Origin of the sequence: Methanosarcina mazei S-6, from assembly GCF_000970205.1 — an archaeon.
In the GTDB taxonomy this organism is placed as follows: domain Archaea; phylum Halobacteriota; class Methanosarcinia; order Methanosarcinales; family Methanosarcinaceae; genus Methanosarcina; species Methanosarcina mazei.
The window spans coordinates 2,535,078-3,457,823 of sequence record NZ_CP009512.1 but is presented as its reverse complement, the minus strand read 5'-3'; the positions used below and the strand labels follow the sequence as shown (position 1 = coordinate 3,457,823).

Annotated in this window: 766 protein-coding genes, 10 tRNA genes, 3 rRNA genes and 18 pseudogenes (2 of these 797 running past the window's edge); 417 read left to right on the top strand and 380 right to left on the bottom strand. The window is 41.8% G+C overall.

All coding sequences use genetic code 11. The features are described 5' to 3' along the window. The 8 genes from MSMAS_RS14750 to MSMAS_RS14715 all read left to right on the top strand — a co-directional run. On the top strand, positions 1 to 48 hold the final stretch of the coding sequence (locus MSMAS_RS14750; protein ID WP_048040196.1) for a Maf family nucleotide pyrophosphatase. 546 nt of this gene lie to the left of the window's left edge; the window shows 48 of its 594 coding nt (coding positions 547–594); the start codon falls outside the window, past its left edge; it ends in the stop codon at positions 46 to 48. Between the two features lie 220 nt (positions 49 to 268). Then, the gene (gene cysS / locus MSMAS_RS14745) at positions 269 to 1,690 is read left to right on the top strand and encodes a cysteine--tRNA ligase (RefSeq protein ID WP_015412181.1); all 1,422 of its coding nucleotides are present in this window, start codon (positions 269 to 271) and stop codon (positions 1,688 to 1,690) included. A 120-nt stretch (positions 1,691 to 1,810) separates the two neighbouring features. Beyond that, positions 1,811 to 2,215 (top strand): CU044_2847 family protein, encoded by a 405-nt coding sequence (locus MSMAS_RS14740; protein WP_011033845.1) that lies wholly within the window; start codon positions 1,811 to 1,813, stop codon positions 2,213 to 2,215. Positions 2,216 to 2,374: 159 nt separating this feature from the next. Then, positions 2,375 to 3,292 carry a S16 family serine protease gene (locus MSMAS_RS14735; RefSeq protein WP_015412182.1) on the top strand — a complete coding sequence of 306 codons (918 nt, stop codon included), beginning with the start codon at positions 2,375 to 2,377 and terminating at the stop codon, positions 3,290 to 3,292. Positions 3,293 to 3,681: 389 nt separating this feature from the next. Next, the gene (locus MSMAS_RS14730; RefSeq protein ID WP_011033847.1) at positions 3,682 to 4,539 is read left to right on the top strand and encodes a metallophosphoesterase; all 858 of its coding nucleotides are present in this window, start codon (positions 3,682 to 3,684) and stop codon (positions 4,537 to 4,539) included. 355 nt (positions 4,540 to 4,894) lie between these two features. Continuing rightward, entirely contained in the window at positions 4,895 to 6,721 is a 1,827-nt protein-coding gene (locus tag MSMAS_RS14725; RefSeq protein WP_048046743.1) for a PocR ligand-binding domain-containing protein, read from the top strand. A 657-nt stretch (positions 6,722 to 7,378) separates the two neighbouring features. Continuing rightward, complete coding sequence (gene lysS / locus MSMAS_RS14720; protein WP_011033849.1) at positions 7,379 to 8,914, top strand: lysine--tRNA ligase; 1,536 nt, start codon at positions 7,379 to 7,381, stop codon at positions 8,912 to 8,914. A gap of 319 nt (positions 8,915 to 9,233) precedes the next feature. Then, positions 9,234 to 12,128 carry a DEAD/DEAH box helicase gene (locus MSMAS_RS14715; RefSeq protein WP_048046741.1) on the top strand — a complete coding sequence of 965 codons (2,895 nt, stop codon included), beginning with the start codon at positions 9,234 to 9,236 and terminating at the stop codon, positions 12,126 to 12,128. A 227-nt stretch (positions 12,129 to 12,355) separates the two neighbouring features. Here MSMAS_RS14715 and MSMAS_RS14710 read toward each other — a convergent pair whose 3' ends face one another. Next, complete coding sequence (locus tag MSMAS_RS14710; protein ID WP_080503047.1) at positions 12,356 to 15,175, bottom strand: nSTAND3 domain-containing NTPase; 2,820 nt, start codon at positions 15,173 to 15,175, stop codon at positions 12,356 to 12,358. A gap of 190 nt (positions 15,176 to 15,365) precedes the next feature. On the opposite strand from MSMAS_RS14710, the gene MSMAS_RS14700 reads away from it, so the two are divergent. Then, positions 15,366 to 15,611 (top strand): type II toxin-antitoxin system HicB family antitoxin, encoded by a 246-nt coding sequence (locus MSMAS_RS14700; RefSeq protein ID WP_048046738.1) that lies wholly within the window; start codon positions 15,366 to 15,368, stop codon positions 15,609 to 15,611. A 314-nt stretch (positions 15,612 to 15,925) separates the two neighbouring features. Next, on the top strand, positions 15,926 to 16,216 hold the full coding sequence (locus MSMAS_RS14695; protein ID WP_011033853.1) for a nucleotidyltransferase family protein: 291 nt from the start codon (positions 15,926 to 15,928) through the stop codon (positions 16,214 to 16,216). 82 nt (positions 16,217 to 16,298) lie between these two features. On the opposite strand, the gene MSMAS_RS14690 is transcribed toward MSMAS_RS14695, so the two are convergent. Further along, complete coding sequence (locus tag MSMAS_RS14690) at positions 16,299 to 16,637, bottom strand: DUF3467 domain-containing protein (RefSeq protein ID WP_011033854.1); 339 nt, start codon at positions 16,635 to 16,637, stop codon at positions 16,299 to 16,301. Positions 16,638 to 16,659: 22 nt separating this feature from the next. Continuing rightward, the gene (locus MSMAS_RS14685) at positions 16,660 to 17,151 is read right to left on the bottom strand and encodes a helix-turn-helix domain-containing protein (RefSeq protein WP_048036509.1); all 492 of its coding nucleotides are present in this window, start codon (positions 17,149 to 17,151) and stop codon (positions 16,660 to 16,662) included. Positions 17,152 to 17,383: 232 nt separating this feature from the next. Between MSMAS_RS14685 and MSMAS_RS14680 the strand changes: the two genes are divergently transcribed. The 3 genes from MSMAS_RS14680 (at position 17,384) to MSMAS_RS14670 (ending at position 18,354) form a co-directional block, all read left to right on the top strand. Then, positions 17,384 to 17,686 carry a hypothetical protein gene (locus MSMAS_RS14680; RefSeq protein ID WP_048036507.1) on the top strand — a complete coding sequence of 101 codons (303 nt, stop codon included), beginning with the start codon at positions 17,384 to 17,386 and terminating at the stop codon, positions 17,684 to 17,686. A 129-nt stretch (positions 17,687 to 17,815) separates the two neighbouring features. Beyond that, positions 17,816 to 18,124 carry a type II toxin-antitoxin system HicB family antitoxin gene (locus tag MSMAS_RS14675; protein ID WP_230633283.1) on the top strand — a complete coding sequence of 103 codons (309 nt, stop codon included), beginning with the start codon at positions 17,816 to 17,818 and terminating at the stop codon, positions 18,122 to 18,124. Next, positions 18,121 to 18,354, top strand: coding sequence for a type II toxin-antitoxin system HicA family toxin (locus MSMAS_RS14670; protein WP_011033857.1), 234 nt, complete (start codon positions 18,121 to 18,123; stop codon positions 18,352 to 18,354). Before MSMAS_RS14675 ends, MSMAS_RS14670 begins: the two co-directional genes overlap by 4 nt. Positions 18,355 to 18,600: 246 nt before the next feature. On the opposite strand, the gene MSMAS_RS14665 is transcribed toward MSMAS_RS14670, so the two are convergent. The 4 genes from MSMAS_RS14665 to MSMAS_RS14655 all read right to left on the bottom strand — a co-directional run bounded on the left by MSMAS_RS14665 (position 18,601) and on the right by MSMAS_RS14655 (position 20,389). Continuing rightward, positions 18,601 to 18,993: a YkvA family protein gene (locus tag MSMAS_RS14665; protein ID WP_011033858.1), complete on the bottom strand. Its 393-nt coding sequence runs from the start codon at positions 18,991 to 18,993 to the stop codon at positions 18,601 to 18,603. 438 nt (positions 18,994 to 19,431) lie between these two features. After that, positions 19,432 to 19,815: a hypothetical protein gene (locus MSMAS_RS14660; protein WP_011033859.1), complete on the bottom strand. Its 384-nt coding sequence runs from the start codon at positions 19,813 to 19,815 to the stop codon at positions 19,432 to 19,434. 76 nt (positions 19,816 to 19,891) lie between these two features. Further along, on the bottom strand, positions 19,892 to 20,062 hold the full coding sequence (locus MSMAS_RS19030; protein ID WP_155395385.1) for a hypothetical protein: 171 nt from the start codon (positions 20,060 to 20,062) through the stop codon (positions 19,892 to 19,894). 42 nt (positions 20,063 to 20,104) lie between these two features. Then, positions 20,105 to 20,389, bottom strand: a complete 285-nt coding sequence (locus MSMAS_RS14655) for a hypothetical protein (protein WP_048045890.1) — start codon at positions 20,387 to 20,389, stop codon at positions 20,105 to 20,107. Positions 20,390 to 21,180: 791 nt separating this feature from the next. Between MSMAS_RS14655 and MSMAS_RS14650 the strand changes: the two genes are divergently transcribed. Next, on the top strand, positions 21,181 to 23,766 hold the full coding sequence (locus MSMAS_RS14650) for a NosD domain-containing protein (RefSeq protein ID WP_048046737.1): 2,586 nt from the start codon (positions 21,181 to 21,183) through the stop codon (positions 23,764 to 23,766). A 26-nt stretch (positions 23,767 to 23,792) separates the two neighbouring features. On the opposite strand, the gene MSMAS_RS14645 is transcribed toward MSMAS_RS14650, so the two are convergent. Next, positions 23,793 to 24,326, bottom strand: a complete 534-nt coding sequence (locus MSMAS_RS14645; protein WP_011033861.1) for a GNAT family N-acetyltransferase — start codon at positions 24,324 to 24,326, stop codon at positions 23,793 to 23,795. A 583-nt stretch (positions 24,327 to 24,909) separates the two neighbouring features. Between MSMAS_RS14645 and MSMAS_RS14640 the strand changes: the two genes are divergently transcribed. Beyond that, positions 24,910 to 25,968 carry a hypothetical protein gene (locus MSMAS_RS14640; RefSeq protein ID WP_011033862.1) on the top strand — a complete coding sequence of 353 codons (1,059 nt, stop codon included), beginning with the start codon at positions 24,910 to 24,912 and terminating at the stop codon, positions 25,966 to 25,968. 83 nt (positions 25,969 to 26,051) lie between these two features. Here the strand turns inward: MSMAS_RS14640 and MSMAS_RS14635 are convergent, their stop codons facing one another. After that, positions 26,052 to 27,296, bottom strand: a complete 1,245-nt coding sequence (locus MSMAS_RS14635; RefSeq protein WP_011032474.1) for an IS110-like element ISMma5 family transposase — start codon at positions 27,294 to 27,296, stop codon at positions 26,052 to 26,054. 1,589 nt (positions 27,297 to 28,885) lie between these two features. On the opposite strand from MSMAS_RS14635, the gene MSMAS_RS14630 reads away from it, so the two are divergent. Beyond that, the gene (locus MSMAS_RS14630) at positions 28,886 to 30,610 is read left to right on the top strand and encodes a histidine kinase N-terminal 7TM domain-containing protein (RefSeq protein WP_011033863.1); all 1,725 of its coding nucleotides are present in this window, start codon (positions 28,886 to 28,888) and stop codon (positions 30,608 to 30,610) included. Positions 30,611 to 30,788: 178 nt separating this feature from the next. Then, a complete protein-coding gene (gene mtaA / locus MSMAS_RS14625; RefSeq protein WP_011033864.1) occupies positions 30,789 to 31,814 on the top strand; it encodes a methylcobamide:CoM methyltransferase MtaA in 1,026 nt (341 codons plus the stop codon). 36 nt (positions 31,815 to 31,850) lie between these two features. Here mtaA and MSMAS_RS14620 read toward each other — a convergent pair whose 3' ends face one another. Beyond that, positions 31,851 to 32,783, bottom strand: coding sequence for a DMT family transporter (locus tag MSMAS_RS14620; protein WP_230625169.1), 933 nt, complete (start codon positions 32,781 to 32,783; stop codon positions 31,851 to 31,853). Between the two features lie 260 nt (positions 32,784 to 33,043). Then, positions 33,044 to 33,433 (bottom strand): annotated as a pseudogene (locus MSMAS_RS19025) (ISH3-like element ISMma1 family transposase); the annotation flags it as partial. Between the two features lie 30 nt (positions 33,434 to 33,463). Here MSMAS_RS19025 and MSMAS_RS14615 point away from each other — a divergent pair. Beyond that, positions 33,464 to 34,642 carry an IS256-like element ISMma16 family transposase gene (locus MSMAS_RS14615; RefSeq protein WP_011034859.1) on the top strand — a complete coding sequence of 393 codons (1,179 nt, stop codon included), beginning with the start codon at positions 33,464 to 33,466 and terminating at the stop codon, positions 34,640 to 34,642. 58 nt (positions 34,643 to 34,700) lie between these two features. Here the strand turns inward: MSMAS_RS14615 and MSMAS_RS17930 are convergent. Then, positions 34,701 to 35,525: pseudogene (locus tag MSMAS_RS17930) on the bottom strand (ISH3-like element ISMma1 family transposase); the annotation flags it as partial. A gap of 174 nt (positions 35,526 to 35,699) precedes the next feature. Here MSMAS_RS17930 and MSMAS_RS14605 point away from each other — a divergent pair. After that, a complete protein-coding gene (locus MSMAS_RS14605; protein ID WP_011033866.1) occupies positions 35,700 to 36,419 on the top strand; it encodes a cupin domain-containing protein in 720 nt (239 codons plus the stop codon). 134 nt (positions 36,420 to 36,553) lie between these two features. Here the strand turns inward: MSMAS_RS14605 and MSMAS_RS14600 are convergent, their stop codons facing one another. The 3 genes from MSMAS_RS14600 to MSMAS_RS14590 all read right to left on the bottom strand — a co-directional run bounded on the left by MSMAS_RS14600 (position 36,554) and on the right by MSMAS_RS14590 (position 39,420). Next, entirely contained in the window at positions 36,554 to 37,414 is an 861-nt protein-coding gene (locus MSMAS_RS14600; protein ID WP_015412200.1) for a GNAT family N-acetyltransferase, read from the bottom strand. Between the two features lie 76 nt (positions 37,415 to 37,490). Beyond that, positions 37,491 to 38,615, bottom strand: a complete 1,125-nt coding sequence (locus MSMAS_RS14595; RefSeq protein ID WP_011033868.1) for a hypothetical protein — start codon at positions 38,613 to 38,615, stop codon at positions 37,491 to 37,493. A 262-nt stretch (positions 38,616 to 38,877) separates the two neighbouring features. Further along, positions 38,878 to 39,420 (bottom strand): IMPACT family protein, encoded by a 543-nt coding sequence (locus MSMAS_RS14590; protein WP_264357987.1) that lies wholly within the window; start codon positions 39,418 to 39,420, stop codon positions 38,878 to 38,880. A 464-nt stretch (positions 39,421 to 39,884) separates the two neighbouring features. Here MSMAS_RS14590 and MSMAS_RS19605 point away from each other — a divergent pair, with 464 nt between their 5' ends. From MSMAS_RS19605 to MSMAS_RS14555, 7 genes are all read left to right on the top strand, one after another. Then, positions 39,885 to 40,277 carry a hypothetical protein gene (locus MSMAS_RS19605; RefSeq protein ID WP_052728075.1) on the top strand — a complete coding sequence of 131 codons (393 nt, stop codon included), beginning with the start codon at positions 39,885 to 39,887 and terminating at the stop codon, positions 40,275 to 40,277. A gap of 790 nt (positions 40,278 to 41,067) precedes the next feature. Then, complete coding sequence (locus MSMAS_RS14580; RefSeq protein ID WP_048046733.1) at positions 41,068 to 41,922, top strand: basic amino acid ABC transporter substrate-binding protein; 855 nt, start codon at positions 41,068 to 41,070, stop codon at positions 41,920 to 41,922. A 420-nt stretch (positions 41,923 to 42,342) separates the two neighbouring features. Then, positions 42,343 to 43,038, top strand: a complete 696-nt coding sequence (locus tag MSMAS_RS14575; RefSeq protein ID WP_011033872.1) for an amino acid ABC transporter permease — start codon at positions 42,343 to 42,345, stop codon at positions 43,036 to 43,038. Beyond that, positions 43,022 to 43,744 carry an amino acid ABC transporter ATP-binding protein gene (locus tag MSMAS_RS14570; RefSeq protein ID WP_011033873.1) on the top strand — a complete coding sequence of 241 codons (723 nt, stop codon included), beginning with the start codon at positions 43,022 to 43,024 and terminating at the stop codon, positions 43,742 to 43,744. The genes MSMAS_RS14575 and MSMAS_RS14570 overlap by 17 nt, the downstream gene beginning before the upstream one ends. A gap of 91 nt (positions 43,745 to 43,835) precedes the next feature. Further along, on the top strand, positions 43,836 to 44,729 hold the full coding sequence (locus MSMAS_RS14565) for a prenyltransferase (protein ID WP_011033874.1): 894 nt from the start codon (positions 43,836 to 43,838) through the stop codon (positions 44,727 to 44,729). Positions 44,730 to 44,946: 217 nt separating this feature from the next. Beyond that, on the top strand, positions 44,947 to 45,777 hold the full coding sequence (locus MSMAS_RS14560) for a hypothetical protein (RefSeq protein WP_048040836.1): 831 nt from the start codon (positions 44,947 to 44,949) through the stop codon (positions 45,775 to 45,777). 66 nt (positions 45,778 to 45,843) lie between these two features. After that, complete coding sequence (locus MSMAS_RS14555; protein ID WP_011033876.1) at positions 45,844 to 46,824, top strand: SPL family radical SAM protein; 981 nt, start codon at positions 45,844 to 45,846, stop codon at positions 46,822 to 46,824. Between the two features lie 88 nt (positions 46,825 to 46,912). On the opposite strand, the gene MSMAS_RS14550 is transcribed toward MSMAS_RS14555, so the two are convergent. The 3 genes from MSMAS_RS14550 to MSMAS_RS14540 form a co-directional block, all read right to left on the bottom strand. Next, entirely contained in the window at positions 46,913 to 47,236 is a 324-nt protein-coding gene (locus tag MSMAS_RS14550) for a carboxymuconolactone decarboxylase family protein (RefSeq protein WP_011033877.1), read from the bottom strand. 164 nt (positions 47,237 to 47,400) lie between these two features. Then, a complete protein-coding gene (locus MSMAS_RS14545) occupies positions 47,401 to 48,540 on the bottom strand; it encodes a glycosyltransferase family 4 protein (protein ID WP_268988872.1) in 1,140 nt (379 codons plus the stop codon). A gap of 32 nt (positions 48,541 to 48,572) precedes the next feature. Further along, on the bottom strand, positions 48,573 to 49,532 hold the full coding sequence (locus tag MSMAS_RS14540; protein WP_048045892.1) for a lysylphosphatidylglycerol synthase transmembrane domain-containing protein: 960 nt from the start codon (positions 49,530 to 49,532) through the stop codon (positions 48,573 to 48,575). A gap of 503 nt (positions 49,533 to 50,035) precedes the next feature. Here MSMAS_RS14540 and MSMAS_RS19600 point away from each other — a divergent pair. Together MSMAS_RS19600 and MSMAS_RS19595 are read left to right on the top strand one after the other, a co-directional pair. Then, the gene (locus tag MSMAS_RS19600) at positions 50,036 to 50,608 is read left to right on the top strand and encodes an aldo/keto reductase (RefSeq protein WP_230633281.1); all 573 of its coding nucleotides are present in this window, start codon (positions 50,036 to 50,038) and stop codon (positions 50,606 to 50,608) included. Continuing rightward, complete coding sequence (locus MSMAS_RS19595) at positions 50,572 to 51,162, top strand: aldo/keto reductase (protein WP_230633279.1); 591 nt, start codon at positions 50,572 to 50,574, stop codon at positions 51,160 to 51,162. The genes MSMAS_RS19600 and MSMAS_RS19595 overlap by 37 nt, the downstream gene beginning before the upstream one ends. A 322-nt stretch (positions 51,163 to 51,484) precedes the next feature. On the opposite strand, the gene MSMAS_RS14530 is transcribed toward MSMAS_RS19595, so the two are convergent. Continuing rightward, positions 51,485 to 52,285 (bottom strand): class I SAM-dependent methyltransferase, encoded by an 801-nt coding sequence (locus MSMAS_RS14530; protein ID WP_048040845.1) that lies wholly within the window; start codon positions 52,283 to 52,285, stop codon positions 51,485 to 51,487. Between the two features lie 571 nt (positions 52,286 to 52,856). Between MSMAS_RS14530 and MSMAS_RS14525 the strand changes: the two genes are divergently transcribed. Beyond that, entirely contained in the window at positions 52,857 to 54,989 is a 2,133-nt protein-coding gene (locus MSMAS_RS14525; protein ID WP_048037737.1) for a catalase, read from the top strand. A 526-nt stretch (positions 54,990 to 55,515) separates the two neighbouring features. Here the strand turns inward: MSMAS_RS14525 and MSMAS_RS19825 are convergent. Beyond that, entirely contained in the window at positions 55,516 to 55,650 is a 135-nt protein-coding gene (locus tag MSMAS_RS19825; RefSeq protein ID WP_259637169.1) for a hypothetical protein, read from the bottom strand. A 999-nt stretch (positions 55,651 to 56,649) separates the two neighbouring features. Between MSMAS_RS19825 and MSMAS_RS14515 the strand changes: the two genes are divergently transcribed. Continuing rightward, positions 56,650 to 57,825, top strand: coding sequence for a cation diffusion facilitator family transporter (locus tag MSMAS_RS14515; protein ID WP_196296801.1), 1,176 nt, complete (start codon positions 56,650 to 56,652; stop codon positions 57,823 to 57,825). A gap of 71 nt (positions 57,826 to 57,896) precedes the next feature. On the opposite strand, the gene MSMAS_RS14510 is transcribed toward MSMAS_RS14515, so the two are convergent. The 5 genes from MSMAS_RS14510 to MSMAS_RS14490 all read right to left on the bottom strand — a co-directional run bounded on the left by MSMAS_RS14510 (position 57,897) and on the right by MSMAS_RS14490 (position 61,350). Next, positions 57,897 to 58,556 (bottom strand): iron-sulfur cluster assembly scaffold protein, encoded by a 660-nt coding sequence (locus tag MSMAS_RS14510; protein ID WP_011033886.1) that lies wholly within the window; start codon positions 58,554 to 58,556, stop codon positions 57,897 to 57,899. 66 nt (positions 58,557 to 58,622) lie between these two features. After that, complete coding sequence (locus MSMAS_RS14505) at positions 58,623 to 59,777, bottom strand: cysteine desulfurase family protein (RefSeq protein ID WP_011033887.1); 1,155 nt, start codon at positions 59,775 to 59,777, stop codon at positions 58,623 to 58,625. A gap of 305 nt (positions 59,778 to 60,082) precedes the next feature. Continuing rightward, positions 60,083 to 60,502, bottom strand: a complete 420-nt coding sequence (locus MSMAS_RS14500; protein ID WP_015412222.1) for a DsrE/DsrF/DrsH-like family protein — start codon at positions 60,500 to 60,502, stop codon at positions 60,083 to 60,085. A 19-nt stretch (positions 60,503 to 60,521) separates the two neighbouring features. After that, a complete protein-coding gene (locus MSMAS_RS14495; protein WP_011033889.1) occupies positions 60,522 to 60,749 on the bottom strand; it encodes a sulfurtransferase TusA family protein in 228 nt (75 codons plus the stop codon). 145 nt (positions 60,750 to 60,894) lie between these two features. Next, entirely contained in the window at positions 60,895 to 61,350 is a 456-nt protein-coding gene (locus tag MSMAS_RS14490) for an HIT family protein (RefSeq protein WP_015412223.1), read from the bottom strand. Between the two features lie 160 nt (positions 61,351 to 61,510). On the opposite strand from MSMAS_RS14490, the gene MSMAS_RS14485 reads away from it, so the two are divergent. Together MSMAS_RS14485 and MSMAS_RS14480 are read left to right on the top strand one after the other, a co-directional pair. After that, a complete protein-coding gene (locus MSMAS_RS14485) occupies positions 61,511 to 61,822 on the top strand; it encodes a SemiSWEET family sugar transporter (protein WP_011033891.1) in 312 nt (103 codons plus the stop codon). 275 nt (positions 61,823 to 62,097) lie between these two features. After that, the gene (locus MSMAS_RS14480; protein WP_048036328.1) at positions 62,098 to 62,445 is read left to right on the top strand and encodes a DUF5518 domain-containing protein; all 348 of its coding nucleotides are present in this window, start codon (positions 62,098 to 62,100) and stop codon (positions 62,443 to 62,445) included. A 117-nt stretch (positions 62,446 to 62,562) separates the two neighbouring features. Here MSMAS_RS14480 and MSMAS_RS14475 read toward each other — a convergent pair whose 3' ends face one another. From MSMAS_RS14475 to mdh, 6 genes are all read right to left on the bottom strand, one after another. After that, positions 62,563 to 64,755, bottom strand: coding sequence for a CARDB domain-containing protein (locus MSMAS_RS14475; protein WP_230633277.1), 2,193 nt, complete (start codon positions 64,753 to 64,755; stop codon positions 62,563 to 62,565). 499 nt (positions 64,756 to 65,254) lie between these two features. Next, positions 65,255 to 66,427, bottom strand: coding sequence for a hypothetical protein (locus tag MSMAS_RS14470; RefSeq protein ID WP_011033894.1), 1,173 nt, complete (start codon positions 66,425 to 66,427; stop codon positions 65,255 to 65,257). A gap of 173 nt (positions 66,428 to 66,600) precedes the next feature. After that, on the bottom strand, positions 66,601 to 67,554 hold the full coding sequence (locus MSMAS_RS14465; RefSeq protein ID WP_011033895.1) for a tyrosine--tRNA ligase: 954 nt from the start codon (positions 67,552 to 67,554) through the stop codon (positions 66,601 to 66,603). Positions 67,555 to 67,592: 38 nt separating this feature from the next. Next, positions 67,593 to 68,324, bottom strand: coding sequence for a tRNA(His) guanylyltransferase Thg1 family protein (locus MSMAS_RS14460; RefSeq protein ID WP_011033896.1), 732 nt, complete (start codon positions 68,322 to 68,324; stop codon positions 67,593 to 67,595). A 20-nt stretch (positions 68,325 to 68,344) separates the two neighbouring features. Then, complete coding sequence (locus MSMAS_RS14455; RefSeq protein WP_011033897.1) at positions 68,345 to 68,602, bottom strand: PRC-barrel domain-containing protein; 258 nt, start codon at positions 68,600 to 68,602, stop codon at positions 68,345 to 68,347. A gap of 712 nt (positions 68,603 to 69,314) precedes the next feature. Beyond that, the gene (mdh, locus tag MSMAS_RS14450) at positions 69,315 to 70,238 is read right to left on the bottom strand and encodes a malate dehydrogenase (RefSeq protein ID WP_011033898.1); all 924 of its coding nucleotides are present in this window, start codon (positions 70,236 to 70,238) and stop codon (positions 69,315 to 69,317) included. Between the two features lie 464 nt (positions 70,239 to 70,702). Here mdh and MSMAS_RS14445 point away from each other — a divergent pair, with 464 nt between their 5' ends. Beyond that, complete coding sequence (locus MSMAS_RS14445; RefSeq protein WP_011033899.1) at positions 70,703 to 71,452, top strand: ribonuclease H-like domain-containing protein; 750 nt, start codon at positions 70,703 to 70,705, stop codon at positions 71,450 to 71,452. A gap of 194 nt (positions 71,453 to 71,646) precedes the next feature. Here MSMAS_RS14445 and MSMAS_RS14440 read toward each other — a convergent pair whose 3' ends face one another. Further along, positions 71,647 to 73,275, bottom strand: coding sequence for an IS1634-like element ISMma3 family transposase (locus MSMAS_RS14440; protein WP_011032145.1), 1,629 nt, complete (start codon positions 73,273 to 73,275; stop codon positions 71,647 to 71,649). A gap of 132 nt (positions 73,276 to 73,407) precedes the next feature. Here MSMAS_RS14440 and MSMAS_RS14435 point away from each other — a divergent pair, with 132 nt between their 5' ends. Both MSMAS_RS14435 and nrpRII read left to right on the top strand, forming a co-directional pair. Continuing rightward, positions 73,408 to 74,148: a glucose-6-phosphate isomerase family protein gene (locus MSMAS_RS14435; RefSeq protein WP_011033900.1), complete on the top strand. Its 741-nt coding sequence runs from the start codon at positions 73,408 to 73,410 to the stop codon at positions 74,146 to 74,148. 220 nt (positions 74,149 to 74,368) lie between these two features. Further along, complete coding sequence (nrpRII, locus tag MSMAS_RS14430) at positions 74,369 to 75,127, top strand: global nitrogen regulator NrpRII (RefSeq protein WP_011033901.1); 759 nt, start codon at positions 74,369 to 74,371, stop codon at positions 75,125 to 75,127. A gap of 137 nt (positions 75,128 to 75,264) precedes the next feature. Here the strand turns inward: nrpRII and MSMAS_RS14425 are convergent, their stop codons facing one another. The 5 genes from MSMAS_RS14425 to MSMAS_RS14405 all read right to left on the bottom strand — a co-directional run bounded on the left by MSMAS_RS14425 (position 75,265) and on the right by MSMAS_RS14405 (position 82,195). Next, positions 75,265 to 76,665 (bottom strand): DHHA1 domain-containing protein, encoded by a 1,401-nt coding sequence (locus MSMAS_RS14425; RefSeq protein WP_011033902.1) that lies wholly within the window; start codon positions 76,663 to 76,665, stop codon positions 75,265 to 75,267. After that, positions 76,658 to 77,200: a hypothetical protein gene (locus tag MSMAS_RS14420; protein WP_011033903.1), complete on the bottom strand. Its 543-nt coding sequence runs from the start codon at positions 77,198 to 77,200 to the stop codon at positions 76,658 to 76,660. Before MSMAS_RS14420 ends, MSMAS_RS14425 begins: the two co-directional genes overlap by 8 nt. A gap of 414 nt (positions 77,201 to 77,614) precedes the next feature. Further along, complete coding sequence (locus MSMAS_RS14415; RefSeq protein WP_011033905.1) at positions 77,615 to 78,010, bottom strand: DUF1699 family protein; 396 nt, start codon at positions 78,008 to 78,010, stop codon at positions 77,615 to 77,617. A 1,471-nt stretch (positions 78,011 to 79,481) separates the two neighbouring features. Further along, positions 79,482 to 81,125, bottom strand: coding sequence for a tRNA uridine(34) 5-carboxymethylaminomethyl modification radical SAM/GNAT enzyme Elp3 (locus MSMAS_RS14410; RefSeq protein ID WP_048041494.1), 1,644 nt, complete (start codon positions 81,123 to 81,125; stop codon positions 79,482 to 79,484). A 479-nt stretch (positions 81,126 to 81,604) separates the two neighbouring features. After that, entirely contained in the window at positions 81,605 to 82,195 is a 591-nt protein-coding gene (locus MSMAS_RS14405) for a hypothetical protein (protein ID WP_011033907.1), read from the bottom strand. Between the two features lie 1,009 nt (positions 82,196 to 83,204). Here MSMAS_RS14405 and slmA point away from each other — a divergent pair. Continuing rightward, the gene (gene slmA / locus MSMAS_RS14400) at positions 83,205 to 85,214 is read left to right on the top strand and encodes an S-layer protein SlmA (RefSeq protein WP_011033908.1); all 2,010 of its coding nucleotides are present in this window, start codon (positions 83,205 to 83,207) and stop codon (positions 85,212 to 85,214) included. Positions 85,215 to 85,383: 169 nt separating this feature from the next. Beyond that, complete coding sequence (locus MSMAS_RS14395; RefSeq protein ID WP_011033909.1) at positions 85,384 to 85,962, top strand: hypothetical protein; 579 nt, start codon at positions 85,384 to 85,386, stop codon at positions 85,960 to 85,962. 303 nt (positions 85,963 to 86,265) lie between these two features. On the opposite strand, the gene MSMAS_RS14390 is transcribed toward MSMAS_RS14395, so the two are convergent. The 4 genes from MSMAS_RS14390 to MSMAS_RS14375 form a co-directional block, all read right to left on the bottom strand. Beyond that, entirely contained in the window at positions 86,266 to 87,024 is a 759-nt protein-coding gene (locus tag MSMAS_RS14390) for a formylmethanofuran dehydrogenase subunit C (protein WP_011033910.1), read from the bottom strand. After that, entirely contained in the window at positions 87,025 to 88,743 is a 1,719-nt protein-coding gene (locus MSMAS_RS14385; RefSeq protein ID WP_011033911.1) for a formylmethanofuran dehydrogenase subunit A, read from the bottom strand. Between the two features lies 1 nt (position 88,744). Further along, on the bottom strand, positions 88,745 to 90,049 hold the full coding sequence (locus MSMAS_RS14380; protein ID WP_011033912.1) for a formylmethanofuran dehydrogenase subunit B: 1,305 nt from the start codon (positions 90,047 to 90,049) through the stop codon (positions 88,745 to 88,747). A 75-nt stretch (positions 90,050 to 90,124) separates the two neighbouring features. Then, positions 90,125 to 90,508: a molybdopterin dinucleotide binding domain-containing protein gene (locus tag MSMAS_RS14375; protein WP_011033913.1), complete on the bottom strand. Its 384-nt coding sequence runs from the start codon at positions 90,506 to 90,508 to the stop codon at positions 90,125 to 90,127. A gap of 801 nt (positions 90,509 to 91,309) precedes the next feature. Here MSMAS_RS14375 and MSMAS_RS14370 point away from each other — a divergent pair. From MSMAS_RS14370 to MSMAS_RS14345, 6 genes are all read left to right on the top strand, one after another. Then, a tRNA-Met gene (locus tag MSMAS_RS14370) sits at positions 91,310 to 91,419 on the top strand. Positions 91,420 to 91,858: 439 nt separating this feature from the next. After that, positions 91,859 to 93,631: an alkyl sulfatase dimerization domain-containing protein gene (locus MSMAS_RS14365; protein WP_226987573.1), complete on the top strand. Its 1,773-nt coding sequence runs from the start codon at positions 91,859 to 91,861 to the stop codon at positions 93,629 to 93,631. Positions 93,632 to 93,953: 322 nt separating this feature from the next. Further along, positions 93,954 to 98,729 carry a PKD domain-containing protein gene (locus MSMAS_RS14360; RefSeq protein WP_048046732.1) on the top strand — a complete coding sequence of 1,592 codons (4,776 nt, stop codon included), beginning with the start codon at positions 93,954 to 93,956 and terminating at the stop codon, positions 98,727 to 98,729. Between the two features lie 565 nt (positions 98,730 to 99,294). Beyond that, on the top strand, positions 99,295 to 99,741 hold the full coding sequence (locus MSMAS_RS14355; RefSeq protein WP_015412241.1) for a hemerythrin domain-containing protein: 447 nt from the start codon (positions 99,295 to 99,297) through the stop codon (positions 99,739 to 99,741). Positions 99,742 to 99,945: 204 nt separating this feature from the next. Then, positions 99,946 to 100,413, top strand: coding sequence for a hemerythrin domain-containing protein (locus MSMAS_RS14350; protein ID WP_015412242.1), 468 nt, complete (start codon positions 99,946 to 99,948; stop codon positions 100,411 to 100,413). 352 nt (positions 100,414 to 100,765) lie between these two features. After that, positions 100,766 to 101,770, top strand: coding sequence for a phosphate signaling complex PhoU family protein (locus MSMAS_RS14345; RefSeq protein ID WP_080927527.1), 1,005 nt, complete (start codon positions 100,766 to 100,768; stop codon positions 101,768 to 101,770). A gap of 94 nt (positions 101,771 to 101,864) precedes the next feature. Here the strand turns inward: MSMAS_RS14345 and MSMAS_RS14340 are convergent, their stop codons facing one another. From MSMAS_RS14340 to MSMAS_RS14265, 15 genes are all read right to left on the bottom strand, one after another. Then, positions 101,865 to 102,059 carry a hypothetical protein gene (locus MSMAS_RS14340; protein ID WP_048046731.1) on the bottom strand — a complete coding sequence of 65 codons (195 nt, stop codon included), beginning with the start codon at positions 102,057 to 102,059 and terminating at the stop codon, positions 101,865 to 101,867. A 1-nt stretch (position 102,060) separates the two neighbouring features. Beyond that, positions 102,061 to 102,762 carry an IS1 family transposase gene (locus MSMAS_RS19015; protein WP_155395171.1) on the bottom strand — a complete coding sequence of 234 codons (702 nt, stop codon included), beginning with the start codon at positions 102,760 to 102,762 and terminating at the stop codon, positions 102,061 to 102,063. Continuing rightward, positions 102,759 to 103,205 carry a hypothetical protein gene (locus MSMAS_RS19590; protein WP_011033920.1) on the bottom strand — a complete coding sequence of 149 codons (447 nt, stop codon included), beginning with the start codon at positions 103,203 to 103,205 and terminating at the stop codon, positions 102,759 to 102,761. The genes MSMAS_RS19015 and MSMAS_RS19590 overlap by 4 nt, the downstream gene beginning before the upstream one ends. Before the next feature lie 189 nt (positions 103,206 to 103,394). Further along, on the bottom strand, positions 103,395 to 103,712 hold the full coding sequence (locus MSMAS_RS14325) for a hypothetical protein (RefSeq protein WP_054868591.1): 318 nt from the start codon (positions 103,710 to 103,712) through the stop codon (positions 103,395 to 103,397). Position 103,713: 1 nt separating this feature from the next. Beyond that, positions 103,714 to 104,640 carry a DUF7490 domain-containing protein gene (locus tag MSMAS_RS14320; RefSeq protein WP_011033922.1) on the bottom strand — a complete coding sequence of 309 codons (927 nt, stop codon included), beginning with the start codon at positions 104,638 to 104,640 and terminating at the stop codon, positions 103,714 to 103,716. 97 nt (positions 104,641 to 104,737) lie between these two features. Then, positions 104,738 to 105,526 (bottom strand): hypothetical protein, encoded by a 789-nt coding sequence (locus MSMAS_RS14315; protein ID WP_011033923.1) that lies wholly within the window; start codon positions 105,524 to 105,526, stop codon positions 104,738 to 104,740. A gap of 555 nt (positions 105,527 to 106,081) precedes the next feature. Continuing rightward, entirely contained in the window at positions 106,082 to 106,810 is a 729-nt protein-coding gene (locus tag MSMAS_RS14305; RefSeq protein WP_011033925.1) for an ABC transporter permease, read from the bottom strand. Then, positions 106,807 to 107,574, bottom strand: a complete 768-nt coding sequence (locus MSMAS_RS14300) for an ABC transporter ATP-binding protein (RefSeq protein WP_011033926.1) — start codon at positions 107,572 to 107,574, stop codon at positions 106,807 to 106,809. Before MSMAS_RS14300 ends, MSMAS_RS14305 begins: the two co-directional genes overlap by 4 nt. Continuing rightward, positions 107,571 to 108,464, bottom strand: coding sequence for an energy-coupling factor transporter transmembrane component T family protein (locus MSMAS_RS14295; RefSeq protein ID WP_011033927.1), 894 nt, complete (start codon positions 108,462 to 108,464; stop codon positions 107,571 to 107,573). The genes MSMAS_RS14300 and MSMAS_RS14295 overlap by 4 nt, the downstream gene beginning before the upstream one ends. Before the next feature lie 108 nt (positions 108,465 to 108,572). Further along, positions 108,573 to 110,318 carry an ABC transporter ATP-binding protein gene (locus MSMAS_RS14290; RefSeq protein ID WP_048046728.1) on the bottom strand — a complete coding sequence of 582 codons (1,746 nt, stop codon included), beginning with the start codon at positions 110,316 to 110,318 and terminating at the stop codon, positions 108,573 to 108,575. A gap of 52 nt (positions 110,319 to 110,370) precedes the next feature. Then, positions 110,371 to 111,945, bottom strand: a complete 1,575-nt coding sequence (locus MSMAS_RS14285; RefSeq protein WP_048046726.1) for a hypothetical protein — start codon at positions 111,943 to 111,945, stop codon at positions 110,371 to 110,373. Positions 111,946 to 111,956: 11 nt separating this feature from the next. After that, complete coding sequence (gene cobN, locus MSMAS_RS14280; RefSeq protein WP_048046724.1) at positions 111,957 to 115,871, bottom strand: cobaltochelatase subunit CobN; 3,915 nt, start codon at positions 115,869 to 115,871, stop codon at positions 111,957 to 111,959. A gap of 9 nt (positions 115,872 to 115,880) precedes the next feature. Continuing rightward, the gene (locus tag MSMAS_RS14275; protein WP_048046722.1) at positions 115,881 to 117,599 is read right to left on the bottom strand and encodes a WD40 repeat domain-containing protein; all 1,719 of its coding nucleotides are present in this window, start codon (positions 117,597 to 117,599) and stop codon (positions 115,881 to 115,883) included. 4 nt (positions 117,600 to 117,603) lie between these two features. Beyond that, entirely contained in the window at positions 117,604 to 119,124 is a 1,521-nt protein-coding gene (locus tag MSMAS_RS14270; protein ID WP_048046720.1) for a WD40 repeat domain-containing protein, read from the bottom strand. Positions 119,125 to 119,177: 53 nt separating this feature from the next. Next, positions 119,178 to 119,771, bottom strand: a complete 594-nt coding sequence (locus tag MSMAS_RS14265; RefSeq protein WP_011033933.1) for a hypothetical protein — start codon at positions 119,769 to 119,771, stop codon at positions 119,178 to 119,180. A 353-nt stretch (positions 119,772 to 120,124) separates the two neighbouring features. On the opposite strand from MSMAS_RS14265, the gene MSMAS_RS14260 reads away from it, so the two are divergent. The 9 genes from MSMAS_RS14260 to MSMAS_RS14220 all read left to right on the top strand — a co-directional run bounded on the left by MSMAS_RS14260 (position 120,125) and on the right by MSMAS_RS14220 (position 133,229). Then, the gene (locus MSMAS_RS14260) at positions 120,125 to 121,882 is read left to right on the top strand and encodes an S-layer protein domain-containing protein (protein ID WP_048046718.1); all 1,758 of its coding nucleotides are present in this window, start codon (positions 120,125 to 120,127) and stop codon (positions 121,880 to 121,882) included. A gap of 20 nt (positions 121,883 to 121,902) precedes the next feature. After that, positions 121,903 to 123,981, top strand: coding sequence for a putative cobaltochelatase (locus MSMAS_RS14255; protein WP_048046713.1), 2,079 nt, complete (start codon positions 121,903 to 121,905; stop codon positions 123,979 to 123,981). Between the two features lie 108 nt (positions 123,982 to 124,089). Then, positions 124,090 to 126,891, top strand: a complete 2,802-nt coding sequence (locus MSMAS_RS14250; RefSeq protein ID WP_048046709.1) for a DNA-directed DNA polymerase — start codon at positions 124,090 to 124,092, stop codon at positions 126,889 to 126,891. Positions 126,892 to 127,408: 517 nt separating this feature from the next. Further along, complete coding sequence (locus MSMAS_RS14245; RefSeq protein ID WP_011033937.1) at positions 127,409 to 128,317, top strand: PstS family phosphate ABC transporter substrate-binding protein; 909 nt, start codon at positions 127,409 to 127,411, stop codon at positions 128,315 to 128,317. Positions 128,318 to 128,363: 46 nt separating this feature from the next. Further along, positions 128,364 to 129,254 (top strand): phosphate ABC transporter permease subunit PstC, encoded by an 891-nt coding sequence (gene pstC / locus MSMAS_RS14240; RefSeq protein WP_048044713.1) that lies wholly within the window; start codon positions 128,364 to 128,366, stop codon positions 129,252 to 129,254. 68 nt (positions 129,255 to 129,322) lie between these two features. Further along, entirely contained in the window at positions 129,323 to 130,180 is an 858-nt protein-coding gene (gene pstA / locus MSMAS_RS14235; protein ID WP_048040870.1) for a phosphate ABC transporter permease PstA, read from the top strand. Positions 130,181 to 130,255: 75 nt separating this feature from the next. Beyond that, positions 130,256 to 131,032 (top strand): phosphate ABC transporter ATP-binding protein PstB, encoded by a 777-nt coding sequence (gene pstB, locus MSMAS_RS14230; protein WP_011033941.1) that lies wholly within the window; start codon positions 130,256 to 130,258, stop codon positions 131,030 to 131,032. A gap of 5 nt (positions 131,033 to 131,037) precedes the next feature. Continuing rightward, entirely contained in the window at positions 131,038 to 131,688 is a 651-nt protein-coding gene (gene phoU / locus MSMAS_RS14225; protein ID WP_048040874.1) for a phosphate signaling complex protein PhoU, read from the top strand. Between the two features lie 155 nt (positions 131,689 to 131,843). Beyond that, positions 131,844 to 133,229 carry a dihydroorotase gene (locus tag MSMAS_RS14220; RefSeq protein ID WP_048040877.1) on the top strand — a complete coding sequence of 462 codons (1,386 nt, stop codon included), beginning with the start codon at positions 131,844 to 131,846 and terminating at the stop codon, positions 133,227 to 133,229. A 57-nt stretch (positions 133,230 to 133,286) separates the two neighbouring features. Here MSMAS_RS14220 and MSMAS_RS14215 read toward each other — a convergent pair whose 3' ends face one another. The 3 genes from MSMAS_RS14215 to eif1A (MSMAS_RS14205) are packed head-to-tail and all read right to left on the bottom strand — an operon-like array spanning position 133,287 to position 134,958. Continuing rightward, positions 133,287 to 133,835, bottom strand: a complete 549-nt coding sequence (locus tag MSMAS_RS14215) for a KH domain-containing protein (RefSeq protein WP_011033944.1) — start codon at positions 133,833 to 133,835, stop codon at positions 133,287 to 133,289. Then, positions 133,832 to 134,620 (bottom strand): serine protein kinase RIO, encoded by a 789-nt coding sequence (locus MSMAS_RS14210; RefSeq protein ID WP_011033945.1) that lies wholly within the window; start codon positions 134,618 to 134,620, stop codon positions 133,832 to 133,834. The genes MSMAS_RS14215 and MSMAS_RS14210 overlap by 4 nt, the downstream gene beginning before the upstream one ends. A 2-nt stretch (positions 134,621 to 134,622) precedes the next feature. Beyond that, positions 134,623 to 134,958 carry a translation initiation factor eIF-1A gene (gene eif1A / locus MSMAS_RS14205; protein WP_080929504.1) on the bottom strand — a complete coding sequence of 112 codons (336 nt, stop codon included), beginning with the start codon at positions 134,956 to 134,958 and terminating at the stop codon, positions 134,623 to 134,625. Between the two features lie 842 nt (positions 134,959 to 135,800). Between eif1A (MSMAS_RS14205) and MSMAS_RS14200 the strand changes: the two genes are divergently transcribed. The 3 genes from MSMAS_RS14200 to rrf all read left to right on the top strand — a co-directional run bounded on the left by MSMAS_RS14200 (position 135,801) and on the right by rrf (position 140,586). Then, positions 135,801 to 137,275, top strand: a 16S ribosomal RNA gene (locus tag MSMAS_RS14200). Positions 137,276 to 137,482: 207 nt separating this feature from the next. After that, a 23S ribosomal RNA gene (locus tag MSMAS_RS14195) occupies positions 137,483 to 140,389 on the top strand. 75 nt (positions 140,390 to 140,464) lie between these two features. After that, a 5S ribosomal RNA gene (rrf, locus tag MSMAS_RS14190) occupies positions 140,465 to 140,586 on the top strand. Together the 16S, 23S and 5S rRNA genes form the textbook arrangement of a ribosomal RNA operon. Before the next feature lie 680 nt (positions 140,587 to 141,266). Here rrf and MSMAS_RS14185 read toward each other — a convergent pair. The 3 genes from MSMAS_RS14185 to MSMAS_RS14175 form a co-directional block, all read right to left on the bottom strand. Next, the gene (locus tag MSMAS_RS14185; RefSeq protein WP_011033947.1) at positions 141,267 to 141,629 is read right to left on the bottom strand and encodes a nascent polypeptide-associated complex protein; all 363 of its coding nucleotides are present in this window, start codon (positions 141,627 to 141,629) and stop codon (positions 141,267 to 141,269) included. Between the two features lie 78 nt (positions 141,630 to 141,707). Further along, the gene (locus MSMAS_RS14180; RefSeq protein WP_011033948.1) at positions 141,708 to 142,028 is read right to left on the bottom strand and encodes a HesB/IscA family protein; all 321 of its coding nucleotides are present in this window, start codon (positions 142,026 to 142,028) and stop codon (positions 141,708 to 141,710) included. A gap of 289 nt (positions 142,029 to 142,317) precedes the next feature. After that, complete coding sequence (locus tag MSMAS_RS14175; RefSeq protein ID WP_011033949.1) at positions 142,318 to 143,457, bottom strand: hypothetical protein; 1,140 nt, start codon at positions 143,455 to 143,457, stop codon at positions 142,318 to 142,320. Positions 143,458 to 143,618: 161 nt separating this feature from the next. On the opposite strand from MSMAS_RS14175, the gene MSMAS_RS14170 reads away from it, so the two are divergent. The 5 genes from MSMAS_RS14170 to MSMAS_RS14150 all read left to right on the top strand — a co-directional run bounded on the left by MSMAS_RS14170 (position 143,619) and on the right by MSMAS_RS14150 (position 150,390). Next, complete coding sequence (locus MSMAS_RS14170) at positions 143,619 to 145,598, top strand: amylo-alpha-1,6-glucosidase (protein ID WP_011033950.1); 1,980 nt, start codon at positions 143,619 to 143,621, stop codon at positions 145,596 to 145,598. A gap of 174 nt (positions 145,599 to 145,772) precedes the next feature. Continuing rightward, on the top strand, positions 145,773 to 146,135 hold the full coding sequence (hisI, locus tag MSMAS_RS14165; protein ID WP_011033951.1) for a phosphoribosyl-AMP cyclohydrolase: 363 nt from the start codon (positions 145,773 to 145,775) through the stop codon (positions 146,133 to 146,135). A 209-nt stretch (positions 146,136 to 146,344) separates the two neighbouring features. Beyond that, entirely contained in the window at positions 146,345 to 148,264 is a 1,920-nt protein-coding gene (locus MSMAS_RS14160; protein ID WP_011033952.1) for a PINc/VapC family ATPase, read from the top strand. 115 nt (positions 148,265 to 148,379) lie between these two features. Then, on the top strand, positions 148,380 to 149,246 hold the full coding sequence (locus MSMAS_RS14155) for a hypothetical protein (RefSeq protein ID WP_226987574.1): 867 nt from the start codon (positions 148,380 to 148,382) through the stop codon (positions 149,244 to 149,246). Positions 149,247 to 149,652: 406 nt separating this feature from the next. Continuing rightward, positions 149,653 to 150,390, top strand: a complete 738-nt coding sequence (locus MSMAS_RS14150; RefSeq protein ID WP_327036665.1) for a LysE family transporter — start codon at positions 149,653 to 149,655, stop codon at positions 150,388 to 150,390. 297 nt (positions 150,391 to 150,687) lie between these two features. Here the strand turns inward: MSMAS_RS14150 and MSMAS_RS14145 are convergent, their stop codons facing one another. Both MSMAS_RS14145 and MSMAS_RS14140 read right to left on the bottom strand, forming a co-directional pair. Beyond that, positions 150,688 to 151,137 carry a hypothetical protein gene (locus MSMAS_RS14145; protein ID WP_011033955.1) on the bottom strand — a complete coding sequence of 150 codons (450 nt, stop codon included), beginning with the start codon at positions 151,135 to 151,137 and terminating at the stop codon, positions 150,688 to 150,690. A gap of 51 nt (positions 151,138 to 151,188) precedes the next feature. Continuing rightward, positions 151,189 to 151,671, bottom strand: a complete 483-nt coding sequence (locus tag MSMAS_RS14140) for an Ig-like domain-containing protein (RefSeq protein ID WP_015412270.1) — start codon at positions 151,669 to 151,671, stop codon at positions 151,189 to 151,191. 190 nt (positions 151,672 to 151,861) lie between these two features. Here MSMAS_RS14140 and MSMAS_RS14135 point away from each other — a divergent pair, with 190 nt between their 5' ends. The 5 genes from MSMAS_RS14135 (at position 151,862) to MSMAS_RS14115 (ending at position 157,939) form a co-directional block, all read left to right on the top strand. After that, positions 151,862 to 152,179 (top strand): hypothetical protein, encoded by a 318-nt coding sequence (locus tag MSMAS_RS14135; protein WP_155395383.1) that lies wholly within the window; start codon positions 151,862 to 151,864, stop codon positions 152,177 to 152,179. A 128-nt stretch (positions 152,180 to 152,307) separates the two neighbouring features. Continuing rightward, on the top strand, positions 152,308 to 152,688 hold the full coding sequence (locus MSMAS_RS19005; RefSeq protein ID WP_155395382.1) for a hypothetical protein: 381 nt from the start codon (positions 152,308 to 152,310) through the stop codon (positions 152,686 to 152,688). Between the two features lie 719 nt (positions 152,689 to 153,407). Then, entirely contained in the window at positions 153,408 to 154,928 is a 1,521-nt protein-coding gene (locus MSMAS_RS14125; RefSeq protein WP_048046701.1) for a hypothetical protein, read from the top strand. 817 nt (positions 154,929 to 155,745) lie between these two features. Beyond that, a complete protein-coding gene (gene hisH / locus MSMAS_RS14120) occupies positions 155,746 to 156,354 on the top strand; it encodes an imidazole glycerol phosphate synthase subunit HisH (RefSeq protein WP_015412271.1) in 609 nt (202 codons plus the stop codon). Positions 156,355 to 156,604: 250 nt separating this feature from the next. Then, entirely contained in the window at positions 156,605 to 157,939 is a 1,335-nt protein-coding gene (locus tag MSMAS_RS14115) for an AIR synthase-related protein (RefSeq protein WP_015412272.1), read from the top strand. Positions 157,940 to 157,994: 55 nt separating this feature from the next. Here the strand turns inward: MSMAS_RS14115 and MSMAS_RS14110 are convergent, their stop codons facing one another. Continuing rightward, entirely contained in the window at positions 157,995 to 159,299 is a 1,305-nt protein-coding gene (locus tag MSMAS_RS14110; protein WP_048046697.1) for an NfeD family protein, read from the bottom strand. Positions 159,300 to 159,359: 60 nt separating this feature from the next. Next, entirely contained in the window at positions 159,360 to 160,142 is a 783-nt protein-coding gene (locus MSMAS_RS14105; protein WP_011033965.1) for a slipin family protein, read from the bottom strand. Positions 160,143 to 160,699: 557 nt separating this feature from the next. Here MSMAS_RS14105 and MSMAS_RS14100 point away from each other — a divergent pair. Then, on the top strand, positions 160,700 to 162,832 hold the full coding sequence (locus MSMAS_RS14100) for a DHH family phosphoesterase (protein ID WP_011033966.1): 2,133 nt from the start codon (positions 160,700 to 160,702) through the stop codon (positions 162,830 to 162,832). A 196-nt stretch (positions 162,833 to 163,028) separates the two neighbouring features. Here MSMAS_RS14100 and MSMAS_RS14095 read toward each other — a convergent pair whose 3' ends face one another. From MSMAS_RS14095 to MSMAS_RS14080, 4 genes are all read right to left on the bottom strand, one after another. Continuing rightward, complete coding sequence (locus MSMAS_RS14095; protein WP_011033967.1) at positions 163,029 to 163,643, bottom strand: orotate phosphoribosyltransferase-like protein; 615 nt, start codon at positions 163,641 to 163,643, stop codon at positions 163,029 to 163,031. 163 nt (positions 163,644 to 163,806) lie between these two features. Further along, on the bottom strand, positions 163,807 to 164,313 hold the full coding sequence (locus MSMAS_RS14090) for an NOB1 family endonuclease (protein WP_048040882.1): 507 nt from the start codon (positions 164,311 to 164,313) through the stop codon (positions 163,807 to 163,809). Between the two features lie 437 nt (positions 164,314 to 164,750). Further along, entirely contained in the window at positions 164,751 to 165,437 is a 687-nt protein-coding gene (locus MSMAS_RS14085) for a DUF169 domain-containing protein (RefSeq protein WP_011033969.1), read from the bottom strand. Positions 165,438 to 165,718: 281 nt separating this feature from the next. Then, the gene (locus MSMAS_RS14080) at positions 165,719 to 166,045 is read right to left on the bottom strand and encodes a DUF6951 family protein (RefSeq protein ID WP_011033970.1); all 327 of its coding nucleotides are present in this window, start codon (positions 166,043 to 166,045) and stop codon (positions 165,719 to 165,721) included. Between the two features lie 531 nt (positions 166,046 to 166,576). Between MSMAS_RS14080 and MSMAS_RS14075 the strand changes: the two genes are divergently transcribed. The 3 genes from MSMAS_RS14075 to MSMAS_RS14065 all read left to right on the top strand — a co-directional run bounded on the left by MSMAS_RS14075 (position 166,577) and on the right by MSMAS_RS14065 (position 168,779). Next, positions 166,577 to 166,954 (top strand): 30S ribosomal protein S8e, encoded by a 378-nt coding sequence (locus tag MSMAS_RS14075; protein WP_011033971.1) that lies wholly within the window; start codon positions 166,577 to 166,579, stop codon positions 166,952 to 166,954. Between the two features lie 70 nt (positions 166,955 to 167,024). Beyond that, a complete protein-coding gene (locus MSMAS_RS14070) occupies positions 167,025 to 167,516 on the top strand; it encodes an Lrp/AsnC family transcriptional regulator (protein ID WP_015412276.1) in 492 nt (163 codons plus the stop codon). An 81-nt stretch (positions 167,517 to 167,597) separates the two neighbouring features. Further along, the gene (locus MSMAS_RS14065; RefSeq protein WP_011033973.1) at positions 167,598 to 168,779 is read left to right on the top strand and encodes an aminotransferase class I/II-fold pyridoxal phosphate-dependent enzyme; all 1,182 of its coding nucleotides are present in this window, start codon (positions 167,598 to 167,600) and stop codon (positions 168,777 to 168,779) included. Between the two features lie 140 nt (positions 168,780 to 168,919). On the opposite strand, the gene MSMAS_RS14060 is transcribed toward MSMAS_RS14065, so the two are convergent. Continuing rightward, a complete protein-coding gene (locus MSMAS_RS14060) occupies positions 168,920 to 169,330 on the bottom strand; it encodes a helix-turn-helix domain-containing protein (protein ID WP_011033974.1) in 411 nt (136 codons plus the stop codon). A 415-nt stretch (positions 169,331 to 169,745) separates the two neighbouring features. Here MSMAS_RS14060 and MSMAS_RS14055 point away from each other — a divergent pair, with 415 nt between their 5' ends. After that, entirely contained in the window at positions 169,746 to 170,429 is a 684-nt protein-coding gene (locus MSMAS_RS14055; RefSeq protein ID WP_048039978.1) for a DUF5591 domain-containing protein, read from the top strand. 176 nt (positions 170,430 to 170,605) lie between these two features. Here MSMAS_RS14055 and MSMAS_RS14050 read toward each other — a convergent pair whose 3' ends face one another. The 16 genes and pseudogenes from MSMAS_RS14050 to cobD form a co-directional block, all read right to left on the bottom strand. Further along, a complete protein-coding gene (locus MSMAS_RS14050) occupies positions 170,606 to 171,139 on the bottom strand; it encodes a hypothetical protein (protein ID WP_226987576.1) in 534 nt (177 codons plus the stop codon). Between the two features lie 541 nt (positions 171,140 to 171,680). Continuing rightward, a complete protein-coding gene (locus MSMAS_RS19295) occupies positions 171,681 to 171,830 on the bottom strand; it encodes a hypothetical protein (RefSeq protein ID WP_162829136.1) in 150 nt (49 codons plus the stop codon). Positions 171,831 to 171,855: 25 nt separating this feature from the next. Continuing rightward, positions 171,856 to 172,152, bottom strand: a complete 297-nt coding sequence (locus tag MSMAS_RS14045) for a hypothetical protein (RefSeq protein ID WP_011033977.1) — start codon at positions 172,150 to 172,152, stop codon at positions 171,856 to 171,858. Positions 172,153 to 172,158: 6 nt separating this feature from the next. Next, positions 172,159 to 173,202: a DMT family transporter gene (locus tag MSMAS_RS14040; protein WP_048044718.1), complete on the bottom strand. Its 1,044-nt coding sequence runs from the start codon at positions 173,200 to 173,202 to the stop codon at positions 172,159 to 172,161. A gap of 88 nt (positions 173,203 to 173,290) precedes the next feature. Next, positions 173,291 to 173,947 carry a methyltransferase cognate corrinoid protein gene (locus MSMAS_RS14035; protein WP_011033979.1) on the bottom strand — a complete coding sequence of 219 codons (657 nt, stop codon included), beginning with the start codon at positions 173,945 to 173,947 and terminating at the stop codon, positions 173,291 to 173,293. An 18-nt stretch (positions 173,948 to 173,965) separates the two neighbouring features. Next, positions 173,966 to 175,453 (bottom strand): annotated as a pseudogene (gene mttB, locus MSMAS_RS14025) ([trimethylamine--corrinoid protein] Co-methyltransferase). A 623-nt stretch (positions 175,454 to 176,076) separates the two neighbouring features. Further along, positions 176,077 to 177,483 (bottom strand): annotated as a pseudogene (mtbB, locus tag MSMAS_RS14015) ([dimethylamine--corrinoid protein] Co-methyltransferase). A gap of 6 nt (positions 177,484 to 177,489) precedes the next feature. Beyond that, complete coding sequence (mtbC, locus tag MSMAS_RS14010; RefSeq protein WP_048039218.1) at positions 177,490 to 178,140, bottom strand: dimethylamine corrinoid protein MtbC; 651 nt, start codon at positions 178,138 to 178,140, stop codon at positions 177,490 to 177,492. 502 nt (positions 178,141 to 178,642) lie between these two features. Continuing rightward, positions 178,643 to 179,005 carry a hypothetical protein gene (locus MSMAS_RS14005; RefSeq protein WP_011033985.1) on the bottom strand — a complete coding sequence of 121 codons (363 nt, stop codon included), beginning with the start codon at positions 179,003 to 179,005 and terminating at the stop codon, positions 178,643 to 178,645. Between the two features lie 118 nt (positions 179,006 to 179,123). After that, on the bottom strand, positions 179,124 to 180,086 hold the full coding sequence (locus tag MSMAS_RS14000; RefSeq protein ID WP_011033986.1) for a SufB/SufD family protein: 963 nt from the start codon (positions 180,084 to 180,086) through the stop codon (positions 179,124 to 179,126). A gap of 3 nt (positions 180,087 to 180,089) precedes the next feature. Then, on the bottom strand, positions 180,090 to 180,797 hold the full coding sequence (locus MSMAS_RS13995) for an ABC transporter ATP-binding protein (protein ID WP_048046692.1): 708 nt from the start codon (positions 180,795 to 180,797) through the stop codon (positions 180,090 to 180,092). 45 nt (positions 180,798 to 180,842) lie between these two features. Beyond that, positions 180,843 to 181,454: an NTP transferase domain-containing protein gene (locus tag MSMAS_RS13990; RefSeq protein ID WP_048040905.1), complete on the bottom strand. Its 612-nt coding sequence runs from the start codon at positions 181,452 to 181,454 to the stop codon at positions 180,843 to 180,845. Next, positions 181,439 to 182,281, bottom strand: a complete 843-nt coding sequence (cobS, locus tag MSMAS_RS13985; protein WP_048043950.1) for an adenosylcobinamide-GDP ribazoletransferase — start codon at positions 182,279 to 182,281, stop codon at positions 181,439 to 181,441. The genes MSMAS_RS13990 and cobS overlap by 16 nt, the downstream gene beginning before the upstream one ends. A 17-nt stretch (positions 182,282 to 182,298) precedes the next feature. Beyond that, positions 182,299 to 182,841 (bottom strand): alpha-ribazole phosphatase CobZ, encoded by a 543-nt coding sequence (cobZ, locus tag MSMAS_RS13980; protein WP_048040909.1) that lies wholly within the window; start codon positions 182,839 to 182,841, stop codon positions 182,299 to 182,301. 342 nt (positions 182,842 to 183,183) lie between these two features. Further along, on the bottom strand, positions 183,184 to 184,170 hold the full coding sequence (locus MSMAS_RS13975) for a cobalamin biosynthesis protein (protein WP_011033991.1): 987 nt from the start codon (positions 184,168 to 184,170) through the stop codon (positions 183,184 to 183,186). Then, a complete protein-coding gene (gene cobD / locus MSMAS_RS13970) occupies positions 184,167 to 185,657 on the bottom strand; it encodes a threonine-phosphate decarboxylase CobD (protein WP_048040911.1) in 1,491 nt (496 codons plus the stop codon). Before cobD ends, MSMAS_RS13975 begins: the two co-directional genes overlap by 4 nt. Before the next feature lie 500 nt (positions 185,658 to 186,157). Here cobD and hisS point away from each other — a divergent pair, with 500 nt between their 5' ends. The 6 genes from hisS (at position 186,158) to MSMAS_RS13940 (ending at position 191,465) form a co-directional block, all read left to right on the top strand. Beyond that, on the top strand, positions 186,158 to 187,393 hold the full coding sequence (gene hisS / locus MSMAS_RS13965; protein ID WP_011033993.1) for a histidine--tRNA ligase: 1,236 nt from the start codon (positions 186,158 to 186,160) through the stop codon (positions 187,391 to 187,393). A gap of 470 nt (positions 187,394 to 187,863) precedes the next feature. Further along, the gene (locus tag MSMAS_RS19585) at positions 187,864 to 188,202 is read left to right on the top strand and encodes a hypothetical protein (RefSeq protein ID WP_230633275.1); all 339 of its coding nucleotides are present in this window, start codon (positions 187,864 to 187,866) and stop codon (positions 188,200 to 188,202) included. 4 nt (positions 188,203 to 188,206) lie between these two features. Further along, on the top strand, positions 188,207 to 188,836 hold the full coding sequence (locus MSMAS_RS13955) for a hypothetical protein (RefSeq protein ID WP_048046688.1): 630 nt from the start codon (positions 188,207 to 188,209) through the stop codon (positions 188,834 to 188,836). Beyond that, entirely contained in the window at positions 188,811 to 189,377 is a 567-nt protein-coding gene (locus MSMAS_RS13950; protein ID WP_048036691.1) for a hypothetical protein, read from the top strand. The genes MSMAS_RS13955 and MSMAS_RS13950 overlap by 26 nt, the downstream gene beginning before the upstream one ends. A gap of 100 nt (positions 189,378 to 189,477) precedes the next feature. Then, the gene (locus MSMAS_RS13945; RefSeq protein WP_048046684.1) at positions 189,478 to 190,719 is read left to right on the top strand and encodes a hypothetical protein; all 1,242 of its coding nucleotides are present in this window, start codon (positions 189,478 to 189,480) and stop codon (positions 190,717 to 190,719) included. Positions 190,720 to 191,006: 287 nt separating this feature from the next. Beyond that, positions 191,007 to 191,465, top strand: a complete 459-nt coding sequence (locus tag MSMAS_RS13940) for a 30S ribosomal protein S15 (RefSeq protein WP_011033998.1) — start codon at positions 191,007 to 191,009, stop codon at positions 191,463 to 191,465. A 215-nt stretch (positions 191,466 to 191,680) separates the two neighbouring features. Here MSMAS_RS13940 and MSMAS_RS13935 read toward each other — a convergent pair whose 3' ends face one another. The 6 genes from MSMAS_RS13935 to MSMAS_RS13910 form a co-directional block, all read right to left on the bottom strand. Continuing rightward, on the bottom strand, positions 191,681 to 192,490 hold the full coding sequence (locus MSMAS_RS13935; RefSeq protein WP_011033999.1) for an ABC transporter ATP-binding protein: 810 nt from the start codon (positions 192,488 to 192,490) through the stop codon (positions 191,681 to 191,683). Beyond that, complete coding sequence (locus tag MSMAS_RS13930) at positions 192,487 to 193,557, bottom strand: FecCD family ABC transporter permease (protein WP_011034000.1); 1,071 nt, start codon at positions 193,555 to 193,557, stop codon at positions 192,487 to 192,489. Before MSMAS_RS13930 ends, MSMAS_RS13935 begins: the two co-directional genes overlap by 4 nt. Before the next feature lie 18 nt (positions 193,558 to 193,575). Then, positions 193,576 to 194,790 (bottom strand): iron ABC transporter substrate-binding protein, encoded by a 1,215-nt coding sequence (locus tag MSMAS_RS13925; RefSeq protein ID WP_048046682.1) that lies wholly within the window; start codon positions 194,788 to 194,790, stop codon positions 193,576 to 193,578. A gap of 587 nt (positions 194,791 to 195,377) precedes the next feature. Then, positions 195,378 to 196,211, bottom strand: coding sequence for a carboxylating nicotinate-nucleotide diphosphorylase (gene nadC, locus MSMAS_RS13920; protein WP_011034002.1), 834 nt, complete (start codon positions 196,209 to 196,211; stop codon positions 195,378 to 195,380). Positions 196,212 to 196,224: 13 nt separating this feature from the next. After that, positions 196,225 to 196,431, bottom strand: a complete 207-nt coding sequence (locus tag MSMAS_RS13915; RefSeq protein WP_048036683.1) for a hypothetical protein — start codon at positions 196,429 to 196,431, stop codon at positions 196,225 to 196,227. Positions 196,432 to 196,602: 171 nt separating this feature from the next. Beyond that, complete coding sequence (locus MSMAS_RS13910; RefSeq protein WP_080942092.1) at positions 196,603 to 199,482, bottom strand: disaggregatase related repeat-containing protein; 2,880 nt, start codon at positions 199,480 to 199,482, stop codon at positions 196,603 to 196,605. 701 nt (positions 199,483 to 200,183) lie between these two features. Between MSMAS_RS13910 and MSMAS_RS13905 the strand changes: the two genes are divergently transcribed. Both MSMAS_RS13905 and nadA read left to right on the top strand, forming a co-directional pair. Next, entirely contained in the window at positions 200,184 to 200,999 is an 816-nt protein-coding gene (locus tag MSMAS_RS13905) for an aspartate dehydrogenase (RefSeq protein ID WP_080942091.1), read from the top strand. 630 nt (positions 201,000 to 201,629) lie between these two features. Then, the gene (gene nadA / locus MSMAS_RS13900; RefSeq protein ID WP_011034005.1) at positions 201,630 to 202,544 is read left to right on the top strand and encodes a quinolinate synthase NadA; all 915 of its coding nucleotides are present in this window, start codon (positions 201,630 to 201,632) and stop codon (positions 202,542 to 202,544) included. Positions 202,545 to 202,946: 402 nt separating this feature from the next. On the opposite strand, the gene MSMAS_RS17925 is transcribed toward nadA, so the two are convergent. Further along, the gene (locus tag MSMAS_RS17925) at positions 202,947 to 204,344 is read right to left on the bottom strand and encodes a PGF-pre-PGF domain-containing protein (protein WP_050035467.1); all 1,398 of its coding nucleotides are present in this window, start codon (positions 204,342 to 204,344) and stop codon (positions 202,947 to 202,949) included. 495 nt (positions 204,345 to 204,839) lie between these two features. Between MSMAS_RS17925 and MSMAS_RS13890 the strand changes: the two genes are divergently transcribed. Continuing rightward, a complete protein-coding gene (locus MSMAS_RS13890; RefSeq protein WP_015412297.1) occupies positions 204,840 to 205,709 on the top strand; it encodes a geranylgeranylglycerol-phosphate geranylgeranyltransferase in 870 nt (289 codons plus the stop codon). Positions 205,710 to 205,857: 148 nt separating this feature from the next. Here MSMAS_RS13890 and MSMAS_RS13885 read toward each other — a convergent pair whose 3' ends face one another. Continuing rightward, positions 205,858 to 207,090, bottom strand: a complete 1,233-nt coding sequence (locus MSMAS_RS13885; RefSeq protein ID WP_011034008.1) for a methionine adenosyltransferase — start codon at positions 207,088 to 207,090, stop codon at positions 205,858 to 205,860. 276 nt (positions 207,091 to 207,366) lie between these two features. Continuing rightward, a complete protein-coding gene (locus tag MSMAS_RS13880) occupies positions 207,367 to 208,110 on the bottom strand; it encodes an RNA ligase partner protein (RefSeq protein WP_011034009.1) in 744 nt (247 codons plus the stop codon). 441 nt (positions 208,111 to 208,551) lie between these two features. On the opposite strand from MSMAS_RS13880, the gene MSMAS_RS13875 reads away from it, so the two are divergent. Together MSMAS_RS13875 and MSMAS_RS13870 are read left to right on the top strand one after the other, a co-directional pair. Next, entirely contained in the window at positions 208,552 to 208,989 is a 438-nt protein-coding gene (locus tag MSMAS_RS13875; protein ID WP_011034010.1) for a hypothetical protein, read from the top strand. A gap of 442 nt (positions 208,990 to 209,431) precedes the next feature. After that, positions 209,432 to 209,824, top strand: a complete 393-nt coding sequence (locus tag MSMAS_RS13870; RefSeq protein WP_011034011.1) for a thioredoxin family protein — start codon at positions 209,432 to 209,434, stop codon at positions 209,822 to 209,824. Between the two features lie 102 nt (positions 209,825 to 209,926). Here MSMAS_RS13870 and MSMAS_RS13865 read toward each other — a convergent pair whose 3' ends face one another. Together MSMAS_RS13865 and MSMAS_RS13860 are read right to left on the bottom strand one after the other, a co-directional pair. Continuing rightward, complete coding sequence (locus MSMAS_RS13865; RefSeq protein ID WP_011034012.1) at positions 209,927 to 210,730, bottom strand: ABC transporter permease; 804 nt, start codon at positions 210,728 to 210,730, stop codon at positions 209,927 to 209,929. 154 nt (positions 210,731 to 210,884) lie between these two features. Continuing rightward, entirely contained in the window at positions 210,885 to 211,538 is a 654-nt protein-coding gene (locus tag MSMAS_RS13860; protein ID WP_011034013.1) for an ABC transporter ATP-binding protein, read from the bottom strand. A gap of 312 nt (positions 211,539 to 211,850) precedes the next feature. On the opposite strand from MSMAS_RS13860, the gene MSMAS_RS13855 reads away from it, so the two are divergent. Continuing rightward, positions 211,851 to 212,804, top strand: coding sequence for a deoxyhypusine synthase (locus MSMAS_RS13855; RefSeq protein ID WP_048046680.1), 954 nt, complete (start codon positions 211,851 to 211,853; stop codon positions 212,802 to 212,804). Positions 212,805 to 212,808: 4 nt separating this feature from the next. After that, the gene (gene pyrF / locus MSMAS_RS13850; protein WP_048046679.1) at positions 212,809 to 213,471 is read left to right on the top strand and encodes an orotidine-5'-phosphate decarboxylase; all 663 of its coding nucleotides are present in this window, start codon (positions 212,809 to 212,811) and stop codon (positions 213,469 to 213,471) included. 316 nt (positions 213,472 to 213,787) lie between these two features. Here pyrF and acsC read toward each other — a convergent pair whose 3' ends face one another. The 6 genes and pseudogenes from acsC to cdhA form a co-directional block, all read right to left on the bottom strand. Further along, complete coding sequence (gene acsC, locus MSMAS_RS13845) at positions 213,788 to 215,200, bottom strand: acetyl-CoA decarbonylase/synthase complex subunit gamma (RefSeq protein ID WP_011034016.1); 1,413 nt, start codon at positions 215,198 to 215,200, stop codon at positions 213,788 to 213,790. A 3-nt stretch (positions 215,201 to 215,203) separates the two neighbouring features. Then, positions 215,204 to 216,514 (bottom strand): CO dehydrogenase/acetyl-CoA synthase subunit delta, encoded by a 1,311-nt coding sequence (cdhD, locus tag MSMAS_RS13840; RefSeq protein ID WP_011032639.1) that lies wholly within the window; start codon positions 216,512 to 216,514, stop codon positions 215,204 to 215,206. 350 nt (positions 216,515 to 216,864) lie between these two features. Continuing rightward, the gene (locus MSMAS_RS13835; protein ID WP_011034017.1) at positions 216,865 to 217,626 is read right to left on the bottom strand and encodes an ATP-binding protein; all 762 of its coding nucleotides are present in this window, start codon (positions 217,624 to 217,626) and stop codon (positions 216,865 to 216,867) included. Between the two features lie 55 nt (positions 217,627 to 217,681). Further along, positions 217,682 to 219,093: pseudogene (cdhC, locus tag MSMAS_RS13830) on the bottom strand (CO dehydrogenase/CO-methylating acetyl-CoA synthase complex subunit beta). 25 nt (positions 219,094 to 219,118) lie between these two features. Continuing rightward, a complete protein-coding gene (cdhB, locus tag MSMAS_RS13825; RefSeq protein WP_011034019.1) occupies positions 219,119 to 219,631 on the bottom strand; it encodes a CO dehydrogenase/acetyl-CoA synthase complex subunit epsilon in 513 nt (170 codons plus the stop codon). 2 nt (positions 219,632 to 219,633) lie between these two features. Continuing rightward, entirely contained in the window at positions 219,634 to 222,054 is a 2,421-nt protein-coding gene (gene cdhA, locus MSMAS_RS13820; protein ID WP_011034020.1) for a CO dehydrogenase/acetyl-CoA synthase complex subunit alpha, read from the bottom strand. Positions 222,055 to 224,274: 2,220 nt separating this feature from the next. Here cdhA and MSMAS_RS19965 point away from each other — a divergent pair. Continuing rightward, entirely contained in the window at positions 224,275 to 224,784 is a 510-nt protein-coding gene (locus MSMAS_RS19965) for a DUF134 domain-containing protein (protein ID WP_048045897.1), read from the top strand. A 65-nt stretch (positions 224,785 to 224,849) separates the two neighbouring features. On the opposite strand, the gene MSMAS_RS13810 is transcribed toward MSMAS_RS19965, so the two are convergent. Then, entirely contained in the window at positions 224,850 to 226,022 is a 1,173-nt protein-coding gene (locus tag MSMAS_RS13810) for a mechanosensitive ion channel family protein (RefSeq protein WP_011034022.1), read from the bottom strand. Between the two features lie 336 nt (positions 226,023 to 226,358). Here MSMAS_RS13810 and MSMAS_RS13805 point away from each other — a divergent pair, with 336 nt between their 5' ends. The 3 genes from MSMAS_RS13805 to MSMAS_RS13795 all read left to right on the top strand — a co-directional run bounded on the left by MSMAS_RS13805 (position 226,359) and on the right by MSMAS_RS13795 (position 230,205). Beyond that, positions 226,359 to 227,177 carry an ATP-binding protein gene (locus MSMAS_RS13805; RefSeq protein WP_048041336.1) on the top strand — a complete coding sequence of 273 codons (819 nt, stop codon included), beginning with the start codon at positions 226,359 to 226,361 and terminating at the stop codon, positions 227,175 to 227,177. A 626-nt stretch (positions 227,178 to 227,803) separates the two neighbouring features. Continuing rightward, positions 227,804 to 229,606 carry an indolepyruvate ferredoxin oxidoreductase subunit alpha gene (gene iorA / locus MSMAS_RS13800; RefSeq protein ID WP_048040974.1) on the top strand — a complete coding sequence of 601 codons (1,803 nt, stop codon included), beginning with the start codon at positions 227,804 to 227,806 and terminating at the stop codon, positions 229,604 to 229,606. Then, entirely contained in the window at positions 229,603 to 230,205 is a 603-nt protein-coding gene (locus MSMAS_RS13795; RefSeq protein ID WP_048043926.1) for an indolepyruvate oxidoreductase subunit beta, read from the top strand. The genes iorA (MSMAS_RS13800) and MSMAS_RS13795 overlap by 4 nt, the downstream gene beginning before the upstream one ends. Positions 230,206 to 230,310: 105 nt before the next feature. On the opposite strand, the gene MSMAS_RS13790 is transcribed toward MSMAS_RS13795, so the two are convergent. Continuing rightward, positions 230,311 to 230,829 (bottom strand): VanZ family protein, encoded by a 519-nt coding sequence (locus MSMAS_RS13790; RefSeq protein WP_155395381.1) that lies wholly within the window; start codon positions 230,827 to 230,829, stop codon positions 230,311 to 230,313. Positions 230,830 to 231,159: 330 nt separating this feature from the next. Here MSMAS_RS13790 and MSMAS_RS13785 point away from each other — a divergent pair, with 330 nt between their 5' ends. After that, a complete protein-coding gene (locus MSMAS_RS13785; RefSeq protein ID WP_048043824.1) occupies positions 231,160 to 232,137 on the top strand; it encodes an MraY family glycosyltransferase in 978 nt (325 codons plus the stop codon). Positions 232,138 to 232,237: 100 nt separating this feature from the next. On the opposite strand, the gene MSMAS_RS13780 is transcribed toward MSMAS_RS13785, so the two are convergent. Both MSMAS_RS13780 and MSMAS_RS18995 read right to left on the bottom strand, forming a co-directional pair. Continuing rightward, the gene (locus tag MSMAS_RS13780) at positions 232,238 to 232,801 is read right to left on the bottom strand and encodes a cohesin domain-containing protein (protein WP_048043814.1); all 564 of its coding nucleotides are present in this window, start codon (positions 232,799 to 232,801) and stop codon (positions 232,238 to 232,240) included. A gap of 191 nt (positions 232,802 to 232,992) precedes the next feature. Further along, positions 232,993 to 237,588 (bottom strand): CBM96 family carbohydrate-binding protein, encoded by a 4,596-nt coding sequence (locus MSMAS_RS18995; protein ID WP_155395380.1) that lies wholly within the window; start codon positions 237,586 to 237,588, stop codon positions 232,993 to 232,995. A gap of 937 nt (positions 237,589 to 238,525) precedes the next feature. Here MSMAS_RS18995 and MSMAS_RS13765 point away from each other — a divergent pair. Further along, positions 238,526 to 239,344 (top strand): annotated as a pseudogene (locus MSMAS_RS13765) (IS5 family transposase). A gap of 604 nt (positions 239,345 to 239,948) precedes the next feature. On the opposite strand, the gene MSMAS_RS13760 reads toward MSMAS_RS13765, so the two are convergent. Continuing rightward, positions 239,949 to 241,046, bottom strand: coding sequence for an acyltransferase (locus tag MSMAS_RS13760; protein WP_048039692.1), 1,098 nt, complete (start codon positions 241,044 to 241,046; stop codon positions 239,949 to 239,951). A gap of 1,108 nt (positions 241,047 to 242,154) precedes the next feature. Between MSMAS_RS13760 and MSMAS_RS13755 the strand changes: the two genes are divergently transcribed. From MSMAS_RS13755 to MSMAS_RS13735, 5 genes are all read left to right on the top strand, one after another. Further along, positions 242,155 to 242,502: a hypothetical protein gene (locus MSMAS_RS13755; RefSeq protein ID WP_048039690.1), complete on the top strand. Its 348-nt coding sequence runs from the start codon at positions 242,155 to 242,157 to the stop codon at positions 242,500 to 242,502. Positions 242,503 to 242,690: 188 nt separating this feature from the next. Beyond that, the gene (locus MSMAS_RS13750; RefSeq protein WP_048039689.1) at positions 242,691 to 242,903 is read left to right on the top strand and encodes a hypothetical protein; all 213 of its coding nucleotides are present in this window, start codon (positions 242,691 to 242,693) and stop codon (positions 242,901 to 242,903) included. An 865-nt stretch (positions 242,904 to 243,768) separates the two neighbouring features. Beyond that, positions 243,769 to 245,322, top strand: coding sequence for an oligosaccharide flippase family protein (locus MSMAS_RS13745; RefSeq protein WP_048046675.1), 1,554 nt, complete (start codon positions 243,769 to 243,771; stop codon positions 245,320 to 245,322). Beyond that, entirely contained in the window at positions 245,319 to 246,698 is a 1,380-nt protein-coding gene (locus tag MSMAS_RS13740) for a Coenzyme F420 hydrogenase/dehydrogenase, beta subunit C-terminal domain (RefSeq protein ID WP_048046673.1), read from the top strand. Before MSMAS_RS13745 ends, MSMAS_RS13740 begins: the two co-directional genes overlap by 4 nt. Beyond that, the gene (locus MSMAS_RS13735; RefSeq protein ID WP_048046671.1) at positions 246,691 to 247,941 is read left to right on the top strand and encodes a polysaccharide pyruvyl transferase family protein; all 1,251 of its coding nucleotides are present in this window, start codon (positions 246,691 to 246,693) and stop codon (positions 247,939 to 247,941) included. The genes MSMAS_RS13740 and MSMAS_RS13735 overlap by 8 nt, the downstream gene beginning before the upstream one ends. Before the next feature lie 794 nt (positions 247,942 to 248,735). Here MSMAS_RS13735 and MSMAS_RS13730 read toward each other — a convergent pair. Then, on the bottom strand, positions 248,736 to 249,869 hold the full coding sequence (locus MSMAS_RS13730) for a glycosyltransferase (protein WP_080940920.1): 1,134 nt from the start codon (positions 249,867 to 249,869) through the stop codon (positions 248,736 to 248,738). Positions 249,870 to 250,254: 385 nt separating this feature from the next. Between MSMAS_RS13730 and MSMAS_RS13725 the strand changes: the two genes are divergently transcribed. After that, complete coding sequence (locus tag MSMAS_RS13725) at positions 250,255 to 250,965, top strand: PEF-CTERM sorting domain-containing protein (protein ID WP_155395378.1); 711 nt, start codon at positions 250,255 to 250,257, stop codon at positions 250,963 to 250,965. A gap of 232 nt (positions 250,966 to 251,197) precedes the next feature. On the opposite strand, the gene MSMAS_RS13720 is transcribed toward MSMAS_RS13725, so the two are convergent. The 8 genes from MSMAS_RS13720 to MSMAS_RS13685 form a co-directional block, all read right to left on the bottom strand. Further along, entirely contained in the window at positions 251,198 to 252,343 is a 1,146-nt protein-coding gene (locus MSMAS_RS13720) for a glycosyltransferase family 4 protein (RefSeq protein ID WP_048039679.1), read from the bottom strand. A 408-nt stretch (positions 252,344 to 252,751) separates the two neighbouring features. Then, complete coding sequence (locus tag MSMAS_RS13715) at positions 252,752 to 254,293, bottom strand: hypothetical protein (protein ID WP_048046669.1); 1,542 nt, start codon at positions 254,291 to 254,293, stop codon at positions 252,752 to 252,754. After that, positions 254,265 to 255,158, bottom strand: a complete 894-nt coding sequence (locus MSMAS_RS13710) for a glycosyltransferase (RefSeq protein WP_048046667.1) — start codon at positions 255,156 to 255,158, stop codon at positions 254,265 to 254,267. The genes MSMAS_RS13715 and MSMAS_RS13710 overlap by 29 nt, the downstream gene beginning before the upstream one ends. A gap of 184 nt (positions 255,159 to 255,342) precedes the next feature. Then, positions 255,343 to 256,380 carry a DUF354 domain-containing protein gene (locus tag MSMAS_RS13705; protein WP_230633273.1) on the bottom strand — a complete coding sequence of 346 codons (1,038 nt, stop codon included), beginning with the start codon at positions 256,378 to 256,380 and terminating at the stop codon, positions 255,343 to 255,345. 17 nt (positions 256,381 to 256,397) lie between these two features. After that, complete coding sequence (locus tag MSMAS_RS13700) at positions 256,398 to 257,150, bottom strand: methionyl-tRNA formyltransferase (protein WP_048046661.1); 753 nt, start codon at positions 257,148 to 257,150, stop codon at positions 256,398 to 256,400. Positions 257,151 to 257,166: 16 nt separating this feature from the next. Continuing rightward, positions 257,167 to 258,333: a DegT/DnrJ/EryC1/StrS family aminotransferase gene (locus MSMAS_RS13695; protein ID WP_080942089.1), complete on the bottom strand. Its 1,167-nt coding sequence runs from the start codon at positions 258,331 to 258,333 to the stop codon at positions 257,167 to 257,169. 24 nt (positions 258,334 to 258,357) lie between these two features. Further along, positions 258,358 to 259,422: a GNAT family N-acetyltransferase gene (locus tag MSMAS_RS13690; protein ID WP_048045089.1), complete on the bottom strand. Its 1,065-nt coding sequence runs from the start codon at positions 259,420 to 259,422 to the stop codon at positions 258,358 to 258,360. 10 nt (positions 259,423 to 259,432) lie between these two features. Further along, a complete protein-coding gene (locus MSMAS_RS13685; protein ID WP_048046655.1) occupies positions 259,433 to 260,245 on the bottom strand; it encodes a polysaccharide deacetylase family protein in 813 nt (270 codons plus the stop codon). A gap of 319 nt (positions 260,246 to 260,564) precedes the next feature. Between MSMAS_RS13685 and artC the strand changes: the two genes are divergently transcribed. Continuing rightward, entirely contained in the window at positions 260,565 to 261,401 is an 837-nt protein-coding gene (gene artC, locus MSMAS_RS13680; protein WP_048046654.1) for an archaeosortase C, read from the top strand. Positions 261,402 to 261,606: 205 nt separating this feature from the next. Here the strand turns inward: artC and MSMAS_RS13675 are convergent, their stop codons facing one another. Further along, positions 261,607 to 262,788, bottom strand: a complete 1,182-nt coding sequence (locus tag MSMAS_RS13675; protein ID WP_230633271.1) for a M48 family metallopeptidase — start codon at positions 262,786 to 262,788, stop codon at positions 261,607 to 261,609. A 498-nt stretch (positions 262,789 to 263,286) separates the two neighbouring features. Between MSMAS_RS13675 and MSMAS_RS13670 the strand changes: the two genes are divergently transcribed. After that, positions 263,287 to 265,710, top strand: coding sequence for a DUF1616 domain-containing protein (locus MSMAS_RS13670; protein WP_048046653.1), 2,424 nt, complete (start codon positions 263,287 to 263,289; stop codon positions 265,708 to 265,710). A gap of 551 nt (positions 265,711 to 266,261) precedes the next feature. On the opposite strand, the gene MSMAS_RS18985 is transcribed toward MSMAS_RS13670, so the two are convergent. Next, a complete protein-coding gene (locus tag MSMAS_RS18985) occupies positions 266,262 to 266,402 on the bottom strand; it encodes a hypothetical protein (protein ID WP_015412320.1) in 141 nt (46 codons plus the stop codon). A gap of 91 nt (positions 266,403 to 266,493) precedes the next feature. On the opposite strand from MSMAS_RS18985, the gene MSMAS_RS13665 reads away from it, so the two are divergent. The 8 genes from MSMAS_RS13665 (at position 266,494) to MSMAS_RS13640 (ending at position 272,168) form a co-directional block, all read left to right on the top strand. Then, positions 266,494 to 267,018 carry a PEF-CTERM sorting domain-containing protein gene (locus tag MSMAS_RS13665; RefSeq protein WP_226987581.1) on the top strand — a complete coding sequence of 175 codons (525 nt, stop codon included), beginning with the start codon at positions 266,494 to 266,496 and terminating at the stop codon, positions 267,016 to 267,018. Between the two features lie 471 nt (positions 267,019 to 267,489). Then, positions 267,490 to 267,666, top strand: a complete 177-nt coding sequence (locus MSMAS_RS19290; RefSeq protein ID WP_155397909.1) for a hypothetical protein — start codon at positions 267,490 to 267,492, stop codon at positions 267,664 to 267,666. A gap of 100 nt (positions 267,667 to 267,766) precedes the next feature. Then, positions 267,767 to 268,297 carry a PEF-CTERM sorting domain-containing protein gene (locus tag MSMAS_RS13660; RefSeq protein ID WP_137726681.1) on the top strand — a complete coding sequence of 177 codons (531 nt, stop codon included), beginning with the start codon at positions 267,767 to 267,769 and terminating at the stop codon, positions 268,295 to 268,297. Positions 268,298 to 268,661: 364 nt separating this feature from the next. Beyond that, positions 268,662 to 268,817 (top strand): hypothetical protein, encoded by a 156-nt coding sequence (locus tag MSMAS_RS19285; protein WP_015412322.1) that lies wholly within the window; start codon positions 268,662 to 268,664, stop codon positions 268,815 to 268,817. A gap of 255 nt (positions 268,818 to 269,072) precedes the next feature. Next, on the top strand, positions 269,073 to 269,693 hold the full coding sequence (locus MSMAS_RS13655) for a hypothetical protein (RefSeq protein WP_230633269.1): 621 nt from the start codon (positions 269,073 to 269,075) through the stop codon (positions 269,691 to 269,693). Between the two features lie 164 nt (positions 269,694 to 269,857). After that, positions 269,858 to 270,262, top strand: a complete 405-nt coding sequence (locus tag MSMAS_RS13650) for a hypothetical protein (RefSeq protein WP_048037809.1) — start codon at positions 269,858 to 269,860, stop codon at positions 270,260 to 270,262. Positions 270,263 to 270,299: 37 nt separating this feature from the next. Then, positions 270,300 to 271,889 (top strand): PASTA domain-containing protein, encoded by a 1,590-nt coding sequence (locus MSMAS_RS13645; RefSeq protein ID WP_230633267.1) that lies wholly within the window; start codon positions 270,300 to 270,302, stop codon positions 271,887 to 271,889. A gap of 15 nt (positions 271,890 to 271,904) precedes the next feature. Continuing rightward, the gene (locus tag MSMAS_RS13640; protein WP_048037810.1) at positions 271,905 to 272,168 is read left to right on the top strand and encodes a hypothetical protein; all 264 of its coding nucleotides are present in this window, start codon (positions 271,905 to 271,907) and stop codon (positions 272,166 to 272,168) included. 722 nt (positions 272,169 to 272,890) lie between these two features. Here the strand turns inward: MSMAS_RS13640 and MSMAS_RS19820 are convergent. Further along, a complete protein-coding gene (locus MSMAS_RS19820) occupies positions 272,891 to 273,016 on the bottom strand; it encodes a hypothetical protein (RefSeq protein ID WP_264357967.1) in 126 nt (41 codons plus the stop codon). A 109-nt stretch (positions 273,017 to 273,125) separates the two neighbouring features. Here MSMAS_RS19820 and rpl3p point away from each other — a divergent pair, with 109 nt between their 5' ends. The 27 genes from rpl3p (at position 273,126) to MSMAS_RS13505 (ending at position 288,394) form a co-directional block, all read left to right on the top strand. After that, positions 273,126 to 274,139, top strand: coding sequence for a 50S ribosomal protein L3 (gene rpl3p, locus MSMAS_RS13635; RefSeq protein ID WP_048038471.1), 1,014 nt, complete (start codon positions 273,126 to 273,128; stop codon positions 274,137 to 274,139). Positions 274,140 to 274,145: 6 nt separating this feature from the next. After that, positions 274,146 to 274,907, top strand: a complete 762-nt coding sequence (gene rpl4p / locus MSMAS_RS13630) for a 50S ribosomal protein L4 (protein WP_011034056.1) — start codon at positions 274,146 to 274,148, stop codon at positions 274,905 to 274,907. Continuing rightward, a complete protein-coding gene (locus MSMAS_RS13625; RefSeq protein WP_011034057.1) occupies positions 274,904 to 275,152 on the top strand; it encodes a 50S ribosomal protein L23 in 249 nt (82 codons plus the stop codon). Before rpl4p ends, MSMAS_RS13625 begins: the two co-directional genes overlap by 4 nt. A 10-nt stretch (positions 275,153 to 275,162) precedes the next feature. After that, entirely contained in the window at positions 275,163 to 275,879 is a 717-nt protein-coding gene (locus tag MSMAS_RS13620; protein WP_011034058.1) for a 50S ribosomal protein L2, read from the top strand. A 15-nt stretch (positions 275,880 to 275,894) separates the two neighbouring features. Next, positions 275,895 to 276,305 carry a 30S ribosomal protein S19 gene (locus MSMAS_RS13615; protein WP_011034059.1) on the top strand — a complete coding sequence of 137 codons (411 nt, stop codon included), beginning with the start codon at positions 275,895 to 275,897 and terminating at the stop codon, positions 276,303 to 276,305. 11 nt (positions 276,306 to 276,316) lie between these two features. Further along, positions 276,317 to 276,772 carry a 50S ribosomal protein L22 gene (locus tag MSMAS_RS13610; RefSeq protein WP_011034060.1) on the top strand — a complete coding sequence of 152 codons (456 nt, stop codon included), beginning with the start codon at positions 276,317 to 276,319 and terminating at the stop codon, positions 276,770 to 276,772. Next, positions 276,773 to 277,696, top strand: coding sequence for a 30S ribosomal protein S3 (locus MSMAS_RS13605; RefSeq protein ID WP_011034061.1), 924 nt, complete (start codon positions 276,773 to 276,775; stop codon positions 277,694 to 277,696). Continuing rightward, positions 277,696 to 277,899, top strand: coding sequence for a 50S ribosomal protein L29 (rpmC, locus tag MSMAS_RS13600; RefSeq protein ID WP_011034062.1), 204 nt, complete (start codon positions 277,696 to 277,698; stop codon positions 277,897 to 277,899). The genes MSMAS_RS13605 and rpmC overlap by 1 nt, the downstream gene beginning before the upstream one ends. Then, positions 277,889 to 278,221, top strand: a complete 333-nt coding sequence (gene rnp1 / locus MSMAS_RS13595) for a ribonuclease P protein component 1 (RefSeq protein WP_011034063.1) — start codon at positions 277,889 to 277,891, stop codon at positions 278,219 to 278,221. The genes rpmC and rnp1 overlap by 11 nt, the downstream gene beginning before the upstream one ends. A gap of 4 nt (positions 278,222 to 278,225) precedes the next feature. Beyond that, entirely contained in the window at positions 278,226 to 278,555 is a 330-nt protein-coding gene (locus MSMAS_RS13590; RefSeq protein ID WP_011034064.1) for a 30S ribosomal protein S17, read from the top strand. Continuing rightward, positions 278,552 to 278,950, top strand: a complete 399-nt coding sequence (gene rpl14p / locus MSMAS_RS13585; RefSeq protein ID WP_011034065.1) for a 50S ribosomal protein L14 — start codon at positions 278,552 to 278,554, stop codon at positions 278,948 to 278,950. Before MSMAS_RS13590 ends, rpl14p begins: the two co-directional genes overlap by 4 nt. Positions 278,951 to 278,960: 10 nt before the next feature. Next, on the top strand, positions 278,961 to 279,311 hold the full coding sequence (gene rplX, locus MSMAS_RS13580; RefSeq protein WP_015412330.1) for a 50S ribosomal protein L24: 351 nt from the start codon (positions 278,961 to 278,963) through the stop codon (positions 279,309 to 279,311). A 13-nt stretch (positions 279,312 to 279,324) separates the two neighbouring features. Further along, positions 279,325 to 280,032 (top strand): 30S ribosomal protein S4e, encoded by a 708-nt coding sequence (locus tag MSMAS_RS13575; protein ID WP_048040977.1) that lies wholly within the window; start codon positions 279,325 to 279,327, stop codon positions 280,030 to 280,032. Positions 280,033 to 280,036: 4 nt separating this feature from the next. Next, on the top strand, positions 280,037 to 280,534 hold the full coding sequence (locus tag MSMAS_RS13570; protein ID WP_048040979.1) for a 50S ribosomal protein L5: 498 nt from the start codon (positions 280,037 to 280,039) through the stop codon (positions 280,532 to 280,534). Further along, the gene (locus MSMAS_RS13565) at positions 280,535 to 280,687 is read left to right on the top strand and encodes a 30S ribosomal protein S14 (RefSeq protein WP_011034069.1); all 153 of its coding nucleotides are present in this window, start codon (positions 280,535 to 280,537) and stop codon (positions 280,685 to 280,687) included. It begins immediately after the preceding gene. Positions 280,688 to 280,697: 10 nt separating this feature from the next. Next, complete coding sequence (locus tag MSMAS_RS13560; protein WP_011034070.1) at positions 280,698 to 281,090, top strand: 30S ribosomal protein S8; 393 nt, start codon at positions 280,698 to 280,700, stop codon at positions 281,088 to 281,090. A gap of 14 nt (positions 281,091 to 281,104) precedes the next feature. After that, entirely contained in the window at positions 281,105 to 281,635 is a 531-nt protein-coding gene (locus tag MSMAS_RS13555) for a 50S ribosomal protein L6 (RefSeq protein ID WP_011034071.1), read from the top strand. A gap of 10 nt (positions 281,636 to 281,645) precedes the next feature. Then, positions 281,646 to 282,080, top strand: a complete 435-nt coding sequence (locus MSMAS_RS13550) for a 50S ribosomal protein L32e (RefSeq protein ID WP_011034072.1) — start codon at positions 281,646 to 281,648, stop codon at positions 282,078 to 282,080. Between the two features lies 1 nt (position 282,081). Then, a complete protein-coding gene (locus MSMAS_RS13545) occupies positions 282,082 to 282,534 on the top strand; it encodes a 50S ribosomal protein L19e (RefSeq protein ID WP_048038487.1) in 453 nt (150 codons plus the stop codon). Positions 282,535 to 282,550: 16 nt separating this feature from the next. Then, positions 282,551 to 283,075: a 50S ribosomal protein L18 gene (locus tag MSMAS_RS13540; protein WP_011034074.1), complete on the top strand. Its 525-nt coding sequence runs from the start codon at positions 282,551 to 282,553 to the stop codon at positions 283,073 to 283,075. A gap of 9 nt (positions 283,076 to 283,084) precedes the next feature. Continuing rightward, positions 283,085 to 283,714, top strand: coding sequence for a 30S ribosomal protein S5 (locus tag MSMAS_RS13535; protein WP_011034075.1), 630 nt, complete (start codon positions 283,085 to 283,087; stop codon positions 283,712 to 283,714). Position 283,715: 1 nt separating this feature from the next. Continuing rightward, the gene (locus MSMAS_RS13530; RefSeq protein WP_011034076.1) at positions 283,716 to 284,177 is read left to right on the top strand and encodes a 50S ribosomal protein L30; all 462 of its coding nucleotides are present in this window, start codon (positions 283,716 to 283,718) and stop codon (positions 284,175 to 284,177) included. A 10-nt stretch (positions 284,178 to 284,187) separates the two neighbouring features. Beyond that, complete coding sequence (locus MSMAS_RS13525) at positions 284,188 to 284,610, top strand: uL15m family ribosomal protein (protein ID WP_011034077.1); 423 nt, start codon at positions 284,188 to 284,190, stop codon at positions 284,608 to 284,610. A gap of 140 nt (positions 284,611 to 284,750) precedes the next feature. Then, positions 284,751 to 286,226, top strand: a complete 1,476-nt coding sequence (secY, locus tag MSMAS_RS13520; RefSeq protein WP_011034078.1) for a preprotein translocase subunit SecY — start codon at positions 284,751 to 284,753, stop codon at positions 286,224 to 286,226. A 92-nt stretch (positions 286,227 to 286,318) separates the two neighbouring features. Further along, the gene (locus MSMAS_RS13515) at positions 286,319 to 286,966 is read left to right on the top strand and encodes an adenylate kinase (protein WP_011034079.1); all 648 of its coding nucleotides are present in this window, start codon (positions 286,319 to 286,321) and stop codon (positions 286,964 to 286,966) included. A 182-nt stretch (positions 286,967 to 287,148) separates the two neighbouring features. Beyond that, the gene (gene purE, locus MSMAS_RS13510; protein WP_015412336.1) at positions 287,149 to 287,658 is read left to right on the top strand and encodes a 5-(carboxyamino)imidazole ribonucleotide mutase; all 510 of its coding nucleotides are present in this window, start codon (positions 287,149 to 287,151) and stop codon (positions 287,656 to 287,658) included. Between the two features lie 457 nt (positions 287,659 to 288,115). Next, entirely contained in the window at positions 288,116 to 288,394 is a 279-nt protein-coding gene (locus MSMAS_RS13505; RefSeq protein ID WP_011034081.1) for a winged helix-turn-helix domain-containing protein, read from the top strand. A gap of 207 nt (positions 288,395 to 288,601) precedes the next feature. Here MSMAS_RS13505 and MSMAS_RS13500 read toward each other — a convergent pair whose 3' ends face one another. Beyond that, the gene (locus MSMAS_RS13500; protein ID WP_048037816.1) at positions 288,602 to 289,147 is read right to left on the bottom strand and encodes an LbetaH domain-containing protein; all 546 of its coding nucleotides are present in this window, start codon (positions 289,145 to 289,147) and stop codon (positions 288,602 to 288,604) included. 545 nt (positions 289,148 to 289,692) lie between these two features. On the opposite strand from MSMAS_RS13500, the gene MSMAS_RS13495 reads away from it, so the two are divergent. The 10 genes from MSMAS_RS13495 (at position 289,693) to MSMAS_RS13450 (ending at position 295,470) form a co-directional block, all read left to right on the top strand. Next, the gene (locus MSMAS_RS13495) at positions 289,693 to 290,313 is read left to right on the top strand and encodes a DUF106 domain-containing protein (protein ID WP_011034083.1); all 621 of its coding nucleotides are present in this window, start codon (positions 289,693 to 289,695) and stop codon (positions 290,311 to 290,313) included. Next, on the top strand, positions 290,313 to 290,855 hold the full coding sequence (gene cmk, locus MSMAS_RS13490) for a (d)CMP kinase (protein WP_015412339.1): 543 nt from the start codon (positions 290,313 to 290,315) through the stop codon (positions 290,853 to 290,855). The genes MSMAS_RS13495 and cmk overlap by 1 nt, the downstream gene beginning before the upstream one ends. Before the next feature lie 178 nt (positions 290,856 to 291,033). Beyond that, positions 291,034 to 292,050 carry an RNA-guided pseudouridylation complex pseudouridine synthase subunit Cbf5 gene (locus MSMAS_RS13485; protein ID WP_015412340.1) on the top strand — a complete coding sequence of 339 codons (1,017 nt, stop codon included), beginning with the start codon at positions 291,034 to 291,036 and terminating at the stop codon, positions 292,048 to 292,050. Positions 292,051 to 292,169: 119 nt separating this feature from the next. After that, positions 292,170 to 292,252 (top strand) — tRNA-Ser (locus MSMAS_RS13480). A 287-nt stretch (positions 292,253 to 292,539) separates the two neighbouring features. After that, a complete protein-coding gene (locus tag MSMAS_RS13475) occupies positions 292,540 to 293,028 on the top strand; it encodes a 30S ribosomal protein S13 (RefSeq protein ID WP_011034086.1) in 489 nt (162 codons plus the stop codon). Between the two features lie 21 nt (positions 293,029 to 293,049). Further along, positions 293,050 to 293,709, top strand: coding sequence for a 30S ribosomal protein S4 (locus MSMAS_RS13470; protein ID WP_011034087.1), 660 nt, complete (start codon positions 293,050 to 293,052; stop codon positions 293,707 to 293,709). Between the two features lie 2 nt (positions 293,710 to 293,711). Continuing rightward, positions 293,712 to 294,092: a 30S ribosomal protein S11 gene (locus MSMAS_RS13465; protein ID WP_011034088.1), complete on the top strand. Its 381-nt coding sequence runs from the start codon at positions 293,712 to 293,714 to the stop codon at positions 294,090 to 294,092. A gap of 72 nt (positions 294,093 to 294,164) precedes the next feature. Continuing rightward, on the top strand, positions 294,165 to 294,965 hold the full coding sequence (locus tag MSMAS_RS13460) for a DNA-directed RNA polymerase subunit D (protein WP_011034089.1): 801 nt from the start codon (positions 294,165 to 294,167) through the stop codon (positions 294,963 to 294,965). A 241-nt stretch (positions 294,966 to 295,206) separates the two neighbouring features. Continuing rightward, positions 295,207 to 295,294: transfer RNA gene (locus MSMAS_RS13455), tRNA-Leu, on the top strand. A gap of 91 nt (positions 295,295 to 295,385) precedes the next feature. Continuing rightward, positions 295,386 to 295,470, top strand: a tRNA-Leu gene (locus MSMAS_RS13450). A 647-nt stretch (positions 295,471 to 296,117) separates the two neighbouring features. On the opposite strand, the gene MSMAS_RS13445 is transcribed toward MSMAS_RS13450, so the two are convergent. Continuing rightward, entirely contained in the window at positions 296,118 to 297,578 is a 1,461-nt protein-coding gene (locus MSMAS_RS13445; protein ID WP_050035529.1) for an Ig-like domain repeat protein, read from the bottom strand. A gap of 817 nt (positions 297,579 to 298,395) precedes the next feature. Here MSMAS_RS13445 and MSMAS_RS13440 point away from each other — a divergent pair. Then, positions 298,396 to 298,848 carry a hypothetical protein gene (locus tag MSMAS_RS13440; protein ID WP_050035528.1) on the top strand — a complete coding sequence of 151 codons (453 nt, stop codon included), beginning with the start codon at positions 298,396 to 298,398 and terminating at the stop codon, positions 298,846 to 298,848. A gap of 603 nt (positions 298,849 to 299,451) precedes the next feature. Here MSMAS_RS13440 and MSMAS_RS13435 read toward each other — a convergent pair. The 4 genes from MSMAS_RS13435 to MSMAS_RS13420 form a co-directional block, all read right to left on the bottom strand. Continuing rightward, positions 299,452 to 299,997, bottom strand: coding sequence for a gamma carbonic anhydrase family protein (locus MSMAS_RS13435; RefSeq protein ID WP_015412345.1), 546 nt, complete (start codon positions 299,995 to 299,997; stop codon positions 299,452 to 299,454). A 139-nt stretch (positions 299,998 to 300,136) separates the two neighbouring features. After that, positions 300,137 to 300,484, bottom strand: a complete 348-nt coding sequence (locus MSMAS_RS13430; protein ID WP_048037169.1) for a hypothetical protein — start codon at positions 300,482 to 300,484, stop codon at positions 300,137 to 300,139. A gap of 472 nt (positions 300,485 to 300,956) precedes the next feature. Then, complete coding sequence (gene hypB, locus MSMAS_RS13425; RefSeq protein ID WP_048037164.1) at positions 300,957 to 301,628, bottom strand: hydrogenase nickel incorporation protein HypB; 672 nt, start codon at positions 301,626 to 301,628, stop codon at positions 300,957 to 300,959. A gap of 295 nt (positions 301,629 to 301,923) precedes the next feature. Continuing rightward, positions 301,924 to 302,184: a HypC/HybG/HupF family hydrogenase formation chaperone gene (locus tag MSMAS_RS13420; RefSeq protein ID WP_011034095.1), complete on the bottom strand. Its 261-nt coding sequence runs from the start codon at positions 302,182 to 302,184 to the stop codon at positions 301,924 to 301,926. Positions 302,185 to 303,421: 1,237 nt separating this feature from the next. Between MSMAS_RS13420 and MSMAS_RS13415 the strand changes: the two genes are divergently transcribed. From MSMAS_RS13415 to MSMAS_RS13395, 5 genes are all read left to right on the top strand, one after another. Further along, positions 303,422 to 304,573, top strand: a complete 1,152-nt coding sequence (locus MSMAS_RS13415; RefSeq protein WP_226987584.1) for a hydrogenase small subunit — start codon at positions 303,422 to 303,424, stop codon at positions 304,571 to 304,573. A 7-nt stretch (positions 304,574 to 304,580) separates the two neighbouring features. Continuing rightward, positions 304,581 to 306,356 (top strand): nickel-dependent hydrogenase large subunit, encoded by a 1,776-nt coding sequence (locus MSMAS_RS13410; protein ID WP_011034101.1) that lies wholly within the window; start codon positions 304,581 to 304,583, stop codon positions 306,354 to 306,356. A gap of 25 nt (positions 306,357 to 306,381) precedes the next feature. Further along, entirely contained in the window at positions 306,382 to 307,194 is an 813-nt protein-coding gene (locus MSMAS_RS13405) for a cytochrome b (protein WP_011034102.1), read from the top strand. Between the two features lie 118 nt (positions 307,195 to 307,312). Next, complete coding sequence (locus MSMAS_RS13400; RefSeq protein WP_011034103.1) at positions 307,313 to 307,798, top strand: hydrogenase maturation protease; 486 nt, start codon at positions 307,313 to 307,315, stop codon at positions 307,796 to 307,798. A 261-nt stretch (positions 307,799 to 308,059) separates the two neighbouring features. Further along, positions 308,060 to 308,581, top strand: a complete 522-nt coding sequence (locus MSMAS_RS13395; protein ID WP_214023815.1) for an SRPBCC family protein — start codon at positions 308,060 to 308,062, stop codon at positions 308,579 to 308,581. A gap of 25 nt (positions 308,582 to 308,606) precedes the next feature. On the opposite strand, the gene MSMAS_RS13390 is transcribed toward MSMAS_RS13395, so the two are convergent. After that, the gene (locus tag MSMAS_RS13390) at positions 308,607 to 309,542 is read right to left on the bottom strand and encodes a peptidoglycan-binding domain-containing protein (RefSeq protein WP_015412357.1); all 936 of its coding nucleotides are present in this window, start codon (positions 309,540 to 309,542) and stop codon (positions 308,607 to 308,609) included. Positions 309,543 to 309,925: 383 nt separating this feature from the next. Between MSMAS_RS13390 and MSMAS_RS13385 the strand changes: the two genes are divergently transcribed. The 4 genes from MSMAS_RS13385 (at position 309,926) to MSMAS_RS18980 (ending at position 314,122) form a co-directional block, all read left to right on the top strand. Beyond that, positions 309,926 to 311,137 carry a hydrogenase small subunit gene (locus MSMAS_RS13385; protein WP_015412358.1) on the top strand — a complete coding sequence of 404 codons (1,212 nt, stop codon included), beginning with the start codon at positions 309,926 to 309,928 and terminating at the stop codon, positions 311,135 to 311,137. Beyond that, positions 311,137 to 312,927, top strand: coding sequence for a nickel-dependent hydrogenase large subunit (locus tag MSMAS_RS13380; RefSeq protein WP_015412359.1), 1,791 nt, complete (start codon positions 311,137 to 311,139; stop codon positions 312,925 to 312,927). The genes MSMAS_RS13385 and MSMAS_RS13380 overlap by 1 nt, the downstream gene beginning before the upstream one ends. Before the next feature lie 14 nt (positions 312,928 to 312,941). Continuing rightward, positions 312,942 to 313,754 carry a methanophenazine hydrogenase cytochrome b subunit gene (locus tag MSMAS_RS13375; protein ID WP_015412360.1) on the top strand — a complete coding sequence of 271 codons (813 nt, stop codon included), beginning with the start codon at positions 312,942 to 312,944 and terminating at the stop codon, positions 313,752 to 313,754. A 218-nt stretch (positions 313,755 to 313,972) separates the two neighbouring features. Then, positions 313,973 to 314,122, top strand: coding sequence for a hypothetical protein (locus MSMAS_RS18980; RefSeq protein ID WP_155395260.1), 150 nt, complete (start codon positions 313,973 to 313,975; stop codon positions 314,120 to 314,122). Between the two features lie 235 nt (positions 314,123 to 314,357). On the opposite strand, the gene MSMAS_RS13370 is transcribed toward MSMAS_RS18980, so the two are convergent. Next, on the bottom strand, positions 314,358 to 316,901 hold the full coding sequence (locus MSMAS_RS13370) for a PAS domain S-box protein (RefSeq protein ID WP_155395376.1): 2,544 nt from the start codon (positions 316,899 to 316,901) through the stop codon (positions 314,358 to 314,360). 222 nt (positions 316,902 to 317,123) lie between these two features. Between MSMAS_RS13370 and cgi121 the strand changes: the two genes are divergently transcribed. After that, positions 317,124 to 317,654: a KEOPS complex subunit Cgi121 gene (gene cgi121 / locus MSMAS_RS13365; RefSeq protein WP_230626429.1), complete on the top strand. Its 531-nt coding sequence runs from the start codon at positions 317,124 to 317,126 to the stop codon at positions 317,652 to 317,654. A 110-nt stretch (positions 317,655 to 317,764) separates the two neighbouring features. On the opposite strand, the gene MSMAS_RS13360 is transcribed toward cgi121, so the two are convergent. Then, on the bottom strand, positions 317,765 to 318,487 hold the full coding sequence (locus MSMAS_RS13360; RefSeq protein WP_011034111.1) for a type 1 glutamine amidotransferase: 723 nt from the start codon (positions 318,485 to 318,487) through the stop codon (positions 317,765 to 317,767). A 275-nt stretch (positions 318,488 to 318,762) separates the two neighbouring features. Here MSMAS_RS13360 and glpX point away from each other — a divergent pair, with 275 nt between their 5' ends. Together glpX and MSMAS_RS13350 are read left to right on the top strand one after the other, a co-directional pair. Continuing rightward, positions 318,763 to 319,851 carry a class II fructose-bisphosphatase gene (gene glpX / locus MSMAS_RS13355; RefSeq protein WP_011034112.1) on the top strand — a complete coding sequence of 363 codons (1,089 nt, stop codon included), beginning with the start codon at positions 318,763 to 318,765 and terminating at the stop codon, positions 319,849 to 319,851. Between the two features lie 591 nt (positions 319,852 to 320,442). Further along, positions 320,443 to 321,750: a tRNA (N(6)-L-threonylcarbamoyladenosine(37)-C(2))-methylthiotransferase gene (locus tag MSMAS_RS13350; RefSeq protein ID WP_011034113.1), complete on the top strand. Its 1,308-nt coding sequence runs from the start codon at positions 320,443 to 320,445 to the stop codon at positions 321,748 to 321,750. Between the two features lie 190 nt (positions 321,751 to 321,940). Here the strand turns inward: MSMAS_RS13350 and MSMAS_RS13345 are convergent, their stop codons facing one another. Next, a complete protein-coding gene (locus MSMAS_RS13345) occupies positions 321,941 to 322,198 on the bottom strand; it encodes a hypothetical protein (RefSeq protein ID WP_011034114.1) in 258 nt (85 codons plus the stop codon). A gap of 82 nt (positions 322,199 to 322,280) precedes the next feature. Beyond that, positions 322,281 to 322,838, bottom strand: coding sequence for a TATA-box-binding protein (locus MSMAS_RS13340; RefSeq protein ID WP_011034115.1), 558 nt, complete (start codon positions 322,836 to 322,838; stop codon positions 322,281 to 322,283). A gap of 196 nt (positions 322,839 to 323,034) precedes the next feature. On the opposite strand from MSMAS_RS13340, the gene MSMAS_RS13335 reads away from it, so the two are divergent. The 4 genes from MSMAS_RS13335 to MSMAS_RS13320 all read left to right on the top strand — a co-directional run bounded on the left by MSMAS_RS13335 (position 323,035) and on the right by MSMAS_RS13320 (position 329,284). Then, positions 323,035 to 327,180, top strand: a complete 4,146-nt coding sequence (locus MSMAS_RS13335) for a DUF7286 family protein (protein WP_048046651.1) — start codon at positions 323,035 to 323,037, stop codon at positions 327,178 to 327,180. 2 nt (positions 327,181 to 327,182) lie between these two features. Beyond that, the gene (locus tag MSMAS_RS13330; protein ID WP_048046649.1) at positions 327,183 to 327,791 is read left to right on the top strand and encodes a sarcinarray family MAST domain-containing protein; all 609 of its coding nucleotides are present in this window, start codon (positions 327,183 to 327,185) and stop codon (positions 327,789 to 327,791) included. A 75-nt stretch (positions 327,792 to 327,866) separates the two neighbouring features. Next, entirely contained in the window at positions 327,867 to 328,682 is an 816-nt protein-coding gene (locus MSMAS_RS13325) for a DUF7286 family protein (protein WP_048046647.1), read from the top strand. Further along, a complete protein-coding gene (locus MSMAS_RS13320) occupies positions 328,679 to 329,284 on the top strand; it encodes a sarcinarray family MAST domain-containing protein (RefSeq protein WP_048046645.1) in 606 nt (201 codons plus the stop codon). Before MSMAS_RS13325 ends, MSMAS_RS13320 begins: the two co-directional genes overlap by 4 nt. Before the next feature lie 159 nt (positions 329,285 to 329,443). On the opposite strand, the gene MSMAS_RS13315 is transcribed toward MSMAS_RS13320, so the two are convergent. Together MSMAS_RS13315 and mmrce1 are read right to left on the bottom strand one after the other, a co-directional pair. Then, positions 329,444 to 329,992: a rubrerythrin family protein gene (locus MSMAS_RS13315; RefSeq protein WP_015412365.1), complete on the bottom strand. Its 549-nt coding sequence runs from the start codon at positions 329,990 to 329,992 to the stop codon at positions 329,444 to 329,446. A gap of 712 nt (positions 329,993 to 330,704) precedes the next feature. Continuing rightward, positions 330,705 to 331,535, bottom strand: a complete 831-nt coding sequence (gene mmrce1 / locus MSMAS_RS13305) for an MmRce1 family CPBP family CAAX prenyl protease (RefSeq protein ID WP_048046643.1) — start codon at positions 331,533 to 331,535, stop codon at positions 330,705 to 330,707. A gap of 483 nt (positions 331,536 to 332,018) precedes the next feature. On the opposite strand from mmrce1, the gene MSMAS_RS13300 reads away from it, so the two are divergent. From MSMAS_RS13300 to MSMAS_RS13270, 7 genes are all read left to right on the top strand, one after another. Further along, positions 332,019 to 334,691: a type I restriction-modification system subunit M gene (locus tag MSMAS_RS13300; RefSeq protein WP_048046641.1), complete on the top strand. Its 2,673-nt coding sequence runs from the start codon at positions 332,019 to 332,021 to the stop codon at positions 334,689 to 334,691. After that, entirely contained in the window at positions 334,688 to 335,947 is a 1,260-nt protein-coding gene (locus MSMAS_RS13295; RefSeq protein ID WP_052728074.1) for a restriction endonuclease subunit S, read from the top strand. Before MSMAS_RS13300 ends, MSMAS_RS13295 begins: the two co-directional genes overlap by 4 nt. Continuing rightward, positions 335,944 to 338,970: a TrlF family AAA-like ATPase gene (locus tag MSMAS_RS13290; RefSeq protein ID WP_230633265.1), complete on the top strand. Its 3,027-nt coding sequence runs from the start codon at positions 335,944 to 335,946 to the stop codon at positions 338,968 to 338,970. Before MSMAS_RS13295 ends, MSMAS_RS13290 begins: the two co-directional genes overlap by 4 nt. Before the next feature lie 71 nt (positions 338,971 to 339,041). Further along, positions 339,042 to 342,194, top strand: a complete 3,153-nt coding sequence (locus MSMAS_RS13285) for a type I restriction endonuclease subunit R (protein ID WP_048046639.1) — start codon at positions 339,042 to 339,044, stop codon at positions 342,192 to 342,194. A 6-nt stretch (positions 342,195 to 342,200) separates the two neighbouring features. Further along, positions 342,201 to 342,884 (top strand): M48 family metallopeptidase, encoded by a 684-nt coding sequence (locus MSMAS_RS13280; protein WP_048038851.1) that lies wholly within the window; start codon positions 342,201 to 342,203, stop codon positions 342,882 to 342,884. A 204-nt stretch (positions 342,885 to 343,088) separates the two neighbouring features. Further along, on the top strand, positions 343,089 to 344,969 hold the full coding sequence (locus MSMAS_RS13275) for a metallophosphoesterase family protein (RefSeq protein ID WP_048046638.1): 1,881 nt from the start codon (positions 343,089 to 343,091) through the stop codon (positions 344,967 to 344,969). Continuing rightward, positions 344,966 to 348,178, top strand: a complete 3,213-nt coding sequence (locus tag MSMAS_RS13270) for a DNA double-strand break repair ATPase Rad50 (RefSeq protein ID WP_048046633.1) — start codon at positions 344,966 to 344,968, stop codon at positions 348,176 to 348,178. The genes MSMAS_RS13275 and MSMAS_RS13270 overlap by 4 nt, the downstream gene beginning before the upstream one ends. A 206-nt stretch (positions 348,179 to 348,384) precedes the next feature. Here the strand turns inward: MSMAS_RS13270 and MSMAS_RS13265 are convergent, their stop codons facing one another. The 7 genes from MSMAS_RS13265 to MSMAS_RS13235 all read right to left on the bottom strand — a co-directional run bounded on the left by MSMAS_RS13265 (position 348,385) and on the right by MSMAS_RS13235 (position 355,430). Continuing rightward, positions 348,385 to 349,383, bottom strand: a complete 999-nt coding sequence (locus MSMAS_RS13265) for a TIGR03557 family F420-dependent LLM class oxidoreductase (RefSeq protein WP_011034126.1) — start codon at positions 349,381 to 349,383, stop codon at positions 348,385 to 348,387. Between the two features lie 419 nt (positions 349,384 to 349,802). Further along, complete coding sequence (locus MSMAS_RS13260; protein WP_015412371.1) at positions 349,803 to 350,531, bottom strand: C15orf41 family protein; 729 nt, start codon at positions 350,529 to 350,531, stop codon at positions 349,803 to 349,805. 443 nt (positions 350,532 to 350,974) lie between these two features. Continuing rightward, a complete protein-coding gene (locus tag MSMAS_RS13255; RefSeq protein ID WP_048041022.1) occupies positions 350,975 to 351,772 on the bottom strand; it encodes a hypothetical protein in 798 nt (265 codons plus the stop codon). Positions 351,773 to 351,832: 60 nt separating this feature from the next. Continuing rightward, positions 351,833 to 352,684 carry a ribose-phosphate diphosphokinase gene (locus MSMAS_RS13250; RefSeq protein WP_048041533.1) on the bottom strand — a complete coding sequence of 284 codons (852 nt, stop codon included), beginning with the start codon at positions 352,682 to 352,684 and terminating at the stop codon, positions 351,833 to 351,835. A gap of 105 nt (positions 352,685 to 352,789) precedes the next feature. Next, the gene (gene moaC, locus MSMAS_RS13245) at positions 352,790 to 353,263 is read right to left on the bottom strand and encodes a cyclic pyranopterin monophosphate synthase MoaC (RefSeq protein ID WP_011034137.1); all 474 of its coding nucleotides are present in this window, start codon (positions 353,261 to 353,263) and stop codon (positions 352,790 to 352,792) included. Between the two features lie 282 nt (positions 353,264 to 353,545). Next, positions 353,546 to 353,767, bottom strand: coding sequence for a hypothetical protein (locus tag MSMAS_RS13240; RefSeq protein WP_375294169.1), 222 nt, complete (start codon positions 353,765 to 353,767; stop codon positions 353,546 to 353,548). A gap of 160 nt (positions 353,768 to 353,927) precedes the next feature. Beyond that, positions 353,928 to 355,430: a bifunctional ADP-dependent NAD(P)H-hydrate dehydratase/NAD(P)H-hydrate epimerase gene (locus MSMAS_RS13235; protein ID WP_048046631.1), complete on the bottom strand. Its 1,503-nt coding sequence runs from the start codon at positions 355,428 to 355,430 to the stop codon at positions 353,928 to 353,930. Positions 355,431 to 356,245: 815 nt separating this feature from the next. Between MSMAS_RS13235 and MSMAS_RS13230 the strand changes: the two genes are divergently transcribed. Continuing rightward, positions 356,246 to 357,712, top strand: coding sequence for a DHH family phosphoesterase (locus tag MSMAS_RS13230; RefSeq protein WP_011034140.1), 1,467 nt, complete (start codon positions 356,246 to 356,248; stop codon positions 357,710 to 357,712). A 299-nt stretch (positions 357,713 to 358,011) separates the two neighbouring features. Here MSMAS_RS13230 and MSMAS_RS13225 read toward each other — a convergent pair whose 3' ends face one another. Continuing rightward, entirely contained in the window at positions 358,012 to 360,510 is a 2,499-nt protein-coding gene (locus MSMAS_RS13225; RefSeq protein ID WP_011034141.1) for an oligosaccharyl transferase, archaeosortase A system-associated, read from the bottom strand. A 1,308-nt stretch (positions 360,511 to 361,818) separates the two neighbouring features. Here MSMAS_RS13225 and MSMAS_RS13220 point away from each other — a divergent pair. The 3 genes and pseudogenes from MSMAS_RS13220 (at position 361,819) to MSMAS_RS13205 (ending at position 366,650) form a co-directional block, all read left to right on the top strand. Continuing rightward, positions 361,819 to 363,633, top strand: coding sequence for a hypothetical protein (locus MSMAS_RS13220; protein ID WP_048039406.1), 1,815 nt, complete (start codon positions 361,819 to 361,821; stop codon positions 363,631 to 363,633). A 399-nt stretch (positions 363,634 to 364,032) separates the two neighbouring features. Continuing rightward, positions 364,033 to 365,133, top strand: coding sequence for an acyltransferase (locus MSMAS_RS13215; RefSeq protein ID WP_048046629.1), 1,101 nt, complete (start codon positions 364,033 to 364,035; stop codon positions 365,131 to 365,133). A gap of 83 nt (positions 365,134 to 365,216) precedes the next feature. Continuing rightward, positions 365,217 to 366,650, top strand: a pseudogene (locus MSMAS_RS13205) (IS66-like element ISMma14 family transposase). Between the two features lie 513 nt (positions 366,651 to 367,163). Here the strand turns inward: MSMAS_RS13205 and MSMAS_RS17920 are convergent. Genes MSMAS_RS17920 through MSMAS_RS13185 form a run of 4 tightly spaced genes read right to left on the bottom strand, consistent with a single transcriptional unit; the run spans position 367,164 to position 374,317 of the window. Beyond that, positions 367,164 to 371,306 carry a methyltransferase domain-containing protein gene (locus MSMAS_RS17920; protein ID WP_052728073.1) on the bottom strand — a complete coding sequence of 1,381 codons (4,143 nt, stop codon included), beginning with the start codon at positions 371,304 to 371,306 and terminating at the stop codon, positions 367,164 to 367,166. A gap of 4 nt (positions 371,307 to 371,310) precedes the next feature. After that, positions 371,311 to 372,798: an ATP-binding cassette domain-containing protein gene (locus MSMAS_RS13195; RefSeq protein ID WP_230633264.1), complete on the bottom strand. Its 1,488-nt coding sequence runs from the start codon at positions 372,796 to 372,798 to the stop codon at positions 371,311 to 371,313. 30 nt (positions 372,799 to 372,828) lie between these two features. Continuing rightward, positions 372,829 to 373,590, bottom strand: a complete 762-nt coding sequence (locus MSMAS_RS13190; RefSeq protein WP_011034146.1) for an ABC transporter permease — start codon at positions 373,588 to 373,590, stop codon at positions 372,829 to 372,831. Positions 373,591 to 373,603: 13 nt separating this feature from the next. Then, positions 373,604 to 374,317 carry a sugar phosphate nucleotidyltransferase gene (locus tag MSMAS_RS13185; protein WP_015412386.1) on the bottom strand — a complete coding sequence of 238 codons (714 nt, stop codon included), beginning with the start codon at positions 374,315 to 374,317 and terminating at the stop codon, positions 373,604 to 373,606. A gap of 1,181 nt (positions 374,318 to 375,498) precedes the next feature. Between MSMAS_RS13185 and MSMAS_RS13180 the strand changes: the two genes are divergently transcribed. Then, entirely contained in the window at positions 375,499 to 376,425 is a 927-nt protein-coding gene (locus tag MSMAS_RS13180; RefSeq protein ID WP_015412388.1) for a glycosyltransferase, read from the top strand. A gap of 67 nt (positions 376,426 to 376,492) precedes the next feature. Here the strand turns inward: MSMAS_RS13180 and MSMAS_RS13175 are convergent, their stop codons facing one another. The 6 genes from MSMAS_RS13175 to MSMAS_RS13150 form a co-directional block, all read right to left on the bottom strand. Continuing rightward, on the bottom strand, positions 376,493 to 377,599 hold the full coding sequence (locus MSMAS_RS13175; RefSeq protein ID WP_048036732.1) for a glycosyltransferase family 4 protein: 1,107 nt from the start codon (positions 377,597 to 377,599) through the stop codon (positions 376,493 to 376,495). Between the two features lie 701 nt (positions 377,600 to 378,300). Continuing rightward, a complete protein-coding gene (locus MSMAS_RS13170; protein ID WP_048046626.1) occupies positions 378,301 to 378,888 on the bottom strand; it encodes a class I SAM-dependent methyltransferase in 588 nt (195 codons plus the stop codon). 190 nt (positions 378,889 to 379,078) lie between these two features. Further along, positions 379,079 to 379,972, bottom strand: a complete 894-nt coding sequence (locus MSMAS_RS13165; protein WP_048046624.1) for a lysylphosphatidylglycerol synthase transmembrane domain-containing protein — start codon at positions 379,970 to 379,972, stop codon at positions 379,079 to 379,081. Next, positions 379,950 to 380,891 carry a glycosyltransferase family 2 protein gene (locus tag MSMAS_RS13160; protein ID WP_011034152.1) on the bottom strand — a complete coding sequence of 314 codons (942 nt, stop codon included), beginning with the start codon at positions 380,889 to 380,891 and terminating at the stop codon, positions 379,950 to 379,952. The genes MSMAS_RS13165 and MSMAS_RS13160 overlap by 23 nt, the downstream gene beginning before the upstream one ends. Positions 380,892 to 381,364: 473 nt before the next feature. After that, positions 381,365 to 382,537, bottom strand: a complete 1,173-nt coding sequence (locus MSMAS_RS13155) for a glycosyltransferase family 4 protein (RefSeq protein WP_011034153.1) — start codon at positions 382,535 to 382,537, stop codon at positions 381,365 to 381,367. A gap of 9 nt (positions 382,538 to 382,546) precedes the next feature. After that, positions 382,547 to 383,674, bottom strand: a complete 1,128-nt coding sequence (locus tag MSMAS_RS13150; protein WP_235269717.1) for a glycosyltransferase family 2 protein — start codon at positions 383,672 to 383,674, stop codon at positions 382,547 to 382,549. A 234-nt stretch (positions 383,675 to 383,908) separates the two neighbouring features. Between MSMAS_RS13150 and wrbA the strand changes: the two genes are divergently transcribed. Continuing rightward, entirely contained in the window at positions 383,909 to 384,538 is a 630-nt protein-coding gene (wrbA, locus tag MSMAS_RS13145) for an NAD(P)H:quinone oxidoreductase type IV (RefSeq protein WP_015412394.1), read from the top strand. Between the two features lie 94 nt (positions 384,539 to 384,632). Here the strand turns inward: wrbA and MSMAS_RS19280 are convergent, their stop codons facing one another. Beyond that, positions 384,633 to 384,788 (bottom strand): hypothetical protein, encoded by a 156-nt coding sequence (locus MSMAS_RS19280; protein ID WP_015412395.1) that lies wholly within the window; start codon positions 384,786 to 384,788, stop codon positions 384,633 to 384,635. A gap of 579 nt (positions 384,789 to 385,367) precedes the next feature. Between MSMAS_RS19280 and MSMAS_RS13140 the strand changes: the two genes are divergently transcribed. Then, complete coding sequence (locus tag MSMAS_RS13140; RefSeq protein WP_080942088.1) at positions 385,368 to 387,395, top strand: glycoside hydrolase family 15 protein; 2,028 nt, start codon at positions 385,368 to 385,370, stop codon at positions 387,393 to 387,395. Positions 387,396 to 387,544: 149 nt separating this feature from the next. On the opposite strand, the gene MSMAS_RS13135 is transcribed toward MSMAS_RS13140, so the two are convergent. Further along, positions 387,545 to 387,982, bottom strand: coding sequence for a GNAT family N-acetyltransferase (locus tag MSMAS_RS13135; RefSeq protein ID WP_011034158.1), 438 nt, complete (start codon positions 387,980 to 387,982; stop codon positions 387,545 to 387,547). Between the two features lie 41 nt (positions 387,983 to 388,023). Beyond that, complete coding sequence (locus tag MSMAS_RS13130; RefSeq protein WP_048046623.1) at positions 388,024 to 389,283, bottom strand: M20 metallopeptidase family protein; 1,260 nt, start codon at positions 389,281 to 389,283, stop codon at positions 388,024 to 388,026. A 411-nt stretch (positions 389,284 to 389,694) separates the two neighbouring features. Between MSMAS_RS13130 and MSMAS_RS13125 the strand changes: the two genes are divergently transcribed. After that, positions 389,695 to 390,636: a nucleotidyltransferase domain-containing protein gene (locus tag MSMAS_RS13125; protein ID WP_048046622.1), complete on the top strand. Its 942-nt coding sequence runs from the start codon at positions 389,695 to 389,697 to the stop codon at positions 390,634 to 390,636. Positions 390,637 to 390,803: 167 nt separating this feature from the next. Here the strand turns inward: MSMAS_RS13125 and MSMAS_RS13120 are convergent, their stop codons facing one another. Further along, the gene (locus MSMAS_RS13120) at positions 390,804 to 392,312 is read right to left on the bottom strand and encodes a PGF-pre-PGF domain-containing protein (RefSeq protein ID WP_048036743.1); all 1,509 of its coding nucleotides are present in this window, start codon (positions 392,310 to 392,312) and stop codon (positions 390,804 to 390,806) included. A gap of 257 nt (positions 392,313 to 392,569) precedes the next feature. On the opposite strand from MSMAS_RS13120, the gene MSMAS_RS13115 reads away from it, so the two are divergent. The 5 genes from MSMAS_RS13115 to MSMAS_RS13105 all read left to right on the top strand — a co-directional run bounded on the left by MSMAS_RS13115 (position 392,570) and on the right by MSMAS_RS13105 (position 397,083). Next, positions 392,570 to 394,090, top strand: a complete 1,521-nt coding sequence (locus MSMAS_RS13115; RefSeq protein WP_015412402.1) for a DUF4139 domain-containing protein — start codon at positions 392,570 to 392,572, stop codon at positions 394,088 to 394,090. Between the two features lie 411 nt (positions 394,091 to 394,501). Continuing rightward, a complete protein-coding gene (locus tag MSMAS_RS18975) occupies positions 394,502 to 395,239 on the top strand; it encodes a hypothetical protein (protein ID WP_155395375.1) in 738 nt (245 codons plus the stop codon). Beyond that, positions 395,197 to 396,087: an MAST domain-containing protein gene (locus MSMAS_RS13110; RefSeq protein WP_155395374.1), complete on the top strand. Its 891-nt coding sequence runs from the start codon at positions 395,197 to 395,199 to the stop codon at positions 396,085 to 396,087. The genes MSMAS_RS18975 and MSMAS_RS13110 overlap by 43 nt, the downstream gene beginning before the upstream one ends. Before the next feature lie 403 nt (positions 396,088 to 396,490). Continuing rightward, positions 396,491 to 396,655 carry a hypothetical protein gene (locus MSMAS_RS18970; protein ID WP_155395264.1) on the top strand — a complete coding sequence of 55 codons (165 nt, stop codon included), beginning with the start codon at positions 396,491 to 396,493 and terminating at the stop codon, positions 396,653 to 396,655. An 80-nt stretch (positions 396,656 to 396,735) separates the two neighbouring features. Continuing rightward, complete coding sequence (locus MSMAS_RS13105; protein WP_048046620.1) at positions 396,736 to 397,083, top strand: carboxymuconolactone decarboxylase family protein; 348 nt, start codon at positions 396,736 to 396,738, stop codon at positions 397,081 to 397,083. 172 nt (positions 397,084 to 397,255) lie between these two features. On the opposite strand, the gene MSMAS_RS13100 is transcribed toward MSMAS_RS13105, so the two are convergent. Further along, positions 397,256 to 397,597: an ArsR/SmtB family transcription factor gene (locus tag MSMAS_RS13100; RefSeq protein WP_052728071.1), complete on the bottom strand. Its 342-nt coding sequence runs from the start codon at positions 397,595 to 397,597 to the stop codon at positions 397,256 to 397,258. A 329-nt stretch (positions 397,598 to 397,926) separates the two neighbouring features. Between MSMAS_RS13100 and MSMAS_RS13095 the strand changes: the two genes are divergently transcribed. From MSMAS_RS13095 to MSMAS_RS13075, 5 genes are all read left to right on the top strand, one after another. Then, positions 397,927 to 398,508: a thioredoxin family protein gene (locus MSMAS_RS13095; RefSeq protein ID WP_048046619.1), complete on the top strand. Its 582-nt coding sequence runs from the start codon at positions 397,927 to 397,929 to the stop codon at positions 398,506 to 398,508. Between the two features lie 3 nt (positions 398,509 to 398,511). Then, the gene (locus MSMAS_RS13090; RefSeq protein ID WP_011034169.1) at positions 398,512 to 399,156 is read left to right on the top strand and encodes a cytochrome c biogenesis CcdA family protein; all 645 of its coding nucleotides are present in this window, start codon (positions 398,512 to 398,514) and stop codon (positions 399,154 to 399,156) included. A 165-nt stretch (positions 399,157 to 399,321) separates the two neighbouring features. After that, positions 399,322 to 399,729: an ArsR/SmtB family transcription factor gene (locus MSMAS_RS13085; protein ID WP_015412404.1), complete on the top strand. Its 408-nt coding sequence runs from the start codon at positions 399,322 to 399,324 to the stop codon at positions 399,727 to 399,729. A 54-nt stretch (positions 399,730 to 399,783) separates the two neighbouring features. Further along, entirely contained in the window at positions 399,784 to 400,530 is a 747-nt protein-coding gene (locus tag MSMAS_RS13080) for an arsenite methyltransferase (RefSeq protein ID WP_011034171.1), read from the top strand. A gap of 209 nt (positions 400,531 to 400,739) precedes the next feature. Then, entirely contained in the window at positions 400,740 to 401,186 is a 447-nt protein-coding gene (locus MSMAS_RS13075; RefSeq protein WP_080942087.1) for an arsenate reductase ArsC, read from the top strand. A 53-nt stretch (positions 401,187 to 401,239) separates the two neighbouring features. On the opposite strand, the gene MSMAS_RS13070 is transcribed toward MSMAS_RS13075, so the two are convergent. The 3 genes from MSMAS_RS13070 to MSMAS_RS13060 all read right to left on the bottom strand — a co-directional run bounded on the left by MSMAS_RS13070 (position 401,240) and on the right by MSMAS_RS13060 (position 403,268). Continuing rightward, positions 401,240 to 402,139: a permease gene (locus tag MSMAS_RS13070; protein WP_048046613.1), complete on the bottom strand. Its 900-nt coding sequence runs from the start codon at positions 402,137 to 402,139 to the stop codon at positions 401,240 to 401,242. Positions 402,140 to 402,315: 176 nt separating this feature from the next. Then, a complete protein-coding gene (locus MSMAS_RS13065) occupies positions 402,316 to 402,729 on the bottom strand; it encodes an ArsR/SmtB family transcription factor (RefSeq protein WP_015412408.1) in 414 nt (137 codons plus the stop codon). A 233-nt stretch (positions 402,730 to 402,962) separates the two neighbouring features. Continuing rightward, positions 402,963 to 403,268, bottom strand: a complete 306-nt coding sequence (locus tag MSMAS_RS13060; RefSeq protein ID WP_048038305.1) for a hypothetical protein — start codon at positions 403,266 to 403,268, stop codon at positions 402,963 to 402,965. Positions 403,269 to 403,612: 344 nt separating this feature from the next. On the opposite strand from MSMAS_RS13060, the gene MSMAS_RS13055 reads away from it, so the two are divergent. From MSMAS_RS13055 to MSMAS_RS13040, 4 genes are all read left to right on the top strand, one after another. Then, complete coding sequence (locus MSMAS_RS13055; protein ID WP_226987588.1) at positions 403,613 to 403,912, top strand: ArsR/SmtB family transcription factor; 300 nt, start codon at positions 403,613 to 403,615, stop codon at positions 403,910 to 403,912. A 935-nt stretch (positions 403,913 to 404,847) separates the two neighbouring features. Next, positions 404,848 to 405,819, top strand: coding sequence for a permease (locus tag MSMAS_RS13050; protein ID WP_048041038.1), 972 nt, complete (start codon positions 404,848 to 404,850; stop codon positions 405,817 to 405,819). Positions 405,820 to 405,903: 84 nt separating this feature from the next. Next, positions 405,904 to 406,134: a thioredoxin family protein gene (locus MSMAS_RS13045; protein WP_048041041.1), complete on the top strand. Its 231-nt coding sequence runs from the start codon at positions 405,904 to 405,906 to the stop codon at positions 406,132 to 406,134. A 32-nt stretch (positions 406,135 to 406,166) separates the two neighbouring features. Beyond that, positions 406,167 to 406,487 carry a DUF6951 family protein gene (locus tag MSMAS_RS13040; protein ID WP_011034178.1) on the top strand — a complete coding sequence of 107 codons (321 nt, stop codon included), beginning with the start codon at positions 406,167 to 406,169 and terminating at the stop codon, positions 406,485 to 406,487. 15 nt (positions 406,488 to 406,502) lie between these two features. Here MSMAS_RS13040 and MSMAS_RS13035 read toward each other — a convergent pair. From MSMAS_RS13035 to MSMAS_RS13025, 3 genes and pseudogenes are all read right to left on the bottom strand, one after another. Then, positions 406,503 to 407,054 (bottom strand): annotated as a pseudogene (locus tag MSMAS_RS13035) (tetrahydromethanopterin S-methyltransferase subunit A); the annotation flags it as partial. 212 nt (positions 407,055 to 407,266) lie between these two features. Continuing rightward, on the bottom strand, positions 407,267 to 408,667 hold the full coding sequence (locus tag MSMAS_RS13030) for a right-handed parallel beta-helix repeat-containing protein (RefSeq protein ID WP_011034180.1): 1,401 nt from the start codon (positions 408,665 to 408,667) through the stop codon (positions 407,267 to 407,269). A gap of 142 nt (positions 408,668 to 408,809) precedes the next feature. Continuing rightward, the gene (locus MSMAS_RS13025) at positions 408,810 to 410,738 is read right to left on the bottom strand and encodes a hydantoinase/oxoprolinase family protein (RefSeq protein WP_048041043.1); all 1,929 of its coding nucleotides are present in this window, start codon (positions 410,736 to 410,738) and stop codon (positions 408,810 to 408,812) included. Between the two features lie 221 nt (positions 410,739 to 410,959). Here MSMAS_RS13025 and MSMAS_RS13020 point away from each other — a divergent pair, with 221 nt between their 5' ends. Next, positions 410,960 to 411,280 carry a DUF6951 family protein gene (locus MSMAS_RS13020; RefSeq protein WP_011034182.1) on the top strand — a complete coding sequence of 107 codons (321 nt, stop codon included), beginning with the start codon at positions 410,960 to 410,962 and terminating at the stop codon, positions 411,278 to 411,280. Positions 411,281 to 411,345: 65 nt separating this feature from the next. On the opposite strand, the gene MSMAS_RS13015 is transcribed toward MSMAS_RS13020, so the two are convergent. The 31 genes from MSMAS_RS13015 to MSMAS_RS18965 form a co-directional block, all read right to left on the bottom strand. Further along, a complete protein-coding gene (locus MSMAS_RS13015) occupies positions 411,346 to 412,041 on the bottom strand; it encodes a hypothetical protein (RefSeq protein ID WP_155395265.1) in 696 nt (231 codons plus the stop codon). A gap of 137 nt (positions 412,042 to 412,178) precedes the next feature. After that, the gene (locus MSMAS_RS13010) at positions 412,179 to 412,877 is read right to left on the bottom strand and encodes a class I SAM-dependent methyltransferase (protein WP_011034184.1); all 699 of its coding nucleotides are present in this window, start codon (positions 412,875 to 412,877) and stop codon (positions 412,179 to 412,181) included. Positions 412,878 to 413,513: 636 nt separating this feature from the next. Then, positions 413,514 to 413,747, bottom strand: coding sequence for a hypothetical protein (locus tag MSMAS_RS13005; RefSeq protein WP_011034185.1), 234 nt, complete (start codon positions 413,745 to 413,747; stop codon positions 413,514 to 413,516). Between the two features lie 104 nt (positions 413,748 to 413,851). Beyond that, entirely contained in the window at positions 413,852 to 414,148 is a 297-nt protein-coding gene (tusB, locus tag MSMAS_RS13000) for a sulfurtransferase complex subunit TusB (RefSeq protein WP_015412418.1), read from the bottom strand. 15 nt (positions 414,149 to 414,163) lie between these two features. Continuing rightward, the gene (locus MSMAS_RS12995; RefSeq protein WP_230633263.1) at positions 414,164 to 414,511 is read right to left on the bottom strand and encodes a DsrE family protein; all 348 of its coding nucleotides are present in this window, start codon (positions 414,509 to 414,511) and stop codon (positions 414,164 to 414,166) included. Between the two features lie 19 nt (positions 414,512 to 414,530). Then, positions 414,531 to 414,914 (bottom strand): DsrE/DsrF/TusD sulfur relay family protein, encoded by a 384-nt coding sequence (locus MSMAS_RS12990; RefSeq protein WP_080942086.1) that lies wholly within the window; start codon positions 414,912 to 414,914, stop codon positions 414,531 to 414,533. 34 nt (positions 414,915 to 414,948) lie between these two features. Beyond that, positions 414,949 to 415,746 carry a (Fe-S)-binding protein gene (locus MSMAS_RS12985; RefSeq protein ID WP_048046604.1) on the bottom strand — a complete coding sequence of 266 codons (798 nt, stop codon included), beginning with the start codon at positions 415,744 to 415,746 and terminating at the stop codon, positions 414,949 to 414,951. A 312-nt stretch (positions 415,747 to 416,058) separates the two neighbouring features. Then, on the bottom strand, positions 416,059 to 416,856 hold the full coding sequence (locus MSMAS_RS12980) for a (Fe-S)-binding protein (RefSeq protein WP_048040219.1): 798 nt from the start codon (positions 416,854 to 416,856) through the stop codon (positions 416,059 to 416,061). 800 nt (positions 416,857 to 417,656) lie between these two features. Continuing rightward, positions 417,657 to 417,965: a 30S ribosomal protein S10 gene (rpsJ, locus tag MSMAS_RS12975; protein ID WP_011021276.1), complete on the bottom strand. Its 309-nt coding sequence runs from the start codon at positions 417,963 to 417,965 to the stop codon at positions 417,657 to 417,659. A gap of 38 nt (positions 417,966 to 418,003) precedes the next feature. After that, on the bottom strand, positions 418,004 to 419,272 hold the full coding sequence (gene tuf / locus MSMAS_RS12970; protein WP_048038813.1) for a translation elongation factor EF-1 subunit alpha: 1,269 nt from the start codon (positions 419,270 to 419,272) through the stop codon (positions 418,004 to 418,006). Positions 419,273 to 419,626: 354 nt separating this feature from the next. Continuing rightward, entirely contained in the window at positions 419,627 to 421,819 is a 2,193-nt protein-coding gene (locus MSMAS_RS12965; protein ID WP_011034192.1) for an elongation factor EF-2, read from the bottom strand. Between the two features lie 63 nt (positions 421,820 to 421,882). Continuing rightward, positions 421,883 to 422,452, bottom strand: coding sequence for a 30S ribosomal protein S7 (locus MSMAS_RS12960; RefSeq protein WP_011034193.1), 570 nt, complete (start codon positions 422,450 to 422,452; stop codon positions 421,883 to 421,885). Further along, positions 422,449 to 422,877 (bottom strand): 30S ribosomal protein S12, encoded by a 429-nt coding sequence (locus tag MSMAS_RS12955; protein WP_011034194.1) that lies wholly within the window; start codon positions 422,875 to 422,877, stop codon positions 422,449 to 422,451. The genes MSMAS_RS12960 and MSMAS_RS12955 overlap by 4 nt, the downstream gene beginning before the upstream one ends. Before the next feature lie 105 nt (positions 422,878 to 422,982). Further along, positions 422,983 to 423,408, bottom strand: coding sequence for a NusA-like transcription termination signal-binding factor (locus tag MSMAS_RS12950; protein ID WP_011034195.1), 426 nt, complete (start codon positions 423,406 to 423,408; stop codon positions 422,983 to 422,985). Between the two features lie 20 nt (positions 423,409 to 423,428). After that, positions 423,429 to 423,719, bottom strand: a complete 291-nt coding sequence (locus MSMAS_RS12945; RefSeq protein ID WP_048037331.1) for a 50S ribosomal protein L30e — start codon at positions 423,717 to 423,719, stop codon at positions 423,429 to 423,431. A 255-nt stretch (positions 423,720 to 423,974) separates the two neighbouring features. After that, the gene (rpoA2, locus tag MSMAS_RS12940) at positions 423,975 to 425,198 is read right to left on the bottom strand and encodes a DNA-directed RNA polymerase subunit A'' (protein ID WP_015412427.1); all 1,224 of its coding nucleotides are present in this window, start codon (positions 425,196 to 425,198) and stop codon (positions 423,975 to 423,977) included. Next, entirely contained in the window at positions 425,198 to 427,840 is a 2,643-nt protein-coding gene (locus tag MSMAS_RS12935) for a DNA-directed RNA polymerase subunit A' (RefSeq protein WP_011034198.1), read from the bottom strand. Before MSMAS_RS12935 ends, rpoA2 begins: the two co-directional genes overlap by 1 nt. A gap of 13 nt (positions 427,841 to 427,853) precedes the next feature. Continuing rightward, entirely contained in the window at positions 427,854 to 429,668 is a 1,815-nt protein-coding gene (gene rpoB, locus MSMAS_RS12930) for a DNA-directed RNA polymerase subunit B (protein ID WP_011034199.1), read from the bottom strand. A 14-nt stretch (positions 429,669 to 429,682) separates the two neighbouring features. Then, the gene (locus MSMAS_RS12925) at positions 429,683 to 431,278 is read right to left on the bottom strand and encodes a DNA-directed RNA polymerase subunit B'' (protein WP_048041049.1); all 1,596 of its coding nucleotides are present in this window, start codon (positions 431,276 to 431,278) and stop codon (positions 429,683 to 429,685) included. Between the two features lie 219 nt (positions 431,279 to 431,497). After that, the gene (locus MSMAS_RS12920; protein ID WP_048037333.1) at positions 431,498 to 431,734 is read right to left on the bottom strand and encodes a DNA-directed RNA polymerase subunit H; all 237 of its coding nucleotides are present in this window, start codon (positions 431,732 to 431,734) and stop codon (positions 431,498 to 431,500) included. An 86-nt stretch (positions 431,735 to 431,820) separates the two neighbouring features. Then, a tRNA-Lys gene (locus MSMAS_RS12915) sits at positions 431,821 to 431,897 on the bottom strand. Positions 431,898 to 432,421: 524 nt separating this feature from the next. Continuing rightward, positions 432,422 to 435,937 carry a PAS domain S-box protein gene (locus MSMAS_RS12910; RefSeq protein ID WP_080942084.1) on the bottom strand — a complete coding sequence of 1,172 codons (3,516 nt, stop codon included), beginning with the start codon at positions 435,935 to 435,937 and terminating at the stop codon, positions 432,422 to 432,424. Between the two features lie 517 nt (positions 435,938 to 436,454). Next, complete coding sequence (locus MSMAS_RS17915) at positions 436,455 to 439,760, bottom strand: PAS domain S-box protein (protein ID WP_052718773.1); 3,306 nt, start codon at positions 439,758 to 439,760, stop codon at positions 436,455 to 436,457. 535 nt (positions 439,761 to 440,295) lie between these two features. After that, the gene (locus MSMAS_RS17910; RefSeq protein WP_052728070.1) at positions 440,296 to 444,075 is read right to left on the bottom strand and encodes a PAS domain S-box protein; all 3,780 of its coding nucleotides are present in this window, start codon (positions 444,073 to 444,075) and stop codon (positions 440,296 to 440,298) included. A 753-nt stretch (positions 444,076 to 444,828) separates the two neighbouring features. Then, positions 444,829 to 446,064, bottom strand: coding sequence for an adenosylhomocysteinase (locus MSMAS_RS12890; protein WP_048046602.1), 1,236 nt, complete (start codon positions 446,062 to 446,064; stop codon positions 444,829 to 444,831). Between the two features lie 288 nt (positions 446,065 to 446,352). Continuing rightward, entirely contained in the window at positions 446,353 to 447,651 is a 1,299-nt protein-coding gene (locus MSMAS_RS12885) for an amidohydrolase family protein (RefSeq protein ID WP_048037226.1), read from the bottom strand. A gap of 563 nt (positions 447,652 to 448,214) precedes the next feature. Continuing rightward, complete coding sequence (locus tag MSMAS_RS12875; RefSeq protein WP_048046600.1) at positions 448,215 to 448,868, bottom strand: HD domain-containing protein; 654 nt, start codon at positions 448,866 to 448,868, stop codon at positions 448,215 to 448,217. Positions 448,869 to 448,898: 30 nt separating this feature from the next. Continuing rightward, the gene (locus MSMAS_RS12870) at positions 448,899 to 449,660 is read right to left on the bottom strand and encodes a 4-phosphopantoate--beta-alanine ligase (protein WP_011034208.1); all 762 of its coding nucleotides are present in this window, start codon (positions 449,658 to 449,660) and stop codon (positions 448,899 to 448,901) included. Positions 449,661 to 450,088: 428 nt separating this feature from the next. Beyond that, entirely contained in the window at positions 450,089 to 450,991 is a 903-nt protein-coding gene (locus MSMAS_RS12865; protein WP_048037228.1) for a pantoate kinase, read from the bottom strand. Between the two features lie 178 nt (positions 450,992 to 451,169). After that, a complete protein-coding gene (coaBC, locus tag MSMAS_RS12860) occupies positions 451,170 to 452,483 on the bottom strand; it encodes a bifunctional phosphopantothenoylcysteine decarboxylase/phosphopantothenate--cysteine ligase CoaBC (RefSeq protein ID WP_080927512.1) in 1,314 nt (437 codons plus the stop codon). 589 nt (positions 452,484 to 453,072) lie between these two features. Next, a complete protein-coding gene (locus MSMAS_RS18965) occupies positions 453,073 to 453,294 on the bottom strand; it encodes a hypothetical protein (protein ID WP_048043761.1) in 222 nt (73 codons plus the stop codon). Positions 453,295 to 453,657: 363 nt separating this feature from the next. On the opposite strand from MSMAS_RS18965, the gene MSMAS_RS12850 reads away from it, so the two are divergent. From MSMAS_RS12850 to MSMAS_RS12835, 4 genes are all read left to right on the top strand, one after another. Continuing rightward, a complete protein-coding gene (locus tag MSMAS_RS12850) occupies positions 453,658 to 454,701 on the top strand; it encodes a Vms1/Ankzf1 family peptidyl-tRNA hydrolase (RefSeq protein ID WP_048046998.1) in 1,044 nt (347 codons plus the stop codon). Between the two features lie 516 nt (positions 454,702 to 455,217). Beyond that, the gene (locus MSMAS_RS12845; RefSeq protein WP_048046598.1) at positions 455,218 to 456,051 is read left to right on the top strand and encodes a YoaK family protein; all 834 of its coding nucleotides are present in this window, start codon (positions 455,218 to 455,220) and stop codon (positions 456,049 to 456,051) included. Positions 456,052 to 456,108: 57 nt separating this feature from the next. Next, on the top strand, positions 456,109 to 456,915 hold the full coding sequence (locus MSMAS_RS12840) for a 23S rRNA (uridine(2552)-2'-O)-methyltransferase (RefSeq protein WP_048036927.1): 807 nt from the start codon (positions 456,109 to 456,111) through the stop codon (positions 456,913 to 456,915). Positions 456,916 to 457,068: 153 nt separating this feature from the next. Continuing rightward, complete coding sequence (locus tag MSMAS_RS12835; RefSeq protein ID WP_048036925.1) at positions 457,069 to 457,716, top strand: histidinol phosphate phosphatase domain-containing protein; 648 nt, start codon at positions 457,069 to 457,071, stop codon at positions 457,714 to 457,716. Between the two features lie 165 nt (positions 457,717 to 457,881). Here MSMAS_RS12835 and MSMAS_RS18960 read toward each other — a convergent pair whose 3' ends face one another. Beyond that, positions 457,882 to 458,052: a hypothetical protein gene (locus tag MSMAS_RS18960; RefSeq protein WP_155395266.1), complete on the bottom strand. Its 171-nt coding sequence runs from the start codon at positions 458,050 to 458,052 to the stop codon at positions 457,882 to 457,884. A 390-nt stretch (positions 458,053 to 458,442) separates the two neighbouring features. On the opposite strand from MSMAS_RS18960, the gene MSMAS_RS12830 reads away from it, so the two are divergent. Beyond that, a complete protein-coding gene (locus tag MSMAS_RS12830; protein WP_011034220.1) occupies positions 458,443 to 460,746 on the top strand; it encodes a PGF-pre-PGF domain-containing protein in 2,304 nt (767 codons plus the stop codon). 400 nt (positions 460,747 to 461,146) lie between these two features. On the opposite strand, the gene MSMAS_RS12825 is transcribed toward MSMAS_RS12830, so the two are convergent. Then, the gene (locus MSMAS_RS12825) at positions 461,147 to 462,136 is read right to left on the bottom strand and encodes a TolB family protein (protein ID WP_048045912.1); all 990 of its coding nucleotides are present in this window, start codon (positions 462,134 to 462,136) and stop codon (positions 461,147 to 461,149) included. A 22-nt stretch (positions 462,137 to 462,158) separates the two neighbouring features. On the opposite strand from MSMAS_RS12825, the gene MSMAS_RS19575 reads away from it, so the two are divergent. Next, complete coding sequence (locus MSMAS_RS19575) at positions 462,159 to 462,353, top strand: hypothetical protein (RefSeq protein ID WP_048045913.1); 195 nt, start codon at positions 462,159 to 462,161, stop codon at positions 462,351 to 462,353. Positions 462,354 to 462,756: 403 nt separating this feature from the next. On the opposite strand, the gene MSMAS_RS12820 is transcribed toward MSMAS_RS19575, so the two are convergent. The 3 genes from MSMAS_RS12820 to MSMAS_RS12810 form a co-directional block, all read right to left on the bottom strand. Continuing rightward, the gene (locus tag MSMAS_RS12820) at positions 462,757 to 464,694 is read right to left on the bottom strand and encodes a hypothetical protein (protein WP_011034222.1); all 1,938 of its coding nucleotides are present in this window, start codon (positions 464,692 to 464,694) and stop codon (positions 462,757 to 462,759) included. A gap of 13 nt (positions 464,695 to 464,707) precedes the next feature. Next, positions 464,708 to 467,578, bottom strand: a complete 2,871-nt coding sequence (locus tag MSMAS_RS12815) for a type II/IV secretion system ATPase subunit (protein WP_048046596.1) — start codon at positions 467,576 to 467,578, stop codon at positions 464,708 to 464,710. A gap of 297 nt (positions 467,579 to 467,875) precedes the next feature. Continuing rightward, positions 467,876 to 469,063, bottom strand: a complete 1,188-nt coding sequence (locus MSMAS_RS12810) for a DUF2117 family protein (RefSeq protein ID WP_230633262.1) — start codon at positions 469,061 to 469,063, stop codon at positions 467,876 to 467,878. 203 nt (positions 469,064 to 469,266) lie between these two features. On the opposite strand from MSMAS_RS12810, the gene MSMAS_RS12805 reads away from it, so the two are divergent. Next, positions 469,267 to 469,959: a metal-dependent hydrolase gene (locus tag MSMAS_RS12805; protein ID WP_048046594.1), complete on the top strand. Its 693-nt coding sequence runs from the start codon at positions 469,267 to 469,269 to the stop codon at positions 469,957 to 469,959. Positions 469,960 to 470,064: 105 nt separating this feature from the next. Here MSMAS_RS12805 and cooS read toward each other — a convergent pair whose 3' ends face one another. Continuing rightward, on the bottom strand, positions 470,065 to 471,969 hold the full coding sequence (cooS, locus tag MSMAS_RS12800) for an anaerobic carbon-monoxide dehydrogenase catalytic subunit (RefSeq protein ID WP_048046592.1): 1,905 nt from the start codon (positions 471,967 to 471,969) through the stop codon (positions 470,065 to 470,067). 534 nt (positions 471,970 to 472,503) lie between these two features. On the opposite strand from cooS, the gene MSMAS_RS12795 reads away from it, so the two are divergent. Further along, a complete protein-coding gene (locus MSMAS_RS12795; protein ID WP_011034227.1) occupies positions 472,504 to 473,766 on the top strand; it encodes a nickel-dependent lactate racemase family protein in 1,263 nt (420 codons plus the stop codon). Between the two features lie 174 nt (positions 473,767 to 473,940). After that, positions 473,941 to 475,200, top strand: coding sequence for a nickel-dependent lactate racemase family protein (locus tag MSMAS_RS12790; protein WP_048046590.1), 1,260 nt, complete (start codon positions 473,941 to 473,943; stop codon positions 475,198 to 475,200). Between the two features lie 283 nt (positions 475,201 to 475,483). Here MSMAS_RS12790 and MSMAS_RS12785 read toward each other — a convergent pair whose 3' ends face one another. From MSMAS_RS12785 to argH, 4 genes are all read right to left on the bottom strand, one after another. Continuing rightward, positions 475,484 to 477,139 carry a sodium:solute symporter family protein gene (locus MSMAS_RS12785; protein WP_048046587.1) on the bottom strand — a complete coding sequence of 552 codons (1,656 nt, stop codon included), beginning with the start codon at positions 477,137 to 477,139 and terminating at the stop codon, positions 475,484 to 475,486. Between the two features lie 107 nt (positions 477,140 to 477,246). Then, positions 477,247 to 477,408: a symporter small accessory protein gene (locus tag MSMAS_RS19270; protein ID WP_015412450.1), complete on the bottom strand. Its 162-nt coding sequence runs from the start codon at positions 477,406 to 477,408 to the stop codon at positions 477,247 to 477,249. 543 nt (positions 477,409 to 477,951) lie between these two features. Then, positions 477,952 to 479,229, bottom strand: a complete 1,278-nt coding sequence (gene gatD / locus MSMAS_RS12780) for a Glu-tRNA(Gln) amidotransferase subunit GatD (RefSeq protein ID WP_011034230.1) — start codon at positions 479,227 to 479,229, stop codon at positions 477,952 to 477,954. Positions 479,230 to 479,545: 316 nt separating this feature from the next. Continuing rightward, positions 479,546 to 481,021, bottom strand: coding sequence for an argininosuccinate lyase (gene argH / locus MSMAS_RS12775; RefSeq protein ID WP_011034231.1), 1,476 nt, complete (start codon positions 481,019 to 481,021; stop codon positions 479,546 to 479,548). A gap of 216 nt (positions 481,022 to 481,237) precedes the next feature. Between argH and MSMAS_RS12770 the strand changes: the two genes are divergently transcribed. Further along, a complete protein-coding gene (locus MSMAS_RS12770; protein ID WP_011034232.1) occupies positions 481,238 to 481,846 on the top strand; it encodes a class I SAM-dependent methyltransferase in 609 nt (202 codons plus the stop codon). A gap of 72 nt (positions 481,847 to 481,918) precedes the next feature. Here MSMAS_RS12770 and MSMAS_RS12765 read toward each other — a convergent pair whose 3' ends face one another. Continuing rightward, complete coding sequence (locus MSMAS_RS12765; RefSeq protein WP_011034233.1) at positions 481,919 to 482,854, bottom strand: nucleoside recognition domain-containing protein; 936 nt, start codon at positions 482,852 to 482,854, stop codon at positions 481,919 to 481,921. Positions 482,855 to 483,019: 165 nt separating this feature from the next. Between MSMAS_RS12765 and MSMAS_RS12760 the strand changes: the two genes are divergently transcribed. The 3 genes from MSMAS_RS12760 (at position 483,020) to MSMAS_RS18955 (ending at position 485,325) form a co-directional block, all read left to right on the top strand. Continuing rightward, positions 483,020 to 484,693 carry an ABC1 kinase family protein gene (locus tag MSMAS_RS12760; RefSeq protein WP_011034234.1) on the top strand — a complete coding sequence of 558 codons (1,674 nt, stop codon included), beginning with the start codon at positions 483,020 to 483,022 and terminating at the stop codon, positions 484,691 to 484,693. 105 nt (positions 484,694 to 484,798) lie between these two features. Further along, entirely contained in the window at positions 484,799 to 485,071 is a 273-nt protein-coding gene (locus MSMAS_RS18375; protein WP_329957002.1) for a heavy-metal-associated domain-containing protein, read from the top strand. 68 nt (positions 485,072 to 485,139) lie between these two features. Beyond that, on the top strand, positions 485,140 to 485,325 hold the full coding sequence (locus MSMAS_RS18955) for a hypothetical protein (RefSeq protein ID WP_196296927.1): 186 nt from the start codon (positions 485,140 to 485,142) through the stop codon (positions 485,323 to 485,325). Between the two features lie 309 nt (positions 485,326 to 485,634). Here MSMAS_RS18955 and MSMAS_RS12750 read toward each other — a convergent pair whose 3' ends face one another. From MSMAS_RS12750 to MSMAS_RS12740, 3 genes are read right to left on the bottom strand one after another with little or no spacing between them, the layout of a single operon-like run. After that, positions 485,635 to 486,450: a cytochrome b gene (locus MSMAS_RS12750; RefSeq protein ID WP_011034236.1), complete on the bottom strand. Its 816-nt coding sequence runs from the start codon at positions 486,448 to 486,450 to the stop codon at positions 485,635 to 485,637. 25 nt (positions 486,451 to 486,475) lie between these two features. After that, the gene (locus MSMAS_RS12745; RefSeq protein WP_048041078.1) at positions 486,476 to 488,251 is read right to left on the bottom strand and encodes a nickel-dependent hydrogenase large subunit; all 1,776 of its coding nucleotides are present in this window, start codon (positions 488,249 to 488,251) and stop codon (positions 486,476 to 486,478) included. A gap of 7 nt (positions 488,252 to 488,258) precedes the next feature. Beyond that, positions 488,259 to 489,410 (bottom strand): hydrogenase small subunit, encoded by a 1,152-nt coding sequence (locus MSMAS_RS12740; protein WP_226987591.1) that lies wholly within the window; start codon positions 489,408 to 489,410, stop codon positions 488,259 to 488,261. A 1,120-nt stretch (positions 489,411 to 490,530) separates the two neighbouring features. Here MSMAS_RS12740 and MSMAS_RS12735 point away from each other — a divergent pair. From MSMAS_RS12735 to MSMAS_RS12655, 16 genes are all read left to right on the top strand, one after another. After that, entirely contained in the window at positions 490,531 to 490,791 is a 261-nt protein-coding gene (locus tag MSMAS_RS12735) for a HypC/HybG/HupF family hydrogenase formation chaperone (RefSeq protein WP_011034239.1), read from the top strand. A 2-nt stretch (positions 490,792 to 490,793) separates the two neighbouring features. Beyond that, entirely contained in the window at positions 490,794 to 491,930 is a 1,137-nt protein-coding gene (gene hypD / locus MSMAS_RS12730; RefSeq protein WP_011034240.1) for a hydrogenase formation protein HypD, read from the top strand. After that, a complete protein-coding gene (gene hypA, locus MSMAS_RS12725; RefSeq protein ID WP_011034241.1) occupies positions 491,923 to 492,336 on the top strand; it encodes a hydrogenase maturation nickel metallochaperone HypA in 414 nt (137 codons plus the stop codon). The genes hypD and hypA overlap by 8 nt, the downstream gene beginning before the upstream one ends. A 34-nt stretch (positions 492,337 to 492,370) precedes the next feature. Continuing rightward, on the top strand, positions 492,371 to 493,030 hold the full coding sequence (gene hypB / locus MSMAS_RS12720) for a hydrogenase nickel incorporation protein HypB (RefSeq protein ID WP_048038216.1): 660 nt from the start codon (positions 492,371 to 492,373) through the stop codon (positions 493,028 to 493,030). A 36-nt stretch (positions 493,031 to 493,066) separates the two neighbouring features. Beyond that, the gene (hypE, locus tag MSMAS_RS12715; RefSeq protein WP_011034243.1) at positions 493,067 to 494,113 is read left to right on the top strand and encodes a hydrogenase expression/formation protein HypE; all 1,047 of its coding nucleotides are present in this window, start codon (positions 493,067 to 493,069) and stop codon (positions 494,111 to 494,113) included. 1,649 nt (positions 494,114 to 495,762) lie between these two features. Then, positions 495,763 to 497,679: an NADH-quinone oxidoreductase subunit 5 family protein gene (locus tag MSMAS_RS12710; protein WP_011034244.1), complete on the top strand. Its 1,917-nt coding sequence runs from the start codon at positions 495,763 to 495,765 to the stop codon at positions 497,677 to 497,679. Next, positions 497,679 to 498,551, top strand: coding sequence for a respiratory chain complex I subunit 1 family protein (locus MSMAS_RS12705; RefSeq protein WP_011034245.1), 873 nt, complete (start codon positions 497,679 to 497,681; stop codon positions 498,549 to 498,551). Before MSMAS_RS12710 ends, MSMAS_RS12705 begins: the two co-directional genes overlap by 1 nt. A gap of 13 nt (positions 498,552 to 498,564) precedes the next feature. Then, positions 498,565 to 499,035, top strand: a complete 471-nt coding sequence (locus MSMAS_RS12700) for an NADH-quinone oxidoreductase subunit B family protein (protein WP_011034246.1) — start codon at positions 498,565 to 498,567, stop codon at positions 499,033 to 499,035. After that, the gene (locus tag MSMAS_RS12695) at positions 499,028 to 499,369 is read left to right on the top strand and encodes an NADH-quinone oxidoreductase subunit C (protein ID WP_011034247.1); all 342 of its coding nucleotides are present in this window, start codon (positions 499,028 to 499,030) and stop codon (positions 499,367 to 499,369) included. Before MSMAS_RS12700 ends, MSMAS_RS12695 begins: the two co-directional genes overlap by 8 nt. A 22-nt stretch (positions 499,370 to 499,391) precedes the next feature. Then, positions 499,392 to 500,468, top strand: a complete 1,077-nt coding sequence (locus MSMAS_RS12690; RefSeq protein WP_011034248.1) for a hydrogenase large subunit — start codon at positions 499,392 to 499,394, stop codon at positions 500,466 to 500,468. 18 nt (positions 500,469 to 500,486) lie between these two features. Next, complete coding sequence (locus tag MSMAS_RS12685) at positions 500,487 to 500,858, top strand: 4Fe-4S dicluster domain-containing protein (RefSeq protein WP_048036956.1); 372 nt, start codon at positions 500,487 to 500,489, stop codon at positions 500,856 to 500,858. 776 nt (positions 500,859 to 501,634) lie between these two features. After that, positions 501,635 to 501,886, top strand: coding sequence for a heavy-metal-associated domain-containing protein (locus tag MSMAS_RS12675; protein WP_048046585.1), 252 nt, complete (start codon positions 501,635 to 501,637; stop codon positions 501,884 to 501,886). Between the two features lie 169 nt (positions 501,887 to 502,055). After that, positions 502,056 to 502,262 carry a heavy-metal-associated domain-containing protein gene (locus MSMAS_RS12670; protein WP_011034251.1) on the top strand — a complete coding sequence of 69 codons (207 nt, stop codon included), beginning with the start codon at positions 502,056 to 502,058 and terminating at the stop codon, positions 502,260 to 502,262. A 42-nt stretch (positions 502,263 to 502,304) separates the two neighbouring features. Beyond that, on the top strand, positions 502,305 to 505,193 hold the full coding sequence (locus MSMAS_RS12665) for a heavy metal translocating P-type ATPase (RefSeq protein WP_011034252.1): 2,889 nt from the start codon (positions 502,305 to 502,307) through the stop codon (positions 505,191 to 505,193). Positions 505,194 to 505,237: 44 nt separating this feature from the next. After that, positions 505,238 to 505,498: a hypothetical protein gene (locus MSMAS_RS12660; protein WP_011034253.1), complete on the top strand. Its 261-nt coding sequence runs from the start codon at positions 505,238 to 505,240 to the stop codon at positions 505,496 to 505,498. An 80-nt stretch (positions 505,499 to 505,578) separates the two neighbouring features. Next, positions 505,579 to 505,773: a YwbE family protein gene (locus MSMAS_RS12655; RefSeq protein ID WP_011034254.1), complete on the top strand. Its 195-nt coding sequence runs from the start codon at positions 505,579 to 505,581 to the stop codon at positions 505,771 to 505,773. 69 nt (positions 505,774 to 505,842) lie between these two features. On the opposite strand, the gene MSMAS_RS12650 is transcribed toward MSMAS_RS12655, so the two are convergent. Beyond that, complete coding sequence (locus MSMAS_RS12650; protein WP_011034255.1) at positions 505,843 to 507,189, bottom strand: MFS transporter; 1,347 nt, start codon at positions 507,187 to 507,189, stop codon at positions 505,843 to 505,845. Between the two features lie 486 nt (positions 507,190 to 507,675). Continuing rightward, positions 507,676 to 507,906: a hypothetical protein gene (locus tag MSMAS_RS12645; protein ID WP_054869418.1), complete on the bottom strand. Its 231-nt coding sequence runs from the start codon at positions 507,904 to 507,906 to the stop codon at positions 507,676 to 507,678. A 432-nt stretch (positions 507,907 to 508,338) separates the two neighbouring features. Between MSMAS_RS12645 and MSMAS_RS12640 the strand changes: the two genes are divergently transcribed. Then, complete coding sequence (locus MSMAS_RS12640) at positions 508,339 to 509,022, top strand: class I SAM-dependent methyltransferase (RefSeq protein ID WP_011034256.1); 684 nt, start codon at positions 508,339 to 508,341, stop codon at positions 509,020 to 509,022. A 145-nt stretch (positions 509,023 to 509,167) separates the two neighbouring features. Here the strand turns inward: MSMAS_RS12640 and MSMAS_RS12635 are convergent, their stop codons facing one another. Both MSMAS_RS12635 and MSMAS_RS18950 read right to left on the bottom strand, forming a co-directional pair. Then, positions 509,168 to 509,494, bottom strand: coding sequence for a DMT family transporter (locus tag MSMAS_RS12635; RefSeq protein ID WP_011034257.1), 327 nt, complete (start codon positions 509,492 to 509,494; stop codon positions 509,168 to 509,170). Positions 509,495 to 509,625: 131 nt separating this feature from the next. Then, positions 509,626 to 509,790 (bottom strand): hypothetical protein, encoded by a 165-nt coding sequence (locus tag MSMAS_RS18950; RefSeq protein ID WP_155395373.1) that lies wholly within the window; start codon positions 509,788 to 509,790, stop codon positions 509,626 to 509,628. A 183-nt stretch (positions 509,791 to 509,973) separates the two neighbouring features. Here MSMAS_RS18950 and MSMAS_RS12630 point away from each other — a divergent pair, with 183 nt between their 5' ends. The 6 genes from MSMAS_RS12630 to eif1A (MSMAS_RS18370) all read left to right on the top strand — a co-directional run bounded on the left by MSMAS_RS12630 (position 509,974) and on the right by eif1A (MSMAS_RS18370) (position 513,646). Beyond that, on the top strand, positions 509,974 to 510,195 hold the full coding sequence (locus MSMAS_RS12630; protein WP_048039335.1) for a CxxC-x17-CxxC domain-containing protein: 222 nt from the start codon (positions 509,974 to 509,976) through the stop codon (positions 510,193 to 510,195). A gap of 319 nt (positions 510,196 to 510,514) precedes the next feature. After that, positions 510,515 to 510,733, top strand: a complete 219-nt coding sequence (locus MSMAS_RS12625) for a CxxC-x17-CxxC domain-containing protein (RefSeq protein WP_015412475.1) — start codon at positions 510,515 to 510,517, stop codon at positions 510,731 to 510,733. Positions 510,734 to 511,359: 626 nt separating this feature from the next. Further along, positions 511,360 to 511,680, top strand: a complete 321-nt coding sequence (eif1A, locus tag MSMAS_RS12620) for a translation initiation factor eIF-1A (protein ID WP_011034260.1) — start codon at positions 511,360 to 511,362, stop codon at positions 511,678 to 511,680. Positions 511,681 to 512,100: 420 nt separating this feature from the next. Next, positions 512,101 to 512,304: a CxxC-x17-CxxC domain-containing protein gene (locus MSMAS_RS12615; RefSeq protein WP_015412477.1), complete on the top strand. Its 204-nt coding sequence runs from the start codon at positions 512,101 to 512,103 to the stop codon at positions 512,302 to 512,304. Positions 512,305 to 512,688: 384 nt separating this feature from the next. Further along, positions 512,689 to 512,889: a CxxC-x17-CxxC domain-containing protein gene (locus MSMAS_RS12610; RefSeq protein ID WP_011034262.1), complete on the top strand. Its 201-nt coding sequence runs from the start codon at positions 512,689 to 512,691 to the stop codon at positions 512,887 to 512,889. Positions 512,890 to 513,295: 406 nt separating this feature from the next. Next, a complete protein-coding gene (gene eif1A / locus MSMAS_RS18370; protein ID WP_080503062.1) occupies positions 513,296 to 513,646 on the top strand; it encodes a translation initiation factor eIF-1A in 351 nt (116 codons plus the stop codon). A gap of 34 nt (positions 513,647 to 513,680) precedes the next feature. On the opposite strand, the gene MSMAS_RS12600 is transcribed toward eif1A (MSMAS_RS18370), so the two are convergent. Both MSMAS_RS12600 and MSMAS_RS12595 read right to left on the bottom strand, forming a co-directional pair. After that, positions 513,681 to 515,315 carry an acetolactate synthase large subunit gene (locus tag MSMAS_RS12600; RefSeq protein ID WP_011034264.1) on the bottom strand — a complete coding sequence of 545 codons (1,635 nt, stop codon included), beginning with the start codon at positions 515,313 to 515,315 and terminating at the stop codon, positions 513,681 to 513,683. Positions 515,316 to 515,485: 170 nt separating this feature from the next. After that, on the bottom strand, positions 515,486 to 516,850 hold the full coding sequence (locus tag MSMAS_RS12595) for an NAD-dependent succinate-semialdehyde dehydrogenase (RefSeq protein ID WP_011034265.1): 1,365 nt from the start codon (positions 516,848 to 516,850) through the stop codon (positions 515,486 to 515,488). A 251-nt stretch (positions 516,851 to 517,101) separates the two neighbouring features. Here MSMAS_RS12595 and MSMAS_RS12590 point away from each other — a divergent pair, with 251 nt between their 5' ends. From MSMAS_RS12590 to MSMAS_RS12570, 5 genes are all read left to right on the top strand, one after another. Beyond that, the gene (locus MSMAS_RS12590) at positions 517,102 to 517,542 is read left to right on the top strand and encodes a hypothetical protein (protein ID WP_015412480.1); all 441 of its coding nucleotides are present in this window, start codon (positions 517,102 to 517,104) and stop codon (positions 517,540 to 517,542) included. 705 nt (positions 517,543 to 518,247) lie between these two features. Then, positions 518,248 to 518,727, top strand: coding sequence for a cupredoxin domain-containing protein (locus MSMAS_RS12585; protein WP_230633260.1), 480 nt, complete (start codon positions 518,248 to 518,250; stop codon positions 518,725 to 518,727). 136 nt (positions 518,728 to 518,863) lie between these two features. Further along, entirely contained in the window at positions 518,864 to 519,421 is a 558-nt protein-coding gene (locus MSMAS_RS12580) for a cupredoxin domain-containing protein (protein ID WP_011034268.1), read from the top strand. Positions 519,422 to 519,623: 202 nt separating this feature from the next. Continuing rightward, the gene (locus tag MSMAS_RS12575; protein WP_015411731.1) at positions 519,624 to 521,108 is read left to right on the top strand and encodes an IS1182 family transposase; all 1,485 of its coding nucleotides are present in this window, start codon (positions 519,624 to 519,626) and stop codon (positions 521,106 to 521,108) included. Positions 521,109 to 521,405: 297 nt separating this feature from the next. Continuing rightward, positions 521,406 to 522,245: a class I SAM-dependent methyltransferase gene (locus MSMAS_RS12570; protein WP_011034270.1), complete on the top strand. Its 840-nt coding sequence runs from the start codon at positions 521,406 to 521,408 to the stop codon at positions 522,243 to 522,245. A gap of 124 nt (positions 522,246 to 522,369) precedes the next feature. Here the strand turns inward: MSMAS_RS12570 and MSMAS_RS12565 are convergent, their stop codons facing one another. Both MSMAS_RS12565 and MSMAS_RS12560 read right to left on the bottom strand, forming a co-directional pair. Then, positions 522,370 to 523,275: an ATP-grasp domain-containing protein gene (locus MSMAS_RS12565; RefSeq protein ID WP_011034271.1), complete on the bottom strand. Its 906-nt coding sequence runs from the start codon at positions 523,273 to 523,275 to the stop codon at positions 522,370 to 522,372. A gap of 362 nt (positions 523,276 to 523,637) precedes the next feature. Then, the gene (locus MSMAS_RS12560) at positions 523,638 to 524,834 is read right to left on the bottom strand and encodes a tetratricopeptide repeat protein (RefSeq protein WP_015412484.1); all 1,197 of its coding nucleotides are present in this window, start codon (positions 524,832 to 524,834) and stop codon (positions 523,638 to 523,640) included. Between the two features lie 250 nt (positions 524,835 to 525,084). On the opposite strand from MSMAS_RS12560, the gene MSMAS_RS19570 reads away from it, so the two are divergent. Both MSMAS_RS19570 and MSMAS_RS12555 read left to right on the top strand, forming a co-directional pair. Then, the gene (locus tag MSMAS_RS19570; RefSeq protein WP_230633259.1) at positions 525,085 to 525,315 is read left to right on the top strand and encodes an HAD family hydrolase; all 231 of its coding nucleotides are present in this window, start codon (positions 525,085 to 525,087) and stop codon (positions 525,313 to 525,315) included. 25 nt (positions 525,316 to 525,340) lie between these two features. Next, the gene (locus MSMAS_RS12555) at positions 525,341 to 525,877 is read left to right on the top strand and encodes an HAD family hydrolase (protein ID WP_230633257.1); all 537 of its coding nucleotides are present in this window, start codon (positions 525,341 to 525,343) and stop codon (positions 525,875 to 525,877) included. A 337-nt stretch (positions 525,878 to 526,214) separates the two neighbouring features. Here the strand turns inward: MSMAS_RS12555 and MSMAS_RS12550 are convergent, their stop codons facing one another. From MSMAS_RS12550 to MSMAS_RS12545, 3 genes are all read right to left on the bottom strand, one after another. Beyond that, positions 526,215 to 527,093: a tetratricopeptide repeat protein gene (locus MSMAS_RS12550; RefSeq protein WP_011034274.1), complete on the bottom strand. Its 879-nt coding sequence runs from the start codon at positions 527,091 to 527,093 to the stop codon at positions 526,215 to 526,217. A 325-nt stretch (positions 527,094 to 527,418) separates the two neighbouring features. Further along, positions 527,419 to 527,580: a hypothetical protein gene (locus MSMAS_RS18945; protein ID WP_155395268.1), complete on the bottom strand. Its 162-nt coding sequence runs from the start codon at positions 527,578 to 527,580 to the stop codon at positions 527,419 to 527,421. A gap of 482 nt (positions 527,581 to 528,062) precedes the next feature. Beyond that, positions 528,063 to 528,575, bottom strand: coding sequence for a response regulator (locus MSMAS_RS12545; RefSeq protein WP_011034275.1), 513 nt, complete (start codon positions 528,573 to 528,575; stop codon positions 528,063 to 528,065). A 246-nt stretch (positions 528,576 to 528,821) separates the two neighbouring features. Between MSMAS_RS12545 and MSMAS_RS12540 the strand changes: the two genes are divergently transcribed. Continuing rightward, positions 528,822 to 529,103, top strand: a complete 282-nt coding sequence (locus MSMAS_RS12540) for a MarR family transcriptional regulator (protein WP_011034276.1) — start codon at positions 528,822 to 528,824, stop codon at positions 529,101 to 529,103. Between the two features lie 373 nt (positions 529,104 to 529,476). On the opposite strand, the gene trxB is transcribed toward MSMAS_RS12540, so the two are convergent. Both trxB and MSMAS_RS12530 read right to left on the bottom strand, forming a co-directional pair. After that, on the bottom strand, positions 529,477 to 530,394 hold the full coding sequence (gene trxB, locus MSMAS_RS12535) for a thioredoxin-disulfide reductase (protein WP_011034277.1): 918 nt from the start codon (positions 530,392 to 530,394) through the stop codon (positions 529,477 to 529,479). Positions 530,395 to 530,447: 53 nt separating this feature from the next. Next, a complete protein-coding gene (locus tag MSMAS_RS12530; RefSeq protein WP_011034278.1) occupies positions 530,448 to 530,786 on the bottom strand; it encodes a glutaredoxin family protein in 339 nt (112 codons plus the stop codon). A 67-nt stretch (positions 530,787 to 530,853) separates the two neighbouring features. Between MSMAS_RS12530 and dph5 the strand changes: the two genes are divergently transcribed. The 6 genes from dph5 to MSMAS_RS12505 all read left to right on the top strand — a co-directional run bounded on the left by dph5 (position 530,854) and on the right by MSMAS_RS12505 (position 534,601). Further along, on the top strand, positions 530,854 to 531,654 hold the full coding sequence (dph5, locus tag MSMAS_RS12525; protein WP_011034279.1) for a diphthine synthase: 801 nt from the start codon (positions 530,854 to 530,856) through the stop codon (positions 531,652 to 531,654). Positions 531,655 to 531,718: 64 nt separating this feature from the next. After that, positions 531,719 to 532,000 (top strand): DUF357 domain-containing protein, encoded by a 282-nt coding sequence (locus tag MSMAS_RS12520; RefSeq protein WP_011034280.1) that lies wholly within the window; start codon positions 531,719 to 531,721, stop codon positions 531,998 to 532,000. A gap of 241 nt (positions 532,001 to 532,241) precedes the next feature. Then, positions 532,242 to 532,631: a DUF555 domain-containing protein gene (locus tag MSMAS_RS12515; RefSeq protein ID WP_011034281.1), complete on the top strand. Its 390-nt coding sequence runs from the start codon at positions 532,242 to 532,244 to the stop codon at positions 532,629 to 532,631. Between the two features lie 26 nt (positions 532,632 to 532,657). Then, on the top strand, positions 532,658 to 532,786 hold the full coding sequence (locus MSMAS_RS19815; protein ID WP_268988860.1) for a hypothetical protein: 129 nt from the start codon (positions 532,658 to 532,660) through the stop codon (positions 532,784 to 532,786). A gap of 111 nt (positions 532,787 to 532,897) precedes the next feature. After that, on the top strand, positions 532,898 to 533,797 hold the full coding sequence (locus MSMAS_RS12510; RefSeq protein WP_011034282.1) for a carbohydrate kinase family protein: 900 nt from the start codon (positions 532,898 to 532,900) through the stop codon (positions 533,795 to 533,797). 132 nt (positions 533,798 to 533,929) lie between these two features. Then, positions 533,930 to 534,601, top strand: coding sequence for a diphthine--ammonia ligase (locus tag MSMAS_RS12505; protein WP_015412489.1), 672 nt, complete (start codon positions 533,930 to 533,932; stop codon positions 534,599 to 534,601). Positions 534,602 to 535,068: 467 nt separating this feature from the next. Here the strand turns inward: MSMAS_RS12505 and MSMAS_RS12500 are convergent, their stop codons facing one another. The 3 genes from MSMAS_RS12500 to MSMAS_RS12490 are packed head-to-tail and all read right to left on the bottom strand — an operon-like array spanning position 535,069 to position 536,651. Continuing rightward, positions 535,069 to 535,464 carry a 5-(carboxyamino)imidazole ribonucleotide mutase gene (locus MSMAS_RS12500; RefSeq protein ID WP_011034284.1) on the bottom strand — a complete coding sequence of 132 codons (396 nt, stop codon included), beginning with the start codon at positions 535,462 to 535,464 and terminating at the stop codon, positions 535,069 to 535,071. Between the two features lie 21 nt (positions 535,465 to 535,485). Further along, a complete protein-coding gene (locus tag MSMAS_RS12495; protein WP_011034285.1) occupies positions 535,486 to 535,773 on the bottom strand; it encodes a chorismate mutase in 288 nt (95 codons plus the stop codon). Continuing rightward, a complete protein-coding gene (locus MSMAS_RS12490) occupies positions 535,770 to 536,651 on the bottom strand; it encodes a shikimate kinase (protein WP_011034286.1) in 882 nt (293 codons plus the stop codon). Before MSMAS_RS12490 ends, MSMAS_RS12495 begins: the two co-directional genes overlap by 4 nt. Positions 536,652 to 536,897: 246 nt before the next feature. Here MSMAS_RS12490 and MSMAS_RS12485 point away from each other — a divergent pair, with 246 nt between their 5' ends. The 7 genes from MSMAS_RS12485 to MSMAS_RS12455 all read left to right on the top strand — a co-directional run bounded on the left by MSMAS_RS12485 (position 536,898) and on the right by MSMAS_RS12455 (position 543,876). Further along, positions 536,898 to 537,893: a phosphate uptake regulator PhoU gene (locus tag MSMAS_RS12485; protein WP_080503064.1), complete on the top strand. Its 996-nt coding sequence runs from the start codon at positions 536,898 to 536,900 to the stop codon at positions 537,891 to 537,893. Between the two features lie 1,006 nt (positions 537,894 to 538,899). Then, positions 538,900 to 539,541 (top strand): Era-like GTP-binding protein, encoded by a 642-nt coding sequence (locus tag MSMAS_RS12480; protein WP_015412493.1) that lies wholly within the window; start codon positions 538,900 to 538,902, stop codon positions 539,539 to 539,541. 5 nt (positions 539,542 to 539,546) lie between these two features. Continuing rightward, complete coding sequence (locus MSMAS_RS12475) at positions 539,547 to 539,906, top strand: DUF2073 domain-containing protein (RefSeq protein ID WP_011034289.1); 360 nt, start codon at positions 539,547 to 539,549, stop codon at positions 539,904 to 539,906. 13 nt (positions 539,907 to 539,919) lie between these two features. Then, a complete protein-coding gene (locus MSMAS_RS12470) occupies positions 539,920 to 540,432 on the top strand; it encodes a hypothetical protein (protein WP_011034290.1) in 513 nt (170 codons plus the stop codon). 286 nt (positions 540,433 to 540,718) lie between these two features. Next, entirely contained in the window at positions 540,719 to 541,342 is a 624-nt protein-coding gene (gene hxlB / locus MSMAS_RS12465) for a 6-phospho-3-hexuloisomerase (protein ID WP_015412494.1), read from the top strand. 139 nt (positions 541,343 to 541,481) lie between these two features. Continuing rightward, a complete protein-coding gene (locus tag MSMAS_RS12460) occupies positions 541,482 to 542,594 on the top strand; it encodes a pyridoxal phosphate-dependent aminotransferase (RefSeq protein ID WP_048038594.1) in 1,113 nt (370 codons plus the stop codon). A 418-nt stretch (positions 542,595 to 543,012) separates the two neighbouring features. After that, positions 543,013 to 543,876 carry a cytochrome c biogenesis CcdA family protein gene (locus MSMAS_RS12455; RefSeq protein ID WP_011034293.1) on the top strand — a complete coding sequence of 288 codons (864 nt, stop codon included), beginning with the start codon at positions 543,013 to 543,015 and terminating at the stop codon, positions 543,874 to 543,876. A gap of 109 nt (positions 543,877 to 543,985) precedes the next feature. Here the strand turns inward: MSMAS_RS12455 and MSMAS_RS12450 are convergent, their stop codons facing one another. Next, positions 543,986 to 545,002 carry an NOG1 family protein gene (locus MSMAS_RS12450; RefSeq protein WP_011034294.1) on the bottom strand — a complete coding sequence of 339 codons (1,017 nt, stop codon included), beginning with the start codon at positions 545,000 to 545,002 and terminating at the stop codon, positions 543,986 to 543,988. A 500-nt stretch (positions 545,003 to 545,502) separates the two neighbouring features. Between MSMAS_RS12450 and MSMAS_RS12445 the strand changes: the two genes are divergently transcribed. Next, positions 545,503 to 546,378, top strand: a complete 876-nt coding sequence (locus tag MSMAS_RS12445; protein WP_011034295.1) for a CBS domain-containing protein — start codon at positions 545,503 to 545,505, stop codon at positions 546,376 to 546,378. A gap of 211 nt (positions 546,379 to 546,589) precedes the next feature. Here the strand turns inward: MSMAS_RS12445 and hisE are convergent, their stop codons facing one another. The 3 genes from hisE to MSMAS_RS12430 all read right to left on the bottom strand — a co-directional run bounded on the left by hisE (position 546,590) and on the right by MSMAS_RS12430 (position 549,252). Next, positions 546,590 to 546,904, bottom strand: a complete 315-nt coding sequence (hisE, locus tag MSMAS_RS12440; protein ID WP_015412496.1) for a phosphoribosyl-ATP diphosphatase — start codon at positions 546,902 to 546,904, stop codon at positions 546,590 to 546,592. An 80-nt stretch (positions 546,905 to 546,984) separates the two neighbouring features. Further along, on the bottom strand, positions 546,985 to 548,247 hold the full coding sequence (locus MSMAS_RS12435; protein ID WP_048041093.1) for a 3-isopropylmalate dehydratase large subunit: 1,263 nt from the start codon (positions 548,245 to 548,247) through the stop codon (positions 546,985 to 546,987). A 189-nt stretch (positions 548,248 to 548,436) separates the two neighbouring features. Further along, complete coding sequence (locus MSMAS_RS12430; protein ID WP_015412498.1) at positions 548,437 to 549,252, bottom strand: YkgJ family cysteine cluster protein; 816 nt, start codon at positions 549,250 to 549,252, stop codon at positions 548,437 to 548,439. A 197-nt stretch (positions 549,253 to 549,449) separates the two neighbouring features. On the opposite strand from MSMAS_RS12430, the gene MSMAS_RS12425 reads away from it, so the two are divergent. Further along, complete coding sequence (locus MSMAS_RS12425; RefSeq protein WP_011034299.1) at positions 549,450 to 549,953, top strand: ACT domain-containing protein; 504 nt, start codon at positions 549,450 to 549,452, stop codon at positions 549,951 to 549,953. Between the two features lie 845 nt (positions 549,954 to 550,798). Here MSMAS_RS12425 and MSMAS_RS12420 read toward each other — a convergent pair. Further along, a complete protein-coding gene (locus tag MSMAS_RS12420; protein WP_011034300.1) occupies positions 550,799 to 551,542 on the bottom strand; it encodes an HAD family hydrolase in 744 nt (247 codons plus the stop codon). Positions 551,543 to 551,765: 223 nt separating this feature from the next. Next, entirely contained in the window at positions 551,766 to 552,158 is a 393-nt protein-coding gene (locus tag MSMAS_RS12415) for an RDD family protein (RefSeq protein WP_011034301.1), read from the bottom strand. Between the two features lie 560 nt (positions 552,159 to 552,718). On the opposite strand from MSMAS_RS12415, the gene MSMAS_RS12410 reads away from it, so the two are divergent. From MSMAS_RS12410 to MSMAS_RS12365, 8 genes are all read left to right on the top strand, one after another. After that, positions 552,719 to 553,855 carry a DUF373 family protein gene (locus tag MSMAS_RS12410; RefSeq protein WP_048046584.1) on the top strand — a complete coding sequence of 379 codons (1,137 nt, stop codon included), beginning with the start codon at positions 552,719 to 552,721 and terminating at the stop codon, positions 553,853 to 553,855. Positions 553,856 to 553,919: 64 nt separating this feature from the next. Continuing rightward, positions 553,920 to 554,696 carry an S-methyl-5'-thioadenosine phosphorylase gene (gene mtnP / locus MSMAS_RS12405; RefSeq protein ID WP_011034303.1) on the top strand — a complete coding sequence of 259 codons (777 nt, stop codon included), beginning with the start codon at positions 553,920 to 553,922 and terminating at the stop codon, positions 554,694 to 554,696. Between the two features lie 707 nt (positions 554,697 to 555,403). After that, positions 555,404 to 557,884: a DUF5814 domain-containing protein gene (locus MSMAS_RS12395; protein WP_011034304.1), complete on the top strand. Its 2,481-nt coding sequence runs from the start codon at positions 555,404 to 555,406 to the stop codon at positions 557,882 to 557,884. A gap of 176 nt (positions 557,885 to 558,060) precedes the next feature. Further along, positions 558,061 to 558,462, top strand: coding sequence for a DUF3467 domain-containing protein (locus tag MSMAS_RS12390; RefSeq protein ID WP_011034305.1), 402 nt, complete (start codon positions 558,061 to 558,063; stop codon positions 558,460 to 558,462). 473 nt (positions 558,463 to 558,935) lie between these two features. Beyond that, the gene (locus MSMAS_RS12380) at positions 558,936 to 559,160 is read left to right on the top strand and encodes an LSM domain-containing protein (RefSeq protein ID WP_011034307.1); all 225 of its coding nucleotides are present in this window, start codon (positions 558,936 to 558,938) and stop codon (positions 559,158 to 559,160) included. Between the two features lie 29 nt (positions 559,161 to 559,189). Beyond that, positions 559,190 to 559,615 (top strand): helix-turn-helix transcriptional regulator, encoded by a 426-nt coding sequence (locus MSMAS_RS12375; protein ID WP_011034308.1) that lies wholly within the window; start codon positions 559,190 to 559,192, stop codon positions 559,613 to 559,615. A gap of 210 nt (positions 559,616 to 559,825) precedes the next feature. Then, positions 559,826 to 559,903 (top strand) — tRNA-Glu (locus MSMAS_RS12370). Between the two features lie 552 nt (positions 559,904 to 560,455). Next, positions 560,456 to 560,533: transfer RNA gene (locus MSMAS_RS12365), tRNA-Glu, on the top strand. Positions 560,534 to 560,757: 224 nt separating this feature from the next. On the opposite strand, the gene MSMAS_RS12360 is transcribed toward MSMAS_RS12365, so the two are convergent. Beyond that, positions 560,758 to 561,669 carry a hypothetical protein gene (locus MSMAS_RS12360; protein ID WP_015412507.1) on the bottom strand — a complete coding sequence of 304 codons (912 nt, stop codon included), beginning with the start codon at positions 561,667 to 561,669 and terminating at the stop codon, positions 560,758 to 560,760. Positions 561,670 to 562,070: 401 nt separating this feature from the next. On the opposite strand from MSMAS_RS12360, the gene MSMAS_RS12355 reads away from it, so the two are divergent. From MSMAS_RS12355 to MSMAS_RS12345, 3 genes are read left to right on the top strand one after another with little or no spacing between them, the layout of a single operon-like run. Then, a complete protein-coding gene (locus MSMAS_RS12355) occupies positions 562,071 to 562,595 on the top strand; it encodes a tryptophan transporter (RefSeq protein ID WP_011034310.1) in 525 nt (174 codons plus the stop codon). Between the two features lie 3 nt (positions 562,596 to 562,598). Further along, the gene (locus tag MSMAS_RS12350) at positions 562,599 to 564,095 is read left to right on the top strand and encodes an ABC transporter ATP-binding protein (RefSeq protein ID WP_011034311.1); all 1,497 of its coding nucleotides are present in this window, start codon (positions 562,599 to 562,601) and stop codon (positions 564,093 to 564,095) included. Then, positions 564,092 to 564,880, top strand: coding sequence for an energy-coupling factor transporter transmembrane component T family protein (locus tag MSMAS_RS12345; protein WP_011034312.1), 789 nt, complete (start codon positions 564,092 to 564,094; stop codon positions 564,878 to 564,880). The genes MSMAS_RS12350 and MSMAS_RS12345 overlap by 4 nt, the downstream gene beginning before the upstream one ends. Before the next feature lie 161 nt (positions 564,881 to 565,041). On the opposite strand, the gene MSMAS_RS12340 is transcribed toward MSMAS_RS12345, so the two are convergent. From MSMAS_RS12340 to MSMAS_RS12265, 16 genes are all read right to left on the bottom strand, one after another. After that, complete coding sequence (locus tag MSMAS_RS12340; RefSeq protein ID WP_048038483.1) at positions 565,042 to 567,687, bottom strand: PGF-pre-PGF domain-containing protein; 2,646 nt, start codon at positions 567,685 to 567,687, stop codon at positions 565,042 to 565,044. A 360-nt stretch (positions 567,688 to 568,047) separates the two neighbouring features. Then, positions 568,048 to 568,452, bottom strand: a complete 405-nt coding sequence (locus MSMAS_RS12335) for a DUF2769 domain-containing protein (RefSeq protein WP_048046583.1) — start codon at positions 568,450 to 568,452, stop codon at positions 568,048 to 568,050. 1,072 nt (positions 568,453 to 569,524) lie between these two features. Further along, complete coding sequence (locus tag MSMAS_RS12330) at positions 569,525 to 571,162, bottom strand: AMP-binding protein (protein ID WP_048046582.1); 1,638 nt, start codon at positions 571,160 to 571,162, stop codon at positions 569,525 to 569,527. 96 nt (positions 571,163 to 571,258) lie between these two features. Next, positions 571,259 to 571,714 (bottom strand): acyl-CoA thioesterase, encoded by a 456-nt coding sequence (locus tag MSMAS_RS12325; RefSeq protein WP_011034317.1) that lies wholly within the window; start codon positions 571,712 to 571,714, stop codon positions 571,259 to 571,261. Positions 571,715 to 571,824: 110 nt separating this feature from the next. Further along, positions 571,825 to 572,403, bottom strand: coding sequence for a helix-turn-helix domain-containing protein (locus MSMAS_RS12320; RefSeq protein WP_011034318.1), 579 nt, complete (start codon positions 572,401 to 572,403; stop codon positions 571,825 to 571,827). 385 nt (positions 572,404 to 572,788) lie between these two features. Beyond that, positions 572,789 to 573,886, bottom strand: a complete 1,098-nt coding sequence (locus MSMAS_RS12315; protein ID WP_011034319.1) for an NADH:flavin oxidoreductase — start codon at positions 573,884 to 573,886, stop codon at positions 572,789 to 572,791. Positions 573,887 to 574,031: 145 nt separating this feature from the next. Continuing rightward, positions 574,032 to 574,745, bottom strand: coding sequence for a cytochrome c biogenesis protein (locus MSMAS_RS12310; RefSeq protein WP_011034320.1), 714 nt, complete (start codon positions 574,743 to 574,745; stop codon positions 574,032 to 574,034). A gap of 403 nt (positions 574,746 to 575,148) precedes the next feature. After that, complete coding sequence (locus MSMAS_RS12305; RefSeq protein WP_011034321.1) at positions 575,149 to 575,829, bottom strand: heme exporter protein CcmB; 681 nt, start codon at positions 575,827 to 575,829, stop codon at positions 575,149 to 575,151. Between the two features lie 179 nt (positions 575,830 to 576,008). Then, positions 576,009 to 576,722, bottom strand: a complete 714-nt coding sequence (locus tag MSMAS_RS12300; protein ID WP_011034322.1) for an ABC transporter ATP-binding protein — start codon at positions 576,720 to 576,722, stop codon at positions 576,009 to 576,011. A gap of 169 nt (positions 576,723 to 576,891) precedes the next feature. Next, positions 576,892 to 577,458, bottom strand: coding sequence for a peptide-methionine (S)-S-oxide reductase MsrA (gene msrA / locus MSMAS_RS12295; RefSeq protein ID WP_015412519.1), 567 nt, complete (start codon positions 577,456 to 577,458; stop codon positions 576,892 to 576,894). 164 nt (positions 577,459 to 577,622) lie between these two features. Then, a complete protein-coding gene (locus tag MSMAS_RS12290; protein ID WP_011034324.1) occupies positions 577,623 to 578,207 on the bottom strand; it encodes a YbhB/YbcL family Raf kinase inhibitor-like protein in 585 nt (194 codons plus the stop codon). Positions 578,208 to 578,581: 374 nt separating this feature from the next. Further along, positions 578,582 to 578,788, bottom strand: a complete 207-nt coding sequence (locus MSMAS_RS12285; protein WP_011034325.1) for a hypothetical protein — start codon at positions 578,786 to 578,788, stop codon at positions 578,582 to 578,584. A 136-nt stretch (positions 578,789 to 578,924) separates the two neighbouring features. Then, positions 578,925 to 579,803 carry a DUF362 domain-containing protein gene (locus MSMAS_RS12280; protein ID WP_011034326.1) on the bottom strand — a complete coding sequence of 293 codons (879 nt, stop codon included), beginning with the start codon at positions 579,801 to 579,803 and terminating at the stop codon, positions 578,925 to 578,927. Positions 579,804 to 580,321: 518 nt separating this feature from the next. Beyond that, positions 580,322 to 581,521, bottom strand: a complete 1,200-nt coding sequence (locus MSMAS_RS12275) for a potassium channel family protein (protein ID WP_011034327.1) — start codon at positions 581,519 to 581,521, stop codon at positions 580,322 to 580,324. A 151-nt stretch (positions 581,522 to 581,672) separates the two neighbouring features. Next, positions 581,673 to 582,185, bottom strand: a complete 513-nt coding sequence (locus MSMAS_RS12270; RefSeq protein ID WP_048041100.1) for a magnesium transporter — start codon at positions 582,183 to 582,185, stop codon at positions 581,673 to 581,675. 62 nt (positions 582,186 to 582,247) lie between these two features. After that, entirely contained in the window at positions 582,248 to 582,874 is a 627-nt protein-coding gene (locus tag MSMAS_RS12265; RefSeq protein ID WP_048041102.1) for a magnesium transporter, read from the bottom strand. Between the two features lie 614 nt (positions 582,875 to 583,488). Here MSMAS_RS12265 and MSMAS_RS12260 point away from each other — a divergent pair. Then, positions 583,489 to 584,241: a hypothetical protein gene (locus MSMAS_RS12260; protein ID WP_015412522.1), complete on the top strand. Its 753-nt coding sequence runs from the start codon at positions 583,489 to 583,491 to the stop codon at positions 584,239 to 584,241. Between the two features lie 260 nt (positions 584,242 to 584,501). Here MSMAS_RS12260 and MSMAS_RS19810 read toward each other — a convergent pair whose 3' ends face one another. Next, entirely contained in the window at positions 584,502 to 584,627 is a 126-nt protein-coding gene (locus MSMAS_RS19810; protein ID WP_264357970.1) for a hypothetical protein, read from the bottom strand. 449 nt (positions 584,628 to 585,076) lie between these two features. On the opposite strand from MSMAS_RS19810, the gene MSMAS_RS12255 reads away from it, so the two are divergent. Further along, on the top strand, positions 585,077 to 585,709 hold the full coding sequence (locus tag MSMAS_RS12255; protein ID WP_226987594.1) for a hypothetical protein: 633 nt from the start codon (positions 585,077 to 585,079) through the stop codon (positions 585,707 to 585,709). A 184-nt stretch (positions 585,710 to 585,893) separates the two neighbouring features. On the opposite strand, the gene MSMAS_RS12250 is transcribed toward MSMAS_RS12255, so the two are convergent. Beyond that, positions 585,894 to 586,103, bottom strand: a complete 210-nt coding sequence (locus tag MSMAS_RS12250) for a hypothetical protein (RefSeq protein WP_011034332.1) — start codon at positions 586,101 to 586,103, stop codon at positions 585,894 to 585,896. 608 nt (positions 586,104 to 586,711) lie between these two features. Here MSMAS_RS12250 and MSMAS_RS12245 point away from each other — a divergent pair. From MSMAS_RS12245 to MSMAS_RS12230, 6 genes and pseudogenes are all read left to right on the top strand, one after another. Then, positions 586,712 to 587,611, top strand: a complete 900-nt coding sequence (locus tag MSMAS_RS12245) for a zinc-dependent metalloprotease (protein ID WP_011034333.1) — start codon at positions 586,712 to 586,714, stop codon at positions 587,609 to 587,611. Positions 587,612 to 587,673: 62 nt separating this feature from the next. Beyond that, positions 587,674 to 588,012 (top strand): DUF948 domain-containing protein, encoded by a 339-nt coding sequence (locus MSMAS_RS12240; RefSeq protein WP_015412525.1) that lies wholly within the window; start codon positions 587,674 to 587,676, stop codon positions 588,010 to 588,012. 247 nt (positions 588,013 to 588,259) lie between these two features. Then, positions 588,260 to 588,513, top strand: a pseudogene (locus tag MSMAS_RS18365) (IS1 family transposase); the annotation flags it as partial. 761 nt (positions 588,514 to 589,274) lie between these two features. Further along, positions 589,275 to 589,652: a hypothetical protein gene (locus MSMAS_RS19565; protein ID WP_080942082.1), complete on the top strand. Its 378-nt coding sequence runs from the start codon at positions 589,275 to 589,277 to the stop codon at positions 589,650 to 589,652. A gap of 42 nt (positions 589,653 to 589,694) precedes the next feature. Then, the gene (locus MSMAS_RS19560; RefSeq protein WP_230633255.1) at positions 589,695 to 590,378 is read left to right on the top strand and encodes a phospholipase C/P1 nuclease family protein; all 684 of its coding nucleotides are present in this window, start codon (positions 589,695 to 589,697) and stop codon (positions 590,376 to 590,378) included. 17 nt (positions 590,379 to 590,395) lie between these two features. Then, a complete protein-coding gene (locus MSMAS_RS12230) occupies positions 590,396 to 590,992 on the top strand; it encodes a hypothetical protein (RefSeq protein WP_048039800.1) in 597 nt (198 codons plus the stop codon). A 1,215-nt stretch (positions 590,993 to 592,207) separates the two neighbouring features. On the opposite strand, the gene MSMAS_RS12225 is transcribed toward MSMAS_RS12230, so the two are convergent. Beyond that, positions 592,208 to 592,453 (bottom strand): hypothetical protein, encoded by a 246-nt coding sequence (locus tag MSMAS_RS12225; RefSeq protein ID WP_048039798.1) that lies wholly within the window; start codon positions 592,451 to 592,453, stop codon positions 592,208 to 592,210. A 313-nt stretch (positions 592,454 to 592,766) separates the two neighbouring features. Here MSMAS_RS12225 and MSMAS_RS12220 point away from each other — a divergent pair, with 313 nt between their 5' ends. From MSMAS_RS12220 to MSMAS_RS12195, 6 genes are all read left to right on the top strand, one after another. Beyond that, positions 592,767 to 592,979, top strand: a complete 213-nt coding sequence (locus tag MSMAS_RS12220; protein ID WP_015412528.1) for an Lrp/AsnC ligand binding domain-containing protein — start codon at positions 592,767 to 592,769, stop codon at positions 592,977 to 592,979. Positions 592,980 to 593,414: 435 nt separating this feature from the next. After that, complete coding sequence (locus MSMAS_RS12215) at positions 593,415 to 595,280, top strand: DNA topoisomerase VI subunit B (protein WP_011034341.1); 1,866 nt, start codon at positions 593,415 to 593,417, stop codon at positions 595,278 to 595,280. A 1-nt stretch (position 595,281) separates the two neighbouring features. Then, positions 595,282 to 596,391 (top strand): DNA topoisomerase IV subunit A, encoded by a 1,110-nt coding sequence (locus MSMAS_RS12210; protein WP_011034342.1) that lies wholly within the window; start codon positions 595,282 to 595,284, stop codon positions 596,389 to 596,391. A gap of 894 nt (positions 596,392 to 597,285) precedes the next feature. Then, on the top strand, positions 597,286 to 599,190 hold the full coding sequence (gene gyrB, locus MSMAS_RS12205) for a DNA topoisomerase (ATP-hydrolyzing) subunit B (RefSeq protein WP_011034343.1): 1,905 nt from the start codon (positions 597,286 to 597,288) through the stop codon (positions 599,188 to 599,190). Between the two features lie 161 nt (positions 599,191 to 599,351). Further along, a complete protein-coding gene (gene gyrA / locus MSMAS_RS12200) occupies positions 599,352 to 602,054 on the top strand; it encodes a DNA gyrase subunit A (RefSeq protein ID WP_011034344.1) in 2,703 nt (900 codons plus the stop codon). Between the two features lie 650 nt (positions 602,055 to 602,704). Further along, positions 602,705 to 605,653, top strand: a complete 2,949-nt coding sequence (locus MSMAS_RS12195) for an HD domain-containing protein (protein WP_011034345.1) — start codon at positions 602,705 to 602,707, stop codon at positions 605,651 to 605,653. A 130-nt stretch (positions 605,654 to 605,783) separates the two neighbouring features. Here MSMAS_RS12195 and MSMAS_RS12190 read toward each other — a convergent pair whose 3' ends face one another. After that, complete coding sequence (locus MSMAS_RS12190) at positions 605,784 to 606,842, bottom strand: metal-dependent hydrolase (protein WP_011034346.1); 1,059 nt, start codon at positions 606,840 to 606,842, stop codon at positions 605,784 to 605,786. 515 nt (positions 606,843 to 607,357) lie between these two features. Between MSMAS_RS12190 and MSMAS_RS19805 the strand changes: the two genes are divergently transcribed. Together MSMAS_RS19805 and MSMAS_RS12185 are read left to right on the top strand one after the other, a co-directional pair. Continuing rightward, a complete protein-coding gene (locus MSMAS_RS19805) occupies positions 607,358 to 607,483 on the top strand; it encodes a hypothetical protein (RefSeq protein ID WP_259637153.1) in 126 nt (41 codons plus the stop codon). Positions 607,484 to 607,498: 15 nt separating this feature from the next. Next, entirely contained in the window at positions 607,499 to 608,122 is a 624-nt protein-coding gene (locus tag MSMAS_RS12185; protein WP_015412537.1) for a superoxide dismutase, read from the top strand. A gap of 297 nt (positions 608,123 to 608,419) precedes the next feature. Here MSMAS_RS12185 and MSMAS_RS12180 read toward each other — a convergent pair whose 3' ends face one another. From MSMAS_RS12180 to MSMAS_RS12170, 3 genes are all read right to left on the bottom strand, one after another. Continuing rightward, positions 608,420 to 609,577: a metal-dependent hydrolase gene (locus MSMAS_RS12180; RefSeq protein WP_011034348.1), complete on the bottom strand. Its 1,158-nt coding sequence runs from the start codon at positions 609,575 to 609,577 to the stop codon at positions 608,420 to 608,422. 313 nt (positions 609,578 to 609,890) lie between these two features. Further along, the gene (locus tag MSMAS_RS12175) at positions 609,891 to 610,943 is read right to left on the bottom strand and encodes a metal-dependent hydrolase (protein ID WP_048038730.1); all 1,053 of its coding nucleotides are present in this window, start codon (positions 610,941 to 610,943) and stop codon (positions 609,891 to 609,893) included. 351 nt (positions 610,944 to 611,294) lie between these two features. After that, positions 611,295 to 612,215, bottom strand: coding sequence for a dienelactone hydrolase family protein (locus MSMAS_RS12170; protein WP_048038729.1), 921 nt, complete (start codon positions 612,213 to 612,215; stop codon positions 611,295 to 611,297). 757 nt (positions 612,216 to 612,972) lie between these two features. On the opposite strand from MSMAS_RS12170, the gene MSMAS_RS12165 reads away from it, so the two are divergent. From MSMAS_RS12165 to MSMAS_RS12065, 18 genes and pseudogenes are all read left to right on the top strand, one after another. Beyond that, positions 612,973 to 614,076, top strand: a complete 1,104-nt coding sequence (locus MSMAS_RS12165) for a methylcobamide--CoM methyltransferase (RefSeq protein ID WP_011034351.1) — start codon at positions 612,973 to 612,975, stop codon at positions 614,074 to 614,076. Beyond that, positions 614,073 to 614,900: a methylthiol--coenzyme M methyltransferase gene (locus tag MSMAS_RS12160; protein ID WP_011034352.1), complete on the top strand. Its 828-nt coding sequence runs from the start codon at positions 614,073 to 614,075 to the stop codon at positions 614,898 to 614,900. Before MSMAS_RS12165 ends, MSMAS_RS12160 begins: the two co-directional genes overlap by 4 nt. 138 nt (positions 614,901 to 615,038) lie before the next feature. Then, positions 615,039 to 616,472 (top strand): annotated as a pseudogene (locus MSMAS_RS12150) (IS66-like element ISMma14 family transposase). 174 nt (positions 616,473 to 616,646) lie between these two features. Beyond that, positions 616,647 to 617,675, top strand: a complete 1,029-nt coding sequence (locus tag MSMAS_RS12145; RefSeq protein WP_226987596.1) for a phosphatase PAP2 family protein — start codon at positions 616,647 to 616,649, stop codon at positions 617,673 to 617,675. Between the two features lie 396 nt (positions 617,676 to 618,071). Further along, positions 618,072 to 618,968 carry a pyridoxal 5'-phosphate synthase lyase subunit PdxS gene (pdxS, locus tag MSMAS_RS12135; protein WP_048038723.1) on the top strand — a complete coding sequence of 299 codons (897 nt, stop codon included), beginning with the start codon at positions 618,072 to 618,074 and terminating at the stop codon, positions 618,966 to 618,968. A 313-nt stretch (positions 618,969 to 619,281) separates the two neighbouring features. Then, positions 619,282 to 619,881 (top strand): pyridoxal 5'-phosphate synthase glutaminase subunit PdxT, encoded by a 600-nt coding sequence (gene pdxT, locus MSMAS_RS12130; RefSeq protein ID WP_011034355.1) that lies wholly within the window; start codon positions 619,282 to 619,284, stop codon positions 619,879 to 619,881. Positions 619,882 to 622,446: 2,565 nt separating this feature from the next. Next, positions 622,447 to 625,245, top strand: coding sequence for a PAS domain-containing sensor histidine kinase (locus MSMAS_RS12120; RefSeq protein ID WP_052273705.1), 2,799 nt, complete (start codon positions 622,447 to 622,449; stop codon positions 625,243 to 625,245). A 1,400-nt stretch (positions 625,246 to 626,645) separates the two neighbouring features. After that, entirely contained in the window at positions 626,646 to 627,053 is a 408-nt protein-coding gene (locus MSMAS_RS12115) for a pyridoxamine 5'-phosphate oxidase family protein (RefSeq protein WP_011034358.1), read from the top strand. A gap of 333 nt (positions 627,054 to 627,386) precedes the next feature. Beyond that, positions 627,387 to 627,851, top strand: a complete 465-nt coding sequence (gene tnpA / locus MSMAS_RS12110; RefSeq protein WP_011032309.1) for an IS200/IS605-like element ISMma21 family transposase — start codon at positions 627,387 to 627,389, stop codon at positions 627,849 to 627,851. Between the two features lie 179 nt (positions 627,852 to 628,030). Next, positions 628,031 to 628,531 carry a hypothetical protein gene (locus tag MSMAS_RS12105; RefSeq protein ID WP_048038721.1) on the top strand — a complete coding sequence of 167 codons (501 nt, stop codon included), beginning with the start codon at positions 628,031 to 628,033 and terminating at the stop codon, positions 628,529 to 628,531. After that, positions 628,491 to 629,255, top strand: a complete 765-nt coding sequence (locus tag MSMAS_RS12100) for a winged helix-turn-helix transcriptional regulator (RefSeq protein WP_011034360.1) — start codon at positions 628,491 to 628,493, stop codon at positions 629,253 to 629,255. The genes MSMAS_RS12105 and MSMAS_RS12100 overlap by 41 nt, the downstream gene beginning before the upstream one ends. 693 nt (positions 629,256 to 629,948) lie before the next feature. After that, positions 629,949 to 630,725, top strand: a complete 777-nt coding sequence (locus tag MSMAS_RS12095) for a hypothetical protein (RefSeq protein WP_152558012.1) — start codon at positions 629,949 to 629,951, stop codon at positions 630,723 to 630,725. A gap of 368 nt (positions 630,726 to 631,093) precedes the next feature. Then, positions 631,094 to 631,762, top strand: a complete 669-nt coding sequence (locus tag MSMAS_RS12090; RefSeq protein ID WP_011034362.1) for a LolA family protein — start codon at positions 631,094 to 631,096, stop codon at positions 631,760 to 631,762. Continuing rightward, complete coding sequence (locus MSMAS_RS12085; protein ID WP_048041120.1) at positions 631,759 to 632,409, top strand: hypothetical protein; 651 nt, start codon at positions 631,759 to 631,761, stop codon at positions 632,407 to 632,409. Before MSMAS_RS12090 ends, MSMAS_RS12085 begins: the two co-directional genes overlap by 4 nt. A 126-nt stretch (positions 632,410 to 632,535) precedes the next feature. After that, a complete protein-coding gene (locus MSMAS_RS12080; protein ID WP_226987598.1) occupies positions 632,536 to 633,507 on the top strand; it encodes a cytochrome c biogenesis CcdA family protein in 972 nt (323 codons plus the stop codon). Between the two features lie 559 nt (positions 633,508 to 634,066). Then, positions 634,067 to 634,624 (top strand): winged helix-turn-helix transcriptional regulator, encoded by a 558-nt coding sequence (locus tag MSMAS_RS12075; RefSeq protein ID WP_230625023.1) that lies wholly within the window; start codon positions 634,067 to 634,069, stop codon positions 634,622 to 634,624. 690 nt (positions 634,625 to 635,314) lie between these two features. Beyond that, positions 635,315 to 635,761 carry a hypothetical protein gene (locus MSMAS_RS12070; RefSeq protein ID WP_048038379.1) on the top strand — a complete coding sequence of 149 codons (447 nt, stop codon included), beginning with the start codon at positions 635,315 to 635,317 and terminating at the stop codon, positions 635,759 to 635,761. Between the two features lie 71 nt (positions 635,762 to 635,832). Then, positions 635,833 to 636,201 (top strand): hypothetical protein, encoded by a 369-nt coding sequence (locus MSMAS_RS12065; protein WP_048038376.1) that lies wholly within the window; start codon positions 635,833 to 635,835, stop codon positions 636,199 to 636,201. Positions 636,202 to 636,331: 130 nt separating this feature from the next. On the opposite strand, the gene MSMAS_RS19555 is transcribed toward MSMAS_RS12065, so the two are convergent. Next, a complete protein-coding gene (locus MSMAS_RS19555) occupies positions 636,332 to 636,481 on the bottom strand; it encodes a hypothetical protein (protein WP_230626570.1) in 150 nt (49 codons plus the stop codon). Between MSMAS_RS19555 and MSMAS_RS12060 the strand changes: the two genes are divergently transcribed. The 3 genes from MSMAS_RS12060 (at position 636,417) to MSMAS_RS12050 (ending at position 638,782) form a co-directional block, all read left to right on the top strand. After that, a complete protein-coding gene (locus tag MSMAS_RS12060; protein WP_230626559.1) occupies positions 636,417 to 636,956 on the top strand; it encodes an ABC transporter permease in 540 nt (179 codons plus the stop codon). The genes MSMAS_RS19555 and MSMAS_RS12060 overlap by 65 nt on opposite strands. Beyond that, entirely contained in the window at positions 636,953 to 637,888 is a 936-nt protein-coding gene (locus tag MSMAS_RS12055; protein ID WP_316243077.1) for an ABC transporter ATP-binding protein, read from the top strand. The genes MSMAS_RS12060 and MSMAS_RS12055 overlap by 4 nt, the downstream gene beginning before the upstream one ends. 183 nt (positions 637,889 to 638,071) lie before the next feature. Next, positions 638,072 to 638,782, top strand: coding sequence for a LolA family protein (locus tag MSMAS_RS12050; RefSeq protein ID WP_052735108.1), 711 nt, complete (start codon positions 638,072 to 638,074; stop codon positions 638,780 to 638,782). A gap of 352 nt (positions 638,783 to 639,134) precedes the next feature. Here the strand turns inward: MSMAS_RS12050 and tnpC are convergent. Continuing rightward, a pseudogene (gene tnpC / locus MSMAS_RS12045) lies at positions 639,135 to 640,570 on the bottom strand (IS66 family transposase). Positions 640,571 to 641,372: 802 nt separating this feature from the next. Here tnpC and MSMAS_RS12030 point away from each other — a divergent pair. Together MSMAS_RS12030 and MSMAS_RS12025 are read left to right on the top strand one after the other, a co-directional pair. Further along, positions 641,373 to 642,146, top strand: a complete 774-nt coding sequence (locus tag MSMAS_RS12030; protein ID WP_230633253.1) for a cytochrome c biogenesis protein — start codon at positions 641,373 to 641,375, stop codon at positions 642,144 to 642,146. 333 nt (positions 642,147 to 642,479) lie between these two features. Continuing rightward, positions 642,480 to 643,139, top strand: a complete 660-nt coding sequence (locus MSMAS_RS12025; RefSeq protein ID WP_011034371.1) for a YIP1 family protein — start codon at positions 642,480 to 642,482, stop codon at positions 643,137 to 643,139. A 506-nt stretch (positions 643,140 to 643,645) separates the two neighbouring features. Here MSMAS_RS12025 and MSMAS_RS12020 read toward each other — a convergent pair. The 7 genes from MSMAS_RS12020 to MSMAS_RS11990 form a co-directional block, all read right to left on the bottom strand. Continuing rightward, complete coding sequence (locus MSMAS_RS12020) at positions 643,646 to 644,410, bottom strand: ABC transporter permease (RefSeq protein ID WP_011034372.1); 765 nt, start codon at positions 644,408 to 644,410, stop codon at positions 643,646 to 643,648. Then, positions 644,407 to 645,399: an ATP-binding cassette domain-containing protein gene (locus MSMAS_RS12015; RefSeq protein WP_048041125.1), complete on the bottom strand. Its 993-nt coding sequence runs from the start codon at positions 645,397 to 645,399 to the stop codon at positions 644,407 to 644,409. The genes MSMAS_RS12020 and MSMAS_RS12015 overlap by 4 nt, the downstream gene beginning before the upstream one ends. Before the next feature lie 236 nt (positions 645,400 to 645,635). Beyond that, complete coding sequence (locus MSMAS_RS12010; protein ID WP_011034374.1) at positions 645,636 to 647,357, bottom strand: dipeptide ABC transporter ATP-binding protein; 1,722 nt, start codon at positions 647,355 to 647,357, stop codon at positions 645,636 to 645,638. Between the two features lie 2 nt (positions 647,358 to 647,359). Further along, positions 647,360 to 648,289: an ABC transporter permease gene (locus MSMAS_RS12005; protein WP_011034375.1), complete on the bottom strand. Its 930-nt coding sequence runs from the start codon at positions 648,287 to 648,289 to the stop codon at positions 647,360 to 647,362. Further along, entirely contained in the window at positions 648,286 to 649,269 is a 984-nt protein-coding gene (locus tag MSMAS_RS12000) for an ABC transporter permease (RefSeq protein ID WP_011034376.1), read from the bottom strand. The genes MSMAS_RS12005 and MSMAS_RS12000 overlap by 4 nt, the downstream gene beginning before the upstream one ends. 27 nt (positions 649,270 to 649,296) lie before the next feature. After that, entirely contained in the window at positions 649,297 to 650,160 is an 864-nt protein-coding gene (locus tag MSMAS_RS11995; protein WP_011034377.1) for a class I SAM-dependent methyltransferase, read from the bottom strand. Continuing rightward, entirely contained in the window at positions 650,138 to 651,817 is a 1,680-nt protein-coding gene (locus MSMAS_RS11990; RefSeq protein WP_011034378.1) for an ABC transporter substrate-binding protein, read from the bottom strand. The genes MSMAS_RS11995 and MSMAS_RS11990 overlap by 23 nt, the downstream gene beginning before the upstream one ends. Before the next feature lie 901 nt (positions 651,818 to 652,718). Between MSMAS_RS11990 and MSMAS_RS11985 the strand changes: the two genes are divergently transcribed. Further along, on the top strand, positions 652,719 to 652,973 hold the full coding sequence (locus MSMAS_RS11985) for a hypothetical protein (protein WP_048038864.1): 255 nt from the start codon (positions 652,719 to 652,721) through the stop codon (positions 652,971 to 652,973). A gap of 151 nt (positions 652,974 to 653,124) precedes the next feature. On the opposite strand, the gene MSMAS_RS11980 is transcribed toward MSMAS_RS11985, so the two are convergent. The 6 genes from MSMAS_RS11980 to rpl7ae all read right to left on the bottom strand — a co-directional run bounded on the left by MSMAS_RS11980 (position 653,125) and on the right by rpl7ae (position 656,888). Beyond that, a complete protein-coding gene (locus tag MSMAS_RS11980; RefSeq protein ID WP_011034380.1) occupies positions 653,125 to 653,535 on the bottom strand; it encodes a 30S ribosomal protein S6e in 411 nt (136 codons plus the stop codon). A 120-nt stretch (positions 653,536 to 653,655) separates the two neighbouring features. After that, positions 653,656 to 655,431 carry a translation initiation factor IF-2 gene (gene infB, locus MSMAS_RS11975; protein WP_048046994.1) on the bottom strand — a complete coding sequence of 592 codons (1,776 nt, stop codon included), beginning with the start codon at positions 655,429 to 655,431 and terminating at the stop codon, positions 653,656 to 653,658. A 157-nt stretch (positions 655,432 to 655,588) separates the two neighbouring features. After that, positions 655,589 to 656,038 (bottom strand): nucleoside-diphosphate kinase, encoded by a 450-nt coding sequence (ndk, locus tag MSMAS_RS11970; protein WP_175413340.1) that lies wholly within the window; start codon positions 656,036 to 656,038, stop codon positions 655,589 to 655,591. Between the two features lie 33 nt (positions 656,039 to 656,071). Then, a complete protein-coding gene (locus MSMAS_RS11965) occupies positions 656,072 to 656,260 on the bottom strand; it encodes a 50S ribosomal protein L24e (RefSeq protein ID WP_011034383.1) in 189 nt (62 codons plus the stop codon). A 19-nt stretch (positions 656,261 to 656,279) separates the two neighbouring features. Next, on the bottom strand, positions 656,280 to 656,501 hold the full coding sequence (locus MSMAS_RS11960) for a 30S ribosomal protein S28e (protein WP_011034384.1): 222 nt from the start codon (positions 656,499 to 656,501) through the stop codon (positions 656,280 to 656,282). A 24-nt stretch (positions 656,502 to 656,525) separates the two neighbouring features. Further along, positions 656,526 to 656,888, bottom strand: a complete 363-nt coding sequence (rpl7ae, locus tag MSMAS_RS11955; protein ID WP_011034385.1) for a 50S ribosomal protein L7Ae — start codon at positions 656,886 to 656,888, stop codon at positions 656,526 to 656,528. A gap of 310 nt (positions 656,889 to 657,198) precedes the next feature. On the opposite strand from rpl7ae, the gene MSMAS_RS11950 reads away from it, so the two are divergent. Continuing rightward, the gene (locus tag MSMAS_RS11950; protein WP_011034386.1) at positions 657,199 to 657,852 is read left to right on the top strand and encodes a TatD family nuclease-associated radical SAM protein; all 654 of its coding nucleotides are present in this window, start codon (positions 657,199 to 657,201) and stop codon (positions 657,850 to 657,852) included. A gap of 189 nt (positions 657,853 to 658,041) precedes the next feature. Here the strand turns inward: MSMAS_RS11950 and MSMAS_RS11940 are convergent, their stop codons facing one another. The 3 genes from MSMAS_RS11940 to MSMAS_RS11930 form a co-directional block, all read right to left on the bottom strand. Beyond that, the gene (locus tag MSMAS_RS11940) at positions 658,042 to 659,526 is read right to left on the bottom strand and encodes a WD40 repeat domain-containing protein (protein WP_011034387.1); all 1,485 of its coding nucleotides are present in this window, start codon (positions 659,524 to 659,526) and stop codon (positions 658,042 to 658,044) included. A 236-nt stretch (positions 659,527 to 659,762) separates the two neighbouring features. Further along, complete coding sequence (locus MSMAS_RS11935) at positions 659,763 to 664,784, bottom strand: PKD domain-containing protein (protein ID WP_048046579.1); 5,022 nt, start codon at positions 664,782 to 664,784, stop codon at positions 659,763 to 659,765. A 907-nt stretch (positions 664,785 to 665,691) separates the two neighbouring features. Further along, positions 665,692 to 667,059: a right-handed parallel beta-helix repeat-containing protein gene (locus MSMAS_RS11930; protein ID WP_015412570.1), complete on the bottom strand. Its 1,368-nt coding sequence runs from the start codon at positions 667,057 to 667,059 to the stop codon at positions 665,692 to 665,694. A gap of 307 nt (positions 667,060 to 667,366) precedes the next feature. Here MSMAS_RS11930 and mntA point away from each other — a divergent pair, with 307 nt between their 5' ends. Together mntA and hepT are read left to right on the top strand one after the other, a co-directional pair. Next, positions 667,367 to 667,813: a type VII toxin-antitoxin system MntA family adenylyltransferase antitoxin gene (gene mntA / locus MSMAS_RS11925; RefSeq protein ID WP_011034390.1), complete on the top strand. Its 447-nt coding sequence runs from the start codon at positions 667,367 to 667,369 to the stop codon at positions 667,811 to 667,813. Position 667,814: 1 nt separating this feature from the next. Then, the gene (gene hepT / locus MSMAS_RS11920; RefSeq protein ID WP_050035220.1) at positions 667,815 to 668,258 is read left to right on the top strand and encodes a type VII toxin-antitoxin system HepT family RNase toxin; all 444 of its coding nucleotides are present in this window, start codon (positions 667,815 to 667,817) and stop codon (positions 668,256 to 668,258) included. 7 nt (positions 668,259 to 668,265) lie between these two features. Here the strand turns inward: hepT and MSMAS_RS11915 are convergent, their stop codons facing one another. The 19 genes from MSMAS_RS11915 to fpoA all read right to left on the bottom strand — a co-directional run bounded on the left by MSMAS_RS11915 (position 668,266) and on the right by fpoA (position 684,989). Continuing rightward, complete coding sequence (locus MSMAS_RS11915; RefSeq protein WP_015412572.1) at positions 668,266 to 668,763, bottom strand: GNAT family N-acetyltransferase; 498 nt, start codon at positions 668,761 to 668,763, stop codon at positions 668,266 to 668,268. 58 nt (positions 668,764 to 668,821) lie between these two features. Continuing rightward, a complete protein-coding gene (locus tag MSMAS_RS19960) occupies positions 668,822 to 669,070 on the bottom strand; it encodes a type II toxin-antitoxin system VapC family toxin (protein ID WP_369323965.1) in 249 nt (82 codons plus the stop codon). A gap of 129 nt (positions 669,071 to 669,199) precedes the next feature. Beyond that, positions 669,200 to 669,439: an antitoxin VapB family protein gene (locus MSMAS_RS11910; RefSeq protein ID WP_015412573.1), complete on the bottom strand. Its 240-nt coding sequence runs from the start codon at positions 669,437 to 669,439 to the stop codon at positions 669,200 to 669,202. Positions 669,440 to 669,889: 450 nt separating this feature from the next. Then, complete coding sequence (locus MSMAS_RS17905; protein WP_162197297.1) at positions 669,890 to 672,187, bottom strand: right-handed parallel beta-helix repeat-containing protein; 2,298 nt, start codon at positions 672,185 to 672,187, stop codon at positions 669,890 to 669,892. A 626-nt stretch (positions 672,188 to 672,813) separates the two neighbouring features. Further along, positions 672,814 to 673,212: a C39 family peptidase gene (locus MSMAS_RS11900; RefSeq protein ID WP_268745878.1), complete on the bottom strand. Its 399-nt coding sequence runs from the start codon at positions 673,210 to 673,212 to the stop codon at positions 672,814 to 672,816. A 90-nt stretch (positions 673,213 to 673,302) separates the two neighbouring features. Next, positions 673,303 to 674,088 (bottom strand): hypothetical protein, encoded by a 786-nt coding sequence (locus MSMAS_RS11895; RefSeq protein WP_048038219.1) that lies wholly within the window; start codon positions 674,086 to 674,088, stop codon positions 673,303 to 673,305. Between the two features lie 647 nt (positions 674,089 to 674,735). Beyond that, positions 674,736 to 675,125 (bottom strand): F420H2 dehydrogenase subunit FpoO, encoded by a 390-nt coding sequence (locus MSMAS_RS11890; RefSeq protein WP_048038220.1) that lies wholly within the window; start codon positions 675,123 to 675,125, stop codon positions 674,736 to 674,738. 12 nt (positions 675,126 to 675,137) lie between these two features. After that, the gene (gene fpoN, locus MSMAS_RS11885; protein WP_015412575.1) at positions 675,138 to 676,619 is read right to left on the bottom strand and encodes a F(420)H(2) dehydrogenase subunit N; all 1,482 of its coding nucleotides are present in this window, start codon (positions 676,617 to 676,619) and stop codon (positions 675,138 to 675,140) included. A 3-nt stretch (positions 676,620 to 676,622) separates the two neighbouring features. Continuing rightward, positions 676,623 to 678,110, bottom strand: a complete 1,488-nt coding sequence (gene fpoM / locus MSMAS_RS11880; RefSeq protein WP_011034399.1) for a F(420)H(2) dehydrogenase subunit M — start codon at positions 678,108 to 678,110, stop codon at positions 676,623 to 676,625. Further along, entirely contained in the window at positions 678,110 to 680,128 is a 2,019-nt protein-coding gene (gene fpoL, locus MSMAS_RS11875) for a F420H2 dehydrogenase subunit FpoL (RefSeq protein ID WP_011034400.1), read from the bottom strand. Before fpoL ends, fpoM begins: the two co-directional genes overlap by 1 nt. Next, a complete protein-coding gene (gene fpoK, locus MSMAS_RS11870; protein ID WP_011034401.1) occupies positions 680,122 to 680,430 on the bottom strand; it encodes a F420H2 dehydrogenase subunit FpoK in 309 nt (102 codons plus the stop codon). Before fpoK ends, fpoL begins: the two co-directional genes overlap by 7 nt. After that, entirely contained in the window at positions 680,427 to 680,678 is a 252-nt protein-coding gene (gene fpoJ, locus MSMAS_RS19800; RefSeq protein WP_011034402.1) for a F420H2 dehydrogenase subunit FpoJ, read from the bottom strand. Before fpoJ ends, fpoK begins: the two co-directional genes overlap by 4 nt. Further along, positions 680,668 to 680,958, bottom strand: coding sequence for an NADH-quinone oxidoreductase subunit J (locus MSMAS_RS19795; RefSeq protein WP_015412576.1), 291 nt, complete (start codon positions 680,956 to 680,958; stop codon positions 680,668 to 680,670). The genes fpoJ and MSMAS_RS19795 overlap by 11 nt, the downstream gene beginning before the upstream one ends. Then, positions 680,955 to 681,365: a F420H2 dehydrogenase subunit FpoI gene (gene fpoI / locus MSMAS_RS11855; protein ID WP_015412577.1), complete on the bottom strand. Its 411-nt coding sequence runs from the start codon at positions 681,363 to 681,365 to the stop codon at positions 680,955 to 680,957. The genes MSMAS_RS19795 and fpoI overlap by 4 nt, the downstream gene beginning before the upstream one ends. A gap of 2 nt (positions 681,366 to 681,367) precedes the next feature. Then, on the bottom strand, positions 681,368 to 682,411 hold the full coding sequence (gene fpoH / locus MSMAS_RS11850) for a F420H2 dehydrogenase subunit FpoH (protein WP_048038226.1): 1,044 nt from the start codon (positions 682,409 to 682,411) through the stop codon (positions 681,368 to 681,370). A gap of 5 nt (positions 682,412 to 682,416) precedes the next feature. Further along, the gene (fpoD, locus tag MSMAS_RS11845) at positions 682,417 to 683,541 is read right to left on the bottom strand and encodes a F420H2 dehydrogenase subunit FpoD (protein ID WP_048038228.1); all 1,125 of its coding nucleotides are present in this window, start codon (positions 683,539 to 683,541) and stop codon (positions 682,417 to 682,419) included. A gap of 10 nt (positions 683,542 to 683,551) precedes the next feature. Beyond that, on the bottom strand, positions 683,552 to 684,028 hold the full coding sequence (gene fpoC / locus MSMAS_RS11840; RefSeq protein ID WP_048038230.1) for a F420H2 dehydrogenase subunit FpoC: 477 nt from the start codon (positions 684,026 to 684,028) through the stop codon (positions 683,552 to 683,554). Between the two features lie 29 nt (positions 684,029 to 684,057). Continuing rightward, the gene (fpoB, locus tag MSMAS_RS11835) at positions 684,058 to 684,612 is read right to left on the bottom strand and encodes a F(420)H(2) dehydrogenase subunit B (protein WP_011034408.1); all 555 of its coding nucleotides are present in this window, start codon (positions 684,610 to 684,612) and stop codon (positions 684,058 to 684,060) included. Beyond that, on the bottom strand, positions 684,600 to 684,989 hold the full coding sequence (gene fpoA / locus MSMAS_RS11830; RefSeq protein WP_011034409.1) for a F420H2 dehydrogenase subunit FpoA: 390 nt from the start codon (positions 684,987 to 684,989) through the stop codon (positions 684,600 to 684,602). Before fpoA ends, fpoB begins: the two co-directional genes overlap by 13 nt. Positions 684,990 to 685,994: 1,005 nt before the next feature. On the opposite strand from fpoA, the gene MSMAS_RS11820 reads away from it, so the two are divergent. The 10 genes and pseudogenes from MSMAS_RS11820 (at position 685,995) to MSMAS_RS11780 (ending at position 694,685) form a co-directional block, all read left to right on the top strand. Then, on the top strand, positions 685,995 to 686,156 hold the full coding sequence (locus tag MSMAS_RS11820) for a 4Fe-4S binding protein (RefSeq protein ID WP_011034410.1): 162 nt from the start codon (positions 685,995 to 685,997) through the stop codon (positions 686,154 to 686,156). Next, positions 686,153 to 687,430 (top strand): phytoene desaturase family protein, encoded by a 1,278-nt coding sequence (locus MSMAS_RS11815; protein WP_011034411.1) that lies wholly within the window; start codon positions 686,153 to 686,155, stop codon positions 687,428 to 687,430. The genes MSMAS_RS11820 and MSMAS_RS11815 overlap by 4 nt, the downstream gene beginning before the upstream one ends. A 22-nt stretch (positions 687,431 to 687,452) precedes the next feature. Beyond that, complete coding sequence (gene cofG, locus MSMAS_RS11810) at positions 687,453 to 688,493, top strand: 7,8-didemethyl-8-hydroxy-5-deazariboflavin synthase subunit CofG (protein ID WP_011034412.1); 1,041 nt, start codon at positions 687,453 to 687,455, stop codon at positions 688,491 to 688,493. Continuing rightward, positions 688,490 to 689,620, top strand: a complete 1,131-nt coding sequence (gene cofH / locus MSMAS_RS11805; protein ID WP_011034413.1) for a 5-amino-6-(D-ribitylamino)uracil--L-tyrosine 4-hydroxyphenyl transferase CofH — start codon at positions 688,490 to 688,492, stop codon at positions 689,618 to 689,620. Before cofG ends, cofH (MSMAS_RS11805) begins: the two co-directional genes overlap by 4 nt. A 55-nt stretch (positions 689,621 to 689,675) precedes the next feature. Further along, positions 689,676 to 690,830: a 7,8-didemethyl-8-hydroxy-5-deazariboflavin synthase subunit CofH gene (gene cofH / locus MSMAS_RS11800; RefSeq protein WP_011034414.1), complete on the top strand. Its 1,155-nt coding sequence runs from the start codon at positions 689,676 to 689,678 to the stop codon at positions 690,828 to 690,830. 95 nt (positions 690,831 to 690,925) lie between these two features. Next, positions 690,926 to 691,552 carry a 2-phospho-L-lactate guanylyltransferase gene (cofC, locus tag MSMAS_RS11795; protein WP_011034415.1) on the top strand — a complete coding sequence of 209 codons (627 nt, stop codon included), beginning with the start codon at positions 690,926 to 690,928 and terminating at the stop codon, positions 691,550 to 691,552. Between the two features lie 292 nt (positions 691,553 to 691,844). After that, positions 691,845 to 692,003: pseudogene (locus MSMAS_RS19870) on the top strand (hypothetical protein); the annotation flags it as partial. Positions 692,004 to 692,054: 51 nt separating this feature from the next. After that, positions 692,055 to 692,489 (top strand): hypothetical protein, encoded by a 435-nt coding sequence (locus MSMAS_RS11790; protein ID WP_011034416.1) that lies wholly within the window; start codon positions 692,055 to 692,057, stop codon positions 692,487 to 692,489. 799 nt (positions 692,490 to 693,288) lie between these two features. Continuing rightward, positions 693,289 to 693,465, top strand: a complete 177-nt coding sequence (locus tag MSMAS_RS11785; protein WP_048038239.1) for a 4Fe-4S binding protein — start codon at positions 693,289 to 693,291, stop codon at positions 693,463 to 693,465. After that, positions 693,462 to 694,685 carry a digeranylgeranylglycerophospholipid reductase gene (locus MSMAS_RS11780; protein ID WP_015412585.1) on the top strand — a complete coding sequence of 408 codons (1,224 nt, stop codon included), beginning with the start codon at positions 693,462 to 693,464 and terminating at the stop codon, positions 694,683 to 694,685. The genes MSMAS_RS11785 and MSMAS_RS11780 overlap by 4 nt, the downstream gene beginning before the upstream one ends. A gap of 144 nt (positions 694,686 to 694,829) precedes the next feature. Here MSMAS_RS11780 and MSMAS_RS11775 read toward each other — a convergent pair whose 3' ends face one another. From MSMAS_RS11775 to MSMAS_RS11740, 8 genes are all read right to left on the bottom strand, one after another. Beyond that, complete coding sequence (locus MSMAS_RS11775; protein WP_011034418.1) at positions 694,830 to 696,260, bottom strand: TrkH family potassium uptake protein; 1,431 nt, start codon at positions 696,258 to 696,260, stop codon at positions 694,830 to 694,832. A 149-nt stretch (positions 696,261 to 696,409) separates the two neighbouring features. Beyond that, the gene (gene trkA / locus MSMAS_RS11770; protein ID WP_015412586.1) at positions 696,410 to 697,756 is read right to left on the bottom strand and encodes a Trk system potassium transporter TrkA; all 1,347 of its coding nucleotides are present in this window, start codon (positions 697,754 to 697,756) and stop codon (positions 696,410 to 696,412) included. Between the two features lie 292 nt (positions 697,757 to 698,048). Further along, complete coding sequence (locus MSMAS_RS11765; protein WP_011034420.1) at positions 698,049 to 699,479, bottom strand: TrkH family potassium uptake protein; 1,431 nt, start codon at positions 699,477 to 699,479, stop codon at positions 698,049 to 698,051. A gap of 41 nt (positions 699,480 to 699,520) precedes the next feature. Next, a complete protein-coding gene (trkA, locus tag MSMAS_RS11760) occupies positions 699,521 to 700,867 on the bottom strand; it encodes a Trk system potassium transporter TrkA (protein WP_011034421.1) in 1,347 nt (448 codons plus the stop codon). Between the two features lie 532 nt (positions 700,868 to 701,399). Beyond that, positions 701,400 to 702,569 (bottom strand): molecular chaperone DnaJ, encoded by a 1,170-nt coding sequence (dnaJ, locus tag MSMAS_RS11755; protein WP_011034422.1) that lies wholly within the window; start codon positions 702,567 to 702,569, stop codon positions 701,400 to 701,402. A 110-nt stretch (positions 702,570 to 702,679) separates the two neighbouring features. Further along, positions 702,680 to 704,539: a molecular chaperone DnaK gene (gene dnaK / locus MSMAS_RS11750; RefSeq protein ID WP_011034423.1), complete on the bottom strand. Its 1,860-nt coding sequence runs from the start codon at positions 704,537 to 704,539 to the stop codon at positions 702,680 to 702,682. A 431-nt stretch (positions 704,540 to 704,970) separates the two neighbouring features. Beyond that, positions 704,971 to 705,600: a nucleotide exchange factor GrpE gene (gene grpE, locus MSMAS_RS11745; RefSeq protein ID WP_048038245.1), complete on the bottom strand. Its 630-nt coding sequence runs from the start codon at positions 705,598 to 705,600 to the stop codon at positions 704,971 to 704,973. Positions 705,601 to 705,727: 127 nt separating this feature from the next. Then, positions 705,728 to 706,129: a hypothetical protein gene (locus MSMAS_RS11740; protein WP_011034426.1), complete on the bottom strand. Its 402-nt coding sequence runs from the start codon at positions 706,127 to 706,129 to the stop codon at positions 705,728 to 705,730. A 647-nt stretch (positions 706,130 to 706,776) separates the two neighbouring features. On the opposite strand from MSMAS_RS11740, the gene MSMAS_RS11735 reads away from it, so the two are divergent. The 8 genes from MSMAS_RS11735 to MSMAS_RS11700 all read left to right on the top strand — a co-directional run bounded on the left by MSMAS_RS11735 (position 706,777) and on the right by MSMAS_RS11700 (position 714,757). Continuing rightward, positions 706,777 to 707,733, top strand: a complete 957-nt coding sequence (locus tag MSMAS_RS11735; RefSeq protein WP_048041568.1) for an ATP-grasp domain-containing protein — start codon at positions 706,777 to 706,779, stop codon at positions 707,731 to 707,733. A gap of 81 nt (positions 707,734 to 707,814) precedes the next feature. After that, complete coding sequence (locus MSMAS_RS11730) at positions 707,815 to 708,798, top strand: hydantoinase/oxoprolinase family protein (protein WP_048038798.1); 984 nt, start codon at positions 707,815 to 707,817, stop codon at positions 708,796 to 708,798. Between the two features lie 139 nt (positions 708,799 to 708,937). Beyond that, positions 708,938 to 709,615 (top strand): amino acid kinase family protein, encoded by a 678-nt coding sequence (locus MSMAS_RS11725; RefSeq protein WP_048041571.1) that lies wholly within the window; start codon positions 708,938 to 708,940, stop codon positions 709,613 to 709,615. Between the two features lie 189 nt (positions 709,616 to 709,804). Continuing rightward, a complete protein-coding gene (locus MSMAS_RS11720; RefSeq protein ID WP_011034430.1) occupies positions 709,805 to 709,975 on the top strand; it encodes a zinc finger domain-containing protein in 171 nt (56 codons plus the stop codon). Positions 709,976 to 710,068: 93 nt separating this feature from the next. After that, on the top strand, positions 710,069 to 710,338 hold the full coding sequence (locus MSMAS_RS11715; RefSeq protein ID WP_011034431.1) for an elongation factor 1-beta: 270 nt from the start codon (positions 710,069 to 710,071) through the stop codon (positions 710,336 to 710,338). 64 nt (positions 710,339 to 710,402) lie between these two features. Then, positions 710,403 to 710,474: transfer RNA gene (locus MSMAS_RS11710), tRNA-Ala, on the top strand. A gap of 717 nt (positions 710,475 to 711,191) precedes the next feature. Further along, positions 711,192 to 714,344, top strand: coding sequence for a PAS domain-containing protein (locus MSMAS_RS11705; RefSeq protein WP_011034432.1), 3,153 nt, complete (start codon positions 711,192 to 711,194; stop codon positions 714,342 to 714,344). Further along, positions 714,344 to 714,757, top strand: coding sequence for a response regulator (locus tag MSMAS_RS11700; RefSeq protein WP_011034433.1), 414 nt, complete (start codon positions 714,344 to 714,346; stop codon positions 714,755 to 714,757). The genes MSMAS_RS11705 and MSMAS_RS11700 overlap by 1 nt, the downstream gene beginning before the upstream one ends. Positions 714,758 to 714,919: 162 nt before the next feature. Here the strand turns inward: MSMAS_RS11700 and thiI are convergent, their stop codons facing one another. Together thiI and MSMAS_RS18930 are read right to left on the bottom strand one after the other, a co-directional pair. Further along, positions 714,920 to 716,137: a tRNA uracil 4-sulfurtransferase ThiI gene (gene thiI / locus MSMAS_RS11695; RefSeq protein ID WP_011034434.1), complete on the bottom strand. Its 1,218-nt coding sequence runs from the start codon at positions 716,135 to 716,137 to the stop codon at positions 714,920 to 714,922. An 81-nt stretch (positions 716,138 to 716,218) separates the two neighbouring features. Then, positions 716,219 to 716,380, bottom strand: coding sequence for a hypothetical protein (locus MSMAS_RS18930; protein ID WP_015412596.1), 162 nt, complete (start codon positions 716,378 to 716,380; stop codon positions 716,219 to 716,221). Positions 716,381 to 716,815: 435 nt separating this feature from the next. On the opposite strand from MSMAS_RS18930, the gene MSMAS_RS11690 reads away from it, so the two are divergent. From MSMAS_RS11690 to MSMAS_RS18925, 3 genes are all read left to right on the top strand, one after another. Beyond that, positions 716,816 to 719,116, top strand: a complete 2,301-nt coding sequence (locus MSMAS_RS11690) for a PAS domain S-box protein (RefSeq protein ID WP_080503069.1) — start codon at positions 716,816 to 716,818, stop codon at positions 719,114 to 719,116. Positions 719,117 to 719,294: 178 nt separating this feature from the next. Beyond that, complete coding sequence (locus tag MSMAS_RS11685; protein WP_011034436.1) at positions 719,295 to 720,059, top strand: GTPase; 765 nt, start codon at positions 719,295 to 719,297, stop codon at positions 720,057 to 720,059. 260 nt (positions 720,060 to 720,319) lie between these two features. Further along, positions 720,320 to 720,475, top strand: a complete 156-nt coding sequence (locus MSMAS_RS18925; RefSeq protein ID WP_015412599.1) for a hypothetical protein — start codon at positions 720,320 to 720,322, stop codon at positions 720,473 to 720,475. A gap of 159 nt (positions 720,476 to 720,634) precedes the next feature. Here MSMAS_RS18925 and MSMAS_RS11680 read toward each other — a convergent pair whose 3' ends face one another. Next, positions 720,635 to 721,024, bottom strand: coding sequence for a hypothetical protein (locus MSMAS_RS11680; protein WP_015412600.1), 390 nt, complete (start codon positions 721,022 to 721,024; stop codon positions 720,635 to 720,637). Between the two features lie 858 nt (positions 721,025 to 721,882). Between MSMAS_RS11680 and MSMAS_RS11675 the strand changes: the two genes are divergently transcribed. Next, on the top strand, positions 721,883 to 722,332 hold the full coding sequence (locus MSMAS_RS11675; protein WP_011034439.1) for a universal stress protein: 450 nt from the start codon (positions 721,883 to 721,885) through the stop codon (positions 722,330 to 722,332). Between the two features lie 296 nt (positions 722,333 to 722,628). On the opposite strand, the gene pspAA is transcribed toward MSMAS_RS11675, so the two are convergent. Continuing rightward, a complete protein-coding gene (gene pspAA / locus MSMAS_RS11670; RefSeq protein ID WP_011034440.1) occupies positions 722,629 to 722,907 on the bottom strand; it encodes a PspA-associated protein PspAA in 279 nt (92 codons plus the stop codon). A gap of 2 nt (positions 722,908 to 722,909) precedes the next feature. Continuing rightward, the gene (locus MSMAS_RS11665) at positions 722,910 to 723,668 is read right to left on the bottom strand and encodes a PspA/IM30 family protein (RefSeq protein ID WP_011034441.1); all 759 of its coding nucleotides are present in this window, start codon (positions 723,666 to 723,668) and stop codon (positions 722,910 to 722,912) included. 441 nt (positions 723,669 to 724,109) lie between these two features. On the opposite strand from MSMAS_RS11665, the gene MSMAS_RS11660 reads away from it, so the two are divergent. Next, on the top strand, positions 724,110 to 724,850 hold the full coding sequence (locus tag MSMAS_RS11660) for a V4R domain-containing protein (RefSeq protein WP_011034442.1): 741 nt from the start codon (positions 724,110 to 724,112) through the stop codon (positions 724,848 to 724,850). Between the two features lie 167 nt (positions 724,851 to 725,017). Here MSMAS_RS11660 and MSMAS_RS11655 read toward each other — a convergent pair whose 3' ends face one another. The 8 genes from MSMAS_RS11655 to MSMAS_RS11620 all read right to left on the bottom strand — a co-directional run bounded on the left by MSMAS_RS11655 (position 725,018) and on the right by MSMAS_RS11620 (position 733,627). After that, complete coding sequence (locus MSMAS_RS11655; protein ID WP_011034443.1) at positions 725,018 to 725,713, bottom strand: DUF2110 family protein; 696 nt, start codon at positions 725,711 to 725,713, stop codon at positions 725,018 to 725,020. A gap of 42 nt (positions 725,714 to 725,755) precedes the next feature. Beyond that, positions 725,756 to 726,421, bottom strand: a complete 666-nt coding sequence (locus tag MSMAS_RS11650) for a winged helix-turn-helix transcriptional regulator (RefSeq protein ID WP_011034444.1) — start codon at positions 726,419 to 726,421, stop codon at positions 725,756 to 725,758. 125 nt (positions 726,422 to 726,546) lie between these two features. Next, positions 726,547 to 727,713 (bottom strand): tRNA (guanine(10)-N(2))-dimethyltransferase, encoded by a 1,167-nt coding sequence (locus MSMAS_RS11645; RefSeq protein ID WP_011034445.1) that lies wholly within the window; start codon positions 727,711 to 727,713, stop codon positions 726,547 to 726,549. Between the two features lie 24 nt (positions 727,714 to 727,737). Further along, on the bottom strand, positions 727,738 to 728,340 hold the full coding sequence (locus MSMAS_RS11640; RefSeq protein WP_048041146.1) for a cupredoxin domain-containing protein: 603 nt from the start codon (positions 728,338 to 728,340) through the stop codon (positions 727,738 to 727,740). Positions 728,341 to 728,608: 268 nt separating this feature from the next. Next, positions 728,609 to 729,787 carry an IS256-like element ISMma16 family transposase gene (locus tag MSMAS_RS11635; protein WP_011034314.1) on the bottom strand — a complete coding sequence of 393 codons (1,179 nt, stop codon included), beginning with the start codon at positions 729,785 to 729,787 and terminating at the stop codon, positions 728,609 to 728,611. A 376-nt stretch (positions 729,788 to 730,163) separates the two neighbouring features. Then, positions 730,164 to 730,706, bottom strand: coding sequence for a cupredoxin domain-containing protein (locus MSMAS_RS11630; RefSeq protein ID WP_048046578.1), 543 nt, complete (start codon positions 730,704 to 730,706; stop codon positions 730,164 to 730,166). Between the two features lie 676 nt (positions 730,707 to 731,382). Beyond that, the gene (locus MSMAS_RS11625) at positions 731,383 to 732,624 is read right to left on the bottom strand and encodes an MgtC/SapB family protein (protein ID WP_011034448.1); all 1,242 of its coding nucleotides are present in this window, start codon (positions 732,622 to 732,624) and stop codon (positions 731,383 to 731,385) included. Positions 732,625 to 732,970: 346 nt separating this feature from the next. Beyond that, positions 732,971 to 733,627 (bottom strand): metallophosphoesterase, encoded by a 657-nt coding sequence (locus MSMAS_RS11620; RefSeq protein ID WP_048046577.1) that lies wholly within the window; start codon positions 733,625 to 733,627, stop codon positions 732,971 to 732,973. A 175-nt stretch (positions 733,628 to 733,802) separates the two neighbouring features. On the opposite strand from MSMAS_RS11620, the gene trmY reads away from it, so the two are divergent. The 10 genes from trmY (at position 733,803) to MSMAS_RS11570 (ending at position 744,788) form a co-directional block, all read left to right on the top strand. Continuing rightward, on the top strand, positions 733,803 to 734,438 hold the full coding sequence (trmY, locus tag MSMAS_RS11615; protein ID WP_048046576.1) for a tRNA (pseudouridine(54)-N(1))-methyltransferase TrmY: 636 nt from the start codon (positions 733,803 to 733,805) through the stop codon (positions 734,436 to 734,438). 259 nt (positions 734,439 to 734,697) lie between these two features. Further along, positions 734,698 to 735,993: a tRNA pseudouridine(54/55) synthase Pus10 gene (locus tag MSMAS_RS11610; protein WP_011034451.1), complete on the top strand. Its 1,296-nt coding sequence runs from the start codon at positions 734,698 to 734,700 to the stop codon at positions 735,991 to 735,993. Positions 735,994 to 736,245: 252 nt separating this feature from the next. Next, positions 736,246 to 736,539, top strand: coding sequence for a 50S ribosomal protein L21e (locus tag MSMAS_RS11605; protein ID WP_011034452.1), 294 nt, complete (start codon positions 736,246 to 736,248; stop codon positions 736,537 to 736,539). 470 nt (positions 736,540 to 737,009) lie between these two features. Beyond that, positions 737,010 to 737,363, top strand: a complete 354-nt coding sequence (locus tag MSMAS_RS11600; RefSeq protein ID WP_048046575.1) for an RNA polymerase Rpb4 family protein — start codon at positions 737,010 to 737,012, stop codon at positions 737,361 to 737,363. Between the two features lie 352 nt (positions 737,364 to 737,715). Beyond that, complete coding sequence (locus MSMAS_RS11595; protein WP_011034454.1) at positions 737,716 to 738,447, top strand: DUF655 domain-containing protein; 732 nt, start codon at positions 737,716 to 737,718, stop codon at positions 738,445 to 738,447. A gap of 40 nt (positions 738,448 to 738,487) precedes the next feature. Next, positions 738,488 to 739,357: a 16S rRNA (adenine(1518)-N(6)/adenine(1519)-N(6))-dimethyltransferase RsmA gene (gene rsmA / locus MSMAS_RS11590; protein WP_394296931.1), complete on the top strand. Its 870-nt coding sequence runs from the start codon at positions 738,488 to 738,490 to the stop codon at positions 739,355 to 739,357. Between the two features lie 18 nt (positions 739,358 to 739,375). After that, on the top strand, positions 739,376 to 739,984 hold the full coding sequence (locus tag MSMAS_RS11585; protein ID WP_011034456.1) for a HemK2/MTQ2 family protein methyltransferase: 609 nt from the start codon (positions 739,376 to 739,378) through the stop codon (positions 739,982 to 739,984). 314 nt (positions 739,985 to 740,298) lie between these two features. Beyond that, entirely contained in the window at positions 740,299 to 742,956 is a 2,658-nt protein-coding gene (locus MSMAS_RS11580; protein ID WP_048038782.1) for a calcium-transporting P-type ATPase, PMR1-type, read from the top strand. A 205-nt stretch (positions 742,957 to 743,161) separates the two neighbouring features. After that, a complete protein-coding gene (nudC, locus tag MSMAS_RS11575; protein ID WP_230633251.1) occupies positions 743,162 to 744,028 on the top strand; it encodes an NAD(+) diphosphatase in 867 nt (288 codons plus the stop codon). Positions 744,029 to 744,365: 337 nt separating this feature from the next. After that, positions 744,366 to 744,788: a hypothetical protein gene (locus MSMAS_RS11570; protein ID WP_048038167.1), complete on the top strand. Its 423-nt coding sequence runs from the start codon at positions 744,366 to 744,368 to the stop codon at positions 744,786 to 744,788. Between the two features lie 265 nt (positions 744,789 to 745,053). Here MSMAS_RS11570 and MSMAS_RS11560 read toward each other — a convergent pair whose 3' ends face one another. The 6 genes from MSMAS_RS11560 to MSMAS_RS11535 form a co-directional block, all read right to left on the bottom strand. Beyond that, positions 745,054 to 745,770 carry a TetR/AcrR family transcriptional regulator gene (locus tag MSMAS_RS11560; protein ID WP_048046573.1) on the bottom strand — a complete coding sequence of 239 codons (717 nt, stop codon included), beginning with the start codon at positions 745,768 to 745,770 and terminating at the stop codon, positions 745,054 to 745,056. A 40-nt stretch (positions 745,771 to 745,810) separates the two neighbouring features. Beyond that, positions 745,811 to 746,611: an EFR1 family ferrodoxin gene (locus tag MSMAS_RS11555; RefSeq protein WP_048046572.1), complete on the bottom strand. Its 801-nt coding sequence runs from the start codon at positions 746,609 to 746,611 to the stop codon at positions 745,811 to 745,813. 460 nt (positions 746,612 to 747,071) lie between these two features. Further along, the gene (locus MSMAS_RS11550) at positions 747,072 to 748,823 is read right to left on the bottom strand and encodes a pentapeptide repeat-containing protein (RefSeq protein ID WP_230633372.1); all 1,752 of its coding nucleotides are present in this window, start codon (positions 748,821 to 748,823) and stop codon (positions 747,072 to 747,074) included. 85 nt (positions 748,824 to 748,908) lie between these two features. Beyond that, on the bottom strand, positions 748,909 to 749,436 hold the full coding sequence (locus MSMAS_RS11545) for a hypothetical protein (RefSeq protein WP_052728068.1): 528 nt from the start codon (positions 749,434 to 749,436) through the stop codon (positions 748,909 to 748,911). A 478-nt stretch (positions 749,437 to 749,914) separates the two neighbouring features. Beyond that, a complete protein-coding gene (locus MSMAS_RS11540; protein ID WP_226987603.1) occupies positions 749,915 to 750,190 on the bottom strand; it encodes a type II toxin-antitoxin system RelE family toxin in 276 nt (91 codons plus the stop codon). Then, positions 750,180 to 750,419 (bottom strand): DUF2683 family protein, encoded by a 240-nt coding sequence (locus MSMAS_RS11535; protein WP_011034466.1) that lies wholly within the window; start codon positions 750,417 to 750,419, stop codon positions 750,180 to 750,182. The genes MSMAS_RS11540 and MSMAS_RS11535 overlap by 11 nt, the downstream gene beginning before the upstream one ends. Positions 750,420 to 750,638: 219 nt before the next feature. On the opposite strand from MSMAS_RS11535, the gene MSMAS_RS11530 reads away from it, so the two are divergent. Further along, positions 750,639 to 751,268: a CatA-like O-acetyltransferase gene (locus MSMAS_RS11530; RefSeq protein WP_011034467.1), complete on the top strand. Its 630-nt coding sequence runs from the start codon at positions 750,639 to 750,641 to the stop codon at positions 751,266 to 751,268. 78 nt (positions 751,269 to 751,346) lie between these two features. Here MSMAS_RS11530 and MSMAS_RS11525 read toward each other — a convergent pair whose 3' ends face one another. Next, entirely contained in the window at positions 751,347 to 751,952 is a 606-nt protein-coding gene (locus MSMAS_RS11525) for a pentapeptide repeat-containing protein (RefSeq protein ID WP_048041152.1), read from the bottom strand. A 434-nt stretch (positions 751,953 to 752,386) separates the two neighbouring features. Here MSMAS_RS11525 and tnpA (MSMAS_RS11520) point away from each other — a divergent pair, with 434 nt between their 5' ends. The 4 genes from tnpA (MSMAS_RS11520) to MSMAS_RS11505 all read left to right on the top strand — a co-directional run bounded on the left by tnpA (MSMAS_RS11520) (position 752,387) and on the right by MSMAS_RS11505 (position 755,801). Further along, on the top strand, positions 752,387 to 752,797 hold the full coding sequence (gene tnpA, locus MSMAS_RS11520; protein WP_015412052.1) for an IS200/IS605-like element ISMma22 family transposase: 411 nt from the start codon (positions 752,387 to 752,389) through the stop codon (positions 752,795 to 752,797). After that, positions 752,798 to 753,919 (top strand): RNA-guided endonuclease InsQ/TnpB family protein, encoded by a 1,122-nt coding sequence (locus MSMAS_RS11515; RefSeq protein ID WP_011033672.1) that lies wholly within the window; start codon positions 752,798 to 752,800, stop codon positions 753,917 to 753,919. A 76-nt stretch (positions 753,920 to 753,995) separates the two neighbouring features. Further along, on the top strand, positions 753,996 to 754,967 hold the full coding sequence (locus MSMAS_RS11510) for an alpha/beta fold hydrolase (RefSeq protein ID WP_048037043.1): 972 nt from the start codon (positions 753,996 to 753,998) through the stop codon (positions 754,965 to 754,967). A 222-nt stretch (positions 754,968 to 755,189) separates the two neighbouring features. Further along, complete coding sequence (locus MSMAS_RS11505) at positions 755,190 to 755,801, top strand: GNAT family N-acetyltransferase (RefSeq protein ID WP_048037045.1); 612 nt, start codon at positions 755,190 to 755,192, stop codon at positions 755,799 to 755,801. A gap of 104 nt (positions 755,802 to 755,905) precedes the next feature. Here the strand turns inward: MSMAS_RS11505 and MSMAS_RS11500 are convergent, their stop codons facing one another. After that, positions 755,906 to 756,157, bottom strand: a complete 252-nt coding sequence (locus MSMAS_RS11500) for a hypothetical protein (RefSeq protein ID WP_048037046.1) — start codon at positions 756,155 to 756,157, stop codon at positions 755,906 to 755,908. A gap of 295 nt (positions 756,158 to 756,452) precedes the next feature. Between MSMAS_RS11500 and MSMAS_RS11495 the strand changes: the two genes are divergently transcribed. Continuing rightward, complete coding sequence (locus MSMAS_RS11495; protein ID WP_015412623.1) at positions 756,453 to 757,622, top strand: DEAD/DEAH box helicase; 1,170 nt, start codon at positions 756,453 to 756,455, stop codon at positions 757,620 to 757,622. A gap of 740 nt (positions 757,623 to 758,362) precedes the next feature. Further along, a complete protein-coding gene (locus MSMAS_RS11490; protein WP_048046570.1) occupies positions 758,363 to 760,060 on the top strand; it encodes a catalase in 1,698 nt (565 codons plus the stop codon). 408 nt (positions 760,061 to 760,468) lie between these two features. Here MSMAS_RS11490 and MSMAS_RS11485 read toward each other — a convergent pair whose 3' ends face one another. Then, complete coding sequence (locus MSMAS_RS11485) at positions 760,469 to 760,738, bottom strand: hypothetical protein (protein ID WP_048046569.1); 270 nt, start codon at positions 760,736 to 760,738, stop codon at positions 760,469 to 760,471. A gap of 216 nt (positions 760,739 to 760,954) precedes the next feature. Here MSMAS_RS11485 and rsgA point away from each other — a divergent pair, with 216 nt between their 5' ends. The 3 genes from rsgA to MSMAS_RS11470 all read left to right on the top strand — a co-directional run bounded on the left by rsgA (position 760,955) and on the right by MSMAS_RS11470 (position 766,380). Further along, on the top strand, positions 760,955 to 762,064 hold the full coding sequence (gene rsgA / locus MSMAS_RS11480) for a ribosome small subunit-dependent GTPase A (protein WP_048046568.1): 1,110 nt from the start codon (positions 760,955 to 760,957) through the stop codon (positions 762,062 to 762,064). Between the two features lie 156 nt (positions 762,065 to 762,220). Beyond that, positions 762,221 to 764,794, top strand: a complete 2,574-nt coding sequence (locus MSMAS_RS11475; RefSeq protein WP_155395372.1) for a tetratricopeptide repeat protein — start codon at positions 762,221 to 762,223, stop codon at positions 764,792 to 764,794. A gap of 476 nt (positions 764,795 to 765,270) precedes the next feature. Beyond that, the gene (locus MSMAS_RS11470) at positions 765,271 to 766,380 is read left to right on the top strand and encodes a DUF362 domain-containing protein (RefSeq protein ID WP_011034479.1); all 1,110 of its coding nucleotides are present in this window, start codon (positions 765,271 to 765,273) and stop codon (positions 766,378 to 766,380) included. A gap of 184 nt (positions 766,381 to 766,564) precedes the next feature. Here the strand turns inward: MSMAS_RS11470 and MSMAS_RS11465 are convergent, their stop codons facing one another. Next, positions 766,565 to 766,927, bottom strand: a complete 363-nt coding sequence (locus MSMAS_RS11465) for an Mth938-like domain-containing protein (RefSeq protein ID WP_011034480.1) — start codon at positions 766,925 to 766,927, stop codon at positions 766,565 to 766,567. A 177-nt stretch (positions 766,928 to 767,104) separates the two neighbouring features. Here MSMAS_RS11465 and amrS (MSMAS_RS11460) point away from each other — a divergent pair, with 177 nt between their 5' ends. From amrS (MSMAS_RS11460) to MSMAS_RS11420, 9 genes are all read left to right on the top strand, one after another. Then, on the top strand, positions 767,105 to 768,142 hold the full coding sequence (amrS, locus tag MSMAS_RS11460) for an AmmeMemoRadiSam system radical SAM enzyme (protein WP_011034481.1): 1,038 nt from the start codon (positions 767,105 to 767,107) through the stop codon (positions 768,140 to 768,142). A 424-nt stretch (positions 768,143 to 768,566) separates the two neighbouring features. Next, positions 768,567 to 769,361 carry an ATP-binding protein gene (locus MSMAS_RS11455; RefSeq protein WP_394295862.1) on the top strand — a complete coding sequence of 265 codons (795 nt, stop codon included), beginning with the start codon at positions 768,567 to 768,569 and terminating at the stop codon, positions 769,359 to 769,361. A gap of 304 nt (positions 769,362 to 769,665) precedes the next feature. Then, positions 769,666 to 769,851, top strand: a complete 186-nt coding sequence (locus tag MSMAS_RS11450) for a hypothetical protein (RefSeq protein WP_015412630.1) — start codon at positions 769,666 to 769,668, stop codon at positions 769,849 to 769,851. Between the two features lie 941 nt (positions 769,852 to 770,792). Beyond that, positions 770,793 to 772,367 carry an ABC transporter substrate-binding protein gene (locus tag MSMAS_RS11445; protein ID WP_011034483.1) on the top strand — a complete coding sequence of 525 codons (1,575 nt, stop codon included), beginning with the start codon at positions 770,793 to 770,795 and terminating at the stop codon, positions 772,365 to 772,367. A gap of 113 nt (positions 772,368 to 772,480) precedes the next feature. Next, a complete protein-coding gene (gene nikB, locus MSMAS_RS11440; RefSeq protein ID WP_011034484.1) occupies positions 772,481 to 773,422 on the top strand; it encodes a nickel ABC transporter permease in 942 nt (313 codons plus the stop codon). Continuing rightward, positions 773,406 to 774,305: a nickel ABC transporter permease subunit NikC gene (nikC, locus tag MSMAS_RS11435; protein ID WP_011034485.1), complete on the top strand. Its 900-nt coding sequence runs from the start codon at positions 773,406 to 773,408 to the stop codon at positions 774,303 to 774,305. The genes nikB and nikC overlap by 17 nt, the downstream gene beginning before the upstream one ends. After that, positions 774,302 to 775,330 carry an ABC transporter ATP-binding protein gene (locus MSMAS_RS11430; protein WP_011034486.1) on the top strand — a complete coding sequence of 343 codons (1,029 nt, stop codon included), beginning with the start codon at positions 774,302 to 774,304 and terminating at the stop codon, positions 775,328 to 775,330. The genes nikC and MSMAS_RS11430 overlap by 4 nt, the downstream gene beginning before the upstream one ends. Continuing rightward, on the top strand, positions 775,318 to 776,016 hold the full coding sequence (locus MSMAS_RS11425; RefSeq protein ID WP_011034487.1) for an ATP-binding cassette domain-containing protein: 699 nt from the start codon (positions 775,318 to 775,320) through the stop codon (positions 776,014 to 776,016). Before MSMAS_RS11430 ends, MSMAS_RS11425 begins: the two co-directional genes overlap by 13 nt. A gap of 200 nt (positions 776,017 to 776,216) precedes the next feature. Next, positions 776,217 to 777,407, top strand: coding sequence for a methyltransferase (locus tag MSMAS_RS11420; RefSeq protein ID WP_048046991.1), 1,191 nt, complete (start codon positions 776,217 to 776,219; stop codon positions 777,405 to 777,407). Positions 777,408 to 777,646: 239 nt separating this feature from the next. Here the strand turns inward: MSMAS_RS11420 and MSMAS_RS11410 are convergent, their stop codons facing one another. The 6 genes from MSMAS_RS11410 to MSMAS_RS11385 all read right to left on the bottom strand — a co-directional run bounded on the left by MSMAS_RS11410 (position 777,647) and on the right by MSMAS_RS11385 (position 782,042). Next, on the bottom strand, positions 777,647 to 778,132 hold the full coding sequence (locus MSMAS_RS11410; RefSeq protein WP_011034489.1) for a metal-dependent transcriptional regulator: 486 nt from the start codon (positions 778,130 to 778,132) through the stop codon (positions 777,647 to 777,649). Positions 778,133 to 778,731: 599 nt separating this feature from the next. Beyond that, a complete protein-coding gene (locus MSMAS_RS11405) occupies positions 778,732 to 779,043 on the bottom strand; it encodes a FeoC-like transcriptional regulator (protein WP_011034490.1) in 312 nt (103 codons plus the stop codon). A 32-nt stretch (positions 779,044 to 779,075) separates the two neighbouring features. Beyond that, positions 779,076 to 779,534: a hypothetical protein gene (locus MSMAS_RS11400; protein ID WP_048037898.1), complete on the bottom strand. Its 459-nt coding sequence runs from the start codon at positions 779,532 to 779,534 to the stop codon at positions 779,076 to 779,078. Between the two features lie 13 nt (positions 779,535 to 779,547). Continuing rightward, positions 779,548 to 781,545: a ferrous iron transport protein B gene (gene feoB, locus MSMAS_RS11395; RefSeq protein ID WP_048045924.1), complete on the bottom strand. Its 1,998-nt coding sequence runs from the start codon at positions 781,543 to 781,545 to the stop codon at positions 779,548 to 779,550. Next, positions 781,538 to 781,792: a FeoA family protein gene (locus tag MSMAS_RS11390; protein ID WP_015412641.1), complete on the bottom strand. Its 255-nt coding sequence runs from the start codon at positions 781,790 to 781,792 to the stop codon at positions 781,538 to 781,540. Before MSMAS_RS11390 ends, feoB begins: the two co-directional genes overlap by 8 nt. Position 781,793: 1 nt before the next feature. Next, on the bottom strand, positions 781,794 to 782,042 hold the full coding sequence (locus tag MSMAS_RS11385) for a FeoA family protein (RefSeq protein WP_011034494.1): 249 nt from the start codon (positions 782,040 to 782,042) through the stop codon (positions 781,794 to 781,796). 283 nt (positions 782,043 to 782,325) lie between these two features. On the opposite strand from MSMAS_RS11385, the gene amrS (MSMAS_RS11380) reads away from it, so the two are divergent. Further along, a complete protein-coding gene (amrS, locus tag MSMAS_RS11380; protein WP_011034496.1) occupies positions 782,326 to 783,378 on the top strand; it encodes an AmmeMemoRadiSam system radical SAM enzyme in 1,053 nt (350 codons plus the stop codon). 103 nt (positions 783,379 to 783,481) lie between these two features. On the opposite strand, the gene MSMAS_RS11375 is transcribed toward amrS (MSMAS_RS11380), so the two are convergent. From MSMAS_RS11375 to tatC (MSMAS_RS11360), 4 genes are all read right to left on the bottom strand, one after another. Then, on the bottom strand, positions 783,482 to 783,994 hold the full coding sequence (locus tag MSMAS_RS11375; RefSeq protein ID WP_011034497.1) for a Nudix hydrolase: 513 nt from the start codon (positions 783,992 to 783,994) through the stop codon (positions 783,482 to 783,484). A 183-nt stretch (positions 783,995 to 784,177) separates the two neighbouring features. Continuing rightward, positions 784,178 to 784,483: a twin-arginine translocase TatA/TatE family subunit gene (locus MSMAS_RS11370; RefSeq protein ID WP_011034498.1), complete on the bottom strand. Its 306-nt coding sequence runs from the start codon at positions 784,481 to 784,483 to the stop codon at positions 784,178 to 784,180. Positions 784,484 to 784,767: 284 nt separating this feature from the next. After that, positions 784,768 to 785,136, bottom strand: coding sequence for a Sec-independent protein translocase subunit TatA/TatB (locus tag MSMAS_RS11365; RefSeq protein WP_011034499.1), 369 nt, complete (start codon positions 785,134 to 785,136; stop codon positions 784,768 to 784,770). 129 nt (positions 785,137 to 785,265) lie between these two features. After that, positions 785,266 to 786,042 (bottom strand): twin-arginine translocase subunit TatC, encoded by a 777-nt coding sequence (gene tatC / locus MSMAS_RS11360; RefSeq protein WP_011034500.1) that lies wholly within the window; start codon positions 786,040 to 786,042, stop codon positions 785,266 to 785,268. Positions 786,043 to 786,799: 757 nt separating this feature from the next. On the opposite strand from tatC (MSMAS_RS11360), the gene tatC (MSMAS_RS11355) reads away from it, so the two are divergent. Next, positions 786,800 to 787,561: a Sec-independent protein translocase TatC gene (gene tatC, locus MSMAS_RS11355; RefSeq protein WP_011034501.1), complete on the top strand. Its 762-nt coding sequence runs from the start codon at positions 786,800 to 786,802 to the stop codon at positions 787,559 to 787,561. Between the two features lie 250 nt (positions 787,562 to 787,811). Here the strand turns inward: tatC (MSMAS_RS11355) and MSMAS_RS11350 are convergent, their stop codons facing one another. Further along, positions 787,812 to 790,079: a NosD domain-containing protein gene (locus MSMAS_RS11350; RefSeq protein ID WP_048046566.1), complete on the bottom strand. Its 2,268-nt coding sequence runs from the start codon at positions 790,077 to 790,079 to the stop codon at positions 787,812 to 787,814. Positions 790,080 to 790,114: 35 nt separating this feature from the next. After that, a pseudogene (locus MSMAS_RS11345) lies at positions 790,115 to 791,548 on the bottom strand (IS66-like element ISMma14 family transposase). Between the two features lie 415 nt (positions 791,549 to 791,963). On the opposite strand from MSMAS_RS11345, the pseudogene MSMAS_RS11335 reads away from it, so the two are divergent. The 6 genes and pseudogenes from MSMAS_RS11335 to MSMAS_RS11310 all read left to right on the top strand — a co-directional run. Further along, positions 791,964 to 792,128: pseudogene (locus MSMAS_RS11335) on the top strand (IS5/IS1182 family transposase); the annotation flags it as partial. Positions 792,129 to 792,469: 341 nt separating this feature from the next. Further along, positions 792,470 to 792,877, top strand: a complete 408-nt coding sequence (locus MSMAS_RS11330; protein ID WP_011034504.1) for a DMT family transporter — start codon at positions 792,470 to 792,472, stop codon at positions 792,875 to 792,877. Positions 792,878 to 793,481: 604 nt separating this feature from the next. Then, the gene (locus MSMAS_RS11325; RefSeq protein ID WP_015412651.1) at positions 793,482 to 793,682 is read left to right on the top strand and encodes a hypothetical protein; all 201 of its coding nucleotides are present in this window, start codon (positions 793,482 to 793,484) and stop codon (positions 793,680 to 793,682) included. A gap of 778 nt (positions 793,683 to 794,460) precedes the next feature. Then, a complete protein-coding gene (locus tag MSMAS_RS11320; RefSeq protein WP_011034505.1) occupies positions 794,461 to 800,157 on the top strand; it encodes a DUF3320 domain-containing protein in 5,697 nt (1,898 codons plus the stop codon). A gap of 219 nt (positions 800,158 to 800,376) precedes the next feature. Beyond that, positions 800,377 to 801,351, top strand: coding sequence for a DMT family transporter (locus tag MSMAS_RS11315; RefSeq protein WP_011034506.1), 975 nt, complete (start codon positions 800,377 to 800,379; stop codon positions 801,349 to 801,351). Positions 801,352 to 801,531: 180 nt separating this feature from the next. Then, positions 801,532 to 802,692 (top strand): tetratricopeptide repeat protein, encoded by a 1,161-nt coding sequence (locus MSMAS_RS11310; RefSeq protein ID WP_048041167.1) that lies wholly within the window; start codon positions 801,532 to 801,534, stop codon positions 802,690 to 802,692. Between the two features lie 159 nt (positions 802,693 to 802,851). Here the strand turns inward: MSMAS_RS11310 and MSMAS_RS11305 are convergent, their stop codons facing one another. The 4 genes from MSMAS_RS11305 to MSMAS_RS19790 form a co-directional block, all read right to left on the bottom strand. Then, positions 802,852 to 803,403: a pyruvoyl-dependent arginine decarboxylase gene (locus MSMAS_RS11305; RefSeq protein ID WP_011034508.1), complete on the bottom strand. Its 552-nt coding sequence runs from the start codon at positions 803,401 to 803,403 to the stop codon at positions 802,852 to 802,854. Between the two features lie 268 nt (positions 803,404 to 803,671). Continuing rightward, a complete protein-coding gene (locus MSMAS_RS11300) occupies positions 803,672 to 805,669 on the bottom strand; it encodes a hydantoinase/oxoprolinase family protein (protein WP_011034509.1) in 1,998 nt (665 codons plus the stop codon). 164 nt (positions 805,670 to 805,833) lie between these two features. Next, positions 805,834 to 807,753, bottom strand: coding sequence for a hydantoinase/oxoprolinase N-terminal domain-containing protein (locus tag MSMAS_RS11295; RefSeq protein ID WP_048041169.1), 1,920 nt, complete (start codon positions 807,751 to 807,753; stop codon positions 805,834 to 805,836). Positions 807,754 to 807,980: 227 nt separating this feature from the next. After that, positions 807,981 to 808,103 (bottom strand): hypothetical protein, encoded by a 123-nt coding sequence (locus tag MSMAS_RS19790; protein ID WP_264357972.1) that lies wholly within the window; start codon positions 808,101 to 808,103, stop codon positions 807,981 to 807,983. Between the two features lie 372 nt (positions 808,104 to 808,475). Between MSMAS_RS19790 and MSMAS_RS11290 the strand changes: the two genes are divergently transcribed. From MSMAS_RS11290 to MSMAS_RS18920, 4 genes are all read left to right on the top strand, one after another. Beyond that, positions 808,476 to 808,664, top strand: a complete 189-nt coding sequence (locus MSMAS_RS11290) for a hypothetical protein (RefSeq protein ID WP_015412659.1) — start codon at positions 808,476 to 808,478, stop codon at positions 808,662 to 808,664. Further along, positions 808,661 to 808,942, top strand: coding sequence for a type II toxin-antitoxin system RelE family toxin (locus MSMAS_RS11285; protein WP_011034513.1), 282 nt, complete (start codon positions 808,661 to 808,663; stop codon positions 808,940 to 808,942). The genes MSMAS_RS11290 and MSMAS_RS11285 overlap by 4 nt, the downstream gene beginning before the upstream one ends. A 365-nt stretch (positions 808,943 to 809,307) precedes the next feature. Next, a complete protein-coding gene (locus tag MSMAS_RS11280) occupies positions 809,308 to 810,045 on the top strand; it encodes a M48 family metallopeptidase (RefSeq protein ID WP_048046565.1) in 738 nt (245 codons plus the stop codon). A gap of 473 nt (positions 810,046 to 810,518) precedes the next feature. Beyond that, on the top strand, positions 810,519 to 810,683 hold the full coding sequence (locus tag MSMAS_RS18920) for a hypothetical protein (RefSeq protein WP_155395274.1): 165 nt from the start codon (positions 810,519 to 810,521) through the stop codon (positions 810,681 to 810,683). Between the two features lie 119 nt (positions 810,684 to 810,802). On the opposite strand, the gene MSMAS_RS11275 is transcribed toward MSMAS_RS18920, so the two are convergent. The 4 genes from MSMAS_RS11275 to MSMAS_RS18915 all read right to left on the bottom strand — a co-directional run bounded on the left by MSMAS_RS11275 (position 810,803) and on the right by MSMAS_RS18915 (position 813,949). Beyond that, a complete protein-coding gene (locus MSMAS_RS11275; RefSeq protein WP_048046564.1) occupies positions 810,803 to 811,540 on the bottom strand; it encodes a hypothetical protein in 738 nt (245 codons plus the stop codon). A gap of 802 nt (positions 811,541 to 812,342) precedes the next feature. After that, positions 812,343 to 813,092, bottom strand: coding sequence for a hypothetical protein (locus tag MSMAS_RS11270; RefSeq protein WP_048046563.1), 750 nt, complete (start codon positions 813,090 to 813,092; stop codon positions 812,343 to 812,345). 319 nt (positions 813,093 to 813,411) lie between these two features. Continuing rightward, a tRNA-Cys gene (locus MSMAS_RS11265) sits at positions 813,412 to 813,483 on the bottom strand. Positions 813,484 to 813,781: 298 nt separating this feature from the next. Next, positions 813,782 to 813,949, bottom strand: coding sequence for a hypothetical protein (locus tag MSMAS_RS18915; protein WP_155395275.1), 168 nt, complete (start codon positions 813,947 to 813,949; stop codon positions 813,782 to 813,784). A gap of 453 nt (positions 813,950 to 814,402) precedes the next feature. Between MSMAS_RS18915 and MSMAS_RS11260 the strand changes: the two genes are divergently transcribed. The 3 genes from MSMAS_RS11260 (at position 814,403) to MSMAS_RS11250 (ending at position 816,089) form a co-directional block, all read left to right on the top strand. Continuing rightward, positions 814,403 to 814,594 (top strand): DUF7557 family protein, encoded by a 192-nt coding sequence (locus MSMAS_RS11260; protein WP_011034517.1) that lies wholly within the window; start codon positions 814,403 to 814,405, stop codon positions 814,592 to 814,594. Next, the gene (locus tag MSMAS_RS11255; RefSeq protein WP_011034518.1) at positions 814,594 to 814,872 is read left to right on the top strand and encodes a type II toxin-antitoxin system RelE family toxin; all 279 of its coding nucleotides are present in this window, start codon (positions 814,594 to 814,596) and stop codon (positions 814,870 to 814,872) included. Before MSMAS_RS11260 ends, MSMAS_RS11255 begins: the two co-directional genes overlap by 1 nt. Before the next feature lie 176 nt (positions 814,873 to 815,048). Continuing rightward, a complete protein-coding gene (locus MSMAS_RS11250) occupies positions 815,049 to 816,089 on the top strand; it encodes a Fic family protein (protein WP_048046562.1) in 1,041 nt (346 codons plus the stop codon). Between the two features lie 412 nt (positions 816,090 to 816,501). Here the strand turns inward: MSMAS_RS11250 and MSMAS_RS11245 are convergent, their stop codons facing one another. Next, positions 816,502 to 816,852 carry a HepT-like ribonuclease domain-containing protein gene (locus MSMAS_RS11245; protein ID WP_011034520.1) on the bottom strand — a complete coding sequence of 117 codons (351 nt, stop codon included), beginning with the start codon at positions 816,850 to 816,852 and terminating at the stop codon, positions 816,502 to 816,504. Then, entirely contained in the window at positions 816,849 to 817,304 is a 456-nt protein-coding gene (locus MSMAS_RS11240; protein WP_230633249.1) for a nucleotidyltransferase family protein, read from the bottom strand. Before MSMAS_RS11240 ends, MSMAS_RS11245 begins: the two co-directional genes overlap by 4 nt. A gap of 310 nt (positions 817,305 to 817,614) precedes the next feature. Here MSMAS_RS11240 and MSMAS_RS11235 point away from each other — a divergent pair, with 310 nt between their 5' ends. Further along, on the top strand, positions 817,615 to 817,923 hold the full coding sequence (locus tag MSMAS_RS11235; RefSeq protein ID WP_011034522.1) for a nucleotidyltransferase family protein: 309 nt from the start codon (positions 817,615 to 817,617) through the stop codon (positions 817,921 to 817,923). A 40-nt stretch (positions 817,924 to 817,963) separates the two neighbouring features. On the opposite strand, the pseudogene hsdR reads toward MSMAS_RS11235, so the two are convergent. From hsdR to MSMAS_RS19540, 8 genes and pseudogenes are all read right to left on the bottom strand, one after another. Then, positions 817,964 to 818,992, bottom strand: a pseudogene (hsdR, locus tag MSMAS_RS11230) (EcoAI/FtnUII family type I restriction enzme subunit R); the annotation flags it as partial. 1,044 nt (positions 818,993 to 820,036) lie between these two features. Continuing rightward, positions 820,037 to 821,494 carry an NAD(P)/FAD-dependent oxidoreductase gene (locus tag MSMAS_RS11225; RefSeq protein WP_048036975.1) on the bottom strand — a complete coding sequence of 486 codons (1,458 nt, stop codon included), beginning with the start codon at positions 821,492 to 821,494 and terminating at the stop codon, positions 820,037 to 820,039. A 721-nt stretch (positions 821,495 to 822,215) separates the two neighbouring features. Beyond that, positions 822,216 to 824,954 (bottom strand): DEAD/DEAH box helicase, encoded by a 2,739-nt coding sequence (locus MSMAS_RS11220; RefSeq protein ID WP_011034525.1) that lies wholly within the window; start codon positions 824,952 to 824,954, stop codon positions 822,216 to 822,218. Between the two features lie 520 nt (positions 824,955 to 825,474). Then, on the bottom strand, positions 825,475 to 826,023 hold the full coding sequence (locus tag MSMAS_RS11210; protein WP_048041171.1) for a LemA family protein: 549 nt from the start codon (positions 826,021 to 826,023) through the stop codon (positions 825,475 to 825,477). A gap of 108 nt (positions 826,024 to 826,131) precedes the next feature. After that, positions 826,132 to 827,985, bottom strand: a complete 1,854-nt coding sequence (locus MSMAS_RS11205) for a DUF2207 domain-containing protein (protein ID WP_011034527.1) — start codon at positions 827,983 to 827,985, stop codon at positions 826,132 to 826,134. A 256-nt stretch (positions 827,986 to 828,241) separates the two neighbouring features. After that, positions 828,242 to 830,368 (bottom strand): DUF2207 domain-containing protein, encoded by a 2,127-nt coding sequence (locus MSMAS_RS11200; protein WP_230633247.1) that lies wholly within the window; start codon positions 830,366 to 830,368, stop codon positions 828,242 to 828,244. 176 nt (positions 830,369 to 830,544) lie between these two features. Then, on the bottom strand, positions 830,545 to 831,246 hold the full coding sequence (locus MSMAS_RS18905) for an IS1 family transposase (RefSeq protein WP_155395171.1): 702 nt from the start codon (positions 831,244 to 831,246) through the stop codon (positions 830,545 to 830,547). Continuing rightward, the gene (locus MSMAS_RS19540; RefSeq protein WP_011033920.1) at positions 831,243 to 831,689 is read right to left on the bottom strand and encodes a hypothetical protein; all 447 of its coding nucleotides are present in this window, start codon (positions 831,687 to 831,689) and stop codon (positions 831,243 to 831,245) included. The genes MSMAS_RS18905 and MSMAS_RS19540 overlap by 4 nt, the downstream gene beginning before the upstream one ends. A 278-nt stretch (positions 831,690 to 831,967) precedes the next feature. Between MSMAS_RS19540 and MSMAS_RS11185 the strand changes: the two genes are divergently transcribed. From MSMAS_RS11185 to MSMAS_RS11130, 13 genes are all read left to right on the top strand, one after another. Then, a complete protein-coding gene (locus MSMAS_RS11185) occupies positions 831,968 to 832,558 on the top strand; it encodes a 50S ribosomal protein L15e (protein WP_015412676.1) in 591 nt (196 codons plus the stop codon). After that, positions 832,555 to 832,998 (top strand): RNA-binding protein, encoded by a 444-nt coding sequence (locus MSMAS_RS11180; RefSeq protein WP_011034530.1) that lies wholly within the window; start codon positions 832,555 to 832,557, stop codon positions 832,996 to 832,998. The genes MSMAS_RS11185 and MSMAS_RS11180 overlap by 4 nt, the downstream gene beginning before the upstream one ends. Then, positions 832,991 to 833,710 (top strand): ribonuclease P protein component 3, encoded by a 720-nt coding sequence (gene rnp3, locus MSMAS_RS11175; protein WP_011034531.1) that lies wholly within the window; start codon positions 832,991 to 832,993, stop codon positions 833,708 to 833,710. The genes MSMAS_RS11180 and rnp3 overlap by 8 nt, the downstream gene beginning before the upstream one ends. After that, positions 833,707 to 834,057 (top strand): Rpp14/Pop5 family protein, encoded by a 351-nt coding sequence (locus tag MSMAS_RS11170; protein ID WP_011034532.1) that lies wholly within the window; start codon positions 833,707 to 833,709, stop codon positions 834,055 to 834,057. The genes rnp3 and MSMAS_RS11170 overlap by 4 nt, the downstream gene beginning before the upstream one ends. 1,441 nt (positions 834,058 to 835,498) lie before the next feature. Then, positions 835,499 to 836,248, top strand: coding sequence for an archaeal proteasome endopeptidase complex subunit alpha (gene psmA, locus MSMAS_RS11165; RefSeq protein WP_011034533.1), 750 nt, complete (start codon positions 835,499 to 835,501; stop codon positions 836,246 to 836,248). A gap of 78 nt (positions 836,249 to 836,326) precedes the next feature. Then, the gene (locus tag MSMAS_RS11160; RefSeq protein WP_011034534.1) at positions 836,327 to 837,019 is read left to right on the top strand and encodes a ribosome assembly factor SBDS; all 693 of its coding nucleotides are present in this window, start codon (positions 836,327 to 836,329) and stop codon (positions 837,017 to 837,019) included. A gap of 11 nt (positions 837,020 to 837,030) precedes the next feature. Next, complete coding sequence (gene rrp4 / locus MSMAS_RS11155; RefSeq protein ID WP_011034535.1) at positions 837,031 to 837,813, top strand: exosome complex RNA-binding protein Rrp4; 783 nt, start codon at positions 837,031 to 837,033, stop codon at positions 837,811 to 837,813. 78 nt (positions 837,814 to 837,891) lie between these two features. Beyond that, positions 837,892 to 839,373 (top strand): exosome complex exonuclease Rrp41, encoded by a 1,482-nt coding sequence (gene rrp41, locus MSMAS_RS11150; RefSeq protein WP_011034536.1) that lies wholly within the window; start codon positions 837,892 to 837,894, stop codon positions 839,371 to 839,373. After that, a complete protein-coding gene (gene rrp42, locus MSMAS_RS11145) occupies positions 839,357 to 840,157 on the top strand; it encodes an exosome complex protein Rrp42 (RefSeq protein WP_011034537.1) in 801 nt (266 codons plus the stop codon). Before rrp41 ends, rrp42 begins: the two co-directional genes overlap by 17 nt. Before the next feature lie 163 nt (positions 840,158 to 840,320). Continuing rightward, entirely contained in the window at positions 840,321 to 840,605 is a 285-nt protein-coding gene (locus MSMAS_RS11140) for a 50S ribosomal protein L37ae (RefSeq protein ID WP_011034538.1), read from the top strand. A gap of 29 nt (positions 840,606 to 840,634) precedes the next feature. After that, positions 840,635 to 840,772 carry a DNA-directed RNA polymerase subunit P gene (locus tag MSMAS_RS18340; protein WP_011021777.1) on the top strand — a complete coding sequence of 46 codons (138 nt, stop codon included), beginning with the start codon at positions 840,635 to 840,637 and terminating at the stop codon, positions 840,770 to 840,772. A gap of 803 nt (positions 840,773 to 841,575) precedes the next feature. Beyond that, positions 841,576 to 842,049, top strand: coding sequence for an rRNA maturation protein (locus MSMAS_RS11135; protein ID WP_011034539.1), 474 nt, complete (start codon positions 841,576 to 841,578; stop codon positions 842,047 to 842,049). A 110-nt stretch (positions 842,050 to 842,159) separates the two neighbouring features. After that, a complete protein-coding gene (locus MSMAS_RS11130) occupies positions 842,160 to 842,408 on the top strand; it encodes a KEOPS complex subunit Pcc1 (protein WP_011034540.1) in 249 nt (82 codons plus the stop codon). A 424-nt stretch (positions 842,409 to 842,832) separates the two neighbouring features. Here the strand turns inward: MSMAS_RS11130 and MSMAS_RS11125 are convergent, their stop codons facing one another. Continuing rightward, entirely contained in the window at positions 842,833 to 844,137 is a 1,305-nt protein-coding gene (locus tag MSMAS_RS11125; protein WP_011032831.1) for an ISNCY family transposase, read from the bottom strand. A 101-nt stretch (positions 844,138 to 844,238) separates the two neighbouring features. On the opposite strand from MSMAS_RS11125, the gene MSMAS_RS11120 reads away from it, so the two are divergent. Together MSMAS_RS11120 and MSMAS_RS11115 are read left to right on the top strand one after the other, a co-directional pair. Then, positions 844,239 to 846,434 carry a CHASE4 domain-containing protein gene (locus MSMAS_RS11120; RefSeq protein WP_048046561.1) on the top strand — a complete coding sequence of 732 codons (2,196 nt, stop codon included), beginning with the start codon at positions 844,239 to 844,241 and terminating at the stop codon, positions 846,432 to 846,434. Between the two features lie 474 nt (positions 846,435 to 846,908). After that, positions 846,909 to 849,728, top strand: a complete 2,820-nt coding sequence (locus MSMAS_RS11115; RefSeq protein ID WP_048046560.1) for a PKD domain-containing protein — start codon at positions 846,909 to 846,911, stop codon at positions 849,726 to 849,728. 196 nt (positions 849,729 to 849,924) lie between these two features. Here MSMAS_RS11115 and MSMAS_RS19265 read toward each other — a convergent pair whose 3' ends face one another. Continuing rightward, positions 849,925 to 850,098, bottom strand: coding sequence for a hypothetical protein (locus tag MSMAS_RS19265; RefSeq protein ID WP_015412686.1), 174 nt, complete (start codon positions 850,096 to 850,098; stop codon positions 849,925 to 849,927). Positions 850,099 to 850,542: 444 nt separating this feature from the next. Next, the gene (locus MSMAS_RS11110) at positions 850,543 to 850,938 is read right to left on the bottom strand and encodes a Mov34/MPN/PAD-1 family protein (RefSeq protein WP_015412687.1); all 396 of its coding nucleotides are present in this window, start codon (positions 850,936 to 850,938) and stop codon (positions 850,543 to 850,545) included. Between the two features lie 273 nt (positions 850,939 to 851,211). On the opposite strand from MSMAS_RS11110, the gene MSMAS_RS11105 reads away from it, so the two are divergent. Together MSMAS_RS11105 and MSMAS_RS19260 are read left to right on the top strand one after the other, a co-directional pair. Further along, on the top strand, positions 851,212 to 852,531 hold the full coding sequence (locus MSMAS_RS11105) for an NAD(P)-dependent malic enzyme (protein ID WP_011034544.1): 1,320 nt from the start codon (positions 851,212 to 851,214) through the stop codon (positions 852,529 to 852,531). A 109-nt stretch (positions 852,532 to 852,640) separates the two neighbouring features. Next, positions 852,641 to 852,796, top strand: coding sequence for a hypothetical protein (locus MSMAS_RS19260; protein ID WP_015412688.1), 156 nt, complete (start codon positions 852,641 to 852,643; stop codon positions 852,794 to 852,796). A gap of 412 nt (positions 852,797 to 853,208) precedes the next feature. Here MSMAS_RS19260 and MSMAS_RS11100 read toward each other — a convergent pair whose 3' ends face one another. Continuing rightward, entirely contained in the window at positions 853,209 to 853,457 is a 249-nt protein-coding gene (locus tag MSMAS_RS11100; protein WP_015412689.1) for a hypothetical protein, read from the bottom strand. Between the two features lie 221 nt (positions 853,458 to 853,678). Between MSMAS_RS11100 and MSMAS_RS11095 the strand changes: the two genes are divergently transcribed. The 4 genes from MSMAS_RS11095 to MSMAS_RS11080 all read left to right on the top strand — a co-directional run bounded on the left by MSMAS_RS11095 (position 853,679) and on the right by MSMAS_RS11080 (position 858,970). Next, the gene (locus tag MSMAS_RS11095; RefSeq protein ID WP_011034545.1) at positions 853,679 to 854,356 is read left to right on the top strand and encodes a class I SAM-dependent methyltransferase; all 678 of its coding nucleotides are present in this window, start codon (positions 853,679 to 853,681) and stop codon (positions 854,354 to 854,356) included. Between the two features lie 753 nt (positions 854,357 to 855,109). Further along, complete coding sequence (gene iorA / locus MSMAS_RS11090) at positions 855,110 to 856,981, top strand: indolepyruvate ferredoxin oxidoreductase subunit alpha (RefSeq protein ID WP_011034546.1); 1,872 nt, start codon at positions 855,110 to 855,112, stop codon at positions 856,979 to 856,981. Beyond that, positions 856,978 to 857,670, top strand: a complete 693-nt coding sequence (locus MSMAS_RS11085) for an indolepyruvate oxidoreductase subunit beta (protein WP_011034547.1) — start codon at positions 856,978 to 856,980, stop codon at positions 857,668 to 857,670. The genes iorA (MSMAS_RS11090) and MSMAS_RS11085 overlap by 4 nt, the downstream gene beginning before the upstream one ends. Then, positions 857,663 to 858,970 (top strand): phenylacetate--CoA ligase family protein, encoded by a 1,308-nt coding sequence (locus tag MSMAS_RS11080; RefSeq protein WP_048037711.1) that lies wholly within the window; start codon positions 857,663 to 857,665, stop codon positions 858,968 to 858,970. Before MSMAS_RS11085 ends, MSMAS_RS11080 begins: the two co-directional genes overlap by 8 nt. A 351-nt stretch (positions 858,971 to 859,321) precedes the next feature. On the opposite strand, the gene MSMAS_RS11075 is transcribed toward MSMAS_RS11080, so the two are convergent. The 3 genes from MSMAS_RS11075 to MSMAS_RS11065 all read right to left on the bottom strand — a co-directional run bounded on the left by MSMAS_RS11075 (position 859,322) and on the right by MSMAS_RS11065 (position 865,410). Further along, positions 859,322 to 860,434: a mechanosensitive ion channel family protein gene (locus MSMAS_RS11075; protein WP_048037713.1), complete on the bottom strand. Its 1,113-nt coding sequence runs from the start codon at positions 860,432 to 860,434 to the stop codon at positions 859,322 to 859,324. Between the two features lie 351 nt (positions 860,435 to 860,785). Continuing rightward, positions 860,786 to 863,761 (bottom strand): fasciclin domain-containing protein, encoded by a 2,976-nt coding sequence (locus MSMAS_RS11070; RefSeq protein WP_375294164.1) that lies wholly within the window; start codon positions 863,759 to 863,761, stop codon positions 860,786 to 860,788. Positions 863,762 to 864,489: 728 nt separating this feature from the next. Further along, entirely contained in the window at positions 864,490 to 865,410 is a 921-nt protein-coding gene (locus MSMAS_RS11065; protein WP_011034551.1) for a mechanosensitive ion channel family protein, read from the bottom strand. A 283-nt stretch (positions 865,411 to 865,693) separates the two neighbouring features. Between MSMAS_RS11065 and corA the strand changes: the two genes are divergently transcribed. From corA to MSMAS_RS11050, 3 genes are all read left to right on the top strand, one after another. Next, positions 865,694 to 866,764, top strand: a complete 1,071-nt coding sequence (gene corA / locus MSMAS_RS11060; RefSeq protein WP_011034552.1) for a magnesium/cobalt transporter CorA — start codon at positions 865,694 to 865,696, stop codon at positions 866,762 to 866,764. A 697-nt stretch (positions 866,765 to 867,461) separates the two neighbouring features. Beyond that, positions 867,462 to 868,205: a DUF432 domain-containing protein gene (locus MSMAS_RS11055; RefSeq protein ID WP_011034553.1), complete on the top strand. Its 744-nt coding sequence runs from the start codon at positions 867,462 to 867,464 to the stop codon at positions 868,203 to 868,205. Continuing rightward, the gene (locus MSMAS_RS11050) at positions 868,202 to 869,146 is read left to right on the top strand and encodes a mechanosensitive ion channel family protein (protein ID WP_011034554.1); all 945 of its coding nucleotides are present in this window, start codon (positions 868,202 to 868,204) and stop codon (positions 869,144 to 869,146) included. The genes MSMAS_RS11055 and MSMAS_RS11050 overlap by 4 nt, the downstream gene beginning before the upstream one ends. 181 nt (positions 869,147 to 869,327) lie before the next feature. Here the strand turns inward: MSMAS_RS11050 and MSMAS_RS11040 are convergent, their stop codons facing one another. From MSMAS_RS11040 to MSMAS_RS11015, 6 genes are all read right to left on the bottom strand, one after another. Beyond that, a complete protein-coding gene (locus tag MSMAS_RS11040; RefSeq protein WP_011034555.1) occupies positions 869,328 to 869,909 on the bottom strand; it encodes a cysteine hydrolase family protein in 582 nt (193 codons plus the stop codon). Positions 869,910 to 870,077: 168 nt separating this feature from the next. Further along, entirely contained in the window at positions 870,078 to 870,380 is a 303-nt protein-coding gene (locus MSMAS_RS11035) for a MoaD/ThiS family protein (protein WP_015412699.1), read from the bottom strand. Further along, positions 870,380 to 872,206, bottom strand: a complete 1,827-nt coding sequence (locus MSMAS_RS11030; protein ID WP_048040661.1) for an aldehyde ferredoxin oxidoreductase family protein — start codon at positions 872,204 to 872,206, stop codon at positions 870,380 to 870,382. The genes MSMAS_RS11035 and MSMAS_RS11030 overlap by 1 nt, the downstream gene beginning before the upstream one ends. A gap of 339 nt (positions 872,207 to 872,545) precedes the next feature. Continuing rightward, complete coding sequence (locus tag MSMAS_RS11025) at positions 872,546 to 875,197, bottom strand: PAS domain S-box protein (RefSeq protein WP_048046559.1); 2,652 nt, start codon at positions 875,195 to 875,197, stop codon at positions 872,546 to 872,548. A 514-nt stretch (positions 875,198 to 875,711) separates the two neighbouring features. Continuing rightward, positions 875,712 to 876,482 carry a UPF0280 family protein gene (locus MSMAS_RS11020; RefSeq protein ID WP_048039458.1) on the bottom strand — a complete coding sequence of 257 codons (771 nt, stop codon included), beginning with the start codon at positions 876,480 to 876,482 and terminating at the stop codon, positions 875,712 to 875,714. 275 nt (positions 876,483 to 876,757) lie between these two features. Then, entirely contained in the window at positions 876,758 to 877,915 is a 1,158-nt protein-coding gene (locus MSMAS_RS11015) for an LL-diaminopimelate aminotransferase (RefSeq protein ID WP_048036407.1), read from the bottom strand. A 413-nt stretch (positions 877,916 to 878,328) separates the two neighbouring features. Between MSMAS_RS11015 and MSMAS_RS11010 the strand changes: the two genes are divergently transcribed. Beyond that, positions 878,329 to 879,123 carry an alpha/beta fold hydrolase gene (locus tag MSMAS_RS11010; RefSeq protein WP_015412704.1) on the top strand — a complete coding sequence of 265 codons (795 nt, stop codon included), beginning with the start codon at positions 878,329 to 878,331 and terminating at the stop codon, positions 879,121 to 879,123. A gap of 289 nt (positions 879,124 to 879,412) precedes the next feature. Continuing rightward, entirely contained in the window at positions 879,413 to 879,739 is a 327-nt protein-coding gene (locus MSMAS_RS11005; protein ID WP_011034562.1) for a hypothetical protein, read from the top strand. A 324-nt stretch (positions 879,740 to 880,063) separates the two neighbouring features. On the opposite strand, the gene MSMAS_RS11000 is transcribed toward MSMAS_RS11005, so the two are convergent. The 3 genes from MSMAS_RS11000 to MSMAS_RS10990 form a co-directional block, all read right to left on the bottom strand. Then, the gene (locus MSMAS_RS11000) at positions 880,064 to 880,531 is read right to left on the bottom strand and encodes a DUF2124 family protein (RefSeq protein WP_011034563.1); all 468 of its coding nucleotides are present in this window, start codon (positions 880,529 to 880,531) and stop codon (positions 880,064 to 880,066) included. A 226-nt stretch (positions 880,532 to 880,757) separates the two neighbouring features. Continuing rightward, the gene (gene mch, locus MSMAS_RS10995) at positions 880,758 to 881,723 is read right to left on the bottom strand and encodes a methenyltetrahydromethanopterin cyclohydrolase (RefSeq protein ID WP_011034564.1); all 966 of its coding nucleotides are present in this window, start codon (positions 881,721 to 881,723) and stop codon (positions 880,758 to 880,760) included. A gap of 357 nt (positions 881,724 to 882,080) precedes the next feature. After that, positions 882,081 to 883,277, bottom strand: coding sequence for a peptidase U32 family protein (locus tag MSMAS_RS10990; RefSeq protein WP_048046558.1), 1,197 nt, complete (start codon positions 883,275 to 883,277; stop codon positions 882,081 to 882,083). A gap of 960 nt (positions 883,278 to 884,237) precedes the next feature. On the opposite strand from MSMAS_RS10990, the gene MSMAS_RS10985 reads away from it, so the two are divergent. Further along, entirely contained in the window at positions 884,238 to 885,476 is a 1,239-nt protein-coding gene (locus MSMAS_RS10985; protein WP_011034566.1) for an acyltransferase family protein, read from the top strand. 1,040 nt (positions 885,477 to 886,516) lie between these two features. Here the strand turns inward: MSMAS_RS10985 and MSMAS_RS10975 are convergent. Beyond that, positions 886,517 to 886,601: transfer RNA gene (locus tag MSMAS_RS10975), tRNA-Ser, on the bottom strand. 150 nt (positions 886,602 to 886,751) lie between these two features. Continuing rightward, positions 886,752 to 887,495: a peptidylprolyl isomerase gene (locus MSMAS_RS10970; protein WP_048040659.1), complete on the bottom strand. Its 744-nt coding sequence runs from the start codon at positions 887,493 to 887,495 to the stop codon at positions 886,752 to 886,754. A gap of 715 nt (positions 887,496 to 888,210) precedes the next feature. Between MSMAS_RS10970 and nikR the strand changes: the two genes are divergently transcribed. The 6 genes and pseudogenes from nikR to MSMAS_RS10940 all read left to right on the top strand — a co-directional run bounded on the left by nikR (position 888,211) and on the right by MSMAS_RS10940 (position 893,115). Beyond that, the gene (gene nikR, locus MSMAS_RS10965) at positions 888,211 to 888,633 is read left to right on the top strand and encodes a nickel-responsive transcriptional regulator NikR (protein ID WP_048046557.1); all 423 of its coding nucleotides are present in this window, start codon (positions 888,211 to 888,213) and stop codon (positions 888,631 to 888,633) included. A gap of 402 nt (positions 888,634 to 889,035) precedes the next feature. Next, positions 889,036 to 889,377 carry a GNAT family N-acetyltransferase gene (locus tag MSMAS_RS10960; protein ID WP_230633243.1) on the top strand — a complete coding sequence of 114 codons (342 nt, stop codon included), beginning with the start codon at positions 889,036 to 889,038 and terminating at the stop codon, positions 889,375 to 889,377. 15 nt (positions 889,378 to 889,392) lie between these two features. After that, positions 889,393 to 890,826, top strand: a pseudogene (locus MSMAS_RS10950) (IS66-like element ISMma14 family transposase). 13 nt (positions 890,827 to 890,839) lie between these two features. Further along, complete coding sequence (locus tag MSMAS_RS18895) at positions 890,840 to 891,001, top strand: GNAT family N-acetyltransferase (RefSeq protein WP_230633241.1); 162 nt, start codon at positions 890,840 to 890,842, stop codon at positions 890,999 to 891,001. A 266-nt stretch (positions 891,002 to 891,267) separates the two neighbouring features. After that, positions 891,268 to 891,783 (top strand): GNAT family N-acetyltransferase, encoded by a 516-nt coding sequence (locus MSMAS_RS10945; RefSeq protein WP_048046556.1) that lies wholly within the window; start codon positions 891,268 to 891,270, stop codon positions 891,781 to 891,783. Between the two features lie 153 nt (positions 891,784 to 891,936). Beyond that, complete coding sequence (locus tag MSMAS_RS10940; RefSeq protein ID WP_048036372.1) at positions 891,937 to 893,115, top strand: calcium/sodium antiporter; 1,179 nt, start codon at positions 891,937 to 891,939, stop codon at positions 893,113 to 893,115. Between the two features lie 87 nt (positions 893,116 to 893,202). On the opposite strand, the gene MSMAS_RS10935 is transcribed toward MSMAS_RS10940, so the two are convergent. Next, positions 893,203 to 893,631, bottom strand: coding sequence for an ACT domain-containing protein (locus tag MSMAS_RS10935; protein ID WP_080942079.1), 429 nt, complete (start codon positions 893,629 to 893,631; stop codon positions 893,203 to 893,205). A 241-nt stretch (positions 893,632 to 893,872) separates the two neighbouring features. Between MSMAS_RS10935 and MSMAS_RS10930 the strand changes: the two genes are divergently transcribed. From MSMAS_RS10930 to MSMAS_RS10890, 9 genes are all read left to right on the top strand, one after another. Continuing rightward, positions 893,873 to 895,264, top strand: coding sequence for an alanine/glycine:cation symporter family protein (locus tag MSMAS_RS10930; RefSeq protein WP_011034573.1), 1,392 nt, complete (start codon positions 893,873 to 893,875; stop codon positions 895,262 to 895,264). A 136-nt stretch (positions 895,265 to 895,400) separates the two neighbouring features. Continuing rightward, positions 895,401 to 896,675, top strand: coding sequence for a COG1361 S-layer family protein (locus MSMAS_RS10925; protein ID WP_011034574.1), 1,275 nt, complete (start codon positions 895,401 to 895,403; stop codon positions 896,673 to 896,675). Between the two features lie 62 nt (positions 896,676 to 896,737). Further along, positions 896,738 to 897,943 (top strand): ABC transporter permease, encoded by a 1,206-nt coding sequence (locus MSMAS_RS10920; protein WP_011034575.1) that lies wholly within the window; start codon positions 896,738 to 896,740, stop codon positions 897,941 to 897,943. Between the two features lie 12 nt (positions 897,944 to 897,955). Next, the gene (locus MSMAS_RS10915; protein WP_011034576.1) at positions 897,956 to 898,753 is read left to right on the top strand and encodes an ABC transporter ATP-binding protein; all 798 of its coding nucleotides are present in this window, start codon (positions 897,956 to 897,958) and stop codon (positions 898,751 to 898,753) included. Positions 898,754 to 899,224: 471 nt separating this feature from the next. Continuing rightward, entirely contained in the window at positions 899,225 to 900,106 is an 882-nt protein-coding gene (locus tag MSMAS_RS10910; protein WP_137726611.1) for a DUF7502 family protein, read from the top strand. 74 nt (positions 900,107 to 900,180) lie between these two features. Beyond that, a complete protein-coding gene (locus tag MSMAS_RS10905) occupies positions 900,181 to 901,182 on the top strand; it encodes an AAA family ATPase (RefSeq protein WP_011034578.1) in 1,002 nt (333 codons plus the stop codon). 40 nt (positions 901,183 to 901,222) lie between these two features. Then, the gene (locus tag MSMAS_RS10900; RefSeq protein ID WP_011034579.1) at positions 901,223 to 902,104 is read left to right on the top strand and encodes a DUF58 domain-containing protein; all 882 of its coding nucleotides are present in this window, start codon (positions 901,223 to 901,225) and stop codon (positions 902,102 to 902,104) included. Positions 902,105 to 902,112: 8 nt separating this feature from the next. Beyond that, positions 902,113 to 903,999: a vWA domain-containing protein gene (locus tag MSMAS_RS10895; protein WP_011034580.1), complete on the top strand. Its 1,887-nt coding sequence runs from the start codon at positions 902,113 to 902,115 to the stop codon at positions 903,997 to 903,999. Further along, positions 903,996 to 906,581 carry a vWA domain-containing protein gene (locus MSMAS_RS10890; protein ID WP_011034581.1) on the top strand — a complete coding sequence of 862 codons (2,586 nt, stop codon included), beginning with the start codon at positions 903,996 to 903,998 and terminating at the stop codon, positions 906,579 to 906,581. Before MSMAS_RS10895 ends, MSMAS_RS10890 begins: the two co-directional genes overlap by 4 nt. Before the next feature lie 548 nt (positions 906,582 to 907,129). Here MSMAS_RS10890 and MSMAS_RS10885 read toward each other — a convergent pair. From MSMAS_RS10885 to MSMAS_RS10860, 6 genes are all read right to left on the bottom strand, one after another. Next, a complete protein-coding gene (locus MSMAS_RS10885) occupies positions 907,130 to 907,543 on the bottom strand; it encodes a hypothetical protein (protein WP_048037844.1) in 414 nt (137 codons plus the stop codon). A gap of 663 nt (positions 907,544 to 908,206) precedes the next feature. After that, entirely contained in the window at positions 908,207 to 909,412 is a 1,206-nt protein-coding gene (locus tag MSMAS_RS10880; RefSeq protein WP_011034582.1) for an AI-2E family transporter, read from the bottom strand. A gap of 448 nt (positions 909,413 to 909,860) precedes the next feature. Next, a complete protein-coding gene (locus MSMAS_RS10875) occupies positions 909,861 to 910,046 on the bottom strand; it encodes a hypothetical protein (protein WP_011034583.1) in 186 nt (61 codons plus the stop codon). 161 nt (positions 910,047 to 910,207) lie between these two features. Then, entirely contained in the window at positions 910,208 to 910,513 is a 306-nt protein-coding gene (locus MSMAS_RS10870; protein WP_011034584.1) for a hypothetical protein, read from the bottom strand. 76 nt (positions 910,514 to 910,589) lie between these two features. Then, positions 910,590 to 913,580 carry a HEAT repeat domain-containing protein gene (locus tag MSMAS_RS10865; RefSeq protein WP_011034585.1) on the bottom strand — a complete coding sequence of 997 codons (2,991 nt, stop codon included), beginning with the start codon at positions 913,578 to 913,580 and terminating at the stop codon, positions 910,590 to 910,592. A gap of 111 nt (positions 913,581 to 913,691) precedes the next feature. Further along, positions 913,692 to 914,972 (bottom strand): serpin family protein, encoded by a 1,281-nt coding sequence (locus MSMAS_RS10860; RefSeq protein WP_011034586.1) that lies wholly within the window; start codon positions 914,970 to 914,972, stop codon positions 913,692 to 913,694. 369 nt (positions 914,973 to 915,341) lie between these two features. On the opposite strand from MSMAS_RS10860, the gene MSMAS_RS10855 reads away from it, so the two are divergent. Continuing rightward, complete coding sequence (locus MSMAS_RS10855) at positions 915,342 to 916,682, top strand: hypothetical protein (protein ID WP_048046983.1); 1,341 nt, start codon at positions 915,342 to 915,344, stop codon at positions 916,680 to 916,682. Between the two features lie 476 nt (positions 916,683 to 917,158). Here MSMAS_RS10855 and MSMAS_RS18335 read toward each other — a convergent pair. Further along, a pseudogene (locus MSMAS_RS18335) lies at positions 917,159 to 917,335 on the bottom strand (CsbD family protein); the annotation flags it as partial. A 955-nt stretch (positions 917,336 to 918,290) separates the two neighbouring features. On the opposite strand from MSMAS_RS18335, the gene MSMAS_RS10840 reads away from it, so the two are divergent. Continuing rightward, a complete protein-coding gene (locus MSMAS_RS10840; RefSeq protein WP_011034590.1) occupies positions 918,291 to 919,154 on the top strand; it encodes a DUF488 domain-containing protein in 864 nt (287 codons plus the stop codon). Positions 919,155 to 919,316: 162 nt separating this feature from the next. Here the strand turns inward: MSMAS_RS10840 and MSMAS_RS10835 are convergent, their stop codons facing one another. Then, on the bottom strand, positions 919,317 to 919,577 hold the full coding sequence (locus tag MSMAS_RS10835) for a type II toxin-antitoxin system RelE family toxin (protein WP_011034591.1): 261 nt from the start codon (positions 919,575 to 919,577) through the stop codon (positions 919,317 to 919,319). Beyond that, the gene (locus tag MSMAS_RS10830) at positions 919,565 to 919,837 is read right to left on the bottom strand and encodes a DUF2683 family protein (protein WP_048038458.1); all 273 of its coding nucleotides are present in this window, start codon (positions 919,835 to 919,837) and stop codon (positions 919,565 to 919,567) included. The genes MSMAS_RS10835 and MSMAS_RS10830 overlap by 13 nt, the downstream gene beginning before the upstream one ends. A gap of 405 nt (positions 919,838 to 920,242) precedes the next feature. Here MSMAS_RS10830 and istA point away from each other — a divergent pair. The 3 genes and pseudogenes from istA to ltrA all read left to right on the top strand — a co-directional run. Beyond that, a pseudogene (istA, locus tag MSMAS_RS10825) lies at positions 920,243 to 920,806 on the top strand (IS21 family transposase); the annotation flags it as partial. Positions 920,807 to 921,180: 374 nt separating this feature from the next. Next, positions 921,181 to 921,351, top strand: a complete 171-nt coding sequence (locus tag MSMAS_RS19255; RefSeq protein ID WP_196296926.1) for a hypothetical protein — start codon at positions 921,181 to 921,183, stop codon at positions 921,349 to 921,351. A gap of 2 nt (positions 921,352 to 921,353) precedes the next feature. Then, positions 921,354 to 922,746 carry the 5' portion of a group II intron reverse transcriptase/maturase gene (gene ltrA, locus MSMAS_RS10820; protein ID WP_011034594.1) on the top strand. It continues 107 nt past the right edge of the window, so the window shows 1,393 of its 1,500 coding nt (coding positions 1–1,393); its start codon is at positions 921,354 to 921,356; the stop codon falls past the right edge of the window.

Genomic DNA, 922,746 nt, shown 5'->3' with positions numbered 1-922,746 from the left:
ATTCTGGAAAAGCTTGGAGTATCTGTGTTTGATGAAAGTTTTTCCTGAATTTCAGTTTTGCTCCGGGTTTCAGGCTCTTCAGCCGGAAAATTGTTTTTCTTGCAAAAGTAATAAAGCAGTTGGAAGCAATAAGAAATATAGCTGAATTTAATAAAAAAATAGGGCTAATTAGATGATATACAGGTAATCTGGCTGATTTAAGGAGATTGGAAGCGTTGAAATGCGCTTTTTTTCATTTTAAGGATCTTCATTCTCAGAGGCGTTCCAAATGCTGCAAGTCTACAATACCCTGACACGAAATAAAGAGACATTCAAACCTTTAAAGGAAGGCGAGGTTTCGATTTATGCCTGCGGACCCACAGTCTACAATATGCCTCATATAGGAAATTACCGGACGTTTCTGCTGGCGGATACGGTGGTCAGGACACTTCAGTATCTGGGGTATAAAGTAAAGCTCGTAATGAACATAACTGACATAGACGACAAAACTATCAGGGACTCAAAGGCAGCGGGGATGTCTCTTAAGGATTTTACGGACAAATACTCTGCAGAATTCTTTAAGGGCCTTGATATGCTGAATATAAAACGGGCTTCAGCCTATCCAAGGGCTACGGAAAATGTTGACGGCATGATTGAGCTTGCACAGAAGCTGATCGAAAAAGGGCTGGCTTACGAAAAAGGCGGGTCTGTGTATTACAGGATTTCAGGTTTTCCTGACTACGGCAAGCTTTCAAAACTTGATTTTGACAGTATCAGGATTGGCGCATCTGTGGATGTGGATGAGTATGATAAGGACAACCCCAGGGACTTTGCTCTCCTGAAAGCTTCAGCTCCTGAAGAGATTGAAAGAAGCATCTATTATGAAAGCCCATGGGGTAAAATCCGCCCCGGGTGGCATATCGAATGCTCGGTTATGGCAATGAACAGTTTCGGTCCTACTCTGGATATCCATATCGGCGGCGTTGACCTTATCTTCCCTCACCATGAAAATGAGATTGCCCAGTCAGAGGGGGCAACAGGAATACCTTTTGTGCGCCACTGGGTTCATGGAGAGCATCTTATAGTTGAAGGAGAGAAGATGAGCAAATCTAAAGGGAACGTTTTCACCCTACCCGAGATTGTCGAAATGTACGGTGGCGAGGTTGTGCGTTTCATGTTCCTTTCTGTGCATTATCGGAAAAAACTGGACTATTCCGAAACCTTTGCAGAAAATGCAAAAAATAATTATCTGAAACTTAAAGAGACCCTTGACAACCTGGAATTTGCCCTGAAGAATGTGGAAGATGAACCTGGTCCCGGAGACCTGGAAACCCTTAAAACCCTTCCTGAACTTGAGAATCGGTTCAGGGAAGCCCTTGAGGACGATTTCAATACCCCGAAAGCAATAACAGTTTTCAGGGAACTTTCGCGTACAGCCAATGTATACCTTGAGACCGGAAAGAACATGCAGGTTCTGGAAGAGATTCACGCCCTGTATAAGCGGTTTTCAGACACTTTTGGCATCTTTGCAAAGGCTGGCGGAGAAGAAGTTCCTGATGAAGTGATCAGGCTTGTTGAAGAGCGCGAAGAAGCCCGGAATATAAAAGACTGGAAAACTTCTGACGCTATCAGGGAAAAAATAAAGTCACTGGGTTATATTGTTCAGGACACAAAAGAGGGGCCAAAAATAAAAAAATCTGAAGAAAGCTGAAAAGGAAAAGCATCAATTATTTATTCAATTATATACTATTTTATTTATCTTATTCACTTTTTCGGGCCGTATTCTCCTTTTCTCCCATACGTCCCTGTATTACCCTGGGGGTGGTAATGCATGAACCTTAAAAGCATTATTGATAAAGACAAGAGCGATAATAAAGATGAAAACCAGGACTCCTGCAAGGAAACTGCAAAAGTAAGAACAATTCTGGCAGAGCTGGGGCATGCTCCGGGCACTGGCACTATAAAAATGGCGGTATTATCTTCAAAAGCTGTGGAAGAAAAGTCAATAAGTTCGATTAACAATGCGATGCTTCTTATTAAAGAGTTTTCGAAAATGGTTGCAGATACCGTTGAGGAAGTCTCTTTAGAGCGGGGGCCTTCTCAGATTCAGATGGGCTTTAATATCCTTTTCACCACAGATGGTAAGGCTGTAATCACCAAGTCAGATAGGGACGCAAACCTGAGAATAGTTATGACATGGAAGCATGAGGAGGATGGAAAAAAAGAAACCTGCTGAAAAGCCAGGTTTTTCCATGCAGCCGGAGTAACCGGACTTACCGTGCCGCATTAAGTTTCAGTCCAGTGCTGTAAAACATGTTCTTTTTATATTCTTTTCCTGTTCTTCAGGCAGCCTGAGGAAGAAATAAGTACCAGTCGCGGCAAAATAATTCTTTATATGAAATCCAAACTTATCACTGTTATCCTTGTCCTGTCTCTATTTGCAAATGCTTATTTTCTTTTATTTGAGCAGACTCCGGTTGAGGGGGAGCAGGTCCAGGAAATGCAGGCACAGATAAATTCCCTTGAAAGGGAAAACGAAATACTCGAAACGCAAATCTCGCAGAATAACCAGTCTCTCAACTCTTATGCTTCCCAGCTGGACTTCTACCGTGAGAGGGTTTACGAACTCGAAAACAACCTTCAGGCCTGTCCCGCGGGTATGGAAGGCTATGCCAGTCTTCAGGCACCTGCCGTTTTTCAGAGCATTGAACCGGGAAGATCAGGTCCTTTCAGCCGGCAGGTAGTTACTGAAGAGGGAGCCCTTCTCAATATCTCTGTTGAGATCAGGTCTGGAAAAGGGAGGGTACTTGTCCAGACAACGCCTCTTATGGGTGTGATTTTCCAGGACGCTGCAAACACTGCAGTCTTTGTTGCCCAGCAGGAAACAGGAGTTTCCCTTTCAGGCAGCGACGTTATCTTCAGCATTACTGCAGACCATGAAATCCCAGGTGTTGACGGGTCCAGTGCAGGTGCTCTCATGACCCTCCTTACCGTTGCCGCAATCAACGGAACTGAGCTTAATGACAGTGTAACCCTTACAGGTACCATAGATGCTGCAGGCAATGTCGGCGCCATAGGCGGTGTCTTTGAAAAAGCCGAAGCATCAGAAGCCGGAGGAAAAACTCTCTTCCTTCTGCCCCGGGAAAACAGTGAACTTGTCATTTACAAACTGGTGGAAAGAAGAGTTGGCGGCTTTACAATTGTTGAGAGGGTTCCGGAAATCGTGGATGCTGAAGACTACATTGAAGACCAGATGGATATTGATGTCCAGTATGTGGACACAATTGATGATGTGCTCAGGTATGCAATGTGAAGCAGAAATGCCTCATGCCAGGGGCGGATAAGAGCCTGATCTTTCAACCCCTGGAGCCTGCTTTTTATATTTCTTCCGTATGACTATTTTTTCTGTAAAACATTCTTCTTATCAAAACACAGTACTGAAAATATTTGATTAAATCATCCCTCTCCAGCTCAGGATGACAGCACGGCTGGGAGTTTTCCCTGTGCTCCTGGTTGGAACCATGTTCCTTTTTTGATGTTTAATTTCCTTATCCAGCCACTGCTTTTTTTATAACATCAATTTTATTTATATATTATGAGGCACATATCCTGTGCCTGAATCCCCTGGATCGTCCGGAACTTCTTATCAAAATTTTCTCAATATGCTATCACATTTTAAATGTCATCCCTCTGTGATTATTTATGCCGCCTGAAATCATTCCAATTATTGAAGAACCTGCACTTACAGCCACGAACACGGAAACTTCTCTGGTTATTGCCGATGTCCACCTGGGGATCGAATGGGACCTCTACAGGAGTGGAATCAATCTCCCCAGCCGGATGAAAGACCGGCTTGACCGGATTCTGAGTTATATACAGTCAGTTTCCCCTGACCGGGTAGTGCTGCTCGGGGACATAAAACACAATGTTCCCCAGGTTTCCTGGCAGGAAAAAGATGAGATTCCGTGTTTTCTTGAAACGCTTGCAGAGCACGCACATGTGGACATTCTACCAGGAAACCATGATGGGGGAATTGAATTTCTTTTCAGCGGGCAAAAGGATATAAAAGTTCATTCTGCAAAAGGAGCTGTCCTTGACGGGATCGGGTATTTTCACGGGCATACCTGGCCTGCTCCAGAACTTCTGGCTGCTTCCCATGTTATTACCGCGCATAACCATCCCACGGTACGTTTTACCGATTCCTTAGGATATTCCACAGTTGAACCTGCATGGATAAGGACGAAATTCAGGGCTGAAGTCCTGAAAGAACGCTTTGGGGACCTTAATTTTGAAAATGAAAATGTCTGGGCTGACCCTGAAGTCTTTATTATGCCTGCTTTCAACGAACTGTGCGGAGGCGTGCCATTTAACGAATCTGCAAAAGAAGACCTTCTAGGTCCGATTTTTTCTTCAGGCGGAATAGAGCTTGAAAATGCTGAAGTGTATCTGCTGGACGGGACAAGGCTCGGGCAGATCCGGAATATCCGCAAGCTTGAGTATACAAGGGTTAGAAGCAAGATCGGAAGCAAAAAGCGAAGGAACTCTGGTAAATCCGTATGAGCCGTGAATAAAAAGTCAGATATCCCGGCTACAGGTATGTCAACTGTTCTGTAGTGGGCAGCTCTGTATAAATATATTCTGGCTCGAAAAAACATCTCTTTTTATTTCGGAATACGATTTTTTTTCTTTAAAAACTCAGCCAATAAAATATTTGTTAACAGTATCCAAACGTCTTTATGAAATTAATGTTATATTACTAACTCACATTATTACTGGCATAATTTTCAGGTTATTTTAAGGGACGTCGAATATGGGGAATTATTCTGGGGTTTCAGAAACAAATAATGTCTAATTTATACCCCCCGGTAATTCTGAAGTTGTCAGGCCTACTCGCAGACAATGGAAGGTTAAGGAAGTGCAGAAAGAGAATCGGGAAAAACCTGAACCTTTCACCGCCACGGAAAGTAATGCCAGGTGGACGCGTGAAGAGGCAGATCTGAAATTTGACAGCAACAGCATACCTGAAGGTTTCTTTATTGGCCGGGATGTTGCGGAAGGAAGGTCTGAAGAAAGGAAGATTCACAACAGTACTGAAAAGCGCACGAAACCTGAGATGGGGAATACTTTCTCTCCTGTTCCTGAGGTTGAGAACCTCGAGCTTGCTGATATTATTGATGCCCGGGCGATTAAATCCCTCATGGACGACTTTAATAAGCTTATTCACATAACCTTTGCCCTGGTCGATCTCAAAGGCAATATTCTTGTGAGTTCCGGATGGCAGGATATATGCACCAGGTTCCACAGGGTTCACCCAGAAACCTGCAAGCACTGTATAGAAAGCGATACAAAACTATCCGCTGGCGTTCTCCCTGGACAATTTAAGCTGTACAGATGCAGGAACAATATGTGGGACATAGCGACGCCTATTATGGTGGGCGGCCATCACATAGGCAATATCTTTTCAGGACAGTTCTTTTTTGAGGACGAGTATGTTGATTATGGTTTTTTCCGGTCTCAGGCAAGAAAATACGGTTTCAATGAAGAAGAATACATGGCAGCACTGGAAAAAGTCCCGAGGCTGAGCAGGGAATCCGTGGAAGCAGGAATGACTTTCTTAACGAAGCTTGCCCATATGATCTCACAGTTAAGCTACAGCAATACCAGACTGGCTCACTCACTTGTGGAGAGGGACTCTTTTGTTAACGCATTGAGAGAGAGCGAAAGAAGGTATCGCAACATCATAGAGACAGCCAGTGAAGGCATACTGATAATTGATTCTGAAGTCAGGATCAGCTACGCTAATAAGAAAATGACGGATATGCTCGGATGTCCTCTGGAAGAGGTTACTGGCAGAAAGATGTGCGACTTTGTCAGTGAAGAGAGTAAGGATATTGTCAAACTGAACCAGAAAAGAAGGCGGCAGGGTATTAATGATAGCTATGAATTGAAACTGGTATGTAAGGACGGGTCATCCTTATGGGCGCTCGTAAATGCTAAATCCCTTTTTGATAAGGATGGGAAATTTATGGGCTCGATAAGCTTGCTAACCGACATCACCAAGCGAAAAGAGGCTGAAGAAGCCCTGGCAAATATCGAAGTTGCCCGCAAAAAGGAAATCCATCACAGAATTAAGAATAACCTGCAGGTAATCTCCTCCCTTCTCGATCTTCAGGCTGAAAAGTTCAATAACAGAGAAGATATTAAGGATCTGGAAGTCCTTGCCGCTTTCAGGGAAAGTCAGGACAGAGTTAAATCAATGGCACTCATCCATGAGGAACTGTACAGAGGTGGAGGGCTTGACACACTTAACTTTTCATCGTACATTGAAGAACTTGTCGAAAACCTTTTCCGGACATACAGGCTTGGAAATGACAATCTCAGATTAAACGTGACCCTTGAAGAAAACATCTTTTTTGATATGGATACCGCAGTCCCGTTAGGGATTATTGTTAACGAGCTTGTTTCCAATTCCCTCAAACATGCGTTTACTGGAAATGAAGGGGAAATTCGCATCCGGTTTTGCAGGGAAGAAAAGAACGATAAAACACAGGAATCCCTCTTCAGCCTGACAATTTCAGATAACGGAAAAGGGATCCCTGATAATATAGAACTGGAAAACCCCGGAACACTTGGGCTGAAGCTGGTAGGTATCCTCGTCGATCAGCTGGATGGAAATCTGGAGCTTGGACGGGGACAGGGGACAGAATTCAGGATTTCTTTCAGGGTACTGGAGAAATCATAAACCCGTATGCCAGAAACAGTTGATTTTCAATGTGTCTACTCTTTTTTCGATATCTCTCAATATTCTCAATGTCTCTCAATATTCTCAATGTCTCTCAATATTCTCAATGTCTCTCAATATTCTCAATGTCTCTCAATATTCTCAATGTCTCTCAATATTCTCAATGTCTCTCAATATTCTCAATGTCTCTCAATATTCTCAATGTCTCTCAATATTCTCAATGTCTCTCAATATTTCTCAATGTTTATATAAGATGCATGGATCTATGGAAAAAAATAAATGTCAGGAATCAGGCTTATAAACGGTTATTATTCCTTATAATTCAGGCTTGCAGCTTTCAGCCGCAGGATTGGACTTTAAGTTCACAGGGTCCGGGCAGGTCCTTCAAGACAATGTAAGTTCTTTGAGATCAGGTAAGTTCTTTGAGATCAGGTAAGTTCTCTAAGACCAGACAGGTCTTTTAAGACCAGTTCCTGTTCCGGACTTCAGGCGATTTATTCGTTATCAATTCATTTATGGTTAGTCTGCTGCCGGGTTACTTCTCTGCTATTTATCAGCCTGATATCTATCTGGCAATTTGGCACTGTCCGGTTACGGTTGATTTATATTTCGTTAATTGATTTACTCGTACCACACGATGAAGGATGTACTGATTAAATGACTATGGAAATTAACAACACGGATCCATTTGAAAAAATGCCCCTCCCTGATGATTCCGGTTTATCCGGTTCAGGGGCTTTTGATGACTCAAAACTTGCAAAATTAAATGGTGTTATAAGCCAGGGCCTCAACCCCTATCCCTATAAATTTGAAAAAGATGAAGACATCTGTGAGATCCTGGAAAAATTTGAGGACTTTGAAAAGAACGAAGGATTGACTGTAAGAACTGCTGGAAGGCTCTACAACATCCGCAAGCACGGAAAGATGATATTTGCCGATCTGGGTGACCAGGCAGGCAGGGTCCAGGTGCTCGTAAGGAAAGGAAACCTCCCGGACGAGGAATTCGAGATTTTTAAAAATCTTGTAGATTCCGGAGATATAATTGGTGTTCAGGGTGATCTTTTCAGGACAAAGAGAGGGGAAAACTCGATCAGCGTTTCGGAATTCTCCCTGCTCTCAAAATCCCTCTGCGCCCTTCCGGAAAAGTTCCACGGCTTAAAAGATGTTGAAACAAGGTACAGGAAGAGGTACCTCGACCTTATAGTCAATGCCGAAAAAAGGGAAATTTTTGTTATGAGGAGCAAGCTCATATCGGAAATCAGAAGGTTCCTTACTGACAGGGAATTCCTGGAGTTCGAGACCCCTATACTCCAGACCGTGTACGGGGGAGCAAATGCGAGGCCTTTCACAACTTTCCACAACTGTCTCGGGCAGAACCTTTTTCTGAGAATTGCCCCCGAACTTTACCTCAAGAGGCTTGTTGTCGGCGGGTATGAGAAGGTTTTCGAGATCTGCAAAAATTTCAGGAACGAAGACATAGACACAACTCACAACCCTGAGTTCACGATGATCGAGGTCTATGAAGCTTACAGGGACTATAATGACATGATGGACTTAACCGAATCCCTGGTCTCGGAACTTGTTTTCAAGCTTACAGGCAGTTATGAAGTGCAGATGGGAGAGAAAACTATCAACCTCCGTTCTCCCTGGAAGAGGATTTCCATGGAGGATGCTTTAAAGGAATATGCCGGGCTTGACATCTTTGCCCACTCTATTGAAGACCTGAAGAAAATCGCCATCGAAAACAGGATAGAGGACTACGAGAAAGCAAAGAGCCACGGTGAGTTCCTTGCCCTGCTCTTTGAAGGCCTTGTAGAGGACAAGCTGATAGACCCGACTTTCATATACGACTTCCCCGTAGAAAACTCCCCGCTTGCCAAAAACCACAGGGAGAAAGCAGGTTTTGTCGAGCGTTTTGAGCTTTTCCTTAACGGCTGGGAGCTGGCAAACGGTTACTCCGAATTAAACGACCCTCTTGAGCAGGAAAAGAGGTTTGAGGAACAGGACAAGAAAAGGAAACTGGGAGACCTTGAAGCCCAGACCGTCGATTATGACTTCATAAACGCTCTCGGATATGGCCTGCCCCCTACCGGAGGCATGGGGCTTGGGATTGACCGCCTTACCATGATCCTTTCCGGTCTCGAATCCATCAAAGAAGTAATCCTCTTCCCGCAGATGAAAAGGGAAGACTGATCTGCTTCCGATTTTTTTGTTTTGAAGGTTTGAGCCTGTTTTACTAACTGGACAGGCTTATCGGGGAGAAATCCCCACTTTTTTATTTCCGGGGCCTGGAGGGATTTTTCATTTTTATCGGCAACTCCACGCGCCGGCCGTGACCTCCTGCGTCAATAAATGAAAACAAAAGATTAACTTCGGTGTGCGGTTCGCATTCTACACACTGGTATTTATACAGGCGCGTATTAACAAAATATCAGGATATCTATAATTACAAACCAGCCACTTTATAAATAATTCACTTTACAAATCATTCACAGGATAAGTTACAGGAAAAATGACATTCAATAACATATTCAATACTTTTCACCCGAAAATCCAGGGAGCTCTAAATACACTGGGGTTTAAAAAGCCCACAGAGCCGCAGGAAAGGGCATTTCCTCATATAATGGACGGCAAGCACACCCTTCTGATAGCTCCCACAGGTTCGGGAAAGACCGAATCCGCGGTTCTTCCTGTTTTTCACAGCATCCTCAAAAAGAAGCCTGAAGCTCGCAGAGGAATTTCCGCCCTTTATATTACTCCTCTCCGCGCGCTTAACCGTGACATGCTTTCCCGCATTGAAAATCTGGGGCAGATGCTTGACATTAAGGTTCAGGTCAGGCATGGGGACACCCCTCAAAGTGAGAGGCAGCGTCAGTCCAGAAATCCTCCTGACGTGCTGATTACAACACCTGAGACTCTTCAGGCAATGTTTACAGGCTCCCGCCTGAGGCAGAACCTTGAAACTGTAACCCATGTTGTTATCGATGAGATCCACGAACTTGCAGGCTCGAAACGCGGAGCCCAGCTGGCTGTTGGGCTTGAACGGCTTGTCGAAATCTCTGGAGAGTTCCAGAGGATAGGGCTTTCTGCAACAGTCGGGAACCCCTGGGAAATTGCAAAGTTCCTTGCAGGAGCAAACCGGAACTTTACGGTTATTGAAGTTGCCCTCCTGAAACTGCTTGAATTTGATGTGGTCAGCCCTCATCTTTCTATATCAGGCACGGCAGAAGAGGTAGACCGGGAAAAAGAGGTCATGGAAATTGCAAAAACGGTTGGCTGTGAACCTGAATTCGCCTCCCATCTCCTGTGCATCAAAAAAATTGTTGAGGAAAGCCAGTCCACCCTCATTTTTGTAAATACCAGGCAGAGTGCAGAAGCCCTTGCAGCAGGTTTCAGGAAACTGGGGGCTTCTATCGGAGTCCACCACGGCTCCCTTTCCTTTGAAGCCCGTGTTGAAGCTGAAGAAGAGTTCAAGGCTGGAGCCCTCAGGGGCCTTATCTGCACCTCTTCAATGGAGCTTGGGATCGATATAGGAAATGTTGACAGGGTAGTCCAGTACGGCTCTCCCCGGCAGGTATCAAGGCTTCTCCAGAGAGTGGGGAGAGCTGGACACAGGCTGCATGAAGTCTCACACGGCACGATTCTTACAATGGAAGCCGATGATACTGCTGAAAGTATGGCAATTACAAAAGCTGCACTCGAAGGCAGGGTTGAAGTGATCTCCCCGCATATAAACTCTCTTGACGTTGTGGCAAACCAGATTGCAGGCATGGTTATGGACTTCGGGGAGATCGGAGTAGACAGGATTTTCAGGGTTCTCAGGCGCACCTATACGTTCAAGGACCTGAGGATTGAAGAACTTCAGAGGGTGGTTGACCAGATAGGGGACTACAAACTGGTCTGGAAGGATAAAGAGTCAAACCTTCTGAAAAGACGCAAGAAAAGCCGGGAATACTATTACGAAAACCTTTCCATGATCCCGGACGAAAAGAAATACGAAATCTACGACATCGTGAGCGGGAGGTCTATAGGGGTGCTGGACGAAGCCTTCGTGGTAAACTTTGCCGAACCCGGAGCCGTTTTTATTACCAAAGGGGACATGTGGCGCGTAATTGAGATGCCTGACCGAGAACGGGAGCCTGACCGGGACAGGATAAAGGTCGAGCCGGTTGAAGGCATGGGAGAAGTCCCGAGCTGGTCAGGAGAAGAGATTCCAGTCCCCTTTGAGGTAGCCCAGGATGTGGGGACTCTTAGAGCTGAGACAGCAGCCCTGATTCGAGAAGGACTTGATGATGATGAGGTTGCGGAAAAGCTTCAGAGAAAATACCCTGTAGCAAAGGCAGCCGTTCTTGAGGTTATTCGGCTATTGAGGGACCATGTTGAAGGAAATTTCCCTCTCCCTGATGCAGACACAATAGTGATTGAAGACGAAGGGGACGCTGTGACCCTCAACGCCTGTTTCGGCCACAACACCAACGGGACGCTGGCAAGAGTTTTAACCTCCCTTTTGTCGGCACGCTTCGGGAGCAGTGTAGCTCAGGAAGTGGACCCGTACAGGATCAGGCTAACTCTCCCGCGCAGGGTCGGCCCCGTCCAGATCCGGGATATGCTCCTCTCTCTCCGCCCGGAACACGTTGAGCCAATTATCGAAATGACCCTGAAAAACACAACCCTGATGAAATGGAAAATGGTCCACGTAGCCCGAAAGTTCGGAGCCCTCTCCCGTGACATCGACTACGACAGGATCAGCATGAAAAAGCTGCTTGAAATCTATGAAGGCTCTTCGATGTACGACGAGGTTGTTCGTGAGATCTTCCACGATATGCTTGACGTCCAGAGAGCAAAAGAAGTCCTGATAAAACTTGCAGCCGGCGAAATTTCTGTCGAGGTATCCGGTCCGACTCCGATAGGCTCAGCCGGCTTTGCCATGAAAAGAGACCTTATAGCCCCGGAGAAAGCTGACCGTTCAATCGTCCTTGCCCTCAAAGAACGCATAATGAACGACAAAATCATCCTGTTCTGTACGAACTGCAAGAAATGGACCTCTCACCGCCAGGTGAAAAGTGTGCCTGAAGAAATCATCTGTCCTGTATGCGAGTCCAGAATGGTTGCAGCCCTCAAGCCCTGGGAAGAAGAGGAAATTAACCTTGTCAAAAAGCAGGCTAAGCAGGGTAAAAATATCAAAATTACTCCTGAAGAAAAGAAGAGGATACAGAGAGTTTACAGGAACGCAAGCATAGTCCGCTCTCAGGGGAAAAAGGCGGTCATTGCGCTTGCCAGCAGGGGGATAGGACCTGAAACGGCGTCAAGAGTTATTGAGAAAATGAGGGTGGACGAGGAGGCTTTTTACAGGGATATTCTGGTTGCGGAGAGGAATTATGTGAAGACGAAGAAGTTCTGGGAATGAGTGTGTGAGTGGAATAAACATCTTTGAAGTATTCAATTACTTTTAAATCTTCAACTTTCAAATTATAAAATTATTTTCCTAAGTAACTGTCACAAAATAAATTAGGCAGATTATTCATAAAGTTAATTTTCAATTGGTGATAATGATCTTGAAAATCAAGACATCCAATCGAAACCTGTGCATTGTTTGTTCTGTGACGACTCCTAAGTAATTTTTAAAACCCATTTTCATTTTTTCATTGTAGCTCTAGTTTTATTCATTCGCGCTCTTTCTAATGCATTTACTACTAATCTAGCACTTCTTTTCTGTAGGAAACGATCATCGTGCAAATTTGTTATAATATACTCTTCAATATATTTTATGTTTTCCTTTTGTGTATTAGATAGGCTTCGACGCAAGATTCCCCCGCTGCTATAAGCATATTGAGTTAAATCGTATCCAAGTTCTAAATTATTCTTAAATACTATTTTGAATTCAGGTAGGGTAATCTGAAGAAATCTATTTATCACTTTTATTTCTATTGACTTATTATTTAGGTGCCTATTTAATAATTCTATCAATTGAATTTTTTTTACTAACCTTCCTAGCTTAAATTCTGGATTTGTTTCCAGCTTATCAATTATTTCGATTCTGTCTGAGTAAATCTCCCAGTATCTATTCCTAACTTCTTTTTCGGGATCAACGAGGAGCAACATTGACTTATCAATAATTCCCGGAGGCAAAGTGCTGAAGTTTTTGGGAAGTAAGTTTACGAGTACCATTCTATGTTTTGGATCTTGTGCTGAAATAACAGCTTCCATACAAGAAGAAAATGAATAAGATTCTCCAAATACTTCGATTCTTTCCATCATGTGCTTTAGAGCTATAACCTTTTCGTCAACATCTTCACTTTCTGCTGAAATAAGTAATAATTTATCTAAATCTCTATTTACTGTCCCGTAATTTTCAATTATACGTAATTGGACGCGATCCAGTTTATTATCCAAGTCATCCAATATCCCTGCTAAGTTTTCTTTTAATACTCTCCACCAATAAAGCAATCTTGACTCCTCTTTTATGGCGTACCAAAAAGCTTCATGGTAAGAAGGGTGTACAAAGTCAAATTTACTTACATCTGAATCTTTTTCTCTACTTTCCAAAAGTATCATATCAAACTTATCTTTGTCAACTGAAAATGAACTTGGAGGAATGCTAAATATGTATCTTCTTTTATACAAAAAAGCTAAAGTTTCTCTATAAGCATCTTCAAGGTTTATTTTAGATGCAGAGTCATTTGTAAAGAGTATGTTTGAGGTTGATTGTATTTCTACCCACGTCAGGAAGATCTGCTCATGGTCAGATAAGCTTGCCATCCATTCTCCGAGAGCTTTAATCATCTCTTTTGATTTATCCACATGTTGAAATATCTCTTCTAAGGAGGTAAGCCTTTCTGAGGTTCTTACAAAGAATTCGATATTGTGAGGAGCTGGAAGCATTTTTGGTAGTTTTTCATCCAGCTCTCTAACTATTTTTTCGTCTGTTGACCAAAGAGGTTTGTAAAACTGAGTATATCTATGTAAAATATCAACCAGAACTTCCGATTTATATGAGGTATGAACTCTCAGATCTTTCTCAAGTCCTTCAATATTTTGGCAATCTTGTTCAGCCAGAGCTTCTCTGAATATATTCAATCTAGTGGTTACTATAATTCTCAAATGCTCATATTTCTTGGATAATAACAAAAAATCATTTAATCCCTTGGCAAACTCGTCTGTTCGACGTTCCATCGTTTCACCAAAGGGATCATCAAAGTGAATAATTACAGGATTTCCATCTTTAGAAGACAGTAAGGATAAAAGGAGATTTGTAAGGTTACCTTCATTCTCATGTAACCGTGTAACTAAGTTATCGTGCCTTATATGAAGAGTTTCGTAGCCTTTTTGGTAGTATTCCCAGAGTAAATGGATTGCAGTATATGTTTTACCTAAATGAGGCTCTCCTATTATGAATATTACATGATCTTTTTCGAGTTTTGAACATATTTCATTATACTCTGTTGGTTTTACGTAAAGGGAAGTTAAATTTTTGTAACGACTTCGAGGATTTTCTAATTCTTTTCCAAAACCTATATTTCTTAAAAACCCTTCTATTGAGGGTTCAGAATCTGAAGCATTACTTCTTTCTTCTTCAAGTTCGACATATTTTAGTAATTTCTCAAAAAAAGTATCAAATTTTCCATCGTTTCCGTCTATTATTTTTCCCTTTCCACGAACTGCCAATATCTGGGAAATTCTGCTTTCAGCTTCTGGTTTTGATGGATTCACGAAATGTATTTCTTTCCCTTCATCTTCAAAAAGTAGATCAACGTCTCGGTCTTGCCCACTGTATCCTACAATAATGAGGCTTTGGTTGATTAATCGAGAAAGATCTGGCTTGATTTTCTTCGCAAAATCAGAGATTTCGTCTTGCTTAAAAGCATAGCTCTTTGGAGATTCTAAGCTGCCATGTAATTTTGTTATTTTTAATGAAGAGCGAGAGGAATTAAGTTGTTCAACTAACTCTTCATGTCGATCTTTTCCATTTACAACTACAACAAAATCATCTGGTTGGTAGCATCCTACATTGTTCAGGGCTTTTTCCAGTAAATTCTCCAGATTTGTTGAAAGAATCTTTTTAATATAACCTTTTTTTACGAGTTTAGCTAAATTCTCATATCCTTCTGAAGGTTTTTTGTCATCCCATAAATGAGGTCTAAGAATTGAATATTGAGTCTCGTGATCTAATGTTCCCCATATCTCAAAAAAACGAGTACGTTTCTCTTTACCAATTTCATTTCCTAAGAGTTCTCCAAATTTTTTATTTTCTTTAGTAGCTTTTTCAATTTCATTTTCCCATTTTTCAAACTCTGACTTAGCATGTTGTTCCAAAACACAATCTACAATTTGCATCATACTTGAGCATCCCGAACTTATGGACGCTCCGGCACCGAGAAACAAAATATATGGATCAGCACCTGAGATTTTCCTTGAAACCATGCTGCTAGCTAAAGCTCTTATAGAGTCTGACATATGGAGCACCGCTATTTTATTTACAACTCAAAAATCAAATGAGAATACTACTTTTAAAATGTTGCGATTTTTAACTGTTCCTTAACTTGATCTTTAAAACGGCGGTGAAATTGTAGACTTTTCAATTGAAGCATTTGAGGGGGGGCTGGGGTGGAAATATAATGAAAAAGTTATACCACTTCTGCTTCCGATGGTTTTCGGCTCTGTTTTATCTTCACTCCTGCCAGTAACAACTTTAAATACTCACAGATTAAATGTTATTCCGGTAAAGATGGAAGGCAAGAGCTTGAATTATACGGTTCTGATCGCACAGGACGAAGATGGTGTATACGTTGCAAAGGTTCCTGACATACCGGGTTGTTATACGCAGGGAAAAACTGTGGAACAGGCTATGGAACGTATAAGGGAAGCGATACAGGTTTGTCTTGAAGCTTAATAACACAAATAGTATTTTTTATTAGATTCCCAGCTCTTTCTTGACTTCTGAAATGGGAACTAACACTCCTTTCTTCTGATTCTCGTAGCTTTCATCTACGAGTTTTCTCTTTATCGTTGAGTATTCGGTCTATGTCTAACATGTACTCTCTCATACAATCCTCTCCTAATGATGGTTAATACGAGTCTTATTTGTAAGTATGCTTTTTCTTATGATAGCTAAGAGACTGCTTTGGCTTTAATTTTTTATTTTTCTCAATGTCCTCTTCACTCAATCAGGATATCTTTAAATGATCACAAACAAAATATACTAACATGGAAAATGCTGACCGGCACAAAGAGTTGTTCGAAAAAATCTCTTCTTTCCTTGAAAAAGAAGGAGCAACGAAAGTAGCTGTTTTTGGCTCTTATGCAAGAGGAGAAGAAAAGCCGGAAAGTGATATTGATATTCTTGTGGAGTTTTCCGAAACAAAAGGTCTGTTAAACCTTGTAAGAATTGAAAGGGAGCTATCAGAGTTTCTTGGGTTAAAGGTCGATTTGCTTACCGAAGAGTCGATAAGCCCTTATCTAATTGATGGGATTAAAAGGGAAGCAAAAGTCCTCTAGGTATAAAATTAAGAGGATTCTTTACCTATGTGGCAGCAAACTACGAAAATTGTAAAAAAGGAGATTACATTAAAGAAAAGGATTATTCATCATTAAACTCACAATCTTGCCTTTCTCCTTTTATCTGTATTTCTCCTTTTTCTGTTTCATACTTCTCTATGGCATTCTTTAACTCTAAGTACAACTTTTTCGCAGCTTCTGGAGTTAACATTGCCACGCCGTCACTATAGAATACTATTCCTTCTTCGGTTTTAACCTTCTCATTGAAAAACTCAATCCTGATATCTACATCTGTTGGAGAAACCCTCAGGTTTGTTGCATATAATTTAGTAAAAAGTGGAGTTCTATATACAGCGACTTTTTTCTTTTCTTCGGCCTCTTCTGGCTTGCTGTCTTGCTCTTTATCCTGTTCTGCTGCCATGAATTATCCCTCAAAAAAATTCTCACGCCGAAGCAAACACCGTCTGCATCTTTTCCCATTTTGGTTTGTAGTTTTCTGCCTTTTCCATTCTTTCTTGGAACCAGTCAAGCTGGTATCCTGGCGTCTCGTAAAACTCAATATAGCGTGGTTCTCCGCAATAGCAATCACAATTTTCTTCAGGTGATGCTTGGTGTTTGTCAGAAATTTCGGAGAGCACTTCTTCTTCGTCTCCTTCATATTCTGCCATTCTGAAACTGTGGTCATAGATTGTGGCAATTATTTTGTTTACCAGACTGTTTTCTTTTAGTCCATACTTTTTTGTATTTCCCTTACACTCTTTTACTTCTATAATATTGTTGTATATTAATACTGGGATTTTCTGATTTACAACGGTACGGGAAATCCCAAGGCACTCACTAATTTCTGTCTGGTTGTAGGCCATGTCCATATTTTCGGCCAGGAAATCTATAATTTTTATTTCAGATGTGGCCCCCAGGAAGTCTACAAGTGACATCCGCTTTTCCTCCAATTACAGTTAAAATTTTATATGATCCTTTCGTATTACTAGAAAGGTCTCAATTAATAATTTATCTCCTGATTAACAATTAATAACTGTGCAGAAAGTTATTAATGATTTAATATTAATGGAAGCCTTCTTACAAGTAAATCAAATTAATGAGTCCTTAATATTTATACTTATTGTCCTGCTGTTCAACTAAATGAACAGTTCTCTTGGGTGTCTGTTTATGGAGGAATTCTCTGAATATGAGCTGTTCATATTGAACAAAATCGCAATAAAAAATAGATGGTGCGATAAACATATTTCCAGAGAAGACTTGCTACAGGGAAGAAAAAGAAGTGACTTGGGATTTTATGGGACAGCTATAGACAATCTAGTTAAGAAAGGGATTCTAAAGGTATACAAAGCTCAGGGTAGAGATGATTATTGCCTTCTTAAGGCTCACAGGGAACTGGTTATTTCCGTATTGAAGGAAAACGCAGACAGGTATAATTTTATAAGTTCCTTGCATCTGGAAAGGATCCGATAAGCTTTATACTCCTTTTACATTTCTTTCTTACTTTTTTCTAACTTCGCAGCACATCGAAAAATTTCTAATCGAAGGATTGAGGGGCTGGGGTGGAAATATAATGAAAAAGTTATACCACTTCTGCTTCCGATGGTTTTCGGCTCTGTTTTATCTTCACTCCTGCCAGTAACAACTTTAAATACTCACAGATTAAATGTTATTCCGGTAAAGATGGAAGGCAAGAGCTTGAATTATACGGTTCTGATCGCACAGGACGAAGATGGTGTATACGTTGCAAAGGTTCCTGACATACCGGGTTGTTATACGCAGGGAAAAACTGTGGAACAGGCTATGGAACGTATAAGGGAAGCGATACAGGTTTGTCTTGAGGCTGAGGAACTTGAAGATGTTTTGCCGCTGAAATTTATTGGAATCCAGCAGGTGGAGGTAAAAGTATGAGCAGACTCCTTCCTGTAAGCGGGAGGGATATGTGTAAAATACTTGAGATGCTTGGCTTTCAAAAGGTGTATCAGGTTGGAAGCCATGTGAGATACGTTCATCCTGACGGTAGAAAGACTGTAGTGCCTGTTCATGGAAATGAAGATTTAGGCACTGGTCTGATCAAAGAAATCCTGAAGCAGAGCAGGATTTCACGGGAAATGTATGAGGAATTAAGGAAAAAGGTTTGATAAATCAAAGTTAAGTTTTCTTCTCTTTTTCAACAGCGGCACAATCTCCGAATTCCCAATCGAAGGATTTGAGGGTTGGCGGGCCGGAAAATAATAAAAAAGTTATCTTGCTTCGGCTTCCACTGCTGTCAGTTAACTTTTATCTTCAGCCCTGCAGGTAACAACTTTTAATACCCACATAAAATGTTACCCCGGCAAAGATGTAAAGCTAAAGCTTGAATTATACTATCCGGATCGAAAATGCTTTCAGTAACTCATTTTCCAGGCTCTGTAATTGTCCAGGTCCTCTTTAATAAGGCTAAATGCAAAAACAATCAATGCGATATCATCTGCAAATCCGAGTAGAGGAATTAAATCTGGAATAAAATCAACCGGACTTACAAGATACATGAGAGTAACCGCCATCACAACTACCGTTTTCTTCGGAGCCGGGTATTTTCTGTTAAATGAGTCTGCTAGCATGGAAAACAATAATCCTAGATAGTCCCAGATTTTTCTAAAGTTGCCTGTGAGGTAATTAGTGTCTTCGAGTCCTTCCGAAAAATCGGTATCAATATCATAAGCCTCTTTATTATCGGCTTTAAACTCTTTTAGATTTGATCCGACTTTTTTCGCTCTGATATTACTGGTTTTATCCATATGATCCTCCCTATCTCCGGATTATATTCAGGCTTTCCGGAGTGTTATTACTTTCCGAAGTGTTATTACTTTCCAGAGTAATATTATACAGAATATGTTTTCTCTTTTCCGGTCAATTGAGGTTATGAATGATCTTTTAAATAATGAATTAAATTTTGACTCTTAAATTTCGACTTAAAATCAAGATTTATTTGTCGTAATATATTTTGAATTAAACGATCATAAATAGTTATAAATGAGTATAAATGGTCATTTTCATTTTACTGCAAAAGGCAGGGTACTAAAATAATTGAGTGCAGATAAAAATAGTATTGATATGTATATTAAGTTTATTGAAGCTCGTCCTGATCTTCCTGAATGATCTTCCTGAATTTTAATTGAAAAACCAGAAAGTTCTGCATCACCTGGTTTGGAGAATTTTAATTAAAACCGCGAAATTCAGGATTTTTTGATTTCCAGAATTATAGTTCCGGAGTTAAGCGGTTTAACGTGCACATGATAAGTCCCGTTTTCTTTCACGGTAAATTCGGGATGATAAGGAAGGTAGCTTATTTTGGAATCTGTTAATACGAATGTATTCTGGAATGCAACATCGGAGCCATTTCTTATTGTAACATCTATCTTCTCGGGACCGCCAGGACCCTCAATCCGGAGTTGATAATTTACGCCTCTGGCGAGGTTGACCTGAAAATCCGATTCTTTAGATACGGGTTCAGAAAGGACGCTATCCCCGCCCCCCTGAAGCGCCACAATCGCGTAATATAAAATAATAATTATATAAAGTGGGATCAGGCTCCTTGACTTTTTCGGGTCTTCTGTCATTTCCCCCCCTTTTGACAGCTTGATTTCTCAGATAACCTTTACCGCTCTTCTACTGGAATCTGTTCTCAATGTATTTTTACTCAGGATTCTTTTCTGCAAGCAAAAATCCTTTCCTCTGCATGGTATTTTCATCTTCTCTTATAGGCCCGTCTTCCTTTCTATCTGTTTTACTGCGGGTAGCATGGCTGGAGCTGAAGGTTCTGGATTCCAGGCTTTTATATTTTCTGGGAACCCGTCCTCGCAGCATAAATTTTTTACATTACTTTTGACACATCTTCTCGGAACCGTGTCACAGAGCGTACTTATCACTCCCTGTATTCCCGGAATGCCGCATATGGCCTGACGGATAGCCCGGATTTATGAAATAATCAAAATTATCAATTAATCCGTCCCTGTATTTTCCACTATCATTCAGTTTTATCTCTCCTTCTGTCGTGTCTGTTAACAGGTTTCCGGCTGAAGATTCCGACCTATCCATATACTTTATCCAATCTGTGTTTGCATCTGTGTTTGCAGTCGTGAGCGAAACAAATAAAATGAAAACTAACGGCAGCAAAGCTCTTATCCACTTCAAATTAACTCCCCACCATCTATTTATATTTGGATTATTCTATTTCAATTTTCACTGTTTTTAAAAATTTATTCAAACTTTGCGCCTCTTAAACTTTTACATAAATGACTAACTGGTTTTACATAAATGACTAACTGATATATGTTAAAATAGAAATGAAAGCCGGTTATTAAGTGCCTTTATTTTCTTTTTCGTTAATTACGGCTTGTTTTGAGTACATGAAGCTAATATTCTGATTTCCATAAATTTTCTCGTTTTTCTATCTGCTATCTTTCCTATAGATGGTCTTAATATGTAATTAATATACAAAATATGCCATAATTCTTTGTTTTTATTACTATTTGTTCTAAATATTATACAAATGTGTACTGATACACAGAAAATAAGGTGTTTAGAAGAGCGGCTTTCTCAGATCTGAGTTAATTTTATATAACTGTACTATTTTTCTACATATTAATTAAATTTAGAACTTTAACTCTCTGAGTTGAAATATTGTCTTTACATTTCTTAAGGTAGCAAGACAGTCAAATTAATAAATCAGATACAGGATATTTGAAATTTTGAGTGAGTTTTCAGTTTTTTTCGGGTTTTTTCCCCTCTATATATTTATAAAGTCTAAAGTTCACAGGCGAACCAGTGCACAATATTTACCGGAAACTTTTCCGAAATCATTGGTATTTATTTAGCACTTCGGGCAGGCTTTCTCACCTGAATTTCTGTATCTCTACTCATCAGTTTAAATGATTAAAATAAGTTTTGTCACAGAACCCAAAAATTTCGTTACGGTGTGTACCATGCATCCAGTAAAAACAAGAGCCATAATCGTTCTTATTGCAGTTCTCGCATTAAATTTCGCAGTCGCAGGAAGTGCAGCAGCCAGTGTAATTACAGTAAGTAATACAGATCAGGCTGCGGATTTCACATCCATTCAGGCTGCGGTAAACGCTGCAAACCCGGGAGATGAAATAATTATCAAACCGGGCACTTACACGGAAAACATTGAAATTAATACTTCTCTGACCATTCTTTCTGAATCCGGCAGCCCTGCAGATACCATAATTCAGGCAGCTGATAGTTCTAAAAATGTTTTCAGTATCTGGGCAAACGGAGTGAAAATTAAAGGGCTCACTATAAAAGGATCGGGTTCAGCTTCCGGGGTCCATTTTTTTGGAGTTGCAGATTGTTTCCTTGAGCACAATATTCTCTCGAATAACAGGTGTGGCATAGATCTTTACATGTTCAGTTCGGGTAACACACTGATAAACAATAATATTTCAGATAGCCTTACAGGGATTAGCCTGAGTGAAAGTCTGAATAATAACATAAAAAGTAATTCGGTTTCACACTGCAAGATCGGGATTTCACTTTTTGATTCTGCAAAAAACACCCTGGAAAATAACACGGTTTCGGAAAATGATAAAGGGTTTTCTCTCACAGGCGAATCAAATGGAAATCTTCTGGTGAGCAATATCTTAAAGTATAACAATCAGGCAGGCCTGAGAATCTACGAGACTTCTAACAACCTTATATACAATAACTATTTCAACAACACTGTAAATGTGGAATCTGGACAGGTTGCAGGGGAAAATACCTGGAACACAACAAGATCCGGGAGCACGAATATTGTAGGCGGTCCTTATCTCGGAGGCAACTTCTGGGGAATGCCCGATGGTACGGTTTATCCCAGAGGCGTCAGAGACATTGACCTTGACGGTATTTTTGACTCCCCATATGACATCGAAAGTAGCGGATACACTGATTATCTCCCTCTCAAAGAATCGAACTCCACCTTAATTACCGTAAGCAACAGCGAGGACCATGTTGCCGATTTCTCCTCAATTCAGTCTGCAGTGGATAATTCTTATCCAGGAGATACAATTCTTGTTTACCCGGGCGTTTATGTGGAAAACATCGAAATTGGCGTAAAAGACCTTTCTCTCATTTCCGCTTCCGGCAGCCCGTCGGATACCATAGTTAAAGCAGCCAGCGGCCTGGATAACATCTTCTCCGTGACAGCAGATGGAGTAGAGATTAACGGATTTCATATTACAGGAAACATAAGTTTTCCCGATTCGGGGATCCATCTTTATGAGGTTGAAGACTGCCGTATTGAAAACAATGAACTGTTTATCTCTCCAAACTATCTTTTTAATTCTTCCGGTGGTTCTGCTCAGGCAGCCGGAAATAATTCCGGTGTAATCCCGGGTTTCGGCGTCCGCCTGGATCTGTCCGGCAACAATATTCTTGACAACAACACAATATCATACAGCCATGCCGGCATTCTTCTGCGCAACTCGGGCGGGAACATGCTTCTTGAGAACAGGGTTTCCAGCAGTAGCTACGGTATATGGGTGGATTCTTCCGTAGATAACATGCTGGACAGTAATCTTGCAGCAGATAATAAGATAGGGATCTATCTGAAAGCTTCCGGCAGGAATTCAATTCTCAATAACACGGCATTAAATAGCTCCGGGTCCTGCATCAACCTGTGGGATTCCAGTGAAAATACTCTGAACGATAATATAGCATCAAACAGCAGCAACGTCTGTATTATTCTGCACAATTCCAGTGAAAACAACCTGAGCAATAACACTGCGTCTTCCAGCAGTTACGGTATCTGGCTGGAGTCCTCAAGCAATAACAATAGTCTTAGTGGGAACGGGGCACTGTACAATAATATCGGTATTTACCTGAAAGACTCAGACAAAAACAAACTTGGAAATAATACGGCGTCAAACAACAGCAAGTATGGAATCAGTTTATGGAATTCTGTTAAAAATGACCTGATCAAAAACACAGCTTCTTACAGTGAAGTGTCTGTTATTTTGCATAATGCCAGTATGAATGTGATGGCCAGCAATACAGTGTCTAACAGCAATTACGGTATCTGGCTTGACTCTCTCAGCAATAACAATACTCTGGTTGAGAATGAAGTATCAGGCAATAAAATCGGCATATACCTGAAAGCTTCCGGAAACAATGTTTTAACAGCTAATAGTGCAAACCTGAATACGCTGTACGGCATCTATCTGAACTCTGCCACCGGCAATACGATCAATACTAACAGGATAGTTTCAAATTCAGGATACGGCATGTATCTTTTGAACTCCCGTAATAACAAAGCCTATGACAATTACCTGAATAATACCAAAAATCTTTATTTCGATAGCAAAAGTTCGGCAAATCTCTGGAATGTTAGCAAAAGGTCAGGAGCTAATATTGCTGGAGGATCTTTCACAGGAGGGAATTTCTGGGCTTCACCCGAAAGGAGCGGATTCAGTCAGACACATCAGGACGCGGACCACGACGGCATCTGTGAAATGGCTTATGTCATGGGGAAGGGAAATGTTGATTACCTGCCTCTTGCAGGTTCAATCTAATTCCCTTTCCAAATTCTTTTTTACTTTTAATCCTGTTCAAGGAACTTCTGCATCCATACAATGTCAAAATATTTCCCAAATTTGCTCCCCACTTTTTTGAACCTTCCGCATTCAATAAAGCCTTTTTTCAGGTGAAAGTTCAGGCTGGCTTCGTTTTTTGAGGATACGTTTGCAAGGAGGCTCTGCATCTTTTTTTCCCGGGCTTCCATACAGAGTTTTTCAAGCATCATCGATCCAAGCCCTTTTCTTGTATATGCCGGCAGGATAAAATAGGAAACAACTCCTGTGTGGCGGAAATTAGGGAATGGAAAATAAGGTCTGAGAGCTCCGATTCCTATTATCTTGCTATCTTCCTCAATCACATAAAATGGGAAATGATCGTCTCTGTCCTGGTCTTTTTCACTCTGGATAAGCTGAAAAAACTCGGGACCCACTGAATTTTCGAGGTAGGATGCAAAGCTGTTTTCAACATAATAATTAAAGACCTCAAGCATTCCGGGTATGTCTTCTGTTGAGGCTTCTCTTATCAAATCTTTTCCGGAATTTTTGTTTTCCTGCATGTATAGGTAGTCGGAAGGTTAATATTTAAATTTTTTTAGTTAGTACTCCTGTCAGTATTTTTCCTTTTTACCGGTTTTCCTTTTTTTGAATTTTTCTTGAGCAACTGGACCTGGATCGGATCCCGGAATTTAAAAAATAAATTGATAGAACGGCTGCTAAGGACAGGAAGTCACGAGCTTCTGATAATCAGCTGCCTTAAACTTTACGGCACCGGGAATTCAGTCTTCTTACTTCTTTAGTTTTCGTTATTTATTTAGCTGTTTTGATGGTTCTCTTTTGGAACATGAGGGCTGCAGCTCTCCATTTTTTAATTCATAGCCTTTTTTCCAGCTATTTGTCACGATTTATATTTATAATTAATTTTCAGTGCGAATATATTTATATACTTATGTTCTTCTACTATCTCCTGCAGATAATTACCCAGAAACCAACCCTGCAGTTCAGTCAGGATTTGATGATTTAATGGGGCATCAGGTCCGGAGGGCTGATACCAGATTATTTTTCGAAATCTCAGGCGGGATTCGACCTGAGAATAAAAACAGGAGAAATTAATTTTCTCAATATTACAGAAGTGAAAAATAGATGTTCCTGAACGAAAACAGAATTGTAGAAAAGATCTGTGAATTTCCGACTACTCTTGGAGATATCTCCGAAAACATTTTCGGAGGAATCAGCTCAAAAAATAGCCTTCTTCACAGGCTCGTCGTTCCAGAAGGAAGCGGTTCCGAGTCGCTTTACCTTTGTGAGGGCCTCTGTAAACCCGTAATTTTAGAATCCGAGCTTATTTATCCCTATGTCTCAGGCTCTTTTCCCGAAAAGTTTGCACTTAACTCTTCACCCTACCGTTTTATGCTCCCCTATGAGCTGTCGGAAAAAGACAACAGGAAGGAGTGCAGAATAATTCCTCCTGAAGAACTTAGAGTCAGGTTCCCTCTGACATACGGGAGAATTCTGGAATTCAAAAACCAGTTTGGTCATGATGATTCTCCTGTAGAACCTGCAGACTACAGCATAAGAGGAAGAAAACTTCTGGAGTACCTCAATACTCCAAAGATCATTGCTACCGAAGGGTACCGCTTGCAGGCAGCATATGATGTTTCCGGAAACCATGTGTTTAAGGACGGCTGCGGTATTGTACTCAAAGACCCTGAAAAGTACCCCTATGTGACTGCAGTGCTTAACAGCCAGATTTCGAGGCTTTTTCCATCGGTCTGCGAGTATGAGATGATTTACTCAAGCTCCACAACCCCTGCAGTAATGAAACGTTTCCCAATAGTGTTTCCCGAGGACCGGTTGACTGAGGACCTGATTAACAGCATTTCCGGTTACCTCATGTTCCTTAACCAGCAAAAATATGAGGCAGGATACAGTGCTCCTGACTGGCTTAATGAGCTTGCAGGTTTCTATGAGCAGATCTCGGACCTTCTGGTCGTGGACGCTTACTTTGAAAACGGGATTGACCCCAGGCTCCTTGGTGCTCTTGAGGAGAATATCCACCCATATGCCGGAGATATGGAGTCTGAAAGCGATGAGAGCCTTCTGAGCGTGCTCCATTACATCAGGCAAAAGATTATGGAAAGCTCTAACTTCAATAAATACACTTTCAATAAAGAGTTTTCCGGGATTCTCAGCTTTCTTTAAGCATGGAAAATATCTGAATGACCCTTATCCCGGGTTTATTCAAAATTTTAATTTGGCATGAAAGTCCATGATGAGAAAACTCATCACGTACTCTCTCCTTCCTTTTTTCCCATAATTGCGATAATTCCACTAATTATTGTTATCCTTTCATCAACCGAGAATATCTCTGCCTCAACAATCTTTCTCTTTTTAACTTCTCCCTTTTGGTATCCTGTTTCATCTTCGTACATCTCATCGTTTGTGATCAAATGCCATATTATTGTTGCAATTTTCCTTGCTAAGGCAATAATTGCCTTAGCATATCCAATTGTCTTCTTTTTCCTGTTAAAAAACTCCTTTAATCTGCTATTTTTCTTTCTTGCTGCTGCTTGAGCAATCTGAGTTAGAATCCACCTTGCTACTTTTGATCCTCTCTTAGTGATTCTTCCGTTATGGTATTTATCTGCAGATTGATACACATTAGGAACTATTCCAAGCCATGAAGCAAGTTTATCTCCCGTTGGAAAATCCCTGAAATCTCCTATTTCAGCAATTAGAGTTGCCGCACCAAGCTCCCCAATACCTGGAACTGACATCAAAATTTCCATTTCCCTTTTATGCTTTTGATAAGCATAATTGAAAATTTCTCTTTCAAGAACTTCAATTTCTTCATCTAAATGTTTTATAAGGTTCAGACATATCTGAAGCCTTATTGCAGCACTCTGTGATATTTCTCTATCCAGAATTTCCCTTATCTGAACACTCTTTTTCCGAACATTTGGAGAAAGCGACTCTATAATTTGATCAATATTTTTACCTGAAGAGATTCCTGCTAGAATTGCTCTACCATTTTTTCCAAAAATGTCAGTCAGAACATCACCCAGATGTAACATTTCGGAGGAAAGAATTGCATGAGCTTCATTTTTAATGTCCGTTCTTTTTCTTACAAGAGTTAGGCGAAGCCTGACGTATGACCTGAATTCTCTATGTTTCTTCGGAAAAACTCTTGATGGTTGAACCATCTTATTCAATGCAAGTTTTGCAATTACTTCGGAATCTATTTTATCTGTTTTTTTATGTGTAAATGCTTTCATATCTCGAGCATTTCCAACTATAACAGGCAAATGATCTATCAATGCCTCATAAATCGGAACCCAGAAATCACTTGTTGATTCACAGGCAACAACATCACATTTTTCAGAGGTTACTAAATTTTTAAGATCTAAAATCCCATCATCATCTCTGGCAAAACGATGTTGTTGTTTTTCACCGGATCTACTGAGGATAGTAGCAATAACAAAACGTTTGTGAATGTCTAAACCACAAGATTTGTTTATTTCTCCGTCCAATTTACATTACTCCATCATTTCCAGGACAGTAGAATTGCTTCAAAGGCAATTTGGCATCCGTGATCAAGGTCACATCTGGGCCTTCGATGGCAATTCAATGGTTAGTTTTTTGACGGCTTCGGAGAACCAAAGTAAAAACAACCTTCCTGTCCAAAGGTAATGATGGAGTTCTATTATCAAAAAAGCTAAGTGAAAAGGACTTTCATTTTTTGGGCATGTTATTCCAAGAATATCATGTGTGTTTTTTTTAATCTCTTTTTTTCGGTTTCAGGCATGATATATTTTCAGGCATGTGACCGTTTCAGGTCTGTAACCTTTTGATTTTTGATTGTTTTTTAATTTTTAACCTTTATTTTTAATTTTTGAATGTTTTTTAACTTTAGACTTGTTTTTAACTTTTGTTCTGTTTTTTAACTTTAGATTTGTTTTTAACTTTTATTCTGTTTTTTAACTTTTGACCTGTGTTTTAAAGTTTTGACTCTTGTTTGCCACTGCTTTTAAAGCCAATTCTTCAGCATTTTATATTTAGATTTTTGTGCAAATGTTTATATATATTGACATTTTCCCCCCCACTGGGGTAAAAGTGCTCTCAGGGCAGGATGCCGGTTTTCCAGTCGGAATTCTGAGACCCTGAAGGTTTCAGATCTTTGCTGTGCAAGGGGTTAATCCTGGCTCCTATGCTGCAGGAGCATGGATATTAATCCTGGTTATTACCCTCCTTAACGCTTGGACACTTTCTTGAAAAACGATATCCCTGGGAGAATTTTTGGCCTGTGTGGAGCGGGACTAAATAAAGGTTAAGATTACGTTTAAAGTTCTGTATGTGAGTTATGAATTTGAGATACAGGATGTTAGCAGGGCAGACTTCAGGCTTTAAATCCCAAAATTCTGAGTTGCCTTATTCTGGAAATCACGGGTACAACAGCTAATTTACCGTTATTTCCGTAACCTCAAAAATTAAGGTGCCTGGTAGAAAATAAAAGGAAGTTTTCAGAAGCTTTCTCAGGGGTTTTCATTTTTTAAGGCTTAAAAATCCAGATGCTCGGTTCTTGAAAGATACACATACTATAATAAGAAGAAAGGTTATAATGTATGGAAGAAAATTCATAGAATATTTACAGAGCTAGAGGTTATTTAAATGCAATAAATAGAAGTAGTGAAAAGGGAGGAGACCCTGGGATACTTAAGAACCTTGAATGTTCAGCTAACATCTTAAATAAAAATTGTCTGAATCTGACATCTTAAATGAAAATTATCTGAATATATCAAGTTTTTCTGAACAAATTGTCTGAAAACTCATCATATCGTATTGAATTTTCTATCCGGGCAAAATTTGCCTGTTTTTTGTGAGAGTATTTGCACATTTTTTATCTCTCATTTTCTGCAGATATGTTGCGAATTATATCTCAGAAGGTTGTCCGTTCCTTATGCAGGGCATATAAATTTATATAGTTAGCATTAATGTAATGATTAAAACGTCTGGTGTTTTTTTACTTTCACCTCCTTACTCTCCAAATTTACATATCCACAATTGAAAAAAGGAAGGTCGTCTTATCAGCCTGCAAATTCACACCACTGCGTTTCCCTTTATGGGAGCATTAATTTTTTCAGGGCTCATATCTACCTTACTTGCGATCAGGGCATACAAAGCCTATAATTGCCACAGATCGCCTTTTGTAAAACATTTTACGTTAGTTATGCTCGGCATGACGCTCTGGTCTATAAATTATGCTTTTGAAATTGGGTTTATGGAACCCGGACAAAAATATTTCTTTGCCCGCCTCCAGTATCTTGGTCTCTCCTTTATTCCTGTATCCTGGTTTTTATTTACTTCCGAATATTCTGGGATAGGCATTCAATTTGCACGAAAATATGAAAAGCTGCTCTATCTTTTGCCCTGCTCTGTAATTCTGTTGATGGTCACGAATAATGTCCATGGGCTGTTTTTCGAATCTTTTCATCTTGATTACTCCAGAGAGTTTCCTCTCCTTATAATTCAGCATGGATCGTTGTTCTGGATTTTTTATCTCTATTCTTTTGTTTTACTGGTTCTTGGAATCTTTCTCCTCTTCAAGCAATTTGTCCGCCTTACTGCACCTTACGGTACCCAGGCAGGCATCGCTCTTACCGCAGCCTGTGTTCCGGTTCTTGGGAATATACTTCATCTCGCAGATGTAGGACCTTTTGAATCCCTTGACCCTACTCCATTTTCTCTTGCAATAACCGGTTTGATCCTTTTCTGGGGCACAATCCAGCATGAGTTTCTTAATATTATTCCAGTTGCCAGAGAAAACGTTATAGAATCCATGAGCGATGGATATATTGTTGTGGATACTTCAAACTCAATAGTGGACGTTAACAGGGCGGTACTTGAACTTGCAGGGAAAACAAGAAAAGAGGTACTGGGAAAAAACTTAACTTACCTTTTCGGAGAAGGAGTGGAGCTTCTATGTCATACGCCTGAAGGAGATTTTGGCAGGGAGATTTCACTTAAAAGCGGTTCGGAAATTAAGTTTTTTACTGTCAGTGTCAGCCCCCTTATGGCAAGGAATGAGCCAGAAGGTAAACTGATAATGATCCATGATATCACGGAGATACACAGATACCAGGAAGCACTGAAACAGGCAAATAAAAAAATTAACCTCATGAGCAATATTACAAGGCATGATATTCTCAATCAGGTAAACGTGCTTTCGGGATATACAGAACTGATCTCCGAGATGCTCCCTCTGGACGTAAGGGGAGACCCCAGGATCGCGAAGTACTTCAGGAATCTCAACAAAGGAATTGAAACAATTCATAGCCAGATTATTTTCACAAAAGACTACCAGGAACTCGGAGTCGTTTCTCCTACATGGCAGTCTATATGCAGCATTGCAAAAGAGGCAGCATTCGCCTTTTCAGGGCAGGGAATCAAGTTTTCTATAGAGGATAAAGGCCTTGAAATCTATGCTGACCCTCTGCTTAAAAAAGCTTTTTACAATCTTTTTGACAATGCAAGAGCCCATGGTGAACGTGTGACTGAGATTAACATCCGTTTTCACACAGCCGGGGAAAATGTCGTAATTGAAGTAAAGGACAACGGAATAGGAATCTCTTCCGCTATGAAAGAGCTTATTTTTGAAAAATCAGTTGGTAGAAACACCGGGCTTGGTCTTTTCCTTGTCAGGGGAATACTTTCCATTACAGGCATGGAAATTGCCGAAACGGGAATCGAAGGCGAGGGCGCCAGATTTGAAATCAGGGTACCCCCCGGGAACTGGAGGATAGTTCCGACAGAGTGCAGAGCCAGTTCCATAGAAGTATGCAATTGAAAGCATGAAAATAAAGCCCCAATCATGCAGCGTAAGTAATTTGCTTTTTTTTCTTTGATTTATATTTTTTATATACGTTTCCCGGTATATTATAAAATAACAAATATTTCCAGGACATTATTTATCAGGCTGGCAGCCGAAACTGAACTATCAATATCTGATTATAGCTGGTGAAAATATGAGAGAATTAACCCTTAACACGAGATTTAAACGGGCGCTGAAAGGTGAATCTATTGACATGGTTCCTGTCTGTTCTGTTACCCAGACTGGCACGGTAGAACTTATGGAAATGACTGGAGCATACTGGCCTCAGGCTAATTACGATGCAGCTAAAATGGCTGCACTTGCTCTGGGTGGATACGAGATCGCAGGATTTGAGAATGTGCGGTGCCCTTTTTGCACCACAGTGCTTGCTGAAACTCTGGGATGTACGGTAGACGAAGGCAGCGTTGATATACAGCCTTATGTAACAGATTTCCCCTGCAAGAAAAAGAAAGACGTTAAGGACATCTCAGTTCCTGATTCTCTTCTTGAAAGCAGGTTGACATCCGTAGTGCTGGACGCGGTTGAAATCCTCAAAGAACGTGTGGGGGAGGATGTTCCTGTTGTCGCAGGGGTTGTAGGTCCTGCCGGGCTTGCTTCCATGCTTGCGGGAATGAGAAACTACCTCATGTGGTTTGTAACAAACCCCGAAGTCGTTGAAGAGCTCATGGGAACCGTAATGGAAGCCTGTATCGAATATGCGAACGGATTAATTGAAAGAGGTGCAGATGCCGTGACCCTGATAGATTCTGAAGCCGGACCTGATATCATTGCCCCTCAGATGTTTGAGACCTCGGTTTTTCCGCTCTACAGGAAATTCTGCAAAGAAGTCAAAGGCTTGAAAATCCTGCATATGTGTGGAGATGCAACGGCTGTCCTTGATCCTCTTGCAGACTCAGGATTTGAGGGAATCAGTATTGAAGAAAAAGTAGAGGTCAGTTTTGCAAAGCGGATTGTGGGCGACCGGATACGTCTGATAGGAAATGTTTCCCCTTCGGATACCCTGTTGATGAAAGGGACTGAAGAGGTTATTATTGAAGCCAGGGCGTGCCTTGAAGATGGAATCGATATCCTTGCACCCGGCTGTGGCCTTGCTCCCCACACTCCACTCGGGAACATAAAAGCACTTCTCAGGGCAAGAGACGAGTACTGTTCACTCTGAACTTTCATTAGTGGCTGCGGTAAGGGGGGAGTTCTTTCAAATAAAAACTCTTTCTCCTGTTTTTTCCGAAATATCCTCGGGCCCCTTAAGGCTTATGATCAACGCAGAAACCATAATTAAGGCGCAGCCTGCAAGGGTTTCCGGTGACAGTGCGATCCCGAGCACAGCTATGTCCAGAAATACCCCGCTTACAGGTTCTATCAGGGCAAGCAGGCTTCCTGTCTGGGCTTTAAGATTGGCAAACCCAAGAATCGTAAAGATTTCTCCGAAACCTATTGACACTATTCCGAAAACAGCAAGAACTGTCAGGTTGCTGTAGAGTACGTCCCTGGAGACATCAAATGCAGAAGGGCTGAGCAGTAAAAGTGCTATCCCCATAGGCCAGAAGACAATCGCAAGTTCGGGATATTCCGTTTTTAAAACTTTCACGTTCAGGATCAGAGCCGCAAACACGACCCCCGAAAGCAGCCCTGCTATTATGCCTATCATATAGCTGCCTGTAAGTTCAATACCGGAAAGCCCGTCTTCAGGTCTGACCATTAGAAATACTCCTGTAATTGCGATAAAGAGTGCAGCTATACTTTCCTTTCTTATTTTTTCTTTCAGGAGAAAAGGAGAGACCAGCATCACGTAAACAGGGGCTGTGTACTGGAGTAAAATCGCTATGGATACACAGGTGGTCTTCAGGCAGGTAAAATAAAGCAACATGCACATAACCACAAGCACACCCTGAAGAAAGAGGCTTCCTCTTCTTTTCTTTAACCTCAGGTCAGGGGTTTTTCCTCTTGAAATTATGTATATAAAAAGGAAGAGAATTCCAAAAAATAGTCTGTAAAATATTACCGGAGAAATATCCATATCATGGATATGGGAAATAAAAAGCCCGTTCATGCTGTAAAATACGCAGCCTATAATGACTGCCAGGTGCGCTTTTTTGCTCTCCAGAAACATTCTGCATGGATGAAACATTCTGCATGGGTATATGTATAGAACTTATATATTTATTGGATATTTCAGTAGTTCCGATTTGTTATAGTTCCGAATGACAACTTTCATTCGTTTACAATTTTTCCTTAATAGTTCATGAAAAATGTTTTCATCTCATCGATTCTGATTTCATTTTTTATATAATGTTCTAAAAACTTCAGTATTTTAAAGTCCTGAAGTAAAATTTGTGCATAGTTTCCACTAACTAATTTTATGATTTTTTTTTGGTTATATTTAAAAATTTATAAATCTCTTAATCGAGCGCGAAGCGCTCGCCTTCTTTCTTTATTATATCTGGTTAAGCACTCAAGAAATGACCTGACTGTAATATTGGATAATGAATTAACTCCTTCTTTTACTGCCTTAATAATGTCTTGATTTATTACTGATTTCATTTGGTATGCTGTAATGTCAAGAACTGACTTTAATACATTCAAAATATTATACATGATACATTGAACTACAAAAAATAGTGTCCTTGCAACAGGTGATTTAGAACATGTTCGTATCTTAAAATCCTTTTTTACTCTATACCCTGTTTCTATATTCCATCTCTTCCTGTATTCTTCAGGTATTTGCTTTACAAATGTGTCTATTGAACTCACTTTTTTATTTGTTGCAAATATACTGTGGCAGTGTACCGAAAGTTCTGTAAATTATGATTGACTCTGTATCCTTTTCCTTTCACCACAAAAAAACAGGATGCAGAGTCAATGGTAGATTTATTCTCACTCATAAAAGATTATCTTGTCGATCAGGAAGATGGAATTCGCCATTTAATTACGTGGTTTTTAAATCTCGTAATGGAGGAGGAAGCCCTCCTCCAGGTTGGTGCACAACGTTATGAGAGGACTGATTCTCGTAAAGCCAGTAGAAATGGCTACAAACCCCGAACCCTCCTTACCAAGTATGGAGAACTTGAATTATTAAAACCTCAATTCCGTGAGTTTCCCTTTGAAACTCAGGTATTTGAGAAATATTCCCGAGTTGAACAGGCCATCTTATCCGCTGTAGCTGAATCTTACCTGCAAGGCGTTTCCACCCGAAGGGTGGATAAGGTCATGACTGCTTTGGGAGTTGAGGGAATCTCAGCCTCTTCAGTTTCCAGAATTACAAAAGAGCTGGATGAGAAAGTTTCAGAATTTTTGTCAAAGCCAATAGAACACGAAATTCCTTATTTGTTTATTGATGCTACTTATCTCAAAGTAAGAGATGGACTTCATTACGAAAATAAAGCTCTCTTTATAGTTTCTGGAGTCAGGGATGATGGTTTTCGCGAGATTCTTGGAGCAAGATTGGCAGACAGCGAAGACTCTCTGTTCTGGCAAGATCTATTCGAAGACCTGAAAGAAAGAGGGTTAAGAGGTGTCAAGTTAATTGTTTCTGATGGTCATAAAGGAATACAAAAAGCAGTTAGAGAATCCTTCATCGGATCAAGCTGGCAGATGTGCCACGTTCATCTGATAAGGCAAGCTCTAAAAAAGGTTCAAAAAAAGAAGCAAAAAGAAGTAGCAGATAAGATAAAAGAAGCATTGGTAGACCGTCAAAAATACAATGATTTGATAAGGGAACTGGATAAGATGGAATATAAAAGTGCAGCTGATACTCTTGAGAATTTTCAGTATGATGTAATGAATTACATGCAGTTTCCACAGAGTCATTGGAGAAAAATAAGGACGACAAATATGATGGAGAGAACTAACAAGGAGATAAAAAGAAGAACCAAAGTTGTAGGAGCATTCCCTAACCAGGAATCAGTATTGAGACTGGTAGTCTCAATACTCATTGATATAAATGAAGACTGGATTACTGGAAACAGGTATATAGTAATGGAGCAGTAATCAAAAAAGAAGACTAAGGGGTATAGAGCAAATTTTACAGAAAATTAGGCACACTGCCTATACTGTATTTTTTTTCTTTATCCCACACTGCTACAATGTTAAAAGTTTGTTCTTCTCCTTGAAACTTATATTCAAAAACCGTAGAAGTATCTCCATTTTCTTTTCTATGCCTTTCAAGCATCTCCTTAATTCTTTTGTTTGATTTAGCTGCAATTACGAAATCAACTTTGTATTTCTCCATCTTTGAGATAACTTTTCTGTTAAAAAATTCTCTATCCATGTATACTGTTCCCACTTTTACTCCCATTTTTTCAATCCTTTCAAACAATGATTCCATAAGAATTGAATAATCTTTGCTTAATCCGTTGATGTCAATAACATCAAGTGTTAGCTTAGAATTCCCAATTACATCTAAAGTGCAGAAAGAATATCCCCATGAAGTTCCATTCTTTGGTTTGATTCCCCTTATACAGAGAGTGTCTCTGCATCCATAATATTCAACGTCATGAAAGTCAATAGCGATGTCATGAACATTGTTTTTAAGCTTCATCATCCTAAAAATTTCATTATTTATTTTTCGGAAAGAAGAGAGGATATATTCAATAGAATTGGATTTTATGTAATTGAAAATAGTATCAGCTGAAGGTATTCTTGTGTTTGGAACTTTTGATTTGAGATCATTACTTGCAGATTCAAGAGAATCAGTAGAAGATGTTGCCGCATGAAGTAAAACGTTAAGAAACTCTTGATAGCTGTAATTTGCTCCATCGGGTAAAGTTATTATATCAACGATGCTAAAGAATTCAGAAGACAAAGCCAGTAAACTGGCTGTGTCTACATCAGACATGGAGTCGTTTTTTGGAGTCATAGCAAACGACTTCATAGTCTTCAATACTTTTTTGATTATACCTTCAATTGTAAAAAACAGGTCTCGGAACTAAGGATATTCGGAACTACTGTATTTTTCTGTTTAAAGAAATGATTTATTTGCTGTAACCTGTTTTAATCTGTCGTAATCTTTTGTATTATCTGGCAGTCCACAGGCGGGAGGCAATTCTTGACTTCTTTCACAGAACACGGGCATAAAGCGATAAGGGACAGAATACCGGATATCCTCAGGGATTCCGGCAGGGATTTTGCCGTAAAAGAAATTTCAGATCCTGAATTCCTTCTGGAGCTGGAGAGAAAACTTGAAGAAGAACTGGCTGAGTATCTTGAAAGCAAAGAGGCTGAAGAGCTTGCTGACCTTCTTGAAGTAATTTACAGAATTGCAGAACTCAGAGGCTTTTCTAAAGAAGCCCTTGAATCGGTAAGATTGAAAAAGAGAAAGGAAAGTGGGGGGTTTGAAAAGAATCTGATTTTGCTTAACATGGCTGATGAAAACCGTCTCTGTCGTGGTCCTCCTGCAGCTTCAAAAGAATTCCCCCGTGTGGTTTTCAGGCCTGAAAATTCAGAGGTAATCGAGAAATACGGGGTCCGTATGAGGATTTACACAACCAGAGCAGACTCCCCGAATGCTGCTGTCCTTTATCAGGAAACAGAGTCCGGGCATGCGGAAGAATTCGTTCACGAAAAAAGTGATTTCCTTTATTATATCCTGGAAGGGTCAGGCACATGGATAGTTGAGGACAGAGAATTTGAAGTAAGATCAGGAGACGTAGTAGTTGTGCCTGCGGGAAAAAGATTCTGGTTTCGCGGAAACCTTAAGCAGATCTGCATAACAGCTCCTGCATGGGATGAAAGATATGAGAGGCACATAAGGGATATTGAACTATAATCATTAAATTTTGTTTTTCTCTCTCACTTATTTTTCTCTCTCATTTATTTTTCTCTCTCATTTATTTTTCTCTCACTTATTATATTTTATCTGATTATACTCTGTTTGTTTTCCCTTCTAACCAATCTTCCTCATTATCCTAGCTCGAAACTTGTAACCCCATAGACCTTATCAAGCTCTATTACGGGTTCTTCCCGGCTGTACATGCGTATAGTTCTGAACATTACATTCATGTGATATTTCTTCGCTATTTCCATTGCTTTTTTATTTGGTTCGGGAACATCAAAATAAAAGGTTTCTTCAGGAACTGAAGCCCTGAGTGCCCTGAAAATTTTTTCTGCCGTACACTGCTCGTCCGCAAAAAGGGGGCCTATCTTATAGCCCTGTCTGCATTTCCTTATAACGCCGTACCCTTTAAGATCTCCGTCTTCCTGGGCTGCAAAAGCGTAAGAGTCTGGCTGTTTGATCCATTTTTTCAGAAAACCTTGCCTTGGGGCAGGAAACATTCTTCTATCGTATTCAAGCAGCTTTTCAAAAGGGATTTCCGAGATATCTACCAGCCCATCAGAGGTTTTTCCTCCTCCTCTGCCTTCAAAACGCAGGTTGCTGTAAGAGGATTTAAATTTCATAACTTTCTGGTACTTCTTTTCGTTTTCCACAACCCCGTCAAGCCCTATATTTCTGTCTCCCAGGTGCTCCAGGCATTTTTCGGTTAATTTCATTCCGATTTCTTTTTTCCTGAATTCGGGTTTGACCGCGTAAAGCCCGAGAAAACCAAATTCATCATCATATGCAACAGCTGAGGCACAGCCTGCTGGCTTGCCTCCAAGTTCTGCAATAAAAAAGCCTTCAGGGTCAGTCTCGTAAAAAAGTTCTCCATCATGGATGCCGGGATTCCAGCCTTCGGCAGCTGCCATCTCAATTGCGAATTCGGTTTCTTCCCGGTTCATTCTTCGGATTTCCAGGTTTTTTATCTCTTCCGAACTTTTACCCATGACAGTTAATATTCTCACTTTCTATTTATTCATTAAGTCTCTGCATTACCTGCTCTCCAGGATCTGGGTTACAGGCTTATGTTTTTCTTTTCCCTTTTTTCCCTGAATTTATCATAAGATATGCCGCTATAACCCCGGCTGATACAGGATATATCCCGAGAGGCGCTTTTGAGCCTGTTTCAGCTTCTGTTTTTTCTCCTGCAGTTGATTCGGTTTCTGAAGCGTCTTCAGTAAACATAAAAATGTCCATTGCGCCTTTACGCTTGTCCTGCCAGACTATCCTGTTGCCGTCTATTGAGGGGTTGCTTTCATATTCGGATGCTGTGGAAACCGTCTTTTCCTGCCCTGTGGCGATATCATATATAAAGATGTTTGTCCCTTTAATTCTCCCGTCAGCCCAGACTATCCTTCCGTCCGAGATAGCAGGGGTTTTCTGCGGGGAGGGGTCGGTGCAGACAGGTTTTTCTTTTCCGGTGGAAATCTCGTACATGTAAATGTCAAGGTTTCCTGCACGCCTGTCCTCCCATACGATGTAATCGCCTTCTATGACAGGGTTTGTCTGTGCCGCAGAATCCATTACCACAGGGCTTTCTTTCCCTGCGCTGATGTCGTACATGTAAATATCTTCATTCCCATTCCGTGTATCTTTCCAGACTATGATGTTTCCCCAGACTGCAGGCTGGCTCTGGTCAGCTTTATCATCTGTAATCCGGGTTTCCTCTTTCGTGGTGAGATCGTACATGTAGATATCTGTGTTCTGGTTCCTTCGGTCTGTCCAGACAATTATATCTTCTGAGATTGCAGGCTCTTTCTGCTCGGATTTATCCGAAGTAACCTGAACTTCCTTTTTAGTGGAGATATCATACATGTATATATCATAATTTCCTCTCCTGTTATCTGCCAGAACCACACGGCTGCCTGAGATTGCAGGCTCAATTTCATCTTTTGGACCGTTAAACAGGGAAGTTTCCGTCCTTCCAGCGGACATGTCATACATGTAGATGTCCCAGTTTCCGTCCCGCTCATCCTGCCAGACAATATAGTCTCCTGAAATTACAGGGGTGATCTGATTGCTAAAAGCCGAGTTAATCTCCTGCTCGCTTCCCTGCAAAGCCTCGCTGGCAGCCAGACCTACACATGCGCCCAGTACAATGAATAAAACAACTGAAATAAAACCAATTGAAAAGATGTTACGCTTCAAAGTTACACTTCCGGTATTCCCTCTCGCATTTCAGTACGGGTTGTTTTAATATAGTGTGCTTTTCAACTCAGGACTATTGGTTAAACCTGTTTTTCGTTTAAGGCTTTTACAGCACGGAATTGTTCAATATATGAAAAGCCTTTAAACAGTCCCCTAACAATAATGTCTTCCATACTTTTTAGCGATTTCCTGAATTTCAGTGTTTTCTTTTTTATGGGATATTGGTGTAAACCTGGCTCCGGAATAAATCTTAACCTCCCGTTTAAGCCTTTTCAAGCTCGATTTTGTTCTTTGTGAGTTTTGCCATTTTTTCATGAAACTCTTCTTCAAAATCCTTTTTTATGAGAAATTCAAACTCTACCGTATCCGAGTATTTTTCCTGCTCTATTCTCCCGTATTCCTCTACCAGCCTCCTTATCTTCTGGAGATCGGGATATCCGAAGCGAATTCTGAACCTTACCTCTTCAAATACCTCAACAGCACCTGCGTCTTCAATAGCTGAAACTGCAGTTTCCCTGTAAGCCCTTGAAAGCCTTCCAAAGCCCAGTTTTATACCCCCAAAATACCGGGTCACGACCACAACCGTGTTATGCAATCCTTTAGACTCGATTACCTTAAAAACAGGTTTTCCGGAACTGCCAGCGGGCTCTCCGTCATCGTCATATTTGAGCGTAAGGGACCCCTCTTCTTTAACAAGGTAAGCTGAAACATTATGATTCGCGTCTTTATGCAGCTTTTTTATTTCATTTATGAACGCTTTTGCTTCGGTTTCGGTTTTTACATGTCTGGAGTACCCGATAAATATAGAGTTTTTGAACTCTTTTTGAGCCTTTCCGGAACTTTTCAGGGTCTCGTAGTTATTCAGAGTTCTGCCTCAATATTTCTTATTTAATTACTTTTGCACTTAAGGCTTTAAAGTTTTACAGTGGCGCAACAGGAAAACACTTTAATATCTTTAAGTATTTTTCTGCTGCTCGCCTGCTCGCCCCTTTTCAAATTCTGCTTTTATTGCTCCCCATCAGCATATTTAATATCCTATCTCTCCTCCAATGTCAAAATCGAGCATTTATATGCCGGATATATTAAGATATATATTTATAGCGGGCCATTTATTGGAATATCTGGGACTACCTCGTTCTCGTATTTTTTTACCAAATCGAAAGGTTTTAATCTAATTGATTGGTCATGCATAAATATCTCATATGAATGTCTCATGAATTTGTATGAGATGGGTGTAAAAAAGGAAGAGAACTTTTAGAGGTAAAATTAATGAAAAAAATGTTAAAGATCATGGCAATGCTCCTTGTAATTGCTACTGTCGTCTTTGCAGCCGGTTGTGCTGAACAGACAGAAGAAGGAGCTACTGAAGAAGTTGTTGAAGAAACCCCCGTAGCTGAAGCACCTGCTGAAGACGAAATGGCTGAAGAAGTAGTTGAAGAAGAAGTACCTGCTGAAGAAGAAGTAGCTGAAGAAGCTACCGAAGAAGAAGTACCTGCTGAAGAAGAAGTAGCTGAAGAAGCTACCGAAGAAGAAGTACCTGCTGAAGAAGAAGTAGCTGAAGAAGAAGTAGCTGAAGAAGAAGTAGCCGAAGAAGAAGTAGCCGAAGAAGAAGTAGTTGAAGAAGAAGCTACTGAAGAAGAAGCTACTGAAGAAGCTAAATAAGAGTGAAACTTCTTAAGCGGTTTATTCTAAGTCACAATGCGCGTAGCCTTTTCAGGCTACATCTTTCTATTTTTGAAATTTATTCCCAATTTACAGTTATAGTCCCCCTCTTATTTCTGAAAAATGGATTTTATGTACTTTAATCCCGGAAAGTTTCGCTTTTTCTGCTCAGATTAAGTACTCGGGCAAATTTCAGGTCAGGAAATTATTGAGTCAGCTGAAGCTTTTGAAGATATGGAGCTTTTACATAACTCTTTTATTACTACAGGTCTCCGGGACAAAGCCGCAATGACATCAACACTTTTTATTATCTGGCTCCAGAGAATCATTCTCAGTTTTCTTTGGTCCTGTCCATGATAAATGACTGACTTTCTGCCTGAACCTGGCTAACTTCATTTATTCTTTTCTGGGAACGGAGGGTCTTTCAGCTCACTCTAAAAAATAAATGAAAACAAATGTTTTGAATTTATTTATTCTGCCCGTTCTGAAAAAGTGGGAGAGATATTTCATTTTTTTACCGGGTATTGCAAAATGCAGCTTTCCGATCACTTTTTTCAAATAGATTTTTCTGTTCACATTAATTTTATTGTAACTGTATAACGTGAAGCCCAATCTGACCTGAAATACTTTCAAACTTCTCTATTCAGATTCAATCTTTACTTTATAATTTACTATTTTATAAAGAAAATATTTTAAACTCTAAAGCTATTAATCTGTTGTTTTACTATTTATAAAAGTTTAATTATCTTACATAATTAATATTAAGGAAGAGTTTTCAGAGGTAAAATTAATGAAAAAAATGTTAAAGATCATGGCAATGCTTTTTGTGATTGCTACTGTTGTCTTTGCAGCCGGCTGTGCTGAACAGGGAGGAGAGGAAACAGTAGAGGAAGCTGCTGAAGAAAGCGCTCCCGTTGAAGAGACAGCCAGCGCTGAAGTGAATGCTTCCGGCGAAGAAATGCCCACCTATATCGTAGGTACTGAAGCCCAGTTCCCCCCCTTTGAGATTGTAGACTCCCGCGGGAAAGTGGTCGGCTTTGACGTTGACCTCCTGAACGCAATTGCTGAAGATCAGGGCTTTAAAGTCCAGTATCTTGACCAGGACTTTGCAGGCCTCATCCCCGCCCTTCAGACAGGAAACATTGACATCATTGCTTCAGGCATGACAATTACCGAGGAACGCGAACAGGAAGTCGATTTCAGCGAGCCTTATATTACCGCAGGCCTGGCTCTTGCCGTACCCATTAACAATGAAGAGATCCAGAGTGTTGCTGATCTTCAGGGCAAGACCGTAGCTGTCCAGACTGGATCCACCGGTTTCATGAAAGCAGAAGAACTCAAAGAAGCCGGAGTCATTGCTGAGATCAAAGACTTCCCTCACGTCAATGAAGCCATCGAAGAACTCAAGATTGGCGGCGCGGATGTAATGATCAATGATCTTCCAGTGACAGAAGCCTTTATTGCAACCCAGCCAGACGTGATTAAGATTGTGGGAGAGCCTCTCAACAGCGAGTCCTATGGGTTTGCTGTCCGCACAGGCAACACAGAGCTCCTTCAGAAGATCAACACCGGCCTTGAAAACGTCAAAGCAAGCGGCGAGTATGACGAACTTCTGACAAACCTGCCCAAATATATGGAAGAATAAACTTAACCAGATTTACTTCGAGAGCTGCATAATTTTTCTGCTCTCAATTTCTTTTCTTATTAATTTTGTTTTTTCATTCTCTCTTTTTTGATATCATCGGATTAGATAACCCACTGTTTTTCGTGATTTCCAACCCTGTCATTCTTAAAATATATTCGCTGATATGATAATTTAAAATGATTGAATTTATATAATGGAAAACACTTTTCAATTAATATATTTCTGCAAAACGCGTATTTCTATTGATATTCCTTTAAAATCTCTGCTGAAGACGCTGCTGAAGAGCTATTGCAGAGATATCCCAGAAAAAGAACCTTAATGCTGTATGCATTGTGAAGTATTCTAAATATTATCTACCCACATAACAAATTTATTATTTATAAAAAGTATTCCGTTTTATTAAGTAATTGAGGTTAGAGCTTGTCTCTCTTAGCGTCCTATATTCAACACGCTATCAATGTATTCCCCAGTCTGTTACGGGGTGCGGTAATTACCATAGAGGTCACTACCTTTGCGATATTCTTCGGGTTAATTCTGGGGACGATTGCAGCTTTCGGAAAACTCTCTAAAAGGGCTATTTTCAGGATCCCCAGTTCCGTATATGTTGACTTCATCAGGGGCACCCCCCTGTTTGTACAGATACTGCTTTTCTACTACGGAATTCCTGGCCTTATTATCGGGATCACAGGAGAACCGTTCAGGATCGACCCTATTCTTGCGGGCATTGCCGTTTGCAGCATTAACAGCGGAGCTTATAATGCAGAGATCGTGCGTGCAGGAATCAAATCCGTTGACAGGGGCCAGATGGAAGCCGCCCGTTCCCTGGGTATGACCGAAGGGCAGGCTATGAAGGAAGTTATCATGCCGCAGGCTGTGAGGCTGATCATTCCTCCCCTTGGAAATGAGTTTATAGCCCTTCTGAAAGACTCGTCCCTGCTTGCAGTGATCAGCGTACATGAGCTTTCAAAGAACGGTATGCTGTACGTTTCAAAGACGTTTGCAGCTTTCCCCACATACATCTCTGTTGCTTTTGTATACCTTGCATTGACCATGGGCATTTCACGCGTACTTAATCATATCGAGAGGAGGCTTGGTGTAAGTGATAGAAGTGAATAACCTCCACAAAAGTTTCGGAAACCTGAAAGTGCTTAAAGGAATCAGCGAAAAAATTAGGGAAAGTGAAGTCGTCTGTGTAATAGGTCCTTCAGGTTCCGGAAAAAGCACTTTCCTCCGTTGTCTGAACCTTCTTGAAACCCCCACATCAGGGGAAATCTGGATAGACGGGGTAAAAATCACAGACCAGGGAGCGAATATAAACAAGATCCGCGAAGAAGTTGGAATGGTTTTCCAGCGTTTCAACCTCTTCCCCCATATGACTGCCCTTAAAAACGTTGCCCTTGCTCCCATAAAAGTACGCGGGCTTCCTGAAAAAGAGGCTTATGACAGGGCTTATGACCTTCTTAAAAAAGTGGGGCTTGAAGACAAAGCCGATGTATATCCAGGTTCCCTTTCCGGAGGCCAGCAGCAGAGAGTTGCAATCGCACGAGCCCTTGCCATGCGTCCTAAAGTGATGCTCTTTGACGAGCCAACTTCAGCTCTTGACCCTGAGATGGTGGGAGAAGTCCTGAACGTCATGAAAGACCTGGCAAAAGAAGGCATGACAATGATTGTCGTGACCCACGAAATGGGCTTTGCCAGAGAAGTAGGAGACCGCGTGCTTTTCATGGATGACGGCATCATAGTCGAGAAAGGCACGCCTCAGGAAATCTTCTTTAATGCACAGAATGAGAGGACAAAGTCTTTTTTGAGCAAGATCCTTTAATAGCGCTTATTAATTGAAGATTTCTCCTTTTCCTCATAATTTTTATGGGATAGCTCCATTTAACCCCTGTATTTGTAATTGAGGTCAAAAAATGAAAGAAACCCTGAAATCTTATCTCGATCTCACACGCGCTCACTTTCTTCCTGCCTGGCCCCTCGTCTTTTGCTCAGGACTTGTGCTCGCTTTCGCAAATTACGGAGGCTTTTCCTGGGAGTTAATTATTAAGGCTGCACTGATAGGCCTGTTCGGGTTCGAAGCCGGCTTTGTGCTCAACGATTACGTGGACAGAAACAGAGACAGGCTTGATGTGGAAAATACCATGACAAGGTACTGGAGGCCTTTTAAAGAGAGGCCTATCCCTTCAGGCAGGATCTCTTCAAAAAATGCTTTCTGGCTGTTTATTTTGCTTGCGTTAGTCACTTCAGCCCTGATTTTCACCCTTCCCTATCCTAATTCACTTTACGTTTTTGCGATCATGCTGTACTCTTACGGCATCGAGGCTTTTTATCAGGTAAAAAAAAGAGACCAGAAACTTCCTGTTGCCCAGCTTCTCGGAAGGACGGATTTTACCCTTTTTCCGGCAGCAGGCTATCTATGCTACGGACAGCCGGATATGACCATACTGCTCTATATGGTTTTCTTTTATCCCTGGACGATGGCTCATCTGGGGCTGAATGATTTCATTGACCTGGAAAATGACCGGGCAAGGGAGATGAAATCAATAGCTGTCCTTTACGGTGCAAAAGGGTCCATGTACTGGGTTACAGGTTTTACGCTCCTGCATTTCTTTATGTCCATTTTCTTCCTCAGGGAACTGGGGAACATCGCTCTCTATGGTTTCTTCGCAGGCTTTGTGCTTCTTGCAGGCTCAAACCTCTATCTCTGGAGAGAAATGAGTCCAGGTGCCGGAATGAAGATCCTGCCCATTTATCACAGCACCCTTGTGATCTATGCGGTTTCGATCATTCTGGACTTTATTTATTAAATCTGTAACCGTGTCCGTGCCTGCATGAAGGCTTAATTTAACCTGAAATCAAATTCACCTGAAAAAAGGCTAAAACAGCTGAAAAACGATTTTTTTACGCGGGCTGTTTTTCTTTTCCTTCTTTTTCGAAGCAAGATCCTTTTCCGGTTCAATTTAGCAAGATTTAATTATTTCCTCCTCTCATCTGCTTTAAGTCTTTAAAGAAGAGGGTCTGCAAATGAATAAATGGATAAAAATTCTTGGAGGGCTCATCTTATTTGTTCTCCTTCTGTTCATTTTGGGTTCCCTGTACATGGAAAACCAGAGTGAAAAGATGTATAATGACAGCCTTATGAGTAGCTATGATTACAGTATAACCATAACAAGCAACAGCACTCTTCAAAATGTAACTCTATATTTGCCTGTTCCGGTTTTTGATAATAAATCCGGGATCGGGCTGGAAATGGTGAATGGAGACTATTACAATAAGCCTTCGGACTGGAATCTCAGCCTTGAAGATACTGAATACGGGTTAATGTTCAAAATAGAAGCTGCCGAAATTCAGCCGGTCTATCATTCTCTTCCTGTGGCTGTGCCAGAGCCTGAGCCCGGGTCTGATGATTTTGAAAATGAAATTCCGGAGGCGGAGCAGATTGTGGAATCTCACGAGTACTCCGAGGAAACTCCGGTTCTCGCCTCAATTGACTTCGGGACCTCCTTAAAAGCCGACCATCCGATCAATACAAGATTCCCTTATGGCAACGAATCCGTACTTCTGCCCAAACATAATCTCAGGGAATCCGAAGAAAGACCGGAAATACCTTTACCCGATTATATTAATCCCGCATATTTCGATTATGAAAGCATGGTGTACGCAAATTATGATGCATCTCCTGATGCTGAGGTCCAGATTTTCGTCGAGATGGAGGGCAGAAACGAGTGGTGGATCTACGGCTGGCAATTCAACGAATACACTGATAGGATCTCTATACAGCTAGCAGGCCCGCAGGAAGGCTGGGTTCGGGCGGAAGGAAAACTTACTACAGGAGATGGAATTTACAGAGAATAACCCTCTTCCCCTTCTTCTTCTTCTTCTTCTTCTTTTTTATTTTTACGAAAACAGGTTTGGTACAAAATGGCTGCCCCGCCAAGTTTCTTATGGCTTTCAACCTTATCTTATCCCGGGATGTTTGAAGAAATCCAGGTTAAAAAAACCCTCAATAAAATCAAGGAAACAAGCAGGCTCTCACTGCCGTTCCAGTGGGATCTGAACGTTTATAGGGGATGCGAGCACGGCTGTAAATACTGTTATGCACTGTATTCTCACAGCTATCTGGAGAAAGAGGAAAAAGCCTCATCTTCAGAGGAGGAAGACTCAGATTTTTTTCGGAAAATCTATGTAAAGACAAACATTGCAGAAGCCCTTGAAAAACAGCTCGGATCTCGTTCCTGGAAAAAAGAGGTAATCAATATAGGCGGGGTATGTGACAGCTACCAGCCTGCTGAGGAAAAATACGGTTTGATGCGTAAAGTTCTGGCTGTAATGATCGAATACAAAAACCCGGTTACCATATCCACAAAATCCGATCTCATACTCAGAGATTACGACCTTCTTGAAGAACTTGCCGAACTTACGCAGGTAAATATTGCGGTCACGGTTACAACCGTAGATGAAGAGCTGAGCTCTATACTGGAACCCCTGGCTTCTTCTCCTGAAAAACGTTTTTCAGTCCTCCGGGCTTTTAAAGACACAAAAGCCACCACCGGGCTCCATATGATGCCAGTTCTTCCTTTCCTTACAGACAGCCCTCAGAACCTCGAACAGGTTCTTTCCCATGCAGCAGAATGTGAGGTGGATTATGCTCTTCCGGGACTGCTTTATCTGAGGGGAGAAACCAGAAAGAATTTTTTCAATTTTCTTGCGTGCAGTTTTCCCGGACTTCTGGACCCCTACCGTAAATTGTACGCAAAAGGCGGGGCTGACAGAGCTTATAAAGCTGAACTTTACGGGATAATCAGGAGTCTTATGGAAAAATATCATCTCTCAGCCGATTACATGAAACCTCTGGAAATAAAACTCTCTCGCCCAAAACAGCTCAAGCTGACGGATTTTTAAGAATGATTTAATTCTTCACTGGAGTCTGAAAAAAAGAAAGTTTGTTTTGAGGTAATCCGAAAACTATTTTCTGAAATATTCCATGTCTTTATTTTTCGCAGCTGCATGAAATATTGCCTTTCAGGATCTCTTTCCAGTCTCCTATTACATCATGAGTCCAGCAGTCGTCTGCGCCTGCGGCTTCCCTCATTACCAGGGCAAAGATATATGAGAGCTCTTTGACTGTGGCTCCTGCTTCAAGTGCTCCCTTGAAGTGCTTCAGGACACAGGGTTTGGACCTGGCTTTAATCGAGAGGGCAAAGCAGATGAACTGATAGGTCTTTTCGTCAATCATCCTTTTTTCGGCATAGAGCTTGTCAATCTCGTCCAGCTTTTCCGTGAATTCAGGAAAAAATTCTTCCAGCATTCTCATTTTTATGGCTCCTTTTTTACCTGTATTTTATATGTTAACAGCGTGAAATCTCTAAGCGTATTATGATATTTTTTATATTTAAACATTGGTTCAAAAACTTTTGAAACCATTCATCTTCCCGGTTTCTTCATCATTTCCCAGCATTTTTCCGTTTATTTATCCAGTTATTCTCTCTGGTCTGTCTTTTTAAGCAACTTTTTGTAGTCGCTCTCTGATAGGCTCTCCTGTTCAAGACTCCTGTTGTGATGTTTTCCATTAATAATGCCTGTATACACCCGGCATGTCTGCTCATAAATCCTGTCCCAGTCATATTTTGGAAGCCCTTCAGCTGCTTTCCGGGCAAATTCAGTTCTCAGTTCCGGGTTCTCAATAAGGGTTTCAAGGCAGGATGAAAATTCCGTGAGGTCTTCTGCAAGAAAACCGTCTACACCGTGCTCAATAATATCCGAAACACCGCTGTGGTTCATTGCCACAACAGGGACTTTTTTCAAAATTGCTTCCAGTATTGAAATCCCGAACCCTTCGTCTCCGGATGGGTGAGCAAAGATGTCAGCCTGCTCAAGATAATCAAGCACTTTATTCCGGGTTATTTCCCCTGTAAAATAGAAATTATCGGATAAGCCGCACTTTTTTACTCTCTTTTCCAGCTTTTTTGTAAGGGGTCCGTCTCCTATCATAACAAACATCAGGTTTTCGTGTTTTTTAAGCAGGGCAGGGGCAAGCTTTACAAGGTGATGGACTCCTTTTTTTCTTGTCATTCGGGCTACACTGGCGATCACGATTTTTTCTTCCCTGTTGATGGGAAGGGTAGCTTTACAGCTGTTTTCTTCACATTCGATCCCATTAAATATCCTGTAAACTGGCTTTTTTGTCATCAGTTTTGAATCCTTCTCAACTGCAGAACTAACTGCAATTACGGCATCCGCATTCCTGACAAGCAGTTTGCCGGCAAGGTAGAGAGCAGGGCTGAGAGCTGTGTGTCCTACAAGGGAATGGTTTGTAACTACGGAAGGAAGCCCGATTTTTCTGGACATGAGCAGAGCAGCCATGCTTAGCGGTGAGTCAAGCCCGTGAGAGTGAATCATATCATAATTTTCCGATCTCAGAAGGTTGTAGAGTTCTTTATATGCCCCGGGCATCATGAAACGCTTCTGTCCCGGAAAGGGATCACTTCCTACCCTTATTATCTTAATTCTGTCCCTCATGCTGTACTGAGGGATGCCGGGATAGCTCCTTGTAATAATATGGACTTCATGTCCTTCCTGGATCAGGGTTTTTGCAAGAGAATGCATACAATACTCGATTCCCCCTATTTTTGGGAAATACCAGTCACTGATTAATGCGATTTTGTATCTTTCCAGATCTTAAACCCCCCATAATAAAACAGATACAGGATACCTATCAGGCTGCTTAGCCCGTAGGACACAAACCGCTCGAGAAATACGAAACTGCCTGCTGAAGCAGGGGACATCCCAAAATACAGGAGAAGTGAAACCAGGCCTCCCTCTACGATTCCCAGCCCTCCGGGAGTGATTGGCAGGCATCCGAGTACGAGGTAAAGGACTGAGAACACTATTATAATATCCATGGACAGAGGGAGGGAAAGGGCGGAAGCTACCAGCTTGATGCGTATCACATCAAGTCCCCAGACCAGGCAGGACAGGAGGAGTACAGGGACAAAAGACCTGTTCAGCTGTTTCCAGTCCTGATATAACTTTCTCGTGAAAATGGAAGATTTTCTTATGAGGATCCTCACTCCTATTCCTCCCCCTATCAGGATTAAAACCCATAGCAGGGAAGAATTAAACGTTAGAATTTTTCTCTGGAGATGGAGAAGGCTTTCAAAAGAAGGGGATAAATACAGGATGTAAAGAAACAGCAGGGCAACAGGAATTGCTTCAACCAGTCTTTCAAAAAGGATAGTTATGACAGCGTGGGTATACGTGATCCCAAAACTCCTGTTAGCCCAGATTATGCGCAGGGACTCTCCTCCTGTCCTGCTTGCAGGAGTAATATTATTCACGAACGCTGCTCCAAACATAATCGGGAGGAGATTTACGGCTTTAAGGTTATATCCAATGGAAGAGAGCACCTGCTGCCAGCGGACTGCAAAAAAGTACACGCTCAGCAGATAAACTGAGGATGCCAGAAAAACATACATAATCCGTGTATCACTGAGGATCTTCCAGCTTTCTTCCAGCAAGGGCACAATTTCTGCCCGGTTACTGACGACCAGTAATATTGCTGTAAGCACCAGGAAGGCTGCAGTGGCTTTCTTCAAGGCTTCCAGATCCAACAATACACCTTCATAAAGGGTTCAACGCGGAAGTATTGTCAGCGTGGCTTTTTCCATGGTCGAACTGCCCCCATTCTGGATTATTTTCATCAATCAATGAGATTTGCAGTCCGGACTGTCGTCTATCAGGCAAGTTTCCAGACTGAAAAATCACTACCTTACGTTTTAAACCCCTGAATTATTTTTCCCTACTCCCTGGTAAATGGCTCGCAAAGAATGACTTTTGTTTTCCCATCCATTTCCCATTCTAAATTAGGCTCTTTTTATATAATATCTGCCATCATTATGTTTTCTAATGTGCTGAGTTTTCTGTATGTTTTTCTGGTCCGGAAGCTGTAGTTCCCGGGGAGCTTTCTTCGGGCTGGAAGCCTTTTTTCAGGACTTCATTTTCTTCCGTGTAGCCTGTAGCTTACACAAAGCGTTATCTTCTATCATGACAAAGGGGGGTAAGGGATTCATTTCGATATGGGTTTCAAGTATTTTTCTTGAGGGGGCAAAAATATATGTTATACAGAAGACTTGGCAGGACGGACGAAAAAGTTTCCATACTGGGTTTTGGCACCATGCGTCTCCCTGTTATAGGGGGAGATGATACCCGGGTTGATGAGGAAAAATCCATAGAGATGATCCGTTATGCCATCGATTCCGGTGTTAATTACATTGATACTGCCTATCCTTACCATGGTGGCATGAGCGAATCCGTTCTCGGGAAGGCTCTTGAAGACGGCTACCGTGATAAAGTCTATATCGCAACCAAACTCCCGAGCTGGCTGGTTGCAAGCAGAAAAGACATGGACAGGTATTTGAACGAACAGCTTGAAAGGCTTAAAACTGATTCCATTGATTTCTATCTGGCGCACGCTTTAAACAGTGACTTCTGGGATCTGGTTAAAAAGCATGGAATTTTTGATTTCCTTGACTCTGCCCTTGAGGATGGCAGAATAAAATATACGGGATTCTCCTTCCATGACAGCCCTGAATTGTTTAAGGAAATAGTCGATTCTACCCGTGGACTCTATGTCAGATACAGTACAACTTTATGGATGAAAATTTCCAGGCAGGAAAAGACGGTTTGATGTATGCCGCGTCAAAGGGCCTTGGTATAGTTATTATGGAGCCCATGCGAGGGGGTTACCTTGTCTCAGGGATGCCACCTGAAATTCAGGAAATCTGGGATTCTGCTGATATACAGAGAAGCCCTGTTGAATGGAGCCTTCGATATCTGTGGGACTATCCGGAAATAGCTGTGGTACTTAGCGGGATGTCTGAGATAAAACATGTTGAAGATAACGTAAAATTCGCGTCTGGAGGTCTTCCGGACTCCCTGACTGAGAGGGAAAGAGAGCTCATTTCGCGTGTAAAAAAAATCTACATGTCAAAGACCAGGGTTAACTGTACCGGATGCCGGTATTGTATGCCCTGCCCTTCAGGAGTGAATATCCCTGAGAATTTCAAGTACCTCAATAATGCTGAAATGTTTGATAACGCAGAAGGAGAAAAAGCTCTGTACAGCGGCCTTGAAGGACAGGCTTCAAACTGTACGGAATGCGGACAGTGTGAAGAAAAGTGCCCTCAAAAAATTCCTGTCAGTCAGATGCTAAAAGAGGTTGTTAAATTATTTGGGAAATGATCCCCTCAAAATCAAAAATGGGTCATGCAGTCGCCTTAAAAACCGGAACCACAGTATGTAAGTATTATATTGGACTGCAGGTTTTTCTCCGGGCTGTTATGGTATTTATCTCAGCCATTCATCCATTACCATCCTGCATGCCCGGAATTCATCGAAAAAGGAATTGATCATCGAAAAAGGAATTGATCATAGAAAAAGGAATTGATATTACAATTCTCTCAGAGAATCGGTTTTTGCAAGTATTCTGGAAGAATGTGTCCTGAAAACAGGCCCATCTTTCTCTTTGAATTTTTAAGATAGATATCCATCTCAAGTTAGGTTCTCATTTTGTCCCCCATCCTTTAAAGAAAGTATAGCAGAAGGTTCCTCCGTGTTCTGCAGTCTTATGGAGTTCTTCTATTCCTTTTTCCCATTCTTCTTCTTTAATTATCTGCATTTTCAGGGACTGTTCTTTTACGCCTTCTACCATAGGGATGATGGTTTTCAGGATGAAGCCGTTCACAAGTTCGGGTTTGCTGGAATCTATATAAACCATTCTTGGCTCCACTCTTATTTTTTCAAACCCGGACTCCTGAAGAAGGGGGTAAATCTGGCGGCCGACCAGGGAGTTTCCTTTCATGTAAGCCTGAACCCGGATGAGACAGTTCCAGGCTTCAATGGCTTTTTTTCCTTCAGGATGGAAGTAGCAGGACCCATGGTCTCCTTCGATCACTGTAATCGTACCTCCGGGCTTGAGGACTTTCTTCAGGCTTTTTAAGGCTTCTTCCGGGCTTTGCAGGTGCTCAAGCACGAAACAGACAAAAATGTGGTCAAAACTGCTGTCTTCAAAAGGAAGAGAAAAAATATTTGCCTGCAGGAATTTAACATTTTTAATCCCATTTTTTTCAGTATTTTCCCTGGCTTTTTCAAGGGATTCCGGGGAAATGTCAATCGAAGTAATTTCCGCATCAGGGTTGTTTTTTGCCAGGATTACAGTCTGGGCTCCTATTCCGCAGCCGGCTTCTAGCACTTTTGCTCCGGGTGGATATACGGTGTCATGGTGGAGAAGTTTTTCAAGTGTTTCAGCCTGTACTGAAAGGCGGAGAGCCTCTCTTTCCGAATAACCATGCACATACTCGGTCATGTCTTATGATCCTCTTTTTCTAAATTAAATTTATATTAACTTGCACTGGTCAACATCTTCTGTTTTTAATGAGTTTTTCCACAGCTGTCCTTGAGATGCGACAAATTATGAGAATTTCTGCAGCTTTTAGTATAAGTTCTTAATAATGAAATTTCCCATTTTTTAATTTCTCTATTCCTCCTGCTTGCCCGTTTCTAACTGGACCAGAACCCTTTTTCTCTATAAAGAAATTGTTGTATTTATAAAAAAACTCATATAATAATAGGACATTCTAGGAATGGGGAGTTGGGTATATAGAAATGTACTCAAATGTAAGCTTTAAGCTGAGTTTCTGGTCCTGGCAGGCTTTTTGAATCCGGAGTGTACATCTGGTCTGAGCCTGCTTTTTCCTGTATCTCTTAAATGGGATTTCTCAAACACAGGTACTGCTTACACTGAGCTATGTTGCTACTCGCCTTTGCTTCCATCAGAACCTGAATCGTAGATAGTCCATGCTTATTGAATTCTTGTATAAACTATGGGCTCCAGCACCGAATAATCTGGACTATATAAACTGGGAGGATAACTGTATATGGATAAAAAGATGATTAACGAAAAAAGCAAAGAGGAGCAGTTGGAAAAGTTCCATGAAGATCCGGAACGTGAGTTTTTAACTACAAATCAGGGAGTCAGGGTAAATAATACGGACATCTCACTCAAAGCAGGAGAAAGAGGACCCACCCTTCTTGAGGACTTTCACTTCAGAGAAAAATTAACTCATTTTGACCATGAAAGAATTCCTGAAAGAGTCGTTCACGCCAGAGGCTCAGGTGCGCATGGTTTTTTCCAGGTATATGAACCCATAACAGAATATACAAGTGCGAAATTCCTGCAGGACCCTAATAAAAAAACCCCGGTTTTTGTTCGTTTTTCTACCGTTGTAGGGTTCAGGGGCTCGGCAGATACTGTCAGGGATGTCCGGGGTTTTGCTGTTAAATTCTACACTGAGGACGGAAACTATGACCTTGTCGGCAACAACATGCCTGTTTTTTTCATTCAGGATGCAATAAAGTTTCCCGACCTGGTTCATGCGATCAAGCCTGAGCAGGATAACCAGATTCCCCAGGCTTCTGCAGCGCATGATACTTTCTGGGACTTTGTGTCATGCCACCATGAAAATGCGCATATGATCATGTGGGTTCTTTCAGACCGTGCACTTCCAAGAAGCTACCGGATGATGGAGGGTTTTGGGGTTAACACCTTCCGTTTTGTCAATGCCGAAGGTAAGGGCAGGTTTATAAAATTCCACTGGAAGCCCATGCTTGGAATTCATTCCCTTGTCTGGGACGAAACTCAGAAAATAGCAGGAAAAGACCCTGATTTTAACCGTCGTGATCTCTGGGATGCCATTGAGATGGGAGCCTATCCTGAGTTTGAGTTAGGGGTGCAGATCCTGGAGGAAGAGGATGAATTCAAATTTGACTTTGATATTCTCGACCCTACAAAGTTATGGCCGGAAGAGGATGTACCAATAAAATGGATAGGGAAAATGACCCTGGACCGCAACCCTGATAATTTCTTTGCTGAGACCGAGCAGGTTGCGTTTTGCCCTGCGAATGTGGTTCCGGGAATTGACTTTTCCAATGACCCTCTCCTGCAGGGACGGCTTTTCTCGTATCTTGATACACAACTGATCCGCCTTGGAGGTCCTAACTTCCAGGAGATTCCAGTTAATCGGGCGCTAGCACCGGTGGCTAACAATCAGAGGGAAGGATATAACCGTATGACAATAAACAAGGGCAAAACGAGTTATTTCCCGAATACTGTAGGAGATGGCAAGCCAAGGCCAGCTTCTGCAGAAGAAGGCGGTTATGTCCATTATATGGAAAAAGTGGAAGGCAAGATAATCCGTTCCCGCAGCGAAAAGTTCAAAGATTTTTTCAGCCAGGCAAAATTATTCTGGAACAGCATGTCGAAACCTGAAAAAGAACATATTATAGAGGCTTTCCATTTCGAAATAGGAAAGGTCAAGGACAAGAAAATCAGGCAGGCAGTTGTTGATATGTTCAATAACGTCGATGGCGACCTGGCAGTAGAGATCGCAAAAGGGGTCGGTGTCTCTGCTCCGGCACAGAAAGGAGGTTCTCCTGTAGCTAAAGAATCGCCAAATTTGAGCCAGGAACGCAGTGAACGTAATGTGAAAAATACTATCAAAACCAGGAAAATCGCCATCCTTGTCGCGGACGGATATGACCACAAAGACCTGAGCCAGGCAATGCAGGCTCTGGAAGCCGGCGGAGCAAAAGCCGACATTATCTCAAAATTCCAGGGCATGCTGAAGAGCTCGGACGGTCAGGAAATTGAAGTTGACAAAAATTACCGCACTACAGAATCGGTTCTGTATGATGCTGTATACATCCCCGGAGGAAAAGAAAATGTGGAAACCCTGAAAAAGCATGGGGACGCTATCCACTTCGTCAATGAAGCTTTCAGGCACTGCAAGCCTCTGGGTGCAACAGGCGAAGGAGTCGAATTATTTAAAGCTGCCCATCTTCCGGATATAAAACTCGCAGGAAAGAGTTCTGCTGATAAGGTGGTTTCCGATAAAGGGGTGGTGACCGCCAGAAATGAAGGGGACAGAAGCTCTTTTAATGAGTCTTTTACCATCGCAATTGCACAGCACCGCCACTGGAACAGGGAGAAAAAGGAACAGGTTCCTGCCTGAACTCTTTAAGGAAGAGTTCTCCGGCTTTATTTTTTAACCGTTTCTCTCTTTTTTCTTCCTCTTTAATTCTATTTTTAATCTTTTTATTTTACTTCCTTTTAACTCACTTTCATCATTTCATTTTTGACCTTTTTATTTTACTTCCATTCTTTACCCTATTTTCATCATTTCTATTTATTTTCAATTTCTCATTTACCTTACTTTCAACCTTTTTATTTATTTTCAATTTCCCTTCTCTGAAACCGGAAAGCTAACTCTGGAGAATTTACTCTATATCTTTAAAAAAGGCCTGATTTTTTCTGAACTGGAAAAAAGACCTGATGTATTTAGGAATAGTTATAATGAATTTGATAATTCTCGAATTCTACTTTAAAAAAGCTGAATTACTCAGGTTTCCATGATAAGCCTGTTTTTTGCCATTAAATGGGTAATGGAGGTTTGCCCGGGAGAATTTTCTCCCGAGGTGTTTTTATATTGGATTTTGAAAATGGGTTGACTTTTTTGAGTTCTTTAAGGGTAAATACTTTCACTCATCATCGATGGCACTGACGTACCTGGGAAATAAGAGAATAAAATTTTCCTGGTAAGACTTTCCATCCTTACTGATATTGAGATCCCACACGATCTCAGGTTCCCTGGCTATTGCTTTTGTTTGAATCATCTTTTTCCTCCCTGTTTCACCTCTTGTCTTCATGAATCTGTCTTTTTCTATTCTGCTGGACATCTCCCGGGACGCACGTTACCCGGGGATAAGCGCCAGCTGACTGCATATCTGTTCGCTTTGCAGATAGTGGATTGATTTCTATCCTTTTTTATTAAAACTCGAAAACTACGTAAGGATATGGATCTGGATAACAGGTCTTAGTTCTAAAGGTAACGAACTCGGGAGATGTTTTTTTATTACAACGGGAGCGCAGAGGGTCACGAATACCCCTTCCTTTAGGTAGGGGATGAAGTGAACCCTCGCCTCTTCGTTTTTCTCTTTAAATCTCTAAATCATAGCTTCCTTGTATAATAATCGTAAATCGGACCGGAAACCGAGGCAAATTTCAATCACTTATGTTCATGAAACCTTGTTAGAGGATGCTTAATTATCTGTCCCCGAGTAACCGGGCGGGCGGCCCGAAGCATACCCCATCCTTTAGGGTGGGGTGGCCGCCCGCAGTTTGATTTTTAATGTTTCGGATTATTTTTCTTTTTCAGATTCTCTTTTTCATATTTGCTCATATGATAATGTGAATCTATAATTTTTCGTTTGTCCTTTTTATAGAAATTTTTGAAGCATTATTATTTCTTTTCTCATTCATGTCAATCAGTAAGATTAAGGATGAGTATATTATTAAAAAATCAAACATGTCTTATGGATGTAAAAAGCCGGAACCCTCTCAAAGGTCCTGTTCTTTGCATAATCAGTCCTGGAATCGTCTGTTTATCTGAAATACACGATAGATCCCCATTTTAAGTAATAAATATTCAATTTTTTGTTATTTTACAACGGTAGGAAAATAAAAGACGTAAATGAAAAAGCTCCTTTTTATGCTATTTCCCCAAAAAAATGTGTGACCGGATGCATAATAAATTCTTTTTTAAAGATAAATATCTATATATAAAGCAATAGCCAAGTTTAATATTGAGAACTGAATCAAAATGAGGGTGACAAATGCCCGGAAAGAATTCCACAAGTAATCTGCATAATGAAAAAAACGCTCCTGAAGAGTCCCGTAAACAAAATCATAAGCATAAAGAGCTTTTTAATTCCCATTTCTCCTCTCATTTTCTCTCTCATATATTTTCCCACACTTATTCTCATATACATTCTTACGAGCATTCGCATTTTCATGAGCATTCCCATGGGCACAGCCATACACATGGTAGAGTCGACCCTTCCATAACCACTACGAGCAAGGGGCTCTGGGCTGTCAAATGGTCTTTCATAGGACTTATGATTACAGCCGTTCTGCAGATTTTCATTGTGTATATTTCGGGCAGTGTTGCCCTTCTTGCCGATACCATCCATAACTTCGGGGACGCATCAACAGCGATCCCCCTGGCAATCGCCTTTTCCCTGGCAAGAAAAAAGCCGAGCAAACGCTTCTCTTATGGTTATGGCAGAGCAGAAGACCTTGCAGGTGTGATCATTGTTATCCTCATCCTTTTCAGTGCAGCAGTTGCGGGCTATGAATCCCTGACACGCTTCTTAAACCCTCAGCCCGTAGATCATTTGCAGGCTGTAGCCCTTGCAGCAATCATAGGCTGTATCGGAAACGAAATTGTTGCAGAGTTCCGCATGAAGGTAGGAAAAGAAATCGGGAGTGCTGCCCTTATTGCTGATGGATACCATGCAAGGGTGGACGGCTTTACCAGCCTTGCTGTCCTGTTAGGGGCAATCGGTGTGTGGTCAGGATTTCCGGTCCTTGACCCTCTTATAGGCATGCTGATAACAATTGCCATTCTCAAAATAGTCCTTGACTCAAGCAAACTCGTATTTACCCGCCTGCTTGACGGCGTTGAGCCTGAAGTCCTTGATAAGGTAAAGGATATTGCTGAAAGCGTTGATGGCGTCTGTGAAGTAACAGACCTCAGGGTACGCTGGATAGGGCACAGGCTCCATGCAGAGATTAATGCTTCTGTTGACCCTTCACTGTCTGTGGAAGAAGGGCATGAAATCGCCAACGCTGTAAGAGAAAAGCTCCTGGAAAATTTCTCTTACCTTTCCGGGACCACCATCCATGTAGATCCCCTTACAGCTTCAGGAGAGTGCTGCCACTGCGTACCTGCAGGTCCGGAGAAGAGGAAGGGAAAGCAGAAACGTATTTTGAATGTTTATCCGGGCTGAACTCCAGTATCGGCTTCATAAACCGCTTCCATTAATTATTTTCTCCCTGTTCTCTCTGCTTAAGGCATGATTCAGGCTGTAAACACCACATCTACTCTTTCCACATCCCAGAGAGCCCCGAGCTTTTCAATTATATCCTCTTTTATTGCCGGAGCAAACTGGTGGTCTGCGGGCAGGTCAACAACCACCCTGATAACTCCTGCTTCAACACTCGTTTTAAGTATAAGGTTGGTGCGAACAACATCAAGACCTGTCAGAGGGTTCATAACGTGTTTGAGCCTCTGCTGGACAACCTCTTCCGTCGTCGGTTCTTTCTCTGTGACGAGCCCGTGTTTTTCTTCGTAGTCCCGGATTGCGGCACGCAGGCCCTCAACAGCAAGCACGGAACAGTGGGCTTTTATCGGAGGAAGGCCATCAAGCTCTTCTGAAGCCTGTTTCCAGGTTATTTTTTTAGCTTCATCCAGGGTCTTTCCACGTGCAAGGTCTGTGATTACGGACCCAGTGGCAATGTTGGATGCACATCCGTAAGATTCGAATTTTATATCCTCAATGACCTTTGTCCTGGGGTCGACCTTAATGTATACTGCAACCATATCCCCGCATGCAGGGCTTCCTTCCAGGCCTTTTCCGTCAGGGTTCTCTATCTTCCCCACATTATGCGGGTTCCTGAAATGCTCAAGAACTTTTTCACTATAAGGAAACTTCATCTCACTTTTCTTTTCGATTTTCATCCTGCTCTCCCCTTTATTTTTCTATTCTTCCGCTGCTTTTTCTCTTCTCTTCATTTTTCCTTCTGCTTATTTTCTTGCAAGCGGGCTAATTTCCCTCAGCCTTGCCACAACCTCACTCATGGCATCAACTGCAGCGTCCGCATCTTCCATGCGGTTGTAACGTCCGAAAGTGAAGCGAACCGAACCATGAGCTCTTTCATGGTCCCCTCCTATCCCCCTTATAACATGGCTGGCTTCAAGGGAACGGCTGAAACAGGCTGAACCTGTGCTCACCGCAAACCCTCTCATGTCCATATGCAGGGTTATGGATTCTCCTTCCACATAATGGAAAGTCAGGTTTGCATTCTGAGGCAGGCGTTTTTCCCGGCTCCCGTTAAGAGTGACATCCGGAATTTCAGAGAGGGCTCTCTCAATTACCCTGTTCCTCATGGCTTCGAGCTGCCTGGTCTCATCTTCGGTTACAAGTTCTACTGCTGTTGCAAAACCTGCGGCTCCGGGAATATTTTCAACCCCTGCCCTCAAATTGAACTCCTGAAAGCCGCCATCCATGAATTTGCTTACTGGAGTGCCTTTTCTGATGTAGAGAGCACCTATTCCCCTGGGACCGTGAATCGTGTGGGCTGACAATGTAACCAGGTCAACAGGCAGTTCTTTTACATTCAGGGGAAGCCGGGTAAAACTGTGTGTGGCATCGGTATGCAGAAGGACATCTTTTTCTTTGCAGATCTCAGAGATTGCCTTCAGGTCCTGGACCGTCCCTATCTCCTGGTTGGCGTACTGGATTGAGACAAGAACAGTTTCTTTTGTAATTGCTTTTCTGAGCCCTTCAAGGTCTGCAAACCCTTCCCCGTCAACATTCAGAAATGTGACATCAAAACCCTGTTTCTGGAGGGATTTTGCCGTATTCAACACCGGAAAATCCTCTATCTGCAGAACAATAATATGCCTGCCTTTTTTCTCCTTAAGTGCCCAGGCTGTCCCTTTCAATGCCATGTTGCTTGATTCCGTATCTCCCGACGTGAATATTATTTCTTCGGAGTCCGCACCAAGCCTTGAGGCTATGATTTCCCTGGAGTTTTCAAGCCCTTCTTTTGCGTCAATTCCCATGGAATAGCCAAATTCGGATGTCGCTACTGCATAAGTATCAAAAAAATAGGGCTTCATTGCTTCAAGCACTCTCTCGTCCAGCCTTGTGCATGCAGAATTGTCTAGATAAATCATATTTTCAAATATTTTTCCCCCTCCTCAGATCATATAAAATTTAATTCCCGTGACTCAGTTTCTGTTTTTAATTAATACTTCATCTCCTCAGTAAAGCTGTGTTATATCCCATAAATCAATACTTTAATAAAAATTCAGAATGGTTTCAGCCAGATTTTGAGCACTTCCAGCTTAATTCCTGCCTGGAAGATCTATTTGCAGCCGGATAAGTGGATCTGGCCCGATAAATTGCGATGAAGGCCCGGGGTAAAAATGAAAGCCTGAATAATCTTACTGTTGCTGAAACTTATTTTCAACTCTCAAAGTCAGATAAAGAGAGTTATGGTTGCATCCCTTGCTTCATGGATGTACGAACCAACAGCTCCCCATTCATCCACCCATTCCGTTTGAATTTCTTCCTTTTCTATGCCCATGATCTCCATAGTCATTTCGCAGGCTATGATTTTTCCCCCAAGCTCCTTGAAGTCATTCATCAGCTTTTCCAGCGATGCAACATGGGCTTTATCCATTCTCTGTTTGATCATCTGCTTTCCAGCACCCATCATGTTCATTCTGGAAAGCGGACCTTTTTCAAGTTCCCCTTTTTTAAGCCTCATGAGCCCCCAGAAGGTAAAGTATATCGAAGCTTCCATACCCATCGCAAGGGCTCCGTTTGCAATTATAAGTGCGCTGTATACCTTATCCATATCCCCGCTGTGAAGGACGATTACCGCCTTTTCCCCCATCTCCACTCCTTTCCCGGCCTTACCTCCGGATTTTTATTTCCCATTCTTTTCCTTCTTTTTTGTCTTCAATCTCCAGCACGGTGAGCCCCAGAGCCTCACATGCCATGGGAATTTCTTTTTTTGATGCCGGATGCGTACCCTTTACAATTACAAGGTCTCCTGGAGAGGCTTTTTTAAACGCTTTTCTGCACTCTACAAGAGGTACCGGGCAGGTCTGCCCTCTAACATCTACTTCCAGTTCTGCCACTGTTATCCCCCCGGAGTAAGAGAAATGGAAGGCTCCTAAAAAATGAATGTCTTCCCCCAGATCACTATATTTCAAAAAATATATTATCGTTTCGTATGGAAATTATTATTCGGATCTGTTTTTCAATCCGAATCTTTGCTCTTTTTTATACAGGTGCATCTACCTGAAGACTTTCGTTTTCCCTCAGTTTTTTCCTGATCTTTTCCGCAACTTCGTTCAGATTGGTCCTGTCAGGTTCGGTCCATACTATTGACTTTATTCCTCTTCCTCCATCTCCCTTTTTTCTGGGAATGACATGTACATGCACATGGGGGACTTCCTGCCCTGCTACTTCCCCGTTGTTTATACCAATATTCGACCCTTCCGCTGAAAATGCTTTTTCAACCGCAGCTGTAATTTTTCTTGCAGCTTCAAAAAGTCTGGCTGTATCTTCTGCGCCCATATCTGTAAAACTATTAAAATGCTTTTTGGGAGCTATAAGAGTGTGTCCTTCACTTGCCGGGTAGATGTCAAGAAATGCACATACAGCATCATCTTCATATACCTTCTTTGAAGGAATCTCACCTGATATTATCTTGCAAAAGAGGCAATTTTCTGTCATAGAGTACCCCATAAAGGTTTATGATACTCACTTATATCAGGTTTCTGTTTCTCCGATAAACTTTAACTACTATCCGGTGCTCACTTTACATAATGTATTATAAAGTTAAATCTAAACCTTCTTTTTGTCACCGAATTAAAAACTCTGAGAGTGAATTTATATGATCGGCTATATCGCAGGTGCCCTGACAACGGTAGCTTTTGCCCCTCAGCTCATTAAAGCCCTGAAAACCGGGTCAACAAAAGATGTATCACTCCTGATGCTGTTCTGTTCAACATCGGGTATGGCTCTCTGGCTAATTCATGGGATTCAGGTAAATGATACCGCAATAATTGCTGCAAACACTATTTCCGTTATACTGGCTGCCTCTCTTCTCGGACTCAAGATTAAAAATGACTATGTGGATTTGTTTTTGAGTTTTAACCGAAAAGAAAGAGGATTTGAAAATAAAAATGCTTCTCTCAGGAAGTAACTTATGATGGCTCAACTATATATCTAATCAATTATAATTACAGTTTATATAATTAAAGTTTATTTAATTTCCAGTATAATTACAGTTTATATAATTAAAGTTTATTTAATTTCCAGTATAATTACAGTTTATATAATTAAAGTTTGTTTAATTTCCAGTATAATTACAGTTTATATAATTAAAGTTTGTTCAATTTCCAGTATAATTACAGTTTATATAATTAAAGTTTATTTAATTTCCAGTTATTCAATCTGTTTTAACATGGGGGTACAGTAATGGGCAGAACTATCAGCGGTGCATTAATAGGTATGGTTCTTACTTTTGTTTTTTATTTTATTCCGGTGGTAAATTCCGTAGCTCCTCTTCTCGGAGGCTTTCTGGCTGGTTATTATGCAGACGGCGGGTTTGAAGGAGGGCTTAAGTCAGGAGTATTGATGACTGTTTTCATGATAATCCCTGTCTTCCTGCTTGGCGGGGTTCTTGGGACTGTACTGCGCAATTCTCCAGTTCTGGGGGGATTTATAGCAGCCTCTACTTTAATAGTTGCACTGGTTGTCATAATTCATACTGCAATAACAGGCATTATTGGTTCTGTAGCAGGAGCTCTTGTAGCTGGAAGATAAGTTTCGAAATAGTTTGCCGTCAGAATTTAAACACCTTCATTTAAATACTCAGGCTTCGGTGTAAAAATGAAAAATAAAGGTGAAGAAAAAAATCTTTTTTCGTTCTTTTAAGCCTTTTTAGATCTTTTTCTTCAGAACGAAATATTCCACAAGAATCATAAACAGAGGCAGAGAGATCGCAAGAAGTATCTTTGCTACACCCATCGGCTTCTTCTGAATATCGTCTTCTCTTTCTGCACTGCTGTTCAGGATCGCCTTCCCGCCGCCTTCCCAGCTTCTCAGGGTTTCCTGTATTCCTTCGTCGTCGGTGGTCTCCTTCACAGTTCCCTCTTCTCCTTTATATTCGCCTATTGCAAAGCAGGAGTAAGCAATGGTTTCTGCCCTGAAATAAACGTAGTCATCATCTTCACCTGTTTTTTCAGTTTTCAGAGGCTTCCATTTACTGTCGTACCATAGGAGGGCTATATTGGATTCTTCAACACTGTTATTTTTTATCCAGTCCTTTTCCACTTTGAACCCTGTATAGGCATTTTTGAGAGAGTCCTCACGACCTGCCCCTTTATTTCCCAACCAGATGTTAAGCTGCTTATATATTCTTCCAGGCGGCTGCTTCTGGACAAAAATGGATTTCTCTTTGAGGACTTCTACAGTTGCTGTTGTTTTCTTAAACGTCTTCCTGGGTTCAAATTCAACATATGTGACACAGGTTGCATTTTTCGCAAAATCATATTTTACATGGTAGCCGCTCATGATGTTTCTTGTATCCAGCTCTTTAACTTCTACATTTCTTGCAGGCTCTTTAGAAACACCGCTACCCATGCTGTTGCTTTTGCTACTGCTGCCACTTCCTGAACTGGAACCTGAGCTCCTTCCATTTGTGTAGGTAGCCTGTTTGGAGACAGCGATATTCCTGGTTAATTTATTGTTTGTCTCGTCATTTTCACGTATAGCACTTCCGGAGTCAGCTACAAGTTCCATATTCAAATTCCCATCTTCTTCAGGTACCCAGGAAAAGGTGCTTTTTACGGTTTCTCCTGTGACAACCGGAGGTACTGATAACGTGCTGCTGTAGGTTTTATTGGCTCCGTTTATCTGATATCTAAGTTCGCTGCTTCCAGAATCGCTGAGCCCTCTGTTCTTTACCGATACCGTGAAAGTAACGCTATCTCCTATTCTGGGAGCTTCCGGAGTCAATGAGACTGATTCAATTATCAGGTCAGGGAGTTTTGTTTTTACGTTCACGATTTTTGAAAACTGGTTATTGTCTTCATTACTTTCGTAAACAGATTTCCCGGAATCGATAAACGCTTTTACTTCCATCTGCCCTTCTCTGTCCGGAATCAGAGAGAAGGAGACATCTGCCCCTGTCCCTGCCGGTAAGGCTGGAATATTTATACCCTCCTGATCTGGGGCAGTTCCGTTAATGTAGTATTCTGCTACAGCTTCTTCAGAGGCAAAAGTTCCCTGGTTTTTTACTTTAAGAATAAGGTTAAGCGGCTTTCCCAGTTCTCCCTCAGTCTCAGGAACAATATCTTCAATTATCAGGTCCGGAAGAAAATCTATTGCTACTGTTATGGTGGCTGTTTTTTCATTATTTTCTTCATCGCTCTCGGTTACCTGGTTATTTTCGTCAACCACGGCTTTTATTTCTGCAGATCCTTCTAATATCGGAATCCAGGTGTAAGATTTATAATCACTCTCCCCTCCTGACAGTCCGGGTATGTCCCATTCTCTAGCAGGTCTTCCGTCAATGTAGAGCATAAGTTTTGTCTCTCCCGAACTGGCAGCTCCATTGTTTATCACACTTATTCCTATGGTCTTGGGCTTTCCTGGAGAGGGATATTGAGGGTGGTTAATCGAATTTATTATCAGGTCCGGGAGGTTTTCCTTTTTGAAAGTGATGAAGCCTGCAGTTTTGACGTTATTATCCTCATTTCCTTCTTCCACCAGATTTTCTTCGTCTACTTTCGCACTTATCTCAGCTGTACTTTCGGTTTCAGGGGTCCATGAGAACGATATTTCTTCACTTTTTCCGGCTTCCATTTCAGGAACTGGGCTTTCTCCGATCCCATTTCCGTTGCTATAATATATCAGGTTTGTTGATCCCGATGCTGTATTCCCCTGATTTGTGACGGTAGCTGTAACAGTTATCTGTTCCCCGGCACCAGGAGAGTTTGTGCTCAGGTAAATATCCTCAATTACCAGGTCAGGCAGTAAGACCGTTGAATTTCCGTCATCCTCAAAAGGTATATCCTCATCTGCAGCAATTGCAACGGACACAATTCCAGGAATTATAATCGTTATTATCAATACATAGACCAAAGAATGAAAAAAATTTATTTTCATTTTCATCAGCCTCCGCCCCCACACGTCTATTAATCGGAATGTCCGGTATACCAGCAGCTTATTAACAGTAGCCATATAGTTCATTGAAATTAAGTTCCTGATTTTTATCTCGAGTAAATTTTCCAGGTTCCATTTCCAGAAGATCTGTAGCCTGCTACAAGATTACTTTGTACGATACATTACTTCTCCCGCCTTCTATTTAAGGCTCTACACTCTCAATTCTTTTTCCGCGCATTTTGATTATCGAGAATATATTATTACAAATGTTTTCTTCTGACAAGTGGAGACTTTTCATTAAGCCTCCTGTACCTCGCAATGATACCTGTTCTACCTTGACGTATTTTACAGGCAAAAAAAGAAAAAGAGATTAAAAAATGATTTGTAAAGAAATATGGTAAAGAAATACATCACATAAATATAAAAAGTATAATTTAAAAAATATTGTAGTATAAAATTAAAAAAATTAGACAATCAGGTATTTGCTTTCCTTTATCTGAGATCTACTGTTCACACCGAGTATTTCTGCAATCTCAATACCTTCACTGCCTATCTCGGAAAGCTGTGTATATATCTCCGATTTTGAGATGTATTTCTCAGTTCTTGTTCCATCGGCTTCTTCTGTTTTGATGGTGATCTCTTCCTTATTATGCCCTTTTGCAAGACACTCATGAACGATCACTCCGTATTGTTCTGCAACCACTTTGAGGCAATCGAAAACCTGGTTTGTGGATATTGCATCCTCTTCATCAAGCAGAATTTTTGAAAGAGCGTAATTTCGGATATTCGCCCTCAGATAATCCTGGACCTTTTCGGGAATCTGTGCAAGAGACATCATATCGATATGATCTCCAAGCTCTTTATCTGCAGTAATTTCCCTGTTATCGTCATAAACGAAGTAATTGAGCCCTCCACCTTCTATTCTGAACTTCCGGTTTGATTTTTTGTTTTCAAAAACAAGGCGAATATTTTTTTCGCTATCGTACTCAAGGGAAGTTACTAAAAACTCGGAAAGGTCCTGCATCTTTATTTTTTCTTCTTTTCGCAGAATTCCCGTTTTTGTCCAGCCAGGCAGGTTAAAGTTGCCGATAAGCCTGTTTACTGTCAGGGGCTCTTCCGTAAACCAGAGTTTATAGTAGTACTGAAGGCCTGAAATCGAACCTTCCATTATACCTGACACTTCGTTTGTACTGCTGGAAAGCTCGAACCTCTTTTCTGCTCCATATATCCCCGAGATTAGAAATGGCGTGAGCACCTCAAGGACTTTACTCTCAGTCTTTTGATATTCCTGAGAGGCTCCATTTTCAATTTTTCTGGCTTCAATGTCGAGAATCTCACGCTTTCTCCCGAGATTTTCGCTACAGGTAGCCAGGACTGCATCAATACAGGACGTTAAATCTTCAGTACCTATGTCATTTGCAAGTTTATTGACCAGTATGCCGAGTTTTTCCTCAAAAAGATTCATTCCCATAATTCTACTTTCTAATTTATGGAGTTCTTCTTTGTGTTTGCATTTTAGTTCTATGATAGAATTCTCCAGAGGAATTACTCTAGCAGTTATATCTATGAATACCTTCAGATCCTCAATAAAATCCCTCTGGACAGGCAGTTCCGTAGAGTCCTGGTAAATATATTTCATAAAAAGCACCCTGGAATTCTGAACTAACTCTCCAAATATTCTATGCCTTATAGCTATATAACATTTTATCCATGATCTTCAGGCATTCTTAAGTAATGCACCCCTTTCCCCAGAAAAATTCTTTTCCCCCGAATTTCCTAAAGTTTTTGGAAGGGACTTTTCCCTTCCTGAATTTAAAGAAGAACTTTTCGGACAGGGTCCAGAATTTCGTTTATGTATTTTGCAGCCGAATTTTTAAGATCCATTGGGTGGACTTTTTCTTCTGCAAAGCCACTTTCCATCTCTGAATAACTGTTGTATACAAGGTTGCCACCGAATTTCTCCGGCCTTTCAATAACTATGGTCTCATATCTCGGGAAGATATGGTAACGGAAAAGGGCAAGAATAGGATTCTCTTCCACATCTCCCATCTTGCAGAAAGCTTTCTTAAACTTCCTGTAAATCTCTTCTTCAGTATCGTCTACCGAAATAAAATTGTCCTTTGAGGAAGCCATTTTGGTCCCGTCAAGCCCGAGAAGGATAGGTGTGTGAATACAGATCGGAGTCTCAAATCCGAGGCTTTTAAGGTTTTCACGGGCAAGCATGTGGATTTTCCTCTGGTCAATCCCGCCCACTGCCACATCCACTTCAAGGAGGGCAATATCAATAGCCTGCATGAGAGGGTAAACCATCTGGGAAACCGTAGGGTCGTCCATTGCACGCCCCACTTCGTCCATGCTCCTCTTTGCCCTGTTAAGGGTGACTGCCCTTGAGAGTTTGAGCACATTTAACATGTATTCTGCTCCCAGCTGGAAATCCGACCCGTAAACGAAATCAGTCTGTTCTTCATCAAGCCCGAGAGCAATAAAGCAGCGCCTGTTGTAGTCTGCAATCTTCCTGACCTCTTCCAGAGTGCCTTTTCTGTTCAGATAAGCGTGTACATCTGCAAGCAGGACAGTGATCTTGAACCCTGCTTTTTGCAAATCTATTAACTTGTTTACGGTAAGGACATGCCCCATGTGGATTTTTCCGCTTGGCTCGTATCCTACATAAGCGCGCGGAGTTTCTTTTTTATTCAGCAGTCCTTCAAGTTCTTCTTCTGTTACAATTTCCTGAACATTCCTTTTTATAAGCTCAAGTCTGTCCATTGCATCTACATTCCTTTTCTTTTCTTACTCTGAAAAACTTAGTTTCTATTAATAAGTTTCTCTAAAAAGGTAATTCCTTCTTCGGATTTGAATTTTGGAATTTCCCAATTCTGGGTTATTCTTCTTCGCATAGATTTTACTTCTTTACCATAAACAGGATTAAAGCCTGAAATTTCACATTCTTCTTTAGAGATTATAATCCCTCTCCTCTGCCATGCAGGAAGTGCTGCAAGATTTATTCCTCTCTCAAAAAGCATCTCATGGATTTCCCATTCTTTTTTTCCTTTCAGGAATTTTCCGGCTTCATCCTTTCCCATGCCTTCGTTTCTGAGGGAATAATATCCCCAGGACGCTACAAAGTTTCTCCAGGCTTCCAGTTGCCTCCAGTGAAAGTATTCAGAAACTTCCTCTTTTTGAAGAGCTACCAGCCTGGAATCAAAAGCTATGGGTGCTTCAAGCCGCAGTTTTATTGTTAGAGCGCTGCCAAGAAAACTTGCCACAACAGAGTCTATTTTCTCAACCCTGCCGTCAAAAGGAAGGTCTGTAAACAGAAAACTGATTTCATCTGAAAAAGTATAGGCAAAATAAGGGCTTAAACCGCTTTTTTTAATGAAAAGTTCAGCAGTGTCCGCCATTGCTCTGGCGAAGGTTGTATCATATGGTTTTTCAAAGCCCAGGCCTGAAAGTGTATTTTTGAAATTCCTGCCGTCAGCGCGCAAGACCACTGGCGGGATACAGCGCATTTCAGCATAGATTTCCCGGTTTTTCATATACCTTTTCTAAAGACAATTCAGTCTTCTTTTCTCTTTTTGTATCTCTGGATAACGTCTCTAACTATAATAATATCCGCTGCGGTTATAACCCACCGGTAGGGAATAATGATACCTCTGCTGCTAATATCAAAAAGCTCCCTGTTGATGTCAGAAACAGCAAGCCCTGTTACTTTCTGTTCCTCTACATCAATTACGAGGTCCTGCAACTTCCCTACATAAACACCATTATTTGTGTATATGTTTAGGCCAAAGAGTGATGTGAGTTCTGCGCGCATTATATCCCTGCTCTATTATTAATTTAAGTTATCTATGCATTCTAAATTTATTTAAATTTCTTTCTCTACCTTATATGAAAAACATACTTATATATCTTACAGTTTTACAAGGCTCTCCCATCTATTAAAAATATGTTTTCCAGATTTTTATTTTATTTAACCTTGATGTTTACAACCAGTTAATCGTTTATTTCTTTTTCCGGGAAAGGCCTTTCAATCAACTTCATGTGATAAACACTCTGTATTTAAATAATAGGGATAAGATGTTTTTATCCAGTATGAAAACGTTTTTATTAATTAAATTCTTTTCTAAAGTTCTCCTGGGTACTGGATATTTACTCAGTAACAGGAATTCAGTTTATTAACCTGCCTTTTTTTGTATTTTGATTAAAAGATATCTGACTAAAAGATATTTGATTAAAAGATATTTGATTAAGAGATATTTAATTAAAAGACACTTGATCAAAAGATACTTGATTAAATATCTCCGATTGAAAGATATTTTATTAAAATTAATTTTATTAAAATAACTTTGATTAAAGAAATGCTTTAATTTTACTTTTTCGTAAGCGGGTTACATCATAACAAAACAGGGAATTGATCAGGTTTCTGAGATTTATTCTTTCCATCCGGAAAAATATTCTATTCTCTTAACAGAAACCTGTCTTTTTAATATTTATCTCCAAATTTTTATCTGTTTAATTTTTGCTCTTTAGATTTCCAGCTTTGAAATCCCTTTCCGGATAGTCTCTGAGGATTTTTTGAGTATCTCGCACTGGCTGTCTTCAAGTTTGAGTTCAAGAATTTCTTCTATGCCATTTGCTCCCAGTTTTACTGGCACTCCAAAGTAAATTCCTTTCTGCCCGTACTGTCCTTCAAGATATGCAGACGCCGGAAGTACGCGCCTGGAGTCCTTAATTACAGCTTCTGCCATGCGTACGATAGCTGCTGAGGGAGCATAAAAAGCACTTCCCTGTTTGAGAAGCTCTACTATTTCTGCTCCTCCATTTACTGTCCTTTCCACAAGCCTGTCAATTGTTTTTTCCGGAAGCAGTTCCGGAAGCGGGATTCCCGATACTGTGGTGTACTGCGGGAGCGGAACCATAAGGTCTCCATGCCCTCCTATGACCATTGCCTCAACGTCCCTTTTTGAACACTTAAGTTCCTCTGCTATAAAGCTTGCAAAACGTCCTGCATCAAGAACTCCACTCATCCCGAAGACTTTTTCTGGATCAAAGCCCGTTGCCTTCATAGCTACATATGTTATGATATCAAGCGGATTTGTGACGTTTATAACAATAGAGTTCGGAGCGTATTTCGCAATGTTTCCTGCTACATCCCCTATTATTTTTGAATTCGTTTTAATCAGGTCTTCCCTGCTCATTCCGGGCTTTCTGGCGATTCCTGCCGTAATAATTACCAGGTCGGAATTTGCGATATCTGCATAATCGTTAGTACCTGTTATCCTAGTGTCATAACCGTTAATTGCCCCGGCCTGCATAAGGTCAAGAGCTTTTCCCTGCGGCATCCCTTCCACAATATCTGTCATGACAATTTCGCCAGGCTCCAGTTCTGCCAGCCGCTGGACTGTTGTCGAACCTACATTTCCTGCACCAATTACGGAAATTTTAACCATTACCTGTACACCTGTATCAATATTTATTTGCAGGATATTTTCAGATTCCTGCCTCTAAAAATAGGTTTTACTCAATCAGTCTGGAGGTAACTATATCTTGATATTTATTTTTTTGGCTTTCTAGAAGTCCTTAACGTCCCTTTTACCCCTATTCTCAGGTTGAACTTCATAGGCTCTCACTCTATATTCTGTCCCCCGCAGAATTAAAGTGTACTTTCTATTATTACTAACTAAGTATATTAACCTTGTTGGTGTGGTACTTGCCGGTTTTACAGAGCAAACCTGATAACTGAATACACATGATAAACCGGTCAGGATTAGCAGATTTCTGGCTGTGATTTCTCTGTTTCAGACTTTTAACCCGGGATTTTCTGTCGCTAAAAGCTGTTATTTGTGTCCTGTAACACTTTCAGCCCTCATGCAGTATTTTTATTAAATATCACTACCAATGGTTCAGGGGAAAAATGCTGAAGAACACATATATTCACATTCCTGGTGTAGGAAAAGCGCTTGAGCAGAAAATCTGGGCTTCAGGCATACATACATGGGACGAATTCCTTGAAATGGAAGACAGGGTTTTAATTCCTTCTGTCAAGAAAGCCAGAATCTGTGAAGGAATAAAGGTATCTTCCAGCCATCTCGCTGCAAAGGACTGCTTCTTTTTCTCACAGCGCCTCCCTTCTGCAGAGCACTGGAGGGCGTACTCTCTATTTTCTGACTCTGTTGCTTTTTTTGATATCGAAACCACAGGTCTTTCGCCCTGCAGGGATAAAATAACCGTTGTTGGAATCTATAATGGAAATGAAGTCAAAACGTATGTAAGAGGAACGAACCTTGAGGATCTTGTAGAGGAATTCTCCAGATACAGGCTTCTTGTGTCTTTTAACGGAGCCCGTTTTGATATCCCTTTCATAAAATCCGAATTTCCCGAAATAGAGTTCAAACAGCTCCATATAGACCTGATGTATCCTCTCAGGCGTATAGGGTATGGAGGGGGCTTAAAAAAAATTGAAAAGCTTCTCGGGATCTGCAGAAGCGAGGATACGGATGGAATGGACGGATTTGATGCCGTTAGGCTCTGGAAAAAGTACGAAAAAGGAGATCTTGAAGCCCTCAACCTGCTTGTTAAATATAACAGAGAGGACATAGTAAACCTGAAAACTATTATTGAACTTACTTACCCTAAAATGGTTGAAAATGCTCTGAAGATATGAAAAGTATATTTTTTCTTTCGAGGGTTTCGCCAAAAAGTAGAAATGTCAGTAACAGGAATATATTGTCGGTTAATAACTGAATTTATGATTGACAACTGCGCTTATATTACTGTTCTGGATTTTTACCTTACTGATTCCTGTTAGTTTTCGTAACAGGATTGTATATGTAGCCTACATTCGGCAGGTTGACGTAATTAGAGATAGATATTTTCATATTTTTCTCCCATGAGCCTCAGTATCTTCCAGTGAATATCCTCCATATTCAATATTTCGGACTCTATTTCTCCTTGTTTCTGAATCCTAAGTTCTGTAATTCCCTGGAAATTGAAAAATATCCATCTCATTGTAGGTCTTTTTGTTGGCTTCCCTTTTTGATCTGGAACCGTTTCATTTTCTTCTTCTAACTTTGTTCTTAATTTCCATTCTGCAATTGAATAAATCATTAAGCAGAGAACCATTATCATAGTCAGTGCTTCAATTCGGGATTTTTTCTTGAGGTAAACTTTCGATATGCTAAACGTATCACTTTTCAAGAACCTGAATCCTTTTTCTACATTGTCCTGTCCTTTGTAATACTTCAGCATATCTTCAGGAGAAATACTGATATCATTACTTGCAAGAATGAAAAGTCCCATTTTCTCCATTTCTTTCAAAACAAAAGCTTCATTAGTCTTTAAACTGCCATCAATCCTGTAATAAGTCTTTAATTTCTCATCTTTTGAAGGTCTGCCTCTTTTACCCGATTCACGTTTTTTAATGGCTTTCAAATCAACATTTTCAAACACAATTGAGGGGAAATCTTGAATCCATTTCTCTGCGGCTTTTAATGCATCATCTTCACAGAAGAAGTCCTCTCCTTTCAGCTTTTTAAAAGACTTCTCTGCTTTTTCAAACTCTTTGTCAAGCTTTGTTCTGAGAGTTTGCTCTTTTTTCTCTTTCATCTTGTGAGAAAGCAGCAAAACCCACTTTTGTTTAACTCCACCATATTCCACAAAGGTTTGATAAAATGAGTATCTTTCGTCGCTTTTTAGCGTTTTCAGGTTCAGATTTGCAGCTAACAGTTCCTTTGCCTCGGTAATTGTTGCAGGAACGCGACTGATCCAGAATGACGTTCCTATGTTCTTGATATTATTGTCTGTGTAAAAGGAACTATCAGCGACATAGTACACTTTGCTTTCAGGCCTTAGAACTGATTTAAGAGAGTTGATAGCTTCCAGAATTGTGTTTTTGTCGGAAGCATTTCCTGAATGGGTGTTCATGAAAAGAGGTATGCCATGCTGATTAACAATCAAGCTCAGTACAAATTGTTTGAGGTCCCATCTTCCGTTTTTGGGAATTCCAAAAGTAATATCAATAGACTCAGTTTCTTCGTCTTCATAATCCCCATAAACGCTGACACTTGTAGTGTCAGCGTGTAAACAGTGAACAGGAATAGGTAGACGAGCCATAATGTGAAGAGCAATTTCCGTAAACAGTTTTGTAGGGCCATATTTTACGATTCTATCAAGAGTCTCTCCGATAGCATATTGATTCAGGTCTTCTCTTGTTACATTGTCTCCGAAAAGCCTTTCAGTAGAAATGTTTTTGAAAAAATCAGGAAAAAGGTACAGACGTTGCCCTATGAAACCAAGACCATTGAGTACCATGGCAAGGATGCAAACTGAGTGAGGAACATTGTGATCCCTTTCCTTGGGAAGTTTCTCATCGATCAGTTTGTCAACTTCAAGTTCTCTGAAAACTCCAGCCATGAGACCAAGGTGACCTAAGAACCTTGTACGTTTTAAGGAAGATTCAACTCTTCTACTACTGTTTTTCTCTGACATGGGAAGACCAGGAAAGAGATATAAAATTAATAATATTAATCTATATGTTTACCTGCCGAGAGTAGGATGTAGTTGAACAGGCTCTCTATAGTATTGAAGGTTATTATATACTTTAAAACAAAGGGGAATTCAATGGCAGTAACACTGAAGTTCGGGGATAAAGTCACTGTGGCAGATGTAAGAAAACTCCATGATATGGAAGATGTGGTATTTGATAGAGAATGGTTTGAAAAGACCGATGAAATGAACAGAGATATGTATTATATGTTCAGGGATCTTGCCAGAAGTGATTCTGATCTTGAGATTATCAAATCCCGCCACCTCAGGTATGACATTACAAGAATCCCTCCCGGAATGCTCGGGTCGGAGTATATTAAAACCGTTGGCCACTACCATCCTCAAGTTCCGGGAACAGACGTCTCCTATCCTGAGATTTACCAGGTGCTTGAAGGCTCAGCTACCTACCTGCTGCAAAAGGTGGAGCCCGGAGAAGAAGAAATTGTTCTGGACGTTGCGGTTATCAAGGCTGAAAAAGGGGATCTGGTTCTTGTTCCACCAGGATACGGGCACGTAACAATAAATTCCTCTGAAAATACTCTTGAGATGGCAAACTGGGTTTGCGGGGACTTCTCTTCGTTCTATGAGCCTATAAAGAGGCTTTCCGGAGCCGCCTATTTCCTACTTAAAGACGGTTTTGCCAAAAACCCCCTTTATAGAAATATCCCGCCCATACGTTATACTGCACCTCTAAGCTCTGAAGAATTCGGGCTTGATCCCGGAGAAAGCATGTATGAACTTATACACGATGCTGACAGGCTAAGGTTCCTGACAGCTCCTCAGGAGTTTATGGGATTTCTGGCAGGAGTGCTCTGAAATAGGCTCCTGAATTTTATAATGGGTAAGGACTTTGTATCCGGTATTCATCCCAAAAGCTACTTTTAGAAGCTTCAGTTTTACCTTTTTATAATTCTTGAAAGCAGAGGTTTACAAACAGAAGTCCAATACAGATCGAAAGGGTGCTTTCCTTTCGATAATACCCGATAATACATAACTTATAATAGGTATAAATACCTTCAATTACTGGAGGGTTGAAATGCAAAAAAATGGATACCGTATTCAGTTTACATCATCCAGAATCAGAGATCTCATGTACAGGACCACATTTGATCCTAAGAAAATGGATGGAGATATTATTCTTAATCTTTCCCTTATTGATAAAAAAGACCTGGACGATGTTCTCGGCATCTTTAAGATGGTAATCTCAAGCGGGCTTTCCGTTACTCCCTATGTGAAAGTTATTTCGGAAGGGGAGTCCATAGGAGACATGACCATTGAGAAGGGAAAGGTAGGAATCGGAACAGTATGCAGCATAACTATTGACGGCGTGCTGCTGAAAGCGGGGATCCCCGTAAACCCCAAGCTTGGAGGGGTTGTTCAGATCCGAAATGGAATTCCTGTACGCTTCACTGATGTGCTCACGTATGTAAGTACAACCGTTGACCCCCTTGAAATCCTGATGTCTCAGGGAATCACTTCAGTATCTGAAATGCTCAGAACAGGTTCCGGCAAGGTTCTTGCAAACCTCAGGGAGGCTCCCATGGTTGCAAGGGATGAGATTGAAAGCAACCTGTCTGATCTTCTGGACGCGGGTTTCAGCGGAATTCTGGAAGTGGGAGAGCCCAATACAAGAGTGCTTGATGTCCCTATTGAGAGGGACCATCTGGGAATAGTCGTTATTGGTGGGACCAATCCTATGGCTGTTGTGCAGGAGTATGGGATTCCTATAGATACAAGTGCCATGTCGAGGTTAATTTCTTTTAAGGAGATGAGCCGGATCGAGGATCTGGTCTGAAACTCGCGTCTGTTTGAACCTGAATATAATTCCTGTTCCGCAAATTCCTGTTTCAGAAAGTCTTTGCTTCATTGACCTTGAACTTCTTTTCTGCGGAAACCAGGCTTTCCGGATAGTTTCCGGAGGGCTGCCCCTTCTTATCCTATATTTGCTTTTCTTCGAAGTTGTTCCCCTATGAAAAAGTCAAGTTTCCTGGCAAACTCTTCTTTTGCATTCTCAGGAATGGTTGCTCCTGCGGCAATATCATGCCCGCCGCCCGCACCTCCGACTTCTGCCGAAACGGTTGACATTGCTTCAGACAGGTTTACTCCTCTGCGGATAAGGTCCTGCGTGCCTCTTGCTGATACCTTAATCCCTCCTTCTGCCTTTGCAAAAGCAATAATCGGAAGGTTTCTGTTTTCAACTATTGTGGAACTCATGCCTGCAATTATTCCCACAATGGTTTCCTTAATCTGAGAACCTGCATCAAAATACTGGATGTTTTCCAGCTGGGTGACTCCATTCTCTTTTACGTACATAAGCCCGTTGACAAGGTTTTGCCTGTGTTCTGCTAGAAGCTTTCTGGCGTCTTCGTAAGCAGTTTCCCTGTCTCCCATACAGACTGCAAGTCCTATTTCTGCATGGTCGTATCTCGCAGTAGCATTGAGAAGTGTAGAAAATTCGGAGGCGTCTCTCATTTCCGTTCCTTCACGTTCTTTAAGAAGGACATAGACCTCGCCTATCAGCCGTTCAATTTTGTACGAAGGTATCCCTGATTTCAGGCAGTACTGGAAAAGTCCCGAAATTATTTTCTGTTTTTCCGTAATCTCCAGGTCAATCCAGCGCCTCCAGCGTTCGTCCTGGCTGAAACGGATATTCAGGGAATGAAGGAAATTAATGGAGGCTTCTTCATCTCCGGTAAGTCCGGGAAGATATGGATCGGATGAGTACTGCAAAAGCTTGTAAATAGGGCGGGTTTGCTTCCCGAACAGGGTCAAGTCTTTTTTGAACTCAAGATCCCCTCCTTTTACTCCTTCTTCCAGAATTATCCTGTTAATCCCTACAAGCTGCCCCATTTTCAGGTGCTGCATATCTCCTATAGCGCCGACTATGGCAAGTGAGGAAAGATCCCTGTTTTTTCCCAGGGCTGAAGCAAGAAGGTAAGTGCTTCCCGAACCGCTAAGTTCGTAAGAGCCGTTTGCCCCAAAAAGGTGAGGGTTTAAGTGAAATTCAAGGGTCCCCTGCGGCTGGTGATGGTCTGAGATTACGGCATTGATCCCGCGGGACTTTATATGCTCGCACATTCCGCTTCCAAGGTCTGTAAAAACCACAAGTTCATGGTTCTCATCTGCAATGGTATTGAGGGCTTTTTCATCGAGCTGCTTTACAAAACGGGTTGTATAATCAAAATTTCCCCTTTCAAGAGCTGTACAGATAATCCCCGCAGAAGTCAGTCCGTCTGCATCTATATGGGATACTACATGTACAGATCTATGTTTTTTGATTTTTTCGGCACATCTGCCTGCTTCTTTTCTGAATATTTCTATGATTTCAGTCATCGGTTTCTCCGGAATTCTCTGCTGGCTTCGGTTTAATATCTTTCTCCCAGCGGCTCTTTCTCCCCCATTCTTTCGGGTTTATTATGTAATCTTTTCCATCCCTTCTTATTTCCGGAAAGTTTCGTATTTCCTGAAGTGTGAGCTTGGGACTTTCCGAATTGTAGCTCTTCTCCAGATCTTCCCAGGGGACCATATACGCTTCCCTTCCATGTCCCGCTCCGAGGCGGAGTTCCACTGCCAGAAAGCCCCTTCTTCCAGACCTGTTAAGGTAGTCTGAAATTCTGTCTATCTGATGAATGCCTTTTTTGTCCACTGTAAAATGCTGGGAAAAGTAAAGCGCAGTTGCTCCTTTATCTACTGAGATACTTTTGCATTCTATACCCATATAAAGGTCAGGGTCAAGGGAATCTACAAGTACGTCAAGGAACTGAGATGTAAACCTGTGCTGTTTAAGCCTGTAAGAGATGGCTCTTATGCCTTTTTCCTCAATGTATGCGTTAAATGAGTTTACAAGCACACGTTCGAATTCGGTCACAAAATCCATTCTCCTGCTTTAATCTTATTTGCTAGATCTGTACCTTAATAATAAAAGTTTATACGGGTTGTTTTACAGGATAACTTTTCTTTTAATATTTGATGTGCTGAAAATCGAAATTTACCAGCTTCCGGACTATCTTTTTTAATAAATATTTCTCAATAGATATAACAGTTATGAAGTTCAGGATAAAAATCGGGGCGAAGTTCGGACAAACACAAGGATAAAGTGCAGGACGATAACAGGGGTTAAATTCAGGATATAAATCTGGGTAAAGTTCAGAATAAAAGTCGGGATGAAGTTCAGGATAAAAATCCAGATCTAAAAAAGTTAAGGCAGGAAATTTTATAGAAAAATCAGTGCCGATCAACATTTTGACCGGCTAATCTAAAATTCTACTTTAGCTGGTTTAATTTAATTTGATATGATAAAGGTCACAAAGTCCGGGCTAAGTCTTGTTTCCCTTACAAGTTTCTCAATGGTGTCTTCATCGGAAAGGCCTTCTTCTTTTAATTCCTTTATACGGTCAAATACATGCTCGGAAACTTCTGAGTACTCATTAATGTCTTTTCTGTGTCCCCACACATCACCTTCAAGAAGTGCAATGTTCTGCATAGAAAGATACATCTGTGCAGAACTGGAAATTGTTCTCTTGTATGAGCTTGGGATGTGGATCGCTTTTACTTCCGGACACTTCAGAATGAGCTTGAAAATGTCCTTGTTGGATGGTCTAAAAGCGAGATGGACAATTTCCTCATTGAGTTTTAAAGTGTCAATTTCTTCTTTTGAGCTTACAACTCTAATTTTCATTTTTATCACCGTTCTTTCCAGGTTTTTTAGAGTTTGTTCAGGGTTTCTTAGGGTTCTTTTTAGGGTTTCTTTAAATTTGATTCAGGGATTCCCAGGGTTTGATTCGGATTCTCGAAATTTTGATTTTCGAAATTTTCTTTTAATGCCCCTGGAGTTTATTTATTTTTCAGTTAATTTCGATTTTCAGGGTTATCAGTGTTAATTCAGATTAATTCCGGTTCATAAGCCCAATATTACAGTTTGTTTATCTCTAAAATTCTGCTTTCAGGCAATTTTGAACCTGCATATCACGTTTTTTAATGTTAAGGACTCATAATATTTATTTTTTTATGAATGTTTTTAAACTTTTATTTTTATCAAAAATTTATTCTTAAAGCCATATTTTTTAATAACTGTCTTTTTGATCGTGTATTTTTTATTAAATTCAAATTTTTATACATTGAAATTCATCTTCAAGTGACTCATTTTTATTTTCTGAGTTCTGAAGATTATTTTCCGAAAATCAATTGAATTTTATCTTTTTCTTACCGAGCGTTATCGGTTTGTACTGTTATTGAAGGGGTATACGATATTATACTATACTATTTAACATTTTTCTGTAAATCCTCTCATAGAATGTATTAATTTGAATGCGCTGGATTGGGATTTTGGCTGGTAATCATTAATTAATGTTTTTGTCCCCTTTTCTCAACGTCATTATCTTAAAACTCTGAGTATCTATGATTTTCAAGTCTGTATATCCCCGCCACTCTTTTAAATCCGTATCCAGACTGAATTTCTGTCATTATAAGTTCTTTTATTAAGGCTGAGTCAACTTATTGATGTAGATATTTTGGCTTAGATTCAATCTAAATTTTCTCCTGACTTACTTTATTTACACAGTACTATTTATATTTTTACATTACTTTTATTTGCCAGATATTAAAATAATATAATAATCATAGTTAGTATAAAGAAAGGGTTATGAGGAATATGTGCGCAATACTGCTCATTTTTTTAATTACAGCATTTCAAATCTTTTAGTAAAACATTTAGGTCTGTGTCGAAAACATTGCAGAAGTACAGTTACAGAAATACGGTTACAAGAATACGGTTACAAAAGTACAGTTATAAAAATACGGTTACAAAAGTACAGTTATAAAAATACAGTTATAAAAATATGCTTAATATATAGTTATAAAAATATAGTTCTAAGTTGATAATTATGCTGATATTTAAAACAGTTGAGAGCTAAGAGCTTGAATTCAAATTATGTTTCAAGTGAATATGCTGATCGGAATCTCTAAAAATATCGAATAAGTATTATGAATACAATATTAAAAATGACTATATGTTAAAGTCTCTTGAGGATCGTTTTAATAATCTTTAATACTCAATAACCTGGGGCTCCGGATGAATTCCAGAGCCCAAGGTGGTTAATATATTGCCTGGCTGGAAAATCCGGTCTCCGGTTATTTCATATCTCCATTTTTTAATCCTTCAGGGGTTTTGACATGTATACTCCGTCAAGATCGTATCCCAGTTTCCTATAATATTCCCTTGCGCCTATTCCGCTAATTATAGAAAGCTTGCCGTAGCCGGATTCGGATGCCGTTTTTTCTGCATGTTCAATAAGTTCCTTTCCATAACCCCTGTGTTGCCATTCTTTTTGTTTTGCGCCTTTTCCTACAGGCACCATGGAGCCGTAAACATGCAGTTCCCTTATAAGTGCAGAGCCCTGCAGTTCTTCTCTGTGAGGTTCGGCAGGGAAACGCAAACGTGTAAAACCTATCAGGACATCTGCCGAAAGGTCTTCAAAAGCGATGAAGTGTTCTTTACCGTTACAGGCTTCGTAAGATTCCACAGTAAGCTCGATGTCTTTTTCATTTATCCTTCTTCCTTTCAGGCTGTTGTGTCCGACCTCTCTGCAGCGTATGCAGCGGCATTTCCCTCCCTTTTCCCGGAGTTTCTCCTCTGCAAGCTGCCTTAGGTTACTTTTCCTCACGCCTGCAAAGATCTGGTGGGCAGGAATATCCCTCTGGATGCGCTGAAGCCTTACCCATTTAGGCAGGACAGCCTTTATATCTGCGACAAGTTCTGCAGCTTCTTCGTCTGAAAGAGCCTGATATTCTCCGGATTTCCACATTCTGTACAGGGGGGTGCCTTCGGTTACAAGGGTAGGATATATTTTCAGGTAATCCGGCCTGAAACGCTGGTCATCGAAGAGCTTTTTAAATCCCCTCAGGTCAAGTTCGGAGTCCGCTCCAGGAAGGTGAGGCATCATGTGAAAGCCTACTTTAAATGCACTGTCTCTTAATACCCTGTTAGCTCTGACAATTTCTGCAACTCCATGCCCTCTCTGCATCCGGGATAATACAAAATCATAAACGCTCTGGACTCCAATCTCTACCTTTGTCCCTCCAAGCCTGAGGAATTCGTCTACATGTTCTTCTCTTGCCCAATCAGGTCTTGTCTCAAAGGTTATGCCAACGTTTCGGATGTCAGCTGTTTCGTTTGCTTTCTGAACCTCTTCAAGCGGAACATAAGGCAAGGACTTTCCGATCGTCCAGGCTTTATCCCTCCATTCCATGCCTGTAAAATCGTTCATTGCTTCAAGGCAGCGTTTGGTAAACCATTCCTGATAGTCAAGGCTGCGTGCTGAAAAAGTGCCTCCCATCACTATAAGCTCAACTTTTTCAACATCATGCCCTATCTCTTTTAGCTGGGAAAGCCTGGACTGAACCTGGGAGTAAGGGTCAAATTCATGCTGAATTGCTCTCATTGCTGCAGGTTCCCTTCCCATGTAGCTCTGAGGGGATTTAAATGAGGAATTCGGACCTCCCGGACAGGGCAGGCAAACCCCGTGAGGGCATGGGGCAGGAGAGGTCATTACAGCAATTACCGCGACTCCGGAAATCGTCCTTACGGGTTTTCTCCTGAGGAACTCTTTTATTAGAGCCTGCTCCTCAGGTGTGCCCTGCATAATAATATCCCCATTTCTAGGCAGGCTGGCAAGATGATACAGCTTACTCACATCTTTTTTCACTTTGTTTAACTGGTCTTCGTCTTTTATTTCCCCGGCAAGCACCTTTTCAAGGATGTTCCTGCAGGCCCTGTTGTAATCAGCTTCTTTCATCTCAAATTCCGTCTTTAGGGTCATATTCCAGGCTCTTTCATTGGCATCTGCAACTGAAATCCTTAACCTGAACTTGTAATCAGGTTCCAGGGAGGGATTCATAAATTTTAAATTCCTGTTTTTAAGCTTTGATAAGCTACTTCTGGTGAGCCTGCTTAATTCTGATAAACCTGCTACCGGGTCTTAAAAAAGATAATTCCAGTCTTTTTTATTTTGTAGCTACTATCCAGTTCCCGGTAACTGTATCTGGCTCCGGTATTAATGCATTAATCATAGTATAAAGTACCGGTTCCAGTGTAATATACAAAGCACAGACAATATGATCAAGATCCGATCACACTATAATATAGTCAGAGTACAGGTCATATTTTATATAATCAAGGTCCAGCTGCACTATAATATAGTCAGTTGATCAACTGTACTCAACTGACTATATTATAATTCCTTTTTGTAAAACCTCTTTATTGGTGAATTTCCCTTTAATCTGATTTCGCTTCGCAGAGGTCGAATCCTATGATAAAAGTTCCCATCCCCGTTGCTGGTCTAAGCCCCATTACAGACCTGATGTACTCATCCGTAGGGGTAGAAGGAGATGCCATTACTATACCGGTTAACCCCTCTACACACTCTAAATCTTCACATTTTTGTGGGGGGAGCACTACAGTGATAGGTTCTTTCTTTGCATCTTTTGGCTTTGGTACTGCACTTCTGTAAATTACAAAATTCCCCATCACAACCATATCCCTGCACTTTTTACATTCCTCGAGTTTTTCGGGGTCATAAACATCTTCGCCTACTTTTTCCCCGTACTGCATTAGAATCACATTGGGTCCTTCAGGCCATACGTAGTCCATGTTGGTCGTAAAGGCTATGATTAACTGGCGTTTAAGAACCTCCTTGATCCCCTGATTATCTCCTATTCCCATGCCCATCAAAACCGCGCCTTCGGCTTTTTTCTCGAGCTCAAGTATTTTTTCCTTATCTTCTTCATTTAAAATGTATGTTTCTTCCACGCCTTTCATGGCTTTTATCCTGCAAAGGACATCCTGAATAATATCTTGACATTCCAAAACTGATACACCTTGTTATTTTTATCCTATGTTGAGCTGTTCAGATATAAATAAGTCTTATATAGCTCCCATTAATGAATATCAGGGCTCACTATCTTCAGGTTTTTTCAGGTAATTTGCACACCGCCCTTTATATATTTTTCTTATTTTATATTTCTGTTATTATATCGTCAATTTCTAATATGCTGTGCATTGTATTATATGGCGTGCAGAATAGACAATCTTCAACTTTTATTATTATAAAATTAATGAAAGTCTGAGCAAAAAATATGATATTTATTTCGTATGTTTCTCTGCAGCTTTACTCATGATCCTATTCCGGCTCTTACAGATCGATTTATAAATTATATTTTTTGAATTGATGCTTCAAACTCTCTAATTGTTCAATCATTGAGTAACTTAAAAAATCGTAGTGCGGATATAAGACAGCTTTTTTGACAATGCTTAATAGCTTGTAAAAAAGTGTTTAAATAGCAGGAATGTCGGTTTCCGGCAATATACACGATTAAAAAGAAGATTCCCATGTGAAATTCGGAGTTTTTTCGTGGTTTAAAAAAATTTTGATGGGCTGCAAGAGGCAGGTTAGAGCATTTTTTACATAATGTTTTTTTGGAATTAGTATTGTTTTAAATTATTTAGTTGCTCCCCTTTAAACATATTATTCTTTTTCTATAGTGTATTATAAGCATTTCTACTTAGTCCCGTATATTAACCTCTGACGAATATTCTACCCCGGGTCTTTCGACATTTACCGTTATTTGTATCGTTGTTTTGCGCTTTTCCTCTTCAATTCTTCGGAAATAGACCACAAAAGATTTAATAATGCAATTATTTTATAGAACACTTGTAATCCAATTTAGAGGGATAAGGAGGGAATGAAATCCTCTTCGGCAATAGACGAAATGGACAAGTCTGATTTGGTGAAGAATGGTGAAACCCTTTAAGTGTTCGATCCCGACACTTCTTCTTACATACGATATATCTTAACAAACATGGAGGAAACAATAAAATGAAGAGATTTGCAGCAGTATCACTGGCTGCTCTCATGCTTCTCACTGTATTTGCATCCGCCGCAAGTGCAGCAGACGTAATTGAGATCCGCGGTCCAGTATACAACGGCTCTGATATCAACGACATTATTGACACATATGGTGAAAATAATGCCCTTACAATCGATGCTACAAAGTTTGCAGCATTCTACTATGACATTGATGACAATGTAACAACCGAAACCCTTTCCATTCTTGCGGTTCCAGGCACTGAAGGAAACGTCATTGGAGAAGGCGGAATTGTCTATGAGACAACAATCCAGCAGGTTGACTACGAATTCTACAGGCCAGCTGCCGGATGGAGCAACTACAGCTTGATTGGTTTCTTCGCAGAGAAGTACATCCCGATCAACCCTGACAAAGCTGACAAGCTTGCCAAGCTCGTCCTTGACAGCGATGACAAGTACACCATCAGAACCGGCGAACAGCTCGACCTCGGAGAAGGCTATTCAATCGAAGCCAAGCAGGTCGATGTTGACGGTGAGAAAGTCTGGCTCGAGTTCACCAAGGACGGAGAATTCGTAGATGACGAAATCATCTCAGTCGTTAGCGGCTCTGACAACACCTGGGAAGTTGAACTTGATGACATCCAGGACGAAGACGATGTCGTTGTCCTCAGAGTACACGTCAACCAGGTCTTCCAGGGTGCAGTCGACAGCATTGCCCAGATCGAAGGTCTCTGGCTCATTGACTACACAAATGCAATGAAGATCGAGTCTGACGATGAATTCGGAAACCTTGACAATGTCAAGATCAACGGTGACACCCTTACCATCACCAACGAAGACACCTTCACCCTGACCAGGGACGATGAAGAGGAAATCGCTGAGGGTCTGTTCTTCAAGACCGCCGATGACACCAGAGCACTCAGGTTCTACGCCATGAAGCAGATCACAGAGCCTGGCACCTATGAAATCAGAGGAGAGGTCGCTGAGGGTGACTTCAGCTGGGATGCAACCAACTTTGCAGGATTCTTCTATGATGTCAACGACGATGTCTCTACAGAATCCCTTACAGTAACCGGCCTTAACGGTGGAAATGTAATTCCTGAGGGCGGCCTCGTTTACGAGACAACCATCCAGATGGTTGACTACGAGTACTCCAAGCCTTCCGTTGGCTGGGACCAGTTCCCTGTTCTCGGATTCTTCGCAGAAGAATACATCCCGATCAACGCTGACAAAGCTGACAAACTTGCCAAGCTCGTCCTTGACAGCGATGACAAGTACACCATCAGAACCGGCGAACAGCTCGACCTCGGAGAAGGCTATGCAATCGAAGCCAAGCAGGTCGATGTTGACGGTGAGAAAGTCTGGCTCGAGTTCACCAAGGACGGAGAATTCGTAGATGACGAAATCATCTCAGTCGTTAGCGGCTCTGACAACACCTGGGAAGTTGAACTTGATGACATCCAGGACGAAGACGATGTCGTTGTCCTCAGAGTACACGTCAACCAGGTCTTCCAGGGTGCAGTCGACAGCATTGCCCAGATCGAAGGTATCTGGCTCATTGACTACGCAAACGCAATGAAGATCGAGTCTGATGATGAATTCGGTGACCTCGACAATGTCAAGATCAACGGTGCCACCCTTACCATCACCAACGAAGACACCTTCACTCTGACCAGAGATGACGAAGTCGAAATCGGCCAGGGAATGTTCTTCAAGGTTGCTGACACCGCAGCTTCTGACCTCAGATACTACCCATTCGTCGAGAAGACCATCGACGGAGAAGTAGTTGATGATGATGAAGATGATGACAATGTGACTGAGCCTGTAGACAACGACACCGAAGTTGAGGAACCAACCGAGGAACCAACCGAGGGACCAACCGAGGAACCAACCGAGGGACCAACAACTGAGGAACCAACCGAGGAACCCACTGAAGCAGATGGCACCACTCCTGGATTCGGAGTTGTCCTTGGCCTTGTCGGACTCCTTGCAGTCGTCTACCTCGTCAGGAGGAACAACTAAATTCTCTGAGTGAAGGGTTCTACCCTTCTCTCTTTTAAATTCTTTTTTGGTTTCTTCTTGCAGATAACTTTTTATTTGCAGATTTCTTAGTTCTGATGTTCTTTTAAATCTAAAATCCTGATTCTGTAAACCGTCTGGTTATTCAGGGTTTAAGATCAAGGTGAATTTTATGAAAAAAAGCATAGCTTTAATATCAGTGTTTGCGGTTTTGATGATCGCGTTTTCAGGCTGCGTGGATAATTCTCCTGCAGTTAACGGGACAGATTCGGACAACCCGGAAACAAACCCAATTTCTGATGATGATGCGGCTGGGGTAAGCACAATTGAAAACCCCCCAGCAGGCTTTGAGTATATCGATACCATCCCGCTTTCCACAGATGAGATAAAAGTTACTTACGAAGCTGAAAACGTTACGGGTATCCTTTCAGGCTCTGAAGGAATCTACAGGGATTCCAATAATACAGACTATTATGTAGATGCGATCGAGCTTGAGAATGAAGAGGCTGCAAACAATCTCATCGATGCATACAGGTCTTCCTTCCCACCATTAAGTGACGGATCCCGTTTTACGGAAGTTTCTTTCAACGGGCATTCCGGAGTTAAAATTACTGACTACATCACATCCGGAGGAAAGTCCGTTCCCAGATACTCCTATATCTGGAGCAACGAAAATTATGTGATAGTGGTTTTCGGAAATACTGCTGAAGAGGCTCCTGTAAGGCAGCTGGCAGAAGCAACAGGATACTGATTATCCAGTAGATCTGTACTTTTTCCTTTTTCTCTTTTTTCTTTTTTTCTTTTTTTCTTTTATCTCTTTGAAATTACAAACTGCACATGCAAAGAGATTAAAATTTACTGAAAAAGCAGGCAGATTTAAAAAAGTAAGCAATTTGAAAAAGAACAGTGAGCGGATAAGAACTATACCGTTTCATTAACCCGAAAGATGCTTTGAAGCGGCTGTTTTTTAATTTCTTATCCGCAATATAAATTTAACCAGATTCTGGTGTTATTCAGAAGTCCCTGCTTATACGGGCTTAATCTTCTTCAGCCGTTATTTTATAAGCAGGACGCCTTTTCCGCCGACGTTAACGTCACCTGTAAACTTGCGGTATGTAACTCCATCAACCTCTTCCGTACCTTCTTCTTTGTAAGAGGGGAGCAGGTCAAAGACCTCACCTTTGATGATTACGGTGCCGTTCTTCATTTCGCTTGCCGGCATGGTTGCGTTGCCTTCAATAACTATTCTTCCGCCGTTGTTAGAGATTGCAGGAAGGAGCCCCACATCGCCTTTTACGAGGATTTCCCCTCCGCACATGTGTTCTCCAAGGTAGTCCTTTGCATTGCCGTTAACAGTGATCTTTCCTCCGCGCATGCCGCAGGACTCTCCGCGGTAGCCCGCACCTACATAATAGGCGGCATTCCCGTTGAGAATTATCTCTCCGCCTGACATTTCGCAGCCGAGCCAGCTGTCAGCATTTCCATTGATTACGACCTTTCCGCCCTTCATCGCAAAGCCGCAGTGCATATCCACGTTGCCATTGATCTCTATTTCTCCGGCACTCATGTTCTGCCCTATGCGCTTTACTCTGGAAACATCGCCTTCAAAGACCAGCTTTGTATTTTCTACGGAGTCTTTGCCTTCCACTTCCACATTGAAGAAATCCCCGAGAGGGCACTGCCCATTTCCGTACCAGACAGGAATAGCCTTAATTTCTTCTGCAGTTTTGCCGGCAAAGTTGTCAGGGTTTATGTTATCGGCTTCAATTGGAATTTTGTTTGCTTTTTTGAGGGAGAGTTTTACAATCTGCATTTAGAAAACCCCCTCTGTGCCGATCTCGACAGGCTTCTGGATATACGAGTCTTCAACCATGTAATTGGATTTGCTCACAGTGTAATACTTCCTGAATTTGCGGTCTATATCTTTCTGCATTGCGGTATCGATGCTCTCCGGAATCTTTGCGTTAACCCAGTAAGTCTTTCCTTTCGGGGTCTCTTCGATCTCTCCGTCTTTTACAACGACCTCTCCGCTCTTCAGGGTATATGATGCAGCAGAGAAAGCTTTCTTGACCTTTGCATACTCTGTCGAGGGGTCAACCTGCCCCGGAAGGATGTCATAGATAGCAATGTCAGCGTCAGAGCCCACTTTAAGGTTTCCTTTCTCAGGCATGCTGTACATCTTTGACTGTGTGCTCCTTGTCATGACAGCAAGCTCATAAAAGTCAAGTTCCCTGTCGATTCCGGGCAGTACCATCCTGTCGAGTGCCATCTTAGAGAATCCCGAGATAACTTCTTCTCTTCTCTTTGCACTCATAAGGTAGGTAAAGGCTTCAGGATAGTTGACAAAAGACCCGCCGTTGGGGCTGTCAGTTGTAAACATGACTTTCCAGGGGTCTTTTACAAGCAGGGCGAGTTCAAGCCCTATTGCCCACTGGACCGCGTTCACAAAGCTTTTTGGTGAGTAGAACAGGGGTACGACTCCGGAAGCATCTTCCAGTTCAATGTCCTGGTTGCTCCACTTCTCGTGCAGCATTCTTGAGTTTGCATACTCAACAGGCCCGTCTGCGGTCATTGTAACTGCGGGTCCGAAGATTACCTGTCCCAGGTCGAAGGTTAGGTGGTTTGCTCCATTTATGTAATCTGCAACCATTGGGGCTCCTGTCTCGAAGTCCCTCCAGGAAGTCCCTGCATAAGCATTAAACTGAACGTGGGTTACGTGAAGAGCCTGCCTGTCCCTGCTGGGCTTAACCTTTTCCAGAAGCTTCATGGTCTCTATGGTGGTAGCATAGTTTCCTGGCTTTCCGAGGTTGTTGCAGTGCACGTGTATGGAGTGAGGGAGCTGAAGGCGCTCATTAGCTTCTGCAAGCCCCAGAAGGATCTCTGCAGGAGTTACATCAAAGTTGGGTACAGGGTCATAAAGTCCGCTTACGTTTCTTCCCCAGCCCCAGGCTTCTCCTCCTCCAGGGTTTACAATCTTTACTCCATATCCTCTTGAGGCTTTCAATCCCCAGGCAATGTATGCTGCAAGTTTTTCAGGCTCCTTGTCACGGATGTACTCCATGACCTGCCAGTTGCTCCCGAAGAGTGACAGCCCCATTTTGTCAAGGATAGGGATTTCCTTGAATTCTTCATGGGTATGCCTTGCAGCAAGCAGGGGGATTGCAGCTTCACAGATGGTTGTATACCCCAGTTTTGCATACCTGTATCCGATTGCGTAAGTGTTTGGGGTATTATACCCTACCTGAGCTCTTGTCTTTTCGGTACGTGCGACCTGGCCAGAAAGCCCGGGTACAGGGTTTTTCCTTGCATCGTTTGGGTTGATGAAACGTCCTACGTTGATCTTTCCCGCGCTGTGTGTGTGCCCGTCAAAGCCTCCTGCCATGGTGAGCCTGCCCTCTGCATCAATAACCTCTGCACTTCCGGAGACGCTCTCCACAATCTTTCCGTCTCTTATGCAGATGTCCATGGTCTCGCAGTTAATTCCCTGTGCCGGGTCACAGACGCTGGCGTTTTTAATCAGGATTTCCGACATCTTATACACCTCTCTTCATTTCCCTTACTTTTGCAGTCAGGTCTTTTACGATCTCTTCGTCGGTCTTGAACTCTGTATCAATCAGTTTCTTCATGCGGAGGGAGATTGCATCCATGCGGTAAGCCGTACCTTCAGCTTCGATTCCCACAACTGCTGCCGGGATCACCACATCTGCGATTTCGGTTGTAGGGTTGGCATAGGGGTCAATCTGGATTACGGGAATTCTTGCCAGGTGCCTGACAGCTTTTTGAGGGAAGTGTGCTCCGGCATCAGCTGCAGCTATAATTGCAGCATCAGGCTCTTCGCGCACAAGCAGGTCATTTGCTCCGGTTTCTCCGGGGTTGTAATATGGATAGCCTCTGGAGAAGTCAATCGCCATGGGGAAGCCGGTCTCCCAGGTAGCCACCTGTCCGAAACCGGTAACATTATAGTGCCCGCGCATTCCGATCATTACAGCTTTGGTGTGCTGGTTAAGGTCTGATATCAGAGAAGACACTGCATCTCCGTTCTTGTACTTTGAGCGGGACTGTGTGACTCCCATACCGAAGAAAATACAGGTGAATTTTGCATTCTTCAGGGTCTCTGCAAGTTCAAGAACTTCGGCTTTTGGAACACCTGCAACTGTTTCCGGGACAACATCCTCATGCCCGTTTACAATTGAACGGAGAGCGGTCACAAGGAGCAGGTCTGAACCCTGTTCAATCTCCACATATTTGTCAGCAATTTTTGCAGTATCGGTCTTTCTGACATCAATAACTACCATTTTCCTGCCTTTTCGCCCTTTTTCCGTGAAGAATCCCTTTGAAAAGCTTGAATAACGGGACATGTGCCTGGGATGGGCGTGCACAGGGTTGCAGCCCCAGAAAACTATTACATCTGCCCTATTCTTTATTTCTCCCAGGGAGGCTGATGGGGACCCTTTCTCCTGAGCAGCAAGGGCAGTCGGTCCGTGGCAGACGTTTGCCGTAGAGTCTATTATAGAACCAGTCTCCTCTGCGAGCTGAATTGCCCCGCTGACTGCTTCACATGAGGTGGAGCACCATCCATAGGAAAGTGTCCTTCTGGAGTTTACCAGGATTTTTGCGGCAGCTTCGATTGCCTCTTCATAAGATACAGGCACAAGCTCCCCGTCTTTTCTTACCATCGGGGTTTCTATCCTGTCATGCTCGAACATGCCGACAAACTTGCTGTGCCCAAGAATGCAGGCATTTTCTATTTTTGTAATCTTATTATCTTCTACAGTGACTGTGATATCGTCGCAGAGGGATCCGCAGAGGGAGCATACTGCGTCTTTAATTACTGGCATATTTTTTTCCTCCGAATTTTCAGGTTTCTCCGGGCCTGATGAACACATGAGTTACTCGATTCAGGGGGTCTGGACTCAGTCTTCCAGGTATTTCCTCATGAGCGCTTTCATTTCCAGGGGCTTTTCATCCGTGACTTCTATCTCAGCAGGGACGCCTTTGAACCCTGGCATTCCGCAGCCGTGGGTATCAGGGTCCAGAACTGCATTTGCCCAGGGGCCCATAGGGATAAAGGCAAGACCATCAGGGTTTCCTTCATTTGCTTTTGCGAACACTACTACTTCCCCAAAATCAGTGGTAACCTTCAGGCTGTCCCCTTCGGAGGCTCCAAGCATCTCAAGGTCTGCGGAGTTCAGTTCGCAGTATGCACAGGCATCAAAATAGCCTTTATGTGTTTTAGCTTCCAGATGTGCGCCCTGGTCGGCGGTCCTTCCGGATATAAGGTTTGCTTTTATTTTCATGGAAATTCCTCATCTGGGATTTAATCCAGGTAATGAAAATACCGAATTAGTTGGATCACTTTTTGAAGCATTAATCCCGAATTCTTGATTTCTTACATCTTTCTGGCCCGGAGATTCGTATCCTGGTCATAATTGAAAGTCAAGCTGAGGCATGGGTCTTCCTGAGAAACTGCAGTTTCCGGGTCTCAGCCGGGGGAACCGGGATTTTAATTTTAAGGTAAATCTTGAAAGCAATTATTTAGCAGGTGTTTAGAATATCGCACTGCTGGAACTGATCTGTTTAAGCGGGGCTCTTTTAAAGTATCTTATAAATGGTTCTTCTGCTAACGTTCCGGGTCCTGGAGACGTTTGCAGCGGAAAAAATGTAGCTTTCCAGAAATTTCCTTTGACTGGAATCTATTCCGGTTATTCGTTATAATTATGGGGTTTATATATATTTATTCAGATTTATATCTCTTGTCAGCCTGTATCTTTGATATAAATGATCATGTCTCAGATGGGCGCATATTTTGCTTTCCCTGTTTTTAAAAATCGATCTGAGGGTTTATTATATCACTTTTCAATTATATATTTATTTATTATACAGACTATATCTCTTTAATTTCCTTTTATTATATATCACCATATTATGTCAGGCCTAACATAACGTGTTCAGAGATTTTCTTCATGAATTCTGATCACTGGCAGGCTCACCTTTTCCATTCTGTCATACACTTCCCGCACAAATGAAGTTAAAATGGTCTTTTTCCCCACTTCCGATCGTTACCCTTTAATATATGTTAATACATTTGTGTGTTGCAAGCCCGGATAGCCTAGTCGGTTGGGGCGCCAGACTCATAGGGACCTTATATGAGGCGTCTTTAATCTCCTGAGATATCTGGAGGTCGCGTGTTCGAGTCACGCTCCGGGCACCTGATTTTTTCTTAAGTGAGAATTTTTATCTTTTTTCCTAAATATTCAAGATCCTGCCAACGTTTAATTACTGAGTGTGGTTATCCTTGGATTCGACTCTTTTTTTGCTTTTTCGGATTTACTTTTTAGATTTCTGAAAGTTCTTCTCCTCTACTTATTATTCAGGTTTCATAAATCCAGAATTACGCCTTTTTTCAAAAATTTCTTTCTTCGGGTTTACTATCCATGTTTAATTCTGACGTTATATTCAAAAAATTATACTTTTCTTGTATTATTGAATAAATATCTTAACATAAGCATAATGAGGGCAGTAATCTGCTAAGAATTAATAATTCTGGTTAATTAATATGCTTATTAAATTATATTTTGTTTAATATCCTTGACATGTGGAAACACTTGCTATGGATAGGTTTTTTTCAAAATAAAGGAGTGGAAAATATGAAGTTCAGTACATATATGGTTCTATTATTTGCTGCCTTTGTATGTATGATATGCATATCAACATCAGTGACAGCATTTGAACCTGAAAAGGTAGAAGTTAATCCTGAACTGGAGAACTTCACAGCGCAATTCTTACCACCTCAGGTCCTTAATGTTACTGATGGGGTTTACGTTGCACGTGGCTACAACAGGGATAATCCTGTACTTATAGAGGGTAAAGACGGGCTTATTATTGTTGATCCTGGGGAAAGCTTACAGGCCGCAGAGGTTGTCAAAGAAGCATATAATAAGCAATTGAATAACATCTTTGACAGGAAGCCTGTAAAAGCAGTCATCTATACTCACCACCATGACTGCCACATCCACGGGGCTTCTGTTTTTGCCGATAACGACACTGAAATTATTGCTCACGATCTGCTGGACGATACCCTGTACTATGATTGGTACGGTCAGCTGTTTCCCAGCAGAGCCGAAGGTGGCATGATGATGCTGGGGGGCTTATATGGTAATGATTCTGACTGGTATGCAGGTGGTGCACTTTTCTATAAGCAGATCCGGGGACCTTCAGGTTATATGCCGCCTACAATAACTGTCAATGATACGCTGGAAACAAATATTGCAGGAGTGGATTTCAATATCTTTTCAGCTCCGGGTGAGACCCGTGATGTGCTTGTCATCTGGCTCCCGGAGAAGAAAACCCTGGTCCAGATCGCCAACTGTTACGAGGCATTCCCGGCAATTACCACCATGAGAGGGGCAGTCATGAGGAATCCGCTGGATTATATCGATAGCATAGACCTTTACCGCAGCTTTGATGCTGAATATATGGTCTCGCTCCATGGTCCCAATCCCGTTGTGGTCGGGAAAGATAATATAAGCCATACCTTAACCAGCTATCGTGATGCTATCCAGTTTATCCATGACCAGACAGTGCAAAACATGAACAAAGGTATGACACCGGGGGAAATCATAGAAGTGGTTAAGCTGCCGCCTCATCTGGCGAACGATCCTTATTTGCAGGAATATTATGGAAGTGTTGAAAGAGATATATACGAGATTTTCTGGTGGTATAGAGGATACTACACAGGCAAATCCAGAGATATGTATCCACAGTCTCCCACAGAAGAAGCCGAAATGGCGGCTGAGCTGGCAGGCGGGGTTGACGAGCTAACAGCTAAAGCCGGAAATGCCCTGGACGAAGGCAATCTTGAATGGGCCCTGGTACTTGCTGACGATGTTCTTCTACTTGACCCGGATAATTCTGAGGCGCGTGAGATAAAGAATTCAACGATGATTGCCCTTGCAGAAAATACTAAGAACGTTCAGGAACGCAATTATCTCCTATCCGAGTATCTCGTGGAGACGGGACAGGCAGCATATCCGGCAAGTGGGAAACCGAAGCTTGCTTTTGCCAATATGGAGGATAAAGCCGTTACCTATATGCCAATGGATACTCTCTTCAGGATAATGGCTGTCAGTCTTGATGCCTCCAGGAGCCTGGACAAGGAAATTACTGTTGGGCTTCAGCTAACAGACATGAAAAACACTGAATCTTCTGACTATGCCCTGTACGTCCGCAAGGGCATTGTTGAGATTCAGCCCGAGGTCCCGGAAGATGCTGATTTTACCATTACCACCAGTTCAATGGTATGGAAGAATCTGGTTCTGGGAAAACTCGATCCTCAGAAAGCCGTTTCTGACGGAAAGGTGAAAATTTCCGGAGCAGATTCAAAGGCATTCTATGAATTTATGGCCTTATTTAATGAGTAGTGAGGGTGTTCCATTAAACACCCTACTTTTTTTCTTTGAAATTATGTGTACAGGACAAAGCATTAAAATTCGTTGAATGGGTCAAATTTCAGGATTTGTTTCCGTCAAAGGTATCTGCTTTTTTCAAATTTCTCTGTTTTTATTGCTTTCTTTTTAATCGTAACTTTATTATATTTTTATCCCCCTACATACTAAATAATTTCAAAAATTTATATCTATATTTAAGTATTTTTAAACTTTCAAACTTTCTGTGGGGGTCTCTATTGGAAATATTGCTCTTTAATCAGTGAAGTTGTCTTAAAAACAGTTTAAGGTGTGAAAAATGAAACATAAATTTGACGTCTTTGTAAAAGCAATTCCTATTTTCTTTGCAGCTTTTGTTTTGCTTTCTTCATTTACTTTACTGGTATGTGCAGAAAATGAAATGACCCCGGGCACTGTCCTGGAAAATAATTCAACTATGACTATTCCCCGCACACTTGTCAGGGGAGATTCAGGCACTTCTTTACAGCCGATGGTTACGGAGACCGGAAAAATAAGTCTTTCCGTAGACGGGCTAGGCACTGACAGCAGTGGTATTATTCAGGTGGAAAAACCTGAAGGTGCGACTGTAAGAAGTGCATATCTTATCGCTGCTGGAGAGTGGGGTAGTCAGATTCCTGAAGGAAGCGTTTTGATTAATGGAAGTGCCGTTTACTGGAATAATACTGTTTTTTCGACTGCCTGCTATAACTACTGGGCAGATGTTACATCTATTGTTAAACCTGCAGTTGATATCGCGCCGGCAGGAAGAGTTAACTTCACAGTCACAGAAACAAGTCCTTACAGTTCTGATGGAGAAGTTCTTGCAGTTATTTTTGATGATCCTGACCAGAAGGAAGACAATACCGTTATATTGCTTTTTGGAGGGCAGAACCCTGCTGGTGATACTTTCAGTATTAAGCTATCAGATCCTGTTGATAAAAACGATTCTAACTTTGCTATTGATATGGGGCTTGGTATTTCCTTCAGTTACCAGAATAGCGGGGGTAGCCAGGTCAGTAATGTTAACGTAAACGGAGTAAGAGTTACAAGTTCGGCTGGAGGAGAAGATGACGGGTTCAGTGGAAACGGGGCACTTTTGACCGTAGGGGGCCTGGACGATAGTACTGCAAATCCTCTGGACCCATATGCAGGCCCGAGCAATCCACGGACTGATGACGAACTTTACAACCTTCTACCCTTCGTAAATAGTGGGGATTCAAATATCACAGTATTTACTCAGAATCCTTCTAACGATGATAATATATTCTTTTCATACTTTTTCCTGAAATCAAGCACAGCAATGGTAGGCGAGGGTATTCTCCTGTCTCCTGCTTCAGGAAACGCTTCTGTCGGATCTCAATATACCCTTTCATCCCTTGTACAGGATGATAACGGAAATCTTCTTGCAGGAAAACCGGTCAGTTTCTCGGTAGTTTCAGGTCCCAATGCAGGCCAGAGCGGTACTTCGATAACGGATGCAGCCGGAAGGGCTAATTTTACCTGTTCCGGAGCTTCTACAGGCACTGATATTATAGAAGCAAGTTTTGTAACTAACGCAGGCGAGACCATCGTATCAAATCGCGCAAGCATCGAATGGATTGTTCCTCATGTCCCATCTCCTGCAGCAGATTTTAATTCAAATGTTACACTTGGAGTCCAGCCTCTGACAGTAGAGTTCTACGACCTGTCCGAAAACGCGGTATCCTGGAACTGGTATTTCGGAGACGGAAATAGTTCGGAACTTCAAAACTGTACCTGCACATACTTTGACCCGGGATATTACACCGTGTCACTAACTGTGAATAACTTGGCAGGCAGTTCCAATACAACTATCCGTGAAGATTACATATTTGTCCAAATGCGGCCAGTTCCTGGTTTTATTGCCAATGTTACTGAAGGCACATTTCCTTTAACAGTTCAGTTCACTGATGAATCTCAATACCCCGAATCCGTTGAGTGGGATTTTGGAGACGGAAATACCTCAAATGAACTGAATCCCGTTCATACTTATTCGGAAGCCGGACTATACAGTGTTTCACTAATTGCAACAGGAAATAATACTTCAGTAACAAAAACCATCGATAATTATATCAATGTTACAACTTCTCCAGTTCCAGATTTCTCTTCCAATATTACTGCAGGCACAGTTCCACTGTCAGTCCAGTTTATTGATGAATCTCAATACGCTGAATCCGTTGAATGGGATTTCGGTGACGGTGATTCTTCAACTGACAGAAACCCGGCCCATACCTATTCGGAATCTGGACTTTATACTGTTTCCCTTACAGCAATCGGTAACAGAACTTCAGTTGTAAAAACCGTTAATGACTTTATTAACGTAACAATTCCTCCTCTCCCCAATTTCAGTGTCAATATTATTGAGGGCACTTTCCCTCTGGCAGTTCAGTTTTCAGACAACTCTAGCTATACTGAATCTGTTGAGTGGAACTTTGGCGACGGTGATTCTTCAACTGAAAGAAACCCTGTCCATATCTATTCAGAAGCCGGACTGTACAGTGTTTCTTTAATTGCAACTGGAAATGGGACTTCAGTAACTAAAACCGTTGATGATTTCATCAATGTTACTGCCCCTCCTGTTCCAGATTTCATCACGAACGTTACTGAAGGCACATTCCCATTAACCGTTCAGTTTACGGATAATTCCAGATATGCCGAATCCGTTATATGGGATTTCGGAGATGGGGACAGTTCTTTCCAAAGAAACCCTGTTCATACTTTTACAGCCTCTGGTCTGTATACTTTTTCTCTTACAGCAACAGGAAACAATACCTCAGTTACAAAAATCGCTGACGATTTTATTAATGTTACTGTTCCCCCTGTTCCGGATTTCAGCGCCAACATCACCGAAGGCCTTTATCCTTTATCAGTTCAGTTCACGGATAATTCGAGTTATGCTGAATCTTTAGAATGGGATTTTGGAGACGGAAACACTTCAACTGACCTGAGCCCTCTTCATACTTATTCAGAAGCTGGTCTGTACACCGTTTCCCTCACGGCAACAGGAAACAGGACTTCAGTAACAAGAACCGCTGAAAGTTACATCAATGTCATCCTTCCTCCGATTCCTGATTTTGGCGCAAATGTGACCACCGGTCCTTACCCTCTGACCGTACAATTTATGGATAACTCCATCTATGCCGAATCCGTTGTATGGGACTTTGGAGACGGGAGCGTTTCAAACGAAAAAAATCCTGTACACACTTACAAGGAACGCGGCCTTTATACCGTTACTCTTGGTGCAGGCGGGAACGGGACAACAGTAAACAAAACCGTCCAGGATTTCATCAACGTTACAATACAGCCCTTCCCTCCTGAAGCAAATTTCTCTGTAAATGTTACGAGAGAGCCTGCGCCGTTGACTGTAAGTTTCTTAGATGAGTCTTACAATTCCGTTTCGTGGGAATGGGATATTGACGGAGACGGGTGGGTAGACTACATCGAAGCAAATCCGGTCCATACCTATGAAACTGCAGGTATCTACAATGTGAGTCTATACGTTTCCAATGCTTATGGAAATGATACTGAGGTTGTCAAAGGCTGCATCAATGTCCTCACTCACCCGGTCATTTCGGAAAGAAATCTGTCTAAAACGAGCGTTTATCCAGGCGAAGAGTTCAATGTAAATCTTAACATTGAAAGTGCCTGGGAACTCACTAACCTTACTGTAGTGGAAGATATCCCTGCTGGCTGGAACCTCACTCCCATAGATAACGCAGGTGCGGAATTCAACTCTACCTCCAATAAATGGATATGGAAAAACTATTCAGCACGTGATCGCAGGCAGCTGGTTTATGTTCTGAAAGCTCCGCTTGATTCGGACTTTGGGACCTTTAAGCTTGAAGGGGACGTTTTGGCTGAAAATGTGGTAGCCATCCCGGTTGAAGGCGAATCCGAGATAACAATTACCCCGATCGCTGATTATAGCCCTGAAAACCTGAAACTATTACATGTGGGAGATCCTGATCAGGAGTTCAATATCTCAACTCATGTGCTCTGTAACTTTACATGGTATGTAAATGGAAACGAGTCTTCTGAAGGGGATAAGAAAAACAGTGCCTATGCATCTCTTACCCTTTCTCCGGAAACTCTATGGAGAAACGATCATTTCAAAAACAGTTACACAAGCGTCGAAAACAGCAGTCTCTTTGCGGGTAAGTATTCCGTAACCGGTAGAGTTTCAAACAGAAGCACTGCCATAAACCAGACATGGAATTTCCTTATCACCAGGTCCGCTGAAAGTAAAAATAACATCAATAACACTGTAGTTTTGCCTGTCAGGAAAGTTGAGGAAAACGAATCGGTATCCTTTAATTTCACGGAGGAACCGGACAATACGGACGATAACAGCATCCTGGCAATCTCTTTCAACGCTTCTTCAACAGGAAATGTTTCTGTCTTTGTTGAAGTGCTGAAAGATAGAGCTTCTGAAGTTACAAAAAACCCTGAAGGGGAGGTTTTCCAGCATATAAACATTCACTTCAGCAATCATACGGTCATGAATGAGACAGGTTCTGATTCAAAGTTTATCGATTTCAAAGTCAATAGAGCCTGGATGGAAACAGTTGTTAAGGGTACTGTCCGGCTGAACAGGTATCAAAATGGGGAGTGGCAGCCCCTTAATACCTGGGAAACCAGTTCAGATGCCGAATACCATTATTTCCGTGCAGAAACTCCGGGATTTTCGCCTTTTTCCGTAACCGCCGAGAAAATCTCCACGCCATCTGTCTCTACCCCACATAAAGGAGGTAGTGGAACTGGCTCAGTTACTATCATTTCTTCCACTAAAGTTGAAGATGAAAATATTTCCGGGGCTGAAAACGAAGGTGCCGATTCAACCCTCTCAAAAGGAGCAGAGGATATTCTGGTATCTCAAAGCACTGATACCGGAAAATCCATTTTTGTTGAAGAAGGAAATGGTTCCGAAGCTGCTGGTTCAGAAGAAAATAACGGATCAGAAAAATCAGGTAGTACAGGAGTTCTGTTTTTTATCCTGCTCGTTCTATTTATTGTCGGAGCCTATCTGGTATATAGGCAGACAAAAGAGGAAGAGTAATTGGACTCTTTGCAGGAAGGTCAAGACTCCTTCCTGGACCTTTTTTAACTGTTTTCTCATGTTCATAGAGGTATCAAATAATCTGGTAGTATCAAATAATCTGGTAAATAATCTTGTTTGGCCTGAATTTCACTATATTTTTTGCCTTAAATTCGGGCTTCTTATCTATGTCTGATTCTGTCAACATGTATTCCAGCTGGTTATTTCTGGATATCTGCCGTTTTCTGCGCTTTTTTTAATTTTCGAGGACATGATAAAGGAATTAAAGCCTCACAAAACAGGTGAAAAGGTTGAGAGCTCAGGTTACTATTCATGCTATAAAAAAGGTGAGATTACACGGCTGGAAAAAACGGTTCATTTTTAGACTGTAGAGGAGGCATATGTATCCTTTCCGAAAACTTATGACTATTTTATATTCATTTTTATCTTCATACTAATATCTATAAAAAGAAATTAAGAGTCTGCCATCTGCCGTTACTGTTTTTATTATTTCGAGGCACCGGTTACTTATTTATACACTCCCCCGAATAACCTTTGTTATACCTCAAATAAGAGGGGGGGAATTATGGAATCAATTTATGATATACTGATAAAAGAACACAATATGGTCTCTGACCTCTTCCAGCAGGTCCTGCGCGACAACTCAAGAGAAACCCTGCTTAAAATAAAAGCAGCACTGGATCCTCATATGGCAGGGGAAGAGAAACTCTTTTATTCTGAGCTTGAGAAAAAAGAGGAATTAAGTGAGCTTGTCAGTCACGCCGTGGAAGAGCATGATGAAGCAAGGTCCATTATGTCCGAACTGGAAAGTATGAAAGAAGGGGACAAAAACTGGACCTCCAAAATCAAGGAACTGAAAGAAAGTATAGATCACCACGTAGAAGAAGAAGAAGGTGAGGTTTTCGAGAAAGCTCAAAAAGTAATTAGCCAGAAGAAGGCAGAAGAGATTGCTCAGCAGTACCTTGAATTTAAGAAGAGCTTTAAACAAGAAACACCAGCCAGTATGCATTAAAACTGAAAATGATAGAAAAAGAGACTCGGTATCCAGGATTGATTTCTACATAACCGGTTCTCTTTATTCTATTTCTGGTTTCCTTCATTTTGCTTTTTTCCTGGATCCGGTAATTTTTAATTTTTGTAAACTACATCTTACCAATAAGGTATTTACACGCTCTTTTAAATATATCCCGTCATATATTATATCTGGAGGGGAAATATGGAAACAATTTATGATCTCTTAATAGCAGAACATAACCAGATGACAGAACTTTTCCAGCAGGCATTGAATGATAGCTCAAAAGTGAGTTTTTTTAAAGTAAAGCTTAAAGCTGACCCTCATATGATGGGAGAAGAGCAACTCTTCTATCCGCGGCTTGAAGAGAAAGAGGAATTACGTGAGCTTATCAGTCATGCATATGCGGAGCATAATGAGGCAAAAGCCCTGATTTGTGAAATGGAGAACATGGATGAGGGAGATGAAGAATGGGCTGTTAAGCTCGGTGAACTTAAACGGAGTATAGATCACCATATAGAAGAAGAGGAAAGTAAGGTGTTTGATATAGCTCGAAAAACCCTGAGCCAGCAGGAAGCAGAAAAGATAGCAGAAGAATATGTTGAGTTCAAAAGGAGCTATATGAACAAAATAGAGGTCGGGGAGGAGACATCCGGCGTAATGAAATGTTGAATATAATCTGTGCCAGGGGTGTGATTTTCCGTTAATTTGCTTTTTTCCGTTAATTTGCTTTCTTTGTTTTTACTCTTTTTTCCATATTTTTAGAAAACTTTTTCAGCTTTCAGCTGATCGCCTGAGAAAAAATTTATTTTTTATAAACCTATTTTTATACACAAATTGTATGTAAAATCTTAATTAATTCTATGTTTTTTCTTAATTCGCCCTTAACCCTATATACTATACTTAGATGGTAAAATCATAGGTTATTTCTTTTCTCATCAGCTACTTTCAGGATACCTTTATATATCAATATCGTCTATATAGATTTTGTAATATTCATTACTCTCTCTAAGGGGGCCTATTTATTACCAAGGATAAAAGAAAAGTCCAGTTTACAGGAAATTCTACTTATATTGTGTCTCTCCCCATAAAATGGGTCCGGGATATAGGGCTTGAAGCCGGAGATACCCTTACTCTCACTCCCATGCCTAACAAAACACTGCTTGTTTCCTCAAGTGCAATTTCTAAAGATCATTCCGTCCTTAAGGCAACTATAGACTATCTTCATTCCGATAGTGCAGAAAACAACTTAAGGATCCTTATTTCACATTACCTTGTAGGTTACGATGTAATCAGGCTGACCACAAAAAAAGGTTTCAGTGCCTATGACCGCAAGTTTATAAAGGACTCCGTGCGCCAGAAACTCATAGGTCTCGAGCTTGTGGAAGAGTCCAGGAACGAACTTGTTTTCCAGTGCCTCCTGAACTACAATGACCTGCCTCTTAACCGTGTAATCAAAAACATGTACGGGCTCGTCCTTTCAATGCTTGAGGATTCCATGACCGCCCTTCGGGACCATAATGTGGAAATTGCCGAAGACGTAATCCAGAGAGACGACGATGTGGACCGCTTCTACTTATTAGCCGTCCGCCAACTCAAAGCCTCGATTGAGGATATAGAGCTCTCGGAAAAGATCGGAATCAGGCACCCGCGAGAATGTCTCGGGTACAGGCTTATTACCAAGAGCATTGAGCGTGTGGGAGACCATGCTGTAAGGATCGCCAGAAATGTCCTTAAAATGGAGTCCGGGATTAGCAGTGATGACCCTATTTTCAAGATGGCTGACCTCTCAAGGAAAGTGTTTGAGAGTTCCATAGATTCCATGCAGGAGGAGGACCTTCAGGCTATAAACAAAATAGTTGTTGAAGCCAAAAAAGTTTCCCAGTTTGGCGTTTCCCTCGAGTCCAGAGGCGACGAAGGTGAAGGCAGCATTGAGCTCAGCATGGTTCTTGAAAGCCTGCGCAGGGTAGCCGAATACAGTGCCGATATCGCAGAAGTAGCAATTAATATGAATATAAAACAGATCTGAGTAATCAGATCTAAAAACAGATCCGAACCAAAAGGTTCTGCTCTGTCCTTTTTTTGCTCTGTCTTTTTTATTTCTTTTTCTACCTTATATTTTCTTACTCTCTATTTTTCTCCTCTCTATTTTTCTCCTCTCTATTTTTCTCCTCTCTATTTTTCTCCTCTCTATTTTTCTCCTCTCTATTTTTCTCCTCTCTATTTTTCTCCTCTCTATTTTTCTCCTCTCTATTTTTCTCCTCTCTATTTTTCTCCTCTCTATTTTTCTCCTCTCTATTTTTCGGTCGTGTCCTCATATTATTGAACAGGAACTCTAAATGTTAATAGTTCCTTTAAACTCCATATGTGATCAGTTATTCCTTCTGCCATAGCTGGAGTCCTTTGAAACCATTTTCTGTTTCCAGAATCTATTTTTAGCCTTAGAGACTTATGAGGTTTTATAAAGTTATACCATGCCTGGAATAAATCAATAGCTTTCTGATGCATCCTTTTGGTTTTACTGAAATTCATTCCTTTTCTTATAAATCTTGCAAGAGATGTCCTTATCGTAAGGTTAATCCTTTCTGCATAAGAAGTTCCAATATAACTATCCGCATCAGCTCCAAGCATTTCGAATATCTCATCAGGATCTCCAAAGATGATACGTTGAACTGTTTCAACTACATAATTTTTTACCTTTTTCTTCAATACTTTGACATATTTTAAATCGTCAGGTGGAACCAGTTTAGGTAGCGGTTTTCTTCCGATACCTTTGTATTGTGGCAACTCGATTTTACCATAAACGTTTATAAGTGCTTCTTCAAAGGCATCCCAATCATCTGAGGTAAATACAGGAATAGGAGAAGATGTGGAACGCATCTTCTCAACTTCTTTAAATAACTCTATAGCATCCTCAGCACTACGTTTTCCTTCATGATGAGAAAGGAGCAATCTTGTGTCACTTTTGATTGCTGTAAGTGAATACACATCACCACACTCTTCAGAATCCTCGTCAGTCACATTTTTTTGCTTTTTTTTATATATGACCAGATCTCATCAACCTCTACTCTCGTAAGATTAAGATTTTTGAGGAAATAAGTTGTAACTTCTTCTGCATGGGTTCCTGCAATCTCAAGCCATCTACAAATAGTGTCTTTACTATGTCCAGTAGCTCTTGCAACTCCACGAATACTGCCTTTTTCAGGAAGCATAGCTATTGTCCTTAGAACTTCTTCATCTGGAGTGTTTAATTCGAAAAATATTGTACCTTTGGTTTCACTAAAACATTTTTTACAAGTTTTACATTTAAAAAGAGCATGGTTATTTTTACCATATCTTTCTTTAAGGACTATATTCCCTTGATTTTTAATTCCATAATCAGTGCAGTCTTTGTTCCAGCAAAAAAATTGTGAAAAATCGATTTCAGAAGTGATTAAGATGCCCCCAAATAATAATAGATTCAAGATTATATAAAACTAAGTCAATGATTTGAGGACACGACCTATTTTTCTCCTCTCTATTTTTCTCCTCTCTATTTTTCTCCTCTCTATTTTTCTCCTCTCTATTTTTTACTCCCTATTTTTACCTGATTTTCTTTCAAATACTTTTATTGCTTCGTCTCAAAAAGGGATTTAGCTCCCTCAAAGGGGCGATTAATGTTTGTTTGGAAGGAGCAACCGGATAATGTAAATCCCTATAATCACAACCAGTAAACTGAAGATGGCCTGCACGAGAGCCTGGTATTTTGGATTGAAAAGCGCAATTATTGCCTCCCGCATATTGAAGAAAAAAGAAAACAGTGCAATAAAGACAAAGGCCAGAAGGACGATCAGTATGGCTGAATTTACCAGTTTTTTAAACGAAGAGTCATTATTTTCCGTTCTATTGTCTTTTTCAGGCTTCTGGATTCCCACAGAACGGTTATCTGTGCCTTTTTCTTCATTGTGAGGGTTGAGTTCGTTTTCAGTCATATTACTCCTCTTTTTCATTCTTTTTGTTATCAGGTCCCCTGTTAATTATGATGCCTGCAGCCAGAAGGAAGGCTATAAACATGAACAGGCTCTCAAAACCCGGAGTTGAACCTTCGGAATCGGGAGTTTCTTCTGCTGGGAGTTCAATGGGTGTGCCTTCTTCAACAAGAGGGTAATTTTTGACAGCATTCCGCTCTATCTTATCCATTTTTACTGGCTCTGTTGTTTCGGAAGTGATAATTTCCCTGCCATTCTCTTCCACACTAACTGCGAATGTATATTCTGCCCTTCTGGGAAGCACGAAGCGCACATGTCCTCTGAGCTGGCCTGAACCTTTTACAATCCCGAGTTCGTCGCTTTCGGTGTATGAAGTGTATTCATCCTTTTTTGCAGTGACCAGCATGGTTAGAGGTCTGGAATCTCCACCCTGGTTATAAACTCCGGGGGAAATATCCACCACAGCCTTTGCGTCCCTGTCAGTGAACTGGGTAATTACAAGGTTCATATCTGTAAGCAGGATATCAGCCGGCTGATCAACAGAGGTATCTACCCTGATGGTGATGTGCTCACTTTCCGAATCAAGGATTTCCCCTTCCCTGAAAAGCTGGACTTCCACCTGATAATTCCCCGGGTTTACAGTCCCTAGAGGCACGGCATTATAAACAAGAGATCGGGCTTTAACGTAACCCATGTCCGCATCTTTTTCTGCTGCTATCAGATGGGTTTCCTCATCAATAATTTTGACTTTGACAGAGAGCATGGAACTGTCAGTGTCCTGGTCATTGCGGATATAAGGGGTAACTGTCAGTAAGGCATTCTCTTCCTGCGGAGTGGCCATTATATCTATATTCTGAAGAAAAACCTCATCATATTCCCTGAAAACATCTCTATGCTCTAAACTCCCAAAACAGCCGGAAGAGAGGATCATAATCAGCAAAATGCTGATTAAAAATCCGCCAGATAATAAAAGAGGGGATTTTCCGGGTTTTATTCGTTGCCTGAATCTCATGAGGACCAGATCCGGATTATAGTTTTACTTTAAGTACAAGGGTCTGGGAGTCAAGCAGGTAATCCCCTTTCATCAGATTTACGTACACATTGGTTTCCCCGTTGGGGGCATCTTTCTGGACAGGAAGTTCCACACCCCTTGTATAGGAAGTTCCACCTTTTGCCATCGCTTCGGTGATATTGACAGTCGAGCTGTTCCCTATCATCTTGTTTTCTATGTCTACTACCACATACATGGAATTTCCGGCTATGGTTGATTGCCCATGGTTCTTTACAGAAAACTTCACCGTTATATTCTCCCCTTTCTTTGTTTCCCAGGCAGAAACCGGTGGAGATTTGCGCAGATTGTCCATGCTTTCTGCAAAGCCGACAAATTGAAGTTTTGCATCAGGAAGGACAACCATCTGGACAGGAACAACTTTCGTCCTGATTATGGGCTGTTCTTTTTCATCAATACCAGAAGCGTAAGACACTGTTAGCATCGAAGTGTTCTTCTCAAAAGAGGGAGCCATAACCCTGAAACTTAAAGCAGCCTTGCTTTCCGCAGGAATGTTAATCTGTGGACTCGGACCCACAATAGTAAACGGATCAAAAGAACTTACAGACACCGAGTCAATTTTCTGGGTGCTGTTATTATTTAACACCTTTACGGAAACATCCTGTTCATTAAACTCTTTCATTACCAGGGGCTCGATGCTCACAACCAGTTCTTCCGGACTGACCGGTGAGTTTGCCTTTATTGTCGATGCACAACCAGATATAATAATTACTGAAATAAGTAGCAGCAAAGACAGCAGCTTCTTCATGTTTGTATCCTCCTCAAATCTTATATCCGGGTATTATCCTGTAACTATTGGGCAAATACAGGAAGAGTCTAACATTCCCTTGCCTAAAAATGAAATTCAAAATCTGAATATGCCCGGTAAATTGAAGATTTACGTAGCAGTCTTTTCTGTCTATAAAATAGACGTATGTAAATATAATCTTTACTATCTATAGTCAAAAAAGAATTATTCTGAATTTTCAAGCATATATTTTTACATAATTTTTATTTATAATATTAAACTATTCTTATTGTATGGAAAATTGAATTATTTAGCTTTGCACTTTGGCTTTTTCCGAGCAAATCCCTCTTTCATATTTTAGGGAAGACCTCTTTTCTTCGCCGGCTGTGACGATCAAGATAATGCAGTTATAACCACTCCTGCACGGGTGAGACAGGTCTGCACGAAAATATGTTTTGCTTTCACAATAGCTTCGGCCTGATGGAGGAGAGATTCTCCATCCCGGATAAAACGGTTTCAATTTCTTGCCTGATTATATCTGACAGCCAAGCTGGATGTCTTTCAATTAATTTTTTTTCACACAACTGCCTTTCGGAACTGATACGTTCCGATGATAAGCATGATTCCGGCTCCTGCTGCGAGCCCAAGGATTCCATAGACAGGGATGGATCCCTCGAAAAGTAACCTTGTACTGTCTATCGCATAGCTAACCGGATTGAGCCTTGCGACTGCCCTCAACCATTCTGGCATTACGTCATAGGGCATCAGTGCAGTACTCGTGAAAAACAGAGGCATGCTTATCATGCTGTTTACGGCTGCATAGCTGTCATGGTCACCAAGATGCAGCCCTATCATGGTTGAGAGGGCAGAGAAAAAAACCGAAAACAGGAACAGCGTAAGATATATCAGAACAATGTTTATCGGGTTCAGTCCCCTTACTCCCAGGAGTGTGGCTATAACGAGAATCACGGTAGCCTGCAGCAGCCCTCTTACGCTGATGAAGAGGATTTTTCCGTACAGCATGCTTTCTCGCGGGGAAGGCATTGCGAGGAATTTATTCAAAAAGCCCAGTATTTTATCAAAAATCATGAGAGACCCTCCCTGCAGGGAGGAAAAGAGGGTTGTCATAACGAGGATTCCCGGGGTGATAAATTCAAGGTAATTATCAGTGAATTTTGTGGGCAGGGCAAGCCCGACAAATACCAGCCAGGCTGCGGGCATTACAAGCGAAGAAACGACAGTTACTCTGCCCCTGAGCCATTTTACAAGATCTCTTTCAAAATAATAGAATACAGCTCTCATCATCTCCTCCTCAGAAGGTTCCTGAACTGGGCCGAGTTAAACCCTGCCTGTTCTTCAGGGGTTTTTACTTTTTCAAGGAAAACGTCATTGAGCGAGGCATTTTTTCCAATTGAATTCACAAGTTTTTCAGGTGAGCCGACAGCTGCTATCCTGCCTTTATCGATAATGGCAACACGGTTGCAGTATTTTTCTGCCTCTTCAAGGTAGTGTGTGGTCATGAAAATAGTCATTCCTTCGGCTTTAAGCATCCTGATATGTTCCCAGATCTTTTTTCTGCCGCTCACGTCCAGTCCGAGAGTGGGCTCGTCGAGGAAAAGCACTTCGGGCTCATGCACAAGCGCCTGGGAGAGTTCAAGGCGCCGCCTCATTCCTCCCGAGTACTTTGCTACAAGGTCGCCTGCCCGGTCCGAAAGCCCCATCATTTCAATCACCTCGTCTACCTTTGAATTCCTGTTCTGGATCCCATAGAGTTTTGCATAAAGCATCACATTTTCCCTGCCTGTGAGCTTTCTGTCCACTGCCATGTCCTGGGGGACGTAGCTTATCTTTGATCTCACTTTCTTTGAGTCCTTTACAATATCATAGCCACAGACTTTTGCAGTGCCGCTGCTCGGTCTCAGCAAGGTTGTGAGCATCATCACAGTTGTGCTTTTACCTGCCCCGTTTGGTCCAAGAAGCCCGAATATCTCGTTTTCCACATCAAGGTCGAGTTCATCAACAGCACGCAGGTTCCCGAAAGATCTGGATAATTTTCTTATTTCTATCACAGGTATCCCTTGGCGATTGCATAAACAGGTCTTAAACCTGAAGTGTAATAAATTCCACCTGTATACATGCTGTAAAGAAGCTTTATAATCACAATACTTATGGCAGCAAAAATACAGATAGCAACCACTGCCTTATCAAAGTCAGAAAATTCCAGTTTTTTGAGGTATGTCCTGTCCGAATTTGCCCGGAAAGCCCTGCTCTGGATGGATACCGCAAGTATTCCGGTCCTCCTCACACAGTTTGACAGGGTTGGTGTCAGTATATTAAGTGATGTCTTTATGATCCCTGACCCGAACCTTTTAGGATTGAAACCCCTGAGCCGCTGGACTGTTATTACGGTTGCTACTTCGGTAATAATTATTGGCAGGAACCTGACGGCCGTTACTACCATGAAAGCCACGCTGTAAGGGACCCTGAGCCCGACAAGTCCGTTTAACATATCTCTAGAATCCGTGGTCCAGCACATTAATAATCCCAGGGACAGGATTGAAGCTGACCTCAAGCCCTGAATTGCACCGTGCTGGAGCCCTTCCACATAAACGAACAGCCCCCCATTTGTCAGCCAGCCCAGAACCGGAAACCCAGGACTGATTATGGTGAAAATCACAGTTCTAGGAAGCTGGGAATAAAACAGTGCCTGAGAATAGATGGTCCCCCAGATCAAAAGTATGAGCAAAAAGGCGAGGGTTTTGAGCTTTATTGCAGGCATCTTTGCAAATGCGAACCCGGAAAGTACGACCAGGAACAGCAAAAACATGGTCTCGGGATTGTCCAGGCTTACTGCTATAAAAACTGTGGAGATCAGGACCAGGATCTTTGTCCTGGGGTCCATCCTGTGAATGATCGTGTCCTTTATTGCTGGTTCTGCAATTGATCTTGCGCTTATCATATTAACACTTCCGCTACCTGCTGTACTGGCACTCGGAGTTTTCGCGGGTTAAATATTCTTCATTTCAGAATTTCAATTTCAAAACTCTAATTTCAGAATTCTGCCAGTTCAGCATTTTATCCCTTCAGCAATTCGGATTTCGGGATTTCTGTGGATCAGACCATCCACAAGTTCTGTAATCGAAAAGGCGTCAATTCCGAGATAGCTGGCAATTTCAACAACTGGAGGCTGGGTAAGGGATGCTTTTCTCAGGATGTCGATATCCTTTATGACATCTCTTCCCCTTCCATCTGCTATAATCTGCCCTTCATTCATCACAAGAATTCTGGTGGCATAGAGCATCGCAATCTCAATATCATGGGTACAGAACACAAGCGTGGAACCTCTAGTTTTGAAATAGTCCATCATCTGCTCTATATTCACCCTGTCCTGCCCTGTCGTGGGTTCATCAAGGAGGACAAGAATGGGATCTATAGAAAGTATGGAGGCGACAGCTGTCCTCAATCTCTGTCCTCTGCTCAGGGACTGGGGGAGGTCCTTTCTGAGGTTCAGGATCGACATGGCTTCAAGGGAAATTTTCGCCCTTTCTTCTATGTTATCTAATTTTAACCTGGCAGGCCCGAACTTTGCCTCCTCTTCCGTCGAATCGCAGAAGAGCATAAGGTCAGGGTTCTGGAATACAAAGCCTATTCTGCCCGCAAAAGAATACGGATTTTTTGTTTTTGTATCCTCCCCGAAGATCTTTACATTTCCTTTATACGGCCTGAGCATGGCTGCAAGGTTCAGAAGCAGGGTTGATTTCCCCGAACCATTTGTGCCCATAACTGCAACCCTTTCACCTCTATGGATTTCCAGATTTATGCCTTTAAGAACCATCCGGCTTTTATCGTATCCAGACCAGAGGTCCCGGACTGAAACCAGAGGTTCGTTATTCTCTGCGGACCAGCCCGGAGAACTGGTTTTTTCTTTCCTGCCAGGGCTTGCTGGATAGTCCCCGATTTTTTCTTTAAAATTTCCGGTGTTCAATAATGGAAACGTTTCCTCTGCACTGAAGGGGCTTGCCTTTATCCCCAGAGTATGGCAGAGTTCAACAGGTTCGGGAACCCGAAGCCCAAGCCTGTGGAAGACCTCAAGATTTTCAAAAGCTTTTGAGGCGGGCTGGTCAAGGATAATTTTCCCGCTGTCCATTATGACGACCCTGTCCGCAAAAGGCGCAATTTCGTGAAGCCTGTGCTCAACCAGCAGAATGGTTATATTCTGCTTCCTGTTGAGTTCTCTTACCGTATTCAGGATCTCCTGTGTCCCTGCAGGATCCATCTGGCTTACGGGCTCGTCCATTGCAAGGATTTCAGGCATCATCGCAAGCATGCTGGCAATGCAGACCCTCTGTTTCTGCCCCCCGGAAAGAGAATTCGTGGAGTCCAGCCTGTGCCCTGACATCCCCACCATCTTGAGAGCGTCGTCTACTTTTTTATCAATCTCTTCCCTTTCCATGCATAGGTTTTCAGGCCCAAAGGCTACTTCATCTTCAACAGTTGTAGAAAATATCTGGTCGTCCGGGCTCTGGAATACAAGTCCTGCTTTTTTTGAAAGCTCCATCTGCCCTGAATCTACGGTCTCTATTCCGGAGATCTTTATGCTGCCTGAAAATATTCCTTCTGATTCATGGGGAATTATGCCGTTAAGTGTTTTCAGTAAAGTACTCTTTCCGCAGCCTGTAGGTCCTGTAAGGAGGACGAATTCCCCCTCTTTTATTTTCAGGTCGATTCCTTTTAAAGTCGGTTCCATTCTCCCCGGATAAGTGTACCACAGGTCCCTGATCTCTATTATTGTACTGCCCCTGTTCTGATTCACTTTATCATCCTCTCACTTCACAGCCCTATTCTGCGACTTTTATTTTCCCGCCTTATTCTGCTACCTTTTTCAGTCTGTTTCCAAGGCTTATCCCGAACCAGGCTCCTATGAAGGTGTAGAGGAACCCGTCGATCAGGATATTAGCCATTATGTACCAGTTGCTGTAAAACAGCCGATAAAGCACCATCCACACACTGAATGACGCATACCCGCTGACCATGTCCGCAATTCCACAGACAACTCCCATCCTTATCCTGTTTTCCGGGTCCGGGGTTTTGCCGGTTATGCCAGTAACATACATCATGGACTCCAGAATTACCGCACTCAGGGATAATGTTATAAAAGTAATCGGGGTGAAGCTTCCTGTTATAAAGCCCCCGAGAAGGAACCTGACCACCATGAAAAGGCTTATAACCCCTGGCTTTGGGATCAGGACAACAAGGGAGGCAATGAGCATGTAAAGAAGGACTTCATGAAAGAGCCCGGTAAAAAGAAAACTGAAAGGCCCGAATATGGCGTGCGACAGCTCCCACAGTATAGTCATTGGCAGGTTTATGGCTGCAAAAGAAACGGTGCCGAAAAGGGAAATCATCACGAGGTTGCGGGTTTTGAACCTGTCCATTATCTCCTTTGACCTTGAGAAAAAGAGGATAACTGCGGTCAGTCCGAGTAGTGCGGAGGCAAATGTAATCATTATAGGTCCCCATTTCCTTGATACTGCAGTTATTTTCTGGTCCTCTGTTACTGCAACCCAGTCGCTTCCTGTGATCTTTACTTTTACCCTCAACAGGTAGTTCCCTCCCATCGCATTATCGGATACGTAGAGTGGAAGGCTTACCAGCGAGCTCGAGCCTGGAGGAAGTGTTAACGCAGCATAGCAGAAGGTATCTGCATTCATTCCCAGAATTGTGGGCTTGAAGGTTTTTACAGGCTCGCCTGTCCTGATATCAAGGATATCATAGGTGATAACGACAGGGACTGTGTTTTCTCCTTTATTGGAAACCTCAACTCCCATAAAGGTTGAAGTGAGCTCCTTCCTGTCGATCCGGAGGTCCGTAACCTTAAGAAGCTTTTTGAGAGCTGGAGATGTTTCCCGGATTACCAGGGTATTGGAAGGATGGCTCGGATCACCATATCCGTCCTCATCTGAAGGGACGATCACTCCGGTTATTGTGATCTCGTCTGCAACTTCCTCTTTTGAAGCAACCCTGAGCCGGGTTCTGCGTACAATTGTATGCTCATTTCCATTAACATCAACAACTGCAGTTGCAGTTATATCATATGTCCCGGAATGCAAATCCTCCGGAATATAGATATCCACGAGCCTGTACCAGTCATCATATTCGGTCTGAAGCGAAAAAGAATGGACAGGCGTATCCTGGAGTACGAAACCCTCAGGTAAATCAAGCTCCAGTGTTACATTCATATCCCCGCTGTAATAGCTCTCAAAAAAGACGTATGCAGAGAGGTTACTGCCTCCGACTGCAAGCCCACTTCCATCCACGCCGTGCGGGACCTGAATCATAAATGAGGTCATCTCTTCTGGTTCAAAATCCTCCTGCGCCCGGGCTGTGGCTGGCTGTAAGACAAGCATCAGTACGAGAAGGATAAAAGCTATGTTTTTCATTCCGCAGCCCTTTATCTGAGGATTTTCCGGATTTCCTGCATTTTCCTGTCCCAGTCAGGGACATCTTCAAAACTCACGATATCAACAGACCCACCCTGAAATTCTCCATCCCCTGCCAGCTCCTCCATCCAGCTCTCGATTTCGAGGTAGGAGTTTTTCAGCTCTTCAAGAAGTTCGGGGTCCGGGTCCCAGAGCCCTCTTGACTGCGCTTCAAGGAGGCGGCGTGCCATTTCCTCAAGGGCATATGGGTTATTTTCTTCAAAGAACCTGCGCATTTCTTCATCAAGCACGAATGTCTTTGTGATATCATCAAAGATCCAGTCGTCCACTTCCTGCGTGGAAGCTTCCCAGCCGTAGACTCTTCCAACTCTTTTAGAAATGTCCTGTGCACCTTTATACCCGTGCTGTTTCATGCCTTCGATCCATTTCGGGTTTAAGAGCCTGGTCCTTACTACCCTGCGAAGTTCATCTGCCATATCCCTGACTTCAACATGCTGTGGTTCTCTCGTATCCCCAAAATAGACTCTTACATCCCTGCCCGAAGCCTGCTTTGCAGCAGCCGTGAGCCCTCCGTGGACTCCAAAATAACAGCAGCAGCCAAGGAGATCGTACTCGTCACTGACCACTTTGTTGAAGGTAGCATCAACGGTTTTAAGGCTTGAAGCAAGCTGTGCATGAGCCTCCTCTCCCTTAACATCTTTTCCATATGCATAACCGTTCCAGTAAAGGAAGATGTCTGCCAGGTCTTTTTCATCCTTCCAGGCACTTGCATAGACTGCAAGCTGTACCCCTGCCGAATAGGTGCCGGGTTTGCTTGAAAAGATCCGTAATGTGGATTCTCTCGCATCAGCTCCTTCTTCAATCATCCTGAGGCTGTGTTTTTTTGGATAATTCATTTCTTCAGGTTCATCAAGGGAAGCTACAGCCTGAATTGCCTCATCTATTACCTCCAGGCAGTTAGGGAAGTTGTCCCTCAGAATTCCTGAAACCCTTACGGTTACATCAACTCTGGGCCTGCCCAACTCTTTGAGGGGGATAATGGAGAATCCCTTCAGCTGCCCGTTGCTGAGCCAGACCGGTTCGACCCCAAGCAGGCTCATTATCTGTGCCATTCCCTCTCCGTCAGCCCACATGATATCGTTTGCCATCCAGTAAAAGCCCACATTTTCTGGATAACGTTTCTCGTCTCTGAGGTGTTTATCGATCAGGACCCCTGAAAGCTGCTGCCCAACTCTCCATGCAGCTTTTGTCGGCACTCTTCTGGGGTCAAGAGAATAGAAGTTCCTTCCTGTCGGCAGCACGTCATCTCTTCCGCGCATGATGAGCCCTGAAGGACCGGCAGGGATGTATTTTCCTTCAAAGCCGTGCAAAAGAGCCTCAATTTCCAGAGATTTTTCTATCCTTGACTCAAGATCAAGGACCCTTTCACAGATTGCAGCAGTTTTCTGAAAGATGACAGGATTTTGAGAAACTTCAGGATTCTGAAAGATGACAGGATTTTGAGAAACTTCAGGATTCTGAGAAATGGTGGGATTTATTCCCTTCTCTACAAAGTTCTGACCTGTAAATATCTCTCTGATTATCGAGGACGGTTTTTTTTCCGGGCTATTTATGAATGTCCTGATGAGGTCTTTTGAAAGAGAATCAATCTCTTCAAGCCTCTGACCATTTGACTTCCCATTTTCCGATATCCGGCTCTGGTCAGTGATCAGTTCGTCAAGGTCAAGCCCCAGGATTTCTGCGATAAGCCTACGGATAGAAACCCTGTTTCCCATGCTTTCCTTGTCATCATACCTTAAAATCGAATTTATGAATTCTACTTTTTTCTCGCCTTCGGGAATCCGCCCGAAAATATGCATCCCGTGGTGGATCTGGCTGTTTCTTATCCGACCAAGGGCTTCATGCGCTTTTCTTGTAACTTCTTCAAAAGGAGTCTCGTGGTCGGCTCTTATCTCGGAGTCAAGGTTCGATTTTTTAATCTCATCAAGGATCAGGTGCTTTAAAGCATGTTCTCTGCCTCTGTCGTGTTTTACCTGTTCGTATTCCCCTAGCAGCCTGTCAAGCTCTGCAAGGCTTTCATAAAGCCCTCCTGAGGTCATAACAGTCTGCATATGGTCAACAAGGCAGGCGAGGCTCCGGCGTTTGGCGATTGTGCCTTCGGGGGGGTTGTCGGAGTTGTATATATAAAGATGGGGGATTGTCCCGATTCCGATGTCCGGATAACAGTCTTCGGAAAGCCCGACTCCTTTTCCGGGAAGGAATTCAAGATTCCCATGGGTTCCGACATGTACGAGCACATCAGCCCCAAAAGTGTTTTCAAGGTACCTGTAGGTTGCCAGATACTGGTGAGTCGGAGGGACTTCAGGGTCGTGCAGGATCTTACAGACCTTCCCATCACACCTTGAACCTGCACATCCCCGTTTTGGCTGTACGCAGACCACAGCGTTTCCATACCGTACACCGGTTACCACAATTTTATTCTCGTAGACCATTGCAGCAGGGATGCCGTTGACCTCTTCTCCAGGAGGGTTTCCCCAGCTTTCAATTACCTTTTGCCTGACACTCGGGCTCAGGGTATTGAAAAATTTCTCGTACTCTTCCTTCTCCACAAAAGCGAGGGCTCCGCCATTCTTTACTATTTCGTTAATGGGAGTCCACCTGAACTCTGAAATTGCTTTTTTGCTCAGGATTGTGTCTATAAGCTCTTTGCCATCCCGGGGAGGGTCAACAGAGTAACCTGCTTCCTGCATTCTGTGAAGGATTCTTGACACACTTTCAAGGGAATCAAGGTTGGCAGCATCTCCGATCGAAGCTTCAACTCCCGTACAGGGCCTGTTGTGGAGGATAAACGCGATTTTTATCCGGTCAACTGGCTTTTTCCTGAGTTCTATCCATTTTAATATCCTGGATGTCAGCTTTGAGCAGCGGTCCTGGATAGGGAAGCGCCCCATATAATTTTCTTCAGCTTTGCCTGCGCCTATTATGATGGGCTCAATCCCGCCCTCATACTCAGGAAGAGCAACACTCCACCCAATCTCAGTACTCAAGCCCTGCGACTCCCGCCATTGTTCTATGGTCATATAATGTGAAATTACAGGCTGGAAAACCGGGACATCGAGTTTTTTGAGCAGCTCTACGCCCTGTGCTGCACATGAGGCTTCCCTTTCTTTTGCCTTGCTGCTGGCAATAAAAAATGGAGAAAGCTTCACAAGGCAGTCTATGATGGGGCTGCCTCCTTCCATGAAATAGTCCTCTATGACTTCTTCCATACTCCTGCTTCCAAGTTCCTCATCTTTCAGAGAGTATGCAAAAACAGGAATGACGGATAAACCCAGTTTTTCAAAATCCCTGATAAGGGCTTTCTCAATTTCAAGCTCATTATTTACCCAGGAAGTCCTTGAGATGAGAATCCCTACGGTTTTATCCTTCAGGGGCCCGTACCAGTTCAGGTAATCCCGGATATTTGAGAACATTTCCCCCGCATCCGGGTGATAGAGCCCGTCCCAGGGTATCTTTTTCGGAGGTTTTGCTTCGGTTTCAGCTCCGAAAACCTCTTTTAAGAGGTACCTGAGCATGTTGCTGAAGTTTTCTTCCCCTCCGTAAATCATATACGAAAAACATGTGGCTGCGATTTCGAGTTTTACTGATGAAAGGGTGAAACTTGAGGGGTTACTTCCAACACAGATTAAGGGTCTATCTGCTTTCAGCGGTTCAAGTCTTTTATAAAAATCCTCCCAGAAGGGATTGGCTATGTGGTAAAGAAAGATAGCATCAGCATGCTCGCACGCAATGAGCACGTTTTCGGCTTCTTCAGGGTTTTCTTCAAGGATTTTTGAATAATAAGCCTCAAGCTCTATTCCAAGTTCTTCTGCCGCCCTTAAAAGGGTGGGAATGTATGAATTCCACGTTACTGACACGATTTTCATACTTCCCCCTCAGGTCAGGATATGCACTTTATATTCTCCGAGAACCGTGCCGTCGTCAAGCCTTGAAGGGGCTTCCAGGGCTGCAATATACCTGCCGTCGGGTGAGATATCAGCAGAGACCGTTATTCCTTCGGTATTGTAGGTCTGGATGAGCCTTGAACTTGCGCCTCCGCTTTTTGATGCGTCAAAGACATACACTCCGTGTACACTTCTGTCTTCGGTTACCAGGTTCTGGGCAAGAGGAATCACAAGGTAGCGGTCATTTACTGCACATTCTCCCGCATACCCGTCAACTCTCCATTTCCAGAGCAGGTTTCCATCATAATCATATGCAAAAAGGCTGTTTCCGCTCGGGTGTTCAAAGGGTGCATCTTTGTTTTTGTCTTTGGAGAAGGTGCTACCTATTGAAAATATAAGGGTGTCATTGACTATGTAAGCATAGTTAGCACTGCCGTAGATAGGGACTCCACTCACGACTATAGGGGTTGAAATGTTCTGCTGCCATGCAATTTCCGGGGTCCCGGTCTCTATGATCCGGGAATTATTGAATAAAAAAGCCCTGCCGTCGCTTGTCATTGTTATCAGCTTTTCCCCGTCAGGAGTGATCTGCGTGCTGTACCAGATTGCGGAATAGTCAAAAAACGGCTCAACCGGTTGGATCTTGTAGCTCCAGTGTTCCTGTCCTGTGTTTCCGTTCAGGGCATGGACAGTGCCTTCTCTCCACTTTTCTGTTTCTGTAAAACATGTGGTGCCAAAAACAGCGTATTTCCCATCAGGAGTGGCATCAATCCATGTAACTCCAGAGTCCATGTATTCTGATTCCGGGAATTTCCAGCGCAGGTTGCCCTCAGGGTCAAAGGAATAGACTCTTGCTAGGTATTTGTATTTCTCACCGATATAACCGCATGCCCTGCTTGCAGCGACGTAAATATTCCCTTCCGAGTCAAGTTTTATCTTTTTCATGGCAGGCATGTACTTGAGGTCCGAACCCAGTTCCTTACCTGCTCCATATTTCCAGATTTCAGCTCCTTCAAGGTCAAAACAATAGAGGAAAGCATCAGGGCTTTCTTCTCCCACAAAAAGGCGTTTGCCGTCTTCTGAAAACTCTATGTCTGCTATTCTTGCGTCCGCTATCCCTTTAACGAGCTGTTTTTCCCACACCTTTTCACCTGTTGCTACCTTTATGAGTTTAAGAGAGCCTCCATTTGTCCCTATGGCTAGATATTCGCTGTCAGGAGAAAATTTTAACGCACCTTCCACGTTTGTTGAGGTTTTTTCGATATCTCCCGGAGTTACATCTTCAAGCTCTATTGTATACTCCTTTTTCAGGGAGGGTTTTGAAGGGGCATATGCTTCTATAGTGCCGGATGCCCCTGAACCTGTAATCACTTCAAACCTGTACCGGGCTTCAGGGTCCCAGTTAAAGGAAACAAAAACATTGTCTTTGTTTTTTCCGATCTCCTGAGAAGCTATCTCTTCGCTTTCAGAGTAAACCCCGATTTCCGAAATTTCTGCCTCATCTTTCAGAGTAAGTAGAGCCCCAGCCCTTGAGAAAACCACTGAGTCTATGTGGACTCCTTCTTCGGAATTGCCTGTTTTCTCAGTATCCTGAGTATCTGACTCCGGCTCCTGAAAAGCTGCGCTGGCTCCAGGCCCCTGGCTTTTTTCAGCACATCCCGAAGCCAGTAAAATCACAATAAGCAGGACTACCAAATATTTCCATCTCATTCTCTCACCTGACAATTATTAACCTGTGTTTTCCGGTTACATCCCCGTTTTTGAGTTTTAGAGGAAGTTCAACCGCAGCTACGGTACAGTCTGAAGAAATTGCAGCATCTGCAACAACCCCTTCGGTCCTGAAAGTCCAGAGCAGTTTTGAGTTCCCATTTCCGGATTTCCGGGAATCGAATACATGGATTCCATGGACCTGAGTATTGCCTGATGAGGTATCTTTTCCGACTGGCAGGGCAAAGAACCTCTCATCGGGAGAGTAAATAATTCCTGCACAGCGTCCTCCGAGGCTGTATGTCCAGGAAGTCTCTCCTGTTTCGGCATCGCATGATACGAGTGAGTTTTCAAGTGGGTATGCCATAGGGACGTTTCCGGGATAATATGCAGGAAGTGTGGCACCTGTAAGGTAGAGTATTTCATCTTCAGATGCGATTTTCGCGTTTTCGCCATAGGCGTAGATGACGCTGCCTTCAAGCTCTTCCGGGGCTGTCACATTGGACTGATATTTTTCGGAGTGCCATTCGGATTTTCCGTCTCCAGGTTTTTTCATCTCGGAGTCGTAAAACAGGTATTTTCTTCCGTCCCCTGTAAAAGCAGTTATTATGGAACCGTCATCCGAAACATCAAGCCCGTGCCAGACTGCTGCAGAGACAAAATAAGGTCTAAGAGGCGGGATTTCGTATTTCCAGCGTAAACTCCCTCTTTCATCCACAGAGTAAATTACCGCACCTATTTCAAGGGAATTTGTCCAGTCTCCCGTTGAAAAAACAACATTTTTTCCGTCCAGGCTTGAATCTATCCAGTTTACACTTCCGGGGTAATTTTCTGCTGCCGGAAGTTTCCAGGACAGATTGCCATCAGGACTGAACCTGTAAACCCTTGAAGCCAGCTCATATCCGGAATCTTTCCAGTATCTCCCTGCTGCAATATACACGGCATCATCAGAAGTCTTTATTTTGTATATGCAGGGCTGGTTTCTGTAGTTCTCGTCTGTCCCCAGGTCATCTGCAGTCCTGTAACGGTGTATCTCTTCACCAGTGCTGGCATCAAAGGAATATATGCAGCCGTCAGCGCTTCTCTCTCCAGCAATGAGGTACTTTCCGTCTATTGAAAAAGAAAGGTCTGAAATATTTCCTTTAAGAGTCTTTTTCCAGAGAACATTTTTACCTGCCACATCAAGAACAGTGAGGTCTTTTCCTGTCCCTGCAGCTAGATATTTTCCGTCTGTGGTAAACCTTACACAGTCCTGAGTGTTCCCCCGTCCTTCACTTATGTTTTCCGGAATTATGTCCCCAAGCTCATACTCCCAGTAAAGATAAGGCGAAGATTTTTCATAAGATGCCGTATCTATCTGATTCAGTACATTGCGTGAGTTTTCCCCTGCATTTCCTTCGCCTTCATCCGGAGATGTGCTGTCAGAAGACACATTACCTGAAGACATTATATCGGAAGATATGCATCCTGAAACTGTCAATAAGATAAATGCAAATAATAGTATCAATGCTATACTGCTTTTTTTCATTTTCAGATCCCTCTGGTTTTCAGGCTATCTGGTTTTCAGGTTATTTTGACTGATTACGCTTTTCCGTGGATTTTCAGGTCTGAAATCTTCAACAGGTTCGTGTGATCTGTGCTGTTGTCTACAAACCCTGCACTCATTTTCACAATCTTTATATTTTCAGCAGGACCGCAATAACCGGTATAATCCGCAATGATATCTCTTTCAACCAGACCCATGGGGATTCCGGAGATTACGACAGAAGGAGAAAAACGCCTCCTGTTTTCCTCATCCCGGTAAAATTCGCCTTCAGACTGTGGGTTCCTGCTCCCTGCTGCAACATAATAAATAGATTTGTGGTCACTGAATGAGATCTTTAACCAGAGGCTGAAGTTATCCGTATCCTGCCCTTCCCAGTTCCATGAGATTTTTCCGGGAGACAGGCTTATATTTTTATTCCATACCCCTTCCCCGGTCCGTGCAGGGTTTTGAGTATCCAGATAAAGTGTGCTGTCTTCGCACCCGAGGAAGCCTCCTTCGATCCCGGATCTGTCCTCAAAATTTTCCTCATAAATTATCTTCTCATCAGTTGCTGTTTGAAAGTACAGTATCATCAGGACTGCAAAGAGGAGGAATATTAATCCCGGAATGGCTTTTTTTCCTGAAGGCATAAAAAATAGTCATTGTTAGTAGGTAATAAATATTTCTAAATAATCTTAAATTCTGCAAATATATTCATACTTTTTTTAATATTTTGATTACGAATTGGGAATAATTTTAAAAATTATATTTGCAAAAAAATGGATCTCAGGTTATAATTGTGATCAAATTTCACTGACTCTTTATTTTGAATTTTTCTATTTTTCAGGATCTAATGACTTTATTATTTCATTTGCGTCTTATAAGTAAATGGGCATTTTTTCAAAAATATACTGAATTTGAATCTATTTTTTCTTTCACGTTTTTTTGATTTCATAAAATAAAAAAGAAAAGATTATTTAGTAATACTATTCATGCTATTCTTATGGATATTATTGATGATAATCGTATTATTTTACCATTTAAGTATTCAATTTTTTTTCTAATAGTGGTTTTATTTATTACCATTCCTTCAGAGGGTGCTATTGAACAGCGGGGCCAGCTTATAAGCATCGCAGCGGGAGACCATCACATTCTCAATGCGGAAAATTGCCCGGGGTTTTATTATTCAACAACTTCAGGAACATATTATGAAACTCTGGAGCTTACTTTTGCCGAAGACGGGTTTATTGACACCGAAGACGCAATCTATACTTCCAAAATCACTTCCGGTTCAACTGCTTTTTTTGGGAAGAAATATAAGGTTCTTGAGGACGGGCTGCTCAGTGAGAGCCTCATCAGTTCCGGAAGCCGTGATCTTCAAAGGGGAAACGATTTTGATCTCGGGCACGGATGTAAACTGGTTCTTCAGGGCATAAACGGGAATTATGCCCTTCTCGAGCTCCAGAAAAATTCCGAGCAGGTTACCACAAAAACCGTGGAAGAGGGTTCCAAATTTAATTTCACGACAGAGGTCGACGGCAAAGAGTATGTTATCCTTGAAGGGACCCTGGAAAAGGTTCTTGACAGCAGGGACCCGATAGTGCGCCTTAAAAGCGTAAACCATTATTCGGATACTCCTCGCAGGATTGAAAAAGGGGATGAATACGGAAAGTTCGAAGTCAGCTCAGTTACAAATAAGAGTATCGAATTGAAAAACAAAGCACCTATCAGGATGCAGCCCGGGGACCACATAACCGTCCTTGACAACCTGATTGATTTGAGAGTTGCTGATACTGTTTACAGGGCATGTTCTTACAACATGACCCAGGACACTATAAAATCGTATAAAATCAGGGGCACATCCTTAACTGTAAACCGGTCCGATTCCTATCCTGACTCCTGCAACTGGACAGCAGATTCTTTTGGCATGCTATTCTATGACCCGGAATACGACCTCAGTACGGAAAGCCTCAGCATAACGCTTGACGCCGGAAACGACTGGGTCCCCGAAGGAGGCCTTGTTTATGAATCCCTGCCTGTTAAGGTAACTTATGAAAACCCGGAAATGATGGATTACGGGACAGACTGGTTTAATCAGGGATACTCAGTGCTTGGCTGGAACGGTGAAGAATACGCATATCTCGGAACTGATAGAGGTATTGTAAATATCCTTCTGGAAGAAGATGAGAAAATCCTCTACCCGAATGAAGAATACGACCTAAAAGAAGGGTATACCCTGAAAGTTACAGATCTGGCATCGGATAAAGCCTGCCTCACTCTTTCCAGGAACAAACTCCCGGTTTATTCAAGCATAATCTCTCCCGGTAAATCCGCTGACCTGGGAACTCACACTTTCCTCTACAAAAAGGAATTAAATGGTGTGGAGGTGCCCCTTTTTTCAGTATATGTTGACAGTGTAATACAGGGAGATGAACTCTCTGCTGTTAACCTGAAACACCTCCTGCACTTCTCTGACAGCCCGCTTGAGCTGAATTACGGAAAGGAGTACGGAGAGCTTACTATTGTTGAAACATATCCGAAACTCAGGCTCGAAAATAAGCATGTGGTCTGGTCCGGTTCGGATATCAATGTAACGGAGGATATCTGGATTGGAAGGTTTGAAAAGAAGACCGCGGGGAATCTCTTTGTTACCTTTTACCCTTACATGAATAAGGTGGAAAATGTAAGGTCCATCCTTCCGTCCGTTTCAAGCTGGTCCATACCAGCTATGAGTATTGAAGAATACCTTATAGGAGTCTGAAAATAAACCGGGGCAAAAATATGAAGAACCATAATATTGCTGTCTATCCCTTTACCGCCATAGTCGGGCAGGAGAAAATGAAAAAAGCCCTTGTCCTGAATCTCATTAACCCTAAACTTGGCGGAGTCCTTGTCAGAGGGGAAAAAGGCACTGCCAAATCAACGGCAGTACGGGCCCTTGCAAACCTCCTGCCTGAAATCGAAGTCGTTGAGGGCTGTAAATTCAAATGCAATCCTCAATATCAAAAAGAGCTGTGTGAGGAATGCCTTGGAAAACTAAATGCAGGAAACCTGAGAGTTTCCCGGATAAAAATGAAGGTAGTGGACCTCCCCGTAAGCGCCACCGAGGACAGAGTTGTCGGAACCCTTGATATTGAACATGCTATTAAAAAAGGAGAAAAACGTTTTGAGCCGGGTGTGCTTGCAATGGCTCACAGGGGCATCCTGTACGTGGACGAGATCAACCTCCTGGATGACCACATTGTAGATGTACTTCTTGACTCTGCGGCAATGGGGGTAAATACTGTTGAGCGCGAAGGGATTTCTTACTCCCATCCTGCAAACTTTGTGCTCGTGGGCACCATGAACCCTGAGGAAGGGGAACTGCGTCCTCAGCTTCTTGACCGTTTCGGCTTATGTGTGGATGTAAAAGGCATCAGTGATGTTTCCAGAAGGGTTGAGCTTATAAAATTCAGGCTCAGTTACGAGGCAGACCCTGAGGGCTTTGCAGCAAACTGGCAGGCTGCCGAAACCGAGCTTTGCGGACAGATCCTCACCGCGAAGCAGCTTCTTTCCGAAGTTCGGATTTCGGACGATATGCTTGAGCTGATCAGCCAGATCTGCGTTGATATGGGTGTTGACGGGCACAGGGCAGACATAACAATGATGAAAACCTCAATCACTCTTTCAGCTTTTAACGGGAGGGCTGACGTTCTTGAAGAAGACGTAAAAGAAGCTGCAGAACTTGTGCTTTCTCACCGCATGCGCAGAAAACCTTTTGATTCTCATTCCGACAAACAGGATAAGCTGGATGAAAGCATTGAAAAACACAGGGAAAAACAGAAAGAGAAGAATAAAGAGAAAGAGCAAAATAGAGATCAAAATAATCAGGAACAGCAGAAGCAGGACCGTAAAGAAAACCCTGAAAAAACTCACGAACACCCGGAAGGGCAGCAGCCGGAAAACGCACAGAGCAATGCCGAAGGGCAGCCTGATGCCTCTTCAGAAACTATTTTTGCTACAGGGGAAAACTATCAGATAAAACAGCTTGCTCCTGAATTTATCAGGGCTGACCGGAAAGGGTCGGGCAGGCGAAGTAAAACCTTTACCAGTTCCAGACAGGGCAGGTATATAAAGAGTGCAATTCCTCATGAAAAAACCACAGACCTTGCCTTCGATGCTACTCTCAGGGCAGCTGCTCCTTATCAGCTCACAAGGGAAAAGAACGGAAATTCCATAATAATTCATGATCCTGACTTAAGAAAAAAAATTCGTGAGAAAAAGATTGGCAACCTTGTCCTTTTTGTGGTGGATGCCAGCGGTTCCATGGGAGCCAGGCAGAGAATGGTTGCTTCCAAAGGTGCGGTCCTTTCCATGCTGATGGATGCTTACCAGAAACGGGACAGAGTAGGGCTTATCGCATTTAAAGGAGATAGCGCAGAACTGTTGCTGCCTCCGACTTCCAGTATAGAACTGGCTCAAAAATATCTTCAGGAGATGCCCACGGGAGGGAAGACTCCGATTTCCAGGGGGCTTGTAAAGGGGTATGAGATTATAAAAAGCGAACTCAGGCGTGACCCTGACACCTGCCCTTTTATGGTCCTTATCTCTGACGGCAGGGCAAATGTAAGCATGAACGGCGAACCTCCTCTCCATGAAATAATCACAATAGCATCCAGGTTAAAGGAGGAAGGCATCCAGTCTGCTGTAATTGATACGGAAAACAGTATGATTAAATTTGGGTTTGCACAGCAGATCTCCACAGCTCTTGGAGCTACCTATCTCACTCTTGAAAATTTAAAAGCGGATTCTATAGTTAATGCTGTTAGAGCTTCAGCCCCGTTTGAAATCATGATGCATCCCGGCGTTTCTTCAGTTTGAGTTTATTAAGATTCTTGTATTTTTTCGGGTATGGAGAGCTTTTTCAGGGTGAGACTTCATTTCTCAAAAATACAACAAAAGCTATATGTCTATCTTAAGCTTTAAACCATGCCTATGGATTTTCAGATCTTGGATGCAGATTACGAAATCGTTGACAGTAGACCTGTCATCCGCCTCTTTGGCAGGGGGGCGGACGGAAAAAGTGTATGCTGCTTTGTCCCGGATTTTGAGCCTTACTTTTACCTCAAGGCCTCAGGAGACCTGCACGCTGTAGCACGGCTTATTAAGGATACTTTTGAGCAGGTCAAAAAGGTCGAAATCATCGAAAAGTTCGAGCCTGTAGGGTACCAGAAAACGAAAACAAAAATGCTCAGGATTACTACCAGCCTGCCAAGGGATGTTCCTGAGATAAGGGACGAAGTTCTGAAGATCCAGGATGTTTTGAAAGCTGAAGGTGACTGGCAGGTTTATGAGAGTGATATTCTTTTCAGAAACCGCTTTTTAATTGACAGAGACCTTGGAGGCATGGTATGGATTTCTGCAGAAGGAAAGCCTGTTGACCCTGCCAGGTACTTAAGAGCAGGCTCTGCAGGAAACTCCCGCTGCGAAAAGTTTGCATGTGACACTTCAATACTCGGGTCTGAGCTAAAAAGGGTTGAAAACCTGACTATTGCTCCCCTGAAATACCTTTCTTTTGATATCGAGTGTCTTCCCCTCGACGGAGGGATGCCTTCTCCGGATGTCTCTCCAATAATTATGATCAGTTTCTCTTTCGAACCTGCGTATAAAGAGCATAAGACACTTATCCTGCTGGCAAAGCCTGCTGACGGCATGAACGGAGACGTCCTCCCATGCAAAGACGAAACCGATATGTTAAACCGCTTTTTCGAGATTATTTGCGAGTACGACCCTGATATTGTTGCAGGATACAACCACCAGGACTTCGATATCCCCTATATAACTGACAGGGTCAAAGCCCTGAATGCAAAAGGGGAAAACATCAATCCTGTTGTGGGCAGGGACGGCAGCCATATAGGTTACAGAAGGTTCGGGCTCATTACTCGGACTGAGGTTAAAGGAAGGGTGGTTGTTGATGCCCTCCCGCTTGTAAGGAGAGCTTTCAGCCTGAAGCAGTATACTTTGAGAGCCGTTTCAAAAGAGCTTCTGAGCCGTGAGAAACTTGATGTCCCTCCGCTGGAAATGGAGGAGCACTGGAATGACTCCGGGGAGAAATTCCTTAAATTCGTTGATTATGCACGCAGGGACGCTGAACTTGCACTTGAGCTCGTACTTAACCTGAGGCTTCTTGACAAATATATTGCCCTTGCCCAGGTAAGCGGGAGCCTGCTCCAGGAAATCGTTGACGGAGGCCAGACTTCCATGGTTGAGACCCTTCTTCTCAGGGAGTTTGGGCTGAGAGATAGGGTCATCCTTCCAAAGCCAGGAGACGAACTTTCGGCAGAAAGGTATGACATGAGTTCTGACCTGAAAGGCGGGGAAGTTCTTGAGCCAAAAAAAGGGCTTCTGGAAAATGTGCTCATCCTTGACTACAAGTCCCTTTATCCTACAATTATGATGGCTCACAACCTGTGTTATACGACTGTTGTGACAAAGGACCGGCCTGACGGGGAAGCTATAAAGCCTCCTTCAGGGGGAGAATTCGTGCCTCCCGAGGTTTACAGGGGAATTGTCCCCTCCATCCTTGAAGACCTTCTTAACCAGAGGGGCGAGACAAAGAAAAGGATGAGACTGACTTCAGACAAAAATGAGTACCGTGTGCTTGATGCAACCCAGCTAGCTATAAAAATCCTGCTGAATAGTTTTTACGGCTATTCGGGATATGCAAGGGCAAGGCTCTACAGCCTGACACTTGCAAATGCTGTAACCAGCTTCGGGAGAAGTAATATCCTCAACACCAGGGATCTCATCAATAACGATATAGGAAAAATTGTCCTCAGGGATTCCGCAGCCCTGTTTCTTGAGGAAGCAGGAGAAATTTCCCCTCAGGACAGAGTAATTGATCTGTCAGTTGCTTATGGGGACACGGATAGTGTTTTTGTACACTGCAGGTCAGAAGGAGACCTTTCCCTTGAAGATGTAAGCCTTGTAGGGAACAGATTGTCCCAAATTGTGTCGGCATCTCTTCCGGACCCCATGGAACTTGAATTTGAGGCAATTGCAAAACGCGCCCTGCTCATTGCAAAGAAGCGCTATGCTCTCTGGCTTTTTGAACCCAGAAACTCTGGCTGGGAAAACAAAATCAAGGTCAAAGGAATGGAAACCGTTCGCAGGGACTGGTGTGAACTGACCTCCATTACACTTAATGAAGTCCTCAAGCTTGTGCTTATAAAAGGTGACGTTGACGGGGCTGTAGAACATGTACGTAACGTGGTCAGTGATGTCAGAAACCTTGACCCGGGGAAAGATGCAGGTATCATTGAGAAACTTGTCCTTACCCGGACACTTACCCGGAGAACGGACAGTTACAAAAATAAGCAGCCTCACCTCACAGTTGCGGAAAACCTGAAAAAACGGACAGGGGTCATGCCTTCAATAGGGACAAGGATTCCTTTTGTCATCGTGGCAGGGAAAGGTCTTTTTGTAGACCGCGCTGAGGACCCTGATTATGTCCGGGAACATAATGTTCCTCTTGATGTTGATTATTACGTTAAGAAACAGATCCTGCCTCCTGTTGAACGCATACTGGAAGTCTTCGGGGTCAATGTTTCATCTCTTGACTTTGACTCTAAACAAAAAGGCCTCTTCGATTTTGAAGTTAAAGAGCCCGGAGTGAAAAAACAGGAAAACCAAAAAGTTCCCTCCCATAAAATAACAGGAATCGTGCAGGAAGAAAAGGTCCCATGTCAGGAAAACGGACGTGCAGAGCAGCGTTCACTGTTTGACTTCTAAAGAAAAAGGAAAAACCAGAAAATAATAACACCAGATAGCTTCGGATCTGCTGAATAATTAAAATTACCCTCATTTGATTAAAATTGCCCTTCTTTGATTAAAATTACTCTTCTTTGAAAATAATCTGGATATTTTTTAATCCATTTCTCGCAGTCATCTCTTTTTTTGAAGACGCCAGAAAGGCTGGAGAGGCCCTCCGCAACTTTTGAGGAATAATAAACTTTCGGGGGCAGGAGAAGTGTTCCTAAGTGTGAATATACTGAGCTGGTATGTTTTTTATTCTTTTAACAATTAGTCTTTTACTTTTTTGGCAAGTTTTATCTTAGCTATATGCTTTACATACTTGCTATATAGTTAAATAGATTACTGGGGCTGGACTCCTTATATATATCTCAATATATTATATGTGGAGAATCCTTATATATTTCTCTCTTTTTATTACCTCCTGTACGATAAATGATATTGTAGATTATAGATTGTTAGTTTATTGTTATTTGTTTAATGGAGTATGTGTAACATGGTAAATAAATTAAAAACATATGCAATCCTCACGTTACTGGTGTTTGGACTTGTATTTCTGGGAATTGGATGTACCGGAAATGAAAATGGCGAAAGTTCTTCTCAGGGTGAAGAAACCTCTTCAGGGGAAGTTCCCGGGGCTGAATCCCGGAGTATTACTCTGAAAGGTTCAGATACGGTTCTCCCCCTTGCTCAGGCTGAAGCTGAAGAATTCATGCTTGAAAACCCTGACAAAAGTGTAACTGTCACCGGTGGTGGGTCGGGTGTTGGGATTACAGCTCTCATTGATGGTGAAGTCGACATTGCTGCAGCATCCCGAGAAATTAAAGCCGAAGAAATAGAAGCTGCTCAGTCTAACGGCATCACCCCTGTGGAGACAACAATTGCCTATGACGGCATTTCAGTTGTTGTTAACCCCGGGAACCCTGTTTCTGAACTTACCTTTGACCAGCTGCGCGGCATCTACAATGGAAGCATCAGCAACTGGAAGGACGTAGGTGGAGAAGACAGGAAGATTGTGGTGATTTCCAGGGACAGCAGTTCAGGTACTTACGAATATTTCAAGGAAGAGGTTTTACAGGGAGATGAATATAGACCTGATGCACTTACCCAGCCTGCAACAGGGGGAATAGTTGGGGAAGTTTCTCAGAATCCCAATGCAATCGGATATATCGGTGTTGCATACCTTGATCAAAGTGTAAAAGCCTTAAGCCTGGATGCAGGAAACGGCCCTGAAACCCCAAGTCCTGAAAACATCCTCAGCGGTGCATACCCTCTTTCAAGGTCTCTTTACTTCTACACCAATGGTGAACCCTCAGGCTTGACAAAGGAGTTCGTTGACTTTGTACTCAGCGAAACAGGACAGAGCCTGGTAACTGAAGTAGGGTACTTCCCTGCAGATCAGTAATAAAAGCCTACAAGCTGTTACAGTAAAACCACTTTAAGGTAAAAACATGTTTCGCAGGAATTATAAGGAGAAGACGATTGAGTCGGTGCTTTTCTCAGTAAGTGCCCTTACGGTTGTCATCCTTTTCCTTATATGCCTTTTTTTGTTCAGGGACAGTTTACTTCTCTTTAAAGCAACGTCCCTTCTGGACTTCCTCACAGGAAAGTTCTGGTATCCAACATCAGTTAACAGGCAGTTCGGATTATTGCCTCTCTTCTTCGGTTCTCTTATAGTTACTGCCGGAGCAATCTTTTTTGCAGTACCTCTGGGAATTGCTGCTGCCATTTATATCTCTGAAATTGCGCCCCCAAAGGTTGCGGATGCCCTGAAACCTTTTATTGAGATTCTCGCAGGTATTCCTTCTGTTGTATTCGGTTTCTTCGGGCTTGTCATCCTGGTTCCTGCAGTTCAGAATATATTCAACCTGCCTACCGGACAGACTGCTCTTACAGGTTCCATAATGCTCGGAATCATGGCTCTCCCCACAATAATTACCATTTCTGAGGACGCTATAAGTTCGGTTCCCAGTACTATCAAGCAGGGTTCGCTTGCTCTGGGGGCAACAAGGTGGCAGACTATTTACAAGGTCATAGTGCCTGCAGCTCTCTCCGGAATTTCAGCTGCTGTGATGCTCGGCATTGGGAGGGCAATAGGGGAGACAATGACCCTTATGATGGTAACTGGAAACACTGCAGTAATTCCTTCTTTTCCCGGCGGCATTCTGGACCCTGTAAGAACAATGACTGCCACAATCGCACTTGAGATGGGTGAAGTCCCTCAGGGAAGCGCGCACTTCCATGCCCTCTTTGCGGTTGGGTCTGTCCTTTTCATCATAACTTTTCTGATTAACCTGATTGCGGATATGGTCAAAAAAAGATACAGGTTTAAGGTGGACTGAAAGTGGAACTAAGTACAAAAGTAAACGAAAACGATCATAAATCCCTTCGGGTACAGGGGGGATTGAGTATGGGGCTAAATGCAAGAACAAGCGAAAAAATAGCCTTTTCACTTCTCACCCTTTCAGCAATGACCGTAGCCGGGTTTGTGGTTGTTATTCTCGCCTATATTATTTACAATGGTTACAGTGCAATCAGCATTGAGTTTCTTACCGAAATGCCCCGGATGAGGATGACCCAGGGTGGAATCTATCCTGCAATTGCAGGCACTGTTTATCTTATTCTGGGATCAATGGCTGTAGCTCTTCCTGTGGGGATTATGGCTGCTATCTACCTGAACGAATATGCAGGAGAAAACCGCACTACCTGGCTCATAGAAATGGCAATCAATAACCTTGCAGGGACTCCATCTGTCGTATTCGGGCTTTTCGGACTCGCACTTTTCGTTAAGTACTTCGGGTTTGGTTCTTCTCTGCTGTCGGCCTGCCTTACTCTCTCTCTTCTGATTCTTCCGGTAATTATTCGTTCCACTCAGGAAGCCCTGATCGCAGTCCCGAACGAATACCGTGAATCTTCACTCGCACTCGGAATAAGCAAGTGGCAGACTATAAGGCACGTTGTATTGCCTGCGGCAATCCCGGGGATTGTTACGGGCTCGATCCTGAGTATAGGAAGGGTTGCAGGGGAAACAGCTCCTATTCTTCTTACAGGCGCTGCTTACTTTTTGCCAAGGATGCCTGATTCTGTGTATTCCCAGTTCATGGCTCTTCCCTACCATCTTTTTGTTCTTGCAACCTCAGGGACAAACATTATCCAGACCCGGCCCCTTCAATACGGGACAGCTCTTGTCCTTTTGATGATTGTGCTGGGATTAAACATCATAGCGGTTATGATCCGCAGGCATTACAGGCAGAAATTGAAAATCTGAATCAATTAAGGTAAGCAGGATATTTTCTGTAATTTTCAATAATTATCAGGTTAACACAATAATCGGAGTCAATAAATGACTGAAGTTGTTCAAAACGTAGCTCAGACGCATATAACAGTAGAAAACCTTAATCTCTGGTACGGGGAAAAACAGGCTCTTAAGAATGTATCCCTGAAGATACCCAGAAACAGCGTAACTGCTCTTATAGGTCCTTCCGGCTGCGGTAAATCCACATTCATCCGTTGCTTAAACAGGATGAATGATCTTGTTAAAAACTGCAGGATAGAAGGCAAAGTTTTAATCGAAAACGAGGATATTTACGGAACTGATGTTGATGTCGTTGAGCTGAGAAAACAGGTAGGAATGGTTTTTCAGAAGCCCAACCCCTTCCCGATGTCAATTTACGATAATGTTGCATATGGGCCGCGTATTCATGGAGTAAATAAAAAGGATATTGACGGAGTTGTCAGGAATGCCCTTCGTTCGGCTGCCCTCTTCGAAGAAACTTCAGACCGGCTCAAATCTCCTGCTCTTTCTTTAAGCGGCGGTCAGCAGCAAAGGCTGTGCATTGCAAGGACTCTGGCGGTAAAACCCCGAATTATCCTCTTCGATGAGCCTACCAGCGCTCTTGATCCTATTTCTACTGCAAGGATTGAAGACCTGATTATGAACCTCAAAAAAGATTATACAATAGTAATCGTAACTCATAATATGCAACAGGCAGCCAGGATTTCGGATTATACCGGATTTTTCCTTATGGGAGAACTTGTTGAGTTCGGTCAGACAAGGCAAATCTTCCACAGCCCCAGGGAAAAGAGCACTGAGGATTACATCACTGGCAGGTTCGGGTGATAACTATGGTCAGAGAACGATACCTTCAGCAGCTAGATCTGCTTAAAGAGTCCGTACTTTCCCTTGGGGAAATGTCTGAGCTGGTTTTTCGAGACTCAATGGAGGCTGTTATAAATCTTGACGTCGAGCTTGCCGGAAAGACTCTTGCTCTTGAGCCTGAAGTGGATAAACTCGAGGAAATAATAGAGGCTTCTGTTTTTGACCTGCTTGCACTTCAGCAGCCGATGGCAAGTGATCTCAGGCTTGTCGTGTCAGCACTCAAGATCTCAGCAGACTTTAGGAGAATAGTCGGGCTTTCTATTAATATTGCCAAAATTCCTGGAAAATTCGAAGGCGGCCACATAAAGCCACTTATAGATACGAAAAAAATGGCAGATATTGCAGCATATATGCTTGAAAATTCCCTTAAATCCTTTGAGACTCAGGATGCTGAGCTTGCAAAAGTGGCAGCATCCCGGGATGAAGAGGTGGATAAACTCTTTTATGCAGTCTGGGTTGAATTGATAGAAATGATGGCAAAGGATACCAGCATTATTTCCAAAGCCACATATTTGCTTTTCCTTATTCGTTATATTGAAAGGATTTCAGATCACTGCTGTAATATCTGTGAAAGCGTTGTTTACCTTGCAACAGCTGAACGCATTAAACTGAACTGAAAAGGGTTTTTTTCCCTATTTCTTTTTTTCTTCCCTGTTTCTTTTTTCTTCCCTGTTTCTTTTTTCTTCCCTTTTTCCTTTTTTACTTTTCGTTTCTGGCTCTCACTTTTCGCCCATGTGTATGTTTTAAGTACGTTTTAAGCATATAGACGCCCATGCCTGATATTCATATCAAAAATACAAGAATTTACTATAATAATTCTCTCCAGCCTGCAGAAATCATTATTGAGCACGGCAAGATTACAAAAATAGGGAAAGATTTCAGGGTATCAAGTTCGGATATGGTGATAGATGCAAAGGGATCGCTCACTCTGCCAGCAGGAATTGATGTTCACGTCCATTTCAGGGAACCGGGCATGACCCTGAAAGAGAACTGGTACACCGGGTCATGTGCTGCAGCTGCCGGGGGGATTGCCACAGTTATCGACCAGCCGAATACTATACCTCCTACAACTGACAGGCGCTCTTTTGAACAGAAGCTTGAGCTTGCCAGGAAGAAGTCCATAGTAGACTTCGGGATCAATGGCGGAGTAACAGGGAATATAGAGAAGCTCAAAGAACTCTGGAGGCTGGGGGTTACAGCTTTTGGAGAGATTTTCATGGCTGAGTCTACGGGCGGGCTTAATATCAAAGAAGAAGATTTTGAAGAAGCCCTGGCTGAGATCAAAAGACTCGGAGCCCTTGCCACGATCCATGCTGAGGATGAAAAGATGCGGCTTGAACTGGAGCAGCTGCTGAAAGGGGATGTTTCCTGTGACTATCATTCGAAGGTACGCCCGAATGCGTGCGAGGCATCTGCTGTCCAGTGTGCGCTTGAGATTATTTCCAGGCTTGGAGTAAAGGCACATTTCTGCCACCTGAGCACACTTGAAGCTGTGGGGATGATCCGAAAGGAAAAGTATCTTGCAAAAAGAGAAAATAAGGAACCTCTTTTTACGTGCGAGGTCACTCCTCATCATCTCTTTCTTTCCACAAAGGACTGGGAGAGGCTCGGGGTTTTTGGCAAAATGAATCCTCCTCTCAGGGGGAGCCACAGCATCAAGGCGCTTGTAAACGGGCTGAATGACGGGACTATTGATATGGTAGCCTCGGACCACGCTCCTCACCTTGAATCTGAAAAGGGCCCTGATATCCGGGCTGCTCCGTCAGGAGTGCCGGGGGTTGAAACTCTTATGCCTCTTATGCTTGCAGCAGTCCGGAAAAATATCCTGCCACTTGCAAAGATGATAATGCTCACAAGCTGGAATCCTGCAAGAGCTTTCGGGCTGGACCTTCTGGGAAAAGGAAAACTTGAGGTGGGTTATAATGCAGATCTTATGATTGTGGACCCTCGAAACCTCCAGCCTGTAAGAGCTGATATGCTTCACAGCAAGGCGGGATGGACCCCCTTCGAAGGCATGGATGCGGTTTTTCCGGAATATACTCTGTCGAGAGGCGAGGTTATCTGGATGGAAGAATCCATTAATGCAAAACCCGGAAGAGGTAAATTCCTTGAGGGCAGAGGAAAAAGGTCAGAAGAAGATGAAGAAGAGGTCGGATAAAAATAAGATTCCGGAACTCTCCTTTTTTAATTAATTTTTGTAATGGTCTTTCTTTTTTTAGTAAAAGTCTACCGAATCCAGCTGCGAGTGCAGAAGTTCCTGGTGTTTCTTTTCAAGGAATTTGTAGACCGCGCCGTGAGTGGCTCCATCGAGCAGCATCTTTATTGCTGTTCGTATTATGGTGTTCTGTTCGGGGTAACCGAGTACGGATACGGTTTTTCCGTATACCGAGATTTTGACATTTATCAGGCTTTCCGCAAGCTCTCTGGTCCGCCCGTTCCTTCCGATAATCCTTCCTTTTATGCGCTGGAGCTCTTTTGGAGTTGTGGCAACATCTGAAAGGTCAATCACTTCAAGCATGAGCATCTCATCATCAAGGATTTCAAGAGCTTTTTCCGGGCTGAAACCTCTTCCAATAGCTTTGATGGTTTCAAGGACCCTGAATTCTTTTAAAGGGTCTCCCTCGCAGGTAACATCGATTTTTCCGCTATCACTCTCTATTTCCAGCTGGCATGTGGTTTTGTCCTCTATGAGTTTTTTTATTTCTCCTTTAGGACCGATGATTACTCCGATTCTTTCTCTGGGGATTTTGACATACTGAGTCATGTTGTTTCCGCCTGTATTTTTGAAAGCAGTTCTTCAGGTTTGTCCGTGATCCCATAGCGGCCAAAGAACCTGAGTATATTTAGCACGTCTCTGTAGAGAAACTCTCTTGCATTGGGATGTTCCAGGGTTACGGACTGCCCCATATCAATAAAGACCGGGGTCTTATCTGCCGGGTCAATGAGAATGTTATATTCACTCAGGTCAGCATGCACAAGGTTTGCTTCTTTATAAAGGAGATGCATGTATTCAACGATTTTGTTATAAACAAGCTTTGCCTCATCATCTTCCAGAGGAGTGTTCTTCAACAGGGGATAAGGTTTCTTTTCTTCTCCCATGAATTCCATAATAAGGACATTCTTTTCAGCAACTATTGGTTCAGGCACCCTTACGCCTGCGCTCTTTGCACGCTTCAGGTTCTGCAGTTCCTTGCGCGTCCATGCAAAAATGATGTCTCGCCTGTTGTTTCGAATGTTCGTGAAGCGGGGGTCTTTCATAATATAGGCATCCATTGCCTTGAAAGTGCTGCTGGCCATCCTGTATATCTTTATTGCCAGTTCTTTTTCATCGCCTTCTGCATAGAAAACATTTGCTTCCTTCCCAGTACTGATGGCTCCTCCCATTGCTTTTATTATCCCTTTATTTGAAAGTGTATAAAGGATTTTAAGGGTGGGAACATCAAATACATTCTCTTCCACCTTCAGCCGATCAGAGTCTTTTTCTCTTGCCCGGGCTTTGTCTGTAGCACTGTCAATGCGCTTTACTTTCTCTTCCAGATCCCTGCTCATGTTTATCCTTTAAGGTATCCTTTTCTTTCAAGCCAGTCTACCTGCGGCCTTGTGTATTTCCAGATCACATCTGCTTTTTCATTCTGGAATTCCCAGGGCACGGCAATGACGACGTCTCCTTCTCTAATCCAGGTCTTTTTCTTCATTGACCCCGGAATTCTTCCCATACGGACGACTCCATCCATACAGCGGAGTCTGAGCCTGTTTGCACCAAGGAGACTTTCTACAGTTGCCAGGATTTCGTTGTTTTCCCTGCGCGGAGTGCGCACTCTTGTCACGGTCTCTTCTGTGCTGGGAGAGGCTCTTGATGTAGGTTTCTTTAAGTCTGCCAGTGTGATACCTCATTACATGTAATTTGTAATTATTATTTCATCTTTTATTTTTATATCCTTAAATATCCCTATATCTCTTTTTTCGGGTTTTAAGGTTATTCGTCGTGCAGCTTTCAATTTCCTGTTGTTATTTTAATGCTGCGCTTTTCTGTTATCCTTTAATCTCTTCTTATTATTATTTTTTTCCAAGTAATGCACCGAGCGATAGATATATATACTGGATGTTCCTTTGTATGTCTCACGCGCAAAACAAGCGTGCGCTGCTCTCGAATTATCAATTCAAGAGTGGGAATTCAGGAATTGAAAAAGCAAAATATCATAGTCTGTTATGATCTTTTTTCTTTACAAAGTTCTCTGAATAACAAGCTTTATATACTAAAACTTATGTATATGTGTTTCCAGTCAAAGCATGAATGTCTTTGTGCAGGCTGGTTTTCTCATTGTCTAAAAGTTTGATATTTCTTCTTTTTCAAGAGGGAATGGATATCTTTAAATACAATGGATGCGTAAATACTAAGTTTGCTCTAGTGTGGTTTCAATCACATGCTAGATGTTTTTCTCTCATGGTGACCGGTTATGATCTCTCCTGTCAAACAGGGGGGTCGATACCTTTAAATACTATGGGTGCGTAACTATAACTTCCTGCATCATAAATGCAGATTACTAATCATTAAAAATGGAGTCAGGAGTTATTTCCTGACTGACGAGGATTTGTCGGTTCGGTTAATTCTGGGTGATATTTGTTATTATACTACATTTATCGCGACATGAACTAACTGAATTGATAGTTGTTAGTGCAAGTTTCTGCGACCAAGACCTTTAATTTTGAAGTGTGCGATACATTAACAATTCTGGTTGATCCTGCCAGAGGTTACTGCTATCGGTGTTCGCCTAAGCCATGCGAGTCATATGTAGCAATACATGGCGTACTGCTCAGTAACACGTGGATAACCTGCCCTTGGGACCGGCATAACCCCGGGAAACTGGGGATAATTCCGGATAACGCATATTTGCTGGAATGCTTTATGCGTCAAAAGGATTCGTCTGCCCAAGGATGGGTCTGCGGCCTATCAGGTAGTAGTGGGTGTAATGTACCTACTAGCCAGCGACGGGTACGGGTTGTGAGAGCAAGAGCCCGGAGATGGATTCTGAGACATGAATCCAGGCCCTACGGGGCGCAGCAGGCGCGAAAACTTTACAATGCGGGAAACCGTGATAAGGGGACACCGAGTGCCAGCATCATATGCTGGCTGTCCGGATGTGTAAAATACATCCGTTAGCAAGGGCCGGGCAAGACCGGTGCCAGCCGCCGCGGTAACACCGGCGGCCCGAGTGGTGATCGTGATTATTGGGTCTAAAGGGTCCGTAGCCGGTTTGGTCAGTCCTCCGGGAAATCTGATAGCTCAACTATTAGGCTTTCGGGGGATACTGCCAGACTTGGAACCGGGAGAGGTAAGAGGTACTACAGGGGTAGGAGTGAAATCTTGTAATCCCTGTGGGACCACCTGTGGCGAAGGCGTCTTACCAGAACGGGTTCGACGGTGAGGGACGAAAGCTGGGGGCACGAACCGGATTAGATACCCGGGTAGTCCCAGCCGTAAACGATGCTCGCTAGGTGTCAGGCATGGCGCGACCGTGTCTGGTGCCGCAGGGAAGCCGTGAAGCGAGCCACCTGGGAAGTACGGCCGCAAGGCTGAAACTTAAAGGAATTGGCGGGGGAGCACAACAACGGGTGGAGCCTGCGGTTTAATTGGACTCAACGCCGGACAACTCACCGGGGGCGACAGCAATATGTAGGCCAAGCTGAAGACTTTGCCTGAATCGCTGAGAGGAGGTGCATGGCCGTCGCCAGTTCGTACTGTGAAGCATCCTGTTAAGTCAGGCAACGAGCGAGACCCGTGCCCACTGTTACCAGCATGTCCTCCGGGACGATGGGTACTCTGTGGGGACCGCCGATGTTAAATCGGAGGAAGGTGCGGGCCACGGTAGGTCAGTATGCCCCGAATCTCCCGGGCTACACGCGGGCTACAATGGATGGGACAATGGGTCCCTCCCCTGAAAAGGGCTGGTAATCTCACAAACCCATTCGTAGTTCGGATCGAGGGCTGTAACTCGCCCTCGTGAAGCTGGAATCCGTAGTAATCGCGTTTCAATATAGCGCGGTGAATACGTCCCTGCTCCTTGCACACACCGCCCGTCAAACCACCCGAGTGAGGTATGGGTGAGGGCACGGACTTCGTGCCGTGTTCGAACCTGTGCTTTGCAAGGGGGGTTAAGTCGTAACAAGGTAGCCGTAGGGGAATCTGCGGCTGGATCACCTCCTAAGCATAAAACAATATCACCCAGATGCCGATAAACCGAACAAATCCTCAAACCAGAAATCGATAAGATTTCTCCATATTAATCTCACAAATCATCAAGTGCACCCGGAAAGTAAATTTTCGGGGAAGGATGGATAGCCTGCGCGGAACCGCAGGCACATGAAGTCGTGTATAGGTGCTGTATATTGAACGCTAACTGGACCTGGTTAGGTATACAGGAAATATGCTATCAGGTGGATGGCTCGGCTCAAGAGCTGACGAAGGACGTGCCAAGCTGCGATAAGCCCGGGGTAGGTGCATGGATCCAATGAACCCGGGATCTCCGAATGGGACCTCTCCATAGTGATCAGTCATGATCGGGAACGCTCCGAATTGAAACATCTCAGTAGGAGCTGGAAAAGAAATCAAACGAGATGCCGTAAGTAACGGCGAGTGAAACCGGCACAGTTCAAACCGAATCCCTTCGGGGAAATGTGGTGTTGTAGGGCTGTTCAAAAGTCTCGCGGCAAAACCAAACTTGCCTGGAACGGCAGACCATAGAGTGTGACAGTCACGTAGGTGTAAGCCAGAAGACGGGAACATGTCCCTGAGTACCGTGCGTCGGATATCGTGCGGGAATCCGGGGGGCACCAACCTCCAAAACTAAATACTCCTTGAGACCGATAGCGAAATAGTAGGGTGACCGAACGCTGAAAAGTACCCCGAGAAGGGAGGTGCAAAGTGCCTGAAACCTGATAGTGATGGAACGATACGGCATGAAAGGATCTTTGATATGAAGGAACCACTCGCGAGAGTGTTGTACGAATATCACTGCCAGTGTCGTATCTTACGTTTTGAAGAACGGGCCAGGGAGTGTATCTTGATGGCAATGGCTAACCTTTTAATTGGGCAGCCGAAGCGAAAGCAACATGTGCGCAACCCTTACGGGTGAGGCACGACGTATACAAGTGCGTGGAGTCATCGGGGTACGACCCGAAGCCGGGTGATCTAGGCGTGGGCAGGTTGAAGCGTGGCGAAAGCTACGTGGAGGACCGCAAGCGGTATTGATCTGCAAATCATTCGTGTGACCTGCGTCTCGTAGTGAAATGCTAATCTAACCCGGCATCCGCTGGTTCCTTCCGAAACATGTCGCAGCATGACCTGACTGGAGATTGTCGGTGGAGTAGAGCACTGATTGGCGGTTCCGGGGGGGAAACCCCTCGCCCGCTTGTCAAACTCCAAACCCACTGTCATCAAAGATAGTCGGAGTCCGGACTGCTGGGGTAAGCTTGTAGTCCGTAAGGGAGACAACCCAGCCCGTGGTTAAGGTCCCCAAGTGTCGACTAAGTGTAAACACTAAAGGGCGTCCCAAGCCCAAGACAGCTGGAAGGTTAGCTTAGAAGCAGCTACCCTTCAAAGAGTGCGTAACAGCTCACCAGTCGAGGTTTGGGGCCCCGAAAATTGACGGGGCTCAAGTCGACCACCGATACCACGGAGTACCGTAAGGTAATCTCGTAGGAAGGCGTTGTGTTCGGGCTGAAGCAGGGCTGTGAAGTCCTGTGGACCGTTCACAAACGAAAATCCTGGTAATAGTAGCAGCATAGCAGGGTGAGAATCCCTGCCGCCGAAGGGGCCAGGTTTCCTCGGCAATGTTCGTCAGCCGAGGGTTAGTCGGTCCTAAGACGTACCGTAATTCGAGTACGCCAAAAGGGAAACAGGTTAATATTCCTGTACCATTTAGCACTGAGTCTGACGTCTCAGGGCAGGCCGAGCGGCGTCGTCGCGCCGTCTAAGCAGCGAAACCCGTGGAGAGCCGTAATGGCGAGAATCGGGCGAATCTGTAATGGCTCAAGTCGGCTGCACCCAGGGACCCGTGAAAAGGCAGCTAAATGTCCGTACCGAGAACTGACACAGGTGCCCCTAGCTGAAAAGGCTAAGGCGTGTCGGAGTACTTCAGTTAAGGGAATTCGGCAAATTAGCTCCGTAACTTCGGGATAAGGAGTGCCTGCTGTGAAGACAGCAGGTCGCAGTGACCAGGGGGCTCTAACTGTCTAATACCAACATAGGAGATTGCAAACCCGTAAGGGCTAGTACAATCTCTGAATCCTGCTCAGTGCAGGTACCTGAAACCCCGGTTCAACGGGAAGAAGGGCCTGTAAACAGCGGGGGTAACTATGACCCTCTTAAGGTAGCGTAGTACCTTGTCGCTTAATTGGCGACTTGCATGAATGGATCAATGAGAGCCCTACTGTCCCTAACTGGAATCCGGTGAAGCTTACATTCTAGTGCACAGTCTAGAGACCTCTAGGGGGAAGTGAAGACCCCGTGGAGCTTTACTGCAGCCTGTCGCTGGGTTGTGGTTCTGGATGTACAGAGTAGGTAGGAGGCGTCGAAGCGTGTGCGCCAGCATGCGTGGAGCCACAATTGGGACACTACCCTTCTGGGACTACGACCCTAACTCTGCGAAGAGGACCCCGATAGGTGGGCAGTTTGCCTGGGGCGGGACGCCCTTGAAAAGATATCAAGGGCGCGCAATGGTTGACTCAAGTGGGTCGGAAACTCACTGAAGAGTGCAAGAGCATAAGTCAGCCTGACGTTATTCAGCACAGCAGTGGATGACGAGACGAAAGTCGGTTCTAGCGAACTTTTGAGCCTCCTTGGTGGGGGCCAAAAATGACAGAAAAGTTACCCCGGGGATAATTGAGTCGTTGCCGGCAAGAGTACATATCGACCCGGCAGCTTGCTACCTCGATGTCGGTTCTTTCCATCCTGGCCGTGCAGCATCGGCCAAGGGTGAGGTTGTTCGCCTATTAAAGGAGATCGTGAGCTGGGTTTAGACCGTCGTGAGACAGGTCGGTTACTATCTACTAGAGGTGCACAAGGTCTGCGGGTAAGCTGCTTTTAGTACGAGAGGAACCAAGCAGCGGCGCCACTGGTGTACCGGTTGTCTGACAAGGCATCGCCGGGCAGCTACGCGCTAAGGAATAAGAGCTGAATGCATCTAAGCTCGAAATCTGACCTAAAAAGAGACCTTTTTAAGGATTCCGGTAGAAGACCGGTTTGATAGAAACGGGATGTAAGCACCAAGGCAACGAGGTGTTCAGTCCGCGTTCACTAACTATCCGTTCCTTTCCCTAATTCAGGTCCAGGCGAAATTCAGTATGCAGCACTAACACGACTTTCATATTCCCCTATCCCATTTATAGGTTGAGTTTGGCGGCCATAGCGGCAGGGCAACTCCTGTACCCATCCCGAACACAGAAGATAAGCCTGCCCGCGTTCCTTACTGTACTGAAGTGTGCGAGCCTTCGGGAACTCTGGATCGCTGCCAAGCTCACCTTATAATACTTTAATTTTAAAACCGATTTTTGAAATTGATTTTTCTGGTATTGTTTTTTGAATGATTTTTTGAAATTGTACTCTTATGTCGTATTCCGATATTGTTTTATTTTTTGAAATTTCTTTAATCTCCTTCTAGTTTTCTTTCTACTTCTTCAATCTTGTTGCTCTCTGTTCTGTGAGTTCATCCCAAAACCAATTTTACCTCAAAATTAGCAAAGTTTCAAAACTATTTTCCATGATCTGAAACTCTATTGGTTATTCAGCATACGGAGTTTAGAGTCTCAACATTGAGTTTCGGGATCAGCTTTGTAGTATACATCCTGAAGTTCTGCAAAAAAAATGTGAACTCTGCAATCTATTTTTCATATACTTAATACAAATTTTTATATTATAAACACTTAAAGAATAAGTACATACAAAAGATCTTTTTCATTATTTATCCTATGTTAAAGTACCCTCAAATGTCAGAGTCTCTGGTGGATCTTTCAGGATCTGAGGATGATCCGAAGAGAAGAAAGTAATTGATAAAATATGAGATTTATATTGTATTCTCATTAAAATGAGACCTTTAAAAAAGTATTAAATCTATAAAATTATTCCACTTTAATTTAATTTATCTTTATAATTTATCTTTAAATACAAGGTAAATAGTTGTAAAATGAAGAAAAGGAATCAGGCAGAAGAAAGTGCCACAATGGCTTCTGCCAGATCTCCATTTGAGTTCTTCAGGGCATTCCTGGCTTCTTCTTCGGAGACGCCGGTCTGCTCCATTACGAGTTTGATGTCTTCAGCAGGGATTTCCAGAGATTTTGGGACTTCCTTTACATCGCCTACGATCTGATATGTTTCCGAACCCTGGACTGTCATTATAGTGACGTTTGCATTCTCAATAACTATGTTAGAGTCTGCTGTCTTTATAACAACCTCTTCAACATCCTTCAGTTCCTTAACATCAATCCCCATCTGCTTCATCATCTGCTTCATTTTAGCCGGGTTCATCCCCCGACCACCCACGCCTCCCATTCCTGGAAACATAGATTTTATTCTCCTTTGTTTTATTTCTTATTTGCTTCTTCAGGCTCGGGTATTTAGCATTCAGAGCAGTTAACTTATTTAATGGCAGCCACCACAGGTGCCACATCCGCCGCCGGCGTTGGGGTTGCGGATAAGGAAACCTTTTCCGTTTTCGTCTTCTATGTAATCAATGCTGCCTTCAGAGAAGTTTCTCTCGATATCTTTTGCCATTACAAGCTTTATTCCATTGCTTTCCATGGTGACGTCGTCTTCTTTAACTTCTTCGTCGAGGGCCAGTCCATACTGTACTCCACTGCAGGCTACTCCAGCAACAAAGATTCTGAGCGCAAGGTCAGGCTTGCCTTCCTGTTCCAGCAGTGCTTTCAGTTCTGCTGCAGCTTTTTCTGTTACTTCGATCATTTATATGCACCTCTTTTTTCATTTTGGTAAATTTAGAACTTGAAGATCTTTAATTTCTAAAGAATGCCATCCGTTACAGCTTACAGATAACTCCCAAGAGTTATATAATCTTGCATCCAAAACATATAATGCTTATGTGAGATGACACCCTTTTTCCCCTGAAAAAGCCTTATTAAGGAGTCTTGAAGGGCAGATGAGGATCTTTTAATGAAAGCCCTTTTTTCTCCAATATGTAAATATATTTTCTATATTATATATTTTTCTTCTGATATTTTTTCAGGGAATTCCTTTACACAAACTCGGCATCTTCATCCACAGGCTCTTCGAGAATGCTGGCATTATAAGCGTTAATTTCAAGAGAATTTCTTTTTCCCTTTACTTCCCATACTGGAACATAAACAAGATCCATATTAAGTTCGACTTCATCAGCTCTCGGGCTAATATTCTTTTGCTCATAGATAACTGCCTGCCCTTCGAGGTTATTAAAGCGCATCTCACGTGTATTTTCCTGTATAATAAAATCAAGAAGAATCTTCTCTGCCTGCTTTTTATCTACATTCGGCCTTTTTACCTCATACTGCACTGCCGGAATTCTGGTGGGTGTCCCAAGCCCTTCTATATCCATATTTTCTTTTGACTTGTTCAGTGCATTAAGAAAACCTTTTCCTTCCCCTGTAATATTTACAACCTTTGACCTGAACCGTTTTTCTGCTTCCACGCTGTAAGAATACATCCAGAAGGGAACGAATTTTAAGATCGCATCTTTAGGGCCGATAAGATAGGGTTTTGCAATAATAATAGCCTGATCTTTAGGAATCCTGGGTTCTACGGACTGGATATTCAGCGTCTCATACTCTTCAGTCCCCGGAGTTTCATCGTCCTCTATTCTCTTTAAGGGTTTCCTCTCCTGAACCGGAGGCCGGATCCTTGACGCAAAAGAAACTCTTTCTGTTCCCCCTGATAGTTCCTGTAGAGGTACAAGTCCCCCGCCTGAACAGGGCTCCTGTTCGAAGCTTTCTTTCCAGTTATCTCTGGCAGATTCAGAGGTAGGACTTACATTATTCTGGCATTCCCTGGAGGGCAATTCAGATTCTGTTTGACAGTTCCTTGATTTTCTTTCCATATTTGTCAGAACCGCCCTTCCGATCTGGAGAGCCAGTTCATCCCTGTCCCATATGTATATCCCTAGCTCGGCTGCGTAATCATCAAGTTCTCCTGAAGTCTTCTGGGTTATGACATAAATTCCAGTGCAACCCTTTATCTTTTCAGAAAAAGATTTTATTTCTTCGTAATCTGGACTCAGGGCACACATGACATAAGCCTTATGTCCGTTTTTCTCCACAAGGATGTCATACTGGCTGGATATTATGACATTGTATCCGGATGATTTGAAAATATCAATAAGGAGTTCTAAAAGGTCTTGCTTCATGATTCTCACTTTCTTATGTCCTGCACAGCTAAAATAGTTTATGTTTACAATTAAAATATAATTATCTTAAAACTTATTATACCGTATGCTTCTTTCTCCGTTTAAACCCCTCCCTTCTAAATGTACAACTATATAAGAAATTAAATCCTAATCAGGTATGTATGAGTGGGATACGGCTTGGAAGAGATTCGTTTCATACCTATGAAGAAGGCATAAAAAGAGAATGGATTATAGGTAACGGTATTGGTGGATACGCTTCATCTACGGTCATTGGAGCCGGGGCAAGGACTTACCATGGACTTCTTGTTGCGGCTCCTCCTGATTCCCCTGGCAGGGTTTTACTGCTCTCTTCCCTGGATGAAGAGATTTCCCTTAATGAAGAGATCTACCCGCTTGCAACCCATAAATACCCGGGTACGGTTTATCCCGAAGGATTCACCTATCTTACCAAGTTTATTCTTGCACCTGCCCCTCTCTGGGTCTACCAGCCCGGGGACTTCACTGTAAAAAAGAAAATTTTCATGGTACATAACAGTAATACTACATGTATCCTTTATGAGGTCAGGTGCCGTAAAGAAGGTGCTTTGCTCAGGATCTCTCCCCTTGTCAACGCAAGAAGTTTTCACGGAACTACACGTTCCGGAGACCTCTCTTTTTCCCAGAAAGCTGAAACTGACGGAACCAAACTGGAAAGCTCAAATGGTTTTACTTTCTGGCTTTCATCCAATCTCCAGTATCATGCTGACCCTAAGTGGTATTATAACTTTGAATATGATATAGAAAAAGATCGGGGGCTTGCGTTCAGAGAGGATAATTTCAATCCAGGCTATTTCGAAAGCAAACTTAAAATGGGAACATCTTATTTCTTTATTGCCGCTTCAACTGAAAATATATCCTCTCTTACTCTTGAAAAAGCTGAAGAACTCTATACCAGGGAGGTTTATAGACAGAACCTTTTTGCTTTTAATTCAAGGCTTACCGAACCTTTTGCCCTCAAACTTCTCAGAGCTACTGATCCTTTTATTGTAAAACACCCTCTGACCGGTGAAAAAACAATAATTGCAGGTTATCCCTGGTTCTCAGATTGGGGCAGGGATGTAATGATCTCTTTTCCAGGGCTTGTTTTGATCCCCCGCCGTTTTGAGGATGCCAAATCCATCCTTAAAAATTTTTCCAGTAACTGCAGGCGAGGCCTGATTCCCAATAATTTCCCGGCTTTCGGAGGAGAGCCTGTCTATAATACTGTAGATGCATCTCTCTGGTTTATTCATTCCCTGAGCCGTTATTTTGCATATACGGAAGACCTGCTCTTCCTCTCGGATATCTGGGGAACTGTGGAAGATATAATAGATAATTATAGTAAAGGCACGGATTTCGGGATTGGGATGGATTCTGATTATCTTATCAGGCAGGGCCCTCAGCTGACCTGGATGGATGCTAAAGTAAACGACATCCCTGTAACTCCTAGAGCAGGTAAAGCCTGTGAAATCAATGCCCTGTGGTATAATGCTCTCAGGACTGCTTGCAGACTGGGAGACCTGCTGGGGAGAGATACGTCTTCATACGAAACTCTTGCAGCCGGAGTAGCCTCCAATTTTGAAAGAGTTTTCTGGAATCCTGAGAATAACTGTCTCCATGATATTGTGTCTGAAGATAAGGCTGGAAATCAGATTAAGGACTCTTCAATTCGTCCAAACCAGATTTTTGCAGTCTCTCTACCCTACACAATGCTCTCCCCTGAAAAAGAGAAAGCTATTGTGGATAGAGTGGAGAAAGATTTGCTGACACCTTTCGGGCTCAGGACACTTTCATTGGACGATCCTTCTTACATAGGACTTTACAGGGGAGGGTCCGAAAGCAGGGACTCAGCTTACCACAACGGGACAGTCTGGCCATGGCTCCTTGGACCTTATGTTAAAGCATACAGGAAAGTGCATAACTATTCAAAAAAGAGCCTTGAGGATATGCGTGCTCTGCTTCAGGGATTTGATTCGCACCTTGAGACCGCAGGCATAGGGACGATTTCAGAAGTGTTTGATGGCGACTTCCCCCACTCTCCTGGAGGCTGCATTGCCCAGGCATGGAGTGTTGCAGAAATTTTAAGGGCATATGTTGAGGATGTCCTGGGGATCAAACCTTAAAATAAGCTTTCATCACCTTTTTAAAATAGTTTTTCCGGTTTTTTACAAAACTCCATTTTTTCTATAAATCCATTTTTTCTGTAATAGTGGACACTCCTATTTCCTGATTTTATTCTTTCTGGAGGCAGGTCTTATCCTTCTCCTTTTTTATACTAGTTTGGCAATTTCTCTCACATGATTGACTTTGGTAACCTTAAATATGAAAACGGCTTGATTATTGGCATAGTTCAGGACCGGGCCAGCAAAGAGGTTCTGATGTGTGCCTACATGAACCGGGAAGCTCTTGAAAAAACGGTTGAAACAGGAATTGCCCATTTCTGGAGCCGCAGCCGGCAAAAGCTATGGAAAAAAGGTGAAACATCCGGGCACCTGCAAAAAGTAAAGGAAATCAGGATTGATTGCGATATGGATTCCGTTCTCCTGCTTGTGGAACAGGTTGGAGGGGCCTGCCATATGGGATACAGGTCCTGCTTCTATCGAAATCTTGACGGAGAAGTTGTGGGTGAAAAGGTGTTTGAGCCTGAGGATGTTTACTGAACCTTAATTTATCAAGAGAGATTTTCTCAAATCATAATTAATCAAATTATTATGTTGTATTTTGCTCCTCTTCATCCCTATTTTATTCTTTTTTATCACAGGATCTTTTAAAACTTCGTTTTTTATCAATTATGCTTTTTTAACTTCATTCATCCGAAAAAAAGCAGCAGAAGTTTTATTATATACTTTCTGGCTCTATATCCATTTATATGGCTGATGAGAAGCGGATATGGAGAATCATTCCGGATACAAGCGTGATTATTGACGGGAGGCTTTCTTCCCGAATTAAAAGTGGTGAGTTTGGGAGTGCTGAAGTTATCATTCCCGAAGCTGTTGTATCGGAACTTGAAGCTCAGGCGAATAAGGGCAGAGAAATAGGTTTCAAAGGGCTTGAAGAACTTTCTGAGCTTCGCAAGCTGGCAGACAGGGGGGATATTCAACTTAAGTTTAGCGGGGTTCAGCCAAGTCTTGAGGAGATTAAGCTTTCCAGGGAAGGAAGAGTGGATGCCCTTATCCGGCAGACAGCTCTTGACGAAGGAGGGCTTTTTGTTAGCGAAGACCGCGTGCAGTCTCTTATAGCCAGGGCAAAGGGACTTGATGTTGAGTACATGCATCCCAAAGTTCAGGACCCTTCAGAATTCGGTCCCCTTAAAGTCGAGCACTTCTTTACTGATGACACAATGTCCGTACACCTTAAAAACGGGGTTTCTCCCATGGCTAAAAAAGGTCCCGTCGGACAGGTGAGATATGTGCGGATCAGGGAGGAACCTGCAAGTTCCCAGGAGCTTTCCAGCATTTCAAAAGAGCTTATCGAAAGAGCCAGGCTTGACCCTGAATCTTTCATAGAGATGTCTTCAAGCGGGGCTACTGTCCTGCAGATCCGAAATATGAGGATTGCAATTGCACATCCGCCTTTTTCCGATGATATGGAGATAACTGTTGTAAGGCCTACAGTTGTTGTTGACCTTGAGCACTACCGCCTGAGCGATAAGTTGAAAGAGCGCATAATAAGCCAGCGCGGGATCCTTATTGCCGGACCTCCCGGAGCTGGGAAGTCCACTTTTGCTGCCGGAGTTGCACGTTACCTGAACGACCACGGGCAGGTTGTCAAGACCATGGAATCTCCAAGAGACCTGCAGGTGCCTGCTGAGATCACCCAGTACTCTCCTCTGAATGGAAGGATGGAAGATACTGCAGATCTTTTGCTCCTTGTCAGGCCGGACTACACTATTTATGATGAAGTCCGAAAAACCGGGGATTTTCTGATCTTTGCGGACATGCGGCTTGCTGGAGTCGGAATGATAGGGGTGGTGCATGCGACACGTGCGGTCGATGCGATCCAGCGTCTCATAGGACGGGTTGAACTTGGTGTGATCCCGCAGGTAGTTGACACTGTAATCTTCATCGATAAGGGAGAGGTTGCAAAAGTCCTGGTGCTCGCCTTTACGGTTAAGGTGCCTCACGGGATGACCGAGCAGGATCTTGCAAGGCCGGTAATCACCATTGCTGATTTTGAAACAGGAAAGGTCGAATATGAGATTTATACTTATGGAGAACAGGTCGTGGTCATGCCAATCGGCTCTCCACGGGAAAGCAGAAAACCTGCCTGGAAGCTTGCAGAAGAAGAGATAAGGAACGTAATCAGCAGGTATGCGACAGGTCCAGTTGAAGTTGAAGTGACCTCAGACGATAGTGCAATTGTAAAAGTATTCAATGAGGACATGAGAAAGGTTATAGGCAAAGGCGGGAACGTCATTGACAGGATCGAAAATATACTAGGGCTCCATATCGATGTCAGGGAGATCGAAGCTGAAGCTCCAAAAAGTACAAAGGGCCCGAAGCGCGGAGAGCGCAAAGCTTTTCCGGGGAAAGCCAGGGAAGCTACGCCTGAAAAAATTGCTCCTGCTTCTCCTGTTCATCCGGTCATTGAAAGGACCAAAAAACACCTTATTCTGGGAGTCCCCGAGCTTTCAGGAATGGATGTTGAGATCTTTATTGAAGACGAATATCTTTTCAGTGCAACTGTAAGCAGGCATGGAGATGTTAAACTCAGGATGAACTCGGATCTTGCACTGGAAATTATGGGAGCTCAGGACAGCGGAGATTTTGTTGAGGTAAGACCCATCTAATCTTTCCGTTTTATATTTTTTCTTTTTTAATTATATTTTTCTACTTTCTGTCCTATCATCAAAAAATTTATATACAGTTTGCATGAGATTTCATAGTAGAAATTTTTTGGGGGTTATGGTTCTATTGAGTAAAGCATATCAGGCAGAACCCGAAATAAGGGAAGATCTGCAGGGGAGAATAGAGGTCTTTGACCAGAATATCAGAAGTTTTGAAAAGCGGCTGAGGGCAATTGAACGCCGCCTATCTCTTGAAGCGCCTCAAAATTTACAGGCTGGAAAAGCCCATCCGGGGGTTTCTTCAGACTCTTTTCAGGAAGTAACTTCTGCAAAGCTCGTAGCCGGCACTTCGATTACTCCGCTGGGTCCTTCTATTTCTCCTGAAGCTCCTTTTTCTCATCAGGGCAGTTCTTTACTTTCAGATTCTGCTCCGTTAATAACACAGGAGAGCACTTCGAATTTTGCCTTCTGTTCTGCACTCCCTTCTTCAGAATCTTCGGAAGCTTCCATGATTTCACTTGATAGCTCATCCGAAGTCTCAGGAGTCGTTTACAGAATAAAAGAAATAAGTACTCTTTTTTCCAGCCTCTCTGAAAGCCTTCATACTTTACAGGCTGCAATATCCGAACTTTCCGGTTTTGTGCATGAAAACCTTGATCCCGAGGTTAAAAGACTTGAGGGCGAGATCCAGAATATGAAATGCCAGGAAAATGCTTCGGAAGAATATATACGAAAACTCGAATCACGTATTGAATTCCTTGAAAACCGTGACAGGTTTACACTGGGTTCCATAAAAGTCCCGGTAGAAATCTCAGGAATCGCCGGATCTTCAGTCCTTTTTCTTACAGGGATTCTTATCCTGTCCGGCCGATGGGATATAATAAGGTCGCCTTACTTCTCAATCGGGCTTGCGGTAATTATGGCAGGGGCTGTAATTTTAAAGTTTTCCATGGTCAACCGGGAACAAAAGTCCCTGACGCATTAATTTGAAAACAGATTACGGACATCAATTACCTCTTCCGGTCATTAACGGATAAATAGGTTAATAAATCGGTAAATAGACCTCGGAATATATGGAATAAATAACTGGATAAATAAACAAGCAAACAAGCAAACAAGCAAACAAGAAAAAAACAAATAAATAACTGAACAAATGACTGAATAAATAACTGAACAAATAACTGAATAAATAACTGAACAAATAACTGGACAAATAACTGAATAAGTATATGGTAAATAATCTGATAGATAAATAAATATTCAGGTAAATAATCAAATATTCAGGTATATATATAAATTTAGTTTTCAGGTTATCCACTTAGGGAGAACAGATTCTTTTTCAGGCTGATGATGTAAATTCTATTTTTTTATCAGTCTCAAAACATTTTTATATAATAACTTTCTACATTTATATTTTAAGATCCATTCCGGGTGGGACTATAATCGAATTAATCAAAGCTCTTGTTTTCGGCTTCACTGTAGGCATATCTGCAGCCATTATTCCTGGGCCCATGATGTTTGCAACGATAGGTGCGTCTTTTCATAAAGGCTGGAGAGCAGGGCCTTCGATTTTCATGGGGCATGCCCTTGTGGAATGCATTTTGTTCATGCTTATTCTCATAGGCGCGTCATCTTTTCTCAGGCAGTCAATTATCTCCTATCTGTCTATTGTAGGCGGCTTTGTAATGGTAGCATTCGGGCTTCTAATGATTAAAAAAGCAAAAGAAGCCTCCACAATGGATGTCTCTATTTCGGCCAGCAGCCTGAACCTTTCCTCTGGTTCCATGTCTTCAGGGATCATAACCTCAGCCTTAAACCCTTTTTCGAGCACGGTCTCAGCAGGAATTATAACTTCAGCGTTGAATCCTTTCTTTGTTGCCTGGTGGTTGACAGCAGGCAGTGCAATTATTCTTCAGGAATATCTGGCAGGCATTCTTTCAGTCCTTGCATTTATTATCGGGCACTGGATAGCAGACTTTGGTTTTCTTCTAACCGTCTCATCCTCTTTTTCCAGAGGAACGGAAATAATTTCACAGCCCACACACCAGAAGCTGGTATACCTGTGCGGAGGATTTATGTCATTCATCGGCCTGTGGTTTATGATTAACAACAATAATGTCCTGCAATGATTATTCTCAGGTTAAAACAGGTATGTTAAAAATCAGGCATATTAAGTTGCAGAGTGTGAGATATTCCGTCTGTGAAACGAATTATGTACTGAAAAAAAGTTGTTAGCATTAAGAAATGCTGTTTTTAAAGTCCTGTCTTTTTTCTAAATTTTTGCTGAATCAGAAATTTTACTTAATCAATCAACTTTACTTAATCGATCAGTTTTATTTAATCGATCAATTTTACTTAATCAATCAACTTTACTTAATCAATCAACTTTACTTAATCAATCAACTTTACTTAATCAATCAGGAATTTTAACTTCTTTTTACCTTTACGAAATACGCTTCATCGATATCTGTGTATCCGCTTCTCATCGCTTTTATTGAAATATACCCTTCGGCTTTTCCGGGAGGCAGTTCCGGATTGGAAATTGTTATTATTACATTTCCGTCAGAATTCGTAACTCCTGAACATGCTTTTTTTCTGTCCGGACTCCAGACAATTACATTTGCTTCTGCAACTCCCCGGTTTTGCCTGTCAAGCACGTTTATTTGAAATGTAATGTTTGACCCTGTTCCTCCGGAATTGAGTGAAAGTGTGCTTATATTTGATGTTGCATACATGGATTCCGGAGGTTCTGGAGCAGATGAAAGGGCTGAGAGAATCGCACAGAACCCGATAAACCCGACAATCGAAAGAACTACAATCCTTATCGGAAGCCCAACGGTCCCGGTTTCGTTCTTTTTCAGGTCTTTCGGCAGCATATGCGGCTTCTCCAGATTTTATTCTTATCAGGCTTGTTAGCAAGTTAACTATTAGCGAGTTTTTACTATCATGACTGCATCTTTTTTCTCATAGTCATAGAAACCGTCTGCTATGATTTTCAGGTCCATTGTACCTTCATTCTGGTTCGGGTCAAGCCTTACAAGCGCACCTGGAGGTGTTGTCAAAACAGTAACCCCGTTAATGTCAGTTGTGTTTGATGCCACACCACCAAGTCCTTTAAGGATGACGTTTGCATTTCTAACCGGGTTTCCGTCTTTATCAGTGACTCTTACTTCTGATGATACTGTGAACGGGTTTTGCGCAGTTGTAGAACTTACTATTATTGAATTCCCTGTCTGAAGGTCTCCTGGCGCAGGTCCTGTGCTTTCCACAAAAACTGACATTTCCTTTGTAGGAGTCGGTATTATCGAAATAAGGGTTGCAAGAGCGACCATTGCCACAACGAGCATCACAACGATGTTAATCGGTAATTCCATTGCTTTTTCATTATGTCTGAATAGTTGAATTCCCATTATTTCCCCCCTCACTTTAGTTCTGAGAACTTTTCAACTTTACAACATTCTATCAATATTCTATCTTTCTATTTATAACTTTTCTATATGTTGGCAAAGCTTGTTATATGTATGAATCAAGGACTATATTTCATACATTGGATAATGTGGAAATTATCTTGGAAGTCCTCTTTCGCCTGTTTCCGCTAGTTTGGACTATCGTAAGAGTTCTACTGATTTGCTTGACAAGCTCAAAATTTCAGGTGCAAATGTTGATGCGTCTACATGGAGGTTAAAAGAGCGTGTTTCAGACACACATAATAGGTGCAAACTAAAGTTAAGTTCCAATAGAAAAAACCCGAACCTCCTTTTAAATAAAATCGAATTTGGAAAAGACCTTAAAGAAATCCCTGATTGCTTCCTGCCTTTAGTCCTTAGATTTGTTGGATATCTTGCGTCTACTTCTACATTCAGTTTTAAGACTGAATGCAGGAAACATTCAGGGAAAGGAAGTTCAGGAATCAAGTAAAGGAAATAAATTAAAATGTTAATGTATGACATAAACAAAAAAGTTGTAGGGAAAATTTACATCAAATTAAAGATTTCTACATAAACACACTAAAAAAATTATATACTTTAGCTATGCTATAACTAAAAGTGAAACGAATGCTGAGTATTTTTATGCTATTGACTCTTTTATTTTTACCAGTAGTCAGTGCAATGCCAGTAGCCAGTGCAGCAACTTGTAGTACTACAATTACAAGTTTTACAGTTTCTGGGAATGCCAACAGAGTAGGATTCCATGCTGTAGTTAATGGTCCCGTAGACAAAGTGATATTCAACGTTTACAGTGGGACTACAAAAGTTTTGACAACTTCTGCTTATTGTCCTCATTGTAGACTGGATGGGATCTGTAACCGTAGTGGTGTACTCAAACCAGGAACTTATAAAGTAACTGCAACAGCAATTACAGGAACATGTAAAACATTTATAACAAAAACTCTGGTTGTTACAACAACAAGAGCATACCTGAAATAATTTTTTAATTTTTATTTTTTGGTTCTTTAATATTCTCATCATTGCATTCTTTTCTTAAAATTTGTACTCTGTAGAATTACTATCTGGTCTGAGGAGTTCATGCTCTAAAACTTGTTAATTTTAACAATAGTCTTCTTTTTGAAGCTTCTGAGCATTTGCTGCTATCTAGGGTAGTGTCTCAATGATGGTATAAGGGTTTCCTAATACCTACGTATGGTTCGCGGCGGTATCTGTGGGCAGTTGGTATTAGGTGCGGGTGCTAAGGGTCTAAGACCTGTCGCATGGCTTGGGCGGTGCATGTGGGTAGGCCTGGTCTTATTCTTTGCGTGTAAAGACTGGATGGAACTTTAGGTGTCTCTATAGGTTTTCCTAAAGCTGGCTTCTTTGTCCGGTCTTTCCCTGCGGGCAGGGTAGCAAAAAGAGGTATTTTTCTTAATCCTTTCTAGATTTGGTACAGATTGATTTCCTAAATTGCTAAAAGGGGAAGTTAAGCCCACACGGAAGGGAAGGCTTGCCTTCCATCCTTTCAAAATTTAGTTTATTTGTATCTTTTTAGTGAAAAAAAGATTTTTATTTAGTCTGATTTCTCAAATCACCATCTATTAATGCGGTAAAAACTCCTGAGAGTATATTTTACGCCAGCAATGGCGTTGAGTAAGTACTTAATTTAACTAAAAAATAAGTTTATATAGAGTGCAGTTGAGCCTTACTTAGTAAATATGACACTTGATTTTAAAGCCTGTGTTGCTCTTGCTGGCCTGTGTATAGCATTTGGCGGATATTTAGATAAAGAGTATAATCCTGTGAATACAAGTATGAAGAGGTTACTTGAAAGAAGTAGGAGTTTCAATCATTATTATATAAAAGAAATTTGTGATGTATTTGTTAAATCGTTTGACTATGTTTTTGTAAATAGATTCAAACATCCATTAATTTCTTACTGGCTTTGGGTCGTTATCTTTATTTGTTGGGGGATTTTGTTATTTTTTATCGCAATTGGACGTTTAGCATATTTCTCTTATCCGGTTTCCGAAAATGGGCTTGTTTTTACACCAATCATACTTTCTATGAGTACTTTTTTTGTTCCTAGTTATTTGATTATTTCTATATTGTTTGTTGGACCATTTGCTATTAGTATTCCTGGTTATAATTATTTGTTTGATCAGTTAGTACTTATTATCAAAAAAGAAAGGAAAATAATATTTAGTTCATATGGCGAAAACAAAGTTCGCGATATTCCTGTTCTCAATTATTTATATGATTTGATGCTTTTGGCTAGACATATAAGAAAAATAATTAATGAACCGTATGCTGAAAACAAGTTCTCGCGGGGTTCTGTACCAAAATGCTTTTTTGTGAGCACATGTGTGGCAATTTTCACAATTACGTCTATGATGTTGATGGCCATAATCGTTAGATTCGGAATGAATACACAAGCAATGCAAGAAAGTATGCAAGAAAGTGGTTTTCCGGATCTAGGTTTTTTCCATATGGATAGCTTACATTATTATAGTTTATTTATTTTAATGAGTCTTTTTGTGGGTGTTATGTTTTTTATTCCTTCTGTATATGTTTATCTATTTTTGTTATTCATTGAGAAGCATAGATCACTTTTTGATATATCTCCTTTAATTGTAATGTTAAATTCGATTGTTGCAATCGCTTTAGTCGCTGCACTTAATATAGATTTAGTTACCCCTTTTATAATGGAGGGGAATAAATTTTTTGTGGAATTCCTTCCATTTATTTTCTTAAACATACTTTCTGATTCTTTAAGTATACTGGAGACTCGTTATATGTTAAGCAAAGTAATCTCAGGAACTCCAGGTAAACTAGTTTTATTTTTATTTTTGGATTTTTTAGTATCGAGTCTTATTTACCTTATAGTTCCAATATTAAACGGGGATCTCAAATATTTTTTAGACGCAATACTTTTTAAAGGACAAATTGCCTGGGTAGGAATATTTTATTGGTCAAGTTTGTTTACATCTATATTTTTATATATGTATGTATTGGGTTTTTTCGGGATGCATATACTGTACAAGTGTAGTAACATAAAATATCTTGTAGAAAAACCGAGTTACTCACTTGGATGGATTTTAGCATCAATAGTTATGATTTTTTATCTTTTCTCTTTAGGATGGGAAATACTAACTAGCCATATTTTTTTCATTATACTTTTACTGTTACTAGTTTTATTGATAACTAAAATTTTTAAAAAAGTATCTGCAAATAATTAATTTGTCAGTTATTTGCGTAAACCATCTGTGGTTTTTAGGAGTAACTAACTTTCCCCCAAGAATTTTTAAGTTTGCTACACAGTAATATTTATAGTCTTTTGGTGCGTATACTAAAATAACGGCAAGTTTTCGATAAGAATTCTTCAATTCGTAATTCTTATAGGATTTTGCAATGTATCACAACGATGTTAATTGGTAATTCCATTGCTTTTTCATTATGTCTGAATAGTTGAATTCCCATTATTTCCCCCCTCACTTTAATTCTGAGAACTTTCTATTTTTGGAATATTTTATCAATATTCAATCTTTCTATTTATCACTTTTCGATACGAAGGCAAAAATCTTTTTTTAATGGGAAATCTGGTTATCCTTGTCCTTAATAAGTATATACTTATATAGCACTTTTATGCATAAAACTCCTTAATACTGCAAAACAACCTTACTGAATCTAGCGAGGGAAAGAGGTTTTTGACTCAAGAATGTTCTGATGAGCCAAGTGAATCGGACCATAGACAAAATTTTTTATGTCTTCTAGGACTGCACGACTGGAAACGAAAAAGCGGAGCGCTCTGCTGTTTGCCAACTGCGCTCGAAAAACGTTATAAATGCGTTCGCTGCGGCAAGTACAAGGTGATTTTTGAACAGGAGAAAAGGACCTGTAACATTTCTGCAGATAGATACTGACCTGAAATGTTTACTTTTATATTTTTCAGGTATATTTTCTATTTTTCTTTGATTCTTATTTCCTGATTTTTCTTGCCTTTCTAAAATTCTTTGTTCGTAAGCTTAATCTATCTTAACTTTGTTTGTTAGAGCTATGAAAAGAATCGTGATTATCGATTACGGGCTTGGAAATCTCAGAAGTGTTCAAAAAGGGCTTGAACACGCTGGAGCAAGTCCCGCAATCTCCGGGAATCCTGAAGAGATCCTGGCAGCAGATGGTATTATTCTCCCAGGAGTCGGTGCTTTTATAGATGCAATGAAGTGTCTGGTCCCTCTCAAAAAGACCATAGCCGAATTTGCAGAATCGGGAAAGCCAATGCTTGGAATATGCCTGGGGCAGCAGGTTTTGATGAGCTCTTCCGAAGAAGGCAGGCTGACAGACGGGCTTGACCTCATTCAGGGCAGGGTGCTTCGATTCCCGAAGTCTGAACTGAAAGTTCCTCAAATGGGCTGGAATAACATAAGGGTCAAACAGGACCACCCTCTGTTTAAAGGTATTCCCGACGGTTCTTTTGTATATTTCGTACACTCGTACTATGTGGATACGTCTGCAGAAAACACCCTTGCATCATGCGAATATGGGCTTGAATATGCGGCTTCAGTTGTAAACTCAAAAGGAAATGTTATGGGCACTCAGTTCCACCCTGAAAAAAGCGGAGCCACCGGATTAAAGATTTTGAGAAACTTCGTTGAAATGTGCTGAATATTTTAAACTATAAATCTACTGGCTTGCTTTGTCTTTGCGGCTGAACATTTATTTATCATTTTTTAAACTTTTATGTCTGGGTTTTGGGCATTTTGTATTGATCAGGATTCAATTATAACTGATCAGGATTCAATTATAACTGATCAGGATTCAATTGAAATTAAACAGAAAACCGATACTTTAATTCCAAATTATCCTGTCCTGCTCCCTGTAAAGCAGAGACAGTATCTGCGAGAGGATGGTTGTTATGGATATAGAAGGCTATGCAAAACGGGCTCTTAAAAAAGACCCTTCAAATGAAACCGGACTTGAAGAACAGCTTGCTTCAAGAATACTTGAAATCAAAAGCATAAGCTCAAAAAGGGCTCATGAGATTGCAGCTGCAGTTATCTGCGAAGCAAAAGCCACTCTTCATACCAAAGGAGATGTATTAAGCCCCACTATTTCAGGAGTTGCTATGGGGGAGTTCGGTGTGGGCTCAAGAGGCACAGGGGACTTTTACGTTCATTCCAAGCTTGGAGAGGTTATAGGCAACACGGGTGCGGTGGTTGATAGTTCCCAGCTTGATGATTCCGGCGTTGTGAAAATAGGGGATGAATACCTTGTGGTTACAATTGATGGCATACATTCCCGCCTGAGTGACTTCCCTTTCCTATCAGGTTTTCATGTAGCCAGAGCAGCCCTGCGTGATGTATATTCAATGGGAGCACGTCCCCTTGCAATGCTTTCAGACATCCACGTTGCAGACGATGGGGACGTTGCAAAAATATTTGATCATATTGCAGGGATAACCACGGTCTCGGAACTTACCGGAATTCCTCTTATTACCGGGAGCACTCTCCGTATAGGCGGGGATATGGTCATAGGAGAAAGAATGACAGGAGGCGTCGGAGCGGTTGGTGTTACTTCCTCCCTTACCTCACGAAACAGGACAAGGCCGGGAGACCTCATCCTTATGACTGAAGGCGCAGGAGGAGGAACGATTTCTACAACTGCACTTTATTACGATATGCATGACGTCGTGGAAGAGACCATAAACATCCGTTTTCTTGAAGCCTGTGAAGCCCTTCTGCAGTCCGGCCTGTATAAAAAAGTCCACTCCATGACCGATGTTACCAATGGAGGAATTCGTGGGGATGCCAGAGAGATCTCAAAGACCGCAGGTGTAAAAATGGTCTTTGAAGAAGAAAAAATGCGGGCTCTTGTAGACCCCAAGGTGCTCTCCATGCTTGAGCTTCTTAAAATCGATTATCTTGGTGTTTCTCTTGATGCCCTGCTGGTCATTGCCCCTCCGGAATATGCCGGTGAAATTCTTGAAACAGTTCGCGCTGCCGGGGTTGAGATTGACATCATAGGCCATGTTGAAGAAGGAAGCGGGGCTGAAATTATTGTTAATGGAGAAGTCCGGGACTTTGCACCCAGGTTCAGGGAGTCAGCCTATACTCCTGTTAAAAAGGTTCACGGGGAAGAGAATCCGAGAGACTTTGAAGAAATGAGGGATGCAATTGACAGGGCAGCTGAGGAGGCTATAAATAAAAAATACAGGGTTCTTGAGAAAATAAAGAACAAGAGAAAAGATTAAGCTGAAATAAGGAAACACAACTCTGTATAAAGAAAAGCAGAAGAGAAAGGGAGGTTTATACTTTTCTTTTTACTACCAGCACTTCCCTTTCTTTTCCAATAATTTCCACTTCCTGATCAACTTCTATCTCTTCTTCTGACCTGGCTTTCCAGTACTCTCCCTTATACCGGACAAATCCGGCTTTCTCAGGGCTTACTGCGTCTATTGTCCGGGCAGTATCTCCTATTATAGTTCCAATAACAGGTTTCTTTTTCCTGATCTCCGCCACTTTGTATACTGCATATACCAGAAACAGCCCAATAACGACTGTTGGAGTAACAATTGCCAGAACCAGCAATCTTGTGAACTCAGGTGTATAGATATTCTTTTCCCCCAGAGGCACGAGGAAGAGGCTGCCTATTACCAGGCTGATAAGCCCTGCAAGCCCGAAAATTCCAAATCCCGGAGAATTAAGTTCTAAAATAAGGAGCCCTGCCCCTACAAGGATAAGGAAAAACGCTGCTATATTGATATCAAACCCTGTACCTATCAGCCCGAGAACGATAGCAATAATCCCCAAAATTTCTGCTCCGGCACCCGGGTTTGAGATCCCGAAGATAATCCCATAAAGCCCTATTGTCAGCAGAAGGGAAGAAAGGATAGGGTTTGAAATAATCTTCAGAAAGAGTAGATGAAAGGGAGGTTCGTAGGTTTCAATCTCTGCATTTGCAGTTTGCAGATTCCTGCCTTTTACATTTTCTCCATCTACCTGAGCCATGAGGTCAGGAATAGAAGAAGCTCTGTACTCGATTACCCCATATTCCAGGGCTTCTTCATCGTTCAGGTTCCGGTTTTTGGTAATCACTTCTTCTGCAAAAGTTTCATTTCTCCCGTGTTTTCTCGCGGTTTCAACAGAGAATTTAACGAGGGCATTTATGATTTTATCGTCTTCTACAGGCACTGTCCCCTCTGCAGACATCTTCACTGGCTGTGCTGATCCTATTACTGTATAGGGAGCCATTGCAGCAATATCGGTCCCCATAAGGATGAGGGTTCCTGCAGACCAGGCTTTTCCGCTCTCCGGCACAAACCCGATAACAGGAACTGTCGTATTCTCAATTGCTTTTATGATTATCTGGGTCTCTTCCAGCCCTCCGCCCGGAGTATCCAGAGTAATCACGAAAGCCTCATAGTTCCCGTTTTCAGCTATTTCTATTGCGTCAGCTATTAAATTATCGGATGCTGGAGTAATAGATTCGGCTATTTCAAGCACAAGCACTCTGTTTTCAGTTGCTCCCTCTGCAGAAAGCATAAAAGAAGCTGTGAGAGTGATGCAAAAAAATAAAATAAAGAGAGGATGGAAGGCCTTTTTCATTTTCATAATTCTGGTCCTTTCTAGCCTTTACAATCCTTTATAATTTTTTTCAATTTTAATACATTTTTACAGTTCTTTCTTTTCGGATATAGCCTTAGAAAGGGCGGCTATGTTTCCGGTGTCAGGGGACTTGGATTCTGTAACCACAATGAGGTTTTTCTCCCTGGCAATCTCAGCAAGCGTCTGAAGTTCTCTTAACTTGATAGCAGTTGGAACTCCCTGGTAAAGGGTTGCAGCATCTTTCATTCTTTCTGCAGCCTGGAACTCTCCTTCTGCAAGGATGATCCTTGCACGTTTTTCCCTTTCGGCTTCAGCCTGTTTTGCAATTGCCCTTTTCATTGTTTCAGGCAGGGATACGTCCCGGATAGTCACACCTGTAACCTTGATCCCCCAGGGGTCAGTGTAAGCATCCAGCAGTTCCTGAATCTGTTTGTTGATATTTTCCCTTTCCGATAGCAGCTCATCGAGCTCCATCTGGCCCAGCACGTCCCTGAGAGTGGTCTGGGAAAGAGTTGAAGTTGCAAACATGTAGTTTTCGACCTGGGTAATTGCAGCCCCTGGCTCGACTACTTTATAATAGACAACCGCATCCACTTCAACTGTAACATTATCCCTTGTGATGACTGCCTGTTTGGGAACATCAATCGCAATGACTCTAAGGTCAATTTTTATGGCTTTATCAATAATAGGAATGATTAAAAATATACCCGGTCCTTTTACCCCACTAAGGCGGCCAAGCCTGAATATGACAACGCGTTCGTACTCATTAACCATTTTTATGGATTGTGAGAGTATTAATATTACAACTATTAATACAGGAAGCGTTAATTCACCAATGAAATCAACCATAGTTTTATTCCCTCCTATCCATTAATCTTAAGATTGAACTTAATAATAGTTAAGTGTTCTTCGTTTGAGAAATTTATGAAAATTTACATAAAATAAACAGTTCTAGGTTAAAAATTTTACATTCTGTCGTCTACCTAAAATATCTGTGAAGCTATATAAGTCCTCACACCAGATTTCGTTCCTATTTTCAATGGAGTGAAGTCATTGTCTTTAAGAGTGAAGTCACTGTCTTTAATTATGTAATTCACCTTAAAGTGACAGAAACAACCTCAAAAGCCTGTAAGTTCTGGGTATCTGTATAAGCTATACAGAATAGAACGATAACAAATACTTATATCTTGCATATACAAGATATTGATCTGAAATACAGGACATATTCGGACTGAGAATGAATCTGCAGGCGCTAATTTCGGACCGGGGGAAGACCTTACAGTTACCAGAGGCTGAGGGTCGGCACAGAATATAATGAGTACATGGAATTCAGGCAGGATTTGAATTCCAAATAAGTGTAAAATTAAGAAAACGCAGGTTCGGAAGGACCACTGGTGTTGATATTAATGAGTAAAGAATGTCCAGACTGCCACGGGCGTGGCTACGAAGTTATCTCAACTGAGGTCTGCCCTCTTTGTAAGGGGAAAGGCAAGTCAAAATCAGTTGATTTCATGAAAATTTCAGAAAAAGATATTGACAGTTTTTTGAAAAATGGCGCAGTATGTGAAAAATGCAAAGGCAAGGGAAGTATCGAAATTACCAGACCCTGTGAAGCCTGTGAAGGGCTTGGAAAAATCTATACCTGCAAGGTTTGTGGAGCAAGGATTCATAACCCGGAGGATGCAGAAGACGAAATTTGCAGTACATGTGCACGTTCCCAGCATGTATATGCTCTGGACGAGTCCTGTGACCTTAAAGATGTTGAAGCAGGCAAATTGTATCACGGCATAGTGAGCAGTATTGCTTCTTTTGGAGTCTTCGTGGATTTAAATCCTCATGTGAGAGGGCTTATGCATTCCAGCAATGTCGGAGTCCAGCCTGAAGTCGGGGATGCTGTAATTGTTCTTGTAAAAAGCATTAAAGCCGGAGGAAAACTGGACCTTATCCCCAAAACTCTTGCAAAATACGAGACCATAGAACTTGAAAAAGAACTCCCGCTTAAGGACTCCTCCCAGATTGACACCAGTATGAAAGGCAGGCTCATAAGGATCGAGGGAGAGGTTATTCAGGTAAAACAGACCAGCGGGCCGACAATCTTCACCATAAGCGATGAAGGTGGCTTTATCCCATGTGCCGCTTTTGAAAGCGCAGGGAAGCGTTCTTACCCTCATATCGATGTGGGGATGATCGTGTCGATTACAGGGGAAGTGACTCCAAGGGACGAGCAGGTCCAGATCGAAGTCATGAGCATGAAACTGCTGACCGGAGAAAAAGAGGCTGTTGTCAAGACCAGGGTTGAGAAGGTAATAGACGAGAAAGCAGCACCTGCTGATATTCCTTTCCTGATCGAAAGCGAAATTCTGGAAAAGCTCAGGCCTAGAATGCTCCATGTCGCAAAAGAGATCAAAAAGGCAATCCTTCATTCAACACCTATTCTTCTCAGGCACCATGCTGATGCGGATGGGATCACTTCTGCAATCGCCATTGAGCGGGCAATTCTTCCCCTTATTACAGAAATTGGCGGGTCGGATGCAGAATATTATTTCTATAAACGCGCCCCATCAAAAGCTCCTTTTTATGAACTTGCCGATGTGACAAGAGACATTTCCTTTGCTCTTGAAGATTATGCCAGGCACGGGCAAAAGATGCCTCTTGTTATCCAGGTAGACAACGGCTCCACTGAAGAAGACGTGCCCGCAATGCGGCAGGCGAATGTCTATGGCATCGACATGCTTGTGATTGACCACCACCACCCTGACGACATCGTTGACCAGTACCTTATAGGGCATGTCAACCCTGCCCATGTAGGAGGAGATTTCGGAGTTACTGCAGGCATGCTGTGTGCCGAGGTCGCCCGTATGATCAACCCGAATATCAGTGATACGATAAAGCACCTTCCTGCTGTTTCCGCAGTTGGAGACCGTTCTGAAGCTCCTGAGGCTGAAAGATACATATCTCTTGTCTCGGACCGATATACCCTTGAGGAGTTAAAAGAAATGGCTCTGGCTCTGGATTATGAGCAGTTCTGGCTTAAATTCAGCAGCGGAAAAGGCCTTATTGACGATATCCTGGACCTTGGCGACCATACCATCCATAAAAACCTTGTCTCTCTGCTCTGTGAACAGGCAAACGCCATGATAAAAGAACAGCTTGAGACCTGCCTCTTCAATGTCAAGTCCCAGAAGCTGTCTAATGGAGCTATTATGAATGTAATAGATGTCGAAAACTATGCCCAGAAGTTTACTTTCCCGCCTCCAGGCAAGACTTCGGGTGAAGTTCATGACGTGCTCACCAAAAAGTACCCGGATAAGCCTGTTGTCACTATCGGTTACGGGCCTGACTTTGCTGTCATCCGTTCAAAAGGCGTGCTCATGAATATCCCAAAGATTGTGAGGGAACTCCGTGAAGACATAAAAGGAGCCGGAGTAAACGGAGGTGGACACCTTGTTGTCGGGAGTATCAAGTTTGTCGAAGGGATGAGAACCGAAGTGCTCTCAAGGCTCGCAGAAAAGATCGCATCTGCGGAAGTTGTGTATTAACAGGCCTTTTCAATAACCTGTTAATCTTTATCTTTCTCATCTCTTTTGACAGTGAAAACAAAAAAAGCCTCATTAAGAAGTGTGGCAGATGTAAATAAAAAAGCAAGTATAAAATAAATGTAAGTTCTGGAAAAACCCTTCCTGAGAAAGGCTCTCCAGTAAAAAAGATTGCTTCTGTTTCATCTTTTCTGTCTTTTCAGTCCACGCGCACTATCCTTACAAGGGACTGGATAGGAACATTGGCGATTGTATCCGCACCTTTCTTGTCCACAAGAACCACCACTGCTCTGGGTTTTGCGTCCATTTCACGCAGCTGCTCGATTACTTCCATTGTGGTCGAACCTGTGGTAATTACATCGTCAACGATTACACAGTTTTTGCCTGCAACGCTTCCGAAGTTCCTGCTGATGGTGCCTTTCTGGCCTGGCTGGACCATGTCCTGTCCTTTACGGGAATGGTAAAGGGCAAAATCTGCCCCCAGCTCATTTGCCATCATGCTTGCCAGTGGAATTCCACTCGCTGCAACACCAACTACCACATCCACCTCGGTGTTTGTTTTTTCCAGCGTCTCAATCACCATATCGCAGAGTGCAAGCGAAATGTAGTGAAGCCGTGTAGCGCTCTTTCCTATGCTGCTCCAGTTTACGGATATGTCTTTTGGAGCGGGAGCTGCGACTTCTTTTTTCGAACGGGTTAAAAGCCATGTAACTGTTTCTCTTGATACGTTAAGCTCATCGGCAATCTGGCCGGTTCCAAGCCCGTTGTTCTGAAGTTCCACAGCTTTCTGAATGAGATCTTCTATATTCTTCATGCCTCCATTCCCACCTGAAATTTTTTATCTGGCTGTATTTCCGGCCGATTTTGCAGTTCTTCTTATGAATACTGCCTGGAATTACTGCCCGAAAAATTTTATTCAAGTATATCTTTTCTCAGTTAAAAACATTATTAGACTATCAAGCGTTATATCTTTTTCTTCAGCTTTCCCGGTAACCTTTGCCTTTAAGTTTTCTTTTTCTCTTTTTTTTCAGGGGTGATCCGCAAATAGGGCATTCATCTCCCTTATCAAAGGTTTTTTTACAGCCAGTACACTGCTTTTGCCAGATAAGAACATCCTTTATCTTTTTCTGGGCTATAGGTTTAACCTGAATCCCGAGCTGCACGGCAACATTCTGGACCGCGTAATCATCCGTGAGCAGTACAGCTGTCTCCCTGTGTTCAAGAGCTTTTGCAAGAATTTCCAGGTCTGTTTTTGAAAGTTCCTCGGAGTCCCGCGTCTGTTCAGCTTTTTTCCGAACCTCTTTTACCATTTCCGGTTCTGGCCATTCTACCCTTAACCCTTCCTCTTTTGCAAGGTCAAAACGGAGCATGGAATCCCTGCTCTTCAATTCGTCCGCAACCGAAGGGACAGTAATAAGCAGCGAACTGTCCACGCCGCAGTTTCCCATTATAAAGACTGCCGAGTCTGCTATGTAAGAGGTCATTTTCTTTCTCTTTTCTCTGTTAGTATATAATTCATTGTCTCCCGAGTTTCGCTTCGGGAGCACGAGGTCCTTTTCGCTCGCTCAAGAGGACTACTTTAAAAGTTATATAATGATCTAAACTCAATCAGAACTTACTGTGGTTCTAATTAATTTTATTGTCTAATAGAACTTTTGCAATTTTTATATTTCTCTTTAAAAGATAACCAGAATAACAGGTTTATATTCAAACTGGAGTTCAAAAAGAGGTTGACTTCCTCAATACGTATTGTTCTCGGTGTTGTTCTGAGATTAGTGCGATAGTAGAGGCGAGAAAAATAGTTATCAAATATGAAATCGCAAACAGGTCATGTCGCGATCTCATATCTGGTTGTAATTCACCCCTTTAAGGGATATATATGGAGGAATTTATATCATAAATAAGGATTCGGGTTTTATATTTATTCGGGGCAGATTGCCTTGAGGCCGGCTGCGATGTCGGGAAGAAGGTCAATTGGGATACCTATTGTCATTTCTTCGTCTGCAATATCTGTATAAAGTCTGCTGCCGCTACAGCCTACTGTTACTGCCATTTTACCTTCTTTAGCCTGAACCACACCGTCGGAACAGAGGCTCTGTTTGCCCGCGAAACTGACTTCAAGCCTTCCCCCTTCTTTGTACATGTAAGCCTGAGTGAGCAGCATTACCTGCCTGGGATTGCAGATCACCAGTACAAGGTCCGGAATAAATGTGGTTTTCTCAAGGGGCGAATACAGGATAGCTTCTGTAGAGTGAGGGGCAAGGGTTGGCACCATATCAATAGTGCGCTTTGCGGCTTCCTGGGTGCCGAACTGTTTTAAACCTTTATAGTAGAATTCTCCACTTGCGACTTTTGGGGGAAGCGCTCCAAGACCCATGACTGCCGCGCCTCCTTTGCATAACTGATCATCCCACCCGGTGTATAACGCTTCCCCGGTCCTCCTTACACGGTCAACGAACTGGCAGTGTCTCATGGCTTCCTCAGCTTTTTTGATCCCTTCCGGAACTTTTTCTCCTTTAGGGATCAGTTTCACTGCAACAGGGGATGTTTCAAGTTTAAGGCAATTGATTATTTCCTGTCCATAATTGTTGATTTCTTTTAATTCCATTTTATCACTCTAGCCGCTATTTTGTTAATATTGTTTTTAATATTTTTGTTAATATTATTTTTTATATGTATCTTCTCTTTTTTACCTATTTGTTTTTGCTCAGTTTTGACTAAATTATACATAACCGAATTCAATATAAATATTCTCTAGTTATGATTTCTAAAGGATTTTTTCGCAGTACTCTTAATTTTTTATCCAGTTTCCATAATTCCTTTTTTCGGTCCCGTACTGCTCATTATCTTAAAAGGAGTAAAAACTGGAATTCATTCATTGAGTTATCTTCACTCAAGTTTGTCAAAAATAATTTCCATTTTTCCCATTCCCCTGGCAAGGTTTTTAGAGATCATGCCGTTTTCGAGCCAGCAGGCGTTCATCACGGCAGCCGGGACAAGGCATGTGGGAGTAAGAGGATTTTCAGCTGATTTCCGGGCGAGAACTGTATCGGGCCCTCCCATGAGGTCTTTTGTGCCCATATCGAATTTTGTGCCCCATTTTCTAAGTTTTTCACAGGTGGTTTTAATATGTATATGGGTGTTTTTTCCTTCTTTTGTAGCGATTATTTTTGTTGTATGTCCGCATATGGTATTGAGTGAAATTTCAGTGACCATTATTTATCCTCGTTTATTGAATAGTTATCCGGAGACTAAAAAGCTTTTTAATGCAGAATCTGAGAGTTTCTTCCTTTCCTGTACCTGAATCTCTTTTCCTGTTGTTTTTTATTTAATTCTGCATATATGTTTTTCTGTGCATTTTGTTTCTTTTTTAATCCGATAACTTTATAGGCTTAGGATGCTACTTTTGAGCCAGGTTACCTGTATTGAGGATCTGTACGGAAGTTCGTATTTCTATGGCGGTATGATCGCAAAGTTCATATACAATTCTATTCGTATTGCTTACTCCATAGCAAATATGCTAATTAAAGTACTCCTGTTAATACATTAATATATTAGCAGAGCAATTAAGCTACTGAAAGGTATGCTTATGCCCTGATAAGATCACCAGACAAGGATCACCAGGATTACAGGATATTCACTATCCGGATCATTCAAAGTCACGTCAAATATCGGCAGAATAACAATGAAAATAACGTTGAATAAAAGTCTATACTTATATTTCAATAAAATAATGAGGTTTTAATAATGAGATGGCAAGGCAGCTCCAGAAGAAAGGCTACCGGCGGGAAGATTATTGCTGCCCGCGGAAAGCGCAAGTTTGAAATGGGCCGCGAATCTGCGGAGACCCGTATCAGTGATGTAAAGAGAAAGAACGTTCACACCATGGGCGGTAACAGGAAAGTAAGACTCCTCCAGTCCAATGTTGCAAACATTACCAACCCAAAAGACGGAAAAACAGTTACTGCAACAATCGAGACAGTAATTGACAATACCGCTAACAAGCACTATGTCAGGCGTAATATTCTGACAAAAGGTTCCGTTATAAGGACTCCCGTGGGAACTGCCAGAGTTACAAGCAGACCCGGGCAGGATGGAGTTATAAACGCTGTATTAATCGAATAATTGAAGAGAGCCCTGACCCCAGACCGGGGTTCTGTGCCTATTCTTCCCAAACTTTGTGCCGGTGGTCAATATGGATGAAATGATTCAACATATACTGGAAATTCTTGAAAACGATGCTCGAACAAGTCCTGAAGAAATCGCGACTCTGACAGGAATGTCTGCACAGGAAGTTTCCCAGACGATCGCAAAGCTTGAAGAAACAGGAGTTATCCGGCACTACAAGACAATAGTTGACTGGGACCTGGTTGGGGAAAATTATGTTTACGCCGTAATTGAGTTGAAGGTCACTCTCGAGCGTAACCAGGGCTATCAGGCAATTGCAGAAAGGATTTATAAATTCCCGGAAGTAAGGTCTGTCAGGCTTCTGTCCGGGGACTACGACATCTCCCTAACTGTCAGGGGGAAGTCAATGAAGGATGTGGCCTTTTTTGTGGCAGAAAAAATCGCCACTCTTGACCAGGTCCAGAGTACGTCCACGCATTTCGTGCTGAAGACCTATAAAGAAGACGGGGTAATCCTTCATGAACCGGAGTCCATTCAGAGGCTCCCGGTTTCGTTTTAATGCGAAACTGCTTAAACACTACCCCTTTTATCCCGTTTTACTTTACATCTGATTTAAATAATTTTTTATAGAGGTGTTTGCTTGAGACCTCCATGCGATCCTTCAAAATTCATTGCGGAAGCTGTAAAGAGTATCCCCCCATCAGGAATACGCCGTTTTTTTGACCTGGTTTCCGGACTTGAGGACATTATCTCCCTTGGTGTGGGAGAGCCTGATTTCATCACTCCCTGGCATATCCGTGAGATGTGCATTCACTCACTTGAAAAAGGGCAGACTTCATATACCTCAAACTCCGGGCTTCCGGAACTCAGAGACGAACTTACAAGGACCTATTACAGGCGCTATGGACTGGACTATAATCCGGAATCCGAAATTCTTATCACTACAGGAGTAAGCGAAGCCCTTGATATAGCAATCCGGGCAGTGGTAAACCCCGGAGATGAGGTAATTGTGGTTCAGCCCTCTTATGTAGCGTATGTCCCTTCAGTGATTATGGCAGGAGGCAAGCCTGTTATTGTTTCCACACACAGGGACGATGATTTCAGCCTTACTGCAGAAGTTCTTGAACCTGCAATCACCAGCAAAACAAAGGCAATAGTCCTCAATTTCCCCAACAACCCTACAGGCGCAATTATGCAAAAGGAAGGAATGGAGGATATCGCAGACCTCGTTGTTGAGAATGACTTATTTTTAATTTCCGACGAGGTTTATGAGTGCCTCACCTATGAAGGCACCCATGTCCCATTCTCTTCCCTTGAAGGCATGAAAGACCGTACCGTTATGCTGAACGGCTTTTCCAAGGCTTATGCCATGACGGGATTAAGACTCGGTTTTGCTATGGGAGCTCCGGATATCATTCATTCTATGATGATGATCCACCAGTACTGCATGCTCTGTGCCCCCATAACCGCGCAGGTAGGGGCAATTGAGGCTCTCCGCAATGGTAAAGGAGAGATGGAGAGGATGGTCAGGGAATATGACCGGCGCAGGCACTTTATTGTAAATGGTTTTAATAGGATAGGGCTTGAATGCTGTAACCCTAAAGGAGCTTTTTATGCCTTCCCTTACATAGGAGATACAGGGCTTTCCTCTTCTGACTTTGCAGAGCGCCTGCTGAATGAAAAGAAAATTGTTACTATCCCGGGAGATGTCTTTGGAGAAGCGGGTGAAGGTTTCCTGCGCTGTGCATATGCAGCATCTCTTGATGACATTAAAAAAGCAATCGAGAGAATGGGAGATTTTGTAGACGGATTAAAACAGTGAGTATGACCGAATTTTTCGGTCTACATTTTTCTTATTCTTTTCTGCTGGTTTCTACATTTTTCCTTAATTCTGATCTTTAACTACTTTCTTATTTTTAATTACTTTCTAATCTTTTTATTGCATTTTTATATTCAACTTTATTATTTCTGTTTAGCCTCGTCATCTTCCAATCGTGTAACCAGGGCGTTTACTTTATCATCCATTTTTTCAATCAGCTCGTTCATCTGATTGTACCATTCATCAACGTTTTTCTTAACCATCCGCTTCATTTCCTGAGGTTCGATGGCTACATATTCGTAATAGTACCCCCCGCTTTCGATGGACCTTGTTTCTCTGTAAACAATTCCACAGGCTATGAGGTTCTGAAGAGAACGGTATGCAGTGCTCCTTTCTCTGTTAAGAATCTCTCCCAGCTTTTCTGCTGTCTGGGGTCCATGCATAAGCAGAGCCTTATATGCCTCGATGTCGAGCGACTTCAAACCGAGCACACATTTTACCATGTCCTCGCACTTGAAGCTTGCTCTGATCATTTCATGAATGGAATTTGTCATAAAACCACTATTTAAGGGAAATTCGTCCTTTTTATTTTAGAATTTATTACTGTTTTATGGGACCGGCCAGCATTTTCATACAATGCACAGATATGGGTTGAGGGAGCTCACAAAACAGAAAATCTTTTTCCAGTCTCCAAATCTGCTTTTAAAAGCATGTCCTTTATTGTATTATTCCCTCTAAGCGTTTTTTATACCCTTTTACTATTTGTTATTCCCTTTTGGTGTTATTTAATTACCAATATCAGTGAATCTATTTATAAACTTGTTTCTCGATCCTGATGTTATTATTTTTGTCAGGCAATATCTGCTAATATTTCATCATACCTTCATGGTCATTTTTAAAACGTTAGTTCAAGAGTTTCTGGTCGGGAAATTTTATATATCATTTCCTGACTCAATAAGTTCGAGGTTTATGCAGCCCATTATCCCTGAAGACGAACGTTCTAAAGAGCCTCTTGATACCGAGAGAATAATTTACCATCCTGATATGATAAAAGCCAACGACTGGGTTATTAATGAGTATGAAGCCCCTTACAGGGAGGTATGTATTTTTGTTCCCTGCGCCAAGAGAAAGCCTTACCATGAAAGCCCGTCCCATAAAAAATTTGACCGGATAATCTTCGGAATTTTAAAGCCTGAAGATGTACACATAGTTACCTTCGGGACCTGCGGAATCGCTCCAAGGGAACTTGATACCCAGTACCCGTTTATGAATTATACTTTCATGATGGGCAAATGCAATGTGACAAAGATCAAGAGAGACTTCATCAAAATAGAAAGTGAAAGGATTGCCGCCTACCTTGAAAAGACAAGGAATAACTACAGGCACAGGATAGCCTACTGTATCGGGGATTTCCGGACTGCAATGGAAAAAGCCCTGGTGATGGTTGATGTAAAAGTTGATATCGTCCCCAGGGAAGCCACAATTCAGAAGATGATTCAGCCCGATAAATCTTTCATTTACAACAGCCTCTCATCCAGAGAGTACCTTCAGGACCTTTCCGATGCAATTACCGACGCCTTCGGGCTTCCCGAACGGGAAGTAGGCTTGAAGGAAGACCTCTCGGTGGACGATTCTGACTGGTATGTTTTGTAATAACCGGAGATGAACTTTTTAGTTGCTATCAACAAAGTCCGCTTTTAATTTGTGGATATAATTTTTCTATCCACTTTTTTCAAATGATAATGCCCCTTCTTTTGAGCATTAGAAATCTTTTGAATTACATAACATTGTGTATTTGCTTTTGTTTGTAATGAGTATTATTCATTCCTTTACTCATCCCCCAAGCGGTGGAGAATTGAATCGATAGATTCTATTTCAAACTTCTCTGCACCAACAAGACAGGATCCTTCAAAATCACATGTCCAGATAGGGTATGCTGCATATTTGTCCACAGCCTCTTTGTGGAACTCCCTGACCGGAAGTGCTCGAAGGTTAATATACTTGTCCAGTTTTAGATCCAGGGTATCGTAAAGAATTTCAGTTAATTCGTTTAGTAAATTTAACAGTACTATCGTTCTCTGGAATTCCGGATTCCACAATTCGATTCTTTCTACAATCTCTTTAACCTTTATGTACTGCTCATACTCCCACACATCAAGAATATCATCATTGAAATGCCTGGATACGATTTCATAAACGCCTGGAATATTAATTATTGACCCGGGAGTTTCTTCTTTAAGAAGTGTATCATTGTTGAAATGTTTGGATATTATTTCCGAAACACCCGGAATATTAACTATTGATTGAAGGGTTTCTTCATTGAGACGTGAGTTAAGAATTCTGTCAAAATCTTCCTTTATCATTTTGCTATAGTTCATGTATATCGCCATTATTTCTCGCGTAATAATCCCAACGGAAAGAGAAGATCTATTTTTAATGAAGTTTTCTCTTTTGGATGGTCATGACATAAATATAACAGCTTAACTTAACAGCCTAACTTGTAACTTTCATTTCTTTAACCTTGTTAACCAGTGATGAAGACTCGTTACAAAATAATTGTTCTCTTAATAATCATTTCTGCCGCGTTGCCATCTGTCTGGTGGTAAGACCAAAAGCAGAAGCTGTATGATATGAGTTTCATGAGTGGTTATGATTTACTATATCGAGTTAACTACAGACTCAACCCTGGGCAATGTACTCTTTATCTTCCACTCCCGGTGATAAACAACACATAATCTGTGGGTATGGATAATCCTTGAGCATGGTCTGCAATGATGAATCCGCCAAAAGGCCAACTTCATAGCAGTGCTGGGTGGAAAACTTCAACGGAGATATCTGTTTTTCAATTCCTCCATATGATTAATTTCTCATTTTCACAGGCATGGCTAATTATATTCCATCTGTTCAGAACTTCGAGACAAAGGTCCTTGCCTGCCAGAGAGCAATAACCGCAAGGATCAGGATAAGAACCATCCACATTATATCCGCTCCCGGGATGAAGGAATTCTCCCAGTATGCATTGTAAGCTTCCATAGCAGCTGCAGATTGTACCATCTTTTTCTTCCCTCCTTTTTTCTCCTTACACGTACCTTACGCAGGCGTCTGATCCGCGAACCTTTCCGAAATCCGTAATTACATACTTATGCAGCAGGAACCCTTTTTTATAGATCCCTTCTTCATCAACTCTCTGTTCCAGGTCCCTGAGCATTCCGCCTGAAGCAAGTTCGATAATATCAAAGTTGATGCTGTCCCTGCCGTAATTTCCCTGCATGTTATATTCTTCCTGGATCTTTGAAACAATTTCATAGTTCCAGTGCTCTTCTCCATCCAGAAAAAGCTCCAGAATCCTGAACTTTATCGGGCGGTTTTTCCCCATATCTTATCATCCCCTCAGGGTTTCGATTTCTGCAGCTTCTTCAGTGAACATTACGAAACTTCCTATGATGCAGAGAGTCCCTCCAAGGAGAATTGTCCACTGGGGTACATCACCGAAGAACAGGAAAATGAAAATAACCGCAAAAAACCCGTAGAGGTTCCCGATTCCCTGTCCTCTTCCTACTCCTATCAGCGGGAAAGACTTATACCACGAAACATAACAGAATCCGAAGGTGATTCCTGCAAAGATCAGGACAAGAAGTGCCATGGGTTCAAAAGCCTGAAGCGCATAGGTATACATTGGAAAACCGACAATCGCCAGAATAGGCACAATAATGATCCACCAGATGATATTTTCTCCAAGGAATCGAAGGGTCAGGCCTACATCCGGTTCTGAAATATCAAGTCCTTTGCCTGCGATAGCCCCTTCAATCCCCCAGCCGACTGCAGCCATAAGGCCACCAAGATATCCTATCCAGGGGACATTACCTGTCCCAAGTTCGGTAATCAGGCCGCCTCCGAAGATCGTAATTCCACCTATAATTATGACAATAATCCCTGCTGCAGCCCTTTTCGTAATTTTCTCTCCGTACCAGTAGTAAGCAAGTATGGACCCTATGACCGGGTAAAGAAGAGCTGCGACAGCTGCAAATGCTCCCCCTATGAACCCCATAGCCATAAAAGACCCGAGAATTGCTATAGGTCCCCCGAAAACCGAAGCAAGGAAGAACCACTTGGAACAGGGACTGAATTCCCTGAGTGTTCTCGAAAGTTCGCCGAATTTTTGCAGCACTCCATTCCAGAGCATAAGTGCAAGCATAACAGTCAGGGCATTAAACGCGGTTATCAGAGCTGCAGTAACAACGAGAGAAACCCCATCTCCATTTGTTTCAGCAATTGCTCCGAACATTTCGTCAAAAGGATTAAGCACCCATATTACAGTTCCGGGCAGATACCAGATCCCCCAGAATACAGCACAGAAAAGAGCCCACATATACCCTTTACTGACCCTTCTTCTGTTTTCCTGTTCTTTCAAAGCTTTCAGATCTATGCCCACTCCTCCTTTGTTAGAGTATCAGGCAGGTGTGCCGGGGGACTTTCTGGTTTATTTTTGCCCCCGGGACTGCCCGCTCTTCCGATTATCCGACCTTCAGAGCTGCTTTTACCTTGGCGACTGCATCGTTGGCGCTTTCACCGTAGATATCTGCACCGATCTTATCTGCCCAGTCCTGGGTTACAGGAGCACCCCCTACCATGGTTTTCACCTGGTCGCGGACACCTGCTTCTTTGAGCTGTTCCTCTATCTGTATCTGGTTAACCATTGTGGTAGTCATAAGTGCAGAGGATGCAACAACCTGAGGTTTGAGCTCCTTCACCTTTTCTACAAAAGTCTTAATTGCAACGTCTCTTCCAAGATCCACAACCTTGAAACCGGCAATGTTCAGCATGGAAGCCACAATGTCTTTTCCGATGGAGTGGATGTCACCTTCGATAGTCCCTATAATGACCGTTCCCAGGTTTTTGGTCTGAGACTTGCGCTTCTCCATTTCCGGCGTGATAACTTCTATGCCGGCCTTCATGGCTTCAGCAGCTGCAAGTACATGCGGAAGGAAAAGGGCTCCCTGTCCAAACTGTTCGCCGACTTCTTCCATGCCTGCAGTGAAGCCCTTCTCAATCAGCTCTACAGGGTCAACCCCTGCGGCAAGGGCTTCCTCTGCGACTTCTGCTGCAAGTTCTTCATCAAACTCGGTAATCGAATTTTTTGCCTTTGCTATAATTTCTTCTTTGCCTGCCATTTTTACTCCTCCCTGCTCTTATCCCTCTTTGAATGCTCTGTCAGCTTTATCCACAATCGCCTGCATGTCCTTGAGGATATCCGCATCTACTGGTGGCACCTGATGGTTTTTCAGGATATCCTGGACCTTTTCGTTTGCCACGGCTGCAAGGTCTTTTGACCCGGATGCTGCCCAGTCTCCGAACATGCGCCTGTCGATGAGCATGGGACTTGACGGGTAATCTACAAGCATCCTTGTCTGCTTAAGGGCGAGGAAATTGTTTCCTATTCCTACTTTCTGGATAGATTCGACTGCAAGGGTTTCAGGGGAAACTGGAATTCCCTGCATTGCTTTCTTAACCATTTTGATAATGTCGTTGTCAATGACGAGCTGTTCCATTGAGAAAGTCATCCCAAGCTCAAGCATCCCGGCTCCGTAGATGGTATTTGCTCCGGCAAGCGCCGGGAGGAGACATGTCATTGTCTTTTCGTGTCCTGCCTGGTTGTCCGGGATCTTGGCATCAGACTAGGTGCCTGCAACATAGGAAGGCAGGCCATAGAACTGGGCAAGTTTTGCTACAGCAGCACTTATCAAGCCGAGTTCTGGAGATCCTACAGGGGCAGTGCCTTTCTTCAGGTCAAAAGTGGTTGTTGAGCTTCCGTACCAGACTTTAGCTCCGGGCACTGTCAGCTGGGCAAGAACAATTCCTGAAAGGACTTCGGCATTATGGGTCACAAGGGTCCCTGCAAGGTACACAGGGGACGATCCGCCTGACATTGCCATGCTCAGGACATTCACAGGCATTCCGAAGCGTGCACCCCTGATTATGACCTGGCAGGCATTGACGCTGAGTTCAAGCGGGCTTGTAGGGCAGAGCAGCATGGAAAAGATAGGCTTTTTCCTTGCTTCTTCTTCATCGCCGCCGTAATAGGCTTTTACAATGTCCCGGTAGTAATCGACATGTTCCCCTACAGGGTCAATGTGGTGGTAGTGTTTTGCAGTATTTGCTATAGGGGTAAGGGTTTCATGGACGTCCTGTGCGCCCTTCCCAGCCCAGTCCCTTGCGGATACCGGAAGTGAGAAGTAATCGATATTTTCTGCCCAGTCGCAGAGCTTTGCGATGTCTGCAATGTCCTGTTCCACGGAGTCAACAGTTACGTATTTTCCGTCCTGGTACTTACACATCTTAACACCGGTACCGAAGCAGGTCCAGTGTACCTTGCCTCCTGCTTCCTGGACAGTGTTGTACTTTTTGTCCCTGCCCCAGAGAACGAACCTTGAAGGCGCAAGCTGAAGGGCTCTCCTTACAAGGTATTCGGGGATCTTTACAATACTGGTTTTTTCGTCAACTTCACAGCCATTTTCTTTGAAGATCTGCCTTGCTTCAGGGTCCGATACCTGAACACCCGGGTTCATCAGAACTTCCATTGTGGCATAGTGAATTGCTTTGAGTTCATCGGTAGTAAAAAGGCTTAATTCTACGCCATTAAGTGCGTTGAATCCTGCAACTGCATTATTTTGCGCCATTCTCTATCTCCTTTTTCCTGAATATTTCCGGTTTGCTTCCTCTCATCAGCTGAGTTTGTCTTACTCAGGGCAAATTCTTTTATCTTCGATTCAGGGTGCAGAGACTATGAAGAAAAGAGTACTTTTTACATGAAATGAAGGTTTTTCATGTAAATAGACATAAAATAAATCAAAAAATAAACTTCAGATTTTCAATTCCTGTTTTCGGTTAAACAGGCAAAATCTGAAAAAAATAAAGTCCAGTACTTTCCCCCATTTTCTTAAAGCCTGTACTTCTCCCCGCTTTTCGCTCCAGAAGCTATCTGTTTTTGTGCCTCTGCTGCTTTTTTCTTGATACTTATTTATACTTCAGTTATTTCTTTTTTAATTCCGGGAAAATTTTTTAGTCTTTCCTCTTAATATCATCTTTTTTCTGGTATGCCCCCAAGGATTACTTTTTTACAATATATTTTATACTATTCTGCTTATTTTATTTTGAATATTTTTCTATATATATTTTCCTGATAATTCTTTTTTCTCCCTACTTTCCCCGCTTTTTGCTACCTTTCTAGCCTTTCCTTTTTCCTGACCCGGGTTACTTCCGGTTTTTTTCCATACTTTCCTTTTTGTTCTTGACCTCTGGGTTATTTTCCGGTCTGTTTTCTAAAGAGTTCACATGAGTTAATCTTAATACCAAGCAGCTTCTCAATATTCATTTTTGCAGCAATTCCCTTTGCAGATCCCGGAACCGAGGTAATAACTCCTATATTTAGTTCTTCACGGAGTTCACGCATAATGTATTCATCCGCAAGGTCCCTGATTTCTACATTAAGCTTCTTTGCCACGTACTCCTTTGCCTCTTTAATCTTCATGTTCTTTGAGAACTGCATCCTTGCAACAAGGTCTCCTGCTGCTCTCATTCCTGTCATACCTGAAGCCATTATGTGGGAGATCGGCATACCCAGAGGGTCGCCGACCCCGATCTATATGCCGTCTACTCCTGCAATCTCAACCATTGCCTTGCTTGCCCTTGTAACTGCATCAATCGGAGGAGTTTCAAGCATTGGTATCCCGCCTACTCCCATACCCATGTCAACATGGCAGGGCAGGGAAGACACTTTTACAGCTTCTTTTATGAAAGTTACTGCGCGTGCAAGGTTCCATGGAGAGGTCTTGCTTGTGTTTGTATTGACAACAGGCCCGAAAACATTTGCACCCGCTTTCGCAACAAGTGGAGCCTGCTGGTGTGGCCAGAGCCCTGCAAGGGTAACTCCATCATACTGAAGGTTTCCATGCATTCCAAGCACCATCTCGCCTGCCATTCCGGCTTCGATGTACATCTCAGGGAACTCTTTTCTCAGAGCCTCAATTGCGTGAAGAGTCCCATAGAAATCTCCATCCCCTGCGGCAGCAGTTGTGTCAAAGTTAACGCCGTCTGCGCCTGAAGCAAAGAGCTTCTGCATTATCCAGATCGTATCCCTTGTAAGGTGCTCGGCTGCGTGCTCCATGGAGTCCCAGGCTTCCTGGATCTTGAAAGCCTTCATGAGGTCGCCGGGGTTTTCGAAAGGTCCGTCAGGAGTGTAGTACAGCCCCATGTTCGGCATTGCACCGTAAAAGAGCGGAATGATCATGTTCTGCTGGCAGACTTCCATTGCCTGGCACTCGTTTGCAACAACTGGTTTTACCGGCTTGAAACTGTAGTCAATGTGGCCGAGTTCCATTGTGTCAGCGCCAAATGCCCTTTCGTGCATCATGCACCCGACAAGACGGCTGGAAGGGATCCCCACACCGCTGTTGCCCTGGTCACCGTCAAGCCGGATTGTACCGATGTCATGAGTCACAGGGATTTCCATACCATGCTCGACACTGACGGCTTTGCCGGGCATCATAAGGATTTCTGCAAGCTTATTCATTTCATCAGCACTGAGGGCAGGGATCTCACCAAGATCTGCAGCATTTGCAGTACCTGCCTCAATCTCCTCCATAATTTTTTCCCTGGCAAGGAAAACCCTCTTTCCGTCTCCCATTCTCAAAGCATATTCAGTTGCCATTTCTTTTCACTTCCCCACAAGCAGTTCTTTTGCCTTTGCTACAGCTTCGCTTGCATTCTCAGCGTAGCAGTCCGCACCTATCTTGTCAGCCCACGCCTGGGTTGCAGGGGCACCGCCAACCATCACTTTCACCTTCTCCCTCATGCCTTCTTCTTTAAGAAGTTCAATAACCTCTCTCTGGCCCTGCAGAGTTGTGGTCATAAGCGCGGAGATCCCTATCATGTTTGCATTAACTTCTTTTGCTTTCTCGACAAAGTTCTTTATGGGAACGTCCCTGCCTATGTCGTGGACTTCAAAGCCTGCAGACTGCAGCATTGTTGAGACGATTGATTTCCCTATATCATGAACGTCTCCTTCAACTGTCCCATTTACAATGACTCCAAGTTTCTTTGTCTCTGTCCCTGCAGGCATATCCGCCTCAAGGACTTTGACCCCGGCAGTCATTGCATCGGCTGCCATCATCACATGCGGCAGGAAGAGTTTTCCTCTCTCAAATAAAACTCCCACCTGGTTCATGCCGGCAGCAAGCCCATTTTCGATTATTTCCGCAGGCTCCATAACCTGCTTTGCTTTTTCAACTGCAGCGAGCACTGCATCCTTTTTGCAGGAGATTATTGCTTCCGAAAGCTCCTGAAGTAACTCCTCTTTGCTTGTCATTCTCAACCCCCATTTCAAGTCATATTTAAAAACAGGATAAATGCTTCACGCCCAGAAAATTCCTTACTCACTGTATAAAAATAAAACACTTTTTCAGAAAAACCGATATCCGGGATATTTTTATAGCACTCCTCTCCGAGGTAATCCTGCGAAAATCTGTCAAGTATCTTTTTTCCATCAAGACATTTTATTTAATGTTTTTTAATTAGATATTACTATCCGATAGAAATTATTAAATCTATCCCATATTTCTCAAACGTCAGGAATTTTCCGGACTGAAATATGAGATTTCTGTGAAGCTCATGATGTATAAAATAGAAAATAAAAGGCGAAAGTATACTGATGCGGATGCAGGTATGCCAGTTCTTGCCACAGTCCCTGATAAGCACTAATATGAAAAAGTGTTTCAAGCATGAAAAAGTGTTTCAGGCTGTTAATTGACCGGCAGCAGGTACAGAAGATGAAAAATTAGTTAAATAAATGATCTTTGACTGAGAACATCTCAGTCATCATCTATCCCTGAGTTTTCTCCTACTGAAAGCATAAGTTCCCCGTAGAGCAGTTTCTCAAGGGTTTCGGCTACATACTTTCTCTGCTGGTATTTCTGAATATCCTCGTGCATCCTTATATCCGAATCTACCTGGACTCTGAGCAGGGCGAAATGAAAAGCTTTTTCATTTTTTATCTGCGCAGTATGAAAGGTTTCCAGCATGTAAGGAAGTTTTCTGGGATCTTCGATTACTTCGCTTAAAAGCAACATTTCTTCAGGGATATCCTCAGTATGCACACATATGTCTTTTTTCCCGGTTATGAGCTGCAGGTTTTTTTCCGAATATTTTTTCTCAAGAATTACTACTTCACCCAAACTTTCAACCTCCATCCCTATAGAAATCTTTGAATTTCCCTGATAATTCGCTGCATATGAATAAAAACATCTGCTTATCAGGGCAGCGGTTGAAATAAAAAAGGAATAAGTGGCAGATTCAGGCCAGCATTCCCTTTACTATAATATCTATTGCATCGTCCTCTTCAAGCCCGCGTGCCATAAGAGTTTCCACTTCTTTTTTGTCCACACAGCCAATAGCTGCTTCATGTGTGACCTTGGCAAGAGGGTTGTCTACACGGACAATTGGCACAGCTTCGGCTTTAGCATTGCCCTGGATAACTTCCATGCAGTCGACATGCCCGCGGGCTCTTGGGGCATGACCTTCGGTGATCCCTCTGAAAACTGATTCTGCATTATCGGTTATGGCAATACGGCTTTTAATAACACTGCGTGCATTTTCCCCGTTAAGGGAGATTCTCTCCAGAACCTTTATTTTATCGTCCGCTTTTCCGTAGACTTTGGTTACCATTTCACATATCGAGTCTTTCTCTGCATCCACGCTGTAATCAAATTCCAGATACCCTACCCTGCCCGAGACCAGGGAAAAATTCGTGTAATAGCTGCCTCCTTCTTCGATTGTTATGTGGGCTTTAGGTAAAACCTGAATCCCGCCGTGAGGGCCGTGGAAATGCGTCTCTGTGTATTTCAGGGCTGCATTCTTTCCTATAATCATCTCGGCATCCATTTTGTGGATAACTTTTTCAGCATTGGGGAAGGTGCAGTGGGCTATAAGCTCGACAGCGGATTCTTCTTCAGCTACGAAGTCCATTTTGATTTCCTGAAGCCCGTCTTTTGGGACCAGCCCGAAGCAGAGGTGGACAGGCAGGGGGATCTTATAACCTTTTTTAATGGTCAGTTTAATGTCCACGCCGTGTTCGGTCTCTTTTTTCTCAAGCACTATGCCTTCAGTCGCATTTGCGCTGAGCACTTTATTTCCGCTTACCACAAGGCTCGAGAGCCCATGGTTATGCAGGACTGCAGCATCTCCTCCCGCTGCTGTGTAAGCTGCTGTTATATCTTCTGCTTCTCTTGAAAGCGTATTCAATGTAATCGGAGTCATTTTTCAGACCACCTTGGTGGGAGATACCCGGCTGTCACAGGGTATACATCTGTTTTTGAAAAATTCGCTAATTTCCAGGGGGTCTCCGCTCCTGAGGATGACCCCTTCGCACATCAGGGACGCTTTATCTGAGGCTGCTGCTATTTCTTCCCTGTGTGTAATAACTAGCACTGATGAGCCGTTTTCTTTAAGAGTCTGGATGAGTGAAACAATTTCTTTTAATGAGACCACGTCAATCCCGGAGTCCGGCTCATCAAGGATTGCAAGTTTCGGCTTCATGGTAATTATGGAGGCAAGTTCTATACGCTTCCTTTCGCCTCCGCTCAGCGCTTCGCCCACTTCCCTGTTAAGGTATTTCTCGGGCTTCAGGTCGACTTTTCTGAGGGCTTCCTTTATCTCTTCTTCCGTGATGCCGCCGTTGCCTTTTGCCCCTATAGCAAGGTAATCCCTGACCTTCAGCCCTTCAAAGCGGGCTGGCTCCTGCCAGGCAAGGGTTATACCTTTTCTTGCACGTTCGGTTATTGAGAGAGCTGCAACATCTTCCCCGTTAAAAATGATGTTGCCCTCCTCGTGTTCATAACCCTGGAGCCCCATCAGGGTATAGGCAAGTGTACTTTTTCCTGCACCATTTGCGCCTATGATGCTGTGGATTTCACAGTCACCTACCTCAAGGTTAATACCACGAAGAATTTTTTTCCCATCGCGGATCAATATCAGGTTTTTTAAGGATAGAATCTATGACACCTCTAGCAAATTTTAGTTGGAGCACTGCAGTAAATCCTTGCAGCGCTGCAGGTCTTTAACGGTATTTACGTTTATTGCTAGTCTGGGATTATCAAGTATGAGATTAAAGTCTTCCTGTTCGTTCCTGATTTGAGAACTGTCAAGGATATTAACTCCAGCAGGCACGATGAGTTTTCCGTCCTTATTAAATACTGTATCAGGCCTGGTCCCGGTTCCTCTGCAGACATTGATAGGGACATAAACGGAAAGTGCAGGTTTTCCTTCTTCCCTGTATTTCTCTATCACCGAATCAATAAGGGCAGGATTCACCAGAGGCAGGTCGGACATAATGATCATTACCGGGCCTGCAGTATTTGAAGTCTCTACTGCGTGAATCATGTCTCCCACATAGTTTCCGCCGAAGGTCCTGATTACCTGTACCTCTCCCTTATAACGTTCCTGAATCATTATTTCGGTTTTCGGGGTAACAGGCGAGACCGCTACGAAAACCCGGTCTATATTTTTTGAAGCTCTAAGGTTATCTATTACATAGGTAATAAGCGGCTTTCCGAGCAATTCTACGCAGGGCTTTTCCCCCATACCAAGCCTCTGCCCGAACCCTCCTGCCATTACAATAGCGTCCATTCTAAACCTCCAAGGTATCCATTTAATGAAAGTTTAAGGGTAACTGCAATTACAATCAGGGCAGTTATCCTCCCAATCTCGTTGGCTGTACCGATTCCGTCACCGTTCAAGCCACCAAAGTGTGCATAACTCCTGTTAAGGAGTACGAGAGCAGAGATGCATGCTGCCAGGTATGGAATAAGCCCTATCAGTCCAAAGGGCAGGCAGCATACAACCGCACCGAAAATAAATCCTATAAGAAAATTTTTCCTGGTTGCTCCGTTTATTGTCATCTCCCCGAGGCCAGGATAAGTTTGTTCCTTCGGCCGTGGAAGTGGTTTTCCAAAAGCTGCAATTGTTAACATGGACTGCTTGGCGCTGACTTCCGCTATAAACATGGATGCGAACATCAGGAACGGAAGATTAGAGCCAAATGCAGCAATTCCTTCTTCCTGGACTGACCTTATAGAGCCGTAAAAGGTAAGCAGTACAAGTATGCCAAAAGCAACCCCTCCTGTCCCGAGGGTTGTGTCTTTAAGGGCTTTGACTTTTTTCTCAAGGGATCCATGGGCCATAAATCCGTCTCCCATGTCCGTGACTCCATCGAGGTGGTTAAAGCCTGTGATGTAATATACGAACCCCATAATAATAGCTGCCAGAACAGGATCCGGAAATACCAGCTGTCCTGCATATGCAACTATCCCTATTAAAAGCCCGAGAACGGCTCCCACTACAGGGTAAAAAAAAATCTTTTTCATGAGTTCATCGATCCCTTCCATAGTAATTCCTACAGGGATCGTGGACAGAAAACCAAAACCTGACTTAAATGCAAGTAAATATGAATTCATTATGTACCGCCTGTTTTTCAGTCTTTTCTTTCAAACTCTGCCATCCCTCTTGAATACATATTGGAGGACACCCCTCCTATGAGGCCTCCTATGACATCGTCCATAAAAGGTCCCAGGTTTGCAAGAATCCCGGGTTTTTGCTTATCGTACCTGACGAACTCGAATGCACCTTTGGAGCCGCTGATGTAGGTTGCTATGCTTGTGCCGAGCACTTCGTCCGCAATTATAAACGTCAGGTCTTTTTCGTAAGACTTTTTGCTGAGGTTAGGAAGGTTTCCGGCTTTTCCCTCTCTCTCAAGCAGGACCCCTGAGTAAATCAAAAGGCAGAGATTGGGGTCAGAAAGAGCGAATTTGAGTTCTCTTTTAAACAGAGCTTCAGCTTTTTCCCTTGTCTCAAGTCCAGGGTGAGGGACATACATTTCGAGAGCTGTATCTGCAAGGTCCTGGACACTTATGCCTTCTTCAGCCAGGACATCAAGGATATCAATGGTAGCTTTTTCCTCTATATTTTCAGGCTGCCCTTTTTTAAGGTCTCTTTCCTCAATATCTGATAACTTCAAACTGATCACTCCGGGGTTGTCAAAACGGTTATTTCAGGGGTTTTTAAATTCTTAAAACGGTTGTTCTTAATACAGTTAAGCTTAAAACAAAAATCCGGGCTTAAACCTGGTTTCAAGCTTCTGTACAGGTAAATATGATAGTACAAATGTCCCGGCACCACCTGCCGGGCACACTCAGCTTTCTCTGCCCCGGGCTGCGAATAAAACTCCGGATTACAAGGTTGACTGAGATTCTAAATTAATATCTTCCAGCATAAAGGGTTGAATTAACGGGTTTTAATAGGGTAATTGAGGATTTACGTTTATTGATCAAAAATAAATGATCTGGAGTAAATCTATTTTTCAGGGGTGAAGATAGATGCCCGCCATCCGGATCACTGCCACAAAAGCGACGAGTGAGAAGCCTGAAGCAATTGCTATTAATTGGGACACCCGTTTTATATCTTTTATCTCGGTGGGTGGGTACGAGGCTCCCAGAACATAAGTGTTGGGTTTTTCAAGTTTGACTCCCAAGGCTCCGGCGGTTGCAGCCATGGGATAACCGGAATTGGGGGAGGGGGTCTTCATTCCGTCTTTGAGTGCCGTCTTTACGCTGTCAAAAGGATTGATTTTTCTTCCTTTTTTAGGGAATAAAGATACTGTAAAGGCTGCTGCAAGGATAAAGATAACTGAGATCCGGGCAGGGATCCAGTTCAGCACGTCATCGGATTTTGCTGAGAAGTATCCCAGTTCCTTATAGGGCTCGGTTTTGTACCCTACCATTGAGTCCAGCGTGCTTATGGCTTTAAATGCATACGCTGCTACAAGCCCGTATTCCCCAAAGACTGCATAATAAAATATCGGGCTCAATATGCCGTCCACATAATTTTCCGATACTGATTCCACAACTGCCGAGGACATCTGGTTTTTTGTCAGTTTGGATGTGTTCCGGCTCACGTAAATGGGAAGCAGTTCCCTTACTTTTTCCAGCCTGTTTTCCTCAAGGTGTTTATAAATCTCTCTCGCGGGGCTCAGAAGGCAGTTGATTGCAAAGGTAGCTTTGAGGAAATAAGCTTCTATAAGAAGGGCTAAAAATCCCGGAATTCCGGGGAGGGCTGCAATGTAAAGGACTGAATACCCGAGCAATGACGCAAATAAAACGCAGAAGAGAGCCATTGCAGTACCGTAAAGTTTTCTGTGGTTTTTTGGGGCTGCATTTTTCAAAAAGCTGATCAGTTTTCCTATCCAGACGACCGGGTGGACAGCAGCAGGAGGTTCCCCGAAAACTATGTCTATGACTGCAGCTAGCAGAAGTACCAGAGCGAGGTGCCCGCTGTCCGGTATGATCATAAGATAGGCTCCATCACTTCTTTCCAGGCTACTTTTACGAGTTCGTCAGTATCCCCTTCGTGCATAAGGCAGTCAAGGATTTTCTGGGCTATCTCCTTTTTATGGACAAGGTGGCAGTCAACGCAACTCCATACCCTGCCTCCTCTTGAACTCTGTATCCATTTCCCTCCGGTTTTTTCGTTTTCACAGGGGTAAAACGGACAGAAGCAGAATGTGCAGTTCTGGCCTTCGAAATGGCACGGATAGTATTCGCAGGTCTTTCTGCCTCCGATGCCTTCTTCACTGGCTTTTTCGATTACGTGCTGCAGTTCGTTCTTTGCCTGTTCTCTGCCCCATTCAGTGATAACGTCCCCGATTGCAGCAATGAGCCTGTCGTTTTCTTTTTCTGTCCTGACTGCAACCCTTATGTAATTCTTTTCAAGGCCGTGGAAAGAAACACAGTCCCGGACAAGGACTCCTCGTGCTGCAAGGCGTGCAGTTAGTTCGCTTGAATTAAGCATGAACTTGCTTACATCAACCAGTATGAAGTTAACATTCACTTCTCCGGCTTTAAAACCCCTTATCCTGTCGATTTTGGCTTTGAGGGTTTCTCCTTCTTTGAGTATCATTTCTCTTGCTTTTTTCAGGTAAGGGCTGTCAATTCCGCCTTCGATATTAAGAAGCGCAATTCCTGTATTGTTTGCAATAGCTCCCAGGTTCCAGGACAGCCTTGCTGTGTTAAGTATATCAGCCATAGCCGGAGGAGCTATTCCGAAGCCCATTCTGATTCCGGGAATTGCAAAGTCTTTTGTAAGGGAACGCATGACAAAAACATAATTATTTTCTGCAGGAAGGTCTGCGACACTCTGTGAAGGGTCTGAAAGCTCTATGAAAGCTTCATCCACATAGAGGAGGGTCTTATGTTCTCTGCAGCGTTCCGCAAGGACTTTAAGTTCTTCCCTGGTGCGGAGTTTTCCTGTGGGGTTGTTAGGATTACAGATAAAAAGGATTTTTGCTTCTTCCAGCACCTCATCAGGGAGTGTATTTACTTCTTCCTGTGAAGGACATACGGGTTCAGCTCCTGTGATCCGGCACTGCATTTCGTATTCTCCGAAAGTAGGCCAGGGTAAAAGGACTTTATCTCCCTTTTCTATCACGGATTCGACTACCAGCCTTACTATTTCCGTTGAACCGTTCCCAGGAACAATGCTCTGCGGTGTTACTCCAAGTCCTACAAACCTTGCAGCAGCTTCCCTGAACTCTACATACCTGTTATCAGGGTATTCCAGGAGTTTTCCACAACTCTTCTTGATAATATCTTCAAAGTTTAGCCCGTTTTCCGGATAGTCAAAGGGACTTCCCAGTGGGTTAAAGTTTGCACTGAAGTCGAGGATTTCGTTTTCGGGGATCCCGTACGTCTCCGAAGTTTCCTGGATTAGCCCTCCATGTCTGCAGGGCTTCAGGGCCAGCAGATGCTCCCTTAAAGGTACACTTCTTTGCTCTGACACGTTGATCGCAAATATTTAGCGTGAAGCCTGTATATTAAGTTGTTTATTATATTAGCTCGTGCAAACATGCCTTTATTTGCTTTATGGTTATTTGATTGCGAAAACTTTCTCTCATGGAATCCATTCTACTTTATTTTACAAAATAATTATATTTAATCTGTTTTTTAAAGTTCTTTTCCAGCCGGTTTCCCAGTCTCAATCATATGCATAGTACGCATATTTTCACTTTGTTAAGCATAAATAACGAAAAAGTAAAATAGCTTGCTTTTTACTACCATCCAGAAAAGCTGTAATGAGCAGAAAAAATCCCTGCACTTACATGTATACAGGCTGTTTACAGGAGTTTATATACTTTTGTGGAATGTATAAAGTTACTGGATGCAAGAGTTATTTGCCCAGACAAACTCCATGTATTCAGCGGAATATTCTTTCAGAATAATTCTATATTTGATACATATTTGATATTTCTCTAAATTCGATTGTACCAGGTGTATTAAAAAATGTCAGTCAACAGGCCAAGAGGGACCCGGGATTTTTTACCCGCAGATACTGCCCGGAGAAGGTACGTGGAAAGCGTTATGCGAAATGTTGTCCTCAATTGGGGCTACAGTGAAATCATTACGCCCACGTTTGAACATCTGGACCTTTTTACCCTTAAGTCCGGGGAAGGAATTATAGGGGAGCTCTATAACTTCACGGATAAAGGGGGAAGGGAAATGACCCTCAGGCCGGAGCTTACGGCTCCTGTGATGAGGTTTTACGTTAATGAACTCCAGCCTTTCCCCAAACCTCTTAAACTGTTCTACTTCGAGAATTGTTTCCGCTACGAACGCCCCCAGAAAGGACGCTTCAGAGAGTTCTGGCAGTTCGGGGTCGAACTCATAGGGAGCGGGAAATCCGACTCCGATGCCGAGGTTATTGCCCTTGCCAGTGCTCTTCTGAAAGCAGTGGGCATAAAGGGGGACATGAAGCTCGGAAACCTTGCAGTGATCCGCACGCTTTTGAAAGGGCTTGAACCCGAGATCGTAAGCAATGTCATGAGGCTTGTGGACAAGAAAGAGTATGCAGGTCTTGAAGCTCTGCTTGATGAGATAGGGGCAGAAGAACAGTTGAAGTCCGACCTCTTCCGCCTTATACACCTCCAAGGCAGGTACATCCTCCCTGAAGTAAAAGGAATAGTCGGAAACATTCCTGAGCTCGTGAGCTTTGAGAAGACCCTCAAGCTTCTTGATGCATACGGAGTCGATTACTCTCTTGACTTTGGAATTGCCCGCGGGCTTGATTATTATACAGGCATGGTTTTTGAAGTCTACGCTGAGGGCCTCGGCGCCCAGAAGCAGGTCTGTGGAGGTGGCTCTTACCAGCTTATCCAGCTTTTTGGGGGCGGAGATGTGCCTTCTACAGGCTTCGGAATCGGCTTTGACAGGATAATGGAGATCTGCCCTCTCGTACCTCCTGCACAGAAAAGTCTTGTGGTGGTCTCAAAACCCGATACTCACCTGGAAGCTGTAAAAGTTGCGACAGAATTGAGGAACTACCTGCCAGTCCAGATAGACCTTATGGAGCGCAACTTTAAGGCACAGCTCTCCTATGCAAACACCATCAATGCTGACTATGTGATAATTGTAGGGGAAAAAGAACTTGAAGCTGGAAAACTGACCCTCAGGGATATGGTTTCCGGAGAACAGGAGCTTTTGACGCTGGAAGAGATTATTGAGAAAATTTCAGGGCAATAAAACCGATAATTCTAAAACCGATAATTTTCTTTTCTCTTTTTCCCTTTTTTCATTCCACTCTCCTTTCTCTTTTCTCTTCCTACTCTCTTATTTTTTCTCTTCTCTCTTTCCTCGTAGATTTTTTTATTCTCACATACTATCAGTTTGTAAACTATATCTTATTCCTCTAAATTTTATTTATCAAATCGCATTGTTTCTAGTAAAAGTAATCTTTTTATATACAAACTGTGTAATTTTTGTTATAATTAATTACTTAGTTTTTTTACAATCCGGATTTCTGGGGGGGAATTACAGCGGGAAAAGCGAGAGTATTAGCATGTCAGATAGCATGTCAGATCGGAGCTGAGGAGTCCGCAGTTTGTGGGCTTCCCTTCAGGCTCACGGTTACAGGAATTCTTTTTGCTGTACTCCTGCTGATCTCTTCTGTCTCTGTCTCCGGCTTTCTGGAAGGAGTAGAGGAGCGGGAAACCATGGGTGAGGTTTCAAAAGTAATAGCTGCTGCCGAACAGCTCTCCATACGCGGAGAAGGCAGTGAGCTTGCCCTTGAAATAAACGTACCTCAGAGGGCATCGGTCATCTTTGGGGCTTTGCCGGGACAGGAAGGCAACTGGCCTGAGGATGCGGATAACTATGGCATCACTATTGAAGGAAAATCAAAAATTTATCCCGAAGCTGCTTCTTTTTCGAACTCTGAGCTAAACGGGCCCGTATCTTTTGGTCCGGGCAGACACAGGTTGCTTCTTATTACAAAAATTGATTCGGAATCAGGCAGGCTTTTTGTCCTGATATCCGAAACAGGGGCTGATTGAGAAGATGAAATCGGGAAAGACCTGCACAATAAAAGAGTTTCCAGCAGATGAGTCTGCATGGGCTGACTTTTTAATCTCAAAAGCTGCACTGGTTCTATCCAGTATAGTCTTTTTTGCAGCCCTTTTTCAGCTGGCTGCGGGTTTTAAAGATCTTGAAGCGCAGGAAGAGCTGGATTTTCTTGCAAGGGATTTTAAAGCCGCAGTAGACAGGGCCGGAGCAGAGAGTTTTCCGGAGGGCAACCAGGAGATGTCTTATCGTTTTGATGAAAACGAAGTCTTTTTTTCCTCTCCTTTCAGAGAAAATATAGAGGTCTATGTATCAGGGGAATATGTCTGTTTGAAGGGAGAATCGGGTGGAGAAAATTTCACTGCTGTGAGGCCCTTTACATTCAGGGTGCTGCCTTTCAATGAGTCCGAACTCAGGGGGAAACTGTACACAAGGTTTGGAAGCGACGGCAGTGAAGGGTATCCGCTTTCGGCTGATTTTCAGGAAATTTCTGAATTTCTCAGGGTTTCCGGAACCGGAGAGGCTGTGCTGAAAGCGGATGATAATATCTCAATAAGAAAAGAACATGTTTATATTAAGGGTAGTGGGGGGGTTTCTGCTTTTGAATATATTCTCGTTTATCAATAAGTGGATAGAGCCTGTAAAACATTTTGTAAAGCGTGAAGATTCAATTCTGCGGGATGAAAAGGGAGTCCTTGAACCTCATTCTGATCTCATTGCCACAGCTCTCGCTGTTATAGGTTTCGTTGTCCTTGCAGCTCTTCTTTCAAAAGCATATCTGGGATACGAAGACCGCTCATTTGCGCTTGAAAATTATGAAAGCGCTTCCCTTCTTGCAGGTACCGTAGCAGAAGCATCTGCCCTGAAAGCCGAAAATCCGGGTGTACTTTCTGCATCAGCTCTTGACAGGCTTTCATGCCCCGAAGGGTCTGATGAAAGAGAGAAATTTTTTGCAGCATTTTCAGAAAATTACCCATTTCTGGTCGAGATCCGGACAGAAAATGGGCAGTGGGACTGGATTATAAATTCTGAAATTGTCGAAACAGGCTATCTCATGGGAAAACAGGAAAAAGTTGCGGCTTCAGTGCCGGTTGTAATCGAGTTGAATTCAGCAGAATCGGTCCCGGGAACCCTTACTGTCGTTCTTTATAATACTCCCTGGATGTAATGCAATGAGTCCGGAGCTTATCAAATGCAGGAATTGAAGTTCCCTGAAAAACATCCGATTCAGGAAAGAAATAGTCAAATAATTGAAAGAGGCGAACTCTTTGAAAAATACTGATAACTCTGGAAAGATACAAACATTCAATGGTACAAAAGTAAATGCAGAAGATATCAGGGAGTCTTCCGCTTATTCTACAGTCTTCGACGCCCTCTTTTTGCTTGTTTTAATCTCACTTTCCGGTATTATCCTTATGCCCTCTTTGCAGGCTGATGAACAGTATGCTGCAGCTTTGTACGTAACTTCTTCAGAACTGGATACCTATCTGCTTGAGTCTCTCCTTTCCTGCAAGCTTGAAGATTTTGAATACGAGATCTCACCTCTTTCGGTAGTTAACGTTTCAGTCCCGAAAAACTCAATTGTAGCGGACCCTGCTCACACCCTTTTCGGAAAGGAACTGAAGCACAGGACTTTTGCCGACCTTACAGCCGAATATCTGGCTATTTCCCTCAGGCTGCAGGGAAAAGGCTCTTCTGTCCCCCTCAATCCTCTTTCTGAAGGTTATTCCGACCAGGCTTCCGAAACCATAACTGCCTATCTGGACAGAAAGGCAGCAGGGAGATTTTCATATCGGTTTGAAGCTTACTGGTATCCTCTGGAAGCTTTCCCTATGGGAAGTGAACTTATAATCGGAGAAGAACCTCCTGTTGATGCCATACGGCAGAGTGCAAAAATTTCCATGCCTCTTTATGCGGCAGCACCCTCCAGAGATTCCCTTCTTGCCTGCGTGAATGATTCCGTCCTTGAAGCTTCTCTTAACGCTTCTGACGGAGAGGCTTCAGTAGCACTTTTCCAGGCTTTTAATGCTTCTCTTGATGCTGCAGCCCTTGAAGGAGCTGAAACAGCAGCTGAGCTTCTTTTCCCCTCGGATTATTCAGGATCGGTTTTTGGAGAGGAAGCAGATGAGTCTTTTGAGACGCTGCTTTACGGGGTTTCTGAATATTCGGATGGAGAAAACTCTTCCTCAACAGAAGAAGAATTTAACGCTTATCTTTATGATCTGTTTAATACAGGATTTGCACCCAATTTCGAAAATTTTTCTGAAAATATATCTACTGCAGAACTTTCTCAACTTGAGGTCCTGCTTGTAGATCATATAAGAGCAGATATTCGAACAGAACTGGAGGCTGAGTTTTCAGGTGAGATTAATGAAACTGTTTATGCTGTAGCTGAGGTCAAAGATCTCTCCGAGGCTCGGGTTCTGAGGGATTATCAGATAGATGCAATTTACAGGCAGATCAATCCCGGAGGGGCGAGGATAGTCCTCTATCTCTGGAAACCATATTAACCATTTAAAATGCCATGTGTGGCCTAACTTAAACCATTTAAATGCCTTATGTGGTCTTATCCTGAAATTCCGACACAAAGTATATATCATATGGTGCGCTCTCTAGTGATGTTTTTACCGAAAAACTCAAGCTTTTACAGGAATTCCTGAAAAGCCACGCAGCAATTTGCTGTGGCGGATTAAAATCTCCCGATCGATGTGTTGGTCCGTTATAATCGGTAAAGATATAACTTCAGCCCGAGGAATTTTTTTCCGGGCATCGATCAATTGATATCAGGAGAAATATTATGGCAAAAATGCATACCAAAAGAAAAGGCAAATCCTCTTCCACCAGGCCTAACAGGACTGAACCGCCTGAGTGGTGCAAGATTGGAGCAGACGAAGTAACCACAATCACTCTTGACCTCTGGAAACAGGGAGTCTCCACATCCGAAATTGGAATGATTCTGAGGGACCGCTACGGTGTCCCGGATGCCAAGCTCGTCACAGGCAAGAAGATCACAACAATTCTCAAGGAAAACAATGTTGCTCCTAACCTTCCAGAAGACCTTACCAACCTTATTGTAAAGGCTCTGGGACTGAGAAAACACCTTTCTACTAACAAGAAAGATGTCCACAACAAGCGCGCCCTCAACCTGACCGAATCCAAAATCAGAAGGCTTGTTAAATACTACAAGCAGGAAAAGGTACTTCCGAGGGACTGGTTCTACAAGCCTGAAACCGCAGAAATGATGATTACCAGATAAGCCTGGAATTTCCCTTCAGGGGACTTTTCAGTTTAAGGATTGAGTTTGCCGGAAAGGCAAACATCCTTTTAACTCTTTTTTAAAAAAAATTAATACTTCTATGCTTCTTTATAGAGGTATCATAAAGTCCGTACTTTTATAATGCCCGTACTTTTGATCAAATTTATTTGTCTCACGATCGTTTCGTTTTCTTCATTATGCTTTTTATAACTACGTTATAATTTACCTGCAACGCAGTCCGTGCTGCAGTCTGTGCTGCAGTCCCACGCCGGACTTCCCGGAACCACGCATCTCATGCCTGAGATTTCCCCTATGATAACGGGCAGGCCGTATACTTCTTCGATTACCTGGGGAGTGATCACTTCCACCCCTCCCAGTGCGTGGACCTTCCCTCCTTTAAGGAGGATAAAACGGTCTGCATACCTTAGAGCCTGGTTGAGGTCGTGCATGGTCATTACAGCTGCAATCTTATGGTCAAGAACTATCTGCCTGATAGTAGCAAGGATTTCTACCTGGTTCTTCAAATCGAGACTGCTTGTCGGCTCGTCAAGGAGAAGGACTTTCGGCTCCTGAACAAGGGAACGCGCTATTGCCACCTTCTGGAGTTCTCCTCCGCTCATCTCATCGATATATGAAAGGCGCAGGTTTTCCATTGAGAGAAGCTTGAAGACCGAGTCAACAATCTTCAGGTCTTTTTCTGTCACGTCCCATCTGATGTGGGGTCGGCGTCCCAGAAGGACCGCATCAAAAGCTGTCAGTCTTCCCGTTTCCACACGCTGGGGGACATAACCTATCAGGCGTGCGATCTCCATAGTCCCGAGGTTGAACAGGTTTTCTCCATCTATATGGACTGCTCCTCCTTTCGGGTGCAGAATCCTGTTAAGGCATTTCAACAGGGTAGTCTTGCCAACCCCGTTGGGGCCCAGAATTGCTACAACTTCTCCTTCATCGATTGTAAAGGCAATCTCATGCAGGATCTTACGGTTACGATACAAAAACTGAAGTTCTTCTACAGATAGAATCATCGTCTATACCCCCTGAGAAGCAGGTAAATGAAAGTCGGTGCTCCCATGAAAGCAGTAAGTATGGAGACAGGAAGCACATATGGTGATATTATGATCCTGGCTGCCGTGTCAGATGCCAGGAGAAGAATTCCACCAAGCAGAGTTGAACCCGGGATGAGGTATCTCTGGTCATCCCCTATGAGTCTCCTTACCATATGAGGGCAGATCAGTCCTACAAATCCGATTACTCCAAGGAAAGAAACAATAACGGCAGATACTAGAGCTGCAACAATCATGCCTACCATCCTGACTCTTTCCACGTTGACTCCAAGACCTTTCGCGGTCTCGTCTCCTGCGTCTATGGCATTGTAGTCCCAGCGGTTGATCATAAAGAACAGAGTTGAAAGCAGGACAACAACTGCCATAATCTTAAATTCCAGCCAGTTTGCTCTTCCAACATCGCCAAAGGTCCAGAACACAACTGCTGCGAGCTGGGTATCGTCAGCAAAGTACTGAAGGAACATCGTTCCTGCGGTAAAGAGGGAAGAAAGAGCCACTCCTGCAAGCACCATCACTTCGGGTGAAGCTGCCCGTATCCTGGAGATAAGCAGGATTATCCCGGTAGCGAGGAGACAGAAAATAAAAGCCACAATCGTGGTCATGTAAGGGTTGTTAATTATGACAGCGTCTGCAGCGGTTGATTGCATTTTTCCTGTGCCAAGGATAATTACCGAAACTGCAGCTCCGAATGCTCCTGCATTGGAGATTCCAAGGGTGAAAGGAGACCCGAGTGGATTGCGCAGGATAGATTGCATTACGACTCCCGCAACTGAGAGACCGGCTCCGGCCACTATTGCAGCAAGGGCTTGAGGGAGGCGTATATTCCAGATTATTGAGTCCCATTTTGTAGAGACACTCTGCCCCATCAGGGTTTGCAGGACCTCATAAGGAGGTATTGTTACTGCTCCTACAGAGATTGAGTATATGAGCATAATAAATAGGAGCAGGAGCCCCCCCATAATCCAGAAGAATTTTCTTCGCACATATACGAGGTAATCTTCTGGAACTGCTCCGTCGGCAAAATGCACTTATTTGTACCCTCCGTGTTATAGCGGAATCTGCTTGAAGCCGGTGTCGTTGTACTGTCCGTTAAGGTCAGAGAACACAGGTTTTCCAACGAAGAATGTGTATATTTCGTCGGCTTTGGCTTCAGGGTCGATATCCTCGAAACGGTCCGGATAGAGCACCTTCCCTACAAAGTAAGCGTTTGCAAGCACTGATTCATAGTTAGTGCTGTAGAAATTGTAAGGAATTACTCCGTAAACATTGCCGTTTTTAACGGCTGAAAGTCCGGTAAGAGACGAGTCAGTCTTGAGTTCTCCGATGGCTCCTTCGTTCCCGAGCTGGAGAGTGCCTGTGTCGATAAAGATGTATTCCGGATCCCAGTCGACAAGAGCCTCTTTGGCAATGTCAGCGTGGTCTGCACCCATTCCGGCTGCAACGTTATTTGCATTCACCCAGAGGAATGGAGCATAAGCCGGCTCTGTGGAGATTATCCCGTGGGCGCCTGCACTGCTGACCCCTCCTACATAAACATTCTTTCTTTCAGACTCCGGAATGTCTGCAGTCCTCTTTTCCAGATCCTCCATGGTAGCATCGATATAAGCAATTACCTCTTCTGCTCTTTCCTCTTTGCCCACTGCCTCACCCATTATCCGGAGTGAGCTGTACATTTCGGCTTTACGTTCATCATTATTCAATGAGCCGTAAGGGAAAGAGATCACAGGGACACCGGTTTTTTCCTGGAGGCTGTCTGCTTCAGCTGCGTTTGCTGCCGGTGCCTGACCGGTTGTGCCGGCTTTCAGGACCAGCTGGGGGCCGATATCAATGACTTTCTCCGGATCATCTTTGCCCCTGAACTCGCCAATAAGCGGGTAGTCTTTAAGCTGGGGGTTTGCAAGGGCATAGGGACGACCTTCGATCTCAGCTTCCTGCTTTTCCAGGCTGTCTACTCCGACCACCAGGTCCTGAGATTGGAGATATACAAGATAACGCAGGGAGCCTGCCCCTGAGCAGACCACGCTTTCTACGTTTCCGGGTATGGTGACGGTCCTGCCGAACCCATCAGTTACTGTTTTTTCGGCAGACTCCGTTAATTCATCGGTACCTGTTGCGGTTCCAGCATCTTCAGCCGGGTTTTCGTGTTCCGCGTTTTCAGCAGGGCTGGACTCACCCGTACACCCTGAGCTTGCGATAAGGGTGAGGATGAGCATTCCTATAAAAATAATTTTTTTAAATTTAACACTGGAAATAGTTTTCATGTTACTTTCCTCTAGTTTACTAAAGGAAGAGTATTACATAAATTTAACTAAATTTTTCTGCTAATTATTATAGATCATTAATTTCATAAAAAATGGTATGACTTATTAGCATTCTTATTTTAACTGGTAGTAATCAAAAGAATAAGCATCAATACTTTGTGAATAACTTAATGCTCCTTCTGGAAAATATATGTGTATGCAGTAAGAAATATTCATGCTCACGTATGTTAAAAACGAGGTCATGGGGAGAAGTGTAATAGACCTGAGCAAAAGACCTTTAAATACTATTAAAGAGAAAGGTCTCTTCAATAAAAAGAGAAGTAGTGATTCTTCAAATTATACTCATATATCATTTTTTAACACTTATACCTCGTTTTTTTAACACTTATTTTTTCACATTTATATATTATTTTTTAACATTTATTCTTTAGTATTTATAACTAACTATTAATACTTATTTTTTAATATTTATATCTCATATCTTTAATACCTATATGCTGTTTTTTTAATTTTCTTGCCCTGTGCAGCTTTTTCGGTTCTGATTTCTATTTGGAGCTAACTTATGTCTCCAATTTCCAGAATATATTTTAGCTCTCAGGGCGGACTATTTCCAGGCTGACATCTATCCATCTTGATCTGTGGATCAGTAAGCCCATGGATATTACATCCACTCCTGTTTTTGCATAAGCTTCCAGGTTTTCCAGAGAAATCCCTCCTGAAGCTTCTATAAGAACTGATTCTCTGAGCCCTTTTCCGTTAAGTATGGAAATAGTTTCTTTAACCCCATCAGGCTGCATATTGTCAAGCATTATTATGTCAGCTCCCAGCTCTGCGGCAAAGACCGCATCTTCTGCAGATTCAACTTCAACCTCAATTTTCCGTGTAAAGCTGGTTTTCCGGGCTTCTTTGATTGCGGCTTCTATCCCCATAAGTTTCACATGGTTATCTTTTATCATGACCGCATCCGAGAGGTTAAACCTGTGTGTATCTCCCCCACCTGCGGCAACAGCCAGCTTTTCGAATTTCCTGATTCCGGGAGTTGTCTTTCTTGTGCAGGCGACCCTCACAGTCTCAGAGTGCTTTCTAGCAATGTCCATGCATTTTCTTGTCAGGGTTGCAATTCCGCTGAGGTGTCCCAGGAAGTTGAGGCTGATGCGCTCTGCCCTTAGAATGGAAACGGCTCCTCCCTTAAGCCTGAAAATTATGTCTCCCTTCTTTAGCTGGTCCCCATCTTTAAAATCAGTTTCAGCCTGAATCCCAAAATAATAAAATATTGATACTGCCTCATCTATCCCTGCAACCGTGCAGTCTTCTTTCGTAAAAATAATGGCTTCAGCAGGCCTGTCCGGGACAATAGTGCATGAAACGTCATCGTACCCAAGGTCTTCTTCTATGAAGCTTTCAATTTCTCTGATAAACATAATTTTTACCCCGCTATTTTATGTCTCCTGCATTTATAAGAGGCGCGGGCATTTCGGGTTTTTCTATCTCTTTCCAGTGGCTATTTTCTTGAAATATATACATCTGTATTATGGAAAAACGAATGCCTGAACCATACTTTAAATGCCTGAAGGGCGAGGGTTTTCCCGTAGCCATATTTACCTTTTTAGTATCTTTATCGACTGCGTTTTTTACTATCAAGCTGCAGCTTATTTTCCGGCGTTCCCGGATTTGTTCCTTAGACTCTCTGATATATAGAAACCTATATGAATATTTAGAAAAAACAATAGGTTTTTCCGAAAAGTAGCACTAAGAAATTTATATTTCCTGTTGCCTGAATTTCGGAACACCTTCTAAAAAACATTTAATCCTTTAGCTGTATACCAGTTGAAGCTTTGGCACCTGACTTTCGTTTCCGCAGTCACTGCTGTAGAATGCAATATAGTTGTTGCTTTCGGTGTGTGCTTTTATGAGAAAACCGGTGTTTTCGTATTTTCCACTGGTATACTCTTTTACGAGATCAGTTACATCCAGCTTGTAATACTTATTGTCAGGAGGGCTACTACCCCTAATAGTTATTGTAGCGTATGGGGTGCCTCCCTGCAAAACACCATTTTTATCGTACCAGTCTCCGCCTGGACTAGTCCAAACAACACCGTTGTCCCTTTTGTTCCAGCTCACATAGTCTGAGTTCCATGAAGATGCCGGCCTGTAAATCTCAATTACAGTATCTTCAGGCCTTGTTTTTCCTGCTGGATAATACCAGTAGAGATAAAGGGCTGCTTTTTCAATAGAAGTATCACCTTTATATTCGCTGAGATCAAATCTTATTATATCTCTGTATCTGACATTATTCATTCCCCCGATGTCAATAAATGAAGTGTCGGAATATACAGTATTAGGAGAAGCCTCACGTAAACGATTATCCGTTGCACCGGTAACAGTTACTACAGGTACTTCTTTTTCAACCACAGTAATCTTTGGTTTCTGGTTTTCATCTGTCCAGTCACTGCTATAAAAAGCGATATAGTTATTGTTCTCTGTGCGTGCTTTTATCAGGAACCCGGTGTTTTCATATTTTCCACTGGTATATTCTTTTACCAGGTCTGTTACATCCAGCTCGTAGTATTTATCGCCAGGAGGGAAACTGCCTTTGACAGTTATTGTAGCATATGGAGTATTACCCTGCAAAATACCATTTTTATCGTACCAATCTCCTCCTGGTTTTTCCCATGCAACATTTTTGTCTTTTTTATTCCAGCTTACATAGTCTAAGTTCCATGAAGATGCCGGCCTGTAAATCTCAATTACAGTGTCTTCTGGTCTTGTTTTGCCCGCTGGATAATACCAGTAGAGTGAAAGAACCGCATTAGTAATCCGGGAGTTACTGGTATATTTGCTTAGGTCAAACTGCAATATATCTCTGTATCTGACATTATTCATTCCGCCTACGTCAATAAAGGATGAATCCTTATAGACGGTGTCAGGAGAAGCTTCACGCAAACGGTTGTCAGATACTCCTATTTCGGAAATTATATATTTCCCTTCTGAGACAGTACCCACGAAAATATCATTTTTATCCGTGTAGATATCCTCGTGATCAATCCAAACTATCGTGTCACCGTAGATATCAGGATACATTGCATTTCCGCTGGTGGTAATCTGAGTTTCTTTTGAGTTGGAGAGATCATACATGTAGATATTGGACATTCCATTCTGGAAGAACTTTCCCCACACTATTCTGTCATTGTAAATTGAAGGGAGGCTGTAAATTATAGGGTTGCACGCATTTCCACTGGTGGAAACTTGAATTCCCTGTTGAGTGGAAAGGTCATATACATAAAGGTCATATACGTAAATATTATAACGGTCTGATTTTTCCAGATATGCTATTCTGTTATCATATATTGCAGAGCTATGTAGTCCTCCGCTGATAATCCGGGTTGTTTCCTGAGTGGAGAGATCATACATGTCGATAATAGAAGGTTGATATGTAACCGATGTAACCCCAGAGCACACAACTATCTTATCGTCGTGGATAGCAAAACTGTATAAATTTTTATTGCTGATGGGTATCTGAGTGTTCTGTTGAGTGGAAAGATTATGTATGATGAGATTGGATCTGTAGGTGTCATGATTGGATCTGTAGGTGTCATTAAGTTCCTCCCACACTATTGTATCTTTATAGATATCAGGACCGCTATCTCCGTTACCTAATGCTGTTCCGTTTGTTGAGATCTGAGTTTCCTGAGAGGTAGATATGTTATACATGTATATGTCGGATTTCCCATTCCGATCTTCCATCCAAACGATCTTGTCACCGTAGATTGCAGGAGAGTTAGCAGTCCCGCTTTTGGAGATCATATATAAATGGCCGGAAAGTTCATACGCATATATGTCAGTTTTTCCATTGTCTCTATCCTCATACACTATCATGTCGTCATAAATATTAGGATCATTCGCTGATCCAAGAGTGAAGATCTGAATTATATTAATTTCATAAGGTAGTTTCTCTTCAGTCACAGTAATCTTAGGTCTCTGGTTTTCATCTGTCCAGTCACTGCTATAGAAAGCGATATAGTTATTGCTCTCTGTGCGTGCTTTTATAAGGATTCCTGTGTTTTCATATTTGCCGATAACATACTCCTCTACCAGGTCTGTTACATCCAGCTCATAGTACCTGTTGTCAGGAAGGGTACTGCCTTTGATGGTTATTGTAGCATATGGAGTATTACCCTGCAAAATACCATTTTTATCATACCAGTCTCCACCCGCATTCCTCCAAGCATCATCTTTGTCTTCTTTATTCCAGCTTATATAGTCTTGGTCCCATGGGAATAGTTTCCATGAAGTTGCCGGCCTGTAAATCTCAATTACAGTGTCTTCTGGTCTTGTTTTACCCGTTGGATAATACCAGTAGAGTGAAAGAACCGCATTAGTAATCCGGGAGTTACTGGTATATTTGCTTAGGTCAAACTGCAATATATCTCTGTATCTGACATTATTCATTCCGCCTACGTCAATAAAGGATGAATCCTTGTAGACGGTGTCAGGAGATGCTTCACGCAAACGGTTGTCAGATACTCCTATTTCGGAAACTATCTCCTCAGAATCTTCGGGAGGTTGATAATTGGTGCTTTCAACATTACAAATTGTTGTAGCTGCTGATGATGTATATGAAAAAAGAATTAAATATAAAATCAGAGCTGCTGCTGCTAAAGATAGCGAATTCAGCTTTTTGTTAGTTATCATATATCTACTCCTTCATCTTTCTTTACTCTGACATTTTAGCATATGTCAGTTTTTTCAAATCCAGTATTGATTCCATGGGCCATTGACAGAAAAAGACCGCTTTCCATGAGAAATTAGTATTCTCAATATGCACTATAAAAACATCAAATGTCCTTATTTATAATACTTAACACACTTTCTTATAACTTTGGATGGGCGTTAATATCTAAACTCGAGCACTGAAACTTGTTTTACATAAGTTGATCTCAAAACTCAAAATATTTCTTTGAATCCCTTTTGCAGATCTCCTAAAAAGCAAAAATGAAATTCTTCGAATAACAAGCGCAAAAAATGAAAATATCTGGAAGTACTTTCATGCCAATGAAAATTGAAACTAACAGTATGCTAGAAGAGTCATACTTTGAAGTTGTGATGCATGAGAAACATAAAATTAAGTCAGGTTTTGGGACGAGTTCAATGAAAGGTTCTGGGAACAGACAAAGGAAAAAGTCAGAATGCTAAAGGATTTTAAGGAAAGAGTAAAATCCTGGTAACAGAAGGTTTAAAGAGAGAGAAAAGAGTACAGTACTCCCATTCCCGGGTCTCTTCTGCACCGGGGTATGTTAAGAGTATTAATTATAAGAACTTATAGTTGATTGAAAATTACCAGATAGACTGGTTTAATAAACTAAAACTTTATTGATTATTCTCAGGAGCCTGGAATACTGAAAATAGGAATTATTGGTTGCGGTTTTATTGGCGGACAGATTTGCAGAGCAATTGACAGCGGAGAGATTGATGCTGAGCTATATGCCTTATGTGACTCTTCTGAAAGCAAAGCCTTTGGTCTTGCAAAGTCCCTGAATACCTGCAAGCCTGCATATATGAAGATTGAAGAACTTATTAGCAGTGTAGACCTTGTTGTTGAAAGCGCTTCTCAGAATGCTGTCAGGTTTATCGTACCTCAGGCCCTTAAAGCCGGATGCAGTGTAATGGTGCTGAGTGTGGGTGCTCTTGCAGATAAAGAATTGAGAGAAACTCTTTTCGGGCTTGCAAAAAAGCATAACTGCAAGCTTTACTTCCCCTCGGGTGCCGTTGTCGGAATCGATGGTATTAATTCAGCGCATGCCGCCGGGATTTCTTCTGTTACCCTGACAACCAGGAAACCTCCTTCCGGACTTATGGGGGCCCCTTATGTTGTGGAACATGGCATAGAACTTGAGAAGCTCGAAAAAGAGACCATTCTTTTTGAAGGGACTGCCTCAGAAGCCGTAAAAGCCTTCCCCGCAAACGTTAACGTTGCAGCCACTATAAGCCTTGCAGGTATAGGTTTTGAAAGGACGATGGTGAGAGTTATAGCTGATCCGTCCCTTTCGAGGAACATTCATGAAATTAATGTACAAGGAGAGTTTGGGAAATTCTGTACAAAGGTAGAAAACCTTCCTTCTCCGGAAAATCCTAAAACAAGTTATCTTGCAGCCCTTTCTGCGATCTCAACCCTGAAAAAGATACTTAATCCTGTCCAGATAGGAACCTGAAGCCCGTTAATATTTCATTCCTGGTGAACATTTGGGTTCTGGTCTTATCTCCAGTACAGATCCTATCTACAATTCAGCCTTGAATTGGAAGGGATAGAGTTCATAAACAAGAGATAGAGTTCATAAACAAGAGATAGAGTTCATAAACAAGAGATAGAGTTCATAAACAAGAGATAGAGTTCATAAACAAGAGATAGAGTTCATAAACAAGAGATAGAGTTCATAAACAAGAGATAGAGTTCATAAACAAGAGATAGAGTTCATAAACAAGAGATAGAGTTCATAAACTATAGAAGACACGCAGGGTTATTTCAATTTGATTTTCCCTTTCGTTTTTCCTCTTTTTTCTTCCCTGGCGCGGGTCCTGATAATTTTTTCAGGATAGGAGGCTGGCTGTGTTCACAAATATTATATAGGACGGAAGAGTTAAGCAGGTACATCCCAGGAGACAGCTATATGCGCGAAAAAAGCTTTATGGATTAAATCTTTTCCCTACTGCACTTTTTTACGTTTGATATGCCCCCTCTATTAAAATGCCAGTAAATCAAATATCACCGGAGCTTCCTGAGCTTGAGAACCTCTCTGCTAAAAAATAGCTCTGTTTAATTACTCTAATATTATGGTGGTCCCATGCAGCAAGCAGACCTTACAAAAAGGATTAATGAATTGAAGTTAAAACGAAACGCAGTAATTCTTTCTCATTATTATTCACGCCCCGAAGTCCAGGACATTGCAGATTTTGTCGGTGACTCCCTTGCCCTGAGCCAGGAAGCCGTACGCCAGGACGCTGATGTTATTGTCTTCTGCGGCGTCCATTTTATGGGGGAAAGCGCTGCAATCCTTTCCCCTAATAAAACGGTTTTGTTGCCTGAAATTGATGCTACCTGCCCGATGGCAGATATGGTCAATGTTGAAGGCCTTAAAATATTGAAAGAAAAACACCCTGAAGCCCCTGTTGTCTCTTATGTAAACAGCTCGGCTGCAATAAAGGCAGAATCCTATATATGCTGCACCTCTGCCAACGCTGTGGAAGTTGTAAACTCCCTGGACGCAGACGAGGTCATCTTTGTGCCTGACAAGAACCTGGCTGCTTATGTTGCGTCCCGGACTGACAAGAAAATCATTCCCTGGGAAGGGCACTGCCCGACACACCACCAGATCCTTCGGGAAGATGTCCTGAAAATGAAAGAAAAGCATCCTCGGGCTGAATTTATAGCTCATCCCGAGTGCCGCCCTGATGTCCTTGAACTTGCAGACCATGTGGCAAGCACGCGGGGCATGATCGTACACGCAGAGAGATCGCCTGCAAAGGAGTTTATAATAGGTACGGAGTGCGGGCTTATTCATGGGCTTCTTAAAGCAGTTCCTGAAAAAACATACTACTGCGTCTCTGAATTTGCCTGCTGCCCGAGCATGAAAATGGTCAACCTTGAAAAAGTCCTGACTTCCCTTGAAAAAATGCAGCAAAGAGTAATTGTTCCCGAAGATGTTAGAGCCAGGGCAAAAGAAGCCCTTGATAGAATGCTTGCAGTAAAAATAAATTAATTATTTGAATCTTTTTTCGCTACATTTTGCCGCGTCTATTTTGGCGAAGGCTATTTTTTATCCTTTTTTCCTTAGGGCATAACTCATCCAAGATTTCATAATTTGTCTTCAGAGGAGGATTGTACGTCCTCTCCATTAAAATTTACGATTTTTTAAGACAATGATTGCATTTTAAGCCAAAAATGGGATGTAGTTTTTTAGGGGAATTATTATCCTGATTTATTGAAGGAAAAAAGAAGAAATAAGTTCCAGTTAAAGGATGAATTTCAGAAAACCATATCTTTTTATTTCTTTGCGGTTTGCAGGAAAAATAACATTAAATAAGTGAGGCAGGAAGACCTCACATACTTTTATGCTAACAGTGTTTTCATGCTAACAGTATTTTCATGCTAACAGTGGTTTTTATATTTTTTTCTTTAACACACAGTATCCTGCAACAACCAAAAACAGTGGTAGAGCAATTGCCAGAAGCATTTTAGCTGCTTTCATAGGTTCTCTGGCTGTGCCGTCCTTTTTTGAACCTGCCAGGCTTCTCAAAGTTTTCTGCAATTCAGTTTCCTCTCCCTCATACTCTGTTATTGCAAAGAAGGAATAACCAGGGGTTTCCGATTCAAAATAGACGTATTTTTCGTCCTCTCCTGTTTTTATAGTATCAAGAGGTTCCCAGCCTCTATTATACCATTGAAGGGTTATAAAGGATTCACTAACATTATTCTTTTCCATCCATTTTTTCTCAACTTTAAACCCTACGAGTCCGTTTTTAAGGGAAGTTGGGAGTCCTGCTGCGTTTTCTCCTACCCAGATATTTACGTGCTTATATACTTCTCCACGAGGAAGTACCTTGACAAGAGTGGATTTGTCTCTAAGGACTTCAACAACTGTTGTTGTTTTCCTGAATGTCCTTTCAGCATCGTATTCGATATATGTTATGCATGTAACATTTTGCGGGAATTCGTATTTGACATGATAACCACTCATCACGTTTCTGGTAGCAAGCTCCTTTATAGCAATATTTGTGGCAGGCTCGGTAGAGATTCCGCTTCCCATGCCGCTGGAGCCGGAGTCTGAATCTGGGCTTGAACCGGAACTGGAACCGGTATCCGGATTTGCAGTATCACCGGAATCTGGGCCGGATTCTGGATTTGCGGTAGAACCGGGATCTGAACCTGCAGCTGGATTTGCGGTAGAACTGGAATCTGAACTGGAACTCGAACCAGAGCCGGAATTAGAGCTGGAAGTATCACTTACCTCGCTGTTTTCTGTTTCTGGATTGTCAGTACTGGGGCTCCCTGTTCCTGAGTCATCTGTTTCTGAACCATCATCCGCTGGATTATCATCTGTTGAGTCATCTTCATCGGATGGTATATCTCCACCTGATGTTTCATCATTTCCAGATTGATCATCTTCACCTGATGTTTCATCGTTAACTGATGGTATATCTCCACCTGATGTTTCATCGTTTCCAGATTGATCATCTTCACCGGATGTTTCACCGTTATCTGATGGTACATCTCCACCTGATGTTTCATCTTCACTGGATGTTTCATCGTTGCCGGATTGTTCATCGTCTCCAGATTTTTCATCTTCTTCTGATGTCTCATCATCATCTGAGGAGGAATCTTCCGGGTCCGAATTTCTCCAGCTAAAGTATTTTGAACCCAGATCTCTCAGGTTAAATTTTTCTGAATCTCCAGAGTCCGAATCTGAGTCCGAACTTTCAGTTTCTGAGTCTGAATCTCCTGTGTCCACGGCATCCGAACTTCCACTGTCTCCTCCAATATCATCTGCAGCAGATGCCATTTGGGGAGTCATTCCAGGGATTATTAGTATTACCAACAATACATAAATTAAACAACTTAAAAAATGGGGTTTCATTTTTACTGGCCTCCGCCCGCCGTCCATAAATAGAAATGTCTACTGTACACCGTAAGTCCTTAACAATTTATTACATTATTCATACGAACAAAATTTAGAATCTTTCTTAAGTAAGTTTGTTCAATACCTGAGATCTATAAGAGTGAAATTTTATTTCAGGTAGATAATAGCTTCGGATTTTCTTAAAAAAACAGACTCCAGATGATGTATTTATGTAATTTTGCATCTGACAACCGGATAAAAATCCTGACCTCCTCACACAGCCAGAGCTTTTTTATATAAACGCTCAAATCTTATTTTACCGGTATTTTTCTCTCATGAGTATTTTTCTCTCATGAAGCTCTGGATGAATCAGCATGTAAGATTTAATCGTCGTCGTTTTTGGCAAAATTTTAATACTTTATAATGCTGTTTCTTCTGATGTCTGCCGGAATACGAACATATCTTGAGCTCATGAGGTACAAAAACTGCCTGATGGCAGGTTTTGCAGCAGCAATAGGAACTTTAATAGCGTTTAATATCCTCATTTCCGGAACTTCAACTCCAAATTTTGAGGATGCTTTCCCCTTTCTTGATGCAGGCTTAGTATTTCTGGTGGTATTTTTAGTCTCGGGCGCAGGAAATGCGATTAACGATTACTTTGACATCAAAATAGACTCTATCAACCGCCCTGAAAGACCCATCCCTTCCGGGAGGGTAAAAGCAAAAGAGGCTTTTTATTTTTCTTACCTTCTGTTTGCTCTTGGCACTTTGATTGCTTTTTCCATAAATTCTATATGCGGGTCAATTGCTCTTTTTAATTCCCTGCTATTGATCCTCTATGCAAAAACCCTTAAAGGCACTCCCCTTTTAGGAAACCTGAGTATAGGCTACCTTACAGGCTCCGTTTTTTTATTCGGGGCTTCAATTTTTGGATTCGGAGGAATTAAGGCCCTTTCCGTACTTTTCCTGCTTGCTGCTCTTGCCATTACAGCCCGTGAAATAGTAAAGGACATTGAGGACATGGAAGGCGACAGTCTGGAAGGAGCAGACACCCTGCCCCTGAGGATCGGGGCAAAAAAAGCGGGTTATCTTGCGGTGCTTACAGGGCTCCTTGCAGTAATTTTAAGCCCTCTGCCTTATTTCATGTCTGTCCTTGGCCTGCGTTACATTTATCTTGTCTCTCTGGCAGACCTCGGATTTCTTGCAGCCATTATACAGCTCCTCGTCCGAAATAACCCCACTAAATCCTCTAAACTGTTTAAAATAGCCATGTTTTTTGCCCTCATCGCGTTCATTGCAGGGGTATGAACCGAATAAATTTAATAATCTGTCAGGATTTGATCTCTTACAATAAATTTAATAATCTGTCAAGATTTGATCTCTTATTATTCTACCTCTTACTATTCCATCTTTTATTTAGCAGTCAAATTTGACAGAAAAATTTTTACTGGTTTTTTCAGCAGATAGGTCTCTTCCCTGCTACAAGTTCCATTGAAAAGGAATGGATATCGTCAAGTTCTTTTTCTATAACTTCTGCTGCCTCTTTTTCAACGTCATCCGCTGCACCTTTTTTCATTATCAACTGGGCAGTTGCAATCTGGGGCTGGTCAATAGGGGTTCCGATCTCACTCAGGAGCCAGACATATACCTCCGAGACATCAGGCACCTGCCTGTAAATCTCTGCGGCTATCCTGTGGGAGAGGAGATTATAGATCTTTCCTATGTGGCTCACGGGGTTTTTCCCTGCTGCAGCCTCACTGCTTACAGGGCGGTTTAAAGGAATTATCCCGTTTACGCGGTTTCCACGCCCCACCTCTCCGCAGTCTGCGTCTTCTGCAGAAGTTCCGGTAACTGTTGTGTAAATTCCTTCCATCCCCCTTCCAGGCATGTCAAGGGTGTTAAGGGAAGCCGTGGGTCTTGCACATATGCAGGCTTCAGGCTCAGTTCTTTCTTTTTCCGCAAACCCGGCAGTAAACTCTTCTATCCTGTCGTGAAGTTCTATCTTCTTTTTAAAATAGTCATCTTCAGATTCAACATACATGTCCACAAAAGGAGCAGCAACCGTGAGGTGAACATTCTCTTTATGCCTGAGCCCCATGACCTTTATATCTTCTCCCGACTCCGGATATTCTTTCTTGAACCCCCTTGAGTTAAGGTAGCGCTCGGTCTCTAGCACCAGCCTCTCCGTTGAGCTCAGAGGCGCATATCCGACCGCTGCAGAGGTATCGTTTGCCCCGAGTACCTTCCCACCTCTGCTGAAGATGTCAGTAAGTTCTGCAGATCCCTTTTTAAGTTCAACCTGGTAAATGACACTTTCAGCGTCCACAAAACGGAGTTTTTCCGAGAACCATTCTTTTGCCGTGTCAACAGCAAGCCCGGAAACATCGATCTCGGTCCCTTCGTATTCGAAGGTTGCCCTGTCTCCGATTATCAGCCTCATAGGGCTTACAACCCTTCCCCCCAGAAATTTTCCTTCTACCTGCCCTGCAACAAGCATACCCTTGTCTATGTTGTGGTGCAGGATGGTTCCGAAAGTCTCAAGGTATTTCTGGCTCAGGTTTACGGAAATCTGTTCCATAATTGCATCGCAGATATAGTCCGGGTGCCCGAGCCCTTTTCTTTCAACAACCTCTACCTTTTGCCGGTAGACTTCCGAAGCTTTCAACTCTTCTATAACAATATTTCTCAAAGTCTTTCCCCCCAGATTGCCCTTAAGGGCGCAGTAGATGCCGATTTGATGTTACGGATATGGTCCAAATAGTTCATCCATATTTGTTAATGACCTGTAACTCCTATTTATCAATAAATATTCCTGTGACGCGGTCAGAGATTCCTTCTGCAAATATAATACATGGTGGGCAGGATAGATAAAGACAAACATGTTAATAACGTACCTCTGGCTAGCAGCTGCCCAGCCAGGCTTCATGCCTGATTACCAGAGCCTGACAAATCCTTTTAGTGCCTGTTAAATGAAGTCCGCGTCATCCGAATAATCAATTCTCTTTCTATCCTCGTCCTCCTGTTCTTTTACAACTTCCGGGCCGTGCCTGAGGTATTCTTTAATCATCATTGGGAAGGTGTTTGCAGGCACGAAGCGTACTCCGAGCTGCTCTGCCCATTTTTCAATTCCATAGTCACTTGCTATGACTGCAGCATCAAGTTCTTTTGCAAGGATCAGGACATCAATATCCGGAGCACTGTCAAGAATCCCGTATCTCAGAGCTGCTCTGTACTTGTTCCTGAATTTGCCGATTATTCCCCCTATAACCTCTCTTTCAACCTCTTCCCTGTACTCTTTTTTCTTATTTTGCGGATTTTCCATAAAGAGACATTCGGTTGCAGCTTCCCATATTGCATCTTCCGCAACTCCCATCCCGCGGTTAATCCTTTCTCTCATGTAAGAGACGTATTCATGGAAAATCTGTGAGGTTACATCCACTCTATATCGGTCAGGAGATTTTTTTACGAGCCAGGTATCTATCTTCGCAACTACCTCTCTGTCGCAACCGTTACGGCTTGCAAATTCGTACATCTCTTTGTATACCGATGGATAAGGGACATAACAGCTTATCCCGAAATGCAGGCGGGCTTCGGCTATAAGGTCGAGTATCGTTTTCATCCCTTCACAGAGGGATGTATAACCCATAACCTCCCTGGTCTGCAGATCCGTCAGTGCCGTTGTGTCCAGCACAAATCTCTGCTTAAGCATTTTTTCGAGTCCTTTTATTATCTTTTACCCTTCTTATATATTGATCAAGGGGCAATAAAATTCTTTGTTTTACGCTAATTCGCTTTATTTGATCTAAATGGATAACTGTATATAGTTTTAAAGCGAATAATTCTATAGGGAAGTTTAAACCAGAGCTGAAAAGCGGTTTGAAACATATTTTCGGAATTTTTTAGGTAGGATTACTCTTGTCTGAGCGCTTCAGGCATTTCCTGGTTTACATTGTAACAATAATTACTATGTTTCTTGCCGTTTTGACTTTGCTCAGTCTCGGGCAAAGCTTCTCTCTGCTGAAACCCGGAAATCTCATACTATCCGGCAGGGTGAAGGATTCGGAATAATAGGTGCGCACTGAGTCTGAGTAGAAATCCAGGAAATGGATCGGCTCTATATAAGGAAAACAGGCAAAGAATGGGGAATTTGATGAGTGCAAACGCAGAAAGTTCGGAAACCTTTGTAGACTCAGCACAGGGTTTTGTGAGAAATCCTCTTAGGAAGGGAGGCAGCGCAATGAAAGAATACTGTAATATCTGTGGTCGAGAACTGCTTGAAGATGTGCTAGTAGTTGATACCAGTCTCGATATGAAACCGATTAAATTTAAGGACGTTCAGGGAGATAAATTTGATCTGATATGCATTGAATGTGCAATTGATTCGGTTGAAAATCCACCTTTTGTATGCACAAGGTGCGGACAGCCAATTGAATTTAATGAAAAATTCTATGTGGTCAGGGAAGCGACAACAAAACCAGGCGGACCGAAAGTAGATTTCAAAGAGACATGCATTGGAGATAAATATATCTGCCGCACATGTTTCGATGAAACGATGAACCCCGAATATGATGAAGAGAAAGAAGTCTAAAAAATATTTGATATAATCCCTGCGGTGGAGTACTATGCTCTACCCATAATTTTTTGATGGCTGAATTTCTCAGCCTGTTATCTTTTGTTTCTTTGCTTTTTTATTTGATATTTTTAAATTCTATTTCTCTTTTAAATTATATCTTTCTTTTAAATTACATATTTTTAACTATGTATTTTGAATTATACATCTTTAAATTATATATTTTTGAATTATACATCTTTAAATTATATGTTTTTGAATTACTCATTTTTCGCTATGATATACGGGCTTTCCTGAGGATGCGTGAACTTTAATTCTATGAAGGCATAAATGTGATACAATAAAAATGTAAAAATTCTCTACTATGAAAATTCATGTTTTATGAACCTTCATGTTTTATGGATCTGGAGCAAATTAACTCCTGAATTTACTCTATTTATAGTTTTAAGGGGGAAGTTGATTGAACGGAAGCAGTATAATCGAATTTGAGGACATGACCTGGAGCCAGCAGGTTGAGGATTCCAAAAAGCCCGTTGTTGTGATGTTTTACAGCCCTGCATGCCCATATTGCAAAGCTATGGAACCATATTTTGAGGAATATGCTAAGGAATACGGTTCTTCGGCAGTTTTTGGCAGAATAAATATAGCAACAAACCCGTGGACTGCAGAAAAATACGGGGTTCAGGGCACTCCTACCTTCAAGTTTTTCTGCCATGGAAGACCTGTATGGGAACAGGTAGGCCAGATCTATCCTTCAATACTGAAAAATGCTGTCCGGGATATGCTTCAGCACGGTGAGGAATGCATAAGAAAAAGCACCCCTGTAGGGCAGGACATTACAGGATACGTATAATTCATGTTTACTGTGACGATTCATGTTTACTGTGACGATTCAGACCCACTGTGATGATTCGGGTTTACTGTAATGATTCAGGCTCACTGTGACCTCTTCTTTCTATTTTCTTTTTCTTTTTTCTCTGTATATTTCTTTCTTTACCAGCCCGTATTCGTCAAAAGTGGTATGAATCGTGCTGAAAATACTGAATGCAGTACTCATGGACGTGGAAACATAAAGAGCAATCATTATTGAGATCTGATACTTGATTGCAAGCATCGGGCTTGCACCTCCGAGGATCTGCCCTGTCATCATCCCTGGAAGAAAGACAAGCCCTGCAGTTGCAATGTTGGCAAGGGTAGGCTTGAGAGCGGAGCGAAGGCATTTTCGAATATAAGGTGTAAGGGCTTCGTACCTGCTCGCCCCGAGAGAAAGGTTGTAAAGGTATCTGTTTTCGTTTCTGCGTATATCCTCGTAAAATTCTCCCATACCAACAATATTGCCCCTCAGCGAATTGCCGAGAATCATGCCTCCTACAGGGATCAGGTAGCGGGCTTCCAGGAGGTTTCCAAGGTCAAGCACGAATTCGTTGAAGTAGAGCAGCACACTTATATTTGCTGCCATAAAGGAAAGAACAACAGGCAGAAGTAGTTTTTCCATTTTAAGCTCTACATTTTTTATAGTCGTGTAACTGGCAATTACAACCATTCCCAGAACCCACGCCATGTTCAGAGCTCCGTTGTTCAGGTCAAAGACATAGGTCAAAAACACTCCTGCCATAACGAGCTGGACTGTCATGCGGGAAACCGCATCTATTGTTGCCCGGGAAATACGAAGCTTTATTCTGTAACTGATAGCCAGAGGAATTATAAGCAGCAGAAAGCAGAGCAGCAGGGAAGTTATCGATATATCGGGGCTTGCCATTTGAAAATTCCTCTTTTCATTTTTTCCTGACTCTATTGACTCTATTTTTGTTATCTTTCCTGTTCTATCATTACTTTTCTTTTTAAGGCTCAAACTGCGTGCATTCACGAGAGAAACTGCATTTTCTAAACTGGTTCTCTGAACTGGTTCTATTTCAGCTATTAGTATGATCAGTTCCGTTTTTCCCTATTTCCACAATTTCTACCTCCTTACTTTCCCATTCCCGGTCATGAGATACTATGAAAAGCGTCCAGCCCGCTTGTTTAAGGAAGCTGTCGGCAACTTTTTTCTTAAGCCCGGAGTCAAGAGCCGAGGTTGCTTCATCCAGAAGAAAAATATCTCTTTCAAGCAGCAGAGCTATTAAAATCCCTATCCTCTGCTTTTCTCCCCCTGAAAGGTTCTCAAAGTTTTTGTCGAGTATATCTTTTTCCAGCTCGAGCTCATTCATAAACATATGCAGTTTTTCAGGTTTCATCTTTTCCCGGTTGGGCCTGTAAGAATTAACTTCTTCAAGCAGGGTTTTTACAGGTCCCTCCCCGAGGTCCGTGTCCTGGGAGACATAGGCTACCTCTTTTCTGACCTGCCAGGCTACTTGAGGGCTCAGGGGCTTACCTCGGTAATAAACCGAGCCTTCGGACAGTTTCTCAAATCCCATAAGTATTTTTATCAGGGTTGATTTGCCGGTTCCTGATTTCCCTTTCATAAGGACCTTTTTTCCTCTGCGAATGCAAAGAGAAAAATCGGAAAGAACTTTTTTTCTTCCGAAGCTTATGCCGGCACTTTCATACCTTATTATCTCATCCTGCATTTTCTACCCTGATTCTTATTCTATTATATCTATAAAGACATCTCCAATATGTTATTCTGTTTATACCGTCCGCTTTTCTCCACGTTTTTAAAACAGGTTTCCCGGCTGTTCTTGAAGAGAAAGTTTATCTATACTGAGGTGTTCACTTAAAGCAGCATATAGTTACCTTGTACGAATACTTCAGGCTGGTTAACATGCTACCTGTTTATTTATCCGTGACAGGCTGCAATGTATGCTTATATCCTGCACATTTTATTCATTACAGTTTAACACGATTACATTTAATAATCTTGTAATTTCTGAGGAACAAAAATGGATTTTGGAGCTTCTGCTAAAAATCTCAGTACTCCGGTCAAAGGGGCAAAAATAGTCCCGAATATGACTGTAGACGAACTTGTAAAAGAGTACACCGGCTGTGCCTTTGGAGCAGGCAGGCTGGCTGAAGCTGTGGACATTTATTATGAAATGCTGGCTTCCGGGAAAACTACGAAATTTTTCGGGCTTGCAGGAGCAATGACACCTGCTGGCATGAGGAATATCATCGCAGACCTGATCCGGGACGGATATATAGACGTGCTTGTTACAACAGGCGCCAATATGGTTCACGATACCGTCGAAGCCCTCGGACTTCACCATTATAAAGGTTCGGACTGCGCAAACGATATTCAGCTCAGGCATGAATGTATTGACAGGATCTATGATGTTTATCTCCCTGACCAGCATTTTACTGATCTTGAAGAGTTCCTTCAGGGCGTTTATTCCGGGCTTCCGCAGGAAAACCTCTCTATCAGGCAGGTCCTTACCGAAATAGGAAAAAATCTGGACGATGACTCTTCTATCCTGAAAACAGCTGCCGAAATGGGAGTTCCGGTGTACTGTCCCGCCCTTCAGGACTCCGTAATAGGGCTTCAGGCCTGGCTGTACAAAGAAGGAAACCCTCTTCATGTGGATGCTTTTGCGGACATGCATGAATTCATGGATATCTGCTATGGGGCTGAAAGCGCGGGGACGATGCTGCTGGGAGGAGGAGTTCCCAAGAACTATATCCTGCAGTCCATGCTTGTAACTCCCAGGTCCTTTGATTATGCAATCCAGCTGACAATGGACCGCCCGGAAACAGGAGGCTTGAGCGGGGCAACTCTTGACGAAGCCCAGTCCTGGGGGAAGGTCGGGGAAGATGCAAAATCAGTTACCGTATATGCAGATTCAACAATTACTCTCCCGCTTATAGTCTCTGCTGTGAGGACGCGCCTTTCAAAGAGGTGAGCTTATGGAACGAAATACATGTATGATCCTTGCCCTTGATGTGACTGAGAGGGAAGAAGCGCTGAAGATTGCAGAAAATGTCCGGGAATTTGTGGATGCAATAAAAGTGGGATACCCTCTAATTCTTGCCACCGGGCTTGATATTATTAGAGAGCTTGCCAGATTTGCCCCGGTCATAGCTGACTTCAAGGTTGCAGATATCCCTAACACCAACCGTCTTATCTGCGAACAGGTCTTTAAAGCCGGAGCCGATGCGGTCATTGTGCAGGGCTTTACTGGCAGGGACAGCCTTGATGCCTGCATTGAAGTTGCTTCCAAATACGGAAAAGATGTTTTTGTTGTAAGCGAAATGAGCCACCCGGGAGGAGCCGAGTTCCTGCAGTCAGCAGCAGAAGCGATTGCAAAAATGGCAGTTGAAGCCGGAGCTTTCGGGCTTGTTGCTCCAGCCACACGTCCGGAAAGGGTAAAAGAGATAAGAAAAATTATCGGAGACAGGCTTACCATTATCTCTCCGGGTGTGGGTGTCCAGGGAGGAAAAGCCTCTGACGTTATCTCTGCAGGGGCAGACTGGGTGATTGTAGGAAGAAGCATTTACAAGGCGGAATCTCCAAAAGAGGCTGCCTGCGAGATTGCTGAAGAAATTCAGGCTGAGCTCCGCGGAAAGTAATAAAGAATATTTTTGCTGAATGAATATTTTTTGGATTGATTGATTGATTCCATAGAAATTTTAAACCTAAAATACGTGCCTGTGATGAAAAATCTGGCTGATTCCATGATGAGCCCTATGAGTTCTGAGGCACGGAAATTATCCTAATTTTAAATTTATTTCAAATTTAAAACTATTCCGAAGAAGGTTTATGCTACGTTTTCCTTGATAAGAACCTATCCGGTAAGTAGACAATTGCCTCTATAAAAATCGCAATAAACTTTATTCCGTGTCTTTTTGACACGGAATATTAATATTCAAATTTTTTCACTTTATTTTATTTCTTTGGTGGCCAGTTCTTCTCCATCCAGCCTGGTAGCCTTCCTGAGTCCATTGGACCAACCATAACTTTTACATTGAGTTTGTCCTCAATATCACCCTGTAGACGGGCAGCAAGACCCGGAATAACTACACTGTTATGGGTAACATCGCTCTTGAGGTCAAATCCTGACTTCTCAAATGCATCCTTCACCTTATCAGCTGTCAGCTGTCCACCTGCAGCCGCTGCTTCCACACCAATACCATCGGTGTTAACTGCAAGCAGCCAGCAGTCTATTCCGTTTGATGCAAGGTCGCTCTCTACTGTGTAGTAAGTAAGGGCGAAGTTTGTGGTAAAGAGTACAGGTGAATCTGCTGTTGGGTTTCCTACCTTATACATCTTTGAGTCTACGGCAACAGGAGACCTGGGGTCAGTGTATATTGTCTCTGCCAGGTGTACTTCTGGCATGGTGGCATATGGCTCCATGCTGTGGAGAAGCATAATGTCTCCGTACCTTATAGTAAAGATTGATGAAAGAACCGTTTCCCAGTATGATGCACTGACAGGGTCAGCAATTCCCGCCATCCAGGCAGTAAGCGGCATAGCCATGATCGGATACGCGATCTCGGTGTCTCCCATAATGCCTGCTCTCCTGATCTTCAGGAAGTTTGTGAAAGTATCCTTCAGACCTTTCCCGGTTGGGTAAGTTCCCGGGTCAAGCACAATGTCCTTAATTCCAGCCTCTGCAAATGTCTTTGCAAGAGTCTTCAGGCCGTCAAGGTCATTAAACGCCGAAACAACCACAGGCACGTTATACTCGAGTGCTAGTTCTCCTACCTCTTTCCAGTTGTCCTTGTTTGCAGCATACAGCAGCGGGTTTTTACCCTTTGCTACCTCAAGTCCTGCCTTCAGGACTGCAGGATTGAAAGAACATAGAATTACAGGCAGTTCTGTGTTTTCTATAACTTTCTTGACAGCTGTTGCAAACTTTGCAGGATCATTGGATGCTGCTCTTATTGCCACACCATCGAGAAGCAGGTTACGTCCTACATAGAACTTCTTGTAATCACTGATCTTCTTCACTCTTTCAACAATGGCAGCTTCGTCCATGTTGTCTGCCACATCGAAGAACATCTTTGTCTTGTTAAAGAATGTCAGTTTGTGGCGGTACAGTACATCGTCTCCACCAATATTGGCTGCTCTTTCGCCAACACCAATAGTAACCTGGCGAATTTCAGGAGCAAGGAGCCTGTCTAGTTCTGCCAGTTTCTTTGCAAACTTCTTTTCTTTAATCAGGGGAGGGCAGTCTGTTGTCTTGCCTGACCTATCGATCAGCGTGGAGGCAAATGCCATACATGTAGGCTGACCACATTCTCCACAGTTGGTCTGAGGCAGGTACTTGTACGCTTCTAATGGGCTGTTAATCTTCATTTTTCACACCTCCGCTCCGATCCAGTTTGCAATATCCACCTGCTCTGTGTCTATGGTACCGAATAGCGTCTGGGTAATCTGCTTCAGGACAGCAACCGATGTTGGGTGCATCATCATGAATAGGTCGTTTCCTGCAATTGCAAGTGACAGACCTGTGACAATCTCCCATATAGGACCTCTGTATTCCCTTGGTCCCCAATCAGAGTCTTCTTTAAGCGGTGATCCCACCATCCATGACTCACGGGCACCCCATGCATTTGTTGTACCTGATGACATCGGGAATGTGAGTTCATCGTCACCCATAAGTGCTGCAAGTCTGATACGCTCCATGTTTGTGTAAGCGTAGTCGAGACCATATCCGAGGGCTGCAGTGGTCGGGTCCATTATGATCCTGTCTCTTGGGACATTGCACTGCTTCATGAGTTTCCTGTTAAGCTCCTTCTGTGCGTTCATGTCCAGCTGAGTCCAGGAAAGGACGTCGTGGTCATATTTGAGTGCTGCTTCTGCAATTGCTGCATAGTCCAGGTTCAGGCTTGCAGATGCAAGCAGGCATCGTTCTCCTTCTGCAACTTCCGCTGCTCTTGCGAGGACTTCGGGGTCTTTCTGCGGGTTACCTGATCCGCCGATTGCTATTGGGACATCAACAGCCTGGAGAACTTCTTCTACTGTCTTTGCTGCTTCTTTTGGAGGTGTGTCCTTTACAAGCGGGTCAGTTGAAATCAGGTGAATGGTGATCATATCTGCGTTGAACTTCTCAACGTTCTTCTTTGCCCATTCTCCCGGGCTGTCCATGACCTCATCATAATTTTCTTTGACAGCTTTTGCAAGCCCAATTCTCATATCGAACACGTCAATTGTTACCTGGTTCCTGTTTGGCATTGGCGCGTCAGGGAAGAACGGCAGGGCTTTTTCTCCACCTACCAGCACTCTCTTTCCACGGCTTCCACCGTCTGCTGATGTGTTTCCGATTGGTACTTCCTGAATCTGAGTTGCCCATTCTGCAATATTGGCAACATCAAACTTTGCAGGTATGAGATCCTTGAGTTTGGGTGCTGCCAGAGCAGGTGAAATTGCCGGAGCTGCTGGTGCACCTATGCCTACCGGGTACCCGAACATGCCTGCAATTCTTGCGAAGTGCTGGGCGAGTACTGCGCTCTCCTGCCCCAGGGCAGCGGCAAGCATGGGGTCAAAGCCGCCTCCGAGTCCACCGAGATCAATCTCAATGTCCCCTTCTATAGTAACACCTTCGAGGGCTTCTACATCCATGCCCGCGAACATGTTTGTAATATCAGATAACTTCATTTTCTTTGCCATGTAAACCTCACCGTTTCCGTAATTTATCCGTTTTTATGAGTGGCTTATAATAAAGGATATAATACAGGATGTGTTTCCATATTTTTTGCCCTGATAATACAGGGTCCGGAGCAGGAATCATTCCGTTCCTTTGAATCATTCCTTTGAATCATTCCTTTGAATCATTCCGTTCCTTTCCTTTAATTCTGGAACAGATTCTGCCCCGTTCTTTTTATTATTTTAATTTTGATTTTGGTTTAAATCCCGTTTCAAGCTCTTAAACCGGATAAGTTCACCTGTTCTCTGTCCCGGTGATTTTCTGCATTTTTTGTGGTTTTCTGCTGATCCACAGATTCAAAAGTAATCTGGGGTTAGAACCCCAGTTTTTTCACAATATTTTCTATTTCCACTGCAGCAACCGAATCGTCGGGTATTTCAAAGAGAGGTATACCTTTTATGTCCATTTCCTCAATTTTCGGGTCAAGAGGAATCATACCTATCAGGTTCAGTTTCAGTTCCTCTGCCAGTTTAACGAGCTTTTCCCGGTTAGTATCTGTAACCTTGTTTGCAATAACGTGAATACTGCCTATATTTGACTCGAGTTCATCCACAAGTTCATGAATTCTTTCTGCAGTTCGGAACCCTCTTCTTGAGGCGTCAGTTACCACAATAAGATCATCAATATCCCGGATGATTTTTCGGCTGAAATGCTCAAGCCCGGCTTCTGCATCAATCACAACCAGATCATAGTTTTTGACCAGTTTGTCCATAATGCCCCTCAGGAGGTTGTTTACATAACAGTAACACCCTGAGCCTTCGGGCCTTCCCATTACCAGCAGGTCGTAACCCGGCATCTCTTCAATGATCTCATATACCTTGCTCTGGAGCACGGACTCCTTATTCATATCGGGATTGTCAGGCCTTGGTTTTGTTATCTCAGCCTGTAAAAACTCCTTTGCATCCCCTATCGTTTTTACGTTCTCACATCCAAGGGTTTCCGGCAGGTTAGTATCTGCATCTGCATCAACTGCCAGTATGAACTGCCCTTTTTTAGAGAGGGAGCGGATCAGAAGAGCCGCTACCGCTGTTTTTCCAGTTCCGCCTTTTCCCGTTATTGCAATTACTTTGGTCACAGAATACCCCTTTTGATTGTTTTTCGGTTTTAGGCAATTGCCCGTTGTTGTTCAGTTATTTCTTTTCCTTCTTTTCGCTGATGATCATCCTGTCAATGGTGATCTTTGCGTTTTGAAGGTCAGCTTTATTCCACCGCTTGAACCGCCTGACATCATTGGCATTGCCGGCATCTGGAATCCTGCTGCTGGCATCATCATCGGAGCTGCTGCAACAGCTACTTCCTCTTCTTCTTCCTCTTCTTCTTCCTCTTCTTCAGCTGCTGCCCAGGTAGCAACTACAGGGTGGTTCTTCTCCTGGAGGAAGGCTTTCAGGGACTCGATGTCGCTTGCATCGTTTTCTGTTGCGATCTTGTCTTTGAGGTCAGCGGGTATTGCTTCGTCGATCTTCTCTTTGAGTTTGGAAGGCAGCCATACAACTCTGTTCCATCCGCCATCAGCCTGGATGAACTTTGGTGAGTAGAAGTAGTTTACACCAATACCGAGGAACCCTACGATCTGCTTTCCACCACCGGTCTGGCCTGCCATGGTTGAGAATCCGATACCGTTCGGAGCCATTCCCTGGTATTCTCTGTCTACCCATCCTATACCATCGACTTCAGGGATGTAGAACCCTACAACTTCAAAGCAGCCGCATGATGTGTGCGGGCAGTCAAAGAAGGAGTGAAGTTTAATCTTGTCAAATTCGCCGCTTGAAAGTTTCTTGGCGATTTCGTTGACTCCGGTGTATTCACCTGTAACGGCGTCGATAAGGTCACCCTTTGCAATTTCAAACTGTGGTCCTTCAGGGTCTACTTTTGCTGCTGCACGGCCGTCGAACCAGTTGATAGCACCGCAGAGTGAGATCCTGTCAGGGGACACAACGCAGACGTTTGTCGGAGCAAAGGACTGGCAGAGTGTACATCCATAGAAGACTTCAACATCTTCATCGTGGAGGTCCTTTGTCCTTGCATCTCTTGCCTTGAAGATCTCCTTTGCTGTTTCCATCTGCTTTTCGACTTCATCCTTGTCTGTGTAGAAAGTTACCTGCATCTTCTCGATAAATGGAAGTTCTGTCTTGAAGAGCATCATAACTGCCTTTCCGAATGGCTCAAATGAGTCCATCTTTGCAGCTGTGTCCTTGGAAACTCTCATCCAGACATCATACCTCTGGTTCAGGTGCATAATGCCCTGGCAGTAGTTGATGAAGTCGTGGACACGCCTTTCTACGACAGACTCAAGGTCAGGCTCGACAAGTTCTCCGCCTATGTTGAAGATCATTGCCCAGGGGTAGGTCTTTCCCTCTTCCATGTCCTTGAGGTCAGGACCGATGATTGTGACTTTGTCGTCTTCAATCGCATCCATGTCTGCAGCCCTGACAAGTTCGAGACCAAGTGATTTTGGACCACCGAGTTCAACGAACATTCCTTCTTTCCTTACTCTTTCTCCTTCAAACATTGGGGAAATCTCAAATGGGAATTCATCTGCCATTTATTTTTCGCCTCCTAAATCAAATTTATAAGTTGTCAATTAGTTCATCCAGGGCAGCGTAGTGGTCTTCCCTGCTTATGTTCCCGAAGGACATTGTTGCGTTCTGGATGTAATCTCTGCCGATTGAAATTGCTTTTACATTGGAGAAGTTCTTAGTTCCGGACAGTACCTGGTTGATGTAATATTTTTTGAATTCCAGGACGATTATGGTGTCGTAGTTGCCTTTTCCGTCAAGCCCGGGCCATGCAGGATCGGTTAAATAGAACCCTAGCTGGTGCAAATTGATGTATTTAGCATCTACACCCTTGTCTAAGAATCCCTTGAGGGAGCTTCCGGTAGCTGCAATCGGAATGTTTGCTTTCTGTGCAATCTTGACTGCACGGTCCAGAACTTCTGGTCTAAGAACTCCGGTCCCGACCACAAAAAGCGGCCTCTTTGCCTTGGAGATCATCTTAGCTACCATGTCAGGGTTGACTGCTTTGGAGGTAGTCACCCCGTAGCTGGTAAAGAGCTTGGTGTTCTTTGTTGTGTCAACCATTTTCAGGCCCCCTTACAGAGTCTCTTGAGGTTAGTGGGCTGTGCCGATACGTCGAACTTGATCTTCGGACCAGATATGATCTTCTTCTTCTTCCAGTCAATTTCCCATCCGCGTTCTGCTTCGAGTTTTTTCATGAGATCTGCACGTTTGGCAAGTGGAAGGTCGGCTTCTGTCCTGATAAACTTCCACCAGTCCTCGGGCAGTCCGCCGATGTATTTGTCGTGGAGTTCCATCCAGTGAGTCAGCTTAATAGATCTGCCCAGGCTGTTGTCGGACGGGCGGAGACAGGCTTTTGCCATCATCGGGATTGCTTCCTGCCAGGTCTCTGCTGTGGTCAGAAGGAATTCTGGCGCTGGTGGGATTGGCATCTCCTCGCCGTTTCTGGCGTCGTAGACTTTCCACTTGGACTCATCATAGTTCTTTGCAATCAGGGCTCTCCTGTACTTGGAGCTGTGAGCACCGAGCACGGCAGGGATACCGTAGATGTTACATCCTGTACCAATTGAGGAAGCTTTCTGAGAGAATGCACCCCATGCAAGTCCGCAGGCACCAACACGGTTAAGGACATAGTCCGCAATTTCCGCCAGGTTGCCTTCCATGGTTCTGCCACCGAAAATTCCGGCTACTTTCTGAGCGGCTCCGGTGATATGGGCGTTCGAGACACATGATCCTATGTTGACAAGTCCTCCGGACTGGAAACCTCCCGGGAATCTCTCATAAAGCGTCTTGCCGTCTTCGTCCTTGTACATACCCATGTCCATGGACCCACAGCCGGTACCAACAACGATGTAGTTTCTCTTCAGGAACTCCTCTGCAATGTAGTAAACGGCTTTTGCACAATCAGAATAGTTCGGACATCCGATGATTGCGATGATACCGGGGGTTGTACCCATGACGAGGTTAAGACCTTCTGCACGGATTTCAGCGTCAGATACCTGACCTCTGCCGGCTCTCATCCAGCCTTTTTCCTCAGCGATAATCTTCTGTGATGCCTTTTCGATGACACTAAGGATTGGGATTTCCTTCTTACAGACCTGTTCGCAGCGGCGGCAGCCGATACATGCATCGTGGAGGTCTTCAAGATAGCTGAAATCTCCCTGCTTGGCGAACTTCATGGCTTCCGGAATGTCCAGCTCAATCGGGCATGCCAGATAGCAGGCTCCACAGTCGGCACACTTGTCAACCCATTCCTTTAGCTGTTCATCGGATGGGATTTCCCTGACTCCAGCAGCTTCGCGGATCGGGTGCATTTCCTGAGCGAGCCTTACGGAGATTTCCCCAAGCTTTTCGTAGTCAAGGATCACTGCACCGGGAATTGCTCCGGACTTGAGTTCCTCAATTGTCTCTTCAACGCCGGCATCGGTCCTGTTGGGAAGACCATACATAATCTTTGCATTTGATGCGATGACCGGAATCTTGAGTTTCTGGGCTTCGGGTACAATGTCACCACGGACGCACTGTTCGTCAACGACAATGACATCAGGCATTCCAGAGCGGATGATCTTGAGCTCTTTGGACATGGAACCAACGACTTTGGTGTATGGTGGTCTCCTGTCGGCTTCCTTGTACCTTGTAAGGTCGATTGCGGTACAGCAGAGCCCACCGAGTTCTACCTTGTCGGTCAATTCGTGTTCTTCCATGTAGTCCATCATGTAGGTTACACCGCCTACATTGTGTCCGATCACACAGAGGAATGGCTTGTCTTTGTCAATTGTTCCCATACCCATTTCAATGAGGGGGGCTTCTGGGTCGGCCTTCGGGAAGTCGAGGGCTGCGATCTGGACTATATCGGAAATTTCCATTCCTACGTGGTCCAGGCTTCCACTGAAAAGAGCCTTTGAGTCGTAGTCGATCTCTGCGGATTCCTGCCCTGCGTGGACGGTTGCAAGGAGCTGGGTTAGCTGCTCTTCAACATGTTCCATTGCAGGTTTGATTTCTCCAAGGGTCTGTGGTCTCTGCCCGGTGGTAATTGTGATATTGGGGGTCAGGACATCGGATTGCCCGAGGTTGAGAGGTAACTCTTCTCCAAAGACTTCAATCAGATGGTCAAGCAGGTGGCGGCCATGGGCTGCGTGACAGGCAGTACCTGTAATTACACGGAGGAAGAATTCCCTTCCGTTGTGGCCAAGCATGTCGATACCACAGGCACCTCTCTTGTTGTTTGAGAGGTCACAGGGACCGTATGTGCAGTAACAGCACTGATCACACATAGGGGTGACAACAGGCTCATAGCGGTCGAGCAATTTGAGGTTCCAGTCGTCCCTGTAGGTTTCAAGACCTGGGAACGGAGTTGGGCCCATATGACCGAGCTCTTTTGTTTTTTCTTCTGCAGCCTCCTTTGCTGCCCCTACAATATTATTGATAGTGATCTGAACGGATTCAAGATCTTCTATTGAAAAACTCCCAGTAGTTAATTTGCTCATTTTAGCTTTACCTCCTAAATATACTTAAAGTCACTTTACCGACGATTCTTGAAAGCTTCAGCTACTTAAATGACTTTTTTTAGAGATCGTTTTTGACTTTTTATAGAATTTACACACTTACAATACAAAATAAAGTACAGTAAATTAAGCAGTTAAAACTTGGATTTTAAAAATTGGGAGTTCACTGCTTTTATTTTTGACCTCAAGTGGGTAAGTCCTATAGTAGTAAACGTTGTGATCTCATAAAAATAAAAGAGATCTTAGAGACCGTCCGAAAAGTTCTATAGATGTTGTAAAATTACAATTGGACAATTAGTGTTTATTATCCGGAATCCGTTCATTTGTATCGCAGATTGTAAAAGTTACAGTAAGCATAGCACTTTTCGGATATACTCCTAAATTACACATTAGCGACGTATTATAAATAATTTACACTTTTGTTCTGTTTAAATATAAAAATAAAGGATTCTCTTGTATACTTTCCGTCTGAACTTATTACAGGAATTTAAATCATTATATGAGCTCAAAAACGGTATCTTGTGCCTTTTTTCTCAAAAAAAGCGCATGAAATTATTCGAACAGGAAGAAAAATGTAATTACCGGTGGTCAGTAGATCTCCTTCCTCAAATCAGGTGCAAACAGGCAGAAAGCAGCTACCGGACTAAAGAATATAATATATAAAGCTATTAAATATACGTTGCAGTTTCCATTGTATATTATGCACTTATGAGTTTATCGCTATTGGTTTTATACTTTTGATATTGAATCTTTCAAATCGATTCGAAACCTGTTAATTTTATCAATAGTTATGTCATTGAAGCATTAGTTATATATACTTCATCTCTTTTGTGTAGTTTGAGGGTTGATTGAGTAAATAAGGTGTCAAAAACCCCAGAAGTTACTTAGTAAAAGCTCAGTGAAATTCAGCTAAGTGTCTTGCAGTTATTAACGTGCTACTGGAAGAACTTGAACCATTTGTTTTCACGACCTGTCTATATACAGTGAAATGAAGCAACTGGCAGTATAGGGTATCCCGGAGAATTTTCCTGGATGGTCTTCAAAAGTTCCGAAAAAAGTATGGGTTTGCTTAAGAAGATAATTTCCTTTTTTATTGAAAGCTCCATTTATTTAATAACTTTTTAGAGAACTTTTTTAACTTACTAAACATTTTACACATCCACAATACAGAATCAAGTATCGCGAATTATAGTTAAAGCCTGGACTTGAGAAGTTGGAAGTCCACTGTTTATATTTTTAACCTAATTGAGTAAGTCCTGTAGTATTAAGTCCTGTAGTAGTAAGTCCTGTAGTAGTAAGTCCTGTAGTAGGAAAAGCTGTGATCTCATAAAAATAAAAGAGATCTTAGAGAAATCCGAAAAGTTCTATGGATGTTGTAAAATTACAATTGGACAATTAGTGTTTATTATCCAGAATCCGTTCATTTATGATCGTTGATTGTAGAAGTTACAGTAAATCCATCACTTTTCGGACATTCTCTTAAATTACACATAAGCGAGGTACTATAAATAATTTACACTTTTATTCTGTTTTATTATAAATATAAGAATAATCCTTTGTATAAGTCTTATCCAAATTTTTACTAGTTATTAACTCATGATAGGACTCTAAAAAAGGCATCGTAGGCTCCTTTTAATAAGAAAAGAACATGAAATTATTTGAATAAAAAGTAAAAGAGAGTATCAGTAATTAGTAGAACTTTTACGTTAAAACATGTGTGAAAGGCAGAAAATGGTCACGTAATTGAGGGACAATTGATACAAAACTGTTAAGTAAAGATCATGGTTTTAATCGTATTTTATACTGTTATCGGTTATTGCTGTTGTTTCTGTGCTTATAATACCAAATCCTGAAAATGAGTTCATAGTTTTTAATTTCATCAATAATTATACTCTATAGCGTCAGTTATTTATATCACATCTCTTTTGTGTATTTTGACTGTTAATTGAGTTAAGGGGAGTAAGAAGTCAAAGAAGCTGATCTAAGAAACTTTCCATTTAAGTTTAATATACTTGATTTCTTGTTTACTTCTGATTTTATAGCACATTCAGGATGATGAGAAAGCTATTGCTGAGTTTAAGAGGATTTTAAAACCATGGAAATAGCAATTCTTCCAGTCTTTATTATTTTTAAATTTTAATCCATTTGAATAAAATATATCGATCGATAGATATTTATTACGTACGACATAAGTGTATTTTAATGGTCAACAGAGTTAAGCGCAGGGTATCTTGCTTTCCAAAGGCCACCTATTACAAGCCCAGGGAAATCCCTCTTTGCTGTCTGGAAACTGCCAATCTATCCATAGAAGAGATTGAGGCCATTCGTCTTTGCGACCTTCTCCAGATGGAACAGAACGAGGCTGCTGACAGAATGGGAATATCCCGGAAAACTTTCTGGAGCGACCTCCAGAGGGCACGACAGAAGGTGGCTGATGCTCTTGTCAACGGAAAAGCGATCGAAATTTCCGGAGGAGAATACGTTAATACCGGTGAGTGCAGGATCCATTTTCTTTGCAAAGAATGCGATCATGTGTGGGAAGCAAAGTTTGACCAGTCCCGACCCACAAGCTGCCCGAACTGTGGCTCCAATCTAATTTTCCGACTCGGCGGCGATGGGAAAGGAAAGAGGTTTATTGAGAATGATTACTGTTGCCCTAAAGAAAAGGAAAGCAGCAGGAGTACTGATGAAGGAAGTAAAAAAAAGCGATAATAACTATACCATCGATGAGTGATCCTGGACTGTATTTATCAAGCTTTTTTAAACTCTGAACTCCTTCAAGCTTTTTTTGCTTCCCCCTTTTCCAGAATTCTTTCAAGTTCTTCTTCCAGTTTTTTCCGTCGGATGTCCAGGCGGTCGGTTCTCAGGTTAAGGCTCTGGAGCTGCCTTAAACGTATTTCAGGCTCGGGTTTTTCTTCTGTTTCTTCGATCTGTTTTTTCAGTACTTCGAGTTCGGCTTTTATTTCTCCTGTTTTGTCTTTCAGGAACTCCAGTTTTGTCTTTAAATCGGCTTTTCCATCTTCTTCAGGTATGCTGCTGACCTGCTGTTCAAGTTCTTTTCCCTTCTTTTCCAGTAATTCCAGGAGATACCCGATCTTTCCCAGGATCTCAGCTTCTATCGCTTTATCAAAAATTACTTCTTCTGGTTTCTTTTCGGGGAACTTTTCCGTTTTTCCGACTTCTGCAGGCTCTTCAGGAGGAATGAAGATAGCCCCTTCTTTCAGGACTCTCTGGTTCATGAAAGTGGGTGAGACGATTTCGATGCGGTCTTCATGAAGGGAATCAAGGACAGCCTTTTTAAAATCAGAACGGGCTGTTATCAGGTTTTCCACATTCTTTAAAAGCCCCCCAACCTTGTATGTGACTGAAAAGTCTCCAAGCTCCAGAATGTGCACGAAGGGAGTTTCAAGTCCGGCTTTTTCTGCGGCAAGGAGCAGGTTTTTTTCTATCTTCTGGCGGGGGACATCATAACCCAGGGAAACGCAGGTAGAGATTACGGTGCCTGAAGTCCTGATTGTTTTTAAAGAATTAGAGACCAGTTTGAGGTTTGGGAAAGTTACCAGGTCCCTGTCTATCGACTGGATTTCGGTGTGAAGAATATGGATGTCGGTAACTCTCCCGAAGATGTTCTCACTTTCAATGTAATCCCCAATCCGGAAAGGCTTTATAATTCTTAGCATGATCCCGGACATCGCATTGGCAATAAAAGTCGTGGAGGACAGCGCAACTGCAGCACCGGTGATGATACCGAGCAGGCCGAGAATAGATTCCTTGTACTCTCCTGCAATCGGGAGACTGAACACGACCAGAATAAGGCCAATGCTGAGGATGATAAACTGGATCAGCTGCTTTGCAAATTTGACGTCGGCAAAGGTAAGTTTTGTTTTCGCAAGCAAGCGGTCAACTGCAAAAATCAGAAAAAGAGTAACTGCTGCTGTAATAATACTCACCAGATAATCCCCAAAGATCCAGGATAAATAGCTCAGCTTTTCTCCCCCTTAATATTGCCTTTTCTCACTATCTTTATGACTTTATCCAGCTGTTCTTTTCTATTTTCTTTAAATTAATTCTTTTCTCATAAATAGTGGCCAGAGTTTTATTCGTTTCTCTTTAAAATACCATCTCATGTGCAGGTAAACAGTACTGTCTATTGATTGCAGCAGATCTTCCCGGCAAAGGATCAATTTTTGACTTCCCATAAAACTTTTTCAATATCAACTTATAAAACCTGCTTAAAGGAAGTGCTTTTAATCCTTCAGGATAAATTACTAAGGCAGGTGAACTGTATGAGAATAGCAGTATGCGGAAAAGGAGGAAGCGGAAAGAGCACGATTTCTGCTCTCCTGGCAAAGCAGATGGCAAAAAAGAAAAATGTGCTTGTGCTTGATATTGACGAGTCCAATTACGGGCTGCACAGCCAGCTCGGATTGAAACCTCCTCGGGACCTTATGGAATATTTCGGAGGAAAGAAGGGCTTTAAGGAAAAACAGAGGGAAGCTCCGAAAAAAACGCAGTTCTGGGGGCTTGCAGCTAACGGGGAAACCTCCGGGCAGAAAGTGCAGCAGCAGTCCAGATTTTTCGATAAAAGATGGAATTTCTCCGACCTGCCTCCGGAATTTGTGGAGGAAAAAGGTAATTTGAAGCTCATGGCTGTTGGCAAGATCCATAATTATGGAGAAGGCTGTGCCTGCCCTATGGGGACACTGACGAGGGAGTTTCTTGAAAACCTTGACCTCGGGAAAGACGATATTGTTATCGTGGATACCGAAGCCGGAACCGAGCATTTCGGGCGCGGGGTTGATAAGGACTTTGACCTCATCCTTGTAGTCATTGATCCTTCATACGAATCCCTCAAGCTTTCCAAGAAGTTCGATGAATTTGGTGCGCAGTGCGGTTGCAGCGTCTACTTCGTACTCAACAAAGTCGAGCCGGATATAAGGGAAGAAATGCTGGATTCAGTCAATTGCGTTAATGTCCTGGCTGAAATTCCCGCAAAAAGGGAACTTTTCAAAGCATCACTTAAAGGTGAAGAACTCGACCTCGAGCTTGAAGAGATTAAAAAACTTGCTGAGTTTCTGGATAAAGCACGTTCACTGGATAATTGATTCAATCCATTCGTTAAACTATATTACGGTGGTTAAGAGGGATTTTCTGATTTTCAGCTCTTTTTAACGTCCTCTATTTATTTAAAAAATGTTTTCTAAATTTATTTTACTTCATTTCATTTTACTTCATTTCATTTTACTTCATTTCATTTTACTTCATTTCATTTTACTTCATTTCATTTTACTTCATTTCATTTTTTATTTTATATGTCTAAATTTTTTACTATTTATTATTTTCAATCTGTGTATGAATGTTTATTAATTTTTATTGTTCTCTTTCTGGCTCATAGAGAATGTTTTTTGTGTTTCCTAGTTCTGAAGGAGATATTTTTCTGATTATCATTTGGAAGTATATCAGCTATCATTTGGAAATATATCAGCTATCGTTTGGAAATATATCGATTATTATCCGGAAGTATATCTGTGATTATCCGAAAGTATATTATTGATCGTGTTATTTTGAGTAATACAAAAGTTTTACCTGGTGTGCGGATAGCAGGTTTTATCTGCCTGATCTGCTTTATGACTTCAAATTTATTGATTCGGATTGATATATAATTATTTTCAAACTGATATTTAATTTAATTAGTTGTGTTTTTCTCATCTAAACACTGGAGACAGTTATTATGACGATGCGTGAGTATATGCTTGGAAACGTAGCTATTGCCCGTGGGCTTCTTGAAGGAGGCGTGCAGGTCATTGCAGGCTATCCCGGTACCCCTTCTTCGGAGATTATAGACACGCTTGCTTCCCGCGAAGACCGCGATTATCACATAGAATGGTCGGTTAACGAAAAGGTTGCAATGGAAGTCGCAGTCGGAGCTGCCTGGACAGGCGTCAGGTCTGTCGTAACAATGAAGCACGTCGGGTTAAATGTTGCAGCCGACCCTTTTATGACCCTTGCCTATGCAGGTACAAAAGGCGGGCTGATCGCAATTGTCGCCGATGACCCTTCCTGCCACTCCTCCCAGAACGAGCAGGATACAAGGCGCTATGCCCAGTTTGCTCTTGTGCCCTGTTTTGACCCTTCAACCCCCCAGGAAGCCAAAGATATGCTTCCCTATGCTTTTGAGTTTTCGGAAAAGTTCGAAATCCCTGTTATTTTCAGGCCCACTACCCGGATCTCACATGGAAAGTCGGATATCGAGCTGGGAGAAATCCCTGCAGAAAAGGCGGTTCCACACTTTGAAAAACTGCTTGACCGCTGGGTAATGCTTCCCAAGAATGCCCGCCCCCGCCACACTCATATCCTTTCTATCCAGCAGGCAATGGAAGACGAACTTGCAGAGTCTCCCTGGAATTCCCTTGAAATTAAACCCGGGGCAAAGATGGGAGTAATAGGTTCAGGAATCGCATCCGTTTATGCAAAAGAAGCCCTTCGGGAACTCGGGCTTGAAGCTTCTTTCCTGAAAATAGGGACCTATCCTGTCCCGAGAAAGCTTATCCTGGAACTGCTAAGCACAGTTGACACGGTCCTCATTTTTGAAGAGCTCGAACCGGTTGTTGAAGAACAGGTAAGAATACTTGCCCAGGAAGCCGGGCTTGAAGTTTCCGTTCTCGGAAAAGAAGGGGGTTTTGTTTCGCGGGAAGGGGAACTGGATGTTAGCGCCTTCCTTGAAGCCCTCAGGAAAGCTTTTGACCTGGATATAGAGCCCGACTCCGGAAAAGTCCCCCTTGAACTTGCCCCGCGTCCGCCTTCTCTCTGTGCAGGGTGTTCCCACAGGGCGACCTTTTATTCCATGAAAAAAGTTTTCGGAAAGGACGCTATCTACCCAAGTGACATTGGCTGCTATACTCTTGGGATCCAGAGCGGGACAGTTGAGACCACGCTCTGCATGGGTTCAAGCATAAGCATTGCATCGGGGCTTTACCATGCAGGAGAAAAGCGCCCCATCTGCTGTTCTATAGGGGACTCGACTTTTTTCCATACAGGCATGAATTCTCTCCTGAATGCGGTCTTCAATAAAGCCAATATTACGGTCACCATCCTTGATAACCGCATAACTGCAATGACAGGCCATCAGCCAAATCCGGGAGTCGGCTTTACGGTCACAGGAGAGCCTACAGTCGAGGTTTCACTTGCCGAACTCTGCAAAGCAATGGGTGCAGGGTTTGTAACTGTAGTTGACCCTTACAATCTTGAAGAGACCCAGGAAGCTTTCAAAGCCGCAAAGGAATTTGAAGGGACAGCCGTGGTCATTGCAAAACAGCCCTGCGTAATCTCCGGAAAAAGGGCAGGGATCAAAAGAGTCCCTTATATCGTTGACCCTGAAAAGTGTGAAGGCTGCAAGCAGTGTGTTAAATTCGGCTGCCCGGCAATTGAGTTTGACGAAGAAAATAAGTGCGCTGTAATCACTTCCCTGTGCAGCGGGTGTGGAGTCTGTGCGCAGATATGCAAATTTGATGCTATCCGGGAGGTGAAGAGATGAGCGAAAGAGCAGGAGAGAAGAAACTCGACCTCCTTATCACAGGGGTCGGCGGTCAGGGAGCAATCCTTGCCTCGGATATCATTGGAAAAGCTGCAGTCATTTCAGGCATCCCTATCAGAGCAGCCGAGACTCACGGCATGGCACAGCGTGGAGGTTCGGTTGTAAACCACATCAGGCTGGGCTCTGACCTGGGCTCAATGATCCCTAAAAAGGGTGCGGATATCATGCTTGCCCTTGAGCCAATGGAAGCTGTCCGGTATCTTGATTTCCTGAAGGACGGCGGAGTAATTATAGTAAACACACAGCCAATTATTCCCGTCACTGTGACCTCGGGCCTTTCAAAGTACCCTGAGGTTCAGGAAATCCTTGATGCCCTTTCTGAAAAATATGTTGTTAAAGCCTTTAATGCAGACGAACTGGCTCATGAAGCCGGGAGCAGGCTTGCAATGAATGTGGCAATGGTCGGGGCAGTTTCCGGCTACCTGCCCATTTCGAAAGAAGTTCTGCTTGAGAGTGTTAAAGCCCTTGTGCCAAAGAAGACGATTGAGATTAATATCAGGGCTTTTGAGATGGGAAGGAGAAAAGTAGAGGAAAGTTAAATAGAGGAAAGTAAAAGCTTTCCTTTTCTCTTACAAACAGTTAAGTTGCTATTTTCCCTGTTTTTTAGTTTTTTACCTTTTTATTTTTATTTTTTAATTTTGATTTTAATCCGCCGGCGCTTCAACCTTTTTTTTCCTGTTCAGGACTGACTTTAACGCCAGTACAAAAAGAATCACAAAAATCTGTGCAAGCAACAGCCCTATGAGATTTGAAACTGCGTCTTCAACACTTGCTGTCCGATACGGAAGAAAGCTCTGGAATATTTCGTTCAGTATGCCGTAAACAGTTCCCATAAATACTGCAAAGGCGGCCGAGTTTCTTACCATCCCTGGATTTTTTGAACTCAAGAATACAAAATATAGCAGCACTCCAAATCCAAAGTAAATACCTATATGCCCGGGGTCTAAGGATGCTTTCTGGACAGCGTGCAGGCAGTCAATCATAAATTTAGATATGGAAGACATGTCGTTGGCAACTAGGAAGTTTCTAAGCGGGTATCCAAGGTCCATTTTGAGAAAGCGCTTGATATCTCCCACGCCGGAGCTAACTGACAGGTAAAAAACCATTATTGCATATAAAACTGTAATTATAATAAAAAAGCGAGATTTTTCAGGTTTTTTCATTTTATCTTTAAGGTTTATCACATGAAGAGCATTTAAATTCTTTGTTTTAACAACCGGTTAACAATAAAATTCGAGAAATAATTCTTATTCATTTTATGAGCTCTCTCGGTGGTATTCAGAGCTATTTATGCTGTTTTTCCTGAAAAGGAGGTTTAATTTTAATTAACCCGGAACTACCATCATGACACTTCATGTATATTCCGGGATAATTTATGATCAATATTTTCGATAAGTATTTCTATATTTATGTTTTTAATGTTTTAAACCAAATACAGCCTTTATTTTCGTGTCAGGTAAAATATGAAACGTACTGGTGAGGGTAAGTAAAAAATGATATTCAGTTCCGCTTCGTTTATTCAAAATATTATGCTTACAAGCAATTTTCTTGTCCCGCTGATAGTAACTGCAGCTGCAATGCCATACTTTATCCGGAAGCTGACCGAAAATAATATTGTAGCAAAGGATGTTTACAAAAAAGGCACGCCGACAATTGCAGACCGCGGAGGGACTGCAATTTTGCTGATCGCAATGCTTTCCCTTTCCATGAACTCTCTTTTTTTTAAGTTCACGTCCACAAACTATGTTGCGATGATTGTCATTGCGCTTTTCGGGCTGTTTGGCGTCCTTGATGATATGATCAACATCGGCAGATCTTCAAAGCTGCTGATTATGTATTACTGTTCCTATCCGCTTATCCAGTACGCGACTCATACTGCGGTCACCCTTCCCAGTGTTGGAGACCTGGAACTTGGAATCCTTTATCTCCAGTTCATAGTCCCTACCTATGTTCTGGTCGCATCAAACCTTGTTAATATGCACTCCGGGTTTAACGGGCTTTCTTCAGGACTGGCTATACTTGTGCTTGTTTCGCTGATCATAAAGTCGGTTTTGATTAGTGACGTTGAGAATATAATATCCGTTGTTGCCATTACAGGAGCTACAATTGGTTTTTACCTTTACGAACAGTATCCAGCCAGGATTTTCTGGGGAAATGTCGGGTCACTTACCGTAGGGGCAGCTATCGGGACGATTATCGTCATCCAGGGCTTCATCATAAGCGGTTTTATTATGCTGATCCCACATACGGTTAATTTCCTTATGTATGTTTACTGGAAAATTAAAAAATATCCGCATGTCAAGTTCGGAAAAGTCAGGGAAGACGGCACCCTGGAAGTCCCAAACCCTCTTACTCTTAAATGGGTCCTGCCTTACTACTACAGGGTAACTGAAAAGCAGGCAACTTATGCAATGTTTTTGTTGACCTCTGTTTTCTGTATTATGGGGATTGTACTTCCGGGAAGGGTGTAAATGGTTAAAAATTAGATCGTCTTAAAATTTTAAAATTCTAGAAAAAACAGGGTATTTCAAAAGTGAAAATTTGAAAATCTGAAGAATTAGATCTTCAGATTCAACCCAGAATGCCTTCAATCAGTTTCCCCAGCAGTCCCCTTGGTTTTTTCGCCTCCGAATCCGAGATTGTAATACCTGTATTTACCAGTCTTACATCCACAGGCTTTGATGCGGAGCTGCTTATAGTTACGTTTTTCAGATAAAACTGAGAAGTGCCCTGCACCCCGGTGTTTGCTTTCAGGGTTATGGTTGCAAAGGTCTCAGGAGTTGAGACACTTGAACTCCCAAGGACACAGCCGTAAATATTACTGAACCTTCCGTTTCCGGTCTGCCCGGGGCTGAAAAATGTTTTCTGACCGCTCTGGCTGAACAGGTTGCCTTCAGTCACATCTGCTGCCTGGAATAATGAACCGTCATATTCAAGGTCGAACTGTATGCCTGAGATCTGAGTATCCGGAGTTACGACGACATTCAATGTGATATTTTCCCCTGCATAGACACTTTTAGATGACGGCTGAAGTGTTACTTTTGATGCAGCTGCTGCAGTTGAACTCAAGAAGGCAAGAATTGCTATTAGTGCAATTAGACTGACTATACTTTTACTGACTATACTTTTTCTCATTTATCCCACTCCCATCTTGTTTTTCTAAAAGGTTACGATTTGATTTTTTTAATCCTTTTAATCAGGTTACTTCATGATTTACGACTTAATATTTTTGTCAAGCATCCGGGTCGATGGTTTCCCCTCCCAGTTTTCCATCGAAATGCAAAATAGCGGATAAGCACAGGTTATTACGCCTGTGCCTGTCTGTTTCATTCTACCTTTTCCCCGAAATGGTGTCCTACCAGAGTGAGGTCCAGTATGTTTATCTCTCCATCCTGATTTGTGTCGTAGCGTGGGTATGGCTTGCTAACGGTTGTTTCGTATTCCCTGCTTACGTTTGTTATGTCCAGAATATTTACCACGCCATCTTCATTTACGTCGTAGCGTGGGTGGCAGTCGGTTATGGAGATTATGTGCTGCATTTTGGCTTCATCAATGCCGTCGCTTACCGATATTTCTATGGTGTGGTTTCCACTGCTGGAATAGTCTGTTTCCCAGATATAGGCGGGATCGGAGCTGTACATTACTCCATCGATTTTGATAGAGTAGTTCAGTGCCTGCTTTTCCGCATCGGTTGCGTTTACTGAAATCCCGATCCTTTCCCCTTCGCTGAAGGACGAGCCGTTAATGGGTTCGAAGAAATTAATGACTGGAGGATTATTCAGTTTGTTTACTGTCACAGTGACATTCTCAAAATCTGTGAGGTACCCATCACTTACCTTGAAGGTGATCGTGTAAACTCCAGCCTGCCCTACAGCCGGCGTCCAGGCAAATGCTCCGGATGTTCTGTTGAAGCTTGAACCTTCAGGAAGCCCTGATGCTGAAAGGATGAGCCTGTCTCCGTCTGCGTCTTTAGCGCTTATTTTGAAAGCCAGGTTACTCTTCTCATCAACTGATTTCGGGCAGCAGATAGGGTCTATTGCCGGAGCAGTGTCTATCAGCACGGTCGCATTTGTAACAGTATACGGAACGGATTTTGAATTTATGTCGCTGATGAGCACGTTCGATAGGCTGAATTTTGCTATACCTGTCCTGTTTCCTGCAGTCAGGTTGACAGTTGCAAAAGTTCCGGGTGAAGATACGTTTGATGTGCCTATTATGAGGCCGTAAATATGCTTGATTATCCCTTCACTGCTGTTAATATCTCCCTCGTTGAAAAAAGTAGACGCTCCCTTCTGTTTGAAGAGATCTCCTTCGATTACACTGTTTGCTGATGCCATTGAGCTGTTGAATTCGAAGTCAAGCTGTGTGCCGATGATTGGGGCTGAGGGATCAACAGTTATATCCAGACCAAAAGATTGTTTCGGCTTAACGATCTGGTATTCAGGAGCTATTGCGATTATTGATTCGGTACTCTCTTCATCGTTTTTCTTTTCTTCAACTACGTTCACAGTCCAGGTATGTGATACGGGTTCCTCGCTTCCGGCCCCTTTGAATGTTACATCATGAGTGCCTGCTGTGCTCCAGCACCTGGTCATGGAAGTTGTGTTGTTCTGGATCGGATATCCATTAATGTACCATTCTTTTGTTGTGAAGACATCCGGGCTGACGCTGAAAAGAGTTTTTTCGCTTACGTTCAGGGTAATCTCCGAGTCCGAAGGTGAGAATTGAATTTCCTGAGCTGGGTTATCATCCGGGACTGAAGGTTCATCGGGACTTTCACCCAGCGGCCAGATATGGTTGACAGTACCATTGGAATTGGACCCTATGAATTCAATTGTAGTATTCCTGTCTGTTACAGTCCATGTATAATTAAGGGATCCTTTGAGAACAGATGATCCATTAACACGCCATTCCATACTGGTTAGAGGTTCATCAGTCCAGATCCTGAAGTTTTTCTTCTCTCCTGAGTTGAATGGGTTTTCTTTAGCTGGTGCAAAACCGGTTATGTGTGGGCCCGTTGAGTTATCTGGAATTATTGCTGTGATGGTGTACGTACTTAAGGAAGGGTTTTGCCTGTACCAAGTTGGATCTGGGTTCACGCCTTGGAGGTAGACCGATTTTGAATCCGGAGATCTTATCGCAAAGTCATATTCTATTGATTCTTTCGATATTTTTCCTGTTTCGTTTGTTAACACATAATCGGTAAGAACTACTGAATTATTCACGTTTTCAGATGGCAAAGAAGTTCTACCATCTGTATTTGTAGTAGCAGAAATTAAAGGTTGTGCGTTATACCAGCGTACATATGACCCGCCTGAATATGTAATATTTTGAATATTTCCTACTAAAGTTCCGTTTTCATCATAGTATCCCGGTGCATAATCAGATGCACCCCCTTGCCCTGGGCCATATCCATCTGAAATGTACCAATCCCATTTATGCAGATTTTCAGCTTCATATTCTTCATTTGAAGCATTTGGGGTAATTACTGCATTTCGTATGAGATTTCCTGATGCATCTTTTACAACTATATCAGCATAATATTTTGTTTCAAGTTTTGAATGGTTTGTTTCTACGTTTAATTTACTCTCATTGAATTTGCAGTTTAGAAGTGAGAAATCTGAATGTTCTGTAAGATTCCAATAATGGACGAAATATACCATCTTGTATGCTTTTTTTGTGCTGATATCGACACCTGACAAATCACAATTTTTTACAGTTGTAGAATTGAATATCCATTCGCCGCCAACTACTTTCAGATCAATGTCTGATTTAGGGTTTACAAAAGATATGTTATTAATCATGAAATTTGCCAGATCGTTTCTTGGAACTATCCATAATGCTTTTTCACCTTTTGATTGATTTTTTGCATTATTATGTCCGTAATATGATCCACGTAATGTGTAATCTCCATAATCGCTACTACTATGATTAGAAAACACTACATTGTTTAGTACAATTTCAGAAGCACCATCAAGGAATAAATTACAAGTATTATTTATCATAGAATTTTGTATAATAAAACGACCACCAAAATCATATATGGAATTTTTTCTTTCATAATACAACGATGATGTTCTGTCTGTTTCGCTTTTAGTAATGTTCGGGTTGAATACACTAACGGTTGCTGCGCTTGCTAGATTCCACCTAATCGGATTATTGCCAATCGTGGAAATTGTAGAATTTTCAACATTGAAAGTTGAATGTATCATTAGATTTATATCAAGCGAATTAGTAGACGTGTCGAATAGTAATGTTTCATCCGTAATATTTAATTTGCCACCTGCTTCGATGAAAAGATTTGTTTTTATTATTGCTGTATTTGTAACGGTGTCATAAGTCATAAGGCTGTCATTATTTATTGAATCTGAAATTGATTCCAATGTAAGATTCTGGCCAAAAGCTATGATACCGTTTTCCTCAACTGGGTTTAAGAATCCATCAGATGGATTTGCTACACACCACCATTTTGGATATGAGCCATAGCTGATTCTTGAATTTGGGTAAAGATATTTGTCTTTATAAACTTCTATGCAGTCCATTTCAAGAAGATTGTTCGCAGTCATTGTTAATGTTATTGCGTTTGAAAATGCATCCGCGAAATGTTGATAATTACCTGGAATTTGAACTCCATTATCCCATGCACTCCACCAATCATCACAGGTATGTATAAGTGTGATTTCTTTCCATTGAGCATCATCCGTTCTCCAAAAATGCATTGAAGGAGCTTGTCCTATCCACCTTCTTGAAATTGGTATGTAGCTTTTCTCCGATATTTCGCCATTTAATATAGCATAATAATCATGGAACCCGTTTCCATCCGGTACATAATTCCAATTTCCATACTCTCCGAGTACTTTGAAGTATACTACATCAACACATCCAGGATTTCTAATCTTGAATTTAAATGTGCCATATGTAATGTCAAAATTGTTATCTATAAGCATGGTTGTTCCAGAAGAAGAGCTTGACCCTGTAAGGAAACCTTTTGAAATGTAATTATTGCTTGTAGTATAAAAAGGCGGATATCTTCCCCAAGGATCAGCAGCGAATCCAGGTCTAAATGTATTATTCAGATCGCTAAAATATTCTATGTAGTCAGGGGCTTCTGACTCAGGTAATGAAGAAATTAGCCATTCTTTGTATATACTCGTCCCATTTGTATAAGTGGCATTTACCCAAATTTCCCAGATACCCGTAGAGGGCTGTCTTTCATCATAAGCTGGAACTATAAAATCAAAATATGATGATGTCGCAGGCTGATCTGTTTTATTTAGTTGCCATTGATAAGTAGTTATATTTTCTGAATCCGGAGGAGTTATCGAGAATCTGATACAGTCGTCGGTATTAACTAGGAATGTGCGGTTAGTATCATTCGTTTTATTATTGAAAATTATATCTGTGTATGGAGAGGGTTCAGTTTTTAAATAAGGAGTATTTGCTAAAGCTTCTGATGAATTGTACGTGTGCCGACTTGCATACTGTGACTTTAACTCAAACGAGTAATACCCAGGCTCCGACACTACAGAACTAACATCAATTGTGTACCAAGTGTTTGTCGTTGGCATTGGGATTTCAGATAATCGTGTAGGGTATTCCACACTTGGGGGATTATTCCAGGTCACTCCGCTTTCATTCCAATCAGGAGAGGTTGCATATACATATGCATTACCAGTTGCCTCAGTACAATATAGATTAAGTTTGGCTGAACTTACGTAAGTAGGAACATAAAATTTTAGATATGTACTTTTCTCGTTATACTTAGTTTCCAAATATGGAGAATTTCCATAGTTTGTGGTAGCATAGTTACTGTATGTGTTCGAATCTTCAGTTGGAGCTAAGTCTATATATTGAGCATTACATGGATAAATAAAAAATAAAGTTATAATACAAAGTATAATTAAATGTTTAGCTTTGAACATGCTCTCCCCCCCTTCTTAGACATCTTTAAAACTAAACTTTTTAATCTTTTCTATTAAGATGTCTGCAGAAAATCATAACTATGTTGCTTGGCAATATTACAATTTTTGTGTAAAATTACAAATTTTAAGAGATTTTTGAGTCCAGAATCCGAGATAAGTAGATCAGTTTTACAACAGTATTCAAAAATTTGCTGTAAATTTAAAGCAAATTCGTGACACTGCCTCGTTGCTTCGTAAGTGCTAAAGGTCACGAGTATATCGGTCTTCATCTCGGCATCCCGTGAATCCTCTGCATCTTTTCTTTTAATTCCATCAACCCGTTGGAAATGTAACCTTTTACACAATCAAGCAATATATTGAGGAATTTTCAGAGGATGCCAAAAGCAAAGTTTCAATCGCGTAGATTAAGGATATCTGAGCAACAGAAACTTGATTATCTCTTCATTCCTTCAAAAAGGGCTGAGACCCAAATACTTCGCCCTTTATCCCCCATGATTATTATACTAGACATTGTTTTACTAACAAAAACGCCCTCAATAGCGTCTTAAGGCAAAAATTTGTTATATATAAAATAAATTCTTTAGTTACCTCCTTTAAGCAGAAAAAATTTAGAATATGCAGTTTTATAATTTCATTGTCTTCAATGAATTTATTTGTAATTGGATATTACGTTTTGAGATGAGTATAATATTATGTCATTGTATTACAGTAATTTTCGAGGGATGAATGGTCTTTCCATTTTTGGGTCGTGTCCCTAAATCATTGACTTAGTTTTATATAATCTTGAATCTATTATCGACCTTCCGCAGAAGTCTTCAAAAAAATAACATTTTTCTTGCTATCGTTTTTGGAGAATTATTCAAAATTTGCAGTCGTTATTTCAACTTAGAGCCCATCCGAAAAGTAGAATAATTATCTTTTATGGTAATATTGATTAGTGGCAACACGAAAAAACGTACCTGACTACGAGATCTCTAATGAGCTTTGGAATAAAATCAAACCATTATTACCTCTCCCTAAACCCAAAAAGAAGCCTGGAAGACCTAGAAAAGATGATAAGAGAATCCTGAGTGGTATTTTCTATCTTCTTCGTACTGGTTGCCAATGGAAATCTTTGCCCCGATTTTATGGAGCTCCAAGCACTGTGCACGATCGATTTCAGGAATGGCAAAAATCTGGATTTTTTGAGAACATGTGGCAAGCTGGTCTAATGGAGTACGATACTAAAAATGGATTGGAGTGGGAATGGCAAGCAATTGATGGCGCTATGACAAAAGCACCATTAGGTGGATCAGGAACCGGAGCTAATCCAACTGATCGTGGTAAAACCGGTACAAAAAGGAGTATTTTAACAGACGGTAAAGGTATGCCACTTTCAGTAACTGTTGATGGTGCAAATCGCCACGATAAAAAGCTTGTAAAAGAGACTTTTGATTCCATAATTATTAAAAGACCGTCTACAGATGAGGGAATTCAGAATGTCTGTATGGATAAAGGATATGATTTTCCTGATATCTGAGAATTGGTTAAAGAATATGGTTATACTGCCCATATAAAAAGTCGTGGAGAAGAAAACATAAGAATAGAGATACCAGGTTTCAGGGCAAGAAGGTGGGTTGTAGAAAGGACACATTCTTGGTTAAATAGATTCAGAAGACTGCTTATAAGATGGGAAAAGAAAATTGAAAATTACCTTGCTATGCTTCATTTCGCATGTACATGGATAACATTCAGAGCAGCAGGACTTTTCGGATAGGTTCTTAAGCTTTGGAAATGGGAACTGAAAGTATTTTAATGAAGGCAAAAGGTCAAAAATTGGGGGATATTTCGAAAACATATGTTTGAGTTACCAGAGCAATTTTCAGAAAAAACGATAGCAGGAAAAATTATGAAAATTGAAAGGACATCTGCGGAAAGTGGGTTGTAGGGAATGCTTTCTGTTTTGTGATGTTCATTGGACCGAATAACACAAAACAGAAAGCACTTATTTTTATCCCTAATTTGACAGATTCTACTAATTCATATAGTATTTTGTTACACAAAACACGTTGCACTGGCACACTACATTTTGATAAAATGAAAAATTTCAAATAATCATAAGATGCAAGAAAAAAACTAGAATTGTCTAAAGAAAACAGAGGCATGAAGCCCATTTTGACATTACACAATGTGTGTTTCTGTCAAACTTGGGTTATATAACTGTCAAAGTCAGGATAAAAAGTATCCGTTTTCAGTCTCCAATTTCATGTAGCCTATTTTTCGTTTTCAACTTTTTTACTTTGTAAGTGAATCATCAAACCGATTTTTGGGTACTTAAAAATCAGTTGGATGTACAAAAATATAAAATAGAGTATGATAAATTAAAAACCTAATAACGTGTTGTGAATATTCGTTGGTAATATTTTTTTACTTGTGAATATAAAAACACAGCATATAATTATAGTCATAAAGACAACGATTAATTGGAAAACAGGTTGAATAATGTAGTTAATACCATCTCTGAAAATAGTGTCTTTCAAAAAATCTACAAGTGCCCAAAGAACCGGAATATGTATCAAGTAAATCCCAAATGAATAGTTTCCAAGTGAAATAAGTAGATTTGGCCATTTACTCACTTTTTGTCTAATATACAAAAATCCTGTGATGAAACATCCAGAGTATAAAAATGAAGAAAATTTTACCGCAGATGTAGCGAATTCTAAATTATTATATTTTGTGAAGACAATTTTCGCTTCAAATAAGCTCATTGCAAGTGCAAAAATAATTGATATCACTATTAAAGTGGCTGCATGGTTAGATATTTTATATTTGTCAAAGTTTCTATATATTAGTCCAAGTTCATAAAAAATAATCCATGCATAAAAAGGCATTGCATATACAGATAATGATGAAAAAAAAGACGAACCAAAATATAGTCTAGTAATATATGAAAATGAAAGACTTAAAAAATTAATAAGTAATATTAAAATGAAACCGTATAAGTTCTTATTAACACGCTGGAATATTGGTGTTAACATATAAAACTGGACAATTAATATTATGAAATAGTACGGTCCAATTGCACCTCCAGTTAGGAGCTTAAACAATATTTCTTGTGCATCAAAAACTTGAGTTCTAGTCGTCACGAATGACAAAATAAATATGGACCAAAATAAATATGGTATAACAATTCGTTTTAATCGTTGTATCAAAAATTGCTTATATCCCTCAAAAGAGTCGACTTTTTTATTGGACATCCAATATCCAGATATAAAAAGAAATACCGGGACTGCAAAATTTAAAATTTGTCGATATAAGAACGCTACGTTAAAATCATTACTAGCTGAAGAAACGACTTCTGAACCAAAAATATAACCACTCGCATGAATTGCTACAACGGCTATTATTGCAATTCCACGAAGAGCATCAAAAGACTCGTCTCTTTTTATCAAGAGTTTGTTACTTATAGCATTCATCATACGAACATCATCTTATAATTTCAAGCTAGATGGAGACAAATTCTATATGAAGTTAATGAATTTTTACCATGGGCTTTGATTTACTACTTCCAATTATAGAATCCTCCTCTTGAAATATATTTTCCAGAGTTTAGGATTCTTTCTATATTTTTACTATTCACAGAAGCAAAAGGAATTTCGGTATAGATTTTTTCCTCAATTAACCAAACCGGTCAGAACCGGCAATCAGAAAATAAGTGGATTTCAGTCCCCTTAGGTGGAGAAATAAAGGCAGGGAAACAAAGGTTGTGGTTTAATGCACACGAGCGTTTTTCGCTTTTCCTGGTATTATGTAAATAAATTGATATAATCAGTATAATAATATTTTAATGTTGGGGCAAGGTTCTCTTTCTATAACACTTGGACCAGTATTTCCATTTATGATCCCGCTACTATTTTCTAAGCTCCCATTTGACCGATAGGTATCCATGCTTGCCGTAGTTTATTTCACCCATTAGTCATTCCTACTCATTTAAAACCCTAACTCCACCGCAATTAGGGTATAACTTCTCTTGGGAACCCTTCTCTTACTCACATTTTACATTTTTACAGTAAAAATAATAATCATCCTATATATATACTCTCTTTTGCTTCAATCTTGACATTGTCACATTAACTTCTTTTTCTTTATTATCCTTCCATTTTTTCCAATCTTACCTTGATCTTAAAGATTCTTATTCGATTTCTTATTCTATAACTTCTGTTTCTCTTAATTGATAACCACATTTATTGTGACTTTTCAACTGTTTCCTTCCAAAATTATAGACTTTTCGGCAGTGTCGCGAATTTGCTGTAAATTCGAAACCAATTTTTGGATACTGTGTGAGAAAATACTCTACTGATCTTGAATTTTTACTCAAAAGGCTCTTAAAATTTTTAATTTTACAGAAAAATTGGAACACTGCCGAGATAGGGATCCCTCTCAAGGAAGTAACAATTGTTTTTGATAGAGGGATGAACTCTACAGATAACATAGAAACGTTTTGGACAAAATGCATGTTGTCGGAGCTTTGCCTTCTTCTATGTGCAAAGATTTATTTCAGGTTCCTTTGTCGGATTTTGAAGAAGAATGGGAGAATGGAAAAAAGAATCTCATCAAAGCTCATCGTGTAAAAGAGAATGGTATGGTAAAGAGTTTACTGGAGTCATAAAATACACTGAGATCACCACTCGAAAACAGATACATGAGTGGGAAGCTAAAAAATATGATATTCTGAAGAAGATTGAAGAAATAGGGTCAAAACTTAACCGTAAATGGAAAGGCAGAAAAATGACTGCAAAAGGTCTCATGAATTGTGTAGTTGATGCAATTCCAAAGCAATATAGAGGTCTCTTTGATTACAATATCGTTGAAAAAGATGGAGAGTTACAATTTAATTTTAGTTTAAATGATGGTCATAAAAAGAGTTTCTTTTAGGGATGGGAAAGACTGTTGTGTTTACCGATAAGGATAATCTTGCAACAAAAGAAATTGCGGACATGTATGATTTCCAGAAACATGATTGAAGAGGACATAAGGTAACTGAAAGACGAGTTACTGATACCGGTAAAGCCTGTGTATATCAGAAAGGATGTGAAATCAGAGCTCATGTGTTTCTCTGTGTAATGGGGTTACTGCTACACAATTATTTGCTTCATCTGATCGACGACCATGAGCTAACAATTCAAAAGCTGGCCGATAATCTTGAAAAGATAAGAATGGGATTGGTATATAATGGAAAAGAAAGGGAAAATCCAGAGTTTATCGTAGAGGAAATGAACAAAGAAACTGCTGAGATCTTTACAAAACTCCAACTTGGGGAGTATATCCCAAGTTGAAGTAATCAGCTTAATTAATTTTTTGTTATACTGTAAATAATCATAGCCAAGAGCCTTTATTTTTTGATATCTTAGAAACTTTGGTTTTACTGCTCTTTTTCCCATTAATCAATATTATGTCATCTAATATAATGCCCACTAGATGTTTATGGAGCACCAAAATTCGATATTTGAAGAATAAGAAGTGAAAGTCGAAATATGGTCTTTTTTTGAGTTAAAAATTGAATCTTTAGTAGCTCAGTCACACTTTGAGAAGCGATTCTCAAATTAGATTACCGATTTTTTAAGCTAATTTGAGATCCTTTTTCTATTACAGCAGAAAAACCACAATCGATATATAATTTGTGCAATATTCAAGACCGTCATATCTCCAAAATATTATCTTTCCCTAAAGCTCCCAATAAAATATTTAAAATTAGCATAAGTGCGAAAAATACAGGAGTTATAATTAAATCTGGTTCTTCTCTATTTCGAGTGGGTAACTTACATTTATCCCCTAAATGTTGAAGTAGCATTTCCAAAATTTAGAAACATTTATTGGTGAAAATCATATTCAAGATTGATGTTTTTCTTTTTGGCCTGACTACTTGCTAACTAAGCGGTTATTTTCAACCCACATAAAATAGCGAAGAGCCTTAAACCTACAAGAATATTGCTCCATAACCCGATGAATGATGAAGCTCAAGAAGGGCGTGCGCATCCGGCGATCATCGACGACAGGAATGTGGTGGAACCGGAAGTCTAGGTCGATAATTTGTCTCTTGGGCTCGGATGGGGCGGCAAAAACGGGCATACATTAAAAGAATAAAATCTTATTCTTTTTCAATCCGATAATGTGAAAATATTCCATCCCTGAGGACAGATCGTGCAGACAGAGACAGACACAAACCGCCGTTTTGCGGCGCAGTTCCCCCGCAACCTTGCAGCGAACATCGTCTACTTCCTTGTGAACGTCGTTATCGGTGTCCTCTTGGTGCCGTATTTCATCTCCACCCTCGGGGTTGCGGCTTATGGTCTCATCCCGCTCGCAACCTCGGTTAGTGGGTATGTGGCAATCATGGTCCAGTCCCTAAACACTGCAGTATCTCGATTCCTCACCGTCGACCTCCAGCGGGAGGACTATGTAGCAGCGAATAAGACGTTCAACACCGCTCTCTTCGGGTTCACTGCGATTATCCTCATTATAGTTCCTTTCATCCTTGTGGTCGCTTACTTTGTCCCAGCAATCTTCAATGTCCCTACCGAGCAGGAAACTAGTGCAGTCCTCCTTTTTCTTGGCGTTTCCGCCGCATTTTTGATCCGTTCGTGGAGCGGAAATTTCGCCGTCCAGCTTTTCGCCTACAACCGCCTCGACCTCCAGAATTTGGTCAACCTTACGAATCTCCTTGTTCAGACTGGGTTGATCATCCTCCTCTTCACTCTACTTGGCCCCGACCTCTGCCTTGTCGGCGAGGCGTATCTAGTCGGGGCTGTCGTAGCATCTGCTATCTCGATCATTCTTGCCTGGCGGATCTGCCCCTTTCTCCGAGTTTCGATCCACTCCTTTGACCGTAGGAGAGTGAAGGATCTCTGCGGGATGGGAGGGTGGGTAGTCATCAACCAGATCGGCTCTATTCTCTTCCTCCAGATCGACCTCATCGTCGTGAACCTGCTCTTCGGGGCGACATCTGCCGGAGAGTATGCAATTGCTTTGCAGTGGGTTGTACTTTTGCGTGCGATCTCAGGGGTGCTCTCTGGAGTGCTGACCCCAATGGTTCTCACCTACTATGCAAAGGGGCAGACCGAGATTCTGATTCGGGTCACGAAGAGCGCCGTCAGATTGATGGGACTAGCTATGGCCCTCCCGATCGGTCTCGTCTGTGGTTTTGCTCCTCAGCTCCTCACTGTCTGGGTAGGCAATGAATACGCTTTTCTCGCTCCTCTCATGATCCTCTTGACGGTACACTTTGCGGTGAACCTCGCGGTGCTACCCCTCTTCTCTATCAATGTGACCTACAACAAGGTGCAGATTCCCGGTTTAGTGACGTTACTCATGGGTATCGGGAACTTCGGCCTTGCAATCACTCTTTCGCTTCTAAACGGCTGGGGTTACTATGGGGTTGCGATTGCGGGAGCGATCGTCCTCACTCTAAAAAACGCCCTTTTCACTCCTTGGTACGCGACGAGGGTGCTCGGGGTCGGTGCCCATACCTTCACCAAGTCGATACTCCTAGGTATTGTGGCAACTATTCTTATCGGGGTCATGGCAGAGGTTCTTAGTGTGTTCCTCCCGTCTCTTACCTTGATGACACTTGTCGTTGCCGGTGCGGTCGTTACTCTCGTCTACTTTGTGGTGGTCTGGGCGTTTTGTCTCAACGAGTTTGAACGCAGGATCTTTGAATCCTACCTGCCTCTAGCGCTCAGGAGAATTATTGCATGAAATCTTCTGTCATCACCAAAGTCGTCGAGCACGACCTCTGCATCGGCTGCGGCCTCTGCGTTGCTTTATGTCCATATGGCGTTCTTTCAATGCGGTGGAACCACTATGGGGAGTACAACCCGGTAGAGGTAACATCCTGCACAAGGGAGTGCGGTCTCTGCTTGAGGGTCTGCCCCTTCACCAATTCTGAAGAGAACGAGGACACGATCGGAAGAGAACTTTATGGTGGTGTATCAGGTATACATCATCGCTCCGAGACCGGATATTACCTTGCCTCCTACGTCGGCTACTCAGAGAAGCATCGGCTGACCAGCGCTTCGGGCGGGATGGCTACTTGGATTCTGGAAGCACTGCTCAGTGAGGGTGTTATCGACCATGTCGTCTGCGTCATACCTACCAGCGACTCTAAGAGGCTTTTTGACTTCCAGGTTTTCGATGCCCAAGATGGTGTATGTACTGGAGCTGGCTCAGCATACTATCCGGTGGAGATTTCGAGGGTGATCCGGCAGATACTTGAAGTACCGGGGCGGTATGCCATCACCGGTCTCCCCTGTTTCCTCAAAGCGATCCGACTTGCCCAGAAGCAGAACAAAAAACTGCGGGAGCGGGTTGTCATCACTGTAGGCCTTACATGCGGGCAATTGAAGAGCAGGCACTTTACCGACTACATTGCCTCCCTTGCCGGCGTGAAGGAAGAAGTGATGGCGGTGTGTTGTCGTAGGAAGAGTTCTGACCATCCCGCTAGTAATTCTCACTATACATTCATTACCGCAGATTGCAGGGAGCAGAGGATCTTCTGGGAGGAGGGGATCGCCGAGGCTTGGACAAACCGATGGTTCACGCTGAATGCCTGCAACTACTGCGACGACGTCTTTGCCGAGTGTGCTGATGTGACCTGCATGGATGCTTGGTTGCCAGACTATTCGCGAGATAGTCGGGGCACGAGTCTCGTGCTGGTGCGGTCACCACAGGTGCAGAGTGTGATTGAGCGGGGGGAGGGTGTTTGTCTTGATCATATTTCTGTTGATCAGGTGGTGAAGAGTCAGGGAGGGGTTCTAACTGTCAAACGGGAGCATTTGGCGTACCGGCTTAACCTTTATTGTAAAAAAGGAACAAAGATTCCGAAGAAGCGAGTGGAACCGAAGAGCGAGGGGAACCCTATCCTTCGGCGAGAAGTTTTTTTGAAGGAAAAGATGAGGACGGAAAGCAGAGAGGTCTGGAGTAATAATGCGATAGACGCAGAGCGCCTTCAGGAGATCATGAGGCCGTATTTGTGGCAATTGACAGCCGGGAGACAGATCTCAAAAATTATCACATTTTCGATAAGAATTCTTCAGTATATTCAGGGGAAAATAAGAGGTGAGTATCATGGATAAAGAAAGACCACTGTTTATTCTAGCTGGTAACGGGCCTTACGAAAACCGAGGATGCGAGGCGATCGTTCGGGGAACAACGAAAATTTTGCGGGAGTACTTCCGGGATCCCCGTTTTGTTTGTCTAAGTCATTTTGATTCCGACAATCAGTATCTGAAGCAGTGCCAATCTGAGACTGACCCCGATATTGTCCATCAAGCAGTTAATAGAGTGAGAAAAAGAGAAGTGATAAGAAGATTCTGGAAACCCTCAACATGGACTCACTTATATCAACGTTTCTTCAATCCCGATGCCTTGAAATATTGGACATACGAGAAAATATACCCGCATCTTGACGAAGCAAAAGCGGTCCTTTCTATTGGAGGAGATAATTATGGCATTGCATCAAAATATCCTACGATTTTCACTAATCTCGATGATGTAGTCCTTGAAAAGAGAAAAAAACTCGTGCTCTGGGGAGCATCGGTTGGCCCATTCAATGCAATTCCAGAGTTTGAATTATCTATGAGTAGCCATCTCAAATCAGTTTCTGGAATCTTCGCCAGAGAATCGTCTACTATCGAATATCTCAAAACTATTGGTGTCGTCAACAACGTCTACCCCGTTGCAGACCCAGCATTCCTCTTGGATCCCATAAAACCCCCACATATCGAAGATAAAGTTCCCATTGAAACGGGGGCAATTGGACTCAACCTGAGTCCCTTAATGGGATATTATGTAACTGGAGGAGATCAAAAAAAATGGACACAAATTGCAGCAAAAATAATTACAGATGTGATGAAAAAAACAGAGATGCCCGTATATTTGATTCCACATGTAATTATTTCAGGTTCAAATGACTATGAATTTATGCAAAATGCAGTTTCTTTGATGGAAGATAAATTTAAAAAGAGCGTTACAATTGTTCCAGCATTTAGTGCCGCTGAACAAAAGTGGATTATCAGTCAAATGGATATATTCGCCGGAGCACGGACCCACTCCACGATCGCCGCCCTTTCAACGGGAGTGCCTACGCTGAGCCTCGCTTACAGCATCAAAGCACTAGGGATCAATAGAGATATATTTGGAGATGAATCTTATGTTCTCAGATCAGACAATTTAAATGCGCTTTCGGTTGCCGAGAGGGTCATATCGATATCTGAAAATGCCACCACTATTCGGAGACTCTTGGACGATAAAATACCAGATATGAGGAATTTGGCATTGCGTGCGGGAGAACACCTTCAAATGTTAATAGATATATGAGAACAATTATCGATCCTTCCTTAAATTTCAGAGAATTTCAAAAAACCTCTAATTTTAAGAAGCTGCTTATATCCCATTTATAAGCAACCAGTCATAAACTGGGGTTTTTCGAAATTCTCTTCACTTTTACAGAAGTTCTCCTGAAAATCTGTATCTTCGCTTTTTCAACTGACTTTCCGCAGGTGCGACAAGAAGCTATACAATGAATTGCGTCATAAGCTACCTTTCCATTAGAGGTAATCCTACTGTGACATGCATAAATGGTTATGTTTGTGTTTGAAGCTCACATGACAATACCAAGAACTCAAGGAACTTGACTTTGATAATTGGTTAGAATAAAGATACTATGAAGAACATAAAGGAATCCTCGTAAGAATCGTGAAGTCAATGGGCGAAAACGGGTTGACACGCTTAAACCAAAAGGTACAGAATTAGGCTATAATGGGTCTGCGGACATTATAGCAAATGGACAGTGATTCTCGGTTTATAGATGGCTTATAAGGTTTTATATTATTCGTAGTATGGAACTTGGAAACCCTATATGCTCTTTTTTTTCAAAAAAAAGAAGTATCAAAGAAGCTGGTAAATGGTTAAATCAGAAAGAGATTCTCGATATCTTAAATCTTGAAAAGTTTCATGAAGAGTTCTTTATAGAACTCTTGAACTCTTAGGACGTAACAGAGAGGAAATTCTCTCTTAGACTAAAGTAGATAATTTTGGTATCATGAATTAGCTGTACATCACTGGCTTATATCCCTCATATGAATATGAAAACTGACACGCAGAATGATTATTCATTGATTCTGCATTTCTTTGTACAATTCTATATATCTATCGGCTATTTTTTCCCATGTGTACATAGCAGCAAATTCTTTCTGTTTATATAATATCTTATTATCGTAACTTTTTTCTAGTAACATTTTAATAGCATTCGCAATTTCCTTTACTGAAGGCTCAAACGTGTAAAATTTATAACCTTCCTTTATCACGAAGTCATTTATTCCGCTTTTATTCGAATAAAAAACAGGGCCATTTACAATTCTAAAAGCCTCCAAAATTGCAAGTGAAAATGGCTCATATCTTGAAGGATAAATTGCAGCGTCAACAGAGTTTAAATATGATCTCAATTGTGTTATCGGTAAAGATCCCAAAAATATTACATCTTTATCAATTCCTAAGTCTATGCATAAATTCTTGAGAAAGCCTACATATTTTTTATCTCCTTGAGGCCCTGCAAGATAGAGTTTTAATTGAATTTCTCCTTTCCTAGAATTATAGGAAAAAGCTTTAATCAGTAAGTCAACTCCCTTCTCAGGAGCAAGTCTTCCGTGATAAAATAAATTCACTGTATTCTTTTTATTTTTCAGATCTAGAGTTTTATTTTCATTTCTCCAAGAGTTATCCAAAGCATTTGGAATTACAACTAAATTCGAGATATTATACCTTGAATGAAGTAGTTCTTTCATTGAGTAAGAATTAACAACAATGGCATCGGCATTTTTCATTATAAAGGAAGTCAATAAGTAATCCGGTAATAACAAAAGACAAGCCAAATAGCTTCTATTCTTTAATTTGATTTCGAATTCAGTTCTTGGATCTCCATGATAATTAATTATTAATTTATTTCTTCTAAACATCTTTTTATTTGTAATTGACACTAAGTATAGCAAAAATTTTCTGTTTGGAAATGTAAGTGGCTCTACAGAAAAGTGAACAATATAACTCTTATTTAATCTGAGTAAGTCAAGAAAGGACAGTACATCTAAATTAGTGTACTTTTTTTCTAGGCATTGATTTTCTTTTTTATACTGAGAGAATAACAAAATTTTAAAAGACAATCTCTTGTTTAAAAGTCCCAATAATAAATTCCTACCCACTTCTGAAGGCGCACCGTTCTTGATAGGATAATAGTATACAACTTCAAACATAAAAATTTATAATGTTCAATTTATTTATAAATATTTGGATTTATGGTCTTATTGAGTTCAATCTTAATCAAACTCTGAACTTGTAACATATAACTATTGTGCACGACTTAAGGTTGCTTATCCTGTCTTTTTTCCTGATCATCTTAATAATAATTTTAATTTGTAATTTTGCCTTTTTTTTCCTTAATTACTTTACACTTTTTATATTTGTGTATATTTATTCTCAGTTTTCAAATATATTGTAATAATTTGTTAATATTTATAATTTCTGGAACAAAAAAGCAAAGTTTAATTAGATAAAGTTGCTGAAAGTATAACGAAGGGATCTTAGACGAAAGAGACAGCATCTAATAAAATACAAAAAAATCATACTCTCATTAGGGTTTTGGGAGTAACAGTTTTATTAATAGTGGCGTTAGTGAGCACTGCAAGCGCTGACCAAACTTCAATTAGTAGTATATATACAAACCCAAGTAATCCAATATATAATGAAGAATTTACTATTTTTGTTCATATTTTGAACCCTCCAGAAGGAGGGTTTATGATCTATTCAATTGGGGGGATGACTGAAGGGTCGGGTTATGCACCAATTGACAGTGAGGGGATAGCGAATTTTGATGTATCGATAATGGATTACTATTCCACTGAACCAAGTACGTTACGTTATCTTATACATGATAGTCAAGGCAACATTGTACTGACCGGACAACAATATATAAATATTTATAAACCTTCAATTGATAGTATAACCATAAATCCAAGTAACCCAGTATACAATCAGGATTTTACTGTTTCTGTTCATGTATCGAATCCCTCATTTCATCGAACTTTATACTATGAAGTAGGAGATCCACGTGACGTTCTTTGTCAAGGTGAAGCACTAATAGATGATAAAGGAATAGCGAACTTTGTTGTAAGCCTACCTGATTATTATAAACCTAGTATTTTAAAAGTGAGCGTTCCATATGGAGGTAATGATGTGCGTGCAGAGAAACTCATAGAATTTGGAGGTGAGATTCCAGAGTTTCCTTCTATTGCTTTGCCTGTAGTTTCAATTCTTGGTATTATTGCCATCATTGGATGTAGAAAAGAATAATTAATGATTACTGGAATAGTTGTTTTTTCCCTTCAACTATATTTTTATTAAAAGTTTCTATCTTGCTTTTTTGTTCATTGTGTCTCTATGGTTTTTGAATATGAAATATTTGAATGTGAAGGAAATATTTATTACAAGTATTTTAAGAGCCTTTTTACCATAGCTGGTTTTTTAAAGTCTTTTACCATGAGAATATACCTTCCGGTTTTTGTGCGGTTTATTACTTGACAATCTATTTTTTGTTTTGTGATATATTTTTATATAATTGGAAATATTCATTCACACACTTTTCAAGAGGAAAATTCTCAATAATGTGATTTCTCATTTCTTTCTTACGGAAAATATCATCTTCTTCTGAAAGCACTTCGACTACTCTATCCGCTAGCAATGTATAGTTTTTGGGTACTATCTGTGATTCATTATGAACGACCTCTTTTATTGCACCAGAATCAAATGCAACAACAGGTATTTCCATAGCCATAGCTTCGGCTACAATAAAACAAAAGGCTTCTTCGCATACTGAAGGAACTACCACACAAGAAGAAATATTATAAATGTCTGTGACATCTGTCACAATTCCTGTAATCAAAACATGGTCCTTTATTTTTTGATCCTCGATTAACTTTTCCAGGTAATCCCTGAAATCTCCGCCTCCTACTAAAACAAACTTTATGTTTGGAATTTTTTGAAGTATTAATGGGGCAGCTTTGATCAGGCAATGAGGACCTTTGTCAAATCTCAAGCCTATACAGGTGACTATTATTTTTTCCTTTAGGTTGTATTTTTCCCTTATTTCTTTTATATCTGACTTTTTTTGGAACCTTATTGTATTAATTCCATTATGGATAACGCACATTTTTTTGGGATTTATTCCGTATTCTTTAAAGTATTTTAATTTAACAAACTCGGAAACGCAAACAACTTTTTCAATACCACAACTATACAGTTTCGAATATGTAAAGTAGTATGGTTTTCGCATGATTTTTTTGAATGTTGATTTTGGTTTTCTGCTACCCATATGGTCAGTGTATATTATTTTTATATTAAATAAAAATGATAAGTAGTTCACCACAGAAAAAATCGGATAAAAATGAAAATGTACATAGTTTGGTTGGATTTCCTTTATTATCTGATATAATTGTACAAAATTAATTATTCCAAGTTTTGAGGGTTTCATAATCCTTATTTGTGCATTTTGGTTCAAAAGGGATTTTTCTACTTCTTCAATAGGTCTTTCTCTGAAAATAATTACATGCATCCATCCGTCTTGTTTGAGTTTTTCTGATAATGTAACTAAAAACTCTTCAAACGAACCAAAACTATTAGGAGTTGCGTCACAAACTGAGAGTAAACATATATTTTGTGAAGAGTCTTCCATTCTATCCCTATTTTTTATTATCTAATTATAAGTAATCAATATTAAAAAGCGCTTTTTTCTGTCCTAATCTATCCGTATTTCCTAAGCAAATATGCCAATAACCTGCAAAATTTTACTATTTATGATTTTTGATTTTATCTAAAATTCAATGTCAAGTCTTAATATTTTCAATTTTAGTAATTATTCGTGTTTTTGTCTGTAATTAGGACTTACGCGGTTGAACTGAAAAACAATGGCTCTAAACCTTCAACTGTCTAAACCAACGATTTCACAGCAAGGTCCACTGGCCCTGATTTTGAATCTCAAATGCGTAAGTCCTATGTAATGTGATCTGGAATCCTTATTAATATAAAATAAATTGATACTAGAATTGTTGATACCTACTCAAATTAGTCTAACATTCTCTTATTACGCTATTTCCCAGATAGAAATCCGAGGGCTGTCATAGATTAAGTTTGATTCGATCTTTACCTTGTCAATTATTGGTTTATACTGGTATTTATCTTGAATAAAATAATCAAAGTTTCTAAGACTTCCACTCGTTCCAGCGTATTTTATCCACTCCATTTTTCCAGAGAATGAGCTACCGCCTTTAGAATATGGTCCTTCAAAATAATATTGTAAACTTAAAGGTGAATTCTTTACGCTAACAATATCGCTTTCGTTCGTCCAACCATAAACTAGATTTAAAATATCTTCAGATGTAGTTATTGGATGTGCTTCTGATATTGCAAGAAATCGGGAAGTTTCCATTCCTGTATCCAATCCACGAGCATTCTCAGGGATATGATTTTTTGCCCATGTGCCAGAAGCATAAGTGCTTTCTTGCATATACCAAAAAGAATCTGAACTTCCAGTTCGATAATGGTTGTAAAAGCTTGAAAATGATACAAAAAGAAGAATGGTTGCTACAATACCTATTGTCAGTAATTTGCTCTTATGAGTGATCATAAGTTTTAATGAATTATTAAACGCAATGCTTATTATAAAAATACTAATAAGTATGAGTACGAATGGTCCATATATTTGAGAATAGAATATTGGAGCCAACACAGTTATAGTTAGGCACATGAACATTCCTTCAAAAGTCTTCTTTTTTAGGAATAAGTAAGCTAAGCCTCCTGGTATAAACAGTACTAATGGTCCGGTTTGTCTTATATTTGTAATTATGGCATTCAATATCCATGTATATCTCGATCCAGATGATATGAATAATCCTGTAAAGAAAGGACATGTTAGAGCTATTAAAAAGAATACTAAAAGTACATAATTTAGATATGATATCTTGAAGAGTTCCGGTTTCACATTCTGAATAGCTTTAAGGAATATGTATATTATACTAATTGGTACTAAAAAAAATGCATAATGATGGGTCGAAAAAATAAATATAAGACAAGTAGGTAATAAAATATATTTTTTAAATTTGAACTCTTCTTTCAATAATATGTAAAGGAATAATGGGAAAAAAACTATAAATTGTCCTCTGGTACTTACTTCCCATGTGGTAAATAACATGAAACCTGGCGCTAGAGACAAAAATAGACTCATTATATATTTAAACTGAAAGCTATTGTAAATACGTTCTGCAAAAACATATATGGTACATATTCCAAAAATCCCTATAATTATACAAAATAATAGAATTGTTTTTTCCATTTCAATTCCCATTACTTGGGACATTCCAGAAAGAGTGAAAGGTACAGCACTGGAATATGAATCCGGGTAAAATCCAAAGACAGACAACCAGTTTATCCACCATTTTGCAGAACCAAATATTGTTAATGAATTTGCTAAGTTATGTATAAAGAAGGAATCATAACCTTTTTCATGTGGTATGCTGGGGATTCTAATTATGATATTCAATGCTAATAACAAACCCATTAACAGAAATTTGGTTCTTCTACTTGGATTATATTGAATATCAAAGTTTGAACTTGAATTTCCCTGCATAGTACCTTCCAACTTCAAGGTGTTTATTTCGATAGTATTTTCTAACTTCTGGAATGTCGATCTTATTTCTAATTTTTATAATCCCTCTTATATACCCTCCTAAATATGCAATTCCTATATATGAAGGACTTGTTAGACTATATTTTATAAACTTGAAAATAACATAGAGAGGATGATAATCTCTGTAATAGTCGGATTCGCCTTTAGTCCTGTATCCTTTCCATAAACCTTCAGCGCTGCTGGTTCTTCTTGTTTGAATTCCTACAATATCATTGAATTTTTTTGTGTCCCAGCCACGTAAAATAGCTAGAACATTTGATACGGAATCTGCGGAGTAGCTTATTGGAAAGCCTCCTGTTTCTATAAAGCATTCTTTCTTCCAGACTCTCAAGCCACCAATGGGAAGATTTTCTCTGCCTTCTTCAGCAATTAATTTATCACCATTGTAATATACTGCATTTCCACTGGCAATACCTAGACTGGGGTTTTTCTCAAACCTATCTATTATCTTTTCAAAAAAATTGTTCTCTAATATCATATCTGCATCAATAAGACCCATATATTCAAAGGAGATTTTTTCGATAGAACTTTTTTGTAGGATCAACGAGAACCCATCATTAACCACTTTTGCGTAATGAAAACTTAGATCTCTTTTAGTTCCCTTAGAGGTGACTACACGAATCCAGCTATTTTCTTTTTCAAGCTCTCTTAATATTTCGGGAGAATTATCTGTACTATTGTCATTTATAATAAGCCAGAGGTTAGGTGTTAATGTTTGATTAATTATGGATTCCGCAAGTTTTGGAAGAGATTTTTCCTCATTTTTACATGGGGTCATTAAAACATAATTAGATTTTCTAGTCATCTTACTCCTACTTTGCTGGGAATTATTCTTTTATTTTAAGTAAACTGCATTGACAAATCTTCAGTTCCCTTCAGCTGTAATAAGCTACAAAAATTATAGGTTGAATTCAGTTTCAGTATAATATTTAATATTATTATCAGATTCTGCTATTTTTTCGATAATTATGTATTTTGTTAGTTTTTTGTTATTTTGTGTTTACATATGATTCAATGCTTTTCACAACAAATTTGACAATATCTATCTTTTCGCTTAACATTCTGTCTCTCTTTAGATTCCATTCCTTTTTAAAGGATTTATTCTCTAAAATTTCAATTGCTTTTTGCAGACCTTCATCTCTTTTTTGGACCGTATATGCTAATCCATATTTTTTTTCAAGCTCATTCAAGTATCCCCGTTGAGTATTTGATACATATATTGAAGGTGTGCCTAAGATGGATGCTTCAGATGCCATTGTTGCTCCTTCTCCGATACATAGGGAAGAAAAAGAGATCAAGTCATGCAAATCTTTAGGATCAATTTTTAACTGATGATTTTTTATTGTCTGCCATTCTGCAGTCTCAGAAAAAATTAATACTTTCCCGTACTTTTCAAGTTGATCTATATATTCTTGTAGCTCTTCTTCTGTTTTAAAGTTCATTCCTGTTGCATTTATATCGTGATGAGCAGCCAGAGCTGATAAACGTAGAATGATGTATTCTTCTAGGTCATACTTTTTTAGGACTTCCGGATTTGGTATGAAGTACTTTGGATGCAGGTATGCTAATTCGTAATATCCGTTAAAACGTTCCTGCTTTGGTCCAAGGTCAGTGTAAAAACTTGAAGACGTGTATACTTTATCGGTAAAAGGCAACATTAATTTTATAGCAGGTACTGCGATTTCGGTATCTATATATGCTAAATGTATTTTCCCAAGAAGTCGACTAACATGGGCAGCATACGGAGACCCAAAGCTGATAAAAATATCTGGATCATATTTTTTGGCTTTTTTATAAAGCCATAAATCGTTAATTAAAATTCCAAAAACTTTTCCAATAATATTTTTGTAATAAGGACTAAAATCACATTCTAACCCATAATTCTTTATTATTTCTTTTATATTTTCTTTGGATCTTGCTACTATTTTTACTTCATGACCATGATCATGAAGTAGGTAGATCACATTCCTGAAGGTGTTAATATCTTTTGGGTGCCCGATGTCCAGCATCAATTTCAGTTTTTTCATCCAATCCCTACTAAAGTTTAATAGAACTTTTTCCCTTGTTTTTTAAAATGGGTCAGATCTTTTTTAGTTGGTTGTGAATAGTAGGAACCAGACCCCAAATTTTGTTTTTTAAGTTCAAGTTTGTTTAATTGAATATTTTCAATTGCAGTTTGTAGAATTTCACTTCCTACTATGGACATTCTTTTTGTTAGGGAGTCAACTGAATCACTGGATAATATATCTACTTCTTTTTGGATTACGATGTCTCCTGTGTCTAGGCCTTCCTCTACAATATGAATTGTAATCCCGGTCTTAGATTCATTATTTTTGAGTACCCAAAAGACAGGTTTCACTCCTCTGTATTCTGGCAACATTGACAGATGTATATTTAATATCCCAAAAGAGGGAATTTTTATTAAATCTTTCTTTATTATTTGATCAAAATACCCTGAAATAATAATGTCAGTTTTATCTTCTCTAACCTTGTTCACTATTTTTGTATCATTTATATTAGGGGCATCAATTGTATGAATATTATATTTATTTGCAAGATTAATTATTGTGCTCTCACTATTTTTGTTTTTAATATCGTGAATTACACGTTGTAAATAATATCTGATTCCCAACCCGTTTATTACCTTTCGAAAGAAAAATTTATGATATTTTTGCCTTTTCAGTGGTTTGGATATATATATCGCACTGATATTTTTATGATGGTTATGAATAAAATCCTTTAGCAGAATATATGAATATAATGAATCGGTTGTGAATATTGAAATATTATTGTACATTCTATTCCCCTGAGTTTTACACATACGGACAGGCAGTTATAACTCCAGCCACTTTTTCTAATTCTTTTTTCTTAAGTACATAGTGATTTGGTATGGTAATTATGCTCTTTGAAATCTCCTCAGTTCTGGGGCAATCGCCTTTGTAATCGTAAATAGCTTTTGCAACTTCTGGAGTTTGGCTGAAAAGTTTGGTCGTATCGACTCCGTTTTTTCGCAGGTGTTCACAGGTTTTATCACGGTTTTTCACTATAAGAGGAAATAAATAATAATTACAATATGTGCTTTTTTCTTCACGGGGTAAAATTAAAGAACTATCCTTCAATTTATCAAGCAGGAAAAAAGAGTTCTTTCTCTGCATCTCAACTTTATTTTTGAAGCTGCTCAATTTCTTTGAAGATATATCTGTATAGGTTTTGTAGCCGGCTGTCATCCTTGAACTTTTTTTAGTCATCAGGTCAACTTTGTTTTCCAGCATCAGGCCTATAGGTAAGCCAAAAAGTCCGAACCATGGCTTGTGGTAAAAGAATGATCTCATATATGCTGTAGTAATGTACTGAATTTCATCTAAAGCAGAAGGTTCCTGCAAATTCTTCATTTCTTCCTGAATATTTTCTGTAAAGGAGTTGTTGTTTACAATTAGTAAGCCCCCTCCTCCTGCAGAAAGATATTTTGCGAGGCTAAAAATTGCCATATCTCCTATTGTGCCGGTTATTTTCCCTTTGTATTCACTGAGTAAGGAATGGGAACAGTCCTCTATAATAGGGGTCCTTCCTGCTATTTTTTTTATTGAATCCATGTCTGCAGGCCGGCCAAAGGTATGGATAACCACAACAGCACTTAAATCCTCTATCTTACTTTTCAGGTCTTCCGGATCCATTGTATAATTGTTATTTATATCAATAAATCTGGGGATGTGTCCGGCGTTGATTATTGCATCAAACACTACAGTACAGCAATATAGTGGGACACCAATTTTTGATTTTGGAGGCAAGTGCAGCGATTTGAGTATTACATAAAGGGCTGTCCGCCCATAGTTCGTAAAGAAAAAATCCTTCTGGCCGAAAGTTGAGTATAAAGGCTCTAGGTTAGATTCTCCTTTAAAAAGAGATCCAATACTGATAGAGAAATCGGTTAATGTATAATCAAAGTTGAATCGTGGAATCAAGTAAGGATCTGGCCTCATGTTAAACACCCGAGCTAATTTTATTTATCCGACATGTTTTAGGAGATGAGGTCCCAGTACTTTTAGCAAAGGAACAGGTGCTTTTTTCCAGCAATTAGTTACAAGATTAACCTTGAAAGAATCCCTGTTTTGTGAAAGCAATTTCGGTTGCTTGGGGTAGTAATAATAGGGGATCTTGTAATTTTGGCAGCCCCATTTACTTTTAAATTTCAGCAATGTCTCATTCTCGGGTTCCGTCCTGCCAAAATCAAAGTATTTGTAACCGTTTTTACATCCCCATTCTATTGCTTGCCAGTAAAGCAGGTTATTTGGCATATGGGATTTGTAGTCATCATCGGAAGCGATATATGCGGGCATTACTGTGTCCTTAAAAGCGTAAAACATAAGAGCTGAAACTATCCTGTTATCATATTCAGCGACCCATAGTTTCACAATATCTGTTGGCCCGAATTCTTCCATTATTTTTTGAAAAAACCGGAGTGAAGGAGCAGGTGAGCCATGTTTTTGTCTTGTTTTGACCTTTAAATCGTGTAGTATCTGAATGTCTTCTTGATTTGTTTCCGTTCGTATTTTTACGTTTTCTCTTATAGCTTTCCTTACTGCCCATTTTGTCCTTCTGGCATCCATATTGAACCAGATTACTTCGGGATCCGATGTGAGGTTTAACACGCTCGTGTAAAAAAACTTACTTTCAATCAATTGGTTCTGTTCGATTGAGTCAGCCGGGAGTGATGTTCCCATTTTCAACTCCAGATATTCACACTTCAGTTTTTCTGTTAATTTCTGTGCTTCATTAACTAATAAAGTGTAAGATTCGTCCGAGTTCGCAACCGGGCCGCAATTATAAGAAAAAGGCAGAGAAACGATTCTATTTCCAGTAATCAAGCTCTTAACCTGAAAAAGTGGAAGAATTCCGCAGACTTCTGCTCCATCAATTGCCAGTAAGTAGTAAGGCTTGAATCCATACTCTTTTTCTATAATTCTTTTCCACTTTAGAGTATGCCAGACCCCTGCATTATTCGGGAGCGATACAAATTCTTCCCATTTTGCTTCATTTTTCTCTGATAAAAGTTCTACTTTTATATCCATCAGTCCCACATCAGTGAGTTATTTCTTTTCTTTGAATATTTCTGTACCACACAATCCCTGCCTTCCCTACATTTTTCACGTTCTGGAACAGCAGTTCTTTTGTCCAGCCGCCAAGGTCTTCGCACCACCTGTTAGGGTGGACAAGCAGGCAGATCTGGGACATTTTTTCAGTTTGAATCAGGTGGATTACATCATCAGTAGAAGAAATTGACCTCAGGTCCGATTTTTCATTTGCTCCGGGGTTATCAATTATATCCTTTACTCTGATCTTTAAATCAGCCCAGGTCCTCCCCGTATCTGTAAGGTAAAAGACTTTATTATAGTCAATTGAGAGGTATGGTTCCCCGATAAGCCCGAAATCCCTAAAATCATATTTCTTCCACAGGTCCCGGTTTGACCACGGTTTGAGAGGGTTTCCATGCATGCATACCGTGTTTATTTTGGTAACTTTTTCAGTAGCTTTTCTGAGGTCTTCAAGTTCTTCTTTAAAGATTTCAATTGCCCTGTCCATATCCCCGTTTGCTTTATCCATAACCTCATAATGAAAGCCGATCTCGTGGCCCATTCTTGCCATCTGGCGTATAATTTCGGGTTTAAATGTCTCTTCGATATGGCGGAAATAATATGTCGATTTTATTCCGTATCTGTGCTCAAGTTTTGCCATAGCGAGGTTCCTGTTAACTGCACGGTCGACGTCGTGCCTGAGGATTATGCAGTTTTCGGATTCGTTTTTAAGAAAATCGTGTACTGTGCAGGTAGAGTAATTTGTTTTTTTGATCGCCTGCAGCAGGCTTTCGTATTTTGTTAAAGTAAAGTCCCTCACTTTGACGCCCCCGTTTTTGGCCTGAACCTTGTTCCTTTCTCAATTTCAGTCCATTTGAATCTATTTTCAATTTTTCCTCAGTTTAAGTATTCATAATTCTGAATAGGTTTTTTAATATCTGAATTTTTTGTAATTCCGGCTGATAAATTCGAAGGTATCTTCTGAATTTATTTTTTGGCTTAGAATGTCGTGCATTTAATATATATTTCTTACTATTTTGTATTTTTTTTATAATAGTTGCCAGGGAGATTGCCTGAAACTTTTAGAAAAGTTTTTAAATAATTTGCTCAATTATATATGCATGTAAAGAGTGGGTACAATGGACAGCGAAAACAAAAACCTGGTTCTGATTTTACTTGTTCTTGCATTGTTCACAGGAATGGCAGTTGAGGTCAGCGAAGGCTCTACTGCTGTCGGAGTTATTCTTTTCCTTATTTCCGTTTTCTTGCTTACACAAATTAATTTCAAGCATCTGGGAGATTCCGGCCTGTTGAAAAAATCGAAAACCTATTTCGTAATCGGAGTTTTTATCGTTTCAGCCGACCTTTATTATAACTTTAAAAACAGCGGAGAACTCGGGACCCTGGACGTTATGACTCTGTTCTTCGGAGCCTCTTTAATCGGCACCCAGCTCCAGAACCCGCAGATCGCCCGCGTCTCAAAGTTCGGAGCGTATATCTCATCGGTTTTTGTTGTGCTCTACCTTATCTTCTATTCCATGTTTGCTTTCCTTAACATTGATTTCCTGCACAAGTTCGACCATTATATGATACTTCTTCCAACTGTAAAGATAATCGGCTTGATGGGGATTCCTCTTGAGGTAATTGCTACGGAAACTGTCAGGATCAGTGGTGTTGAAGAAATGACTATGGTCATTGGGGGTCCCTGTTCGGGCCTGTACTCTATGTTCCTTCTGATAGGAATCGTTTTTGGGTACAGCCAAATTGAAAAAATGGACTTTAACAGGACCTTTATGATGCTCGGGTTCTGTGTTGCTGTCGCTTACATATCTAATTTGTTCAGGGTAATTGTCCTCTACCTGACTGCCTATTATTACGGGGAGGAAACGATGATGCTTGTACACACACATATAGGCTGGATTATTTTTGCAGGTGTTGCAGCAGGTATAATGTATTTTATAGAATTAAAAAGGTGAAATAATCAGCGTTTTTTATTCATTCTTTCTTATTTGTTTTATTCATTCTTTCTTATTTGATAATTATATTACTTGATTATTTGACATGCATTACTTGAGAAGATTATCTCAAGGTATTTTTCTTATAATATCTCGCTTTTCTTCTCTTCCTTCTGATCCGATTTTTTTCTATGGATCAGGTGGTTAGAGTTGAAATGAATAGACTTTATTCTCTTTTCATCAAATGCTTGAAAGCCTGTACAGAGTTCAAAATAATTCTTTTGCGAATTAGAGAAGGACCTTTAAAATAAGTCTTCCTTCTGGAGAGTTTCGCAGTAGCTCCGATAAGCAGTACGACTGCACCTGTATATACTGCGGCAATTCCTCCGTTCACAAGGAAATTGAAATCTTTGATTGCAAACGTGACCCCCACGATAACCACAAACAGGAAAGCCATATAAGATACAAAGCTTATACCAAGTGAAAGCCTCCAGTTTTTCACATCAAAAAAGCCTGGGACTCTTGAGAAGTTATTGCTGATATTCTCGTTTTTAGAGTAAGTTGTATGGCTCAGGATGCGTGCGACTCTGTCTCCGGTTTCAGGGTGAGTGTCGAATAGGGATATGAATATAGACAGGTATCCTCTCACCTGCTGGGTGTGTGTGCTGAAAAGGTGGAAATGGCCCGGGTTAAACCTGGTGGATACAGGCTGGAGGGGGATGTAGTTTTCAAGGTACTCTATCGTCTTTGCCAGGACCTGAGGGTTTTTTGTTAATTTCACTGCTACTTCATCGGCTTCGAGTTCTCTTCTGGCAGGGTTTGTGAGGTGTATGAGAAGTGCTGCAGGCGGAGCGGCAATAGCAGTTCCTATATACCTGAAGAACCTGGGTGCAGGGTCATCGGGCTGTCCGAAACCGGAGAGCATGGAGCACCACATTGCAAAGTTAGGAAACGACATTATTGTGCCTGCAATAAGTGCTATAAACGTATTTTTGCCCACATCCCCATTTTGTATGTGTCCGATCTCATGCGCCATCAGGGCTTCCAGTTCCAGTTCTCCAAACATCTCCAGCATGGATGTCGAAATAGCGATTGAAGATTTACCTGTGTGACCAACTGTAAATATTGAGGGAATTCTGGACTCAAAACTGTATATTTCGGGGGGATTAATTTTTGCTCTGGAAGAAAGGTCCTCAAGGAGTGAGTAAAGAAGAGGTTTTTCGCTCCTCTTGACCTTCTGTGCTCCATACCATCTGAGGATCCATTTGCTGCCTGAGAAATATATGTAAGCATACAGCAGGAACCCTGAAATTGCAATTATTGCAACAATCAAAATAATTTCTATTGCAACCTCGCCTGAGAGGGCTGAAGAAAAATTAAAAGATTCAGGCATTTCGGATCCGGTCATTTATATGTCCCCCTGCTTTTTGTTTTTTAACGCAAATTTGTTTTTTAATGCAGATTTTTTAAACGTAGATTTGTTTTTTACATGTAGATTTTTTAAACGTAGATTTGTTTTTTACATGTAGATTTTTCATCTGTTATTTGAATTACTTATACCAAAAATATTGATGAAATAATAAAAAGCTTAACTTTTTAAAGGGGCTTTCTCTGTGATATCTGTCTTCTTAATAATGTAATTGTAGGCAGTAATTCTCAAGAAAGTAAATACTTTTCGAATAGAAATCTCCGGATGAAGGCTCGATACACTTCAGGTTACTTAATAATTACATTTACTTCTCCGTCTTTCTATCCTCACAAATATTTATTCACTCTGATCATCCGGGTTTTTATACTTTGTCAGACTACAGGTCACAGGTTTTTGCTCCCGGGTTATAAAGTCTCGGAAAAATATTTTTAATATTGGGAAAATATTATATCTTTTGTTGAATTACTTCATAGTAGAATGCCACACTTAAAAAAATGTGTTTTTGTAGACGATTTGCTTGCAGTTACTATTCTTTCATGTCTGGGAGTTATTTTTGTACTTGTTCCTCCATTCAATGAAACATTTCTTAGAATTCCTGTAGCGCTGTCCCTCTTTTTTTTCGTTCCCGGTTATGCTTTTATATCCGCACTCTTTCCTGGTAATAAAGAAATCAGCGGGATAGAACGTTTTACATTAAGTGTTGGCTTCAGTCTTGTACTTACAGTTTTTGACGGCTTTTTAATAAGCCTGCTTCCCTGGGGTTATCGCCCTGCCCCGATAGTTATATCCATTCTTGGGATCACGACTTTCTTCAGTATTCTTGCAATTTTTACACGAAAATTAAAAGATGAAAGCGAGCAGTTCTCTTTTTCATTAAAAGAATTCATAAAATCCATTCAGTCTGATGAGGTTGATGAAGAGCCTGAAGAGTCCGAAGAGCCTGAAGAAATGACTTCTCCAGTTGAAGTCAGGCGTTTTCACAGGTCAAAAAGCAAAGTTAAAGCAAAGGGTTTGAAGTACCCGTCCATCACAGGGAAAGGGGCTGATACCAGAAAAAAGCCCCTGCCTCCGGAAATTGAAAAGGCTCTCGTAATTGCTTTGATAGGCTCTATTATTATCTCAAGTGCAATGCTAGCATACGCCAAGATGACCCGGGAAAAGGAGACTTTTACCATGCTTTATCTCCTTGGTCCCGACGGAAAAGCCGAAGGTTATCCTGATGAGAGCTTCATCAATGTTCCTGTTAATGTTACAGTAGGAATTGAAAACCATGAGCTTCAGAGTGTAAACTATATCCTCCAGATGAAAATCGATGAGGAGGTAATTCAGGAGCTTAATGTTCCTTTGAAAGACGGAGAGGTATGGCAGAAGAATTTGACTTACACGCGTCACAGCCTGAAAAATGACAGGTCCAAACTTGAGTTTGCTCTTTTTAAGGAGAAACCGGATTATTTCTCTTACAGGTCTGTCCATCTTTATTTGGATAATAATAACACCTTCACTCATCTGGTCGATGAGAAGTACACTGATGCCTCATCGCTTCCGGTGATTAAAAATGGAGAGATGGAATCTTCAGAAATATGGAACTTTACTTCAAATACTGAGTATATAACAGGTTCTTATGTAAGTGGGTCCGGAGTAAACTCCTCCCTCGCATACAGAATAAGCAGCTCCTATAATGGAAGCCTTTTTGATCAGCCAGGGCAATCCGGTGAAATCTCTCAAAATATAACATGTGATGAAGACACCATGGCTGTGCTCTCGGCATACGTGATAGATAACTTCAACTTAACTTCTAAGGAAGACTCTCAGCTAAAATACGTTGCAGTTAATGGAGACACCGTGTGGACAGACGGGGTCAGCGAAGCGGAAGGGTGGCAGCACCTTGAAATTCCGGTATCTCTTCAGGCAGGAGAGAACAACCTCTCATTCGGTTTGAGGCAGATGCCGGGTGAAATCGTACCTGTTGACGTTTTCTGGGATAGAATTTCCTTTAAACCTCTTTCAGAACTATCTGCTTATATTTCGGAGACAAATACTGTCGAAACCGTACCTCCAACCTCAAGTGTGCTGGAGCTCCCGGCATTCACGGACAACAAAACCTTTACGGTTTCCTGGAACGGGACAGATGACCTTTCTGGAATTGCTTATTATTCCATAGACTCAAGCACTGACGGGGTTAACTGGGAGCCATGGATTTCAAAGACAACAGATAACTCTTCCAGCTTTAGCGGAAAGGATAACCAGACCTATTACTTCCGTTCAAGAGCTGTTGATAGGGCAGGCAATGAAGAGCCTGAGCATCCGGAACCTGATGCCCGGACTCAAATTTACACAGGCGCCCCCAGGGTCATGCTGGACATCTTCCCTAACCCCTGCAAGACTGCCACAACCTTTAATGTAACATATCCGGTGCCTCTCCAGTCCGCAGTATGCCTGGTTACAAGGGACGGTTTTGAGTCCGAATCCTGCGAGCTGACAACTTCGGATAACATTACATGGACGGGTAATTACATTGCAAGGAACGGAGACTACTTCAGAGTAGAAGCTGTGTGTACGGATGTCTTTGGAAATACGGTCTCCACTCTCGATGAACTCTTTGTCGATCGCTCAATTTCAAACTTTACAATTGAGCTTACCCCCAGAACCATAAATAAGGGAGACCTGGAAATCAACGTTACTCCCTCAACCACTTTAAAATCCAAACCCTCAGTTTCAGTCTCGGGTAGTCCAGCGGTTAATGTCACCTATCTGACATACTCGGACGGGTCTTACTACTATAAAGCAAGAATTAAGTCCGAACTGAACGAAGGAGAACATAAAGTATCGGTAAATGGTTATGACCTGGAATCCGAACAGATGACAGGCAACACCACTTTTATAGTTGACCATTCTGGCTGAGCGGTTGCTTTGCTGGATAATCTGTACAATGCCAGTTTGATCAACTGACACTATTTTCTTCTATGTTTTTTACATCCTTAAATTTATATTATTTGATTCATATTATTTGATTTTTAAAATTGCCGCTAAACTCAGTTATTATTTTATTATAGGTATCAACTCACTCTTGAAGTTTTCATTTTTTCTATTATACTCACCAAGGAACATATAAATGATAAGTTATAATTTCAGAACTATCATTTTTGTAAAAAAAGTCCAGAATTTCTTTATATTTACTTTTAATGTCAGATTATAATTTTATGACTGACGAATTTGATATATAAATGTATATATATGTTGTATATCAAGCGACTTTCTATAATGATATATGGCCTAAATTAAAAATTTAAACTCTAAAATTCTTTTATATTCTAATCTTTTAATTTTTCTAATCGGCCGCGGTCTTCTTATTTTATATATTTAGCCTGAACATCCTTATATATTTATTATTTAATATAACAGTTGACATTATAAAATGATTAATTTAAAAATTGGTTATAAATTATTCATGATTAGTATCCTTTTCCGGGATATCCCTGGTCCTTTGTGTTTGATTCCAGGAGTTGCCTTTGTAAGAAGGCTCCTGATTTTTCAAACTTTAAGGACGTGGCTCTCGATTCGAGTACCTTGATATTTCGAAAAAGTCCTGACATTTAAGGAACCCTGAAATTAAGCATTTTATGTGTCGCTGAAAGCTTTCCAATAATTAACGGGTAGATAAATCTGGAAAGTAGGGGTATATTTATGAAAAAAATGTTGTTGCTATTAGTGAGCAGTTTATTGATAGTCTGTATCGCCGGGCCGGCAGGAGCCAGCAATACCGTACTGACACCGGATGACGTAACTATAACTCCGGATGGAGACTCTGTAGCCTCCGTCGCTACAAGTATAAGAATTAACACTCAAGGGACATACCATGTAACACTTACTGCGACTGACGGGCTTTTTGCATATCTTGAAAGCTCTTCTCCAGTTGCAGTGGGCAGTTCCGGTAACTGGGCAAGCTCTGGGACATCTCTTTCAAGTTCTTCTTTTACCTCTGGAGTAGAGACCTATAGCGGAACCCTGTACATAAAAGGAACAAAGCCAGGGACTGTAACCGTAACAACCTATTCCGAATCTACCGGGGATTCGACTACAAAATCATATTCTGTTTATTCGGCAGAATCTGTTAATGTATCAGTTCCCGAATTCCCAACCGTTGCCCTCCCTGTGGCAGCATTGATCGGACTTGTTTTCGTATTTGGTCGTAAGAAAGAAGAGCTGTGAAGTTTTCCTGCCTTTTTTCTTTTATTTTTTTCTTTCGCACAGCTCTTAAATATTGAAATTTATAACTTCAGTATTTTTAAAAAAGCAGGCTAAACTGATTTATAATTTTATTACATATTTCCCTCAGCTTTTAAAATATTGGCAGAATATTTATTTTTTGTTAAGATAAATTTGGGGGAATCTCAGTATCACTAAAGATCTGTATTTCTGAATAATATGACTACCTTTAAGTTTCTAAAATATAGAAAATAAGCAAAAATTCCCTTCTTTGATGAATTCATATATAAATAGTAGTTACTGTTGTTTTTTGAAAGTTTCGCTTTTGAAGCTTACAATCTATCATATTCTGTATGTAATATATATTTCATAATTATATATTTCTCCGAGTAAAACTTAAGAAATCTTGTATTATATATTAATCTTGAACACCCTTATATATTTCGTGATAGATATATTGGATGACATTATAAAATGCTTAATTTCAAAATTGGCGCAATCCATTATCCGGTTGGTATTTTTTCCCTAGAATACTCCCTCCCTTTCAATTTCTTCCCGGACCCTGCCTCGTTAAAGGAAAGTCTGGTTGTACACCGCATGATTATTGCAACTTGTGTAGGCGAGTCTATGAATATTCAAGGAAAATACTGACTTTTTTAGTGGATTTACCTGATTAAACATTTATAATATGTCTAAATGTTATAACTTTCCAAAAAAAATTAAGAAAATATCTGGAAAGTAGGGGTAGATTATGAAGAAAATTTTGTTACTAATAGTGAGCGGTTTATTAATCGCCTGTATGGCCGGATCCGCAATGGCAGCTCCATTTGATCCAAGTCTCTTGAATGCAGCAGGTACTGCAGAGGCACCAAATCCTATAACTTTGGCTCCTGGACAATCTGTAGTTCTTAGCTTCAGAGGAACAGGCATTTTAGAGGAAGCTGTTGATACGGATTTACCTTATACTTCTACGGTTGCAGTAAAAGCTGGTTCTCCTGCCGAAGCAAAAACTACTGACATTACTGTTGGGTTTGTCCATCCGAATTTTCACCCAACCGCTAGCTCATACACTGATGTAGGAGTTATAACACTTACCAATAATGGGCCGGCTGGTGCAAGTTACCTTGTTACAATTAAAGCTGGATCTGAAACTAGTATTGAATTTGGAGCAGCTTCGAGGACAGTAAACTCTCAGATTCCAGAGTTCCCAACCGTTGCTCTCCCTGTAGCAGCAATCCTTGGATTAGTTTTCATCTTCGGGCGTAAGAAAGAAGGTCTGTGATTTCCCTCCCAGCTCTTCTTTTCTTTAACTTTTTTTAATTTTTTTCTTTTTTTATTTATTAAATCCATTTCTAAATCTTTCCGGAAACTCCTATTTTTTCAGTAACAATTTTCAGAAACTATTTTTCCTAATGTTATTTACTCATTTAATGTCTACTATCTACAAACTTTTATTATTAAATGATAGGTCCGAACAAAATTATAGAAACTTAGAAATATGAGTTAATATTATTACGCTCAAAGTTTTCAGATGGTTAATAATATTCTTCTGTGCTTTTAATTCCTTTATCAGGAATAAAATGTGCAGTAGCTGCCTGTAGAATGTATTATTTGAATGAAAGTTAACAGTAAGTGGGTGATATTTTATGGAGTATGTGAGGAAAATTTGTCCGATTTGTGGAAATGAGTTTATAGTCCTTAAAAAAGTGGAGGATAAGGCAATTTACTGTACACTTGAATGCCTTTCAGCAGCTCAGGGAAAGGTTAAGAGAGAAAAGGTCTTCTCCGGAGTGTCTGCATAAATCTATTCTACTTTATTGTAACAGGGTAATTAATTTCCTTTCTCTTTTTAATATTTATCCTATAATATTTTTATTCTGTTGGTGGCTTATCTTCTTCTGGTTTTGCAGTTACTATCTTCAAGAACAGCAGCCAGATATTAGAGTAGATACGTTTACTCTTTTATTAATGAGATCTGACTTTTTGACAAAGTATTTTATATCATAAATGTATTAATTTTTTTACTCAGTTTTGTAAAATCTAAGGGGATAAATAATATGGTAAGTGTCGGTCAGGAACTATTGAACGTTCCTTTTGGGGAAATGATTAAAGAAATGGCCCTTGCGATTGCAGAGGGACAGATGGCTCTGGACATGAATTCCGTGCAGGTTGCACAGGCCCTTGCAGGGACAAAGCTTGATGCCGGAAGCGTTGTAATGTACATTGAAGAGACAACGGACGCTGACGGCAACGTTACTGCGAGCGATGTTGTTACTAATGACCAGCCAATGTCGCTTCTGACTTACGGGCTTGAGCCTCGTTTTTACGAATTTACGGAATCTATTATCGAGGTTAAGATGACGATCACCATGATGAGGGAATCGTCAACTGAGCTCACTTACGGCAGTGAGTTTAAGCTGACCAATGAATCAAAGGTCACCGGCAGCATGGAATCAGGAGGGCTTGCAAAACTGCTCTTTGGAAAGAGCAAGGGGAGCATTGAAAACACAACAACCGTTGCTTATACTTCAACTTTTAATGCAAAATACAGTTCAAAATATTCTTTCAAGGAAGAAGGTACAAGCCTGTTGAGGACAACCCTGAGGCCTGTCCCTGCCCCTGAGAGGACAATTCCCAAAGTGACAGTCAAGGCTGCTGCCCCAGCCAGCCCGAATTAAAATTTTCCGTAAAATGTTTCTTGCTGCAGTCAGGATGTTTTAATTAATATGAGGTTCTGACTGCAGTCGCGGCATGTAAGGCTTTAAATATACTTCTTGCATGATGTCTGCACTGATGTGTTTTTTCATATTCATTCCGAAACTTATTTAAAGGAGTTGTAATTGTGGCAAACAACGGGGAAGAAATCGGAGAAATACTTATCACCCCTCTTTCCAGGCTTCTGGGGGAAGTTGGGCGTTCTGTTGCTGAGACCCAGCGGGCTCTTGACCTGAACTCCATAAAGACCCAGATAGAAATTGACGAAGAAAAAGCCCTCCGCGGATATGATATACAGGCTACATGGTATCATATCCCGGAGGTAGACCTTGAACTCAAAATGTCGCTAACTGTGAAGCTTGAAGAGGAAAGGGACTCCAGAAACCGGATCCGGGGCTACAGGCCTGTCCTCAACGCTTCTCCTCTCAATGCCTCTTATAACTCTCTTTACAGTTATGATGTTCAGGGCTCAAGCTGCATCAAAGCAAAAATAGTGTCCATACCTGCCTCTTCAAAGGTTAGGGAGGGATAATGCCCTTTTAAGGAGACGCTCTTCCGGGAGGAACAAGATGACGAATATAGGTGATATAAAGAGCAACCTGGAAGCCTTCAGGAAAGCCGGGACAATAGATGCCAGCAGCTATACCAGCATTCTGAATAAATTGAATTATACCGAAATAGAAATTCAATCCATACAGAAAGAAGCCCTTACTTATAAGGAAAATCTGGATAAGGTTCTTGGAGAAAAACTTGTCCTTGAAAGGGAAAAAAGCAGTCTTGCAGCACAGGTGGCAAAGCTCTCAAATGAAAAAGCAGGACTTGAAGCAAAAATCTCCATTTTACAGAAGAGCAGGCCTGTGCTTTCTTCTTCGAACCTTGTAAGCTCTTTTGCTTCCTCACTTGCGGAAATGGATAAAGGACTGAAGAAAATCCAGTCAGGTCCAAAGTACCTTGTCAGCGGTATGAACGTGACCCTTAAAACAAATATTGCTCTGGAAGGGGAGGAACTGAGGTTCCAGATGCCAGAAGCCGACGATATTATCAGTCCCGAAAACCTCAGCACAATAGAATTCTCTTTAAAAGCTGTTCCTGAAAAGCCGGATATTGCCTCGTGTAAAGAAGTCCCTGGCCTTGTCGGGCTTTCAAAAGAAGAAGCAGAAAGCAAACTTCAGGAGGCAGGTTTTAAGGCAGGAGAGATTCTCGAAAAAGAAAGCAGCACCTCCCAGGGCACGGTAATAGGCCAGCTCCCATCGGAAGGCTCCCTCGCAGCACCGGGGGCAGCTGTGGATCTTATCATTTCGAAAATAATTTCATTAAAAGTGCCGGACTTCTCAGGTCTCAGTCTCGAAGCTGCAAAAGCTCTCATTGAAAAATCTCGGCTCAGGCTTGAAGGGGTCAAAGAAAAACCTTCTGATAAAACCCCTGGCATAGTCCTTGCACAGAGCCTCCCTCCAGGTTCTGAAGTCAGTGTTGGCACTGCAATTGTCCTGACGGTTTCGGTGGCGGTTTTTAAAGCCCCTAACCTGCTTGGACTTGAGCTTGAGAGCGCAAAGCAGTTAATAGATAAATCCGGACTCCTGCCTGGCAGTATCAAGGAACAGCTCGTTAGCAGCGGGAAGCCGGGCATTGTCCTTGCACAGAGCCTTAAACCCGGGGCTGAAGTGGAAAAAAATTCAAAAATTGATCTCGTAGTTTCAGCAGGGAAAATAGGATCAGTTATTGAAGCGCCTTTGAATACTTTTCCCGAAACTGCTGCTAAAGAACCTGTAAATAAAATTTTATCCGAAACCGCATCAAAGCTGCAGCCTGAAACTACATTTAAAGTTTCAGGTGAAACTCCATCGACTGCGCCTTTAGAAACTCAGGTGAAAGCATCTGCAGAGCCTCAGGTCCGAGCCCAGGCCGAGCCCTCAGTTAAACCGGTTCCTAATCTTGTCGGAATGCCTCTTGAAAAAGCTATCTCCTTACTTGGGGCTCAGGAGATAAAAGCAGGAACAGTATCTGAAGCTGTTTCTACAGCTGCTGCAGGAACAGTTATAAGCCAGAATCCGTGTGCAGGCTCTGCAGTTGATCTGTCAGTCCCAGTCAGCCTTAGGGTTTCAAAACAGGCACCTGTGACCCAGCTGCGCAGCAATACAATTTCCAGGATTAAGCTTTGATCTGCAGGTTTTTCAATGCCATTTGAAACGTATCTTATAAAGGTTACAGATAATGCTACAGCCTTTCAGGTCCAGAAGCTCCTTAAATTGGTTCTGGAAACCGGGGGGCGGATTGAAATGGTAGCAGGAAAAACACTCATTGCAAGCTTCGACAGCAGTTATGCCGAATTAATACGAAAAACAGAAGGGGTAGCACTTGCAGGCGGGATCAATTTCAGGGGCAGGAAAATTCCAAGAATTGTAAAAAGGGAGTCTGCCAAAAAACAGGCAGAGTTCTGAACTCTTTCTAACCCTATCCAATCTGGAAATCTTCAAGATTTCTTTTTTCAGGGGTTTTTTGTTCCCCGGTCCACTCAGGACTACAAACAGAGAAGGTTTGTTGCCCTGAATGTATTATATAGAGCAATTTACATTTGTGTGTTGCAGATTTCTGTATATTCTCCGGGTACGGGCAGTTAGGAAGTCTTTAACTTCCCAGTTTACTTTATTTCTTTTCCCCTGCCATTGATTCTTCTTTTTTATTTTTTATCCTGCTCTGCAAAGGCTTTATATAATAGATGTGCCCTTTAAAGGCAAAGTACATCAGAGATGTGAAGTTTCAGGCATCTTCATGCTTGAAGCGTTTAATCAGATCAATGTGATGCTTAATGCTAAACTCCCGGAAATCTCCGGAAGTAAGGGTTTTCTACCGTTTTTGCGGTTGAATTTCCTGCATTGAATACAAGCCAGTGAGAAAAGTCGGATCAACATTAGTGTCAAAGGGCCAATGCTTTGAAACGCCCGCTTTTGGCGCCCCGGAGGCGTCTAAATCGCACGAAACTGTTTCAGGTTTTCGATGAGTTGCGGTTGCAGTTACTGAATACTGAAGTTTCAAATCAGGTTAGCTGAATTAGAATCAGGTTACTGAATACTGAAGTTTCAAAATCAGATTGCTATATGTTTCAAATCAGGGCCAAGTGCCTGGATTTGGGTCTGCCAGGATCGTAAGGTCGGTCCCTCAATTAGAGGTTTCCTGCAAGGCAGGAACGAGGGATTCGAATATCTGCAGATGCCTGAAGGAATGTAGGGTACCAGGAGTACAGAACTCCGGTCTGCTCGAGGCTTTGTGCCGGCAGGTCTGATGACATCCCTCCCCCACCTGGTAGCGTTCGGGGAATCCAGAGCATTTCTCTTTTGTCACTTTTGTTGCTCCGACCGGAGGGACTGGTTTTCAATTGAAGTTTACGGAGTAGAAATATGGCAAGCATACACCGACCAAAACGAGGTTCCCTCGCATTCAGTCCGCGCAAGAGGGCCAAGAGCCACATTCCAAGGTTCAGGGCCTGGCCGGAAGCTACGGGCGAGCCAAAGCTGCAGAGTTTTGCAGGCTATAAGGTGGGTATGACCCACGTGATCATGGTTGATGATATAAAGAACAGCCTTACCCAGGGTATGGAGATCTCCGTACCTGTAACTGTTATCGAAACTCCTGCAATAAGGGTCGCAGCCGTCAGGGCTTATACAGAAGACAGCACCGGGGAAAAGGCAATCGCTGAGGCATGGGCAGCAGACCTTGATTCTGAATTAAAGCGCAGGATACCCATCCCGGCAGCAGGCAACCAGGCTGAAGGTCTTGAAAATATCGGAAAACTGATCGAAGAAGGCAGAGTAAGCGACATAAGGGCAGTTACCTACACCCTTCCAAAAAGCCTTACTGGTGTCCCTAAAAAGGTTCCTGACATCATGGAATCCGGAATCAGTGCAAAAGACCTAGGCGCCAAATTCGAATACGCAAAATCAATTCTCGGAAACCTTGTAAACGTTACAGACGTTTTCAAGAACGGAACCGTTGTTGATACTGCCGCAATCACCATAGGTAAAGGTACCCAGGGTCCTGTAAAGCGCTGGGGCATTCAGCTGCAGAAAGGCAAGCACTCCAGGCAGGGAAGCCTCAGACAGATAGGTACTCTCGGTTCTTTCAACCCGTCTCGCGTCTCATGGAGAGTTCCGCAGATGGGCCAGACCGGATATCACCAGAGGACCGAGTTTAACAAGCGTATACTCAAGATCGGGTCCGACGGGGAAGAAGTAACTCCCGAAGGCGGGTTCATTAACTACGGCCTTGTCCGCGGCGATTATGTCCTGATAAAAGGCAGTGTTCCAGGGCCTTCCAAGAGGCTTATAAGGCTCAGAGATCCGATCAGAGCAAAGAAAGCCGACCTTGGCGAACCCAACATCCTGTACATAAGCAGGGAATCCAAGCAGGGGTGATCTAAGATGGCTACAGCAAAAACCATAGACCTTACAGGAAGAACTGTAGGGGAAATCGAACTCCCTGCAGTGTTTGACGCAGATTATCGCCCTGACCTTATTAAAAAGGCAGTGCTTGCAGCCCAGGCAAACAGGCTTCAGCCCTACGGTCCCAGCCTCTACGCAGGTATGAAGACTTCGGCAACAGGCTGGGGTTCCGGAAGAGGCGTATCCCACGTTCCCAGGCTCAAAAACAGCAGCAGAGCTGCAAGAGTCCCGCACGCAAAGGGTGGAAGAAGGGCTCACCCGCCAAAACCGGAAGCTGACAGGAGCGAGAAGGTCAACACAAAAGAGCGCCGTTACGCAATCCGCTCGGCAATCGCAGCAACCATAGACCCTACCCTCGTAAACCTGAGAGGGCACATCTTTGAAGCCGAACTTCCGATTGTAGCAGTAAATGACCTTGAAAACCTTGAGAGGACAAAGCAGGTAATAGAGTTCCTTGAAGCTGCTGGTCTCTACGAGGACGTGCTCAGGGCAAAATATGGAAGGCACATAAGAGCCGGCAGAGGAAAGCTCAGAGGCAGGAAATACAAGCACAAGAAGAGTGTTCTGATTGTTGCAGGAGAAAACTCTCCTATCCTGAAGGCTGCAAGAAACCTGTCGGGAGTAGACGTCGTAACAGTAGACTCACTGAATGCCGAACTGCTCGCACCGGGTACGCACGCAGGTCGCCTTACTGTCTGGACAGAGTCTGCAATTGGAAAACTGGAGGGCGCATTCCAATGAGTTCTATCAATTATCCATTTGTTACTGAAAAAGCGATGATGCTGCTTGACGAAAACAAGCTCCAGTTCATCGTTGACACCAGGTCAAACAAAAAGCAGATCGTAGAAGATGTTGAGAAGCTGTACGGGTTCAAAGTAAAAGCCGTGCGGACCATGACCACAATGAAGGGTACAAAAAAAGCAGTCCTTGCCTTTGAAGAACCTGAAGCGGCACATGAGATTGCAACCCGAATAGGACTTATGTGAGGTGTGATCCATGGGTAAAAGACTGATATCACAGAACAGGGGTCGAGGCACTCCTACCTACAGAGCTCCTTCTCACAAGTACAAGGCAGACCTGAGGCACCCCCGTGTGGATGAAAATACCTCCCTTCAGGGAGAAGTCATAGACATCGAGCACGACCCTGCACGTTCAGCCCCGATCGCAAAAGTTGCCTTTGAAAACGGAGAGGAACTTTTCCTTCTTGCGTCAGAAGGCGTTGCAGTAGGGAACATCATTGAATGCGGAGACGATGCCGAGGTAAAGCCCGGGAACATTGTTCCTATCGGAAACGTGCCTGAAGGTTTCTTCATCTGCAACATCGAATCAAAGCCAAACGACGGTGGCAAGTTTGTCCGTTCCTCCGGAGTATATGCAACCGTTGTGACCCACGAACCTACCAGAACTGCAGTATCCATGCCCTCAGGGAACATAAAGTGGCTTAACCCCAAATGCAGGGCAGTTGTAGGGATTGTTGCCGGCGGTGGCAGAGTGGACAGACCCTGGCTCAAAGCCGGGAAAAAGTATCACAAAATGAAAACAAGGGCTGCAAAGTATCCGAGGGTTTCAGCTGTTGCCATGAACCCGCGTGACCACCCGTTCGGTGGCGGTGCCTGGAAACACCCGGGGAAGCCAACTACTGTTAGCAGAAACGCCCCGCCCGGAAGAAAGGTCGGACTGATTGCAGCAAGAAGGACCGGAATGAAGCGCTGATGAGGTGTATTCGTTATGGCAAAAAAATCATCATCAAGGTTACCAAAGAGAAAGGGTGAGTATACCTACCGCGGGAAGACCGTCTCAGAACTTCAGGAACTGAGCCTTGAAGAGTTTGCGGAACTTCTGCCTTCAAGAGAGCGCAGGAGCATCAAACGCGGGTTTACCGACGGGCAGAAAAAAGTCCTGCATGAGTTCAAGGAAGGAAAGAAAATCAGGACCCATCACAGGGACATGATCATCCTTCCGGAAATGATCGGAATAGCTATCGAAGTCCACAACGGGAAGGAGTTTGTTAATGTAGAGCTCCAGCCTGAAATGATCGGGCACCGCTTCGGAGAATTCGCACCTACAAGATCCAGAGTTAACCACGGCAGTGCAGGTGTGGGAGCAACCCGTTCAAGCAAGTTCGTGCCGCTTAAATGAGGTGAAAGGGAATGGCAAGAATCAATTATTCAATCAATGCAGACCCTGAAAATACCTCTAAAGCAATGGGTTCCGAACTTCACATTTCTCCCAAGAAATCCCGTGAAGTCTGCTGCAAGATTAAGGGCATGAAAGCCTCTGAAGCAAGGAAGTTCCTCGAAGACGTAATTGCCATGAAACAGGCAGTTCCCTTCAAGAGACACAGTGAAGGAGCCGGTCACAGGAAAGGCCCCATGGCTGGAGGAAGATATCCTGTCAGTGCTTCTAAAGAGATCCTGAAGGTTCTTAAAAACGCAGAGAGCAATGCCGAGTATAAGGGTCTTGAACCTGCAAACATGTATATTATTCATGCTGCTATTCAGCGCGGAAGAGTAATTCATGGGTTCATGCCAAGAGCCAGAGGAAGGGCATCGCCCAAAGACACGGAAACTGTAAACATCGAGATGATCCTCTCCGAGGTGCGCTAAATGGCAATAGAGAAAAAGTTCGTCAATGACGGGTATGTCAAAGCTTCCATGGACGAGTATTTTGCAGAACAGCTCAACAGGGCTGGATACGGCGGCATGGAGTTAAACAGGACCCCAATGGGCACTCAGATTATTATCTACTCCGAAAAGCCTGGAATGGTAATCGGAAAAGCCGGGAAGGTCATCAGAAAACTTACCCGTGACGTTGCAACCAAATACAACCTCGAAAACCCGCAGATCGACGCTCAGGAAGTCAAGAAGCCCGAACTCAATGCCCAGATGATGGCATCAAGGCTTGCAGCTTCCATTGAGAGGGGCTGGTACTTCAGAAAGGCCGGTCACAACACCATCAGGGCAGTCATGAACGCAGGCGCACTTGGCTGTGAAGTCGTAATCTCCGGAAAACTTACCGGGGCAAGGTCAAGAGTCGAAAAATTCGTTGATGGGTACATAAAGCACTCCGGACACCCTGTGGAAGAAGTCGTGGACGAAGGGTTTGCAGTAGCAATTAAAAAGCTCGGGACCCTTGGCTGCAAAGTAAGGATTATTCAGCCTGGAGTTGTCCTTCCCGACTCATACAAAGTAAGGGAATCCGTCGAAATTGAGGAACCCGCTGAAAAGCCTGCTGAGAAACAGGTTGAGAAACCTGCCGTAGCTCCCAAAAAGGAAGCCGCAAAGGCAAAAGCTCCTGCTCCTGCAGCAGCACCTGAACCGGCACCCACAGAAGAACCTGAAGTTGCAGAGCCTGAAGAAGCTGAAGAAGCCCAGGTCGAGGCATCCGAAGACTTTGAAGAAGCTGAACTTATCTATGTAGAGGGCTCAGAAGAAGTCCGCAGGCAGGTCAACGGCGTCTGGCAGCACAAACATGAGAGCTATGATTACTGGCACCCCATGGCAAGAGTCCACAAGGAGGCTAAGGAATAATGGCAATTCTCAGGACCAGCGAAATCCGGACCATGACAATTGAAGAACGGGCAGATGAACTCGAAAACCTGAAAAACGAACTGGTCAGGGAAAGAGCTCTTACCTCAGCTGGTGGAGCTCCGGACAACCCTGGCAGGATCGGAGAAATCAGGAGAACGATTGCCCGTATAAAGACAATTCAGCACGAGCTAAATGAGATCTAAAGTGGAAATTCTGCCTTCGACTCTTATCTTTCATGAACTGATAGGGCTCGAAATTAAGGTGAGTAATTCCACTAATCCATCATTAATCGGAATCCGGGGCAGAGTAATCAACGAGACGAAAAATATGCTTGTGGTAGAAAACTCAGAGTCCCGGGAACTGAAGATTCCCAAGGCGGATTCGGAATTTGTTTTCCGGATCCCTGCCGAGCTCTCAGAAAAAGGCCGCAGATCCGATATATTCGTTAAAATTCAGGGAAACCTGCTGCTCTCACAACCCGAAAATCGGATCAAGAACATTAAAAAGCTACGTAAATGGGGCTAAATTCATGGCAAGAGATATTGGATTAAATATACCGGCGCCATCAGAGGAATGTGACGATGCATACTGTCCCTTCCACGGAACACTTCCGGTAAGAGGACAGATCCTTGTGGGTACCGTTGTCAGCAGTAAAATGGACAACACGGTAGTCATCGAAAGGCAATACATGAAGATGGTGTCGAAATATCAGAGATATGAAAAGAGACGCTCGAAGATTCATGCACATAACCCGGCCTGCATTTCCGCAAAAGTAGGTGACATCGTCACTATTGTAGAATGCAGACCTATAAGCAAGACCAAATCCTTTGTTGTCGTCAAAGCAGAGGTGCCGAAATGAAAGGCATACGCTCAAACATCCCAAGAGCACTCAATGCAGGTGCCCAGATCGCCTGCGTGGACAACACAGGGGCTAAAGTAGTCGAGATCATTTCTGTCAAAAAGTACAGAGGCGTCAAGAACAGAATGCCCTGCGCAGGAATTGGGGATATGTGCGTTGTGTCCGTAAAAAAAGGCACACCTGAAATGAGGAAACAGATCCTCCTTGCAGTTGTTGTCCGCCAGAAGCAGGAATTCCGCCGCCCGGACGGTCTGCATGTCTCATTTGAAGACAATGCAATGGTGATCACGGACGAAGATGGAATCCCGAAAGGAACGGACATTAAAGGTCCTGTTGCCAGGGAAGTTGCAGAAAGGTTCCCCAAGATCGGGACCACCGCATCCATTATTGTCTGAGGTGATTGAAATGGTATCCAAACAGCCCAGAAAACAGAGAAAGGCAAGATATACCGCACCTCTCCATATCAGGCAGAAATTCATGGGTGCAAGGCTCAGTGAGGCACTTGCTAAGCAGTACGGCACAAGAAGTGCTGCAGTTATCACTGGCGACACAGTAAAGATCATGCGCGGAGACTTCAAGGGCACGGAAGGAAAAGTCCAGTCCGTATCTCTTATGGACGGCACTATTGCAGTGGACGGGGTCATTTCCACAAAAGTGGACGGCACCGAAGTCCCGAGGCCCATCAACCCCTCCAATGTTATGATCACAAAACTGGAAATGAAAGACGGGCGCAGAGCGTCAAGCATTAAGAAGTGAGGCAGGTGATTTTGTGACACACCAGAAAAGATTATCAGTTCCTAAGAGCTGGAAGGTTGGGAGAAAAGGTAACAAGTGGATCTCCACTACCCGCCCGGGGCCTCACAGCCAGGCACGCAGTCTTCCGCTCGGACTCATAATCCGGGACGTTCTCAAACTTGTTGACAACAACAGAGAAGGTAAAAGGATTCTCTCCGAAGGAAAAGTCCTTGTTGACGGAATTTCCAGGAAAGATCTCAGGTTCCCGGTAGGACTCTTTGATGTAATTACACTTCCACTCGTAAATGAAGCATACAGGATGCTCCAGGATGAAAAGGGACGTCTTGTCCTCTACAAGCTCAATGAAACCAATGTAAACAAGCTGTGCAGGATCAACAATAAGACAACCGTTAAAGGAGGAAAAATACAGCTTAACCTCAATGACGGAACCAACATCCTCGGCTCCAACGATTACGGGACAAAAGATTCCCTTATCCTTTCCATACCTGACAAGCAGGTAGTAAAACACCTGAAGTTTGAGGTGGGCAACCTTGCAATGGTTATAGGAGGCCAGCACTCGGGAGAAACCGGTAAGATTATGGAGATCAGGGAAGTTAAGAGTTCCAGGCACAACACGGTAATGATTTCCGGGGAAACCGATTTCGAAACAATCGAAGACTACGTAATTGTTATCGGCGAGGACAAACCTGAAATTCGGCTTGGCGGTGAGATAAGTGAGTAATCCTATGCGCACCCCCATGGTTGAGAAAGTAATTGTCCATATGGGTGTTGGAGAAAGCGGTCAGCACCTTGTAAATGCCGAGGAAATCCTCAAGACCATCACAGGTCAGGAAGTCGTAAGGTGCTTTGCCAAAAGGACCCTTCCTGCATTCTCAATCAAGAAGAATGAACCCATAGGCTGCAAAGTAACCCTCAGGGGTCAGAGAGCCCAGGAATTTCTTGGGACCTCTTTCGAGATCATTGAAAAGACTCTCAGCAGGGCCCAGTTCGATTCCCTCGGGAATGTCTCTTTCGGAATTGAAGAGCACACTGATTTTCCGGGTATGAGATATGACCCTAATATCGGGGTTTTCGGAATGGACGTGACCGTTGTACTCAAGCGCCCGGGAGAAAGGATCTGCAAGAGGAGAATTGCAACCCGCAAGATCCCGACTGACCACAGGGTCACGGTGGATGATGCGATCGCTTTCCTTAACGAAAGTTACGGCGTGGAGGTCATGTAAATGACAGATTCTATAGACAAGTCCGGAAGAGGAGTTAACGAGTGCAAGCGGTGCGGTAGAAAGCAGGGTCTTGTCCGCAAATACGACATTTACCTCTGCAGGCACTGCTTCAGGGAGATTGCCCACGAGATGGGCTTTGAGAAGTATTCTTAAGGTGATTTAAATGGTATTACTTGATCCTCTTGCAAACGCCCTTTCCACTATTAAAAATGCTGAAGCCATTGGGAAGAGCTCCTGTATTGTCAGGCCTGCTTCAAAGAATATCGGCAACGTCCTGAAGGTTATGCAGGATCTCGGCTACATTGGAGATTTCGAGTTTATCGATGATGGAAAAGCCGGAATCTACAGCGTTACCCTTGTGGGAAGAATTAACAAGTGCGGTGCAATCAAGCCGCGGTATTCAGTGGGAACTGGCAGCTTTGAACGCTGGGAAAAGCAGTTTCTGCCAGCAAAGAACTTTGGTGCCCTTATCTTAACCACTTCTAGCGGTGTTATGTCTCAGTATGAGGCCCGCGATAAGAAGATCGGTGGGCAGCTTCTTGCTTATGTATACTGAGGAGGGAACAGGAAATGGTTAAGGAGATTGCAAGAACAATAGAGATTCCTGAAGGAGTTTCCGTCTCTCTCTCTCAGGATGTTTTTACTGCGAAGGGTCCCAAAGGAACTGTCGAAAGAACGTTCTGGTACCCCGGAATCAAGATCGAAGTAAGGGAAGGCGAAGTGGTCGTTGACGCTGAATCCTCAAGGAAAGAGCAGAAAGCGATGGTAGGAACTTTTGCTTCCCATCTCAAGAACCTGATCATAGGCGTAAGTGAAGGCTTTGAGTGCAAGATGAACATTGTGTACGCTCACTTCCCCATGCAGGTAAAGGTTGAAGGCAAAACCCTGGTTATCGGGAACTTCCTTGGAGAAAAGAAGCCAAGAATTGCAAAAATCCTTGGTGAGACAAAAGTAAAGGTAAGCGGGAACGAAATTGTTGTTTCCGGTATCAACAAGGAAGATGTTGGGCAGACTGCCGCAAACATAGAACAGAAGACCAAGATTAAGAGGTTCGATCCAAGGATCTTCCAGGATGGAATCTACATAGTGCAGAAGGCCTGAGGTGGTTATGATGGCAGAAGACAATAAAGTTGAAGGTACCACGGTCTCCCTTGATATGGATCCTGAATCCAGGCGTTTGTTCAATGTGAGAAAGGTTCTTAAAGGAAAGAAACCCCAGTTCAAGAGAACCTGCAGCCACAAATTCAAAAAACTTGACGACAACTGGAGGCGCCCCAGAGGTTCTCAGGGTAAGCAGCGCAGAAAGTATGCTGCAAAAGGAGCTCTTGCCCAGGTAGGGTACGGAAGCCCGGCAGCGGTAAAGGGCCTGCACCCCTCGGGTTATTCTGATGTTCTTATTTCCAGCATTGCAGAGCTTGAGCTTGTTGACCCGTCTTTCGAAGCAATAAGAATTGCAGGAAAGATCGGTGCAAAAAAGAAAGCTCTCATTATTGCAAAAGCCGAAGAAGCCGGGATTAAAGTCCTGAACCCTGGAAGGAGTGAGTAAGATGTCAGACCTGGCCAACCAGAGAAGACTGGCTTCCAAAGTTCTTGAGTGCGGGCTTGACAGAGTATGGCTTAATCCTGAAGCTTCCGAAGAAATCGCTTCCGCAATTACAAGAGAAGACATCCGCGGACTCATTGAGAAAGGCGTCATTAAAGCAAAGCCTGTAAAAGGGGTCAGCAGAGGCAGAGCCAGAGCTCTTGCTGCCAAGCGTAAGTATGGGCACTGCAAGGGGCATGGTTCCAGAAAGGGTAAGAAAGGAGCCCGTACACCAAAGAAGGAACAGTGGATGAAAAAGATCCGGGCTCTTAGAAGAAGACTCAAGGAGCTGCGCGCAGACGGAGCACTTGATAAGTCAGTGTACTGCAGACTCTATAGAAAGGCAAAAGGCGGAGAATACAGAAGCGTTTCTCACCTGAACTCCCACCTTGAGTCCGAAAAACTGTTACAGAAATAACCTGGAGGAGCTGAAAATGGCAACAGGACCAAGATATAAGGTTCCTTTTAGAAGAAGAAGAGAAGGACGCACCAATTACCACCTCCGCCTTAAATTACTACTCTCAGGGCAGGACCGTGTGGTTGTCAGAAAGAGTGCAAGAAACGTTCAGATCCAGTTACTAGCTCCGACCCCTGAAGGGGACATAACATATTCCTCAGCCGTTTCAAGTGAACTTGCAAAGTACGGTTACACAGGAGCTACCGGAAACACAACGGCTGCATACCTTACAGGGCTCTTATTCGGGCTGAAGAGTTTGCAGAAGGGCTATGAAGGAGGCATTCTGGACATAGGTCTCCAGGCTTCCTCTGCAGGTTCAAGAGTTTACGCCGCCCTTAAAGGGATCGTAGATTCTGGCTTTGAAATTCCATGCAGTTCCGACGTGTTCCCCTCTGACGAGAGGATCCGCGGAGAGCACATAGCCGAATACAGAGAAGAGAGCTCAGACCTGCCAGAGCAGTTTGAAGCAACCAAAGAGAAAATCTTTGCTGAATTTAGTTAAGGTGATTAAATGGCATTCGATCAAGATTGGGTCCCGAAAACCAGGCTTGGAAAATTAGTCGTTGAAGGACAGGTTGCTTCCATGGACGAAGCAATCAAATCAGGCCTGCCTATTAGAGAACCCCAGATAATTGATATGCTGCTTCCTGACCTGGAAGATGAGGTGCTTGACATTAACATGGTCCAGAGGATGACTGACTCAGGACGCCGTGTGAAGTTCAGAGCAACCGTAATCGTAGGAAACAGAAACGGCTATGTAGGGCTCGGACAGGCAAAAGACGTACAGGTCGGGCCTGCTATCCGCAAGGCAATCGACGCTGCAAAGCTCAATATTACCTATATCCGCAGAGGCTGCGGTTCCTGGGAATGCGCCTGCGGACTGCCGCACACTGTACCTTACGAGGTCACAGGAAAGGCAGGCAGTGTAAGCGTAACCCTCATCCCTGCCCCAAGAGGTCTCGGGATTGCTGCAGGGAACACTGCAACCAAAGTGCTTGAAAAAGCCGGCATTAAAGACGTATGGACCAAGACCTTCGGAACTACCAGGTCTACCCTCAACTTCGCAAAGGCTACATATGATGCCCTCAATCAGGTCAATGTCGTAAGACTGCCTGTGTACTACGGTAAGGAGGAAATCTGAGATGTATGCAGTTGTGAGACTGAGAGGTCAGGTCAACGTTCGCTATACCATTGAGGATACTATGAAGATGCTCCGCCTGCACAAAGTTAACCACTGTGTGTTCTTGCCGGAGAATCCTCACTACAAGGGCATGGTCCAGAAAGTAAAGGACTACGTTGCATACGGAAAGATTGATGCAAAGACTCTTGCAGAAGTCCTTGAAAACCGTGGAAGGCTTGAAGGCGACGCTCGCCTTACAGAAGAATACATCCGTGAAAACACGGACTATGATTCCATAAAGGCCTTCGCAGAAGCAGTTGTCGAGGGAAAAGCTTCCCTTAAGGACGTCCCCAAACTGAAACCTGTATTCAGGCTTCACCCGCCCAGAAAAGGGCATGCAGGGATTAAGAGGACAGTCCAGCAGGGCGGCGTACTCGGAAACCACGAAGAAAATATCAACGTGCTCCTGCACAAGATGAGATAAGGTGGTTTAAATGGATATTAAGAAGTTCAGAGGGTCCAGGACCTGCGGAGGCGGGACCCATAAAAACAGGCGTGGAGCCGGAAACCGCGGAGGCCGTGGAAAAGCCGGTGGCTGCAAACACCACTTCGTAAGAGCTATGATGCGTGGATACAGCTACGGAAAGCACGGTTTCAAGCGCCCTGTTGAAGTTTCAAAGGACATTTCAATAGTAAATGTTGGAGAACTTGACGAACTTGCTCCCTATCTTGTTGAAGAAGGGCTTGCAGAAGTTAAGGATGGAGCATACCACATTAACCTTGAAAACCTCGGAATCGAGAAGGTCCTTGGAAGCGGACGTGTCACAAAGAACCTTGTGGTCACTTCAGAGGAGTTTTCCGCGTCTGCCCGCGAAAAAATCGAAAATGCTGGCGGAAGCTGCATCGATGCAGAATAAGTAGTGTCATCTCGACCCTACTTATTTCATTCTTTTAGTAACTTTTTATATTAGGTGTGCTATATACCATTATTTTACGGTAAAAGCATAATCTAATATTTAAAATAGTAAAAAAATTTATGTTTTGAATGGTGTAATCGATGACTCTCAGGGATACCTTAGAACCGTTTTTTAATAAGTTACCTGCAGTAGCAAGTCCGGAAAAACATGTCCACTTTAAAGATAAACTCTGGTGGACTCTGGGAATTCTGGTGCTGTATTTTGCTCTTGCAAATGTGCCGCTCTTCGGAATGTCTCAGGATTCTATTGACCTTTTTGAATCTTATCGTGCCTTCTTTGCCGGGGCTTCGGGAACTTTAGTTCTCCTTGGTATAGGTCCAATTGTTACGGCTTCCATTGTCCTGCAGCTTCTTGTCGGGGCAGACATTATCAAACTGGACCTTTCGGACCCCAGAGATCAGTCATTCTTCCAGGGATCTCAGAAGTTCCTTGTCTTTGTTATGATTATTCTGGAAGCTCTTCCACAGCTTCTTGGTGGATACATCCAGCCGGATCCGGGGCTTGCTTCTACTCTTGGTGTAGGCCTGGGAGTGATCACTTTACTGCTCCTTGTCCAGATCTTTATTGGAGGCGTGCTGGTTCTTTTCATGGACGAAGTGGTCTCCAAATGGGGTATCGGTTCAGGAGTCGGGCTTTTCATAGTTGCGGGAATCTCTCAGCAGATCGTTACAGGGATATTTAACTGGGAAATGGAAAACGGGCTCCCTGTAGGTCTTATTCCCAAATGGATTTACATAGCCCAGAATACCGATGCAGGCTACCTCTTATCCGGTGAAGGCCTTTTATTCATGCTGGTCAGTGGAGGCATTCTTGCTCTCCTGAGTACGATTGCTATCTTCCTGCTCGTGGTGTATGTGGAGAGTACAAGAATAGAAATCCCTCTCGCTCACAGTGCAGTTAGAGGAGCAAGGGGCCGCTTCCCGGTCAAACTTATTTACGCATCAGTCCTGCCAATGATCCTTGTCAGGGCTCTTCAGGCTAACATCCAGATGGTAGGGATTATTCTTTCCGGCAGAGGGATTACTTTCCTCGGAGAATTCAGCGGCTCAACCCCATTGAACGGGATCATGTATTATCTGTCTCCTATAAACAGCCCATATGACTGGATCCCGTCCCTGGTACAGCAATCATTTGCAAGCTATGGGGCAACCGCTCCGGCTATGTGGCAGATCGCACTGCATGTCTTTATAGATGCCACGTTTCTGATTGCAGGAGGTATTATCTTTGCCCTCTTCTGGATAGAGACTACAGGCATGGGTGCTAAACAGACAGCTCAGAAGATCTTCAACTCAGGTATGCAGATTCCTGGTTTCAGGCGGAACATCAGCAGTATTGAAAAAGTCATGCAGCGTTATATCCCAAAGGTTACCGTTATAGGCGGGGCTTTTATAGGATTACTGACCCTGATTGCGAGCCTGCTCGGTACTCTTGGAAGTGCTGGAGGTACGGGGCTTTTGCTGACTGTAAGTATTGTGTACCGTCTGTATGAGGATATAGCTTCCGAGCAGATGATGGAGATGCACCCGATGATTCGTTCTTTCTTTGGGGAGCAATGAAACTTTATAACTTTTTATTGCAGGGCTAACTGAAAAAGATAGATGATTAAGGGAAAACAATCAAATAAAAGGATGCAAAAAGGGGATCTTCGATGAATATAATACTCTTCGGGCCCCCGGGTGCCGGCAAAGGTACCCAGGCCAAAAAACTGGTTGACTTCTACGGAATTCCGCAGATTTCCACAGGAGATATCCTGCGGGCAAATGTTAGAGAAGGAACGGAACTGGGACTTGCAGCCAAGGCATACATGGACAAAGGAGAACTTGTCCCTGATAACGTACTTATAGGCATTATCAAAAACCGCCTTAATGAGGAAGACTGCAAAAAAGGCTTCATTCTTGACGGATACCCGAGAACTGTCCCTCAGGCTGACGCCCTGGAAACAATCCTTGATGAAATTGACAAGCCCATCGATGTCGTCCTCAACCTTGAGGTTCCTGATGAAGTGCTTGTGGAAAGGATAAGCGGGCGCCTTATGTGCAAATGTGGGGCAAGCTACCACACAATTGCCAACCCACCAAAGAAGGACAATATCTGCGATATCTGCGGCGGCGAAGTCTACCAGAGGGACGACGACAAAGCAGAGGCTGTCCAGAACCGTCTGGACGTTTACAAGAAGCAGACCCAGCCTCTTATCAATTATTATGAAGAAAAGGGCATTCTTGTCACACTTGACGGCACAAAGGACATAAATGTGGTCTTTGAGGATATAAAAGCAGTTCTGGCAAAATTTGCCTGAATTTCTTTTCCTCTTATTTTTGTTTTTGTTTTTCTGTTTGTTTATTCTTGCTTTCCTTTTTGTTTTTGTTTCTGTTTTTGTTTTTGGTTTTTTACTCCTTGATTGAATTCTCTTAAGGTAAAAGCTTAAATAATTTCTCATATATTACCATATATTCTCATACACATGATTACGGAGTATACATGACTGATGTTGTAATAATCCTTGGCAGCAAATCCGATAAAGAAGTAGCAAGAAAGGCAACCGAAGTCTTTGACAGGTTTGGTATTGAATATACCATCACTGTTGCATCCGCACACAGGACCCCTGCGAGGCTTGCTGAAATAATTGAAACTGCGCATAAAACCGACGTAAAGGCATTTATTGCTATTGCCGGGCTCTCAGCCCATCTTCCAGGAGTTGTGGCTTCAAGCACTATAAAACCTGTAATCGGAGTCCCTGTAAACTCAGCACTTGATGGGATTGACGCCCTCCTGTCTATTGCCCAGATGCCTACGGGAATTCCGGTTGCCTGTGTGGGAATCGGAAGAGGGGATAATGCTGCAATTCTTGCCGTTCAGCTGCTGGCAGTGGAAAACGGGGAGCTTGCGGAAAAGCTTTCGAATTATCGAAAAGAGCTTGTCGAGATGATTGAGAAGGACGCAGAAAGCTTGATGGACGAGCTTGTCACTGCAGGCAGGGCAGCAAGCTAATCCTCTCTTCAGGACAGCAAGCTGATCCTCTCTTCAGGACAGCAAGCTGATCCTCTCTTCAGGGCAGCAAGCTGATAATCTATTACAGAGGCTGAATTGATAGGTAACAGGAAAGATCGGGAAGCAAGCTGTTTTTCTGTAACAGGGGCTGACTCGAGGTTAGAAAGATAAAGCTGTTCAGTTTTCCTTTGAAGAATTCTGCAGCTCTATTCTCCAGCCTTTTTTCTTTCAGCTCGTTATTTTTCAGCAACAGTTATTTAATTTTAGATCCCATACTATTTTGACTACTCATTACTTCCAATAATCAATTCATTGTTGAATACCGTTCTTTAGAACCTCATTAAATGCCTGAACAGTCTTTCACAGTTGATTCTTTGCACGACACAGTGATTAAATTTTAAATATTATGTGACTGCTTATTTCACTAGGAAGCTTTTGCTGGAGAATCTGAATTAATATGACTGAAAAATTGACAGACGAATTGATAAAGTGGGTCATCAGCGTTGACCGCCGCCTGATACTGATGGAATCCATGAAAAGGCATACTGCAGTAAGGGCTTCGGATATCGCCCATGAAACAAACAGGTCCACGCAGAATATTAGCCGCGCTTTGAAAGAGCTTGAAGATAAAGGTTTAATCGAATGCCTGACCCCTGAAAAAACGACCTGGAAAAAATACATGCTTACGGATAATGGAAAAAAGGTTCTGGAAAAACTGGAGGGAAAATATCTTTAACTCCGGTCATGAGCTTCTTATCTAATTACTTTTTTCTTCTTACTCTTTTTTTCTTACTCTTTTCCTTCTTACTCTTTTCCTTCTTACTCTTTTCCTTCTTACTCTTTTTCTTTCATCATGGATTCCTGAATGTCTCCGGAAATTTCCATTCGGTTCATGATATTATTCTGTTTTTGACAGTTTCGGAGAGTTTGCATCCCTTTGTTTTCAGCTTTCCTCTACAAGCCTGATATATCCCTCTACGAGGTCAACATTTGCCCTGACTACGGACCTTTTAAACTCATTAAGGTCTTTTGTGGTTCCTTCAAGGGTGTCAGCGCATCCCTGGCCTGTAACCACACTCCCGTCAGGTACCACTTTGCCCGAAGAAATATTTACTCCGCGGACTACGGACCTGTGGAGGACAAGAGTATCTTTCCCTATATTGCAGTCAAACACCACTGCTCCAAACCCTATAAAGCAGTTTTCTTCTATCCTGCAGGGCCCGTGTACAATGCACCCGTGGGCAAGAGATGTATTTTTGCCTATGTGGACTTCTGAGTGTGAGAGGGAATGGACAACAACATTGTCCTGTACATTGCTGCCGCTCTGAACTGTTATGGATGACCCGGGCTCATCTGCCCTGAGAACCGCGTTTGGGCCTACGAACACATCATCTGCAATACTCACATTTCCGATTATTACTGCAGTTTCTGATATCCATGCCCTTTTACTGACTTTCGGGTGCTGTTTATGGGGGTTTGGAAGGTGCATTTCTAAACTCCTTTTTGATACCTGAAAGCGCTTTCTAGCGGATCATTTCTATAAATCTGCTATGGTTCTCCCAGGTCAGGCTCCATGTCCTGTATCTCGATTCTTTTTATGATAAATTATGATAACTTATTTAAAGCTATGTTTTGGTCTTAATTTTTAAAAAATTATTCAGGAATTTTTTGGAAACCGGAAAAGGAATACAATTTCTCAGATAATGTCAGAAACAATGTTCGCATAAGAAACAGGAATAAAAGGCATTTGCAGCATGAACCTGATATAATATTTCCGAATAGTATAACTTATATATACATCGAAACTTATTAACAGAAAACCCTGTATGATGTCTTAAATAGCTCATTCATCATGAGCTGACTCATTGAGCAATTTATGCGCCGGATTATGGCTGGTTTACGGCTAATTTAATCACTTCGGGCTTATTGTTATCAAATCATTTTCGGGATTTATTCGTTCAAGCTCATCCGGTAATACTCTCCCGCTTGAAACAATTTAAATTAAATCTATCGAACCTTAATGGTGAGGACAACTTGGTTACAGAGACATTAAAAAAGCAAATTGACCGTTTCCTTCTGGCTTTCGGTTTTTCCCTTATGTTCGGGATAATGCTCCTTGGGCAGGAATTCAGGCAGGCTGTAGGAGAAGCAGTAGGGATCTTTATGGACCCCGTTCTCATGCTGGTCGGGGAGCAGAACTTCCATCTGATCCTTTTAGTCATGGCTGCCATCACTGCCATTTATGCATCCCTTATCCAGAAATATACCATGGACTGGGACCTGATGAGGAATACTCAGGAGCGCATGAAGGTTTTCCAGAAAGAGTTCCGGGAGGCACAGCTTTCTCAGAATACATATATGCTGAAAAAACTTGAAGACCAGCGTAAAGAGATGATGGAAGACCAGATGAAGATGTCCAAGCAGCAGTTCAAGCCCATGGCTTATATAAGTATTATCTCCCTGCCTCTCTTCATGTGGGCTTATTATTTCATCAGCGGGCACGAAGCGGCTACCATGGTCTTTCCTTTCTGGGGTGAGCAGCTTCTAACCACTTCAGCTATTGGTCCTTTCCAGCACTGGATCTACTGGTACTTCATCTCCTCTCTTGGAGTCAGCCAGCTTGTCAGGAAAGCCCTTAATATCGGTGGGGTCTGATGCAGATCACAGTGAGCGGGCTTCCAGGAAGCGGCACTTCCACTCTCTCAAAGCTCCTTGCTGAGTGTTATGACCTCGAGCTGATTTCTTCGGGGGAAATTTTCCGAAGAATGGCTAGAGAAAGAGGGATGAGCCTGGCTGAGTTCGGAGCCCTGGCTGAGAGAGACCCTTCCATTGACCTTGATATTGACAAAAACCAGAAAGCTATTATTCACAGCCGGGAGAATATTATTCTTGAAAGTCGGCTTGCAGGCCATATGGCTCAGGGAAGATCTGATGTGATTAAAATCTGGATAAAAGCCCCCCTGTTGACCAGGGTAAAGCGTATCCAGAGGCGCGAGAAAACGATCTCATTTGATGAAGAACTGAAAAAAACGGTTGAAAGGGAACGGTCCGAAACCCTCCGGTATAAGAATTATTATGGGATTGATATTACTGACCTGTCTATTTATGATATTGTCATTGATTCTGAAAAATGGAACCAGTACCAGACTCTTGATATCCTGAGGGTCGCTATTGACGCTCTTGTCGGGCCTGAGTGACTTTCACCGGCCCCAGAGGGAGTTTAAACAGGTTTTACATCAGCGCGGGTTTTTATCTTCCGAACACGGATATTATCTTGTGTGAACAGGGGGACATCCGTTATTCTGAAGCCTTATAAACACATACTGGTCACAGATCGCTAATTGAATATACCATACCCAGGAGTTTAAAATTACCATGTCATCCGCCGGCAAACTGCCATCAGAAGTTGAAAGAACCCTTGTCCGGAAGTCCGGCGCCTGGACAAATCCAGCCTACGGCTGTCCTCCGGAAAAGCGCCCCATCCATGAATATATTGAGAAGGGAGTTGTGAATATTGACAAGCCCAGAGGACCTACAAGCCATGAAGTTGCAGCCTGGGTAAAAGCCATCCTTGGCGTACACACGGCAGGACACGCAGGCTCTCTTGACCCTAAGGTTACAGGTCTTCTGCCAACACTGCTCGGAAAAGCTACCCTTGCCGTGCCAGCCCTGCGCCTCTCGGGAAAAGAGTACATCTGCCATTTGAAGCTTCACAGGGCTATGCCCCAGAAGCTGGTCCGCCAGGTATGTGAGGAGTTTACTGGCCCTATTTACCAGATGCCCCCTATCAAGTCCGCTGTTAAGCGCGTTATAAGGGTAAGGACAATCTACTATCTGGAAGTGCTTGAGATCGAGGGTACGTCTGTGCTCTTCCGTGTTGGGTGTGAAGCAGGGACTTATATCCGGAAACTCTGCCACGATATAGGGCTCGCTCTGGGCTGCGGCGGACATATGCAGGGGCTCCGCAGGACCAAAGCAGGTCCGTTTACGGAAAAGACGCTTATTACCCTCCACGAACTGAAGGATGCTTATGTTTTCTGGAAGGAAGACGGGGACGAGTCTGAATTGAGAAGGGTTATAAGGCCGATGGAATCCGCCGTATCCCACCTCCCCAAAATTATCCTGCGGGACAGTGCAGTGGATGCTATCTGTTCAGGAGCTTCCCTGGCAGTCCCTGGTATTACAGGTCTCGACTCTAATCTGGCTGAAGGAGAACTCACAGGGCTATTTACTTTAAAAGGGGAACTTGTTGCTCTTGCAAAGGCTAAAATGACCACTGAGGAGATCCTCAAAGCCTCTGCGGGTATTGCAGCTTCTCCCATCCGTGTACTTATGGAAGCAGGAACTTATCCAAGAGGCTGGACTAAAAAAGAAGAAAAGGTACAGTTCTGACCTTTCAAATTTCTCAATATCTCTTTTAAAGTTCTCTCTTCTTTCTTTCTCATTCTTTCCTAGAATAAGATTTATATATCACTATTCCGTTATGGTATAAGTCGTGCCATACGCTCTGTGCCGAGGTAGTCTAGTGGTAGGGCGCAAGCCTGGAAAGCTTGTGGGGCTTAGCCCCTCGGGAGTTCGAATCTCCCCCTCGGCGTCATGTTTTCTTATTTTGATATCACATAAAATTTTTCAGAATTTCTTTAGATATTTTCTGTATCACTTCAATTATTTTCTACATTTATTCCTGCGTTAATTTGTCTCCCATACCAGCTTTTTATCCTGACGGCATTCGCTTTTAGGGGGGGATAAACGCAGATATCCTTATATACTGGCAGCTGCATGTAAAGGAACTCATCAGTATATGCTGTAAAGAAGCTCCTATGAGAGCTGCTCCTGAATTACTCGCGTATTCTTAATGGGTATTCGGTCAGGGGCTACAGGATGCTGCATGCACTCCAATGGAGGAAGTATATGGCAGAAGAAAATAACAACGAAGAACTAAGGCATCTTGTTCGGATTATGAATACCGACCTGAAGGGGGCAAAGCCCGTAGAGTATGCTCTTACAGGTCTTCCCGGAATCGGGAGACGCACTGCAATCCTTATTGCTAAGGGCGCAGGTGTTGACCCCACTGCTACACTTGGATACCTTCCGGACGAGGAAGTAGCCAAACTCGACGCTGCAATCGGAAAATTCGAAGAGATTGTCCCTAGCTGGATGCTTAACAGGCAGAAAGACCTCACCACCGGACAGGACAAGCACCTGCTCGGAACAGACATCCTGCTGACATTCAGGGAAGATATTAACAACCTGAAGAAGGTCCGTGCTTACAGAGGACTCAGGCACGAGAGAGGCCTTAAGGTCAGAGGGCAGAGGACAAAATCCACAGGCCGCCGCGGGTCAACTGTCGGTGTGAGCAGGAAGAAGTAATTTTTCGGTTGGTGATTTGAAATGGCATATCCAGGTAAAAAAAGTAAAAGTTACGAGACTCCTAGGCACCCCTGGCAGGAAGCCAGGATGGCTGCTGAAGTCCAGCTCGTGAAGGCATACGGCCTCAGAAACAAAAAGGAAGTCTGGAAAGCAGCAAGTATGCTCAGGATGTACAGGTCCGAAGCAAGGAAACTTCTTGCACAGGTAGCTTCCGGAGGACAGGAAGGGGAACTTGAGGGGCACTACGCAACCCAGTCCGAAGAAATTCTTTCCAAGCTCATCCGCTATGGCATTATAAAAGCTGACGCCAACGTTGACGATATTCTCTCTTTAAAGACCGAAAACATCCTTGAAAGGAGGCTCCAGACCCAGGTTCTCCGCCTCGGGCTTGCAAGGACTGTTATTCAGGCACGCCAGTTCATTACCCATGGCCACATTGCAATTAACGGCAGAAAAGCTACAATTCCGGGAATGCTGGTCTCAAAAGAAGACGAGATGCATATAGGATACTATGGAAGTTCTCCTCTTATGAGTGAGTCCCACTCTGAAAGGCCTGTCCAGGTCGCATCCTTCCTTGCAGACAGTGCAACAACCCTTAAGGCTGCTGCCGAGGCGAAGCAGGCAAGAGAAAGACCTCCTGAGAGAGGCGGCGGCAGGAAGAAGAGAGGCGGGAGGAGATAAACATGGCAGATATGAAATGGGCTGTAGCTCACATCAAATCCTCATTTAATAACACAATTATTACAGTAACAGATATCACCGGGGCTGAAACTATTGCCAAGTCCTCTGGTGGTATGGTGGTAAAGGCTGCCAGGGATGAAAGCTCTCCTTACACTGCCATGCAGATGGCAGGCCAGCTTGCTGACCAGCTCAGGGACAAGGGCATTAACGGGATCCACATCCGTGTGAGAGCTCCCGGAGGAAACAAGCAGAGAAGCCCTGGACCCGGCGCACAGGCTGCAATCAGAGCTTTTGCAAGAGCAGGAATCCGTATTGGCAGGATCGAGGACGTGACTCCTGTCCCGCACGACGGAACCCGTCCAAAAGGCGGAAGGCGTGTATAATAAAAATTGTTCAGAGAATTCTTCAAAATTCTCTTTTTTTAATGTGTTCAAAATTCAGGGGAATTAAGGTATATGACGATGGAAGTAGACATTCTGGAGTTATCGGACAGATCTGCAAAGTTTGTGCTGTCCCGGGTAAGCATGGCTTTTGCTAACGGCGTACGGCGTGCCATGATCGCCGATGTACCCACTCTTGCAATCGAGTATGTAAACCTTTACGACAATACCTCCGTGCTCTATGATGAACAGCTGGCTCTCCGTCTCTCCTTAATCCCGCTTGTAACGGATATAGAGACGTATATGCCTCAGGCTGAGTGTGAGGTCTGCGGAGGAGAAGGCTGCCCTGCCTGCGAGGTCTCCTTAACCCTCAGTGCAGAAGGTCCTGGTACCGTTTATTCGCGTGACCTTATCTCTTCTGATCCCAAGATCCAGCCGGCAGATCCTAATATCCCGATTGTTGAGCTGAAAAAGGGACAGAAGCTCGTGCTCGAGGCTATTGCCCATATGGGCTACGGCAGAGACAGCGTAAAATGGCAGGCAGGCGTTGCCTGTGGCTACAAGAACGTACCTGTTATAACCATTGAGAACTGCGATGCCTGCGGACACTGTGCGGCAGAATGCCCTAAAGGCATTATCCGGGTTGAAGAAGCAGGAGCAAGGATTGCTGAGGACGACCTTATAAAATGTTCCCTCTGCAGGCTCTGTGAACAGGTATGTGACATTAACGCTATAAAAGTGGACTTCTACGAAAACGCTTTTGTTTTTACCATGGAGTCCGATGGTTCATATACTGCTAAAGACCTTACCATTAATGCCGCAAACGTCATTAAAGGTAAAGCCGAGGAACTTCTGGCAATTCTGGACCAGCTCTGAACCCCTGGTTAAACCAGAGAGTTCAAACCGATTTTTTCGGAGCCTATTTTCTGGTTCCGGAAAACTCTCTGCACAGAGGATTTTCTTTACATGATTACTTCCGAGACCATTTCTTTTATTGCAGGATCTTTCGGCAATTATTGTCAGCGCCACTCATGACTCGAAACGTTTATATATTATCCATGATATTGTGAGGAAGTGCAGGGCGCAAGGCGCGCCATAATTCACAGGAAAACACGATGCGAGGGTTGCCCAGCCAGGTCAAAGGCGCTAGGTTGAGGGCCTAGTCTTGTAGGAGTTCGTGGGTTCGAATCCCATCCCTCGCACCAGATTTCTTAATTCTGTTTAACTTAAAATCAATGTATTTTAATAAAAAAATTTTTAAAATCATTAAAGCCAATTCATTTGCTTAATCGAAATGCGAGGGTTGCCCAGCCAGGTCAAAGGCGCTAGGTTGAGGGCCTAGTTTCGTAGGAATTCGTGGGTTCGAATCCCATCCCTCGCATCCAGACTTTTTTCTATATCTATCAGAAGTTTATGTTATTTTTTCTTGTAATTTTACAGAAAAATTACTGCCAATCCTTTTGTTTCGATTTAATAACGAGTTGATCCTAAAACTCAAAATTGCTCCTCAAAATCTCGAACTCATGATACTCAATCGATTTTCGAATCATGAGCTATAATTCTGAAACTTTCATTATTTGAGAATAAAATTGGTTTTGAGATGAGCTCAGCATGTGATTCATTTGCCTTTGAGTTCAAAGTTAAATTACAAGGTTTTTCAGACTGAGTTTGCTGTTACACTAAAATCTTCTTTAGGCATACCAATATTTAATTTTGGTATTTTATTTGATTGCGATTTTGAAATTATGTTCCATAATTACCTATAGTTTATAGGTTTACATATGAAAATTAACAATTTTACATATGAAAATTAACAATTTATCATACTAAATTTCAATGAAAATTTGTTCAGTATTTTTCAGTATTTATATTTGTTGTGGAATTTATCCACACGTTAACAGCTTTTAACCTGATCTATAGTAGTTAATTTGCTAAAACGGCACCGTGAAAAATATTTTTATTTTTAATGTCAATCTGCCGAAAGCAGGTAAAAAGCTTCTAGTATTTTGAATAGTACAGAAATTTCAATCACAGATATTTTTTCGTTATTGCTGCTACAAATATTGTAACAATACCTCCGAATAATGCAAGAATACTACCAGAAAAGATTTGTGGCCAAAATGCATTGGAGCCGATCGTTAACTGGAAAGGAGGTGATGTACTGGGTCTAATATCTGTATCACCTGTATACCTTGCTCTTATAATGTGCGAACCAAATGGAAGAGACGAAGTATCCAAAGTTGCCTGTCCATCTGTTAAGTCTTTAATTCCATTTTCTATAGGGGTTGATCCTTCCATGAAAATAATTTTGCCTGAAGGGTGTTTTGTTCCTTGCGATGTTGTATTTACTTTAGCTATAAGCGTTATAGGTTTTCCAATTAAAGATTGAATTAGATATTGATCGAATGAAGAAGATATGGAAGTTGTGGTTTCTACTCTGGATTCTTGAAAAGAACCTATAAACTGGCCTATACCAGAAGGACGATTTCCTACAAACACTCTGCTGGGGAGAACAGTGTTAGTTGTGGTGTTAATTACAGAGACACTGCCAGAATCGTTTTCGCTACCTGCAGTTGTTACATACACCCACTTTCCATCTTGTGCGATCGAAACTCCACAGGGATTCTCATCTACAATTATATTTTCGGTGACCATATTTATGGTTGTATTAATTACAGAGACAGTGCCAACGTATTTGCAATGGTTTGCCACGTATACCTTTGTTCCATCAGGAGTAACTGCAACACCGGCGGGATATTTTACTACTTTCACAGTGGCTGTAACATTGTTTGTAACTGTATCGATTACAGAGATATTGTCGCTACCTTGGTTAGTTACATATACTTTTTTCCCATCCGGTGAAACCGCAACTCCATAAGGGCTGGTTCCTACCTTCACAGTGTCTATAACATTGTTTGCAGTCGTATCGATTACGGAGACAGTATTATTGCCACTATTTGCCACGTACACCCATTTTCCATCAGGTGTGATTGCAACTCCAAAAGGTTTAGGTCCTACATCGATCTCGAAAATAGTATTGTTTATAGGGTTAATTGCGTAAACCTTTTCGGTCACATAGCTTGAAACATATAGCGTTTCATCTTTAGCTATCGCAACTCCAAAAGGTTTGATTCCTTTGCCTTCGTCTACAAGCCTTGTTGTAACCTCGTCGGTACCTGTGTTGATAATAGAGAAAGTGTATCCAAGATCATTGTCATTGCCATAGTTTGTTACATATACCCTTGTTCCATCATGATTGACTGCAACTCCTACAGGATTATTCCCTACAGGCACAGTGGAGATTACCTTATTAGTTGTTGTGTTAATTACCGAAACATCATTGGTTTTCTCATTTGGAACATATGCATATTCAGCAGACGAGCCACTTTGTAAAGAGGATACCGGTTCTATAAATGAAAAAAGAATTAAAAATAAGAGAATAATAGTTGAAGCCAAAAGTAGGGAATATGTTTTATTTTCTTTTTTCATTTATTTCCTCGCCTCTCTATGTAACACCTGGATATCTAATTTAATATAATATTTTTGTAATTAATATTCGGATACTTAATCCATAGTTTAAAATAGTTGAGTTTTTGTGCTAATTGGTTAATTTATGCGATATGTATGTTTCTATATATGTTTTAAATCAATGAATTCTGATCCGTTTAAATAATCATAGTAGAAATAATTGTCAGAAACTCGGTTATTCATTAATAGTCATTCTAAATTATGAGTGAAGTAATAACAGGAGATTTATAGGGTCATAATGAGGCATTAAAAGAGGACTGATAACGTTATAAGTAAAGGGTTGCTCAAGCCAGTTCAAAGGCTCAGGGTTGAGAGCCTGGTCTCGTAGGAGTTCGTGCGTTCGAATCGCTTCCCTCGCATCTGGACTTTTTTCTATATCTCAAAAGTTTATATGTTTTTTCTTGTTTTCTCTCTTGTTTGTCCTGACTTCGTTTTTCTTTCAAATCTTGGAACTCATTAGAAACTAAAATTGAGTGCCTAAAACAGTAATTATTTTAATAATGTTAGCATTTGCCTAAATGTAGGAGTACATCTAAAATGTCAAAAAATAATTAATCTTTTCGCTATACTTCTAATAGCTCATTTGGTTAGTAAAAAAATTGAAAAAATTCAATGAAAAATATCAGTAATACTTTCTCAAAAATTTTATTCGGGGCAACTTTGTGATGAGATGTATAATTCAAAATGTTTGTTCTCTTAGTACACGTCTTTATAAGTTAGAAAATCATGAGTAAAAATTAACCTGCTTGTTGATTTTGACTGCAATGGTTATGTTATTATGGAAAAAATGAAGATAAAAGTGATTCGATCAGTAATTGTACCATTACTTGTATCTGCATTGATTCACATCTTTGCACTATCGGTGTTTATTTTTGATATTTTTCACATATTACCGGAACTTTTTGAAGTTCTTATGGTACTGATCAGTATATTTGTATACCCACTAGCCCCTATCTTTTACGGATTGCAGACAAAAGATCGAATAGGATCTGTTATAGTTGGAACGGTACCAATATTATGTTTGTTCTACGAATTACATCTAAATTCATTTATTGCTGGAAATGTTCCTGAAACAGAGCGGATTCTCGACATTTTTACTTATTTTGGAAGTTTGGCAATTATTGGCGGACTAGAAGGGTATTATGCATCAAAAGAGCAGTTTGATTCTCTTATCATTGCAGTAGTTCTTGCGATATTTTGGATAAGCATATTTCTAAACGGATTAGATTGAAAGTATTTGAGGTTTTGCCAAAATTGATAAAAATTCTCTAAAAGAAGAAAAATGGCACATAATCATTTATTTTGTCAAAAAATACATCAAATACCTTAAAAATATTGACATTAAATGGTATTGAATACTGAACCCATGAAGAGAACTTAAATAGCAATATGTATTTTTAGAAAAATCATATTTGGTATGATTTGCTATAGCAAATTGCATAAAACTATACATATTAATTATGTATTGATAATTTAAACTGGGGGTTTTCCAATATCACAAGATTAATAACCTCTTTAATGGAATTTATTTACATAAAATTGTGTTAAATTGATTTTAACTGGCTTTAGATAATTTTTTTTGTAAAAGACTTATTTCTATTGAATATTATTGAAAATAAAGGAATTTGGTGGATAATAGCAAAACCTCATTTTTTATAAAAAATGAAAGTGAGAGTATAACTATACTCTGAATTGTTACGAAATATGTTCAGATCAAGTCCATGTCAGTTAGATGCTTGCCAGATTTGAATACCAAGATTATGCATCAGATATATATTTCGTGTTGCTTCTCACCCGGAATGGTGCTACCAGAATTCAGGCAATCGGCTACGATTCAGGTCATTGAACTTGATTTTGTGAAAGCATATCTCTTTATCTCTTCTCTATACTCTTCTGCCATCTCAACATACTCTTCAGCATTTTCCTGTATAGCCTCAATATCTTCCTCGTTCGTTTCCCTTTTTACCGCACCCGGGACCCCAATAATAAGGCTGTTAGGCGGGAACTTCTTCCCCTGGGGCACAAGCGCGTTTGCACCGACAATTGAGTTTTTCCCTATCTCTGCCCCGTTCAGCACAGTCGAATTCATGCCTATTATTACATTCTCCTCTATTTTACACCCGTGCAGAACAGCCCCGTGCCCTACAGACACGTTGTCCCCAACCTGAACCCCATTTTCAGGGTCTGCATGGATAATAACGCCGTCCTGGATGCTTGTCCTGTTGCCGATCTCTATTTTGTTCTGGTCTCCCCTGATTACTGCATTAAACCATATGCTTGAATGGCTCCCTACCTCAACATCTCCTATTATGTCCGCAGAATCCGCAACGAAAGCCGTCTCAGCAATTCTGGGACTCATCCCTTTAAATCTCATTATCATCTTTATCCTCCACTTCTCAAGCTTTATCTTTTCTTTATCGTTTCTTTATGCGTATTGTTTATGTTATTTCTTAATTTTAGCTTCTGCTACACATTGTTTTCCCCACTTATTTCTGCATGCTTCAAAAATAGCTCCTGATTCAGGCTGCATAACGATAAATGAGATATGTGATAACAAGTATTATCAGAACAGGGCGGAAGTTTGTCCCTACTTCTGTATATTCTGCATTCTTTTTTTCAGGCTTTTCTCGCTTGAGCATGTGGTCTATTATTGAACTGATTGAAGGGTCTGTCAGATATTCCTTTTTCCTGTACCTTAGCATGAGCACAAAATGTATTGCTGTTAGCACAAAAGCCAGGAAGAAAGCCGCAAGGCCATCTATTGAGATATAGCCTGTATAATTCAATGCTCCAATGGCTAAAAAAGAAACAAAATATACCGGTATTGAGCGCAAGAGTTCTTCTTCCACAATAGGGTCCAGTTTCACGCTGTGGCTCCTTACTATCGATCAGCATATGACTTTTAATTGTATACTTATTTCCCATCACTGCCTTAATTAATTTATGTTGCTCGTGCTCTTTCTCGTGATGATGGTGTCCTTTTCACTCCTCGAGGTTCTTCCCAGGAGGATAGTGTCCTTTTCGCTTTCTCCGCTCGCTCAAGAGGCCTAATTCATAAAGAGTATAAGCTAAACTCAAAAAAGACTAATCTGGAAGATATGATTTGGAAGGTACGGAGCGGACTTTTCTTAAGGGGCTAAAAAGAGTTAAATCACGAAAATATCTTTTACCCGTACAGGTCTAATCTCTTTACAGGGTCTTTCCTCCAATGCTCGAATGAGGGAGGCCTGTCCAGGGAAGAAGAAAAGGAAGAGAACAGATAAATGGTCTATTCTTGATTTAACTTATTCCAGGCTTGACCTATTCCAGGCTCTTCATTTTACTTGTCTTTCATCTGCCTTACTTTTTCTGAGCTTCCTTTGCTCTGGTGAGTCCGAGCTCGATGAAACCTATCCATGTTTCAAGGCTTTCCCAGTCGTGTTTCGATGTAAGGATCACCGGCACTTCAGGGTTTAAGGAAAGGATGTCGTCCCTCATCTTTTCGGAATCAACATCAACTGCATGTGCAATATCAACCTTGTTTATGACAGCAAGCTCTGAAGTCTTGAAAATCATGGGGTGCTTGAGGATAATGTCGTCTCCTTCCGTGACGCTCACAACCACAACCCGCAGGTGTTCTCCCAGCTTGAAGTCCACAGGGCAGATCAGGTTGCCTACATTCTCAATAATCAGGAGATCCGTGTTATCAAGGTCTATCTCACCCAGAGCCTTTTCTACAAGCTTCGCATCCAGGTGGCACTCTTTTCCGGTATTTACAGGGATTGTCGGAACATCCAGCTTTCTAAAACGGGAAGCGTCCATCTCTGCAATAACATCGCCTGCAACAACGGCTATTCTGTATTTATCCTTAAGGTGCCTGATAGCCTCTTCAATCAAAGTGGTCTTTCCTGAACCTATTGCTCCCATAACATTTACTGAGAAGACACCGTGTTTGTCAAGAGTTTTCCTGTTCTTTTCGGCAATTTTGTCATTTGCCTTGTAAACATCATGTCCCATATGGATTACATGCATTAACATAAACATCACCAGGGTTGCTTATTATCTTGATCGGAATTCGATATTTATTATTAACTTAAATGAATTAACTTAAATTAAATTGAATTAACTTAAATTAAATTAACTTAAATTAAATTAAATTAACTTAAATTAAATTAACTTAAATTAAATTGAATTAACTTTGAGAAGCTAAAGGCTATTCATATAAGTATTTTTGAGTGAGATCCGTTGTGGACGCTTGAGATTTTTAGTGAATATCTTTTGAGAGTGATTTGAAAAGGATGTACTTTCCTTTTGCCAGTATCAACTTTCACTGAGATTCGTTTTCAAAGGAGTCAATTTCTTCGAGACCGGCCATAATCTTGAGAAGGCGCATGGTTTCTTCACTTTCCTCTTCCGAAATCTCAGATATCGCATATCCAACATGGACGAGGAAATGCTTTCCAATCATGGATTCCTCGGCACCTCCCATAAGTGCCATATTTACATCTCTGCAGATCCCGCCCATGTCAATAGTTGCTGTGTTTTCATCCACAATAGCCGTCATTTTACCAGGAATTGCTATACACATATTATATCTACCGTTTTCTTTTCCAAATTTCATTTTTCAAAATTCGATATTTTAGAGGTTTTTATAAAAAAATCATTTAAGAGAATTGATTTTGTGCAATCTCTAGCTATTTGATCTTTTCCGCTCTATTAATAGTATTCGACTTATGCTTAAGGTTTATTTTATCAATATGGTAATTGATATTTTAATTTGTATTTAACTGATGTCTGATTTAATATTTATAGAATTAAGTTCTGGTCTGTTTTATATCTTTAAGAATTTATTTCATATTTGTAAAAAAGATAAGTATTGTAATGCTAATATCTAACGAAAACTGGTTAATAAGCGAGAATTGGTCTGGCATATTTAATCAGGATGATTGTTTCTGGATTTATTAATTCGGTTATTAATCCGGTGTTTTGTAAAAGTACATATTCCAGAAATTTTATTTCAGCTGATAATATAGTTCTATTTTATATCCTTTTTGTTTCCTTATCTTTACTTTATAACTTATATTAATCCTTTCTCTACCATCTTTTTGTCTATATAAAGCTATAAATCATTATTTTAAGCTGTATTTCACTGTTTTTAAGATGATTTTTGTTTTCTTGTCTGTGATTAGTAACTTTCTTTTTATGTTACTTCCTGATTGTTTTTAGATTTAAAATTCTTTTTTATCTGAGTTTCTAACCTTTTCTGACATTTTTTCAGGGACTTTATCAGGACTTTCAGGAGGGGCAGGTTTTAAATTACCCGATAAAAACCAGGATTTGAATATATTTTTAATTATGGCTCTATACTCTGGTTTATTTATAATTCAAACATCAATTCACAAAGTCGTAAAAAATAATTTATTATTTTTGAATTTTTTTTGTGCTTTTAATTATAAAATTATCTATATTTTGGCTATTTTTTCATATTTAGTTTGCCATTTTAGAGTGTGAATTTCTGCAGTGACAGATTTTAATTTTTGCTTTTGTTTTTATAGTCAATCAATTTTACTAAAATTTATTTTGCTGATTAGTAAGGTATCTCAACACGTATTCTCATTTTCGATATATTTATATATATTTATGTTTATTTAATATATTCTATCTCTTGATTAATATATTAACCTACTTGTGTAAAAATCCTTAAATACTATTCCCTCATTCAAAACATTATCAGTATATTTATATATGCATTTATATAGTTACAGTTAGATTAATCTAAAGCCCCTTTCGACATATATTTTGGGTAAAATCAAGATGTGGTAGAGATGAGTACTGGAATGAAAAACCTTACCCGTACACTTGAGAGTATGGATTTCTTAAAAATGGACCGCCGCACCTTCATGAAGGCGGTAAGCGCTCTGGGTGCAACTGCATTTCTTGGCACCTATCAAACAGAGATTGTAAATGCGCTTGAGTTTGCAGAGACAAAACTGATCTGGATACACGGTTCAGAATGCACCGGATGTTCAGAATCTCTTTTAAACGGAGGCAATCCTGATGTTGCACAGGCTCTGACAAAACTCAATGTAAACCTTGCTTACCATGAGACGCTCTGTATGCAGCAGGGAATATGGAATGATGGTGAGCTTGTAAACACCTCAGAGCTTAACTCAGAGATTTTACTTGAAGACCTTTACAAAGAAGGAAATTACATCCTGGTCGTTGAGGGATCAATCCCCAACGGTCCGGACGGATCAGGAAGATACCTGGTTATAGGGAACAAAACGTTCAAGGAGACACTAGGAGAGGCTGCAGAGAACGCAAATGCAATAGTTGCAGTCGGTGCATGTGCATGCTGGGGAGGAATTACCTCTGCAGACAGCGATATTGAAAAGGAGACAGACTACAGAGGAGTTGCTTTCAAAAAGACCGATGCATCAAAAGGCATGCTCAAGGAACTTGGAATTGACAAGCCGGTAATTAACATACCGGGCTGCCCTGCTCACCCTGACTGGATACTCCTGACACTGGGTGCGGTAATACTTGGAAAAATAAAGATACCGGACGACCTGCCAGCAGCTCTGGACCAATACGGAAGGCCGAAGCTGTTCTTCCCGCCGGACCACACAGTGCATGAAAACTGCCCACGCCGCGGGTACTATGACAGAGGAGAGTTTGACGAAGAAGTAGGAGGAGAAAAGTGCCTCTGGAAACTGGGATGCAAAGCTCCGTATGCACATGCAGACTGTGGAATTAGAAGATGGAACGGATCGGTAAGCATGTGTACACAGGCAGGAGGACCGTGCATTAACTGTGTAGACCCGGGTTTTCCGGATGCGTCAAGGCCTCTGTATGTTGAAGCGGAAGACAAGGGAATTGTAGGGGCAAATATTGACACAGTAGCAAAGGTAGCTGTAGGGGCAGCCGCAGTTGCTGCAGGTGTGCATGCAGTAAGGAGAATGGGAAAAGGAGAGTGAGTGAAAAATGGTAAACGTTACAGTTGATCCCTTAACCAGAATTGAAGGACACCAGAGAATTTCAACAGAAGTAGATGCAAACGGTGTTATTACAGATGCACAGTCATCGTCCCTTATATTCAGGGGATTTGAACGCATACTGCAGCACCAGGACCCGAGAGACGCAGCTTTTCTTACACAGAGGATTTGTGGAGTATGCCCGCTTTCTCATGGGTTAACAGCAACAAACGCACTTGATGAATTGTATGGCGTGGCTGAACATGTCCCAAAAGATGCTCTTGTTATGAGGAATATTTTCCAGGGACTTAACATGGTGGCAAGCCATGCGACTCATATATATGTCCTGTTTGGACCTGACCTTGCAAACCCGGCATACAAAAAGGTCCTTACACCACTCGGAGACACGGGAAGCGCAGTCTGGGATGAAATGCTTGGAAGGTTTGCACCTATAAGCTACAAGATGGACGGTGCGGCTATACCTGCAGGAAGTTCATACATGGCAGCAATTCCTGAAAAGAAACGCCTTCAGGAAATGATTGCACTTATTGCAGGAAGAATGCCAGGTCCATCATCCCTGTATCCGGGAGGATACACATACCCGGCAACTGTTGCAGATATTACAAAACTGTCAACATACTATCTGCAGGTAATGGACTTCGTATCTGCACATACTCTGAAAGTTGATTTCAATACATGGATCGAAAATACATACAAGGCAAGCTCCCCTACGAAAGCGGTAAACTTCGTTACCGAACACCTGACTGACCTTATCAACAAGTCAACATCTTCCAACGACTTCTCAAAAGAAGCAGGATGGGGAGATGTAGAGTTCTATGCAGCCTTTGGTTCGGAACTGGTAGGAGAGAAACTTCTTGGCCTTCCGGCAAGCCTGAAACATGATACTATCGGAGGGTACCAGGACCCCTCAAAGATATGCTTCGTTGCATACGGAGGGTATTACAAGCCAACAGACGGATACGACCCGAGGAGCCCGGCAGGAGACAGGATTTTCACATCAGGCGTGGTATCAGGAAACCTGGAATACCTGAAATTTGATCCGGACAAGATCACAGAGAGTACGGCACACTCATTCTACCAGAACAGTGTAAACGACCTCCCGCCAGTAAAAGGTGAAACAGTTCCATTCACAGATCCTGAGAAAATCGTATACACAGGAGGATCGGACAGCCAGTACAGCTGGGACAAGGCTCCGAGATATGACGGAATTGCAGGTGAAGTCGGGCCTCTTGCACGCATGCTGAACATAAAAGAGCCGCTTGTAACAGGACTTGCTCTGGCACTGGCTGAAAATGGATATTCGCCAGCTAATGTTTATACAAGGATGCTGGCTCGCATGCAGGAAACCGCAATTCTCGCATATGAGCTTCTCAACTGGGTTACTGTTGACTACGAACCCGGGGGAAAGATTTCCGTGCCTCTTGACTTCAATGCAGCTAAAGACAGTCAGGGAATGGGCCTGTGGGAAGCGCCACGTGGAGCTCTTGGTCACTGGATTTCTACAAACGGAAGTGGCAAGGTTGCAAACTACCAGTGCATAGTTCCGGGTTCATGGTTGATGTCTCCAAGGGACAGCAATGGAATACCTGGACCGCTTGAACAGTCTCTTATCGGCTCAAAAATTAACCCGGTTGGAGAGGTAGATTACACAAATCCAGTTGGAATATTCCACATGGGCAGGTCATACGACCCGTGCATTTCATGCGCAGTCCACACAATAGACCTTACAGGGAAATGCGCTCCAAATACTCTAAGGATACTCTAAGTACAGTACAGGGAGATGACCCACGATGAAATCTAACAACAACCCGAAAACGATGGTTGTTGAGCGCTATACCATAACGGACAGGATAGCTCATACGGTACATGCTATCGCGATGATAGTGCTCATCATCACCGGGTTAAAGATATACGCTGGATGGGAGTTTATGAGCTTCCATACAGCACGTACACTGCACATGATTGCGGTCCCGTTCCTGCTTGCAGTAAACTGGATACTTATACCATACAATATCTTTTCCGAAGGGCACGGGTTAATGGGAAAAATATCGCATTTCGTAGACCATTACATCTTTGGTCCTAAAGATTTAGCTCGCCTGGTAGGCATAATTAAAAACTTCTTTGGGAAAGGCGAATACCCTGCATTCACTGTCTATGATGAAAAGACTGGCCACTACAAGACCAAACTTCACCCCTTAATGAAGATCCTGATTCCACTCGAAGGATTAGCACTCTTCTTAATTACGGTGTCAGGAATCGTCCTGTACAAGCTTGACTGGTCACTCTTTGGTCTTCCGGTAGCACAGTGGATCATTTCAATATCTGGCATGATCGCACCCACATTCGGAATGACTCCTGTAGGGTTCCTGAGGGTTCTTCACCTGCTGATGACATACTGGTTTATCTTTGAACTGGTGGTTCATGTGGGAATTCTCGAGTTTGATCCTCGTGTCTGGAAGTACTACAAAGCCATATTCTGGTCAGGAAAAGAAGACCTCTCAGACAGGCACTTTGTAGAGGTTGCAAGAAACAATCCAAATCACCTGCCTGACAGGGAACTATGGCGGGACCCGTCCGATAAACCCTCGGAAGTAAAAGAATAATTCATGAAATATTCATGAAATCCCGGAAAATGTGCGGATACAGGAAAATGCGGTATAGACATCCAAACATATCAAAATGAATAAAAATACATATATTCAGTTTCGTAATGGTGAGAGTATGACTATATTGCATTCTCCTATCCGTATCCTGGGTTTCGGAAGCCCTATTATGGGAAATGACGGCGTTGGTCTGAAAGTTATCGAGATCCTTAAAAAAGAAGAGTTTAAAGAGCTTGAAGGTCTTGACATCGAAGATGCAGGAGTCTGCGGGCTTGATCTGCTAAATCTTCTCGATGGTGCCAGAAAGGTCATCATAGTGGACGCAATTCTGGCGGGCAGCCCTGCGGGTTCCGTACACCGCATTGAAGGCAGGGATCTGCTAAAAAACGCCGAATTTCTCCCTCTGATCTCAGTACATGATCTGACCATTACAGATGTATTGATGATTGGGGAGCAGGTTCAGACTCTGCCGGAAATTGTGGTAATAGGAATTGAAATCGGATCCAGAGCCACTGAAATTACCAGGGAAATAAGCCCGGATGTGTTTAAAGGCGTTGATAAGGCTATAAGGCTTATCAGAAAAGAGGTCTCATCCTCACTTTAATTTTTTATTTCTTTCTGTTTTATCTTTAATTTTTCCGTTTTGTCTTTAATTTTTCTGGTCTGTCTTTAATTTTTCTGATCTGTCTTTAATTTTTTTGATTTATTTTACTTTTCCTTTCTGTACTTTGCATTTATCCTCTTTTTAATTGATACTTCAGATTTACCTTGTTGTCCGTAATCGTATCCTTAAAAGAAGTTCTCTTAAATAGAATGCATGGAATTTATGTATAAATAGAAGGTATAACTAGAAAGGGGTGTAAAGATTCCATATCTGGATCTTCGCAGGATATTTAGAGCTTTCTTTCTTGCATCTGTTCTTTATATAATTCTTGGTCTGAACAGATCAATTATCCGGAAAGAAATCCATACCGAAATTGCTATTAACGCACCGGCTTCCAGGGTATGGGAGGTACTTATTGATTTTGAGGCATATCAGCAGTGGAATCCATTTATTCGTAAGATCGACGGGGTTGTCAAACCGGGCAACAGGATTTCAGCTCAAATGCATCTGGGCAATCGCAGGATGACGCTTCACCCGGACGTTCTTGCTGTGAAGCCTGAAAAGGAATTACGCTGGTCAGGGCATCTTTATGTCCCCGGGATATTTGACGGCGAACACTGCTTTATCATTGAGCCTCTGAATGAAAATCAGGTTCTTTTTATTCAGCACGAGAAATTTAACGGGTTACTGGTTCCTTTTTTTACCTCAATACTTGCAGTTACCAGGAACAGTTTTGAAGAGATGAACCGGGCGCTTAAAGAACGTTCTGAAAAGGAAAAGTAAAAAAGGAAAGGGTTTTTTCTACCTTTCAGGGATTATCAGAATCTCCTGGAACCCAGTTGCTGTAGAGTTTCCACTCGATTAGAGAATCTTTACTATCTGTCTCAATGTAAAATCTCCATATAAAAGGCTCTTTATCTATTTCAACAAATTCGAAGTCTACAAGTTTGCCAGGTAAAAGCACGGATTCTTTTACTTCTCCCATGTTTGTTTTTATTATGACGTTTGACTCTTTGGATTTCAGGTTCTTTACCTCAAGACGTATTGATTTTCCAGCCTCAGCTCCAAAAGAAGATTTATCGCCTTTCCATGTTCCTGCAGCATGGAATTTGCGCCCCCGACTATCAACCGTATGAGGTAGCCGGGTTACAGGCGGAGTTATAGGCCTGGTCACACGGTCTGGTGTTTGTTCAAGCGGAACTGCCTGTGTCGTCATAATCGGAGGTTCAACTGTTGGCACTCCCGGAGGCTGGGGTATTTTTATTTTTAATGGAGGTACTCCCACCTTTGGAGCTCGAGGTGCCTTTACTGGCGGGACTTCAGGTGCCTTTACCGGTTCAACCGGAGACGCCCTTGGCGGTTTAACAGGAGGCCTGGGTTTCAGGGGAGTTGGAACTTCAGACACGTATGGCTCCGTAGCCGATGAAACCGGAGTCTTTTCCACCACACCGGGGAATTCTTCATCCAGACTTCCTATTGTCTCTGAACCTATTACCCCATCAACCTTGAGTCCTCTAGCTTCCTGGTAGCTTCTGACAGCCAGTTCAGTTTCGTCCCCAAATATCCCATTAGCTCCGGCACCGGGTACAGGGATCTCCAGAAATATGAGAGCTTCCTGTATTTTCTTTACCGCCGGGCCGCTATCTCCTCTGCGCAGGACCCTTTCTTTATCTAAACAGGCCTCTAAAACCTCATCACCTGCGAATCTAGATGATTTTAAATCGTGACCATCCCCGATAGTCATTTTCTATCCCCCACATTCTTCATAATTCTAGTCCATATACTCTGCAGCGCGTTCCGTTTTTTATATGATGTGCCGCAAATACAAAATTAAAATTTCAATATATAAACTGGTTATTTAAATATATAAATCTTTAGAAAAACTATATTTCTTTTAAATGTATATTTATTTTTAATGTAACCTGACTATTTTAGTATGTTTTAAAAAACTGAACTATTTTAATATTCTTAACTATTTCCTGAATGGTCCTTAAAAATATATTCTGGTCATTTTTATTTGTTAGAGTTTAGAAGGTTCTCCAAAGCCGTAATAGTCTTTTAATATAATAGGACCTATGTTTTATTATATTCTATTTAAAAAATAATTTTTATTATTGGGGGAGTATAATGGTTGAAGACTCTGTACTTGAAAAGTTCAGAAATCTTGATTTCATGAAAATGGACCGCCGAACATTTATAAAAGCCGTAGGTGTACTGGGAGCTTCTCTTTTTTTACAAACATATAAAAATGACATGGCAAAAGCCCTTGCCGAGCTGCCGGAAACCAAAGTGGTATGGCTTCATGGAGTGATGGATTCAGGCTGTACAATATCCATGCTGGACGGAGAAAATCCTGATATCGTGGAATTTTTACAGCTTTTTAACCTCAATTTGATGTTTCAGGAAGTTTTGATGATGCAGCAGGGGATTTTTGTTGACGGAGAACTTGCAAACACATCCGAGCTTAATTCTGAAATCCTTCTTGAGGAAATTCTTGAGCACGAAAGAGGCTATATTCTTATTTCGGAGGGAGCAGTTGCAAACGGGCCGGATGGAACCGGAAAATACATGATGATTGGGGGGGTACCTTACAAAGAAATTTACGGGAAAGCTGCAAGAAATGCCTCGGTAATCGTTGCAATCGGGCAGTGTGCAACACATAGTGGAGTAAATGCCGCTGAAAGTGAAATAGATGCCCTTCTGGACCACCGGGGAATCGCTTTTACTCTGCAAGATCCATCAAAAGGGATTGTGGACCTTCTCGGGATAGATACTCCTGTAATCAATATCAACGGTTGTCCTGCACATCCTGACTGGGTATTTTTGACCATAGGGGCAATAGCCCTTGGAAAAATCAGGGTACCTGATGATTTGCCTGAAGTGCTGGACAGGTGGCACCGTCCGAAGGTCTTCTTTCCTCCTGACCATACAGTTCACGATAACTGTCCCCGCCGCGGATACTATGACCGTGGAGAGTTCGAAACAACCGTGGGAGGGCCAAAATGTCTCTGGAAACTGGGATGCAAAGGTCCCTATTCTCATGCTGATTGCGCCACACGCCACTGGAACGGCCACCTTACCTTCTGCCCGCAGGCAGGCTCACCATGCATAGGCTGTGTACAGCCCGGTTTTCCGGATAGCACCAGGCCTTTTTTTGTCGAGATTGAAGATGCCGGGATTGTTGGTACCAATCTCGATACCATAGCAGGCGTTGCAATAGGAGCTGGACTCCTTGCTGCAGGCGCTCATGTCTTAAGAAGGACGGTTTTCAAAAAGCCAGAGGAGAAAGAAGGCACTTCCGGGGAGAATGTTCCTGAGGAGACAGGGGGCAGAGAATAATGGTGCAGGTCACAGTAGACCCCCTTTCAAGAATTGAAGGGCATTACAGGATTAATACTGAAGTCGATGGAAATGGTGTGATCACTGATGCCCAGAGCAACGGCACTGTCTTCAGGGGATTTGAAAGGTTCCTCCAGAATCATGACCCAAGAGATGCAGCACTAATGACAATGAGGATATGTGGCGTCTGTCCTGTATGCCACAGTATAGCTGCTTCCAATGCCCTGGATGAACTTTTTGGAGTTGCGGACCAGGTGCCTAAAGACGCCCTTGTTATGAGGAATATTCACCAGGGGATGAATTTTATAGCAAGCCATGCAGCGCATGTTTATGTACTCTTTGGCCCGGATCTTGCAAATCCGGCTTACCATGATATTCTTACACAGTATGGAGATACTGGAAATGCAGTATGGGACGAGTTATCCGGGCGTTTTATGCCTCTGATAAATCACTCTAACGGTACCCACTACCCTGCTGGCTCTTCTTATCTTGGTGCTTTAAGAGAGTTCCGCCGCCTTCATGAGGGCATTTCTCTTGTTGCAGGAAAAATGCCCCATTCTGTTTTACAGCACGTCGGAGGCGTGGTTTATTCCCCGACAGTTGCAGATATTCAGCAGCTTGGGGTATATCTCTCACAGACCTTAAAGTTCATAGAATCATTCACTCTTGGGGTTCCTCTGGAGACATGGTTAGAAAACACTTACAGGGCTTCTTCTCCTGAGAGAGCTGTCAATTTTGTCGTCGAACACCTTCAGGAGCTTGTGGACAATTCCCTTACAAACAATGATTTTTCGCACTCTACCGGGTGGGGAGATGCCCCTCTTTTTGCAGCCTTTGGTTCGGAGCTTGTTGGAGAAACACTTCTCGGGCTGCCAGTTAGTTTGAAATTAGACCGTTCAGGGGGTTATGAGGACCCCAATACAATTGGTTTTCTTTCCTATGGCGTTTTTTTCAAGCCAGAGCAGGGAGATGGTTATGACCCGACAAGCCCTGCAGAGGACAGAGTAATTCCTTCAGGTTATATGGACGGGAATTTGCAGCCTGAAAAATTCGACCACACGAAAATTTCTGAGAATATTACTCATGCCTTTTACATTGATGAGGAGGCGGATCGCCCTCCCTGGAATGGGCTTACAGTTCCTGAGGACAATCCTGATGAAATTGATTACACACGGGGTTCTGAAAGCCGCTATTCCTGGATAAAAGCGCCCCATTATGATGGCATTCCCTGTGAGGTCGGCCCAATTTCCCGTCTTCTGATCATGGAAGAGCCTCTTATTACGGGACTGGCAAATGCTTTTGAAGAAAATGGGTACTCCCCTGTGAACAACTATACACGTATGCTTGCAAGGATGCATGAAATCCTCTTATTGATTCCTGAAATCATGAAGTGGATTGTAGAGGACCTTACGCCAAATGCAAAGGTAGCAGTACACACGGAACTTTCCATGGCAAGAAACTCAGAAGGCATGGGCCTGTGGGAAGCCCCGCGTGGCGCTCTCGGGCACTGGGTGGCTTCCGGCTCTAATTCAATGACAACTCTGTACCAGGCTGTAGTTCCAAGCACCTGGAACCTCGCCCCGAGAAATGCTCAGGGAATTCCAAGCCCTGTTGAGCAGGCTCTTATAGGCACTAAAATCTCGGCTGCTGAAAATGCGCTTGGGGTAGACTATTCAAATCCTCTTGGAATCCTGCATACTGCCCGCTCTTATGATCCCTGCCTTGCATGTGCTATTCATACAATTGATAAAACTGAAAAGAATCCGGATCGCATAATCAGGGTGGTTTAAAGGGGGATGAAAATATGGTACGGTCTGCTGAAAAGCCCGCTTCCAGAAGACTGGTTGTTGAACGCTATACCTGGCTTGAAAGGGTTACCCATCTGGTCCACCTTATCTCCATGTTTGTCCTGTTAATTACGGGATTCAAAATTTATACCGGATGGGGTTTCATGTCTTTTGAATCAGCAAGGGCTCTGCATATGATTGCAGTGCCTTTTTTCCTTGTCGCAAACTGGCTTCTTGTCCCTTACAATATATTTTCCTGCAAAGAAGAGCACTGCAGTATTGGAGACCGCCTATATCATTTCAAAGAATCTTATTTATTCGGAAAAGATGACGCAGAACGTCTCCTTGATATAATAAAGAACTTTTTCGGGAAGGGTGAGTATCCGGCATTTACAGTCTATGACGAGCGGAAAGGACATTATGTCACCAAACTCCACCCCGGGATGAAGCTTTTGCTTATTTTTGAAAGCACGGCAATTGTCCTGGTAGCACTTACGGGAATAGTTCTTTATAGCCTTACCTGGTCTCCGTTTGGGATTCCAGTCCCAGAATGGATACTTTCAATATCCTGGTTCTTCGCGTCTATGATTAATATGGACGGTCTGGCATTAATCCGTTATCTGCATCTTCTGGCAGCTTACTGGTTTGTCCTTGAACTTATAATTCATGTAGGAATCCTTGAGCTTGACCCTGATGCATGGAAATACCATAAGGCAATTTTCTGGTCAGGAAATGAAGATCTATCAGACAGGCATTTTGTCAAAGTGATTGAAGAAAAAGACCAGGTAGGAACGCTTGCTGACCAGAAACGATTACTGGAAGAGCAGTGACGGTGATGGAAGAGAATCAGGTGATAAGAAAAAAGAACCTATCAAAAAAGAACCTATCTAAAAAAGAACCTATCAGCAGTTGAAATCAGAGAAAAATAATTGCTAAACAGGTTGAGACCTGAAAACCTCTTATTTAACCCCCTTTTTCAGGTGCAAGTATTTGTGTAAGTATTGAAAAATTTCCAAATGGTTATATAGCGTCCTTTCCATATTTATAAATGGGAATCAAGATGTATGAACTGGCGTCCGTCAGGATGAAAGTCGGCCAGATCATCCTCAACCTTTTCATTCTTTTTTTAGTGGTAGCATTTGGGTTAGTTGTGGTTGAGGTTGTTCTCAAATGTTTGATAATTGAGGGCTTCTTCTGAAAGCTTCGGCTTTCTTTTTTATTTTCTTTTTCTACTCTATTTTAATTTTCTATTCATTTTCTTTTGTTATCTAACCATTCCTTTCTTTATTTATTCTCTTTTATTTATCTGATCTTTCTTTTTTCCCTTATTCTGTTTTTTATTATCTATTACTTCATTTTTTCCTTACCGCATTCATTTTTCTCTTTACATTCATCATTCATTTTTCTCTTTACATTCATTTACTGAATTAAGTTTAGTTTGCTTCTTCCTTAATTTTCTCTTTTTCTCTTTCAATTTCAAGATTATACGGTATTTGTACAGGACTCATGTATTCCCTAATTTTGTTCTGGGGATTTTTTGGGATCCTGAATGTGAATATACTTCCTCCACCCGGGCTGGCTTTAACCCACACCTTTCCTCCGTGGAGCTCTACGAACCTTTTGACGAGTGCAAGCCCGAGTCCAACACCTCCATGTTTTCTGGATATGGACTCATCAATCTGCACGAATGGCTGGAAGACTTTTTCGTAATCGGATTCCTGAATGCCAATGCCTTCGTCCTCTACGCTGATCTCAATCATGTCTTCTCTGGGTTCTGCATAAATGTTTACTTTCCCGTTTTCTGATGAGAACTTTATGGCATTGTTCAAAATATTGTAAAGGATCTGTTTTAGTTTTACTCTGTCGGCAATTACAGTTTTCAGGTCCTGCTCGATATAAGATTCTATTATGATGTTTTTATCAGCTGAAAGGGGAGAGAGCACCCTCTGGACTTCTTCAATTATCCCTGCAACGTCCACTGTTTCGTAGTAGAGCTCAATATTTCCCAGCTCAAGCTTTGAGATGTCCAGCACGTCATTGATTACGTCGAGAAGGTGGTTCCCGCTCTTTGAAATATTTTCGGTGTACCTTTTCTGTTTCTCATTAAGAGGACCGACAGTTTCACTTAAAAGGAGATCAGAGAACCCTATAACTGCGTTCAGAGGAGTTCTCAGCTCATGGCTCATATTGACAATGAAGGTGGTTTTCGCCCGGTTTGCGGCTTCAGCAACCATTTTCGCCTGAAGCATTCTCTCTTCAGCCTGCTTTCGTTCTGTTATGTCAATCATAATCCCCAGGAGAACCGAGTCTTCTTCTGTCACGCCGCTGAATATGAATTTATTGAGCATCACCTGGTGTACTGAGCCGTCAGGAAATTTCAAAGAGGTCTCATATACATGGTTTCTTTTGTGTTTTACAAGTCCTATATCCATTGCATGGTAATTTTCAGCAATTTTATGGGGGATGAAATCGTAGATGTGCTTTCCGATAATATCCTGTTTTTGCACCCGCAGAAGGTTTTCAAAACCCTTATTGCAGGCAATATATACCCCGTTTCTGTCCTTACAGAATGCAGGTACAGGAATTGAACCAACAAGCTTTCTGAGGGTCTCTGTTTGCTGAAGCCTGACTGCTTCCAACCTTTTTACTTCGGTCAGATCCTCCACAAGAATAATGCCGCCGTTAAATCTGGAATTTTCCGAAATCAGAGGCTTATAGGTTATCTCACCGGGTATAATTTCGTCCTCAAGGCTGGAAATATATTTTATGTCGCAATGGATGGGAACTTCGGGGATACAGGTGAAGCCTTTTTCCTCCTGTTTCTTTTCTTCCGGAGGGTTCAGCAAATTGAAAATGAGTTTTTCGTTCTCACCACTGCCCGTAAAATTTACAAAATTTTCGTTGCATACGATGATAGTCCCGTACTTGTCGAACTGGGCTATTCCCCCGGGGAATTCTTCAAAAAGCATGCGGTATTTTCTTTCGGAATCTCTCAGGGCTTTTTCTGTCTGTCTGCGTTTGCTGATATCTCTGCCTATGGATAGTACGGCAGTTTCCCCGTCGTATTCAATCAACCTGTTATTGACTTCTTGAGGAATAACCGTGCCGTCTCTCCGCAGTGAATCCATTTCAAAAGTAAAATATCCTGTTTGCTTCAGTTTTTCTATCTGCTGCCCGAACTCTATAAGGTGGATGCTGGTCCTTAGATCTTTTATGTGTTTTCCGATCATTTTACTGCGAGTATATCCAAAGGTTTCACAGGCTACATGGTTTGCTTCGAGAACTTTTCCATTCATATCGTGTATAAGAATTGAGTCACCTGAATTCTCAATCAATGTCTTAAATTTTTTGTCCGGGCTTTCTTGTTTTATTTTAAGAAACTTCCACTTACCTTCTCTTTTAATTACAAGTTTTTCTCCGGCTTCTATAAGGTTGAAAACCTCTTCCGCGGAAAGATCTTCCTCTTTTATCATAAAGAGTGGCCTGATTTTCTTTTCAGGCATATTCTCAGCAAGGACGCACCTCAGCTCCTTAAGGGAAGTTGTTATTGACTTTCCAAAGGCTCCAACTTCAAGGTTAATGCGCAGATATCTCCAGTTTCCTGCGTGAATGAATTTGATTATCTCTTTCTGCGGGTTCCCTGCTTTCCAGTCAAAATAGATCCTTGAGGTCTCTGGCTGTTTGACGGAAGGGTCATCTTTCTCCTTCAGGGGAATTATCTTAAGCCTGGATTTCTCTATACGGTTTTCGATATCCAGATCAGAGTTCGAAAGTAAATTTTTCGCTTTTTCTGCACTCTGGAGGTCCGGAACAAGCCAGATGCAGCGCTCGTTCTGTTCAAGGCCTGCTTTAATATATGCTGCTGTAAGTTCCATCTTTTCTTCCGGATACTTGTAAACTGCAGCGAGGCCATTTGCCGGGATAGACGAACAGAAACAGAACTCTGATTTGACTTTTCTCTTTTGAATATTTAACACCCTCCCGGAAACAGATAAACTAAATTCTCTGAACTTTCCAAGTGCAAAATATCTTTTGAACTTTTGCAATAAATATGTGAGCACTTTATTAAATTTATTAACTACTCACTCTACACATTTGAAGAATAAAAACTTTTATATCAGGTTGATTACTACACCCGCTTTTTCATAAACTTTCATCAACCGAAATCCTTATTGTAAAGCCCGGGATATGGCAGGGATATGGAAATGCAAAGGGAAATTGAGGTTATTTGCGGAGAGGTCAATATCTCAGACCTTTCAGCTTTTCTAGGTAAAATAAACACTATCGCTTCGGATAACAGAGTAACCATTCAGGGCCTTAACGCTGACCTGCTTGCGGGTGAAAAGCATCTTCATTTTGCAGTTGGGAAGGCTCTCAGGGCTGTAGCATCAGGAAAGAACGTGGCAAAAGACCCTGGAGTCGAGATCATGCGCTACGCAGCCGGAGAAAGGCAGATTGAAAGGAGTTTTTCCATAGGGCTCCATGAAGGAGAAAACAATGCGGTTTTTGTGCTGCTTGGAAAAATAGATGGTCTGCTTATTGCTTTGGCAGAACTCAGGAAGCTTATCGAAGAAAAACCATGTTCCGAACTTCTAGCCTATTCCAGTTCAAAGCGAAAAGGAATCCTTTCTCTCTTCGGGATTACAGATGAAGAAATAAAAGCTTCAGGGGAAGAACATATCCCTGAACTTGTAATCGAGAGAGTTGCGCTTGCAAATTTCGTAAAATGAAAGGTATTATTTAAAAAGGAACCGTGGGAATTTATCTAAGGACGGAGCAATTAATATCCGCTCCTGCCTGAAGGTTTAAAGATTTTTACTTGTGGCTATCCACTTTCAATTCAATTTCCACATTTTTTCTCAAACCAGTCCATGAGGGAAAAAGCAATTTTCCGGGAGCCTTCAAGAAAGTGCTCGTTTTTGAGCATTTCTTCTCCCGGCTGGATATATTCTCCTTCAACAAGCTCATGTCCCGAATCTTCTATCAGGTTACATATCCACTGCCTGTCGGTTTCAGGGTGGAACTGCAGCCCGAGGACATTATCCCCATAAATGAAACCCTGGTTCTGGCAGGCTTCGCTTTTGAAAAGCCTTACCGCACCTTCTGGGATTTCGAAAGTGTCACCATGCCACATAAATGCGGTAAACTCGGGAAATAAGCCTGCAGGAAGCCCTGAGATTATTTTTCCTTCATTATTCGAATTTTCCTCTGCAACAGCTTTTACCCTGTGCCAGCCTATCTCCTTGAACCGGTTTCTGGTAACTTTTCCTCCCAGAACATCTGCAATCAACTGTGCCCCGAAACAGCTTCCCAGTACAGGTTTACCCATGCCTATTACTTTTTTTACAAACTCTTTTTCAGGTTTCAGCCAGGTGTACTCTTTCTCCTGATAAACACTCATAGTGCCGCCCATTATCAGAAGCATATCAAATTCTGCGGGATCAGGAAAAGCAGATTTTTCACAAGGCAGGGTTTTTGTAAGGCTGTGCCCTTTCAGAGTCACCCAGGTTCCTATGTTTCCAAGGGTCTCGTTTTTCAGGTGCTGGAGGCAGTGGATTTTCATGGGGTTTTCACTTTGGGTTCGATTTCAGTTTCACTTTAGTTTCGATTTCAGTACTGTTTTATTTTTTCAAAATCAGGTTTTCCCGGTAATCAAAGACATTTTTATATAAACTTTACCGGAACAACAAATTCAATGAAATCCCTTTATCCGAACTCTTCCAATAGATATTAATATACTATTGTGTTAACAGATCACACTAACGAACAGGGAATAGCCAGAAAAGAGTTATTATTATCAGCATATTATCAGGAAGCAGTAAATAAGAGTGGATTATAATGCCTCATCCAAAGACAGTAGAAAAGATGTTTGAGTGCGCCGGACCAATTGAATACAAGTTACTGCCAAGGCTCATTCATGTAACCGAAGCTGCTGCAATTGCCGCAGCCTATCAGATGGGACGTGGGGACAAGCACTTTGCCGACCAGGTAGCAGTTGCCTCCATGAGAAGAATGCTCAACAAACTTGACATGCAGGGCATAATAAAGATAGGGGAAGGAGAGAGGGACGAAGCCCCCATGCTTTATATAGGGGAAGAGGTCGGGACAGGAGTTGGAGACCTTGAAGTTGATATCGCAGTCGACCCGCTGGAAGGCACAAACCTCTGTGCCGACGGCTGTCCGGGTTCGGTTGCAGTCATGGCTATGGCCGAAAGGGGAGGGATCTTCCACGGACCTGACATTTACATGGACAAGATTGTTGTCGGACCCGATGTGGTTCGTTATGAAAAGGAGCACCCCGACGAAAGGATAGATCTGGACGCTCCTGTCAGGCAAAACCTCGAAATTGTTGCAAAAGCCCTCGGGAGAAATGTTGAAGAACTCGTGGTCGTGATCCTTGACCGTCCCAGGCATGCCCAGAAGATAACCGAAATACGCGAAGCCGGAGCCCGTGTAAGGCTGGTTACTGACGGAGACCTTATGCCAGGTGTTGCAACTGCTATCCGTGGCTCAGGCATCCATATGGTTATGGGAGCTGGCGGCTCGGGAGAAGCTGTCCTGACAGCTGCCGCAATTAAGATTCTGGGAGGAAAGATCCTTGCAAGGCTTGTCCTGCCATCTGTTGCAAACGGAAAATCCAAGGAAAAGATCCAGGAAGAAATTGAGGAAAAAATGCCCAGGCTCGAAAAGATGGGGATCACACTTGAGAAACTCAATGATGTCCTCGATACAGAAAGACTTGTTCCGGGAAAAGATGTAATTTTTTCCTCAACAGCCGTAACCCCCGGTCATTTCCTGCGTGAAACACGTCTTTTTGGCGGGGGAGATGCCAGAGTGCATACAATTTCGATGGGCGCGTCCGGAGCTGTCAGGTTCACGGATAGTATTTACATAAAGGATAAGCAGGAGACTCCTCTCTACCTCTAATCCTTTTTTACCTTCATTTTTATCTTTTTTGAAAAACGACCTGTAGAAGCAAATACCTGTAGAAGCCAATCCTTCTGGACTTTTCCGGAAAATCTGAATTATGGGCATTAATTATAAATATCAGATAAATATCAGGGCAAACTGAAAAAGTCGATCAATCAAATGGTATAATATTAACTTTCAGGTTAATTGCTAAATTAAATAATCATCAATTTCAGGTTAATTGTTAATCTCAGTCAGTTATTAAGTTCAGGTTAATTGCTAAATTAAATAATCATCAATTTCAGGTTAATTGTTAATTTCAGTCAGTTATTAAGTTCAGGTTAATTGCTAAATTAAATAATCATCAATTTCTAGTAATTGTTAATTTCAGTCAGTTATTAAGTTCAGGTTAATTGCTAAATTAAATAATCATCAATTTCAGGTTAATTGTTAATTTCAGTCAGTTATTAATTTCTAGTAATTGTTAATCTCAGTCAGTTATTAAGTTCGGGCTAATTGTTAATTTCATATCAGCTGTTAATTAAAGTGCTGTCCCGGTATCAACTAAATGTTAAGTTAAAACATCAGTTCAAAATGTGAAGGCAGAATATGAAGGTTTATCTTGAGAGTTTTGGCTGTTCTGCAAGTCAGGCATCAGCCGAGATAATGAAAGCGAGCATTGGGAAGCTCGGGCATGAATTATTGAGCCCTGAAAATGCGGGGCAGGCAGAGGTCTATATCTGCAACTCCTGCACGGTGAAATACACAACAGAACAGAAAATTCTCTATAAAATACGCAGCATGGGCGAGAAAGGCGTACAGGTGATTGTTTCAGGCTGCATGCCCGAAGTCCAGCTTGAAGATATCCTCCATGCAAACCCTGAAGCCCATATTCTTGGCGTGAATGCGGTTTCCCGCCTGGGGGACCTTCTTTCCACAATCGAACAGAGAAAAAAGACTGGAATCCCCGGAGGAGAACGTCTGGAAATCCGGACCTCCGAGCCTCAGGGTTTCCTGAATGTCCCTCGCGAGCGCTCAAATCCGAACATCCATATCTGCCAGATCTCCCAGGGCTGTAATTTCGCCTGCTCTTATTGTATAGTAAAGCATGCAAGGGGTAAACTCCTCTCTTTTCCCCCTGAAGAAATAATAGAAGACATCCGCTCTGCAGTTGCAGACGGCTGCAGGGAGATATGGCTCACGTCTCAGGACGACAGCCAGTACGGCATGGATACGGGCGTCAAACTCCCTGAACTCCTGCGTGCGATCTCAGAAATTCCGGGTGATTTTAAGGTAAGGGTTGGCATGATGAACCCCTTCTCTGTCCTCCCTATTCTGGACGATCTGGTGGATGCCTTTGATTCGGATAAGATTTTCAAACTTCTTCACCTCCCGATTCAGTCTGCCTCGCATTCGGTCCTGAAAAAAATGAACCGCCTGCATAAAATGGATTCCGTGGATGAAATTATTACGAAATTCCGTGCCCACTTTGAAGACCTTTCCCTCTTTACCGACATAATTGTCGGCTTCTGTGATGAAACCGATGAGGATTTTGAAGAAACCATAGAGTGGGTAAAAAAATACCGTCCCGAAAAGATCAATATTTCCAGATATTCACCCCGCCCGCATACAAAGGCATTTTCGTTCAGGAATCTGGACTCCAGAATTTCAGTAAAACGCTCTCACCAACTTCACAAAGTCTGTGAGCAGATAAAGATTGAATCCAAAAATGAAATGATTGGCTGGAAAGGCAGAGTTTTTGTCTCAAAATACACAGAGATCGGAGATGTTCTCACGCGTACGGACTCTTACCGTCCGGTTGTGATTAGCGGCTCAGATCTCAGACCCGGCGAATATGCTGAAGTGAAAATTACGGGTGCAAAGCCCGGTTACTTCCTTGGAAAACTTGTCAGCTAAATATGGAGACTATCCCAAAACCTGTTTTATTCAAAATTATCAGAAGTTTTCAAGATCATTTCCCATGATTAGATATTCTATTGACTGTTCCAAATACGAGATTCAAAAATCAAATTTTGAGTTTAGGAATAGCCTCATTTTATATTTCGCTCATTTTCAATAATCTGGTTCATATTCTTAATAATTTCAGTTATTTGTTGTTTACTATATTTTCACCAGGCTTTTTATTTCCTGGCTCTTCAATGTACCATTGTGATATCTTTTTTTCATTAAAGTTGCCTGTTCTTGTTATTATCTGGGATATCTCTATTTCTGCAAAGTCTAAGCCGTCTTTTCCTCTTAAAATGTATACCAGGGTCTGGTTGAATGAGCTTTTAGGTGAGCCAGAGAGAGAAAGTGTAAATTCAAATATTGTATCTTCTGTTTCTGTCTTGCTGGTAATATGCATGTTTTTTCCTCTTATTCTCTTATGTAATTCCCAATTTTGCATGTGGCATCCGTTACGAGTTTACGAGACTTTGAGGATATATTTAATAAAGAAGTCCTAAGTTGTCGAACTCTGTCTTGACGATCCGCAGACCCTCTTCACAATCCTCCGGACATTTTCCACCTGTGATTACCAGCTTGCCAGAGCTGAACACAAGCACTACTACCTTGGGAGCCTCGACCCTATAAATAAGCCCCGGAAATACCTCTGGCTCGTATTCGACATTCTCCAGACCAAAAGCTATAGCAATGGTGTTCAGGTTAAGGTTTGTTTTTAAATCAGCACTAGCTACAATGTTCTGAACACGAACATCAGGTTCGAGATCTATTTTCTCGCAACATATGGATTTGAGCGTGTTAGCCAGATTGATTATGGCCGCATGAGCGTTCCCGATGCTCTTTGATCCTGTGCATACCACTTTTCCAGAGGTGAAAATTAGAAAGGCAGCTTTGGGGTTATTAATTCTGTAGACGAGACCAGGGAACTTCACTTTGTTATATTCTGCGCCTTCCAACCCAGACTCCATCATTTTTTCAAGGTCGAAATCTTCTGCCAACCTGGTAGATGCTACCACGTTCTCTATAGTTATTGTAGATTCCATACAGCATGTATTTGGAAGTTCTATAGTTCTGATTGTCGGTTTAAAGCAAAAAAATAAATATTTTAATAGTGTGTATTGGGTACATTTTTTACTTTTTTTATAAATCTTTCCAATATAAAGTAAACTATTTATGCATACAACTCTCTACTATTTTTCACAAACATTTTAAGATTCTTTGCAATCTTCTGTTTTTGGGGTGAGAAATATAGCCGGGAAACGATCTCTCAACTATTCTTTTTCTAAATGTTCCTGGCTTTTTCAGGATACCAGCGCCTATATTCCTTACGCTGTAATAGGAATTTTCATTGTTCTTATTGCAACCTTTACCTCTGTCTATCTCCTGAAGATGGACAGCGAGGTTGCCGAAACAATATATACTACAGAGAAAAGTGATCCAAGACAGGAGGCTATCAACCTTGCCGCATCTGACATCTCTCGCTGCCTTAACTACGCAGGCATGGAAGCCCTGGAATGGCAGGGAGAACATCCTGTAATTCTTCCCGAAGGATCTCCTGTCGAGAGGTTCTCTGAAGATAACTTCATGGCAACTCCGCAAAACCAGAATCTTGAGAAAGGAGACACTCTTCAAATTTCCATAAATCTGCCCTCAGATGTCTGGGGAAGAGTCGAGTCCCTGTGGAAAAACAGGGATGTTGTCCTTGTCGTAAATGACTCTGCAGGACAGCAACTCACACGAGTGAATTACGGGCAGGCTACCGGCTTTCTTCAAAAAGTTTCCTTTTATGAATACGTGGAAGTCCCGGAGAATTCAAAAGCCGGCTATGCATCCATTGAACTCTATTATGGGGATGAACTAAAAGCTTCCGACTGGTTCCAGATTGAAGCAGGCCCCATAAAGGACATCACGACAGAATCTTTCAACCGGCTGCTTTCGGCAAACTATCAGGGCAACAGCCACACATTCATGGGATACGCTATTAATGTCGAACCAGATATAGAACCCGAGCAGATAAAGATAAGAAAAGTAAACGGGACTTTGCAGCGGGAAATTTTCCCCTCTGACAAAAATTACACGATTTACTATATATTCGAAATTCCTGTTTTGAATTACACTCTTGTTGACCTCGAGTCCGGAGAGACATATAACATGAGTATGAACCTCTCCACTCTCATCACTTCAAGAGAACCCCTGCTTGAAGAACTTGTAAAGGAATACGAACTTTCACTCAAAACATCTTCAAGCCTGGACTCTACTTCAAATCTCGTTCTGGGGGCGACAAACCTCAGGACTTTTATCTATGGTCCCTGGCAGCATTATGCAAACGGGCCGCTGAATATCCTTACCAATCCTGCCCTTGCAAGTTCGGTCAACGGAGCGACGCTATATACTCAGAAAAAAGTCTTTGACTCGGTTGACCCTCTGGCTCTTACATATACCACCTATTACAACGGTAAGGTCCTGTATGAAGACGTCTGCGATTCCGGCAGCTTAAAAGCAGGTTCGGGCTTGATGAATTCAACATTGGGTAATTCAACCGACTCGAATAGCTCTGCGTCTCCCTATGAAAAGGATAAAGGCGTGAACCTTACTACAGCGTATTCTTCTCTTGCAGAAAACAGGTCTTTTTCCCTGGATGTGGAGGAAGGCATTGAAGAATCTCTTGTGGAAGCAAACACCTCCTATGATAATCTTTCCGAATACTCGGAAATAGAAGTTTCAGCTTCGGACTATACACAGGGAGTTCTCGATGGCTGGGTCTTCAATGACCATGTATGGACGGAGGAAAACCCTGACCTTATCCACACCGTTACAAACAGCGTTTACACGGCTCCGGTCCAGGGTCAGATCCTGAGGGACGGCTTCAATTCTCCTTCCCCTCTGGCTTCAACAATCACAGTGGACTTTGACCGTGATTCGGTTTCATACAGCGGGCACACTGTTAACTGGAATGCTGATTATTTCGCTTCCGGAACACATTCAGGGTCGCGTATCCAATCTTACTCGTGGAATCATCATGTTGCGAATTACTATTTTAACACCATATATCCTGATATCAATCCTCCCAGAGGAAAGCTGAAAAGCTGGTATATTACGGATGCCTCCGTTAGATTGAATTCCGTGGATATAACCAATGTCAGGGTTGTACCCCATTACGAATACAGGGCTAATGACAGGCTTGTTGCCGAGCGCAGGACGGATGACGGCTATCTCAGCGGGGAAGACCATACATTTGATTGGGGAGTCCGTTATGATATTTATTATAATATCAGAACAACCTGGAAAATTGATTACGATTATGCCTACACATATTCCTGGCACACTGTAAACCATAATGCAGATGGCACCACTTCCATAGAAACACATTCGGTTACAGAAAGTGCTTCGAAATTCGAAACGGTAAGCAAAATAGATTTTGAGTCCCTTTTACACTATGAGACCGAATCAGAAAACCTGACAGTAGTCTATCACCAGCGTCCACCCACAGGCATCTATTCAGGCATATCAACCTACACTGACCCGATAGAAAGAGAATACAGAAACACAACTCTTTATACAGCCGGTGCAGAAAGATTTGATCCCTGCTGTTCAGACGCAGCAGACAAATATCGTGCTGCTTATGTGGACCTCAGAGCAATTGAGAGCACATACTGGGCTTACCCTGATGGAAACTATCTTTCAAAACGGGGGGTCGTCTGTGATATTCCACCCTGGCTTCACAGGGTTATGGCTGAAGAAGTGCTGGAAATGCTCGATGCCATTGAAAGGGACAACCCCACATTCAATTATTCTCTTCTGGAATCTCCCGGTCAGGATCCGACAGACCTTCAGGTTAAGACTGCCGAAAGATTGATTCGTGATCTCAAATCAAGCCGGGAAACCTATGTAAATAAAAAACAGCATCTCACTTCAGCCGGAAAAATATACACTTCCAGTGACTCTGCCCGTTACATTGCCAGAAACGAAGCCTATAACAGGCTGCTCAAAGATATCGAGCAGAAGAACAAAAAACTGGACTCCAGCCTGAACTCTTACATCCTTGACGCCCTCGAGGAAAAAGGCCTCAGCACCGGTGCTTTTGACAGCGTAACCTCAGGTCCAATGACTCTTTTCGATAACCCGGCAATGGAACGGGCTGCCTCTGCCCTTGGGCAGAAAATGGGCATCATCTCCACGATGACAGTCACAGGCCAGCCCGAAAGCAAATACAACTGGACTGAAAACCTGACCGTCATTGTTGACCAGAAGCCTAACTACCTCTACCACGATCCTGACTTCGATCTCAGGGGAGAATATGAATTGACAGATGCAAGGGGGAGGATCACTTATCCTCTGGGTGTTCGCAACACCTGTATTTTTACAACCAATATCTCTGAAGAAATAGCAGATGCCATTTCTTCAAGTGGCGAATATGTAAAAACAGAAATGTCGCACCAGATCAGCCAGAACATTTACACGCTGAATAAGGAAGTTGACCTGCTGGAGCAAAACCTGAGCGAGCAGGGAGTCTCTTTGAATATGGCTCCCCTTAATACGGAAGTTTATAAACTGAATCTAATTTATGTCCGGGAAATGAGAATTCAGATTATCGAAGAGGTGGTCTCCGAGGTAAGTTCAAATCCTATTATTTCCGGATGGATCACAGAGAATCATGTCAGGACAATTACAACTGGTTATCTTACCAGTCTTTCTGATGAAGACTTAATCGAAAAATCCACAACAGACCAGCTCACAACTGAACTTGCTGCTATCATAAAAACAGAAATTCAGAACGCACGTCCATCTGTTGGTTCTGATGAACTCGAAGCTGTCCTGAACAGGGTCGATACAGATGTTAGAATGGGTGTTGCAAACGGGATCTGTGCAGTAACAGTTAGCAAAGGTGAAACTCTTGACATCCTTTTTGGAAAAATTGACAATGAGCTGAAAAATCTTGCAGATGAGACTGTAGACAAATATTCGGGAGAGATAGCTGAAAGAGTAACAAAAAGACTGGACAGGACGATGGCAGCTGTTCCCTGCGGACTTCCGGTAATGCCGCCGCACTGGATTTTTACGGTGAATGTCTGGACGTATGAATTAATTGGAGAGTATGAAGTGTTTACTATTATTGACAACGATAACGAAGTGATTCCGAAGCCTTATTTTGGGCATAAAGGTCAGAAATATGTGAGGAAAGAAGATCATATAAGACATCCATCTAAAATTGATACTTATGGAAGCAGCATATGGTTAGGAAATAACAAACCAATAACATTTCATTTAACAGGATATTCTGCCACGATAGTTGGACCTGGACCAAAAGGAGTTGGAGATAAAACTGGAGATGGGATTGAAAAATCAGTAATGTACGATGATCTTTTGACAGAGTTTGGAGGATAATTATGAGAAGGAAAATAGCAATAATAGGGGCAATTTTAATTTTATTTACAAGTACAGCATCCGCATATAATCCTTATGGAGATGTTTATGAGTATAACCTGTATTTTAACGGTAAATTGCTAAACACTACGGAAGTTCCAAAACCAGTTTTAAAGATCGGAGAACCTTTTGATGTTAAAATTGATTTTGCAATCTATAAAAAATGCGAAATGTCTATAAAATTAAGTGAAATAGAAAAAGGTTATTTTGTAATTCTTAATGGTTCAACTCCTAAAATGGATGTATATAGAGCTGATATAATAGAAAAAAATTCTACTATCACTTATGAGTGGACAGTTAAACCTACTGATAAATGGAAGGGAGGATCTTTGCCAATTGATCTTGTTTATCAAATTGATGATTTTGAAACAAAAAATTCACTTGTTCATGGTTCATTTACCATAGCGTATCCATACATTTCCAACGAACATTATGAAGGCAAAATTCCCACTTCTGAAGAATCATCAGTTTCAGAAACCGAATCCTTACCCACATCATCGCCCACTCCAGCCTTTACACTTGCAGGCACAATTTCAATTCTAGTACTGGCTTTTGCTATTTTCCGCAGATGAAAACCTCGAGTTGGAGATCTATTTTTAGATGTCTCCAAACCTTTTTTTCACCTATAAAATCTTCAGGGCTGTTTAATGAGGCTTCAGATTATTGAAGAAGTCACCGGTGAAGTAAGCTCAAATCCAGTTGTTTCCGGGTGGATCAAAAAAGACCGCATTCGTGCAGTCACAACCGGTTATCTTAACAGCCTCTCAGATGAAGAGTTAATCGAAAAATCCACAACAGACCAGCTTGCAGCCGAGCTTGCTGCTATCATAAAAACAGAACTTCGGAATTCAAATCCTCCGGTTGGTTCTGATGAACTCGAAGCTGTTCTTAACAGGGTCGATACAGATGTTAGAATGGGTGTTGCAAACGGAATTTGTGCAGTAACAGTTAGCAAAGGTGAAACTCTTGACATCCTTTTTGGAAAAATTGACAATGAGCTAAAAAACCTTGCAGATGAGACTGTAGACAAATATTCGGGAGAGGTAGCTGAAAGGGTAACAAAAAGGCTGGACAGGACGATGGCAGCTGTTCCCTGCGGACTTCCGGTAATGCCTCCGCACTGGATTTTTACGGTGAATGTCTGGACGTATGAGATTGTGGGGAAGTATCAGACTTTTACTGTTATTGATAATGACAATGAGGTGATTCCAAAGCCTTACTTTGGACATAAAGGACAACGGTATGTGAGACAAGAAGAAAGTGTGTATCATCCATTTAAAGAAAACGAGGACGGGTCTTCTATAGCAATTGGAGAGAATACCCCTATAAAATTTCAGTTTAATGGATATGCTTCAACAATTGTTGGAACAGGACCTAAAGGTGTTGGGGATAAACTGGGCGATAGCACAGAAAAATCAGTCAGTTATGATGATTTGATATTTGAAATTGGGGTAAATTCATGAAGAATGTAAGCTTTGTTACTTTGGGAATTATATTTCTCTTCTTGATTGGAACAGCTTCTGCAAGTAGCCAATATGGTTCGATAGATGTCTACTACAATGACAAAATTCTGCCAGGAAAAGAAATTGCGAAGCCAGTTTTGAAAATAGGAGAACCTTTTAAGGTTAGGTTCGACTTTACTGTGAATCAAAAGTGCTATGTTGCTGTTAAACTAAGCGAACTTGGAAAGGACAACTTTGTAATAATAGATGGACCTACCCTAAAAATGGAAGAATACTATAGAACAATTATGGAAGAAAATTCGACGGAAGTTTTTGAATGGACTGTAAAACCAACTGAAAAATGGGCAGGTGGGAGCATGCCTCTTGACTTCGTTTATCAAGTAAATGAGTTAGGTGCTGGTGGGGAAATATTGGTAAAAGGGGAATTTACAGCTGCTTACTGTACAATCTCCAACGAACATTACGAAGGCAAAATTCCCACTTCTGAAGAGCGGCCAATTTCAGAAACAGAATCCTCACCCACATCAGCATCCACTCCAGCCTTTACACTTGCCGGCGCAATTTCAATTCTAGTACTGGTTTTTGCCCTGTTCCGCAGGTAAAATGCTTGCGGAAGGATTTATTTAGCTATCCCTTAATCCGTTTTAAAAGTCAGGACCAAAAAAGTAATTTTTAAGTTAAGATAGGTTCGTCTTTCGGAAAAAAGGGATTGTTTAGCCCTTTGACCGACGAGCCTGCCTGAAAAAACTATGAAGGAATTCTTATTCAAACGCAGTAAACTTTTCTTTTACTGCACCGCACACGGGGCATCTATCAGGAGCTTCCCCTTCGAGAGTGTATCCGCATACCTCGCAGATCTGGACAGGCCCGAGTTTGACATCCTTTCCCGCATTAACCGCATCGAAAGCTTTTTCAAAAAGCTGTTTATGCAGTTTTTCAGTAGCGTAAGACCACTCAAAACTTCTCTGTGCGAGTTTTTCTCCCTGGAATTTTGCTACTTCTATATACACCGGATACATTTCTTCAATTTCAAAGGTTTCGCCGTCGATTGCAAGTTGAAGGTTTTTCAGGGTATCTCCAGGCCCGAAAGCTCCCATGCTGTTCGCGACAAAGCCTCCGTTGAGATGTTTCAGTGCCCTGTAGTGGTCGCCTGCATGTACGTATTCGGCATGTGAGATTGCTCGGAATAAGCGAGCTACATTTGTGAATTTTTCTTTCTCTGCCTGGTTTGCAAAATGCAAATATCTCATGTGTGCCTGGCTTTCCCCACCAAATGCATTGATCAGATGCTGTTCTGTCATCTTTTTCATTTAAAAAACCCCTTTTCAACAAAATTCAAAGCTCTATATTTTCAGGACTTACGCAATTGCGCTGCCAACAAATTACGCTGCCAACAAAAAGTGAGATTCCTGCCACTTATCTATTATTTAACAGTAAGCCATGTTATTGCTTTTCAGTTCAACCGTGTAAGCCCGAATTTGCTGTTTATTAGGGTTTGGAGAATAAAAGTGTTTTTGGTTCGGACAGGGCTCAGAAGAAATTTCTCTGAAGGTGCGCTATTCCGGACAGCGATAATCTGAATTAGAGGCAGGAATTACACAGGAAATAATTCAGGAAATAACACCAAAAATTATTCCGGAAATAATTTAGGAAGTAAAATTGCATTTAGTTATTCTGTCTTCGATTTCTGTTACTTTCTATTTTCTATAGAAACAAAGTGGGTGAAGTTTTGAGTCATTTTTGTTTTTACACAACAAAGTAAATGTGTGGAAAAGTTAATAATGATAAAAATCATAATTATAAAATATGGCAGAATGCCCATATTGTGGAAGGTCTTTCAGTAGTGAAAAAGGAGTCTCGGTTCACCTGCTTTCCTGTCCGAAATGTTCCGGTTTTGATATGTATAAAAGAGAACAGGGTAAGCAGCGAAAAAATGAAAGTGATAAAATTTTTAAGGCACATTAAGATTTTGGGATAGAGAGAAGGGAAAGAGTTTTCGAGTTCTTTTGAATTATTTGTCATTCAGATCCTCTCAGCATCAAGATGTTCTTTCGAAAAAAACATCTCTTTATCTGATGCAAGAATAATGGCAGCAACGATAGTAATAACCACAGTTTCAATGCACTTTGCAAATTGGGTCATTTGCAGAGCTTCCTGCAAGAAATTGATGGAAACGTGAATGAGAATTGCTGCCAGAACACTTTTTCCGTTTTTTATACAGATCCAGCTGATAACCACTCCCATAGGGATGACGCCGACAAAAAAATTCACTGCATACCAGATGTTTTCGTGGAAAATCTCATACTGATACATGTCCTTGACAAAGATAAGTGGGAAGTGCCAGAGTGACCAGAGTATGCCGAAAATAAGAGATGCCATAAAGAAAGTGTACCTGCTTTGCAGACTATCAAAGGCATATCCTCTCCATCCAAGCTCTTCAAAAGTTGCAGCCAGGAGAAGAGTAAGAAACGCAGGGACAAACCCTGATGAAAATGAGTAACCTTCAGCAAATTGGAATTGAGAAGTCGATCCACCAAATGGAAGAGAAAGAAAAATAGATACCAGAACAGTGAGTGGCATTATTATAAAAAATGCCAGCAGCACTTTTGGCCTTATTAACCTGAGATTAATAAGCCGATTAATAAAATCCTTTTTTAAATCCGAATTTTTGGACGTAAATATCATAAACAGTGAAACAAGAAAAGGCGCCATCAGTCCAGGTATCATTAATAACATATACAGCCCGCTATCATCCTGAAAACTTAAATATGCCCCTGCAAACCAGAGAGTATAGGTTATAATAAAAGTCGCAGTAAAATAGACTCCGGGTTTGTACCTGTAGCTGGGGATCATTTATTCACCTAAAATCGAAATTGTTGAGATTTGATACTTGATTTTTCTAGTATGGATGAAGATTTTTTCCTTTTATTATTCATAGTTCCCCAACTTTTTTCTCTGTGATTTAATAGGTTAGATTGAATTTTTCTATCCATATCGATACTTTCTAGGACTATAGTATTAATTAATTGAAGTATTTACTTTTAAAAGTGTGTATCTGATAATTTATGCTGCACATATTATTTAATTGCCTGTTCAAGCGGAGTCTACAGCAAAGATCTATACAATAGGCTTTCAAAAAAATAACAAAACAAATTTAAAGGGAAATTAATATAGTGTTGCAAAGTAAAATTCACGAATTCTCAAAAAGTCATTTCGAGTGACTTACAAATTTGCTATAACTTAGATATAAGGGGCACGGGAATCTTTTAATTCTCTGTAAGGAAAATCCCCCTGATTTTACCATTGTAATAATTTATAATTTCCGAGGAATAATTCTTGACCACTGAAAAAATTACACTTCCTCAACTCGAAAACTTCCTTTTCAAAGCCGCTGACATTCTGCGTGGCAAGATGGATGCCTCCGAGTATAAGGAATTTATTTTTGGAATGCTTTTTCTCAAGCGTCTATCAGATGAGTTTGACTACAAACGTGATAAACTGTGCAAGAAAGATTATGCACATCTAAGAGATAAGCCAGAACTGCTCAATGAACTAAAGGAAGAAAAAACATCTTACGGCGAGACCTTCTTCGTGCCTGTTCGCGCTCGCTGGCACGAGTCATGGATTGATGAAAATGGTGAACGAGTTCCTGCTCTCAAGGACCTAAAGCATGATATTGGTAATATGCTTAACAAAGCTATTGCTGCTATCGAAGAGGAAAATGATTCTCTCGCAGGAGTTCTAAAAAACAATATTGACTTTAATGCAGTTAAAGGTAAGACCAAAATTCCTGACCAGAAATGGAAAGATCTGCTGGATCATTTCAACCAGCCCCATTTCGTGCTGGTCAACGAAAATTTCGAGTTTCCTGACTTGCTGGGTGCGGCTTATGAATATCTGATCAAGTATTTTGCCGACAGTGCAGGTAAAAAAGGCGGCGAATTTTACACCCCTGTTGAAGTGGTGCGTCTTTTGGTTCAGATCACCAAGCCGGAGGCAGGCAATGAGATCTACGATCCGACTGCCGGTTCTGGTGGTTTCTTGATTCAGTCCCATCAGTACGTTGAGGAGCAAGGACAAGATCCAAACGATCTAGCTCTTTATGGTCAGGAATCAAACGGCACTGTCTGGTCGATCTGTAACATGAATATGATTCTCCACAATATCACCCGTTTTACCATCGAGAACGGGGATACGCTGGAGGATCCAATGATTCTGGATCACGGTCAGATCCGCAAGTTTGACCGTGTGCTGGCTAATCCCCCCTTTTCACAGAACTACAGCCGTGCCAGCATGAAATTCGCCAGTCGCTTCCGAGAGTTTTGTCCTGAGACAGGAAAGAAGGCAGACCTGATGTTTGTGCAGCATATGCTCGCCAGCCTCAAACCTGATGGTCACATGGCAACAATCATGCCTCACGGCGTGCTGTTTCGCGGAGGTAAGGAGAAACTGATCCGTGAGATTTTTATCAATGACGATGTGATAGAAGCCGTCATTGGTCTGCCGCCAGGTCTCTTTTATGGTACGGGCATCCCTGCCTGTGTCATCGTTGCCAACAAAAATAAGCCTGATTCGATTAAGGATAAGATTCTATTCATCAATGCCGATCGCGAATATGCCGAAGGTAAGGCCCAGAACAAACTACGCCCTGAGGACATCGAAAAGATTGATTTTGTTTTCACCAACAAACGTGGAATTCCCAAATATTCACGTTTAATCAGTAAAGCAGAGATTGTTGAGAACGATTATAACCTTAACATTCGCCGCTATGTGGACAACACACCAGAACCTGAACCTGAGGATGTGCAGGCACACCTGATTGGCGGTATCCCCGAAGCCGAAGTTGCAGCCCTTGCTCCCGACTTTGCTCGCTTCGGAGTCGATCATGAAACTATGTTCCGTCCCGAACGCTCCGGTTATCTCGCCTTCCGTAAGGAGATAGATACAAAACCGAAAATCAAGGCAACTCTGGAAGCAAATCCTACTCTCCAGAAGACTCTTACAATTCATCATGATGAGCTGGAAGCCTGGTGGACAGTAGCTCGCGATGATTTTTCCCAGCTTCACAATGGAAAGAAGATGCCTGAAGTCCGTTCTGAGCTGCTGAAAACGCTTAAAGAAAAACTGATCCCCCTTGGTGTGCTCGACGAGTTCCAGAGCGCCGGTGTATTTGTAAACTGGTGGCAGCAGATCCGCTACGACCTCAAAACCATTATCTCTACCGGCTGGCATCACAGCCTGATTCCGGATGATTACCTGATTGCTGAATTCTTCCAGGCTGAGTCCGAGAAGATTGAAACACTGGAAGCTCAGATAAGCGAGGCACAGAGCGAACTTACTGAAGCAGTAGAAGCCGCGCAGGAAGTGGCAGCCTATGAACCGAATGAAGAAGAGACAGTTACTGCTGCCGTCATTAAAAAAGCCCTCAAGGAACTGATTGACGATCTCAAAGGCAGCCCTGGTGACTCCGCTCGCAAAGAACTGAAAAACCTTCAGGACCAGGAAAATACCATCAAGGACATAGAAAAACGCATAAAAGATAGCAGGGCTGCTCTGAAAAGCAAAACCGACGAACTGGAACTCAAACTCCAGATTAAACGCCTCGGTGGCGACGGATTCAAGGCTGAAAGCCGTGAGATGATCCGGCAGGTAAATGATCAACTGGTTGAGCTCGATCCGAAAAACAAGGACGATAAGAAGAAAATCACTGCCTTGAATAAGGACAAATCTGTCCTTCAAGCGCGCCTCACCAAAACCGATAGTACTCTTGTCGCCATTGGAGGCCAGCTAACTGAAGAGGAAGCCCAGCAGTTAATTCTGAAAAAGCTCTATGATCTGATAAATAACGAACTGAACCGCTACCTCAACGCCGAAAAGCGCGGGCTGGTTCAGGTGGTCGAAAACCTCTGGGACAAATACGCGGATTCTAGTAGCGATCTGGAAAATAAACGCAATGAAACCTTGAATACTCTAGATGGGTTCCTGAAAGGGATGGGGTATTTGAAATGAAGGTCATAGAGGGGTGGAGTGAGAAAAAGCTTAGCGAACTTGCCGAATATATAAATGGCTATTCATTCAAACCAGATGATTGGGGGGAGGATGGATTACCTATTATCCGGATCGAACAACTGAAGAATCCCAACGAACTTATAGACTACTCTTCAGGCAAAATTCCTCAAAAAAACATCATTGAAAACGGTGATTTAATCTTTTCGTGGAGTGCATCGCTATTCCTTAGGATCTGGCAACATGGTCGTGCAGCACTCAATCAACACCTTTTCAAAGTTATTGAAAAAGAAGGTGTTGATAGAGTTTTCCTTAAGTTATTCATTGAGTTCTATCTACCTGAACTGACAAAAGCATCTCATGGTTCCACAATGCAACATATTACGAGGAAGGAACTAGACAGGTTCAGAGCTCCGTTTCCCATTTCCAAATTTGAACAAACTAAAATCGCCGAGATCCTCTCGAAGGTGGATCAAGCGATTGAACAGACCGAGGCGTTGATTGCCAAGAAGCAGCGAATCAAGACCGGCCTGATGCAGGATCTCCTCACCCGCGGAATAGATGAGCATGGCAACCTCCGCTCCGAAGAAACTCACGAATTCAAAGATTCTCCATTGGGGAGGATTCCAGTGGAATGGGAGGTAAAGCCATGTGCAGCACTTTGCCGAGAAATTGTTGTTGGTATAGTTATTCGTCCTGCACAGTATTATCGTCCGGAAGGTATACCAGTTTTGAGGTCTGCAAACGTAAGAGAAAACACAATTTTTTGTGATGACCTTGTTTTTATATCCAAAACAGATAACGAAATGTTATCAAAGAGTCGTCTTAGAGAAGGAGATTTGGTTACAGTAAGAACAGGTTACCCAGGGACAACCAGTGTAATACCTAGAGAGCTAGATGGAAGTAATTGCGTTGATCTCGTAATATCGAGACCGAAAAATGAAGTAATTAGGTCTAATTTTCTTTCTATATGGGTTAATTCCGACAATGGGAAAAGGCAAGTTTTAGAAGGTCAAGGAGGATTGGCACAGCAACACTTCAATGTCGGGGAAATGCGTACTCTATTGGTTAAGGTACCGGATATTAGTGAGCAGGAAAAAATTGAACGTATATTAATATTGCAAAGTTCAGTCCTCGAAGATCTTACAAGAACTCTTCAAAAACTCTTCTCACTTAAAACAGCTCTCATGCAAGACCTGCTCACGGGTAAGACGCGCGTCACTGCTCTTTTTAATCAGACGGAGGTTGCAGATGTATGATGAGTCAAGGCAAAGAATATCAGAGCACCCTGTCAACAATGGATGAACGCTCTATAGTTGGCACCGAAAAGTCCATTTCATTCCTTAAATCAAAATATCCCAAAGGTTCTCAATGGCGTCTCTGGGATCTTCATGTTCATACTCCATGCAGCCGGATGGGAAATGCCTTTTCTGGCATGGAGTGGGATGAGTACGTCAATGCCTTAGAATCTGCTTCAGAAAGATCAGGAATAGCGGTAATCGGCGTAACGGATTACATGTCTATTGATGGCTATGAAAAACTTGTAATAGCAAAAAAAGATGGCCGGCTTAAAAACGTTCATCTTCTGATACCAAACGTTGAATTTAGGATTATGCCTCAAACAAGGGATGGCAAAGCATTAAATTTGCACCTGCTAATAGATCCATCAGACCCAGACCATATTGCTAAAATTAAACGGTCACTCAAAAATCTAAAATTTATTTATAAAGGCGAAAGATATGGATGCAGTCGCAATGAATTGATTGAATTTGCTCGTAAACAGAAAAGTGATTTCGAAAACGATGATCATGCTTATCGCTTTGGAATTGAACAATTCAAACCAGACCGTACCGACCTAAAAAAATGGTTGGAAGAAGAGGCATGGCTGCGCAGCAATTGCTTGATCGGAATTGCAAATGGAAAAGACGGAATAAGTGGACTCCCATTGGATGGTTTTGCTGCTATTCGAGATGAGATGCTTTGTTTGTGCGACTTCGTTTTTTCCGGCAATCCGAGAGATAGAGAACATTACCTTGGCAAGAAGTCTGAAGTCACAGCTGAAGATATCATTAGTCAGTATGGGTCTCTTAAGCCTTGTATACACGGTTCTGATGCCCATGAGATAGAAAAGCTATTTCAACCAGATAATGAACGTTTTTGCTGGATTAAAAGTGACCCTACATTCCAAGGACTACGACAAATCCTCTGGGAGCCTGAAGATCGGGTTCACATTGGGGCTGTTCCACCACAGCCAACAGACAAGAGTCAATTAATTCGTCGTATCAGCTTTTCCAATACAAAAAACTGGTTCACTCAAAAGAATGTTGAGCTAAACGCTGGTCTTGTGGCGGTAATTGGTGAGAAAGGGGCAGGGAAAACTGCAATTGCTGAACTTGCCGCTTTTGCTGCGGGTGTTCCATGGGATAAAAAATCACAGTCGTCTTTTATTACTAAGGGGCGACCACATCTATCCGACGTAAAAGTCCAATTAAAATGGGGAAATGGGAGTACTACATCAGCTATTCTAGTAGATAAACCGCATCTTGTATCGCTTCCACTGGTTCGTTACCTCTCTCAAGATTTTGTGGAGAGACTTTGTTCATCAGATTATGAAGGACACGAGCTTCAAAAAGCTATCGAGGATGTAGTCTTTACCCGTTTAAATGAAATTCAGAAGGAAGGCTATTCATCTTTTAGTGAACTGCGTAAAGCGCGAGAAGCTGCTTCGAGTATGAGGAGGGAAAAATTTAGGGGAGAGATTGCAACACTTAATAAAGAGATTGAACGTCTGTATCAGACTATCAGTCAACGTCAATCAAAAGTGGATTCCAAGAAAGAAGTGGAGAAGCAAATTGAAGATCTTAATAAACAACTTCCAGATGCAACGCAGTTTATAGATCAAGAGATGTTTGAACAGCTTCAAGAACAGCAAAACCTGCTTGCAGGTATTGAAAAGAATATTGCCACAAAAACACGCCTCAGAAGGGAAATTGAGGATGTGAAACAAACGTATGGTTTATTGAAGAGTAAAGTGGAATCGGAAGTAAAAGAAATCCAAGGAAAACTTAGGGAAGTGGGGATAGAAGAAGATCTGATTAAAAGGATGCCACCGATATGGGATGGAACAGTCGATTTGTCTCTTAACAGTAAACTTCAAACTATTGACTCGGATATTACTAAGCTAAAGGGGAGCGAGCCTGAAGATACAGAGAGCAAGAATGATGGCACAAATTCCAAGACTATACTTGCTGTAACAAAATCGATAACCGAGTTAAAGGAAAAAGTTTCAAAAGATGAGGAACGGCGAAAGAGACTCCTTGACCTTCAAAAGCAAATTTCGGAGCGGAAGGGAACTGTTGAGCGCCTTGAAATGGAAATAAAGAACTTGGATACCCGAGTCAAAAAGCTTCTTTCTAAGAAGCAAAGCCAACTATTGGAAATTTACCTTGAATTTTTTTCAGCACTCAAAGATGACGAGGCAGGTCTTCGTGACCTATATATACCCATTCAGCACGCGATTGAAGACCTTGGAATGGATAAGAAATTCGAGATTTTTGTAGGTTATCAGATCGACTTCCGGGCATGGCTTGAAAATGTAGGGAGATTCTTTGATAGACGTCATGCAGGCGTGGATGAGAAGAAGTTGGAGATCGAAAGATTTGTGGAATCATCTCTAGTTCCAGCATGGAAAAAAGGTGAAATAGAAGAGATCAGGGCTCAGTTTGAAAAGTTTGTAAAATTGTTCGATGCTGAATCATTTTTAGAAAAATTTGCATCTCTAAAAACATCACTCGTTGAGCTTTATGATTGGATGTATTCCACTGACCATATTTCGCTCAACTATAAGATTCGATACAATGAAACAGAACTCGAATACCTATCTCCTGGCACACGAGGCATTGCATTGCTGGTTCTCTATCTCCTGATGGACGAGGATGATACTCGCCCCCTAATAATTGACCAACCAGAAGGTAACCTCGACAACTCATCGGTATATGACCAGCTGGTGCCATATATACGGAAAGCAAAAAAACGCCGTCAAATTATATTGGTGACACACAACCCAAATTTAGTAGTCGCTACTGATGCTGAGCAGGTTATAATAGCCACTGCAGAAAGGTCAAATTCGCAGTCATACCCCACTATAAAGTACAATCCTGGTTCTCTGGAACACATTGGGAAGGCTAGTAACCTTGGGGTGCGTGAAGCGGTTTGTCTTCTTCTGGAAGGGGGAGAACCCGCTTTCAAGGTGAGAGAAAATCGATATGCTCTTTCTAAATAATACATTTGTTATCAATAAAAATATTCATCTCTCTAATAAAGAAGTTTAGGACAGAGAAAAGATGAGAAATCATGATCCAAGACAAAACACCTCCTCACATAAAACTCGACGAACGCAACCACGTCGAAAAACCTTTTCTCAATCAACTTCATAGCCTGGATTGGGAAATTATTGATCTCGATAATAAACAGCATCCCAGTGACAGCTACAGGCAGAGCTTTACCGAGGTGGTGATGCTTCCGATTTTGCGTGAGCAGATCAAGATCATAAATCCTTGGCTGGAAGATGATCAGGTAGAGGAAGTAATTAAGCAACTTACTGCAAGCTTTCCTGGAACCGACCTGATCAAAAACAACCGCCACGTCTTTTCCCTGTTGCTGGAAAACACCAGTGTCAGTGAGAACCGCCAAACAGGTGAAAAAAGCCCAACAGTACGTTTTGTGGATTTTAAGCATCGGGATAACAACCGCTTTATTGCCGTTTGCCAGTTCAAGGTGCGTATCCTCGGTACCGAGCACCATATCTTTCCGGATATCGTACTGTTCCTTAATGGTCTGCCGGTAGTGGTTATCGAGTGCAAATCACCTAAGGTCAAAGATGCTATTCCCGAAGCTATTGACCAGATACTGCGTTACAGTGAACAGCGCGGTTTCAAGGGAGAAGGCAGCTCCCCTCTCTTTTATTACAATCAGATCGTTATCGTCACCTGCCGCCAGGAGGCTAAGTTCGGTACTATTACTACCCATAACGAAAATCAATTCTTCCGCTGGGCTGACCCCTATCCTCGTACTGTTGACGAGCTGGAGCATGGCAGCAGCGGTCCCAATGATCAGCAGCGTCTGGTCGCCGGAATGCTTGACCGCAATAACCTGCTGGATCTCATCCGTACTTTCACTCTATTCTCTGTCAATGATAAAGGCGAGACAATCAAGATCGTGGGCCGCTACCAGCAATTCCGCGCCGTCAAACTGGCTGTCAAGCGCCTTTTAGAAGGTCAGAGCCCTCGAGAAAGAAGCGGGATTATCTGGCACACACAGGGTTCAGGAAAATCTCTTACAATGATGTTCATGGTGCGTGAAATGTACCAGCATCCCCAGCTTTCCCACTGGAAGGTAGTTTTTGTTACCGATAGAACCCAGCTGGAACAACAACTTTCGGAAACAAGTCAGAGCATCGGTTTTACGGTCAAGGCAGCCGAATTTATAAATCCCAAGAAAAAACCAGATGGGAAAAGCTTGAAAGAACTCCTGCATTCGGACTCATCGGATCTGGTTATGGCTATGATCCACAAGTTCCGCGAAGCTGATCTGAAAGAGGTCTTCCCTGAGCTTAATCCTAGCCCGAATATTCTGGTAATGATCGATGAGGCGCACCGTTCTCAGTATAAGACTCTGGGAGCAAACCTTGACAAGGGCGTTCCCAACGCTTCTCGTATTGGGTACACCGGCACGCCCATCGACAAGACCGAGCGGGTCTTTGGCGATTACATAGACAAATACACAATGCGCCAATCCATCGAGGACGGCGTTACTCTGGAGATCATCTACGAAGGTCGCACTCACAATGCCGAAGTCACCGACAGGGATGAAATGGACAAAGCGTTTGAAGATGTGTTCAGCGAATATAACCTCAAGCAACGTCTTCAAATTCTGGGCTATGGCTCTCGAGACGCTTATCTGGAAGCTGAGCCAACTATCGAGGCTAAGGCCAAAGATATGATCGAACACTACCTGACGCATGTGTTCTCCAATGGATACAAAGCCCAGATAGTAGCCACTTCCCGTGAGGCGGCAGTGCGTTATAAGAAATTCATCGATGCTTCATTGGCTGATGAAATTACCTGTTTAGAAAAGGAGAACCCTAAGAAGCTTGATCTTAGCCAGCTAAAGAAGCTGAAAACAGATGTCATCATTTCCGGCAATAATAACGATTCACCAGAACTTAAGGCCTATTCTGACAATTCAAAACACGAAACCAGCATCAAGAGCTTCAAGATGGCCTTTGGGAGTGAAGAAGAAGGAATTACTGGCGATATGGGCATCCTCATCGTCAATAATATGCTGCTGACAGGTTTTGATGCTCCTGTAGAGCAGGTTATGTATCTTGATAAAGTAATCTTCGCACACAATCTCCTTCAGGCTATAGCTCGTGTAAACCGAGTGGCTGGCGTGACCAAGGAAAAAGGTTTTGTGGTTGATTATGTAGGCATCGGTCATCACCTGAAAAAAGCCCTGGAAAACTACGATGAGCGTGAACAAAAAGAAGTGATAGATACCCTCAGTTTCCCAGAGGACGAACTGCGCGAACTCATTGCAAGTCATGCAGCTATCATGGATTTGCTCAAAAAATACGGCCTTACAGATCTAACTGATTATGATGCATTCTTCGATCTTTTCTATGATGAAGACTTGCGTTTCGAGTTCATGCTAGCGTTCAAAAAGCTGACCAAATGCTTAAACCTTATATTCCCTGCCCGACAAGCCCTTGAGTACATTGACGATTATAAGGCTCTCACTGAGATCTATGGGCTGGCAGGTGAACACTTCCGTGATGGACGCTTGAGTATGAAAGGCATCCCTCCGAAACTACGTGCTATTACCGATGTTTATCTTGAGTCAAAAGGCATTGCAGTGAAAGTCAAGCCAATTTCCATCCTCGATGAGGATTTTCTAAAACAAGCAGGCAAACGTACCCGTACCAAAACAAAGGCAGCAGAGGTTGAACACGCAATTCGCCACTATCTTGATGTCGAACTGGATGACGACCCGGACCTTCAAGCTTCTTTTGCAGAAGCATTGGCGAATATTTTTAGAGAATTCCATGACAACTGGGAGAGGATTTACGAGGAACTGGAAGAATTAAGGGTGCGTATCATCAATGCCAGTAAAGAGCCTACTTATGGGCTTCATAGGAAGAAGCAAATGCCGCTGTTCCGAATGTTTAAACACGAAGTCTTTGGAGAGAAAAATCTTAGTGAGGACGAAATCTCTTCGCTTGTCAATCTGACGCAGCAGATCTTTTTAGTCGTAGAGCGTGAATTGAAACTCACCGGATTTTGGGAAAGTATTCCTGCACGCAACAAGTTGAAAGCAGAGATTCAGAGTATACTTCTTGCATCGGAATTTGCAAATATGCCCGTTCTCGTAAAAAACCGTGCTCAACTCATAAGCCGGATCATGGAAATAGCTGAGAAAAACAATGACATCATTCTCTATGCGGAGTAATTTTCAATGGATTTGGTCTATACAATTAAAAGATCATCCAAGCGAAAAAAATTAAACATCACCGTAGAAAGGGACCGAAGTATAGTGGTGCATGCACCGGAAGGAGTATCTGACGAAAAAATACAGCAGGTAGTGGATTCAAAACGTCAGTGGATATACGAAAAAATTAACCATCCACAAAAATATCAGGATCTTCCTCATCCACCGGGAAAAGAACTGGTTAGTGGCGAATCCGCACTTTATTTAGGTCGTCAATACCGTATAGAGTTGGTTAAAATGGGCTTATCCGAGATTAAGTTCTCCCAGCGATTCCTTATTCCGGCTACTCAGGGGGAAAAGCGAGAAGAAACCTTGCGAGAGTGGTATATAGGCAAAGCCAAAGAAAAAATTGTCCCGCGAGTCAAGAAACACGCTCGTGAGCTTGGTGTCAACTTTGCCGAGGTCAAGATAGTTGATAACCGCTATCGTTGGGGGTCATGTACCGTGAAGAACAATGTTAACTTCAACTGGCGGTTGATAAAGGCACCAATGTTTGTTATTGATTATGTTATCATTCATGAACTTGCTCATTTTATTGAGCCTAACCATACTCCCAGATTTTGGAATATTGTCCGCGCACAATCTCCAACAATGGATAAGGCAAAATCATGGTTGAAAGAGAATGGACAACTTCTGGAACAGGTAATATGAAAAGTTCTAAAATAACTACAAAAATCCACGTTTCCTCCAAATTGGGTTGCTTAATATCTTTGAGTTTTTCATGTTTATGCGAGGTGCAAGATTTCATCCTTCATAATGTGAATTTTTCCTTGTTCAGCTGCGGATTGCTTCTATGGAAATCAGTTAAATACTAATATACAAATCCCTATACCGTAAAAACTAGAGACTGATACCATGGACCGGGAAATAAGGATACTCCACACAGCAGACACGCACCTGGGATACCGGCAGTACCACAGCGAGGTACGTAGGCAGGACTTTTTTAAGGCTTTTGAGACGGTCATAAAGGATGCGGTTGACATGCAGGTTGATGCTGTCGTGCATGCGGGGGATCTTTTTGATTCACGGAACCCGACCCTTGAAGACCTCCTTGAGACTATGAACGTCCTTTCCCGGTTAAAGGTCGCAAACATACCTTTTTTCGGAATTGTCGGGAACCACGAGAGCAAGCAAAGTACCCAGTGGCTTGACCTCTTTGAGGAAATGGGGCTTGCGGGGAGGCTCGGGAAAGCCCCGAAGATGGTCGGGGATGTAGCAATCTATGGGATTGACAGTGTCCCGAAATCAAAAATTCCTCTTTTCGATTATTCTGGATTTGAAATTCCGGAGTCTCTGCCTGAAAATTGCAGGAAGCTGCTTGTAATGCACCAGATCATGCAGCCTTCCCCGTTTCCGGACTGGGACTGTGCTGAGGTGATAGAAAATCTTCCTTTTAAGGCTGATGCAGTTCTCCTCGGTGACTACCATGAATATGAGAAAATAAAGGTGGGGGAGTCATGGGTCACATACTCGGGGAGCACGGAACGCAACAGCGCATCTGAAAAAGAGCCCCGTTCTTACAGCATTATCACTCTTTCCGGGGAAGGGCTGGAAATCAGTAGAAGGACGATCCCTACCCGAAATTTCCTTTTCATTACTGCAAAAGTTGACGGGGAAGAAAAGCCCTTCGAACAGATTTTTTCTGCTGTAAACGAGCATCTCGAAGAGATTCCTGAATCCGTAGTATTTCTGGATGTTTCAGGAGACTCGGGTTCGGTCCTCTCCTTCAGTGAAATCGAAGAATACCTCCTGAGCAAAGGAGCTCTTGTGGCAAAGGTCAAAGATGCAAGGATAAAAGACGGGATTCCGGAAGAAGTTATTAAAGTTGCATTTCATGACCCTGACAGGGCTGTTGCCGAAGAGCTCCGCAGGATGAGCCTGAACGACGGCGGTCTGATAGTCGATGAGGTTATCCGGAGCCCGGATGTGCCCAGGTCAAGGGTTGATGAAGAGACCGAGAACCGGCTTCTCGGGTTGATTGAGGCAATAGATTTCAAAGACCCGGATTTCATGATAAAAATCCCTGTCAGTCATGTCAGTCCGGTCGATCCCTCCAGCTCTGTCAGCTCAATCGAGTCTTCCGGTTCTGTCAGCTCAATCGAGTCTTCCGGTTCTGTCAGCCCGATCGACTCTGTCAGTACTGTTAGTCCTTCCAGTCCTTCCAGCTCTGCCATAATCAAAGAGCCTGAAGAACTTAAACCGCCAGGTGCAGCTGAAGAAATTGAAAATCCCAAGCCTGCGGGAGTAATTGAGTTTACGGCAGCAGTAGCAGCGAAATCCGAAACCCTGAGGGTTCCTGTGAGAATTCAAAGGTCTGAATCTCTCAACGAATCTCTCAATAAGATTTTTGAAAAACATGATGTAGTCCCCGAATCGCCTGAAACCGCCGGTTCAATTGCCGGTTCTGTGGAAACAGCTGCAGAAGATGAAATTTCTAAAGTAACTCCTGATTCCGGAGTCATTACTGCTCCCCAATCCAGTTCACCGGTTAGTTTCTCAGATAACTCCCAGGCTGGTTTCTCAGCTATTTCTCCGCCTGAAAGCATTCCGTCGCCTGAAATTTTGAAGGAAAATTCTGAAGCAGATGCAGACGAAAAGCCTGTTGACGGAAAGCTTTCTGAAGAAAAGCCTGTTGGGGTTCCGGATAAAGCCACAAAAACTGTAAAGCAGAGCCATAGGAAAGGAAAAGAAAAATCTGCCGTTCCCAGACAGTATAACCTTGGTGATTACCTGTGAAGCTGAAAAACCTGTACATAGAAAATATTCGGAGCTATAAAAAGCTGGACTTCACCTTCGAAGACGGAGTAACTGTAATTTCCGGGGTAAACGGAAGTGGGAAATCAAGCCTGCTCGAAGCCTGCTTCATGGGGCTTTTCGGGAGCAAAATCCTTTCAAAAGACTTTGTGCTTGCTGATATGATCTTCAAAGGGGCGGAAAGTGCAAAGATTCATCTTGGATTTGAACACCTCGGCAGGGAGTACCTCATTGAGCAGGCTTTCAGGTATTCTTTAAAAAGTGAAAATGCTTCGAACTCAAGATGTGTGCTGTTTGCTGACGGAGAAAATATCGTTGACCAGGCAACCCGTACCTATGAAGAAGTCTGTGCCCTCCTGAACATGGATGAAGAGGCATACAGGAACTGCGCATATATCCGGCAGGGGGAGATTGACGTCCTTATCAATGCAAAGCCAAGGGACAGGCAGCGAATGATTGACGACCTGCTGCAGCTTGGAAAACTCGAGGAGTACCGCGAAAGGGCAGGGTATGCAAAGACTGCTGTAAGAAGGCTTGAGAGGGATGCAAAAAACAGCTTTCTGGGAGTGAAAGCCGAAATCGAGGGAATCGAAAGCACCGAGCCGGTTGCAGCTGTTAACAGGCTCAGGCAGAAAGTAAAAGAAACTGATGCTATTCTCGAAGAGCTTAATAAAAAGAAAGAATTTGCAGCTGCACGTAAAGGAGAACTTGACCTCAGGATTGCCGAATACAGGGAACGCCTGCAGGAAATTGAGGTTTTGAAGCAGGCTATCCGTAAATCTCAGGAAGATAAGGCTGCCTGTTTTAAAGAAAAAGAAACTTTTTCTGAAGAAGTACAGGTGCAAAGGCGTGTTCTGCTTGAACTCGGCGAAGAAAACTCTGGCATGAGGGAAGAATGTGGTTTTGGAGACCTTGAAATTGAAGCCCTGCTTTTGCAGCAGGAAAAGTCGGAATCTTCTGCCAGGGAAAAAGTAAATTCCGGATCAAAAGAACTTGCCCTCCTCCTGAAAGAAGAAGAAACAGGCGTACAGGCATTGCGTGAGCTTGAAAAAGATAAAGTTGAGACTGAGCGTGTTCTCGTTGAATGCAGAACCAGTATCGGAGCTGCAAATAAAGAAATTGAAGGGTACAGGGCAAATATAAAGCAGCTCGAAGAGGAAAATAAGCGGCTGAGGGAAAAAGCAGGTTTTGGAGCTGCTGGTGAAATTGCTTCAGTCATAAAGGAACTCGAAGAAAAGGAAAGCCTTCTCAGAGACCGGAAAAATGAAGTATCGACAAAACTTGGCTTTGCTCTTAAGGAAAAAGAATCCGGGGATGCAAGCCTTCGTGAGCTTGATTCTGAAATGCAAAGCTGCAGGGTTGCGGTCAGTAAAGGGAAATCGGAGATTGAGGCGCTTGAAAAGGAAATCAGGGATAACTCAAAAGCAGTGCTGGATTTTCAGGAGCAGAAATCTGAAGTTTTTGCAGGGCTGAAGGCTCTTGGTTTCACAGAGGAGCAGCTTGAAAACCTTGAGGATTTTAACGAGCTTCTGCTGGAAAACAAAAACCGTCTTCATGGAAAAGAAAAGGAGCTTGAGGTTACTTTAAGGGAAATTGAAAATACCCTCCGTAAAAACCGGGAACTGCTTGCCGAAGGGAAGTGCCCTACCTGCGGGCAGGAGTTGAAAGGGTCAGGAATTGCATGCACGGCAGAAGAGTGCGAAGAGAAAAAAGAAAAGCTTTCTCTGGAACTTGCTGACATAAAGCTGCAGAGGGCTGAACTTGAGAAAAAGCTCAACCGGCTTAAGGAAGCAAAGAAGCTGGAAAAACAGGCATATGATTATGATATCGAGATTGAAAAGCTCCTTGAAAAGGCAAAAGCTTCAGAAAAACTGATAGATACCCACAGAACCCGGATAGAAGAAGATTCTTTGAAACTCGAAAGCTCTGGTAAGCGGAAGCAGGAACTTGAAGCCGCTGGAAGTAAGCTCCTTCTGGATATCAAAGCTTTGCGGGAGCAGGAAAAAGCTGCTCAAAAAGTCCATCTTGAAAGTGAAAAAGCCCTCAGGGAGGCAAAAGTTTTTGAAAGAAAGCTGGCTGAAAACGCTTCTGAAATCGAATCCCTGAACGGCAAAATCCGTACATCTCTTGCGCTGATAGAAAATTACGGGCAGAGGCTTGGAGAACTAAATGAAAAGTTAAAGGCATTTGCGGAAAAAGAAACTCAGTCGAAAGAAAAACTCGAAGCTCTTGAACTTACCCTGGAAACTGCGCGCAAAAATGAAGAAGAGGCAAAAAAAGCCCACATCGAAAGTGCACGGCTTCTTGGGGAGGCAAAAAAACTTCAGGCTAACCTGCTCCGCATGCAAAATATAAAGCATAAAATATCCGAGTTTGAGGCTGGTATTGGGAACCTCGCAGAAAAGATAGGTTTCTTTGACCGCGAGATTGTGGAACGCAGTGACAGGATAAGGCAGCTGGAAAGAAAACTGGAAGGAAACAGGCTTGAAGAACTCCAGCAGAAACTCGTCCTGTTTGAAGAAGCGCATGTAAATATGACGGAGAAAATCCGGGAAATAACTGCCGAAAAGGATACTCTTCTAAAAGAAATCGGCATGATAGAAAACAGCTTGAAGCGTTTAAAGGAACTCAAAGAAGAACTGAAGGCTCTTGAAAACAAAAGGCTCTATCTTGAAGCCGTATACAATAATGCTGATGAGCTTGAAAACACCTATATGCGCGTCCGGGCTGATATGCGGGCAAGGAACATAGGAGCCCTTTCAATTCTCCTGAATGAAATGTTCAGCTTCATGTATACGAATAATGCTTATTCACATATCGAGCTTGACCCCGAATACAACCTGACGGTTTACCGAAAAGACGGGACCCCTCTTGAGCCCAAACTTTTGAGCGGCGGAGAGCGTGCAATCTTCAACCTTGTCCTGCGCTGTGCCATTTACAGGCTTCTTGCTCTCGGTTTTGGTGGGGACAGGCCTGACGGGCTTCCTCCGATGATCCTTGACGAGCCCACAGTTTTCCTTGACCGCGGGCATGTCAGGCAGCTTTTGAAACTCATAGACATGATGCGCAGCATCGGAGTGGGGCAGATCATAGTGGTTTCCCACGACGAGTCCCTTATAGATTCTGCTGACCATGTCTTCCAGGTTGAAAAAGACCCTCTTACCAATATGTCATCGATTACAAAGATCTGAAATAAACTTTAAAATCCCTTTTTCCAGAAATGGAAAGTAAATAAAAACAGGACCTGTAAAGTGGACAGATTAAAAAGACAGGCAAAAAAGTCAGGCAAAAAGACAGGCAAAAAGACAGGCAAAAGAGACAGGTAAAAAAGACAGGTAAAAGCCGGAAATTACAAAAAACTTTGTAATATGTAAAAAAATAAAACCTGATGGGAAATTCATCCCATCTTCTTTAAAGCAGGTAAAACGTCTTTTCCGTACCTTTCAAGAAAGTCTATCTGGTCCCCGGCTGCAGAATGGAAATAAAAATGTGTGAAACCTGCATCGATGTACTGCTTTACATATTCTATGTGCTTTTCAGGGTCTCCCGAAATACAGACTGATTTTTGAATAGTATCCCTGCCAACTACCTTGCCGTTTTGGGCAGACATCGCAGGAGTATAGATTTTATTCAGGAAAAGGGCCGGGATCATAGCCCCTGCCCAGTATTTTTTAAAGCTTTCAACCACTTTTTCGGTATCATCTGTATACTCCACAAAAAGCTCCACGGCTTTTGGCATCTTCTCAAAATCTCTGCCTGCATCAGTAGCCCCTCTTCTGACCTCAGAGAGCATCCTTTCATATTCCGGTATCTCAAGAGACCCTCCTACGGTAATGAGGCCGTCTCCATAATACCCGGCAAGATAGGCGCTTTCCGGAACAAGGGAAGAAATGTAAATAGGAATCTCATTTTTGGGCAGGGTATAAAGTTTAGCCTGCTTTGTCCGATAATAGCACCCTTGAAAATCTACTTTTTCTCCTGTCCACAGGCTGCGGATAAGCTGTACGGCTTCTATCATCATTGCCTGGCGCTCTCTAAAAGCCGGCCATTCGAAGGTTACCGGATATTCATTGAGCGCTTCCCCGGTCCCGACTCCAAGGTAGGTCCTGCCTCCAGCCAGAGAAGAGACAGTTGCTGCTGCCTGGGCAATAATTGCCGGGTTATAGCGCAGAATAGGGCATGTAACTCCGGGTCCCAGTTCAATGGTCTCTGTCCTTGCAGCTGCGGCTCCAAGCCAGCTCCAGGAAAAACATGCCTGTCCTTCTTCGCTCCAGGGATGGAAATGGTCACTCACATCTATGCTTTCAAACCCGTTTTTCTCGGCTACAATCGCCTGCTCAAGCATCTCTGACGGTAAAAACTGCTCAGCTCCAATTTTGTATCCTATTTTTAACATATTTGACCCCCGGTATCTCCAGTTATATCTCGGATAATTATATTTTTTGCGTTAATATAATAAGGTCCTGACGCCTCTGATAATGTGGCGATAAAAATAGTACTGGAAGACTCAAAAGGGAAATGAACTGAAACATGACAGGTAAAATTAGAACATGTCAGGTAAAATTAGAACATGTCAGGTAAAATTAGAACATATCAGGTATAATTAGAGAATTTCAGGTAAAATTAGAACCTGTTATGTAAAACTGGATCTGTTTCAGCAAGGATTTCTATTGGTGATTGCGTATCTAAGTTTAAAGTTGAAATTTTAAAGTTGAAATTTTAAAGTTGAAATTTTAAAGTTGAAATTAAAGCCAGATATTTCCCGGTTTATTCAGTTCATTTACCGGTCTATTTCATTCTGGCCTGTAACCCGGCTTATTTTACCGGGGATTCCCAGTAAACCAGGTAGTTAAACAGTTCATCCGTCTGCTCTTTATATTCCCCAAAAAAGCTGTGGTCTTTTATCAGGTAGCCTTCGTCTTCGGAACTGAGGTCTTCGAGGTAACCATACCAGTAAACTACCATGCCTTCCCCGAAAATGTCGGCGTATTCCCTGAACTGTTTCTTTGCGTAATGCTTGTGTTCGAAATCGTCCCCAAAAAGGGCTTTGCTTTCAATCCACCTGACCATGTGGTCCTCTATGGGAATAGGGTCGGAAAGGACAAAATCCGGGGTCTTCCCGTCTCCCTGAGCCCTTATTTCAGCTTCGGTGCAGTAAGAAATTTCCCTGTCATCAAGCCATTTGCGGATAATTTCTTCTCCCATTTCGCCCTTTTTGCACTGCATCTCATGGGCACGCGGAGAGAAGAAATAGTCTGCTTCAAGAGCTTTTCTGACTTCTCTTCTCAGGCGGCGGTTTTCAATGCAGTCCAGGTGCTTGAACAGCCAGTTTATATTTTTTCGGGACAGGTCACAGTTTTTAAGGATTAAGGAAGCCATGAGGGTTGGAGGAAAAAATGTGTGTTCTGCAAGTTCAAGAATGGACCTTCCCTGCTTCCACCGCAAAAATAGTTCCTTTTCTCTGGAATAGACTTTTCTGTGCTTGAACCTCGTCATTTTCACTATTTTTTGATTAAGAATGGTAGCAAGCATGCCAGGAGGCATGGTATCTTCCTCTGAGAGGCGGAAAACGTCTCTAAAGTTATGCAGCGAACTATATAATTTCTGGTATGTCTGGCGGTCCATTCTCAATCAGTGAGTCCCTTTTCTGGTTTTAACATAGAAAATAAAGTTGAATAACATGAACGGAAAACGAACTTTCCAATATGCAGGGTTTTTTTTCCTGTAGACTTTTATCTTTTTCTTTCTATATAAATTTTTGACCCTTACTTTCAGACCATGCTTTAAGAAGCAAAATCCCGGAAAGAGATACAACCGGAATCAGGCCTTAAATTCCGGTGTCGTTAAGGAGGCTGTGCAGGCTTGCCTGAAGCTCAGAAAGCGAAAAGAATTTTTCTTTTAGCTCTAAATGATTTCTGAAACTTCAGCCTGCTGCCGTTCAGGTTAATTTGAGTAAATCAGGATACTTTCCATAGATGAGGGATTCTTTAACTCCAGAATTCCTCTTTGGAATTGTCAGGAAGGTCTATATCCATTACTTCATCAAATTTTTTACGTTTATCTCTACTTTCCGCCATTTTTCTGGATTCCTCTTCCCTGCCGGAAGGATAAATATCTTTCTTTTCTTCCCCGTCACAGGGTGCAAAGATTGTTGCGTGTTTATCTCTGGAGATTATTTTCTCCTGAACCCTTGGTTTCTCCTGAACCCTTGTTTTTTCCGGAATCCCTGGTTTTTCCTGGGCTGTTTGTTTTTCCTGAGCCTTCTGCTTCGGGTCTGCGTATATAATCGGGCTTTCGTCAAGGGGCTCTTTTTTCAGCCTGGCTTCCAGCCTCCGGGAAGCTTTTTCAGCCTCACCTGCAGCCTGCTTCTGTAACCTTTCAGCCTGGATTTCTTCCGGGCTCTTTTCGGGTTTTACACATCTGGTTTCTTCCCTGCATCCAAAGAATAATTTATTTGAATCTTTATCCGCAACATGAGAAAATTTGTCTTCTCTTCTCTCAGCCGGCCTCTCCGGGGGTCTTTCTGCTATTCTGGTAGGTGTCCAGTCCCCTTTTTCAGAAACGTTCTTCCATCTTGGCTGGGGCTGGCTTCCCAATTTGCGGAAAGTATCTGCGGCATATGTATCTTTATTACGATCAGCTTTGTTAGACCTGACCTTACTTGTTGTATTATAACCTATAAGACAGGTGGGTTCCCTTGTTCTCCATTCCAGGCAGAAGAGGTGGCATTCCCGCCCTTTGCATGTCTGGGATTCATCAAGTGGGCAAAATTCTGGAAGGGTCATGATAATAAGAATATGCAGAATATAAAAAATAGTTAACGGTGATGAAGTGAAGCAAAACAGTTAGAGCCCGGAAAGGGCTTCTGCAATAAGAGGGGCAACACTCAGTTTGCTTTCAGCTTTCTCAAGAGTGTCGGTTCCTATAATGTCCTTTACTCCTGCATTGAAGAGCCTTAAAGCTGCATTTCTTGTAAGGACAGGGTGTACGCAGGCAAGGTGGACATCAATTGCTCCCTGGGCTTTAAGCATCCGGATCGACTCAGCCATTGTCCCTCCGGTTGCAATCATATCGTCCACAAGGACAACGTGCCTGCCTGTTACATCAAGGTTCTTTGTTTTGATTACAACTGTATCTCCGCTGAGCCTTGTCTTCTGAAGGTGGTCATGGTCAAAACCGTGCCCTGAAGCCACATTCTTCACAAGCCCCTGTGCCCCTTCATCGGGAGCGACCAGCATGGGGCGCTCAAGGCCGAAACCTGCAACATATGAGCCGATAAGGGCTGCTGCGTCAAGATTTTCTGCGGGGCAAGGGAAGTGTTCAAGCACGCTCTTTTCATGGATATTTATTGTAAAAACCCTGTCAGCATTGATACAGCGGGCAATTGCACGGGCACTTACAGGTTCTCCTGACTTGAATTTCTTGTCCTGCCTGGCATAGCCCATGTAAGGGATCACAACATTTATTTCGGCTGCCCCTTCACAGGCATCGATAAGCTGGAGCAGGGCGACAAAATCAGAGTCAGTGGGCGTGCTCTGGATGAGGGTAACTTTTTCGTTTTCTATTTCCTCTGCTATCCTAAGATAAAGTTCCCCGTCAGGGAAGCGGTTAAACTCGCAGAGAACAGGCTCTGTCCCCAGAGCTCTGGCTGTGCGGCTGGCAAGTAACTGTGATGCTGGTCCACCTATGATCTTCAAGATATATACCTCAGTTGCCGTCTTGATATATTCCATCCTTTAAAAAACTTATTTTTATGGACCCTGCTTTTCAGGCTCTAGCTTTTCAATGCCATTTTTATCTTTTCAAGCTTTACCCTTTAGCTTCTCAAGCACCCTGATATTTCTTATAAGTGTGTGAGGATAGTTGCCGATTTCGTCTTTTTCCGCAGATTTTACCATATCCCAGACTGTTAGCAGAGCAGAAGAGACACCTGTCAGAGCCTCCATTTCAACTCCCGTCTTCCCGACAGTCCTGACCTCGACCACAGCAGAAACCGCTTCTTCCCCTATCTCAAAGTCTACATCTATCCCTGTTATGGGGATCTGGTGGCACATTGGGATTGTTTCGGGGGTCTTTTTAACTGCAAGGACAGCTGCAACCCTGGCAGTTGCAAAAACATTTCCTTTTTCAACGGTTCCTGTCCGTATTTTCTCCAGCGTCTCTGCAGAAAGCACGATTTCTCCGGCAGCCCTTGCCAGTCTTGAAACATCGTTTTTTTCGCTTATATCGACCATTCGTGCCCTGCCGGCTTCAATATGAGTAAAAGATTTCTCCACGACACCACCGCGTTTTTATTACTGTCCGGAACTCTATGTAATTTCAATTTCATATCAATTCAATTTCATATCAATTCAATTTCATATCAATTCAATTTCATATCAATTCAATTTCATATCAATTCAATTTCATATCAATTCAATTTCATATCAATTCAATTTCATATCAATTCAATTTCATATCAATTCAATTTCATATCAATTCAATTTCATATCAATTCTTAATTTCTTTTATTATTTCCTGCTTTCTTTAACAGCAATTTCCAATTTCAATTTTTCTGTTCAGTCAATCCTTATTTGTTTTCTCTGCGAGTAGTCCTCAATCGCCTGCCCCAATTTTTCTGCAAGTTCTTCGGCTTCTTCAAGGTTAAGCTTCACAACTTCTTCGTCTTCCCCGTGAAAAACCGTGATCCTGATCCTTGTCCTTTCGATTTCCACGTCTATTTTTCTCTCAAAATCACTTACCATTTCTATTTCCCTCTCTCCCGGTGTATGATTGATCATTAATCGAATATTGTACTGTTATTTTTGAATATTGTTTGAGTAGTATTTGAGCATTATCTGAACATTGTTTCTGTATTAAGTTCTATTTTTTTGAGCAGGTTGTTATGGTATAACTCTTTCATCTTATTCCTGCTTCTTTTCATCTTATTCCTGCTTCTTTTCATCCTATTCCTGCTTCCCTGATTATTTCAGGAATCTTTTCAAGCACATCGGTCGCAAGCAGTGCATTTCCTGATTTTTCGAATGCCAGGTCTCCGGCTGAGCCGTTGATAAAGGCTGCGCAGGCTGCAGAAAGAAATGCCGGGTTTCTTGAAAAAAGAGCCCCTGTTATGCCTGCCAGTACGTCTCCAGTACCTCCTACGGTCATGCCCGGGTTCCCTGTCCTGTTCAGAAGGGTCTGCTTTCCGTCAGAAATAATATCTGTCTTCCCCTTCAGGAGCGTTACCACCCCTTTTTCCTCGGAAAACTCCCTCACAGCTTTTTCGCGGGCGTCATGGTCTTCAGGGGTTTCCACACCTCTCAGCAGCGCAAACTCTCCTCCGTGTGGAGTTACTATTATTTCACAGTTTCCTGCAAGGGTCTCAAAGAGGACACCTGACAGGGCTGAAAGGGCATCGGCATCAAGCACCATTTTCCTGCAAAAGGGCAGAATTTTCCTGACAGTTTCGAGTGTTTCCGTAGCTCTTCCAAGCCCCATCCCCATTACGACCACGTCATGAGAATTTATGAGATCGGGCAGAGTGGACATGTCTTCAGGGCAGAGCACGTTTGAAGAGAGTTTTCGGACAATGAGATCCGGGGAATAAGACGCCACTGTTCTGGCTACAGATTCCGGAACTGCTGCTGTTACAAGGTCTGCACCTGTCTTCAGGGCTGCAAGGGCTGCAAGTGCGGGAGCCCCTGAGTAGGGACCTCCCCCTATTATAAGGATCCTTCCGGCATTTCCTTTGTGTGCATCGAATTTTCTCTTTCTGAGCATCTGCAGGTCGCCAGGGCCCACATAATGTTCAGCGTCTGCGCAGACTCCGATTTCTTCAACCTTTATCGTACCTGTGTATTCTTTTGCCTTCTCTGTAAGAAGTTCGGCTTTCATCCGGTGGAAGGTTACGGTAAGGTCTGCATATACCGCTTTATCAAAGTCTCCTCCCTCAGGGTCAAGCCCGGACGGGATATCCACGGCAATTACTGTTTTTCCGGCTTTTCCTTCCTTATTTATAAGCTCAATTGCAGTTGACTCGGGCTCTTTTATCTTTCCTTTTACCCCTGTGCCGAAAACAGCGTCTACAAGCAGATCTGCTTCGGAAAACCATTCCGAGGCTGTGAGCTGGTTTGAGTCCCTGATTTCGAGTGTTTTCACCCTGCTGAACCTTAACAGGGAAAAATTATGAAAAGCTTCCTCACTTCCTATATCACTGCCCTTTCCCAGCAGTATGACCCTTACAGCGTATCCTGGGATGCCTGCAAGGTGCCTGGCAGCAACAAAAGCATCGCCCCCATTATTTCCCCTTCCTGCCACAAACAGTACTTTTCCATTACCAAGCTTTTCCTTCACACTCCGTGCAACAGCTGCGCCTGCATTTTCCATCAGCTGAAGCGGGAGCAGCCCCAGATATGCACAGTTTCTGTCTATCGCCTTCATCCTTAAAGAACTGATATATTTCATGCCCTTCGCCTGCAGGTTTTTTTATAACTTGTATAATCTGATTATTAGCCGGACTCTTAGCCGGACTCATTTTCCCGGAAGCTGAAATATCTCACCAGTTTCTCCCGGTATTTTCCAGGGTATTTTCCCTGTTTCTTCAGCACCCATTATGAGTTCTTTTGCTATCTTTATTTACCTGCGTTTTTATACTGAAATAATTTATACAGAGGAAAACTTATCTGCTGTTATTTACTATAGATATGCTGTATTCTGATATAGCATGTGTACCGGCAAAAAAGGTCAACTGTCAAGGATCAACTGTCAAGGATCAACTGTCAAGGATCAACTCTTATGCTGTAAGCGCCTTATAATCAAAGCCGCTCAGCAATACAATCGGTTCTCTTCAGGAAACTTCTCAGTTACATGCAGCTTAAGCAAGGTTTAAGGCTTTAGCAAGGGTAAGAAATGTATAGTAAAAGCAACTAATAACTCAGGTTAGATAACTAATATCAGCAAATCTATTAGCAAATCTATTAGCAAATCTATTCGCAAATCTCAGCAAATCTATTCGCAAATCTCAAAAAAACATCAGTATTCGAGACTCGAGTTGTAAAAACGAAAGCGAATATGTAAATTATAAAATTGACTGATGAATCGGATTCGATACTTAAATAATTTTAAATAGCCTTATGTCTAACAATGTAATGTTTTCGTTATTCTTATATTTGTATCCCGTAAAGAGAAAAGTGAAAAAATTGTAAGCAGGCAGGAATCTGATCAAATGTTTGCTTTCCTTTGCACGTGTCTGAACTTACATGAAAGCAGGAGGACGATTTTTGTCTAATTCTTCAAAAGATGCGGATAGCAATCTTAAAAGTACAGTTAAACCCAGGTATCTTATTTTGGGTAGCGGTAGCATTGGTTTTGCTCTTGCAAAAGAGCTCAGGGAAAGCAATAAGCTTGTAATTATTGTTGATAAGGACGAAGCCAAGATTGAGACTCTCAGGGAAGAAGGGTTTGAAGCCATTCTCGGAGATATCTCTGATCCTGAACTCGTTAATAATATTGATCTTAAAAACGTCGTTGCAATACTCTTCCTGAGTTCTAACAATGAGGCTAACAGAAAAGGAATTGAAAACTTCAAAAAAGTGGTAAACCCTGATATCCAGATCTTTTCCAGGGCTTCGGATATCATCAATAAAGAAAAGATGGAAGACCTGGGATCGGATTATGTCTTTATGCCTTCAAAGCTCGTTGCAAGCTCTCTTTCCCGCTCTCTCGAGAGAGCCGAATCAGTCCACAGGGGCAACAGGCTTGCCAGGTGGCTGAAGGGAATCAGGGATAAAAAACTTGCCATCGTAATCCATGACAACCCTGACCCTGACGCAATATCCAGCGGGCTTGCCTTAAAGGAAATTGCAAAAAGCCTCGGTGTTGAAGCAAGCATTCTCTACCATGGAAGGATAGGGCATCAGGAGAACAAGGCTTTCGTAAACCTTCTCGGGATTGATCTCGGCAAGATGGAGGAGCACGATCTGAAGGACTTTGACGAAATTGCCCTGATAGACTGCTCGATCCCGGGAGTTAATAATATGGTTCCCCCCAACTCCTACGTGGGAATTGTAATTGACCACCACCCTCCGGGAGAAACCGAGATAAAGGCTGAATATATCGACATCAGGCCCAACTTCGGGGCGACAGCCACCATAATGACAAAGTACCTGCAGCAGTTGAATATCAATATCTCCAAAACCCTCGCAACGGCTCTGCTTTATGGTATAAGGACCGATACTCAGGACTTTAAGCGGAAAACAGATCCGGCAGACCTCTCTGCTGCTTCCTACCTTTATCCGCTTTCGAACCACGGGATACTGGACCAGCTCGAGCAGCCTTCGATGGCTATTGAAACCCTTGAGGTACTCGGGGAAGCTATTCGGAACCGGCAGGTACTTGGGAGTTACCTTCTCTCAAATGTCGGTAACATCCGCGATAGGGACACCCTTCCCCAGGCTGCGGATTATCTCCTGAGCCTTGAGGGGATCTCCACAACCGTTGTCTTCGGGGTTTCGGAAGACCGCATCTATATCTCCGGACGCAGCACCGATATAAGGGTCAACCTTGGAGAAATTATGCGCCAGGCTTTTGGAGAAGATGCAGGAGGGCATGCAAATGCAGCAGGTGCCCAGATACCTCTCGGAGTTTTCAGTGCCACAAAAGACAGGCAGACACTTCTGAGGCTCGTTAACGAAGCAGTCGTTAAAAGGTTCCTCAGCGCGGTAGGGGTGGAAAGTACCGGAGAATAAGCCTTAAAAAACAGAATAAGCCTTAAAAAACAGAATAAGCCTTAAAAAACAGAATAAGCCTTAAAAATGGGTTTTCCGCGGAAACAGAGCCTTCCGCAGAAAAGTTACCAGATTTTCTAAGGAAAAATAAGGAAAGATTTTTTTCTTTCCTCTATTTTTTAGATTTTTTCATATTTTTTAGATTTTTTCAGACCTTTCTACATTTTTAGGCTTTTAGACTTTTTCAGGTCTTTTTTTAGACTTTTTAGATTTTTTATCCGTTTTTATCTTTTTAACTTTTTTGGTTTTTTCAGGTTTTTTTATGCTCCTTCAGGGGCTTTTACCTCTATTCTGTTCCCGTTCAAAATATCGTCTTCAGTCACCTGAATGCCACTGGTGATCGGTTTTTCCCCTGATGTCAGCGAGTAGGCAGATGTAGCATGAACTCCGTCTCCTGTGCTTTCAGTTGAGTAGGGAACAGTTATCTCAAACAAACCATTTTCATCTGCAACGTCCCCTTTCTGATATGTAAATTTTCTGCCTGTGTTTGAGCTGAGCTCAAGTGTCGCCATTACGGTCTCGTTAGGGCTTGCAGTGCCTGAAAGAGTTGCCCCTTTAACATATTCGAATACCTTTACAGTATTTTCTTTACTGTTCCCATCATCCGTGGAATTCACGGCACTTTCGTGGACCAGCCTGAAATGTCCCAGAGAGGTCCCGTCGAGTTTGTGAAGCTTATATACCTGAGTCTGCAAAAGCGCCTGTTTGGGAGTCGCAACGGTCCTGAGGCCTGTATCTCCTTTTACGGTTTCGACTTCGTAATACTCTCCAATCTCTTTCCCTGCTAACGAGGTAATAGAACTGAACTTGCCTTCTGCCATCAGTGTGTCTGTCATTACATATTTTACTTTGAGTTTCTCAACTATTGTTTTTGCTTCTTCTTCTGAATCTGTCAGGAGGAAGTTCGCAGAGTCTTCTACACCTGTCTGGAAGTTATTTGAAACTGCGGGGCGCTTTCCCACATATACTATCCAGTTTCCGTAGTCCCACCAGCTGAGCACTCCATACTCAGGGGTTTCTGAAGGCTCAAGATAATAGGAAGTCTCAGGTGTGGAAGCCTCAAGCCATTCAAGAGAGTCCTGCCATCCAGGGTCGATAGAGACACCATCTTTTGCATAAGTCACATCAATCCAGATCGAAGAAACAAAAATAAGTGCAATAAGTGCAGTTCCGGAAACAAGTTTAAAGTAGTCCGGTTCATCAGTCTTACTCTTTGATTCCGTTACCTGTCTGTTTTTCGACTTCCTTTTTAATGATGACTTTTTTTCTGTTTGAAGAGCGGTTTCAGAAACTTTCCTCTCTCCCTTCCCGCGTTTTATCAGCTTTTTTATTTCATTTTCGAAATCAAGAGATTCCATCAGAACCCAGAAGAGATAGGCAGTAAGAATTGAAACGTTTAATGCAAAAAGATAGGTAAAGCGTCTCTGGGAAAGGGCAAGATAAGCATAAAAAAGTGTCCATACAAGGAAAAATATATTTTCAGGTCTTGATTTTTCGCTTTTCAATTCAAGGATAAGAAGGAAAAGACCTGCCAGTGCAGTGAGGAAAGTAAGCCCGAAACTTCCCAGCACCCCTGAAAGAGTAAATTTTCCCTGCCCTGTCAAAAACAGGGGGACTGCTTCGACAATCGTGCTTATGTATTCTCCTTTGCCTGAAAAGAACCTCATGCCTTCAATAATAAAAGCGTAGTATTCACCGGAAAACATCCTCAGGAAAAGAAGCCCTGAGCCAAAAACGAGGATTAAAATGCCAGGATAATACTTCCAGTCCATTTCTTTCTTTGAGGCGTATGATGAAAAGCCCCAGAGAAGGAGTATTCCGGTAAGCATGATCACCAGATACACTACCTGGAACCAGGAAAGGTACATTGCACTCATCTCAAGTCCTTCACGGACCGCCCCGGCCGAGAGAGGAATGGTAAACAGAAGTGTTGCAAGCAGGGCTACGGCAGAGCAAATGAATACGTAATCCGATTTTCTTCCTGTTTTAAGGTCGAGTGTTGCCTGAATTAATGCGTAAAGAACAATAAAACTGACAAAGGCAGGAGCTCCTACCCATGTGAATATGAGGAGGGAAAAAAAGAGCCCTGAGACCGCGGAATAAACCAGAGGCTTTACAGGTTTTTTATCTGATGATATATTTTTAAGCGAACCTGATGAAAGCTTACTTTCCCCTGCCTGCTTTAACGCAAGTATGAAAAACGCATAGGCTACTGTTGAAAGGAACACTTCAGCCACATGATGGTCAACTGTCCCAAAACGTGATATATATACGTGAGCGGGCAGAACCGCAAAAACTAAAGCTCCAACAAGTCCTGTTTTTCTGTTAAAGATTGAGGCTGCAATCACATATACCGGGATTATTGTCAGGACTCCGAGCAGTACGGGTAAAATAGCTCCTGCAAATTCGACGGTGTGTACATCGGGCTGTCCTGCTCCGAGAATTATTGCAAGCAGAGCACCTAACAGGTCAAAGAATGGAGGCCACCCAACTTCAAAACCATAAGGATAATTAATGTAGGTGTCAAAGTTAAGGAAGCTGGGGAAATTAAAAGTCGTATAAAGAATGCGCCGCATATGATAAAATTCATCATAGCCCGTGAAGGTTATGCCTCCGTCTGCGGTAAGTGAAGCATAGGAGAGCATGCGCATGAGAAACGCTATCATGAAAACTATAAGCAGGGATATTATCCCCAGGTTGATTTTTTTTGGAATCTTTTTTGTCTCCGAAATCCTCGTTATATTATTCGTAATAATCAACTCGGTTGTATTTTTTTCTACCCATGAGGAGGGGGTTTGGGGATTTTAATACATGAAGTATTATAGGTTAAATCTTGTTCTTGCCTTGTTCTTGCCTTGTTCTTGCCTTGTTCTTGCTTTTCCTTAAAAATTTTCCTTTGTTTATAAGATGCTTCAACAGATTCCTTCTGTAAGAAGCCAGGACTTATAAAGTTGACTCTTAAAATATCGTTTTCACCGGGTCCCGAATTGCAAATTAGCTTAATATGTCAGGGCACTATTTAAATATTCTCTCACTGCCACTCTTACATTTTCCACAAAACTGACTTATCCATAATAATATTCTTAATTCTCCGTAATTTATTTACGAACTCTTTTCTTTAATCTTATTACCCGGTGTCATCTTTCTTTCTTATTACCTTAAGGTTCCTGTGCTGGAATACCATATGTAAACAAAACAAATTCAGATTTTTATCATCTTCTGCCCTGCTCAGCATATCATAATTATCATTTTTATCTTCTCCTCTATATTATAAATTCTGAAGACAATGGGAATATAAGTTCATTATCTTTTAAGAAGCAATTTCAAGATTAATGCTATTTACAATCTATGACTTTTCTACTCTATTGCCTGTATACAGGATCCATTTTTGTAATAAGGTTTATCGAGAATAATATTATAGTGAGTAACACGTTTCACAGAATGACGGATACTTGATATCTTCTTGCAAAGTTTCTGGATAGACGCTGACGCAGTGGGGACGGGTAGAATAATTATTTGCTGGAAGATTCAACAGGATAAATGCATGTGGGAGCCTGGGATCTCTAAATACACATAGAGATTCGCGAAGACTATACGCTTTTTTATATACTCTCGATAGTGAGATAACCCGAACAATAAGAACCCTCAGTAATTGTCTGGAGATAACTTGAAGTTGGTCTGAAGGTTGGTCTGAAGATCCATGGGTTATTTACACACGGGCTCTCAAAAATTATTTTTATTATGAGGGATAACTTCCTTTGGAATCGTTTCAATAGACAGTAAGTATTTTTGTGGAGATAAAATGGGAGAAACTTTATCTTATATGAAAAGATCAACAGTATAATGATTATTTTGAAGAATGGGGTGAAACTCGGAATATTTACAGGGGTATGAGAGGACAGACGGAATAAACGGGGTGCCAGCAGTAATATTTATATCTTTATTTATTGAGAAAGTTACAGGGACGATTAAGAATGAGTCTAAGTTTAAGAAATTAATCCTGCTGCAGTATTTTCTGTGTAAAGTGGTGAAATGAATTGTAATATATTTTTTTGGTGGTATTTCTAATGCGCAAAATGATTAGCCATACTGACGTTCCTATAAAAAAGGCTTTATCAGCAGTTACTTCTCCTTCAATACTAACACTGATTCTTTTGCCAATAATAATTGGATTGTTCTATATTCATTCATTTGGGGTTAATGTTCCATTTCTGGATCAATGGAATGAGTTTCCGGCATTTTTGATGAAATATGAAAACTCTGATTTAAGTATTTTTGACTTATTTAGTCAGCAAAATGAGAGCAGACCGTTTTTTCCTCGTATATTTATGTTTTCCATGTCTTTAATCACTAGCTATAATGTAAAAAGTTTGATGTATTTATCATATGGATTCTACTGTATTTCTTTCTTTATATTATTCTCCATGTATAAAAAAGACCATGGGGTTACGAAACTATCATTATTGAAGTTCGTTCCCATTGCATGGTTCTTCTTTAACCTGTTCCAGATGAGTAATTTCCTTTTTGGCATTAGAACCGAGCAGTCTTTGCATATTCTCGCATTCATTTCAGCAGTGTACCTTATAGATTCGAGTAAAAAGTTTGATAGTAAATTTTTAGCTTCTATAGGTTTTGCGTTCGTTTCGCTATTTTCATTCGCAGCGGGCACGATTACATGGATTGTTTGTCTGGTTCAGGTTGTCCTAAGCAATTCTGACGAGAAGATCAAAAAAACAGTTGTCTGGATAACGTGTACTGCTGTCTCTTTTTCAGTTTATCTTTTCGGTTATGCAAAACCCTCACACCATCCCTCACTCTTATATTCTCTTTATAATTTAGAAGATGGAGTTTCAACTTTTCTTAATTCCGTTGGATCTACTATAATTAGAGACCCTGTTTTATCTCCAATTGTAGGTTTGCTGATCATTACTATTTTAGTTTTTATTTTTATTGTGAATAGAAAAAATCTTCAATTGGAGAAAAACTCAAAATGGTTTTCTTTAGTACTATTTTCTCTTTTTGCATCACTCGAAGTATCAGTGGCAAGAGCCGGATTTGGATCATCTGTTGCTTTATCGCAAAGATATCTTTTACTCACGTACTGGAGTATAATCGGGTTATATTTCATATCTCTAAATTTCGTAAACATATATTGTCGAAACTTTCAAATTGTGCCTGACCGTTTTTCTGCAAAAGATATAATTGAGAAAACAAAAATCCTTAATTATTTACTTTTAGGGAGCGTACTTTGCTTACTTTTTATAGGGGTCTCTTATCATTTTGTAACAGGGATTGAGACAGGATCAGTTTTAAATGAACAATTTGAACAGAATAAATACTACTTGGAAACTTTTGATCTGCAACCCGATAAAAATTTAGAACGACTTTACCCAGATGCTACTGCAGTTAGAGAAAAAGCCACTTTATTAAGAAAATATAATCTCAGTGTTTTTTCCCAGGAGAAATATGATTTAGAGGCATTGAAAAAAAAAGATAAGGAACCGCAATATTCTGTGGACAGCATTAATGGGCAACAGGTTAATTTGATCAAAGATAAGACAGTTAATATTGCTATAACTAGTACTGAAACTGATGAAATAGTAATTGAAGGTTGGGCTGTAGATGTCGATGAAAATAAGCTAGCGAGGGCTGTTTTCATTGTAGTCAATGACAAAATAACTGTCCCTTCGAGATATGGAATTAAAAGAGAAGATTTGATAAATAATTTAAATAACAAAGACTTCCTTAAAGCGGGATTTAGAGCCTCTTTTAATCCTTCACTATTAGGAGATGGCACTCACAGAATCAAAATTGCAGTTGTTTCAAATGATGGAACTAGCTACTGTATTGGACAGAAAAACGAATACAACTTATACGTCTAATTTGTACCCAATTGGAGAAAAGTCCTGAGTTGATTTTAATAAACTAATCCCAAAACTCAAAATTATTTCTCTGAATCCTGTATTCTGAATAATCAATCGAGTTTCAGATCACAAAAAACAATACTACAAATTTACTGATTTGAGCATAAAATTGGTTTTGGGATGAGCTCGATAAATATGTAATTGAAGCATAATAAGTCTTGCATCGTGGTTTAAATTAAAACTTTGGATAGTATTAGCTTAATGATATAGTCTTGCAGTCCAAGCGCGTAAGTCCTCATAGATAAAATATAAACCAGTTAATGGGGCAAGACTGAATGTTATCAGAAGCTAATCCGGCAATGTTTCGTATCGACACTAAAATAATATTATATAACTTTAAGTGCTCTTTATGCAAGTATGAATGATTTATCTACTCAAAAAAATAAGAGAATTGGGGAAGTCGACTATTTAAGAGGATTTGCTGTGCTAGCAGTAATAGCTATCCACACCTCTTCGAACTCACAAATACTAAATCTAAATTTGTTATTAATAGTAAACTTAATAATAGACGTATTTTCACACTTTGCTGTCCCGTTATTCATATTTATATCTGGTTTTGTTCTTTCCCTCAATTATAGAGGTCTATTTTCACAAAAAACATTTTACAAAAAGAGAGCTAAATCAATACTTCCTCAATATATAATCTTTTCAATATTATATTTGTTACTTAATATAATAATTTCTGAAATACATGGTAATCTGGAATATCCTTCTATAAAGACAGTAATATTTTACTTTCTTACTGCGGGTAGTTCTTATCATTTATGGTATTTTTCTTTAATAATTCAATTTTATCTATTTTATCCTTATATTATAAAGATATATGAAAAGTTTGTGGGTAATTATGAAACAATTTTTATATTTTTAGCACTGATTGCACAACAATTATGGATAGTAATTAAAATGATTGCAATAAATTATATTAATTCAAGCACTCACTTTAGCTCATTAACTTATTTTATATCAATTTACTTTGTAGATCGTGCATTTTTTTCTTATATTTTTTATTTTATACTTGGTATCTATTTATGCCGAAATTATGAATACGTAACAGATAAAGTTTTTCAAAATAAAAAATGGATTATTGTAACAATAGTAGTCTTTACAGGAGCAATTTCTGCTTTACAGATAAATGGTATCATTAAATATGGAAGTTACCGTAGCATCCCTCAATCTTATTTTTTAGTTTCTAACCTTCTTGACTCAATATACTTTCCACTTATTTTTTCAATGCTTTCTATAATCAGTTTAAATATTCATACTAATAAATATAAATATTCAAAATATTTAAATGTTTTTTCACTGATTGGCAAATATTCTTTTGGGATTTATTTAATCCATGTTTTATATATTACACTGATCGGTACACTAATATTTCCACGGCTTGGTATCGACCCTTATCATTTAATATTTTATCCTGTTCTGTTTATATCGGTACTTATACTAAGTTATTTGTAACTATTCAGGTAGCCTTAACGAGGCTACACATTTTTCCTCGTTCCGAGGAAAAATTGGATATAAAATGATTCCTTTTTAGCTTTATGAAACGTGATGAGATTCTTTCTTACTGTGCTTCAAATCCTGAAATTATTGTAGCTTACATTGAGAGTTTAGAATCTCAAGTTAAAGAACTCACTGAAAGACTTGTAGCCTTAGAATCTCGTTTAAATCAAAACAGTCGTAACAGCAGTCGACCTCCTTCTACTGATTATTTTGTCAAAGAGAAACCTAATCCCAAGAGTCTGCGTAAACCAAGCGGGAAGAAACCTGGAGGTCAGGAAGGTCATCCAGGCACGACTCTTGATATGGTTGATCATCCTGAGTAGGTAATAGAACATTCTTTGACCTGCTGCAAAGAATGCGGATCTACCCTTGAGAATGTTGAAGTTGAAGCTTATGAGAGAAGACAGGTCTTTGACATTCCTCCCGTAAATCTAATTGTTACAGAACATAAAAGTCAGATTAAAACCTGTCCTTGTTGTGGAAAGTTGAATAAAGCCGTTTTTCCCGAATCAGTGAAATATCCGGTTCAGTATGGCCCTAATATTTTAGCTTCAGCTATTTACTGTAAAAATTACCAGTTTGTTCCTTATGATAGAATTTCTGAGTTATTTGAAGACATTATGGGAATAAAAATCTGTCCTGCTACGATAATTAGAGCAGAAAGAGAATGTTTCCAGAATTTAGAGGAATTTGAAAACGTTATTAGAGAGAAGTTATTAGCCTCGCCTGTAATCAATTTTGATGAAACTGGTATGAAGATTGAAGGAAAAAGACACTGGCTTCATGTAGCTTCTAATGAAAAATACACATGTTATTTTGCTCATACAAAAAGAGGAGCAGAAGCAATAGATGCTATGGGAATTCTTCCGAAGTTTAAGGGAGTAGCAGTTCATGATGGATGGAAACCTTACAACGTTTATGATTGTGATCATGCTCTGTGTAACGCTCATTTACAGAGAGAACTTACAGGAATTGAAGAGAACTATAAACAGACATGGGCTAAAGAGATGAATGAACTGCTCACTGAGATGAAGAAATACACTGATGAGTGTAAAGAGCAATTAAGAGAACCTGATTTTGAGCAAATTAAAGCATTGGAAGAAAGGTTTGATGCAATTATCATTAGAGCGCTTGAAGAAAATCCGCATTCTCTAAATCCTGAAAAACAGGGAAAACGCGGTAAAAATCCAAAAACAAAATCAAGGAATCTGCTGGATAGGTTTATAGAACACAAAGAAAAGATTCTGAGATTCCTGACAGATTTGAAAGTTCCATTTGATAATAATCAGGCAGAAAGAGATATCAGGATGATGAAACTACAGCAGAAAATATCGGGAACTTTCAGAAAAGCAATGGGAGCGCAAGCTTTCTGCAGAATTAGGGCGTACATTTCTACAGGAAAAAAGAACGGTTTACCTGTTTTAGAGGGTATTCGTGCGGCGCTCATAGGAGCGCCGTTAACTATACTCTGAGCAGTTACAGTTATTTTAGTATTTACTTGATATCCTATCTGCCTTACAGTAAAATAATAATAGGGAATTAAATAACTAATCCAAAAACTCAGAATCGTGTTATTAATTTCTAATTCGTAATAGTTTATTCCAAAGCAATTTAATTCTCAAAAATCAGAAAGTTTCAGAAATATTTCCCATGATCTGAGACTCGAATTTCAACTGACGACTTACAGAATGTATCTTAATGTATAGTTGATGCAGGAAATATTTGCTAAATGAAAATGACACTTAAGTAATGTCCTGGAAAGCATGGCTAATTTTTAATTTGGCTCGATTCTTTGTTTTTACAATTCAAAGATGTATACTATGGAAAGCACAGAAAATAGGAAAGGGAAGTAAAGACATATTTATTTCCATGTTTTCCATTATTTTAATAGTTGCTTTTTTTTGAACTCTTCCATTCCCATCTGCGTTTCCTACTGCTGCATATTTATATTGTAATGTTTAAAAGTGCACATACTATGTTGACTATTATTTACGGGAAAAAGCTTCACATACATAAGCCTTGGTTTTATTAACTGTATAGATAAAACCGTTATCATAATAGCATTGAACTAGTCTCCTGGGTAAATTTGCACTGTATTCAGCTTCTATGTTTGAGGTTTCGCTGGGTGTATGTAAATTTTCTGAGAATATATTTTTTAAGAGGTCATTATTGGTGAAGACATTTTGAGAGAAGTATATGGGGGTTATAGATTTTAAGTAGGTTTTGTAAACTGTATCATATTCAAATATCATTGAGTCCAGGTCTTTCAAACTAATTTGCTGGACTTCGTTAGTTTTTGCTATATATTCTTCAGGCTTTGATATAATTTCAAGTATTTTGTTTTCGACATTTTTTGTCTCTGATATATCTACTACCCAACCGCCACCATTTTTCTCCACTCTATCTTTCAGGGCGCCCAGGTCAGAAACCAATACTGGAACCCCTATAGACCAGGCTTCCGATAAGGTATATGAAAAAGTTTCTGCCCATTTTGCAGGAAAAATCACCAGATCGACTTCGTTCTCTAAAATCATTTTTTTAAGTTCCAGGAAGTTCCTGTATTTCCCAAAAATTGTCACATTTAAATCCTGGTAGCATGCGGGGTCGGAATGTATATCTGAGATTCCAAAAATGCTCCATCTCGTTTTATCTCTTAGTTCTTTTGAGCCTGCCAGATCATAAAATATTTTCCTACCTTTTCCAGGGCTTAGCCCCCCTATAAATGCAATGTGAAAGGGTTTATTACGCATATCTCTCGGTTTTTTGGCCACGTCTCTACTTATTAATAATTCTTCCTCATGTCCATGTTCTATGACTATCGATTTGCCTGCAATATTAGGATAATATGTACTCAGAATCTCAAGTGTAGACTTTGAGGGAGCAATTATAAGAGTTGTTTGTTCAAAAATATCCGTAAAATTATTTCTCCACGAAGTAATGGAAAATGACGTTATCCCGAAATCCATAAAGCATATTCTACAGTCAGTTGAATTGTTCTTTCCATGACAATATTTATTGTTATAATCTATTAAATTAATTTTTGGACAAACAGAATAAAAATCATGAATTGAGAATACAATAGGAATATTTCTAATTTTTGCAATATTGAATACATCAAAAGTGTGACCAATTAATTGATGTACGTGTATTAAGTTTATCTGGAACGTATCTATAATACTCGAAATGATTTTTTCATATTCTTCATTATGAAATTCAAATCTATTCATTTGTGAATTCATTGAAAAAATATATTTTAAAACATTATTGTTATTTATCTCCGTTAATATTATTTTGTTACTGATCACCTGTAAAACATATAACTTATAATCTTTGCTAAATTTTTTGATCAAATTTTTAACATGATTTTCTGTTCCGCCACCCCATGAATGAAGTATATACATTATTTTTTTTTTTTGGATATCCCATGTCTGTATCCTTAACTGTATATTTTCGTGTATTTCTTTCAAAGGGTTTGAGTTAATAAATTTGCTAACTGCAGGTATATAGTCAGGATACATTTTTGAGAGGGTATCCAGATTTTTCTTTATAAGTTCTGCTTTACTTGCCGAAAAAGACGCTTCACCTTTGTGGAATACAAATGTGTCATCGCAGAGTACATTTTTATATCCTTTACGAATAACTCGCATACAAAAATCGTTTTCTTCTCCGTACCCTTTCCCAAAAGCTTCCTCATTAAAGTATCCTGCTTTGTCTAGGGCTTCTCTTTTAATATACATACAAAAGCCAACAGCAGTTGGGATTTCCGGATATTTTTTAAGGGATATTTGTTCGATAAAATTTGCAAATGCTTCTATTGTGAATCCTGCGGGAATTTCATTGTTTTCGCAGAAATTGGGGATAGAACATATTGTACCGTTATTAGTAAAAGGTGTGACTGTCCCTATCTTTTCATCAGAATACGCACATCTCTTTAACTTCCGTGTCCACCCTTCGGTAACAATTGTATCGCTGTTTAAAAGGATAACATCCTTTTCTGAAAACTTCATCCCTCTATTTACTGTCTTTACAAATCCTTTGTTTTCAGGATTTTCAAGAAGAACAAATTTTTCGGATTCGAAAGGTTTTAATTTTGTAAAAAGGTCTTTTATCCGATGGTCAGTACTTTTATCGTTAATCAAAACGGTCCTGAAATTGCCAGCATTTTTCAGAACACTGTAAAGGCACTTTAATGTATCTTCATAAGCATTATAAACTGGAACAATTACATCCAGTTCAATATCTTTAGAATTTATAATACCATCTGAAGTTTTAAGAAGCCTGGTTATTTCTTTTTCAAAATGACCTTTCTCAACTATAAATACATGCTCTTGAGCCTCTTTCTTTTCATGTTCAAAATTATATTCAACATCTTCAAGAACTGTAAATAGGTCAGGCTCCTGTAAATTAAGTTGTTTTAGGATTGCTTCAGTTGGATATTCTTTGCTTAGTGTTTTTTCTTCTTTTTCATCACTGGTTTCTGGCGAGTCTGCATTATTAGAATCTATTAAAAAGAGTATTCCACCGGGTTTTAAAGTTCTCAACGCGCAGTTCAAAAATTCCAGAGGATCTTTTACCTTTTCGGTAACCTTATTAACAATACAAAAGTTGAGTTCTTCATTTTCATATTTATCCAGACATCCTATATCAATAACTTTATCAGGTTTGGCAGGTACGGAGTTTTCAGGTTCAGGCTGTTCCTGACTTATTTGTTCCTGTCCTGTATGATTTAAATATGTTATGTCTATATTGCTCGTAATACCTAATTCGTGATATACTGGTCCTACCTGTATTCCTTTGCCGCGAACATATTTTGCTGTTAATTCATGAAGTCTGCTTTTTTTCATATTATTATATAGGTCAATATTAATGCCTGTTTGATCAGGTCTGAGGTCCTGAATTTTTTCTCTGTCTGAGGATTCACTTGCATCTTTTTTTTGCATCTGGTCTTTTTTTTGACTGGTTAATAAATTACTGGGCCCCTGGTTTATCAAAGTACGACCGGTTAGCAGACATGTATCATAAGTTCGTCTTCTACGCGTATTTACTGGTAAAGCTCGCTCAACAAATTTTGTCTGAAAACCCATCGCAATTTTATATAATATACTCTGCTTCATCTCATCGATTTCATGCTCGAGTTCCTGAGACCTTTTATTTAAATCTGAGATCTGGCTATTTAAGCTATTTATTTTTTCTTCGTAATCGGAAACTTTTTCTTCATAAATAGAAATTTTTCCTTTATAGTGAGAAATTTTTTCTTCATAATCAGAAGTTTTTTCTTCATAATCAGAAATTTTTCCCTCATAGCCTGAAATCAGGTTTTCACGTTTATGCATTCCTTCTTCGAGTTCTCTTATATAGGTAAGTCCTTGTTTTAGCAGAGTGTGAGACTTATCAACAAGATAACTTGATATGTCCTCAACTTTTTCTGTTCTACAATTTGAAGCTACAGCAATGTAGTAAAGAGGGTCCTTACTATCTTCATCTACAAAGTCAAAATTTGTATTCTTTTTTTCAATAACAAAATCTAATGATTTCGAAATTCCTTTCTGTTTCAGTTCCCATATATTTGAACCACAGCATACTTCCTGTCCAAAGAAAATAGTGTTTGAAAAATATTTCCTTAATAAGTTTTCAAACTCGTGGAAATATAATTCTTTTACATGATGTGGATTCTGCTGGCCCGTTTCATCAGTATAAAGGGTTTTGTTTGGTGAGGAAACTATAAATAAACCATCGTCTTTGAGAAGTCTTTTTACCTCGGAAAGAAAAGCTTCTTGTTCCTCAATATGCTCTATTGCTTCAAAACTAATAATTACATCAAACTCTTTTTCTCCTTTAATTGGGGTTTCGCAAATTGAGCCTTTCACGAAATTGAGATTTTCTGCCTGATACTTTTGTGAAGCATGTTTTACGGCATTTTCATCGATGTCGACACCAACGACAAAATTTGCTTCTTTTGCTAATAAGTAACTTCCGTAACCTTCTCCGGATGCAAGATCCAGCACTTTTTTACCACTTACAAATTGAGCCGCAAAAGCATAACGATGTAAGTGTTCATAATGAATTTCTGCCCCACATACACCTGGATCTATAAAAGGCAGATATCTCTCACCAGTCCACTCGAGCATTACATCAACCTGAACCTTTAATAAATTTTGATATAAATGAATTTATGTCCTGAGATTCGAACAGCTCAATATTTTCACTAATTTTTTCAATGTCCCAATCCCACCATTTTATTCTCATCAATTTCTCTATCGATTCTTCTGAGAATCTGTATTTTACATGTTTGGCAGGGTTTCCTGTGACTACCTCATAATTATCGACGTCTTCTGTTACTACTGAACCTGCTCCTACTACCGCTCCATCTCCAATTTTTACCCCGGAATGTACTATTGAGCCATAGCCAATAAAAACATCATTGCCAATAATAACATCCCCTTTCCCTTTATGATGATCTATATTTTTTCTAATTGACGGGATTATATGACCAAATGGGAACGTAGATACCCAATCCAATCTGTGATCGCCATCAACTAATATTTTTACATTATCATCAATCGAGCAAAATTTCCCAATATGAACATGATATCTATCTGTCCAGATGAATATTTGCGGGTTCCCATATGTGTATTCTCCAATATGGACATTAGAAGACAGCAAATTGTCGTATGAAATTTCTGTAGTCTCATTTACTTTGACAGCTTGAAGGTTTTCTATATGCTGCATACAATTCTTCACTTCTATTGGTTCTGCGGTCTCTGTTTGTTCTGGAATCCCTATCATCCCTGCAGGTTCTTCTATGTGCAAAATATCGGTTTCATCATTCGAGGGAACATGAGCAGTTTCTATCTCATCCTCAGAAGTGTTCATAATTTTACGGTATGCTGCAATGACCGTTTCGGTGTCCGCCATGCAGGATACTTTTCCATCATTTAGCAGCAAACATCGACTACACAGGTTTTTTACAGAATTGAGATCATGTGACACAAAAACAATTGTTCTACCTTTATTTTTGATATTTTCAATCCATTCCGCGCATTTTTTTTGAAATGCTTCATCTCCTACTGACAGCGCTTCATCTATTAAAAGTATATCCGGATCTGTAGAAATAGCTGTAGAAAAAGCTAACCTTGCGTACATTCCGGATGAAAAATTTTTCAGTTTTGTGTCTTTAAATTTCTCCAGCTCTGAAAATTCGAAGATATAATCGATCTTCGTATCCATTTCGGCACGTTTTAATCCCATGATTGCTCCGTAAAGATACACATTCTCAACAGCAGTGAGTTCTGGTTGAAAACCCACTCCGAGTTCTAAAAAAGGAGCAATTTTATTTTTCGTTATTACATAGCCATTGTCCGGGGTCAAAACGTTCGCAAGTATCTTTAGCATTGTGCTTTTCCCGGAACCATTTCGGCCGATTATTCCAAAAGTTTCCCCTTTTTTTACATTGAAACTAACATCTTTAAGTGCTTCAAAAGCTTCGTAACTATATGATTTGCCTGTGACACATCCGACAAGGTTATCGTATACGGTTACTCTTTTTTCATGGGGAATCCTGAAACTTTTTGACACATTATTAACTTCGATAGCGTATTCTTCTTCATTTTTTTCTTTCATATTTGAGCCAAAATTTAACCCTTGCAACTTTTACACCTCTTCCGCAAACCTTAAGGACAGCCTCTTGAAGACTGCAGACCCAAATGCTAAAAATACTACTCCGAAGCCGCCAACGATTAAAAAATCAAGGACCGTAGGAAAATTACCGAACAATAAGATGTCCCTGTACATCATTATTAAGCGAGTGATAGGATTCAAGGTATAATATAGGAGATATTTTTCAGGTACCATAGTAAGCGGATATATGATAGGGGACACGTAAAACCCAATCTGAAGAAGGATATCCCATATTTGATTTAAGTCTCGGAAATAAACATATAAAGCAGAAAGTACAAGGCTGAGCCCGTACACAATAATAAAATACAGTGCGTGAACTACTGGAAATAGCAATATAGTTATTGATATTGGAGCTCCCAGTATCAGCATTAAGGGTATGAGCACTGTAAATTCAAGTATAGAACTGATGAATGCTGACATAGTAATACTGAACGTAAGTATTTCTCTTGGAATATAAATCTTAGTTACAAGACTGGGTTTCCCGACAATGGAACCCATGGCTGTCATAGTCCCGATTGATAGAAAACGCCACGCAATGATTCCTATAAGAAGATATAGAGCGAAATGTTCCTGTTCGAACTTGAAAATGTTTTGAAACACAGCATATAATACTAACATCATCAATAACGGATTCAACATCGACCAGGCAAAACCTAAGAAAGAACTCTGGTATTTGACCTTGAGGTCGCTTATTACCAGATTTCGGATTAACTCGCTGTATTCAAAAATATACATATTCGTTTTTCCGTTAGTTTTTATTATTTAAGTTTTTTACAAGCTCACTTGCCCGGAATAAAGATTCAAAAGTACCCGCGTCACTCCAGAACCCTTCAAGTATTGAGTATTCCATTTCACCCATCCTAACATATGCGTTATTGACATCGGTAATCTCAAGCTCCCCTCTTCCGGAGGGTTTCAGGTTGCGTATTATCTCAAAGACTCTGGAGTCATAGATGTACAGGCCCGTAACTGCAAGGCTGGATTTCGGGATTTTAGGCTTTTCTTCTATAGAAATTATCCGGTTTCCATCAATTTCAGCGACTCCAAATCTGTGAGCATCGGAAACCTCTTTGAGAAATATCTTTGCTCCTGATGTGAAAGACTTTACGGAATCAATGATATTATCCTGAAAAATATTATCTCCAAGAATCATTGTCACTGGACTATTGTCAGCAAAGTCTTCCGCAAGTCCAAGTGCCTGAGCAATTCCTCCGGCCTCCTCCTGGATTTCATAGGTTAGACGGACACCTAATTCGGAACCTGAGCCTAGCAATTCCAGAAAGTGTCCGGCATGACCTTTTCCTGAAACGATCATAATCTCTTTGATTCCTGCATTAATAAGAGTCTGTATGGGATAGTAAATCATCGGCTTATCGTATACTGGTAGCAGGTGCTTGTTTGTTACTTTAGTAAGCGGATAGAGGCGAGAGCCTGTGCCTCCTGCGAGGATTACACCTTTCATAGATATTACTCCTTTTTTTATACTTTTTCTCAGTTCAGGATATTTAATATGGGTTCCTTTTCATGGTCTGGAGGGATAATTTTGCATTTGTCAGGATAGAATACTCAGAACCCCAGGGCATTTTACTGTTCCTGGAAATTTATAATTGCACGGAATACTATGTTTCAGTAGTAGCTTACAGGTTTATATCATGAAAATGATCCTTTATTTATGGTGTGGTATGTTCCCGGTGTGTATTTTCAGGATGTACGGGTGATATTAACCTTATGCTTTAGATGATGTCATTTACCAAAAATATGGCTTCTCCATAAACATTAATTAATAGGATTTGTTAAACAAAATTCCTCATACCCATGCCTGGAACCATCAAAATGATCAGGCATTTTTTCCTTTATTGCATAATGGATCTGAAACTTTTTTTTAATTAATATTAGGTTTCTGGCGGGCCATTTTCATGGCAGTGTGAAAGGCTTCACATAGACCACTTCGGAATATCTCGAGCTGTTCATTTCTGGCGGCAGTCCGAACGGTCGAGTTTGGAGTAATTGTACTGCCTTACAGGACGTTTATAATATTTGCTGTTTCTGTCTCAGTTTTGTTTGCAGCTACTGTGAACATGAGGCGGTCTGCTTATGGATACTTGTTCTTTTTTCCTATAAACGGTTCCATTATATTTCCGCAGGTTGGAGAATCGTCTCTTGAATCATAAAGAGCGATTTTAATCAACCATGCATAAAGGCAAAATTGTCTGTTTGGATTTTATAATAATTCTAACCTTCATAACAACCTGATATGCAGTGGCAATATCTTACCAGATTATCTTCAGATTTTTGAATCTAATCTCTGCGTAAAATTCTCATCAGCCTGCTCTTAAATCTGCATGATACTGAGACTTTCAATTTAACTCTTTAATATTTCTATCTTTTCACTTCTTTTTCTATATGATAAATTTTGAAGATAGATGCAGGAGTCTTTTATTAATAAGCTTTTGTTTTTTGATTGTTTTTTTCTAAAAATAAAGTATTATATATAGTTCTGATATGCTCGCTCTATACTAAAAATGCTTTATTCTATTATATTCCATAGATTCGGGTTAATTATGGATTTTTATATATGGAGCGTGGCTTGAATCGTCTATATCATCGACATTTATATAATGAAGTATGCATGATATCATTTTAATGCCCTGTCCAGAAGTCTCTATAATTATTTTGACCCGAAATGGAAAAGCAACTATTGGGGAATGCCTGAAAAAGGTATATGCTCAGAATTATACAAATTTTGAAGTTATAGTTATTGATTCGGCTTCGACTGATGGAACCCCGGATATTGTGAATAACTTTCCTGTTAGATTTTTCAGTATAGACGTGAAAGACTTTGGACATGGAAAAACCAGAAATTATGGCGCAAAGTTGTCTAAGGGGAAGTATCTGGCTTATTTAACTCAGGATGCATCGCCTTTCAATGAACACTGGCTTGAAAACTTAATTCGAAATTTTTCTGATGAAGAAGTTGCGGGTGTGTATAGCCGGAATGTTCCAAGATCAGATTGTGATCCTTTTGAAGCACGATACATTTCAAGCGGCTGGGGGTCTGATAGGGAAGTCAAAAGTATGCAGAATTGCAGGAACTATAAGAAACTCGTATTTTTCTCAAATACCAGCTCCTGCATCAGAAAGGATACATGGGAAAAGTTTCCTTTTAATGAGTTACTGGTTCAGACTGAAGATCAGGACTGGTCCAAACGGGTTCTCGAAGCCGGCTATAAAATAGTGTACGATCCGGGTTCAGTTGTTGTGCATTCGCATAATAATTCTCTGAAAATTTTATTCAAGAAATACTTTGATGCAGGTACAGCGCATATTCAGATATTCAAAAATAGAAACAACGTGTATCTGCCTCTTATACCTTTTTTTTCTGTGATTTCAACTTTTCTGGACATCAGGTTTATGTTCTTCAATAATTATGAGACAATAAATATTATTAAATGGGTTCCGAGAGCTGTAGTAAGACATTTCGTGGAAGCCACAGCTTTCTGGCTCGGTCTGCACTTTGATATCCTCCCCCAGGCTTTAAAACGAAAATTCACAGCCTCAGGGCACTATTAATCAGATCCCAGCAAGATTTTTCCCTGCTTAAGTTTAGTTACTCAGCTACTGTTCAGTTGAATTTCTCTCAACTTACTCGCAGAGAATAAACTGAATCCAGTTTTTTTACTGAATTTTCCCATGAATATTCTTCTACAAGGTTTCTGGCGTTGGAACCCAGTACTTCTCTAAGTTTTTTATCTTCTATCAGTCTGCGCATTTCTCTTGCTAGTTCCATGCTTTCCCCTGATTTTACCAGAATTGCATTTTTTCCATGGGAAAAAACAGAAGGTATGCCCCCAACTTTAGTAGCTATTATGGGCAACTCTGCAGATGCGGCTTCAAGGAGTGTCAAAGGCAGACCCTCCCATAATGAAGGCAAAACGAATATGTCACATTTGAGGTAATGTTCAAACAGTTCCTGTTCGCTGAGCTTTCCGGTAAATTTTACTATATCTTGTATTCCGTACTCTTTTGCACTCTCTTTAAGTTTCTTAGCCTCTCGACCATTACCGGCGATAATAATCTCAAAATCGTTTTTTGAGCGGAGGTATTCTGTCGCCTTTAAGAGGTACTCCAGCCCTTTTTGTTTTTCCAACCTTCCCACAAACAGGAATCTTATCTTTCCACAGTTTTTTTCTCTGGTTATATTTTCAAATCGGTGAATATCCACACCGTTCGGAATATAGATCCCATTTTTTATTTCAGCTTTTTTCAGGATTTCAAGCCCATTTTTGTCCACAGCTATAACTTTTTTAAATCCTGAATGTTTTATGAAAAACTTTTCAGCCTGTCTTTTCAAAAAGAAATATCGTTTATCATCAAAGCTGATTCCATGGCAGGTATTGACGACAGGAATATTATAGAATTTTGCTGCAAAGGATATGAAAAATCCAAGGTCTGCGGAGTGAGAGTGGATAATGTCGGGTTTCAGTTCTCCAAGCATCCTGAAGCTCTCAAAAAATAATAAAAAAAGAGATATTAGCCTTTGAGGGGTAATTTTGTCCAGATTTGCTGAGGTATCTTTTAAGCCATACTTGAAGACTTTTTCATTTTGAGTTATTTCATCGCAATTAGAGGTTAAAACGTAAACTGCACAGCCAGTCTCCATCTGGTACTTTTTTAGATTGTATACGGCATAAGCATCTCCTCCTATCATGGGATGATACTTCTTTGTAAGGTGCAGAATTTTCATACGTACTTACCTGTTATACACAAAACCAGTATTTGTTTTTTCTTCAGAGTCTATTCCACATCCTTACATGCGTAGAGAATGCTTGTAAATAAATATTTCACTTCTGATTTTTCAGATTTTTTAAACATGATGGAGCTGTTTTTCTTTAAATAGCTTTTATTTTCAAATACCCTTTAACCCCTTCAGCTACTTCCCCCCCTTATAACTTCACAGCGACCCTGCAAGGATCTTCCGCAATACGTTGCTACCTGGGGGTATACATCCTATATTCGGCAGGTCGACATTAGATCTTGAAAATTTTTACTGATGGTGTTTTTTAAACATTACACAAATATATACTGTGTTTAAACCGGGTTAACATATGACCAAAATCCCACGACATATATAAACAATGAACCATTTTTGCAATAATGTTTTGTATAAGGGAGAATGTGTTTTCCAGCAAAAACGCGATCGGGAAAAATATTTCGAAAAAAACAAGTTACCTGCCGAAAGTAGGATACATGGCTCATCTATTTCCAGACTGCTGTTAGCACAGGGATTACTGGGTCCGGGCAGACGATTTCTTCCCTCAAAAATATATTTGATATAAAAATAACTTCATTAAAAAATCCCTTGAACTGGATTTGTCGGGGATTGGTTACGACCACGAGAACAAAGTTATTCCTAAAAAATTATCCAAGCTCCTGTACCTTTAATCCTTATTTTTCGCACAATACCATTGTCCACGGAAAAGGTCTCTTTACTTCTACCACATTAAAATGCCTTCCCACTAACTTTACAAACTCTTTTGTGCTCCAGTTCTGTAAATGTTCAATGTCATTCCCTAAGCGTGTAAGGTTCTTACCTCTTAAGAAGTTCATTGTGCGAAAATATGGCTCATTGGGCACACTGAATATGCAGTATTTTTTAGATATTCTCTTTATTTCCCGGAGAGCTCTTTCCGGGTTTTCAAGATGTTCCAGCACTTCTGTTGCAATTACGAGGTCAAAACTGTTCTTTTTAAATGACAGGTCATATATGCTTCCCGTGCAGAAATTACAGCCCGGATTCTTTTGTTTTGCGATATTTAACGCTTTCTTTGAGACATCCACGCCTGTAATATCTTTCCTGTTAAGACAGTTGATGATGAACCCTTCCCCGCAGCCTATATCGATAATACTTTCCACTTCTTCCAGTGGAACCATAGTTTCGCTCAAATTTTTCATAAACCCGGATACAACTATCCCCATGAGCGGGTTTCTGGAAGTATACTTCCTGTAATTTCCACTCTCTGAATTCTGGCTCATTTTAATCCCCATAAAACGTTTTAAAATTCCGATATTGGATTTTGATTCTATATATCTGTCTATATTTGTTATTCCTGATTTATCCTTTATTTATTTCCTGATTTATCTTTGATTTATTCCTGATTTATCCTTTATTTATTTCCTGATTTCTTCCCGATTCATCCTTTATTTGAGCTTTATAGCTTAATTTTCAAACTTTTTTTCTTAAAGTAAATAAAAATCCAAGTAATGCAGGAGAAAGGGAAGTTAAAAGGTAAAGGACTACTGGACATGTGAACCCATAGGCTGAATTCTCGTTCAGCATCTGGAAAATAGTGACACTTGCAAACTCTCTGACTCCGAATCCTGATATGGATATGGGAAAATTTCCCAGGATTACTATTATAGGCAGGGAGAAGGTAAGGATATTATTTAAAGCCGGGCTCAGGGATTTTATCACTATCCAGTACACAATGAGGTTCAGGATATAATAGCCAAGAGTTAAAGAAAAAGTAAAAAGCAGAACTTTTCTATTTCCTGTTATCTCCCTTATTGTTTTCATGTAATTTTCTGTGTATTCTTTTCCCTGAGAAAAGCTCTTGAAAGCAAAGCTTACTATTCTCTCATTCATGGTGATAACTATCCCGGAAATGAAAAGCGGCACAGCTAAAACCATCAGATAAATCAGGTTTCTGTCTTTAAAGAACAGGGCGGTTGATAGGACACTCAATGTCAGGAGACAGATAACATCTATAACCCTGTCCATTATTACAGTGGGAATGCTCCTGGATTTTTCAGCATCAAGATAAAAAGCTCTTGAAACCTCTCCTGCCCTGCCCGGAGTAAGTGCTCCATAGAATGTACCTATCAGAATTATCTCCAGTGATCTTCTGATCGGGATCCTGACATTTATACAATCAAGCAGTGCCTGCCACTTCCTTGCTTTTATTAAATACATCAGGGCAATGAAAGGTAATGAAAGAGAAAGTAATGCCAGGTCCATTTGAATAAAGGCTTCATAGATTGCATTCACATCGAGTTTGCTTATCAGGTAAAGCATTAATCCAGAGGTAACTGCAACTTTAATTGCCGTTTTCCATTTCATAGCTATCGTACTTTATAATATAATCATCATTGTTTCTCGAGTTTGTAATCAGTTCTCCTATAAGACCTAGAGAAACAAACTGGGCTCCTATTACCGTAAGCAGTATCCCGAGCATAAGAAGAGGCCTGTCTCCGATTCTTTCCCCTATTATCCATAAAAACATTAAATATACTGATATGAATACTCCTGAAAAACTCAGAAGGAATCCTATGCCTCCAAACATATGCAGAGGCCTCTTTTTGTACATCATGAGAAATGTAACTGTTATAAGGTCAAGGAAACCTTTCAATAACCTTTCGACTCCGTATTTAGATTCCCCGTGTATTCTCGGGTGATGTTCCACTTCAATTTCTCCAACTGAATAACCTCTCCAGTAAGCAAGAGCCGGGATGTAGCGGTGAAATTCACCGTATAAGTTTATATTTTTTACAACATAGTTGTGATATGCTTTGTACCCGCAGTTGAAATCGTTGATTTTAACCCCGGTTATGAATCGGGTTAACCAGTTAAAGAATCTTGAAGGCAGGGTTTTTGAAATTGGGTCATATCTTTTACTTTTCCAGCCTGAAACCATGTCATATTTATCAAGTTCTTCTATAAATCTGGGTATCTCTTTGGGGTCGTCCTGCAAATCCCCGTCCATTGTAATAACAATATCCCCTTTTGATTTTTTAAATCCGCAGGAGAGAGCCGCAGCTTTTCCATAGTTTCTCTGAAACCTTACAACTTTAACCCTTGCATCCTCAATGCTTTTTATTTTCTCAAAGCTATCATCCGTAGATCCGTCATCAACATAGATTATTTCATATGTTTTTCCAACCAGTGAAAGAATATTGTATAAACTTTTGTATAGCTCTAAGATATTTTCCTCTTCATTATGTACCGGGATTATAATTGATAACTGGGTTTTATTAGACATGTATAATCCTCTGAGATGGGATACACTTAGGGGGAATTAATTGGAGCTTCTGTTTATTAATTCCTTAAATTGTGTATTCTAATATATACTGGATCTATACAACTGAATTTTTAAATAAGATGTAAATATTTAAGCTATATCTGAAAGTATATTCAATTTGATGTTCTCAAATAGCCTGGGTAATAATGCTATGTAGTAATTCAGATGCTGTATGTGGCAACCAGGACTATTAAAACCCAAACTGCACAGGTATGAGCTCAGTTTGCCCATCGCCTATCCCCCACTAAATAATGTATATAGGAATTTAACTACTTTTCTAATAAAAACTACGATTTAATTCCTTATTAAAACTGGGGTTTTATACTTTTTTTATAAAGAAGGTAATTATTTATTATATTTTCTTTGAATCGGGTTGTTTTTATTAAGAGATTTCAGGTAGGTTTTATTTTTTATACAGGTAGGAATACTTAACTTTAATCCTTTTTTATAAAGCCTCTGTAGGCGATAAGGACATTCTTAACGATTTCGTCCCAATCATATTTTTTAGCTTTGTTTAATATAGCTTCTGAATACTTTATGCCTTCCTGATGCTCTTTTATTATTTTGTCTATAGCCTTTGCAATTTCTCTCTCGTCAAGCCCCACGACGAACCCATCAATCCCGTCTGCAATAAGCCCCTGTGCTGCGTTATACTTTTCTTTTACTGTTACTACGGGCACACCACAGGCAAAAGCCTCGATTACAACCATTCCAAAGCCTTCCCTGCTTGAAGGAAGAACAAGAACCTTTGAGGCTTTGATTTTTCCTATTAATGCCCTGTACTCCTGAAACCCTGCAAATTCTACATTTTTCTGCATCCCAATCTCAAGAGTAAATTTCTCAAGAGCTTTTCTTTCAGGCCCATCTCCGGCAATACAGCAGCAAACTTCAGGGTTATCTTTTTTTAACAGGGAAACAGTTTTTATCAAAACATCAACATTTTTTTCTTTTATGAGCCTGCCTGCAAAGATAATGTCATAAATTTTGCCCTTTTGTTTTTCTGAACAATCCTGCCCTGCAGGCTTGATCCCGGAGATCAGCTTCTGGTCGACCCCGTTGGGCAGGACTGCTATCTCTCTCTTCGTTCCCAGAACCGACTCAAGTCTGTTCTTTGTCCACTCCGAGACCGCAATATCATTCTTTGAAATCTTGGCAACCGCAGCCTCTATCGCAAGCCCGAAAAAGCCTTTTCTTTTTCCAAGGTATTCGTACCAGTAGTCCCCCCATACCTCGTGCCATGTAAATACTGCAGGGGTGCTCTTCAGGACTGAAACAGCTTTTACGGTGAAACAGGAAAAATAGGGAAATACACTCACGTCAATAAGGTCGAACTTTTCTCTTACAAGAACCGGAAACAGCTTTAAAGAGAAAATGAGTGCTTCGGAAATCGAACGCTTACCGTTTACATACAGGTCACGGGCTTTACAGACTCCGTGAAGGGTCATGCCTTCATACTGTAAAACATCTTCACCCTCCCACCATTTAATCCCGAAAAGGTGCACATCATGTCCCTGTAAGGAAAGCCTCCTCCCCAGCTCATGGATGCGCACCTCAGCACCGCCCTTGACCCAGGGATAGACAGCATCGTATACAAAGGCAACTTTCATCTGATCACTTTACCAGTCGGTGTCAACTTCAAGGAGCATTACACTTACAAATATCGCAGCAAAAATCAGCTGAAGCCCGATTGCTGCAAGGACCATTGAGATTACCGCAGACTCCACCTCTTCAAGGGTGCCATAGCCTGTACTGGCCCAGGTATAGGCAACTTTCAGTCCGATAATAAATCCTGAGCCCAGGATAAGGGATCCTCCTACAAGCTCTTTTTCAAGGGAATGGTAGCTCAGAAGCTTTCTGCCTTTTTCGTCATCGCGGTACATGCCGTGGATAATTCCGTATGTTTTCATGTACCCTCCGGTTGCAAGGATCTGCCCGCCAATAATTAAGAGCATGCTGCCCAAGATAAAGGAATGCAGACGGTTATATGCAGCGTTGTTCGTAAGAAGAAGGGAAGCGGTTATAAGGAAACCCAGGAGAAATACGAAAGCTCCGGGGATATAGAGGAAAGGGACAGGCCTGTATAACATCATAAATCTTACATGCCGCCAGCCGTCCTGAAATGAGCGAAGTTTGGAGGGAGCTTTGCGTGAATAATATGTTATGGGAACTTCCTTAATTCGGAGCCCGCATCTTGCAGCTTCGATCACCATCTCAGATGCGAGTTCCATGCCGTGAGTTTTAAGATCCATTTTCTCAAGGGCTTCTTTAGTAAAAGCCCTCATCCCGCAGTGTGCGTCCGAGATTTTCGTTTTGAACAGGAAATTAAGCATTCCTGTCAGTATGGGATTGCCTATGTACTGGTGCAGCCAGGGCATGGCTCCTGCTTTAATTTCTCCCTTAAGCCGCGTGCCCATTATGAAATCTGCTTCTCCTGACATAAGGGGATCCAGAAACCTGTCAAGTTCAAGGAGGTCATAGGTGTTGTCTGCATCTGCGATAGCAATGTAGTCCCCTTTTGCCTCTGCGAGCCCTTTGAGGTAAGCATTCCCGTAACCTTTTATTGGGCCTATGACTTTTGCACCCATTGATGCTGCAATCTCTGCAGTTCTGTCAGAAGAATTATCAGCAACTATTATTTCCCCCTCTATACCATATTTTTTGAATATATACTGGGCTTTCTCTATACAGATACGAATAGTTTCTTCCTCATTCATGGAAGGCATTACGATAGAAAGAGAGGGCATGCCCAGCTTATACATCATATTTCTTAATAACTATTTTGATACTTCAGAAAGATAAGCAGTATAAAATAAGCCCGGGAAAAGGGCGTGACTTCTGCTAACAAGCTATATAAAGTATCAGAAAACTACCTTTAATGAGGGGTTCTGGAGTTTTCAGGAGCTTAAATCAGGCTATCTTATTTTTGGGACCTCAATCACATCTCAGTATAATTTTAACGGCTTTTTGAAGGTGATTGGATGGTTAAGGTAAATATAATATTTCACAGTGTTCACGCGCACATTTACAGGATGGCAGAAGCTGTCGCTGCAGGCGCAAGGGAAGTTGAGGGGGCAGAGGTTGGGATTTATCAGGTCCCGGAAACCCTGCCGGAGGACGTTCTTGAGAAAATGGGAGCAATAGAAACCAAAAAACTTTTTGCCCACATTCCGGTCGTGACGCGGGATATGTATGAAGAGGTCCTGGCTGGAGCCGATGCATTAATATTCGGTACTCCCACACGTTACGGGATGATGACTGCCCAGATGCGTGCGGTCCTTGATGGGCTTGGAAAACTGTGGAGTGAGGACGCTTTTGTAGGAAAGGTGGGGAGCGTATTTACTTCCAGCGGAACGCAGCATGGCGGACAGGAATCTACAATACTCTCATTTCATGTTACCCTGCTTCACCTTGGAATGGTTATTGTCGGTCTTCCCTATGCAGAAAAGCGGCAGACAATAATGAACGAAATTACAGGCGGCAGCCCATATGGGGCTTCAACGATTGCAGGTGGGGACGGGAGCCGCCAGCCTTCAGAGAATGAACTTGAGATGGCACGTTACCAGGGCAGGCATGTAACTCAGATAGCAAAAAAAATTGCTGGAAAATAATATCTCTAAAAATAAAAAGGGCGGAAAAACATTCCCTTCTCCCGGGTGTTTTCCCTTTCAGTTTTTGAGTTATTTTTGCCTGAAATAAGAATGCTTAGCTAAAACTCGGGAAGGACCTGCCTCTGCGTTCAAACTTCTCCTGAGCTGTTGCCAGGCACGCCAGAGTGCAGTATATTGCCTTTTCCTCTGCATCCTTGAGGACAAAGAATTCTTTCCCGCAAACGGGACATATTTTTGTTACGTAAACCATAGTAGACACGCAGATTTTCTGTATGTAGGTTTTTTCTTTAGAGATGCCGTTTTTTTAAATCATACTAAAAAGAACGCAACCAAATATAAACTTTCGTATTATGTTTATATATATACTTAGTAAGAAATATTATCATTCTCCGGAGCTTAGCTGTGCTTTATATTAGAATCCCTATGCAGCAAATGTGTATCTTTTCTCTACAAATATTTGGGAATAAAATTATTTTACAGGGTTTACCCCGAAGGTAAATTTTTTAAAACTAAAATAGTTTTCACAGCCTTTTTTATCTGTTTTTACCGTTTTTTACCTGCTTTTATCTGCTCTTTACCTGGGTATTCAGGGCTGTACTGAATAGTGATCTGAAAATTATCAGGTTTAAGGAAATCCAGGAGTTATTAATGTACAGATTTATTTACATTCCTGGCTCGAAAAAGAATATTAAGATCTAAAATAAAATACAGTCATCCAATTACTTCGAATCCGGACTGGGTTCCTGACCGGATTCTCTTTTAAAACAGAGTATTACCTGGACGGAAAGTGAAAAAATAACCGGAAAATTTATAAAAAATATAGTCGGAGGTGTCCGGAATTAGGCCGCTGATTTTTGGAAATGGGAAAATCCTTATCTGTGAAGATGAGAGGGGGACTGTAAGGGATGTTTACTTCCCGTATGTAGGGCTTGAAAATCACGGAAACTCAATAAGGGTCGGGATATGTGACCTTGATTCTCTTTACTGCAGCTGGCTTGAAAACTGGAATATCCGACAGCGGTATAAATCCGAATTTGATACCGAGTTTTGCAACAGGATCCATGAGATCTCGGAAAGCCCGGAGGAAGAGATTGCACGCGTAATGGCTAGCGAAAAAGGAGCAGGCAATAAAAAAACACCTGAAACCTTCAGGGAGGTAACGTCGAACATAGGGGAAACAGTTTTTGAAAATTCGGATCTTGGCCTTAAAGTCACGGTCTGGGAGGCGGTTCACCCGTCTACCAGCATTTTCTACAGGACATTTGAGATCCGGAATGTCTCCAATTCTTCAAGGCGCCTCCGTCTTTTTTCCAACCAGAATTACAGGATACTTGAAACCAAAATAGGAGAAACAGCCGTAATAGACAAAAATGTCCTTATCCATTACAAACGAGATCGTTATTTTCTGCATGCCAGTGAGCCAGCCTTTGACCAGTATGCAGTGGGGACTGCAGAATGGAGAGGGCTCGAAGGTACCTGGAAAGATATGGAAAGTGATGCAAGCCTGAGCGGAAATCCCGTAGCTCACGGCTCTGTGGACTCCACACTTGGCTGGACCCTTCCGGAGTTAAAACCGGGGGAAGCAACGAGGGTGCATTTCTGGGTCGCAATCGGAAAGAACTACTGCGGTGTGCTTAAAGTTCATAGAAGGGTGAAGAACACAGGAAGTTACCTTTTCCACCATAACTTCAATTTCTGGAATTCTTTTACCGAACGGATATCCGTACTTTCTGAATATTCCCGGATGCCGCAGCTTCCTGAGGAGGTTATAAAATGTTTCTACAGAAGCCTTCTCGCCTCCGTAGCCCATATGGACATTACGGGTTCGGTGATCGCGTCCTGCGATTCGGATATTAAACAGTTTGGGGCAGACCTTTACACTTACTGCTGGCCAAGGGATGCTGCCTGGGTTTGCCTTGCCCTTGACAGGGCGCGGTATCACCACCTGAGTGCGGAAACATTTGAGTTTTTTTCAAGAACTATTACTCATCGAGGTAATTTCCTGCATAAATATACGCCTGCAGGGGATTTTGGGAGTACCTGGCATCCTGTGCCCATGATACAGATTGATGAGACAGGTCTTCCTCTCTATGCTCTTTATAACAACTGGGAGATTGCAAGGAGCGTATGGACAACAGGCAGGTACTACAGAGCTCTTGTAATCCCCGCAGCCAGCTACCTCATAAAAGCAATTGACAGGGAAACAGGCCTGCCAATTCCAAGTTTTGACCTGTGGGAAGAGAGAAAAGGCGTACATACTTACAGTGCCTGTACGGTCTATGCGGGGCTCAAGGGCGCCTGTGAGCTTGCCCGTTCCCTTGGGGATTATGGCAATGCAGATATCTGGAAAGAGGCTGCAGGAAAGTTAAAAGAAACCATCATTGAGAAGCTTTACGACCATAAGCTAGGGAGATTCAGGCGGTCTCTTGAAGAGCCAGATCTTGATTCCTCTGTATTTGCAGTCTGGTATTTCGGGATCCTCCCCCCGGATGACCCCAGAATGGTAAGGACAATGGAAGCAATAGAGCGCGAACTTTTGCGCCCCTCAGGCGGGATTGCAAGGTATCTCCATGACAGTTACTTTGGTTATATGAACAGCTGGATTATCTGCACCCTCTGGCTCTCTCAATGGCATTCTGCAACTGGGAACCTTGACCGCGCTCTTGAGCTTATTAAATGGTGTGCAGCCCACGCACATCCATCAGGCCTTATGCCCGAGCAGGTAGATAATGGGGGAAAGCCTCTCTCCGTCCTTCCTCTTGCATGGTCACATTCAGCCTTTGTGCTTGCGGTGCTTGAATATCTTCAGGCTCTTGACAGGAGAGAAGGCGGTTCCTGCATTTTGCCGGAAAAATAATGCAGTCTCCGGAAAAGTAAAACTGACATTTCAACAGGAAATATAAAACGGTTTTTTTGAAGCTAATTTTTACACTCTCTTTTTAATACCTTATCTCAAAATATGACACCTTTCTTTAAAGCCGCTTCTCAAAATACAGATACCCATCTTTAAAACCGTTTCTCAAAATACAGATATCCATCTTTTTTCATTACAAAGGAAAATCCGTGCTTTAGATACATACTTATTGCTTTTTTAAGGGCCGGATCTGTTTTAAGAAGAGCACCCGCACAATTTTTCTCTGCAAAATTCAGAGCAGCCAGAAAAAGTTTTTCTCCGTTTCCTTTACCCCTGTATTCCTTTTTAAGGTAGATGCGCCTGATTTCGCACATGTTCTCCTCAAGTTTGCGGACCCCTGCGGTGCCCACTACCCTGCCGTCATCAATTCCTACGAAAAAGGCTCCATCTTTTGATAAATAGTAGCTGTTTATGTCCTTCAGGTCGGCGTCTTTAAGCCTGTCATACTCAAAACCGTGCTCCAGCAGGACTCCCAGGACAACTTCACGGACTTCATCCATTCTGGAATCGTCGTACATCTGGATTATCATTCTTCTCTCCTTGTTTTTCTCAATTCGGGGCTTTTTAAAATTCAGGTTTTTTCGATATATTCCTGAGGCCCGTGGTATTTCTGGAGGCTGAGGTATTTTTCAGGGTGTTTGAGGAAATCCAGGGATAATGTGTGGAAAATTTCACTGCCTTTGAGAAGGATCTCTTCGTCAATATCAAAAGCGCATGAATGGTTGATCTCCACTATTCCTTTTTTCTGGTTCCTCGTGCCGAGTGAAATAAAAATTCCCGGCACTACCTGCAGATAGCTTGCAAAATCTTCGGCAGCAAAGGTCTTTTCGATTTCCGGGTAGACCGTGAGCTCAGGGAAGCTCTCATGCAGTTTCAAGTTTACAGCTTCCGTGAAAAAAGGGTCATTTACCAGGACCGGATATCCGTGCAGGATATCAAGTTCATAGTCCGGAAGGCCTGAAAACTCCTCTCCGTGTTTCAGGTATTCTTGTTTTATTTTTTCAAGGCACTCTTTTATCGTCGCGTCGATAATATCTGTTGTCTCGCTGTCAAATGTCCGGTAGCTCCCGAGAATCCCTACATTGTCAGGTGTCCTGTTAAACTGAGCACCGCCCTGGATCCTGCCCACTCCAAGGACATATTTTTCTTTATCAAGCCGCTCCTCAAGAGCGGAATTGAGGCTGTTTATAAAGTATACAGCCATCCTCACAGGGTCAATGCATTTTGCTGGCAGTGAGATGTGCCCGCCTTTTCCTTTTAGTATAACTTCGAAACGGTTTGTGCTTGCCATAAAAGGTCCGGGACGAAACCCCACGCTTCCGGACTCGTGATTGGTAAAAATATGCATGCCAATTATCGCGTCCACGCCTTCAAGCCCTCCTTCGGCGATAACCCTTTCCGAGCCCCCGGGCGGGATCTCTTCTGCGGGCTGGAAAATCAGGCGGACTTCTCCGGGAAACTCTCTGTTTTCCATAAACATTCTTGCAGCCCCAAAGAGCATTGCCATATGCCCGTCGTGCCCGCAGGCATGCATTACTCCCTCGGTTCTGGAAATATATTCCCTGTTTCTTTCCGCAGGCTCTTCCTGTACCTGGAGTCCGTCAGTATCCGTCCTGAGGGCAATGCAGGGACCGGGCTTAGTTCCGCGGATGCTTGCAAGCACGCCGGTATCCGCAATCTTCCTGCCTTCTATACCAAGCTCTCCAAGAATTTTCAGGATTCTTTTCTGGGTTTCGTATTCTTTAAAACTGAGTTCGGGGTATTTGTGGAATTCTCGCCTCAGCCGGATAATCCAGGAATCAAGCGATTCTCCACTCGGGTCATCTCTCAAACTTATTACCTCGGATCTTCTGCACACGCAGGTTATTCCGTTTATTTTTTATGATGTTCCGCATTTTTTTTCAGAGCATACTTTCAGTATTCTTTATTTTACTTCTTTAGTATATATTACTCCGGGTATATTACTCCATTTTTTCGAAATAAGCTAATTTTATCAGGAGCCAAAACATCGGCAGTTAAATACATGAATAGTACAATACATTTTATCGCGTCAATTACCTGAAGTCCGGTCTCAAATCCGTTTATATTCAGGTATTTTTAAGGTTGTTATTAAGGTTCATTATCAGGTTATTATGGCCGTTACAGGTCCATTCTTTATGGGAAACTCTTGACTGAAAACCAATCCGTAGCAGTTAAGTTCGGCAGACTGGATTATTTTTACAGGCTCCAGGGATGATACAAAATGCTTAAAACACGCCTCAGAGATTTTCTTCTTACAAAAGACAACTGGCTTTTTGCAGTTTCTGATTATTTCCGTACCGATGGGATAAGAGCCACGCTTCGCTACGTTCCGGATGAAACCGGAGAGAGGGAATTAAACGGAGTAAGGTACAAAAAATATGATTTCGGTCCTGCTTTCGAATTCATGAAAAAAAATAGGCCAGAATGGGTCCGGGACGTGCACGTTGTCCCTGAATCCGAAGTAGAAAAAGTGCTCCGCCCTTCTGACATAATTCCCGAGCTTATAAATTCCGACAGCCGTGTAAGGGCAATAGTAAAAGTGCTTGACATGGCGGAAATTCCCAGGACAAGTATGGGAGTCACGGGTTCAATGCTTGCAGGCCTGCAAAATGAGAGTTCAGATGTCGATTTTGTTGTCTACGGTCCCATGTGGTTCAGGGCAAGAGATGCCATAACCGCTGCTAAACAGCAAGAGGGGCCTGTGGAGGAACTGGATGAAGACATGTGGCAGAGGATCTACAGAAAAAGAATCCCTGAGATCTCTTTTGACGAATTCATGCTGCATGAGTCCAGAAAAGGCAACCGCGGCATGGTAGAAGGCACATACTTTGACCTCCTCTTCGTGCGGGAATGGGACCAGATTAAAGAACCCCTGCTGCGGGGAAAAGATACCGTCAAAATGAAAATTGAAGCCGAAGTTATAAATGCTGACTTTGCCTTTGACAGCCCTTCCTATTATAAAGTGGAACACGAAGAAATCGACCATGTGCTTTCCTACACTCATACATACGCAGGCCAGGCTCTCCCCGGAGAGATCATAGAAGCCCGCGGAGTGGTCGAAGAAGTAGGGGACATTAAGCGGCTTGTTGTGGGTACTTCAAGGGAGCCGAAAGGGGAATGGATAAGGTCTCTCACATGGCTTGAAAAGTGCGGATACATTTGATTCATCTAAATATCCACAATTAGCCTGAAAATATTTTCTCCGGCTTCAGTCTTGAGAATTTTATCTCATTCCATTTTACTCTCTTTTTTATTTTATTCCATTTTACTCTATTTCACTTTATTTCATCCCATTTTACTCTCATTTACTTTATTTTGTTTAATTCTATTTTATTCTAATTTACTTTTTTTCATCGCTGCATATGATGCCAGAACCCCGGCTGCTGCAAATAAAACTCCTGCCCCAGGGGCACTTTCACTTTCTTTTTCCGTATGTGAAACCATATTCCCTTTATTCTCTTCTTCGGGTGTTTCTCCTTTGCTCATAAGATTATTCTCTTCTCTGGCAGGAGTGATTTCAATCGGCTGGCTTTTTTCGTCAGGACCTGAGATAGCAAAAGGTGAAAATCCCGGAGTTTTTGCTTTAAAGTAGAAGAAATCTTCGTCTTCTCCGGTCAGGACTGTGGAAAGTTCATTCCATGTGTCGTCACTGTACCTGTAAAGGGTTATCGTGTTTTCACCGATGCTGTTTTCGGAGAGCCATATCCGGTTTACCCTGAAGCTTATGCTGGCGTTTTCAAGGTTTTCCGAGCTTGAAAATCCGCTGTTTCCTACCCATATATTCAGGTTTTTATAGACCGTTCCCGGGGCAGGCTTTTTAACTAATATGGACGTGTTCTTCAGCATCTCTACAATCGTTGTTGTTTTTCCAAAATTCTTTTTGGGGTCAAACTCAATAGCAACGACATCGTTTGTCTCTCCTCTGAACGTGTAGCAGGTATGGACTCCTTTGAAGACCTGCTCATTTGAAATCTCCTTTAGCTCTACATTCCTTGTCGATTCAGGAGATCCACCTCCTCCGCCTCCTCCTCCGCTTCCGCCGCTTCCCCTGCTCCCGCTGCTTCCTCCGGAAGACTGGATTTCCTCAATAACTGTGATATAACCTGTTTTTGTCCTGGTATCATTTCCATAGGTCTTATTGACTGCCCTGAGAATTACAGTATATGTCCCGGCTGTTTCGTAGGTCCATACAGGATTTTTTTCTAAAGAGTCAGTGATTCCGTTTCCGTCAAAGTCCCATTCCCAGGAATCCGGATTTCCTGTGGACAGGTCAGTGAACTGGACTTTAAGAGGGCTGGTGCCGGAGAGGGGGCTTGCGGAAAAGTTAGCTTCCGGGGGAGGGCATGTCACAATTATTTCCAAATCTCCCGTGACAGGGATGGCGGAGACTGAATATGCGGAAATATTTCCTGAAAGCCTGAAGTTTCCAGGTGCAGCAGACGGAGGTACTGTCACCCTGTAAACGATTGTTTTTTCTCCTCCTGCCTGAAGGCTTTCTACCCAGACCCATTCCAGGGTAGACTCTTTAAACGTCTCAATATTCTGGAAAGTAGCTCCTGCACTTTCAACCACATTCACATTCCATCCCTCAGGAAGGTTTTCGTCAAGGGCGAGGGCTTCAATGTTCTGGTCTGTTGATATATTTACGGTAACTGTAAAACTCCCGCCTGTATAAGCTATTCCTGTGGCTGTTCCTGTAGAGATTTCCCTGTTTGCCTCTATTCCGGAGGCTGAAACCGGAAATACAGCTATTGTAAAAAATAGGATCAGTATAATGCCGGAGATTAAATGCAAAAATCCTGTCCGGCTTTTTACTTCCCGGGGTTCGATCATTTTCATGAAGATGAATCCTTTATATTTCCTGGTTTATCTGCAATTGCTTATCTGCATTTTTCGCCACTATCTATCTTAAATTCTATATTCTGTATTGGTGTATATTATTATAACTGTTTTTGGCCTGACTTTTATCAAATAATTGAAGATTTTTCCTTTTTCAGCATCCTAAGGCCTGTTTATTTCAGGCAGGAGACGAGATAACTTCAAGTCTGTCCGCAGTCAAAGTCACATATAAATAAAACAGTGTTCTATTCTCTTCTATGATAACACGAAAAAGTTACATATGGCTTGCTCTGGCTTTTATAGGAATTGCAGCCACAGCTGCAGTGTTTGCTTACCCCGGACCTGCTGGAAATACAGTCCAGGCAGACGGGCGCGAAACCATTGCTCAGGGAGGAGAAATGGCTGTTAACGGGATTGAATCCTCTTCCAGCGTAATAACAAAGGCAGAACCTGTAAATCCTTTGGAATTTCTTACTGCCGGGGCTGCAGGGACTGATTCGGCAACTGAGGTTACGGTTTATAACAACAACCTTGCTCTTGTGAAAGAACGCCGGAAACTCGACCTCAATACGGGAGTTAACAATATCGAATACACTGATGTTGCAGAGCTTATCGATCCTACATCTGTCATATTTGAGGACACAAAAAACAAAAATACTGCCGTCCTTGAACAGAACTATGAATATGACCTGGTAAGCAGCTACAAGCTTCTGGACAAATTCCTGGGCAAGGAAATCACTGCAACCGAAAAGGAAGGAGAAACCTATACAGGTACTCTTCTAAGCCATGACGGCGGGGTTGTGCTCCAGCTGAGTGACGGAAAAGTAGTGAGTCTTACAGAAGTTTCCAGACTCGAATTCCCTGATTCCGCAGGTCTGCTCACAAAACCTACCCTCGTCTGGCAGATTTATTCCCCCGTATCAGGCAGCAGGAATGTCCTCACATCTTACCTTACAGGTGGCATGAACTGGAAGGCGGATTATATCGTGAAGACTAATGCTGATGACACAAAAGCTGACATCCAGGGCTGGGTCAGCATCGATAATCAGGCTGGGACCACCTATGAGGACGCCAGGTTGAAGCTTGTTGCAGGAGAGGTCCACCGTATAGCTGTACCGCAGAGGAATTATTATGAAGAAGCTGCAGTAGAAGAGGAAGTAGCATACGATAGTGTAAAAGAAGGTTTTGCTGAAGAATCTCTCTTTGAGTACCACCTTTATACCCTGGAAAGGCCGGCAACTCTTAAAAACAAGCAGGTTAAGCAGCTTTCCCTACTTTCCGCGGATTCCGTGCCCGTGAAAAAGGAACTTATCTTTGATGTCTCAAAAAGCGATAAAGTACAGGTAGCCCTTAACCTGACCAACTCAAAAGACAGGGGCCTTGGAATGCCTCTCCCTGCCGGAGTATTGAGGGTATACAAATCTGATTCCGAAGGTCAGCTCCAGTTCCTCGGGGAAGACAGCATAGACCATACCCCGAAAGATGAGGAAATTAAGGTAGTTGTCGGAAACGCCTTTGATGTAACAGGCACCAGGACCCAGACCGATTACAAGAGAATAAGCACTGATGTCTGGCGGGAGAGCTACGAGATAGAACTGAAAAACCATAAGTCTCAGGCACAAAAAATACGCATCGTAGAACACTTCTACGGGGACTGGGAAATTACCACGGGTTCAGATACTTATGAAAAGACGGATGCTTACACTGCCGAGTGGGAAGTAAACGTACCCGCAGACGGCTCTAAAAAGGTTACTTTCACGGTGGAACGTAGATACTGAATCCAGCAATTTAACAGGTTGCCTCTTATTATATTTTCCGATGTATTCTAAGAGGCTTTACCTGTTTCAATATTACTTAACTTTATCAATTGGAAGAAGTCAATCTTCCTGTTGTTTTTTCCTGAAGTTTACTGGTCTGGCAGAATTTTTGGGGACAAATCCTATCTTAAATTTCATTTTTCTGGATGATCTGTTACAGATCTTTATTTATGGGTCCGGATTTAAAGACCTGGATTTTAGTGCAGGATCCTCAGTATTAGAGATTTTATATGATTAAACCATATAATCAACTGTTTTGGTTTTTTATTTTTTTGAGTATTTTTTAGCTTTTTGTATTTAAGCTGGACAGGTCACTGACAGTTCAAGGCCACTGGCAATTATTAACATTTTATTGTATGTGGGTGGTGAAGGATGAAAGTAAAGTTGAATATGAAATGCTTAGCTCTATCTGTATTCTGTGTCCTTTTGATTGTGTTCCTGGGGGCGGTTCCCTCTTTTGCCCAGATGGGGCAGGGTGGAGGATCTGGGGGCGGGCAGGGAGGAAAGCCTGTTGACGGCATGGGCCCTGGAATGGGACATGGAATGATGAATGGTTACGGGTTTGACAGGTACGACAGCAGGTTTGCAGGCTTCGGATCAATGATTTTCAATGAGGCATGCAGCAATTTTGGAATCCCTGTGGAAACCGCACTTTCCGATCTCGGGCTTCCGAAGGATATGGGTCCGCAGCTTACGATTCTTGAGGTTGAAGAGCATTACGGAGTTACAGGGCAGGAAATTGCGAGCTACATGGCTGCGAATATGCAGCAGAAGCCTGCCTCTATTAATTCCTGGCAACAGCTCATGATGCGCCAGCAAGCTGTACAGAACATGAGGGGTATGGGACAGGGAATGCATTTCATGCATAAGGGACGCTTTGAATATGGGAACTATACAACCTTCAGTTTTGATAACAGTTCAGGAGAAGTCAGCAGTTTTGCGGTTGGCGGAGACCTGATTTTCAATTCGGTTACGGTTTCTGATTTTGCCTTTAAGGAAGAGAGGGTTGCAGGGGCAACTGCTGTCTACGAAGGTGCTGACAGCCAGATTTTCCTCCACGATAACCTATGGGAATCCTGCAGGTCCGGGCTTTTGCCAATAAAACCGTAGTTTTTGACCTTGCGGAAGAAGTGGAAGCAAGCATGGATACCGAACTTTCCGACAGTCCGGGAGATGCAGTCATTGTAAATATTTCCAAAAATAATTTTGCAGGATACCTTATTGTCTTCAAGAATTATCTTGCTACCGCCACTGGTGACGAGCCTATCAAAGGACCTGATGCCAGGATTTCAGACGGCAGGGTTACAGTGACTCTTGTAAATAACAGTGTGGTCATGTTCCGTGGAAGTCCCATGGACCCTGCTCTCATGCAGACAGGATACCGTTACGGCCCCCATATTGCATACATGCACCAGGTGCTTAGCCGGGAAATTGCCCGCGGCAGAATCGGAGCCGAAATATCACTCCGTGCAGGCGGGGATAATGCATCCGTTGTGAATTACACTCCCATGGGCGTGCACATCAGGGAAAGGGACAGGGACCGTGTAGTCCTCGAGGTGAATTCCGATCTTCCAGAAGGCAGAGTCATTACCATAAATGTAGACAACGAGACCGTCAACCTTTCCAGTCCAGACCGCATCAGGCTCCGCTTTGATGGGAAAGTGATTGAAAAAGCGGGAAATATCGATGAACTCTTCGCCGGCGGAAGCCGTCTGCTCTGTTATCTCTTGCAGGAAAACGAAACTGCGACCATGGCAGTATATATCCCGGGGTTTTCGGAACATGAAATTATAATTGACATTAAGCCTGAAGCCGGGGAAGAAAGGGCTGGAGAAGAAACAGAGGAAGAAGAGACTACTGATGAGAGCAGTGAAGCTGAACCTGCACCAGCTTTTGAATTTGGGGCAGGTATTGCGTTAGTGGCTTCCATATATGTATTGAGGCGCAGCAAGCAGTGAATAGTTTTTCCCGGTCTGCTTAAATTCAGTATAATTGAAAAATAGGTTCAGAGGCGTTGAGCTCCAAAAATCTGCATTATATTTTCTTATTTTATTCTTTTTTTCCTAAATTCTGCAACCTCTAATTATTGGTTTATCATTCAGGAATATGTGTTCTTCGCATATTATTTCTCTTTGCCTGACAGTGTTCTATTTCATAAGATTATTATATCCTTTATAAGACTGTTATATCCTCTTTGATATTCTTCAATCATATCCTCTTTGATATTCTTCAATCTTTCAGGTTTTCTTCGTTAGCTCTTTTTTGTATCAATTATTCTTGATACTCGTCCTCCAGACTTTTAAATTTGGATTCCTATTTTTATTATAGTTTAAATCATTCAATGGAACTCCGAGGTCAAATATGAAAATAGAAAGTGATGGAGTAAAGGAAGAAGGGAATCCTGAATATAATCCTGAAAATAATCCTGAAAATGATGAAGAAGACTTGCTGTATACACATAAACCTGAAAACCGGGGCAATAGTATGCAATGGAACTCTGCTTTCTGCAGAAGACCGGGTCATTAAAAATGCACAGAACACCTGAAAATTCGTAGCTTCTAACTAATTTTAACAGTGATATGATTTCTTTTAGAAGAGGTATTGATATGTCATTTTTAAATGAAATGTTGCCTGAAACTGCAGAAGCTTTTGGACAGATGAGAAATTCCATTTTTAAAGACGCTTTTTTTGATCTTAAAACAAAAGAATTAATTGCTGTCGCTTCCTCGGTCCTTATGCGCTGTCAGTTTTGCGTTGACACGCATTCTCAAAGGGCTATTGTTGCCGGAGCAACAAAGGAGGAAATCGCAGAAGCCATTTCTGTTGCAATGTTTGTTGCTGCCGGTTCACAGATAGGGTGGACAAACGTATATGAGGAAAATGTATACAACAGAATTTTCGAGAAGGATAAAGACAGGAAAGAAGAGGATTGCTGCTGTTGCTGTGAGGACTGAGAGACAAACCATTTCCACTATTTTTGATTCCTTTACAGCTAGTTGAATTCATTTCACCCGGTTTTTTTGGACTTGGGTTTGCTACCGCAGGGACTGCAGGTAGGGCCCTGTGTGGGTGTCGTTAGAGGGAAGGATGATCGGAAAGCCGGCAAGTCTTTAGCTTGGCAGCAGTTCAAATTTTCAATATATTATTCAAAATATCTCCGAATTCAGGGTTCAGCCTGTAAAACCTCCATTTTGAGACATTATAGGCTTCAATGACCCCGCAGTTTTTCAAAATCGCCAGGTGGTGGGAGACCAGGTTTTGCCTCTCATTTAACTTGAATATCAGTTCGCAGACACAGTGGTCTCTCTGAGAAAGAAAATAAGCAATTTTCAGTCTTATCGGATGTCCCAGAGCACTAAATATCTCACTTGCTTTTTTAATGTCGTTGTCCAGAAAATCTATTTCCTGGAGCATTTTTTCTTCCCATTCCTTTTTTTTCTCCGGGTCCACAGGGCAGCAATAACTCATGAATAAAAGAAGTTAAGCTTTCTAAATAAATTTTTTCATATCAATTTTGTTTGATATTAAACTTATTATTATTTATAAGCGATACTTTTCGACTTCGAGTCTGGAGGATCCATATCAATATATTTTGATATCTAACCTGCATTTTTTTATCAAACGAATCCTGAACTAAATTGAAAGATTAATGCGTGTTTATTGAATTTTTTTCTGCATCCGAATGATCCAGGTAAAATATTTATATCATATATTATACTTGAATATATCAACATATTTTGATTCTTTAATCCTTTTCTTATATGCATAAATACAGAACCTGATTTAGGAGAATTGTAATGAAGCGATTGCATAAAATACAGGACAGAGAACGAATTTCTTCTTCGTTTCAGTCCTTTTTGAAAAAACCGCTCCCTATTTTAGCTATTTTTTTTGTCCTTTTCAGCTCAGGCTGCATGGATATTAATGGTTCCGAAAGTGAAGCCGAGACTGTTGAAACCGCTGCTGACATTAATAATTCCGTCAGTGGAGCAGGATTGGTCGAGGTTACAGATCTGAGCCAGATTGACGAAGCTCTTGATAAAGGTCCTGTTGTGTTGAAACTTGGTTCTAAAAGATGCATCCCCTGTCAGGAACAGGAAGAGATACTTACAGAGATTCTACCGATATATCAGGATAAAGCTTCAATAATGCTCATTGATGTCAATGAGTACCCTGAATTTGCATCAACATTTGGGGTAAGAGTTATTCCAGATACCTGTGTTATTACAGTCATCGAAGACGGTAAATATATCTACATGCGGCAGGACGGAACTGAAAGTTCGGAGAGAGCAAATGCAAGGTTCCTGGGTGTTGTCGATAAAGCAACCCTTTCAGAGACTCTTGGGAAAGCCATCGAAGACAGAAACCATGGAGAGTAATTTATGTTTTCTGACTTTCTGCCGGTCGCCGCTTTCTTTGCAGGGTTGGTCAGTGTACTCTCCCCCTGCATCCTTCCAGTAATTCCGGCAGTTTTTGCTTATTCAACTGAACAAGGAAAGTTCAGGCCTCTTGCAATAGTATTGGGGTTGTCTATTTCCTTTACCAGCATGGGGATTGTCACCTCTCTTTTCGGAGCAACGCTAACTGCATATCTCGATCTACTTTACATCTTCGCCGAAGTTCTTCTGGTCACAATGGGTATTTCACTGATCTTTGACCTCAATATTTTCAATGTTTTTGGAAATTTTTCTTCACTTGCAAATTCCCGAAAGGAAGGACTTTTCGGAGGTCTTTTGCTCGGTCTCTCTCTGGGGATTGTCTGGCTTCCATGTGTGGGCTCAGTACTTGGCTCAATCCTTACAATGGTAGCAGTTTCAGGAAAAGTTGCATATGGGGCACTGATGCTTTTCATATATTCTATCGGCTTTTCCATTCCAATGCTTCTTGTTGCTTACTCTGCAAGCTTTTCTTCCACAAGGCTTCAGAAAGTTTCAAAGTATGGTTTTCCTTTAAAAAAAGTTGCAGGCATCATTGTTTTATGTGTCGGCTTTTATATGGTTTACCAGAACCACTTCAGCGGATTCTGAGTTTCTTAGACTCTTCTAAACACTTATTTTTTTGATCGCGTAAGTGTTAAAACAGTGCCCGGTAAACTGATTGTTATTTGTAAAAAATGGATTTTTGAACTAATAGAATTCTAAACCAGTGACCACCAAATATATATGGATATATGTGCATATATCCATATAATTATGCTTGATAGTAAAGTGAAATTCTTTAAAGCTCTCGGAGATGAAACACGGCTTACCATCCTCTCTTACTTGCTGGAACACAGCTACTGTGCCTGTGACTTTTCTTCCCTTACAAAAAAGGACCAGACAACGGTTTCAAAACATTTGAAAGTCCTAGTTGAAGCTGGAATTTTAAAGTACGAAAAGCAGGGAAGAAACGTAATTTACAGCATTAAAAACGAAGAGATCAGCTGTTTGCTATTATCTCTTGGAATCCGGGATATAAAACCCTGTTGTGATGGGCAGCAGGCTTCAGGAGTATGCTCTGTTTCAGAGGTATGTCCTGTATGTAAAACCGAATACCGAATCAACAACACTATTAATGGGAGTACTGAAAACCGGGTTGAAAACAAAGTTAAAAATAACTGACAGTAAGCTCAAGATAAATAGAAAAATATCAATGGTAAGGAATGGGATATAAAAATGGATGCGAATGAAAAAAAGGAAGTTATCAAAAAGAAGTATCAGGAAATTGCAATTTTAGGGGGCTCCTGCTGTTCTGGCGGATGCTGCGGTGATTCTAACTCAACAGACCTTTCCAGGTCACTTGGTTATTCCGAATCTGACGTTCAGGCTGTTCCGGATGCGAATATGGGTCTTGGCTGCGGCAATCCTACCGCTTTTGCAGAACTGAAACCCGGAGATGTCGTTCTGGATCTGGGTTCTGGCGGGGGTTTTGATTGTTTTCTTGCTGCACAGAAAATAGGAAGCTCAGGAAAAGTTATCGGGGTCGATATGACTCTTGAAATGGTTGAAAAAGCGCAGGCTAATGCCCGAAAATATGGCTACTCAAATGTAGAATTCCGCCATGGGGATATTGAGTCTCTTCCGGTTAAAGATAGTTCTGTGGATGTTATTATCAGTAACTGTGTTATTAACCTGGCTCCTGATAAGGAAAAAGTTTTCAGAGAGGCGTTCCGTGTTCTGAAACCGGAAGGCAGAATGTATATTTCGGACATGGTTCTCCTTGATGAGCTGCCTGAAGAACTTAAAAATGACAGTGAGCTGCTTGCGGGTTGTATTGCTGGTGCCGTTTTAAAAGAGGAATATTTGGGGCTTCTGAAAAAGGCAGGGTTTTCGGTTGAAATCCTGAATGAAGATTTAGATATCAGTAAAAGGCAATACAGAGATTTGCCAGTCGAAAGCCTGAAATTAAAAGCCCGGGTGTAATAGAAGACAGGACAAATATGGAATAAAGTATGGGTGGATATCAGCAGTTCCTGATGGTTACTCTTACCGATTTTCAATTTTTCTCTTAATACTTAAAGAACCTTTACTATTCTCCCTCATTTTTAATACATGACCTGACAGATTAAAGAACCATCACAATGATAATTAATTATTATATGCAATAACAGTCATATGGTACCAAATACGGGATCAAAAGAAAAAAGAAAGTTCTTTTTTTACGCACCCACAACTCAGCCAGATCCCGGATGGCTGAAGGTCTTTTGAGGAATATTTATGGAAGTCGATACGAGGCTTACAGCGCCGGTATTATGGCCACAAATGTTAATCCGTATGCTGTTCGAGTTATGAAGGAAATTGGCATTGACATCTCCAGTCAATACTCCAAAACTCATAAAGAATTCCAGGATGTCATTTTTGACATGGCAGTCACAGTATGTGATCGGGCTAAAGTTTCCTGTCCTATCTGCAGTACAAACCTGGAGGTTCCAGCCGAATACCCAAGAGCAAGAGAGGTGATTCAGAAAAGTTTTGAGGATCCCGCTGCAACTTTGGGATCAGAAGAAGAGAAGCTTAAGATCTTCCGCCAGATCAGAGATGAGATAAAAGACTGGATCATCCGGATATTTGAGAAATGATCCAGGTCTTTGATCTACATGCTTGGTATGGTTCCTAAGCTTTTATAAGGTTTTCACAGTGTCAGCAGATTTGCAAGATATCCTGCAATCACAGCTATTGAAAAAACCGTTATCATGAAGGCTGTAAGTAGTCTCTTCTTGAATATTGATGACAGAAGTGTCAGCTCGGGTATGCTGGCTCCTGCACCGCCTATTATCAGTGCCAGAACAGCTCCCACACTCATTCCCTTTTCGATGAGTGCCAGTCCTATAGGAATCATAGTCTCAGCCCGGATATAGATGGGGACACCAATAATTGCAGCAACAGGAACCGCTAGAGGATTGCTCGGTCCGGCAACGCGGGTGATAACTTCTGTTGGTACAAATCCGTGAATAAATGCCCCAATTCCTGCTCCCAAGAGGAGATAAGGCATAAGCTGACGGAAAAGGCTAAACGCGAATACTGCAGACCGCTGTATTCTGGACTTCGCATTTGTGTCCTGCTCACAATCACAACGGTTTCTTACAACAGCAACTGGCTTAATCTGATTGGAAAAGCCTAACCAGTCAAGTAAGAGACCTATAGCAATTGTAGACATAAAAACGACGACAAAATAAAGAGCAGTTACCTTCCAGCCCAGCAGAATGACAAACAGAGATATTATCACCGGGTTTAGTAAAGGCGACGAGAATAGGAATGCCATTGCTGCAGCAAAAGGTGCACCAGCCTTAAGCATTCCCAGGAGAAGCGGTATGGTTGAACAGGAGCAGAAAGGGGTAATTGCACCAAATCCTGCCCCAAGGATACTGCCTATAACTTTATTCCGCCCACCAAGGGCTCTTTTTATGGTCTCGTCCGGCACATACTCCTGACTCAGCCCCACTAGAAAAGTTATACCTATAAATAAAATAGTTAGCTCAACGGAGATCTCAATAAAGAACTTAGCCGCCACAGTTAAATTATCCCAGAACATTTTGATCTTCCTTCAAAATTATTTTTTCCTTTAAATTACCGAAAGCTACAGCTATTGGAACCTTGAAAACACCAGACACCCTCTCAGGAACGCGACTTTTGTGAAGCTTTAACCCTTTTTAAGGGATACAGATCCGGTTCTTAATGCTACTTTTAAAAATATAACTTTCTGAAATCTCATCTTTCATGAAGCAGTTTTGCCTGGTTAAGTATTTCAATAACTGCTCCTTCCGAGAGACGAAAGTAAGACCATTTTCCTTCTTTCCGTTCTTTGACCAGGCCCGCACTCTTCAATACCGAAAGATGGTGAGAAACAGTCGATTGGGAACTGGAAAGAGCAATAGTTAATTCGCAGGCACAGAGTTCTCCTTCTTTTAATAGTTTTACAATTTTGAGGCGATTGGGATCTGCAAGGGCTTTAAAAATCCTGGCTTCTGAGTATAGTGCTTCTTCATCCAGCCCATTTACCAGAGAACTGAGCTTTTGCGTTCTTACCTCTAACTGATCTCTGTCAAAAATAAAACGTTCCAATCTTCCAATTTCCACTTCACGCTTTCTTTTGTTCACATCTGATTTTCTTTCAGCTTTCATGAATTTACCTGCAGCAGCTGCCTCCACTTCCTATAGGAAGTAGCATGTTTTTACACTGTTCTTTTGATCAGCACTTCACACACATCTTTATATTTCCTAAGTCCCTGTGATTGGCTCTGAGTAACGAATCTTCCTCTTTTCCACAAATTGAGCATACGGGATTCATTTCCATCGACTCACGACAAAATCTTTTAGTAAATGGCAACACTACATATTCACACACGTAGATATGATTATTTTCTTTTCCCCTGCCAGTATGTCTCGTACTCCTCAAGTACTGCGACTTTTAACTTATCCAGTCCTTCTTCGGGTATTTCATTTATTTTTGTAAGGGTTCGGATAAGTTCTTCTATATCTATATTTTCAGGTGTCTTGCCTGCAGAAAAATATTTTTCGAATTCTTCATCTAATCCGGCAATTTCCATATCTTTGTTGTCAACTTTTATTTTTTTTACACTTACGATAGAAGGGCCGCAGCAACAGCAACTTTTGTCGCTTCCAACCAATTTTCCAAGCAAATTTTTTCCAAGTTTGCCCATCTAAGAACATCTCCATTAGAGATCTATAAGATATATCATGAATTGTTGATATTTATGTCTATCGATATGATATAAAATGATAACGATTTCAAAAAATACAAACTTCAAGATAGAAAAAATAGGCCTATGTGGCTTTTCATGATGTTCGATCGAAACTACGATATTAGCCGCTTTCAAGGTTGACAATTATATTGTAATTTCTAAGTGAGGGACCAAGAATAGCAAGGGCAGAGATAAGGATTAATAAGCAATTAAGACCGTGGAAATTCATCAGGATAATTCAATTCAGTATTAATTCCTGGCTTTAGAAAAGTATATATCTTTCACATTCAATGTATCTTGATATGATTAATGAAAAAAACTTACAAATTTTCAAGGCTCTTAGCGAAGATACAAGGTATAGAATCATCAAGGCTCTAATTGAATCTGAGTGCAAATGTGGGGAAAATAAACACGGTAATAAAGGTGAAATATGCGCATGTGAAATTCCAGAAATTATTGGTAAGACTCAATCCAATACCTCAATGCACCTTGCAAAACTACAGGACTGGGGGATAATTAAAGTAAGAAAAGAAGGCAAAAAGAGATTATATTCCATACAAAACGAAAAAATCAGGAAAATCCTGGAAGTCCTTGAAGAGTAATGTTTAGTATTATTATAGAAACTTTTAGTATTATTGTAGAATCTTTTAGTATTATTATAGAAAGTTTTAGTATTATTATAGGAACTTTTAGTATTATTATAGTAACTTTTAGTATTATTATAGAATCTTTTAGTATTCTTATAGAAACCTTATGAGCTGTGTTCCCTGAAAGTTATGAGTGGATTAAAGTTTTTTTCAGGATCTCATAAATAACAATATTCTCCTTTTAGGCAGTGTGCCTAATTTGCTGTAAAATCACAAATCTCAATAAGTTATTGGGGAAGAAATCTCGCCTCAAGAGAACCAAATTTCATTCAGTATGCAATAATTTGACTTTGAATTCACAGAAAATTCGCAACACTGCCTCCTTTTAAATGAAATAAGTTCTTCTTACTCTTTCTCTTCAGAAAACCGACCTTCACTCTTTGAACTAACAGGCATTTATCTGAAGGAGGAAGTTTTCTTTTTTCATCGAAACTCATTTATTTATTTCAAGTTTTAGGGACTCTTTTTCTATATTTCATCTTTTTTCTGTCCCGTGAATTTGCTGTTTTTCTCTGAAAATATCTGGGAAGGCTTGCTGGTAGCTGTAAATGTATAATGGTGTTCCATGCGTCTTCGGTTAAGTGATGAATCGTGATAAATTGCCTCCATTCCTACGACATTCATCAAATATTTAATTTCATTATAGGCATGAACAGAATATCGATTTCATGTAAATCGACCAAAATTTAAGATAGGCTTCTGGTGCAAAATCGATAGCTTTCAGGCAAAAAAATTCCTTAACCGATGACCAATGAATGGTGTTCAAAATAAAGAAAATATTCCGAGACCAATGGAAATATTTATATAGCACACAATATATCAATATATATTGATATATTTGAAGATTGAAGCAACAGTAATAAAATGATGGATACAAAGGAGGGTCTAAAATGGTCGATATATTTTATCCTCTTCAATGGATTGCTGACAAACTGACATATGAGATCTTAGGGATTGCATCTGATACACGCCTTGCATCCAGTGTTAATTTTGTTATTTATGATGTAATGAAAATTTTCGTCCTTTTAGCTGTAATGATTTTTGTTGTTTCCTATATAAGGACATACATTACTCCCGAAAGAACAAGGCAGGTTCTTGGAAGTAAGAAAGGAATCAGATATTATTTTCTTGCATCTCTCATCGGAACAGTAACTCCTTTTTGTTCTTGTTCGTCTGTCCCGATCTTCATAGGATTTGTTGAAGCTGGAGTGCCTCTGGGAGTTACTTTCGCTTTTCTGATCACCTCTCCTCTTGTAAACGAAGCTGCTGTAGCCGCTCTATGGGCAACTCTCGGCCTTAAGGCTACGGTAATCTATATTGTTTCAGGAGTCATACTGGGCGTGTTGGGGGGATATCTAATTGGCCTTCTTAAACTCGAAAAATATGTCGAAGGCTTTGTTTACAAGATGAAAGTAGGAAAGCACAGTGTGGAAGATCAAAAACTAATAATGAAGGAAAGAGCAGAATATGCCTTTGAAAGTGTAAAAGAAATTGTGGGCAGAGTATGGCTCTATGTAATAATAGGAGTCGCTATCGGAGGTATTTTCCATGGATATGCGCCCGAAGGAATACTCGAAAAATACGCTGGTAAGGACAATCTACTTGCAGTGCCAGTTGCGGTCCTTATTGGGGTGCCCCTTTATTCGAATATCATGGCTATGATCCCTATTGTAGAGAGCTTGATTGGAAAAGGACTGCCTGTAGGGACTGCCCTTGCTTTTCTTATGTCTGTTACAGCAGTGTCTCTGCCTGAGATGATTATTCTTAGAAAAGTACTGAAAAAAGAATTGATTGCGATATTTGTTTCAATTGTAGCATTATCGATAATTTTTACAGGTTATTTGTTCAATGTGTTGTTGTAAATCTGCCAATGTCTTACAAATTTTTGAAATTAAATGTCAAATAAGCCAAAATAGGAACAGAACTTAAATAACAGAGGAAAGCGTATGAAAATAGAAATTCTCGGAACAGGATGCCCCAAATGCAAAAAAACAAAAGAAACGATTGAAAAAGTATTGAAGCAAACTGGAGTTGAAGCTGAAGTAATTAAAGTTGAGGATATTGAAAAAATTATGAGCTACGGCGTTATGGTCACTCCTGCAGTTGTTATTGATGGTGAAGTAAAACTTGCAGGTAAAGTCCCGGATGAAAAAGATGTTCGAAAATGGATAATCTAAGAACTTAATTGACTGATATCAAAGGTGGCACATTGTCTGAATTTACTGTAAATTCTACGATCTGTGGTTTTGTACACAAGATACATGGAAGCAAAAAAGGAAACAAAATTATTGTTGATATTGAAACCCCCTGTGAGAAGATAAAAAAATTCTCTCACATGGAAGTCCCCATGATGGAAATTCTCGATATCAAGAACAATTATGTCATTGATAGAGCACAGGAAGCGCAGTGCTCCTCTAATTGCCTTGTACCATGTGCAGTGCTCAATCTATGCAGAATGGAAAGCGGTTTCCTTGCAAAATCCCTGGTAAAAAAAGCAGGCAGTATCAGTATAGAGTTTAATGAAGTTTAAACAAAGAGGCGAATTTTATCCTTTTTTAATTTTGGACATTATATTCTTCTTTACCTCAGGTTCGTATTTCTTCCAGCTATGTTCATTAATTTCGGGCATAGAAAGTTCCGGGGCTTCGCCTCTTTCTTTTCCGCTGCAGGAATCGATTGCCTGCTGGATGACTGCAGGGTCGGTTGTCCCGACAAGGTCAATAACTTCAATTTCCCTGAGGAAGCGGGATATTGCGGTTGCCGGGATGTCGTCAAGATAAGGGATCACTCCTTCTGACCCGATAATCCTTTTTGACCCTCCGAAAGCAGAAACCCCATTTTCGGCAAGTGCCAGCAGGGACTGCCCGGCAAAATGGTCGCTTTCCTGTCCGCAGACAACCAGGCAGCTGATGCGGGGATTCGAAAGCACATTAACTATTACCTTCTCAATTCCAAAATTTTCCGTAAAACAGGTTCCACAGATGGCGTAGTTTTTCAGGTTCAGGCTTTGATAGTCAGAAGCGAGGGTTACTACTGCCACAGGAGATTTTGGATCTCCTACTATATAATCGCCGGAAATTACAGGCCATCCCATGTAAAAGCTCCTTTTCCGAGTAGTTCTTCATGTTAAACGGTTTTTTAGTTCACTTTTTGATAACTTGCATTTCATTTTTAATGAGCTGTTAATTATGATATTAATTTCGATTTGACTTTAGGAAGCTGAGTTCTGTATGAGCCTACACTTTTAACCATATTCCTATTGATTTTTCCTTGTTGATTTGGACATTTTTTTCCAATTTTTTTAAAAATTTAAGAAGAGTTACCTGCCTTTATGCAGGGAGAATTTGATTTCAGGTGATAATTATGTTTCTTCTGGTCTACAAAGAGAGGATCTGCATAGAAGTCAGTTGTTGAACTCGCGTTTTTATAGTTACCCGCAGAATTATTGTAAAGGCAGTTATTTTCCAGCACAAAACTATGTGTTTCAGGGAGATAATTGATTACTGCATATCCGGTCCCATCTGGATTCTCTGTGCGTTTCTGGGTATTCACTATAATATTGTTGCGGACGGTTGTTGTGTGTCCCGTACCTGCAGGTGAAAGGTCCGTGACTTTACCATCCGGGTACATATGGATTACTGCAGCGTGGTACACACCATCGAATATATTGTTCTCTATAAGAGTATCGTAAAAGCCACTTGTTACGATGCCACCGACCCAGTTTATACTCGGATTAGTACCCGTACTATAAAATGTATTTCGATGAATATGGATATTCTGCGCCTCTTTTTTGGGATAAGAAGAGTCGTATCCTATCAACCATAATCCGGGTCCGAAGGTGTTGTGAATAGAATTATTGTAGATTTCTATATCATTCATAACTCCGGTAGTTTTTTCAATCAGGATTCCAGGGCCGCCTGCGTTCCTGTCAAATGTGGAATTAATAATGTTATCATAGAACTTCACATGATTCGAATTCCAGACTCTGAGGCCACTGTTAGTTCTGCAGGTTATCGTATTATTCCAGGCTTTTACGTTTGTGCACTCAATAGCATAAAGCCCATCATGTCCAAGCTTATATATTTTGTTATTATAAAACTGAATATTTTTACCGTGGTTAATCCTTAATCCGTCACCGTGGCCGTCATGCATATACATATTATAAACTTTTATGTTTTTCGCACTGGTGAAATAAATTATATTATAGTAGCCTCTACCTTTAGAACGATCAGTGTTGTTATCATGATTGCCATCGATTTCAAACCCACGAATAATTACATCGGTTATTTCTGAGTCTCCATATTTCCCAATCAGGGGGATCATGGGAGAATTGGTCCACCCTGCATGATCAACCAGTTTGATAACAGCATCAGGGTCTCCCTCAAGAATCGTGTTGCTTTGCATGTAAATGGTACTGTTGATAGTATAGGTAAAGGGACCTTTAAGATAAACAGTATTATATCCTGGTGTTTCTGCTACGAATTTAAGAGCCTGGTTTATCTCTACCTGGTCAGCCTCTCCGTCACAGTTGAAATCTCCACTTCTATCGCCTGTAACATATACCTTTTTATTTAAAGGTATAGGAGAATATTCGGATTTTATGGCATAAAGAATGAAAATTCCCATTGCAATCAGGAAAACAAGAATTACAATGGATGCTCCTATCTTTTTTTTGTTTTGCCTTACATACCTCAAATATTTTTCATCCATTTTTATCCCTTACTTTAAAATACAAACTCCACATTGAGAAAGTCTTAAACGTGGATCCTGGGTATAGCCTGATAAGACAAACTTATTAATTGTTTTTTAAAAACCCTTGCCAGCTTTCATGATTCGATTCTGAGTCAGTTGCTCAAACGTGCAATTCTCTCATACCTACTCCCACAACCAGCAGATTTGTTTCCGTAGGAGGATGGTTCCAGCCGTCAGGAGAAACGGTCTTTTTCTCACTAGAGATTTCAACCTGGTTGCCACTGAGCCCACATTCTTTCATATAATCTTCAACAAGCTTTTTTCCAATCTCGGTTGCTTTCTCCAAAGCTTTTGAGTAAGTCTCAAATTTCAGTCTGCTTCCCGGGGCAAAGACAAGAAAATCCCTGTCAGGAGACATGAGGCTCTCTGGCCTTATGAGAATTTCAGCTCTTTTGATTCCTTTTCCTACAAGTGCTCCAACTGCATTCCCTACCTCGGCATGTTCTGGAACCAGGATATCTGCATCTATCAGTTCTTCCAGTTCCTTTCTATGCGCTCTAACAGGTCCTCCAAGCAGGACAACAGGAAGTTGCAGTTTGAATTTTGCGGGATAGTCTACGTCCAAAATCTTCTCAATGGATTCGCATGGGACACCTGTCAGGATATACGAGAGAAGATGAAGTGCCATATTTCTGGCAACTTTCTTTTTTACGGCAGTACAGAATTCTATTGGTGTCATGCGCATGAGTCTTCCAAGCCTTTCTGCTCCTGTACGCGAAGCTTCTTCACGCCAGGCTGTGTATTCCCCTAACACATGCAGAGCGTCTGTTGGTGTAAAGCCAATTACCTGAACAAGGCGTTTTTTGATGAGACAGTCAAGCGTCTGAGGATGAAAGTCTTTTCTTGTAAGGGCTGATATTTCGAACACAGAAACAGGTTCTTCTCCTATTACCTTCAGTACTTCGGCTTCGGCTTTACTCAGCTCACCTGCAATATATCCTGATCTGGCAAAAAACTTTGTGGGCTGAATGTTCTCACACAGATTTTCTCTGGCAGGCATTGGAGTCCTTTTGAGATTATTCAGAAAATTTGGGTATTTTACTGCAGCGACTGCAAGCGGTATAACTCTCCTGGGTCCAAGGTAGAGTTCCCTATTTACTGTCCAGATGTGGCTGTCCCCGCCTGTAGCCGTTGTTTCCATCCTTATCGCTCTAACGCGGGTTTTCCAGCCCCCTACAACAGCTCCCTCGTTGTTCAGATCAGGAACGCCTATATGGATCGAGGAGATGTCCGTACTTGTGCCTCCTACATCAATTACGGCACAGGTCTCAAGTCCAGAGAGGTAAGAAGCTCCAATAAGACTTGCTGCCGGACCTGAGAATATAGTTTCTATTGGCTTTCTCAGGGCATCTTTGATTCCGACAACTGAACCGTCACATTTTAGCATAAGGAGCCTGGCATTAATTCCCCGCTCTTTTATATCTGTGATTATGGACTGTACGAACTGCCCTGTTATGGGGATTAGCTGCGCATTAAGAAAAGCTGTTACTGCCCTTTCGTAAGCTCCCAGTTCCTGGGAAAGCTCATGCCCGCAAACCACAGGCAGCCCCGTAAGCTCAAGGATTCGGTCCTTTGCTTTCAGTTCGTGTTCCGGGTTTCTAGTGCTAAAATATGACGATATGGCAAAAGCTAAAACCCTGCCCTTAACATTAAGGGAGAATTTCTCAATAGCTTCCAGGTTGAGTGAAGCCTTTTCTTCCCCATTGTGGTCGTGTCCACCTGTAACATAAAGTACATATTCGGTCGGTAGTTCTCGTTCAAGTGGATGATCTCCTATAAGGATCACGGCTACTGGAAAACCAGTGCCCTCTAGAATTGTATTGGTAGAAAGAGTTGTGGAAACCGAAACCAGCTTTGTGTTTTTCAGGTAATCAGGGTTCAGGCTGTCGAGTACGTTTTTGATACCAGGGTGAAGATCCGGGTAGGTTGTAAGTGCCTTATTTGAATCGACAATGATGCCATCCGAGTCCCTTATAATCACAGCATCTGTGTATGTGCCTCCTGCATCAATCCCCAGGCTATACTGCATGTTGAAACTACTCCTTTTTTGCTACTTTTTTAAGGAAATTATTGATATTCTTTTATTTTCACAATTATCCATTTTATTTAAATTTATAAAGCACATAAAGTTAGATATCAACGAAATTTGATATATCCTAGAGACTTGAGATTACTATTCACTCTCATTAAGTTCTAAATTAAAAAGATGATAAAGAAAACTTGCAAGACTAAAAAGTAGAAGGTTATACATTGACTGAAATTACCGTAAATTCTACTATCTGTGATTTTGTCCATACAATCCGCGGAAGCAAAAAAGGAAGTAAAATTGTTGTTGACATCGAAACCCCATGCGAAAAGATAAAGAAATTTTCTCTTATGGAAATCCCAGTGAATGAAATTCTTGATATCAAGAATAATTACGTGATTGATAAAGCACAGGAAGCTAGGTGCTGCTCAAATTGCCTTGTGCCCTGCGCAGTACTCAACCTTTGCAAACTGGAATGTGGATTTCTTGCCAGATCTCTGGCAAAAAAAGCAGGCAGCCTAAGTATCGAATTTAATGATGTTTGAAATTATCTTTCCTGCAATGGGACACATTTGTAGATATTGATTTTTTTTCAGTTCTCACAACAGTATCAGTCTTCATTTTTCGATTCTTCAGATTTTTCCTCCCATAAAATCGGCCCATATACGTTTTCACCATACATATCTAACCAGCAGAACCGTGAGCCTCCGGATATTCTAAATACTTCAGGGAGTATATCGTCTTCTACAGGCACAAAATTATTCTTGTCCTTCTGCTCCCGTTTAATTCTAATGTGATCTCCAATTATGTCTCCCATTTGTCCAGAATTTGAGACATTACCGTTTATTGCCGGTTTTTGGCTGGCATATTTATCTTCAATATACAGTGCGATAATTCCCACAACTACCATAGCAGCTATAAAAACTTCAATAACAGCGTGTATTATACCTTGCTTAGCTAGAGTACAGGCCATCGGGTGAAACAATAAACCAGGTATCTGGATGATTGACCCGGAAAATGCAGAAGTTCCGAAATTATTCCAGCAAGGATTGGCTCCAAAATAATGCAAAATCAGGGCATCGGGGACCAGAAACAGTATTATTTTCGTAAGGATTAGAGTATTAAATGAATAAAGAAAAAATTTAATGGTTCTTTTTTTCAATTTCTTCAGGCCAGGAAGTGTTTTATCTCTTTCCGGGAATAAAGAAAGAAATAAGCTTTTCCCATTCAAAAGTCCAGAGGTAGAAATATTACCAAACATCACTTTTCCCCAATTTTCTGAAAATATACCTGATTTGCTTTTCAAATGTATATTAGATTTTTACTTCAACTTTATTTTAAATAATCTTTTTAGCCTTAAAATGATAGAGTTCTCAGTATATTGCAGGGTATCAGCTGACTTCACTAAGGGTAAAAGGTTTTTAAATTAATCAGGATCTCCACTCATGATATTATTGCATGGTACTTATACTCATAATACATGGACTTCACATACTCCATCTTGAAACCATGTTTATTTGCAATGTTTTCTATTGTATGGGGCTTATGAGTGTATCCGAGAATATCTTTTGGACGGTTTTTAAGAGTCGCCAGGAAAATTGTACGCGTTTCAAAAGCTATCCTACGAAGAATTTTATCTACTCCGAAATCTCGTGAGAATAGCCCTATTTTCCATAGCGGGTATAACCGAGGGTCCAGAAGGTCAAAGAGAATTATTTTGCCTCCTTTGTTCAAATGCTTCATAGCACTGGCAATAAAATTATCAACTTTTTCATATGTGAGGTACTGGATCACTTCGGCTGCAGTTATCCGGTCAAAGGAAAAATCAAGCTTTTCCCAGACATTCTTATCATTAGCCAGTATTAAATTTACATTTTCACACTTTCTTCCCCTGACCCTTTTGCCTGCCTCTTCAAGCATTGATGCGGAAAAATCAGCTCCTACGAGCTTTTCATATTCGAGAGAATAATAAACCAGAAGCTCTCCTGCGCCGCAGCCAAAATCAAGAAGGGTTTTGCCCCCATTCAGATGGTACAGCTTTTCTCTGGCCTCTTTGGATAAAAATTCTTCAGCTGAAGATCTGTGCCCTCCTCTCTTCTTATCTGCAAAGAACTCTTCCCATACATTTTTTGATTTCGACACGTTTTTTGTACCTCATAAACTGCTATTTTATTCACTTATTACATACATCAAAGTTTTACATCTGATGTTGCGTCAATCCTCATAAATCATACGATTTTGAACCGCCTGTAATCGATTACACTCAGTTTAACGCTGACGTGAACAGTCTTCTGAGATATTCATTTGTTCAGGCTTCAGACAACTGAATTTAAAAATCAGCATCAAAGTATCTGAAGCACAGAAGTATTTCATAATCTCTAATGTGCCTCATGCTGTTCTTTAAAGGTATGAATCCCATAGCTGTTTCAAATATATTTGAAATAATCTATATAAAAGTAACCGGTTGTAATATTTTTGGGATGATTGTTAATCATTTTTAACCGGGTAAAAAACAGATGACAAGTCCGGAATGTTATAGAGGTGCTGGATTTTTAAATAACATATTTAAGTAGCTGAGAGCTGTCAACCTGAAATGTTAATAAGAGAGTATTCTTTTCAAGAGAGCATTTCTTTTCCAGAAATATGAAATTTCTAATTCCTTAAAGTTTCAATGATATCCTCTCAAACATAATTTTGGAGCTAAAAAGGGATCGCCCATTATTAAAGTTCTGAGTGTCGAGTATTTAATAACACTGAGTATATAAAGATCATAATAACTTATCTTGAATTGTGCTTTTTTGTCAGTTCTTTTGTCACTTCTTTCATCATTTCTCCAACAAGCGAAGCTTTTTCGCAGTGAGAGGCTTCTTTCGGGCTGCAGTTTATGAGAATGCTCATTAACCTATCCGCTGTCCTGTAGTATTTCATGTCTTCGAGCCTGACCAGAAGGTTAGATAAAGTTTCACTAAACTCTCTGCATTTTTCATGGTCGCAGACTGCTTGCTCATGCAACCTGCTCGCTTGTTCTAATCCCTAAATAATCTCAGGTGGGAGCTTTTCGGTCATATAAAGTCATCCTGTCCAGTGACGCTTATTTCATGTCTGCTGGCTTTCGTTTAAAATGTATATGCATGTTTACAGTGTTCCATTACATCCTCTATAAAAACAGCGTAAAAGTTCTCAGGAACCATAGCTTTCTCTCTGGCGTTTACAGCCCTTGCTTCGAGGTCTTCCTGACAGGCATAAACCATACATCCCGGAAGCTCTCGTATGCCGCAAAGAAGATGATAAACTCCGTCGCCTGCAAGGTAAAGCCTTGCATTTCCGGAGCGAGCAGCCAGTTTAAGGCACAATTCTGCCCGTGGACTGAAAGGAGGCTTTGTCAACAGGAATACATCATATTCTTCTTGCACACTATTACCTCTTTCTTAAAATAAGATAACGAAGTCTGAGTTTTCCATCTCTTCAAGAAAATCCTCTTCATCTACAAGTTCTATGGTCTCTATCAGAGTTTCACCAAAAAGTCCCCTTTCAATCAGTGAGGGTTCATGCACAATTACTCTTAACTCTCCATATGAGTAGAGAATGTCTGAAAGATTTGGAACTCCAAGCTCTGTGCTATCCTGGTCAGCAGCTGCAAGATAAACTCCATCTCCATAAAGGCCGAAAGTAACGCTCACTTCCGTAAGACTTACTGCAGCCGCATTCAATGCTCCAAAGGCTTTTTCATTTCCGTATGGGGCAGTATCCAGCAGACAGAAAACCGATTTCATCATTAGACCTCTTTTTGGTGGTTTATCTTGACAGTGAGATTACCCTGTCACTCTTTTTCAGCATTTCTGAGAGTTCATAAAGACTGGAAATTTTTATCCCGGTGAGATAATCCTCACAGTTACTTCCTTTCAGAGTATTGTCCTCTTCTGCCAGGTAGCCGCGTGCAGCAGCACACCTTGCACAGGCTCTGATTATGGCTCCTTTCTCTGCCAGCCCGGTGAAAAGTTCACTCACATTATTAAAAAATGAAGGGTTTTGGCTTTTTTTAGGGATATGCACTGCATCCAGGTAAAGGAATATGTTCACCTGATTTTGTTTAAGTGCTTCTTCAGCGAGTTTGGAGGCGATTTCAGCATATTCTGAAATATAAGGGCCATCGGTGAGCACTATAGTAAGTGTCTTCAAATTTCCTCCTAACAAGATATATTTTATTAATAGTTTAGATGTAATTAACCAGAACCTCAAGATGCTCCTGATTATTTGCGTATTCCGGCTCTTTAAGGGGTGTACACAATTCCAGAGCTGCCTGTCTGGCCATAAGCTTGATGGCAAAGCTGTAACATCCCTGCTCGCCACATCTGCCACAGTTGGTTTGGGGCAGGTGTTTATATATCTCCATAAGATTAACCTTTATCTTTTCTCTGGGAGCTGGGGCTTCGCCTTTTGCAATAGCCTCATTGATAATACTCTTCAGTCTTTCAAGTTCTTCTTTAGCTTCGTTTTCGTTTTTGACCATTCTGATGGAGACTTTCCCACTACCGTAAATAGTTGTGATGATTTCTCCTTTTTGAATTATCAAGCTATTTTTTCTATCTGAATAACTACTTCTTTGAAAGAGAGGTTCAAGGAGTTTCAAAACTCTACCAGGTGGTGGGGTTATATTTGAACTTATCCTGAGTCTTGAGGCATCAGCTATGCAGGGCAAAACCTGTCTGATACTTGCAATCTCTATTGGTTTTGACTGGGAGAAATCAGTGGTTTCTTCAGGATTTGTCTCTTTTTTACCTTTCAGAAAATTCTTTCCGTACTCACTTAACTTTGCAGTTTCTTCTTCTAGCTCGATAAGGCCCGCATCTTTGAGAATCTTGAGATGAAAGTCAAGCGCTACCTTCTCAACTATCTCTCCTATTTCCCCGGTACTTCTATAACCGTCCGCCAGGAAGTTAATTATCTTCCTTCGAGTACCGTTGGCCATAGCAAAGTTTACTAGCTTTGTCTCGTTCGGATTCTCCGTCATTTTTAACACCAGGAGGCTATTTCCGCCAGGTAATTTTTTCAGGCGTACACGTTGCTTACAGGCTCTGATCACAACTCATTTTCCACAACCTGATGAAGAAATCTCTATGAAAAATAAAAAAGAAAATATATGACTTTTTTGGATATTTTCTTACTTCTGGATGCTAATTATTCCAATAATATCGTTTAAGAGCATCTTCAGCGAGTTTGCAGGAGAATTTAACCTATCTGGAGTATGATAAAGAGCTATCAATGAGCACTATAATCAAGGTGTTTTAATGTGCTCCAATCAGATGAATTTCATAAAACCTAATCAGATATATGCACTAAGGACTTGCAGATGCTCCAGGTTTGTTGCATAGCCCGGTTCTTTTAGAGGTGTGCATTTGTCCAGAGTGATCTCTCCTCCCATAAGCTTTATTGCAAAGGTATAACAGCTCTGTTCACCACATTTGCCACAGTTGGTCTGAGGCAGGTATTTGTAGATCTCCATAGGTTCAACCCTGACTTTTTCTCTTGGTGCTGGAGCAACACCTTTTGCAATTGCTTCATTGATAGTATTTTTAAGGCTCTGGAGAGATTCTCTGGCTTCCGCCTCACTTTTTATCATTGTCATGGTCACCTTTCCAGTGCCGTAAACAGTTGTAATAATTTCTCCTTTTTGAATTATCAGAGCGCCTATTTTGTCCGAATATTTGCCTCTGGGAAAGAGTGGTTCAAGAACCTTGAGAGTTCCACCTAGATGAGGGGCTATATTTGCAATTACCCTGAACTTTGAGGAATCGGCTATACAGGGCAAAAGCTGTCTGACCTCAGTAATCTCTATTGGTTTTGCCTGAGAAATATCTGCAGTTTTATCTGCACCTTTCTCCTCTTTCTCTTTAAGGAAATTCCTGCCATATTCGCTCAGTCTCACAGTCCCTTCTTCAATCTCGATCAGGCTTGCCTGTTGAAGGAGTTTTAGATGGAAATCAAGCATAGTCTTTCCCACTTCTCCCCCGATTTCTTCAGCACTTTTGTCTCCTGCCGATAAAAAGTTCATTATCTTCCGTCGGGTAACATTGGACATAGCATTGTTTACCAGTTTTATTTCATTAGGATTTCCGGGCACTTTACCACCTGCGAAGGTTACAAAAATTTAACTCAGTTTTTGACATAATAATATCAGGCGTTCTTCTTCCAAAAATGAAATTCAATTCTCTTAATCAATATGGATCTGATTCATAAAAACCCACAAGGTAAATATCAAGAAAGATTGATATGAATTTTAGAATTTAACATATAAATTTGTGTTCATTATATCCTGAGGTATAATTTTTACAGGTATTTTTTTCTGTAAGTATGCCGGATTCGTTCAGATAGAACGAATAGAAGAAACCGGAAAAATGGACAAAGAACAAGTGGATAAAACTGAGTAATTTCAATTTCTCTAATAAAATGAATTTGTAACTGGATGAGATCTAACTAAAGTTAACTAAAGTAAAAAACTGAGATCTAACTAAAGTAAAAAACTGAGATCTAACTAAAGTAAAAAACTGAGATCTAACTAAAGCAAAAAACTGAGATCTAACTAAAGTAAAAAACTGAGATCTAACTAAAGTAAAAAACTGAGATCTAACTAAAGTAAAAAACTGAGATCTAACTAAAGTAAAAAACTGAGATCTAACTAAAGTGAATACATAGAAAGAAGATCACAGAAAGAAAATCACAAGAAATTACAGAGAGAAGGATCAAGAAAAACATCACAGAAATATATTTGAAGAATATCCGGCTGGCTGACAAGTTCTTTATACAGACAGCCGCCGGCAAATTTCTCAAAAGTGGATAAAATAAATATTCAGGAATAAAGAAGTTAAAAGGAATTTGCAAGACCGGGTACAGAGATGTTCTGTAACCTGGCGTTTTTTGCATTTATCCTTCGAGGACAATCTCAATGTTTATGTCCTTTGGGACCTGGATTCTCATGAGCTGGCGGAGTGCTCTTTCATCGGCTGCGATGTCGATGAGCCTCTTGTGTACGCGCATTTCCCAGTGGTCCCATGTTGCTGTCCCATCACCGCTTGGACTCTTCCTTGTAGGGACGACCAGCTTCTTTGTTGGAAGTGGAACAGGTCCTGATATATTTACTCCTGTCCTTTCCGCAATTGATTTTACCTGGTTGCAGACTCCGTCCAGATCCTTGGGACTGATGCCTGACAATCTTATTCTAGCTTTTTGCATAACCTTTTTTCTCCTTAAAAAATGAAAAAAGGAGAGTGTTATTTCTGCTTAACACTCATGCACATGCCTGCGGCAATTGTCATACCCATATCACGGATAGCGAACCTGCCGAGCTGTGGAATTTCTTTTACGGGCTCGATGACCATCGGCTTTGTTGGCTTGATGGTAACGATTGCTGCATCTCCTGCCTTAAGGAAAGTCGGGTTTTCTTCCTTAACCTGGCCAGTCTTCGGGTCCAGCTTCTTGTTAAGAGCGATCAGCTGGCATGCGATCTGGGAGGTGTGGGCGTGGAAAACAGGTGTGTAACCTGCAGTGATTGCTGAGGGGTGCTGAAGGACCACGATCTGTCCGACAAACTCGTCAGCTACCTTTGGTGGGTTGTCAGCATGGCCACAAACGTCTCCTCTGCGGACGTCGTTCTTTCCGATACCACGGACGTTCCAGCCGATGTTGTCTCCAGGGGTTGCCTGTGGAATTTCTTCATGGTGCATTTCAATGGACTTAACTTCACCGCCGGCTCCGCCGGGCATGAAGACTACCTTGTCACCCTTCTTCATAACACCGGTTTCAACTCTGCCTACAGGCACAGTTCCGATACCGGAGATAGTGTATGCGTCTTCGACAGGGATCCTGAGAGGGAGAGTGGACGGCTTTTCAGGCTCCTTAAGGCTGTTGAGGGCTTCCATGATTGCCGGGCCCTTGTACCAGGGAGTCTTGTCGCTGAGCTTCAGGATGTTGTCACCGTGGAATGCAGAGGTCGGGATGAAGGGGATTTCGCTTGGCTTGAACCCGATCATCTTAAGGATACCGGATACCTGCTCAACGACTTCCTTGTACCTTGCTTCGCTGTAGTCTACTGCGTCCATCTTGTTGATTGCAACAATAAGCTGGTTGATGCCGAGTGTCCTGGAAAGGAAGATGTGTTCCTTGGTCTGGGCCATGACACCATCAGGGGCTGCGACAACGAGAACAGCTGCATCAGCCTGGGAAGCGCCTGTAATCATGTTCTTAACGAAGTCACGGTGGCCAGGGCAGTCCACGACTGTAAAGTAGAACTTGTCTGTGTCGAATCTCTTGTGAGCGATGTCGATTGTGATACCTCTTTCACGCTCTTCCTTAAGAGAGTCCATAACCCATGCAAAAGCGAAGGATTCCTTACCTTTCTGTTTTGCTTCTTCCTTGTACTTCTCGATAATGTGAGCAGGTACAGCTCCTGCATCATACATTAAACGTCCTACGAATGTTGACTTTCCGTGGTCAATGTGACCAATCACTGCTAAATTCATGTGCGGTTTGTCTGCTGCCATTTATTATTCTCCTTTATAAATTCTGGATGAGTTTCAATGCTATATCTAATCATAGTATATTAATATTAGGGCAGATCTCGTAATGATCAGACCTTCTCCGGTCTTCTTTCAACCATTACTTAAAATTTCCCGATTCGAACATTTATCGGGTCAAATTGATTTGAATTTCCAGCGGCCTGGACTGTTTTCCCCATTATAGGCATACCTTGTTTTAAACCTTTCCCATCGACTTAACCATCAAAAGATTTCTGGACTCTTCTCTTTGAAGACATCCTTATCTTTCTCCTGTGAACGGACAGGAAAGTTTGTGATCCGGTTTATGCCTGAATAAGGTGAAGCGGAAAATAGTTCCGCTTACATTGAAAGGTAGTCAGAAGCTTTGGGAAGATCCTTCTTCAGACCCTTCCTTTCTCTGATCTGGCCAACAATTTCGGTCAGGATGCTTGACGGCACAACGTCAAAGCCTCCGAACTCAGTGCTCCACATGGCACGTCCTTCGGTTGCTGACCTTATCTCTCCGGCAAATCCGAACATCTCAGCCACAGGTACTCTTGCTTCGATAATTGCCAGGTCTCCCTCTGTGGTCATGTTAAGGATAACACCACGGCGGCCCTGAAGTTCCTTTGTTGCACCACCCATAAGGAGCTGGGGTACCTGGACAAAGACCTTCTGGTAAGGTTCAAGAAGGCTGTCCTCTGCCATGAGCATACCAGCCTGGATTGCCTGCCTTGATGCAGGGATAATCTGAGCAGGACCTCTGTGGATTGCGTCTTCGTGGAGCTTTGCATCTACAAGTACGCATTTTACATTAGCCACAGGTTCCCTGGTAAGCGGGCCTGCACGCATAACCTCTTCAAACCCGTCAAGCACCAGTTCCATGGTTTCATTAAGGTACTGGATACCTTTGGTCTGATCGATGAAGATATTGGAATTGAAGATGCCGGCAATGCCTTTTGCCTGTTCTTTGTCCATGCCGAGCTCAATAAGTTTCTGTCTCCTCTCAAGTTCAGGCATGTTCATAGTGATTTCCCCTTCCTTGATTGCGCTGACAATCTCGAGGTCAAGGGGCTCAACAGAGATATAGAATCTGTTGTGCCTGTTCGGAGACTTCCCTTCAATGGGTTCAGTCTTCTTCTTTATTGTTTCCCGGTAAACGACAATAGGCTTGCTTGTGGTGATTTCCACGTTCTTGTCCCTTTCGATCCTGTGGGCAATGACTTCAAGGTGAAGTTCACCCATACCTGCCATCAGGTGTTCCCCGGTTTCCTCGTCCAGAGTAATCTGGAGAGTCGGGTCTTCCTTTGCTACCTGCCTGAGAACCTCAATAAGCTTGGGGAGGTCTTTGGTGTGTTTTGCTTCTACAGCCACTGTCACCACAGGTTCGCTTACGTGCCTGATGCTTTCGAAAGGAGTCATTCCGTCAAGAGTTGTTACGGTGGAACCTACGATTGCGTCCTTTAATCCGGTAACTGCAGCAATGTTTCCTGCAGGGATCTTGTCCACTTCAAGCCTTTCCGGACCCATGAAGATGCCTACCTGCTGGACTCTGCTCTTCTTTGCAGTCCCTGAGGTGTAAACTTCCATACCACGGGTAAGAGATCCGCTGAACAGCCTTCCTGTTGCGACTTCTCCTGCGTGGGGGTCAACGGAAATGTCGGTTACCATGAATGCGAGGTCTCCATCTGCATGTGCATGGGTCATGGACTTTCCGACCTCGGAGTTCTCGTCTCCGTGCCAGATGACCTTCACTCTTCCCTGCTGAGCTACAAGAGGGTTTGGCAGGAAGTGAATAACCATGTCAAGGACAGCTTCGTGCAGAGGGCACTTTTCTGCCAGGGTCTTCATATCTCCGGCTTTACAGTATTCATATACATCATTAAAGGAAACCCCGGTCTTCTTCATCATAGGAACGCTGATTGCCCAGTTGTAAAGGGCTGACCCGAAAGCTACGGTTCCGGCTGCAGCATCTACTTTCCAGCCTGCCTTGAACTTTTCGGGGTTCATGTTCTTGATGAGTTTGTTAACGTGGTCAATGACCTTTCCGAGGCGGACCTGCATTTCCTGGGAATCGACCTGCAGCTCATTGATGAGCCTGTCTACCTTGTTAACGAAAAGCACGGGCCTTACGTGTTCCCTGAGAGCCTGCCTCAGCACAGTCTCGGTCTGGGGCATAGTGCCTTCTACTGCGTCAACTACCACTACCGCACCGTCTACTGCTCTCATGGCACGGGTAACGTCTCCACCGAAGTCAACGTGACCCGGTGTGTCTATAAGGTTGATCAGGTAGTCTTCATTATCGAATGTGTGAACCATGGAAACGTTGGAGGCATCAATTGTAATACCTCTTGCCTGTTCCTCTTCATCGGAGTCCATGAATAGCTGTCTTCCGGCAAGTTCCTTGGAAATCATGCCTGCGCCTGCTAACAGGTTGTCCGATAATGTGGTTTTACCGTGGTCAATGTGTGCAACGATTCCTATGTTTCTGATCCTCTGCGGATCGTTCATGAGCGTTGTCACACGCTCGACCATTTTCTTTCTTCGTCCCATGCTAATACCTTTTAAGCAAAATGTGAATGTTTATATGTTTATTCAGGAAAGGCCCGTAAACGATTAACGGGCTGCCTTCGCAACTCTTTCCTTTGCATCCTTTCTGTTGATGGAGAAGGATTTTGTATCGCGGTTTGCTGCACCTATAAGTTCGGTTGCAAGACACTCTGCAACAGAGCGCTTGGATTTGAAGGCTGCAGCGTTTGTTCCCATGCTGATGTAGCGAAGAGCGGTGTCAACACGCCTCTGAGGTGCGGTGTCAACTGCTTTTGGAACCGAGATTCCGCCGTACTTCAGCCTGACCACTTCTTCTCTGGGGCCTGCATTTGCAATGGCGTCCACGAGAATCTGGATAGGGTTCTGCTGGGTCTTCCTGTTGATGATATCAAAAGCCTCTTCGACTGCGCGGAGGGTCACCTGCTTCTTTCCAGTGTTTGTTTCTGTCCTCATGAGGTTGTTTGCGAGGCGCTCTACAATGGAAATTTCGGATTTGTTAAACTGCTGCCTGGCATGTTTCCCACTGCTGTGCGGAACAATTACAGGTGCAAGACTGACATAGCGCTTAATTCCGAGATCCCTGACCTCAACTTCCGTAGGGTCCCATTTCCCAAAAATCTTGTACAAAAAAATCATCTCCTGGGTTTTTCCAATCTGCCGATGACCAGCTGGTTCAGGGACACGTTGTTTACGGCAATTACTTTAAAACGTACGCCGGGAATGTCACCCATAGCACCGCCCATTCGGCCTCCGATCCTTTCTACGGTAACTTCATCGTGTTCGTCAATGAAGTTTACTGCACCGTCTCCGGGACAGAAAGCGGTTACCTGACGCCCGTTTTTAATGAGCTGGATTCTTACGCATTTCCTGATTGCGGAGTTCGGCTGTTTGGCTTCGACTCCTACTTTTTCCAATACTATTCCCCGACCCTGAGGTGCACCACCAAGCGGGTCAGCCTTAACATTCAGACCAAGAACACGCCTGCCGTAGTATGTGTCTTTCCAGCGGGCATCTTTCCTGGTTTGTTTGAGTATATTAGCTGCATATTTTCCTTTAGCCATAGTAAATTCTCCGTTAATAATTGATCACAGTTTCCTGATTTTGCATCAAATGCAAGAATTGTCCTTCAACGCCGGATTAATGGATCAACGTAAATTAAAGGGATATCACTGCAGGATCACGTCTTCTATATTGTGATGACGACGTGCAAGCATTTTCACTTTCTCTATATTCTTACCGTTGCGACCGATGGCAAGTCCCTTCTCTTTATTGGGTACCTCTACATAAGCTAATCGCTTGCCATTTTTATTTGTAAGGTTCACTGAACTTACAGATACCGGTCCGAAGGCGTTCTTGATAAAAGTTACAGGATCCTCTGAATACTCCACAAGCTCAATGGGTTTGTCCAGGGCTTTTTTAACACGGTTTATATTTTCTCCGTTTTTGCCTATTGCAAGCCCCATATCGCCCTGCTTTACAACATACACAAGCCTTTCCTCTTCCGGGATACAGTCAAGTATCTTGGCCCGTGTCATGTTTTCAAACAATGCAATGTACTGGATGCTTTCTGCAGTAAGTCTTATTTCACCCAAGACGCTGCAACTCCTTTTTCTCAAGCTGTAGCTGCAAGTATATCTGATTCGCCTGCATCAAGGATTGCCATGGCTGCAATCGTGAACGGCTTTCCGCATACGGGCCCGAGTTCCACACTTGTGCCTTCGTATTCAAGAACCGGAACATTTGTTTCCTGAACTTTCTTCTTAATATCTGCCGGGCAGTTTGATGCCAGAACCACCATTTTTGCTGAGCCATTTTCTGCTGCATCAACGGTCCTGTTGGCTCCGATTATTACTTTTCCTGTTTTCACAGCCTTAATAAGAGATTTATCAACATTAATCTTCATTTTCATCAACTCTCGTCTCAAATTCGCTCGTCTACTCTATCTCTTTCTAAATAAAGATTCCAAGCTCGGTGAGTATATGGTACTCTAAATACCTGATGCCTTATATCAATTTTCTGGTTATGAGCCTCGCGGACTCAAGTTTCTGCAGCAGGATTTGATGAAGTTTATTAAGGTAATATGTGTCCGATATGGACCCGTCCTGTATCAGATTATACATTTAAATAATTATAGGTCGTGTCCGGGTTTTACCGGACTTCACCCCTCTTCGACTTCAATTTCTTCTGCTGTTTCGATTTCCGGTGGTACTTCCACCACTTTCTCTGCTTTTCTGCTTATAAGGTGTACGTCTCCCGTACCCATGCGGATCGGCTGGCCGACAATGATGTTTTCCGTAACACCCTGCAGCTGGTCCACGTATCCGCGCATACCTGCATCGAGAAGATGGTTCACAGTAACTTCGAAAGCCGCACGGGCAAATACACTTGCCTTTTCACCTGAAATACCGTGCCTGCCTATCTGTTTTACTTCCCCGTCCGAAGTCATAAGGTCTGCCACAAGCATGATGTGCCTGATGTCCACGGTAAGACCCTGTTCACGCAGGGTATCCGTAGCCTCCTTGATGATTGCGTTTCTTGCAGCCTCGATCCCCAACACTTCGTAAATTTCGTTAATGTTGTTTGTGCTGGTTCTGGTCCTGTCCACGCCTTCAAACTGCAGGACTTCACGAAGAGCCGACCCTTCTGTATACAGGGTATATTCTTCGCCCTCTTTTCGGACCACGACTCTTTTGATCCCTTCTATGCCTTTGAGGGTAACATTATGGATGCTCTTTGCAAGCTGGAGCAGTTCCCTGTAAGAAGGCTCTCCGGGAGTGATAACAATCTGGTTGTCTATATCAGGAGAGATGCTGACCAGGACATTGAGCTCTTCATTGAACTTCTCCTTTACCCGGTCTATTGTAATATTCCTGCCTTCCATTGCTTTTTCGTGCAGGTCTATTATAAGCTTCATCTGGGAAAGGTCAGTGGTAACGTCAGCGATATGGTCTATTTTGGTTGCTTCAATCTCCCATGCAAGGGCTCTTGTCTTTTCCCTGTCGTAAGCATAGTCTTCCGGGTGTTCTTTGGAAAGGGCAATTGTCATCATAGGAGTGCTCGGAATCTTCCTTGCATCCACGATTTCAATCAAACGAGGAAGACCCAGGGTAACGTTAATCTCAGCCACACCGGCGTAGTGGAAGGTACGCATCGTCATCTGAGTGCCCGGTTCTCCTATTGACTGGGCTGCAACAACTCCAGCAGCGTCACAGGGCTCAATGCACGAGACCGTATATTCTTCCATTACCCTTTCTATAATCTCTTCCATTTCTTTTTTGCTTACCCCTGCCTTGATAACATCGTCCCTCAGAGTTTTTAAAATGTTAGAAGGAAGTGGAAGGTCCTTTATCATGCTGTCTACTGTGGCTTCGCTGATGCTCATCATGCCACCTCCTTGTTTACTACGGAACGGACAATCCTGTGGATAGTGTCGGGTTTGCTGAAATCACTCTTTGTCGGGTTAATTCCATCTTCCCCGTACTTGAACTGTACAAGCACACCTCTTGTATCCCTTACTGTAAGGTCGTACTGGACCTCAAGGTCCTGAAGGGCATTGACAAGTCTTCTCTGCAGGTAACCTGACTGCGATGTCCTGACCGCAGTGTCCACAAGACCTTCTCTACCACCGATGGCGTGGAAGAAATACTCGGTCGGGTTGAGCCCGCTCTTGTAGCTTGCCTTAACGAATCCGTGGGCATCTGATCCCAGGTCACCTTCAAGGAAGTGGGGCAGGGTTCTGCCTGCATACCCTCTGCGGATGCGCTCACCACGCACTGCCTGCTGGCCGACACAGGCTGCCATCTGAGTAAGGTTGAGGATAGAACCTCTGGCTCCCGAACGAGCCATAATAACTGCAGAGTTTTCAAGACCCATGTGGCTGTCTGCTATGTTACCAGTCTTGTCTCTGGCTTTACCCAGCTTCTGCATGATACTCATTTCAATTGTTTCGTCAAGGGTCCTTCCCGGGAGGGGGTCAAGCTCTTTATTTATGTATGACTTGATAAGGTTCTGCACGGCATCTTCAGCCTCTGTGAGGACCTCATTGATCTGGATCCTGGCTTCTTTCGGGATATCTTCATCAGCAATTCCGAAACTCAGTCCCGTGCGCATGATTGCCCTGATTGCCAGTTTAGTCATGTCATCCACAAAGCGGGCTCCTGCTTCGGGGCCAATTTCCTTGATGATGCGGTCCTGAATCTTTCCTTTGAAAGCCCCTATTGCCGCTTCGTCTACGGTACCTGTAATGAGTTTTCCATCCCGGATTACCACATAGGCATCGTTCGGGCATTCTTCTTTCTTGCAGGTATCGCAGTGTGAGCAGACCTGAGCTGAGAACTCTGCATTGAGACCTTCAGGCAGGATCTGGCTGAAGATCTGTTTTCCTGTCCAGTACGGTTTTCCGTACTCATCATGCCCTGCAGGTTCAGGCAGGCTGCGTGCGCTGCTCTTCCTGAGAAGGTCGTAAGCATCAAAACTGGAAATTCTGTTTTCAAAACGGGTCAGCAGGAAAAGACCCGAAATGTGGTCGTGGATCCCTCCGATAATGGGACCTCCGAAACGCGGGGAAAGGATGTTCTCCTGGACCTGCATGAGGATCTTTGCCTCAGCCCTTGACTCTTCTGTCTGGAGGGCGTGCATGTTCATTTCGTCCCCGTCAAAGTCAGCGTTATACGGAGGACAGACAGCAGGGTTCAGCCTGAAAGTTTTGTTCGGCAGCACCTTTACTGAGTGTGCCATGATACTCATTTTGTGAAGAGACGGCTGCCTGTTGAAAAGCACAGTATCGCCGTCTTTTAACTGGCGCTCCACAGTCCAGCCGAATTCCAGCTTCTCGGCGAGGTCTTCCTTATTCATATTGGTTACTTTTATGCGCCTGCCGTCTGACCTGAAAACGTAGTTTGCTCCCGGGTGGATATCTTCACCATTCCTTACATAGACCTTGAGCTGTTCGATGTTCCTTGGGGTCACCACTGCAGGCATTGTCAGGATCTTTGCAATGGGCATGGGCACACCGACTTCGTTTATGCTGAGGTTCGGGTCAGGGGAGATAACAGTACGGGCTGAGAAGTTAACACGCTTACCTGACAGGCTTCCCCTGAACCTCCCTTCTTTACCTTTTAAACGCTGGGAGAGGGTCTTGAGAGGCCTTCCAGACCTGTGCCTTGCAGGCGGAATTCCTGAAACCGAGTTGTCAAAGAATGTGGTAACGTGATACTGGAGAAGTTCCCAGAGGTCCTCAATGATAAGCTGTGGAGCTCCTGCTTCCCTGTTTTCCTGGAACCGCTGGTTGATCCTGATAATGTCTACCAGCTTGTGGGTCAGGTCGTCTTCACTGCGCTGCCCGGATTCCAGTGTAATTGAAGGACGTACGGTAACAGGGGGTACCGGCAGGACTGTAAGGATCATCCATTCAGGCCTTGCGTTTTTCGGGTCCATCCCTACAACCCTTATATCTTCGTCAGGGATGTTTTCAAAGCGGTCCCTTATCTCGGTAGGGGTCAGCTTCTCTCCGTTTTCCAGGTACTCGCTGGGCTTTTCGAACTTGATTTCAAGTTGTTCTTCATTGCAGTAAGGGCAGTTTTTCACCTTGCTGGCTTCTTTATATACTTCATTAATCAGGTCATCAGGCATGTGCCCGATCTCTTCGACTGCAGTAAGCTGGTCCAGAAACTGCTGCTTCTGTGCCGGTTCCAGAAGGATCTTGCTGCATTTCCTGCAGGTTGCCCTGAGAAGTTTTCTGATTACTTTGTTAAAACCTACATGGACAACAGGGGCAACAAGTTCAATGTGCCCGAAGTGTCCAGGACACTCACCCGCCCTGCCAGAGCAGGTCTTGCAGCGAAGCCCGGGGTCAATAACCCCGAGTTTTGTGTCCATAAGCCCCATGTCAATTGGAAACCCGTCGTCATCATAAGTGTCAGCCGTGATAATGGGGGTTGCACTCATCTTACGGATTTCTTTTGGGGACATTAAGCCGAATTTGATAGAAGAAATTCTTTTAGGAATTGGAGGTACGTTTGCCATATGTCCACCTCACTTATACAGCATCTTCAAGGTTAAGCCTGGGAGCGACTCCAAGAGACTTAATTTCGTCAAGTAACAGCTTGAAAGCATAGCTCATCTCTACAGGATATATATCAGTGTCAGCACCGCAGGCCGAACAGAAAGCTACGTTCCTCTGCTTGTCGTATGTTGCAACCATTCCACAGTGCGAGCAGACAAGTTCAACCACTTTGTCAGACTCGTCAAGCAATCTTTCTTTTAAGGACATGGCTGCTCCGTGCCCTACCAGAACATCACGCTCCATTTCCCCGAACCTGAGACCACCTTCCCTTGCACGACCCTCAGTCGGCTGACGGGTAAGCACCTGTACGGGTCCGCGAGACCTTGCGTGCATCTTGGAAGTAACCATGTGGTGAAGTTTCTGGTAAAGGATTACACCAACGAAGACATCTGCAGGGATCATCCTGCCTGTTGCTCCGTCATAGAAAACCTCTTTTCCTGTGTGGGCAAAGCCGTGTTTTTTCAGGGCTTCTCTTAAATCGTCCTCTTTTTCTCCTGAGAAGGCTGTTGCATTTACTCTTCTGCCTTCCATTGAGCCCACTTTCCCGCCGATCATTTCCAGGACGTGTCCTACAGTCATACGTGAAGGAATTGCGTGCGGGTTAATCATCAGATCGGGGGTGAGACCTGATTCCGTAAAAGGCATGTCCGCAATAGGGACTTTTAAGCCGATAACTCCTTTTTGCCCGTGCCTGGAAGCGAACTTATCCCCTATGTCCGGGATCCTCTCATCCCTTACCTTTACTTTGGCAAGGCGGGTTCCGTTAATGGATTCTGTAAGAATTACTGTGTCCACAATCCCTGTTTCGTTAGACCGCATGGTAACAGAGCTTTCTCTTCTCTGTTCTACTGCAATCCCGAAATCAGAAGGCTCTTCAAGGAACCTGGGAGGGCTGGTCTTTCCTATAAGCACGTCATTGGGACCTACAGGGGTCTCAGGGTTCACAAGCCCATCCACGTCAAGGTTTGCATATGCTTCTGCACTGCGGGCTCCGCGGTATTCGGAGTCAGGAATTTCGAATTTATCTTCCTGTCCACCGGGGTACCTTCTTTCTTCACCCTCAAAAGTCCTGAGGAAATGACTTCTCCCGAGCCCTCTGTCGATTGAACCCCTGTTGAAGATCAGGGCGTCTTCAATATTATATCCTTCATAAGACAGAATTGCTACTACGAAGTTCTGGCCTGCAGGTCTGTCATCGAAGCCTATTGCTTCGGATGTTCTTGTTCTGGTGAGTGCCCTCTGAGGATAGTGAAGGACGTGGGCACGGGTATCCGGCCTTAACTTCTGGTTTGCTGTGGAAACTCCTATACACTGTTTGATCATGGCTGCACCCATGGTATTACGCGGAGATGCGTTGTGTTCCGGGTAAGGAACCATCCCGGTACAGATGCCGAGCATCATTTCGGGGTCGATCTCCATATGGGTATGCCTGTCAGTAATGTCGGACTCATAGAGGGCAATGTATGCGTTTTCCTCTTCTTCGGCATCCAGATACTCCACACAGCCTTCTTTCACAAGGTCGTCAAAACTGATTTCCTTGTTCTTCAGTTTCTGTACATGCTCTTCGGTTACTTTGGGAGAACCATTTTCCACAACCAGAAGAGGTCTTCTTGCCCTGCCCATATCGGAATTTATAATTACTTCCCTGGTACTGTCATTTAGAGCTATATTGACCTGTCTGGATATGAATCCCTGCCGCCTCATTTTTCTGAGCTCTTCTACGAGTTCCGCAGGGTTGTCATGAGTCCCGACGAGCTCTCCGTTTATGAATACTTTTGCTTTAGCCATCTGACATCAACCCCTCAGTCACCATACATAGATCCAGAGTCGTCCATATCTGAATAATCGTAGAAATCATCATCTTTGAATTTGGTTTCGGGTTCAGGAGTTTCTTCAAACTCTTCAACAATCTCTTCCCCGAATTCATCGAGTAATATTTCTTTTATTTTTGCCGGGATTTCTGGCACTTTCACAACCACTTTTTCGACATTAAGGTCGTAGAGTATTTTTTTCATGTTCTCTATTTCTTCTGTCCCGGTTGAGAGTTCGACCATTTCTGCAAAGTTCTTCACAAGGCCACAATTCGGACCTTCTGGAGTTTCGGAAGGACAGAGACGCCCCCACTGAGTTGCGTGCAGGTCACGGGCTTCAAAGTGAGGCTGGGCACGGGAAAGTGGTGAAATTACGCGGCGAAGGTGAGAAAGTGTAGAAATGTAATCGTTCCTGTCAAGGAGCTGGGAAACACCTGTCCTGCCTCCTACCCAGTTTCCTGTTGCCAGCGGGTGTTGCAGGCGGTCAGTTAAAACGTCTGCCCTTACAATTGTGGCAACATTAAGTTCCCTGTTCCTCATGTTTGCGCGTTCGAGCTGGTACTTTATGTCCCTTGCAAGCCTGTTAAAGGATACCCTGAAAAGGTCTTCCATCAGGTCGCCTGCGAGTTTAAGCCTTTTGTTTGCGTAGTGGTCTTTGTCGTCTTCGGTACGCTTTTTAAGTGCCAGCTCAAAACAGGACTCTGCCATTCTTGCGAGGAAATGAGCTTTTGAGACCCTGTCTCTGACGTCGTTTCCAAGGTGTGGGAAAAGATACCTGTCAATTACGTAGTTTGCCCTTTTTATCTGGTATTCCTTGGCCTGCCCTGCAGCAACCCTTGCCCCGATCTTCTCGATTGCCTCTTCCTGGGTTTCGACTTCGGCTTCTTCAAGGTTTTCCAGCATGAACTTGATAATTTCGGGATCGCTCGAAACCGCATTTACGATATCTTCGTCAGTTACTATCCCGAGAGCCCTCATAAGTGTAATAAAGTACACTCTGCCGGATATCGATGGGAAAGAAACCTCAAGCAGGGACTTCCTGCCTCTCTCCACAATTACGAGTGCCCTGTATCCTCTCTTCTGTGAGAATACTTTTGCAACCTCTATTTCATCACCGTAGCGCTCTCCGAATTCAACAAGGATTTTGTTGGGAGCAAGGTCCTCAAGGGTCATAACTACCCTTTCCGTACCACCGATGATGAAATATCCCCCGGGGTCAAGAGGGTCTTCTCCATAGCGGACTTTCTCTACCTCACTGAGTCCGAGGAGGTTACAGATTTTGGACTTGACCATAACAGGAAGCTGCCCGATTTTTGCTTCCATTGCCTCTGACTCTATCCCGTCTTTTACGACACTCATTTCAAGGTAGAGGGGGCCTGAATACGAAAGGTTTCTGAGCCTCCCTTCATTCGGGTAAAGCTTTTCAATCGCTCCGTCTGCCTCCTTCACCACCGGATGCTCTACCCGGATCTTGCCGAGCTTGAGATAAGTGTCCTCAATGTCGGTTTCTATTATTCTCTGTTCATCAATGATCTTTTGCAGCCCATAGTCTATAAACTTATTAAATGAGTCTATATGGTGCTGCACTATCTTGTCCCGTGTAAAATAGGCCTGCGACAGTATACTGCTTTCTAACGCGATGATAGCACCCTCTTTGCTTTGGTAAAATGAAAATCAATAAATGGTGATCCTTCATGTCTGGATCTTATGCAGTCGTTGAATCTTTCCGTATGATGGTGCATGGGATTCAAAAAGATATTCAGTGAAAAAAATATGATTTTGAAAGCGGTTTTAACTCCCCTCCGCTTACTCAATCACGAGTCTGTAATAATCTGCCTCCCCTGCAGTCTGACTTTTTCTTGTTATTTTCACGACATCTCCGACGACAGCTCCTATTTCTTTACAAACAGGATCCTGCACTTTGATTTTCGGAAGTTGTTCCTTTTCAATAAAATATTTGCTTAAAACAGACTTTAACTCGCCCTCAGACATGATTTCATGCTTGGGGACCGCCTCATGGTCGAGCAGGCTGAACTTTGTCAAATCCTTTCCTCCAAAAATAAAGCATTCAAAAAACTTGATTAGATTTCTCCAGCGGATGGCCTTTCCGCCAGTCATAATAAAGAACATGGCGGGCCCGTAGGGATTTGAACCCTAGGCCGACTGGTTAAAAGCCAGTCGCTCTGCCTGACTGAGCTACGGGCCCAGTTTGTTTATCTCTCCACCTCTATGTTTTGCACCACTGAATGCCAATTTCTCAGCATGCAACCCTGCTGCCCCGCTGCATCAGGGAGCACCTCTTTCACCGGTGCAACCCTCTAATTATAGCTATACTATTTATAACTTATGGTGAGTTCCGTTTTTATCCCTAAATTTTTGAAAATCTTTCGTAAATTTATTTGTAATGTGGGGATTTTATACAAATATTTTTCTGATTTTTCCAGTAAAATATATGTACGATTATTTTCACTTTTTTAAAAGTAAGGCCAAAAACTGAATAAACTGAATAATTCCTCCATATTTTCGGGTAAACTGAAACTTTTGCCCTGATTTTAAATAACCTCCCGATTTCCCGATAGTCACCCTCTAAAATGAAGCATCAATTAACAAAGCATCGCTTTCTAAAAAAGAGACACATCTGTGAGAATTAAACTGAAAGTCTCCATACTTAAGTAGTTGTTCTACCTGTTAAGGGAATTTTAACTTAAGGACTTTAACTGATAGTTCTTCTTATTTTTCTTTTATTGCAAATTTTATGCAGAACTCCGTTCCACAATCCCCGTTTACTCCAAGTTCCCCGTCCATCTGGTCTACAAGGGCAGTAATCAGCTGCATACCAAGAGTTTCAGGATTTTCCAGATCAAGGTTTTCAGGAAGGCCTGTTCCGTTATCCGAAACTTTCAAAATGAAGATGGTGCCTTTACGATCTTCGTTTTTACTTTCAGCTCCTGTATTATATTTCCCATTTAACTCCCTGTAAAGTTTAATTTTAATTTCTCCTTTTCTCTCTGGAAATGCGTGTTTGAGAGAGTTAGAAACAAGCTCATTGATAATCAACCCCAGAGGGATGGCAGTATCCATGTCAAAGAACGTATCTTCTTCCAGATCCATGTTTAAACTGATATCCGCATTTCCAAGGGTGTAAGTATGAAATAGATTCTTAACGAGTCTCTGGAGGTACGGGGAAAAATTCAATGTATCTTTTCCCCTGCCTTCATGAAGCTCTTCGTGAATCAGGGCAATAGATATCACTCTGTCCTGGCTTTCCCGAAAAGCGTTCAGAACTTCCGAATTCTCAACGTATTTCCTGTCTCTGAACTTTTCAGCCTGGAGGTCGAGTAAGGAAGAAATTACCTGCAGGTTATTCTTGATCCTGTGGTGAATTTCTTTTTTGCGGGCAATCTCAAGGTTTACAAAGGCTTTTTCAGCCTTTTTACGCTCGGTAATATCCTGAACTATTCCTTTTACTCGAACAGGGAGATTTTCATCCTTATATATAAAATCTGATTTTATGTGAAGTGTACGTTCTTCTCCATTAGCTAAAACAATTCTAAAATCAAGTCCAGAAGTACGTATATTTCTTGTATAATCATTGACTTTACAATAGTAGTCAAGGTCGTCGGGATGAATATAGTTTAAATATTCATCTAGAGATGGTGCTAATTTTTGAGGATCACGTTTGAAAATTCGATACATCTCTTCGGACCAGTACGCTTTATCAGCCACAATGTCCCATTCCCAGTTACCTATGTGAGCCATATTTTGAGCTTCAGCAAGACTCTCTTCTCTTTCTTTCAATAACACATATGCTTTTTCAAGTTCTACTGTGCGCTCTTTAACCAGATTTCCCAGATTCTCCAGGGTATTTTTCAACCGGGATTCTGCTTCTTTTATATCCGTAATGTTATGGGAAATTACAAGGATAGAGGTTACTTTGCCATCAATAAACTCTGGTACTACCTGTGTATTAAAGTAGTATTCTTTTCCTTGAGATGACGTATACCCGAATTCCATTGATTCGGGCTTTCCAGTGGCAAAAACTTTTTCGTGGTGGCTTTCCCAGAGCTTTACCTTCTCAGGATCCATGCCCAGCTCACTGTGAGTTTTCCCGATGATTTCTTCCGGAGGACGCCCATAAGGTTCCTCAGCAGCAGGGTTTACATAGATGTGGCGGTTCTGTCTATCAAAGCGGGAAATTATGTCCGGGGAATTTTCCGCCAGTGTACGGAAGTTGTTCTCACTTCTTATAAGGGCTTCTTCAGCCTGCTTTTTTTCGGTGATATCGCGGACAATACCTGCTCTAAAACGAGTCGTGCCGGTTTTATCCCTAATGATCGAGAAATGATCGGCTAACCAGTGGTATTTTCCGTCCTTGCATTTGAAACGGTACTCTTGTGCCCCAAAACCCTCAACTAACGATTGAGCACTTTCCTGATCGACAAGAGGACGATCATCGGAGTGAATTCGGTTCAGAAGACCATTATTGATGGTCATTGCATTTATTTCCCTGACAGAGAAGCCTGTAATCTGCTCTATCACAGGGCTCATATAATCGAAGTGGTTATTCTGGAAATCCATGCGATATGCAGAATCGAGAGAGTTCTCTAGAACTGAGCGAAACCGCTCATCGCTTTCCTGCAGAGCAGCAACCAGAGAATCGCATTCTGCAAGGGACTGTGCCAGTTTGAGATTGCCGTAGCTCAACTGTGAGAGTATATTGGCGAACCCCATCAAAAAAGCCATACCTGCGTCAACAGTCTCCCTGCTTAACCTCGGAACTTTTTCAAGCGCTGATATGTATTCATCCTCATCGAAGCCGTATTTCCGGGCTTGAGATCGGAAGAATTCGTAGTCCAGAGACTCATCTTCAAAGAAAAATTGCCCTGAAAAGATACTGCCGACCTGCTGACCTGCCACCATGATAGGAGTTACCACATCCCACAGGTTGTTCTTGCATTTGTACATCCTGTATTTTCCCGGAGTAGGGCCCCTGGACAGCTCCATGTCACTTTCTATGCAGTGCCTGCATGTTTCGGGGTGAACTCTGTGGAATCTGGTGCAGATCTCCTGCCATCCGACACATGCCAGAACATTGCCTTTGAGGTCGTTCAGACCTGCAGGGAAGGAAGTAAGCTTATAAAAATCATCCATAAGCGATTGAATTACCGGGACGTCTATAATCTCAGAAAGCTCAAAGTCGTATGTGTCATTTACAGGCGAGAGAATTTTCTCAAGCTTTAGCCTGGCGTGTTGCTCACTCCGGCGAAGTGCATCCTCAGCCTTTTTGCGTTCATTTATATCACGGGCAACATGAACGCTCCCAATGAGTTTTCCTTCTAAATCATGGAGTGGAGACACACTTACTAAAAAATAACCTTTTAAAAAGTCTTCAAAAACCTCTGCGGTATGTTCAAGTCCATCTTTAATCAGTTGCCTGTAAGGGCAAAAAGAGGGAGGTCCGTCTGTCCCATGGATAGCGCGATAACAGGTCAGGCCTGTACATTCTTTCGCTTCCATGCCGAGCCTTGCTGCCATTGCCCTGTTTGCCCGGACAATCCTGTACTCGGTATCAATTATGGCTATAAGGTCCGGGACAGAATCAAATGTATACTCCCAGTTCTTTGTGGCCTGAATAACTGTTTCTTCTGCTTTTTTGCGTTTTGGACTCTCTATCTTCTCCCATCTTCTTCCTTTTTTAATTAACGTAAACTGGTGGTTAGCAACAACATCGATAATATCGGTTGCATTGCAATTATCGAGAGAATAAGCACACATCGATATTATCTTGCAGTTACCAATGGCACTATCTATTTTTTCTTCGTAACCAGTGAAATTGTCCCAATCTGCTTTTTTCAGCCAGGAAATATTTCCGCCTGACCTCAAACCGCAATATCCATTATCTATGGCACGATTGAACCTTTCAGTCCCTTTATTTAAAGCCCTGGAAGAGTCAAAAGCACCATTTTCCAGATAAAAAAAGGTTTCCGGAATAATCTCTATCTGTCCTTTCTCAAGATAAATCTCAATATCAGGAACCGCTTTTTTCAGGAATTTTTTTGCTTCTTCTATGCCCAGAGGTTCTGAAGTAATCCAGAGGCATAATTCATTGTTTTCGAGTCCCGCTTTAAAATAAGGAATAAATATCTCTATCAAATCTTCTTTTGTCTGGTAAAACTGGCAGAAATGAGTCCCCCATGGGATATCCCCAATTGCATCAATTCCAGACTCCCTGTTTTGTCCTTTCATCCCATCCCCTTCTCCGGGCCTGTTCCATCATTACAAGAGTTATATCTCCAAGAGTTATATCTCCAAAAATAATGTAGTGCTATCTGTGATTTTAATATTTCGTGAAAGAAATAAGAATGAAAATGTCATCCCATAATGAATTTTCGTTTTAAGTGCCTTCTAATACAAATTCCCAGATTGTAAAAATGTTATTATAGGTATTAGTAATTAATTATTTTTTTATTTTGTCTTGTAATTAAAGCAGTTAAATATCCTCACTTTTCCATAGTGAAAATGGAATCATTTTTCCTACAGCAATAAATTCAAGAGTTTAAAATATCTGGGGACAAACTCTTTCGTTTCCTCTCCATGTCCTGTCCCGAACTTCATCATCTCATACTTCATCTCATACTTCATCATCCTATACAGCATTCCTGTTAAGGTGTAATTCTGAAGTTCTTTTTCCTTCACCGGTTCAGCACATGGAGATATATATAAAATTATCATTCTGAAAGGATCTCCTAGCTCAGAGGACTTCTCATTTTTTCTCTGGTATTGAGAATCTTATGATGAATTCGGTTCCGGAATCCTTCTTCAAATCGATTTTGCCGTCAAGCTGGTCCACAAGAGCTGTTACGAGCTGCGTTCCAAGCGTATCAGAGTCTTCCATACTGAAGCCTTCGGAAATGCCAACTCCATTGTCCGAAACCGTTAAAATAAAATTTGTACTCCTGTATCCTTCTTTCCTGTTTTCATGCTTGCTGCTTACAGTTTTTCCATTTTCTTCCCTGTTCAGCCTGATCCGGATTATCCCTTTATCCCGTCCCTGGAATGCATATTTGAGGGAGTTTGAAACAAGTTCGTTCACAATAAGTCCCAGCGGGACTGCGGTATCCATATCAAAGAAAATATTTTCTTCCAGATCCATGTTTAAACTGATATCCGCATTTCCAAGGGTATAGGTCTGGAAAAGGTTCTCAACAAGTCTGTGGAGGTACGGGGAAAAATTCAATGTGTCTTTTCCCTTGCCTTCGTGAAGCTCTTCGTGAATCAGGGCAATGGATATCACTCTGTCCTGGCTTTCCCGAAAAGCGTTAAGGACTTCCAGATCCTTAAAATGTTCTCTGGCTCTGAACTTTTCAGCCTGGAGGTCAAGAAGGGAAGAAATCACCTGAAGGTTATTCTTTATCCTGTGATGGATCTCTTTTTTGCGTGCGGTTTCTATGTTTGCAAGGATTTTCTCTGCCTGTTTTCTTTCCGTAATATTTTTAATTACCCCAAGTACTCTTTTCACACTGCTTTTCCTATCACCTTCTGGAGAGACCCAGTTCTCTTCGAGGTAAATGTATTCTCCGTTCTTTTTTCTGAAACGGTATTCTATTCTGTAAGATTTTCTATCCGGTTCTAAATATTTTTTATGATTTTCCAGGAACCTGTTCAGGTCTTCTGGGTGGATGCGGGAGGTCCACAATTTCAGGTTAATATTTCCCAGTTCTTCAGAAGTGAATCCTGTAAGCTCTTCAATATTTCCCGCTACATCAGCAATATCTTTCTCAATGTTATAATCGTATACTAACTGCCCTGTCTGCTCTGTTATTATCCGGTACCTCTCCTCACTTAACTCAAGAGCTTTTTCAGCTTTTTTGCGCTCAGTAATGTCCTGAACCGTTCCTTTTATTTTAATGGGGATATTTTTCTCATTAAAAACAGCCTGTGCCCGCATATGTACTGTGCTCTCTTCCCCATCTTCCAGAAGGATGCTGTAGTCTATTGCAAGAAGCTCTCCTTTTATCGCTCTTTTCATGGCATTTTTCACATAGTCCCGGTCATCAGGATGTATGTAATCCAAAAATTCGCTATAACTTGCGCCTGATTTCTGAGGGTCACGCCCGAAAATACGGCTCATTTCCTCGGACCAGTAAATTTCACAGGTTAGAAGGTCCCAGTCCCAGTTTCCTATATGAGCTATTCTTTGAGCTTCGGAAAGCCGTGTTTCGCTTTCTTTTAACGATTTATAAGCCTTTTCCAGCTCTAATGTACGATCTTCAACCAGCTTTTCCAGGTTCTCCAGTGTTTCTTTGAGTTTAGTTTCCGCTTCTCTCCGCCCGGTAATGTCGGTGAGCATGCTTATGGAACCCGTGAATTTGCCAGTTTCATCAAAAAGGGATTTGGAATTTACAAGGGCCCATAAAGGTGAGCCGTCTTTACGCAGCAGTTTGAATTCGTGGCTCTCATTGATTCCCTGCTCCCTCCTTTTCATATTTAGCTCGAAAATAGCTTTACCCTCTTCGTCGGTAAAATCCCTCACAGATTTTCCAATCATTTCTTCCCGGCTGCAACCTAACATCTCTGCCATTTTTTTATTAACATAAATGGTCCTGGCTCCAGTATCAGGTACCCATTCAAGTATCCATATCCCTTCATTTGCTGTCTCTATGAGGTTGCGGTACTTTTCTTCGCTCCTGCGAAGCGCCTCTTCTGCCTTCTTGCGCTCGGTTATGTCAATGAAAGCGCTTACACTGCCGCGCACATTACCTCTGGCATCGTGCAGAGGACTTGCTGATCCAAGTAATACTCTCCATTCCCTGCTGGGCAATAACACGTCTATCTCTTCGTTGCGCACTTCGATACCTTTTAAGGCAGCTTTTTGCATGGGCAATTCGTCTACAGCCAGTTCGCTGCCCTTACAGAAAATACGCCTTAATGATGTTACTTTCGGTGAGACGTTCTCTCCTGATCGGGACTCAAAATACTCATTTGCCATCCTGTTGCCTGTTATGTTATGGCACTGCGGGTCGTGGCCTATCCAGATTGCAACAGGCGCGATTTCCATTACTGTTTCCATCTCTTCTGCCCGCTGACGGGTTTGCTCTTCCAATCTCTTTCTTTCGTTTATGTCACGGGCAAAATGAGTGCACCCTATAATTTTTCCTTTTGAATCGTGAAGAGGCAGGACGCTCAATATAAAATCGCCACCCAGGGAATCTTCACGGACTTCTTCTGTGTGCTCAATTCCGTCCTTAAGCAGTTGCCTGTAAGGACAAAAAGAAGGAGGCTCGTCCGTCCCGTGGATAACACGGTAACAGGTTAAACCCACACACTCTTCCGGTGTTATGCCCAGTCTTGCAGCCATTGCCCTGTTAGCACGGACAATCCTGTATTCCGTGTCAAGTATGGCTATAAGGTCAGGGACAGCATCAAATGTATACTCCCAGTTCTTTGTGGCCTGAACAGCTGTTTCTTCTGCTTTCCTGCGTCTGGGACTTTCTATCCGCTCCCAGTTTCCTTCCCTTTTAATCAGGGTAAATTGGTGGTTGGCAACAACATCGATAATATCGGTTGCATTGCATTTATCAAGAGAATAAGCACACATCGATATTATCCTGCAGTTACCAATAGCACTATCTACTTTTTCTTCGTAATCAGCGAAATTATCCCAATCTGATTTTTTCAGCCAGGAAAGGTTTCCAATAGTTCTCAAGCCACAGTATCCTTCTTCTGCGGCGCGGAGAAACTTTTCAGTCCCCATATTCAGTGCTTTCTTCTGGTCGAAAGCACCCTTTTCCAGATAAAAAAGAGTTTCCGGAATGATCTCAACCTGTTCCCTGTTCAGATATGTATCAATATGAGGAACACTCTTTTTCAGGGCTTCCTTCGCATCTTCCACACCCGGAGTGTCTGAAGTAATCCACAGGCAAAGCTCGTTGTTTTCCAGACCTGCTTTCAAATAAGGAACAATTATCTCTATCAAATCTTCTTTTGTCTGGTAAAACTGGCAGAAGTGAGTCCCCCATGGGATATCCCCAATTGCATCAATTCCAGATTTTCTCAATTGTCCTTTCATCCCATACCTTCTCCTGGCTCATCCCTGCACCACCTTTGCAACACTCTTTTTATAAGAGTCTGGCCAGTTCTCAGATTTTACCCGGTTTTATGATTTTATGTAAATCCCCTTTCAGTAAAAGAAGTCTTAGATTTAGAAGTTTTAGATTTCCTCAAAATAAGGTAATTTGACCTTCATGCTTGATCTGGATATTTGTGAAAGAAAACAGAATTGTAAATGCTCTCCCAATATGAATCACAGGTTTATGTTTTTCTTAATGAAAACTCCAGTTTATAAAAAATGCTATTCGGGTATTAGTAACTAATTATTTTTTTATCTTGTTTTGTAATTAAAGCGGGTAAATATTCTCACTTTTCTATGAATGGAAATAGAGTCCTATTTACCTCTTCATGCCTCTTACCGCATTATTTGTTCAGAAGTTAAAATTATTTGAAGCCGCCTCTTTTGCTTTTTCTCAAAACCAGGCCCTGAGTTTCCAGCTTTTCATATCACATTTTTGAAAATAAGTCCGTTTTTCTTATCCTCAATATTCTCTTTATGCTATCGGGAACCTTATAGTAAATTCAGTTCCAGAACTCCTGCTTAACTCTATTTTTCCATCCAGCTGCTCTACCAGGATATTTATGATTTGAAGCCCAAGTGTACTTGCATTTTCCACGTTTAACTTCTCAGGCAGGCCTGCACCATTGTCCGAGATTGCTAAAATAAAATTATTGATACTGCTTTTACGGTCTCCTTTGCTGTTTTCATGTTTTTGGTGTTCTGGTTTCTCATTCTCTTCCCTGCAGAGTTTAATCCTGATCGTTCCTCTATCTCTATCCCTGAATGCATATTTTAGAGAGTTCGAAACAATTTCGTTGACTATTAGCCCGAGAGGAACTGCGACATCAATATTAAAGAAAATATTCTCTTCAAGATCCATGTCCAGGCTGAGATCTTTATTTCCAAGATTGTAAGTCTGGAAAAGGCTCTCAACAAGTTTCATAAGGTAAGGAGAAAAATCCAGTTTATCGGTTCCTTTACTCTCATGCAATTTTTCATGGATCAAAGCAATAGACATTACTCTATCCTGACTTTCCTTTAAGGCTGTGAGAACGTCAACATCTCCAGTATTTTTTTTGTTTTTGAATTTTTCAGCCTGAAGATCAAGCAAAGACGAGATGACCTGAAGATTATTTTTAATGCGGTGATGGATTTCCCTTTTGCGTGCGGCCTCGATATTTGCAAGGGATTTTTCTGCCTTTTTTCTTTCAGTAATGTCCTTAATTGTACCAAGAATTCTTTTTATCTCACCTTTTTCATCTTTCAAGCCAACTCCCTGATCTTCAACGTAAATATACTCCCCATTTTCTTTTTTAAAGCGGTACTCTGACCTGTAAGTGCCTCCATAAGTCCGAAATCTTTCATATTTTTCCAGAAATTTTTTCTCGTCTTCGGGATGAATAAGGGATATTAAGGACTGCAGGTTCATGTTTCTGAACTTATCTGGATTATATCCTGTAATTTCTTCTATATTTCCTGCCCAGTCAGCGGTGTCTTCCTCAACATTGTAGTCGTAGACAAGCTGCCCTGTCTGTTCGGCTATTATGCGATATCTTTCTTCGCTTAACTCAAGTGCTTTTTCTGTTCTTTTACGTTCTGTGATATCCTGGACTGTCCCTCTAATTCTGACCGGAATATTTTCCCTGTCAAAAGTAACTTCACCCTGACCGTGGACCACGCGCTCCTGCCCATTAGCTGAGATTATTCTATAATCCATACCAACAAGTTCTTTTCCGTTTAATACAGCCCTATAGACTGCATTAATATGGTCTCGATCGGCCGGATGCACGTAATTTAAAAATGCCTCGTAATTTGCATCGAATTCCTGGGGGCCAAGTCCAAAAATTCGACACATCTCATCAGATGCGTAAATTTTGTTAGTTACAAGATCCCAGTCCCAGTTCCCAATATGAGCCATCTTCTGAGCTTCGGCAAGTCTTTTTTCGCTCTCCTTCAGGGAACTGTAAGCTTTCTCGAGTTCTTCTGTGCGTCCTTTAACCAGGTTTTCTAAATTGTCAAGGGTTTCTTTCAGTTCAGTTTCTGTTTTTTTCCTCTGAGTAATATCTATAGATGCGGAAATACTTCCGCGCACATTGCCGTCTGCATCATGTAACGGGCTGGCTGATCCCAGAAGAGTCCTCAATTCTCCGCTCGGCAGCAGTACATCTATCTCTTCGTCACGCACATTGATATCTTTAAGGGCGGCTTTCTGCATTGGTAACTCGTCCACAGTCAATTCGTGACCATTCTTGAAGAAACGCCGCACAGGATTGGAATTCACAGAGACATTTTCTCCGACTTCAGATTCATATAACTCATTTGCCATCCTGTTGCCTGTTATGTTATGGCATTGCGGGTCATGGCCAATCCAGATGGCAACAGGCGTGACTTCCATCAATGTCTCCATCTCTTCTGCCCGCTGGCGAGTTTTCTCTTCTATCTTCTTCCTCCCTGTAATATCCCTGAAGATCGCTGCGAACTTTCCTTTCTCAGGGCTGAAAGCATAAATATCGAGAAACCTGTTAGTTAAATGTGTAAAAAATTCAAAATGAGCTGGTTTGCCTGAAGAAGCCACCTGTCCGTATTTTTCGATAACTGTCGGGTCCGCTTTTTGGAATACTTCCAGATGAGACCTGCCCAGAACCTTTTCTCCCTTTACTCCTGCATGGAATTCAAAGGCTGGATTTACCTCAAGGAAGCGATAATCATAGGGCTTACCATCCCTGTCAAGGATAATTTCTCCAAGGAAGAAAGCTTCTGTCATATTTGTAAAGAGCATTCGGTAATGTTCTTCACTCTTCCGAAGAACCTCTTCTGCCTTCTTGCGTTCGGTAATGTCCCTGATAATTATAACTATTTTCATAAGACCGTTTTTGTCTTTGAAGAGCGCAGTAGACACTTCCCCCGGAAAAATCGTGCCATCTTTCCGTTTGTGATTGATTTCACCTTTAAACCTGCCTGTGCTGTTTCTCTCTTCAAGGGAAGGTTTGAGCCTTGGATCAGATTGATCCACTATTCCATTTCTGCCAGCCCTGATTATCTCTTTCTCGGTCATTCCGAATGTCTTACAGGCGGCTTTATTGGCTGCATGGATAGTCCCGTCTGGTGATGCGAAAAGAACGGCATCCATGCTGTTCTCGAAGAAAGCCCTGTACTGCTCTTCCCGTTCTTGCAGAGCTTTTTCTATTCTTTTAAGTTCCGTAATATCCTGAACTATTCCTTCGGCTCGTACAGGCTGGTTTTCCTCATCAAAAGTGATTTCTACCCGTGTACGGACTGTGCGTTCTTCTCCGTCAGGCAGGACTATCCGATAATCAATATTCCGGAACTGCTCATCAAAATCCTTCTTAATGGAATTAATCAAATATTCCCGGTCATCAGGGTGCACGGAGCCTAAAAAGGCATCACAGGTTGCTTTGAACCTCTCAGGGTCACGTCCGAAAATCCTGTAAACTTCATCAGACCAGTGTAATTCCCCGGTCAAAATATCCCATTTCCAGTTTCCGATATGAGTCATTTTCCGGATTTGAAGAAATTGCTTTTCATTTACTTTCAGTGACTTGTAAGCTTCTGTAAGCTCTACTGTCCTTTCTTCAAGTAATTTCTTCAGGTTCTCGTTTTCTTCCTCTGTTTTGGTTTCTACTTCCCCTGAGGGCTGGATAACTCTCTCTTCCGCCTTTTTAAGCCTGGGGTTTTCAACTTTTTCCCAGTTCCCTTCCTTTTTAACCAGAACAAATCGATGGCTCAAAGCCGCGTATATAGTTTCATCGGTGTCAAATTTGCCGGAGGAATAAGTACAAAGAGCTGTTATGCGTCGGTTTTCAATGGCAATGTCCAGTTCTTCTTCATAACCGGTGAGGTTCTTCCAGTCATTTTTCAGCCATGAAGTGTCCTGAACCAGTCTCAGACCACTATAGCCATTAAGCAAAGCATAATCTGCTTTTTTAATCAAGTTTCCCAGGGCTTTTTTTGAGTCAGGAATCTCTTTTTCTGCATACCGGTCTTTGTAAGAAATTATTTCCATCTGTCCTTTTTCCAGATAAATATCAAGTTTGGGAATAGTTCTTCTCAGAGGTCCTTCTGCTTCTTTTTTCGTCTCAAAATCTCGCGGCAAAGCCCATATGCAAAGTTCGTTACCTTCCAGTCCGGCTTTCAAATAAGGACATACTACATTCACCAGTTCTTCCTGCGTCCGGTAGAACTGGCAGAAATGTGTGCCCCAGGCAATATCTCCGATAACCTGAACTCCAGAAGTCCTTAGTTTTTCATCCATTACCTACCCCTTTCTCCGGTTGTCAGAATTAATTTCATCCTGTTTTCTAGCAGGCTTTCAGTTTTTCGTGTTTTTCCTTCCCCATTTAAAAAAGTTATAACGAACCTGTTCCCCGCCTTAAGTTTCTTCATCCCGAGGGTTGATTTTTAAGGCAACATAGTTCTATTTATAAGATATTTTCAAGATATAAAAAAACTCAGTATGGTTATATATATTTTATTAGTTTAAAAAAATAAATATCTGGTAGCACCCTGGTCAGCTATCTTATTATGCAGTGACTTTATGCAGTGACTTTTACGTAAAGTCCAGTTATTCCCTTAAAAGAAGCCCGTATTTTAATCCTAAAATAGTTCATGGATGTTTTGAAGAAATCAAGGTTCTAAAATTAAACGCAACAGACCCCGAATGAGTACAGTTTTGATAATATGTCCGTCTAACTTCAGTAAATATATCCTCTAAACTCAGTAAATATATCCTCTAAACTCAGTAAATATATCCTTTAAATCAGTAAATATATCCTCTAAACTCAGTAAATATACCCTTTAAACTCAGGAAATATATACTCTAAACTCGGGAAACCCGAGTCCTTTTCCGTATAAATAATAAAAACTCTCAATATTTTTATCTAATGGGCATAGAATCAAATGCAATGAATGTACTGCATTTCTGAAGATGGAGAACTGCCTGCATTCATTGCACCTGTGAATCAACATTTTAAAATTACTGAAATTATCTTCTGTAGCTTATTTCAAATTACGTTCCACATTCCCAGCCGCTCATGTAGCATTCCTGCTTGGAAGTAAGCTCATCGGTGGCTATGCCCATAGACTCAAGCTTCAGTTTTGCAACATAGGTATCAAGTTCTCTCGGGACCCCGTGGACTCCGCTCGAAAGCTTATTTTCTGCAATATAACGGACACAGAGGGCCTGGTTTGCAAAACTCATATCCATAACCTCGGCAGGGTGCCCGTCGCCCGCAGCCAGGTTTACGAGTCTTCCTTCTGCGATCACATTAATGCGCCTGTTGCCAATGTCATATTCTTTGATATTATGCCTGACAGTCCGTGTGGATTTTGCAAGAGAATCAAGGGCTTCCATGTCAATTTCCACATTGAAGTGGCCTGAGTTTGCTAAAATTGCCCCGTCTTTCATTACCTTAAAGTGGTCTGCTGTGAGGATATCGCGGTTTCCTGTTGCAGTGACAAAGAGGTCCCCGATTTTTGCAGCCTCTGACATTTTCATAACCCTGTGCCCGTCCATTCTTGCCTCAAGGGCTCTTATGGGATCTATTTCAGTGACGATTACGCTTGCTCCAAGGCCTGTAGCCCGCATTGCAACCCCGCGCCCGCACCAGCCGTAGCCTGCAACAACAACATTCTTGCCTGCAACAAGCAGGTTTGTAGTACGGTTTATACCGTCCCATGCTGACTGGCCTGTCCCGTAGCGGTTGTCAAAAAGGTACTTGGTCATGGCATCGTTTACTGCTATTACCGGCATCTTGAGTGCGCCGTCTTTTTCCATGGCATGAAGCCTGTGTACCCCTGTGGTGGTCTCTTCGCAGCCTCCGAGGATTTTCGGAAGCATTTCCTGCCTTTCTTTGTGAAGCTTAAAAATCAGGTCTGCACCATCGTCGATTGTGATGTCAGGCTCAATATCAAGGACTCTGTCAATTGCTTCGTAATATTCGCCCGTGCAGCACCCGTACTTAGCAAAACAGTTTATGTTTTCTCGAGTATCTAAAGCAGCTGCCACATCATCCTGTGTGCTCAGGGGGTTGCAACCTGAAATTGCTACCTGTGCACCTCCAGCAGCGAGAGTCTCGACAAGGACTGCGGTTTTCGCTTCCACGTGCAGTGCCATTCCTACTTTGAGCCCTTTGAGGGGTTTTTCTTTCTCAAACTTTTCTCTGATGATTGCAAGAACGGGCATGTGGTTTCTTGCCCATTCCATTTTCATGTTTCCGGATTCTATGAGTTCTTTTTCTGTCATGGTGATCCCGTTATACTGGATAAATGATTGATAGAATGAAGTAGATAGAATTTTTGAATGAAATGACCGAATATGGCTTATATCGGTTACTCTGCAATTACACCTGTAACTCAGGCTGCTGAAACTTTATGTAGACCGGTAATTAAATCCTGCCGTCAATATTTACTTTTCCCGTATTTCCGTCAATACTTACTTTTTCTGTAATTCTGTCAATATTCACTTTTCCTGTATTATTATGTATCATGCATTATGCATTATACCCCGGACGATTTTCATGCCGGATTGTTTTCAGGAATTTACCCTTGCTACCAGCTCTTCTGCGGCTTTTTGGGCTTCTTCGATGACTTTCTGCTCGTCCAGCACCATAACTCTGTAGTCCTGCATAAGGATTTTTCCGTCCACGATTGTTGTCCTGACATCGCTTCCTCCTGCAGAGTACACAAGATGGGATGGCACGTCAAAACAGGGAGTGAGGTGCGGTTTTTTCATGTCAACTATGATCATGTCTGCCTTCATTCCGGTCTTCAACATGCCGGTTTCCGTTCCAAGAGCCTTTGCTCCATTAACGGTTGCCATCTGCAGCACCTGGCGGGCAGGAAGGGCAGTGGGGTTGCATGTGCTCAGTTTGTGGAGAAGGGCAGCAGTTTTCATTTCTTCAAACAGGTCAAGGTTGTTGTTTGAGGCACAGCCGTCAGTCCCGAGGCTGACATTTACTCCTCTTTCGAGCATCTTATACACGGGAGCGGTTCCGGAAGCCAGTTTCATATTGCTTATGGGATTATGGGACACATTTACCCCTTTTTCCCTTAAGACCTCTATATCCCCGTCAGAAAGCCACACACAGTGGGCGGCAAGCACGTCTGGACCGAAAAACCCGATATCATCGAGCATATGTACCGAGCATTTCCCGTACCTTTCTTTCATTGCCAGGAGTTCGGCTTCGGTTTCCAGGACATGAATGTGAAGCCCCGCTCCGTCCTGTCTGGCTGCCTCCTTCACCTTTGCAAGAAACTCATCAGAACAGGTATTCGGAGCATGAGGGCCGTACATTGTTTTTATCCTGCCTTTCGCTGCTCCCTGCCAGGCGCGTACAAAGCGTTTTCCTTCTTTCAGGTCATTTTCCCCTTTTTCTTCGTTCCAGAGTTCGATTAGACCGTGAGAAAGCGAAGCCCTGAGTCCGGATGCCTCTACAGCCTTTGCAGTCTCGTCCATAAAGAAGTACATATCTGCAAATGAGGTCGTCCCGGATCTGATCATTTCAAGGCACGCGAGCAGGCTTCCTCTGTAAACATCTTCTGCCGTAAGCTGGGCTTCGGCAGGCCAGATATGCTTCTCGAGCCATTCTGCAAGCTGAAGGTCGTCGGCATAACCCCGGAAGAGGGTCATTGCTGCATGGGTATGCGTATTTACAAGCCCCGGCATCACTACAGAGCCTTTTGCGTCAATCACGGTATCGGCACTTTCTTTTGTTTTCACTCCTATTTCCGTGATTTTTCCATCTTCAATAACAACAGTCCCTTTTTTAATATCTCCTGCGTCAGGGTCCATTGTTAAAACATAAGCATTTTTTATTATTATGTCAGCCATATCATCATATCCTGAGGTTTGAATTTCAACTCTGTCGACTGCGCCTTTATTGAACTGCCTTTTATTGAATTGCAACTTTGTTAACTTCGCTTTTATTAGACAGCCTTTAATTGAACTGAAATTTTGCTAACTTCGCTTTTGTTGAACCGCCTTTTATTGAACTTTATCTACTAAACTGAACTTGTAAACTGAACCTGTCAGATGATGAACACGAGTTTATGAGGTTATCATAAAAAAAGTTGTCCTGAAAATCCTCATGCACTTTTTAGAATACCCGAAAATTTTCTTAGAATTTTCATTATAAAGTGCCGAGTCTTTATAAAACATTTTTGCCTGAGCTCTTGACCTGAAATAGTCTGGAAAGTGAAAAACCATCATTATTTCCGAAAAAACCATATTTAATGTTTTTAAACTCTTTTCCACAGGCTCTTTACTTCAGCGAGGTTTCTGATTTAGACTTTCATATTCAAAAGTTTGGATTTAAATGCCTGGATTCAAAAGTTTGATTCAAATGCTTGGGTTCAAAAATTTGGATTTAAATTCTTGGGCTTAAAAGGTTATTTTTAAGGTTTATGTTTGCCGTTTCCAGCTTCAAGGTTCAGAGCTTCAAGATAAATGTGCATTATCTTCAGCCTTTCTCCTGCAATCCTCTTTGCCGTGACTGTATTCAACCTTTCGGGGATTGTAAAAGGCTTGTAGCGCATGTATTCATTAAAACCTTCAACAGGATCCTCTATATATACAGTCTTTTTTGAACTCCCTTTGTCAAGCCCTGTTGTGTGCTTCAGCATCCTGAGAGCTCCCATTGCCAGGATAGACCTGAAAATCCCAATCGCGCCGAGGGCATCAAGCCTGTCTGCATCCTGCAGGATCCTGGCTTCTACTGTTTCCGGGCGTTTCCCCCCGCTGAATCTGTGAGTCTGGATACAGTATGCCACAGCTTCAACAGTTTTCATTTCAACGCCTGCCCTCGACAGGAACTCGGTGGCTATCTCAGAACTGTAGAGAGCATGGTCTCCCCCCTCTTCATGTTCTTTGATAACCCCAACGTCATGCAGAAGGGCGGCGAGACTTAAAATGAGAAGGTCTCCTCCCTCTTCTTTCTGGATTTCCATGCAGAGGGCTTCTACGCGGTTTATGTGGGACATATCGTGGGAACTGGGCTCTCCTTCCTGAAAAGTGGCTGCAAATTCCCTCGTTTTTTCTATAAGGTCCATATGTTGCCTGTTCTGGATAATTATTGGCTTTCAGTACCCTGTTTCTGCGGCCATGGTCTTGAGGTGTTCCTGGATTTCGGAAATCGCTTCGGAAAGGGTCCTTTTATTATCGTAGGTGGTTATCAGCTTCACAAGCTCTTCTTTCCTTTCCTTTTTCATTTCCTGCGCGAATTTTGCCATATTTCCAAGGGCTCGCGTAAGGTTGTCAACAATAGATATCGTGGCTGTTTTCGAGGTCCGTGAAAGAGGGTTCAGGTCGATTGTTATCACAGTCTTTCCCATCTCTACAAGCTTCTCGCAGCGGTCTCCGTCTTCCAGGGGGACGAGCACGACATCTGCGGTATAGATCCCTTTGCTGCTCACAAGCCTTCTGTCGTGTGAGAGTTCAAGGCTCGCATCCGGGTTCTTTCCAAGCACCTCAGCAGCCCCGCTTGCTTTCAGCTGTTCTATTATGAGATGTACCCGTGTGTCAGTCCTGTGGAAAAGGTTTACTTCAATCCTGGCTCCGGTGATATCTGCAAGGGTAACTACTTTATCAGGTGCCAGGGCTGCAACATTACCATTTACTGAAATTACCGGATTCTCAGCGAGGAGAAGCGCAGCAACTGCAGCTCTCTCTGCATACAGGGCGGACTCTGTGCTTCTTTCACCAATAAGGTAATCAAAACTCTCGCCTCTACCCTGGGCAATAAGTCCCTGGATACTTGTAATTCCCATTTTTACCCCTGCTGCAACCTTTTCACGGGCGAGCAGGGATTCGTACCTCGGGTGGTCGTGCGGTATATCTGTCATGTAGGTCGCTTACCTTTATACTTGTGTTACTTTCATTCCTGCTATCTGGAATTTTAAGGGCTTTGCCCTGATCTAAGGGCATTTTATGCGGTTCAGTACTCTTTAATTTCAATAATATTTAAGTTCTGGGTGTTTTCTTCAGCAAAGACCTTTCCGTTAATTTTTTTGCCTCAAAAGCATTCTCCGGAACCTCTTACAGGTTTCAGTTTTCCAGACACGTTATTTCCAAAAATCGGATTTTTATTCTCCGTAATTTTTCCATTTTTGACGTCTATTTTTGTATCTTTTATGTCTTTTTTGTTCCCTGAAAGGCTCTGTCCGGATACAGCATATATTCCGGATACAGCATATATTCCGGATACAGCATATATTCCGGATACAGCATATATAATTTATAAGGAGTTAAGGTCTGAATCTCTATCTGAAACTCAGTCATAGAGTAATCTGGGTATACAGGTGCTGATGCCGTATTCCAGAACCTGGCCAAACTCCTGAAGGGCTTCGTAAAGGGGAAACTCCTGGCTGTAAGGGGCGACTGCAAAGACAGTATCCCCGAGCATTGCCTGAGAAGCCAGCCCCCCATTTGCATATGCAGCCTCAATAACGTCCTGTGCCGTGCTGCTCATAAGTCCTGTGCTGCTGGCAAAATTTTTCGCTTGATGCATAAAGTTTTCAAGAGTCGGGGTTTTAAGCAGCTCGAGCATTGCAGCTTTGCCTGCGGCATTGATTTTTCCTGCAGCAGTCTCGTCTGCCAGAACAGAATCCGTAGAAATCTCTCCAAGTACAATACAGAAAACCCTTGCTTCAGGGGCAGGAATCCTGTCCACGCTTCCAAACTGTGGTCCTCCGGGATGCAGCCTGATTACCACTCCGCCGCTGGACTGGGCAGCAACATCCCCAAGTCCGCTGCGGTTGACAACTTCAGCTACGTGAGAGTATTCTGTCAGGCCGTTTACAGTCCTGTTCAAGGAAAGTGCCCTGTTAAGAGCGTAAGCTGCCCCGAGAGCTCCTGCCCCGGATGCTCCGAACCCGCACCCTACAGGGATTTCTGCCCAGCTTTTCACCCTTACAGGCTCATCTGTCATCATTTCCACAACCGTGCGGGTGGTTTTGCCTTCAACTTTTTTTCCATTGAGGAATATCTCGGTATTTTCCACGGATTTCCCGACCTTTACTTCGGTCGTAACTCCTCCGTTGAGAACAATTCCGCAGCCTGTAGATCCTTTGCGGTGGGGGTCGTTATGCTCATGGATCTGAAAAAAACCTGTGATATGCCCTGGAGCATATGCTTTTGCGAAAAAGTCTGCCCCTTCACTCTCGTATGTATACATAGAAAACGCCTTTTTTTATTGTTTAAGCTATTTTTCAAAGTCAATTTTTGCTTTATTGAAGTTCCTGTTTTGTAAAATATTGCGCAGGTCTGTTTGCATAACTAGCCGATATAGCAGATTGACCACTCTACCGGCTCCGGTTTCATTTTGTCTTTATTTCCAGAGGGCGACAAGGCTCTCAGAGAACCTGCCGTGAATTTAAAATTTCGGAAACCTCCTCAAGGATACTGGCTGCAAGTTTACGCTTGTTTCCACTTACGTGCCTGGGCCCGGATTTTCCCTTCCCAAGCAGGTAAAGTTCATTTTCTTCAGTACCCATTCCGCCTTTTCCTACATCGTTTGCTGCGATCATGTCGAGTTCTGTCCCTTCAAGGGTTGCAGCTGCCCTTCTTAGAAGCTCTTCTTTTTCGATGCCTGTTTCGGCTTTAAAACCTATTATCACGAGTTCGGGATATTTTTCCCTGCATTCCTTTATCAATTTCCGGGTGGGCTTCAGCTTCAGAATAAACTCCCCTCCGGATTTGATTTTCTCAGGAGAAGGTTCTGCTGTGTAGTCTGCAATCGCTGCAGAACTTATCAGGACATCATACCCTTTTTCCAGTTCCGAAAGCACAGCTTCTGTCATTTCAGCAGCACTTTCTGCAAAAATCTCCCTGATGCCAGCAAACCCCAGCCTGTCCCTATGCACAAGGGTTACATCAGCGCCTCTGCGGTAAGCTTCAAGGGCGAGCTCCCTGCCGGTCTTTCCCGAAGCCCTGTTTGTAAGGACCCTTATCGGGTCAAGGCTTTCTGCAGTTGAGCCGCCTGTAATAATTACCTTCAGGTTTTCCAGGCTACGGTCACCAAGAGCCCTTTCTACCTCGAGGACTATTTCTTCGTTTGAAGCGATTTTTGCAACGCCTTCCTCGAACCTGGGGCCCACCATGGAGATCCCCCAGCTCTTCAGCCTCGCTATATTTTCAGTTACGGCAGGGTGCCTGTACATGGACTCGTGCATTGCAGGGACAATCATGACAGGGACATCTGAACCGAGAGCCGTTGTCGCAAAAGAGGTGACTGTGGTATCATCTATGCCGTATGCGATTTTCCCTATGGTATTCGCGGTTGCCGGCGCTATTAAAAGAAGGTCTGCCCTGCCCTTGAACCCGCAGAACTCCACATGCTCAACCCTGCCGCCCAGTTCGGTAATTACAGGGTTTCCCGTGGCATAATGCAGGGCATCAGGGTGCAGGATATGCTTTGCAGCCTCTGTCATGACTGCATGGACTTCTGCCTCGTTCCGGATCAGTTCCCTTGAAAGTTCAACTACCCTGATCGCTCCTATGCTTCCTGTAACGCCAAGGACTATGGTTTTTCCGGCAAGAGAGGAACTCCTGTGCCCCTGAATCCAGAGGGTAGGATGGATTTTTTCAGCTTTACTCCGGGAAGGGTTTTGCTGGTCAGGATTCGTTTGATCCTTCTCATTTTTAGACTCTTTCAATGGTTTTTTCATTCAGGCACCGAAATAATCAATAAGAATTAATTATGGAAATGATCTCGCTTTTTTGAAAAAATCCTGAAATCACAGTGACATTAAATATGATATTCTTAAAACTTTCGAAATATAAAGATATGAATTGAATGACGGGTTCTTGTATGAGTGATTATTTTGCGTCTGATTTTATTAGTATTCGTACTTTCCTATTTTGTATAATTGAACTTGTAATAATTATAAGTAATTAATAGTTTTATATTCATATTGGTATTCTATATTGGAGGAACAGTCACTATAACTTTTCATCCGATTTTTTATCTTACAGAGGTGATTTTATCAGGATAAAAATTGCGATGGCATTGATGTCTTTTATCTTTATGTTTGTGGTTGGAATTCTATCAAATGGATTTTACTTGCTTCCCGGTACCGATGAAGATGTCCTTTTAGAATTAATGAGCTTCATCTCTTTTTTTGGTTCTGTACTTTTCTTATTAGAAGGAAGGAAAGTACTTCCCGGATGGTATCTGGCAATCCCGTTTTGTATTTCTCTATTTTTACTGGTTATAATAAGTTTTTGGAAAGTTAGCGGTGAAGAATTTCTGAATGGCTACAGGTATCTTGTAACTCCCGTCGTGATAACACTTCTGGCGTTACTGTCCCCGTTCTCTTTACTGGTCTTTTTATCTTTGCATGGACATCCGTACTCGATGAAAGCATATCTTGCAGTTTCATCTATAGCGAGTATTATCTCTATATTTTCCCTTTTCTTTGCAATCTGGGAACTTTCATCAAGGTCCCCGCACGAAGCATCTTTTAGTAACGGTCTCATAGCGATTTATTTCCTTTACTGGTTTGCTGTGATGCCAATTGTAGGACTAAGTTTCTTGCTTCGTGCGACAAAGTAAAGGGATGCCAGGTTTCGGGTATAGTTATTTGGACGGACAATTTCATGAGTTCGATAGTATCTTAATAAATTTTTGTCATTTATGACCTGATAGAGTTGCCGATAGAGCTGCCTCAACAAATATTGAACCGATCCCAAAACTGGAAATCATTTTCTGAAATCCATAACTGTCTTATCTCGCGGTTGTGGTTCGCATGTTTAATAAGGTATTGCTAATATTATACAGTCAAATTACTTTCTGGAATTTTCAGGTTAGTATGAGACTTTATGAATAAGGCAGGTAGGCAGATGACCGACAAAAAGGCTTCAAAAACAGAAGTTGCCGCAGACGGGAAAAAAGGTCTGGGCACCATTATAGGAAAAATCTCCGGAAAGGGCAGGCTGGAAACGGAGGTTGAGAGGCTTGCTTCAAGAGTAGACGAGCTCGAACTGGGCTTGCAGAATACAAAAAACCAGCTTGAAAAGAAAGAAGCACTTGCAAGACAGGCAGTTGCAGACAGACAGGAAGCTGAATCCCGCTTGAACCAGGAACGTGTAAGGACTCAGACCCTTTCGCATGAACTTGATAAAATGCGTACTGAATCACAGAACAGGCTCGAGTTCCGCGGGGTTGAAAACCTGAGCCCTTCTGCCGTTCAGGCTTACCTTTCAAAACTCAGTTCTTTCCGTTCCCCTTCTGAGGATCTATTAACTGTATATCTGCCCGCCGGAACTCGCCTTTTAGCTATAGTTCCTGAAAAAACTCTTGAGCTGGTCGAAGAAGAAACCTGCTCTCTTCTTGACAGGCTCAACACTGAGACAGGCATGGTCTTTTTTTACGACCTGCACAGCATGATCTCGGAAGCCATAGTCCCTCCTTTCCCTGTCTCCTCTGCTGTCTGGTACATCAAGGACAGCTTTGAGACCGCTCCGCTTGAGGAAAACCTGGATACCTCCTGCCGCATGCTTATACTTGTCCTGCATGCAGGCGAGTCTTTCATAGGCTTTGCTCCTGATGCCCGTGTTTTTGATACGGAGGAATTCATCAAAAGCAGCGTCAAAGAAAAACACAGCAAAGGGGGTTTCTCCCAGCGCCGTTTCGAACGCCTCAGGGAAGAAGATATTGCCCACCACATGGACAAAGTCTTTGAGGCTCTGGACAAAGTACTCGAAGAAAATTCCCCTGTAGATTTCGTTGTTTTGAACGGGGATACTCCACTTATAAGGGAAGCTGAGAAGCGCCTGCCTCTGAGCCCTGAGATTATTGAGAAGCCGGCTGATATTAAGGTTGAAAAAACGGGTGGAGAGGAGATTCTCAGAACGGTTTTGAGCTCCAGAAGGTATCTGCTATGAAACTGGGAGATATTTACTGTAAAATACTGAAAAATTTGCTGTAGATTCTGATAAACATATGTAAAAAGCTGAAAAATATGGAAGCAGAGAAGTTCACATCTATTATTGAATATTATAATTACGCCAATTACACTTTCGCCAATTACACTTTCGCCAATTACACTTTCGCCAATTATAATTACGGCAATCCTGTAAACCAATAAGGGACTTATTCTGCTCCACACCTGACAATAATATTTAAAAAACCTCCTTAATTACAGAGGATGAATCTTGTTTTGTTTCTCTTTTTGACTCTGTTTTCGAACTCATTATACTTGCATATGTTCGTACATACACGCATTTAACTTGCGTATGCTTACGTTTTTTCCCTGCGAAGCTGTAACTACTCTAAAGTTCCCAAAAACGCCAGAGAAAAGCTCCCTCATCGAAAAAGAATTCATCAGGTATCTTTTTATAATATAGAGCTATATTAATGTGGTTTTTAGGGAGGTATTATACAGGAATTTTGAATTCATAATGAAAAAAATTCAAACATTAAAAAATGAAAGAAAAACACGTTTACATAGTTTTACCCCAGAATCTGTAGAGCTTGGAATACTCCTTGCAATTGTGGGAGGATTCCTGGACGCTTATACATTTGTGGGGAGAGGCGGTGTTTTCGCCAATGCCCAGACCGGAAACGTCGTGCTTATGGGCATAGAAGCTGCAACAGGAGAATGGGGAAGAGCAATGCTTCATGCAGTTCCTGTTCTGGCATTCATTCTCGGAGTAATAACTGCCGAGATAATTAAAAAACCTTCAATGCGCCTGTTCGTACAGGATGCCGGAAAGGCAGTTTTAATTCTTGAAATTGCAGTCCTCTTTATCATAGGTTTTATACCCTATACAAGCCCGAACATCATTGTGACTGTTGCAATCTCATTTGTCTCAGCAGTCCAGGTTTCTTCATTCCGTAAACTTGCCGGTTCCACGTATAACACAACTATGATTACCGGAAACTTAAGGTCAGCTACACAGGAAGTTTATACTGCTGTCACAAAAAAAGACAGTGAATCGGCTTTGCAAGCCTTCCGGTTCTCTACGATTAACCTCTCGTTCCTGGCAGGAGCTATCTCGGGAGGGTTACTTACATCGGTTATTGGCGTTAAAGCAGTGTGGATTGCTGTAATTGTGCTAATTTGCTCTGTAATTTTGTTCAGTGCGGACGAAAATGAGAATAAGAACCTGTTATTTGAGTATAAAGATTCAGGGATCATTGACAAAAAGGATTCCGATACTATTAACAAAAAGGATTCCGGTACTATTAACAAAAAAGATTCAGGTATTATTAATAAAAGATTAAGTGAATAATTGACAAAACGATTTCTGCGCAAGCTATATGAGCTTTCAGTGCAGGGAAGGTAAGCAATGGCAAGAGATAGAAGAGATTATTATTATCATCAGGCAAAAGAGGAAGGTTACCGGTCCAGGGCTTCCTTCAAGCTCAAGCAGATCAATGAGAAACATAATGTTATCAAGCGGGGGGACTCGGTTGTGGATTTAGGTGCAGCTCCGGGAGGGTGGCTTCAGGTCGCAAAACAGCTTTCCGGAGGGAAGGTCCTCGGTGTTGACCTGCAGAGGATAGACCCTATCGAAGGAGTCGAGACCATCCAGGGCGACATAAATGCAGAATCCACAATAAAGAAAATCATTAAAATCGTGGGAGAAAAAGGGGCAGATGTGGTGCTCTGTGATGCAGCCCCGAACCTGTCAGGTAACTGGTCATATGACCATGCACGGTCAATTGAGCTTGCAACTTCAGCTCTTGAATGTGCAAAGAAGATCCTGAAACCAAAAGGAAACTTTGCTGTTAAGGTCTTCCAGGGAGATATGTTCAACGATTACCTTGACGAAGTAAGAAACAATTTTGTCCGCGTCAAGGCTTACTCCCCTCAGGCGTCAAGGTCGCAGAGTGCGGAGATTTATATTATCGGAAAGAAATTCCTTACAGCTCCCCTCAGGAAAGGAGACAAATTCGTGGTGGATATCGAGAAGCTTGGCTCAAGTGGAGACGGGGCTGTACTTATTGAGGGCTTTGTGGTCTTTGTAAAGGAAGTTGAAGTCGGAGAAAAGGTACGCATAAAAATCTCGGACGTAAAACCTAACTTTGCATTTGCCGATGTAGAAGAAAGGCTTGAAAGCTCTGAAACCGAAAACCGTGAAAAATCTGACTAACCTCAGGATGTAAGGATATGGGACAGGCTCTTATGGTTTTAGTAAGTATTATTGTGCCAGAACCATACCTCATGAGGAAAGTATATATCTGTAAGGGAAAATCTATATGGCAGTGAAAAAAGTTTAAGTTTTTTTCAAACACGGTGATCTCAGGTGATTGACCTTCACACTCACACTATTTTCAGTGATGGGGAACTGCTCCCCAGCGAACTCGTCAGGCGGGCTGTTATTCACGGTTACGAGGCTATCGCACTTACGGACCACGCAGACTATACAAACCTTGAACAGCTTCTTGATGCTGCAAAAAAAGCAAAATACCTGGAGGAAGAATGGGATATCCGCGTCCTTTCCGGAGTTGAGCTGACGCACGTCCCTCCAAGAAAGATTGCTCCCATGGCAAAGAAGGCAAAAGAGCTGGGAGCAGAAATCGTGGTCGTGCACGGGGAAACAATTTCAGAGCCTGTAGCTCAAGGTACAAATGCGGCATCAGTCGCCTGTGAATATGTGGACATTCTGGCTCACCCGGGCCTGATCTCTGAGGAAGATGTCAGGACTGCGGCAGAAAATAATGTATTTCTTGAAATCACTGCAAGGAACGGTCACAACAGGACAAACGGGCATGTTGCAAGGCTTGCTGTCGAATTCGGGGCAACGCTTGTCGTGAATACGGATACTCATGCCCCTGAGAACCTGATAACTGACGAAACAGCTCTGAAAATTGCAATGGGGGCCGGCCTTACTGAGTCAAGGGCAAAGGAAGCTTTTAAGGCTTCGAAAAAGAAGGTAGCGGAGATAGTTTGAGATAGCAGAGATAGTTTAAGCTATATAGCAAAGATAGTTTAAGCTGTGATGGACTTAAAAATTAAAGCGTTATGGGTAGAAATAATAACTACTGATCCGTCTATGTCAGGTTGAAAAAATATAAGATGTTACAATTCAAAAATCTCTTTACAAAAGCCGAAACTTTCAATTATTCGCCGCATTTTTTCCAGATAAGTAGCCGAAGGGTATGGCTATCAGGTCTCCTATGATAAAGCTCAGGAATATCGCAGCAAATACATGTCCATGGGCTGGAAACTGCCCTTTTACTGCGAGATGCAGGGTAACCCCTGCAAACCAGACTCTCTTATAGGACAAGAGTAAATTCCATTTTGATTTATCGCCTTAAATTTGTATAGCATTTAAATTTCAACAGAATTTTTAAAAATCTTTGATTTTTGTTTATAAGCCGGTTCCTGCTGCACCACTCGAATACCATAAATAGTCTTTTTTTCAACTATTTTAGTTTTGAATCAAAACGAGTAAGTAGCAAAATTCAGAAGAAATTTTGCTTGTAGAATTATATATTGAGGGGATAGTCTAGTTATTTATAGAATGTGTAATTAATCATATATAATTTACATTTAAAGAAATATAAATATATTAACTCAAAATAATTTAATATTGTGGGTCTAATAGCGTCGATAGTACGGGATGTACTATTTTAATTTTAGCTTTGAAAAATAAAATCTATGTGGGGGAGATAAAGTGAAGGGTAAAACTCTACTTATAGTTTTTACTTTAGTATTCCTGATAGGAATACCGTCCACAGTATCGGCAAGAGATATTATAGTGGGCAGTGGAAGTGGACAAATTTCTACGATACAGGAAGCTGTAGATGTTGCAGAAGCTGGAGATGTAATTTTAATAAAACCCGGAACGTATGTTGAAAACATAAACGTTTCAAAAGAAAGGCTAACAATTAAACCAGAAACAAATAACGTGTTTATTGGGCCAAAAGACAGCACTGTGGCAACTATCATTCTAAGCAATGTTGGTACAACACTAACTGGCTTTAATATACGCGGAAATGTGATTGCAAATATTTGGGCTTCTGATAGAAGTTCTGAGTACCAAATTAACAATCCTACTCACATAACAAACAACATTATTGAAGATGGTGGTGTTGTTGTACAATCTGAAAGTTCTGCTGTTACTATATCTGGAAACATAATTTCAGGATATGGTATAGATGTAGCCTGTTGTGGGGATTACAATGAAATAACAAATAATGAAGTTTCTAATTGCTCAACAGGAATCTATGTTTACGATGAAAGAAATGTACCGCCTATTAGTGGTAACAAAATAAGAAACTGTGATGTCGGAATACATGTTTCTGGCTTATCTTATGATCTCGAAAACAACGAAATCACAAATTGTGGTGTAGGGGTATTGGCTGGGGAAACCGGTGGTGCAAATTTAACTGGAAATAAAATCACCTACTGTTCAGACTGTGGGCTTAAAGTTACCGGTTCTATAGAATCAAAAGGAGCCTATAACAATTATTTCAACAACACAGTGAATGTGAAATTTGGAGAGTTTGAAGAGACATATGTCTGGAACAGTTCACGCACTGAGGGTACAAACATAATTGGTGGCCCATATATGGGAGGCAATTACTGGGCAAAGCCGGATGGAACAGGGTTCTCTCAGACTGCTGTTGATGCAAATAGAGATGGTATTGCAGATTCAGCTTATGCAATTTCTAAAAAGAACTACGACTACCTGCCACTCACAGCCGTGTACAACCCGGTATTGCCTGTTTTCGACTTCACAGCCAACGTAACTTCCGGAACTGCACCTCTGGTTGTGTTATTTACTGCAAGTGGTACCGGAGGATCTTCAGCTTCCTGGCTCTGGGACTTTGGCGACGGCATAAATTCAAAACATGCAATGAACGCAACGCACACATTTACGGATCCTGGCACTTATACGGTCGGTCTGATTGTAGAAAATAGTGCAGGCAACAGTACAGTGGTAAAAACAAATTACATAGTCGTTACAGATTCGGATGTTGTGGTTCCTGGAGTTCCCATCGCAGACTTCAGCTGCAATGTAACTGAGGGTTATGCACCTCTTGCGGTACAGTTTAATGACTCTTCCCAGAATGCGGCATCAAGAACATGGGACTTCAATAACGACGGGGTGATTGATTCTGATGGCCTGGCCCCTGTTTACGTTTATAAATCTCCAGGTACGTATTTTGTTAACCTGACCATAACCAATCCGAACGGGCTCTCCTATAAAATTGATACGATAACCGTACTGGACGGTTCCAGAGACGATAGCAGCTCAGGCAGTGGAGGAAGCAGTAAGAGAGGCAGCAGCGGCAGCAGCGGTGGTGGAGGAGGTTCCCCGGAACCTGCAAAGAACGTTAAAGTGAAAGAACTTTGCCAGGTCTTTATCACAAACGGAAAAGAAGTTAAGTTTGACTTTACAAAGAAGGCAACATGTGTTGTTTACGCGAGCTTTGACGCAAAAAAGACTGCAGGTAAGACCACAACTATTGCCGAGGAATTAAAGGGAAGATCTGCACTTGTTTCCGAACTTCCTGAAGGAGAAGTCTATAAGTCTTTCAATGTCTGGGTAGGCAACAGCGGATATGCAACTCCAAAGAATATCGAAAACTCTGAAGTCTGCTTTAAAGTTGAAAAGTCCTGGGTACAGGAGAAAGATATGGATCAGGCTTCCATCACCCTTAACACATACAGGGATAAAAAATGGGAACAGCTGCCAGTGTCTCTATCTGAAGAGGATGATGAGTTCCTGTATTTCACCGCCGAAACTCCTGGATTTTCTTCATTTGCTATTACGGCGAAAGCAGCAGACATTGATAAGGGAACTGAAACAGGATCAAATTTTGGATCCGAGGCAGCGTTAGCTGATGCTGAGAATATAGAGGATGAACCAGAATCGGGAACTGTCCAGAAAGAAAGTGTGAACACCCCCGGATTTGTAGCTATTTATGGGTTAGCCGGTCTGCTCGCAGTGTTCCTGTATAGAAGAAAGTAAAAAGAAGTCTGAATATAGGTTTGATATAAAAAACAGACAGGGAATTAATTCCCTTATCTTTTTTATTTTCAGCAGGCTGTTCTATCTCACACCAGCCCGCCGAAAATTACACTTGAAGCCGCAGCTGAGACCCCAAAGGATGATTACAATAATCGGGAACATGCAGGCGAATAGTAAATGTTTGTGAACCAAATGTTTGTGAACCTGAAAAGAGGGGTATCATTGTACAACGTCTTTTCCAATAATGAACTTTGCCTTCTATTCTCTGTTTAAGATATGCAGATAAAATAGGTAGTAGTAAGATGAGAAGTCGTTTTCTGTTTTTTACTTGGTTCTCAAAATTAAAGCCTTTTTTGATAGACTTAACAATCTCGCTACCTGCCTATAATTTACTTTATCTCTATTTTCTCCTGTACATGAATACTCCAAAGAGACAGGTAATACAACCAACAATGTCAAACCCAGGCATACTTTTATTTTTTTCCATCCGGGATTGCCGTTTGTCATTCGATCCCTTATCCTCTTCTGAAATGGTGCACATATAGATATCAACTGTTGAATTGCTAATGTCAGTCCGATTATCGCTACTCCATACTATCCTGTTATCGTAGATATCAAGATAATTAATAAGATCTCTACTGGTGGAGATCCGGACTCCACTGGAAGTCGAGAGATCGTAAATATGGATATTAAAATACAGGTCTTCACCGGGCTGCAAATCCTCAACTGATGACCGCTCCAGCCATATTATCCTGTCACCATACATGGCAAGAGTACCATACAGGGGATGAGTTCCATTTGCAGTTTCATTGTTGGTAATTTTAGTTTCTTTATTTGTAGAGAGATCGTACATGTAAATATCGTATTTTCCATTACTCTGGTCATAATACACTATCCTGTCATCGTAGATAGCAGGAAGTAATGCTGATCCACTGCTGGTGATTCGAGTTTCCGTGGAAGTGGAGAGATCATACATGTAGATATCAGAGTATTTGAGGAATCCATTGCGCCAATCGTGGTATACTATTTTATCACCGTAAATGGAAGGAATTGCTGCTGACCCATTGGTAGTTATTCGGGTTTCCTTTTTTGTAGAAAGATCATAGGTGTAGATATCATTTCCAGCTAGTTCATTCAAATAAACTATCCTATCTCCATAGATAGAGGTGTATATTCCCATTCCGCTGGTAGAAACTCGAGTTTCATTATTAGTGGAGAGATTATACAGGTAAATACCACTCATTTCACCACTCATATTACAATACACTACCCTATCACCATAGATTTTGGGATTGAGTGCTAATTCGCTGGTAGTAATCTTAATTTCCTTTCCTGTAGAAAGATCGTACACATAGATATCAGAGATCTCGGCTTTATTGCGCCAATCCATATACACTATCCTGTCGCCGTAGATGTCAGGAAAACCCGCTGATCCGCTTGTAGTGAGCTTAGTTTCATTGAGCTCAGGTGAAACTCTTTGTCCGGCAGCTGCTGATGCCGTAGATGATACAAGAATTAAAAATAATATCAATACTGTTAATGTCAGCAATATTGAATATGAGGTTTCATTAGTTTTCATAATACCTCTTTATTATTTTGTAATTTAATGCTAAAACTTTACAACTAATTTAAATTTTTTTATTTATATTCTAAATTTATAAAATTTGTAACGAAAAATGGATTTATATCGGCAATAATAGTATACCAGCGAAACTGATTAAAACAAAGGTATTCAAACCAAAAATTTAGTATCAGATGTAAAGTCTCCTTTCAAGCTTCGCGCAAATTCTCTAATTTATAATTCGCCAAATACTTTTGATTGAATTCGTAATTTAGGGTAGCAGGTAAATTTTTTCCATAAAATTACGAATTTAGGAGTATTTAAGAAGTTCTCGAATCGAAAATCCGACCTAAATTGACCGATTTAATATATCATGTATAGAAACTTGGTTCGAATTTATAATAGTTCAGGAAGCTGCTGCTATTTATTTCCGACTTATTTTTCTCTTTTCATACCAGCCCTTCGAAAATAACCCTTGAAGCAGCAGCTGAAACCGCAAAGATGACCACAGTTACCGGAAGCATACAGGCGAGGTCGTATTTCAACTGCGCACGTTCTCCTCCATATTCTATGGCTCCTGCAAAGCGGGTAAGGATTGCACTGATAAGGACAATGTAGACACCTATCGTAAGCAGGAACTGGTCCGGAGGAATTGACTGAGAGAAAGTTTCAGGGCTGATTTCTACGGGCATTCCGGAAAGGTCTGCCGGGACCCTGCTCACCCTTTCTGCTACCTGGTTCAGGATTTTTGTAATAACTTCGGAAAGGGCAAGGGTAATTCCTGCAATAAGGGGCGCAAAAATCGCAGCGGTGGTACGCATTGTTGAGGTGACGTCATAAAGGGAACGCCTGATTCGCTCTTCTACGTCGCTGAGTTCTTTTAAATGGTCTGCAAGCTTGATAATCGAAGCACCTGCAGCCTCGTGGTTTTTGTGGACGCTTTCCGTAAAGAGGAGCATGGTGTTCCTTATCCTCTCGGAATATACGTGCCTGAAAGCCCCAAATTCTTCGTCAAAAACGGCGTCTTTGAGGTTTGTCCTCATACTGAGCAGGTTCATGGAAATTCCCTCATAGGCTTCCCCTATTTTTGAGCCTTCCATCGTCCTTGCAGTATGGGCAAAGGCTTCTTCAGGTGCTTTCCCTTCCGAAATCCTTCTGCCGAGCACAAAAAGGGAGTCTGCAAACTCCTGCTCCATCTGTTTTATTCTGTCTCTTATTTTCTTGTACGGAAGAGATGAAAAGTACAGGTAGATTGAAAGTCCCGCAGTTCCTCCAATAACTAAAGGAAGGGCTGGAAGAAGGTATCCCTCTAGAGGGTTTGTGGAAACTATTCCACCGGGGTTTCCCGAAGCCAGAAGAATATAGCCCAGAGGAGCCGTCAATGCACAGACCAGGGCTCCTGTGAGTATGGCAGTTCGCTTCTTCTGCTTTATATCTGCAAGATCGGGATGGGTGTCTGGAATTTTTCTCGGGGCAAATGCGACAGGTCTCTGCATCAGGATATACTCTGAATAGACCGCTGCAAGGAGTGGAAAAATAAAGTCGTAGAGAAGGACAAGGTCAGAGGTTTTTGGTTTCATCCCTACAACCGTTACTGCAGGCAGGAGTGCAACAAGGGCGAGCGGGATCAGGATAAAAATTGAGTAGAGGATGTAACTTGGAGTCTTCAGCTTTTCGGCAAAAGCTTCCATCAGGTTTTCAGTCCCTTCAAGGCTAATATCGAGGGCGCGGTTCAGGGTAATGACCCTCTGGGCTTCGTCGGGTTCGGCTGTTGAGCTCTTGATAAGGTGCAGGGAACGCTTGAAGTATTCGCTGTTTCTGCCCCACAGGTCGGCAAAAGATAGAAGGGCATCGTCCATGCTGCTGTAGATTCTTAAATTCAGGTCCCAGGTAAGTTTTTTTAAGTCCGTGGCAAGAGGTCTCCCGGAGTTCCGGGCTGCAAAAAGGACGGCGTGTTCAAGGTTTGGGACCAGCTTCATTGACATGATAATATAGCTCAGTATTTCCGGAATATCTCCAAGAGAGGATATTTTCATCAATCCGGCTTTTATCTTCACATATTCGCTAAGGTAGTAGAGAACTATCAGCGGAATAATAAAAGTCAGGGTCCCCATTATGAAAAGAGATTTAGAATCAAAACTTCTGGAAAGGAGCAGGAAAAAATCTATCCCGAGCAGCAGGATTAAAGCCACAAATGTCCCGGCGTAAGAAAACAGTACGGTCTCAAAGGCTTCCAGATCAAAACCTGTAAACCTGAGGGCATCCCTGTATTCAGGGCTCACGCTTTTTTCACATTTCCTGCTGAAGGCCTGAGGGTTAGGGATAGCCCATTCCCATTGTTTTGCTGTGGATTTACAGGCTCTTACATACCAGCCGCTTTCTTCCATCTTTCATGACCCCTCAGGCAATTATTTTTGTTTCTGGACTCTGTTTTTCCTCTGATAGTGCTTTTTCTCCAGACAGATGAACTCCCAATCTCTGCTTTCCTTTTCCGCTCAGCTCTCTAATAAAATCCTCAAACCACAATTCCCATAGCGTGTACAGCTCTTCAAGGTAGACTTCTGAACCGGAATCCGGGCTATTTTCAAAACCAGCTCTGCGCGCTGTCCTGTTTTCTGTTCCAGTCCTGCTATTTGTTTTGGTCGAATCCGAAAGCAGCCAGAACATATTATTTGCTTCACTTACAGCTTCTGCTTCGAGCAGGAATGGCATTTTAACTCCTTCAACTGCAATTTTTTCTTTTATCCTGGCCCTGAGTTCAATATTTTTTATGGCAGTATCAATGGTGACTCCCCATTTCCGGGCAATTTTTCCTATAAGTTCGGACTGCCCCTGTTCGAGAGCCTCTCCTGCAAGCAGGCAGTCCTGAGAAGGATCGTAATACATGATGTCGGTAAAGATTTCAGAGGGTTCAAGTTCTTCTATACAGGCACAGGTAACCTCTGCAATTCTGCTGACCCTTTTTACTTTTCTCATGCTTCCACCCGGCCTGATGCCTGAACAGATTATTACGGCGTCCGTAGCTTTAAAAGATGCAGGAGGGACACCAAGGGTGTGTACGACTCTTTCATAAACGTTCTCAACGGATGAGCCGTGGATTGTGCCTATAACTGAGTTTCCGGCATTTCCCACCTGCATGGCTTCATAAAGCACTTTAACTTCAGGTCCCCTTACCTCTCCGAGCACAAGAGATGAGCTCCCAAGCCTCAAAGCAGCCCGAAGTGCAGTTTCAGGGCTCATTTCCGCGCCGGACTTCAGGACTGAAGACTGAGAACTCATGCCCTGCACTTTCCAGCCCAGTTCCTGGAGTTCTTCTGTAGGGAGTTCGTGAGTATCTTCTATTGTCAAAATCCTGTATTTTTGCGGGATTTCAAGCAGCATTGCCGATAGAAGAGATGTTTTTCCGGCTCCCACCTCTCCTGCAACAAGGACAGAAGCCTGCCCATCCATAAGGAAGCTTAAAAGCCCGGCTGCAAAAGGAGAAATCGAGCCTGTATTGATCAGTTTTGGCAGAGTCCAGGGTGTAAGGGAATGTTTTCGGAAAGCGTAGGCAAGCCCGTTTGCACTGAGGGGGTCCCCTATTACTGATACCCTTACCCCGAAAGCCTCTAGGTTAAGCTCAAGCACGGGAATCGCTTCTCCAAAGGGCCTTCCGCTGATTGTCCTGAACCTTGAGACAAGGGCATCCAGGTCGTCCTGCGAAAGGAAAACATTGCTCGTACATTCCTCCCCTTCCATTACAACATGCACCGGGTTGGTATCAGCAGGGGCATTGATGTATACATCCGTTATTCTCTGATCTGAAAGGAGGTCTTCTACGATCCCGAGCCCGTTTGTATACCTTGCAAGGAGGTCGGCATAACTTTCAAGTTCATTCGGACTGCAGGATTTCCCGCTTTCAAGCAATTCTTCTCCCAGGAGGGATTTTGCCATGCGCTTAAAGTATTCCCTTGCTCCTGTCGGGTCTGCAAAAGCAAGGTCTTTTGGCCTGTGCCTGATCATCTTCCTCCTGACTTTTTCAAGAAGCCTGAGTTCTTCCTGCCTGAGGTTGTATTCCGGAGGCCGAATCATATACAGCTTTTCCGGCCTGTCTGTGTAGCGGTAAATGGAGACTTCAAGGTTTCTTCCTTCCCTGCCATTTATGTCGTAACATTCGAGAAATTCGGTATTTTCCGGAGCCTCGGTATAAATCCTCGAACTGGAAAAAGGTGGTCTGACGTGAGATTTGATCCTGCTTTCATAGTCAAAAAAAGTGTCTGTGAAATCTGTAGAGATTGCGGAATTATTTACAAATTTGTCCTTTTTGCTTTCCTCTGTTTTCTCCTTTTTCTTACCCTTCCCTTTAACCGAATCCAGGAAATGCCTGGATAGGGAGATCCCCGATAAAGAGGCAGGAGATGCTTTTCCAGAGGTGTTTTCAATCAGGCTTCCAACACTGTTCCCAGCTTTTCTTCCTTTTAAATTGACCTTTGGGCTTTTTCCTGTTTTTTCTTCCTGGAAATTTATCTTTTTGTTTTCATCTTCATGACCTTCTGACCTGCCTGATGCCGGGAAAAAACCGGATTCATAACCGGCTTTTTTGATAACAGGAAATTCAGAAATTTCAGGAAAACAGGATATTTTTTCTTCTATTTCATTCAGGGTCCGGTAGAAGGATTCGGAGCACATAAGACAGGCTGATATGGTATCTGAAATGGTATCTGAAATGGTATCTGAAATGGTATCTGACGTGCCATCTCGGATAGTATCCGGAGTAGTATCTGGAACTTTTGCCCTCTTCTTTTCACGAATTATCTCCCTGAGCTCGAACCTGGCTTTTAAAGGATCTGTTTCCACGGTTTCGGAAAGAAAATCAATTATTTCTTTTCTTTCCAGCTCACATTTTCTCTTTTCCTGCCTGGTACAGGATTCGGGGACAGTTTCAATACTCCTGTATGCTGCAATAGTTCCCTTAAAGCCTGCCAGAGCATAAAGCAGGGACAGGGATTTTCCTTCGTAGTCCCGTTCATAAAGCCTTGAGAGCACAAGGCAGTCGGCATGAATCTCTTTTTGCAGGATTCCGAAAATGTTCCTCCTGCAGTGCGGGTCGTTAAGTGAAGACCCGGCTTCACATTCACGGCAGTTAATAATTATTGTCTTCCTGTTTTTCGTCTGTTTTATCCTGTGAGGACAGGTTTCCTCTTCCTCTTTCTTTTTGTCCTGAACTGCTCCCTTAGTCAGGCTTTTAGCAGTTTCCTGCAAGCTGCTGGCGGCGTCATGAAGTTTTAGCATTATGTCCAGAATTCAAACCCCCTTTTCCCCTGATTACTTCATAACTTATGTTCAAATGTATTAAAGATTTTCTATTAATGAACGTTATCGTCTTTCTATGTTTGGATTCATTATAATATTCGGGGAATACTTTCAGGAAATATTTTCAGTTGACTCTGATAGTTACTACTATCTCATTCATATAGCTAAAAATTCAAAGTGAGTGCTCAAACACTCTACCTGACTGGTCACTCTTCCTCGTTGAGTAGGACAGGAATGATCCGATATATCAAATATTGCTGTGCAGGTCAGGGTTTTTCAATATTTAAAAACAGCCTCAATGGAAGGCTCTGCCAGTTTCAGAACCTCTTCTTTAAAAGCTAGAAGATCCTCAAAAACAGCCGAATTTTGTCCTTTTAAAAGCTCCTTCTTTATCCTCATGCCCACGATATCATCGTTTCCAGGTTCCAGCCTGAGGATAATCGATCCCGAAAAGGTTTTTGGCTCGCAGGTAACATTGTCGCAGTCTCCGTCTGTGATCCCGATGATAGGGATGCCAAGCCTGTAGAGGACATCTCCTGCTATGGCTGTAGTGTCATCCCCAACCGTAACCACAAGCTCAGCCCCTGCAGAAAGTTCGTAGGATTTCTCAGCTTCATGGTCAATAAGCACAACTTTTCCAGGTATGATACTCCCCGCCCTGTCTTCGGAAATAAAATATGATTTGATGGCGCTGGAGTTTTGTTCCCGGACCTCCGGAAGTGAGGGAATGCTTCTTCTGATGTCTCCGCTTTTTATCCAGGCTCCTGCAAGGTCTACAGGGTCTCTTTTTTTGTAATTGTGTAACTTTTCTAGACCGTGATCTTTTATTTCTCCGCCTTCGATTGCAGTGATGAAGCCGTTTTCGGAGATTATCCTTATTTTTGAAGATGATGCTTTTCCGATAACAATCCCATTTACAAAGATATTTTCTCCCGGAAGAACCCCTGAGATTTCGCGGATTATTCTGGTTATTCCGGTTTTTGCGCAAGTTTCTGTGGAAATCGGGTTGTGGAAAATCAGAGGGCTTTCTGCAGGAACCCCGAGGGTTTCGGAGAGTTTTTCAATAAAGCTTTCAGCTTTTTTATTCAGGGGAATAAGCTTTCCACAGGAACAGCCAGGGCTTTCGATCTGAACCAGGGGCTTCTTTTCGGGATCTTTCAGGCGGGCAGCGACCTTTGCTCCGAAGATTTTGCCTGTTTCCAGAGTTTTTCCCCGGTTCAGAAGGCAAATAAGGTCGGCTGTTTCAAAAAAAGATTCTATGCAGACGCTTGGCTTTAAGTGCCTGCCTGTATCTATGATTACTTCAAGCCCGGCGTCAATTACGGCTGTTTTTCCCATGGTTCCGCCAAGCTCCGCTTTTACTTCGCCGAGGCAGGAAAGTTTTTCCAGAACTATTTTAGTTTCTCCCGAATCGATTACTTCGGGTCCGTGGATTACAAGGCTGATTTTCATTTCCATCTTCATTTTCATTTGATTTTAACTGAGAGGAACATATTATTATGACCCTTTATTACAGCTGGTATTCTTCTTATGTTTTTCTTCAAACATAACCTGTTTCCTGTATGTCCCTCATCCGGTAATTTAATACTAACTCTCCGGTCATTATCGAAAATTACATTACACATTGTTACGTCTTGACGAAAAATGACTGACTTTGAGGAAGAGAAATGGCTGATTTGAAAATTACCTGGCTCGGGCATGCTGCTTTTCTGCTCGAAGCTGAAAAGAAACTCCTGATAGACCCTTTTATTTCAGAAAACCCGAAAGCTCCTTGCAGCCCTGAAAACCTTAACCCGGACATAATAGCCGTAACCCACGGCCACCGGGATCACCTTGGAGACACTATCGAGATCGGAGCCCGGACAGGCTGCAGGATTATTTCGATTCATGAAGTTGCAAATTATATAAAATCAAAAGGTGTCTTTGCCGAAGGCATGAACAAGGGAGGCACAGTAGAAGTGGAAGGCATAGCCCTTACAATGACGCATGCACTTCATTCTTCTTCAATTGATGCCTCCGGTTTCAGCTTCGATGGAGGAAGCCCTGCAGGTTTTGTAATAAATATCGGAGGATATTCTGTTTATCATTCTGGGGATACTGGAGTTTTTGGAGATATGCAGCTCATTGGAGAGCTTTACAAACCCGAAATTGCCCTGCTGCCTATAGGGGGCAGATTTACCATGGGCATAAAGGAAGCTGTAAAAGCTGTTGAACTTATCGAGCCCCGGATCGTTGTGCCGATGCACTATAATACGTTTGATGTCATCAGGCAGGACCCTGAAGAGTTCCGAAAAGCCGTGGAAGCAAAGGTTGATACGAAAGTAATTATCATGAGTCCCGGAGAGTCAATACAGCTTTAATTTCCAGAACAACTAACTAACTAACTAACTAACTAACTAACCTAACTAACTAACTAACTAACTAAATAAATAAATAAATAAATAAATAAATAGAAGCCGGGATCTTCAGATCCCAAGCTTTTTTCTCTTTTCCATTATATGCTGTTCTATCCCGTCAACTGCCTTTAATGCATCCGTTTCTACATTCAGGAGGCCTCCTGTGACTTCCCGGCAGTCTTCTGTAAGCAATTTGACAAGGTTCGGTGCCCCGGTAACGGTAGGTACGGGGTTTACATATGTATAGAGCCCCAGCGCAAGAGCAAAGATAGCATCTATTGTAGCTTTCTGCTCCATGTACTCGGGAGCTGCGGCAGCAACAGGTAGGTCAGGAACGGGCACTCCTCCAAGGGCTCCGGATATAGCTCCAAGGAGATCAGCAAGCCGACCGGTGTCGGTGCATGTCCCGTAACTTAGCACTGGCGGGACTCCAAGTGCTTCACAAACAGCCTTAAGGCTGTCTCCAGCATATTCTCTGGCTTCGGGGCTGCAGAGGCCTGCCACCTGCATGGCTGCGTTCCCGCAACCCATGGAAAGGACAAGGATATTCCTTTTGATCAGTTCTTTTACCACGGCAACACTGTGCACGTCCTGCCCGTAGTCACGTAATGTGGTGCAGGATACCATCCCGACAACTCCTTTGATTGCGCCGCTTTTTATGGCATCCAGTAGCGGGTCAAGGGTGCCTCCAAGGGCATCAAGGATACTTTCAGTTGAGAATCCGACAACAGCTTCTCCTGCTGGAAAATTCAGTGCCGCTTCTCCTGAGCTGTTTCTATTCTTGAAATTTTCAACTGCCATATCCAGAAGCTTTGCTGCCTGCTCTTCAGCTTCTACAGGGTCATAATTAAGGCGCTCTTCTATCCCCTCGAAGGCCACAAGGTCGCTCACAGGCATAAGTTTAAAATTGTACTTCTCGGCGTAAAGCGGAGCAACTGGAAGTGAACAGTTCATGTCTGCGGCAAAAAGGTCAACACACCTGCTCGCAAGCACCGCTTCCTGGGAAATCCAGTTCCCTGTAAAACCGTAAAATACATCGTCTTCCTCCCACCTCTGGATCATTTCCTGCCCGGTTTCTATACTGGCAATGACCCTGAGACCTTTTGCCCCCGCCGCCTTTGCTTTTTCCTGCCACTCAGGTTTTCTCGCAAGCTGTACCATGGCAAATCCCAGGAAAGGCTCGTGCCCGTTAGGCAGCACATTTACATATTCAGGGTCCAGAACCCCGAGGTCCACCCTCATAGTGTGGGGTCTTGGAATCCCGAAAAGGACGTCCTGGCAGTATTCGTTTACTATCTGGCTCTGGTATGCCATTGCAATTCCAAGGCGCATTGCTTTCAGGGCAAGGCTTACATAATACCCGTCTACGTTTGTGAGGCAGGAGCTTGTGGAAAGCATCATTTCCCCGTAGATTCCTCCCGGAAATATCCCCAGTTCTTCCCACCTCTTCTTTCTTTCAGGAGGGGCAAGGATCTCAACTATTCTGCTTGGCTCATACGCGGGCCGGTTAAAGTCTTTTTCAACAAATTCGCACAGGTTAAGGGCAATTTCAGCATCACTTCCTGAAATATCTATTCCCAACCTGTTGGCGAATGTTTTTAGTTTCTCAGGCTCCCTGATGCTGTAGGGAGTTTTATTCCTTGCAGTTTCTCTCAAAGTCCGGATGGTCTGATCTGTGTGGTAGTGGTAGGTCGAAGCCCCCATTACGTTTCTGAGTAGCATCATCCTCATTGCCATTCCGTCGGCAGTGATCCCGCAAACCCCTCTTTTGTCTTTTGAAGCGTCCGAACGGCAGGGACCATTCGAACACAGGTCACAGCGGGCTCCTGCCATACAGAAAGTGCATCTTCTGTCAGGGACCCCTCCTATTCCCTGAGCCTCATAACGGTCCCAGACATTTGTCATATTGTCTGCCTTTATCCGCTCATACATCTTTTGAACGGATTCGTGATAGGAAATCCTCTCTTTATCCATGCTATAACACTCCCCGGATAACTGCTACTCCTTTTTCTTTCCTAACAGGTCAGAAGTTCCCTTCATATTGTGAAATGTCTGAACATTTTCCCGTGAAGCAGATGTTCGTTCCAGACCTGTTTGCAGTTATCAGTATATAAGCGCAGGAAATATTTACAATTAATTAAAAGAACAGCAGGTGTCAGGACTGAAAATAGAGATTCCAGGATTGAAAGTTAGTTGAAAAAAGAGGGTTACAGGATGTAACATACACGATTTTTCAGTATCTTGATCTCGTATTGCCGGATGAAGCTCGCTGGTTTTTCCTTCTACATATTTTTGCCTGGATCAAAAAGTAAAGGACTTATAATATTATGAGAATTGGTAAAGCCAATCCAATACTTTCCAGAAGTTCAGAAAGGGGCAGAACACCGGTTTAAATAAGCAAATTTAAATTTCATTTCATACATACTTTTACTATTGATTTCATACATACTTTTACTATCGTTTACCTATATGATTTTATACAATTAATACGAAATCACCGGCACGAACATGACGACAAACTTAAAAAAGATTCTGCTTGCTTTCGGAAACGGCGTTTCTGAGCTGAATATTCCCGAGAAAAACCTCTCCAGTATAATCCTTCCTTCTGAACCTGAAGAAAAGGATTATGAAGCTCTCTTAATCAAAAAAGCTCTCGAAAATCCCGTAAAAAGCAGGAGATTATCCGAGATTGTAAATCCGGATTCAAAAATTTCAATTATTGTGAGTGATGTCACAAGACCCACTCCTACGGCAAAGATTCTTCCTCCCCTGCTCGAAGAGCTTTACCTCGGCGGGGCAAAAGACGAGAATATTACCATTGTATTTGCTCTCGGGCTACACCGCCAGCAGACTGAAGAAGAGTGCAGAAAGCTTCTGGGGAATGATGTTTCTCGAAATATCCGGTTTGTGCAGCACGACAGGAATAGGTGTGTTCATATAGGAGAGACTAGTTTTGGCACACCTGTCGAGGTTTTCGAAGATGCTCTGAATACAGACCTGATAATCAGTATCGGGACCGTGGAATTTCATTATTACGCAGGCTATGGCGGTGGAGGAAAGTCTATCCTTCCGGGAGTAAGTTCGGAAAAATCGGTACTTTCATTCCATAGCCATTATAGCAAACTCTTCGAAGGTGACCCTCTTCTGGGGAGAGCTGACAGCCCCGCAAGGAAGGATATCGAAGAAGCCGCAGGGATTGCAGGCCTTCGCTTTATCCTGAATGTAGTGGTCAACAGCAAAAAAGAAATCGTTGCTGCCGTTGCCGGAGACTTCATCCAGGCTCATAGGGAAGCGGCAGGATATGTAGATTCCATGTACAAAGTAAAGGTTGAACCTGCAGATGCGGTCATTGTTTCCTGCGGAGGCTTCCCTAAAGACATCAACCTTTACCAGGCAACAAAGGCTCTGGAAAATGCCGTCCCAGCTGTAAAAGCAGGAGGGTCCATAGTACTCGTAGCTGAATGTGCGGAAGGAATCGGAAACCAGGTATACGAGTGCTGGAATAGGGAGTGCAGGAGCCCTGATGACGCCATAGAACGCTTCAAGAACTTCTTTGAGTTTGGAGGGCACAAGAGCGCGATAGTTGCAAAAGCTGCAAAACAGTTCAAGCTTTATATTGTTTCAAAACTTTCCGAGGATGAAAGCATAAAAGCTTTTTTCATTCCTGCAAAAAGTGTGCAGGAAGCCCTTGAAACCATTCTTGCCGAAAACCCTGAAGCAAAAGTTCACATAATACCCGATGGAGGGTGGACTCTTCCAGTACGTAAATAAGGAAATAGTAAGGGAAGCCGCAATAATGAAACATACTGGTAGAAATTGAAAACTGTTAATGTCCTGGTAAAAACTGAACTGTTTATTCAACTGAAGTTTGAAGCGTAATTTTAATCTCGGTTATTGTTTACCTATATGGTTTTATATAATCAATACGAAATCACCGGCACGAACATGATGACAAATATAAAAAAGATTCCACTTGCTTTCGGAAATGGTTTTTCTGAGCTGAGTATCCCCGAAAAAAACTTCTCCAGTATAATCCTTCCTTCTGAACCTGAAGAAAGGGAGGATGGAGCCCTCTTAATCAAAAAGGCTCTCGAAAATCCAGTAAAAAGCAGGAGATTATCCGAGATTGTAAATTCGGATTCGAAAATTTCAATTATTGTGAGTGATGTCACAAGGCCCACTCCTACAGCAAAGATTCTTCCTCCCCTGCTCGAAGAGCTTTACCTCTGCGGGGCAAAAGATGAGAACATTACCATTGTATTTGCTCTCGGGCTTCACCGCCAGCAGACTGAAGAGGAATCTAAGAAGCTGGTCGGGGAAGATATTTACAAAAAAATCCGTTGCATCCAGCACGACACTTCCAGGTGCAGGAGGATAGGGGTAACCAGCCGTGGCACTCCTATTGAGGTCTTTGAGGAAGTTCTCGATGCTGATTTTGTCATTGGTACCGGTGGAATTGAATTCCATTATTATGCAGGGTACAGCGGAGGGGCAAAGTCCATACTCCCGGGAGTAAGTTCCGAGGAATCCGTGCTTACAAACCATAAAATGATGATCGAAGAAAATGCAGTTTCCGGAAGGGTAGACAGCCCTGTCAGGCAGGATATGGAGGAAGCTGCAGAGGCCTTTGGTCTTAAATTCATTCTTAATGTCATACTTGACAGCAAGAAAGGAATCGTTGCCGCAGTTGCAGGCGATTTCATTGCTGCCCACAGGAAAGGGATTGAGTTTGTGGATGCCATGTATAAAGCGCCTGTAGAGCCTGCAGACGCTGTTGTCGTTTCCTGCGGCGGCTATCCCAAAGACATCAACCTCTACCAGGCAAACAAAGCCCTTGATAATGCAACTCAGGCTGTAAAGGAAGGAGGCTCTATCATCCTTGTAGCGGAATGTGAGGAAGGAATAGGAAACCAGGTCTATGAGTGCTGGAACATGCAGTGCAAAAATCCTGATGATGCAATAGAGCGCTTCAAGCACTGCTTTGAGTTCGGAGGGCACAAGAGTGCAATCGTTGCAATCGCTGCAAAAAAGTTCAGGCTTTACCTTGTCTCGAAGCTTCCGGAAGAAAAAGCCAGAGATGCATTCTTTATTCCTATGGGGAGCGTTCAGGAAGCCCTGTCTGCAGTCCTTTCGGACAACCCTGAAGCAAAGATCCACGTTATGCCTCATGGCGGGCAAACCCTGCCTGTGAGAAAAGAAAATTAAAAATTTCCAAGCCTTGCATCAAAAAGATCTCTCAAAAAGGTCTTTTTCTTTATTCTTATTTTATCTTTGTCTGATTTATCTTTTCTGAACTGGCAGTTATTTATAATCCAATCCCAAAACTCAAAACTACTTCTCTAAATCTCTAATTTGGGATTAATAATAAAAACCAGACTAAAATTAGAATAAAAACCAGACTAAAATTAGAATAAAAGCCAGACTAAAATAGCATGAAATTGAAAAAGAATAGACGTATAAAAATACGCCTGCTTCTTAAGATACAGGTTTAAACGCCTGTAGATTCAACCTTCTTTTGTGATGCTGCTTCTGACTTTTCCTCTTCGTCTTCAAACCTTCTACTGAAAGCTTTCTTCAGGAATTCAGGTGAAAACTGGGGTGTCATAAGGCTTACTGCGACCAGCGCAAGGAGAGAGAGAGGGGTTGCGATCAGGATCGGGTCTACAACAGTCCAGGTGCCTGCAAGTAGTGTTTCTTTTCCGAAAATTGCCTGGCAGATCCCGAGGGGCACTGCTTCTTTTGCATGGACAAATGTCAACCAGAACAGGCTGCTTAAAGACCCTATTACAAGGCTTACAGTTGCTCCGGCTTTTGTTGTGCGCTTCCAGAAAAGTGCTCCGATGAACAGGGGCAGGAAGGCAGAAGTGCAAAGGCCCATAAACATGGCAGTAGCCCTGGCAATAATGCTTCCGGGCAGGATATACGCAAGAACGACTGCAACCAGGATGGTAAAGGTAATTCCCAATCTTGTAACATGGACAGTTGCTGTAGACTTGCCCTTCATAATGCTCTGCTGGTAGACGTCATATCCTATGGCTGTGCCCATTGTATGGAACTGGGCAGCTGCTGTGGACATTGCAGCTGAAAGCAGGCTGAGCATGAAGAGCGTTACAAACATTTCAGGCATGGCATGGTTCAGGAAAGTGGGCATTATAAGGTCAGTGTTCCCATCCGGCACAACCTGAAGGGAAATCATGCCCATAGTCCTGTAGAAATACACATTCGAAAGAGCCCCTATAACATAAGCGACTCCTGCCATCATCAGGATAAAAGGACCTCCAACAGCAACCGCTCTTTTCAGGGAACGGTCATCCTTTACAGTCATGAACCTGACTGCGAGCTGGGGCTGTGCAAGAACACCTATTCCGACTCCCATTATGATTGTGGAAATCATGTTCCACCATATAGGGGAGCCAGCTTCAGGCATTGAAGTCCATCCTCTATGCCCCTGATCTATAAGTGCCTGAGGGACAAGGTTTAACATACTTGTTAGGGCCTGGTGGGCTTCAACAACTCCTCCAAGCTTAACGTAAGTAAAGACAAGCAGGAAACCCATTCCAAGCAACATAAGAATAGCCTGCATGGCATCCACATACATTACCGAGAGAAGACCGCCCTTTATCACATAAGAAGCGATTATAATGGTGAAAATTATAAGGGCAATATTGTAATTGATCCCAAGGCTGGTCTCAAGAAATCTTCCGGCTCCTATTATAACGCTTGCAGCGTAAAGAGGCATGAAAATGCCTATTAAAATCCCGGAAAATGCCTGAATAAACTTTGACTGGAAGCGCTTTCCTATAAATTCGGGATACGTTATGGCTCCCAGGTTCAGTCCCATGCGGCGTGTTGGGGGACCAAAAACTACGAAAGCAATGAAGATTCCAAAAAAGATATTCATAAACACAAGCCACAGGAGCCCCATCCCTAACGAAGCGGCTACTCCTCCAAACCCGATTATTGCGGAAGTACTGATAAACGCAGCTCCATACGAGAGTGCCATGATCGCAGGGTGAACTCCTCTACCTGCAAGCATATACCCGTCTGTCTGGGAGTTCTTCCTGTATCCCAGGTAAGCGACATAGAAAGTGGCTGCAAGATAAATAATTACAAACAGGATAAGAGTTGAAGTACTGATTGCCATAAAGACCATTCCAGAATAGATTAACTGCTGTTTTTCACAGGCATGTTAAAAAGATCGCCTGAACTCGAGAGTTAAGTTTAGCCCGGGATCGATGTTTTAATCCTGAGTTATTGATCCTGAGCTGCTGATTTCTGAGCTCCACTTCTGACTGCCTTTTCTTCTTCGCTTTTCCAGTTCAATGCCCCGTAAATCATGCATCCGAGTGCGCTCAATACACAAAACAAATATGCAAGCCAGATCTGTGGATCCTCAATTCCTAAAACTAACATGTACTACCACCTGTCTATAATTTCCTGCTATCAGCTAACATGACACCTGTTAGCACAGTACATTATAGCTTTTTGTTATTTAAATATGTTGAGCGGAATGAATTTTACATTGAAGTGAACTCTCTGAATTCAAATATTTTTCATAGCTCTCTAATCCGGATCTCTTTACGCAGCCAGATTTAAGTCCCACTCTTTTCTCGCACATATGCAGTATTGTCGTTTCCCTCTCTGTAACTAAAAATAATATAATCGGGGTAGTAGAGTAGTTGTTAAATAAAGTGTTTTAACAGGTCCAGAAAAAGCTCTGCTGACCTCTGAACAGCTTTCTATCCTCGATTATCTGCTCGTAAAATAAATCTATCAGTTTATCTGACTACCTGCTAAAAAAATATAAAATTAGCTAGAAAAAATATTATAAAAAACTTAAAGATGAAAAAGCTTAAAGATGAAAGAGCTTAAAGATGAAAGAGCTTAAAGATGAAAAAACTTAAAGATGAACCCGATTCAGGGTTCTTTGTATGATTTTTAGAGTTTTCGGGAATTTTATCTCAGAGTGCACTCATTGATTTCCCCGCTGAGATTCTCTCCGAGCATACTGACAGCTTTTTCAAACTCATCTGTCTGACCGAGTACCCACATAAGCTTTACAAGGGCTGTTTCGGGAAGAGTGTCTTCTCCTTCGATTGCACCGGCTTTCAGCATGTCACGGCCTGTATCGTAAACACGGTCACAAACCCTGCCGTTAAGGCACTGGGATGTGACTATTACAGGCATTTTTGCGTCCACAGCTCTCCGGATAAAAGGAATCCATTTTGTGGAAACGTGCCCCAGGCCGGTACCTTCAAGGACAAGCCCCTTATAGCCGCCGTCAACATAACAGTCAAGGACTGAGGGGTCCGCTCCGGGAGTAAACTTCACAATGGCGCACTTCGGTTCCATTCCGGGTTTGAATTTCAGGGACTTTTCTCCGCGTCCGGTGTATTCGATAAATGTCTTTATTTCTCCTGTATCGTAATCCACTGTCCCTATCGGAAGAGAATTCACTGACTTGAAAGCGTCCCTGCGGGAGGTATGCATTTTCCTGACCTTTGTCCCTCTATGGATTTCACAGTAGTCATCCGAGCTTGTGCCGTGCATAACCACCACAACTTCGGCAATATCGCTTATGGCAACCCTTGCTGCACAGATGGCATTCATGGCATTGTCGCTGCTGGGGCGGTCTGCGCTTCTCTGGGAACCTACAAAAACGATAGGCACAGGAGTTTCTATCATAAAAGAAAGGGCTGCAGCAGAATACATCATGGTGTCCGTCCCGTGAGTGACAATTATTCCATCAGCTCCGGCTTCGATTTCTTCAACGACTGCTCTGGCGAGGTTTTGCCAGGAATCAGGGTCCATGTTTTCGGAAAGGATGCTTGAGATTGCCCTCCCTTTAAAGTCTGCAATTTCTTTCAATTCAGGAATTGCAGCGAGGATATCGTCCGCAGTAAACTGGGATGTAACCGCACCTGTCCTGTAGTCTATTTTGCTGGCAATTGTCCCTCCTGTGGAAAGGATAGAAACTTTCGGGAGCCCAGGTTTAGAAACTTTTTCTTTTGCCGGCTCAGGCTCTTTTTGCCCGTTTTTTCCCCCATTTCCTCCGTTTGCAGCTTCCCCGTTATTTTCCAGGGGAGTTATACTGACCTTATCTATGGAAAAACCGGCGTTGTAACCGCTTTTCATTTTTATTGTGATATATCCCTCCATGGAAGGCATTACTTTGCCTTCATAGACAGTGCCGTTCTTTTCAATGCGTACCCGATCGCCCTGTTTGAATTCCATGAATAATCCCTTTTCTTATGATCATTTAGCATAGTAATGAGTTACAATCTGTAAGTTTGGTAATTGTAATAAGTATATAATCTGAAAGTTTAGTTTTAGTCATTGTAATTAGTATATAATCTATAATAGTGCTTTTTAAGCTGGTATCTATAATAGTATGTTTCAAGCTGTTATCTATAATAGTGAGTTTCAAGCTGTAAGAGCGTTTTAGTGCCGTTCCGATGATGCAGTTTTATTCTGTATAATCTGTGCAATACTAAAAGGTCTGAAATAATATTAAAATTAAACGTGTTTTCTGCGCTTAAAACCACCGCACTCAGATTTTTCTGTATTCTTCAACCACTGAAAGCAGATTTTCAAAAGCCGAGTCTATTATATCTTTCAGGGTTGCAATTTCCTGTGCGTTCAGTTCAAGCTCAGTCTTCCTTTTTGATAGATAATTTTTCATTTCCTCAGGAGCAGGGCCTCCAGGAATTTTTCTTCTTTTTATATTGGATTCAGGATTGAGAGCTTCCTTTACCATATTTTCTGTTAATCCTTTGCTTGAAAGCGACTCCCCGAGAACAACCTCAGATGCAGAGTCTATCTTTTCCATTGTTGGCTTTTCCCTTTCCTTTGCAAGCATTCCTACTATCTGGTGGGCAGTCCTGAAGGGGATTCCTGTTTCCCTGACAAAGGTATCCGCAAGTTCGGTAGCTGTTGTAAAACCCGTTATTGATTCGGCTGCGAGCACGTCGGGATGGACTTTCATGGTTTTGACCATTCCTTCCATTACCCTGACAGAAGCCCTTACAGTTTCAACCGAGCGCCAGATATTGGGTGTTGCTTCCTGCAGGTCGCGATTGTAACTCAGGGGCAGGCCTTTACAGATCGTGAGCAGGGACATAAGGGCGCCCACAGAAACTCCTGTTTTTCCGCGCATTAATTCCGCAGTATCCGGGTTTTTCTTCTGGGGCATAATCGAAGAAGTGGAAGCATACATATCGTCAAGCTCAATGAAATTGAACTCTGATGAAGACCAGATTACAAGTTCTTCAGCTATTCTGCTGAGGTTTATCATGAGATTCGAAAACACAGAGGCGCATTCGATAAGGAAATCCCTGCTGCTGACTGCATCCATAGAATTCTCCAGAAGCCCTTCAAAGCCCAGGAGTTCCTGAGTCCTTTTCCTGTTGAGGTTAAAGCCGGTAGATGCAAATGCAGCAGCCCCAAGCGGGCAGAGGTTGACCCGTGAAAAAGCGTCCTGCACCCTGTCAAAATCCCTGCCTAGAGCAGATTCGTGTGCACAGAGGTGGTGAGCCAGAGTGGTCGGCTGGGCGTGCTGGAGATGGGTAAAGCCAGGCATAAGGGTTTCACTGTGTTTTTCTGCGAGGCTGACAAGAGTTTTTCTTAATGCAAATATTTCTTCAAGCAGCCCGAGAAGTTCTTCCCTGAGAGTCAGCCTGATGCAGGTTGCAACCTCATCGTTTCTTGAACGCCCGGAGTGCATCCTGCCTCCCACATCCTCTCCTACCATGTCGATGAGCCTGGATTCAAGCGAGATGTGTATGTCTTCATAGCTGAAGTCGAGCTTTTCCATGCCTTCTTCCCTTATCTTTAAAAGCCCGCTGAGGATTTTGCTGCAATCTTCTTCTTTTATAATGCCCTGCTCTCTCAGCATTACCGTATGGGCAAGGTCAACCACTATGTCGGCATTAAATATCCATCGGTCGGCCTCCATAGAGGAGGTGTAGCGTAAAATTTCCTCATCCTGGGCAGCTTCAAGCCTGCCTCTCCTTAAAATATTGCTCATCGGGTGTCCTCTGTATAATTTTAAATATGTCCTCTATCTAATTGTGAATATTATATGTTGTGAGAATATCTATTTTAAATGTGTAATAACGGCTTAAATATGAAGCGTGGTATTATTTCAAATACTTAAATATGAATCGGTTTTCGGGAGTTTTCCGGGTAAAACCGTAAAAGGTTTAATTCTGAGCACTTTGTTATAATATCCACACCCTTAAAGATGTTCACAATGTCCGCAGCCTCAAAATACAACCGGATAGCGCCCGTTTATGAACTGCTAGACCTGCCACTTGAATTTTTCTTTTTCCGGAAATGGAGAAAAGAAGCACTTTCAGGCCTTAGCGGAAAAGTTCTGGAAATCGGGGTAGGAAGCGGAAGGAACCTGAAATACTATCCAGCAGGCTGTTCTGTAACGGGAATCGATGCCAGTGAGGGTATGCTCGAAAAAGCCAGGCAGAAAACCGGGGGAGTGAAAAACGTCAATCTTCTTCTGATGGACGCAGAACATCTTGAATTTCCGGACAAGAGCTTTGATTATGTAATTGCGACTTTTGTCCTCTGCACAATCCCTGATCCTGTAATAGCTCTTAAAGAAATGAGGCGTGTCCTTAAACCTTCAGGTGAACTTATAGCCCTTGAGCACATGCACAGCAGTAACTCAATTATTTCTCTTTTTGAGCACATGATCGATCCTTTTCTGTTTTTCCTGCTTGGGGACCATACCACACGGCAGACGGTTAAAAATATACAGAAGGCGGGCTTTACCATTCTGGAGGCAAAAAAACTGGCTTTTAAGGATATTTTCCGAAAAATCAGGGCAAAACCGTAAAAGGCTTTTCTTTTTACGTTATATTTTTATAATGTTTACTTTTATCTGCTTTTAGCATGTCCTTTTTTCACTTTAAAACACTATTAAAATGAACCCTGTAATTCCTATCATAACAAATACCCTGAGGGTCTGGGAAATCAAAATGGTTTTCATCCCTATTCTGGGGCCGAAGATCCCGACGTAATGAGGGACATAAATTCTCAGTGAGCCGAGGCTTGTTACTATATTGCCTACCAGGAGGACGATTATGACTTCTATGCCGGTTAAAATTCCCTGTTCCATGAGGTTTGCTGCAAGAGTATAGGCTGCAAGATGGCTTGCAAAAAGAGCTGCAATTACAGGGAGCCCTTCTACAGGTACAGGCAGGTAGTCCGAAATAGGCTTGAGATATGAGCCAAGGGAATCAAATATACCAAGGTCAGTGAGAATAAAAACAAGGATGGTTACCGGGATCATCACTTTAAAGATCCTGATTATCGTTTTTCTCGAAGTCACCAGGCTTTCTTTAAATGCTGTTTTTAATTCCGGAGGCTTTTCCTTTTCAAGGTCTTCAAAATTTACTTCTTTTTTTTCAAGCAGGAAATGCCCGGCAATAAGAACTATAAGGGTTTTTACAAAGCCTACGAGAGTTATCAGCCCGACATAAACGATCCCTGTTGTCCCGAGCAGGGGCACAAGTATCGGAAGCAGGGATCTCCAGTGCATGACAATTGCAGGAAATGAATTCAAAACCGAAGCTATGATCAGTTCTTCTTCCTTTATGATTCCTTCATCATACATGCTTTTAAGTGAAGCATTGGCTGAAGATGTTGACGCAAAAGCCGTAAGGAAACCCACTCCACATTCTTTTCTGAGATTGGCGTAGTTTGTAACCGGTTTTACCAGAAAATCAAATTTGTAGAACCACCCCAGGCTCACAAGGAGTTCGGCAAGGATAACCCCAAGTACTATTGCGGGACCTGTTTTTAAAAGATACTCAGCCGAATGCGTAAAAGCGGTAAGTAACATTCAATTTGATTGCAGTATTAATGTTTATTAATTTTTCTAAATTAAATTGTAATTATTTAATTCTCCAGTAAAATTGTTTAATTCTCCAGTAAAATTGTTTAATTCTCCAGTAAATTTGCTTAATCCTCCAGAAACTGGTATCCTTAGAAACTCTATTAAACAATAATGACCAATTCATTATGGATGCTGGGGAAGACAAAGCGCTATCTTGAGGTCACACGAGTTCTTTTCAAATATAATCTCATCCCGGAACTCTACCATGACCTGCGGACTGAATATATATCCAATCCTGACTGCACCTGCACTTTTGATCTCGAAAATCGGGAGACAGCTGCAAAACTCAGGCAGGCTTTCGAAGAGCTGGGTCCCACTTTTATCAAGATGGGGCAGACAATGAGTAAAAGGCCTGATCTTGTGCCCCAGCCATATGTTGTTGAAATGGCAAATTTGCAGGACAGAGTCAAACCTGTGCCTTTTGAAGAGATGGCTGAGTCTCTTGACCTTGCATGTGTATGTGAATATCAGACTCGTGAGGAAAGGAAAAGGAAGAAAAGCGAGGAGGAGCTCAAGGCTGCAAGGGAGAGAAAAGCAAAAGCTTTTATTGATATTTTTGACAGCTTTGACCCTGAGCCGATCGCCTGCGGCTCTATTGCTCAGGTCTATAAAGGTGTTCTCGAAGGCAAGCCCGTAGCCGTTAAGATACTTCGACCGCACCTGATTGACATCATAAATATCGACCTTTCCATACTGGACGACTTTAAACCTGTTATGAAAAAGGTTATGGGCGTGGGAAAGAATTTTGACATCGATGCTTTTCTTCTGGAAATTCGGGAAATGCTTACCCGGGAAGTTGACCTCAGGATTGAAGCTGTCAACATGAGGCGTTTTGAAGATAATTTCAAGAATGTGAAAAATGTTTCTGTGCCTAAAATTTATCCGGATTACTGCTCTGCAAATGTCCTTACAATGGAATTTATTCAGGGGACGCAGGTTAAAGACATAATTGATACGCCTCTGCCCCAGAGTAAAAAGTCGGAATATACGCGTACAATTACAAAGAGTTACCTGAAGCAGGTTTATATAGATGGTTTTTATCATGCAGATCCCCACGGCGGCAATATGCTGGTTGAAGAGAACGATACTGTTTCTTTCATCGATTTTGGGGCAGTTGGCAGCATAGATGACGAACTCAAAAGGAATATGCTGGAGTTCTATTACGCTATCAATAACAGGGATGTTGAAGGGGCAACGCAGGGTTTTCTTAAAATCGGGGGAGCAGACTCAAGAGATGTGGATGTTCGCAGGCTCAGGAAGGATATGGACGAACTGATCGCAAACCAGAACTACGGGCTTGAAGGCAGGCAGAGCGACAATTACGCAAAACTGGGCCTGAAATATGATATCCGGCTCCCGGGGGAATTTTCCACCCTTCAGAGGGCGATCCTGCTTATAGAAGGAGTTTGCCTTGAACTTGACCCCAGGTACAATATTAAAAGCATCGCAATTCCTGTCCTTATGGATGCTTACAAAAAACTCAATACTCCAAAGGGAGCTGCACTTCATATCGAATTTTCCTCCGAGCCAGTGGATGAAAAAGCCGAGATGAGGGCTGCGATCAGGGAGGTTGCCGACAAAATGGAAGGCATGGGGGACAGGTTCCTTGAGGTAAGGCAGAAAGATAAAAGGCGTGAAGTTTTTTCAAAGGAAATTTTCCTTGCTGTTCTGCTTGTAGTCTCTGCCTATATATTGCTATACGGGGAGGTATTTTACTGGGTTGGACTTGCAGGATTTGGTGGAGCAATCCTCATAGCAGTTATTGCTTCACTGAAAGGGAAGTGAAGAATGAAATCAGATCCCAATAAAAAGTTCTGATAACCGGAAATTAAGATAATAATGTGCCTGATAATACCAGGTATCCAGTAGTAATTACAATATTCATTCTGCCTGGTATGCACTGGTAAAACCGGCAAATCAATACTCGTATCTATTGACCGGGAAGGGGGGTATTTTCTGGTACAGGAAATTATAAGAATTGAAGGTCTGGAATGCAATCATTGTGTTGTTAGAGTTGGAAGGGCTATTGCTTCCGTGCAGGGAGTAATGGAAGTTGATGTTAATCTCGAAAAGAGAGAAGCAGTAGTGAATTTTGAAGAAACCAGAACAAACATGGGAAAAATAAGGACTGCAATTCGCGAAGCAGGGTACGAACCCTTATAATTTGATGTTTTATAATTTTTTATATCTTATGCAATATGAGCAGAAAAAAGATTGAGATCAGTAAATTGATGAAAAAAAGACAGAGATTAAATGAATTAATAAAAAGATCAAAGAAGGGGAGAAGTTTTCTTCCCTTATTACGTTTTACGGCTTTATCCGCACCCTCAAAAATGCCTGGACTTATTTCCTGGGTAATTTCAGCGGCTTTGGTTTATATTTCAATTCCCATAACCACAATTTCCGGTAGAGCCTGAACCTGTTTTTCGATTATTTATATGCCTTTTATGGCCAGGCTATTTATGATATGAGGGATGGAGTTCAGCATTATTCAGTGGATCTCTGCCTTATTAAAGTGTATGCAACTGGGGACTGTGCCAGGCAGCATCAAATGTAATGCCCTTCTGGCAGTCTCAATGATTTTGAGACAGAAACTGTAATTTTTACATTTATTGATATGGACCGGAGAATATAATACAGGCATAGTCTCACCTTAATAAGTGTAAAGGTTTTTCGAATATACCTGTATTATCTTTTCCGATTAAGGCTCCATTTTAACAGCTTTTTTAATGTTTCTGGTGCCCGTGTTCTTTGTTAGCATTCACTTGCTTGTGTTCCTTCTTGGCATCAAACCTTGAATATTTTTCTACATACTCTGAATAGTAAGGGTCTGAGAAGTCTTCTTTTCCTGACCAGAATATGGCTTTGTAGTACTTCCAGACGTGGGGGTCGAATCCGAGAATTCCCACATGCACCACCAGTTCAAAGATAAACCAGTATGTCATCAACAGGTGGAGAAGTCTCAGGAACCCTACAGGAGTCATTCCGAATGTGGGTGCAATCATACCGGATATTGAAATGATCCACTGTGCTATTGGAAGACCAAACAGTGACCAGTCAAGCTTGTACAGGACGATTCCTGACACCGTAATTAAGAAGAGTGCTGTGCCTTCAAGCACAATCAGGACTTTCATTACGGGGTGAAGTTTGGTCTCATAGTGTCCTTTCTCTTCATCATAGATGGAATATGCAGGATATCTGCCCTTCCTGAAGAAGTTTTTAATTATTCCTCCCAGACGAACCGCATCTTTAGGACCAAAGATGTAATGGTCCGTAAAATGCGATATTTTTCCCATTAACCCGTGCCCTTCGGAAAAAATATTGTATGGTATAAGTATCCAGTTTACTGCAAGCAGGAACGGGACCGCAATCATGTGCAGTGTACGTGCTGTATGGAAGCTCATAAATTCCCATCCAGCGTATATCTTTAACCCGGTGATGATGAGCACTATCATCGCGATAGCATGTACCGTATGAGCTATCCTGTCCGTTATAGTATAGCGCTCAACAACCATCGCCTTCGGGTTGTTGTTAGATTTCATCGTGGGTCATCTCCCTGTACTGTACTTAGAGTATCCTTAGAGTATTTGGAGCGCATTTCCCTGTAAGGTCTATCGTGTGGACTGCGCATGAAATGCACGGGTCGTATGACCTGCCCATGTGGAATATTCCAACTGGATTTGTGTAATCTACCTCTCCAACCGGGTTAATTTTTGAGCCGATAAGAGACTGTTCAAGCGGTCCAGGTATTCCATTGCTGTCCCTTGGAGACATCAACCATGAACCCGGAACTATGCACTGGTAGTTTGCAACCTTGCCACTTCCGTTTGTAGAAATCCAGTGGCCAAGAGCCCCACGTGGCGCTTCCCACAGGCCCATTCCCTGACTGTCTTTAGCTGCATTGAAGTCAAGAGGCACGGAAATCTTTCCTCCGGGTTCGTAGTCAACAGTAACCCAGTTGAGAAGCTCATATGCGAGAATTGCGGTTTCCTGTATACGAGCCAGCATCCTTGTATAAACATTGGCTGGCGAATATCCATTTTCAGCCAGTGCCAGAGCAAGTCCTGTTACAAGCGGCTCTTTTATGTTCAGCATGCGTGCAAGAGGCCCGACTTCACCTGCAATTCCGTCATATCTCGGAGCCTTGTCCCAGCTGTACTGGCTGTCCGAGCCTCCTGTGTATACGATTTTCTCAGGATCTGTGAATGGAACTGTTTCACCTTTTACTGGCGGGAGGTCGTTTACACTGTTCTGGTAGAATGAGTGTGCCGTGCTCTCTGTAATCTTGTCCGGATCAAATTTCAGGTATTCCAGGTTTCCTGATACCACACCTGATGTGAAAATCCTGTCTCCTGCAGGGCTCCTCGGGTCGTATCCGTCTGTTGGCTTGTAATACCCTCCGTATGCAACGAAGCATATCTTTGAGGGGTCCTGGTACCCTCCGATAGTATCATGTTTCAGGCTTGCCGGAAGGCCAAGAAGTTTCTCTCCTACCAGTTCCGAACCAAAGGCTGCATAGAATTCGGTATCTCCCCATCCTGCTTCTTTTGAGAAGTCATTTGAAGTTGTTGACTTGTTGATAAGGTCAGTCAGGTGTTCGGTAACGAAGCTTACAGCTTTCGTAGGGGAGCTTGCCTTGTATGTATTTTCGATCCATGTATCGAATGGGACTCTCAGAGTGTGCGCGGATATGAAGTCCATAATCTGCAGATAGTATGTTGACAGTTTTGTAATATCTGCAACAGTTGCCGGGTATGTGTATCCTCCCGGATACAGGGCTGACGGACCTGGCATCCTTCCTGCGATAAGTGCAATCATTTCCTGAAGGCGTTTCTTTTCAGGAATTGCTGCCAGGTATGAACTTCCTGCAGGTATAGGCACTCCATCCATCTTGTAGCTTATTGGTGCAAACCTTCCAACCATCTCTTTCCAGACTGCGTTTCCTGTGTCTCCGAGTGGTGTAAGAACCTTTTTGTATGCCGGGTTTGCAAGGTCAGGTGCCCAGAGGACATATATATGAGTTGCATGGCTTGCAGCCATGTTAAGCCCCTGGAAAATATTCCTCATAACAAGGGCATCTTTTGGGACATGTTCAGCCACGCCATACAATTCATCAAGTGCGTTTGTTGCTGTTAACCCATGAGAAAGCGGGCATACTCCACAAATCCTCTGTGTAAGAAAAGCTGCGTCTCTCGGGTCCTGGTGCTGCAGTATGCGTTCAAATCCCCTGAATATAAGGGACGATGACTGTGCATCTGTAATAACACCGTTTGCATCTACTTCTGTTGAAATTCTCTGGTGTCCTTCAATTCTGGTTAAGGGATCAACTGTAACGTTTACCATTTTTCACTCACTCTCCTTTTCCCATTCTCCTTACTGCATGCACACCTGCAGCAACTGCGGCTGCGCCTACAGCTACCTTTGCTATTGTGTCAATATTTGCCCCTACAATTCCCTTGTCTTCCGCTTCAACATATAGAGGTCTTGACGCATCCGGGAAACCCGGGTCTACACAGTTAATGCACGGTCCTCCTGCCTGTGTACACATGCTTACCGATCCGTTCCATCTTCTAATTCCACAGTCTGCATGTGCATACGGAGCTTTGCATCCCAGTTTCCAGAGGCATTTTTCTCCGCCAACCTCCGTATCAAACTCTCCTCTGTCATAGTACCCGCGGCGTGGGCAGTTTTCATGTACTGTGTGGTCCGGTGGGAAGAACACCTTTGGCCTTCCGTATTGGTCCAGAGCTGCTGGCAGGTCATCCGGTATCTTTATTTTTCCAAGTATTACCGCACCCAGGGTAAGAAGAACCCAATCAGGGTGACAGGGGCAACCAGGAATATTGATTACTGGCTTGTCTATTCCAAGTTCCTTAAGCATGCCTTTTGATGCATCGGTCTTTTTGAAAGCAACTCCTCTGTAGTCTGTATCCTTTTCAATATCGCTGTCTGCAGAGGTAATTCCTCCCCAGCATGCACATGCACCGACTGCAACTATTGCATTTGCGTTCTTTGCAGCCTCTCCTAGTGTCTCCTTGAACGTTTTGTTCCCTATAACCAGGTATCTTCCTGATCCGTCCGGACCGTTGGGGATTGATCCTTCAACGACCAGGATGTAATTACCTTCTTTGTAAAGGTCTTCAAGTAAAATCTCTGAGTTAAGCTCTGAGGTGTTTACAAGCTCACCATCATTCCATATTCCCTGCTGCATACAGAGTGTCTCATGGTAAGCAAGGTTTACATTGAGTTTTGTCAGAGCCTGTACAATATCAGGATTGCCACCATTCAAAACGGATTCTGAACACCCGGTACATTCTGAACCGTGTATCCAGATAACCTTTGTCTCTGCAAACTCAAGCGCATTTACAATCTCTGTTTGATAGGTGCCAAGAAATGCAGTTGCACCCAGAGCGCTTACCGCCTTCATGAAGGTGCGGCGGTCCATTTTTAAGAAGTCCATACTGTCAAGTGTACGGACAAGATTTGTCGTTCCAGTACTCATCTCTACCACATCTTGATTTTACCCAATTTTATACACTAAAGAATATATTAGTTAAAAACTCTCCAGAATTATATAAATACAACTATAAATTCCTCACTAATGTTTTGAATGAGGGAATAGTATTTAAGGATTTTTACTTTGATCGATAAATATATTAGTCGGGGGAGGGAGTCCTTTTTATATTAAAAACAATATAATTATAATTAAAATAATAATTATGTCTGTTTCACCATAATGTTTCACTTAATCATTCGTAGTGAGATATTCAGAAAGTTCAAAAAAGAAGTAAATAATGAGGCAATCGGGCTGATTTGAGGTTAGATGCCTGCTATAAAGTGTGAGTTTATATGCAAAAATTTGTTTTTATTATGAAATAATGCATAAAAATTAAAAGAATATAGAATCTTTTCGAGGAAAGCAGGGAGTAATTCACAGACGAATACAGGAACCTGAGGCGCATGCAACTGTTATTGCAAAAATAAAAACAATTTAAAGAATCTCTTTACTGCTAACTTCATTTGTAGTGGTTGCATGAGAGCTTTTTCAAAAGCCTTTAGGAAAAAAGAAATACAAAAAGAACCTATTTTTCGTTTAAATTGTCTTTACTCAAATTTAAGTATTATTTATTAATACTTTTTGGAGTCATTATATGCTTCAAATTTGATCGAAAGAGGTTTATATGTATATTTCAATCTATAATTTATACAGTTTATATACTCTGAAAGGACATCTTCAAATTCTGTATATGAAATCGCAAAGCAAAAAAGTTATAAAATAGAATTCAAGAATTGCGAAAAACAATTTTTATCGATAAATTTAATTCGAGAATTCAGAACCCGGTTTTATTCATAATTATTCATTATGAATCTGTGCTTTTCTTTTATTTGCAACTGGAGGAAGAAGAGCAGTAAAACATGATGAGCAGGCGGAGAATGGGGCATTGGGATAAAGACTCTTTCTTCTGTTATCTATATATACAAGTTCGTCTGGGGCTTCGAATAAATCTTTTTCAAATTTCTGATGAAAACAGCTTATTTAAAATAGCTCTTACACAAAAACTAATCTTATAATCATTGATACTAAAAACGACTATATTCTAAAAGAAAACGGAAGAGGTAACATGTGTATAGCAATTCCTGGTAAAATGACGGCTATTGTGGATGAAAATACAGCAACTATTGACATGGGCGGGATCTGCAGAGATGTAAATATGGCACTCATGGGAGGTGCAAAGGAGACTATGATTGGAAAGCATTTCCTTGTACATGTTGGATATGCGATATCTGAGATTTCGGAAGAAGAAAGTGAAGAAACCATGCGCCTTCTCAAGATTATGGCCGGTCTCGAAGAAATTGACTCCCTTGAAAGTGAATCTCAGTGAAAGTGGACGCTGATAATATGGAAAACGGAAAATCTCTTTCAAAAACAGCGGTTTCAGACATAGAAAAGAAACTCCTTGAAAGGATTAAAGGTTCTGAGGTATCACTTCGTATTATGCATGTCTGTGGAACGCACGAAAGAACCATAGCAAAATACGGGTTAAGAAGTGTGCTTCCTCAGTATATTGAAGTAATAAGTGGTCCCGGCTGCCCTGTCTGTGTCACTCCTGAAAGAGATATTGACATTGCAATTGCCCTCGCAAAGAGCGGAGCAACTGTGGTCACTTTCGGGGATATGATGCGAGTACCTGGCTCTTCAGACAGCCTCCTGAACGCAAAGTCTGAAGGGGCGGATGTAAGGATGGTTTACAGTATAGATGATGCAGTTGCCCTTGCAGGAAAAAAGCCAGATCTGAAAGTAGTCTTTTTCGGGATAGGTTTTGAGACCACAGTCCCTGCAAACGCGGCAGCCCTTTTGCGGAAGGATCTACCTGACAACTTCAGCCTCCTTGCTTCTCAGAAGCAGACTCCTCCTGCAGTCAATCTTCTTGCCAGTGATACCAATGTTGATGCTTTTATAGCACCAGGGCATGTGGCAACCATAATAGGCACAGAACCTTTCGAACCGCTTGCAAAAAAGGGCTTTCCTGTTGTTGTTAGTGGATTTGAAGCCGCAGATATACTTCTTGGAATAAACATCTTACAGATGCAGGTAGAGAAAGGAATCTCAAGGGTGGACAACGGATATCCCAGGGTCGTAAAGCCAGAAGGAAATACAATAGCCCTGAAAATGATGGATGAGGTATTCAAAACTTCTGACTCTGAGTGGAGAGGTATAGGAAATATAGAAGATTCGGGACTCGTCCTCAGGGAAGAGTTTGAAGAAAAAGACGCTGCGAAAATACATGAAGATCTTTATTCTGCTTCTCTTGCAGAGATAAAATCGAAAGCTGAAGGAAAAGATAAAAAACGCTGCATCTGTGCAGCTATCCTGACAGGAAAAGCAAAACCTTCCCAGTGTCCTAACTTCGGGAAAGAATGCACTCCAAAAAAACCAGCGGGTCCCTGCATGGTAAGTCAGGAAGGTATGTGCTATAACTGGTATAAATATTCTCGAGAAGGAGGTAGTAAAAATGCATGAACTTTCCATTGCCTGTGAAATCTTTGAGCAGGTTAAGGTTACTGCCGAAGCTCACGGAGCCACAGAAGTCAAACATGTGACTCTTCAAATGGGAAGGCTGTCCCATACGAATCCTGAACAGCTGAGTTTCTGTTTTAAGACTCTTGCAGAAGGGAGTATTGCTGAAAATGCGGATCTCATCGTAGAAATGGTGCCTCCAACCCTTGAATGCGAATGCGGATACACAGGAACTATAGACCAGGAAAGGATACGGGAAAGCAACGAACTGACAAGTGAACTCCTTGCTTATATAGCAGCTATGGACTGCCCTGTGTGTGGAAAACAGGCCCATATTGCAGGCGGCAGGGAATTGATCATAAAGAGCATAGAGATTGAAACTGAAAACGAAAATGAATCGCAGCGGTAAAAAATAATAAGCAACCCTGGTGATGTTTATGTTAATGCATGTAATCCATATGGGACATGATGTTTACAAGGCAAATGACAAAATTGCCGAAAAGAACAGAAAAACTCTTGACAAACACGGTGTCTTCTCAGTAAATGTTATGGGAGCAATAGGGTCAGGAAAGACCACTTTGATTGAAGAGGCTATCAGGCACCTTAAGGATAAATACAGAATAGCCGTTGTTGCAGGCGATGTTATTGCAGAGATGGACGCTTCCCGTTTTAGAAAGCTGGATGTTCCGACAATCCCTGTAAATACCGGAAAAGAGTGCCACCTGGATGCGAAGCTTGTAGAAAAGGCTCTGGGTGAGATAGACCTTGATAACACTGATCTCCTGATTATTGAGAATGTAGGCAACCTTATCTGCCCTGTGGACTTCAAGCTGGGAGAACACCTGCGGGTTGTGGTTGTGAGCGTCACGGAAGGAGACGACATTATCCTCAAGCACCCCATGATTTTCAAGACTTCAGAGCTTGCTGTCATAAACAAGGTTGATATTGCACATGCAGTTGATGTTGATTCCGAAAAGATGAGGGACGACATCCTTTCCTTAAACCCTGAAGTGCCGGTGATCCTTACATCAAAACACGACTGGGAAAGCCTTGAAACATGGATAGGTTTCATCGAGAGCGGACTTGAAAAACGCACTAAATAAACTTAATAGAGTCTTACGAGGATAAAGGAGCTTTAGATGAAATCCAATACAATTTCTCTCGAACACGGCGCCGGTGGAGAGGTAATGCAGGCGCTTATAGGAGATATTATTCTCAAAAACTTCCGTAATAAAAGTGCAGGTTCTATAGGCCTTGACAGCCTTGATGACGGGTCCACAGTCAGACTTGAGAACTTTAACTCTTCTTCCGAACTTGTGCTGACAACGGACAGCCATGTGATAACTCCTGCTTTTTTTCCTGATACGAATATAGGCAGGCTTGCTGTTGCAGGTACAATCAATGATCTGACAGTCATGGGAGCAAAACCGCTTGCACTCACCTGTGCAGTCATAATGCCTGAAGGTTTTCCAGTCCATGATTTTGAAGAGATTATAAAAACAATGGACCAGACTGCTGCGGAGGCTGGAGTGCCCATAATCACAGGCGATACGAAAACCGTGGAAAAGACCGCACTTGATTCAATCATCCTTAACACCGCAGGTCTCGGGATTACGGACAGCCCTGTAAGAGACTCAGGTCTTAAGCCAGGAGACAGGATCATCGTTACAGGCACCATAGGGGATCATGGGATCTCTCTTATGGCCCACAGGGAAGGTTTTGATTTTGATACTGACCTTGTTTCTGATTCCGCTCCCCTGTGGAAGTTAATAGAACCGGTCCTTAAACTCCGGACTCCTCAGGGAGAGCCTGTAATAACGGCTATGAAAGACCCTACCCGCGGGGGGCTTGCAAACGCTCTTAATGAAATGGCAGAAAAATCCGGAGCAGGAATCCTGCTTGAAGAAAGCCTCATCCCTTACAAGCCTGCAGTGACTGCAGCCTGTGAGATGCTGGGTCTTGATCCTCTCGAAGTTGCAAATGAAGGAAAAGCAATTATAGGGGTCAAAGCCGGCTTTGAAGAAGACGTACTTTCAATTCTCAGGCAGCACCCCTACGGAAAGGATGCAGCCCTTATAGGAGAGGTCACTGATGAAAACAAAGGAGAGGTAATCCTGAGGAACCGTTTCGGTGGGATGCGTTATGTGGACGTGCCTGCAGGAGACCCGATTCCGAGAGTCTGTTAACATAATGAGAAGACACAATGAGAATATACTGACAGATTTTATTTCTCCCAACTTCTATTTTTCCCGGGTTGATTTATTCAAACTTCTACCCGGGACCCTAAAATCACAGGTTTTTCCTTTAAGTTTCAATATATGTATAAATCTAGATCTCTCTAATTATCTAGATCTCTCTAATATAGATTCATCTAGACTGGATTTTTTTGACTAACTTTATTCACTCAGGCGGTTTGGTTTCATTTTTTCAGTTCTGAGAAATTCTGTAATCAGACTCTTATATGTATTATTTATCTATTCACATCTTTGGCCAATTCATCTATTCACCTCTTTGGTCATGCATTTATTATCTATTCGAATTTCAGTATTTATGCTGAAAGTAAGTTTTACAAAGAACATATAGAGGTTGAATAAGTAAGATTGAATCAGCGAACAGGTGTAAATTGAATAGTATAGAGTGAATCAGCGAATAGAGTATGATTGAATAGTACAGATTGAGTAGAGAATAAGAGACCGAATAAGAGTACAGGAGATCAAATTATGAGAGTAAGCACAGATCGAATGAGAGTAAGCACAGATCTAATGAGAGTAAGCACAGATCCAATGAGAATAAGCATAGATCGAAAGAATAAGCATAGATTGAATGAGAATAAGTACAGATTGAGTGTATAAAATAGTAATATTATATTGTAACTGAAACTATCCAGGAATTTGCCTCATATAATATTTTATCCGTATAATCTACTGTTCCTTCACTCCGGAGATTTCTACTATTAAGAGTTTTTATTCCCATTGTAATTTAAACCGGGATATTTATATCGAAAATATTTATCTTAATAACTATATGGAAGTAATATTTTCTTCAAATTTCACACTTTTTCATTACACGGATAAAAGTATGAAATATTCATTTCTTTTTAATCATATTTTCAAATTTCTCTAAAACTAGAATCATTTTCTTTCTAATATATAACAGGATATGTTTTATCTTTATAATGTATCAAAACTTAGAAAATCTTTCCTGAAGGATATACTGCAGCTTTTATAGTAAATTTTCAAAGCCACATTGTTCTGGACGTACTGGACTGAATATTTTATTAATTTTAAAAAAGTAGCTTTATTTTAGCTTCTATAATAAAGGCATTTCTTTATTTTATTTAAATGTACCACAATATATTTAAAGATAAATTCTATGTCGTCATGCATGTTCTTCCCAACCTCTGGATTTTTTGTCCTTTTTTCTCCAGCGACACCTGAGATTGTTTTTTTTTGACGATTCAGGCAATTATTCATATTAGTAATATAAAAGTGGGAAAAAAATCACCATGTTTAAATATGGCTATGATAGATTAACAGTTGGAAGCGTAGATATTATATATTTCTACGTTGTTTGGGCATTATTATCTTGTTATAATTTTAATTTAAGGGCTTATAATTATTCTGGGCATTTTTTGTCCTAAATATTTTGTATGTCCTTACATGTTCCGGAAACTACTCGGTTGGATCAAAAATCAATATCGTAAGCCTTGAACTGTTAAAAACGTACACTCCTAACAAAGCTTATTGAGTTTGATTTTATTCTTCAAGTGCGTAAGTCCCAACAGTATAGGTCAAAGGTAAATCGATAGGAGGAAATAGGTCGGAGGATACGTTGTATGATAGAAACAACAGTAATGCTATTAATCGCAGTACCCCTACTTTTTTCGTTTTTATTCCTGGGTCTTGGCAAAAGTATGTACAAAGTTCTTGCCTGGGCTTTCTTTGTATTTGGGGTAATTGCTTCAGTTCAGTTAGTTCGGGATGGTGTTGGTGTTTATGAAATAACTGGACCAGATTTTGCAATGTTAGAAAATGTTGTCCTTGTACTCGAAGTACTGGTTATACTATTCATTCTTGCTGTGTCAGCAAAATACAAAAACTGGCCTACACTTGTACTCGGAATAATTTCAGCAGCTGTATTTGCCTACACTTTTACTAATGCTCCGCATGCTGAAAGCGCTGTTTTTAATATTGATCAATTTTCTCAGGTAATGATATTAATTGTCAATATAGTCGGTACTGCGATCATACTATTCGCAACCGGTTATATGGATGAATATGAAGAACACAGGCATTTAAACAGACAGAGAACATTCTATTTCACAATGAGTTTCTTCCTGGCATCCATGAACGGTCTTGTCATGGCTGACACTCTCGGATGGCTGTTTCTCTTCTGGGAACTGACAACTCTTTGTTCATTCGTCTTGATCTCATACAACATGGACCAGGAAGGAATAAACAATGGTTTCAGAGCTCTGGCTTTAAACCTGGTTGGTGGAATTGCTTTATCTGTAGGCATAATTATTCTAGCTCTAAATTATGATATAGGCACCCTTTCCGGAATTGGAATTTACGCTGGAACTGATGCAACAGCGATGGCCGCTGTAGCCCTTCCCGTTGCCTTACTCTGTATCGGAGGCTTTGCGAAATCCGCTCAGATGCCCTTCCAGAGCTGGCTCCTGGGTGCAATGGTAGCTCCAACTCCGGTTTCTGCCTTACTGCACTCAAGCACAATGGTTAATGCCGGTGTGTTTTTAGTCGTCAAACTTGTACCAGCTTTTGCGGGCTCAAGTCTCGGTACAGCTATTGCAGTTTACGGAAGCTTTACCTTCGTCATGTGCTCGGCTTTAGCCTTATCCCAGAGAAACGCAAAAAGAGTTCTCGCTTATTCTACAATTGCAAACCTGGGATTAATTATCGCAAGTGCAGGAATTGGTACACCTCTGGCTGTAGCTGCTGCAATTATGCTTATCCTGTTCCACGCAATATCCAAAGCTCTTCTCTTCCTCTGCACAGGTGAAATTGAGCACACCATAGGAAGCAGAGATATTGAAGACATGGCAGGGTTAATTAAAAAGGCTCCATATCTCACAACCCTTGCAGCGCTGGGAATGGTATCCATGCTGTTGCCTCCTTTTGGTGTGCTGCTCACAAAATGGGTGTCGATGGAAGCTGCTTCTAACAACCCTATTGTGATAGTCTTCCTTATACTCGGAAGTGCACTCACAACAGTGTATTATGCTAAATGGCTCGGAACAATCCTGTCCTCAACCATGGATAAATATGCAGTTCACAACAAGAGAGCGGAAACATATTTCCCACTTTCAGTCCTCGGGTTTTCAATTGTAGTTTCAAGCGTTCTTGTGTTTTCAATATATGACTACTTCATCAAACCTCAGGTTGAAATACTGCTCAATACTGCTCCTGCTATTTCAGGAGAAGCCGGACAATTCACCTCTGAAATAGGGGCATTTGCTTATGCAGCAATATTCGCAGTGCTTGCTCTGGCTATTATCCTCTATCTCGCTACAAGAAGCATGTTCACTCCACGTATGGCTGGATATTACATGTGTGGAGAAAACAACATGGAAAGGGACAAATTAATGTTCAGAAATGGGCTTTGCACCTACGATAAAAGTAATGTCTCCAATATATATCTCCAGAACACTTTTGGAGAAAATAAACTTACAACGCTTGGATATGCAATTTCCATAATTCTTATTGTAATTGCATTGGCAGGAGGGGTACTATAATGGTAGCTATGAACGATGTTTTGCTAGCTATTCTTGTTCTGATTGGTGCTCCTATCATAGGCTGTTTAGCTTCGGGGATTGACAGGAAAATCACTGCAAGACTGCAGGGTAGAGTCGGTCCACCTCTTTTACAGCCGTACTATGATGTCAGGAAGCTCATGAGTAAAGAAAACATGATCGTAAACGGCTCTCAGAACTTTTACGTAGTCGTGTACCTGGTCTTTATCATTCTGAGCCTCTTGATGTTAATATTCAGGGCAGACATGCTGATGATAATATTCGTATATACTGTAGCTTCTCTGGCTCTTATTGTAGGAGGTATGAGCACCGGTTCTCCATATGCCAGAGTAGGAAGTTCAAGGGAGATCATGGCTATACTTTCTTATGAGCCGGTTTTGATTTTATATGCCCTTGCAATCTACCTGGTCACCGGCACTTTCAAAGTATCCGCGCTGTTAGAAGCATCCACTCCTCTGCTGATATATACGCCTCTTTTATTCATAGCAATGATAGTTGTTCTGAATATAAAATTGAAAAAATCGCCCTTTGATTATTCAACCTCTCACCACGGTCACCAGGAACTGGTTAAAGGTATGACAACCGAATATTCAGGGCCAGGATTTGCCACAATTGAGATTGCTCACTTCTATGAATACGTGTTCTTAACCGGACTAATATTCTTATTCTGGGCATCAACTCCAATAATAGGTTTGCTTCTGGGTATCATTGCTTTCTTGCTGGTAATCGTAATAGACAATATTACTGCAAGAGTTTACTGGCAATGGATGCTCAAATTGAGCTGGACATTCCTGTTAGCAATTTCACTTGTGAACATAGTGTACCTGTACGTAAGTGGAGTAAAATTAGTGTGAAAGAGGGCTATTTATGAGTTTAGCAAAATCACCATGGATCATACATGTGAATTGTAACAGCTGCAATGGCTGTGACATTGAGGTAGTAGCCTGTCTTACCCCTTTATATGATGCTGAAAGATTTGGCGTTTTAAATATCGGTACTCCCAAGCAAGCTGATATAATGGTAGTTACAGGCTCTGTAAATTATAAAAATGTCAATGTACTCAAAAATCTTTACAACCAGATCCCGGACCCGAAGGTTGTTTTAGCTGTCGGTGCCTGTGCATCTACTGGTGGGATATTCCATAACTGCTATAATGTTATAGGCGGAGTGGACCAGATAATACCCGTAGATGCATATGTTCCCGGGTGCTGTCCAAGGCCCGAAGCCATACTTGACGGCGTAGTAGCAGCACTTTCAATACTTGAAAATAAGAAGAAAGGGAACATCAAAGGAAAAGAAGTACCATTGAAAGGAAAAGAGGTGCCATCGAATGCTTAAGAATGAGGTAGAAATTAAAAGTAGCGAAGAGCTGCTAAAAACCGTAGAGCAATTAAAAAAGGATGGCTATCGAAACGCTACTATGATATGCCTGAAAGCTAACGATGGTCATGATTTGATCTATGTCTTTGAAAAAGATTATAAACTGAAAAACCTGAGGTACTTTTTGAAACCAGGTGAGAAGCCCAAGAGTATATCAGGCATTTATCTAGGTGCACTCTTGATCGAGAATGAGTACCAGGATCTCTTCGGATTGACTTTCGAAGGTTTAGCAATAGACTATAAAGGCTACCTTTACTTAACGCCAAACAGTCCGAAAGCTCCTTTAGCCTAAAGCAATTTGAGAGGAGAATCATATGACAACTGTAATACCTTTTGGTCCTCAGCACCCCGTTTTACCCGAACCGGTAGCGTTGAAACTTGAGCTTGACGACGATATTGTTGTTGGAGCACTTCCTTCAATAGGCTATGTGCACAGAGGGCTTGAGAAGTTCATAGACACAAAGGACTATGTTCAAACAACATACATTTGTGAAAGAATCTGTGGAATATGCAGTGCCCTCCATGGTATAACTTATACACGGGCAGTTGAGAAATTATTCGATTTAGAACCCCCTGAAAGAGCTCAGTATATCAGGGTAATAGTTGGTGAACTCAATAGACTCCACAGTCACCTTCTCTGGCTTGGTCTGTTTGCTGATGGTTTTGGATTTGAAAGCCTTTTTTATGAATGCTGGAAGTACAGAGAAGGAGTACAGGATGCAGCGGAAAGAATCTGTGGAAACAGGGTTATACACTCAATATCAAAGGTCGGAGGAGTTACCAGAGATTTGACCAAAGAACATACTGATATGCTTCTGAAACTGTGCGATACACTGGAAGACCAAGTTAAAAACATTGAAAAGGTGTTCGTAAATAATTACACCGTTAAGAAAAGAACTAAGGGATTAGGTGTAATGTCAAAGCAGGTAGCATATGAGTTGGGAACTGCCGGTCCTACATTGAGAGGAAGCGATAACGCCATTGACGTAAGAGATATAGATGACTGGGCAATTTATAAGGATCTCGGTTTTAAGACAGCTGTGGAGAAAGACGGAGATTGTTACTCAAGAACTAAAGTAAGGATCAACGAAGTACTTAATTCTATTGAAATAATAAGAAATGCAATCTCCAGGCTGCCTAATGGCGACATTTCAGTACCTGTAAAGGGCTTCCCTACCGGTGAAGCAATTATGAGAACAGAGCAGCCCAGAGGTGAAGTTGTATATTACGTGAAAGGTAACGGTACTAAAAACCTGGAAAGGCTTAAAATTAGGACTCCTACCTTTGCAAACATACCTTCACTGCTAGTAATGCTCCCAGGCGTAAAACTCGCTGATGTTCCTATAATTGTACTCACTATAGACCCCTGCATTAGCTGCACTGAAAGATGAAGTGGAAGGGTGATTAAAATGGGTATGCTAAACCTTGTATTATCAAACATTTCTCATAAACCGGCTACCAGACTTTATCCCTTCGAGATAAGGGAAACTTATAAAGAGTTTAAAGGAAGGATTGTTATCAATCCTGAAAACTGTATCCTCTGCGGGCTATGTCAAAAGAAATGTCCACCGGATGCGATTACAGTTACCAAAGCAGACAAAACGTGGGAAATCAACCTGTTCCGGTGTATTATGTGCACAGAGTGCGTTACTGGTTGCCCGAAAGACTGCCTATCAATATCCAATGAAAGGCCAAAAACCGGTGCGAAAGAAACTGTTAAAGTAGTGGTTCCGATAGTAGAGAAACCAAAAGCGGCATCAAAAGCAGCGTCTCCAAAATAAAAATTTCATTTAAATTTTTATTTTTCTACTGGAATCAACGTTATTTTTTCAGTTTTCCGGTTAAAAACAATTTTAAGTTCCCAAGTCTAAAAAATAGTTTAACAGGGGAATTTTATTCTGATAAATTCCCCTGAAAACTATCTGGATAGGAAAAGATAAATTCAGATTTTGTATTTTTTTACACAATATCTTTTCTCGCGATTTCAGAACATTTAGGCTTTTTTGTTTCTTTTTTATGTTCTCCATAAATAAGATCATTTTTCAGCTTCAGGTGCCTGTAGTTAATTTGCTGGCATTCTTTCTGAATGGGCTGAATTGCACTTCAATTCTTTCAATCCAGTGCTGCTCTCCTTTTGAAGTCACTCGTATACAGATGAGAACCTGTATTGTTACTGTCATTGGTATCTATATTATCGGGCTCTCCTTTTGAAGTCACCCGTATACAGATGAGAACAGAAGTACTAGCTTCGCCGGATGTCTGACTGCAGATCTCAACTTGATGGAGATGCCAGTTATTAAACCAGGGAATTATTTACACGGAAATAGTTCTTGAACTAAGTGAAATGCAATCCAGAGCGGCAACGTGAAATAAGGTAGATACATGTTCTTTTTTAAAATAGGGGGTTACTTCTATATTCTTTTTGCCCGTATTCTTCTATCAGACTATGAGAAACTATTGTAATATATTAAATAGAAAATACTCTCATAATGTAAAAAAACTACAAATTATTTTAACAGATTTTTTATCTATTTCCGCCAAGAACACTTTTATAAAGATGGTAAGCAAATTCTTTCTGATAAATATATTGGAGGTTGAAACGATTACTCAGGAAACTATAAAAGTCGAAGGTATGTCCTGTGGGCATTGTGTTATGAGGGTTAAAAAAGCAATTGAAGATGTACAGGGTGTAAAGAAAGTAGACGTCAGCCTTGAGAACAAACAGGCTGTTGTCGAATTTGATGAAGAGAAAACAGATGTTGAGAAAATAAAGGCTGCAGTCCGAGAAAGCGGGTATGAACCAGCTTGAACTGGAATTATGTGTCTGAGTTTTATTGATCCTGAGACATTTTATTTATCCGGCTCGAGGAATTCCATTATATAGTAAAAGGCACAGATTTTTATAATATGGGTGAAGCGCCTGTTTAAAAAGCAGCTGATGATCCGGGGGTGAAGACACGGGGGAGACAACATTTGTAGTGGATGACATGATTTGCAAGTACTGTAAAGACACGGTTACCAGACTTATTACCTCTATTAGCGGGGTTTCATGTGTAAATGTGAATGTACCGGAAAGGACGGTAAACGTGACTTATGACAGCCGGATAACTGATGCACACGTCATCAGGATGACCCTGCTCGAAGCGGGTTATAAAAATGTAAGAGAGCCCATGAACGCTTTTTAAGCGCCAGGGAAGTCTGAAAAAACTGGATAGGCGGCATATCCGATGGAACTTGCGATAGGAGTTTACGGCATGACCTGTGGTCACTGCCAGAAAAGAGTAGCGGATGCTATTGCTTCACTTGATGGTGTAGAATCTGTAGATGTCAATCTCGAAGCTGAACGTGCATATGTTAATTTTGATCCTGAAAAATTAAGCCCTGAAGATATTATGGAAGCCGTCCGAAAGGCTGGCTATTCTACAGAACGCGAAGGGGAGACTGAAGAAGATAAAGAAAAAGTCCTGACGGAAAGCTCAGAGCCTGCAATGGAAGAAGAGAAAGCAGGACAGGTTTTAGACTCTGCTGATAAGGGTCTGGAATATGAGGATAAGGCGCAGGGAAGTTCTCAGGCATGTCCCCTCACAGAAACCTGCAAAACGGCAGAAGAAAAAGTCTCCCGAATTTCAGGTCAGAAAGAAGGGCTTAAAGAAATCACTCTCGGTGTTTCCGGGATGACATGTTCGGCATGCGCCCTGAATATTGAGAAAGTCCTGAAGAAAGAAAACGGAGTGGATTCCGCAACCGTTAATCTGGAACTTGGCAGGGCAAATGTTAGCTTTGATCCTTCTCTTATTTCCCCCGGGCAGATTGAAGAAGCTATCGAGTCCATCGGGTATAAAGTTGAGAAAGACAGGGTAACCCTTAACCTCCAGGGGATGAGCTGCGCATCCTGTGCTGCAAACATTGAGAGGATTCTCAATAAAACCGAGGGTGTAATCTCGACTTCCGTAAATTTTCCCCTCGAAAAAGCCGTTGTGGAATTCGATTCAAGCCGCATATCTGTCAGGGAGATTATTGCTGCAGTCCAGGGAATAGGTTATGGAGCATCAGTGCAGGCTGAGACTGTAGAATATGAAGATAGGGAACAGATCTCAAGGGACGCTGAGATCCTCAAGCAGAGAAATAACCTGATCATTGCCCTCCTCCTGGGGATCCCCGTATCTCTCGGAAATATGAGCATGATGTTCCCGTTTCTCTCTTTTGTTCCAGACATCTTTTCCAATCACACCGTGCTTTTCATCATGTCCACTCTTATTCTCCTCTTTCCGGGCAGGCAGTTTTTTGCAGGCACTGTTAAAGGCTTCAGGCACGGCGTAACCGACATGAACCTGCTGATTGCCGCGGGGACAGGGTCGGCTTATCTTATCAGTGTAGCAGCAACTTTCCTTGACCTGGGTCCAGGATATGACGTTCTCTACTACGATACCGTGGCTTTTCTGATTATTTTCATTGTCTTTGGCAGGTATCTCGAAACACGAGCCCGGGGCAGAACCTCAGAAGCTATCCGAAAGCTGATGGGGTTAAGGGCTAAAACCTCAAGGATCCTTGTAGACGGTGTGGAAAAAGAGGTCCCTGTTGAAGAGGTAGTAGTCGGAGATATTGTTATTGTCCGTCCGGGTGAAAAAATACCTGTTGACGGAATTGTGGTTGAAGGAAGCTCTGCAGTGGACGAGTCCATGATCACAGGAGAGAGCATCCCGGTTGAAAAAGGCGAAGGAGATACTGTTATTGGGGCTACCATTAACAGAATGGGATCTTTCAGGTTCAGGGCTACCAAAGTGGGGGCTGATACCGCCCTTGCCCAGATCATCAGACTTGTAGAAGCAGCTCAGACAACCAAGGCTCCTATCCAGAGGATTGCAGATGTCTTTGCCGGAAACTTCATCGTAACCGTACATATAATTGCTCTTCTGGCTTTTTTCTTCTGGTTTTTCTTTGGTTACTGGTTCTATGGGGTAGGAGAGTCCGAAGCTCTCAGGGGCACCAGCCCTTTCCTCTTTTCCCTGCTTATAGCTATCACTGTTCTTGTTATCTCCTGCCCGTGTGCAGTCGGGCTTGCAACCCCTGCAGCCATAATGGTCGGCACAGGCAAAGGGGCGGAAAACGGAATTCTTATTAAAGGAGGAGAAGCCCTTGAAAGAGCACATAAACTTGATACCATTGTTTTTGACAAAACGGGGACTCTTACTGAAGGCACCCCTAAACTGACAGATATATTTGCAGTTTCCGGACGTGAGGAAAAGGAGGTACTTTTTACTGCTGCATCGGCTGAAAAAGGGTCTGAACATCCTCTCGGAGAAGCTATTGTAAGAGGGGCGGAAGAACAGGGAATCAGCCTTGCAGGGGCAAAAAATTTCCGTTCTATTCCGGGAAAAGGAATAGAGGCCTATCTCGAGGACAGGAGGGTTCTGCTGGGCACCCGCAAGCTTATGGAAGAATATTCAATTTCTTTTGACGGTCTTGAAGCCGAGATGCGCAGGTTTGAAGAAAACGGGAAAACTGCAATGCTTGTAGCTCTAGGGGATGAAGCTATGGGGCTGGTTGCAGTTGCAGATACTCTGAAAGAGAATTCTAAAGAGGCAGTGGAGACCCTGAAGAATATGGGCATTGAAGTGGTTATGATAACCGGTGACAACTCCATTACAGCCGGGGCAATTGCATCGGAGGTCGGAATCTCAAGAGTACTTGCCGAGGTTCTGCCAGAAGACAAAGCAAACGAAATCAAGAAGCTCCAGAGCGGAGGCAGGCTTGTTGGAATGGTAGGCGACGGGATAAATGATGCCCCTGCCCTTATACAGTCGGACGTGGGGATCGCAATGGGAGCAGGCACGGATGTGGCAATGGAATCCGCAAAAATTGTGCTTATTAAAAATGACCCCATAGACGTGGTAGCAGCCCTTCGCCTGAGCAGGCTTACCATTCGTAAGATCAAGCAGAACCTTCTCTGGGCTTTCGGGTACAATACAATAGGCATCCCTATTGCAGCCGGAATTCTTTATCCTTTTTTTCACAGAGTTCTTATTACGCCTGAACTGGCTGCTGCTTTTATGGCATTAAGTTCGGTTTCGGTGACAACCAATTCCCTTCTGATGAAAAGAAGCAGGATTAAGTAAGTTCAGGACTGATTTTATGACTTCCGCTCAATGTCGGTGATAATATGGTAAATTTCGAATCCAAAGACAAGAACCGGGCCGTGTTTCTATTAAGTGTTGCCACTTCCGTGGTGCTGATGAGCCTTTTCCTGCTCGGGACCCTGTTAGCTAATATTTACTCAGGAGAAACATCCTATACTCTGGTAGACGTTGTTATGGGTTGCATTTTCGTTTTTATTATTACCATAATTATCTCACTGTCCCTCTGGCCCAGGGTGTTGGACTGGCTTGAAAACAGAGAACAGGTGAAAAAGTCAGAATTATAATATTTTACAGGCAGGTGATTTATTTATAAAAAAGTTTTCTGAACGTAATGGTTTATATACCACGGAATTGACCTTATGCCATGAATAACGGAAGCATGAGATCAAACATTAAAGAAGGATTAAACGTGGGAATCGTTTTAAAACAGGACCAGAAGACTGGGAAAATAACTCGTGGAGTTGTGAAGAGAATTTTAACCAATTCTTCGACCCACCCTCATGGGATCAAAGTCCAGCTGTCCGATGGGCAGGTAGGCAGGGTTAAGGAAATCTATTAAAATTCTGAGATCCATTAAAACCAGCCAGTCATTTTTCAATATCCCAAAAACCAGTCACTTTTTTAAGGATTAAACTGGAGTTTTCGCAGCCTCAGTTTCTATCAGTTTCTCTTTCTCAATTCTTAGAAGCCTGAAAGAGAGGAAAACTACAAGATATATTATTGCGGCTGCGATAAGGAAGGCTATAACTCCAAACTGCGTATACAGGAAGCCTCCTGCAAGAAGGCCGATTATGCTTGCAAGGCTGCTCGCGCTCATTGCAAAGCCCTGAACAGATCCCTGGTATTTTTTACCCGCAAATTTGGAGAGGATGGAGAGAATAGAAGGCCACATAATCCCGTTCCCAAAAGCAAAAAACACGGCTGCAAGGTACAGAAGAAGATAGTCTCCGGATACTATAAGGATAAACTGAAGTCCCAGAATAAAACCGCCGCCAACAACCATTATAGACTCCCTATATCTTCTGGCAAGCTTTGCAAGGACCGGGCCCTGTACAAATGCCATAAGCGCACTGATTACGGAAAAATAAATACCCAGCTCCGCAGGGCTCCATTCAAGGGCAACAACGGCAAAGATAGGGAATGCGGTATAATATATATTGAAGCCCAGAAAAATAAGGAAGTAAACAACCAGCATAAAAGGGATGTACTCAAGCTTGAAGACTTCACGAAATGTTATTTTACTTCCTGCCTCAACCTGATAGCACTCTTTTTGTTCCTGCCCGAGTATTTTTCTAATCCCGGTGGATTCGGGGTATTCTTCAATGGCGCAGGGCCGGGAATCTGGGAGAAGAAAAAGTACTATAAGAGTTCCTATGATTGAAATCACCAGTGCGGCGGATACTGGCAGAATTTCGCCATAGGCTGTTGTCCCGAGAACTCCGGCAATCGCAGGACCAAAGACATATCCCAGATTTGAGGCTACGGACATTCGTCCGTAGTTTTTATTTCTTTCTTCTTCCGAGGTGAGGTCGGCAAGATAAGCATTGGCAACTGAAACATTTCCCCCTGTAGCACCGTCAAGAGCCCTCGCTAAAAAGAGTATAAGCAAAGGGAGAGTAATTGTAAATGTTCCAAGAAGATCAGACCTGACCTCTATCAGCGGGATTACTGGAAAAAACAGGGCGGCAAAAAAAATGATCCAGGCAAGCATGGTCCCAATCTGACTCAATAATAGAATCTTTTTTCTCCCATAAAGGTCAGACCACCTGCCCAGTACAGGAGCTCCGATAAGCTGGAAGGCAGGGTAAGTTGAAGCGAGTATGCCGTAGACAAGGGCATTGCCTCCATAGTCTGTTACAAGGAATACGAGAAAAGTAAGTATGATGCCAAACCCGAGGGTTCCTATAAATGTTATGGCATATAATGGAAAAAGTGCTCTGCCGCTTGCAGAGGAAGTTCCCGAGTTCTGTTCCATCGAAGGAATATATGTGTTTCTGCCCCTTATACTATTTCTCTTCCAGAATTTAAAGAGGTCCCGTGATGCCGTTTCATTTTAACCTTTACAGATACGGCTGGCTTAATTAATTGCGAATTATTTCTCCTTTCTGCAGGTTCCGGACAAGTCCATCCAGGTTACCCTGAATTTTCTTTGAGTGCAGGCGATTTGGCAGGTTTTTCAGCTTTTAAAGACTGTATGAGAAGGTTAAAGGATTTCAGTATATTAAACCGCTTTCAGCACCCCTCAATGATTATTTTATATATTCTACGGCAGATCGGAGGGTAGTGAAGGTTCAGGGTTTGTTTATTTTTTTTGTAAGGTGTGCTTCTGTTAATAAGAGATAATATGTGCACTTTCTATTCGTTATAAATTATGCAGATCTTTTATCAAGGAAAATAAAGCATTATCAAGCTTTAAAAGTATTGGCCCTGTCAGGAAACAGAACTATTGCAAAAAGTATACTTATATTCTAATTTTACAATATGAAATTCTAATCCCAAATGATTTTTCAGACAAAGCTAAACTAAAAGCTTTGAATAAATCTGCGGGAATTAAAAGATCTTTAAGAATGTGAAGGAAATAAAGGTCTTTAAAAACAAAGAATAAAGGTCTCAAAAAAGGAGAAGCTAAATCTCCAAAAAGTACTCCAAAAGCATTGAAAAAAAACCTGAATGTTAAGGGCATTTCCATCACGAAACAGCAGCTCTGTTGCACACTCATTGATGTCAACGTCCGATTTCTTTCGGAAACCTGTAGCAGAGACTGCTGAGTTATCCCGCAAAGATTACATTATGTGATCCGGGCAGGTTGTCCGGATCCACTGCGGGAATAGACCCTCAGTTAAACGCTACTCTGGCGGTGCCAAAGTTCGCGTTAAAAGGATTGACCTTAACAATAAGCATTTTTCAGGCAACACCTGCAGGGCGGATTCAGGAGTTGCCTGAAATATCTTTATTGATTTTCAATTATTTATCTACCCCTTTCTATTTTTTTCACATCTGTTGTTTACACTCTGTGTTCCACTTTCCTGCAGTTCTTTTAGCTTCTATTTTCTATTTTACTCGAAAACTCGTGAAGTCCGGAATTGCGAAATGTTCTTTATTCTTCACCTGCATCTGATTCTTTATGCCTGAATCATACTGGGAAAAGGTATCCGGGAAGAACATACCTTCAAGCCTTGATCTTTACCCTATAATTCACAACTACCTGCAGGAAGATGATGAAATTCTTGATATCGGATGTGGGTCTGGAAAAATCAGTCTTGAGCTTGCTTCCCTGGGGTATTCGGTAACAGGAATTGATATAAATTCTGAAGCGATCAGGCTTGCAGAAACTGCTGCAAGAAGCCCTGGTCTGAATCAAAAGACTGGAGGGAAGGCTGAGTTTAAGGTTGAAAATGCTTCTTCTCTTTCTTTTCATGACTCAAGTTTTGATTTTGCAGTCATGCAGGCATTTTTGACCTCTGTGCCGGACCCTAAGGAAAGATCCAGGATAATTAAAGAAGTTTTTCGAGTCCTGAAACCCGGAGCTTATCTGTACCTTGTGGAATTCGGCCAGAACTGGCACCTGAAGCTCTACAGGAAACGATACCTCCACGACTTCCCAATTACAAAAGAAGAAGGGTCTTTCCTTGCCCGTGACCCTGAAACAGGGGAGACTGAGTTTATTGCACACCATTTTACTGAAAAAGAGCTTGTGTTCCTGCTCACAGATTGCAGATTTGAAATTGATTATTTCAGGGTCAAAGAACTGGAGACGAGGACAGGGAACAAAATTCTGGGGTTTGTAATTATTGCTCAGAAACTTTAAATTTCAGGCAGCAGACAATTTTGTCAGGAGCTGAAGGGCTTCAAACCTGATATTTTTGAAGCTCGATCTTATCTTTTAAGATTTTACTCAGTACGGAACTCTTCAATCTGATCAACCTGCCCTGTCAGAATGCTGTCAGAATGGTTTATGCTACTCTATCGCTCAGATGAAGCCCGATCACTCCCATAACTACAAAGGCAAGAGAAATTAGCCTGAAGGCCGAGGAAGGTTCTCTGAACCAGAATATTCCTATAACTGTTATAAAAGCGGTCCCTAACCCTGCCCATATTGCGTATGCAATGCTCACATCCAGCCCTTTAAGGGCAAGAGTAAAGAAAAAGAAACTGATAGCATAAAATACGAAAATCAAAATCGATGGGGTCAGTTTTGAAAAGCCATCAGATAATTTCATGCAGGTTGTTCCGCAAACTTCAAACAGTATTGCAAGTAACAGAAGATAATAATAATTCATTAATAGATAATTTTATTTCTATTATTAATTATTAGCTGTTAGCCCTTTATACTTTCTTTATTTATATTCCTGATCTGCTAAGCAGTCTGTTAGTGCTGACAGGTTTATAGCCTGTAATTTATTGATCTACTTTATTTCTTTATTTTGTTATACCTGGAGAACTTCTGATTAATACATGAATATGAAAATACCTTAAAAACCATGTATTTGCCGGAAAACTCTGGAACTTTTTTGTCCTCAATATACGGTTTGATTCCGACAAATAAAGCTTCAGCCTGCCTGAAAGAGCTTTCCATACACGACGATCATTTGAGATAAATTTATATACTATGCCGGCTACGAAAATATTGGCAGTAAAAATAAAGAATCATATAATCTGTTATTAAAAACTTCATTTCTGTTTTTAATAAAAGAGTGTATAGGATCTTATTTTTATAGCACGCTAGAGGTTATCCGCTATAAGCGGAGGTGAAACAAGAGTGAGTTTTAATGACAGAGGAAATTCCTTCCGGGGGAGAGATAACAATCGGGGTGACAGAGACGGCAACCGCGGGGGTTTCAGAGGTGGCAACAGTGGTCCCAGAGAAATGTATCCTGCAGTGTGTTCTGACTGCGGTGTTGAGACCCAGGTTCCATTCAAACCTATTGAAGGAAGACCTGTTTACTGCAGGGACTGCCTTCCGAAACACCGGAAGTTCTAAGCCCGGATATTTTAAATATTTACTATTTTAAATTTATACATGGAAACCTTGATTATAATGTTTCAAATCCTGTCTATTTATTTTCAATTCAGATATCCTGTTCAATACAGCCTTTTCCTTACTTTTTTCTGAGAACTACCTCTTTGTTTTTTTATGTTTGGTAGATTAACTTTATATACGATAAAAAGATTGTAGAACTAGTAAAAATAATGAGAAGTATAATCTGTTATTAAAAACTCATTTTTGTTTTTAATATAAATTATATCCAATCATATTTTTATGAGCATGCTTATCCGCTGGACGCGGAGGTGAAACAAAAATGGGTTTTAATGACAGAAACTCCTTCAGGGGCAGAGACAGCAATCGGGGTGGTAGAGATGGCAACCGCGGTGGTTTCAGAGGCGGCAGCAGCGGCCCCAGAGAAATGCACAAGGTTATCTGTTCTGACTGCGGTGTTGAGACTGAAGTTCCTTTCAAGCCAACAGAAGGACGGCCGGTTTACTGCAGGGAATGCCTTCCTAACCACAGGAAATTCTAAATTTGAATATTCTCTTATGGGTGTTGTTCTGTAAGGCTATACAGCAACACTGCTCACTTTTTAGTCTTTGTTTTTCTCCCTGTGCTCAGGTGAAAAGCATGGAATTCTGAGATAGTGTGAACATGTTGAGCACTGAATTATACAATTATAAATATTACTGATATCCAATTATAAATATTACTGATATCCAATTATAAATATTACTGATATACAATTATACAATATTACTGATCGATACTAATAAAAAATCACGCTCCCGTAAATTTGTAGTGGAGCTCGGTCAGGATTCTTTTTGGCCGCTTTTATTAGGATCGCAGGTTGGGTGGATAGGGACCTGAAAACTTTCCCGGTTTTCTGGGAATTTAATCAATAATCACATATTTTATATTTATTAAAGATTTTTGATCTCCTATCCATTTATGAACCTTCAGACCAAAGTACCTGTATAGAACCGGCAATCATTGAAATTGTCCTTGCCTGATGCACGAAATTTGGGGGAAGTTTGAGCAGGCGGATGTAGCTAATATCCTGAACCTGAATTCGAATTTAAAATCAAAAATTTAAAACCAAAATTCAAATATCAAATAAACAAACGAGGAATCAACCTGGCTAATTATCGAAGCAACATGAGAAAGAGAAGAGAAGGAACAGCAAATAATTCACCCACTCCGGAAGTGACAAGGGTGCGTACTCCAAGAAAGGAGAACCACGAAGTGCTGGCAACGGTAGGAAGTCTTCTTGGCTCAAAAAGGGTCAATTTACAGTGTATGGACGGAGTTGTCAGGATGGGGAGGATACCGGGGTCCAAAAACAAGAAAATGTGGATCCGTGAAGGTGATATTGTAATTGCGACTCCGTGGGAAATTCAGGACTCGAAAGCTGATGTTATCTGGAAGTACACAAGGCCCCAGATAGAATGGCTTGAACGCAAAGGCTACCTGAAATAATGCCCTGATGGCAATTTTATTACTCAAAAATGCTGTAAAACTGGTTTTAACCCGTGCTGGTTAAACCTCTTATTCTTCTTTTGATAACTCTTTTAGCGTAAGAGATCCTGGAGTTCTTATCTTTTTAGCGTTCCCTTTCCAGACTCATTAAATTTCAATTTAAACTTAAACTTGACAGGTTTTGCAGGAGTCTGTATTACTGGATCTGGAAACAGGCGGCTTTAAATTTTAAATATTTTTATGATTATTTTTAATTTTTATGGGTTAAATTTATATAATTTGACTGTATAGTAGGATCATTAAAAATAAAGAGACGTATAATCTGTTATTAAAAACTAATTTCTGTTTTTAATCAAAGAGCTCTATACAATCTTATTTTTAAGCAAATGACTATCCGTTGTAAGCGGAGGTGAAAAGAAAATGGCTTTTAATGACAGAAATTCCTTCCGGGGAAGAGACAACAACCGGGGAGGTTTTGGCGGAGCCCCAAGAGAAATGCACAACGCAACATGTTCTGACTGTGGTGCTGAGACTCAGGTTCCTTTCAAACCAGATCCCGACAGACCGGTCTACTGCAGGGACTGCCTTCCTAACCACAGGAAGCCCAGAGAGAACCGCTATTAAATCCGAACTCCGCTTCGGGATTCTTACTTTTATAGAGTGCAATCCGTTCTGCTTATTTGAAAAGCAGACGGATCGAATCTTTTTCTATGGATATCTTTTTCTATGGAGATTCTTTTTAAACTTTAATCCTTCAGACTATCTTTAATTTTGCTTAAAGTATGAATTTGAATCAGAGGAATTTTAGTCTTAAATCTCCTGGAATTTCATTTCTAGAAATTATTTTTTTCATAGAAATGTTTATATAATTTGAATGTCAACTCAGAGTTGAAAATAAAGAGACGTATATCCTGTTATTAAAAACTCGCTTTTGTTTTTAATCAAAGAGCTCTATACAATCTTATTTTTAACTAATAAATATCCGTTATATGCGGAGGTGAAACAAAAATGGGTTTTAATGACAGAGGAAACTCCTTCAGGGGCAGAGACAGCAACCGTGGGGGTTTCAGAGGCGGCAACAGCGGCCCCAGAGAAATGACTAAAGTTACCTGTTCTGACTGCGGTGTTGAGACCGAGGTTCCTTTCAAGCCAACAGAAGGCAGGCCGGTTTACTGCAGAGAGTGCCTTCCTAACCACAGGAAGTTCTGATGATAATGTGCATTGAGTATTAATTATTGCAATTTATTTGCATAATACTCAATTCATTTTTCACTTTTTATTTTTTAGCCCTTTGTCTTCGCTTCGTTTTATGCGAGCCTGTTCGGTTCCGGTGTATAAATAAATCAGGTCTGTGTTAATGGTAACTATTTTTGCCATAATTACCGAGTAAATACGCAGCTGATATTGAAAGAAAACACAGGGGAAACAAAAATCGGGATAGAATATGGATCAGGGTTGAAATAATAAAGAAACAAACTGGCGTATGATTAATAACAAACTCTAAATAAAAATTAAAAATAAAATACAAACTCTGAATAAAAATTAAAAATAAAATACAAACTCTGAATAAAAATTAAAAATAAAATTCAGAATATTATCAAAAGGAGGAATTAACCTGGCTAATTATAGAAGTGCTGTCAGAAAAAGACAATCCGGAGCAAACAGGCCCGTAAACCCCGGAGATAATCCTGAGGTAACAAGGGTACGCACTCCACGTAAAGACCGAAACGAAGTTCTGGCAACGGTAGCAAGTTTACTTGGCTCAAAAAGAGTCACTCTGCAGTGCATGGATGGGGTTGTCCGCATGGGGAGGATTCCGGGCTCCAAAAACAAAAAAATGTGGATCCGTGAAGGCGATATTGTAATAGCAAACCCCTGGGAAATTCAGGATTCAAAAGCTGATGTCATCTGGAAATATACAAGGCCCCAGATAGAATGGCTTGAACGCAAAGGGTACCTTAATTAAGGACTCTTCTCAAAAACCTTTTACTTTTATATAATCAAAATTTACACACAAGGTTTCCGAGTTCTATTGAAAAAGTCTCATAGTTTACGGAATAATCAATGGGACATTCGATAACTACCAGCTTGTTAAGGGAAAAAGCTTTTTCAAGAACCTCTTTAAGATCATCGTTTTCTTTTACTTTTATGCCCGTTGCCCCGAAACTTTCGGCAAGGAGGGCAAAATCAGGGTTTCCGTAGTCCAGAGCAAAATCTTCAAAGCGCATCTTTTTCTGTTTCCATTTAATAAAACCAAAGGCATTGTCGTTCAGGATAAGGACGACCAGTGGGATTCCGTAGCGAACTGCAGTCTCAAGCTCCTGGCAGTTCATTATAAAACCACCGTCTCCGCAGACAGCAAGTATCCGGCGCTCCGGGTGGAGAAGTTTTGCAACAAGCCCTGCAGAAAAGCCTGCGCCCATTGTTGCAAGGGCATTATCCAGCAGCACCGTATTGGGAGCATAAGCCCTGTAAAGCCTGGAAAACCACAGTTTATATATGCCGTTGTCAAGAGAGATGATGTCTTCACGCCCCAGAACCTCTCTCACACTCTTTACAACTTCCTGGGGGATGGGAGGATAGCTTTTCTTTACGGGTGAATTTATTTTTTCTTCGATAAAGGTTCTTGTGTTTTCAAATACGGGAAACTCCCTCTTTTCGGGAACTTTTGCGGCAAGCTGCCGGACAGAAGAAGAAATATCTCCTATCACCTCAACTGCAGGGTTAAAGTACCTGTCAGGAACAGATTCCACAAAATCAATATTTACTATTTTCTTGTCCAGCTTTCCATTCCAGAGGTAGGGTGGATATTCCACAATATCATAGCCTACTGTTATTATCAGGTCTGCCCCGTCAATTCCACAGTTTACATAGTCCCTTGCATGGATTCCTGTTGCAAAAAGGCTGTAAGGGCAGTCGTCAGGGACAACCCCTTTTCCCATCTGTGTGTGCACAACATAAATGCCTGTCCTGTTTGCAAAATCTTCCAGTTCTTCGGTTACAGCCTTCCGGTTAGCTCCTGAAGAGACTATGATAAGGGGGTTTTTAGCCTCGCGAATCATGCCCGCTGCTGTTTCGATGGCTTTGGGGTCAGGAGAGGGAATACTGGTCTCACTCCTCTTCTGCACAACTGCGTCCGTATCTTCTCCAGCTACGTCCTCCGGAAGTTCAATGTGTACCGCTCCGGGCCTTTCAGCCTCTGCATGCTTGAAAGCGTTTCGGAGCACGGTAGGTATCATCCCGGGATCCGAAATCGTTACGGCTTTCTTGCAGAGAGGCTCCATCATCCTGACAACATCTACGAGCTGGAAACGCGCCTGCCAGTTGTCAATCAGGGCTTTCTGTCCTGATATAGATATCAGAGGAGCACCTGTAAGCTGCGCCTGAGCAACGCCTGTAACAAGATTTGTTGCTCCTGGACCGAGAGTTGAAAAGCAGACACCTGCCTTCCCTGTCAGCCTTCCATAAGCTGCAGCCATGAAAGCCGCAGCCTGTTCATGCCTTGTTATTATCAGTTTGATATCCGAATTCCGCAGAGACTCAAGAAGGTCAAGGTTTTCTTCTCCGGGGAGTCCGAATACGTATTCCACACCTTCCTCTTTAAGCTGGGCAACAAAGAGATCCGAAGCTTTCATGAAAAAACCTCTATTTTACCTGATCCTGAAACTTTATACGATATATCTGGTTTTGCTTTCGATGTTATTTTTTCAGTGTTTATTCTTTTAATGCTTTTCTTCAAGCAGGTTTTTTCATAGCTTTTAGCAGGTTCGTTCAGCCGTATCCGGCAAACCCTGACTGCCTGTTCTTACTTATTAATAACCACGGTTTTTATGTTTACAAATTCTTTCAGCCCGTAATGTGAAAGCTCCCTTCCGATTCCGGATTTTTTGACGCCTCCGAAAGGCAGCCTTGGGTCAGACTTGACTCTTCCATTTATGGTTACAAAACCCGACTTTATCCTTTTTGCCAGATGCTCGGCTCTTTTCAGGTCTGCAGACCAGATCTCGGCTCCGAGCCCGAAATCTGTTGAGTTTGCAATTTTTACTGCCTCATCTTCATCCTTTACCATGACCACAGGCGCAATAGGCCCGAAGACTTCCATATTCAGGACTTTCATGTCTGTGCTGGCTGCAGGCACAATGGTCGGCCTGAAGAAAAAGCCTTTTTTATGCTCTTCGCCGTAGACGCGGGGTTCTGCTCCTTTCTTCTTTGCGTCCTTCAGGACTCTCTCAAGGCTGTCAATAAATTCTTTTTTTGCCACAGGCCCTATGTCGGTTTCTTCATCCATGGGATCTCCGACCTTTAACTCCTGCATGTGCAGTTCGAACGCCTCAATGAAATCCACGACCACATCTTCAACTACAATGAACCTCTTGGCAGCAATGCAGCTTTGCCCTGTATTGATGAAACGGGCTCTTACTCCAACCTCAGCAGCCCGGTCTATATCTGCATCTTCAAGCACTATAAAAGGGTCAGACCCTCCAAGTTCCAGAACGAAGGGTTTAATCGTCCTTCCGGCGAGTTCTCCAATTTCAGACCCGGCTCGCACACTTCCGGTAAGGGAAATCCCGTCAACAAGATCTTCGTCAATAATTTCCATGGCGGTTCTGGAGTCTATAAGCAGGCTCTTAAATACATCTTGAGGAAGTCCAGCGCCTGTAAAAACCTTTTCTATCTCAAGAGCCGATCCGGGCACATTGGATGCGTGCTTCAGCAGGCACACGTTTCCTGCAATCAATGTAGGCACTGCAAATCTGAAAGTCTGCCAGAAAGGAAAATTCCATGGCATTATCCCGAGAATAACTCCCAGGGGCTCAAAAGTGACATAGCTTTTTTCTGCTTCTGTTTCTACAAGCTCATCTTCCAGAAACCCGGCTGCATTTTCTGCGTAATAGTCACACAGCCATGCGCATTTTTCTATCTCTGCAAGTGACTGCCTTACAGGTTTTCCCATTTCTTTTGTGATTATCCCGGCATATATTCGTCTGTTCTGCCTGAGTATCTCAGCTACCCGTGAAATGTAAGCTGTTCTTTCCTTTACCGAAAGAGAACCCCATTTCAAGAAAGCAGCTCTGGACTTTTCTATCTGGTCCTCACAGTCCCCGAAAGATAATGCATCGTAAGTCCAGTTTACTTCTTCAGTATAAGGATCTATGGATTTGATTTTCATAAACTCCCCCCAAAAAAGAGTCCTTTAGTAATATTGGAGTTTCAGGTATTATAATTTAAGGACCGATAAAGTCCTAAAATGGAAAAGATACTCTGAATTGTCTCAAGATATTCGTTCTTAAAATAAGTTCAGATTTCATCCGGAAGGCAAAAACTGAACTGAACAACGAAACTGTGTTCAGAAACAGGCAGTAATAATTATAAAACGGTAATATTAATTATAAAGCACTCAATTTTACATGGGGGGAAAATATGAGAAAAGCATTGCTTATTTTAATAATTCTTTTAGGCGTATTCCTTGCAATAGGATGCGCAGAGCAAGGTACTGAAGAACCGGCTGAAGAAGAGCCCGCTGAAGAAGGAGTAACCGAACTGGTAACGCCAGTTGAGGTTGTAACAGGTGTTGAAGCTGAAACTCCGGTTGAAGTTGTAACTGGAGAAGAAGTTGTAACTCCAGTTGAAGCTGTTCAGGAAGTAACTCCTGTTGTGGAAGAAACTCCAGTTGTGGAAGAGACTGCAGTTGTGGAAGAAACTCCAGTTGTGGCAGTAACTCCAGTTGAAGAACCAATTGAAGATGCAACTCCGGTTGAAGATGAGACTCCGGTTGAGGACGAGACTCCAGATGAAGAAGCTACAGAAGAGAATGTGACAGAAGAGAGAACAGGAGTAATCAGAGTAACCCCTAACAGGTAACCAGCCTTCAAGAAATGACCGGGAATCTGTCTGATACGTAATCCTCTGCACTGTACTTCGGTATTATATACGAACTCCCAGATACATAGCGATAGTTATCATACTCTGTCTCAATATCCAGATAACGAAAACGAGAGTTTGGATTTGCCGAAAAAGGATCTCCATTGTCCATACAGGTTTCACCCGCTTTTGCGATAATGGAGGTATAACAGTGAGGGAGTTAACCTGATAAAAAGTTAAACGGCAATCTCCTGAAGTTTCGGTATTGTCCGGAATTTAATTTCAGCGAAAGAGCCTTTAAAAACGTTTTACTTTTTTAGATCAACCTCCATCTGTTATAAATATCATGCATTATCTGGTCATGTTTCTACCTGACAATCTGGCCATGTTTCTGCCTGATAATCTGGTCAAATCTCTGCCTGGTTAATTCTGTCGATCTCTATCCAAGATTCCAGGAATCTCTGTCATTTCCAGGAAGTCGTATTTTGAAGTGTTCTTTATGTATATTGCTGGAAAGCGATTATTAGGTAAATAAACTTGGTCCAGTGTTATATTCAGGTAAATCCTTGATCGAGTACTAAAATGTAAGAAAGGGAACTGTATTCATAATTTCGCAGGAATTTTTATAAAATCTAATGATTAATTATATAGCACTGATTTTGAATGGGGGAAAATATGAATAGAGAACTGTTTATTTTGCTAATTTTGTGTAGTGTATTCCTGGTTGTGGGATGTACAGAAGATGGTACTGAGCCAGCTGAAACTGTAACTCCGGTTGAAACTGTAACTCCGGTTGAAACTGTAACTCCGGTTGAAACTGTAACTCCGGTTGAAACTGTAACTCCGGTTGAAGAAGATACTTCGGAACCAGTCTTGACGCCGGTAAGAGATGAAGCAGCTCCGGGAGAAACACCCGCGCTTCCAGTCAATGGAGAGACTGTTGAAGTTATGATAGAGGATAACGCCTTTGACCCGGCTACAGTGAATATATTTACAGGTGATACTGTAAGATGGACTAACCTTGATTCAACTCCTCATACCGTAACAGGGGCCACTTTTGGGATTAATAATCTAAATCCTGGGGCTTCATATGAGTTCCTTTTTACCGACCCGGGCACTTACGAGTATTACTGTGAAATTCATCCTTCTATGGAGGGAACCGTAATAGTAAAAGAGAATGAGTGAGAGTTTTAGAGCTAATGATCTGCTAAGATGCAAAGATGCAAATCTCCTGTTTTCCAATACTTCATCAAGGAGATCCTTATAAAAACACTTTTAATTTTTTTATACCATAGTATTCATTTCCTTTGGAGGGAAGCCAGTGAGAAAAGAATATGTTATTTTTATAATTCTACTTGGGGCACTTTTACCCTCAGGCTGTGCAGAAAACGGTTCTGTAGAACCTGAGCCATCTGTTTCTCCGGTTGAAACACCTGTTGAGATTCCAGCAACTCCATCCGAAACACCTTTTGAAACTCCGGTACTTCCAGCCGAAGTACCTCAGGGTCCAGCTGGAAACGTCGAAACTCCCGAAAATACGTCTGACCAGATTCCCAGTGAAAACCTGACCCGTACAGAACCTGAAAACCTTTCCGAAACCCCGGTTGGAATGCCTGATACTCAAGCCGAAGCCAGAGTGGTCGAGGCGAAAATAGAAAACTTTACCTTCAATCCGGAATCGGTTACGATATCTACCAATGATACAGTCAGGTGGACAAATCTTGATCCTATCACCCACACAGTGACTGGTCCTGATTTCACATCCGGCGCACTGAGAGACGGAGATTCATTTGAGCTTTCTTTTACAAAAAAAGGTGTTTACAGGTATTATTGCTCAATTCATCCCTCTATGGAAGGCGTGGTAACTGTTGAGGGATGAAAATATCAAAAAGATGAGGTTGCTTCTGAGTGACGCAGAAGAGGTAATGAGTAGCTTCTTAAAGGCTCTCTGGCAGTATGGATTCTTCATTTTTGAAAAAATTAATCCCAACAGGTTGTCTCAAAACTATACCTGATCGCACATTTGGGTCAGAAACCCGTAATCTTTATCTTTTTTACAAAACTAAATTCCAGTGTTTCCCATGTTTAGAAAATACGATCAAAAGCAGCAGTTTTTACTTCCATTAAACCTGGAAGATTTTGTTCCTGAAAATCATCTCGCCCGAGTACTAAACGACATCGTAGATGTCGTTGATATCACTGCTATTGAATCCACTTATTCTAAGGAAGGCTGCCCAGCCTATCATCCAATAATTCTTTTAAAAATATTACTTTATGGTTATCTTATAGGCATTAGAAGTTCACGTAAACTGCAACAAATGACTCAAACTGATACTGCATTTATGTATCTGGCAGCCATGCAAAAACCTGATTTTCATACTATTTGTCGATTCCGTTCAACTCACCTTGGTCCTATTAAAGAGATATTTTCCCAGGTTGTCACTTTTTGTAAAGAAATGGATATGATTGGTTCCAGTATCTCGATTGACGGAACAAAGATCAAGGCAAATGCTTCATCAAGACAAAGCAAGAGTTCGGATTCTCTCGAAAAAGAAATAGATCGGATACTAAAAGAGAGTATTGAGACAGATAAGTATGAAGATGAAATTTATGGTGACTCAACACCATATCAGATTCCAGAAGAGCTAGTTGACAAGAAGAAAAGATTAGAGAAGATTAAAAACGCTAAGAAGAAGCTTGATGAAGAAAAGCTGAAAAAAGTAAACATCACAGACAACGATGCTCGAATTATGAAACATAAAGATGGGAGCAAGAAACCTTCATACAACTGTCAGGTTGCTGTTGATGAAAAGGAACAAATTATCGTTGCAGCAGACGTTGTCAACGAAGAAAACGACCTGCATCAAGTAGAACCAATCATACAGAACGTAAAAAATACACTGGGATATAAACCAACAATCGTGCTTGCAGATGCAGGTTATTTTTCATATGAGAATCTGGAATTTTTACAGGAAGAAGGCATTGATGCTTACATTCCTGACAACTACTATAAAGCTGAAAAAGAAGGAAAAACCAGGAAGTTCAGGAAATCTCTTTTTAAATACGACGAAGAAAAAGACTGCTATTATTGTCCTGCTGCTTTTGAAATTCCCTTTTCAAGAATACAAAAGAGGAAAGGTGAGCCTGATTTAAGGTATTATGTCTGTAGCTATTGTTCTCAGTGTGTGTTGAAAAATGCATGTACTGAGAGTGGAAAAAGAACAATAACAAGAGATCCTCGAGAACATTTAATGAAGGATATGAGGGCTAAACTGAACACAGAAGAGGGTACGGAAAAGTATCAGAAAAGAATGTCTACCGTAGAACCTGTGTTTGGACAGATGAAACAGGATAGAGGGTTTAGGGAATTTCTGCTGAGGGGGAAAAGGAAAACAGGAATTGAATTTGTTATGATGTGCACTGTACACAATATAAAGAAAATAGCAGATTTCATAAAAAGACAAGGGAAAAACCTGAAAGAAATGCTGAAAATGATAGTTGGAGGAGAAAGTAAAGGATGGAATAAGGGGAGAATTCAAGCGAGAATGGCAAATACGCTATGTTGAGCTATGAAAATTTACTTTTTCTTGTTGAAATGAAATAAAAATTGAAAGGGCATTACCCAATTGTAGAATTAAAAATGGTTTTGAGACTACCTGCCAATATCTGTTTTTAACAGGAACTCTTTTTAAAGGCTGCTCGCTGAAGCAATAGAGAACCGATATCGGACTGAACACCTATTGAAGGATATTACTTTATATTTTAGTAATGCATGTATGTTAATATTTATTATTATTTTTGTATTACTGAGAATTCCAAGGTAATACTGGGTATTTCAAGATAAAGTCTGTTGAGGTTGTAATATGGACTCACAAGGGATTGACTGGAACAAAGTTTGGAAAGATACTCTGGAAAAGCAACTGGCATTAAATAGAAATGTCGATTGCTCGAGTATATGGCACGGCGAGAAAAATGCCAGGCAGTTCTGGAGGATGTTTCAGGATGATAAGGCAAGGGCAGTAACAGAGAAGAGAATAAAGGATCTGAAACTCTCTCCTGATTCAAGAGTTCTTGATATCGGATCCGGGCCCGGAACACTTGCAATTCCGATTGCGAGGCAGGTGGCTCATGTAACCGCGGTTGAACCCTCGGACGGCATGATGAATGTCATGCAGGAAAATATCAAAGAATATGGAATCGAAAACATCGATACCGTACACAAAGATTGGGAAGCAGTCGATGTAAGGTCAGATCTTTCCGCTCCTTATGACGTGGTTTTTGCTTCTTATTCCCTGGGCATGAAAGACATAAGGGCTTCGATACGGAAAATGATGGATGCCTCTTCGAAGTATATTTATCTATACTGGTTCGCAGGGGAAACCTCCTGGGATATCCACTCGCGAAAACTCTGGCCATCTCTTCACGGATGTGAGTATCAACCGGCTCCGAAGTGCAATGTTCTCTATAATGTGTTGTATGACATGGAAATCTACCCGAATGTGAGTGTTTTTCCCTTCGAACATATTCACAGGTATGCAAACTTTGAGGAAGCTGTTGAGGATTTTAAATCATACTACAACGTTACCTCAGATTCCCAGGAAACCGTTCTCAGGGACTACCTTGAAGGAATACTTGAACCAGATAACGGAAACCTTATACAAAGGGGATGGTCCACTAGGGTAAAGATGTGGTGGGAAATATAAACTTAAAGATTGTCCAGTAAAAATGGAGGCATTTTTTCTTGGTACAGCTTCTAAGCAAATGGCTTAATCATCACTTTATTTTGAAGAAATGGGAAAAGATGAATAAAAAATTTTCATCCATATTTTATCTCTCATCCACCTTTTTCCTGATAAAATCGTAAATCATCCCTGCAACATTAATTCCACAGCATTTTTCAAGCCCTTCAAAGCCCGGGGAAGAATTAGCCTCACAAACCTTGAAATGGTCGCCGTCGAATAAGAGGTCGATGCCGGCTATGTCCAGCCCGAAGGTGCGTGCAGTCTCGGTTGCCAGCTCCTCTACTTCAGGCGTCATGTCGAATTTTCGTACTGTTCCGCCTCTGGAGTAGTTGGACTTGAAACTGCCAGCAGGAGCTATGCGTTCCATGCAGGCAACTGCCCTTCCCCCAATTACGAGGACACGGAGGTCCCTTCCCAGGCTGGATTTAATGAATTCCTGGAGGATTATGTTTGCACTGGGGTTGGTTATGTGGATCAGTTCCATCAGGTCACGGAAATTATCGTGGTTTTCTGAAAGGAAGATGCCTTTTCCCATAGAGCCTGAGAGAGCTTTTACTATGAGAGGAAATCCAAGGTATTTTTCAACCAGGCTTATATTTACAGGGTTTTTGGCAAACATTGTATTGGGGTAGGAAATTCCTCTTTCTGCAAGGATCTGCTGGGAATAAAGCTTGTCCCTGACTGTGTCAATGCTCTGCGATGAATTAATGACGCAGACCCCCAGGCGTTCGAGATGGCGGATGACCGCAAGCGCAAAGTAGGTTGTACCTGCTCCCATTCTCGGGAGGAGGAAGTCAGGAAGGGGGACAATTTCTCCGTCGAGGAGTATGCTTTTCCTGTCATCCCTTGTTACTATCAGGTCGAACTGGTCAGGTTTTACAACCCGGAGCTCTATTCTTTTTTCATCCGCAACCTTAATGAAGCGGTTAATTTCGTACAGGTCATTTTTGAGTTCGGCAGCCGTGCTCTTATAAAGAATCCATCCTTTCATCCTTTCATCCGCTCTTTCCCAAAAGTGTCTTTAAATTTAAAAAAAGACATTCGATTATCTAAAAAACGTTTCCAGCATATAGAGCTGTTCTTTTCTTTTGAATTACTGATTTCCTGCCTTTCTATTCTTCTAATTTTTTAGCCTATTTCTCTAATTTTTTTAGCTTATTCTTCTAATTTTTTTAGCCTATATCTCTGTTTTTCCAGTTTGTTAAATGTTTTGGGAATACATAGAAATTAGAGTGAAAGAACAATAAGAGGAAAAAGAGTAAGAAAAATGAAGGAGTAAAGGATAAGAAATAATAAAGGAAAATTACTTGCAAGGTCCGAAAATAAGGTCCGGAAAGAGAATATCTCTCCGGCTTACTGTATGTCCCCTCCGATTTCAGCATATCTGGGGTCAATTTCAACGGCTTTTCTGTACGCATCTTCAGCTTCTTCTTCTCTCCCCAGGTAACTCAGGCAGACAGCTTTTCCAAACCAGGAGTCTGCAGCTTCAGGGTCAAGTTTAAGAGCTTTTTCATAGATATCCAGGGCTTCTTCAAAGCGTTTGAGCTGAGCCAGGACAAAACCCAGACTGGAGTAGGCTTCCAGGTATTCGGGATCAAGCTGTACAGCTTTCCTGTAGGCTTCGACAGCTTCATCGAATCTCTGTACCTGGCTGAGAGTAAAACCTTTATTATACCAGACATCCGAATTTTCGGAATTTATTTCGATTGCTTTTTCGAAAGCGTTAATTGCTTCGTCATACCTTTCCAGGTTTTCCAGGTCAATGCCCATATTGTTCCAGGCGTCGTCATTTTCAGGGTCGATTTCCACGGCTTTTTCATAGGCTTTTAGAGCCTGCTTGAAACTGCCAAGGCTGTCAAGATCCACTCCCTTGTAATACCAGGCTTCAAGGAATTCAGGGTCGATTTCAAGGGCTTTATCGTATGCAATTATAGCTTCATCGTAGTTTCCCATCTGTCCGAGAGCTATGCCCTTTCCTGCCCATGCTTCCTTATAATTAGAGTTTTCTTTCAGGACTATATCATAGGCATCAACAGCTTCTTCATATCTTCCTGCCTGGCTGAGATTAAGGGCTTTTCCATACCATGCGTTTGGATAGTCAGGCTTCAGATCAAGGGCTTTTCCGTAAGCTTCAACTGCTTTTTCGTATTCTCCTATCTGGGAGTAAGAAAAAGCCATATTATTCCAGAGATCCGCATCTTCGGAATTGATCTTAACAGCTTCCTGGTATAGTTTAAGTGCTTCCTCAAACCTTCCCAGACTTTCAAGAGCTGCTGCCTTATTATTTAATAGATAAATATTCCCCGGGTCTTTGTCAATTGCTTTTTCAAATGCAATTATTGCTTCGTTATACTTTCCAAGCCTGAGAAGGTCAAGCCCGCACTCATTAAGCTCGGCTGCAAGAATTTCATTGCTGACTTCCTCGTTTGTCACACTCCCCGAGTCGTCCAGAACATACATATCCCCGGAAGCCGATCCCTCTACGGTGTCAGCTTTTTCTTCTTTTCCTTCTTCTGAGAAGGGTTTGTCTTTTGGTTCTTCAGGATTCATATCAAAATTTCCTTTAATACCCTTTAAAATTAAAACCCACAATTTTCTGGCTATTCGTGTTCGTTACCTACTTAAGTCTATTGTTCTTTATGATCTATACATCTGTCCTTTATGGCTTTTATAGCCTCTCCCTAAAAAGTAGTCTGAAATGTACGTAAAAGGAAAAAGGAATGAGAAAAAGATCTGAAAAATCCGGAAAACATAAAATACATTTTAAAAATATTTAATTCGAAGAAATATGCCACGAAAAATGAAACAGATATGTGAAAGTCAAGAAATCATTCGAATGAATGTGCACCAGACCCATCAGAAAGCTCTGAAAGCTATTCTCTTTGATATGGATAATACTCTTTTTGATTTCGTAGCCGTGAAACTTATCGCTTGCAGGGAGATTCTTTCCTACCTTGGGGGCGAGGACAGGGATTTTAAGGCAGATCCCGGGGAACTTTTCAGTTATTTTCTCAGGGGCTTACGGGTTTGAAGATTATGAAAACATAAGGGACTACATGCAGGAGAGAAATCTTTTCACAGATCAGGGGTATAGGGATTGCTGTGAGATTTATGAAAGAGAAAAACTGGAAAACCTCGAACTGTATCCAGAAGTAAGGGACACACTTGAGGAATTGAAGAAACTTGGTTTCAGGCTTGTAATTATAACAGATGCCGACAGGCCCCACGCTCGTGCAAGGCTTGCAAAAGTAGACCTTCTTGATTGTTTTGACCTTCTCGTATCTGCAGATATGACAGGCACAAAGAAACCGGACCCTGCCCATTTTCTCTTTGCTCTTGATGCTCTCGGGATAAAGCCTGAAGAAAGTCTCGTAGTTGGCGATAGCATAAAAAGGGACATGGCTCCTGCTCGCAGATTGGGCCTGAAAACTGCTTATGCTTCATACGGAGACTGGAGGCAAGCAGAAGAAACAGAAAGGTGTTTTGACTTCCAGCTAAATGTATTTCAGGACCTGATGAAATGTATCTATATATTTAATAGGTCTCAGGTTAAAACAGATCCTCCAGGCAAAAACGGACTTAACAGGCATTAAAATATCGAAGGATGAACAGTAAAAGTAAAGCAGAAACCAAATAAAATGGTTTTGAAAGGAAAAGCATTTCTTAGAATAATATTTTAAAAACTTCTTGAAGGGAGTTTCAAAAATTTCTCAGAAACATGTTCTAAATATTTCTGAGAATGATATTCTAAAAAAGATACTTTCGCAGAAAGGCAATTAAATAAGCAGAAAGGTAATTAAATAAGCAGAAAGGTAATTAAATAAAAGATGATTTTAGCCGTTATACCTGTTACTTGAATTTGTTTTTCGGTCAACGGCTTTCTGTCTCTCCCACAGTTTCTCGGGGAGGACTCTCCACTGGCAAGGCTGCTTAAATAAGGTCTGAATATATTGGATTTATGTCTACTGCCCTTTCGTATGCTTCCATCGCTTTCTGGTGTTTTTTAACCCTGTCATATACTATTCCTTTACCAATCCAGGCTTTCGTAAAGCTCGGGTTGATTTCTATTGCTCTTTCAAAAGCATCAAGTGCTTCTTTATATTTTTCCAGGTCTCTCAGGGCAATTCCTTTGTTATACCAGAACCTTGAATTTTCAGGATTTGCTTTAATTTTGTTATCAAAAATCTCGACTGCTTTTTCTATATACAATTTTGCTTCATCGGTTTTTCCGAGCCAGCGCAAAACTATTCCTTTGTTGTACAGAGCTTTCCCGTTACTCGGGTTTAACTCAAGTGCCCTGTTAAACGCATCAAGGGCTTCATTGTAGCTCTTTATTTTGCAAAGCCCCATGCCTTTTTTACACCACTCGCTTGCACTCATTGAGTTAATGTCATATTTCTTTGAATAGATCTGGATGGATTTTTCGAGGTCATCCATCGCGTCTTCATATGCCCTCATCTCCCTGAGTGCCATCCCTCTTCTATACCATACCTCAGGGTCTTCCGGAGCAAGAGTTGCTGCCTTATAAAATGAGTCAAGAGACTCTTCATACTGCATAAGGCCAAGAAGAATTTCAGCTTTGAAACACCAGACTCTGGCATCAGCAGGGTTGATCTCAAGAGACCTGTCAAAAGTTTGAAGAGCTTCTTCGTATTTCATCAGGTTCTTAAGAGCAATTCCTTTGCTGAACAAAATTTTTGCGTTGTCAGGGCTTATTTCCAGAGCCTTATCGAATGCATCCAGAGCTTCACCGTACCTTTTTAATTCTTGGAGTGCAATGCCTTTATTATACCATTCGTTCGAAGTCATAACTCACCACACCTTTTTTGACTACATTTTCCACCGTTTACCACACATCACTTTGAACAACAATATTATATGCTTTCAGAGCGTTAAATGCATTTTGTACTTCAATTCCTTACCTAAAATAAGGATAAATTAATAGTAATCCATAATAGCTTATGATGTATCCTTTTTTAAACATTTTGAATTATTCATATACAGTTTCATTTTAAAAATAGAGTTCCCCAGTCCTGATTTCGTGTCTAGTCTATTTTTAGCAAAATTGTAATATTTAATCATTAACTTAATAAATGTTATATTCTCTTATTAATATAAATTTCCAGTTGGCTCTCTATATTCCTTTTTTTTGTGCAAAAGCAAGCCCTATTTTTTCCCAGAAAGCTTTTTCTGAAATCCCTGTTAAGGTTGCGCAGATTTCTCTGAAAAACAGACAATCTTTACTCCTGGCTTCAAAAGCTGTTATTGCCTTCACCATATCCTGAGGTTGCGGCATATCTCCAGGAAAACTTAATTCCCTATTTAATTTTGGCGGCATAAATACATTTTTAACAGCTAGTCTGGCTCTGGCCGGAAAATCCAGATTTTAATAAATCTATGATTTTAAAACAAAGATAGGCTTAAAAATTCATAATATAGAATTTGCAAAAAGTAATCTTCATTAAAATAATTGTAAACTATGTGCTGTATATTCAATAATCTGTGTAATTAAAATTTATCTGATCTACTCAAGCGTATATTTATCTTAATTGATAATATGGATGTAAAGGCTTATTCATCGGGTATTTATTAGAGAGGCATCTTAAGAAGTGAATAAATTATATTCTTAAGATGTCCATATGAAATCCGATATCCCAATCTTAATTTTTTATTAACTCTATCAGGTCTGAAAAGGGAAAGAAAGGAGATTTCGCCTTTTTCAATCTAGATAGTTTGCAGGATTATCACCGATTCTCGATAATAAATCATTTTCAGGATTTAAATACGGCTACGTCTCAAAACCATTCCAACTCTGGCTCTCAGTTCCAGAGTATTGAACGGTGTGGAAATAAAGTCATCGGCTCCGGACTTGAAGGCTTTAATGCTGTCTTCTGCTTTATTTCTTTCACTCAGGACCATAATAGGAATCCACCAGCATTTCGGATTAGCCTTAAGCTGCCTGCAAATCTCAAAACCGTCTGCATTAAGGGAAGCTGTATCAAGAAGTACAATGTCAGGTCTCTCTTCTTTTACGGTTTCAAGGGCTAATAAGGCATCTGAGACATTAACGACATTGTAATTTTCAGCTTCCAGCTCATTTCTGAGGTTATGGTAGTTATTATGCCCATTACCCATTATCAGGATTTTATCCCTGACGTCCCTCAGGTCTGCAAGCCGGGCTTTTACCGCATCTTCCGTAATTGAAAGCGTACGTGCAATATTCTTCTCGCTTATTTCTGGCTGTTCTTTTATAAGTTTTAATATTTCATGGTTAAGAGTATTGTTATACATTTTCCCTCCACCTCATACAGTATATATTTTCTTAGTTATTAAACATTTCTCAAATTTTAAAACGAAGAGTGTATCCAAAAATGTACACAGTAATTCGAGGGGAAGCGGAGTTATCCAAATATTTAGAGGATTTCATATGAATCGCCTGATCACCCAATTGGGAGATAAGTTTATAGCCATAAATAGCAAGTTAATATTGGAAATAAGAATCACTTACGGAGAACAGCCACCTCTGAGATGATAACAATGGATCCACTTGAAAAGATTTTTGGAAAGACTGCACAGATGACCGTCCTTAAAAACCTCATCGAGCACCAGAATGAATCAACGTATTTATCTGGAATAGCAGAAGAAACAGGCCTGTCGCACTCCAGCGTGTCAAGAGTAATTACCCCTCTAATAGAGTCGGGTATTGTAATAGAAAAACCTCTCGGCAAGCAGATCCGGACCTTCCAGCTGAACATGGAAAGCGACGCGACAAAATTGATTATAGATTTTTACAATAAAATCAATCAGATGCTGGAATAAACCTGAAATAGATCCCTGACGTCTGAGCCAGGACAGCAAGATTTTCTGTCCTTTCTAGTTTGCAAAAATAGTGTTCACTTTGTATAGTGTTCACTTTGTATAGTGCTTACTTTAGATAGTGTTCACTTTGTATAGTGCTTACTTTAGATAGTGCTTACTTTAGATAGTGCTTACTTTAGATAGTGCTTACTTTAGATAGTGCTTACTTTAGATAGTGCTTACTTTAGATAGTGCTTACTTTAGATAGTGCTTACTTTGTATAGTGTTCATTCGGATTAGTGTTCGTTCTGGATTTACTTTTGAGGCGAGCTTTCTTTATCGTCCTCCTGCCCTGGTCATTTTTTACAATACTTTTCTTATTCTTCTACATTTTTCATCTAATTTTCTCAATGTATTCATATGCGGCTGTGGCTGCAATTGCCCCATCTCTTACCGCTGTTACAAGTTGCCAGATGGGAGTATCACGACAATCTCCTGCTGCATAAATCCCTTTCTCTGAGGTTTCCATCCAGCGGTCTGTTTTGATGAAGCCTCCTTCATCTTTTTCAACATCCACGAATTCGGTATTCGGGTGGATTCCTACATAGATAAAAACGCCATTGGTAGAAAGCTCACGGGTTTCTCTACTGTTAACATCTTCCAGGATAATTTTTTCGACTTTTTTAATTCCTTCCCTGGTCCCAACTATTTCCAGGACGTGCGAATTGAGTATTAACTCGATATTTGGAGTTCCGTCAACCCTGTCCTGAAGGACCCTGGCAGCTTTCAAATGGTCCCGCCTGTGGACAAGATATACCTTCTGGGCAACTTTTGACAGGAAAAGAGCATCTGTAACAGCGGAGTTGCCGCCTCCTACGACGGCTACAATTTTGTTTCTGAAAAAAGGCCCGTCACATATCGCACAGTAGGAGACTCCCTTACTGATCAGCTCTTTCTCTCCCGGAACGCCAAGGTGTTTTGGATTTGCGCCTGTGGCAATTATTACGGCTTTTGCCTCGAGGTCCCCACTGTCCGTTGTAATAATTTTCTTTGTTCCTTCAGACCTGACTGAAAGAACCTCTGTAATTGTGGTTTTTACCCCTACCTCCTGAGCATGTGTTCTAAATCTTTCCATGAGTTCAAGCCCCGAAATCGATGGAAAACCGGGGTAGTTCTCCACAATATCCGCCATTGAGATCTGGCCGCTGATCTCATTTCTCTCCAGAATAAGGGTATCAAGTCCATAACGCACAGCGTAAATCCCTGCAGTAAGTCCCGCAGGTCCCCCTCCTATAATAATCAGGTCGTACATATATAACCTCCAGAAAATAGAAATGTGTTCAAAAAGTAAATTTTAATCTGCTTTCATGTAATACGGGCTATTGCCTCGGCTTTTTTAGGAAGCCCTGTAAAAGCAGGTTCCCCGTCTATAAGAGTTGTAGGAACGCCAACTATGCCGTATTTATCAATTAGGGCCTGTCCTTCCTGGCTTTCTACATCAATTTCCTCATACTCAAAATCATATTTTGATTTAAGGTCGTTCCAGAACCGACGCGTCGCTGGGCAGGCAGTACACCAGGTGGCATGAATAAGTGTAACCTTTACCGTAGAAAGATACCTCCAAAAACTAAGATTGTAATTCCCATTTCTATTATTAATTTCTAGATATAAATACGTTGAGCGAATCTGTAATTCTAAAAACAAAGCTGAAGACTCCCCGGATAAGCCGTGGCGCCAAAAGCTTTAAACCAATAAGCTCCTAAAGCGGGTTATGCTCACATTTATAGGGCTGGGCCTTTTTGATGAATACGATATCTCCTTAAAAGGACTTGAAGCTGTTAAGGAAGCTGACCTGGTATACGCTGAGTTTTACACATCCTGTCTCATGGGAACAAACCCTGAGAAAATGGAAAAGCTCTACGGAAAGAAGGTTCATTTACTCTCAAGGGAAGATGTGGAACAGCACCCTGACTGGCTTGATAATGCCAGAGACAAAAAAGTAGCTTTCCTCACCGGTGGAGATACAATGGTCTCCACAACACATGTTGACCTGCGCCTCAGAGCTGAAAAGCTCGGGATAGAGACCCGTCTGATCCACGGGGCGTCCATCACATCAGCTGTTTCAGGGCTAACAGGGCTACAGAACTACCGGTTTGGGAAGTCTGCAAGCATTCCCTATCCTTATGAAAGCAGGCGAGGGACGAAAGTAATTTCTGAAACCCCTTATGATACCATAAAGCAAAATTCTTCATTCGGGCTTCATACTCTTGTTTTTCTGGATATCGATAAAGATAAGGGATTTATGTCCGTTAACATCGCCCTTAAGCTTCTCCTTGAAGTTGAAAGTAAAAGGGGGGAAGGAGTGATGGATAGGGCTGTTGCTGTGGGAATAGCAAGGGCAGGCTCGGAAAAGCCTGTAGTAAAAGCTGGTTACGCAGAGGACCTGAAAGGTTTTGATTTTGGAAAGCCTCTTCACATCCTTGTGGTTCCGGGAAAACTGCATTTTCTGGAAGCTGAAGCCCTTGTGAAACTTGCGGATGGGCCTGAAGAAATCATGGAAAACATTGAATGAAACTGAAAAAAATCTGTTGAGCAAAGAATAGCTGAATTACTGTATACACTTTCTGGTGGTCAAAATGCCTGCCGATTTGAATGAAAAGGTTAACCGGTACGAAGATATGTTAAAAAGAGCACTGCAAAAAGCAAAGTATGCTCCGATCCCGAACTCCCATATGCATGAGGTAGCAAAGGATTACTATACAATGGCAGAAGCTTACTATAAAGATGGAATCTACTTTCTTGAAAACGGGGATCCTGTAAATGCCCTCGCTTCCTTCAGTTACGGGCATGCCTGGCTCGATGCAGGAGCAAAACTCGGGGTTTTCGCGGTGGATGATGAAACCCTTTTTACAATATAAATAAGGCACTGAGACTTATTACAGAAAATTAAAACTATAAATTACAGAAAATTAAAACTATAATTCAAATTAAAAATCCAAAAGATTAAACTGAAAAACCATATAATACGTAAAACTTATAAATACAAACACGTATTCGAAGCCAGAATAATTAACATACTTTACTCTATTCTTTAGATTTCAATATTTTTCCCTATTCCGGGATAGTTAAAAACGTATACTATAATTACGGTGGACAATTATGAAGAACTTTCATGTGGTACTTGAAGCAGCTTGGTTGGTTAGAGATGTAAAAACGGCTGATGATGCGATAGGGGTTGCAATTTCCGAGGCTGGAAAGCGCCTGAACCCCAAACTCGATTTTGTAGAGGTAGATGTGGGAACCACATCCTGCCCGGTATGCGGTGAGCCTTTTAGCAGTGTTTTTATAGCAGCAAACACAGCACTTGTAGGGCTTATTTTCGAAATGAAGGTTTTTGATGCCGAATCTGCAGAACATGCAGAAAGGATTGCAAAATCCGTCATAGGGAAGTCTCTCCGCGATGTTCCGTTGACAGTTGTCGAAGTTACGGAATTTGAACGGTCAGTCGAAAAAGGTGAACAGCAGCAAAAAGGCAAGGCAAACAAATAAACAGGCTTCCTTCCTTTATGTGTGATGTGCCGCGGCAGAGGAAGGTGTACCTGTACGACTTCTTATTATGCAGGCAGCTTTGCGTAGCCAGGGATCAATTAAACCTCTGGCTGAATAAAATCTGTCCTGATATCTGCCACGGCAGAAAAGGATAAAATCAGTAATTTTATCTTTTTCTGAGTTTTTACTTTATTTGTCTTTTTAGAATATATCCCAATCCTAAAAAATTTCCGGGCTTCTCCCAGACCTGAAAAAGAGGAAACTGCATGGACAGAATTATCTCCGTTGTGGGGCATACTGCTCTTGATTATATCGTAGATGTCGAAAATATCGCAGGAAAAAATGAGTCTTCCCCTGTAATTGACTATGAAGAATACCCCGGGGGAGGGGCTGCAAATATCGCAGTTGCGATTGCAAAGCTGGGAGGAAAAAGCCAGCTGATATCTCCTGTAGGTACGGACTTTTCAAGCTCGGGGTATGAAAAGCTTCTTAAAGAGGCATATGTTGATCTTTCCCGCCTTTATACTATTGAAGACAGAAAAATCTCCAAGGCTTTCATTTTTACGGACAGGGAAGATAACCAGACCACATATTTTTACTGGGGAGCTTCCTCAAAATTCAAAGAGCTGGAACCTGAACCTGTGGATTTTGTTCATCTTGCAACAGCGGACTGTGTCTATAATGCAAAAATAGCGCAGATTGCAGGTTTTGTATCCTTCGACCCGGGACAGGACCTTGTCACTTATTCAAAAGAAAATCTTGAGACAATTCTCGCCCACACTGACATTCTTTTTGCAAACAAGCATGAAATCAAAAGGGTCTCAGAGATGACCGGAAAGAGTTTTTCCGAACTCAGGGATATGATTGATGTCATTGTTGTCACTTATGATGCCGAAGGCAGCATAATCTACAGGGGCGGTGACCAGTGGTCAATCCCTGTAGTTTCTGTAAAGGCTTTGGACCCTACAGGAGCAGGAGACGCCTACAGGGCAGGTTTTCTGCTTGCATACACAAGAGAGTATTCCCTTCCAACCTGTGGAAAAATCGGGTCAACAGTGGCTTCTTTTGCCGTACAGTCAAGGGGTTGCCAGACCAGTCTTCCGACATGGGAAGAAATGAAGTCCCGCTACGAAGCCAGTTTTGGAAATCTGGGAGCAGAAATTTAAGTTCGCAAAAATAATTGGAGCGGGCTGCTGAGAAAGGAAAGACATATAAAATATTATAATGATCCACACATTATAACTCGCGGATTATAACCTGGAAGTACAAAGAGAATAAAACCACGGAAGAGGATGCAGATGAAACTCGCAGCACTGGTCTCTGGCGGCAAGGACTCGATCTTTGCTATCCAAAAAGCCCTTGATGAAGGGCATGAGGTCACCCACCTCATAAATATTATCCCGGCAAGGGACGACTCATACATGTACCACTCAATTAACCTTCACATGGTAGAACTGATTTCTGCCGCCAGTGAAATCCCGCTGATACAGCAGCAGTCCAGCGGAATCAAAGAACTCGAACTGGACGACCTTACCCTTGCCCTCAGGAAAGTGAATGTCGATGGGGTGTCTGTAGGTGCTATAGAGTCTCAGTACCAGGCAAGCAGGGTTCAGAAGATCTGCGATTCCCTGGGGCTCAAGGTCTATGCCCCACTCTGGCACAGGGATCCCGAAGAGCTCCTTAATGAGATGTCAAAAGTTCTTGATATCAGGATTGTAAGGGTCGCAGCCGACGGTCTTGATAAGTCCTGGCTTGGGCGCCCTATTAATGTTAATTCCATCGAAAGCCTCAAAGCTCTCAACCGCAGGCGTATGGTCCATATGGCAGGGGAAGGAGGAGAATATGAAACTGTTGTCCTTGATGCTCCTTTCTTTAAAAAGCGCATAGAAATAGTAAAAAGCGAAATTGAATGGGAAGGCGACACCGGCACTTTAAAGATTCTGGACGCACGACTCGTCGATAAAAACTGATTTCCAGGCAGTCAACAATCCTGTGAAAACAGGAAAATTTACTTTTTTAGCCTGAACTCATAAATCTGAGTGTATCCAGGAATTTTAAATCAATCTCTTTTATTATCATTTAGTTGATCCCAAAACTCATAATTTGCCTCTGGATCTTGTACTTAAGTAATAAATCGAGCTTCTCATTGTGAAAACAATCCTTGACTATTCTGGGAATTAGATTAAAACTGGGTTTTGGGATGGACTCCCCATTAAGTACATTTTAGATTCACTCTGTAAAAAAGAAACTAAATATTAAAAAATAGTTTGAGAATTTTAAAAACATTGAAAAATATTTTGGAATCTGGTAAATATTAAAAATAGTTTGGGAATTTAACTCCATGGCGGGAAGTCTCCTTCCTTGGAGACTATCAAGCCAGCAAAAAAAGGCATTTCAATTTCCGAGAAAAAATTGAAAGCAGTAATTCCCGGTGTTATCAGGGATTTTCAATTAAATCCAGGATCCTAAGGGCAAGGTACGCCCCATTTGCCCCGTTGTCAATTCCTACACTTCCGACAGGCACTCCCGGAGGCATCTGGGCTATGGAAAGAAGGGCGTCAAGCCCGCCGAGTTTTGCACTTACAGGCACGCCTATGACAGGTTTTTTAGTCTTGGAGGCCACGACTCCGGGAAGAGCTGCTGACAAACCCGCTATGGTAATAAAGACTTTTGCGTCCGTATTTGATATATAGATATCAAGCTCGTCAGGGTTTCTGTGGGCAGAAATGACCATTACTTCGTAAGTGTACCTGGTTTTTTCAATTACTGAAACCGCACGGTTGGCGATTGCCCTGTCGGACTCAGAACCCATAATCAGTGAAATATCAACCATTTTTTACTCCTTTGAGAAAGGTCAGGGCAGGCTTCCCTTTCCACTCAGTTCATTCTGGCGTTCGATGCTCATCCTGATAAGGATTTCAAAAATTTCCTTTACCGACCCTACATCGAGGTTGAGCTCGGTTGCAGTATTTAATGTCCTGTTGATTACAACCTCATTTTGCTTACGGTCATTTATGGAAGTTCCATTTATTCTTTTTGATTCAAGCACTTTTTCAGCAAGGTTAACCCTTTTATCAATAAGGGAAAGGATTTCCCTGTCAATCTCCTCTATTTCTTTGCGGACAGCTTCAAGTTCACTCAAGAGGACCCCTCCCTGTTAAAGGATATTGCGCCACTGTTATTTATACTGGTTTCTATGACTCTTCCCTCCATGCCGCAGCTTTCCCACGCAGACTTAAGTTCTTTTACCTGGTCAGCTTTTACCAGGGCTGCATAAGAAGGGCCTGTCCCTGAAAGGCTGACCCCTTTTACTCCGCATTCCAGAGCCCTGAGCATATACTCCGTATCAAACCCGAGAGCTCCGCAGTAAAGAAAGCCGTTAAGCGTCATTGCGCGTTCATAATCTCCTGCGAGAGCAAGCTCGTATGCCATTTCCACATATGGTGCTATCAGCCGTGAACGTTTTACATTCGTGTCCGCGCTGAAAGCCTTTTTTGATGGGGCGAATATAAGGACTCTTGAATCGGCTTCTTCACGTTTGATGAGTTTCATATTCCGGTTATCGGTAATTACAATACCACCCAGAAAAGAAGCGCAGGCATCGTCAAATGCTCCAGTGACAGTAACTCCCACTTCTTTTGCAGCCCTTACACCCAGTTTTATGATCTCAAGAGAGGGCATTGTTTCCCCCACTGCATGAAGGGTCGCAAGGACTGAAGCGTTTGCTGCTGCACTGCTGCTCTTAAGCCCTCCTGCAAGGGGGATTTCACTCCATGTCCTTATCGTGCCTCCAAGTTCCAGCCCGAATCTCCCAAGGACAAGTTCCACGCAGCGTTCTATAAGGCGAGTATCTCCTTCAGGCACCTCTTTGATTGAGCCGGTAATCACAGATTCGCTTTCAGAAAGTTCCACATCTGCAAAGGTTTTTAGATCTATTCCAAATGCTGCGCCTTTCCATGTAGCTATCGCATTTATTATCGTTCCAGCTCCGAAAGCGCAGGCGTGCCCTTCAAGTGTCATTACGTCCAGAATGCTCTGCTCTTTAATATTTTTTACCTCCGTCCGGAGAAAAGTGAGGTTTAAATACAGGACTCTGGATTTATTCCTCGTAATGAAAGACTCCTCAGAATATAAATAGTAAATCCGAATAGTATATACATTATGTTCTTATCTAAACACTATAAATATTCTACATATTAAGTAAGAATCATTCAGTTCTCAATCACTTCCAGGATAATTCTAAGCAAGCAAAAACGGGGAATCCATATAGAGACAAGAAAAGTACAGCAAACAGGCGGATCCACTTATATCATTTCCCTCCCTAAACAGTGGGCCGAAAAAATGGGAATTGAAACAGGGACAAGAGTCTCCATGCAGGCTCAGCCAGACGGTAAACTGCTAATCGACCCTATTCTTGAAGGACGAACAATAAAAACAAAACGGATTGACGTAACGGGCTATGAAGCAAAAGCTCTCGAAAGGGATATTATTGCTGCGTACCTTTACGGCTATGACAGGATAGAGTTTACCTCAAAAAGAATACTCTCCGAGCAAAAACAGGTCATCAGAAAGGTTTGTTACAAGTTAATAGGTCCTGAAATCATTGAGGAAAGCTCAAACTGTGTTGTCATCCAGGACCTTCTCAACCCAAATGAGCTCCATATAAAAAAAGGCATACACAGGATGTTCCTGATCACAGGCTCCATGCAAAAAGATGCCATAAGAGCCCTCAAGACTGGCGATCACGACCTTGCTCTTGATGTAAGCCAGAGGGACGACGAGGTTGACAGGTTATGCCTCCTTATTTCCAAACAATTTCGTTCCATCCTCTGCGGAGGAAGGATGCCTGATTCTGCGGAAACGAGCATAGAGGAATACCATGATTTCAGGATGGCGGCAGGTCCTATCGAAAGGATAGCGGACCACTCCCAGAGGATGGCAACCGTTGCGTCAAAAATGAAGGAGCCGGTAAGAGAAGACGTGATGGAAGTCATAGAAGACCTCAGCAGCACGTATATGAAGCTGGTAGGGCAGGCAGTGGACGCCTTGTATAACTCTGACACCACACTTGCTAACCAGGTAATAGACAGTATAGATGACATTCATTCACGTGTAAGAGAACTGCGTTCCTCCATTCTTAAACTGGAGTCCCATGAAGCCATGATAGCCCTCGGGACTATAGTAGATAGCCTTTCAAGAATAGGAGATCTTGGAGCCAATATAGCTGAAATAGCTATAAATTCTGCAATCAGGGATAAATAATATTCTTGTACAAATTCGTAATAATTAATAATATTTCCGCAAAAAACTCGTATACTTTCTCAAAATAAACTGATGTGCGTAACAGAAACGTTTTCAAAATATAAGTTCTTTCGCCATCCTGAAAATTATTTTAATAAACTTATGTTATGCCTCAGCTCTCTTTTATGATCGGTATATAGAGAATTTTCTTTCTCTATAAGAATCCTTTACCTCCAAAGAAATTATATGAATAATTCTCTTTTTTAAATAATGCGAGTAAGGAAGATTCTACCTCTGCCGCGTTCTTTCTCATTTAGTTATCAAAGTAGATATAAAATTAAAGCACTAAAAAAAAGTGGACGGTTTCATCCAGTTTTCATTCTTGTTCAAACTGTCTGGAGGGACTCTGCTAAAACAATTTTCAGGATTATTTATGAGAAACTGCGCGGAGAACAGGACAAATTAACGCATGAATGCGGTGAGCTGGATTAAAGCAAAAGGTTCTGAGTATAGCGTTTTCAGGATAATGGGAACGGGAGAAATACAGGAGGACCAGATTAATGAAGATTTTAAAATCCTTAACAGGATAATGATGATTTATATTTTTAAGGTATGATGAATAAAAATAGGAAAAGATATAAAGGAAAGTACAGAAAATCAGTAAAACATAAAAATTTAATAGTAAACGAGTTTCAGATAGACTGAATACTCTCTTTACAAAAAATTTTTGCTAAATATGTTCCGGGGATCAGGCGATAAGAAGTAATATATTTATATTCTGGTGTTCTTTCACGCAGGCACTTCCTATTTTTTATATAGGAAAAACCTAGGTTTGCTATTTATTCCAGATATGCTAAAAAAGAGAACTCAGTATCTTTAATTTCCCGATTCCCACAGCTTAACAAGTGGAAATTATTTATATGCCAGGATTGATTAGATAAAAATATCACGAAAACACCAGTAACCCATACAGGAAAGCAATCCGAGAAATCCTTTGGTGTTATGCTTTTCCCAAGGGAGGGAAGCCATGAATATGATAAAACGATTTAAGGTAAGCTTTTCAAAAATGTTCAATAAACTGTTCAAGAAAAAAGGAGCATGTATCGGTATATACGGCCCCCCGAATGCCGGCAAGACAACCCTCAGTAACCGTATCCTTAAAGACTGGGTAGGAAGTGATGAAACAATGGGATCGGTTTCACACATCGCCCACGAAACCAGGCACGCAAAAAGGAAAAACGGTGTTACTATCGAAACTAACGGGCATACTATCAGCCTTGATATTGTTGACACTCCCGGGCTTGCAACAAAGATCGATTTCCATGACTTCATGGAACAGGGAATGAGCGATGTAGAATCAAAGAAAAGGTCCAAAGAAGCAACAGAGGGTGTAATTGAAGCTGTAAAATGGCTTGATGACCTTGACGGAGTCATACTGGTTATGGATTCCACAGAGAACCCCTATACTCAGGTTAATGTAACTGTTATAGGAAATATGGAAGCTAGAAACCTTCCGCTTCTCATTGTAGCAAATAAGGTAGACCTTCCTAACGCCGACCCAGGAGTTATAAAGGAAGCCTTCCCTCAGCACCCTATGGTACCTGTCTCAGCGCTTGAAGGAGTGGGTATGGACTCATTCTATGAAGCTCTGAGCAAACAGTTCGGGTGATCCAGATGCAGGGAATCCAACTTGACCTTATATCCGAAGCCAAAATTTCTCAGATGGCTTCCATGGAAAAAGTCCGGTATATAATCGATGAGGTGAGAAAGGGCAAAATCCTTGTGCTCGAAAAAGGTCTCAACCCTATGGAAGAGGCTAAACTCATTGAAATGACAATGTCAGCAATCCAGCCGGATGTATTTTCAGGTATCGAGATGCAGAGCTATCCTGCAAATGCGGACTCTTCTTTGCTGGGGAAATTTTTCAAAAAACAGAGCAGCAAAAGACTTACGGTTATAGGGCCCGCAAACCAGCTCAAAACCCTTAAAAAAGATAGGAATCTAATCAGTGCACTTGTCTCTGCAAGTAAGTAACGAAGTGGAAACAATGTGTGCCCAGAAGACCCAAGACCTGGAAGCAAAATTATCCCCTCCCCAGTCCCTAGGCTCCTTTGAGATGGGCAGGAACGATGTTGACGTAGTCTGTACCTACGGGAAAATTGCGGTATGGTTCGGACGAAAGGTCCCTGATTACATCATAGCGCAGGTACTTATCGGGATCTCAAAGGTAGATCCCTCTGCTGTTCATGAATTTGAAATGATCTGCGACTTTGATGAAATAACGGAGTATGAAAGTAAAGGTTATATTCTTGTTTCCTATGGCAAAACATCCGGCGGGTATCGTGTAAACTACAGCATTCCTTTTTCCAACAAGAAAGCTCTTTTCCATTTGTCCAAGTTCGTACTTGAAGAACTGCAAAAGGGGGACGTACGAAAGGATTTTTATTGGAATGGGAATGACTGCGATATCCAGAGGCTTTACCATGAATTCAGAAACAACATCGAGAGCTGGGAATTAAAAGCTATCAATTATAAGACTGAGTCGCAAACAAGCCGATAATGGGCAGACACAACAGCAGGATAAAAATAGAAGCTTCCGGAAATTTGTCCTGAAATTCCTACCAATAAGTTTAAGAAAATGAAAACAGGTTATCTCGCAGGGATTTCAGGATTTATAATCATAACAGTTAGGTAATCCTGTAAAGTTATCAGTCTCAGAAGCTCCGCCAGTTTTCCGAGATTCAGGTATTTTGAGATTATATTCTCATTTATCCGGTAGAAGTAAATAAAAAGTTAATAATTATTAATTATTGAGAACCCAACTCAATGCTTTTTGGAGAACTCATATGAAAACAGATCAGGTAGATCAGGTAATAGACTGCGAAGATGTAATAAAATCTATGAAATTTATCGTGGAAAACATAAATGAGGTGATTAAGCTACTGGACCGCGAAGATATTAAAAGCATGCTTCAGAAAATTCTTGAAGGAGATAGAATTTTTGTTATGGGGGCAGGGCGGTCCGGACTTGTTGCCAAAGCTTTTGCTATGAGGCTGATGCACCTTGGATTTACAGTATATGTTGTAGGAGAAACCACGACTCCTGCTGTCGGGCAAAAGGACGTTGTTATTGCTATCTCAGGCTCCGGGGAAACCCGCTCCATAGCAGACCTGGGAAAAATAGTCAAAGATATCGGCTCAACACTTATTACTGTCACCTCCAAAAAAGAGTCAACACTCGGCAGAACATCTGATATAACCATGGTCCTTCCGAGCAAGACCAAAAATGATCACGATGCAGGCGGCTCCCTTGAAAAGAATATGAGGGGAGATTATAAGAATTTGCCTCCCCTTGGCACTGCTTTTGAAATAATTTCCCTTGTTTTCCTGGACTCTGTAATTGCCCAGTTGATAAAGCTCAAAGGTGTTTCGGAAGCAGAACTCAAGTTGAGGCACACAAATATCGAATAACTGGCCAGAATCAAATACAGGTTTTAAATTTCCGCAAAGCAGGCTGCCAAGTTTGGAGAAAGCAGAATTCAGAGTAAGCAGAATTCAGAGTAAGCAGAATTCAGAGGATATTATTTACGGGACCTTAGGAGGGCACAATTTGAAGGAAATCAAATTTTCAGAAAACGTATCCCGGATAGATACATCCGGGATCAGAAAGATTTTCGAAGCTGCAGGTTCAAACGCGATCAATCTCGGGCTGGGGCAGCCTGATTTTGATACTCCAGACCATATAAAAGCCGCAGCAATTAAAGCCATAAATGAAGGTTTTACCGGTTATACCGCAGGTCCCGGAATCCCTGAACTGAGGGAAGCCCTGAGCCAGAAATTCAAGGAAGAAAACTGCTTTTCGGTCTCTCCTCAGGAAATAATAGTAACATCAGGAGCATCTGAAGCCCTTACAATTGCCCTCACAGCCCTTCTTAACCGGGGAGATGAAGTCCTTATTTCAAATCCCGGCTTTGTATCCTATAATGCCCTGACTGAAATGCTATACGGAAAGGTCGTAAATGTCCCTCTCGGGGAAGACCTTACAATGAAGCCTGAAGACGTGCTTGAAAGAATCACACCGAAAACAAAAGCTATCATTCTTAACTCCCCATCCAATCCCACAGGCGCTGTTTCAAGCAGGGCAGATATCAAAGCCCTTGCCGAGATCGCAGACGACCACAGGATAACCATAATTTCTGACGAGGTCTACGAGTATTTCATTTATGAAGGTGAACACGTAAGTCCTGCCAGCTATTCGGACAATGTGGTCACCGTAAATGCTACTTCAAAAAGCTATGCTATGACAGGCTGGAGACTCGGATATCTGGCAGCTAGGAATGAATACATATCCCAGATGCTTAAAGTTCACCAGTATATTCAGGCGTGTGCAAACTCTATTGCCCAGAAAGCAGCTTATGCCGCAGTAACCGGGCCAAAAGACTCTGTCAGTGCCATGCGTGAAGAGTTCAGAAAACGCAGGGATGTGCTTGTTAAAGGGCTTAATGACCTGGGTATGGAATGTGCTCTTCCAAAAGGAGCTTTTTACGCCTTCCCCAGAGTCTCAAATTCCGCTGAGGTCGCCTCAAAAATGATCTCAAACGGCGTTGTCGTGGTCCCGGGAACAGCTTTCGGGAGTGAAGGAGACGGCTACATAAGAATTTCTTACGCGGCTTCAATGAAAGATATTGAAAAATCTCTGAGCATCATGGAAAAAGTGCTCTGAGTCTGTTTAAAAGAGAGTTTTTCTCTCCCTTTTTCACCTTTATTTTACCTTTTTTCTTTTTTGTTATCTTTTCTTTCTTTTACATTTTGTTTTTTCTGATTGATCCTGTTCGATTAGTCTTTATCTGATTAATTCTGTTCGATTAGTTCTATTTGATTAATCCTGTTAGATTATTTTTATTTGATTATTTATCATTCATTTATTTTTTATTCGATTACTTTTTATTTGATTACTTTTTATTCAATTAACCAATTTCTGAAATAGTTATGTTATACTTTGGGAAAACTTATATTAAGGTACCCAGATACCCTGATACTATCCCTGAAAATAGCTCCGGAAGAACTGAATGAAAAAGCGATCTTTATGCCCGCCGCCTGTAACTAAAGGAGTTCTTATACTCATATCTATTTTTTTATTATTGAGCCCTGCTTCCGGTTCGGTTATCTCATGTGCAAAAGTATTGGATGACTATTTTTATGGGAGCTCAAACACAGTAGAAGCTCTTTTGCTGAATAGTTTTGAAACTCCGGCTTTGCTTTTTACCACGGAGACATCAAATCTTCTCACAGATATCAGAGAAGATAGATCCAGACACATTGAAAAAATAAGTCCTTACCTTCTACTTACTGCAGGAATTCTTTCAGGCTTTAATCCCTGCCTGCTTGCAGTAATGGCTTTTCTGGCTTCAGTTAACCTTACCCAGAAAGGAAGGAGAAAAGAGATGCTCAAAATCACCCTGGGGTTTTCCACAGGAATTTTCACCATGCATATGCTTGCAGGCTTGAGCATTCTGGGGACTGTCAATTTCCTGCCTGAACTCCGGAGTTATTTTTCAGAAATTGCAGTCGTTATGACTGCCCTTCTCGGGTTCTGGCATATTTATGATGCTTACTGGTTGAGAAAACATGCAAAAACGACCTTCAGGACTCCGCAGCCTCTGAAGGACTTCATGAGCCGGATGGACGAAAAAAATCTGCTGCTTCTGTCATTCCTTGCAGGAGGCATGTTCTCCCTGGTCAAAGCTCCGTGTGTCGGAGCAGTTTATCTCTCTCTCCTGAGCCTGCTCGCAATGAAAACTGATATTGTGAGAGGGATAGAGTATATATGGATTTTTAATCTCGGACTCCTGCTGCCAGTAGTGTTGCTCGGACTTTTGCTGGCCTTCGGACTGAGTCCGAAAACAGTTACCGAGTTCAGAGAGCGAAAAAGAGTGGGGATAAGGCTGATAACAGGGTCGATACTCATCTCTCTCGCCCTGATGATGCAGTTCAGGATACTCTGAACATTTCAGGATATTCTGAACATTTCAGGATATTCTGAACATTTCAGGATACTCTGAACATCTCATGATATCTGAATAACATGATGCTCTGAACGCAGGGGAAAAAGAATTAGAGAGCGGATTCGTCATCCGACTCTTCTGAAGGTGCCTCTTCGAGAGACCTGAGGCGTTTTTCTTCTATCATTTCCAGGAGCCTGTCCATTACCTGTTCAATTCCTTCTCCTGTTATTGTGGACATGTTCAGCTCAACCTCATCCATTTTCATGAACTCAGGCCTGTCAGCTTTATTAGCGACCACAAGCAGGGGAAGGTTAAAATTCTCTCTGATTTCAGCAAGCAGGCGCCTCTGATCTTGAAGTTCATACCCGCAGCTTTCACTGGGGTCAATAACGACCATTACAACTGCATCCAGGTAGTGAATTGCAGTGATCGCCTGCCGTTCAATGTCGTTTCTTTCGGCCATTGGGCGGTCAAGGAGCCCTGGAGTGTCCATCACCTGATAACGGACTCCGTCCCGTGTAAAGTGACCTATGGTTACTCCTTTTGTTGTGAATGGGTATGGAGCAATTTCTGGGGTCGCACCGGTAATCTTTGAAACAAAGCTTGATTTCCCTACATTGGGATATCCAGCTATTACAATCGTTGGCTCGTCCTGGACATCAGGGAGTTTTCTCAGGATGTTTCTGGCTTCGTTCAGGAAGAGGAGGTCCTTATTTATTGAATTAATTATTGATGCAAGCCTGCCGAAAGCTTCTTTTCTTACAGGCTCTGGAATATCCGATTCACGGATTTTTCCCACGTAACTCCTTGCAACCTCATGAATTTTCCTGCTAGCCCAGTCCACGGACGCAAGGGACATCTTGAGTTTTTCCACTCCTACAAGGATGTCTGTAAGTTCATAATAGAATCTGGGAAGCTGTTCGAAGCTCGGGAATCTTCTGACTATATTTGCAAGGTTATCCGTGAAAATATTTGCAGCCGTAAGAAGCATGGATTCATTGGCCTTGAAACGGCTGTCTCTCCCATCAATAGTTTTCCCGGACATTGCCCTGGCTGCCCGTTTAAATGCTTTATTGGTTAACTCCTCGGAAGTGGGAACTGTGTGAATTTTCTCAAAAATCATCATTTTCTAACCCTCTGGGGGCTCATTTAATCTATATAAAGGTTTTCTGAGCGAAGAAGTTTATCAGAAAAATCTAAAGTCCGCAGGCAAAAGTTCTGCAAGAAGTATTTTGCAAAAGTTTCTGAACGGAATTTCCTTGCTTTTTATCCTGATTCTCTGGCAGCTTCTGTCTATATTCTAATTCGAAGCAATACTTTGTAATGTAAAATTACTGTTTAATTTTGTTTTTATCGATCGAATTCTTAATAAGCAATTTATAATTATAATTATAATTCTAATTATAAACCTTCAGGAGTTTCGATTATAATTTATCATAATAATTGAATACGTGTGTAAAATCAGCTTTATTCTCTGAAAGAACCGGACTTTATTTATATTTGTAATTGTAATTTGTATTGGGTATTTGTAATCATTAATTATGGCAAATTAAGAGATGCGCTATTTTCAACGTATGGATATTATACTCATCCTGATACAAGGTATATGAAATTGATGGTGATATTATGGAACTTACTCCGATTCAAAAAGACATTATCATTGCATTAATCAATCTTCAGAGGCAAAAAGATAGGGCAATTAAAGGGGAAGAAATTGCCGAAGTTATCCAGAGAAACCCCGGGACTGTGCGCAACCAGATGCAGCTGTTAAAAGCCCTCGCCCTGGTTGAGGGGGTTCCCGGACCAAAAGGAGGATATAAACCTACAGGGGCAGCATATGACGCTTTACGAATCCAGCAGTTAAAAAACGAGTCCGTAGTTCCTCTCTACAGGAATAACGTGGTAGTTAACGGAGCGACAGCTGCTGAAATCAGCTTTACTACAGTCAGGAACCCGGATGCCTGCAACGGGGTAGTAAGGGTGATAGGAAATATCAAGGACTTCGTAATGGATGACAAGCTTCAGGTAGGTCCAACACCTGTAAACCGCCTCATAGTCCGCGGTGAGGTTACGGGAAGGGATGACACCAATAATTCGATCCTTTTTAACATTACAGAAATGATCTCCCTGCCCAAAAAACATGTCAAACATTATATGAAGTATCCTCCGTTACTTGTGAACCTTAACGCCAGCATCCAGGAAGCAACAAGGCTCTTCATCCGAAATAATGTACACGGAGCCCCTGTGGAAGATAAAGGGAAAATAGTAGGAATAATTACCTATACCGATATTGCACATGCAATCGCGCAGGGGAAACCCAACGTAAAGGTTAAGGACATAATGACAAAAGAGCTGATAACCGTCGACGGGGACATGCAGCTCTATGATGTGGTAAAACTCTTCCATAAATATAATGTAGGAAGGCTTATTGTAACAATCAACGGAGTGCCCAAAGGAACTCTGTCTAAAACAGATGTGCTTAATGAGCTTGCGGTTTATTGAAACCGAATTACAGTGTGTTAAATCATAAAGGGAACAGACCTGAGGACTTTATGTCCCAGGCTTTAAAATTCCCCTCTTTTTTTAAATTCTGTCTTAATCTCTTGAAATCCTGTATCTCTTCAGCATTAGTCGTTTTTTTGGCATGAAAGTACTTCCAGATACTTTCATTTTTTGGGCATGTTATTCCAAGAATATCATGAGCGTTTCTTATTCAATCTCTTCTCATTTTTTCGTGCCTGGTACTTAACTCATCTGCTATTTCCTCAAGAGTAATGTTGTTTGCGGCAAGCAGCACCAGCAGGTGGAAGATCAGGTCCGAGCTCTCAGAGACGATCTCTCTATGGTCTTCGTTCCTGACTGCAAGTATGGTTTCAATGGATTCCTCTCCCACTTTCTCAAGGATTTTGTTCATTCCCTTTCGGTGGTTCAAAAGTTTACAGACATATGAATTTTCGTCATAGTTCTCTTTCCTGTCCAGGATGATATCATACACCCTGTTTAAAATGGATAAGTCAGCCTCCGGCATTTTTAACACCTGTTCAAGATAAATAATACATCATTAAATAATAAGTAGAAAAAATTAGGAAGAAGTAAACAGGAGGGTCTTTAAACCTTCCTGGGATCCGTGATTTCTCCAGTGAGGGCGGATGCTCCTGCAGTTGCCGGGGAAGAAAGGTAAACAAAAGACTCTGCACTTCCTTCTCTGCCCTTGAAATTGCGGTTTGAGGTGGCAAGTCCGACCTCTCCAGGTCCGAGAAGACCAAAAGAGCCGCCCATGCATGGCCCGCAGCAGGGAGCTTCCACGATTGCGCCCGCGTTCACGAGTTTTTCAATATATCCGGCTTTTAACAGCTTCATATATTCAGTTTTTGAAGCGGGAACAACAAGGAGGCGCAAATTTTTCGCAACAGGTTCATCTCCCATGATGTCAGCCATTATCTTGATGTCTTCAAACCTGCCGTTTGTGCAGGATCCCATAAAGATCTGGTCGAGTTTTGTGCCTTCAACTTCGCTTACCGGCTTTACGTTGTCAACATTATGCGGGCAGGCTACCTGGGGCTCAAGGTCAGAAACATCATAATACCTGATATCCAGATATTTGGCACCTTCATCGGATTTCCAGTACGGATCAAGCTTGAAACCCGGAATGCGCTCTTTAAGGTATGCCTCGGTAACTTCATCGGCTTCAATTATCCCTGCTTTTCCTCCCATTTCAATTGCCATGTTGGACATGGTCATGCGCTCGGGGATGGAAAGGGAACGGATTGTAGAACCCGCGTACTCGGCTGCCATGTATCTGACCCCTTCCACGCCTACGTCTCCTATTAGGTGCAGTATAAGGTCTTTGGAATAAACGCGCTCTGGTAGTTTTCCTTCCACTTCAAAGCGGAAAGTCTCGGGAACCCGGAACCAGAGCTTGCCTGTGGCAAAAACCGCTGCCATATCGGTAGAGCCTATGCCGGTAGAAAATGCCCCTAAAGATCCGTATGCACAGGTATGGGAGTCAGAACCAACAATCAGGTCTCCGGGCTTAACATGCCCTTTTTCTGGAAGGACCTGGTGGCAGACTCCTTCATAAACATCATAATTTAAAATGCCCTGCTCTTTTGCAAACTTTCTGAGCATGATATGGTTTTGAGCGGCATTAATTGAGTCTGCAGGGACCTGGTGGTCGAATATAATTACAATTTTGCTCGGGTCCCATACTTTCTTGTCTTCTTCATCTCTCATGATTTCGTAGAAGCCCTGGACTGCCAGCGGACCTGTGATGTCGTGGGTCATTGCCAGGTCTATATTTGCCAGTACGAAATCCCCGGCTTTCACGGGAGTTCCGGAGGCTTTCGAAAAGATCTTCTCCGAAACGGTCATCGGGCGATTGTCACTACCAGACATTCCGGTCATGGGAAATAACTGGCGCTTTCTAATAAATAAATTTAATTGATGATCCCAAAAAGAAATGAAGTTCATAGATGATATAATATAATTTTTTCAAAAAGTACCATTAAATTAAAAATTTGCAACTGGACGAATCAGCCGGAAACTCAAAAAATCTGAGGCTTAATCAATAATTTTTGTAATTCCTCTGCTGTCATGGACGATATATATGCAGGTCCCTTTTTCCAGGTTATTTTTTGCAATTTCGTGGCCTTTTTCTGTCCTTTCGAAATCCTCGTATTTTTCATACATGGCAAGTGTATCTTCGAGTTCCGAGACATATCTGGAAAGCAGGGAGCCTGCGAGTTTTCTGCTCTCTTCCGCAGAAATATGGACTCCGAGCCCTTCACACTCGCAGGTATAAAGTTTAAGTCCCTCAATATAAAAAGGATAGGTGCTGCAGAGCATTGGACGCACAGGGTATATCCTGCACCGGTTTGTATCCTTTTCAAGAAAAACACAGTCGCCATTCCTTTTCCGCCTGAGCATCCAGCCATAAGCATGGATATTTCCATCAGGATCGATGTCTTCTTTCAGAAGCTCAGGTGTCCTGAAAGGCTCTGAAGTCTTTTTTTCATCTATTTCCGGCATTATGGAAGAGTTTTCTGCAACCCTGTCTTCTTCTCCTTCTCCGGCTTCTTCAGGACAACTGATGTCAGGGATAAGGGGACCTGCAACCTCAAGTTTTGAAAGATCCGTATACTTCTGGATTTTTTCGATTTCCTGAGGTGTTAACACTACCCTGTTATCCCCAAAAGCTCTTTTGCAGCACTTTCCACAGTTCTGGCAGGAAAAACCAGTTTTTTTAATTTCGGCTGCGAGTTTTTCAGGGTCAAGCCTGCGAGCTATTTCAATTTCTTTTTTAAGTGCGTCAATAAGAGTAAGCTGGTATTCTGTTTTTCCTGAATTCCTGTCATTGCTTGAACCTGAATTTTCCATGTATGGACTCCTGTCCTGCAGGTACATCAAATTAACGCAGATAACGGTCAAATTCAGTAAGACCCGGAAAATTTAAAAAACAACATGAAAATCATTTCCTGAGTTTCATTTCGACTCGAGATTGCTTCATTTTGGTCCGGGATTAACAGCAATCAGTAAACTATATATCAGGGAACTCTTTTTAAACTTTAGTTTATATGTGGCAGACATTACTCAAAAAATTTGAAAAATATCCTGCGCAAGCAAAAGTGCTTAAACTTCTCTTTGAACGCGGCTTCCAGGTAAACGAGGAAGGAAAAGTAACTTCCGGATCAATAGAGATCGCACACACACAGCTCGCAAAGGAAGTAGGCGTTGACCGGAGAGTGGTCGATGCAACCACAAAGACCATCATTTCTGACGAACTTCTGAGTACTATTTTTAAAAATGTTCATTCCATACCCTTCCTCAGGGATGTCGCTCCTTCTCTGGGGCTGGGAGTGATTATCATCATTCCTGAAGACGCAGCTCATGTTGGAATCCTTGCAGAAGTTGCGGGTTTGATCTCAAAACATAATGTAAGCATACGCCAGGCGGTCTCGGACGACCCGTACCTGACTGATAATCCCATGCTTACCATTATTACGGACAATAAAGTCCCTGGAGACCTCGTGGACGAAATTCTCAAGCTGCCTTCGGTAAAGGGAGTGAGTATTTACTGACAGATCTTAACTCAATAATCCAGAGATTTAAGATTTCTGAAACAGGATTTCTTAAACCGGGTCTGAAGAGCCAGTCTAAGGCAGTAATCTATTGCTAGTTCCTTTTTAGAGTGATTTCTTTTCAGGTTGACAGTCTGCCAGATGAGATGAAATTCGACAACCAAGTTTACCGGCAAAGAACTCATGGAATGAATTGTATATAATAATATGAATAGTTATACAAAAAAGCCGTTACACAAAATGAGCCGTTATACAAAATGATCACTTACACAAAATGATCGCTTACACAAAATGATCAAATAAAATAATTCTATTTATTGGAAAAACAGGGAGCTTGTTTTTTGTTAGCTTAAAGCTAAGGTCTCTTATCCGGATAAATGGTCATAAATAATAAAAATGTGTTTTTGTTTATGGTGCTTCCGCCAACCAGAATTTTCCGCAAATGGGTGTCTCCAAATATCTCGTTTTCAGGCGGAAGCAGGCTTTCTTAATTCTCATTCCGAAAGGAATATAACGCGCTTTTATGGCAAATTTTGAGGAAATGTTATACGGCAGTCTTTCTTTTTTCTTTCCTTACCAATTCTTTTGATTTCTATTCCATTTCAAGATGCGTAATAAAAACCTTCTCAGGATAATGATGAAATCAGGAAAACAACCAGTGAGCAGGGAGTAAGATAAGAGTTAAGTGCTCCTGCCGGGTGAAAAGAACTCTGTGTGATCAAGGTGTCAGAAGGCAGCAGGAGCAAAAACAATAATAAAAACGAAAATTAGCTATTTATCCTGAATGATCCAGCTAATGATTATTAGCTTTTGGGCTGGTTCTCAGGAACGTAAAGAACATAAAATTAAATTCGGGTTTCCTGTCCTTCTTTTACGATCTTGCCAAGACACCTGATGGTACGATCCGCGTTCCTGTGCAGTATAGCTGTCCCTCCCGCTTCTTCCCATTCACTGGTATTATTTGAGTTATCATCTATGAGGATTCTGGAATTTCCTGATTGAAGAGCTTTTTCCGGGCGGAAACAGAGAATTGCATTATTTGCGTATGGAGTCCCGAGTTCTTTTTTCAACCACTCCATTTTTCCTTTTCTGGCGTTGATCATTGCAATTTTTCTGTCCGGACTCGGGAGCGCGGAAAGAATTGTGGGGTGCAAGCCTGAACTTTTAAGGAATCCGTGAAGCTCTCTCCCGCCAGCCATCCAGGACATATCCGACCAGAAAACGGTCCCAGCAGCAGTAATATGTTTCCAGAAACGCTCTCTGTCTGCAGCATACCAGAGCATCATACGTTCGTTTAATTTCTCGCATGCGCCCGTAAAATCAGTAAGCACTCCATCCATGTCCAGGAATACTTTCAAATCCGAGCCCTGCCCTGAGCAGGTTAAGTCTGGATAATCTGCTAGAATGGATTTCTGGATACTCAGGGGGTTGCCCCGAATCTGAGTGTTCCGGGCAGGGCAGTCCTGAGAGGGATCACCCTGAACTGGACTCCTCCAGGCCTGGTTTCTCTGGTCAAAGTCATATGAAACCGGGTTGGTCCTGATAGAATTTTTATCTGTAAACCTGCGCTGATCGACGTAAATAGACATGGCAACCTTTCCTTAGTCTGTGTGGCGGAAAATAATTTCCTTTTATTATATGAAAGATAATTAAAATATTTACTCTCTCTAAATAATATAATTAACTTATCTGATCAATTAATTGTTTAAGTGTAAAAATCATCATAATTGCCTCAAAATAAGGCTGCGCGGAATACAGGGCTGGAAATCAGACATAAAGGCTTAATATAAAAAGAAAACTCCTTCTCAAAATTCAGTCTTCCCGGACTATGACAAGAGTTTTTGCAATTTTATCGTGGATTCCCTGCCTGTTTTTATTGATAAATACTGGCAAAAAACCTGCAAAGAAAGGCAGAGATGCCAGAACCTTCACCATAAATCTTTTTGTCGCACAGGCAAAAGAGATTCTTCTCCCGTCAAGATCGGTTATGATGATATTCATTGCCTGTTTTCCAACCGTCCCCTGATAGACTGAACTCTCCTGATAGGCAAAATAACTCAAGGAAAACAGAATTATCAGGACGTAGTAAAATATTTCTTCCCTTATTCCTGTTACAAACTGAATAAATGCCATCAGAAGAATGATTATAAATATGTCAATTATCGAAGCTACCAGCCTTCTGAAAAAACCTGCGTATGACTGCATATTTTTCCCTGTTCTTCTTCTAATATATTTTATCTACTAAGCAGGTTTCTGTTAAAAAATCTATCTGTTGTGGTAAAAATGATTTCATTATGATAATTGATCCCCTGGAGCTATTTATTGTAATTATAACAGGAATCCTGGGTTCTTCTACTATAGCATATTATTTTTCCAGATTTCCTGGCTTGACACTTATTTTTATCTGAGTGAAAAGAGCAGTGCTCAAAAAGGTTAATCACCATTGGGCATTTATATAAACACCCAAAACAATTTTATACATACATGGCTAACATTAACTACTGTTTTTGCATTTTCCAGCGTATTTCAAACAGGCTCTGTAAAACCATCATGGCGAAAACTAATTTTAAAAATAAATATTATTACGGTACAGGCTTATAATGTAAAAACTAAAATAGTATGCTTGTAAAGAGTAAGGCAACTTAACTAATTAAAAGAGTTTCTTTCGAAAGCTCAGACAGGAATATAATAAAAACGAAGCGGTATAATTCATAATAAAGATCAGCTCCCCGGGCAGGATGCTTTCATAAAATGATTGAGGAAACATGCAGACTCTGGTTATATGCATAGACAGGGATAATGATCTCGGCGAAAAAGCAAAAATGGTAACTCCTATTGTAGGGAGGGAGGCAAATATCCAGGCAGCTGTTGCACTCGGAATTGCCGATCCCGAGGATTCGGATACAAATACTATTTTCGGAGGGATCCGTATCCTTGATGAGCTTCGGGCAAAAGGAGTTGATGCTGAGATCGTCTCTTTTGCAGGGGACAAGAATGTTGGAGTAATCTCTGACCAGAAAATTGCCGAACAGCTCGAGCTCTATCTCCAGATGAACGAGGTGCAGAGAGCGGTCTTTGTTTCTGACGGGGCTGAGGACGAGACTCTTGTACCTATAGTTCAGTCCAGAATGAAAATCGATTCCGTGAAGCGGATTGTCGTTATGCAGAGTGCAAACCTGGAAAGCACTTATTATATCCTCAAACACGCTTTCAGTGACCCAAAAATCTCCCAGACTTTCTTTGTGCCCCTTGGGCTTGCTTTTCTTATATACGCCATCTTCCTGCTTGCCCGCTATCCCGAAGGGGCAATTGTGGGAATTCTCGCGGCTGTAGGGCTGTACATGCTTTACAGGGGCTTCGGGCTTGATGATATTGTTGCCCTTGAAAAAGAAAAGCTCTGGGATGATTTCCTTGAGCAGAGGATGGTTTTCATCAGCTACACTGCTGCCCTGCTTGTCAGTCTTGTAGCAACAGTATATGGAGCTATGGAAGTCTGGAAGTTATATTCTGCAGAAGGGGTCTGGTACCACGGTACCCTTACTCTTATCTCAGTTTTCGTCAATGTCTCCATCTGGTGGTATGCAGTAGCTCTGCTGCTCGCTAACATGGGAAAGATCTTCGATCTTAAAACAGATGGCAGGCCCATTTATAGAAATATTTCAATTTCTCTCTTCGTGATTGCAACAGGTCTGCTCTTCTGGGGAGCCAGCACATATATCCTGGCAGCGGCTTCCATATCTGATGGAGTGTTAGGCGATCCTACCCTTGCACTGCAGTACTTCGTTTATTCGATCGCTGTTTCCATTCTCATTGCCCTTGCAGGGATAAAATATTCCCTTTCAAACCAGACCCCGGAAAACGAGAAGAGTGTGAGAGGAAGAAAAAGTAAAAAGATCGCATGAACCTGTGTCCCATCAGCCGGAAATTATGAATTTTCATTAAAAACGCAGGAACGGAGACCCAAAAATGGATAAGATAGATGAGATTGCAGAAATTGCAGTTCTCGGAGGTGTGGGTTTTAACTCACACAGGGACTGCGAAAATTATCCTGTAAAGACTCCCTATGGGAGTGTTACTGCATATATTACCCGCATAAATGGAAAAGATATTGCAATAATTCCCAGACACGCTAAAGAAGTTCATATTCCTCCTCACAGGGTCAACTACAGGGCAAATATATGGGCTGTGCGTTCCCTCGGAGTAAAACGTGTAATTTCCACAAATTCGGTCGGGTCAATGCGCGGGCACCCTGCAGGCAGTTTTGTCGTGCTTGACGATTTCATAGATTTTACCCGCAGCAGGCCTTCTACTTTTTATGATGATAATACCGTGCATGTTGATGTCGCTGAACCTTACTGCCCTGAAATTAAGGAAGCCCTCAAATATTCCCTGAATAAACACGGTTTTTCTTACACCGAAGGGATCTACGCCTGCACGGAAGGCCCTCGTTTTGAAACCAGGGCTGAAATACGCATGATGAGCCAGTTCGCAGACGTTGTTGGTATGACCGGTATACCCGAGGTGGTCCTTGCAAAAGAACTCGGCCTTTGCTACGCTTCCCTTGCCATTGTTACAAACCAGGCATGTGGGATGACAACACAAAAATTAACAGCAGACGAAGTGACAGAAGTTGTCGGAAAAGCTCAGGACTCGATCTCCGAAATCATCTCTGAAACAATCAGAAATATTCCTGAGACAAGGAAATGCATGTGCAGATTTGCAAAGGAAGGAGCCTGCCTTTAATATTTTTGAGAATAAGTTGATATATGCACCGGCATGAAACTAACCAGAATCTGATTGAAAGTATCAGCCTGAAATCTCAACCTTATTCTTAACTTCCTTCTTTCTCCGGCCTGGCTACTTTCCGGCTGAATTCATTAAACCGGAGTTTCTGTTCGAAATCATTTTCCTGTTCATCTTAACCGATTCTCCGGTTCTGCCCAATCTGCTGCGCTCAAAAAATTAAGATTTTTAATGTTTCGAACTAAACACAACGATTATTATATAATAATTAAGTAATAAATTATAAATATAATAGATGTAATATATGGAGATGCGATGGAGTTGCCTGAAAGGTGTTAGCAAATGCATAATTAACACACAGCAGGAGAAAACACACAGCATAAAAATACATAGCATAATTAATGCACAGCAGGAGAAAACACACAGCATAAAAATACATAGCATAATTAATGCACAGCAGGAGAAAATACACAGCAGGAAAATCATGTTGTATGCTCTGAAAAATGTGTTTTCCGCAAACTATTAAGAGCTGCTGCATCTTTTTCTCTAAGCCTGCAGCATCCATGTAACTATATAGTATATCTCAATTTTTACACGTGCTTTTAAGGTTCCGGATGTCAAAATTAAGACGTCAGGTCGGCAGAGAAATGTTATCTTTGAATTCCGAAAGGAAGCTTACTTATACCATTCACATATCAGGATAAACAATGACACTATGGGTCCTCGGTTACGCCGAAAAATCAAAAGTTATAGTAATGACAATAAAAGACCGGTTGAAGCAGCCTCTTTCCGTGGCCGAGCTCCATATAAAGGAAAGTTACAAAGGTCCACGTCCTCATAAAATAAGGGTTCTTACCGGCAAAAAGAATGAGGAATTTATTCCTCCCCAGCAGTTCATAGAGCTTTTAAGAAGTGCAAACAGGATCATGCTGGCAGAAGGAGGGGACCCTTCAAATGAAGAAGCATTCCTTGAAATGCTTAAAGGATTTCAGCTCAGTGCAGATAGGGTAAAGATTTGCAAACACTGCTGGATCAATAAGCGTTTCAATTTCGTAAACAGCAAGTCAATCAGGTACCATGATGAACTTATCTGTGAAGACTGCGCAAAAGAAGAACTCCTGCGTGCAGTTCGTTCAGCAGGCGCACAGTACGGAGAAAAATCTGTAGATTTTCTTGAACAGGTTCTCCATAAGACCCGGGACCTTGACCGGACAATCCGTATGCTGAGCCCTGAGAGGCTGGACCCTGAGTTCACAAGGTATGATACTATCAGGACAACACCTTCAGAAGCCAGAGTCAGGATAAGGGACCTGCCCCTTGCAAAAAAATTCAAAGAAATGCTTCTTGAAAAATCCGAAACCCTGCTTCCTGTGCAGGGACTGTCCATAGAAGCCGGGCTTCTGGAAAGGAAAAACCAGTTTGTGGTTTCTGCAACCGCAACCGGGAAAACTCTTATAGGGGAAATGGCAGGAGTCCAGAACCTTTTGAATAAAAAAGGGAAAATGCTCTACCTTGTCCCTCTTGTAGCCCTGGCAAACCAGAAGTATGACCAGTTCACAGAGCGTTATTCAAAGCTCGGGCTTACAACTTCCATCAAAATTGGCGCAATTCTCATAAAGACTTCCCAGCGCGTGAAAATGCGGACAAGCCCGAATGCCGATATCATTGTGGGGACCTATGAAGGCGTGGACCACATGCTCCGTTCGGGAAATGCTGATTTTCTCGGTAAAATTGGGACTGTTGTTATAGACGAGGTACACACCCTTGAAGACCAGGAAAGAGGGCACAGGCTTGACGGGCTTATAGGTAGGCTTCGTTATGTGGCTCCTGAAGCCCAGTTTATCTATCTCTCGGCAACCGTTGCAAATCCTGCAGGATATGCAAAGAAGCTCGGAGCACAGCTTATTCGCTATGAGCACAGGCCTGTTCCTATAGACCGTCATCTCCTTTTCTGCCAGGACAGTGAAAAGGCAAAACTGATCTCCCAGCTTGCAAAAGAAGAGTATTCAATGTTCTCTTCGAAAAATCACAGGGGACAGACAATAGTTTTTACGAATTCCAGGAGAAACTGCCATAAACTGGCAGGAGCACTTTCTATCCGGGCTTCTCCCTATCACGCAGGGCTTTCTCAGTATGAAAGGAAAAAGGTAGAAACCCTTTTTGCAAAAGGAGAACTTCCTGTAATCGTGACCACTGCCGCCCTTGCAGCTGGAGTGGATTTCCCGGCTTCTCAGGTTATTTTCGAATCCCTTGCAATGGGCATAGACTGGATTTCGGTCCAGGACTTCCTGCAGATGAGCGGAAGAGCAGGCAGACCTGATTATCACGATCGGGGAGTTGTAGTCCTCATGCCGGTTCCGGGGAAATCATATTCAAGCGCACAGTCCGATACTGAAGAAGAGGTTGCAATCAAGTTATTGCAGGGAGAGATGCTTTCTGCAGGGGTTGAATACGGGGAAGCCGAACAGCTTGAAGAGGTGCTTGCTTCAGTTGCAGTTACTTCTTCGGTCCAGGATTTAAGGGGTATCCATTCTCTTATGTTTGGAAGCTTTGACCTCGACAGGCTGGTTTCTCGCCTTCAGAGCTACAGGTTCATTGAGAAAAAGGGAGCCAAAATCTCACTGACCAGGTTCGGAAAAATTATTTCAGCTCATTTCCTTCCGGTTTCCAAAGCTTTCCTTATCCGGGATGCCGTACTTGAGGACAACAACCCGATAAAAATTGCAACCAACCTGGAATTTTTCGATGCTGCATACTTCAAGTACTCAAACCAGATCGGAAGTTCCCTGCATGTTAATATGCCATCCAGGGTCTTTCAGGGGGCAGCTCTTGATATTGTCTTTGATGGTGAATCCCTGTCCCAGCTCGACATAAAAATAAGGGAACTTATGCTGAACTTTGCCTCTGACTTTTTAACATGCGGATGCAGGGATTCCCCTTATTGCGGATGCGCAGAGCAGAAATTTTCAGAGAAGATTATCCGGCTGCGTATGGAAGGCAATGATCCCTCCCAGATCATCAGGACCCTTGAAGATAAGTACGGAATATCGGCATATCAGGGAGATGTTTTCGGATACCTGGACAATGCAGTGCGTAACCTTGACGCCATTGAGCTGATTGCAAGGGTTCATTCGAAAAGGGAAGTTGCAGAAAATGCAAAGAAACTTAAAAAGAAAGTTCAGGGCTGAAATATTTGCAACAGCATTTGCAGACCAGTGATTTATAAGTGATGAAGATAAATATTCCTGTTTATACCGGGAAAAATAGCTTACAAGGATAAAATGCCGGCATCGTGGCAAATACCGGAGCCCGGACGCGGGGTTCTGATACGAATAAACTACAGAGAAGCACAGAGGAGATTTTTATGGCCGAAGATGTTGAATCCAGAGAAAATATTGAAAGCGCAGCTTCTAAAAAAGGAAAAAAGAGTATTACAATTGAGTTTATAAAGCCTGATGATTTCAAGCAAATATATGCGATAGGAGCTGCTGGCGGGCACAGCCCTTACGATTTCAGGATCGGTTTTTACAATGATACGCCCAAGATGTTCGGGGACTCTTCAGAGTCCAGAGTTATTGAAAGGCGCGTTGAGGCAGAAGTTATACTCTCTCCAGTTGCAGCCCTTGAACTGAACCGCTGGCTGACGCAGCACATCAACGAATACGAATCCGTTTTCGGGCCTATCGCAAGAGCAATTCCAAGAACTCCCAGAAAAGAGCCAGCAAAATCTGTTGACGAAAGCACCAATATTCAGGGTTATATATAAGCAAAATTATTTTAATAAATACCGTGGTTAATGATGTGAGAGTCCCTGCCGAAAAGCTGGGTTTTAAGTGTCAGGAATTAATTCTATCCTATGTACTATCTAAAAATAGGAATGCAGTGCTTTTCCTATTTTTAACTTACCTCCTTTTCGGTACAGGTTCATCTCAGTTTTAATCAGTCATATTTGATCTAATGTTTGAGAGGCTCAAATGTTCTCTTTACACACTCCCGGCATCGATGGTTATATATCTCTGAAAAGGATATGTAAATTCAGTTTTCTTAAGAGCCGGTGGAGTGATAGTTCGGAATGTTTTTTCAGTTGCTGGCAGGAAGCAGCTGATAAAGGCAGCAGGCTTATTGTAAATCTGTATAGTGCCCTGACACAATTTGCCCTGCCCGGCTTTGGAAAAAGAGAAGCATTACCCGGGAGTACGGGGAACCGAAAATTCAGAACAAATCAGCGAGGGTTTAAATTTGTTCCCAAATAAAAAAGTTCAGAAAATTGTTGGATCAAGGATCCAGGTAGAAATGAAAGGCGACCTTAATTTGCTTGAAGGCACTCTGAAGAGCGTGGACGACTACATGAATCTTCATCTTGTTGATACGATGGAGATAGTTAAAGGGGAAAAAGTCCGCTCCCTTGGTTCTGTAGTGCTTCGGGGCAATAATATCATACTGATCACTCCTGTCGAAGACTGAAACGTCTGAAGAAGGAACCTCATTAGTGTGTGGAAGCAGGCATGGATCTTGAAGAAGAAGCATATAACATAATACGAAGACATAAAGACGGCGTTTTCCAGAACGTTATCTGGAAAGAGCTGGATATCGACAGCAGGAAATGCTCCAGAATCATAAAAAAGCTTCTGGACAAAGACCTTATTATCCGTGAAGTGGGAGTCTCAAACGGAGCAAGGACATACCTCCTTAAAGCAAAAGAGGAGGTTAAGGAAAAATACGATCTTCTGCTCTCCGGGGATATGTTTTCAGCCTGCACAGGCTGTACCGGGGACTGCGAGCCCGAGTACTGCGGAAGACTCAGTGAATGGATCGGAAACCTTATGGTGGAAGAAGCTGAGGAAGCCGGAGAAGTCGAAGAAGCCGAAGATATGGATGTAGAAGCTGAAGATGAGGACAAATTTAAAGAAGAGATCTAAACAAAATCTGGCATAAGCAAAACTGATAATGTGTGAACTTATAATTTCTAAGAGGCCTGAAAGGTCTGAAAAAATCTGGACAGATCTGGACAGATCCTGGATAACACATCCTCAGAACTCTCTTCACTCGATAACTATTTATACGAGAAACCCTTATTGAAGAACCCCCTTCAATAAGGGGAATAAAGTCCGCTTAAAAAACACTCAAATGCTCCGGTAGTGTAGTCCGGCCAATCATTCCGGCCTTTCGAGCCGAAGACTCGGGTTCGAATCCCGGCCGGAGCACCATAATTATTCAGTTCCTTTTTAACTGTTAGTTAAATGTTTTGAAAACTCTTTATTTTACTTTGATTCAATTTTCTTTATTTTACTTTGATTCAATTTTCTTTATTTTACTTTGATTCAATTCTCCTTATTTTACCTTGATTCAATTTTATTTTCGTTTTCATTATCTGTTTTCTATTTTAGTTCTGATTTATTTTCATTATCTGGTTTTGATTTTAGTTCTAATCTTATTTTCAATATCTGGTTTTAATTTTAGCTCTGATTTTGTTTACCTTGATTCTGTTTAATCTCAATTTTGTTTAACCCCGATTTTGATTTAATTTTGTTACATCCCGATGTTACCGCGCATTTCCAGATTTCTGAGCCATAAACAGGCAGCTCTGGCTAAATATTTTTATTCTTTTATGTTTAACCTGGTAAAAAACTTGAGCCATTGCCCTGAAAATTGTATCTGAAATCTTGTTTTAGCTGGCAGACTGCACCAGAAGATTACGGAGAAGGGACAGATTTATATATTGCCAGGTATATTGTTGGTCTCGCTGTGAGATGCGATGTGCTCCGGTAGTGTAGTCCGGCCAATCATTCCGGCCTTTCGAGCCGAAGACTCGGGTTCGAATCCCGGCCGGAGCACCAAATTATTTTCTCTTTTCCAATACGTTTTTTTGCAATGTGAAAAGCAGATTTTTTGGATATTTTTACTGTAGGATTCTTTATAATTTTACTTCAGCCTCTTCAGTCCTGAACTTTTACACAAGTATAACCGCACATCACTGTTTTTACACAAATATAATCGCCCACCAATCTTTTCCTTTTATTCTTTGCATGTATGAAGTGCCAACTGGTCAAACCTTCATCATTCAGGTTCTTCCAACGATGCGCCGGTGGAATTCTTTTATTTCCTGGATTTTTTCCAGGTTCTGTTCCTCATCAAGAATTCCTGCTGTACTCAGAAGTTCCAGTTCCTTTTTTCCTTCAGCTCCGGCACTTTCCATCGAATATTCCAGCGCAAGTACCCGAAGAGTTTCAAGAGCCCACACAGCCTGGACAAGCGCATTTTTTGAGCCTTTCTGAGAAAATGCCCTCCCCGTTTTTCCGATTGCCTGAATCACGTCTTTTACCCTGAGTTCATCCTTTTTCCTTGCGGCAGCAGTGCCAAGTGTCTCAAAGAGGATTGCAGCCCCTACAGCATTGTTCTCCATTGCTTTTTCGGCTGATAAAACTCCTATCTCTCCTAGAAGATTTAGAGAAATGTTCCATGTGACGGAGAGTTTTTCTTCCATTGCTTTCATGGACAGCTGCATAAGATAGACCTCTGAAAGTCCTGTAAGGACCTCCATTTTTTTCTTTGAAGAAGCTTTCCCGACATTTGCCAGAGATTCTGCTGCGCTTTTTGCGGCTGCATCCATGCCCTTTCCTCCAAACTCGAGTGCAAGGCTTCCGAGAACAGACAGCGCTTTTAATGCAAGAGACTCCCTTTCCTCATACACAGCCTCAACAGCAACTTCTCCAAGAGAGCTAACTGAGGATATTGACGCTTCTTCCATTCTTTTTTGTGCAGCCTCCCTGCCTATGTCTCCCATTGCAATTATGAGAGCTTTTGCGTCAAGTTCGTGTTCCGCAGTAATGTCCAGATGTACCAGATATACTGCAAAGTCCCTCAGGCTGCTAAAAGCTTTTATTACCCCTTCTGTATCCCCGTCATAGGCACTTCTTAACCCCTCTTCAATCATCCTGACTTCAGCCAGTTCACGTTCATCTGCAAAAGACATGCAACACCCCGGAGAATAGTCAGTGTTAGTTATGTCCTGTCTCATGATTAGTCTTTCCTATCCTGTTTGTTCTCCTTAAAATCCTTTAAGGTTACAGGATCAGGGCTACTGGAGCAGGAATCTCTTCTGGACGGTATCAAAACCCGCAAATTTCGGGAGTCAGAAACGTGGGGAAAAAGTGCAAAAATAGGCAATAAAGCGTAAAGTACATATACTAATGTACATTATTATCCCCTATTGTACTATGCTGTGGTATCAACTTGTCCGGCCTAAAAGTTCGCTGAATTTAGCTGATTGAACCCCTTAAAGGATTTACGATATTCAACTGATCTTTCAACTAATATGTGGTGTTTATGGATTCAGGAAAGTTCTCCTGATAATAAAATAGGTAGATGGTTTTTATGAAATCTCAGGATATTGCTGTTGTTGGAATTTTACTCGCAGTCGGTGCGATAGTTCGATATTTATCCCTTGTAATCCCTGGACCAATTGTCTCAAATCTCGTAATAGCATTTTACTGTCTTGCCATTATACTTGTCATACCTGCGTTCACTGAAGTAATAGGTATAGGAATTGTAGCAGGAATAGTCTGTGCCCTCCTGAGCCATTCTATCTTTCCGCCTGCAAACCTTATCAGTGAACCGATTGGTGCAGTAACCTGCCTGGCAATATACAAAACACTTATGGGAAGGCTCTCAGTCGCCCCTGCAATTTCAACCCTTCTCGGGACCCTTGCCAGCGGGATAAGTTTCGTAGCTATTGCAATGTTCATGGTCGCTCCTGCAATTCTGACCAAATACGACACTATGGGGGCTTTTGTAATAGCTATTGTTCCTATTGTAGGCTTGACCGCAATTGCGAACGCAATTATTGTCCAGATTCTCTATGTTCCTGCTTCAAAGGTACTTTCCAGGGGGAAAGCATAAAACATGATCGAGCTCAGGAACTTGTCTTATACATACGGGACAGCGGAAGAACCCTCCCTGAAAAATATAAATCTGAAAGTTAAAAAAGGAGAACTGCTCCTTGTTACAGGGCACAGTGCAGCCGGAAAAACCACCCTTGCCCTTGCAATGGCAGGAATCCTCCACCACGAGATCGGAGGCAAAATTGAAGGAAACCTCAGCTTCAAAAACAGGGACATAAAAGAGTTTGACGGAATAAAAGAGTTAAGCCGGCATACAGGGATGGTTTTTGATGATGCGGAGTCCCAGCTGATCTTTACAACCGTTGAAGAAGAGATCCTTTCAGGGCTCGAAAACCGGGGATACTCTGGAAAAGAGATTCAGCGCAGGTTAAATGAGGTAATGGAGCTCTGTGAAATCGGTCACCTGAAAGAGAGGGCTCCTCATACGCTGTCCGGCGGGCAGAAGCAGAAAGTAGCCCTTGCTGCAACTCTTGCCCTGGATACCGAAGTCCTGATCCTTGATGAAGCTACTGCCGAACTGGACACAGAAGCAGTAAGAAAAGTGTTTTCTGTCCTTAAAAGGCTCAAAGAAGCAGAAAAGACAATTATAATCGTGGACCACAATATAGAGGATTTCCTTGAAATTGGGGACAGGGTTGTGCTCCTTGAAAAAGGGGAAATAAAAGCCATAAAAAGTCCTGCGGATTTTGCAGCCGTTTCTGAAGATACTGATCTAACTTCCAAAAGCAGCAAGAAGGAGTATTCCTGCTCTCAAAAAGAGAGGCAGCCTGTTATTTCTATAAAAAACCTGACACAACGCTATGGAGAATTCAATGCTCTTGATAACCTTGACCTTGAGATCAGGTCAGGAGAACTCGTTGCAATCCTCGGGGAAAACGGTTCAGGAAAGACCACTCTTGTCAAACACCTTAATGGCCTCCTGCGCCCTTACTCCGGAAACGTGTCAGTAAAAGGGCTCAACACTTCCCTTACTCCTGTTAATGAGCTTGTAAAACACACGGGCCTGGTCTTCCAGAACCCTGACAATATGCTTTTTGAAGATACGGTTGAAGCTGAAGTGGCTTTCGGGCTAAACAATATCGGAATAACCGGCTCTGAGGCAGGCGATGCTATTGCCCGTTCCCTTGAACTCGTGAACCTGAAAGGCAAAGAGAAAGTGTTTCCACGCCACCTGAGCCGTGGAGAGAGGCAAAGGCTTGCTGTTGCCTGTGTAATTGCAATGAGACCTGAACTGATTATCCTTGATGAGCCCACAACAGGACTGGATGCGGAAGAGTCGGACAGGATGATGCAGCTTATGAAAAGGCTCCAGCTTGAAGGCCACACAATATTGATGGTAACTCACAACATGCAGATAGTAAAAGACCATGCTGAAAGAGTCATTCGCATGGCTTCCGGAAAGATAGTGGAAGATTCGGCGAATGGAGCCTGTAATTCTTTTAAAAGAAACATCAAATGCGTTGAAGAAAAGTGCGCCGAAGGGGGAGCAATAGTATGAAAGAAATTATGCAATATATTAACAGTGACAGCTTTTTGCACAGAATGAATCCGCTTTCAAAAATTGCTGCCGTTACAGGGATAATAGTCCTCAGCGTCTTTACCACAGACTCTTATGTTCTTGGACTTCTGGTTCTTGGGATTTTTCTTGCTTCCCTGAAAGCCGGGCTCCACCAGGAACTTTTGAGGCAGCTCAAACTTCTTGTGTTTTTAAGCCTGACTCTTATACTGCTCACAATTTTTACTCTTAAAAGTGGGGATTCCATCGGATACCTGATTCCAACCGGTACTCTTTCTGCCGCAGGGATGGTTCCTGTTACAACAGGAGCTCTGGACTTCGGGACTGTGCTGTCCCTGCGCTTCTTTGCAATGCTCTTTGCTTTCCAGCTCCTTGTGGTTACGACAAAACCAAGCGACCTCATGAAAGCCCTCATGGAGATCCACGTCCCCGTGGACTATGTGCTCATGTTCGTTATAGCTCTCCGTTTTATTCCAAGCCTCCAGGTCGAAGGCCAGCGCATTCACGAAGCCCAGCTTGCCAGAGGCTACAATCCTGGAAAAGGAGTACGTGGAAAGATCAGGAGCCTAAAGCCAGTTCTTATTCCTCTTGTGGCAAACTCCCTTGGAAGGACTCAGGTTCTTGGACTGACAATGGATATGAGAGGATATAGAAGCCGGCAGAGTACTGAAAAACACAAAAGGCTTTCCTGGAACAGGACAGACGTGGCAGCAGTCGGATTTGTGACTCTTATGGGAATAGGAGTTCTTGTAACAGGAATCATGTAATTTCGTGAAACGGAGGACTTTCGGTTAACAGGTCAATATTAATCAAACCTGACCCGGTCAATATCAATCAAACCTGAATTTTTACAAACAGCATGAAAAAAGAAAGGAAAAAAGAAAGAACAGGCACCGTAATAAAGAAAAAAGAACCGAATGAAAGTCTTTCAGTTCTGTTTTCTTAAAATAAGAGATCCCAGAAAACCTGTTACCGAAAGCAGTGCTATCACCACAAGTACTTTAATAATTCCTCTGCCTGTTATTCTGTCAGCAGCATGTCCTGCTGTTGAGGGGGCTTCCGGTTCCGAACCGCTTTCATTCACAGACATTGCTGAAATCACAGGGAAATCAGCGTTTTGTTTACCCGACAGTTTTCCGAATAACTCTTCCATTACTTCAGCCGAACTCCTGACAGGCGGGACTATAGAGGACTTCAGGGCATTTTCTATAGTTTCATTCTCCCCGGAAGGGGCAGTTATGACGAAATGCGAGAATCCTTCAGTTTGAGCTTCGAAATAGCTGTATCTGTCATCTTCCCCCGACTGGCGGATAGAAAGTTCTTCCCATTCCCCACTGCTTAACCTCCAGAGCCTGACCGAAGCCGGATCTACATCATTCAAAGTAATCCAGCTCTTTTCAACCCTGAAACCCACAACAGCGTTTTCAATATTTTCAGGATCTGCAGTACCTTTATTTCCTACCCAGATATTCACATTTTCATAGATCTTTCCTGCAGGAAGGTCAGGCACACGTGTGGATTTGTTCTTCAACATCTCAACAATGGTTGTGGTTTTTCCTGCGGTACGCCTGGAATTAAAAGCTACATGAGTTACACAGGTTGCATTTCTCGGGAAGGCGAATTTCGCATATTTACCGCTGGTAATATATTGCTGTGAAAGTTCCTTTATTCTGACATTGCTTGCAGGCTCAGGAGAACCTCCACCTCCGCCCCCGCCACCACTGGAAGATGATTTACCTCCGCTTTTGCCTGAGGAGGTTGACGGAGTCAAACTCTTTACGCTGAATGACACTGATTTTTCGTTATTCTCTTCCACTGATTCCGAAACCTGATTTTCCTCATCCACAACTGCTTTTACATCTATATTCCCGGGGGCAGTCGGGATCCAGCTAAATATAATTGAAGTGCTGGAGCGGGCTTCAAGTTCCGGAAGAGAATAAGAGTATGCCTCGTTTCCATTGATGTAGCATTTCACCTTACATGCTTCAGAAGGCCCGGAACCCCGGTTTGCAGATGTAATACTGAAGGTTATGTTATCATTCACATAGGGGTCTGCAGGAGACCATGATATATTTTCTATTACCAGGTCTGAAGGTATAGGCTTTCTGGAGATAGTCCCGCTGATGATCTGTTCGGCATCACCGAGACTCTCATGGTCTGCAGAAGCCCAGAGGATGCAGAGAGTAAGTGGTAATCCTGTAGTATTGACAGGTATCCACTGGTTTGAGAATATTCCGTCACTGGCTGTGATGTCCTCATGTGTCCCGTCATCAAATAACTGAAGTTCGGGATCTCCGTTGCTGAAATTAGCTTTAATAAATTTGAATCCAGAACTCTGAACCGGGCTTCCGGAATTATTCGTGATACGGACAGTTATCAGTTCTGGAGTTCCCTGGCTTGCAGCAAAATTCAGATCCGGGGAGAGTATCTCCATGTGGAGATATTCCGGATTCACTTCTGTATCATTATCAGAGTCATCTGAAGATGAATCATCCTGAGAATCTTCATCACCGCTTTCGGAATAATCTATTTCCTGAATATAAGAATTAGAATCGGAAGAGAAGGCAATCTTCTGACCGTTCGGGTTCCATGAAAAATCATGAATGCCCTCAAAGCCTTCTGTTAGTTCCTCTTCTTTATCCCCGTTAGAACTCATGATCCAAATGCTGCTATGCCCTGTCCTGTCGGATATGAATATTATTTTACTTCCATCCGGTGAAAAACAGGGAGAGTAATCTTTTGAGTTATCATCAGTGAGCTGTATTTTCTCGCTTCCGTCAGTATTTACGGAGTATATATCAGAGTTCCCATTCTCGTTTGAAGAATAAAGTATTCTCGAGCCGTCAGGAGACCATACTTCTGACTGCCATGACTGGATTTGCTGCCTTATTTCTCCTCTGACAAGGAATACAGGTTCAGAACTCTCCAGGTCAGCCAGATATATCCCGGTTTGCCCATCTTCAGAGTACGCGGCATTGAATGCCATTCCGGACGAATCCGGAGCCCATGCTAAAGCTGAGATTTCAGCAAAACTTGCAACTATCTGTTCATTTGACCCATCAGGGTTTAAAGTTACCAGTCTGTCAAATCCGTTATGATCACTGGAAATGTAAGCAATTCTGGAGCCGTCAGGAGACCAGGCACAGCCGGAGATTCCCGAAAAGTTTCTTCCATAGCTCTTTTTTACCAGTTCAAAATTGTCTGAACCGTCGGAATTCATGATATAGAGATAAAAATCGTCAGCTGCCTCATAGCTGTATAAAATTTTCATGCCGTCAGGTGACCATACATGGTTTCCTTCATCGTAATAAAAGTCAGTTAGCCGGATTTCTGATGAATCATTAAGGTCAATTTTGTAAATATCCAGTCCGTAATCAGTATCGTCCTGTATTACGGGATTGTTACGGATGAAAAGAATTTCGCCTCCGTTCGGAGACCAGACAGGAATTGATGCGTTCTCTGCCAGTCCAATAAGTCCAGTCCCGTCATCCGGTCCGGAAGATACCGGATAAGGAGACACAAATAACAGGGAAAGCACCATAAAAGAACTTAATAGTTTTAGAAATATTCTCATAACCTACCCCCGAGAATAAAACTATAGTGAAACAACTATGGTGAATTAAGAAGATTTACTACAGTTATCTGAAATAATGTCTAAGAAAATTATATATCTAACAGAAATATTCTTCCTAATAAATAATATGAAACTAATGTCAGCTAACTGTTAGATTGTGAATAAGTCACTCCAAATTCGAGAATAGTCTTTTTTTAATGTCTCACCTAATTAGGGTATTGAAACCTGTGTTTCAGATTAACAGGTATTAAAAAATCATTTAAAAAAGATCTGAAAAATAAAAGTTTAAAAAATAATCTAAAAACAATAATATTTGAACTATAATTTCTTTAAATGAAAAGTCTCAGAATTCTTATTTTGTTAGACCTTTGCTTTCTGTTTATGTTCTTTCTTTTCTGCAGCTTTTCCGGTTTCACAGAAGTAAAGGTTTTGCAGCCTGTATTTTTTGTAAATAGGACATGAAGGGCAGTTGCAGCTTTTTTTCGAAACTGTTTCCTGAGAACATCCCCGTGCACAGAAAAGTAATGGCTCAGGAGGGAAAGGCAGACTCGGGCAGGTTCCACAGTATTCCATACAGATAAGGAGGTTTTCAGGAGTATCATCCACCACCTGTCCTGTTTGTGCCTGCTGGAAATATTCTGGAGTTTCAGTGAAATGAGAAGTCTCCAGAGACCCGGACTTATGGCATTCATCCTTTTTGTCTGCCGTATTTCTGTCTTCTTCCTGAAAACATAATGATTTTCTGGATCTGTTACCCGGGACCATAAGCTCTCCTTTAAAGGAGTTTAAGTATTCTGGTATGCCGATTCTGTTAAAGAGTATAAAAATGTTCAAACAAGATCTGTTCTTTTAAGTTTTGAAATGTTCTTTTAAGTTTTGAAATTTTATGCCATTGTTATGTCGTTATATATGAACACTATATTAATTACAGGGTAAATATTTTGAGTTTAAGATAGGTAATTTATATCTTTATAAAGGTATCAAAGAACTTATATATTATAAAATCGTAAGATTATTGCTTAAAAGATTTACCATGTTTGACGTCATCAATCAGGGGAAATTTTATATCGGGGAAATTCTGAGACTTAAAGTTTTATCAATATCAAGCTGTATTTCTCAGCTAATTATTGTTTAAAAAAGCTATTTAAGTACTGAATGTTGGTGATTGATTGAGAGCCCTTAATGATCCCCGGGCTCTCAACCAGATGAAACCCCCTTTAAAGAATACTCCCCATATTCTTTGCACAATTGTAAGAGAAGGCAATAAAGATTTGCTGTCTAACTGGTGTGATTGATTGAGAGCTCTTTATCCCCTGAGCCCTCAATCAGATGAAACCCCTTGATGAATATTTCCCCAAATATTCCCTTTACAAACATGTCTAATTAGCTTCTCTTACAATTACAATTCTTCTAATGCTGAAATTCTATATATAATATATTCCGTTAAATATTCAATGTTTTATTAATTTTGTTTTCTCATCGATATTTGGTTATGGCATTATTTTATAACAACTTGAAAATTATAGTCAATCTCCAAATTCAAGGAATCTTCACGTTTTTTAATTCGCTTGAAAATTTCAAGCTAATTACAATATGGCACAATCGGGGCTGAACTGAATTCTAAACCGTACACCATTCGAAGCTTAAGCTATTACATATTCTGGAAAAGAGCTGGGGAATTAAACGGAGCATAAAAGTACCTGAGGAACAAAATATTCGCAAAAAATAACATTCCGGGAACAAAGATATATAAAATATGAAATTTTCTGGAATTGTTCCTAAATTTAAAAAAAGATATCGACCCGAAGGCCGATGATATTTAATCAGTTGCTGTTTTTTATCTATTCTTCATCATTTCTACAGCCATTTCTCTGAGCTTGTATTTCTGGATCTTTCCGCTTGCTGTCAGAGGGTACTCATCCACAATGAAGATGTGTTTGGGAACCTTATACCGGGCGATTTTGCTTATCGCATAGTCTCTTATATCGGCTTCAGTAAGGTCTTCATCTTTCTCAAGTATAACAAAGGCTCCAACGATTTCTCCATATTTTTTGTCGGGTATGCCGACGACCTGAGCATCTTTGACTCCAGGCATGGCATGCAGGAACTCCTCGATTTCCCTGGGATATATGTTTTCTCCTCCCCGGATGATCATGTCCTTTATTCTGCCTGTTATCCTGTAGTAGCCGTTTTCGTCACAGGTTCCAAGGTCTCCGCTATGCAGCCAGCCTTCTTCGTCAATCACATTTTTCGTTTCTTCCGGCATTTTGTAGTAGCCTTTCATAATATTGTACCCACGGCAGCAAATCTCCCCTACAGTATCCGGAGGTACTGGTTTATTGGTAGCAGGGTCAACCACTCTGACTTCTACACCCGGGAAGCATTTACCCACGGTTTCTACCCTGAGTTCCACAGGGTCGTCCACAGTGGTCTGGGTCATGCCAGGAGAGGCTTCCGTAAGCCCGTAAACGCTTGTGATCTGGTGGCAGTGCATATCTTTTACTACTTTTTTCATGGCTTCCACAGGGCAGGTAGAACCGGCCATGATACCTGTCCTCAGAGAAGAGAGGTCGAACATATCAAACATTGGGTGGGTGTACTCTGCAATGAACATTGTAGGCACGCCGTAGAGGGCAGTACACTTCTCTTTCTGGACCGCAGCAAGTACAAGGAGAGGGTCAAAAACCTCAAGCATGACAAGGGTTCCTCTGTGGGTCAGGATAGCCATAACCCCGAGCACTATCCCGAAGCAGTGGAAAAGGGGCACGGGCAGACAGAGGCGGTCTTCATGGGTAAATTTCTGGCGGTCACCTATGGACAGCCCGTTATTCAGGATGTTTTTGCTGGTCAGCATAACCCCCTTGGGAAAACCGGTAGTTCCTGAGGTGTACTGCATATTGACCACATCGTCCCCGCTTACACCTTCCATGATCTCTTTAAGCTCATCATCCGGGTAATGGCTGCCAAGGAGTATCAGCTCGGCGGTGTTATACATTCCCCTGTGCTTTTCCTGTCCTACATAGATTATGCTTTTAAGATGGGGGAATTTCTTGCTTTTCAGGCGTCCCCTTTCCGAGCTTTTCAGCTCCGGGACGAGCCCATTGATAATTTCAAGATAATCAACCTCCCTGAAACTGTCTATAAGAGCCAGAGCCTTCATATCCGATTGTTTAAGCACATACTCAACTTCATGGCTCCTGTAAGCAGTGTTTACGGTGACCAGCACTGCCCCTATTTTAGCTGTGGCAAACATAAATGTAAGCCAGTCAGGGACATTTTTTGCCCAGATCCCTACGTGGTCTCCTTTCTTTATTCCGATTGCAAGAAGACCTTTTGCAAGGTTGTTAACTCTCTCGTTGAACTGACCGTAAGTGAAGCGCAGGTTCCGGTCAGGATAAATGATAAACTCATGGTTAGGGTCTACAGCTATCTGTTTTTCAAAATACTTTCCCAGGGAATCTTCTATAAGATCCATAATTTCAGCCTCTCCTTCTGGACTATACTTTCAGACACCTCCGGGCCATGTCCGGATTTTTAACGTCCATTCCGGTCAAAGGTTTCTGAAATACGTTTATATTGAGCAGGGAGAATCCGTACCAGTTTCCGCGTCAGATGAGGAGGAGTCCATTGAAGGAAACATATGTGCTTTCAAAATTTCGCGGATTGATTCCGGAAGCGGGATTGATTTCTGGAGTTTGAAGTCATAGTAAACCAGTACCGCCTGACCTCTTACCTTGAGTTCCCCTTCCTGCCATGCCTCGTGACCGACAGTAAAGGAACTGTTCCCGATTTTTGTAATGTAAGTCCTGATTTCAACATCGGATCTGAAATACATCTGGCTCAGAAAATCAAACTCAATTCTGACAAGTATCAGATGCCACACATCAGGGCTGAGGTCAAGGTCCGGGGAGAAAAGCCTGAAAATTGGGTTTCTTCCTATTTCGAACCAGACCGGAAGGACTGTGTTATTTACGTGCCCGAGACCGTCAATATCTCCAAAGCGCGGACTTACGTTTATACTGAACATTTTGGATTCCCTAGCTCTTAATGTCTTTACTTGATTATCCAGTTTTTAATCTAAATTTGCTTTTCCAGTCATCAATTAAGTCATAGCCTGTTCTCTCACAACTCTAAATGTCAGAGAGGAGCATAGACTACAGCCATTATGCGGGCATCCTCTTTTCCTGCTGCGTGAACATCGTGCGGGACAATGGAATCGTAATAAATGCTGTCCCCTTCACTCAGCCTGTGAACGTCTTTCCCGTAAAAAATTTCAATTTCCCCGGAAAGTACATAGATGAACTCCTCTCCTTCATGAGATGAGAGCGTATGGCTTTCTTCAGGGGAAGGGTGGATATCAATAATGAAAGGCTCCATATGACGGTCTGCTTTATCCGAAGCAAGGGAGTAAAACTCAAGGGCGCTTTTCTTTGGCCTCTCAGTCTTTCCGGAAAAACGGACCACGTTTTCAGATAGCCCTGACCTCACCAGTACAGGTCCGCTCTGGGGCATGTCGTCCAGAAAAGTGCCGAGGCGGACGCCTAAAGCCCTGGCAATCTTTAAAAGAGGGGTCAAAGACGGAACAAGGGCTCCGTTTTCTAGCTGCTGGATTAACTCAGAGCTGCTCTGACTGGCTTCAGCCAGTTCTTCAACAGTCATATCCCGGGCTTCTCTAAGCTGGCGTATCTTACTGCCGACACGGTTCTCTTCTGACATAATTTTCTACCTCAACATTTTTCTCTTGGGGGACCTGGCAGAAAAATGTAAACCAGAGTCCCTGTAAACAGCCTGTAAAGCTTATCTCTTTTGCACAGACCTATTATAAAAAATATACGTTCAGGCTCACTTTTCCGGGTAATAATCCGAAGATTATTGTAAACTCAAAATTAAAAAATATTTAAAAGATATCGGTAAAAATAAAAAATCATCAGACTATAATTTTCGATAAATCTGCCCCCTAATCTTAAAATTAGCCCTGAACTTTAATAATAATTTCTTTTTCGAAACGGGAAAATATAAAAAGGAAAGAGAAAAACAAAAGAGGATCTGGTCAGAAAAAGGAAAAGAAAACCTGTAAAGTGAAAATAGCTAGATTTCAGGATCAATCAAACTCGAAATTGCACCTTATTCCTTCCGGGTCAAAACACAGGTTGCAGGATACGCATCTTGCCTTTTCAGCCTCTCCAGATTTAAGTTTTAAAATAAGATCCGGTTCGCTGATGAATGCCCTGCTCATGGAAATAAGGTCTGCAAACCCATTCTCAAGAAGCCCTTCCATTACGGAAAGAGACCTGATCCCACCAACGAGGATAACAGGAATACTCACTGCACTCTTTATGTTTTTAGAATATTCTTTAAAGTAAGCCTCTTTAGAAGGAGAATTGATCGCAGTCTTTATGGTCACTCCGCCTGCTTCGCTTATCCCTCCACTGACTTCGATTGCACATACGCCTGCCTTTTCCAGAAGTTTTGCAGTTTCCATAGCCTGAGATATGGTAAGCCCAAGTTCTGCTTTTGCCGTTCCGGGCTGGAAACCGTCTGTTGCATTCATTTTGACAAAGATGGGAAAGTTGCTGCCTGTCTCCTCTTTTATGCGCCTGACGATCTCTGTTACTATTCTTGCCCGATTTTCTACGGACCCTCCCCACCTGTCAGTCCGCCTGTTTGTGTAAGGAGAAATGAAGTTGCTTAACAGGAAGCCATGGGCACAGTGAAGCTGAACCCCGTCAAAGCCTGCCTTTTTTGCCCTTACAGCTGCCTGTGTGAATGCCTCTATTACTATCAGGATTTCTTCTTCTGTCATTTCTTTCGGGACAGTTGCAGAATGCCCGTCTTTGACCGCCGAGGGAGCTATGGGGACAGGATTTTTCTGGGAAACGTCTGCCTGCCTCCCTCCATGCACTATCTGGAGCACTATCCTGCTCCTGTATTTATGTACCCTCTCAGTAATTCTCCTGTAAGGCTCGATGAAACGGTCATCATAAATTCCCTGCTGGTTGGCATCACTCCACCCGCATGGATGGATACAGGAATAGCCGGTTACTATCAACCCGACTTCACTTCTTGCAAGTTCCTCATAGAGATCTCCGAGCCTGGAAGTTGGAGTCCCATCTTTTTCTGCCATAAACTCGTGCGTTGCGGACCTTACAAAGCGGTTTTGAAGTTCCATGTTACAGACTGTGGTAGGGTCAAAAATCATGAGAAAAAATAGGCGAGGGAAAGGTAAATAATTATCCCGGATTCCCGGATAGTAAGATGCAATTTCTCTGAACCACCCGGATTAGCTGCAAAACCTGGCCTTATGCGACTTTTTTTGAAAAAAAGAAAAAACAGACCATTAGAAATCAGGTTTCTAATCCGACAGATATGCGTGCGTCAATCTCCTCTTTTGCCTTCTCATTCTGCACTTTTACATAGAAAAGGGTAAGGAAAAGCAGGAAATAAGCTATGAAATTTACAATCAAAGCCAGCTGGAGCGATGTCCCTTCAAGTCCTCCTCCGTTTTCTCCCATACTTCCTCCAAACATGAGGGGATGAGCCGAGCGCCAGAGCCTTATTGAAAAAAAACTCAGGGGCACGGAAAGGAAAGCTAAAATCCCGAAGACTGCTGAAAGCCTTGCTCTTTTTTCAGGCTCTTCAAGGGCTTTTCTTAGCATGTTATAGGCAAGGTAAACAAGAAAAAGGACAAGAGATGTGGTCAGTCTGACATCCCAGATCCAGTACCAGCCCCAGGCGTCTTTTGCCCATATAGACCCGGTGACCAGCACAAGGAAAGAAAACAGAACTCCCACCTCTGCAGCCGAGCGGGCGTAAATATCCCATTTAAAAGATCTTTTCATCAGGTAGAAAATACTTGCAACAAATACGGCTCCAAAAGCCAGATAGGCAATGACCGCTACTGGCATGTGGAAGAAAAAGATCCTGAAGCTGCCGCTCAGAACCTCCCCGGATTCGTCCCTGATAGGGGGCAGGTAAAAAAAGAGCATGTACATCGAAAGAAGCATTATGCAGGCAGTTGCACCTGCCAGCACTCCGATTTTTCTGGAATTTAAGGCCATTTTGTTCACATTTATTAAATTAAATACTGATTAAATTAATTGTGAGCACAGTTCGGCAACACACGCAAAGAAAGCATCTGTATCTATAGCAAATGGTGAATATACCGGTTTACTGCACTATTATTGATTTTATATTGCTTCTGTTGTTGATTTTATATTGATTCTGTTATTGATTTTATGTTGTTTCTGTTATTGATTTTATGTTGTTTCTGTTATTGATTTTATGTTGTTTCTGTTATTGATTCATATTGATTCTGTTGTTGATTCGGTTTTACTCATTGTCTTGAATTATCTTCTATTTTCTTTTTTCCTCTCAGTCTTCTATTTACTTTTTTTCTCTCAGTTTTTTATTTCCTTTTTTCTCTTAGTCTCCTATTTTTCCTCTTTTTCCTGTTGAAATATCTCAGTCAGAAATCACATATTCAAAGACCAGGTTCGAAACTGCAAAGAATACCAGGTCGTAAACAGCAAGTAATCTTATTTCTGGAATTAAATTTTCAATGCCGTTTCCGGCAAGAACTCCGGCGGTTGCCTCCACAGCAGGGATGATAACTGGCAGGATTAAAGGCAGGAGAAGGACAGGCAGGAGAAGTTCTCTGGTGCGGGTTCCCAGGGTAAGGGCAGAGAGCAGAGTTCCGACAGCAATAAACCCTGAAGTCCCGAGAAAAAGAATAATCAGGAGAAGTAATGTGGTCTGACTATCCAGGCTGTAATTGAAGAGTATGATAAAGAAAGGAAGGGTCACCGCTTCCATGATAAACACTATCACAAGGCTGGAGAGGATTTTTCCTGTATAGATCGCACTTCTGTCAGTGGGGCAGAGCATAAGGGCTTCAAGGCAGCCGTTTTCTGTTTCCATGGCAAAGGTTCTTGAAAGTCCGAGCATTCCCGCAAAGATGAAAGCGATCCAGAGGACTCCTGGAGCCAGTTTCTCTACTTTCTCACTGTCGCCCAGAAAATCTCCAAAAGAGATGCTGAAAACCACAAGCACAAGAAGAGAAAAAATAAACATTGAGTTAAGCATCTGTTTTGTCCGAAACTCGGCTTTAAGATCTTTTGCAGCGATATAAAAGCTCCGGATCATTTTTATCTCCTTTTTTCACTTCTTCTGTCCTTTTTCCATTTCTTTTATTCACTTCTTCTATTCACTTCTTCTGTCCTTTTTCCATTTCTTTTATTCACTTCTTCTATTCACTTCTTCTATTCACTTCTTCTATTCACTTCTTCTATTTTCATTCATCCCTTTTTTCGCGTCTTCCTGCTTCAGGCCAGCATGGAGCTGCATTTTTCTTTGAAGTCTTCATACCCTGAGAAGTCTTTTTTAATCCCGTCGTACACAAATTTTCCTTTGTTCAGGATAAGGAGCCTGCTGGAGAGCTTAAACCCTCTTTCAAGGTCGTGGGAAACCATTAATTTTGTGCTTTTCTGGAACTCCGGGCTTTTAATGAGATTTTCGAAAACCAGAGAAGCTCCCGGGTCCAGGCCGGTGTAGGGCTCGTCCAGAAGGAGGATTGAAGGTCTGTGAAGCAGAGTCCTTGCAATGGAAAGCCTCTGTTTCATTCCTCTCGAAAAAGTACTGACCCGTTCGTCTGTTTTTGCCACAAGCCCTGTATCTTCCAGGATGCTGGATATCCTCTCTTCGAGTTTCTGGCCTTTGATTCCATACATCTGGCCGAAAAAACGCAGGTTTTCTTTTGCGCTTAATTCTCCATAAAGGTAAGATTCGTGAGAAAGCAGCCCTATTTCTCTGCGGGCTTTTTCAGGCTCTTCTACTACATTAAAACCTGAAACGAAAACAGAACCTTCGGTAGGTGTTGTCAGGGTTGAAATAAGCTTTAAAAGGGTAGTTTTCCCAGCCCCGTTAGGGCCGAAAATAACCGCAAATTCACCTTTTTCGAGGTCGAGGTCAAGGGATTTCAGGACAGGATTTTTCCCGAAAACCTTTGATAGCTTCCTTATCGAAACTGTGTTTTCCACCTGAATTACTTTAAAGATCCCTCTAAATTAATCTTTTTGTGTAGCCTGTGTTACGTTGTGTAGTCTGTGTTACGTTTTCATGCATCTTTTCTGGACTGGCTTTTCACCAGGTTATGGTTATGCAAAGCTCTTATCCAGCTCTTTTCGTCCCTGTAACCTGTTTTCAGAATTATTTTTTAAAGCTCCTGAATATATTCTGTAAAAATCCTTTTTTTTCAAAATACTGCTGGTGATAGTCTTCTGCCATATAAAATTCGGAAACCGGCACTATCTCGGTTACTACCGGATTTTTGAAAGCCCCTGACTTTTCCAGTTCTTCTTTTGAGGCAAGGGCAGCAGCCTTTTGCTCGTCGCTGTGGTAAAAGATCACGGAACGGTACTGTTTTCCTACATCAGGTCCCTGCCTGTCTTTTGTTGTCGGGTCATGGATCTTCCAGAAAACATCCAGCAGGGTCTTATATGAGACTATTTCAGGATCAAAAATAACCCTTACGGCTTCTGCATGTCCGGTGTCAAGGGTACAGACCTGCTCATAGGTAGGTCTTTTAAAATGACCTCCGCTATAGCCAACTGCAGTTGCAACCACACCTTTAATCTGCCGGAATGCCTCTTCAATTCCCCAGAAGCAGCCTGCTGCAAAGGTCGCTTTTTCCAGACCTTCTCCAGGATTTTCAAATATCTCAGTATCCTCTTCAGATGTTGCGTTTCTCTGTTCGGCGTCTGTCTTTTCTTCCACCGTCTTCCCCCCTTCAAGCTTCAATAAAATCAGATATGTTAAAGGACAATTATATTTCAGGTATATCATGTGATCAAAACATTGAGTATAATCTTTTGATCAGGATATACCGCCAATAATATAGTTTATAATCTATTTTACTTGAAAATCGACTTTTTCTCTGATCAGGTCTTTCCGTATTTTCCCATCAGTTCCCCTTCGGCAATAATATGCCCTATCATCTCGCTTTCAAGTTCTTTTCTTCCGGACCCTGCTTTTAGCTCAAGCTTCCTGTCCAGAGCATAAACTTTGAAAAAGTATCTGTGAGTGCCTGATGAAGGGCAGGGGCCGCCGTAACCAATCTTTCTGAAGTTATTCATCCCTTCAATCCCAGGGATGCTGTCCTCTTCTATTTTCGCCACCGGTTCAATATTCCAGACGATCCAGTGAGTAAATGGATTCATGGGGGAATCAGGATCGTCCATGATCAGTACCAGACTTTCAGTTTCCTCGGGAATATCTGCAAATTCCAGGGGCGGATTTATGTTTTCCCCATTGCATGTATATTTCCTGGGGATAGTACTGTTTGATTCAAACGCGCTGCTAAAAACCTTTATTACCTGGATGTCCACACTCTCATCCCCTTTGCCGGCATTGGAAGACTCATTATTTACAGGCTGTTCAACATGCTGTTTGTTAATACACCCCGGAACCAGGATCACTCCTGCAAACAGGCATATTAAAACAACTGCTCCGGCTTTTCTGTTCATGTACAGCACCAGTCCCTGCGCTCAGAGAAAATTGCCTGACATTATAATATTAAGGCTGAAGAGATATAACTTTAAGGATTTTATCCTATGCCCAGCTTGAAATTGAAATAAAAGTCCAGAGCCCGGACTATTTTTATATTGACCTTAACTCTGGTGTTTCGAAAAGTGGTTTAGCCTGATTAACCGGATTTATTTTCTGTCTCTCTGAAGTTTAAACCATTTCCAGAATTCTCAGTTAAATCATTCTACGGAATTCTCAGGCTCCAGCTACCCTGAACACCTCCGGTAACCTAAAAGGTTTTAAAAATAAAATGTGGTTCAGGATCAGTTTTTAAGCCTTTTCGTGTAAAGCCTGTTCCTGCCGGCGGGATAAATCAGTCCTCGACGTCAAGAGCCTGGATAATATCGTTGACAGTTGCCTCTCCTCTGCCCACGCGCTGTACAAGCGGATAAATAAACGAACAATCATCTATTGCCGCCCATCGAGCTTCTCCTACGCGCCTTACAACTTCGTCCATAACTTTGCCGCAGTCGTTGCAGTATTTAGTATCGCTTTCTCTTCCACATGCTTCACATTTCATAGAATCACCCCTATTATCTATGGTATCGTCGAAAATAAATAAATTATGGTGATATATCAGCATATTTGAATGGCATTGAATATTCAGATTATCTTTCGGACTCCCAAGGCAATCGGACCCTGCAATGAAAGATGGATCAGGCAAGACTGGCGATAATTTTATTTATCTCTTCAATTCCCAGGCCCTTTACCGTGATTTCTTCCCTGTTTTTCACTCCCAGCCCCAGTTCTACAGCCCTTTTTATCTGGGGCTGAGCCCAGACTGAATTTCTCTGGATTTTCGGAACCGTGCCCAGTGTTTTAAGGAGGGCAAGCCCTGTAACATCATTTGCAATCACATCCGGGCTTGCAAGGACAATCCCCGGTTCCCGCAAAGTACCTGTATTCGGACCTTCGGTCACAAAGCACTTTGTAGCATCCGATATATAGAAATCAGGCTTATAAACAAGGTTGGATTCGGCAATCATATTTCCGAAAAGCATATCCATACCCTGCCCGTGAGGGAGTTGCCTCCTGTCTCTGTCTGCGGTTATGCTTATCTGGGACTTGAGTCCCATTGTAAATATAGCAGTCCAGTGGGTCTTGATTACCGGAAGAGCGATTGTGTAATCCACAGATCCCAGAAATTCAGGCACATCAAATCCAAAAGGCCAGGAATAAGCCTTCTCTGGCTCGACATGTTCACGTTTCAGGTGGTCGAATGTCAGGATCTCATCAACCCCTTCCCCCTCTGCTACCTGCCATAACCCCAGTTTTTTAAGCACTTTTTCAGTATCCAGGGTCGTCATCGACTTCTCAGCCACAATTATTTTTCCCGGATTGTATCTTTTTACCTCCCTTATCGCGCCCCTCAAAACCTCAGGACTTGTCGATCCAGGAGCAGGATCCGCAGTATTTGCATTGGGTCGGATCAATACTGTATCCCCTTCTTTGATTCCAAGTCCTCCTGCAAGCTCCACTGCTGTCCTGACTGACTTCAGGACATCCTTGTCTCTCGAAAGCCCAATTGTTACCATATCGAATTCCTATAAAGTAATTGTAACCCGAGGTATAAAAACATCGTATAATTTCTATAGCCGCTTTGAAGTCCGATTAAAAATAATCTGCCAGTGACACCGGTTTGAGTAATCTCATTTTATAAAAAACACTAAATAATTAATAATTTGTTCTTCCAGAAATTACTTTTCAATCCACGGTTAAAATAAGTGCTTTCAAGCTATTTGAAAAACGGTAAAAAAGTTGTAAGCCCAAGAGAAAATATAATTTAGCCTCTTGACTGCAGCCTGTTGAGAATTTGTTTAACCAACACTTGAATCAGTTCACCTGAGCTCAGATATTCGCTTTATGCTTATAAGGTGGTCCTTTCGACTGAAGCTCGCTTTGAAAACCAGAAGTTAGACCTCTTGAGCGAAGCGAAAAGGACAGCGTACTGCAGAGCCGCAACTCTGCCGAAAAGAACGGCGTACTGTTGCGATTATATTGCAATCCCCGGAAAATCTTCAATTCCGTGCGGTCCCGAATCACAGTCTGGTTTTTACTGGCGTAACTTGCACTCGCACATCTCTATCAGAGCACCTTCTCCTATTCGTGAGCCACGGGCAATGAGCATGTCCCCTGCCTGGACAACGGTGTTGCTTTTGGGGGCATAGACCCAGCGTTCAGCTCTTTTTATCGCCATCACATGCAGTCCCGTTTCGGTTTCCAGTCTCAGTTCTGAGAAGGTCTTGCCTACAATTGGGGAGCATTTTTCGACCTGGAGCCGTGTGATCACCTCTTCCGAGTTGCGGACTGCAAGGGTGATGATCGGGTGGAGCTCTATGTCCCTGAGCACGGTATCTGCTATCCCGTAGGCGGCGTCTGAAATTGCTTCCGAGGCGCTGGCAAGGTGCAGTATTCCCCTTAGGATGTTTACATCATCAACATGCTTTGCGGTTTCAAGTACCCAGTGCTGGAGTTCGTACTTCATGGAATCCATTTCTGATTCCAGTGCACTTACTTCGTATGCAATGTCTTCGTTATCAAAAAGGATGGCAGAGTATGCAAGCCCTACAGAAAGTTCAGACATATTTTTCATGTCCACGATTATGTCCACGGCATGCTCGAGGTCCTTTATGACCTTATCGTGCTCGATTTCCCTCGGGATGAACTTTTTTGTAGTTGCCATCTGGAAGAATAGAGGGACACCCTCATCGTGCCCTCTTGCAAATAACACGTCTCCCTGGCGAATCCGGGTGTCAGTATCAGGGTCATAGATCCAGTCTTCACTTCTGCGGATTGCAATTATCCACATCCCGGTCTCTATGTCAAGTTCGAGGTCTCCAAGAGTACGCCCGACCATTACGGATTCTGCAGCAACGGTTGCCCTGACTATGGTTTCTTCTGCCTCTCTGAGGGCTACCTTCAATTCCATAGGAATGCCCATATTCATAAGGACAATTTTGGCAATATCACCTGCAGCATTTGCTATATTCTCAGAGGACGCGGCAACCTTCAGGACTCCCAGGAGTTCTTCAGCTTCATCGACCCTGCGTGTGCTTAACATTGCAGCCATTTTCATATGATAGTCGAGAGTATCCATTTTATCTTCAAGGTTAAGCACCTCTTCTGCAATGTCCTCATCATCATAGACCATTGCGGAGTACGCCAGGTCTACCATGAGTTCGGAAGTATCCTTCATCTCAGTCAAAAGGTCTATCAGATTCCTTGGACTGTATCTGAATTCTTTAGGGAACATGGTCTATGTATCAACTCTACCTTATTGTTGGTATTTATGGGTATATACCTCATAGTAATTATTAATTTTCGAATTATTCCCTGTCGGGAAGCCTGATAATTTGAATAATAATGTGCTCAATAAAAATGGAACTATTAAAGTCATATCTGGTTTATAAAATGTTCAGTAAATGCAGGGCTATGAAGATCCCGATGACACCTACGAGGTCTCCGAGACTTGCTATGAAAGGTATTACAGTATCGTCAGGGTCCATCCCGAAACGGTGGGAAGCAAAGGCAATGGCAACTGTTGCTGAATATACGACGGTGAGTTCTATTACGACTGCTATAAGGCTGATTCCCAGAAGGGTAATGAAAGGCATTCCGAAACCCATAAGCTTGCTTGCAAGGAAAACCAGCATACTGACAAAAATTGAAGAAACGAAACCCACAATCGCAGCTGCAATAACACTGTTGTGCACCACAGGGTTTCTGTAGATCCTGTCTCCAAGCCCCATGTGAAAGGCAGAGGAAAGCCTTGCACCAAGCATGCTTCCGGTGTCCCCACCGATTTTGACCAGAGAAGGGATAAGAATAAGAATAGCAGGCATAGAAAGCAGGCTGTTTTCTCTTGTATTGAGGATCTGCCCTACAATAATGCCCATTACGCATGTTATGGTAAGCACGGGAAGCCCGCGCCGGATGATGCCTTCTACGGTGTAGTAGCTGGTCTGTTTCCTGGATTTTTTCAGAGCATCACCACCAGTTTTGCAGACAGGAAGAGCATGAGCATGGAGACAATATCCCCGATGGTTGCAATTGAAGGGGTTACAACATTATCCGGGTCAAAACCGAACCTGAAAGTGCCTATGGCAAGCAGGACGGCAACAAAAGAGAGGATCACTCCGGAAGTAAGTGCCGAAATTGCACAGATGAGTATAAGCTTAAAGATGCCGGCACTTTCAAATCCCAGGGCAAGGGTGACAAAATGCCCTAAAACTCCGAGCAGGATAGCCATAATAAAGCCAAGGAGAAGAGATCCTGAAATGTTGTTTACAAGTTCAGGGTTATTCCTGTCAATATCCGTGATAAGACCCATGTGGATCGCACTGCCGAGCCTTGAGCCCAGAGTAGAGGAAATATTTCCGCGCAGCCCAAGCACACCCGGATAAATTACAAGTAGTCCTGGAATCATCTCAAGTTCGTTTGTCATCTTTGAAAGGATAATCCCTGCAATAACTCCTCCAACAGTCGCAAGAAGTTCAAAAGGCAGCGCCTCGCGTACGATTGAAGAAATACTCGCGTACTCGCTGAGGTACATGTCTATATACTGGGATTCGAAGATATCCTCATCCCTTTGCGACTCGGAGGACATGCGGTTGTATTATACGCTGATATTATTAAAATAATGGGTAACATTCAAAAAAAGAGTATGTGGAAAATTTCTTTGTTATTATAAAGGTTTTCTTGCATAGATAATCAAGGTTCATCTTGACTAAGTTCTTCAAAAGGAGTATAATATTTCTCTTAATGGTTTTTTAAGTCCTTCATTCAATAATGCTTTGTTAAGCGTTAATTGTGCTTTATTAAGTGTTTTTTTCAATACTCAAGTCTAAACTTAATAATAGCTTACATAAGAATCTACTTAGATCTCTCTTTGTCGTCACACTTGAGCTATTATATAAACATTTGAATATGAGTTAGGTCAATATGCTCATATATATAATTTCTCTCCAGACCATCAAACAATCAAATATTACGAATTAATTTCAGACTCGAAAGAACTATGAAAAAGAGATAGTTTGATGGAATGGACAGAAAACTTATAAGGAGTTAGGTAAGAGGAATTTATGGAGTTCAGAAGTATTTCCCGTACCACACGAACTCCACAAAATAAGCCCCTAAGAGGCAGTGATTATGTTAGCTTTTCTGTATTTAAGCTTGCCTGATTCTGCCTCCTAAGGGAAAAACAACTTAGGAGTTAGACGAATGAGTAGAAACAAAATTACCATAGGAATACTTTTTTTGACGATGCTGGTTGGTATGGCGTTAATACCGGCAGTAAATGCACAGGAAGAATTAACAGCAAGTGAAAAACCTTCTGAATGGGAACAAGGTCTAATAGATGCTCTCAACTCTAATACAAAAACCTTTTCAACAGACGATTTAATTTTGAATTATTGCGAAGCAAATAAAGACAAAATTTCAATACTGAAGAACAATACTGCTTCTGAAAAAAGTAAGTTAAGAACATATGAACTAAAAGATGGATCAGATATAACTTTCACTAATGAAAATTTCTTTTTCGTTACTAACATGACTGAAGAACCAAATAATAAAACAATAACTCAAAGTACTACTGCAGCAACAAGTTCTGTCAATCTTGATTATACTGATACGATAACAGCATCACAGAGTTTCTATAATATTATGGGAGGGAGACTGTTTACTATCTATTCAAAAGGATATTATGGGTATAGTATATCTCCTGCTATTGTGGAAGCTCATTATATAGATGCATGGTATACATTAGGTACTCCAACTATATTTCAGGTGAGTAACTGGCAGGAAGGGGCGAGTGATAATACTGTCACTCATATATCTGAAATTTATGGCAGTGGACATTTCCATTGGGGATTTGAAATCGCTGGTGCTGGTTTAGTTCTCTATGATAAGAATATCAAAGTTTACTCAACATGTGATCAATTTGGAAATGTCCACCGCACCTATGAAATGACATAATGAAATAACTTAAAAATATAGCTATAAGATGTAAAATATCGGATTGTGAAATAGTTATTGAGAATTTTAAGCACAAAGTCCTCAATAACTATTTCCAAATAGTGAAGGATAAATTTTATTCAAAAGTTCTGAAACTTCTACTATAAGGACAACTAAAATTTAGGCCGACACTAAAATGAAATAAATTGTAAACAAGGAAATTAATTCAGTCAAACCAAGAATTTATCAGTAGGGATGGAATTTATAATGAAAAAATCAAGTTATGGAATATTATTTATCGCTTGCTTCGCCTTTTTCTTAGTTTTTAATTCGTTCTTTGTGATTGTACCTGCTGATTTATCAACTATTATAAGTGTAATTGTTGGAACTTTTATCGAATCTCTCATCGTGTACTCAATCATAATCATAATTATATATATCGTAAATCATTACAGCAGATTGTCTTAGAGCCTCTACATTTGGGATAAGGTGAATAACCATCCTGACACGTTTGGTTCATATTACTTTGTACAGTACTATACTCTCCTGTGTGTCCAAAAAACTGCAAAGTATAACCATGGGTTGTATGATTATATTATGACATAATCTGAAATGGGTTTATATTTAAGAAGATGCCTTCAAAGGCATCTCTTTCTTTACTACTATTTTTCCCTATCATGGACAAGAAACAAGTTATTACCGTGGTTCAGTAAGTTGTCAAATTTATGTTTGATTTAGATCCTTCCCAGGGGTGGATAGGTGATGAAATATGAGGACTCGTTACAAAATAATTGTACTATTAATAATCATTTCTGCTGTGTTGTTGTCTATCTGGTGGCAAGACCAAAAGCAGAGGATGTATGATAGGAATCACATTAGCAGCTATGATTACTATATTGAGTTAACTACAGACTCGACCCTGAGCAATGTTACTCTTTACCTTCCGCTCCCGGTGATAAACAACACATCGTCCGTAGGCACAGATATTGTAGAGCATCACTTCAATGACTATGATCATTCATGGAAATATACCCTGGTTGATACGGAGCACGGATTAATGCTTTCTATAAAAAATGAGAAAATTGAGCCAAAATACGCTACCCGAAGTAGAGATTCAAAGACGATTCTGTCTCCAAACATGTTTAGCATGACCTTATTCACTAACCAGACCATAGATACAATGAACCCGCTGAGCAATGAAATGGTTCTTATGCCCAAGTACAACCTTACGCAGAATGTCACCAGAAGACCTTATCCACCGGCATCTGAGATCTTTGATTATGAAAGCAAGATGTATGCCTACTATGATACATCCTCGGATGCAAACGTCAGCATTTCCGTCTACCTGAACGGACGTAATGGATGGTGGATCGGAGGATGGCTGTATAACAGTTATTGGGAAGACATGGAAATTAAGTTGTCTGGATCTCAGGCTGGATGGACAACAGTAAATGGTCAACTTTTTACAGGAGAAGGAACTTACTATTAATATGAAATGTCGCCTGCTTTTAACGGACGACTTCTCATTACCTGTTATACCCAATTAATTCTAATATTTTACTTGTAGAATTTGACTTTAAAAAAACGCAGTCAGACTCAATAATTCAAAAAAAATTCTGAATCTGGTTATGGTAGTAGCTCAGATGAAAACGAATCAAGCAAAAATAACTCTATTACAGACTTCGAGACTTCGTTTTATTTGAAAGCTTAGTCTGCCTAATTCCTGAAAGAATTATTCCTGCAACGACTCCTCCCACAGTCGCAAGAAGCTCAAAGAGAAGCGCCTCGCGTACGATTGAAGAAATGCTCGCATATTCGCTGAGGTACTTATCTATAAACTGGGATTCGAAGATATCCTCATCCCTTTGCGACTCTGAGGACATGCGGTTGTATTATACGCTGATATTATTAAAATAATGGGTAACATTCAAAAAAAGAGTATGTGGAAAATTTCTTTGTTATTATAAAGGTTTTCTTGCATAGATAATCAAGGTTCATCTTGACTAAGTTCTTCAAAAGGAGTATAATATTTCTCTTAATGGTTTTTTAAGTCCTTCATTCAATAACGCTTTGTTAGGCGTTAATTGTTCTTTATTAAGTGTTTTTACAGTAATCAGGTCTAAACTTAATAATCTCAAACATAGGAATCGACATAGATTTCTTCTTGTTGTTACACTTGAGCTATTATATAAACCTTAGAATATGAGTCAGGTCAATATGCTCATATATATAGTCTCTCTCCAGACCATCAAACAATCAAATATTACGAATTAATTTCAGACTCGAAAGAACTATGAAAAAGAGATAGTTTGATGGAATGGACAGAAAACTTATAAGGAGTTAGGTAAGAGGAATTTATGGAGTTCAGAAGTATTTCCCGTACCACACGAACTCCACAAAATAAGCCCCTAAGAGGCAGTGATTATGTTAGCTTTTCTGTATTTAAGCTTGCCTGATTTTCGCCTCCTGGGTGCTAAACAGGAGAAAAAATATGGTTAAGAACAAAATAACAATAGGAGTAATTCTTTTGACAATGCTGGTTGGCATGGCATTGATACCACCAGTGAGTGCAGTAGAGGTGCAACAGAATATTACGGAAAAAGAGAATCAAGATAATATATCTGTCCCTGATCCTTGGTTTGAAAAAGGTGACGAGTTAAATCGGCTTAGCGGGGATGAACGTCGCGCCCTTGCTGAACAAAATGAAACGGTAAGAAAAATGATTGAGGAAGATCTAAAAGTTAAACCTGTACAGATTGAAAGCCTTAAGGATTTGGAAAATCTCCCTACTAATTATCCTGAAGATATAAAAAAGGCAGTAATAGAAAATTTTACATCAAGAAATATTAGTCAACAAACCTCAACCAAAGCAACAACGACAACAAATACGGTTAATGTTTGGATAGTTGCAGATGAAGAGTACCGGAGTACTTTCGGAAATAACTGGCAGACTCAAGCATACAACACCATCGAAAATGCTGACAACGCATTCTACAACGACCATAATATAGATTTTGTTGTAGGCAAATATTCAATATGGGATAGTAATGACAATACAGATGATGTCGTTTTACTTCTCAATGAAGCAAAAAGTGAAACTGGATGGAATTCTAATCATCAAGGCATGGATATGCTTGCCGTTTTCAGTGATCAGGGATTAAGTAATAGAGGTTATTCTGAGTATCTAACTGGTGCATGGATAATGCAACATCAAATAACTTCAGGTTGGGATTGGCATGTTGCACAGCATGAAGCGTCACACAGCTATGATTGTCGAGATCATGGATATGCTGGTCCAACATGCATAATGACATACACGTTTATGATGTCGACAGATAATTGGTGCAGTAATTGCGATCAAATTATTGAAACTAATAGAAATATTTTTTAAATCGTTTCATGCAGGATTTAATCCTACATTTATTTTTATAGTGTGCTTGGAGAATTTATTAAATGAAAGCAAGGACAAAAATTTTAGCAGCTATTTCTTTTGCGGTTCTAGTAATATGCCTTATTTTCTTTTTGATGATTTATCAGCCTGGCGCAGGCACGTATGTTCGCGCGGATAAACTTCAAGATACTCCAGAGAAATATGTAGAATTCAGTTTAGCAGATATCGAGAAATACCCCTATGTCAAAGAAGCAATAAGTAATCCTGGAAAAGATATTAAGCTCCCTTTTGACCATAATGGGAATATGACGGAGTTTGCTAACATCATGCGCGACAACAAGACTGAATATATAAAACTGAATAATGAGTATTATCATATAAGTTATTACTCTGCTGATTAATAAAGTGGTGAGAAGTAATTGAGAATAAATTGAGCATAATTAAATGATATGTGTAATCTTTAACTCCTTTTTCTCTTTTTGAACAATTACAGGCTCTACAAGGTTTTTGTCTACTGGATACTTGTTAAGTCAGGAACATGATCAGGAAAGATTTCCCATGTTCTGCTTTTTACTGGTTGTATATAAATACATAACACAAGCGTGTGTATTGTTTTATCCCGAATTATTTAACTAACAGCGTTGATGGCGACTCTATCTTGAAGGATTAGGATTTCGCTCAATAGGGTGATTTTTAGGGGTAAGTCATGTTTCTGTCCAAAAATGGATAGAAGTTTTGTCAGGAGCTAGAAGATCTAAAAAGCGAAAATGAAATGCCTATTGTTGAAATGGATGAGATGCACACTTACATCGGTAACAAAAAAATATTGCTGGATCTGGATTGCTGTTGATAGAGTTGGGAAAAAGTTTATTAACTGCTCTTTTGGCATTAGAGGAACGGAAATTCATCCCTTTGCGACTCGGAGGACATGCGCTTGCATTATAACAATGATATTATTAGGACTTACGCACTTGAGGATTGAGATCATGATCAATAGACCTTGCAGTTAAATCGCAGATTTAGACAGTTGAAGGTTTAGAGCTGTTGTTTTTCAGTTCAACCGCGTAAGTCCTAATTATTAAAATAATGGGTTGTACCAAAAGAGTAAATCTGTGGAAATTTATTTGTTAAGTAGGAGAGGATTTCTTACATGGATAATCAAGGTTCATCTTGGCTAAGTTCTTCAAAAAGGGCAGGATACTTTTCTCTTAATAACTTTTTGAGCTCTTCATTCAGCAGTGCTTTGTTAAGCATTAATTGTGCTTTGTTAAGTGTTTTTTACAATAATCAGGTCTAAACTTAATAATACCTAACATAACAATCGAATTAGGTTTTTTTCTTGTTATTACACTTGAGCTATTATATAAACTTTGGAATATGGGTTGGGTCAATATGCTCATATATAGTTTCTCTCCAGACCATCAAACAATCAAATATTACGAACTAATTTTAGATTCATAACACGTATGAAAAAGAAATAGTTTGGAAGTTTACACAGAAAACTTATAAGGAGTTAGGTAAGAGGAATTTATGGAGTTCAAATATAGTTTCCCAATGTCACCCGAACTCCATAAACGCGCCCTAAGAGGCAGTGATTATGTTAGCTTTGCGTGTATTTAAGCTTGCCTTATTCTGCCTCCTGGTGCTAAACAGGAGAAAAAATATGGTTAAGAACAAAATAACAATAGGGCTAATTCTTTTGACAATGCTGGTTGGCATGGCGTTGATACCATCAGCAATGGCTTCCGTCGAAGAACAACAAACCAACCTAACTAAAGATGCTGCTCAGTTAAAGATTGAGGCCTTGGAAGCTGAGCTCGGTGAAGAAGGACTGAAGGAAGTTGTAGATTACCTGGAGCTACAGGCTTCTTTACCGGACGTCGTTAAGGCAATGCCTTATAGAGCGCTTGCTTTCGCTGGTACTCAGGAGGAAAGTAGGTCTGTCACCTTCAAGTACATTGATGGTTTTAATGTTTCTGAGAAGGAGAAAGACAGATATAAAGTTGGTATCAAAGATCTCTGGGATAGGTATCCAGATTAGATCACCAAAGATGATTATGAATTTATGAGTGAGATTGGTCCTATGCTAGTCAATGAGTCTTTGAAAAGTTATGAGCCTGTCTCCGTGAAGTGGCTTTCTACCCCACATAAGGACTATGCTTACTATGCTTGTGATGGGTCTTCCTATAGGAATTATGCTAAAGATGCAGCTGACGACCCAGATAATGGTGTGATGGACCCGGAACCATTCTATAGATATTATAATCACTATGAAGATGGGTCACTGCATATTGGAGGAGCACCTGATAGGTGTAATGAGTTTGCAGATTCAGCCATTTCTGCAGTGAATAATGGATATTGGTCTACTGCACATCAAAGATTTGGTTACTCAAGTCATTATCTAATTGATCCGGGTATCCCGTTCCATAGTGATGGAGTAATCCAACAGGGTGGTCAGTACATTTGGAACTCTTATGAAACCACATACCATAGCATCTATGAGAATTATGTGAACGGCCAGTGGACTTCAGGATATGAGTTTAAGGATTATGTGCAGTATAATACTCAATCAATAACTGTAACTGATCCTGAAGAAGCGGTTGAAGACAACGCTGAGCATAGTAGCCAGTATTTTGACTATATCTGGACCGAGATGTACAATGACCCTCAAAATTTTGGCTCAGACATCTACGTAGCTTACTATACTGCCCAGTGTGTCCAAGAGTGCGCAAAATATGCCCATGGATTATATGATTATATAATGTGAAGAAGAGGTAACTTTAAATGAAGTTTAGATTTAAGGAGGTGCCATGGGAGGCATCTCTTTTCTTTATTGGTTGGATTTGGCTCGGTTTGTCAATGTTTGGAATGACTTTAGTTAACATTTTTGTACCTAAGCTGAATTTATATCACTTTGTTGTAGGTGTGATCTATCTGTTTCCAATGATAGTTATTGGATTTAAGATTGTAAAGAACAGGAATATCACTGGTCTGCCTTTGTTTATTTGTTCTGGAATAGTCGGAGTTTGGGCAATTCTCTTGCACATGAAAATGAATTTAGGACATGATTACGAGTTTTTTTCTGGTCCGATTCAAGAAACAGTCATGTTGATATTATTATTGGTAGCTGTACCATTAAGTTACTATGTATTTGCTTGCTCAGTTGGATGCAAGGACACACGAAACATGAAAGCTCTTAAAATATTTCCTGTAGTAGCTTTTTTCATAATAGTTATTACTGAGATATTAGGGATTAGCTACTATGGCATGGCTAATTATGTGTTATTGTTTTCTTTCTTGTTATTAATAGGACCTTTATTGGGGGGATTGTATATCTGGGAGATTATGTCAAATATCCAATTCAAAAATTATACTACCTAACTATAATCAAATTGAATCAAAAGGTTCACTTTTATTACAACGGGAGCACTGAGGGTCATGAATATCCCAACCTTTAGAGGTTGTCCGACAATTATTGGTAGTAATAAGAAGTTCAAAAAAGAAAGTAAATAAGACCTTTAAATCAAAAAAGAAGAAATTCCTCTATTACTGGAGGTAATTGTCGGGCCGTCGGTTTAGTGTGGGGTGGCCGCACGCAATTTGATTTAGCAGCTTTTTCTCCGCGCTCTCGGATAATAATAAATAACTTGCAGCCGATACTCCTTATTGATAACCATGGTTATAGGAGTTACAAACATAAAAAGGATATAATTTTGCTGCATGCCCTCACGGATCCGGAGGGAATCCGGACCAACAAAAGAGAAAAACGAAACAAGAGAACGAATACAAAAAGGAAAAAAGATAAAAGATCGTCATTGACGGAAATTAATTTAACATCGTATTCATTTTTTTGTAGGTTTCCAAGGAATTCCTCTATCACTTCCTTTGATGCCTTTTGACATGAAGAAAGCTCTCAATTCATCCACTGTTACTTTATACGTTGTTCGTTTTATGTTACTATGCCCACCAGGGGAAAACACGAGATATTCATCATATTGAGTTAGTATTATTTGACCATCGGAAGAAATCTCAATTTTCTCCCCGGTAAGCTCTTCGTCCTCATATCCACCGGTATGCTCTTTCCATATCTAATGTATGATTATTTCGCCTTTCATGTTAGTTTCTTCGATTTTAGCCATTTATCTGACTCCTTTTAGCTTTCTAACCTCTCTGGGGAATTTCATATCCTGATGTACGGTAACTTTAAACTCGGCTGCTGTTGTTTCTTTTGTGTGTTTTTCAGTTACAAATTTTTATCTTATAATGAATCACAGCCTTATTCTTCCTCCGCCGTGTCTTCCAGCCCTACGATGTCCTTGATAATATAATTACAGGTTGAAGAAGGACATACAAGCCCTTTTAAGTCGATGTTTGGGAATGTCTCTACAATTTACAGAAGAATTAAATAACAAAATTCAAAATAAGAAAGTATGTAAAAAGGTATGTTAGCGCCTTTAAAAACGTTTATTACTTCTTTTTTGAAAACGTTATACTTTAAGGAAAAGTCTTTACTTCTTGATTATGCCAAAAAAGAAGGCATTCTTTGCGCTACCAGGCCTGAATCGTTAACACAAAAAGGAATGAAAAGGGAATGGATTATTTAACCACTGTATAAAGTGGTTCTCCTAACTTTTCTTTTCCATTTTCATCTAGCTCTCGAATCGTGTACTCTGTGACCATCAAATCAAAAGTCTGATCCGGATCTTCCGCGAACTTTCGGATATCGTCAATTTCTAAATCAATTGGTGTAGGTTCGTCATCATCTTTGATTTTCACTAAAATTTCTTCGTAATTGTTGAGCTCTGCCATTTTTTCAAGTGCTTGAATTATTGACATTTTCATGCTTTTATTCCTCCTTCTCTTCTTCGGTGCCTTCCAATTTCACAAGATCTTTTACATATCTTTGACGCATTAGCAAATCTTGTTTAATCTCTTTTTCAGCTTCAATAATGAGTTGATCAGGATCTTTACCTGCAAATTCTCAAAATGCTTTAATAGCATGCGAATAATTTCTTTTTGTGTTATCTGACTTTGCAACTGCTCCGAGCTATTTATCATATAAGCTTTTCAAAATAATACCTCTGTTTTACCATAGATTCATAATTCATTAATATCATAATAAAATATAGGTTGTGATGCCATTTTCGGTATATCAATGATAAACGTGCTGCCCGGATATGAGAAAGCAGCATACAGGGAATTAAGGAATATAGAAGGAATCAAGGACGTCTACCATGTTTTTGGGGAGTATGACTTTGTCGTCATCATAGACGTTAAAGACCTGAGTATTCTCAATGCCGTGGTGGACAGGATAAGGGAAAGCGAGACTGTAACCGCAACCCAGACAATTATTGGTGCGGAACTCTGAATTTTTCAATGCCTGAAAGTACAATTGAAAGTACAATATTACTCCGGAAAAGATCTGGAAGAATCGATATCTTTTTTAGCAGGCATAAATATTTATTACCTCACACTTTTATTAAGGAAGAATGCCTGCTTCAGGCAGCAAATTTCGCTTTAGCCTGCTAACTTGCTTTATCAGTATATTTCGCTTTAAACATTAATATAAAATCTCTCATGATAGGACAGTTCCATATATTCCATATATTCCGAATATTCTAAGTATTCCGGATATTCTAAATATTCCGGATATTCCAGATATAAAAGTCTCCACAAAAGTATTATCATCCATTCAGTACCGCATCTGTTTCAAATATTAGACTTGTTTCAAACATTAGATTTATTTTTATATCAAATTCATTCTAAACATCGGATCAATTTTTCAGCCCTGAGGTAAAAGTTCATGGAAACCCCCATTGCAGAAGAACTCGCCAAAAAACAAAAATCGATAAGTGTAGCAGAATTTTTTGAAAAGAACAGGCAGATCCTGGGTTTTGATTCTGCGCCTCGAAGCCTTATAACAACCGTAAAAGAAGCAGTGGACAATGCTCTCGATGCCTGTGAGGAAGCAGGAATTCTGCCTGATATCCTTGTCCAGGTCGAGAGGACAGGACCGGACTATGTAACTGTTATTATCGAAGACAACGGTCCGGGAATTGTAAGAGAGCAGATCCCCAAAGTCTTTGCAAAACTGCTCTACGGCTCAAGGTTCCATGCCCTCAAACAGAGCAGGGGGCAGCAGGGGATAGGAATCTCGGCAGCTGTCCTCTATGCCCAGATGACAGCAGGCAGGCACACTAAAATTCTCTCAAAAACCAGCCCGACTGCTCCTGCACATTATTATGAGCTCATGATCAACACCAGCACAAATGAACCTGATATCCTTGTAGACGAGGTCAGGGACTGGTTCCGCCCGCATGGGACGCAGATTGAGCTTGAGATGAGGGCTGCATATGTAAAAGGGAGAAGGCAGTCCATTTACGAATACCTTAAAGCAACTGCAATTGTAAACCCCCATGCCAGGATAACTCTTATCGACCCTGATGGCAACGAAGAAGTTTTTGAAAGGGCTACGGATAAAATGCCTGAGCCTGCGGAAGAAATCCTGCCCCATCCTGAAGGCATTGAGCTCGGAACCCTCATGAAAATGCTCCACTACACTGAGCGCCAGAAACTTGCTCCGTTCCTGCGTTACTCTTTTTGTAAAATAGGGCTGCTTACTGCGGAGGAAATCTGTAAAGCCGCAGGGCTTGACCCGGAAATCGACCCTCATGCACTGGGCCGCCATGAGGCAAGAAAGCTGATCGAGGCTTTTGAGAAGGTAAAGATCATGGCTCCTCCGACGGACTGTCTTTCTCCTATCGGTGAAGACCTTATCTATCGGGGGCTTGAGAAAGAGACTACTGTTGATTTCATTGCTACAAGCACAAGGAAACCGGCTGTGTATTCGGGAAATCCCTTTGTGGTGGAAGTCGGGATGGCTTACGGGGGCAACCTTCCGAAAGAAGAAAAAATAAGCATCATGCGTTTTGCAAACCGTGTGCCTCTACTTTACCAGCAGGGTGGCTGTGTGACCACACATGCTGTGGAGGACATTAAGTGGAAGCAGTACGGCTTAAACCAGCCAGGAGGGGGAATTCCTGTTGGTCCTGTTATCCTCCTTATCCACGTTGCTTCCATTAACGTGCCCTTTACTTCGGAATCAAAGGACGCGATTGCAGATATTCCTGTGATTAAAGAGGAAATCGACCTTGCAATCAAAGAAGTTGCAAGGAAACTCAAGCACTACCTGAGCAAGCAGAGCAACCTCAAGAAGCGCCGGGAAAAAGAGATCATCATTACAAAGGTTCTTCCGAAATTAGCAGCAAAGGTTGCACATGTTCTGGAAAAAGACGTCCCTGACATAAATCCCGTTGTTGCAAAGATCATGGGAAACCTGCTTGTGCACAGGGTAATTAAAAACAACGGAGACGGGACTGTAGATGTGGCAATTAAGGTCAAGAACTTCGGGACTTCTGCTTATTCTTTCAGGGTACACGAAATGCTCCCCTGTAAAGTTAGCGGGGCAAAGCCAGAGCCAAAGGTTGTGACCATGGGCAATGATTACGATTATGTCTGGGACATCTCAGCGTCTGCAGGGTCTTCCAAAGTACTGAGCTATAAAATAGAATCTGCAAGCGAAGAAGAACTCCAGAAGCTTCCTCAATTGATTGTAGAAGGGATTGAAGAAGAACTGGTAACCGGGGCAAAAGCTTTCAAGGGTGTTTGAAATGGAAGGAGAAAAAGGCAGCAAAACAAGAAAGGGAGACGCCCTTGCCAGGGAAAAACTCCTTGAGATTGCAGAAAAGATCTATAACCAGTTTGAAGAGGAGGTTGTCCCGAGTGTCAGCCTTCCAAGCCGGACAAAAGCAAACCTGGAATATTCCGACGAGAGCGATGTCTGGGTCTACGGAGACAGGGAAAGCGAAAGAAGCGCAAAAACCGTAAAAGGTGCATTCCAGCTCCTGAAGACTACATATGCAACTGATTTTCTTATAAACGAGCATCTTGCCCGTAACCGTGGCTCAACACTTCGAGAACTTTATTATATTTCCGAAGGCTGGGACTATGCCAAATTCAAAGAACAGGGTGAAAGCGACCGCCTGATAGAGGACCTGGAAATCCTGACCAGCCTCCAGAGAGAGTATTTCCATATGCGCCCTGAAGAAGACGGAGCCACGATGTTCGGGCCGATTGAGATTACGGAACAGACAAAGCGCGGAGAGCGGAATATCCACTGCCAGAAGGATGTGGGAGAAGGTGGGTACCAGATCCCTTTCAATGTGGAAAACATAGAGTTTCAAAAGCACGATGCGAGCATGATTATTGCCATAGAAACCGGTGGTATGTATGCGCGTTTAATGGAAAACGGGTTTGATGAGGCTTATAACGCAATCCTTGTCCACCTGAAAGGTCAGCCTGCACGGTCAACCCGCAGGATAATCAAGCGCATGAACGAAGAACTCGGGATTCCCGTGGCAGTTTTTACTGACGGTGACCCTTGGTCTTACAGGATCTATGCCTCTGTTGCTTACGGAGCCATAAAAAGTGCTCACCTTTCGGAATTCATGGCAACACCGGCAGCCAAATTCCTGGGGCTTCAGCCTTCTGATATCGTGGAATACGAACTTTCAACCGATAAGCTCACAGAGCAGGACGTAAGCGCTCTCCGGAGTGAGCTTTCCGACCCGCGTTTTGAGTCCGATTACTGGAAAGAACAGATCCAGCTCCAGCTCGATATAGGGAAGAAGGCTGAACAGCAGGCTTTTGCAGGAAAAGGGCTTGACTTCGTAACCGAGGTTTATCTTCCGAACAGACTGAAAGAGATGGGCATGATTTGATGTCTCAGACTGAAATAAAATTACGGTAAACCAGTAATGACAAAACTGATGGATACCCGATGAATACCTGAAGGGTAACTGTAGATACCTGATGGATACCTGATAGATAACTGATGGATAACTGATGGATAAAAGACCGGTCACCTGATAATCCGGTTAATATTAAAAATTGCTGGCAGTAAATGTAAGTTGAAATTTTGAATCTCTGCCAGCAGTTTACCTCTCAAGCAGCCTGTTTGAATGGATAGCTGAATGTGGTATCTCCATGCCAGTAAATTGGTGTTATTTATGCAGGTAATTTACACAGGTTATTTACGCAGGTAATCTGCGAAGGCATTCATGAGTTGCTCATTTCCGTATTTCCTGCGTTGTATATATTTTAATGGCTATTTTTCCTGAAAGCAGTTTATTAGATATCGACATGTCCAGAGAAAATAATCCTGAACCTGTCCTATAAAAGACTTCCAGTAACTCCCAAAATGCCGCGAGTCATGCCCTGACTGCTCTAAGATAAGCAAAATTTTCTCTGTGAAACAGCAAATATTTATTTTAACTAAAAACATATTGAAGAATTAGTTTGAAAAGGGCATTTTTGGGCGTAAAATTATACTGAAAATCACCTTTTTTGAGGGATTAAGGACAGAAAAATCAGGCTAAATATAAGGCTGATCTAAAGGCTTAAAATGTATGAGCGCATATTGAATCTGGCTTACAGCAGAATGATAAATATTATATATAAAAATAACCTAATAAAAAGTGAAGACTCCGAGAATTGATACGATTTCTAAAGTTCGATTTCGAACCGAGTTTCCCTGCGAGTTTTAAAAAATGTATAATATGTTACGATATTTAAAATAAATAACTTTACCAGATTTTTATGGAGAATAAACCACGATGAGTGATAAACAGGTTTATGACGCTTCGCACATCCAGGTTCTTGAAGGCCTGGAGGCTGTCCGAAAACGCCCGAGCATGTATATAGGGAGCACAGATGGGCGCGGGCTCCACCACCTAGTCTATGAGGTTGTAGACAACAGTATTGATGAAGCTCTTGCAGGCTTCTGTTCAGAGATCGATGTCACGATCAATCCCAATGGAAGCGTGACTGTAATTGACAATGGAAGGGGTATCCCTATCGATCCGCACCCGGTGCATAAGAAATCGGCACTTGAGGTCGTGATGACGATTTTGCACGCGGGAGGAAAATTTGACAAGAATACTTACAAGGTCTCCGGGGGCCTGCACGGGGTGGGGGTCTCGGTAGTAAATGCCCTTTCGGAATGGACCGAAGTGGAAGTAAGCAGAGATGGAAAGAAGTACTTCCAGCGTTATATCCGCGGAAAACCTGAATCCGATGTCCGGGAAATAGGAACTTCGGATACCACAGGCACAAAAACCACTTTCAAACCGGACACAAAAATCTTTGAGACAACTGACTTCCAGTATGATATCCTGTTAAATAGGCTCAGAGAACTTGCTTTTCTGAACCGCGGCCTTATAATCAATCTGAAGGATTTAAGAAGCCCCGAAGGTCAGGCAGAGACTTTCAACTATAGCGGAGGGATAATTGAGTTTGTGGAATATCTTAATAAGAAAAAACAGCCCCTCCATGAAAAACCGATCTATTTCGAAAGACAGAGAGATGATATGGTAGTGGAAATTGCAATGCAGTACACAAACGGTTACACTGAAAACGTGTACTCTTTTGCAAACAACATTAACACCCACGAAGGCGGGACCCATATTATCGGTTTTAAGACTGCCCTTACAAGGGTAGCCAACGATTACATAAAGGCCAATAAGCTCTCCAAGGAAGACGAAAAGCTGACAGGAGACGATGTAAGGGAAGGTCTGACTGCGATTATCAGTGTCAAGCTAATGGAGCCCCAGTTTGAAGGGCAGACCAAGACAAAGCTCGGAAACAGTGAGGTCAAAGGGATAGTTGACTCCCTTGTAACTGACGGGCTTGCAGAGTACTTTGAAGAAAACCCCAAAGTTGCCAATATTATCCTTGACAAAGCCCTTCTTGCCCAGAGAGCTAGAGAGGCTGCAAAGAAGGCAAGGGAACTTACGCGGAGAAAGAGTGCGCTTGAGGTCAGCACCCTGCCGGGAAAACTTGCAGACTGTTCTAATAAGAACCCTGCAGAATGTGAGATCTATATTGTTGAAGGAGACTCTGCAGGCGGTTCTGCAAAGCAGGGCAGAGACCGAAGCTTCCAGGCAATTCTGCCTCTCAGGGGCAAGATCCTTAATGTAGAAAAGTCCAGGCTTGCAAAGATCCTGAAAAACAACGAGGTCATTTCACTTATTACAGCCATAGGGACAGGAGTAAGTGAAGACTTTGATCTTGAAAACGCACGCTACCACAAAATCATTATTATGACCGATGCCGATGTGGACGGCGCTCATATCCGAACCCTTCTTCTGACCCTGTTCTTCCGTTATATGAGGCATCTGATAGATGCAGGGTACGTATACATTGCCCAGCCGCCTCTTTACAAGATAAAGAAAGGAAAAATGGATTACTATGCGTATTCGGATAAAGAGCTGGCAGATAAGTTAAAAGAACTCGGGGAGAAAGGCGTTGCCATCCAGCGTTACAAAGGTCTTGGAGAAATGAACCCTGGGCAGCTCTGGGAAACCACCATGGACCCTGAGAGCCGGACCCTTTTGCAGGTTACTCTGGAAGATGCAATCCGAGCTGACGAAATCTTCCGTGTACTTATGGGAGATGAGGTCGAACCTCGCAGAAACTTCATCGAAACACATGCAAAAGAGGTTGTGGACCTGGATATCTGAGGTGGTGAAAAATGGCAGAAAATGAAGACAAAAACAAATCAGAAGCAGAAATGAAGAAATCATACCAGGCAACTCTTATTCCTGAAAGTCCAGTAGAAAATACCACTGAAGATCCAGTAGAAAATACCACTGAAGATTCTGAATTAGAAGATGAAACCGAAATGGACACCGGTCCTGAAGAGCCTGAAGATGAGGAGCCTGTAAGAGCAGGAGTTACTCCCATCCTTATTGACGACGAGATGAAACGCTCTTACATCAATTATGCGATGAGCGTAATTGTCGGAAGGGCTCTCCCGGATGCCCGTGACGGCTTAAAGCCTGTCCACCGCAGGATCCTTTTCTCCATGAATGAGTCAGGGATCACTCATGACAAGCCTTACAAAAAATCCGCACGTATTGTGGGAGACGTTCTTGGTAAGTACCACCCTCATGGGGATTCTGCAGTTTATGACACTATTGTGCGCATGGTCCAGGACTTCTCTCTCAGGTACCCTCTGATCGACGGGCAGGGTAACTTCGGGTCAATTGACGGAGACTCGGCTGCTGCGATGCGTTACACTGAAGTCCGTATGGACAGGATCGCGGAAGAGATGCTGGTTGATATTGAGAAAGAAACCGTTCCTTTCATTCCTAACTATGACGGGTCCCTGAAAGAGCCGGAAGTCCTTCCAGCCAGGCTTCCAAACCTCCTTATAAATGGTTCAACCGGCATTGCCGTCGGAATGGCAACAAACATGCCTCCTCACAATATCAGCGAGGTTATCGACGGAATTCTGATGCTTATCGAAAACCCCGAAACACAGATTTCGGAACTGATGACCGTTATCAAGGGTCCTGACTTCCCCACAGGCGCACACATACTCGGGACAGCGGGTATAAGGTCTGCATACATGACAGGCAGAGGCCCTATAAGGATGAGGGCAGTTGCCGAAATTCAGGAGCTTAAAAAAGACAGGCAGCAGATTATAGTAACCGAACTCCCTTATCAGGTAAACAAGGCAAAGTTGATTGAAAACATCGCCCAGCTTGTAAGGGAAAAGGTGATTAACGGAATTTCCGACCTGCGTGATGAGTCTGACAGGGAAGGGATCAGGGTTGTAGTCGAGCTTTCAAGAGGTGTAAACCCCAACGTCGTCCTGAACCAGCTTTATAAACACACTCAGATGGCAACCACTTTTGGTGTTATCAACCTCGCCCTTGTTGACGGAAAGCCCAAAGAGCTGAACCTGAAACAGCTTCTCGAGATCTACCTGGAATACAGGATGGAAATTATCCAGAAGAGGACACTCTATGATCTGAGGAAGAGCGAAGAAAGGGCTCACATCCTGGAAGGGTTAAGGATTGCCCTTGACAATATAGATGCAGTTGTTGCCCTTATTAAGGGTTCTGCAAACGCCGATCAGGCAAAGCAGGGCTTAATAGACAACTTTGCTCTTGACGAGGTCCAGGCAAAAGCTATCCTTGAGATGCGCCTCCAGAGGCTTACCGGTCTTGAAACCCGGAAGATCCTTGATGAACTTGAGGCTCTCGTAAAACAGATTGAAGAACTGAGGAAGATCCTGGCAAGTGATGAACTGAAGTACGAAATTATCAGGACGGAACTTTCTGAGCTCAAGGATAAATACGGGGACATCCGCAGGACAAGGATTGTGCATAACACGGAAAATGTGACTGATGAAGACCTTATCCCTGAAGAAGATGTTGTAGTTACGATCACAAACAGCGGCTACATAAAGCGCATTCCTCTTGACACCTATACCATGCAGCGCCGTGGAGGCAGAGGGATTATCGGCATGGAAATGAAGGAGGAAGATTTTGTTGAAAACCTCTTCATTTCGTCAACCCATAACTATATCCTTTTCTTCACAAACAGGGGCAGGCTCTACTGGCAGAAGGTCTATGAGATCCCCGAGGGCTCCCGGCAGTCGAGAGGCAAAGCCATAGTAAACCTCCTTGAGCTCCAGGAAGGCGAAATGGTCAATGCCATGATTTCCGTTGAAGAATTTGCCGAAGACAAATACCTCTTTATGGCAACAAGGGCAGGAACGGTTAAGAAGACTCCACTGTCCGAGTTCAGGAACCCGAGAAGAGCAGGCATCATTGCGGTCAGCCTGGACGAAGGTGACGAGCTTGTTAAAGTCCTCCTTACCGACGGAAAGCAGGAAATCATGATGGTCTCGAAAAAAGGCAAAGCCATCCGCTTCTCAGAAGAAGATGTCCGCCCGATGGGCAGGACTGCAAGAGGAGTCCGGGGTATGACCCTTGAAGGACCGGATGACGAGGTTGTCAGCCTTGACCTGGTGGACGAGACCACAACCCTCCTTACAGTCACCGATAACGGCTTCGGGAAAAGGACGGAATACTCGCAGTACCCTGTGCACCGCCGCGGTGGAAAAGGCGTGATCACGATCGTCACAAACCTCAGGAACGGATTTGTCTCCAACGTCAAATCAGTTGCTGAAGACGATGAACTCATGTTTACGAGCGCAGAAGGAATCATTATCCGGATCCCCGCAAAAGACATCTCCATCCAGGGCAGAAACACCCAGGGTGTACGGGTTATGAACATTAAGTCCGGAGACAAAGTCGGCGGCATGGCAAGGATCAAAAACGGAAAAGAAGACGAAAAGCTGAAACTGACCGCCCTTGCTAAAAAAGCAGCAAAAGAAAAGGTACCTGGATCAGAATCCGAAGAAGACGAATCCGAAGACCTCGATGAATTCGAAGGCTCAGACGAGTTCGGGGAAGAACCGGAAAAGGAAGAATTCGAAGACTCAGAATCCGAAGACTCAGAATCCGAAGACTCAGAAGAGGAAGAAGAGGAAGAAGAGGAAGAAGAGGAAGAAAAGGAAGAGGAGTATTAAGAGAGGAATAAAAGTATTAAATTACAGAAATGAGTGAAGGATTATCTCCTTCACTCGACTTCCATTTTGCCGGAATTAACCTATTGGGGATTGGTTCCCGGCTCTTGTCTCAGTATTGAAGGGAGGTGGAAGGCAGATTATTCTCAATTTTGCAGCAGCGAAGATAGTTAATGTTTAAATCCAATTAAACGACACTTCTGTTACCGCTTATAATTCATTATAAGCTACCTTCCCCTGGTTTTCCTATTTAGCATACTCATTTTCATGTTGAGATCGGATGCCCGTATCTCAACTTCAATGAATATAATTAGTATATTACTTCTAATTATATATACAGCCTGGAATATATTTTTCTTAGTACTAGTCATTTGATTTACTTTTTTAACTAAATTCACTGAATACTTCTGCTAAGTCCTTTTCAGTAATTGCTATTCTGTGACCTGTTTTTTTGCGGTGGGTTTTTCATATCTTTTTTGAACAGGCTTGGTCGCCGGTTTGAGTTTCGATGTTTCTTAAAAACGGGGCAGCCATATGACTGCGAGGCAGGCGGCAAGTTGTGAAAAGATGAATCTAGCTATGCGCGAAATAAAAACAAAAAATTAATCATGTTGTATGTCAAAAAGCTTTGAAGGCAGTAGAGGAGCAAATAAATGTCTGAAGATGCGATTATGAGACTACAACAAACAGGTCTGTTTAAGAGGCTTCGTGAAATCGAGAAAAAAGAGGTTAATGAGACTTGTTTGGAAGATAACGAAATTTCACAAAATATAATTTCAGTTGTTCGTAAGGCTGCTCCTTTGCTAGATAGAGTTCCGGAGAACATGCCTGAGTTCACATTGCATAATGCTAATCACAGCATACATGTGATTGAGAACATGGGACGAATAATACCTCCAGAGACTCTTAAACAATTAAACGCTATTGAAATTTCCATACTTATTTACGCTGCCTATCTTCACGATATCGGTATGATTGCTTCTCGTGGTGAGCATAAGGAGATAGTTAAAACTAATGAATTTAAACAACTCTTAACCTCAAATGAAGAATTATATGAAAAGTTCGAGGAAGCGAAAAACCGTGGCGATTATGAAGAAGCACTTGATATTGAGAACAAAGCATTTACTGATTTCCTCCGCAGAAATCATGTTCAACGTGCGCACAAAATAATTAAAGAATATGAATTAGATTCTGAAATCTCATGGAGAGGCATTTCATACTCTAAATGGGTAAAGACAGTATGTGAAAGTCATGGGCTTCCAGTGAAAGATCTGTATAATACTAAATTATGGCCAAATGACACCTTCGTATTAGAGCAACCAGTAAACGTTCAGTATTTAGCCATAATATTTCGACTTGCTGATATCTTGGATATTGATCCCGAAAGAACTCCAAAATTCCTATTCTATTTTATAAACCCAAAAGATGAAGTTAGCATCAATGAATGGAAGAAACATTTCTCAATAACTGGATTTCAGATTACACCCGAGAAAATCAAAATTGTAGCTGATTGCAAACATCCGCAACATGAAAGAACACTTCGAGAGTTCATAAAAATAATTGATAACGAGCTTGAAGATAGTCATCGTTTAGTTTCAAGTTATAGAGGCGATCTAGAGACAAAATATATATTAAAGCTCCCTGAGAAAGTTGATCACGATATTCATTCTGTCGGTTATGAATATCGTGATTTCCGTTTTGAACTTGATTATCGTCGAGTCCTCGATTTACTGATGGGGGAAGGACTCTATGGAGATCCGGTTGTAGCACTTAGAGAGCTTTTACAGAATTCGGTAGATGCTGTACGTTATAGAGAATCTCTGGAGAAAAGAGACGGAAATGGATATCGTCCTAGTATAGAAGTCTCTTTGAAAAATAATGAACTAATTGTTGAAGATAATGGCATCGGAATGGATGAGGAGATATTTAAGAATTATTTCATGAAAGTCGGTAGAAGTTATTACCAAAGCTCAGATTTCCGTGAAAAAAATGTAGACATAGATCCTGTAAGCGAATTTGGGATCGGTATTTTGTCAGTTTTTATGGTTGCCGATAAGTTTGCCGTTGAGAGTAGAAGAAAAACTTTTGAAGATGAGTTCAATCTATCCGAACCAATATATTTTGAAATCCCAACAGCTTATGATTATTTTATAAAAAGGCAATCTAAACGCTCTAAGCCTGGAACGAAAATAACTTTGCACTTAAAGCCCAATCATCCATTTTCTGCTGAAGCGCTAATGGAAATAATTTCAAAAATAGCTCCATTTATAGAATATCAAATAAAAATTAACACCGATAAAGCAGAAAGTAAATATAAACCTCTTTTGCCAGGAGAAATGCCAGAAGATGATAATCGTGTAAACGAATATTTTAAAGTTCATCTCAGCGAAATTAACAAATTTGAAGGCATACAAGGCGTTTTGAGAGTAACAGAAGAGGAAAAAAATATTAAATTAGTTGCCCAAAGAGGTTTTTCAATTCCGTACTATGTAGCTTTTGGAGCTTGTTTATTCCGTCATGTTGACGCATCTGTAAACATTTCAGGTAGAGCGAAATTAACACTGTCTCCTAACAGATCTTCTGTAATTATAAATGAAAATTTTTGTAAATTAACTGATAAACTACAATCAGAGATACTTTCTGGACTTGAGATGCATTTGATACATTGTAAAGATTCAATGAAACCTGCAGAATATGCAAAATATATAAACGAATTACTTGATAAGAGGGTCTTAAGTCTTGAAACAGGCTATATACCCCAAGTGTTTAGTTACAGGGAACACGAAATAAATGAATATATGAAAAAAATTTTCTTAAATAATGTTCCCTTATTAGTCCTCTCTGAAAATGGAGAAAGATCTTACGAAATAATTAAAAACTTGGATAAACTAACAACTGTAGCAATAACGGCTTCAAGTGATTGGCCTGAAAAAATATCTGAAATAAAAATTGAAGAGGAAACAAAGAAACTGATCTATCCAAGACCAGTTCTTTTATTAGACGAAGAGAAAGGTCATTTCACAAAGTTGGAGTTTTTTAATTATATACTGGGAGGACCTTCAGAAATTTACATCACTTCAATTCCAGGAGTTGTTATTAGTCTTTTTTCAAGTAGTGAAAAAGAATCAAAGGCTTTCAAGATTGATGGGCATACGTTCATATCCAAAATTCACAATGTAAATGAAAACATTAAACCTCTTTTTGTTCACAGTTTAGAACGCAATCTTCCATTTGATGTGATTTTTAATTCAGAGCATTGGTTACTATCTAGATTTTTTAATGATCAACAGCCAAAAGATGAACTTTCTTTAAAAGCAATCAAAATCCTAACTCATTGTATAGATAATGCTCTAGCTATTGTGTGGGATATAGTACTATCCGGTTATTATGAACGAAAAAACGAAATGGGAAGCTGTCGCGATATAAATCATCGGTTAATTGGAGTAACAAGATATTATCCTGAAGTATTTGAGGAATTTAATGAAGCAGTACAGGAATTTTGGAAGGAAGCTCAATCTCAAGGGGTAGTTTATATGGAAGAAAAATTTTGTGGTCTTACATTAGACGATCTACCTTGGTTTTGGAATTGTGAACCAAAATGAGTTATCTTTACTGTAGTTGATTTTTCTAATGAATTACAGAATTATAAAGTTCGACAAAATTACTCAAAACCAAAAATACATTTAAACAAATACGCAGCAACGGAATATTCTATAAGTTATTTTTTTAATCTCACCCAAAATAATTCCTCTCCAACCTCCTCTCCCTTCCCGTCTGTTCACTCGCATAAGCCTCATATTCCCCGCTTTCCTTATCAAAAACAAACCTGTAAACCGTCCTGAAATAAGCCCAGTTTTCAACATAAGAATTCCTTGCATCGCTCAGCAGGACAGTAACCGTGCCGTTATCTCCATTTTCGGAAACCGAAAAAACAGGATAATCGATTTCCTGAGGAACGGCTGTGCTGTAAAGTTTTCCTGCTCTTTCAGCGTAGGTGGACGCATCGGGGACGCTGCCGGTTGAGTTAATTTTTTCGATAAAATCACTTCTTTCGATGCCTGAAAGGTAGCCGATTTCCATAATCTTGAAATGTGTGTCGTTATATTCGTATGCAGCCAGGAATTTTCCGGGTGAAACCGGGTAGGTCCCCTGGTAGCTTATTCTCGTTCCTTCGGCTTCGGAAATCTGGTTGACAAGGAAAAACTTGGCTACCGGGAGGACTGTAATCCAGACCAGAAGCACAACTGCAAGCGTCCTGTAAAGGCTGCGCCGGTTATTGGTTACGAAAGTACAGAACCTGTTGAATTTGCCGTTCCATCTGCCCCGGTTTTTCTGATATCCCACAAGCACAATAAAAATGGGCAGCAGGGGCAGTAGGTTTGCAATGGGGTCGAAAAAATAGACTGCTCCCATGATAGATGATTCTGTGCTGAACGGGAAAAGGGGGCGCATTTTCCAGCTTGTGGCATAATCAAGGTAGCTGTGGGACAGAATGGCTGCAAACCCCGCGGCTGTGAACAGGCGGTCTTTAGTCCTGAGCCAGATGAAAAGCGTGACAAGAAAGATAAACAGGATGGAATGCATGAACTCCCTGTGGCCCAGGAAGTAAAAGAGATGGGTTCTTGTCTCGTGGCTCACGCTGCTGCTGAGAAGGAAAAAAAGGGTGTATGGGATAAAATCGAGGTCAGGGAGGATTGACAGGAATGCCACAACATTTCGTTTTTTTCCTTTGAATCCGAGAGCAAGAGCGATCAGGAGACCGACTCCAAGATGGGAGAGTGTATTTACCATTTACTTTTATCCCGAGTTTTCTTTTGCTTTTATTCTCACTCTTTACTTTCTTTTTCCTATTATTTTTACTTTTTATATTCCCGGGCAAATTCGTTTCCTGTTTAATTAGTTTCCTGCTAAATTAGATTCTTATTCAATTTGTTTCTTACTCAATTTGTTTCTTGTTAAATTAGATTCTTATTCAATCTGCTTCTTGTTAAATTTATTTCCTATTCAATTTGTTTCATTTATGCTACTTTCAAATACTTTGCATTATAAGCGTTTGCCGGATTCTCAGGTTTGCTTTTACAAAAATATAACATAAGTTTTATCTTTTACCTTTAAATAGGTTCGATGTATAATTATATTCTGCATTAAACGTGCATCTGGTTTAATTTAAGCTCTGCATCTGTATTTAACACATAAAATTGCCTGGCGGCGATTTGACGTGTATTTGAGGAGATACGTGCAGACAGGTTTGAAAGACGGATTTCTGTTAAGCAGTTAAGGGGAAGATTGGTTAGCAGAGTTTGAGAATGGGATTTCTGGAGCCGGACGTACACAGGCGTGGAAATAAAGGCAACAATGCATATACGCCTGGAGTACGGATACAGCCCTGCAGAGGTTCCCTATCACATTTTGCAAGCCAGTTGATATTTTAAAGAGGGTTGAATAACATGGCTAAAGAGTTATACAAATTACCACCGTTAAAATACGGATATGCAGACCTCGAACCTTACATTTCCGAAGAACAGCTGCGCATACACCATGACAAGCACCATCAGGGTTATGTGAACAACACCAACTCACTGATGGAAATGATGGACAAAGCCAGGAAAGACGGAACAGACTTTGATTATAAGGCAACTGCAAAAGCTCTGGCTTTTAATCTGGGAGGGCATGTCCTTCATGACTATTTCTGGTGGGAGATGACTCCTGCAAGCAATGCCAGCAAAGAGCCTGTCGGCGACCTGGCTGACGTTATCAAAGAGGATTTCGGAAGCTTTGAAAGGTTTAAAAAAGAATTTACCCAGATTGCGTCAGGCGTGGAAGGTTCGGGCTGGGCAGCAGTAACATACTGCAACGACACCAAAAGGCTCGGGATAATGCAGATAGAAAAGCACAACGTGAACGTAGTCCCTGATTATCCGATCCTTATGGTTCTGGACGTATGGGAACATGCTTACTATATTGACTACAAGAATGATAGGGGCAAATTCATAGAAGGGTTCTGGAATATAATTAACTGGGAAGAAATCGACAGGTATTTCAAGAAACTTCAAAGCATGAAAATGGAATAATTCCATATCCTCAATAAAATAGTACGGCTGCAGTACCGGGAACTTCCCTGACAGGTTAACCAGGGAAATATTTTTTATTTCATTGCCAGCGAGGCGTTGATCCCGGTTGCAGTTTTTTTATTTTCGGTTTCAGTCTTTTTATTTTTCTCTTATTTTGCCGGAAACTACAACATGAATTGATTTTTATTAATAAAAATTCTCTGTAAATTATTAATAAAAATTCTCTGTAAATTATTAATAAAAATTCTCTGTAAATTATTAATAAAAATTCCCTGTAATGCCCATGAGCTTCCGAAATCACTCAAAATAATTTTTATCAAGCTTTTTTTCCGGTCTACCGTAGTGGCTTTCGTACACCTCGTAATCTCTACTTTCCCTGTCAAACACAAACCTGTAAACCGTGTCGAAATAAGGCCACTTTTTAACATAAGGATTTCTTGCATCGCTCAAAATTACGGTTACCGCGCCGTCCTTTTCGGATACTGAATATACAGGGTAATCGATAGCCTGAGGCACTGAGTTACTGTATAAATTACCGGCTCTTTCTGCATATCTGGAAGCGTCCGGGACATCTCCTTCAACGGTAACCCTGTCTACATAAAAGCTCTTTTCTACTCCTGCCCAGTAGCTTATTTCAAGGAGTTTATAGCGGGAATCATCGGCGGGATACGCTGCCAGGAATTTTCCGGTAGATATAGGGTAGGTATCATTGTAACTTATTTCTGTACCTTCGGTCCTTGAGATGCGGTCTATAAGGAAGATTTTTGCCACCGGAAACATTGTGGTCCATATCAGCAGGACTATGATGAAAGAGGCATAGAATTTGTCTTCGTTTCTGTTCACAAAGCTGTGGAAAATATTCAGCCTTTTTAATCTCCGGTCCCAGACATCTCTGTCCCGAACACTCCATTTTCCCCTGATTTTCAAATCCCACGGATACAAATCTTTGATATTCCAGGCATGCTTCTTTTTATATTTTCTTACGCCACGGCTCTTAATGTATTCCGCAGCTACAATAAAGAGAGGCAGAAGGGGAATGACATTTACCACGGGGTCGAAAGGATAGATTGCTCTGAGAGCGGACTCGTTTAAGCTGAAAGGGTAAAATGGGCGCATTTTTGCGCTTGTTGTATAGTCCAGGAAGCTGTGAAGGAAGACAGCCAGAAAACCTCCGAATGTATAAGTTCTGTCTCTGGTTTTTATCCAGATAAGAACTGCAAGAATAACTGCAAAAAAAACAGAATGTGTCAACTCCCTGTGCCCGAGCAGGTAAAATAGCTGGTTTCTCGCTTCGTGGCTTACGCTGCCGCTGATAAGCGTAAATAACGAATAGCTAAAATAATCGATGTCAGGGACTATGGAGAGAAGGACAAGGCCAAGCCTTTTCCTCCCCTTAAGACCGAGGGCGTGGGCAAGAAGCAGACCAATTCCAATATGGGATAACGTGTTTACCATATATCTACCATGAATTTATATTCCGTGCTATTATAACGCGCTTAATAGTTGTCATTCTGGTGAATCCAGTATTAAAATTTTAATGGAAATTAATGCAAGCAGAGAAGGTCTGATACCTTTAATTCTTACATATAACTCTCCGCTTATATTTACTTTATATTATATAAATAAATGGATAATTCCTATCTCAGTGTGAAAATATCTAAAATATTATGAAAGGAAAAGTTTGACCTTTTAATTTATATTTGACCCTTTAAATTATATTTGACCTGTTAAATTATGTTTTGCCTGTTAAATTATTATTCCAAAAGTTTTACCTGAACCAGTTTTCACCCAGTTTTTCTTCACTTCCCCCCTGGACACTCGCATAAACCTGGTATTCTCCATTTTCTTCATTAAAAATAAATCTGTAAACAGATTTAAAATAAGCCCAGTTTTCGACATAAGGGTTTCTTGCATCACTCAGAGTCACGGTTACAAAGCCGCCGTCTTTGGAGACTTCATAAACCGGATAGTCAATTTCCTGGGGGACAGCGGAACTGTAGAGGTTACTGGCTCTTTCAATATAGGTCGGAGCATCAGGGATATTTCCGTTTATCGAGACTTTTTCAATGTACTCGCACTTTTCGATTCCTGAAAGGTAGCTGATCTTCATAATTTTGTAATGGGTTGAATTATAAGAGTATGCAGTCAGGAATTTATTTGTGGATTCGGGGTAGGTATTCTGGTAACTTATCTGAGCTTCTTCTGTCCCTGATATATGGTTGATAAGAAAGGCTTTTGAAACCGGCATAAAAACAAGCCAGAGCAGGAAAACGAGAATCAGGGAGGCATAAAGTTTGTCATCAATCTTATTAATAAAATTATAAAAGTTATTTAACCTGCCATTCAGCATCCCTCTTTGCTTTAAACCTATCACAATCATGATTAAGAGGGGCAGGACCGGAAGAAGATTTATGAATGGGTCATAAAAATAGACAGCTCCAATTATGGATGCGTCTGTACTGAACGGATAGAAGGGTCTCATTTTCCAGGTCGTTATATAATCCAGGTAAACATGGGATGAAATGGACTGAAACCCTCCAAAGGTAAATATCGGGTCTCTTGTCTTAATCCAGATTAAAAATGTAACCAGGGCGATAAAAAGAATTGAATGCATGAACTCCCTGTGGCCAAAAAGATAAAAAAACTGGGTTCTTATGTCATGGGTAAGGCTATTGCTAACAGAAATAAATACCGAGTATGGAATAACATCCAGATCAGGGAGAACGGACAGAAAAGCTACTATTTTCAGCTTCTTCCCTCTCAGGCCCAGAGCCAGGCCAATAAGAATACCCACTCCCAGGTGAGATATTGAGTTTACCATGGACTGTGTTCCTGGAAAAAAAGCGTTTTTATTTAATTATATTAATTAAAGCTATATTTGCTTTTTGAAAAATCGTGTTTGGGAGTTGCAAAGTTGTATTTAATAATCTATAATAATTATACGATAAAAATTAATTTTTTAAGAAAAATCTTCTTGAAAGTGATAAATATATCTCTGTTTTCCCTGAAAAAAGTAAAATTTTGCAGAACTGAACGGATTAAAATTTTAAAAAAATAAAATTTACTGATAGAATGGTCGCATCCCCGGTTTCAGATATATCTTCCTGCCCGCTTTCAGAGACAATCCTCATATTCCGGGTTATGCTTTCTAGAAGACTTCTGAAAGTAAATCTCACCGGGAAGAATTCCCCGGTGCCGGGTTGCTCAGAGTCCTGTTAAAGAAATCAACCATCTCATCGTACGCGTCCTGTGCCACAAAACTTTCTGAAAGTTCTCCTTCTTTAATCATGAAGCCGTGAGGTTCGCCCTGGTAGACTTTCAGCTCAAAATATTTGTCAGCTGCATCCAGTTCGCCTGCATACCTGTAAATTTCTGAGATATTACTTGGCTCGTCTCTTGTCCCGTGTATGATAAGCATCGGGTCTTCAAGCTGGTCAATCATGCTTGCAGGCTCGTCAGGCTGTACTTCAGTTCCGCCCGAGTAAGGAAAACCGTACCATGCAACCCCGGATTTAAATTCCTCCACCTGGGGCAGAAAAAGCATGGTATACCTGCCGCCTGCACAAAAACCTGTTAAGCCCAGCTTTTCCGGGTCAACATCATCCCTGTTTTTCAGATAATTGATGCTGCTCCTGACAAGAGCTTCAACTCCGGAATCCGAAGGAGAGCGGGAATAGGTCTGCCATTGAGGAGCAACCACGACAAACCCATCTGCTGCCAGCCTGTCTGCCATGTCCTGATAACCCTGCTCAAGGCCGTTAAATGAATGTATCAGCACTACAGCCGGATACTCTCCATCTTCAGCCGGAGCAGAAATATATGCAGGATATTCCTGATCTTCAGCTGTGATATTAACAGTTAGGGTCTGGATCTGACCTGTAGTTTCAGAATTCACTGTCTCAGGCTCAGAAGCAAGGGCATTGCCTCCGGTTCCTTTTTCCACTTCCTCTTCAGCCTCCGGCCCTTCCGGGATAGGTTCCGGCGAATCAGGCTGTTCAGGTGCATCATCAGTATCAGAAGTCCCGGTGCAGCCTGAAGCGCTTAAAAAACTCAACAGAAGCATAATCACGATTAGTAATCTGGTTCGACTCATATAACCCCCTCATGTAATCTTTTTACCGGAAGGTGTCACGCTCTCATGATGTTCCGAATCTACTTTGAACCTGGAACACAACACTTCCCATTCTGCAATTACATTCAATTTTATTGGTCATAATATAAGTATGCACGATTTATATCTCAATAGTTATAATTTTTAAAGAGAAATATTCCTGAAAGATAAGAACCGAAATTTCTGTCATTGTCTATTTCTGTCATTGCCTAACTGATTAAGCTAATTGTTTAACTGATTCAGCATAAAATAAGATAAATCATTTTAAGGTCTTACATGAAGATATCAAGTAAAATTGTTTGTGCTATGTTATTATGGAGGGATAAGGAAAAGGGCTCTTGAAGCCTGCCGATTTGAAACTTAACTTCCCAAACTGATTAATTTTCAACGTAAATTTTAGATCTATATGATTTTTTCTACTTTATCAAAATATATCCGGTTTAAATATTTTGATAAACATACTAATAATAGTAAACAGTAAAACTGTGGACTTTTATAAAATCGCGATTTTATTTTGCATTTTCTTGCATAATATAGAAAAGGAGATGGTAAAGGGGTTAGCAAAAACGGAGCTTTTCAGGCTCCTGCCTGGCAGCAGGCCAGTACTCCTTTAGCCCGATTTTCATTCAAAGAACGAAACCCTCAATCTGTAATCTGAATGTAAAATATATTCTCTTTAATATATTATTAAATATTCTATCTTATGTAAAAGTGTGAATTAAAAAAGGAGACCCAAAATATGGTAAGCGAGATGACTCCAACCCGCCGAGCTCTGGCAGCAGTGCTCGGAGGCAGGGTCGATTATGTACCCCCTGCAAACCCCCTGGCTCAGACCACAACAGAATTAATGGCAATCTGCAATGCTTCCTGGCCAAAAGCCCATTTTGACAGCAAAATGATGGCAGATCTTGCAGCCGCTTCTTACGAAGTTTGTGGCATTGAGGCTGCGCGACCCCAGTTTGACATCTCTCTTGAAGCTGAAGTTCTGGGGTGTAAACTTGACTGGGATAAGCCAGACAGGCCTCCGGTAACAGGACCAGCTTATACGAACCCTGAAGATGTGACCTGGCCCGACAAACTGGAAGAAACCGGAAGGATTCCGGTAGTTCTTGGAGCAATTGATGAACTCAGGAAACGTTACGACGGGATGCTCCCTATCATCCCCTTACTGACCGCCCCCTTTACGGTAGCAGGTCACATAGCAGGCGTTGAAAATATGGCCCGGTGGACAAAAACCGATCCTGAAAAAGCCCATGCCTTCATTGATGCAGCAACAGATTTTGTTGTAGCTTACGGAAAGCTGCAGGCTGCTTACGGGGCGCATATCCTCTTCCTTGCAGATCCTTCGGCTTCCAGCAGCCTGATTTCTGCGGAAACATACCGGGAATTTGTACTCCCTGCCCACAGAAGACTGGCAAAGGAAATAAGCTGCCCCCAGATCCTGCATATCTGCGGAGATTCCAGTAAACTGCTGCCTTATATCAAGCAGAGCGGAATCGACTGCTTCTCCTTTGATACCGTCCCGGTCTGGTACTGCCGTCAGGTAATTGGCAACGATATGTCCATACTCGGAAGCCTGGACGTCATAGACCTGATGCCAAACGGAACCCCAGAACAGGTTTATAACAGGACCCGGGAATGCATACTGCAGGGGACAGATATTGTAGGGACTGCATGTGGTGTATCATACGGGACCCCGCTTGAAAATCTCAGAGCATATGTCAGGGCCTGCAAAGAGACTCCAATCCCAAGATATGATGACGTTGAAGATCTTATCAGGCAGATTGGAGTCGGCATCGGGCGAAACATGAAAGAAAACGTTCTGGGAGGGATGCAGGAATGATCAGGCATATTGACATCGCAGTCCAGAAGATTTTCGAGATGAAAGAAAAAGAACCTGCGAAATTCAAAAAACTTATTGATGAAGGGATCATGATCGGCCTCGGAGTGGACCTTGGAGACAGGAGCCGGGAAGAGTACACTGCAGGGCACATTAAGGAGCAGAGCAGGCCGAAAGACCCCGATTATGCAGCCGTAACAGAGGCAGTGATTGAAGGAGATAGCGAGGAAACTGTAAGACTCACAGTTGCCCTGCTTGAAAAAGGAAAAGACCCTACGGACCTTGTCTTAAATGCCCTTATGCCGGGAATTCAGACCGTTTGTGAGCTTTACGATATCGGAGAGAGTTATATGCCTGAGATCCTGCTGGCAAATGAGGCTCTCATAGGAGGGGTAAAACTCTGTCAGGAAAGGATCGGAGAGATCCGTTACGAGGGAAAAGTGGTATCCCTTGTTATTGAAGGAGACCTTCACGATATAGGCAAGAACATTGTAGCAGCTATCCTCAGGGCAAACGGTTTCGAAGTGGTTGACCTCGGAAACGACATAACAGTGGAAGCAGCCGTCAAAGCCGTAAAAGCAGCAAATGCCGACCTTGTTGTGGGAACAACCCTCATGAGTACAACAAAAGAGGGACTCAAAGTTCTTGCAGAGGTTCTGGAATCCGAAGATGTCCCTGTAGCCTGTGGAGGGGCTGCCGTAGACAGACGCTTTGTTGAGACCTTCTGTAACTCAGTGTATGGAAAAACCCCGCTTGACGCAGTAAAAATTGCAAAAAATATCTGTGCAGGAAAGAGCTGGAAAGAAGTCCGCAATGACCTTCACTGATTTTCTTTCCTTTTCCTTCCCTTATTTTTTTCTTTTTTCAGTTCTTTATTTGTAACTATTCAGGTAGCCTTAACGAGGCTACACATTTTTCCTCGTTCCGAGGAAAAATTGGATATAAAATGATTCCTTTTTAGCTTTATGAAACGTGATGAGATTCTTTCTTACTGTGCTTCAAATCCTGAAATTATTGTAGCTTACATTGAGAGTTTAGAATCTCAAGTTAAAGAACTCACTGAAAGACTTGTAGCCTTAGAATCTCGTTTAAATCAAAACAGTCGTAACAGCAGTCGACCTCCTTCTACTGATTATTTTGTCAAAGAGAAACCTAATCCCAAGAGTCTGCGTAAACCAAGCGGGAAGAAACCTGGAGGTCAGGAAGGTCATCCAGGCACGACTCTTGATATGGTTGATCATCCTGAGTAGGTAATAGAACATTCTTTGACCTGCTGCAAAGAATGCGGATCTACCCTTGAGAATGTTGAAGTTGAAGCTTATGAGAGAAGACAGGTCTTTGACATTCCTCCCGTAAATCTAATTGTTACAGAACATAAAAGTCAGATTAAAACCTGTCCTTGTTGTGGAAAGTTGAATAAAGCCGTTTTTCCCGAATCAGTGAAATATCCGGTTCAGTATGGCCCTAATATTTTAGCTTCAGCTATTTACTGTAAAAATTACCAGTTTGTTCCTTATGATAGAATTTCTGAGTTATTTGAAGACATTATGGGAATAAAAATCTGTCCTGCTACGATAATTAGAGCAGAAAGAGAATGTTTCCAGAATTTAGAGGAATTTGAAAACGTTATTAGAGAGAAGTTATTAGCCTCGCCTGTAATCAATTTTGATGAAACTGGTATGAAGATTGAAGGAAAAAGACACTGGCTTCATGTAGCTTCTAATGAAAAATACACATGTTATTTTGCTCATACAAAAAGAGGAGCAGAAGCAATAGATGCTATGGGAATTCTTCCGAAGTTTAAGGGAGTAGCAGTTCATGATGGATGGAAACCTTACAACGTTTATGATTGTGATCATGCTCTGTGTAACGCTCATTTACAGAGAGAACTTACAGGAATTGAAGAGAACTATAAACAGACATGGGCTAAAGAGATGAATGAACTGCTCACTGAGATGAAGAAATACACTGATGAGTGTAAAGAGCAATTAAGAGAACCTGATTTTGAGCAAATTAAAGCATTGGAAGAAAGGTTTGATGCAATTATCATTAGAGCGCTTGAAGAAAATCCGCATTCTCTAAATCCTGAAAAACAGGGAAAACGCGGTAAAAATCCAAAAACAAAATCAAGGAATCTGCTGGATAGGTTTATAGAACACAAAGAAAAGATTCTGAGATTCCTGACAGATTTGAAAGTTCCATTTGATAATAATCAGGCAGAAAGAGATATCAGGATGATGAAACTACAGCAGAAAATATCGGGAACTTTCAGAAAAGCAATGGGAGCGCAAGCTTTCTGCAGAATTAGGGCGTACATTTCTACAGGAAAAAAGAACGGTTTACCTGTTTTAGAGGGTATTCGTGCGGCGCTCATAGGAGCGCCGTTAACTATACTCTGAGCAGTTACCTTTATTTTTTCCTTTTCTTCAATTTTTTTAATCGGACAATTACCCGGTCCAATCTTTTTATAAACCAAATATTATATTGTCAGCACAAACTTTTTACAGGTTCCCGGCTTTTTGGTAAAGTCGGATAGATTTCTGCCGAGAAATATTAAATCAGGAGTTATTTTCTTGTTCCAGACCGAGCCTATACTTTACCTCCAGTCCCTTGGAACCGAATGGTTCACTTTTCTCATGATTATAATAACTTCAATGGGGTCTTCTGCTTTTTTTGCAGGCATAATAATCATTGCCACCCTCGGGATTGATTTTAAAAAGGGTTTTCTTCTGTTCCAGCTGCTGCTCTGGACTGCTCTTCTAACCGAGACCATTAAAGCACTGATCGCTTTCCCGAGGCCGGATTTTGTGGACAGCCGGGTACTTAACTTGGAAGATGGTATAGAAAATACATCTCCTTTTAATGGAAACGGCGAATCAGGCTTTTTTAAACTTCCGGACAGGGAGATTCTGGAGTCGTTTCGCCTCCAGAAAGTATTTCCTGATTCCCCTTTCGGTTTTCCTTCAGGGCATGTTGCACTTACCACTGCCCTCTGGGGAGGGGCTTCCCGTGTCTTCAATAGCAGGACAGCTGGCAGACTGGCTCCCATGGTGGTGTTGCTCATGGCTTTTTCAAGGATGTACCTTGGAAGGCATTTTTTAGGGGACGTGATCGGCGGGGCTGCCCTGGGTTTAACTCTTCTGGTTGTCTTCACATACTTCTTAAAAAGCCCACTAAAGGACGATTTTTTTGAAAAAGAGAATTTTAAACTCGCTTTCAGGCAAAAGAACCTCTTTTTTTATTCGGCTATGTTTGCCGTCCCTGTAGTTTTTGTATCCCTGTCACTTATAAGCGGGGAAGTAGCGGGTTTTTTCCTTGGGACAAACACGGCATATCTTCTTATAATCAGAAAGGGGCTCCCGGAAGATGAAGGAAGTACCGGGCAGAGGGCTCTCAGGGTATTTATTACACTGATGATGTTCGGGTTATCAGCTCTCGTTCTTGACGCGGGGTTTGGTATTATCGGCATTGCAGGTTACCCTGACGATACACTTATTGAATTTTTAAAATCATTCATCCCTGCATTTACCATCTGGATTTCTGTCAGTATCTGTATAAAGCTGGGCCTGTATAATATAGCCTCCACGGAGCAGATTGAGTAAAGAAAAGATATAAGGGGGTCGAGGATAAAGCCCCTTACCCGGTGTTAAATGCACTATTATATTGAGAAGGTTAAAATAATATTATTTCGTAGATAACCAGACCCTGTTGATACAAAAGACAGTTTAATGTTGACTTCCAGTATAAAAAACAACAAATTTTAAATCATCGTAAGTTAATTTAATCTGTAATCTACAATTAAGGAATAGCTTAAATAATGCTTTTTACTATTGAGCGTATTCACAATTCACTTGAGAAACATCAAACTGAAAACCGCAACCTGCTGGTTGTAACTGGTGGAAAGGACTTTGCGGCCGTTTCACCTGTGGAACATATTTCTCACGGCAGTATAACTTATATATCATATATACCTGATCAAAACAACGAGGATGACATTCATGGAATTTGAAAAATTGAGACATGGAACCGAACTTATCAAGCGGGGCTTTGCACGGATGCAGAAAGGGGGTGTGATCATGGACGTTACAACCCCCGAACAGGCCAGGATCGCAGAAGAAGCCGGAGCAGTTGCTGTTATGGCCCTTCAGGCCGTCCCTGCAGATCTCAGAAAAGCAGGAGGGGTTGCACGTATGGCAGACCCCGAAATTGTCCAGCAGATTATTGATACGGTTACCATTCCTGTTATGGCAAAGGCAAGGATCGGGCACTTTGTAGAAGCCGAAATTTTAGAGGCACTTGGCGTTGACATGGTAGATGAGTCCGAAGTCCTTACTCCTGCCGACCCCTTCTACCACATAGACAAAACACAGTTTACAGTGCCTTTTGTCTGCGGGGCAAGAAACCTTGGAGAAGCCCTCCGCAGGATTAACGAAGGTGCAGCCATGATCCGGACCAAAGGAGAAGCCGGAACAGGCGACGTCAGCCAGGCAGTAAAGCACATGAAGCAGATCCAGGGAGAAATCCGCGCCCTTGCAGGCAAGACCAAAGAAGAGCTTATAATGGTCGCAAGAGAGATTGAAGCTCCTATCGAACTCGTGGTCGAAACCGCAAAAATGCAGCGCCTGCCTGTGGTGAACTTTGCAGCCGGTGGAGTTGCAACCCCTGCCGACGCAGCTCTCATGATGCGCCTTGGTGCAGACGGAGTCTTTGTCGGTTCAGGTATTTTCAAAGCCGAAAATCCGGAAAAGATGGCAAAAGCAGTTGTTGAAGCCGTCAATAACTACGATAACCCTGCAAAACTTGCAGAAATCTCAAAAGGCGTGGGTGCAGGAATGAAAGGCATCAGCGCAGACATGATCCCTGTGCAGGAAGCCCTTCAGGAACGCGGCTGGTAAAACCAACCCGATTTCCGTCTCGCCCGAGTCCCGTCTCGGGAGGACGGTGTCCTTTTCGCTCGCTTCGCTTCGCTCAAGAGGACTAATTTATAAGTTATTTCGGTGAGATAAACTCAAGGGGACTAATTTACGGGTTCTACTGAGCTTAGCTGAAACGGACTAATTACCAGATATAAAACGAGTCTCTTTCAAGAGGCTAAAATTCAATTTTTAAAAACAGATTTATTCTTGCAGGTTTGTAAGAATAAACCAGTTTAATCTTTATATTTTTCGATTCTATAAGCCGGATTAATTCTGGAAAATGGTGTTTTTAATGAAAATAGGTGTAATCGCTATTCAGGGAGCGGTTTCTGAGCATGTTGATGCTTTAAGGAGAGCCCTTAAAGAGAGAGGGGTTGAGGCTGAGGTAGTTGAGATAAAGCACAAAGGAATTGTGCCGGAGTGCAGCGGAATTGTGATTCCTGGCGGGGAGAGTACAACGCTTTGCAGGCTGCTTGCCCGCGAGGGAATTGCAGAGGAGATAAAAGAAGCGGCTGCAAAGGGAGTTCCTATCCTCGGGACCTGTGCAGGGCTGATTGTCATTGCAAAGGAAGGAGACCGGCAGGTAGAAAAGACAGGTCAGGAACTGCTCGGGATTATGGATACCAGGGTCAACAGGAACGCCTTTGGGAGGCAGAGGGATTCTTTTGAGGCAGAACTTGAGGTGTTTATCCTTGACTCTCCATTTACGGGCGTGTTTATCCGGGCTCCGGGAATCGTGAGCTGCGGGCCGGGCGTGAAGGTGCTTTCCAGGCTTGAAGGCATGATCGTTGCTGCAGAGCAGGGAAATGTGCTGGCACTTGCATTCCATCCGGAATTAACCGATGACCTTAGAATTCACCAGTATTTCCTGGATAAAGTTTTGAACTGCTAGAATTACAGTATGGATCAGGTTCATGGGTTTTTTTCCGAAACCTACCCAATTTATTTGCGTTTGGCATGAAAATACGTGATGAGAAAACTCATCACGTACTCTCTCCTTCTTTTTTTCCAATAATTGTGATAATTCTACTAATTATTGTTATACGCTCGTCAACTGAGAATATTTTCGTTTCAACAATCTCCTGTAATGGGCATGAGTTATTGAAAATCACATCCATATGAATATCTTTAAATTTCTCTCAAATAGAGAGGATATACTTGCTTTTTTTGAATTGATCAATAACTTGTGGACACGACCTGAATATGAAATTGAGAAAATTGATTCTTATGACATAAGGCAAAAGATTCTCAATATTTTTTATGTTGGTTGGAAGATGCTAAGGTTTTCTAAAAGGACTTTGTATTATACGAAACAAAATACCAAGTCTGATAAACCTTTTACCCTTAAAAGCCATTTTTTGGAATGAGTGAATCAGTGGGACGCGTTAGTTTCAAGCCAAAAATAAAATGTTATAGATTTTACTTTAAAATGTATTTAGTTTTATTATTTTTGGTCTATTCGACACAATGCTAAAATCTAGTGATGAACTTAATATTAAAAATCACTAGATTTTGAAAATTGTCGCAACTTTTGAATATTACCTTTTAATTGATGCCGGTAGAGCTCGAATATTGAATTAGATTGAAGACTGAATTCTTTTTGGAAATTCAACGTTTCAATCAAAAAATGCAAAAATCACTAGATTTTGGAACTGAGTCGTCTATTCTATCCCACTTTCCGCAGATGTCCCTTCAATTTTTACAATTTTTGCTGCTGTCGTTTTTTTATAAAAAATTTCTTGGCTGCTCAATATGTGTTTTTGAAATATCCCATTATTTTCGATTTTTTGCCTTCATTGAATACTTCCGGCACCTATTTTTCGAAACTTCATTCGAGAAATTAACTGCAGATTTTAGAATAATTCTTCAAAAACGATAACAGTAAAAATGTTATTTTTTTGAAGACATCTGCGGAAGGTCGGTTCTATGAATTTATATCTTCTTTTGAATCTATATCTGAAATTTTAAAGCCTGAGAAAATTTTAATTTCATTGTTTTCAATTTATTGGAAAAACTCATAAAAATGGTAATATCCAGAGTCCCTTTCTCCATCCATAGTTAACTGAAGAAACATCATGGTTTAGGCTATATATTATCAGATATATACAAGAGGGCGATGTCAGGAGAAAAATACTTCTAACATAATTTTAGGCTAAAAGAGGGAGACTTTATTTCGGCACATATGGCAGTCATACCATAAAATAGAGTAGTTTAAACACACCACCAAAGTTCTCTAGATACTGGAAGGCAGATTCTAGAGAGTCAGGGAGTTAATAAGTAGGATATGTAGAAAACATTAAAAATGGCGCAATTTAAAATGGCACACCCTAAAAACGGAACAATCTAAAAACGGCACATTCTAAAAACGGATTGATTCAAAAATGGCAAGAATTCATTTAGCCTAAAAGATGTCCTAAGATAGACCCGAAAAAACGGTAAAAAATGTTATCGAACCCCAATAATTAAAAATAATAACCTCCATGACAGAACTTGGACATTCTGTCCGAACCCGAAGGGTCTTGAACAAGAAGCAAAACGATAGTTGATGACTCTTAAATATTCAACTATCGTATTATTTCTTTCCCTGTAATTGCATTATGGGATATCTAAAGGGAAAAACACCTAGAGATAAGTACCATAAAGATATTAGAGGTAAAAAATCCAGGTATTTTTTTGGCTGTTTACGGAAAATAAATGGGAGCATTGGTTTCAGATTAACAGTGAACGTATGTATAGTTTTTACTGTGAAATATGAAAATGCGTATGTATTCACGTACAATATGTAAATATGTAAATTATACAGAAAAATAGTAAAAATAGCCTAAGAAGAAGCAGTAAAAGGATTGAAAAATTAGTTACATAGTTTAGTAAAATTCAGTTAAATGGTTCAGAATTGAAGAGGGTTAAGGATCGGGATAACTTATTCAGGGGAGTCAGGATAATCAATTAATTTTTTAAGACGATACACTTCTATTAAGTTAAAAATCTTTTTTGAAACAAAAAAATATATACTACAGACTCTGAATAATAAACGATTAGATTTGTAGAAATTATATATAAGTGATTTTATATATAAAGTTGGGGGATAAATAATAGATTCTGCTATTCTGTTAGATCCCTAATTTGACAGAATCTACTAATTAATATAGTATTTTATTACACAAAACACATTGCATTGACACATTATATTTTGACAAAATGAAAAATGTCAAAAATCATAAGATGCAAGACAAAACATTGAATTGTATAAAGAAAACAGAAGCATGAAGCCTATTTAGACATTACAAAATATGTGCTTCTGTCAAATTTGGGTTAGATACAGGTAATTTGATGGATGTATTGTTCTCTAAGAAAGACTGGAAAATTAACAAACTTTGAATTTAAAATCATTCAAAGGTAAACCTGTATCTTTGAGTCTGATGCTAAATAATCAGGAAATCTAAATTTGAGGCTATATATGGTTTTTAAAAGAACAGATAGCCAAGAGCCTATATCATATCAGGCACTCTTATATGAGAATAATTCCTTGAAAAAAGAATTAAATAGCCTGAGAACGCGCTTAACGGAAGATGAAGAACTCAGGCATGCAGAAGAGGAGTTGCGAAAAAGTGAGGAGCGATATCGCACACTCTTTATGAATATGACAGATGGTTTCCTCCTTGCAGAAATTATCTGTAACAAAGAAGGTAAGCCCTATGACTATCGTTACCTTGAGGTAAATCCTGCTTTTGAACTCCATACAGGGATGAAGAGGGAACAAATATTAGGCAGAACTGTACTGGAAGTGTTCCCTCATGTAGACCGCAAGCGAGTTGAAAAGTATTTAGAAATAGCGTTCACAGACAAAGCAAAGCATTTTGAAGTTTTTAGCCAGAAAATGTGTAAATACCTTGATGTTTACGTATTCAGTCCTGAGAAAGGAAAGATTGCTATAATTTTTATAGATATTACCGAACGAAAGCAGATTGAAGAGAAAACTCATCAGCGGGCCGAAGAAATAGAGACAGTTATGGAAGTTGCGCCTATTGCCATCTTGATTAGTCACGACCCTCAATGCGATAATATAACCGGCAACAAGATGGCAAACGAGTTCTATGGAGTTAAAACTGGAGAAAACGTATCAGCTAATATCGTACCTGTACGGCGTTACTTCCATAAAAGCCATGAATTGGCTACAGACGAATTACCCATGCAAAAAGCTGCTTTTAAAGGCATCGACGTGCGCAACGAAGAGATAGATGTACTGCTGCCAGGTGGGGAATGGAGGGCCCTTCTGGGATCAGCCAGTCCATTACATGATGCCGAAGGTAATGTGCGTGGCGGTGTTGCCGCATTTATGGATATCACTCAAAGAAAAAAAGCAGAAGCTAAACTAAAAGAAACCCTCGACAATTTAGAAGAGCTCGTTAAACAACGTACAGAAGAGCTTGAGAAGGCTTATGATTCTTTAAAGGAAAGCGAAGAGCATCTGCGGTTAACATTGGAGGGTTCAAAAGCTGGAATGTGGATGTGGGATCTTCGGGCGAACTGGAAAATAACGCCTCAAATGAATGCTCTGCTTGGTAGATCCGAAAGCTCACCCATAAAGTACGAGGAATTTATTTCTATGATCCATCCCGAGGATCAGGAGCGGGTTGCACAAGCCTGGAATAAAGCGATTGAATGTAAAGACTTCTACGATCAGGAGTACCGCATATTCTTGCCGGATGGCAGTATCCACTGGCTGAGCTCAAAAGGTTCGGTAATCGAACTGCATTCAGGAATCCGTCAACTAATGGGCATCACTACAGATATCACCGAACGCAAGCAGGCAGAAGAAAAAATTCGGTATCTAGCGAATATCGTAGAATCATCAAATGATGCTATCATAACTAAGTCCCTTGATGGTATTATCACAAGCTGGAACAAAGGAGCAGAGCAGATATACGGCTATACAGCCGAAGAAATTCTCGGAAAGAATATGACTACTCTGGTGCCATTCCCATCAGATCACGAAATGGAAGCATTAATTGAGAGAATTAAAAAGGGAGAAAAAGTTGAGCATTATGAGACTTTGCGATTAAGAAAAGATGGTATAATAATAAATGTCTCACTCTCTCTTTCCCCAGTTTTCGATGTCACTGGAAAACTGACTGCTATCTCGGCTATTGTCAAAGACATAACCAGAAGTAAAAAAGCAGAGGAAGCCCTACGCAAGAGTAAAGAACAGTATCAAACTTTATTCAATTCTATCAGTGAAGGCTTTGCAAATTGCAAAGCAATCTATAATGAGCATGGTACACTCTGTGACTTATTAATTTTGGATATAAACCCTGCTGGAGCAAGACTTTCAGGTTGTGAGCGGGAAGCACAAATTGGTAAAACCATGCGTGAAATATGGCCTGATGTTGAAGATTACTGGTTTGAAGCTTATCAAAAAGTTGACCAGACAGGCGAATCTATTCAGTTTGAGAATTTTGGCAACATGCCAGGCAAATGGTTTACTATTCAAATCGATAGGATTGAAAAAGGTCAATTTGCAGTAACATTCAGGGATATTACTGAGAAAAAAGTGGCTCAAGAAGCCCTTGCAAAAATTGAGACTGCCCGTAATAAGGAAATTCATCACAGGATTAAGAATAATCTACAGGTTATCTCCTCTCTTCTGGACCTTGCAGCTGAAAAATTCAGAAATAAAAACCATTTAGATAGCTACGAAGTTCTTGAAGCCTTCAGGGAAAGCCAGAACAGAGTAATGTCTATCGCGTATATCCATAAGGAACTGCATGAAGGTGAAGGGCTTGAAAAGCTGAATTTCTCGTTATATCTTGAGAAGCTTGCTGAAAACCTTTTCCAGACTTATAGTGTTGGACATTCCGGTATTAGTTTAGATCTGGATCTTGAGGATAATGTGTTCTTTGATACAGATATTGCAGTTCCTTTAGGAATGATTGTTAACGAACTTATTTCAAACTCCCTCAAATATGCATTCCAGGGGCGGGATAAAGGTACAATTAGAATTAAGCTCTTCAGTGAAGGGGTTATAAATGAGTCGAATAGTAAAGACGAGCTTAAAAGAAAAAACACAAAATACACCCTTACAGTCTCAGATAACGGAATTGGCATCCCAGACAATATTAATTTAGAAAACACAGACACACTCGGTCTGCAACTTGTAAGTACCCTTGTCGATCAGTTAGACGGTAAAATAAAAATTGGAAGAGATCAAGGGACAGAATTTAATATCTGTTTTAATACATGCAATAACGGAGATTAAAGAAAAATAAATAAAAATAGATTTACTTAGATATCCGAACAATTAGAAAACTGATTTCCTTATATTAATTTGAATGATTCTTAAAAAGAGAGCATTATACATTTATCAGGATAATTTTTGAAAAAACTTTTGTGCACAATCTCTACAATACAGCCTATACTTTTTTGTTATTATATATCCCCATAATTTGGTGCAAGTTGTAGTATTCGAACTTTTTACAGAATAAACTTTTTCTAAAAACAGAGGAAATGACAGGTCGATAACCGGGAGTTTAGTAGGGGTCTTGTGACAACAAATGATTAAGGAGGAAGTTTTTGTGTCTGAATGGAACAATCGACCTGTCGGGGATTACCATAAGTATAATTGTATAAAAAGGTATTGATAATTATTAATTAGTAACTATCCTACGAATTATCTAATTATCAGGTGTTTTTAAGAAGAGTAAATACATTTTATATTAAGGAAGAACTGGAAGACATAGAAAGGGAACAGGAGGAATAGGGATGACTGAAGAACCGGTTAAACATGGTGCGGGACTATATGCAATGGATATGACAGTAGGGCTTTCCGACCACGAACTTGAAAAATAAATGCTCTCAGATCGGATTTAAAGCTTTCATGGAAAGAGCTACTGGATAAAATTCAAATGGTTTTCAGCAATAGGAGTTCAAAAGGGCCTCAGACTGACAGGATAAACTCCCTTAAACCTGAGCTAAATCTGTCCTGGTCTGAACTATTAAAGAAAGTCTGTTTAATGGAGTTAATGGTGGTGACGAAAGAGTGATAAACATTATTTTCTTTTTGAACTAATGCTGTTTAACAAAAATGGTGTTATCAACCTTAATATGTGTTTGAAGTTTTTTTCTTTACTTTGAAACTTTTTACTCAAACATAACTTTTAATACACTGAAAAATTTTATATAAATAAGTTGATATATAATGATTATCCATTATATTTCGGGTTAAGAAGTAAGACCACTTAACTCTACCACAAACATACCCAAACTTGTAACAAACCAGTACAGTAAACCCACAAAAGCAAGTACTACCATTATAAAAGGTCTGAAGTCACTGATATTTCTTAAAATTAAATGCTTGTGTGAGCATAAGATTTAAAGAGGCTCCTGGGGGGCAGTAAGTTCAGTGACTTTAGACCTTTAAGATGGATTTTTTTCAAGATGCTTCAATTGACTTTAATTTTACGAATTTTAGAACAGTATTCTTCTTTGCTCCAATCCCTGATAACCAATTTTTTATATATTTGTCGCTCTTTAGTTAGTTATAATTCAAAACACCATCAACCCTCTAAATTATTAAATAAGTGATAGGGTGATAGTGTGATAGTGTAATGTGTAAAAATTTATTCTGGTAAATATAGATCTAATGAAGGGGTGAATTAAATGGTAAAATTAAGCAACGAAATGGTAGAAGACTTTGCAAAAATGAAGATCTTTCCCTTTGCAACTGCTTCCAGAAATGGAGATCCGAATGTCATACCAATTGGCTTTTGTAAGCTTCAGGAAGATCGAGAGACAATATGGATTGCGGATAACTACTTCCATAAGACTCGCCACAACCTTGAAGAAAATCCAAGGGGAGCAATCTATGTATGGGGTCCCGAGATCAAGGGCTGCTATCAGATAAAAGGGGATTTCGAGATTAAAACTGACGGGGAAGAATATGAGAATATGTATAAGACTGTCAAGAAAATGGGAGAGAGGTTCCCTGCAAAAGCCCTTGCCATCATGAAGATCACGGAAGTTTACGAGTGCAAATCCGGCGATGGAGCTGGAAAGCAGCTTCTCTAAGTCCTTTCGTTTCTCTTAATAGGTAATAAAATTTCTGATTTTATTCTGATTATGAGGATGTTATTTTCGTCCTCATATCATCTCTTTTTTCGATGAGATTCGACATAGTACACCGAATAAATGTTATCTGATGTCTTTCTTCAGACAATTATTACTAAGGGAGCGCAGAGGGTCACGAATACCCCATCCTTTAGGGTGGGGATGAAGTGAACCCTCGCCTCTTCGTTTTTCACTTTAAATATCTTAATCCTTGCTTTTTTTGTAAAATAAGCTTGTTTTTGGCACCATAGCCACCGATGGTGCCATCCATCTATGGCTAGGATGTGATATCAGTTGGAATTACACAGTTTTAGCCATGGCTATGGTCAGATTACCTACCACATCGTGTTGGTGCCTAAGTATCGATACAGTATATTCTACAATAAGCGAATTAAAAAAGATTGCGAGTTAATTTTCAGTAACATTTGCACTAAAAATGGCTACAAAATACATGCAATGGAAGTAGTAGACAATCATGTTCACTTGTTTCTGGAATTCCATCCAAGTAATTCTCTGTCAGAGGTAATTCAATATTTGAAAGGAGGCAGTTCTTACAGACTGTTCAAGCTCCATCCTGATCTTAAAAAACAGTATTGGGGTGGAAGTCTATGGTCAAATGGAAAGTTCTATCGATCCGTTGGAAACGTAACTGCTGATACAATTAAGCATTACATTAAAGAATCGCAAGGAAAACCGAGTGAAGAGTCTCAATTGTATAGATTCATGAGATCCGAGCAAAGAAAACTTGATGATTTCTAACTACCAAAACAACCGGGCGGGCGGCCCGAAGCATACCCCATCCTTTAGGGTGGGGTGGCCGCCCGCAATTTGATTTTGATTTTGTAATATTCTTTCATAAAAGCAGGCATGCTGATTGTTTGAGAATTTGCACAGAAGTTATATATAGTCGGGCTTTTAACCTTTTTTTGGGTAGTAATATGAAAAGATGGAAAATATTAATAATATGTATAATTATGGGACTGATTTTTATTCCTGCAGTTTCAGCCGAAGAGGAATACACGGTAAATTCTGACACAGAAGATACTTTTACTTCTGCCGGAAAAGATTATATTATTAGCCCTTGGGTAGAAAATTCATCTGATGCAGAAAACCCCATTTTCTCTGTGCTGTCAACCCAGTACATAACTCAAGGACAGACTAAAACTCACTATGTAAGTGTAGGTTCAGGAATAAATTATCTTGAAGTGGACTTGAACTGGGGAGATACGAGTGATTCTCTTACGCTTAGGATCTCTACCCCATCGGGAAGTAACTTGGGACCCTACCGTGATAATTCTGATGGAAGCGTAAATGGCAGGATACATTTCAGTATCGACCCTTCCCAGGGGTATGTAGAACAGGGAAGCTGGGAGTTCAAGGTTTATGGGGAATCGGTTAGTGGAACCGAGGACTACACATTTAATCTTTACCAGCACTAAGCTTGAAAAAAAGCTTATCATCTGTTTACTATTTTTTATTCTAGCAACAACAGCCGAGGCTACCGAATATACTGTAAGTCCTTTTCCGAGCGATCAATCTGGAGCTTCAATTAATGGAGAAGAAGTAATAGAACTTAAGGACTTTACAGTTTACTGGCAGTTCCTCCTGTGGCTGGCCCTGATGCACGTATTATCGATAATAGATATACTGCTGAACCCTGCAAAGCTTATTTTCGCAATACTCGGGTTCCGAATTGTAGATGGAGTAAACGTACTTGACAATCCTGCCCGGGATAGCATTTATGCCTATATTAAAGCTAATCCTGGAGTCTGTTTTAGTGATATTGCGAAAAGTATGGGCTTGAACAGGGGAACGGTTAAGTATCACATACAAATTCTGGAAACTCAAAAAAAAATTGATGTTTATAAAGACAGTGGAAAAATAAGGTATTTCCAGAATAACTCCATGTATGGTGAAAGAGAAAAGAAAGTTCTTGTGGCTTCTCAAAGCATAACGAATCAAAGGATAATCTCAGAAATATTAAATGGTAAATGCAATACAAACGTGGAGCTTGCGCGTGAAATTGGAGTCTCAAGGGGTACGATTAGCTGGTATATGAAAAACCTTAAGGAAATAGGCCTTATAAAGGAAACAAAAAGAGGAAGAAGTATAATCTATAAAATAAACATTTCGTACAAAAACCTGATAGAAAGATACAAGTAAATATTTAATTGCTCTGCATATGTTACATACAAAAAGGATCTAGAAAAGTTAACCGCAATTTACTGCCATCTTTTTTTATGTCAGAATACTTTTGTTTTTCAATTCATCATCTTTTAAACCCCAAAACTACCTTCTTTTTGGAATAGGAAATTGAATCTTGTTATGATTTCAGTAATAGAATGACATTCCCTTTAACTGATCAGTGTTTTATGACTTTACCTTTGAAGTTAATTTTTCCTATTTTATAACTAAAAAAGTAGTTAGTAGCAATATTTCAAGGCTAGAAAATCTTGTAGAATTCAGTCTTACTTAATTCTCACTATAGAGAAATGTAATGTCTTAAAAAATATTGCTATTTTTTTCTAAAAGGAATGTCCAAACATCGAAGACGCAGACACAAATCGACAGGCTGTAAGTAACATTATTTATAGCTTCTGTGTAAGCTCTCAAACTATTTTTCTGTTAATTTATTTCAGATTTGTATTCTTCTCTTATGCCTGATTGTTTGAGAGTTTACACATAAAACTTTTAAAGGATTATGGGGTTTTCAAATGTGGGAATGTTCTGCAGGATTCAGCAAAGTTTGAGCCCTCCCCTGAATCCTGCGTGCCCAAAGGCAAGAAACAAATTACTTTAAAGCTATTTTAAGGTTTGTTCCTTGCCTCTTAAACAAAAATAAAGAGGTGGAATAAATTGAAACTAAACAGCAAAGTTAGAAAAATCAGCGGGCTTTTCATGATAATGCTCGTTATAGGTATGATACTGGTTACGCCTGCGATGGCGTGTCCGGCTGGAACACCTTGCGGTTCCACTGCAAGTGGAGTTGAAAAGAAAGAAATAACAGGAATGGAAAAGTACGAAAAAATTGCTTTTGCCCTAAATCTTAAAGATGTTCAAAAACTTTCCGGAAGTCCTTCTGCCACAGACTTGAAACAAATTGAAGATGGTGCTAAAGTTTATTCCATAGAAAAAACACTGGAAGATGGGTCTGCAGATTATGTGACAGGAGTTATATTGCCAGTAGAAGTTATTGCTGAAGATAATATCTCTGTCCAAATATCCAATGTTTTTGTAATATGGAGTGGTGAAAAACCTGCACAAGTAATGAGTGCTACACAAATTTTTGAAGATAAAACATTAAAAGAATTAACTTTAAATAGAGTAGGTGACGATGGAGAAATTCTCAATACACAAGTTGTGGACAACGGGGCTATAATTGGAGATACCAATGCAGACTTCTTTACCACTAATACAGAAGATGGTTACTGGACCTGTGTTGCGAATGAGCTTATCGATGATTGTCTTTGCTCAGTTTTAGGTATTGTTTGTCCTCCTGGAACGCCATCAATATGTGATGTTTGTTTAACAGTGCTTTCGCCTTGTTTCTATATGCCTTCGCTTCTAACTTGTTCACCAGCTGCAGTTTGCATGGGTGTTGAAATAATATATGTGATGGCAATGTGTTATTAACATAACACATAAAAGGTTCAAATCCAATAACATTAGAACTAATTGCTAATTGATGCACATAATAAATGAATATTAGTAACTGTTCACTTCAATAAACCCTCGAACTACTACTGTTAGTCCTTTTCAATATGTAGATAAATTCTATCTTGGTTTTATTTAGTGGGCAAAGTTGAATCATTAGGGTTACTTGTTGGAATTAATAGTTGCGAATATTTAGGAACATATGGATATCTATTAACAATCAAGTTCCGGAAAAAACACATATAACTTAATATTTTTCATGCGCTTCAGATAATTGTGTGTCTGAACTGAAAAATACTTAATGTTTATGAGAGGTTTTCACCTCTCATTTTTTATGAGGAGAGAATATGGCATCAAAAAAGAGTTTATTCCTTGCTTTTACAATAATTATTTTTGCAATTATTTATTGTGGTTTTGAGGAAAGAGCAAACTCAGAATCGATCTCTAAGAACTTAATAAATAAACAACAAGATATATATGATATATCTTATGATGAAAAATTGACTATGTTTATAGGAAATGAATCTATAATCACTGAATCTAGTTTTCTTATCAAAAATCCCAATATGTATAAAAGAGTCGATCGGGTAAATTCTTCCACATGTTTAACAATTGGCTCAGATGGGATACTAACATGGGAGTATGATCCAATTACAAACAAAACATGGTTAATCAATGACACTTCACAGAATTCTATACAGACCACTCCAACATATAGTGAATTTATTAATTCTATATCAGATAATTGTACTATAAACTACAAAGGTATTGAATATTTAGGAGAAGTCAAAACTTATAAACTAGAAGTAATTTCGAGTAAACTAAACGAGCCTGAAAGCTGGAGTCGTCTATTATGGATTGATCCCAAAATCTGGATGCCGTTAAAGATCCAAAGTTATAACGGTGACAAACTTCTGATGACACTAGAATATGAGAATTATTCTATAAATTCAGGCATAAAAGATACTGAATTTAAATTTAAACCTATAGAAGGTACTGAGGTGATTAATATATGAATATAGACCATATCGTTAAAGAAGAATTATTACGTTCATTTCCAGTACTATTTGTTAGTTTTTTAATAATCGGGCTACTGATTAGGGAAGGATATATTCCGTTAGAGATGTCAAGGGTGTTTATTCTTGCCCTCTTTGTTACAGCTGTCCATTTCTTTTTTATGGTCTGGTATAGAAAAAAGGAACAGATTGATGACAATAATTTTTTCAATATAATTGATCATATTTTGAGCTCAAAATCTCATGATGAAAAAATCACAGAGATCAACAAAGATGAAAAAACTAAAATTTCCTCATCAATTCGAAAAAATATGCGCCTTCTAATTCTTACAATACTGCTGTATATTATTTACCTCTATGCTTCTTTAGTTTATAATATAGATCAAGTATTCTGGATTTTGATTATATTATTTACTGGGGGCGCATTGTCAAAAATTATATACGGCGAAAGGAAAGAAGATCAAAAAGATCCTGTGAGATTGCTGGTTTTCTACGTAATCGCATGTGTCTTCATTTTTGTACGCTACCTTGTACTTGATTATCCCATCCTTCCTATTTTGAAAGGAAGTATAATTTTTGGAATACTACTAGTACTTTTGGTTTTAGGAATAAAATGGTCACAACGCAAACAGAACTCAGATAATTAGGTTTCCTGTCATTAGCATACACAGGTTTGTGAAATAAAAAGAATACTTGTTGGGGATTTTATGAAAAGTAGTTCTCATACAATTAGTTTACTAGCCGTAATTTATTTATCTCTTATTTTTATACCGGTGGCCTGTGCAGAACCTGTCACAATCCAGTATTTCCATCAAAAAGGTTGTCATGATTGTGAAATAACTGATCCTATTGTCGATCGAATAGAAGCTCAATATGAGAACATGGTTATATCAAAAATTGAAACCAGTACTGCTGACGGTTTCAACCAATGGAATAAATATGGTTTTCTTGAAGTCCCGGCTATTGTGATAAACAATGAAACAAAAATTCCCAAAGAAGAAATTACTGAAGAAAAGCTAAAAACTTTAATTGATGAATATCTTGTGGAAGAGGAAAATATTACTGAATATACTACAGAAGAGGTAACGAGAAAAGAACAGGAAATCGAGTATATAAACACAGACCTGAATTTGCCATTTGCCTATTCTCTCGGACTTTTTGCAGGTTTTTCACCCTGCCTGATGGCTATACTTGGATTTCTTTTAAGCTTTACTGCAGGGACGAGCAATAGTGCGAAAAGTGGAATGGTACGTGCAACAGTGTTTGGATTAGGGCTGGTGGGTTCTTACTTATTATTGGGCCTGTGTTTACTCTCATTCCGAAAGTCAATTCCAGATTTGGAAAGCTTTTCTTTTGTTACAGGCATCATTGTAATTCTCATCGGGTTAAACCTTCTGGGGATCTTAAAATCTCCTGTAGTTCTGGATAATTATTTTCAGAGTTCTGCCAGGAAATATGCAGGTACTCTGGGTGGAGTTTTCTTTCTTGGGATATTGTTTTCGTTTGTAAAAGTTCCCTGCACTGCTCCAATGCTCCTTGTACTGCTCAACAAGACTATTACAAACGGGACTGTTAATGATCTGGCTCTATTGCTTGCTTTCAGCGGAGGGGTGTTGACACCTTTTATTGGAGTTGGTATGATAGGGGGCTATACTCTGTCCAAGCAGATTCGTTCATATAAAATGTATCTAAAAAAAATTAGTGGATTTGTGCTTATTTTACTGGGTTTATGGATTATGGCCTGAATTAACTAATGAAGACAAAACATCGAAGTTAAATCTAAATAATTGATTAACATATGAAACTTGTGTAATTTATATATAATCTATTCATGCGTCTTCGGTTAAGTGAAGAATCATGATAAATTGCCTCCACTTTCATAACAGTTGTCAAATCTTTAATCCTATTATAGGCTGGGAAAGGTATCGATTTCATGTAAATAGGCCAAAACTTAAGGCAGGCTTCTGGTGCAAAATCGATAGCTTTCGGGCAAGAAAATTCCTTAACCGATGACCAATGAATAACTCTCATAAAAATCAATAATACAGATTAAGATAGAAGGTACTGATTGTTAGGGGTTCTGGTCGGAAAGCTTATATTCTTTGACTTTTTAAATTACTGACTAACATAACAAAAACCCGGAAGATGTTTGTATTATTCATATTCATAGGACTGATAGACATTCCTGAAGTTTCAACCGAGGTGAATACTTGGAAAGCTCTGATAAGGAAGATTCTCCTGTTTCTGCCGAAAAAGAATACATGTCAGTCCCTGGATAGAAAAAGGTTTGAGGAGAATCGGTCAGTGAAACCGAAAACTAGACATTTAGTCTTTACCAGCATTAAGCTTCAAAAGAAGCTTATCGTCTGTTTGCTATTTTTCCTTTTAACAACAATTGTAGGGAAAACAAATGTACTTAATAATCCTAACCGAGATAGCGTTTATACCTATATTGAAGCCAACCCTGGAGTTTGTTTTAGTGACATTGCAAAAAATACTGGCTTGAACAGGAGGACAGTCCAGTATCACATACAAGTTCTGGAAACTCAATATAAAATTGAAGTTTACAAGGAGGGCGGAAGAATAAGGTGTTTCCAAAACTCAACATATAGTGAAAAGGAAAAGAAAATTCTTGTTACCTCTCAAAACATAACGAATAAAAGGATAATTTCAGAAATATTAAATGGTAAGTGTAATACAAACGTAGCTCTTGCGCGTGAGATTGGAATTTCCAAGGGCACAGTTAGCTGGTATATGAAAAATCTTAAGGAAATTGGTTTTATAAAGGAAACAAAAAGAGGAAAAAATATAATCTATAAAATAAACATTTCGTACAAACACTTGATAGAAAGATACAAGTAAGCATCTGATCCACTTCACGGTATTGTGTACTAAAAAGCTTTTAGAAAAGTTTACTAGAATTTCTTTTTGTATCAGAATACTTTTGTTTTTTCAATTCCTAATTTCTTGAACTTCTAACCTGCCTTATTTTGGAATAAGGAATTAAATATTGATTGCAGCTTCAATAATAAAGTGAGATTCCCCTTGTACTGATCACACTGCTTATTTTACGACTTTCCCTATTGGAGCCGGCTTTTCTCATTTTATAACTAAAAAGTAGTTAGTAGCGATACTAAGAGCTAGAAAATCTTGTAGATTTCAGTTTTACTCAATTCTTACCATAGAGAAATATAGTGTCTTAAAAAATATTGCTATTTTTTCCTAAAAGGAATATCCAAACATCGAAGATGCAGACACAAATCGATGGCTGTAAGTAACATTATTTATAACTTCTGTGCAAGTTCTCAAACTATTTTTCTCTTAACTTATTTCAGATTTGTATTCTTCTCTTATGCCTGATTGTTTGAGAGTTTACACATAAAACTTTTAAAGGATTATGGATCTTTCGAATGTGGGAATGTTCTGCAGGATTCAGTAAAGATTGAGCCCTCCCCTGAATCCTGCGTGCCCAAAGGCAAGAAACAGATTACTTTAAAGCTATTTTAAGGTTTGTTCCTTGCCTCTTAAACAAAAATAAAAGAGGTAAAACAAATGATAATAAAAAACCAAAAATTTATGTTGAGTGTATTGCTTGCCTCAATGCTATTGGTGAGCATGGCATTTGTGCCAGCTGTGACGGCACAGCCAGAGAAAGAACTAGCAGACGGATTCATTATTGATAGCAACGGTCAAATAACACCGAAATCAGTAGTTGGAGAGCTAGGTGAAAATATCTGTGATGGGCTGATTGCAGCACTTTGGGTGCTGGATGAGGTTATCGATGACGATCGAATTGAAGATGCTCAAGATGAACTCTCTGAAGCTGCTGATGCATTCAGAAACAATAATATATCAAGAGGAATGGATTATTTAGATTTTGCTTTAAACACCATATGGGATATTTTATATGATTGGGTTTCTCAGATTCCCAGCTGGCTGTACAATGAACTGGTTGATTTGCTGAATGAAGCGGAGGACTTTATTGATCAGTACTCTTGAGTCTATATCTTGTTAGGTTAAGTCTATATCTTGCTGGGTTTAAAACCCAGCATTTTTTTGAATGTGATATCATGAAAACTGGAAATTTATTATTTATAGGGATAATGGTTGGGCTTGTATTATTCGAATTTTTTGAATTTTTAGAGTTTGATCCGATATACGGAGGGATTATAGGTGCAATTATTGTAGGTACATTAATTGGTAAAATCATAGGCAAAGGCTCGGTAAAATATGCTTTTCTTTCAATATTTACGTACAACCTTATTGCTTGGATTGTAACTTTTTTGCTTACCTCCGATGGAAAGCTTGTGTTACAATCCGGAGGTGTGGCTGTATCTGTTTTCATTGGATCTTTGCTCGTTCTGTTTTTTTTCTATTCGATGATCGGATCCTTCGGAGCATTTGTTACCTGCAGCCTGAGCAGAAGTGAACAGGGTTGAAGATTATGAATTTCTCGGAAATACGGATTATTGGGGAAGATGAAATATTGAGAGGTTCAAAAAGCAAGTATGTATGCTTTTTTGGTGGAATATTTATCTTTTTTTGTTTTCTGGCAATGCGCTTCAGTACTTACATCTCTTTTTTGTTTTCGAATTCCGGGGGCATCCCGTATATTTTGATTTCGTATATTGTAGTATTGTCTATCGGACCTTTTATGACTTTGATATCATCTTTTGATATCGTAAGCAGCGAAACTGAAACAGGGTCGGTAAGATACATTCTCTCCAAGGTCCAGAGGTCATCTTTTATTTTAGGGAAATTTTTCTTTCTATTTCTGGTATTTATGTCCGCTTCCTCCGGAATTGCACTTATAAGCCTGATATATCAGTATTCCACAGGAAATGCCTTTCAGTTCGAAAGTATTATTTTATTCTGGATTTCCTCAAGCCTTTATCTGGGATGCTTCATAGGTATTTTTTTATTCATCTCAACATTGTCTGCAAACAACAAAATTTCATTTACAATGTCCGTGGTCTTTCTTGGGATTTTGATATTTTTCATTTTACAGGGAAATGAGAGTTATCTGAAATATATCACCCCCTTCTTTTACGGGATTAAAAATATGGAGTTCATGAAAGGCTTCCCGGTTGGAGCTGGATACCTCACGGCTTTTGAAAGCCTGTTTTCAATGTTCCTGTACATACTGGTCTTTTTATCCATGAGTTTGCTGGCCATTAAAAGGAGGGATTTATAATTTCCGCGGCTATTTCTACCAAAAACCTGTACAAAAAATACGGCTCTCGTTTTGTTCTCGAAAATCTTTCCCTAAATGTAGAAAAAGGGAGTATCTATGGTTTTTTGGGCCAGAACGGTGCCGGAAAAACAACTACAATAAAATTACTTTCAGGGCTTTCAACACCTACGCAGGGGCAAGTTTTTGTTGATGGCATGGACCTTTCTTCCGAATCAGGAAAGATTAAACAGATTCTGGGACTGGTCCCCCAGGATTCCGGTTTTTACGACGAACGGACTGCCTTAAGCCACATGATCTATTACGGCAGATTGAAAGGCCTGAGCAAAAAAGAAAGCGTGGAACAATCCAGGGTTTTATTGGACCAGGTTGGACTTGGCAATGAAATTTTCAAAAGGGTGGGCTATTTTTCCCATGGTATGAAAACACGACTGGGAATTGCGCAGGCTCTTTTGAATAATCCAAAAGTACTGATCCTTGATGAACCCACAAACGGCCTTGACCCTGTTGGAATCCGGCAAATCCGGCAAATTCTTCGTGAGTGCAATAACAAGGGAATCACGGTATTTCTTTCGTCCCATAACCTTCTGGAAATACAGGAAATCTGTACCCATGTCGGAATTCTGGATAAAGGCAAGCTTATTGCTGAAAGTGCAATTGAAAAAATCCGCCACTTAGAGTCAAATGGGGTTATTACGGTTGGGGTCTACAATCTCTCATCTGAAATGATTTCTTTAATTGAAAGTCTGGAATTCGTAGTAAAAACCGAATTGAAAGCTGAACATACTCTGGATATTTATGTAAACTCCGGAATAGATTTCAAACCAGAAATAAACAGATTAATTGTTGAAAGTGGAGGCAAAGTTTTCAAACTTATAGAAAACTCTCTCTCATTGGAAGATGCGTTCTTTGATGCTACCGGAATAAAATTTTAATTTCGGGTAGACAGTCCATCTTCATTTTTGCTTATCTATCTTCAGCCTCTTGAAGCTGGTTTAGATAGGTTTTCTACAGAGCCAAATTGAGGCTAATTAATATTTGGAATGAGGAATATGATAAAGAAGAAAATTGTTTCTATGCTTTTTTTGATAATTTGTATTGTTTTTACATCTGGTTGCATGAATGAATCGGACGCAGAAGACACTGAACTGATTGCAGAAGAAATTGCAGCAAAGATGCAGGAAAAAGAAAACAGCATTGAGGATTCTTCATATACTCTTTGTATGACGACGTATTTTGAAGGAGAGAAAACACAGGAAAGTGAATTTGATATCATGTACAAAAAGCCGAATATGAAGAAAACAATTACAAAAGGGACAGAGAATGAAAGTGTAATGATTTACGATGGAAAAATTGAGTGGTTGTACGATCCCGAAACAAATGTTGTCCAGAAAATAATAGTTCCTGAAGAGTATCAATTCGAAATTGATTACTTCAAGCTCTTTAACGATACTTTAAGTGAATATAATATTTCTGTGCATGGGAATGATACGATTGATGGGAGAATTGTATATTTCCTTGAAGCGAAACCGAAAGAGGGAAGAGAAGAAAGCATTTTGATTGACGAGATTAATATCTGGGTTGATGAAGAAACCTGGATACCCCTGAAGTATGAAATTTACCAGGGTAAGCAAAGAATGGAAATCGAGATTCAAAACTTAAAGATTAACACCGGAGTTCAGGATTCCGAATTTGTGTTTGATATACCTGAAGGAGCAGAAGTAGTTACAATGAACTTTGAAGATTTGCTTAATAAAAATATGTCCGAGGAACAAATAAAGGTTACTGCCGATGGAGGGAAAGAAACAACCATGATAGCTATTATTTGAACAACATCGTATTCACTTGACAATCTATATGCTATCAAAATAAAAAAGGAAATTTAAAAGGGAACTTCGAGATTGAAACCAAAGGGAAGGTTCTAGAAAATATTAAGCAGATCAAAATTCAGTGGATAAATTCCCTGGAATATCTCTTGTCGTTATGAAAATCACTGAAGTTTCGAATTTATTGGCCGGAAAACTCATAAAGGATTGTTTAAAACTGGAAAAGTGAAAACTTGATTTTAAAGTATCCAATAGCTCGGTGATGGTAGGGCCATGAAAATCGATGATATTGTAAAACAAGAAATATGGCGTTCAATTGCAACTTATTTCTTTTCTCTTCTTTTTTTGTAACTATTCAGGGTATAGTTAACGGCGCTCTCTTGAGCGCCGCTATAATACCCTCCAAAACAGGTAATCCGTTCTTTCTAATTGTAGAGATGTAAGCTCTAATTCTGCAGAAAGCTTCCGCTCCTTGTATAGTTCTGAAAGTTCCTGATATTTTCTGCTGTAATTTCATCATCCTGATATCTCTTTCTGCTTGATTATTCTCAAACGGAACTTTCAAATCTGTCAGGAATCTCAGAATATTTTCTTTGTGTTCTATAAACCTATCTAGCAGATTCCTTGCTTTTGTTTTTGGATTTTTTCCACGTTTTCCTTTCTTTTCAGGATTTAGAGATTGTGGATTTTCTTCAATTCCTTTAATTATGATAGCATCGAACCTTTCTTCCAATGCTTTAATTTGCTCAAAATCCAGTTCTTTGACTTGATCCTTGCATTCATCGGTATACTTTTTCATCTCAGTGAGCAATTCATTCATTTCTTTAGCCCACTGCTGTTTATAGTTCTCTTCAATTCCAGTAAGTTCTCTCTGTAAATGAGCATTACAGAGAGCATGATCACAGTCATAAACGTTGTAAGGTTTCCATCCGTCGTGAACTGCTACTCCCTTAAACTCCGGAAGAATACCCATAGCGTCTATTGCTTCTGCTCCTCTTTTTGAGTGAGGTAAATAACAGGTGTATTTCTCATTAGAAGCTACATGAAGCCAGTGTCGTTTTCCTTCGATCTTCATACCAGTTTCATCAAAATGGACAACATGAGAAATCATTAATTTCTCTCTAATAACGTTTTCAAATTCCTCTAAATTCTGGAAACATTCTCTTTCTGCTCTAATTATCGTAGCAGGACAGATTTTTATTCCCATTATGTCCTCAAAAAATTCGGAAATTCTTTCATAGGGGATAAAATGGTGATTTTTACAGTAAATAGCTGAAGCTAAAATATTTGGACCATACTGAACTGGATATTTAACTGATTCAGGAAAAACAGCTTTATTTATTTTTCCACAGTAAGGGCAGGTCTTTATCTGACTTTTGTGTTCTGTAACAATCAGATTTACAGGGAGGGAATATCAAAGACCTGTCTTTTCTCATAGGCTTCAACTTCAACATTCTCAAGAGTATGGCCACATTCTTTGCAGCAACTCAAAGAATGTTCTATTACCTACTCAGGATGATCAACCATTTCAAGAGTTGTTCCTGGATGACCATCTTGACCTCCAGGTTTTTTGCCACTCTTTTTACGGAGACTCTTGGGGTTAGGTTTCTCCTTGATAAAAAAATCAGTAGAAGGAGGGCGACTGCTGTTACGACTGTTTTGGTTTAAACGAGATTCTAAGGCTATCAACCTTTCAGTAAGTTCTTTAATTTGAGTTTCAAGACTCACAATGTAAGCAATGACTTCAGGGTTTGAAGCACACAAAGCAAGAATCTCTTCACGTGTAAGCATGATAACGAAACAAAATAGGATTCAATTTATATCCAATTTTTCCTCGAAAAGAGGAAAAATTGTAGCCTTTAAAAGGCTGCCTGAATAGTTACCTTTTTTTTATCTATTTATATAAGGAAGGATACATCTTAATAGAAGCTCAGACAACTTTTATTCTAGCTTTCTTTTTCACAATAATAATTTTTTCACTCTTGGTCTGGTATAGGAAAAAGGAACAACTTTTGAACTCATCTATTTCCTCAATAATAATTCATATTTTTGAATCCAAATTTGATAAAGAAAAAACTGTAGAGCCTCATGAAAAAGAAGAAATCAGCATCTTTTCCTCTATTCGAAAAAATATGCGCCTTCTAATTCTTACAATACTGCTGTATATTATTTACCTCTATGCTTCTTTAGTTTATAATATAGATCAAGTATTCTGGATTTTGATTATATTATTTACTGGGGGCGCATTGTCAAAAATTATATACGGCGAAAGGAAAGAAGATCAAAAAGATCCTGTGAGATTGCTGGTTTTCTACGTAATCGCATGTGTCTTCATTTTTGTACGCTACCTTGTACTTGATTATCCCATCCTTCCTATTTTGAAAGGAAGTATAATTTTTGGAATACTACTAGTACTTTTGGTTTTAGGAATAAAATGGTCACAACGCAAACAGAACTCAGATAATTAGGTTTCCCGTCATTAGCATACACAGGTTTGTGAAATAAAAAGAATACTTGTTGGGATTTTATGAAAAGTAGTTCTCATACAATTAGTTTACTAGCCGTAATTTATTTATCTCTTATTTTTATACCGGTGGCCTGTGCAGAACCTGTCACAATCCAGTATTTCCATCAAAAAGGTTGTCATGATTGTGAAATAACCGATCCTATTGTCGATCGAATAGAAGCTCAATATGAGAACATGGTTATAACAAGAATTGAAACCAGTACTGCTGACGGTTTCAATCAATGGAACAAGTATGGTTTTCTTGAAGTCCCGGCTATTGTGATAAACAATGAAACAAAAATTCCCAAAGAAGAAATTACTGAAGAAAAGCTAAAAACTTTAATTGATGAATATCTTGTGGAAGAGGAAAATATTACTGAATATACTACAGAAGAGGTAACGAGAAAAGAACAGGAAATCGAGTATATAAACACAGACCTGAATTTGCCATTTGCCTATTCTCTCGGACTTTTTGCAGGTTTTTCACCCTGCCTGATGGCTATACTTGGATTTCTTTTAAGCTTTACTGCAGGGACGAGCAATAGTGCGAAAAGTGGAATGGTACGTGCAACAGTGTTTGGATTAGGGCTGGTGGGTTCTTACTTATTATTGGGCCTGTGTTTACTCTCATTCCGAAAGTCAATTCCAGATTTGGAAAGCTTTTCTTTTGTTACAGGCGTCATTGTAATTCTCATTGGATTAAACCTTCTGGGGGTCTTGAAATCTCCTGTAGTTCTGGATAATTATTTTCAGAGTTCTGCCAGGAAATATGCAGGTACTCTGGGTGGAGTTTTCTTTCTTGGGATATTGTTTTCGTTTGTAAAAGTTCCCTGCACTGCCTCAATACCCTGTACTGCTTAACAAAACTGTTACAAACGAGATTGTAAAACTATTACAAACGGGACTGTTAATGATCTGGCTCTATTGCTTGCTTTCAGTGGCGGAGTATTAACTCCTTTTATTGGGGTTGGTTTGATAGGGGGTTATACTTTACCTAAACAGGTCCGTTCATATAAAATATATCTGAAAAAAATCAGTGGACTTGTGCTCATATTTTTTGGATTATGGATTATGATTTAAGTCGTAAGATAAAAGACAAAATAAGAAGTAAAATCTAAAAAACTGATTAACATATAATAATATTTATTAATCATGTGACAACCATTACATATAATATGCAATAATGTGAAAAATATGGATAATTTAAACCTGAATAATCTGTTATTTGATCCAAATTCATTTTTCGAGGAAAAGTCGAGAAATGATGTCGATCTTAAGTATCCTGTATTGATATTACTTGTAGTTGCTGTAATTGCAATGGTTTCAAGTTTTCTGGCTATGAATCAATTGCGTGGACTGCTTCCTTCTGAGATGAGTTCATATATATCGACTACAGCAATTCTTTTCGGTGTCATTTGGGGTTTGATCTGGGTCTTTCTAATCTGGGTTATAGTAGCTGGAATTTTATATTCAATATCATATGTGTTTGAATCAAAAGGTTCTTTCAAAAGGACGTTAGAGTTTGTAGGTTATGGATTTGTGCCAAAAATATTTAGCAGTTTAATAAATGTTTTTGTAACATACAAACTTACACCTTCGATAGATTTTTCATTACAGGACCCGCAGCTTATAGCTGAAAGTACAACACAGATGTTCTCAAATAATCCCCTGTATTATACCTCACAAATAGTTGGAATTTTATGCCTCTTACTGTCTGCATACATATGGGTATTTGCACTTTTACACGCGCGAAATATGTCAATTAAAAATGCCACCCTTGCTGTCGGTATTCCAGTAGGCCTGTACGTTGTTTACCTATTATATTTATTCCTGTTTACTTCAGGAAGCATTTAATTCTGTAACAACAAAACAAAAGGAGTATTATCATGTCTGATAGGGTGTATACTTCAAATTTACTTGGGCTAATATTTTCATTTTTAGTTCCAAATTTTTAGAAAATTGCTAAAAATGATTTGGAGCATGTAGACAAATTCTCTGCAAAAGCCCTTGCTGTCATGAAGATCACAGAAGTTTACGAGTGCAAATCCGGCGATGGAGCTGGAAAGCAGCTTCTCTAAATAACTTTAAAAATTAATATAAAAATTTAGGCATTTCATGATCCTGAGGGTGATAAAGCATCCTCATAACCTTACTTTTTTGACGAAATATTCTGGATAACAAAATATTCTGGATAACAAAATATTCTGGACAACAAAATATTCTGGATAAATTATATTATGATGTTTTTTTGACTGCTATTTTTTTTTATAACAGTTCTTCAGACCCCGGGTCCTGGCCTGAGAAGTTCAGAATTATTTTGGTTTAAAACAAAACTTGGCTCTTCCTTTACAGGCACACATTTATATCATCTCTGCCCTCTGGAAGAAATAACCACTGGCGCAGATCATCAGGACCGAGAGTGTTAAAAGGACACATACATCCAGAACAATTGAGAATTCACAATGACCAATCAATACTCCCCTTAAAGCATCCACACCGTATGTCAGCGGATCAAAATAAGACAGAATCCTGATTGGGGCTGGCAAATTTGAGACCGGAAATAAAGCCCCGGATAAAAGAAACAGAGGGAACGCAATAAAATTAATAACCGTGCTGAACCCGTGAAAGTCTTTCAGTACGGATGACAGAATCAATCCTATATTTATAAAGATCATCGATATAAGAACCATTATCACCAGAGAGGACAGAATTGCAGGAATAAGAGGCAGCCTGAAACCAAGTAATACCGACATCATCATAATAATAAGTGCCTGAATGAGTGAAGTGGTTGCACTTCCGGATATCATCCCGAGGACAATAGAGATTCTGCTTGCAGGCGTCACCATTACTTCTTTTAAAAACCCAAACTGCTTATCCATTATGACGCTCATGCCTGCATAAGCAGCCGTAAAAAGAAGGGTCATCCCTATAATGCCCGGCACCAGGTATTGAAAATATCCTATCGAGTCGGGCAGGCCCGGAAATTCCACTTTTCTAAAGCCCATTCCCTGAAATACCAGCATAAAAGCCGGCATGCCAATAGCACCCGCAACCCTTGACCTTGCCCTGAAGTACTTTATCATCTCACGCCGCCAGAGGACATAGATGACTTTTCCCTGAATCACCGGAGCATCCTCCTTCTCATACGCTCACGCCTGACTGACAGCCTGCTTCCTTCCTGCTCCCTTATTGTCGAACCCGTCAGGCGGAGAAAAACGTCTTCAAGGCTTGGTTTACTGAAATTTATCGATCTGATCCCAATTCCCAGGCTGGAAGCAGTCCGAAAAATATCAGGAATATTTTTTTCATAATCCGATATAATTACGTCAAGCATTTTTTCGTTCCGGGCAACTTCTTTCACCCATTCTTTCTTCCCAAGTGCAGAAGCGATGAGGTCAACCTTTCCTTCAATATCCAGGCTGACACAATCTCCTTTAAGACGTTTTTTCAGTCCTGAGGGGGTATCAAGTGCAATTATCTTTCCTTGGTCAATTATCGCAATACGGTCACAGAGGTAATCAGCCTCTTCCATATAATGTGTGGTCAGTATGACAGATGTCCCGTAATTCCGGTTCAGCTTTCTGATATGGTCCCATATTGATCTCCTGGTCTGCGCATCAAGCCCGAGAGTGGGCTCATCCAGAAACAGAACCTTCGGGTAGTGGATAAGCCCTCTTGCGATTTCAAGCCGTCTCTTCATCCCGCCCGAATAATATTCAACAAGAATATCAGCTTTATCGGACAGGCCCACAACCTCAAGGACTTCCCTTATTCTTTCTTCCCTTTCATCTGACACGATGCTGTACATCATGGCATGAAACTCAAGATTTTCCCTCCCTGTAAGCCCGATATCCAGTGAAGGGTCCTGAAATATTATCCCGATATTATTTCTAACCCTGGCAGGATCCCTTCTAAGGTCATACCCTGCAATTTCAGCATCGCCTGCCGTAGGAAGAAGAAGAGTGGTCAGCATATTGATTATGGTCGTTTTTCCCGCACCATTGGGGCCTAATAAACCGAAAAGCTCCCCGGTCTCAACCGAAAATGAGACCCGGTCAACAGCAGTAAACTCCCCGAATCTTTTTGTCAGTTCTTTAACCATTATCGCACTCATATTAAACAAAACCTTCAAACATGAATTTAAACAAAACCTTCAAACATGAATTTTAGAACAACCATCATAAGTTCACTTTTCAAAACCTACCTTTCAAAATCATCATAAGTTCACTTTTCAAAATCTACCTTTCAAAACATTCTTCCAAAATTTACTCTTTAAAATTTACTCTTTAAATTTGCCTTAGTTATAAAAGAAGCAGTAAAAATTTAAATTGATGAATAAGACTGTAAAACTCAATGGTTGTGACAGCACAGCCCTATTCTTGATCCTACAAGCCTTTTTGTATACTCATCAGAGGGCGAAAGCATAACGTCATGTGAATTTCCCATCTCTACAATCTTTCCGGAATTCATAACTGCTATCCTGTCAGCAATCTTCAGAGTCAGGGAGAGGTCGTGTGAAATATATATCATTGCAAACCCTCTCCTGTTCTGAAGTCCTTTTAAAAGGCGTAATATATTTGCAGAGGTTGAGACATCCAGAGCCGAAGTTATCTCATCGGCGATAAGGAGTTTCGGTTCCATAACCATTGCTCTTGCAAGTGCAACCCTTTGCCTCTGCCCGCCGCTGAGTTCCCCGCAGTATTTCCTGAGAAAATTATCTGTTGTGGGAAGGCGAACAAGTTCAAGGGCACTTTTAACCATCTGCAATCTGTTTCCATTGGACCCGATCTTATTGATATAAAGGGGCTCTTTGACCGCATCAAGCACGGTAAACCTGTTGCTTGTCGAACTGAACGGGTCCTGGAATACTATCTGAATGCCATTGACCCTGTTTCCGTATTTTCCTTTCCTGACATCCCCTTCCATAAACAGGACCTCTCCCCTTTCGGGTTTTATTACGTTTGCAAGGATATGTGCAAGTGTTGACTTTCCTGAACCTGTCTGGCCGACAATTGCAAGAACCTCCCCTTCCCTCACTTCCAGGCTAACATCCTCTACTGCCTGAAGATATCCACCGTCCGGCAGCCGATAACTGAAGCTCAGGTTTCTGGCTACCATAATGCCTGCTATGCCTCCTCTGTGGCACGCGATTTCTCTCCCGTTTCCTGCTGGTTTCAGGGCAGGGGAAACACTGTTGCATATACCGATTTTCTGTGTACACCTCGGGCTGAAAGGACAGCCGTTAAACCCATCCCCTGCCGGAACATCTCCGGGAATTCCCCATAAGTCCTTATACACAAAAATATCAGGGGTCGAATGAACAAGGCCTCTGGTATAAGGGTGAAGCGGAGATACAAGAATATCCCTTACAGGTCCGGTTTCCACAACCTTACCCGAATACATAACAGCAATCCTGGACGCCACGGAAGACACAAAAGTGATGTCATGAGAGATCATTAACATCGTATACCCGTTCTTCTTCTGCAGGCTTACCAGAAGGTCCCTTATCTCCTTTCGGGTAAATGCATCAAGTGCAGAGGTAACCTCATCAAGGATCAGCAGTTTCGGATCGCATGAAAGTGCCATTGCCAGAAGAACCCTCTGCCTCATGCCCCCTGAGAGCTGGTGAGGAAATGAATCCATCCATTCAGGATCAAGGCCTACAGTCCTGAACAGGTCAGCACATTTACTCCGGGCTCTTTCCGGGCTGATACCAAGGTGCCTTATCATCGGTTCCATTACCTGAAAGCCCACTTTCAGAACCGGGTTCATCACTTCCAGGCTGTTCTGGAAAACTATTGCAATATCTTTCCACCTGAACCTGTCCATTTCTGATTCAGGCAAAGAAGATATTACATGGTCCCTGTAAAGAGTTTCACCGGAAACGGCTGTATTTTCCGGCAAAAGCCCCATGATACTCAGTGCAACAGTGGTTTTGCCGCTTCCCGATTCCCCTACAATGCCAAGAATTTCTCCCTCTTCAATTTCAAAAGAAATTCCGTCTACAGCCCTGACCGTGTTAATGTCAGTTATGTAGTGGCATTTAAGGTCATTTACTTTAAGCAGACTCATAATCAGAAACCTTTCTTTATTTTTAGTTTGGGATCAAGTATCCTTTCCATATCCCTGCTTATGAACGCAAGACAGAGCAGGAGGAAAATAAGCATAAACAGCGGAGGCAACAGCCACCATTGCCAGTAGGGTGTAAAATATATCGACCTGAAGCCGGTTGCATGGTTAAGCATCATCCCCCAGCTCTTGGAAGTAGGGTCCCCAAGCCCCAGAAAAGCAAGCCCAGTTTCGGCTATGATTGCGTGTGAGGATATACCGATTACAAGCACAAGCAGGACAGGCATAACTTCGGGAAATATATGCCTCCAGAGCAGGTAAAATGGTTTTGCACCGTAATTTCGGGCTGCAGTGATGTAGTCGTTCTTCTTTAATGCCAGGGTCTGGGAACGTGCAATTCGTGCGGGTTTTGCCCAGCTGAAAAGGACAAGAATAAGAATTACGTTAAGAATGCTCGGTCCGAGAAAAGCGGATATTACGATAAGGAGAGGAAAACTCGGGAGAGCCATTGTTATATCGATTACTCTCATCAGTGCCTCGTCAACATTCCCTCCTATGTATCCTGCCAGTATCCCGACAGCCCCTCCTCCAAAACCTGCCGCAAACGCTACTGCAAGCCCTATTGTAAGGCTCATCCTTGCCCCGTAACATATCTGTGACCAGATGTCCATGCCCAGTTCATCCGTTCCAAGTATGTGTTCCGGACCTGGGGGTTCAAGTGAATTCCCTGTAATCTTCTGGGGGGGATAAATTGTTATCACAGGAGCAAAAACTGCCATTAAAATGATACAGATGATGCCAAAGACAGCAATTTTACCTTCAGTGCTGAACTTCGAAAATGTTTCAGCTGTACCGCTTACAAATTTGTCAATATTTAACGCCTGAGCAAATGAAATAATTCTGGCATTTCCAGAGGCAGCAACATCCTTTATCATACCACAACTCTCGGATCAAGTTTCCCGTATATTTTGTCAACCATCAGGTTGCAGACGAGTATGGAGACTGCAATTACCAGCAGAATTCCCTGGATAAGAGGATAATCCCTGCCGATTACAGCACTTCTGAGTGTCATCCCTATCCCGGGATAGGAAAAAACACTCTCAACCAGCACAACACCGCCCATCATTATTCCGATCATAAACCCTGTCCTTGTCACCACAGGAAGAAGTGCGTTCCTGAGAGCATGCCGTGTCCATACGGTTTTTTCTCCCAGGCCTTTGGCTCTCGCAGTCCTGATGTAGTCCTTTGTGGTCACTGTAATCAGAGTATTTCTGGTTAGCAGGTAAACTCCGGTCAGCTGGGAAAGGGAGAGGGTCACAACAGGAAGGAAGGCATGATACAGTATGTCCCATGCCTGTTCTGCCAGACCAGTATAATCTGCGAAGGGAGTAATGGCACCCGCAAGTGGGAAAAGCCTTAGGTGCACACTGAAAATAAGAAGAAGGATCAGGCCAAGCAGAAATGAGGGAATTTCTGCAAAAGCTATCATACCTGTCATCATAATCCTGTCACTTCCATTTTTCCTGTTTTTAGCCGAAAGTGTCCCGAGAAGCACACCTGAGACTGTACTTATTACAGTCGCTCCCATGACAATCAGCACGGTCCAGGGGAGATGCAGCAGTATTACGTCGCTGACAGGCATTTTGTAATAAATGCTCTTTCCCAGATTTCCAGTCATCAGATTTTTTATATATACTAAAAACTGTTCATACAGGGGTCTGTCAAGCCCGTAATAGTTCAGGTAATAAAGGCGCTGCTCTTCTGTCATTACAATAATTTCTTCCCCTACCTCATCCGCGGAAGTGGTTGCGAAAGGGTCACCTGGCATCATTCTTGGAAGAAAAAAGTTTATGGCAAGAATTACAAAAAGGGTCGATAATAACCTGAAAATAAACGAATTCCTGTCCTTTTCCATCCAATCATCTGCCCCTTCATTATCCGATCATTTGCCGTTAACTTCCCAGACCATCATGCCGGTATATACATCGGATTTGGAACGGTAGATCCCATCCTGAGAGGCGTTTTGATAATAATCCCTTATTTTTTCCTTTGTTTCCTCATCAAAATCCCTGCCCCTCCCGATGAACTCTATTGCCTGGTCTGCAGCTTCTCTCCAGTTTGTTTCTTCTTTCCATTCCGAGTGGTTGATCCTGACAGATGGCATGTAGCCTGAAAGGTAAAGATACATGAACGGAAAAGTCATGCCATTCATATTGTTCGCAGAGTTTTCCCCGAGTATTGAGCTCCGGATCTCACGGTAAGCTCTGTCCTCTCCTCTTCTCAAAAAATTGCTGTAGTAACAGAAATTTTTCGAGCATGCCATCATCTTATCAAAATTCTCAATATCTTTTATCGCGGGAGTCATGGATGCAATCACAAGGTCAAACCTGTCCCGGAAGCCCAGGGAATCTATGTCTGCCGTCCACCAGGAAGTTTCTATGACATCTACCGGGAGTGATTCTTCTTTTACAGTATCCTTCAGTCTTTTGAGCATTCCGGAAGATATGTCAAGTGCGGTCACCTCTGCTCCAAGCTTTGAAAGAGGGAGAGAAAGGGTACCGGGCCCACACCCGATATCCAGAACTCTGGAACCCTCCGGATCAAAACCGGATTCCTCAAGAAATTCGAGAATCTCATCGGTTCTTTTCTTTCTATTATCTTTGCCAATATTGTTGGCATAGTTCTCGGAACGCTTATTCCAGAAATCTGCCATCCTGCCCTCATCCCGGATGTTAAGAGCATCGCTGGCAGTTTTTTTCCAGCATTCGATCAGGTTATTGAGGTTATCTTTTTTCTGCAATCCCATCCCTCTCAAGATACGACAGAATGCTGTGTGTCCTCGCATGGTGGTCGTACATATTCATCCAGCCGTCATATTTTGAAATTCTCCATGCATCGTACGATGTGGTATAATAGAGCGGTATTGCAGGCACATCATTCGCAATTACGGTTTGCATCTCATATACTATTTCTTTACGTTTATCATCGTCAAGTTCCTGCAGTTCCCGGGTACCAAGGGCGTTCAGGGTGTCATTGTGGTAACCATACACTGCTGCTCCGGATGACACACTGTTTGATGACTGTGAATCCGTATCACAGTACCTTGTACGGAGATAATCTGCATCCTGTCCCCAGCCTCCAAAGCCGCTGATCAGAAGCTCAAAGTCTCCGTTCTTCAGGTTGGAATCGCGGGATTTGCTCTCGAGGGACTTCACCTGAACATCAATTCCCACTTCACTCAGCCTTTCTTTTATAAGTTCGCCTATACGGACTTCGCCGCTGCTAAGGGATAGTACATATGACAGTTTTTCTCCGCCTTTGTCACGTATTCCATCCCCGTCCGTATCAGACCATCCTGCCTCTTCGAGCAATGCTCCGGCTTTATCCGGGTCATAGCTGTACCCGGGCTGGTCAGGGTTATACCAGACGTGGTCTTCTGAGAGGATTCCCATTTTCCCGGCTTTTCCGGCACCTCTTGCGATCTTTTCTACCAGTTCATCACGGTCAATGGCGTAAGCAAAAGCCTGTCTTACCAGGCTGTCATTAAGCTCAGGACATTTTTTCATGTTGAAATAAAACTGGTAACCCCAGAAAGCTGGCTGCTGCACAATTCTTATGTCAGAGTCCGATTTGAACCGGTCAAGAGTATCGGGTGATACCCCTGTGAAATCTATTTTTCCCTGTTCAAAAGCTACAAGCGGGTCGCTGACCGGAATAAATTCCACGGATTTAACGGTAGCTTCCGGTCCCCAGAAATTCTCATTTGCTACAAAACGGTATGTCCCATGTTCTTTGTTGTACTGGTCAAGGATGAACGGGCCGGTACCGGTAACCGCTTCTGGATCAAGGAAACTGGCAGGGTCCGATACATCTTTGTATATGTGCTCGGGTATGATTCTAAAACCGGTAAGCTTGTACAGGAAGGTTGAAACAGGCTGGTTAAGTACGAATTTGACCGTACCGGGATCCACAACCTGAACATTATTTACAACTCCTGCCTCAATTCCACCTGAGATAGGCACATTCTTCTGCTCATAATCAAAAGTAAATTTAACATCATTTGCCGTGAAAGGTTCTCCATCACTCCACACGACACCTTCGCGGAGATGAACCGTATATTCTGTTCCATCAGGGCTGACATCCCAGCTTTCAGCCAGCCAGGGGATTATGCCAATTTCATCTCTTTCTAACAGGCTGTCAAAGATCATCCCAACTTTTGATGACCCCGGACCTCTCGGATATATTGTGAACGGCTGTGGATAGCCGCAGTCTCCGCCGCTCAGATAAACAACATCAACATGCTGTGAACCTTCATCACCATTCTCAACCACTGTTTCCTCTGCCAGCGAATTTCCACCCATTGTTCCAGCCTGAGCACTGTCCTTATCAGAACAGCCAGCCGTAATTACGACCAGGGCTGTCAGGAAAACAGAAAATAATGTCAGTAACTTTTTTTTCTCCATTAAAGAACACCCTATTTTTGTAAATTACTACAAATAACCTGTAATATGAATAATAATACTGATAGCACGTAGGTGTTAATACCTAAACATATATGAGTATTACTAAATGATCTTATAATCAATAAATATATTGCAGATATCATAATTTAATATAATCAGCTTATACTTAAGTTCTGAATTTAATTATATAATTTAATATATCAATGGATGTTTTTTGGCCTGAACTCATACCGAATACTGCGATTTAATCTGCAGTAGACTCAATGTCCTGGAAACCGGAAAATAAAAAGAGAGCCGGAAATCTGCGCTGTGAACCGGATGAAAGCATAAATGGAATTCTCAATCTAAAATGGGATTATAAAGCTAAACTGAAATTATGGAATTCTCAATCTAAAACGGGATTATAAAGCTAAACTGGAATTCTCAATCTAAAACGGGATTATAAAGCTAAACTGGAATTAAAGCTAAAATGAGATTATCAATCTAAAATAGAATTATAAAGTTAAAACATATTACTGACTTAATATGGCATATATAAAAACGCACATGATATTCTTCGAATAACATGTCCATAAAATGAAAGTACTTGAGAGCACTTTCATCCAAGTAAAATGGGCTTATAAAGCTAAAAGCTCGTTTGGTAGAGAACAGGAGTCTGGTGATAAAATAATTTAAAAATGTGTAAAACAATGTAAAAAGGAACCAGATAAGAGTAAACCAGAGAATTGTTAAATCCCGCTTGAAGGCGGAATTTGAAATTATTCTGCTGCTGGAAAACTGAGGAATAATATGATGGATTAAAGTGTGTATAGATTACTGAATTTATGTTATAGATTACTGGGTTTATGTTATAGATTACTGAGTTTGTGTCGTTCCCTTAAACTCATAATAGAGGGTTATAATGCCTCATATATTAGATCTAAAAAATATTGAAAAAGCGGGTAAAATCATAGTATTCAGTTATATGGTTCTGGCGCTAGTTTTCTTTATAATTGTTTTATTCTCTCATATAAGCGGAAAAAATGTATCAATTGGAGTCAACTATCCTTTCCTGGGTATGTTTTTGGGTTCATTGGCCAACATCGGAATTTTAATGTTAATTTTTGTGTCTGTCATTGAATTTATCAGGACTTACCGCGAAGCTGCTAATAAATGATCAGTGAAATCAGACAATTTTAACTATGCGCAGTTAGTAATACGATACAAAAAGCGCAAAGAATGTAAAAAAACTTAAGAGTTAGAAAAAAAAGAATTTACAAATGAAAATCAAAGAGTTATTAAATCCCGCCCGAAGGCGGAATTTGAAATTATTCTGCTGCTGGAGCTTCTTCTGCGGTTTCAAGGCCGAGAAGGGCTTTTATGGACTTGCTTCCGTATTCGACTACCTTGGCGTTGACCTGGACTATGTCGGGAGCAATTTCCTTTCCGCGCATCATTTTTCTCCTGCGCTGTCCCGGAAGCTTGGGAACATAACCTACACCTGTTGCGGTAAGGATTCTCTGTCTTCTGGGGCCCGGAAGGTCCGGCTTCATAACGAAACCGCTGCCGTCGCAGCCACCGGTAATCTGGACTTTGTAACCGGCGAGCCCGAAAATGGAACCGTCAACAACGTCCCCAATTGACTTTCCGATTAATGCGTTTGCTTCAGCATCCTTAATATCGATCTGGTAAGCACGTGCTTCTTTTGGATCAGAAACTACAACTTTGAAATTTGCCATGTGAAATCCTCCAATCAGATTTATTTTTAATAATTCCTTTACCTTGCTTTTTATCTGAGTTATCCGGAATTCTTACCCGTCCTGCTGCATCCTGAATATGCTCTGCCTGCATATCAGCCTTTACTTTGCCCAGAAAGGATTGTCTTTCCTTTTAAGTGTCAGGAAAATATCAAGGGTTTCCTTTTCATCGGTTGAAAGGGACTCATAGATTTCGTGCTCAAGGACTTTGGCATGCCTTTCAGGCACATTAACGTAGAGCACATCTTCTTCTTTGATCTGCCTGCCTACGGTTGCACCTTCAATTGCCATTGCAACTTCCTTGCCTACCTTTGCAGAGGGAATATTTTCCCCTTCGGACTGCAGACCTTTGATCTTGCCCACAACGTTTCCGTTTTCAAGCATAACATCCGTATTTGTCCGAACAACTCCCCCAAGCACTCTTACCCCGACAACTGCAGGTTTGCTCTGCCGGAAAACACATCCTGGAAGGATTTTGAACTTTCCGGGACGGATTATTGTTTCGAAAATCTTCTTTTCAGCCTTTTCCTGCTGTTCTTTGACGTATTTCTGGTAATCTTCAACCAGACGGTAAATAACGTCACTTGTGAACACCTTTACACTGCTTTCCTGCAGGAAATCTCTGGCATCAGGGTGAACCTTAACATTGAAACCTATAATCACCGAGTAAAGGGGGTCTTCAACTGTCGAAGCCTCAACCGCATCCCTGTGGGAAATGTCTCCTACTTCAGCTTTCCTGATAGGGACTTCATCTTTCTGGAACTCATGGACAAGGGCTTCAAGGGAACCGAGGGTATCAGCCTTAATCATGATCCCTACCGAACCCGTATCAATCCTTACCTCATCAATCTCGGACTTTACCTGGGATGCAATTTCTTCAAGGTTATCTTCCGTTGCAACCCTTATGGGAGAGCCTGCAAGTGCGCCTTCAAGGCCAGGAGCCGAAATCTTAACACCAGCCGCAGCAGTTACTTTACTCACCTGCTGGAACTTGCTCTCGTAACGGATTTCGGAAAGTTCTCTCGGCTTTAAAAGAGCCCTTACCTTTGTCCGGATTGGCTCGCCAAGGCTACCGATAACAACAGTATCTCCTTTCTTCAATGTACCGTCGTAAAGGATAATATCAAGGGTTGCTCCGAGTCCTTTTTCTTCTTTTACCTCAAGGACAGTCCCTACTCCCGGACCTTTGGCGCTGTACTGCAGGTTTGCCTCAAGGAATTTCTGGGCAAGACCCAGAAGCACCATAAGGACATCAGGAATACCTTCCCCTGTAAAAGCGCTTACAGGAACTACTCCAAGGGTTTTCTGGAAGTTTGTGACCCTGTCGTAGCGTTCTGCTGCAAACCCCTGGTTGTAAAGTTCACCTATTACCTCGTAGAGCTTTGTTTCAAGCCGTGCCTGGACATCACTGGACTGCTTCTTGAAAGTAGCAGCAAAAGGCATGTCTTTCTGTGAAACCCAGCCGCCTATCCTGTCGATTTTATTGGCAACGACAACAAAAGGAGTCTTGAACCGCTTTAAGATCTGCAAGCTCTCGTAGGTCTGGGGCTTGAAACCTTCGTTTATGTCAACGACCACAATTGCGAGGTCGGCAAGTGCGCCTCCTCTGCTCCAGAGGGTTGTAAAAGCGTGATGCCCCGGAGTATCAATAAAAAGCAGCCCCGGTACCATAAAGCGGTCCCTGAGCCTGGGGTCTCCGAGCTTATCGATAATCACATCTATAGGGACTTCGGTTGCTCCTATGTGCTGAGTAATAGCACCGGCTTCCCCGCTGACAATCGCAGTGCCTCTGATCTTGTCAAGCAGGGTGGTTTTCCCGTGGTCAACGTGCCCCATCACGCAGACTATAGGAGTCCTTAGGTTTTTCTTGTCGGTCATATACAGAACCTCTCTCATTCCCGCTTCTTATTTGCTGCAGGTCCAGAAGGGCCCAGGTTTCCCCGGAAGGACCCATTTTGCAGGTAAGGATAAACAAATGCCTGAATTCATATCCGGATAACTCTGGATACACGAAAAAGGATTTGATATACCTGCATTACTCGTACAGACAGACCTCATCGACTCTGGAATAATTCGCGATTTCGGAGTCCTTAAAGTGAATTGCAATCTCTCTTGCTGCAGCTTCAGGGGAGTCGGAGGCATGAACCACGTTCCTTCCCACGTCAAGAGCAAAGTCTCCACGGATAGTTCCGGGAGCTGCATCCACAGGGTTTGTAGCCCCGTTTATTGCTCTCATTACCTTTATTGCATCCTTTCCTGCAACTACCATCGAGACCGAAGGACCTGAGGTAATGAACTCGATAAGGGAGGGGAAAAATGGCCTTGCAGCGTGCTCACCGTAGTGTTCCTTTGCAGTAGCTTCGGCGATAACGTTCATCCTGAGGGCAACAATCTTCAAGCCTCTCTTTTCGATCCTGGAAATTACCTCTCCGACCAGCCCGCGCTGGACTCCGTCAGGCTTTACCATCACGTATGTCTGTTCCATATGCACACCTTCTGTATTCGAACTAACAGGCATTTATGCTTTTTTCAGCTGGATTTTGCCTTTCTCAGTCCACTCGGTGCGGCGCGGAAGCCTGCCAAGAGCGAAGTTGCTCATGCACTTGGAAGAGCACATGAAATAAGTGGAGCCGTCTTTCTTGATGTAGAGTTTACCGGTACCAGGCTCCAGCATCTGTCCGCAAAAATAGCATTTCCTCTGTTCCATTTATTTTCACCTACTATTTTTACCTGGTAGTCAGTTTCTTTGCTTCTCTTGACGTTTCCAGAAGCATCAGAATATCACCGATGCGGACAGGGCCAACACAGTTTCTTGTGATTACTCGACCTTTGTCTCTGCCTTCCAGAACCCTGCACTGGATCTGGCTTGCTTCACCATGCATACCTGTGTTCCCGATAACGTCAATAACTTCGGCAGCAAAGCCGCCTGTTGTGCTTTCTTCAGCCATAATCAGCACCTTCTGTTATCAGGGTTATTTAAGAGCGTCAAGCTTCTGAGCGATGTCCTGAATCATTTCAGCTGCCTTGCCTGCATCTACAATTGCCACGGTTGCACAGGAGACTCCAAGTCCGCTGGCTGCGCCGAGGTCTTTCTGGTTCTTGATGTAGATATAGGGAGCTTTCTTTTCTTCGGAAAGAGGGCCGATGTGAGCGACAATCTCTGCAGGCTCGATATCTTCGGCAATCAGGACAAGCTTTGCATTGCCTCTTTCGATTGCTTTTGTGGCTTCGTTTGTGCCCTTTTTAATCTTTCCTGTGTCTCTGGCAAGTTCCAGAGCTTCAAGTGCTTTGTTTGTAAGTTCTTCAGGAACATCGAATTTAGCTAATTGTGCCATTTAAGTTTCTCCTTCGAAATTGCGGATCTCGCAATTTTTCATCAATCATAGGTTTTTAACACATATCTGTCAACATCGAAAATTCAAATTCTAAGAAAAGAACCTGAAGTGCTTCAATGCGGAGAGTAAATGAGTTGAAACATAGATACTGCTAGCTAAATGCTGCAGAATGAACCTTAAAAGTACATACTCACCTATAAACCTTCTGCTTGAAAAAAAAGGATAATAGACAGATGCCGGGAGCGAGACGGCAAAAATAGGAATATATAAGAAAAGCTTCCGCCATAAGTCGAAAATTAACAAATGCGTCATGATTATAAGGAATGTAAGGATTTTGATCTGTATGAACACAATCTATTATGAAGCCCATAATAATCTTTACCTGAACCTCACAAACCGCTGCAGTGCGGATTGTATTTTCTGCATCCGTAACTTTGCAGACGGTGTTTATGGGTACAACCTGAGGCTTTCAAAAGAACCGTCAACGGAAGAGATCATCGAAGCCCTTGAAGGGCTTGACCTTTCAAAGTACAGGGAAATCGTGTTCACAGGGCTTGGAGAGCCTACCCTCAGGTTAGATGTTGTGCTGGCAGTTACTCGCTGGCTTAAAAACCAGGGATTAAGGGTAAGACTTGATACCAACGGGCATGCTGCCCTGATTAACCCTAAACTGGACGTCATTGCAGAATTGAAAAAAGCTGGTCTGGATTCGGTTTCAGTTAGCCTTAATGCCGAGTCCGAGGAAAAATACAACAAACTCTGCAGGCCTGTCCATAAAAACGCTTACAGAGCTATGCTCGATTTTGTAAGAGGAGCAAAAGAAGCAGGAATCTCAACAAGGGTTACGGTTGTTAAAATCCCCGAAATTGATGTGGAAAAATGCAGAAAGGTCTCAGAGGAACTCGGTTCGGATTTCCATATCAGGTTACTCTCGGAGGCTGCAAGTCAAGAAATAAGGGAATAATTAAAATTTCAACTAAAAATCAGGGCTTTCTGTGTAAGAAAAGATAAAAAAGTATAATAAAGTTTACAGCATGTTTTGCAGTTCATTTCAGGGTCCGTCATTCCATTCAAAATTAAATATTGCAGAAAATGTTCTGTTTTTGGGAAACTCCTTTCCGGAGTTATCCCTATGTGTTTCTCAATCATTCCCTCATGTATCACTCTCTTCAAGGTTTTCAAAGTCCTCGGTATTCTCATCCATCTCCTGACGTTTGGTAAGCCTTCTTTTTAAGAAGAAAACCGTACCTGCCATGGACCCGATCAGAAGGGCAAGCGGAAACTTTATTGAATCAAATATCCCAAAAATGCTTGAAGAACTTTTTTCTGAAGGCAACTCCTCCATTCCCAGCTTACCCCCGGTTTTTATGTTTTCTTTCTTATCACCTGATGAAGCTGCAGCATCTTCTACCAGGTTTTCAATACCTCCTGTATCTACGGGGGTTTCTTCTACGGGCTGGATATTTTCTTCAAGAGAGGAATCTTCTGTCTTTACAGGCTCTTCTGGCAGGAAACTTGCATCCCCGGATAGCAGTGCAAAAGCGGTTGCGTTCCGTTTAAATATATATACTGCTCCTGCTTCACTCCCTGCAGCAATGGTCGAACTGTCGCGTGAAACATCCAGGCTGTTGATGTTCCCTCCGCAGCTGCAGTTCCAGAGTTCTTTTCCGCTCATATTAAGTGCATAGATGCTATCGTCCCAGCTCCCGGCTGCAATGAAAGATGAATCCGGCGCTATCTCCACAGCATAAACGTCATCTTTTACCTGGTAGTCCCATAGTTTTGCGCCTGTAAGGTTGAAGAGGTAAATCCTGTCGTCGAAACTTCCTGCAGCTAGATGGGATCCATTGCTGCTTAAAGAAACACTGCTGACCCAGTAACCGGGATTATGCATCCATGAAAATTCCCCTTTACGGTCAAAAAGATAAACGTTATAATTGGACCCTCCTGCAGCCACATAGTAAGCATTAGGGGTCATGGTTACACTGTTGATCAGGCTTCCTGTTTTTTTCCCCCAGAGGGTTTTTCCCTCACTGTCAAGGAGGTAAACATAATTATTAGCGCTTCCTGTTGCCACGTAATCCCCGTCTCTGGAAATAGCTACGCTGCGGACAGCATCTCCTGAATTAAAGCTCCATAAAAGTTTACCATCTTTGTCCAGGAAATATACCTTTCCGTCCTCGCCGCCTGTTGCAATGTAAAGCCCTTCAGAAGAGACTGCTACACTATTAATATTGCCTCCGGTTTTTCGGCTCCACAGGAGTTCTCCTTCCCGGTTAAAGAAGTACACTTTTCTATCATTGCTTCCTGCTGCAATTCGAGATCCATCTGAAGAAATCGATACAGTATAAACAATATCTCCTGTAGTATAATTCCATAGTTGCGTCCCCCTGGAATCATAATAATAAACTTTGTGATCAAACCCTCCGGCTGCAAGATAATTGCCTGTAGAAGAAAGTGATACAGTATTTACTATAGACCCTGTTTCACATCTGCCCAGCAGGTCAAAAGCCCTGAGTTCCGAAAGATTCACATCTCCGTCATCCAAAGCAAGTGGGTCTGCGGCTTCAGCACTCGAAATAAAGCAAAAAAACAGACCCAGTGCCAGAATTAAATTTATTCCCGATAAATGATTCATATAATTTATAATGAAGTACTTTATTACACATGAATTTTTTGATACAGTTGTTTTCCAGATGTAAATTTAGGTATATAATGAGATTAAACCAAAAAAAATAAAAAAAGAAATGCCTGTAGAAACCTCTAAAAAAGCCAGTTTCAATTAATTTAACTGGATATCAGGGCTTTTTATCTTTTTATCCCCTTTGATATTGTGTATATAGGTTCCTACAAAGCCTTTTTTCTATCCGGAATTCACTTGCTGACTATAATATATCTGGACCTGGTTTCAGAACTGGTGCTTTCCGAATTATTTACTGTTAAACTAACAGTATATTGTCCTGTTCTATTGTATGTATATACAGGGTTTTTCTCTGTTGAACTGCCTCCGTCTCCAAACGTCCATCTCCATGCATCTGGCGATCCTGTGCTTTTGTCAATAAAACTGACAGTGAGAGGTTCAGACCCTGAGGCTGGAGATGCAGAGAAAGCAGCCGTAAGAGAGTTTGAAACAGCAATATATCCTGTCCTGGTTAATGAATTACTTCCGTTTTCATTACTTGTTGTCAATGCAACAGAATAAAGTCCTGACTTATTGTATATATGTACAGGATTCTTTTCTGTTGAATTGCTTCCATCCCCAAAAGTCCATCTCCATGAGCCTGGCGCCCCTGTGCTCTGGTCAGTAAAACTGACAGTAAGAGGGACGTTCCCTGAAGATGGAGATGCAGAGAAGCTGGAAACCGGTGTATTCAATGCATCTGAGACAGCAATATATCCTGTCCTGGTTAACGAATTACTGCCGTTTTCGTTACTTACTGCCAATGTTACGGAATAAAGCCCTGTTTTATTGTAAGTATATACAGGATTCTTTTCTATTGAATTGTTTCCATCCCCGAAAGCCCATTTCCAGGAATCCGGAGCCCCTGTGCTCTGGTCAGTAAAACTTACAGTAAGAGGCGCTTTTCCTGTAACATGCGATGCAGAGAAATTGGCAACAGGACCGCTTTGAGTGCTCGAGACCACAATATATCGGGATTTTGTCAATGCGTTACTGCCGTTTGCATTACTTGCTGTTAATGTGACAGTATATTGCCCTGATTCATTGTATGTGTGTACAGGGTTCTTCTCTCTTGAACCGCTTCCGTCCCCGAAAGTCCATCTCCATGCAGCCGGAGCCCCTGTACTCTGGTCAGTAAAGCTGACCGTAAGAGGTGCTTTTCCCGAAGTAGGAGATGCAGAGAATCTGGAAAGAGGAGCATCTGAAACGCCTGAGACTAAAATATATCCAGTTTTTGTCAGCGCGTTGTTGCCATTTGCATTGCTTGCTGTTAACGTAACATTGTATTTTCCTGCTTTATTATATGTATGCACAGGATTCTTTTCTGTTGAATTGCCCCCGTCTCCAAAAGTCCATTTCCATGCGGTCGGCGCCCCTGTACTCTGGTCTTTAAAGCTGACAGTAAGAGGCACACTTCCTATAGCTGGAGTTGCTGAAAAGGCAGTGACAGGGACAGCATCTACTGTTTTCTGTGGCACAATACTGTTTTCAGAAGTTACACTTATGTATCTGGATATCTGAACCCTGTTGCTGCCTCCCTGACTGGTTGTTGTCAGAGCAACAGTGTAATTCCCCTCTTTATTGTATGTGTGTACAGGATTTTTCTCTGTTGAATCGTTCCCATCTCCAAAAGACCATTTCCATGTATCCGGAGATCCTTTGCTCTGGTCCGTGAAACTGACCGTAAGAGGTGCTTTTCCTGTAACAGGGGATGCAGAGAAACTGGTAACCGGAGTGCTAAATAAAGGTCCTGAGACAGCAATGAATCCGGTTTTTGTCAGAGAATTGGTTCCTCCTGCACCACCTGCCGTTAATGTAACAGAATATAGCCCTGATTCATTGTATGTGTGCACAGGATTCCTTTCTGTTGAGTTAGTTTCATCTCCAAAATACCATTTCCATGAAGCTGGTGACCCTGTGCTCCTGTCGGTAAAACGGACATTGAGGGGCGCATTTCCTGTAACAGGGGATGCAGAGAAGCTGGCTACGGGAGTATTCGAAATGCCTGCGACAGCGATATAGCTGGATTTTGTCAGGGTATTGCTGCCTTTTTCATTACTTGCTGTCAATTTAACGGAGTAAAGCCCCGATTTATTGAATGTGTATACCGGGTTTTTGTCTGTTGAGGTATTCCCGTCTCCAAAAGACCATTTCCATTCAGTTGGAGCTCCTTTTCCCTGGCCTGTAAAACTAACACTGAGTGGAGCTTTTCCTGAAGCTGGAGATGCAGAGAAGCTGGCTACAGGCCCATTTAGAGCGTTTGAAACAATAATATAACTGGATTTTGTCAGGGTATTGCTGCCTTTTTCGTTGCTTACTGTCAATGTAACAGTGTATAACCCTGCTTTGTCGTATGTATGTGTGGGATTCTCTGCGGTTGAACGCGTACCGTCTCCAAAATTCCACTTCCTCGAGGTTGGAGCTCCTGTACTCTCATCAGTAAATTTAACTGCTAGAGGTGCTTTTCCTGAAGACGGAGAAGCAGAAAAAGCAGCTACAGGGGTTTCAAAACCATTTGAAACAATAATATATCCGGATTTCGTCACTGCAGTCCTGTTCCCTGTTTCGTTTAATGTCAGAGTAACAGGATATCTTCCCGGTTTTTTATATATGTGAACCGGACTCTTTTCCGTTGAATAAGTTCCGTCTCCAAAAGTCCAGTTCCATTCTGCTGGAGATCCTGTGCTCTGGTCGGTAAAACTAACGCTGAGAGGTGTTTTTCCTGAAACCTGGGAAGCAGAAAATACCGGCTGTGCCAGAACGGTTATCGTGGCTAATTTTGAATCAGTGCCGTTTTTATTGTTTACTTTAAGCGTTACATTGTAATTTCCTGCTCTGGAATAGGTATATACCTGATTTTGATGTGCTGAACTCGACCCGTCTCCAAAGTCCCATTTCCACCCTTCCGCATTCCTTGAGAAATCCGTAAACTGGACTGAAAGGGGAGCATAACCGGCTGTTAGATTGCTGCTGAAGTTTGCAGCAGGAAATAACGGCTGTGCCGGGAGAGGGGCCATAAACTGGCCGAAAGCAACAGGGCTGAAACCTGCTTTTTCCGTAGCTATAACCCTGTTTGTAGCTGTATCAATTATGGAAATGGTTTTTCCGAGATTCTCATTATTACCGCAGTTCGCTACATACACCTTTGTCCCGTCCGGCGTGACTGCAATCCCATAAGGGCTTCTGCCGACTTTTATGGCAGCTGTAACATTTTTTGTTTCAGCGTCGATTACGGAGACATTATTACTTCGTTCATTTGCAACATATATTTTTGTTCCATCCGGGCTGACCGAAACTCCCAGAGGCCATTTTTCTACAGCCAATGTATCAGTAACCGTGTTGGTCGCCGTGTCAATTACAGAAACACTGTTGCTTTCACAATTCGTCACATAAAGCCGTGTTCCATCCTGATTGAATGAAACTCCACAGGGACCGGTTCCGACTTTAACAGCTGCTATTTCATTGTTTGTTACGGTGTCAATCACGGAAACATTATTGCTATAACGGTTCGCAACATATGCTTTTCTTCCATCAGGCGTGATTGCAACCCCCAGAGGGTTAATCCCGGCAGGAACCGTGGCTGTAACTGTGTTTGTAGATGTATCGATTACCGAGACGCCGTTAATATCACGATCCGACACATACAGTTTTTTCCCATCCGGCGTGACTGCAATTCCACAGGGACTGTATTTGTTTCCCACATCTACAATGGTTATAACCTCTCCCCGAGCTGTATCAATTACAGAGACACTACCACGGTAGCCGTAGTTGGTATTTGTGACATATACTCTTGTCCCATCCGGGCTGATTGCAACTCCCATAGGATCGTTTCCAACCGGCACTGTTTTTGCAAGGGTATTATTTCCTGTGTTAAATACAGAAACCGTGTTGCTGTTGAGGCCCGTAATATATGCATATGAAGGCGTGGGAGAGCCTTTCAATACAACATTTACCGTGGAGATCTGTGAATCTGTGCCGTTTGAATTGCTTACCGTCAGCCTGACAGTATAGATCCCTGTTTCAGAATAAGTATGAGTGGGGTTCTGCTTCTTTGAGCTGGACCCGTCTCCGAAGTCCCATTTCCATTCAGTCGCATCCTTCGATAAATCAGTAAACTGCACAGGCTCGGAAAGGAAAATATAACCCGATGTAATATTGCTCTTGAAGTCCGCAGAAGGATATACCGGCTGTACCGGAATGGAGCCTATAAACTGGCCTGAAGCGTAAGGGTTCTTTCCTACAGCCATTGTGGCTGTAATTGTATTGGTCGCAGTGTCAATTACAGAGACAGTGTTACAGAAGCTGAGTGCTACATATACCTTTTTTCCGTCCGGTGTGACAGCAATTCCTGCAGGATCGGGCCCTACAGGTATCCTGGCTGTAATTTTGTTTGTTCCGGTGTCAATCATAGAAACAGTGTTGAAATATTTATCAACATTTGTCACATACGCCTTTGTTCCCTCAGGGTTGACTGCAATTCCAGAAGGGGCCGCCTCTACCTTTACCGTGTCTATGACGCTGTTTGTTACCGTGTCAATTACAGAAATGCTCATGCTGTCGAAGTTCGCTACGTACACCTTTGTCCCATCCGGTGTGACCGCGATTCCTTTCGGACTTCTTCCTACGGATACCGTGTTTATAACAGCTTTTGTGACAGTATTAATTACAGAGACTGTCTTGTCCCCATTATTTGTTACATATAACTTTTTTCCATCCGGGCTCAGGGCCAATCCCAGAGGACTTTTTCCTGTTTTCACGGTGCCTGCAACGGTATTTGATGTGGTATCAATTACAGAAAGAGTGCTGCTTGCCATGTTTGTTACATAAACCTGTTTCCCATCGGGGCTTACGGCAACCCCCTGCGGAGAACTTCCTGCAGGTACCGTGGCTATAACATTATTTGTTGCCGTGTCAATTATGGATACATCGTTGCTATGAGCATTTGCCACGTATACCTTTGTTCCATCCGGGCTAATTACGGCTCCCATAGGATTGGACCCTACAGGTATCGTAGCTGTGACTTTATTTGAAGTGACGTCAATTACAGAGATGTTGTCACTCTCTGAATTTGCAATATACGCAAAAGTTGAGGCTCCTGCGGTGCCTATCAACATTAAAAAAACAAATGCGGTTATCCCGACAATTTTATTGAAGGTTTTCCCCCCAAATATTTGATTACATTTTCCAAATATTTGATTACATTTCGTTACTTTCATTTTAGCCCCCCTGAATATATGAATTAATAAATTTGTTAAGAATCTAAAAAATTCAATTTTACCGGTTTATTATAACGGATAACCTGTTTATTGTAATGGGTAATTTGATAATTTGCTGAGATCGGTTTTTTCGAATTAAGCTGTTTATCGTAATCATATGTGCTATGAAGATGACCGGATAAAGAAGATTTCACAGAAATGTGTGAAATAATTGTAAACTCAGCGGCAATAATTTTTCTTTTACTGGCTATTCGGAATCCTCTATATTCTGTTTTTATCCTGAAATTTTATGAAATTTAAATTCTAAAAATGCTCCCAATTTTGTCCCCACAAAAAGACAAGCAACTCTTATTTTCATCAAATTAGTATATTAAATTTGTTGATCTCAGTCTTAAAACAATTCAGACATTCAGGCAGTGTCTTTATTCCTGAAACACTCCTAAATATATTTATCTTCAAATTCAACTTCTTGTCCAGTTTTGTTGAAATAGTATATAATTAGGGCTATCGTGATTTATATCTTCACAGGAATCAGGTCTATGATAAAAATTAAACTGACATCATAATACCTGATTAAAAAATAGACTTAATTAAAAAATTGTAAAAATTTAATTCAATTTAAGGCTCGGCAGAGCTGAAAGAAGGATTATTACGGGCAAAATTGTTAATAATGATCATATTATGAAGTAAATTTTCTAATAAAGTAAACCTTTATATAAAGTAAATATTCTTACAGAATTAATCATCCAGTGAAGTAATTCTTTATATAATGTAAATATTTTTACAGAATAAATCCTTCAGTAAAGTAAATCTTCAGGCTTTTTCAGCCTGTAGAATAGGAATTCTCTTTTTCATACCGCTTCCCGAATAATTTGTCGGAATATTGCGAGTGACTTTTAAATACTCATCATAACTTCAGGTTTCCTCCGGATAAAGAAGGTGAAAAAGGAAGTCTGGCAAGTGGCAGATAGTCATAATCACATCCGTTAACATTGTAAGGAAGGTCACAGATGCCATCAGAGTCCGAATCTTCAGCAATTTGAGAATATCCTGTTCCGTTAAGGTCAGCCCAGAAATTGCCTCCAAGGTACGGTCCTTCCGCGATATTTATTCCGGGAGCTTTTGTAATGTTCCAGCTGTTTCCTTTGCTGTTTTCAGCTTTCACATTTACAGTATTATTAAAGTAGTTGTTAAAGATACGGTTGTCAGCACAATGGTCCAGTAAATAGATCCCGGATTCATTGCTGGAGTTTATTATGTTGCCGGACAGTTCATTATTCTGGCTGTTTTCTCTCAAAAAAATGCCCCTGCTGCTGTTTGAAATTGTGTTATTGTATACCCTGGAGTCATAGACAAGGATCAGGTAAATACCATAATCGCAGTCCGTAATCAGGTTTCCACAGAGGACGGTTCTTGCCTGTGTGTCATACATATCAACCCCTGTACTGCAATTAATTATCTCATTATTCGAAACAAGGTTTCCTCCTCCGCAGCATGCGATCCCTATTCCTCCTCCGTTTGAAAGCCGATTACGGGATATAATATTGTCCCAGCAGTGTGCTCCGATAATTAAATTTCCCTCTTCAATGGAGTTGTTTTCTGCCGTATTCCTGCTGCAGCCTTCATCAATCAGGATGCCGTTTCTGAAAAAGGTATTGTTCGAGAGGGTATTGTTCATGGAGCCCTGAAGGTAAACTCCGTACTGGTTTTCAAAAATATGATTTCTTTCGATTGTGCAGTTTTCAACCTGATCAAGACAGATCCCTGCCTGAGGGCAGTCAAATTCAGTTGATCTGGAGATAAAAACTTCCCCTGAACCGAGACTGTAAGTTTTTCTAAGTTCCGGTATATCGGACACACCCTGTCCATCCGGGTCTTTGGGGAAAGAGTCTCTGGGGCTGGAAGCCTCATGTGTGCTGAAAAACTCTCCTGACCCTGTTATGTTAAAGCCGCTGATAGTTACGTTGTCGGCCTTAACCTGAAAAACGCTGGAATTCCTGTCCCCTGCTCTGATAAAAACGCTACCAGATTTTTCAGGCTCCGAACTGACCGTTACCCCTGAAACATTGACAACAATATTTTCTTCGTATTCTCCGGCTTTCACAATAATAAAGTCCCCGGTTGTAGAGTTATTTACTGCAGCCTGAATTGAAGCTCCGGGCTCAACGTAAATGACTTCTGCACCCGCAGCGCCTGTAGAAACAAGAAGCAAAGCAACGACCAGTAAAGAGCTGGTTAGTTTTCTGATACAGTCTCCGATAAGTATACTTTTCATAAGTGCCCCTCCCCAGATAATTTCCAGCCGATCGATTCAGGACGGAAAACTCCAGATCGATGGTTGCTGCGTGCAACTGCCATAATTGCGTGCAACTGCTATAATTTATACTAATATACAGATTAAATTCATTATTTATATACCAATTTATATTAAAAATTGAAGACTGGAAGATATGATAACCTTAACTCCAATTTTAAATGGAGATGAAAGGAGACCTGTGTTAAGGTCTGTCCTATGTGACTGAACATATGACCGAAAATGCGACAGAATATATTTGAAAGAATAAGACATAGAGAACAATGAAATGATCCCTGAGATTTGTAAGCTGGAAAAAGAAACTCTGGTCTCCGGACTTGCAGAGTTTTTCAGATCTCAAGAGTATGTGGAGCTTGCATACCTTTTTGGTTCTCATGCAAAAGGAAAATCAGGTCCTCTCAGTGATATCGATGTAGGTGTATATCTTTCCAGAAAGCTGGACAAAAAAGAGAGGTTCGAAAAAAGGCTGGAACTAATAAGTGTCCTGAGCACTTTACTTCAAACCAGCAATCTGGATCTGGTAGTTATGAATGATTCTCCCCCTGTGCTTAATTTCAAAGTTATTGAGCCTAATTGCCTGATTTTTGAAAAAAATCACGATTTGAGAGTAGAAGTGGAAGTATATATTATGTCCAGGTATTATGACCGGAAGCATCACGAAGACTTTCTGAACAGAGAATTTGTTAAAAGATTTAAGAAAAGGGGATTTTCCTGAGATGACCGATTCGGAGACCATTATCAGAAAATTGGATTTCATGAGCAGGTGCGTAAAATATCTAAAATCCATAGATCCCGAAACTGTGAACCTTGAGTCTGATTATGAGAAACGGAGTGCGGTTGAAAGAAACTTTCAGCTGGCAATAGAAAGTGCTATCGACATTGGAGAAATAATAATTTCGGAAGAAGGGCTGGAAAGACCTGTTGACTACAGAAGTGTGTTCCTTGTCCTGGGAAGAAATTCAATCCTGCCGAGAGATTTTGCAGAGAGGCTCGCACCTGCTGCAGGGTTCAGAAATGTGCTTGTCCACATGTATGAAGAAGTAGACCTGGGAATAATGAAAGAATTCCTGACCGAAAGACTGGGCGATTTTGAGGAATTTGCAGGGTATGTACTGGAATACATTGAGAAGAAGGAAAGTGAGGTAGAGAATTCTGGATAATTAAAAGTCATTTAATTAGTGCATACATACAATAATCAAAGTAATTGCCGTTTTTATAAATCCCTTTCTTCATTATGCCCTCCAAAACAAATCCAGCTTTTTCAAGGGCTTTTCTTGAACCAAAATTATGTGCATAAGGCTCTGCAAATATCCGTACAATATCATATTGTTCAAAAGCTGTCTGACAGAGCTGTTTTATTGCTTCGCTCATTATTCCCCTGCCCCAGAAAGGTTCGCCAAGCCAGTATGCGATTTCTGCACTTCTACAATAAACATCGTTTTTAATGAATAAGGCAATGCTTCCCACAGCTTCTCCATTCACAATAATTGCCCGACAGCATTGCTTTGATTCATCGTTATAGCTAAAGTTTTCTACGGTTTTTCTGCAATCCTCTAAGGTAGAGGGAAAAGCATCCCTCATATCTTCTAAAATCTTTGGATTGCTGGAATATTTGAAGAAGCTTTCAGCATCGGATTTTTCCCATTTTCGCAATTCAAAATCCATTTTAACAGCATCCGGGGGAAGATAATGCTCTTTTTCAAACGCTTATTTTAACTGTTTATCAATAAACTATCACTTCAAGCCCTGTAACTTCTTTGAAGTGGCTATCTCTGGTAACTATTCTCTCGCCATGAAAAAGTGTGATGGCAGCTATCAATTCATCGAATGCGCCAATAGATGTCCCTTTTGATAGTAAATTTGCAGAGAGGGAAGCAAAGACTTTATAGACGGATTCTTCTAGCTCCAGAACCTGAAAGCATTCCAGAAGCTTTTTGATTTCTTCCAGGTTTTGATGCGTTTTTCTGGACAGATAAGCTCCCCGATAAAGCTCAATGACATTAATCTCGGTTTTGCTTAAGGGGATTCCTGAGCTTCCATTTCAGCCAGTTTCTGAAGAGCTCCTCTTTTGCCTCTCAGGAGATCTACAATAAAAGAAGTATCAAGCACCGGCATCAAGATCAACTTTCCTCGTCTCTGCTTTTCTCATGTCCCTCGAAGCTTTTTCGATTGCATCTGCGAGTTCGGGGTTGGTGCCTATTTCTGCGAGCACTTCCGAAAGCTTTCTTTTTTTAGGATAGTACTTGAGAATAACATCTGAGAAGCTGTTCTTTTCAGTGGTTTTTAGGCTTTTAAGCTTTTCATAAGCTTCCTCACTTATGCAGATCGTTCTAGTTGGCATGATACTATCTGTGTATGTATGTGTATTAAAGACTTTTCGGGTTTTTTCGACTCGGTGAAGATAGATAAACACTGAAAAGAAATCAAAAATTTCTCAAAGAATGTGAATTTGAGTATATTCTTCTAACTGGAAGTATTTCACAAGAGCATACGTACAATAATCAAAGAAATTACTATTTATGGCCAAATAGTCACACATTTGGTGAAACCATACTTTTAAATCCAAAATTATGCTAAAAAATAATTAATAATGGTAAATATTCAACCTATTCAAAATGGAATAAATCAGTAAACAGCTTTATAGAAGGTATAATGGAAGTTCAAATAATCAATTTAGATAAAAATACATGAAAAATAACATGATTGATAGGAGGATTTTGTGAAAAATACTGTTTTAAAAATACCTGCAGAAACTCGGTTCAATTGTAATATCTAATAAAAATTGGCTGCTTTATCTTCTAATATGTTGCTTTCCTTCGAGTGTATTGTTTGTACTCTCAGGACCAGACGATACTTTAACTTCAGTCATAAAGCCTGCACTGTTACCTCGCAAAGTATTATTATGAGATTTCCCCAGCGTGATTTCAAATGAGTACCCGATTGATTTGACGTTATTGTCAAGAAGTTTATTATTATTTGAATCTCTAAGACTAATACAGAAATAGTCATCTATAACTGCATTTTTGCTCAGTTCATTGTTTGAAGAATTTTCGAGGCGTATACCATCCCAGTTTCTCGATACATTATTACTTGTTAGCTTGTTGTTATTTGAATTTTTAAGAAGGATCCCGTTTCTATACTTTCCCCACTTGAACCAATTATAACTTACTTCATTATTTACCAGTTTATTTCTGCTGGAGTCTGTCAAGCAAATTCCACATCCATTTTGAGATGCATTGTTGTTTTCAATTGTAATGTTTTCGGCTTTTTTCAGATAAATTCCGTATCTGTCAGAAAGCAGTTTATTGCCAGCGATAATGCCACCAGACCCGGTATAACATATGCCTGACTTGTCTGTTCCTGTCACATTGAACCCGCTAATTGTCACATTGTCGGCAACTACATGGAAAATATCCTTTTCCGGATCTGCAGCCTGAATTATAGTTTCAGTCTGTTCTCTAGGCTTTGAAATTATAATAAGAGATTCGTCCACAACAAGGTTCTCCTTATATAATCCCGGGTGAACAGCAATAATATCGCCAGAACTTGAATTGTCTATTGCTTGCTGGATCGAGTCTCCAGGGTGTACGTAGACATTTATTGAATCATCACTGATATTATCAAGAAAATTATTTATCGAATTATTACTATCATTATCAGGAGAATTATTGGGATATATCCAGGATAAAATTGCAGAAATTGTAGAATCAATGAAAGATTTATTTTCTATATCCTGATCTTTAGTCTCATTCTTAGAAGTACGATTAGGAGAATCATCTGGTAAATGATCCATATCTGAATTCTCAATATTACCTCTCAAAGTATTGTTATCTGAGCCAGCAAGTTCAAAGCCATGTTCCCTGTTTGAATTTGCAATATTATCAGTTAGAATGTTGTCTCTTGAGCTCCCTAGATCAATACCTGCATACCTATTTGAATTTGCAATATTATTGTTTAGCAAGCTATTACTGCAATTGAATAATTTAATTCCACCACCATTGTGATTTGCAATATTTCCATTTACTTTATTTTGTATAGAAGAACTCAAAGTTATGCCGTTATCTTTATTAAAATTTGCTGTGTTGTTATTTAATTCAGTATTTGTTGATTCATGAACATCAAATCCAACGATATTAGAATTTGCCACGTTGTTACTTAAATAATTATCAGTGGATTTAACTATTCCAATGCCAATAATATTATTAACTACAATATTATTCAACACGGTGTTATTATCTGAGTTAAACAGAATGATTCCAACGGCGTTATTTGATAGGATGTTGCTATCAAACCTTGAATCGCTTGTATTAAATAAAGCAATGCTCTGGGAGTTATTTTGGAGAACCTGATCTTTTATTGACATGTTCTGGCAGTTGATACAGTAAATAGCCCCAGCATTTGAGGCAGAATTTAAAGTAATATTCGAAACATTTACAAGATAATAAATAGGTTTTCCATTTACAGTATTGGTAGTATCGATATTGTTCTGCATACTAGCATTTTCATACCCAGTATAAATCTCAAAATTATATTTATTGTTGACCATTGTGTTATTAATAAGTGTATTGTTGCTTGCAAGCTCACTGTCATCTGGAGACAATCGGATTCCTGACCAGCTATTGTCTGATGCTGTGTTATTAATTAGTATATTGTTTTTAGCAGCACCCCAGAGATAGATTCCTATCCCATTAGCCTGTAAATGGTTGTTTGCAACAGTGTTATATTGCACACTGTCCAGATAAATTCCACTTCCTGAGCTGGAATTTTTCAAACCAAACCCTTTGATGGTCACGTTATTCGCAGTTACATGGAAAATATGATCATATGGATGAAGAGCTTGAATTATTGTATCTTCCGGATTTCCCGACTTTGAGATTATTGCTAACTTCTTATCTATGTCTATGTTTTCAATATATGTTCCTTTATTAACAATTATTGTGTCTCCATCGACAGAGTTGTTTACAGCTTGCTGTATAGAGGTATAATTTTCATTTCCATTGTTATCAACAGTAATCGTATCCGCCGCAACAGTGTTTGCATATATTAACAGAAACGAAAATGCGATAATGGAATAGGTTTTAATTTTCAATATGTCACCTTCTCGGTGGTTCATTATTGGTATGTTTATATTTGAGCTCATCCCAAAACATATTTTATCCCTTCATCGGTCAAAATTTCAGAATTGTTTTCATTATCTGTGACTCGATTGACTATTTCAGATTCAAGATTCGGAGAGCCGATTTTGAGTTTTAGGATAAGCTCTTTATTATAACACCTGTATTTCTATTACTGAACTCCGCTTTCTGCTCTTTAATTTTTATCTCATGTAGTGGCCGAAAAATACAATTGGAAAAGAGAACTCATCTCAAAATCCAAAGTTGTTTCTCTGAATACCATATCCAAAAATAATCAATCGAACATCTTTTTTAGAAACTGAAGCTTTATTAAAAACCATGGAAATAACGAGTGCCTTTTTCTTTTTTATTCCCCTTGTTTAAGCCATCAACTTTTCCTTCTTCATTACCCATATAATAGGGCTCTGCAATTGAGAAAAATTTGCCTGTTCTAAATTAAATAGGACTTACGCGGTTGAACTTAAAAACAACAACTCTAAACCTTCAACTGTCTAAATCAATGGTTTGACAGCAAGGTCTATTGATGCTGATTTTAATCCTCAAGTGCGTAAGTCCTATTAAATAAAAATATATGGGGTGGTTAAGGTCTCACCCATATTGCCGTAGCTTCCCACCAACTGCCAAAAGCTATGTAATGATGATTTTCGGTATCCCATGTATCGTGTAAGAATACATAATCCTGACTACCATCGGAATATCCAATACAGGTTACACAATGGTTTCCATATTCTTGACCTGGCTGGTACCCGCTACCTAATCCACCATATAACATACAAATAACAAATGGTCTATTGGCATTCACTTCATTTTTTACATCGTTCCATGGGATTGAGTACCAAACATAGCTTGCATCAAAATTACTGTATCCATGATTATTACAAACCGTCTCTATGCCAGGTCCAATATTCCATGGCCAAGTCGCTCCATCTCCAAATGGCCATTTATATGATGTGCCCATTGCGTTCGCTAATTCATCTATCAGTGTAGTTTCTCCTGGAAAGTTAGGATATCCATTACTGTCTCAATGCCCTAGTATCATTCCAGCTGCAGTTGGAGAGCAGCCATTGCGCTAGGGATAATTAGGTACATCGTAAATATAGCCGATACTTCTAGTAGATGTATAGCCTGCAGGAATTGTTTCCATAGTCATTCTTTCCTCTATGGACTTCCATTTTGCATTTGCGTCTTGCTTCCTTATTTCTCGTTGCTGTTGTAAAGATGTATCATTAAAATAGTAGTCTTTCTTATCTTCAGGAACACTAACATTTGACTTATTGAAGTCTACTACAGTTGAAAATGGCAAATCCACTATTACTTTTTCTTTGGCTTTACCTTTTGTATCGGTTAGTGTATACTCTGCGTAGTAAAATGTTGGGCCTAAATAAAGAGGTTTCATCTCTCCAACAGTCAGATCTTCCTTATCAGCACGCTCTTTTGCCAGTGATTTTGAACGAATCGTCAATTCTGGTATTTCATTAGGTATTTTGCCTTTTGAAAACTCCAGAACTGGATAGTTATCCTTCGTCGCTGAAATGAAAATATATCCTGCTTGTTGCTTATTTTTCATAACGTTAAATGAATAAGCCGACCTATTACCATCAAAATCGTAGTAAATAGTAGATAGTTCCACAGTTGCGTCTTTCCATTCAGATAAATCTGATATAGATCCAGAAATCTCTTTTATAGAGTAAGCCGCAACTTCTTCAGCTTTATCCACGCTGATCACACCTGATGTGTCAGCGTATTTAGTCTCATTCAATGTCTCTTCCTGCGCACCTAATACAGGTACAGCTAACATAATCAGTAAAAACAGGGCTACAGGTAGCAGATTAGTTCCTTTTAATCTTATTTTCATTTGGTTTCACCTTCTTTACATTGTTCTCGAAGGCAAAACACGTAGATTTTAATATCTTAAGATACAAAAACATGCTTTGCCTTCGGGCGCCTGTATGGGAGTCCTGCAAGAAGCCTTCAATTTCCCGGGGCTCTCATATAGTAAGAAAAAATTTACTTTTTTTCACATAACTGTATGACTTTTTGTTATAGATGATTTATGGCCAGATCATCAAACTAGTTGGTAGAACTGTATTTTTAATCAAAAATATAATAAAAAAATAAATAAGAATGATAATTATTAAACGGTAAACATCAATTTGTTAATATTCATTTTTACAGCTAAAGAGATACGATCCTATATAATAAAACTAAGAAAAAAAATATTACAATAACTAACAATTAGAGAAAAGTCTTTTCACAAAATTTACCTATTAATCTTAATAAAATGATAATTGATTTCTTGCTTAAATCTAATAATTTCTAACAAACAAATCCTAAATTAAATATCCGTTTTTTAAATAATTCAATAGATGTTTTTATAAAAATACGGTCTTTTTTATAAAAACATTGTCTAAATTAGTGTAAAAGGCTGAAAAATAGATCAGTAGAAATATATCAGGCATCCAAAGAATAAAATAGAAAATAAAGCCGCAAGTGCAGCTTTACTCAATGATGCGGATGTACGTGTTCGTGCCCGTGTATACGTCCTTCTTCGTCGATTTGTGCCTTTTTAAACCTTACATAAGCTTCATCGACTAATTTCAGGCACCTGTAGCAGACATCCACATCTTTTCTAACAATTCCTTTTGAGAAATCGGGGATCTGCAGTTCCACTGAGAAAACACCGGTTTTGCTTCCGCAGAGAGAGCATTTGCCTCTTCTGCATGAAGTGTGGTTCCTGTTCACTTCCAGGTATGTTTTCTGGGCAGAATCGAGGCAGGTCTCACAGAGCCCTTTCCAGACACCTTCAGGGTAGGCGAATCTCAGGAGAGGAGGGTAAGTCCTGACCGGGATAACGGTCGGGATTCCTTTTCCACATAGGTCGCAATCTGTCATTTCTATACCTCCTTAGAATGGCACCAGTACCATTGCTGCTTTCATAGCCAGCTCCACAAAGGGTTCGGGCCAGAGACCCATTACCATCACGCCTGCAACTGCAACCAGAAGGGCTGCTGCATATGGGAACGGGATACTGACCTTTTCCGTTTTACCCTCAGGGGGCATGAAGTACATGTATTTCACAAGCCGTGCATAGTAGAACAGTGAAAGGGCACTGTTCAGGATGGCGATCACTGCAAGCCAGGTCATGCCCGCCTGAATGGTTGAAGAGAAGAGCACGAACTTTGCCATGAAACCTGCAGTCGGGGGGATTCCTGCGAGTGCAAAGACGAAAACCGTCATGCAGAGGGCTGCAAGAGGCATTCTCTTTCCAAGGCCCCTGAAGCTGTCCAGGTGGTCAGGGATATCGAGGTTTCCTGTCTTTTCCGAACTTATCATCCAGACAACTGCTCCAGCTGCGATAAATGCTCCTGCTTTCATAAAGGCATGGGCAAGGGTGTACATGATTCCGCCTGCAAGAGCGACAGGTGTCATTACGGCAAAAGCCATTGCAATGTATCCTGCCTGTGCAAGGGAGGAGTAGGCAAGCATGCGTTTAACGCTGGTCTGGGCAACTGCGACCACATTTCCGAAGGTCATGGTCACCACTGCCAGAAGGGTAAACATAAACTGCCAGTCAGGCTGAAGGGCTGCAAGGGCTATGATGAACACCCTGAAGGCTGCGACAAACCCCATTTTCTTTGACCCGGCTGCGAGCAGGGCGGAAACAACTGAAGGCGATCCCTGGTATGTGTCCGGAGCCCACATGTGGAAGGGGACAAGAGCCATCTTGAAGCCGAAACCCGCAGTCAGGAGCACAATTGCTACAATGCCTATGGGATTTCCTGTGAGAAGACCCGGGTTTTGAGCGATCAGGGGAATGCTTGTTGTGCCGGTTGCCCCGTAAACAAAGGAAAGCCCGAAGAGCATGAGTGCTGCAGAGACCGAGCCTATTACAAAGTACTTCATGGCTCCTTCAAGGGACCTTGCATTCTGTTTCTCAAAGCCTGCAAGGGCGAAGGTCGCAAGACTCGCCAGCTCAAAGGCACAGAAGAGCAGGATCAGGTCGTTTGCAGAGGCTACAATCATCATCCCGAAGGTCGCAAAGAGCACCAGGGTGTAGAACTCTTCTGTGTGGTCGCTGTTTTCTGTATACTTTATCGAGGCAATCGAGACTATCAGGGCAACTGCCAGGAAGACCAGTTTGAAGAACTGGGAAAGGGCGTCGATACTCAGGGTTTCTGAGAATATTGTATACTGAACGCTGAAACCCTCCATTGTCAGAAGCCCGAAGCTTTTAACCGTCAGAAAGATGGCTGCAAGGGTTCCCAGGGTTGCCAGGTAGCCCAGTATATTCTTGGACTGGGGGGACAGGAAAACTCCGGTCAGAAGTATGACCAGTCCAGTTGCAACCAGGACAAGTTCAGGTGCGAGGTACATTATTTCCTGCATTTCTCACACCCCCATGCCAGCCGCAAGGCTGACTATTGCTTCCGAATTATTAATCATCATATCAAGCACCGGGCTCGGGTTCAGGCCGAAGTAAAGCACAAGAAGTGCGATTACGGCCATTGAAAAGACCTGGATGGAATTAATATCCCTGACGTCCCCGAGTTTTTCATTGTACACTCCGAACATTGCCCTCTGCATTGCCCAGAGGTGATAGCCTGCAGTAACCACTATAGCCAGCAGGGCGATTACCACAAAGACTGGAAGGTTTGTGAAGGTGAAAGTCAGCACCAGGAACTCGGCAATAAAACCTGTAAGCCCGGGAAGGCCGAGGGATGCCATAAAGCCGACCATCATTGCTACGGTAAGCATGGGCATTTTCTTTGCAAGCCCGCCAAGCTCGTTAATGATTCTTGTTCCTGCAGCAGTCTGGATTGCTCCTGCAGACATGAACATAATGCTCATAATAAGCCCGTGGGAAAACTGCTGGAACATGGCGCCTGAAACCGAAAGGGTAACAAGGCCGGCCGAACCCAGGATTACGTAGCCCATGTGGCTCAGGCTTGAGTACGCGATCATGCGCTTGAGGTCTTTCTGCCGCAGAGCAAGAAGAGCCCCATAGAGGATGCTTACAGAACCGAGCAGGCCCAGAATCATGATCATCAGTTGAGGACTGCCAGTATTCGGGAGCATGGGGAGTGAGATCCTGAAAAGCCCGTAACCTCCGATTTTTAGCAGGATAAAGAGTATGCTACCTGCCGTGGGGGCTTCGGAATATGCATCCGGGAGCCAGGAATGGAAGGGAAAGGCTGGAAGTTTTGCCAGGAACCCGAAGAGGATTGCAAGGAATATTCCGTCTTTCATCAGTCCGGGTTCGAAGAACTGGAACTGTGCGATCAGCTCCCTTATGTCAAATGTAGGAACGCCTGTCTGGTTCAGGGCTGTATAGAAGAGCCCGAAAATCCCGAGCAGCATCACAAGCGAGGCTACGTGTGTGTATATAAAGAACTTGTAGGAAGCATGAGCCCTGTTTGCTCCACCCCATAAATTTACTATGAAGAAGAGCGGGACAAGGGTAAGCTCCCAGAAGATATAGAAGACTACGAAGTCAAGGGCTACGAAGACTCCTATAACCGCAGCCTGCATTGTAAGGATCAGCCCGTAAAACCTGTTGGGGGATTCCATTTCCTCCTTCCAGGTGAAGAGGATCATAAACGGGATGACTATTGCATTCAGGAGGATAAGAGGCATGGAAACGCCGTCTATCCCGACTGAATAGTTGACCCCGAGGAAGGGTATCCAGCTTACGGATTCATAGAACTGCATTGCAGCAGTACTGCTGTCAAAGTTCAGATAGGCATAAAGGGTAAGCCCGAGAGTTGCTAGAGACCCGAGAAAGCCAAACCCTGCAGCCAGTTGTTTTGTTTTTGTGAAAAAGGTCACGACTGCGAAAATCAGCGGCACCAGAATCAACAACGATGCGACCGGCAGCATCAGAGTACCTCCATTATCAGTTTAACAAGTATTATCAGCAGGCTCACACCAGCGATTAATGCGGTTGCATAGGTCTGGACAACCCCTGTCTGGATCTTCCGGAGCTCTTCACCCACAAAAACCGTGACAATTCCGATTCCTTCCACAACGCTGTCAATGATCACATCAACTACCTGTGTCAGGAAAGCAATGATCCCGTAGACAATTCCGATTGAGAAGAATTCGGTGTAGATCTGGTGCTGGTAGTAGCGGTTGTAGAGAAGCCTGTAAATCGGGTTCTTCATGGAAGCCAGAGGTCCAAGGCTGAATGCTCTCAGGTAATATATCACAAAAGCAATTGCAAAGCCTGCAAGTGCGACTATCACCGGAGGCCAGAGGACTGCGAGAGGCTCGTGACCTGCTGCCGCCACAAGTTCATTTTCGCCTATGCCGGCAAGGGCTCCTATATCCAGGTTTACAAAGCTGTTGGTAAAGGTTTCTTCAAGGAATTCCATAAAGCCGGTTCTTGTCAGCGCACCAAAAGCGAGGGCAAAAATTGCCAGAATTGACAGGGGAATGGTCATTATAGCAGGGGACTCATGCCCGTGATAGTTGCTTCTCGGCTTGCCTGTAAAGGTCATGAAGATCAGCCTGAAAATGTAGATGGACGTCAGGAGAGCTGCAAGAATTGAGAATACATAGGGGATCCAGTTGCTGCTGTGTTCTCCGAAAAGGTATGCAGCTTCAATAATAGGGTCCTTTGACATGAAACCGCTTGTCCCTATTGAGGTTCCCGGAATACCGAAGCCTGCAAGGGCAAGGGCTGCTATGGTCATTGTTGCAGCAGTTATGGGCATTACCTTTCCTACGCCTCCTAGCTCCCTCATGTCCTGGGTGCCGACTGCATGGATCACACTGCCTGCACAGAGGAAGAGAAGCGCTTTGAAGAAAGCGTGGTTAATCAGGTGGAAAAGTGATATTCCGACAGCTTCAAGCCCTATTGCAGTGCCCAGACCTAGGCCCAGCATCATATATCCTAGCTGGCTGATGGTTGAGAACGCGAGCACACGCTTGAGGTCGTTCATCACAATGCCCATTGTGCCTGCAAAGAGGGCTGTAAAGCCTCCGAAGTAAGCAACTACCATAAGGGAATCGGGGGCTGCAATGAACATCGGGAAAGTCCGCGCTACCAGGTAAACACCAGCAGTAACCATTGTTGCTGCATGGATAAGGGCTGAGACCGTTGTCGGACCTTCCATTGCATCGGGCAGCCACACATGGAGTGGGAACTGACCGGACTTTCCTACGGCTCCTCCGAAGAAGAGCAGGGTGATAATAGTAAGGTGGCTTATTTCAAAGCCCAGGATGTTTATCTGAAGAGCTGCAAGCTCGGGGATGTAACTGAAGATTTCATCGAAGCGAAGAAGGTAAACTCCGTCCTGGAACCCGCCTGAAACCTTAAGGAGGTCGGAAGTGAGCACGATGATTCCTGTAAGGAACATAACGTCTCCGATCCTGGTTGTCAGGAACGCTTTCTTGGCTGCTGCTGCTGCTGACGGTTTTTCGAACCAGAACCCTATAAGCAGGTAGGAACAGAGGCCGACAAGTTCCCAGGAAACAAAGAGCTGCAGGATGTTGTCCGAAAGGACCAGGGAAAGCATTGCCGCTGTGAAAAGTGCGGTTTCTGCAAAGTACCTTGCTTTTCCTGCATCATGGGACATGTAACTTACTGCATAGATATGGATTAACAGGCTCACAAAGGAGACCATTGACAGCATGACTGCAGCCAGGGGGTCGATTAATATTCCTATGTTAAGTACTGCAAACCAGGAATAGGACTGGCTTATAACCTCTTCGGGATTTGCCAGCAGCCCGAGGGTAATCGCAAAAGAGATTACAAAGGAGGCGGCGATGGCAAGGATGGGAACGATTGCCCCTCCAGATGGCATTTTTCTGCCAAAGAAGAAGGTGATCGCAAAAGCCAGTGCCGGAAGCAGGGGGATTAAAAATGCAAATTCTTCCAGAGCCGTTTTTACCACCTCAGAATATTAAGTTCATCAAGGTTGATTTTATCGTGCATTCTATAGATCGCCATGAATATCGCAAACCCTACTGCAGCTTCAGCGGCTGCAAGGGCGATCGAGAACATGGCAAAGACCTGGCCGTGCAAAGTGTCCGTATAGCTTGAAAACGCTACAAGGTTCAGGTTTGCGGAGTTCAGCATGAGCTCTATGCACATGATCAGCCTGATACCGCTTTTATGCGTCATGACACCGTAGAGCCCTATTGAAAAGAGCAGGGCTGCAAGTCCCAGGTAAAATGTTAATGGAATGGCAGTCATCTGTTGCCCTCCCCTTTTGCCATATAGATTGCGCCTATAAGGGATGCGAGCAGGACAATTGACAGGACCTCGAAAGGTGCAACAAAATGGGTAAAGATAAGCATGCCTATGCCTTCTATATTACTCGGGTCAGCAGGGTTTTCGGGAAGCTCTGACACCGTATTCCAGGACGTTCCGAAAGCTCCTGTCACTACAACCGCCACAAAGAGCAGGCACACCAAAAAAGCCAGAGGCCGGTTAATTTGCACGGGGCCCACCTCCGATTTCGCGCTTTGTCAGCATGACTGCAAAGAGGATAAGAACTCCGATTGCTCCTATATAGACCAGAACCTGGATAACTCCAAGGAACTGGGCGTTTAAGAGAATATAAAGCCCTGCAACTCCGAACATGCACATAATCAGGGCAAGCCCGGCTCTTACGACGTCTTTTGCAATGACCACAAAGATTGCAAAGAAGACCGTGACAAGTGCAAGGAGTCCGAAGACCGCCGTTTCCAGTGCTGTTCCAACCGTTCCAGGGTCGATCATCTCTCGTCACCTTCCTGAATGTCTACTTCCCTCGCAAGTTTTTCAGGGGTCATAAGCAGGTCTTTATGAGCCCATTTCACCATGCCTTTGCAGTACTCTTTCCCGCTGGAAAGGGCACCTTTGGGGCACTGGTCTATACAGAGCCCGCAGAAGAGGCAGTGCCCTATGTCTATTTGAGGGAACCACCTCTTCTTTTCACTGCCAGGGGCAATCGGGGCTTTTACGATCTTGATCGCGCTGTTAGGGCAGGTATTGGCACAGATCCCGCAGCCTATACATTTGCTTTTGTCAAGGGTCTGGAGGCCTCTAAACCTTTCGGAGAGCGGACTTTCCACCTCCGGGCACAGCCTGGTCACGCGTTCTTTAGGGATGTTTTTAAGCGCATATTTGATGTTTTTGAGAACCATACTTAAGCCCCCAGATAAAGTCCAAGGCCGACTGCCCAGGCAAGGTTCAACAGGGACAGGGGCAGGAGTTTCTTCCAGCTCATATCCACTACCTGGTCAATCCTGAACCTCGGGACAGCCCACCTCATTCCTATAATAGTCATCAGCACAAGCACGGTCTTAAGAAGCAAAATTCCTGTAGGGGCAATAAGTCCGAGCACTGCATTATTTGCAACAAATGCCGGTACGTTCCAGCCTCCAAGGAAAAGGAGTGCTACAAGGAATGATCCAAGGATCATGTGCATATACTCGGCAAAGAAGACGAGCCCAAAACGCATTCCTGTGTATTCCGTTACCCAGCCTGCTACCAGTTCTTCTTCGGATTCGTTCTGGTCAAAAGGGAGCCTTCCAAGGTCAGCCATAAGTGCGATAAAGAAAACAACAAATCCGATAGGCTGCAGGAAAATGTTCCAGACAAAACTTCCCTGAGCGCTGGTAATATCAATGATATTTAGGGAGCCTGTCATTACGGCAACGCTGACAATAGCGATACCAAGTGGCACTTCATACCCTATCATGCGGGCAAAATTCCTGAAAGCACCAAGCAGGGAATATTTATTGTTTGATCCGTACGCAGCCATAAATATTCCAAAAATATTGATTGCGGACACCGCTTCTATGAAGAGTATGCTTATATCCATCTCGGTTACGGCCAGAGGGTATAAGTTTCCATCAATAAAAACCGCTCCAACCGGAATCGCTACAAGCATCAGAAAAAGGGAAGTCAGCATGAAAACCGGGGCATTGTCGTAAAGAAAACGGTCGGCATTTCCAGGTCTGACATCTTCTTTTGTAAAGAGTTTGATGGCATCTGCTACAAGCTGTAAGAGCCCGAACTTTCCCACCCTTGAAGGCCCGTACCTTAACTGGATGTCAGCTGAGAGTTTTCTCTCAATCCAGACTGCAGCCATTCCGCCAAGGAAGATGGCTCCTACGAGAACCAGGCCTACAGTACCGCGGATCCAGGGGACAAAGGGAACTATGAATTCTGGAATTTCTATAGCCATAAAAGTCACCTGTCCACTTCACTGGTACAGCCGTCCATGCTCCCCGAAATTGATACCATGTCTGCAACCGTTGTGCCTATGATAAGAGGGGGGAGAGCCTGCAGAGTCGGGTAATAGGGTCCTCTGACTTTTACCCTGTAAGGCCTGTCCGAGCCGTCGGAAATCATATACATTCCCATTTCTCCTCTCGGGTCTTCGACCCTGTAGAATACCTCGCCTGCCGGAACTCTCATTACTGGAGTCCTTTTGCCGTAAGGGGTTCCTTCCGGAAAGATAGGCCCGTTCGGGATCATGTCAAGGCACTGTTCTATGATGTAAATGCTTTCACGCATCTCGTTAAGCCTGACCTGAACCCTTGCAAAACAATCCCCTGCAGTTTCAGTGCAGACTTTAAAGTCCAGGTCCCTGTACACAAGGTAGGGTTCATTCTTCCGGATATCGAAAGGAACTCCGGTTGCCCTCAGGACAGGCCCGGAAACCCCAAGGCTTTTTGCTTCGTCTGCTGTCAGGACACCTATTCCGATAGTTCTCTCCCTGTAAATTGTATCTGAGTAGAACATTTCCTCATAATCACGGATGACTTTCTTGAGCTTGTTCAGTACCGGGATGGTTTTTTCTTTAAATCCTTCCGGGAGGTCGTCACGAACCCCACCGAACCTCAGGTAGCTGTGGGTAACCCTTGCCCCTGTGACCATGTCGATAAGAGTAAGAATGTCTTCCCTTTCCTTGATAGTGTACATGAACATGGAAACGAAGCCGATGAACTCCCCATATTCTCCCAGGCCAAGCAGATGGCTCTGGAGTCTTGAAAGCTCTTCCAGAATAACTCTAATATACTGAGCTCTCTCAGGGGGTTCGATATCAAGAAGCTTTTCAACGCATCCAACATAGCATTCTTCATTTGTAAGAGCTACAAGGTAACAGATCCTGTCAACTATGGTGATGCCCTGAAGGTAGGTCCTGTTCTCCAGGATTTTTTCAATGCCTTTGTGGATATAGCCCATTTCCACTTCAGCATCCATGATTGTTTCCCCTTTTAATTTCAGGTTCAACCTGAATGGTCCGGGCTGCATGGGATGCTGAGGGCCCAGGTGTACGATCATTTCATTTGATTCAAGCATTTCTTCCATTTTTCACCCCTCACACCAGGTTTCTTGCTGTCCTGTTCGGAAAACCCTCATAGTCTTTTCTGAGAGGCCACTCACCCAGCATGTCATCAGGGAGAACAAGAGGCTTCAGTTCCGGATGATCCTTAAAGAATATCCCGTAGAGTTCGTAGGTCTCCCTTTCATACCAGTTTGCATTCCAGTATACAGACACAACGGATTCTATTTCCGGAGAATCCCTTGGCAGTCTTGCTTTCAGCATAAGGACTACGGGGTGGTCATATGAAGCTATATGATACACTGCTTCGAGTTCGTCCCTCTGAGGATAGTCCACTCCGCTCACGGAACAGAGGTGGTCGAACTGAAGGGAGCCCTTAAGGTACTCGCAGACCTCCTTTGCTTTATCTTTGTCAACATATGCCCGGATACGGATTGGAGATTCGATCCCGGCTTCAGAAATCGCTTCCGGGAATTTCCCGGTTAATGATTCTATAATCGTTCTGGCGTCCATTATATTCCCTCAAATAAGCCTTAATCTCCTCAGTATTCCGTTCCCCGGTCCTTTCTGGCTTTTATTTTTTCCTGCAGTTCCACAAACCCCTGGATCAGGGCTTCAGGTCTGGGGGGACATCCCGGAATATATACATCGATAGGGAAGATTTCGTCGATGTTCTGAACAGTGCTGTAGGACTCGTAAAATGGTCCGCCGCTGATTGCACAGTCCCCCATGGCAATAACCCATTTGGGCGCAGGCATCTGGTCCCAGAGCCTCTTTAACGCCGGAAGATACTTTTTTGTCACGTAGCCGCTGATGATCATGACATCCGCATGCCTTGGGGAGTTCCTCGGAATAATCCCGAAACGGTCAGTATCATAATGGGCGCAGCCGGTTGCAATCATTTCCACACCGCAGCAGCCCATGGGCTGGGTCATGAACCAGAGAGAGTTTTTTCGACCCCAGTTGATTATGTCCTGAGCCTTTGTTTTCTTGAGGAAATTGTGGATTGCACTTGTAGTTGTTGTGATGACTCCGGGGACTTCTTCTTCCGGGTTTTCCTTTGAGTTATTCGTTTTTGTCTCCTTCACTTCACCCATGTAAGGGCCTCCTTCTTCCAGAGATATACATATCCGAAGAGCAGTATGAAAATGAATACAAACATTTCAACCACTGCAATTGAGGTAATCCCATGCCCCTTATAGACTGTAGCCCAAGGGTAAAGGAAAAGCACCTCAATATCAAAAAGAACGAAAGCAATTGCATAGAGATAATACTCAACATTGAACTGGATCCTTGCAGTTCCTGTTGGAACGGAACCCGACTCGTATGTTGTGTATTTGCTGGCTGCTTTGCTCCTCGGACTCAGTTGTTTTACCATGAACATTGTCATGGGAGGCATGATCAGTCCCACGGCAAGAAATATGGCAACCGGTATATAGCTATCAATTATTCCAGACATTGTATCACCTATCAAAGTGCAGCAATCTGAAATTGCAGCGTCGCATGATTTTAATTTTTAATTTTCAAGATGCTGGACAAAAAGACTGTCCGAATCTTCCGGTTATTTACAAACCATTTGACCGGTACAGGCCCGGTAGAGAATGTCTGTACCCAGGTGCCTTTTTACTGAAGATGGCTCTTGAATATGGACATCCTGACTCCCAGGCCTTGAAAAATTTACTTTTCGATGCCCAGGATTATATGATAAATTTCCGAAAGTCAGGAGAACTCCATCCTTCCGATGGTTTTGACTCATTCGCGTGAAAGTAATATAATTAATAATTAAGATTAAAGGTAGCTAGCTAGTTCTGCAAATAAATCAGGGGATATTTATAGTTATTTGCTAGATAATTAATATTATATAAATATTAAGTCTAAATAATTAAAAATCTGTTTTTAAAATATAGAAATGTCTAAATAAACTGGGGGAAAAGCCCTGGTCCAGTTACGAAATTATATATACCCCATAAATATGTTATTTTTTAACAGCTGTCATATTCTGGAAAGCAGTTTCCTGAAATTACAGGTTTTTTTCCAGGGAATGGCAAGGAATTATATATCTCCACTAATTATTTTTATCCTCATAAAAAATGCACTAAATATTACATAAATAATAATGATGAATCTGGAGGTTAAAGCCTTCTTGAGGCAAGTTATGGAATGAAAATAATAAGGAACTTAGTATGCTGAAAATTTTCCATGTAAACAGGAAAACAGGCAATTTTTTTCCATTAAAAAGAACTCGTTTCTTTCCTGGCAAACCCTGGGTATAATAATTGTGTATACATCTTATCTGTATTCCCTTAAGCTCTATTATACTCCGGATGGGATAATTTCATAGTATATTACCTATTACATAATACAACCGGCGCATAATAACCAGAAAATCCCGTCTCGCACCGGTGCTGAGATATGGGTCGATACGGTATACCAATACATTATAATAATCCTTTTCACGATAGAAAAGCTGGTGGAACTCATGAAGATAAACGATAACTGTGTAGGGTGTGGCCAGTGCGCTTCTTTTTGCAAAAAGGGAGCAATAGAAGTAAGGGGGAGAGCACGGGCTACTGATGCCTGTGTGGATTGCGGGATGTGCATCCCCTACTGCCCTGTGAAAGCTATTGAGGTGCCGGCATGAAAACGGTTGTCATAGGTGCAGGACTTGGAGGGCTTTTAAGCGCTGCCCGTTTATCAAAAGCAGGGCATGAGGTTGAAGTTTTTGAAAGGCTTCCCATCACAGGTGGCAGGTTTACCAACCTCAGTTATAAAGGGTTCCAGCTATCCAGCGGAGCTTTCCACATGCTTCCCAACGGACCCGGAGGACCCCTTGCCTGTTTCCTCAAAGAAGTCGAAGCCAGTGTAAATATAGTGAGGTCAGAAATGACCACTGTACGCGTCCCCCTCAAGAAAGGAAACCCGGACTACGTGAAAGGCTTCAAAGATATTTCTTTCAATGATTTTCCTTCTCTTCTTTCCTATAAAGACCGAATGAAAATAGCCCTCCTGATTGTCAGCACAAGGAAAAACCGTCCATCCGGAAGCTCGCTTCAGGCCTGGATTAAGAGCCAGGTCAGTGATGAATGGCTGATAAAATTTGCCGATTCTTTCTGCGGCTGGGCTCTCAGCCTGAAAAGCGACGAAGTCCCGGTAGAAGAAGTTTTTGAGATAATTGAAAACATGTACCGGTTTGGAGGAACAGGTATCCCTGAAGGCGGGTGTAAAGGGATTATTGATGCCCTTGAAACCGTTATTTCAGCAAATGGAGGGAAAATACACACCGGACAGGAAGTCTCAAAAATCCTAATTGAAAACGGAAAAGCTGCAGGAATAATTGCCGATGACAGGATACATGATGCTGACCTGGTTATCAGTAATCTCGGCCATGCTGCAACTGCTGTGCTCTGCAGTGAAGCCCTCTCAAAAGAAGCAGATGCAGCCTACTTTAAAATGGTCGGGACTCTTCAGCCTTCCGCAGGCATAAAGATCTGTCTTGCAGCAGATGAGCCTCTTGTAGGTCACACAGGAGTTCTGTTAACCCCCTATACAAGGCGCATAAACGGTGTCAATGAAGTTACTCAGGCTGACCCCGAACTGGCCCCTCCGGGAAAGCACCTTACCATGTGCCACCAGTATGTTGCACCTGAGAACGTTAAGAACCTCGAATCCGAAATCGAAATGGGTCTTGAGGACCTGAAAGAGATTTTCCCGGGTAAGAGGTATGAAGTCCTTCTTATCCAGTCATACCATGACGAATGGCCTGTAAACAGGGCAGCTTCGGGCACTGACCCTGGAAATGAAACTCCTTTTTCCGGGCTTTATGTTGTTGGAGACGGAGCCAAAGGAAAAGGCGGCATAGAAGTCGAGGGAGTGGCTCTTGGAGTAATGTCGGTTATGGAAAAAGTCCTCGGTTGAAGCCCGAAAAAACCAGAAGCAGGTGTTTTACATTACATCGAAAAAAGTTCCTTTCGTGACTTATTCAAAAAACGTTTTCATCCCTGTAACCAATATCTGCAGAAATCAGTGCGGTTACTGCGGCTTTCGGCGGGAACCCGGACAGCCCGGGGCCCGGCTCATGAAGCCTGAAGAGGTTATTTCTGTTCTTGAAAACGGAGTACGGGCAGGATGCACAGAAGCTCTTTTTACATTTGGGGAGCGTGCAGAAGAAGTGCCGGGATACGGTGAAATGCTTGAAGAGATCGGCTATTCCTCCACGCTTGAATATCTTGTTTTCCTCTGTGAAACTGCAATCGACATCGGTATTCTTCCCCATACGAATGCGGGGATAATGACCCGCTCCGAACTCGAAGCTTTAAAGCCCCTGAATGCAAGCATGGGGCTGATGCTTGAGAGCACGGCAGTTCTGGCCGCACATAAAGACTGCCCCGGAAAAATTCCGGAACGCAGGCTTGAAACTATTCGAGAAGCCGGAAAACTGAAGATTCCTTATACTACAGGACTCCTTATAGGTATAGGGGAGAGCAGGGACGACAGGATAGAATCACTTGAAGCAATTGCAGCTCTTCACAGGGAATACGGGCATATTCAGGAAGTGATCATCCAGAATTTTGCCCCAAAGCCGGGGACAGAGATGGAAAACTTTCCCGAGCCTGCTGTTGAAGAGATGATGGATTCCGTAGAGCTTGCAGCCCGGATTCTGCCCGGTGACGTGGCAGTCCAGGTTGCCCCAAATCTTATAGACCCGAAATCCCTTATCGCAAAAGGAGTAACTGATCTCGGAGGCATATCTCCTCTTACAATTGACTGGATCAACCCCGAAGCTGAATGGCCTGATGTGAAAAACCTGCAGAAAAAGCTGGGGGACATTCCACTTAAAGAACGCCTTCCAGTTTACCCTCCATACGTAAAAAAAGGGTGGTATTCGGAAAGGATTGGCAGCCTTATCAAGCGGCTCTCAGATAATAGCGGGTACAGGAAGCAGCCCGGAACAGAGAACGCGGAGGATTCAGAAAAATGAACAGCAGAATTCCCGAAGACCTCATCGAACGTGCACACAGGGGAAAAACCACAAAAGAAGACGCGCTCCTTCTTCTGGAGGTGCCCCCTTTCGAACTTTTCAGGTTTGCAGATGAACTCCGCGACCTGGCAGCAGGGGACACGGTTACCTATGTTGTGAACAGGAACATAAATTTTACAAGCCGCTGTACAGGAAGCTGCGGGTTCTGCGCATTCAGGACAGATGATGGTAAAGTCCTGAGCATTGAAGAAATTATGGAAAAGGTCAGGGAAGCCGAAAAGGCAAACGCCACCGAGGTATGTATCCAGGGAGGGCTGCTTCCTGATGTGGGTTTGGACTTTTACCAGGGGATCGTAGAAGCCATAAAGGCCGAATTCCCGGAAATGCATGTCCATTCTTTTTCGCCCATGGAAGTTTATCATGCTTCGCGCATCAGTGAAATCCCGGTAAAAGAGTCCCTGAGAAGGCTTAAAAGAAGCGGGCTTGATACCATGCCGGGGACAGCAGCCGAAATACTCTCCGACCGCGTTCGAAAAATAATCTGCCCCGCAAAACTCAATACTGCAGAATGGATCGAAGTGGTTACACAGGCACATGCTGCAGGGATTCCGACGACTGCAACCATGATGTACGGGCACGTTGAAACTCCTGAAGAGAGGATTAACCATATGCTCACTATCAGGGAAATCCAGAAGGAGACCGGAGGAATTACGGAATTTGTGCCCCTGCCTTTTATGCCCTATAACAATCCTGTAGGGGAAAAAATGATAAAGGAAGGCAGATATGCCACACCGGGTCTTGAAGACCTGAAAGTCTATGCGGTATCCCGTATACTTTTCCACGGGCATGTTGATAATATCCAGGCAAGCTGGGTTAAACTGGGAAAGAAATTTGCCCAGTTTTCTCTCCACTGCGGTGTCAATGACCTGGGAGGCACACTGATGGAGGAAAGCATTTCCAGATCCGCAGGTGCCTGCCACGGGGAAATGATCACTGTTGATGAGCTCGAATGGATGATCCACGGAGCCGGCAGGATCCCGAAAGAGAGGACGACCCTTTACAGGGAAGCGCATGAGCTGGCTTCCAGGAATTCTCGAAAGATTGCCGGGTGCGGAGCTTTCGAATAAGCTGAAAAGCCGGCTAACAGTCAGGATAACGATGATTTTAAAAAAGGATGATCGGATGTACACGAAAAAACCGACAATTCCCGAAAATGTTATTGAAAGGGCATACAAGGGAAAATGCACTAAAGAAGACGCCCTTCTCCTGCTTGAAGGAAACCCTTTTGAGCTGTTTGAGCTTGCCAATGACCTCAGGGCAATTGCTGCAGGCGACACTGTCAGCTATGTGGTAAACAGGAATATTTATATCACAAACAAATGCGTCGGAAACTGCGGGTTCTGCGCCTACAGGACAGAGAAAGGATATATCCTGAGCATTGAAGAAATCCTGAAAAAAGCAGGGGATGCGAGAAAAGCCGGAGCCGTGGAAGTCTGCGTTCAGGGAGGGTACACCCCGGAAGCTGATATGGAATTCTATCTTGAGGTTATAGAGTCCTTAAAAGCCGAATACCCGGACCTGTGCCTTCATGCCCTTTCCCCTATGGAGGTCAACTACGCAGCAGAAACCTCGGGTATGTCTGTTGAAGAAGCCCTCCGCAGGCTTAAAAAGAGTGGTCTTGATTCCCTCACCGGGACTTCAGCCGAGATCCTCTCTGACAGGGTAAGAAAGATCATCTGCCCTTCAAAAATCAGCACCCAGCAGTGGATTGATACTGTGACCGCAGCACATAAAGCAGGCATTTCCACCAATGCCACAATTATGTACGGGCATGTCGAGACCCTTAAAGAACGTCTGGACCATGTCTTTACTATCCGCGAGATCCAGAAAGAGACAGGCGGGTTTACGGAACTTATTCCAATGTCTTTTTTGCCTTACAACAACCCTGTAGGGGAAAAAATGCTTGCATCCGGAAAATTCTCAAGCACAGGGCTTGAAGACCTGCAGCTCATAGCTATTTCCCGCGTAATTCTGCACACCTACGTTAAAAATATCCAGGCTACATGGGTAAAATTGGGAAAGAAACTTGCCCAGGTGGCCCTGCAGTGCGGCGCAAACGACCTCGGAGGCACGCTTATGGAAGACCAGATCTCGACAGCTTCCGGGGGCAGCCACGGGGAGTATGTATCTCCTGCAGAGTTTGAATGGATGATTAAAGGGGCAGGAAGAGTCCCGGTGCAGAGAGATACCCTTTACCGGAAGATAGAATCAGGGTTTCCGGGGCAGGAAGGCTTATTTCCCGGTTACGCAAAAGCAGGGATGGGCAGCAAAGAGTAAGAGACTGAAAAAAGAGATTTCTTTAGATCTGAATATTAAAAGAATTTGTTGAGATAAAAAACGAAAATGAAAAACGAAATTATGCAGGAGTCCAGATGAGAGCCGTAATCCCCTATAAGAAAGCCGGCGCAAAATCAAGGTTATCGCCTGTACTGAGTTTGCAGGAAAGAGAAGAATTTGTAGAACTCATGTTAAACCAGGTAATATCTTCTCTCAAGGGAGCCGGAATAGAACAAGTCGACATCCTCAGCCCATCTGTCTACGGGCTTGAGGAAATGACTGAAGCAAGAGTTCTGCTGGACGAAAAAGACCTGAACGAAGCCCTTAACAGGTATCTCAAAGAGGCAGAGGAGCCTGTCCTTATTGTTATGGCTGACCTCCCTCTCCTCTCTCCTGAGCATATAAAGGAGATAAGCTCAACGGAAAAGGATGTCTGCATCGTTCCGGGAAAAGGCGGCGGCACAAACGCTCTTTTCATAAAAAATCCCTCGAAATACAGGGTAAAGTATTACGGCTCGAGTTTTCTAACTCACTGCTCGATTGCAACGGATTCAGGCCAGGACTTTGAAATCTACGACTCTTTTATGGCAGGCACGGACATAGATGAGCCTGAAGACCTTGTAGAGCTTCTCATACACGGCAAAGGTGCTGCAAAAGACTATATTGAGAGTAAATTCAGACTCGAAGTCAAAAAAGGAAGGGTCGGGCTGGTTCCACTTTAATCTGGCAGAATGAAAAGTGTCAAAATAACATTTAAGGTTATTTTCTCACTTTTCTCTTTTTTTAATTTCTCACTTATTACATCGCAACTCCCAGAAAATCTTCGATTTCCTGAGATCTCGAAGCGAAACTCGGGTGTCGAAACGTTCCCTTTCCTCCCGAGACGGTGTCCGGGGTTCAAAAATTTTAAATAGATGATGTGTAATTAAGCTATGAATAAAAAAATCAATTATTCATTGATATTATTGGTTTTTGATTCTGAACAGATTGATACAGGCTTTGTAAACTTGATAAATCCGGGAATTTATTCCCAGAAGAGGTGAGCCACTGAGATCTTTTACAGAGGAAGAAAGAGAGATCATAAAACGAAATATTATAGACCGTGGGAAGGACTGCTTTGCCAGGTATGGAGTTAAGAAGACAGGTATTGAAGACCTTACCGAAGGGCTGGGAATTTCAAAGAGTTCTTTTTACTCTTTTTTCAATAGTAAAGAAGACCTCTTTTTGCAGATCTATAAAGAAGAACGGGAAGCTTTAAAGGACAGCATACTCGAAAATTCCTTCCTGAAGTACAGGGATGAACCCGATAAAGCGATTCGAGCTTATCTCCGGTATGTGCTCAATATCGTCAATAACCACCCGATCTGGAGAAAAGTTTTTATTGAGAAAGAGCACCTTGAACTGAAAATTTCCCGATCTTCTGAAGAAGAAATTAAACGGATTTGCAGGGATAATGTGGAAACGATCATCCCTTTCTTTGAAGAATGGGCAGATGCTGGACTTCTTATCGACAAGCCCGCAAAGATCCTTGCTGAAACAACACAGGCGGTTCTTTCCCTAATTCATTTCAGAAATGAACTCGAAAATGACGATTTTCCAGAAATTATGGATATTTTTATTGACCTCCTGGCAGAAAACATTGTAAAAAAGAAATATTAAAGTTTCAGGCAGAGTGAAGGAAAAGCGGCCTTATGAAAATGTATGTTTGACCAGAAAATTAGATTCTTGAAAAGTAGTTAAGAACCGCTGGTTAGAACTGCTAACCTCGAACTATTAACTTAGAGTTGTTATCCAGAACTGCATCCAGAACTATTAACTAAGAGTTGTTATGTAGAATTGTTAATCCAGAACTGCTGTTCTTTTTGAGGCATGCAGTCAGTAAGCAGTTAATTGCTATGTTTATAATTGCTATGTTTATAATTGCTATGTTTATAATTGCTATATTTATAATTGCTATGTTTATAATTGCTATATCTATATTTAGAATAAAATCACAATTAAAAACAAACTCACAGTAACTTCCGAAAGGCAAGGTACAATTTATAAAGATCTGACATTACTAATTTGTATATTGGAAAAATTTGCTGGAAAAAACTTTCCAGAACGCGCTGGTCTGATAGAGCCAATAACTTTAAACTAGATTAATACATTAATTGTGAAAACTATTCCAGAAAGTGATTCTCTCCGGATGAACTGGTCCGAATTAGAGCCTCATCCTGCCGAAAAGAAAACCCGTGAATAATATAAAATCCGAAAAGCTCGGAAAAGGCTTATATTAAATTATAAAATTTCAATATATTATTTAAATTAGACTTTCATGTATTATCTTACATTAATTAATCTAAAATAATGTGGAACCGCACTGCTGTGCCTTTCCATTTACGCCGTACTTTCTTAAAAAAGACAGTATCTGCTGGTTAAGGATTATGATTTACCTTTAAATTTGACAGGTGAGCTGGTGAGCGTAAACATAAACAGATATAAATGTGGATATTGTGGGGCCTGTGTGGGAGTTTGCCCTAAAGGAGCACTCGAACTTGTAGAAACCTGGATTGAAGTAGATGAAAGTATCTGTATCGTGTGCGGGATATGCGATCGCATTTGTCCTGTGGGAGCAATCGAGGTAATGAAATGAAGGACAAGTATGATGTTCTGGTTATAGGAGCCGGTCCTGCAGGTTCCATTGCTGCAAAAACTGCTGCGGAAAAAGGGCTTGATGTACTTTTAATTGAAAAACGCCAGGAAATAGGTGACCCTGTACGCTGCGCAGAAGGCGTGAACAAAGAGTGCCTTAAAAAGCATGTGGAAATAGACAAAAGGTGGATCTGCGCTGATCTTAAAGGTTCCTGTATTTTCTCCCCGGACGGCACAAAGATAGAGATGGCTGAGGAAATCTCCGGAGGAGAAGTCGGCTACGTGCTTGAAAGAAAGGTATTTGACCGCGCCCTTGCAGAACATGCCGCAACCGCCGGGGCTGAAGTCCGGGTAAAGACAAGAGCTACAGGTCTTATTATTGAGGATGACTTTGTAAAAGGAGCCAGACTCATGCACCTTGGGAAAGAGTATGAGGTGCGTGCCAGCATAGTAATAGGCGCTGACGGGGTTGAATCAAAGGTAGGCAGATGGGCAGGAATAGATACAGCACTCAAGCCTGTAGACGTTGAAACCTGTGCCCAGTACCTTATAGCAGGTGCAGATATAAACCAGGAATACTGCGAGTTCTATATAGGAAATGAAATGGCACCCGGGGGCTATGTCTGGGTTTTCCCCAAAGGAGGAGGCAAAGCCAATGTCGGGATAGGGATTCTCGGAAGTAAAATGGGCAAATTCAAGCCCAGGCCTGTTGATTATCTGAATGATTTCGTGCAGAAGAAATTCCCTGATGCCAGAATAGTTGAGATGGTTTTTGGCGGAGTCCCGGTCTCAGGCAGCATCGAAAAAACCTCAGTTAACGGGCTTATGCTTGTAGGAGATGCTGCACGCCAGTCAGACCCGATAACAGGCGGAGGGATCCTCAATGCCATGGACGCAGGCAAGCTGGCAGGAGAAGCTGCCTATGAAGCCATATCTGCAGGAGACGTCTCCGTGGTAAAGCTTGAAGAGGTATATGAAAAAAAGTGGAGGGACACAGTAGGGCATGATATCGATATGAGCCTTATCGTAAAGAACTGCTTTATCAACCTTACTGATGATGATCTTGACTCGCTTGCCCACTCATTAAAAGATGTCAAATTCGAGAGAATGAGCCTTCTTGACCTTCTTCAGGCTCTCTTCAAAGCCAACAAGAAACTGCTCTGGGACCTTCGTGTGCTTTTCAAGGATGCGGCAAAAGAAGTGATAAAAAATAAGACATAAAAAATAAGACATGATGCCTGTTTTTTCAGGCATTTTTTATTCTCTTTTTTCTGGTCTACTTTAGATTTCCTGCAGGGGTTCTGTCTGCAAATCCTGTTTTTCTAAATTTTACTTTTTCCAGGCATCTTGGTTTTTTTCATGGAATTATTTATTCCAGAACTCAGGAGTAAAGAGCACGATTACCGTGTAGATTTCAAGCCTCCCAATCCACATATTGGCGATCAGGATTAATTTTCCCAGGGGAGGAATGGGGTCAAAAGAACCCATAGGACCTACCACACCCAGGCCCGGACCTATGTTGCCCAGGGTAGCAATGGAAGCTGTAATTGAAGTTATGATGTCCATTCCCAGGACAGAGAGGATAAGGGCGCTTGAGATAAAAATAAGGAGGTAAATCACCACAAATGAGATTATAGAGCTGATAATCTCATCAGGCACGGCTTTATTGTTGAATTTAACGCTTTTTATGGCTCTGGGGTGAAGAGCCTTGAACAATTCCGTTCGGCTGTGTCTGAGTAAGATAAGAATGCGTACAACCTTGATGCCTCCACCTGTAGAACCTGCACAGCCTCCAATAAACATAACTAAAAGAATCACCATTTTTGAAGATTCTGACCAGAGATTAAAATCAGCTATTGCAAACCCGGTACTTGTCATTATCGTAACTACATGAAAGATTGCAAGCCGGAATGAATCAAAAAAGCCAGTATTAAGGTCCCTCCATAGCAGAAGAGTAAGGAGCCCGCTTGCTGACAGGACCAGAGCTGTATAGAAACGGAACTCATCGTCTTTAAGCAGGAAGTCCCTGTCAACATAAATCGCCCTGTAATGGAGTGCAAAGTTTGCACCGGCAACGAAAGTGAAAAAAGTTATTATATACTCAACAAGAGGACTGTTAAAAGCACCAATACTCAACCCGTAATTGGAGAAACCTCCGCAGGCCATCGTGGTAAATGTATGGTTTACCGCATCGTACAGCGAAAGACCTGCGAGCAGAAGGGTAACTACCTGGGCGAATGAGATTACGAAGTAAACCATCCACAGGATCTTTGCTGTTTCCCTGATTCTTGGTTTCAGCTTATCTTCTGTTGGGCCAGGGGCTTCAGCCCGGAAGAGCTGTCTGCCTGCAACTCCGAGTTTTGGCAGAATGGCTATGAAAAGCACGATAATTCCCATACCGCCAAGCCACTGCATCATGCCTCGCCAGAAAAGGATTCCTTTAGGGTGGCTTTCTATATCCGTGAGGATTGTCGAGCCTGTGGTGGTAAAGGCTGACATGGATTCAAAAAGGGCGTTAAGCGGGGAAATCCCGTCAAGCACAAAAGGGATTGCTCCAAAAACCGCAGCAATAAGCCAGCCCAGTCCAACGATTGCAAAGCCTTCTTTGCGCATCCATTCTTCATCAGTTTTGTAGGAAAGAAGGATCAGGCCTGTAATAACGGTTATTGCTATAGATACAAGAAACGGAGTCAGATCTTCTCCATAGTAGTACGCAACTCCGAGAGGAACAACCATGATTATCCCGAGAAGCCTGAGTAAACCGCCAAGCACATAAAAAACAATCTTAATATTCATGCCGATCCTCTATTTTTACAGGTGATGACTCTTTCAATCTACTCATGACTATTCATATTTATTTCTTGCTTAAACAGCTTCTCAAAAATGAGGGACAGATGAAGAAGATGAAGAAAGAGTTTCGTATTTAAGATTTTCGTATTTATTGCTTACTTAAACAATTTCTCAACAGAGCGGACTGCGGAGGAAAGGGCAAAGATAATAACTCTATCCCCTTCCCTGATGATGAATTCCCCTCTGGGAATAATGACATCATCATCATGGACTACCATGGTAACAATCGCACCCTTGGGAAACTTTATCTTGCTAAGCGGTTTTCCTACGATTTTGGATTGTCCTGATGCAGTATATTCGATAATTTCCGCTTTTTCGCCTTCAATTGTCGCAAGGGCTTCTATGCCTTTTCCCATGGTAAGTTTGAGGACTTCATTTACGGTTGCTTCTCTAGGGCTTACTGCAATGTCGATCCCAACCATCTCAAAAAGAGGGACATAATCCGAGCGGTCAGCTCTTGCGATTACTTTTTTTGCTCCCATTTGCTTTGCGAGCAGGGAACAGAGAAGGTTTTTTTCGTCATTGTCCGTAACCGCAATAACGACATCCATATCCTCTATGTTTTCTTCCCTGAGAAGGTTGACATCAGTGCCGTCCCCATTGAGTATAAGTGCATTTTCCAGCATCTCTGCCACTTCTATACAGCGGCTTTTCCTGTATTCGATAACCTTGAGGTCTGCGTTCTCATCCTTATCTATAATCTTGGCAAGGTAAAAGCCTACAATTCCGCAGCCAATTAGAAGAATTCTATTCCGGTGAGGTCCTTCGTTTCCGAAAACGTTTTCAAGGTCCGCCATGGCCCTGGGCTTGCCCACAACTACCATGTGGTCATTTGCCTTTATGAAATCGTCTCCGTGAGGGATGATTATATCATTATTCCTGAATATTGCACTGACGATGCAGCAGTCCTCAAGCTCAATATCCTGCATGCGCTTTCCAACAAGCCTGTTGTCCGGGCGGATGGCAAATTCCATCATCTGAACTTTGCCCCCTGCAAACATTTCCGCGTCTATTGCAGAGGGATTTGAGAGCACTTCAGCGACTTCCGAAGCAAGAGCAAGTTCAGGGCATATCATTATGTCTACCCCTACCTGAGCTCTGGACGTAACCGGCACATCAATATAGTCAGGGTTGCTGACCCTGGCAATGGTTTTTGTTTCTTTCCAGCCCGGATGTGCCCTTAATATAAGCTTTGCAGTCATACAGGCAACTATATTGACTTCATCAACTCCTGTGACAGCAACGAGAATATCCACATCAGGGAGGACACTTGCAAGAATATCTGCATTTGCGCCGTTTCCTTCCACAACCTGAACATCAAGCTCATCCGCCCGTCTCAGGGCATCCTCGTCATTCTCAATAACGATCACATCGTGTGTGAGGGAAAGGAACTTTGCTATATGATACCCAACTTCACCTGCGCCGATAACCACCGCTTTCATAAGATTCCCTCGAAGAAAAGACTGTTCCCAGATAGATTGCTCCTGCTTGCTTAAGTAGTCTTTGGAGAAAAAAACGTACATGGGAGGATTTCTAAGAAATCATTTAATGTGGAAAAAATGAAAAAGAACCAAAGAATAAAAATCCAGGGCTGATAAAATTTAAGTAAAGTGTGCTGTTCGGAGAGGATTGAAAGACTGAATTCAGGTGCATTTACAGGAAAAGCATGAGTGGAAAACACAGATGCCTGACAACTTCAGGCACATCTATTGTATGCCTTTAATGAAATTTTGTTCAGGAATGCCAGAAATCGCTTGTGAAGAGTACCAGTACGGTATAAACCTCAAGCCTTCCGACCCACATATTATTTATCAGGATAATTTTTCCCAGGGGAGGGAGTGCTGAAAAGTTTGCCATAGGTCCGACTACGTTAAAACCAGGTCCTATATTTCCAAGGGTTGCAATCGAAGCGGTAGCAGAACTGATCATGTCGACTCCAAGCAGAGTCAGGAACATTGCACTGAAGATAAAAACTAATATGTAAATCACAACAAAGGACAGGATGGACTGTAAAACATCATCAGGCACTGCTTTGTTATTGAATCTGATGGGCCTTATAAGCCTTGGATGAACAAATTTAAACAGCTCTCTCCTCGCATACTTTAACATCAGCAGAAAACGCACGACCTTCATGCCTCCCCCGGTGGAGCCTGCACAGCCGCCTATAAACATGACCGCAAAAACCAGGACCTTTGCCGAATCTGTCCAGAGGTTAAAATCAGTTGAAGCAAAGCCCGTAGCCGTCATGATAGAGGTAATCTGGAATATGGCGTAACGGAAAGAATTGAAAAGGGAAAAATCCATATCTTTGTACAGAACCAGGGTGAGAAGGCCTGAAAATCCCAGGAGAATAAAGGTATAAGCCCTGAACTCCTCATCTTTAAGAAGAAAGTTACTGTCAATAAAAATCGCCCTGTAATACAGGGCAAAGTTCGCTCCGGCTGCGAACATAAAAAATGTGAGAATAAATTCTATAAGAGGGCTGTTAAAAGCTTCAATCCCCAGACCATAAGGGGAATAGCCTCCACATGCCATGCCTGCAAAAGTGTGCGTGAGGGCGTCATACAGGGACATTCCTGCAAGCATCAGTGCCACAACTTCAACGGCAGAGATCAGGACATAAAGCGCCCACAGGATCTTTGCCGTATCTTTTATCCTTGGCTTGAGCTTATCTTCTGTAGGGCCCGGAGCTTCTGCCCGGAAAAGCTGGCGCCCCGCAACTCCGAGTTTTGGCAGGATAGCAATGAAAAGCACAATAATACCCATACCGCCCAGCCACTGCGTAAAAGAACGCCAGAAAAGAAGACTCCTGGAATAACTCTCAATATCCACAAAAATAGTCGAACCCGTTGACGTGAAACCCGACATTGTTTCAAACACGGCATCAATGAAGGATACGCCCTCGAAAAGGAAAGGGATCCCTCCAAAAATAGCTGCTGAAAGCCAGGTCAGAGCCACAATGGCAAGGGCTTCTTTCTGCTGCCATTCAGCACTGCTCTTGATGCGTGTAAGGAGCAAACCGGCAAGAAAGGTTATGAGAATGGAAACCGTAAACGGTTTCAGGGGTTCCCCATAATAAAAAGCCACTAAAAGAGGAACGAGCATTGTAAAAGCCAGAAGTATAAGAATTTTCCCAAGCGCATTATAAATAGCTTTTTTATTCACAGAAAAACCCCTGTCCCGTAAAACTTACTTGAAATATTTTCTTACTTGAAATATTTTTCTACTTCCGATGCTGCCGAAGCCATTGAGAAAATAACTACACGGTCTCCTTCATTGACAATGAAATCCCCTCTTGGGATTATAGTCTCCTTTCCGCGCACCACCATGTTAATAAGAGCTCCTTTGGGGAACTTTACTTTGTTTAAGGGCTTGCCCACAATTCTGGACTTCTCGGAGGCCGTATATTCTATAATCTCAGCTCTTTCACCCTCAATGGTCGTAAGTGTCTGTATACCTCTTCCCATGGTAAGCTTGAGGACTTCGTTTACGGTTGCTTCTCTCGGGCTTACAGCCATGTCTATCCCTACCATCTCAAAAAGAGGCAGGTAGTCCGAGCGGTCAGCCCTTGCAATTACCTTTTTTGCACCGAGCTGCTTTGCAAGCAGGGAACAGAGAAGGTTCTTTTCATCGCTGTCCGTAACCGCAACAACAACATCCATATCTTCAATATTTTCCTCTCTGAGAAGGCTGACATCAGTGCCGTCTCCATTAAGTACAAGGGCATTTTCCAGTATCTCTGCCACTTCTATGCAGCGGCTTTTGCTGTGCTCGATAATTCTCAGATCTGCATTTTCCTCTTTATCGATCAGTTTTGCCAGATACATCCCTACAATTCCGCATCCGATAAGGAGAATTCTGGTTCTATGAGACACCTTACTTCCGAAGACGCTCTCAAGATCTTCCATGGACTCCGGCTTGCCCACAACTACCATATGGTCGTTTGCTTTGATCAGGTCGTCTCCATGGGGAATTATTATCTGGTCTTCCCTGAAAACCGCGCTGACAATGCAGCAGTCGGCAAGCTTGAGGTCCTGCATATGTTTTCCTACAAGTTTGCTTTCAGGACTTATTGCAAACTCAGTCATCCTTACCTTTCCTTCGGCAAACATTTCCGCATCTATTGCGGAGGGACTTGAGAGTATATCGGCAACTTCAGAAGCAAGCGCAAGTTCCGGGCAGATCATAAGGTCAACGCCGACCTGGGCTCTTGATGTAACCGGAGAGTCTATGTAATCGGGGTTACTGACCCTTGCTATGGTCTTTGTATCTTTCCAGCCGTTTTTATTTTTCATAATCAGTTTTGCTGTCATACAGGCGACAATGTTAACCTCATCAACCCCGGTAACAGCTACAAGAAGATCAGCATTCTGCAGAACTCTTGAAAGGATCTCTGCGTTTGCTCCGTTTCCTTCAATTACGAGCACGTCAAGTTCGTCAGCTCTTTTTGCTGCTTCTTCATCTTTATCTATAATTACCACATCATTTTTAGGAGAGAGGGCTTTTGCAATATGGTAGCCCACTTCCCCTGCACCAATAATTACAGCTTTCATAGAACACCTTCAAAAAAACTGTTATCAATGAACCCGCCACTGCACGGATTCCTGAACGAGAAGCAACCAGCATAGGACTGAACGGTATAATACCGGGAAAAGTAAAAATAACTATAACAGAAGATAGCCGCAGTAAAAGCAGTCAATCCAGAACTAATTAAAACTAAAGAAAGTAACGCTAAATTGAATATAAAGAAGATACCGCGCTTAATACCTGGATTCAAATTGATTCCCGATACATGATGATAAATTAAAGCAAAGTTTCTCAGCGTGTTGATCATCTCTGGAAATTAAACGTTTTGCAGACCAGAATTTCTCAAGCCTATGCTTTTGCGAAATAACTATGGTTCCTAGGCATAGAATTAAAGAGGTGTATATAAATGTTTTTCAAACTTCCTTTAAAGAAAAGAATCTAAATAAAAAAGAATCCTGTATGAAGAATTATAATCAAAAAAAGGTGAAAAGGGAAAAAGAATAGAAGCCTGAGAAAATACCGGAGAACCGGCTAATATTGGAGCCAGAGGTATTATAGTCAACTTTCAAAGGCATCTTTTACCTTTTCGAAAAGTCCCTTGCTTTTCCTGGGTTTTTCGCTTTTCTGCTTATCAGATCTGCTCCTTTCCTCTGCTTCGGGCTTCTTCCCATTGCTCAGGTATTCGAACTGATGAAGAAGGTCTTTTTGTTCCTGAGTGAGTTTTGTTGGAGTCCTGATTATTACCCTTACGAGCTGGTCACCCTTGCCGTGGCCTTGCAGGCGCTGTATGCCTTTATCTTTGAGCCTGAATACGGAATGTGTCTGGGTCCCTGATGGAATATTCATTTTGACCTTGCCGTAAAGGGTATCAACCATAATGTCTGCTCCGAGTGCAGCCTGGGTGAAGGATATTGGAAGTTCGGAGATAACATCGTAATCGACCCGCTTGAAATATTTGTGTTCCATCACATGCACGATAATATAAAGGTCTCCGGAAGGCGCTCCCGGTTCTCCTGCATCTCCTTCCCCGCTGAGCCTGAGGGTCATACCAGAGTCTGCTCCTGCAGGTACGTTGACTGACATCTTTCTCCTGCTCCTGACCCTGCCCGCGCCGCTACATGTGGGGCATGGAGATTCAACTACCTGACCCCTGCCGTGACAGGCGCTGCACGTCGTGGTGCTTACAAACTGCATTCCCAGGGTTGAGCGGGTTGTACGGACCTGCCCCGTGCCGCCGCAGTTAGGGCAGCGCTTCGGGCTTGTGCCCGGCTTTGCTCCTGTGCCTGAGCAGGTAGAACACCTTTCTGTCCTTGGAATATCTATGTCCTTGCGCACTCCAAAAGCAGCTTCTTCAAAGGTTACATAGAGGTCGTACTGAAGATCGGAACCTCTCCTGGGGCCCATAGGACCTCCCCTTCTGCCGCCTCCGAAAAACATCTCAAAAATGTCTCCGAACCCGCCGAAGTCCGCACCCCGGAAGATGTCCTCTGCACTGTACTGGTTATCTATCCCTGCATGTCCGAAGCGGTCGTACTGAGCCCTTTTTTCTGCATCTGAAAGAACGGCGTAAGCCTCAGATATTTCCTTGAATTTCTCCTCAGCCCCGGGTTCTTTGTTCCTGTCAGGGTGGTACTGCAGGGCAAGCTTCCGGTATGTTTTCTTTATATCTTCGACTGAAGAGTCTTTGGATAATCCGAGAATTTCGTAATAATCACGTTTGGTAGCCATCAGGATTCCCTGTTGTTTTAAAAAAATAAAGGAGACGGAACCTGTGAACAGGTTTCCGGCAATGCCTGAGAATTCCCAGGCTTTATTTCTGTACTCTAATTCTTCTTCAATTACTTACGCTTTTCGTCGTCAACTACTTCGTAGTCAGCGTCAACAACGGTTTCATCCGGGCCTCTTGCATCAGTGCCGGCTGCTCCACCTTCTCCTCCTGCAGCCTGCTGGGCCTGCTGGGCTTTCTGGTACATGGCTGTGGAGATCGGGTATACGGATTCCTGAAGGGCCTCGGTTTTTGCTTTAATATCTTCTGCGTCCTTGCCTTCAAGGGCTTTCTTCAGGTCTTCAATTGCGGCATTGACTTTTGACTTCTGGTCCTCGGTTGCGAGGTCTCCTGCTTCCTTAATAGTTTTTTCTGCGGCATTGATAAGAGCCTCGGCATTGTTCCTTATCTCGACTTCCTCTTTCCGCTTCCTGTCTTCTTCGGCATGCATTTCTGCGTCCTTGACCATGCGCTCGATTTCGTCATCGGAAAGTCCGCCGGGTTTCTGGATGGAGATGGACTGCTGCTTGCCTGTGCCTAAGTCCTTTGCGCTTACGTGCAGAATGCCGTTTGCGTCGATATCGAAAGTAACCTCAATCTGCGGGATACCTCTTGGAGCCGGGGGTATGCCGTCAAGAATAAACCTTCCAAGAGTCTTGTTTTCGGAAGCAATTCCACGCTCTCCCTGAAGGACGTGGATCTCGACTGAGGGCTGGTTGTCAGCGGCAGTTGAGAAAATCTGGCTCTTTTTGGTCGGAATGGTGGTGTTTCTCTGGATTAACGGAGTTGCAATGCCTCCAAGGGTCTCGATACCCAGGGTAAGGGGAGTGACATCGAGCAGAAGGACATCTTTTACCTCTCCGCCCAGGACTCCTGCCTGAATTGCTGCACCTATTGCAACTGCCTCGTCAGGGTTGATGTTCTTGTAGGGCTTCTTTCCTGTGAAGTTTTCCACAAGTTCGACCACTGCAGGCATCCTTGTTGCGCCTCCGACAAGGATTACTTTGTCAAGGTCGTTTGGTGTAAGCTTTGCATCGCTGAGTGCACGGCGCATGGATACGAGGGTCTTTTCCAGGAGGTCCTCAGTCATTTTCTGGAACTGGGCTCTGGTAAGGTCGATGTCCATGTGTTTTGGTTCCCCGTCAGTGCCAACTGTCAGGAAGGGGAGGTTGATGTTTGTGTTTGCGACTCCGGAAAGCTCGATTTTGGCTTTTTCAGCAGCATCTTTAAGGCGCTGGAGTACTGCCTTGTCTTTGGAGAGGTCGATTCCTTCCGATTTCTTAAATTCTGCAAGCAGGTAATCGATAACGCGCTGGTCGAAGTCGTCTCCTCCGAGGTGGGTGTCTCCACTTGTGGACTTCACCTCAAAGACCCCGCCTCCCAGTTCCAGGATGGATACATCGAAGGTTCCGCCTCCAAGGTCGTAGACAAGAATCTTCTGGTCTATGTCTCCTTTATCGAGGCCGTAAGCAAGAGATGCAGCTGTAGGCTCGTTTATAATTCTGAGGACTTCAAGCCCTGCAATTGCTCCTGCGTCTTTTGTAGCCTGCCTCTGAGAATCGTTGAAGTAAGCAGGGACCGTAATGACAGCCTGTTTGATTGTCTCTCCGAGATAAGCTTCAGCATCTGCTTTCAGCTTCTGGAGGATCATCGCGGAAATTTCCTGCGGGGTATAATCTTTTCCGTTAAGCGTGACTTTGTAATTGGCTTCTCCCATGTGCCTTTTTATGGAATATACAGTATTATCCGGGTTCGAAATGGCCTGCCGCTTTGCGACCTGACCCACAAGTTTCTCACCTTTCTTGGAGAACCCCACAACTGAAGGAGTTGTCCTGCTGCCTTCGGCATTAGGGATAACGACAGCTTCCCCGCCTTCCATTACTGCCACACATGAGTTGGTAGTACCAAGGTCAATACCCAGTATCTTTGCCATGTTATATCCTCATAGTTAATATCAATTAAATTATACTTAGTTATCTGATAGGTTTGTAAATTGTAGTTATAGATTAATTAAAGTTTAATTTCCAGCCAGATGATCGGTAAAGATACCTGACAGGTTTACTTAAGCAGACCATTAATTCTTTGGTTTAGCCGGTTATTTCCATCAATTCTTTGGTTTAGCCGGTTATTTCCATCAATTCTTTGGTTTAGCCGGTTATTTCCATCAATTCTTTGGTTTAGCCGGTTATTTCCATTAATTCGGTTAATTTAACAAATTCAGTAATGATTCGGTGAATTCTCAGTTTGATTCAATGACTTACTTAGTTTGAGTTTGCCAAATTATCTGGCATGGAAGATTAATGATTGATTCTTGATAAATCCCTGTTTCAGGTTATTAAATAAAGTCTTATATTGTAACAGGATTTACTTCTCTGCCTCTTCAGGGCTCCTTGCTACTGAAACCAGGGCTGGCCTGACGACCTTCTCGTTCAAAGCATATCCCTCTTTATAAATCTCAACAATAGTGTTATCCGGAACTTCGGAGGTTTCTATGTGATGGATAGCTTCGTGTCTGTGAGGGTCAAACTCGCCTGCTTTTTCGCATTTTACTCTCTCAAGCCCGTACTTTTCGAGGATAGAGAAAAACTGCTTCGAAAGCTGTTCAATTCCACTTACAATTGGGCCCATGTCTTCTGCAGTCCTTGCAGATTTAATGGCGCGGTCAAAGTTATCCGTTACTTCGACAAAGTCAAGGAGCACCTGTTCAAGCACAGATTTCCGGTTTTCTTCCATCTGACGGGCGGTCCGTTTTCTGAAGTTATCAAAATCCGCTGCAAGCCGGAAAAGCTGGTCTTTGAGAATTTCGTTTTCTTCCCTGCATGCCTCTTCCGGGTTTTTTTCAGCTTCGGGACTTGAAGGTTCATTTTCAGGACTTACTTTTGTCTCACCGGCTTTTTCAGCCGGAGATTCGGAATTTCGGGCTTCGGAACGTTCAGCCTCTTTCTGGTTTCTTTCTTTAGAATCCATGTTTTCCTTTTTCCTGGATTTTTTCATTTATCAATCCCCATAAAATTATTCTAACTGTTTCGCTCGTCCTGATCTGTGATTGTTTGTAATTCTATAAATAGTTTTCTATGATTTGTACGGCATTTATCCTTTAGACAGAAGGAAAAAAGAAAAATCAGTAAAAGTGGTTCTCAAGTTTATGAGATAGTACTTTAATCATTATTATACCTGCAATCATGCAGGCCGCAACTGCCGAGATAACCTGCTCCCATCCGAGAACTGAAATGCCTCCTCCCAGGGCAAATTGAACGCCTCCCACGAGAGTGACAAACACAAAGGAAAGCCCGAAACCTGCAAATGCTCCTGCCACAAGAGAACTCACGGTATTAAGCCCCTGTTTCTCATAAAAAACCATTCCACCGATAAACATTACGGCGAAAATCATAAGCACAAACGCAGTAGGCAGAGGGCTTGATCTCGAAGAGAATATCTCAAATAACCCGAGCCCCATGTCAACCAGGAATATACCCATAAGAGCCGCAATAGTAAGGGTCCTTACAAAAGGATTTTCAAACAAAGACTGAGAATTTGGGTTTCTGCTGTTAATTTTACCAGCCACCGTTAATATTATGTGTTTATTTTTTAAGCTATAAACTATATAAATTATATAAACTTTTACTTAAATCTCCAGATCAGCTTCCTATCTTTCTTTTTTCCTTCCTACTCCCTTATAAGTTCTTTTTCCTGGCTTTCAATTATACTATCCTGTTCTATTTTATCAGAAAAATATTATCAATGACATCTGTTTTGATCTTTAAATCCGTTTTGATCTTTAAATCCGTTTTGATCTTTAATTTGAATCTTAAAAAATCCAGTCTGCCAGTCCGACATCCCACCAAAAGAAACAAATTTTTTCTTCTGCCCGAAAAAGACCCTTTAATTCCACACGATATCGAACTCCCCAACACCTTGCCAGGTCCTACTCCTCAAAATAAGAACGAAGTTGAGCAAAATAGTCGAACAAAGTAAAAGTAAATTGAGCAGCCTCTTTAAGAGCACCTCATTAATGTTAATTTTAGATCAGTCCTTTTAAGCCTAATTCACTCTACAACGTCTAAATTAGTCCTCTTGAGCGAGCAAAGCGAGCGAAAAGGACACCGTCCTCCCGAGACGGGACTCGGGCAAGACAAAAAATAATATAAAATGACCGGTTTTTCTTTTCCGATGAAGATCCTGATTGGAGAATTCGCTGTAGGTACGGATATTGAAAAGTCCCTTATTCCCGAGGGAGCGGCTATGTTGAAAACGCTTGCAGAAAGCTTTGTCCGTGTTGGGCATGAGGTATGTTATCCTTCTGCGGGAACGGAAATAGGTTCAGGCACAGCACTGAAGTCAACAGCTGACAGTTTCGTGCAGGTAATTGAGCGGGAAGCAAAGAACTGCGATGCCGGTTTACTCATCGCTCCTGACGGGATGCTTCCCGAGTTGAACAGGATTCTTGCAGAGAACACCGCTAACCTAGGTTGCTCACCTGAAGCTGCAGCCCGCTGTGCAGATAAACTCCGGTGCACTGAGATCCTGAAAACAGCTGGAATTAATGCTCCTGAAATTGTGCGGGAAGCAGAGGAAGGTAAGAAATACGTCATAAAGCCAAGGTTCGGATGCGGGGCAGAAGCAACATATCTGGTCTCAGGTTTTGAAAATACCGGAGAATTTATTGCAAGCGAATACATCGAAGGAGAACATCTGAGCGTAAGCCTTATTGCAGGAAATAAGCCGCTCCTACTTACAGTAAACCGCCAGTTCATCGAGTTTAATGAGCAAAAAGATGGAATAAATCCGGAGAATATCGAAGTTTCGGGCATCAAATACAACGGCAGCCTTACCCCGTATGAAACCCCCAGAAGAGACGAACTCTACGAGGCTGCGATCTCTGCAGTAAAATGCCTGGGATGCTTCGGGTATGTGGGTGTGGACATTGTACTTTCCGAAGTCCCTTATGTCGTGGATGTAAATCCAAGACCCACAGCTTCAATATTCGGGATTAGCAGGGTCATGCGGGAGGAAATAGGTGAGCTTCTCCTCACTAACAGGTTCGGAACACTCCCTGATTCCGTGAGGGTCGAGGGAGAATATCACTTTTCCAAAGATATGCTTGGCGAACTTTTTGGAAAGAATTGAGAGCCATAAAACGCAAACCTTCAGGCAAATGCTGAATATCCGGAAAATTACATACCTGAAAAAACACGGAAAGGAATTGAAATGAATTCAAAAACCATAGGGATAGACATTGGAGGGGCAAACACAAAACTTGCTTCCTCGGACGGGACTATTGTAGAGCTTCATTACCTGCCGCTCTGGAAAAACACCATGCTTCCAGAAGTCCTGAAAGAGATCTCGCAAAGGCTGAAACCTGAAAATGTCGCTGTTGTCATGACAGGAGAACTTGCCGATTGCTTTGAAGACAAAGAACAGGGCATCCGCTTCATAAAAGAAAACGTTGATTCTGCTTTTGGCTCCGGGAAAGTTTCATACATAAACAGTCAGGGAAGGTTCCGGAAAGAAAACGATCCCCTGAGAGATCTTGCTGCTGCAAACTGGGCAGCTTCAGCCAGGTTGATAGGGGAGGAGATTGGAGACTGTATTTTTGTCGATGTTGGCAGTACAACAAGTGATATTATTCCTGTTATATCGGGGGAGCACAGGGCAGGGCACACCGACTTTGAAAGACTTCTCAGGAGTGAACTTGTATATGCAGGCACGTTAAGGACAAACCTTGCCGCACTTCTTGAGAAGGTAAAGCTTGAAAAAGGCATATGCAGGACGTCTTCCGAGCTCTTTGCAACGACAGCAGATGCTTATCTGATTCTCGGGGAGATCAATGAAGATAAATATACATGTGAAACTGCTGACGGAGTCGGAAGAAGCAAAATCGAAGCCATGCGCAGGATTGCAAGGCTGGTATGTGCAGATCTTTCAGAAGTAGGGGAGACAGAGGTATACGAGATCGCAGAGCAGGTAAAGGAAAAACAGGTTTCTGCCCTTACTGAAGCTATTTCTGAAGTTGCGGAAAGGAACAGGCTTGAGAAAATTGCAGCAGCAGGCCTTGGGGAATTTTTGATATCTGAAGCCGCAGAGAGACTTGGGTTTGAATGCATTTCGGTTGCCGGGCGCTGGGGAGAAGAGATCTCTAAGGTATTTCCGGCATATGCTGCCGCTCGTTTGCTGGATAAATATAGTGAGTAAATAGTAAGTGAATAGCAAGTAAAAAGTGAGTAAATAATGAGTCAATAGCAAGTAAAAAATGAGTGAATAGCAAGTGAAGCTAGTAAACAGTAAGTAGATCCAGAATTGCCAGTAAAAGATTTCAATGGATAAAAGCGCAATGAAACCGGTGAAAGTTGTCATCAAAATAGGAGGGAGCCTGATCCGGGAGGCACCTGAGCTTGTGGACAGGCTCGTAAAAGAATTCGGTTCAGGTATCAAGGATGCTCCTCCGGGTGGGGTGGTTCCGGGGAAAATGCCCTTTTCCATCCTTATAGTGCCGGGAGGAGGGGTATTTGCTGACGCCGTAAGAGAAGCTGATGAGATGTTCGGGCTCGGAGAAGATGCGTCTCACTGGATGGCTATACTTGGAATGGAGCAGTATGCCTGTTATCTGCAGGACAAAAGCCGTGTAAAAGGCACGGATTCAATAAAAGAGCTGCTTCAGGGAGTTTCAATTCTTTTTCCTTACAGGCTCCTCAAGGCAGAAGACCCTCTTCCACATTCATGGGAAGTAACCTCGGACACGATTGCTGCCTGGGTTGCAAGGCAAACAGGAGCCGTTTTTATTAAGGCTACAGATGTTGACGGGATGTTCTGGAAAGGAAAATTGATCCGGGAAATTTTTACACCGGATCTTGCAGGAGACTTCGAAAGCTGCATTGACTCTGCGCTTCCCGGCTTCCTTCAAAAAAACAAAATGGAATGCATAATTGTAAATGGAAAATTCCCTGAAAGAGTAATTCAGGCGGTGTATGGAAAGCCTGTGACCTGTACGGCGGTAAAGGGGAATATTTAAATTGTATATCGTATATGACTAGGGAGAGAAGCAAACCGCGTCCAAAAAGCATCATTACATTCAGTTCATCAGATTTGTTGATGTTAATACGGGTGCCAAAAAAAGCAGGTTACTGAAGCCTGGTCAGGTGCCTGATTCACCGGTTAATTCATTGCAGTTTCCTATAAGAAATAATTAAGGAGAAGAAAAATGTCATCAGATAAAGTTGAGTACTGTACCTCGTGCGGTATCCGCCTTGTGGAAAAAGGCTATGTGAAGTTTCCCTGCCCGCAGTGCGGAGCAGAGATCGGAAGATGTACAAGCTGCAGGCAGCAGGGTAATGTATATACCTGTCCAAAGTGCGGATTCAAAGCTCCGTGATTTCGGGCAGAACGCCAGAAAGATCCAGACACAAATTTTAAACGCAGATTGAAACTGGTTTGCAGGATAATATACACTATATGAGGAATTGAAATGGGTGATGTTGCAGCAAAATTAAAAATCATGCCAGAAAGCGTTGACACCGACCTTGTAGGGCTGAAGGAAAATCTCAAAAATGTAATTCCGGCAGGAGCACAGCTTCACGGTGACATAGTTGAAGAGCCTATAGCCTTTGGATTAAAGGCTCTGATTGTTACGCTGATTGTTAATGACGAGGAAGGCGGGACTGAACCTGCAGAAGAAGCTTTTGCAAAAGTTTCCGGCGTAGAGAATGTCCAGGTCCTGGAAGCCTACCGCATCTGAGAAGGAAAAAAGAGCCGGATAACATTTCCGGAAAACTTTTTTCACCTTTCTCTTTTTCGTAAAAGGGCTCGTAGATCAGGGGAAGATCGTTACGTTCGCAACGTAAAGGCCGCGGGTTCAAATCCCGCCGAGTCCACTAACAAATTTATAAAAATTAGTCTGTTTTTTCCTATTTTTGTTCTCATTGTGCTTACCCATGATTGTATCAATTTTATAACTGTCTAAAAATAGCAAAGAATTAAATACAAATAACTCTTTTTAAATATTAGTGTGGTCATCCCACGCTAGAATAACCCCCTCAGATGGCCAGGGAAAGTTGAAGCTCCCCCTGGCCACTATATTAAAAATATCTATAAATACCTTTAAAAAATTTCACCCAATTTTTCAGGACTTTTTATATTTTACTCACTCTGTTATTATTTTTCTTATTCTATCTTTTAACCATTTCCTGACAGAAAAAACATTAAATAGTTCTCATACTGTTTTGAAAAGCAGGTTTATTTTTAAACTCTCTAAATCTTAATTCAGTTTTTTAAATCTCTAAATCTTAATACAGTTTTTTAAACTCTCTATATATTTGATGAGTCTAATCTTAATCTCAGGATCTGAACTTTACAAAAAGCGGGAATACATCAGATAGTTTTTAAACAATGGTGCCTATTATAGTCCAGCCTATATTTTTTTACGATAATGCTTCAGATATATGGGATTAAAGGGAATAAATCTCGGAAAAAATGAAAAAGTCCAAACAGATTGTTTTTGACCCTATTTTTGAGCGAAGAATTACCCTCTCTGCGACCTGCAGAATAGGCTAAGAGTGAATGGGGGACTGGTATTTATTAAAAGTAACAGCTTGCCCGAAAGAAAAGAAGATACTGAAGAAATTGAACAGGAAATTTCAGCAGGACTGCAAGAAATAACGATGAAGCATTTTTCTTCCGGGAACTCTAACCCCGTTCTCAGGATAGACAGGAAAGGAAGGGTTCTTTACGCGAATAGGGCAGCAGATTTTCTTCTTGAACACTGGGGCACAAAAGAAGGAGAAGAAATCCCTCAAACCCTCCTTAAAGATATGAAACGAATTATTTTTCAACAAAATCCCGAAAACCTTGAAATCAATACAGGAAAAGTTACGTATTCTCTGGTGCTCAAAGACTGTCCTGAAGACGGCTGTTTGGATATTTATGGGTTTGATATCAGTTACAGGGTACAGGCTGAAGAGGAGCTCGGGAGCAGGTACAAAAGACTGGAAGAACTGGTCAGGCTGAAGTCTGCTGAGTGTATGGAAGTAAATGAAAGGCTCGCGAAGGAAGTAATTGAGAGACAGAGAGTCGAGCACATTTTCAGGAACAACCTTCGGTTTATTGAGACTCTTCTTGACAGCATCCCGAGCCCTGTATTCCAGAGAGACCTTAATGAGGTTTATGTAAACTGCAATGAGAGTTTTGCCAGACAAATAATGGGGCTTCCCAAGGAGGCAGTTATAGGGGGCTCATTCTCGGAATTTCAGAAAAAGGTCCCTAAAGAGCTGGCTGATATCTATTACAAACATGATAGGGAACTTATTCAGAATGGGGGCAGCAATTATTACGAAACCAGGGTTATCTGTGCTGATGGCAGAACCAGGGATTTTCTGTTCCATAAGGCTGCTTACAGAGACGGCGCAGGAGAGGTTGCCGGAATTGCAGGTATAATGCTGGATATTACTCCGAGGAAAGAAGCTGAAAGATTCTTAAGAAAAACTGAAGAGAAATACAGGCTTGCTTCCAAGCAAACAGGGCAGCTTGTTTACGATTATGAGATAGAACCAGATATTATTCACTGGGCAGGGGCAATCTCACAGATAACCGGCTACAGTCCGGAAGAGTTCATGCAGGTGGGCCTGGAGGGCTGGATAGGGCATGTTCATCCTGAAGACCGTAAAAGGGTGTGGGAAGTCCATGAAATGTGTATGAAAAACGGGGGGAAATTCCTCGAAGATTACAGGTTCAGAAAAAAAGATGGCAGCTATTTTTATGCGGAAGACAGCGGGGTGTACATTCAGGATGACTTTAACAGGGTCTGCAGGATTGTCGGGGTAATAAAAGACATCACTGAAAGTAAACTTGCCAGGGAATCCCTTGAACGAAGTGAACAGAGATTCCGCATGATTACAGAACAGACAGGCCAGCTCGTTTACGATTATGATGTACAGAACAATAGCAATTACTGGGTAGGAGCAATAGAAGAACTGACAGGATACAGTTTTGAAGAGTTTCAGGGCTTCACACCCGAGGTATGGTCTCAACACGTCCATCCTGAAGACAGGGAAAAAGCGGTAAGAGCCCATTTTGAGTGCATTAAAAACGGGGGGAAATTCTGTGAAGAATACAGGTTCAGAATAAAAGATGGGACCTATATTTACGTTGAAGACAGCGGTATCTATCTTAAAACCGGGGATCAAGGGATATACAGGGTTCTTGGGGTAATGAAAGATATTACTGAGAAGAGGCTTGCCCGGCAGAAACTTCAGGAAAGTGAAGAGAGATTCAGAATAGCTGCAGAACAGACAGGTCAGATAGTCTTTGAACATGACCATGGAGACCGGTATATCAAGTGGGTAGGAGCTATTCAGGACGTTACGGGATACACAGTAGAAGAATTCATAAAATTTGATAATGCTGCATGGGCAAATCATATTCATCCCGAAGACAGGGACAGGACTCTTGCTGAGTTGAAGAAGTTTCAGGAAAATGAAAATAAGTTCCGCACTGAATACAGGTTCAGGAAAAAGGATGGGAGTTATATCCATCTTGAAGACAGTGGAATTTACCTGAGAAATGAAGACGGAAACATCCGGAAAGCCTTTGGCGTCATGAAAGACATTACAGAAATAAAAATGGCTTCGGAGAAGCTGAAGGAGAGTGAGGAGCGCTACAGGTTATTTATGAAGAACTTCAGGGGAATCGCTTTCCAGATGGACATAGACTTCACCCCTATTCTTGTAGACGGCAATGTAGAGGAAATTACGGGGTACAGAATGGAAGACCTGAGTTTAGGAAAAATCGATTGGTATCGGATTGTCCATCCTGATGACCGGGTAAAACTTTTTGAAAATAGGGAGGGGCTTGTAAAAGACCCGTTCCTATTCATAGAACACGACTACAGGATAATGCATAAAGGTGGAGAAATAAAGTGGGTCCATGAGATTTTTCAGAATGTCTTCGACTCTATGGGCAAAAAAAGAATCCTGCAGGGTGCAGCTTATGATATAAGCAGGCAAAAAGAAGCTGAAGAATCCCTGGCAAAAATCGAAGAGTTCCGTAAAAAGGAAATACATCACAGGATAAAGAATAATCTTCAGGTAATCTCAAGCCTTCTTGAACTTCAGGCAGAGAAATTTAAAGATATAAATGTCCTGGAGGCTTTTCGTGAGAGCCAGAACCGTGTTTCCACAATGGCAATAATTCATGAGGAACTGTACAGGTCGAAAAATAACGAAGCCCTTGATTTCTCGGCTTACCTGCAGAAACTGACTGAGGAACTGTTCCAGACATACGTTGTAAGGAAAGGGGATGTTGACATGCAGCTCGACATCGAAGAGATTTTCCTGGGAATGGATACCGCAGTTCCCCTGGGAATAATTATTAATGAACTTATATCCAATTCTCTGAAGCATGCTTTTTTGCCAGGCATGCAAGGAAAAATTAGCATCAAGCTCAGCAGGACAGAAGAGAATGAAGGGAATAAAAGTATAAGTAATATCACTAATAATATTGGTGCTAAGAGTTCAATTGAGAGAAATTTCCAGTATACCCTGGTAGTTTCTGACAATGGGTTGGGTTTTCCGGAAAACATTGATTTCAGGAGCACTAACTCTCTGGGTCTGCAGCTCGTAAATATACTTGTCGAGCAGCTGGAGGGTAGAATTGAACTTGAGAATGATTCAGGAACCAAGTTCAAAATCTGGTTTAAGGATCCCTACCATTCATCTGAAAATTTATCCAGCACTAAAGGGGAGATATGATGAAAAAAGCAAAAATTCTGGTTGTTGAGGACCAGAACATCGTCGCTCTAAATATCAGAAACAAACTTAAAAATTTGGGTTACACTGTACCCGGTACTGCATCCACAGGAGAGGAAGCAATAAGAAAAGCGGAGCTGACGAATGCAGATCTTGTTTTAATGGATATTATGTTAAAAGGGGACATGGATGGTATTGAAGCTGCCCGCGAGATAAAAACCCGCCTTAAGATTCCTGTACTCTACCTGACCGCCTATACGGATGATGAAACCCTTGAAAGGGCTAAAATGACAGAACCTGCAGGGTATATTTCCAAGCCTTTCAAAGAAGAAGACCTGCATAGCAACATTGAAATGGCTCTCCATAAACATAGGGCCGAAAAAAAAGAGACTGAAACTTCAGCTAATGAGGAATAAGTCCTTTAATGAATTTAAAATACCTGTTTGATAAAGCGGGTATTTCTTCTTAACATCCAATTTCTTTTTTAAAATGCTGTTTTCTCCGTTTCCTGCTAATTAAAATGTAAGAGAATCCGGGATTTACTTTACGCTGAGATTCTCTTAAAGTCAGGAAGTCCATCAGAGCTTGAGGACCTTTGCAGCTTTCAATGCTTCGCTGACCATATTTTCTATATCAAGCCTTTTCTCTTCAAGAACTATAAGGTCATAGTTTGCCTTTACTTCGGGGCGTTCAGGGACTGCGGTGCAGCTTCCTGCAGACCTGGTAGATATATCGTAGGTCCCGATTTTGCGAGCAATGTCTATAATCTCACTCTTGTCAAAGGCAATTAAGGGGTGATATATAGGGATGGCAAGCTGGTAGATCTCTGCATGCATATTCGCAGCAGTCTGGGAGGCTACCTGCCCAAGGGAAGAGCCTGTGATAATTCCACTCGCACCTTCTTTTTTCATGATTTCATAGGCTTCCCTGTACATCATACGTTTGCAGAGGAGGCAGGTGTTTTTTCGATCGCACATTTCTATAAAAGACCTGAGATTGGGGCCATGAGGAATTTCGTAGGTGGTGAACTGGTGTCCTGAAGCCCAGGTCTGGAGCTGACGGATGCAGTCATAAGCCCGCTCCTTTGCAGCGTTTTCCGCATAAGGAGAGGTATTGCAGTAAACAGGGATTATCATCACTCCCCGCTTCATCATCAGCCAGGCAGCAACAGGAGAATCGAGGCCTCCTGACATAAGCACCACCATTTTGCCCTGGGTGCCAAGAGGGAGCCCTCCCACTCCTTTAACTGTTTCCAGATAAACATAAGCCAGGTTCTGCCTCATTTCTACAAAAATTTCCCTGTCAGGGGAACCGAGGTTAACTTTCGGATGCTTTCCTTCACTTTCAAGCATGTTCCAGACGGCATCTCCGCAGGCTCTACCTATATCTGCTGATGAGAATGAATGATTTCCACTTCTTCTGGCCCGGATTGCAAAAGATTCCCCTTCCTGGATGATTTTCTTTCCGAGAAAAGCGCATGTTTCGGCTGCGCTGTCAAGCTCAGGTTTGGTTATCAGTGCAGAGGATGTTGAGACTACCCCAAAAACATCCGCAGCCGCTCCAGCTGCGCGCGGGTCAGTGGTCTCTATAAATATCCTGCCCCATTCTCTCCGCATGAGGGAGTATGGAATGTTTTTTGAGTCCAGCATTGCGGCGATGTTTTTCATAAGTATTTTTTCATACCAGTTACGGACTCCAGGACTTTTGAGAGCAAGCTCCCCGTAACGGACTATGACAACGTTCGTTTCTTTTTCTGACCCCGTGTTATTCGTATTATCTGTGAAAGCACCCTGCATGTTCTTTATGTCTCTCTTTATTCTTTATCGATAGCGGATTAAAATTCTCTTTCAGCCTTTCAGAATTGTCTGTCATATACTCTAATAGTAGATATACTGGTTGACTGCAGAAGGCTTTAAACCTTTCAGAAAAAGAAATTTTTTCTTGAGCATTTCCGGGCAGTCCTCTATGTCAAGCTCTCGAAAGAAGTTCATGGACGCTAGATGCCAGCAGAAACGCCTGTCAGGGATTCTGGCAAGCATTCTTACCGCCTAAAAAGATGCTGAGAAACGGGGAAACCGCAGTGTCGGAGAAACAATCAGGCTGCTTCCATATCAGGAGGCTGATCTGAAAAATTGCCTGAAAATGCGAAGGAAGGCTGTTTCTTACAGCATCGCTCTAATTGAAGTAATATTTTTAGCCAAACATATTTATTATTCTTATATTGTTATGAGTTCAATTTCTGCTGTTAAAACTTCTGGAATCGGGTTGAATCAAAATAAATAATTCTCTATTTAATGTCTTATGTACTGGATTATGCTGCAAGCAGTTAAATGATAAATGTAGGACTTTTCCTGAAAAATATGAATAACATTATATAATTTTTTCTCCAAATTGAACAAATATATTAAATAAGTTGGGGATCATATAGATAATTATCTGGATGATTTGAAGTGCAGCTTCAAAAATTATGAAAAATGGCACTCAAGATGGTAGAATTGCACGTTTTCGAAAAATCAAAAGTTCTCATTGTTGATGACGAGAGGGATCAGGTAGAATTACTATGTTTGCAGCTTGAAGATGAATATCTTCCAATCCCTGCATATTCCGGGAAAGAGGCAATCGAACTCGTGAAAGCTGAACTTCCGGATTTGATTCTGTTAGATTTGATGCTGCCTGAGTGTGATGGTTATGAGATATGCAGGATACTTAAAAACGATCCTGATTACAAATTTATACCCATAATTGTTATTTCCGGATTTTTTGAAAAACCGAATAAGTTGAAAGCAACCCGGTGCGGAGCTGATGACTTTATTCAGAAGCCTATAGATAGATTTGAGCTTAAAACAAGGATAAAGTCTTTAATCAGAATAAAAAAGAATTATGAAGCTCTGCAGGAAAGCGAAAGCAGGTACAGGCAGTTTTTTAATAATAGCCCGGCTGTCACCCTTCTGGTAGACCCTGAGAGTTACCGTATTGTCGATGCCAACGATCCTGCATGCGCTTATTATGGATATACTTATGAAGAAATGACTGCAAAAAAAATCTCCGATATTAACGTATTCTCTGAAGAAAAAAATAAGGAAATTACCCGGCAGGTTTTTTTGGAAAAAAGAGGTCATTTCTATTCCTGCCATAAACTTGCCAGTGGGGAAATAAGACATGTAGAGGTCTATATCAATACCGTTAACATCAGAGATAAAGAACTTTTTTTTATAAATGTCTATGATATTACTGCCAGCAAGAAAGCAGAAAGAGAGCTGATCGAATCCGAAGAAAAATTCAAACAGGTTGTGGAATTATCAGTTGACGGTATCATCATAGGGACAGACAGCGGGAAAATTGTTGACTGTAACGGGGCAGCCTGCAGGATTTTCGGGTATGATAAAGAAGAGATCTTAAAATTGCAGGTAATCGACCTCTTTCCCGGGGACCTTAACATAATTGCTCATGATATCACATCCTGCAATAAAGCTGCAGGGGAAAAAACAGTCGAGAGGATTAATCAAAAGAAGGATGGTACTTCTTTTCCGGCTGAAGTTGCAGCAAGAAGAGTCAAACTTGGGAATGAAGAGGGGCTGATAGTGTATGTTCGGGACATTACAGAACGTAAGAAAGCCGAAAAAGCACTGAAAGAAAGTGAAGAGAACTTCCGTACTCTTGTCAACAACACTCTCGACGGCATTCTGATACTGGATTTTGAAGGCAGGGTACTGGCTGCAAATGCGGCTATTGGAAAAATGTTAGGCATGGAGCTTGAAAAAGTGGCAGGTATAGACATTATGAAATACCTCGCTCCGGAATCAGTGCCTGTTGCAGTTGAAGATCAGATTAATGTTCTCAATGGAAGGGGTGGCTATCTCAGCGTTTACAAGTCCACCTCCTGCAATGGAGAGCCTCTATGGATCGAAGGTCTAGGTACAAAAATAATTTACAGAGGTCAGCCAGCAAATATTGTGGTTATAAGGGATATAACCGCCAGGAAAAAAGCAGAGGAAGCTCTTATAAATGCGAAAACAGCTGCAGAAGCGGCTAACCGTACTAAAAGCGAATTTTTAACCAATATGAGCCATGAACTGAAGACTCCTTTGAACTCAATTATCGGGTTTTCAGACCTGTTGATCGAAGGAATTGCAGGTCCCCTGAACGAAAAACAATCCCGGTATGCCGGTTTCATTTCTTCAAACGGAAAAAATCTTCTCAATATCATCAATGGCATACTGGAGCTGTCAAAAGTAGAATCAGAGGGGGACGAATTAACTCTGCAAGAGTTTTCTGTCAACGAATCTATAAATAAGTCTATTTCGACAGCCCTTCCGCAGATCCTCAAGAAAAATATTAAATTAAACTACAATTCGGACAGCGATCCATTATGTATATTTGCTGATGAAAATAAGTTCAGGCAGATTATGGAGAGTTTACTGAACAATGCTGTAAAGTTTACTCCTGAAGATGGTTTAATTGATATATCCTCAAAGCAGGAAGGTGGCATCGTAACTATCAAGGTCAAAGATACAGGAATAGGGATTCCTGAAGACAGCCTTGATAAAATCTTCAAGCCTTTTATCCAGCTTGAGTCTTCCCTGAGCCGTACTTTCGAGGGCACAGGGCTTGGGCTTACCCTGGCAAAAAAGTATGTCGAAATGCACGGAGGCAATATATCCGTGGAGAGCAAAACAGGGAAAGGTTCCTCTTTTAAGGTTGAACTTCCGGTAAACCGACAGAAAACAGTCAGGACCACTATACAGAAACTGGATCAACAGATAGTTGAAAGCTGAGCTATGTAGCGGAAAAATCCTCAGGCAGGAAAACCATTTTATTTTCGCCTTTATCAGTTGCTGTTTTATTGACTTTTTACATTTATTCTTTTTACAGGATAACAGCCTGTAAACACAGTTTTCGATAATTCCTGTTTTAAAGATATCCTTATATCTTTAGTCTGTCATAGCACTGCCGATGACAAGCTACAAAGCTCTGGTAAAGGACGTTATAAATAAAGCCGATGTGCTTCTTGAGGTCGTAGATGCCCGTTTTCCTGACGAGACCCGAAACAGTGAGGTTGAAAAAGAGATTATTCGCTTAAAGAAGCCGTTTATTATAGTCATCAATAAATGTGACCTTGTATCAAAAGAGAAACTCGATAAAACCAAGTCCCGCCTTTCCAGAATTGCTCCCACTGTTTTCATTTCCAGTAAGGACAGGTCAGGGACAACCATGTTAAGACACCAGATCCTTGCATCCGCCTGCATAAAAGGGCGTGATATCCTTGTAGGCACACTGGGTTATCCCAATGTGGGAAAATCCTCAGTTATCAATGGGGTTACAGGCAGGCACAGGGCTAGCACTTCTCCTGTATCAGGCCACACAAAAGGAGTGCAGCATGTGGACGCAGGTTCGCATATTATGTTTATGGACACTCCTGGAGTCATCCCTTTCGATGAAAATGACGAATATGTTCAGGGGCTGCTGGGAATAAAGGACTCTACCCACCTCAAAGACCCTGTCGGGGTTGCCCTTATGATAATAGATAAAATGCTTGCAGAAAACAGGACTGCCCTTGAATCTTTTTATAATGTAACTCTTGAGAGCCCGGATTCTTACTCCGTTCTGGAGCAGATAGGCAGAAAGTGCAATTTCCTGCAGAAAAAGGGCGAAATCGATGAAATGAGGACAGCTACAAAAATTATTGGTGACTGGCAAAACGGACTGCTTCTTGTATAAATATAGATGCTTCTCTTCCTTATTTCAAGAGAGGTATTCGACTCCTTTTTCGTCCTTAATTCATCCTGAATGAATATATGTGAGTTCATATCTGTTCCCGCAGTAAGCAAAGATTAATATGGCGGTAATAAATCCCGATTTTATTTTAAGTATCCAGAAGTGCAGTTTCTCGCTGGGTATATGAATATTGCAGGCATACTGTAATATACATTGGAAATTTCCTTTTTGTCAGTTATCGTATACTATAAAGAGGTGATATTATGAGCACAGACCAGGAAATTCTTGCCAGGATTCAGGAGATCGAAAAGAGGATGGAAAGAATGGAGGCTACACTGGAAAGCATAAACAACATTCTCAAAAAGGTGGAGCAAAACACCTATTTTGGGTGTTATGTCGAGGGAGAAAAGCTGGATTAAGCCTGTAAACTTAACCGGAACTGAAATTACATCAGGCGCCCTGTTTTAGAGTGGGGATTTGCATTCTTTCCTGTTTTTTCAGAAAAACGTGGTTTTTCCTGAACCGGTCCCAGAGTATTGTTTCTCAATCCTCGCTGCTGAAACGCAGGACAGACGCATTTACTTTCTGTGTACGTACCTCATCGATATCTTTCCGTCCTGATCGTACTTTGTCCATACTGTAATATTTTTGTCTTCTGACCACATGTACTCGAATCTGGTAGTATTTTCTTCGCTTCCGGTCTCTATCAAGGCTCTGCAGAGGGTTTTGTTTTCAAACTCTTCAGTGCCTGCAACCGTCATGTTCAGCAACTTTCCTGTAGAAGGGTTTTTTACCTGGACCTGGGAGCCTGCAGGGCACCAGCTGCCTTCGGTTTTTTCCGAGAGGCTGATATTTAACTCGGTATCATTGCCGGAGAGTGATATTTTTCTTCCGTCTTCATCAAGGCAGCCCGATATTATGAAAACGGATGCGAAAAATAATATAAGCAATACCTGTTTTTTTGACAAATTTTATCTCCTGGGTTTCTGATTTCACCTGGAATTTCTGTTAATTTAAATATTATCTTTTGCAGGTTTCATTTCCAATTAAAGATAAAACGCAGAACATAAAAATTATTCGATTATACAGTCCAGATTGGGCTTCTTCCAAAAAAAGAGCTCTGAATATCTATTTTTCTCATCAGAGAAATATTCTGTCCTGTTTATTCTGTCCTGTTTATTCTGTCCTGTTTATTCTGTCCTGTTTTCCGAAAATGAATCTTTACACAAAATTATCTGTAAATTATTAATTAATATTCAATCTAAAATCTATTTTATACTGATCGGTTAATATTTGAATATGATAGCATGTAATTACCAATCTGGAAAACGGACTTAAAGGTTCTCAAAATCATGAAAATTTCACGCTCATCTTTTCGGATAATGGAAAAGGACTTTCCAATAATTTTAATTTCAGAAACGCAGACTCCCTAAGTCTGCAGCTTGTGAATGCTCTTGTGGGCTGGATAGATAGGAATCTCTATTTTGAAAGAGAAGGGGCACGAAATTTATCATTAAATTCAGAGATACAACCCACAGGGATAAAATCAAAAATGAGCATGAAAAAGTCTGAAGATTTTGCTCTGGTAACCGAATTTCCCTCCAGGACAGAAAAACCATAGATTCTTCCTGTGGTTGTCTGCAAGCACAACTGCAAGCTGTCCTTTTCATCCGCTTCAGAGCTTTTCCTGTCCTGCTCGACAAAGGGGAGCGGTCTTTTCCATGAATTTTTATTCTGGTCTATAAGTACTTCTGTCTGAAGGCTTATTTTTCTTCTGGATGAATTTTAATATTAATAGCCGTATAGTTTAATCTAGGATTAAAGGGGTGGATAGGATTACCGGAAATCACTTCAAAAGAATTCTGATTGCAACGGATGGGTCGGAAAATGCCGAAAGAGCAGCTTCTTACGGGATAGATGTCGCAAAGTCAACAGGAGCCGAAGTTGATGCTCTGTACGTTGTTTCTACCGAACACGCAGGAACTGCACGGACTGTAATGGGCTGGACGGACGCTTTTGAGGAATATCTTGCCAGCAAAGGAGGGGCTTCAACAGGTTATGTGCAGAACCTGGGGAAGGAAAGCGGAGTTAAAGTGAACCCTGTGTATCTGAAGGGCATCCCGGCTGAAAAAATTCTTGAGTATGCCGAGGAAAATGACATTGACCTTATAGTTATGGGCACACAGGGACTCACCGGAATTAAAAGGTTCCTTATCGGAAGCGTCGCAGAAAATGTGCTCAGGCACTCAAAAGTTCCTGTAATGATCGTGCGGTGATTAAAAAGGCAGTTTTCGTGGTCATTCTATGGAGGGTTCAATCTCCGGATGTTCAATAAAATATCCTGAATAGTAAATATCAGGAATACCCTGTAAAAACTTTTTTTAGGGGTCAGAGGCAGAGCACCTGAGGTTAAAGAGATGCTCATATCAAAAAATCCCTGTTACAGGATTTGTTTCTAAAACCCTGCACAGCTATTCCTCACGTATGAAGATTCCTCACGTATGAAGATTCCTCACGTATGAAGACTCCTTATCTCCTTTTTACATAATTTTAAAGCCTTTGTACCGGGTTTTTAGTCCTCGAATATTCCTGATCCCTTGAAAATATCTTTTGCTTCTTCAAGGCTCAGATCTTCCGGAGGCACGATTATATCAGACTCCAGGATCTCTTCGGCTCCAATTGCTTCTCCTTTTACCTTTATTTCGGAAATCAGTTTTGCAAGTTCAGCCCGGAATTCTTCTTTTTTTCCTTCCGTAACAAGAGTAACTATCCTGTTATCTATCTGGTTTAATTCGTCACACAGGGCTTCAGGTGCCCTGTACTGTCCTTCCCCTACGATCCTGATAATCATTTTCAGACCTCCTTTCCTTCTTCCGGGCCTTTACCTTCTTCAGTGGTTTTTGTTTTTCCAGATTCCTTCCCTGCTTCGGCTTTGAGTTTCGCAAGTTCGGATTCAACACTTGTCCGGGTGCTTATTTTTGCAAGCTCGCGTTCTATATCGTCCCTGCCGCCTGTGAGGTCCTCGAGAGTGCCGGCTTCCATCAATTCATCAATGGCTTCGGCTCTGGCTTTCATTTCTTCAGTTTTATTCTCAGCCCTCTCAAGGGCAAGACCTACATCTGCCATCTCTTCACTGATTCCGGTAACGGACTCGTTAATCTTTACCTGGGCTTCGGCTGCGGAGTACTGGGCTTTTATGGACTCCTTCTTTGTCCTGAAGATCTCTACCTTTGTAGAAAGGCGTTTTTCTGCGGCTATGAGCTTTTCTTCCTGTTTTTCAAGCTCTGCAATCTCCATGTCAATCCCATCGACCTGCTGCTGGATGGCAGCTTTTCTCTCAAGGGCGAGCCTTGCGAGGTCTTCACGGTCAACTGCAACTGCGTCCCTTGCCTGCTTTTCAAGCTTCTCATTGCTCTGGAGCAGTTTTGCTTTCTGGAGCTGGAGGCGCTTTTTAGAAGTTGTTACCTCCGCGACACCCTTTTTCACGTTTTGAAGCAGTTCCAGCTGCTTTTCATAAGAATAATCAAGCGTTTCCCTTGGGTCTTCCATTCTGTTAAGAACTTTATTCATTTTGGATTTGAATACCGTTTCCATCCTTGATAGCAATCCCATGTGTTTTCCCCTTTGATTTTTTTAAAATTATTATAACGCGGGAAGGTTTTTATATTCTTACTTATCTGGAGCAAGATTTCCTGAAAAAACCTTTCTGCACTTTTTCTTGCAGTATCCCTTTCTTCCTTATGCCTTTTGGGCGGAGTTATATTTTTAGTTTATCTGTGCCTTTGGTTTATCTGTACCTTTAGTTTATCTGTACCTTTAGTTTATCTGTACCTTTAGTTTATCTGTACTTTTTAGCTTATCTGTACGCTATTTTATTTTACTCTATCATTTACTTTTTCACACTTTTCCTTCCTGTTTCTTTTCTCTCAACATCCTGAATCGGCAGCTTTTTTTTCAAATCTTTTTATCTATATATTATTATATATTATGCCTGATTATTCGTAGCCACGCGAACGTTTTATATATTCAAAACACAACTTATCTAAAGATATTATGGCAAAACCTGAGACCAAGACTGAATTCTTTTATACCGAAAAAGGGCTTGTAGCCATAGACAGCCCCGTTAAACTCCAGATCCTGAATCTTCTCAGGGAAGAGCCAAAAACTTTTGATGAAATCGTAAGATATACGGCAAAGGCCAAGTCAACAATCTCTGTTCACCTGAATGACCTCAGGTCATGCAACCTTGTTGACGAGAATTTTGACCCTGAAGACCGGCGCAAAAAAATCTATTCCCTGACTTCCTGCTACATGGGCTGCTCTCAGGAGCCGTCCACAGGCAATTACAGGTGTCTGCTGGACCTGGCTGCTGCAAACGGAAACGACAGGTTCCGCTTTATGGAAACCATGTTTCATGTGTTTCGTTTTGGTTTTGAGGCTTACGGGATTGATAACTCCCCTGTTGTCAAGATGATTGGAATAGACATCGGGAAGCATCTTTCTCTTAACTTTGAATCCAGCACGCTTGAAGCCCTATTAAATGAAGTTGCAGGTTTTCTGGAATTTCATGAGGACTGCCAGGTTTCCGTGCTTATGGAAAACTCTCCCGCCCTCAGGGTAGACGGCGGCTTCAAGGCTATGTCCTTGCCCGTAACAGGAAAACCTTTCTGTTCCCTCAAAGAAGGAATAATTGAAGGGATCCTCAAAGAAAAGCTGGGAAAAGAGTGCGGTGTTCTGGAAATCGAGTGTTACGGAACCGGACACGAACACTGTCTTTTTGAAATCACAATCTGAATTATTTTTTTAGATATGCAGTTTTACATAATCATTTTTATCAGGAACTTCTTCTTTAAAAATGATCCTTCTGGCGTAAAACGTTTCAGGGAATTCCTCTTAAAAATTTACTTTTTATGCCCAGAGCCTATTTTTCAGGCAGGCTCACAGGCATACATTAATGAGAGTTAACGGGAATCCCCTATTACAACTCCCATCTCTGACTTCAGGCGAGGGCCTATTGCTGCCACAATTCCTGGTCCGTCTGTTGTTTCCCGGCATACGACTGCATGCTCAAGAAGACCAAGGCGTTCTATTTCGTAGATATCCCTGCCGTGGCCTGTCTTTTTTATAGCGCTTTTTATTTCCGATCTGGTAGCAGCATTAATGACAACTCTGTCCGTGCTTGCTTTTTTCCAGCCCCACCAGAGGTCAAGCTGTTTTTTAGTGAAGCGGGCTTTTATCTTTTTATTTGCCTCCAGCACCTCTATTTCAACAGGCAGGTGAGGGATCAGGCCAAACCTTGAAGCAAGCTGTTTTGGCTTCCCGGTTCCCAGTGCTTTGAGTTCTTCAGCTTCAACCTGCACAGGGACTCCGATATTGACAATAAAAGAATCTTCAGGAAAAGCCTGAAGAAAACCCATATATATCTTTCCGGGTTCGGCTTTTTTTGCAGGGCTTCCGTATCTGGACTCCAGGAGGTTTGCTGATACCTCTTCGTCTTCCCCTTCAAGGGAGAATTCTGCCCAGTTTTCCGGGGTAATGGATACATCAACCTTTACTTCGAGGTCTTTCAATTCATTCTCAACCAGGGTTTTCAGGAGTTCAGCCATCGTTTCCCGGTTTTTTCCATAAATATGCTGGAGGGTTACAACTTTTTTCATTTTTTTCCTGCCAATTCATTCTTCTCTATCGTACTGCGGGAATCAAACATTCTCCGGCTTTGAGCCCTTCAGGTAAGATTCAAGGAGCCCTTCTGTTTCTTCCAGAGCTAAAACCACTGTTTCGTCAACAGGAGTTTCTGCGTTTTCAATCTGATTATACAGCTTTTTGATGTCCCGGCTGTTGGGGCCAAGTTTTCTTGAAAGCATCTCCTTACTCTGCCCTGTCTCGGCTGCTTCCCTGTAGATGCCCTCTATTTTGTTCCTCAGATTCCTTACCTTTTCCAGGATTTCGGCGCTGAGAGGGTCAAGATCTTTTTCGCTTTCGTTTTCTTCTTCCCATTCTTCGTGTTCTCTGTATTCCTTTCCTTCGCTTTCCCTGACTTTATCCACTTTGCCCGCTTCTTCTGCTGTCAGGTATTCTTTTCTTAAAGGAGACTCTTCAGAAATTATATTCCGAAAATCTTTCAGGGCAGCTTCGACTTCCTCTCCGTATTTCGTAAGTTCAACAAATTTTATCCGCCCTTCGAATGTGAATCTTATAAGTCCGGACTGTTCCATCTTCGAAAGAATCCTCGTAGTATGGGCAAATGTCGAGTCTATCTCCTTTGAAATAACAGAAGCATAGGTTTTTCCTGTAGAACCTATGAATAGCAGTGCACGCGTGGGTTTTTCCTGCAAAAACAGCTTTTCTGCATCTTCTTCAGACATGAGTATCACATAGAGTTTTTTAGCGGATCATTTCTGTATCTGAGCTCAGGCGTTTATTATTCGTTAATAGTTTATATATTATTGGAACAGTTTTTATGTCTCCATTTTTTAAATGAGTATACTCTTCATCCTGAAAGTGCCAGGATTATCTTCTTTATTTCGGCTATGGGAGCATCTGTTTTGAAAGAGGTCCCTGTGAAATGAGTTCTCGAAGCTTCAAACCCGCCTGCCCTGAGCGCCTCTATAAGGCTCTCTATACCTGTTGCTGAAGCCCCGAGTTCTTTGCAGATTACGTGCTGGTCGTAGAACATAGGAATGTCGAGTTCATCCCTGCAGAACGTAATTATTTTCCTTACCTTCTCTTTTGTATTCAGGGGATGCGCCTCAAGTTCGGAAATCACTTCATTGCAGAACTCAGGCTCTCTATAAGGTCCGAGCCAGAGAGGGCCTGCGATTTTTGTCAATCCTCCGCATTCAGGGCATTCCTTTTCAATATGGACAGCAAGCCCATAGACGGGTTTCCTGAAACCGCATCTGGGGCAGTGAGCCACGAATCCCATGGACTTAAGGGTCTTATCAGCCTTTCTGGACCCGGGCAGGACTTCAAGGTAAGTGCGGACGTAGTGGCGTGTAACATGGGAGAGCAGGGGCAACATGCCTTTTTCGTGTTTTGCAAGCTCCCTTGCACAGGCTCCGAGCAGTACCCTCAATCCCATTTCGCTGTGGTATTCCGTATTTAGTGGCACGGATGCGTATTTTCTGATCCCTGAGTTAAGGTGTGCGCCACAGAGAGGTGCTGTGTCTGTAGCAGTAACCGAAAGCATGCTGTATGCCGAACTTGCAGCCGCATCAAGGTAAGGCGAAGGAGTGCCAAAGGGGTCAACATCAACAATATGAAACCTCTGCTCATGAAGCAGGACATTTGCATTCCTGCGAGTAGCCTGGGCTTTTTCCTCAAGCCCGTTAATTTTAATATTTTCCTTTATCAGTTCAAACGCTTCGTGGCTCCAGTCATTCATGGTCGAGTGAATCCCTACTTCTCCTGCAATCCTCAGTCCACGGATCCCTGATGCCGAAAAAGCATCCACATAACGTATCTCCTCTCTCAGTATGTCTTTTTTTGAAAGAAGCCTCTCCACAAATGCTGCAGTTGCTGCAACATTAATATCACGGTTAAGCTCCATTTCCGGGTTATAGAACACCGGCGCTGCCGAGGGAGGGAAATTTGCATCCGGAGGCGGGACCGGAACCGATATCTTTGTTGTCCCTTCCACTATAGTTCTACAGATCATCTAAAGTTGCTATACTTTGGGATATTATTTTACAGTGATGGTCATTCGCATGTTCGGATATCCGCTAACGCTGAAACTGTAGTTGCCGGTTTCAGTGAATGTGTAATTAAAGGTGTTCCCGTATCCTAGCCTCTGGTCCTCGAAAAGCCCTTCCTCGCTGGTCAGGGTAAAAACGCTATCTTCAAAGTTTCTCCATACCACGAGATCCCCTACATTGATTTCCAGCTCCGAAGGGATGATCACATATTCCCTGAGCCTTACGAGGTACGTTCTCGGTTCGGTTTCCGCAGGCTGCGAGGTTTCTTCTTCCGTCAGGTTTTCGGTTTGCCCTTCTGCAATTGTGCCAGCGCCTTCCGGAGTCAGCGTTTCTTCAGCTGTTTCTGTTTCAAAAGGAGTCTCTATCTCCTCAAACGTTTCTGTCTCTACAGGCGTTCCCAATTCTTCTGATGTTATTGTTTCTTCTGCTGTTTGCACTTCCTCGTATCTCTGCCCTCCAGAATACCCTCCGGAACTTCCTGAATCCCCGGAATCTTCATCTTCCAGCTCCTGCTCTTCTCCTGAATTAAGGCAGCCGGAGATTAAGACTGACAGGACTATAAAAAGCAGGATAAGTTTTTTTATTGCCATGATTCCCCCTTGAGTTAATTTCTTTTTTACTCCCAATTCAATATAATCCTATTAAATAATAATATTTTCTTATAATATACCTTATTTTAAAAATAGTTTGTTTGTGATTGGTGATATCACTTTTTTTCTCAAAGAAATAAATTTTTGAAAGAAAGGTTCTCCGATTTACCAGCTTTTTTATCTGAAATTATTTTTCTATGAAGATGAGTTGGCAGTGTGCCTAATTTTCTGTAAAATTTGCTCTATACCCCTTAGTCTTCTTTTTTGATTACTGCTCCATTACTATATACCTGTTTCCAGTAATCCAGTCTTCATTTATATCAATGAGTATTGAGACTACCAGTCTCAATACTGATTCCTGGTTAGGGAATGCTCCTACAACTTTGGTTCTTCTTTTTATCTCCTTGTTAGTTCTCTCCATCATATTTGTCGTCCTTATTTTTCTCCAATGACTCTGTGGAAACTGCATGTAATTCATTACATCATACTGAAAATTCTCAAGAGTATCAGCTGCACTTTTATATTCCATCTTATCCAGTTCCCTTATCAAATCATTGTATTTATGACGGTCTACCAATGCTTCTTTTATCTTATCTGCTACTTCTTTTTGCTTCTTTTTTTGAACCTTTTTTAGAGCTTGCCTTATCAGATGAACGTGGCACATCTGCCAGCTTGATCCGATAAAGGATTCTCTAACTGCTTTTTGTATTCCTTTATGACCATCAGAAACAATTAACTTGACACCTCTTAACCCTCTTTCTTTCAGGTCTTCGAATAGATCTTGCCAGAACAGAGAGTCTTCGCTGTCTGCCAATCTTGCTCCAAGAATCTCGCGAAAACCATCATCCCTGACTCCAGAAACTATAAAGAGAGCTTTATTTTCGTAATGAAGTCCATCTCTTACTTTGAGATAAGTAGCATCAATAAACAAATAAGGAATTTCGTGTTCTATTGGCTTTGACAAAAATTCTGAAACTTTCTCATCCAGCTCTTTTGTAATCCTGGAAACTGAAGAGGCTGAGATTCCCTCAACTCCCAAAGCAGTCATGACCTTATCCACCCTTCGGGTGGAAACGCCTTGCAGGTAAGATTCAGCTACAGCGGATAAGATGGCCTGTTCAACTCGGGAATATTTCTCAAATACCTGAGTTTCAAAGGGAAACTCACGGAATTGAGGTTTTAATAATTCAAGTTCTCCATACTTGGTAAGGAGGGTTCGGGGTTTGTAGCCATTTCTACTGGCTTTACGAGAATCAGTCCTCTCATAACGTTGTGCACCAACCTGGAGGAGGGCTTCCTCCTCCATTACGAGATTTAAAAACCACGTAATTAAATGGCGAATTCCATCTTCCTGATCGACAAGATAATCTTTTATGAGTGAGAATAAATCTACCATTGACTCTGCATCCTGTTTTTTTGTGGTGAAAGGAAAAGGATACAGAGTCAATCATAATTTACAGAACTTTCGGTACACTGCCGATGAGTTAGATGTCGGAAACAATATTCTTGTTAAGGGTTCAATGTAAAAATGTAATGCAGTAGGTTAAACAGAAGAATAAAAAGAAGAATAAAAAGAAGAATAAAAAGAAGAATAAAATTAGAATAAAAAGAAGAATAAAAAGAAGAATAAAAAGAAGAATAAAAAGAAGAATAAAATTAGAATAAAAAGAAGAATAAAATTAGAATAAAAAGAAGAATAAAATTAGAATAAAAAGAAGAATAAGTAAATTTACTGGAAAGTTTGCTGACTTTCCAGTTTAAGATTAGTTTTTTAAAGAGTTTCCTGTATTCTCAGGAACGGCTCAGAATTTCTGAGAAATTCATTAAGGCTCAGTTACAGCTACGGTTACGTTCATTCTGGGCTGCCCGACAACTGTAAAGTTGTATGTTCCGGTCTCATTGAAAGTATATGCAAATGAACGCCTATAAGAAAGACTCTGGTTGTCAAAAAGTTCCTGTTCACTCACAAGGGTGAAAACTCTCCTGGGGCTGTCCTGAAAGTTCAGCCAGGCAACTGTTTCCCCTTCTTTAATATCAAGACTTGAGGCTGATGCCCTGTAGTTATCCAGCCTTATGGTATAGGGAGATGTCCTTATGGAAGTATTGCTTGCAGGTCTTTCTTCAGTTTCATTTTCTTCCGCGGTTACATTTTCTTCTTCTGTCTCAGTTTCTACCGGGGTCTCAACTTCCTCCGAAGTTTCAGTCTCTGCCGGCGTTTCCGTTTCTTCCGGAGTAATGGTTTCTTCCGGGGTTACTGTTTCTTCAGGTGTCACGTTTTCTTCCGGGGAGGGCTGTTCGTCTCCAGTGCATCCGGAGAGTAAAACAACGCTTAATACCAGAAGCAGAACCATGAGCTTTGTTTTCATTATATTCCCCACAATTTTTTTGTTTATGGAATTAAGAAATTTTCACAAATAATTCCGGGTTTCAATATCCCAGTTTCAACAGGTTTATTTTGATATTTTGATATATTTATCTGAATTTTTTCAAGCATTGATTGATTACTCTTATTTATTTAACAGCCAATGTTATTTAACTCTAAGTTCTTGTTTTAATGGACTTTTTTCTTTTTTAAGCTGTTAGCTTTCCTTATATGTTTATTACATATTAATATATTTTCGTAAATTCCATTTATATTCGATATTATCCTTAGCAGGGCTCCCATTGAATTTTAGTTCATTGTTTTGAATTCAAGAGCAGTTAGAATTTTGTAGAATTATAACAGGTGACAAAACAGATTTTGCCTGTGGCAATTATCCTGAAGTATAAACATAGTACAGGATCGACTGCTTTCTTCCAGTTATTTTTTCACTTAATTTTTTTACTTATCTGCATCAGGTCCTTAAAGCTGATTTATACTGATATGAGTGTGATGAGTGTGCCTGTACTGATATGAATGTGCCCGACAAACCATTTTTTCTGCCGCTTTTCTTACAAAATACTCGATCTTACAGAATATTCGACCTTACTGAATTCGATTTTATAGAATATTCGGCCTTACTGAATTCGATTTCATAGAAATTCGACTTACAGAATTCGATCTCACAGAAAATTCAATATAACTAAAGCCAGAGTTCCTGTGGCTGCAATGATCCCAAAATCCTTTATGGCAAGAGAAAAGAGACTTGAAGAGCCTGAAATCTTCGAAAGCAGAATTTTATTTACAGTACTTACAAGGCTTGCAATTACTGCTGTATTTGCTGCGACTTCGTAAGAAATATTCCCACTTACGGCAAGAAGAGTTACGGAGACTATCACTCCTGAACTGCTTACAAGAGCACCAAGGGCAGTCAGGTATATTCCTGTAGTCCCTGCAGCATTATAGGCAAAGTTCCCTATAACGAGGATCAGAGTAAAAGCAATGCCAAACTTAAATGCCTGGCCCAGTGAGAAAGGAGACTGGATCTTGAGTTCTCCCCCGCCTATCGGGCAGACCTTCTTGCTGTGCCTGTAAGCCATTCCAATTGAAACTATAATAAGTACAAGCTGGGGAAGGAGCATAAGCATGGTTGTCCTGCCAGTCGGGTCAACTATAAACGCCAGAACAAGGTTCCGAATGAGCATGGAAATATTGCAGAGCAGGATCCCTGTAATAACCGGGGCAGCCATTTCCTCTGCCTTCTTTGAAAGTCCCGCCAGCGCTCCTGTGGTGGCTTCACTGTTAATAAAGCCCCCGAGAAAGCCCGAATAATAAAGGCCGCGTTTTGTCCCGAATTTTCTCAAAAGAACATAACTTGAAAAGCTGATAAGGGAAACAAGAATTACAATAAGGATCGCGTATCTGAGGTTTAGAAGCCCGAAGAACTGTTTTTCCGGCATAACCGGATAAAGTATGAAAGCGACAGCCAGAAACTGTATGGCATTGTAAAGCTCTTCTTTTGTAAGGTTTCCTGCAAACTGGTGGAGGGGCTGTTTCTGGATAAGCAGGAAAGCTACGACTATTGAAGAAACAATGGCAAAGAGGCCGTAGTCATAGCCTACAAGGACTCCCATCACGAAAATAAAAAATAAAGTAATGGGGCTTGTAACCCCTATCCTCTTGAAAAGGAATATTTTGGAATAGGTGATTATGGAACACATAGCCGCAAAGAAAAGCGTGGATACGTATACAAAGCCTGTTCCTATGGATTCGCTTGCCAGAGCTACAAGCATGCCAGTTATGCATGTTATGCTGTAACTCCTGACTCCTGCAAAAATCTCGTGCTCAAGCCCCCTGTGTTCCCTTTCCACACCTACCATTATCCCTATCAAAAATGCAATGGCAAGTTTTGTCAGGAAATCCACAAAGACTGGATCGAAACCGAAATCTTTGATTACGTCCGTAGTTCAACCCCTCAGCTTTTCTATATAATTCTGCACGCCGGCAAAATAGCAATATTTACTGGATTTTGTAATGGATTTTACGATACGTTTAAAGCTAACATGAAAGTTTAAAACAAAAATATAATTCTATAGTAAAGATGTTCTTACTAATGAATATACTCCTGAGTAGAAAAAGGTTCGGAGTTATTGGAATCTCTAAAATTCCTGTAATAACACCGAATTTTCTCAAATGCGGCTAAATGGTTTTTGCTAAAGCAAGTAAATTTCATTAAACCAATTGAATCTAGTTAAGCCATTTGAATCTTATTTATACTTCCACGAACTCAACCTCGATGGGTTTGTTTTCGGTCTCTTCAATGGTTATAAGAGCACAGGAACCCTTGCAGGCCTCTCCGGGATTTACCACAAGTGTTTTCCCGGCTTTTTCCATGCCTTTTGCTTCGTGGATGTGCCCGCAGACGATAAGGTCTACCCTGTCAATAAACTTCTGGATCGCTTTGCTTCCCACGTGCCCGAATGGGAGTTCATCTCTGGCTCCGTGCGGAGGAGCATGTGTAAGGAGCACTATTTTCCCGCATTCCCCTGAGTTTTCGGCTGAGCAGACCATTCCTTCAAGGGCGTTTTCTATTTCTTCTTCGGAAAGCTCAAAAGGGGTGCTAAAAGGGGTAGGGTTTGAGCCTCCAAGCCCTATGAACCTGATTTTTCCAACCTGTTCGGCTTTTCCGTGAAGGTTTACGGCTTTTGAACTGTCAAGGGCTTTCAGGATGCTCCTGTGGTCGCAGTTCCCGGGGATTGCAAGCACGGGCTTATCAAACATCCCAAGCAGCTCATCTACTTTCTCATCGGGTCCGAAGTTAGTTATGTCCCCGACCACAACAGCCAGGTCAAAGTCCCCGGCTTTTTCTATGATCTCTTCAATCTTCGAATAGTCTCCATGTGGGTCGGAAATAGCGAGTATCTTCATCCTTATCTCGTCCTTATTTTGAATTTTCAATCCACTTATCGTTTAATCATGACTCTTTACTCTGGTTTTATTCTCTATCGAGTCTTAAATATTATCTCTTTCTCATATTATGTCATGTGTTCTTCTGTGAAACATGCATACATGTTTTATATCCCTTACGTAATATTACTGCCCCATGCGCGATATCGTAATCATAGGGCATAAAGCAATGACAAGCGGTGACTTTTCTTTAAACGATCTTCCGGGGTCTGCAGGAAGAATGGACATACTTTGCCGCTGCGTAAGCTCTTCCCTTTTTCTCTCTTTCGGGATGCGCAGGGATGTAAATGTTCACCTGCTCCTCCTGGGAGAGCCCGAGCCCGGAAAAATAATCCGGTTTGAAGGTCTCCACCTGAGATACCTCAATCCCGACGAAAGGAGCAGCGGTTCGCTTATCCAGAAAGCCCTTCTGAAAAATGCAGCCGGACAGGATATAAGGTCCACGCCCGGAGTCTGGACCCTCACCGGGGATTTGAATTCCCTTCTGGCTTCTTTTGAGGGGCGTACCCTGCTTTATCTGAGGGAAGATGGGAAGGACTTCAGAGAAATCGCCCGTGAGATTCAAGACCCTGTTTTTATTCTGGGCGACCATACAGGAGTTACGGAAGAAGAGGAAAAGCAGCTCCTTGAAGCAGGAGCACAGGTCATTTCCGTTGGGCCCATTTCCCTTCACTCCAACCACTGCATAACCCTTATTCATAACGAACTTGACAGGGTTGAAGCCGAGAGAGGGGAAATTCCAGGAGGAAACATTTCCCGACCCGAAGACTGAGATTCAGTTTTTGTTTCTGGTTTTTATCCAAAAAGTTATATCCTATTTCCCTGTATCAGGACAGAACTTATCCGGACGTGCATTTCAGGGCAGATGCTTTATTGAATACTGCCGGGGACCTCCTTTCAGTAATTTGTTAATATATATCTTAATATAATCCTCACCTGGTCTCTTAATTAAACCAGGTCTTTCAATATAAGCTCTCAATAATCCGCTTCAGGTCTATTCCCCGAAAACAAGCTTGGAGAATGTGAAATAAATGGATGTACTCGAAATTTCAAAAAAGATTCTGCACGAGGGCCCTGTATGTGACCACTGCATGGGCCGTCAGTTTGCAAAATTATCTACAGGTCTCAGCAACAGAGAACGCGGACAGGCAGTAAAACTTGCCCTTGCCCTGGAAGGGGACCGCATTTATAAAAGTGAAAATGATGACTCCCTTTTAAAGGAGCTTGCCCCGTGCAGCGCCCTTGCCAGGAAAACTCTAAGAATAGAGGGTGAAAACGAGCAGTGCTGGGTCTGCCTTGACCAGTTTAAAAAACTGGATTTCTGGGCAGAGGAAGCTGCAAAAGCTCTGGAAGGGCTTGAGTACTCCACCTTCCTCGTCGGCACAAAGGTAAGCGGGCTTCTCAGTGAGAATGAGGAAATCCTGTGGGCTGAGGCAGGGACTGCATATGCCGAGCAGTTGAAAACCGAGCTTAACAGGGAAGTGGGCAAGCGGATTGCAGAAAGAGTCAATAAGGAAGTGGACTTTGAAAACCCGGATATTGTTATCACCCTTGACCTTGCAACAAACAAATTCGAGCTTCAGGTCCGCTCAGTGTATATCTATGGGCGCTACCTTAAAAAGGTCAGAGGAATTCCCCAGACACGCTGGCCCTGCAGAAAATGCAGGGGTAAAGGCTGCGAGAAATGCGGGTTTACAGGCAAACAGTACCCGGAATCCGTGGACGAGCTTATCAAAGGCCCCGTTGTCGAGGCTTTTGAAGCTGTTGACACGGCTTTCCATGGGTCGGGCAGGGAAGATATCGATGCCCTTATGCTTGGAAGCGGCAGGCCCTTTGTGGTGGAAGCAAAGTCTCCTGTAAAACGCAGTGCCGACCTTGAAGCACTTGCTGCAAAAATTAATGAAAATGCGGCAGGAAAAGTCGAGGTAAGGGATCTTCGCTTCGTTGAAAAAGGAATGATCGAAACCCTGAAAAGCTCAAAGGCGGATAAAACTTATAAGCTTAAAGTTACATTTAAAGAGCCTGTCTCAGAGGAAAAGCTTAAATCCTGCCTTGAGTCTTTGAATGGCACAGAGATCGCCCAGCAGACCCCAAAGCGTGTGGTCCACAGGCGGGCAGACCTTATACGGAAAAGGTACGTGCACAGCATCACGCTTAACGAGCTGACGGATGACGGTTATGCTTATATCACCGTAAACTGTGAAGGCGGGCTGTACGTCAAAGAACTGATTTCCGGAGATGAAGGCAGGACAAACCCGAGCCTGACAGGGCTTTTAGGAATCCCTGCGCTCGTGGAAGATCTTGATGTGGTTAACGTCGAAATTTAAGCCTTAAACATCTGAACCTGCCCTTAAAACCAGATAAATCTAAATAATTTGGATAGATCTGATCTGGAATCCTGATCTATCTGAACTAAATGAATCTATCCATCTAATCGGTTTCACTGGCCGGCCGAGCCATAGGGAATAAGTGGCTTCATGAACGGTTCATTTAAATAATATCCATTTTATTTAGAGGAAAACCAAACAGAAACTTTATTAAAGAGAAATTAATCGAGCATTCTAACGGAGGAACATGCGATGACAAATTCACACGGTGAAAGACGCTGCACAAGGTACAAATTACAGAAGACGGTTCGTGAAAGAGGAATTTCCCCTGTAAGCAAGGCAATCCAGGAATTCGAAGATGGACAGATGGTTCACATTGACATCGACCCCAGCGTCCAGAAAGGGATGCCAAATCCGAAATTCCAGGGCTTTACAGGAAAAGTTATAGGACAGCGCGGCAGGTCATATATTCTGGCAGTCCGCGAAGGAAACTCAATGAAGGAAGTCTTTTCTGTTCCGCAGCACCTGAAACCCCAGAAATACTGATTTCGAGCAGGCAGTTAGGTTTTTAAACCTAATCTCCTTCTCTTAAGGGTTTAAGGTATGCTGACCTCCAGCCGGAGGTCTAAAATCCTGACGGAATTCCAGCAAATTGCAGGCTGAATAATAGCAGGTATCAGACATAACAGAACCAATCCCTTAAAGCCTTTATAAAGCAAGTATGCTTGTAAGGGATCTGGAACAACTGCTTTTTAAAATTAATCTCTTATCCTGGTAAGGGAACATCTATAATTATATATCATTTGTAAAACATATGGTTGAGATGTATTATCTGTGAACATGGCACAGATGGCTCAGGATACCGTTATTTAAAATAGTTCCGGCTTATCGGGTGCATACCGGTACTCAAAGACATAATACTGGCAGCAGGAATCAGAGCTCATAAAAGCACTGGAAAGGATTGCTCTGTAAGGAAGTACAGATACTGATATTTTAATTCAAAAGAGTGTATTTCGATGATAGTTAAGGAAGTACTCAACGAAGAATTATTGACACTGGCTGAGGTCAAGGATATACTTACCGCGATCGCTGAAGAGCGCAGAGAGAAGGGGATCGAGGTTTCATACAGTTTTAGAAAAGCCCTCAATCATGCGGAGCAGTTCTCCAGGATCAGCGGAGTAAAATCAAGAGAACTTGTTAATAAATTGCTTGAGCTCGAAAAAATGAAACCGGTTATTGCGGTCAGGATCGCGGATATCCTGCCTCAATCCAGAGACGAACTCAGGTCAATCTATGCAAAAGAAAAATACACACTGAGCAATGAAGAGCTTGATCAAATTCTGGACTATGTATTCGCAGCTATGGAATAATTAAAAGTTAAAGAGAATAACTATATAGCAGTGTATTTGTTATTTATGAGGGAAGTATTCTAAAACTTGTTGGAGTACTTTAAAGTATGCAAGTGCTCCGACCTGATAAATTTAGCATTAGAATTTAGCATTATAAAATTCTCTGGTTCTTAAAATATTTTAACCTGAGAATCCCGTGTTGCAGGTTATCTCCCGGTTTTCAGAACTGAAGGGATGTGTTAATGCATCCGGGAAAAACCCTGAACAAAAAGAGAGCTAAAAGAAGCTGGGCATATCTAAGTTTGAGCATCCCTGAAAGATACACCGGGGTCTCAATTAAAGGGGTTTCATATTACCGATAGGATGGGTGCTGATGAAAGTAGATAAGTCGCAATCAGGTAGACCGTACACTGGCAGAACCACTGCCGAAAGACCTTCTTCTGGCGGCAGGCGTCCGGCAGGCAAACCGCAATTTGAAAGGCAGTCAGAAAGAGCTCCGCGCTCATCCGGGAAAGCCGTGGAAAGTTCGCAGGACAGGGAAGAATACGTATGGGTGCTGGATTATCTCCCATACGGAAAATCCATTGACGGCAAGTCAGCTTATCAGAAAAAACCTCTCGTGCAGGCTATTGGGGACAAGAAGTTTACTCTTATGGAACTCGTCCCCAAAAGCGGGGTTATTCCTGATATCCAGTCAAGGGTCTATATAGGCCCGGGGGACAGGAATGAAATAGACCACGTAAAGCAGAGGATAGGTTACTCTGACCTTACAAACGGAGCCAACCTGGAGCTGCCGTTTATCCTTGAAGCTATTGTAAGGCACAGAGAAGAAGCATTCGTAAAATTTTTCAATGATGCCCATTCCATTACAACCCGTCTGCATATGCTTGAACTCCTTCCTGGAATTGGTAAAAAACTTATGTGGTCCATCATTGATGAACGCAAGAAAGGGGATTTCAAGAGCTTTCAGGACATCCGCGAAAGGATTCCAAGTCTTCACGACCCTGCCAAGGTTATCTCTCACAGGATCGAAGAAGAACTCAAAGATGACTTTATAAAGTACAGGCTATTCACCACACCTCCCCGCCGCCAGAGACCCGAGTGAGCGGGAAACTTTTTTTTCTATTTTTTAATTTTTTTCCGGTATTGTTTCTGTACGCTCAGTTTTAAAACATTATTTCATTCAGGAGGTTTCAGACCTGGTTCGTTCTATTCTTAAAAAGTACAATATAAAAGGGGGCACCTTTGACCAGCATTTTCTTATCGATGCAGGCTACCTTGACCGGATAGTCGCTGCTGCTGAGCTGAGTCCGCAGGATACAGTTCTTGAGATAGGTGCGGGAATCGGAAACCTTACGGAAAGACTCGCAAGAAGGGCAAAGAAGGTGATTGCTGTCGAGCTTGACCCTGCCCTTGTATCAGTCCTGCATGACCGTTTCGATGCTGCAGAGAATATAGAGATTATAGCAGGAGACGCCCTGAAAGTCGATTTCCCTGAGTTCGACAAGGTCGTCTCAAACCTTCCCTATTCTATCTCCTCGGAAATTACTTTCAAGCTTTTACGTCATAAATTCAAACTCGGGGTTCTTATGTACCAGTACGAGTTTGCAGTTCGCATGGTCTCTCCTCCCGGCTGTAAAGACTATTCCCGTCTCACGATCGATACCTGCTACTTTGCTGATGCCTCCATTGTCATGAAGGTCCCGAAAGGCGCCTTCCAGCCAGCCCCTGAGGTTGATTCTGCGGTTATCAAACTGATTCCGCGCCCGGCTCCTTTTGAGGTGAGGGATGAAACTTTCTTCCTCCAGTTTGTAGCTGCGGTCTTTAGCCAGCGCCGGAAAAAGCTCAGAAACGCAATACTGAACACCAGTTCTTTGCTCAAAATCCCTGACATCAAAGAGATTGTAAGCCAGCTCCCCGAAGATTTCATGAACAAAAGGGCGGAAGACCTTACACCTGAAGAGCTTGCCAGCGTTGCAAACATGATTTTTGACCTTAAATCCAGAAATTTCTGACATAAAATTCCGATAAATATGGTTGAAATCGAATACAGAAATACCCGGGTCAGACTCGGAGCTTCGGATCTCGTTTACGAGCCGGCAGAGGATTCTTTTTTGCTTGCCGATGCCGCTCTTGAAGAGGCAGAACCGGGTATGCGTATCCTGGAAATCGGAGCTGGATCAGGTTTCGTATCTGCTGTTATCAGGGCAAATGTTAAAGGTATCCGAATTTTTGCAACCGAGATCAACCCTCATGCCGCCCTCTGCGCAAAAGCCAATGGGGTTGAAGTAATCCGCACCGACCTTTTCAGGGGGCTAAAACCCGGAAGTAAGGGAACTCCTTTTGACCTCATCCTTTTTAATCCGCCTTATCTTCCAACTTCCGAAGAAGAAAAAGTTACCGGCTGGCTTAACTACGCTTTTGACGGCGGAGCCAGCGGGAGAGAGACTCTTGACCGTTTTCTGGATGAAGTAAGAAACTACCTGAAGCCCGGAGGAAAAGTCCTGGTATTGATTTCTTCGATTACAGGGCTTGAGGCTGTAAAGGATAGGATGATAAAAATGGGTTTTGAGGTTGATGTTGTATTGAGAAAAAAAGTTTCATTTGAAGAGTTAATCGTAGTCAGGGGGAAGATTCCTTAATTTTTTAGAATCTATTTTAAAATTATTTCTGGAATAAATCTATTTCAAAATTATTTCTGGAATAAATCTATTTTAAAATTATTCTGAAACCTGCCTTAAAACCTGTCTTTTATATCTATTTTCCTGCTAGAACTCCAGGTTTTTTAAAAACCTTAAACCTTTCAGAAACTCATCATATAAAGTTCTGGTTCTCCATAGATAACTCTATATCTAATTAGTGAATTTAATCCACCTGAATTTTTACCTTTAACATGTCAGACTAAAATGCTTTCAACCCAGAAACGTTTGCCTTATTTACTGGAGATAAGAACAGGATGTATCATGATGAAGCCGCTGACGCGGTTCTAAAAACCCTGGACACATCCGAAACCGGACTGAGTTCGGGAGAAGCAGAAAACAGACTTGAAAAATATGGAAAAAACGAACTTAAAGAAGAAGAAAAAACATCTGCAGTAAAACTTTTTCTTTCTCAGTTCAAAAGTTTCCTGATTCTCATTTTAATTGTTGCAGCGCTGTTTTCTGCCTTCCTTGGAGAGCTTGTAGATGCCCTTGTTATTCTGTTCACAGTATTCCTTGCAGGAGTTCTTGGTTTTGTCCAGGAATACAGGGCAGAAGAATCTATCAAGCTTCTAAAATCACTGACCAGCCCCGAAGCTCTTGTGGTAAGGGACGGGAAGGAAGTAAAAGTCCCTTCTTCCTTACTTGTCCCGGGAGATATCCTTATTTTGCAGGCAGGGGACAGAATACCTGCAGATGCCAGACTGCTTGAGGCTCAGTCTCTTAAAATCGACGAATCTTCTCTCACAGGAGAATCTGTTCCTGTAGAAAAAAGCATCAAAATTCTTCTTCCCGAAACTCCGCAGCCTGACAGGAAAAATATGGCTTATACCGGAACTTCGGTTACCTATGGCAGGGGGAAAGCAGTAATTACGGCAACAGGCATGAGTACTGCTTTTGGAAAACTTGCCGGTCTCCTGGGAGAAATCGAAAGGGAAAGAACCCCTTTGCAGGAAAAGCTCGACCAGTTCGGGCGCTGGCTTGGAGCCGCAACTCTTATTGTTGTTGCTTTTGTAGCAGTGCTCGGAATCTTTAAGGGCTTTGATCCTTTTGAGATGTTTCTCTGGGGCGTTGCACTCGCAGTTGCAGCAATTCCCGAAGCTCTCCCTGCGGTTGTGACTGTGGGACTTGCTCTCGGGGTCAGAAGAATGGTCAAGAGGCATGCCCTTGTGAGAAAATTGCCTTCCGTAGAAACCCTCGGCTCTACCAACATTATCTGTACGGACAAAACCGGGACGCTCACCCAGAACAAGATGACCGTTGAGAAGGTGTATGTAAACGGGACCATGTTGAGTGTTACAGGTAACGGATATGAGCCCGTGGGAGACTTTTTCAAGGAAGGCCAGCCTGTTTCTGAAGACATACATCTTCATAAGCTGCTGGTAACAGGAGCTCTCTGCAATGATGCGGGATTGGTCGAGGAGGAAGGAATAGGGGATATTATTGGAGATCCCACTGAGGGCGCCCTTGTAGTTGCGGCAGCCAAAAAAGGGATCTGGAGACCTGATCTTGAGCTAGGTCACAGGCGTATCGGAGAAGTTCCGTTTTCTTCCGAAAGAAAGATGATGACTACCCTGAACGCTTCAGAAGAAGGTCTGTATGCATATTCTAAAGGAGCTCCGGAAGTCATTCTTGGCTGCTGTACGAAAATTTTCCTTGGAGGGCAGGAGAAGGAGTTAACCCCTGAAATTAGGAAGGAAATCCTGGATACCGTAAATGAGATGGCAAACCAGACTCTCAGGGTGATGGGTTTTGCTTACCGTCAGGTTCCTGAGAATATAGTTCCTGAAAACGCTGAACGGGAGATGGTGTTTGCCGGGCTCATGGGCATGCGTGACCCACCCAGAGAAGAGGTAAAGGTTGCGATTGCCACCTGTACTGATGCAGGAATCAGGACTGTAATGATTACTGGAGACCACAAAACAACCGCCTTTGCTATTGCAAGAGAGATAGGGATTTACCGGGAAGGGGACCTTGTCCTTACAGGCACGGAACTGGACGCCCTTGGAGACAAAGAATTCGAAGACATGGTGGAGAAGGTTTCGGTCTATGCAAGAGTGTATCCCGAGCATAAGCTGAAGGTTGTTAACGCCCTCAAGAAAAAAGGCTATATCGTTGCAATGACCGGGGACGGAGTAAACGATGCCCCTGCCCTGAAAGCCGCAGATATGGGTATTGCAATGGGAATTACCGGAACCGAAGTCAGTAAGGAAGCTTCCAGCATGATCCTGACAGATGACAATTTCGCATCCATTGTTTCCGCAGTTGAAGAGGGCCGAAATATATTGAAGAATATCAAAAACTTTATTGCTTACGGCCTTACCTGCCATATAGGAGTTGTCCTGATTGTCCTTGTCGGAGTGCTTGCCTGGCAGATCCTGCCTGTAATTGCAGTCCAGATCCTCTGGATCAACCTTATCACAGATGGGCTTCCTCCAATGGCGCTTTCTCTGGAAGCTCCTGACAGGGGGCTTATGAAGCAGAAACCCAGAAAATCTACAGAAGGACTGGTTTCCAGGAGAATGCTCATAGCGAGCCTTGGATTGGGAGCCCTTATTGCAGTCCAGTCTCTTGGAGTTCTTTCCTGGGCTCTTGAAGAAGGAATGCCTCTTCCAAAGATCCAGACTCTGATCTTTACCCTGGTTGTGATTTCTCTGATGTTCAACGCGTTTAACTGGCGTTCTGACAGGCTATCGGTCTTTTCCCTGGGAATTTTCACAAACTGGCCCCTGATCTATGCCATCCTGAGCACTGTGCTTCTGCAGCTTGCAGCAATTTATGTCCCTGTTCTGCAGACAGCTTTCAGGACTGTACCTCTCTCGCTTTCGGATTGGGGAATGATCATTCCTCTGGCTTCTACCACTCTTATAGTCATGGAAGTTGCTAAATATCTGGAACGAAGAGCCCACAGGTAAAATTCAAGGTTGGGTTTTGCTCCTGAGAAAACTTCATTTTCCTATTTTCCTATTTTCCTATTTTTTCAGAATATGTGAGGAGATAGCTCTTCCTTTGTTTTTATTCTCGTAAAAAATCATAATTCTACAAAACCGCCTTTGAAATCCATGATACTATTGAAATTAAATCGCTCCCGTAATCATATATACAACAAAATCCAATAGTATGGACATTATGACCCCCACTAACAGGGAAAACCCTATTCATCCTAAGTTCATCGTAGGCATAGAACCGCCAGCCGGAAGGACCAAAAAGGCTCTCTGGTTCATTTTCCGGGGACGTGATATTCTTATTAAAACCCATAAAAACCCTGGAGCAATTCCCAGGCTGCTGGATATCAGGGAACTCGGGCTTCCTGTTATAAGGGAACAGTACCTTGGCGTACTTGAGGGGACAGACTGCTTTTCTATTGAACTTCCACAGGACGCTAAAGCTCCGGAAGGTATGGAGTTTGTTGACCTCAGGCAGGCATATTCCGAGATGAGTGAGGGGTGTTTTGAGCTTGTGAACAAAGCAGTTCAGGTAATGGAATGGGACAGGACAAACCAGTTCTGCAGCAGGTGCGGAACAAAGACCTCGCAGAAACCGGGAGAAAGAGGAAAGGAATGCCCTGAATGCGGAGAGCTTTTCTATCCCAGAATTTCGCCTGCTGTTATAGTGCTTATAAGAAAGGGCAGTAAAATCCTGCTTGCAAGGTCTCCCAACTTCCCTCCTGACATGTACAGCCTTATAGCAGGCTTTGTCGAGCCAGGCGAATCGGCTGAAGCGGCGGTTGAAAGGGAAATCTGGGAAGAGGTCGGTATCAAAGTAAAAAATGTAACTTACTTCGGGACACAGGCATGGCCTTTCCCAAATTCCCTGATGATCGGCTTTACCGCAGAATATGATTCAGGAGAGATTCGGCCAGACGGGTTTGAAATCGAGGACGCAAAATGGTTTTCAGTAAACGAACTGCCTGTGCTTCCGGGAAAGATCAGCATTTCAAGGAAACTGATTGATCATTTCCTCAAAGAAGAGGGGCTGGAAGTTTAAGGCGGATTCATATTTGATTCATAGTTTTATTCATCCTGTTGTGACTTCTTTCTATTTTTTATCTTTTTTTATTTTTTATCTTTTTTTCTGCGGAAGCATTTGCAGAGAGGATATCGGGCCTCCTGATATTACGGCAGTGGATTTTAGAACTATTGATTTGAAGTTTTTTCTGCAAAACTTTTCATTATATTTTAGAATCATAAAAGATAATAAATTGATATGATTATAAAACGAAATATAAATAAGTGAAATAAGATAACTGAACAATTTTACTTAAGGGCATAGAATAAAAGAAGTATATTACTACTGACAGAAAACGTAATGGAGTAAAAATATAGTGATCAAAAAGAATGCAAAGTTTATACCGCAAATTGTTATTTCAACTATTATTACAACTATAATTTTACTGGTATATTTTTATTTTGCACACGGTTTACCTGTTGCTCACGAACTGGAAAGAGCGAGTGTCGTATCTGTGCAAATTATGCAGGGAAACGAAACCATTACTCTCACTAATGATGAGGATATCGAGCAGGCTGTAAATATTGTACAAATTTTAAGTTTTCGATTTGGAGAAGCTAATGGCGGACTTGCAGATACGACATGCACATTTGATCTTGGAGATGGTTCAAAAATGGAAATAGGAGCAAATAATGATACCATTTTTAAGAATGGCAGGCAATACGTCGGCGTGAATGATTCATGTAAACTTTTTGGAAACTTAATGCAGGGTATTTTTTTCCCCGAAACAATGCCTTAAGCAGCCGGGCAGATCATTCCAGACTGGTTAGATTCTTGTAGAACAAAACCAGCGATTTTATTATCTCTGGTTGAACCCACCTGTCCCGTATGGAGCAGGCGAGAACCAGAAAATAAAACGCAACAGAGTAGAATGCAACAGAGTAGAATGCAACAGAGTAGAATGCAACAGAGTAGAATGCAACAGAGTAGAATGCAACAGAGTAGAAAGCAACAGAGTAAAATGTAATACAGCTGAAAAATTCACCCTCAAAATTCTAAAAACTTTAAGATTTTTTTCTCTTTTTCTCAGGTTCTGCAGGCTCGGTTAAAAAGAACCCAGATGATTCGAAATCTTTTACATCCATTTTGTGAGGTTCGGAAGAGATAGCAGGAATGATGAACCGGAAAAATTCACTGGTGTACTGCTCGTAGCTGAACCCCTCAGCCTCGATCACTATTTTCCATTTATTTTCCATTGACAGGATACCCATGAAGGAGATCATAAGGTACATCGAGGTCAGAAACGGATCGAGATCGGCCCGGATTGTACCGTCATAGATACCCTCCTTGATCGCATCCCGAAGGATCAGCCGGCAGGTACCGTACCCCTTTCCAATCTCTGCGGTACACGGGTTTTCTTTTGAAAAACGCTCAGAACCATAAAAATGGATCATACGAAGATAATCCGGGTATTCCTGTGAAAACTGATAATAGGCCTGGCCCATCAGGGCTACCTTGACAATTCCCGGAGCCTCTTTTTCCATGCACTCTGTGTATTTCTCCTTCAGGATCTCGATACCACGGAGTACGATAGTAGCGTAAAGTGCCTCCTTATTTTTAAAATATAGATAAATGGTAGCCTTATTCAGTTCAACCTCACGGGCGATGTCTTCCATGGAAACATCTTCATAATTTCGGGAAAAAAAGAGACGCTCGGCTGCATCGATGATCTCGGTTTTTCGCTGTTCTTTTTCTCGTTGTCTCCTATCTGCGATTCCCATAATTCCACTCCACTTAATCCGTATATTCGGGATATATTCATTAGATAAAAAATTCAGGTTCCTTCCGCTGGCTGTAGAGTGTATGGAGGCGCACTGATGCGTCCTTTACCAGTCCGGGTTTCATAGTTCTGGCACTTTGCGGGCAGTTTTTGATACACGCACAGCAGGTAATGCATTTTTCTATATCAATCAAGCGGGAATTTTCCGCATCAACAGCACCAACTGGACAAACCTCTGCACAGGTCCCGCACTGGGTACACTCATCACTGACCACGATAAAATCAACAGTCCACAATTTTGTAACTCCTCCATAAGGATAAGTGCCAGGCACATGCACATCGGAAACCTGAGAGATTGATGGAACGGATTGCAGTTTTTCACATATTTTCTGTCCAAATGCTTCTGCGTGATGTAAATCATCTTTATCTGGACGTCCCTCTGCTGTTGGCGTCTCGGAATTTGAGAATGAGTGTTCCCCGATATATGCTGCACAGGCAATGGGAATACACCCGCATTTCATTACAGTATTTTTTAGTTCGAGCAGTGCATCATCATACACACGGTTACCATAAACAACAACACAGACCGTCGGTGTATTACGAGCCTGGATTGCATTCAGCCATTCGTTTAATAATGCCGGCACTCTGCCCATATAAACGGGAACTCCTATAACAAGCAATTCATTTTCTGAGGTCACTAATGGTTGTTTTCTTGCATCCGGTCTGGTAATATCAATTAATTCCACGGTGCCCGGATTAATGCCATGAGCAATGCTCTGAACAACTGCCTTTGTTGTTCCGGTGGGTGAAAAATAGACTAATTTCACAGATTCTATTTCCATTTTATTTACTCCATCAGTTGTATAACTCCAGGATATAGTATAACTATAGGTGATTAAATAACTGTTGATTAGTAAATAACTATGGGTTAGTAAATAACTATGAATTAGTCTACAAGAATTTCTCAGGGAAAAATATCAGGTATCTGATGGAAGCTAAAATTTTGTTTGGGATGAATAAACAGAATTATTTATGGTATTAAATGTACCCATATACAATACGATTGAGAAGTTTGCACAACTAGCAATCGTAACGGCAGAAAATTAAAACGAACATTTTGCAAAAATATGGGAGTAACTGTTAAGATGTCTGCCTATTCAATATAAAATTATTTAAAAACCTATTATTAAAATGAAATCTTGATTTTAAAAATGAAAGCTGAAATAACTGAGGCAAGGGGAAAATATTAAGCTGTTTATGGAAATATGGAAGGAAAGGCATGGGAAATTCCAGTAATATCAATTATTCATAGTTATAGTAACTAGGTTTTTTAATAAGGGTTTGGTATTTCTCTGGATCTTTCTCTTCTAGTGATCTGCGAAGATTTTCATCAATTTTTGCCCCGTCTAATGATTTTACTTTAGAAAGCTGGTCAATGGACAAGTTGCGAGCTTTTCTAAGATCAGCTCCTTTAAGATCGGCATTGTCAAGACGAGCATTTTCAAAGTTAACTCCTGAAAGGTTAGCTCGGTCAAGGCTAGCTTCTTTAAGGTTAACTGCTTGAAGGTCAGCTCCTTCAAGATTGGCTTCAGTAAGATGAGCTTCTTCAAGATCGACCCCTAATAGTTTAGCTCCTCTAAGGTCGGCTTTATAAAGAAAAGCCCCTTTAAGATTAACTCCTAAAAGATCAGCCTTGCAAATTTTAGCATCTAATAGGTTAGCCTTTTCAAGATTTGCATGCCATAGTTTTGCATTTTCAAGATTAGTAGATCCAAGAATAGCTTCCTTTAAATCTGCATCCGATAGATCAGCTCCTTTTAGGTTAGCCTTGCCGAAGAAAGCTTTTTCAAGGAATGCACCACCCAGGTAAGCTCCCTCAAGATTAGCACCACCAAGTTGTGCCCCTTGAAGATGAGTTAATCTAAGTATGGCTCCGCGAAGATTGGCTCCATCAAGCATAGCTCCTTCAAGATGAGTTATTACAAGGATAGCTTTTTCAAGATTAGTTCCTTTAAGATTAGCTTTTTCGAGGTGAGCAGCTTCCAGTATAGTGTATTTTAAAATAGCCTCTTCAAGGTTAGCCTCTTCAAGATGAGCAAGTGTAAGATTAGCTCTTGAAAGATCAGCTTGCTCTAAGTGAGCTCCTCTTAGTTCAGCTGTATTAAGTTTAGCAAATTTAAGATTAGTCCCTCTAAGATAAGCGTCATTCAGGTGAGTTCCAAAAAGCATAGCCTTTTCAAGGTTAGCCCAACTTAGGTAAGCTCCTTCAAGATGTAGATCTGAAAGATCAGCTCCTCTGAGAAAAGTTTCTCTAAGGTCTAGATGTTTATCTTTTCCGTTAAAGAAAGATTTACGTTCTCCGATCACTTTAAGAGCTGCTTGAATATCTGTTGATATTATTCCATCCAGAATCCCACTTGTTGTAGTTTTGTTGGCTAGAATATCCATTGAAAAAGACTCGTATTTCGGATGTTTATTTTCTGAATGGTTGTAAATATTAGAGTTTATTCTAACATAATCTGTTAGAATTGTCATTATAGTCGAATAATCTTTCTTAGATTCTCTTGAAATTCTCCCGAGAGCATGTACTCCGCCTAATCTAATCTCTTGTGCTTGATTTCCGAGTTGGTCTACAGCCCGAGTAAATCTCTCCGTTATCTGCCCCTCCCTAGCAACGGTTAGATTTCCCCAAGCAACATAAGTTCCAATTAAGATAACAATGCCACCGAATATCTGACCTACAGTAGCAACTAATTGGACAGAGGTAGCACGATACTGATTTTCTAGAATGGCATTCTGCGTCATGTTAGTTAGATTATACTGAGATACTTTATCTATGGGATAATAGAATACTAAACTATACAAATAATTATAGACATATTTTAGAAAAAAAAGAGTAGCAAAAATAAAAATAACAAAAACAATCAGTGATAAAGGTCTTTTATATTTATTTATTTTGTAGTGACAGTTTTCAATAAATCTTTCTATATTTCTTTTCAAAATAGGCGTGTACCTTTTTATATTTTTATTATACTGAGTAAGATAAGATCTCACGCTTTCCAAAAATCTCACCATCTTTTTATATGAATTAGGAACTGTCTGGGAGTGAATTGTGAAACTCCTAGCTTTATTGGGAGAATTAACCTTTTAACAGAGCAGTTGATCTATTTGCATGTCCTGTGCTTGATACCATAAGAGACTGTATTTTTTGTTCCGCTTCTAGATCTCTTACAGGCACTCCATATGCCAAACATGTATTTGCACTTGAGACTATATATTGACCTGCAGAATTTGCATCGTTCATAGCTAATTCCCATTCGGTCTTTGCTTCCTGATACTTAGGAGATACTGTATACTGGCTACTTTCATCAAGAGCATTTTGAGTGTCATTGACAAGATCTTGACCATATTCTGCCAATAGTTTAAAATCCTGGGTATTTTGTGCAAGTGCGATATTATCAATGTCTGATTTTATTAGTGCTGAATATTTTTCACCATGCTCCATCCATGCAAGATCTTGATATTCAGGCTGTTCTGAGTTTACCTGTGTAGAAGTATTTTTTTCATTTCCTACTCCTGTACATCCAGCTGCAAGTATTGACGCTAGCAAAGTAAAGATAGCAATATAAGTATACTTCTTAAAGTCTGTTAAGTTAGATTTTTTCATACTAAACCCCTGCGATTTTTAAAAAATAAATCATCACTCTTTAATTTCTCTTCTGTTTCAGAGGATAGAGTATTTCATATTTTGATACATTCTTAAATGTCTGAAAGTTTTATAACATTCTGACAGATATATCTGCCGTTTTATGCTTCTGGAAATCGAAATAATTGTTTACATTTATTTCTTGAAAAATTAATTCTTATAAAAAAGAAGAGTTTGATTCAGAAAAATAAAATTATGAGGTAATAGAGCAAGAGGAAGATAAGAAAGACTTGCTCTTAATACCATGGAGATTTTTTTTCCTGTAAGAACATTATTTCAGAGTAAAGTCCTTGGTTTGATCTGTTTGGGTTCTCATTTAGAATAACATTTACGCATATTTCTCACACGGATTTCGGAAACAGAAAAAACAGGCTTATTCTTCCGGGCACACAAAGGAAATTTTCAAGGGGCTGCCACAAAAATAAACAAAATTTTAAAGTCAGTATATTTTATCGTGATGATCGTAATCTTCCAGGGTTACAGACCTTGATTCCTCATCAATAGAGAAGACTAATACAAAATGTTTATCGATATGCACTCTTTTTAAATGGTTCATCGGAGCTTTTAGATTTTTGTATCGATGTGGATTTTCCAGGATCTCATCTGCTTTAGCTAAAATAATTTCAAGTTGTTTTTTATTCTTTTTTGCTAGTTTTTCAAATTTACTATCAAGTTCCGATCTGATTTTTAAGAAATACATAAAATCAAAGGCCATATCGTTTCCTTAAATTTTCAACAGTGCCTACTTCTATAGCTTCCTGTTTTTCTATTTTCTTTAATTTTTCAATGTACTCAGGTTTTAACTCTGGCTCTAAAATCTCTTCTTCATACTCTTCAGCCATTTTATTAATAGCGGCACTTTTATCTTTTAAACCGTATTTGGCCTTGATAATATTCAAAATTCGATTAGTGCGCTCATCAATGTTTATTATCGCTTGAACCATGTATATCCAATATTAATAGAAGATTAATACCATATTAATATATATCGTTCTGCCCTGCCAGGATTTGATTTCCACTGGCTTTTTGAGTCCTGACCTCTATAATACCCAGAAAAACCGTTTAAGGAAATGGTAATTTTTGAGATCTACAGAAAAAAACAGGTAGTGAAACTAAAAAAGGAAATAATCGTAATGTAGATTCTATTGAACGAAGGCGTAAACATGGGAAACAGATACCATATAATAGATCTCGAAACCTGGAAAAGAAAAGAGTATTGTCAAATATACAGGACTGCGGTACAGCCTCAATATTGTGTGAGTTTTGAGCTTGATGTGACGAATTTTAAAAAGCACGTTAAAGAAAATAACTTATCATTTACAATGGCGTTTATATTTGCTGTTACGAAATGCGCAAATGAAATTGAGGAATTTCGGTATCGTTTTCTTGATGGTGAAGTTGTATTGTATGAATCGATTGATGCCTCACTTACATATCTTGATAAAGAAACAGAATTATTTAAGGTAGTAAATGTTCCCATGCAGGACACAATTGAGGAGTTTGTACAACTGGCAACCGTAACGGCAGAAAATCAAAAAGAGCATTTTACCGGACCTGTTGAAAACGATGTATATCAATTCTCTGCCCTGCCGTGGATAACGTTTACACATATTTCGCACACGGATTTCGGAAACAGGGAAAAAGCTCAACCCACATTTGACTGGGGAAAATATCATAAAAAAGAAGGCAAACTTATGATGCCTTTTGCAGTCCAGGTCCATCACGCATTTGTTGATGGTATTCACATTGGCAAACTTGCGGATAAGCTGCAGAGATACATGGATGAAGTGTAGATTACAAGCATGGTGGCAGGCATGATGGGAAATTAGAATGCTTTAAGGGAAAAATTCGGAAGCAGTAGCAGTTATTTTTCAGACAATTTTGATTCCCAGAACCCGCGCAGCAAGTTCTATTGCTTGCCCGGCATTGACTATAGCCCCTCTGAGTTCGTTGCGTGTATCGGATACTGTGATCCCGTCAATGATACAATCAGATAAATCAATACCTTTAAGTAAGGTTTTAAAGAAATCCGCTCCTGCGAAATTAACCGCTTTCAGCGTGGGCTTCTTTAACCGAATCTCGGATAAGAAGGCTTCCGTGAAATTGCAGTCGCGAATGGAGCAGTTTTCCATTAAGGAACTTGAAAAATCTGCGTACCGAAAGGAACCGTCCGCTAAAAAGGTTTCTTTCATATGGCTCTTGCTGAAGTTGCTGCCATCACCCTTGCATGTTAATATTCTGGAGCCTTTCCAGTAGCTTTCCATAAAAATGCAGTTTGCAAAATTGCAGTTATCAAACACCGAATTGTAAAAGCTGGCTTTTGAAAAATCACATTTGCTGAACTGGCATTGTATAAACTGTACCGATTCAAATTCTATCCTTGCAATATCGACGTCCGAAAGTATATCGCCTTCAAAGCGCATCCTTTCTATATAACTGTCATCAGATTGTGCGGCTATAATTCTGCTTTCCAACATGCTTCCATCTCCAGGTATTGAGGTTTTCAAATGATTATACTATTTAGGACTTACTCATTAGTCGGGACTTACTCACTAATAGGCCACACCTATACTTCTTCCGATTCTGTTTTTAATAAACTTCTTCTTTTTCATGCCTGACAAATAATGTTTATAATGTCGTACGAAAATTCTCAATCAAAATTTACATTTTTGAGTTTTGTATAGAAAGTCGGAATGATTAATAAGAGTGCGAGTTATGGGATATTATATAGAGAATTTTTCTATTAAATATTTTGAATGTTGTTGAGAAATTAATTGCTGAACAGTATTCAAAATCTAGAAGCAAGTAAGGGCTAATCCCCGCCATTTCAATGGTGGGATACAGCCCGTCAACTTCCTAACATAATAGCGTTAAATTAATATACACATGGTTACCATATGTATATACTAACATGGCAGGAAAAGAACATTGGATAAGTGCAAGAGGTTGTGTATATAACACAAATTACCATTTCGTATGGTCTACAAAATATAGAAGAAAAGTCCTTATTGGAAAAATAGCTGAAGATCTGAAAGAGCTTCACGAACAGATAGCAAAAGAAAAAGGTGTAACTCTTGTCACTCAAGAAGTAATGCCGGATCATGTGCATCTTTTCATTATCATGCATCCCAAGTTTGCACCTGCTGATATTGTGAAAATATTCAAAGGAATTACTGCAAAGAAACTCTTTGAAATGCATCCTGAAATAAAGAGCAGATTATGGAATGGTCATCTCTGGAATCCGTCTTATTATGTTGGAACATGTGGAGATACAACAAAAGAAACTGTAAAAATGTATATTGAAACTCAAAAGGTGAAATGAATGTTAAAAGTGCTTCGGTATAGAGTCTATCCTACAAAGGCTCAAAAAACAACTATGAATAATACTCTTGAGCTTTGTAGGTGGACATATAACGAGACACTTGCACTCAGGAAAGATGCATGGGAGTCAGAGCAAAAGAATATAGGGTACTATGATTCTAAGAAAATGATCCCTGAATGGAAAAAAGAAAAACCTGAATTGAAAACAGTTCATTCACAGGTATTACAGGAAGTAATCAAGAGAGTAGATCTTGCCTTTCAAGCCTTTTTCCGTAGAGTTAAAACAGGAGAGAAGGCAGGCTATCCTAGATTCAGAGGATACGGAAGGTATGATAGTTTTACCTATACTCAATCAGGCTTTTCTCTGGATTCTGATAGGTTAACACTATCAAAAATAGGTGATATTAAAATCAAATTACATAGACCAGTAGAAGGTGAAATTAAAAGACTCAATGTTCGTAAGATGCCTACAGGAAAATGGTTTGTTTCTTTTCTGGTTGAAACTGATACTCCTTTGGAATTACAAAAAACAGGATTATCAGTAGGTGTAGACGTAGGTATCAAGAGCTTCTTAACGCTTTCTGATGGTAATTATGTACCTAATCCTAGATTCTTTGTTACAGAAGAAAAGTTTCTGGCAAAAGTCCAAAGAAAACTCTCCAAACTTGAAAAAGGAACACCTGAAAGAGCAAAAGCCTTGAAAGCTGTTCAACGTGTTCACGAAAGAATCTCAAACAAGAGAGAGGATTTTGTACAGAAAGTAAGTCTTAATCTGGTCAGGAATTATGACCTGATTACTTTTGAAGATTTGAACATTAAAGGTATGATTAAAAACCACAAACTAGCAAAACACATAGCTGATGTTGCATGGAATAAGCTTGTAACTATCACGTCTTACAAGGCAGAATGGGCTGGTAAACGTGTAGAGCTTGTCAATCCATGTAATACATCACAAATGTGCTCTGGATGCGGTGAAATAGTTAAAAAAGAACTATCAGAGAGAATACACAGTTGTCCTTACTGTGGTCTTACTCTTGATAGAGATCACAATGCCGCTATTAACATTATGAGATTGGGATTACAATCTCTCCAGAATTCTGGTAGATGCCCGTCACTTCAGTGATGGGAGTAGTCACGGTTTGCAAACATGCCTGGACTTAAGTCCGGGGTATAGTGACTACAAATTAGAAGTGGTATTCTTGAAAGAAGTTAAGAAAAGAAGCAGGAATATTTTACTGATTATACTGGCATTTTTAATTTGTTCAGCTATTATTCTAATTGCTCTAACTTATCCGAATTACCATGATACGATGACGGAAGCAGAAGAGCAATTGCTTGCGGACAGTACTATTTTGAAAACAGAGTATGGGGATATTGAGTATACTGTAGAGGGAGAAGGAACTCCTATCTTATTGCTGCATGGCGCAGGAGGAGGTTATGATCAGGGACTCTGGGCGGGCAAAGTATTTTTCGGGGACGGGTATAAATTCATCTCGGTTTCACGATATGGCTATCTTTGGTCATCCATTCCGGATAATGCTTCAATTGAGTCACAGGCTGCTGCTTATAAAACTCTTCTGGACAATTTAAGCATAGACAAAGTAATTGTTGTTGGCGTATCAGCCGGAGGCCCTTCAGCCACTCAGTTTGCAAATGACTATCCTGACAGATGCTCAGCATTAATATTGATTTCTGCTGTAAGTATGGGCCCGGCACCAGGCGACCAGGATCCTTTTTATGTTAGTATTATTCACATTATCCAGCAATCTGATTATGCATACTGGCTCCTCACAAGATTTTTTCAACCTGCAGTTCTGGACCTGATGGGAATCCCAACACAGGTGTACGAAACATTTAACCCGGAACAGAAAGAACTGGCACAGGAAATGCTTGATATAATGCACCCAATGTCTCAAAGGTATAGAGGCACCGTAAACGATGAAAAAATGATTGAATTTTATACCGTACCCACAGACAACCTTGGTGCACCAGCATTAATTATCCACGCTAAAGATGATGCGCTGGTAAGTTACAAACATGCGGAAAATGCTCACAGTAAAATAAACAAGTCGCAGCTTGTTTTATATGATACTGGTGGCCATGGAATGTTATCTCAAATGAACGGGACTAGGGTGCTTGTGAAAGAATTTCTAAACGAATCCACCTATTAAACTGCATGGACCTGGACATTTAACTAACCCATTTCCAAAGGCTGTTAGGATTGGCAGGCTGAGATATGAGAAGATCTCCTTAAGTTGCACTATAGGGTTATCTCAGAAAGCCAGATGCAAACAAATATCGCAAAAGATTTTAATTTTGATGTGAAAGTGGAGTAATCTTATTTTCATTCATTGAAGAGGCGGCTTTATTTTAGAAGCGAGGAGAAAACGATAATGAACATTTCTATCAGAGTAGAAGAAGAAAAGGACTTCAAAATTGTAGAATACACGACAAGAGAAGCATTCTGGGATTTATACAAACCAGGATGTGATGAACATCTTGTACTGCATAAAATAAGAAAAGTACCTGCATTTGTAAAAGAACTGGATTTTGTTGCATGTGATGAGGATACAATCGTCGGCAATATTATTTATTCAAGAGCTAAGGTCCTGAATGAGGAAAATAAAGAATTCGAAGTTTTATGTATGGGCCCATTAACAGTATTGCCATCATATCAAAAGCAGGGGATCGGTTCTTTATTAATGAATTATTCTATCGAAAAAGCAAGACAGCTGGCATATAAGGGTGTAATTATTTTTGGAAATCCTGATTATTATCATCGTTTTGGTTTTGTCAATGCTAGAGAATATGATATCCGGACATCCTGGGGCGATAATTTTGATGCATTTATGGCATTGGAACTTTACGATGGTAGCTTGAGGGGCATTTCAGGAAAATTTTATGAGGACGAGGTTTTTAAAATAGAAAATGAGGAGCTGGAGGATTTTGAAAAGCAATTTCCCTACAAAGAGAAGCATGTTACGGACACTCAATTAAAACTATGAATAAAAGGGGACTTTGCCTTACATGTCGCGGTTTGATTGAAGGATAAGGAGTTTAGAATCCCACCCTCGCACTTATATTTTGTGTCGTCTATCTTATAATTTTTTCAGTGCGTCTTCTTCTCAGGGGTCACGATACCCGGACTGGTCCCTGGCAGGGCTATGCTGTCCCAAAGCCGGTCCGCTTCGAGCCTGTCTTCTTCGGTTAAGGGGGGCGCTTGACTGAAGATTAAACCCCCACTGGTCGCTATAAACCGCCGCCTTGAGTCATCTGGGTGCAGGTCTATGCCTTCTCCGTCCGGCTCTGCCATTCTAAGCCACATCTTATCCATTGCAGCCTGATATTCTTCGTAAGTCATGCCGTCCGGGTCTACCCATTTGGGGTCGAACCTTTGGAAGAACAATGAATGCTGGGTAATCACATCATCAAAATAGGCAAAAGTATAAAGGGAGAGTTCACCGTTATAAGCGATTACGAACTTTTAAGCAGTAAATTAATCTTAACTTTTCTGAAGTTGTGTTTATAGCTCTTAATTGTTTTTAATATATCTTAAATATATGAATATGAAAAAGCAATTAAGTAGCTTTTTCAGAAAAATCATGGAAAGTCTAACTATGAATAATTTTAAAAAACTAGGTCTCAGTAATGCTGTTTTGAAATCAATAGATGAACATGGCTTTGAAAGCCCTACAGCAATACAGGAAAAATCAATTCCCCTAATACTTGCTGGGGAAGATGTTATAGGCGGAGCCGCAACAGGTTCCGGAAAAACACTCTCATTTGCTTCCGGCATATTACAAAATTCCGAAAAAGGAAAAGGAATTCAGGCTTTGATCCTGACCCCTACAAGAGAACTGGCGGAGCAGGTAGCAAATTCTTTAAGGAAATTCTCAAAATACGACCCGTTAAATATCGCATCTATCTATGGCGGTGTAGGGATCAATACACAAATTAAAGAATTAAAAAATGCCGAGGTTGTTGTGGGAACACCCGGTAGGCTACTCGATCATATCAGCAGAAATACCATCAAACTCAATAATGTGAAAACCCTTGTCCTTGATGAGGCAGACCATATGTTTGATATGGGATTCAAAGTGGATGTAGAAAAAATTATCAAGGAATGTCCTCAAAACAGGCAGACCCTTTTGTTCTCTGCGACCATTACAAAAGATATTGTCCAGCTTTCCCGCAAGTACATGAAAAATCCGGTTCGAGTATCAACAGAGTCTTATATCGACCCGCAAAAATTGAATCAGGTCGTTTATAAAGTACAGGATGACATGAAATTATCTCTGCTCGTGTACCTTCTACAAAATGAGAAGTCAAACCTCGGGATGGTTTTCTGCAACACAAAAAGAAACACTGACAAAGTCGCAAAAAACCTGAGAAAATCAAGTATCAATGCCGTGGCAATTCATGGCGGACTGACACAGAACGAACGAACTCGCATAATGGAAAAATTTCATTCCGGGAACATAGGTGTCCTTGTATGCACAGATGTAGCCGGAAGAGGACTTGATATACAGGGTGTTTCCCATGTTTACAATTATGATATTCCCAGGGAGAGTAAACAGTATATTCACAGGATTGGAAGAACCGCACGAGCAGGAACAGAAGGAAAAGCGATAAATATCCTTTCCAAAAATGACCACGCTAATTTCATGAGTGTGCTGAAAGACAATGATGTGGATATTAAGGAACAGGCACTACCTGCTCTGAAGAAGATTGTAATTGAAAGACCGGAAATAAGGTTGCCAAAGCCGGTAAATAGGATGGACAACCCCTCCAGAAAACGTCATAAACCCAGGCACAAAAACTATTAAACACCGTTCGTCTGTGCATTGCATTATAACTAACCATTGATCGATTGGCATCGGCAGGAGCAATGGACTGCTCCTGCAAAAACCCGGGCACGAGAATAAGAACGACAGCCAGTTCGTGCCGCTACGATGTCAAAATGCACCCTTCCGATGCCTTCGGACCAACGGGCAGAGGTCGTTGACTGCGGGGTGGGAAATTTATGCTAAAATCAAATTGTGTGCGGCTACTCCAACCTGAACAGGCTGCCCGACAATTACCTCCAGTAATAACTGCATTCCTTCTTCCCCAATTTAAAAGCCTTAAATGCCTTTTTTACTATTTAGCATGAAAGTACTTGAAAGAATTTTCATATTTTTGTGCCTGTAATTCGAAGAGTTCCATGTTTGTTTTTTTAGAGTTATGTCTTCTGTAATAATTGGGTTTCATAGTAAAGCCTGTAAATAAAGCATTGAAATTACAAGATGAAGCTACCCTGAAAAATAACGGGATTAGTACTGGACAAAGATATCTCAATAAATGTTAACCAGAGCTAATATAAGGTTTAAATTGTATTCATAGTAAGGTTAAATTGTAAAAACATTTGCCTTTACAGGGGAATAGGTTTTAAGGTTTTATCAGGTCTGCGAGGAAGAAATAGTTTACATGCTTAAATTCTGATGAAAGTGATTTTTTTCCAGTGGACTTGATAGTGTCTTAATGTGAACACAAAAAAGTTACGTGAGAGTATAGTTGAGGGTATTTTATGAAAGGCGACAACTGTAAAAATCCTATGGATAAAAATCAATTAGGTGAGCCGCTTCCAAGCAGAAATCAAACAGTGGGAGACACTCCTGAATTAACTACAGTAGCAGGAGCTCCGGTGGAAAGCAACCAGGACAGCATGACAAGCGGTAGACGCGGTCCCCTTATGCTTCAGGATATCTGGTTTTTGGAAAAACTGGCACATTTTGACAGAGAAGTAATTCCGGAGCGCAGAATGCATGCAAAAGGCTCGGGAGCATTTGGGACGTTTACCGTAACTCATGATATAACCAGTTACACCAAAGCAGCCATATTTTCTGAAATAGGAAAGCAAACCAAAATGTTTGCACGCTTTTCTACCGTAGCTGGTGAGCGTGGAGCGGCTGATGCAGAGCGTGATATTCGTGGTTTTGCTTTGAAGTTTTACACTGAAGAAGGCAACTGGGACATGGTAGGGAACAACACGCCTGTGTTCTTTTTCCGAGACCCTCTTAAGTTTCCTGACCTGAACCACGCTGTTAAACGTGACCCGCGTACCAATATGCGCAGCCCAAATACTAACTGGGACTTCTGGACATCTTTACCCGAAGCCCTGCTGCAGGTAACTATTATCATGGGTGACCGTGGACTACCTTCTTCATTCAGGCACATGCATGGATTTAGCAGTCATGCTTACAGTTTGATAAACAAAAATAATGAGCGTGTATGGGTAAGGTTCCACTTCAGGTCACAGCAGGGTATAAGAAACCTCACAGACCAGGAAGCTGCAATAGTTGTCGGAATGGACCGTGAAAGCCATCAAAGAGACCTCTACGAAGCCATTGAAAAAGGCATGTTCCCAAAATGGAAAATGTATATCCAGGTTATGACAGAGGAACAGGCAAATTCTATGAAGAATAACCCATTTGACCTGACTAAAATGTGGCATAAAAAGGATTTTCCACTGATACCGGTTGGTGAATTTGAGTTAAACAAAAATCCTGAAAACTATTTTGCAGACGTGGAACAGGCTGCTTTTTCGCCAGCTAACGTAGTCCCGGGAATTAGTTTTTCCCCGGACCGCATGTTGCAGGGGCGTTTGTTCTCTTATGGGGATGCACACAGGTATAGATTGGGTGTAAACCACCATCAGATACCTGTGAATTCTCCCCAGGGCGTTAAAAACTATCACAGCTTCCATAGGGACGGACAGATGAGAGTTGATGGCAATAGAGGAAGCCAGCTGCATTATGAACCCAATAGCTATGGAAACTGGAAAGACCAGCCTCAATATGCACTTCCGGTTGAAAAAACAGGTTCAACAGACATCCTGAGATATGATTTCAGAGAAGATGACAGTGATTATTACACTCAGCCAGGCGAGTTATTCAGAGCTATGACTCCTGATCAGCAGCAGGTTCTGTTTGAAAATACCGCCAGAAATATGGGCGATTCCACCCTCCAGATCAAGCACAGGCATATTTACAATTGCTATCAGGCAGACCCTAAATATGGTGAAGGTGTTGCAAAAGCACTGGAGATAGATATCTCAACCGTTGATTTAAACTTGCCAGCGCGTACTTCAAGAGAAGCCAATTACGAGGCAAACAATAAGCATCCCGAATTAAATCAACCGACAATGAAAAAAGATTCGTGCAGGGAAATTGATACTAACGGTGATCCCTACATTGAACCCGAAAATGATCCCTGGCTTTTGTAACTATTGAATAGTGAAATGTTGTATCAGCGGTACTATCAGGTCTAAGAGGGATAGACAAATTTACAGGCTCGAATGGAGCTGAAATAATTCCTGGCTCTCATAAACCTGATAATTCCTTTTTTTAATGCTTTTGAAGTAATCCGTTCTTTAAACAGATACGGCTTTGTGGAAATCTACAGAGCCCTTATTCATTGGCATGAAAGTAAGTTACTATTTATTACAACGGGAGCGCAGAGGGTCACGAATACCCCTTCCTTTAGGTAGGGGATGAAGTGAACCCTCGCCTCTTCGTTTTTCTCTTTAAATCTCTAAATCATAGCTTCCTTGTATAATAATCGTAAATCGGACCGGAAACCGAGGCAAATTTCAATCACTTATGTTCATGAAACCTTGTTAGAGGATGCTTAATTATCTGTCCCCGAGTAACCGGGCGGGCGGCCCGAAGCATACCCCATCCTTTAGGGTGGGGTGGCCGCCCGCAGTTTGATTTTTCACATACTCTCTTTCCTTTTTTCCCTGAAATAAAGCCCCTAAAGCAATTCCAATAACAGGTCCAAAAGCAACTCCCAGGGCTATATTGTTCATTAAAGCTCCAAATATCAAACCTAATGACATGCCAATTGCAAGTCCTGAACCCATTGCATCTTCTTTTACGTTCTCTTTATCTTTTCCATTCATTCTTACTCTTTCTTTTATTCCTCTGTATTTCTATAAAAAGAGTTTGAAACAGAGTACTCGGGTTTAGGATGGGGATTTTTGTCTGCTGGTGAAATATTGAAATTTATCTTCAGTAGGAGTTTCTACACTCGGTAAAAAAGAAATTCTCGGGTAAAATCCAGCCGATAACATCTAAATATCAAAATATTTATCAATTTAATCGGATACTTCCATCTTATGAATAATCATAGTGAAACGGAAGGTTCAGGTCACAATTCAGTCCACAGTGACACCGATAATATTCCAGGCTGGAATGAAGAACTTGAGCTGGCTTTTTCCTTCTACAAAGGCCCCTACGTTCCCGGAAGGGTCACATCAAGGCACAAAACAGTCTGCGAAGTCCTTGCCCCTGGGGCTGTCATACAGGCAGGAATTTCCGGTGCACTCCAAAAAATCGGAAAGCAGCCTGTTGTAGGGGATTTTGTTGTTTTGCTCGACCAGCCCGAGACTGGTTCGCGTATGATTGTGAATATCCTGCCCAGAAGGACCTGCCTTTCAAGAGGAGCAGCAGGAGATGGGGGCGGAGAGCAGGTAATTGCTGCAAATATTGATACAATTTTCATTGTGACTGCCACGGGGAAGGATCTCAACCTTCGAAGGCTTGAGAGATATCTTGCCATTGTGTATTCTTCCGGGGCAAGACCTGTGATTCTGCTTAACAAAATTGACCTTGAGGACAATCCAATCCGGCTGGTAGAAAAAATCCAATCTATTGCAGGAAACGTGCCGGTTATTCCGTTAAGTGCCCTCTCAAAAACAGGGCTGGAGGCACTAAGTCCTCACCTCAATCCGGGTGAAACAGTTGCACTTGTAGGCTCTTCTGGTGTCGGAAAATCCACACTTATCAACTCTCTTCTTGGTGAAACCGTCCAGAGAACCGGGGGTATCAGGGAAGACGATGAAAAAGGCAGGCACACAACCACAGTCCGCCAGATGTTTCTTCTTCCGAATGGAGCAGTCCTTATAGACAACCCCGGGATCAGGGAAATCCAGCTCGGGGATTCTGCCGAAGGGATTGAGAAAGCTTTTTCCGAAATCGTTGATGCAGCCAGCAATTGTAAGTTTAAAGACTGCACCCACCGGGACGAGCCGGGCTGTGCCGTACTGAAAGCTGTTAAGGATGGGATTATTCCTGAGGAACGGCTTGCCAGCTATCACAGGTTAACTGACGAACTTGCGTTTCAGTCAAGAAAGTCAGAAATCGGGTTGAAGAGGCTTGAAAAGGAAAGGTTCAAGAAAATAGCAGTGGACATTAAAAAATATAAGAAATCCACCGGGAAGCTGTAAGATAGGGTTTATTTTTAAGAATGCAAGCATTATCAGGGTTTTATCAATCGTTTTCGACCTGGGAGGAAACTGGGAGGAGTAGTTTACATTGAACCCTCCCTGACTTACAATTACCCTGACCTACAATTATTATATGAAAAAACCTATGCTATTTCTATGTCAAGGAAGCTACAGGATTCTGCTTTTCGTTTATTGAAGAAAGCAGCCTACGATATAGATCATGATAGATATAAAAAAGCCTTTGAAAACCTTGATAAGGTTGAAAAGATCGAAAAGGAAGTGAATAACCCTGAGATTTCATATCATCTTCTGTTTTTTAAAGGTTTTGCAAAATACAGGATTGATGAACTCGAAGAGTCGCTTGCACTTTTCGGAAAGGCGCTGGAAATTAGCTGGGACCTTTTTTCAAAAGAACCGGAAAAAGAAGATTACCGGTCTTTTATGCGAGACACGATTGGAAGTATTGGAGATATCCTTCTGAAGCTTGAAGATCCCGTTAAAGCAAGAGAGTATATCTCTCCGATGAAAGGGATTTTTGAAAAAACGGTTCTGGGTTTTGAGAAGTTATTGGAGTCAGATCCCGAAAATCCGGAGTACCTGGAAGATTTCCTGAAAACGATCGAACACATAGGGCTCTGTTTTGAAGCCGGAGAATTGACCGGAGACGCAGTTCCACTTTTTGATAAAAAATTCGATCTCATTGAGAAATTGCTCAAAAGTGAAACTGAAATATCCGAACACCTCAGCAGCCTTGATGATTCTCTCATGAATTTTGGAAGGATGTGTGAGGGAGAGGAATATTTAGAAGAGGAATATATAGAAGAGGCAAAGCGCGTTTATGATCGGGCAATAGAGATTTACGGAAAAGTCCTCGATAAAGACCCTGAAAACTCTGAAACCAAAGTTTACCTGAGTTACATATACCGTTACCTGGCAGGTATATATTCGGACCAGGAAAATCTCGTAAAGGCAGAGGAGTGCTATAAGGAGGCATTGAACCTGCTTGAGAGCGAAATCAAAGAAGAGCCTGAAAATATTCCGGTTTCTGAAAATATTGAAGTTTCCGAAAACATTTCAGTTCCCAGAAATATTCTTTTTTCTATGGCCATTGCAGATATGTACAAAGATTCAGGCTTAATATTTTCAGACACGGAAGACACTACAAAAGCCAGGGACTACTATACGAAGGCGAGGGAAACTTTCCGGGGACTGATTGATAAATACCCGGATCTGCTTGGAGCCGATAAAAACCTTGCCATCTCTTTAGATGAACTGGCAGAGCTGTTTTCAGAGATTGGAGACTTCGAAAGTGCAGAAATGTGCTATAAGGACGAACTGCATATCTATGAAAATCTGCTGCAAAAAGAACCTGAAAACCCTGAAAATCCTGAATATTCTCTTAAGCTTTCCGACATCTACCGGGAGCTTGGTGACCTTTTTGCGGAAGAGGAAGAAATTGAAAAAGCAAGGGCTTATTATGATAAAGAAATCGAAATTTACGAAAATCTTCACCCAGCAGAAGCCGATAAACTCATGTTAGAAGCTAATAAAGCCGATACCTGGAACCAGATTGGAAGGCTGTATGCAGAAGAGGAGCCTGAAACTGCAGTGCAATATCACGAAAGGGCTCTCCCAATATTTCTGGAAGCCTTCGAATCTGACCCCACGAGTGAATTTTTCCATGAGGAGCTGCTCGAAACCCTGACAGTCCTGGGTACGCTGTTCAAAGAGAACCGGGAATTCGAAAAAGCAATCCGGATGTATGAAAGGGTTCTGGAAGTACAGAAACAGCTCCTTGAGATAATGCCTCCTGCGAGTTGCCATGATCATGACCACGACCATAATCTGAACCACAGCCATAATCTGAACCACAGCCATAATCTGAACCATACCCATGATCTAAACCACGACCACGATCTAAACCACGATCTGGATCATGATCATGAAATGGACCATGATCATGCTCTGGAACACTGTCATGATCTGGATATAGAAACTACATACTTTGAACTTGGAGTGCTGCATTCCGAAATTGGAGACGAAGAAAAAGCCAGTGTCTACCACAGGCAGGCTCTTGAAAGATTTGAACAAATAATTGCTGAACAGTCCGGGAACCCGGAAATCTTAATCCTTACATCAGGTAAAGCATTCTTCTCAGGAATGTCCCTCCTTGAAAAATTGGAGTCTGAAAATAAAGACTCAAGCATTGCCAGGAAATACTATGAGCTTGCACTCCGAACAATTGAAAAATTATATGAAGCTTACCCGATGAACCTGAAGCTTCAGGAGATGCTTGCCAGTTTTGCCGAACAAATCGGGGACATATACAGGGATGCCGATAAACTGGAAGAAACAATCCAGGAATACGAATATGCATACAGAAGCCTCAAAATCCTGTATGAAAACGACCCTGAAAACCCAAAGCACCTCCATCATATGCTTGGAGCCCTGAATAATATCGGGATCGGATATTCGGTTACGGATCAGCAGGAAAAAGGAAAAGAGTGCTTTGAAAAAGCCCTTGCCCTTAACGAAAGCCTGGCAAAATCCAATCCGGAAGACCTTAATCCCCTGAGAAGAAATTTTTTACTTTTCAGCAACTACGCAAATCTCCTTGAAGAGCTGGGGGACTCCAAAACTGCAAAGGAATACCGTAAAAAAGCTGAAGAGCTCGACGCAAAACTGACTGAAGAAGACCCTGAATGGACTTCCTTAGTCGAAGAGCTATGATCTCGAAACAATAGAAATCTGAGGGCACTCGATGCCCCATCCAACTTTTTACCAGCCTCTGAAAGAGCCCGGCTGAGCTGTCCTGAAAGCGGTTGAGGACGGGCTTATTCCTGAGGAACGGCTTGCCAGCTACCACAGGTTAACTGAAGAACTCATTTTACCGTCAAAAAAGCCAAAATCGGGCTTAAACGGCTTGAAAAGGAAAGATACAGGGAAATAGCAGTGGATATTAAAAAATATAATAAATTGAGAGGAAAGCTGTCAGGCGGCCTATTCTATTTTTGAATAATGAAGGCTCACTTTATACTCGTCCTATTTTTTCTGAGTTTCAGGTTATTTAAAGAGTACTTGAATAGACAACTGATTTATTTCCTTCTCTCCAGAACAGCGTAACACCTAAAAATGAATAAGACTTTCTTAGTTGCACAGCAGGGTAAGAGTAATAATTTCATTTTCTTTTGATGGGAGTTATTTGAATGGCAAGTAAAGTATATTTCTCAGACCTGAGGGCAAAAAATCCCTACGAGAGCAAGATAAGCAAGATCCAGAAGCTTTTCGATAAAGCAGGATTTGTCGAGCTGCTCGGAGCAGAAGACCTGACCGCAATCAAGATCCATTTCGGAGAATACGGGAATGACGGCTACATAAACCCGGTCTTTGTCAGGCAGGTAGTTGATAAAATAAGGGCAGCCGGAGCGAAACCGTTTATCACGGACACAAACACCCTCTACTCCGGGAGCCGGCATAATGCGGTTGACCACCTGACAACAGCCATAGAACATGGTTTTGATTACTCTGTCGTCCGGGCTCCGCTCATTATTTCGGACGGGCTTAAGAGCCAGAACATAGCAGAGGTCGATATCAGGCAGAAGCACTTCAAAACCGTGAAAATAGGGTCTGACATCGTTGAAGCCGATTCCATGATTGTGATGTCCCATTTCAAGGGCCATATCATGGCAGGGTTTGGGGGTGCTATCAAAAACCTGGCAATGGGATGTGCGCCTGCGGCGGGTAAAAAAGACCAGCATTACCCTACAAGCCCGCACGTTGTCGAGGAGAAGTGCATCGGCTGCGGGAACTGCGTGGAAATCTGTCCTGTAGGAGCAGCATCCCTCGAAGGCGATGTTTCCAGAATAAATCCCGGAGTCTGCATCAGCTGCGGGCAGTGCATGGAGGTCTGTCCCGAAAACGCCATCGACCTCAACTGGGAACAGGACATCCCCGAGTTCCTGGAGTGTATGACTGAATACGCATGTGGAGCTGTAATTGGAAAAGAAAACAGGGTAGGCTATATCAATTTCCTGCTTAAAATCACCCCGGACTGCGACTGTGTGCCCTGGAGTGATGCGCCCATTGTGCCTGATATAGGAATCCTTGCATCAACAGACCCTGTGGCTCTCGACCAGGCAAGCTACGACCTTGTTAACAGGCAGAAAGGGCTTGTGGGCTCTGCTCTCCACTGCAACCATGAAGCAGGAGCTGACAAGTTTAAAGGGACCTGGCCTAAAATTGACGGTACTCACCAGCTTGAATATGCTGAACTAATCGGGATGGGGAGCAGGGAATACGAGCTGATAGAGATCTGAGGTAAACCGCTTTTTTGGCTCTTTGTTTAACCCTTTCTAATATTTTAATTTCTTCTCTTTTTTAATTTCTTCTCTTTTTTAATTTCTTCTCTTTTTTAATTTCTTCTCTTTTTTAATTTCTTCTCTTTTTTAATTTTTGTGTTTTTTTGACCCTTTTTAATTGACCCTTTTTAAGATATACAGCTCAACAGGTAACATGAAACATTGCAATGTTTTTTCCTTTGCTTTTGTTCCAGATTTTTATTGCTTCAGGGGTCGGAAGGAGTTTAACCTTGCAGTCTTTTTTCCTGAAATATTTCTCTGCTTTTTTCGAAAGCTCTACGTAGCCGGTCTGCCCAGTCCCCATAATGAGCTTCTCTGCTCCTTTTTCATGGATGTATTTCGCTTCTTCAAGCGAGATCTTATGGGATGTTCCGTACAGTTTTTTTGAAAGCTTTTTCCTGCGTTTTTCGACCTTCCCGTCCAATCGGATAAGGATATCATAATTAAAGGTTTTTCCCCTGACAGTTATCGAACCAAAACTTGTGGAATTGATTTTCGGTTTCACATTTTCCCCTCCTCAAAACGAAATTTCATTTTGCATACAGCACTCTGACAGCACTCTTTATGAGACCACAGGCTTATTACCCTGCAGGAAACAAATGAATACGGGAGAACATTGTCCCGCCTTTTTCAATAATCGCATATCCCGGAACAGGGAATTTCGCAGGAATGAGATTTGTAAATGATTCACGAAGCAATGTTTTATGAAAAGCTCGCCGAAAATGAGGTGCAATGCAACCTCTGTGCTCACAGATGCAGGGTCAGGCCCGGTAAACGGGGCATTTGCGGAGTAAGGGAAAACTGTGAAGGGTCGCTTTTTTCCCTGGTCTACGGAGGAGTTGCAAACGAAGATGTGGCGAACATAGAACAGAAGCCTTTTTATCACTATTACCCAGGGTCCACGGCATACTCTGTCGGGACCATAGGCTGCAACTTCAGGTGCAGGCACTGCCAGAACTGGAGGCTTTCCAGAGCAGCCCCTGAGGATGCTTTTCTGGGAACCCTCAGCCCTTCCCAGCTTGTCATGCAGGCTAAAATGGCGGGCTGTCAGTCGGTTTCCTGGACTTACAATGAACCCACGGTCTGGTATGAATATACTTACGAAGGGGCAAGGCTTGCAAAAGAAGAAGGTCTGGGGACAAGCTATGTGACAAATGGTTACATTACGCCTGAAGCTCTCGAAAATATTGCCCCTTACCTCGACGCTTTCAGCGTAGATATCAAGGGTTTTTCCGAAGCATTCTACAGGGAGATTTGCGGGGCAAAACTGGCTCCCGTACTGGAAACATCAAGGCTTGCAAAAGAACTGGGGATCCATGTAGAAGTCGTAAACCTGGTAATTCCAACTCATAATGATTCTCCCGACGAGATTAGGGAACTTTCCCGCTGGGTTTACGAAAACCTGGGGAAGGATACCCCTCTTCACTTCAACCGCTTCCACCCTCACTACGAAATGAAGCACCTTCCTCCTACACCCATAAATACTCTTGACAGGGCACGCTCAATTGCAATTGAGGAAGGCATGCGTTTCGTGTATATTGGCAATGTACCTGGGCACCCTCATGAGAATACTTACTGTCCTGAATGTGGGAGCCTGCTGATTGCAAGAGGGTTTTTCGAAGTCCAGGAGTATAACATAAGCCCGGATAAGACCTGCCCAAAATGCGGAGAAACAATTCCTATTACAGGAGAATATCGAAAAAGTTCAGGTATGATTTAATTCTGTTTCTATTTTGTTAATTTAAAGCTGTGTAAGCTAAAAGACAATTTTTCGTGTTAAGAAAAGTATTATCAAGGCTGAAGGATTTTTTTTCAGTGTATTGTCTCTTTACTGTTGTGTCGGTGCCAGCTGTTTTATTCTCTAGTTAACAGGGCTGACAGGCCGACTATTGCAGAGGCAGCATATGAGAAGAATAATAAAAATTCTGCCTGAGTTCCGGAAGAGATCATACAGTCGATCAAATGTACCTATTTTTATGAAAAGTATTATTTCGAAAGTTTTATCAATCTTGGATATTCTCCTTATTTGAGCATAATAATAAAGAAATTATTAATAACAAATGCTAATTAGGCAAAATAAAATTTTAATTGGTGCTCAGCTTTCTTGTTTAATTATATGGAATTGAAAATTTCTTTGTTATTTGATGAAATGGTGTTTGAAAAGAGGTGTGAAAATGAAAGTCCTTATTTGTGGTAAAGGTGGAAGCGGCAAGAGTACGGTTACCGCCCTGCTTGCCAAGGCAATGGCAAGAAGAGGGTACAATGTGCTTGTTGTGGACAGCGATGAGTCAAATTTCGGGCTGCACAGGCAGCTTGGTGTTGAAATGCCTGATGATTTCATGAATTACCTGGGAGGGAAAAAGGCTCTCGGAGAAAAGATGATGAAGGCTTTCCAGAAAGGAGAGGCTGCAAGCATTTTTGAAGAAAAATGGGGAATACCCGAAATCCCGGAGGCTTACACTGCAACAAACGGCAATATAAAAATGATGGCTGTGGGAAAAATCCACGATTTTGGAGAGGGCTGCGCCTGTCCTATGGGTGCGCTTGCCAGGCACCTCCTGAAAAATATAGAGACAACGTCGGAAGACCTTGTGCTTGTCGACACGGAAGCCGGGATAGAGCACTTCGGAAGAGGAGTTGAGGAAGGGTGCGACCTTTTGCTGATGGTGCTTGATCCATCTTACGAGTCCATAAGGCTTTCAGAAAAAATAAGGCAGCTTGCAGAAAAAGCCGGGAAGCCCCTGTACTTCATCCTTAACCGTGCAGATAAGATAGGGACTCATTTTATGATGGAAACTGTGGATAAGACTCACGTCCTGGCTTCAGTGCCGTCGGATATGGAAGTTTTCAGGGCAGGTTTTGCAGGCGAAGAACTGAATGTGGAACTCCCGGAAATAGAGGCCATTGCTGACTTCCTTGTTTCCGGAAATAGAGCCTGAAAATATTCAGGAAAAGATTTTGATATCAGTATTTCAGCAGATGTACCGGGCATGAACATCATAATTTCTGCATTCCTCCACAGATATATCAGTTCACTGCCTGGTTTTTTTTATGTGTCCGATTCCAACAAAAGCTGGCTGAAAAATGTTCAGATATTTCCTGCATAAGCAGATATATATTCTGTTTTGAAATCAACTTTAGTTGTCATGATCTCAATTCTATTTTTTAAAAAGGTACATATAGCAGATACAACCAGTTAATATATGATATTATATTACCCAATTTTACTGGAGATGACTGAAAGTGACCATCTGGGAATACGATGTTAAAGAGATCAGGTTCAGTGAGTGGTCAAAGGCAAAGGAAGACCTTAACAACCTTGGAGTTGAAGGCTGGGAGCTAATTAAGTTTTCAAACGAAATAGATGAAAACGGCATGGTAGCAGCTGTTTTCAAAAGGCCCGTTGATTATGTCGATGCAGCCTTCTAAAACTCTTTTTATATTTACTGTTTCTTGATTTGTTTTTCTTTTATCTGTTTCAAGTCTGATTTTTGATTCCTGAAACTAAATCGCCCTCAGTTTACCTGCTGATCCTTTAACCTGCTGATTTTTTAATCTGGTGACTCTTTAACCCGCTGATTTTTCTGATAATCCTTTGATCTGCTGATCCTTCTGATAATTCTTTAATCTGATGATCCTTCAATCTGATTACCCTTAATTTTTTTCTGCTCTTTCTTTTTCTACTTCTTTTTCCTGCTTAGAAGCTGGTCGCAGGCTGCCATAAAGAACATTTCCTGTTTTTTTCGGATACAGTATTTTACAGTATTTTATACTTCATCTTTACCCAACGCTTTCCTTGATTTTTGTACAGCGTCTTTTTTTGTACAGCTTCTTTACTCTACATCTTTACTCTACATCTTTACTCTACATCTTTACTCTACATCTTTACTCTACATCTTTACTCTACATCTTTACTCTACATCTTTACTTTATACGCATTTTTTTATAACGCCTTTACTCAACGTCTTCATAACGTCCATGCAGTATTACATCCTGTTAACAGCGTTTACTTGTTTTGTTATAAGAAAAATCTTTTATCTTATTAAATGTTACATTATTTTATCAAAATAATAATTGTAGGGCAGTACATCTGGAGTTATCGTTTTGAAAAACAATCTGCAAGCCTGGTTTGAAGATATTTATCCGGGGTAAATGAAGCTTTTTTACGGCTGATATTCTCCGGTTTTGATCCCTTTAACCAGTTTCTTTCAAAAATATGAGCAGACAAGAAACTTCAGGTGATTCTTAATGTTAAAACGTCTCTCAAAAAGCTTTGAGCTAAACCGCCCGAGAAAATATTGCTAAGTTGATCAAAGTTCTGTCAGATTCTCATTAATTATGTTTCCACCATCGAAAATCGAGGACTGTTTATGAATCGAAGTTTCAAGTTGATTCTGATAATCTTTATGCTGCTTGCCGTAATCGGAGCAAGTGCCTGCATAGGAGAAGAAAAGGAAGGGACTGCAAAAGGTTCGGTTTCCGGAGAAGGCTCCCAGGGACTTGTCGTGGGCATAGGTACGGATGTCAGCAACTGGTACCTTAACACGTTTGCATCCGGTGACGCACGTTTTGTCTGGTCTCAGGTTTATGAAACCCTTGTAAGGCTTGATTCGGATCTGAATATCATTCCGGGTCTTGCCGAATCCTGGGAAACTCCTGATGAAGGCAAGACCTGGATCTTCCACCTTCGCGAAAATGTCACTTTCCACGACGGTACCCCTTTAAATGCGGATTCGGTTGTGTTCTCTTATTCCAACCAGTCCTATGTAAGGCAGGCTGTCTTAAAGCCTGTACAGAGCGTGGAAGCCGTTGACGAGTATACCGTGAAATTTGTCCTGGCAAAACCCATGCCATTGCCTTATTACCTGACCCATATAGCCTGGCCTGTAATGGGACCCGGCTGCGTTGACTCCGAAGGGAACTTTGTTAAACCCGTAGGTACCGGGCCTTTTATGTTTGAATCTCAGAAAAAAGACCAGGAAGTGGTGCTCACAAGAAACGAGGCATACTGGGGAGAAAAATCGCTTCTTGATAAGGTCACTTTCAAGGTAATTCCTGAAGCCGCTACCAGGGTTATCGCCCTTGAGACCGGGGAAGTGGACATGATAATCAAGGTCCCTGAGTATGATGTTAAAAGGCTTGAAGCCAAAGATGGGATCCAGATCCATAGAAAACTCACGACCTTTACGGACTTCCTCCAGTTTAACTGCGACAATTCCCCCTTCAATGATACGAGGGTGCGCCAGAGCGTTGCTTATGCTGTCGATACTGAAACCCTTGTAAACGAAGTGCTTGAAGGCATTGGTGAACCTGCAGGCGGAAGACCCTATTCTCCTGTAATGATGTACTCTGACCCTGAGCTAAAGACATATGCACAGGACCTTGAGAAAGCAAAAGCTCTTCTTGAAGAAGCAGGGTGGAAAGACTCTGACGGGGATGGAATAAGGGACAGAGACGGGAAGCCTCTTCATGTGACTCTGGTAGTGAGCAAAGGAGTCTGGGCACCCAGGCATAATCCCATGGCTCAGGTTGTGCAGGGAACTCTCAGAGAAACTGGCATGGATGTGGAAATCCAGGTGCTTGACGATGGAGCTATAAGCAAACTCGAAAGCACAGGGGACTTCGGCATGATACTGAGAAGCGGATATTTCGTCTGGGGCCCTTACCCGAAGCATTTCTTTATTCACCATTCGGCAAGCCCAAATTCGCATTACCACAATGAGACCTACGACGAGCTCGTAGATGCAGCCGATAGGACTGTTGATGCAAAGGAGCAGGAAGAACTCTATCATTCCCTGCAGGCTTTTGTGATTGAAGAAGTCCCGGCTTATTACCTTGTGCATGAAGAAAAGGTCATTGCAACCGGTCCGTCCGTAAAAGGCTATACCATAAGTTCCGAAGACCCCTGGCTGAACCTTTCGGGGGTCTATCTGGAAAGGAAGTGAGTGCAGATTTCGAAAAATGCAAAGTCAGGGAAAATATAAGCTGGAAAAAGGTAAAGTTTGAGAGAAAGTCAGGGAAAATATAGGCTGGAAAAGGTAAAGTTTGAGAGATACCCATGTGGGAATACATAGCAAAGCGTCTTGCAATGGTCTCCATTGTAATCGCGGGAGTTACGCTTGTAGCATTTTCTGCGATGTACCTTGCTCCCGGAGACCCTGCGGAGGTTATTGCCCTTGAAAGGTACGGTGAAGACCTGAGCACGGACCAGATCGAAACCGTGAGGGAGGCAGAAGGACTTGATTCCCCCGTGCATGTGCAGTACCTTATATGGCTCGGGCACCTGCTGAGGCTTGACCTTGGAAAATCGCTTGTGACATCGGAAGATGTCCTTGACGAAATCCTCCATAAACTGCCTGCCACTGCTGAACTTGCAATTGCCAGCCTGCTGATTTCCCTCCTTATAGCCCTGCCAGCCGGGATCCTGAGTGCGCTCCGGAAAAACACCTTTCTTGACAGAGGCTGCATGTTTGTTTCTCTTCTGGGGGTTTCCATCCCGAACTTCTGGCTCGGGCTCCTCCTGATCTGGCTTTTTGCCCTGACGCTTCACATGCTCCCGAGTTTCGGTTACGGGAGTCTCAAGCATTTTGTCCTCCCTGCCCTGACCCTTGGCACTTCAATGGCTGCTGTTACTGCAAGGCTGACTCGCGCAAGCCTTCTTGAGGTTATGGGGCAGGAATACATTGTGGCTGCCCGGGCAAGGGGGCTTGACGAACGTACGGTCCTTTTCAGGCACGCTCTGAAGAACGCCCTTCTTCCGGTTGTCACATTTGCAGGGATGCAGCTGGGTTACCTTCTGGGAGGAGCAGTGGTTGTGGAGACTATCTTCTCCTGGCCGGGAATTGGAAAACTCCTTGTCGACTCGATTTTTGCGCGGGACTTCTCCATGATCCAGGGCTGCGTCCTCTTTATAGCAGTGCTATTTTCCCTATCCAGCCTGGCAGTTGACCTCCTCTATGCAGTGCTTGACCCGAGGATAAGATATGACAGACATGATTGAGAAAACAGAGATTACCGAAAAAGCGTACCTGGCTGAAAAAAGGCTGGGAATCGCAGAGTTCCGGAATAACAGGCTTGCGGTTTCAGGCCTCCTGCTTATCGTCGTTCTCTGCATTCTGTCTCTATTTGCTCCTGAAATTGCCCCTCACGATCCCTTTGTCCAGAGGCTTGACAGCAGGCTTCTTTCCCCTTCCCAGGAATATCCTTTCGGAACAGATGAGCTTGGGCGCTGCATTTTTTCAAGGGTCATCTACGGCACGCGAATCTCACTTGGCATAGGAATCCTTGTAGTTGCAGCAACGTCTGTTGCAGGCACGGCTATCGGGCTGCTTTCGGGGTACAGCGGAGGACTGCTCGATGAAGCTTTAATGAGAGGAGTGGATATCGTGATGGCTTTTCCCAATATCATCCTCGCACTTGTGATTGCAGGGCTGATGGGTCCGGGTTTTTTCAGTGTTGTACTTGCCCTTGCCGTTACCCAGTGGCCTGCCTATGCCAGGCTTGTGCGCGGGCAGGTCCTGTCCCTCAGGAAGAGAGCTTTTGTGGAGGCGGCAAGGGCTCTCAGGCCTTCGGATTTTTACATAATAAGAAAACACATCCTTCCAAACTGCATGGAACCCGTAATCGTGCTTGCGACCCTTGAGATCGCACATGTCATAATCTTCGCTTCAGCCCTGAGCTTTCTTGGACTGGGGATCCAGCCTCCGGTCCCTGAATGGGGCTCAATGCTAAAAGCCGGTATCCCGTATCTCCGTACCGCCCCACACCTCACATTTTTCCCGGGGTTGATGATTATATTCACGGTCTTTGCATTCAATTTTGCAGGAGACGGCTTAAGGGACAGCCTAGGGCAGCCTGAAAACCAGGAGGTGCTCGCAAGGTGAGTTTTCCTGTTCTCACAGTAGAAGACCTGAATGTTTCTTTCAAAACCTCAAAAGGGGTTGTAAAAGCCAATGAGGGTGTCTCCCTTGAGGTGAGAGAGGGAGAGATTTTAGGGCTTATAGGGGAAACCGGTTGCGGAAAAACCACCTTCGGGAAAGCTATTTTGAGACTGCTCTCAGGAAAAGTGAAACTTGAAGGAAAAATAGTTTACAGGGGTACGGATATCCTTGCCCTTCCCGAAAAGGAAATGCGGCGGTTTCGGGGAAAGGAAATAGGGATAATGCTCCAGAACCCTTCAGCCTGCCTCAACCCTGTCCTTTCTGCAGGCAGGCAGATTGCGGAAATTTACCGCTACCATGAAGGCATGGGAAAAAAGGAAGCTGAAAAAAAAGCCGGAGAGATGCTCGAGCTTGTGGGAATAAGCTCTTTGAGGAAAGATGACTACCCCCACCAGTTCAGCGGAGGGATGCTTCAGAGGGTTATGGTTGCGATAGGTCTTGCCCTGAGGCCCGGACTCCTGATCGCAGATGAGCCTACAAAGGGGCTTGACACGGATACAAAACTGCAGATAGCAGAACTGATTGTCGGGCTTGTGCGCAAAGAAAACGCTTCCATGCTCCTTGTCACACACGACCTTGAACTTGCTGGCAGGCTTGCAGACAGGATTGCAGTCATGTATGCAGGAGAAATTGTTGAAATCGGAAAGGCGGAAGAAGTTATTTCCAATCCCGGGCACCCTTACACCTGTGACCTGCTTCATTCCCTTCCGGGCAAAGGGTTAAAGGCTGTTTCAGGGCAGATCCCCAGCCTCGTTTCTCCTCCATCGGGCTGCAGGTACCATCCGCGCTGCAGTTGTCGGTTTGAGGCATGCTTACAGGTCCGTCCGGAACTTCTTAAAAATGAGGGCGGGCGCTTTATCCGCTGCCTTCTTTCCGGAAAGGAGTGGAAAACCGAAAATACAGCTGATTCTCCCATCAGGGAACAGCCTGCCTTCAGCTGTACGGAGGAAGAGACATGGCACTTTTGAAGGTTGAAAACCTGAGAAAGTACTATTATTCGGGACTGTTCAAAAAAGAGGTCCACAGAGCGGTTGATGGGGTCAGTTTTGAGGTTGAGAAAGGGGAAACCCTCGGTCTTGTCGGAAGAAGCGGCTGTGGAAAATCCACACTTGGAAGAACGGTTTTGAGGCTTCTTGAACCAACTTCCGGCAGGGTGCTTTTTGATGAGCAGGACATTTCAGGTTTCAAAGGCAGTTCCCTTAAAAGCCTCGGGACGAGAATGCAGATCATCTTTCAGAACCCGGAATCCTGCCTGAACCCGAGGATGAAGGTCTATGATGCTGTTGCCGAACCTCTGAGGCTCCACAGGATCTGTGAAAGAAGCGAGGAGAGGGGACGGGTGCGGGAGCTGATAGAGGCAGTTTCCCTGAGCGAAGAACTGCTTTTCCGATATCCCAGGGAACTGAGCGGAGGACAGCTCCAGAGGGTTGCAATAGCCAGGGTACTTGGCATGAATCCCGAATTCATAGTTGCAGATGAGCCAACTTCCATGCTTGACCCGCTTGTCCAGGCGCAGATCCTTTCTCTGCTCAAAAACCTGCAAACAGAGTACGGGATCAGCTTTCTATTCATCTCACACGATATGCAGGTAATTGAGTGGATGAGTGATAGAATCGCTTTCATGGAGGAAGGAAAAATTGTCGGTTTCAGGTAATGCTGCAATACGGGAATTCTGTAGTCCTTTGCCCGGTTTGACCGGTTATGCTGAATTTATTTTTACCTGCTTGCTTTTTCTCTGTTTAACTCTAAATCATAATCTATAAACTACATCTCTTCATAAACTATATTCAGTCGGATCAAACAGATAAATAAATGAAAATGAACAGGGAAATATATGAAAATAGGAGAAATGGTATGGAAGACAAAGACAAGGATACGGAAAATAAAGCTCGGAATCAGACTGAGTCACCTGTTGACCTGATGCAGAAGCCTGAGATAGATGCCGACAGATTTTTCAAGCTGTTTGACTCCTCTGTCCAGGGCCTCAGGCAGTGCAGGCTCATTTCTGCAGCTTTTGAGCTTGGAGTTTTTAAAGCCCTTGAAGTCCCTTTGTCCGCAGGGGCTCTGGCTGAAAAAATTGGCTGTGACCCTGCGCTCATGCCTCATTTCTGCGAGGCACTGCATAGCCTCGGGCTACTTGACAGGTTTGAGGAAGGGATAAGCGAAGAAAAGGAAAACGCGCAGATTGCAGTAAAGGGCACAGGAGAAGCCGAAGGGAAAGAAAAACCCGGAGACGAACCCGGTGACAGAATAAAAAATGACGGCGCAGTGTATTTTGTCTCGGAGCTCAGTGCAACTTATCTTCCTGGAAACTCTCCGTTTTCCCAGAAGCACTACCTTGCCGAAAGGATAAGAAATGTAGAGCGCTGGTCCCGCCTTCCTCAGATTATGAGACAGGGACCTGATATTGTTGAGAAAGGGCCTTTTTTCGGGGAAGTTGTACACTGCATGGCTGAAAACGCACGCTGTGGGCTTCTTCAGGAAACTGTCAGGGTTGTCATGGAAAACGTTGATTTTACAAATGTCAAAAAGTTTCTTGACCTTGGAGGAGGGCACGGGCTTTATTCAATTGCTCTGACAAGCCTGAACGAGAACCTTCAGGCTTTTGTTTTCGACCTCCCACCGGTTACCAGCGAAACAAGATATTTCATAGATAAGTATGGGGCTTCAAGGGTGGACATAATTCCGGGTGACTTTTTTAAAGATGATATCGGAAGCGATTATGACGTTATATTCTCTTCCTTTAACCCTGGAGGAAAGGTGCCTTCCCTTATTCCAAAAATTGCCGGAGCCTTAAAGCCGGAAGGGGTTTTCATAACAAGGCAGGTTCCTGATGAAAGCATGAAATCCAGCCCTCTCATGAGCCTTGACTGGAACCTCTGGACTTTTGAAGATGTTAAAAAAGGAAGTTCCGGCTACAGTTTCGAAAACAGCGTTCCTTTCAGTGAATACATAGATATGCTGGGGAATCACGGGCTTGAAGTTTTTCGTGCCCTTGACATGACGGACGGGTCAAGAATCGTATTTGCATGGAAAGTGACCTGAGTTTTGTAGAAACAGAAAGCCACTGCAAAATCATATGGGCAGGATATCATAAGTCTGCATATGAAAATTATGTGTCTGTATATAAAATTTATAATTATATATATAAAAGTTATATGTCTACATATAAAAGTTATAAGTCTACATATAAATATTATAAATCTGCAGATGAAAGTTCATGACGGTTCCTTCAAACAGGAACTGTCAAAGGACTTTTTGCAAAGCTGACTGCCCTGATAAAATCAGTCCGTTTTTTTTCCGTGGACAGGGCATTTGTCGCGGTTTTCGGGGGAGTAATATATATATTTTCCGGTCTCGACAAAATACCTGAAATGCTCTATCCAGATTCTTGACTCGTCTTCTTTATCCGTGAATTCCACAAACTTTTTCAGGATTTTCGCAGTTTTTGGGTCAAGGATGTGCTCAATCTTGCAGGCGTCTTCTTCTGCCGTCTTTTCATCAAGCCCCAGGTGCATGAGAAATTCTTTGAGCATGCTGTATTTTTCTCTTGTCTTTCTGGCGATTTCCGTCCCTTTTTCAGTAAGGGTTACTCCGCCATACTTTTCATAATTTATATAGCCTTCTTTATCCAGTTTTTTGAACATACCTGTTACAGTAGAGGGGCCGAGTTCAAGCTCTTTCGCTACATCTTTAACTTTTGCGTATCCTTTTTCTTCCACAATTGAGGCGATAATTTTCAGGTAGTCTTCATCTCTTTCTGTAGTCATAAAACTCGAACCTTTTTTTGTATGCCGAATATTTTTCGATTATATTCAATTATGCGGGAAAGACATATAAGGATAGCTGTACGGTAAGCAAAAAAATAAAAGGTAAAGAATTGGAATCAAAAGTGGAATAAAGGACTGAAACTAAAGTTAAAACCTTTGTGAAATAAATCTCTCTGTGAAATAAATCTCTCTGTGAAATAAATCTCTCTGTGAAATAAATCTCTCTGTGAAATAAATCCCGCTATGAAGTAAACCCCCTTGTAAAGTAAACCCCTCTGTGAAATATAAATTTTTGAAAATTTTTCTTCCCTTATTTAAGTGCAGGTATTTTCGGAGAGGAAGACAGGATAATAATTTTCGGGAGTTTTTCAAGCTTGGGAGGCATCTCTTTCCTGTCTTCCTTTCCTTTAAGCCGAGATTTCAAAAACCCGGATGCTTTGCATCCTCTTGCCTTAAAATTTAAAGTATTTTTTCAGTTCTCGTTTTTATTTCTGGTCCTGTATTTTGTTCGCTTTCTGGTCTGTTTATGCACATTTAAGGTCAGGGAGGCTGCGCCCGGGTTTTGAAATCTCCTGTTTTGTTCATCAGGATTTTTCAGGTTAGCCGGTCTGGCTGTGACAGACTCTTTTTCCCTTCTCGGTCAGCCTGTAAACCGTGCCTGTTGAAACGGTGGGTTTTTCTAAAAACCCGCAACATCCACAGTTTTTGCAGGAGCCGGGACAGGAAGAGGATAAGACGGAACTGTTGTCCGTAACTTTTTCAATATGTCCCATTCTTTCCATTATTTCGAGTAAGCCTCTAAGCTGCTGCGTACTCATTTTCAAATGTCCCGATATCTCATTGAAAGACATATTGCCTTTATTTTCCACTTCCGCTATCTGTTTTAACACATACATGTATCCGAGTACCATAATCTGTTTTCTCCATATCCCCAAATTTTTTCTTATTCTGTAATTCCTTCTGAATCCTGTAGCCTGAACGTTTTTCCCCCTGCTGTGTATACTGCCAGGGAAATCAGGCCGAGGTAAAGTGCAGGTTTAATGCCGGAAAGAAGTGTCCACTGCTCAAATCCGTCAGCTGACAGTACCCTGGCGTTGACGACGTCGGCAATAAAAGTCAGCAGATACAGAGCTCCAAAGAGCAGGGAAAGTACGATTCCCACATAAACATAGGCTTTTCCTTCAAAGGACCCTTTTGAAAACTCAACAGTCCCGTGTAAGTAAACTGCACCCACTATCGCAAGCACCAGACCTCCGGCAACCTCAGGGGGGAACAGGCTGGCGGATATAAAGTCATAGGGCAGAAGACCTGTTCCTTTCATGACCTGTAAGCCTCCGATTCCGAGGTATGTTGCCCCCCAGAGGAGAGTAAAACATGTCAGGGTTCTGTTCTCATTTTCCATTCACATCAGCTCCTCATGCAAACACTATATTTCCCATTTTTACCGTCAAAAATGCCATTATCCATGCCACAGCTGTCGAATAGGCGGCTGCAAAAAACATCCATTTCCAGGAACCCGACTCTTTTTTGATTACCGCAACCGCTCCTATGCAGGGAACGTAAAGAAGGGTAAACACCATAAGCCCGAGTGCAACAGCAGGTGTAAATATCGGGTCTGCGGCAAGCGCCGAAGATAGCATCCCTTCATCTGCTCCTGTGCCGTAAAGGGTTCCCAGGGAGCCTATGACAACCTCTTTGGCAAGGAACCCGAATATGAGGGAAATTGCAATTTTCCAGTCAAAACCCAGAGGTGCTACCAGAGGTTCGAGCAGTTTCCCGAGGCTGCCGATGTAGCTTTCCGCACTTCCGTATTCAACTCCCTGAGGGAAGTATGCAAGCAGCCATATAACCATCACTCCTCCAGCAATTACGGTACCAGCTCTTTTGAGGTAAAGGAAGCCCTGGTTCATCATGTACTTGAAAGAATTGACAGCCGAAGGCCTGTGGTAGGGAGGAAGTTCCATTATAAAGGCAGACGGGCTGCCTTTGAAAATGATGGTTCTGAAAAGCTTGGCAGACACTATTGCCACAATAATTCCAAGCACATAGATCCCGAAGATAACGGATCCCGCCTGTTTACCGAAAAATGTCCCTGCCAGCAGCACGTAAACAGGCATCCTGGCTCCGCAGGACATGAATGGTGTAACCATCATTGTGATAAGGCGGTCTGCTCTGTCTTCAAGGGTACGGGTTGCCATAACAGCCGGGACAGAACACCCGAACCCCATGAGCATCGGAATAAATGATTTTCCCTGAATTCCCATCGCATACATCAGCCTGTCCATGATAAAGGCTGCTCTTGCCAGATATCCGCTGTCTTCCAGCAAAGCGAGGAGGAAGAACAGGATGAAGATGTTGGGGACAAAGAGCATGACAGATCCAGCTCCTGCAATTATCCCATCTGCAAGCAGGGATGAAAACCAGGGTGAATCTATGTTTGCAGTGACTATTTCGGCAAGAAGGCCGAAAAACATCTCAATAATTCCCATGAAAGGGGTTGCGAAGGCAAATGTCAGCTCAAACATTCCCCACATCAGGGCAAGGAATATGGGGATCCCCAGGTACCTGTTTGTAAGCACCTTATCAATCATATCCGAGCCTGACATTATTTCAACGTGGCTCTTACTCACCTCAGGAAGGAGCTTGCTTATGAATTCATAACGCTTATCAGCCATTTCGGCTTCGTATTCTTCAGTGTTCAGGCCGGAAAGGAATTTTTTAACTTCAGCCTCTATCTTTGAGGAAGTTAGCTTTGAGTGCGCATTTTCATCCCCTTCCAGCAGTTTGATGCTCAACCACCTGGAAGGATACCTGGCCATAAGAGTTTCATCTTCAGCCAGAACCCGTTCCAGATGTCGGATTTTCTCCTCTATTTTTTCACCGTACTCTATTTTATTATTGGAAGGTCTGGCAGAGCCGGATTTTGAAATGACTGCGTCAAGGAGTTCATTGATACCTTTGCTTTCTTTTGCGGTTGTTTTTATCAATGAGACTTCAGGCAATTTCTCAAGCGCATGGGCGTTTAAGCCTTCACCCCTTTTTTCTGCAAGATCGGACATGTTGAGGGCAAGGATAAGGTTCGTGCCGATTTCCAGAAGCTGGGTGCTCAGGTAAAGATTGCGTTCCAGATTTGTCGAGTCAAGGACCTGTACTACGACATCAGGTTTTTCTTCAAGGATGTAATCCCTGGCAACAACCTCGTCAGCGGAATAGGCTGTAAGGCTGTAGGTGCCGGGAAGGTCCACAATTTCAAGGACATGTCCTCCATATGCCTTTGTACCTATTTTTTTCTCAACTGTTACCCCTGGCCAGTTTCCTACCTTTTGCCTGGCTCCGGTAATGGCATTGAAAATGGTCGTCTTTCCCACATTGGGGTTTCCTGTAAGTGCAACCCTTATCTTATTCTCAACCAATTTCCGCACCTTCAAATGAATCCGGCTCTACCATGATTTTCATAGCCATTCCTTTTCCAAGGGCGTATCTGGCTCCGTTTACATTAACAAGCAGATTTCCTCTCTCGCACCCTATAAGCCGGACAGAAGACGAGGGTGTGAATCCCATCTCTATTAATCTTCTCCTGAGCTCAGCACCTGCTCGAACTTCGCTGATCCGGCAGCCTTTTCCTTCCTGGAGCATTGTAAGAGGCATCTGTGCGGGCAAATTAACCCTCCATCTGTTCAACAATTATCATCTCAGCTTCTTTTTTCCTGAGAGACAGGTTGTACCCTTTTAGCTTGAAATCTACAGGGTCTCCCAGCGGGGCTTTTTTGCTAACACTGAGAACAGTCCCGGGAACCATGCCCATATCGAGCAGACGCTTTCGGGAACTTCCGCCTCCCTTCACCTGAATAACACGGGCTTTCTGTCCTGTTTCCAGCATATTCAGGGTTTTATTGATGATTTCTGTCATTTTGTATCACCATAAGATATTCGGATTGCCAAAATTTTTGCTTAGCATTGAAATGCAATACCAATTATTTAAAATTTTCGCATATACGAAAATTATGTGCGTAAATGAAATAATCTTTAAGGACAAAAATCTCTATATAGAAAAGTCTGCGATGTGAAAATTCCTGGAGAACAATCAGTTTTTTGTAACAAAAAATAGCGCTTTACCTGCTTCCTGAACATGGCAGAAATCTCTAACAGTAACCGTTATTACCCAAAAAAACAATCACTAAATGGGGATTTATGTGATAAAGGAAGCCATGTTCTACGAAAAGATCGGAGACGATAAAGTACACTGCAGTCTCTGTGCCCACAGGTGCAAAATTGCGTCCGGAAAGAGAGGCTTTTGCGGGGTCAGGGAAAACAGGAACGGAGACCTTTACTCTCTTATTTACGGTACTGTTTCAAGCGAAGCTATAGACCCTGTGGAAAAGAAGCCGCTTTACCATTTCTTTCCGGGTTCCTATGTTTATTCGGTAGGTACTATAGGGTGCAATTTCCGCTGTAAGCACTGCCAGAACTGGTCAATCTCTCAGGTCTGCCTGGAAGACGCATACACAAAAGACATTCTTCCGGAAGAGCTTGTGGAAAGAGCCCTTTTATCAGACTCGAAGTCCATTGCTTGGACATATAACGAGCCTACTATCTGGCACGAGTATACCTATGAGAGTGCAAAACTGGCAAAAGAAGCGGGTCTGGGTACTATTTACGTAACAAACGGTTATATGACTCCCGAATCGCTAAAACATATCGCTCCTTATCTGGATGCAGCCAACATCGATATTAAAGCTTTCAACGAAAAGTTCTATCACGATATTGCCAGTGCAAAACTGGCTCCCGTGCTTGAAGCTTCAGCTCTTGCAAAGGAGCTGGGGATCCATGTGGAGATAACGACCCTGATTATTCCCGGAGTAAATGATTCTCTTGACGAGCTAAGGGAACTTTCAAAATGGGTCTATAAAAACCTCGGTCCAGATACCCCCCTGCATTTTACGCGCTTCCATCCGCAGTACAAGATGCAGGACCTTTCCCCGACACCTGTAAAAACTATGGAGAATGCCTGTAAAATCGCAACCGAAGAGGGGATGAAATATGTCTATATGGGCAATGTCCCTGGAAGTGACCGCAACAATACTTTCTGTCCCAACTGCGGCAAAATGTTGATCCTGCGGGGCTATTTTGATGTAGAAAAGTACGAAATCACCCCTGAAAAGACCTGCCCTGCCTGTGGAGAGAATATCCCCATTGCTGGAGAATACGGAGGCTCAAAACACTTGCCGGATGATGACAGGTTTTGAAGCCAGATGCCGGGTGAAGATAGGTCTTGAAGCTGTCACACAGCAGCGTGAAGTTATAAATATGTGATGAATACTGTTTCCATTAATTTTTAGATAATGAGCATCAGAACAGATATTTTTCGCACCCTTCTTTAAAGATCTTTATTATTCCTTCCCTGAGGGCGGGAGTATAGTTGCCGGGCTCTGCTTTAACAGCCCTGTGCAGTTCTTCGAGTTCCACCCACTCAATGGATGTAGCTTCTTCCAGGTCATGCCGGATAAGGCTTGCAGCCTCTTCCGAGCATCTGCCTGAGAATATGGTATGGTAAGCCCCTTTGTTTTCCCGGATGCAGGGGATCTTGAATAATCTCCTGAAAGGGACGGAAATCCCTATTTCTTCAAGCATCTCCCGAGCAATGCAGGCTTCGTAGGACTCATCTGCAACAGTACCGCTGACAGAGTATGTATAGCGGTTTGGGAACCAGAATTTTCCTGGCGACCTTTTCTGCAGGAGAATCCTGTTTTCAGGGTCAAGGAGAATGAGCTGGGAAGCCCTGTGGATGTGTTTTCCCGAGTAAAACTCATCTCTGGCTCGCAGGCCAAGAAAATTGTCGTCCATGTCAACTTCACTTATCATTTCTACCAGAAAAAGCCTCCTTGTCTAACCTTACTCTGACTCTGTTCTTCTATTTTATAGAAAAAGAGTCCAAAAAAGTTTTCGGTGAAATAAAGCATAAAAATATGAAAATATAATAAAGAAGAACTTCAGTAAAGAGCTGAATAAAAAGGTGAAAAGAAAAGCTTATCCTTCAGATTCCTTTTACGGTTCTGAAACCTCTTTTGGCTTCTCTGAAGACTTCTGAATCTCATCAAGAAGCTGATCGTCAGTTTTGCCTCTTATGTCGATTCCCATTTTTTCAGCTGTTTCCTGAACCTTGGTTTTAGCCGGGGCGGGTTCGGTTAGTGATTTTTCAAATTCTTTAAGGCTTTTTTCGGATTCTTTCTGGGCTTTTTTGAATTCTCCCACTGAACTCCCCATGGACCTGGCAAGCTCAGGAAGTTTGGCTGCCCCAAAAAGTAAAACGATTACTCCAAAAATCATTATAAGTTCTTGTGTGCCTATCATGGCTGGACCTCAAGCTTTTCGTTTTCCTTAATTGTGTAAACTTCAGCGGTAGTAATTTTCATAATAATAAGTAAAATTTCCTGAATAATTATCTGAATATTTAAGTAAATGGCCGAATATCTTTAAGTTAGGCTTAGTCTTTTCATGCTATATAAAGTTTTTATTTTCTATTAATATCTGAAATGTTTTATATTATTTAAGTTTTTTTATTTTTGCTTTTTATTTAACCCGGAATCATCCCTTTTTTATTATGTTATTTCTATCCTGTTCTTTTTTAATCCCTTTTATTTCATTCCGATATTCGGATTTTCAGGAGTTTCTTCAAGGTCAGGAATTGAGGGCCTGCATTCCAGTGCATTAAGAGGATTGGGTTTTGATTCCTTTTTGTTTCTCTCACTATCTTTTTTTTCGTTCCCGTCTTCTGCGGGACCTGCCTCTTTTTTCTCCTTATTCTCCTCTTTTTCCCTGGCTTTATTTGCAGCCTTCCGGGTATAAGGATCAAACTCGTTAAGCTCCAGCTCAGCGGCTCTCTGTGCTTTTTTGAACTCGCCTATTGCGCCTCCGAGAGCCCGTGCAAGCTCCGGAATTTTCTGGGGCCCAAAGAGGAAGAGGGCAGCGATTATGATTGCAATCAGTTCCGTTGAACCTATCATTGATGGCTACTATTATCATCCAGATATAAAAGTTCTTTTAAAACAGTTTGTGGGCAGGCTGTATCAGGAAATTCTTTAAAAAAAGGTTTTTTGATATTACCTGTTCCATCATTATTATCGGATCCGCGCTTAAAACAACCTGACCAGCAGCAGGCTGAACTCAAAGAGGACTGCCAGCAAAATCGCCACAACAATCTGGGCAATGAAAGTAGGGTCAGGGGTAATGAACAGGGAGAAAGCCAGTATTGCACTGTAGACAAGAATCCTCTGTTTTTTCAGGGTCTGGTACTGTACAAGTCCCATTTTTACCGCAAAGACCACAAGTAGGGGAAGCTGGAACACAACCCCGAAACCCGCCAGGATGGTGGTAACTGCTGAGACGGTATTCTGGACGGAAAGCTGGGCTGTGGCCATGTCTCCCGAATAGAATAGGATATACCTGAACATCACAGGCAGGACAAGGAAGTAGCCTATTGCTGTCCCCAGCATGAAAAGCAGGAAAGATGCCGGGATCACCTTTATGAAAAAGCGCCTTTCATTCGGATAAAGCCCTTTAGCTGCAAACCTGTAAAGCTCATAAAAGAATAACGGAATTGAAATTGCAAGAGCAAAGATCAGGCAGAGCTTGAGGCGGGCGAGAGTCCATTCAAGAGGAGAATACGCTGACATGATCATGCCCGGGCCTATAAACTCTTTCCAGAGAAGCAGCATTCCCCTTGCCGAAAACGGGAAAGAAATAATTATTCCCACAACCAGCCAGATTAAAACGATTGCCAGACGGTCCCTGAGCTCAAACAGGTGTGCCATGACGGGTTCTTCGACATCCCCGGGCACACCGGACGCATATGAATTCTTTCCGGATGCGTTTGTGGAAGGGGCAACGTTGCCTGTCTGCTGTGAGTCCATTTTTTTCCGCTCTCACTTAACACGTACCTAAATATATTTATATCGGAATATATTATTGGTTTTTAACCCGATCTATCTTTGCATTTATTTAAGACCACTGAATAAGCCGGTTTGCATGTATTCCCGGGTGCTGTTAAGGTTTCTCTTCAGGATGATGTTCAGCTTACTTTAAGTAACGTTCATATCACTTTTGAGGTAATTTCAGATTCTCTTCAAGTGATGTTCAGCTTACCTGAATTGTTCAGCTAACCTTAAGTAACGTTCTGCTTACCTGCATTTCCAGTATTCTTCATGGTACATCGAGAATTACAGCTATATAATATAGCTGTAAAACCTGATAGTTACATACCTGAAAATTTATAGTATTTAAATCATTATATTATGAGTTAGGTAGTAACAATAATTGATTTATTATATAAAACTTAATATATTATTTCTTCAGTATAGGCAGTCAGGAAAATATTATAATAATTATGTTTTTCCCGGATAGGGTTTCCTTCTGAATATCTGGCGATTTCAGAAGTATGAAAATATTAATATGAAAACTTTAGTATGAAAATATTAGTATTAATATATTAGTATTAATATATTAGTGTTAAACATCAGTATGAAAATATTACATTGAAGAGGCTGCATAAAACTGAAAGGAAAAAACAAAATAGGAAAAGGAAAGTTGATGATATAACTCCTGCTGTGTCTGCAGGTTCTTTGATGTCAGGTTTCGAATTTCCTTTTGCTTTTCCGGATAGGTACTCATATGTCTGAAGCTATTGAAAACTTAAGCGCAATCCTGGTGACCCTGAGAAATAAATTGCTTGTGATAGCCGCAGTTCTTCTCACAGGCGTTGTTGTCTCTTTCAATTTTACAGGTCCCCTGATCGAGAGAATGAAAATCGACCTCCTGCCGGAAGGTGCAAAGCTGGTTTACGTGTCTCCTCTGGAGGTCATGATGCTTCAGCTTAAGCTCTCTATAATAATAGGACTGCTAATTACCCTGCCAATTATTGCCTTCTATGCTTACAGGGCGATTTCAAGAAGGTACTCAATAAAAATTCCAGTATCTATTGGAAAAGGCCAGTTCTTTTTCCTGAGCATATCGGTAGTAATAATGTTTATCCTGGGGGTTGCATACTCTTATTTCCTCATGCTGCCTCTCTTCCTTAAATTCCTTTACCTGGATGCAGAAAGCTCAGGAGTGACTGCAACTTATTCGATCTTCAAGTTCATTTCATTTATAGCAACGACCACAGCCATTTTTGGCCTGGTATTTGAACTCCCTATAGTGCTCACCTTCCTTACACGAAACGGGTTTGTAAAATACAGCACTCTTGTGACCTATCGCAAGCATATTTATGTCCTTGCAATGTTTGTTGCAGCCCTTGTTACTCCCGGGGCAGACGTATTCAGCCAGATGATGGTTGCCGTGCCCATGGTAATCTTCTTTGAGATCAGCATGGTAATTGTAAGGGTAATCGGAGTGAAAAATAAGGTTTCAAAGACCGACTCCTCCTTATCATAAAGAACCCTGAAGCTGAAAAAAGTGATGGGAAGAATAATCAAAAAGAGAAGAAACCAGTTTTAGGAATAAAGAAGATATAATTTCATGATTTTTGTTCTTGATATTGTCTTTAGCAATGACCATGAAGCCATTCACAAAGCGAATATTTGAAGTTGTATTTTTACCATTCCTTAAATTCAAAAATGAGCAGAAGGACAGTTTTTATTGAACTGCTCAGATAAATCTGTCCATCTACAAGGTTTGGTCAGGATTATGGCTCTGGAATGATCGCAATTTTCCCGGGATAAACCTCGACATCCACAGAGGATGTAACAGTATTAGTATTGTTTAAGGCATCAATTACGGAGAGAGTGCTGTTATCAGAACTGCCGTAGTGTGCCACATATACCTTTTTTCCATCCGGGGTTATTGCAAGTCCTTCGAGCCTGCCTCCTGCCACATCCACCGTAGCTATGACGGTATCGTTTGATATATCAATTACAGAGACAGTACCGCCCTCGTTAGCCACATATGCTATTGTTCCTGCCGGATTAACTGCAACTTCAAAAGGAGAATTACCAGTGTCCACAGTGGCTGTAACCGTGTCTGTAGCTGCATCAACTACGGAAACAGTTCCGCCATATGTGTTCGCCACATATACCTTTTTTCCATCCGGAGTAACCGCAACTCCACACGGGTGCCTGCCTGCAGGTATCGTATCTGTAACCGTATCATTTATTGTATTAATTACAGAAACAGTATCTTCAGGGGCAGTAATATTGCCAGAGTTCGCCACATATGCCTTTTTTCCATCCGGGGTCACTGCAATCCCTTCTGGCCAGTTTCCAACAGGCACAGTAGCTGTAACAGTGTTTGCGCCGGTATCGATCACAGAGACATTATTGCTGCCACAATTGGTCACATATGCTTCTGTTCCATCAGGACTGACTGCAACTCCACATGGATAAGATCCCACTTTCACACTATCTATAACAGTGTTTGTTGCAGTATCAATTACCGAGACATTATTATCCCAGGAATTTGTCACATATGCCGTTTTTCCGTCAGGTGTGACTGCGATTCCTGAAGGGTGTTTTCCTGTTTTCACTTTGGTTATAACTATTCCTGTTCTTATGTCAATTACGGAAACAGTCCTTAAAGTGTTTAATCCACCTGTCATGTATACAAATGGCCATGTGGGTGCAACTCTTTTTTCAACGCTTATGTCAGCAGTTTTGGAACTGGCAGTAAGTCCATTGCTGGCTGTTAAATTAACCGTATAATTTCCCTGATTTCTGTACACATATACAGGATTTTGTTTTGTGGAATCCGGTATCCCATCACTATCGAAGTCCCAGTTCCACGCAACTGCGCTCTTTGAAAGATCTGTAAACTCGACAACAAGGGGTGCGATGCCGTTAGTGACGCTGGCTGTAAAGTTAGCAGATGGGGTAACTGAATTTTGAGGGCCGGACCGGGATACAAGAGGTAAATAGTCAAATTCGTCCTCATAGATATTATAAGGCAGGTCCCCGATTCCATCCCAGTCCAGGTCCACGCATATCTGGGAGAAACCGGTCCCATCCGGCTTTGCCCAGAAGTTGCCACCAGTGTAAGGGCCTCCGGCAATATTAGTGCCTGAAGCAAGTGAACTGTTCCAGGTATTTTCCCCTTCTCCAGCTCCGAACCTGATGTTCAGACTGCTGTTAAAATAATTATTGTAGATCCGTTTTCCATTGTTGTTTTCCTGATCAAAAATTCCGCATTCTGCACAGGATGCAATTGTATTGTTAATTATGTCGACATAACAGGCTTCTCTTAAAAAAATCCCTGTATTACAATTTAATATTACATTATTGTCAATTCCTCCGCTTGCAAACGAAAGGCTGATCCCATAATCGCAATCAGTAATCCTGTTATTGTGGATATTCGCTCCCTGATCATATTCATAGATGCCAGTGGAACAATTTGAGATCGTATTTCCTGATACTGTATTATTTATTCCACAGCAGGAAATATGTACACCTTCTTCGCCGTTAGAAATTTTATTTTCGGCTATTAAATTGTCTGAGATCTCGGGTCCCAGAAAAATAGAACCGTTTTCGATAATATTGCCTGTCACATTATTCATTTCACCGTACAGGATGCCCGTTAAATTCTCCAGTGTGCAGGATCCCAGAAAAATAGAACCGTTTTCGACGGTGTTACCTGTCACATTATTCATATCGCCATAAGTAAAAATCGCATTTTTATAAGAATCCTTGCTGGCTCCCGTTATATTCAAACCGCTGACCGTTATATTATCAGCTGTTATCAAAAGGGTACCTGTACTTTCATTCAGCGGTTTTACCTGCACAGATCCATTGTTTGATTCTGACCTGATAGTTATCCCTGTTACATCAACAAGAACATTTTCAGTATAAGTGCCAGATCTTACTATTATTATGTCCCCTGTTACAGAATTATTCACAGCTTCCTGAATTGATATGAAATCAGCTCCATAGTCATCATCTACTATAATTTCCTTTGCTGATGCCATATCTGAAATAGTTATTATAAAAATAAAGTAACTGCTCAGAGTATAGTTAACGGCGCTCCTATGAGCGCCGCACGAATACCCTCTAAAACAGGTAAACCGTTCTTTTTTCCTGTAGAAATGTACGCCCTAATTCTGCAGAAAGCTTGCGCTCCCATTGCTTTTCTGAAAGTTCCCGATATTTTCTGCTGTAGTTTCATCATCCTGATATCTCTTTCTGCCTGATTATTATCAAATGGAACTTTCAAATCTGTCAGGAATCTCAGAATCTTTTCTTTGTGTTCTATAAACCTATCCAGCAGATTCCTTGATTTTGTTTTTGGATTTTTACCGCGTTTTCCCTGTTTTTCAGGATTTAGAGAATGCGGATTTTCTTCAAGCGCTCTAATGATAATTGCATCAAACCTTTCTTCCAATGCTTTAATTTGCTCAAAATCAGGTTCTCTTAATTGCTCTTTACACTCATCAGTGTATTTCTTCATCTCAGTGAGCAGTTCATTCATCTCTTTAGCCCATGTCTGTTTATAGTTCTCTTCAATTCCTGTAAGTTCTCTCTGTAAATGAGCGTTACACAGAGCATGATCACAATCATAAACGTTGTAAGGTTTCCATCCATCATGAACTGCTACTCCCTTAAACTTCGGAAGAATTCCCATAGCATCTATTGCTTCTGCTCCTCTTTTTGTATGAGCAAAATAACATGTGTATTTTTCATTAGAAGCTACATGAAGCCAGTGTCTTTTTCCTTCAATCTTCATACCAGTTTCATCAAAATTGATTACAGGCGAGGCTAATAACTTCTCTCTAATAACGTTTTCAAATTCCTCTAAATTCTGGAAACATTCTCTTTCTGCTCTAATTATCGTAGCAGGACAGATTTTTATTCCCATAATGTCTTCAAATAACTCAGAAATTCTATCATAAGGAACAAACTGGTAATTTTTACAGTAAATAGCTGAAGCTAAAATATTAGGGCCATACTGAACCGGATATTTCACTGATTCGGGAAAAACGGCTTTATTCAACTTTCCACAACAAGGACAGGTTTTAATCTGACTTTTATGTTCTGTAACAATTAGATTTACGGGAGGAATGTCAAAGACCTGTCTTCTCTCATAAGCTTCAACTTCAACATTCTCAAGGGTAGATCCGCATTCTTTGCAGCAGGTCAAAGAATGTTCTATTACCTACTCAGGATGATCAACCATATCAAGAGTCGTGCCTGGATGACCTTCCTGACCTCCAGGTTTCTTCCCGCTTGGTTTACGCAGACTCTTGGGATTAGGTTTCTCTTTGACAAAATAATCAGTAGAAGGAGGTCGACTGCTGTTACGACTGTTTTGATTTAAACGAGATTCTAAGGCTACAAGTCTTTCAGTGAGTTCTTTAACTTGAGATTCTAAACTCTCAATGTAAGCTACAATAATTTCAGGATTTGAAGCACAGTAAGAAAGAATCTCATCACGTTTCATAAAGCTAAAAAGGAATCATTTTATATCCAATTTTTCCTCGGAACGAGGAAAAATGTGTAGCCTCGTTAAGGCTACCTGAATAGTTACAAAATAAAAACTAAAACTATTAAAAAAAGTGTTCTGCTTGTCATTTCTTTCCCCCCACTTTATTCTAATATAATCAATTATGAATATTAACCTAAACTTTATTAATGAATTTTATACTTCTAAAGGTCCTTATTGACTCATTACCAAATTAATGAGTATTTTCCCTTTTTTCATAAAATAAGGCAATTAATAATTTCTTCAAAAAAAGTAGATCTTATTTTTGGATTTAAAATCTATTAGAGGCTTTAAAAATCGTAAATTTTATTGAGGAGGGTTTAAAATCCTCATATAGTGATATATTATGAAAGCTCCGCTTATACCACTAAACGAAGATGTATTCAAATTGGCAAAGAAAGCATACTCTATGGAGAATTTGCACAGATATACAGGGAGCTATATCCAAAAATACTGCTTTTTAGCTGTATTTTTAATAGGGGTAACTGTAAATTACGGGATTAATGGAAGGAAGGAATTAAAAGCCTTTTATGAGTGAAAAAGTTAAGAAAGGGCTATGATTTTTACTTGAATGCACTGCTTAACGGTATCTTTTGTTTGAGAGAATACAATATTGAAAAAAATAGAGAAAAAGAAAGGGAAGAGGAAAATTAATGGAGGTTAAACCCCCAACTCCCTATTCAGAGAGTTGAAGAGGCAAATACTCTCTGAATAGTATGTCTTCAGGAAGAACGGTGGGTAAATCAAGTAAAATTGATTTACCCTTGAATAAAACTACGTTAAGATATATAAATATTTCGCAATCATTCGAGCTTATATTAATAATTTAAATTAAGAGAAAACAAGTAAAAATGATAAGTATAGTTATTCAGAGTTCTGATGGGGCTTCTTTCCGGCTTTTTCTATGCCTGCATAATCATGACCTCACGCTATCTCAGGAATGAATACTCAGGGCTTGAACAGCTTTTTCTCTCAACAGGCGTAACTCTCGTAATTCTTCTTCCCTTCATGTTGCAGGTATCTTACTCATCCCTGCTTGAAAACCTGCCTGTCCTACTCTTTCTGGGGGTAATGATAACCTCTATCGGCTCAATTCTCTATTTCACAGGACTTAAGCATGTAAAAGCCCAGAATGCGAGCATAATCTCCCTGCTTGAGCCTGTAAGTGCCATCTTTTTTGCCTACCTGATTTTACATGATCCTGTTTCTACGAGTACTCTGATCGGCTGCGTCCTTATTCTTGCAAGCTCTCTTCTTATGAGCTTTGAGGAAGGGAGTAAAAACTGAAACTTTTATGCAGTGAAACTTCATTCGCTATCCCGCCCGAGTTGCGATTCGGGAGCCCGCCGTCCTTTTCGCTACGCTCAAGAGGACTAACTTAATAACGATGCAAAAAATTGATAGACGAAGGAGAGCGGTTTTCTCAAAATGACAACAAAGTAGAAAAACTCACATGATATTCTTTGAATAACATGCCTAAAAAATGAAAGTATCTGGAAGTACTTTCATGCTAAAGAAAATCAACAAAAACCATCATAAACTAGCCGAAAAATATCGTCAAAACGAATGAATAGAGTTATTCTGCCTTAAAAAGGCCTGTTTAATTCTCTTTTTTAGTTCTTCCTTCTAGCTTTTCTTTTTGTGCAGGAAAGCCAGACAAACTGGCGAGGTTTTCGATACAATGTGAATTTAAAAGCACTTTTTAGAAATAAGAGGATATTTTTTAATTCTGTAACTTCATTCTCTATGTCAAATTATTCTTTTTACGCTCGATGAAATAAAACATCCTGCCCCTAAAAAAAGAGGGAAACTAAAGATAATGCCCGAAAATGAAAGTAGTTGAAAATAATCTATAAGGGTAAAAGAAAGGTAAAGGCAGAGGATGATAAACATGGAAAGACCTCCAGTAAAGGAGCAGCTTCTGCATTTCATTACAGCTGTTATTGTATGCGCACTGTTGGGATACCTGTCTCATGATTTAATGAATGGAATACAAACTGGAATTTTCATTGGAATTGGATTTGTTATAGGAATGAATCTAATAGGAAAAAGGCGAAATCAGAGGGATCAGAAAGAAATCGAAAGGAAATAAGAGATCGAAAGGAAATAAGAGATCGAAGGAAAATAAGAAATCGAAGGAAAATAAGAGATCGAAAGAAAATAAGAGATCGAAAGAAAATAAGAGATCGAAAGAGAATAATAGTACCCTGGTTCTATTCAGATTCTATATATTTTTCTAATATGTATTTATCAGGAGATCCTATCCGGAGATTCTTCTGGTTTTCATCAGTAAGCTTTCCAGAACGAAAATGGAACTGAATTGTATTTAAAAACCCCATTTTACATTTTTTGCTGTTGCTCCTTGCTATTTTTGTTTTCTTGATGTTTTGTTTTCGGAGCTTATTGAATAATATCCACTGATTAAATCAGGAGCTGCCAGTAAATTCTCATAGCAGATAAATAATTTCAGATGTATTTCAGTGCTTGTATATGTAATCTTAAATAATTCCAAATAGCTAATATATACCCAGTTACACACTACTTACGTAATTCTTTTTCAGAGGAATATACAAAAATATATGAGCAGAATTAAACCAAAGTAACTTTAAAATTTAAAATGTCTGGTAAAATATTTTATACTCTTACATCAATATTCTACAGTTATATGCAATAATATACTTGAAAAAGAAGATTCTTTCTGAATTTAAAGAGTCTTCCGGAGAACTTTATTTGCCTTTCAGAATACCTTTCTGCCAGATTTGAAGCTTTATTTCCGGCAGAACATGGCAAAATTTATTAGTATTTGTCCTGTATTCTTATCTGTATCCTAATTATATTTTATTGATTATTGGAACCGGGCCTGGTATTTTATGGTAGACGTAGTTAAGGAACTGGAAACACTAAGGCAGAATTTACTTGATTTATCCCTTCGGAATAACCTTCTCAATTACCGACATTCCTCGAGGCGGACAATTTCAATTACGGGAAGAACTCCGGAAGAGGTCTATGACCTTTTTGTCCTTCAGGAAAAGTCGATGAAATTCCGGGCAACAAAATCCAGGCCCAGAAGAGGCGGCAAAAAATCTGGAAACGGGGAAGAAGACACTGAAGAAAATGAAAACAGGCTTCTGAAAACAATAGGAAAAATCCTTACTTCCGAAGAGAAAAATAAAACTCCAAACTCCCGTTTTGAACCGTTCCTTGAAACCCCGGATGACAGTGAGACCCTTGACAGGAAGCTTTTTTACGTCTACAACCAGGCAAATTCCATTTTTGAAGAACAGGGCTATCCTGTGCTTTACCTTGCAATGGGATTTTTGCAGTGGAGCGAAACCAGGTCTTCAGCAAAGTGCCTGATGGCTCCCCTTGTCCTTGTCCCTGTTGAACTCAAAAGGATAGGAAAAGGCAGGAATTTCAGTATTCAGTGGACAGGGGATGAGGTTTTCACATCGATTACCCTTCAGGCCAGGATGAAAGAGTTCGGGATAGAGATCCCTGAATTCGAGATGCCTGAAGACGCTTCAGGGATACGGGAGTACTTCAGTACGGCGCTTGCAGCAATCCGCGAAAAACCTGAATGGAAGGTACTTCCGGAAGTCTGCCTTGACCTTTTTAACTTCAGAAAATTCGTCATGTATAAGGATCTTGACCCTGCGACCTGGCCTGAGGACATGTCCCCTGCAGAGCACTCTCTTATTCAAAAAGTCTTCAATCCCCAGGAACCCGAATGTGAGGTCCAGGGCTTTCGAGAAGAGGAAGTTGACCTTAAACTTTCGGCAAAAGATACCTACAATATAATGGATGCCGACTCTTCCCAGATAGCAGTCGTTGAGGATGTTAAAGCCGGAAAAGATCTTGTTGTTGAGGGACCTCCGGGTACGGGAAAGTCGCAGACAATTGCAAACACGATTGCAGAACTGCTTGCTCAGGGTAAAAGTGTACTCTTTGTGAGTGAAAAGATGGCTGCACTTCAGGTAGTAAAGAGCAGGCTCGATAATGCAGGTCTTGGAGAGCTCTGCCTTGAGGTCCACAGCCACCAGACAAGGAAAAAAGCCGTTCTGGAGGAGCTGGAAAAAGCCCTTAAAAGGGAAGCGCCTCCTGCTATCAGTGCTGAAAGAGATCTTAACGAGCTTGAAAAACTTAAACAGGAACTCAACAGGTATGCAGAAATTCTCAGGGAGCCTGCAGGGAAAATCTATCCAAGCCTGTACTCTCTTTACGGTGTAAAGGAGAAGAACAGGATTTACTTTGAGTCAAAAGGGATGAAAATGCCCCGCTTTAAGTTTCAGGACCCTGATACATGGGAAAGTTCAGCGTGGGCAGAAGCCGAGTCTATTCTGGAAAAAATGGGGCAGGTTCTCCCGGCCCTGGGTCCGGTAAGGAAAAATACCTGGTATGGGTGTGAGCCCGGGCTTGTGCTGCCTTCTGACCTTGGGGAGATCGGGGCTGTTGCAGATGAATGCGCTTTTGCTTTTGAAAACCTTGAAACGGCAATAAAGACCCTCAATGACCTTTCCGCAACCTCAAAGCCTCAGGCTCTCAGGGATATTTCCGGCATAACCGAAGCTGCAAAGCTTATCGGCAAATCAAAACCCCTGCCTGAAAAGTTGCTCCAGAACTCGGAATGGGACTCCGGGGCTTTTATCTCCGAAGCCGAAGCGCTGGTCTCAAAGGTCAGGCAGTACAGGGAACTGAAAACCTTTGTGGACAAAACTTTTCATCCCTCTATTTTCGAGCTTGATACATCCGAATTTAAGGAACTTTCCGGCAAACTGCTCAGTGTTTTCAGCTCCAGGTACAGGAAGCTGAAAAAGGAGATTTCAGCCTGCTATGTCTCAGGGGCACCCTCAAAAGACAGCAGAATCCTTCTCGACCTTGCCTGTGTTTCCGAGTGCAGGGCACACAGGGCTGAGCTTGAAGGAGCTGAAATAAGCGGAAAGAAATTCTTTTCGGATTACTGGAAGGGCTTTGAGAGCGACCCTGCCCTTCTGGAAGACTACTGTAAGTGGATGGTTCCTTTCCGAAGACATATCAAAGACGGCATTCTTACCGACAGGTCAGTCAGGCTTGTAGGGGGCGGAGTTGACGCTGCATCCATAGAATATGCAGTAAACGAGGTCCTGGCAGCAAAGGAGGGTTTTATACTTTCCCTTGAAAAAATAGGGACATTCATTGGTGCAAATTTTGAAAAAATGTTTGGCGACCTCGAGGCTGTAAAACTCAGCCAATTAAAGACCCGTGTGACTAAATGGAAAGACGAAACTTCTTCCCTTGTTTTCTGGAGCCAGTACCTGGGATACAGGCAGGCATGCCTTGAAACGCTTGCTTCTCCCATGATCGATGACATAGAAGCAGGAAAAATAGAGCCTGAAGATATGATCCCTGCTTTTGAAGGCAACTATGCCGAAAGCATGCTCCACAGGGCTTTCAGGGAGAGACCTGAACTTGCTGCTTTTATCCGTGAACTGCATGAAGGCAAGATAAGTAAGTTCATAGATCTTGACAAAAAAGTCCTGCTTGAAAACAGGAGGAGGATTGTCTGCACTGCTTATGAAGACGCTCCAAGGCTGACTTCAGGAGCGTCCAGGGCTTCAGAAGCTGGAATTCTGCTTAACGAATTCAACCGCAAACGCGGGCATATGCCTATCCGTACCCTCATGAAAAAGGCAGGAAGCCTTATACAGAAAATAAAGCCCTGCTTCCTCATGAGCCCGCTTTCAATTGCACAGTACCTTGACCCCAGAAGCACAAGGTTCGATGTCATCATTTTTGACGAGGCAAGCCAGGTCAGGCCCGAGGATGCTGTCGGTGCTCTCCTGCGCGGAAAACAGGCAGTGATAATGGGCGACTCAAAGCAGCTTCCTCCAACTGACTTCTTTGATACTGTTGTCGATTCTCACGAAAATGACCCTGAGGATTATACACCAGCAGGCGATATGGAAAGCGTACTGAACGTCTGCAAGCGCAGCTTCCCGGTAAAGACTCTGCGCTGGCATTACAGGAGCAGGCACGAGTCCCTGATTGCAATCTCGAACCAGGAATTTTATGATAACCGCCTTTACGTTTATCCCTCCCCCATGCAGAAGGATGAAAGCCTGGGGCTGAAATTCGTTCACCTTCCGGACGCAGCCTATGACAGGGGCAGGAGCGGGGCAAACAGGATAGAAGCAAGAGCTGTTGCCAGGGCAGTGTTCGAGCATTTCCAGAAGTACCCCGGAAAGAGTCTCGGGGTAGGGACTTTCAATATTAAGCAGCAGGAAGCTATCCTGGAAGAGATAGAAGCCCTGCAGAAAGCAAACCCCGGAGTTGACCTTAACTCTGGAAACGATAGGGGTGAACACTTCTTCGTAAAAAACCTCGAAACCATCCAGGGTGATGAAAGGGATGTAATCCTGCTGAGTATTGGTTACGGCTTTGACAGCAACAGAAAACTTTCCCTCAACTTCGGCCCTCTCAACCGTGAAGGAGGAGAACGGCGCCTTAATGTGCTTATAACGAGGGCAAGGGAAAAATGCGTTGTGTTTTCAAACTTCACTTCAAGAGACCTGCCCCTCGACGAAAATTCACCTTTCGGGCTGAAAGCCCTCAAAGTCTTCCTTGAATTTGCCGAGAGCGGCGCACTTCCAGCTCCTTCGTGCGGCAGGCAGGAACTGGATTCTCCTTTCGAAGAAGCGGTCTCGGATTTTCTTGCTGAAAACGGGTGTGAAGTCCACAGGCAGATCGGGTGTGCAGGATACAGGCTCGACCTTGCAGTCCCTGACCCCCTGCACCCCGGCAGGTATGTGCTCGGGATAGAATGCGACGGGGCAGACTACCACTCCTCTCCTGTTGCAAGGGACCGCGACCGCCTTCGCCAGCAGGTCCTCGAAGGTCTGGGCTGGAAGATCTACAGGGTCTGGTCTACGGACTGGTACCTCCACCCAAAAGAGTGCAGGGAAAAATTGCTTGAGGCTGTAAAAGAAGCTGTTAAGCGGGCAAAGCTAAAGGCAAAATCCGATCCTGAATCTGAAGCTATAAAAATAAATGAGCCCGCAGCCTGGTTAAAAACCGCAAAAGCTTATGAGATAAATGCAGGTCCTGCTGCCAGCCATATTTTACCTCCGGAAGGCGGCGTCTCTGAAGAATCGGAAGTGAATACCTTCGGGGCTGTGCCTCTGGCACAAAATTCCTCCGGGACGGATATTTATTCCGAAAACATTCTGGAAAATTCACCTTTCGTCAGGAAAGTTCAGGTAGAATTTTCACCTAAAAAGAAAGGCATCTCAAAAACTCCTTCTGAAAATGCAGGCGAAGAGGGGGAAGAAGAAGCATATGAAGAGGAACCTGAAGAAAGCGGGGAATACGGAGACGAAGCAGGAGATGAAGAGTCCTATCAGGATGTTTTCGGGCTTGACAACGTGCTTTTGGCTTCTTCAGGGGGAGACTTCCTTCCGGAAATGACTTTAAAAGCCGAATCAATGGCTAACCTGGCCGATGATAACTCCAGAAACAGACCTGCAAGAAGGACAAAGAAATCAAAGCTTCTTAAATTCAGTGCTGACCCGCGCTCGGATTTCGAAACAGATACGGATGAATCCATCCTTATTCCTGAGCCTGAACCTGAAAAAATAAACTTTTTCCAGGCTTACCCTGAGATAGATTTCAGTGCAGGTCCGGAAAAGAAGCGAAAAAGTAAAAAAATTAACGAATTTGCTTACATTTACGGCTCCGGAGGCTACTTTGAACCTGAAGACCCTGATGAGGATGAGTATCCAGATATGGACTGGGATCAGGGGCCTGAAATAACACCTGAGACCGGAAAAGTGGCTGTAAGCGGGGAAGGGGTTAAAGCCAGAAACGGTTCTGCTATTGAAAATGAAATGGAAATAACTGTATCAGGCAGTAATCCACAGAAAGGACAGAAACCCGGGCCCGGCTCAATACATGAAGCTGACAACCCGGAATTAATCGAACATGATCCTTCCGGGAATGCGAAAAACGAGGATGAAAAGCTGTCCGTAAAAGGGAATTCTCTTGAAGCTCCTGTGCCTTCCTACAGGGTATGCCTTTCCTCCGGACTTCCGCAGTCATCAGACCTTTCTGAAATTTCTGATGCACAGCTCGAAGACGCGATTGTAAATATTGTGGAATTCGAGGGTCCCATTCATTCTGAGGAGATACTCCAGAGGGTAAGGTCTCATACAGGACTTCCCCGAATGCTCGGCAAAATCAGGCAGAGAATACTTGACTCCATAGCATCTGCCGAAAGCTCGGGAAAAATCCAGGTAAGAGGAGAATTTTGCTGGCCTCTCTATGGACCTTCTGACCTTCTGCGCAGGCGGGACACCGAATCATATGCGAGGATTGAATGGATCTGCGACGAAGAAATAAAAGAGGCTGTCCGCTTCGTCCTTACAAGCCAGTATTCAACACCTATGGACGACCTTATTATTCAGACTTCAAGGGTGCTCGGGATTAAAACAACCCGCAAAAATACCTGGGACAGGATAGAGAAACTTATTCAGTCCGGAATAGAAAGCAATGAACTGACACGCACTCCAAATGAAATGATTTATTTTGTAGAGTAAATGGAAATGAAGGTTAATTTATTTTTACTGTTTTTAATCGAATTCGTTTCTTCTCTTTTCTTACTCTTCTTATAGCTTTTTTGTTTTTATTTATGCAACTTTATTTATATGGTCAGCTTACCTGAATATTAAGTATTACATTATTATTTTTAAAAATCTGTAATGATTGATAATTTTCAAATAGTTTTATATTCCGGATCTGATATCTCTCCTGCACTTATGTCCACAACATTTAAAGGAAATACACAATCATTTACGGCAGTTATCACTTCCTGCGTCCTGTTCGGGATGATAGGCATATTTGTAAAAGAAATAGAAGGTATGGAAGCAGGTTCCATTCTTTTCTACCGGTTACTTTTCGGGTTTGTGGTAATTCTGGGGTACCTTGCGGTATCCGGGAGAATAAAGAAAGTCCATCTGAAGCAAAAAAAATCCTTTATGCTTTTGCTTGGTGTCCTTAATACCGTTACGATGTTTGCGTACTTCTCAGCAATCAGGCATATGGGCATCCCTGTAGCTGTTCTTCTCCTGTATACAGCGCCTATATATGTTACCCTGCTCTCCCCTTTGCTCCTCAAAGAGCGCATAACTTTACTGGATATGCTTGCACTCACCCTTTCTATCTCGGGCATACTGCTTGCAATTAACCCTCTAAGTGCTTTGGGCAGCGCAACACCTGAAGATGGAAACTACATCACAGGAGTCCTTTTAGGACTGGTCTCAGGCCTTTCATACGGCTGCTCTATCATGACCATGAACTACCTGAAAGAGAGTTATCCTCCTGTGGAGGAGATGTTCTGGTCAACAGCAGTGAGCCTTGTCCTGCTCCTTCCTTTCGGACTGTCCGTAACCGGGCCGGTTTTACTTGGAAACCTGAAGCTGCTGATACCTTTAGGAGTCATAGCTTCGGCTCTGGCATCTCTTCTGTATTTTAGAGGGCTTGCCCGTATAAAAGCTCAAACCGCAGCTGTTCTCTCCCTGATCGAGCCTGTAAGCAGTATCTGTTTCTGCTGCATTCTCCTTGGAGAGCCTCTGCAGTCGAATACGGTCGGAGGCTGCCTTTTGATCCTTGCAGGAGCAGCACTTATTGGGAGCAGTACCTCGATCCAGCAGGGGATTCCAGAAAAGTATTTCAGGGATGTGTGGGCAAGGTTTTTCCAGCCTTATATGCCGCTCAGGCCAGGGAAACTCTGATCTACTTCCCTCAATTCTTTTAAAATAAGGTCTTTTCTTACTTCTTTTTTAATGTTTTTTTGATTCTATTTTTTAGAACCCGAATTATATAATAAAGTATTTATCGGCTGGAGCCGGTGGATAAATAAGGAGGAAGCTGAAGCTTTTTCCCGGGAATAATTTTTGAGGGAATTGATTTTTATGGACCTGGACATAATCAATAAACTTGCTTTTGACGTTGCGGAATCGGTCAGGAGAAATGAGGGCGAAACCGATGAAGGGGTTGAGTTTGCAGTCCGGTATTCAGGGAAAAACAGGATTCCTCCGGATTTTCTCCTGAAAATCGCAAAAATATGCGACTCAAAAGGGATGTTCAGGGAAGAATACGTGTTCATGAAAGCCTGTGCCCTTCTGGCAGAGGGAGAGCAGAGGATTGAGGCTTTTTTCCTTTCTGGCGTTCTCGCTTATTTTATGGGGAGGAAGGAAACCGCCATTCAGGAATTCGATGAAGCCCTGAAGCTTGATCCGGGACATGTCAACTCCCTCTGTAACCAGGGGGTTGTCCTTTCTGAGCTTGGGCGAAAATCTCAGGCAGAAAACCGATACCTGCGGGCTCTTGCACTTGATCCGGGACATGTCAGCACCCACTGTAACTATGGGAACCTATTTTTTGAACTCGGTAAACTCCATGAGGCAGAACGCGAGTTCAGGGCAGTTCTTGAGCTGGACCCTGAAAATGCAAATACCCGCTGCAACTATGCCAGTCTCCTTGTCGAATTAGGGCGAAGAAAAGAGGCTGAAGAACAGTTCATATATGTGCTTGAACAGGTCCCGGAACATGTGTCAGCCAACTACAATTATGCCAATTTCCTCAAAGAAGAGGGAAAGGTTGAGGAAGCTGCAATTCATTATAAGGAAGCTTTGAAAATAAGTCCCGGGCACATAAGCGCTCTCTGTAACTACGGCAACCTGCTCTCTGAATCCGGTCGTACTGAGGAGGCGGCAGTGCAGTACAGGCTTATCCTCAGTTTGAAACCAGAAGATACAGATTCCAGGGCTAATTACGGGCAGCTCCTTTTTGAGCTGGGAAGGTATCAAGAAGCCGAAGTCCAGTACAAAAAGACCCTTGCAATAGACCCGTGCCACGTCCCGACGCTGTGCAATTACGGAAATCTCCTGAAGCGTCTGGGTATGTTTCGACAGGCTGAATCCATGTACAGGGAAGCCCTGAAACTGGACCCCGAAGACATTAAAACCCGCTACAGTTACAGCCTGTTCCTCTTCAAGCTTGAGCGTTTTGAGGAAGCAAAGGAGCAATATATTAAGGCTGTATCCCCGGGCTCTTCACCGGTTCCTTATTAATTCCAGGTTTCTGGTTAACTTACATTTGAAAATTAATTGTTTCGGGCTCAGGATTGGAGGTTCAATAGCAGTATACCATACTGTTTATGGAGTAGTTAAAAATAGAAAATTAAAGACCCGCTGATGAAAAGCGGGATCTAAAGGAGGGGGTAAAGCCCCTTAGCATTTACTTGTAACAAAGACCATGGCAGCTACTGTCGTGGTCCATTTTCCGTCCTTGTCGCCTTTTGCTGTCTGGCACATATGAAAAGTATCAAATATATGTCCGCTTGCCTTGTACACCTGTTCTCTTTCATGCCAGGCCATTTCGGCATCAAACTCTATACCGAGAGTTGTTGCCAGCATCGTTGCAGCAAGGTCTTCAGCGTACTCTCCGGCGATTATTTCTTCCTCCCCAAAGGAGTGGTGTTCTGAAATGTAGCCGTAATTTTCCTCATTCACAGGCACAGCAGTACCTATGGCTGATGCCATGAGGCGGTGAGGCTCGTTAGTATCGTTTCTCGCAAGAACACAATGGACAATCGCACCTGGTTTAAGTTCTGCAAGGCCTTCCTCCCTGGGCACAAGTTTGCAATTGGGAGGCAGAATACTTGATACGCTCACAAGGTTGTATTTCTCAATTTTAGCATCCCTCAGTGCGAGTTCAAAGGATGCCAATCTGTCCTTATGGACCCCGGTACCTTTTGTTAAAAATGCTTTTCTAGGGATCATATTTACTCCTTATTTTCTTGTACTTCTTATGTCTGCTGTGCGCTTTTCCACTGTCTGGGCAACCATTACACAGATAAATGACATATCACTGATTTAAGATTTTACTGCATTTTCAAGAGAACTTTTTGAATGAGCCGGTCAGCTTAAATCAGCATTTCGTGTACCAATGAATATTTCATGTTCCAAATGTACCTGAGAGTTATGAACTTTACCCTTTTTCACCATCAATTTAAACCCGGGGCCCACATGGAAAATTCCATTTTCCGTGTCAGGTCAGTTCTTCAATTCCATCAGGATTTATGCAAAGGTCTTTATGCCCTGATACTGCTTTTTCATATACGTCCGAGTTTGAGATTCCTTCGAAGATAAACCTGGTTTCGAGGGGAACGTCCCCTGTCTGGACCATTATGTCTTTCTTTTCCATACTGACCGTCACCTGGTCCGGAGAAAGCCCGGATTCAGCCATATAATCAAGGACAAGCTTTCTTCCGAATTCCTCAGCAAACTCTAGGGCTTCGCTCCTCAGGACGAAATGTCTTCTTCCGAGAGGGGTGTAGACAAAAACCCCTTTTGTCCTCATGTCGTACCTTGACTCGCTGTAAGTTGTACGGACTGTGATTTCCACACGTTTCGTCCCTTTTCCCACAAGGGCTCCCACGGCATTTCCTACTTTACAGTATTCCGGGACAATTATTTCGGCATCGATCACTTTTTTCAGGTCATCGATATAAGCCCTGACCGGTCCTCCAAGAAGTACAACCGGGATATCTACCTTAAAGCGGGAGAATAAGCTGCATTCGAGCATTTTTTCAATTTCGTTCCTGTCAACCCCTTCCATGAGGAAGGAAACGAGATCTTTTGCCATATTCCGGGCGAAAAGCCGCTTTACATTTAAGCAGAATTCCTGCTTTTCAGTCCCTAAAAAGTTTGCAAGCAGTGTAGCCCCTATTTCCGAGGCTTCGGAGTTCCATTCGGTATATTCTCCCAGCACATGAAGGGCGTCTGTTGGGGTAAAGCCAATAGCCTGAACAAGCCTTTTCTGGATAAGAGAGTCCATCACTTTTTTAGAAGGCAGGATGTTTCTGTCCCAGTAAATGTCTTTGAGAGAAAGAGGCTCATTTTTTATGAGGGCAAGGAGCTCCTTTTCTTCCCTTGTCAGGTTAACAGGCTCCTGCTTTGTTCTTACAAAAAACTTTGTTGCCTGAATATGTTCATTTAATTTGAGCTTGTCGGGAATCCAGCGTTTTTTCAGAGAACTCAGAAATGAAGGGTAAAGTACGGCAGCCCTGCAGAGAGGAATAACCCTGCGCGGTCCGATGTTTGTTTTACTGGCCTGGACCCAGATATGGCTGTCTCCTCCCATTGCCGAAGTCTCCATCCTGAGTGCCCTTACCTTTGTCTGCCAGCCTCCCACAACTGCCCCGGTTTCACTGAGGTAAGGAAGCCCTCTGTGGATCAGGGACACATCCGTACTTGTCCCTCCTACATCGATAACTGCACAGGTCTCGTATCCTGACAGATATGAAGCCCCGAGCAGGCTTGCGGCAGGCCCGGAAAAGACCGATTCTATGGGCTTTCTCATCGCTTCGTGCATGCTGACAACAGACCCGTCGCAGCGGAGCATCGCAATTCTGGGCTCAAGCCCTCTTCTCTCTATCTCACAGACAACGGTTTTCAGAAAACCCTCTGCTACCGGAAGAAGCTGGGCGTTAAGGTAAGCCGTAACCCCTCTTTCATATGCTCCCAGTGCCTGAGCAAGTTCATGCCCGCAGACTACAGGAAGTCCTGTAAGTTCCTGAATCAGGGCTTTTATCTGCAGTTCATGTTCAGGGTTGCGGACACTGAAGTATGAAGAAACTGCAAATGCCGAGACCCTGCCCTTCAGCCCCAGAACAAAGCTCTCAACTGCGGAAAGGTCAAGGGGTGCCACTTCATCTCCGCGGCTATCGTGCCCACCCTGCACCATTATGCAATTTTCAATCTCCGAGTCCTCAGGGATTTCGTAGTTGCCTACAAGGATCAGTCCCACGGGATATCCTGTTTTTTCAAGGATAGTATTGGTTGCAAGAGTTGTGGAAACCGAAACCAGGGTCACAAGTTTCAGTTTTTCCTGGTTAAGCCCGTCAATTGATTTCATTATTCCTTCCAGAAGGTCTGGATATGTCGTGAGTGACTTGTTAGAACCAATAACCTCTCCATCCGAATTACGGATTAATATAGAATCAGTATAGGTCCCGCCTGCGTCAATGCCAAGACTGTATGCCATTTTTTTGCTTCCTTATTTTGTTTTTATGTATTCAGGGTACTCATAATTGCCATATGGGGTTCCATTTTTGTCATGTTAAATAACTGGCAACCTATGAGTAGGCCATTTTATATTATTTGCACTATTGAGGGAAAAAATATAAAAGTTCCGGCTGCTGTATGCAATCAGACTTTTGGCGTCCCGATCCCGACAAAAATGAGTTTTGATTCTACCGGTATAGTGCCTGCTTCACTCAAAGCGATGTCCTTTTTGCTCATTTCTATCTGAACCCGCCCTTTGTCAAGCCCGGCTTCTGTCATGTACTCCATTACCAGTCTTCTTCCCAGGGACTCTGCATATTCCAGGGCTTCCGGATAACTCCCGAAAGTCTCCCTGCCCTGAGGGGAAAAGAGAAGGACAAGCCTTTTTTTGTCTTTAGTATAGGCGGATTTGATGAGGATTTCAACCCTCTTTATGCCTTTTCCTACGACAGCTCCCACGGCATTTCCAACATCCGAATATTCGGGGACTATAATATCGGCATCAAGGATCCGGTTCAATTCCTCTGTATAGGCAACTACAGGGCCTCCTATAAGCACCACAGGGATTTTCATTTTGAACTGTGCAAACCTGTCAGAAACGATGATTTTTTCAATTTCCTGTGAAGGTACATCTTTCAAGACAAAGGACATCAGGTTCAGCGCCATGTTCCTTGCAACGTCTTTTTTTATGCTCTTGCAGAGCTCAATATAGTCCTTATGAGTATAGCGTTCCAGAAGCTTTGCCCCGGCAATAGACGCTTCCGTATTCCAGCCCCTGTATTCCCCGAGGACATGAAGGGCATCAGTTGGGGTAAAGCCAATTGCCTGGATAAGTCGTTTTCTTAGAAGGGAGTCGAGAAGTCCGGGAGACAGGGTTTTCTGAGTTTCCCAGAAGATATCGTTAAGGGAGGCTGGGGTATCTCCTATCCTGTCAAAAAGTTCTTTTTCATAACTCCCAAGGTTTGAAGCCTCCAGACCTGTCCTTATGAAAAACTTTGTGGGCTGTATATTCTCTTCAAGGTGCATGGTTCCTGGAATTCTTCCTTTTTTAAGGATTTCAAGAAAACCGGGATATTTGACAGCAGCAACGCAGAGTGGAATAACCCTGCGGGGGCCTATGTTAATTTTCATATTTTTAACCCAGACGTGGCTGTCCCCACCCATTGCAGAGGTTTCCATGCGGATAGCTTTGACCTTGGTCTGCCAGCCCCCCACAACTGCCCCTTCAGAGCAGAGCTCAGGAAGCCCATTTTCGAGCATGGAGACATCAGTGCTGGTCCCGCCCACATCTATTACTGCACAGGTCTCAAGCCCGGAAAGGTGGGATGCGCCTACAAGGCTTGCAGCAGGGCCTGAAAAGATAGATTCTATTGGTTTTTCCAGGGCTTCGTTGATGCCCACAACAGAGCCGTCGCATTTGAGCATGAGCAGCCTGGCATCCATTCCCCTGCGCCTGATCTCTTCCCTGATAGAAAGGATAAACTGGCTTGCAATAGGGATAAGCTGGGCGTTGAGATAAGCTGTAATTCCCCTTTCATAAGCTCCAAGGTCAAGCGAGAGCTCGTGTCCGCAGACAACAGAAAATCCCAGTTCCTTGAGGCGGGCTTTGATTGCCAGCTCATGGGCAGGGTTCCTTATGCTGAAGTATGAAGATACTGCAAAAGCTGATACCCTGTCTTTTACTTTATTCACAAAAGCCTCAACTGCTTCCATATCAAGGGAAGTAAGCTCAGCTCCATGATGGTCGTGCCCTCCTTTTACCACGGTATAATATTCAGCCTGCATCCTTTCCGGGACTTCGTAATCCCCTACAAGGATCAAACCTACAGGATAGCCATTTTTTTCAAGGATTGTGTTTGTAGCAAGAGTTGTCGAAACCGATACCATTTTCACATCTTTTAAATATTGCTCGTCCAGCCCGTCAATAGAATTTTTAATTCCTGCAAGAAGGTCAGGATAAGTTGTAAGGGCTTTATTCGAGTCCATCACCTTGCCATCGGAATCCCGGATGATGATCGAATCGGTGTATGTCCCTCCCGCGTCAATGCCCATGCTGTATTGCATTTGCGTATCTCCTTTTGGTTTTTTTATGAATGGGGTTCATAAAATTGTTTCTCGATTAATTTGCCAGATATAAAATAACGCCGTAAAATATCCTGTATAAAATAACGCCTAAAAATATATAATAGTTAGTTAAAAATAATAATCTTCCCAATTTTAAGACCGGATTTTAAATTTTCATGCTCGGTAGTTCGCAACTTCGACGCAATTATTTTTAAGTTTTGTTTCAATTAGAATTCTTTTATCAAATGGTCAAGGTTTATCTTACGAAGCGGAAAGATCCTTTCCTCGGAGCGAAGCGACAGGGAGAGGATGAAAGCGTCAACTTCGTTAAGCAACTTTTTGTTATCCATTGCCTTCATATAGACCATTCAATAATATAATATTAAGATTAAGTTTGCGAAAATCAAGTAAGCTTTTTCCATGAGTTAACCATCGGGCTCAGCAGGTCTTGAATAGATACACTGTTACAAGTTCATTTTCATGTAAAGCCGTAACGGACGAATGGACAGAACTCAGTACGGACGGGACTACCGGAATTAAAGCTTGTTGGAGATGCCGATGGTCATCTATGAAGCAATAAGCCCCTTGCGTCAGCTGGGCGTAGTTCAGATAATCGGCTACATAACTTTTTATTAAACAGCTTCTCAGGAATGAATCAAAATATGCCTTTAAGCCTGAAATATGCTCTTTAATGGTCCTTATATACTGAATGGGATGTGTATATGACATTTGCAGAGATTTTTAATCAGCTAAAGGAACTCGAAACCAAATTCAATGAGGTCAGTTACCCGCCTGAAAATGCCTTTTTACCTTCTTTTTCTTTTAAAATCCGAAAGGCTGAAAAGGATTGCCTGCAGCACGATTTGCCTGCAATTGATGTTGATGACTTCCTCGAAAAGGTAGAACAATGACATATAAAGTGGCAGTTCACCCGTCGGTCAGAAGAAACCTGAAAAAGCTGTACACCCTTGACCGCCCTGTGTACGATTATGTTAAAAGGCGTCTGACCCTCCTGGTTTATAAGCCTGAAATAGGCTCTCCTCTGGGAGAGGAGTTTCAGGGAAAATGGAGAATCCATATAGGACCGTTTGTGCTGGTTTATACCTTTGACAGCGCCAGCAATATTCTTACTCTCCTGGTTTTTGAACACTATACCAGGGCGTATGATATGAATACGGCTTATACCTGAAATAGTACTTTATGACCTGTACTTTATGATCTGTACTTGGCGACCTGTACCTTGTGACCTGTACCTTGTGGCCTGTACCTTGTGGCTGTTTTCAGAGCTTTTCAGGGCTTTAACCAGTAGCCATTAAGGTTTTTCCGACTTATTTCTCCATGACCTTTATCGTTTTTTCCCGATTTATTTGAGGTGGTGCCAGATGCTTTATAACTCTATTTTTCTTTTCTTCCTGTAAACTTATGATAAATTTCAAGATAAGCTGTTTTTGGGAAGCCAGTTTCATCGAAAACCGTAAATCCTGAACAAAGAGACATGTTTAAGCAGAGTTAGTTATAAAACCTGGTGAAACCCGAACTCAGGCAGGGAAAAATATGAGAAAAAACGACAGCATTAAAGCTTGCGGCAGGACGATAAATTACGAAATCGTATACAGCAAAAAGAGGAAAAAAGCAGCGATAGTGGTCCGCCCGGACCTTTCAGTGGAATTTCGTGCCCCTCATGGGCTCAGCCGTGAGGCTATCAGGGAGATGGTACAGAAGAAAGCTGCCTGGGTGCAGGAAAAACTGGACTGGTTTGAAGTAAACAGGCTGCCCTGTCAGGAAAAAGAATATACTGACGGGGAAAAATTCCTCTATCTCGGTAAAGAATATCCCCTGACGGTCCTTCCTGTTGAAGGAATTAAGAAAGCTTTTGCTTCTTTCAGTGGGTCTGAAATCACAGTCCTTCTTCCAAAATCAGCGCCTGAGGAGTTGAAACCGTCCCTGGTAAAAAAAGCTGTATGGAACTTTTACAGTGAGTGTGCCGAGAAAGAAGTCGAAAAGTTCCTGAAAACCTATGCGGAAATCTTGAATATAGACATTCCAGCTTTTAAGGTAAAGCACCAGAAAAAGCGCTGGGGGAGCTGCTCTGCAGACAATGTCCTGAGGATTAATTTCCAGCTTATGATGGCACCGCCGGAACAGCTTGAATATGTTGTTGTGCATGAGATCTGTCATGTAAAGGAAAAGAATCATTCTGTAAAGTTCTGGGACCTTGTCGGTGAACTCATGCCAGGCTATCAGGTGCACAGGAAAAGCCTGAAAAAAGATGGCTGGAGGTATGTGCTTTAAAACTGAACCGAAATTATGCGAATCCGGGTTATGCAGACATATCCAGATTTTATGCAGACATATCCAGATTTTATGCAGAAATATCCGTTGTTTATGCAGAAATATCCAGATGGTTGCCCTGAATTATCTTGTTCTGTAACTTTTTCAATTCTCCGGAGTAATTTCACTCTGAAACTTTTTTGACTCACCTGTATATCTTTTTTAAAATCTGCATTATGGTTTTTAATTTTACCAAGGACATCCTGGACATTAATTATTTATTCGTATAGATATATTACTAAACTGAGGTCAATAACCGAAATAAACTAATAAAACACTTTAATGGGGGTTTTTTCAGGGGAAATAATTCTGATTATTTATGCAGTAACGGTGCTGAAAATCCTGTTTCAAACTTTAACACTCCCTATGCAGAGAAAAATGTCCGCAATACCTGCAATATATTCTCTGAAATTTCAAATATGGGAGTGGAAGAATTGTCAATATATCTTCTGACCATACTATTTATGATGTCAGGATTTTTGCTATTTATTTACGGGCTTTTTACGGGGCAGATCTACCAGTTTGTTATGGGTTTTATTTTTCTGATTTCCGGGTTTATCCTGGATAACACAGGAGACCCGGATAAGGCCGAAAAATGAAATTTGCGCATGACTGTGGGTGAAGAAAAGTTCTTAAAATATTTTGTTCTTAAAATATTTTGTTCTTAAAATATTTTCTTCTTTTTCCCTTCTTTTTAGCCTTAACCTGCGCCTTTTGTTCAGCCGATATGTTTTCTCCGGTTTATTATTTCTTCACTTTCATTGATTTCCTCATGACCGCACACTGTACATTTATAATATCTTCTGGTCAACCTCTGCCTCCCTATCTCTTTTATATCAGGTTTTTTGATTTCTACAAGTGTGCCTGTTTCGCTGCATTTATTGCATTCAATATTTTTCAGGGAAACTTCAGGAAGCATTTCTCCCTGTTCTGCAAAGATATTTTCCTGACTCTCTCTTATATCCGCATTTCCGCAGTATCTGCATTTCCAGTGCCTTGTCACTATAAGGGTGTATTCTCCATAACTGCTTGTTTCTTTCATAACCGGTTCGCCTGTTTCTTCACAGGCAAGCTTTTTTCCACATTTTTTGCAGAAAGTGTCATGATAATATTCCAGGACATTCTGTATGAAAAGAGAAATGATGAGGGAAATCACGGAAAATACTATGCCAGTAATATAAAACCAGTCTCCATAGCCGTTGCTCAGAATATTTACTATTGTAATAAGAGATATAATTACACAGAAAAGGAAAAACATTTTACTCATTATTTCAAGGGCTTTTTCATCAAAAATATTTATCAGAAAGAGAGAAACTTTTTTGAACCTATGTTTTTTATATTCAACTGCGCCAGTAAAAATATAAGTATTGAGGACCTGTTCGCAGCTGGTCTTTTTACATAATTTCTTTTCAAGGAGATAATTTTCAAGGTTGCCAAACTCAGACTGGTTATACAATTCAAAAGCCCTTCTTTCATTTTTATCCTTTTTCCGTTTTTATATATACTGCATATTTACTCGACAATACTTTTTCAATTGTTAAAAAAGTTACGATTTTAATCGGAAATCGCTAACTGTCTGAAAATATTCGCTGAATTTATGAAAAAACAAAACGATTTCGGAAAAATTTTATAGAAACGATTTTTTACTGATGAAGAAAAAGGCGTTTATAAAATCAAGCCTGATCTTGATAATTTATACTTTTGTTCCTCTGTTAATCTAAATAAACCTGTTCCTGAACAGAAAACAGGATCGTCGGTTCTGTAAAAAGAAACAGGATAAAAAGAAACAGGGCAGGTTTTTCAGTATTCGGACATTTTTCAGCCCGTTACTTCTCACAAATTTCAAACAATTATTACAGGCCCATCGTTATAGGCGTTATATTCGCTATTGCAGTGTTTATTGTCCAGCCAGTATGCACAATGTGCGGTTCCGAAGAATCCGGCAACTTTTGCTTCTGCATTTTCATACCCGTCTACCTGATGCTCCTGGATAATTAGAACGCTGTCGTCATGGTGGGCATTTGATACGACATCCCCGCCCGGAAGTTCCCAGAGACTTATGTGGTAGCCGCCTGAAATCCTGTACCTTCTGTTAGCAACTCCGTCCCCAGCTACCCATTTCCCATATAAGGTTTACAGCGTATTCCATTATGTGAATAGTAAAAATTTTTTATATTTTCTTTTTAATTTTTTGCTTTCAGGCAGTTTCTCCTGCTAAATAAAATCCTTTTCATAGCTTTCAGATGGGTTTTGCTTTTTTATACTCTATTTATGGCAATATGGTCATCTTTTATGCGGACTTCCACGTATCCGCAGTGTACACATTTATAGTGCCGGATTGTCCTGAAAATATTATGGTATTCCAGATGGGCATCCGGATATCTGTATTCTACAAGGCTATAATCCTTCCCGCAACCTTTGCAGGTTTTTCTATTCTTATCTGTCTTCTTTGACCTGGATTTCGAATTTTGGCGGGCTATTTCAGTCCTGATGTATTCATCATGGCAGTACCTGCACTTCAGGTAGCTTGTTATTGTTTTTTCATATTTGTTGTAAGTGCTTACTATTTTGACAAAGGGTCTTTTAATTTCTTCGTAAGCAAAGTCCCGACCACAATTTTTACATCTGAATATATTGCAATAGTTCTCTATTTCAGAAAGATATGAGGCAAGAACAAAAAACATCAGGCTCCCGGAGATCGATACAAGTGGTAAAAGCGAGGCGGGATCTCCTGAAACTATTTTTAAAATTAACGTGACGAAGAGTACAACGGATAAAAAAAGCGACAATTTCTTTAAAATATTAATTTTTCTTAAACCAAACCGGTTAATCAGGTCAGGAGCTCGTTTTTTAAGGGAACTATAAAAATTTCCTTCCGAACATATCGTCAACGTATCTGTTTCTCTATCCAGTTCGTAACAAACGTTATCCAGATAGGTCCTGTTTATACCTACGGGGAATTCCACGTATCTGATATCTTTGCTCAAAGTATCAATGACCAGTTCCAATTATTAGCCTTTTTCCAGAATTATATCTAAATATATAACAGGACATGATAAGTCTTTTTTTTTAAATTTTATTTATAGAACCACCGGTTCTGCAGAAGTCCTTTATCTTGCGCAAAATTATTTCTGCAGTATTTTTTCTGAGTATTTTACATTATTCACCACGGCTCAGGGATAAACTGGTTCGAGAAATTATCTTAAAAAGCCAAATTAGATCTCAAAAAGTCAAGTTATATCTCAAAATATCAAATGATACCCAAAAATCAGATGGTTAAAAACTTATTCAAAAGAAATGGGAAAAAACTCTTTAAAAATTTAAAGAAGCCAAGGTCCGGATTTGAACCAGGACTGAATCGCTCTGCTGGCGATTGCGTGACCGCTCCGCCACCTTGGCAGCCTGTATAATATAACAAAGTCTTCAAAATATATAAATTTTTAGATTGATAATATGTTACTTTTTATAAGTGCAGTTTTGCATTGACAGTCATAATCATAAAAATTTCAGGCTCTAATTTAAGTTTATAGCACAAACTCATTAGATGAATTTCATTAAAATGTTATCTTTCTACAGGGTCATTTGCTCCGAAGACTGGAGAATATGAGAAATATCATACACATACCTGTTAACTATAAATGTAGTATTCAAACCTTATTTGGAAGTTACAATAATGAGCTTTATTAAGGCCAAAAAATTAAGTTATAAAATCTCTGATCCTTGCAACATCATCCACAATACAGAACCTTTCCTGTCCCGGCAGAGTTGCGTCTCTACAGTGCACCGTCCTTCCCGAGTTTCGCTTCCCGAGTTTCGCTTCCCGAGTTTCGCTTCGGGAGCACGAGGTCCTTTTCGCTGCGCTCAAGAGGACTAATTTAGAAGTTACAGCACGAGGTCCTTTTCGCTGCGCTCAAGAGGACTAATTTAGAAGTTACAATAGTGGACTTCAACAATGAGAACAAAAATTAAGTTATAAAGTCTCTGACCCGTGCAACGTCATTCGCTTTACCTATTCTGTCTTGTCCCGTTCAATGGAGGAGAGCGGAAAGTCCCAAAATTAAGTTAAAAATTTAGGCTTGTCATGTTTTTAAGAGTTGAAATATTTACTGAGCCCTGTTTCTAAGAAATCTTTTATTTTTGTTTTTCTTGCATTTTAGGATTTGCCCGGGCCAGTTTCAGGCTAAAAGATCTGTTGTGAATCAGAGTATATTTTTTCTGTAGGTTTTTATTCAATAATTACCTGGTTTAAGGCTGCTAATTATAAGCAATTAATAGTAACTTATAAGTCCTTATAACTTTAATAGTTAGATAGATCGTTATGAGTGAAGCTACTACAATTCCAGTGACAAAAGATATAAGAGACAGATTAAAAAAATATGGTATGAAAGGAGAAACCTATAACGATATTCTCAAGCGCCTGATGGATGAGGTTGATTATGAGACATTTATGGAACGCCAGTACAAAAAGCTTGAAGAGAAAGATAAATTTGTGAGCCTGGATGAACTTTAATGAGTTTCGATGTAAAACTTCACCCTGATGCAGTGAAATTTCTGGTAAGCTTAAATCCAGAGACAAAAGAAAGACTAAAATCAGGAATTAAAAATCTGGAAATGGACCCTTTTAAAAGCAGACCCCATGCTGACATCAAAAAATTGAAAGGAACGAAAAAAAGAAATGACCTGTACCGTTTAAGAATTGGCGATTATAGAATGATCTATTCAGTGGAAGAAAATACAATTTTCATTCTTGAAATTATTCCACGAGAAAGAGGATATGATTGGCTTTGAAGCCCGAATTTCTCTTCGGGATCAATTTTTGTAAAGACCGCCGCTTCATATTTACTTTTGACAATCCCCTATTCTAATAGACCTGGGATTTTTCCTTAAATTTCAAAATAAACATCGTTAAGTTAATAATGAAAGGAATGACTCTTTTTATAGGGACAAAAAATCGGAAAATTAGCATGTTTCAGCCTAATTTTAAGTATACAAACAAAATCGTGCGTCTGCTTGCGCGAATTCAGGCTGCCCGTGAGATCATTCTGATTAGCCCTCTTATTCCTGCATGGGAGAGAGAACTCCAGCGAGAAGCTCTTATAAAACAGACTCACCACACAACAAGTATAGAAGGGAATCAGCTTACTCTTGAAGAAGTAAGCCTTCTTATTGAAGGCAAAGATATTCCTGCAGGTGAAAAGGACAAAAATGAAGTTAAAAATTACGTTGATGTGCTTGAATATATAGACAGTCTGGAAGAAAGCACTTCTATTACCGAGAAGATTTTCCTCGAAATCCACAGGCTCACGGTAAAAGATATCCTGCCAGCTGCTTCTGCCGGAAATTATCGGAAAGTCAGGGTGGTAGTCGGAAACCCGAAAACCGGTAAAATCACCTATGTCCCACCGGAACCTGAGGAAGTTCCTCTGCTCACCAGGTCCCTTCTTGAGTGGTTGAACAGTGCAGAAGCTTTAGACCTTATGCCTGCTATACAGGCCGGAATAGCACATTATGAAATTGCTCGAATCCATCCCTTCCTTGACGGCAACGGCAGGACTGCAAGAGCCCTTTCCACGCTTATTCTGACAAAAAGAGGCTTTGATACAAAGAAATTTTTCGCCCTTGAGGAATATTACAACGAAGACCGCCAGGCTTACTATTCAGCGCTTGCCGATGCCGATGCAAAAGGAGGGGAGCTTACGGGATGGCTTGAATATTTCCTCTTCGGCATTGCGGTAGAAACCTCAAGAGTAGAAAATACGGTCAAAAAGCTGAGCAGTGATCGTTCAATGAAAGAAAAATTTGGGCAGATCGGGTTGAGCAACCGTCAGATAAAAGCTGTTGGATACCTCAAAGAAAAAGGCCGAATTACAAATAAAGAGTACCAGGAACTTTGTGACGTTAGCCAGCCAACAGCAAACCGGGATCTTCAGGATATGGTGGATAAAAATGTCCTCCAGCAAAAAGGCAAAAAAAGCCAGCAAATAATTTACGTGCTTAATTTCTAAATTTTGGGCTATTCAAAAGCTATTCAAAAGCTATTCAAAAGCTATTCAAAAGCTATTCAAAAGCTATTCAAAAGCTATTCAAAAGCTATTCAAAAACCATTTGTTAAATATATCATTTACGTAAATTATTTATGTACATTACCTTTTAGATTATTTGCCTGTTAATAAAAGCCATAATTACAGATTACTTCGACCAGTATAACTTTATTCTCTTTACCAAATCTGTCTTGTCACGCTCGACGCAGGAGAGCGGAAAGTACCAAAATGAAGAAAAGAAAATGGTAATTATTCAACTTTTTAAAGTTAAATACTCAAGAACTCTGTGTGCTATACCTCTTTTTTCTTTTTCATTTTAGGGCTGCCCTAACTAGCGCTCGATAAAAAGATCCCTTCTAACTTAAAGCAAAAAAGATTAAGCTTTTTCATTTAGATCCTGAACAATTTTTAAAACTACCTTTTTGAGAGTCGGGATATCCTCTTTTACGGTATCCCATACAGCATCAATATCCACACCAAAATAATCGTGAACCAGTTTATCTCTCATACCTGCTATTCCTCTCCAGTGGATTTGCGGATATTTCTCTCTCAAAGGCTTTGATAGATTTTTAGTAGCTTCGCCGATTATCTGAATTTGCCTGATGGTACCATCCTGAACAAGACTATTTGACAGAAACTCTTCTTCAGTTAAATTCGCTGTGTATTTTTCAATTAAGGAAGTAGATAAGAGGATGTGGCTAAGATATACCCTATCATCCCTTTTCATTCAGATATCACTTTAGCCTCTTTTTTTATTCCATCTATCAGGTAAGGACTTATCGATTTTTCAGTCAGCAGGTCAACCTTAATTCCCAGATAATCCGAGAGTTCCAGTTCGATATTAACCAGAGTCAGCAAGCTTTTTCTATCAGCAAACTCGACCAGAACATCTATATCGCTTTCCGGTTTCTCTTCACCCCTAACATAAGATCCGAAAATGGATACTCTGGTTGCCCCGTATTTTTTTAGAAAAGAGGAAATTTTGCGAAACAGCTCTTCCCTTTCTTCTGCGGTTTGCATGTTGATATATTTCTTTATTTTCAATTTAAACTTTCCCCGAGTTTTGCCACCCGAGTCCCGCCTCGGAAGTCCGCTGTCCTTCCCGAGTCCCGCCTCGGAAGTCCGCTGTCCTTCCCGAGTCCCGCCTCGGGAGGGCGGTGTCCTTTTCGCTACGCTCAAGAGGACTGATTTTTTGAGAGAGATTTTCACAACATATTTATTATATTTCGGCAGCAGCCCACTCTAACAATTCCTTCACAACCGCTTCCATAAGTTTCTCGCTGTCTTCCCGAGACTTCCTTAGTTTCGATTCGAGTTCATCACATAATCTCATGAACTGCTCGATTTTTTCAATGATTTTTTTCTGTAAAGGCACCTGTTAAAAAACCAAACTTGAGAAAATAACAAATATATATGATACACATACTTGTTAGCATAAATTCAGATTTTAATCGTGCTTCATCGAGACTTCGTGGAGGATCTCAGAATAATGCCTTCCCAAGAGCTAAAAGACGCAGAATATTATATGAAAATATTAAGGCAACATATGCCTGAGTTAAGAGATAAATATAGTGTAAACTACCTTGGAGTTTTTGGCTCTTATATTCGGGGGGAGCAGACAGAAGATAGTGACCTTGATGTTCTGGTTCAGTTTGATAAGAAACCAGGACTGCTGAAATATATTGAGCTGGAAAATTATTTGAGCGACCTTTTAGGAATAAAGGTTGACCTGGTAATGAAGAGCGCACTCAAACCCAATATAGGAAAGCGCATCCTGAATGAGGTTGAAGCTCTATGAAGGCCGAGGAAAGGGATTCCGTAGATTTTTTAATGGATATCAGGGAATATGTGTAGATGGGCTCTCCGAAGTAATGGATATTGGAAACGTCTTTTGTCTCTTTCGGGGTAGCTGTCAGCCCGATCTGCGTTGCCGAAGAGAAATATTCGAGTATTTCCCTCCATGCGGAATCTTCAGCCGCGCTTCCCCTGTGGCATTCGTCCACAATCACAAGGTCAAAAAAGTCAGGGGAAAACTGTTTGTAGATGTTTTTCTCTTCTTCTGTGCCTGAAACAGCCTGATAGAGGGACAGGTAAATTTCGTAGGATTTTTCAGCCTCCCGGTTCTTGATTTTTGTCATTGCCTTCCCGAAATGCTTGAAATCGTTAATTTTTGTCTGGTCAACAAGGATGTTTCTGTCTGCCAGGAAAAGGATTCTTTTTTTCACCCCTGCCTTCCAGAGGCGCCAGATGATCTGAAATGCCGTGAGAGTCTTTCCCGTACCTGTTGCCATAACCAGCAGGATTCTGTCCTGCCCTTTTGCAATTGCCTCTATTGTCCGGTTAATTGCTATACGCTGATAATATCGCAGGGATTTCTGCCGATCGGAAAAATAGTCCTGGGTTACGATCCTCTGCCTGTCTTCGTCAAGCCCCTTCCATTCGCAGTATTTCCGCCAGAGAAATTCAGGGGAAGGAAATTTGTCCAGAGAAATTTCCTCTTCTACCTTTCCAAGAGTGCCTGTCCTGTCGTGGAGCAAAAAGGCATCCCCATTCGAGCTGAATGCAAAAGGAATGTCCAGCATCTCAGCATACATGAGCGCCTGCTGCATGCCCTCTCCAACCGTGTAAATATTCCTCTTTGCTTCCACAACTGCAAGAGGAAGGTTGGGTTTATAGGAAAGAATATAGTCAGCTCTCTTTGGTTTTCCTCTGCTCGCAGATGAACCTTTAACAATAATCCTTCCCCTGGTAAGGTTTACTTCTTCCCGGATCTGTTTTTCTTCCCAGTTAGCCCTTTTGATCGCAGGCGTGATAAACTTTGAGCAAATATCCCGCTCACTCAGTTCTTTTTTATTTACCTCTTCCATTTACAGTCATCCAGCGGAATTTACTAACACTCTAGACGGTAATTAATATAAGTGCAGTCACTACTTATACTTTTAAATTTCTTGTGTTTTTGAATTCCTGCCGGCTTAATTATTTTTCAGCATGCTCCGCCTATTTTTGTATTTCCTTACAAAGTGTTATACTGTTAATATAATATTATACGATTTAATACTTAATTATTTTATTAAGATATTGATTATACGCATGCGTCGAAGTTATTCGTTAAAAATAATATATACCCCAAATGCGTAGTATAACTTGCGTTCTCATCAATTGAACACCCACAGCAAACAACACCTACTCCAAAAGATCTACCCCACTAAAGTATTAAAAAACGAAAAACTCTCAACCCACAAGTCAAATAACTCCAACCTCTTCCCAAACTAAAGACTTAGAAAGTTAAATCTTTTAGATGCCTTTCGGAACTTCCAGGTATTTAGATGGGAACGCAAACTCTTTTAAAATTAACCTAAAATTATCTGAAATTTCCTGCACTGAATTTTCCACGTTAAATTAACAATTTTGAAATTCCCTAAGTCAAACTGTTTCATTAAGTTTCAATATTTCAACATCACACAATTTTTAAAATTTCTGTAATTATAAACTTATTATATTTCTGTAATTACAAACTTATTATATTGCTGATATAATCTTAGATCATTAAACTAATGTTATTCCGGTTCTATTATGATTATATCTCCTCATTACGATTATTCGTTAAAAATAATATATACTCCAGGTGCATAGTATAACTTGCGTTCTCATCAAATGAACACCAACCAGCAAACAACACCTACTCCAAAAGATCTACCCACAAAATAACTGAATATTGAAAAACTCTCAACCCACAAGTCAAATACCTCAAACCTCTTCCCAAACCAAAAATTCAAAAAGTTAAATCTTTTAGACGCCTTTCGGAAACTCCAGGTATTTCAGATGGGAACGCAACCTTTTCTAACAAAGCTAAATAACTTTTTTAACAAAATTAAATAAAACAGCAGCATAATTTTTCTATTCTCAGAGCTTCAAAATCTGTTTTCTTCTTCCTGGATATCCTGACCCTTTCCGGCTTTTTTCATAATCCCTTCTGCAGCCATAATTCCGGTTGCAGCGGCATTTACTATATCCCTTGAGAGGCCTGCACCGTCTCCTGCTGCAAAGAGGTTTTTGATGCTGGTTTCCATATGGCGGTCCACGTCCAGGTGCATGGCATAGAACTTGACTTCAGGAGCGTAAAGCAGGGTCGAGTCCGAAGCAACGCCGGGGATAATCTCGTTTAAGGTCTCAAGGCCTTCAATTATGTCCATGACTATCCTGTGAGGAAGAGCCATTGAGATATCGCCAGGTGTCACGTCTTTTAATGTATTTATGACCAGGTTTCTGGCAAGGCGCTCTTTTGTTGACCGCCGTCCGCGCCTCAGGTCTCCCATGCGCTGCAGGACTGGTTTTCCTCCTCCGATCGTTGTCGCGAGTTTCGCAATTGAGCGGGCGTATTTTGTAGTGTTTTCCATGGGTTCTGTAAGTTCTATACGGACAAGGAATGCAAAGTTGGTATTTTCTGACTCCTTATTTGCCATGGAATGCCCGTTTGTTGCAATAAAGTCCTCGTATTCTTCTTTCACGACAAAACCGCGCCTGTTGGTGCAGAATGTCCTTACAAAGTCGTCATATCGGCGGCTCTGGATATGGAATTTAGGGTCACGGTTGATTTTAGTAACAGGGTCCATAATAATAGCAGGGACTTCGACTCTGACCCCTATGTCAATTCCGCCGTAACGGGCTTTCAGGTCATGTTTTTCTATCATTTCCGAAACCCAGTTGCAGCCCCTTCTTCCTGGAGACAGGAGCACATAGTTTGCGCGGATAACCCTCCCGCCTGAGAGTATAACTCCTTTGCATTCCTTTCCTTCTATCAAAAGGTCATGGACTTCGGTTTCAATCAGGAAATCCACTCCTTTATCAACAAGATCCTGTTTGAAGCGCCCGATGAGTGCAGGTGCATTGTCCGAGCCTATATGCCTCTGTTTGATCTCTATAAACCGGGCTCCGACAGAAGCAGCCCTGCGTTTTAATTCCTCTACTTCCGGGCCTTCTGTAAGAAGGGCAGTCTGGGGTGCACCGAATTTAAGGAAAACCTTATCGACCCTGTCAACCAGCTCCCAGGCTTCAGTCTGGTCTCCGGTAAGGGCTGCCAGGTCACCTCCTATGTCAGGCCGAAGGTTAAGTGTCCCGTCAGAAAATGTCCCGCAGCCTCCAACCCCGCACATTATCTCGCACGGGGCACAGTGCTTGCAGTAGCTAAGGGCTTTCATAGGGCAGGAGCGCTTATCAATGTCCCTGCCCATATCAATAACAAGAATTTCCATCTTTCCGGCTGCAAGTTCGTAAGCCGCAAACATCCCTGCAGGTCCTGCTCCTATAATCACGACATCATATGCAGATTTTATCTTTTCTTTCTCAACAGCCCGACCTTCGTTACTCATGGGCAACTCCCCCTAGTTTTTGATTAAACATCAGAAAAACTTATTAATTTCCTTAATCTTATCAATAAAAACTTTTTCATAAAATGCAGCGAACTTCACATTATTTCCGCAAATAAATATATCCCTGATTCTTATTTACATCTTCCTTATGCCGCACCCACAGCCGCTGTACAGGGTCTTACTGGCAAAAATCAGCAATAAATCTAATATCTGTCCCCGAATGTGAAGTATGCCTGTGAAATTCCACAGGCTACTTTTTTAAAAGCTGCTTATCTAACAGCTATTTATCTAACAGCTACTTCTTTCAGTTTAGATATTAACCTGAAATCTCAACAATCAGGGACTTGTTTAACTGAAATCTCTGTTACTGAGATCTCTGTTTATATTCACATTTATTTCAGTCCTCAGTTTGCGGATCAATTACCTGATTGACCTGTTACTGAATGAAAGAAATTGCAAGCATAACGCCCATAAATAGGCAGGTATACATCAGTATGAAAAACAACTTTTGCAAATAACCTTCCTCCTATTCCCACTTTATTCATTATCTTTCCCACTAATTAACATATATGGAGGTTTCAGTATAAAAAACTTTCACCAATCAATTTTAATATTTATTTAAAGTTATATCCTTGCCAGAAAAGAAAAGTTCGAAAAGAAAAGTTCGAAAAGAAAAGTTGAAAAAACTCAGAAAAACGAAAATACTTTGGAAAAATCTTCTTCAGCTCATTTTTCGAATAAACAATTTTTTGACTGCTTTTTTCTCTTTACTTTCAGGATCCCCGTTTTCTGCGGCTTCAAAAAGCTCGGTCCATGCCCTGAAATGATAATCACTGCCTGCTCCAAGGTCTCTGATCCTTATCTCTAAAGGCTTTTCTTTTGTGGCTCCCTGTTGCCCTGCGAGTTTCTTATGAAATGTTTTTGCTGCGGCTTTTTCCGGGGTAGGGGCTGAAACAACTCCGATCATTCCCCCATTTTCATCCGTGGCAATGAAAGTCTTTTCCTTTTTTTCCTTCCCTGCCTGAGGCTCCTGATTTATATTCTCCCTCCTGAGCTGCCTTCTTACCCTGTCAAGGGCATCTCCTGAACTTTTTCTTTCCTGCGGGATTGTTTTCCGGGCTCTGGCTTCAGAAAGGTGCTTTTCTTTTTTCTCGGGTGGGATATAGGGGGCTTTTCCAAGGAGCTCGTGCAGGAGCATTATTGCCGCGTGTTTATCTAGAGGTTCATTATTGTTCCCACATTTGGGGGACTGTATACAGCCAGGGCAGCCACTTTCACAGGGGCAGCTTTCAATGGCTTTTAAGGTGCCTTCCAGTACCTCTTCAATCAGGTCATAACCTTTTTCGGCATACCCGACTCCTCCCCTGTGTCCGTCATATATGAAGATCCCGCTTTTACTCCCAAGGTCAGGATGAGAAGGAGTTGAAACCCCTCCTACATCGCTCCTGTCCACAAGCAGGTGCAGGGGGTACATGGAAATTATTGCATGTTCAACAGCATGGATCCCTCCTGCAAAATCAAGTTTATGGTCTCCTATCATTTCCTGCAGCCTGTCGGGCAGTTTGAGCCAGAGCGCGACAGTCTGGAGGGTAATGGGAGGCATTTCAATTTCATGAGCGCTCATCGTCTCGTCGCTGTGGGTCCTTATTTTCCTGTAACCTGCTATCCTGTCCGTTACCTCAACTTCCCCAAGCCCTACCTCCACCTCAGGGGCGTGCAGAAGAGGTTTTGCTGCATAAGTCTCCTGGACCACGACTGACGAGTCTATCATCGGTTTTGTATAATAGCTGTCGTGCGTCTTTATAGCGTGAATTTCCCTTTTCTCATGGTCTATCCTGTTTATGTAAAAGGATTCTCCCCTGTGAATGTAGACTGCACCCGGATGGCACTCCCGGAAAGCCAGGGTCTCTTCAATGTCTTTTTCTATCGGAAAGCTCCTTTCCCCCTCAAAGGCGAGCAGAGAGTAAGTATTATTATCTATTCCCCTCAGGGAGACCTGTTTATAAGGGAAAGGATCGGTAGAATATTTCATGTCACTACCAGCAAGCAGCCCTTCCGCTTCCAGGAGTTCAACAACTCTTGAGTATCCGCCGCCAAAATACTTTTCATCCGATTCCCTGAGAGGTATTTCTTTTGCTGCGCAGAGCAGGTGCCCTGCAAGGATGTAGGGATTTTTGGGGTTAAGAACGGCGTTTTCACTGCTTCTTGCAAAAAAGTCAGCCGGGTTTCGCATATAGTACTGGTCGAGGGCATTTGTCCCGGCTACCATCAGGACAAGGCTTTCATTCCCGCTCCGGCCCGCCCTTCCTGCCTGCTGCCTTGCACTCATTACCGTTCCCGGATAGCCGTCAAGGATGCAGACATCAAGCCCCCCTATATCTATCCCGAGTTCGAGGGCATTTGTGGAAATAACGCCTCTGAGCTCTCCCGAATTCATTTTCCTTTCGATTTCTTCTCTTTCCCGGTCAAAATATCCGCTCCTGTAAGGGCAGATTGCAGAGGGAAGCTCCCGGTCCCTTAAAAGTTCCATGCAGGTCCTGTACATCCTCTCCACACCCTGCCTTGACCGGGTAAAAGCCAGTGTCTGGAGTCCTGCCTGGACTGCTCGCGTGAAAAGGGCAGAGGCTTCGGAAAAGCTGCTTCTCCTTACTGTGCATCCTCTCCCGTTCATGTAAAGAGGCGGGTTCCAGAACACAAACTTCTGGGGCCCCTGTAAAGACCCGTTATTTTCAACCACCACGGCTTCCCTTCCCAGAAGGGTTTCAGTGTGGTCTTCAGGGTTCCCTATAGTCGCCGAGCAGCAGATAAACTGCGGGGAAGCCCCGTAATATTCCGCAACCCTGAGGAGCCTTCTCAGCACGTTTGCCATATTGCTCCCTATAACTCCCCTGTAGTAATGGCTCTCATCAACAACAATAAACCTGAGGTTTGAAAAAAAGCGCCTCCACAGGTGGTGCCAGGCAAGAAAACTCATGTGCACCATCTCAGGGTTCGTAAACACAATATTCGTCTTTCCATCCCTGATTTTTCTCTTCTGGTCCGCGCTCAGAGCACCTGTATAGCGGGCTATGCCTGCACCGGAATTTAATGCACCTTCAAATTCGAGGAAAGCTTTTAGCTGGTCATTTACAAGGGCGTTCAGGGGAGAAATATAAAGGGAAGTAGCCTCAGGGTCCTTCAGGACAGCTTCAAAAACAGGTATCATGTAAGTAAGGGATTTTCCGCTTGCCGTGCTTGTACAGAGCACCAGGTCTTTTCCTTCCCTTACCTTTTCTATAGCTTCAGCCTGATGGGAATAAAGGGCTTCAATTCCTGTGCCTGAAAGTGCAGCTTTTATCCGTACTTCCAGTTCAAGAGGCGCATAACATGCATCCCTTGCTGGTGTTTCTTCAATATGGACTATCTGGTTTTCATAGCGGATGGAAGCTTTTATTTCATTCAGCAGGCAGGAAATTTCCATTTTTCTACTCCACGTTTTCTACTTTTGTTTCACTTTCATTTCACTTTTGTTTCACTTTCATTTCACTTTTGTTTCACTTTCATTTCACTTTCATTTCACTTTCATTTCACTTTCATTATGTCATGCTCTGCAAATTCGGACAGGAGCTAATTTTCCGGAGCAGTATTTATTTTAATTTTCAGGCATGGATAAATGTTATGCTTTTACCTGATCCGGGTCCGCCAGCTCTATCAGCAGGAACGGCGCGGACGGGATAAAAGATACAGGCTTGCCACGGAGTAATATTAATCTATTGATTGCCTGTGAGCCAGTTCAGTATGGATATTCGATGAATTTTGCTGCCGAGCTACATTCAAGAGAACAGTATATAAGTTCCTCTAACCCGTCCATCATCGTTCTCCATGCCAGATCAGTCCTGTCCCGCTCGATGCAGGAGAGTAGCCCTTCCCAAAATTCAAAAAAAGAGAACTGGCATATATAAGTCCAATTCTGCACGTATCGTTTTCCGGTATACAAACAATCAGAATTCAACTTTCGGAGTTTCCCTTTCTGCCTGCGGGGTTTCGAATAAGTCTTTCTTTCCGAATCCCGAGAGAGATGCGACGATGTTTTTGGGGATCGTCTGGATGCTGATATTGTACTTCATAACAGTATCATTATAAAACTGCCTTGCATAGGCTATTTTGTTTTCGGTATCCATGAGGTCTTTCTGGAGCTGCAAAAAGTTCTGGTTAGCTTTAAGGTCGGGATAATTTTCCGCAACTGCAAACAGAGACCTGAGGGTTGAGGACAGGTAATTTGATGCTTCTGCTGTTTCATTGACACCGTTTGCAGACATTACAGCAGCCCTGGCTTTTGTAACATTTTCCAAAAGGGTCTTTTCGTGCCCTGCATACCCTTTTACGGTCTCTACAAGGTTAGGGATAAGGTCATAACGCCTTTTAAGCTGTACCTCTATCTGGGCCCAGGCGTTTTCTACCCTGTTTCTCTGTTTTATAAGGTCATTATAAATTATAACGAAGAGCAAACCGAGAATTATTACTGCTATTATTAGAATTTCTGTTATCATTATAGATCACCTTCTCCTTCGTTAACTGCTTCCTTCCATCACTGTTTCTCCTGTCACGTTTTCCTTCTTTCTTCAGTTACTTTGACCACGGTTTTCTTCAAAAGTATTTTATCGGGCTCCTCCTCCTCCACCGCCCGAGCCGCCTCCAACACCGCCCACTCCGCCTCCGCTTCCGCTCGAAGATGGGGCAGATGATGTGTAAGCATTCCCAAACCCGGAACCGAACTGGCCATAGCTGTGGTGCACATAGTAAAAGTGGCTTGCTTTAAGCTGTTCAGCAGGAACGACTAAGGACATATTTTTAAGGACTTCTTCTGCGACTCCAAGGGCGGTTGCATAAACAAGATATGAGTCCCAGAGTTCGATTGATTCCGGGGGATGTTCCTTGAGCGCGGAAAAATCTGTGAGGTATTTTTTGAAGTTAGCCCATTTTTTATAATAGAGCCTTCCTTCAGGAGTCCAGCGCCCGAGGACTTTTTCAAACGCGCTGGAGAAAATTATCATGATTACTGAAAAGACTGTTATAAAAGCCACCAGCAAATTGGCACTGGATGCAAGGGGAAATGCATCTGAAGGGAAATAATTGGATAGTATGATAAAATAAGCAATTGCTACGATCAGAATTGCAATGCTGAAAATAACCATGTATTTATTTCCTGTTGACCGGAAGAGTTTCTCAATCACGACATGCTTTTCAACCTTCTTATTCCATGCAGTGATAAATTCATAGAAGCCGGTTCCTTTTCCAAGTTCTTTTTTCAACCTGGCCCATGAAATTTTGTTTCCTGAAGAATGTTTTTTCAATAAGTTGAGCACGTCTTTCTCGAAGTCTTCCAGTTTCGGGAGGTCTCCCCTAGCTCCTGAATACGACACCGGGCTGGCAATTTCAATTAAAATGTCTTCATCCTCGGATTTGAAAAGGCTCAGTGCCCTTCGTTCTTCAGATTTTACAGTCCTGAGAGAAATGTAACCAAGGTTAGCAAGGTTCATTACCGTAGCAGTAAACCCGTCCATCGTGGGGGTGCCTATTTTTCCCCGCATAATGGCATTGACAACTGCTGGTCTGGATGCCGTAGGCGGCTCTCTTTCATATATTGCTTCGTAACCAATTTCCGGTTCTCTCCCGTACCTCAAATAAATGAAAAGTGGCAGTGCAAGGGCAATGAGAGTGGATAAAATTATCAGCCCGTAAAGGCCTTTTAAAATCGAGCCTTTTTGCTGATATTCATTTTCAATAGCAAGAATTTCTTCAAGGCCCTCTGCATCGTCTATCTTGACAAAGCTGGAATCGGGAGACTCTATCCTTGGAAAAACAACCCTGATTTCATACCATTGATATGAAGGAATTTCTTTTGTCCTTAAATTTACCACATTTTTTTCCACATCGATATTCCGGGTATAGCCGGTCGGATGGATCCAGTACTGAAGCTCATTCTCGCTTTCCACAGGGAGCGTAATGTTTCCTCTCAGGTTTCCGAGGGGCTTTTCCCATTCTTCACCCCAGAGCTTATAATGGAATTCCGAAATATCGCTGTGGACCTTGACTGCGCCGTAATGGTCATAAGAAATAAAAAAAGTCACTTTTTGTGGAGTGGGGGAAGGAAGTTCGCCTATCAGCTCATAGCCTCTGGAAGTCTCTTCTACTCTGAACCTGCAAGCCTCATCTGAACAATGTCCTGTAATATTCTGGATTGATTCCCCGGACGGCACTTCCAGGATTCTAAATACTTCACTGTAATCTCCGTCAAATGCGTATGAAATCGATTCTTCAACATGGACCAGGCCTCTGGAATCTATAGTTATATTCGTTCCTGCTTCTTCCAGAGCATAGTCTCTAGCACTGGCTGAAGGCACCAGACAGAGAAAGACAAGCAGAATAACAGTTGTTATAGCTATTTTTAAGACCGCAGAATTAGTATTTACTTCTCTGACAGGTTCAGCAGAGCCTTTCGAAAATCTCAACCGGAATCCTCCAACTCTATATTATCTTTTGGATATTAATATTTTATTGGAGTTTTATGTAAATAAACAGAACGAAAATAAAAAAGAGACCAAAAGAGACAGTTTGTAATTTGGAAACATAAAATCTTTAAAAGCTGGCAGTTCTTTCAATTTGAGTTCTTTCAATTTGTTTTCTCAGTTTTACAGTGGTCTCTATTATTACAGAGTACTATTACAGAGTACTATTACAGAGTACTTATTAAGGTACTGAAGTAACTTATTCAGGCCCGTCGCCCCTCTCCTTAAAACTGCTGCTCTTACTGCTTCTTTCTGTTCCATCCACGCCCTGATTGGGTGAAGAACAGGCATTTTCAAATCCGTGCACGGAATGATCATAATAATGGTAGCTTATAGGGCGGAAACTGCTCTCTTCAAGCTTTTCAAAAGGAACAATAAGGGACATATTTCTAAAAGCCTGCTTTGCAACTCCCAGGGAAGCTGCATACACCAGATACGAATCCCATATTTTCACGGATTCAGGAGGACAATTTTTGAGAGCAGACTGGTCCGTGATATATTCTCTAAAATTGCCCCAGAGTTCATAGTAGAGCTTCCCTTCAGATGTCCAGCGCCCGAATACCTTTACAAATATCTCTGAGTTTTTTGTCATAATAAATCCCCAGATCCCTATCAAAGCGGTCAGCGTATTAACCTTTGACACTCCCGGAAACTCGCTTGAAGGAAAATATCCTGAAAGCGCAATATAATAAACAATCGCAGATGCAAGAATAGCCCGGGAAAACAGGTTCATATATGTACTTCCTGTTGACTGGAAAAACCTGTCAATTTCACTATGTTTCCGAACTTTTTTCCCCCATGACATTATAAACTTATAAAACTCCTCTGTACCTTCGAGCTCCTTTCTGAATTCTCTCCAGGAGATTTTTCTTTCGGAAGAGTGATCATTTAACAGCTTGAGTATATCTTTTTCAAAGTCTATCAGCTCGGATTCTTTCAGTTCGGATTTGCTTCCTCTAACTTCGGGATGTTTTCCTTCAATTTCATAATACTTTCCTTTAATTTCGGGACACATTTCATGGTTGAGTTCTATCATGAAGTCTTCTGGCTCTGACCCTGAAATGTTTGATGAGTCTGCCTCTTCGGGTCCTGAATTCCTCAGAGAAATATAACCACGATTAGCAAGGTCCATGAATGTGGCAGTAAATCCGTCAATTGTGGGGATTCCCAGTCTCCCTTTCATAATAGCGTTGACAACGGCAGGTCTGAAATCCTCGTCTGGCTTTCGTTTATATATTTCTATTAAACGTATTTTCCTCTTGTAATCTGTTTTACTTTCGTGATCTGATCTGTCTTCATGACCTGTTTCCTTTTCGTGACCTGCCCCCTCTTCAGAGTTTGTTTCCATTTCGTGATCTGTTTTCTCTTCAGGGTTTGTTTTCCCCTCAGAGTTTGTTTTCTCCTCAGAGTTTGTTTCCCCTTCGTAACCTGTTTTCTCTTCTAAACCTGTTTTCAGTTCTCTCCCGTATATCAGGTATATAAAGACAGGAATCACAAGGACGAAGAACAGGAAGTAAAGGGTTATGTCATAAAGCCCTTCTAACTTCAACTCTTTCTGTCGATATTCTTTTTCCTCAGCCAGTATTTTTTCAAGATTTTTCTCGTTATCTATCTGGACAGAGCTGGAATCTGGTGATTCTATTTTCGGAAAAACCACTCTGACTTTATAATCGTAAGAAGAGGGGATCTCTTCTGTCTTTAAATTGAGGACATTATGATTTAAGTTCTCTTCCTGCGTATAGCCGGCAGGGTGAGTCCAGTAAAGGATTTCACTGTCGTTTTTTAGCGGAAAGGTAATGTTTACTTTCAGGTTTCCAAGCGGCTTCTCCCATTCTTCGCCCCATTGTCTGCGAAATTCGGAAACGTCATCGTGGACTTTGACCGCTCCGTAATGGTCATAAGATACATAAAAGGTCAAATTTTCCGGAGTATGTTCCGGAAGATCGCCTATTAACCTGTATCCTTCAGAAATCCTTTCAACTCTGAATTTGCATGCATCGTCAGAACAGTAACCCTTAATATTCCGAATGGATTCTTCTGTTGATGTCCTGATCATTCTGTAAACATAGTTGTAATCTCCATCAAAAGTGTAGGAAACCGATTCTTCAACGTGAACTGCGCCTTCCGGGTAAATAGTAATATTCGCTGTCGCTTCTTCCAGGGTGTAATCTCTTGCACTTGTCTGAGGTGACAGAAAAGGAACAATCAGCAAAAGAAGAAATATTTTCAGTGCTATTGAATTGACACCTGATCCTCTGGCGACATTTGATCCTCTGGCGACATTTGATCCTCTGGCAGGTTCAAAAGAACCATTCGAGAGCCTCAATAGATTTTCCTCCAGATCCCCCGTTATATGCTTTAATTCCCTGGAGTCTTCTTAATACTTATTTCCAGAACCCGGTTTTTTTAATATATGACAACGGGAAAAAATTAATCTCTGGAGATTCCCAGGCTGTTTAACGGGAATTTCTGTGCTGAAAGATAATTGGTCGTGTCCTCATATTATTGAACAGGAACTCTAAATGTTAATAGTTCCTTTAAACTCCATATGTGATCAGTTATTCCTTCTGCCATAGCTGGAGTCCTTTGAAACCATTTTCTGTTTCCAGAATCTATTTTTAGCCTTAGAGACTTATGAGGTTTTATAAAGTTATACCATGCCTGGAATAAATCAATAGCTTTCTGATGCATCCTTTTGGTTTTACTGAAATTCATTCCTTTTCTTATAAATCTTGCAAGAGATGTCCTTATCGTAAGGTTAATCCTTTCTGCATAAGAAGTTCCAATATAACTATCCGCATCAGCTCCAAGCATTTCGAATATCTCATCAGGATCTCCAAAGATGATACGTTGAACTGTTTCAACTACATAATTTTTTACCTTTTTCTTCAATACTTTGACATATTTTAAATCGTCAGGTGGAACCAGTTTAGGTAGCGGTTTTCTTCCGATACCTTTGTATTGTGGCAACTCGATTTTACCATAAACGTTTATAAGTGCTTCTTCAAAGGCATCCCAATCATCTGAGGTAAATACAGGAATAGGAGAAGATGTGGAACGCATCTTCTCAACTTCTTTAAATAACTCTATAGCATCCTCAGCACTACGTTTTCCTTCATGATGAGAAAGGAGCAATCTTGTGTCACTTTTGATTGCTGTAAGTGAATACACATCCCCACACTCTTCAGAATCCTCGTCAGTCACATTTTTTTGCTTTTTTTTATATATGACCAGATCTCATCAACCTCTACTCTCGTAAGATTAAGATTTTTGAGGAAATAAGTTGTAACTTCTTCTGCATGGGTTCCTGCAATCTCAAGCCATCTACAAATAGTGTCTTTACTATGTCCAGTAGCTCTTGCAACTCCACGAATACTGCCTTTTTCAGGAAGCATAGCTATTGTCCTTAGAACTTCTTCATCTGGAGTGTTTAATTCGAAAAATATTGTACCTTTGGTTTCACTAAAACATTTTTTACAAGTTTTACATTTAAAAAGAGCATGGTTATTTTTACCATATCTTTCTTTAAGGACTATATTCCCTTGATTTTTAATTCCATAATCAGTGCAGTCTTTGTTCCAGCAAAAAAATTGTGAAAAATCGATTTCAGAAGTGATTAAGATGCCCCCAAATAATAATAGATTCAAGATTATATAAAACTAAGTCAATGATTTGAGGACACGACCAGATAATTGTATGTTAATCTTTACAGGAAAATCCCGGAGATATATTTCTGGAAATTTGATTGATTGACTTATTGACTGACTTATTGACTGATTCTTCCTGAAAGCTTTGAAGGGGGCAAAGCTTTAAATCAAATGATTCAGTTGTATCGCATGTTTCATTTTCGGGATTAGGTCCCGTTGGGATGTGGTCCTGCTGGCAGGGCTGAACCGTGAAACATAAGTGAAACTTGGTGTTTAAATTGGTAAAATCTTTTTACGGATACGTACGTGATGCATGGAAGAACCCTGATGAGACCTATGTGAACGAACTCCGCTGGGAGCGCTTGCAGGTCTGGAGAAAGCAGGGATCCGTGACCAGAATTGAAAGGCCCACAAGAATCGACAGAGCACGCTCCCTTGGATACAAAGCCAAGCAGGGCATTGTTGTCGTCAGGGTAAATGTACGCCGCGGAGGGCTTGGTCATGTAAGGCCCAACCGTGGAAGAAGGACCCAGAAGATGGGAAAGAACAAGGTATCAGGTGGAATGAGCATCCAGAGGATCGCTGAAGCCCGTGCTGACCGCAAATACCCGAACCTTGAGGTCCTTAACTCCTACTGGGTAGGGGAAGACGGAAAGCACAAGTGGTTCGAAGTCATCCTTGTAGACCCGCACCACCCTGTAATAAAGAGCGACAAGAACCTGAACTGGATCTGTGATGCGTCCATCAGGGGCAGAGCCACCAGGGGTAAGACCAGTGCAGGTCGTAAAGGCCGAGGCATGTCCACACGCGGCAAGGGTACTGAAAAGACCAGGCCGAGCATCCGTGCGCACAAGAGTCGAGGCAAGTGATTCACCACATAATAATGCGTGTGATCGCCCACGCAACCGAAGACACATCCAGAGTCCGCGAGGCTCTGGATTTTTTTTTATCAGGTGCCGGCGTAAAAGAAGGGAGTAAACTCATAGAAGAGCTCCAGGCTGAAGGGCACCATGGAAATCCCATTACTATTCTTAGCGTGCAGCTTAAAAGGAAGGCAGAATGCCTGAAATTTGCCCGTTTTATCCGGGAAAACTTTTCCGAAGAAGACGTGGAAATGCTCAGGGAAGAAATGCCTGAAAGGCTGGACGATGACCTGGTCTTTCACCTCCGCTTCGACAAGCAGGCGGCATACCTCCAGCAGGTAAAACTGACCGGTTCCTCGGATGCAATCACTGCAAAGGTCAAGATCGAGACCTACCCGAAGAACAGGGAAAAAGCCGGAGCCATAGTGGAGGAATTATTTGGGTAAACCTGAATTTTACGATTTTTGTGTTCATGCTGTCCCGGACGGGGCTAATGCTGTAGAGGAACTGTCTTCCCTTTCCCGGCATTTGGGATACAGCGGGATTGCCCTTGCCAACCATTCTGACAAACTCCCGAGTAAAAAACCGGTACTGCCTTCGATTGAAGGATTTGAAGTTTTCAGGGGAATTGAGCTTGTGGAAGAAAACCCTTCGAAACTTCACGGTTTAGTAGGAAAATTCAGGAGCTCAATGGATGTCCTGATCGTGCACGGGGGATCCGAAGCAGTCAACAGGGCTGCACTTGAAAACCCCAGAGTGGATATCCTTAACCATCCTGCATTCGACAAAAGCAGCGGGTTAAATCAGGTACTGGCAAAAGCAGCCGCAGAAAATGGAGTTGCAATAGGCATTACGTTAAGGCCTCTTTTACATTCCCGGGGTTCAAGGCGCATCCGTATGCTCTCTGACCTTAAGGCAAACCTTGAGCTTGCCAGAAAATACGATGTCCCCCTTGTGCTGTGCAGTGATGCCATGTCCTGCTATGATCTTCGCTCCCCCATGGAGACTCTTGCTTTTGCTGAGGTCTGCGGGCTTGAAGAGGATGAAGCGCTTGATGCTTTAAGCACCGTTCCGAAAAAAATTATAAAAAAGAACCGCCCTGGCCCGGGATATGTAAGGGAAGGGATCGAAGTTCTTGAAGGAGAGGATATCTTTTGAAACGCCTGCTCCCTTCACTCCGCGCTAAAAAGCGCTATCTTGCTTTTGAGCTGATCTCGGAAGAGCCAGCTAGCAGAAGCGATATTGTTAAAGAGGTTATGTCTTCCGCGTCTTCACTGCTCGGAGACGTTACAACCAGCGACTGCGACATAAGGGTGCTGGGGTTCGAAAACGGAAAGGGCATTATCCAGTGCTCTCACACAAAAGTTAAGCAAACGAGAGCCTCTCTGGCTGCTCTTACCCGGATCAACGGTAAAAGGGCAACTCTGCACGTCCTGGGAGTTTCCGGTACTGTTAAAAGGGCTACGGAAAAGTTTCTGCAGGATGAAGGTGTATTCAGCTCCTGAAGCCTGGTAACAGGTATCAGTGGAGCTGGTTCAGGTCTCTGAATAAACCAAGACCTAGGAGCTTTACCTGAAATCCTGGGAAATCAGTTCCCGGGCGCTGGTCTTCAGGGTTTTCAGTTTGCTTTACTGATCTTATTTGTGTTATTATTCATTCTTATGTTAGTATTCATCTTCTGTGATTACTTTTGAATACTGGAGTCTAAACCCTTGATACTGCACTGGATTATCTCCTGCAACCTTTGTGACGTGTGCGGAAGATTTTGATAAGAATATTTATACATACATAATAACATTTATTAAGAAGATCAGCATGTCTTATCCTGCTTGAATATTAATTCAAAATTAGTATTATATGCATCTTTACATACGATGGACACAAAATGGCTCATAGGGTTTATATTCTGTATTGCTTATATCCGGTCCTGTTTATATGAAATAAGACTGATAACCGCCTTAAATCAGTGAACAGAATTCTGAGATACTGATAAACAGTATTATAAACCATTATTAAAACCAGATTAAAACCAGTGTTAGAACCGGTATTATAAATCAGTGTTAAAACCAGTATTGAGCAATATAAACCTGTGTTGATCAATTGTCTAATTAATTACATAAATTTAATTACATAAACGAGTCAGCCAGTTTAATTACCAGCAAATGAATTAAGGATAAATCCCCGGGGGCTGAAAAGTCCGGGGCTGGAATATAATCAGTCTAATATATACTACAATGAATGATTATTAGTGTAACAAAGTATAATACTGATTGGCAGGACTGATTGACAGAAGAACAGCTGTACAGAGACTTTCAGTAGTTTGTGCGCAGGTAATCCGGGAGTCTGGATTAAGGGCGTTCCATTATCCGGGTTCAGGGTGGCTGCAGGGGGATATTCTTCCTTATACGTTTCAAATCTGGCATTAGGCGCCAGAAAAGTCCCTGACTCTCATAAGCGTTATAACTGAGTAAATACACTTTATTTACGGATATAGTTAACATTGGAATGAACCTTCAGACTCTGTAATAAATCATAAAAAACTAACCTAAGTGCGTAATCCGGGCTATACCAGGAAAACGTGCTTTACAGGGTAAAAGTGCCTTTAAAATCCCTGTATTCGGGGTATTTTCCGCTGGCTTCGTCCAAAAAATCGGTTCAGGATAAAAAGTCCCGCATAATATGCTAAAAACTCTAATAAGGGAGAAATACGTTATAGGGAATCAAAAATCTGTTTCCTTACCTGAACACTGGGTCCGGGACTTTCTCTCCTGAACTTTCAGGATATCCGTACAGATATAATGCTTACTGACCAAAGCCTTTTTTGGGCATGCGGTGGTTTAGCGCACGGTTCTGCGGATTTAAGATCCCTGAGGAAAAATAACCGGTTTCTGGCCGGGAAAAATTGAAACAATATGGAATATAAATTAAGGCAAGGAGATACGGAATATGCAGATGGCACCACAGATGGGTTATGACAGGGCAATTACGGTTTTCAGCCCTGACGGAAGACTTTTCCAGGTAGAATATGCCCGCGAAGCGGTCAAAAGGGGAACAACAGCCGTAGGAATCAAGGCAGCCGATGGGGTAGTGCTGCTGGTTGACAAGCGAATAACAAGCAGGCTTGTGGAAGCCGAATCAATCGAAAAAATATTCCAGATTGACGACCACATAGGAGCCGCAACCTCAGGGCTTGTGGCAGATGCCCGCTCTCTTGTTGACAGGGCCCGTGTAGAAGCCCAGGTAAACAGGGTTTCATATGACGAACTCATTGGTGTGGAGGTTATCTCCAAGAAAATCTGTGACCACAAGCAGACATACACCCAGTACGGAGGGGTTCGCCCTTACGGAACCGCACTCCTGATTGCAGGCGTGGACGACAACAAGCCAAGGCTTTTTGAGACTGACCCGAGCGGCGCTCTCCTTGAGTACAAGGCAACAGCCATAGGCGCAGGCAGAAATGCAGTCGTCGAGGTCTTTGAGGCAGACTACAGGGAAGATATGAACATTGATGCTGCTATCCTTCTCGGGATGGATGCTCTTTATAAAGCTGCTGAAGGCAAGTTCGATGCCGGAACTCTTGAAGTGGGTGTTGTGTCCCTTGAGGATAAGAAATTCAGGAAATTAGGTCCTGAAGAAGTTGAGAACTATGTTCATCAGATCCTTGAGAAACACAAAGGAAATGAGAACAAAGAATAAAACCTATAAATATTTAGAGAATGAGTAATCAGAAAACTCTGATTCTCAAACCCTGCATTTTAGAGAAGGTATTCGAAAATGGTGTCCCTGGACGAGGCAGTGACTGCTCGACTTAAAAGAGGCAGTAAACATTTCGAAGTCCTGGTCGAGCCCGAAGGGGCTCTGGCCTATAAACGAGGCGAAGAAGTAAACCTCGAAGACATTCTGGCAGTTGAAACTATCTTCGAAGATGCAAACAGAGGAGATCGGGCAGCGGAGTCCGATATAATCAATTCCTTTGAAACAACCGATCCCTTTGAGATTGCTGCCGTTATCCTGAAGAGCGGAGAGCTCCAGCTTACCGCTGAGCAGAGAAAACGAATGCTTGAAGAGAAAAAGAAAAAGGTTATCTATACCATTTCCAGAAATGCTATAAACCCTCAAACTAGAGCACCTCACCCTCCCGCAAGGATAGAGAGAGCGATGGAGGAGGCAAAGGTGCACATAGACCCTTTAAAAAGCGTGGATCAGCTGGTAGCAATTACGATGAAAGCCATTCGCCCGCTCATCCCTATACGTTTTGAAGAAATTAGTATTGCTGTAAAAATCCCTCCCGAATATGCCCCAAAGGCATACGGAGACATTTCCAAAGCCGGAACCATCACAAAGGAAGAATGGCAGCGTGACGGCTCATGGATTGCAGTGGTAAGGATTCCTGCGGGAGTCCAGACTGATTTTTACGCTCTTATAAATCATCTCACAAAGGGAGAGGCTCAGACTAAACTTTTATAAGAGGATGTTGGATGGATAAAAAAATAGTGATCCCTGGTGACCTGTTATCCGATGATGTAAAAAAATCCGGATACGGGACGTATGTCAAGAACGACAAAATCTATTCTTCGCTTTGCGGCATTGAAAGCCTCAAAGAGGATAAAGTTGGAGTGATCCCACTTGCGGGAGCGTATATCCCCTCGGTGAACGATGTGGTGATAGGGGTCGTTATTGTGGTTACTCCATCCAACTGGATACTGGATATTGCAGCTCCTTATGACGGTTTGCTTCATGTGTCCGAGTATCCGAGACGAGTCGAATCCCGGGAAATGCCTGAAATTCTGGACGTAGGCGACTCTGTTATTCTCAGGGTGAGAGATGTGGACAGCTCCATGAAAATCGAGCTTGCCCTGAGAGACCCGAACCTTCATAAACTTAGGACAGGCCAGATTGTTGAGGTTGAGCCTGTGAAAGTTCCCCGTGTAATAGGACACGGCGGTTCCATGATCTCAATGCTGAAGAAAGAGACAAACTGCAGCATTTTCGTAGGTCAGAACGGCAGGATATGGATTGATGGGAAGGACGAGGATATAGAGCTTTTGAGTAAGGCTCTCCGGAAAATCGAAGCTGAAGCCCAGCGTTCCGGGTTGACAGACCGGATCTACAATTTTTTGAAAAATGAACGGATGAAAGAGAAAGAGTCCAAGCCCGTTGAATTTTTAAAAAATGAAAAGACGGATGTGAGTGTGGCAAAGGAAGATCATTCCGAGGATATATACCGGAAGATCGATGTACTGCTGGACCCCAAGAATTGATTTCCGGATAGAGTCAGGAGAATTTTAGGTAAGCTTCTCTAGAGTATTTTGGTTTAGGAGTTGTTTGGAGATTAAAGTATGAGTAATAAACCTGAAAACCTAACATTAATCACCGACGATGGGCTGCGCCTTGACGGGAGACGTGCGGATGAGATAAGGCCCATGAAAATTGAAGTCGGTGTACTTTCGCGAGCTGATGGTTCATGTTATCTTGAATGGGGCAGGAATAAGATCCTTGTAGGCGTGTTTGGCCCCAGGGAGGCTCATCCCCGCCGTAGCCAGCGTGCGGATTCGGCAGTTATCCGTTACAGATATAATATGGCTTCATTCTCTGTAGAAGACCGTGCTCGTCCGGGGCCAAGCAGGCGGAGCATCGAGATATCAAAGGTTTCCAGGGAAGCTTTCGAGCCTGTGATAATGGCTGAGCTGTTTCCGAAAACAGCAATTGATATTTTTGTTGAAGTTCTCCAGGCAGATGCAGGGACAAGGACAGCAGCAATCAATGCTTCAAGCATAGCCCTTGCAGACGCCGGAATTCCTATGAAAGGACTTATTACCTCGTGCGCTTTCGGGAAAGTTGACGGAAAGATTGTTCTTGACCTTAATAAGGAAGAGGACAACTACGGAGAGGCTGACTTCCCTGTAGCAATGACACAGGACGGAGAGATTACTCTGATCCAGATGGATGGGAACCTTACTCCTGATGAAATAAAGCAGGGCCTGGAACTCGTGAAGAAAGGCTGTAAGGAAATCCTCGAAATCCAGCAGGCAGTCCTGAGAAAGAAGTTTGAAACCCCTGTTGAAGAAGTTTCTGAAGAAACAGCCCCTGAAAAGGGAGCCGAAAAAGAAGTGCTGGAACCTTCCCCTGTAGCTGCAATTGTTGAAGAAACTCCTGAAGAAGCAGAAGAACCTGAAGTAGAGATTTCAGAAGAAGTTGAAGCTGAAATCCTTGCCAGTGAGGTAATTCCCGACTTTGAAGACGAGCTCGAAGAAGAGATCGAAGAGGAACTTGAAGAATCTGAGGAAGATCTCGAAACCGAAGAAGAGGAATTTGAAGAGGAAGCTTTAGAGGAAGAAGCTGAACCTGAAGAAGACCTGGAAGAAGACCTGGAGGAAGATCTGGGGGAGGAGCTCGAGGAAGAAGAAGAGGAGCTTGAAGAAGAGGAATTTGAAGAGGAAGCTCTTGAAGAAGAGACTGAACTCGAAGCCTCCTTAGAATGTGCACCTGAACTCAAAGAGTTTGACGAAATTGAAGCAAGGCTCGAAAAAGAAGATGCTTCCATAGAAGCAGAAGAGGAAATTGAGCCTGAAGCTGAGGAAGCTACCGAAGAAGGGCTGGAAGAAGAAGCCGAAATTGAGGAAACTGCTGCATCAGAAGAAGAAAATATTGAGGCTGAAGCAGAAGCTGAAGAAGAGGCCGAACCTGAGGTTGAGGCAGAGGAAATTTCCACTGAGGCTGAAGAAGCTGAAGAAGAGCCTGAGGAGGAAAAATCCGAAGGTCCCTGGAAGGTAGTAAAAGATCCCTCTGAAGCCGGAACCAGAGGTGAAAAAGATGAGTGAAATCATAGCCACACTTAAGAAGGATTATATTTACAACCTGATGATCAAAGATAAGCGCCAGGACGGTCGCGGCTTTAAAGATTTCAGGGAACTCAAACTCGAAACAAATGTTATCTCCAAAGCAGAAGGTTCTGCAAAGGTCACCCTCGGAAACACTCAGGTGCTTGTAGGTGTGAAACTTCAGACTGGAACCCCGTTCCCGGATTCCCAGGACGAAGGCGTGATCATTACCAACCTTGAGCTTAACCCCATAGCTTCTCCTGAGTTTGAGCCCGGGCCACCGAGAGAAGATGCAATCGAAATGGCAAGGGTCGTTGACAGGGGGATCAGGGAATCAGGCGCAATTGATATAAAGAAGCTCTGCATAACGGTTGGAGAATCCGTCTGGATTGTCTTTATAGACGTCCATATCCTGAATAACGACGGAAATATCATTGATGCATCCTGTCTCGCTGCAATTGCAGCCCTCATGACCACCATGGTCCCGAACGAGCAGCAGGGACTTGGCGAGAACGTGCCCCTTGCTATGAAAGAGATGCCTGTCGGCATAACACTTGCCAAGATCGGCTCAAAACTTATGGTTGACCCCTCGCTTGATGAGGAAGCAGTCTGCGAAACGAAACTGACAATAGTTTCAAGTTCTGACGGGTCTGTTGCAGGCATGCAGAAAATGGGTCCTGTCCCCCTTACAGAGGCAGAGCTCTTCGAAGCTATAGATATGGCAATTGAAAAGGCAGCCGAAATCCGCGGGCTCTACCTTGAAGGGCTCGCAAAAAGTGAATAAATCAGGCAGGATTAATTAAATATAAATATTAAATGCCTGTATTACGGTCTAAGTGCACGTCTATAAGGTGATAAAAGAACCCCATATCTCAGGGCTGACCTGCCCTCGGAGAGACCCGGTTCTATCCCTTCTGACTTAACAGTACATTTTAGGAGTTATAACGATGGCAAAAAAGTTCACTAAGAAAGGAAGAATTTCCAGATCTGCAGGCAGGTTTGGTCCCAGGTACGGGAGAAAAGACAGAAAGCTTGTCGCAGACCTGGAAGAACGCATGCGAGCCCCGCATGTATGCACCAAATGTGCCCGCCCGACAGTGGGAAGGATTGGAACAGGGATCTGGAAATGCAGCAAGTGCGGACACACCTTCGCTGGCGGGACTTACATCCCATATACGAGCGTTGGTCAGACCCTGCTGCGCACAATGAAGAACGTTGCTGAGGCAAAGTAAACAGACACTTTTCAGGTACGTGAGGTTGTATGGGATATAAGTGCACTCGATGTAAACAGAAAGTGGAAATTGACTACGAGTACACAGGTATAAGGTGCCCGTACTGCGGACACAGAATCCTGGTAAAAGAGCGTCCTACAACTATCAAACGCATAAAGGCAGAATAAGGAGTATTAGTTACTCCTCTTGCCGGATAAGACGCAAATTGGTTGTCTGGATAAAAAACAATTTTTAAGTACTTGGACGGACAAAAACAGATGTTTCCTGTCCGGACAGTACATACCTACTTCTATTTTGACTTTTTTGTTCTGAATTTACTATTTTTGTCAATCTGTCAGACGTTAATTCATTAATCCATGTCGTATCTCGGAAGAAATTAAGGTTTTCTGAATAAGCAATTTTTAAGTTTTAGGACCAGCTCTCATGTAATATTAGTTTCGAGGTCGGCTCTATGAGAAACATTATAGATAAGTATATAACTATAAAAAATAATACTTAAAGTAAGATGTCGTCTCTTACAGGATAACAGCATATCTGGATAAAAACGGAGAAATTTAAAAATAATAATGTGTTACGTAAAACTTATTTCAAAGAATTTGACAGCACGGAAAACCCGGTGAATATCCCTAAACGGTGAATATCCCTAAACGGTAAATATCCCCAAAATGATTAAAAAAGTTATGAGTTGAAGTAATGTAAGGGGGCGAAATAACGGACAAGACGCCATTAACGTGTGGAGAATGTGAAAAGTATAACAGATCCTACGGATTTTGCCAGAAAATAATGGAATATGTCTCTCCTTACGAAACTGATTTTAGATGTCGGAAAAAAAGCTACAGAGTTTCTACTGAACTGTGATTTTTCTTTATAATCCTTTTTATATTCTCCTTCCTGTAGCATGTGCTTCCGGTCCGGATGATTTTCAGGTGGAGCGAAAGTGCAAAATACTCCCGGTTTCATCAAGGGGAATATGCTAGTTACTACTTCTCGCAAACCTTCTGCAAAAAGCCGGACGCTTTGCAAGCTTCTTTCACGCTTTACTGCCAGCAGATGCATTTCCCGGGGAAAAATGGGCATGCAGGAACTTCTGGATTTTACAGAAGGAAATACCTTCATAGTCGTTGGGGAGTACCACGGAAATCCGGGGGAGCTCAGTTTTCACGACAATGAAGGAAAGCTTCTTTTTTCCATCAGGTTTTCGGACCGGTATTCTGAGGAAATCGATTCTTACTGGTTTCCGGATGTTCTTCCGGTGCTCACTGGCGAAGGAGAGATTGCTGAAGCTCTTGAGTCTTTTTTCCATTTTGAGAGGGTCGAAAGTGACAGGGTCGTTCAGCTTCCTCAAAATTCTCTTGTGATGGCAATAGGAGATAAGGAGATTGATTTTATGGGCAGCGGAAAGTCCCTTTTTAAATTTAACATTAAAGGTTTCAAAAAGTACTGAGAGAATAATTTTTTCAACCCTTAAGTTATAAGCAGAGCCATTTTAAGAACCGTGGATTAATAGTTTAAAAATCAGGATTTTTTATTTAGCTTCTTTCCAGGAGAAATTTTATGAAACTTTCCGCAGAGTTTACATTTGAAACCGATACTGCCGAACAGATCTATCAGGCCGTCCTTCCGGAACTTAATGAAAGTTTCTCTGAAAGGTCAAAAATAGGGCTGACCCTTGAAGACTCAAACAAACTTGTACTTACTGTTAAAGCCGAAGATACGGTCTCCCTTCGCTCCGCCCTCAACACATGGTTCAGGCTTATCCAGATTGCTCAGGAAGTCCTTGAGGTCACATCTGAAGCCCGGTGAGTGTTTTTACAATGCCTCCACGCTGGCAGATTAAGTTCTTGAGAATAAAATCCAGAATATTATTAAATTTTTATTAAAGAATATTTAAGTCTATTTTTAAAATTTTATAATATAATAAGTCTTAAATTACAGAATAAATATTAACTTTTCTATAATTTCTTCATAATGTCAACGTAATATTATATACTTATATTTCCTTTTTAAGACACAATTTCATAATTTAGTGATTTCTCATTTTTTCCTTCCTTAAATCTTCACTTTTCTCTGCTAACTGGCCAAATAAACTGTAATAATCCTTGAGAAACAATTTCTTTGGCATGAATGCCAAAGAATTCTTTTATTCCTTTAATTTTTCACTTTATTTTTTGCCTAAAATCGATACGCTCCGCTACATAATCCTTAACTCCTATCCCAAAATAGATTACTAAAGCTTAAATGGATTAAATAATCTGAACAATTCCAGAAATGACTTTTGTGGTTTCTTGAGCAAATTTAATCTTCTCATTTGAGTAAGTTTAATCTGGTTCCCAATTCCTTTATCAGTCCTGAACTGCTTCTTGTTATCAGTTTTTAGACTTTTAGAATAATAGCTTTCGATAGGGTTATTTGTCGCTGGCGCTCCTGGAAGATAATGGAACAAAGTAAGATTTAACCAGTGTTTATTGATCATCCATAATCGTTTTTGAATCGTTTGATCGTATGTTCTTATATTTTCCATTAATTTATCGAAGTTATGTTTTGCTTTTTCAAGACTATTAAGTGGAAGATTTTCCTTTTTTCGTCTTCTTTCAAGCTTTAATTTACGTCTAAACTGGTTAAATTCCTTTTTTGCTTTTTTACTCCATTCTTGATGTTTTTCTTCATTATTAATTACGTTGAGTTCTTCAGATTGAAGTTCTTCCAAAAATTTAATTTCATTCTCTCGATTGTAAAATATATTCAATAACCTGTACTTCAATAGTTCCTGTTCAATGGTTGTATTTTTTGGAAAATCACTAACTATAAGCTTGTTTAAGTGCATCAAACAATATTGATGCACTAACTTATCTCCAAAAATTTCCTTTAATATATCAGGGTATCTCTTATCAAAATCCGTAACGATAAACACAGGTTCTGATGCATCAAGATTTTTCCGTAGAAATTCCTTGATTGTTTCTGGACTCTTATCATCAAAAAGGTCATCTGCTATTGTTGTTTGAGTTTTTGCGTCCAGTAAGGTTAAACGGTATTTCTGACAGCGTCCTTCTTTTGGATGTTGTTCGTCATAGTGTACCATATGTATATTTTCTGAAAATGGAACAGTTTCCTGTTCCATTTCTTTGTAGAATGCTCTTAAAATAGTGCTTCTTGATCTTGGATAGATGAAGTCCATTATATCAGAGATTCCTTCATATGAAACGTTATGGTATCTGAGTAACTTGAAGAAATCATTGAATGAATCATAAAGTAAAGCTTTCAGATCTTCCCAAAAGCTATGATCTTCTTCGTGTGTACTACCACAATTTGAGCATTTATATCGACCAATGATGATTTCTCCAAGACCTTGTTTGGTATGGGGATTATAGCCATTATGAACCATTGGAGTACTACAAATAGAACAGGCTGGAGGAATTTTTCTACGAAAAATTCCTTGTGTAGTGTATTCGTAATCGTTTCCAAAACAACCAAAAACGTCTAAAAGAGCAGGGAGCTCCGAAAAGTTATTAAGAGTAAGGTTTATAGTTACCATTATTTGTGCCGTAACATCATTACATAATTATAGAATTATAATTTTGTGTAGTGATGTTACATTTACTTTTATCACTAGATTTTGGAACTGAGTCCTTTTTAATGTTATTAAATATTGTTTTCACGTTTATTTATCTGCAGTCCGGGGTGTTTGGAATAAATATTAGTAAAAAAATTTTCATAATAACACTTTTAATTTTTGCCGTTCTGATTACATCATTTGCGCTTACTTACAATATGCAACTTTCAAATTTTTTAACTCTTGAAGAGGCAGATACATTAAATGATGTTGAAAGGTTACAGAACGCAATTTACACCCAACAGGGGTATCTCGACAACATGGTTCAGGACTGGGCATGCTGGGACGATACCTACCGTTTCATTGAGGACAGGAATCAGGAATATATAAACGTGAACCTTCAGAACGAGACGCTTGCCGGAGTCAAAGTAAATATCATGCTTTTTATTAATGAGACAGGTTCGCTTGTATACGCAAAATCGATAAACTTCAGCACGGTGGAAGAGAAACCGGTACCTGAAGAGCTGCTCAAACTTGTCGAAAGCGGACAGCTTTCAATAAAATCAGAGGATGATGTTATCCGCGGTTATGTTTTGCTTGATGAAGCCCCAATGTTTATTTCCTGCCATCCGATCCTTACAACAAAATATGAAGGACCTGTTAAAGGTACGCTGGTCTTCGGGAAGTATTTCGACGATGACGTTCTCAGTTCCGAAGAAAATACTGACTCCTCTATTTCGATTTTAAGGGTTGATGAGGATTTGCCTCCTGATTTTCAAGGAAAATTTCAACAATTTACAGAGGCCCCGGACAGCACCATTGTAGAACCCCTCAGTAAGGAGGTTATAGCAGGCTATTTTGGGCTAATGGATATCTCGGGTAAATCCGCTGTTATTATCAGAACTGATTTCCCAAGGATCCTGTACCTGAACAACGAAAATACTCTGAATTACATGTATTTTTTCCTTTTGCTAACCGGGCTTGTTACAGGGGTGGGGGTTAAGTTTGCTCTTGATAATTTCTTCGTTTCAAGACTGATTGATATTGATAATTTTGTTACAAAAGTCAGATCGGAGAAAGACCTTTCCAGAAGGCTGCCTCTCGAAGGCAATGATGAGCTGTACCGCCTCTCCAGGGAAATAAATGGGATGTTAAGTGAAATAGAGCTTGCAGAACAGGAGTTAAAATCACAGGAGAGGGAAAAGAAAGTCCTTCTGGATTCTTTAAATGAACTGGCTATTTTTGTGGACCCCGATTTTAAAATTATCTGGGCAAACAAAGCTGCCCTGGAACACATGAAAATTGACCTTGAAAAAGCAAAAGGAATGTGCGTTAAAACTACCCCGGATATAAATGGATCCCTTTTCGGGCATATGCAGCTTGAAAAGATTTTTAATTCAGGGAATAAAGAGTCAGGGGAGTTTTCCCTGGAGAACGGAACTTACTGGTTTGTTCAGGCTATTCCGGTAACCGACGACAGTGGAAAGATCATAGGCATTCTGGGCACTTTCAGGGACATTACTGAAAGAAAGGCAATCGAAAAACTTCTCCAGGAAAAACAGGTAGCAGAAATTGCGAACCGTACCAAAAGCGAGTTTCTGGCAAATATGAGCCACGAACTGAGGACTCCACTTAACTCGATTATAGGATTCTCGGACCTTTTATGTGACCAGATTTACGGGAAATTGAATGAAAAGCAGCTAAAGTATACAAACAATATCTCAAAGAGCGGAAAACATCTTCTCAACCTGATAAATGACATTCTTGACCTTTCCAAGGTAGAAGCCGGAAAGATGGAACTTGATTACAGGGAGTTTGAGCTCGCCGACAGGCTGAATTCGGTAAAAAGCCTTCTTTCCCCTATTGCAGCCCGCAAAAATATAAAAATTGAAATCAATGTGAATAAGGACCTTACAACTATCTGTGCCGATGAAGCACGTTTTGTCCAGATTATGTATAATCTTGTGGATAACGCCATAAAGTTCTCTTTTGAAAATAATCCTGTAAGGATTGAGGCGAGAAGAAAAGGAGAGTTCTTAGAAACAACAGTGACGGACATTGGAATCGGGATAAAACCCGAAGACCAGCATAAGCTTTTCCAGCCCTTCAGCCAGGTTGCTGCTTTTTCCTCAAAGAAATTCCAGGGTACGGGACTTGGCCTTTCTTTAGTTAAGCAGATAGTAAACCTGCATGGCGGTTATGTCTGGTTCAGGAGCAAACCAGGCGAGGGAAGTACCTTTGCATTTGCTATTCCTATTGATGGTAATAAAAAAGACTAAGAAGGCAGGGTCAGATAAGAAAAAACAAAACGGATAATTAATTTTTACTTATGCCACTGGATCTTATCAATGGTTCCCTGCACGTTTAAAGGACAAAATAGTATTTAAGGAGTCGAAATGTTACCGGATGCGTCTGGCAGAGGATAATATTTTTAAATATATTGTAAAAATATATTTAAAAATTACGTTTTTAGCATTCAGGACCCTTATATAATGCAAAAATAGGGACACAAATCAGTAAAACTCGAAATAATGCCTTTTAATGATTTAAATATAATATAACTTTTTAACCTGCTACAATTTTCCAGAATAAAAGATTAGTATTATATAATTCCAGAAAATAAGTTCTATTAGTCCTTAAAAAATAAGTTCTATTAGTCCTTAAAAAATAAGTTCTATTAGTTCTTAAATATCTAAATTTCAGAATTCTATACGATTTATTTTTTATATTTCCGGTTCAGGGGGAAGTAACAGGTGTGGGTAAATAAATTATCTATCTTCTTAGTGGCTATTACCTTTCTTACGATTGTGTTTTGTATTCCTGCATCCGGCAGGGAAATTACGGTAGATGATAATGGTTCAGCGGATTACATATTAATTCAGGAAGCAGTAAATAGTTCATCTTCAGGAGACACAATTATTGTTTATCCGGGTTTCTATAATGAGAGTTTGGATATATTGATAGATAATATAAGTGTCCTTTCTGAATCTGAACATCCGGAAGATACTACTGTAAGGGCTTTTAACATAAGCGCAAATAACACTACTGTTAACGGACTCAGGATAAGTGAACAGTTAAGATTACGGGGTCATAAAAGTGACTTCTGGTATGATAATATTGCAAATTGTACCGTTAAGAATAACATCCTGGAATCGGGAATTGTAGCTGGAAGTGGAAGGTGTTACAACTCCAGTATTGAAAAAAATGTGATTTTAAATTCAGGTATCCATGTGTATGATATTGATGAACCTTCTGATTTTTTAATCTCTGACAATCTGGTCGTTAATGGAGATATCACTGCTTCTCATGTATATTCTAATTGTATTTTATTAAATAATTCACTCCTGAATGGTGGTATAGGAGTGTCTGAATGCTACGGATGTAATATTCTCAACAATTATATTTCAAATGGAACTCTTAGTGGTTATGGAATTGTCTTTACAGAATCTTCCAATGAGGTTGAAAATAATACTATTGTAAATTGCACTTATGGCATCTTTCTGGGCTGGCTCACGGGAAATAACGAATTTTACAATAATACCCTGACTTCCAATGGCTACGGAATCTATGCTGGAGAGTCAGGGGGTAATGTATTTTCAAATAATACAATTTCAAAAAACAATATAGGAATATCATTCGAAGGTCATCCTTCCGATAATCTGATAACCGGTAACAGAATCGAGCTAAATAGGCAATATGGAATCTATGTAAAACTGATTCCCTATGGGGTCCATGAAGAGCCATATAATGGAACCCTCCAGATTTATAATAATATATTTAATAATGATATCTGTTTCTTTAACGATACAGGCAACTATACAGACAACTATTATGCTGTAATACCAGTAAATAATGGAGTCAGAGCAAATTTTATTGAACTGAATACCACAAAAACCACGGATCCTAATATTTTAGGTAGACATTGCCTTGGCGGCAATTTCTGGGCAAAGCCTGATGGAACCGGTTTTTCTCAAAACTGTAACGACTGGAACGGGGATGGAATCGGTGACTCCGTATACACGGTCAATGCGTATGATATTGATTATCTTCCTCTTGTCTCCATATCCGAGCAGGATCAACCAGTATTCCCTGTTGCAGATTTCAGTTCCAATGCAACTGACGGTTACGTACCTTTTTCTGTCCTGTTTACGGACGACTCACAAAATTCAACATCCGGGGTCTGGGATTTCGATAATGACGGAGTCATTGACTCCACGGATAAAACCGCTGTTTATGTATACCCGGTATCCGGTGCCTATACTGTCAATCTGACCGTAAACAACGCAAACGGGACTTCCTCGAAACTATATCCAATCACAGCATCCGATAGGCCTCAATATACTCTCACGGAGGCTCAGATCACAGCAAACAAATCCAATCAGACGAGCCCTGCCATTTACGGGGATAATATAGTATTTTTTGATGACCTGGGTGGGCATTATAATATTTACGTATACAATCTCTCTACTTCCAGGGAATCTCAGATTACTTTTAATGATACCTACTATAATACAGCTACTGGACCTGCAATCTATGGCGATAGGGTAGTGTGGCAGGAATATAGGAGTACCATTCCCGGTGTCTGGGATAAAGCCGATATACACATGTATAATCTTTCCACGTCAACAGAAATTCAGATTACTGACAGCGGACAGGCTTTCTGTCCTGATATTTACGGAGACAGGATAGTCTGGACAGATATTCGCAACGGAAAAGCAGATATTTACATATATGATCTTTCCACATCAAAAGAAACCCGGATAACCACAAACGAATCTTATCAGGGTGATCCTTCCATCTATGGAGATAAAGTAGTGTGGCAGGATTCTCGCAATGGAGATGGCCATAACCCTACCGATATATACATGTACGATCTCTCTACTTCCAGGGAAATCCAGATCACTGATGATGATTCGGATCAGTATTCTCCTGATATATACGGAGACAGAATTGTGTGGGCAGATTGGCGCAATAGAGGCTGGGATATTTATATGTACAATATTTCAACTTCCAGGGAAACTCGAATCACAATTGACAAAGGGTCCCAGGAGTATCCTGCCATCTATGGTGATAAAATAGCATGGGTCGATAGCCGGAATAATAATCCTGATATTTACATATATGATCTTTCCACTCATGTGGAAACCCGGATTACTTCAAACAACTCAGCGCAATTAAACCCTGCAATTTATGGCGATAGGATAGTCTGGACGGATTGTCGCAACGAATACAAACAGAATGATCATTTATATGTAACAAATAAGGACATTTACATGTGTACAGTTTCAGAAGCGGAACCTTCACTGAAAGCACCTGTTGCTGACTTTTCTGCAAATACCACTTCAGGAAACTCGCCCTTAAAAGTATTATTCGCCGACAGAAGTACGGGAGAACCTGTTTACTGGTTATGGGATTTCGGAGACGGTATTTATTCCAGACACGCCCTGAATGCAACTCACACGTTTACCAAACCCGGAAAGTATGACGTAAGCCTTACAGTAACAAATGAAAACAGCAGCAACACAAAGACCATACCTGAATATATTACGGTTTCCGCAGAAAACCACATCTAAATAAAATTAAAAGTAAAAACAGAGCGAAAAAGAAAAATATTGAACAGGGTTTAACCTGAGTTTCGTTTGATTCCGGCAAGCAGAAAAAAGGTTTTTGCGCTTTCCGGTATTTTTCCAGTAGAAGCTCGATCAATGTACTTTTACACTTTCTACCTCATTTAACCGAGCTTTTTTCGTCCCCAATTCGCTATTCATTTTAATACCTTGCCGCTCCGGCTTTTTTCGATTTGGGACCTTTATTTGGCCTGAAAGCCCGCTCCGGGCACTTCTTGGAATCGGTTTTCCCGCGTACTTCAAATCCAAGGCTGAAACATTCGCCTTTTATCTCATCAATAGCCGTATAAAATCTGCAGTCTTGGCATGTAGGCATTAGGATTACTACCTCCAGATATGTGAAGGCTATCTGGATCTTGAACTCCAGATATATTTTCCGGATACAACCTTTAAGTTAAAATATCTGCCTTTGAACAAAGGTGAAGGATGTATCCCATAAATAATGTGTATATGTGAATAAAATGTTTTTGGTAGGCAATAAAGCAGACAGGCGGCGGGTTAAAGACATTTTCTGGAAAAAATGCTGCTTTCGGGAATTTTCACAAAAGAAATGTTTAATACTGTTTCGGTGATAGACATTTTACCTCAAATTGCTGCCTCAATTTTTTACTTCAACTCTCTTACCTCGAATGTTTTCCCTCAACTTCTCACCTCAATTTTCTTATCTCAAATTTTTTACCTCAAATTTTTTCCTCTATTTTTTCTTCAACTCTCTTACTTCAATTTTTATCTCAATTTTCTTATCTCAACTCTTTTACCCTCAAATCTCCTCGTCCTCTTCAAACTCTATATTAAGGACAGGAAGATCTCTTATCTTTCCTTTCCTGTCATAGCAGGTCCAGCTTTGCCTGCTGTAAGGTTTGCCCACTATGATATGGCAGTTTCCTGTTTTCGAAAAGAGATGAAGGTCGGCTTCAGAGGGACTCCTGTTGTGCCCGGGATGGCTGTGGACAGAACCTGTTGCTTTCATGTTTGGCATCATGTAAAGCCTTAGAACTGCGCTTGTATCACTTGATTCAGTTCCGGGAAGGATAAGCACCTCGGTAATTATTCCGTCCTTTTCCTGCAAAAGTCCGGCAAACTCTTCGGGAGCCATTGACCTGCTGGCTTCAAGGATAAAATCAAGGGTATCACGGGCAATTCCTTTTACCTGCATGCAGGTTAATTTCTCCTTCAAAGGTATATCTTTTTCTGGAAAGAAATTAAGCTTCTGAATTCTTACCACTGGATTTATTATTGTCTGTATAGATTATTACACAGAAAGATATCTGTCAAATCATGTTTAAAATCAGGTTTCAAAACCATATTTTTATATCATGTATTAAAATCATGTATTAAAATCAGGTTTTAAAATCAGGTTTCGGAGTCTAAAAGTCCTGAATGAAGTCTGTTATATCTGCAGGGGGTTATTAAAATTAGAGATATTCGTTTGGTTTCAGACCCTGATGGAGGTCTGAATGAAAAGACTGAGAAAAACTCTGAATATAATTCACAAAAAGCCTCCGGGCAGGGAACTGAAAAGGATATTGAACCAGATGATGGCACACATGCTTCACTTTATCAGGAATCGCTTGCAATGCACAGGAGACTTGGAGGTGTACTTGAAGTTGCAAGCAAAGTCCGCCTCCGTACAATTCATGACCTCGGCGTTGCTTATACTCCCGGAGTTGCCGAACCCTGCCGGAAAATCAGGGAAAACCGGGACCTTGCTTACCTTTATACCCTCAAGAAAAATACAGTTGCTGTGGTGACTGACGGGTCAGCTGTACTCGGGCTTGGGAACATTGGCCCTTATGCGGCTCTACCTATTATGGAAGGAAAAGCTATAATCTTTAAAGAATTTGCCGGAATAGACGCTTTTCCTATCTGCCTGGGCACTCAGGACACAGAAGAGGTTATAAAAGCTGTAAAAAACATGGCTCCGGCATTTGGAGGGATCAATCTTGAAGACATCAGTGCCCCCCGCTGTTTTGAAATCGAAGCAAGGCTCAGGGAAGAGCTTGAAATCCCTGTTCTCCATGACGATCAGCACGGTACAGCCATTGTCGTATTTGCCGGGCTCCTTAATGCCCTTAAAATTGTAAAAAAGGATCTGGCAGAACTAAAAATAGTAATCTCAGGGCTCGGGGCTGCCGGGGTTGCAATTTTAAAGTTCCTTGTCCGGGCGGGAGCAAATCCTGCAAAAATCCTTGCCTGCGACAGCCAGGGAATTGTGTATGAAGGCAGGGAAAAGGGCATGAACACTATCAAGGACGAAATCTCCAGGATTACGAACCCTGAGAGGTTAAAAGGAGAGCTCAAAGAAGTTTTTCCGGGGGCTGACCTGTTTATAGGGGTCTCGGTTGGAGGGATAGTAACCGGGAGCATGGTCCGCTCCATGGCTAAAGATGCAATAGTGATGGCTATGGCAAACCCTGTTCCTGAGATCATGCCCGAGGCTGCAAAAAGGGCTGGGGCAAGAATTGTTGCTACAGGCAGGTCGGATTTCCCAAATCAGCTGAACAACTGCCTGAGTTTCCCTGGAATCTTTAAAGGAGCTCTCGGAACCTGTGCAAGGAAGATAACCCCTGAAATGGAAATGGCAGCAGCCCATGCCCTTGCAAATGTTGTGACTTCAGGCGAGCTTTCGGAAGACCATATAATCCCTGACCCTCTTGACAAACACGTGGTCCCTGCAGTTGCAAAAGCGGTTGCATCCGCTTCCCTTGAAAGCTGTGCGGCAAGAAAAAGACTCGAAGAGACTTTCTGAACCAACCTTATCCTCTGAGTCTCCGGACCAATCTTCAGGATTATTGTTTCAAAACCGATTTTAACCTAAATTACATATTTTCTCTGTCAAATATCCGGAGGGGATAATAGTGAACTGCACCAATCTAAAACAGGGCCAGATTCTTGTCTGCGAAAAATGCGGGCTCGAACTTGAAGTGGTCAATCAGTGCGGAGACGGACACTGCTCCATGGGCTGTAAGGGTGATATTGACTGCTGCGGAGAGCCCATGAAACTGAAAGAATAATCAGAATTTAAATGAGTAAGCAGAAATCTTTGACCTGAACCTCCCACATCTTTTACGGCTTGATTGATGGTCTGCCCATCAGGAATAATCTATGCTGAGCTTTGACCAGCAGGCCGGCCTGAATAACGGCGTGTAGATTCTCCTTTCATAAGTGAAGTATAAATACAACTGATGCATTATATTTAATGGGTTGTGGGGAGCAATCGTATGTGAAAATCTCTCTATGTTGGACAAAACCTCTTTCATAATCCCCCACACCCGGAATCACTTCTCTGGAAATCATTCCCCGGGCTGACCTCCTGTCCAGAGGTTTTTTGTGAATTTGTACCTGTTTTATTCCAATCCACCCATGCCCAAAATATAATTGTGGACCTAAAGCAGCATTAAAGTGTTGGGAAAAATGAAATGGAACTTAATCTGTCCTGTTTTTTTGCAGTTCTTCCAGTATTTTCTTCTGCGTCGCAGCAATCTCTTTTAATGATGCATTGATCTCTGCCAATATCTCCGCAGTATTCTGTGTCACGCCGGCTTTCCGGGTTTCCTCAAGGCATGTGTCAATTTCCTCAAGTTCTTCTCTCTGCAGTTCCATCAGGACATTTCCCAGTACGCCAAACTCTCTACTCTTATCGGCACTGTCTGCCGTTTTATCTTCGCAGTGCATGACTGTAACATTGCCGCAAAATATAAATAAATTATTTTTTGAGCCCTGCAGAGATGTACGAATATCAGTTAAATATCAGTTTTTAGGGGCTGAAATTTATTTGCAGTCACGGTTGATATGTCAAAATGAATTAATTGTATGCGGTAGTATTAATGGGTAAAAATGAGTGAAAAAATGAAGATTCGTTCCTGAGTTCAAAACCCGGAGAAAGCGGAGAAAAAATGAGCGAAATTAAGAGAAAGTTTGATGCTGTTTCAGGAAAGTATGATGAACAGAGAAGGAAGTTTATACCGTGCTTCGATGATTTTTATGGAGTATCCGTGTCCATAGCATCGGTGGATACGGAAAACCCTGATATACTGGACCTGGGCGCTGGAACTGGACTTTTATCGGCATTTTTGATGGAAAAATATCCTGAGGCAACGTTTACCCTCGTTGACATGTCGGAAAAAATGCTTGAAATTGCAAAAAACAGGTTCAGGGGCAATTTAAAAGTAAAATATATTGAAGCAGATTATTCAAAATACGATTTCGAAGAAAAATATGATATGGTAGTTTCAGCCTTATCCATCCACCATCTTGAAGATGAGGATAAAAAAGAGCTTTACAAAAGAAGCTATTCCATTCTTAAAGAAAGCGGGATTTTTATTAATGCGGATCTGGTACACGGAGAAACTGCTTTCATAGAAAACCTGAATAAGACAATCTGGAGACAGTATGTCGAAAATAGCGGCCTGACAGAAGAGGAAATAGCTGCTGGCTATGAAAGGTCAAAGCTTGATAAAGATATAGAAATGAATCAGCAGCTTAACTGGCTTAAAGAAGCAGGTTTCCGTGATGTGAGCTGTATTTACAAATATTACCAGTTTGCAGTGATGTTCGGGAGAAAAACTGTGTAAACAGAGGATTATAATTAGTATCGCTTCAGCGTTAAAATGTCGTATATAACCGTTTACAAACGATTCAAAATCGTATAATACTGAAGATGGTTAAAACTTGGGAATCTTGGTCTGGGAGTCAGTTTAAAATTATAAAAATTTTCAAGTCATAATGTCAGGGATTAAGTTTTAGGGTTAAAGGATTAAAGAAAAAACATTTGTTTCTCACATGTTAATCTTCTTTCAGGGTCTTTTTAAGCGCTTCGACTTTCTTTTTCAGCACATCGATTTATTTTGCCAGCGATCTGGTAATTGCTTATACTTCCTTCGTTTTTTTAATGTTAATTGTTTTTTAGATAACAGGTTAAGGACCTCTTAAAATAATTCATTAAATAACTTCATTTTGTAAGGTTGATATGGTTTAAGTTCGGGTCTTACGAAATTAGATTGAATTTTGACATATTCATAATTATCATATATTCATAAACAACTTCATACTTATAAGTGTAATTTGATAACCCCTTAACCTCATAAAACAAAAACTTTATATTCAAATTCTACGTACTTCTTCCCACAGCATTGTACATAGATGAACATCATATTCCCGCAGCGAAAGCGGTGGAAGAATTCCTTAAAATCTTTTTCGAATTCTCAAACAGTTTTATCATATCATTTGGGAATTCAGGTTTGTATTCAACCTCATTTTATTTCTTTTGAGGTCTGTCTAAATTATACATTTCATTAAATATTACCCACAATCCGAGATGAGCTTATTTGACTGAAAAAAAACTGTTAATGGGTAATGAAGCCATTGCATTTGGAGCTATAGAAGCAGGAGTCCAGGTAGTTACAGGGTATCCCGGCACACCCTCGACCGAAGCTCTGGAAACGATTGCCCGGCACGCCGAAAAATGCGGGGTCTATGCCGAGTGGTCGAGCAACGAAAAAGTTGCACTGGAAACGGCTGCAGGGGCGGCTTACTCCGGAGCAAAGGCTCTTGTGACAATGAAGCAGGTTGGTTTGAATGTTGCATCCGATCCCCTTATGAGCCTGACCTATATCGGAGTAAAAGGTGCTCTTGTCCTGCTTGTCGCAGACGACCCGGGACCCCATTCTTCCCAGACCGAACAGGACACAAGGTCTTTCGGGCATTTTGCAAATATACCCGTCCTTGACCCTGCAAGTCCTCAGGAAGCTTACGAGCTTACAAAGCTGGCTTTCGAAATTTCACACCAGTTTGAAGTCCCCGTCATCCTCAGGACCACAACAAGGGTTTCCCACAGCAGTGGGGATGTTGAACTTTTAAATTCCGAACCTTCCCCTGTTGAAGCTTTCTGTGAAGGTTTTACAAAGGACAGGCGCTGGACGATATTTCCAAGGCTCACTGCAGAGCGTCACCCCTGGCTTGAAAATGTGCAGGTACAGCTTTCGGACCTCTTTTCTGAGCTTAAGTACAATTCCGTTTCCGGAAGCGGGAAAATAGGGATCATGGCTTCAGGGGTTTCAGCCCTCTATGTAAAGGAAGCTGTAAAGGGTTTTGAAGAGCTTTTCACTCTCTTCCGGGTCGGGACAGTTTATCCTTTTCCTGAAAAGGCAGCCCTTTCTTTCTTAAAGGGGATCGAAAAACTGATAGTGGTCGAAGAACTTGACCCTTACCTTGAAGAACAGGCACTCCAGCTCATAGGAAGGGCTCATCTGCCTGCTGATGTTTACGGAAAAAAGAACGGCTTTTTCCCGGTGAGCGGAGAGTATAACGTTGATATTATCATTGACTGCATAAACAAAGTGCTTGCAGAACTTGGGGAAACTTCTCGACTATCCCATTCTGCCCCTGCAATTCCCAGAAGTGGGCTCCCGCCTCTGCCAGTCCGGGCTCCAACCCTCTGTGCCGGCTGCATGCACAGGACTGTTTTTTATGCTTTCAAGCAGGCTTCAAAGCAGCTTAAAAAGGATTTTCAGGTCGAGACTATTTTTTCCGGGGATATCGGCTGCTATACCCTCGGAAACGCACACCCTCTCAATATGGTTGACACCTGCCTCTGCATGGGGGCGGGCATGAGCATCGCAGGAGGCCTTTCCCGTGCGAATCCCGGGGTTAAGCAGGTGGCTTTCATAGGGGACTCGACCTTTTTCCATTCAGGCATCCCGGCTGTGATAAATGCGGTTTACAATGGATCCGATGTTACCCTTGCAGTCCTTGACAACCGCACGACTGCCATGACAGGACACCAGACTCATCCGGGAATCGGAGTTACCGTACTTGGAAGCCCGTCAAAAGCCGTTGACATCTCCGATGTGATACGGAGCTGTGGGGTTGAACTTGTAAGGTCCGTGGACATAGACAGCCTGGAAAATAGCCTTGAAGGCTGCATTGAGGCAGCAAAAGAAGCCGTGGAATTTAAAGGTCCTTCCGCAGTCGTGTTTAAAGGAAAATGCGTGGGGATTACAAAACCCGTAATACGCTTCGAAATTGATACTGAAAGCTGTACAGGCTGCGGGCTCTGTGTAAAGCAGCTCGGCTGCCCTGCTCTTTTCCTTCCTGCGGGAGAAGAAAAGCCTGTCATCCAGGACAGCTGCAGCGGCTGCGGGCTCTGTGCACAGGTCTGTCCTTCAGGAGCCATAATAGAAACCGGGGTGAAGAAATGAAGGACGAAGGAACAATCTCTGAAAGAACTGCGGAAGGGACAAAAAGACCTGCAGGAATGAAATACGATATCCTTATTGCAGGGGTCGGAGGGCAGGGGGTTGTGCTTGCTTCCCGAATTCTTGCACTTTCTGCAATGAAAGCCGGGTTCCGTGTGAGTACTGCCGAAACCATAGGCATGTCCCAGAGGGAGGGTTCTGTGAGCAGCCATGTCAGGATAGGAGACGAGATTTCAGGTTCCCTTATCCCGGAAGGGAAGGCAGACCTGCTCATAGGGCTTGAACCCGCAGAAACCATAAGGAATCTCCCGTTCCTGAAAGAAGGCGGAAAAATAATAGTAAACTCTCATGCCATACCACCTGCATCAAAGCCTCCCGGAAGCCCTGAATATAATCCCGGGGCTCTGCTGTCTTACCTGAAAACAGGGTTTCCTGATTTCTTCTGCCTGGATTTCACGAGGCTTGCAGAAGAAGCAGGGACATACAGAGCTGCCAATGTTGCAATGATTGGAGCGGCTGCGGGTATGGGCATATTACCTTTTTCAAAAGAAATCGTCCTGGCATTAATGGAAGCTGAAATTCCTGAAAAACACAGGGCTGTAAACAGGGCTGCTTTTGAAGAAGCTGTCAAAAAAATCAAGCTAATCTCCACGTCTCAGGACGGGAAACAGAAGGTGAAATCAAATGTATGAAGCAACCCTGGAGTCTGAACTCGATCCTGATGTCCAGCTCTACAATCCCAAACTCTCGGAAGAAGATACTCTTGCAAAACTGAAGGACCTGCTTAAACGTGTAGTTCAGGGCAGCCCGTTTTACCAGAAGAAATTCAGGGAAGCAAACGTGGACATAGAAAAAATAAAGTCTCTCGAAGACCTGAAACTCCTTCCTTTTACTCATAAAGAAGAACTGAGGGATGCATACCCTCTTGGTCTGCAGGCAGTGCCTGACTCTGCGGTTGTCAGGATCCATTCTTCTTCTGGAACTACAGGCAAGCCTGTCATTATTCCCTATACCCGAAACGATGTTGATACCTGGGCAGAGCTTATGATGCGTTGCTATATGCTGGCAGGGCTTACCAACCAGGACAGGATCCAGATAACTCCTGGGTACGGGCTCTGGACTGCAGGGATAGGGTTCCAGCTCGGAGCCGAACGCCTCGGAGCGATGGCGATCCCCACAGGTCCCGGAAATACTGAAAAACAGCTTGAGATGCTTGTGGATCTGAAGACCACGGCTCTTGCAAGCACTTCTTCGTATGCTCTTTTGCTTGCCGAGGAGATCGAAAAACGCGGCTTAAAGGACCGGATCCATCTCCGAACAGGTGTTATCGGATCGGAACGCTGGAGCGAAAAGATGCGCAGCAGAATCGAAAACGAACTTGGAATCGAGACCTTTGACATCTACGGGCTGACAGAAATCTATGGTCCCGGAATTGCCCTTGACTGCTCTTACCATGAAGGTATGCATTACTGGTCTGACAACCTGCTTTTTGAGATCATCGACCCTATAACCGGCGAGCAGCTTCCTGACGGCACCCTTGGAGAACTTGTTATCACCACGCTTACTAAAGAAGGCGCTCCCCTGATCCGCTACAGGACAAGAGATCTGACGCGCATAATCCCGGGGCTATGCAAATGTGGCTGCCCTTTCCCCAGAATAGACAGGATTCTCGGAAGGTCTGATGACCGCATAAAATTCAAGGCTGTAAATATCTATCCCGGACAGATTGAGGATATCATCCAGAAAGTTCCCGGGGTGAGCAGTGAGTACCAGATCCTCCTTACCCGTAAAGACGGCAGGGACAGCATGACTTTCAGGGTTGAAATCGAAGGGGCAGAAGACCCTGCAAAGAAAGCAAAAACTGAAAAAGCCCTTGGAAAAGCGTTCAAGGATTTTATCGGAGTAACTGTGGATATCATGGGCGTGAAGCTTGGGGAGCTTCCAAGAAGCATGAAAAAGACAAAAAGAGTGATTGATGAAAGGGAGCTTTAAATTCCTTTCACCATTTAGCTTTTCTTACTTTATTTCTCTCTTAACATTCCTTTATCTATAGAACTCCTTTATCTTTAACATTCCTTTATCTATAGAATTTCTTTATCTATAGAATTCCTTTATTTTTGACATTCATCTATGGAATTCTTTTATCTTTGACATTTCTTTATCCTTAACTTGTTTTTTAGCGATTTTTATGGCTTCTTTTTTATTCATTCTACTATCTTATTTTTTATTTCCCTGTTTTGTACCCTGTATGATTGCCTGAATATCAACTCATGATCGACTCGTAATACTTTCCAGTTACTCTAGCCTTTTATTGAGCTGCTGGCGAGTTTTTTCTCGCCGGTTTCAGTTAGCCTGTTCTCCCGAGACCTTTTTGGCTTCTTCTGCCGGGGAAGGTTTTTTAGAGATCTTTTCATTTTCAATATCTGTTTTGTACACAATGGTCCTGTAAGGATAGGGAATTTCAATGCCTTCATCGTCAAAACGCTTTTTGATTGCTTCCCTGATTTCGCACCCCGCACCGTATGCGTCACTCCTGTCCTTAAACCACATATTCACGCGAAGATTAATTGCAGAATCTCCAAACTCTGTCACGTATACTTTAACCTGCCCTCTTTCCCTGAAATCCGGGTCTACAGCATGGAGTACGGACGGGTTCATGAGCCCGTTTGCAAAAGTCTCGGATTTAAGTAAACCGGGTTTCACAACGCTGTACTCCAGGATCTGGGGAGTCATAACCTTGGGATGCTTTCTGGCTTCTTCGACCATTATTTTCTTTGCCAGGCTGATGTCCGAGTCATAGCTGATCCCTACATCTAATGGCCAGATAACTGCAGGGTCTTCTATTGTCCAGTTAACTATTGCCTCGCTGCTGATTACTGAATTGGGGATGATAAGGCGCCTGTTATCCCATGTTAGAATTACAGTATGTCTGAGGTTAATGTCCGTAACCTTTCCGAATTCGTTCATAATAGTTAGCCTGTCTCCGACCCTGAAAGGTTGGAATAGAGCAAGGGCAATCCCTGCAATAATATTGCTCAGAGTGTTCTGGGCTGCAAAACCGATTACTATTCCAGCGAGCCCGGCACCTGATAACATCGCTATCGAGAGACTGCGCAGGCTTGGGATATGGAATATTACAACAACCAGTCCTATAAAATAGACTGCTGCAACCACTATGTGTCTGAACATCCTGAAAGTTGTGATATCAATATGCAGTCGGCTGCTTGCTCTCTCATAATATCTCGTCAAAAAGTTGTTTATGGTTCTTGCGGCAAGGATGGTTGCCATTCCTATAAAAATAACGAATAACATCGTATCCAGGTTTTCCGAGAACCATGTGAATGTATTCTGCAGTACTCTGTCTAAATAGGATATATTTTCTGCAATAGAATCAGGGGTTTCTATCGCATCCAGGGTACTGTTATTTAATGTATCCAGGGTTTCAAGGGTTTCCATGCCCTCAACCTTTGGCAGGATGACTTAAATAAATATTGATTTCAAAATATCTAAACTGTAAGAATGTAAATAAGTTTTGTAATGGGAATTAACAGAGATAAGTAAACTAAAAAGATAAGTTAATAAAATATGTTAAAAAACAAATTAAAAAGGTAATTTAATAAAACAGGTTGAAAACAAATCAAAAAATTTAAATTAATAAAATTAGTCCCAAAATAAATTAAAAAAGTAGTTTTAATATAAGTTAAAAATAATTAAAAAAGAAATTTCCAGGGTGGAAATCTCTTTCTTTCCTTTTTATGAATTCTTATATCCATTTATTTTCTATGCTGCTGTTTTCAGGCAGCCCCCTTATGCATACAAATTTTCCTGTCTTATAAAGACCCAGTAACCCTCATAGGGTTCAACTTCAAATTCATCTGCGCCAAGCTGGTTCTCGCCTATTGTCCCGTTAAGGCCATTATAGCCTACGTACTGGTAATAACCTGTGGTATTATTGCCAGGTACCCACGGTCCCACGATTTTTGCATACGAGTTATTAAGGGCTATGAATGCAGCTTCTGCAGGCACCGTTTCATTTACCGGTGAACCAAGAGCGTTCCAGCCAGGATATACCTGCAAACTCGGAGGAGCTTCAATCTGTTTCTTCTCCACTGAAGAGAACTGTTCCGAAGCATTGAACCCGGTTTCAGCGGGAACGTTGATCCAGTATCCTTTTAGAGGTTCAATTTCCGTGACTTCTTCGAAGAGTTTGGTTGAAGCGTTATAATATATCAGGGAGGTGTAGTTCACATCCGAAAGAAGATACTCAACGCTTGTGTTGTTGGCTTCGAAAGGAACCGAGAAGAAATACCAGTCCCCGGTCAGATTGTCCGCGGTCTGGTTTCCATCAGTCTGATTTCCATCCATCTGGCCACCGTCTATCTGATCTCCGTCTGTCTGGTTACCATCCATCTGGCCTCCATCTGTCTGGTTATCATCTATCTGGCCGCCGTCGGTCTGATTGTCCGCGGGAATTTCGCCGTCTGGTGGAATAAGCACCTCATCAATTATGCAGATGACCCCATTGTTCACAACTATTATCTGGGTGACACTTACGTTTTGTATTGTGATATTATTCCCTATGGCATTGACCTGAAGCACATTGCCCTGGATATTGGTGATATTATTCATTCCGATAAGCTGCTCGTACGTGTATCTTCCGCTCACTACATGGTATGAAAGTACCTGGTTGAGCAGAGTGGTATTGTTCATAAGCTGATTGCGTGTCCCTTCTGGCAGCTTATTGAATGCTTCATCACTCGGGATACAGACGGTATAGGGTCCTGTCCCGTCAAGGGTCTGTGTCAGGTTTGCGGTCTGTACTGCGTCTACAAATACTGTCAGGTTCGTCTGGTTCTGTGCTGCAGGGATGATATTTGCGTTTGCTCTCAGTTCGGAAACATTAATGTTTGCCACATAGCTTGCATTTTCTACTGCTGCTTCTCCGCCCTCTTCAATTGTGTACCAGAAGCTGAGGTTGTCTCCTGCACTCACATTATTCATTCCGAAGTCTTCTTCAGCAGGCTCCCCGTTAATATAAAGGAACCATTCTTCTCCGGTTGTGTTATTATTCCTTATGCCCTCTATGCTCTGGAGTGTAAACGGTACAGCAGTCATGTTTGCTGCATTCCCTGTCATGTTTTGCATTAACGACACGTTAAAGTCGAGTCCTGCTGCATTGAGAACCCCGATATCCGTAAAGTTATTTATTGCATAGCTCTCTGTGGAGTTTTCCGGCATGAGTGTGAAGTTCCCTTCAGTCAGGCTCACTGTGTCGTTATACTGTTCTGTTACATTTTGTCCGGGTTCTGGCTCAGGTTCCATTCCTTCTTCCGGAATAAGGACTGCATCTATTACGTGGATTACTCCATTGCTGGCATTTACGTCCTGCACTATAATTTCTGCTTCCCCTACGAATACCCCTTCTTCAGTCACATTGACAGGCAGTTCCTCGCCCTGAAGGGTTGTAATGTTGGTCAGGTTGACAACATCTTCTGCCATCAGCCTCTCACCTGCAACGTGGTAGAGGAGAATATTGGTCAGTGCATCCGTGTCGTTCAGGAGAGCCTCGATAGTTCCATTGGGCAGTGCACTGAAGGCTTCATCTGTAGGGGCAAAGACCGTGAAAGGACCTTCCCCTTTAAGGGTATCTGTGAGGTTTGCAGCCTCAATCGCTGTCAGGAGGATTGAAAAGTTTCCAGCCTCAGTGGCAGTTTCAATTATATCGTTTTCTTCAGCTGGCTCCTCTAATTCTTCTATGGCAACCGTAATGTTTGCCAGATAGGTCGCATTATCCAGCGCAGCTACTCCGTTTTCTTCATCTGTGTACCAGAAGCTGAGATTGGTACCATTACTTACGGGGTTCATTCCGAAGTCTTCTCCAGCCTGTGTTCCGTTTATGTAAACAAACCAGCTTTCTCCGGTTTCGTTATTGTTTCTTATACCCTCTATGCCCTCAAGTACGGACATATTGGTCATATTGGTCAGGTTCACACCATGTACGGACACATTATACTGAAGCCCGGTTGCATTGAGAGCTCCTATATCTGTGAAATTGTCAACTGTATAGTTCTGCGTACTATTTTCCGGAATAAAGGTGAAATTTCCTTCAGTCAGGTTCACAGTATCGTTATATAATACGGTCAGGTTCTGTGCAGGCAGGGGTTCCATTTCCTCTTCCATAGCAACCGTAATGTTCACCACATAGGTTGCGTTTTCTATTGCCGCTTCCCCGCTCTCTTCAGTTGTGTACCAGAAGCTGAGGTTATCTCCATCACTTACGTTATTCATTCCGAAATCTTCTTCAGCCGGCTCTCCGTTGATGTAGATAAGCCACATCTCTCCGGTAGTATTGTTATTTGTTATGTTTTCTATGCCCTCAAGTGCAAAAGATACGTTTGCCGTATTGTCTGCGGTCGCGTTGCTCATATTTCCGTTCATGCCTGCCATGTTCCCGTTTTCATCATCGGTAATATTCCCGTTCATATCTCCGATCATGTTCCCGTTTTCATCATCGGTAATATTCCCGTTCATATCTCCGTTTTCATTCCCGGTCATATTACCTGTCATATTTTCTGGCAGGTCCCGCATTACGGATACGTTGAATTCGAGCCCTGTTGCATTGAGAGCTCCGAAATCGGTTAAGTTATCTATCGTATAAGTCTCGGTGTCATTTTCTGGTGTAAATGTAAAGTTCCCTTGAGTAAGATTTACCGTGCTATTATAAAGTTCAATAGTCGTTGTTCCGTCTTCCTGTGCCGAACCGGGACAGGTAGCTACACTCAATAAGAACAAAATGATTAAAACATAGGCTAAACTGGCCAAACCTGATTTAATCCTGATTCCCCCTATTTTATCCCTTCAGCAGACCTGAAATCTATTTTTTAGATCCAAACTCCTTTCCAGTCTAGCTGAAATTTTATTTTGTGTGAATAGGTATGATTTCCAATTCTATATATCATACAGAGAGTATTTGTATCTTCTTATTAATATTATTTTATGAGGAATAAAGTAGTTTTTATAAAATTTATTCCAAATCTTATAATTATAGGGGTCCTGTAATTCGCTACCTGATTATCTATTTTTTATCCGGGTTTCCTGAGTAAAACCCGAGTTTCTTTCCGTAAATAAGCTTAAAAGCCTCTGGATAACCTTTCTGGCCCTTTTCAGAAGCCAGACAATGTTTTTATCTCTGTAAAAAAATAAATTTGAAAAAAAGGCCCTGAAATATATCTAATAATTATTATCTTTTACTTGTCTCTAAAAAATAGTCTGCTAAAGTAGAAAATAAGCATCTTTAGGATCAATTTAATACTTATTTTATATATAATTTCATTATAAATAACACATCTTTCAGCATTATATTTGTAGATGATAACAGTAAATATTCGATTCCGGAGATGCTTTACCCCAAACAAAGTAATCTTAGCCGGACTGTTAAATTCAAAAAAGAAATTTTTAATTAACTGTCAAATTCAAAAGAGAACATTTTTATTAAAAATGAAAGGAAGAAATTACTTCCTTTCTTTTGCGTAAGCGACGATTGCGTCTTTAACCCCGTATTTGAATGCTACCACGATAGCAATTCCCCATGCAAGCGGCCCGAAGAAGACATACAGAATACCTGTGTCTATCATCATCGTGTCCAGGGCGACCAGAACCAGAATGAGGAGCAGGAAGCCTCTGAGTAGAGGGAGAATTACATCCGCACCTTCCACTTCCATGCCTTTGACAGCACCGCTCAGGTAGTCCATGACTATATCTATGGACAGGACCCCTACCATCAGGATAATGATGGCTACGATGACGCGTGGCAAATACTGGGTGATATCTATCAGCAGGTCGGTTATCATGGTCAGCTGAAGGATATCAGATGCAGCCGTGAGGAATATCAGGTACCCGAATATCCTGACTATTCCAGCTATGATCCCTGAAATTGTCATTCCGCCGGATCTGACTGAAGCTCCGATAGTGGTCTGTTCAAATTTCTCTTCGATCCCGGTTGATATGAGTACTTTCTGGAGCAGATCACAGATGAAATCCACAATCAACAGCCCTATAAGAAGGACAATGAGAGCAGAGATCACAAGCGGGACATAGTATATTATGAGGTCTACAAAGTTGTTGACTACTTCAATATTCAGAAGGTCCAGGATGATTATGGCGAAAACTATGTAGACAAACCATCGGATGACTGCATCAAAAAAGCCAACAGTACTCATCTGCCCTCTTCTTAGCATGCCACCTACTATTGTCCTGTCGACAAGGTCATCAAGTCCTATTTTGTCCAGCACCGTCGCTCCTATCCTTCCAAGAGCTTTCCCCAATATTGTCCCAATTATAATAAGAAGAATTATTGCTACCAATGTCGGAATAAAGGCTATAAACTGATCCAGCATATTGTATAAACTACTTGTTACTTCCGTTTGAACCATACAACTACCCCTCGATCTGGTTTTGAAGCTATGATCTTTCCAAATTCCCCTGTTTTTGTAAGATCAATTTTTACATTTCCCGTTATATTCTATTTAATGGATAATAGATATATTTATCTATAAGATCTTAAAAACTCATTTATATATTAAAAATCGGGTTATAGTTAATATTGTCAAATGTCTCCAAATATCGCTTTTTATCTGTCTAAGGTTATGCACAGGCTTAAATCAATAAAACTCTATTACTGAAGTATCTAATTTTATTTCAAAGTGAGGCAGAGCCTTGAAACCGAGTACTCCCGGAAGAAAACAATCAAATGTCGGTCTCGCCCCCGGAACTCTCGTCCATGTCGGGGAAAAAAAGGCAGAAAAAACCGTTATTAAAGCCTGGTTATACAACAGTGAAAAACTTATCGAAAAGGAGCTTCAAACCGTAGATGAGTGTCAGGAACTTAAAGGTCAGCCCGGCATGAACCTGTGGATAAACGTAGATGGGCTGGACCAGATAGGAATTATAGAAAAACTGGGAGGTTACTTTGGGGTTCACCCTCTCACTCTTGAGGATGTATTGAACACCGGACAGCGCCCAAAAATGGAGGATTACGATTCTTATATTTATGCTGTTCTTAAAATGATGCTCCTCGATGAAGAAAGAGAAGAGATTCTTATTGACCAGGTAAGCATTATCTTTGGCACCAACTACATTCTTTCTTTTCAGGAAAGGGAAGGAGACGCTTTTAACCCCATCCGCGACAGGTTAAAAAACTCTGCCTCGCGCCTGAGAAAGAACGGAGTGGACCTTCTTGCATACAGCCTTATAGATGCTGTGGTTGATAACTATTTTTTGATCCTTGAACATTTCGGGGAAGAAATAGAGGACCTCGAAGAACAGCTTATAGTTGACCCCATGCCTGAAACCCTGAAAGCGATCCAGAAGTATAAGAGAGATATGATCACACTCCGCAGGTCAGTCTGGCCTCTCAGGGAGTTAATAAATAGCCTTCAGAGGACGGAGTCCCAGCTTATAAAGGAGAGTACGCAGATTTACCTTCGGGATGTATACGACCACACAATTCAGGTTATTGATTCCATAGAAGCCTTCAGGGATATCCTGTCTTCAATGGTAGATGTCTACCTCTCGAGCCTGAGCCATAGAATGAATGACATTATGAAAGTCCTGACGATAATCGCCACGATCTTTATCCCTCTTACTTTTATTGCAGGAGTATATGGCATGAACTTCGAATACATGCCCGAACTCAAATGGCGATGGGGTTACCCTGCAGTAATGTTTGCGATGACGATACTTGGGATAAGCATGTTTCTCTACTTTAAGAAAAGAAGGTGGGTATAAAGCCCGAATTTCGCCTTACTCTAACTGCATCTTATCCGGACTGCACCATGTCCGCATTGCGTCTTTTCCAAACTACGTCTTTTCCAAACTACGTCTTTTTCAAACTACGTCTTTTCCAAATTACGTCTTTTCCAAACTACGTCAGTCCGATTTCCGTCTCGTCCGAGTCCCTTCTCGCCCGAGTCCCTTCTCGCCCGAGTCCCGTCTCGGGAGGACGGGGTCCTTTTCGCTCTCTTTGCTCGCTCAAGAGGACTGATTTTTGATTATTTCACTGGATTTCTCAGGTGGATTGCTTTATAGTTCTCTTTTGAATTGATTTTTGGAGGACTGCTTTATAGTTCTCTTTTGAATTGGTTTTCCGGAGGGCTGCTTTATAAGTTATAACTTGAACTGATCTCAAAGAACTGTTTAAATATATTATTGTAGATTGCTGGCGAGTTAGATTTTGCGGTATTTATGATGTTAATCCTGAAGCTGGTTGTCAGGTGTTATTTTTTCTGAAATGGTGGGCAGGAATTCACGGTACAGCAAAAGAGGCGGGAATGGGTTTCTCCGGGAATTCCAGGTGATTGATTACTATTAAGCATCTTTTTCTACAAACCTATATATTTATTTGAAGTAATTTTTTTATAATAGTTTGGATGTAATATTATTAAAAATTATTGAAATGTGTTTCTTGCTGGAATAGTTGAATAACATGTACGGTTACTACGACCCCCCTTTTTCCGTAGAAAAGGACGGAATTTCCATTTCTTTAGATAAAACTGGAGATAGATGGGTATACAGGAGGACTTCTGGAAAAGATGAAGTGGAAAAGCTCGTTCTTGGAGACCGGAAGCGCATTATTATAAATCCTGTAGAGCCTCTGAATACACCTAAAGAAATTACTCCGAATCTGCTGATCGAATTTGAAAAAACAGTGCTTCTTGCAGGCGGGGAGAAAAGGCAGATATTTTTGACTTTTCCGGTTGAAATAGGTGTTTTTATCTCCGACATCGGTGATAAGAACCCTCAACTTATAGATGTTCTCAGCCTGTCAAGACAGAAATTTACCCTTTACGGGGAAGTGTCCAATGGAGTTGTCTGCAAACACTGGAAAAGCAGATTATACTCGGTCTCCCCTGACCTGAATCCTCTTCAGGAAGGGGTTATGGAGCTTACCCTGAGGAATGCTTCTTCTGAATGGGCTTCAATTTCAAAAGCGGTTTTCAGTGCATACGGGATGAAACTATACTATGACGGGGACGTCTTCATGAAAGCCCGTATGGAAATCCTCAACAGGAACACGGCTGAAACAGGTTTCGATATGCAGCCCGTTAACGGAGAGATGAAAGGTTATCTTGTGAAAGACCAGAAAATCAGGAAAGAGGCTTTCGGAGTTTACAGCCTCAGGAAGCTCGGCTTTGTGCCTCTTAAGTTTTATATGGGGTGGGGATTTTGATTCTTCCTGATATTAATCTCCCTGCGATTCTTCCTGATCTCAACCTCCTTGACAATGTGCTGTACACAACCTCAAAAAGTCAGGTTACTCCCGGAGATCTTATAAAATTTGTAATCGTCCTTACATTTTCGATAATCTTTCTCAGGGTTATTATAATTTACCTGCGAAGGACTCTTAAGGACCACGTCAGCAAGGATGTGGGCGAGCCCATACTCAAACTTCTTTATTACGGTTCTCTTGTTGTTATTTTTATCTCGATACTGCCTTTGATAGGGATTGATCCCTCAGGTCTCCTGCTTGCAGGAGGAGTTGCGGGTATAGTGCTTGGTTTTGCAAGTCAGAACATTGTCGGAAACCTGGTTTCAGGCTGTTTTCTTATGTTTGAAAGGCCCATAAAAATAGGAGACCAGGTGGATGTTAACGGGATAGCCGGCTATGTCACGGATATACGCATAATCTCAACCCTGATAAGGACATATGACGGCCTTCTTGTTCGAATCCCAAATCAGCAGGTGTTCACTACAAATATTACGAATATTGTGGGGCACCCTGTAAGAAGGTTTGAATATACGATCAGGATCCGCTACAGTGATGATGCCGGTGCTGCAATATGGCTGATCAAGGATCTCATAGATAAGGAGCCCTTTGCCCTTCTGAGCCCTTCTCCATCGGTTTTTGTAAACGAGCTGGGAGACAGCTCGGTCAATATCGTGGTGAGAATCTGGGCACCCGTAAGTGAATGGTTCGGGCTGAAGACCAGGCTCCTGTGGAATATCAAAAAAACCCTTGAAGAAAACGGGATAGAAATCCCCTACCCGCAGAGGGTGCTTCATATTAAATCCGAAACTGAAAAAAAACCTCAGCTTGCTGAAGAGCCGAATATAAACAGGCTTGAAGCGACCGAGCCTGTATTGAATTTTGAAGAAAGGGTATTGAATTAAGCCTGAGATCGACCTGCAATATGAAAGGAAGGGATGGCTAAGAAAAAAGAAGAGAAAAGAAGAGAAAAGAAAAAAATAGAAAAAGGGCTTGAAACAGAAAAAATAAAGACATTATTCGGATTTTTTCTGTCCCTATTTTCGTTCCTCTTTCCTCTTTTCTTTTTATTTCATTTTTTCATTCTTATTTTCTGCTCTCAAGCGCCTCTCTTATAGGTTTTATTGTAAGGGCTCCTGGAGTTCCTTTCATACTATGGGGAGGCCAGCTTCCGGATTTTATTTCTTCTGAGTTCTCATCGTGTTCGTCTTCGAGAAGGAGAATCACACCTATGTCAGAAGGGATATCATCGACCATCTTCGTGCCACAGGCATCGAGTTCCCCCAGAGATTCTCTTCCCTTTTCCGGGTCAAAAGGGGCGGTACAGCCTCTAACGACATTTGTCCGAAATCCTCTTTCGAGAAATCCGAGAGTGTTATGGTAGATGCAGACCTCATCGACAAGCCCTGTCATGAACACTTCGTCAATTCCAAGCTCTGCCACCTTCAGTTCAAGTTCGGGGTTTGTAAAAGCGTCGTAGTGGTCTTTGGAAATCCTGAAAAGAGAGACTGTACCGCTGTTAACCACTTTTTTCACCAGGGCTTCAATAGGCTCGACTATCGTCTTCCCCAGCGGGGCTACAAGCCTGCCTTCGTATTCTTTTCCTTCATGTTCATATTTCTCGAATACGAAGTCATTTGTCATGTCCATAATTATCAGAGCTTTCAAATTTCCACCACTTTTCCCTGACTGTTTTGTCCTTTCTTAATTCAAGCATTTTTATTTACTTTTTTCTATATCTCTCACTTAACCTTCTCTCACTTAACCTTCTCTCACTTAACCTTCTCTCACTTAACCTTCTCTCACTTAACCTTCTCTCACTTAACCTTCTCTCACTTAACCTCCTCCAACCGGAGGGATGAGGACGACAAGGTCTCCTTCCTTCAATTCTGTTCCGGGTCCCCGGAGATAATCAATATCTCTTCCGTTAACAAGGAATCTTAACCTGGGATTCTCGTCCTCGAAGGGTTTTCCCGCCGCTTCTTTAAACTCCGCTCCAAAACGAAGTTCCAGAAATTCAAGGAGGTCTTTTACAGTATACCCTGAATTCAGTTCAAACTGCATCTCGTGAGCCCCGGCTATCTCGCGGATAGAGGCAAGAAATTTCACATTTATTTTCATTTTCCCGTTGTTTCCCATCAGGCAATCCCGAGTTCTTTTAACTTTTCTTCCGTGGGCACTCCATCAATCCAGCCTCTGAGTTCGTAATATTTATCAATCATTTCAGGCACATGAGAGACCTGTCCCCTGGAAGGTCCGGCGGGGGTGGGTTCTGCTGTAAGGCGCTTTGGGAGAGCGTCCTGAACGCTGTTAAAGCCGTACCTGTTGTTCATATGGCGCTCAAGGTTCGTAATCCTCTCCCCTATCTTAAGCAGTTTTTCGGGATCAAGTTCCATGCCCGTGATAGCCTGGAGCATCCCTGCATACTGGGGAAGCCCGAGGGCAAAACTGGTAAAGAGGCAGATAACACTTGAGTTGATCACCGAACCAAGATCCTGCATAAAAATGGTCCACTCCGGCTTTCCTTCCGTTGAATAAGGGTCACGCTTCTCAGGAATCCCGAGGAGTTCGGATGGAATGGTATAGCCGTAAACGTGGTCTCCTCCGCGATTTGAGGTTGCATATTCAAGCCCTATCCCCTGGATCGGACGGGGGTCATAGGCAGGAAGTTCCATGCCTTTGACGTTTATTGCGTATTCCGGAGCCTGATACTTTTCCGCAAGCTTTCTCGAGCCAAGCGCAAGGTCAGCCCCAAAACCTGCTTTATACGCTGCCCTCCAGACGCACTCAACCATTGCTCCGGGGTCCCCGAACCTCAGGTTAAAACCCAGTAATTTTTCTTCGGGAATTTTTCCTTTCTCTACAAGTTCCATGGCACAGGCTATAGTCCCTCCCATGGAAATCGTATCTATCCCGAACTCGTTGCAGAAGTGGTTGGCTTTTATGACAGCATCGAGCTCTTTTACTCCGCAGTTGGAGCCCAGAGCAAAAATTGTCTCATACTCAGGACCTTCAGTATACTTTACACTGAAAGGGCCGTCAGGAACAAAGGACTTTCTTCCGCAGACAATCGGGCAGCCCCAGCAGCCTGTAGTCCCTGTAAGATAACTTTCAGCGAGTTTTTCTCCGCTCTGTTCATCGGCTTCAGGGAAATAGCTCTGCTGGAAGTTTCTTGAGGAATAGGCTCCGTGTGCATTCACTATGTTCACAAGGACCGCAGTCCCGTAAACATGCAGGCCTCCTTTTGGCCCTGTTACCGGGTTTTCCCTGATGAGGCTCATGGATTCGGCAACTTTTTCAGCAAGCATTTCCGGATTTGCGGATTTCTGCCTCTGGTTTCCGGAAACAACAATGGCTTTTAATTTCTTGCTGCCCATAACAGCCCCTGAACCTGTCCTGCCTGCTGCCCTGTATTCGTCGTTCATAATACAGGATATGAGGCTCAGGTTCTCGCCAGCTGGCCCTATACACGCAATGGAAGTTTTCTTCGGGTCTGTCCCTGCCCTGTTTAGCAGTTCTTCCGTAACAGCAGGTACGGTCATGCCCCAGATTTCAGGAGCTTCGACAAGTTCAGCCTTCCCATCTATAATGGTCAGGTAAACAGGTTTCTCAGAAATGCCTCTTATAACTATTGCGTCATAACCTGCAAACTTCAGGTAAGGTCCCCATTTCCCTCCTGAGTTCCCGCTCCCGACTGCCCCTGTAAGCGGAGATTTACTCGTAAGCACATGGAAACGCCCGCTGGTTGGCACTCTTGCTCCTGTGGCAGGGCCTGTTGAGAATACAAGGAGGTTATCCGGGTCAAAGGGCTGCATATCATCCCTGAACTCATCGTATATGAGTTTCAGTCCGAGACCTTTCCCTCCAATATACCTCCTCAGTATCTCTTCATCCGGCATTTTGTCCTTAAGCTCTCCTGTTTCAAGGTCAACATCTAGAATTTTTCCCGCATAGCCCCCTAACATAGATTATTTCCTCCCATAGTATCTTTTTTAGTTTTTGGAATATTCTTTCTTCCGGTTTCCGGCAGCAATCCCCAGCTCCAGTCCCAGAAACTGGCTCAAAAGAGAAACCGCCGGATCACTTTCAAACATCTGCCTCAATGAAATCTAATTCTGGCTTGAAGCGATATAAATTAAATATATTCAATTATATAACTCCCCCTTAATATAAAGATTCACGTAAACAGGGGATCATTGAAACAGCCCTGATATGCCGGAATTCGAAGTATATTTAAAAACAGGATATAAAAATAGGGATTTGCAGTTTTAATTTTATCTATTTTAATTTTAAATCACAAATCCTCAGTTTTGTGAGTTTTTTTCCTCAGCCTGGGACTTTAAAGAACCTTGCCGTACATTGATTTTTATCATGAATTCAGTACCGTTATCTCTCTTTAGCTCGATTTCCCCTTCAAGCTGGTCTACCAGGATGTTTACAAGCTGCAAACCAAGAGAATCCGAGTTTTCCAGATTTATTGTTTCAGGAATTCCAGCCCCGTCATCCGAGACAACCAGTACATAACCTGTATCTGCAGTGCCTGTATCCTTTCCAGCAGGTCTTTTCTTATTCTTTTCCATTCCGCTTTCGGTTTTTTCTTCTCCGCCACTCCCTTCTTTAAATAGTTTGATCTGAATTTCCCCTTCGCTTCTACCTTTAAATGCGTGTTTTAAAGAGTTGGAAACAAGTTCATTGACAATTATCCCTAAAGGAACAGCCGTATCCATGTCAAAAAATATATCCTCTTCAAGATCCGTATATAAACTGATGCTGGCATTTCCAAGGCTGTATGTCTGGAAAAGATTCTCAACGAGTTTTTCAAGATAAGGAGAAAAATACAGTGCGTTATTTCCTCCGCCTTCATGGAGTTCTTCGTGAATCAGGGCAATAGACATTATTCTGTCCTGGCTTTCCCTGAAAGCATTAAGAACATCGGAGTTTTTAATGCATGTCTTGCTGCTGAAATTTTCAGCCTGGAGATCCAGAAGAGATGATATGACCTGGAGGTTATTCTTTATCCTGTGGTGGATTTCCTTCTTACGGGCTATCTCAAGGTTTACAAGTGTCTGTTCGGCTTTTTTACGCTCAGTGATATCCTGAACCGTTCCTTTTACTTTAATGGGGATATTTTCCTCATTAAAAACTGCCTGAGCCCGCATGTGTACTGTACGTTCCTCCCCGCTGTCCAGCACAATCCTGTACTCAATACTGGAAGTTTTTTCACTTCCAGCTTTCCTTGTGGAGGAGTCAAAATAGTCCCTGTCATCGGGATGTATATAATTCAGGTGTTCAGTGTAAACCGGAGCTGGCCTGTTAGTATCCCGTCCGAAAATATGGTACATTTCTTCAGACCAGTATGTTTTATTAGCTGCAATATCCCATTCCCAGTTCCCTATATGGGCCATTTCCTGGGCTTCAGCAAGGCCTTTTTCGCTTTCTTTTAATGAATAATAGGCTTTTTCCAGTTCTGCGGTTCTTTTTCTTACCAATCTTTCCAGATTCTCAAGTGTTTCTTTCAATTTAGCTTCTGCTATTTTTTTATCTGTTATATCACGGGAAATGGCAAGGACAGAGTTTACTTTCTCATCAATAAATTCAGGAACCAGCTGTGTATTAAAATAGTAATCTTTTCCTTCAGGGGACATGTAATTGAATTCAATTGTTTCGGGTTTTCCTGTTATGAAAACGTTTTCAATACTCTCTTCCCAGAACTTTGTTGTTTCAGGATCTATTCCCAGTTCAATACTGTTTTTCCCCATGATTTCTTCCGGAGAGTAACCTGAAGGCTCTGCAGCAGCAGGGTTAACGTAAATGTAGCGTTTTTGTCTGTCATATCGGGCAATTATATCAGGAGAATTTTCAGCCAGTGTACGGAACTCATTTTCTCTCCTGATAAGGGCTTCTTCAGCCTGTTTACGGTCTGTGATATCTGTGAACATCCAGATACAGCCTGCAAAATTTCCGTCCCTGTCAAAAAAGGATTTGGTATTAACAAGTGCCCATAAGGGAGAGCCATCTTTACATATAAATTTGAATTCATGGCTTTCATCTATATCCTGATGCTTTTTTTCCCTGATCTTTTCGGAAACACACCTGTCTTTTTCATCTATGAAGTCCCACCCGGGTCTGCCTATCATCTCTTGCTGAGTATATCCCAGCATCCCGGACATTTTTTTATTTACATAAATGGTCTTATCTTCAGCGTTAATTATCCATATCCCTTCATTTGCTGCCTCTAAAAAACTGCGGCATTTTTCCTCACTCTCACGCAGCGAATTCATCAGTACGTTGCGTTCTTCCAGAGCCTGATATAACCTGAAATTGCTGTAACTTACCTGTAAGACCATGCTGGCAAATTTCATGAAGAAGGACATTCCTGTGTTTACAGCTTCCCTGCTCAACCTCGGGACTTTTTCAAGAGCCTCTATGTATTCCTTTTCATTAAAGCCATATTTTCCTGCCCTGGCTCGGAAAAACTCATAATCCAGAGGTTCATCATCAAAAAAGAAGTGCCCTGAAAAAATATTGCCTACATGCTGATCGCTGACGATAATTGGGGTTACCATCTTCCACATACTGTTTCTGCACCTGCACAGCTTAAACTCTCCAGGCGCAATACCTTCTGCCAACTTCGCACTATTTTCGATACAGCGTTTGCAGGTCTCAGGATCTGCCCTGTGGTACCTGATGCAGATATCCTGCCAGCCGACGCCCACCAGAATATTGCCTTCAAGGTCTTCCAGGCACATAGGGATGCGGGCAAGCTTATAAAAGTCCTCCATGAGGGACTGGACCGCCTGAACATCAGTAATCTCAGCAAGTCCTTTTTCTTTTATCTTCCGGGAAGGTGAGGAAATGTTCTCGAGCCTGATGTATTGTTCAGCCTGGTTCAGAAGATCTTCCACCCGTTCATTTCCTGTAGTCTCGGCACCAGGCTCTCTTAACTTTTTCTTCATTCAGGATCCCCAGCTTTTAAATCTAACTTTGAAAACTATGATTTGAAAACTATGATTTGAAAACTATGATTTGAAAACTATGGTTTGAAAAACTTCAGCTTTGAACATTTATAACTGATTGCTTTCTGGTGTGTTTTCTGGTGTGTTTAATACTGTACTGGTTACCTTATTTTTAAGAACCGTTTATGAGTCAGGGGAATTTTTCTGAAACTGCTGTCTAATTATACGGAATATGCCGTTATTCTTTTTAAAAACAGAATTAACCTGCCGCCAATTAAATGTTTTTATCATAAATAATGTCAATAATATATTAATATTTGCGCCCCTTACTGTTATAATGTAAGATGAAAGTCATTTTATTAAACACGTAAAAAATCCTGTAAATATAAAGTATATCTGGAATATATCTAGAAAATACATCTAAAAAACATCTGGAAATCCATCTTAAAAAAACATCTGGAAAATACATCTGGAAAATACATCTTAAAAATGCATCTGAAAGCTTCAGGGAACTTTATGCCTTGGTAATGTATTCGTACCTGACATCTGCCCTTGTAATCTCTGGCAGGTCTCCCCACATGCCTATGTACTCCCCCTGGATCACAAGCGCGCCTTTTATTCCCGGAATCCCCCTGATAGCCCTGAATGATATCTCTACTGCCTCTTTTCCTGTCCCCACTTCGTTCCCGAGTGCTGTTGCAGCCGCATCTGCAAGAGAAACATCGTCAGAAAACACAGCAGCTGCATCTGCCATCCCGAAGCTGATTGAAGGTCCTACTGTGCCTGCAGAGGTGCAAACACCCGTTATAGAGTCACGCGGTTCGAATACAAGCCCCAGGTTCCTGATAGGGGACTGCCCCGAATAGATCCCGACCACAACAGGCCTGTCGTTTATAAGTGCGATATCTCCTCCGTTGTCTACTATAGCATATTTTGCTCCGGCTTTTACCATAGCTTCCACTGCCAGGGCAGAGATAGTGCCCGCAACTGCACTCATCGGCCCTATTCCTATCGTGTTTCCTGCTTTTATCATCCTCCTTACGACCTCAGGGGCATTTTTCGGGCATTCATAGGGTTCGAGTGTGATCTGAAAATAGGGGTCTGAAAGGATATAAGTCTCAAGAACCGCCCTGTGGGTGCGGATTGCTTCTTTTGCGGCTTCTATATATTTCCGGTCGCAGGCTGCGATAGTAACTATGGTTTCTTTGAGCTGGAAATGTTCTTTTATCGGGGTTCCGGCAGGTTCTTCGGGTTCTTTAACAGGTTTTCTTGCGGGCTCTGGCATGCTGGTCTACATGGAATTTATTGCTTAAAAAAGAAATGCTTTTCTGAAATGACTTAGTTTTTTGAAATGACTTAAAGTACTGGACCAGAATATTGAACTTAAATACAGAACCTCTTTTTAATGTTCTTAATAACGAATGCAGAAGGCACGGATGAAAAATTTGAAAAAAAGGTTTTGGCGGCTTTTTCAATCGTGCCGCCGGACTGATTTTTTTCTCATATGATTTTTGATTCACTTTGATCCCGGTTCAATTATTGTCTGGATCAAAATGTAAGTTAGAGCTGTAGCTTTTTCATCCTTTCCACAGCTTCTTTGATCCTTTCAACCGGCTTTGTGAGTGCAAACCTGATATAGCCTTCGCCGGCATCTCCAAAGCCCACTCCCGGAGTAGCTACAATTCCGGCTTCTTCGAGCAGGAGTTTTGCAAAACTGATCGAAGTGAAGCCTTTCGGGACCGGAGCCCAGATATAAAATGTGGCTTTAGGGGGCTTTACTTCAAGGCCCATGGCAGTTAGCCCCTCTATAAGAGCATTCCGCCTTTCTTCGTAGATTTTGTTTGTTTCATTAACGCAGTCCTGGGGGGATGAGAGGGCTGCGATGCCTGCGATCTGGATTGCATCAAAGACGCCTGAGTCCACATTGGATTTGACTTTCCCGAGCCCTTTTATCAGGTCTTTATTTCCTACCGCAAAACCTAGTCTCCAGCCTGTCATATTATAGGTTTTCGAGTGGGAATAGAGTTCCATGCCGATGTCCATAGCCCCTTCTGCTGCAAGGAAAGAAGGTGCTTCGTAGCCGTCGTAAGCCATCTGGCAGTACGCGTTGTCATGGACGGCAATGATGTCATGCTTTTTACAGAACTTTACTACTTTCTCAAAGAACGCCATATCAGCAGTTGCTGCAGTTGGGTTATTCGGGTAATTAAAGAAGAAGAGTCTGGATTTCTTCAGAACATCTTCAGGGATTGAGTCCAGGTCAGGCAGGAAACTATTTTCAGCCTTGAGGGGCAGAGGATACGGTTCTCCACCTGCAAAAAGAGTCCCGATCTTATATACGGGATACCCTGGCTCAGTATAGAGCACAACATCTCCGGGATTGACGAAAGCCAGCGGGATGTGAGCCACAGCTTCTTTTGACCCTATCAGGGAAAGGACTTCAGTTGCGGGGTCGATCTCAATTCCTTTATATTTCCTGCACCATTCAGCCGCAGCCTTCCTGAATTCGGGCATCCCGGCATAAGAAGGGTACTGGTGCGTCCCGGGGTCGCAGACAGCCTTCTGCATGGCTTCAACAATATGCGGGTGTGTCGGTAGGTCGGGATCTCCCACGCCAAGGTCTATTACGTCCACTCCCTTAGCAATTAATTCGTCTCTTGCTTCATCGATAGCTGCAAAAAGGTATGGGGGTAATGCGTTTATGCGGTCTGAATACATTGGAAAAGTCACCTGAATATGATTTACAGTGTATAATTCTGCATAATTACTGCAGTGGGGCTATTAAAAGGTATGGTTAAGGGATCCTTCTTTATCCTTGATAAGTTATTTTATAAAAGTTTTTATTGGCATTAAAAAGTAACTGAGGTAAAACCGGATAAACTGGACATATACTGCGTGGAAGGTAATACCTTTATTATGTAGAAACTGGACAAATACAGGAAGGTTTCCATATTTCTACTAGCCGGGAAAACAATAGTTAAAATGTCCTCCCAGGATCGATATAAAACGAAAATTTTAACCTGCTATTCTGGTCTTGACAGATTTTCTAAAGAACCTTAATCTAAAGAGCCTTATTTATGATTCATAAAGTAAATACATAAAAATGCTAAATCTGGTTATGGGGCTAATATATGGATGAGGTAGAAATAAATGGGTTGCACATCGCATTCGAGAGGAAGGGAGAGGGGTCGCCCCTGATTCTTCTTCACGGGGCTCTTAGTGACAGCCGGATGTGGCGCAGGCAGCTTGATGAACTGTCCGACGAGTTCACAGTGGTGGCCTGGGATGCACCAGGATGTGGACGCTCGACAGATCCACCGGAAACTTTCCGTTTGCCTGACTTTGCAGACTGTCTTGCTGCATTTATCGAGGAAATCGGCCTGGTAAAGCCTCACATTCTCGGTCTGTCATTCGGTGCCGGACTCGCACTTGAATTTTACCGTCGTTACTCCAGCATCCCGAAGTCTCTCATACTGGCTTCGGCTTATGCCGGGTGGGCAGGGTCCCTTCCACCCGATGTAGTGGAAGAACGCTTACAACAGGGGCTTCAGCAATCCAGATTGCCACCACAGAAGGTTGTTGAAAAGTGGATTCCAACGCTTTTCACAAAATCAGTGCCTGTAGAGGTAATCAATGAGACCGCAACAATTATGTCAGAATTCCATCCCGCCGGAATGAGAGTGATACTACGCTCTTTCGCTGAGGCTGATCTTCGTGACATGCTTCCAACTATCAAAGTACCTACACTGCTGCTGTATGGTGAAGCCGATCAGCGTTCTCCTCTTTACGTTGCCGAGGATCTGCATGCCAGGATTCCAGCATCGAAGCTTGTGATCATACCCGGCGTCGGTCATGATTGCAGCCTTGAGGCACCGGAGATTTTCAATGCCGAGGTGCGCAGCTTTCTTCAAGCGAATACGAAATAATCTGGTACATGTTGATTTGAAAAAAATGGGTATAATTGGGCACTGAGTTATCCATTGGCTGCCAATTCTTCAGAAAGTGAAGGAAATTTTTTCCTGTCTTTTCAGGGATAGAAGGCCTTTTTGTTATTTCTTTAAGAGCCGTGTATATGAATCTACGGCAATGTGGAGTAAAATGTGTAGGATTGCAAGAAGAAGGTTAAATCTTAAAAATAATTGATATTATTGATTTTTCCAGAAAAAATTAGAACATTGCAAAGTTTTATAAAGTATGAATGTAAATTTTTGTAGTGTGTCTAAAATTAAAACTGTCTTTCTAAGTTTTATCGCATCTGAAATATTTATTTTAGCTATAGAAGTAACTTTTGGCATACCGCTTAATGCTTTTTATTATATGGGTCTTAATTTTACAAGACCTGTTGATGTTTCTTTTCAACTTCTGTTCAACGGCGATGAACAGGTTGATCTCGCTGGAAGCTCATTGTTTATGAAAGGTCTGATCAGCATATTATTATGGTTCCTTACATCCCCTGCTCTTTTGATTGCAATTGTAGTTTACATTTTAGCACCTGAGGACGAAAGCATGATAGTCCCTGATCCTTATGCCCATATACGTTAGCATTCTCTATAATTTAGTAATAGGGCGTACATCGTGAATCTGAAACTGACTATCTAAAACTGATTATTTAAACTGATTATTTAAACTGATTATTTAAACTGACTATCTAAAACTGACTATCTAAAACTGATTATTTAATCTGACTATCTAAAACTGATTATTTAAACTCACTATCTGAAACTGACCATCAGAATCCTTACTATCAGAAACATCAGGCTCCGATAAAAAAAATGGAAAAAGAAGTAGTTGTAAATAATTTTGAGACTTCGATCTAATCTTTTTTATTCAGTCTGGTAGTCTCCTGCTTTTTCCAGTGTCAGGTTTTTAGCTTTTAAGAACCTCAACTGCCAGGTCAGCATTGATGATATAATCAAAACTGATAACCTCGTCCCATTTCTGCTGCATAAACATTGACTGGAAACAGACCCCGATAATTTTTCGTTTATTTGAACCTTCAAGGACCTTTTCTGCAATCTCCTTAGCTTTGTCAGGGCTGACGCCGATCTTGGGCATCGCAAGCCCGCCGAGCAGGACAACAGCATCAGCATGGGCGTCTATAGGTTCTCCAAGTTGCATCCCTTCAGGAGTCATGGATATTAACCTGGCTTTTTCAAAGTCCATATTGGGAATAAAAATAAGTTTTTTGTCCCTGGCAACAAAACCCATAAGTTCTGCGAAGGGGGTGCAGAAACCCGGTGTTCCGACAAATGTAATCTTTTCTACTCCGTTCAGGAGACTCTTGAAGCTGTTCAGGATGCCTCCTACTCCCTGTGAGGTATTTATTATCTGCATGAAACTCTTCTCCTTATTCATCTATTATAAAAAATTCTGCTTTTAACCGCTTTCTACAGTACCTACTTTCACAATAAGATTGGAAACATTCCCATAAATAGGTTGAGTTTAAAGCCGGAGTCATTTCAGGACTGCCAAAACTGGAAAAATATTGAAAACAGGGGAAAAGTGGAGAAAAATAATGTGGAGAAAAATAAGAGAAGAATGAGATGAGGTGAATGCCTTCTCAAACTTTCCTGATTCCGAAGGATTCAAGCAGGATTTCGGGGTAGAGCCCACCGCTCGAAATTGTCTTTTTATTCTTTAAGTCGTTTACTGTTACTCTTGCAGGAGCGAACATGCCTGCGTCGACTTTGAAGAAGTCAAAGTTCGCTGCCTTGAAGGTCTGGTAGAACGGCTTTCCGAAATCGTCTGAGGTTGTTGAGGGGACTTTTCTTACAAAGTCTTCGAGTTTAGCCAGTTCACCTTCGAAGCTGACAGTATAGTTGGTTTCGCCGCAATAAATGACACAGTCATTGGTTGAACCCATGCACTGGACATCGTTTCCAACTATGGGGGCGATAGGGGCAATTCCGTACCCGCTCTTTATGCAGTTGATGTCAAAGCCAATAGATTCAAATTTGTGGATACCGGTTTCAACGACACGGGCTGAAATCTGGACAGAACCTGCAATGGAAGCTGTAGGCGCAACAGCGATCATGACATTTTCCGGGTCTACACTGCAGTGTTTTGCAATGTATTCCACGACTTTTTCATCCGGGAGTTTGTCGGATTCCATGACAAGGACAGCAGCTTCGAAATCATCTTCATAACCGATCTCTTCATAGAGCTCTTTTGGCTTTAAGCCAAGCGCACGTGCGGGACCTGAACCCATACCGAAATAGTTGCCTACAGAGATTCTCCAGCCAGCATACTGGGAAGCCATACAGGCGATTACAGGGTTGTCGGTTGCTACCTGGATGGCAGGCCATTTGATGCCGTTGAGGTCAAAGGTGCTGTATTTAAGGTCAGCAAGGTCAGCAAGGCAGAGTCTTGCAAGGTACATCCCGGCTTCATATCCGCCTTCGGCTTTAATCCCACAGTCGATGATTGTGGCGCCATTTTCAAGCTTGATTACTTCCGTTTTCAGGTCTTCGCTCCAGTCGAGCATCTCTTCGATGACGTATGAGCCCATTTCGTTAACGCTTATCAAAATATCACCTTACATGTCAGTCCGAGAATTGTTTGTCCCGGTTCTCGAAATAGTCTATTGATACTGTTTACATACAGGAATTACTGTAAGCAGAGTATTGGTCAGATAGCTGGCTACCAATAGCTGATTTTCCCGGCTGGAAGTTTATCCTGCCAGACAAGTATCATATCGGATAACCGGGTACAATATTGAATAATTAAGTACAAATAATCAGGCAATTAATATCAGGCTCCGAACAACTTAGCCAGTTAGCTTAAGTTGTTTCTTCCTGATTTGCTATCCGTATAAGGAAGAATCCAATATATAGATACTGTTATAATATTTTAGTTATTTGATATTAGTCTGCGAGAAATACCATCAGATTATAAATATTCTATCATTCCTTCGGACGGTGCCGTCAACGGCAAGCCCCACCTCGTCTCCTTTTTCAGCTTTTTGCAGGCTCATGCCGTTTTTTATCAGGGAGGTGACCCTCTGCTTCAGATATGTGGTGCTTCCTTCGATAAGAATTTCGTTTCCTATTTCAAGCCCTTCTTCAAGCAGCTTTATTGCTGCGGCATGCTGTCTGGGATAATAATTTTCTACAATTCCCGCAGCCCTGCGCTTTTTCTCTGAGGCATTCATACTTTTTTCAGGAGAAAAGCCTTCGAGGCCGGGAATTCCGAAGTAAAAACCAGTAGAAAAGCCTCTGTTATATACCGACGAAAGTTCGGAAAGCCATGAATCAACTTTTTCACGAGTGTATGTCCCTTCTTTACAGGCATCAATTGCTTCCCTGTAGCAGCGTGAGACCACTTCCAGATATCCCGGGTCTCTCAGCCTGCCTTCTACCTTGAAAGAATCTATCCTGGCTCCGAGAAGAGCCGGAATATGTTCTATCATACATAAATCTTTTGCACTGAGGAGGTATTTTCCCCTGCTTTCCATGACAAGATTGTTTTCCCCGTGAAGCTCCCATTCCCAGCGGCAGGGCTGAGCGCATTCCCCGCAGTTTCCGGATTTTCCGAGGACATAGGCGGATAAGTGGCACCTTCCTGAAACTGCCATGCACATCGCCCCGTGGACAAAAGTTTCGACCTCGACCTCGCTCCGTTGCCTGATTTCCCTGATCTCCTCTAGGGACAGTTCCCTTGAAAGCACTATGCGCTCTGCACCAAGGGCTCTGTAAAACTCTGCAGTTTCGTGGTTTGTAGTGTTTGCCTGCGTGGAGATGTGGATCCTGAGGCCGGATTTGCGTGCTTTCAGGATTACAGCCGGGTCCCAGGCAATAACTGCGTCTACCCCGGCTTTTGCGGCTGCGTTTATTACATTTCCTGCTTCTTCAAGCCTGTCTTCATTTACTGTTGAATTCACAGCCAGATAAGCTTTTAAATTCCGTGCTTTTACCTCAGATACGAACTCCTCAAGGTTTTCCAGATTAATCTCTTTTGCTTTTGCCCGAAGGCTGAGCCTGTCAGTTGAGAAATAAACCGCATCTGCATATTTATAACAGGCTTCAAGCCCTGCAAGGTTTCTGATGCCCATTATGAGTTCCGGGCCTGGACTGTTATGCATGGAAGAGGGAATGCCTTAACTCCAATTTAAAAATATCCTTATCGAATTTATCATTAGTACGGGCCAATCAGTCTAATAAATAATAGTAAGAAATGTAAACTTTTCATATTAAATTAAATGAGATCTCGGTTTACGGAAATCTTTATATAAGTGTACTGCATTTTTCAAAATGGGGATGAAGTAAGACTCATTTAAGAATAATTCTGTGTATAGACTAAAAAACTAAATCAAGACTGTTAAAGACTAAATCGAGACTGTTTATGTCTTAAAATGGGGGAATATAAAATGGAATATGAACTCGAAGAAGTTGAAAGAGATTATGTGGAATTCCTGAAGGAAATGGGAGAAGAATAAACAGAACACTACAATAAACAAAAAATACAGCGCATCAAATAATATGTGACATCACATATTATAACTCATTAAATTCTTTTTCCTTTTTAAATACCTTTTCTTCTTTTTTCGTTTTTGTATATAGTCTGTAATAGCTCACGAAATTGGATACAATTTTTATTGGAAATAACTTCCAGTTATGCAATTTTAATCCGTTTCAGGCAGACGACGCATACAAAAAGGCAATTTATTCAAATACCTTTTATAATGCTTTAAATTAATTTTGTTACATTTTAAATACCTTTTATAATACTTTAAGTTTATTTTATAACATTTCAATCAATTTAATAATATTTCAAATACATTTTTTAATACTTTTAATATGGAATATCAGCTCCTTTAGACTACTCATAAGTTAAATACTGCAAAAAGTCTGCCTTAAATCATCTTAAATTTGATTCTTTCCTGTGATTCCGGCCGGATTGTATTTCAAAATTATTATATATCTTAATTTTAATTATGTGCCGAAATGAAAGCCTGAAACCGTTGTCTGGTCTTTTAATTGGCTTCATTTCTTCCTGAAATTAGCTTCTGGAACTATCAAAAACGTATGAAGGGCAGATCTAAATGAAAAACAAAATAATTGCGTTTGACTTTTTAAGAGCGTTAGCAATAATTATGATTATTCCGGCTCACCTGAGTAATTATTTGTTTTCCAGCTATGGAAAACTGATGCTTTATGCTTTTGACCCTTATTTTGCGAATATGGGCCTGGGGCTTTTCATATTCATGAGTGGCTACCTGTTATACTACAACAACCATTCGATAAGGTCGCTAGAAGATGTATTTGATTTTTATAAAAAAAGGCTTTTGAGAATTTTTCCTCTTTACTGGGCTGCACTTGCGGTATTTGTAATGGTATTTTTCGTATTTGCTTCCAGGTTAGATTCGGGATTTGTATTTCCTGATTCAGAGAATGTGTTCAGCCCATACAATGTACTCGTACACTTTCTGGGGCTTCAGATTTTACTCGCTCCGGCTTATGCTGCACCAATGTTAACTCTCTATTTTGTAGGCCTGATTGTTATTTTCTATGCCATTTATCCTTTTATTATTATGTATTCGAAGAGTACAGAACAGATCCTGATATCTTCGTTTGTTGTATACTTCTGTTCCTTTTTGATCTCTAAAACTTTCAATATTATTGATCACCGTTTTTTCATGTTTTTCCTTGTCTTTATGTTTGGGGTACTCACATGCAGGGAAAGGCTGTCTGAAAAAGCCTTAAAGTTACCTGGAAAGATACCTTTTGTCCGGCTTCTGCTGGCAATTCTTCCTGTAATCTTTGTGCTGGTGATTGTTCTGGGGCTGAGAAGTTCCATGTTTCTGGACCCCAGGATTTCCGTTACCATTGACACCGGCAGCGCGATAATAGGGTCCTCCACAGTAGGGTCCATAATGAGCAGTATAGCGGGCTTGATGGGTATCAACCTGTCTCTACTGGAATTTATCATAAATCTGGCACTTCTCAATATTTTTATTCTAATCTTCTGTATTTCAGAATATTCACTTGCTACCAGGTATGTAAATGATAAATTGTCAGGCACTTTGAGTTCGTTCTTTACGAATATTGCCACGTCTTCTTACTGTGTTTATCTATTCCACAGGCCGTTTTTTACTCTGTGGAACTCTGGAACTAATTTCATAAGCTCTCCAATTTTACGTGACGCTTTAATGCTGTTTGTGGCTATTCCCCTGTTGTTTTTCATCTCATATAATATCCAGAAAATAGAATTAAACATGAAAACTAATTTCTCTGCAAGGAAATATTCAGGGAAGAGATCGTATCATAAGGACTTGCTATGAATTCAAGCAAATAAAACGATAGAGGAAATAGAGTCAGTGATATGAGGAAATAGAGTCAGTGAAATAAATTAGAAAATAGCGTAAACAGGTGTATAAAAAGGATAGAGAGAATCAATTTTAAAATATTATAATATTTGTTATAGATGTATCATACTAAAATCTATAAAAATGCTATAATACAAACTATAAAAATATTATAATATTCACTATAATTATTTCATATTAAGAATTAAAACTAATAATATCAGTGAAATGATATATTTTTCCCAGAATACTGTAATAAGTTTTTTAAATGAATTTTTCAGAAAGCTTCTGAGAATCTGATTTTGAATATGCCAGTTACCTGGTTTATTTTTAATGGCGGCCATACCAGTATAACCGAATTTGTGAGACAATTTTGATTTGGTCTTTTAAATAAAATCACCTTTTTACTTCATTAGAAAATTTTAAATATTATAAAAATAATTAAGAAATTACAGGTTATATATAACTGAAAAAACAGAAAAACAGAAAAACAGAAAAACGGATTTTCAGATCTGAAAATATCCGGGTATTAAGAGAGGACCTGACTCTTGATATCCATTTTTTCTCTTACCCTGAATTCAGGTTTCATTCAACTTTATTTCAAGAAAATTATTACAGTTACTGGAAAATGGGAATCTTTCAGGATTATTTTTCACATTTCCATATTATGCTAAAAATAATTTTCTTGATAATTATCTTAAATTGAAGACTGCAAAAAGCCGTTTCTAAAACCAGCAGTAAATCCATCAGCTTCGAATTAATAAATCAACGTATCCAAGTGGAATAACAGATCTGAACTGGAATTACCTCAATATTCCTGCAACCTTCATTTTTGCAGTTTTTGCCCGGACATCTGAGGGAGTTTGGGAAGAATAGAAAATCATGAATCATTCTTATGCTTTTTCAGGAAGTGTAACCTGTTTAAATTTGATGAATAAGGCAGGTTCCTTTTTAGCAGGAATAGTTATTTTCTAACAGGAAAGGTTATTCTTTAAAATGAGATAAAAATAAAGTTACGCTGAGGGAGAGATTCGAACTCCCGTAGCGCGTAGCGCTACCGGTTTTCAAGACCGGCGCCGTGGTCCGCTTGGCTACCTCAGCATATTGAAATGATCTGTTCTCCTGTCTTTCCGGATAGGAACTGGCTAATTGCCCTGACATTCCGAGGAGCGTATACAGAGAACCTGATTATTATATATAAAATTTGCGAAGAGAAAGGACTCTTCGCTTTTCTTTAAAGGACTTACAGGCTTATTCCTGGGATTCCGAAGGTTCTTCTTCAGAGGCAGGTTCAGCTTCAACTTCAGGCTCTGCGGGTGCAGGGACTTCGGCTTCTGCTGTGAGTTTTTCAATAAACTGGATCTCTTTAAGACCGGCGTACTTGAAGAGCTCTGATGCCACCCTGTTCTTTGCCATGAGCCAGCGTTGGTTGAAGGTCAGGCCAGTGGGCACATTGATCTTTGCGGCATCATCAGCTATCTCGACTTCCATGTCGCGAATACCGGTGTAGAGGGCAAGAAGTCCCTGTACTTTTTCCACATCCTCTTCAAGGAGCTTTTCAATGGTGTACTCGTAGGTAACGGTCTTACCTGCAAGAGGGCTGTTAAAGTCTATAGTGACTCTGCGGCCGATTACTCTGCTGACGACTCCTCGCCTGCCGTCAATTTCCACAGGCATGCCCGGATGAACATTTCTGTCCGGGAGTTTTGTTATGGAAACGGTCTCAATTAGCTTGGCATCGGTAGGACCAAATGCCTTTTCGGGCGGAATTGATACTGTACCGGAGTAACCGGCTTCCTTTCCTTCAAGGTCCTCGTCAAGTCCCTCAATGGTGTGGCCTGCCCCGACAATAACGACATCTCCGCCGTAAAGTCCGCGGGGGTTAAAAATCTCTTCCTTTTTGGCAAGCTCTTCGTCTGTTGTATCGAAAACTCTGCCGTCTTCAAACCTACCTGTGTAGTTTAACTTTATGAAATCGCCTTTCTGGATTGCCATAATTCTCAACTCTTTTATTGAATTAATTAAACATGATGAGCAAGGAAATTATCCTTTATAGTTAAATTCCGGATTTTCAAAGTAAACGCGTTCCACGCTATAGAACTCTGGCTTTAATAAGCTTTTTGGGATCAACAGGGCTACTCCAGCCCTCGCTGGACATTACAAAAATATTATTTCAATATGAATCTCCCTTAAATCCGCATCCGTAACCACTAAAAGCTATTTGAATGTTACTTATTAAAGAATTTTGATTTATATGCCGCTCAGGAAATCGTTTTCATTTTTACTCCTAAAAGTTACCTTCTGGGGCACAGATATTTTTCTTTCGTTACTGCTGAGCAGGGGGAGATGGATCGGAAAGTTTTTCTGGCCAGCTCTTTCAGGTGTCTTACAGTGCCTTATAAATTAAGTTTTCTATAACATTCTTTTTATATAACTCTGTTTCGGGACATAAAATCAGTTTCAGAACCTGGTTATGTCCTCAGCTACGTTTTTTCTCTTTATTTTTGTCCTCTTATATTCATTATCTTCATTTTTATGTCTCTGAATGCAATAAAATATTAAATATATCCTTGAATATTATGTTTACTGGGGATTTGAAAATATAAAGCAGATTTGTCTGTCCGGGCATGTTTTTTTATTTTTTCATTCAGTTGGATAAACAAATCCGTAAAAACCTTACAGAAAGGGGGTTTCATTTCAGGAGGGGTATATGGGTAAAAAACTTATGAGAATAGGAATTTCTCTCCCTGGGGAGCTTCTGGACAAATTTGATAAAACACTTATGAAGAGGGGATACTCTTCTCGTTCGGAAGGGATAAGGGATGCAATAAGGACTTACAACCAGCACTATGAATGGATGAAGCAGATTAGAGGCTCTAGATACGCAACAATCTCGATTGTATACGATTGCTCAAAAAAAGGCGTAACAAGTACCCTGGCAGAGATACAGCATGAATACGTGGATATGATAAGCTCTTCTGTGCATTTCCATATGGAGGAAGATCTCTGTTTTGAGGTTATAATCCTGAGGGGAGAAGGAGAGCAAATAGTAGATCTTGCCCAGAGAATCCTCAGTATAAAAGGAGTTAAGCATTTAAGACTGACAACCGTGCCTGAAGAGAAAAATGAATAAGAGAAAAATGAATAAGAGAAAAATGAATAAGAGAAAAATGAATAAGAGAAAAATGAATAATTGTAAATTAAAAGTCACTCTCATCCGATTTCAGGGATTGATTAAAATTCTCGTATCAGCCACTGTCATGATACAGCTTTCTGGAACTTTTCAGCCAGATCGGAATTAAAAGGGGGTTTCAGTTTCGATATCCAGTCTACCTGACTTTTGTATCTCCATGCTTATTTTATTCCTTCCAGATTCGATACGCCGGAGAAAGATATGGGTCTTATAAATATTCACGCAAAGCCCGATGTATATTTAAGAAGTTTTAACAATATACTCTGGAGTATAGCAGGTTCATGGCTGTTAAAAGGATGGAAGCAGATAGGAAAAGAAAATGTCGACACTGTCGACGATACAATGCTTTCAGAAATTCTTAGAATTCAGGCAGAAGGATTTGAATATGGAAGACAGGGAGAAATTTTAAAATATTCAAAGAAATTTAGAAAAATATTCTATGTAATTAAAAGCCAGGACAGGATAATAGGTTATTGCATATATTACCTGAGACCGGATTTTTCGGTTACGGGACTGGAGAAAAGATCCGTAATCTATTCCATTGCGATTGATAGGGAATTCAGAAACAGGGGGTTTGGAAGAAAGCTTCTGGAAGAAAGTATAAAGGAAATGGTAACTATTCAGGTAGCCTTAACGAGGCTACACATTTTTCCTCGTTCCGAGGAAAAATTGGATATAAAATGATTCCTTTTTAGCTTTATGAAACGTGATGAGATTCTTTCTTACTGTGCTTCAAATCCTGAAATTATTGTAGCTTACATTGAGAGTTTAGAATCTCAAGTTAAAGAACTCACTGAAAGACTTGTAGCCTTAGAATCTCGTTTAAATCAAAACAGTCGTAACAGCAGTCGACCTCCTTCTACTGATTATTTTGTCAAAGAGAAACCTAATCCCAAGAGTCTGCGTAAACCAAGCGGGAAGAAACCTGGAGGTCAGGAAGGTCATCCAGGCACGACTCTTGATATGGTTGATCATCCTGAGTAGGTAATAGAACATTCTTTGACCTGCTGCAAAGAATGCGGATCTACCCTTGAGAATGTTGAAGTTGAAGCTTATGAGAGAAGACAGGTCTTTGACATTCCTCCCGTAAATCTAATTGTTACAGAACATAAAAGTCAGATTAAAACCTGTCCTTGTTGTGGAAAGTTGAATAAAGCCGTTTTTCCCGAATCAGTGAAATATCCGGTTCAGTATGGCCCTAATATTTTAGCTTCAGCTATTTACTGTAAAAATTACCAGTTTGTTCCTTATGATAGAATTTCTGAGTTATTTGAAGACATTATGGGAATAAAAATCTGTCCTGCTACGATAATTAGAGCAGAAAGAGAATGTTTCCAGAATTTAGAGGAATTTGAAAACGTTATTAGAGAGAAGTTATTAGCCTCGCCTGTAATCAATTTTGATGAAACTGGTATGAAGATTGAAGGAAAAAGACACTGGCTTCATGTAGCTTCTAATGAAAAATACACATGTTATTTTGCTCATACAAAAAGAGGAGCAGAAGCAATAGATGCTATGGGAATTCTTCCGAAGTTTAAGGGAGTAGCAGTTCATGATGGATGGAAACCTTACAACGTTTATGATTGTGATCATGCTCTGTGTAACGCTCATTTACAGAGAGAACTTACAGGAATTGAAGAGAACTATAAACAGACATGGGCTAAAGAGATGAATGAACTGCTCACTGAGATGAAGAAATACACTGATGAGTGTAAAGAGCAATTAAGAGAACCTGATTTTGAGCAAATTAAAGCATTGGAAGAAAGGTTTGATGCAATTATCATTAGAGCGCTTGAAGAAAATCCGCATTCTCTAAATCCTGAAAAACAGGGAAAACGCGGTAAAAATCCAAAAACAAAATCAAGGAATCTGCTGGATAGGTTTATAGAACACAAAGAAAAGATTCTGAGATTCCTGACAGATTTGAAAGTTCCATTTGATAATAATCAGGCAGAAAGAGATATCAGGATGATGAAACTACAGCAGAAAATATCGGGAACTTTCAGAAAAGCAATGGGAGCGCAAGCTTTCTGCAGAATTAGGGCGTACATTTCTACAGGAAAAAAGAACGGTTTACCTGTTTTAGAGGGTATTCGTGCGGCGCTCATAGGAGCGCCGTTAACTATACTCTGAGCAGTTACAGGAAATGAAGATGAACAGTGTATCAGCTATCTGCCTGTATGTGAATATAAATAACCTCCCTGCTATAAAATTGTATGAAAAAATAGGCTTTTCGATAATTAAAGAAATAAAAGACATATGCGGGCAAAAAGAAAGATGCTATAAAATGGAACTGAAACTCGCTTGAGCCAGTATTTACGGATTTCTATAGAGAGTCTTTTTATAACAAATAACTAATATGGATATCTTTACTGAAAATGTTTTATACAATATATCTTTTTATAGTAGTAATTTTTAGCTATTGTATCACATCTCTGCGGTTTTAATTAACTGCTCAGATTTTAATAGATAAATTTAAATAAAACTCGAGTTGACTTTCCAACTAAGGGTGATTTTATAGACTCTACAGTAAATTATGTAAGATTTGTCTCGATCCTGGCAAGCATTCAAAGAGTGCTGCGCGACATTATCGGGCCCCATCTTATCAAAAAATGGAAAAACACCAGAAAGGAAAATATCGTGTCTGTAGATGAAACAATGCTTCCGGAGGTTCTCAGGATTCAGGCAGAAGCATTTGACGGTAAGAATCAGGAAAGTCTTATAAAATACTCCAGAAAGTTGAGTAAGATCTTCTACGTGATTAAGAGTCAGGACAAAATTGCAGGTTACTGCGCATACTATCTAAAACCGGAATTTTCTTTAAAAGGACTGAAAAAAAAATCCGTAATTTATTCAATTGCAATCGGCAAAAAATTCCAGGGTAAAGGATACGGAAGAAAACTTCTGGAAGAAAGCATAAAGGAAATGAAGCTTAATGGAATATGCTCTGTCTTGCTGTATGTAAATGTAGAGAATACTCCCGCTATAAAATTATATGAAAAAATGGGTTTTGAGATTGTCCAGAAAACCGAAGATATATGCGGTCAGAGTGAAAAATGCTTTGTTATGGAACTGAAACTTGTTTGCTGATTTACCTTTATTTTCTAAGGCGATACTTTCCCGCACATGTCTCAAGTTCAGTGACATATTATAGTCTTAAATCCGTGGTTTTTTTACAGACTGAAGTCTTATCTGCTTTAACCTGAGGATATATTTAAATAAAATTTGGTTTCACATTCCAGTGTGTACCTAATTGACATCCTTATTCTTGTAGGCGGGCTACTGCTGCTTGTAAAAGGGGCAGATCTTTTTGTGACGTCCTCATCCTGGATTGCCAAAAGGTTCGGAGTCTCTGAGTTTATAATAGGGTTAACTCTTGTTTCGATAGGGACCTCCGTTCCCGAACTTGCCTCATCCCTTACCGCTTCCTTCGAACAGGCGAGCGGGATAGTTATAGGCAATGTACTCGGGTCAAATATAGCAAACATAGGACTCATAGTGAGCACGGCTGCCCTTCTTTCCAATGTAAAGACTGAAGAGTTAATGCTTAGAAGAGACGGCTATATAATGTTATTTTCAGTCTTTCTTTTTTTACTCTTTGTTGTGGATTTCAGGATTTCAAGGTTTGAAGCATTTATTTTTCTCCTGCTATACTTTGTTTATATCCTTTTCCTGCTTGACAAGGTAAAAAAGCACGATGAGGACATATACTTTAAAGATTTCATAACTTATTTTATAACTTTTGAGTATATTTCCGATCTGAAAACACTTTTTAAAATAGGTGTCAGAGAAAAAACAGATGAAAACAGCATAAATGTAGCCATTAAAGAGGGCTATGAAGTAACTGAAGGAAAAGATGAAAAGAGAGGCAAAAAGGGCGAGGATATCCTATCCGAAAATAAAACTCTCTCCGGTATTAAAGATGGACACGAAGCTGAGATTGTATATGAAACGGAAAGCCTTTCTGAAAGCAGCTTTTTAAAAGAGTTTACAAAACTGATCGCAAGCGGAATTGCCATAATAATCGGGGCAAAATACTTCATAGATAAGTCAATTTTTTTCGCTCTTCTTCTGGAAGTCCCTGAGACTATTATCGGTATAAGCCTTGTTGCAGTCGGGACTTCCCTGCCTGAGCTTATGGTAACAGTTTCTGCAGCCCGCAATGGTTATGCCAGCATAGCTCTCGGAAACGTTATAGGGTCAAATATTACGAACACCCTTTTAATCCTTGGATGTACCGGGCTTGTCCAGCCTCTCATGGTAACCGGAACAGCCGTGTATTATATCACCCCTTTTATGCTGGTTTTCAGCCTGCTGCTGCTCCTGTTTATTCGGACGGGCTGGAGAATCAAAAGGCATGAAGGGCTTATCCTTTTCCTTCTTTACTCCGGATTCATGGTTTTTATCTTCCGCCTCGGATAAGAGGCTGCCCTGAATCTGGTACCCTGCAGTGAACCGGATGATTGAAAAACAGAAAATATTGTTGAAAATATTTTTGTCCTGTTCCCATCAGGGACTTCTTATTTTATAGCCCTCATTTGCAAGGGCTTCTGATGTACGCTCCAGGTCTGTTTCCTTTACCAGGATATAATCGGTATCGTAAGTTGAAATAGTAAATATGCTGATTCTTTTTTCAGCCAGTGCACTGCTGATTCCTGCAAGAATTCCTGTAAGCGAGAAGTCAAGGGGGCCCTCAACTTTCAGGCAGCTCCAGCCTCTTTCAGCCCGGATGCCGGAAGGAATGCTTGACTGAACACTGCTTTCCCGGAAGACGACTGAGAGTTCGTCGGGAGTTCGCGTAATTGAAAAGAAATCGCTCTCAAATACTTCTGAAGGCATTTTAGAGTCTTTTTCCAGCCTTAAAATGTTAAACCTGCCTTTAAGAACAATTAATGTGGGCTTTTTTTCTTCCATAAGGGGCTCCTTTTTTACTGACATTCTATTTCATATTTCTCTCAGTACTTATGGTTTCGGGGGCATCAGAACCATCTTTAGCATCAACTTTTAGACCAGGCTTTAATAAATACTCAGTTAAAATTGTTATTCGTCTTTTAATCCATTGTAGATTAAATTCATAGTCAATTTAGTCTACGGTCAATTAGATTCACTGTCAATTAAATCCATGTTCAAACTTTTATCTTTGTCTTTCAAACATTGTTTTTAACCGGGGCTAGCTTAAATGGAACTGATGGATACTGGCTTACTTGAGACCCTTACAGAGATAGACGAATTTGTATGGGGTCCTCCTCTCCTTATTTTACTTGTTGGTACAGGAGTTTTCCTTACATGGCGCCTTGGATTGATTCAGGTTTTCAGGCTGCCTCTTGCACTCAGGTACGTCCTGAACTCGCGGAAAGCTGAAATCGGGGTTCAGGGAGATGTATCGAGTTTTGCCGCGCTCAGCACCGCGCTTTCCGCAACAATAGGGACAGGAAATATAGTTGGGGTTGCAACCGCTATAAAAGTGGGGGGTCCGGGGGCTCTTTTCTGGATGTTTCTTGCGGCTTTTTTCGGGATGGCGACCATGTACTCCGAGTCTCTTCTGGCGGTCAAATACAGGACTGTGGACGCAAACGGGCAGATGTCAGGAGGTCCCATGTATTATATCAAAAACGGGCTTGAGCACAAAAAATACAGCAGGGTTCTTGCCCCTCTTTTTGCTTTTTTCGGGGTAAACGTGGCGCTTTTCGGGATAGGAACTTTTCCACAGGTCAATGCTATTGTTGACTCTGCAAGAATCGCATTTAATATTCCCGAAGTCCTGAGTGCACTTGCCATAAGCCTGTTTGTAGCTTTTGTAACCCTTGGGGGGATCAGGAGGATTGCGGCTGTTGCCCAGCTTGTGGTTCCTTTTATGGCAATGGCTTACGTGCTGGGCTGCCTTGTGATTATCACTCTGAACCTTGAAAAAATCCCCGAAACCTTTGCCCTGATAGTAAGTTCGGCTTTTACAGGGACTGCAGCGAGGGGTGGCTTTCTTGGGGCGGGCGTGATGCTTGCAGTCAGGATGGGAATAGCAAGAGGTATCTTTTCAAATGAATCCGGTCTCGGGAGCGCTCCCATAGCAGCTGCAGCCGCAAAAGTAAAGGAACCGGCAAAGCAGGGCCTTATTTCCATGACAGGGACTTTCTTCGACACCATTGTTGTCTGCCTGATGACTGGAACAGTGCTTATCATGACAGATTCCTGGACAGAGGACCTCTCAGGGGTGTACATGACAAGCTATGCCTTTTCAACATCACTTGCGGAAACAGGGAGCTATATCGTTACAGTCGGGCTCATGTTCTTTGCCTTTACAACAATTCTGGGGTGGAATTATTACGGGGAACGCTGTACGGAATTCCTCTTCGGCGTAAAAGGGATTCTTCCATACAAAATAATCTATATTCTTATCGTTTCCTCAGGTGCCTTCCTCACGCTTGACGTTATCTGGGTTCTGGCAGATATCGTAAACGGACTGATGACAATTCCAAATCTGATAGCTCTCCTCGCGCTCAGGAAGGTTATCGCGGCAGAGACAGAACAGTATTTCGAAAAACTGAAGTTGAAAGGTCCAGAGCCGGAAAATTGAATTTCTGAGCATCCTGGTAAGGAAAATATAGCCGGGAAAAATACAACCTGACACAGGTTGCAAACAAAGTGTAACGGTTATAAATCAGGTAAAGAGATTGTTACATATAAATTTAAACAGATAAGGACTGTTAGCCATGAAGTTTACCTTTTCAGGAAAAGACCCGGGGATTTCGAAGGCGGGAAATAAAGGATTCCATTTTGTAACTGTAATGCTATTGATATTTATCCTCCTGACATCTCCGGCATCCGCGGCTGTAATCTCCGGAGACACCCACCTCAGGGTTGAAGTTGGAGAAATTACCCCAAATCCGGCAAGACCCGGAGAAGACCTGCTCATAAAAATCAATATTGAAAATACCGGAGACAAGCCTGCTGAAGATGTAATAATAGGGATTGAAGAAATTGCCCCTTTCACCTTCAAATACAGCACCTCAGGTGTTTACGGTTCCGGGACAAACACAGAACGTAATTTTCACATTGAACAGATAAGGCAGCGGTCGAAGATCGAATTGAATTTCCATTTCAATGTTGACTCCGGAGCCAGGTCCGGTGTTCACCAGCTTGAATTTACTATCAAAGATGGGGATGAAACAAGTTTTTCAAGAAGAATTCCCATCCGTGTGGAAGGAAACCCTGACCTTGTGCTTGTAGGCACGGAAATCTTTCCCGTAAACGGGGAAAATTCCTCTTCCGGAGCCCTTGTACCCGGGGAAGAATTCTACCTCAGGACTGAAGTTAAAAATGCAGGGAACGGGAATGCAAAAAATGTCCGAATAATGCTGGACCTCAACAGCTCTTTACCAATGGTCCCTCTGCAGGATAATGTTTTTTTCATTGAAAACCTGAGTGCCGGAAGTTCAGAAAACCTGTCGTTCAAGCTCCTCCTGGGGAGCAATGCAGGCGTGCAGCCATACAGGATCCCTCTACGCATAACCGCCTCAAACGAAGCTGAAACCCTTCAGATCAATAAATCTCAGGAAATAGGGGTAAATGTGCTGAATAGGGCAAAAATTAATATTGCAAGCCTTAAATTCGACCCTGAAATGCCCGAAAGAGGGCAAAAAGTTTCCATGATCCTCAGGCTTGAAAACGTTGGGGAAGGAGAAGCCCGTTTTGTAAAAGCCAGGCTCGAAGGGCTTAAAGGAAGCGGCAGCACAGATGCTTTTCTCGGAAGGCTTAATAAGGACGATGACGCCCCTGCAGTTTTTACCTTTATTCCTGAAAAGTCCGGAGAACAGAATGTTACCCTGCTTGTTGAATATGAGGACGATTTCGGAGAACACCGGCTCAACGAGGATCTGACATTTAACGTCGTCAGAAAGGGCGACAGTGCTGTTCCGCTTATACTGGCTGCAGTTCTGGTTCTTGCAGTTGCGCTCTATTACCTGAAGAAGAAAGGTAAACTCTAAAGGTAAATCCTGTTTGATAAACGAAAAGAGGAAATCTCTGTAAACAAGTGAGGATGCCTATTATGCTTGAAAAGGCTAAAGTCTCCTTTTTTCTTGCCAGCCGTTCAATTACGCGAGGCAATAAAGGAATTACAATCTTTACCGTCTTCGTCCTGACCCTGATATTTGTTCAGCTGGTGCTTTTCTCAAGTATGCTGGCAGGAGTTACGCTCAAGTTCAACGAACTCATGGTAAACTTCCAGACGGGTAATGTCGTAATAGAGCCAGAGGAGGAGGAACGCTATATAGAGGATGCATCAGCCCTACAGAAGAAAATAGAGAGCCTTCCAGAAGTTGTGGGGACTTCTGCCCGCCTTAAAACCACCGGAAACTTCCGTTATAAAGAAAAGGAAATTGGAGGTACGGTTTACGGGATTGACCCTGAGGATGAAGCCTTTGTGACAGGTGTTGAGGGTGCCGTAATAAGCGGGGAATTCCTTAGCAGGCCTGATAGCGGAGAGGTTATTCTGGGCAGGGAGGTCTCAGGAGGTTTTGATGCCCTGATGGAATCCAGGTCCCTGGGAGGTGTTGAGGTAGGAGACACTGTTGAACTCACAGTCAGCGGCAGGACGCGGGAATTCAGGGTAAAAGGAATCTATACAACTCTTTATTTCATGGCTGATGCAGGGGCATACATTAGCCGCGCAGATATGGAAGATATGCTGGATATAGAAGGCAGAGATTTTGCCCAGGAAATTGCTGTAAAAACTACCGCAGGCACGGACGAGTACGAGATCAGAAATGAACTCCTTTCCCTTGGGATAAGGGAAAATATTCGCACCTGGCATGAGTTTGCAGGTATCCTCCGCCTGATTGAAAACACTCTTGGCCTTGTAAGGAATATTATGAACGCAATAGGGCTTTTGATAGCTTTTGTGATCATTTTTGTAGTTATTTACGTTAACATAGTTAATAAAAAGAGGCAGATTGGGGTCCAGAAAGCAATAGGGATAGAGCAGAATGTGATTGTGACCTCCTTTGTTCTTCAGGCAATGCTTTATGCCGGTATAGGAGTCATACTTGGCTATGCTTTTGTACGTTTTGGACTGGTGCCTTATACTGTTTCAAATCCTGTCCAGATTCCTCTTGGTGCTATGAGTCTCAGGCTTGATGATGCCGAAGCTATAAACCGGGCAGTTCTTCTTTTCCTTGCCTCAATAATAGGCTCTGTTATTCCTGCTTATAAACTGGCTCAGAAAGACCTTCTTGACCTTATCTGGGGTAAGTAAGGAGGTGAGATAATGGTAAATGAAATGAAAAATGAAGTGAAAAATGAAATGAAGAGCGAAATCACAGGCGAGTCCAAAATAGTGACAAATACAACCGAGCCCGAGATTGAAGTAAAAACAGCCACTGAAGAAACTGGGGACATAATTATTGAAGGAACGGATATAGTCCGCACTTTCAAAATGGGAGAGGTGCAGGTCAGAGCTCTTAGAGGCGTAAGTGTAAAAATCCGGCGCGGAGAATTTGTTGCGATTATGGGCCCAAGCGGTTCCGGGAAAACAACTCTTTTAAATCAGCTTGGTCTTCTTGATACCCCTAATTCCGGGAAAGTCATTATAGATGAAATAGACACTTCTCGCATGTCTGATAAAGAAAAAGGCAAATTCCGCCTTCACAATCTGGGTTACGTTTTTCAGGACTATGCTCTCCTTCCGGAACTTGATGCTTCGGAAAATGTTTATATCTCCCTTATGATGCAGGGTAAAACAAAAGAAGAGTATGAAGCTGCTGCCGCTGAAATACTTAAAGCAGTCGGGCTCGGCGACCGCCTGCACCAGCTTCCCTCCAAAATGAGCGGCGGTCAGCAGCAGAGGGTTTCAATCGCCCGCGCCCTTGCCCATAACCCAAGAGTCCTTTTTGCAGACGAGCCCTGTGCCAATCTGGATTCTCAAACATCAAAGGAAGTTCTGGATCTTTTCAAGAAGTTTAACAAAGAGAAGGGTCAGACAATAGTTATGGTCACACATGAAGAATGGCACGCTGCATATGCTGATAGGGTGATAAGGTTAAGGGATGGAGTTAATATTGAGTGAAAATTTTTGTTTTTATGTCTTTTTATAGTTCCTTCTTCTTTTTTTGGAGGTCTGCAGGACAAGTCCGCAGGAATATTTATTGAGCCTTTAATTCAGGTTTTTTCTTTCTTTGCTTCTTTTGACCGGGCACAGCCTGTTTAACTGGTAAACCGTACATACAAATTTCTAATTTTCTGGACCATCAGGAGTAAAGTTAATCTTTGGGGCGCCAAATTCAGATATTATTTAGTAAATAAGTAATATAATTGACAGTGTGAAAAATGTGCTTCTATACAATTATATAGCTTTTTGATTATACAGGATATGGCAGGAGAGTAAAAGGGGTAATTGCTGGGGAATTTACCTGCTTATTTATCTGTGAATTGACCGGATAGTTTTTACCATATTGTTACAAATTCATCAGAACTAAAAATAAATATTAGAAAAGTTTTATTAGTAACACCTGCAATATAATTACTAAAAATTACAAATGTGGTTCGAGATTATATGCTTGTAGTGCCTCTTCTGGATAAATTTAAAAGCTACTTGACCTGGTCTTACCGTACGCTCGGGTTTTTTCAAACAGCCGGAAAATTTGTGTTCTTATTCCTGCTGATGATTTTATTCAATATCTACGAACTCGCTTACTATATACCGGGCATGGAAAAACTGAGCACGTCTCAGACCTGCCTGGGCATTTACTGGTTTAATCTCGGTTTGATGGCTTCAGGGGCGCTCCTGCTTACTCTTCTTATCAGTCTGGTTTACAGGTTATTTGGCAAAGGAAACAGGTTTAACCTGATAAATCTGCTTGAAACCAGTTTTCCCGATCTCAGGACAAGACTGAGTACGGCATACGATAACAGCCAGAATATCAACATAGTTACAAAGAAACTGCTTGAGGATGTACACGTCCAGCTTTCAGGCATCAGGATAAGAAGTATAGTCCCGAAAAAGCAGATTTTCAGGTCGTGTCTGGTGTTTCTTCTGGTTTCGGGACTTGCCACTTTCTGTATCTATGAAGGTTTCAGCTTCAATATCTCTCCTGGCAAATTGATCGATGATTTCTGGGATAATCTTCACAATATGAACGCCAGAGCGGCTTATGAAGATGATGAAAAAGTCGTCCCGGATTCCAGGTATAAAATAGAGGCTGTCATCATAAAGAATGGTGAACAGGTTGAAATGAAAATCAACCCCACCCTGGGGCTTGGGTTCACAAGCCAGATCGACGCGGATACGGAACAAAAATTCAACGCTAGTTCAGACAGTTTTAATGAAAATTTCAGGTACAGCCAGACTTATTCCGAAAACCTGCCCGAAGAGTACGAGCCCCTGATTAAACAGTATTTTGAGGAGCTTTCATCCAGATAAACTCCTTCAAAGCATCAGGTGTACTCAGATTTTCAGCAAATTCATGATTTTAGTAGAAATAGTGGAGTGGCAAAATGCAACAATTACAGGAAATCCAGCTTGAAGATTCTGAACTTAATTTAAAACCCGCTTATGAAAAAGCCCCCCAGATTTTTGAAGTTATTTTCAGAGAGATAGGCAATTCAATTGTCGGTCAGAAAGAAATGATCCGGCAGATCCTGATAGCAATGCTGTGTGAAGGGCACGTCCTTGTAGAAAGCAATCCCGGGCTTGGCAAAACCCTCACAATCTCCACTATTTCCCAGATCATGAGCATGAGGTTCAGCAGGATCCAGTGTACTCCTGACCTTATGCCCGCAGACATCACAGGAACGGATATTATAGAAGAAGATGAAAGAGGGTCAAAACACTTTAAATTCAAGCAGGGCCCTGTTTTTGCAAACATCGTGCTTGCGGATGAAATAAACCGTGCCTCTCCCAAAACACAGTCTGCACTTCTCGAAGCCATGCAGGAAAAACAGGTCACTGTGGCAAATACCACGTACACACTTGACAAACCTTTCTTTATTCTTGCTACCCAGAACCCCATAGAAATGGAAGGGACTTATGCCCTGCCCGAAGCCCAGCTTGACAGGTTTCTTATGAAGATACGCCTGGATTATCCTGATCCCGATGAAGAGTTCGAGATTGTGAACCGTTATGCAGAAGCTTTCAGGCCATCTGTAAGAAAATGCATAGAAAAACAGACCTTTATCGAACTTCAGCAGATAACCCGCAGGATTCCTATTTCCAATAAACTCAAAAAATATGCAATTGACATCGTGAACCAGACACGAAAGATGCCTGACATGATAGAAGCAGGCGCATCCCCTCGCGCTTCAATTGCTCTGATCCTCTGTGCAAAAGCAAACGCGTTTATCGACGGCAGAGGGTATGTTGATAAAGGAGACATTGACGCCATGGCGCTTCCTGTCCTCCGTCACAGGGTGATTCTATCTTTTGATGCTGCAAGAAACAACATCACGAGTGATAAAATTATACAGAAAATCCTGGAGGACAGAAAAACAATTATCTGATTCAGCCAGCGGAAAATATGGCTGGAGGCAGTGATCAGACATGGCTGGCGCAAAACATATAATTGACACCTCATTCCTGACCCAACTTGATAGATATGCAATCCCGCTCAGCAGGAGGGTTACAGCAGTCCATACTGGCAGCCACCAGTCAACAAGAACGGGAGCGGGACTTGACATTATTGACCACAGGAAGTACAACCAGGGTGATTCTTTAAAAAGAATAGACTGGAACCTTTACGCCCGCACGGAAAAGCTCTATATACGCAGGTTTGAAGAGGACAAAAACCTTAACATGGTCATACTGCTTGACGCAAGCAGCAGCATGCTTTTTCCGGATAACACTCCAAACAAGTTTGAGTATGCAGCAACAGTAGCTGCGGGAGTTTCTTACATTGTAATGAAACACAACGATGTGTATACCATTGCAACATTTGCAGATGATGTTGACTACACAAAATCGCATAAAGGAAGGGACGACTTCCTGCGGACAATAGATAACCTGACCCAGATTCCGGTCAGCGGAACCACAAAGCTCGCAGATTGTGCCGACTCGATATACCCGAGAATAAAATCGAAATCAATGGTTCTTATTATGTCGGATTTTCTGGACAACCTTGATTCCGTCCAGAAGGCGGTTAACAGGCTGTCCAGGCACGAGCTTGTAATTGTGCACATTTATGATGAGAACGAGATAAACCTTCCTGAATCCGTGGACGGGACAGTAAAGTTTATTGACAGCGAAACAGGCGAAGAAATCAGTTTTACAGTGGGAGCTGGATTTAAAAAAGAATATGCCTCCGAATATTCAAAGCATATGGCTGAACTGGAGAAAATTGCATACGATTTTAAAATCCCTTACTTCCGGGTCAGCATAAAAAACGAGCCTTTTGATACTGTTCTAAAAATCATAGGTGAAGGGTGATCCTGCTCATGGACTTTGAATTTTCTCAGGGTCTTGCTGCGCTTGCAGGGATAATTCCCCTTACGATCATATACCTGCTCAGGCCCCGCCCGAAAAACATCATTCTGCCTTCCCTTATGTTTGTCAGGCGGATAAGCCAGAACCTGCTCGATTCCAGGCGCACTCTCAGTAAAAGAATAACTGACCCCTTATTTTACCTGCAGCTGCTTGCTCTTATTTTTCTGTCCATGGCAATAGCCGGTCCGCTTATAGAGGATGTTAAAGCAGATGCTCAAAAGGTAATAATCATAATGGATTCGTCTGCGAGCATGTCGGCTCCTGACCGCATTAATGAGGCGAAGTCAATAGCAATAGAGCGCCTGGGCCAGGAAAATACGATTACTGCTGCGGAAAGCATTCCCGTATTGCTTGCAAAATCTCTGAGCGCGAAAGATGCTGAAACAGTAATTGATGGAATGGAGGCAAAACATACTCCTTCAGATATTCCGAGGGCCATTCTGACAGCTATAAATGAAAAAGAGAACGAGTATGGGAAAATTGTGGTTATATCCGATTTTGAGACCTGGGAAGGAAGGGCTCCTGAGACATATATAAGAATCGCAAACACGAAAAACATGGAGCTTGAGTTCAGGCAGGTGGGCAATAAAACTGCCAATTATGCAATTGTAGACGGTTATTTGAAAGACAGCAATGACGGGACATATGAATACACATGCACTATCAGAAACTTTAATGATGAAAGTGTAAAACTTGATGTCCTGATGGAGAGCGGCTCTGATTCCGGTTCCGGTACAAAAGTCAGCAACTCCGTACAGCTTGCAGAGTACGGGTCGCAGCAGATAAAGTTCTCAAAAATCCCTCAGGGAATATCAACTGTCAAAATCCTGAATGAAGATGCAATACCCTGCGATAACATTGCCTGTATTTCAATTCCTGAGGTCAAGCCCAAAAAAATCCTGGTGTTGACGGACAGCGATCAGGCTATCAGCAGATCCCCCCTGATAACGGCAATTTCTCTGCTTCCTGATATTGATGTTGATGTGCGGAAGGATCTCCCGGAGAAACTTGCAGACTACGATACCATAGTTGTTAACTCCAGATACAAACCTCTACCTTCCCATACTGTCAAAGAAATCGTAACCTCCGCAAAAAATGGGAAAGACCTGATTGTTATAGGAAACGAATGCCTGTACAATTCTTCAGCAATGCACGGGCTTTATTCCGTTCTTCCTGTGGATATCAAATCAGTGGATAAAGAAGGCAGCCACACAATAGAGACTGTGGGAAGTGGGAAAAATATTTTTGATGACATTTCGTTCAGCGAGGTTTATCTTCGAAAACTCCTTGTTACTATCCCGAAAAAGGATGCTGCAGTCCTGGTAGAGGCTGGGGAAGCAGGGCCTCTTGTTTGCATGCATAATATAAACGAAGGGACAGTAATCTACATCGGGTTCAGCGATACGATAGAAACCGATGCATGGAACAATTTCGCCACCACCCCAACCTACCCTGTGTTCTGGGTGAAACTCCTCAGGTACATGTGGGGAATTGAGGATATAAGCGAAACAAATGTTAACACGGGAAAGTATCAGGCATTTGACCAGACTATCAAAATCAAAACACCCAGTGATACTATAAGCAGTGATTTCGTCTATTTTGACGAATGCGGATTGTACGGGCTAAACCAGAAAACCATTGTGGTAAATCTGTACGATTCCGCTGAGTCAAATACCTTTACAGAAAAAAGGCTGAACCTGACAGGTGAGAACGGAGCGATCCAGAAAGAGGACCTTCACACGGTTTCCCCTGACAGGTCCAGGAAATACCTTATTTATCTCTTACTGCTGCTCCTCATAGTTGAAAGTGCGGTTATGTTAAGGAGAGGGATCATATGACCTTTGATCTTCCCTATGGTTTTAATTTTTTACACCTGAATGAACTGACGCTACTTATCCCTCTTGCCTTTCTTGTGTTTCTGGGGTTATGGAGAAAAATCAACAGAAGACATCTGTTTGTCCATTCCCTTGTGATCTTTCTCCTTATCCTGGCTCTTGCTGCACCTTATTCTGTGGAGATCAGTTCCCCAGAGACCAGCCAGTCCAGAATAACCATAATCTCTGACGAGAGTGTCAGTATGGACCTGCTGGAAAAAGGTGTGTCCGGAGAGCTTGCTGATGACCTCAATACCAGAGTCCCTGTTATGGTTACAACGATTTCAGGGATACATACATCCCTTGGAGATGCTATCGTCCAGCAGGCTTCGCCTGACAACTACGTGCTTGTGGTTTCTGACGGGCAGAGCAATTCAGGGATGCCGGTTGAAGAAGCTCTCTCTTATTGTTATAAGAATAATTTCCCTGTTTCCGCTCTTATCCCCAAGACCGTTAAAGAAGACCTGAGTGTGGAGATTGAAGGCGAAAACGAGGCTGTAATAGATAATAAGGCATTTTTTAAGGTCAATATCCGGAAATCAGTTGAAGACAAAATGAGTTACCGGGTTAGGGTTACAGTCGACCACCAGAAAGTGATGGAGAGGGAAATTACCCAGACCGAAAGAATTGAAAGCATGGAGTTCAACCACACGTTTGAAACGCTTGGGCCCCACACGGTAAAGGCAACCCTTCACCCGGCAAGCATCAGTGTTAAAAACCTGGACTATTTCGAGAACAATAACCAGTACATGAAAAGCATATACGTAACTCCCAAACCAGAAGTCCTTCTTGTTACAGATGAGCCTGACTCTCCTCTTGCAGGCATGATGAAGGAGATCTATGACGTAAGGGTTTCAGGGTCATTTGGTTCCCTGAACCGTACGGATGCCGTAATAATTGACAACCAGGCTGCATCGACAATTTCTGATGTGGAAACCAGAACCCTCCGAGATTATATCATTAACGGAGGCGGCATGGTGGTTGTAGGAGGAAGTTCTTCTTTTGATCTCCCCGCAGACGATACATACCAGGGCACCAGATTTGAGGAGCTCCTCCCTGTTAGTTCAGAGCCTTCCAGCTGGAGAGGGGGCAGAAACGTTGTCCTGATGCTTGATGTTTCCCCCAGCACTCTGCAGAGCAATGGCGCTGGCAGGAAGATTCTTGATGATATTCTGTCGAATGCAATTGTCCTTCTCGAGAGCGATCTACTGAAAGATGCAAGAGTCGATGTGATTACTTTCGGTAGCACGGGACAGGACATTACAGATGGATTTATAGACATGTCAAAAGAGTCAAACAAGCTCTGGCTCGATGCTGAAATCCGAAAAATAACGCCGTCAACAGGAGATTCCACATCTCTTGAAAGAGGTCTCATGACCGCACGCACGCTACTTAATGGACAGAACAAAAGCACAGAAGCCGAAATTATAATAGTGTCTGACGGCGGAATAGGCAACAGGGCTGAAAGGGATTTAAGGTTTGAGCGGGCAATCCAGTGTGCGGAAAACCTTCACGAAGGCAGCGGCATTAACATCCATTTTGTCCACATACATACTCCGAGTGTCGATGACCTTAAGGTTACTCCCAAAGGTCAGTATTATGCCGAACTTTTCATGAACAAGATCGGCCTGTCAGAAAATTATAACAGGATAGAGCCCGGTGAGAGGATTAAAGTAAGCTTCTCTGAAGATCCCGAAGAATCAGAAAACCGTGAAGACGAATATTCCAGCGGGTCAATTGTTGTTTATGACCCGAAGCACTTCATCACCCGGAACATTTCTGATGTGCAGCACGATATTCTCGGGTATAATGAGGTTACTCCCAGGCCCGAAGCAAACCGCCTGGTTATAACAAGGCTGGGTAAACCGATAATTACGGTCTGGAGGCTCGGGCTTGGCAGGGTTGCTGCGATTACAACAGATAACGGAAAAGGACATGGTGTCCCCTGGGCAGCTTCCATGTACTCGGGAAACGACAGCCTGATAATTACCCGGACCCTGAACTGGGCAGTTGCGGATATAGAGATGTCCGAAGGCGTCCAGCTTGATGTTCCTGACCTTAAAATGGGTCAGCCTGGCAGAATCCTTATTACAACAGGAAAAAAAGGGACGCCTGAGCTTTATTTTGACAAAAAGCCTATGGAAATAACATCCATAGGAAACAATATGTATGAATCATATGTTACAGCCGATACTTTCGGGCTTCATAAAATATCGGAGACTCCTGTAGAAGTAAACCTGACAGAGGAGTTAATGTCTGAAAACACCGGTGTTAAGAACGTATCCTGGAGACCTGCAGCTGTAAACTGCCCGGATGAATATATGTATACTGGAGAAAATGTCCTTTTCAGGACGGCAATACTCGAAAACGGCGGAAAAGTCTATACTAAAGGGGATGTTAACTCAAAGATAATAGAAGATGCTTTAACCAGTACAAAGAAAAAAATCCTGACAAGAGTTTTTTATACAAAATATTTCCTTGTACTGGCTTTTCTGATATACCTGTTTTATACCCTGCACCACACGTATAATACACGCATGAAATAACTCTGAAAATTGATCCAGCTTCTCAAGAAATTGATCCCGAAGTTTGAATAAAGATGTTTGTTATAAATGTAACTTTTTAGTTTAATGGTATATTATTATACTAATCAACTAAAATTAGAGAGATAAGCTAAGATGTAGAGTGTCTGTATAATATTATGTATTAAAAATATTATATATGATGGATGTATAGTATAAATTGCGTTCTCATCTCTGAACACCCCACTAGCAAACACCTACTCCACAAAGAGATGAACTAAAACTCTAACCCACAAATACCTCAAACCTCTTCCCAAACTAAAAATCTCTTACTATGTTCGGAACTTCCAGATATTCCGGATGGGAACGCAACCTTTTTTTTAAAATTTTAATCAATCAGGTCTCTGATCTTTTTCAGTAAAATTTAATCATTGTAAAATTTAATCATTGTAAAATTTAATCATTAAGCCTGTTCGGCATATTCGACTAAATAAAACCGGTTATGATGGGTATTCTGCTCACCGGGACAAAGTCTTCAGCCCGGTGCCAGTTCACAAACAAACATGCAGGTATTAAAAAGCAGTGTTGAATATAATGGACAAAGACATCCTGTTTATAGAAAGAGAAACAGGGTAAAAAATAAATCTGAATCCAGTATGAAGCGTTTCTTTGTTGAATTTGAGTCGGGTGTCAAAAAATCTGTGAGGGCAAACACCCAACTCACAAACGGTCAGGCTTTCGGAAGCCGAACTCTGGCTGCTGTTCTCAAAAAACAGGTGTTCATTTTCCAGATAGGCTATTTTAAATTGTTCTCCTGATCCTTCTGTATCGTTATCCCCTGTATAATTTCCGAGGCTTAACAGGAGAGGGTCTCCTGAAAGATAGGGTCCTGCAGGATATGTCAGTACACCTTCTTTTATTACAGTCCCCTGCGGTGCGGCACTGACCGAGTTTGCTGTTATCAGTATACCAATAGTCAGTATCAAAATGATAGTATCTTTTTTTATGCCTCTTCCTCCTCAGGTTTCAGAACGTTTCAGAACAATACTGAGTAAAACTTATTTTCGTCGTGATATCTTATAGAAGAAATGCATCAGGTAGTATATATTGTTTTTTAAAAATACAAATAAATATATTTCTACTGATTACTTCTTGTGAAAGGAAACCGAGCACGATTTATCTGATAATATAAGGTTATATTAGTGATAAAATGTTATATGTATGAACTAATGAATATGCAGGTAAAATGATATTATTTGTTGAAAATATTATATACAGTAAGTGTGTAGTATAGTTTGTTGTGTTCTCATCTAAACACCTACTTAAAATCTATTCCAAAAGACCTATTTCAACATCCACTCCGAAAAACTACCCACAAGTAAAGAGATAATACAAACTCACAGCCTATGAGTCAAGTACCTCAAACCTCTTCCCAAAAACAAAGCATCTCTTATAAAAATTCGGAACTTCCAGAATCTAGATGGGAACGCAACCTTTTTTGCAAATAAACATTTATTTCAGGTTTTATTAGCTCCTGCAGTTTTCTTACAGGCATTTCACAACAGCCCCGCTGCAATAAAAACTGTTTCCGGGGGTTAAAAAATAAACTGCATGATCCTGGCCAGCAATCATGCAGGATGCCTCACAATTCATACTGCTTTCTTTCTATCATGCCAGGGGTTAATTTCCGGAGAGAAAATATGGTCTTTAGAGGCTTCAAGTGGTATTCCTCCCGATCTTTCAACCGCTGTCTCAATTGTTTTTTCTTCTGCTCTTTTAACGGGTTCAACTGAACCTGTAATCGAACTCTCCTCCCGGACAGGAGAAGCCCCGATAATTTTCTTTGTCCTGAATACTGCAAGCAGGAACCCGTATGTAAGAGGGCCTATGATAATGCCCACAGGACCGAGGACAAAGACAGGTGCTGCAAAGGCTAGGAGAGTAATTGCCGGGTGGATTGCAGCCCGGCTTCTGGCAAGCTTTGGTCTTATGACAAAATCCGGGATGATGTTCAGGAAAACGATTCCCAGGAACACAAGAGCTCCTGCTGTAAAATAGTTCTGGATGAGGACATAGTAAAGGGCAAGAAGACCGTAAACCGTTCCCGCTCCGACAACAGGCAGGAGAGCCATTATAAATGTTACGATGCCCCAGATAAGAGGGTAAGGTACTCCAAGCACCCAGTAAAGAATTCCTCCGATTACACCGGTTGCAAGACAGGTGAGAAAGTAAACTACAAAGAGGTTCTGGTAAATATGGTTCAGTTCCCTGAGGAACACAACCCCCACTTTTCTGTCAGGAAAGAGACCGGGAAGTTCGGCTGCTATAGTTTCACTCTCCACAAGAAGGTAATAGGTAAGGACAACAATAACGATCAGCTCTATAATCAGGATTGAAAGGTCGGTTGATATCTGTACTATGTTATTCTGGATTTGAGGGACATAATCCATGACAAGAGTATTCAGATATCCACCTATGCTCTCGGTCAGTTTCCCGGGATGAGTCTTGATAATTGGCTCAAATAAACCGACTATCCTCCTGAGGTCCATATTTGCAAACCCGTTAAGGGTATTGGGGATTTCTAAAATCCTTGAAGTCTCATTCATAAGGGCTTTTATCATCATAAAGCCTGAGGAAGCTATCAGAATAAAGACCGTCCCAAGAGGGATCAGAGCGCAGATCTGCCTGTTCTTTACGAATTTTAAGCAAAATGAGTAAACTGGATGAATTACGTAAGCAAAAAGAGCGCTCAGAATAATAACATAAAAAAAAGAAGATGTTATATATAAGGCAAATAATGAAACCATTATAAGTACAACTGCATATATAGCTTTAACAGGATCATAATTTTTCATATATCTAAAATACTGAAGAAGTAGATAAATAACTTACTGCCAATATAAAAGAACTTATTTCTACATATTATTTCTACAACTAATAAATTTATTTTACATGTTATTTCCACACCTGGTAAACTTATTTCTACATATTATTTCTACGCCTGGTAAACGGAAGAACTTAGGAAAAGGGAGAGAGCAGGGAAATCTGGTGAAATTGGGATAAATAAGAAAATTAGGATAAATAAGAAAATTAGGATAAATAAGAAAATTGGGATAAATGAGAAAATTGGGATAAATGAGAAAATTAGGATAAATGAGAAAATTAGGATAAATGAGAAAATTAGGAAAAATTGGATGAATTGGAATAAATGGGAAAATTGGGAAAATTAGGAAAAATTCAGCAAAAAGAGATGAACTGGAGAAAAGAGAAATTCGGGAAAAAATATTTTAAGGAAATATTTCATTATTCGGGTGCAGCTTCTTTTTTCTCCCTTTTAAATATTGCTGTTACCGTTCCTTCATCATCAATGTCATCTTTTATCAGGACAAGTTCCCAGCCTTCATTTCCGATTCTTTCAAGATCGCTCATCTGCTGCGGCATATGAACACCGTGAATTCTGCGAGAATCATACTCCCATAGACGTATCATTCAATACCCCCTGCGATAAATAGAAACTTTGTAACTAAATATTGTTATATAACTATAAATAACCTGGACAAAAGGAAAAAACCAACCGGGTTTTTCCTGAAAATAACGTTAAATCCTGGCTATTTTTCGGGCAGGGGACTTTATCTTCCTTTTAGCGGATTTCAGGAATCGGAAAGTTCCGGAACTGAGGACCTTAAAAGCACACCATTTTCATATTTTATCCTGCGTATTCTTTCACGTGTCATGAAATCGAACACAAGTTCAATATCTTCAGGGTATCTGGAACTGGGATACAAAGGAGCAAGGGGTTCTGAGTTTTGCCCTGAAACATAGAACATATTTTCGCCGAAATAAGCAATGTATTCCAGCTGATATTTTTCGAATACGAGGCGAATGAACTTTTTTGATAAAGGGGGTTTTGAAAATTCAAAATCCTCTTCAGTTAACTCAATGCCTGCTCCATACATAACAGAAGGATTGGCAGGATAGGATATAAATTGAAGGCAAGGTGCAGAAGCCAGAGCCTGTTTATATACCTGCCCTTCAGACCCTGGCTCCCGGGATAAGGCTTATTAACCTGCTAACTTTTCTGCAACGCTCAAGAAGGTCCTGTTCCTGCCTGATATCTTCAAGTTTTTCAAAAATATTCCTGTTCTCAGGGACATAGGGTACCTGTGCTTCAAGCACATTAAGAAAAGATTCAAGCTGCCTGCTCAGCTCATTCTTATCTCTCTCAGAGTCCTGGAAATTCCACGTTCTAACCCTTTGACTTATGCTACAGGTGATTTTTTCCGCAGGCGTGCCTTTTGACTTAAGGCAGGCAGTCTTTGCTCTATATCTGATCCCAGAAAGAGTCTCTTTCAGTTTCTGTTCCTGGACTACCTTTCCGAATTTTTGACGCTCTTTTTTCACGACTTTTTTCGATAAAATTGCATCTTCTTCCACAGCATCGAATATCGACGAAGCCCTATCAAAAGCCCCTGTGCTGTTTTCAAGAAATTCTTTCCTGGCAGAAAGGTCTCCAGGAGCCAGGTCTCCCGCTGTCCGAAGGAGCCCTGCAAATTCTTCCAGAACCCCTTGAAGTTTTCGGTTTTCTGCCAGATAGCCTGTCTCACCTGTCACAGCTGAGAGATACCGTTCACTTTCGAGTGCAGAAGACCTTTCAGCGAAAAAGATCTGCAAAAGAGATTCATAAAAGGGGTGGTAAAATTCGGGAATTGCAGTGCCTACAGAGGCTTCAGACGCCTCTTTAAAGTATTTAACTGCCTCTTTAAGCCCGAAAAGATAAGCAGCTTCGTTTTCCGCTTTCATTGCTCTCCAGAGGGAAGCCCTGCCGAGAGAACGGAGTGCATACCTCCGGACATAGACATAAGGGTTATCAACAAGAACCTGCAGGTCTCTCCATGCCATTGTTTTGTCAGGCACATAAAAAAAAGCAGGACCAAGAGCCCGGGTGGCTTCACGCTGCACAAAACTGTCATTGTGAGACGAAAGCATGATAAGGTCACTCCAGACTTTTCCTTTATCCGGAACCCCGGGATATCCCGATGAAAGGGCAAGTACCGCCCCTTTCCTGACCTCCCTGTCTTCATCCGATGTAAGCTTTACAAGGTCGTTCCATGCCCTCTGTTTATTACCCGAATGGGCAAATGCAGCAGGAAGCAGCTCTGCAGCCCTCCTTCTGAGCTGGGTGTCCCGGCTTTCAACAAGCCTGATAATGTCAAAAAATACTCCTGACTTTTCTTCAACCGCTGGAAAGACATGAGATAACAGCTCTGCAGCATCCTTTCTTACGCCTGTATCCTCATCTTCAGATATCCTGAGGAGTTCGTTCCAGATATCCTGTGCTTTGCCTGCTTCCCTCGAATAACGAACAAGCAGTGTTTCAATCGCACCTCTCCTTATCTGGGGATCAGGGTCCGAACTGAGCCTGAGCAGCTCCTCGATAATTTCCTTTTTCTCCGGAATCCCTGAATAAGTTTCTGAAAAAGGTCCTGCTGAATCTTTTCTTGCGTACTTTTCTCTCTCCCCTTTAAGTCTCAGAAAATCATAGGCAGATTTCTTGCTTTCTTTTCCTTTAAGCTGCCCATTTTCGGCCTTATCTTCATCCCTCATTTCTCTTCCCTCTGCTATTTCTCTATTCTTCCCCATATCATGCTGACCCGGAGCAGATCCCCGAAAAGTAGCCGTGTCCCTCCTCAGAAAGGCAGCTTTTTCGGATGCTGGCCCGGAAAAACCTGAAAATTTATCTTCTTTCTTCCCATTCTGTCTTCCACTCTCATTTATTTCCCCAATTTCCGCTCTCATTTCATCTGTTCCGTATTCACCATAAAATTGGGGGTGGATAGAAGAAAGGTTCCTTGCGACCTCCCTGAGCATATAATTATCTTCCTTTTCAGCCAGGTCTATAATGTCCGAGTATGCCTGGCTCTTGTCGGAAACATAAGGGAATATCCTGTTCAGGGCACGGGCAGCTGTTGTCCGGATATTTTCTTCCTCGCTTCCGGTAAGCTCTATCAGTTCTTTCCAGGCAGCGTCTTTATTTTCAAGGCACTGGTACACACTGGAAAGGGCATCCACAGCCCTATCCCTTACATACTCATCCTGTGCTTCTGTAAGCTTAATGAAGTCAGACCAGACCCTGCTTTTATCTGACATCTCAGTAGAAATAGAAACAAGAGCATCCATAGCCTGCTTTCGCACAGTTTCTCTTTCATCACCTGTGAACCTGAAAATTGTGTCCCATGCCTTATTCTTATCCGGGACGGAAGAAAAGACCGAAGGCAGAAAGGGCAGAATTTTCATCCGGGCAACATGATCTGCTGACCCCCCTGCCAGCTCGAGCATCTCTTCCCAGCCTTCGTCTTTCTTTTCATCAGGCAAAAATGGGAAAACCTCCCGGATAGCCTTTGAAGCCTGTTCACTTACCTGTGAGTCCCCTTTTTCTCCTGCCAGCCCAAGCAGGTCTTTCCATGCTTTAGTTTTTTTCCCTTCAGGCAGCCCCGGAAAAACAGTGCTTAATAAAGAAGCAGCCTTTTTTCGGGCATAAGGGTCTTCTGATGCTGTCATTTCCAGCAAATCCTTCCACGCATGTTCTCTGTCAGGATATTCAGAAATAGCATTTTGAAGAGAGCTGACGATCCCCCTGCTGACGTCTTCGATGCTTGATTTTGAATTTATCAGCTCAATAAGGTCTTTCCATGCCCTGTCTTTATCCGGCACCAGGGGAAAAACAGTTATCAGGGCGCTAACTGCCGCTGCAAAGACCTGTTCAACGGGATAAGCTGTAAGGTTTACAAACCTCTCCCAGGTAAGTTCTTTTTCCGGCACATTTGGAAAAACAGTTGTAAGAGAATTAATGGCCTCTACCCTTACCTCGCTGTCCCTGTCGGAACAGAGCCTTAAAAGGTCTTCAAATGCCTGTTTTCTGTCCGGAAAAACCTCAAAAAGGGCTCCCAGTTGCTTTGCAGCTTTTATCCTATCATCAGATTCCTGACTGAAAGTCTTATCGTGTATACCGGGCTGGTTACTCAAAAATTCCCACCAACTGCTGCTTCAGTTGCTTCCTCTTATGATATATTCCAGTTTGTCAGGTTTATCTCTTATAGGTATTGATTTTGAATTTTAGCTGAAACAAAACGAGTTTCATGTGTCGTTCTTATACTCGGGGTATTCGACTTTTCCCATGAAAAGGATGCAGTTTGTCCTTCTGTCTTCTATGAAAAACATGAACGGATGGTCGGCTTTGAATTCCCTTTGTTTGGAATCCCATGAGAAATCCATACCTACTGTCATCCCAACCCCTGTTGCTGCGGCAGCTTCTGTTCCTTCTTCCTTCACATCTATAAATGTTTGATGAATTACTTCGGATACTTTTAATGGGCTATTACTTATGCCTGAAAAATTTGCCTGCCTGAAGGCGTCGACAACGCCCATTTCGACAAAGGAGTCCGAAAGTTCTGTTTTAGTCTCAAACTTAAATTTCGGAATTAAAATATCCACGTTTACTGTGGAATCCATTTCATTTTTAAGTTCTGTATAATCGTTAATTGTGAATTCTGTTTCAAATTCTTTGATGTTATTGTCTTTCGGAAGCACAATGTACATAGATAAGTCATTGCCTTTATAAGGCAATTCTATGATTTTTGCCTTTGAGTTTTCGCCATAATTAAAATTGTTATACATATACATCATATCAACAGAGGCTTCTTCCCCATTTGCCGGATAAAAAGCTCTCTTTTCCGTAAGCTGCTTATCAAATGTGTATGCCCATTTTCCGTTAAAGTAAATTGCATTTGTAATAATTATTCGGGTGTCAGGCGTAATCATACTTTTTGGAACCAGATCCTTGATTTTATCGCTGGTTCTGGTTTCTACCCATTCATTAATGGTATTTCTGGAATCATCCGGTTTTCTCACGAAATCAAGGTTAGCTACTTCTCCGTCATAGTATTTTTTCACATTGAAAAGATATTCTTCTTTTACAGGGTAGCCCTCCTGTATCCAGAGCGCATTTGCAGTTTGGAGTTCATAATCGCCGCTTCCGGAATTGATCCTGTCGTTTATTCTCTCCAGACGTACTTTCAAAACGGTTTTGTTGGTAGGGAAATAAAATACGTTTGATATTTGCTCCTTCGTGGTGTTCTCCGCCCCTTCGTAACAGATTGCCATGGCAGCAGAAATGCTGTACGGGGAAAATAAGATGTTTTCATAGTCTCCAGTTACCTGTTGCGTCAGCTGTGAATACATATCAAAAGCAAAAGCATTGTTTGCAGAAGCTATGTCATAGCCCCTGACTGAATCCGCATTTATTGTATTTTCTTTAAGAGTAGCTGTATTTTTCTCAAATACCGCCGAATTTTCCACACAGCCGGAGAATAGAAGAGCTAACATACACGCAAGAAGAATTATTTTTATTCTGGACATATCTCTTAATATTTTAAAAAAGTTACTTAAACATATTTATATATTATCCGGGATATACCTGTTTTCTTAAATAAAGAAGGGTTTTAATCTAAAAAGTAAACATGAATTTTTCACAATTTTGATTGTTTTCTGGGGATCTGTATCTTTTAACATCTGACAGATGCAGCTGCTGTGGGAAGCTTGCTTTTGTGTTGATTGGTGTAATCTCACGGATATGTGATAGATTATACTGAGCTTTCTAAAGCTTAAAACGAAGTATTTATTTGTTATTCTGTTTATTCCACTACAGGCATACATTTACTGATATCTTTATTCCGGAGCTAACCAAAAAGAGAAGGACATAATATCCTGTAAATGAAGGAAGAAACTATGCGGCAACAAAAAATAACTCTTGAGCAACTTGCAGAAGAAGTAGCAGATTTTATTGAGCCTGTAATTCCCTGCCTGGTTATCGGATCTAAAAGGGCGGATGAAGAAGCCGGCAAAAAAGCAGGACCTGAGGTATGGGCGGCCAGGAAAAAATTATGGGAAAAAATATTTTCTAAAAACCATCCTGAATTAAAAGAAGCCGCAGAAGATATGGTTGTTGCATCTTCCAACCCTGAGGTAAAACAGGCTCTGACGCGGGAGATTCTTAAAGTCCTTGAGCAGAACCCGGATCTGGCTCTGGAAATTTCGCATTTTACGGAAGGCGAAGAAATCAAGAAAATGATCGAAGAGTATTCTACCGGGCTTAAAATACAGAACTTAAACAATAGAAAGAAAGTGTTTGAAGAATTTAATAAGATGCTCGAAGAATTTATGTCAAAAAAAATTATTGCTCAGGCACTGGAGATGGCAGAAGAAGAAACGGATCCCTCTATGTCTGGAGTCATACCCGAAGTCGGAATTAATGTCAAAAAGCTGAAAAGCCCGTACACACACATTCAGCTGACTCAGGAAATCCAGACTGAAGGAACCCCAAGTTCCATAAGAATGGCAAAAATTGCAGAAATGCATATAAAAGGCCAGAGCGAAATCCAGAGGTTTCAGTCTCAGTTATCGGTTCTCTCTGAGCTGGAGGGGCCCGAAAAAGAGGAATTTATGGAAAAAATCCTTGGTTTTGCCTCCGGAATTGAATACGGGGATTTAAGGTCTCAGGCTCTTTCCATGCTTATTCCTTATCTGGAAGAACCCAGGCGGGCAGAACTTATAGAAAAGGCCCTCTGTTCCGCATCAAGAATTCAGGACGAAGAAGAAAGGGCACTTGTACTCCGTTCTCTTGCCCCGCATCTGAGAGGGCCAGGGAAAGAAAGGCTTATTGAAGATATCCTTGCCTTTGCTTTATATATTCAATACAGTGACTCAAAATTCCAGATCCTTTCCTCAATTATCCCTCACCTGTTCGGCTCAAAAAATGAAAAGATAATGGAAAAAGCCCTTGAACTGTCATACAGTATTCAGTCTGAGTATTTGAGGGGACAATCCCTCTCTCTGCTTATCCCTTATCTGAACGGGCAAAGAAAAGGAGAAATTATAGACGAAGCTCTTCAGTTAGCCTTTAACCTTAAAGATAAAGATATGAGACCCGAAGCTCTCTCTTTCATTATTCCGTATCTGGACGGAGTAAGAAAGGAAGAAGTCCTGAAAAAAGCCCTTGAGCTGGCAAAGGGGATTAAATCCGAATACAGAAGGGAACAGGCTCTTTCCTCGCTAAGTTTCCTGTCCTGATGGGCCGGAAAAAATAAGTGGAAAAATAAGGAAAAAATAAGAAATAACGAAAAACCCTGGCCCAAAACTGTCTTAAATGTATTAAAAAATTGTCAATAATCAGCTGGTAGAATTTTCAGTGGTAGACTTAGAATCAAATTCCAGTTTAGGCCAGTCTTAAATTCCAGTTTAAGCCAGTCTTCAAGATTTGTGATATCCTGCCTTTATTACAACGGGAGCGCAGAGGGTCACGAATACCCCTTCCTTTAGGTAGGGGATGAAGTGAACCCTCGCCTCTTCGTTTTTCTCTTTAAATCTCTAAATCATAGCTTCCTTGTATAATAATCGTAAATCGGACCGGAAACCGAGGCAAATTTCAATCACTTATGTTCATGAAACCTTGTTAGAGGATGCTTAATTATCTGTCCCCGAGTAACCGGGCGGGCGGCCCGAAGCATACCCCATCCTTTAGGGTGGGGTGGCCGCCCGCAGTTTGATTTTTCAAACTCTTTCCTTATTTTCCCTACTTTTTCCTGAGCTTCTCCTTTTCTTTTTTCAGCCTCACCTTTTGCTTCCATCTCAATGTCCCCGGTCATTTCTCCTGCGCTTTCCTTGATTTCTCCCTTAGCCTTACTAAACTTGCCTTCCATTTCTTCTTTTGTGCCTTCCTTCATGATACTCCCTCTTTTCTCTTTATTATTCTAAACTTCTTTTTTATTCTAAACTTCTTTTTAGTTAAGGAGAATAACCACAGCTATGTTTCTTATTGAAGCATATGAACCGGAAATTCAGAGATTGCTGGCTTTAACAGGATCTTCTCTGCCCTTATATCCCCCTGCCGTGATATTCCCCTGTAATTATATATATTGCATATTATAAGAGTTGATCCCAGTACTCGAAATTTATTTCTTTTGAGTTCCAGTAGAATCCTATTATCTGGTAAAATTGTGAAATTAAGCCGAAGAATCTCAGCCTCTGTCCCAACAAGTTGACCTGAAAAAACCTTTGAAAGAATGGACTGCCTTAATTTTTCTGTTTTTTCCTTGTCGCTTACATCTAAAATGTCATCTCGCAAATTTATCGTTTTTACACGACAAAATCAGCAAATTTCATCGATTATCGATTATACTAGACAAGTATATCATTACATCAGACTTCTTTAATGAGGAGGTCGTTGATGGGAAAAGGATAAGGTATGTGCCATTGTGGTACTGGCTGCTTGAGGAGAATGGCGATCGTTGAGGAAAATAGGCTTTTGGTGATTGTGTAACTGGCAAACTGGGAAAATAGCAGAGTTTTTTGATTTCTTCTTGAGTGTAGTTTTCTCACCGACCATGAGAACATAGGAGTGGATGTTTTTTCCCGAAAAAATAGAGAAGATCTGTTAGTCATTCAATATGATGAATGATTATTCAATACAATGAATAACATGGGCATTAATCCCTGCTGAACATACTAAGACTTAACGCTAAAGTAAAGATTTATAGTTCGAGTAGAATTCTATTTAATAAATAAAGTAATTTTTAATTCGTCTTCTCAATAGCTGTGAAAATAGCTAATGAATAAATCATAGAATATCGTTAAATGGAAATATTTTGAACATAAACATACTTGATAGATGGTAATTTAATGAAAAATCTGAATCACAGACAAAGAGCTCTTCTTTACACCATAGACAAACTCCATGAAAGGGGCTTGTCTTCCAGATTCATGATAGTGAAGAGCCTTTTTTTGTCATCTCATGTAGAAAAAATAGACAAATTAATTAAATTTTATCATTTTTTCCCCCATCACTACGGTCCTTTTTCCAACGTTTGTTATTCTGATATTTCCAGGTTACAAAAAGAAGGATATATTCTCGAAAAGGAAAAAAAGTTTGAATTAACCGAAAAAGGGAAAGAAGCTTTAAAAGGGATTGACCCGAAGGCAACTTTAAAAATAAATAGAGTTGTGAAGAAGTTTAATTCTGACAAAGAAATTATGGAATACGTATACAGAAAGTTTCCTGATTATACAATAAAAAGCAAACTACTACCTTGTCAGGATGTGAATATGCGTGATCCGGGCCTTTTTACTGTTGGATATGAAGGAAGAGATGTTGACCTTTTCCTTAATATCTTAATTAAGAACGACATAGATGTTCTTATTGACGTGAGGAAAAACCCTTTCAGCATGAAATTTGATTTCACAAAAAATAGCCTTAAAAATTATCTCGAACACTCAGAGATTCGATATCTCCACATCCCCGAGCTTGGTATAGAAGGGGAAAAAAGAAAAGACCTTCTCACACTCAAAGATTACGAAAAACTCTTTGAGGACTACCAAAAAACGACAATAAAAGACAATCCCGAGCTTTTAGATAAAATTACGGAATTAAGCCGAAGCCACCGTGTTGCTCTAATGTGTTTCGAAGCTGATGTAAACATGTGCCATCGTGGAGTTATTGCAAGAAATATAACTCAGAAAGAAAATGTGGAAGTATTAAACATTTGAAACACATAAAGGCCATGCAAAAATTTTGTTCTATTTTTTGGAAACGTTCCTGTAGATGCCATCTCAGCAATATTCATAACCCATTTACTTGTGGACGACTTTATTAAATCTATTGAATAACTTTGTAAAAGAAGTCTTCGACTTTAAACACCTTTCGTCAGATTAGTAAGCGAAGTCGTGATGGATGAAATCTTCTAATATTATTGTTTTTGTTTCTTCATCAACAGAGTAAAGTAGCACGAAATGAGAATCAATATGTACACGCTTAAGATTGTTTAATGGATATCTTAGGTTTTTATACCTCTGTGGGTCAATCTGGATTTCTTCTGCTTTTTTAAAAATAGCATTAAATTGTAAAATATTCTTTTTCCTTAATTTTATTAGTTTTTTTGAAAGTTTTTCACTGATTATTATTTCATACACAATTCATCCTCTTCCTCATCAGGCAAACTTTCTATGTATGCTTTTAAATCATCAACAGTTTTAAAGGGCCCTATATGTTTTCCTGCAATTATATTTTGCATTTCCTCTATAAATTCAGGTTTTAATTCGGGTTCTAGCATATCTATTTCGCATTGAGCAACTATAAAATCAATAGCTGCGCTTTCATCCTTCAGGTTAAATTTAGTTTTTACAATACCCAGAATCTGGTTTGTATCATCGCTTATATCAACTTGAACCATGTAAATCACATATAGATTGGATGTTTGACATAAATATATTGTCGGCAATCGCAAATCAACTTTATCTACAATGAAATTCTTTCAATATCTTGGAAAACGGGTAAGATTAGTTAGAGAGTCTTTAAATGTTTCTAAATTTATATTCGTTGCCTCATTATTTAGGAAATGAATGTAAGTTACCCACTCAAAACTATAAAGAACCAAGTTTCTTCTTCTCTTTCTTTTTGTGTAAGGCCGCCAGACAAGCTGGCTGGGTTTCCGATATTATATAGATTTAAAAGCCCTTTCGAGGGTAAGAGTATTTTCTCTGACCCGTATGTCAATGGCGGTTAAGAATCTTCCAATTTCGGCGGTTTAAAACCTTCCAATTCACAATCCTTGAGAAAAGTTCGAGGATTGTAGATAATGCTGAAAATGGAGGAATGGCTATTGATACGAGATTTGTATTCACAAGGCTTTAGCATCAGTAAAATCTCCAGACAAACAGGTTATGCCAGGGCAACTGTGAGGAAATATCTTAACAAGAAAACCGTCCCAGAACCCCAGAAACGTCCCGGAAGAAAAAGCAAGCTTGATCCTTACAAACCTTACATTCTTGAGAAACTCAATGAAGGTCCCTATACTGCTTCTCGCCTCTATCGAGAAATCAAAGAAATGGGTTTTGATGGAGGAAAAACCATCGTCAAAGACTTCGTAAGAGAAGTAAGACCCAAGCAGGGAGTCCCCGCCATACTTCGCTACGAAACAAAACCTGGAGTTCAGGCTCAGGTTGACTGGGGAGAGTTAGGAACAGTTGAGGTTGATGGAAAGGTAAAGAAACTCTTTTGCTTCAACATGATTCTTGGATATTCCAGAATGAGATATGTTGAATTTACACTGAGTATAGACACTCCAACTCTTATCCAGTGTCATCTGAATGCTTTTGAGTACTTTGGAGGATTTACACAGGAGATTCTATACGATAATATGGTGCGACGAGAAGTTATGCTATGGATTGCGGAACAACCCGCCATTCTATCCATTCAGAATGTCCCTATTCTGATGTGCATTTCTGGCAACGGATCTGTGCAAAGCTCAGAGGACAATGAGGTGTAAAACTGAACCTGACAGTTCCAAACCGCTAGGGAAAAGGATATATGGAGAACCGAAAGGTGAAGATCTGTTTGAGAGATCGTAACGTATAACATGCGAAAGCAGGTTAATACGCATGAGCCAAAATGGCATAGGAGCCTGGTTATGACATTCCATGTTGTGTCATGACGAATGGACATATGGCTTCCGGTCTATAGGATCCTCCTAAGTATCCAACAACTATCTATGACATAGAACTCGGTAAACCATTTGTGGTCCTTAATAAGGTAGGAATTCCGCAAGGAAAACCGACGCCACAGGTGGCAGAGGAATTGGCAAAAAGCAAACGGTTTCCTGTAATGGGGAATATAGAGGAAAAAAATGCCTCAATGCGAAAGCATGCCCACTTGCCATTAGTCACGAAAGCAACAGGGATTGTTTAATTATGAATGTAAGAGAACCAGAGATAACTTCGGTTACGGACCTTACAGACAAAGAACTCACTCAACAATGGAAAATTATTGATTGGAAAAGAGTGAAAGAAGTCGTTAATAACCTACAGTCTCGAATTGCAAGTGCAGCTAAGAGCGGAAATTGGAAAACCGTGAACAAACTCTCCCGTCTTCTGACCCGGTCCTTTTATGCCAAACTTCTTTCGATACGTAAAGTAACCACTAACAAGGGAAGTCGAACTCCTGGAATTGATGGCATCATTTGGTCATCGTCGGCAGATAAGATGCGTGCCGCTCTACAACTAACGAACAAAGGCTATCGTGCAAAACCATTAACACGGAAGTACATTCGAAAGAAGAGCGGTAAACTACGACCTCTTAGCATACCAACTATGTATGACAGAGCAATGCAAACTTTGCACTCTCTGGTGTTGGGCGCAATCGAATCTGCAGCAGGTGACAAAACTTCGTTTGGGTTTAAACCTTATCGTTCTACAAAAGATGCTTATGCCTACCTTCACCTCTGTTTAAGCAAGAAAGTTTCTCCTGAATGGATCGTTGAAGGTGACATTAAAGCTTGCTTTGATGAAATCAGCCATAACTGGATACTTGATAACATCCCTATTGATAAACGAATCCTTAAAGAGTTCCTAAAAGCCGGATATATCGAGAATTATCATCTGTTTCCTACCGAAAAAGGCACACCTCAAGGAGGGCCTATATCTCCAATAATTGGAAATATGTCCTTAAACGGCTTAGAAAACGCCTTAGCGATGAGATTTTACTCCAGATCAGATGGAACAATTGACAAATCTCATCAAAACAGGCGCAAGGTTAATTATGTTCGTTTTGCTGATGACCTTGTGGTAACTGCTGATTCCCCGGAAACGGCTCTTGAAATAATCGACGTCATCCAAGCATTTTTAGATCCTCGTGGACTTAAGCTCAGCGAAGAAAAGACTCTTGTGACCAATATTAGTGAAGGGTTCAATTTCCTCGGATGGAACTTCAGGAAGTATAAAGGAAAACTCCTTCCGAAGCCATCCAAAGACTCTCAAAAGGAAATTATCAAGAAAATCCGTGACGTACTTCACAAAGCAAAAGCATGGGATCAAGACCGATTGATACAAACCCTCAACCCAATCATTAGGGGATGGGCAGAGTATCATAATCACGCAGTTTCTTCTGCTATCTTCAACAAACTTGATGAAATAGTCTATAACATGCTTATCTCCTGGGCTAAAAGAAGACACTCAAATAAAGGCTTCACCTGGATAACGACCAAATACTGGCATAAATCCGGTAAAAGAAAATACGTATTCTGCACAGAACTACAGACGTTGGAAAGATTCTCCAATGCCAAAATTGTTAGGCAAAGATTAGCAA

Coding starts and splice junctions, on each gene's coding strand:
- MSMAS_RS12050 (WP_052735108.1), top strand. CDS start 638,072: ATGAATGAATCGGACGCAGAAGACACTGAACTGATTGCAGAAGAAATT.
- MSMAS_RS11715 (WP_011034431.1), top strand. CDS start 710,069: ATGGGTGATGTTGCAGCAAAATTAAAAATCATGCCAGAAAGCGTTGAC.
- MSMAS_RS19575 (WP_048045913.1), top strand. CDS start 462,159: ATGTCAGGAAAACCCGCTGATCCGCTTGTAGTGAGCTTAGTTTCATTG.
- MSMAS_RS10900 (WP_011034579.1), top strand. CDS start 901,223: ATGGCTGGCGCAAAACATATAATTGACACCTCATTCCTGACCCAACTT.
- MSMAS_RS13405 (WP_011034102.1), top strand. CDS start 306,382: ATGAAATCTAACAACAACCCGAAAACGATGGTTGTTGAGCGCTATACC.
- MSMAS_RS11305 (WP_011034508.1), bottom strand. CDS start 803,403: ATGATCCCTAGAAAAGCATTTTTAACAAAAGGTACCGGGGTCCATAAG.
- MSMAS_RS11000 (WP_011034563.1), bottom strand. CDS start 880,531: ATGCAGATAATAAATACCTCACAGGGAGTAGGAGGCATCCTGAACAGC.
- MSMAS_RS12335 (WP_048046583.1), bottom strand. CDS start 568,452: ATGGTCCCGGGTAACAGATCCAGAAAATCATTATGTTTTCAGGAAGAA.
- MSMAS_RS12310 (WP_011034320.1), bottom strand. CDS start 574,745: ATGGCCTTAAATTCCAGAAAAATCGGAGTGCTGGCAGGTGCAACTGCC.
- MSMAS_RS10905 (WP_011034578.1), top strand. CDS start 900,181: ATGCAACAATTACAGGAAATCCAGCTTGAAGATTCTGAACTTAATTTA.
- tatC (WP_011034501.1), top strand. CDS start 786,800: ATGTCTGAAGCTATTGAAAACTTAAGCGCAATCCTGGTGACCCTGAGA.
- hisI (WP_011033951.1), top strand. CDS start 145,773: ATGATTGACTTTGGTAACCTTAAATATGAAAACGGCTTGATTATTGGC.
- MSMAS_RS14670 (WP_011033857.1), top strand. CDS start 18,121: ATGAGCAGACTCCTTCCTGTAAGCGGGAGGGATATGTGTAAAATACTT.
- nrpRII (WP_011033901.1), top strand. CDS start 74,369: ATGCAAAAAAATGGATACCGTATTCAGTTTACATCATCCAGAATCAGA.
- MSMAS_RS12740 (WP_226987591.1), bottom strand. CDS start 489,410: ATGAGTACTGGAACGACAAATCTTGTCCGTACACTTGACAGTATGGAC.
- MSMAS_RS13525 (WP_011034077.1), top strand. CDS start 284,188: ATGGATATTAAGAAGTTCAGAGGGTCCAGGACCTGCGGAGGCGGGACC.
- MSMAS_RS12520 (WP_011034280.1), top strand. CDS start 531,719: ATGCCTGCCGATTTGAATGAAAAGGTTAACCGGTACGAAGATATGTTA.
- MSMAS_RS12875 (WP_048046600.1), bottom strand. CDS start 448,868: ATGGACCTTATAGAAAAAACGAGGGAATTTGCAGCCACTTTTCAGGAA.
- MSMAS_RS14220 (WP_048040877.1), top strand. CDS start 131,844: ATGCCTGATATTCATATCAAAAATACAAGAATTTACTATAATAATTCT.
- MSMAS_RS11485 (WP_048046569.1), bottom strand. CDS start 760,738: ATGAATGGAAAAGATAAAGAGAACGTAAAAGAAGATGCAATGGGTTCA.
- MSMAS_RS14285 (WP_048046726.1), bottom strand. CDS start 111,945: ATGAAAAACATAGCTTTTATCCTTCTCGTACTGATGCTTGTCTTACAG.
- MSMAS_RS11255 (WP_011034518.1), top strand. CDS start 814,594: ATGAGTTTCGATGTAAAACTTCACCCTGATGCAGTGAAATTTCTGGTA.
- MSMAS_RS12575 (WP_015411731.1), top strand. CDS start 519,624: ATGTTTAGAAAATACGATCAAAAGCAGCAGTTTTTACTTCCATTAAAC.
- MSMAS_RS12795 (WP_011034227.1), top strand. CDS start 472,504: ATGACGACAAACTTAAAAAAGATTCTGCTTGCTTTCGGAAACGGCGTT.
- MSMAS_RS12995 (WP_230633263.1), bottom strand. CDS start 414,511: ATGATGAAATCGGTTTTCTGTCTGCTGGATACTGCCCCATACGGAAAT.
- MSMAS_RS13100 (WP_052728071.1), bottom strand. CDS start 397,597: ATGAGTTATTGCTGCCCTGTGGACCCGGAGAAAAAAAAGGAATGGGAA.
- MSMAS_RS18965 (WP_048043761.1), bottom strand. CDS start 453,294: ATGAGACCGTTACTAAAAGATGCTTCGTGCGGGGACCTTGATGAAAGT.
- MSMAS_RS10985 (WP_011034566.1), top strand. CDS start 884,238: ATGAAAAACAAAATAATTGCGTTTGACTTTTTAAGAGCGTTAGCAATA.
- MSMAS_RS11220 (WP_011034525.1), bottom strand. CDS start 824,954: ATGGAAATTTCCTGCCTGCTGAATGAAATAAAAGCTTCCATCCGCTAT.
- MSMAS_RS12415 (WP_011034301.1), bottom strand. CDS start 552,158: ATGCAGTCATACGCAGGTTTTTTCAGAAGGCTGGTAGCTTCGATAATT.
- MSMAS_RS13275 (WP_048046638.1), top strand. CDS start 343,089: ATGGACCGGGAAATAAGGATACTCCACACAGCAGACACGCACCTGGGA.
- fpoB (WP_011034408.1), bottom strand. CDS start 684,612: ATGGGTGAAGTGAAGGAGACAAAAACGAATAACTCAAAGGAAAACCCG.
- MSMAS_RS11780 (WP_015412585.1), top strand. CDS start 693,462: ATGAAGGACAAGTATGATGTTCTGGTTATAGGAGCCGGTCCTGCAGGT.
- MSMAS_RS12010 (WP_011034374.1), bottom strand. CDS start 647,357: ATGAGTCTGCTTAAAGTAAATGACCTTAAATGCCACTACATAACTGAC.
- MSMAS_RS10915 (WP_011034576.1), top strand. CDS start 897,956: ATGGTAAATGAAATGAAAAATGAAGTGAAAAATGAAATGAAGAGCGAA.
- MSMAS_RS11400 (WP_048037898.1), bottom strand. CDS start 779,534: ATGGAAAATGAGAACAGAACCCTGACATGTTTTACTCTCCTCTGGGGG.
- grpE (WP_048038245.1), bottom strand. CDS start 705,600: ATGAAAAAATCCAGGAAAAAGGAAAACATGGATTCTAAAGAAAGAAAC.
- MSMAS_RS14390 (WP_011033910.1), bottom strand. CDS start 87,024: ATGCAGATTGTAAAACTCTCCCTCAAAAAAGCAAACAAAATTCCAATT.
- MSMAS_RS13325 (WP_048046647.1), top strand. CDS start 327,867: ATGAGGCTTCAGATTATTGAAGAAGTCACCGGTGAAGTAAGCTCAAAT.
- MSMAS_RS10855 (WP_048046983.1), top strand. CDS start 915,342: ATGCGGCAACAAAAAATAACTCTTGAGCAACTTGCAGAAGAAGTAGCA.
- thiI (WP_011034434.1), bottom strand. CDS start 716,137: ATGCAGGGTGCTTTCACAGATAATACGAATAACACGGGGTCAGAAAAA.
- MSMAS_RS14045 (WP_011033977.1), bottom strand. CDS start 172,152: ATGGGGAAAAACCGCCCGATAAAGTTCAGGATTCTGGAGCTTTTTCTG.
- MSMAS_RS14650 (WP_048046737.1), top strand. CDS start 21,181: ATGCATCCAGTAAAAACAAGAGCCATAATCGTTCTTATTGCAGTTCTC.
- MSMAS_RS11930 (WP_015412570.1), bottom strand. CDS start 667,059: ATGAAAAGTATACTTATCGGAGACTGTATCAGAAAACTAACCAGCTCT.
- MSMAS_RS12640 (WP_011034256.1), top strand. CDS start 508,339: ATGCCTGAATCATACTGGGAAAAGGTATCCGGGAAGAACATACCTTCA.
- MSMAS_RS12665 (WP_011034252.1), top strand. CDS start 502,305: ATGGAACTTGCGATAGGAGTTTACGGCATGACCTGTGGTCACTGCCAG.
- MSMAS_RS12595 (WP_011034265.1), bottom strand. CDS start 516,850: ATGAAAATCAAATCCATAGATCCTTATACTGAAGAAGTAAACTGGACT.
- MSMAS_RS14180 (WP_011033948.1), bottom strand. CDS start 142,028: ATGATCGAAGTAACAGAAAAAGCTGCAGCAGAACTGAAAGCACTGCTG.
- MSMAS_RS12340 (WP_048038483.1), bottom strand. CDS start 567,687: ATGAGAATATTTCTAAAACTATTAAGTTCTTTTATGGTGCTTTCCCTG.
- MSMAS_RS13550 (WP_011034072.1), top strand. CDS start 281,646: ATGGCAGAAGACAATAAAGTTGAAGGTACCACGGTCTCCCTTGATATG.
- MSMAS_RS11640 (WP_048041146.1), bottom strand. CDS start 728,340: ATGGCAATAAAAAAACTTATCCTGCTTTTTATAGTCCTGTCAGTCTTA.
- trxB (WP_011034277.1), bottom strand. CDS start 530,394: ATGTACGACCTGATTATTATAGGAGGGGGACCTGCGGGACTTACTGCA.
- MSMAS_RS13375 (WP_015412360.1), top strand. CDS start 312,942: ATGGTACGGTCTGCTGAAAAGCCCGCTTCCAGAAGACTGGTTGTTGAA.
- ndk (WP_175413340.1), bottom strand. CDS start 656,038: ATGGAACAGACATACGTGATGGTAAAGCCTGACGGAGTCCAGCGCGGG.
- MSMAS_RS14055 (WP_048039978.1), top strand. CDS start 169,746: ATGCAGCCCATTATCCCTGAAGACGAACGTTCTAAAGAGCCTCTTGAT.
- MSMAS_RS19565 (WP_080942082.1), top strand. CDS start 589,275: ATGGTTAAGAACAAAATAACAATAGGGCTAATTCTTTTGACAATGCTG.
- MSMAS_RS13855 (WP_048046680.1), top strand. CDS start 211,851: ATGGATTTTGGAGCTTCTGCTAAAAATCTCAGTACTCCGGTCAAAGGG.
- tatC (WP_011034500.1), bottom strand. CDS start 786,042: ATGGACTCACAGCAGACAGGCAACGTTGCCCCTTCCACAAACGCATCC.
- mtnP (WP_011034303.1), top strand. CDS start 553,920: ATGGATAAGATAGATGAGATTGCAGAAATTGCAGTTCTCGGAGGTGTG.
- MSMAS_RS14100 (WP_011033966.1), top strand. CDS start 160,700: ATGAGTAAAGAATGTCCAGACTGCCACGGGCGTGGCTACGAAGTTATC.
- tnpA (WP_015412052.1), top strand. CDS start 752,387: ATGGCAGGAAAAGAACATTGGATAAGTGCAAGAGGTTGTGTATATAAC.
- MSMAS_RS13445 (WP_050035529.1), bottom strand. CDS start 297,578: ATGAAAAAAGAAAATAAAACATATTCCCTACTTTTGGCTTCAACTATT.
- MSMAS_RS13330 (WP_048046649.1), top strand. CDS start 327,183: ATGAGAAGGAAAATAGCAATAATAGGGGCAATTTTAATTTTATTTACA.
- MSMAS_RS12985 (WP_048046604.1), bottom strand. CDS start 415,746: ATGACGGAGAATCCGAACGAGACAAAGCTAGTAAACTTTGCTATGGCC.
- MSMAS_RS12445 (WP_011034295.1), top strand. CDS start 545,503: ATGGAACTTACTCCGATTCAAAAAGACATTATCATTGCATTAATCAAT.
- MSMAS_RS13190 (WP_011034146.1), bottom strand. CDS start 373,590: ATGTATATTTTTGAATACAGCGAGTTAATCCGAAATCTGGTAATAAGC.
- cmk (WP_015412339.1), top strand. CDS start 290,313: ATGCAGATCACAGTGAGCGGGCTTCCAGGAAGCGGCACTTCCACTCTC.
- MSMAS_RS14530 (WP_048040845.1), bottom strand. CDS start 52,285: ATGACCGAGTATGTGCATGGTTATTCGGAAAGAGAGGCTCTCCGCCTT.
- MSMAS_RS13660 (WP_137726681.1), top strand. CDS start 267,767: ATGAAGAAAATTTTGTTACTAATAGTGAGCGGTTTATTAATCGCCTGT.
- MSMAS_RS11470 (WP_011034479.1), top strand. CDS start 765,271: ATGGCAAGTAAAGTATATTTCTCAGACCTGAGGGCAAAAAATCCCTAC.
- MSMAS_RS11310 (WP_048041167.1), top strand. CDS start 801,532: ATGGACCTGGACATAATCAATAAACTTGCTTTTGACGTTGCGGAATCG.
- MSMAS_RS12955 (WP_011034194.1), bottom strand. CDS start 422,877: ATGGCTAAAGGAAAATATGCAGCTAATATACTCAAACAAACCAGGAAA.
- MSMAS_RS14175 (WP_011033949.1), bottom strand. CDS start 143,457: ATGAAGCAAGACCTTTTAGAACTCCTTATTGATATTTTCAAATCATCC.
- MSMAS_RS10930 (WP_011034573.1), top strand. CDS start 893,873: ATGGAACTGATGGATACTGGCTTACTTGAGACCCTTACAGAGATAGAC.
- MSMAS_RS13155 (WP_011034153.1), bottom strand. CDS start 382,537: ATGAAAGTTGCCTTTGTATACGATGCTGTCTATCCCTGGGTCAAGGGC.
- MSMAS_RS12065 (WP_048038376.1), top strand. CDS start 635,833: ATGAAAACTGGAAATTTATTATTTATAGGGATAATGGTTGGGCTTGTA.
- MSMAS_RS13880 (WP_011034009.1), bottom strand. CDS start 208,110: ATGCTTAAGCAGAGATTTGTGCTGGACACAACGGCACTGACGGATCTG.
- MSMAS_RS14485 (WP_011033891.1), top strand. CDS start 61,511: ATGATCGGCTATATCGCAGGTGCCCTGACAACGGTAGCTTTTGCCCCT.
- MSMAS_RS11325 (WP_015412651.1), top strand. CDS start 793,482: ATGGAAAGACCTCCAGTAAAGGAGCAGCTTCTGCATTTCATTACAGCT.
- MSMAS_RS13180 (WP_015412388.1), top strand. CDS start 375,499: ATGCCCTGTCCAGAAGTCTCTATAATTATTTTGACCCGAAATGGAAAA.
- MSMAS_RS11555 (WP_048046572.1), bottom strand. CDS start 746,611: ATGGAAATAGAATCTGTGAAATTAGTCTATTTTTCACCCACCGGAACA.
- MSMAS_RS12000 (WP_011034376.1), bottom strand. CDS start 649,269: ATGGAAAAGGACAGGAATTCGTTTATTTTCAGGTTATTATCGACCCTT.
- MSMAS_RS12025 (WP_011034371.1), top strand. CDS start 642,480: ATGGATAATTTAAACCTGAATAATCTGTTATTTGATCCAAATTCATTT.
- iorA (WP_048040974.1), top strand. CDS start 227,804: ATGACGATGCGTGAGTATATGCTTGGAAACGTAGCTATTGCCCGTGGG.
- MSMAS_RS11820 (WP_011034410.1), top strand. CDS start 685,995: ATGAAGATAAACGATAACTGTGTAGGGTGTGGCCAGTGCGCTTCTTTT.
- MSMAS_RS14685 (WP_048036509.1), bottom strand. CDS start 17,151: ATGTCACTTGTAGACTTCCTGGGGGCCACATCTGAAATAAAAATTATA.
- MSMAS_RS12195 (WP_011034345.1), top strand. CDS start 602,705: ATGTCTGAAGATGCGATTATGAGACTACAACAAACAGGTCTGTTTAAG.
- nikR (WP_048046557.1), top strand. CDS start 888,211: ATGGGTAAAAAACTTATGAGAATAGGAATTTCTCTCCCTGGGGAGCTT.
- MSMAS_RS12705 (WP_011034245.1), top strand. CDS start 497,679: ATGGTAGCTATGAACGATGTTTTGCTAGCTATTCTTGTTCTGATTGGT.
- MSMAS_RS19280 (WP_015412395.1), bottom strand. CDS start 384,788: ATGGTTTACGTAACAAAAATATGTCCCGTTTGCGGGAAAGAATTCTTT.
- nadA (WP_011034005.1), top strand. CDS start 201,630: ATGCAGCAAGCAGACCTTACAAAAAGGATTAATGAATTGAAGTTAAAA.
- MSMAS_RS13620 (WP_011034058.1), top strand. CDS start 275,163: ATGGGTAAAAGACTGATATCACAGAACAGGGGTCGAGGCACTCCTACC.
- MSMAS_RS11095 (WP_011034545.1), top strand. CDS start 853,679: ATGAGCGAAATTAAGAGAAAGTTTGATGCTGTTTCAGGAAAGTATGAT.
- phoU (WP_048040874.1), top strand. CDS start 131,038: ATGGTCAGAGAACGATACCTTCAGCAGCTAGATCTGCTTAAAGAGTCC.
- cofC (WP_011034415.1), top strand. CDS start 690,926: ATGAGAGCCGTAATCCCCTATAAGAAAGCCGGCGCAAAATCAAGGTTA.
- fpoH (WP_048038226.1), bottom strand. CDS start 682,411: ATGGCTATAGAAATTCCAGAATTCATAGTTCCCTTTGTCCCCTGGATC.
- MSMAS_RS13485 (WP_015412340.1), top strand. CDS start 291,034: ATGTCATCCGCCGGCAAACTGCCATCAGAAGTTGAAAGAACCCTTGTC.
- MSMAS_RS13515 (WP_011034079.1), top strand. CDS start 286,319: ATGAATATAATACTCTTCGGGCCCCCGGGTGCCGGCAAAGGTACCCAG.
- MSMAS_RS12805 (WP_048046594.1), top strand. CDS start 469,267: ATGGCTGATTTGAAAATTACCTGGCTCGGGCATGCTGCTTTTCTGCTC.
- MSMAS_RS19290 (WP_155397909.1), top strand. CDS start 267,490: ATGCTTAATTTCAAAATTGGCGCAATCCATTATCCGGTTGGTATTTTT.
- rrp41 (WP_011034536.1), top strand. CDS start 837,892: ATGAGTAATAAACCTGAAAACCTAACATTAATCACCGACGATGGGCTG.
- MSMAS_RS12170 (WP_048038729.1), bottom strand. CDS start 612,215: ATGAGTCGAACCAGATTACTAATCGTGATTATGCTTCTGTTGAGTTTT.
- MSMAS_RS11890 (WP_048038220.1), bottom strand. CDS start 675,125: ATGACAGATTGCGACCTATGTGGAAAAGGAATCCCGACCGTTATCCCG.
- MSMAS_RS13265 (WP_011034126.1), bottom strand. CDS start 349,383: ATGTTAAAAATAGGATACAAAATTGGAGCTGAGCAGTTTTTACCGTCA.
- MSMAS_RS11080 (WP_048037711.1), top strand. CDS start 857,663: ATGTATGAAGCAACCCTGGAGTCTGAACTCGATCCTGATGTCCAGCTC.
- trkA (WP_015412586.1), bottom strand. CDS start 697,756: ATGAAAGCGGTGGTTATCGGCGCAGGTGAAGTTGGGTATCATATAGCA.
- MSMAS_RS11585 (WP_011034456.1), top strand. CDS start 739,376: ATGGTTGAAATCGAATACAGAAATACCCGGGTCAGACTCGGAGCTTCG.
- MSMAS_RS14645 (WP_011033861.1), bottom strand. CDS start 24,326: ATGCAGGAAAACAAAAATTCCGGAAAAGATTTGATAAGAGAAGCCTCA.
- infB (WP_048046994.1), bottom strand. CDS start 655,431: ATGACCGACAAGAAAAACCTAAGGACTCCTATAGTCTGCGTGATGGGG.
- MSMAS_RS18925 (WP_015412599.1), top strand. CDS start 720,320: ATGAGCACAGACCAGGAAATTCTTGCCAGGATTCAGGAGATCGAAAAG.
- MSMAS_RS19555 (WP_230626570.1), bottom strand. CDS start 636,481: ATGTATCTTACCGACCCTGTTTCAGTTTCGCTGCTTACGATATCAAAA.
- trmY (WP_048046576.1), top strand. CDS start 733,803: ATGCGCGATATCGTAATCATAGGGCATAAAGCAATGACAAGCGGTGAC.
- MSMAS_RS14000 (WP_011033986.1), bottom strand. CDS start 180,086: ATGACTCCGATTACATTGAATACGCTTTCAAGAGAAGCAGAAGATATA.
- MSMAS_RS11515 (WP_011033672.1), top strand. CDS start 752,798: ATGTTAAAAGTGCTTCGGTATAGAGTCTATCCTACAAAGGCTCAAAAA.
- MSMAS_RS13545 (WP_048038487.1), top strand. CDS start 282,082: ATGTCAGACCTGGCCAACCAGAGAAGACTGGCTTCCAAAGTTCTTGAG.
- MSMAS_RS13380 (WP_015412359.1), top strand. CDS start 311,137: ATGGTGCAGGTCACAGTAGACCCCCTTTCAAGAATTGAAGGGCATTAC.
- MSMAS_RS12750 (WP_011034236.1), bottom strand. CDS start 486,450: ATGAAATCTAACAACAACCCGAAGGCGATGGTTGTTGAGCGCTATACT.
- MSMAS_RS13610 (WP_011034060.1), top strand. CDS start 276,317: ATGGCAAGAATCAATTATTCAATCAATGCAGACCCTGAAAATACCTCT.
- MSMAS_RS12255 (WP_226987594.1), top strand. CDS start 585,077: ATGTATGATAGGAATCACATTAGCAGCTATGATTACTATATTGAGTTA.
- MSMAS_RS13215 (WP_048046629.1), top strand. CDS start 364,033: ATGAATGATTTATCTACTCAAAAAAATAAGAGAATTGGGGAAGTCGAC.
- MSMAS_RS13030 (WP_011034180.1), bottom strand. CDS start 408,667: ATGGATGAAAAATATTTGAGGTATGTAAGGCAAAACAAAAAAAAGATA.
- MSMAS_RS12005 (WP_011034375.1), bottom strand. CDS start 648,289: ATGATAAAGGATGTTGCTGCCTCTGGAAATGCCAGAATTATTTCATTT.
- MSMAS_RS13695 (WP_080942089.1), bottom strand. CDS start 258,333: ATGAGGCCAGATCCTTACTTGATTCCACGATTCAACTTTGATTATACA.
- rpl3p (WP_048038471.1), top strand. CDS start 273,126: ATGGCAAGCATACACCGACCAAAACGAGGTTCCCTCGCATTCAGTCCG.
- MSMAS_RS14500 (WP_015412222.1), bottom strand. CDS start 60,502: ATGGGGGAAAAGGCGGTAATCGTCCTTCACAGCGGGGATATGGATAAG.
- MSMAS_RS19265 (WP_015412686.1), bottom strand. CDS start 850,098: ATGCCTACATGCCAAGACTGCAGATTTTATACGGCTATTGATGAGATA.
- MSMAS_RS14305 (WP_011033925.1), bottom strand. CDS start 106,810: ATGATGAGAGCTGTATTCTATTATTTTGAAAGAGATCTTGTAAAATGG.
- MSMAS_RS12190 (WP_011034346.1), bottom strand. CDS start 606,842: ATGGTAAATACACTCTCCCATCTTGGAGTCGGTCTCCTGATCGCTCTT.
- MSMAS_RS14620 (WP_230625169.1), bottom strand. CDS start 32,783: ATGTTTCATCCATGCAGAATGTTTCTGGAGAGCAAAAAAGCGCACCTG.
- pdxS (WP_048038723.1), top strand. CDS start 618,072: ATGGAATTTGAAAAATTGAGACATGGAACCGAACTTATCAAGCGGGGC.
- MSMAS_RS12570 (WP_011034270.1), top strand. CDS start 521,406: ATGGACTCACAAGGGATTGACTGGAACAAAGTTTGGAAAGATACTCTG.
- MSMAS_RS11580 (WP_048038782.1), top strand. CDS start 740,299: ATGTATCATGATGAAGCCGCTGACGCGGTTCTAAAAACCCTGGACACA.
- MSMAS_RS11385 (WP_011034494.1), bottom strand. CDS start 782,042: ATGACAGAAATCATCAATAAAACCCTGAATATGCTGGAAACAGGACAG.
- artC (WP_048046654.1), top strand. CDS start 260,565: ATGGACAGCGAAAACAAAAACCTGGTTCTGATTTTACTTGTTCTTGCA.
- argH (WP_011034231.1), bottom strand. CDS start 481,021: ATGAGCAATATTTTAAGGAGAGGCAGGCTTGAAGCTGCCCAGGATGAG.
- MSMAS_RS19270 (WP_015412450.1), bottom strand. CDS start 477,408: ATGTTAGTTTTAGGAATTGAGGATCCACAGATCTGGCTTGCATATTTG.
- MSMAS_RS18975 (WP_155395375.1), top strand. CDS start 394,502: ATGAAAGTAAAGTTGAATATGAAATGCTTAGCTCTATCTGTATTCTGT.
- MSMAS_RS11995 (WP_011034377.1), bottom strand. CDS start 650,160: ATGGGATTGCAGAAAAAAGATAACCTCAATAACCTGATCGAATGCTGG.
- MSMAS_RS12215 (WP_011034341.1), top strand. CDS start 593,415: ATGGAAACCCCCATTGCAGAAGAACTCGCCAAAAAACAAAAATCGATA.
- MSMAS_RS14445 (WP_011033899.1), top strand. CDS start 70,703: ATGCTGAAGAACACATATATTCACATTCCTGGTGTAGGAAAAGCGCTT.
- MSMAS_RS13260 (WP_015412371.1), bottom strand. CDS start 350,531: ATGCCTCCTGGCATGCTTGCTACCATTCTTAATCAAAAAATAGTGAAA.
- MSMAS_RS11210 (WP_048041171.1), bottom strand. CDS start 826,023: ATGATAACAGAAATTCTAATAATAGCAGTAATAATTCTCGGTTTGCTC.
- hypA (WP_011034241.1), top strand. CDS start 491,923: ATGCATGAACTTTCCATTGCCTGTGAAATCTTTGAGCAGGTTAAGGTT.
- MSMAS_RS14695 (WP_011033853.1), top strand. CDS start 15,926: ATGGAAAATGCTGACCGGCACAAAGAGTTGTTCGAAAAAATCTCTTCT.
- lysS (WP_011033849.1), top strand. CDS start 7,379: ATGACTATGGAAATTAACAACACGGATCCATTTGAAAAAATGCCCCTC.
- MSMAS_RS12345 (WP_011034312.1), top strand. CDS start 564,092: ATGAAAGAAATTATGCAATATATTAACAGTGACAGCTTTTTGCACAGA.
- MSMAS_RS17925 (WP_050035467.1), bottom strand. CDS start 204,344: ATGGCATCTGCTGCAGATGATATTGGAGGAGACAGTGGAAGTTCGGAT.
- MSMAS_RS12425 (WP_011034299.1), top strand. CDS start 549,450: ATGTGGCAGACATTACTCAAAAAATTTGAAAAATATCCTGCGCAAGCA.
- MSMAS_RS11405 (WP_011034490.1), bottom strand. CDS start 779,043: ATGGTACTCGGATACATGTATGTGTTAAAACAGATAGCGGAAGTGGAA.
- MSMAS_RS11940 (WP_011034387.1), bottom strand. CDS start 659,526: ATGAATCATTTATCGGGAATAAATTTAATTCTGGCACTGGGTCTGTTT.
- MSMAS_RS14035 (WP_011033979.1), bottom strand. CDS start 173,947: ATGGCAGGCAAAGAAGAAATTATAGCAAAGGCAAAAAATTCGATTACC.
- MSMAS_RS11300 (WP_011034509.1), bottom strand. CDS start 805,669: ATGGCATACAGTCTTGGCATTGACGCAGGCGGGACCTATACTGATTCT.
- MSMAS_RS13570 (WP_048040979.1), top strand. CDS start 280,037: ATGCGCACCCCCATGGTTGAGAAAGTAATTGTCCATATGGGTGTTGGA.
- dnaK (WP_011034423.1), bottom strand. CDS start 704,539: ATGGCAAAGATACTGGGTATTGACCTTGGTACTACCAACTCATGTGTG.
- MSMAS_RS13475 (WP_011034086.1), top strand. CDS start 292,540: ATGCTGCATGCACTCCAATGGAGGAAGTATATGGCAGAAGAAAATAAC.
- MSMAS_RS14145 (WP_011033955.1), bottom strand. CDS start 151,137: ATGCTGCCGAAAGACCTGAAAAAGAACGAAACCGGGACCGTTGGGCTT.
- psmA (WP_011034533.1), top strand. CDS start 835,499: ATGCAGATGGCACCACAGATGGGTTATGACAGGGCAATTACGGTTTTC.
- rpl7ae (WP_011034385.1), bottom strand. CDS start 656,888: ATGGCACAATTAGCTAAATTCGATGTTCCTGAAGAACTTACAAACAAA.
- MSMAS_RS11250 (WP_048046562.1), top strand. CDS start 815,049: ATGTTTCAGCCTAATTTTAAGTATACAAACAAAATCGTGCGTCTGCTT.
- MSMAS_RS14170 (WP_011033950.1), top strand. CDS start 143,619: ATGAGTGGGATACGGCTTGGAAGAGATTCGTTTCATACCTATGAAGAA.
- MSMAS_RS11595 (WP_011034454.1), top strand. CDS start 737,716: ATGAAAGTAGATAAGTCGCAATCAGGTAGACCGTACACTGGCAGAACC.
- cofH (WP_011034413.1), top strand. CDS start 688,490: ATGAACAGCAGAATTCCCGAAGACCTCATCGAACGTGCACACAGGGGA.
- MSMAS_RS12185 (WP_015412537.1), top strand. CDS start 607,499: ATGGCTAAAGAGTTATACAAATTACCACCGTTAAAATACGGATATGCA.
- MSMAS_RS13530 (WP_011034076.1), top strand. CDS start 283,716: ATGTATGCAGTTGTGAGACTGAGAGGTCAGGTCAACGTTCGCTATACC.
- MSMAS_RS14095 (WP_011033967.1), bottom strand. CDS start 163,643: ATGAAGAATATAGAAGATCTCATTCAGAAAGCTGTGGAACTTCAGAAC.
- MSMAS_RS12885 (WP_048037226.1), bottom strand. CDS start 447,651: ATGGCTGACATAATAATAAAAAATGCTTATGTTTTAACAATGGACCCT.
- MSMAS_RS19295 (WP_162829136.1), bottom strand. CDS start 171,830: ATGGTACAATCTGCAGCTGCTATGGAAGCTTACAATGCATACTGGGAG.
- MSMAS_RS14155 (WP_226987574.1), top strand. CDS start 148,380: ATGGTTCTATTGAGTAAAGCATATCAGGCAGAACCCGAAATAAGGGAA.
- pstA (WP_048040870.1), top strand. CDS start 129,323: ATGGGGCTAAATGCAAGAACAAGCGAAAAAATAGCCTTTTCACTTCTC.
- cofH (WP_011034414.1), top strand. CDS start 689,676: ATGTACACGAAAAAACCGACAATTCCCGAAAATGTTATTGAAAGGGCA.
- MSMAS_RS11420 (WP_048046991.1), top strand. CDS start 776,217: ATGGAAGACAAAGACAAGGATACGGAAAATAAAGCTCGGAATCAGACT.
- MSMAS_RS19820 (WP_264357967.1), bottom strand. CDS start 273,016: ATGTCATCAGACCTGCCGGCACAAAGCCTCGAGCAGACCGGAGTTCTG.
- MSMAS_RS14270 (WP_048046720.1), bottom strand. CDS start 119,124: ATGAAAAAAAGCAGTATAGCATTGATACTATTATTTGCATTTATCTTA.
- MSMAS_RS18340 (WP_011021777.1), top strand. CDS start 840,635: ATGGGATATAAGTGCACTCGATGTAAACAGAAAGTGGAAATTGACTAC.
- MSMAS_RS12850 (WP_048046998.1), top strand. CDS start 453,658: ATGACCGACAAAAAGGCTTCAAAAACAGAAGTTGCCGCAGACGGGAAA.
- MSMAS_RS11600 (WP_048046575.1), top strand. CDS start 737,010: ATGATAGTTAAGGAAGTACTCAACGAAGAATTATTGACACTGGCTGAG.
- MSMAS_RS12625 (WP_015412475.1), top strand. CDS start 510,515: ATGGGTTTTAATGACAGAAACTCCTTCAGGGGCAGAGACAGCAATCGG.
- MSMAS_RS13385 (WP_015412358.1), top strand. CDS start 309,926: ATGGTTGAAGACTCTGTACTTGAAAAGTTCAGAAATCTTGATTTCATG.
- MSMAS_RS12565 (WP_011034271.1), bottom strand. CDS start 523,275: ATGAAAGGATGGATTCTTTATAAGAGCACGGCTGCCGAACTCAAAAAT.
- MSMAS_RS12085 (WP_048041120.1), top strand. CDS start 631,759: ATGAATATAGACCATATCGTTAAAGAAGAATTATTACGTTCATTTCCA.
- MSMAS_RS13400 (WP_011034103.1), top strand. CDS start 307,313: ATGACTATATTGCATTCTCCTATCCGTATCCTGGGTTTCGGAAGCCCT.
- MSMAS_RS13255 (WP_048041022.1), bottom strand. CDS start 351,772: ATGACCCTTCCAGAATTTTGCCCACTTGATGAATCCCAGACATGCAAA.
- MSMAS_RS13615 (WP_011034059.1), top strand. CDS start 275,895: ATGGCAAAAAAATCATCATCAAGGTTACCAAAGAGAAAGGGTGAGTAT.
- MSMAS_RS13175 (WP_048036732.1), bottom strand. CDS start 377,599: ATGAAAATTCTGCACCTTACAAAGAAGTATCATCCCATGATAGGAGGA.
- MSMAS_RS18970 (WP_155395264.1), top strand. CDS start 396,491: ATGAAAATAGAAAGTGATGGAGTAAAGGAAGAAGGGAATCCTGAATAT.
- MSMAS_RS14565 (WP_011033874.1), top strand. CDS start 43,836: ATGAAAGAAACCCTGAAATCTTATCTCGATCTCACACGCGCTCACTTT.
- MSMAS_RS12220 (WP_015412528.1), top strand. CDS start 592,767: ATGATAAACGTGCTGCCCGGATATGAGAAAGCAGCATACAGGGAATTA.
- MSMAS_RS13740 (WP_048046673.1), top strand. CDS start 245,319: ATGAAATCTTCTGTCATCACCAAAGTCGTCGAGCACGACCTCTGCATC.
- MSMAS_RS12060 (WP_230626559.1), top strand. CDS start 636,417: ATGACTTTGATATCATCTTTTGATATCGTAAGCAGCGAAACTGAAACA.
- MSMAS_RS14110 (WP_048046697.1), bottom strand. CDS start 159,299: ATGAAAATGAAAAAGGCCTTCCATCCTCTCTTTATTTTATTTTTTTGC.
- MSMAS_RS12225 (WP_048039798.1), bottom strand. CDS start 592,453: ATGAAAATGTCAATAATTCAAGCACTTGAAAAAATGGCAGAGCTCAAC.
- MSMAS_RS12765 (WP_011034233.1), bottom strand. CDS start 482,854: ATGTTACTTACCGCTTTTACGCATTCGGCTGAGTATCTTTTAAAAACA.
- MSMAS_RS13875 (WP_011034010.1), top strand. CDS start 208,552: ATGAGTGCAAACGCAGAAAGTTCGGAAACCTTTGTAGACTCAGCACAG.
- MSMAS_RS11630 (WP_048046578.1), bottom strand. CDS start 730,706: ATGAAAACAAAGCTCATGGTTCTGCTTCTGGTATTAAGCGTTGTTTTA.
- MSMAS_RS11775 (WP_011034418.1), bottom strand. CDS start 696,260: ATGAATATTAAGATTGTTTTTTATGTGCTTGGCGGTTTACTCAGGCTT.
- cdhB (WP_011034019.1), bottom strand. CDS start 219,631: ATGGTTGACACAACAAAGAACACCAAGCTCTTTACCAGCTACGGGGTG.
- MSMAS_RS12815 (WP_048046596.1), bottom strand. CDS start 467,578: ATGCTAAAACTTCATGACGCCGCCAGCAGCTTGCAGGAAACTGCTAAA.
- MSMAS_RS13415 (WP_226987584.1), top strand. CDS start 303,422: ATGAGTACTGGAATGAAAAACCTTACCCGTACACTTGAGAGTATGGAT.
- MSMAS_RS13750 (WP_048039689.1), top strand. CDS start 242,691: ATGGGGTTACTGCTACACAATTATTTGCTTCATCTGATCGACGACCAT.
- MSMAS_RS12210 (WP_011034342.1), top strand. CDS start 595,282: ATGGAAGGAGAAAAAGGCAGCAAAACAAGAAAGGGAGACGCCCTTGCC.
- MSMAS_RS12430 (WP_015412498.1), bottom strand. CDS start 549,252: ATGGAAAATTCAGGTTCAAGCAATGACAGGAATTCAGGAAAAACAGAA.
- MSMAS_RS12245 (WP_011034333.1), top strand. CDS start 586,712: ATGGTTAAGAACAAAATAACAATAGGAGTAATTCTTTTGACAATGCTG.
- MSMAS_RS11645 (WP_011034445.1), bottom strand. CDS start 727,713: ATGATCTGTAGAACTATAGTGGAAGGGACAACAAAGATATCGGTTCCG.
- pstB (WP_011033941.1), top strand. CDS start 130,256: ATGACTGAAGTTGTTCAAAACGTAGCTCAGACGCATATAACAGTAGAA.
- MSMAS_RS14260 (WP_048046718.1), top strand. CDS start 120,125: ATGGATATTATTGATGATAATCGTATTATTTTACCATTTAAGTATTCA.
- MSMAS_RS14215 (WP_011033944.1), bottom strand. CDS start 133,835: ATGACTCAGTATGTCAAAATCCCCAGAGAAAGAATCGGAGTAATCATC.
- MSMAS_RS14250 (WP_048046709.1), top strand. CDS start 124,090: ATGCCTATGGATTTTCAGATCTTGGATGCAGATTACGAAATCGTTGAC.
- MSMAS_RS14320 (WP_011033922.1), bottom strand. CDS start 104,640: ATGATCCTCTCTTCCGGCTGTTTTGGGAGTTTAGAGCATAGAGATGTT.
- MSMAS_RS12675 (WP_048046585.1), top strand. CDS start 501,635: ATGGTAAGCAAATTCTTTCTGATAAATATATTGGAGGTTGAAACGATT.
- MSMAS_RS11375 (WP_011034497.1), bottom strand. CDS start 783,994: ATGATAAGTGAAGTTGACATGGACGACAATTTTCTTGGCCTGCGAGCC.
- MSMAS_RS11950 (WP_011034386.1), top strand. CDS start 657,199: ATGATTATAAGGAATGTAAGGATTTTGATCTGTATGAACACAATCTAT.
- MSMAS_RS14740 (WP_011033845.1), top strand. CDS start 1,811: ATGAACCTTAAAAGCATTATTGATAAAGACAAGAGCGATAATAAAGAT.
- MSMAS_RS12790 (WP_048046590.1), top strand. CDS start 473,941: ATGATGACAAATATAAAAAAGATTCCACTTGCTTTCGGAAATGGTTTT.
- MSMAS_RS14460 (WP_011033896.1), bottom strand. CDS start 68,324: ATGAAAAACCGGGAAATCTATGCTGAAATGCGCTGTATCCCGCCAGTG.
- MSMAS_RS11295 (WP_048041169.1), bottom strand. CDS start 807,753: ATGCAATACAGCATGGGCATTGACGCGGGAGGGACATACACCGATTCG.
- slmA (WP_011033908.1), top strand. CDS start 83,205: ATGAAGAGATTTGCAGCAGTATCACTGGCTGCTCTCATGCTTCTCACT.
- MSMAS_RS14050 (WP_226987576.1), bottom strand. CDS start 171,139: ATGATAAAGGAAGATTTTGACAGAATTCTTAACTCACGTCTCAATGAA.
- MSMAS_RS12960 (WP_011034193.1), bottom strand. CDS start 422,452: ATGATTTTTTTGTACAAGATTTTTGGGAAATGGGACCCTACGGAAGTT.
- MSMAS_RS14325 (WP_054868591.1), bottom strand. CDS start 103,712: ATGACTGAAAACGAACTCAACCCTCACAATGAAGAAAAAGGCACAGAT.
- MSMAS_RS13170 (WP_048046626.1), bottom strand. CDS start 378,888: ATGAGCCAGAATTCAGAGAGTGGAAATTACAGGAAGTATACTTCCAGA.
- cobN (WP_048046724.1), bottom strand. CDS start 115,871: ATGAAAATCGTGTCAGTAACGTGGAATTCATACATTCCCACCCTTTTA.
- MSMAS_RS13350 (WP_011034113.1), top strand. CDS start 320,443: ATGAAGGTTTATCTTGAGAGTTTTGGCTGTTCTGCAAGTCAGGCATCA.
- MSMAS_RS13465 (WP_011034088.1), top strand. CDS start 293,712: ATGGCAGATATGAAATGGGCTGTAGCTCACATCAAATCCTCATTTAAT.
- MSMAS_RS13625 (WP_011034057.1), top strand. CDS start 274,904: ATGAGTTCTATCAATTATCCATTTGTTACTGAAAAAGCGATGATGCTG.
- mtbC (WP_048039218.1), bottom strand. CDS start 178,140: ATGACAAGCAAAGAGGAGTTACTTCAGGAGCTTTCGGAAGCAATAATC.
- fpoD (WP_048038228.1), bottom strand. CDS start 683,541: ATGGAAGAAATGCTTGAATCAAATGAAATGATCGTACACCTGGGCCCT.
- MSMAS_RS11455 (WP_394295862.1), top strand. CDS start 768,567: ATGAAATGGTGTTTGAAAAGAGGTGTGAAAATGAAAGTCCTTATTTGT.
- mmrce1 (WP_048046643.1), bottom strand. CDS start 331,535: ATGATCCCCAGCTACAGGTACAAACCCGGAGTCTATTTTACTGCGACT.
- MSMAS_RS13805 (WP_048041336.1), top strand. CDS start 226,359: ATGAGAATAGCAGTATGCGGAAAAGGAGGAAGCGGAAAGAGCACGATT.
- MSMAS_RS12690 (WP_011034248.1), top strand. CDS start 499,392: ATGACAACTGTAATACCTTTTGGTCCTCAGCACCCCGTTTTACCCGAA.
- MSMAS_RS13560 (WP_011034070.1), top strand. CDS start 280,698: ATGGTATTACTTGATCCTCTTGCAAACGCCCTTTCCACTATTAAAAAT.
- MSMAS_RS12265 (WP_048041102.1), bottom strand. CDS start 582,874: ATGTCCTCCGAGTCGCAAAGGGATGAGGATATCTTCGAATCCCAGTAT.
- MSMAS_RS14410 (WP_048041494.1), bottom strand. CDS start 81,125: ATGAAAGAAGCTGATTACAACAGGGCCTGCAGGAACATCCTTGAAAAG.
- MSMAS_RS13670 (WP_048046653.1), top strand. CDS start 263,287: ATGCCACACTTAAAAAAATGTGTTTTTGTAGACGATTTGCTTGCAGTT.
- gyrB (WP_011034343.1), top strand. CDS start 597,286: ATGAGTGATAAACAGGTTTATGACGCTTCGCACATCCAGGTTCTTGAA.
- fpoM (WP_011034399.1), bottom strand. CDS start 678,110: ATGCTGCCGGTCGCATCGTTGTTGATTCTGGTGCCGCTGATTTTCGCA.
- MSMAS_RS12285 (WP_011034325.1), bottom strand. CDS start 578,788: ATGAAATGTGAAGCATGTGGAAGAGAAAGCGATACTAAATACTGCAAC.
- MSMAS_RS12290 (WP_011034324.1), bottom strand. CDS start 578,207: ATGAACAGAAAAGCCGGAGCAGTTGTTTTAATATGCCTGTTTGCAGGA.
- rpsJ (WP_011021276.1), bottom strand. CDS start 417,965: ATGCAAAAAGCTAGAATAAGATTGTCAGGCATCAGTCCCAAGGATCTG.
- MSMAS_RS12275 (WP_011034327.1), bottom strand. CDS start 581,521: ATGTTCCCTAAAGAATTCAGATACAGTCCAAGGAATCTGATAGACCTT.
- MSMAS_RS14470 (WP_011033894.1), bottom strand. CDS start 66,427: ATGAAATATATTTACCAGGACTCTACGGAACTGCCTGTCCAGAGGGAT.
- MSMAS_RS14340 (WP_048046731.1), bottom strand. CDS start 102,059: ATGAGGACACGACCGAAAAATAGAGAGGAGAAAAATAGAGAGGAGAAA.
- cgi121 (WP_230626429.1), top strand. CDS start 317,124: ATGGAAATGCAAAGGGAAATTGAGGTTATTTGCGGAGAGGTCAATATC.
- hepT (WP_050035220.1), top strand. CDS start 667,815: ATGACCGATTCGGAGACCATTATCAGAAAATTGGATTTCATGAGCAGG.
- MSMAS_RS14660 (WP_011033859.1), bottom strand. CDS start 19,815: ATGACAGAAGACCCGAAAAAGTCAAGGAGCCTGATCCCACTTTATATA.
- MSMAS_RS14490 (WP_015412223.1), bottom strand. CDS start 61,350: ATGACAGAAAATTGCCTCTTTTGCAAGATAATATCAGGTGAGATTCCT.
- rpoB (WP_011034199.1), bottom strand. CDS start 429,668: ATGGCTAAAGCAAAAGTATTCATAAACGGAGAGCTCGTCGGGACTCAT.
- rpmC (WP_011034062.1), top strand. CDS start 277,696: ATGGCAATTCTCAGGACCAGCGAAATCCGGACCATGACAATTGAAGAA.
- MSMAS_RS13720 (WP_048039679.1), bottom strand. CDS start 252,343: ATGGAAGACTCTTCACAAAATATATGTTTACTCTCAGTTTGTGACGCA.
- MSMAS_RS11290 (WP_015412659.1), top strand. CDS start 808,476: ATGACATTTGCAGAGATTTTTAATCAGCTAAAGGAACTCGAAACCAAA.
- MSMAS_RS13080 (WP_011034171.1), top strand. CDS start 399,784: ATGGATGCGAATGAAAAAAAGGAAGTTATCAAAAAGAAGTATCAGGAA.
- pspAA (WP_011034440.1), bottom strand. CDS start 722,907: ATGATTATCAGGATCGTAGGGGAAGGACAGTACAGGGCACCTGAAGCC.
- rpl14p (WP_011034065.1), top strand. CDS start 278,552: ATGAAAGGCATACGCTCAAACATCCCAAGAGCACTCAATGCAGGTGCC.
- MSMAS_RS12470 (WP_011034290.1), top strand. CDS start 539,920: ATGTGTGCCCAGAAGACCCAAGACCTGGAAGCAAAATTATCCCCTCCC.
- MSMAS_RS11015 (WP_048036407.1), bottom strand. CDS start 877,915: ATGTATTCAGACCGCATAAACGCATTACCCCCATACCTTTTTGCAGCT.
- MSMAS_RS13025 (WP_048041043.1), bottom strand. CDS start 410,738: ATGCAGTATAGCCTGGGGATTGATGCAGGAGGCACATACACAGATGCT.
- MSMAS_RS14560 (WP_048040836.1), top strand. CDS start 44,947: ATGAATAAATGGATAAAAATTCTTGGAGGGCTCATCTTATTTGTTCTC.
- MSMAS_RS18955 (WP_196296927.1), top strand. CDS start 485,140: ATGAAAAAAAGACAGAGATTAAATGAATTAATAAAAAGATCAAAGAAG.
- MSMAS_RS11260 (WP_011034517.1), top strand. CDS start 814,403: ATGAGTGAAGCTACTACAATTCCAGTGACAAAAGATATAAGAGACAGA.
- MSMAS_RS14505 (WP_011033887.1), bottom strand. CDS start 59,777: ATGATTTATCTAGACAATTCTGCATGCACAAGGCTGGACGAGAGAGTG.
- MSMAS_RS10875 (WP_011034583.1), bottom strand. CDS start 910,046: ATGATACGTCTATGGGAGTATGATTCTCGCAGAATTCACGGTGTTCAT.
- MSMAS_RS10920 (WP_011034575.1), top strand. CDS start 896,738: ATGCTTGAAAAGGCTAAAGTCTCCTTTTTTCTTGCCAGCCGTTCAATT.
- MSMAS_RS19595 (WP_230633279.1), top strand. CDS start 50,572: ATGGATGAAAATTTCCAGGCAGGAAAAGACGGTTTGATGTATGCCGCG.
- MSMAS_RS11685 (WP_011034436.1), top strand. CDS start 719,295: ATGACAAGCTACAAAGCTCTGGTAAAGGACGTTATAAATAAAGCCGAT.
- MSMAS_RS13755 (WP_048039690.1), top strand. CDS start 242,155: ATGGGAGAATGGAAAAAAGAATCTCATCAAAGCTCATCGTGTAAAAGA.
- MSMAS_RS14365 (WP_226987573.1), top strand. CDS start 91,859: ATGAAGTTCAGTACATATATGGTTCTATTATTTGCTGCCTTTGTATGT.
- MSMAS_RS13135 (WP_011034158.1), bottom strand. CDS start 387,982: ATGATAATCCAGATGTACGACGATTCCAGAATGGATGAAGTCCGTGAA.
- MSMAS_RS11560 (WP_048046573.1), bottom strand. CDS start 745,770: ATGGGAATCGCAGATAGGAGACAACGAGAAAAAGAACAGCGAAAAACC.
- MSMAS_RS14730 (WP_011033847.1), top strand. CDS start 3,682: ATGCCGCCTGAAATCATTCCAATTATTGAAGAACCTGCACTTACAGCC.
- MSMAS_RS11535 (WP_011034466.1), bottom strand. CDS start 750,419: ATGGTTCAAGCGATAATAAACATTGATGAGCGCACTAATCGAATTTTG.
- MSMAS_RS19605 (WP_052728075.1), top strand. CDS start 39,885: ATGAAAAAAATGTTAAAGATCATGGCAATGCTCCTTGTAATTGCTACT.
- MSMAS_RS11605 (WP_011034452.1), top strand. CDS start 736,246: ATGACAAATTCACACGGTGAAAGACGCTGCACAAGGTACAAATTACAG.
- MSMAS_RS11910 (WP_015412573.1), bottom strand. CDS start 669,439: ATGCCAACTAGAACGATCTGCATAAGTGAGGAAGCTTATGAAAAGCTT.
- MSMAS_RS11475 (WP_155395372.1), top strand. CDS start 762,221: ATGTCAAGGAAGCTACAGGATTCTGCTTTTCGTTTATTGAAGAAAGCA.
- MSMAS_RS11700 (WP_011034433.1), top strand. CDS start 714,344: ATGAAAAAAGCAAAAATTCTGGTTGTTGAGGACCAGAACATCGTCGCT.
- MSMAS_RS11960 (WP_011034384.1), bottom strand. CDS start 656,501: ATGGCTGAAGAAAGCACAACAGGCGGCTTTGCTGCCGAAGTTATTGAC.
- MSMAS_RS13975 (WP_011033991.1), bottom strand. CDS start 184,170: ATGATCATACCGGACAGCGGGCACCTCGCTCTGGTACTTCTGCTAGCT.
- MSMAS_RS13665 (WP_226987581.1), top strand. CDS start 266,494: ATGAAAAAAATGTTGTTGCTATTAGTGAGCAGTTTATTGATAGTCTGT.
- MSMAS_RS11365 (WP_011034499.1), bottom strand. CDS start 785,136: ATGATAGGTTCAACGGAACTGATTGCAATCATAATCGCTGCCCTCTTC.
- MSMAS_RS11120 (WP_048046561.1), top strand. CDS start 844,239: ATGTTATTAAATATTGTTTTCACGTTTATTTATCTGCAGTCCGGGGTG.
- MSMAS_RS13280 (WP_048038851.1), top strand. CDS start 342,201: ATGGATTTGGTCTATACAATTAAAAGATCATCCAAGCGAAAAAAATTA.
- MSMAS_RS13730 (WP_080940920.1), bottom strand. CDS start 249,869: ATGTTTGAAGTTGTATACTATTATCCTATCAAGAACGGTGCGCCTTCA.
- MSMAS_RS12710 (WP_011034244.1), top strand. CDS start 495,763: ATGATAGAAACAACAGTAATGCTATTAATCGCAGTACCCCTACTTTTT.
- MSMAS_RS19570 (WP_230633259.1), top strand. CDS start 525,085: ATGAAACAGATATGTGAAAGTCAAGAAATCATTCGAATGAATGTGCAC.
- cdhA (WP_011034020.1), bottom strand. CDS start 222,054: ATGAGCAAATTAACTACTGGGAGTTTTTCAATAGAAGATCTTGAATCC.
- MSMAS_RS13085 (WP_015412404.1), top strand. CDS start 399,322: ATGCTTGATAGTAAAGTGAAATTCTTTAAAGCTCTCGGAGATGAAACA.
- MSMAS_RS13165 (WP_048046624.1), bottom strand. CDS start 379,972: ATGAAATGGAAAACGGCAATTAAAGTTGCAGTTACCTCTGGATTAATG.
- MSMAS_RS18930 (WP_015412596.1), bottom strand. CDS start 716,380: ATGCTTGCCAGAATCCCTGACAGGCGTTTCTGCTGGCATCTAGCGTCC.
- MSMAS_RS14275 (WP_048046722.1), bottom strand. CDS start 117,599: ATGAGATGGAAATATTTGGTAGTCCTGCTTATTGTGATTTTACTGGCT.
- MSMAS_RS12515 (WP_011034281.1), top strand. CDS start 532,242: ATGAAGAACTTTCATGTGGTACTTGAAGCAGCTTGGTTGGTTAGAGAT.
- MSMAS_RS11315 (WP_011034506.1), top strand. CDS start 800,377: ATGTCCACAACATTTAAAGGAAATACACAATCATTTACGGCAGTTATC.
- mdh (WP_011033898.1), bottom strand. CDS start 70,238: ATGGTTAAAATTTCCGTAATTGGTGCAGGAAATGTAGGTTCGACAACA.
- nudC (WP_230633251.1), top strand. CDS start 743,162: ATGGACATTATGACCCCCACTAACAGGGAAAACCCTATTCATCCTAAG.
- MSMAS_RS12590 (WP_015412480.1), top strand. CDS start 517,102: ATGAGAAAAGCATTGCTTATTTTAATAATTCTTTTAGGCGTATTCCTT.
- MSMAS_RS13655 (WP_230633269.1), top strand. CDS start 269,073: ATGGTAAGTGTCGGTCAGGAACTATTGAACGTTCCTTTTGGGGAAATG.
- hisH (WP_015412271.1), top strand. CDS start 155,746: ATGAAAAGAATCGTGATTATCGATTACGGGCTTGGAAATCTCAGAAGT.
- cysS (WP_015412181.1), top strand. CDS start 269: ATGCTGCAAGTCTACAATACCCTGACACGAAATAAAGAGACATTCAAA.
- MSMAS_RS12745 (WP_048041078.1), bottom strand. CDS start 488,251: ATGGTAAACGTTACAGTTGATCCCTTAACCAGAATTGAAGGACACCAG.
- MSMAS_RS12510 (WP_011034282.1), top strand. CDS start 532,898: ATGGACAGAATTATCTCCGTTGTGGGGCATACTGCTCTTGATTATATC.
- MSMAS_RS13110 (WP_155395374.1), top strand. CDS start 395,197: ATGGGAATCCTGCAGGTCCGGGCTTTTGCCAATAAAACCGTAGTTTTT.
- MSMAS_RS13565 (WP_011034069.1), top strand. CDS start 280,535: ATGACAGATTCTATAGACAAGTCCGGAAGAGGAGTTAACGAGTGCAAG.
- MSMAS_RS13095 (WP_048046619.1), top strand. CDS start 397,927: ATGAAGCGATTGCATAAAATACAGGACAGAGAACGAATTTCTTCTTCG.
- MSMAS_RS11650 (WP_011034444.1), bottom strand. CDS start 726,421: ATGTCTGAAGAAGATGCAGAAAAGCTGTTTTTGCAGGAAAAACCCACG.
- MSMAS_RS19965 (WP_048045897.1), top strand. CDS start 224,275: ATGGTCAACAGAGTTAAGCGCAGGGTATCTTGCTTTCCAAAGGCCACC.
- MSMAS_RS12230 (WP_048039800.1), top strand. CDS start 590,396: ATGAAGTTTAGATTTAAGGAGGTGCCATGGGAGGCATCTCTTTTCTTT.
- cooS (WP_048046592.1), bottom strand. CDS start 471,969: ATGGATAAAGAGAGGATTTCCTATCACGAATCCGTTCAAAAGATGTAT.
- MSMAS_RS13235 (WP_048046631.1), bottom strand. CDS start 355,430: ATGAAATATATCAGTTCTTTAAGGATGAAGGCGATAGACAGAAACTGT.
- MSMAS_RS12120 (WP_052273705.1), top strand. CDS start 622,447: ATGGTTTTTAAAAGAACAGATAGCCAAGAGCCTATATCATATCAGGCA.
- rplX (WP_015412330.1), top strand. CDS start 278,961: ATGGTATCCAAACAGCCCAGAAAACAGAGAAAGGCAAGATATACCGCA.
- MSMAS_RS13120 (WP_048036743.1), bottom strand. CDS start 392,312: ATGAAAATGATCGAACCCCGGGAAGTAAAAAGCCGGACAGGATTTTTG.
- MSMAS_RS12475 (WP_011034289.1), top strand. CDS start 539,547: ATGCAGGGAATCCAACTTGACCTTATATCCGAAGCCAAAATTTCTCAG.
- MSMAS_RS12070 (WP_048038379.1), top strand. CDS start 635,315: ATGATAATAAAAAACCAAAAATTTATGTTGAGTGTATTGCTTGCCTCA.
- MSMAS_RS13535 (WP_011034075.1), top strand. CDS start 283,085: ATGGCATTCGATCAAGATTGGGTCCCGAAAACCAGGCTTGGAAAATTA.
- MSMAS_RS18945 (WP_155395268.1), bottom strand. CDS start 527,580: ATGCCGCAACCTCAGGATATGGTGAAGGCAATAACAGCTTTTGAAGCC.
- MSMAS_RS11010 (WP_015412704.1), top strand. CDS start 878,329: ATGGATGAGGTAGAAATAAATGGGTTGCACATCGCATTCGAGAGGAAG.
- MSMAS_RS12410 (WP_048046584.1), top strand. CDS start 552,719: ATGCAGACTCTGGTTATATGCATAGACAGGGATAATGATCTCGGCGAA.
- MSMAS_RS19805 (WP_259637153.1), top strand. CDS start 607,358: ATGGGATTTCTGGAGCCGGACGTACACAGGCGTGGAAATAAAGGCAAC.
- MSMAS_RS12160 (WP_011034352.1), top strand. CDS start 614,073: ATGATCAGGCATATTGACATCGCAGTCCAGAAGATTTTCGAGATGAAA.
- MSMAS_RS14735 (WP_015412182.1), top strand. CDS start 2,375: ATGAAATCCAAACTTATCACTGTTATCCTTGTCCTGTCTCTATTTGCA.
- MSMAS_RS11985 (WP_048038864.1), top strand. CDS start 652,719: ATGCCTCATATATTAGATCTAAAAAATATTGAAAAAGCGGGTAAAATC.
- MSMAS_RS14265 (WP_011033933.1), bottom strand. CDS start 119,771: ATGCCTTCAGGAAAAAAAGCCATTCCGGGATTAATATTCCTCCTCTTT.
- MSMAS_RS14105 (WP_011033965.1), bottom strand. CDS start 160,142: ATGGTTGATTTCATTGGTGAATTAACGCTTCCTGTATTAATAGTTGTA.
- MSMAS_RS11525 (WP_048041152.1), bottom strand. CDS start 751,952: ATGTTGGAAAGCAGAATTATAGCCGCACAATCTGATGACAGTTATATA.
- MSMAS_RS14210 (WP_011033945.1), bottom strand. CDS start 134,620: ATGAGCAGGGATCTGGAAGAGAAAGTAAAGCGCATTGACAGTGCTACA.
- wrbA (WP_015412394.1), top strand. CDS start 383,909: ATGGTTAAGGTAAATATAATATTTCACAGTGTTCACGCGCACATTTAC.
- MSMAS_RS18980 (WP_155395260.1), top strand. CDS start 313,973: ATGGGAATCAAGATGTATGAACTGGCGTCCGTCAGGATGAAAGTCGGC.
- MSMAS_RS13055 (WP_226987588.1), top strand. CDS start 403,613: ATGATTAATGAAAAAAACTTACAAATTTTCAAGGCTCTTAGCGAAGAT.
- fpoI (WP_015412577.1), bottom strand. CDS start 681,365: ATGGTTCTCAAAAACATCAAATATGCGCTTAAAAACATCCCTAAAGAA.
- MSMAS_RS12810 (WP_230633262.1), bottom strand. CDS start 469,063: ATGAAGATGGAAATGAAAATCAGCCTTGTAATCCACGGACCCGAAGTA.
- MSMAS_RS12320 (WP_011034318.1), bottom strand. CDS start 572,403: ATGTCAGAAGAGAACCGTGTCGGCAGTAAGATACGCCAGCTTAGAGAA.
- MSMAS_RS11020 (WP_048039458.1), bottom strand. CDS start 876,482: ATGCCAGAGCCCGCAAGAAAACCTGTTAAAGAACCCGAAGAACCTGCC.
- MSMAS_RS13105 (WP_048046620.1), top strand. CDS start 396,736: ATGTCATTTTTAAATGAAATGTTGCCTGAAACTGCAGAAGCTTTTGGA.
- MSMAS_RS12505 (WP_015412489.1), top strand. CDS start 533,930: ATGAAACTCGCAGCACTGGTCTCTGGCGGCAAGGACTCGATCTTTGCT.
- MSMAS_RS11235 (WP_011034522.1), top strand. CDS start 817,615: ATGCCTTCCCAAGAGCTAAAAGACGCAGAATATTATATGAAAATATTA.
- MSMAS_RS13065 (WP_015412408.1), bottom strand. CDS start 402,729: ATGAAAGCTGAAAGAAAATCAGATGTGAACAAAAGAAAGCGTGAAGTG.
- MSMAS_RS11410 (WP_011034489.1), bottom strand. CDS start 778,132: ATGACTACAGAAAGAGATGAAGACTACCTGAAAATTATCGCCTCAATT.
- MSMAS_RS12105 (WP_048038721.1), top strand. CDS start 628,031: ATGAAAAGATGGAAAATATTAATAATATGTATAATTATGGGACTGATT.
- pdxT (WP_011034355.1), top strand. CDS start 619,282: ATGAAAATAGGTGTAATCGCTATTCAGGGAGCGGTTTCTGAGCATGTT.
- MSMAS_RS12935 (WP_011034198.1), bottom strand. CDS start 427,840: ATGGCAAACGTACCTCCAATTCCTAAAAGAATTTCTTCTATCAAATTC.
- MSMAS_RS12240 (WP_015412525.1), top strand. CDS start 587,674: ATGAAAGCAAGGACAAAAATTTTAGCAGCTATTTCTTTTGCGGTTCTA.
- MSMAS_RS12845 (WP_048046598.1), top strand. CDS start 455,218: ATGAAAAAAATTCAAACATTAAAAAATGAAAGAAAAACACGTTTACAT.
- MSMAS_RS13295 (WP_052728074.1), top strand. CDS start 334,688: ATGAAGGTCATAGAGGGGTGGAGTGAGAAAAAGCTTAGCGAACTTGCC.
- MSMAS_RS13440 (WP_050035528.1), top strand. CDS start 298,396: ATGGAAAAAATGAAGATAAAAGTGATTCGATCAGTAATTGTACCATTA.
- MSMAS_RS11720 (WP_011034430.1), top strand. CDS start 709,805: ATGTCATCAGATAAAGTTGAGTACTGTACCTCGTGCGGTATCCGCCTT.
- MSMAS_RS14675 (WP_230633283.1), top strand. CDS start 17,816: ATGGTTTTCGGCTCTGTTTTATCTTCACTCCTGCCAGTAACAACTTTA.
- MSMAS_RS13555 (WP_011034071.1), top strand. CDS start 281,105: ATGGTTAAGGAGATTGCAAGAACAATAGAGATTCCTGAAGGAGTTTCC.
- MSMAS_RS13710 (WP_048046667.1), bottom strand. CDS start 255,158: ATGACTAGAAAATCTAATTATGTTTTAATGACCCCATGTAAAAATGAG.
- MSMAS_RS19560 (WP_230633255.1), top strand. CDS start 589,695: ATGCTAGTCAATGAGTCTTTGAAAAGTTATGAGCCTGTCTCCGTGAAG.
- MSMAS_RS12870 (WP_011034208.1), bottom strand. CDS start 449,660: ATGACAGATATACCGCACGACCACCCGAGGTACGAATCCCTGCTCGCC.
- MSMAS_RS19585 (WP_230633275.1), top strand. CDS start 187,864: ATGGGTGAGGTTTCAAAAGTAATAGCTGCTGCCGAACAGCTCTCCATA.
- dph5 (WP_011034279.1), top strand. CDS start 530,854: ATGCTCACATTTATAGGGCTGGGCCTTTTTGATGAATACGATATCTCC.
- MSMAS_RS14630 (WP_011033863.1), top strand. CDS start 28,886: ATGGGAGCATTAATTTTTTCAGGGCTCATATCTACCTTACTTGCGATC.
- MSMAS_RS12330 (WP_048046582.1), bottom strand. CDS start 571,162: ATGGATCTTATAGAAGATTCCCTGGGAAAGTATTTTGAAAAACAGATA.
- MSMAS_RS14640 (WP_011033862.1), top strand. CDS start 24,910: ATGTTCCTGAACGAAAACAGAATTGTAGAAAAGATCTGTGAATTTCCG.
- MSMAS_RS13185 (WP_015412386.1), bottom strand. CDS start 374,317: ATGAAAGGTGTAATCCTCGCAGGAGGCACAGGCTCTCGCCTCTATCCG.
- MSMAS_RS13125 (WP_048046622.1), top strand. CDS start 389,695: ATGCTTAAAACACGCCTCAGAGATTTTCTTCTTACAAAAGACAACTGG.
- MSMAS_RS12305 (WP_011034321.1), bottom strand. CDS start 575,829: ATGATCCGGAGCTTTTATATCGCTGCAAAAGATCTTAAAGCCGAGTTT.
- MSMAS_RS10960 (WP_230633243.1), top strand. CDS start 889,036: ATGCTTTCAGAAATTCTTAGAATTCAGGCAGAAGGATTTGAATATGGA.
- MSMAS_RS12635 (WP_011034257.1), bottom strand. CDS start 509,494: ATGAATTATTATTATCTTCTGTTACTTGCAATACTGTTTGAAGTTTGC.
- MSMAS_RS12825 (WP_048045912.1), bottom strand. CDS start 462,136: ATGGATTGGCGCAATAAAGCCGAGATCTCTGATATCTATGTGTACGAT.
- MSMAS_RS13785 (WP_048043824.1), top strand. CDS start 231,160: ATGATATTCAGTTCCGCTTCGTTTATTCAAAATATTATGCTTACAAGC.
- MSMAS_RS14350 (WP_015412242.1), top strand. CDS start 99,946: ATGGAAACAATTTATGATCTCTTAATAGCAGAACATAACCAGATGACA.
- MSMAS_RS12770 (WP_011034232.1), top strand. CDS start 481,238: ATGTTCACAATGTCCGCAGCCTCAAAATACAACCGGATAGCGCCCGTT.
- MSMAS_RS11490 (WP_048046570.1), top strand. CDS start 758,363: ATGAAAGGCGACAACTGTAAAAATCCTATGGATAAAAATCAATTAGGT.
- MSMAS_RS11500 (WP_048037046.1), bottom strand. CDS start 756,157: ATGACTTACGAAGAATATCAGGCTGCAATGGATAAGATGTGGCTTAGA.
- MSMAS_RS13060 (WP_048038305.1), bottom strand. CDS start 403,268: ATGGGCAAACTTGGAAAAAATTTGCTTGGAAAATTGGTTGGAAGCGAC.
- MSMAS_RS11135 (WP_011034539.1), top strand. CDS start 841,576: ATGCTAGTTACTACTTCTCGCAAACCTTCTGCAAAAAGCCGGACGCTT.
- MSMAS_RS12685 (WP_048036956.1), top strand. CDS start 500,487: ATGGGTATGCTAAACCTTGTATTATCAAACATTTCTCATAAACCGGCT.
- MSMAS_RS13050 (WP_048041038.1), top strand. CDS start 404,848: ATGGTCGATATATTTTATCCTCTTCAATGGATTGCTGACAAACTGACA.
- MSMAS_RS17920 (WP_052728073.1), bottom strand. CDS start 371,306: ATGCTCGAGTGGACTGGTGAGAGATATCTGCCTTTTATAGATCCAGGT.
- MSMAS_RS11990 (WP_011034378.1), bottom strand. CDS start 651,817: ATGGAGAAAAAAAAGTTACTGACATTATTTTCTGTTTTCCTGACAGCC.
- MSMAS_RS14600 (WP_015412200.1), bottom strand. CDS start 37,414: ATGGGTAAAAGTTCGGAAGAGATAAAAAACCTGGAAATCCGAAGAATG.
- dnaJ (WP_011034422.1), bottom strand. CDS start 702,569: ATGGCTACCAAACGTGATTATTACGAAATTCTCGGATTATCCAAAGAC.
- MSMAS_RS11445 (WP_011034483.1), top strand. CDS start 770,793: ATGAATCGAAGTTTCAAGTTGATTCTGATAATCTTTATGCTGCTTGCC.
- MSMAS_RS13790 (WP_155395381.1), bottom strand. CDS start 230,829: ATGAAAAAACCTGAAAAATCTCGCTTTTTTATTATAATTACAGTTTTA.
- MSMAS_RS11655 (WP_011034443.1), bottom strand. CDS start 725,713: ATGAAAAAAGTTGTAACCCTCCAGCATATTTATGGAAAAAACCGGGAA.
- MSMAS_RS12735 (WP_011034239.1), top strand. CDS start 490,531: ATGTGTATAGCAATTCCTGGTAAAATGACGGCTATTGTGGATGAAAAT.
- MSMAS_RS14080 (WP_011033970.1), bottom strand. CDS start 166,045: ATGGTCACTGAAATTTCACTCAATACCATATGCGGACATACAACAAAA.
- MSMAS_RS11815 (WP_011034411.1), top strand. CDS start 686,153: ATGAAAACGGTTGTCATAGGTGCAGGACTTGGAGGGCTTTTAAGCGCT.
- MSMAS_RS13675 (WP_230633271.1), bottom strand. CDS start 262,788: ATGACCGGATCCGAAATGCCTGAATCTTTTAATTTTTCTTCAGCCCTC.
- MSMAS_RS12480 (WP_015412493.1), top strand. CDS start 538,900: ATGAATATGATAAAACGATTTAAGGTAAGCTTTTCAAAAATGTTCAAT.
- MSMAS_RS12350 (WP_011034311.1), top strand. CDS start 562,599: ATGATCGAGCTCAGGAACTTGTCTTATACATACGGGACAGCGGAAGAA.
- MSMAS_RS14315 (WP_011033923.1), bottom strand. CDS start 105,526: ATGAAGAAGCTGCTGTCTTTGCTGCTACTTATTTCAGTAATTATTATA.
- MSMAS_RS11725 (WP_048041571.1), top strand. CDS start 708,938: ATGAAACCGGTGAAAGTTGTCATCAAAATAGGAGGGAGCCTGATCCGG.
- MSMAS_RS13935 (WP_011033999.1), bottom strand. CDS start 192,490: ATGATTCTATCTGTAGAAGAACTTCAGTTTTTGTATCGTAACCGTAAG.
- MSMAS_RS13705 (WP_230633273.1), bottom strand. CDS start 256,380: ATGAAAAAACTGAAATTGATGCTGGACATCGGGCACCCAAAAGATATT.
- MSMAS_RS13070 (WP_048046613.1), bottom strand. CDS start 402,139: ATGTTCTGGGATAATTTAACTGTGGCGGCTAAGTTCTTTATTGAGATC.
- MSMAS_RS12390 (WP_011034305.1), top strand. CDS start 558,061: ATGGCCGAAGATGTTGAATCCAGAGAAAATATTGAAAGCGCAGCTTCT.
- MSMAS_RS10990 (WP_048046558.1), bottom strand. CDS start 883,277: ATGCATAACAGTCCAGGCCCGGAACTCATAATGGGCATCAGAAACCTT.
- MSMAS_RS19030 (WP_155395385.1), bottom strand. CDS start 20,062: ATGCTGCGAGGACGGGTTCCCAGAAAATATAAAAGCCTGGAATCCAGA.
- cdhD (WP_011032639.1), bottom strand. CDS start 216,514: ATGGCAAAGAAAATGAAGTTATCTGATATTACAAACATGTTCGCGGGC.
- MSMAS_RS10935 (WP_080942079.1), bottom strand. CDS start 893,631: ATGTCAGTAAAAAAGGAGCCCCTTATGGAAGAAAAAAAGCCCACATTA.
- MSMAS_RS13160 (WP_011034152.1), bottom strand. CDS start 380,891: ATGTCTAATAAAACCCAGTTATCAATTATAATCCCGGTACATAATGAA.
- fpoK (WP_011034401.1), bottom strand. CDS start 680,430: ATGACTGCCATTCCATTAACATTTTACCTGGGACTTGCAGCCCTGCTC.
- MSMAS_RS13460 (WP_011034089.1), top strand. CDS start 294,165: ATGACGATGGAAGTAGACATTCTGGAGTTATCGGACAGATCTGCAAAG.
- MSMAS_RS12700 (WP_011034246.1), top strand. CDS start 498,565: ATGAGTTTAGCAAAATCACCATGGATCATACATGTGAATTGTAACAGC.
- MSMAS_RS13690 (WP_048045089.1), bottom strand. CDS start 259,422: ATGGATATAAAAGTAGAACTTTTATCAGAGAAAAATGAAGCAAAATGG.
- MSMAS_RS13910 (WP_080942092.1), bottom strand. CDS start 199,482: ATGATAACTAACAAAAAGCTGAATTCGCTATCTTTAGCAGCAGCAGCT.
- purE (WP_015412336.1), top strand. CDS start 287,149: ATGACTGATGTTGTAATAATCCTTGGCAGCAAATCCGATAAAGAAGTA.
- MSMAS_RS10870 (WP_011034584.1), bottom strand. CDS start 910,513: ATGTATGGAGCAGGCATTGAGTTAACTGAAGAGGATTTTGAATTTTCA.
- MSMAS_RS12840 (WP_048036927.1), top strand. CDS start 456,109: ATGGCAAGAGATAGAAGAGATTATTATTATCATCAGGCAAAAGAGGAA.
- MSMAS_RS12610 (WP_011034262.1), top strand. CDS start 512,689: ATGGGTTTTAATGACAGAGGAAACTCCTTCAGGGGCAGAGACAGCAAC.
- MSMAS_RS14385 (WP_011033911.1), bottom strand. CDS start 88,743: ATGTCGGAAATCCTGATTAAAAACGCCAGCGTCTGTGACCCGGCACAG.
- MSMAS_RS13735 (WP_048046671.1), top strand. CDS start 246,691: ATGGATAAAGAAAGACCACTGTTTATTCTAGCTGGTAACGGGCCTTAC.
- MSMAS_RS11140 (WP_011034538.1), top strand. CDS start 840,321: ATGGCAAAAAAGTTCACTAAGAAAGGAAGAATTTCCAGATCTGCAGGC.
- MSMAS_RS10860 (WP_011034586.1), bottom strand. CDS start 914,972: ATGTCCAGAATAAAAATAATTCTTCTTGCGTGTATGTTAGCTCTTCTA.
- MSMAS_RS12360 (WP_015412507.1), bottom strand. CDS start 561,669: ATGTCTTTTGCAGATGAACGTGAACTGGCTGAAGTCAGGATGATTGAA.
- MSMAS_RS13390 (WP_015412357.1), bottom strand. CDS start 309,542: ATGACTATCGGGGATGGTCACGATTTAAAATCATCTAGATTCGCAGGT.
- MSMAS_RS13410 (WP_011034101.1), top strand. CDS start 304,581: ATGGTAAACGTTACAGTTGATCCCTTAACCAGAATTGAAGGACACCAG.
- MSMAS_RS14245 (WP_011033937.1), top strand. CDS start 127,409: ATGGTAAATAAATTAAAAACATATGCAATCCTCACGTTACTGGTGTTT.
- MSMAS_RS13360 (WP_011034111.1), bottom strand. CDS start 318,487: ATGAAAATCCACTGCCTCCAGCACCTGAAAAACGAGACCCTTGGAAAC.
- eif1A (WP_011034260.1), top strand. CDS start 511,360: ATGAGAAAGAGAAGAGAAGGAACAGCAAATAATTCACCCACTCCGGAA.
- MSMAS_RS11665 (WP_011034441.1), bottom strand. CDS start 723,668: ATGGGATTGCTATCAAGGATGGAAACGGTATTCAAATCCAAAATGAAT.
- MSMAS_RS19795 (WP_015412576.1), bottom strand. CDS start 680,958: ATGATCGACCCTGGAACGGTTGGAACAGCACTGGAAACGGCGGTCTTC.
- MSMAS_RS14090 (WP_048040882.1), bottom strand. CDS start 164,313: ATGACCTCTTACATAGCAGACTCGGCAGTCTTTATAATGGGAAACTGC.
- MSMAS_RS14125 (WP_048046701.1), top strand. CDS start 153,408: ATGACACTTGATTTTAAAGCCTGTGTTGCTCTTGCTGGCCTGTGTATA.
- MSMAS_RS11245 (WP_011034520.1), bottom strand. CDS start 816,852: ATGAAAAGGGATGATAGGGTATATCTTAGCCACATCCTCTTATCTACT.
- MSMAS_RS14375 (WP_011033913.1), bottom strand. CDS start 90,508: ATGAAAATAAAAGCAAACCTTATATCCGGAAGGACCGCCGACCAGGGC.
- MSMAS_RS12965 (WP_011034192.1), bottom strand. CDS start 421,819: ATGGGACGAAGAAAGAAAATGGTCGAGCGTGTGACAACGCTCATGAAC.
- MSMAS_RS13315 (WP_015412365.1), bottom strand. CDS start 329,992: ATGAAAAAGATGACAGAACAGCATCTGATCAATGCATTTGGTGGGGAA.
- MSMAS_RS11425 (WP_011034487.1), top strand. CDS start 775,318: ATGGCACTTTTGAAGGTTGAAAACCTGAGAAAGTACTATTATTCGGGA.
- nikC (WP_011034485.1), top strand. CDS start 773,406: ATGACAGACATGATTGAGAAAACAGAGATTACCGAAAAAGCGTACCTG.
- MSMAS_RS12435 (WP_048041093.1), bottom strand. CDS start 548,247: ATGACCGTTTCGGAGAAGATCTTTTCGAAAGCCTCCGGAACTCCCGTG.
- MSMAS_RS12655 (WP_011034254.1), top strand. CDS start 505,579: ATGAATAACGGAAGCATGAGATCAAACATTAAAGAAGGATTAAACGTG.
- MSMAS_RS12500 (WP_011034284.1), bottom strand. CDS start 535,464: ATGGTTGATATTTCACTGATTATGGGTTCTGAGTCCGACAGGGCAATC.
- MSMAS_RS10970 (WP_048040659.1), bottom strand. CDS start 887,495: ATGGCAATCCAGAAAGGCGATTTCATAAAGTTAAACTACACAGGTAGG.
- mntA (WP_011034390.1), top strand. CDS start 667,367: ATGATCCCTGAGATTTGTAAGCTGGAAAAAGAAACTCTGGTCTCCGGA.
- hypB (WP_048037164.1), bottom strand. CDS start 301,628: ATGCATGTAATCCATATGGGACATGATGTTTACAAGGCAAATGACAAA.
- MSMAS_RS10925 (WP_011034574.1), top strand. CDS start 895,401: ATGAAGTTTACCTTTTCAGGAAAAGACCCGGGGATTTCGAAGGCGGGA.
- MSMAS_RS12260 (WP_015412522.1), top strand. CDS start 583,489: ATGAGTAGAAACAAAATTACCATAGGAATACTTTTTTTGACGATGCTG.
- MSMAS_RS13195 (WP_230633264.1), bottom strand. CDS start 372,798: ATGAAAGAAAAAAATGAAGAAGAATACGCTATCGAAGTTAATAATGTG.
- MSMAS_RS11035 (WP_015412699.1), bottom strand. CDS start 870,380: ATGGGAAACAACGGGAAAATGAAAATAAATGTGAAATTTCTTGCCTCT.
- MSMAS_RS11965 (WP_011034383.1), bottom strand. CDS start 656,260: ATGGAACAGAGGAAATGCTATTTTTGCGGACAGATGCTGGAGCCTGGT.
- pyrF (WP_048046679.1), top strand. CDS start 212,809: ATGGAACGAAATACATGTATGATCCTTGCCCTTGATGTGACTGAGAGG.
- MSMAS_RS14395 (WP_011033909.1), top strand. CDS start 85,384: ATGAAAAAAAGCATAGCTTTAATATCAGTGTTTGCGGTTTTGATGATC.
- MSMAS_RS12695 (WP_011034247.1), top strand. CDS start 499,028: ATGCTTAAGAATGAGGTAGAAATTAAAAGTAGCGAAGAGCTGCTAAAA.
- MSMAS_RS13290 (WP_230633265.1), top strand. CDS start 335,944: ATGATGAGTCAAGGCAAAGAATATCAGAGCACCCTGTCAACAATGGAT.
- MSMAS_RS12650 (WP_011034255.1), bottom strand. CDS start 507,189: ATGGAACAGAACTCGGGAACTTCCTCTGCAAGCGGCAGAGCACTTTTT.
- rpoA2 (WP_015412427.1), bottom strand. CDS start 425,198: ATGAGCATCAGCGAAGCCACAGTAGACAGCATGATAAAGGACCTTCCA.
- MSMAS_RS13990 (WP_048040905.1), bottom strand. CDS start 181,454: ATGGACGCTATTGTAATGGCAGGAGGGTTCGGGCAGAGGCTTGGTATG.
- MSMAS_RS18950 (WP_155395373.1), bottom strand. CDS start 509,790: ATGGAAAGCTCTTTCAGGCAGGCTGAAGCTTTATTTGTCGGAATCAAA.
- MSMAS_RS13780 (WP_048043814.1), bottom strand. CDS start 232,801: ATGAGAAAAAGTATAGTCAGTAAAAGTATAGTCAGTCTAATTGCACTA.
- MSMAS_RS14380 (WP_011033912.1), bottom strand. CDS start 90,049: ATGCCAGTAATTAAAGACGCAGTATGCTCCCTCTGCGGATCCCTCTGC.
- trkA (WP_011034421.1), bottom strand. CDS start 700,867: ATGAAAGCTGTAATTATTGGTGCAGGGGAAGTGGGCTACCATATTGCA.
- MSMAS_RS19825 (WP_259637169.1), bottom strand. CDS start 55,650: ATGATTCAAACAAAAGCAATAGCCAGGGAACCTGAGATCGTGTGGGAT.
- MSMAS_RS14525 (WP_048037737.1), top strand. CDS start 52,857: ATGGATAAAAAGATGATTAACGAAAAAAGCAAAGAGGAGCAGTTGGAA.
- rrp4 (WP_011034535.1), top strand. CDS start 837,031: ATGGATAAAAAAATAGTGATCCCTGGTGACCTGTTATCCGATGATGTA.
- MSMAS_RS13045 (WP_048041041.1), top strand. CDS start 405,904: ATGAAAATAGAAATTCTCGGAACAGGATGCCCCAAATGCAAAAAAACA.
- MSMAS_RS14510 (WP_011033886.1), bottom strand. CDS start 58,556: ATGAAAATCGAAAAGAAAAGTGAGATGAAGTTTCCTTATAGTGAAAAA.
- fpoC (WP_048038230.1), bottom strand. CDS start 684,028: ATGGACGCCAGAACGATTATAGAATCATTAACCGGGAAATTCCCGGAA.
- MSMAS_RS12325 (WP_011034317.1), bottom strand. CDS start 571,714: ATGTTCAGTATAAACGTAAGTCCGCGCTTTGGAGATATTGACGGTCTC.
- MSMAS_RS12865 (WP_048037228.1), bottom strand. CDS start 450,991: ATGTATACATACGAGAGTGAAGGGGCAGACTTTTTCGCAAAAGCATAT.
- MSMAS_RS14555 (WP_011033876.1), top strand. CDS start 45,844: ATGGCTGCCCCGCCAAGTTTCTTATGGCTTTCAACCTTATCTTATCCC.
- MSMAS_RS11160 (WP_011034534.1), top strand. CDS start 836,327: ATGGTGTCCCTGGACGAGGCAGTGACTGCTCGACTTAAAAGAGGCAGT.
- MSMAS_RS13115 (WP_015412402.1), top strand. CDS start 392,570: ATGATAACACGAAAAAGTTACATATGGCTTGCTCTGGCTTTTATAGGA.
- MSMAS_RS13540 (WP_011034074.1), top strand. CDS start 282,551: ATGGCAACAGGACCAAGATATAAGGTTCCTTTTAGAAGAAGAAGAGAA.
- MSMAS_RS11540 (WP_226987603.1), bottom strand. CDS start 750,190: ATGGCCTTTGATTTTATGTATTTCTTAAAAATCAGATCGGAACTTGAT.
- MSMAS_RS13340 (WP_011034115.1), bottom strand. CDS start 322,838: ATGGAATCTACAATAACTATAGAGAACGTGGTAGCATCTACCAGGTTG.
- MSMAS_RS12560 (WP_015412484.1), bottom strand. CDS start 524,834: ATGAATCCTGAAGAACCAAAAGACAAACCCTTCTCAGAAGAAGGAAAA.
- MSMAS_RS11055 (WP_011034553.1), top strand. CDS start 867,462: ATGTACGGTTACTACGACCCCCCTTTTTCCGTAGAAAAGGACGGAATT.
- MSMAS_RS14185 (WP_011033947.1), bottom strand. CDS start 141,629: ATGTTTCCAGGAATGGGAGGCGTGGGTGGTCGGGGGATGAACCCGGCT.
- MSMAS_RS13505 (WP_011034081.1), top strand. CDS start 288,116: ATGACTGAAAAATTGACAGACGAATTGATAAAGTGGGTCATCAGCGTT.
- fpoN (WP_015412575.1), bottom strand. CDS start 676,619: ATGCAGGAAATAATGTACCTCGCACCTGAACTTGTCCTGGTTGCAACT.
- MSMAS_RS13500 (WP_048037816.1), bottom strand. CDS start 289,147: ATGCACCTTCCAAACCCCCATAAACAGCACCCGAAAGTCAGTAAAAGG.
- hisS (WP_011033993.1), top strand. CDS start 186,158: ATGTCAGTCAACAGGCCAAGAGGGACCCGGGATTTTTTACCCGCAGAT.
- MSMAS_RS11280 (WP_048046565.1), top strand. CDS start 809,308: ATGAGAAAAAACGACAGCATTAAAGCTTGCGGCAGGACGATAAATTAC.
- MSMAS_RS19600 (WP_230633281.1), top strand. CDS start 50,036: ATGTTATACAGAAGACTTGGCAGGACGGACGAAAAAGTTTCCATACTG.
- rpl4p (WP_011034056.1), top strand. CDS start 274,146: ATGGCTACAGCAAAAACCATAGACCTTACAGGAAGAACTGTAGGGGAA.
- MSMAS_RS17910 (WP_052728070.1), bottom strand. CDS start 444,075: ATGGATGAAAAACTAAGGACTTCTGGAGTTCAGGTTATCGGAGATATT.
- MSMAS_RS13860 (WP_011034013.1), bottom strand. CDS start 211,538: ATGCAGGATGAGATAATAAGGTATGAAAGTGCCGGCATAAGCTTCGGA.
- MSMAS_RS13470 (WP_011034087.1), top strand. CDS start 293,050: ATGGCATATCCAGGTAAAAAAAGTAAAAGTTACGAGACTCCTAGGCAC.
- MSMAS_RS11980 (WP_011034380.1), bottom strand. CDS start 653,535: ATGGCAAATTTCAAAGTTGTAGTTTCTGATCCAAAAGAAGCACGTGCT.
- MSMAS_RS11030 (WP_048040661.1), bottom strand. CDS start 872,206: ATGTTAGGGGGCTATGCGGGAAAAATTCTAGATGTTGACCTTGAAACA.
- pstC (WP_048044713.1), top strand. CDS start 128,364: ATGTTTCGCAGGAATTATAAGGAGAAGACGATTGAGTCGGTGCTTTTC.
- MSMAS_RS11730 (WP_048038798.1), top strand. CDS start 707,815: ATGAATTCAAAAACCATAGGGATAGACATTGGAGGGGCAAACACAAAA.
- MSMAS_RS11130 (WP_011034540.1), top strand. CDS start 842,160: ATGAAACTTTCCGCAGAGTTTACATTTGAAACCGATACTGCCGAACAG.
- MSMAS_RS13925 (WP_048046682.1), bottom strand. CDS start 194,790: ATGAAAACTATTTCCAGTGTTAAATTTAAAAAAATTATTTTTATAGGA.
- MSMAS_RS12450 (WP_011034294.1), bottom strand. CDS start 545,002: ATGATGATTTTTGAGAAAATTCACACAGTTCCCACTTCCGAGGAGTTA.
- MSMAS_RS14255 (WP_048046713.1), top strand. CDS start 121,903: ATGAAGAACCATAATATTGCTGTCTATCCCTTTACCGCCATAGTCGGG.
- hisE (WP_015412496.1), bottom strand. CDS start 546,904: ATGCCGGAGGCTGACTTATCCATTTTAAACAGGGTGTATGATATCATC.
- MSMAS_RS11690 (WP_080503069.1), top strand. CDS start 716,816: ATGGCACTCAAGATGGTAGAATTGCACGTTTTCGAAAAATCAAAAGTT.
- MSMAS_RS14710 (WP_080503047.1), bottom strand. CDS start 15,175: ATGTCAGACTCTATAAGAGCTTTAGCTAGCAGCATGGTTTCAAGGAAA.
- MSMAS_RS11610 (WP_011034451.1), top strand. CDS start 734,698: ATGGATGTACTCGAAATTTCAAAAAAGATTCTGCACGAGGGCCCTGTA.
- MSMAS_RS13890 (WP_015412297.1), top strand. CDS start 204,840: ATGTCTGCCGGAATACGAACATATCTTGAGCTCATGAGGTACAAAAAC.
- MSMAS_RS11735 (WP_048041568.1), top strand. CDS start 706,777: ATGAAGATCCTGATTGGAGAATTCGCTGTAGGTACGGATATTGAAAAG.
- rsgA (WP_048046568.1), top strand. CDS start 760,955: ATGAATAATCATAGTGAAACGGAAGGTTCAGGTCACAATTCAGTCCAC.
- MSMAS_RS11065 (WP_011034551.1), bottom strand. CDS start 865,410: ATGGTTCAAACGGAAGTAACAAGTAGTTTATACAATATGCTGGATCAG.
- MSMAS_RS10840 (WP_011034590.1), top strand. CDS start 918,291: ATGAAAAATCTGAATCACAGACAAAGAGCTCTTCTTTACACCATAGAC.
- MSMAS_RS14295 (WP_011033927.1), bottom strand. CDS start 108,464: ATGATAAGCGCAAGATCAATTGCAGAACCAGCAATAAAGGACACGATC.
- MSMAS_RS12175 (WP_048038730.1), bottom strand. CDS start 610,943: ATGGTAAACTCAATATCTCACCTGGGAGTGGGTATTCTTATTGGCCTG.
- MSMAS_RS14680 (WP_048036507.1), top strand. CDS start 17,384: ATGGAGGAATTCTCTGAATATGAGCTGTTCATATTGAACAAAATCGCA.
- MSMAS_RS11100 (WP_015412689.1), bottom strand. CDS start 853,457: ATGCACTGCGAAGATAAAACGGCAGACAGTGCCGATAAGAGTAGAGAG.
- MSMAS_RS14715 (WP_048046741.1), top strand. CDS start 9,234: ATGACATTCAATAACATATTCAATACTTTTCACCCGAAAATCCAGGGA.
- glpX (WP_011034112.1), top strand. CDS start 318,763: ATGCCTCATCCAAAGACAGTAGAAAAGATGTTTGAGTGCGCCGGACCA.
- MSMAS_RS10895 (WP_011034580.1), top strand. CDS start 902,113: ATGGACTTTGAATTTTCTCAGGGTCTTGCTGCGCTTGCAGGGATAATT.
- MSMAS_RS14480 (WP_048036328.1), top strand. CDS start 62,098: ATGGGCAGAACTATCAGCGGTGCATTAATAGGTATGGTTCTTACTTTT.
- nadC (WP_011034002.1), bottom strand. CDS start 196,211: ATGTTTATCAGAGAAATTGAAAGCTTCATAGAAGAAGACCTTGGGTAC.
- MSMAS_RS13240 (WP_375294169.1), bottom strand. CDS start 353,767: ATGATCAATCATACACCGGGAGAGAGGGAAATAGAAATGGTAAGTGAT.
- MSMAS_RS17915 (WP_052718773.1), bottom strand. CDS start 439,760: ATGAAAGGACAATTGAGAAAATCTGGAATTGATGCAATTGGGGATATC.
- MSMAS_RS11320 (WP_011034505.1), top strand. CDS start 794,461: ATGGTAGACGTAGTTAAGGAACTGGAAACACTAAGGCAGAATTTACTT.
- MSMAS_RS14465 (WP_011033895.1), bottom strand. CDS start 67,554: ATGGACAGACTTGAGCTTATAAAAAGGAATGTTCAGGAAATTGTAACA.
- MSMAS_RS11285 (WP_011034513.1), top strand. CDS start 808,661: ATGACATATAAAGTGGCAGTTCACCCGTCGGTCAGAAGAAACCTGAAA.
- MSMAS_RS12115 (WP_011034358.1), top strand. CDS start 626,646: ATGGTAAAATTAAGCAACGAAATGGTAGAAGACTTTGCAAAAATGAAG.
- MSMAS_RS12660 (WP_011034253.1), top strand. CDS start 505,238: ATGGTAAATTTCGAATCCAAAGACAAGAACCGGGCCGTGTTTCTATTA.
- MSMAS_RS10890 (WP_011034581.1), top strand. CDS start 903,996: ATGACCTTTGATCTTCCCTATGGTTTTAATTTTTTACACCTGAATGAA.
- MSMAS_RS12540 (WP_011034276.1), top strand. CDS start 528,822: ATGGATCCACTTGAAAAGATTTTTGGAAAGACTGCACAGATGACCGTC.
- MSMAS_RS11530 (WP_011034467.1), top strand. CDS start 750,639: ATGGGAAACAGATACCATATAATAGATCTCGAAACCTGGAAAAGAAAA.
- MSMAS_RS12910 (WP_080942084.1), bottom strand. CDS start 435,937: ATGAAAGGACAAAACAGGGAGTCTGGAATTGATGCAATTGGGGATATC.
- MSMAS_RS13640 (WP_048037810.1), top strand. CDS start 271,905: ATGCCATTTGAAACGTATCTTATAAAGGTTACAGATAATGCTACAGCC.
- MSMAS_RS14085 (WP_011033969.1), bottom strand. CDS start 165,437: ATGGAATTAAAAGAAATCAACAATTATGGACAGGAAATAATCAATTGC.
- MSMAS_RS14440 (WP_011032145.1), bottom strand. CDS start 73,275: ATGTCAGAGAAAAACAGTAGTAGAAGAGTTGAATCTTCCTTAAAACGT.
- MSMAS_RS12280 (WP_011034326.1), bottom strand. CDS start 579,803: ATGGTAACAATTGGGCTTTCGAGAGACAAGGATGTCCTGAAGTCAGTC.
- amrS (WP_011034481.1), top strand. CDS start 767,105: ATGATTCACGAAGCAATGTTTTATGAAAAGCTCGCCGAAAATGAGGTG.
- MSMAS_RS12550 (WP_011034274.1), bottom strand. CDS start 527,093: ATGACTTCGAACGAATGGTATAATAAAGGCATTGCACTCCAAGAATTA.
- MSMAS_RS11370 (WP_011034498.1), bottom strand. CDS start 784,483: ATGATAGGCACACAAGAACTTATAATGATTTTTGGAGTAATCGTTTTA.
- MSMAS_RS13865 (WP_011034012.1), bottom strand. CDS start 210,730: ATGGCAAGCCCCGATATATCGATAACTTCCCTGCTGCTCTGCTTTCTG.
- MSMAS_RS13220 (WP_048039406.1), top strand. CDS start 361,819: ATGCGCAAAATGATTAGCCATACTGACGTTCCTATAAAAAAGGCTTTA.
- MSMAS_RS11025 (WP_048046559.1), bottom strand. CDS start 875,197: ATGAAGAAAAAGTTAAGAGAGCCTGGTGCCGAGACTACAGGAAATGAA.
- MSMAS_RS14690 (WP_011033854.1), bottom strand. CDS start 16,637: ATGGCAGCAGAACAGGATAAAGAGCAAGACAGCAAGCCAGAAGAGGCC.
- MSMAS_RS13285 (WP_048046639.1), top strand. CDS start 339,042: ATGATCCAAGACAAAACACCTCCTCACATAAAACTCGACGAACGCAAC.
- MSMAS_RS11075 (WP_048037713.1), bottom strand. CDS start 860,434: ATGGAAACCCTTGAAACCCTGGATACATTAAATAACAGTACCCTGGAT.
- MSMAS_RS12490 (WP_011034286.1), bottom strand. CDS start 536,651: ATGACACTTGAAGGGCACGCCTGCGCTTTCGGAGCTGGAACGATAATA.
- hxlB (WP_015412494.1), top strand. CDS start 540,719: ATGAAAACAGATCAGGTAGATCAGGTAATAGACTGCGAAGATGTAATA.
- MSMAS_RS11660 (WP_011034442.1), top strand. CDS start 724,110: ATGGCAAAACCTGAGACCAAGACTGAATTCTTTTATACCGAAAAAGGG.
- MSMAS_RS12545 (WP_011034275.1), bottom strand. CDS start 528,575: ATGTATAACAATACTCTTAACCATGAAATATTAAAACTTATAAAAGAA.
- MSMAS_RS13090 (WP_011034169.1), top strand. CDS start 398,512: ATGTTTTCTGACTTTCTGCCGGTCGCCGCTTTCTTTGCAGGGTTGGTC.
- MSMAS_RS11085 (WP_011034547.1), top strand. CDS start 856,978: ATGAAGGACGAAGGAACAATCTCTGAAAGAACTGCGGAAGGGACAAAA.
- MSMAS_RS14550 (WP_011033877.1), bottom strand. CDS start 47,236: ATGAGAATGCTGGAAGAATTTTTTCCTGAATTCACGGAAAAGCTGGAC.
- MSMAS_RS13955 (WP_048046688.1), top strand. CDS start 188,207: ATGAAATCGGGAAAGACCTGCACAATAAAAGAGTTTCCAGCAGATGAG.
- MSMAS_RS18995 (WP_155395380.1), bottom strand. CDS start 237,588: ATGTTCAAAGCTAAACATTTAATTATACTTTGTATTATAACTTTATTT.
- MSMAS_RS11620 (WP_048046577.1), bottom strand. CDS start 733,627: ATGAAGATACTCGCTATTTCCGACCCACATGGAGACTATTCGAAGATT.
- MSMAS_RS13150 (WP_235269717.1), bottom strand. CDS start 383,674: ATGCCCTCTCTTTCTATCGTAATGCCTTCCATGAATGAGGAAGAAACT.
- MSMAS_RS11330 (WP_011034504.1), top strand. CDS start 792,470: ATGGGGCTTCTTTCCGGCTTTTTCTATGCCTGCATAATCATGACCTCA.
- MSMAS_RS11505 (WP_048037045.1), top strand. CDS start 755,190: ATGAACATTTCTATCAGAGTAGAAGAAGAAAAGGACTTCAAAATTGTA.
- nikB (WP_011034484.1), top strand. CDS start 772,481: ATGTGGGAATACATAGCAAAGCGTCTTGCAATGGTCTCCATTGTAATC.
- hypE (WP_011034243.1), top strand. CDS start 493,067: ATGAAATCCAATACAATTTCTCTCGAACACGGCGCCGGTGGAGAGGTA.
- MSMAS_RS12015 (WP_048041125.1), bottom strand. CDS start 645,399: ATGAGTGCGATAATGGTTAAAGAACTGACAAAAAGATTCGGGGAGTTT.
- MSMAS_RS12090 (WP_011034362.1), top strand. CDS start 631,094: ATGGCATCAAAAAAGAGTTTATTCCTTGCTTTTACAATAATTATTTTT.
- MSMAS_RS13435 (WP_015412345.1), bottom strand. CDS start 299,997: ATGATAATGAGATTTAAAGGGATGAGTCCCAGAATTGCTGAGACGGCT.
- MSMAS_RS11935 (WP_048046579.1), bottom strand. CDS start 664,784: ATGAAAGTAACGAAATGTAATCAAATATTTGGAAAATGTAATCAAATA.
- MSMAS_RS14355 (WP_015412241.1), top strand. CDS start 99,295: ATGGAATCAATTTATGATATACTGATAAAAGAACACAATATGGTCTCT.
- MSMAS_RS11225 (WP_048036975.1), bottom strand. CDS start 821,494: ATGAGTAACGAAGGTCGGGCTGTTGAGAAAGAAAAGATAAAATCTGCA.
- MSMAS_RS14115 (WP_015412272.1), top strand. CDS start 156,605: ATGGATATAGAAGGCTATGCAAAACGGGCTCTTAAAAAAGACCCTTCA.
- MSMAS_RS13760 (WP_048039692.1), bottom strand. CDS start 241,046: ATGATGAATGCTATAAGTAACAAACTCTTGATAAAAAGAGACGAGTCT.
- MSMAS_RS13320 (WP_048046645.1), top strand. CDS start 328,679: ATGAAGAATGTAAGCTTTGTTACTTTGGGAATTATATTTCTCTTCTTG.
- MSMAS_RS13345 (WP_011034114.1), bottom strand. CDS start 322,198: ATGCATATTACCAGCAAGACAGAAACAGAAGATACAATATTTGAATTT.
- MSMAS_RS13715 (WP_048046669.1), bottom strand. CDS start 254,293: ATGCAGGGAAATTCAAGTTCAAACTTTGATATTCAATATAATCCAAGT.
- MSMAS_RS12420 (WP_011034300.1), bottom strand. CDS start 551,542: ATGTCTATTTACGTCGATCAGCGCAGGTTTACAGATAAAAATTCTATC.
- MSMAS_RS13590 (WP_011034064.1), top strand. CDS start 278,226: ATGGCAAGAGATATTGGATTAAATATACCGGCGCCATCAGAGGAATGT.
- gatD (WP_011034230.1), bottom strand. CDS start 479,229: ATGGAATTCAAACAGGGCGATCGGGTACGCATTGAAAAGAACGGCACT.
- MSMAS_RS19790 (WP_264357972.1), bottom strand. CDS start 808,103: ATGGATAACAAAAAGTTGCTTAACGAAGTTGACGCTTTCATCCTCTCC.
- coaBC (WP_080927512.1), bottom strand. CDS start 452,483: ATGAAAAAACCATTGAAAGAGTCTAAAAATGAGAAGGATCAAACGAAT.
- MSMAS_RS12945 (WP_048037331.1), bottom strand. CDS start 423,719: ATGAAGATTAATGTTGATAAATCTCTTATTAAGGCTGTGAAAACAGGA.
- MSMAS_RS11895 (WP_048038219.1), bottom strand. CDS start 674,088: ATGAAAATAAGATTAAAAGGAACTAATCTGCTACCTGTAGCCCTGTTT.
- MSMAS_RS19810 (WP_264357970.1), bottom strand. CDS start 584,627: ATGAGAGATTCGATAAAAGTTCCAACAATTACACTTATAATAGTTGAT.
- MSMAS_RS12165 (WP_011034351.1), top strand. CDS start 612,973: ATGGTAAGCGAGATGACTCCAACCCGCCGAGCTCTGGCAGCAGTGCTC.
- MSMAS_RS14360 (WP_048046732.1), top strand. CDS start 93,954: ATGAAACATAAATTTGACGTCTTTGTAAAAGCAATTCCTATTTTCTTT.
- MSMAS_RS13645 (WP_230633267.1), top strand. CDS start 270,300: ATGACGAATATAGGTGATATAAAGAGCAACCTGGAAGCCTTCAGGAAA.
- MSMAS_RS12760 (WP_011034234.1), top strand. CDS start 483,020: ATGACCAATTCATTATGGATGCTGGGGAAGACAAAGCGCTATCTTGAG.
- MSMAS_RS10830 (WP_048038458.1), bottom strand. CDS start 919,837: ATGGTTCAAGTTGATATAAGCGATGATACAAACCAGATTCTGGGTATT.
- MSMAS_RS14075 (WP_011033971.1), top strand. CDS start 166,577: ATGAGATGGCAAGGCAGCTCCAGAAGAAAGGCTACCGGCGGGAAGATT.
- MSMAS_RS12615 (WP_015412477.1), top strand. CDS start 512,101: ATGGCTTTTAATGACAGAAATTCCTTCCGGGGAAGAGACAACAACCGG.
- MSMAS_RS11915 (WP_015412572.1), bottom strand. CDS start 668,763: ATGGATTTTGAATTGCGAAAATGGGAAAAATCCGATGCTGAAAGCTTC.
- MSMAS_RS14160 (WP_011033952.1), top strand. CDS start 146,345: ATGGCTGATGAGAAGCGGATATGGAGAATCATTCCGGATACAAGCGTG.
- MSMAS_RS12820 (WP_011034222.1), bottom strand. CDS start 464,694: ATGGAAGAAAGCGGCTGGTATGTAAGAGCCTGTAAATCCACAGCAAAA.
- hypB (WP_048038216.1), top strand. CDS start 492,371: ATGCATGTAATCCATATGGGACATGATGTTTACAAGGCAAATGACAAA.
- MSMAS_RS12395 (WP_011034304.1), top strand. CDS start 555,404: ATGACACTATGGGTCCTCGGTTACGCCGAAAAATCAAAAGTTATAGTA.
- MSMAS_RS12355 (WP_011034310.1), top strand. CDS start 562,071: ATGAAATCTCAGGATATTGCTGTTGTTGGAATTTTACTCGCAGTCGGT.
- MSMAS_RS11125 (WP_011032831.1), bottom strand. CDS start 844,137: ATGGTAACTATAAACCTTACTCTTAATAACTTTTCGGAGCTCCCTGCT.
- acsC (WP_011034016.1), bottom strand. CDS start 215,200: ATGAAGATTAACAGCCCATTAGAAGCGTACAAGTACCTGCCTCAGACC.
- MSMAS_RS13700 (WP_048046661.1), bottom strand. CDS start 257,150: ATGTACAATAATATTTCAATATTCACAACCGATTCATTATATTCATAT.
- MSMAS_RS10880 (WP_011034582.1), bottom strand. CDS start 909,412: ATGAAAAATTATGATCCTGTTAAAGCTATATATGCAGTTGTACTTATA.
- MSMAS_RS18985 (WP_015412320.1), bottom strand. CDS start 266,402: ATGTCAGGACTTTTTCGAAATATCAAGGTACTCGAATCGAGAGCCACG.
- MSMAS_RS12785 (WP_048046587.1), bottom strand. CDS start 477,139: ATGGCAATCAGTACTTCAACTCTTATCCTGTTTGTAATTATTTATCTT.
- MSMAS_RS11350 (WP_048046566.1), bottom strand. CDS start 790,079: ATGGCATCAGCAAAGGAAATTATAGTAGATGATGACTATGGAGCTGAT.
- MSMAS_RS11545 (WP_052728068.1), bottom strand. CDS start 749,436: ATGAAAAAATCTAACTTAACAGACTTTAAGAAGTATACTTATATTGCT.
- MSMAS_RS12890 (WP_048046602.1), bottom strand. CDS start 446,064: ATGACAGAAAAAGAACTCATAGAATCCGGAAACATGAAAATGGAATGG.
- MSMAS_RS19285 (WP_015412322.1), top strand. CDS start 268,662: ATGGAGTATGTGAGGAAAATTTGTCCGATTTGTGGAAATGAGTTTATA.
- MSMAS_RS14580 (WP_048046733.1), top strand. CDS start 41,068: ATGAAAAAAATGTTAAAGATCATGGCAATGCTTTTTGTGATTGCTACT.
- MSMAS_RS13420 (WP_011034095.1), bottom strand. CDS start 302,184: ATGTGTATAGCAATTCCTGGTAAAATGACGGCTATTGTGGATGAAAAC.
- rnp1 (WP_011034063.1), top strand. CDS start 277,889: ATGAGATCTAAAGTGGAAATTCTGCCTTCGACTCTTATCTTTCATGAA.
- MSMAS_RS14455 (WP_011033897.1), bottom strand. CDS start 68,602: ATGCGCGCAGAACTCACATCACTCTTTGGCCTAAACATATACACAAAT.
- cobS (WP_048043950.1), bottom strand. CDS start 182,281: ATGAATTCATATTTACTTGCATTTAAGTCAGGTTTTGGTTTTCTGTCC.
- MSMAS_RS14425 (WP_011033902.1), bottom strand. CDS start 76,665: ATGACTGAAATCATAGAAATATTCAGAAAAGAAGCAGGCAGATGTGCC.
- gyrA (WP_011034344.1), top strand. CDS start 599,352: ATGGACACCGGTCCTGAAGAGCCTGAAGATGAGGAGCCTGTAAGAGCA.
- MSMAS_RS13795 (WP_048043926.1), top strand. CDS start 229,603: ATGAGCGAAAGAGCAGGAGAGAAGAAACTCGACCTCCTTATCACAGGG.
- MSMAS_RS13940 (WP_011033998.1), top strand. CDS start 191,007: ATGGCAAAAATGCATACCAAAAGAAAAGGCAAATCCTCTTCCACCAGG.
- MSMAS_RS14415 (WP_011033905.1), bottom strand. CDS start 78,010: ATGAAAATTAGAGTTGTAAGCTCAAAAGAAGAAATTGACACTTTAAAA.
- MSMAS_RS13605 (WP_011034061.1), top strand. CDS start 276,773: ATGGCAATAGAGAAAAAGTTCGTCAATGACGGGTATGTCAAAGCTTCC.
- MSMAS_RS12315 (WP_011034319.1), bottom strand. CDS start 573,886: ATGATTTTTGACCCTACCACAGTCTGTAACATGGAACTTCAAAACCGC.
- MSMAS_RS14515 (WP_196296801.1), top strand. CDS start 56,650: ATGCCCGGAAAGAATTCCACAAGTAATCTGCATAATGAAAAAAACGCT.
- MSMAS_RS11110 (WP_015412687.1), bottom strand. CDS start 850,938: ATGCAGGTAAAAGGAATTGCCCGTGATACCCTTGATTTTATCCTTGAA.
- MSMAS_RS14700 (WP_048046738.1), top strand. CDS start 15,366: ATGGTTTTCGGCTCTGTTTTATCTTCACTCCTGCCAGTAACAACTTTA.
- tuf (WP_048038813.1), bottom strand. CDS start 419,272: ATGGCAGCAGACAAACCGCACATGAATTTAGCAGTGATTGGTCACATT.
- MSMAS_RS18895 (WP_230633241.1), top strand. CDS start 890,840: ATGAAGATGAACAGTGTATCAGCTATCTGCCTGTATGTGAATATAAAT.
- MSMAS_RS14665 (WP_011033858.1), bottom strand. CDS start 18,993: ATGGATAAAACCAGTAATATCAGAGCGAAAAAAGTCGGATCAAATCTA.
- MSMAS_RS12180 (WP_011034348.1), bottom strand. CDS start 609,577: ATGGTAAACACGTTATCCCATATTGGAATTGGTCTGCTTCTTGCCCAC.
- secY (WP_011034078.1), top strand. CDS start 284,751: ATGACTCTCAGGGATACCTTAGAACCGTTTTTTAATAAGTTACCTGCA.
- MSMAS_RS14435 (WP_011033900.1), top strand. CDS start 73,408: ATGGCAGTAACACTGAAGTTCGGGGATAAAGTCACTGTGGCAGATGTA.
- MSMAS_RS12600 (WP_011034264.1), bottom strand. CDS start 515,315: ATGAAAGCTTCGGATCTCTTTGTTGCCCAGCTTAAAGAGGAAGGTGTG.
- mtaA (WP_011033864.1), top strand. CDS start 30,789: ATGAGAGAATTAACCCTTAACACGAGATTTAAACGGGCGCTGAAAGGT.
- MSMAS_RS14060 (WP_011033974.1), bottom strand. CDS start 169,330: ATGACAAATTCCATTCATGAAATGATCAGAGCAAGCTTCAAGTGCGAG.
- MSMAS_RS12555 (WP_230633257.1), top strand. CDS start 525,341: ATGCAGGAGAGAAATCTTTTCACAGATCAGGGGTATAGGGATTGCTGT.
- MSMAS_RS14070 (WP_015412276.1), top strand. CDS start 167,025: ATGGATGAAATGATTCAACATATACTGGAAATTCTTGAAAACGATGCT.
- MSMAS_RS14140 (WP_015412270.1), bottom strand. CDS start 151,671: ATGGGAATTCAACTATTCAGACATAATGAAAAAGCAATGGAATTACCG.
- MSMAS_RS12250 (WP_011034332.1), bottom strand. CDS start 586,103: ATGTCCTCAGAGTCGCAAAGGGATGAGGATATCTTCGAATCCCAGTTT.